At 60.4% G+C, this 827686-nt stretch carries 746 protein-coding genes, 4 tRNA genes, 2 rRNA genes and 8 pseudogenes (2 of these 760 only partly in view); 389 read left to right on the top strand and 371 right to left on the bottom strand.

The features are described from left to right. From LOY31_RS16340 to gspG, 9 genes are all read right to left on the bottom strand, one after another. A protein-coding gene (locus LOY31_RS16340) for a filamentous haemagglutinin family protein (protein ID WP_258711856.1) crosses the window boundary here: on the bottom strand, positions 1–6683 show its 5' portion. 5806 nt of this gene lie to the left of the window's left edge; only the first 6683 of its 12489 coding nucleotides appear in the window; its start codon is at positions 6681–6683; its stop codon lies beyond the left edge, outside the window. 189 nt (positions 6684–6872) lie between these two features. Beyond that, entirely contained in the window at positions 6873–7982 is a 1110-nt protein-coding gene (locus tag LOY31_RS16345; protein WP_258711857.1) for a substrate-binding domain-containing protein, read from the bottom strand. Between the two features lie 486 nt (positions 7983–8468). Further along, positions 8469–9680 (bottom strand): type II secretion system inner membrane protein GspF, encoded by a 1212-nt coding sequence (gene gspF / locus LOY31_RS16350; protein WP_007959395.1) that lies wholly within the window; start codon positions 9678–9680, stop codon positions 8469–8471. Beyond that, on the bottom strand, positions 9680–11086 hold the full coding sequence (gene gspE, locus LOY31_RS16355) for a type II secretion system ATPase GspE (RefSeq protein WP_039768906.1): 1407 nt from the start codon (positions 11084–11086) through the stop codon (positions 9680–9682). Before gspE ends, gspF begins: the two co-directional genes overlap by 1 nt. Next, positions 11083–13434: a type II secretion system secretin GspD gene (gene gspD, locus LOY31_RS16360; protein WP_258711858.1), complete on the bottom strand. Its 2352-nt coding sequence runs from the start codon at positions 13432–13434 to the stop codon at positions 11083–11085. Before gspD ends, gspE begins: the two co-directional genes overlap by 4 nt. Continuing rightward, positions 13431–13976 carry a type II secretion system protein M gene (locus LOY31_RS16365; protein WP_258711859.1) on the bottom strand — a complete coding sequence of 182 codons (546 nt, stop codon included), beginning with the start codon at positions 13974–13976 and terminating at the stop codon, positions 13431–13433. Before LOY31_RS16365 ends, gspD begins: the two co-directional genes overlap by 4 nt. Further along, a complete protein-coding gene (gene gspL, locus LOY31_RS16370; RefSeq protein WP_258711860.1) occupies positions 13969–15114 on the bottom strand; it encodes a type II secretion system protein GspL in 1146 nt (381 codons plus the stop codon). Before gspL ends, LOY31_RS16365 begins: the two co-directional genes overlap by 8 nt. Continuing rightward, on the bottom strand, positions 15111–16064 hold the full coding sequence (gspK, locus tag LOY31_RS16375; protein WP_258711861.1) for a type II secretion system minor pseudopilin GspK: 954 nt from the start codon (positions 16062–16064) through the stop codon (positions 15111–15113). Before gspK ends, gspL begins: the two co-directional genes overlap by 4 nt. Positions 16065–16072: 8 nt before the next feature. After that, a complete protein-coding gene (gene gspG / locus LOY31_RS16380; protein ID WP_085610505.1) occupies positions 16073–16531 on the bottom strand; it encodes a type II secretion system major pseudopilin GspG in 459 nt (152 codons plus the stop codon). Between the two features lie 146 nt (positions 16532–16677). Between gspG and gspI the strand changes: the two genes are divergently transcribed. From gspI to LOY31_RS16400, 4 genes are all read left to right on the top strand, one after another. Continuing rightward, the gene (gene gspI, locus LOY31_RS16385) at positions 16678–17058 is read left to right on the top strand and encodes a type II secretion system minor pseudopilin GspI (RefSeq protein ID WP_258711862.1); all 381 of its coding nucleotides are present in this window, start codon (positions 16678–16680) and stop codon (positions 17056–17058) included. A gap of 581 nt (positions 17059–17639) precedes the next feature. Further along, complete coding sequence (locus LOY31_RS16390) at positions 17640–18002, top strand: DUF6124 family protein (RefSeq protein WP_011333718.1); 363 nt, start codon at positions 17640–17642, stop codon at positions 18000–18002. 599 nt (positions 18003–18601) lie between these two features. Beyond that, entirely contained in the window at positions 18602–19309 is a 708-nt protein-coding gene (locus tag LOY31_RS16395) for a hypothetical protein (RefSeq protein WP_258711863.1), read from the top strand. A 183-nt stretch (positions 19310–19492) separates the two neighbouring features. Next, positions 19493–20158 (top strand): hypothetical protein, encoded by a 666-nt coding sequence (locus tag LOY31_RS16400; protein WP_258711864.1) that lies wholly within the window; start codon positions 19493–19495, stop codon positions 20156–20158. Between the two features lie 123 nt (positions 20159–20281). On the opposite strand, the gene LOY31_RS16405 is transcribed toward LOY31_RS16400, so the two are convergent. Together LOY31_RS16405 and LOY31_RS16410 are read right to left on the bottom strand one after the other, a co-directional pair. Then, the gene (locus LOY31_RS16405; RefSeq protein WP_258711865.1) at positions 20282–24448 is read right to left on the bottom strand and encodes an NACHT domain-containing NTPase; all 4167 of its coding nucleotides are present in this window, start codon (positions 24446–24448) and stop codon (positions 20282–20284) included. 569 nt (positions 24449–25017) lie between these two features. After that, a complete protein-coding gene (locus tag LOY31_RS16410) occupies positions 25018–25449 on the bottom strand; it encodes a type II secretion system protein N (protein WP_258711866.1) in 432 nt (143 codons plus the stop codon). Positions 25450–25582: 133 nt separating this feature from the next. Here LOY31_RS16410 and gspH point away from each other — a divergent pair, with 133 nt between their 5' ends. After that, a complete protein-coding gene (gspH, locus tag LOY31_RS16415; protein ID WP_258711867.1) occupies positions 25583–26035 on the top strand; it encodes a type II secretion system minor pseudopilin GspH in 453 nt (150 codons plus the stop codon). After that, entirely contained in the window at positions 26032–26640 is a 609-nt protein-coding gene (locus LOY31_RS16420; RefSeq protein WP_258711868.1) for a prepilin-type N-terminal cleavage/methylation domain-containing protein, read from the top strand. The genes gspH and LOY31_RS16420 overlap by 4 nt, the downstream gene beginning before the upstream one ends. A gap of 141 nt (positions 26641–26781) precedes the next feature. On the opposite strand, the gene LOY31_RS16425 is transcribed toward LOY31_RS16420, so the two are convergent. From LOY31_RS16425 to LOY31_RS16435, 3 genes are read right to left on the bottom strand one after another with little or no spacing between them, the layout of a single operon-like run. Further along, entirely contained in the window at positions 26782–27720 is a 939-nt protein-coding gene (locus LOY31_RS16425; RefSeq protein WP_258711869.1) for a FecR family protein, read from the bottom strand. A gap of 33 nt (positions 27721–27753) precedes the next feature. Further along, on the bottom strand, positions 27754–28305 hold the full coding sequence (locus LOY31_RS16430) for an RNA polymerase sigma factor (RefSeq protein ID WP_011334580.1): 552 nt from the start codon (positions 28303–28305) through the stop codon (positions 27754–27756). Continuing rightward, positions 28302–28976, bottom strand: a complete 675-nt coding sequence (locus tag LOY31_RS16435; protein WP_258713615.1) for an STN domain-containing protein — start codon at positions 28974–28976, stop codon at positions 28302–28304. Before LOY31_RS16435 ends, LOY31_RS16430 begins: the two co-directional genes overlap by 4 nt. A gap of 195 nt (positions 28977–29171) precedes the next feature. On the opposite strand from LOY31_RS16435, the gene LOY31_RS16440 reads away from it, so the two are divergent. Next, a complete protein-coding gene (locus tag LOY31_RS16440) occupies positions 29172–29486 on the top strand; it encodes a hypothetical protein (RefSeq protein WP_221535544.1) in 315 nt (104 codons plus the stop codon). Between the two features lie 147 nt (positions 29487–29633). Here LOY31_RS16440 and LOY31_RS16445 read toward each other — a convergent pair whose 3' ends face one another. Both LOY31_RS16445 and LOY31_RS29485 read right to left on the bottom strand, forming a co-directional pair. Continuing rightward, positions 29634–30074 (bottom strand): carboxymuconolactone decarboxylase family protein, encoded by a 441-nt coding sequence (locus LOY31_RS16445; RefSeq protein WP_007959341.1) that lies wholly within the window; start codon positions 30072–30074, stop codon positions 29634–29636. 112 nt (positions 30075–30186) lie between these two features. After that, a pseudogene (locus LOY31_RS29485) lies at positions 30187–30294 on the bottom strand (metal ABC transporter ATP-binding protein); the annotation flags it as partial. Between the two features lie 91 nt (positions 30295–30385). Between LOY31_RS29485 and LOY31_RS16450 the strand changes: the two are divergent. From LOY31_RS16450 to LOY31_RS16470, 5 genes are all read left to right on the top strand, one after another. Then, positions 30386–31822, top strand: coding sequence for a PLP-dependent aminotransferase family protein (locus tag LOY31_RS16450; RefSeq protein WP_258711870.1), 1437 nt, complete (start codon positions 30386–30388; stop codon positions 31820–31822). A gap of 120 nt (positions 31823–31942) precedes the next feature. Next, positions 31943–32236, top strand: a complete 294-nt coding sequence (locus tag LOY31_RS16455) for a putative quinol monooxygenase (protein ID WP_007959339.1) — start codon at positions 31943–31945, stop codon at positions 32234–32236. A 199-nt stretch (positions 32237–32435) separates the two neighbouring features. Next, entirely contained in the window at positions 32436–32855 is a 420-nt protein-coding gene (locus tag LOY31_RS16460) for a cupin domain-containing protein (RefSeq protein ID WP_221535542.1), read from the top strand. A 228-nt stretch (positions 32856–33083) separates the two neighbouring features. Then, the gene (locus LOY31_RS16465; RefSeq protein WP_221535541.1) at positions 33084–33797 is read left to right on the top strand and encodes an ATPase; all 714 of its coding nucleotides are present in this window, start codon (positions 33084–33086) and stop codon (positions 33795–33797) included. Between the two features lie 243 nt (positions 33798–34040). After that, on the top strand, positions 34041–34586 hold the full coding sequence (locus LOY31_RS16470; RefSeq protein ID WP_221535540.1) for a hypothetical protein: 546 nt from the start codon (positions 34041–34043) through the stop codon (positions 34584–34586). 84 nt (positions 34587–34670) lie between these two features. On the opposite strand, the gene LOY31_RS16475 is transcribed toward LOY31_RS16470, so the two are convergent. Beyond that, positions 34671–39557: an NAD-glutamate dehydrogenase gene (locus LOY31_RS16475; RefSeq protein ID WP_207982997.1), complete on the bottom strand. Its 4887-nt coding sequence runs from the start codon at positions 39555–39557 to the stop codon at positions 34671–34673. Between the two features lie 516 nt (positions 39558–40073). Here LOY31_RS16475 and LOY31_RS16480 point away from each other — a divergent pair. From LOY31_RS16480 to LOY31_RS16525, 10 genes are all read left to right on the top strand, one after another. Next, positions 40074–40427 carry a hypothetical protein gene (locus LOY31_RS16480; RefSeq protein ID WP_003225678.1) on the top strand — a complete coding sequence of 118 codons (354 nt, stop codon included), beginning with the start codon at positions 40074–40076 and terminating at the stop codon, positions 40425–40427. Positions 40428–40707: 280 nt separating this feature from the next. Beyond that, positions 40708–41667 carry a MoxR family ATPase gene (locus LOY31_RS16485; RefSeq protein ID WP_007913915.1) on the top strand — a complete coding sequence of 320 codons (960 nt, stop codon included), beginning with the start codon at positions 40708–40710 and terminating at the stop codon, positions 41665–41667. A gap of 5 nt (positions 41668–41672) precedes the next feature. Continuing rightward, positions 41673–42617, top strand: a complete 945-nt coding sequence (locus LOY31_RS16490) for a DUF58 domain-containing protein (protein WP_007959332.1) — start codon at positions 41673–41675, stop codon at positions 42615–42617. Next, positions 42614–43111, top strand: coding sequence for a DUF4381 domain-containing protein (locus LOY31_RS16495; protein ID WP_039766825.1), 498 nt, complete (start codon positions 42614–42616; stop codon positions 43109–43111). The genes LOY31_RS16490 and LOY31_RS16495 overlap by 4 nt, the downstream gene beginning before the upstream one ends. Continuing rightward, on the top strand, positions 43104–44183 hold the full coding sequence (locus tag LOY31_RS16500) for a VWA domain-containing protein (protein WP_258711871.1): 1080 nt from the start codon (positions 43104–43106) through the stop codon (positions 44181–44183). Before LOY31_RS16495 ends, LOY31_RS16500 begins: the two co-directional genes overlap by 8 nt. Beyond that, positions 44180–45916, top strand: coding sequence for a VWA domain-containing protein (locus tag LOY31_RS16505; protein WP_221535538.1), 1737 nt, complete (start codon positions 44180–44182; stop codon positions 45914–45916). Before LOY31_RS16500 ends, LOY31_RS16505 begins: the two co-directional genes overlap by 4 nt. Beyond that, positions 45913–47553 carry a BatD family protein gene (locus LOY31_RS16510; RefSeq protein ID WP_258711872.1) on the top strand — a complete coding sequence of 547 codons (1641 nt, stop codon included), beginning with the start codon at positions 45913–45915 and terminating at the stop codon, positions 47551–47553. The genes LOY31_RS16505 and LOY31_RS16510 overlap by 4 nt, the downstream gene beginning before the upstream one ends. A 95-nt stretch (positions 47554–47648) precedes the next feature. Continuing rightward, complete coding sequence (locus tag LOY31_RS16515; protein WP_221535536.1) at positions 47649–48893, top strand: exonuclease SbcCD subunit D C-terminal domain-containing protein; 1245 nt, start codon at positions 47649–47651, stop codon at positions 48891–48893. Continuing rightward, positions 48890–52531: an AAA family ATPase gene (locus LOY31_RS16520; RefSeq protein ID WP_221535535.1), complete on the top strand. Its 3642-nt coding sequence runs from the start codon at positions 48890–48892 to the stop codon at positions 52529–52531. Before LOY31_RS16515 ends, LOY31_RS16520 begins: the two co-directional genes overlap by 4 nt. Next, positions 52528–53112 carry a glutathione S-transferase gene (locus LOY31_RS16525; protein ID WP_221535534.1) on the top strand — a complete coding sequence of 195 codons (585 nt, stop codon included), beginning with the start codon at positions 52528–52530 and terminating at the stop codon, positions 53110–53112. The genes LOY31_RS16520 and LOY31_RS16525 overlap by 4 nt, the downstream gene beginning before the upstream one ends. A 5-nt stretch (positions 53113–53117) precedes the next feature. Here LOY31_RS16525 and LOY31_RS16530 read toward each other — a convergent pair whose 3' ends face one another. From LOY31_RS16530 to LOY31_RS16565, 8 genes are all read right to left on the bottom strand, one after another. Further along, on the bottom strand, positions 53118–53375 hold the full coding sequence (locus tag LOY31_RS16530) for a hypothetical protein (protein ID WP_115078204.1): 258 nt from the start codon (positions 53373–53375) through the stop codon (positions 53118–53120). Beyond that, positions 53372–53584, bottom strand: a complete 213-nt coding sequence (locus LOY31_RS16535) for a hypothetical protein (protein ID WP_085603084.1) — start codon at positions 53582–53584, stop codon at positions 53372–53374. Before LOY31_RS16535 ends, LOY31_RS16530 begins: the two co-directional genes overlap by 4 nt. 255 nt (positions 53585–53839) lie before the next feature. Beyond that, entirely contained in the window at positions 53840–54019 is a 180-nt protein-coding gene (locus LOY31_RS16540) for a hypothetical protein (protein ID WP_007941320.1), read from the bottom strand. A 156-nt stretch (positions 54020–54175) separates the two neighbouring features. Continuing rightward, on the bottom strand, positions 54176–55351 hold the full coding sequence (locus LOY31_RS16545; RefSeq protein ID WP_221535533.1) for a lactonase family protein: 1176 nt from the start codon (positions 55349–55351) through the stop codon (positions 54176–54178). Continuing rightward, complete coding sequence (locus tag LOY31_RS16550) at positions 55348–55656, bottom strand: DUF5629 family protein (protein ID WP_085605117.1); 309 nt, start codon at positions 55654–55656, stop codon at positions 55348–55350. Before LOY31_RS16550 ends, LOY31_RS16545 begins: the two co-directional genes overlap by 4 nt. 229 nt (positions 55657–55885) lie before the next feature. Continuing rightward, the gene (locus LOY31_RS16555) at positions 55886–57466 is read right to left on the bottom strand and encodes an aldehyde dehydrogenase (NADP(+)) (protein WP_221535532.1); all 1581 of its coding nucleotides are present in this window, start codon (positions 57464–57466) and stop codon (positions 55886–55888) included. Positions 57467–57475: 9 nt separating this feature from the next. Next, positions 57476–58468: an AraD1 family protein gene (gene araD1 / locus LOY31_RS16560; protein ID WP_085603078.1), complete on the bottom strand. Its 993-nt coding sequence runs from the start codon at positions 58466–58468 to the stop codon at positions 57476–57478. A gap of 144 nt (positions 58469–58612) precedes the next feature. Next, on the bottom strand, positions 58613–59935 hold the full coding sequence (locus LOY31_RS16565; RefSeq protein ID WP_221535531.1) for an MFS transporter: 1323 nt from the start codon (positions 59933–59935) through the stop codon (positions 58613–58615). Positions 59936–60128: 193 nt separating this feature from the next. Here LOY31_RS16565 and LOY31_RS16570 point away from each other — a divergent pair, with 193 nt between their 5' ends. After that, positions 60129–61865 carry an IlvD/Edd family dehydratase gene (locus LOY31_RS16570; protein ID WP_258711873.1) on the top strand — a complete coding sequence of 579 codons (1737 nt, stop codon included), beginning with the start codon at positions 60129–60131 and terminating at the stop codon, positions 61863–61865. 222 nt (positions 61866–62087) lie between these two features. Beyond that, complete coding sequence (locus LOY31_RS16575) at positions 62088–62807, top strand: FadR/GntR family transcriptional regulator (protein WP_007957415.1); 720 nt, start codon at positions 62088–62090, stop codon at positions 62805–62807. An 84-nt stretch (positions 62808–62891) separates the two neighbouring features. Here the strand turns inward: LOY31_RS16575 and LOY31_RS16580 are convergent, their stop codons facing one another. Next, a complete protein-coding gene (locus LOY31_RS16580) occupies positions 62892–65276 on the bottom strand; it encodes an RND family transporter (RefSeq protein WP_007957414.1) in 2385 nt (794 codons plus the stop codon). 28 nt (positions 65277–65304) lie between these two features. After that, positions 65305–66333, bottom strand: coding sequence for a YCF48-related protein (locus tag LOY31_RS16585; RefSeq protein WP_221535529.1), 1029 nt, complete (start codon positions 66331–66333; stop codon positions 65305–65307). 325 nt (positions 66334–66658) lie between these two features. Between LOY31_RS16585 and LOY31_RS16590 the strand changes: the two genes are divergently transcribed. The 7 genes from LOY31_RS16590 to LOY31_RS16620 all read left to right on the top strand — a co-directional run bounded on the left by LOY31_RS16590 (position 66659) and on the right by LOY31_RS16620 (position 71990). Next, entirely contained in the window at positions 66659–67249 is a 591-nt protein-coding gene (locus LOY31_RS16590) for an amino acid synthesis family protein (RefSeq protein WP_007957412.1), read from the top strand. A 32-nt stretch (positions 67250–67281) separates the two neighbouring features. Beyond that, positions 67282–68115 (top strand): alpha/beta fold hydrolase, encoded by an 834-nt coding sequence (locus tag LOY31_RS16595; protein WP_085603067.1) that lies wholly within the window; start codon positions 67282–67284, stop codon positions 68113–68115. After that, a complete protein-coding gene (locus LOY31_RS16600; protein ID WP_085603065.1) occupies positions 68112–69593 on the top strand; it encodes an aldehyde dehydrogenase in 1482 nt (493 codons plus the stop codon). Before LOY31_RS16595 ends, LOY31_RS16600 begins: the two co-directional genes overlap by 4 nt. Before the next feature lie 12 nt (positions 69594–69605). After that, on the top strand, positions 69606–70091 hold the full coding sequence (locus tag LOY31_RS16605; protein WP_074688589.1) for a flavin reductase family protein: 486 nt from the start codon (positions 69606–69608) through the stop codon (positions 70089–70091). 133 nt (positions 70092–70224) lie between these two features. Continuing rightward, on the top strand, positions 70225–70614 hold the full coding sequence (locus tag LOY31_RS16610; protein WP_085605114.1) for a carboxymuconolactone decarboxylase family protein: 390 nt from the start codon (positions 70225–70227) through the stop codon (positions 70612–70614). A gap of 58 nt (positions 70615–70672) precedes the next feature. Continuing rightward, on the top strand, positions 70673–71425 hold the full coding sequence (locus LOY31_RS16615) for a GntR family transcriptional regulator (RefSeq protein ID WP_085603063.1): 753 nt from the start codon (positions 70673–70675) through the stop codon (positions 71423–71425). Between the two features lies 1 nt (position 71426). Further along, entirely contained in the window at positions 71427–71990 is a 564-nt protein-coding gene (locus LOY31_RS16620) for an NUDIX hydrolase (RefSeq protein ID WP_007957402.1), read from the top strand. 18 nt (positions 71991–72008) lie between these two features. Here the strand turns inward: LOY31_RS16620 and LOY31_RS16625 are convergent, their stop codons facing one another. Beyond that, a complete protein-coding gene (locus tag LOY31_RS16625) occupies positions 72009–72302 on the bottom strand; it encodes a DUF1330 domain-containing protein (protein WP_221535527.1) in 294 nt (97 codons plus the stop codon). Between the two features lie 65 nt (positions 72303–72367). Between LOY31_RS16625 and ribBA the strand changes: the two genes are divergently transcribed. The 5 genes from ribBA to LOY31_RS16650 all read left to right on the top strand — a co-directional run bounded on the left by ribBA (position 72368) and on the right by LOY31_RS16650 (position 77601). Then, on the top strand, positions 72368–73477 hold the full coding sequence (ribBA, locus tag LOY31_RS16630; protein ID WP_064380429.1) for a bifunctional 3,4-dihydroxy-2-butanone-4-phosphate synthase/GTP cyclohydrolase II: 1110 nt from the start codon (positions 72368–72370) through the stop codon (positions 73475–73477). A 166-nt stretch (positions 73478–73643) separates the two neighbouring features. Next, the gene (locus LOY31_RS16635; RefSeq protein ID WP_085603055.1) at positions 73644–74669 is read left to right on the top strand and encodes an ABC transporter substrate-binding protein; all 1026 of its coding nucleotides are present in this window, start codon (positions 73644–73646) and stop codon (positions 74667–74669) included. Beyond that, the gene (locus tag LOY31_RS16640; protein ID WP_085603052.1) at positions 74666–75613 is read left to right on the top strand and encodes an ABC transporter permease; all 948 of its coding nucleotides are present in this window, start codon (positions 74666–74668) and stop codon (positions 75611–75613) included. Before LOY31_RS16635 ends, LOY31_RS16640 begins: the two co-directional genes overlap by 4 nt. A gap of 6 nt (positions 75614–75619) precedes the next feature. Continuing rightward, positions 75620–76429, top strand: coding sequence for an ABC transporter permease (locus LOY31_RS16645; RefSeq protein ID WP_007957396.1), 810 nt, complete (start codon positions 75620–75622; stop codon positions 76427–76429). A 17-nt stretch (positions 76430–76446) separates the two neighbouring features. After that, on the top strand, positions 76447–77601 hold the full coding sequence (locus tag LOY31_RS16650; protein WP_221535680.1) for an ABC transporter ATP-binding protein: 1155 nt from the start codon (positions 76447–76449) through the stop codon (positions 77599–77601). A gap of 62 nt (positions 77602–77663) precedes the next feature. On the opposite strand, the gene map is transcribed toward LOY31_RS16650, so the two are convergent. Continuing rightward, the gene (map, locus tag LOY31_RS16655) at positions 77664–78455 is read right to left on the bottom strand and encodes a type I methionyl aminopeptidase (protein WP_221535679.1); all 792 of its coding nucleotides are present in this window, start codon (positions 78453–78455) and stop codon (positions 77664–77666) included. After that, complete coding sequence (locus LOY31_RS16660; RefSeq protein WP_011334623.1) at positions 78452–78712, bottom strand: ParD-like family protein; 261 nt, start codon at positions 78710–78712, stop codon at positions 78452–78454. The genes map and LOY31_RS16660 overlap by 4 nt, the downstream gene beginning before the upstream one ends. A gap of 295 nt (positions 78713–79007) precedes the next feature. On the opposite strand from LOY31_RS16660, the gene LOY31_RS16665 reads away from it, so the two are divergent. The 3 genes from LOY31_RS16665 (at position 79008) to LOY31_RS16675 (ending at position 82754) form a co-directional block, all read left to right on the top strand. Further along, positions 79008–79943 (top strand): Ppx/GppA family phosphatase, encoded by a 936-nt coding sequence (locus tag LOY31_RS16665; protein WP_127798411.1) that lies wholly within the window; start codon positions 79008–79010, stop codon positions 79941–79943. Between the two features lie 259 nt (positions 79944–80202). Further along, on the top strand, positions 80203–81579 hold the full coding sequence (locus tag LOY31_RS16670; RefSeq protein ID WP_007957391.1) for a pyridoxal-phosphate dependent enzyme: 1377 nt from the start codon (positions 80203–80205) through the stop codon (positions 81577–81579). Further along, positions 81576–82754: a PLP-dependent aspartate aminotransferase family protein gene (locus LOY31_RS16675; RefSeq protein ID WP_221535677.1), complete on the top strand. Its 1179-nt coding sequence runs from the start codon at positions 81576–81578 to the stop codon at positions 82752–82754. Before LOY31_RS16670 ends, LOY31_RS16675 begins: the two co-directional genes overlap by 4 nt. A 396-nt stretch (positions 82755–83150) precedes the next feature. Here the strand turns inward: LOY31_RS16675 and LOY31_RS16680 are convergent, their stop codons facing one another. Beyond that, positions 83151–83741, bottom strand: a complete 591-nt coding sequence (locus LOY31_RS16680) for a hypothetical protein (protein ID WP_170929398.1) — start codon at positions 83739–83741, stop codon at positions 83151–83153. 444 nt (positions 83742–84185) lie between these two features. Between LOY31_RS16680 and LOY31_RS16685 the strand changes: the two genes are divergently transcribed. Together LOY31_RS16685 and yecR are read left to right on the top strand one after the other, a co-directional pair. After that, on the top strand, positions 84186–84500 hold the full coding sequence (locus LOY31_RS16685; RefSeq protein ID WP_007950439.1) for a hypothetical protein: 315 nt from the start codon (positions 84186–84188) through the stop codon (positions 84498–84500). Positions 84501–84560: 60 nt separating this feature from the next. Further along, positions 84561–84869: a YecR family lipoprotein gene (gene yecR / locus LOY31_RS16690; RefSeq protein ID WP_007950440.1), complete on the top strand. Its 309-nt coding sequence runs from the start codon at positions 84561–84563 to the stop codon at positions 84867–84869. Here yecR and LOY31_RS16695 read toward each other — a convergent pair. Next, entirely contained in the window at positions 84841–86478 is a 1638-nt protein-coding gene (locus LOY31_RS16695; protein ID WP_221535676.1) for a hybrid sensor histidine kinase/response regulator, read from the bottom strand. The genes yecR and LOY31_RS16695 overlap by 29 nt on opposite strands. A gap of 113 nt (positions 86479–86591) precedes the next feature. On the opposite strand from LOY31_RS16695, the gene LOY31_RS16700 reads away from it, so the two are divergent. Next, on the top strand, positions 86592–87197 hold the full coding sequence (locus LOY31_RS16700; protein WP_221535675.1) for a response regulator transcription factor: 606 nt from the start codon (positions 86592–86594) through the stop codon (positions 87195–87197). Between the two features lie 12 nt (positions 87198–87209). Here the strand turns inward: LOY31_RS16700 and LOY31_RS16705 are convergent, their stop codons facing one another. Beyond that, on the bottom strand, positions 87210–87485 hold the full coding sequence (locus LOY31_RS16705) for a DUF2798 domain-containing protein (RefSeq protein ID WP_085603039.1): 276 nt from the start codon (positions 87483–87485) through the stop codon (positions 87210–87212). 130 nt (positions 87486–87615) lie between these two features. Between LOY31_RS16705 and LOY31_RS16710 the strand changes: the two genes are divergently transcribed. Beyond that, on the top strand, positions 87616–88539 hold the full coding sequence (locus LOY31_RS16710; protein ID WP_258711874.1) for a LysR family transcriptional regulator: 924 nt from the start codon (positions 87616–87618) through the stop codon (positions 88537–88539). A gap of 3 nt (positions 88540–88542) precedes the next feature. On the opposite strand, the gene LOY31_RS16715 is transcribed toward LOY31_RS16710, so the two are convergent. Next, complete coding sequence (locus LOY31_RS16715) at positions 88543–89541, bottom strand: bile acid:sodium symporter family protein (protein WP_085603035.1); 999 nt, start codon at positions 89539–89541, stop codon at positions 88543–88545. An 84-nt stretch (positions 89542–89625) separates the two neighbouring features. On the opposite strand from LOY31_RS16715, the gene LOY31_RS16720 reads away from it, so the two are divergent. Next, on the top strand, positions 89626–90414 hold the full coding sequence (locus LOY31_RS16720; protein ID WP_103386947.1) for a helix-turn-helix domain-containing protein: 789 nt from the start codon (positions 89626–89628) through the stop codon (positions 90412–90414). Between the two features lie 138 nt (positions 90415–90552). After that, positions 90553–92265, top strand: a complete 1713-nt coding sequence (locus tag LOY31_RS16725) for an amidase (RefSeq protein ID WP_221535673.1) — start codon at positions 90553–90555, stop codon at positions 92263–92265. 38 nt (positions 92266–92303) lie between these two features. Here the strand turns inward: LOY31_RS16725 and LOY31_RS16730 are convergent, their stop codons facing one another. Continuing rightward, complete coding sequence (locus LOY31_RS16730) at positions 92304–93254, bottom strand: Dyp-type peroxidase (RefSeq protein ID WP_258711875.1); 951 nt, start codon at positions 93252–93254, stop codon at positions 92304–92306. Positions 93255–93446: 192 nt separating this feature from the next. Here LOY31_RS16730 and LOY31_RS16735 point away from each other — a divergent pair, with 192 nt between their 5' ends. Beyond that, the gene (locus LOY31_RS16735) at positions 93447–94427 is read left to right on the top strand and encodes a TerC family protein (RefSeq protein WP_221535672.1); all 981 of its coding nucleotides are present in this window, start codon (positions 93447–93449) and stop codon (positions 94425–94427) included. 119 nt (positions 94428–94546) lie between these two features. On the opposite strand, the gene LOY31_RS16740 is transcribed toward LOY31_RS16735, so the two are convergent. Then, the gene (locus tag LOY31_RS16740; RefSeq protein ID WP_007950448.1) at positions 94547–95647 is read right to left on the bottom strand and encodes a polyamine ABC transporter substrate-binding protein; all 1101 of its coding nucleotides are present in this window, start codon (positions 95645–95647) and stop codon (positions 94547–94549) included. A 251-nt stretch (positions 95648–95898) separates the two neighbouring features. Beyond that, positions 95899–97305 (bottom strand): cytosine permease, encoded by a 1407-nt coding sequence (locus tag LOY31_RS16745; RefSeq protein ID WP_258711876.1) that lies wholly within the window; start codon positions 97303–97305, stop codon positions 95899–95901. Between the two features lie 325 nt (positions 97306–97630). On the opposite strand from LOY31_RS16745, the gene LOY31_RS16750 reads away from it, so the two are divergent. Together LOY31_RS16750 and LOY31_RS16755 are read left to right on the top strand one after the other, a co-directional pair. Then, positions 97631–98116 carry a flavin reductase family protein gene (locus tag LOY31_RS16750; RefSeq protein ID WP_007950450.1) on the top strand — a complete coding sequence of 162 codons (486 nt, stop codon included), beginning with the start codon at positions 97631–97633 and terminating at the stop codon, positions 98114–98116. Positions 98117–98183: 67 nt separating this feature from the next. Beyond that, the gene (locus LOY31_RS16755; protein WP_007950451.1) at positions 98184–99227 is read left to right on the top strand and encodes an LLM class flavin-dependent oxidoreductase; all 1044 of its coding nucleotides are present in this window, start codon (positions 98184–98186) and stop codon (positions 99225–99227) included. A gap of 104 nt (positions 99228–99331) precedes the next feature. Here LOY31_RS16755 and LOY31_RS16760 read toward each other — a convergent pair whose 3' ends face one another. From LOY31_RS16760 to LOY31_RS16795, 8 genes are all read right to left on the bottom strand, one after another. After that, a complete protein-coding gene (locus LOY31_RS16760; protein WP_258711877.1) occupies positions 99332–99640 on the bottom strand; it encodes a hypothetical protein in 309 nt (102 codons plus the stop codon). Further along, positions 99633–100103 carry a hypothetical protein gene (locus LOY31_RS16765; protein ID WP_258711878.1) on the bottom strand — a complete coding sequence of 157 codons (471 nt, stop codon included), beginning with the start codon at positions 100101–100103 and terminating at the stop codon, positions 99633–99635. Before LOY31_RS16765 ends, LOY31_RS16760 begins: the two co-directional genes overlap by 8 nt. Positions 100104–100225: 122 nt before the next feature. Then, positions 100226–100705: a hypothetical protein gene (locus tag LOY31_RS16770; protein WP_258711879.1), complete on the bottom strand. Its 480-nt coding sequence runs from the start codon at positions 100703–100705 to the stop codon at positions 100226–100228. Between the two features lie 221 nt (positions 100706–100926). Beyond that, entirely contained in the window at positions 100927–101565 is a 639-nt protein-coding gene (locus tag LOY31_RS16775) for a hypothetical protein (RefSeq protein ID WP_258711880.1), read from the bottom strand. 136 nt (positions 101566–101701) lie between these two features. Next, a complete protein-coding gene (locus LOY31_RS16780) occupies positions 101702–102055 on the bottom strand; it encodes a DUF596 domain-containing protein (RefSeq protein WP_221535665.1) in 354 nt (117 codons plus the stop codon). Next, the gene (locus tag LOY31_RS16785) at positions 102052–110667 is read right to left on the bottom strand and encodes a DUF637 domain-containing protein (RefSeq protein WP_258711881.1); all 8616 of its coding nucleotides are present in this window, start codon (positions 110665–110667) and stop codon (positions 102052–102054) included. Before LOY31_RS16785 ends, LOY31_RS16780 begins: the two co-directional genes overlap by 4 nt. A gap of 24 nt (positions 110668–110691) precedes the next feature. Next, on the bottom strand, positions 110692–112398 hold the full coding sequence (locus LOY31_RS16790) for a ShlB/FhaC/HecB family hemolysin secretion/activation protein (protein WP_221535711.1): 1707 nt from the start codon (positions 112396–112398) through the stop codon (positions 110692–110694). Positions 112399–112549: 151 nt separating this feature from the next. Further along, positions 112550–112999 carry a helix-turn-helix domain-containing protein gene (locus LOY31_RS16795; RefSeq protein WP_221535712.1) on the bottom strand — a complete coding sequence of 150 codons (450 nt, stop codon included), beginning with the start codon at positions 112997–112999 and terminating at the stop codon, positions 112550–112552. 181 nt (positions 113000–113180) lie between these two features. On the opposite strand from LOY31_RS16795, the gene LOY31_RS16800 reads away from it, so the two are divergent. From LOY31_RS16800 to LOY31_RS16825, 6 genes are all read left to right on the top strand, one after another. Beyond that, entirely contained in the window at positions 113181–113999 is an 819-nt protein-coding gene (locus LOY31_RS16800; protein ID WP_085603006.1) for an alpha/beta fold hydrolase, read from the top strand. A 259-nt stretch (positions 114000–114258) separates the two neighbouring features. Next, entirely contained in the window at positions 114259–115566 is a 1308-nt protein-coding gene (locus LOY31_RS16805; RefSeq protein WP_258711882.1) for an NAD(P)/FAD-dependent oxidoreductase, read from the top strand. A 58-nt stretch (positions 115567–115624) separates the two neighbouring features. Next, positions 115625–116041, top strand: coding sequence for a RidA family protein (locus LOY31_RS16810; RefSeq protein ID WP_007950460.1), 417 nt, complete (start codon positions 115625–115627; stop codon positions 116039–116041). A gap of 27 nt (positions 116042–116068) precedes the next feature. Beyond that, positions 116069–116746: a DUF1028 domain-containing protein gene (locus LOY31_RS16815; RefSeq protein WP_221535713.1), complete on the top strand. Its 678-nt coding sequence runs from the start codon at positions 116069–116071 to the stop codon at positions 116744–116746. Further along, positions 116743–117891 carry an acetylornithine deacetylase gene (gene argE / locus LOY31_RS16820; protein WP_258711883.1) on the top strand — a complete coding sequence of 383 codons (1149 nt, stop codon included), beginning with the start codon at positions 116743–116745 and terminating at the stop codon, positions 117889–117891. The genes LOY31_RS16815 and argE overlap by 4 nt, the downstream gene beginning before the upstream one ends. Positions 117892–118180: 289 nt before the next feature. Then, a complete protein-coding gene (locus LOY31_RS16825) occupies positions 118181–119596 on the top strand; it encodes a cytosine permease (RefSeq protein WP_221535715.1) in 1416 nt (471 codons plus the stop codon). A 70-nt stretch (positions 119597–119666) separates the two neighbouring features. Here the strand turns inward: LOY31_RS16825 and LOY31_RS16830 are convergent, their stop codons facing one another. After that, a complete protein-coding gene (locus tag LOY31_RS16830; RefSeq protein ID WP_207983034.1) occupies positions 119667–120164 on the bottom strand; it encodes a helix-turn-helix domain-containing protein in 498 nt (165 codons plus the stop codon). 99 nt (positions 120165–120263) lie between these two features. Here LOY31_RS16830 and LOY31_RS16835 point away from each other — a divergent pair, with 99 nt between their 5' ends. Then, positions 120264–120902, top strand: coding sequence for an isochorismatase family cysteine hydrolase (locus LOY31_RS16835; protein ID WP_221535716.1), 639 nt, complete (start codon positions 120264–120266; stop codon positions 120900–120902). Continuing rightward, on the top strand, positions 120899–122464 hold the full coding sequence (locus tag LOY31_RS16840; RefSeq protein WP_221535717.1) for an aldehyde dehydrogenase (NADP(+)): 1566 nt from the start codon (positions 120899–120901) through the stop codon (positions 122462–122464). Before LOY31_RS16835 ends, LOY31_RS16840 begins: the two co-directional genes overlap by 4 nt. Before the next feature lie 45 nt (positions 122465–122509). Here LOY31_RS16840 and LOY31_RS16845 read toward each other — a convergent pair whose 3' ends face one another. After that, complete coding sequence (locus LOY31_RS16845; RefSeq protein WP_221535718.1) at positions 122510–123172, bottom strand: M24 family metallopeptidase; 663 nt, start codon at positions 123170–123172, stop codon at positions 122510–122512. A gap of 88 nt (positions 123173–123260) precedes the next feature. After that, complete coding sequence (gene ptrR / locus LOY31_RS16850; protein ID WP_258713616.1) at positions 123261–124142, bottom strand: putrescine utilization regulator PtrR; 882 nt, start codon at positions 124140–124142, stop codon at positions 123261–123263. A 103-nt stretch (positions 124143–124245) separates the two neighbouring features. Between ptrR and LOY31_RS16855 the strand changes: the two genes are divergently transcribed. Then, entirely contained in the window at positions 124246–125637 is a 1392-nt protein-coding gene (locus LOY31_RS16855; protein WP_221535719.1) for an aldehyde dehydrogenase family protein, read from the top strand. A gap of 120 nt (positions 125638–125757) precedes the next feature. Here the strand turns inward: LOY31_RS16855 and LOY31_RS16860 are convergent, their stop codons facing one another. Next, the gene (locus tag LOY31_RS16860) at positions 125758–126588 is read right to left on the bottom strand and encodes an oxidoreductase (protein ID WP_085602985.1); all 831 of its coding nucleotides are present in this window, start codon (positions 126586–126588) and stop codon (positions 125758–125760) included. A 130-nt stretch (positions 126589–126718) separates the two neighbouring features. On the opposite strand from LOY31_RS16860, the gene LOY31_RS16865 reads away from it, so the two are divergent. Continuing rightward, on the top strand, positions 126719–127624 hold the full coding sequence (locus tag LOY31_RS16865; protein ID WP_085602983.1) for a LysR family transcriptional regulator: 906 nt from the start codon (positions 126719–126721) through the stop codon (positions 127622–127624). 6 nt (positions 127625–127630) lie between these two features. Here LOY31_RS16865 and LOY31_RS16870 read toward each other — a convergent pair whose 3' ends face one another. Both LOY31_RS16870 and LOY31_RS16875 read right to left on the bottom strand, forming a co-directional pair. Then, positions 127631–128800 (bottom strand): DUF1624 domain-containing protein, encoded by a 1170-nt coding sequence (locus LOY31_RS16870; protein WP_221535726.1) that lies wholly within the window; start codon positions 128798–128800, stop codon positions 127631–127633. Positions 128801–128915: 115 nt separating this feature from the next. Beyond that, the gene (locus tag LOY31_RS16875; protein ID WP_221535720.1) at positions 128916–131945 is read right to left on the bottom strand and encodes an FAD-binding and (Fe-S)-binding domain-containing protein; all 3030 of its coding nucleotides are present in this window, start codon (positions 131943–131945) and stop codon (positions 128916–128918) included. A 159-nt stretch (positions 131946–132104) separates the two neighbouring features. Here LOY31_RS16875 and LOY31_RS16880 point away from each other — a divergent pair, with 159 nt between their 5' ends. Beyond that, entirely contained in the window at positions 132105–132989 is an 885-nt protein-coding gene (locus LOY31_RS16880; RefSeq protein ID WP_221535721.1) for a LysR substrate-binding domain-containing protein, read from the top strand. A 107-nt stretch (positions 132990–133096) separates the two neighbouring features. Here LOY31_RS16880 and LOY31_RS16885 read toward each other — a convergent pair whose 3' ends face one another. Together LOY31_RS16885 and LOY31_RS16890 are read right to left on the bottom strand one after the other, a co-directional pair. Further along, positions 133097–134371 carry a glucarate dehydratase family protein gene (locus LOY31_RS16885; RefSeq protein ID WP_258711884.1) on the bottom strand — a complete coding sequence of 425 codons (1275 nt, stop codon included), beginning with the start codon at positions 134369–134371 and terminating at the stop codon, positions 133097–133099. Between the two features lie 24 nt (positions 134372–134395). Next, positions 134396–135763 (bottom strand): MFS transporter, encoded by a 1368-nt coding sequence (locus LOY31_RS16890; protein ID WP_258711885.1) that lies wholly within the window; start codon positions 135761–135763, stop codon positions 134396–134398. A gap of 126 nt (positions 135764–135889) precedes the next feature. Here LOY31_RS16890 and LOY31_RS16895 point away from each other — a divergent pair, with 126 nt between their 5' ends. Beyond that, positions 135890–136789: a LysR substrate-binding domain-containing protein gene (locus LOY31_RS16895; protein ID WP_064379392.1), complete on the top strand. Its 900-nt coding sequence runs from the start codon at positions 135890–135892 to the stop codon at positions 136787–136789. Between the two features lie 142 nt (positions 136790–136931). Here LOY31_RS16895 and LOY31_RS16900 read toward each other — a convergent pair whose 3' ends face one another. Beyond that, entirely contained in the window at positions 136932–137537 is a 606-nt protein-coding gene (locus tag LOY31_RS16900) for a DUF6338 family protein (protein ID WP_258711886.1), read from the bottom strand. Positions 137538–137722: 185 nt separating this feature from the next. Further along, on the bottom strand, positions 137723–138289 hold the full coding sequence (locus tag LOY31_RS16905) for a MarR family winged helix-turn-helix transcriptional regulator (protein ID WP_258711887.1): 567 nt from the start codon (positions 138287–138289) through the stop codon (positions 137723–137725). A gap of 117 nt (positions 138290–138406) precedes the next feature. Between LOY31_RS16905 and LOY31_RS16910 the strand changes: the two genes are divergently transcribed. From LOY31_RS16910 to LOY31_RS16920, 3 genes are read left to right on the top strand one after another with little or no spacing between them, the layout of a single operon-like run. Further along, a complete protein-coding gene (locus LOY31_RS16910; RefSeq protein WP_207983055.1) occupies positions 138407–139147 on the top strand; it encodes a hypothetical protein in 741 nt (246 codons plus the stop codon). Beyond that, positions 139147–139404, top strand: a complete 258-nt coding sequence (locus tag LOY31_RS16915; RefSeq protein WP_007950496.1) for a DUF2024 family protein — start codon at positions 139147–139149, stop codon at positions 139402–139404. Before LOY31_RS16910 ends, LOY31_RS16915 begins: the two co-directional genes overlap by 1 nt. Positions 139405–139408: 4 nt before the next feature. After that, positions 139409–139687 (top strand): Rho-binding antiterminator, encoded by a 279-nt coding sequence (locus tag LOY31_RS16920; RefSeq protein ID WP_258711888.1) that lies wholly within the window; start codon positions 139409–139411, stop codon positions 139685–139687. Between the two features lie 55 nt (positions 139688–139742). Here LOY31_RS16920 and LOY31_RS16925 read toward each other — a convergent pair whose 3' ends face one another. After that, the gene (locus LOY31_RS16925) at positions 139743–140948 is read right to left on the bottom strand and encodes an NAD(P)/FAD-dependent oxidoreductase (protein WP_258711889.1); all 1206 of its coding nucleotides are present in this window, start codon (positions 140946–140948) and stop codon (positions 139743–139745) included. A 337-nt stretch (positions 140949–141285) separates the two neighbouring features. Here LOY31_RS16925 and LOY31_RS16930 point away from each other — a divergent pair, with 337 nt between their 5' ends. Next, positions 141286–141834 (top strand): Rrf2 family transcriptional regulator, encoded by a 549-nt coding sequence (locus LOY31_RS16930; protein ID WP_221534365.1) that lies wholly within the window; start codon positions 141286–141288, stop codon positions 141832–141834. A gap of 62 nt (positions 141835–141896) precedes the next feature. Here the strand turns inward: LOY31_RS16930 and LOY31_RS16935 are convergent, their stop codons facing one another. Next, positions 141897–142232, bottom strand: coding sequence for a hypothetical protein (locus tag LOY31_RS16935; RefSeq protein ID WP_258711890.1), 336 nt, complete (start codon positions 142230–142232; stop codon positions 141897–141899). 176 nt (positions 142233–142408) lie between these two features. Here LOY31_RS16935 and LOY31_RS16940 point away from each other — a divergent pair, with 176 nt between their 5' ends. Then, positions 142409–142648 (top strand): hypothetical protein, encoded by a 240-nt coding sequence (locus LOY31_RS16940; RefSeq protein WP_007950501.1) that lies wholly within the window; start codon positions 142409–142411, stop codon positions 142646–142648. Positions 142649–142707: 59 nt separating this feature from the next. On the opposite strand, the gene LOY31_RS16945 is transcribed toward LOY31_RS16940, so the two are convergent. After that, positions 142708–142896 (bottom strand): hypothetical protein, encoded by a 189-nt coding sequence (locus LOY31_RS16945; RefSeq protein ID WP_007950503.1) that lies wholly within the window; start codon positions 142894–142896, stop codon positions 142708–142710. Between the two features lie 197 nt (positions 142897–143093). Here LOY31_RS16945 and LOY31_RS16950 point away from each other — a divergent pair, with 197 nt between their 5' ends. Then, positions 143094–143456, top strand: coding sequence for an NUDIX hydrolase (locus LOY31_RS16950; RefSeq protein WP_085602944.1), 363 nt, complete (start codon positions 143094–143096; stop codon positions 143454–143456). 3 nt (positions 143457–143459) lie between these two features. On the opposite strand, the gene LOY31_RS16955 is transcribed toward LOY31_RS16950, so the two are convergent. The 3 genes from LOY31_RS16955 to LOY31_RS16965 all read right to left on the bottom strand — a co-directional run bounded on the left by LOY31_RS16955 (position 143460) and on the right by LOY31_RS16965 (position 145806). Beyond that, positions 143460–143702 (bottom strand): DUF1652 domain-containing protein, encoded by a 243-nt coding sequence (locus tag LOY31_RS16955; RefSeq protein WP_007950507.1) that lies wholly within the window; start codon positions 143700–143702, stop codon positions 143460–143462. Positions 143703–143824: 122 nt separating this feature from the next. Continuing rightward, positions 143825–144724, bottom strand: a complete 900-nt coding sequence (locus LOY31_RS16960; protein ID WP_085602942.1) for a polysaccharide deacetylase family protein — start codon at positions 144722–144724, stop codon at positions 143825–143827. 134 nt (positions 144725–144858) lie between these two features. Next, complete coding sequence (locus LOY31_RS16965; RefSeq protein WP_011334669.1) at positions 144859–145806, bottom strand: ABC transporter substrate-binding protein; 948 nt, start codon at positions 145804–145806, stop codon at positions 144859–144861. A gap of 293 nt (positions 145807–146099) precedes the next feature. Between LOY31_RS16965 and LOY31_RS16970 the strand changes: the two genes are divergently transcribed. From LOY31_RS16970 to LOY31_RS16985, 4 genes are all read left to right on the top strand, one after another. Beyond that, positions 146100–147086 carry an aliphatic sulfonate ABC transporter substrate-binding protein gene (locus tag LOY31_RS16970; protein ID WP_085602940.1) on the top strand — a complete coding sequence of 329 codons (987 nt, stop codon included), beginning with the start codon at positions 146100–146102 and terminating at the stop codon, positions 147084–147086. Positions 147087–147147: 61 nt separating this feature from the next. After that, positions 147148–147987 (top strand): ABC transporter permease, encoded by an 840-nt coding sequence (locus LOY31_RS16975; protein ID WP_258711891.1) that lies wholly within the window; start codon positions 147148–147150, stop codon positions 147985–147987. 53 nt (positions 147988–148040) lie between these two features. Next, positions 148041–148721: an SOS response-associated peptidase gene (locus LOY31_RS16980; RefSeq protein ID WP_258711892.1), complete on the top strand. Its 681-nt coding sequence runs from the start codon at positions 148041–148043 to the stop codon at positions 148719–148721. Positions 148722–148988: 267 nt separating this feature from the next. Further along, a complete protein-coding gene (locus tag LOY31_RS16985; RefSeq protein WP_041475322.1) occupies positions 148989–149261 on the top strand; it encodes a hypothetical protein in 273 nt (90 codons plus the stop codon). Positions 149262–149305: 44 nt separating this feature from the next. On the opposite strand, the gene LOY31_RS16990 is transcribed toward LOY31_RS16985, so the two are convergent. The 3 genes and pseudogenes from LOY31_RS16990 to LOY31_RS17000 form a co-directional block, all read right to left on the bottom strand. After that, positions 149306–149452 (bottom strand): hypothetical protein, encoded by a 147-nt coding sequence (locus LOY31_RS16990; RefSeq protein WP_258711893.1) that lies wholly within the window; start codon positions 149450–149452, stop codon positions 149306–149308. A gap of 40 nt (positions 149453–149492) precedes the next feature. Next, positions 149493–149804 (bottom strand): annotated as a pseudogene (locus tag LOY31_RS16995) (AzlD domain-containing protein). Beyond that, positions 149804–150502 carry an AzlC family ABC transporter permease gene (locus tag LOY31_RS17000; RefSeq protein WP_221534353.1) on the bottom strand — a complete coding sequence of 233 codons (699 nt, stop codon included), beginning with the start codon at positions 150500–150502 and terminating at the stop codon, positions 149804–149806. Before LOY31_RS17000 ends, LOY31_RS16995 begins: the two are co-directional and overlap by 1 nt. Before the next feature lie 155 nt (positions 150503–150657). Here LOY31_RS17000 and LOY31_RS17005 point away from each other — a divergent pair, with 155 nt between their 5' ends. Further along, positions 150658–151044, top strand: a complete 387-nt coding sequence (locus tag LOY31_RS17005) for a DUF2784 domain-containing protein (protein WP_039766992.1) — start codon at positions 150658–150660, stop codon at positions 151042–151044. Here LOY31_RS17005 and LOY31_RS17010 read toward each other — a convergent pair. Next, positions 151041–151562, bottom strand: coding sequence for a DUF3087 domain-containing protein (locus tag LOY31_RS17010; RefSeq protein ID WP_085746182.1), 522 nt, complete (start codon positions 151560–151562; stop codon positions 151041–151043). The genes LOY31_RS17005 and LOY31_RS17010 overlap by 4 nt on opposite strands. Before the next feature lie 211 nt (positions 151563–151773). Here LOY31_RS17010 and ppnN point away from each other — a divergent pair, with 211 nt between their 5' ends. From ppnN to LOY31_RS17035, 5 genes are all read left to right on the top strand, one after another. Next, positions 151774–153147: a nucleotide 5'-monophosphate nucleosidase PpnN gene (gene ppnN / locus LOY31_RS17015; RefSeq protein ID WP_007950520.1), complete on the top strand. Its 1374-nt coding sequence runs from the start codon at positions 151774–151776 to the stop codon at positions 153145–153147. Positions 153148–153304: 157 nt separating this feature from the next. Continuing rightward, positions 153305–154042 carry a response regulator gene (locus tag LOY31_RS17020; protein ID WP_039766999.1) on the top strand — a complete coding sequence of 246 codons (738 nt, stop codon included), beginning with the start codon at positions 153305–153307 and terminating at the stop codon, positions 154040–154042. 151 nt (positions 154043–154193) lie between these two features. Continuing rightward, positions 154194–154571: a hypothetical protein gene (locus LOY31_RS17025; protein ID WP_085602932.1), complete on the top strand. Its 378-nt coding sequence runs from the start codon at positions 154194–154196 to the stop codon at positions 154569–154571. Between the two features lie 162 nt (positions 154572–154733). Further along, positions 154734–155468, top strand: a complete 735-nt coding sequence (locus LOY31_RS17030; protein WP_085602930.1) for an ABC transporter substrate-binding protein — start codon at positions 154734–154736, stop codon at positions 155466–155468. 108 nt (positions 155469–155576) lie between these two features. After that, positions 155577–155828, top strand: coding sequence for a hypothetical protein (locus tag LOY31_RS17035; protein ID WP_221534349.1), 252 nt, complete (start codon positions 155577–155579; stop codon positions 155826–155828). Between the two features lie 64 nt (positions 155829–155892). On the opposite strand, the gene LOY31_RS17040 is transcribed toward LOY31_RS17035, so the two are convergent. The 3 genes from LOY31_RS17040 to LOY31_RS17050 form a co-directional block, all read right to left on the bottom strand. Beyond that, the gene (locus LOY31_RS17040; protein WP_258711894.1) at positions 155893–157308 is read right to left on the bottom strand and encodes an FAD/NAD(P)-binding protein; all 1416 of its coding nucleotides are present in this window, start codon (positions 157306–157308) and stop codon (positions 155893–155895) included. A 59-nt stretch (positions 157309–157367) separates the two neighbouring features. Then, positions 157368–158771, bottom strand: a complete 1404-nt coding sequence (locus LOY31_RS17045; protein WP_258711895.1) for an LLM class flavin-dependent oxidoreductase — start codon at positions 158769–158771, stop codon at positions 157368–157370. A gap of 216 nt (positions 158772–158987) precedes the next feature. After that, positions 158988–159551, bottom strand: a complete 564-nt coding sequence (locus LOY31_RS17050) for a helix-turn-helix domain-containing protein (RefSeq protein WP_007950529.1) — start codon at positions 159549–159551, stop codon at positions 158988–158990. A gap of 85 nt (positions 159552–159636) precedes the next feature. On the opposite strand from LOY31_RS17050, the gene LOY31_RS17055 reads away from it, so the two are divergent. The 7 genes from LOY31_RS17055 to LOY31_RS17085 all read left to right on the top strand — a co-directional run bounded on the left by LOY31_RS17055 (position 159637) and on the right by LOY31_RS17085 (position 166720). Further along, positions 159637–160575, top strand: a complete 939-nt coding sequence (locus LOY31_RS17055) for a DMT family transporter (protein ID WP_221534344.1) — start codon at positions 159637–159639, stop codon at positions 160573–160575. A gap of 105 nt (positions 160576–160680) precedes the next feature. Further along, entirely contained in the window at positions 160681–163581 is a 2901-nt protein-coding gene (locus LOY31_RS17060; protein WP_258711896.1) for a monovalent cation/H+ antiporter subunit A, read from the top strand. Further along, a complete protein-coding gene (locus LOY31_RS17065; RefSeq protein WP_003192163.1) occupies positions 163581–163925 on the top strand; it encodes a Na+/H+ antiporter subunit C in 345 nt (114 codons plus the stop codon). The genes LOY31_RS17060 and LOY31_RS17065 overlap by 1 nt, the downstream gene beginning before the upstream one ends. Continuing rightward, positions 163922–165601, top strand: coding sequence for a monovalent cation/H+ antiporter subunit D (locus tag LOY31_RS17070; RefSeq protein ID WP_221534341.1), 1680 nt, complete (start codon positions 163922–163924; stop codon positions 165599–165601). The genes LOY31_RS17065 and LOY31_RS17070 overlap by 4 nt, the downstream gene beginning before the upstream one ends. Continuing rightward, positions 165598–166086 carry a Na+/H+ antiporter subunit E gene (locus LOY31_RS17075; RefSeq protein ID WP_007950533.1) on the top strand — a complete coding sequence of 163 codons (489 nt, stop codon included), beginning with the start codon at positions 165598–165600 and terminating at the stop codon, positions 166084–166086. Before LOY31_RS17070 ends, LOY31_RS17075 begins: the two co-directional genes overlap by 4 nt. Continuing rightward, on the top strand, positions 166083–166361 hold the full coding sequence (locus tag LOY31_RS17080) for a K+/H+ antiporter subunit F (protein ID WP_007910754.1): 279 nt from the start codon (positions 166083–166085) through the stop codon (positions 166359–166361). The genes LOY31_RS17075 and LOY31_RS17080 overlap by 4 nt, the downstream gene beginning before the upstream one ends. Then, positions 166358–166720, top strand: a complete 363-nt coding sequence (locus LOY31_RS17085; RefSeq protein ID WP_007950534.1) for a Na+/H+ antiporter subunit G — start codon at positions 166358–166360, stop codon at positions 166718–166720. Before LOY31_RS17080 ends, LOY31_RS17085 begins: the two co-directional genes overlap by 4 nt. On the opposite strand, the gene LOY31_RS17090 is transcribed toward LOY31_RS17085, so the two are convergent. Beyond that, positions 166717–167157: a DUF3995 domain-containing protein gene (locus LOY31_RS17090; RefSeq protein ID WP_007950535.1), complete on the bottom strand. Its 441-nt coding sequence runs from the start codon at positions 167155–167157 to the stop codon at positions 166717–166719. The two genes, LOY31_RS17085 and LOY31_RS17090, sit on opposite strands and share 4 nt — an antisense overlap. Before the next feature lie 94 nt (positions 167158–167251). Between LOY31_RS17090 and LOY31_RS17095 the strand changes: the two genes are divergently transcribed. Further along, on the top strand, positions 167252–167638 hold the full coding sequence (locus LOY31_RS17095) for a DUF2946 domain-containing protein (protein ID WP_085602912.1): 387 nt from the start codon (positions 167252–167254) through the stop codon (positions 167636–167638). Between the two features lie 93 nt (positions 167639–167731). Then, complete coding sequence (locus LOY31_RS17100; RefSeq protein ID WP_258711897.1) at positions 167732–169864, top strand: TonB-dependent siderophore receptor; 2133 nt, start codon at positions 167732–167734, stop codon at positions 169862–169864. A gap of 37 nt (positions 169865–169901) precedes the next feature. Here the strand turns inward: LOY31_RS17100 and LOY31_RS17105 are convergent, their stop codons facing one another. The 3 genes from LOY31_RS17105 to LOY31_RS17115 all read right to left on the bottom strand — a co-directional run bounded on the left by LOY31_RS17105 (position 169902) and on the right by LOY31_RS17115 (position 171708). Further along, positions 169902–170915: an ABC transporter substrate-binding protein gene (locus LOY31_RS17105; protein WP_085602908.1), complete on the bottom strand. Its 1014-nt coding sequence runs from the start codon at positions 170913–170915 to the stop codon at positions 169902–169904. Between the two features lie 128 nt (positions 170916–171043). Continuing rightward, the gene (locus LOY31_RS17110) at positions 171044–171241 is read right to left on the bottom strand and encodes a hypothetical protein (RefSeq protein ID WP_085602906.1); all 198 of its coding nucleotides are present in this window, start codon (positions 171239–171241) and stop codon (positions 171044–171046) included. Then, entirely contained in the window at positions 171238–171708 is a 471-nt protein-coding gene (locus LOY31_RS17115; RefSeq protein WP_007950541.1) for a hypothetical protein, read from the bottom strand. Before LOY31_RS17115 ends, LOY31_RS17110 begins: the two co-directional genes overlap by 4 nt. Before the next feature lie 408 nt (positions 171709–172116). Between LOY31_RS17115 and LOY31_RS17120 the strand changes: the two genes are divergently transcribed. Together LOY31_RS17120 and LOY31_RS17125 are read left to right on the top strand one after the other, a co-directional pair. After that, positions 172117–172380: a hypothetical protein gene (locus LOY31_RS17120; protein ID WP_258711898.1), complete on the top strand. Its 264-nt coding sequence runs from the start codon at positions 172117–172119 to the stop codon at positions 172378–172380. 39 nt (positions 172381–172419) lie between these two features. After that, positions 172420–172656, top strand: a complete 237-nt coding sequence (locus LOY31_RS17125) for a DUF2789 family protein (protein WP_221534332.1) — start codon at positions 172420–172422, stop codon at positions 172654–172656. A gap of 6 nt (positions 172657–172662) precedes the next feature. Here LOY31_RS17125 and LOY31_RS17130 read toward each other — a convergent pair whose 3' ends face one another. The 4 genes from LOY31_RS17130 to LOY31_RS17145 all read right to left on the bottom strand — a co-directional run bounded on the left by LOY31_RS17130 (position 172663) and on the right by LOY31_RS17145 (position 176941). After that, positions 172663–172866, bottom strand: coding sequence for a hypothetical protein (locus LOY31_RS17130; protein ID WP_258711899.1), 204 nt, complete (start codon positions 172864–172866; stop codon positions 172663–172665). A gap of 113 nt (positions 172867–172979) precedes the next feature. Further along, entirely contained in the window at positions 172980–174584 is a 1605-nt protein-coding gene (locus LOY31_RS17135) for a methyl-accepting chemotaxis protein (protein WP_258711900.1), read from the bottom strand. A 228-nt stretch (positions 174585–174812) separates the two neighbouring features. Further along, positions 174813–175217, bottom strand: a complete 405-nt coding sequence (locus LOY31_RS17140) for a TraR/DksA C4-type zinc finger protein (protein ID WP_039767046.1) — start codon at positions 175215–175217, stop codon at positions 174813–174815. A gap of 455 nt (positions 175218–175672) precedes the next feature. Beyond that, positions 175673–176941, bottom strand: a complete 1269-nt coding sequence (locus LOY31_RS17145; protein WP_221534328.1) for a hypothetical protein — start codon at positions 176939–176941, stop codon at positions 175673–175675. A gap of 350 nt (positions 176942–177291) precedes the next feature. Here LOY31_RS17145 and LOY31_RS17150 point away from each other — a divergent pair, with 350 nt between their 5' ends. From LOY31_RS17150 to LOY31_RS17160, 3 genes are all read left to right on the top strand, one after another. After that, positions 177292–177897: a glutathione S-transferase gene (locus tag LOY31_RS17150; protein WP_258711901.1), complete on the top strand. Its 606-nt coding sequence runs from the start codon at positions 177292–177294 to the stop codon at positions 177895–177897. A gap of 2 nt (positions 177898–177899) precedes the next feature. Beyond that, positions 177900–179003 (top strand): DNA alkylation repair protein, encoded by a 1104-nt coding sequence (locus tag LOY31_RS17155; RefSeq protein ID WP_258711902.1) that lies wholly within the window; start codon positions 177900–177902, stop codon positions 179001–179003. A gap of 64 nt (positions 179004–179067) precedes the next feature. Next, a complete protein-coding gene (locus LOY31_RS17160) occupies positions 179068–179307 on the top strand; it encodes a hypothetical protein (RefSeq protein ID WP_085602893.1) in 240 nt (79 codons plus the stop codon). Positions 179308–179873: 566 nt separating this feature from the next. Here the strand turns inward: LOY31_RS17160 and LOY31_RS17165 are convergent. Both LOY31_RS17165 and LOY31_RS17170 read right to left on the bottom strand, forming a co-directional pair. Further along, the gene (locus LOY31_RS17165; RefSeq protein ID WP_085602891.1) at positions 179874–180527 is read right to left on the bottom strand and encodes a DUF2931 family protein; all 654 of its coding nucleotides are present in this window, start codon (positions 180525–180527) and stop codon (positions 179874–179876) included. Then, the gene (locus LOY31_RS17170) at positions 180527–182068 is read right to left on the bottom strand and encodes a DUF2235 domain-containing protein (RefSeq protein ID WP_258711903.1); all 1542 of its coding nucleotides are present in this window, start codon (positions 182066–182068) and stop codon (positions 180527–180529) included. Before LOY31_RS17170 ends, LOY31_RS17165 begins: the two co-directional genes overlap by 1 nt. A gap of 79 nt (positions 182069–182147) precedes the next feature. Here LOY31_RS17170 and LOY31_RS17175 point away from each other — a divergent pair, with 79 nt between their 5' ends. Next, a complete protein-coding gene (locus tag LOY31_RS17175; RefSeq protein ID WP_258711904.1) occupies positions 182148–182597 on the top strand; it encodes a hypothetical protein in 450 nt (149 codons plus the stop codon). Between the two features lie 69 nt (positions 182598–182666). Here the strand turns inward: LOY31_RS17175 and LOY31_RS17180 are convergent, their stop codons facing one another. From LOY31_RS17180 to LOY31_RS17205, 6 genes are all read right to left on the bottom strand, one after another. After that, positions 182667–182996 carry an antibiotic biosynthesis monooxygenase gene (locus LOY31_RS17180; protein ID WP_258711905.1) on the bottom strand — a complete coding sequence of 110 codons (330 nt, stop codon included), beginning with the start codon at positions 182994–182996 and terminating at the stop codon, positions 182667–182669. After that, a complete protein-coding gene (locus tag LOY31_RS17185) occupies positions 182993–183988 on the bottom strand; it encodes a zinc-dependent alcohol dehydrogenase family protein (RefSeq protein ID WP_258711906.1) in 996 nt (331 codons plus the stop codon). The genes LOY31_RS17180 and LOY31_RS17185 overlap by 4 nt, the downstream gene beginning before the upstream one ends. 63 nt (positions 183989–184051) lie before the next feature. Continuing rightward, positions 184052–184354, bottom strand: a complete 303-nt coding sequence (locus LOY31_RS17190) for a helix-turn-helix transcriptional regulator (RefSeq protein WP_007950555.1) — start codon at positions 184352–184354, stop codon at positions 184052–184054. Between the two features lie 115 nt (positions 184355–184469). Next, positions 184470–185708: a DUF2599 domain-containing protein gene (locus LOY31_RS17195; RefSeq protein WP_127798480.1), complete on the bottom strand. Its 1239-nt coding sequence runs from the start codon at positions 185706–185708 to the stop codon at positions 184470–184472. Positions 185709–185783: 75 nt separating this feature from the next. Then, positions 185784–187475 (bottom strand): DUF2599 domain-containing protein, encoded by a 1692-nt coding sequence (locus tag LOY31_RS17200; RefSeq protein ID WP_258711907.1) that lies wholly within the window; start codon positions 187473–187475, stop codon positions 185784–185786. Positions 187476–187610: 135 nt separating this feature from the next. Beyond that, the gene (locus tag LOY31_RS17205; RefSeq protein WP_258711908.1) at positions 187611–188159 is read right to left on the bottom strand and encodes a cytochrome b; all 549 of its coding nucleotides are present in this window, start codon (positions 188157–188159) and stop codon (positions 187611–187613) included. Positions 188160–188365: 206 nt separating this feature from the next. On the opposite strand from LOY31_RS17205, the gene LOY31_RS17210 reads away from it, so the two are divergent. Genes LOY31_RS17210 through LOY31_RS17240 form a run of 7 tightly spaced genes read left to right on the top strand, consistent with a single transcriptional unit; the run spans position 188366 to position 194657 of the window. Continuing rightward, the gene (locus tag LOY31_RS17210) at positions 188366–189040 is read left to right on the top strand and encodes a thermostable hemolysin (RefSeq protein WP_085602876.1); all 675 of its coding nucleotides are present in this window, start codon (positions 188366–188368) and stop codon (positions 189038–189040) included. Continuing rightward, on the top strand, positions 189030–190511 hold the full coding sequence (locus LOY31_RS17215) for an AMP-binding protein (protein ID WP_258711909.1): 1482 nt from the start codon (positions 189030–189032) through the stop codon (positions 190509–190511). The genes LOY31_RS17210 and LOY31_RS17215 overlap by 11 nt, the downstream gene beginning before the upstream one ends. Further along, on the top strand, positions 190508–191182 hold the full coding sequence (locus LOY31_RS17220) for a TenA family transcriptional regulator (protein ID WP_258711910.1): 675 nt from the start codon (positions 190508–190510) through the stop codon (positions 191180–191182). The genes LOY31_RS17215 and LOY31_RS17220 overlap by 4 nt, the downstream gene beginning before the upstream one ends. Then, a complete protein-coding gene (locus tag LOY31_RS17225; protein ID WP_258711911.1) occupies positions 191169–191978 on the top strand; it encodes an SDR family oxidoreductase in 810 nt (269 codons plus the stop codon). The genes LOY31_RS17220 and LOY31_RS17225 overlap by 14 nt, the downstream gene beginning before the upstream one ends. Further along, positions 191975–192619 (top strand): tetratricopeptide repeat protein, encoded by a 645-nt coding sequence (locus LOY31_RS17230; RefSeq protein ID WP_258711912.1) that lies wholly within the window; start codon positions 191975–191977, stop codon positions 192617–192619. The genes LOY31_RS17225 and LOY31_RS17230 overlap by 4 nt, the downstream gene beginning before the upstream one ends. An 11-nt stretch (positions 192620–192630) precedes the next feature. Then, positions 192631–193293: a response regulator gene (locus tag LOY31_RS17235; RefSeq protein ID WP_085602867.1), complete on the top strand. Its 663-nt coding sequence runs from the start codon at positions 192631–192633 to the stop codon at positions 193291–193293. Beyond that, entirely contained in the window at positions 193290–194657 is a 1368-nt protein-coding gene (locus tag LOY31_RS17240) for an ATP-binding protein (protein ID WP_085602865.1), read from the top strand. The genes LOY31_RS17235 and LOY31_RS17240 overlap by 4 nt, the downstream gene beginning before the upstream one ends. Positions 194658–194678: 21 nt before the next feature. Here the strand turns inward: LOY31_RS17240 and LOY31_RS17245 are convergent, their stop codons facing one another. Together LOY31_RS17245 and LOY31_RS17250 are read right to left on the bottom strand one after the other, a co-directional pair. Next, positions 194679–195941, bottom strand: coding sequence for an MFS transporter (locus LOY31_RS17245; RefSeq protein WP_258711913.1), 1263 nt, complete (start codon positions 195939–195941; stop codon positions 194679–194681). A gap of 99 nt (positions 195942–196040) precedes the next feature. Continuing rightward, positions 196041–196928 carry a LysR family transcriptional regulator gene (locus LOY31_RS17250; RefSeq protein ID WP_258711914.1) on the bottom strand — a complete coding sequence of 296 codons (888 nt, stop codon included), beginning with the start codon at positions 196926–196928 and terminating at the stop codon, positions 196041–196043. A gap of 133 nt (positions 196929–197061) precedes the next feature. Between LOY31_RS17250 and LOY31_RS17255 the strand changes: the two genes are divergently transcribed. Both LOY31_RS17255 and LOY31_RS17260 read left to right on the top strand, forming a co-directional pair. Next, positions 197062–198732, top strand: a complete 1671-nt coding sequence (locus LOY31_RS17255) for a GMC family oxidoreductase (protein ID WP_258711915.1) — start codon at positions 197062–197064, stop codon at positions 198730–198732. A gap of 130 nt (positions 198733–198862) precedes the next feature. Then, positions 198863–200485: an MFS transporter gene (locus LOY31_RS17260; protein WP_258711916.1), complete on the top strand. Its 1623-nt coding sequence runs from the start codon at positions 198863–198865 to the stop codon at positions 200483–200485. A 49-nt stretch (positions 200486–200534) separates the two neighbouring features. Here LOY31_RS17260 and LOY31_RS17265 read toward each other — a convergent pair whose 3' ends face one another. After that, complete coding sequence (locus tag LOY31_RS17265; RefSeq protein WP_085602857.1) at positions 200535–200903, bottom strand: DUF427 domain-containing protein; 369 nt, start codon at positions 200901–200903, stop codon at positions 200535–200537. 424 nt (positions 200904–201327) lie between these two features. Here LOY31_RS17265 and LOY31_RS17270 point away from each other — a divergent pair, with 424 nt between their 5' ends. Genes LOY31_RS17270 through LOY31_RS17295 form a run of 6 tightly spaced genes read left to right on the top strand, consistent with a single transcriptional unit; the run spans position 201328 to position 207492 of the window. Then, positions 201328–202008 (top strand): bifunctional 2-polyprenyl-6-hydroxyphenol methylase/3-demethylubiquinol 3-O-methyltransferase UbiG, encoded by a 681-nt coding sequence (locus LOY31_RS17270; protein WP_221534303.1) that lies wholly within the window; start codon positions 201328–201330, stop codon positions 202006–202008. Between the two features lie 34 nt (positions 202009–202042). Then, positions 202043–203584, top strand: a complete 1542-nt coding sequence (locus tag LOY31_RS17275) for a class I adenylate-forming enzyme family protein (RefSeq protein WP_085602853.1) — start codon at positions 202043–202045, stop codon at positions 203582–203584. 16 nt (positions 203585–203600) lie between these two features. Beyond that, on the top strand, positions 203601–204635 hold the full coding sequence (locus tag LOY31_RS17280) for a class I SAM-dependent methyltransferase (protein ID WP_221534298.1): 1035 nt from the start codon (positions 203601–203603) through the stop codon (positions 204633–204635). Continuing rightward, positions 204628–205809, top strand: a complete 1182-nt coding sequence (locus tag LOY31_RS17285; RefSeq protein ID WP_258711917.1) for an acyl-CoA dehydrogenase family protein — start codon at positions 204628–204630, stop codon at positions 205807–205809. Before LOY31_RS17280 ends, LOY31_RS17285 begins: the two co-directional genes overlap by 8 nt. Positions 205810–205845: 36 nt before the next feature. Beyond that, positions 205846–206232: an ectoine synthase gene (locus LOY31_RS17290; protein WP_085602846.1), complete on the top strand. Its 387-nt coding sequence runs from the start codon at positions 205846–205848 to the stop codon at positions 206230–206232. 45 nt (positions 206233–206277) lie between these two features. Continuing rightward, on the top strand, positions 206278–207492 hold the full coding sequence (locus tag LOY31_RS17295) for an MFS transporter (protein WP_258711918.1): 1215 nt from the start codon (positions 206278–206280) through the stop codon (positions 207490–207492). Between the two features lie 93 nt (positions 207493–207585). On the opposite strand, the gene LOY31_RS17300 is transcribed toward LOY31_RS17295, so the two are convergent. Then, on the bottom strand, positions 207586–208992 hold the full coding sequence (locus LOY31_RS17300) for a serralysin family metalloprotease (protein ID WP_258711919.1): 1407 nt from the start codon (positions 208990–208992) through the stop codon (positions 207586–207588). 278 nt (positions 208993–209270) lie between these two features. Between LOY31_RS17300 and LOY31_RS17305 the strand changes: the two genes are divergently transcribed. Continuing rightward, positions 209271–211214 carry a DNA topoisomerase III gene (locus LOY31_RS17305; protein WP_258711920.1) on the top strand — a complete coding sequence of 648 codons (1944 nt, stop codon included), beginning with the start codon at positions 209271–209273 and terminating at the stop codon, positions 211212–211214. A 47-nt stretch (positions 211215–211261) separates the two neighbouring features. After that, positions 211262–211765 (top strand): GNAT family N-acetyltransferase, encoded by a 504-nt coding sequence (locus tag LOY31_RS17310; protein WP_258711921.1) that lies wholly within the window; start codon positions 211262–211264, stop codon positions 211763–211765. A 12-nt stretch (positions 211766–211777) separates the two neighbouring features. Here LOY31_RS17310 and LOY31_RS17315 read toward each other — a convergent pair whose 3' ends face one another. Beyond that, positions 211778–212149, bottom strand: a complete 372-nt coding sequence (locus LOY31_RS17315) for a hypothetical protein (protein ID WP_258711922.1) — start codon at positions 212147–212149, stop codon at positions 211778–211780. Between the two features lie 127 nt (positions 212150–212276). Here LOY31_RS17315 and LOY31_RS17320 point away from each other — a divergent pair, with 127 nt between their 5' ends. Beyond that, a complete protein-coding gene (locus LOY31_RS17320; RefSeq protein WP_085602835.1) occupies positions 212277–212606 on the top strand; it encodes a hypothetical protein in 330 nt (109 codons plus the stop codon). A gap of 74 nt (positions 212607–212680) precedes the next feature. Here LOY31_RS17320 and cynR read toward each other — a convergent pair whose 3' ends face one another. After that, on the bottom strand, positions 212681–213559 hold the full coding sequence (cynR, locus tag LOY31_RS17325; protein WP_258711923.1) for a transcriptional regulator CynR: 879 nt from the start codon (positions 213557–213559) through the stop codon (positions 212681–212683). A 120-nt stretch (positions 213560–213679) separates the two neighbouring features. On the opposite strand from cynR, the gene cynS reads away from it, so the two are divergent. From cynS to LOY31_RS17340, 3 genes are all read left to right on the top strand, one after another. Then, positions 213680–214144: a cyanase gene (gene cynS / locus LOY31_RS17330; RefSeq protein ID WP_011334741.1), complete on the top strand. Its 465-nt coding sequence runs from the start codon at positions 213680–213682 to the stop codon at positions 214142–214144. Between the two features lie 83 nt (positions 214145–214227). Beyond that, positions 214228–214464, top strand: coding sequence for a DUF2790 domain-containing protein (locus LOY31_RS17335; protein WP_258711924.1), 237 nt, complete (start codon positions 214228–214230; stop codon positions 214462–214464). A gap of 11 nt (positions 214465–214475) precedes the next feature. Further along, positions 214476–215135, top strand: coding sequence for a carbonic anhydrase (locus LOY31_RS17340; RefSeq protein ID WP_258711925.1), 660 nt, complete (start codon positions 214476–214478; stop codon positions 215133–215135). A 48-nt stretch (positions 215136–215183) separates the two neighbouring features. Here the strand turns inward: LOY31_RS17340 and LOY31_RS17345 are convergent, their stop codons facing one another. Both LOY31_RS17345 and glsB read right to left on the bottom strand, forming a co-directional pair. Continuing rightward, a complete protein-coding gene (locus tag LOY31_RS17345) occupies positions 215184–216686 on the bottom strand; it encodes an aldehyde dehydrogenase family protein (RefSeq protein WP_258711926.1) in 1503 nt (500 codons plus the stop codon). A gap of 69 nt (positions 216687–216755) precedes the next feature. Then, the gene (gene glsB / locus LOY31_RS17350; protein WP_258711927.1) at positions 216756–217664 is read right to left on the bottom strand and encodes a glutaminase B; all 909 of its coding nucleotides are present in this window, start codon (positions 217662–217664) and stop codon (positions 216756–216758) included. A gap of 241 nt (positions 217665–217905) precedes the next feature. Here glsB and LOY31_RS17355 point away from each other — a divergent pair, with 241 nt between their 5' ends. Both LOY31_RS17355 and LOY31_RS17360 read left to right on the top strand, forming a co-directional pair. After that, the gene (locus LOY31_RS17355; protein ID WP_007950576.1) at positions 217906–218109 is read left to right on the top strand and encodes a hypothetical protein; all 204 of its coding nucleotides are present in this window, start codon (positions 217906–217908) and stop codon (positions 218107–218109) included. Positions 218110–218166: 57 nt separating this feature from the next. Then, positions 218167–218682: a DoxX family protein gene (locus tag LOY31_RS17360; protein ID WP_221534279.1), complete on the top strand. Its 516-nt coding sequence runs from the start codon at positions 218167–218169 to the stop codon at positions 218680–218682. A gap of 289 nt (positions 218683–218971) precedes the next feature. Here LOY31_RS17360 and LOY31_RS17365 read toward each other — a convergent pair whose 3' ends face one another. Next, a complete protein-coding gene (locus LOY31_RS17365) occupies positions 218972–219172 on the bottom strand; it encodes a hypothetical protein (protein ID WP_221534277.1) in 201 nt (66 codons plus the stop codon). Between LOY31_RS17365 and LOY31_RS17370 the strand changes: the two genes are divergently transcribed. Beyond that, positions 219171–219911 carry a hypothetical protein gene (locus LOY31_RS17370; RefSeq protein ID WP_085666530.1) on the top strand — a complete coding sequence of 247 codons (741 nt, stop codon included), beginning with the start codon at positions 219171–219173 and terminating at the stop codon, positions 219909–219911. The genes LOY31_RS17365 and LOY31_RS17370 overlap by 2 nt on opposite strands. 30 nt (positions 219912–219941) lie before the next feature. Here LOY31_RS17370 and LOY31_RS17375 read toward each other — a convergent pair whose 3' ends face one another. After that, positions 219942–221555, bottom strand: coding sequence for a murein L,D-transpeptidase (locus LOY31_RS17375; RefSeq protein ID WP_085602816.1), 1614 nt, complete (start codon positions 221553–221555; stop codon positions 219942–219944). Positions 221556–221706: 151 nt separating this feature from the next. Between LOY31_RS17375 and LOY31_RS17380 the strand changes: the two genes are divergently transcribed. From LOY31_RS17380 to LOY31_RS17395, 4 genes are all read left to right on the top strand, one after another. Next, a complete protein-coding gene (locus LOY31_RS17380; protein WP_227232878.1) occupies positions 221707–222420 on the top strand; it encodes a murein L,D-transpeptidase catalytic domain family protein in 714 nt (237 codons plus the stop codon). 147 nt (positions 222421–222567) lie between these two features. Further along, positions 222568–222825 (top strand): DUF2790 domain-containing protein, encoded by a 258-nt coding sequence (locus tag LOY31_RS17385; RefSeq protein WP_085602814.1) that lies wholly within the window; start codon positions 222568–222570, stop codon positions 222823–222825. Positions 222826–222837: 12 nt separating this feature from the next. Next, positions 222838–223509, top strand: a complete 672-nt coding sequence (locus tag LOY31_RS17390) for a heavy metal response regulator transcription factor (RefSeq protein WP_007950581.1) — start codon at positions 222838–222840, stop codon at positions 223507–223509. Beyond that, positions 223506–224921 carry a heavy metal sensor histidine kinase gene (locus tag LOY31_RS17395; RefSeq protein WP_258711928.1) on the top strand — a complete coding sequence of 472 codons (1416 nt, stop codon included), beginning with the start codon at positions 223506–223508 and terminating at the stop codon, positions 224919–224921. The genes LOY31_RS17390 and LOY31_RS17395 overlap by 4 nt, the downstream gene beginning before the upstream one ends. Here the strand turns inward: LOY31_RS17395 and LOY31_RS17400 are convergent. Then, positions 224866–226266 (bottom strand): MFS transporter, encoded by a 1401-nt coding sequence (locus tag LOY31_RS17400; protein ID WP_085602811.1) that lies wholly within the window; start codon positions 226264–226266, stop codon positions 224866–224868. The two genes, LOY31_RS17395 and LOY31_RS17400, sit on opposite strands and share 56 nt — an antisense overlap. Positions 226267–226369: 103 nt before the next feature. Between LOY31_RS17400 and LOY31_RS17405 the strand changes: the two genes are divergently transcribed. Further along, positions 226370–227257, top strand: a complete 888-nt coding sequence (locus LOY31_RS17405) for a LysR family transcriptional regulator (RefSeq protein ID WP_258713617.1) — start codon at positions 226370–226372, stop codon at positions 227255–227257. Here LOY31_RS17405 and LOY31_RS17410 read toward each other — a convergent pair. Further along, complete coding sequence (locus LOY31_RS17410; protein WP_258711929.1) at positions 227254–227874, bottom strand: cell wall hydrolase; 621 nt, start codon at positions 227872–227874, stop codon at positions 227254–227256. The two genes, LOY31_RS17405 and LOY31_RS17410, sit on opposite strands and share 4 nt — an antisense overlap. A gap of 199 nt (positions 227875–228073) precedes the next feature. Here LOY31_RS17410 and LOY31_RS17415 point away from each other — a divergent pair, with 199 nt between their 5' ends. Beyond that, positions 228074–228925, top strand: a complete 852-nt coding sequence (locus tag LOY31_RS17415; protein ID WP_085602807.1) for a CAP domain-containing protein — start codon at positions 228074–228076, stop codon at positions 228923–228925. Positions 228926–229006: 81 nt separating this feature from the next. Here the strand turns inward: LOY31_RS17415 and LOY31_RS17420 are convergent, their stop codons facing one another. From LOY31_RS17420 to LOY31_RS17435, 4 genes are all read right to left on the bottom strand, one after another. Next, positions 229007–229162: a DUF2474 domain-containing protein gene (locus LOY31_RS17420; RefSeq protein ID WP_258711930.1), complete on the bottom strand. Its 156-nt coding sequence runs from the start codon at positions 229160–229162 to the stop codon at positions 229007–229009. Further along, positions 229149–230165 (bottom strand): cytochrome d ubiquinol oxidase subunit II, encoded by a 1017-nt coding sequence (gene cydB, locus LOY31_RS17425; protein WP_007950588.1) that lies wholly within the window; start codon positions 230163–230165, stop codon positions 229149–229151. The genes LOY31_RS17420 and cydB overlap by 14 nt, the downstream gene beginning before the upstream one ends. 17 nt (positions 230166–230182) lie before the next feature. Beyond that, entirely contained in the window at positions 230183–231598 is a 1416-nt protein-coding gene (locus LOY31_RS17430) for a cytochrome ubiquinol oxidase subunit I (protein WP_258711931.1), read from the bottom strand. Between the two features lie 109 nt (positions 231599–231707). Beyond that, positions 231708–234032, bottom strand: coding sequence for an FdhF/YdeP family oxidoreductase (locus tag LOY31_RS17435; RefSeq protein ID WP_179694543.1), 2325 nt, complete (start codon positions 234030–234032; stop codon positions 231708–231710). A gap of 356 nt (positions 234033–234388) precedes the next feature. Between LOY31_RS17435 and moaA the strand changes: the two genes are divergently transcribed. Together moaA and LOY31_RS17445 are read left to right on the top strand one after the other, a co-directional pair. Next, positions 234389–235387: a GTP 3',8-cyclase MoaA gene (moaA, locus tag LOY31_RS17440; protein WP_258711932.1), complete on the top strand. Its 999-nt coding sequence runs from the start codon at positions 234389–234391 to the stop codon at positions 235385–235387. A 29-nt stretch (positions 235388–235416) separates the two neighbouring features. Continuing rightward, the gene (locus LOY31_RS17445) at positions 235417–236316 is read left to right on the top strand and encodes a bestrophin family protein (protein ID WP_127798524.1); all 900 of its coding nucleotides are present in this window, start codon (positions 235417–235419) and stop codon (positions 236314–236316) included. A gap of 30 nt (positions 236317–236346) precedes the next feature. Here LOY31_RS17445 and LOY31_RS17450 read toward each other — a convergent pair whose 3' ends face one another. The 3 genes from LOY31_RS17450 to LOY31_RS17460 form a co-directional block, all read right to left on the bottom strand. After that, entirely contained in the window at positions 236347–237633 is a 1287-nt protein-coding gene (locus LOY31_RS17450) for an ATP-binding protein (RefSeq protein ID WP_258711933.1), read from the bottom strand. Continuing rightward, complete coding sequence (locus LOY31_RS17455) at positions 237634–238341, bottom strand: response regulator (RefSeq protein ID WP_007958821.1); 708 nt, start codon at positions 238339–238341, stop codon at positions 237634–237636. Between the two features lie 140 nt (positions 238342–238481). Next, positions 238482–239090 carry a tRNA-(ms[2]io[6]A)-hydroxylase gene (locus LOY31_RS17460; protein WP_085602796.1) on the bottom strand — a complete coding sequence of 203 codons (609 nt, stop codon included), beginning with the start codon at positions 239088–239090 and terminating at the stop codon, positions 238482–238484. A gap of 159 nt (positions 239091–239249) precedes the next feature. On the opposite strand from LOY31_RS17460, the gene LOY31_RS17465 reads away from it, so the two are divergent. After that, positions 239250–240113: a universal stress protein gene (locus tag LOY31_RS17465; RefSeq protein ID WP_085602794.1), complete on the top strand. Its 864-nt coding sequence runs from the start codon at positions 239250–239252 to the stop codon at positions 240111–240113. Between the two features lie 45 nt (positions 240114–240158). Here LOY31_RS17465 and LOY31_RS17470 read toward each other — a convergent pair whose 3' ends face one another. Beyond that, positions 240159–240629, bottom strand: a complete 471-nt coding sequence (locus tag LOY31_RS17470; protein ID WP_045121881.1) for a DUF1289 domain-containing protein — start codon at positions 240627–240629, stop codon at positions 240159–240161. 469 nt (positions 240630–241098) lie between these two features. Here LOY31_RS17470 and acnB point away from each other — a divergent pair, with 469 nt between their 5' ends. Next, on the top strand, positions 241099–243708 hold the full coding sequence (gene acnB, locus LOY31_RS17475; RefSeq protein ID WP_045121882.1) for a bifunctional aconitate hydratase 2/2-methylisocitrate dehydratase: 2610 nt from the start codon (positions 241099–241101) through the stop codon (positions 243706–243708). Positions 243709–243959: 251 nt separating this feature from the next. On the opposite strand, the gene LOY31_RS17480 is transcribed toward acnB, so the two are convergent. After that, a complete protein-coding gene (locus LOY31_RS17480; protein WP_085602790.1) occupies positions 243960–245240 on the bottom strand; it encodes an HAAAP family serine/threonine permease in 1281 nt (426 codons plus the stop codon). Positions 245241–245495: 255 nt separating this feature from the next. Further along, positions 245496–245666, bottom strand: a complete 171-nt coding sequence (locus LOY31_RS17485) for a hypothetical protein (protein ID WP_167748742.1) — start codon at positions 245664–245666, stop codon at positions 245496–245498. A gap of 518 nt (positions 245667–246184) precedes the next feature. Here LOY31_RS17485 and LOY31_RS17495 point away from each other — a divergent pair. Beyond that, positions 246185–246568: a tautomerase family protein gene (locus LOY31_RS17495; RefSeq protein ID WP_007958838.1), complete on the top strand. Its 384-nt coding sequence runs from the start codon at positions 246185–246187 to the stop codon at positions 246566–246568. A gap of 172 nt (positions 246569–246740) precedes the next feature. Continuing rightward, complete coding sequence (locus LOY31_RS17500) at positions 246741–247709, top strand: 2-hydroxyacid dehydrogenase (protein WP_007958849.1); 969 nt, start codon at positions 246741–246743, stop codon at positions 247707–247709. Here LOY31_RS17500 and tssA read toward each other — a convergent pair. The 5 genes from tssA to LOY31_RS17525 are packed head-to-tail and all read right to left on the bottom strand — an operon-like array spanning position 247706 to position 255216. After that, positions 247706–248794 carry a type VI secretion system protein TssA gene (gene tssA / locus LOY31_RS17505; RefSeq protein WP_258711934.1) on the bottom strand — a complete coding sequence of 363 codons (1089 nt, stop codon included), beginning with the start codon at positions 248792–248794 and terminating at the stop codon, positions 247706–247708. The genes LOY31_RS17500 and tssA overlap by 4 nt on opposite strands. Beyond that, positions 248791–252612 (bottom strand): type VI secretion protein IcmF/TssM N-terminal domain-containing protein, encoded by a 3822-nt coding sequence (locus LOY31_RS17510; RefSeq protein ID WP_258711935.1) that lies wholly within the window; start codon positions 252610–252612, stop codon positions 248791–248793. The genes tssA and LOY31_RS17510 overlap by 4 nt, the downstream gene beginning before the upstream one ends. After that, positions 252609–253373, bottom strand: coding sequence for a DotU family type IV/VI secretion system protein (locus LOY31_RS17515; protein WP_085602784.1), 765 nt, complete (start codon positions 253371–253373; stop codon positions 252609–252611). Before LOY31_RS17515 ends, LOY31_RS17510 begins: the two co-directional genes overlap by 4 nt. Before the next feature lie 18 nt (positions 253374–253391). Further along, positions 253392–254723 carry a type VI secretion system baseplate subunit TssK gene (tssK, locus tag LOY31_RS17520; protein ID WP_085602782.1) on the bottom strand — a complete coding sequence of 444 codons (1332 nt, stop codon included), beginning with the start codon at positions 254721–254723 and terminating at the stop codon, positions 253392–253394. 46 nt (positions 254724–254769) lie between these two features. Next, a complete protein-coding gene (locus tag LOY31_RS17525) occupies positions 254770–255216 on the bottom strand; it encodes a type VI secretion protein (RefSeq protein WP_085605091.1) in 447 nt (148 codons plus the stop codon). Positions 255217–255444: 228 nt separating this feature from the next. On the opposite strand from LOY31_RS17525, the gene tssB reads away from it, so the two are divergent. From tssB to LOY31_RS17590, 13 genes are all read left to right on the top strand, one after another. Beyond that, positions 255445–255987, top strand: a complete 543-nt coding sequence (gene tssB, locus LOY31_RS17530) for a type VI secretion system contractile sheath small subunit (RefSeq protein WP_007958861.1) — start codon at positions 255445–255447, stop codon at positions 255985–255987. A gap of 29 nt (positions 255988–256016) precedes the next feature. Then, positions 256017–257501, top strand: a complete 1485-nt coding sequence (gene tssC, locus LOY31_RS17535) for a type VI secretion system contractile sheath large subunit (RefSeq protein WP_007958864.1) — start codon at positions 256017–256019, stop codon at positions 257499–257501. A 75-nt stretch (positions 257502–257576) separates the two neighbouring features. Next, positions 257577–258074 carry an Hcp family type VI secretion system effector gene (locus LOY31_RS17540; RefSeq protein WP_007958866.1) on the top strand — a complete coding sequence of 166 codons (498 nt, stop codon included), beginning with the start codon at positions 257577–257579 and terminating at the stop codon, positions 258072–258074. 15 nt (positions 258075–258089) lie between these two features. After that, positions 258090–258533 (top strand): type VI secretion system baseplate subunit TssE, encoded by a 444-nt coding sequence (gene tssE / locus LOY31_RS17545; RefSeq protein WP_085602780.1) that lies wholly within the window; start codon positions 258090–258092, stop codon positions 258531–258533. Further along, the gene (gene tssF / locus LOY31_RS17550; RefSeq protein ID WP_085602778.1) at positions 258517–260310 is read left to right on the top strand and encodes a type VI secretion system baseplate subunit TssF; all 1794 of its coding nucleotides are present in this window, start codon (positions 258517–258519) and stop codon (positions 260308–260310) included. Before tssE ends, tssF begins: the two co-directional genes overlap by 17 nt. Then, positions 260274–261299: a type VI secretion system baseplate subunit TssG gene (tssG, locus tag LOY31_RS17555; protein WP_258711936.1), complete on the top strand. Its 1026-nt coding sequence runs from the start codon at positions 260274–260276 to the stop codon at positions 261297–261299. Before tssF ends, tssG begins: the two co-directional genes overlap by 37 nt. A 1-nt stretch (position 261300) precedes the next feature. Then, positions 261301–263841 carry a type VI secretion system ATPase TssH gene (gene tssH, locus LOY31_RS17560; protein ID WP_258711937.1) on the top strand — a complete coding sequence of 847 codons (2541 nt, stop codon included), beginning with the start codon at positions 261301–261303 and terminating at the stop codon, positions 263839–263841. A 77-nt stretch (positions 263842–263918) separates the two neighbouring features. Next, the gene (locus LOY31_RS17565; RefSeq protein ID WP_258711938.1) at positions 263919–265415 is read left to right on the top strand and encodes a hypothetical protein; all 1497 of its coding nucleotides are present in this window, start codon (positions 263919–263921) and stop codon (positions 265413–265415) included. A 125-nt stretch (positions 265416–265540) separates the two neighbouring features. Next, positions 265541–266374, top strand: a complete 834-nt coding sequence (locus tag LOY31_RS17570) for a hypothetical protein (protein ID WP_085602770.1) — start codon at positions 265541–265543, stop codon at positions 266372–266374. 36 nt (positions 266375–266410) lie between these two features. After that, positions 266411–267325 (top strand): hypothetical protein, encoded by a 915-nt coding sequence (locus LOY31_RS17575; RefSeq protein ID WP_085602768.1) that lies wholly within the window; start codon positions 266411–266413, stop codon positions 267323–267325. Positions 267326–267345: 20 nt separating this feature from the next. Beyond that, positions 267346–268296 (top strand): hypothetical protein, encoded by a 951-nt coding sequence (locus LOY31_RS17580; RefSeq protein ID WP_085602766.1) that lies wholly within the window; start codon positions 267346–267348, stop codon positions 268294–268296. 54 nt (positions 268297–268350) lie between these two features. Next, positions 268351–270360 carry a type VI secretion system tip protein VgrG gene (tssI, locus tag LOY31_RS17585; protein WP_258711939.1) on the top strand — a complete coding sequence of 670 codons (2010 nt, stop codon included), beginning with the start codon at positions 268351–268353 and terminating at the stop codon, positions 270358–270360. 12 nt (positions 270361–270372) lie between these two features. Then, the gene (locus tag LOY31_RS17590; RefSeq protein WP_258711940.1) at positions 270373–270915 is read left to right on the top strand and encodes a toxin-antitoxin system YwqK family antitoxin; all 543 of its coding nucleotides are present in this window, start codon (positions 270373–270375) and stop codon (positions 270913–270915) included. Position 270916: 1 nt separating this feature from the next. On the opposite strand, the gene LOY31_RS17595 is transcribed toward LOY31_RS17590, so the two are convergent. Further along, on the bottom strand, positions 270917–271312 hold the full coding sequence (locus LOY31_RS17595) for a DUF4280 domain-containing protein (protein ID WP_007958887.1): 396 nt from the start codon (positions 271310–271312) through the stop codon (positions 270917–270919). 190 nt (positions 271313–271502) lie between these two features. Between LOY31_RS17595 and LOY31_RS17600 the strand changes: the two genes are divergently transcribed. Together LOY31_RS17600 and LOY31_RS17605 are read left to right on the top strand one after the other, a co-directional pair. Then, positions 271503–272570, top strand: a complete 1068-nt coding sequence (locus LOY31_RS17600; RefSeq protein ID WP_221534244.1) for a phosphotransferase family protein — start codon at positions 271503–271505, stop codon at positions 272568–272570. A 38-nt stretch (positions 272571–272608) separates the two neighbouring features. Then, on the top strand, positions 272609–273376 hold the full coding sequence (locus tag LOY31_RS17605) for an SDR family oxidoreductase (RefSeq protein WP_085687598.1): 768 nt from the start codon (positions 272609–272611) through the stop codon (positions 273374–273376). A gap of 45 nt (positions 273377–273421) precedes the next feature. Here LOY31_RS17605 and LOY31_RS17610 read toward each other — a convergent pair whose 3' ends face one another. The 6 genes from LOY31_RS17610 to LOY31_RS17635 all read right to left on the bottom strand — a co-directional run bounded on the left by LOY31_RS17610 (position 273422) and on the right by LOY31_RS17635 (position 280493). Continuing rightward, positions 273422–274018 (bottom strand): trimeric intracellular cation channel family protein, encoded by a 597-nt coding sequence (locus LOY31_RS17610; RefSeq protein WP_254778409.1) that lies wholly within the window; start codon positions 274016–274018, stop codon positions 273422–273424. 916 nt (positions 274019–274934) lie between these two features. Next, positions 274935–275177: a DUF1652 domain-containing protein gene (locus tag LOY31_RS17615; RefSeq protein ID WP_084776931.1), complete on the bottom strand. Its 243-nt coding sequence runs from the start codon at positions 275175–275177 to the stop codon at positions 274935–274937. Positions 275178–275356: 179 nt separating this feature from the next. After that, positions 275357–276847 carry a helix-turn-helix transcriptional regulator gene (locus LOY31_RS17620; protein ID WP_258711941.1) on the bottom strand — a complete coding sequence of 497 codons (1491 nt, stop codon included), beginning with the start codon at positions 276845–276847 and terminating at the stop codon, positions 275357–275359. Between the two features lie 77 nt (positions 276848–276924). Next, the gene (locus LOY31_RS17625) at positions 276925–277815 is read right to left on the bottom strand and encodes a LysR substrate-binding domain-containing protein (RefSeq protein WP_258711942.1); all 891 of its coding nucleotides are present in this window, start codon (positions 277813–277815) and stop codon (positions 276925–276927) included. 6 nt (positions 277816–277821) lie between these two features. Then, positions 277822–280029 carry a xanthine dehydrogenase family protein molybdopterin-binding subunit gene (locus tag LOY31_RS17630; RefSeq protein ID WP_258711943.1) on the bottom strand — a complete coding sequence of 736 codons (2208 nt, stop codon included), beginning with the start codon at positions 280027–280029 and terminating at the stop codon, positions 277822–277824. Next, positions 280029–280493, bottom strand: coding sequence for a (2Fe-2S)-binding protein (locus LOY31_RS17635; protein ID WP_085602752.1), 465 nt, complete (start codon positions 280491–280493; stop codon positions 280029–280031). The genes LOY31_RS17630 and LOY31_RS17635 overlap by 1 nt, the downstream gene beginning before the upstream one ends. Positions 280494–280611: 118 nt before the next feature. On the opposite strand from LOY31_RS17635, the gene LOY31_RS17640 reads away from it, so the two are divergent. From LOY31_RS17640 to LOY31_RS17680, 9 genes are all read left to right on the top strand, one after another. After that, positions 280612–281502: a LysR substrate-binding domain-containing protein gene (locus tag LOY31_RS17640; protein ID WP_221534236.1), complete on the top strand. Its 891-nt coding sequence runs from the start codon at positions 280612–280614 to the stop codon at positions 281500–281502. 229 nt (positions 281503–281731) lie between these two features. Then, positions 281732–282661, top strand: coding sequence for an amidohydrolase family protein (locus LOY31_RS17645; protein WP_007952852.1), 930 nt, complete (start codon positions 281732–281734; stop codon positions 282659–282661). A 4-nt stretch (positions 282662–282665) separates the two neighbouring features. Then, positions 282666–283571 carry an amidohydrolase family protein gene (locus tag LOY31_RS17650; protein ID WP_258711944.1) on the top strand — a complete coding sequence of 302 codons (906 nt, stop codon included), beginning with the start codon at positions 282666–282668 and terminating at the stop codon, positions 283569–283571. A 261-nt stretch (positions 283572–283832) separates the two neighbouring features. Continuing rightward, positions 283833–285218: a UbiD family decarboxylase gene (locus LOY31_RS17655; RefSeq protein WP_221535581.1), complete on the top strand. Its 1386-nt coding sequence runs from the start codon at positions 283833–283835 to the stop codon at positions 285216–285218. Between the two features lie 11 nt (positions 285219–285229). Next, complete coding sequence (locus LOY31_RS17660; RefSeq protein ID WP_258713618.1) at positions 285230–285853, top strand: UbiX family flavin prenyltransferase; 624 nt, start codon at positions 285230–285232, stop codon at positions 285851–285853. Between the two features lie 66 nt (positions 285854–285919). Continuing rightward, a complete protein-coding gene (locus LOY31_RS17665) occupies positions 285920–286969 on the top strand; it encodes a GTP-binding protein (protein ID WP_258711945.1) in 1050 nt (349 codons plus the stop codon). Positions 286970–287214: 245 nt separating this feature from the next. Continuing rightward, positions 287215–288570: a nucleobase:cation symporter-2 family protein gene (locus tag LOY31_RS17670; protein WP_085602740.1), complete on the top strand. Its 1356-nt coding sequence runs from the start codon at positions 287215–287217 to the stop codon at positions 288568–288570. Between the two features lie 12 nt (positions 288571–288582). After that, the gene (locus tag LOY31_RS17675) at positions 288583–289971 is read left to right on the top strand and encodes an amidohydrolase family protein (protein WP_085602738.1); all 1389 of its coding nucleotides are present in this window, start codon (positions 288583–288585) and stop codon (positions 289969–289971) included. 150 nt (positions 289972–290121) lie between these two features. Further along, on the top strand, positions 290122–290331 hold the full coding sequence (locus tag LOY31_RS17680; RefSeq protein WP_258711946.1) for a hypothetical protein: 210 nt from the start codon (positions 290122–290124) through the stop codon (positions 290329–290331). Positions 290332–290336: 5 nt separating this feature from the next. Here the strand turns inward: LOY31_RS17680 and LOY31_RS17685 are convergent, their stop codons facing one another. The 3 genes from LOY31_RS17685 to LOY31_RS17695 form a co-directional block, all read right to left on the bottom strand. Further along, a complete protein-coding gene (locus LOY31_RS17685; protein WP_258713619.1) occupies positions 290337–291257 on the bottom strand; it encodes a bifunctional oligoribonuclease/PAP phosphatase NrnA in 921 nt (306 codons plus the stop codon). A gap of 74 nt (positions 291258–291331) precedes the next feature. Then, complete coding sequence (locus tag LOY31_RS17690) at positions 291332–292615, bottom strand: Zn-dependent hydrolase (protein ID WP_258711947.1); 1284 nt, start codon at positions 292613–292615, stop codon at positions 291332–291334. Positions 292616–292756: 141 nt separating this feature from the next. Continuing rightward, entirely contained in the window at positions 292757–294241 is a 1485-nt protein-coding gene (locus tag LOY31_RS17695; RefSeq protein WP_179694509.1) for an NCS1 family nucleobase:cation symporter-1, read from the bottom strand. A gap of 621 nt (positions 294242–294862) precedes the next feature. Between LOY31_RS17695 and hydA the strand changes: the two genes are divergently transcribed. From hydA to preA, 3 genes are all read left to right on the top strand, one after another. Continuing rightward, positions 294863–296302, top strand: coding sequence for a dihydropyrimidinase (gene hydA, locus LOY31_RS17700; protein WP_258711948.1), 1440 nt, complete (start codon positions 294863–294865; stop codon positions 296300–296302). Positions 296303–296496: 194 nt separating this feature from the next. Then, positions 296497–297864: an NAD(P)-dependent oxidoreductase gene (locus LOY31_RS17705; protein WP_258711949.1), complete on the top strand. Its 1368-nt coding sequence runs from the start codon at positions 296497–296499 to the stop codon at positions 297862–297864. Continuing rightward, positions 297865–299139 (top strand): NAD-dependent dihydropyrimidine dehydrogenase subunit PreA, encoded by a 1275-nt coding sequence (gene preA, locus LOY31_RS17710; RefSeq protein WP_085648339.1) that lies wholly within the window; start codon positions 297865–297867, stop codon positions 299137–299139. It abuts the gene before it with no gap. A gap of 124 nt (positions 299140–299263) precedes the next feature. On the opposite strand, the gene LOY31_RS17715 is transcribed toward preA, so the two are convergent. After that, entirely contained in the window at positions 299264–299884 is a 621-nt protein-coding gene (locus tag LOY31_RS17715; protein WP_007952885.1) for a TetR/AcrR family transcriptional regulator, read from the bottom strand. Positions 299885–300030: 146 nt separating this feature from the next. On the opposite strand from LOY31_RS17715, the gene LOY31_RS17720 reads away from it, so the two are divergent. The 3 genes from LOY31_RS17720 to copD (LOY31_RS17730) are packed head-to-tail and all read left to right on the top strand — an operon-like array spanning position 300031 to position 301736. Continuing rightward, the gene (locus LOY31_RS17720; RefSeq protein ID WP_085602722.1) at positions 300031–300465 is read left to right on the top strand and encodes a GNAT family N-acetyltransferase; all 435 of its coding nucleotides are present in this window, start codon (positions 300031–300033) and stop codon (positions 300463–300465) included. 47 nt (positions 300466–300512) lie between these two features. After that, complete coding sequence (copC, locus tag LOY31_RS17725) at positions 300513–300875, top strand: copper homeostasis periplasmic binding protein CopC (RefSeq protein WP_258711950.1); 363 nt, start codon at positions 300513–300515, stop codon at positions 300873–300875. Between the two features lie 3 nt (positions 300876–300878). Next, complete coding sequence (copD, locus tag LOY31_RS17730; protein WP_085602718.1) at positions 300879–301736, top strand: copper homeostasis membrane protein CopD; 858 nt, start codon at positions 300879–300881, stop codon at positions 301734–301736. Positions 301737–301738: 2 nt separating this feature from the next. On the opposite strand, the gene LOY31_RS17735 is transcribed toward copD (LOY31_RS17730), so the two are convergent. Both LOY31_RS17735 and LOY31_RS17740 read right to left on the bottom strand, forming a co-directional pair. Continuing rightward, positions 301739–302881: an HlyD family secretion protein gene (locus tag LOY31_RS17735; RefSeq protein ID WP_007952890.1), complete on the bottom strand. Its 1143-nt coding sequence runs from the start codon at positions 302879–302881 to the stop codon at positions 301739–301741. After that, the gene (locus tag LOY31_RS17740; RefSeq protein WP_258711951.1) at positions 302878–304533 is read right to left on the bottom strand and encodes an MFS transporter; all 1656 of its coding nucleotides are present in this window, start codon (positions 304531–304533) and stop codon (positions 302878–302880) included. The genes LOY31_RS17735 and LOY31_RS17740 overlap by 4 nt, the downstream gene beginning before the upstream one ends. Positions 304534–304729: 196 nt before the next feature. On the opposite strand from LOY31_RS17740, the gene LOY31_RS17745 reads away from it, so the two are divergent. The 7 genes from LOY31_RS17745 to LOY31_RS17775 all read left to right on the top strand — a co-directional run bounded on the left by LOY31_RS17745 (position 304730) and on the right by LOY31_RS17775 (position 311982). Beyond that, entirely contained in the window at positions 304730–305680 is a 951-nt protein-coding gene (locus LOY31_RS17745; protein WP_258711952.1) for a polysaccharide deacetylase family protein, read from the top strand. Between the two features lie 172 nt (positions 305681–305852). Continuing rightward, positions 305853–307148, top strand: coding sequence for an OprD family porin (locus LOY31_RS17750; RefSeq protein WP_258711953.1), 1296 nt, complete (start codon positions 305853–305855; stop codon positions 307146–307148). A 149-nt stretch (positions 307149–307297) separates the two neighbouring features. Beyond that, a complete protein-coding gene (locus LOY31_RS17755) occupies positions 307298–308122 on the top strand; it encodes an NAD(P)-dependent oxidoreductase (protein WP_258711954.1) in 825 nt (274 codons plus the stop codon). Positions 308123–308169: 47 nt separating this feature from the next. Continuing rightward, a complete protein-coding gene (locus LOY31_RS17760) occupies positions 308170–309063 on the top strand; it encodes an SMP-30/gluconolactonase/LRE family protein (protein WP_258711955.1) in 894 nt (297 codons plus the stop codon). A gap of 61 nt (positions 309064–309124) precedes the next feature. Next, positions 309125–310096, top strand: coding sequence for a TRAP transporter substrate-binding protein (locus LOY31_RS17765; protein WP_085602705.1), 972 nt, complete (start codon positions 309125–309127; stop codon positions 310094–310096). A 78-nt stretch (positions 310097–310174) separates the two neighbouring features. Continuing rightward, a complete protein-coding gene (locus LOY31_RS17770) occupies positions 310175–310702 on the top strand; it encodes a TRAP transporter small permease (protein ID WP_258711956.1) in 528 nt (175 codons plus the stop codon). Further along, the gene (locus tag LOY31_RS17775; protein WP_085602701.1) at positions 310702–311982 is read left to right on the top strand and encodes a TRAP transporter large permease; all 1281 of its coding nucleotides are present in this window, start codon (positions 310702–310704) and stop codon (positions 311980–311982) included. Before LOY31_RS17770 ends, LOY31_RS17775 begins: the two co-directional genes overlap by 1 nt. A gap of 47 nt (positions 311983–312029) precedes the next feature. Here the strand turns inward: LOY31_RS17775 and LOY31_RS17780 are convergent, their stop codons facing one another. From LOY31_RS17780 to LOY31_RS17790, 3 genes are read right to left on the bottom strand one after another with little or no spacing between them, the layout of a single operon-like run. Continuing rightward, complete coding sequence (locus LOY31_RS17780) at positions 312030–312830, bottom strand: sulfite exporter TauE/SafE family protein (RefSeq protein WP_011334825.1); 801 nt, start codon at positions 312828–312830, stop codon at positions 312030–312032. Positions 312831–312839: 9 nt separating this feature from the next. Further along, positions 312840–314084: an FAD/NAD(P)-binding oxidoreductase gene (locus tag LOY31_RS17785; protein ID WP_258711957.1), complete on the bottom strand. Its 1245-nt coding sequence runs from the start codon at positions 314082–314084 to the stop codon at positions 312840–312842. A 38-nt stretch (positions 314085–314122) separates the two neighbouring features. After that, a complete protein-coding gene (locus LOY31_RS17790) occupies positions 314123–314461 on the bottom strand; it encodes a helix-turn-helix transcriptional regulator (protein WP_007952897.1) in 339 nt (112 codons plus the stop codon). 98 nt (positions 314462–314559) lie between these two features. Here LOY31_RS17790 and LOY31_RS17795 point away from each other — a divergent pair, with 98 nt between their 5' ends. After that, positions 314560–315423 carry an MBL fold metallo-hydrolase gene (locus tag LOY31_RS17795; protein WP_258711958.1) on the top strand — a complete coding sequence of 288 codons (864 nt, stop codon included), beginning with the start codon at positions 314560–314562 and terminating at the stop codon, positions 315421–315423. Positions 315424–315550: 127 nt separating this feature from the next. Beyond that, positions 315551–316411 carry a tyrosinase family protein gene (locus tag LOY31_RS17800; protein WP_258711959.1) on the top strand — a complete coding sequence of 287 codons (861 nt, stop codon included), beginning with the start codon at positions 315551–315553 and terminating at the stop codon, positions 316409–316411. A gap of 14 nt (positions 316412–316425) precedes the next feature. Here the strand turns inward: LOY31_RS17800 and bkdR are convergent, their stop codons facing one another. Continuing rightward, positions 316426–316914, bottom strand: coding sequence for a Bkd operon transcriptional regulator BkdR (bkdR, locus tag LOY31_RS17805; RefSeq protein ID WP_085602691.1), 489 nt, complete (start codon positions 316912–316914; stop codon positions 316426–316428). A gap of 185 nt (positions 316915–317099) precedes the next feature. On the opposite strand from bkdR, the gene LOY31_RS17810 reads away from it, so the two are divergent. The 5 genes from LOY31_RS17810 (at position 317100) to LOY31_RS17830 (ending at position 323310) form a co-directional block, all read left to right on the top strand. Continuing rightward, a complete protein-coding gene (locus tag LOY31_RS17810; protein ID WP_258711960.1) occupies positions 317100–318335 on the top strand; it encodes a 3-methyl-2-oxobutanoate dehydrogenase (2-methylpropanoyl-transferring) subunit alpha in 1236 nt (411 codons plus the stop codon). A gap of 1 nt (position 318336) precedes the next feature. Continuing rightward, positions 318337–319395, top strand: a complete 1059-nt coding sequence (locus tag LOY31_RS17815) for an alpha-ketoacid dehydrogenase subunit beta (RefSeq protein WP_007952909.1) — start codon at positions 318337–318339, stop codon at positions 319393–319395. Then, positions 319396–320676 (top strand): dihydrolipoamide acetyltransferase family protein, encoded by a 1281-nt coding sequence (locus LOY31_RS17820; RefSeq protein ID WP_258711961.1) that lies wholly within the window; start codon positions 319396–319398, stop codon positions 320674–320676. 4 nt (positions 320677–320680) lie between these two features. Beyond that, entirely contained in the window at positions 320681–322054 is a 1374-nt protein-coding gene (lpdA, locus tag LOY31_RS17825) for a dihydrolipoyl dehydrogenase (RefSeq protein ID WP_221535598.1), read from the top strand. Between the two features lie 236 nt (positions 322055–322290). After that, complete coding sequence (locus tag LOY31_RS17830; RefSeq protein WP_085602685.1) at positions 322291–323310, top strand: branched-chain amino acid aminotransferase; 1020 nt, start codon at positions 322291–322293, stop codon at positions 323308–323310. A gap of 42 nt (positions 323311–323352) precedes the next feature. On the opposite strand, the gene LOY31_RS17835 is transcribed toward LOY31_RS17830, so the two are convergent. The 3 genes from LOY31_RS17835 to LOY31_RS17845 all read right to left on the bottom strand — a co-directional run bounded on the left by LOY31_RS17835 (position 323353) and on the right by LOY31_RS17845 (position 326732). Then, positions 323353–324578, bottom strand: a protein-coding gene (locus LOY31_RS17835; RefSeq protein WP_408980453.1) for an IS3 family transposase whose coding sequence is annotated in 2 segments (ribosomal slippage) — positions 323353–324227 and positions 324227–324578 — 1227 coding nt in all. Because the reading frame shifts where the segments join, the coding sequence is not laid out codon by codon here. 97 nt (positions 324579–324675) lie between these two features. After that, a complete protein-coding gene (locus LOY31_RS17840) occupies positions 324676–325515 on the bottom strand; it encodes a TIGR03915 family putative DNA repair protein (protein ID WP_221533752.1) in 840 nt (279 codons plus the stop codon). Continuing rightward, positions 325512–326732, bottom strand: coding sequence for a putative DNA modification/repair radical SAM protein (locus LOY31_RS17845; protein WP_064597572.1), 1221 nt, complete (start codon positions 326730–326732; stop codon positions 325512–325514). Before LOY31_RS17845 ends, LOY31_RS17840 begins: the two co-directional genes overlap by 4 nt. A gap of 262 nt (positions 326733–326994) precedes the next feature. On the opposite strand from LOY31_RS17845, the gene LOY31_RS17850 reads away from it, so the two are divergent. Beyond that, complete coding sequence (locus tag LOY31_RS17850; protein ID WP_258711962.1) at positions 326995–327738, top strand: SDR family NAD(P)-dependent oxidoreductase; 744 nt, start codon at positions 326995–326997, stop codon at positions 327736–327738. Here LOY31_RS17850 and LOY31_RS17855 read toward each other — a convergent pair. Further along, positions 327735–328496: a helix-turn-helix transcriptional regulator gene (locus tag LOY31_RS17855; protein ID WP_258711963.1), complete on the bottom strand. Its 762-nt coding sequence runs from the start codon at positions 328494–328496 to the stop codon at positions 327735–327737. The two genes, LOY31_RS17850 and LOY31_RS17855, sit on opposite strands and share 4 nt — an antisense overlap. Before the next feature lie 79 nt (positions 328497–328575). On the opposite strand from LOY31_RS17855, the gene LOY31_RS17860 reads away from it, so the two are divergent. From LOY31_RS17860 to LOY31_RS17870, 3 genes are all read left to right on the top strand, one after another. Further along, positions 328576–329676 (top strand): cytochrome P450, encoded by a 1101-nt coding sequence (locus LOY31_RS17860; RefSeq protein WP_085602675.1) that lies wholly within the window; start codon positions 328576–328578, stop codon positions 329674–329676. A gap of 437 nt (positions 329677–330113) precedes the next feature. After that, the gene (locus LOY31_RS17865) at positions 330114–330485 is read left to right on the top strand and encodes a DUF6124 family protein (protein ID WP_127798595.1); all 372 of its coding nucleotides are present in this window, start codon (positions 330114–330116) and stop codon (positions 330483–330485) included. Between the two features lie 9 nt (positions 330486–330494). Beyond that, positions 330495–330776 carry a hypothetical protein gene (locus LOY31_RS17870; protein WP_258711964.1) on the top strand — a complete coding sequence of 94 codons (282 nt, stop codon included), beginning with the start codon at positions 330495–330497 and terminating at the stop codon, positions 330774–330776. Between the two features lie 85 nt (positions 330777–330861). On the opposite strand, the gene LOY31_RS17875 is transcribed toward LOY31_RS17870, so the two are convergent. Beyond that, positions 330862–331200 carry an FKBP-type peptidyl-prolyl cis-trans isomerase gene (locus LOY31_RS17875; RefSeq protein ID WP_007952931.1) on the bottom strand — a complete coding sequence of 113 codons (339 nt, stop codon included), beginning with the start codon at positions 331198–331200 and terminating at the stop codon, positions 330862–330864. 160 nt (positions 331201–331360) lie between these two features. Between LOY31_RS17875 and LOY31_RS17880 the strand changes: the two genes are divergently transcribed. Further along, complete coding sequence (locus tag LOY31_RS17880; protein ID WP_258711965.1) at positions 331361–332437, top strand: sensor domain-containing diguanylate cyclase; 1077 nt, start codon at positions 331361–331363, stop codon at positions 332435–332437. Positions 332438–332445: 8 nt separating this feature from the next. Here LOY31_RS17880 and LOY31_RS17885 read toward each other — a convergent pair whose 3' ends face one another. Next, a complete protein-coding gene (locus tag LOY31_RS17885; protein ID WP_007952935.1) occupies positions 332446–332754 on the bottom strand; it encodes an RcnB family protein in 309 nt (102 codons plus the stop codon). A gap of 204 nt (positions 332755–332958) precedes the next feature. Here LOY31_RS17885 and LOY31_RS17890 point away from each other — a divergent pair, with 204 nt between their 5' ends. The 5 genes from LOY31_RS17890 to LOY31_RS17910 all read left to right on the top strand — a co-directional run bounded on the left by LOY31_RS17890 (position 332959) and on the right by LOY31_RS17910 (position 337933). Continuing rightward, positions 332959–333555 carry a LemA family protein gene (locus LOY31_RS17890; protein ID WP_258711966.1) on the top strand — a complete coding sequence of 199 codons (597 nt, stop codon included), beginning with the start codon at positions 332959–332961 and terminating at the stop codon, positions 333553–333555. 24 nt (positions 333556–333579) lie between these two features. Continuing rightward, positions 333580–334626, top strand: coding sequence for a M48 family metallopeptidase (locus tag LOY31_RS17895; protein WP_258711967.1), 1047 nt, complete (start codon positions 333580–333582; stop codon positions 334624–334626). A 28-nt stretch (positions 334627–334654) separates the two neighbouring features. Then, a complete protein-coding gene (locus LOY31_RS17900) occupies positions 334655–335716 on the top strand; it encodes a M48 family metallopeptidase (protein ID WP_258711968.1) in 1062 nt (353 codons plus the stop codon). Positions 335717–335859: 143 nt separating this feature from the next. After that, positions 335860–337152 carry an MFS transporter gene (locus tag LOY31_RS17905; RefSeq protein ID WP_258711969.1) on the top strand — a complete coding sequence of 431 codons (1293 nt, stop codon included), beginning with the start codon at positions 335860–335862 and terminating at the stop codon, positions 337150–337152. Positions 337153–337162: 10 nt separating this feature from the next. Further along, positions 337163–337933, top strand: coding sequence for a substrate-binding domain-containing protein (locus tag LOY31_RS17910; protein ID WP_258711970.1), 771 nt, complete (start codon positions 337163–337165; stop codon positions 337931–337933). On the opposite strand, the gene LOY31_RS17915 is transcribed toward LOY31_RS17910, so the two are convergent. Further along, a complete protein-coding gene (locus LOY31_RS17915; RefSeq protein WP_258711971.1) occupies positions 337923–338837 on the bottom strand; it encodes a LysR family transcriptional regulator in 915 nt (304 codons plus the stop codon). The two genes, LOY31_RS17910 and LOY31_RS17915, sit on opposite strands and share 11 nt — an antisense overlap. A gap of 164 nt (positions 338838–339001) precedes the next feature. Between LOY31_RS17915 and LOY31_RS17920 the strand changes: the two genes are divergently transcribed. Then, positions 339002–340810, top strand: coding sequence for a monovalent cation:proton antiporter-2 (CPA2) family protein (locus LOY31_RS17920; protein ID WP_127798609.1), 1809 nt, complete (start codon positions 339002–339004; stop codon positions 340808–340810). A 157-nt stretch (positions 340811–340967) separates the two neighbouring features. On the opposite strand, the gene hcnC is transcribed toward LOY31_RS17920, so the two are convergent. From hcnC to LOY31_RS17940, 4 genes are all read right to left on the bottom strand, one after another. Continuing rightward, positions 340968–342227 (bottom strand): cyanide-forming glycine dehydrogenase subunit HcnC, encoded by a 1260-nt coding sequence (hcnC, locus tag LOY31_RS17925; protein ID WP_221533736.1) that lies wholly within the window; start codon positions 342225–342227, stop codon positions 340968–340970. Next, entirely contained in the window at positions 342220–343629 is a 1410-nt protein-coding gene (gene hcnB / locus LOY31_RS17930; RefSeq protein ID WP_258711972.1) for a cyanide-forming glycine dehydrogenase subunit HcnB, read from the bottom strand. The genes hcnC and hcnB overlap by 8 nt, the downstream gene beginning before the upstream one ends. Further along, the gene (gene hcnA / locus LOY31_RS17935; protein WP_258711973.1) at positions 343626–343940 is read right to left on the bottom strand and encodes a cyanide-forming glycine dehydrogenase subunit HcnA; all 315 of its coding nucleotides are present in this window, start codon (positions 343938–343940) and stop codon (positions 343626–343628) included. The genes hcnB and hcnA overlap by 4 nt, the downstream gene beginning before the upstream one ends. 246 nt (positions 343941–344186) lie before the next feature. After that, positions 344187–344726 (bottom strand): hypothetical protein, encoded by a 540-nt coding sequence (locus LOY31_RS17940; RefSeq protein ID WP_085602650.1) that lies wholly within the window; start codon positions 344724–344726, stop codon positions 344187–344189. Positions 344727–345033: 307 nt separating this feature from the next. On the opposite strand from LOY31_RS17940, the gene uppS reads away from it, so the two are divergent. Further along, on the top strand, positions 345034–345789 hold the full coding sequence (gene uppS, locus LOY31_RS17945; RefSeq protein WP_085602648.1) for a polyprenyl diphosphate synthase: 756 nt from the start codon (positions 345034–345036) through the stop codon (positions 345787–345789). 48 nt (positions 345790–345837) lie between these two features. Continuing rightward, entirely contained in the window at positions 345838–346860 is a 1023-nt protein-coding gene (locus tag LOY31_RS17950; protein ID WP_139834497.1) for a terpene synthase family protein, read from the top strand. 165 nt (positions 346861–347025) lie between these two features. On the opposite strand, the gene LOY31_RS17955 is transcribed toward LOY31_RS17950, so the two are convergent. Together LOY31_RS17955 and LOY31_RS17960 are read right to left on the bottom strand one after the other, a co-directional pair. Next, positions 347026–347964 carry a hypothetical protein gene (locus LOY31_RS17955; protein ID WP_085602646.1) on the bottom strand — a complete coding sequence of 313 codons (939 nt, stop codon included), beginning with the start codon at positions 347962–347964 and terminating at the stop codon, positions 347026–347028. Positions 347965–348157: 193 nt separating this feature from the next. Beyond that, a complete protein-coding gene (locus tag LOY31_RS17960; protein ID WP_085605082.1) occupies positions 348158–348466 on the bottom strand; it encodes a hypothetical protein in 309 nt (102 codons plus the stop codon). Between the two features lie 190 nt (positions 348467–348656). Between LOY31_RS17960 and LOY31_RS17965 the strand changes: the two genes are divergently transcribed. Both LOY31_RS17965 and LOY31_RS17970 read left to right on the top strand, forming a co-directional pair. Further along, positions 348657–349340 carry a response regulator transcription factor gene (locus tag LOY31_RS17965; RefSeq protein ID WP_007952956.1) on the top strand — a complete coding sequence of 228 codons (684 nt, stop codon included), beginning with the start codon at positions 348657–348659 and terminating at the stop codon, positions 349338–349340. Beyond that, the gene (locus tag LOY31_RS17970; RefSeq protein WP_085602644.1) at positions 349318–350712 is read left to right on the top strand and encodes a HAMP domain-containing sensor histidine kinase; all 1395 of its coding nucleotides are present in this window, start codon (positions 349318–349320) and stop codon (positions 350710–350712) included. Before LOY31_RS17965 ends, LOY31_RS17970 begins: the two co-directional genes overlap by 23 nt. Before the next feature lie 137 nt (positions 350713–350849). Here LOY31_RS17970 and LOY31_RS17975 read toward each other — a convergent pair whose 3' ends face one another. From LOY31_RS17975 to LOY31_RS17985, 3 genes are read right to left on the bottom strand one after another with little or no spacing between them, the layout of a single operon-like run. Beyond that, positions 350850–351260 carry an SRPBCC family protein gene (locus tag LOY31_RS17975; RefSeq protein WP_102718238.1) on the bottom strand — a complete coding sequence of 137 codons (411 nt, stop codon included), beginning with the start codon at positions 351258–351260 and terminating at the stop codon, positions 350850–350852. 25 nt (positions 351261–351285) lie between these two features. Next, positions 351286–352083 (bottom strand): SDR family NAD(P)-dependent oxidoreductase, encoded by a 798-nt coding sequence (locus tag LOY31_RS17980; protein ID WP_258711974.1) that lies wholly within the window; start codon positions 352081–352083, stop codon positions 351286–351288. After that, on the bottom strand, positions 352080–353102 hold the full coding sequence (locus tag LOY31_RS17985) for an aldo/keto reductase (RefSeq protein WP_258711975.1): 1023 nt from the start codon (positions 353100–353102) through the stop codon (positions 352080–352082). The genes LOY31_RS17980 and LOY31_RS17985 overlap by 4 nt, the downstream gene beginning before the upstream one ends. A gap of 112 nt (positions 353103–353214) precedes the next feature. Between LOY31_RS17985 and LOY31_RS17990 the strand changes: the two genes are divergently transcribed. Continuing rightward, the gene (locus tag LOY31_RS17990; protein WP_085602637.1) at positions 353215–354108 is read left to right on the top strand and encodes a LysR substrate-binding domain-containing protein; all 894 of its coding nucleotides are present in this window, start codon (positions 353215–353217) and stop codon (positions 354106–354108) included. Positions 354109–354171: 63 nt separating this feature from the next. Continuing rightward, the gene (locus LOY31_RS17995) at positions 354172–355098 is read left to right on the top strand and encodes a LysR substrate-binding domain-containing protein (protein WP_085602635.1); all 927 of its coding nucleotides are present in this window, start codon (positions 354172–354174) and stop codon (positions 355096–355098) included. On the opposite strand, the gene LOY31_RS18000 is transcribed toward LOY31_RS17995, so the two are convergent. Together LOY31_RS18000 and LOY31_RS18005 are read right to left on the bottom strand one after the other, a co-directional pair. Beyond that, positions 355013–355612 carry a DinB family protein gene (locus LOY31_RS18000; protein ID WP_085602633.1) on the bottom strand — a complete coding sequence of 200 codons (600 nt, stop codon included), beginning with the start codon at positions 355610–355612 and terminating at the stop codon, positions 355013–355015. The genes LOY31_RS17995 and LOY31_RS18000 overlap by 86 nt on opposite strands. Positions 355613–355720: 108 nt before the next feature. After that, entirely contained in the window at positions 355721–356638 is a 918-nt protein-coding gene (locus tag LOY31_RS18005; protein WP_085602631.1) for a pyridoxal-phosphate dependent enzyme, read from the bottom strand. Positions 356639–356770: 132 nt separating this feature from the next. Here LOY31_RS18005 and LOY31_RS18010 point away from each other — a divergent pair, with 132 nt between their 5' ends. Next, positions 356771–357430, top strand: coding sequence for an isoprenylcysteine carboxylmethyltransferase family protein (locus LOY31_RS18010; protein WP_258711976.1), 660 nt, complete (start codon positions 356771–356773; stop codon positions 357428–357430). Here LOY31_RS18010 and LOY31_RS18015 read toward each other — a convergent pair. Continuing rightward, entirely contained in the window at positions 357424–358092 is a 669-nt protein-coding gene (locus LOY31_RS18015) for an HAD family hydrolase (protein ID WP_258711977.1), read from the bottom strand. The genes LOY31_RS18010 and LOY31_RS18015 overlap by 7 nt on opposite strands. A gap of 63 nt (positions 358093–358155) precedes the next feature. Continuing rightward, entirely contained in the window at positions 358156–358569 is a 414-nt protein-coding gene (locus LOY31_RS18020; protein WP_085602624.1) for a response regulator, read from the bottom strand. A gap of 187 nt (positions 358570–358756) precedes the next feature. Between LOY31_RS18020 and LOY31_RS18025 the strand changes: the two genes are divergently transcribed. Further along, the gene (locus LOY31_RS18025) at positions 358757–359698 is read left to right on the top strand and encodes a class I SAM-dependent methyltransferase (protein WP_258711978.1); all 942 of its coding nucleotides are present in this window, start codon (positions 358757–358759) and stop codon (positions 359696–359698) included. 6 nt (positions 359699–359704) lie between these two features. Here the strand turns inward: LOY31_RS18025 and LOY31_RS18030 are convergent, their stop codons facing one another. Beyond that, positions 359705–360478 carry a helix-turn-helix transcriptional regulator gene (locus LOY31_RS18030; protein WP_085602619.1) on the bottom strand — a complete coding sequence of 258 codons (774 nt, stop codon included), beginning with the start codon at positions 360476–360478 and terminating at the stop codon, positions 359705–359707. Between the two features lie 112 nt (positions 360479–360590). Here LOY31_RS18030 and LOY31_RS18035 point away from each other — a divergent pair, with 112 nt between their 5' ends. Together LOY31_RS18035 and LOY31_RS18040 are read left to right on the top strand one after the other, a co-directional pair. Further along, positions 360591–361694, top strand: a complete 1104-nt coding sequence (locus LOY31_RS18035) for a polyamine ABC transporter substrate-binding protein (protein ID WP_085602617.1) — start codon at positions 360591–360593, stop codon at positions 361692–361694. Between the two features lie 39 nt (positions 361695–361733). After that, positions 361734–362852, top strand: coding sequence for a P1 family peptidase (locus tag LOY31_RS18040; RefSeq protein WP_258711979.1), 1119 nt, complete (start codon positions 361734–361736; stop codon positions 362850–362852). A gap of 18 nt (positions 362853–362870) precedes the next feature. Here LOY31_RS18040 and LOY31_RS18045 read toward each other — a convergent pair whose 3' ends face one another. Beyond that, entirely contained in the window at positions 362871–363455 is a 585-nt protein-coding gene (locus LOY31_RS18045) for an NAD(P)H-dependent oxidoreductase (protein ID WP_258711980.1), read from the bottom strand. Between the two features lie 114 nt (positions 363456–363569). Here LOY31_RS18045 and LOY31_RS18050 point away from each other — a divergent pair, with 114 nt between their 5' ends. Next, positions 363570–364202 (top strand): TetR/AcrR family transcriptional regulator, encoded by a 633-nt coding sequence (locus LOY31_RS18050; RefSeq protein WP_258711981.1) that lies wholly within the window; start codon positions 363570–363572, stop codon positions 364200–364202. 193 nt (positions 364203–364395) lie between these two features. On the opposite strand, the gene LOY31_RS18055 is transcribed toward LOY31_RS18050, so the two are convergent. Beyond that, positions 364396–365022 carry a TetR/AcrR family transcriptional regulator gene (locus tag LOY31_RS18055; protein ID WP_258711982.1) on the bottom strand — a complete coding sequence of 209 codons (627 nt, stop codon included), beginning with the start codon at positions 365020–365022 and terminating at the stop codon, positions 364396–364398. 157 nt (positions 365023–365179) lie between these two features. Here LOY31_RS18055 and LOY31_RS18060 point away from each other — a divergent pair, with 157 nt between their 5' ends. Next, on the top strand, positions 365180–365620 hold the full coding sequence (locus LOY31_RS18060; RefSeq protein ID WP_085602607.1) for a hotdog fold domain-containing protein: 441 nt from the start codon (positions 365180–365182) through the stop codon (positions 365618–365620). Between the two features lie 71 nt (positions 365621–365691). On the opposite strand, the gene LOY31_RS18065 is transcribed toward LOY31_RS18060, so the two are convergent. Next, positions 365692–366378, bottom strand: a complete 687-nt coding sequence (locus LOY31_RS18065; protein WP_258711983.1) for a GNAT family N-acetyltransferase — start codon at positions 366376–366378, stop codon at positions 365692–365694. A 182-nt stretch (positions 366379–366560) separates the two neighbouring features. Here LOY31_RS18065 and LOY31_RS18070 point away from each other — a divergent pair, with 182 nt between their 5' ends. Further along, entirely contained in the window at positions 366561–366788 is a 228-nt protein-coding gene (locus tag LOY31_RS18070; RefSeq protein WP_039767335.1) for a YXWGXW repeat-containing protein, read from the top strand. A gap of 6 nt (positions 366789–366794) precedes the next feature. Here the strand turns inward: LOY31_RS18070 and LOY31_RS18075 are convergent, their stop codons facing one another. Both LOY31_RS18075 and LOY31_RS18080 read right to left on the bottom strand, forming a co-directional pair. Then, the gene (locus tag LOY31_RS18075) at positions 366795–367352 is read right to left on the bottom strand and encodes a YceI family protein (RefSeq protein ID WP_221533717.1); all 558 of its coding nucleotides are present in this window, start codon (positions 367350–367352) and stop codon (positions 366795–366797) included. Positions 367353–367443: 91 nt separating this feature from the next. Then, a complete protein-coding gene (locus tag LOY31_RS18080) occupies positions 367444–368799 on the bottom strand; it encodes an MATE family efflux transporter (protein ID WP_221533716.1) in 1356 nt (451 codons plus the stop codon). Positions 368800–368945: 146 nt separating this feature from the next. On the opposite strand from LOY31_RS18080, the gene LOY31_RS18085 reads away from it, so the two are divergent. Together LOY31_RS18085 and LOY31_RS18090 are read left to right on the top strand one after the other, a co-directional pair. Beyond that, positions 368946–369512 (top strand): chorismate mutase, encoded by a 567-nt coding sequence (locus tag LOY31_RS18085; protein WP_221533715.1) that lies wholly within the window; start codon positions 368946–368948, stop codon positions 369510–369512. Between the two features lie 126 nt (positions 369513–369638). Further along, positions 369639–369962: a hypothetical protein gene (locus LOY31_RS18090; RefSeq protein ID WP_221533714.1), complete on the top strand. Its 324-nt coding sequence runs from the start codon at positions 369639–369641 to the stop codon at positions 369960–369962. 61 nt (positions 369963–370023) lie between these two features. Here the strand turns inward: LOY31_RS18090 and LOY31_RS18095 are convergent, their stop codons facing one another. Then, positions 370024–370500 (bottom strand): Hcp family type VI secretion system effector, encoded by a 477-nt coding sequence (locus LOY31_RS18095; RefSeq protein ID WP_127798657.1) that lies wholly within the window; start codon positions 370498–370500, stop codon positions 370024–370026. Positions 370501–370768: 268 nt separating this feature from the next. Here LOY31_RS18095 and LOY31_RS18100 point away from each other — a divergent pair, with 268 nt between their 5' ends. Further along, positions 370769–371131 (top strand): hypothetical protein, encoded by a 363-nt coding sequence (locus tag LOY31_RS18100; protein ID WP_221533713.1) that lies wholly within the window; start codon positions 370769–370771, stop codon positions 371129–371131. A 73-nt stretch (positions 371132–371204) separates the two neighbouring features. On the opposite strand, the gene LOY31_RS18105 is transcribed toward LOY31_RS18100, so the two are convergent. The 3 genes from LOY31_RS18105 to LOY31_RS18115 all read right to left on the bottom strand — a co-directional run bounded on the left by LOY31_RS18105 (position 371205) and on the right by LOY31_RS18115 (position 374084). Next, entirely contained in the window at positions 371205–371540 is a 336-nt protein-coding gene (locus tag LOY31_RS18105) for a hypothetical protein (protein WP_127798661.1), read from the bottom strand. Between the two features lie 102 nt (positions 371541–371642). Beyond that, positions 371643–372731: a polyamine ABC transporter substrate-binding protein gene (locus tag LOY31_RS18110; RefSeq protein ID WP_221533712.1), complete on the bottom strand. Its 1089-nt coding sequence runs from the start codon at positions 372729–372731 to the stop codon at positions 371643–371645. A gap of 51 nt (positions 372732–372782) precedes the next feature. After that, the gene (locus LOY31_RS18115) at positions 372783–374084 is read right to left on the bottom strand and encodes an FAD-binding oxidoreductase (RefSeq protein WP_258711984.1); all 1302 of its coding nucleotides are present in this window, start codon (positions 374082–374084) and stop codon (positions 372783–372785) included. Between the two features lie 159 nt (positions 374085–374243). On the opposite strand from LOY31_RS18115, the gene LOY31_RS18120 reads away from it, so the two are divergent. After that, positions 374244–375128, top strand: coding sequence for a LysR substrate-binding domain-containing protein (locus LOY31_RS18120; protein WP_221533710.1), 885 nt, complete (start codon positions 374244–374246; stop codon positions 375126–375128). Positions 375129–375180: 52 nt separating this feature from the next. Here the strand turns inward: LOY31_RS18120 and LOY31_RS18125 are convergent, their stop codons facing one another. Together LOY31_RS18125 and LOY31_RS18130 are read right to left on the bottom strand one after the other, a co-directional pair. Then, positions 375181–375564: a c-type cytochrome gene (locus LOY31_RS18125; RefSeq protein WP_221533709.1), complete on the bottom strand. Its 384-nt coding sequence runs from the start codon at positions 375562–375564 to the stop codon at positions 375181–375183. Between the two features lie 55 nt (positions 375565–375619). Next, positions 375620–376951 (bottom strand): PLP-dependent aminotransferase family protein, encoded by a 1332-nt coding sequence (locus LOY31_RS18130; protein WP_258711985.1) that lies wholly within the window; start codon positions 376949–376951, stop codon positions 375620–375622. Between the two features lie 89 nt (positions 376952–377040). Between LOY31_RS18130 and LOY31_RS18135 the strand changes: the two genes are divergently transcribed. Next, positions 377041–377934: a DMT family transporter gene (locus tag LOY31_RS18135; protein ID WP_258711986.1), complete on the top strand. Its 894-nt coding sequence runs from the start codon at positions 377041–377043 to the stop codon at positions 377932–377934. A gap of 3 nt (positions 377935–377937) precedes the next feature. Here LOY31_RS18135 and LOY31_RS18140 read toward each other — a convergent pair whose 3' ends face one another. Next, complete coding sequence (locus tag LOY31_RS18140; protein ID WP_258711987.1) at positions 377938–378759, bottom strand: AraC family transcriptional regulator; 822 nt, start codon at positions 378757–378759, stop codon at positions 377938–377940. A 134-nt stretch (positions 378760–378893) separates the two neighbouring features. Here LOY31_RS18140 and LOY31_RS18145 point away from each other — a divergent pair, with 134 nt between their 5' ends. Continuing rightward, on the top strand, positions 378894–379412 hold the full coding sequence (locus LOY31_RS18145; RefSeq protein WP_258711988.1) for a carboxymuconolactone decarboxylase family protein: 519 nt from the start codon (positions 378894–378896) through the stop codon (positions 379410–379412). 19 nt (positions 379413–379431) lie between these two features. Here the strand turns inward: LOY31_RS18145 and LOY31_RS18150 are convergent, their stop codons facing one another. Then, on the bottom strand, positions 379432–380877 hold the full coding sequence (locus LOY31_RS18150; protein WP_258711989.1) for a SulP family inorganic anion transporter: 1446 nt from the start codon (positions 380875–380877) through the stop codon (positions 379432–379434). A gap of 174 nt (positions 380878–381051) precedes the next feature. Here LOY31_RS18150 and LOY31_RS18155 point away from each other — a divergent pair, with 174 nt between their 5' ends. Further along, positions 381052–381348, top strand: a complete 297-nt coding sequence (locus LOY31_RS18155) for a hypothetical protein (protein ID WP_258711990.1) — start codon at positions 381052–381054, stop codon at positions 381346–381348. 5 nt (positions 381349–381353) lie between these two features. Here LOY31_RS18155 and LOY31_RS18160 read toward each other — a convergent pair whose 3' ends face one another. Continuing rightward, entirely contained in the window at positions 381354–381812 is a 459-nt protein-coding gene (locus LOY31_RS18160) for a GNAT family N-acetyltransferase (RefSeq protein WP_258711991.1), read from the bottom strand. Between the two features lie 124 nt (positions 381813–381936). On the opposite strand from LOY31_RS18160, the gene LOY31_RS18165 reads away from it, so the two are divergent. Next, positions 381937–382578: a TetR/AcrR family transcriptional regulator gene (locus LOY31_RS18165; protein WP_041475350.1), complete on the top strand. Its 642-nt coding sequence runs from the start codon at positions 381937–381939 to the stop codon at positions 382576–382578. A 9-nt stretch (positions 382579–382587) separates the two neighbouring features. Here LOY31_RS18165 and LOY31_RS18170 read toward each other — a convergent pair whose 3' ends face one another. The 3 genes from LOY31_RS18170 to ggt all read right to left on the bottom strand — a co-directional run bounded on the left by LOY31_RS18170 (position 382588) and on the right by ggt (position 386044). Further along, positions 382588–383607: a lysozyme inhibitor LprI family protein gene (locus LOY31_RS18170; RefSeq protein WP_007958244.1), complete on the bottom strand. Its 1020-nt coding sequence runs from the start codon at positions 383605–383607 to the stop codon at positions 382588–382590. A 109-nt stretch (positions 383608–383716) separates the two neighbouring features. Then, the gene (locus LOY31_RS18175) at positions 383717–384250 is read right to left on the bottom strand and encodes a cysteine hydrolase family protein (RefSeq protein WP_258711992.1); all 534 of its coding nucleotides are present in this window, start codon (positions 384248–384250) and stop codon (positions 383717–383719) included. Between the two features lie 66 nt (positions 384251–384316). Then, on the bottom strand, positions 384317–386044 hold the full coding sequence (ggt, locus tag LOY31_RS18180; RefSeq protein ID WP_221533701.1) for a gamma-glutamyltransferase: 1728 nt from the start codon (positions 386042–386044) through the stop codon (positions 384317–384319). A gap of 136 nt (positions 386045–386180) precedes the next feature. Here ggt and LOY31_RS18185 point away from each other — a divergent pair, with 136 nt between their 5' ends. Continuing rightward, entirely contained in the window at positions 386181–386696 is a 516-nt protein-coding gene (locus LOY31_RS18185; RefSeq protein WP_258711993.1) for a methylated-DNA--[protein]-cysteine S-methyltransferase, read from the top strand. Here the strand turns inward: LOY31_RS18185 and LOY31_RS18190 are convergent. The 4 genes and pseudogenes from LOY31_RS18190 to LOY31_RS18205 form a co-directional block, all read right to left on the bottom strand. After that, positions 386693–387283, bottom strand: a complete 591-nt coding sequence (locus LOY31_RS18190; RefSeq protein ID WP_064380653.1) for an NUDIX domain-containing protein — start codon at positions 387281–387283, stop codon at positions 386693–386695. The genes LOY31_RS18185 and LOY31_RS18190 overlap by 4 nt on opposite strands. A gap of 168 nt (positions 387284–387451) precedes the next feature. Next, positions 387452–388453 (bottom strand): annotated as a pseudogene (locus LOY31_RS18195) (chitinase); the annotation flags it as partial. A gap of 40 nt (positions 388454–388493) precedes the next feature. Next, on the bottom strand, positions 388494–389129 hold the full coding sequence (locus tag LOY31_RS18200; protein ID WP_085602550.1) for a lytic polysaccharide monooxygenase auxiliary activity family 9 protein: 636 nt from the start codon (positions 389127–389129) through the stop codon (positions 388494–388496). A 223-nt stretch (positions 389130–389352) separates the two neighbouring features. Next, positions 389353–389790, bottom strand: a complete 438-nt coding sequence (locus tag LOY31_RS18205) for a hemerythrin domain-containing protein (RefSeq protein ID WP_007958228.1) — start codon at positions 389788–389790, stop codon at positions 389353–389355. Positions 389791–389927: 137 nt separating this feature from the next. On the opposite strand from LOY31_RS18205, the gene LOY31_RS18210 reads away from it, so the two are divergent. After that, positions 389928–390353, top strand: coding sequence for an N-acetyltransferase (locus LOY31_RS18210; RefSeq protein ID WP_011334932.1), 426 nt, complete (start codon positions 389928–389930; stop codon positions 390351–390353). A 62-nt stretch (positions 390354–390415) separates the two neighbouring features. On the opposite strand, the gene LOY31_RS18215 is transcribed toward LOY31_RS18210, so the two are convergent. Beyond that, complete coding sequence (locus LOY31_RS18215; RefSeq protein ID WP_007958217.1) at positions 390416–390766, bottom strand: hypothetical protein; 351 nt, start codon at positions 390764–390766, stop codon at positions 390416–390418. Positions 390767–390901: 135 nt separating this feature from the next. On the opposite strand from LOY31_RS18215, the gene LOY31_RS18220 reads away from it, so the two are divergent. The 8 genes from LOY31_RS18220 (at position 390902) to LOY31_RS18255 (ending at position 395524) form a co-directional block, all read left to right on the top strand. Next, a complete protein-coding gene (locus tag LOY31_RS18220; RefSeq protein WP_007958215.1) occupies positions 390902–391231 on the top strand; it encodes a DUF6388 family protein in 330 nt (109 codons plus the stop codon). Positions 391232–391255: 24 nt separating this feature from the next. Continuing rightward, positions 391256–391957: a YoaK family protein gene (locus LOY31_RS18225; protein WP_007958213.1), complete on the top strand. Its 702-nt coding sequence runs from the start codon at positions 391256–391258 to the stop codon at positions 391955–391957. A gap of 100 nt (positions 391958–392057) precedes the next feature. Next, positions 392058–392450: a sulfurtransferase complex subunit TusD gene (gene tusD / locus LOY31_RS18230; protein WP_045121864.1), complete on the top strand. Its 393-nt coding sequence runs from the start codon at positions 392058–392060 to the stop codon at positions 392448–392450. Position 392451: 1 nt separating this feature from the next. Continuing rightward, on the top strand, positions 392452–392808 hold the full coding sequence (gene tusC, locus LOY31_RS18235) for a sulfurtransferase complex subunit TusC (RefSeq protein ID WP_007958208.1): 357 nt from the start codon (positions 392452–392454) through the stop codon (positions 392806–392808). Then, a complete protein-coding gene (gene tusB, locus LOY31_RS18240) occupies positions 392808–393101 on the top strand; it encodes a sulfurtransferase complex subunit TusB (protein WP_085602542.1) in 294 nt (97 codons plus the stop codon). The genes tusC and tusB overlap by 1 nt, the downstream gene beginning before the upstream one ends. After that, the gene (locus tag LOY31_RS18245) at positions 393098–393433 is read left to right on the top strand and encodes a TusE/DsrC/DsvC family sulfur relay protein (protein ID WP_085602540.1); all 336 of its coding nucleotides are present in this window, start codon (positions 393098–393100) and stop codon (positions 393431–393433) included. The genes tusB and LOY31_RS18245 overlap by 4 nt, the downstream gene beginning before the upstream one ends. Continuing rightward, positions 393430–394431 (top strand): glycosyl transferase family protein, encoded by a 1002-nt coding sequence (locus tag LOY31_RS18250; RefSeq protein WP_085602538.1) that lies wholly within the window; start codon positions 393430–393432, stop codon positions 394429–394431. The genes LOY31_RS18245 and LOY31_RS18250 overlap by 4 nt, the downstream gene beginning before the upstream one ends. A gap of 91 nt (positions 394432–394522) precedes the next feature. After that, positions 394523–395524 (top strand): glutathione S-transferase family protein, encoded by a 1002-nt coding sequence (locus LOY31_RS18255; RefSeq protein ID WP_221533697.1) that lies wholly within the window; start codon positions 394523–394525, stop codon positions 395522–395524. 45 nt (positions 395525–395569) lie between these two features. On the opposite strand, the gene cysG is transcribed toward LOY31_RS18255, so the two are convergent. The 6 genes from cysG to LOY31_RS18285 all read right to left on the bottom strand — a co-directional run bounded on the left by cysG (position 395570) and on the right by LOY31_RS18285 (position 403089). Next, complete coding sequence (gene cysG / locus LOY31_RS18260; protein WP_221533696.1) at positions 395570–396964, bottom strand: siroheme synthase CysG; 1395 nt, start codon at positions 396962–396964, stop codon at positions 395570–395572. Further along, the gene (gene serS / locus LOY31_RS18265) at positions 396965–398245 is read right to left on the bottom strand and encodes a serine--tRNA ligase (protein ID WP_007958190.1); all 1281 of its coding nucleotides are present in this window, start codon (positions 398243–398245) and stop codon (positions 396965–396967) included. 15 nt (positions 398246–398260) lie between these two features. Next, positions 398261–398635 (bottom strand): fluoride efflux transporter CrcB, encoded by a 375-nt coding sequence (gene crcB / locus LOY31_RS18270; protein WP_007958188.1) that lies wholly within the window; start codon positions 398633–398635, stop codon positions 398261–398263. Then, the gene (locus LOY31_RS18275) at positions 398635–399957 is read right to left on the bottom strand and encodes a replication-associated recombination protein A (RefSeq protein WP_064597723.1); all 1323 of its coding nucleotides are present in this window, start codon (positions 399955–399957) and stop codon (positions 398635–398637) included. The genes crcB and LOY31_RS18275 overlap by 1 nt, the downstream gene beginning before the upstream one ends. A gap of 24 nt (positions 399958–399981) precedes the next feature. Beyond that, complete coding sequence (gene lolA / locus LOY31_RS18280; protein ID WP_007958184.1) at positions 399982–400602, bottom strand: outer membrane lipoprotein chaperone LolA; 621 nt, start codon at positions 400600–400602, stop codon at positions 399982–399984. Positions 400603–400680: 78 nt separating this feature from the next. Beyond that, positions 400681–403089 carry a DNA translocase FtsK gene (locus LOY31_RS18285; protein ID WP_045121862.1) on the bottom strand — a complete coding sequence of 803 codons (2409 nt, stop codon included), beginning with the start codon at positions 403087–403089 and terminating at the stop codon, positions 400681–400683. Between the two features lie 522 nt (positions 403090–403611). Here LOY31_RS18285 and aat point away from each other — a divergent pair. The 3 genes from aat to infA all read left to right on the top strand — a co-directional run bounded on the left by aat (position 403612) and on the right by infA (position 405389). Further along, complete coding sequence (gene aat, locus LOY31_RS18290) at positions 403612–404292, top strand: leucyl/phenylalanyl-tRNA--protein transferase (RefSeq protein ID WP_045121861.1); 681 nt, start codon at positions 403612–403614, stop codon at positions 404290–404292. A 58-nt stretch (positions 404293–404350) separates the two neighbouring features. Further along, entirely contained in the window at positions 404351–405058 is a 708-nt protein-coding gene (locus tag LOY31_RS18295) for an arginyltransferase (RefSeq protein WP_221533695.1), read from the top strand. Positions 405059–405170: 112 nt separating this feature from the next. Beyond that, a complete protein-coding gene (infA, locus tag LOY31_RS18300; protein WP_002553999.1) occupies positions 405171–405389 on the top strand; it encodes a translation initiation factor IF-1 in 219 nt (72 codons plus the stop codon). Between the two features lie 763 nt (positions 405390–406152). Here the strand turns inward: infA and clpA are convergent. Both clpA and clpS read right to left on the bottom strand, forming a co-directional pair. After that, positions 406153–408423 (bottom strand): ATP-dependent Clp protease ATP-binding subunit ClpA, encoded by a 2271-nt coding sequence (clpA, locus tag LOY31_RS18305; RefSeq protein ID WP_007951436.1) that lies wholly within the window; start codon positions 408421–408423, stop codon positions 406153–406155. 30 nt (positions 408424–408453) lie between these two features. Continuing rightward, on the bottom strand, positions 408454–408837 hold the full coding sequence (clpS, locus tag LOY31_RS18310) for an ATP-dependent Clp protease adapter ClpS (protein ID WP_011334948.1): 384 nt from the start codon (positions 408835–408837) through the stop codon (positions 408454–408456). Positions 408838–409061: 224 nt separating this feature from the next. Here clpS and LOY31_RS18315 point away from each other — a divergent pair, with 224 nt between their 5' ends. Then, on the top strand, positions 409062–409343 hold the full coding sequence (locus LOY31_RS18315; RefSeq protein ID WP_127798714.1) for a cold shock domain-containing protein: 282 nt from the start codon (positions 409062–409064) through the stop codon (positions 409341–409343). 79 nt (positions 409344–409422) lie between these two features. On the opposite strand, the gene icd is transcribed toward LOY31_RS18315, so the two are convergent. After that, positions 409423–410679 (bottom strand): NADP-dependent isocitrate dehydrogenase, encoded by a 1257-nt coding sequence (icd, locus tag LOY31_RS18320; protein ID WP_007951441.1) that lies wholly within the window; start codon positions 410677–410679, stop codon positions 409423–409425. Between the two features lie 481 nt (positions 410680–411160). On the opposite strand from icd, the gene LOY31_RS18325 reads away from it, so the two are divergent. From LOY31_RS18325 to LOY31_RS18445, 25 genes are all read left to right on the top strand, one after another. After that, on the top strand, positions 411161–413386 hold the full coding sequence (locus LOY31_RS18325; RefSeq protein ID WP_258711994.1) for an NADP-dependent isocitrate dehydrogenase: 2226 nt from the start codon (positions 411161–411163) through the stop codon (positions 413384–413386). Between the two features lie 78 nt (positions 413387–413464). Next, on the top strand, positions 413465–413911 hold the full coding sequence (locus tag LOY31_RS18330; protein WP_258711995.1) for an NUDIX hydrolase: 447 nt from the start codon (positions 413465–413467) through the stop codon (positions 413909–413911). A 59-nt stretch (positions 413912–413970) separates the two neighbouring features. Then, positions 413971–415095 carry a tRNA 2-thiouridine(34) synthase MnmA gene (gene mnmA / locus LOY31_RS18335; RefSeq protein ID WP_074688946.1) on the top strand — a complete coding sequence of 375 codons (1125 nt, stop codon included), beginning with the start codon at positions 413971–413973 and terminating at the stop codon, positions 415093–415095. Beyond that, positions 415092–415715, top strand: a complete 624-nt coding sequence (hflD, locus tag LOY31_RS18340; RefSeq protein ID WP_039767411.1) for a high frequency lysogenization protein HflD — start codon at positions 415092–415094, stop codon at positions 415713–415715. Before mnmA ends, hflD begins: the two co-directional genes overlap by 4 nt. A gap of 127 nt (positions 415716–415842) precedes the next feature. After that, positions 415843–417213, top strand: a complete 1371-nt coding sequence (gene purB, locus LOY31_RS18345; protein WP_039767413.1) for an adenylosuccinate lyase — start codon at positions 415843–415845, stop codon at positions 417211–417213. Positions 417214–417299: 86 nt separating this feature from the next. Beyond that, a complete protein-coding gene (locus tag LOY31_RS18350) occupies positions 417300–418475 on the top strand; it encodes a cupin domain-containing protein (RefSeq protein ID WP_258711996.1) in 1176 nt (391 codons plus the stop codon). After that, on the top strand, positions 418468–418893 hold the full coding sequence (locus LOY31_RS18355) for a GNAT family N-acetyltransferase (RefSeq protein WP_007951452.1): 426 nt from the start codon (positions 418468–418470) through the stop codon (positions 418891–418893). Before LOY31_RS18350 ends, LOY31_RS18355 begins: the two co-directional genes overlap by 8 nt. 242 nt (positions 418894–419135) lie before the next feature. Further along, the gene (locus tag LOY31_RS18360) at positions 419136–419888 is read left to right on the top strand and encodes a secretin N-terminal domain-containing protein (protein ID WP_007951453.1); all 753 of its coding nucleotides are present in this window, start codon (positions 419136–419138) and stop codon (positions 419886–419888) included. 477 nt (positions 419889–420365) lie between these two features. After that, positions 420366–421691 carry an isocitrate lyase gene (gene aceA / locus LOY31_RS18365; RefSeq protein WP_011334956.1) on the top strand — a complete coding sequence of 442 codons (1326 nt, stop codon included), beginning with the start codon at positions 420366–420368 and terminating at the stop codon, positions 421689–421691. Positions 421692–422237: 546 nt separating this feature from the next. Further along, positions 422238–422651 carry an NADH-quinone oxidoreductase subunit A gene (locus tag LOY31_RS18370; RefSeq protein WP_003223812.1) on the top strand — a complete coding sequence of 138 codons (414 nt, stop codon included), beginning with the start codon at positions 422238–422240 and terminating at the stop codon, positions 422649–422651. Positions 422652–422661: 10 nt separating this feature from the next. Beyond that, positions 422662–423336 (top strand): NADH-quinone oxidoreductase subunit B family protein, encoded by a 675-nt coding sequence (locus LOY31_RS18375; protein WP_007951456.1) that lies wholly within the window; start codon positions 422662–422664, stop codon positions 423334–423336. Positions 423337–423405: 69 nt separating this feature from the next. Continuing rightward, entirely contained in the window at positions 423406–425190 is a 1785-nt protein-coding gene (gene nuoC / locus LOY31_RS18380; protein ID WP_007951457.1) for an NADH-quinone oxidoreductase subunit C/D, read from the top strand. Between the two features lie 2 nt (positions 425191–425192). Further along, the gene (gene nuoE, locus LOY31_RS18385; RefSeq protein WP_003223804.1) at positions 425193–425690 is read left to right on the top strand and encodes an NADH-quinone oxidoreductase subunit NuoE; all 498 of its coding nucleotides are present in this window, start codon (positions 425193–425195) and stop codon (positions 425688–425690) included. After that, entirely contained in the window at positions 425687–427042 is a 1356-nt protein-coding gene (gene nuoF, locus LOY31_RS18390) for an NADH-quinone oxidoreductase subunit NuoF (RefSeq protein ID WP_007951458.1), read from the top strand. The genes nuoE and nuoF overlap by 4 nt, the downstream gene beginning before the upstream one ends. A 137-nt stretch (positions 427043–427179) precedes the next feature. Beyond that, a complete protein-coding gene (gene nuoG, locus LOY31_RS18395) occupies positions 427180–429894 on the top strand; it encodes an NADH-quinone oxidoreductase subunit NuoG (protein ID WP_258711997.1) in 2715 nt (904 codons plus the stop codon). Further along, positions 429891–430898, top strand: a complete 1008-nt coding sequence (nuoH, locus tag LOY31_RS18400; RefSeq protein ID WP_007951460.1) for an NADH-quinone oxidoreductase subunit NuoH — start codon at positions 429891–429893, stop codon at positions 430896–430898. Before nuoG ends, nuoH begins: the two co-directional genes overlap by 4 nt. Positions 430899–430909: 11 nt before the next feature. Further along, a complete protein-coding gene (gene nuoI, locus LOY31_RS18405; protein WP_007951461.1) occupies positions 430910–431458 on the top strand; it encodes an NADH-quinone oxidoreductase subunit NuoI in 549 nt (182 codons plus the stop codon). A gap of 9 nt (positions 431459–431467) precedes the next feature. Then, entirely contained in the window at positions 431468–431968 is a 501-nt protein-coding gene (nuoJ, locus tag LOY31_RS18410; protein WP_007920176.1) for an NADH-quinone oxidoreductase subunit J, read from the top strand. A 3-nt stretch (positions 431969–431971) separates the two neighbouring features. Next, positions 431972–432280 carry an NADH-quinone oxidoreductase subunit NuoK gene (gene nuoK, locus LOY31_RS18415; RefSeq protein ID WP_003180046.1) on the top strand — a complete coding sequence of 103 codons (309 nt, stop codon included), beginning with the start codon at positions 431972–431974 and terminating at the stop codon, positions 432278–432280. Next, positions 432277–434130: an NADH-quinone oxidoreductase subunit L gene (nuoL, locus tag LOY31_RS18420; protein ID WP_258711998.1), complete on the top strand. Its 1854-nt coding sequence runs from the start codon at positions 432277–432279 to the stop codon at positions 434128–434130. The genes nuoK and nuoL overlap by 4 nt, the downstream gene beginning before the upstream one ends. A gap of 39 nt (positions 434131–434169) precedes the next feature. Then, positions 434170–435702, top strand: coding sequence for an NADH-quinone oxidoreductase subunit M (nuoM, locus tag LOY31_RS18425; protein ID WP_007951464.1), 1533 nt, complete (start codon positions 434170–434172; stop codon positions 435700–435702). Between the two features lie 7 nt (positions 435703–435709). Then, positions 435710–437173, top strand: a complete 1464-nt coding sequence (gene nuoN, locus LOY31_RS18430) for an NADH-quinone oxidoreductase subunit NuoN (protein ID WP_011334964.1) — start codon at positions 435710–435712, stop codon at positions 437171–437173. Between the two features lie 242 nt (positions 437174–437415). Beyond that, on the top strand, positions 437416–438273 hold the full coding sequence (locus tag LOY31_RS18435; protein ID WP_258711999.1) for a hypothetical protein: 858 nt from the start codon (positions 437416–437418) through the stop codon (positions 438271–438273). Between the two features lie 394 nt (positions 438274–438667). After that, the gene (locus tag LOY31_RS18440; RefSeq protein ID WP_258712000.1) at positions 438668–438853 is read left to right on the top strand and encodes a DUF2281 domain-containing protein; all 186 of its coding nucleotides are present in this window, start codon (positions 438668–438670) and stop codon (positions 438851–438853) included. 216 nt (positions 438854–439069) lie between these two features. Further along, positions 439070–440395 carry an OprD family porin gene (locus tag LOY31_RS18445; RefSeq protein WP_258712001.1) on the top strand — a complete coding sequence of 442 codons (1326 nt, stop codon included), beginning with the start codon at positions 439070–439072 and terminating at the stop codon, positions 440393–440395. A gap of 149 nt (positions 440396–440544) precedes the next feature. Here LOY31_RS18445 and LOY31_RS18450 read toward each other — a convergent pair whose 3' ends face one another. From LOY31_RS18450 to LOY31_RS18470, 5 genes are all read right to left on the bottom strand, one after another. Beyond that, positions 440545–440877, bottom strand: coding sequence for a DUF2790 domain-containing protein (locus LOY31_RS18450; RefSeq protein WP_115078475.1), 333 nt, complete (start codon positions 440875–440877; stop codon positions 440545–440547). A gap of 79 nt (positions 440878–440956) precedes the next feature. Further along, complete coding sequence (locus tag LOY31_RS18455) at positions 440957–441157, bottom strand: co-regulatory protein PtrA N-terminal domain-containing protein (protein ID WP_085608374.1); 201 nt, start codon at positions 441155–441157, stop codon at positions 440957–440959. A 230-nt stretch (positions 441158–441387) separates the two neighbouring features. Beyond that, positions 441388–444543, bottom strand: a complete 3156-nt coding sequence (locus tag LOY31_RS18460) for a CusA/CzcA family heavy metal efflux RND transporter (protein ID WP_258712002.1) — start codon at positions 444541–444543, stop codon at positions 441388–441390. A 15-nt stretch (positions 444544–444558) separates the two neighbouring features. After that, positions 444559–445749 (bottom strand): efflux RND transporter periplasmic adaptor subunit, encoded by a 1191-nt coding sequence (locus LOY31_RS18465; RefSeq protein ID WP_258712003.1) that lies wholly within the window; start codon positions 445747–445749, stop codon positions 444559–444561. Positions 445750–445798: 49 nt separating this feature from the next. Beyond that, positions 445799–447046, bottom strand: a complete 1248-nt coding sequence (locus LOY31_RS18470; RefSeq protein ID WP_258712004.1) for a TolC family protein — start codon at positions 447044–447046, stop codon at positions 445799–445801. A 408-nt stretch (positions 447047–447454) separates the two neighbouring features. Between LOY31_RS18470 and LOY31_RS18475 the strand changes: the two genes are divergently transcribed. From LOY31_RS18475 to LOY31_RS18500, 6 genes are all read left to right on the top strand, one after another. Next, the gene (locus LOY31_RS18475; protein ID WP_007951475.1) at positions 447455–448129 is read left to right on the top strand and encodes a heavy metal response regulator transcription factor; all 675 of its coding nucleotides are present in this window, start codon (positions 447455–447457) and stop codon (positions 448127–448129) included. Continuing rightward, the gene (locus LOY31_RS18480) at positions 448126–449535 is read left to right on the top strand and encodes a heavy metal sensor histidine kinase (RefSeq protein WP_085608370.1); all 1410 of its coding nucleotides are present in this window, start codon (positions 448126–448128) and stop codon (positions 449533–449535) included. The genes LOY31_RS18475 and LOY31_RS18480 overlap by 4 nt, the downstream gene beginning before the upstream one ends. Positions 449536–449907: 372 nt before the next feature. Continuing rightward, on the top strand, positions 449908–450036 hold the full coding sequence (locus LOY31_RS18485; protein WP_007951477.1) for a hypothetical protein: 129 nt from the start codon (positions 449908–449910) through the stop codon (positions 450034–450036). Between the two features lie 50 nt (positions 450037–450086). Further along, on the top strand, positions 450087–451310 hold the full coding sequence (locus tag LOY31_RS18490; protein ID WP_258712005.1) for a YcaO-like family protein: 1224 nt from the start codon (positions 450087–450089) through the stop codon (positions 451308–451310). Beyond that, the gene (locus LOY31_RS18495) at positions 451307–452257 is read left to right on the top strand and encodes a trans-aconitate 2-methyltransferase (RefSeq protein ID WP_258712006.1); all 951 of its coding nucleotides are present in this window, start codon (positions 451307–451309) and stop codon (positions 452255–452257) included. The genes LOY31_RS18490 and LOY31_RS18495 overlap by 4 nt, the downstream gene beginning before the upstream one ends. Next, the gene (locus tag LOY31_RS18500) at positions 452254–453132 is read left to right on the top strand and encodes an alpha/beta fold hydrolase (RefSeq protein WP_258712007.1); all 879 of its coding nucleotides are present in this window, start codon (positions 452254–452256) and stop codon (positions 453130–453132) included. Before LOY31_RS18495 ends, LOY31_RS18500 begins: the two co-directional genes overlap by 4 nt. A gap of 43 nt (positions 453133–453175) precedes the next feature. Here the strand turns inward: LOY31_RS18500 and LOY31_RS18505 are convergent, their stop codons facing one another. Genes LOY31_RS18505 through LOY31_RS18530 form a run of 6 tightly spaced genes read right to left on the bottom strand, consistent with a single transcriptional unit; the run spans position 453176 to position 459128 of the window. Further along, the gene (locus LOY31_RS18505; protein WP_258712008.1) at positions 453176–454918 is read right to left on the bottom strand and encodes an ABC transporter substrate-binding protein; all 1743 of its coding nucleotides are present in this window, start codon (positions 454916–454918) and stop codon (positions 453176–453178) included. A gap of 47 nt (positions 454919–454965) precedes the next feature. Next, positions 454966–455238: a DUF2160 domain-containing protein gene (locus tag LOY31_RS18510; RefSeq protein ID WP_039767461.1), complete on the bottom strand. Its 273-nt coding sequence runs from the start codon at positions 455236–455238 to the stop codon at positions 454966–454968. 10 nt (positions 455239–455248) lie between these two features. After that, complete coding sequence (locus LOY31_RS18515) at positions 455249–456049, bottom strand: carbohydrate ABC transporter permease (protein ID WP_007951486.1); 801 nt, start codon at positions 456047–456049, stop codon at positions 455249–455251. A gap of 9 nt (positions 456050–456058) precedes the next feature. Beyond that, entirely contained in the window at positions 456059–456925 is an 867-nt protein-coding gene (locus LOY31_RS18520) for a carbohydrate ABC transporter permease (protein ID WP_007951487.1), read from the bottom strand. Next, positions 456922–458034, bottom strand: coding sequence for an ABC transporter ATP-binding protein (locus LOY31_RS18525; protein WP_007951488.1), 1113 nt, complete (start codon positions 458032–458034; stop codon positions 456922–456924). Before LOY31_RS18525 ends, LOY31_RS18520 begins: the two co-directional genes overlap by 4 nt. Next, on the bottom strand, positions 458034–459128 hold the full coding sequence (locus LOY31_RS18530) for an ABC transporter ATP-binding protein (protein ID WP_007951489.1): 1095 nt from the start codon (positions 459126–459128) through the stop codon (positions 458034–458036). The genes LOY31_RS18525 and LOY31_RS18530 overlap by 1 nt, the downstream gene beginning before the upstream one ends. A gap of 270 nt (positions 459129–459398) precedes the next feature. Here LOY31_RS18530 and LOY31_RS18535 point away from each other — a divergent pair, with 270 nt between their 5' ends. After that, positions 459399–461264, top strand: a complete 1866-nt coding sequence (locus tag LOY31_RS18535; RefSeq protein ID WP_258712009.1) for a sigma-54-dependent Fis family transcriptional regulator — start codon at positions 459399–459401, stop codon at positions 461262–461264. A 16-nt stretch (positions 461265–461280) separates the two neighbouring features. Here the strand turns inward: LOY31_RS18535 and LOY31_RS18540 are convergent, their stop codons facing one another. The 3 genes from LOY31_RS18540 to LOY31_RS18550 form a co-directional block, all read right to left on the bottom strand. After that, positions 461281–462492: an MFS transporter gene (locus LOY31_RS18540; protein ID WP_258712010.1), complete on the bottom strand. Its 1212-nt coding sequence runs from the start codon at positions 462490–462492 to the stop codon at positions 461281–461283. Between the two features lie 292 nt (positions 462493–462784). Continuing rightward, positions 462785–464167, bottom strand: a complete 1383-nt coding sequence (cysS, locus tag LOY31_RS18545; RefSeq protein ID WP_085690018.1) for a cysteine--tRNA ligase — start codon at positions 464165–464167, stop codon at positions 462785–462787. A gap of 20 nt (positions 464168–464187) precedes the next feature. Continuing rightward, positions 464188–465888, bottom strand: coding sequence for a glutamine--tRNA ligase/YqeY domain fusion protein (locus LOY31_RS18550; RefSeq protein ID WP_007951493.1), 1701 nt, complete (start codon positions 465886–465888; stop codon positions 464188–464190). Between the two features lie 250 nt (positions 465889–466138). On the opposite strand from LOY31_RS18550, the gene LOY31_RS18555 reads away from it, so the two are divergent. Together LOY31_RS18555 and lpxH are read left to right on the top strand one after the other, a co-directional pair. Beyond that, positions 466139–466645 carry a peptidylprolyl isomerase gene (locus tag LOY31_RS18555; RefSeq protein ID WP_007951494.1) on the top strand — a complete coding sequence of 169 codons (507 nt, stop codon included), beginning with the start codon at positions 466139–466141 and terminating at the stop codon, positions 466643–466645. Continuing rightward, on the top strand, positions 466642–467397 hold the full coding sequence (gene lpxH, locus LOY31_RS18560) for a UDP-2,3-diacylglucosamine diphosphatase (protein ID WP_221533222.1): 756 nt from the start codon (positions 466642–466644) through the stop codon (positions 467395–467397). Before LOY31_RS18555 ends, lpxH begins: the two co-directional genes overlap by 4 nt. 117 nt (positions 467398–467514) lie before the next feature. On the opposite strand, the gene LOY31_RS18565 is transcribed toward lpxH, so the two are convergent. The 8 genes from LOY31_RS18565 to LOY31_RS18600 form a co-directional block, all read right to left on the bottom strand. After that, a complete protein-coding gene (locus tag LOY31_RS18565) occupies positions 467515–469044 on the bottom strand; it encodes a DHA2 family efflux MFS transporter permease subunit (RefSeq protein WP_127798761.1) in 1530 nt (509 codons plus the stop codon). A 167-nt stretch (positions 469045–469211) separates the two neighbouring features. Further along, the gene (locus LOY31_RS18570) at positions 469212–470414 is read right to left on the bottom strand and encodes an efflux RND transporter periplasmic adaptor subunit (protein WP_221533221.1); all 1203 of its coding nucleotides are present in this window, start codon (positions 470412–470414) and stop codon (positions 469212–469214) included. A 15-nt stretch (positions 470415–470429) separates the two neighbouring features. Further along, entirely contained in the window at positions 470430–471899 is a 1470-nt protein-coding gene (locus LOY31_RS18575) for an efflux transporter outer membrane subunit (protein WP_221533220.1), read from the bottom strand. Beyond that, positions 471889–472371: a MarR family winged helix-turn-helix transcriptional regulator gene (locus tag LOY31_RS18580; protein WP_085608360.1), complete on the bottom strand. Its 483-nt coding sequence runs from the start codon at positions 472369–472371 to the stop codon at positions 471889–471891. The genes LOY31_RS18575 and LOY31_RS18580 overlap by 11 nt, the downstream gene beginning before the upstream one ends. A 238-nt stretch (positions 472372–472609) precedes the next feature. Next, positions 472610–473932, bottom strand: a complete 1323-nt coding sequence (locus tag LOY31_RS18585; protein WP_221533219.1) for a DUF308 domain-containing protein — start codon at positions 473930–473932, stop codon at positions 472610–472612. Between the two features lie 117 nt (positions 473933–474049). Then, complete coding sequence (locus LOY31_RS18590) at positions 474050–477724, bottom strand: translocation/assembly module TamB domain-containing protein (RefSeq protein ID WP_221533218.1); 3675 nt, start codon at positions 477722–477724, stop codon at positions 474050–474052. Next, complete coding sequence (locus tag LOY31_RS18595; protein WP_085699065.1) at positions 477721–479448, bottom strand: autotransporter assembly complex family protein; 1728 nt, start codon at positions 479446–479448, stop codon at positions 477721–477723. The genes LOY31_RS18590 and LOY31_RS18595 overlap by 4 nt, the downstream gene beginning before the upstream one ends. 66 nt (positions 479449–479514) lie before the next feature. After that, complete coding sequence (locus LOY31_RS18600; protein WP_007951503.1) at positions 479515–480165, bottom strand: N-acetyltransferase; 651 nt, start codon at positions 480163–480165, stop codon at positions 479515–479517. Between the two features lie 174 nt (positions 480166–480339). Between LOY31_RS18600 and xthA the strand changes: the two genes are divergently transcribed. Both xthA and LOY31_RS18610 read left to right on the top strand, forming a co-directional pair. Next, positions 480340–481152, top strand: a complete 813-nt coding sequence (xthA, locus tag LOY31_RS18605; RefSeq protein ID WP_007951504.1) for an exodeoxyribonuclease III — start codon at positions 480340–480342, stop codon at positions 481150–481152. A 120-nt stretch (positions 481153–481272) separates the two neighbouring features. Next, positions 481273–482607, top strand: coding sequence for a phosphate ABC transporter substrate-binding/OmpA family protein (locus tag LOY31_RS18610; protein ID WP_258712011.1), 1335 nt, complete (start codon positions 481273–481275; stop codon positions 482605–482607). 140 nt (positions 482608–482747) lie between these two features. Here the strand turns inward: LOY31_RS18610 and LOY31_RS18615 are convergent, their stop codons facing one another. Then, on the bottom strand, positions 482748–483977 hold the full coding sequence (locus LOY31_RS18615) for an acyl-CoA dehydrogenase (RefSeq protein WP_003223710.1): 1230 nt from the start codon (positions 483975–483977) through the stop codon (positions 482748–482750). Between the two features lie 176 nt (positions 483978–484153). Between LOY31_RS18615 and LOY31_RS18620 the strand changes: the two genes are divergently transcribed. From LOY31_RS18620 to LOY31_RS18630, 3 genes are all read left to right on the top strand, one after another. Next, on the top strand, positions 484154–485098 hold the full coding sequence (locus tag LOY31_RS18620; RefSeq protein ID WP_011334997.1) for a LysR family transcriptional regulator: 945 nt from the start codon (positions 484154–484156) through the stop codon (positions 485096–485098). Between the two features lie 55 nt (positions 485099–485153). Next, positions 485154–485555 (top strand): MerR family DNA-binding transcriptional regulator, encoded by a 402-nt coding sequence (locus tag LOY31_RS18625; protein ID WP_085690041.1) that lies wholly within the window; start codon positions 485154–485156, stop codon positions 485553–485555. Positions 485556–485696: 141 nt separating this feature from the next. Next, the gene (locus LOY31_RS18630; protein ID WP_085712431.1) at positions 485697–486596 is read left to right on the top strand and encodes a hydroxymethylglutaryl-CoA lyase; all 900 of its coding nucleotides are present in this window, start codon (positions 485697–485699) and stop codon (positions 486594–486596) included. Positions 486597–487191: 595 nt separating this feature from the next. Here LOY31_RS18630 and LOY31_RS18635 read toward each other — a convergent pair. Continuing rightward, positions 487192–488889 carry an AMP-binding protein gene (locus LOY31_RS18635; protein ID WP_258712012.1) on the bottom strand — a complete coding sequence of 566 codons (1698 nt, stop codon included), beginning with the start codon at positions 488887–488889 and terminating at the stop codon, positions 487192–487194. Between the two features lie 201 nt (positions 488890–489090). Between LOY31_RS18635 and LOY31_RS18640 the strand changes: the two genes are divergently transcribed. The 4 genes from LOY31_RS18640 to LOY31_RS18655 are packed head-to-tail and all read left to right on the top strand — an operon-like array spanning position 489091 to position 494652. After that, positions 489091–490254 (top strand): isovaleryl-CoA dehydrogenase, encoded by a 1164-nt coding sequence (locus LOY31_RS18640; protein WP_221533214.1) that lies wholly within the window; start codon positions 489091–489093, stop codon positions 490252–490254. A 12-nt stretch (positions 490255–490266) separates the two neighbouring features. Beyond that, a complete protein-coding gene (locus LOY31_RS18645) occupies positions 490267–491874 on the top strand; it encodes a carboxyl transferase domain-containing protein (RefSeq protein ID WP_230731732.1) in 1608 nt (535 codons plus the stop codon). A gap of 13 nt (positions 491875–491887) precedes the next feature. Beyond that, entirely contained in the window at positions 491888–492703 is an 816-nt protein-coding gene (locus LOY31_RS18650) for a gamma-carboxygeranoyl-CoA hydratase (RefSeq protein ID WP_258712013.1), read from the top strand. Continuing rightward, complete coding sequence (locus LOY31_RS18655; RefSeq protein WP_258712014.1) at positions 492703–494652, top strand: acetyl/propionyl/methylcrotonyl-CoA carboxylase subunit alpha; 1950 nt, start codon at positions 492703–492705, stop codon at positions 494650–494652. The genes LOY31_RS18650 and LOY31_RS18655 overlap by 1 nt, the downstream gene beginning before the upstream one ends. Positions 494653–494691: 39 nt before the next feature. Here the strand turns inward: LOY31_RS18655 and LOY31_RS18660 are convergent, their stop codons facing one another. After that, positions 494692–495348 carry a LexA family transcriptional regulator gene (locus LOY31_RS18660; RefSeq protein ID WP_221533212.1) on the bottom strand — a complete coding sequence of 219 codons (657 nt, stop codon included), beginning with the start codon at positions 495346–495348 and terminating at the stop codon, positions 494692–494694. A 129-nt stretch (positions 495349–495477) separates the two neighbouring features. Between LOY31_RS18660 and LOY31_RS18665 the strand changes: the two genes are divergently transcribed. Continuing rightward, on the top strand, positions 495478–495816 hold the full coding sequence (locus tag LOY31_RS18665; protein WP_007951520.1) for a DUF6124 family protein: 339 nt from the start codon (positions 495478–495480) through the stop codon (positions 495814–495816). A 163-nt stretch (positions 495817–495979) separates the two neighbouring features. On the opposite strand, the gene LOY31_RS18670 is transcribed toward LOY31_RS18665, so the two are convergent. After that, complete coding sequence (locus tag LOY31_RS18670; RefSeq protein WP_139834507.1) at positions 495980–496198, bottom strand: hypothetical protein; 219 nt, start codon at positions 496196–496198, stop codon at positions 495980–495982. A 97-nt stretch (positions 496199–496295) separates the two neighbouring features. Here LOY31_RS18670 and LOY31_RS18675 point away from each other — a divergent pair, with 97 nt between their 5' ends. Further along, complete coding sequence (locus LOY31_RS18675) at positions 496296–497447, top strand: M14-type cytosolic carboxypeptidase (RefSeq protein ID WP_221533210.1); 1152 nt, start codon at positions 496296–496298, stop codon at positions 497445–497447. Positions 497448–497593: 146 nt separating this feature from the next. Beyond that, positions 497594–498802: an MFS transporter gene (locus LOY31_RS18680; protein WP_221533209.1), complete on the top strand. Its 1209-nt coding sequence runs from the start codon at positions 497594–497596 to the stop codon at positions 498800–498802. 7 nt (positions 498803–498809) lie between these two features. Here the strand turns inward: LOY31_RS18680 and LOY31_RS18685 are convergent, their stop codons facing one another. Then, a complete protein-coding gene (locus tag LOY31_RS18685; protein ID WP_007951524.1) occupies positions 498810–499355 on the bottom strand; it encodes a cytochrome b in 546 nt (181 codons plus the stop codon). Then, positions 499352–500446, bottom strand: coding sequence for a catalase family peroxidase (locus LOY31_RS18690; protein ID WP_064597803.1), 1095 nt, complete (start codon positions 500444–500446; stop codon positions 499352–499354). The genes LOY31_RS18685 and LOY31_RS18690 overlap by 4 nt, the downstream gene beginning before the upstream one ends. Positions 500447–500603: 157 nt before the next feature. Between LOY31_RS18690 and LOY31_RS18695 the strand changes: the two genes are divergently transcribed. Both LOY31_RS18695 and LOY31_RS18700 read left to right on the top strand, forming a co-directional pair. Further along, positions 500604–501110, top strand: a complete 507-nt coding sequence (locus LOY31_RS18695; protein ID WP_085690061.1) for an RNA polymerase sigma factor — start codon at positions 500604–500606, stop codon at positions 501108–501110. Continuing rightward, positions 501107–501859, top strand: coding sequence for an anti-sigma factor (locus tag LOY31_RS18700; RefSeq protein WP_221533208.1), 753 nt, complete (start codon positions 501107–501109; stop codon positions 501857–501859). Before LOY31_RS18695 ends, LOY31_RS18700 begins: the two co-directional genes overlap by 4 nt. Positions 501860–501863: 4 nt before the next feature. Here LOY31_RS18700 and LOY31_RS18705 read toward each other — a convergent pair whose 3' ends face one another. From LOY31_RS18705 to LOY31_RS18735, 7 genes are all read right to left on the bottom strand, one after another. Next, positions 501864–502835, bottom strand: coding sequence for a spore coat U domain-containing protein (locus LOY31_RS18705; RefSeq protein ID WP_221533207.1), 972 nt, complete (start codon positions 502833–502835; stop codon positions 501864–501866). Next, positions 502832–505189, bottom strand: coding sequence for a fimbria/pilus outer membrane usher protein (locus LOY31_RS18710; RefSeq protein ID WP_221533206.1), 2358 nt, complete (start codon positions 505187–505189; stop codon positions 502832–502834). The genes LOY31_RS18705 and LOY31_RS18710 overlap by 4 nt, the downstream gene beginning before the upstream one ends. Before the next feature lie 81 nt (positions 505190–505270). Then, complete coding sequence (locus LOY31_RS18715) at positions 505271–506053, bottom strand: molecular chaperone (RefSeq protein WP_221533205.1); 783 nt, start codon at positions 506051–506053, stop codon at positions 505271–505273. A gap of 24 nt (positions 506054–506077) precedes the next feature. Continuing rightward, the gene (locus LOY31_RS18720; protein ID WP_258712015.1) at positions 506078–506578 is read right to left on the bottom strand and encodes a spore coat U domain-containing protein; all 501 of its coding nucleotides are present in this window, start codon (positions 506576–506578) and stop codon (positions 506078–506080) included. Between the two features lie 4 nt (positions 506579–506582). Beyond that, positions 506583–507119 (bottom strand): spore coat protein U domain-containing protein, encoded by a 537-nt coding sequence (locus tag LOY31_RS18725; RefSeq protein WP_007951533.1) that lies wholly within the window; start codon positions 507117–507119, stop codon positions 506583–506585. 20 nt (positions 507120–507139) lie between these two features. Next, a complete protein-coding gene (locus LOY31_RS18730; protein WP_258712016.1) occupies positions 507140–507673 on the bottom strand; it encodes a spore coat U domain-containing protein in 534 nt (177 codons plus the stop codon). Positions 507674–507774: 101 nt separating this feature from the next. Continuing rightward, on the bottom strand, positions 507775–508284 hold the full coding sequence (locus tag LOY31_RS18735; protein WP_258713620.1) for a spore coat U domain-containing protein: 510 nt from the start codon (positions 508282–508284) through the stop codon (positions 507775–507777). Between the two features lie 287 nt (positions 508285–508571). Here LOY31_RS18735 and zapE point away from each other — a divergent pair, with 287 nt between their 5' ends. Both zapE and LOY31_RS18745 read left to right on the top strand, forming a co-directional pair. Next, positions 508572–509705: a cell division protein ZapE gene (gene zapE, locus LOY31_RS18740; RefSeq protein WP_258712017.1), complete on the top strand. Its 1134-nt coding sequence runs from the start codon at positions 508572–508574 to the stop codon at positions 509703–509705. Positions 509706–509766: 61 nt separating this feature from the next. Then, entirely contained in the window at positions 509767–511080 is a 1314-nt protein-coding gene (locus tag LOY31_RS18745) for a leucine-rich repeat-containing protein kinase family protein (RefSeq protein ID WP_258712018.1), read from the top strand. A 37-nt stretch (positions 511081–511117) separates the two neighbouring features. Here LOY31_RS18745 and LOY31_RS18750 read toward each other — a convergent pair whose 3' ends face one another. Further along, on the bottom strand, positions 511118–511822 hold the full coding sequence (locus LOY31_RS18750; RefSeq protein WP_007951538.1) for a YebC/PmpR family DNA-binding transcriptional regulator: 705 nt from the start codon (positions 511820–511822) through the stop codon (positions 511118–511120). Between the two features lie 220 nt (positions 511823–512042). Here LOY31_RS18750 and LOY31_RS18755 point away from each other — a divergent pair, with 220 nt between their 5' ends. After that, positions 512043–513449, top strand: coding sequence for a type VI secretion system Vgr family protein (locus LOY31_RS18755; protein ID WP_258712019.1), 1407 nt, complete (start codon positions 512043–512045; stop codon positions 513447–513449). A 3-nt stretch (positions 513450–513452) separates the two neighbouring features. Here LOY31_RS18755 and LOY31_RS18760 read toward each other — a convergent pair whose 3' ends face one another. Next, positions 513453–514850 (bottom strand): FAD-dependent oxidoreductase, encoded by a 1398-nt coding sequence (locus LOY31_RS18760; protein ID WP_258713621.1) that lies wholly within the window; start codon positions 514848–514850, stop codon positions 513453–513455. A 67-nt stretch (positions 514851–514917) separates the two neighbouring features. Continuing rightward, positions 514918–516243 (bottom strand): MFS transporter, encoded by a 1326-nt coding sequence (locus LOY31_RS18765; protein ID WP_258712020.1) that lies wholly within the window; start codon positions 516241–516243, stop codon positions 514918–514920. A gap of 289 nt (positions 516244–516532) precedes the next feature. On the opposite strand from LOY31_RS18765, the gene LOY31_RS18770 reads away from it, so the two are divergent. Next, on the top strand, positions 516533–517405 hold the full coding sequence (locus LOY31_RS18770; protein WP_085608338.1) for a LysR family transcriptional regulator: 873 nt from the start codon (positions 516533–516535) through the stop codon (positions 517403–517405). Between the two features lie 121 nt (positions 517406–517526). On the opposite strand, the gene LOY31_RS18775 is transcribed toward LOY31_RS18770, so the two are convergent. Beyond that, a complete protein-coding gene (locus tag LOY31_RS18775; protein ID WP_258712021.1) occupies positions 517527–518387 on the bottom strand; it encodes a LysR substrate-binding domain-containing protein in 861 nt (286 codons plus the stop codon). A 113-nt stretch (positions 518388–518500) separates the two neighbouring features. Here LOY31_RS18775 and LOY31_RS18780 point away from each other — a divergent pair, with 113 nt between their 5' ends. From LOY31_RS18780 to LOY31_RS18790, 3 genes are all read left to right on the top strand, one after another. Beyond that, the gene (locus LOY31_RS18780; RefSeq protein WP_221533202.1) at positions 518501–519610 is read left to right on the top strand and encodes a 2-aminoethylphosphonate--pyruvate transaminase; all 1110 of its coding nucleotides are present in this window, start codon (positions 518501–518503) and stop codon (positions 519608–519610) included. A gap of 153 nt (positions 519611–519763) precedes the next feature. After that, entirely contained in the window at positions 519764–520591 is an 828-nt protein-coding gene (gene phnX, locus LOY31_RS18785; RefSeq protein WP_115078526.1) for a phosphonoacetaldehyde hydrolase, read from the top strand. A 196-nt stretch (positions 520592–520787) separates the two neighbouring features. Continuing rightward, positions 520788–521342: a cytochrome b gene (locus LOY31_RS18790; protein WP_221533201.1), complete on the top strand. Its 555-nt coding sequence runs from the start codon at positions 520788–520790 to the stop codon at positions 521340–521342. Here LOY31_RS18790 and LOY31_RS18795 read toward each other — a convergent pair. Then, a complete protein-coding gene (locus LOY31_RS18795; RefSeq protein ID WP_258712022.1) occupies positions 521339–522247 on the bottom strand; it encodes a 1-aminocyclopropane-1-carboxylate deaminase/D-cysteine desulfhydrase in 909 nt (302 codons plus the stop codon). The genes LOY31_RS18790 and LOY31_RS18795 overlap by 4 nt on opposite strands. Positions 522248–522288: 41 nt before the next feature. Next, on the bottom strand, positions 522289–524328 hold the full coding sequence (locus LOY31_RS18800) for an NADPH-dependent 2,4-dienoyl-CoA reductase (RefSeq protein ID WP_258712023.1): 2040 nt from the start codon (positions 524326–524328) through the stop codon (positions 522289–522291). Between the two features lie 204 nt (positions 524329–524532). Between LOY31_RS18800 and LOY31_RS18805 the strand changes: the two genes are divergently transcribed. Together LOY31_RS18805 and LOY31_RS18810 are read left to right on the top strand one after the other, a co-directional pair. Further along, positions 524533–525663: a nitrilase-related carbon-nitrogen hydrolase gene (locus LOY31_RS18805; RefSeq protein ID WP_221533198.1), complete on the top strand. Its 1131-nt coding sequence runs from the start codon at positions 524533–524535 to the stop codon at positions 525661–525663. A 3-nt stretch (positions 525664–525666) separates the two neighbouring features. Further along, the gene (locus tag LOY31_RS18810) at positions 525667–526707 is read left to right on the top strand and encodes an AraC family transcriptional regulator (RefSeq protein WP_258712024.1); all 1041 of its coding nucleotides are present in this window, start codon (positions 525667–525669) and stop codon (positions 526705–526707) included. A 4-nt stretch (positions 526708–526711) separates the two neighbouring features. Here LOY31_RS18810 and LOY31_RS18815 read toward each other — a convergent pair whose 3' ends face one another. The 3 genes from LOY31_RS18815 to LOY31_RS18825 all read right to left on the bottom strand — a co-directional run bounded on the left by LOY31_RS18815 (position 526712) and on the right by LOY31_RS18825 (position 528890). Further along, a complete protein-coding gene (locus tag LOY31_RS18815; protein WP_127798821.1) occupies positions 526712–526900 on the bottom strand; it encodes a hypothetical protein in 189 nt (62 codons plus the stop codon). Between the two features lie 127 nt (positions 526901–527027). Continuing rightward, positions 527028–527897, bottom strand: coding sequence for a DUF2242 domain-containing protein (locus tag LOY31_RS18820; RefSeq protein WP_221533196.1), 870 nt, complete (start codon positions 527895–527897; stop codon positions 527028–527030). Positions 527898–527990: 93 nt separating this feature from the next. Next, positions 527991–528890: a LysR family transcriptional regulator gene (locus LOY31_RS18825; RefSeq protein WP_221533195.1), complete on the bottom strand. Its 900-nt coding sequence runs from the start codon at positions 528888–528890 to the stop codon at positions 527991–527993. A 122-nt stretch (positions 528891–529012) separates the two neighbouring features. Here LOY31_RS18825 and LOY31_RS18830 point away from each other — a divergent pair, with 122 nt between their 5' ends. After that, the gene (locus LOY31_RS18830) at positions 529013–530218 is read left to right on the top strand and encodes an MFS transporter (RefSeq protein WP_258712025.1); all 1206 of its coding nucleotides are present in this window, start codon (positions 529013–529015) and stop codon (positions 530216–530218) included. Positions 530219–530278: 60 nt separating this feature from the next. On the opposite strand, the gene LOY31_RS18835 is transcribed toward LOY31_RS18830, so the two are convergent. The 10 genes from LOY31_RS18835 to LOY31_RS18880 all read right to left on the bottom strand — a co-directional run bounded on the left by LOY31_RS18835 (position 530279) and on the right by LOY31_RS18880 (position 539678). Beyond that, entirely contained in the window at positions 530279–532150 is a 1872-nt protein-coding gene (locus LOY31_RS18835; RefSeq protein ID WP_221533193.1) for a SurA N-terminal domain-containing protein, read from the bottom strand. 231 nt (positions 532151–532381) lie between these two features. Then, complete coding sequence (locus tag LOY31_RS18840) at positions 532382–532654, bottom strand: HU family DNA-binding protein (protein ID WP_002552737.1); 273 nt, start codon at positions 532652–532654, stop codon at positions 532382–532384. Between the two features lie 148 nt (positions 532655–532802). Further along, positions 532803–535199, bottom strand: coding sequence for an endopeptidase La (lon, locus tag LOY31_RS18845; RefSeq protein ID WP_007951557.1), 2397 nt, complete (start codon positions 535197–535199; stop codon positions 532803–532805). Between the two features lie 163 nt (positions 535200–535362). Next, complete coding sequence (gene clpX, locus LOY31_RS18850; RefSeq protein WP_007951558.1) at positions 535363–536646, bottom strand: ATP-dependent Clp protease ATP-binding subunit ClpX; 1284 nt, start codon at positions 536644–536646, stop codon at positions 535363–535365. Positions 536647–536759: 113 nt separating this feature from the next. After that, positions 536760–537395, bottom strand: coding sequence for an ATP-dependent Clp endopeptidase proteolytic subunit ClpP (gene clpP / locus LOY31_RS18855; RefSeq protein ID WP_007951559.1), 636 nt, complete (start codon positions 537393–537395; stop codon positions 536760–536762). A gap of 92 nt (positions 537396–537487) precedes the next feature. Then, positions 537488–538798: a trigger factor gene (gene tig, locus LOY31_RS18860; RefSeq protein ID WP_221533192.1), complete on the bottom strand. Its 1311-nt coding sequence runs from the start codon at positions 538796–538798 to the stop codon at positions 537488–537490. A gap of 400 nt (positions 538799–539198) precedes the next feature. Beyond that, positions 539199–539274 (bottom strand) — tRNA-His (locus LOY31_RS18865). 76 nt (positions 539275–539350) lie between these two features. Next, a tRNA-Leu gene (locus LOY31_RS18870) sits at positions 539351–539435 on the bottom strand. A 58-nt stretch (positions 539436–539493) separates the two neighbouring features. Continuing rightward, positions 539494–539569 (bottom strand) — tRNA-His (locus LOY31_RS18875). A gap of 32 nt (positions 539570–539601) precedes the next feature. Then, positions 539602–539678, bottom strand: a tRNA-Arg gene (locus LOY31_RS18880). Positions 539679–539952: 274 nt separating this feature from the next. Between LOY31_RS18880 and folD the strand changes: the two genes are divergently transcribed. Both folD and pbpG read left to right on the top strand, forming a co-directional pair. Further along, positions 539953–540807: a bifunctional methylenetetrahydrofolate dehydrogenase/methenyltetrahydrofolate cyclohydrolase FolD gene (folD, locus tag LOY31_RS18885; protein ID WP_085608325.1), complete on the top strand. Its 855-nt coding sequence runs from the start codon at positions 539953–539955 to the stop codon at positions 540805–540807. A 229-nt stretch (positions 540808–541036) separates the two neighbouring features. Next, positions 541037–541975 carry a D-alanyl-D-alanine endopeptidase gene (pbpG, locus tag LOY31_RS18890; RefSeq protein ID WP_007951562.1) on the top strand — a complete coding sequence of 313 codons (939 nt, stop codon included), beginning with the start codon at positions 541037–541039 and terminating at the stop codon, positions 541973–541975. A gap of 52 nt (positions 541976–542027) precedes the next feature. Here the strand turns inward: pbpG and LOY31_RS18895 are convergent, their stop codons facing one another. The 3 genes from LOY31_RS18895 to LOY31_RS18905 all read right to left on the bottom strand — a co-directional run bounded on the left by LOY31_RS18895 (position 542028) and on the right by LOY31_RS18905 (position 543219). Then, positions 542028–542234, bottom strand: coding sequence for a hypothetical protein (locus LOY31_RS18895; protein ID WP_085608322.1), 207 nt, complete (start codon positions 542232–542234; stop codon positions 542028–542030). A 12-nt stretch (positions 542235–542246) separates the two neighbouring features. After that, positions 542247–542453 carry a DUF6021 family protein gene (locus LOY31_RS18900; protein ID WP_064380821.1) on the bottom strand — a complete coding sequence of 69 codons (207 nt, stop codon included), beginning with the start codon at positions 542451–542453 and terminating at the stop codon, positions 542247–542249. A gap of 94 nt (positions 542454–542547) precedes the next feature. Beyond that, positions 542548–543219: a peptidase C39 family protein gene (locus LOY31_RS18905; protein WP_085608321.1), complete on the bottom strand. Its 672-nt coding sequence runs from the start codon at positions 543217–543219 to the stop codon at positions 542548–542550. Positions 543220–543450: 231 nt separating this feature from the next. Here LOY31_RS18905 and LOY31_RS18910 point away from each other — a divergent pair, with 231 nt between their 5' ends. Next, positions 543451–543618, top strand: coding sequence for a hypothetical protein (locus tag LOY31_RS18910; RefSeq protein WP_007951566.1), 168 nt, complete (start codon positions 543451–543453; stop codon positions 543616–543618). A gap of 74 nt (positions 543619–543692) precedes the next feature. Here LOY31_RS18910 and LOY31_RS18915 read toward each other — a convergent pair whose 3' ends face one another. Continuing rightward, positions 543693–544442, bottom strand: coding sequence for a TerC family protein (locus LOY31_RS18915; protein WP_085608320.1), 750 nt, complete (start codon positions 544440–544442; stop codon positions 543693–543695). A gap of 29 nt (positions 544443–544471) precedes the next feature. Beyond that, entirely contained in the window at positions 544472–544711 is a 240-nt protein-coding gene (locus tag LOY31_RS18920; protein WP_085608319.1) for a hypothetical protein, read from the bottom strand. A 146-nt stretch (positions 544712–544857) separates the two neighbouring features. Between LOY31_RS18920 and nhaR the strand changes: the two genes are divergently transcribed. Then, the gene (gene nhaR / locus LOY31_RS18925; RefSeq protein WP_007951569.1) at positions 544858–545757 is read left to right on the top strand and encodes a transcriptional activator NhaR; all 900 of its coding nucleotides are present in this window, start codon (positions 544858–544860) and stop codon (positions 545755–545757) included. Here nhaR and LOY31_RS18930 read toward each other — a convergent pair. Continuing rightward, positions 545754–546914 (bottom strand): MFS transporter, encoded by a 1161-nt coding sequence (locus LOY31_RS18930; RefSeq protein WP_007951570.1) that lies wholly within the window; start codon positions 546912–546914, stop codon positions 545754–545756. The genes nhaR and LOY31_RS18930 overlap by 4 nt on opposite strands. 338 nt (positions 546915–547252) lie before the next feature. Here LOY31_RS18930 and sstT point away from each other — a divergent pair, with 338 nt between their 5' ends. Continuing rightward, entirely contained in the window at positions 547253–548485 is a 1233-nt protein-coding gene (sstT, locus tag LOY31_RS18935) for a serine/threonine transporter SstT (RefSeq protein ID WP_085608318.1), read from the top strand. Positions 548486–548550: 65 nt separating this feature from the next. On the opposite strand, the gene LOY31_RS18940 is transcribed toward sstT, so the two are convergent. Next, positions 548551–549060 (bottom strand): DUF1993 family protein, encoded by a 510-nt coding sequence (locus LOY31_RS18940; protein ID WP_007951572.1) that lies wholly within the window; start codon positions 549058–549060, stop codon positions 548551–548553. A gap of 126 nt (positions 549061–549186) precedes the next feature. Here LOY31_RS18940 and LOY31_RS18945 point away from each other — a divergent pair, with 126 nt between their 5' ends. Next, positions 549187–549837 (top strand): YceH family protein, encoded by a 651-nt coding sequence (locus LOY31_RS18945; protein ID WP_011335047.1) that lies wholly within the window; start codon positions 549187–549189, stop codon positions 549835–549837. 16 nt (positions 549838–549853) lie between these two features. Here the strand turns inward: LOY31_RS18945 and LOY31_RS18950 are convergent, their stop codons facing one another. Continuing rightward, complete coding sequence (locus tag LOY31_RS18950) at positions 549854–550372, bottom strand: cupin domain-containing protein (RefSeq protein WP_085608317.1); 519 nt, start codon at positions 550370–550372, stop codon at positions 549854–549856. A 97-nt stretch (positions 550373–550469) separates the two neighbouring features. Beyond that, complete coding sequence (locus tag LOY31_RS18955) at positions 550470–551288, bottom strand: shikimate 5-dehydrogenase (protein ID WP_221533191.1); 819 nt, start codon at positions 551286–551288, stop codon at positions 550470–550472. A gap of 254 nt (positions 551289–551542) precedes the next feature. On the opposite strand from LOY31_RS18955, the gene LOY31_RS18960 reads away from it, so the two are divergent. The 3 genes from LOY31_RS18960 (at position 551543) to LOY31_RS18970 (ending at position 552631) form a co-directional block, all read left to right on the top strand. Further along, entirely contained in the window at positions 551543–551893 is a 351-nt protein-coding gene (locus tag LOY31_RS18960; RefSeq protein ID WP_007951578.1) for a hypothetical protein, read from the top strand. 258 nt (positions 551894–552151) lie between these two features. Beyond that, positions 552152–552346 carry a hypothetical protein gene (locus LOY31_RS18965; RefSeq protein WP_007951579.1) on the top strand — a complete coding sequence of 65 codons (195 nt, stop codon included), beginning with the start codon at positions 552152–552154 and terminating at the stop codon, positions 552344–552346. Between the two features lie 102 nt (positions 552347–552448). After that, the gene (locus LOY31_RS18970) at positions 552449–552631 is read left to right on the top strand and encodes a hypothetical protein (protein ID WP_064380832.1); all 183 of its coding nucleotides are present in this window, start codon (positions 552449–552451) and stop codon (positions 552629–552631) included. Here LOY31_RS18970 and LOY31_RS18975 read toward each other — a convergent pair. Then, positions 552628–553689 carry an AI-2E family transporter gene (locus LOY31_RS18975; RefSeq protein ID WP_221533190.1) on the bottom strand — a complete coding sequence of 354 codons (1062 nt, stop codon included), beginning with the start codon at positions 553687–553689 and terminating at the stop codon, positions 552628–552630. The two genes, LOY31_RS18970 and LOY31_RS18975, sit on opposite strands and share 4 nt — an antisense overlap. Before the next feature lie 156 nt (positions 553690–553845). On the opposite strand from LOY31_RS18975, the gene yegQ reads away from it, so the two are divergent. Continuing rightward, the gene (gene yegQ / locus LOY31_RS18980; RefSeq protein WP_258712026.1) at positions 553846–555174 is read left to right on the top strand and encodes a tRNA 5-hydroxyuridine modification protein YegQ; all 1329 of its coding nucleotides are present in this window, start codon (positions 553846–553848) and stop codon (positions 555172–555174) included. A 6-nt stretch (positions 555175–555180) separates the two neighbouring features. Here the strand turns inward: yegQ and LOY31_RS18985 are convergent, their stop codons facing one another. Further along, complete coding sequence (locus LOY31_RS18985) at positions 555181–556044, bottom strand: LysR family transcriptional regulator (protein ID WP_085608313.1); 864 nt, start codon at positions 556042–556044, stop codon at positions 555181–555183. A gap of 101 nt (positions 556045–556145) precedes the next feature. Between LOY31_RS18985 and LOY31_RS18990 the strand changes: the two genes are divergently transcribed. Continuing rightward, positions 556146–557039, top strand: a complete 894-nt coding sequence (locus LOY31_RS18990) for a DMT family transporter (RefSeq protein ID WP_085608312.1) — start codon at positions 556146–556148, stop codon at positions 557037–557039. Positions 557040–557051: 12 nt separating this feature from the next. On the opposite strand, the gene LOY31_RS18995 is transcribed toward LOY31_RS18990, so the two are convergent. Further along, positions 557052–557768 (bottom strand): FadR/GntR family transcriptional regulator, encoded by a 717-nt coding sequence (locus LOY31_RS18995; RefSeq protein ID WP_221533189.1) that lies wholly within the window; start codon positions 557766–557768, stop codon positions 557052–557054. 363 nt (positions 557769–558131) lie between these two features. Here LOY31_RS18995 and LOY31_RS19000 point away from each other — a divergent pair, with 363 nt between their 5' ends. Beyond that, the gene (locus tag LOY31_RS19000; RefSeq protein ID WP_007951586.1) at positions 558132–559478 is read left to right on the top strand and encodes an MFS transporter; all 1347 of its coding nucleotides are present in this window, start codon (positions 558132–558134) and stop codon (positions 559476–559478) included. A 14-nt stretch (positions 559479–559492) separates the two neighbouring features. Then, on the top strand, positions 559493–560836 hold the full coding sequence (gene gudD / locus LOY31_RS19005) for a glucarate dehydratase (RefSeq protein ID WP_085608310.1): 1344 nt from the start codon (positions 559493–559495) through the stop codon (positions 560834–560836). Here the strand turns inward: gudD and LOY31_RS19010 are convergent. Further along, positions 560833–561708, bottom strand: coding sequence for a LysR family transcriptional regulator (locus LOY31_RS19010; RefSeq protein ID WP_221533188.1), 876 nt, complete (start codon positions 561706–561708; stop codon positions 560833–560835). The two genes, gudD and LOY31_RS19010, sit on opposite strands and share 4 nt — an antisense overlap. A 160-nt stretch (positions 561709–561868) precedes the next feature. Between LOY31_RS19010 and ampC the strand changes: the two genes are divergently transcribed. After that, positions 561869–563035, top strand: a complete 1167-nt coding sequence (ampC, locus tag LOY31_RS19015) for a class C beta-lactamase (protein WP_258712027.1) — start codon at positions 561869–561871, stop codon at positions 563033–563035. 74 nt (positions 563036–563109) lie between these two features. On the opposite strand, the gene LOY31_RS19020 is transcribed toward ampC, so the two are convergent. From LOY31_RS19020 to LOY31_RS19035, 4 genes are all read right to left on the bottom strand, one after another. After that, positions 563110–563676, bottom strand: a complete 567-nt coding sequence (locus LOY31_RS19020; RefSeq protein WP_258712028.1) for a DUF4174 domain-containing protein — start codon at positions 563674–563676, stop codon at positions 563110–563112. A gap of 211 nt (positions 563677–563887) precedes the next feature. After that, complete coding sequence (locus LOY31_RS19025) at positions 563888–564673, bottom strand: sulfite exporter TauE/SafE family protein (protein ID WP_011335062.1); 786 nt, start codon at positions 564671–564673, stop codon at positions 563888–563890. A gap of 105 nt (positions 564674–564778) precedes the next feature. Further along, positions 564779–565993 carry an MFS transporter gene (locus LOY31_RS19030; RefSeq protein WP_258712029.1) on the bottom strand — a complete coding sequence of 405 codons (1215 nt, stop codon included), beginning with the start codon at positions 565991–565993 and terminating at the stop codon, positions 564779–564781. 81 nt (positions 565994–566074) lie between these two features. Then, positions 566075–566824: a hypothetical protein gene (locus LOY31_RS19035; protein WP_258712030.1), complete on the bottom strand. Its 750-nt coding sequence runs from the start codon at positions 566822–566824 to the stop codon at positions 566075–566077. Between the two features lie 246 nt (positions 566825–567070). On the opposite strand from LOY31_RS19035, the gene LOY31_RS19040 reads away from it, so the two are divergent. The 3 genes from LOY31_RS19040 (at position 567071) to LOY31_RS19050 (ending at position 569631) form a co-directional block, all read left to right on the top strand. Next, a complete protein-coding gene (locus LOY31_RS19040; protein ID WP_258712031.1) occupies positions 567071–568219 on the top strand; it encodes an aldose epimerase family protein in 1149 nt (382 codons plus the stop codon). A gap of 90 nt (positions 568220–568309) precedes the next feature. Continuing rightward, complete coding sequence (locus tag LOY31_RS19045; protein WP_258712032.1) at positions 568310–569131, top strand: aldo/keto reductase; 822 nt, start codon at positions 568310–568312, stop codon at positions 569129–569131. A 29-nt stretch (positions 569132–569160) separates the two neighbouring features. Then, the gene (locus tag LOY31_RS19050; RefSeq protein WP_258712033.1) at positions 569161–569631 is read left to right on the top strand and encodes a DUF1810 domain-containing protein; all 471 of its coding nucleotides are present in this window, start codon (positions 569161–569163) and stop codon (positions 569629–569631) included. Here LOY31_RS19050 and LOY31_RS19055 read toward each other — a convergent pair. After that, positions 569596–571956, bottom strand: coding sequence for a DNA polymerase II (locus LOY31_RS19055; RefSeq protein ID WP_258712034.1), 2361 nt, complete (start codon positions 571954–571956; stop codon positions 569596–569598). The two genes, LOY31_RS19050 and LOY31_RS19055, sit on opposite strands and share 36 nt — an antisense overlap. Before the next feature lie 185 nt (positions 571957–572141). On the opposite strand from LOY31_RS19055, the gene LOY31_RS19060 reads away from it, so the two are divergent. After that, on the top strand, positions 572142–574853 hold the full coding sequence (locus LOY31_RS19060; RefSeq protein ID WP_258712035.1) for an RHS repeat-associated core domain-containing protein: 2712 nt from the start codon (positions 572142–572144) through the stop codon (positions 574851–574853). Between the two features lie 63 nt (positions 574854–574916). Here the strand turns inward: LOY31_RS19060 and LOY31_RS19065 are convergent, their stop codons facing one another. Next, the gene (locus LOY31_RS19065; RefSeq protein WP_258712036.1) at positions 574917–578402 is read right to left on the bottom strand and encodes an NEL-type E3 ubiquitin ligase domain-containing protein; all 3486 of its coding nucleotides are present in this window, start codon (positions 578400–578402) and stop codon (positions 574917–574919) included. A gap of 222 nt (positions 578403–578624) precedes the next feature. Between LOY31_RS19065 and LOY31_RS19070 the strand changes: the two genes are divergently transcribed. Next, positions 578625–579065, top strand: coding sequence for a CBS domain-containing protein (locus LOY31_RS19070; RefSeq protein ID WP_221533180.1), 441 nt, complete (start codon positions 578625–578627; stop codon positions 579063–579065). Here LOY31_RS19070 and LOY31_RS19075 read toward each other — a convergent pair whose 3' ends face one another. Next, complete coding sequence (locus LOY31_RS19075; protein ID WP_258712037.1) at positions 579066–579689, bottom strand: glutathione S-transferase N-terminal domain-containing protein; 624 nt, start codon at positions 579687–579689, stop codon at positions 579066–579068. Positions 579690–580780: 1091 nt separating this feature from the next. On the opposite strand from LOY31_RS19075, the gene LOY31_RS19080 reads away from it, so the two are divergent. The 12 genes from LOY31_RS19080 (at position 580781) to LOY31_RS19135 (ending at position 593862) form a co-directional block, all read left to right on the top strand. Next, positions 580781–581599, top strand: coding sequence for a TonB family protein (locus tag LOY31_RS19080; protein WP_258712038.1), 819 nt, complete (start codon positions 580781–580783; stop codon positions 581597–581599). A gap of 49 nt (positions 581600–581648) precedes the next feature. Further along, entirely contained in the window at positions 581649–582353 is a 705-nt protein-coding gene (locus tag LOY31_RS19085) for a MotA/TolQ/ExbB proton channel family protein (protein ID WP_085608298.1), read from the top strand. Continuing rightward, positions 582353–582754: a biopolymer transporter ExbD gene (locus LOY31_RS19090; protein WP_007959059.1), complete on the top strand. Its 402-nt coding sequence runs from the start codon at positions 582353–582355 to the stop codon at positions 582752–582754. Before LOY31_RS19085 ends, LOY31_RS19090 begins: the two co-directional genes overlap by 1 nt. 208 nt (positions 582755–582962) lie before the next feature. Further along, positions 582963–585668, top strand: a complete 2706-nt coding sequence (locus tag LOY31_RS19095) for a TonB-dependent receptor (protein WP_258712039.1) — start codon at positions 582963–582965, stop codon at positions 585666–585668. A 110-nt stretch (positions 585669–585778) separates the two neighbouring features. Further along, the gene (locus tag LOY31_RS19100; RefSeq protein WP_258712040.1) at positions 585779–587650 is read left to right on the top strand and encodes an extracellular solute-binding protein; all 1872 of its coding nucleotides are present in this window, start codon (positions 585779–585781) and stop codon (positions 587648–587650) included. Between the two features lies 1 nt (position 587651). Then, a complete protein-coding gene (locus LOY31_RS19105; RefSeq protein WP_085686623.1) occupies positions 587652–588716 on the top strand; it encodes a microcin C ABC transporter permease YejB in 1065 nt (354 codons plus the stop codon). Further along, positions 588716–589738: an ABC transporter permease gene (locus tag LOY31_RS19110; RefSeq protein ID WP_258712041.1), complete on the top strand. Its 1023-nt coding sequence runs from the start codon at positions 588716–588718 to the stop codon at positions 589736–589738. Before LOY31_RS19105 ends, LOY31_RS19110 begins: the two co-directional genes overlap by 1 nt. Before the next feature lie 14 nt (positions 589739–589752). Continuing rightward, positions 589753–591453, top strand: a complete 1701-nt coding sequence (locus LOY31_RS19115) for an ABC transporter ATP-binding protein (RefSeq protein WP_258712042.1) — start codon at positions 589753–589755, stop codon at positions 591451–591453. Between the two features lie 104 nt (positions 591454–591557). Further along, positions 591558–592079 (top strand): DUF3455 domain-containing protein, encoded by a 522-nt coding sequence (locus LOY31_RS19120; protein WP_236195380.1) that lies wholly within the window; start codon positions 591558–591560, stop codon positions 592077–592079. A gap of 42 nt (positions 592080–592121) precedes the next feature. Next, positions 592122–592655 (top strand): sigma-70 family RNA polymerase sigma factor, encoded by a 534-nt coding sequence (locus LOY31_RS19125; protein WP_221535520.1) that lies wholly within the window; start codon positions 592122–592124, stop codon positions 592653–592655. Next, positions 592652–593347 (top strand): anti-sigma factor domain-containing protein, encoded by a 696-nt coding sequence (locus LOY31_RS19130; RefSeq protein WP_258712043.1) that lies wholly within the window; start codon positions 592652–592654, stop codon positions 593345–593347. Before LOY31_RS19125 ends, LOY31_RS19130 begins: the two co-directional genes overlap by 4 nt. Positions 593348–593460: 113 nt before the next feature. After that, a complete protein-coding gene (locus LOY31_RS19135; protein ID WP_074689113.1) occupies positions 593461–593862 on the top strand; it encodes a phage infection protein in 402 nt (133 codons plus the stop codon). Positions 593863–593940: 78 nt separating this feature from the next. On the opposite strand, the gene LOY31_RS19140 is transcribed toward LOY31_RS19135, so the two are convergent. After that, on the bottom strand, positions 593941–595029 hold the full coding sequence (locus LOY31_RS19140; RefSeq protein ID WP_258712044.1) for a DUF1615 domain-containing protein: 1089 nt from the start codon (positions 595027–595029) through the stop codon (positions 593941–593943). A 194-nt stretch (positions 595030–595223) separates the two neighbouring features. Here LOY31_RS19140 and LOY31_RS19145 point away from each other — a divergent pair, with 194 nt between their 5' ends. Further along, positions 595224–596759 (top strand): FAD-dependent oxidoreductase, encoded by a 1536-nt coding sequence (locus LOY31_RS19145; protein WP_258712045.1) that lies wholly within the window; start codon positions 595224–595226, stop codon positions 596757–596759. A 4-nt stretch (positions 596760–596763) separates the two neighbouring features. Here LOY31_RS19145 and hemB read toward each other — a convergent pair whose 3' ends face one another. Together hemB and LOY31_RS19155 are read right to left on the bottom strand one after the other, a co-directional pair. Further along, positions 596764–597738: a porphobilinogen synthase gene (hemB, locus tag LOY31_RS19150; RefSeq protein WP_085686639.1), complete on the bottom strand. Its 975-nt coding sequence runs from the start codon at positions 597736–597738 to the stop codon at positions 596764–596766. A 142-nt stretch (positions 597739–597880) separates the two neighbouring features. Next, positions 597881–598579, bottom strand: a complete 699-nt coding sequence (locus LOY31_RS19155) for a glutathione S-transferase family protein (protein ID WP_258712046.1) — start codon at positions 598577–598579, stop codon at positions 597881–597883. A gap of 295 nt (positions 598580–598874) precedes the next feature. On the opposite strand from LOY31_RS19155, the gene LOY31_RS19160 reads away from it, so the two are divergent. Next, positions 598875–599549 carry a hypothetical protein gene (locus tag LOY31_RS19160; RefSeq protein WP_007958986.1) on the top strand — a complete coding sequence of 225 codons (675 nt, stop codon included), beginning with the start codon at positions 598875–598877 and terminating at the stop codon, positions 599547–599549. Between the two features lie 27 nt (positions 599550–599576). On the opposite strand, the gene mnmH is transcribed toward LOY31_RS19160, so the two are convergent. Beyond that, positions 599577–600680, bottom strand: a complete 1104-nt coding sequence (gene mnmH, locus LOY31_RS19165) for a tRNA 2-selenouridine(34) synthase MnmH (protein ID WP_258712047.1) — start codon at positions 600678–600680, stop codon at positions 599577–599579. Further along, positions 600680–601714, bottom strand: coding sequence for a selenide, water dikinase SelD (gene selD / locus LOY31_RS19170; protein ID WP_085608285.1), 1035 nt, complete (start codon positions 601712–601714; stop codon positions 600680–600682). Before selD ends, mnmH begins: the two co-directional genes overlap by 1 nt. A gap of 152 nt (positions 601715–601866) precedes the next feature. Here selD and LOY31_RS19175 point away from each other — a divergent pair, with 152 nt between their 5' ends. The 3 genes from LOY31_RS19175 (at position 601867) to LOY31_RS19185 (ending at position 605880) form a co-directional block, all read left to right on the top strand. Further along, positions 601867–602844: a hypothetical protein gene (locus tag LOY31_RS19175; protein ID WP_258712048.1), complete on the top strand. Its 978-nt coding sequence runs from the start codon at positions 601867–601869 to the stop codon at positions 602842–602844. A gap of 13 nt (positions 602845–602857) precedes the next feature. Further along, positions 602858–604516, top strand: a complete 1659-nt coding sequence (locus LOY31_RS19180) for a hypothetical protein (protein WP_258712049.1) — start codon at positions 602858–602860, stop codon at positions 604514–604516. A gap of 125 nt (positions 604517–604641) precedes the next feature. Continuing rightward, positions 604642–605880 carry an OmpA family protein gene (locus LOY31_RS19185; protein ID WP_221535513.1) on the top strand — a complete coding sequence of 413 codons (1239 nt, stop codon included), beginning with the start codon at positions 604642–604644 and terminating at the stop codon, positions 605878–605880. Positions 605881–605965: 85 nt separating this feature from the next. Here the strand turns inward: LOY31_RS19185 and LOY31_RS19190 are convergent, their stop codons facing one another. Beyond that, the gene (locus LOY31_RS19190) at positions 605966–616486 is read right to left on the bottom strand and encodes an autotransporter-associated beta strand repeat-containing protein (protein ID WP_258712050.1); all 10521 of its coding nucleotides are present in this window, start codon (positions 616484–616486) and stop codon (positions 605966–605968) included. Positions 616487–616896: 410 nt separating this feature from the next. On the opposite strand from LOY31_RS19190, the gene LOY31_RS19195 reads away from it, so the two are divergent. Next, a complete protein-coding gene (locus LOY31_RS19195; RefSeq protein ID WP_007958992.1) occupies positions 616897–617856 on the top strand; it encodes a nucleoside-specific channel-forming protein Tsx in 960 nt (319 codons plus the stop codon). 14 nt (positions 617857–617870) lie between these two features. Then, a complete protein-coding gene (locus tag LOY31_RS19200; RefSeq protein ID WP_258712051.1) occupies positions 617871–618893 on the top strand; it encodes a purine nucleoside permease in 1023 nt (340 codons plus the stop codon). 71 nt (positions 618894–618964) lie between these two features. On the opposite strand, the gene LOY31_RS19205 is transcribed toward LOY31_RS19200, so the two are convergent. The 3 genes from LOY31_RS19205 to LOY31_RS19215 all read right to left on the bottom strand — a co-directional run bounded on the left by LOY31_RS19205 (position 618965) and on the right by LOY31_RS19215 (position 621004). Continuing rightward, complete coding sequence (locus LOY31_RS19205) at positions 618965–619921, bottom strand: zinc-binding alcohol dehydrogenase family protein (RefSeq protein WP_258712052.1); 957 nt, start codon at positions 619919–619921, stop codon at positions 618965–618967. 31 nt (positions 619922–619952) lie between these two features. Then, positions 619953–620126, bottom strand: a complete 174-nt coding sequence (locus LOY31_RS19210) for a DUF1427 family protein (RefSeq protein WP_007958996.1) — start codon at positions 620124–620126, stop codon at positions 619953–619955. Positions 620127–620215: 89 nt separating this feature from the next. After that, positions 620216–621004, bottom strand: coding sequence for a helix-turn-helix domain-containing protein (locus LOY31_RS19215; RefSeq protein ID WP_007958997.1), 789 nt, complete (start codon positions 621002–621004; stop codon positions 620216–620218). Between the two features lie 137 nt (positions 621005–621141). On the opposite strand from LOY31_RS19215, the gene LOY31_RS19220 reads away from it, so the two are divergent. Both LOY31_RS19220 and LOY31_RS19225 read left to right on the top strand, forming a co-directional pair. Further along, positions 621142–621369 carry a DUF6555 family protein gene (locus LOY31_RS19220; protein ID WP_011335095.1) on the top strand — a complete coding sequence of 76 codons (228 nt, stop codon included), beginning with the start codon at positions 621142–621144 and terminating at the stop codon, positions 621367–621369. 38 nt (positions 621370–621407) lie between these two features. Continuing rightward, entirely contained in the window at positions 621408–621680 is a 273-nt protein-coding gene (locus LOY31_RS19225) for a hypothetical protein (RefSeq protein WP_258712053.1), read from the top strand. 24 nt (positions 621681–621704) lie between these two features. On the opposite strand, the gene LOY31_RS19230 is transcribed toward LOY31_RS19225, so the two are convergent. The 3 genes from LOY31_RS19230 to LOY31_RS19240 form a co-directional block, all read right to left on the bottom strand. Next, complete coding sequence (locus tag LOY31_RS19230; RefSeq protein WP_074689145.1) at positions 621705–621872, bottom strand: metallothionein; 168 nt, start codon at positions 621870–621872, stop codon at positions 621705–621707. A 417-nt stretch (positions 621873–622289) separates the two neighbouring features. Next, positions 622290–622745, bottom strand: coding sequence for a DMT family transporter (locus LOY31_RS19235; protein ID WP_258712054.1), 456 nt, complete (start codon positions 622743–622745; stop codon positions 622290–622292). 3 nt (positions 622746–622748) lie between these two features. Further along, positions 622749–623237, bottom strand: a complete 489-nt coding sequence (locus LOY31_RS19240) for a DMT family transporter (protein WP_221535511.1) — start codon at positions 623235–623237, stop codon at positions 622749–622751. Positions 623238–623348: 111 nt separating this feature from the next. On the opposite strand from LOY31_RS19240, the gene LOY31_RS19245 reads away from it, so the two are divergent. Then, positions 623349–624284, top strand: coding sequence for a LysR family transcriptional regulator (locus tag LOY31_RS19245; RefSeq protein ID WP_221535510.1), 936 nt, complete (start codon positions 623349–623351; stop codon positions 624282–624284). A gap of 21 nt (positions 624285–624305) precedes the next feature. Here the strand turns inward: LOY31_RS19245 and LOY31_RS29490 are convergent, their stop codons facing one another. The 3 genes and pseudogenes from LOY31_RS29490 to LOY31_RS19255 form a co-directional block, all read right to left on the bottom strand. After that, positions 624306–625127 carry a methyl-accepting chemotaxis protein gene (locus LOY31_RS29490; RefSeq protein WP_371855536.1) on the bottom strand — a complete coding sequence of 274 codons (822 nt, stop codon included), beginning with the start codon at positions 625125–625127 and terminating at the stop codon, positions 624306–624308. An 84-nt stretch (positions 625128–625211) separates the two neighbouring features. Then, positions 625212–625988, bottom strand: a pseudogene (locus LOY31_RS29495) (cache domain-containing protein); the annotation flags it as partial. 226 nt (positions 625989–626214) lie between these two features. Further along, positions 626215–627534, bottom strand: a complete 1320-nt coding sequence (locus tag LOY31_RS19255; protein ID WP_007955962.1) for a Na+/H+ antiporter family protein — start codon at positions 627532–627534, stop codon at positions 626215–626217. A gap of 1457 nt (positions 627535–628991) precedes the next feature. On the opposite strand from LOY31_RS19255, the pseudogene LOY31_RS29500 reads away from it, so the two are divergent. Next, positions 628992–629138 (top strand): annotated as a pseudogene (locus LOY31_RS29500) (HAMP domain-containing protein); the annotation flags it as partial. 102 nt (positions 629139–629240) lie between these two features. Further along, positions 629241–629996 carry a methyl-accepting chemotaxis protein gene (locus LOY31_RS29505; RefSeq protein ID WP_371807414.1) on the top strand — a complete coding sequence of 252 codons (756 nt, stop codon included), beginning with the start codon at positions 629241–629243 and terminating at the stop codon, positions 629994–629996. A gap of 39 nt (positions 629997–630035) precedes the next feature. Here LOY31_RS29505 and LOY31_RS19265 read toward each other — a convergent pair whose 3' ends face one another. Genes LOY31_RS19265 through LOY31_RS19280 form a run of 4 tightly spaced genes read right to left on the bottom strand, consistent with a single transcriptional unit; the run spans position 630036 to position 632637 of the window. Further along, the gene (locus LOY31_RS19265) at positions 630036–631349 is read right to left on the bottom strand and encodes a sensor histidine kinase (protein WP_258712056.1); all 1314 of its coding nucleotides are present in this window, start codon (positions 631347–631349) and stop codon (positions 630036–630038) included. Then, the gene (locus LOY31_RS19270; RefSeq protein WP_011335105.1) at positions 631346–632014 is read right to left on the bottom strand and encodes a response regulator transcription factor; all 669 of its coding nucleotides are present in this window, start codon (positions 632012–632014) and stop codon (positions 631346–631348) included. The genes LOY31_RS19265 and LOY31_RS19270 overlap by 4 nt, the downstream gene beginning before the upstream one ends. A gap of 3 nt (positions 632015–632017) precedes the next feature. Continuing rightward, complete coding sequence (locus LOY31_RS19275; protein WP_039770259.1) at positions 632018–632329, bottom strand: PepSY domain-containing protein; 312 nt, start codon at positions 632327–632329, stop codon at positions 632018–632020. Continuing rightward, positions 632329–632637 (bottom strand): PepSY domain-containing protein, encoded by a 309-nt coding sequence (locus LOY31_RS19280; protein WP_127798927.1) that lies wholly within the window; start codon positions 632635–632637, stop codon positions 632329–632331. The genes LOY31_RS19275 and LOY31_RS19280 overlap by 1 nt, the downstream gene beginning before the upstream one ends. A 146-nt stretch (positions 632638–632783) precedes the next feature. Between LOY31_RS19280 and LOY31_RS19285 the strand changes: the two genes are divergently transcribed. The 6 genes from LOY31_RS19285 (at position 632784) to LOY31_RS19310 (ending at position 639598) form a co-directional block, all read left to right on the top strand. After that, a complete protein-coding gene (locus LOY31_RS19285; protein WP_221535663.1) occupies positions 632784–633863 on the top strand; it encodes a patatin-like phospholipase family protein in 1080 nt (359 codons plus the stop codon). A gap of 86 nt (positions 633864–633949) precedes the next feature. Further along, positions 633950–634306, top strand: a complete 357-nt coding sequence (queD, locus tag LOY31_RS19290) for a 6-carboxytetrahydropterin synthase QueD (RefSeq protein WP_007955941.1) — start codon at positions 633950–633952, stop codon at positions 634304–634306. Between the two features lie 84 nt (positions 634307–634390). Then, positions 634391–635203, top strand: a complete 813-nt coding sequence (locus LOY31_RS19295) for an alpha/beta fold hydrolase (RefSeq protein WP_221535662.1) — start codon at positions 634391–634393, stop codon at positions 635201–635203. Between the two features lie 172 nt (positions 635204–635375). Then, positions 635376–636647 carry a cytosine permease gene (gene codB / locus LOY31_RS19300; RefSeq protein ID WP_007955938.1) on the top strand — a complete coding sequence of 424 codons (1272 nt, stop codon included), beginning with the start codon at positions 635376–635378 and terminating at the stop codon, positions 636645–636647. 13 nt (positions 636648–636660) lie between these two features. Further along, positions 636661–637902 (top strand): cytosine deaminase, encoded by a 1242-nt coding sequence (gene codA / locus LOY31_RS19305; protein ID WP_007955931.1) that lies wholly within the window; start codon positions 636661–636663, stop codon positions 637900–637902. A gap of 130 nt (positions 637903–638032) precedes the next feature. Continuing rightward, the gene (locus LOY31_RS19310; protein ID WP_221535661.1) at positions 638033–639598 is read left to right on the top strand and encodes a glucan 1,4-alpha-maltotetraohydrolase domain-containing protein; all 1566 of its coding nucleotides are present in this window, start codon (positions 638033–638035) and stop codon (positions 639596–639598) included. A 10-nt stretch (positions 639599–639608) separates the two neighbouring features. Here the strand turns inward: LOY31_RS19310 and LOY31_RS19315 are convergent, their stop codons facing one another. Continuing rightward, positions 639609–640604: a diaminopimelate epimerase gene (locus LOY31_RS19315; protein ID WP_221535660.1), complete on the bottom strand. Its 996-nt coding sequence runs from the start codon at positions 640602–640604 to the stop codon at positions 639609–639611. Positions 640605–640740: 136 nt separating this feature from the next. Between LOY31_RS19315 and LOY31_RS19320 the strand changes: the two genes are divergently transcribed. After that, positions 640741–641892, top strand: a complete 1152-nt coding sequence (locus LOY31_RS19320) for an MFS transporter (RefSeq protein ID WP_221535659.1) — start codon at positions 640741–640743, stop codon at positions 641890–641892. Between the two features lie 116 nt (positions 641893–642008). Here LOY31_RS19320 and LOY31_RS19325 read toward each other — a convergent pair whose 3' ends face one another. The 6 genes from LOY31_RS19325 to LOY31_RS19350 form a co-directional block, all read right to left on the bottom strand. Continuing rightward, on the bottom strand, positions 642009–644432 hold the full coding sequence (locus tag LOY31_RS19325; RefSeq protein ID WP_221535658.1) for a TonB-dependent receptor: 2424 nt from the start codon (positions 644430–644432) through the stop codon (positions 642009–642011). 98 nt (positions 644433–644530) lie between these two features. Then, the gene (locus LOY31_RS19330; protein WP_221535657.1) at positions 644531–645514 is read right to left on the bottom strand and encodes a FecR family protein; all 984 of its coding nucleotides are present in this window, start codon (positions 645512–645514) and stop codon (positions 644531–644533) included. Between the two features lie 40 nt (positions 645515–645554). Continuing rightward, the gene (locus LOY31_RS19335; RefSeq protein ID WP_085608266.1) at positions 645555–646055 is read right to left on the bottom strand and encodes a sigma-70 family RNA polymerase sigma factor; all 501 of its coding nucleotides are present in this window, start codon (positions 646053–646055) and stop codon (positions 645555–645557) included. 109 nt (positions 646056–646164) lie between these two features. Next, the gene (locus tag LOY31_RS19340; protein WP_221535656.1) at positions 646165–646878 is read right to left on the bottom strand and encodes a class I SAM-dependent methyltransferase; all 714 of its coding nucleotides are present in this window, start codon (positions 646876–646878) and stop codon (positions 646165–646167) included. A gap of 113 nt (positions 646879–646991) precedes the next feature. Next, positions 646992–651461, bottom strand: coding sequence for a hemagglutinin repeat-containing protein (locus LOY31_RS19345; protein ID WP_221535655.1), 4470 nt, complete (start codon positions 651459–651461; stop codon positions 646992–646994). A 94-nt stretch (positions 651462–651555) separates the two neighbouring features. After that, positions 651556–653283: a ShlB/FhaC/HecB family hemolysin secretion/activation protein gene (locus LOY31_RS19350; RefSeq protein ID WP_258712057.1), complete on the bottom strand. Its 1728-nt coding sequence runs from the start codon at positions 653281–653283 to the stop codon at positions 651556–651558. A 432-nt stretch (positions 653284–653715) separates the two neighbouring features. Here LOY31_RS19350 and LOY31_RS19355 point away from each other — a divergent pair, with 432 nt between their 5' ends. Together LOY31_RS19355 and LOY31_RS19360 are read left to right on the top strand one after the other, a co-directional pair. Next, positions 653716–654837: an HlyD family secretion protein gene (locus LOY31_RS19355; RefSeq protein WP_258712058.1), complete on the top strand. Its 1122-nt coding sequence runs from the start codon at positions 653716–653718 to the stop codon at positions 654835–654837. Beyond that, the gene (locus LOY31_RS19360; RefSeq protein ID WP_258712059.1) at positions 654834–656426 is read left to right on the top strand and encodes a DHA2 family efflux MFS transporter permease subunit; all 1593 of its coding nucleotides are present in this window, start codon (positions 654834–654836) and stop codon (positions 656424–656426) included. Before LOY31_RS19355 ends, LOY31_RS19360 begins: the two co-directional genes overlap by 4 nt. A 4-nt stretch (positions 656427–656430) precedes the next feature. Here LOY31_RS19360 and LOY31_RS19365 read toward each other — a convergent pair whose 3' ends face one another. Further along, complete coding sequence (locus LOY31_RS19365; protein WP_074689185.1) at positions 656431–656871, bottom strand: carboxymuconolactone decarboxylase family protein; 441 nt, start codon at positions 656869–656871, stop codon at positions 656431–656433. Positions 656872–657111: 240 nt separating this feature from the next. Here LOY31_RS19365 and LOY31_RS19370 point away from each other — a divergent pair, with 240 nt between their 5' ends. The 4 genes from LOY31_RS19370 to LOY31_RS19385 all read left to right on the top strand — a co-directional run bounded on the left by LOY31_RS19370 (position 657112) and on the right by LOY31_RS19385 (position 661488). Next, positions 657112–657618, top strand: a complete 507-nt coding sequence (locus LOY31_RS19370; RefSeq protein ID WP_102688577.1) for a sigma-70 family RNA polymerase sigma factor — start codon at positions 657112–657114, stop codon at positions 657616–657618. Further along, the gene (locus tag LOY31_RS19375; protein WP_007955890.1) at positions 657618–658577 is read left to right on the top strand and encodes a FecR domain-containing protein; all 960 of its coding nucleotides are present in this window, start codon (positions 657618–657620) and stop codon (positions 658575–658577) included. Before LOY31_RS19370 ends, LOY31_RS19375 begins: the two co-directional genes overlap by 1 nt. A 99-nt stretch (positions 658578–658676) precedes the next feature. Beyond that, on the top strand, positions 658677–661106 hold the full coding sequence (locus LOY31_RS19380; RefSeq protein WP_258712060.1) for a TonB-dependent receptor: 2430 nt from the start codon (positions 658677–658679) through the stop codon (positions 661104–661106). 82 nt (positions 661107–661188) lie between these two features. Continuing rightward, on the top strand, positions 661189–661488 hold the full coding sequence (locus tag LOY31_RS19385; protein WP_007955886.1) for a hypothetical protein: 300 nt from the start codon (positions 661189–661191) through the stop codon (positions 661486–661488). Positions 661489–661550: 62 nt separating this feature from the next. Here LOY31_RS19385 and LOY31_RS19390 read toward each other — a convergent pair whose 3' ends face one another. The 3 genes from LOY31_RS19390 to LOY31_RS19400 all read right to left on the bottom strand — a co-directional run bounded on the left by LOY31_RS19390 (position 661551) and on the right by LOY31_RS19400 (position 664805). Continuing rightward, positions 661551–663122 (bottom strand): GGDEF domain-containing protein, encoded by a 1572-nt coding sequence (locus tag LOY31_RS19390; protein ID WP_258712061.1) that lies wholly within the window; start codon positions 663120–663122, stop codon positions 661551–661553. 189 nt (positions 663123–663311) lie between these two features. Next, on the bottom strand, positions 663312–664085 hold the full coding sequence (locus tag LOY31_RS19395; protein WP_258712062.1) for an aldolase: 774 nt from the start codon (positions 664083–664085) through the stop codon (positions 663312–663314). Positions 664086–664100: 15 nt separating this feature from the next. After that, complete coding sequence (locus tag LOY31_RS19400; protein WP_258712063.1) at positions 664101–664805, bottom strand: haloacid dehalogenase type II; 705 nt, start codon at positions 664803–664805, stop codon at positions 664101–664103. Positions 664806–664915: 110 nt separating this feature from the next. Between LOY31_RS19400 and LOY31_RS19405 the strand changes: the two genes are divergently transcribed. Further along, positions 664916–665773 carry a LysR substrate-binding domain-containing protein gene (locus LOY31_RS19405; protein ID WP_258712064.1) on the top strand — a complete coding sequence of 286 codons (858 nt, stop codon included), beginning with the start codon at positions 664916–664918 and terminating at the stop codon, positions 665771–665773. 52 nt (positions 665774–665825) lie between these two features. Here the strand turns inward: LOY31_RS19405 and LOY31_RS19410 are convergent, their stop codons facing one another. Beyond that, positions 665826–666485, bottom strand: a complete 660-nt coding sequence (locus LOY31_RS19410; RefSeq protein ID WP_221535803.1) for a ribonuclease T2 — start codon at positions 666483–666485, stop codon at positions 665826–665828. Positions 666486–666650: 165 nt separating this feature from the next. On the opposite strand from LOY31_RS19410, the gene LOY31_RS19415 reads away from it, so the two are divergent. The 6 genes from LOY31_RS19415 to LOY31_RS19440 all read left to right on the top strand — a co-directional run bounded on the left by LOY31_RS19415 (position 666651) and on the right by LOY31_RS19440 (position 671925). After that, entirely contained in the window at positions 666651–667133 is a 483-nt protein-coding gene (locus tag LOY31_RS19415) for a hypothetical protein (protein ID WP_045121792.1), read from the top strand. 95 nt (positions 667134–667228) lie between these two features. Next, a complete protein-coding gene (locus LOY31_RS19420) occupies positions 667229–668932 on the top strand; it encodes a copper resistance system multicopper oxidase (RefSeq protein ID WP_258712065.1) in 1704 nt (567 codons plus the stop codon). 11 nt (positions 668933–668943) lie between these two features. Beyond that, on the top strand, positions 668944–669801 hold the full coding sequence (locus LOY31_RS19425; RefSeq protein WP_258712066.1) for a copper resistance protein B: 858 nt from the start codon (positions 668944–668946) through the stop codon (positions 669799–669801). A 31-nt stretch (positions 669802–669832) separates the two neighbouring features. After that, on the top strand, positions 669833–670207 hold the full coding sequence (gene copC / locus LOY31_RS19430) for a copper homeostasis periplasmic binding protein CopC (RefSeq protein WP_258712067.1): 375 nt from the start codon (positions 669833–669835) through the stop codon (positions 670205–670207). A 3-nt stretch (positions 670208–670210) separates the two neighbouring features. Further along, positions 670211–671074 (top strand): copper homeostasis membrane protein CopD, encoded by an 864-nt coding sequence (gene copD, locus LOY31_RS19435; RefSeq protein WP_258712068.1) that lies wholly within the window; start codon positions 670211–670213, stop codon positions 671072–671074. A gap of 59 nt (positions 671075–671133) precedes the next feature. Next, the gene (locus tag LOY31_RS19440) at positions 671134–671925 is read left to right on the top strand and encodes a transporter substrate-binding domain-containing protein (protein WP_258712069.1); all 792 of its coding nucleotides are present in this window, start codon (positions 671134–671136) and stop codon (positions 671923–671925) included. A 3-nt stretch (positions 671926–671928) separates the two neighbouring features. Here the strand turns inward: LOY31_RS19440 and LOY31_RS19445 are convergent, their stop codons facing one another. Continuing rightward, positions 671929–672138 (bottom strand): hypothetical protein, encoded by a 210-nt coding sequence (locus LOY31_RS19445; protein WP_085648165.1) that lies wholly within the window; start codon positions 672136–672138, stop codon positions 671929–671931. A gap of 152 nt (positions 672139–672290) precedes the next feature. Then, positions 672291–672650 carry a DUF6124 family protein gene (locus LOY31_RS19450; RefSeq protein ID WP_007955862.1) on the bottom strand — a complete coding sequence of 120 codons (360 nt, stop codon included), beginning with the start codon at positions 672648–672650 and terminating at the stop codon, positions 672291–672293. Positions 672651–673112: 462 nt separating this feature from the next. On the opposite strand from LOY31_RS19450, the gene LOY31_RS19455 reads away from it, so the two are divergent. The 5 genes from LOY31_RS19455 (at position 673113) to LOY31_RS19475 (ending at position 677204) form a co-directional block, all read left to right on the top strand. Continuing rightward, positions 673113–673658, top strand: a complete 546-nt coding sequence (locus tag LOY31_RS19455; protein WP_258712070.1) for a PAAR domain-containing protein — start codon at positions 673113–673115, stop codon at positions 673656–673658. Positions 673659–673668: 10 nt separating this feature from the next. Next, the gene (locus LOY31_RS19460) at positions 673669–674451 is read left to right on the top strand and encodes a hypothetical protein (RefSeq protein WP_085705145.1); all 783 of its coding nucleotides are present in this window, start codon (positions 673669–673671) and stop codon (positions 674449–674451) included. Next, on the top strand, positions 674448–674804 hold the full coding sequence (locus LOY31_RS19465) for a hypothetical protein (protein WP_258712071.1): 357 nt from the start codon (positions 674448–674450) through the stop codon (positions 674802–674804). The genes LOY31_RS19460 and LOY31_RS19465 overlap by 4 nt, the downstream gene beginning before the upstream one ends. A 108-nt stretch (positions 674805–674912) precedes the next feature. Further along, positions 674913–675632 carry a hypothetical protein gene (locus LOY31_RS19470; protein ID WP_258712072.1) on the top strand — a complete coding sequence of 240 codons (720 nt, stop codon included), beginning with the start codon at positions 674913–674915 and terminating at the stop codon, positions 675630–675632. 141 nt (positions 675633–675773) lie between these two features. Continuing rightward, positions 675774–677204: a hypothetical protein gene (locus LOY31_RS19475; RefSeq protein ID WP_227233005.1), complete on the top strand. Its 1431-nt coding sequence runs from the start codon at positions 675774–675776 to the stop codon at positions 677202–677204. Positions 677205–677425: 221 nt separating this feature from the next. Here the strand turns inward: LOY31_RS19475 and LOY31_RS19480 are convergent, their stop codons facing one another. Beyond that, positions 677426–678463, bottom strand: coding sequence for a reverse transcriptase family protein (locus LOY31_RS19480; protein ID WP_258712073.1), 1038 nt, complete (start codon positions 678461–678463; stop codon positions 677426–677428). Between the two features lie 77 nt (positions 678464–678540). Beyond that, positions 678541–679017 carry a hypothetical protein gene (locus LOY31_RS19485; protein ID WP_258712074.1) on the bottom strand — a complete coding sequence of 159 codons (477 nt, stop codon included), beginning with the start codon at positions 679015–679017 and terminating at the stop codon, positions 678541–678543. Positions 679018–679827: 810 nt separating this feature from the next. On the opposite strand from LOY31_RS19485, the gene LOY31_RS19490 reads away from it, so the two are divergent. Further along, positions 679828–680046 carry a hypothetical protein gene (locus LOY31_RS19490; protein WP_236190890.1) on the top strand — a complete coding sequence of 73 codons (219 nt, stop codon included), beginning with the start codon at positions 679828–679830 and terminating at the stop codon, positions 680044–680046. A gap of 125 nt (positions 680047–680171) precedes the next feature. Here LOY31_RS19490 and LOY31_RS19495 read toward each other — a convergent pair whose 3' ends face one another. Beyond that, positions 680172–680387 (bottom strand): hypothetical protein, encoded by a 216-nt coding sequence (locus LOY31_RS19495; RefSeq protein WP_258712075.1) that lies wholly within the window; start codon positions 680385–680387, stop codon positions 680172–680174. Between the two features lie 239 nt (positions 680388–680626). Between LOY31_RS19495 and LOY31_RS19500 the strand changes: the two genes are divergently transcribed. Beyond that, positions 680627–682336 (top strand): ATP-dependent endonuclease, encoded by a 1710-nt coding sequence (locus LOY31_RS19500; protein WP_258712076.1) that lies wholly within the window; start codon positions 680627–680629, stop codon positions 682334–682336. A gap of 239 nt (positions 682337–682575) precedes the next feature. Here LOY31_RS19500 and LOY31_RS19505 read toward each other — a convergent pair whose 3' ends face one another. The 4 genes from LOY31_RS19505 to LOY31_RS19520 form a co-directional block, all read right to left on the bottom strand. Then, complete coding sequence (locus LOY31_RS19505) at positions 682576–685242, bottom strand: NACHT domain-containing NTPase (RefSeq protein ID WP_258712077.1); 2667 nt, start codon at positions 685240–685242, stop codon at positions 682576–682578. A 2083-nt stretch (positions 685243–687325) separates the two neighbouring features. After that, positions 687326–688996: a hypothetical protein gene (locus LOY31_RS19510; protein WP_258712078.1), complete on the bottom strand. Its 1671-nt coding sequence runs from the start codon at positions 688994–688996 to the stop codon at positions 687326–687328. 308 nt (positions 688997–689304) lie between these two features. After that, on the bottom strand, positions 689305–689853 hold the full coding sequence (locus LOY31_RS19515; protein ID WP_258712079.1) for a hypothetical protein: 549 nt from the start codon (positions 689851–689853) through the stop codon (positions 689305–689307). Between the two features lie 163 nt (positions 689854–690016). After that, positions 690017–691099 carry a hypothetical protein gene (locus tag LOY31_RS19520; protein ID WP_258712080.1) on the bottom strand — a complete coding sequence of 361 codons (1083 nt, stop codon included), beginning with the start codon at positions 691097–691099 and terminating at the stop codon, positions 690017–690019. A gap of 699 nt (positions 691100–691798) precedes the next feature. Between LOY31_RS19520 and LOY31_RS29510 the strand changes: the two are divergent. The 3 genes and pseudogenes from LOY31_RS29510 to LOY31_RS19535 all read left to right on the top strand — a co-directional run. Next, positions 691799–691951: pseudogene (locus tag LOY31_RS29510) on the top strand (hypothetical protein); the annotation flags it as partial. Between the two features lie 273 nt (positions 691952–692224). After that, the gene (locus LOY31_RS19530) at positions 692225–692572 is read left to right on the top strand and encodes a hypothetical protein (RefSeq protein WP_227972361.1); all 348 of its coding nucleotides are present in this window, start codon (positions 692225–692227) and stop codon (positions 692570–692572) included. A gap of 511 nt (positions 692573–693083) precedes the next feature. After that, entirely contained in the window at positions 693084–693734 is a 651-nt protein-coding gene (locus LOY31_RS19535; RefSeq protein WP_258712082.1) for a hypothetical protein, read from the top strand. A gap of 257 nt (positions 693735–693991) precedes the next feature. Here the strand turns inward: LOY31_RS19535 and LOY31_RS19540 are convergent, their stop codons facing one another. The 9 genes from LOY31_RS19540 to LOY31_RS19580 all read right to left on the bottom strand — a co-directional run bounded on the left by LOY31_RS19540 (position 693992) and on the right by LOY31_RS19580 (position 710833). Further along, positions 693992–694885: a DUF4365 domain-containing protein gene (locus LOY31_RS19540; protein ID WP_258712083.1), complete on the bottom strand. Its 894-nt coding sequence runs from the start codon at positions 694883–694885 to the stop codon at positions 693992–693994. Between the two features lie 417 nt (positions 694886–695302). Next, the gene (locus LOY31_RS19545; RefSeq protein ID WP_258712084.1) at positions 695303–695779 is read right to left on the bottom strand and encodes a hypothetical protein; all 477 of its coding nucleotides are present in this window, start codon (positions 695777–695779) and stop codon (positions 695303–695305) included. After that, positions 695776–700476: an RHS repeat-associated core domain-containing protein gene (locus LOY31_RS19550; protein WP_258712085.1), complete on the bottom strand. Its 4701-nt coding sequence runs from the start codon at positions 700474–700476 to the stop codon at positions 695776–695778. Before LOY31_RS19550 ends, LOY31_RS19545 begins: the two co-directional genes overlap by 4 nt. A 121-nt stretch (positions 700477–700597) precedes the next feature. Further along, a complete protein-coding gene (locus LOY31_RS19555) occupies positions 700598–700861 on the bottom strand; it encodes a PAAR domain-containing protein (protein ID WP_130902052.1) in 264 nt (87 codons plus the stop codon). A gap of 237 nt (positions 700862–701098) precedes the next feature. Then, positions 701099–701581: a DUF4265 domain-containing protein gene (locus LOY31_RS19560; RefSeq protein WP_236190878.1), complete on the bottom strand. Its 483-nt coding sequence runs from the start codon at positions 701579–701581 to the stop codon at positions 701099–701101. Further along, positions 701571–706256, bottom strand: coding sequence for an RHS repeat-associated core domain-containing protein (locus tag LOY31_RS19565; protein ID WP_258712086.1), 4686 nt, complete (start codon positions 706254–706256; stop codon positions 701571–701573). Before LOY31_RS19565 ends, LOY31_RS19560 begins: the two co-directional genes overlap by 11 nt. After that, positions 706253–709159 (bottom strand): type VI secretion system tip protein VgrG, encoded by a 2907-nt coding sequence (locus tag LOY31_RS19570; RefSeq protein ID WP_258712087.1) that lies wholly within the window; start codon positions 709157–709159, stop codon positions 706253–706255. Before LOY31_RS19570 ends, LOY31_RS19565 begins: the two co-directional genes overlap by 4 nt. Before the next feature lie 126 nt (positions 709160–709285). Next, positions 709286–709801, bottom strand: coding sequence for an Hcp family type VI secretion system effector (locus LOY31_RS19575; protein WP_039767797.1), 516 nt, complete (start codon positions 709799–709801; stop codon positions 709286–709288). Between the two features lie 429 nt (positions 709802–710230). Continuing rightward, positions 710231–710833, bottom strand: coding sequence for a terminase small subunit (locus LOY31_RS19580; RefSeq protein ID WP_236191885.1), 603 nt, complete (start codon positions 710831–710833; stop codon positions 710231–710233). A gap of 221 nt (positions 710834–711054) precedes the next feature. Between LOY31_RS19580 and LOY31_RS19585 the strand changes: the two genes are divergently transcribed. Continuing rightward, positions 711055–711255 carry a KTSC domain-containing protein gene (locus tag LOY31_RS19585; RefSeq protein ID WP_258712088.1) on the top strand — a complete coding sequence of 67 codons (201 nt, stop codon included), beginning with the start codon at positions 711055–711057 and terminating at the stop codon, positions 711253–711255. Between the two features lie 137 nt (positions 711256–711392). Here the strand turns inward: LOY31_RS19585 and LOY31_RS19590 are convergent. From LOY31_RS19590 to LOY31_RS19615, 6 genes and pseudogenes are all read right to left on the bottom strand, one after another. Next, positions 711393–711725, bottom strand: a pseudogene (locus LOY31_RS19590) (phage holin family protein). 526 nt (positions 711726–712251) lie between these two features. Further along, positions 712252–712611 carry a hypothetical protein gene (locus LOY31_RS19595; RefSeq protein WP_134023329.1) on the bottom strand — a complete coding sequence of 120 codons (360 nt, stop codon included), beginning with the start codon at positions 712609–712611 and terminating at the stop codon, positions 712252–712254. Continuing rightward, on the bottom strand, positions 712604–714823 hold the full coding sequence (locus LOY31_RS19600) for a VapE domain-containing protein (RefSeq protein WP_258712089.1): 2220 nt from the start codon (positions 714821–714823) through the stop codon (positions 712604–712606). The genes LOY31_RS19595 and LOY31_RS19600 overlap by 8 nt, the downstream gene beginning before the upstream one ends. After that, positions 714813–715037 carry a TraR/DksA family transcriptional regulator gene (locus LOY31_RS19605; RefSeq protein WP_008080171.1) on the bottom strand — a complete coding sequence of 75 codons (225 nt, stop codon included), beginning with the start codon at positions 715035–715037 and terminating at the stop codon, positions 714813–714815. Before LOY31_RS19605 ends, LOY31_RS19600 begins: the two co-directional genes overlap by 11 nt. After that, positions 715030–715548: a phage regulatory CII family protein gene (locus tag LOY31_RS19610; protein WP_009049401.1), complete on the bottom strand. Its 519-nt coding sequence runs from the start codon at positions 715546–715548 to the stop codon at positions 715030–715032. The genes LOY31_RS19605 and LOY31_RS19610 overlap by 8 nt, the downstream gene beginning before the upstream one ends. A 320-nt stretch (positions 715549–715868) precedes the next feature. Then, positions 715869–716093, bottom strand: coding sequence for a helix-turn-helix transcriptional regulator (locus LOY31_RS19615; RefSeq protein WP_258712090.1), 225 nt, complete (start codon positions 716091–716093; stop codon positions 715869–715871). Positions 716094–716193: 100 nt separating this feature from the next. Between LOY31_RS19615 and LOY31_RS19620 the strand changes: the two genes are divergently transcribed. From LOY31_RS19620 to LOY31_RS19660, 9 genes are all read left to right on the top strand, one after another. Further along, the gene (locus LOY31_RS19620; protein WP_258712091.1) at positions 716194–716943 is read left to right on the top strand and encodes a LexA family transcriptional regulator; all 750 of its coding nucleotides are present in this window, start codon (positions 716194–716196) and stop codon (positions 716941–716943) included. A 77-nt stretch (positions 716944–717020) separates the two neighbouring features. Next, complete coding sequence (locus tag LOY31_RS19625; protein WP_134827538.1) at positions 717021–717200, top strand: hypothetical protein; 180 nt, start codon at positions 717021–717023, stop codon at positions 717198–717200. Then, positions 717197–717787: a hypothetical protein gene (locus LOY31_RS19630; protein WP_258712092.1), complete on the top strand. Its 591-nt coding sequence runs from the start codon at positions 717197–717199 to the stop codon at positions 717785–717787. The genes LOY31_RS19625 and LOY31_RS19630 overlap by 4 nt, the downstream gene beginning before the upstream one ends. A gap of 10 nt (positions 717788–717797) precedes the next feature. After that, positions 717798–718079, top strand: coding sequence for a phage antirepressor KilAC domain-containing protein (locus tag LOY31_RS19635; protein WP_258712093.1), 282 nt, complete (start codon positions 717798–717800; stop codon positions 718077–718079). Further along, positions 718066–718245, top strand: coding sequence for a hypothetical protein (locus LOY31_RS19640; RefSeq protein WP_122707920.1), 180 nt, complete (start codon positions 718066–718068; stop codon positions 718243–718245). The genes LOY31_RS19635 and LOY31_RS19640 overlap by 14 nt, the downstream gene beginning before the upstream one ends. After that, on the top strand, positions 718238–718618 hold the full coding sequence (locus tag LOY31_RS19645; protein ID WP_258712094.1) for a pyocin activator PrtN family protein: 381 nt from the start codon (positions 718238–718240) through the stop codon (positions 718616–718618). The genes LOY31_RS19640 and LOY31_RS19645 overlap by 8 nt, the downstream gene beginning before the upstream one ends. Beyond that, the gene (locus LOY31_RS19650) at positions 718615–719082 is read left to right on the top strand and encodes a hypothetical protein (protein ID WP_258712095.1); all 468 of its coding nucleotides are present in this window, start codon (positions 718615–718617) and stop codon (positions 719080–719082) included. Before LOY31_RS19645 ends, LOY31_RS19650 begins: the two co-directional genes overlap by 4 nt. Beyond that, positions 719079–719849: a DNA cytosine methyltransferase gene (locus LOY31_RS19655; RefSeq protein WP_258712096.1), complete on the top strand. Its 771-nt coding sequence runs from the start codon at positions 719079–719081 to the stop codon at positions 719847–719849. Before LOY31_RS19650 ends, LOY31_RS19655 begins: the two co-directional genes overlap by 4 nt. Then, a complete protein-coding gene (locus LOY31_RS19660) occupies positions 719846–720121 on the top strand; it encodes a pyocin activator PrtN family protein (protein ID WP_258712097.1) in 276 nt (91 codons plus the stop codon). The genes LOY31_RS19655 and LOY31_RS19660 overlap by 4 nt, the downstream gene beginning before the upstream one ends. A gap of 1 nt (position 720122) precedes the next feature. Here LOY31_RS19660 and LOY31_RS19665 read toward each other — a convergent pair whose 3' ends face one another. Then, a complete protein-coding gene (locus LOY31_RS19665) occupies positions 720123–721247 on the bottom strand; it encodes a site-specific integrase (RefSeq protein ID WP_258713622.1) in 1125 nt (374 codons plus the stop codon). Between the two features lie 102 nt (positions 721248–721349). Here LOY31_RS19665 and dusA point away from each other — a divergent pair, with 102 nt between their 5' ends. Continuing rightward, the gene (dusA, locus tag LOY31_RS19670; RefSeq protein ID WP_258712098.1) at positions 721350–722360 is read left to right on the top strand and encodes a tRNA dihydrouridine(20/20a) synthase DusA; all 1011 of its coding nucleotides are present in this window, start codon (positions 721350–721352) and stop codon (positions 722358–722360) included. 75 nt (positions 722361–722435) lie between these two features. Continuing rightward, positions 722436–722816 (top strand): DUF2388 domain-containing protein, encoded by a 381-nt coding sequence (locus tag LOY31_RS19675; RefSeq protein WP_258712099.1) that lies wholly within the window; start codon positions 722436–722438, stop codon positions 722814–722816. A 7-nt stretch (positions 722817–722823) separates the two neighbouring features. On the opposite strand, the gene LOY31_RS19680 is transcribed toward LOY31_RS19675, so the two are convergent. Further along, positions 722824–723657, bottom strand: a complete 834-nt coding sequence (locus LOY31_RS19680) for an undecaprenyl-diphosphate phosphatase (RefSeq protein ID WP_103386753.1) — start codon at positions 723655–723657, stop codon at positions 722824–722826. Between the two features lie 506 nt (positions 723658–724163). On the opposite strand from LOY31_RS19680, the gene LOY31_RS19685 reads away from it, so the two are divergent. The 3 genes from LOY31_RS19685 (at position 724164) to LOY31_RS19695 (ending at position 727635) form a co-directional block, all read left to right on the top strand. Next, positions 724164–724904 (top strand): winged helix-turn-helix domain-containing protein, encoded by a 741-nt coding sequence (locus LOY31_RS19685; protein ID WP_258712100.1) that lies wholly within the window; start codon positions 724164–724166, stop codon positions 724902–724904. 293 nt (positions 724905–725197) lie between these two features. Beyond that, the gene (locus LOY31_RS19690; protein ID WP_221533890.1) at positions 725198–725857 is read left to right on the top strand and encodes a helix-turn-helix domain-containing protein; all 660 of its coding nucleotides are present in this window, start codon (positions 725198–725200) and stop codon (positions 725855–725857) included. 383 nt (positions 725858–726240) lie between these two features. Beyond that, complete coding sequence (locus LOY31_RS19695) at positions 726241–727635, top strand: undecaprenyl-phosphate glucose phosphotransferase (protein ID WP_258712101.1); 1395 nt, start codon at positions 726241–726243, stop codon at positions 727633–727635. A 279-nt stretch (positions 727636–727914) separates the two neighbouring features. Here the strand turns inward: LOY31_RS19695 and LOY31_RS19700 are convergent, their stop codons facing one another. From LOY31_RS19700 to galE, 6 genes are all read right to left on the bottom strand, one after another. Then, positions 727915–729993 carry a YjbH domain-containing protein gene (locus LOY31_RS19700; protein WP_258712102.1) on the bottom strand — a complete coding sequence of 693 codons (2079 nt, stop codon included), beginning with the start codon at positions 729991–729993 and terminating at the stop codon, positions 727915–727917. Continuing rightward, a complete protein-coding gene (locus LOY31_RS19705) occupies positions 729990–730754 on the bottom strand; it encodes a capsule biosynthesis GfcC family protein (RefSeq protein ID WP_408980454.1) in 765 nt (254 codons plus the stop codon). The genes LOY31_RS19700 and LOY31_RS19705 overlap by 4 nt, the downstream gene beginning before the upstream one ends. Then, positions 730751–731416 carry a YjbF family lipoprotein gene (locus LOY31_RS19710; RefSeq protein ID WP_258712103.1) on the bottom strand — a complete coding sequence of 222 codons (666 nt, stop codon included), beginning with the start codon at positions 731414–731416 and terminating at the stop codon, positions 730751–730753. Before LOY31_RS19710 ends, LOY31_RS19705 begins: the two co-directional genes overlap by 4 nt. A gap of 11 nt (positions 731417–731427) precedes the next feature. Beyond that, positions 731428–732543, bottom strand: a complete 1116-nt coding sequence (locus LOY31_RS19715) for a polysaccharide biosynthesis/export family protein (protein WP_309475623.1) — start codon at positions 732541–732543, stop codon at positions 731428–731430. A 90-nt stretch (positions 732544–732633) separates the two neighbouring features. Then, on the bottom strand, positions 732634–732870 hold the full coding sequence (locus LOY31_RS19720; RefSeq protein ID WP_003226528.1) for a hypothetical protein: 237 nt from the start codon (positions 732868–732870) through the stop codon (positions 732634–732636). Between the two features lie 227 nt (positions 732871–733097). Next, positions 733098–734087, bottom strand: coding sequence for a UDP-glucose 4-epimerase GalE (galE, locus tag LOY31_RS19725; RefSeq protein ID WP_258713624.1), 990 nt, complete (start codon positions 734085–734087; stop codon positions 733098–733100). Between the two features lie 1344 nt (positions 734088–735431). Here galE and LOY31_RS19730 point away from each other — a divergent pair. Then, a pseudogene (locus LOY31_RS19730) lies at positions 735432–735683 on the top strand (sugar phosphate nucleotidyltransferase); the annotation flags it as partial. Between the two features lie 47 nt (positions 735684–735730). Then, positions 735731–736138 carry a mannose-1-phosphate guanylyltransferase gene (locus LOY31_RS19735; RefSeq protein ID WP_230732050.1) on the top strand — a complete coding sequence of 136 codons (408 nt, stop codon included), beginning with the start codon at positions 735731–735733 and terminating at the stop codon, positions 736136–736138. A 3-nt stretch (positions 736139–736141) separates the two neighbouring features. On the opposite strand, the gene LOY31_RS19740 is transcribed toward LOY31_RS19735, so the two are convergent. From LOY31_RS19740 to LOY31_RS19775, 8 genes are read right to left on the bottom strand one after another with little or no spacing between them, the layout of a single operon-like run. Further along, positions 736142–737290 carry a GDSL-type esterase/lipase family protein gene (locus LOY31_RS19740; protein WP_258712105.1) on the bottom strand — a complete coding sequence of 383 codons (1149 nt, stop codon included), beginning with the start codon at positions 737288–737290 and terminating at the stop codon, positions 736142–736144. Between the two features lie 12 nt (positions 737291–737302). Beyond that, a complete protein-coding gene (locus LOY31_RS19745; RefSeq protein WP_207983422.1) occupies positions 737303–738346 on the bottom strand; it encodes an acyltransferase family protein in 1044 nt (347 codons plus the stop codon). A 12-nt stretch (positions 738347–738358) separates the two neighbouring features. Then, a complete protein-coding gene (locus tag LOY31_RS19750) occupies positions 738359–739462 on the bottom strand; it encodes a hypothetical protein (protein WP_007951624.1) in 1104 nt (367 codons plus the stop codon). After that, positions 739453–740685, bottom strand: a complete 1233-nt coding sequence (locus tag LOY31_RS19755; protein WP_103386748.1) for a polysaccharide biosynthesis C-terminal domain-containing protein — start codon at positions 740683–740685, stop codon at positions 739453–739455. Before LOY31_RS19755 ends, LOY31_RS19750 begins: the two co-directional genes overlap by 10 nt. Beyond that, positions 740682–741794 carry a polysaccharide pyruvyl transferase family protein gene (locus LOY31_RS19760; RefSeq protein WP_007951622.1) on the bottom strand — a complete coding sequence of 371 codons (1113 nt, stop codon included), beginning with the start codon at positions 741792–741794 and terminating at the stop codon, positions 740682–740684. The genes LOY31_RS19755 and LOY31_RS19760 overlap by 4 nt, the downstream gene beginning before the upstream one ends. Before the next feature lie 14 nt (positions 741795–741808). Further along, positions 741809–742885: a glycosyltransferase gene (locus tag LOY31_RS19765; RefSeq protein ID WP_258712106.1), complete on the bottom strand. Its 1077-nt coding sequence runs from the start codon at positions 742883–742885 to the stop codon at positions 741809–741811. Between the two features lie 41 nt (positions 742886–742926). Then, positions 742927–745149 (bottom strand): polysaccharide biosynthesis tyrosine autokinase, encoded by a 2223-nt coding sequence (locus LOY31_RS19770; protein WP_007951619.1) that lies wholly within the window; start codon positions 745147–745149, stop codon positions 742927–742929. 38 nt (positions 745150–745187) lie between these two features. Further along, positions 745188–745628 (bottom strand): low molecular weight protein-tyrosine-phosphatase, encoded by a 441-nt coding sequence (locus LOY31_RS19775; protein WP_258712107.1) that lies wholly within the window; start codon positions 745626–745628, stop codon positions 745188–745190. A gap of 291 nt (positions 745629–745919) precedes the next feature. Between LOY31_RS19775 and LOY31_RS19780 the strand changes: the two genes are divergently transcribed. Further along, on the top strand, positions 745920–746864 hold the full coding sequence (locus LOY31_RS19780) for a glycosyl hydrolase family 5 (protein ID WP_258712108.1): 945 nt from the start codon (positions 745920–745922) through the stop codon (positions 746862–746864). A gap of 188 nt (positions 746865–747052) precedes the next feature. Then, complete coding sequence (gene tal / locus LOY31_RS19785) at positions 747053–747979, top strand: transaldolase (RefSeq protein WP_258712109.1); 927 nt, start codon at positions 747053–747055, stop codon at positions 747977–747979. 73 nt (positions 747980–748052) lie between these two features. Here the strand turns inward: tal and rssC are convergent, their stop codons facing one another. The 3 genes from rssC to LOY31_RS19800 form a co-directional block, all read right to left on the bottom strand. Further along, a complete protein-coding gene (gene rssC, locus LOY31_RS19790) occupies positions 748053–748535 on the bottom strand; it encodes an anti-sigma factor antagonist RssC (protein WP_003226553.1) in 483 nt (160 codons plus the stop codon). Beyond that, entirely contained in the window at positions 748535–749716 is a 1182-nt protein-coding gene (rssB, locus tag LOY31_RS19795) for a two-component system response regulator RssB (protein ID WP_041475374.1), read from the bottom strand. The genes rssC and rssB overlap by 1 nt, the downstream gene beginning before the upstream one ends. A 322-nt stretch (positions 749717–750038) precedes the next feature. Continuing rightward, the gene (locus LOY31_RS19800; protein WP_085608221.1) at positions 750039–750728 is read right to left on the bottom strand and encodes a VacJ family lipoprotein; all 690 of its coding nucleotides are present in this window, start codon (positions 750726–750728) and stop codon (positions 750039–750041) included. Positions 750729–750913: 185 nt separating this feature from the next. Between LOY31_RS19800 and LOY31_RS19805 the strand changes: the two genes are divergently transcribed. Continuing rightward, positions 750914–751534: an HAD family phosphatase gene (locus LOY31_RS19805; protein ID WP_221533877.1), complete on the top strand. Its 621-nt coding sequence runs from the start codon at positions 750914–750916 to the stop codon at positions 751532–751534. A 108-nt stretch (positions 751535–751642) separates the two neighbouring features. Then, the gene (locus LOY31_RS19810) at positions 751643–751906 is read left to right on the top strand and encodes a DUF4404 family protein (RefSeq protein ID WP_085649294.1); all 264 of its coding nucleotides are present in this window, start codon (positions 751643–751645) and stop codon (positions 751904–751906) included. Between the two features lie 63 nt (positions 751907–751969). Here LOY31_RS19810 and queF read toward each other — a convergent pair whose 3' ends face one another. Then, positions 751970–752800: an NADPH-dependent 7-cyano-7-deazaguanine reductase QueF gene (gene queF / locus LOY31_RS19815; RefSeq protein WP_085608218.1), complete on the bottom strand. Its 831-nt coding sequence runs from the start codon at positions 752798–752800 to the stop codon at positions 751970–751972. A gap of 61 nt (positions 752801–752861) precedes the next feature. After that, a complete protein-coding gene (locus LOY31_RS19820) occupies positions 752862–753395 on the bottom strand; it encodes a cupredoxin family protein (protein ID WP_258712110.1) in 534 nt (177 codons plus the stop codon). Positions 753396–753549: 154 nt separating this feature from the next. On the opposite strand from LOY31_RS19820, the gene LOY31_RS19825 reads away from it, so the two are divergent. Both LOY31_RS19825 and LOY31_RS19830 read left to right on the top strand, forming a co-directional pair. Next, complete coding sequence (locus LOY31_RS19825; RefSeq protein WP_007951608.1) at positions 753550–754230, top strand: heavy metal response regulator transcription factor; 681 nt, start codon at positions 753550–753552, stop codon at positions 754228–754230. Then, positions 754230–755570, top strand: a complete 1341-nt coding sequence (locus tag LOY31_RS19830; protein WP_258712111.1) for a heavy metal sensor histidine kinase — start codon at positions 754230–754232, stop codon at positions 755568–755570. The genes LOY31_RS19825 and LOY31_RS19830 overlap by 1 nt, the downstream gene beginning before the upstream one ends. 30 nt (positions 755571–755600) lie before the next feature. On the opposite strand, the gene LOY31_RS19835 is transcribed toward LOY31_RS19830, so the two are convergent. The 3 genes from LOY31_RS19835 to LOY31_RS19845 all read right to left on the bottom strand — a co-directional run bounded on the left by LOY31_RS19835 (position 755601) and on the right by LOY31_RS19845 (position 758850). Further along, complete coding sequence (locus LOY31_RS19835) at positions 755601–756845, bottom strand: lipoprotein-releasing ABC transporter permease subunit (RefSeq protein ID WP_064381083.1); 1245 nt, start codon at positions 756843–756845, stop codon at positions 755601–755603. A gap of 63 nt (positions 756846–756908) precedes the next feature. Continuing rightward, on the bottom strand, positions 756909–757592 hold the full coding sequence (gene lolD, locus LOY31_RS19840; RefSeq protein ID WP_162831788.1) for a lipoprotein-releasing ABC transporter ATP-binding protein LolD: 684 nt from the start codon (positions 757590–757592) through the stop codon (positions 756909–756911). A 7-nt stretch (positions 757593–757599) separates the two neighbouring features. Next, complete coding sequence (locus LOY31_RS19845) at positions 757600–758850, bottom strand: lipoprotein-releasing ABC transporter permease subunit (protein WP_039772786.1); 1251 nt, start codon at positions 758848–758850, stop codon at positions 757600–757602. 94 nt (positions 758851–758944) lie between these two features. Here LOY31_RS19845 and LOY31_RS19850 point away from each other — a divergent pair, with 94 nt between their 5' ends. Beyond that, positions 758945–759526: a PilZ domain-containing protein gene (locus LOY31_RS19850; protein ID WP_207983433.1), complete on the top strand. Its 582-nt coding sequence runs from the start codon at positions 758945–758947 to the stop codon at positions 759524–759526. A gap of 14 nt (positions 759527–759540) precedes the next feature. Then, complete coding sequence (locus LOY31_RS19855) at positions 759541–760263, top strand: glycerophosphodiester phosphodiesterase (protein WP_258712112.1); 723 nt, start codon at positions 759541–759543, stop codon at positions 760261–760263. A gap of 42 nt (positions 760264–760305) precedes the next feature. On the opposite strand, the gene sthA is transcribed toward LOY31_RS19855, so the two are convergent. Together sthA and LOY31_RS19865 are read right to left on the bottom strand one after the other, a co-directional pair. Continuing rightward, the gene (sthA, locus tag LOY31_RS19860) at positions 760306–761700 is read right to left on the bottom strand and encodes a Si-specific NAD(P)(+) transhydrogenase (RefSeq protein WP_065260713.1); all 1395 of its coding nucleotides are present in this window, start codon (positions 761698–761700) and stop codon (positions 760306–760308) included. 197 nt (positions 761701–761897) lie between these two features. After that, complete coding sequence (locus LOY31_RS19865) at positions 761898–762947, bottom strand: FAD:protein FMN transferase (RefSeq protein ID WP_258712113.1); 1050 nt, start codon at positions 762945–762947, stop codon at positions 761898–761900. A gap of 53 nt (positions 762948–763000) precedes the next feature. Here LOY31_RS19865 and LOY31_RS19870 point away from each other — a divergent pair, with 53 nt between their 5' ends. Continuing rightward, on the top strand, positions 763001–764293 hold the full coding sequence (locus tag LOY31_RS19870; RefSeq protein ID WP_007953024.1) for an MFS transporter: 1293 nt from the start codon (positions 763001–763003) through the stop codon (positions 764291–764293). 65 nt (positions 764294–764358) lie between these two features. Here LOY31_RS19870 and LOY31_RS19875 read toward each other — a convergent pair whose 3' ends face one another. Beyond that, positions 764359–765822 (bottom strand): glyceraldehyde-3-phosphate dehydrogenase, encoded by a 1464-nt coding sequence (locus LOY31_RS19875; RefSeq protein ID WP_007953026.1) that lies wholly within the window; start codon positions 765820–765822, stop codon positions 764359–764361. A gap of 354 nt (positions 765823–766176) precedes the next feature. Between LOY31_RS19875 and mfd the strand changes: the two genes are divergently transcribed. The 3 genes from mfd to LOY31_RS19890 are packed head-to-tail and all read left to right on the top strand — an operon-like array spanning position 766177 to position 772905. Further along, complete coding sequence (gene mfd / locus LOY31_RS19880) at positions 766177–769626, top strand: transcription-repair coupling factor (RefSeq protein WP_258712114.1); 3450 nt, start codon at positions 766177–766179, stop codon at positions 769624–769626. Between the two features lie 10 nt (positions 769627–769636). After that, entirely contained in the window at positions 769637–770203 is a 567-nt protein-coding gene (locus LOY31_RS19885) for a CsiV family protein (protein ID WP_007953029.1), read from the top strand. Between the two features lie 11 nt (positions 770204–770214). Continuing rightward, complete coding sequence (locus tag LOY31_RS19890) at positions 770215–772905, top strand: DEAD/DEAH box helicase (protein WP_085608211.1); 2691 nt, start codon at positions 770215–770217, stop codon at positions 772903–772905. 114 nt (positions 772906–773019) lie between these two features. Here the strand turns inward: LOY31_RS19890 and LOY31_RS19895 are convergent, their stop codons facing one another. The 3 genes from LOY31_RS19895 to LOY31_RS19905 form a co-directional block, all read right to left on the bottom strand. Next, positions 773020–773757 (bottom strand): S-methyl-5'-thioinosine phosphorylase, encoded by a 738-nt coding sequence (locus tag LOY31_RS19895; protein WP_221533870.1) that lies wholly within the window; start codon positions 773755–773757, stop codon positions 773020–773022. Positions 773758–773769: 12 nt separating this feature from the next. Further along, positions 773770–774768 (bottom strand): beta-N-acetylhexosaminidase, encoded by a 999-nt coding sequence (nagZ, locus tag LOY31_RS19900; RefSeq protein ID WP_169432674.1) that lies wholly within the window; start codon positions 774766–774768, stop codon positions 773770–773772. Between the two features lie 170 nt (positions 774769–774938). Beyond that, on the bottom strand, positions 774939–775646 hold the full coding sequence (locus LOY31_RS19905) for a TetR/AcrR family transcriptional regulator (protein WP_007953037.1): 708 nt from the start codon (positions 775644–775646) through the stop codon (positions 774939–774941). Positions 775647–775876: 230 nt separating this feature from the next. Here LOY31_RS19905 and lexA point away from each other — a divergent pair, with 230 nt between their 5' ends. Next, complete coding sequence (gene lexA, locus LOY31_RS19910) at positions 775877–776485, top strand: transcriptional repressor LexA (RefSeq protein ID WP_007953044.1); 609 nt, start codon at positions 775877–775879, stop codon at positions 776483–776485. A 10-nt stretch (positions 776486–776495) separates the two neighbouring features. Further along, positions 776496–776969, top strand: coding sequence for an SOS-induced cell division inhibitor SulA (gene sulA, locus LOY31_RS19915; RefSeq protein ID WP_085608209.1), 474 nt, complete (start codon positions 776496–776498; stop codon positions 776967–776969). A gap of 86 nt (positions 776970–777055) precedes the next feature. Here the strand turns inward: sulA and LOY31_RS19920 are convergent, their stop codons facing one another. From LOY31_RS19920 to LOY31_RS19950, 7 genes are all read right to left on the bottom strand, one after another. Beyond that, complete coding sequence (locus LOY31_RS19920; RefSeq protein ID WP_007953047.1) at positions 777056–777289, bottom strand: hypothetical protein; 234 nt, start codon at positions 777287–777289, stop codon at positions 777056–777058. Positions 777290–777395: 106 nt separating this feature from the next. Then, positions 777396–777920 (bottom strand): DUF6586 family protein, encoded by a 525-nt coding sequence (locus tag LOY31_RS19925; protein ID WP_085608208.1) that lies wholly within the window; start codon positions 777918–777920, stop codon positions 777396–777398. 171 nt (positions 777921–778091) lie between these two features. Continuing rightward, positions 778092–780722, bottom strand: a complete 2631-nt coding sequence (gene topA, locus LOY31_RS19930) for a type I DNA topoisomerase (RefSeq protein ID WP_085608207.1) — start codon at positions 780720–780722, stop codon at positions 778092–778094. A gap of 114 nt (positions 780723–780836) precedes the next feature. After that, entirely contained in the window at positions 780837–781073 is a 237-nt protein-coding gene (locus tag LOY31_RS19935) for a DUF1653 domain-containing protein (RefSeq protein ID WP_007953059.1), read from the bottom strand. A 99-nt stretch (positions 781074–781172) separates the two neighbouring features. Then, positions 781173–782348 (bottom strand): acetyl-CoA C-acyltransferase FadA, encoded by a 1176-nt coding sequence (gene fadA, locus LOY31_RS19940; RefSeq protein WP_085608206.1) that lies wholly within the window; start codon positions 782346–782348, stop codon positions 781173–781175. 29 nt (positions 782349–782377) lie between these two features. Next, positions 782378–784525 (bottom strand): fatty acid oxidation complex subunit alpha FadB, encoded by a 2148-nt coding sequence (gene fadB, locus LOY31_RS19945; RefSeq protein WP_007953061.1) that lies wholly within the window; start codon positions 784523–784525, stop codon positions 782378–782380. Positions 784526–785065: 540 nt separating this feature from the next. Beyond that, entirely contained in the window at positions 785066–785503 is a 438-nt protein-coding gene (locus tag LOY31_RS19950) for a hypothetical protein (RefSeq protein WP_085608204.1), read from the bottom strand. Positions 785504–785606: 103 nt separating this feature from the next. Here LOY31_RS19950 and LOY31_RS19955 point away from each other — a divergent pair, with 103 nt between their 5' ends. After that, positions 785607–786044 (top strand): universal stress protein, encoded by a 438-nt coding sequence (locus LOY31_RS19955; protein ID WP_007953063.1) that lies wholly within the window; start codon positions 785607–785609, stop codon positions 786042–786044. Between the two features lie 76 nt (positions 786045–786120). Here LOY31_RS19955 and LOY31_RS19960 read toward each other — a convergent pair whose 3' ends face one another. Then, complete coding sequence (locus LOY31_RS19960; RefSeq protein ID WP_011335198.1) at positions 786121–788043, bottom strand: ATP-binding cassette domain-containing protein; 1923 nt, start codon at positions 788041–788043, stop codon at positions 786121–786123. Between the two features lie 215 nt (positions 788044–788258). Between LOY31_RS19960 and LOY31_RS19965 the strand changes: the two genes are divergently transcribed. Continuing rightward, on the top strand, positions 788259–790187 hold the full coding sequence (locus LOY31_RS19965) for a transglycosylase SLT domain-containing protein (RefSeq protein WP_258712115.1): 1929 nt from the start codon (positions 788259–788261) through the stop codon (positions 790185–790187). Positions 790188–790304: 117 nt separating this feature from the next. Here the strand turns inward: LOY31_RS19965 and LOY31_RS19970 are convergent, their stop codons facing one another. Beyond that, positions 790305–792098, bottom strand: coding sequence for an ABC transporter transmembrane domain-containing protein (locus LOY31_RS19970; protein WP_258712116.1), 1794 nt, complete (start codon positions 792096–792098; stop codon positions 790305–790307). Between the two features lie 259 nt (positions 792099–792357). Between LOY31_RS19970 and LOY31_RS19975 the strand changes: the two genes are divergently transcribed. Further along, positions 792358–792537, top strand: coding sequence for a PA1571 family protein (locus LOY31_RS19975; protein ID WP_085608203.1), 180 nt, complete (start codon positions 792358–792360; stop codon positions 792535–792537). Positions 792538–792594: 57 nt separating this feature from the next. Here the strand turns inward: LOY31_RS19975 and pdxB are convergent, their stop codons facing one another. Beyond that, positions 792595–793737, bottom strand: a complete 1143-nt coding sequence (gene pdxB, locus LOY31_RS19980) for a 4-phosphoerythronate dehydrogenase PdxB (protein WP_258712117.1) — start codon at positions 793735–793737, stop codon at positions 792595–792597. 179 nt (positions 793738–793916) lie between these two features. Here pdxB and LOY31_RS19985 point away from each other — a divergent pair, with 179 nt between their 5' ends. Next, positions 793917–795326, top strand: coding sequence for an MATE family efflux transporter (locus LOY31_RS19985; protein ID WP_258712118.1), 1410 nt, complete (start codon positions 793917–793919; stop codon positions 795324–795326). Positions 795327–795375: 49 nt separating this feature from the next. Here the strand turns inward: LOY31_RS19985 and tusA are convergent, their stop codons facing one another. Then, positions 795376–795627 (bottom strand): sulfurtransferase TusA, encoded by a 252-nt coding sequence (gene tusA, locus LOY31_RS19990; protein ID WP_007953079.1) that lies wholly within the window; start codon positions 795625–795627, stop codon positions 795376–795378. A 65-nt stretch (positions 795628–795692) separates the two neighbouring features. After that, on the bottom strand, positions 795693–796766 hold the full coding sequence (gene rlmM, locus LOY31_RS19995; protein WP_085608200.1) for a 23S rRNA (cytidine(2498)-2'-O)-methyltransferase RlmM: 1074 nt from the start codon (positions 796764–796766) through the stop codon (positions 795693–795695). A gap of 222 nt (positions 796767–796988) precedes the next feature. On the opposite strand from rlmM, the gene acnA reads away from it, so the two are divergent. Further along, a complete protein-coding gene (gene acnA, locus LOY31_RS20000; RefSeq protein ID WP_258712119.1) occupies positions 796989–799730 on the top strand; it encodes an aconitate hydratase AcnA in 2742 nt (913 codons plus the stop codon). A gap of 289 nt (positions 799731–800019) precedes the next feature. On the opposite strand, the gene LOY31_RS20005 is transcribed toward acnA, so the two are convergent. Beyond that, positions 800020–800835 carry an aminoglycoside phosphotransferase family protein gene (locus LOY31_RS20005; RefSeq protein WP_258712120.1) on the bottom strand — a complete coding sequence of 272 codons (816 nt, stop codon included), beginning with the start codon at positions 800833–800835 and terminating at the stop codon, positions 800020–800022. Continuing rightward, positions 800828–801316 (bottom strand): SRPBCC family protein, encoded by a 489-nt coding sequence (locus LOY31_RS20010; RefSeq protein ID WP_007953087.1) that lies wholly within the window; start codon positions 801314–801316, stop codon positions 800828–800830. Before LOY31_RS20010 ends, LOY31_RS20005 begins: the two co-directional genes overlap by 8 nt. Positions 801317–801512: 196 nt before the next feature. Between LOY31_RS20010 and LOY31_RS20015 the strand changes: the two genes are divergently transcribed. Beyond that, positions 801513–802430, top strand: coding sequence for an ADP-ribosylglycohydrolase family protein (locus tag LOY31_RS20015; protein ID WP_221533861.1), 918 nt, complete (start codon positions 801513–801515; stop codon positions 802428–802430). A gap of 58 nt (positions 802431–802488) precedes the next feature. Further along, positions 802489–802893, top strand: a complete 405-nt coding sequence (locus LOY31_RS20020) for a lysozyme inhibitor LprI family protein (protein WP_085608197.1) — start codon at positions 802489–802491, stop codon at positions 802891–802893. 122 nt (positions 802894–803015) lie between these two features. Here the strand turns inward: LOY31_RS20020 and peaD are convergent, their stop codons facing one another. The 5 genes from peaD to LOY31_RS20045 form a co-directional block, all read right to left on the bottom strand. Then, positions 803016–804137, bottom strand: a complete 1122-nt coding sequence (peaD, locus tag LOY31_RS20025) for a quinohemoprotein amine dehydrogenase subunit beta (RefSeq protein ID WP_085608196.1) — start codon at positions 804135–804137, stop codon at positions 803016–803018. A 23-nt stretch (positions 804138–804160) separates the two neighbouring features. After that, positions 804161–804484, bottom strand: coding sequence for a quinohemoprotein amine dehydrogenase subunit gamma (gene qhpC / locus LOY31_RS20030; protein ID WP_008016081.1), 324 nt, complete (start codon positions 804482–804484; stop codon positions 804161–804163). Between the two features lies 1 nt (position 804485). Further along, positions 804486–805916, bottom strand: coding sequence for a quinohemoprotein amine dehydrogenase maturation protein (gene peaB, locus LOY31_RS20035; RefSeq protein ID WP_085608195.1), 1431 nt, complete (start codon positions 805914–805916; stop codon positions 804486–804488). A gap of 94 nt (positions 805917–806010) precedes the next feature. After that, positions 806011–807591 carry a quinohemoprotein amine dehydrogenase subunit alpha gene (gene peaA, locus LOY31_RS20040; protein WP_085608194.1) on the bottom strand — a complete coding sequence of 527 codons (1581 nt, stop codon included), beginning with the start codon at positions 807589–807591 and terminating at the stop codon, positions 806011–806013. Between the two features lie 603 nt (positions 807592–808194). After that, positions 808195–808392 carry a hypothetical protein gene (locus tag LOY31_RS20045; RefSeq protein WP_007953098.1) on the bottom strand — a complete coding sequence of 66 codons (198 nt, stop codon included), beginning with the start codon at positions 808390–808392 and terminating at the stop codon, positions 808195–808197. 356 nt (positions 808393–808748) lie between these two features. On the opposite strand from LOY31_RS20045, the gene LOY31_RS20050 reads away from it, so the two are divergent. Then, positions 808749–810239 carry an aldehyde dehydrogenase gene (locus tag LOY31_RS20050; RefSeq protein WP_085608192.1) on the top strand — a complete coding sequence of 497 codons (1491 nt, stop codon included), beginning with the start codon at positions 808749–808751 and terminating at the stop codon, positions 810237–810239. A gap of 16 nt (positions 810240–810255) precedes the next feature. On the opposite strand, the gene LOY31_RS20055 is transcribed toward LOY31_RS20050, so the two are convergent. The 7 genes from LOY31_RS20055 to LOY31_RS20085 all read right to left on the bottom strand — a co-directional run bounded on the left by LOY31_RS20055 (position 810256) and on the right by LOY31_RS20085 (position 819561). Further along, positions 810256–811551 (bottom strand): FAD-dependent monooxygenase, encoded by a 1296-nt coding sequence (locus tag LOY31_RS20055; protein WP_258712121.1) that lies wholly within the window; start codon positions 811549–811551, stop codon positions 810256–810258. Continuing rightward, positions 811548–812225, bottom strand: coding sequence for a S8 family serine peptidase (locus tag LOY31_RS20060; protein ID WP_085608190.1), 678 nt, complete (start codon positions 812223–812225; stop codon positions 811548–811550). The genes LOY31_RS20055 and LOY31_RS20060 overlap by 4 nt, the downstream gene beginning before the upstream one ends. Then, positions 812215–813933, bottom strand: a complete 1719-nt coding sequence (locus LOY31_RS20065) for an ABC transporter ATP-binding protein (protein WP_085608189.1) — start codon at positions 813931–813933, stop codon at positions 812215–812217. Before LOY31_RS20065 ends, LOY31_RS20060 begins: the two co-directional genes overlap by 11 nt. Further along, on the bottom strand, positions 813933–815837 hold the full coding sequence (locus LOY31_RS20070) for a sigma-54-dependent Fis family transcriptional regulator (protein WP_085608188.1): 1905 nt from the start codon (positions 815835–815837) through the stop codon (positions 813933–813935). The genes LOY31_RS20065 and LOY31_RS20070 overlap by 1 nt, the downstream gene beginning before the upstream one ends. 123 nt (positions 815838–815960) lie before the next feature. Then, a complete protein-coding gene (locus LOY31_RS20075) occupies positions 815961–816986 on the bottom strand; it encodes a histone deacetylase family protein (RefSeq protein ID WP_258712122.1) in 1026 nt (341 codons plus the stop codon). A gap of 3 nt (positions 816987–816989) precedes the next feature. Further along, positions 816990–818228: a Zn-dependent hydrolase gene (locus LOY31_RS20080; protein ID WP_258712123.1), complete on the bottom strand. Its 1239-nt coding sequence runs from the start codon at positions 818226–818228 to the stop codon at positions 816990–816992. Between the two features lie 22 nt (positions 818229–818250). After that, positions 818251–819561, bottom strand: coding sequence for an MFS transporter (locus LOY31_RS20085; RefSeq protein WP_258712124.1), 1311 nt, complete (start codon positions 819559–819561; stop codon positions 818251–818253). 162 nt (positions 819562–819723) lie between these two features. Between LOY31_RS20085 and LOY31_RS20090 the strand changes: the two genes are divergently transcribed. After that, positions 819724–820659, top strand: a complete 936-nt coding sequence (locus tag LOY31_RS20090) for a LysR family transcriptional regulator (protein WP_064381135.1) — start codon at positions 819724–819726, stop codon at positions 820657–820659. Here the strand turns inward: LOY31_RS20090 and LOY31_RS20095 are convergent. Genes LOY31_RS20095 through LOY31_RS20105 form a run of 3 tightly spaced genes read right to left on the bottom strand, consistent with a single transcriptional unit; the run spans position 820653 to position 823632 of the window. Then, positions 820653–821582, bottom strand: coding sequence for a glyoxylate/hydroxypyruvate reductase A (locus LOY31_RS20095; protein ID WP_258712125.1), 930 nt, complete (start codon positions 821580–821582; stop codon positions 820653–820655). The two genes, LOY31_RS20090 and LOY31_RS20095, sit on opposite strands and share 7 nt — an antisense overlap. After that, positions 821579–822334, bottom strand: a complete 756-nt coding sequence (locus LOY31_RS20100; RefSeq protein ID WP_085608183.1) for a class II aldolase/adducin family protein — start codon at positions 822332–822334, stop codon at positions 821579–821581. Before LOY31_RS20100 ends, LOY31_RS20095 begins: the two co-directional genes overlap by 4 nt. After that, positions 822331–823632, bottom strand: coding sequence for an MFS transporter (locus LOY31_RS20105; protein WP_221533851.1), 1302 nt, complete (start codon positions 823630–823632; stop codon positions 822331–822333). The genes LOY31_RS20100 and LOY31_RS20105 overlap by 4 nt, the downstream gene beginning before the upstream one ends. Before the next feature lie 144 nt (positions 823633–823776). On the opposite strand from LOY31_RS20105, the gene LOY31_RS20110 reads away from it, so the two are divergent. Beyond that, positions 823777–824736, top strand: a complete 960-nt coding sequence (locus tag LOY31_RS20110) for a LysR family transcriptional regulator (RefSeq protein WP_007953130.1) — start codon at positions 823777–823779, stop codon at positions 824734–824736. Between the two features lie 12 nt (positions 824737–824748). Here LOY31_RS20110 and mrdA read toward each other — a convergent pair whose 3' ends face one another. The 3 genes from mrdA to LOY31_RS20125 form a co-directional block, all read right to left on the bottom strand. Continuing rightward, entirely contained in the window at positions 824749–826641 is a 1893-nt protein-coding gene (gene mrdA / locus LOY31_RS20115) for a penicillin-binding protein 2 (protein ID WP_221533850.1), read from the bottom strand. Between the two features lie 215 nt (positions 826642–826856). Beyond that, a 5S ribosomal RNA gene (gene rrf / locus LOY31_RS20120) occupies positions 826857–826972 on the bottom strand. Positions 826973–827140: 168 nt separating this feature from the next. Continuing rightward, positions 827141–827686, bottom strand: a 23S ribosomal RNA gene (locus LOY31_RS20125); it runs 2345 nt beyond the window's last position.

Here is an 827686-nt window from a genome sequence, read left to right on the forward strand (position 1 = left end):
GTGATACGGTCGCTGGCGCTAAGATTGACGTTGGCAAAACCCAGCGCCAGACGATTGTTCTGATCCAGACCATTGGGTTGTGGCATCGGCCCGTAACCCAGCTCGATGCGTTGCGCCTGAATATCCAGCGTGCCCTTTCCGGTGCCGGCCCCCTCTTTGATCACCGTACCCGGGTTTTGAGTGGCACCGTTCCAGATCAGATTGCTGGTACGGATGGTCGCCATATCATTGGCATCGCCCAAGCCGTAAATCGCAGGTGTCACGAGTAACAGATTCTGCAACTTGCTCTGACCGGTCTGCGGATCCAGCGTATCGAGGGTCACGCTGCCAAAGAAGTTGATTGCATCGCGAGCGGTCAGGCTCAGGGTTTCAAGAGCTGGCGCACCATACTGGGTGTCGCCGCGTAACAGGCGGTCAAGCACAGTCGGGTTCAGTACCAGGCCATTGGGTACGCGGTTGCCTGCCGCCGCCAGCGACGCTGCATTACCGACATTCACCGCGCCAACGGCGAGCGCCAGGTGTCGGGTACCGAAACGTACTGTCTCACCCAGCTCGAACTGATCGTTGGTGGCGGCGGTAATGCTGCCATTGGAATAAAGCAGCGCCGGGTTGCTGCATGCGCCCGACGCGCAGCTGCCGATACGAACGTTGCCGCCGCTGCCGAGGTCGGGTGCCAGCACGTTGGTCCAGCCGTTGGACACCAACAACATGCTGGCGGCCCCCGGTTTATAGAGATAGCCATCCGCGGAGTCATAGGCGACATTGCCGCGTCCCAGCGTATTGATGCCCGCCCCCGCCTCGACCGTTATCCCGCCGGCGCCCGACGTCGTGCGCAACAGGACTTCCGGCGCCGACAACACGGCTCCTTCACGCAGAACGATGCTGGAGTTATCACCCAGGAAACCGATGAGATTACCTTCCACGGTGTACCGCACATTCGGCATTGCACCGACGGTCAGACGTCCTGCATTCAGGTTGTTCAGGGTATCGGCATAGAGAGAGACGCCTTTGAAACCCTCAGTAGGTGCATGCCCTGCACCCAGGATTTCAAAATCTGCGCCGGCGTTGCCACTGCGTACCACCGCTGTGCCAACCCTGCCATTTTCGGCTGCCGCGAATAACGCGCTACCCGCGAACTGAAGCGCAATGTCTTGCTTGCCACCCGCGACAAGACGCAAATCCAGCGTCTTGCCATCCATCGGTGCCAACGCCCTTGGCACGCCACGGCGCGCGGCGTCGCTCTGGATAAATGCAGTGAATCCGGTTTCGTTGTACTGCGAATAACGGCGCAACACGTCAGCCGACGTCAGAATGACCTGACTGGCCAGACTGTCGCGCAGCCCGGTATTGGCAATCGACATCTGTGCGTTGCTGGTCCACGACCCATTGCGCATTTGCAAAGAGCCTGCCGTCGCGCCTGGCGCGGCCTGACCATTGACCTCGACCCGGAACGCGCCGGGCAGCAGCGCGAAGGTAGAAGGCAACAGTGTGTAAGTGCCCGCCGGCAGCCCCGGCACACCGCTGCCAAGGGTGATTTGCTGGCCGATACGCGGGTCCACCGCACCGGCTTCGGCGAGCACGGGCGCGTAGGTACTCTGATTGCCCGGAACAATGGCGTAGACAGGGTTGCTTGCCAGCCCCGGCAAGCTGAACGTACCGTCAGCGGCGTTGCGTACCAGCGGGTTGAAACGCGCATCGGTCGAGCCGCCACGCCCGGAAACGAAACCGGCGCCGCGCAGATCGCCACCGCCCGAAAGGTCAATCACCGCGCCGCTCTGTACGTCAATGAATTGCGAGCGGATTGCCACGCCTGTGTTCTCGCCCGTGATCCCCTCAAGGGCGACGGACTTGCCGTTGTAAAGGTAGTCGATGCCATCGGTGGTGCCACCATACGGCATGACCAGGCCGGCAGCGCTGACCGAGGTCAGGCTGCCGGGAAGCAGATGAACCTCGCGGGTCTGGGTCAGCAGGTCGTCACCCAGGGAAATCTGGCCCAGCGGTGCGCGAATCACCCCTCCCTGCTCGACGTATCCGCCATACAGACTCAACTTGCCGAACACCGAGTACGGCAATGCAACGGGCGCCGCACCCCGTCCGCTGATGCGCAACGTGTGCGCCGGCGCCGTAATCGAGCCCTGATAACCGACACGCACTTCAGCCTGGACGCCGCTGGCGGGATAAATCTGTGCAGCGCCAAGGCTCAAGTCACCCGGCGTCCACAGGCGGGTCTTCTCCGCGCCATCGGTCTGTGCCAGGAAACGCAGATCACCGCTGCTGTCGAGCGATACCTGGCCAAAAGCCCTTCGGCTGTATTCAGCGGCAGGTCCGCTGACTTGCCGGATCACGCCCTGGGTACCGAACGACAGACCGTTGCTCAGATCCAGCAGATTCGCTGATGCATTGAAGCTGGCCTCTGACAGTCGGGTCGTCGGATTGAGTGTTGCCTGAGGTCGAACCTTACCGACGATGCCGTAGTAGGTGCCGACTCCGGACAGACGCAGATAGGGTGCGCTGACATCGACACGCGTTGCATCGTTCGACGACTCGGCCAGAGACAAGGCGCCCGCATACAGGCTCAGGCTCTGATTCATGTGCAGATTCACGTCACCGTCGAACGACAGCAGACCGTTGCTGAGCAGACTCAGGTTATCGAAACCACCACTCATCAAACCATCGGCACTCAAGCGCGCCTGCCCATAGCGCAAACCGTCAGCGCTATGGCCGGGTTCCAGATCCGATCCCAATCGCTGATCAGCCGCGCCTTGAGCAATGATCATCTCCCTTGGCGCTCGCACCTTGTTGTCCGCAGAGTCCGCGTACAACGGTGATTCCAGGGCAATGTCCAGACGTCCTCCAGCGGCCCCGAGACCACCCGCCACCGCACGCAGACTGCCTTCGATGAACAGACCGTTGTAAGAACTCAGGCTGATGCGACCACCGTCAGTAGCGATGCGGGTCGGACCCTGGCCGGCGATATCGAGCAACGCCTCTGCACCCGAGGCATCCAGCCGTGCGCCTGGTCGTACGATCACGTAAGCATCGGCAGCGGTGGCTGTGGCGAGTTTCGAGTCGATCTCGCCGCCGATGACGATGCTGCCGCCCTTGCCCACCTGACCATACGTGCGCCCCAGAACGTCCGTTGCGGTACTGACTTGTCCGGATACATCCAGCACGGCCTGTTCACCGATCCAGATCGAACGGTCGTGGGCCTTCGGATCGGCAACCAGGATGGACGTCGCCGGCTTGATCGAGCCGAACTGTTGCTGACGGATGTCAATCGTGCCGCCCCTTGCATATAGCTCACCATCGACGGTGATCTGCCCGGCGCCACGCAGTTTGATGCTTTGTCCCGGGTCGACGCTGATGCGCGAGCCACGGCCCAGCGTCAGGGTGCTGTTGGCGGCATCGATCAGGTCGTCCAATGTCGCGCCACCTTGCAACGTCAGGCTGGCACCGGCGCGTTGAGTCAGAACGCCCTTGGTCGGGTTTTCCTGGAACAGCGTCGGAGTCCACAGCTCCAGCGCCGTACGCGGATCAACGCTGCTGATCACGTTCGGTGCCGCGTTGCCGAAACGGTAGACCGGCATGTTCACGTCGATTGCGGTGCCTTCGGCAACGTCGAGTCCGCTCAGGCCGATCAGGTTGTAGGCGGAGAATCCTTTGCCGAACAAATCGGCGGACAGTTGCAGGGTGTTGTCCGCCAGGGTTTTGTCCGTTTGCCCGATGAGTATTTTGTTGGCTTGCACCGTCAGGGTGCCGCCGCCCGTGACGCCGTACCCACGCAGTTCGCCGTCGAGGTTCAGACGGGTTTTGCCTGGCGCGGAAATAGCGCTCGACTCCAGCGTCAGGTCGCCGCCCTTGCCACCCCGGGTCTTGCCATTGGCAAGCACAGCGCCACCGGAAGAAACGTCGAGCAGGCTGCCGGCAGCGACGTCGATATCGCCGCTGCTGCGGATCGATATCAGGCCACCGTTCAGATACGCCAGGCTGGCGTTATCGTCCGGATTGGTGCGCAGGTTGCTCCATAGGCCTCGGGTGTCGAGAAGCACGCCTTCGGCGATGCGGGTTTGCGTCGCTTTGTCGGTTTTGGCCACCAGGCGAGTGTCGGTGTTTGTACCGCCATTGAACTGATTGAGTACGTTGCCCAGACGCAGACTGCCACCGCGTGCAGTCAGATCGGCGCCGACCTGCACATCCGGGGCGTAGAGGGTGATGTCGCCACCGCTGTCGACCGTAAGCGCACCGTCAACGGCGATCTGATCCTTGGCCGAAACCTTGAGCGCACCGAGGCGGAATCCGTTGAGCTGATCGTTGTCGAGATACAGCTTGCCCTTGCGGGTATCGGACACCGCGCCGGTCAAGTCAAGATCATTGCCGGCGACCGGGCGCGTGCCACCGATCTGTACCTGATCGAGCAATGGATTGAGGCTGTAGAGCAGGCCGTTCGACGCCGCGACGAAGGTCGGGTCGTAACTGCCGACAATCAATTGCGCACGCCGGGCCAGTGCGGTCTGACTCTGCTGATAACCGTCGAGCACCGGTTTCGGCGCCTGATTCTGCCGCTCGCCCTGGTACACATCACCGATCATCTGCCCATCGAGCACGGCGCTGGCAGTGGAAATCACCAGTTGCCCGGCATCGCGGCCCACGGTGTAACCCGACTCGAAGCGCGAACGCGGGGCGATCAGCGGGTTGTAGAAGTAGCTGGTCTGGCCCCAGCGCTCGCTGTTGTCTTCATAACCTTTGTACAAGCCGGTGTAGAGCAGATCCCCCGGCGCACGAGAGACTTCGTACAAGCGCCCGTCTGCGCCACGCAGCCAGCTCTGGCGGATCTGCCCGCTCTGTACATCCAGGGTGCCGCCGGACAGGTTGATCAGCGAACCCTTTTCGGTGACCACGTCGTTGCCGGCGAAACTCACCGTGCCACCCTGCGCCATCCACTCGCCGACGCTGTGACCCTGGGTGCCGAGATAACCACCGACTTCCAGCAAGCCGCCGGCGGTGTACCAGCGATCCGTGGCATAGCCGTTGGTGCCGGCCGGCACATACACCAGCTCGCGCACATCGACCCAGATGTCGTTGCTGTTGAGCGCGCCCTTCTCGCGGTTGACCGACGCATCACGCTGCTCGTTGCCCTGCACGTTGATCTTGATGCTGTTGTTTTCCATCGCCACCTTGACGCCGATGGCACCGGACACATCGATCATCGCGCCGTCACGCACCAGACTGCGACGCTGCGCGCTGACCGCGACCTGGCCGCCTGTGGCCAGAGTGATGGAGCCATTCTGGAACTCGACACTACCGCCGCTCTGGATCTCGATACGCGACTGGTCGCCACGGATCCGGTTGTTGGCTGTGACGCCCGTCAGCGCGGCCTGATGCTGACTGTCGAGGGCGGTCATGTCGCTGCTGTCGAGCATGATCGCCGTGGCACTGCCCTGCCCCAGCGTCACACTGCCGTTGTTATCGGTGCTCGGGTTGGAAAGGTGAATCGTGCCCCGCGTCGCCACTGACGTGCTGGCGAGCAATACGCCGTTTTGCACCACCTCATGACCGGTCAGGGTGATGTCGCCCGTAGCGGACTGAATCAGCCCGTTGTTGCTGACCCTGCCCGCAACAGCACCGGCCTTGAAGCCCGGAATAACTTCACTGCCAAAGGTGGTCGACAGCGCATTGCCTTCAGTGCCCGAGCCCTTGCGGATGTAGAAACGGTCACCGGCGGCCAGCACGGTCTGACCCTTGGCAGTGCTGATGCTGCCGTTGTTCTGCACTTCGTTGCCGAGCAGCAGCGCATAGCCTCCGGCATCGGTGGAAGCCGACGGTTTATGGGTTTCAATCGAGGCACCGCGCTCCACCAGCACTTTGCCGGCCGCATCGGTGAAGGTCGGCTGACTGCCGGTGCTGTCGAAATACAGACCCCGATCACGGAACTGGATATCGGTGATGTTCGCCGCTGCCGCTACCAGATTGCGCACGTTCACCTGACTGCTGCCGCTGAACACGATGCCGTTGCGGTTGATCAGCATCACCGTGCCGTTGCCCTTGATCTGGCCTTGAATCTGGCTGGCCCGGGCGTTTGGATCGTTGACCCGGTTGAGCACTGCCCAGTTCGACTGCTGGGCAAAATCGACCGTGGTGTTGCGGCCGACGTTGAAGGTTTCCCAGTTGAGGATTGCCTTGTCGGCAGTCTGCTCGATCTTCACCGTGGTCTTGCCATCGACCTGGGTCTGCTGCGGGCCTTTCGCGTTCTGCCAGCCCTGGGTCAGGCTGTTGTCGACTTTCAGACCGCCTTCGCCCAGGCCGTCAGGCACGAACTGCACCGTGCCCAATGCCGCGGCGCGCCCGGCCGCCTGCGCCGCCTGTTGCGCGGCAATCGCGGCGACCGTGTTGTTAAGGGTCTGAATCGAGCGCTGCAACTGCGCATTGGCCTTCTGCTGCTGGGCCAGCGGCGGTGTCATTCCAGGCAAGCCACCCACGCTCGGACGCGCCGCCGCAGCCTGTTGCGCCGCGCCCTTGGCAGCAAACCAGCCCGAACTGAACGCCGTCTGCGCCTGCGCACTGCCCGCCACCAGACACAACGCCACCGCGTGCGCCAACGGTTTGAGCAACCACAGCGACGGCTCGACGGTTTCACGCTTGGAGGACAGAACGCTGGTACGACGACGGGATGGGCGAGCGAGCATCACTACGAGATCCTTTTTGATTGCCACACAAGGCCGCAGGCATGCAAAAACCTGCTGTTACGTCATAGGCAGTTGGCGAGGGGCGCGACCGAACGGATGTCACACAAACTTCATGATTGAGGTGTATCCAGCCAAAAAAAATGGCGGCAACCCGAAGGTTGCCGCCATTTCTGTTACGACTGCGCGAGCTTACAAAGGACGACCGATGGTGTTGCACACGGTGGTGTTGTTGATGTCCAGGTTGTTGCCCGAGGTGTTGGTGATGAAGTTGGCGGTTACAGCGTTTTTCCAGGAATCAGGCACTGCGACGAACTTGTGAGCCTGAGTCGCGGCGTTGTTGCCCGGGATGCTGTAGTGCTTGGTCAGGAAGGCTTTGACGTCGGCGGCCACGGCTGCATCCTTGTAGCACTGACCGAAGATGAAGTTGGTGTAGGCAGCGAGCTTGTAACCCAGAGCCGGGTTGGCAACCACTGGCGACCAGTTGGCCGGGTTGGCAGCCTGGGCAGCGGTCGAAGGAGCGGTAACCGATGCCAGTGCCAGGTTGACGTTGGCCGAAGTCGGCTGAACACCGTTGACGCGGGCAACAACAGCGTTGCTGGTGGCATCGACACCGTCCGGACCGACGTAACCGATGGAGCCGTCAACTGCGTTCACGGCAGTGGCGACATCGGAAGTGTTGGCAACGCCGACCCAGTTCGAAGGCAGCGCGATGCCACCGATACGAGCGGCGGTGAAAGTGGTGTTGGTGGCGAACTGAGTCGGGCAGACGGCGTTCAGGTGACGGGTCAGAATTTCCGAAGTGCCGCTGGAAACGTTGCGATAAACAACGCGGATGGCGGTGGTATCGGAAGTGCCCAACAGAGCACCCCAAGTGGTTTTGGCGCCGGAGAACACGTCGCACAGTTGAGCGCTGGTCAGGTTCAGAGCGGTCTGACCGGCTTTTTTGTAAGGGATGGCAACCGAAGTGGCAACCGAAGGCAGTTGAATCAGCGGACCGAACGAAGCGCCGTAGGTGCTGCTGTAGGTGCTGAGTTCCGAAGCGCTGAGGATCGAGTCGCTACCGGCGAAGTGCACAGTGCCAGTGGTGCTGAAGCCAGCCGGGTTGTTGGTCAGGAAAGCGGTCTTGCCACCGCCGCTGCCGATGGCTGCGTAGCTGAAGTTGGCTGGCAGGATGCTGTCGGACGAACCTTTGTACAGAGCGGCTGGCAGGGTTGCACCACCACCGGTAACGGCCATGGCTTGAGCGGAAGCCAGAGCGGCAACGGTCAGGGAAGCTGCGATCAGAGTGCGCTTGAACATGAAGAATCTCCTTTTCAACGTTGGTTGTGAACACAGGTTTTCAGGGGACTTGCATGACACAGGGAAGACTCACCGCCGACCTTCGCAAGCGGGGTCCGTGGTTAAGTCGCACTGAGAAATTCGCAGTTTCCGGTGACAGATAAAGGAAAAAACCTCGGGAGGTGCAGGCTGATTTTCGAGGGATTTTCTCGGGTGTTCTGGTGGTTGTGCGGAGTGTCTGCGGCGGGCTTTTCGAGGGAATCGGCCACAGCCCTTGAAGGGCCGTTGCAGATGACAGAAAGGAGAACCCGAGGATGGGGGGAATGAGGGTCGGGTGATGCTGAGGCCGCTGAAAAAAACCTGAATTATTTATTGCTCTGACCGGCCTCTTCGTCGGATCGCCGCCCGGAGCAAGCCCGCTCCCACAGGAGTATGTATTTCAAATGTGGGAGCGGGCTTGCTCGCGAAGGAGCCGGAACAGACAACATCAAACCAAGAGACACACCCCTACTGCACCAGTTGGTTGATCTCGATGATCGGCAACAACACCGCCATCACGATCACCAACACCACCCCGCCCATCACCACAATCATCAACGGCTCCAGCAACGCAGTCATGCCCATCGCCCGGCGTTCGATATCGCGAGACAGGGTTTGTGCAGCACGTTCAAGCATCGGCGGCAGCGCGCCGGTTTTCTCGCCGCTGGCGATCAGGTGAATCAGCACCGGCGGAAACACGTTCTCTACTTTCAGCGCTGCCGCCAGGTTGACGCCCTCCCGGACCTTGGCGGTGGCCTCATTGACGCTCAGGCTCAAGCGATCATTCGACAAGGTCTGCCGCGCCGCCTCCAGTGCCCGCAACAACGGCACCCCGGCGCCGCCGAGAATCGCCAGCGTCGAGGCAAACCGTGCGGTGTTCAGCCCCAGCACAAACCGCCCGATCAGCGGCAGCTTCAGCACCCGATGATGCCAGCTCAAGCGAGCCGCCGGATTGCGCAAATACAGACGCCAGCTCCAGAACGCGCCGGCCATGACGCCCGCGCACAACCAGCCCCAGGCCCGGATGAAATCACTGGCATTGAGCATCGCCAAAGTCAGCCCCGGCAGATCCTGCCGCGCCTGGGAAAACGCGCTGACCACCTGCGGCACGACATAACTCAGCAGGAAAATCACAATACCGATCGACACGAGCCCGACCACGCCCGGATAAATGAACGCGGTGAGAATCTTGCCGCGCAGGTTGTTGCGCTCCTCGATGTAATCCGCCAGCCGCTCCATCACCTGCGCCAGATCACCGGACTCCTCGCCCGCCGCAATCAGCGCCCGGTAAATCTCGGGAAAATCCCGTGGCCGCGCCGCCAGCGCTTCGGCCAGACGCATGCCGCTGCGCACATCGGCGCGTACGGCGCTGAGGGTGTGGGCGATGTGCTTTTTCTCGGCCTGTTCGACCGTGGCACTCAGCGCAGCCTCCAGCGGCAGACTGGCGCCGAGCAGGCTCGACAGTTGCCGCGTCGCCCAGGCCAGATCGTTATCCGACAGCCTGGCACTGAACATTCCACCGCCGCCGTGCTGAGAGACGTTGCTTTCCTTCTCCACCGACAACGCCGTCAAACCACGACCGCGCAGCACGCCAAACGCGGCGCCCTGACTCTCCGCCTCCAGATGCCCGGATTCGATCTTGCCGCTGGCATCGGCGGCCTCAAAACGATAGCGATTCATCAGGCGTCCCGTGTCACACGAAGGATTTCTTCCGGCGCCGTGGCACCGCTGCGAATCCAGCGCTCGCCGTCCTCGCGCAGGCTGAACATCCCGGCCTTGCTCGCCGCTGCGCGCAAGGCCTGCTCCCCTGCCCCTTGGTGGATCAGCGTGCGGATGTCGTCATCGATGCAGAACAATTCGTGAATGCCGGTTCGACCGCTGTAGCCGGTGTGATTGCACGCCGCACAACCCACCGGGCGCCAGGTGCCGGGCGTGGCCGGGTCTTCCTGTTTGCACTGATTGCACAGCCGTCGCACCAATCGCTGGGCCAAAACACCGAGCATCGACGAGGCCAGCAGAAACGGCTCGACGCCCATGTCGACCAAACGGTTGACCGCCGACACCGCGTCGTTGGTGTGCAGGGTCGCGAGCACCAGGTGACCGGTCAGCGAAGCCTGCACCGCGATCTGCGCGGTTTCGAGGTCGCGGATCTCGCCGATCATGATGATGTCCGGGTCCTGCCGCAGAATCGCCCGCAATGCCAAGGCAAAAGTCATGTCGATCTTGGCGTTGACCTGAATCTGGCTGATGCCCGGCAGGTCGTATTCCACCGGGTCTTCCACGGTGAGGATATTGCTGGTGCTCGCATCCAGTCGCGCCAGCGCCGCGTACAAACTCGTCGTCTTGCCGCTACCGGTCGGGCCGGTGACCAGCACGATGCCGTGGGGCTGGCGGATCAGGTGATCGAGTTTGGCCAGCACTTGCGCGTCCATGCCCAACGTTTCGAGATGCAGGCGCCCGGCCTGCTTGTCCAGAAGACGCATCACCACCCGCTCGCCATGACCGGTGGGCACGGTGGAAACACGAATGTCGATCGGCCGGCCCGCTACGCGCAACGCAATGCGGCCGTCCTGCGGCAGGCGTTTTTCGGCGATATCGAGCTGAGCCATGATCTTGATCCGCGACACCAGCGCACCGTGCAACGCCTTGCGCGGCGACACCACATCACGCAGCGTGCCGTCGACCCGGTAGCGCACCACCGAATGGGTTTCGAACGGTTCGATGTGAATGTCGCTGGCCTCGTCCCGCGCCGCTTGGGTGAGCAAGGCGTTGATCATGCGGATCACCGGCGCACCGTCCTGAGTGTCGAGCAGGTCGGTGATTTCCGGCATGTCCTGCATCAGGCGGTCGAGGTCGACTTCGTTCTCCGCCGCACCGACCACCGCTGCCGCGCTGCCGGTATCGGCATAGGCCGTGGCGAGCAAGCCGTCGAGTTCGTCATCGCGCACCCGCTCAAGCTTCGCCGCGCCGAACTGCCGGCGCACCTCGCTGATCGACCAGCCCGGCGTCGACGGGCACACCGTCAGCACGCCGTCGCGCAGCAGAATCCGCTGCGCCTTGGCCCAGGCGTAAGGCAATGCGCTCATTGCAGCGGCACCGCTTTGATGGTCGCGCGCGGGCCGGACACCGGCGCCGGCACGCCTTGGGCAGTGGCCGGCAATTGCGGCGCCTGCATGTCCGGCATCGCCCAACTGCGCTCCGGTTGCAGACCGCCCTGAGCGCGGCGCATGAAGTCGTAGCGGTTAAGCGTGATGCTGCGCCCCGCCGCGCTGTCGCGAATGATGTACGGGCGCAGGAACACCATCAGGTTGGTCTTGGTGATCGAGCGGCGCTCGTTGCGAAACAGTGCGCCAATCCCCGGAATGTTCGACAACCATGGCACCGCGTCATTGCTCTGGCTGTAGCCGTCCTGCAGCAGGCCGCCGAGCACCATGATCTGCCCGTCGTCGAGCAGGATGCTGGTGTCGAGCGCGCGCTTACTGGTGACGATCCCCGCCGAGTTGGCCGCTGCCGAGGCGCGTTCGTCGATGCTGCTGACTTCCTGATAGATGTCGAGCTTGACCGTGCCGCCCTCGGAAATCTGCGGCCGCACGTTGAGTTTCAGACCGACCTCTTCGCGGGTCACGGTCTGGAACGGGTTGTTGCTGGTGCCTCCACCGCCGGTGACGTAGCTGCCGCTGACAAACGGGATGGTCTGGCCGACAAAAATGCTCGCCGCTTCGTTGTCCAGGGTCAGCAGGTTCGGCGTCGACAGCACGTTGGTCCCGCCCTTGCTCTTCAGGGCCCGGGCCAGCACATTCAGGTCGAGGATCTTGCCGATGCCGGGGATATCGACGGTGCCGTTGACGTAGCCGAGGTTGAGGCCTTGCGGCAGCACATCGAGGCTGGTCTTGCCGTTGACGTTGATCCCCGAACCACCAAGGTTGGCGCCGCCGATCACGCCTTTGCCGCCGAGGTTGCCGGTCTGCCATTGCACGCCGAATTCGCTGGCGTCGTCCTCGCCGACTTCGACGATCAGGCTTTCGATTACTACTTGCGCGCGGCGCTGGTCGAGCAGATCGATGACTTCGCGCAGGTTGCGGTACAACGGCTCCGGCGCGGAAATCAGCAAGGTGTTGGTGGTCGCGTCCGCCTGAATAGTCACGCCGCCGGCGCTGAAGGCCACGTTCTGTTCGCTGCTTTGCGCGTTGCCGCTGCCGCTGGTGGCGCTGCTGCCCTGGGCGTAGCTGCCGCCGGTGCTGCCGCTGTTGGAGGTCGAAGTACTGCCGTTGGTTTGCGTGCCGCTCTGGCCGTTCTGCCCGCCGCCCGAGTTGGTGGAGCTGCCCATGTTGCTGAGCACCGAGCGCGCGTTGTCGCTGGTGCCGCTGTCGCTCTCGCCGGTCAACAATCCGCGCAGGGCCTGGGCCAGTTTGCCGGCCTGAGCGTTGCGCAGATACACCACGTGCAGATTGCTCGGGTTGCTCTGGGCGTTGTCGAGTTTGTAGATCAGGTTGCGCGCCAGCTCCGTGCGCTCGGGACTGCCGGCGCGGATGATGATGGTGTTGGAGCGCGGGTCGCCGATCACCGCGATTTTCTGCGTCGGGTCATTGCCCGGTGCGTCGAGCAGGTCAGCGACCATCGGCGCGATGTCGGCGGCGATGCCGTTCTGGATCTGCACCACGTCGGTGTCGATGGCGCTCGGGGTGTCGATGCCCTGAATCAACTGCGCGACCCGCGTCAGGTTTTCCGCATAGTCGGTGACGACGATGGTGTTGTTGCCGGGATAGGCGTTGATCGGATTGTTCGGCGACACGATCGGGCGCAGCACCGGGATCAGGTTCACCGCGTTCTCGTATTGCAAGCGGAACGTGCGAGTCAGCATGCCGTTGCCGGCCGGTTTATCGGCGCTGTAAATCGGCCCGCCGAGCAACTTGGCGTCGGCCTCCGGCACCACCTGCGCCACGCCGCCGACATCCACCACGCTGAAACCCTGCATGCGCAGCGCCGCCAGCAACATGTCGTAAGCCTGATGCGCCGGCACCTGGCCTTCGGAGACCAACGTCAGATTGCCCTTGACCCGAGGATCCACCAGAAACTGCTGGCCGGTGGAGCGCGACAACGCGCGCACCACCGCTTGAATATCCGCATCGACGAAATTCAGCGTCACCGGTTGATCGCCCAACGGATTGGCCGGCAACGTCGTGCCCCGCGCCGACCCGCCACTGCGAGCGCGTTCGGTGATGTTGTGCAATTGCTTCGGCGCAGGTCTTGCCTGAGCCTGCGCCCGCTCGCGGTCGAGCACCGCGTCGCCACTGCGCTGGGTGTTGGCCAGCGGCCGGCCGAGTTCGCTGTCCACGAGCAGCGGCGGTTGATTCGGTGGTGTGGTGTTGCTGCACGCGCTCAATGCCATCAACAGCATCGGCAACGCCATGCGTTTGGATCCTGACCCCTTCATGAAGCTTCCTTAGCGCCCAGCGCCTGATCCATGCGTACGGTGCCCGACAGAGTGCCGGCGGTGTCATCGGTCGCGCCGTCGTCTGCGCGTTGCAGACGGGCCTCGACCACTTGCAGTGAAAAATTCCGGGGCTGGCTCAGCAGCCAGTCGAGTACGGCGTCGGCCGGTGCCGCGTCGAAGGTCAACTGCCAACCGGCGGACGCGGCCGCCAATTGGTAATGGCCGCCGAGTCCGCTGGCCTGCAAGGTTTGCTGCAGCGACTGCTCCAGGTTCTGCCCGTCGGGGCGCACGCTGACGTCGCGCAACAGCACTTCCAGCGCTTCGGCCTGGGCTCGCAGTTTTGGCGTTTCGACTTGCGAGGCGGCGATCTTCTTCAGCGGCGGCTGAATCAGAGCCACCCACACAAACAGCCCCAGCAACAGCGCCGCCATGCCGCCGACCATGCGTTTTTCCCGCAAGGCCAGCGGCTGCCAACGGGCCTGCAACTGAGCATTGAAGCGCTGCCAACTGGCGCGGTATTTCGCAAGCGATGGGCTATTCATCTTCGGCTCCGCTGCTGTCGTCGTTGTCGGTGCCGGCGGTCGCCTCGCCGGCCGGGCGCAGGACCCAGCCGTCGTCATTCGAGCTGATGCTGATGCCGGCCTGGGCCAGCGTGCCTTGCCAATCCTTGTCGTTGCCCGAACGACGGGCCTCGGGCAGCAGGCTCAGTTGCAGCGCGCCGTCGACAAACTCCAGCCGCTGCACCGTGCCCGCCATGGACGGCATGCCACTGCCGGCCTGCGACACCAGCCGCGTGAAATCCTGCCCCGGCGCATCCACCGCGCCTTGCTGGCGCGCCGCGATTTGCTGCCGCGCCTGTTGCAGCGGATTGAGGATCACCGGCAATTCGGGGAACGCCTGCTTCACCCGCTGCGCCATCTGCGCCTTGAGCTGCTGGCCCTGCCCAGCCTCGCGGGCGGCGTACAGATTCAAACCGATCACCCACACCGCCAAGGCCAGCGCACAGCAACCGAGCGCCCTGCTCCAACCGCGATGCTCGGTGCCCGGTTGCTGGAGGCCGCTGTGCAGGCCCCAATTCGGCAATGGGCCGGTGTTTTGCTGCATATCGGCCAATATCGATTGCACCGCCTCAGGCGCGCCGTCACCGATCCAGTGCGCCGGCAGACCGGTTTCCAGCAGCCACGCTTCATCGATCATCGGCTGCACCTGCGCCGCATTCGGGCCGTTACGCAACAACAGATGATCGTCGTGCAAGCAGCCGACGCCGCCGGCCATCACCGGCAAGCTGTAGGCCGCCGGGTACAGGCCTTTGAGGTTCAAGCCGAACTGCCCGAGGTGCTGCAAATCCTTGCGTGATACCCAGGCAATCTGCACCTGGCCGCTTTCATTGCGAGCGCTGTGGGCGATGTGCATCTTGGCGCTGTCGCCGAGCATCAAGGCCTGCGCCGCACATTGCACCGCCGCAGCGGTTTTGTTCGCGGGCAGCGGCGGCAAATCAATGCTCGCCAGCAGGCTGTCCGACGGGTGCAGAAAGCACACCAGCGGTTGCTTCGGCAGCGCGCCGAGCCGTACGCGTTCCTGGCGCACGACCTGCCCCTGACGATCCAGCCACGCACAATCCACTTCACTGTCGAGACTCAGCTCCGCCAGCGGCGGCAAACTCACGCGCAACTGGCTCATACGCCCACCCGCGACCAGATCACTTGCGGCAACTGATCCTGACTGCGATGCAACAACGCATCGAGGCTGACCCGCCGCTGATCCCGCCGCGCCTGCCCGCGCAGCCGAAACCAGTCGCTGGTGATGCCAACCTTGACGCTGGTGATCTCCAATTGCGGTAGTCGCAGGCGATTGACGAAATCCCCGCGATTGATAAACCAGCGCCCGGCGTCACGCTCATTGATCAACGCCTGCGCCCGCTCCAGCGACAGCCCCGGCACATAAGCCGCCAGCACTGGCGCCGTGGCGGTGTTGCCGTTGAGCCAGGTGGTCGCCGGAATCACCGTCAGGTACGGCGCGAGTTTCGCCAACAGCGCATCGTTGACCCCGTCGACACTGCGCAAATCGTCAAGCGTGCGCAGCATCGGCAAAGTCGGCGGTTGCGGTTTGCGCGTCGCGGACGGCGACGTGGCGCGCCCACTGTCGAAGGTGTTTTTCGCCACAGGCTTGTCCACCACTTGGGCATTCAACAGGTGCGGATAAGAGCCGATCACCCGCTGACTGATGCGCCGGCTCAAGCCGCTGCTGACACCAACCAACTCGCACAAGCGCTCGAACGCCTGCACCTGCGCATCATCGATCCGCTCGTTGGCCACCAGATTGCGCAGGTTGAACTTGCCCTGCTCGTCCTCCAGCCGCCCCTCGAAACCCTGGGTGTTCAACAGCTGCGCCCAAGGTTGATCGAGTCGGGTCAGCGGATCGCGCTGCCGCGCATCCCACAACAATTGCCGGCTGATCTCCAACCCGCCGTGCAACACCCAACGGCCTTGCACGCGCAGTTGTTCGGCCTCCAGCGCACGGGTCGAAACGCTCTGGCGCGTCAGCATGCCGGCAGCGATCACCGCGACCACCGCCGCGATCAGCAGCGCACTGATGATCGCCATCCCCTGCTGGTTCGATTGGCTGTTCATGACCGGCCTTACAACTGCCAGGAACCGATGTCGGCATTCACGCCATCGCCGTCAGGCTGGCCGTCGGCGCCGAGGGAAAAGATGTCGATCTCGCCGTTGGCACCGGGATTGAGGTACTGATAAGGACGACCCCACGGGTCATTCGGCAGGCGCTCCAGATACGAGCGCCAGTTGGTGTTCTTCGCATCGGCCGGCCGCTCCACCAGCACCTTCAGGCCCTGGCTCTGGCTCGGGTAAGTGCCGTGATCGAGGCGATACAGCTTCAGCGCCTGCATCAACCCGCCAATGTCCTGCTTCGCCGCCGTGGCCCGCGCCTGATCCGGCCGGTCGAGCACCTTGGGCACCACCATCGCCGCCAGAATCCCGAGAATCACCACGACCACCATGATCTCGATCAGCGTAAAACCCTGCTGCCCACGGGGCATCCGGCTCGGTCGACTGGGCTGTTTGAACTGCGCGATATCCATCTCGTCATTCCCTGGCTTGATTCGATTCGACGCGCAGTGTTGCAAGAAGATATGTCAGGGATGTTGAAAATCCTCGGGTGTTTTCGTCGTCAAGCCGTCAAGCACGGGCGTTAGCGTCAAGGGCTGCCCGACCGCCCGAGACCCCGATGCGCACACCCTCCCAGCAAGCCGGATTCACCCTGATTGAAGTGCTCGTCGCGCTGGCGATCATCGCCGTGGCCATGTCCGCCGCTGTTCGTGTGGCGGGGTTGATGACGCAGAGCAGCGGGGTTTTGCGAGATCGCTCGATTGCGATGATTGCGGCGCAGAGTCGGATGGCGGAATTGCGGTTGGAGGGGCGATTGCCGATGGGGGTTAAGGCGGTGGAGTGTGATCAAGGGAGGTTGTTGTTGCGGTGTGAGCAGGTGATTGGGGGGGCGGAGAATGGGCGGTTGCTCAAGGTTGGGGTGCAAGTCTTTGATCGTAGCCAGGAGGCGCCGCCGTTGGCGAGGCTGGAGACGTTGCTAAGCCGCCCCGAAAATCCCTAGCCCGAGCCCGCCCTAAATGTCGGCCCCCTCGATGGCAAATGAATCAGCGTGGGACATTTCCGACACCCACCTAAAGATCTAAACCAACCTGCATATACCGCGTTGAATCCATAATCAACTCGGTCTCTCAGGTCGATGTAAAGCGCAAGACACCTCCGTCGGCCCCCTCTCCCTCCGGGAGAGGGCTGGGGTGAGGGCCGCTTGTTGAACCACCCGTTTACCCACCCCAAAAACCCCGTTTAAAAGACACCCACCGTTACTTCCCCAAGGCTACACAACCTTGCGTCATTACCTACGACTACGCCAGAATCCGCCGGCTTGTGCGTCTAGTGCGAGGGTCTTATCTTTTCCGGGTCACTGAAAAACAGTGATCGGGTTTGGTAGCCCGACCTCCCATATGACGCATAACGTCACCTAGCGCAGATGCCATTTCGGCATCCGTCTTATGGTGGCCATGCGCAGGGCGCTCTCGGGCGCGCCGGATTTTCCATATGGGCCGGTCTACCAACCTTCGTATGGCCACCACCACTCGTTTGGTAGCGAGAGTGATGGCTCCTTGAGTCCCATATGGAGCTACATCTATGTTCAAACCAACACCAAACCCACCAGAAACCGATCCGGTTTCCCCCTACAAATTCCCCGACTCCCGAACCCTCAACGAAGCCGCCGAACGCGCCCTCGACCACTACCTCACCCCGCAACAACGCATCATGGGCAGCCACCACAAACACGATCCCATGTACCTGGCCAACCCGGCCTACAACACTGAATCCCTGCTGGCCAACGCCAGCGAATCACTGGGATCGGCCAGCGAAATGCTCAACAACTTTGCCGCCACGCTGGAGCCTGCCCATCGCAAGACTGCGATCGGGATTGCGCAGTTGGTGATGTTGAGCGAGTTGGCGGTGAATCAGGCGCTGGATCATGTTGAGGTGAAGACGTAAGCGGCTGAGCGCTGTAGCTCAATAGTCAGAAAGAAAATGGCGGAGGTTGTCAGGTAAAACTGACAGCCTCCGCCGAAATAACGGTCCAATTTTTTCCCGCAAGTTTCAATGACATATTGAGACATCATCAATTTCTGCCATTTACGAGCGGTTGCTTTCGGCCAAGAACAGACATTCACGAATGGCCGAACGAACCACTGCCATTGCGTCGGAGCTAGGGGTCGTCATTGTTTTCGCAATCCCAGCCTGCAATCGGACTCGGGACGACGTTGGGACGCTGCGTCAGTATATGGCGACTGCTATTGGCCATCGGCCTGCATGTGAAGAGATCACCATTTGCTAGAAGATCGGCGTGCGTGTCATCTAACCCGTCTCAGAGCCGACTAACATCCTCGTTCGTGCCAATATTACGATGCCCCGTGTGCTCTCAGTCTTCGTTGGGGCGCAGCTTACCTCGCCGACCTATGTTCTATCGCTGCGTCATCGAGAAAAAAGCCTTGGTACAAGGTATTAAGTATTTGAATGACGATGTGTAACCTCTTCCAACAACAAGCATCAGTATGCCATCATCGCTGCATCTCATACGCTAGGAGGCACCTATGTTGATTTCAGATACGCTTCTTGAACGAGCCAGCGAGGAGCCACTCGCCGTAGTGGTAGAAGCGTGCACGCTTTACATAGCCGCCTCAAAAAAAGAGATATTCTCTAGTTTAGAAAGCGAGAGTTTGGAAATTGTAAAATTTTTGTTTTACATGAAGAAAAGTGGCGCTCTTGACTTCGAGGCAGACATTCCGGAAATCAACAGTGGGTTGGTCAGCAAAGACGCCACTCGTGATTTCGTAGGGAAAGTCCTAGCGGAAGTTAACGTCATTCTAAAACATGACAAGACCCTCCAGTTGGAGGCTGATATAGATGCAAGATTTACTAGAAGCATTAAAAATAGTTTCGGTTATGAGTTCACTGAAGGTGACTTTAAAGAGCTGCAATCTCTAATCAATAAGCTTAGGGATTTGATAGCCAGTTGCAAAGACCTTGATGCCGACCATAAAAGGCGCCTGCACAAAAAACTGGAACAAGTCCAGCAGGAGCTTCACAAAAAAGTATCCTCCCTTGATCACATATACTCTCTAGCAATTGAAGCGAGCATCGTAGCTGGCAAAATTGGTGAGAATGCTAAGCCGCTGTTTGAAGCTGCAAAACAAATTATGGGGATTTCCTGGAGAACTCATGCTCACTCGGAGGGCCTGCCATCCAGTAGCGAAGCGCCTATATTAGGGCATGAACCCACACCGAAAGAGATCGAATAACTAAAGAGCCATTCGTCGACCCATCAAGCGTCTTAAATTTAACTTATAAGTTCGTAAAATAGGGACGTATTTATTTCAAATAAATCTGTCCCTTTTCCCTGAGCACAAACATTAAATAACACTTACACGCTCTCGACGACGACGCTTGCGATTGTGTATTCAACTTAGGCAGAAGGGGTCAAATTGGAAAACCTTGAAAAATATATGGAGCAGTTTGATTCGAACTATCCCAACTATTCAGACGCACGCTATTCAGAAATTTTAGCATTGGTAGCCAGATATGATTTAAATACGGCACCCAAGGTATTAACCAGCGACTCATTCAAGCAAGCTTTGGAAATAATTTCACCTTTAATTGCAATTAAAAATTACAAATCTCAAATTCCGTTTCCAGAAGATGTAACTTCCGCGATAGAGGCTATCCTTAACATCAGAAAGGTCTCTATAGACGCATCTGATCGATTCAAGAATTTAGAACCATTTTTCAATACGCTCGTAGCTACTCAAGGCTTTCAGTTACCGACAATTTCAGCAGTATTTCATTTTTGCCACCCACATCACTTTCCGATTGTAGATAGAAATGTCCAAGCGGCTTGCAAAGCGCTGATCGATCAAAGTCCAGCGTTAGCTGGACATGAATATCCAGAGCTTCCTGCACCAGGAACCTCCGCAGCAAACAAATTAAAAAAATATAGGCAATTCATTCAGGTAATTGACAGATTACTGGAATCGAACCTAGAAAAGCAGAAAATTAATGACTATAGAAGCTTGGATAAAGCACTCATGGTTTTGGGGGCTATAGAACTAAAGAACGAAACAAAGAGAACGAACAAAGAACAAAGGGACTGATCTATTTTCTGGAAAATAAATCAGTCCCCTTTTTCGTTGCCTTTTTCGTTTCCCCCCTCCCAAAAAAAGCCATTTTTTTGGGAGGCACGGCAGCTCACTTAGCAGTCTGCCTCGATAGCTTTCTCACAAAAATCCAGCTTCTGCTTCCGGTGGCCATGCTCGACCCGTCGAAATATCCGGATGCCGCGGCTCATTATTAAGTCGCCCCTTTTCATCTCGGTATTCTTCGATGGCGAGCAAACATTGTTTCGCCAGCTCTGATTGCGCATCATTGGCAAGAAACATTGTAAATAGCCGCGCTCGTATTTCTATCAGTGGCAATCCGAACTCTTCAAAAGCACCACTCCATTGCTCCGACGGTCGCCGGGAAATTGCTAAGTTTCGCAATGCCCTCCCCAGATGTTGGAAAGGATTAGAAGCTTGGATACTTCCCTCAAAGAGAGCCATGAAGTTCTCCTCACCAGGTAAATCATTCATTGCCATTTCAAGAACACGACGAATGTTTCCGGGAGGAAGTGAAAGATAACGTGTGATCAAAATCGTATGGAAATCAGGAAGCAAAATAGCAAGTCTGGTTAGCTCAGACGACAAGTGGAAACCATCGCCTGCTGGAATTCGACCTTCGCTAAGGTGCTCAAGTACAGCTACGACTGCTTCCAATGTGTTCAACCTCAACATCGCACTTGTCCATTGAGAATCACCAAAAAACGCGGGATTCTCAGCGGCTAGACGCTCTAGCATCACAAACGCAGTATCGGCAGGGCTTTGGGGAATAGTCTCCAACAGGCGCTGTAAAGCATTTGGGCTACGGTGCTGATCAGACAGTAATAAAATGGCCTCGTGTACCCGTTCTGGACTGTCAGAAAAAGGGAATAGATCAATCCACCCCATCAACTCTCCACGATTATTTTCAAGTCGCCATCTCTGCTCCTGAGCTTCAGACAGTAGCTCCCGTAAGCCTTCCATCAATATCGCAGAAGGTATTACTTCGCCGGCGCGAGCAGCATTTGCCAATAAACGATGCTTGCATGCTGTCGGCTGAGGAAGCGACAGAAGCAAATCTATCTCTTGTCGTTTGGATCCGTGTGGCAATGCAAGACCCACACCACCAAGAGCGAGAGCATGCTTCTGCTCAGCATCAGACTTTGAAGGGACTCCGAAATCCGCCGCCACGACAAAGATCGCCTCGGCGAAATCCGATGTCAAAGGGCTTTGCGTGACGCGCTCCGCTCTTCGAATCAGATGATGCGAGTAGTCCGTCCAGCGATTGAAAGTCGGTTTTTTTGGAGCAAAATTATCGGATTGCCAGATCTCCAACAATGCCCCTGCTGCCTCCTTGCCCCAGCGTAAATCACTCAACCCACGAATAAGGACTGCGACGGCAGGTGCATCATGCATAGCTGCCAAGGCCCGCGAGTACATTAACGAATGCCCCATTGGGATCACCCCTCCACGCCCCCCTGTTTGAAGCCAGCCAGAGCGTGCAATCTCATATTCGACCAAGTCACGTTCAATGAGAGTCCGCAGAAGTTCCGCCAACTCCGCATCTGCAACTCTTTCAGCGGCTCGAGCCACATCAGAAGCAACATTACGAGGTAGCTGAGGTGCAGCCAGTAGTGTTTCCATCCAAGTGCCAACGGCTCGAGACAAATTCGAGCGAGTATCCTCGTCAAACGGAAGCTTCGTATCACCACCCGCCCGGCCATGACGGGCTAGGACGTCAGCTAACAAGCCGATGCGACGATAGTTGGTCTCCTCTGATTTGGATACAAGTACCTGTGCGAAGACGTTTTGCCGTGTGCCGGATAGCGCACCTACCAATCGATGGTGGGCTTTCGACAATTCCTCATCGTATCGCCCAAGCACCTCCACTTGGCTATCTATTACAAACAACTGGTCGAAGAGCACAGCGATGGTGACCGGGCCAATGACGGCCGCGGCAGCATTTAAACGACGCTCAGAGGTGAGCGGGTCGATAGCAGCGTCAGCAACAGGTCCTGAATCGATCAGTGGCGCCTGATTGAGATAGTCTTCTATGTGATAAGGAAGTGGTAAATCCGCAGTGATTCTGGCAACGAGCCCAGAAGCAACAGCGAGCGGATACACTGAGAACGAAGTCATCACCGCATGCTCGATCCCACTGCCATTGGGTTCGAACTCGACCGTCCCTATTAGCTGCGTAATTTGGAACTCCGCATCCTCTGGGTTCTCTCGCAAGATCCAGTCAAGCAATTGCCCTGGCGTAGTGTCAGCATTCCGTACCGTTCCACGCTGAGCTATAAGGCGAGCATCAAGCTGGACGTCAGTGAGATGATCAGGGAACCCCGCGTGCGCTATTACTTCCCAAACCGCGTCCGAAGCGGTCTCCAGAATTAGGTTCACATGGCGGTCAGCTCGGCGGAACGCCAGTGCCGTTACGACAGCAGCAACTACGTCCGGATCAGGATCGGATGCAGCCAGTTCAACGGCTAGCTCCAAACCATCGAATCCACTATTGCTCGCGATCTCAGGGAAAGCTATTAGTCGCTGGGCCGCAGGCAGCTCACCCAAATGGAGCGCACAATCGACTCCGAGGACGCTGGGGTGAAAACGATCAACTAATCTGAATAGTCCGAACTGAATTTGACGTTTTGTGTTTGACACAAACGGCCAAATTGCATGCGCGAAATCGGGCTTGCCAGAGGTAACCATGAATCGCACAGCTCTATCAAGCTCGCCCGGGCTGTGCCAGCGCTCGATAAAAGTAAGAACGCGATTGCGCACTTCCCGCCATACCAAATCATCGGCTCTCTCGAGCATAACGGCAGCCAGAATCGGGTCAATTTCCAGTGCCTCATTAATCGCGACTGAGACCGAACGCACGCCTTCTTCGCCGTCACGTGAAACTCTATCGCATGCGAAGAGGACCGAATCCTCCCAGCTCGGCCAATTGAGCATTTGTTCGCGCAGTATTTTGAGCGCATCCGCATCCCCTGCTGATGCTTCAAGCATCACACGTTCGACTTCCAAAGACGCATACCAGTCTTGGAACAACTGATGTTGGAAACTCACTGCTCCGTCGATACCAGTCGAGCGAACCAGCAAGTGCGCGGCAACTAACCCATCAACAATTGCACGGGGTTGCGGTGCTGAGCCAATTTGCCCCGCAGCGATAAGACACTTCGTGACATCTGAAATGATGCGATTAGCGCTGGTGTTGGCGACTATAGTATTCGCGCCACCGGTTGCTTCGACCGCGAGCCCAATCAAAAAGGCGTTATGCTCACCAACACCATCTCGCTGCAAACGTTCGACTTTCTCAGGTGCGCTCTCATTCTGTTGCACGAACATGCGCAACACCGCTTCCTTCGTCACTGGGAATTTCGCACCTGAGGGCAACGTCAGCAAAGCATTTAGATAAAGTGGGTTGCTCACTAACTCGCGCACTCCAGGCGTTCGCCATGCCCTATCCACAAAACCAACGCCCTCATCCCCCCTAACCGCTTGCGCGATCTCTAGCTGTTGCTCATCGGAAAGGGGATCTATCACGATAATCGGCCGAACGTCCGGTAGAGCCTGACGTCTTGAGCTGACGACAATGCCGATTTGCGGGTAATCGCGCTGTAACGCCGCCAGGTCACGGGTGGCTCGTAGCCGAGCATCGGCTGGCAGTTCGTTCCAGCCATCCAACAGCAGAGCAAGATTCCCGTGGTAGGCCAGCTGCATCAAGTGCTCTCGCCTGAAACCATAAAAAGCGTTACGACGTAGGACGAAATCGAAAAAATCGTCCTGTCGGTCTGACCATTCACCGAGGGGTACAAGCAATGGAACTAAACCTTCCTGATTGCCCATGCATTCTGCTAGCTGTAAAAGCGTGGTCGATTTCCCTGTGCCACCTACCGCGACAAAGCCAACCGGCTCAGCAAGCGATACAACACGTGCAAAGCTTTCAATCGTCACCTGAGGTCTGGAACTACCTTCAAGTCTTAGTGTTAGCGCAATAGTTCGCGCGGGTTGACCGGGTACAGCACGAAAACCTTGTATGTCTACCAATGTCGCCGCACGAAGTTTTCCTCCGACCACATCCAACGCTTCAACGGTTGGAAGATTGAGCCCACGAAGAAAATCCTGATCCGCATCATCGAGCAGGTCAGCAGGCCTAACAGAACCTAGTGATTCGCCACCGGCAATTGCATCAAGCGCTCGTTGTATCGCCTTACTCTTCCATTCGTGCAGCAGTGCCACCGTAAAGCGCGAATCATCGGAATCGATGAGTTTTGAACAACTCTGGCACATCCAGATACCATTCATGGAACTGCTGCGTTCGGCAGAGCTCATGTTGGGGTCGTAACGCATTCCTCCAGGTGCCGCTGCTGCGATGTGCGCACCGACGCCGATGTTTACCGCCCCTTCTTCCGCTAAAGCTGGGCCGGAAGTCGAGCGCATACAGGATGGGTTCGAGCAGTGATAACCCGCACGAGCAGCAAGATTACGAATAGTTTTGGCTCGGAAGTCGTCGCGCATAGACATTCAAAATTCTGAAGTGAAAACTTACAGCTCTACCAATTTGATATCGCCAATTGTTTTGAGACTTACGAAATCAGTTTACTCTTAGTGTCAACGAATAGAGTGACAGGCGAAATTTGTCAATTTGAGTCGTTTCCGATGAGCTGAAATCGGCCAATTAACTGACGAGCTTCTATCCGCCGGATAGTCAAGCTTGGACTAAAATAGTGCGCTTTCGAATTCTTTCGATGGGAGCGACCGTCCAATTATAAGGGGTTCGAATGTATCCCTTGCATTGGACCTGTACCGCTAACCCCAGAACGGTCCCCCAGAAAACTGAATGAGCAAAATGATTGACTTCAATCCTGCAGAAATCACGGCCTAACCAACCTAGGCATCTCCACCCACTCCCCCAACCTCTCCACACCCAACCGCACCCTCTCCCCACCCTGCTCAATCACCACCCCATCCCCCTCCACCGCCACCAACCTCACCCCAGGACTCACCCGCTCCCCCTGCAAAAAACTCCTCGGCGGCCCGTCGTTGAGGCTGAGTATCGCCACCGCCCCGCGACTCCCCGCCATCACCCCGCTGACCTTGATCTCCACCGGCGCCGTGCGATTGGAAAACCACTGCAACGCCGGGTTATCGCTACGCGCAGCGAGCAGTTGCGGGGTGGCGGCCGGGGTGTGGGATTCGGCGGTGGTCAGGAGCAGGGATGACCAGGTGGCGATGCCGACCAGGGCGGCCAGCAGTGCGGCGGCCTGGGTGATTTGGGGGGGTGAAAAGCGTGCGGTGTATCTCATGGGCTGAATCTCCTTTTAGTCCCGGTGACCAGACTACGCGGCAATTCTCACGGTTTTATTTCACACGCCTTACATGTTGGCCGTGCAGGATGGTTTTTTGGGACGGGGCTGGACGCAAGGGAGTGCGCATTCGATGAACCGGTGCAGGCAGCAGGGTTTTACGCTGATCGAGTTGATGGTGGTGCTGGTGATTATCGGCATCGCCAGTGCGGCGATCAGTCTGAGTATCAAGCCCGATCCGTTGCAGTTGCTGCGCAAGGATGCCGAGCGCGTGGCGCAGTTGCTGCAGATTGCCCAGGCTGAGGCCCGCGCCGATGGGCGGCCGATTGCGTGGTTGAGCGATGGCAAGGGGTTTCGGTTCAGTCGGCGCAGTGACAGTGGCAAGGGTTTTGATCATTTCGATCGGGACCCGCAGTTGCGGCCGCGTCCCTGGCAGAGTCCGAAGCTTGCGGTGCGGGTGGAGTCGAAGCAGAAGGTGGTGCTGAACGCGGAGTGGATCAATCCGCCGCTGCAGTTGACGCTGTCTGACGGGCTCAATCGGATGAGTGTGCTGCGCGATGCTTCGGGCCGGATTAGCGTGCAATGAACAGACAACAAGGTTTTACGCTGATCGAGGTGATGGTCGCGATTCTGTTGATGGCGGTGGTCAGTCTGATTGCCTGGAAGGGGCTGGACAGTGTCACCCGCGCCGACAGCCATTTGCAGGCCAGCGGTGAGCAGAGCGACAGCCTGTTGCGGGCGTTGAATCAAATGCAGCGGGATGTGGAGCTGCGCGCCGGGATCGAGCTGACGGAACCGAAAAAGGTCGGCACGGAGGATGAACCGGCGACGGCACCGCCTGCCGTTACGGTGCGCAGCAGTTACAGCAAGGGGTTTCGGCTGGACATCATTCGTAGCGCGGCGGATCAGCCGGGGGCTTTGCAGCGGGTGCGTTGGTGGCTCAAGGGGGACACGCTGTATCGCGCGGTGGCGCCGGCGCGGAGTTGGTATCCGTTGCCGGCGCCAACTGCGGGGGTGGCGGTTTTGGGTGAGGTGAGCGATTTGCAGGTGCGGGTTTGGGAGATGGATAAGGGGTGGCGGCAGTTGAGCGGGAATCGGCGGGAGGATCCGTTGGGGTTGGAGGTGCGGTTGACTCGGGAGACGCCACAGGGGGTGGAGAAGTATCGGCAGGTGATGGGGCCGTTGCAGTAGCGGCGGTCACCGTTGAACTTTGTGGGAGCCAGCCTGCTGGCGATGCGGTGGGTCAGGCAATGAGATGTCGGATGTGCTGCCCTCATCGCCAGCAGGCTGGCTCCCACAGGGATATAGGGTGTTTGTGAGTACTGTTTTTAGTTAGCTGAGGACGACTACGCCGCCCGGCAACTCGGTGCATTTGACGCCGTAGGCATCGCGGATCAATGCGCCTACGCCGGCCAGTTGGTCGAGGGAGAAACGTGCTTGTACGCGGCGTTGGCCGAGTTCTCGATTGAGCAGCAACAACATGCCTGGGCGGTAACGGTTGATCTCGTCGATCATCTGGCTGAGCGTCGTTCCGTTGAACACCAAAACCTGTTGGCGCCAGTTGGTGACCGCCGCCGTATCGACGCTTTGCACGGTGCCCACCTGTTGTGCGTCATAGGTCAACTGTTGGCCCGGCTCCAGGCGCAGGCTGCGGCCTTCAACTTCCACATCCACCGCGCCATCCAGGCAAGTCACACAGACCTGTTGATCGAGGTTACGCAGGTTGAACCGCGCCCTGCTCGCCCGCAGCCAACCGCCACCGGCCTGCATCGCCATCGGCAGCCGCGCGGTCTGCACTTCGACTTCGCCGCTGACCAGTTCAAAACCTTGCACGCCCTCATCCACCGAACGCTGGTTGATGCGGGTCTGGGTGTTCAATTCCAGGCTCAGGCCATCGGCCGGTTCGACGCGACGTTGCTGGCCGACTTCGGTGATGTAATCGGCGCCGAGCCCGGAGAACCCGCCCGGAATCGTGCCGCGCACCAGCAGGAACGCCGCCGATGCGGCAATCGCGCCGCCGAGAAACGCTCGGCGTCCAAACCGTCGTGGCGCCTGTATTGCTTCGGCCGCCGGTTGCAGCAGGTGCCACAAGGCTTTGCACTCTTCGAAAGCGCGGGCGTGTTCGGGGCTTTGCGCGCACCACTGGCGCAGCGCTCGGGCATCGGCGACCGTGGCGCGGCCGGAGGTCAGCAGGATCAGCCAGTCGCGGGCTTCGCTTTGCAGACGCTCGGCAGGCGTGGGCTCGGCAGGTGTCAGACGGAAGATGTTCAAACGCGCAGGTACTCGACGGATTGATCGGGAGCTTCATTCACTAGACGGTTTTCCGGCCCCGCGACCGAACCGCTGAAACACTTTTCTTTCCAGTTTGGCCGCGCAGTGTCCAAGGGCGGCCTTGATTTCCTTCTCGACCATGCGCGTGGAGATGCCGAAACGCTGGGAGATTTCCAGGTGCGGCGCTTCCTCCAGCCGTGCGGCAATGAAGATCCGGCGGCGCCGGGCCGGCAGTTCGTAGAGGGCGCTGAGCAGGGACTGGATTTCCTTCTGGCCGCCGACCACGCGCATCGGGTCCAGCGCTTCGTCGCTGACTTGCAGCAGTTCTTCGACTTCGCTGCCGGTGAGCAATCGAGCATCAGCCTGGCGGCGGTCGGCGGCGATGTTCAGGGCCATGCGATAGAGGTAGGCGTTCGGCCGCAGCAGGTTCGGCGGCGCTTCCATGCGGTCGACCCGCAGGTAGGTTTCGTGCAGCACGTCGTTGGCTAGGTCCTCCGAGCCGAGACGGCGTCGCAGGCGCACCCGAAAGTCCTCGTAGGACGTCAGGAACAGCTGGACCATCGAACTTTGTCCGGCGTCTTTCATCCCCCGGAAACTCCTTCCCATTGTGTGCATTCCATGCGCTTTCCTGACGATTTGGGTAACAACAGCAAGGTGACTGGCTGGCGCAATGCGCCGGGTGTCGGCCGGTCGATCCTGAGCGAGTGAAAACTGTCTACCAGCGCTGCATCGCGCCGAACATCGCCGGTCGAGGTGACCAACCGGTTGTGCTGCACCACGCCGTCGCGGCCGATCCACAGCTGCAACACCGCGCGAAAACTGCCGGGCCGGGTCAGCGGCGAGCGGCACAGGTTGCGTTCAATCGCGGCCTGCACCGCTGTGGCGTAACTGCGGTTGACGGCTGCGCTGGCGGGGGTCGGTTTCTCCGCCGGCATCGGCACTTCCTCGACTTGCGCCACCTGCAAGGTGAACGCGTCGTCGCGGCTGTACTTGGCCATCAAGCCGCTGCCGCCGAGCATCCGGCGCAATGCTTCGGCGGCGGTGAATTCGCCATCCACCGCCAACGAGCGTCGACCGCGACTCAACTGGCTGTCGACCAGCACCGCCATGCCGGTGGCGCGGCTGAACTGGTCGAGGGCGCGGGCCAGTTCCTGGGCAGGGATGTGCAGCGTCATGCGCATCGTCGCTGGCATCGGGTCGGCGCCGGCGCGGCTCAGAAACAAGCCAAGCAGCAGCCCCAGACAGAGCTGGCGCATGAGCGCTGAGCGCACAACATCCTCCCTGGCACGGCCTCGCTGCACGGCTGATGTATCCCTGAAAACCGTCATCCTGAGGGCTGTTTATGAATCTGGTGTGACGGCCACTGCAAAAAAACCATCACGGGATCGGCGCCGCCGTTGCACTAGACTCTTGAGCTAGAGCGGCCCCTTCGGGCCGGCCAGGAGGCAGGCATGAAATCAGTCTGGAAAGTCGTCTTCGGCGGGTTGTTGCTGATGGCGTTTGGCGGTGCGCACGCGGAGGAACCGCTGGGCTGCGTCGAGGTGACGGTGGGTGGCTACAAGGCGCCGAATTACGATTGCCTGAGCCAGCAGATGGGCAACAACCCCGATGGCGCGGCGGCTGCGCAGAAGAATCAGGAAGCGATGAATGTGCCGGTCAACAAGCGCCCGCCGAATCAGGTGGGGCTGGCGACGCCGGCGGCCACGGCTACGCGGATGGGCAACACCTTTGGTACGTCGGTGAAACCGCAGCGGCCACCGAACTAACTTTTACCTGATCGTTCCCACGCTCCTGCGTGGGAATGCAGCCGTGACGCTCTGCGTCACTGGACGCGGAGCGTCCCTAGAGGCATTCCCACGCGGAGCGTGGGAACGATCAGCGTGTTAGGGGGCGCAGCGATTGATGGCTCGTGATCAATCGCTGGGAATCTGGCGAAAGCTCACCGCCAGACGATTCCAGCTGTTGATGGTGCTGACGGCCATGGTCAGGTCCACCAGTTCCGTCTCGTTGAACTGTTCCCGCGCCTGCTGGTAAACATCGTCAGGCACCCGGCTGTCCGCCAGCAGCGTCACGGCTTCGGTCCAGGCCAGTGCGGCCCGTTCGCGCAGGTTGAAGAAGCCGCTGTCGCGCCAGACCGCGATGGCGTACAAGCGTCGATCCGTCTCCCCTGCCCGCCGCGCTTCCACCGAATGCATGTCGGTGCAGAACGCGCAGCCATTGAGTTGCGAGGCGCGGATCTTGATCAGGTGCAGCAGCGGCGGTTCGATGCTCAGGCTGCTGGTCAGCGCTTCCAGGGCAATCATCGCTTTCATGGCTTTGGGTGAAGCGCTGTAGTAATCCAGACGCGGGGACATGGGCGGGCCTCGGGCAGCAGAAGAGTGATTTCACGGTAAGCGCTGATTCGACAACGTTACAGCCCCAATTCCACGAAAAAACGGCAGACCACTGAACCCGAGCCAAACACGATACCTGTGGGAGCGAGCTTGCTCGCGATGGGGGCATTAAATTCAACATCGATGTCGACTGAGACACCGCTTTCGCGAGCAAGCTCGCTCCCACAGGGTTTTGCGCCAATTCCGGATAATTGCACTACGCAACTTCTGCCCCGCCCGCATTCGGGAGTAATCTGGCCGGCACACTCAATCGCCCGGAGAGCCCCCTCGGTATGGAACTTCATGTCGTGATCAACGGCCGCAAGGACCTGGCCGGCCAGTTGTATCAGCAACTGCGCGGCGCCATTGAATCCGGGCGTCTGGCCGCCGGCACGCAGTTGCCGCCCAGCCGTTTGCTCGCCGAGCAACTGGGGATTTCGCGCAAGACCATTTCCGACACTTACGCGCAACTCACCTACGAAAATTTCCTCACCGGCGTGATCGGCAAAGGCACTTACGTCAACGCGCGCTCGACGCCGGTGCAGCGCAAGCAAAGCCATTCCGAGCTGGCCAGTTCCGAGGTGATCGAGAGCTGGCGCAATCTGCCGGTGTTCCTGCGTCATCCGACGCTTGAGGGTTCGCTGCGCTATGACTTTATCGGCGGCGCCACCAGCAAGGGCCAGTTTCCCCAGGATGACTGGCGCCGCTGTGTCTCTCACGCGCTGCGGCAGATGGCCAATTCCAAAGGTTTCTACAGCGTGCCGGAAGGCCTGCCGGCGCTGCGCAATGCGATTGCCCGACACATCGCGTTTTCCCGTGGTGTGAACTGTCAGGACGAGGACATCGTGGTCTGCAACGGCGCGCAACAGGCGCTGGATCTGATTACCCGGGTGCTGATCCGTCCCGACAGTCTGGTGGCAATGGAAGATCCCGGTTACCCGCCCGCGCGGCTGCTGTTCGGCACTCACGGGGCGACGGTGGTCGGCGTGCCGGTGGATGCCGAGGGCATTCAGGTCGAGCGAATTCCCGAGGGCACGCGGCTGATTTACGTGACGCCATCGCACCAGTTCCCGCTGGGCATGCCGATGAGTCAGGCGCGGCGCGAGGCCCTGCTCGAACGGGCTCATGAGCTGGGCGCGATCATCATCGAGGACGACTATGACAGCGAGTTCCGCTACGAGGGCCGACCGACGGATTCGCTGCACAAGCTCGATCAGCGCGGCATCGTCGCCTACGTCGGCACCTTCTCGAAAACCCTGCTGCCGGAGCTGCGACTGGGCTACGCGATCCTGCCGCCGGCGATTCTCGAGGCGGTGATTCGCGCCAAGCAGCTCACCGATCTGCACGCTTCCACCCTGCCGCAATGGGCGCTGGCCAAGTTCATCGCCGAAGGGTGTCTGCTCAAGCACATCCGCCGCTGCCACACCATTTATGCCCAGCGCCGCGAACGGATTCTGGCGCGCATGGCCACCGACCTTTCGCCCTGGCTGGAGGCCGTGCCGCCCAGCGCGGGTTTTCACATGGCGGTGTTCTGCAAGGTGCCGATCGACTTGCCGCTGGTGATCGAACTGGCGAAAAAGGTCGAAGTCGGGCTGTACGCCATCGACGGCTTCTATTATCAGCAGCCGGCCAAAAGCGGGATGTACTTCGGTTTCGGCGCCATCGAAACCCTGGACATCGATATCGCGCTCGACCGCCTGCGCGACATTCTGCAACAGGTCGTTGGGTAGATTGGACTAAACGATTAACCGCCGATTGGTTATTGGTGATCCGGGGGGGCAGGCCTATCCTGCACAAGCGTTATCCCTCAATGAGCAGGATTCGTCCGGCCTGATTCAGGAGTGTGAGCAATGTCCAACGAAGTGATCAACACCGTACAGGTGCAGGCTGCAGCCGGCCGATCGGAGGAGCTGGGCAAGCAGTTGCAGAAGATCGTCGAAACCCTGCGCGAAACGCCGGGCTGCGATTCCTACATGGTCGACCGCTGCCCCGAGGACAGCCACCGCTGGACGGTCAGCGCCCGCTGGCAGTCGGAAGCGGCGATGCAGGCGCATTTCAATCGCCCGGAAGCCCAGGGCTTCATCGACCTGATCGACAGTCGTCTGGCCAATAGCGTGGATTTCAACAGCTTTCCTATCGTCTGATCCGCCGCCTTCGCGAGCAAGCTCGCTCCCACATTTGAATACGGTTGAATGTGGGAGCGAGCCTGCTCGCGATGGCGTATTTGAATGCGCTGAAATCCCCCAGATTGGTCACCCGAACTTCCCGAATATTGGCCGTTTGAATACCCCGGCACGCGGACTACTGTGATTACCGACTCCCCCAACTTATCAGGTGATCACCATGAAAGTCCTGCACTTGCTTGCCGCCCCGTTCGCCGCTCTGGCCCTTACCATCAGCGCTTCGGCACTGGCCCACGGCACCGATGCCCCGTCCGAGAAAATCTCGGTGCTGCAGGATCAGATGCTGAAAAACGTCCCCGGCAAAAAAGCCATGATGATCGAAGTCGATTACAAACCCGGCCAGTCCTCGATCGCCCACAAACACGACGGCACCGCCATGGCCTACGTGCTTGAAGGCGAGATCGTTTCCCAGGTCAAAGGTGAACAACCGATCACCTACAAGAAGGGCCAGTACTGGTACGAGCCGGCCGGTTCCGAGCATTTGGTCTCGAAAAACGCCAGCAAGAGCAAGCCGGCCAAGTTGTTGGTGTTCATGGTGCTGTCGCCCGATGAGAAAGTGTTGATCCCTCTGGAAAACTGATTGCTGTTACGTCAGCCATAAATAAAAACGCTCAAATCGTCGATTTGGGCGTTTTTAATGCTGGTCGCAATTAACCTGCGCGGCTTACAGCAAATCAAACTATTGGTCTCCTGATAACTTCACTGATTGGTCGTTTCATAAAACCGCCACAGGTTTAGTCTGATTCAACTGCCGCGAAGAGTGGCAACTTAAACTTTCCGACTGAAGTTGTTTCACGGGAGAAACACCATGAAACCTGCGTTCGCCAGCACTCTGTTCCTTTCACTGCTGACACTGACGGCCTGCTCGGTCCCCACCGCGCCCAAAGCGGTATCGTCGCTCGACACCTTGCTGCCCCACCCGGTGGGTCGCAGCCACATGACCACCGTGAAGGCCGGCCCTGGCGTGTCGCTGGGCGTGATTTATAGCCCGAGCACCCAGACCAACCGCGACTACCTGCGCAACTATCAGGCCAACGCCGGCACCGGTTTCGGCCAGAGCCTGCTGGTGCAGCCGATCCACGATGCCTACGTCGCCACCTCGAAACCGGACATGGCGGTGGATTGGGTCAAAACCTCGCTGCAACGCCAGTTTGGCTCGGTTACGGTGTATCCCGACATGCAGAGCCTGCGCGCGGCCAACCCGGATGTGGTGGCGATCGTCGACACTCACAGCCAGTTGATTACGTCGCGCAGTTCGGACGTCAAGGCGGATGTGAGTGCGGACTTTTATGACGGGAAGTTCAACTATATCGGCACGGCCCAAGGGACGGACGCCAGAGCTCTGAGTCCGTTATGGGCGGATTACAAACGTTCGGAAGATATCGTGGCGGATATTAATGAACAGCAGAATGTGCAAGTTCGGGCGTTGCAGAAGTTTGACCAGTCGCTCAGTAATTTATTGACCAGGTCGGCAGGTAACGTGTCGATGCTTGATCACAAGCAGGGGCAAAACCTGCACTGACAGCCCCCTTTGACCCCTGGCATCTCCCGAAAAGGAGATCGCCAGGGAGAGGTATTGGTTCGAAATACACATATTAAAATAGAAGTATAAAACAACATTCAAACCCGCTTTAAAACTGCCCTCAGCCGTCATGTCCCTCACACAGCAATACCTCGCAACGCTTGCAGACTTCCATCTGAAAAAACCTCAATTAGATTAGTCGCCACACCACGCAAGACCCACTCGACATCATGGAAGATCATTATGAGCCTGAATCAAAAAAGATCGTTTTACGCACACCTGGAATATAACGGCAGCCGTTTGACTTTCCGGAATCTGCTGAATGAAAGTTACCCTGCCAGCGAAGCCAATGTCCTCACCACGCTGCCGTCCCAACCGCGTCACCCGGCTGGACCGACACGAACCTACCCCAAGTTCATTGCCTACTTCGCATGTTACGAGGATTACTACAACATCGAGATTCGTGGTCATGGTTACTTTGCTCACTACATCAGCAAAGGCGCTACCGGGAAGCTCAGCGCCATGCCGGGTGCTGGCGGAAAAACAACCTCCTTCAACTTGCTGGATGACAACAAAAGAATCATCACACTTGATGACCTGGGCACAAACAACGCAAATATTTACCTGAAAGCCCGAAATGCCGGAATCATCCAGTCCAATAGCAACGCTCAATATTTCAGTGAGCGCGCAGGTACAACCCTGAAGTTCAACCTCGAAATCCTGCAAAGGAATGTTGATTACCCCGGCGCTACGCCGGACACGTACGAGGATTTGGTTGACGAGGATTGATATCTCGCAGACCCGCGCATAAACCCGCCATAAATAAAAAGCCCCGCCTCTTTCGAGAGCGGGGCTTTTTCATTCAACGGCTACTCAAGCAAGCTCAAGCTCCGCAGTCGCCGCAGCAGGGACAACTGCCTGACCGCTCAGCGCCACGTCGTTCAGCTCGCGGTTGGCCACCGCGTACATGGCGTAGTCGGTGCCGCTGGCGGCACGGATTTCCACCAGCATGGCGCGCCAGCGTTCGATCATGGCGTCGTTCTGCTTCATCCACAATGCCAGACGGGTTTCCACGTCCGAATCACCGCCGCCCGCTTGCAGCACGGCGATGGTGATCGCGCGTTGCTGCCAGTCGACGTCGTCGCGGAACGCTTCACGGGCCAGCGCTTGCCAGTTGTTTTCAACCGGCAAGGCGCTGATCTGCGAAATGTACCAGGTGATGTCCAGCGCGCTGCCCACGGCGAAGTACGCCTTGGCCACTTCGGCTGGGTCCTGACCGGTGACGTCGGCCGCTTCGATGATCGGCAGCAGCGTGTAGAGGTGGGTAGTCCCCGCCACCATACGCGCCAGCAACTCCGGAACACCGGCGGCGACGTACGCCTGATAACGCTCTTGCCAGTTTTCGCGGATTTCGCCGCTCAGCAGCTCGTCCAGCTTCAGGCCCAGCTCTTTCAGGTGCGGACCGAAATGCGCGACGTCACGGGCAGCGTTCTGCTCGTTGCGGCGGGCACGCAGGAACCAGCGCGTAGCGCGACGGCCCAGACGCATCAGCTCGTCCATCAGCTCCAGTTGCACATCAGCGGAAACCTGGTAGTCCAGGGCTTCTATTTGGCGGAACCAGTGCGGGAGGTGGAAGATGTCGCGCACGATCACATAAGCGCCAGCCACGTTCGCCGGGGTCATGCCGGTGGACTCTTTGAGTCGCTGAACGAAGGTGATGCCCATGTGGTTGACCAGATCGTTGGCGATCTGGGTGCTGACGATCTCGCGCTTCAGGCGGTGACGACGCATGGCTTCGGAGAACTTGCTGACCAGAGTCGGCGGGAACGCCGTTTCCATGTCGCGGGTCAGGTAGTCGTCGTCCGGCACCAGGGAGCCCAGCAGCTGCTCCTTGAGGTCGATCTTGCTGTACGAGATCAGCACCGACAGCTCTGGACGGGTCAGGCCATGGCCTTCGGCAACGCGTTCGGCCAGTTGCTCTTCGGTCGGCAGGAACTCGATGGCGCGATCCAGCTTGCCACGGCCTTCCAGGTCGCCCATCAGACGTTTGTACTCGGCGATGCGCGCATAAGCGCGGCGGGCCGCCAGAGACAGGGCCTGAGTCTGCTTGTAGTTGTTGCCCAGCACCAGACCACCGACTTCGTCGGTCATGCTCGCCAGCAACTGGTTGCGTTGCTTGTCGGTCATGTCGCCGGCCTGAACCACTTCGTTCAGCAGGATCTTGATGTTCACTTCGTGGTCGGAGCAGTCCACGCCACCGGCGTTGTCGATGAAGTCGGTGTTGGAACCGCCGCCATTGAGACCGAATTCCACACGACCCAGTTGGGTCATGCCGAGGTTACCGCCCTCGCCCACCACTTTGCAGCGCAGTTCGTTGCCGTTCACGCGCAGTGCATCGTTGGCCTTGTCGCCGACATCGGCGTGGCTTTCGGTGCTGGCTTTGACGTAAGTACCGATACCGCCGTTCCACAGCAGATCCACCGGCGCCTTGAGCAAGGCGTTCAGCAGTTCGGTCGGGGTCAGCTTGTCGGCCTGGATGTCGAAGCGCTCTTTCATCTGTGGCGAGATGGCGATGCTCTTCGCGCTGCGCGAGAAGATGCCGCCGCCTTCGGACATGATGCTGGTGTCGTAGTCGGACCAGGCCGAACGCGGCAGGTCGAACATGCGCTGACGCTCGACGAAGCTGGTGGCCGGGTTCGGGTTCGGGTCGATGAAGATGTGCATGTGGTTGAACGCGGCAACCAGTTGCAGCTTGTCGGACATCAGCAAGCCGTTACCGAACACGTCACCGGCCATGTCACCCACGCCGACCACTGTGATGCTGTCTTCCTGGACATTGATGCCGCGCTCGCGGAAGTGGCGCTGTACGCCAACCCACGCGCCCTTGGCGGTGATGCCCATTTTCTTGTGGTCGTAACCGGCCGAACCACCGGACGCAAACGCGTCACCTAGCCAGAAGCCGTAGTCGATGGCGATGCCGTTGGCGATGTCGGAGAAGGTTGCAGTGCCCTTGTCCGCAGCAACCACCAGGTACGGGTCATCGTCGTCATGACGCACGACGTTGGCCGGCGGTACCAGTTTGCCGTCCTTCAGGTTGTCGGTGATGTCCAGCAGACCCGAGATGAAGATGCGGTAGCAGGCGATACCCTCGGCCGCGATCTCGTCACGGCTGCCGCCCAGTGGCAGGCGACGCGGCAGGAAGCCGCCCTTCGCACCCACCGGCACGATGACCGAGTTCTTCACTTGCTGGGCTTTTACCAGGCCGAGGACTTCAGTACGGAAGTCTTCTTCACGGTCGGACCAGCGCAGACCACCACGAGCGACGTTGCCGAAGCGCAGGTGCACGCCTTCGACGCGTGGCGAGTAAACGAAAATTTCGAACTTCGGAACCGGTTTCGGCAGCTCAGGGATCAAGTGCGGGTTGAACTTGAAGCTGAAGTACGACTTGTTCTGGCCGTTGGCGTCGGTCTGGTAGAAGTTGGTACGCAGGGTCGCTTTGATCAGGTCCAGGTAACGACGCAGGATGCGGTCTTCGTTGAGGACTTGAACGTCGTCCAGCGCGGTCAGGATGGCCTGCTCCAGACGCTGTTGCTTGTCGTCCAGATCATCGCTGCCGAGCTTGCGCGCCAGGTAGAAACGGGTCTTGAACAACCGGGTCAGTTCGCGAGCGATGTCGGTGTGGTTGTTCAGGGTGCTGGCGATGTAGCCGAGGTCGAAGCCCAGGCGGATCTGCTTCAGGTAGCGGGCGTAGGCACGCAGCAGCGCAACGTCGCGCCATGGCAGGCCGGCGGTCAGCACCAGACGGTTGAACGCATCGTTCTCGGCATCGCCACGGACGATGTGGACGAACGCGTCCTGCAGGGTGTCGTTGAGTTGCTGGATGTCCAGGTCCAGACCTTCGGCGGCGGTGAACGCGAAGTCGTGGATCCAGAACTCGCGACCGTTGGTGTGACGCAGACGGTACGGGAATTCACCCAGCACGCGCAGGCCGAGGTTTTCCAGAATCGGCAGCACGTCGGACAGTGCTAGCGGGGTATCGGCGTGATACAGCTTGCAGTGCAGCTCGCGTGGGCCGGAGGCCAGCGGCTGGTAGAAGCTCATGGCCAGCGGCTTCTTCTCGCTCAGGTTGAGCAGGTGCTGCATGTCGACCACGGCCGAATGCGCAGCGAAACGCTCGCGGTAGCCGGCCGGGAAGCCTTTCGGGAAGTCGGCCAGCACGTTGGTGCCGTTGGCTTCGCCGAAGGTTTCGACGGTCAGGGCGGCGTAGTCGTCCTGCCAACTGCGGCAGGCCTGGATGACTTCGTTTTCCAGTTGCAGCGGGTCGATGTCGATGCGGTTTTTCGGGTCGACGCGCAGGATCAGTTGCACGCGGGCCAGCACGGACTCGGAGAAGAAGGTCCAGAATTCGCAGTCGGAGGCTTTCAGGCGCTCCATCAATACTTGCTGGATCTTCTGGCGAACTTCGGTGGAGTAGATGTCGCGCGGCACGTAGGCCAGGCAGTAGCAGAAACGACCGTACGGGTCTTTGCGCAGGAACACGCGGATCTTGTTGCGTTCCTGGATCTGCACGATCGACATCACGGTGCTGAACAGTTCGTCGACCGGAGTCTGGAACAGATCGTCACGCGGCAGCACTTCCAGAACCTGTGCCAGTTCCTTGCCCAGGTGAGCCTTGGCCTGGAAGCCCGAGCGACGCTCGATTTCCTCGACCTTGCGGCGAATGAACGGGATGACCCGCACGCTTTCGCCATACACCGACGAGGTGTACAGGCCCATGAAGCGGTGTTCCTTGATCACTTTGCCGTCGGCGTCGAGTTCACGGATCGACACGTAATCCGGGTAGGCCGGACGGTGTACGCGGCTCGGGTGCGCGGCTTTAGCGAACGACAGCAGGGTCGGTTCGCGCAGGTAATTGACGGCGTAGTCTTCGATGCGCAGCTCGTCATAGGTCATGCCGGTGCGCAGCAGTTTGGTCAGGCCAAGGAAGGAATCCTGGTCGTACTTGATGTGGCCGCCATCCGGCTCATCGGTCACGGTGAATTCTTCGTAGCCGAGGAAGGTGAAGTGGTTGCCCACCAGCCATTCCAGGAAGCTCTTGATTTCGTTCTTTTCGTCGGCATCGACGGCGAATGCGCTGTTATCGAGCTTGGTGAGGATTTCCTGCACCTTGGCCTTCATCGGCTCGAAATCGGCGACCGCGACGCGGACTTCACCCAGGACCTGTTCCAGTTCCTTGGTCAGCACATTCAGTTCGGCCGCGTTGGCGCAGCGGTCGATTTCCAGGTACATCAGCGACTCGTGCAGCACGCCTTCGCCGGTCGAACCTTTTGGCAGGATTTCCAGCAACTCGCCCTTGCTGCCACGACGCACGCTGAGCACGGTGGTCTGCAGGGTGTGGATGCTGTAGCCGCGACGGTTCAGCTCGGTACGCACCGAGTCCACCAGGAACGGCAAGTCATGGTGCAGCACTTCGACCGCGGTGTGGGTCGACTGCCAGCCGTGACGTTCGTAATCGGGGTTGTAGACGCGCACTTGTGGTTGCGCGTGATCGAAGCGCTCAAGCAGGCGCCACGCAGAAAGAGTACAGCCAGCGAGGTCGGAGAGGCGACGTTGGGTCAGCTCGTCCAGGGAAATGATGCCGAAGAATTGTTCAGCGAACAGCGCCACTTGTGGCAGTGCCTGTTCACTGATGTGCTGCGCCAGTGCCGCTTGCAGTTGGTGCTGGAAGTCGGCTTTGCTGGCTGCGGTGAAGAACGCCATCTGTGGTACTCCGCTTGGGCTTGTTATTGATGGAAAGCGTCGCGTACAAAACCCCTTTCGGGGCGTTCCGTCGCCCTGTTCCTGATTCTCGGGCAGAGGAAACAGGGTGACAGGTGGGTGAAGCTGGACGAGACACTCAGGTCACATTCACCTTCCATGAATGGGCATCTGCAAAAACGACTGCCCGGCGCCGCTCGCGGGGCCCTGGCAATGCCTTTACGGGTGCTCATCCGTTGCGCAGCTTAATGGGTGCGACAATGTGTCTGCTTGCGGTGCTGCGACATATTCGGTCATTGGCACGTAAACCAAGGCCTGCGCATCGGTAAACACTAGCATTCATAGGGCGGAACGCCGGTCTGAATGCCCGTTTTTACGGTACAGGCGTGCCAGGAATGACCATTGACCTGTGTCGCGTTCACGACACATCCTCTGACACTCTCACATGCAGAAATTCCCGAGGGCTGGCAGAATCGCGCCCAATTGCGACCAACAAGCCCGCCGAGGCAGGAATTCCCCATGCAAATGACCACCGCCCTTTTGATCGTCAACCCGTGCGACGACGAAGAAGACAACATGGCCATGCTCTGCTGCCACAGCGACAAGGGCGACATGTTCCTGATGAGCCGCTACCCGGACGAGGACGAGCTGGAGATCACGCTGGATGGCGAGCCGTCGACCCTTGATGGCGTCAAGGTCACCTTGACCAAGACCCTGCTGAAGATCGAAATCGCGGCCGCGGATGCCGATGCGCTGAATGGGGATGATGTGCTGGAAATCACCTTCAATCCGGACATGGTGGATCTGGCTGAGGTTGAGGAAACCCTGAAGAACATTCTTGATGGTACTGGCACCTATATCAGCCAGATTTGAGGGTGTCTGAACTGGCGCCTTCGCGAGCAAGCCCGCTCCCACAGTGACCGCGTTCTGTCAGGAGAACATGGTTCATTGTGGGAGCGAGCTTGCTCGCGAAAGGGTCCGAAAGAACACCGCACCTCCCCCACCCTACAAAATTCCAACAATTGCCCCGGTCATTTCCCGCACTTTGCGCAAAATGCCGTTAGTCGCCACCCCCTGCGATGGATTAAAGTAACGCCCCCAGCCCCGGCGTTATCCGAACGCCTGTGGCCACCCTTTCCAGGAACAGTCATCGATGGAACATCGTGAAGCGCTGCTGGCGCTGCGAACCTTTCTTTCAACGCAGATTCTCGGCCAGGAAAAACTCATCGAGCGCTTGCTCATTGCCCTGCTCGCCGACGGCCACATGCTGGTCGAGGGCGCTCCGGGCCTGGCCAAGACCAAAGCGATCAAAGAGCTCGCCGAGGGCATCGAAGCCCAGTTCCATCGCATCCAGTTCACCCCGGACCTGCTGCCCGCCGACATCACCGGCACCGAGATCTATCGCCCGGAAACCGGCAGTTTCGTGTTCCAGCAAGGCCCGATCTTCCACAACCTGGTGCTGGCGGACGAAATCAACCGTGCCCCGGCCAAGGTTCAGTCGGCGCTGCTTGAGGCCATGGCCGAACGTCAGGTCAGCGTCGGGCGCAGTACTTACGAGCTGTCGCCGCTGTTTCTGGTGATGGCCACGCAGAACCCGATCGAGCAGGAAGGCACCTATCCGCTGCCCGAAGCCCAGCTCGACCGGTTCCTGATGCACGTGAAAATCGGTTTCCCGGACGCCGCCGTCGAACGCCGGATCCTGCAACAGGCCCGTGGCGAAGCCCTGAACGGCGAAACCAAGCCCGAACGCCGGGTCAGCCAGCAGGCGATCTTCGCCGCGCGCAAGGAAATCCTCGGTCTGTACATGGCGGACGCCGTGGAGGAATACCTCGTGCAACTGGTCATGGCCACGCGCAACCCGGCCAAGTTCGACCCGGAAATGGCCGAGTGGATCGCCTACGGCGCCAGCCCCCGTGGCTCCATTGCCCTCGACCGCTGCGCCCGCGCCCATGCCTGGCTGGCCGGTCGCGACTTCGTCAGCCCGGAAGACATCCAGGCTGTGCTGTTCGACGTATTGCGTCACCGCATTATTCTGTCGTTCGAGGCCGAAGCCGCTGGCATCGACCAGGATCGGGTGGTGCAACGGATTCTCGACGTCGTAGCCGTCGCTTGACCCCGATGAACGCCTCTCTGCCGTCCGAACCGGGCATCCGCATCAGCCTCGCCGAGCTGATCGAGATGCGTCACCGCGTGCGCGAAGTGCAGCTGTTTTCCACGCCGAGCCAGCGCAGTCCGCTGATCGGCCTGCACCACTCGAAATTTCGTGGTCGTGGCGTCGACTTCGATCAGGTGCGGGTCTATCAGGCCGGCGACGACGTGCGCACCATCGACTGGCGCGTCACCGCGCGGACGCAGGAACCGCACACCAAACTGTTCCATGAAGAACGTGAACGGCCGATTTTCATCATGGTCGAGCAAAGCACGCGGCTGTTTTTCGGTTCCGGGCTGATGTTCAAGTCGGTGCTCGCAGCGCAGGCAGCGGCGCTGATCGGCTGGGCCGCGCTGGGTCACAACGACCGGGTGGGCGGGCTGGTGTTCGGCGACAACGAGCACTACGAAATCAAACCGCGTCGCAGCAAGCAGAGCCTTTTGCAACTGCTCAACCGGCTGGTGAAGGTCAATCAGTCGCTGCACAGCGAGCGGGAGCCGGATCGCGATGCGTTTGGCGTGGCGTTGCGCCGGGCCCGCGAAGTGCTGCGACCGGGCAGTCTGGTGATCGTGATCTGCGACGAGCGCGCACTGTCCGACAGCGCCGAGCAGCAATTGAGCCTGTTGTCGCGCCATTGCGACCTTTTGATGCTGCCGCTTTCCGATCCGCTGGACCACGCCCTGCCCGCTGCTGGGCTGCTGAGATTCGCCGAACGCGGCGCGCAGCTGGAACTCGACACCCTCAACTTCGACCTGCGCCAGACCTACCGCGCCCAGGCCGAAGCGCGCATCGCCCGCTGGGAGTTGCTCGCGCAGAAGCTGCGCGTACTGCTGATGCCGCTGAGCACCCAGAGCGAAATGGTCGAACAGATGCGCGAATTCCTTAACCCGCAGCGTCCGGGGAAAGGTCGATGAACGGCCTCGAACAACTGCAACCGCTGATCTCCCCGCCACCGATTGCCTTCTGGCCGCCGGCGCCGGGCTGGTGGCTGCTGCTTTTGCTGCTGCCGGTGATTGGTTTCGCGGTCTGGCGACTGCGGCGTTTCATTCCGATCAAGAAAAAACCGGTCGTGCGCGCCGAACTGCCGCTCGATCCGGTGCGCATCGCCGCACTCGCCGAACTGGCGCAGATGCCCAAACCCTACGACGGCGCCCCGGCCGGGGCCTGGCTGCAGCAGCTCAACGGCCTGCTCAAGCGCCTGTGCCGCAACCACTATCCCTACAGTCAGAGCCATACCCTCAACGGCCGCAAATGGCTGGCGTTTCTCGACAACCGTTGCCCCGCCGCCGGCCTGACCCGCTGGATGGTGCTCGTCGAAGGCGCCTACAAACCCGAGTGCAAACTCGACGACAAAGCCATCGCCGGCCTGACCCAGGCAGTCGACACCTGGATCCGCAAACATGTTTGAGTTCGCCTGGCCGTGGATCTTTCTGCTGTTGCCGCTGCCGTGGCTGATGCGCCTCGTGCTGCCGGTGGCCGACAGTGGCGAGCCGGCGTTGAAAGTGAGTTTCCTGGGCGACCTGGAAGGCCTCGCTCGCCGCCGCGCCCGGGCCAATCTGCCAGCCTGGCGCCAGCAAGCGCCGTTCATGCTGCTGTGGTTGTTTCTGCTGATCGCCGCCGCCCGCCCGCAATGGCTCGGTGAACCGCTGCCGATTGCCGCCAGCGGTCGTGATCTGTTGGTGGCGGTGGACGTGTCCGGCTCGATGGATTTCCCCGACATGCAATGGAAAGACGAAGACGTCAGTCGCCTGTCGCTGGTTCAGCATTTGCTCGGCGATTTTCTCGAAAGCCGCGATGGCGACCGCGTCGGTCTGATCCTGTTTGGCAGCCAGGCTTATCTGCAAGCACCCCTGACGTTTGACCGGCGCACCGTTCGAGTCTGGCTTGATGAAGCGCTGATCGGCATTGCCGGCAAGAACACCGCAATTGGTGACGCCATCGGCCTGGCCCTGAAGCGTCTGCGCATGCGCCCGGCCCAGAGCCGAGTGCTGATTCTGGTCACCGACGGCGCGAACAATGGCGGCGAAATCGACCCGCTGACCGCCGCAAAACTGGCCGCCAGCGAAGGCGTGAAAATCTATCCGATCGGCATCGGCGCCGATCCTGAAGAAAGCGGCGCCACGGCGTTGCTCGGCGGCAACCCGACCCTCGATCTCGACGAACCGGCGCTCAAGGCCATCGCCGAGGTCACCGGCGGCCAGTACTTCCGCGCTCGCGACGGCCAGCAACTGCAAGCGATCAAGGACACCCTCGACCAGCTCGAGCCGGTGACTCAACAACCGACCCAGGCCCGTCCGGCGCAGGCGTTGTATCAGTGGCCGCTGGCGTTCGCCCTGCTGCTGAGCATCTTGCTGGTGGCCCGTGTGTTGTGGCCGGACAACCCGCTGCAACGGCTGTTCACCAAGGAGCTGTATCTGCAAAGCCCCCTGCCTGACTGGCGCGAGCGCCTCAAGCGCCTGCGTTTGCGGAGGCGCCGATGATCGCCCTCTGGCCGCACTGGTTCCGTCCTTGGTGGCTGTTGCTGCTGCCGTTGCTCGGATGGCTGATCTGGCAGCTCTGGCACCGGCAGAAACGCGCCGGTCGCTGGCAGATGATTCTGCCGCCGGCCTTCCACGCTACGCTGCTCAGTGGTGGCAGCGGTCGCGACAGCAAGTTGCCGTGGGTCGCCCTGAGCGTGGCCTGGCTGCTGACGATTCTGGCGTTGCTCGGGCCGAGCTGGGAGCGGGTCGAACAGACCAGCCAGAAACCCGCCGATCCGTTGGTGGTGGTGCTGGAGCTGACCCCGGAAATGCTCGCCACCGATTCGCCGCCGACGCGACTGGAACAGGCCCGGCGCAAGCTGTTCGACCTGCTGAAAGTGCGCAGCGACGCCCAGACCGCCATCGTCGTTTACGCCGGCAGCGCCCACACGCTGGTGCCGCTGTCGGATGACCTGGCGACCAGTCGCAATCTGCTCGACGCGCTCAAGCCTTCGCTGATGCCGGAAAGCGGCCATCGCGCCGATCTGGCGGTGAGCAAAGCGCTGGCGTTGCTCAAGCAGGGTGCGTTGGGTCAGGGGCGGATTCTGCTGATCGGTTCTTCGCTGTCGGAAGAAGAACGCCAGGGCATTCGCCATGCACTCAGCGGCCAATCGGCGCAGTTGTTGATGCTCGGCGTCGGCACCGCCGAGGGCGCGCCGATTGCTCAGGAGGACGGCAGTTTCCTCAAGGACGCCCAGGGCGCGATCCGGGTGCCGCAACTCGACAGCCCGGGCCTCGGCGCATTCCTCAACGCGGTCGGCGGCGAATACCGCAGCGCACGGCTGGATGAATCCGATCTGGGCGACCTCGGCCTGCTCGATGGCCCGCGCAGCCTGCGTAACGATGGCCAGACCGTGCGCCTCGACACCTGGGCCGATCAGGGTTACTGGCTGCTGTTGCCGCTGTTGTTGCTCGCCGCGTGCGCCGGGCGGCGTGGCTGGCTGTTCTGCCTACCGTTGCTGCTGGCATTGCCGCAACCGAGCTATGCCTTCGACTTCGAGGACCTGTGGCTGCGCCCCGATCAACAAGGCCTGCATCTGCTCAAACAGAAGCGCCCGGCCGAAGCGGCAAAGCATTTCGAAGATCCGCAATGGCAAGGGGTGGCGTTGTACGAGGCCGGCGACTACAGTGGCGCCGCTCAGCGTTTCGCCGAGGGCAATGACGCCCACGCCCACTACAATCGTGGCAACGCCCTGGCCAGAGGCGGCGAGCTGGAAGCAGCGCTGGACGCCTACGAACAGGCTCTGGAACGCCAGCCGGATCTGCGTCCGGCGCTGACCAACAAGGCGCTGGTGGAGAACCTGCTGAAACAGAAAAACGCCCCGCCGCCGGCCGAACCGCAAGACAAACCGGCGCAGCAAAACATACCGGGCGATGAACCACCGCCAGCGACCGCTCCGCCGCCAGCGGTCAAAAGCGAAACCCACAGCGAGCCGCAAACCGGCGAGTCCGCCAGCGAGCCGCCGCCGACCACCCCGCCGCTGCCGGGTGCCAACGAGCTGCCGGAAAGCGAACCGGGCGAAGAACAGAACACACCGCCGCTGCTGCGCCCCAATGAGGACAACCTCGAAGGCGAGCAACAGCAGGCGCTGGAACAATGGCTGGGCAAGATCCCGGATGATCCGGGCGAACTGCTGCGACGCAAATTCTGGTACGAACAGCAACAACATCAGGATCAGGAAAACATTCGATGACCCGTTTCACCGCTCTCTTGCTGCCCCTGCTGATCTGCACGGCCACCGCTCAGGCGGCCGAGCTGACGGCCAGTGTGGATCGCAGTCGCCTGAATTCCGGCGAGACGGTCGAACTCACCCTCGAATCCAACGATGTCACGCAGTTCGGCAAACCGGATCTGAGCCCGCTGGAGCCGCTGTTCGAAGTGCGCGGCACGCGTCAGGTCAACCAGTTGAACACGCTCAACGGTGACAACCGCGCCACCACTCGCTGGATCATCACGTTGCTGCCCAAGCAGAACGGCAGCGTCGAAATCCCGCCGCTGAAACTGGGCGATGTCGAGAGCCAGCCGATCACCGTGCAGGTGATCGAGAGCGACACCCGCGAAGAGAACAATGCCCGCGAACCGGTGTTCATCGAAGCCAGCCTCGACCAGACCAACGTCTATGTGCAGGCCCAGGCCATCCTGACGTTGCGCATCTACCATTCGGTGTCGCTGTACGACGACAGCAGCCTGACGCCGTTGCAGATCGCCGACGCGCGCATCGAGCAACTGGGCGACATGCGCACCTATGAAAAAGACATCAACGGTGTGCGCCATGGCGTGATCGAGATGCGTTATGCGATCTATCCGCAGCACAGCGGTTTACTGAGCATCGCCCCGCAGACGTTCAGCGCCACACTGGTCGACACCCAGCCCTCGCAGGACCCCACGGCGCAGGGGCCCAAGCCTGGCAAACTGATGCGCGTCAGCTCCAGCGCCACGTCGCTGACGGTCAAACCGAAACCGATGACCTACCCCAGCGACGCACCGTGGCTGCCGGCCCGCAGCCTGAGCCTGAGCGAGAGCTGGAACCCGGAGCCGGAACACACTCAGGTCGGCGACTCCCTGACCCGCAGCCTGACCCTCAAGGTCGAAGGCCTGGCCAGCTCGCAGCTGCCCGCCCTGCCCGCCACCGAGGCCAATGGCCTGCGCCGCTATCCGGATCAACCGGTGCTGAACAACCAGAGCAGCGACCGCGGCCTGATCGGCAGCCGAGAAGAACGCGAAGCGCTGGTGCCGAGCCGCAGTGGCTCGATCGAATTGCCAACGGTAGACGTGGTCTGGTGGAACACCTTCGAAGATCACCTGGAACACACCAGCCTGCCGGCGCGCACCCTGCAAGTGGCGAACAACCCGAGCCTGCAAGTCGACACCCCGGCCGGCAGCGCGCAACCGCTCAGCGCGGCCGACAGCGAAGCCTTGTGGTGGTGGAAACTCAGCACGTTCGTTTTCGCCTGCACCACCCTGCTCGGCTTCGGCCTCTGGTGGCGTGCCCGCTGGCAACCGGCAATTCTGCGCGCCGCACAAACCGGCCCGAGCCCGCGCACCCTGCTCGACGACATCAAACGCGCCAGCCAGGCCAACGACCCCCACGCCACCCGCCAGGCCCTCGACGCCTGGGCCCGCCAACAGCCGGAAACCCTGGCGGATATAGCGGCGCGGTTTGTCCCCCTGTCGGATGCACTCGACGGCTTGAACGGCGCGCTGTACAGCGAGACCGGGCAGCATTGGCAGGGTGAGGATCTGTGGCGGGCGATCCGGACGATTCCGACGGCGGAACGGGTGCAGGATCCGGTCGGGGACAGCGGGTTGCCGCCGCTTTATCCGAAGTAGTTGCAGTCCGATCGAGGCTTTTGCCCGTAAACTCTCTTCTTTTTCGCCGCGCCTTTTTCCTGCGGCCATCACCTCTTTATATTGCGGAGTCAGCCTTGCGTCTGTTTCACACCTCCGACTGGCACCTTGGGCAGAACCTGCACGGCCAGGAGCGCGATTTCGAGCACGCCTGTTTTCTCGAGTGGCTGCTGCGCCAATTGAAGCTGGCGCAGCCGGACGTGCTGCTGATCGCCGGCGACATCTTCGACACGGTCAATCCACCGGTCAAAGCCCAGGAACGCCTCTACGACTTCATCGTCAGCGCCCACGAGCAGCAGCCGTTGCTGACCATCGTGATGATCGCCGGCAACCACGATTCCGGCTCGCGGATCGAGCTGCCCGCGCCGTTGATGCGGCGTTTGCGCACCCATGCGCTGGGCCGGGTGTTGTGGCTGGATGACGGGCAACTGGATGCGGAGCGTCTGCTGTTGCCGCTGCCGGACGCCACCGGTGAAATCGCCGCATGGTGCCTGGCGCTGCCGTTCCTGCGGCCTGCCGAAGTGACCGGTGCGCATCTGGGTGACAACTATCTGCGTGGCATTGGTCAGGTGCATGAATGGCTGATCGAAGCGGCGAATGCCAAGCGCCAGCCGGGCCAGGCACTGGTCGCCATCAGCCACGCGCACATGGCCGGCGGCTCGGTGTCGGAAGACTCCGAGCGCAGCCTGATCATCGGCAACGCCGAAGCTTTGCCCGCCAGCCTGTTCGGGCCGAGCATCAGCTATGTCGCGCTCGGCCATTTGCACAAGCCGCAGAAGGTCAACGGTGAAGAGCGGATTCGCTACAGCGGCTCGCCGATCCCGTTGTCGTTTTCGGAGATCAGTTATCAGCATCAGGTGCTCGACGTCGTTCTGGACGGCGAAACCCTGGTCAGCGTCGAGCCGATGCTGATCCCCCGCTCCGTCAATCTTCAGCGCCTCGGCCCTGCGCCACTGGCGGAAGTTCTGCTGCAACTGGCCGACCTGCCGAACATCGACCTGCTGGCCGAAACCCAGCGCCAGCCGTGGCTGGAAGTGCGGGTGCGCCTCGACGAACCGCAGCCGGATCTGCGCCATCAGGTCGAAAGCGCCCTGCAAGGCAAGGCTGTGCGACTGGTGCGAATTGCCGCCGAATACGCCGGCAACCGGGGAGCTGACGGCGCTGAGGACGGCAGCGCGCTGATCGAACTGGACCAACTCACGCCGCAGGAATTGTTCAGTCGTGCCTGGCTCGACAACTACGGCAGCGAGGTCGACGAGCAAACGCTCAAGGACTTCGCCGAGCTGCTGCAAGACGTACAAATGGAGGGCGAGCAGCCATGAAGATTCTCGCCATTCGCTTGAAGAACCTCGCCTCGTTGGCCGGCCCGTTCGAGATCGACTTCACCGCCGAACCGCTGGCCAGCGCCGGTCTGTTCGCGATCACCGGCCCGACCGGCGCCGGCAAAAGTACTCTGCTCGATGCGCTGTGCCTGGCGCTGTTCGGCGCCGTGCCGCGTCTGAACAACACCGGGCGTGACGCCAAGGTGCCGGACGCCGACGGCGAAATCGCCACCGGCGACCCGCGCACCCTGCTGCGTCGCGGCACCGGTGAAGGTTTTGCCGAAGTGGATTTTGTCGGCGTCGATGGCCGTCGCTATCGCGCGCGCTGGGAAGCCAACCGCGCCCGGGAAAAGGCCGGCGGCAAGTTGCAAGCCAGCCGTCAGAGCCTGCGCGACATCGATCAGGATCAACTGCTCGCCAGCCAGAAAGGCGAGTACAAGACTCAGCTTGAAGCCGCGCTGGGCCTGAACTTCGAACAATTCACCCGCGCCGTGCTGCTGGCCCAGAGCGAATTCAGTGCGTTCCTCAAAGCCGACGACAACGACCGCAGCGAACTGCTGGAAAAACTCACCGACACCGCGCTCTACACCCGCCTCGGCCGCCGCGCATTCGACAAGACCAAGGAGGCCCGCGAAGCCCACAAGCAGTTGCAGGATCAGGCCACCGGCGTAACCCCGCTGGCCCCCGAGGCTCGCGCAGAACTCGACGAGCGCTTCAATGCCGCCCAGCAACAACTCAAGTTGCAGCAGGCGCAGCTCAAACAAATCGAGCAGCAGCATGACTGGCTCAAGGAACTGCTGCGGCTGCAAGACTCGCAACAAGCCGCCGCCGAACAACTGCGCAGCGCCGAGCACGAAAGGGAGTCGCTGGCCGGTGAGCGTCTGAAGCTCACCCGCCTCGAACAACTTGCCCCGCAACGGCACCAGTTCGCCCGCAAAACCGAACTTGATACCCAGCTGACGCCGCTGGCCGCACAGATTCACGCGCACACCCAGCAACAAGGCGAACTGGCTGAGCGCCAGACTCGACTGGAACAGGATCTCGCCGCAGCGCAGATTGCCCTGACCCAGGCGCAAACGCAGCAGAGCGAAGGCGCGCCGCTGTTGCGTCAGGCGTTCGAGGAGCAAAGCACCCTCGCCCGCCTCGCCAAGGATGTCGCAACCGGCACCGAAGCGAAGCACGCCGCAGAACAAGCCTGCACTCAGGGCCAAAGCGCGATCCAGACCCTGCTCGATCAGCAGAAACAGGTCGCCGAACGCTTGCAGCGCATTGCCGCCGATCTTGAGCAAAGCACTCATCTGGCACCGTTGAGCGAAGCGTGGAATGCCTATCGCGACCGCTTGCAGCAACTGATGCTGATTGGCAATCGGTTGAACAAGGGCCAAAGCGAACTCGCTTCCCTCGAAGAAAACGCCACTCGCGCCACCGAAGCGCTCGCCACGCAAAAGCAGCAGCTGGAAGTGCTGTTCAAGGAGGCCGGCGCCGAGCCGGACGCCGTCGCCGAGCAGATCGGCATCCTCGGCACTCTGTTGCAGGACAACCGCAAGCAACTGCGCGCCATCGAAGACATGACGCGCCTGTGGGCCAGTCAGCAGGATCTGGACAAGCGCAATGCCGAACTGCAACAGCGTCAGCTCGATGCGCAACAGGAGCGCGAGCGCCTGACCCAGGACGGGGTGAAAACCAAGTCCGAGCTGACCGTCGCCGAACAGACTCTTAGCGTCACCCGTGAACTGCTCGAGCGTCAGCGTCTGGCCCGCAGTGCCAGTGTCGAAGAGCTGCGCGCGCAGTTGCAGGACGACCAGCCGTGCCCGGTTTGCGGCAGCAACGAGCATCCGTATCACCAGCCGGAAGCCCTGTTGCAAAGTCTTGGCCGTCATGATGAAAGCGAGCAGGCCCGCGCGCAGCAAGCGGTCGATCAACTGAAGGAAAAACTCACCGAACTGCGTGCCAGTGTCGGTGGCGTGATTGCCCAACAGAAAGAGTTGCTGCAACAGCAGGAACAACTGGCGGCACAACAGCAAACGCTGACGCCAAGCATCGAGGCGCATCCGCTGGCGGCATCGTTGCTGAATCAGGACAGTGACAAGCGAGCTGCGTGGCTAACCCGCCAGAACGATCAACTGAACCAGAGCATCACCCAGGACGAACAGCGCCAGACCGCCCTGCTCACGCTGCAACAGGATGCGGCGCGCCTGACCCAGCAATTGCGTCAGGCCGAAACCGCACACCAGCAAGCGTCGCAGCACCTGAGCAATCAGCAGCGCGAGCTGAGCGCTGACCGCCAGCGTCTGGACGAGGAGCTGGCGGCCTTCGCCACACTGCTACCGAGCGACACCCTCGACGCCTTGCGCGCCGAGCCGGCCGCGACCTTCATGCAGCTTGACCGGCAGATTGCCGAACGTCTGGCGCAAGTCGATCAGCAGAAGGAAGAGCTGGCCGAACAGCAACAACGCCAGCAAACGCTCGAGAAAGAACAGGATCGCCAACAGGGCCGTGCACAGCTGCTGCAAAACGCTGAGCAGCAGCTCAACGCGCTGACTGAACAGCAACTCGCCAGCCAGCAGAAGCTTGCGCAATTACTGGGCGATCACACCTGCGCCGAGCATTGGCAGCAGCAACTGGAACAGGCCGTGGAACAGGCGCGCAACGCCGAATCCACGACGACTCAGGCGCTGCAGGAAGCGCGTACGCAGCTCGTGCAAATCGCCGCCGAGCTGAAAGCGCAGCAGGAACGTCTGCAAGCGCTGGAAAGCGAAGACCGCGATCTGGCCGGCAAGATTGCCGACTGGCGCGCACGCCATCCGGAGCTGGATGACGGTGGCCTCGAAGACCTGCTGCGGGTCGATGATGCGCAAGTCGACGAACTGCACCAGCGCTTGCAGCGCAACGAAAAAGCCGTTGAACAGGCCAAGGTGTTGTTCCAGGAACGCGATCAGCGCCTGCTCGACCATCAGGCCCAGCACAACGGCAACCTGGATGCCGAACAACTCGCCAGCGCCCTCGCCGACCTGCAAAACCAGTGCACGGCCAGCGAACAGCAATGCGCCGAACTGCGCGCCGAGCAAGCCGAAGACCAGCGCCGCCAGAACGCCAATCAGGCGCTCGCGCAGCAGATCGCCGACGCCTATGCCGAGTATCAGCGCTGGGCGCGACTCAATGCGCTGATCGGCTCGGCCACCGGCGACACCTTCCGCAAGATCGCCCAGGCCTACAACCTCGACCTGCTGGTACATCACGCCAACGTGCAGCTGCGGCAACTGGTCAAGCGCTATCGCCTCAAGCGCGGCGGCAGCATGCTCGGCCTGCTGGTGATGGACACGGAGATGGGCGACGAACTGCGTTCGGTGCATTCGCTGTCCGGCGGCGAAACCTTCCTCGTGTCGCTGGCCCTCGCGCTGGGTCTGGCCTCGATGGCGTCGAGCACGTTGAAGATCGAATCGCTGTTCATCGACGAGGGCTTCGGCAGCCTCGATCCGGAATCCCTGCAACTGGCCATGGACGCCCTCGACGGTTTGCAGGCGCAGGGCCGCAAGGTCGCGGTGATTTCCCACGTGCAGGAAATGCACGAGCGGATTCCGGTGCAGATTCAGGTACAGCGCCAGGGCAACGGTTTGAGCACACTGGAGGTGAAATGAACACGCTGTATTCCTTCCGCCGCTGCCCGTACGCGATGCGGGCGCGGATGGCCCTGCGTTATTCGGGTGTGCCGGTGGAGATCGTCGAAGTCAGCCTGAAAGCCAAACCGGCCCAGATGCTGGCGATCTCGCCCAAGGGCACGGTGCCGGTGCTGGATGCGGGCGGTCAGGTGATCGATGAAAGCCTGGAGATCATGCGCTGGGCGCTGGCGCAGAATGATCCGGATGACTGGTTGCTAGGTGGCGATTCAAGGATCGCCGAGTTGATCGAAGCCAACGATCAAGTGTTCAAGGTTCACTTGAATCGCTACAAGTACGCCGAGCGCTATCCGGAACAGCCGATGGAGGTTTATCGCGCCGAAGGTGCTCTGTTCTTGCAGAAACTGGATGAATTGCTTGAGGGTCGCGTTTACTTGCTGGCCAATCATCCGAGCCTGGCCGATATCGCGCTGTTGCCGTTCGTTCGCCAGTTCGCCCATGTTGATCGTGACTGGTTTGCACAGACGCCTTACGTGCGGTTGCAGGCCTGGTTGCAGCGGTTTCTGGAGTCGGAGCTGTTCACCGGCATCATGAAAAAGTAGGCGCGTTACGCCAGCACTTCACACATGCCGATGGCCGAGCAATCCACTTCGAACGGGCCGAGAAAACCGCTGGGGGTTTTCACCGGTGGGTTGCCGGCCAGCAGCCCCAGCGCATTGGCCCGTTCGATGTTGTGAGCGATGGTGTGGTTGGCCTCTATGGCCCGGGCCAGTCCGCCGACCGAACCCTGGCCGAATCCCAACAGGGAAGCGCCGTTGGTCATGAACGCCAGTCCGGCGATGACCCAGAGTCTGTAGCCTTTCATGCTCCGCCGACTCCCGCGAGTTCAGCCGAATCTACCGCCGCGTTTTGCGAGCGAAGTTCGAACTGGATGCCGGGATGGGCGACGTCGATCGGTGCTTCGAAGCTGTGTTGCGACTGCGACGCCAGACTGACAAACAGCACCATGACCAGGTACAGACCGATGGCCACGTAGGCGCCGCGTTTGGCGGAAGTGATGATTGAAGTGGCCATGATGTGTGCTCCGTGGACAATGTTTCGAGGCCCACAGAATCGATCAAAAAAGCCGGGGTAACCACTCAGGGTTTTCCATAGTAACCATCAGCTTCGTTGATTATTTAGCCGGTCTATCTCGCCGTTTGAAAATAGCTATCGCCGGTCATTAAGCAGGCAAAAAACTGCCCAAGGCTGCGATCTTTTGATTTTGCTTTTTGATAAACAAGATCAAAGGATCGCAGCCTTGGGCAGTTCCAGGGCGTGACGGAAATTTCAGTGTTGAGCTTTGTGATCCAGCGCGGCGTAGAAGTTGGCGCTTTGTTGCAGGTATTTCTGGGTGTAGCTCTGGGTGTGGGATTTTTTGTCGCTGATTTCAACGTTGGCACTGGCTGGCAGAGCCACGGTGGCGGAGATGGCGGAGGCGGCAATCACGGAGAAGAGATTGAAGTTCATGGCGGTAACCCTCGTGTTCAGTTGGCTTGCTTGCCCGGTTGGGCCGTGAAGCAAACTTAACGCTCGAGGGTTGATCGCTTGAAATGCTTTGCAACATTACCTGTTATCAGCAGGATTAATACAAAGCTTCAGGCCCCGCAGACCGGGGCCTGCGGCTTATTGACGCACGAGAAACTTGAGGTCGCTCGGGGCGTCCATCGGCAGTTTTTGCACGGTTTTGCCCAGCAGACCGGTCTTGCCGTCGCGCTCGACCACGACAATCTGGTTGCTCTTCTGGTTGGCGATCAGCAGGAATTTGCCGCTCGGATCGAGGCTGAACTCACGCGGGTGATCGCCTTCCACCGAACGTCGTTGCAGTTCCTTGAGCTGGCCGCTGGCCGGGTCGATTGCGAACACCAGCAACTGATTGGCGGTGCCACGGTTGCTGACGTAGAGGAATTTGCCGTCGGCAGACGCGTGCAGCGCGGCGGCAGCCTTGTCCGACGTCGGCTGGCCGGCAGCCAGATCGACCATTTGCGTCTGGGTCAGGACGCCGTCCTTGTAGTCGAATACTGCGACCTGAGCGCTCATTTCCATGGTCAGCCAGGCGTGTTTGCCGTCAGCGCTGAACAGCAGATGACGCGGGCCGCTGCCGGCTGGCAGTTGCACCGACGCGGTTTTCGCCGGGGTCAGCGGCAGATCCGGGTTGGCTTTCGGGTCGAATTGGTAGATGAAGACCTTGTCGGCGCCCAGATCATTGGAGAACACGTAACGACCGTCCGGCGAGGACACCGTCGAGTGCACGTGGTTCGAGGCCTGACGCTCGGGATTGACCCGGCTCGCCGGGTGCGCGCTCATCTGCACCACCGGTTTGAGCTTGCCGTCGCTGCCCACCGGCAACACCGCGAGGGTGCCACCCGGATCTTCAACCACCGAGTAGTTGCTGACGAACAGATGGCTGGCGTCGCCGCTGAGGCTCGAATGGGTCGGCTCGTTGCCCAGGCTCTGGACCTGATTGATCAGGGTCAGGACGTGGGTCTTCGGATCGATAGAATAACTGCTGACGCGGCCGACCGGATCTGTCTGGCCAGGACCGTTTTCATTGACCACGAACACCCGGTGCTGATCCTTGGACAGGGTCAGCCACGACGGGTTTTCGCTCTTGATCACTTGCAGCGGCTTGGCGTCGATCTGGCCGGTGGCGCTGTCGAAGTTCATCCGGTAGATGCCTTCGCTGGTGCCGGCGGTGTAGGAGCCGACCAGCAACTGGAAGCTTTCGGCCGAGGCACTGGAAAGCCCCATCGCGCCGACGCTGCCGGCCATCAGCAATGGCCAGAATTTACGCATGTTCATTCGGTTTCATCCTCGTCGTCGGCGCTGCTCAGTACATCGCCAAGGCAGACCAGACGGTGTTCGCCAACGGTTTTGGTGTCGCTGGAAAAACCGACGATCAGCCAGCTCTGCAGATCTTCATCAAACGTCGCCGCTGCCACCTGAGCCGGGGTGAACTCCCAATGCTTGGCTGCCCGGCCATCGATGCATTCGATGTGCAGGTTGTCGTCTTCGTCGAGGGCGAATTCGAAAGCGTGCAGGCCGTCGATTTCGACCATACCGCAGTGTTCGAGGGCGTTGAGAAGGGTGTCGGTTACGGCAGTCATGGCAATCATGTCTTTCAGGGGGAAAGGGCCAATGATAGCTCAAAGCAGGCGCTGAGCTCCCGCCCTGATCGCTCCAACGCTCCAGCTCTTGATCGTTCCCACGCTCTGCGTGGGAATGCAGCCCGGGACGCTCCGCGTCCCTTCCAGAGCTGGAACGCGGAGCGTCCCTCGAGGCATTCCCACGCGGACGGTTCGACGCCTCGACGTGGGAACGATCATGTGGCGTGAGTTAGAGGGCGTCGCGCGATGGCTTGCAGTCGACCAGCCGCTGAATACGCAACGGGTTGGCGTTTTTCAGCGGTTCCGGCAGCAGGCTGTCGGGGTAGTTCTGGAAGCACACCGGGCGCAGGAAGCGATCGATCGCCAACGTACCCACCGAGGTGCCGCGGGCATCGGACGTCGCCGGATACGGCCCGCCGTGAACCATCGAATCACAGACTTCGACACCGGTCGGATAACCATTGAGCAGGATCCGCCCGACCTTCTGTTCCAGCAAAGGCGTCAGTTCCGGGAAGCGTTCGAAATCCGCCTGCTCGCCGATGATTGTCGCCGTCAGTTGTCCATGCAGGCCCTGCAACGCCGCGCTCAGCTGCGCCTTGTCGGCCACTTCGACGATCACCGTGGTCGGGCCGAACACTTCTTCCTGCAGCACTTCATCGCCATCGATCAGCAGGCTGACTTCCGCCTTGAACAACTGCGGCTGCGCCTGATTGCCCTGTTGCGGATTGCCCGCCAGATGCTCGATGCCGGCGTGCGCCAGGAGTTTTTCCAGGCCCTTGCCGTAGCTGCCCAGCGTGCCGGCATTGAGCATGGTTTGCGCCGGTTGATCACCGATCAGCGCCGCGACTTGCTCAACGAATGCCGTGAATTGTGGCGAGCGGATGCCGATCACCAAGCCCGGATTGGTACAGAACTGACCGCAGCCCTGCACCACCGACGCGGTCAGATCGCGGGCGACAGTTTCCGAACGCACGGCCAGGGCCTGAGGCAGCACGATCACCGGATTGATGCTCGACATCTCGGCGAACACCGGGATCGGCTGCGGACGGGCGGCGGCCATGTCGCACAGCGCCCGTCCGCCCCGCAGCGAACCGGTGAAACCTACCGCCTGAATGGCCGGATGTTTGACCAGCCATTCGCCGACACCGCCGCCGTAGATCATGTTGAACACGCCAGCGGGCATGGCGGTTTTTTCTGCTGCACGGATCAGTGCATCGGCGACCAGCTCAGCGGTGGCCATATGACCGCTGTGGGCCTTGAACACCACCGGGCAACCGGCCGCCAGCGCCGATGCGGTATCGCCGCCGGCGGTGGAGAATGCCAGCGGAAAATTGCTCGCACCGAACACCGCCACTGGGCCGAGGCCGATGCGGTACTGGCGCAGATCCGGACGTGGCAGCGGTTGACGATCCGGCAACGGCAGGTCGATGCGCGCACCGTAGAAATCACCGCGCCGCAGGACTTTGGCGAACAAGCGCATCTGGCCGCTGGTGCGCCCTCTTTCACCTTGAATCCGCCCGGCCGGCAGTGCGGTTTCGCGGCAGACTACGGCGACGAAATCATCGCCCAGTGCGTCCAGCTCATCGGCAATCGCATCGAGAAACTGCGCGCGGCGTTCGGCGCTGAGGCTGCGATACGCCGGATACGCCGCCGCAGCGGCCTTGGCGGCGGCGTCCACTTCCGCTTCCGTGGCCTGAATGAAGTCGTGAGGCAGTGCCTCGCCCGTGGTGGCGTCGACGCTTTGCAGCTTGACGTCGCCCGCCGCACTGCGACGACCGCCGATGTAGTTGTGACCGAGAATCTGAGTCATGGGATCTCCTTAAAGGGTGCCGATGCTGTCCGGTTCGAATGCCGCTGCGACCGGAGCGATGCCGTTGACCAGCGGTGCGCCGAATTCGGCCTGGCTGATCTCGAACACGTCGCCGGGCTGAGTGCGGATGCCATCGGCGAACGACAGGGTCGCGGTGCCGAAAAAGTGAATGTGCACGTCACCGGGGCGCAGGAACTGGCTGTACTTGAAATGGTGGTATTCGAGGTTCGCGAGGCTGTGGCACATGTTGGCCTCGCCGCTGAGGAACTCGTTCTGCCAAAGCACTTCGCCGTCGCGCAGGATGCGGCTCGTACCGGCCAAGTGTTGCGGCAATTCACCGACGCGCAGCTCCGGGCCGTAGCTGCAACTGCGCAGTTTCGAGTGGGCGAGGTACAGGTAGTTCTTGCGCTCCATGACGTGATCGGAGAACTCGTTGCCCACCGCGAAACCGAGGCGATACGGCTTGCCGTCGTGGCCGATGATGTAGAGGCCGGCCATTTCCGGTTCCTCGCCGGCGTCTTCGGCAAACGGCGGCAGCGGGAACGGCTGACCGGGACGCACGACAATGCTGCCGTCGCCTTTGTAGAACCACTCCGGCTGCACGCCCGCCTGCCCCGCCGCCGGTTTGCCGCCCTCCACGCCCCACTTGAAGATACGCATGGTGTCGGTCATCGCCGCTTCATCGCCGGCCTGCTGGTGCATCTTGTCCCGGGCCGAGGCGCTGCCGAGGTGCGTGAGGCCGGTGCCGCTGACCAACAGGTGCGCCGGGTCCGGGTGATCCAGTGGCGGCAGGATGCGCAGGTTGGCCAGCAATTCGGCGTAATCGTGACTGATGCCCAGGCCCAGGGTTTGCACTTGCTGCGCGAGGGTGCTGCCGGCCTCGATCGCGGCCAGGGCCAGATCGCGAACCGTGCGCGCATCCTGCACTTCACGCACCAGACCGTCCTCGACCACCCCGACACGGCGCTCGCCGCTACTCAATTCGAATTGAACCAGATGCATGTTTTTCTCCTATTACCTCAAAAACACCGCTGATCCCTGTGGGAGCGAGCTTGCTCGCGAAGGCGGTGCATCAGTCACCACAAATGTTGAATGTGCCGACCACTTCGCGAGCAAGCTCGCTCCCACAGGGTCGGTGATAGTCATTCAGGTACGGGTAGCACCGCGTGCGCTGGCGGCGAATTGGTTAACCGGCAGTACATGCTTGCGCTCGAGCAAGCGATAGACGACGCCCGTCAGAATCAGCCCGAACACCATCACCCCGGACAGGAAGTACAGGCCCGAAGCGAGGTTGCCGGTGTATTCCTTCAAGGCGCCGATCACGAACGGGCCGATGTAGCCACCGAGGTTGCCCACCGAGTTGATCAAGGCAATCCCGGCCGCCGCGCTGGCGCCGGCAAAGAACCGCCCCGGCAGCGTCCAGAACACCGCCGTGCAGGAAAACAGCGCGAACGCCACCAGACACAACGCCGCCAGTTGCGCCACCGGCAACGACAACCAGGCACTGAGGAACAGGCCGATCGCGCCCAGCACATAGAGCACCGCCAGATGGCCGTAGCGATCATTCAGACGGTCGGAACTGCGCGGAATGATCAGCAGGCCGATGATCCCGAAGATGTACGGCACCGATGACACGAAACCGGTCACCAGATCGCTGCCGCCGAACTGTTTGATCAGGGTCGGCAGCCACAGGCCCAGGCCATAAATGCTCAGGGTCACCGGCAGGTAGAACAGCGCCAGCAGCAACACGCGTTTGTCCTTCAGCGCATGCAGCGGATTGCCGTGACGGGTCTGGCCGTATTCCTGCAGGTCCTTTTTCAGCTCGCCGGTCAGCCAGTCCTTCTCGGCCTGGTCCATCCATTTCACTTGCTGCGGGCCGTCCGGCAACCAGCGCAATACCGGCCAGGTCAGCAGGATCGCCGGGGTGCCGATGACGATGAACAGCCACTGCCAGCCATGCAGGCCGAGGATGCCGTCCATGCCCAGCAGGCCGCCGGACACGGGGCCGGTGATCATCATCGCGATGGGTTGGGAAAGGATGAACAGCCCGAGGATCTTGCCGCGATGGCGCACCGGGAACCATTGGGTGATGTAGTACAGAACGCCGGGAAAGAACCCCGCCTCCGCCGCGCCGAGCAGAAAGCGCATCACGTAGAAACTGTGCGGGCCCTGGACGAAGGCCATGCCGATGGTGATCGCGCCCCAGGTGATCATGATCCGCGCGAACCAGCGCCGCGCGCCGAAGCGTTCGAGCATCAGGTTGCTGGGGATTTCAAACAGAAAGTAGCCGATGAAAAACAGCCCGGCGCCGAGGCCGTAGGCGGCATCGCCGATACCGATGTCGGCGCCCATGTGCAGCTTGGCGAAGCCGACGGCGGAGCGATCCACATAGGCGATCAGGTACAGCAGGATCAGGAAGGGAATCAGTTTCAGCGTGATGCGCCGGACAAGCCGCAGTTCCTGGCTCATGAGATCGGTCTCCGATTGTTGTTTTTATGGAACCTCGGGGGACGCCTCTCGCGGAAAATCGCCAGGGCCATCCCTCCGTCGAAATCGACTATATAGTAATACTAATTACGCAACAACACTTCCAAACCGTCGATTTTGCGCTTATGTTTAGCCGAGGCTCGCAAACAATAGTCTTACAATAAGAGAATCGATCATGTCTGATAAGAAACCCACCCTGCGCTCCGCCCAATGGTTTGGCACGGCCGACAAGAACGGCTTCATGTACCGCAGCTGGATGAAGAATCAGGGCATCGCCGACCATCAGTTCCACGGCAAGCCGATCATCGGCATCTGCAACACCTGGTCGGAACTGACCCCGTGCAACGCGCACTTCCGCCAGATCGCGGAGCACGTCAAACGCGGGGTGATCGAGGCTGGTGGTTTTCCGGTGGAATTTCCGGTGTTCTCCAACGGTGAATCGAACCTGCGCCCGACCGCCATGCTCACCCGCAACCTGGCGAGCATGGACGTCGAGGAAGCGATTCGCGGCAACCCGATTGACGGCGTGGTGCTGCTGACCGGTTGCGACAAGACCACCCCGGCCCTGCTGATGGGCGCGGCCAGCTGCGACGTGCCGGCGATCGTCGTCACTGGCGGGCCGATGCTCAACGGCAAGCACAAGGGCAAGGACATTGGTTCCGGCACGGTGGTCTGGCAGCTCAGCGAGCAGGTCAAGGCCGGCACCATCACGATTGACGATTTCCTCGCGGCCGAGGGCGGCATGTCCCGCTCGGCCGGTACCTGCAACACAATGGGCACCGCGTCGACCATGGCCTGCATGGCCGAAGCACTGGGCACTTCCCTGCCGCACAACGCGGCGATTCCGGCAGTGGATGCGCGGCGTTATGTGTTGGCGCACATGTCCGGCATGCGCGCGGTAGAGATGGTGCGTGAAGACTTGAAGCTGTCGAAGATCTTGACCAAGGAAGCCTTCGAAAACGCGATCCGGGTCAACGCGGCCATTGGCGGTTCGACCAACGCGGTAATCCACCTCAAAGCCATCGCCGGACGCATCGGCGTCGAGCTGGATCTGGACGACTGGACGCGCATCGGTCGCGGCATGCCGACCATCGTCGACCTGCAACCGTCCGGGCGTTTCCTGATGGAGGAGTTCTACTACGCGGGCGGTTTGCCGGCCGTGCTGCGACGTCTCGGCGAGGCCAATCTGATTCCGAATCCGAACGCGTTGACCGTCAACGGCAAATCCATTGGCGAGAACACCAAGGACGCGCCGATCTACGGTGAAGACGAAGTGATCCGCACCCTCGACAATCCGATCCGCGCCGACGGCGGCATCTGCGTGTTGCGCGGTAACCTGGCGCCACTGGGCGCGGTGCTCAAGCCGTCAGCCGCCACCCCGGAACTGATGCAGCACCGTGGCCGCGCGGTCGTGTTCGAGAACTTCGACATGTACAAGGCGCGAATCAACGACCCGGAACTGGACGTCGATGAGAACTCGATTCTGGTGATGAAGAACTGCGGGCCGAAGGGTTATCCGGGCATGGCCGAAGTCGGCAACATGGGGCTGCCGGCCAAACTGCTGGCGCAGGGCGTGACCGACATGGTGCGTATTTCCGACGCGCGCATGAGCGGCACCGCTTACGGCACCGTTGTCTTGCACGTCGCCCCGGAAGCAGCGGCCGGCGGGCCTTTGGCGGCGGTGAAGGAAGGTGACTGGATCGAGCTGGACTGCGCCAGCGGGCGTTTGCATCTGGACATTCCGGACGCTGAATTGGCGGCGCGCATGGCGGATCTGCAACCGCCACAGCAACTGCTGGTGGGTGGGTATCGTCAGCTGTATATCGACCATGTGCTGCAGGCGGATCAAGGTTGCGATTTCGACTTCCTCGTCGGTTGCCGAGGGGCTGAAGTTCCCCGCCATTCCCACTAACACCGCCTTCCCCTGCCCTGATCGTTCCCACGCTCTGCGTGGGAATGCAGCCTGGGACGCTCTGCGTCCCATTCGAGAACTGGAACGCAGAGCGTCCCTTCAGGCATTCCCACGCAGACGGTTCGACGCCTCGACGTGGGAACGATCATTGCCTCGCTCCAGATTACGCCGTGCCTGCTATGATGCGCGGCATCTCCATCGCTCAGGATCGCGCCACTCCCCATGGATTACCGCAAACCTTCCGACCGTAAAAGCATGCACTCGCGCATCGTCCAGGAACTGGGCATGCAGATTGTTTCCGGACGCTTTCTGCCCTGCGACAAGCTGCCCGCCGAAGCCTTGCTCTGCGAGGAATATGCGGTCAGCCGGCCGGTGTTGCGCGAAGCCACCCGAGTACTGGTCGCCAAGGGCCTGGTGTATTCGAAACCGCGCGTCGGCACCGTGGTCAAGCCACGCCGCGAATGGCACATGCTCGACCCGGACGTGCTGCACTGGCTGATGCAAAGCAGCCCGCAGAACGAGTTCTTCAACGTCCTGACCAGCGTGCGCAGCATCATAGAACCGGCCGCCGCCGCCCTCGCCGCCCAGCACGCCACCGATGCTGATATCGCGTCGATTGCAGAGGCTTACCAGCGCATGGAAGCGGCGCCGACGCCGGAAGCCTTGCTGCAACCGGATCTGGACTTTCACAGCCGAATTGCCGACGCGACTCACAACGATTTGCTGGCGAACCTGTGCAACATGCTGTCGGTGGCGATTGCCGAGGCGCTGAAGCATTCGAACCAGCGGCCGAATCTGCATGAACTGGCGTTGCCTCGGCACAAGGCGATTTTGACCGCGATCGAGAATCGGGATGCGTTGGGGGCGCGGCATGCGACGTTGGTGCAGCTGGATGATGCGCGGAGTGCGCTTAGCGTCGTGCTAGGCACCGAACTTTCTTAAGCCTTGAGACCGCTTGCCCTCACCGCAGACATAAAAAAGCCGCAACCCTTAAAGGTTGCGGCTTTTTCATTTCAGCCAACCGGCTCAGTGAGCAAACAACGAATTCCCCTTCTGCCCCGCCAGTTTCTCCGGCTTGATCAGGAACTTCGCCAGTGCCGGCAGCAGCCACAGCGCACCGAACATGTTCCACAGCAGCATGAAGGTCAGCATCAGGCCCATGTCGGCCTGGAACTTGATCGCCGAGAAGATCCAGGTGCACACGCCGATGGCCAGGCACAGACCGGTGAACAGCACTGCTTTACCGGTGGATTTCAGGGTCTGGTAATAGGCTTCCTGCAACGGCAGGCCGGCACGCAGGAAACTTTCCAGACGGCTGTAGATGTAGATGCCGTAGTCCACGCCGATCCCCACGCCCAGCGCCACCACCGGCAACGTCGCAACCTTCACGCCGATACCCATGAACGCCATCAGCGCGTTGCCCAGCACCGAGGTCAACACCAGCGGCAGCACGATGCACAAGGTCGCCGCCCACGAGCGGAAGGTGATCATGCACATGACCGCCACGCAGATGTACACCAGGATCAGAATGGTCAGCTCGGACTTCTTGATCACTTCGTTGGTGGCCGCCTCGATCCCGGCGTTACCGGCCGCGAGGATGAATTCCAGGCCTTCCTTGTTGTTTTCCTTGGCGAAGTCCTGCACCGCATGCACCGCGCGATCCAGGGTTTCGGCCTTGTGGTCGTTGAGGAACACCAGCACCGGTGCCAGCGAGCAACTGTTGTTGTACAGGCCGTCGGCCCGGGCGATGGAGTTGTTCAGCACGTCCGGGTTGCGTGACAGGGTTTCCCATTTCAGGTTGCCCTCGTTCATGCCCTTGATCATCTGCTTGGACACGGTCACCAGCGAGATTGCCGACTGCACGCCCTCGGTGTTCTGCATCTTCCACATCAGCTCGTCGATCGGCGCCATGGCTTCATAGCGCGAGCAACCTTCGGACTTGGTCTTGACCATCACCACCAGCACGTCGGAACTGGTCGAGTAGTTGCTGATGATGAAGTTGTTGTCCTTGTTGTAGCGCGAGTCCGGACGCAGTTCCGGCGCGCCCTGGTCGAGGTCGCCGATCTTCAGGTTCTGGCTGTACCAGAGACCGCCACCGAAAGCGACCAGCGCCAAGGCGATGGAAATCGGGGCGACTTTCGGGTTGGCGAAGTTCGACAGCAGGCGCCAGAACGGATGCTCGCGGTGCGCGTCCTTCTTGCTCTTGGCGATGGCGCGCTTGCTGATGCCGACATAGGAAATCGCCACCGGCAGCAGAATCAGGTTGGTGAACACGATCACCGCCACACCGATGGAAGCGCCGATGGCCAGTTCGCGGATCACGCCGATGTCGATGATCAGCAGCGTGATGAAGCCGACGGCGTCCGCCAGAATCGCGATCATCCCCGGCAGGAACAGCTGACGGAATGTCCGCCGTGCAGCCGTCAACGCGTTGTCTGCCTCACCGGATTGCAGGGCGATACCGTTGATTTTCTGCACGCCGTGGGAAATGCCGATGGCGAAAATCAGGAACGGCACCAGCATCGAATACGGATCGAGGCCGAACCCGAAAAAGTGCATCAACCCCAGTTGCCAGACCACCGCCACCAGCGTGGTGCTCAACACCGCCACGGTGCTGCGCAGGCAGTTGGTGAACCACAGCAGCAGGATCAGGGTGATGACGAAAGCGATGCCGAAGAACATGACCACCATCACCAGGCCGTCGATCAGGTCACCGACCTTCTTGGCGAAGCCGACGATGTGGATCTTGACGTTGGGGTTCTGCGCTTCGAACTTGTTGCGGATCTTGTCTTCGAGCTCATGGGAGAACTGGCGATAATCCAGCGCCAACAGCTTGCCCTGATCCTGCGGGTCCGGGTAGGACTCCAGCAGCGGGATGTCGACGATGCTCGACTTGAAGTCGTTGGCCACCAGACGCCCGACCTGACCGGACTTGAGCACGTTGTTGCGCAGCAGATCGAGGCTGTCCTGGGAACCGTTGTAGCTCTGCGGGATCACTTCGCCGCCGGCAAAACCTTCCTCGGTCACTTCGGTCCAGCGCACGCTCGGGCTCCACAGCGACTTGAGGCCGGAACGGTCGACGCCGGAGATGTAGAACACCTCGTCGTTGATCTGACGCAGGGTCTCCATGTACTCCTTGGAGAAAATGTCGCCATCCTTCGCTTCCACCGAAATGCGCACGGTGTTGCCCAGGTTCGCCAGATCGTTACGGTGCTCCATCATCTTTTCAATGAACGGATGCTTGAGCGGGATCATCTTTTCGAAACTGGTGGACGGGCGGATCAGCGTGGCCTGCCAGAACAGGAAAATGCTGACCAGCAGGCAGATCACGATCACTGCCGGGCGGTTGTTGAAGATCAGGCGCTCGAGAAACGTCGCCTTGTCCTGATGATGAGTGCTCAAGGAAGTCATAGCCCCGCCTTCTTATTATTGATTCGGCTCATTTGCCCAGCTCGGCGCCGTTCGCAGTAGTCACGCGAACGCCACCCTGTCCGCTCAGGATCAGATTGCCGTTGCCGGCGGCGGTGACCGACGACAGCGAGATGCGATCCGGACGGTTGAACACGCTGAAGGTTTCGCCGTTGTCGCTGCTGCTGACCACTGAGCCGCCGTTGCCGACGATGACGATGGAGCCGTCTTCGAGCAGCGTGGCGCCGGACAGGCCGAACTCCAGCGAACCGCGCGCAGCTTTCAGTTCGACCTGCTCCCAGCTGCTGCCGAAATCGGTGGAGCGGTAAAGGTTGCCGCGCAGACCGTAAGCCAGCAGGGTTTGCGGTTGCGCCGTGCCGATCACGCCGAACAGCGAGCCTTCGTACGGGCCTTCGAGTTTTTCCCAGGTCTGGCCCCAGTCGGCGGAGCGGAACATGCTGCCCGACTCGCCGACGATGAACAGGCCGGCGTCTTTTACCGAAGCGATGGCGTTGAGGTGGAACTGGTCTTCGTTGTCGAGGCGATCGCTGACGTCTTCCCAGTTTTTGCCGCCGTCGGTGGTTTCCAGCAGCGCGCCGTAGGCACCCACGGCCAGACCACTGTTGACGTCCTTGAACCAGACGTCGAGCAACGGCGATTCGCGCTTGAGGTCTTCGAACTGTTTGGTCCAGGTCAGGCCGCCGTCTTCGCTGGCGAGGATCTGCGCGTCGTGGCCGACGGCCCAGCCGTGCTTGTCATCGACGAAATACACGGCGGTCAGCAACTGGCGGCTCGGCACTTTGGCCTGGGTCCAGGTCTTGCCCTGGTCGTCGGAATAGAGAATGTGCCCGCGATCCCCGACCGCCACCAGCCGGGTTCCGGCGTGAACGACATCGAGCATCAGGCTTTTCGAGGCCTTGGCCGATTCGGTGGAATAGACCACATCGGCAGGCGCTTCGGCGGCGAGAACCGGCGCCGACAATGTGGCAAAGCCCAGCAGAGAGAGTGCTGTGGCCAGCAACGCGGTGTTGCGTAACGCCGGCGGGCGGCAACGACTCATAGACCTTCCCCTGTTTATTATTGTTGGTCATGGACCTTAAAGGGCGCCGCAAGGGTGCTCACGGTGACTGCCTGGTCACAAGCATAGTCCTGAAACCCGCCATCCAGAGCCCCTTCGGAAGCTGGCTCATCCTATCGGGCATTCGAAACGTCTGACAATCGGCGCAACGTTATCTTTTGTTAACCGAAAGGGACTACAGCGGCGGCTGAATACGCGGGCATTCGTCCGACTGATGGCAGGGATTCTTGCGAGGGGGACTTGCACGATCGGTATTATGGTATACCATCAGACGCACAGACACTCTTTATCCCCTACGGAGCAGCTCATGAGTTTCGAAATTCGCAAGATCGTCAGCTATGTCGAAGAAACCTTCATCGAAGGCGGCAAGGCGTCCGATACCCCGGTGACCATGGTCGGCCTGGCCGTCGTGATGAAGAACCCATGGGTCGGCAACGGCTTTGTCGAAGACCTCAAGCCGCAGATCCGCGCCAATTGCTCCGACCTCGGCGCGATGATGGTCGAGCGTCTGGTGGGCATCATCGGCGGTGCCGAGAAGATCGAGGCCTACGGCAAAGCCGCGGTGGTCGGCGCCGATGGCGAAATCGAGCACGCGTCGGCGGTGATCCACACCCTGCGCTTCGGCAATCACTACCGCGAAGCGGTCAAGGCCAAGAGTTACCTGAGTTTCACCAACAAGCGCGGCGGTCCGGGCACTTCGATTCAGATCCCGATGATGCACAAGGACGACGAAGGCCTGCGCTCGCACTACATCACCCTGGAAATGCAGATCGAAGACGCCCCGCGCGCCGACGAAATCGTCGTGGTGCTCGGTTGCGCCGACGGTGGTCGCCTGCACCCGCGCATCGGCAACCGCTACATCGATCTGGAAGAACTGGCCGCCGAAAAAGCCCAGTAATCACAATAAAAAAGGCATTGCAGGAGCGCTCCATGATTCGGCTCACCGCTGAACTCACCCCGGCCGGCACCAGTTATCTGGCGACCGGCCAAGGCCAACCCGTGGTGTTGATCCACGGCGTGGGCCTGAACAAAGAAATGTGGGGCGGCCAGATCGTTGGCCTGGCCACGCAATACCGGGTGATCGCCTACGACATGCTCGGCCATGGCGCCAGCCCGCGACCGGCCAGCGGCACCGCCCTGCTCGGCTATGCCGATCAGTTGCTGGAGCTGCTCGACCACCTGCAATTGCCCGAGGCGTCGGTGATCGGCTTCTCCATGGGCGGTCTGGTGGCGCGGGCGTTTGCCCTGCATTACCCGGAACGCCTGAAAAGCCTGGTGGTGCTCAACAGCGTGTTCAACCGCAGCGAAGAGCAGCGCGCCGGCGTCATCGCCCGCACCGCGCAAGCCGCCGAACACGGGCCGGACGCGAATGCCGAAGCGGCGCTGTCGCGCTGGTTCAGCCGCGAATATCAGGCGGCCAACCCGGCGCAGATCGCCGCGATCCGCCAGACCCTCGCCGGCAATGATCCGCAAGGCTACCTGACCACCTACGAACTGTTCGCCACCCAGGACATGTACCGCGCCGACGACTTGGGCAGCATCCAGGCGCCGACGCTGATCGCCACTGGCGAGCTGGACCCCGGATCGACCCCGGAAATGGCCGAGCAACTGGCCGCGCGCATTCCCGGCGCGAAGGTTGCCGTGCTGCCCGAACAACGGCATATGATGCCGGTAGAGTCGCCACGGCTGGTGAACCAGACGCTGCTGGAATTTCTCGACACCGCACACGCCCGACAAAACCATATAAAGGGGATCGTTGCATGACGCTCGCACGCTTCCAGATGTGCATCGGCGGAGAATGGGTCGACGCCCTCTCCGGCAAGACTTTCGAAAGCCTCAACCCGGCGCTGGCCGAACCCTGGGCCGAACTGCCCGACGCTGACGAAGCCGACGTCGAGCGCGCCGTGCAAGCCGCGCAGACCGCGTTCGACAGCCCGGCATGGCGTGGTTTGACCGCCACCGCGCGCGGCAAACTGCTGCGTCGTCTCGGTGACCTGATCGCTGAAAACAAGGAACAACTGGCGCAGCTGGAAAGCCGCGACAACGGCAAACTGATCCGCGAAACCCGGGGTCAGGTCGGCTATCTGCCGGAGTTCTTCCACTACACCGCCGGCCTCGCCGACAAGCTCGAAGGCGGCACCCTGCCGCTGGATAAACCCGATCTGTTCGCCTACACCGTGCACGAAGCCATGGGCGTGGTCGCCGCGATCATTCCGTGGAACAGCCCGCTTTATCTGACTGCGATCAAACTGGCGCCGGCGCTGGCGGCGGGCAACACCATCGTGATCAAACCCTCCGAGCACGCCTCGGCGACCATTCTGGAACTGGCGCGCCTGGCCCTCGAAGCCGGGATTCCGCCGGGTGTGGTCAACGTCGTCACCGGCTACGGCCCGAGCACCGGCGCCGCCCTCACCCGTCATCCGCTGATCCGCAAGATCGCCTTCACCGGCGGCGCGGCCACGGCCCGGCATGTGGTGCGCAGCAGTGCCGAGAACTTCGCCAAGCTATCGCTGGAACTGGGCGGCAAGTCGCCGAATATCATCTTCGCCGACGCCGATCTCGACAGCGCGATCAACGGCGCCATCGCCGGGATCTACGCGGCGTCCGGGCAGAGTTGCGTATCCGGTTCGCGACTGCTGGTGCAGGATGAAATCTACGACGAGTTCGTCAGCCGTTTGGTGGAGCGCGCCCAGCGCATCCGCATCGGCAACCCGCAGGACGACAGCAGCGAAATGGGCCCGATGGCCACCGCGCAGCAACTGGCGGTAGTTGAAGGTCTGGTGGCTGATGCGATTGCCGAAGGTGCGCGCCTGCGTCTGGGCGGCAAGCGGCCGAGCGGTGTGGGCGACGGCTGGTTCTATGAGCCGACGCTGTTCGAGTGCGATCGCAACTCGATGAAGATCATGCAGGAAGAAGTCTTCGGCCCGGTGGCCTCGGTGATCCGTTTCAAGGATGAAGCCGAAGCGCTGGCGATTGCCAACGACTCACAGTTCGGCCTCGCCGCCGGCATCTGGACCCGCGATCTGGGCCGCGCCCATCGCCTGGCCCGGGACGTGCGTTCGGGGATCATCTGGGTCAACACGTACCGCGCGGTGTCGGCAATGGCACCGATCGGTGGTTTCAAGAACAGTGGCTATGGACGCGAAAGCGGCATCGATTCGGTGCTGGCCTACACCGAACTGAAAACGGTGTGGATCAACCTCTCCCAGGCGCCGATGCCTGATCCGTTTGTGATGCGTTAGGAGTCCTGCGACATGATCGAACCCGGCATTTACAAAGACGTCATGAGCTCGTTTCCGTCCGGGGTCACGGTGGTCACCACCCTTGACCCGGATGGCGGCATCGTCGGCATCACCGCCAGCGCCTTCAGTGCGCTGTCGATTGACCCGGCGCTGGTGCTGTTCTGCCCCAACTACGCTTCCGACACCTACCCGGTGCTGCGCGACAGCAAGCGTTTCGCGATCCATTTGCTGTCCGCCGACCAGACCGCCGAGGCCTACGCCTTCGCCGGCAAAGGCAAGGACAAGGCCAACGGCATCGAGTGGCATTTGAGCGAGCTCGGTAACCCGATCCTCGCCAAAGCCACGGCGATCATCGAGTGCGAACTGTGGCGTGAATACGACGGTGGCGACCACGCGATCATCGTTGGCGCGGTGAAGAACCTGATCCTGCCGGAGCAGCCGGTGACGCCGATGATTTATCACAAGGGCAAGCTCGGCGCGTTGCCGACACTGGGTTGAGAAAATAATGCGAAACCCTGTGGGAACGAGCTTGCTCGCGAAGGCGTAGTGTCAGTCGACATCAATGTTGCGGGTGCTGACGCTATCGCGAGCAAGCTCGCTCCCACAGGGAATGGTGGTGTGAGGGGTAATGATGAACAACGACAAGTACGAAAAGGGCCTGAAGATCCGCACCCAGGTGCTGGGCGAAGCCTATGTGCAGCGCTCGATCGAGAACGCCGACGACTTCACCCGCCCGTTGCAGGAAATGGTCACCGAATACTGCTGGGGTCACGTCTGGGGACGCGAAGGCCTGTCGCTCAAGGAGCGCAGCATGATCAACCTGGCGATGATCTCGGCGCTCAACCGCCCGCACGAACTGAAACTGCATGTGCGCGGCGCCTTGCGTAACGGCCTGAGTCGTGAGCAAATACGCGAAATTCTGCTTCAGGTCGGTATTTATTGCGGCGTCCCGGCAGCCGTGGACAGTTTCCGGCTCGCCCGTGAAGCCTTCGCCGAAGCCGACGCCGAGGCCTCCAGTTAACCCCTCGGCTGTTTTGATGCCCGTCTGGCATGGACAGCCACCTTAAAGAGCGGACCCCATGAAACGCCTGCCACTCGACGACAGCTTCAAGGTCAATCGCAACCCCGTCACCCTGCGCGAAATCGTGCTGGATAAACTGCGAAGCGCCATCATGAACTTCCAGCTGCTGCCGGGCGATCGCCTGGTGGAGCGCGATCTGTGCGATCGCCTGGGCGTGAGCCGTACGTCGGTGCGTGAAGCCTTGCGTCACCTGGAATCCGAAGGTCTGGTCGAGTTCGCTGACGCCAAAGGCCCGCGCGTAGCGATCATCACCCTCGCCGATGCGGTCGACATCTATGAGCTGCGTTGCGTACTCGAAGGCCTGATCGTCCAGCTGTTCACCCTGCGCGCCAAGGCCAAGGACATCAAGGCCCTGGAAAAAGCCCTCGACGAGAACCGCAAGGCGCTCAAGGACGGCGAACTGCAACAGGTGATCGACTCGGTACAGGGTTTCTACGACGTGCTGCTGGAAGGCTCGGGCAACCATGTCGCGGCCACTCAGCTGCGTCAGTTGCAGGCGCGCATCAGCTACCTGCGGGCGACGTCGGTCTCCCAGGAAAACCGTCGCGGCGCCAGTAACCACGAAATGGAAAAAATGGTCGAGGCGATCAAGAGCGGCGATCCGCTGGCGGCGCATCAGGCGTGCGTCGATCACGTGCGCGCTGCGGCTGCCGTGGCCCTCGACTACCTCAAGCGCAAGCAGGAAGAGACCGGCGCCACTCCACCGATCACCCTGCCCATCGCGCTGAAAGAACCGCGCATAGGTCACTGACATGTTCAGCCCGAGCTTTTGCCCGAAATGCGGTGGCGCTGACCTCGGTCAGCAGGTGCCGCCGGGCGATACGCACGAGCGCCTGATGTGCCGCGGCTGCGGCTACATCCACTATGTAAACCCGAAGATCATCGCCGGCTGCATCATCGAGCAGGACGGCAAATACCTCTTGTGCCAACGAGCGATTCCCCCGCGCCCCGGCACCTGGACCTTGCCCGCCGGTTTCATGGAAAGCGGCGAGACCACCGAACAGGCTGCCCTGCGCGAAGTCTGGGAAGAAAGCGGCGTACGCGCGGAAATCGTCTCGCCGTACTCGATCTTCAGCGTGCCGAAGATCAGCGAGGTCTACATCATCTTCCGCGCCCTCGCGCTGGAGATCACCGGCCAGTACGGCCCGGAAACCCTCGCTTGCAAGTTCTTCGCCCCGGAAGACATCCCGTGGGAGCAGATCTATTACCCGGCGATCCGGCAGATCCTCGAACGCTACATCGAGGAACGCCAGGCCGGGGTTTATGGCATGTACATGGGCAATGACGACAGCGGCAAGATTCATTTCATGCGTTGATCGTCCTGCCCGCGCCGCTTACGGCGCCATCCCTTCCACAATAATGATCTCCGCCCGCGCCCACTCCTCGCGGTAGCTCTTCGCTTCCTGATACGCCGCCGAGTGGTAGCACGCCACGGCCTGCTCGTAGCTTTCGAATTCAATCACCACGCTGCGCTGCGGCGTCGCCCGACCTTCCATCGCTTCGCTGCGCCCGCCTCTGGCTAAAAACTTCGCGCCGAACTCGGCGAACGCTTTCGGCGCGCGCTGCGTGTATTGGATGTAGTGATCGGGATCGGTGATGTCCACGTGAGCAATCCAGTACGCCTTCATAGTGACCTCTTGGTTGATTTTGTATTATGGTATACCACGAATTTCACCCATATCGAGAGTCCAGCATGGCCTTCAACAGCATCGAAGAAATCATCGAAGATTATCGCCTCGGCAAAATGGTGTTGCTGGTCGATGACGAGGATCGGGAAAACGAAGGCGACCTGCTACTGGCCGCCGACCGTTGCACGCCCGAGGCGATCAGTTTCATGGCCCGTGAGGCTCGAGGGCTGATTTGTCTGACGTTGACCGACGATCATTGCCAGCGCCTGGGGCTGGAGCAAATGGTGCCGAGCAATGGCAGTGTATTCAGCACCGCGTTCACGGTCTCCATCGAAGCGGCGGTCGGCGTGACTACCGGGATTTCCGCGGCCGACCGCGCGTGTACGGTGGCCGCTGCGGTGGCGCCGAACGCACGCGCAGAAGACCTGGTGCAGCCGGGCCATATCTTTCCGCTGCGCGCCAAGGAAGGTGGCGTGTTGACCCGTGCCGGTCACACCGAGGCTGGTTGCGATCTGGCGCGGCTGGCTGGTTTCACGCCCGCCTCGGTGATCGTCGAAGTGATGAACGACGACGGCACCATGGCCCGTCGTCCGGATCTGGAAGTCTTCGCGCGCAAGCACGGGATCAAGATCGGCACTATCGCCGACCTGATCCACTATCGCCTGAGCACTGAACACACCATCGAGCGCATCGGCGAGCGGGAGTTGCCGACGGTGCATGGCACGTTCCGTTTGATTACTTTCGAAGATCGCATCGAGGGCGGCGTGCACATGGCGATGGTCATGGGCGAACTGCGCCGCGAAGAGCCGACGCTGGTGCGCGTGCACGTGATCGATCCGCTGCGGGATCTGGTCGGCGCCGAGTACAGCGGGCCGACGAACTGGACGTTGTGGGCGGCGTTGCAACGGGTCGCGGCCGAAGGGCATGGCGTTGTGGTGGTGCTGGCCAATCATGAATCTTCCCAGGCGCTGCTGGAGCGCATTCCGCAACTGACTCAACCGCCTCGGCAGTTCAGTCGCTCGCAATCGCGGATCTATTCGGAGGTCGGCACCGGGGCGCAGATTCTGCAGAACCTGGGCGTCGGCAAGCTGCGCCACCTGGGCCCGCCGCTGAAATATGCCGGGTTGACTGGCTACGATCTTGAGGTGGTCGAGAGCATTCCCTTCACCGAATAACCCCGTTTGCCAGATAGCCGGTACGGCAAAGTGCTTGCACAAAGTTTGGAATACCATAATATGATATTCCATAGACCGGATGACCTGAAAAACCGTCCAGCTACTGCTCCCGACAGGCGGGCAACAACGCAAGCCCGCTCAAAAACACAACAATGAGGGCGTAAAAATGGTGTTGAACAAAGCTGCAACCGCGATCTTTTTCGCGGGACTGCTGAGCGTGACCGGTCAGGCCGCGATGGCCGCCGAGAGTGTGAACTTTGTCAGCTGGGGCGGTAGCACCCAGGATGCGCAGAAACAGGCCTGGGCCGATCCGTTCAGCAAGGCCAGCGGCATCACCGTCGTGCAGGACGGCCCGACCGACTACGGCAAACTCAAGGCCATGGTCGAAAGCGGCAACGTGCAATGGGACGTGGTCGACGTCGAAGCCGACTTCGCCCTGCGCGCCGCCGCCGAAGGCCTGCTCGAACCCCTCGATTTCAAACAGATCCAGCGCGACAAGATCGACCCGCGTTTCGTCAGCGACCACGGCGTCGGTTCGTTCTTCTTCTCCTTCGTCCTCGGCTACAACGAGGGCAAACTCGGCGCCAACAAGCCGCAGGACTGGAGCGCGCTGTTCGACACCAAGACCTTCCCCGGCAAACGCGCCCTCTATAAATGGCCAAGCCCCGGCGTGCTTGAACTGGCCCTGCTCGCCGATGGCGTGCCGGCCGACAAGCTCTACCCGCTGGATCTTGATCGCGCTTTCAAGAAACTCGACACCATCAAGAAAGACATCGTCTGGTGGGGCGGCGGCGCGCAGTCGCAGCAACTGCTGGCCTCCGGTGAAGCGAGCATGGGCCAGTTCTGGAACGGCCGGATCCACGCCCTGCAGGAAGACGGCGCACCGGTCGGTGTGAGCTGGAAACAGAACCTGGTCATGGCCGACATTCTGGTGGTGCCAAAGGGCGCGAAAAACAAGGACGCGGCGATGAAGTTCCTGGCCAGCGCCAGCAGTGCCAAAGGCCAGGCCGACTTCTCCAACCTGACCGCCTACGCCCCGGTCAACGTCGACAGCGTGGCGCGTCTGGACTCGACGCTGGCCCCGAACCTGCCGACTGCCTACGCTAAGGATCAGATCACTCTTGATTTCGCGTACTGGGCCAAGAACGGTCCGGCCATCGCGACACGGTGGAACGAATGGCTGGTCAAATGAAAATGGCGGCCACCGCGTCCCGTCCCTCCACTGCCACCGGGAGCGCCCCGAGCGCTGCCGGCCTGGCTGAAGGCAAAAAGGCGAGTGCCATGGCGCAAGCCCCGTCCCTCAAGCAACGCTGGCGCGGCGCCGGCAATCTCGCGCCGGCGCTGCTGTTCCTCGGTCTGTTCTTTCTCGCCCCGCTGATTGGCTTGTTGCTGCGCGGCGTGCTGGAACCAGTGCCGGGCCTTGGCAACTATGAACAATTGTTCGCTAACTCGGCGTACGCCCGGGTGCTGTTCAACACCTTTTCGGTGGCGGGACTGGTGACGGTGTTCAGCCTGCTGCTGGGCTTCCCGCTGGCCTGGGCAATCACCCTGGTGCCACGGGGCTGGGGCCGCTGGATTCTGAACATCGTGCTGCTGTCGATGTGGACCAGCCTCCTCGCCCGCACCTATTCCTGGCTGGTGCTGTTGCAGGCTTCGGGCGTCATCAACAAAGCCTTGATGGCGATGGGCATCATCGATCAGCCGTTGGAAATGGTGCACAACCTGACCGGCGTGGTGATCGGCATGAGCTACATCATGATCCCGTTCATCGTGCTGCCGTTGCAGGCGACCATGCAGGCCATCGACCCGATGATCCTGCAGGCCGGTTCGATCTGTGGTGCCAGCCCGTGGACCAACTTCTTCCGGGTGTTCCTGCCGCTGTGCCGGCCGGGTCTGGCGTCCGGCGGGTTGATGGTGTTCGTGATGTCGCTCGGTTACTACGTCACCCCGGCGCTGCTGGGCGGGGCGCAGAACATGATGCTGCCGGAATTCATCATTCAGCAGGTGCAGTCGTTCCTCAACTGGGGCCTGGCCAGCGCCGGCGCCGCGTTGCTGATCGTCATCACGCTGGTGCTGTTCTACGTCTACCTGAAGCTGCAACCGGAATCCCCGGTTGGCGCCAGTAACGCGAGGTAAGCCGACATGCTCCTGACGCCCAATGCCATGAGTCGCCGGATGCGCTTCGGCCTGTATTTCACCACCGGGCTGATCGGCCTGTTCCTGCTGTTGCCGATCGTGTTCATCGTCCTGCTGTCGTTCGGTTCTTCCCAGTGGCTGGTGTTCCCGCCACCGGGCTGGACGCTGAAATGGTACGTGCAGTTCTTCTCCAACGCCGACTGGATGAGCGCAGCGCTGGCCAGCCTCAAGGTCGCGGTGCTGACCACGATCTGCGCCGTTGCCCTCGGTTTGCCGACGGCCTTCGCGCTGGTGCGCGGACGCTTCCCCGGCCGGGAAATGCTCTACGGTCTGTTCACCCTGCCGATGATCGTGCCGCTGGTGATCATCGCCGTGGCGGTGTACGCGCTGTTCCTCAAGCTCGGCTACACCGGCACGATGTTCGCCTTCGTCGTCAGCCATGTGATCGTCGCGCTGCCGTTCACCATTATCTCGATCATCAACTCGCTGAAACTGTTCGATCAGTCGATTGAAGACGCAGCGGTGATCTGCGGTGCGTCACGCCTGCAAGCGGTGTTCAAGGTGACCTTTCCGGCGATTCGTCCGGGGATGGTGGCCGGCGCCCTCTTCGCCTTCCTGGTTTCGTGGGACGAAGTGGTGCTCAGCGTGATGATGGCCAGCCCGACCCTGCAAACCCTTCCCGTGAAAATGTGGACCACCCTGCGCCAGGACCTGACGCCCGTGATCGCCGTCGCATCGACGCTGCTGATCGGCCTGTCGGTATTGGTCATGGTGATCGCCGCCGCCCTGCGCCGGCGCAACGAAATCAGCGCCTGAGCGCCCAGGAGTACGACATGAGTGCCGTGATCAAAGACGCATCCCAGCAGAACGACAAACCCCTGGTCAGCCTGCGCAACCTGAACAAGCACTACGGCGATTTCGCGGCCGTGGACAACATCTCGCTGGACATCAAGGACGGCGAATTCCTGACCTTCCTCGGCTCCAGCGGCTCGGGCAAAAGCACCACGTTGTCGATGCTCGCCGGCTTCGAAACCCCGAGCAGCGGCGAGATCCTGGTCAACGGCCAGTCGCTGATCAACGTGCCGCCGCACAAGCGCGACATCGGGATGGTGTTCCAGCGTTATTCGCTGTTCCCGCATCTGTCAGTGCGCGACAACATCGCGTTTCCGTTGGCGATCCGCAAACTCGCCGCCGCTGAACGTGACAAGCGCGTCGATGCGATGCTGAAACTGGTGCAGCTGGAGCAATTCGCCCATCGCCGCCCTTCGCAACTGTCTGGCGGCCAGCAGCAACGGGTCGCCATTGCACGGGCGCTGGTTTACGAGCCACGCATTCTGCTGATGGACGAACCGCTCGGTGCGCTGGACAAGAAGCTTCGCGAAGACTTGCAGGATGAATTGCGCCAGCTGCACCGTCGCCTCGGCATCACCATCGTCTACGTGACCCACGACCAGGAAGAAGCCATGCGCCTGTCCCAGCGCATCGCAATTTTCAGTCACGGCAAGATTGTCGGGCTCGGCAGCGGGTATGACCTTTATCAGAATCCGCCGAATGCGTTTGTGGCGTCGTTTCTCGGTAACTCGAACTTTCTCAAGCTCAAGGCACAGGGTAATGCGGCGGCGAGTTTTGAGGGGCAGTCGCTGTCGATTCGCCTGACCGCTGGATTGCAGACCGGTCAGGATGTGCTGCTGATGGTGCGGCCGGAAAAGGCGTTGGCGTTGAGTGTGCAACAGGCGGCGAGTGAGCCGTTGGCGGCGGGCTGGAACGAGGTTTCGGCGAAGGTGGTCGAGGTGTTGTTTCTGGGGGAGAGTCAGACTTGCAGTGTGGTGACTTCGGGCGGGACTTCGATGACGGTGAAGGCGTTGTCGGCGGCGGGGATGCCGTTGACGGCTGGGGATCCGGTTCGGGTGCGTTGGGCGACGGCGGATGCTTGCGTCTATACCGAGTGGGCTGAGAGTGATTTGAATAAAGCTGCCGGCGCGCACTGATTCAACAGAGATTTGCGTGTCACTTCTGGCCACCGCAACGTCGGGTTGCGGTGGCCATTTTTTCAGACGATGCCCTTAAAGCCCTCAATCTCATCCGGCCAAGCCGTCAACACCTCAAACCCGTCCTCAGTCACCGCAATCATGTGCTCCCACTGCGCCGACAACGATTGATCCTTGGTCACAACCGTCCAGCCATCCGCCAGACTCTTCACATGACGCTTGCCGGCATTGAGCATCGGCTCGATGGTGAAGATCATCCCCGCCTTCAGCTTCAAGCCCTGCTCCGGATAACCGTAATGCAGCACCTGCGGTTCATCGTGATAAACCTTGCCGATCCCGTGCCCGCAATACTCGCGCACCACGCTGAACCCTTCCTTCTCCGCCAACGTCTGGATCGCATGTCCGATGTCACCCAACGTGGCGCCCGGCCGAACGACGCGGATCCCCGCGCACATGGCGTCGTAAGTGGTCTTGATCAGGTGCCGCGCCTCGGGCGTCGGCTCGCCGACCACGTACATGCGGCTGGTATCACCAAACCAGCCGTCCTTGATCACCGCGATGTCGAGATTGACGATGTCGCCGTCCTTCAGCACGCGCTTCGAAGGAATGCCGTGGCAGACCACTTCGTTGACCGACGCGCAGACGGTTTTCGGGAAGCCGTGGTAACCGACGTTGGCCGGAATGGCTTTCTGCACATTGACGATGTAGTCGTTGCACAACTGGTCGAGCTGATCGGTGGTGACGCCAGCCTTGACGTGCGGTACCAGCATCGCCAGCACCTCGGCGGCCAGTCTGCCGGCCTCTCGGGATTGGGCGATTTCGGCCTGGGTGTTGATCTTGATCGGGTTTCTCATGCCTTGGCCGCCTCTTTGACCGAGGCATTCTGCGCGGCATCCGCCAGTGCGCAGACTTGCTGCAGATCCAGACCGCCCGACTGCTCGGCGCGAATCAGCAACCGGCAAATGGCGTGGTGATCAAGGTCGGGATACAGCTCGGCGAGCATGCCGATGCGCATCCAGTGTTCGGCCTGCGCGTTGATCGAGCGGCTGAGTGCGTTGCTGGAGATGCGCAGATTCTCGTGCATGTCCTCTGAAATCTTTACGATGCCCATGGCAATATACGATACGAAGTGTATATGGATCGTATATTAATCGTGCATCGTCCGGGATTGCAAATGTTGCGTGCCCGGTAAATCGCAGGCAAAAAAAAGCTGCCCGGAAGGCAGCCGAATCATGAAAAGCACGCGATGTATTGGGGGCAAGTATGGACAGCCGATAATGACAGTGTCATGACAGCGATAAATTCACTGAACCGCCCCGCCCGCGTCATCAGGTTGTCATCGAACCCACGGCAGAATCCTCGCAAACCGTCCCGCGCCTCCCGACGGATGATTTGCAAGGATCCCCATGAAAGAAGACACCTCGCTGTTTGCCGCCATCGACCTCGGTTCCAATGCCTTTCGCATGATGATCGGCCAGTCGGTGCGCAGCAGAAAGGGCTTCATGATTCAGGAGGTCAAAACCTTGCGCGAGCCGGTGCGGCTGGCCGAAGGGTTCGACGGCCGGGCACTCGACGAAATGGCGCTGGATCGTGGCTGGCAAGCGCTGGCGCGGTTCGGCAAGAAACTGCGCGGTTTCGAACCCGGTCGCGTGCGCGCGGTGGCGACCAGCGCGGTTCGCGAGGCCGACAATGCGCAGTTGTTTCTGGCCAGCGCGGAGCGGCATCTTGGGTTTCGCATCGATGTGATTTCCGGGCATGAAGAAGCGCGTCTGGTCTACGCCGGTGTGGCCCACACCCTGCCGGTCGCCGATGACATGCGTCTGGTGGTCGACATTGGCGGCGGTTCCACCGAACTGATTCTCGGCCAGGGCGCGCAACCGCTGCTGACCGAAAGCATCGCCCTCGGCAGCGGCACCTTGAGCACGCGTTACTTTCGCAATGGCGAAATTTCCGCCGGCGCCCTGCAAGAAGCCGAACGCGTGGCCATCCTGCAATTCGAAAAAGTCGCTCGTCGGTATCGCGCCCAGGGCTGGCAGCAGACCATCGGTTCCTCGGGCACCGCGCGGATGCTCGCCAAAGTGCTCAAGGCCAATCGCCTGAACGATCATGGCGAGAGCGGCATCACCTACGGTGGCCTGCTGCGGCTATCGTTGCGCCTGCTGGAAGTCAGCAATGTTCAACAGCTGAAACTGGCCGGCCTGCAACCCCATCGCCAGAGCATCCTCCCCGGCGGTCTGGTGGTCATGCTGGCAGCGTTCAAAGTGTTCGGCATCTCGCAAATGGTGCCCTCCGAACCCGGCTTGCGACTGGGCGTGCTGCACGGTCTGATGAGCAACCACTGAGCGATTTTCGGTGCAGGATTTTCACTGCAGGATCAAGCGCTTCATGCCGCCGAAGACGCCCTTTCAATACTCGATGACGCCTGCGTATAAACCTCTGCAAATCACTTCCTTCCCCTCTCCGATTTCGTTCTATCGTTAGATCGAAATGGCTGTATTTCCGGCCGTTTAAAGGTTGCGACAGCTCAGGTCTGAGCCTATGTTGCACGCGAGCTTTTTCCCCGCGAATGGAACGCGATCAACACCACAAAGAGGTGAAGAGATGTCAAAGGATTCACGCCCTGCCGTACTTGGGCTGATCGGCAATACGCCGCTGGTACAAGTCACCCGCTTCGATACCGGTCCCTGCACCCTGTTTCTCAAACTCGAATCACAGAACCCCGGCGGTTCGATCAAGGACCGCATCGGTCTGGCCATGATCGACGCCGCTGAGCGCGATGGCCGCCTGCAACCGGGCGGCACGATTGTCGAGGCCACCGCCGGCAACACCGGTCTGGGCCTGGCCCTGGTCGGCCGCGCCAAGGGCTACCGCGTCGTGCTGGTGGTGCCGGACAAAATGTCCACCGAAAAAGTCCTGCACCTCAAGGCCATGGGCGCCGAAGTGCACATCACCCGCTCCGATGTCGGCAAGGGCCATCCCGAGTATTACCAGGACGTCGCCGCGCGTCTGGCCAAGGACATTCCCGGCGCGTTCTTCGCCGACCAGTTCAACAACCCCGCCAACCCGCTGGCCCACGAGTGCAGCACCGGGCCTGAAATCTGGGCCCAGACCGAGCATGACCTGGACGCGATCGTGGTCGGTGTCGGCTCGGCCGGCACCCTGACGGGCCTGACCCGTTTCTTCAAACGCGTGCAACCGGACCTTGAAATGGTCCTGGCCGACCCGGTCGGTTCGGTGATGGCTGAATACAGCCGCAGCAAGCACCTCGGCACCGCCGGTTCCTGGGCGGTGGAAGGCATCGGCGAGGATTTCATTCCGTCGATCACCGACCTGTCGAGCGTGCGCAGCGCCTACTCGATCAGCGACGAAGAAAGCTTCGATCACGCCCGCCAGTTGCTGAAAGCCGAAGGTATCCTCGGTGGTTCGTCCACCGGCACCCTGCTCGCCGCCGCGCTGCGTTACTGCCGCGAACAGACCGAGCCGAAACGCGTGGTCAGCTTTGTCTGCGACACCGGCACTCGCTACCTGTCGAAGGTCTACAACGACCAGTGGATGACCGATCAGGGCCTGTTGCAGCGCAAACGCTATGGCGACCTGCGCGACCTGATTGCCCGACGCTTCGAGGACGGCAAAGTCGTCAGCGTCGGCCCGGACGATACGCTGATGACCGCCTTCCAGCGCATGCGCCTGGCAGACGTTTCACAACTGCCGGTGCTGGTGGATGGCAAGCAACTGGTCGGCGTGATCGACGAGTCGGACATCCTCGTGCGTGTGCACGAAGACGCCTCGCTCTTCAGCAAACCCGTTTCCAGTGCGATGACGGACAAGTTGCAAACCCTCGCCCCCGGCGCCACGCTGGCTGAGCTGGAAGCCGTGCTCAGCAGCGGTCTGGTGGCCATCATCGCCGACGCTTCAGGCTTCCACGGCCTGATCACCCGCGTCGACATGCTCAATCAATTACGGAGATCCCTGGCATGAGCCAGCACGACAAGAACGCCCGTCAACAGGGCTTCGCCACCCGCGTGATCCACGCCGGGCAAACGCCGGACCCGACCACCGGCGCGCTGATGCCGCCGATCTACGCCAACTCTACGTACCTGCAAGACAGCCCTGGCGTGCACAAGGGTTTTGACTACGGCCGCTCGCACAACCCGACGCGTTTTGCCCTGGAGCGTTGCGTGGCGGATCTGGAGGGCGGCACCCAGGCGTTCGCCTTCGCGTCCGGGCTGGCGACGATTTCCACCGTGCTCGAACTGCTCGACGCCGGCTCGCACATCGTGTCCGGCAATGACCTGTACGGCGGCACGTTCCGTCTGTTCGACAAGGTGCGTCAGCGCAGTGCCGGGCATCGTTTCAGCTTCGTCGATCTGGCGGATCTGTCGGCGTTCGAAGCGTCGTTGCAGGACGACACGCGCATGGTGATTGTGGAGAGCCCGACCAACCCGCTGCTGGGCCTGTCGGACCTCGCCGCCATCGCGCGCATCTGCAAGGCGCGCGGGATCCTCTGCGTGGCCGACAACACCTTCGCCAGTCCGTGGATCCAGCGTCCGCTGGAACTGGGTTTTGACATCGTGCTGCACTCGACCACCAAATACCTGAACGGTCACTCCGACGTGATCGGCGGGATCGCGGTAGTCGGTGACAATCCTGCGCTGGCCGAGCGTCTGGGCTTCCTGCAGAACGCCGTCGGCGCAATCTCCGGCCCGTTCGACGCGTTCCTCACCCTGCGCGGCGTGAAGACCCTGGCGCTGCGTATGGAGCGTCATTGCAGCAACGCACTGGATCTGGCGCGCTGGCTGGAACAGCAGCCGCAGGTCAAACGCGTCTACTACCCAGGCCTGGAATCCCATCCGCAGCACGAACTGGCCAAGCGTCAGATGCGTGGTTTCGGCGGGATGATTTCCCTGGATCTGAACAGTGATCTGGCAGGCGCTCGCCGCTTCCTGGAGAACGTGCAGATCTTCGCTCTGGCCGAAAGCCTTGGCGGTGTGGAAAGCCTGATCGAGCACCCGGCGATCATGACTCATGCGACCATTCCGGCGGAAACCCGTGCCAAGCTCGGCATCGGTGACAGTCTGGTGCGTCTGTCGGTGGGCGTCGAGGACATCGAAGACCTGCGCGCGGATCTGGCGCAAGCGCTGGCCAGTATCTAACGCCCGAAAACGTCAAAGCCCGCACGAGGCGGGCTTTGGTGTTTGAGTAGGCGGCCAGTGCTGGTCTCTGGCTTACAAGGTTTATCAGGCTTCTCACAGTACCGGACCAAATTGAAAGGGGTACGGTCTCGGCTGCTTCACACGGCATAAGGGCTGGATCTCAGCGCGGAGATCTTTCTAACCGTGTACCCTTCGGAACGCGCCCCACGTCCCCTTGCTATCCGCTTGCGCATCAGTCTGCGTCTTCGCCTACATTCTTGAGCCTAGCAAACGCGCGACATTGCGCTACGCGGTTTTTAGACTGATTGTTTTCTAGCGCCGGCCTGCAAGGAAGCTAACCGACTATCGCCTTCACGGCCCTTCAGCCTGCCTCTCGCCAAGGGCGAACTATACTTTTCAGTTCGCTGTCCAGATTTCCTGTAAACCGTCGACACCCGTGCACCCCTCCGGTGCCCCCGTGCCATTCACCAATCTGGTTGACCCCGGGCCGACGAGCCTTCCGTCAATGAACGAATGACGGGTAACGCTCGGTTGCTGTTTGGCTGATGGGGCGTGGAGAAAATCATGAAGCACACGCTTTGGCCGGGCCTCGTCCTGGCAGTTGCGGCAACGGTGGCAATGCCCAATGTCTGGGCTGCGAAGGCGCAGGCATTGGCGTCGGATGGGGCGGATCATGTGGGTGCGGGGGCGGTTGCTTCTGACGGCGCGGACCACGTTGGCGCAGGCGCCGTTGCTTCTGACGGTGCAGATCACGTCGGCGCCGGAGCAGTAGCTTCTGACGGCGCGGATCACGTCGGCGCCGGAGCAGTAGCTTCTGACGGCGCGGATCACGTCGGTGCTGGGGCTGTTGCCTCCGACGGTGCCGATCATGTTGGCGCTGGGGCTGTTGCCTCTGATGGCGCGGATCACGTCGGTGCTGGAGCTGTTGCCTCTGACGGCGCGGATCACGTCGGTGCTGGGGCTGTTGCCTCCGACGGTGCCGATCATGTTGGCGCTGGAGCGGTCGCCTCTGACGGTTCAGATCATGTCGGCGCCGGAGCAGTCGCTTCTGACGGCTCCGACCACGTTGGCGCTGGAGCAGTCGCTTCTGACGGCTCCGACCACGTCGGCGCACGCGCCCTCGCCGCCGATGGCGCAGACAAGGTCGGTGCCAACCGGCTCGCCTATTCCCGCGCAGGCGTCGGCTCCGACCAGGTCGCTTCCGCCCTCATGAGCGGCAGCTATTCCGACCAGTTCAACAGTCCTCAATAACCGCTATCGGCGCAACCAGCCCACCGCTGGTTGCGCCGCACTAGCACATTTGTGCTAATCGACCACCCCGGTCCCTGGCGTTATATTCCCTCGCAACCCCTGACGCTCCCCAACATTGCCGCTGTGCAGTGCGCGGGATCGTTGTGCCTGGAAAAACAACAACACCAAGGAAGAAACACCATGAAACCGCACTTCAGCCTTGCCAGAATCACAGTCCTCAGTGCCCTGCTCCTCGGCGCCGCCGGTTGCCAGACCGTAAAACCCACCGAAGACAGCATGAAAGAACGTGCCCAGACGGTCATTGGCCAGCCGGTCAGTAAAATCGCCAACGTACGCAACGACAGCACCCTCACCTATTACACGGCCTACACCGCCGCCGGCGAATACAACTGCGAGCAGCCCAGCGGCGTAATCATGGCCGTCGCTAGCATGGGCATCATGACGCCTCCCCTGTCTTGCCTGCCCAAAGGTGCGTCACCGATTCCGTACCAGTAATCCGGCGCAGAAAAACCGTACCAACGCCTCGTCTCACCCGGTAAAGGATACCGCTCGATCATGAAAACACTCATCGCCACCCTCAGCCTCGCGGCCGTCGTTCTGACCGGCTGCGCCACCCCCAAGCAATGGGAAGCCACCGGCGGCAGCAAGACCGACGGCGTTGTCCAGGTCTCCTATGAACTGGGCCAGTTCGAGAGCGGACAAACCTCCGCCGCTCAAGGGTTGGCCACGGCTGAAGGCCGCTGCAAGGTCTGGGGCTACAAGAGCGCCGAAGTCTCGGGCTCGGAGAAAAACATCTGCCGCACCATGGGTCAGTACAACTGCCTGCAAACCACCATCACGCAAGACTATCTGTGTAAGCGCTGACCGCTTCGGTCTGCCGGTCGCGCAGCGCGCGCAAGGTCGCGCGCAGCTCGGCCGGGCGGACCGGCTTGGACAGAATGGCGATCTGGCGATCATGCAGGGCCGCCTGGATTTTTTCGATGTCATGCCCGGTGATGATCATGGCCGGCACCGCATAACCGCGCTGACGGCGAACTTCATCGATGCACTCGATGCCGGTGCTGTGGGAGCCGAGGTCATAGTCGGCAACGATGATGTCGCAGTCCGTGACCAGGCCCTGCCCGCTCAGTTCCGCCTGCACAACGCAGCCCCAGCGCTCGAGCAACGCCGAGGTCGCCAGCAGAACGTTGCGATCATCTTCCACCAGACACACCTTCAACCCCGTCAGCAAACCGATTTGCCGAGCCTCCTCCCGATTGACCGGCACCTGCGGCGGCGCGAGTGGCAGTCCATGCAAGGTCACCGCCGTGCCATGCCCCAGCCGTGAGCGGATCGCGACGTCGACACCGATCAATTGCCCCAGACGCCGGACAATCGACAGCCCCAGGCCCACGCCTTCGACGTCCTTGTCGCGCAGCTGGCGTACCCGATAAAACTCCTCGAACACCTTGGGCAAATGCTCTTCGGCGATCCCGCTGCCGCGATCATAGATCGCGATGGCCAACCCCGCGCCGCGCTTGCGCACACCGATCAGCACCGGCCGGTGCGCACCGTATTTGAAGCAGTTGGAGAGCACGTTCTGCACCATGGTCGCCAGCAGCGCCGGATCGGTGCGCACCCAGTGTTCGCAAGGCCGCAAGCGCAGTTCGACACCCGCCCAGCGTGCGGCTTCGGCGTTCTGGCGGATCAGATCCGCCAGCCATTCGCCCAGTTCAAGCGTCTGCAACCGGGGCAAAATCCGCCCGTTATCAAGGGTGTAGAGATCGAGAATCGAGCGAAACAGCTGCGACACGTTAAGCAGCGAACGGTCGATGCTGTCCACCAGTCGCCGCTCCTCCTCGCCCAGCCGCGACTCGCGCAGGCACGCGGTAAACAGTCCGATGGAGTGGATCGGCTGCCGCAGGTCATGACTGGCCTGAGCCAGGAAACGCGACTTCTCAAGGTTCGCAGCAACCGCTTCTTCAGATGCCTTGCGCGTACGCTCCAGCAGCAGGTGCGCATACACCGGAATCACCGTGCTGGTGATCATCAGCATCAACACCATGAACGGTTGCGCCTGCCAGTACGGCGTCAACCGATAGACCGCCAGCAGCGCCAGCAATGCCAGCACCGTGGCGATCGCCAGATAGCGCGAGCCGTAGCGCATGCCGTTGCCGAGGTTGACCCAGACCATGACGGCATAAATGGGCAACGCCGCCTCACCACCGACCACCAACCCGAAACTGGTGCCGGTGTAATCGTGGAGCATGCCGAAAATCCGCCGCGCCGGATAATGCCCCGGCCAGCGCACGATGGCCTGGCGCAGCACGACGGATGCCAGCAGAAACAGGGAAATGTAGGTGACCACCGGCAGATAGGTATCGAAGCGCTGGCCCGGCAGGAAACCGAGCACGGCCATGTAAACCAGCGCGATGCTGGCGATGATGATGCGCAGATTGGCCTGGTCGAGCTCGGTGTTCTTTTCGAACTTCATGGGGGAACGTCCTTGTGCAGCAGTCGTCATAAACGCACGAATCAACAGGCAATGCCTTCGCCCGATGCTAAGGTGCATGCCATGAGCAATACAGACCCAGGGAGGGTTGCGCCATGACGTGCCGAATCATCATAGCCGACGATCACCCGTTGTTTCGCGAAGCGTTGCTGCGCACCGTCCAGCGTCTGCTGCCCGAAGCCCTGATCGAAGAAGCCGGCGACCTCGACGCCGTGCTTGCCCTGCTGCCGGCCGGCGATGAGCCCGACACCTTGATCCTCGACCTGCGCTTTCCCGGCCTGACCTGTGTCAGCCAGCTCGCGGAACTGCGTCGGCGTCTGCCGCGAACCACGCTGATTGTGGTGTCGATGGTCGATGACGAAGCGCTGATCGGCGACGTCATGGCCGCCGGCATCGATGGTTTTATCGGCAAGAACATCGCACCCGATGAGATGGGTCAGGCGATCCGGGCGATTCGTGAAGGTGAGGTACTGGTGAAATTCGCCCCGTCCGGCCTGCTGCCGCTGGACACCGGCACCGCCCTCACCCCGCGTCAGCAGGATGTGCTGCGGCTGATCGCCCAAGGCAAGACCAACAAGGAAATCGCCCGTGAACTGGATATTTCGCCGTTCACAGTGCGGATTCATGTGTCGTCGTTGTTGCGGGTGCTCAACGTGCCGTCGCGGGCAGCGGCGGCGGTGAAATACTCCGGGGCCTTGTAGCCTGCCTCCAGTTCAGCCTTGCGGGTGGACGGTCAGTGCGACCAGTTTCACCACAATCGGCCGGACCACGAGAATGCACAGAAACGCCACGGGCATCGCCAGTTTGTAGGCGTGCAGCGTATTGCTAAGGTAATCGGCATCAATTCCGAAATTGGAGGCGGTGATTACCAGCGACATAAGAAACGCCATGATGATCGCCATGTACAACGCGAATACGTACGGCATGGCACGGGCAGACAGCTTGCGCGGGCTGAATACTGTGGTTCTAGGAGATAGTCTCTGATTCATGTCAGTCCTTGTTGACCGAAGTGGATAGGCGCCGAGCACCCTAACAAGTCTGCCACCCCGCAACTAGACTGATCGCCGTGAGCATTTTATAAACAAAATCTTATGAATTCGTCTTTGCCAGGATCAACGCATGAACCTCTTGGGTGCAATCGATTGTTTTATCAAAGTCGTTGAGGCGGGATCGATTGTCGGCGCCGCCAAAACCCTCGGGGTGAGTGCCGCCGCCGTCAGTCAGACCCTTGGTCGCCTTGAGAATCACCTCGACACACGCCTGCTGCAACGCACCACCCGCAGCATGGCGCTGACGGAGAGCGGTTCGGTGTATTTCGAGAAAGTAAAACGTATCGCGCTCGATCTGGAGTCCGCGCAGAGCGCCATCAGCCACGCGCAGACGCAACTCCAGGGACACTTGAGTATTGCCTCCACCGCCGGGTTCGGACGCCATGTACTGGCCCCGGTAATTGCCGGTTTCGCCGAACGCTACCCGCAGTTGACGCTTGAGCTCTCGACGACCGACCGCAAAATCAATCACCTCCACGAAGGTATCGACCTGAGTCTGCGCATCGAGCCGCAACTGGAAGACGGCATCATCGCGCGCAAGGTTGCGACAGTGCCGTTCGTGATTTGCGCCAGCCCTGACTACCTGCAAAAAGCCGGTCGCCCGTCGACTCCGGCGGATCTTCAGCAACACGCCTGCCTGGCGTTCCGCTATCCGCTGGACGGACGGCTACTGCGCTGGTGGTTCGTTGAGCAGGGTCAGCGCTTCGAGGCTGGGATCAATGCGACCGCCATCAGCGACGATATCGACGCCCTGGCGCAAATGGCTGCTCATGGTGCCGGGATCACCCGACTGGCGGAATTCGTTGCCGCGCCCTATCTGGAGAGTGGTCAACTGGTCTCTTTATTCGAACCGGGCGGCGGCTCGACCTTTGCCAGCGCCGCGCCGCTCGAGATCTATGCCTGTGTGCAGGAGCGCGCCGCCATGACTTCCAAGGTCAAGGCCTTCACCGAATTTTTGCAGGAGTTCCTGCATACCCGCTGGCCCGCTCAATGAGGATCAAGGATCAACCTGCGCCATCAGTTCAGGCACCGATTCCTGCCGCTTCGCATAGCGCTGCGCCAGCACTGCGCAGACCATCAGTTGAATCTGATGGAACAGCATCAGCGGCAGAATCAGCACGCCAATCGTGCTGCCGGCGAACAACACCTGCGCCATCGGCACACCGGTGGCCAGACTCTTTTTCGAGCCGCAGAACAGAATGGTGATGCGGTCTTCCAGATTGAAACCGAACAGTTTGCCCAGCACTGTGGACGCCAGCAGCACAAGCGCCAGCAGGACGCAGCACGCCACGACCAGCCCCAGCAGTTCGATCACCGGAATCTGGTGCCAGATGCCCTCGTTCACCGCTTCGCTGAACGCGCCGTAGACCACCAGCAAAATCGAGCCCTGATCGACGAATTTCAACCAGTTCTTGTTGCGACCGACCCAGGCGCCGATCCAGCGACGGGCAATCTGACCGGCAATAAATGGCAGCAGCAATTGCACGCTGATTTTCACGATCGCGTCGAGGGTCGAGCCGCCGTCACCGTGGACGTTCAGCAACAGCGTCACCAGCAGCGGCGTGAGGAAAATCCCGAACAGGCTGGATGCCGCCGCGCTGCAGATCGCCGCCGGAATATTGCCCCGTGCCAGCGACGTGAAGGCAATCGCCGACTGCACCGTCGCCGGCAGCGCACACAGGTAAAGCATGCCCATGTACAGCTGATCGCCGATCAGCGGTGACAACAGCGGCTTGAGCGCCAGCCCCAGTAGCGGGAACAGGACAAAGGTCAGGCCGAACACCAGCAAATGCAGGCGCCAGTGGCCGGCGCCGGCGATGATCGATTCGCGCGACAGCTTGGCACCGTGCAGGAAAAACAGCAGCGCGATGGCGATGTTGGTCAGCCAGCCGAAACCGGTCGCGACCTGACCGCTGGCGGGCAGGAAGCTGGCCAGCAGCACCACGCCGATCAGGGTCAGGGTGAAGTTGTCGGGCAAAAATCGTGGGCGCGTCATGGTTTGTTCATCCGGGGGTTGCCAGTACGTGGAAGCGACTCTAACGTGACTGGAAATTACCGACTAACGCCGAAGAACCCACAGATGCCGCCAAAAGGACACGACAAGAGCGTCAGACGCAGCATTCCCGGGCTGCCGAGCCTGCCGCGTCCGCTGTACGGGCGCACCGAATCGCTGCCCAATCGCGCGCTGACCCGCCGCCACAGCCATCCGTGGGTGCAGTTGTCCTACGCGATACAGGGTGTGCTCGAAGTGCAGACCGCCGTCGGTCGTTTCGTTGCGCCGCCGGAGCGGGCGGTGTGGATTCCGGCGGGTGTGCCGCATCGGGTTTTCAGTTCGCCGCACACGGAAATGCGCAGCCTGTACATCGATTGCAGCGTCGCCAGTTGGGCGCCGGAGCGTTGTCATGTGCTCGGCGTCAGCGATCTTTTGCGTGAGCTGATTCGGGCCTTCAGTCAGATACCTGTCGAATATGACCAGAGCGGCCCGCACGGGCGTCTGGCGCAGGTGATCCTCGATCAACTGGCCGATGCCCCGCCCATCGATCTGATGCTGCCACTGCCGCAGGACAGTCGTTTGCGGCAGATTTATCAGAGTCTGGAGCAACATCCGGAACAGCAGACCACCCTGGCGCACTGGAGCGAAAAATTCGGCGTAACCGAGAAAACTCTGACTCGGCTGTTCCTGCGCGACACCGGTTTGACCTTCCGCACCTGGCGTCAGCGCCTGCGTCTGCTGGGTGCGCTGACACCGCTGGAGCGCGGCGAACGCGTCACCGACGTGGCTTTGGCCTGTGGTTATGACTCGACGTCGGCGTTTATCGCGGCGTTTCGCCAACAGTTCGGCGAGACGCCGGGAGAGTTTTTCCGATGAAATTAACCGATATTTATCGACTTTATGCATGCCATTGGGCAAATTTCAGGGTAGAGTTTCGCCCATCAAGAATCTTTGACATCTTTCGACGATAACAATGATCAACCACCCTTTAGCGAACCTGTCGGCGGTAACAGCATGATCGAAGTCACTGAAGTTTCCATTGCTCAATTGCGCGCGGCGCTCGAATCCGGCCAGACCACGGCGGTTGAACTGGTCCAGGCGTACCAGGCGCGCATCGACGCCTTTGACGGCCCGGACACCGCCACTGCCCTGAACGCAGTGATCGTGCGCAACCCTGAAGCGCTGAAAGAAGCGCAAGCTTCCGATGCCCGTCGCGCCAAGGGCGAAACCCTCGGTCCGCTGGACGGCATCCCCTACACCGCCAAGGACAGCTATCTGGTCAAAGGCCTGACCGCCGCGTCCGGCAGCCCGGCCTTCGCCGATCTGGTGGCCCAGCGCGACGCGTTCACCATCGAACGCCTGCGTGCTGGCGGTGCGATCTGCCTGGGCAAGACCAACATGCCGCCGATGGCCAATGGCGGGATGCAGCGTGGCGTCTATGGCCGCGCCGAAAGCCCGTACAACGCCGCTTATCTGACTGCGCCATTTGCTTCCGGCTCGTCGAATGGCGCCGGCACTGCCACCGCTGCCAGCTTCTCGGCATTCGGTCTGGCGGAAGAAACCTGGTCGAGCGGTCGCGGCCCTGCCTCGAACAACGGCCTGTGCGCCTACACCCCGTCGCGCGGGGTGATTTCGGTACGCGGCAACTGGCCGCTGACGCCGACCATGGACGTGGTGGTGCCCTACGCCCGCACCATGGCCGACCTGCTGGAAGTGCTCGACGTGGTGGTCGCCGAAGACACCGACACCCGTGGCGACCTGTGGCGCCTGCAACCCTGGGTGCCGATCCCGAGCGTCGCCTCGGTGCGCCCTGCTTCCTATCTTGAACTCGCCGTGAAAAGTGATGCACTGGCCGGCAAACGCCTGGGCGTGCCGCGCATGTACATCAACGCCGACCCTGAGGCCGGCACCAGCGACGAGCCGGGCATCGGCGGCCCGACCGGGCAGCGCATCAACACCCGCGCCTCGGTGATCGATCTGTGGAAACAGGCGCGTCAGGCCCTCGAAGCCGCTGGTGCCGAAGTCATCGAAGTGGATTTCCCGCTGGTCTCCAACTGCGAGGGCGATCGTCCGGGTGCACCGACCGTGTTCAATCGCGGCATCGTCTCCAAAGAGTTCATGCACCACGAACTTTGGGACCTGTCGGCCTGGGCCTTCGATGATTTCCTGCGCGCCAACGGCGACCCGAAACTCAACCGTCTGGCAGACGTCGACGGGCCGAAAATCTTCCCGCACGACCCGGGCACCCTGCCCAACCGTGAAGGCGATCTCGCCGCCGGCATGGACGAATACGTGCGCATGGCCGAACGCGGCATCACGCCGTGGGATCAGATCCCGACGTTGCCGGACGGCCTGCGCGGCCTGGAGAAAACCCGCAAGCTCGACCTCGAAGACTGGATGGATCGCCTCGGCCTCGACGCCGTGCTGTTCCCGACCAACGCCGACGTGGGCCCGGCCGACGCCGACGTCAACCCGGCCTCGGCGGACATCGCCTGGAGCAACGGCATCTGGGTCGCCAACGGCAACCTCGCGATCCGCCACCTCGGCGTGCCGACCGTAACCGTGCCGATGGGCGTGATGGCTGACATCGGCATGCCGGTGGGGCTAACGTTTGCCGGTCGCGCTTATGACGATTCGACGTTGCTGCGCCTGGCAGCAGCGTTCGAGGCGACGGGTTCGAAACGTCTGGTGCCGCCGCGTACGCCAGCACTGTCGGCAGGCAAGTAAATGCAAAAACGGCGGGATCGATTGATCCCGCCGTTTTTTTATCGCTCTGCCAGTTCTTCCAGCAAATCCGCCGAAGGCACGAAGAACAGACTCCCTGTGACGGCGGTGCTGAAGTCCAGCAACCGGTCGTAATTGCCGGGTGGCTTGCCGACAAACATGTTCTCCAGCATCTGCTCCAACGGCTCCGGCGAGCGCGCGTAGCCAATGAAATAAGTGCCGAATTCCCCCGCGCCGGGCCGGCCGAACGGCATGTTGTCGCGCAGGATTTTCACTTCTTCGCCGTCCTTGGTGATGGTGGTCAACGCGCTGTGGGAATTGCTCGGCTTGACCGAATCGTCCAGCTCGATATCGGACAGTTTGGTGCGCCCGATCACCCGCTCCTGCGCTTCGACCGACAATTCGTTCCACGCCTTCATGTTGTGCAGGTACTTCTGCACCAGCACGTAACTGCCACCACTAAACACCTGATCTTCATCGCCCACGAGGGTGAAATGCTCGGCTTTGCGGCCGACCGGGTTCTCCGTGCCGTCGACAAACCCAATGATGCTGCGCATGTCGAAATAGCGGAAACCCTGCACCTCGTCGGTGACCGTCACAGCGCCATCCAGCGCCGACATCAACTGCGTCGCCAGTTCGAAACACAGGTCCATCTGATCGGCGCGAATGTGCAGCAACAGGTCGCCCGGTGTGGAAACGGCGCGCCGCCCTTCTACGCCGAATTCGCGAAAGTCATGAAGGGACGTCGGTCGCGGACTGCCGAACAGACGATCCCAAGCGCTGGAAGAAAAACCACAGACGCAGGACAGGTTGCCCGAAGGAACGCGCTTGCCGACCGAGCGCGTCAGCCCTGCGATATCGGCGCACCAGCCACGGACTTTTTCGGCGGCCTCGGCCTCGGCGTCAAGGGTCGCCACGATGAAGATGGCAGCGCTGGTGATCGGGCTGCAGACGGCTTGAGGATCTGGCGTGTCGATGATCGTAGCTCCCAAAGTGGTGGACTGACTCGACAGCGAGGTTAGCAAAGAAGTGTTGAATGAAGTATTACCCGCGCTCTGCCCATGTCGTCCGACACTTCGCTTTTAACGAACAATACCCACGAAATAAACGATTTTTCTTTGTCGGAAGGCTCCTACTAGCATGGCCCCGTCTACCCCGAAAAACATAAAGACAGGGAGAACGGCATGCACCCCATCAACATCGGCGAACCCTGGATGTGGGTCGCCTTCATCGTTTTTGTCCTCGCCATGCTGGCCGTTGACCTGTTCGTCTTCGGTGGGCGCAAGGCGCATCGGGTCTCGGTACGTGAAGCCTCATCCTGGGTAATTGCCTGGTGCATGCTGGCGATGGCCTTCGCCGGATTGCTCTGGTGGTATCTCAACGGCGAATTCGGTCCCGAAATCGCCAATGTCAAGACCCTGGAATTCCTCACCGGTTATCTGATCGAGCAGTCGCTGTCGATCGACAACATGTTCGTCTTCGTGATGATCTTCAGCTACTTCGCCGTGCCGCCGGAGTTGCAGCGCCGGGTGCTGCTGTATGGCGTGCTCGGGGCGATCGTGATGCGCGCGGCGATGATCTTTGCCGGGGTGTGGCTGGTGTCGCAGTTCACGTGGCTGCTGTATGTGTTCGGTGTGTTCCTGATCATCACCGGGATCAAGATGCTGGTGTTCGCCGAGCAGCAACCGGACCTCGATAACAACCCGCTCTTGCGCTGGGTGCGCGGGCATCTGCGGATCACCAACGGCTTTCACGGCGAGCGTTTTTTTGTGCTGCAGAACGGTGTGCGTTGGGCCACGCCGATGTTTCTGGTGCTGGTGCTGATCGAGGCCAGCGACCTGATGTTCGCGGTCGACAGCATCCCGGCGATCTTCGCAGTGACGACCGACCCGTTCATCATTTTCACTTCGAACATCTTCGCGATCATGGGCCTGCGAGCGCTGTACTTTTTGCTGGCGGACATGGCCGACCGCTTTCATCTGCTCAAGTACGGACTGGCGCTGGTGCTGGTGTTCATCGGCGGGAAGATGACGGTGATGCCGTGGTTTCACATGCCGGTGGAGTGGTCGCTGGCGATTGTTGGCGGGCTGATTCTGGCGTCGGTGGTGCTGAGTCTGATCCTGACGAAGGACAAGTCGCCCGAAAGAGAACGGCAGAGTCAGTGACTTGAATACAAAACCAGTGGGAGCGAGCCTGCTCGCGATGGCGTCATGTCAACCAGCTGATATGTTGAATGACACAACGCTATCGCGAGCAGGCTCGCTCCCACACTTTTAAATCTGGATTATTTGTCGGATTTGATGCTGGTCCAGACCCGGGTCCGCACCCGCTCCAGCTTCTGCGGCAACGGCTGCACCACGTACAGCTTCTTCAGCGCTTCGCTGGTCGGTGTCAGGTTCGGGTTGCCGGTGATTTCCTTGTTGATCAGCGGCAGCGAATCCTTGTTGGCATTCGGGTAGCCGAGGAAGTCGCTGATGGAAGCGATGACCTTTGGATCAAGCAGGTTGTTGAGGAACTCGTGAGCCTCTTCGACGTTCTTCGCGCTCTTCGGAATGGCGAAGGTGTCGAACCAGATCGGCGCGCCTTCCTTCGGCAGGCGCCAGTCGACCACTACGCCGTTTTTCGCTTCTTTGGCGCGGTTGCCGAACTGGTAGAAGCTGCCGGAGTAACCGATGGCCACGCAGATGTCGCCGTTGGCGATGTCGGTCATGTACTTGGCCGAGTTGAAGTAGGTGACGTAAGGACGAACCTTGAGCATCAGGTCCTTGGCTTTTTCATAGTCGGCCGGGTTCTGGCTGTTCGGGTCCAGGCCCAGGTAATGCAAGGCCAGCGGCAGGATTTCCGTCGGCGAATCGAGCATCGCCACGCCGCAGGATTTCAGCTTCTCCATGTTCTCCGGTTTGAACACCAGGTCCCAACTGTCCACCGGCGCATTCTCGCCGAGCGCAGCCTTGACCTTGGCCGGGTTGAAACCGATCAGCACGGTGCCAACCATGTACGGCACGCCGTACTGATTGCCGGGGTCGTTGACGTCGAGCAACTTGAGCAGCGCCGGGTCTTGGTGACTCCAGTTCGGCAGTTTGGACTTGTCGAGTTTCTGGAACACGCCGGCCTTGATCTGGGTATCGAGGAACTGGTTCGACGGCACCACCAGGTCATAGCCGGAGTTGCCGGTCAGCAACTTGGCTTCGAGAGATTCGTTGGTGTCGAAGGTGTCCCAGGTCACTTTGATGTTGCTTTTGGCGGCGAAGTCCTTGGGCACCGACGGCAGAATGTAATCCGCCCAGTTGTAAACCCGCAGTTCGCGCTGTTCGGCCTGTACGGCGCTGGCCAGCAGCGTCAGCCCGAAAACAGTGGCGCCCAGAATGCGTTTCATCGTGACCATGTTGTGTTCCCCGAATGCAGCGTGAGTCGATGGTTTTTATGTTCTGTACACGGCAGCGGCTTGCAAATCAGCCAAGGGCAAGGAAGGTGCAGCATTTTGTTGTGGCTTCGATTCTTCCTGACAGCGTAGACGCGGCACAGTAGCCCGTTGGCCAAAAGGGGATCGAAATGGCCAATTTGCGTGACCGCCGGGATGCGGAAACAACAATGCCCGGCGAAGTGCCGGGCATTGTCTGAACAGCCTGCGAACGCTCAGTCGGTAAAACCCAACTGCGCCTCCCTGCTCTGCTGCGTCTGCCCACGGGTCGCCAGGCAGTAATACAGCGGGCATGTCACGATCAGGCCGACCAGCCACGACAGGTCCGCACCTTCCACAAGGTTGGCATACGGCCCGACATACAACGATGTATTGGCGAACGGCAGCTGCACGATGATGCCGATGAAATAAGCAATGATCGCGTGCAGGTTGAAACGCCCATAAATGCCACCGTCGGCGCGGAAGATCGAGGCGATGTCGTAGCTGCCACGCTTGATCAGGTAGAAGTCGATCAGGTTGATCGACGCCCACGGGACCAGCACCAGCAGCAGCGCCAGAATCAGCCCGATGAACTCGGAAATGAAATCCGCAGACGCGCCTAGCGCCACCAGGCAGCAACCCGCCAGCACCACGCTCGACAAGATCACCCGCACCTTGATGCTCGGCGTCCATTGGCTGGCAAAGGTCTGGATCGAGGTGATGATCGACAGCACCGCGCCATACAGATTCAGCGCGTTGTGACTGATGATGTTGAGCAGGAACAGCACCATCAGAATCGGCCCCAGCCAACCGGTGGATTGCTTGACCGCCGCCATCGCTTCGGTGCCTTCCGGCGTCGCCAACACCGCCACCGCGCCGAAGGTGAACGACAGAATCGTGCCCAGCGTGGCGCCCAGATAAGTCGCGATAAATGGCTTGCTGATCCCGATATCCGCCGGCAAGTAGCGGGAATAGTCGGAGACGTACGGTGAAAAGCTGATCTGCCAGATGATCCCCAGCGACACCGTCGCCAGCCACCCGGACAGGTTGAAGCTGCCACGGGTAAAGAAGTCCGCCGGCAACTCATGAGCAAAGATGTAGATGAAACCGGCGAGCAGCGCGCTGCCCATCACCCAGGTGCCGATGCGGTTGAGCGTGTGAATGAAGTTGTAGCCGATCACGCCAATCGCCGTGGCGCTGAGGGCGCCGATCAGGATGCTGAGCGGCGCCGGCACCGACGGCGCAATGCCGACGATGGACTTGCCGGCCAGCACGATGTTGGAAATGAAGAAGCCGATGTAGATGATCGCCGCGAAGAACACGATCAGCAGCGCACCGTAACGCCCGAACTGGCCACGACTCTGGACCATCTGCGGAATGCCCATGCGCGGGCCTTGCGCCGACGCCAGGGCGATCACCACGCCGCCAATCATGTGCCCCAGCGCAATCGCCAGCAGCCCCCAGAGCAGGTCGAGATGAAACACCTGAACCACCATGGCGCCGGTGACAATGGGCAGTGGCGCAATGTTGGTGCTGAACCAAAGGGTGAAAAGGTCGCGGGCCTTCCCGTGGCGTTCCGCGAGTGGGACGTAGTCGACCGTGTGATTCTCGATCAACGGATCTTGCCGGGACATCTGGGACATAAAAATGAACTCGATTGGGTCTGTTCTTATCGTTGTATGAAGCCAAACCGGGGGTGCTTCGTGGCCGCCCCTCAGATGCAGACCATATTATGGTATTCCAACATTTTCACAAGACTGATCCGCTGTTTGCGACGGCATCTGATCCGGCATCCTCGCTGATAGCGAGCGTTAACGGCTAGAGCAAAGCCCCGTAAATGCTGAGTTTCCGACGGATGAACCACGTTTATCGTTTCACCAAAAAAGCACTTGCAATCGATGTATTACGGTATACCATCAGACCCATAAACACATAAAAACACGCTTCACCGCACTCGAGGATTGACCAATGATCGATGCTGCCGTCTACAAACAAGTCATGGGCTCGTTCCCGTCCGGCGTTACCGTCATCACCACGCTGGATGACGACGGCCAGATCGTCGGCCTGACCGCCAGCGCTTTCAGTTCGCTGTCGATGGACCCGGCCCTGGTGCTGTTCTGCCCCAACTACAGTTCCGATTCCTACCCTGTCCTGATCAAGAACAAACGCTTTGCCATTCACGTGTTATCCGGCGGCCAGCAGAGCGAAGCCTATGCCTTCGCCCGCAAAGGCAAGGACAAGGCGCAGGGCATCGAGTGGACGCTGAGCGAACTGGGCAACCCGATCCTGGCCAACGCGACAGCTATCATCGAATGTGAGCTGTGGCGCGAATACGAAGGCGGCGACCACGCGATCATGGTCGGCGCGGTGAAAAACCTCATCGTCCCTCAGCAGGACGCCGGCCCGCTGGTGTACTGCCACGGCAAGATGGGCGCCCTTCCCGCCTTCGCCTGACCCGCACGATTGCACTTAAACAGGCCGGCAAGCGACCGGCCGACCACAAGAGATTCGAGGTAGCGTCATGAAATTTTCCCTGTTCGTACACATGGAACGCTGGGACGAAAGCGTCAGCCACCGTCAACTGTTCGAAGACCTGACCGAACTGACGTTGATGGCCGAGGCCGGCGGTTTCAGCACCGTGTGGATCGGCGAACACCACGCGATGGAATACACCATCTCGCCGAGCCCGATGCCGCTGCTGGCCTACCTCGCGGCCAAGACCACCACCATTCACCTGGGCGCCGGCACCATCATCGCGCCGTTCTGGCATCCGCTGCGGGTTGCCGGTGAATGCGCGTTGCTCGACGTGATCAGCAACGGCCGGATGGAAGTTGGCCTGGCCCGCGGCGCCTACCAGGTGGAATTCGATCGCATGGCTGGCGGCATGCCCGCCTCCAGCGGCGGTCAGGCGTTACGGGAAATGGTCCCGGTGGTCCGCGCCCTGTGGCAAGGCGACTACGCCCACAACGGCGAGATCTGGAAATTTCCCACCTCCACCAGCGTGCCGAAACCGATCCAGAAACCGAACCCGCCGATGTGGATCGCCGCCCGCGACCCGGACTCGCACAATTTCGCTGTGGCCAACGGTTGCAACGTGATGGTCACGCCGTTGATGAAGGGCGACGAAGAAGTCCTCGATCTGAAGAACAAGTTCCAGACCGCGCTGGACAACAATCCGGACGTGCCGCGTCCACAATTGATGGTGCTGCGTCATACCCACGTGCACTCGGCGGATGACCCGGAAGGCTGGAAGGTTGGCGCTAAAGCCATCTCACGTTTCTATCGCACGTTCGATGCCTGGTTCGGCAACAAAGAAGTGCCGGTGAACGGCTTCCTCGCCCCGAGCCCGGAAGAGAAGTTTGCCGGACGGCCGGAGTTTGAGCTGGAGAGCCTGCACAAAACCGCCATGATCGGCACGCCGGAAGAGATCATTCCACGGATCAAGTACTACCAGGAACTGGGGGTGGATGAGTTCAGTTTCTGGTGTGACAACAGCTTGCCGCACGCGGAGAAGAAGAAATCGCTGGAATTGTTTATCAAGCATGTGGTGCCGGCGTTCAGATAGACCCTGCCGCCCGGCATACAAAAACGCCCCGAGCTATTCGGGGCGTTTTCATTTGGGGTTTCAGCTCTGGGAGGGAGGCAACGATGGCTCTGTCGGATCAGTCGCTAATACTGGTAATCCAGAAAGAAAAATACGGCGTATAGAAAGAAGGCAAAGGCCGCCAAAGCCGCACGCCACTCGGGATCTGCATTTCTTCCCAACCCACCCGGGGCAATTGAAATGCTTGCACCGCAGAAGTAGCAATAGACCCCCTGCGCAAACCACAGCTGAACCGCGAGCACAGTGAAAAAACGTCCCCAGCTGCCATTGAACTGAAAATAACCGTTGATGAGTGCCGCCGCCAACAAGGCAACACCTACACCGTGGCGATATTTGAAAAGCGCTGCAACCAGTGAATTTTTGGGTTTACACATCAACCGCTCCATTAGCAGGATTGTGTCTGAGCTCAATATCCAACGGCGAAACTATGCTAAGAGCTTGCATTGAGGATCGGAAAATACAATGTTTCACTTGGCTTGGGAGATCCGACAACTGCAAAGGAACGACCGGCTTAGCTACCAGCTTATATCCTCCATCATTAGAAACATCATAACTAAAGACCCCTCTACCGGCCATTTCAGAAAAAGATTTCAAATAACGTTGGCGCTGTATATCGCTATCAAATCCTGGTAGATTTTCCTCAACAACTTCAACACCACAACCAGCAGATCTTGAAAGAATATAATCATATATTTCTTCATAGACTGAAACTGATTGCCTTACAAAATCCGGAACAAAACCGCATCCACCTGTCGCAAAATGCAATACCGTTCCGTCCAGGCACGACGTAAACCAGTCCAAATCATGGAGTTCCAAAAATTCCTGATCCATCTCCATGATTCTTCTCCAAACATGTTGATGCAGTTTTGACAACCAGGACCAAAAAAGGGGACAGATTTATATAATCAAACAAATCCACCTCCCTTTGGGCTTTCCTTTTTTATCCTTTACCCGAGACATCATACAATTGCGATCGCCGTGATTATTTGCTCAGGATAATCCTCCAGCGGCACTCCCCAACCGCTAATCTCAAGCCCTGGAAAAGCACCGGAAACAAACCACTCTTCGTCTTCATCAAAACTTAGATCGGCATATATTGACAAATCCGAAACGGAATCACCGAGGCCAAAGCCGGAAGAGAGCTTTCCTTGATATACCAATGCTGAGCCGGAGTTATTCGGATATTCAGGAGCATAGACCTTAATAGCGTATACCTTACCGCCCCGGATCATAATATATAGGGCACACTCGTCTGCGTTTCCAAATGACGCTGTACCCAGAGCGGTAAAAGAAAAACGATATCCACCGTCACCAAGACCATCAATTGAGCTCCAGGCCAAATGGAGATCTGGCCCAAACTCAAATTTATAAATCCCCTTTTTACCGCAAACGAGATATTTATCCAGTGACCTCGCCAATATTTCATTACTTGAACCCAAAGGAATTCCTGCGAGTGATACTGACGGCAATATAGGTGCAACCCATTATATGGGGTAACTCTCATGATGGCTCATAATGGTTTACACGTATTGTCACTAGGGAAAATTCTCACTTCCTCACCTTGATCGAAAAGGGGTCTCATCGAAAAGCGAAAAGGGGTCAGATTTATTTGATTAAATAGTTCTGACAACTTTCTGCCCTTTCTTGACCTAGACCGCCATTAGCTTTGACTCAGGGGGCTAAAATCATCAATAGACAGATTTTTACTTTTCAATAAAGACACGACAAACTCCGAATCGAAAGTCATAAAAAACTCCAGGGCATCATAAATTTTCCAACGATGCACCTCTGGATGATCAATTATCGACAGAAGATACTGCTTTAGTGGCGCCAAGTATTCGATATAGTTTTCACGCCTAACAAAGCGAAGCATTTCGGAAATCTCGAAAGGCCTCACTCCGGCTAACGCAACAATCTTCAGAAGGAGATCGCAAACCTGTACCCTTGCGACTTCTTTCCCTTCTTTATCAGCGACATTTGCAAAGTACATTGTCACCGCCATTAATATATGGCGATAGGTATCATCATAACCATGTAACCGGTGAACATATAGCCCTTCAAAAACTTCAGGCTTTCTCATAAACTCTTCCAAGGCGACCAGGCCTTCACGAGCGCCCCAGCTCGTTAACAGCTTTGCAGCATAAAATCGTACTAATTCATCATTCGATTCACGAAGTAGCTCTTTCACAGAGTCGAGTCTATCCTGTGGAATATCCTCAACATCCAGATCTCCTGCTTCTGCGGCATAGTCTGCATTTTCTGGAATACCATTGAGCAATTCATAGATTCTCGGATCCATTATTAAACCTTCTAAAAAATGGGACAGATTTATTAAATAAAATAAATCTGCCCCTTTTTTACTTTTTTCTACACTATTAAACAAATAGGAAAAAGCGGGTACTTTTCAGAGTCCGGCTCCTTTTTTCTTGAACGAATCACGCCCACACTTCCTCGCCGTCAGGTGTGACCCACACTACTCCAGCCGGAGCAGCCGTCAAAAACCAAAATCCAAAACCATCAAGTTCATCTTCTGCAGGACAGCTTGGCCATGCAAGTTTGATGATGTCGATTTGTTCACTCACACTACCTGAGAGATATTTCCCATCCAGAGCCAGCCTTAAATGCCCTTCAAGCATCAAGCGTTTCAATACCTCGAAGAAAATATCTGCTTTTTCTTCATCGCTTGCTTTCAAACTAGATAGCTCTACGCTCAAATGCTGCCAGATCGCCCCCATTGAGAGACCGAATGAACTTCTTAAAATAGCAGAATACAAAAAATCAATACTCATTTGAATTTAATCTCGATTCGCTTGCCAGCATTAATAGAGGGATTTATTACATCTATGGTCCAGGCCGCACCTGACTGCTGACTTGAGCTCGAAAAGTTTCTCAAGGTGATTTTACTGCCTGCGTTAGCTCCCGAAGTGATCGTCGCAGCGTAAACATCGCCTTTCCCTGGAATAGACTTTACGCTCGGCATACTGTCTCCTCCAGTCAATTGCCTAAAGTAGCTCATCACATCTGACGTAGCAGCGCCAGAATAAACAGGGGCACCAATACTAAGCTGGGGATCAGCTTGTAGCGTCTTCCCACCTATGTTCAGTTGAAAATCCCTTGGTTGAAGTGTGGGGCTATTGTACTGAGATGCAAGATCCCTAATCCGATTCTCAGATTGAAGCTGCAGAATTGTACCAGTCTGCTTACCTGTTAAATCAGGGCCTTTGGGGTTCTGTTCAATACGAGATAGCGCATTTTTTTCAGCATCTACTATCGAGCTTACCTTGCCATCAACGTCTAAGTTACCTTTTACATCAACCCACTTGCCACCAATCCACTCAACAGCTCTCCCTCCAATATAAGCCGTAGCAAATCCGGTACTCGTGTCAAAAACCATACCACCTAACTGCTCGGCGGAGGCAGTCGCTACTTTGTCAAACTCCTTTTCGAGGGTATGCGAAGGGATCGGACTGGTAATCCAGTCCTTGAACCCGAGCGCTACCCCGCTAATACCGCCTGCGATGGAACCCAGCGTGTCGAAAGGTGATGAAACGGCATTCCAGAACGATTTTGCGGTGTCAACCACTCCTCCTGGCCACTCAACAGCTCGGTTCTGGAACCCTATCCATCCTTCTCTGGCCAAAAATCCGGGGTCCGTCGATGGAGGGTAAACACTGGTCAATTCTTTTGGATCAATACCTGAAAAATAACTGGCCTTGGCTGCATTGAATTGCTCGAGCGTCCACCCTTCCTGAAGTGCTTGCAGCTGAATCTTACGTCCAAATTCCTCCATATCACGCTGTCTTTCGGCATCCAATGCTGCGACCGCCCGGGTGACATTGTCCCGACACGCTTGAGCACCATCACCTGCACCACAAGCTGCTCTAGCTTTATCCGCCACTGTGACTTCTTTGTGTAGCAGCCAGTTGTACTGTGTGGCGTTCCTGGCAATTTCGGCGCCCTCTTGGAGATCCCCACCCACCGCTGCGGCGGCAAGCAGCCCGGTTAGCTGTGACATCATCAGGTGCAACTGATCGTTGCCATCCGCGAAGTTGACGAGTTGATTCATCAGCGCTTCGTTGAGTCCCGCCGCTGCCGCACCAGTGGCGAAATCACCGCCAGTTGCCTTCGAAAGCAAGCCTCCCATCAGCGCATGCGCGACGGTTTTCTCAAGACTGCCGTCTGGAAACTTGATGGTGTCACCCACCCAATTGAAGCCGGTTGCCATGGCGACGCTACCCGCCTGCCCCACCAGTGCCGCGCCAAAGCTGTCACCAAAGCTGCCGCCGCCAATGGCGGTCGAAATGCCACTGGTGATGATCGCCCGACCGGTCGTACGGATTGCGACGTCAGTAATGTTGCTGCTCGTCAGGATGTTTGCCGTCTTGCTGGTTCCACCCGCAAACCAGTTGGCGTCTGCATAGTTGAGCACGCCTGCCGTAAACCCGGCGATTGCCGCGTTTTTCAGGCTGTCAGCGCTGAAGGTCTCCTTGAAAGCAGCCCCCAGGTTACCCTTGTTGTTGATGGTGCTGGTCACAGCGGTGGTGGCCATAGCCGTGGCAAACGCCCCGCCGGCTCCACCGCCGACCAAGGCCAGGCCTCCGGGGCCCATGACGAACGACATCATGATCGCAATTGCTATCTGTGCTGCCGGGCCCAGCCCAGAGTTTTCATACTTGAAAGACTCATGGATTTCCTTCACCCGTCGCCAATCGACATCACCGCGAGACTCAGCATCTTTCAACCACGCCAATTGCGGATCGGCCTTGACCATAGCGTCGATGGTCTGGCTGACGGACTCTTGACTAACATCCTTGATGTCGATCTTCAGCCCATCAACCGCTTTGATCACGATGCTGCCTTTGGCAATCATCTGAGTCTGGCGCAAGGTTTCGTCGGTATTGCCTCGTCCCTTGGAAGATACCCATCCTGCGTTGTTGTTGGTTTTGGTATGGCTCTCGTCATGCAGATCCTTCACCCCTTCAAAGGTGATGGAGCCGCCACTGTCCAGGATGATGTCCTTGCCGCTGTCGAGCTTCGCCACCTGATAGGCCTGGTCACCCTTGCTGACCAGCGAGAGGTTGCCACCGGTCTTGATTTCACTGCCGACATGGGTGATCTGGGTGACTTCGTCGCGCTGCAGTTTCAGGTTGCCGAAACCACCCTTCTCCTTCATGTCATAGAGGGTGTAGTCCTTGTTCTGCGCGGCCAGCAGATTCAGGTCATTGCCCGCGTAGACATAGGCTTCATTGCCTGCGCTGATCTTGCTTGCCACCAGGGTCGTGTCGCGACCGGAGCTGGTTTTGACATCGCCACCGGCAATGAACTCGGCAGCCTTCTGGACGGTGTGGTTGTCTTCTTCGTGAACGCGCTTCTTGCCGTCCTTGCTGTGGGTTTCGACGTTGTGTTCGTCGCCCGCAGAGGACAGGTAGATATCGCGTTTGGCGTCGGCGGTCAGGTTGCCCTTGGCCTCGGCGGTGCTGGCGATGACATTGATGTCGCGGCCGGCGTCGAGCTTCAGGTTGCCGCCGCTTTTCACGCTGGAGCCGAGGTTCTCCACGGTGGTGGTGATGACCGAGCGATGGCCGCCATCGAACGATTCGTGCAGTTCGCTTTCGTTGCGCGTCGCCAACAGGTTGATGTCGCGAGTGGCGCTCAGGGTGGCGTCGCCGCCGCTGCTGATGGATGACGAGTTGACGAGGTCGTTGCCCGACTTGATGGTCAGCGTTTCGCGTGCGCTGATGTTGCCACCTTCGTCCACCAGGGTGCGCATGCCGGCGCCGTCACGTACGGCGACGGCGGTGCGGTCGTTGACGATGTCGCCCTTGAGGCTGGTGAGGCTGACCTGATTGCCACGGATCTCACCGGCCAATGCGTTGCGAATGCTGTCGGAGGCCATGAGCGTGATGCGCTCGTTGGCTTCGGCCAGCCCACCCTGATAAAGACTGCCTTTGACGTCGACAGACAGATCCTTGGTCGCCTGCAACGTGCCGACGTTGACCAGATCATTCCCCGCCATCAGTTCCAGGTCACGACCTTGAATCAGACTGCCGCCACGCACGTTGCGTGACTCGGCCTGGGCCAGATAGAGCACCGGCACCAGCACTTTCTGACCGTCGACGACGCGTTCTTCCATCCAGACGATGTCGTGGGTCAATGCCGCCACTTGCTCGGACGTCAGGCTCACGCCTACCGACAGGTTCAGCTCATTCTTGCTGGCGAGCGCGTTATCCATCAGATAACGGTACTGCTCGTAATCGTTGTTCAAGCCACCGGCGAGGAAACGCTGACCGGTCTGGGCCATCACCGCGTCGCTGATCAGTCGCGTCTCGTAGCGGCCATCGCCGAGTCGGCGCGCCGCTTCATCGGCGCTGAAGTTGAGTTTGCCCAGCAGGTAATCGGAACTCATGAACGGCGCGGACTGGGTCAGCTCCGGGTTGGTTTCGATCAGGTAACGGCTCTGCGGATTCGAGCTCTGCACGAACATGCCGTACGGGCCTTTCGGCAGACGGAATGTCGAGGACGCCGTCGGATCCACAGCGGCAAACGGCACGCCTTTGAAGTCGACAGGCACGAAGCTGATCTGCTTCACGCCATCGGCGTCCACGCGCTCGATCCGGGTGATGTCTTTCGGCGCCTGGGCGCTGGCGTCGGTGCTGTGCTTGCCCAGGTTGATGTTGATGCCGCCGACCGAGGTCGTCTGATCGCTGGAGAGCTTGCCGGTCAGTTGATCGTAGGTGTTGTCGTAGAGCGTGCCGTTCTGGATGCTGTGAGCGACGTCCAGTTTGACTTTGCCACCGGCCTGGAGCACCGCCGAATAGACGTTGTTGCCGTTTTCATCCCAAGTGGTGACGTCACTCATCTGCGAAAAGCGTGAGTCGCTGGAGCGGCTGACCAGTTCGTTGAAGCGCTCCTCGTCGAAGTTGCCCGCAGCGGTTGCCGCGTTGAAGGCCGGGATGTCGGTGAACTCCATCTTGTCCCAGAGGCTGTTGTCGATGTGCCCGGGAGTACCGATCTTCACCACCCGATGGCCCGAGCGCGACACGGCCCCCTGATTCAGCAGACTGTCGGCAGACACGGTCAGATCGCCGTTCGCGGCCAGCAGGCTGTAGCGGTTCTCGACGTTATTGGCATGAATGGTGAGGTTCTTGCCAGCGACAAACCGTGCTGCGCGAGAGTCCTTCAAGACCTGGTCGTTGAAATCGGTGGTGATGGTGATAGTGCCGCGCTTCCAGCCGTCACCGCCGCCGCAATGCTGGCCACACACCCAGCTCAGGCTGCCGGACGACTGCCCCGAGGTGATTTCGAATTCGGCCTTGGCGTTTTCAAACGAAACGGCGTTGATGTCGATGTCACCTTCACCTTCGAGGGTGCCCGACAGATTGCTGAACGATGAGGCCCGGCCACCGCCCACAGCGTCGAATGTCAGCTTGCCGCGGCTGTAGATATCGCCATAGAAGTTGCTCAGGCTGTTGCCGTGCAGTTCCATCGTGCCGCCGCTGAACAGCAGCGTGTCAGGGCCGTTGCTGATGCCGTTGGTGGCATTGAACAGAAGATTGCCTTGTGCGCCCAACGTGCCTTTGTTGTCGATCCGCGCAGCGGAGACTGTGAGGTTCTGGTTGGCAATCAGTCGACCCAGGTTGTCGAGCGTGCCGCTCAGCGTCAGCTCGGTGTCGCCACCGCTGACCAGGCGACCATCCCGCTGAATCAGGTCGTTGGCGCCGATAACCAGTTTTTGTTTGGCGGACACCCGTCCGCTGTTGATCAGGTTGCCACCCAGGCTCAGCGTAAGGTCACCGTCGCTGGCCAGTTCGCCGGCATTTTCCAGGCTTGCGACATTCAGTTTGAGTACCGAGGCACTGGCAATACGATCCCCGGCGTTGAGGGTCAGACCCTGCGTGCTGGTGTAAGTCAGGCCACCGTTCAATTGCCAGGTGCCCACGCCATTGACCGAAGCGATATCCCAAACGCCTTTGCCCAGGCCGGTGAGGCTGCCTTGAGTGCCGGTCAGGTTGCTCAGATCCAGATCAAACAGCCCTTGAGCAGCGTGACGAACGCTGCCGCTGAGGTTGTTGAGCTGGGCGCCGGCAAGTTCCAGATCCTGGCTGCCGATCTCGATGACGCCGTTCTGGTTGTTCAGGTTGCCAGTCAGTTTGATCTGGCTGGACGCTCCGCCCAGTGCACGAATCTGCCCGCCAGCGCTGTTGTTCAGTTGGCCGCCGATCAGTTTCAGGTTCGTCGCCGACTCGATCAGTCCGCCCTGATTGATAATCTGACTGACCGCTTCGAGGCCCAGTCGATTGCCGCTGATCTCGCCGCTCGTGTTGTCCAGGCTGGAGCCATCGAAAACGACCTGGTCTTTGCCGAAGATCTTGCCGGCGCGGTTGGTCAGACGTGTCACCGTCAACTTCAAATCGCCCAGCAGGCTGGAGATCAAACCGGCCTTGCCGTTGACTGCGCTGTTGTCGAGGTCGGCGCTGGTGATGTCGAGGGTGTCGGCCTGTAGCGTACCGCCCTGGTTCTGCAGGTTGCCGGCGCCGAGCGCGAGTTCTGCGTGGCTGCCATTGGCGAGGATTGCACCCTGCTGATTCAGCACGGTGCTGCCGAAGATTTTCAGACCATCGCTGCCCGCAATGATCTGGCCCGCGTCACGGTTGTCGATGGACGTACTGGTGATGTCCAGACGCTGGCCGCGCAATGTGCCGCCGCGATTGTCGAGTTCGACCAGTTGTTCGAGCAGCAGGTGTTGCTCGGCGGCGTCGACCACGCCCGTGACGTTTTTGAAGACCCCGGCGATTTTCAGCGTAATGTCACCGCCCGTGCCGACGATGCCGCCCTTGTCGCTGTTGTTCAGTTCGGCCGCGTTGACTTCAATGGTTTTGCCCAGCAGGACACCGGCACGGTTGTCGACCGTGTCGCTTTCGATGTACAGGTCAGCGTCGCTCTGGATCCGGCCCTTTTGATTGAGCAGTTGCGACTGACCGGCAACGGTTTGCTTGAGAATCAGCCGAGCGCCGTCAACACCCGCCGCCAACAGACCGCCCTCGCCGTTATCAAGGCTGGCCGCTTGCAGGTCGAGGCGATCGCCGATCACCCGCCCGCCACGGTTGTCGATGTGGCCATTGCGAGCGACCAACAGCAACTGTTGCGCAGCCACCACACCCTTGCGGTTGTCGACACTGCCGGCGTGAACATCCACGTCACCCTGGCTGGCTTGCAATCGACCCAAGGCATTGTTCAGGTGCTTGTTGACGACCAGCGTGAGCTTGCCGGTCTCGGCACTGATCGCGCCCTTGTCATTGCTGGTGAGATTGTCCAGCGTCGCATCGACAACACCGCCGAGCAGTTGGCCGTTGGTGTTGTCCAGATCACGGGCGGTCAGGTTCAGGGTCGTGTTGCCCTGAATCAGGCCCTGAGTGTTGTCCAGGTCTTCGCTGGCCAGCACGCTGTCATCGGATGAGATCGTGCCTTGGGTGTTGTCGAGTTTGCCGCGACTGGTCAACCCGAGGGTTTTGCCGGTCAGGCTGGCATTGCGGTTGTCGATGCTCTGGGCAGCGACGCTCAAGCGTTTCGATGCCTGAACCTTGCCGTCGTGGTTGTCGAGATCCTGATCCAGCGTCAGATCGACATTGCCGTTTTCGGCACTGATGACACCCTTGCTGCTGTTGTCCAGCCGAGTGCCGGTGATCCGAATCGAATCGGCGGCCAACGTACCGCCCTGATTGAGCAGCTCCGCGCCCGATACGACGAGGTCGGTTTTTGCCTGGATCTTGCCTTTGCCGTTGTCCAGACGCTCGCGGGCGACAACCTTGGTTGCGCTTTGGCTGGCAGCAATCAGGCCGCCAGCGTTGTCGAGTTGTCGGGTATCGAGATCCAGACGTCCGGCAATGATTTTGCCGTCGTCGTTATGCAGCGCCCGCGCATTGAGTTTCAGGCTGCCGCCGGCGATTTCAATCCGGCCTTTGCGATTGTCCAGATTGTCGACGGAGAGTGTTGCCGCCTGGCCATCGGCGAAGCGGATCAAGCCGCTGAGGTTGACGATGGCCGGGACGTTGAAAGCAAGGCTGGTTTCGCCGTAGATCCGCGCACCAGTACCTTGGTTGACCAGGCGAGTGGCGCTCAGCGCGACGTTTTTGGCCTGAACGATACCGTTCTGGTTATCGAACAAACCTGCGGTATTGGCGCTCAGCGAGCGACTGGCCAACACACTGCCACGGTTGCTCACGGCGCCGCTGCTGAGGGTGAGATCGCCATTGCTGTTGCGGCTGTTGTCCGCATTCACCCCGGCCTCGATCACACCGGCATTGACCAGTTTGCCGCCACTGGTCAGGCGAACGCTGTCTCTGGCAGCAAGGCTTTGCTGGTTGACCAGATCCTGTGCGGTTTGCACCGCCAGTTGCGTGCCCGCGTAAACGGACTGCTGGGCTTCGAGACCCTTGGCTTTGATGTCGACCGCATTGCTGGCCGTGACTTTGGCCAGCGTCAGTTGGCCATTGGCGTCAATCTGGATATCACCGGCGCTGGCCGCCAGTTCGCCTGCCAGTTTCACGCCGACACCGGCCTCGGTCCCGACCAGTTTGATTGCCCCGGCGTACATCCCGCCGAGCGCCGAAGAGTCGATCGCCAGCTGCGGCTTGGCGCTGCCGTCATCGGCACGCGCGGTGGCGTTCAGCGTTTCGGCGTTTACATCGTTGCGACCGGTGGTGATGTTCAGGCGTTTGGCGTGGATCTGCGCGTTGATCTGCGCACTGCGGGTAATGATTTCGAAGCTGTCGACGGCGCTGGCATCCAGACCTTTGCCATCGATGGAAACGCTGCCCTGATCGACCTGGAAACGATCCAGCCGACCCGCGCCATCGAGTACCGGTTTACCGGTGGTCAAGGTCACACGCGGTGTATTGATGAATCCGCACCCGTTGCAACTGATGCCGTACGGGTTGGCCACGATCACCCGGGCAGACTGCCCCGCCACTTCGGTGTAACCGCGCAACTGGCTCGGACTGCCACCGTTGACTTCGTTGAGGATGGTTTGCGCAGCCGCTGCACGCAGGTTCGGGTTACCTAGAATGATCCCGCCCATCTGCGTCAGCTGAGTACGACTGGTCGCGTTGTTGAGGATCAGGCCTTGGGCGTCCACGTTGTAATCGTGGAACTGGTTGTGCGACAGCCCTGCGCCGTTGGGCGTGGCAATGTTGATGATCGGCACGCCGTTGCCCGCCCGGTCGAGCGTGGTGCCGGGCGCGCTGACCACAATTCCGTCTGCCTGCGCCCACATCGGCTGCCAGAACATGACGTTGGCCAGCAGGAACGCCAGGCCGCGTTTGGGCATGCCCCAGAAGCGTTCGCGTTTTTTTACGGCAGCAGAAGGCTGACTGGCCAGAAAAGCCAGGTGGCGAATGTCCATATTAGAATCTCGGAGCAGGCAGAATTAGATAAAGAAATCCAGGCGGAAATAGATCGGCGCTTCGCGCTCGGTCAGTGCGGCCGGTCGTTCCAGGGAATGGGCAAAAGTCACACTGGCTGCCACGTGTTCGCCACGCGCAAACAGCTCCAGCGAGTTGCTCGACATGCGCCCGTGCTGGTCGCCGTTGTAGCGGTCGCCACGGATCACGCCCTGGTCGTAGCCGAGGCTGGTGCCGTACTCGGCGAACACCGGTCGCAGCCATTCGGCGCTCACCGGGCGCGCCCAGCGCAGGTCGTTGCGCCAGTAGCCGCCGCTGTCGCCGGACAACGACTGATCCTTGTAGCCACGGATCGACGACAGCCCGCCTAGACTGGTGCGTTGTGGGCTGAACAACACGTCTTCACTGCGCTGACCGGTCATCAGGCTGCTGAAGGTGAAGGACTCGCCCCACACTTTGAATGGCTGCAGATAGCTCAGGGTCGCGGTGTATTTGCGGTAGCGCGCGTCCGGCTCGCCGGGGCCCGGGTCGTGGCTGCCCTGAGCGTCGAATGCACCGATGCCTTCCTGCATGCCGGCGTCGAAGTTGACGAAGGCGCTGCCGATACGACGTCCGTGGTTGAAGCCGAACTGCGCTTCGCTGATGCGGTTGCTGCTCAGCTTGAGCTTGCTGTCTTCGATGAAGTTGTTGGTGCGCAGATATGAAAGTCCGGCGCTGAGGGAGGTCTTGCTGACCGAGTCGCGGTGGATCACCCGCTCGGCGCGCAGCTGATGGTTTTCGCTGTCACCGGTCTGCTTGAAATTGAAGCCGCTGGCGGCGATCAGCGAGCGGTATTCGCTCTGGCTGTAGGTGTAGCTGAAATTCCACCAGCCCCACGGCACGTTGTAGTTGAGCATCGCGTTGTTGGAGGTGTGCTGGTGATCAGACATCGCATCGTGACCGCCGCGCAAACTAAACTGATCGGCCAGACCCAACGGACTGTCCCAATCGAACGTGGTGCCCCACTGCTGTTCACCGGTGCTGCGCTGGCCGTCGTTGCTGCGCGACAGGCCTGCGCGCCAAGGCTTTTGCGCCGCGTTGTTGACCAGCACGTCGCTGCCGCCGACGTTCTTGCCCGGAGACAATTCCATCCTGGCCTGATTGGACGGCAGTCGATTGAGCTGATCGACCATCTGCTCGATCTCGCGCAGGTTGACCAGTTCGCCGGCCTTGCCGGGAAAGGCCATCGACAACTCACGCTCAGAGAGTTTGCTGTTGTCGGCGCCTTTCAAGCCTTCAAGTTTGCCTTCGACCACCAGCACTTTCAGGTGCCCGGCAGACAGATCCTGCTGCGGCAGATAGGCACGGCTGGTCACCAATCCCTTCTCGATGTAGTGGTCGGTAATGGTCTTGAGCAGTTCATTGAGCTGCGCCACGCCCAGGCACTGGCCGATGTACGGTTTGAGCAGACGCGCCTTGTCACTGTCCGACAGGCTGTCGGCGCCTTTGAGCTCGATGTCCTTGATCGGGAAACAACGGGTGTCGGTCGGCGTCACCGGTTGAACTGGCCTGGCTTCCTTGCCCGGCAGGTCTTTGAGTTCTTCGATGCGACGGCGCTGCTCGTCGAGCAGTCGATCCTGGCGTTCACGGATCAGGTCGGTTTCACCAGGAGTAGGTGCAGCAAATACAGCGTTAAGCGGAGACAGGCACAGCAAAGCCAGGCACAACCTCGCCCCAAGGGCGGGTGAGTACATGTTCGATCCCTCGAGACGGAAACTGATATCAAAATAGTGGCGCGATAGTAATGAGCCACTATTCTGACGTCAATTTTTGTTATTACTAAATGTGTATTGCCGACCAGCGGCATCAGTAAATGTCATCCGGGACCTGCTTTTCAGTTTCCTCTCAGTGCTCAACCGCCAGTTTCGTCGCCACATCGTCCGGCGCCAGCACCCGACCATCGGCCGACAGCAACTCAAGCTTCCTGATCGGCTGACGCTTTTGCGCATCCACCATCACCGACCCCGGCTCGCCAGGCTCGAACATGAATTCCCCGCCCCACTGCGACAACGCAACGATCACGGTTTGCAACGCTCGCCCCTTTTCCGTCAGCACGTATTCCTTGTAAGCGCTGCCATCGGACGCCGGCACCAGGCACAGGATGTCGCGTTCCACCAGCCCTTTGAGCCGGGTGCTCAACATGTTCTTGGCAATCTCCAGGCTCTTCTCGAAATCGCTGAAACGACTGATGCCTTCCAGCGCATCGCGGATGATCAGCAACGACCACCAGTCACCGATCAGGTCGAGTGTGCGGGCGATCGGGCAGGCATTGCCCGCAAGGCTTTTGCGCTTCATTTGGGGTGTCTCCGGCAAAACGGCAGGTTCGATGCGGTTGCATCTTACAACTCATGTCGCCAAACCGTTAACGCGTGCGCCACGAAACTTAGCACCTGCGTACAAGTGGCCAATGCCCTTTGTCGCGATAGTGAACGCTGCCATCACGGCATCCACGCAGGCCCACACCCAAGGAGTTTTCATGAGCACGTTCACGACCCAAGACGGCACCGAGATCTATTTCAAGGACTGGGGCAGCGGCAAGCCCGTGCTGTTCAGCCACGGCTGGCCGCTGGATGGCGACATGTGGGAATACCAGATGGAGTACCTGAGCAGCCGCGGCTATCGCACCATCGCCTTTGACCGTCGTGGTTTCGGTCGTTCCGAGCAACCGTGGACCGGCTACGACTACGACACTTTCGCCGACGACATCGCGCAGCTGATCGAGCACCTGGATCTGCGTGACGTGACCCTGGTCGGCTTCTCCATGGGTGGCGGCGATGTCAGCCGCTACATCGCGCGCCACGGCAGCGAGCGCGTCGCTGGGCTGGTGTTGCTGGGCGCGGTGACGCCGCTTTTCGGCAAGAAACCGGACTTTGCCGAAGGCGTCGACAAGTCGGTGTTCGACGGAATCAAGGCCGGCCTGCTGAAGGATCGCGCGCAGTTCATCGCTGACTTCAACGCCCCGTTCTACGGCACCAATCAGGGTCAGAAAGTCTCCGATGGCGTGCTGACCCAAACCCTGAACATCGCGCTGCTGGCCTCGCTCAAAGGCACCGTGGATTGCGTCACCGCCTTCTCGGAAACCGACTTCCGCCCGGACATGGCGAAAATCGATGTGCCGACGCTGGTGATTCACGGTGATGGCGATCAGATTGTCCCGTTCGAAACCACCGGCAAACAAGCGGCTGCGCAGATCAAGGGCGCCGAGCTGAAAGTCTACGCAGGCGCACCGCACGGCTTTGCGGTGACCCATGCGCAGCAATTGAATGAAGACCTGCTGGCGTTTCTCGATCGCTGAGTCCTTGTGATCTGAACACGCCTTGAAAAGGGCCGTCGACTACCCTGTCGGCGGTCCTTTTTTTTGTTGTCCCGGATTCCGGTGCCAAGGTGATGCCCCGTATTTACGGGGCTTTCAGGCCTCTGCATCACGTTTTTATCTTCACATGCCAGCTTAATAATATTTTACCGATAACCCCCCCCTCCCTAGTCTGATCCCAAGCACAGAGAACAGGTCGACAGCGACCTGAATCCAACGGCCTCGTGAGAAGGGATCAGAGATGACCACTGAAATAATAAAAACAGACACGCTTGTTGTCGGCGCCGGTCAAGCGGGTGTGGCCATGAGTGAACACCTGAGCAAACTCGGTGTGCCGCACCTGGTGCTGGAGCGCAACCGCGTTGCCGAACGCTGGCGCACCGGGCGCTGGGACTCGCTGGTGGCCAACGGTCCGGCGTGGCACGACCGATTTCCGGGGATGGAATTCGACGACGTCGATCCGGACGGTTTCGCCCACAAAGAACGTGTCGCCGATTACTTCGAAGCCTATGCGAAGAAATTCAACGCGCCGATCCGCACCGGCGTCGATGTGAAAAGCGTGGTGCGTAATGTGGGGCGCCCGGGCTTCACCGTCGAGACCTCCGAAGGCGTGATCGAAGCGGCCCGCGTCGTCGCTGCAACAGGTCCGTTCCAGCGTCCGGTGATCCCGGCGATTGCGCCGAAAGATGAGCGTCTGCTGCAGATCCACTCGGCCGACTATCGCAACCCGCAACAACTGCCGGCCGGCGCAGTGCTGGTGGTCGGTGCCGGTTCGTCGGGCGTACAGATTGCCGATGAATTGCAGCGCTCGGGCAAGCAGGTTTACCTCTCGGTCGGCGCTCACGATCGCCCTCCTCGCGCTTACCGCAACCGTGATTTCTGCTGGTGGCTGGGCGTACTCGGCGAGTGGGACCAGGCCGCGATGAAACCCGGCCGCGAGCACGTGACCATCGCCGTCAGCGGCGCCCACGGTGGCCGTACTATCGACTTCCGTGGTCTGGCCCATCGCGGCATGACCCTGGTCGGCGTCACCGAATCGTTCAGCGACGGCGTGGTGACCTTCAAACAGGACCTGCGCGACAACCTCAAGCGTGGCGACGAGAACTACCTCGCGCTGCTGGATGCCGCCGACGCCTACATCGAACGCAACGGCCTCGATCTGCCGCTGGAACCGGAGGCCCGCGAAACGTATCCGGATCCTGAATGCGTGAAAAACCCGCTGGCCGATCTCGATCTGGCCGCCGCCGGCATCACTTCGATCATATGGGCCACCGGGTTTGCCGTGGACTATTCGTGGCTGAAAGTTGCCGCGTTCGACGACAACGGCAAGCCGCAGCACCAGCGCGGCGTGTCCAGCGAAGCGGGCGTGTATTTCCTCGGTCTGCCGTGGCAGTCGCGACGCGGCTCGTCGTTCATCTGGGGTGTGTGGCACGACGCCAAGCACGTGGCCGATCACATCGCCACCCAGCGCAAATACCTGGCCTATCGCGATGCCGAACAACGCGAAGCCGCGCTGCGCACCAACGCTGTCGACACCGTCGACGCTTGATTTCCCTCTTCAATACCGGCGCCCGTCGCGCCGGGTCCGATTTCGTCAGGAGCCTCACATGAGTCAGCCAACCCACACTCGCATTCGCATGTTCAACACCAAGGACACTTACCCGAACCAGACCCTGGACAACGACCTGTGCCAGGCCGTACGCGCCGGCAACACCGTGTATGTCCGTGGCCAGGTCGGCACCAATTTCGACGGTGAACTGGTCGGCCTCGGCGACCCGCGCGCGCAGACCGAACAGGCCATGCGCAACGTCAAGCAACTGCTCGAAGAGGCCGGCAGCGACCTGAGCCATATCGTCAAGACCACCACTTACCTGATCGACCCGCGCTACCGCGAGCCGGTGTACCAGGAAGTCGGCAAATGGCTGAAGGGCGTGTTCCCGATCTCCACCGGTCTGGTGGTGTCGGCTCTGGGTCAGCCGCAGTGGCTGATGGAAATTGATGTGGTTGCGGTGATTCCCGAGTAATTCGACCTTAGCGAAAGGAGGCCACACATGACATTTTCCATCGCCGCCCGTTGCCCCGAAACCGGTCAGTTCGGCATCGCCATCAGTTCCTCCAGCATCGCCGTCGGCGCCCGTTGCCCGTGGTTGTTGCCGGGTGTTGGCGCGGTGTCGAGCCAGAACATCACCCTGCCGTCGCTCGGCCCGGAAGTGCTCGCCTTGATGGAACAAGGCCTGGCGCCCGAGGCGGCGCTGGACAAGGTGCTGACCTGCAACGGCTACAGTCAGTACCGGCAGATCACGGCCATCAACCACCTCGGCCAGACCGCGCATTTCAGCGGCGCGCAGACCCTCGGCGTGCACAACGCCGTGTCAGGCGAACAATGCGTGGCGGCGGGCAACATGCTCGCCGGGCGCTCGGTGATCGAAGCCATGGTCAGCGCGTTCGAAGAAGGCGAAGGTCAATTGGCCGATCGCCTGATCAACGCCCTGCACGCCGCTCAGGCCCTGGGCGGTGAAGCAGGCCCGGTGCATTCGGCAGCCGTGGTCGTGGTCGGTGAACTGACCTGGCCCATCGTCAACCTGCGGGTGGACTGGGCCGATGAAGACCCGATCGGCCAATTGCAGAAACTCTGGGACGCCTATCGCCCGCAGCTTCAGGACTACATCGACCGCGCCCTCGACCCGGCCAAGGCGCCGGGTTACGGGGTTGCCGGAGACGACCGATGAGCGACAGCGTCGCGTTGCTCAAGACGCTGGTGGGGTTCGACACCACCAGCCGCGAGTCCAACCTGCAATTGATCGACTTCGTGCGCAGCTACCTCGAAAGTTTCGATGTGCCGTGCGAGCTGATCTACAACGATGAGCGCAGCAAGGCCAATCTGTTCGCCACGATTGGCCCGGCCGATCAGCCGGGCATCGTGCTGTCGGGGCACACCGATGTGGTGCCCGTCGATGGCCAGCCGTGGACGCTGCCGCCGTTCGAACTCAGCGAGCACGACGGCAAGCTTTACGGTCGCGGCACGGCGGACATGAAAGGCTACATCGCCTGCGTGCTGGCGCTGGTGCCGGCGTTGATCGAAGCACCGCTGCGACTGCCAGTGCACATTGCCCTGTCCTACGACGAAGAAGTCGGCTGCATCGGTGTGCGCTCGCTGCTCAAAGTGCTGGAGCAGCGTCCGGTCAAACCGCTGCTGTGCATCATCGGCGAACCGACCGAACTCAAACCGGTACTCGGGCACAAGGGCAAGCTGGCGATGCGCTGCGATGTCCAGGGTCACGCCTGTCACTCGGCCTACGCGCCACTTGGAGTGAACGCCATCGAATGCGCCGCCGAGCTGATCGGCGAGCTGGGACGCATCGGTCGGCAACTCAAGGATGAACACTTCGATCCGCGTTTCGACCCGCCGTACTCCACGGTGCAAACCGGCGTGATCAACGGTGGCAAGGCGCTGAACATTGTTCCCGCCGATTGCCGTTTCGACTTCGAAATCCGCGCCCTGCCCTCGCAGGATCCGGCGCTTGTCGCCCAACAACTCAAGGCCTACGCCGAGCAGCAAATGCTGCCGCGCATGCGGGCAGTCAACGAGCAGAGCGATATTCGGTTCAGCGAATTGTCGGCGTATCCGGGGCTGGCGACGGATGCCCGAAGCCAGGCTGCGGAACTGATCGCCACGTTCTGTGGCTCGGACGATTTCGGCACTGTTGCGTTTGGGACCGAAGGCGGACTGTTTGATGCGGTGGGGATTCCCACGGTGGTGTGCGGTCCCGGCAGCATGGATCAGGGCCACAAGCCGGACGAGTTCGTCAGCGTCGATCAGCTCACGGCCTGCGATGAGATGCTGCAACGAATGCTGGCTTCGATTCGCCTCTGAAAAAACCGGTCTGGCTGCTGGACTCAACCCGCAGCCAAGCCACAGGTTCACCGACAGACAGCTGCTCCGATGGAGATCAGCTGCGTTGTCGTTCATGGCGCTAAAACACTTGAGACAGAGCGTTTTCAACTGACCGGAGAGCCTCGTTTTTTTAACGCCTGAAGCAACAAAACTACTAATTTATCTCTCCCCTTTCCTTGCCCATGATCAACCCCAACAAGAAATGCGCCGTCCGTGCCGGCGCTCACTGAAGTACGTCCACGTACTCGTCCTTGCCTTGGAGTTCGTCATGGCCACCTCTGCAACAACGTCCGCACCGCTCATTGAGAAACACACGATCGGCTATGTGCCGCCCGAAGATCGCCACGGAAAGGTTCGGGATCTGTTCACCCTCTGGTTTGGCGGCAATATCGCGCCGTTGCCCATCGTCACCGGCGCCCTCGGCGTGCAGTTGTTTCACCTGAACCTGGTGTGGGGCATCGTCGCCATTCTGGTCGGCCATCTGGTCGGCGGTGTGTTGATGGCGCTGCACTCGGCGCAGGGCCCGCAGATGGGCATTCCGCAGATGATCCAGAGCCGCGCGCAGTTCGGCTCCCTCGGCGCGCTGCTGGTGGTGTTAATCGCCGGCGTCATGTACATCGGTTTCTTCGCCTCCAACATCGTGCTCGCCGGCAAGTCGCTGCATGGCGTGGTCGACAGCGTTCCGGTGCCGGTCGGCATCGTCATCGGCGCGCTGGGTTCGGGGATCATCGGGATCATCGGTTACCGCTTCATCCACGTGCTCAACCGCATCGGCACCTGGGTGCTGGGAATCGGCATCGTGGTCGGTTTCGGTTACATCCTCACCCACATCCAGACCGATGATTTCCTCACTCGCGGCAGCTTCAACATCTCGGGCTGGCTCGCCACCGTGTCGCTGGCGGCGCTGTGGCAGATCGCGTTTGCGCCTTACGTGTCGGACTACTCGCGTTACCTGCCGGCGAATGTGCCGGTGGCGGCGACCTTCTGGACGACCTATCTGGGATCGGCGCTGGGTTCGAGCCTGTCGTTCGTGTTCGGCGCGGTCGCCGTACTGGCAACCCCGGTGGGCATGGACACCATGGACGCGGTGAAACTCGCCACCGGCGCCATCGGCCCGTTGATGCTGGTGCTGTTCCTGCTCAGCGTGATCAGCCACAACGCCCTCAACCTGTACGGCGCAGTGCTGTCGCTGATCACGCTGGTGCAGACCTTTGCCTACCGCTGGATTCCGACCGCCAAGAGCCGCGCCGTGATTTCGATCATCGTCCTGCTGGCCTGCTGCTTCGCTGCGGTCGGCGCTTCGGCAGACTTCATCGGCCACTTCGTCGACATGGTGCTGGTGTTGCTGGTGGTGTTGGTGCCGTGGACCGCGATCAACCTGATCGACTTCTACGCCATCCACAAAGGCCAGTACGACATCGGCTCGATCTTCCAGGTCGATGGCGGCATCTACGGCCGTTACAACCCGCAGGCCTTGCTGGCTTACGCGATCGGTATCGCGGTGCAGGTTCCGTTCATGAACACGCCGCTGTACGTCGGCCCGGTGTCGGCACACATCAACGGCGCGGACCTGTCCTGGCTGGTTGGCCTGCTGGTGACCTCGCCGCTGTATTTCTGGCTGGCGACCCGTGACAGTGCTTATCGTCGGCGGCTGACCTCCGGAAAGCTGGTGAACAATCTGTAAGTCATCCGTTTTGCGCTGATACACGAAGGCCCTCGAAAGTGAGGGCCTTTTTTGCGTTGGCTGGAATCGCCTATTTCGCCTTGAACGCCTCACGCCGCGCCTGTCGTTCCGCGGCGTACGCCTCTTGCGGCTGGCTGATCAGATCCTCACGGCGCAACACCTCACCGCAGTGATCGCACAACGGCCCGAGGCCGGCGCTGTGGTTGCAATTCTTGTGGGTCATGTTCACCGCCAGCCCTTCCTCCGGCGACTTGCACCAGGTCTCGCCCCAGGCGCGTAACGCAATCACCACCGGGTAAAACGCCTCGCCCTTCGCGGTGAGGTGGTACTCGTAGCGTTTCGGCCGCTCGTTGTACAAGCGGCGCTCGACCAGCCCGTCCGCCTCCAGGCTTTTCAGACGGGCGGCGACCATCTGCGGCGTACCGCCGGTCTGGGCCAGGATCTCGTCGTAGCGATGGCTGCCCATGAACAATTCGCGCAAAACCAGCACCGTCCAGCGGTCGCCGACGATCGACTCGGCCCGGGAAATCGGGCACAGCGTGTCGGGAAGACTATCGTTTACAGCCATCAGGGCTTGCCTCTTTCACAGTTACTATGATTATCATATCAACACGATGCGGGAACAAGCCCTGAGCATCGATCACTCTCATTGCCGGAGTACATCGTCATGTCGAAACCTCTCTATCCGCTCGACAGAACCGCCTACCTGCTGGTCGATCCGTACAACGATTTTCTTTCGGACGGCGGCAAGATCTTTCCGCTGATCAAGCCGATGGCCGAGCAGAACGGTCTGCTCGACAACCTGCGCAAACTCGATCGCGCCGTGCGGGCCCTGCCGATTCCGGTCGTCATCGTACCCCATCACCGCTGGGTCAAAGGCGACTACGAGAACTGGGATCACCCAACCCCGACCCAACAAAAGATCATGCACATGCACCACTTCGCGCGCGGCGAATGGGGCGGTGAATGGCACCCGGATTTCGCGCCGAAGGACGGCGACATCGTGGTTCAGGAACACTGGGGCTCCAGCGGTTTCGCCAACACCGACCTGGATTTTCGCCTGAAACAGCAAGGCATCACCCATGTGATCATCGTCGGCCTGCTGGCCAACACCTGCATCGAAGCCACCGCGCGCTATGCATCGGAACTCGGCTATCACGTCACGCTGGTGCGCGATGCCACTGCCGCTTTCAAGGAAGAAATGATGCACGCTGCCCACGAACTCAACGGCCCGACGTTCGCTCATGTCATCACCACTACAGACGAACTGATCGCCACTCTTCAGTCGCAGGGTGAAGCGAAATGAGTCTGACCGGCCACCTGCTGATCGGCGCCGCTGACGTGCACGCCACCGAGGGCACGATGAAGGCGCTGAATCCGGCAACCAATACGCTGATCGAACCGGAATTCGCCTTCGGCGGTGCGACGCAGGTCGATCAGGCGGCAACCCTCGCCGATGCGGCCTTCGACAGCTACAGCCACACCTCGCTGGCCGAACGCGCGGCGTTTCTGGAAAGCATCGCCGACAATCTCGACGCCGTCCGTGAGGAACTGGCCGCCCGTGCGGCGCTGGAAACCGGCCTGCCTCAGGCGCAGCTCGAAGGCGAAGCCGCCCGGGCCGCGACCCAGTTCCGTCAGTTCGCCGAGGTGGTGCGCAAGGGGCGCTTTCTGCAACTGGCGATCGACCCGGCGCAACCTGATCGCCAGCCGCGACCACGGATGGATCATCGCCTGCAGAAAGTCGCCATCGGCCCGGTGGCGATCTTCGGTGCGAGCAATTTTCCGATCTCCTATTCGGTGGCCGGCGGCGACACCGCATCGGCACTCGCGGCCGGTGCGACGGTGATTCTCAAGGCCCATAACGCGCATCCCGGCGCCTCGGAAATTCAGGCTCGCGCTATTCGTAAAGCGGTGCAGACGCATGGCCTGCACGAGGGTGTTTTTTCGATGGTGCGCGGTGGCGGCAATGCCATCGGTGAGGCGCTGGTCGATCATCCTTTGATTAAAGCGGTGACGTTCACCGGTTCAGAGCTGGGCGGCATGGCGCTTTATCGTCGCGCGCAGTTGCGGCCTGATCCGATTCCGGTTTTCACCGAAATGACCAGCGTCAATCCGACGTTCATTTTGCCCGCAGCGCTGTCCGCACGTGGCGGCGAAATCGGCGATGGCTTTGTCGAGCGGATGCTGGTGAATGTCGGGCAAGCCTGTCTGTGTCCGTCGATCCTGATCGCGGTCGAGGGTGAAGGTCTGCAAGCGCTGCGCAGCGCCATGATCAAGCGGGTCAGCGAAGCGCCGGCGCGCACGATGCTGACGCCGGGGATTCACGGTTCATACGTCAAGGGGCTGGTGGCAATGGAAAGCGTGGGGGCGAATCTGGTGGCGGTCGGCGCGCCGTCGGATGGCCAGTTTGAGGGCCGCTCGGCGTTGCTGGAAGTCGGTGGCCAGCACTTTCTCAACGAAACCGCGCTGGCCCATGAAGTGTTCGGCCCGGCTGCACTGCTGGTGACGGTCAGCGATGAGGAAGAGCTGCTGGCAGTTGCCCGTTCGTTCAAGGGTCAGCTCAGCGCAGCCATTCACCTTGAAGATCGCGATCTGGATCTGGCCCGGCGTCTGCTGCCGATCCTCGAACGCCGCACCGGACGCATCGTGGTCAACGCCTTCGCCCATCCGCAGGAAGTGACCTTCGCCACCGTACACGGCGGGCCGTTCCCGGCCACCTCAGACAGTCGCTTCACCTCGGTCGGCATGACGTCAATCGAGCGTTTCTTGCGGCCGGTGGCGTATCAGGGCTTTCCCGATGCGTTGCTGCCGGAGGTGTTGCGCGACGGTAATCCGCTCGACCTGCCCCGCAGCATCGACGGCCAATAAAAAATGCCCGGTTCGGCGAATCTCCGAACCGGGCAAGCTATTCAATCAAATGAGCAGGTCTTCATAGAAAGCACCGTACGGAAGCTCGGGGTGTTCGATCTGGATTTCCAGAATCCACACACCGGCATTCGGAGCCTGATCGAAGTCACCCAGATTGCCACCCCGATAAATCGCGTGAGGGAAATCGCTGACCCGGTGGCCCTTGATGTCCAGATTCAGCTTCCAGCCCATCGTCTCGGCCTGATCGGTGGCGTAACGGTACAGTTCGACACCGGTTACGCCCTTACGCCAGAAGACTTCGACCTTGTCGAAGAGGTCTTTGGAGGCCGCCGCGCAGGCAATCATCTGCGGATCGGAACCGGTGACATACGTCGCCCCGGCATCGCCTTCGTGACCTTCCCAGACCACGCCCATGTCGATGAAGAAAATGTCGTTCTCGCCCAGCACCGGATCGCCGTCGGAACGTTCCTTGAAAGTCTTCAGCGTGTTGGCGCCGAAGCGGATCAACAGCGGATGCCAGATCCGGTCCATGCCCAGTTCAACGAGGATTTCCTTGCCCCGTGCATGGGCTTCCGACTCGCGCATCCCGGGTTTGATCGCCTTGGCGATCTCGTCCACGGCCTTCCAGGTCAACTGCTGGGCGTGGCGCATGGTTTCCAGCACAAAACGCTCACCTACCGCTTCTTTTCCGCTCAGGGCTGTGGTCATCGCTGATTCCTTCTGGCTAATCGTTAGCGCTGTATAGTTTTTTATATTGCGAAACAGGACGCCTAAGATACAACCATGACACAACGTGTCAATTCTCTTCTGCGCGCACCACACCGCGCTCTTTCAGCAAGCGCACAAACATGCTCAGACTGCGCGAAACCGTGCCCCGCCGCCATACCAGCCACGTCGTCAGATAGCGGAAATCCGACGCTAGCGGCCAGACACTTACCGTCGCGCAACCGGGCATGCTCTGCAGCATGCTGCGCGGCATCAAAGCCAGGCCGGCACCCGCACTGACGCAGGCGAGCATGCCGTGATAGGACTCCATTTCAAAAATCTTGCCCGGCACCGCAGCATCGGTGCTGAACCATTTTTCGAAGTGATGGCGATAGGAGCAGTTCGAGCGGAACGCATAGATGTTCTCGCCGTTCACATCCGCAGCACGCTGGATCGGCCCGTGATGAAGCGGCGAGATGATGACCATTTCCTCTTCGAACGCCGGGATGCCTTCCAGCGCCGGGTGCAAAACAGGGCCGTCGACGAACGCGGCCGCCAGTCGCCCGGAAAGCACACCGTCGATCATCGTCCCGGACGGCCCGGTCGACAGGTCCAGATCGACTTTGGGATGTTGCTGGTTATAGGTCGCCAGCAATCCGGGAATGCGCACAGCCGCCGTGCTTTCCAGCGACCCCAGCGGGAACGCGCCCTGCGGTTCCTCGCCGGCCACCGTGGCTCGCGCTTCTTGCACCAGGTCGAGAATCCGTCGCGCGTACTCGAGAAAGCTCCAGCCGGCCGGCGACAGGCGCAAGCGGCTTTTCTCGCGAATGAACAGGTCGACGCCCAGGTCTTCCTCCAACTGCTTGATGCGCGTCGTCAGGTTCGACGGCACGCGATGGATCTGCGCCGCCGCCGCGCTGATGCTGCCGTGCTCGGCAACGGCCTTGAAGATTTCCAGTTGCACCAGATCCACAGTCATTCTCCAATCGTGAAAGAAACGCTCTTTATTATTCAGTTTCCAGAAACCAAACGCCACCCTACTCTGAGCGCATCCACTGACCTCGCAGGACGATGCCATGAGCCCGATTTCCAGCCAGACCCACGCCATCTCGATCAACCCCGCCACCGGCGAGCAGATCGGTCACTACGCCTTCGAATCCGCCGAAGCTCTCGACGCCGCGCTGACCCGCGCCGCATTCGGCTTCAACAAGTGGAAACGCAAACCGCTGCAGGATCGCTCCCGCGCCCTGACCGCCCTGGCCGGTGCGCTGCGTGACAGCAGCGAAGACATGGCGACCATGATCACCCGGGAAATGGGCAAGCCGATCGCCCAGGCCCGTGGTGAAATCGAGAAATGCGCCAAGCTCTGCGAGTGGTACGCCGAACACGGCCCGGCCATGCTCAACGCCGAAGCGACGCCGGTCGAAGGCGGCAAGGCGCGCATCGAGTACCGCCCACTCGGCCCGATCCTCGCCGTGATGCCGTGGAACTTCCCGATCTGGCAAGTGCTGCGCGGTGCAGTCCCGGCGCTGATCGCCGGCAACACCTACGTGCTCAAGCATGCGCCGAACGTGATGGGCAGCGCCTATCTGTTGCGCGACGCCTTCACCCGCGCCGGTTTTGCCGATGGCGTGTTCGAAGTGATCAACGTCACCCCGGAAGGCGTGTCCACCGCCATTGCTGACCCGCGCATTGCTGCCGTGACCCTGACCGGCAGCGTCCGCGCCGGCATGGCCATCGGCGCACAGGCCGGTGCCGCGCTGAAGAAATGCGTGCTGGAACTGGGCGGTTCCGACCCGTTCATCGTGCTCAACGACGCCGATATCGACGAAGCCGTGCAAGCCGCAGTCATCGGTCGTTACCAGAACTCAGGGCAAGTCTGCGCCGCCGCCAAACGCTTGATCATCGAAGAAGGCGTGGTCGAAGAATTCACCCGCAAATTCGTCGAAGCCACCCGCCAGTTGAAGATGGGCGATCCGTTGTCCGCCGACAACTACATCGGCCCGATGGCTCGTTTCGATCTGCGTGACGAACTGGATCAACAAGTGCGCGACACCCTGGAAGAAGGCGCCACCCTGCTGCTCGGCGGCGGCAAGGGCCAAGGCCCAGGCAACTACTACGAGCCAACCGTACTGGCCGACGTCACCGACCGCATGACTTCGTTCAAGCAGGAACTGTTCGGCCCGGTGGCCTCTATCATTACCGCCCGCGATTGCGCTCACGCCGTGGCCCTGGCCAACGACAGCGAGTTCGGCCTGACCGCCACGATCTACACCGCCAACGTCGCCCTCGCCCAGCAACTGACCAGCGAACTGGAAACCGGCGGCGTGTTCATCAACGGCTACTCCGCCAGCGACCCGCGCGTGACCTTCGGCGGCGTGAAGAAAAGCGGTTTCGGCCGCGAGCTGTCGCACTTCGGCGTGCGCGAGTTCTGCAATGCGCAGACGGTGTGGCTGGATCGCCGCTGATCCGGTCGATCCGATAAACCCTGTGGGAGCGGGCTTGCCCGCGAAGAGGGAGTGTCAGTCTCCGTTTAAGGTGCCTGACACTCCGCCTTCGCGGGCAAGCCCGCTCCCACAGGTTTTGTGTCAGTCCTTGAAATCCGTGGACAACGCCAGCTCATTCCACTCGGCCAACTCCTGCGCCACCAAACGATTCTTCGCTTCGATCCGCGCAATCGTGTCGCTGCCCAGCGCCAGCCGCTGCGGCGGGTTCGGTGCGTTGACCAGCGCCAGCATCGCTTCGGCAAACTTCAGCGGATCACCCGGTTGTGCATGGTTGGCCGCTTCGGCAAACGTGCGCATCTTGCCGACGGTTTCGTCGTAATCCGGCAGCACCAGTGCGGTCTTGATCAGCGATTGCTCGTCGAGGAAGTCGGTGCGGAAGAAGCCCGGTTCGACCACCGTGGCATGGATGCCCAGAGGCGCCAGTTCCTGATGCAGGGCTTCGCTGATGCCTTCCACCGCGAACTTGGTCGAGCCGTAGACGCCCCAGCCCATGTAAGCCTGATAACCGCCAATCGACGAGATATTGATGACCCGTCCGCTACGCTGGGCGCGCATATGTGGCAGCACGGCGCGGGTGACGTTGAGCAGACCGAACACGTTGGTGGCGAACAGGCGCTCGGTTTCGCTGGCGCTGGTTTCTTCAACGGCGCCCAACACGCCGAAGCCGGCATTGTTGATCAGCACGTCGATACGGCCGAAGCGCTTGATGCCTGCAGCCACCGCTTGGTGGGCTTCTTCTTCGCGGGTGACATCGAGGCGCACCGCCAGCAGGTTCGGGTGATCGCCGAGGCGGTCGGTGATGTCTTGCGGGTTGCGGGCGGTGGCAATCACCGCGTCACCGGCACGCAGGGCCTGTTCAGCGATAAGGGTGCCAAAACCACGGGAAGCTCCGGTAATGAGCCAGGTACGCATATCAACTCCTCCTGTCGGTGACCCTGGCGAGATTGCCGGGCCTTCTTGATGAGTTGAGTCGACTTTAAAGCCGTGCTACTGATGTGATAATCCCAACAAATTTGCATGACTTTGTGAAAGGCGCTCACAAATGAAAAACCCGTCCACGGCGGATCTGTCGATCTTTCTCTGCATTGCCCAGCATCTGAATTTCAGTCGTGCAGCGGTGGATCTGGGCCTGACACCGTCGGCCCTGAGCCATTCATTGCGAGCGCTGGAAAATCGCCTCGGCGTGCGCCTGTTCAATCGCACCACCCGCAGCGTCGCCCTGACCGAAGCTGGCGAACGGCTGTATGCGCGGCTGAAACCGGCGTTTCGCGACATCGACGACGCCCTCGAAGACCTCAACCACTTTCGCGACAAACCTTCCGGTAACCTGCGCATCACTGCCGGGCGCCAAGCGTGCGAACTGGTGCTGCTGCCGATTGCCGGGGCGTTCCTGCAAGCCTATCCGGACATCCGCCTGGAAGTGGTCGAAAGCGACGCGCTGCTGGATATCGTCGCCGGCGGTTTTGATGCCGGGGTGCGGTTCGGCAATCGGCTGGAGGCGGACATGGTGTCACTACCGATCGGCCCGACCCTGCGTTCGGTGGTGGTCGCTTCACCGGCGTTTCTGGAGCGGCACACCGCGCCGCAAAAACCGGAGGATCTGCACGCCCTGCCCTGCATCCGTCACCGGTTTCCCAGCGGCGCGCTGTACCGCTGGGAATTCGAACGCGGTGGCATCGTTCAGGAAATCGAGGTCAACGGCCCGCTGACCCTGGGCGATGTCAGCCTGATGATCGGCCCCGCATTGCAGGGCTTGGGTCTGGCCTATGTGTTCGAGGACATGGCCCGGGAACACCTGGCGAGTGGGCGGCTGGTACAGGTGCTGGCGGACTGGTGCCCGTACTATCCCGGCCTCCATCTGTACTACCCGAGCCGACGCCACGTACCGGCGCCGCTCAAGGCGTTTATCGATTTCGCCCGCAATGCCCGCGAAGGCAAAACGGGCTAAGCCGTTCTAGAGATACTTCAACCAGGCAATGTCGCGGCGCCGGGCCTTCAATCCCGAGAACCAGCGCACGGCCGGGAACAACGCGACCGCCAGCACCACCGCCGCCAGCCACACCGCCGTCACCGACGAGAAACCGAAATAGGTGCCCTGATTGAGCCCGAACAGCGCCACGCCAATCAGGTACAGCACCTTCAGCGCATACAGGTGCAGCAGGTAGAAAAACATCGGCGCCGAACCGAACACGGTCAGCCAGCGAATCCAGCGCCGATCCTGCGCACGCTCGAACACCAGCAACAGCAGCAGCCCGACACTCACCGTCAGCGCGATGAACAACAGCGACGGCGGGTATTTGGTGATGTTGAAAAAACTCATCAGGGTTTGCAGACCGCTGTCCCCGAAGGCCCAGGGTTTCTCGCCGTAACCGTTGACCAACCGCAGTGCCACAAAGCCCAGCAGCCCGGCGACACCACCGATCAACAAACGGCGCTGGCGCACGCCGGCATCGGCTGCGCGAGCGAACCACGGCCCCAGCGCGTAACCCAACCCGATCACGCCGATCCACGGCAACAACGGATACGAGGTGCGCAGGCGCAAAGTCTCGCCGGCCTCGATCCAGCCGCGGTCATGCAGGATTGCCCACGGCACGTGCAGCGCCGACTCGGCTCCGAAATGCAGTCCGTCGAGCAGGTTGTGCCCGGCGATGATCGCAACGCTCAACGTCAGCAGCAGCCAGCGTGGCAGCCAGACCAGCAGCGACAGCGCGATCATGCTCAGGCCGATCGCCCAGATCACTTGCAGGTAGATCACGGTCGGTGGCAGCTGGAACGTCCAGGCGAAATTCACCAGGGTGAATTCGAGCGCCACCAGAAACAAACCGCGCTTGAACAGAAATGCACTGACGTCAGCCTTGCCGTCGTACTTCTCGCCGAACAGCCACGCCGACAACCCGGTCAGCAGCACGAACACCGGCGCGCACAGATGCGCCAAGGTACGGCTGAAGAACAGCGCCGGCTCCGTGCTGGCGATGTCCATCGGGTCGCTGACCTGTCGATGCAGCAGAAAGGTTTCGCGCACGTGATCCAGCAACATGAACAGAATGACCAGGCCACGCAGCGCATCAATGGACAGCAACCGGCCAGTCGCCAAGGGGGCAGAACGGGGAACCGCAATCGTCATGGAGGTATCGCAATCGAAAGGTTGATCGATGCGACCGCCCGAAAGCGGTCGCATAATTTGCGTTACCTTATAACATGAAAAGCCGATCCAATCGCTAGCGATTCTCAAACGGCGATCACGCTGTGCGCAGGGTTTCCAGCACGACCTGCAACGGATGGCGCAGCTGTTGATCGGCCTGGCGCTTGACCTGACTGCGGCAGGAATACCCGGTGGCCAGCGCTTCGCCCTTCTCCGCCGGTGCCTCGATCTGCTTCGCCCAGGATTGCTCATAGATCACCGCCGAGGTCTCGCGATTGCGCGCTTCGTGTCCGTAAGTGCCGGACATGCCGCAGCAACCGGTGGCCTGGGTCGCCAGCTTCAGGCCGACACGCTCGAACACCTGCTCCCATTGCCGGGTGGCGGCCGGAGCGTTGGTTTTTTCGGTGCAGTGCGCCAGCAGGCGGAAAGTGTCGTCGCGGCGCTGATCGGCCTGCTCCGGCATGACCTTGAGCAACCACTCCTGCACCAGTGCCACCTCCGGGCATTTCTCCATCCCCGGCACTTTCAGATATTCCTGGCGATAGACCAGGGTCATGGCCGGATCGAGCCCCACCAACGGCACGCCGATCTCGGCCAGCGCGCGCAACTGCCCGGCATTGCGCAACGCCGCGCGATTGAACGCCGAGAGGAAGCCCTGCACGTGCAGCGGCTTGCCGTTGGCACTGAACGGCGCCAGATAAACCTGATAACCGAGGCGCGAAATCAGCTCGATCAGATCCGCCAGCAGCGGTGCTTCGAAGTAACGGGTGAACGCATCCTGCACCAGCACCACGCTGCGTTCACGTTGTGCCTGGGTCAGCGCCGAAAGTACCTCGACCGACGCCGGCTGAACCTGCCAGCGGCGCATCGCCGCGTGGAAATCGAAACGGCTGAGCAACGGCACATCGACCATGCCACCAAGGCGCTCGATCAAGCGACGGCTGAACGAGGCGCCCATCAAGCCGTTATAGAGAAACGGAATCCGCGCCATGTACGGAATCGTGTACTCCAGCGAGGCAATCAGATAATCCCGCGCCGGCCGCAGATAGCGGGTGTGATACAGCTCGAGAAACCGCGAACGGAAGTCCGGCACGTTGACCTTCACCGGGCACTGCCCCGCACAGGACTTGCACGCCAGGCACCCGGCCATGGCGTCGTACACCTCGTGGGAGAAGTCCTGTTCCTGCGCACGGCTGTTGCGCCAGCGCTGCAGCAATGTGCTGAAAAACGGCGGACGGCGGCTGGCATCGGCCAACACATCAACACCCGCCTCGCCCTGCAAACGCAGCCATTCGCGAATCAGCGAAGCGCGGCCCTTGGGCGATTGCGCGCGCTGGCGGGTGGCTTTCCACGACGGGCACATCGCATCGTCGGGATCAAAGTTGTAGCAGGCGCCGTTGCCGTTGCAGTGCATGGCCGCGCCGTAGTCCTGCCAGACTTTTTCGTCGATCTGCCGGTCGAGTTCGCCGCGCAGGGTCACTTCGTCGATCTTCAACAACGCCGCGCCGGGAATGTTCGGCGTGGCGATCTTGCCGGGGTTGAACTGGTTGAACGGATCGAACGCCGCCTTCAAGGCTTGTAGCGCCGGGTACAACTCGCCGAAAAAGGCCGGCGCGTATTCCGAACGCAGGCCTTTGCCGTGCTCGCCCCACAGCAGGCCGCCGTAACGCTGGGTCAACGCGGCGACGCCGTCCGACACCGGGCGCACCAGTGCGGCTTGTTGCGGATCCTTCATGTCGAGAATCGGCCGCACGTGCAGCACGCCGGCATCGACGTGGCCGAACATGCCGTACTGCAATTGGTGGCTGTCGAGCAGGTCGCGCAGTTCGGCGATGTACTCGGCCAGGTGCTGCGGCGGCACAGCGGTGTCTTCGACAAACGGCTGAGGTCGCGCTTCACCGGCGACGTTGCCGAGCAGACCCACCGCGCGTTTGCGCATAACGTAGACGCGATTCACCGCCGCATGCCCGACAGCTAGCGTGTGGCCCAAGCGCTCGACGGTGGCGTCGGTGCCCAGGTGCTGGACGAAGGCCTCGACCCGACCTTGCAGCTCCTCGGGATCGTCACCGCAAAACTCAACCAGGTTGATCCCCAGCGTCGGCCGCTCGGCGCTTTCCGGGAAGTATGCGGCGACGCCATGCCAGACGATGTCCTGCATCGCCAGCAACAGCACTTTGGAGTCGACGGTTTCGATCGACAATGGCTTGAGCGCCATCAGCGCCCGGGCATCGCGCAAGGCATCCATGAAGCCGGCGTAGCGAATGTTCACCAGCATCGTGTGCTTGGGGATCGGCAATACGTTGAGCTTGGCCTCGACCACAAACCCCAACGAACCTTCAGCGCCGCACAGCACGCTGTTGAGGTTGAAACGATTGTCGGCCTCGCGCAGGTGCGCCAGGTCGTAGCCGGTCAGGCAGCGGTTGAGGTCGGGGAAGGTTTCCCGGATCAGCTCGCCCTGCTCATCGATGATCTGCCGCGCGCAGCGATACACCTCGCCGGCCCGGCCCTCGCGGGCGCATTCCGCTGCCAGTTCGCTTTCTTCCAGCGGGCGGCCGTGCAAACGCTCCCCACCGCGCAGGACCATGTGCAGCTCCAGCACGTGGTCGCGGGTCTTGCCGTAAGTGCAGCTGCCCTGGCCGCTGGCGTCGGTGTTGATCATGCCGCCGACGGTTGCACGGTTCGAAGTCGACAGTTCCGGGGCGAAAAACAGCCCGGCGGATTTCAACGCGGCGTTCAGTTGATCCTTCACCACGCCGGCCTGCACCCGCACCCAACGCTGTTCAACGTTGATTTCGAGGATGCGGTTCATGTGCCGCGACAGGTCGACGACGATGCCGTCGGTCAACGACTGGCCGTTGGTGCCAGTGCCGCCGCCGCGAGGCGTGATCACCACTTTCTGGTACGCCGGCTCGGCGATCAGACGCGCCAGCAGCGCCACATCGTCGGCGTCGCGCGGGAACACCGCCGCTTGCGGCAAGCGCTGATAGATCGAGTTGTCGGTGGCCAGCACCACGCGGCTGGCGTAGTCGGCACTGATTTCGCCGCGAAAGCCGCTGGTTTCAAGGGCTTTGAGAAACTGTTGGTAATCGGTGTTCAGCGCGGTGGAAGGCGACAGCTGGGCAATCATCGGGAGGGCAATCTCGGTCAAAAACGGGCCGTGTGGCGGTGAACAGTTGTGCGCAATGAATGATTGCGTCACGCTCCCGCCATCTCATAGGCCTTATGTTCATTGCAGATCGATGCCGGGACAACCGTAAAATCGACCCGCAATCCATGACTAAAACGAATGAATCCGCGAACCCTCACTCCCTCGATGTCGTTGCTGCTGGCGTTTGAAGCCGCCGCGCGCCATGAAAGCTACACCCGCGCCGCCCACGAACTGTCGCTGACCCAGAGCGCCGTCAGCCGGCAGGTGCAGATTCTGGAAAAGATGCTCGGCATGCGCCTGTTCAGTCGCGAAGGCCGGCGGGTGATCCTTACCGACGTCGGGCGCATGTACCAACGCGAACTGTCCGAAGCCCTCGGCCAGATTCGCAGCGCGACGTTGCAGGCCATGGCGTTTGGCTCGGGCATCCACAGTTTGCGCCTGGCGACCCTGCCGACCTTCGGCTCGAAATGGCTGCTGCCGCGCTTGAAGGATTTCTACACCGCGCACCCGGGCATGACGGTGCACCTGCATTCACGCATCGAAACCATTGACTTCGACGCCAGCGAAATCGACGCGGCGATTTGCGTCGGTGGCGGTGACTGGCCGGGGCTGACCGCCCACCGCCTGCACACCGAAGAACTGGTGGTGATCGCCAGCACGCAGCTGTCCGATGCCGAACGCCTGGCTGCCGACAAGGATATCGCCGGGCAACTGCTGCTCAACGTCAGCAGCAATGCTCAGGCCTGGTCCGAGTGGTTCAGTCATCACGCCCTGCCCCATCGCAGCATGCGCATCGGGCCGAGTTTTGAGATGACCTCGCACTTGATCCAGGCGGTGCGCGCCAATATCGGCATCGGCCTGGTGCCGAGAATTCTGGTGGAGGATGAGTTGCACAACGGCGAGCTGCTGCAACTGGGCGAACCGATCAGCAGCCGGCGCAGCTATTACCTGGTGTACCCGGCGCGCAATGAGTCGCTGGCGTCGCTGAAGGCGTTTCGCGACTGGCTGATGCGTACGCTCTGAGTTTCTACATCGCCAGATCATTGGCATCGCGAGCAGGCTCGCTCCCACAGAGACAAGTATTCCAATGTGGGAGCGAGCCTGCTCGCGATGGCGCCAGGCCGGTGAACTCAGAACCGCGGTTTCACCGCTTTCCAGTCAGGTTTGTAGCGCTGCATCTGCCGCACATCATCGCGCTGGCGAATGCCGCAGGTCAGGTACTGATCGTGCAGCTTGCCCAGTTGATCGTGATCCAGTTCCAACCCCAAGCCCGGTGCACGAGTGATCTTCACGCAGCCGTCGACGATCGGCAGTTTGCCACCCTTGATCACCTCTTCATCCGGTTCCTGCCACGGGTAATGGGTGTCGCAGGCGTAGTCCAGATTCGGCACGGCGGCCGCCACGTGAGCCATCGCCATCAGGCTGATGCCCAGGTGTGAGTTGGAATGCATCGACACGCCGAGGCCGAAGGTGTCGCACATTTTCGCCAGGGTCTGGGTGTCGCGCAGGCCGCCCCAGTAATGGTGATCGGCGAGGACAATCTGCACGCTGTTCAAAGCTACGCTGCGGCGGAACTCGTCGAAATCGGTGACCACCATGTTGGTCGCCAGCGGCAACCCGGTACGGTTGTGCAACTCGGCCATCCCTTCGAGGCCTGGGGTCGGATCCTCGTAATACTGCAGATCATCACCCAGCAACTCGGCCATGCGGATCGAGGTTTCCAGCGACCAGTTGCCGTTGGGATCGATGCGCAGCGGATAACCGGGAAAGGCCTTTTTCAGCGCCTTGATGCACGCCACTTCATGCTCCGGGGGCAGCGTGCCGGCCTTGAGCTTGATGCTCTTGAAACCGTAAGCCTCGATCATCCGCGCGGCCTGGGCGACGATCTGCTCTTCGTTCAGCGCCTCGCCCCAGTTGTCCGGTTTGTACGGTGAATCGACGTGTTGCGCGTACTTGAAAAACAGGTAGGCACTGAACGGCACTTCATCGCGCACCGCACCGCCCAGCAGATCCACCAGCGGCACATTCAGGTAACGGGCTTGTAAATCGAGAAACGCCACTTCGAACGCCGAATACGCGTTGCTGACGGCTTTGCTGGCGTGGGAACCGGGGGCCAGCTCGGCACCGGCCAGACTGGCCGGTTTGTGGGCAGCAACCGTAGCCTGAACGATCCGACGCAACTGATTGAGATTGAACGGATCGAGGCCGGTCAACTGCGATTGCAACTGTTGCTGGATCGCCAGCGCCGGGGCATCGCCATAACTTTCGCCAAGGCCGATGTAGCCGTTATCACTCTCGATCTCGATGATAGAGCGCAGGGCAAACGGTTCGTGGATGCCACTGGCGTTGAGCAGCGGCGGATCACGGAAAGCGATCGGAGTGACGGTTACGCGAGTGATTTTCAAAATGACGCTCCTGTTGAGTCGGAATCAGTGGCTCACCACCGGGCTGGCCGTCGGCGCAACGGCGGTTTCAGGTTCAGGCTTTGCCGGGGTTTTGCCTTTGGCGCCGGGCGCCATGCGGGCGAAGAAAATCACTACCGCCGCTACCAGCGAAGTCGCGGCCAGGCCATACAGACCGCCCTCGATAGAGCCGGTGGTCTGTTCCAGAAAACCGAACGCGGTCGGCGCAACGAAGCCGCCGAGGTTGCCGATGGAGTTGATCAGCGCGATCACCGCCGCCGCGATACGCGCATCCAGATAGCTTTGCGGAATCGGCCAGAACAGTGCCGAAGCCGCCTTGAAACCGATGGCCGCAAAACAGATAGCGACGAAGGCGAAAATCGGCCCGCCAGTGGTGGACATGAACATGCCGAACGCGGCGATCACCAGAGTGAGCGCGACCCACGCCTGCTGGAATTTCCACTTGCCGGCCAGCGCCGCAAAGCCGTACATCGCGACGATGGAAATGATCCACGGCACCGAGTTGAGCAGCCCGACCTGGAAGTCGCCGAGGTTGCCCATTTTCTTGATCATGCTCGGCAGCCAGAAGGTGGCGCCGTAAATGGTCAGGGCGATGGAAAAGTAGATGAAGCAGAACAGCGCGATCTGCCGGTCCGCCAGCAATTTGAACATCGATGGTTTGGCGACGTGAGTTGCTTCGCGGGCACGTTGTTCTTCGGCGATTGCTGACACCAACGCTTCACGCTCCTCCTCGCTCAGCCACTTGGCCTGGCGCGGATGGGATTGCAGCCAGAACCAGACAAACCCGCAGAGCACCACCGACGCGGCGCCTTCGATCAGGAACATCCACTGCCAGCCGTGCATGCCCAGACCGCTGATGTGCAACAGCGCGCCGGACACCGGGCCGGAAATCACCGAAGCAATCGCCGAGCCGCTGAGAAACACCGCCATGGTCTTGCCGCGCTCCGAGGCTGGCAGCCATTGGGTGAAGTAATAAATGATCCCCGGAAAAAAACCGGCCTCGGCTGCGCCCAGGATGAAGCGCAACACGTAGAAACTGGTTTCACCCTTGACGAACGCCATGGCCATCGCCGCGGCGCCCCAGGTGAACATGATCCGCGTCAGCCAGGCGCGAGCGCCGTAGCGTTGCAGGAGCATGTTGGACGGCACTTCAAACAAGGCGTAACCGATGAAAAACAGACCGGCACCAAGGCCGTAGGCAGCAGCGCCGATACCCAGATCGGTTTCCAGATGACTGCGCACGAAGCCGATGTTGACCCGGTCGATGTAGTTGACGATGAACATCACCACGAACAACGGCAGCACATGGCGCTTGACCTTGGCGGCGGCGCGGGCGAGTACCGTGATGTCCGGCGGACTCTGGAGGGTATTCAAGGGGCGACTCCCGATCTTTGTTTTTGTAGGGATAGCGGTGGCCTTTGAGGCGTAGAGCGATCATGGACGGGGCAATTGATCCCGTCTAATCTAACTTGGCATTCGATTGATACCTGGATTAGATCAATGTTCGAACTCACCCAACTGCGCTGCTTCACCACCGTCGCCACCGAGCTCAACTTCCGGCGTGCCGCCGAGCGGTTGAACATGACCCAGCCGCCATTGAGCCGGCAGATCCAGTTGCTGGAACATCACCTGGGTGTCGAACTGTTTACCCGCAGTACGCGCAGTGTGGCGCTCACCGCTGCCGGCCGCGCATTCTTCATCGAGGCGCAAAACCTGCTCGAACGCGCGCAACAGGCCGCCGTCACCGCCCGACGTTTTGCCGAGGGTGATATCGGTTCGGTGAACATCAGTTTTGTCGGTAGCGCGGTATACGAGTTTCTGCCCAAGGTTATCGCCGAGGCGCGCCTCAAGCAGCCGCAGGTGAAGATCGACCTGACCGAAATGAACACCTATCAGCAACACGAAGCCCTGCGCGCCCGACGCATCGACCTGGGCATCGTCCGCGCGCCGTTGCTGGAACCGGGCTACGCCACCGAATGCCTGGTGCGCGAGCCGTTTGTGCTGGCGGTGCCGAGTGGTCATCGGCTGGCCGAGGCTGACGACGTTTCAGTGAAGGACCTGGATGGGCAGCCGTTCCTGATGTATTCCCACGCGGCCTATCCGCCGTTCAACGAACTGCTCACCGGTATGCTGCGCTCGGCTCGGGTCGCTCCGGATTACGTGCAGTGGCTGGGGTCTTCGCTGACGATTCTGGCGCTGGTGAATGCAGGCATGGGCCTGGCGCTGGTGCCGCGTTGCGCGACCAGTGTGGTGTTCAGGAATGTGGTGTTTCGCGAGATCGATCTGGGCGAAGGGGTGCAGAGCGAACTGCATCTGATCTGGCGGGAGAACAATGACAACCCGGCGTTTGCGATGTTGCTGGAGGGCATTCGCCGGGCGGTGAAGGATGGATGGGGTTAGTAGCGGGCTTGCGGTGATGGGGGGTACTTCAGCGGTGGAGGGGCCTTTGGGCCCGTGATCAATGGTTTCTCCAACAGCTTCCCGTCGGGCCCAACGAAAAGTCGCTCCAGATGTTGTGGCATTGGTTGCGGTGCTCTTGCGGTCATGATGAACCCTCTGATGCCGGGCTGAATTCAACCCATTTAACCTTCGCGGAATCTATCAGCAAAAATTCGGCGCCAATAGGATCCAATTTGCCATCTTCGTTGAGCCAGCGTGGAAACCTCATCAAAAACTGCCCGGTGTTCGACTCCGGCGGCCACTCGACTGGCCAGCCTAGAACGCGCCTTTCATCCTCCAGATGAAGGGTGATGAATCGGTCATATTGAGCAAAAGCGCAGAACCATTCACTGGGATAGGAAGATTGTTTCGTTACGTTTCTACTGCGCAACCACCTATGCAATTTGCCATTGGTTGCCAGACAGCAAGCCATCAACCCAAGCAACAACGAAGCAGAAAATGCCCAGCACGCTTCAGCCTTCGCATCCCACTTCCCTACAGAAAACCCCTTCTCCCCCACCCACACACAAACCGCCCCAACCCCCAGCACCATCCCGTGAATCACAAACGTGAAAATCAGCGCCTGCACGATCTGCCCGAACGTATCCGGCCGCTTGAACGCCGTCAGGGTGTAGAAAATCCAGGCCGAGACAAACCCCGGGATCAGGTACTGCAACAGCGGAATCACTTCTTTCACCAGATCATCCATGATCGGTCGCTCCTTGAATCAAAAAAACAGTCCTCCCAAAACAGCAATGCCGGCCCGTAATGGGCCGGCATTCAAAGCCTAGTGCACGCTGGAAAGACGCTTGCGATCAAGTGTCACCGGGCATTACGCATCGTAGAGAAAACAGGGAGCCGTGAGGATTAGTCACAGCCGTGGCACAAAGAAGATCAAACAGGGATTTCTTCAGGTAACCGATGCTCGCGACAGATCAGTTCGATTTCCGGCGGGGCCAACGCTTCGCCGGTCAATCCGCAGACGGCGCCGGCAGTGGTTGTCTGGTGGAAACGACAAGTCCGGCAAAGCCCGTAACTGGGTACGTTTTCGCTGTGTTGAATGTGGCGCAGCAACTCCAGCAACAATACCTCCAGATTGCCGGCACGCGCGCCCATGCGTTGCGCGGCATTGCTCAGGAAATCTGGCGGCATGACCGCATCGATCAGCTCGCGCGCAGTAGTCGTCAATTCCAGATGCACGCTGCGTTTGTCTCGGGCGTCCGGAACCTTGGTCAGAAAGCCATGGGTCTCCAGCGCCTTGAGCGACTGCGACACGGTGCCCTTGGTCAGGCCGAGGTAATCGGTGACCGCCAGCGGCGTATTCGAATAGCGGTTGCACCGCGCCAGATACAGCAGCGCGCTGAGTTGAATCGGTTGCAGTTCGGCCAGCAGCGGGTGCTCGCGAAACCACACGCGGGTCAGGCTCGACAATCTTTCCAGCAGGTCAAACAACACGGTCATCGCCTGTTTCAATGGGATCAATAAATAGTATCGTTTAAAAACCATATTGACAAAAAACAGTGCCACTTTAAGATTACGGTGTCGATTCGAAACTTAAAACACACTTCGAGGCATCCCATGAAAACCGCATTGGCATTGACCATCAGCACGCTTCTGGCAACACAAGCCTGGGCCCACGGACCTGAAGGCATTCACAGCGAACCCGGTAAAACCGACGCCGCGTTCGACCTGGTCCACACCCGTGTTTTCAAGGACGGCAACACCTTGGTCTTCGAACAATTGGTCGATGGCAAGGCCGGCAGCCGCGTGCCGACCGCCAAGGGTTCATTCGCCGGCGCCGAGGTTTACAGCTACGTCTGGCCCACTAGCCTGGACAGCGGCGCCGTCGGTTTTGAAGCGAACTCCGGCATCCTCGCCCTCGCCCTGACCTCGCACCCGGACTTCGATGACACCCCGCAGCTGGATGAAAACAAGGACGGCAAGAAGGACAACGACGGCGGCCTCTGGCACTCGCACTGGGTGGTCCTGAGCAAGGATGAAAGCTGCGGCCCCGGTGGCCTGAAAGTGCGCGACATCCCCAAGGACGCCAAACCGAAACTACCTGCGACCTGGCCCGGCGCGCCGATTTACATCGACTCCCCCGGCTACGACCTGAGCGTGAAACAGAACGCCGCGCAGATCCGCGTGCCGCTGGCTGCCGTCGGTTTCCCGCAAAGCTTCAACTATGACGGCGTCACCGCAGCGCTGAAGGTCAATGCCGACCTGCACAACCCGCTGCTGTGTGTCAGCAGCGTCTACGACATCGCCTCGGGCAACCTCTCGCTGCCCGGCACCTGGAAAATGCAGGAGAGCCAATAATGTTCGTCAAAGTATTCGATACCCACGTGCGCACCAAAGATGGCCGCTATCTTCATTTCGATGTTTTGACCGATCGCGAAGCCGAAGCGGCGAAGGCCTACGCCCGGCAGTTCCTGATGGACAACGGCTTGCAGGACGAAGACATTTCCCAGAGCCAGTGTCTGTTCTGCCACAGCGAGCCGGCCAATCCGCAGGTCGCCAAGGCCATCGCCGAAGACGGCTATTTCATCATCACTCTGCAAGGTTTCGAGGAGTAGCACCATGACCCGTTATCAGCCGTTGAACTGTGATCTGTACGACTACCTGGAAATCGCCTGCCTGCGCGGCTATCAGCTGGACATCGAGTTGATTGACGGTCAGCAACTGATGGCTCGGGCCGTGACCACGCGAACCAGCAGCGACAAAGAAGAATTCCTGGTGATCGAGCAACAAGGCGCGCAACAGGAAATTCGCCTCGACCAACTGCTCGCCATCACACCTCAGGAGGCCAACGCCGAGTTCGGTCGGGTGGTCCTTGCCGGAGGGGTTTGCGGAATCTGAACGAAAAAATCCCGCCCGGCATCAACCGGGCGGGATTTTCTGTGCCACGCCGTTTTTACGCGACGACGGGGATCATCGGATCCGCAGCCGCCAGCGCGATGGCACGGTCAGCCGCCGGCGGGTAGATCCACTGGGTGTTGATCTGGGTCTTGAGCGACTTGCCCTCCTCTTTAACCAGTTTCACCTGACGATCCCAGCCTTCGGTGTACACCGCACCCCAGGCGCCGAGGTCGAGGCAGGTCACGTATTTCGGCTGGCTGTACGGCTTCGGGTCGACACCCAGAATCTGCGCTGCGACGTTGTTACCGGCGTGACGACCAAGAGAAATCGCGTGCTGGCAGGTCATCAGGGCGAAGTTGCCGATATCGTCGGTGGCCGCGTAAGCCACGTCGCCGGTGGCGAAGATGTCGTCCTGGCCGATGACTTTCAAGTTGGCATCAACGTGCAGACGGCCCTGGCGATCACGCTCGGCAGGAATCTGTTCGGTCAGGGAGCTGGCGCGTACCCCGGTGGTCCAGACCACGGTTTTTGCGTCGATGCGCTGGCCGTCCGACAGGGTCACGCCGTTTTCATCGACCGACAGCACCGACACACCCAGTCGCCATTCAACGCCCAACTCTTCGCTCGCTTCGGCAATCGACACGCTGATGGCTTCGCCCATGGAAGCGCCGACTTTCTGCGCACGGTCAACGATGATCACCTGAACGTTGGCATCGTCGCCCAGCACAGCGCGCAGACGCGCCGGCATTTCGGTGGCGGTTTCGATACCGGTGAAACCGCCGCCGGCGACGACCACCGTGTTGCGTGCCTGGCTTTCAGGCTGGCCGATCAGGGAATCCAGGTGGTTTTCCAGGCGGATCGCAGCTTCGATCTGATCGACATCAAACGCGTATTGCGCCACGCCCGGGGTGTCTGGCAGGGCCAGGCCGCTGCCGGAGGCCAGCACCAGTTTGTCGTAGTTGAACACCTGTTGCGCACCGGCTGCGTCGGTGTAGCCCACGGTTTTCGCCTGCACGTCGATGGTGTTCGCCGCGCCCTTGATGAAGTTGACGCCAACCGCATCGAACAGATCGCCCAGCGGCGCCGCCAGCGTGTGGGCATTCGGCTCGTAGAAACGCGGACGAACGCGCAGCTCGGCCTGCGGCGCCAACACGGTCACTTCGATGTTGTCCCGATTGTGAATGTCGACCAGACGCGTGGCGCTCAATGCCGTCCACATGCCACCGAAACCTGCGCCGATTACCAGAATGTGCTGTTTCATTGTTCTCTCCAGGCACGAAGCCAAGTCACTGAATGAGGTTGAAGGATTCACATCATCGGGAGCGGACACGTCTGTATTTTTCAAGAACGCGGAAGGCTGCTCACCGGATAACGGCGACTGTATTGGTCGCCTTTAAATCCGACAAGTCAGATTTTGTGATGATTAGCATCGAAAACTTCGATAGCTCAGATTGAGCGTATCCGCCCTCCACAACTCATTGATTTAGCTGAAAACCAAGAAAAACGGGATCCTCAGAGCCAAAAACCCAAGGCGTTCCCGATTTGTTTGCCACGAACAACCCTGATAACATCGGCGACAAATAAAGTCGGAGATAGTTATGTCGCTTTACAGTGCGGGGGTCGAGTACGGCATTCACTGCCTGACCTTTCTGGTGGGCAGCGGCGGTGACAGTCGTGAAGCCAGCGTGCGTGACCTGGCAGAGCTGCAAGGGGTGCCGCTGGATTACCTGGCGAAGATCTTCACCAAACTGGCCAAAGGCAAACTGGTGGAATCCACCGGCGGTGTGCGCGGCGGCTTCACCCTGGCGCGTCCGGCGGACGAAATCACCCTGCTCGATATCGTCAATGCCATCGATGGTCCCAAGAACATTTTCGAATGCCGGGACATTCGCGGACGCTGCGCACTGTTCGATGGCTCGCCGCCGGACTGGGCACTGGACGGCACCTGCTCGATTCACGCCGCGATGATGACCGCGCAAAAGCGCATGGAAGAAGCCCTCGCCCAGCAGACCATCCTCGACATCGCCAGAAAGGTCGGGCGCAAGGCGCCGGCGGGCTTCAACAGCCAGGTGGAAGACTGGATGCAGGATCGTCGGGAAAAGAAGACCGGCGGCGCCGGCATTCCGCTTACCGACATCTCGGACTGAGCTCGATCAGCAGGCAAAAAAAAGCAGAAACCGATCACCGGTTTCTGCTTTTTTATTCGACCTTACAGGCAGTCGCGCACCGCTTTGCGCAACGACCCGGACTTCGCCCACGGCGGCCCCTGATACAGGGAGACGCGGCTGCCGTCCTTGTACTTGACCACATCGAGAATCTCGTCGGCGGTGACGATGCTCGGCGCGGTGATCCGGTAGCCATTGGAAATCGCTGTCTGGGACGTCTTGGCAACGTCCTGCTGCCACAGTGGCAATACACACGCGGCGTAATCCTTGGGAGTCTTGCCGCTGATCTTGCTGACATTCGGCTCGCCCGGCACCAGTGACGCAGGCAGCGAACAACCGGCCAATGTCGCCATCAGCATCCCCCCGATCAACATCCGCATGGTGATTCCTTCTTCTGAAAAAACGCGAATGTACCCTGTAACTGTTCGGACATCCATCGTAGCGCTCTGCCTGTATTCCCCGAAAACCGGGTCATTCAGCTCACCGACAGAAGACCTTGCCCCACACCGGAAAAATGCGGCTACTCTGTTTTACCGAGAATGTTCCGGAGGTGATCATGCGGCTCAATGAATACGAACACGAACTTCAGCGTGACCTGCAAAGCGTGGCATCGGACCTGAGATGGTCGGCGGTGGACCTCAAGCGCATCGCCGAGCAACTGCGCCAGTCAGGCAACGAGGCGGACGCCCAGGCGGTGCTGCGATCCTGCGAGGTGCTGCAAAGCGATGAAGAACGCCTGCAACTGTACGCCCGGGAAGTGAAAGCCCGCGCCATCAGCCGAACCAAAGTCCACTGAACCTCACCCTGCCCACAGCAAAAAGCCCCGGACAACCGGGGCTTTTTCTTCACAGACCTTCAGTCTGCCTTGCGACCGCGTGCGCGGCTTTTGTACCCCGGCAGCGCGGCGGCGTACGCCAGCGCTTCCTCGCGACTGGCAAACGAAGCAAGCCGGTCGCCCTGCGTGCAGACCCGCCATGGGCCATTGTTCACGCTGAGTACGTCGTAGCCATTCATGTGCATTTTGTTCAGCATCGCCATGCTCATAGGCACCTCCTGTCTGGTAACGAACTTTTCCACCTTACACCCGCAACACTCTGACGTGCCGACCGAACGTCGCACCGCAGCCGCGTCAAGTCTCCGGCACTTTTGCCGCTGCCAGGCACTCAGAAGCTCTAAACCGGTAGCGGCCCAAATATTGCTAATTCATGACAGATTTATGACAACCGGCAATCGGGTAACACATGAAAGTACGAGCAACCGTCATCTGCGAGCAGGATCGACACATTCTCCTGGTGCGCAAACCCAGGTGCCGCTGGACGCTTCCGGGGGGCACCGTCGAACCGGGAGAAACCCGCGCGCAAGCCGCCGTCCGAGAACTAAAGGAGGAAACCGGGCTGGACAGCGATGACATGCTCTATCTGATGGAATTGCAGAACGGCAGCACCCGCCACCACGTCTACGAGGCTTCGGTGCTGAACATTGATCAGGTTCGCCCGCTGAATGAAATCGTCGACTGTCTCTGGCACCCGCTGGATGCGGTGCAGAATCTGAACGTCAGTGACGCCACGCTGAGCATCGTCCGCGCCTTTCAGCGACGTCTTTAACCCTCAACCGGCGAATGCCCGGCGACCGGCGCTCATCTCGGTGCGCAATTCACCGATGAAATTGGAGATGTCACGAATGGTGACCAGATGCTCCGGCGAAACCCCGTTGAGCAACAGGTTGACCCGCCCGCTGTCGGGTTCGTAAACCTTGATCTGCAAGAGTCCCTGCGCCGTTTCGGTGCAATCGCAATACAGCGGCGAAAAGCCGGATTCGACGATGCGGCAAATGTCGGTAATGGCAATCATGGGGGCACGCCTCACAGGCGCAGGCTCGGGCGACCCGATCAGCATAGATGAGCTTTTGTCGCCTTGCTCTCACCGACACCCGCAAAATTTGCCAACCGCTTCACATCTTCAAGTCGCCGCTCTCAATGGGCGTCATGGTCCCAGATCCAGTTCCAGATTCCCGGCAGGTTCACCGGTTTCGACGACTCGCCCACCGTGCGCGCCAGCGCGGCTTTTTCCAGCGCCGTGCGATCCTCATAGAACGGTTTGTCTGCCAGTCGCACGCCGGTGGCGGCGGCGCTGTCGAGCAGAATCTGCAAGTACTCGCGGGTGTGGCGGGCTGTGTAGCGGTTGAGGTCATGGAAGGTCACCACCACCGGAATCACCCCGTCCACCGTCGGCAATTCGCCAAGGGCAATCCGTTCCCGGACCTCAGACAGCTGACGCAGCATGTTTGCCCGCCGCCGGGGGCTGGCGTTGAAACCCCAGATCTTGCCGTCGTTGGCGCTCAGGTCGGTCAGCAACACCTGCATGTGGTGCTGCTGATAGGCGGCGAAGGTGCGTTTGTCGTAGTTCCAGAACGGCGGACGCAGCAATGTCGGCGGCGCGCCGGTGATCGCCGCGATGTCCGCCGAGCCGTTGGTCAACGTGGTTTCGAGCTCATCCGGGTCGAGCAATCGATGATTGGTGTGCCAATGGGTCGCAGTGTGAAAGCCCAGAATGTGCCCTTCAGCGTGCTCGCGGCGCATCACCCGCCGGCCGATCTCACTGTTGCCCGCTCGTGGCGCGCGGGTCTGCACGAAAAACACCGCTTTGATCCCCGATTGCAGCGGGTTGTCCTTGAGGCTGTCGAGCACGGTGTCGGTCGGGTTGAAAAAACTGGAAGCGCTGGGCCCGTCATCGAAGGTCAACAGAAAGCGCACAGGCGCCTGCTCTTTGAGCCGGGCTTCGGTCTGTGCGGTCATTTCGATGGGAGCGGCGATGCATCCGGCCAGCCCGACGGCCACCGCCATCGCGCAGAAAAGCTTGAACCACTGTGTCATGTTTTGCCTTGAGCCCGACCGTTGCGGTCATGTTGTCGATTGGCAAAACTCCTTCGCCGCTGCTGCCTCCCTGCGACCCATTGAGATGGGCCGAGGTTGGATAAAGATACACAGGGTTTGGTTCCGGCGCTCGCTCAGCGTGCCAGTGCCTGTTGAAACGAGCTGTCGATGATCCCCGCCGTGGCCAGCGGAGCCGGCAGCGCCTTGACCTTGAACAGAAAGTCGGCGGTGCTTTGCAGATCGGCGGCAGCCTGTTGATCGACCGGGCCGACCGTCATGTGCGCCTGGCGCAACCAGTGCCGCGAAACCTGCTGATCGAGGTTGGCTTTCTTCGCCCACAGGTCCGCGTACTCGTCGGTGTGACTGTCAACCCAGGCCCGGGCCTGCTTCAGGCGCCCGAGGAAATCGGCGATCGCTTCACGCTTGCTGTCGATGGACGGCGCCGATGCCGCAATCGCGCTCAAGCCCGGCATCAGGTTTTTCGCCGTGAGAATCGGCCGCGCACCCGAGAACACGATCTGCTGGGAAATGTAGGGTTCCCAGACCGGGAACGCATCGATGCTGCCTTGTGGTAGCGCGGCGGCTGCATCAATCGGCATCAATTTGACGAAGTCGACGTAATTCTCCGGCAAACCGCCTTGCTCCAGCGCCCGCAAGGTCAACTGCTGACTCCAGGCACCCGGCCAGTAGGCGACTTTTTTGCCCTTCAGATCCTCGATGGTTTTCACCGGAGAATCCTTGGGCACCAACAGGGCGATGGTGTCCGGGTTCTGTCGCGACACACCGATCAGTTTCACCGGCGCCTGTTTGGCGGCCAGAAACAGAAATCCCGAATCCCCCAGGAAACCCAGATCCAGCGACCCAGTCTGCAACGCCTCGGCCAATGGCGCAGCGGCCTGGAAATGTTTCCAGTCCACCGTGTAAGGCGCGTCCTTCAACACGCCGGACGCTTCTATGGACGCGCGGATGTTGTAGTAATTCTGGTCGCCGACGTGCAGGACCAAGGGTTCGGCGGCGTAGGTCAATGGCGTGGCAAACAGTGCGCTGGTCAACGCGGCGCGTAGGAAACGTGAGAGCTTCATGGCGAGTCCTGCAGAAGGGATTTTTATAGACCATAACGCTCTTACAAATCAGATTTGAAATTCGATTAGCGCATAAGCTCAGCACCTTCCCGCCGCACTGTTGGCCGAGCAACAGTGGCTCGGCACAGTGTTCTCCCTGCAACACTTCAAACCTGCAAAACCGGCGTTAGACCCCGTAAATACGGGACAAGGCGCACATGGCACAGAGCCTGCAATATTCCATTCATGCAGGAAGCATTCGATAAAAATATCTTTTTGGACATAAGAATCTGTTGCCTTGCCGGAGCGTGCCCATGAAATCCCTCTTACCGTTTTCCCGCGTCAAAACGCTGCTCGCGGCCTGCGCAGTAGCCCTGAGCCTGCAACCGCTCGCCCACGCTGCCGAAGCGCCGCCGGCCGAAGTGCATCTGGATTACGCCTATTACTCGCCGGTCAGCCTGGCGCTCAAACACCTGGGCTACCTGGAAAAAGCCCTGCCCCAGAGCAAAGTCAGCTGGGTGCTGAGCCAGGGCAGCAACCGCTCGCTGGAATACCTCAACAGCGGCGGCGTGGATTTCGCCTCGTCGGCCAGCCTCGCTGCCGTGCTCAGCCGGGCCAATGGCAGCCCGATCAAATCGGTCTACGTTTACAGCCGCGCCGAATGGACCGCGCTGGTGGTGCGCAAGGACTCGCCGATCCAGTCCGTCGGCGACCTCAAGGGCAAGAAAATCGCCGCCACCAAAGGCACCGATCCGTACCTGTTCACCCTGCGCACCCTGCAACAGGCCGGGCTGAAAAAGGACGACGTGGAACTGGTGCACCTGCAACATCCGGACGGCCGCACCGCCCTGGAGAAAGGCGATGTCGACGCTTGGGCCGGCCTCGATCCGCACATGGCCGCCAGTCAGGTGCAGGCCGGTTCGCGCCTGCTGTACCGCAATCGCGACTTCAACAGCTACGGCGTGGTCAGCGTTACCGAGCAATACGCCAGGCAGCACCCGCAAACCATCGACACCGTGATCAAGGCCTATGAGCAGGCCCGCGAGTGGTCGGTGAAGAACCCCGAAGAACTGGCCAAGTTGCTCGCCAGCGAATCCGGTCTGCCGCTGGATGTGGCCAAGCTGCAACTGTCGCGCACCGACCTGAGCAGCCCGCAACTGACCGCCAAGGATGTGCTGGCCTCGAAAGCCGCCGCGCCGATTCTGGTCTCCGAAGAACTGGTGCGCCGTGGGGTGAATGTCGATCAGGTCATCGATCAGTTGATCGACACCGGTTTCCAGCAAGTCGCCGCCGCCCAGTAACCGATCAGGCTCATAACAAATCCGCGCCCGTCGCGGATTTGTCGTGAGCGGAGAACCGTCCATGAGCAACGACTTGCCCGCCCGCCTCGCCTTGTCGGCCCCACGCCGAAAACCCTTTCCGTTGAATCCACTCTGGCGCCGGCGCCTTAAAGGCCTGGCGCTGCCACTGCTGATCGTGATCGCCCTGGAATTTATCGTACGCATCGGCTGGCTGCCGTCCTACCAGATGCCCGCGCCGAGTGAGATCGCCCTGACCCTCACCGATCTGGCCGAAGGTGCCTTGTGGAAACACATCGGCGCCAGCCTGATTCGCGTGCTGCTGGGGTTTGCCATCGGCGCGAGTCTGGCGCTGGTGTTTGCCGCGTGGGTCGGCCTCAGCCGCGAAGCTGAGGCCTATCTGGAACCGACCTTCGCCGCGCTGCGTTCGATTCCCAGCTTGGCCTGGGTGCCGCTGTTGCTGCTGTGGCTGGGGATCGACGAGACCTCGAAAATTGTCCTGATCGCCATCGGTGCGTTCTTCCCGGTGTACGTCAACGTGGTCGCGGCGATCCGCAACATCGACCGCAAACTGGTGGAGGTCGGGCACATCTATGGTTTCAGTCCGCTGCAACTGGTCAGACGAATTCTGCTGCCTGCTGCCCTGCCCGGCCTGTTCACCGGATTGCGCAGCGGCATGAGCCTGTCGTGGATGTTTCTGGTCGCGGCCGAACTGATCGCGGCGACCAAAGGGCTGGGCTACCTGCTCAGCGACGGTCGCGAAACTTCGCGGCCGGACATCGTGCTGGCCGCGATCATCGTCCTGGCGCTGCTGGGCAAACTCAGCGACGGCCTGCTGGCCATACTGGAACGCCGCTGGCTGGTCTGGCGCGACGCGTTCACCGGCCAGGGCAGCAAGGATTGAACCGTGCAACTAAGCTCAAACCTTCAGGCAGCTGTTCGCCGGAGGGTCGGCCAATGTGCGGAAGACTGTCGCAATACCGGGGCATCCACGATTTCGTCGCGGTGCTGAGCATTCCCGATGCGCTGATCAATCACGTCGGCGACGCACCGCTGGCGCATTACAACGCCGCGCCCACGACGTCATTGGCGATTCTTCATCAGCACGAACAACGGCTATACGCCGACAATCTGCGCTGGGGCTGGCGCCCGCACTGGGCCAAGGATCGCGCTGCGCCGATCAACGCGCGGGTGGAAAAAGTCGCCCACGGGCCGTTCTTTCGAGCGATCTGGCGTCATCGGCTGATCGTGCCGGTCGACAACTGGTTCGAGTGGGTCGATGCCCCCGACAAAAGCCGACAGCCCTGGCTGATTCGTCGCGCCGATCATCAACCGGTTTTCTGTGCCGCCATCGGCCAGTTTCCGACACCCGGCGAACCTCCACGGGAAGACGACGGCTTCGTCATCATCACCGCCAACAGCGAAGGCGGCTTGCTCGATGTGCATGACCGGCGCCCGATCGTGTTGTGCGCCGATCGGGTGCACGAATGGCTCGATCCCGCCACGCCCACCGAGCGCGCCGAGCAGATGTTGCTGTTCGAAGCTGAACCCAGCGAAGCGTTCCAATGGCACAAAGTCGGCAAAGCGGTGGGCAACTCCCGCAATCAGGGTGCGGAATTGATTGAAGCGGTGACATAAATAAATGCCGGCGCGGTGCGTTATCAAGAACAGGAATCCACGAATTGAATCCTGCGCGTTACACGCGGTGTTTCATTCGCGAAACAGGGAGCTGAAACAGTCGTTTGAGTGAACTAACCGCCTGTCTGACATTTCAATCGTCATACATACTTTTAGAAACACTACGGATAGCATGCGCGCCGCATTTCCTATTGGCATACCAGTTGACCAAAGAGTCAGCAAAACCAGGAATACCCCACAAACTTACAAGCCTTGCAGAGAACTAAGTTGCGCGACGATTTTGCAATCAAACAGGTCACAGGCCTGGAGTGTATTCATCTGTCTACGACAGAACGCTTTCAACTCGACTGTTTTATCGGCCACTACATAAAGACTCGAAACCTGCGTGACGTACCCGATATCGACCGCATCCTGCGCGCCACCCTCGAAAACTATCCCTGCCACCCGCCGGTGATGGTCAACGAGCTGAATGCCTGGATCGACAAGACCTTGGGTTATCGGGCCTCCCACCCCGATTTCACGCAGCTGGAAGATCTTTGATAAAACGAAAAGCCCCGCAATCGCGGGGCTTTTCGTTGTGGCGTTCAGGGTTTCAGCGGGCGTTCCTGATCACGGTCGGACAACTCGCGGCTGTCGTCATGCTTCCAGGTCTGCTCCTTGTGTTTCTCCCGCTCGAGCTCTTCTTCGCTCGGCTCGTCATCTTTTTCGGGACGTTTCTGCTCGATTGCCATGTTCACCTCGCTAATGGAATTCATCCATTAAGCGTAGAACTTAAAGCCACCAGCGCAATAGAAAGAAGAACGCCATGCTCAATAGCATGCTGAGCAATGTATTACGCGTCTAGATCACCAGGCCGATTGCCACTAGTGAACTCAGCAGATAAGGGTTATCCCACTGCAGATTCAGTTGTTTGTCCGGCATGAATACAATCGGCCCGCAAATCGCGGTCAACATCCCCGGCACGGCAAACCCGAGAAACTGCCGCGCGTTACTGCTCAAACGCACCGGCAGGCGCGGTTCGAGAAACACGTAACGGTTGAGGAACACCAGAATCCCCATGCCGAAAATCACTGCCCAGACCATCATGTGCGCTCCCGATACAGCTTGTTGCAGATAAACCCGGCGATCATGCCGGCCAGGCCCGACAGCACCAGCGCCGAACCCCATTGCCAGTAGCTGAACAGCACCGAGCAGAACAGCGACACCGCTACGCAGACCACCGTCGGCACATTGCGCACCACCGGGGTGATCAATGCGATGAAGGTGGCGGCAATCGAGAAGTCCAGCCCCAGATGCTCAAGCCCCGGAATGCTGCTGCCGAGCACAATGCCGGCCAGGGTGAAGAGGTTCCAGGCGATGTAGAACGTCAGGCCGACGCCCAAGGCGTACCAGCGGTTGAACTGCTGGCGATCATGCTGACTGGTCAGGGCGAACAGTTCATCGGTGAGCAAAAAGCCCAGGCCGATACGCCAGCGACCCGGCAACGGCGAAATCACGTGGCGCATGCTCATGCCGTAGAGCAAATGTTGCGAGGTCAGCAGCAGCGTGGTCAGCAGAATCGAGAAAATCCCGGCGCCGCCCTTGAGCATGCCGATCGCCACCAGTTGCGCAGCGCCGGCGAACACGATGCTCGACAGGCCCTGCCCTTGCAGCGGCGTGAGGTTGGCTTCGATCGCCATGGAGCCAGCCAGCAGCCCCCACGGCGCGGTCGCCAGGGATAACGGCATGATCGCCGCGGCTCCGCGAAGAAAGGCACTGCGCGGCATTAATGAGTCAGACATATCACTCTTCAACCGTGAGACAAGACCCCGGACTCTGCCAGCAAACGCCCTTTCATGGCTTGAACAATCTTGCGCAGTTGGCGCAAATCCTTCCTTCCGTCAGTCGTTTACCGGCGTAACATGGCAACCATTCACACACGCGTCAGGGAGACGACATGCTGTATCGAATAGCCGCCGACGGGCTGGTGCTGTTTCATTTGCTGTTCATTCTGTTCGTGCTGTTCGGCGGGCTGCTGGTGCTCAAGTGGCCGCGGCTGATGTGGCTGCATTTGCCGGCGGCGGCCTGGGGCGTGGCGGTCGAGGTGTTGCACCTGACCTGTCCACTGACCTATTGGGAAAACCTGATGCGCCACGCTGCCGGGCAGACCGAATACGCGGGTGGTTTCATCGAACATTACGTCTGGCCGATCATCTACCCGGCCGGGCTGACGCCGCAGATTCAGCTGGTGCTGGGCAGCGTGGTGCTGGTGGTCAACCTGCTGGTCTACGGGCGCCTGATCCGTCGCTGGAAACTCCGGCGCGCCGCACGCATTCCGTTTTAGCGCGCTTTCAAGGTTTCCAGCCAGGCCGGATCGAGGCGCGTCTGATCGGTATCCAGACCGAGCGCCTCCATCCGCGTCTTGTGTGTTTCGACTTCCCGGTGCAATTGCGCGTGATCGCTGGAGTTACCGTCCAGTTCATGCATCTGGGTCAGCCCCAGGTGATAGAAACGCAGCACCTTCATCGCCACCGGATCACCCTTCTCCACCGCTGCCGTCACCTGATGCATCACGTTGGTGACGCTCATCAGGCTGCGCTTGAGCCGCCAGCCGTACACCGCCGGGGCCATCCAGGTCTGGTTCCAGAAACGCCCGCGCAGCAACGCCGCTGTCAGCAGAAATGCGCCAAACACCCCGCCGACATTGAACCGCAGGTTATCCCCGCCCGGCTCGCCGAACAGCGCCACCGCCGCCGTCGAAAACGCCATCGCCAGCACCAGAAACAGCACCGCGATGATCAGCGTGCTGCGCCGGGTCTGCTGGCGATAAGTGATGGCATCGATCGGTTGAATCTCGAACATCGCGACAGGCTTCCATGGCTTGAAATAAAAAGAGGCCGGCGCATTATCGCCTCTGAGGCGGATTTAGCTATGCTGGAGCGCCTTTTCATCTTTTCAACGTCCAACGGGGACATGGCGATACCACGCAGATCGTGCCATCTTCATTCATGGATACACACTATTCGGATGCCATTGGCCATGCCGGCAATGACATCGTTTTAAGGATCACTGCATGACCCAACGACACGTAATCAATGCCTCGGTCAGCCCAAAAGGCAGCCTCGAAACCCTTTCCCAACGTGAAGTTCAGCAACTGAGCCAGGCCGGAACCGGCAGCACCTACACCCTCTTTCGCCAGTGCGCCCTGGCCATCCTCAATACCGGCGCCCATGTCGACAACGCGAAAACCATTCTGGAAGCCTACAAGGACTTCGAAATCCGCATCCACCAGCAGGATCGCGGCGTGCGCCTGGAACTGCTGAACGCCCCGGCCGACGCCTTCGTCGACGGCGAAATGATCGCCAGCACCCGGGAAATGCTGTTCAGCGCCCTGCGCGACATCGTCTACACCGAGAACGAACTCGATGCGTTGAGCATTGACCTCAGCACCTCCCAGGGCATCAGCGACTACGTCTTCCACCTGCTGCGCAACGCGCGCACCCTGCGTCCGGGCGTCGAGCCGAAAATCGTCGTGTGCTGGGGCGGCCACTCGATCAACACCGAAGAATACAAATACACCAAGAAAGTCGGCCACGAACTGGGCCTGCGCAGCCTCGACATCTGCACCGGTTGCGGTCCCGGCGTGATGAAAGGCCCGATGAAAGGCGCGACCATCGCCCACGCCAAGCAGCGGATTCACGGTGGCCGTTACCTCGGCCTGACCGAGCCGGGCATCATCGCTGCCGAAGCGCCGAACCCGATCGTCAACGAGCTGGTGATCCTGCCGGACATCGAAAAACGCCTGGAAGCCTTCGTCCGCGTCGGCCACGGCATCATCATCTTCCCGGGCGGCGCCGGCACCGCCGAAGAATTCCTGTACCTGCTGGGCATCCTGATGCACCCGGACAACGCCGGCCTGCCGTTCCCGGTGATTTTGACCGGGCCGAAACACGCCGCGCCATACCTGGAACAACTGGACGCCTTCGTCACCGCCACCCTCGGCGAAGCGGCGAAAAAGCACTACGAAATCATCATCGACGACCCGGCCGAAGTGGCGAGGCAGATGACCGCGGGCCTGAAGGCCGTGAAGCAGTTCCGCCGCGAACGCGCCGACGCGTTCCACTTCAACTGGCTGCTGAAGATCGACGAGGGCTTCCAGCGCCCGTTCGATCCGACCCACGAAAACATGGCCAACCTCAAGCTGCACCGCGACCAGCCCCCTCATGAACTGGCGGCCAACCTGCGCCGCGCGTTCTCCGGGATCGTGGCCGGCAACGTCAAGGACAAGGGCATCCGCCTGATCGAGGAACACGGGCCGTACCAGATCCGTGGCGACGCCGCGATCATGCAGCCGCTCGATCTGCTGCTCAAAGCCTTCGTCGCCCAGCACCGGATGAAACTGCCGGGCGGCGCGGCGTATGTGCCGTGCTATCGCGTGGTGTCCTGACACCGCCAATGCTTAACCCTGAAGACCCATTCTTCAGGGCATCCCATAACACTGTGGGAGCGGGCTTGCCCGCGAAGGGGCCATCGAATTCAGCATCTTTGTTGACTGACGGACCGCTTTCGCGAGCAAGCCCGCTCCCACAAAAAGAGTGTGAACCATGGATCACATCAACCACATCCTGATCGTCGACGATGACCGCGAGATCCGCGAGCTGGTCGGCAATTACCTGACCAAGAACGGCCTGCGCAGCACCGTGGTCGCCGATGGCCGGCAGATGCGCAGTTTTCTGGAAGCCAACACGGTCGACCTGATCGTGCTCGACATCATGCTCCCCGGCGATGACGGGCTGGTGCTGTGCCGCGAACTGCGCGCCGGCAAGCACAAGGCGATCCCGATCCTGATGCTCACCGCCCGCGACGACCAGACCGACCGCATCCTCGGCCTGGAAATGGGCGCCGACGATTACCTGACCAAACCCTTCGCTGCCCGCGAGTTGCTGGCGCGGATCAACGCCGTGCTGCGCCGCACGCGAATGCTGCCACCCAATCTGCTGATCACCGAAACCGGGCGCCTGCTCGCGTTCGGCCGCTGGCGCCTGGACACCACCGCCCGCCACCTGCTCGATGAAGACGACACCATGGTTGCCCTCAGTGGCGCCGAATATCGCTTGCTCCGGGTGTTTCTCGACCATCCGCAACGGGTGCTCAGCCGCGACCAGTTGCTCAATCTGACTCAGGGTCGCGACGCCGACCTGTTCGACCGCTCCATCGATTTGCTGGTCAGTCGCCTGCGTCAACGTCTGCTGGACGACTCTCGCGAGCCGACCTACATCAAGACCGTGCGCAACGAGGGTTATGTTTTCTCCTTCGCCGTGGAGATGCTCGCCGAATCCTGACGGATTTGTATCACTCTGTATAAATTCGCCGCGCAGATACGTAACCCGTGTTTTCGGGCCGTAACACCACATATCAGCGATACACCCTCGCGTTTGAATGAACCCACCAGAAAGCACTGGTTCATTCATCTCAAACGCAAGGAGAAGCACCATGTTCAAGTCCTCGAAATCCCTGGTACTCGCAATCAGCCTGCTCAGCGGCCTGGCCCTGGCCGACCTGGCATCCGCCAGCTCCCAACCGCTGGTTGCCGAATACGGCTCGGAAAACCTGCAGAAGGATCGCGTTGCCGAAGGTGGCGCGGATCGCTTGCAGGAACTGCGTGAACGCGTCGCTGAAGGCGGTGCCGACCGCTTGCAGGAACTGCGTGAACGCGTAGCCGAAGGCGGTGCTGACCGTTTGCAAGAGTTGCGCGAACGCGTCGCTGAAGGTGGCGCCGACCGCTTGCAGGAACTGCGCGAGCGTTCGGCCCGCAGCGTACTGGTCGCCGAGAACCGTCCCGAGTTCGGTTCGAAGTACCAGCGCTACTGATCGTTTGTACCCGCCGTTGTCGATTCCTGCCGGGGGCGCTCTGCCCCCGCAGCGTTCACTACCGATAAGCCTTGTTCTCTGACACAAAAGCCCCGCTGTTTCCCCACGACAGCCGTCATGGCTCGTACTAAGCTGCGCGATTGATTTGTTCAGGGACGATCCATGAAACGATTTGCCGCCTGTCTGCTGTCCATGCTGGCCCTGACGGCCACCGCGGCGGATCTGCAACTGCTCACCGACAACCACCCGCCCCTGCATTTCATGCAAGGCAATCAGCTCGCAGGATTCGGTGTGGACGTGGTGCAGGCTTTGGCGACCCAGACCGGCGACCGCATTCATCTGCAACAAGTCCCGCTGCTGCGCGCCCTGCGCATGGCCAGCGACACGCCCGACACCGGCGTATTCACCGTGCTGCGTACCGACGACCGCGACGATCGCTATCAATGGGTCGGGCCGCTGATCGAAGTCGAAACCGCGCTGTACGCCCGCGACAATCTCCAGCCTCCCGTGCACAGCCTGCGTGAAGCCGATCACCTGGGCCGGATCACCGTGCCGCGCAAATGGCTGGTCTACAGCTACCTGCAAGGGCAAGACCTGAACAACCTCTACGGCGTCGAAACCCCGGAGCAGATGATGCGACTGTTCAGCCTGGGGCGTACCGATTTCGTGGTCTCCGATACCTGGTCCAAGGCCGCCCTCGCCCGCGAGCAAGGCATGGAGCCGGGACGCTTGCAGTACCAGATCCCGTTGATGAAACAGAACACCTACATTGCCTTTTCGCCGCAGACCGATCCGAAACAGGTCGCACGCTGGCAGCAGGCGCTGGATACATTGCGGGCCGACGGCCGTCTGGAGCAGCTGCGCCAGCGCTGGCTGTCCAATACCCTACCGCGCTGATCAAGCATCAACGCCTTCGATAACGACTATGCGCAAGGGTGTTTTCACATCAAAACCCTCCAGCACTAGAGTGAGCTCCATCTTCTTCCCACTCTCTGGAGCAACATCATGAAAGACATCATCGCACTCGGCTTCATTGTTTCCCTGATCGGCGCCACCTCCGCGATCGCAGCCCCACACGCCAGCACCCCGGTTGTCGCGGCGGCGACCGTTGGCCAGTCCGGCACCCTGAACGTCGACACCGTCAGCATCGATGCCGAACACAAGGGCAACCTCAACCTGCAACAAAACGCTGAACAGGCCAAGCTGTACGTCGCAGAAAACCGCCCGGAATTCGGTTCCAAATATCAGCGCTACTGAGTGATAGGTTTGAGCTGCCAGAAACAGGAAACCCCGCCGAAGCGGGGTTTCCTGCATTTGGGTATCAGCGAACCAATCGCGCGGCCAGTGACTTGGCCTGCGACGCGACATCGGTGACAGCGGTGCTTTCCCACCACATGCCACGCAGCGGCGGGCCCATGGCGAACAGGCGGTTCGAGACCCGGCCCTCTTCATCCAGCACAGCACCGTCCACTGCGGCCTCGATCCCCAACGCCAACGGTCCCGGTCGAACCAGGCCGCGCGCCAACAACTGCTGCGGCAAAGGTCGCGCGACCCGGCGCCAGTCGTATTCGATGCCGCTGGAATTGATCAACGCCGCGCCCTGTACCACGCGGGCTTCAGCCTCACCGCGAGGGCGAATGCGGATACTCACACCGTCGCCCGATACCGGCTCAAGACCCTTAAAAGACGCCGCATGAATGCGCAATCGTCCTTCACGGTGCAGACGCTCGACCAGTTCCGCACTCAGCGGCGGCGAACGATGGTGATGACTCTCCCACCACGGCCGCACATGCCGCACGAACTGCCGGCGCTGTACATCGCTGGCCTGACTCCATAACCGGCCGATGTGCGCGCGCACGGTGTCGAGCGGCGCCTGCCAGTCAATGCCTTGTGCGATGGCGTCCCGACAATGCCGGCGCAATTCGCGCAGTAATTGGCGCGGTGTGCGGATGCCGTGATCTTCGGCGAGGAAGTCCACCCACACGGGCGGTTGACGACGCACATGGGGCAGCAACCCGTGCCGGGAAAACACCTCGATCGGCCCGCGATGCCCGGCCTGCTCCAGCGACACCACGGCATCGACCATGGTCAGGCCGGAGCCGATGATCAGCACCGTTGATTGCGGATCGAGCTGGCGCATGGCCGCGACATCCCACGGATCGAGTGCCGCCGCGTTGAGGCCGCTGGATTCTTTTTGCGGGGTGCGGGCAGCCGGGAACATCCCGGTTGCAAGCACTGCATGAGCGCCCTGCAATTGCTGGCCGTCACTTAAGGTGAGCTGCACGGAATCGATGGAGGTCTGAACATCGACCACTTCGGCGCGCACATGCTCGACCGTCGAACCGTGCTGCGCGCCCACCTGCTGCGCTTCGGCCAGACGCTGCTGCACGTAGACGCCGAACAACCCGCGTGGTGGGAACAGTTCGCTGACCGGCACATGTTGCTGATCCGACTCCGGCCAGCCGCCACCGGCAATGTGATCGGTCAGCCACTGGGTCAGGTCATCGGCATTGTCCGGGTCAACGCTCATCCGCGCTGCGTTGCCATTGAGCGTGTGGCCCAGCTCCACCGCGCTGTACGCTTCGCCCCGGCCCAGTTCGGCCCGGGGCTCGATCACCAGAATTTTTCTGCGCCCCGGCAAACGCAGCAATTGCACCGCCAGCATCGTGCCGCTGAGGCCGCCGCCGACAATCAGGATGTCGGCGTGACGCAGTGCGGTCGTATCGGTTTGAGTCATGCCGTTCTCGCTGCAGAGGGTTTGCTCAAGGCAGTGTCATTCAGACGCCGCGAAGGCGTCTAGACGGACGCGACTTTTTTCTCCTGCCGATGCCGCTCGCCGAGGTTTCGATAGCCGCTGCCCGGATGAATCTCCGGCAGTCTCGGCCCTTCGCCAAACAGCTTCTCGCGCAAGGTACCCGGCGCGTACTCGGTCTTGTAGACACCGCGCTTCTGCAACTCCGGCACCAGCAATTCGACGGCATCGATGAAGGTTTCGTGGGTCAGCGCGTAGGCCAGGTTGAAGCCGTCGACGTCGGTTTCGTCGACCCATTCCTGCAACAGGTCCGCCACCGTTTCCGGGCTGCCGACGAACAACGGGCCGAAGCCGCCGATGCCGACCCAGTCAGCCAGTTCGTTGGGGGTCCAGACCTTGTTCGGATCCGCCGTGGAAAACGCCTCGACCGCCGATTGAATGGCGTTGGTGTGCACGTGCTTCAGGGGTTCGTCCGGTTTGAAACGGCTGAAATCGATGCCGGTCCAGCCGGAAATCAACGCCATCGCGCCTTCGTAGCTGACCCAGGATTTGTATTCTTCGAACTTAGCTTTGGCCTTGGCGTCGGTCTCGCCGAGGATCACGGTTTGCAGGTTGAAGATCAGGATCTTCGACGGATCGCGCCCGGCCTCGGCGGCGCGGCGGCGAATGTCGGCCACGGTTTTCTTCAGCAGCACTTTCGACGGGGCAGCGACAAAAACGCATTCGGCATGCTCGGCGGCAAACTGCTTGCCCCGGCTGGAAGCTCCCGCCTGGTAGAGAACCGGCGTGCGCTGCGGCGACGGCTCGCAGAGGTGAATGCCCGGCACCTGGAAGTGTTTACCGTGATGGCGGATCTCGTGGATCTTGCTCGGGTCACTGAAAATCCGCCGCTCGCGATCCCGCAGGATCGCACCCTCTTCCCAACTGCCTTCCCAGAGTTTGTAGCAGACCTCCAGGTATTCCTCGGCGAAGTCGTAGCGCGCGTCGTGTTCGGTCTGGGCTTGCTGGCCGATGTTCTTCGCGCCGCTCTCCAGATAAGAGGTGACGATGTTCCAGCCGGCCCGGCCCTTTGTCAGGTGATCGAGGGTCGACAGGCGTCGGGCGAATGGATACGGATGTTCGAAGGACAACGACGCGGTCAGGCCGAAACCCAGGTGTTCGGTGACCAGCGCCATCGGCGGGATCAGTTGCAACGGATCGTTGACCGGCACCTGCGCCGCCTGCCGGATGGCTGCTTCGCCATTGCCGTTGTACACGTCGTAGATGCCCAGCACGTCGGCGATGAACAGGCCGTCGAACTTGCCGCGCTCGAGGATTTTCGCCAGTTCGGTCCAGTACTCCAGATCCTTGTACTGCCACGAGCGGTCCCGAGGGTGAGCCCACAGGCCCGGCGACTGGTGACCGACGCAGTTCATGTCGAAGGCGTTGAGACGAATTTCGCGGGGCATCAGATGGCACTCCCGATTGTCAGGAGGCGTTTGAAGGTGTGAATTGAGGCGGTCATGTGAGGCGACTCCGTGGTTTCCGGATGAGGATCCAGAACCCATAGCAGGAGTCGTGCCTGAATATATTTTCTTTATTTATCAATAGATTGAGATAACAACTTAAAGCAGTCTGCACGCAGGATGGAGCAAACTGTTTATCCGCTGTCGGCCATGCAACAGTCAGATCACCACATTGCGCACGAAGCGCGCGGCCACTTCCCCGTCATTGCGATAGGTGTGCGGCTGGTTGCTGGCGAACATGAAAAACTCCCCGGCCGCGATGCGCTGGGGTTGATCGCCGAGCATCAGCGTCAGGCAGCCCTCGAACACGAAAATCTGCTCGCTCCAGCCTTCGGCGTCCGGTTGCGAGGGATAGACCTCGCCCGGTTGCAGGCACCATTCCCACTGTTCAACCGCACGGGTGGCGTTGGCCTTGGACAGTAAAACGGCTTTGCTGCCGGGGATGCTGCCAGCCCAGGCCAGTTCGTTGATACGGCCGGGATCGCGGTTGTCAGGCGCCTGGATCAGATCGCTGAAGGCCACTTCGAGAGCTTCGGCGACGCGATCGAGGGTGGTCAGGCTGACGTTCTTTTCGCCAGCCTCGATGGCCACCAGCATTCGCCGGCTGACCCCGGACTTTTCCGCGAGGGCCGTCTGGCTCATGTCGGCGGCATGGCGCAGGCGCCGGACGTTCTGGCTGACGTGTTGCAGGACCGAAGCCCGTTGTACAGAATCTTTGTGCACTATATTGCTCACTGGCTGGGGTTGGGCAGTATACTGCGCAACATTTGGCGCATTGTGCGTCCCCTCCTTAAAAGTGCGCAAGGTCATGACGTCAGCCAACTCCCCCAAAACTCCCCTGCGTTTTTCCCGGTTCAGCAAAGCCGAGTGCGTGCTGGTGCTGATCACCATGCTCTGGGGCGGCACCTTTCTGCTGGTGCAGCACGCGATGACCGTCAGCGGTCCGATGTTTTTCGTCGGCCTGCGCTTTGCCGCCGCAGCTGGCATTGTTTCGCTGTTCTCCTGGAAACACCTGCGGGAACTGACCCTGTTCGAACTCAAGGCCGGCGCCTTTATCGGCGTGGCGATCCTGCTCGGTTATGGCTTGCAGACTGTCGGTTTGCAGAGCATTCCCAGCAGTCAGTCGGCGTTCATCACCGCGCTTTACGTGCCGTTCGTGCCACTGTTGCAATGGCTGGTTCTCGGCCGGCGCCCGGGTTTGATGCCGAGCATCGGCATCATGCTGGCGTTTACCGGGCTGATGCTGCTCTCCGGGCCGTCCGGTGCTTCGCTGAATTTCAGCCCCGGTGAAATCGCCACGCTGATCAGCGCCATCGCGATAGCGGCCGAAATCATCCTTATCAGTAACTATGCCGGGCAAGTCGATGTGCGCCGGGTAACCGTGGTGCAGCTGGCGACGACTTCGGTGCTGTCGTTTTTGATGGTGGTGCCGACCGGCGAGGCGATTCCGGATTTCTCGTGGCTGCTGCTGAGTACGGCTCTGGGCCTGGGCGCGATGAGTGCGGCAATTCAGGTGGCGATGAACTGGGCGCAGAAAAGTGTTTCGCCGACCCGCGCGACCTTGATCTACGCCGGTGAACCAGTCTGGGCCGGGATCGTCGGTCGTATCGCAGGAGAGCGTCTCCCAGCGATTGCACTGGTGGGCGCAGGACTGATCGTGGCGGCGGTGATCGTCAGTGAATTGAAGACCAAAGGCAAAGAGACACAAACGGTCACGGAAGAATTGGAGCACGAGACCGAAGGCTAAACGGGGTTTTACGGCTACTTTGTAGGATTCAGAGACATCCTCGCGTTTGGCGATCCGGGAGCTGGCACGTATGATGCTTCACAAACTTCCGCAGATTAGAAGCCTATGTCCCTGATAGTTCTACTGCTTCTGCCTTTTCTGGGCAGCTGTCTGGCAGCCGTGCTGCCGCACAACGCACGTAACGCCGAATCCCTGCTGGCAGGTCTGGTCGCACTGATCGGCACTGTCTCGGTCGCGCTGCTGTACCCGCAGATCGCCCACGGCGGCGTGATTCGCGAAGAATTCACATGGCTGCCCAGCCTGGGTCTGAACTTCGTCCTGCGCATGGACGGCTTCGCCTGGCTGTTCTCGATGCTGGTGCTGGGCATCGGCACCCTCGTTTCTTTATATGCCCGTTATTACATGTCGCCGGACGATCCGGTGCCGCGTTTCTTCGCGTTCTTTCTGGCGTTCATGGGCGCCATGCTCGGGCTGGTGATCTCCGGCAACCTGATCCAGATCGTGTTCTTCTGGGAGCTGACCAGCCTCTTCTCGTTCCTGTTGATCGGCTACTGGCACCACCGCCACGACGCGCGCCGCGGCGCCTACATGGCGTTGATGGTTACCGGCGCGGGAGGATTGTGCTTGCTGGCAGGGGTCATGATCCTCGGCCATGTGGTCGGCAGCTATGACCTGGACAAGGTCCTGGCCGCCGGCGATCTGATTCGCGCACATGCCCTCTACCCCATCCTGCTTCCCCTCATTCTTATCGGCGCTCTCAGTAAAAGCGCCCAGTTCCCCTTCCACTTCTGGCTGCCGCACGCAATGGCGGCACCCACACCGGTTTCGGCGTACCTGCACTCGGCGACCATGGTCAAGGCCGGGGTTTTCCTGCTGGCCCGGCTGTGGCCGTCGCTGTCCGGCAGCGAAGAATGGTTCTACATCGTCAGCGGCGCCGGCGCCGCCACCCTGTTGCTTGGTGCGTACTGCGCGATGTTCCAGAACGACCTCAAGGGACTGCTGGCCTACTCGACCATCAGCCATCTCGGCCTGATCACGCTGCTGCTCGGCCTGAACAGCCCGCTGGCCGCCGTGGCGGCGGTGTTCCACATTCTCAACCACGCGACCTTCAAGGCTTCGCTGTTCATGGCCGCCGGGATCATCGACCACGAAAGCGGCACCCGCGACATCCGCAAGCTCAACGGCCTGTTCAAACTGATTCCGTTCACCGCCACCCTGGCGATGGTGGCCAGTGCGTCCATGGCCGGCGTGCCGCTGCTCAACGGTTTCCTGTCGAAAGAAATGTTCTTTGCCGAAACCGTGTTCATCAACGCCACCGCCTGGGTTGAAACCAGCCTGCCGATCGTCGCGACCATTGCCGGGATGTTCAGCGTTGCCTACTCGCTGAGATTCACCGTCGACGTGTTCTTCGGCCCGACTGCCACCGACCTGCCGCACACCCCGCACGAACCGCCGCGCTGGATGCGTGCGCCGGTCGAGTTGCTGGTCTTCACCTGTTTGCTGGTGGGAATTTTCCCGGCACAAGTTGTAGGCCCATTGCTGGCCGCTGCCGCCTTGCCGGTGGTGGGTGGCGTGCTGCCGGAATACAGCCTGGCGATCTGGCACGGCCTCAATGCACCGATGATCATGAGCCTGATCGCCATGTCCGGCGGCATCGTGCTGTATCTGCTACTGCGCAACCAGCTCAAGCGCGGCCGCTTCAAGTATCCGCCGCTGGCGGGCCGCCTCAACGGCAAGCGAATGTTCGAGCGCAGTCTGGTGGTGATGATGCGTCTGGCCCGGCGGCTGGAGCGGCGGATCGGCACCAAGCGTCTGCAAACCCAGCTGTTCCTGATGGTGTTGGCGGCAGTGCTGGCCGGCCTGATCCCGATGCTGCACAGCAGTCTGAGCTGGGGCGATCGGCCGAAGATTCCTGGCTCGATCGTGTTCGTGACCCTGTGGCTGCTGGCAATCGCCTGCGCCCTCGGCGCCGCATGGCAAGCCAAGTATCACCGTCTCGCCGCCCTGACCATGGTCAGCGTCTGCGGCCTGATGACGTGCGTGACCTTCGTCTGGTTCTCGGCACCGGATCTGGCCCTGACGCAACTGGTGGTCGAAGTGGTGACCACGGTGCTGATCCTGCTCGGCCTGCGCTGGCTGCCACGGCGGATCGAAGAGGTTTCGCCGTTGCCAAGCAGCCTGCGCAAGGCGCGGGTACGGCGTCTGCGCGACTTGCTGCTGTCGATTGCCGTCGGTGGCGGCATGGCGCTGCTGTCCTACGCGATGCTGACCCGGCAGACGCCGAACGACATTTCCTCGTTCTACCTGAGCCGTGCCCTGCCCGAGGGCGGCGGCAGCAACGTGGTCAACGTGATGCTGGTGGATTTCCGTGGTTTCGACACCCTTGGCGAAATCACCGTGCTCGCTGCCGTAGCCCTGACTGTGTTCGCCCTGCTGCGTCGCTTCCGCCCGCCGAAAGAAAGCCTGCAACTGCCGGCCCAGCAGCGCCTGCTCGCCCCCGACGTGGTCACCGATCTGGTCAACCCGCGCTCGGCCAGCGACACCGCGCTCGGCTTCATGATGGTGCCGGCGGTGCTGGTGCGCCTGCTGCTGCCGATTGCGCTGGTGGTGTCGTTCTACCTGTTCATGCGCGGGCATAACCAGCCGGGTGGCGGATTCGTCGCCGGCCTGGTGATGTCGGTGGCGTTCATCCTGCAATACATGGTCGCCGGCACCCAGTGGGTCGAGGCGCAAATGAGCCTGCGACCGCTGCGCTGGATGGGCACCGGCCTGCTGTTCGCCACCGTCACCGGCCTCGGGGCGATGGCGGTAGGCTATCCGTTCCTCACCACCCACACCTGGCATTTCAGCTTGCCACTGCTGGGTGACATCCATATCGCCAGCGCGCTGTTCTTCGATATCGGCGTCTACGCCGTGGTGGTCGGCTCGACCTTGCTGATCCTCACCGCCCTCGCCCACCAATCGGTCCGGGGCCACAAAACCGCTGCCGCCAAAGGAGCCGTCTGATGGAAGAAGTCATCGCAATCGCCATCGGCGTACTCGCCGCGTCCGGGGTCTGGCTGATCCTGCGGCCACGGACATTCCAGGTAGTGATGGGCCTGTGCCTGCTGTCCTACGGCGTCAATCTGTTCATCTTCAGCATGGGCAGCCTGTTCATCGGCAAGGAGCCGATCATCAAGGACGGCGTGCCGCAGGATCTGCTCAATTACACCGACCCGCTGCCACAGGCGCTGGTGCTGACGGCGATCGTCATCAGCTTCGCCATGACCGCATTGTTCCTGGTGGTGCTGCTGGCCTCACGGGGCCTGACCGGCACCGACCACGTTGACGGAAGGGAGCCCAAGGAATGACGGCGATGACTCACCTGATCGCCGCACCGATCCTGCTGCCGCTGCTGACCGCCGCCATCATGCTGATGCTCGGCGAGAAGCACCGACCGCTGAAGGCGAAAATCAACCTGTTCTCCAGTCTCCTCGGCCTCGGCATCTCGGTGATGCTGCTGCAATGGACCCAGACCACCGGCGTGCCCGGCTCGATCGGTGTGTATCTGCCGGGTAACTGGCAGGTGCCGTTCGGCATCGTGCTGGTGGTCGATCGTCTGTCGGCATTGATGCTGGTGCTGACCGGAATCATCGGCGTCAGCGCCCTGCTGTTCGCCATGGCCCGCTGGGACGGCGCCGGGTCGAGCTTCCACGCCCTGTTCCAGATTCAGCTGATGGGCCTTTACGGTGCATTCCTGACGGCGGACCTGTTCAACCTGTTCGTATTCTTCGAGGTGCTGCTCGCCGCATCCTATGGCTTGCTGCTTCACGGCTCGGGCCGGGCGCGGGTGTCGTCGGGGCTGCATTACATTTCGATCAACCTGCTGGCGTCGTCGCTGTTCCTGATCGGCGCGGCGTTGATCTACGGTGTGACCGGCACCCTGAACATGGCAGATCTGGCCCTGAAGATCCCGCTGGTGCCGGAAGCAGACCGTGGCCTGTTGCACGCCGGCGCGGGGATTCTGGCCGTGGCGTTCCTGGCCAAGGCCGGCATGTGGCCGCTGAATTTCTGGCTGGTGCCGGCCTACTCGTCGGCCAGCGCGCCGGTGGCGGCGATGTTCGCGATCATGACCAAGGTCGGCGTCTACACCCTTTTACGTCTGTGGACGCTGCTGTTCTCGGGCCAGGCCGGTGCTTCGGCGTATTTTGGTGGTGACTGGCTGATCTACGGCGGCATGGCCACCATGGCCGGCGCAGGCGTGGCGATCATTGCCGCGCAACGTCTGGAACGCATGGCCAGCCTGAGCATTCTGGTGTCCGCGGGGATTCTGCTGTCGGCCGTGGGTTTCGCCCAGCCGAACCTGATCGGCGCCGCGCTGTTCTATCTGGTCAGCTCGACCCTGGCGTTGAGCGCGCTGTTCCTGCTCGCCGAGTTGATCGAGCGTTCGCGCACCGCCATCGAAGTGCCGCTGGAAGACGAAAACGAACTGCTGCCGCGTCCGCAGGAGTGGCAGCGTCCGGTCAAGGGCATCAACCTCGACGACGAGCAGAAAGCCGTGGTCGGTCAGGTGATTCCATGGACCATGGCGTTCCTCGGCCTGAGCTTCATTGCCTGCGCGCTGCTGATCATTGGCATGCCGCCACTGTCCGGTTTCATCGGCAAGCTGAGCCTGATCGGCGCCCTGCTCAACCCGCTGGGCCTCGGCGCGGGCGAACCGATCTCGAATGCCGCCTGGGCGTTGCTGGCCTTGCTGATCCTTACCGGGCTCGGCTCGCTGATGGCGTTCTCGCGTCTGGGGATCCAGCGCTTCTGGTCGCCCGAAGAGCGCCCGTCGCCCCTGCTGCGCAAACTGGAATGCACGCCGATTTTCCTGCTGCTCGGGCTGAGCATCGCGCTGACCTTCAAGGCTGAACCGCTGCTGCGTTACACCCAGGCAGCGGCCGATGCCCTGAACAATCCGCAGCAATATGTGATGGCGGTGCTCGGCACCCGCGCCGTGCCCAGCCCGGAAGCCAAGGCTGCGCTGCTGGAGGTGCAACCATGAAGCGTCTGTTTCCTGCTCCGTGGTTGTCGCTTGCGCTGTGGTTGCTGTGGCTGGTGCTGAACCTGTCGGTCAGCCCGGGCAACCTGCTGCTGGGTGCCGTACTCGGTTTCTGCGCCCCGCTGATGATGCGCAAACTGCGCCCGCAGCGGATTCACATCCGCCGTCCCGGCACTATCCTGCGATTGTTTCTGCTGGTCGGGCGCGATGTGATCGTCTCGAACCTTCAGGTGGCCTGGGGCGTACTCAATGCCGGTCGTCGGCCGCTTCGTTCACGCTTCATCAAAGTGCCGCTGGACCTGCGCGATGCCAACGGTCTGGCGGCGCTGTCGATGATCTGTACGGTCGTGCCCGGCACGGTGTGGTCGGAGCTGGCGCTGGATCGCAGCATTCTGTTGCTGCACGTCTGGGATCTGGATGACGAGGCGCAATTCATCCAGCACTTCAAGGTCACTTACGAGCGGCCGTTGATGGAGATTTTCGAATGAGCCCGCTGCTGTCGAATGCGATTCTGCTGACGCTGTTCCTGTTTTCCCTGGCCATGGTCCTCACGCTGGTGCGCCTGTTCAAAGGCCCGTCGGCGCAGGACCGGGTACTGGCGCTGGATTACCTGTACATCGTCGCCATGCTGATGATGCTGACCCTGGGGATTCGTTATTCCAGTGACACCTACTTCGAAGCGGCGCTGCTGATCGCGCTGTTCGGCTTCGTCGGCTCGTTTGCCCTGGCGAAGTTCCTCCTGCGTGGCGAGGTGATCGAATGAACGCTGAACTGTCTCTCTGGGTGGAAATCCCGGTGGCGATCCTGCTGGTCCTCAGCGGCGTGTTCGCCCTGATCGGCGCGACCGGCCTGCTGCGGATGAAGGATTACTTCCAGCGCATGCATCCGCCAGCGCTGGCATCGACCCTCGGCGCGTGGTGCGTGGCGCTGGCGTCGATCATCTGCTTTTCCGCGCTCAAGTCCGGGCCGGTGCTGCACGCATGGCTGATCCCGATTCTGCTGTCGATCACCGTGCCGGTGACTACCTTGCTGCTGGCGCGGGCGGCGTTGTTTCGCAAGCGCATGGCCGGGGATGATGTGCCGGCCGAGGTCAGCAGCCGGCGCACTGAAACCGGCAGCTAGATCCAGGCGACAGCCAACAGCCCGGCTCCCAATATCAGACACAGCGGCGAGTAAACCCAAGTGTCGAGCCGGGCAAACCGCGACCCCTTCACTTCCTTGAAAAACCCCACCAGCTCCGAATCGCCGATCGCCCGCGCAAACATCAGCAGCGCAATCGCGCTGATCACCCATTGCAGCGCCCAGTGATGCACGGCGGGCAGCCACCACCCCACTCGCATACACACCAGTGCGGCAATCAGTAGCAGGGCTGCCGCCACCACCAGCGTGATCCAGCCTGACGGCTTGAACGCCGGCCTGAGCGTCAGCCCGCCGTTGTCCACCGGAACCTGCGGCACCACCGCCACGGCTGCCCACTGCCCACCCATCGCCCAATACACATGCATCAGGCTGATCACCGCAAAAATCGTCACCAGCCATTGAGCCAACACAAAGGTCATGGTCGAGAATCCTTTAAAGGGATTTGAACAAAACATCCTAGTCGGCATTTTTCCATGTGCACGACCGGTCGGCGGTGCGGTAAAGTGCCGCCCCATGAAATTCACCCGTACCGATCGCTCACTGCTGGCCTGGATGCTCTATTGCTGCGTCCTGTTCAACGTGTTCGCCTGCAGCATCGGTCACGGACAAATGGTCGGCATGCAGCTCAACGGTATCGGCGGCCAGTTCTGCGCCGTCGACCCGAGCACCCAGGCTCCGCTCGCCTCGAATCCCGCCGAAGAAAAACTGCCGACCCTGGCCAAGGCCTTCGGATGCCCGCTGTGCTCCACCGGCGGCATGGGCCCGGCGTTCAACTCCAGCCTGACCCTGGCGATCCTGCCGGAACAACACAGCCCGCCGCTGCCGGTCATCGTCAGCGCCGACCTCCCTGCCCGCTTCATCTGGCCTTCGGCCAATCCTCGCGCCCCGCCGCTCGCCTGAGTGTCCTTGCCTTTTTGATTTGTCAGCCCACTGCGCCAACGCGCGGCGTTCGCCTGTTCGCTGACTCCTAGACAAGCATTCAGGATTCAATCGATGAAACAACTTACCTTGCTGGCGAGCCTGTGCGGCTGCCTGTCCGTCAACGTCTGGGCGCAATCCACCGTGGATCTGGCGCCGATCACCATTGACGGCGAGTCCGGCGCCGAACCGGGCCTGAGCCTCGACCAGTCCAGCGGCATGGCCTCGCGCCTCGGCCTCAGCGTGCGCGACACTCCGGCCTCGGTGGCGATAGCCAATCGCAATGACATCGAACGTCACGGTTCGCAAAACTTTCAGGACGCGGCCAACACCTTGCCGGGGGTGAACGCCAGTGCGCCGCCGGGCTTTGGCGGATTCGTCTCCTATCGCGGTTTTACCAGCAGCCAGATCACCCAGATGTTCAACGGCGTCAACGTTTCCGGCGGACTGGCGCGGCCCGTGGATTCGTGGATTTATGACCGGGTGGAACTGGTCGGCGGCCCGTCATCGCTGATCAATGGCGCCGGCTCGGTCGGTGGCTCGCTGAACTACGTGACCAAACTGGCCACCCGCGACGAGCAGGCCGCAGAAGGTCGGGTCAGCTACGGCACCTACGACACCACCGAAACCGCATTCGGCCTCAACCACGCGCTGACCGACCCCGGCGCCGACGTGCAGCATTACGCGCGTCTCGACGTCAGTCACAACACCAGCAACGGCTACATCGACCGCCAGGAGCGCGATGCCTGGAGCGTGGCGTTCTCTTTGCTCAGCGAACTGACGCCAAACCTGTCTCACACCCTGGCCCTGGAATATCAGGACGAACACGAGGACAGCCCGTACTGGGGCACGCCGGTGCTCAACCCCAAGGCCGGCGAGTTGAAGATCGACAAGCACAACCGCTTCAATAACTACAACGTCGAGGACGGCCGCTACGAGCAGCGGACGATCTGGGTGCGCTCGATCATCGACTACCGGATCAACGACAGCACCACCCTGCGCAACACCCTCTATCACCTCGACAGCCAGCGCGATTACCGCAACCTGGAAACCTATCAATACAACGCCGACAACAGCGCGGTGAACCGCTCCACTGCGTATCAGGTTCGACACCAGGGCGAGCAGAATGGCAACCAGTTCGAACTGCGCCACGACAACACCCTGTTCGGCCTCGACACCACCTGGTCCGGCGGTTTCGAGTACAAGGTCAATCAGACCACCAACTCGCCGCTGAACGTCAAAGGCGCCAGCACGGTGAACCCGAACAACTACCGCCCGGGGCATTTCTATGACATCCCCGGAACGATGCCGGGTTTTGTCAGCGACAAGACCAACGAAGTCACGACCAAAGCGCTGTTTGCCGAAAACCGCCTGGCACTGACCGACAAGCTTTCGTTGCTCACCGGCCTGCGCTACGACGATATCGACCTCGACGTGACCAACCATCGCACGGTGACCGCGAGCAACCCGCGCCATCTCAAACGCAGTTGGGAGCCGGTCACCGGGCGCGCCGGCCTGACGTATCAGTTCATTCCGTCAGCCAATGTGTACGTGCAATACAGCACCGCCGCCGAGCAACCCAATGGCACCCAGGACTTCGATGTCTCGACCGGCAAGCAATGGGAAATCGGCAGCAAGTTCGACTACCTGAACGGACGCGGCTCGGCGACAGTGGCCGCGTACACCATCGAGCGCAAAGACTTCGCGGTGACGGATCCACTGGACCCGACCAGCAGCATTCCGGTCGGCCAGCAGACTTCGAAGGGCATCGAGATTGCCGGCTCGCTGCGGATCACCGACAAGCTTCTGGCCGAAGGCAACTTCGCCTGGGTCGATGCGCAATACGATGAGTTCAACGAAAAGAACGCCGCCGGCGTAGTGGTTTCCCGCAAGGGCAACACACCGACCAACGTGCCGGACCGGGTCGGCAATCTGTGGCTGACCTACGATTTCTCGCCGCAATGGCAAGGCGGGGTCGATGCTCGGTATGTGGCATCGGTGTTCGCCGACACGGCCAACACCATGACCGTGCCGTCGTACACACTATTTGGCAGCTTCCTCAGCTACAAGGTGGATTCGCACACCACCGTGACCGGGCGGGTGCGCAACCTGACGAATGAGGTGTACGCCGAGTTCGCCCATGTGTCGCCGGCGTATTACCTCGGCACACCGCGCACCTTGGAGCTGGCTGTGCAAACCCGCTTCTGATTCAACTCGGCGAGGGCCTGACGCCCTCGCCACACCGCTACAAACCTACCTGGACCTTCTGCGCCACGTCCTTCGGCAACCACGCCTGCCACACATCCGGATGCGCCTTCATGAACGCCACCGCTGCGTCCCGGGGCGCCGTGTGTTTCTCGCTCATTTCGGCCAGCGCCTTGTTCAGGTCATCAATCGGAAAATCGACCTTGCTGAAGAACTCGGCAATCTGCGGATACTGCTTCTGGAACGGTGTGGACACCCCGATCGACAGCTTCGAGGCCAATGAACGGGTCGGTTTCGGATTGGGATTATCGGCGTCGGTCAGGGTCTTCCAGGCCTCGGCATCGAACGGCGGTTCTTCCAGTTGAACCAGTTTGAACTTGCCGAGCAAAGGCGTCGGCGACCAATAATAGAACAGCACCGGTTTGCCCCGACGGATCGATGAGCTGATTTCGGCATCGAGTGCCGCACCGGAGCCGCTGCGGAAATTGACGAAATCGTCCTGCAAGCCATAAGCCGTGAGCTTCTGCTTGTTCACCACCTCTGACGTCCAGCCGATCGGGCTGTTGAGGAACCGGCCCTTGCTCGGGGTTTCCGGGTCCTTGAACACGTCCTTGTACTTCTTCAGATCGCTGACACTGCGCAGGTCCGGCGCCAGTGGCTTGATGCCCTTGGCCGGGTCGCCCTTGATCACGTATTCCGGTACCCACCAGCCTTCGGTGGCGCCTTTGACCGTGTCGCCCAGGCTGGCGACCTTGCCTTCGGCCTCGGCCTTGACCCACACCGGACTGCGTCCGGCCCATTCTTCGCCGATGACCTGAATGTCGTTGTTGGCCAGTGCGGTCTCAAGAGTGATGGTGGTGCCCGGCAAGGTGTCGGTCGGCAGGCCGTAGCCCTTCTCGACGATGATGCGCAGGACATCGGTGATCAGGCTGCCGCTTTCCCAGTTCAGGTCGGCAAAGTGGATCGGCGCCTGCGCCGCGCTCACCGCAGGCACCGCCGTCATCAAGCCGAAGGTGGTGATGCCAGCGGCCAGCAACCGTCGAAATCCGTTCATGCTTTTGCACCTCGTGCTGTTCACAGCAATAGCAGGATGGCCTGACAGAAGACCGCAAGCCTCTGAATACTCAGTCAACTGACTGTAGACGAGGTTCCTGCTTTTTCAGGGGCATGACACGGACAAGGCTACTTTTCAGAAATTTCCTGCAGGCTCTTCAGCTCGCGTCTGACCATGCTGGCGTATTCCGCAGGCTGCAAGGCATAGATCTGCGAGGCGACCCATCCCAGCCAGGCGCCCTTCAATTCAGCCTTTGCCGTGAACAATCGACGTGCTTCCTCACGGGCGCTGTCGAGGTTCTGCAAATGGAAATCGGCGCGGCTCACTCGCTGGCCTTGAACGTCACCAGTTCGCCCTTGCGCCACTTGGCGGCTTTGGCGGTGACGGCTTTCAGGGTCTTGGTCAGGCCTTCCTGCAACTGCTCGTTGGCGGCAAACACGGTGACCGCGCTGTGGCCTTCCTTGAACACGATGGCATGGCCGTCGGCCGTGGTGACAAACGCGTAGTCGCCCAGACCATACACGGTCATTTTGATTTCGCGAAAGCGGATGTCCATCTTGCCGCCTTCACGGCTCGGCAGCACCGATGCGCTGAAATGATCGCCGACCTTGAGCTTGAGGCCAGGTTTGTCATCGACCACCAATGCACTTTCGGTGTCGATCTCGGCAACGTAAATGCCTTCGGCGTTCTGCTCGGTGATGTAAACAAAACGCGATTGAAACTGCTTGACCAGCTTTGCCCGCAAATCACCCAGCACGAACAAAGCATGCATATCGAGGTTACTGACTGCCAAAGAAACATCCCCACACTTGAAAAGAGTGCCGTACGCGAAAAGCGCGCACGGCAGAAAAAGTCGGCCAGGCCGAAGGTGTTGCGCGATGACTCGAATATACGCCTGAGCGAGCAAAGTGCTCATTCAACGCGAGTTGCACAAGACTACTGGAATGCCACTCGCGAAACCTGCAAAGACGTTCTCCAAATGTTGAAGGAAAACGCGTCACGGCCGGCCAGAGAAAACTGACTACGAACTTTAGGGAAAAAACTCACCAAGAAAATCACTTTTCCGACATATCGCACGCAAAAAATTGCTTTAGATAGCGCCATGCCGTCAACAGGTGTTGGCGATTCTAGAGCAGCGATGCTGTTCGCGACTACCCGCAACACCCTGTAAATGCGGGTCAATCCATGAAAAGGACTTCATATGTGCACTATGACGCATTTTGCCGTGACTCACGAACCTGCCTTTGTCCTGAACACTCCAGGCTTTGAGACTGTTCCTACAATCGAGTCTTGCGGTCAGGCACCGTTGTTTCAGGTGATCCCGGCGGGCAACGGCTTTTTCCATATCAGGGAAAAGTCGACGGGGCTTGTCAGAGGTTTCCGCGAGAATCACAACGCCGCCTGCGCCCTCGCCCGTTCACTGGAATCCCGGATCGAACTCCTGGCCAGCGAGCACCTCAGATAAAGAGAGTGACCGACCCCGCCATCCTTCAAGGAGTACACCATGGAACTGCCTGCCTACAACCTGACCACCCTGTTCGATCAATTAGGGCTGCCTTCGGAGGAAACGGCGATCGACGACTTCATCGAAGCCCATCCGCTGGAAGCTGATACCAAACTGATCGACGCCGAATTCTGGAGCCCGCAGCAGGCGCAATTGCTCAAGGAATGGCTGCGTGCTGATGGTGAAGAAGCGGTGATGGTCGATGAACTTAACGTGCGCCTGCACCGGGGCAAATGATTTCAATCAGTGCAGACTGTCTCCGGCTCTGGCGCCCAATTGGGCGAGCCACGCCGCCCTGCACTCCTCGGCTTCGTCGCGACTGGCAAAAGCGGTGCCGCGCTGCTCGCCATTGAGCAGCACCACCCAGCAGACACTTTGCCCCATCGCGCGCAGCCTGGCGGGAACACCGCTGCCGATCATCACCGCGACATCGACTCTGCATTGCATGCTGACCTCCCAACTTCATTAGCAACCTAACTATGTAGGCATGTTAATGATTTGGATCAAGAGGAAACAGCGACGCCGCTGCACAGCTTAATTGCAGTTCCGGCAACAATGCCTCAGCGCGGATTTTCGGGTTTGTAGCCCAGACGCAACCCGCCCCAATGCCGGCCCTTGACCATGATCGGCACCGACAAATCATGCATCAGCTCGCCGGTATCGCGGGTGTAAGTCTGCAACAGCACCGGTTGCTGATGGCTGCCGCAGCGGATGCCGGTGCGGTCGGCGAATTTGCGTTTGGTGCGATTGTTGACGGTGTCGACCTGTGCATTCCCGGTCAGCGGCTGGCTGAACGCCTGATTGTGGGTCGGCACGTAACCCTGCTGCGTGCAGGCGATGGCAAACACCAGACCTTCGTGGCGCGGCAACAATGGTTCCTGAATGGCCGGCAGCACCTGATCGGTGTAGCGGTCGAAACGGGTCTGGAACTTCGCGGGTTGTGTATCGGGAATCGGCTGATACTGGCGGTCGAACAGGTCTTCAAGGCTGATACGCCCTTGTTCGACATCGGCCTCGAACCGCGCGGCAATCTGACTGGCCCCTTCGCGGGCGAGGTCGTAGATGCGCTGGTGATAGTCATCCAGCCCGACTTCAGCCAGACGTTCGCTGATGGTTTCTGCCTGCCCTTCCATCTGCACGGCCGCCTCGGCCAGGCGCCGGGTCTGTTGGTCGCTGATCGCCAGATCGCTGCGCATCTGCTCGATGGCGGTGAACAGGCTGTCGAGCTGTTCACGATTGGTTTCTGCGCCTCGGGCGATTTCGCCGACCTGGGTTTCCACCCCGGCCGCCAGTCGCGCGATGTTTTCCAGGTGCTGACCGGTGTGTTCGACCTGCTCGACACCCGTGTGCAAATCGTCGGAGAGCTGACGAATCTGCTCCACCACCTGCGCCGTGCGTTGCTGGATGTCGGCGACCATCTCGCCCACTTCGCCGGTGGCCGTCGCGGTACGGGCCGCCAGACCGCGCACTTCATCCGCCACCACCGCAAAACCGCGACCGTGCTCACCGGCCCGGGCCGCTTCGATGGCGGCGTTCAATGCCAGGAGGTTGGTCTGGCTGGCGATGGATTGAATCACCAGCGTCACGCGCTGAATGTCATCACTGCGCTGGCTCAAGGCTTCGATCAGTTCGCGGCTGGCATTGGCGCGCTGGCTGAGTTGATGCATGCGCGAGATCGAATCCACCAGTTCGGTGCGCCCCGCTGCGCTGCTGTGATGGGCTTCGCTGGCAGCGCCCAATGCCTCGCGGCTGAGCTGCGAAGTGGCCTGCTCAGTGGCGATCATGACTTCAGCGTTGTTGACGATCTGCGCGGCGGCGTCGAGTTGCGATTGCAACTTGCCGGCCAATTCCTTGACGGAAAATGCCACGCCGGCGGCTGACAGCGCGTTATGGCTGGTGGCGTAGGAAAGATCGCGAGTCAGCTCGGACATCGCGCTGCTGCTGTCGACAGGTTGCGCATCGGGGACCGCCCGGGAACGCAGGCGCGGCAGCCAGACAATCAGTACCGCCAGCGGCATGCCGACGTACAAGGGCCATTCGCCCAGGCTCATCCCGGCCAGCAACAGCATCAGGGCGATGCTTTGCAGGGTCGGCGTCAGCCAGCGATTCTTCGGCAAAACAACTGGTGCAGGCAGAGCCGCAACCAGAGATCCATCTCTCGTCATTTCGTTACCCCACGCTTGTTCTCATTGTTGTGACTGCATTAAACGCCACTACAACGCCATTATCCATGGTCCGTTAGTCGTGGGTCTGTGGCAGGTCAATGGAATCGTGCGGGGACTTTCCGGCAGACGAGAAAAAGCAAAGATCGCAGCCTTTTGCAGTTCCCGGGGGAGCTGCAAAAGGCTGCGATCTTTTCGCGACGACCCGCATTGAAGGGGTCGCCTCAGGAATCAGGCCTGACGCTGGTGCTTGTCGATCTGCTCGTGACGCTCTTGAGCTTCGATGCAGTACTTGGTGGTCGGGCTGATCAGCAGACGTTTCAGGCCGATCGGCTCGCCGCTGTCGTCGCACCAGCCAAAGCTGTCTTCCTTGATACGCTCAAGGGCCTGCTCGAGTTGCGGCAGCATGCGCTGGTCGCGATCGATCGCGTTTACCAGCCAGGTGCGCTCTTCTTCCACCGATGCGGCGTCCGCCGGGTCAGCCGGGGTGTCCAGGCTTTCGATGGCAATACGGTTCTGCTCAATGCGCTCATGGGTTTCGACTTTCATGTTCTGCAACAGCTCTTGAAAGAAAGCGTGTTGCTCGGCATTCATGTAGTCATCTGCCGGCATGGCCAGCAACTTGTCCTTTGTCATTGATATCTCTATAAAAAACGTGCATTAAGGCGAATTAGGGAGCGTTCCGGCGAACCGCCTGCGGTCATCGGAAAGGCATCGTTTATTGCAAACGCCACCCGGCACTCAATTTACGAAGGGGCGGCAGTCTAAGGCCCGTTTGAGGCCTCAGCAACTGTAAATACCGGGAATTTGTCCGACAAGGCCCGGAAACTGCTCTGACACAGGCTTCACAGCGCTCATCGGAGTGCGTTTATAGCAAGAAATTCAGTCGAGCGGCTGTATATAGAAGACAAACGTCGGACGAGCGGCGCTTTGTCGCATTTTTCCCGTCTTGCAACCTTACCGCTCCGCATTCAGCGACATTGGCACTGATCTCGAGTCAGGCTAACGATGAGATAAGCCGGAGCAAATCCGAACCCAGGATTGAGAAAGTCTCGCCGACCTGGCACAGCAGATCGGCAATGACCCATCACTCATTCAAACTCGACGTTGATCGTTTTTTTCAATGGATAGGTTGTGATGCTCGGTTTTTCGACGACGTTTCCCGACTCCTTAAGCACTTCAATGTCGATGTTGATGCCCGAATAGCCTATGGCCACTGGATACTCGAATACTTGACGCAATGTCAGACTGGACGCGGTGGATTTCACGACCGACCCAGTGACACCAGGCATTGCGGGGGTAATAGCCTCCACACGTTTACGGATATCGGCATTGATCTGCGCCAGCTCTGCCTGTTTCTGGTTAATCGCTGCTTGATTGGCCGCAGGCGCGTCTGCTTTCTTGGCCCCCACATCACCGGCCTTTGGAACAACCGCTGCCTTGGCGGCTGCTGCAGGCTTCGCCGCTGCCGTGCCATCGCCGCCGCCATCTGCGTCAGCTGCCGCACCACTGTCTTTTGACGGTGGAGACTTCAGGCCGCGTAACTGAGCTTCCACCGCAGTTTTTCGCTCATCCAGATCAGTCAGCGCTCGCGTGACGGCTGACAGTTGTGCACCACTGCTGTCGGTCGAGGAAATAACCACATCCATTGATCGGGCCAGATAAACCTGAGTCACCAGAACAAGCACAGCGGTTGTGTCTTTGTCGTCACCCTTGACCTCGTTTTTCAAGGAAATGACCGCGCTCTCCAATTGTTTGTAATTGTCGGCCTTGTATTTGTTCATGTGCGTATTGGCTGCCAGCAGCGCATCTCGATATCCCACGCCATAGGTTTCCGCCAATGGCACAGAGTACGCTACCGAATAGGACGATTTTTTTGCACCACTGAACAGTGCACCAATCGCACTGTTCGAAACCCCCAGCCCCAATTCATATTCCCCCAGAGAAGCAAACGTAAAGGCCGGGAACGCAACGAGTGAATTTATTCGGGTTCGCGTTTTCGGCACGAGTAGTGCCGGAACGCCCGTCGGGACCACCAGCCCGGACTTGTCCTCCGGTGTCTTGGCAGGCGAAATATGAGGAGCAAACTTAATCAGTTCGTTGTCGAGGTTCATTCGATCAAACCAAACCGAACTCATGTAGTAGTTCGCGGTTTTCATCTTGGTGCCGGCGTTGGCAGCCCGAACAACATAAATGTCACCGACTTCAAAGTTTCCACGGGGTGGAAAAATCGGTCGCAAATTCAACTGCTCCGTATTGGTCACCCACTCCTGAACCACAATCCCTTTCTCCGGCCGGTTGCTGCAAGCCACTAGACCAATGCACAAAACGCCCACCGTCACTCGCTGATAGTTGTTCATCCCATTTTCCCCTGCCTGGTTTCTCTCCTCCCGTCACGCCTTTATCCAGCGCACAGGTCACCGCCTTAACGATCGAGGGGTCATGGACTACAAGGGAGTAATACAAACGAGTACTGAGTCAGAGGGCCTGAACTCGCTTAACTTTTCCATCCCTGGTCGGTGCTGGCACTTTGACTATAGATCCGGCAAAGACCTCCGCAAGGGCCGTCCCGGCCTTTATTTTCGGGTGTTTCATCGGTGATACGCTCAGCAACGACCGTCGGCCCGTTGTCACGAGGTAGTCAGCCCACAGACTTTGCCGCTACATTCGTCACCCACATCACCAGATCGTCGCCTCCAGGGAAGTGCACATGAAACTGATCGGAATGCTCGACTCACCGTATGTCCGCCGCGTGGCGATCTCCGCCAAGTGCCTGGGTATTGAACTGGAACACGACCCGGTATCGGTGTTTCGCCATTTCGAGCGCTTCCAGCAGATCAACCCGGTGGTCAAGGCCCCGACTTTGGTGCTCGATGACGGCGAAGTACTGATCGACTCGACCCTGATCCTCGACTACCTCGAATCCCTGTCCGGCAAAACCCTGCTGCCCGCTGACCTGTCGCAACGGGTCAAAGCCCTGCGCCTGATCGGCCTCGGCCTCGCCGCCTGCGAAAAAGCCGTGCAGCTCTACTACGAACGCAACCTGCGCCCGACCGACATCCAGTACCAGCCGTGGGTCGAACGCGTCGAAGGCCAACTCGCCGCCGCCTTCACCGCCCTCGAACACGAACTCGAAAAACACCCGCTGCCCACCGACGGCCCCCTCCAACAGGACGGCATCACCCTCGCCGTCGCCTGGAGCTTCACCGGCCTCGTCGTCCCCGACCAGATCGACGCGGATCGCTTCCCGCGCATCGCCCAATACACCGCGTACGCCGAAAGTACCCAAGCGTTCATCAGCACCCCGATGACCTGACCATGAGCACAACCGAAACCGCCGCCCCGGCCCTCAAAGAAATTTTCAACGCCGAACGCCTGCAACACATCGCCACAGAAATGAGCGCCGTGTACCCGGCGTTCAAGGCCAAAGCATTTCTCAAACACGCCCATAACGGCCTCGCCGATCTCTCCGTCATGCAACGCATGGCCCGCGTCAGCGAAAGCCTGCATCACGTGCTCCCGCTGGATTACGCAGATTCCCTCGACGTACTACGCGAACTTGCCCCACGCCTGAACAGCGGCTTCGTCAGCATGTGCCTTCCGCACTACGTCGCGAGCTACGGCACGCACGCGTTCGATACATCGATGGACGCCCTGAAGTACTTCACCACCTTCGGCTCCTCCGAATTCGCCATCCGCCACTTCCTGCGCAGCGACCTGGAACGCTCGCTGGAACTGATGCACGACTGGACCCGAGACGAAAACCACCACGTGCGAAGACTCGCCAGCGAAGGCAGCCGCCCTCGCCTGCCGTGGTCGTTTCGACTGGAATCGGTGCAGGCTGATCCGCTGTTGGCTGCCGGGATTCTCGACCGGTTGAAGGCGGATGAGAGTTTGTATGTGCGCAAGTCCGTGGCGAATCATTTGAATGACGTGACGAAAGAACATCCGGAGTGGGTGCTGGATACGGTTGAGGGGTGGTCGCTGGAGAACAAGCAAACGGCGTGGATTGCCAAGCATGCGTTGCGGAGTTTGATCAAACAGGGGGATTTGCGGGCGCTAGCAGTTATAGGCGCAGGGGCGAAGGCTGAGGTTGAGTTGCTGGATGTGAAGGTGGAACCGGCGATTGTGCGGCTTGGGGAGACGATCACCTTGTCGTTTACGGTGAAGTCGTTGGTGCCAGTGGAGCAGCGGTTGGTGATTGATTATGCGATTGACTATGTGAAGGCGAATGGCGGGACATCGGCCAAGGTTTTCAAGTTGAAGACGTTGGAGTTGGCGGGGTTTGGGAGTGAGGTTGTTGCGCGGCGGCAGGTGATTAAGGATTTCACTACGCGGAAGCACTATGCGGGGATACATGCGGTGCATGTGGTGGTTAATGGGGAGCGGTTGGGGAGTACAGCGGTTGATATCAACTGCTGACGAACTGTAAGTTCCTCTCTGACGTTGCTCTCGGACGCCAACAAAGTAAAAAGAGGACCTGGCCATGAAGCTTGAACAAACAATCGATTGCTTTTTTAAATATGCGATTGAACAGAGAAATCCGTACAACAGCTTCCCGCTCACTACTGAAGCCGATGAGTTTGGCGGGCCATATATTGAAATTTCCGACTCAGGAAAACTGGCTATCGTTGCGCGAGATCGCGGTTATGAAGTGTTGAGAAAAGAGACAACATCACCAGAGGAGCTGGCTAAATTGGTGTATGAAATGTTCAACAAGAGATAAACCTGCAAATTTTTTCGTTATTCCGTTTGATCCAGCTGGACGCCTTCAACTTTTCGCAACCTTTCAAACAGGGACGAAATTACTTTCTGACTGATTTTTACCAGAAGTATCTACAGACGCTTGGCAATCCCTCCAGCCGGCTTCAGGCGGGAAGGAATGTCAAACTTTCAAGATCGATCTCGGTTCAACACCCTATATCCCCCTGGTAAAGCGAAACCCTGGACACTCCCAGCTCGGATTGTAAGAGCTCGACTAGCGTTCTGAGCTTTTTATTTTTAGACATCGATGTCGGGCGCACTACCGTTGCCTGTCCGGGTTCGTCATCGTAAATCCTGATCAGAAACATGTCCTCTTCGCTCTGTATTTCATAGTTATAACCACGATACTCATACCCGAGGTCGTGGTCGACGTCATCAAAGCGAGTAGCTTTTATTATCTTCAAAGTGGCATCCAGTATTCGATCACTGTAGAAGGATCGTTTCAAAAAAAACATGCAAAAAACAGGACGCATCTATTTATCAAGAGATCCGTCCTATCTTCTTCGACTCACCCCCGTTTTCCAAGAATTACCAACTGCCATAAGGAATGCCGAATTTTTCGATATAACGCTTGGATTTTTCACTGACCGGATAGGCGTAACGTCCCTGGTTTTTGCCTTGGCTTGGACCCAGCGGTTCAATCTCAGCTTGCGCCCTAGCCACTTTGACCGGGTGATGACAAGAGTCCCTAACCCACACTTGCACAACTCCGCCCGGCGCCAACCCCAGATAAACTGAAGAAATATAGGTCGCCGTTTCCTCCGGCGTTTTCGCGCATCGCTGGTTGACAGATGTCAGCATCAACTGCCTGGCTTCTTCCGGTATATCAACCCAAACACGATAGGTCTGAGGCTCCACAATAGATTGCCAACGAACAAAGATACGCTTGGGAAGATCGGCCCCTACCACTGCTTTTGCAGAGCCGCCTACGCCATGCCAACCTCGGGCTGACTCTGTGCCATCCTCTGGTTGCCCGCCCGAGGCGGATCCCCCGCCGGTGCGTAGGAACGTTTTTCCTTTGATGTCTTCCACCGAAGTATCTTCCACCCAAACCTTCATGTAGTGAGGCTCTGTGAAACCCAGCTCCCACCATGGGGATTTTGGGTCGTTTTTCGCTGAAAGCGGGTCTGCGGAACAACCGGTCGTGAGCAGTGTGCACAGCAGGGTTACAAGTAGCTTCATTACCAAAGCGTCCAGTCAGGTACGTGCGGGTGTTTTACTCGAATTGCATCTGACGTGGGAGCGTTGATGTAAACCGCTTTCACGCCACTTCCATCCCTTCGGCCAAGTGGGTGGTTCCAGTTGGCTGACGTATGAATGTACTTGAGTTTGAGGATTTGCTCCTCTTGTGGGGTGGTGCTGTAGTCGCCAGAGACAAAACGATCACACAAAGCTTGAAGCTCCGCAGGAATAGAAAACTCGGGAGTCTCAGGAATATCGTTGAAGCGAACTCCCTTGGCTTTCGCCTGTTGATGCATCACGCGTAAACACACTCTGGAAAGCATCCCGCTCACAGGGCGTTTGAGCTGAACGGCGGCATAGACGCGCTTGATCTGTGGACTAGATCGATCCTGTGGACTATTCGGCATAAGGAGTGGCGGTGGCGTGACGATTTCCAGCATTTCTGAAGGCCAGCCATTGGCGAGCCACTGATTTTTCACAGTTAAAGCATCTTGATAAATCGAGGTGGTTACGACATCAGTGTTAAGCGACACCTCAAGCGTCTGCATCGGGCTGACGAGTACGCACTCATCCGCTTCCTCGAGGTAGCCCCCACCAATATCGGAATGAACACCGGGCAAAATAATCTCCTGGTGATCTGGCGTTACACAGCTGAGGGCGAAATTTCCCCTGCACTCATCACGCGCGACCAATTGGAGGACATCAGTGAAATAGCGTTGATCCAGATAAAGCTTGATACCTGTTGCAACGGGGCTTTTGATGTTGCCCAAATTGGACCAGCCAGCAATGGAAGGAACGGTATCGAACAGGCCTATAAATCCCATATTGATATCGCTTTTATATTGATCGCTGAAAGTCGAACTCAAGGAAGCTGCGTTATTTCGAAGGATCTCTCCTAAAGGACCCTGTTTGCCGCGCACGACTTCATTTGCAAAATGCCGAGCGGCTGCCGCACCACGGCTGAAGCCGAAGGTGTCGAATGTCAGGGAGACAATTTCACAGCCCGGATTTTCGTCCAGCGCCTCCTTGATCCGCTGCTTGATCAATACGAACGAAGATTGAACACGACCGGCAACTCCGGTTTCGCCACGCCCAGTACCAGCTCCCAAGGTGCTGTCTTTTTCACCTGAAAGGGTGCCGATCCCTTCGACATACACCATGCGAAAAGCACGTTTTCGCGTGCCCTCACCTTCGGCTGCCTCAGGCGTGTCATACAGCTCACTCAGCTTTTTGATATTGCTGACATCATTGCCATAACTACTATCCGGATCACTCATATACGGCTTGCAGCTTGCATCGATATCTTTAGCCGCTATCGGATGATGAGCACCACACAGAAGTCCGGCCGCAGCGTTATTGGCATTATTCCCCGTCCCATCGAAGAACACTCCGATCCGCAGGGCTATGCCGATTTTTTCACGTGCCGATGCCGGTTCCTTCCCGTGTTTCTCATACTCAGCCCAACGCTGGGCATGAATATCGACGGGGTCGGTTCCTTTGTTGCGATAGTTTTTAGGCGGGTTGGGAATGTAGCCAGTCAATCCTTGATTCCTTCTTCTGATCCTTGAAGAACGGGCCGAAGGGTGACAGCGGAAATCGGGGGGCGCAAGGCGTGGCCGCGTGCCAGCACTTGGCGCTCTTTCTCCCTGCCTGCAATGGTGGCGCCGAGCCACGAATGATATGGTTCAGCCTCAAAACCAGGGACGACACTTCGTGCACAAACAATGTCTGGCAGCAGCAGTAACCTTCGCCATCAGTTTTTCCGCTCTTGCCTCTCCTGTGCCACAGGAAGAGCTCGAAGAGTGCCAACGAATAGAAAACTCGGCCAAACAGGTCATGAAAACCAGGCAGCAAGGCGTGCCCATGGATTCGGTGTTGGAATTGGCCGAAGCGGCAGGCAAGCAGAACGAGTATGTGGGTGTAGTGTTCAAGACGCTGATTCGCGAGGCGTACGAGATTCCTCAATACTCAAGCGAGAGTTTGCAACAGAAAGCGATCAGCGATTTCCATTCCAACTTCTACAAGGCTTGCATCGTGACGGCGGAAAAGAGAGCAAACGCCAACGGTTGAGCTTAACGAACAAAAAAGGGAGCAGATTCAGGTAGTGAATCTGCTCCCTTTTTCTGAAGGGCTCCTGTTTCAGTTTCCGGGCCAAAGAGCTCCATCATCTCCACCCGCAGTGAAAGCCGCCCCTTCAATGTGATACACCTGCGGCTCCTCCGAAAAATACCCCTCCAATCCAAGCATAAAGATCCTGTGGTCTTCGCCCGCCTCAAACTCCGTATGCGCCTCAAGCGATTCCCACCGCACGATCAAATTGAACCGCTCCGGCGTTTCAATCCCCTGCGCAAGCATATGCCCGCCATACCCATTCGCGCGGCGGAGCAAAGGCGCAACCTCGGCAAATGCGCGCCGGAACTCATCAATGCGTTCTGCGTGAACAGGCAACAAAGCGATCTCATAAATCATGACGCATCCCCCACAGAATCCGCCCGAAGCGCCGGCTCGACCGCAATCGCAATCTTCCCTTGAAGCCCGTTATTGGGACTTTCCAACCGAGCATGGGCCAGCGGAATCTCCGCAAGCGAATACACCGCGCCAACATGTGGCCGCAGTTGACCGCGCTCCACCAGGGCACTCAATTCATCGAGCTTGCCGCGGTTCTGGCGGGTGAACACGAAGTGATAGCTCGCGTTCTTGCCCCAGGCCTGAACGAGATTTTGTGGTTTGGCGATGTCGACGATCGAGACCACGCGGCCAAGTTGTGCGAGGGCGTCGGGACTGCGCGTCAGGGTGTCGCCGCCGATGGTGTCGAATACCACGTCCACTCCGAGGCCATTGGTTTCTCGCAGGATGGCGTCGACGTAGTCGTCCTTTTCGTAGTCGATGATCACATCGGCGCCCATGCGGCGGACGAACCCGGCGTTTGCTTCGCGCGCAGTGGTGAACACTTTGGCGCCCATCGCCTTGGCGAGCTGGATGGCGACATGTCCGACGCCTCCCGCGCCGCCGTGGATCAGAATGCTCTCCCCCACTCTGAGCGCCGCCCGCACGATCAGCGCTTCCCACGCCGTCCCGCCGACCAGGCTCAGGCTGGCCGCTTCGAGATGGCTCAGCGAGGAAGGCTTTTTGCCGATGATGCTGGCGGACGCCACGTGGTACTCGGCATAGCTGCCGGGGCCGTCGAAGATTTGCGGCGTGTACCAGACTTCGTCTCCGGGGGCGAAAGCCGTCACGCCGGGGCCGACCGCTTCGACTACGCCGGAGACGTCATGTCCGGTGATGGCAGGCAGTTGCACCAGGTCGGGATAGTCGCCGCGTCGGACTTGATAATCCAATGGATTGATCGAGGTGGCGTGTACCCGGACCAACACTTGCCCCGCTTCCGGCACGGGTTTGGGCACGTCGCAGAGCGTGAACGATTCCGGGTTGCCAAATGATTCAAGCAGCATCGCTTTCATGGTGAATCCTCGTATCGACAATAAGGGATATCGAGATATCTCGATATCATGCGGTAAATTTTTTTACAGCTCTTTCCCTATGACCTCGGCCAAAGCGCTGATGTTGGCTTCATTGCGCTTGTAGTAGGTCCACTGACCGATGCGCCTGACTTCAACCAGGCCCACGCGCTGCAGCGTTGCAAGATAACCGGACACCGTTGACTGCGAGAGTCCGATGCCCTCTTGAATACTGCTCACACACACGCCCACCGTGTGAACGTCGCCCTCGTCCTGCGGGGGGAAGTTCTTTACGGGGTCTTTCAAGCCTTTCAGGATTTCAAGCCGTACCGGGTTTGAGAGTGCTTTGAATACTTCGATCAGGTCCATGCCGCGAGAATATCGAGATTATTCGATATGTCAATACGCTGATTGACCAGCGGAAAACAGAACGGTCTGCCGACACCCACGGCATCAGCAGACCGGACTTCATCGCAAAAAAACCTCAGTACGGATTACACCGCTGCGCCACCGCCGTCGCCTGATCCACATACGGCCGCGCCGGTTCAAGGTTCCACTCCGGCTTGTTCCTCACAGGCTTGCCATCAAACGTTGCTGCCAGATGACAGACCAGCTGCCGGCGCAATGACCCGCCGTTGACGCTGTACTGGCGCCATTGCTCGTCGTTTTTGTGTTTGTTGTACAGCTCGGCAAACATGCGGTCGGTCTGGTCGTCTTTGATCGCGCGACCGCAGGCGGTCGGCACGACTTCCAGAGACCAGGTTTTCGGCCCGAGTTTAGGGTCGTCACGCTGAACCCAGGTGCTGGACTCGATGTACTTCTCGCAGAACTGTTGCGCCGGTGGCGCTGCCGTCTGCATGCACGAGAACGTGGCCTTGGCGGTCGGGGTTCTCGGGAAGTCGATCTTGACGATGTTGCGATCCTTGCCGGTCTTGGCTTTGTAGTCGCGCTGGTTGGCCAGGGCATCGTTCAAGCCCCGTGAGTCGCTGTAGAAAAACGCCAGGATCGGCAATTCATCGGTTTTCGGGTTGCCCAGGCGCAGCTCGGTCTGGGTCTGGAACTCACGGGTGTTGATGACGCGCCGGGCGCCCATGAAGTTCTGGAACGCGTTGACCCGATCCTGGCTGCTCATCGGGTTGCGCATGTTGAAGCCGCATTGCAGCTGATCCTGCTGGCGGTTGTTGTTGAACTTGGTAAAGTGCGCGACCCACGCGTTGACGTTGGTGATCGGCGGCGCCATGGCCTGGCAGACCGCTTCGGTCGGGCTGGTGTTCTTGTTGTTGCCGCAGCCGCGATCGTCGCGAAAATCGGTCCAGGCATCGTTGGGAAATGCGCAGTAAACATGCACCGGATTTTCCGGATCGCGCACCATATCGACCGGGGTGATGATGTACCCGTTCTGGGTGCTCATGCCGGGGTCTTCGTAGCTGATACCATCAGCCCGCATGTAGGAGGCGGCAAACGTGCCCAGTTCGACCGCTTTGGGGCTTGGGTTCCACACGTCCCACTTCTGCCCTTTCGCCGGGTCGGCCCGGTGCGTGCCGCGGATCAGCAATCCTGAACAGTCCGAAGCCGGGTCTTTGCCGCAACTGGCGGTGGTGTTGTTGTACAAGCTTTCAACGCGTTTGAGGGTTTCTTCACAGGACTCGGCACTGGCCGAGGTCGCGTGCAGAAACAATGGAACCGCGAGTAACGGGACGATCCTGTTCCAGCGCTCTTTCATGACGTGTTTCTCCCTGATGGTGCTTCTGACCTTCCCTGCTCAACCCGATGCGACGTCCTGCTGCATCGGGCGGGCTTAACGCGAAACCGGGTTGCAACCTGCCGAGCGTGTCTCGTTGTCCGAGAGCGCAGGCCGGAAGGGTTCAAGATTCCATGGCGTCTTGGCGCGGTAATTCACCAGTACGCAGTTCAATTGCTGGCGCATGCTGCCGACGGATTTTTCGTTGTCGCGCCAGTTGCCATCGGCGCCTCTGAGGGCGAACAACTGCTGGTACAAGGCGTCGATCTGTTCGTTGGGCAAGGCACGTCCGGCGGCGGTCGGCACGACGCTCAAGGTCCATTCGTCCTGACGGGTGCCCGGGTCGTAGCGTTTGACCCAGTCGGCAGATGCGATGTATTGCGGTGCCTTCACCGGCAGCGGATTACAACCGGTCTTCGCCGCTTCCTGAGGGGTGACCACGGGACGGAACGGTTCCAGATTCCATTCGGTCTTGCCGGGGTAGTTCTGCACCAGGCAGCTCAATTGCTGACGCATGCTGCCGGCGGATTTTTCGTTGTCGCGCCACTGGCTGTCGGCACCGCGCAGCGCGAACAATTCCTTGTACAAAGCCTCCTGATCGCTGGCCTGAATCGCCTTGCCCTGAGCGGTGGGCGTGACGTTCAGGGTCCACTCGTTCTTGCCCGTGCCGGGGTCGTGGCGTTCGACCCAGTTGGCCGAAACAATGTAGCGAGGCACCGGAGCCGGCGTGGTTTGCCCGTTGCCAGCGGCTGTCAGATCAATCGCCTGATCCGCCGCAACGTAGCTGAAACGCTGTTCCGGCGGTTTGGTGAAGTCCAGTCGCAGGACCGGCACGCTGTACCCCTGAGCCTGGAGTTTCTTCTGGAAGTTGCGCGCGCTGTTCAGGCCGTTTTCCGGTTTCGGCGGCGCCTGATCGCCGCGGGTGGCGAAGTTCTGCGTGCTGTTGACGTTGTAGATGAAGGCGTCGATGTACTTCATGTTCTCGCTGCCGTCGTTAGTCGACGAAGCGTTCTTCAACATGAATTCGTTGACCTGCGCACTGAAGGCGAAGGGGTCTTTGTTGGTGGTGTTCACCCGCGATTCGTGGACGCGGATCATCGCATTCCAGTCGCTGGGCTTTTCCGCGTTCCAGGAACACTGGCCGTACTGGATCGGCCCTTTCATCAACCCGGTGTACTTGTTGGTCCACTGCTCGGCGGTGGTCACGCCGGCTTCCGCGCAGGTGCCATAGGCCAGCGCGGCGTTCTTGTTGTTCATCGTTCCCTGAGCGGCGCGCGGCGGTTCGCGACTGTCGAAAAAGCCGCAGCCATACCACTTGCGCTCGGGCCCGGTGCCGCCATCGAAGGCGTAGATACAGGTGAAGCCTTGCTCCTTGACCGGCAATTGCAGCGCCGCCGCATCAGTGGGATTGCGCAGGATGAAACCGGCCGGGTGAATGAGAATCCGGGTGCTCAGATCCTTGCGGATCCACGAGTAGGACGTCGCACCGATCTTGATCGCGTAAGGGCTGTAGTCCCACGGGTTGAACGGCCCGTCGTTGACCATGCGCAACGTCACCCCGCTGCAGTAATAGAGCCCGCGAGCGGCACCGGTGTCGGGCTCCTGGCAGGCATCCTTGAGGGTGTTGTAATTGCGGTTGATACGGTTCAGGGTTTCCAGCGGATCGAGGGGTGGCTGGGCCGCCACGGCGCTGAATGCCAAGGGCAGAAACAGGCCCAGAATAAAAGGCGAACGAACGGCTGCGCGCATAACCGACACTCCTTGTCGTGCGAGATGACACTTCCATGAAGGGCAGCGTAGTTAGCTCAATCCATACGGTCAAACCGCTGACCGAAACGTTATGAAAATGTCCTCACTTCTTGAACACTTAACTCAACACCGAACTCACCGCTGACGCGACGGCAGCATGCGCAGCAGCGTGTTGTCCCGCACCCAATAGTGATGAAACAGCCCCGCCGCCGCGTGCAGGCCGATCAGCCAATAGCCCGCACTGCCCAGCAGCTCATGCCAATACTTGATCTGTTTGGCCATGTCCGGATCGACCACCACCGGCGCCGGTAAATGAAGGCCGAAGTACGGAAAGGGTTTGTCGCCAGCGGCGAGCATCAGCCAGGCCAGCACCGGTGTGACGATCATCAGCACATACAGGGCCAAGTGCATCAGGTGAGCGATTGCGGTCTGCCAGGCAGGAGGTTTCGGGGTAATCGGTGGACGCGGCGACAGGCGTCCGAGAAGGCGGACCCACACCAGGACGAAGATGCTCGCGCCAAACACCCCGTGCAACCCCATTAACAGGCCTCGCGCTTCGCTGCCTTTGGGCATGAATCCTTTGATTTCAACGCAAGCGTATACGCCGACGAACAACGCCAGCATCAGCCAGTGCAATGTGATCGACAGTTTTCCATAACGGGGTGCGGCCATGTCGTGGGTCATAGGTGCCTCGTGATTGTTGTGAGCGACGGCGGACTCGTTCGGCCGTTTCGATCCGGTTGCCGGGCGAACCGACGGCGTTACCCTGCCCTGAAAGTCTTAAGACAGTCTGAAGATCAACGGTTTCGTTAACCTTTTTTCACCTTCAGACTTCGTTAAGAAATGGCCCGGATACTCCTCTCAAATCCTTTGAGGGAGGCCTTCAGCCCATGCCCGATTCTGACTGGAATATCCCCCTGCCCCTGCACTTCGGCCATGCCGAAACACTTATGCGACTGTCCAGCTCGCTGCCGGGCGACGCTCAGCGGGCATCGTTCGAAGCGTTCATTCAACAGCGCTTTCACAAGGCTCATGGCGCCGATATTCGTCATTTCATGCCCGAACTGTTTGGCGTGCACAACGACTCCGGCGAACTGTGCGCGGTGGCCGGCGTACGCCGCGCGCATCTTGAATCGCTGTTTCTCGAACGTTACCTGGATGAGCCGATCGAGCCCTTGATCAGCGCGGCGGCCGACCGTCCGGTGGAGCGCAGCGGCATTGTCGAAGTCGGCAACCTTGCCGCCAACGACACCGGCAGCGCACGCCTGAGCATCATTGCCATCACTTACCTGTTGGCCATGGGGGGTCTGGAATGGGTGACCTTCACCGGCAATATCGGACTGGTCAACAGCTTCCATCGCCTGGGTCTGAAACCGGTAACGCTGTGCGCCGCTGACCCGGAGCGTCTGGGCGATGACCGTCACCACTGGGGCAGTTACTACGAAAGCAAACCCTGGGTGCACGTGGGCAATATCCGCTCCGGTTTCATCCATCTTCGCAACATCGGTCTGTTCAGCCGGCTGGGATTGCCGACATCCGTTGAGGGAGCCTGCCATGTCGCTTGAACGTCAACGATTTCAGGAAACCCTGCGCAGCCATGCAGGGCGCAATGACAACGCCCTGGCGTTGTGGGGCGACACGCTGAAAATCAGCTACACGACGCTGTACGCCGAGGTGATGTACCGCCAGCAGCGCTTGCGCGATGAAAACGTGAAGGTTATCGCCCTGGCGCTGGACAACGGCGTCGAAGCCATACTCTGGGATCTGGCGGCGTTGTTTGAAGGCTTGACGTGCGTGACCCTGCCACCGTTCTTCAGTCCGGCACAACGTGCCCATTGCCTTGAGCAAAGCCAGGCCGAGCGAGTGATCGCCGAACCGGAGTTGGAGCCAGAATTGCTGGCCGCCGGTTATGAACAACGCGGTGAATTCTGGTGCCGCGCCTTTGAAGGCCCGAACCGCCTGCCAGTCGGCACCGCCAAACTGACGTTCACTTCCGGCACCACCGGTACACCGAAGGGCGTGTGCCTAAGCGCGGACAGTCTGCTGCGGGTCGCTCGGGAGCTGGAAGAATCCAGCAAACCCACAGCCCCTCAACATCACGTGGCGTTGCTGCCACTGGCGATCCTGCTGGAAAACCTTGGCTGTTATGCGGCCCTGTACGCCGGGGCGACGCTGAGCGTGCCGAGCCAGAAAATCCTGGGCATCCAGGGCGCCAGCGGCGTCGACCTGCCGCGCTTGCTCGGCTGCCTGGCCCACCGGGCGCCCGAGAGTCTGATCCTGGTGCCGCAATTGCTTTTGCTGTTGGTCAGCGCTGCCGAACAGAAAGCCTTCGATCCGCAATCGCTGCGTTTTGCCGCCGTTGGTGGCGCACGGGTTTCCGAGGATCTGCTGCACCGCGCGCAACGGGTCGGCCTGCCGGTCTACGAAGGCTACGGCCTGTCCGAGTGCGCATCGGTGGTCTGCCTCAACCGGCCCGGGGCTCGGCGTCCGGGCAGTGTCGGGCGGCCCCTGCCCCATGTCGACGTACGCCTTGCCGAAGACGGAGAGGTGTTGATCAAGGGCTCGACACTGATCGGCTACCTGGGCGAACCGGCATTCAGTGATGAATGGTGGCCCAGCGGTGATCTGGGCGAATTCGATCCGGAGGGTTTTCTCTACCTCAAGGGCCGCAAGAAGCATCAGTTCGTCACCAGCTTCGGGCGCAACGTCAACCCGGAATGGGTCGAGTCCGAACTGACCCAGCGCCATCACATCGCTCAGGCCTTTGTGTATGGCGAGGCCTTGCCGCACAACCACGCCCTGCTCTGGCCACATCGCCCTGATTGCACCGATGCACAACTGGAAGCCGCCGTCGCCGCTGCCAACGAGGTATTGCCCGATTACGCCCAAGTGCATCACTGGACGCGCCTCAAGCAACCCTTCACCGCCGCCAATGGCCTGCTCACCGCCAACGGCCGCCCGCGCCGCGATGCGATCGTCGCGCAGTACCGCACCTTGCTCACTGAATCAGTCCTTTCCGAGGAATCGGCACCATGAGTTTTTTCGACACCCTGCAAGAAGCCACACAACAGGAACGCCACGAGTTGTTCAATTTGCCGATCATCCTCGATGCGCTGCAAGGCAAGGTCAGTCTTGAAAGCTATCGCGCGTTTCTCGCCCAGGCCTACTACCACGTGCGTCACACCGTACCGCTGATGATGGCCTGTGGTGCGCGACTGCCGACGCAACTGGAATGGCTGCGCAAAGCCGTGTGCGAATACATCGAGGACGAATACGGTCATGAGCAATGGGTACTCGACGACATCGCCGCCTGTGGCGGTGACCGTAACGCGGTGCGTGATGGCCAGCCGTCGCTGCCGATCGAGCTGATGGTCAGCTTTCTCTACGACCTGATCGCCCGAGGCAATCCGGTGGGTCTGTTTGGCATGGTCAACGTGCTGGAGGGCACCAGCATCGCCCTGGCCACCCACGCCGCGGGCAGTATCCGCGAGCGTCTGGCCCTGCCGGAAACGGCTTTCAGCTACCTCAGTTCCCACGGCTCGCTGGACATCGAGCACATGCACACCTATCGCCGGTTGATGAATCAGCTGGAAGATCCGGCCGATCAGGCGGCGGTGATTCATGCCTCGAAAGTCGTCTATCGGCTCTACACCGACATGTTCCGAAGCCTGCCCCGTGACGCGGAGGTTCAACATGCAGCTGCATGAAGCCCGTGTGGTGCTGACCGGTGCCAGTGGTGGCATCGGACTGGCCATCACCCGTGCCCTGTGCGCCGCCGGTGCGCAAGTACTGGCGGTGGCGCGACATCAGGAATCGCTGCGCCCGTTGCTCGATCTTTACCCACAGAACCTGTGCTGGGTCGCTGCCGACCTGACATTCCTCAGCGACCGGCGCAAGGTGCTGGCCGCCGCCGAGGCCATCGGCGGCATCAACCTGCTGATCAACGCCGCCGGGGTCAATCACTTCGCAATGCTGGAACAGCTCGACGACAGCGACATCAACGCCATGCTGGCGGTGAACATCAGTGCGCCGATCTGCCTGACCAAACTGTTGCTACCGCTGCTCAAGCAGGCCGACAGCGCCATGGTGGTCAATGTCGGCTCTACCTACGGTTCAATCGGCTATCCCGGTTATGCCAGTTATTGCGCCACCAAATTTGCCTTGCGCGGGTTTTCCGAGGCCTTGCGCCGGGAACTGGCGGACACCCGGGTCGGCGTGCTGTATGTCGCACCGCGCGCCACCCGCACCAGCATGAACAGCCCCGCTGCGCAGGCATTGAACGATGCACTCAAAGCCAGCGTCGACGATCCGCAGGCCGTCGCCGCTGCGGTGATCCATGCGATTGCCGGTGATCGCCGCGACCTCTATCTGGGCTGGCCGGAGCGCTTTTTCGTGCGCCTCAACAGCCTGCTGCCCAATCTGGTGGATCGCGGTCTGCGCAAGCAATTGCCGTTGATCCGTCGCCTGAGTGAAAAACCCGAGAACGAGACGCCAAAACCATGAAAAGACTCTTCGCATGCCTGCTGCTGGGTGCCCTAAGTCAATCAGCCTGGGCGATGGACGCCGCCGATCAGCAACGCCTCAACAGCATCCAGCAGAGCTGGGCGCACATCCAATACGAAACGCCGGAAAAACAGCGCGCCGCCGCGTTCGAACAACTGGCCGTTCAGGCAACGCACTTCACCACCGAACGGCCGGCCGTCGCCGAGGCCTGGATCTGGAAAGGCATCGTCACCAGCAGTTGGGCCGGTGCCGAGGGCGGACTTGGTGCCCTGGGCAAAGCCAAGGACGCCAAGGCCGATCTGGAAAAATCCCTGACCCTCGATCCCAAGGCGCTGCAAGGTTCGGCCTACACCAGCCTCGCCGCGCTGTACGACCGGGTACCGGGCTGGCCGATCGGTTTCGGCGACAGCGACAAAGCCGAACAACTGTTCAAACAGGCTTTGCAACTCAACCCCGACGGCATCGACAGCCTGTACTTCTGGGGCGACCACCTCTACCGTCAGAAACGCTACGCTGAAGCCAGGGCAGCGCTGCAAAAAGCCCAGCAGGCCGCTCCCCGTCCGGGCAGGGAAAGTGCGGACGCCGGGCGCCGCAAAGAGATCGCCGCGTTGCTGGTGGACGTGAACAAGAAACTCGACTGACAGGGGTTCGTGTGCGTTTATTACTGATCGAAGATGACGAGGCCCTTGGCGAGGGCATTCATCAGGCGCTGGGGCGCGAGGGCTACACCGTCGACTGGCTCAAGGACGGCAGCAGCGCCCTGCACGCCCTGCTCAGCGAGACCTTTGACCTGGCGGTGCTCGATCTCGGCCTGCCACGCATGGACGGTCTCGAAGTGTTACGCCGTCTGCGCGCCAGCGGCTCGAACCTGCCGGTGCTGATCCTCACCGCACGCGATGCCACGGAAGACCGCATCGCGGGACTAGACGCTGGCGCCGACGACTACCTGATCAAGCCCTTCGACCTGGCCGAGCTCAAGGCCCGTCTGCGCGCCCTGCTGCGACGCAGTGCCGGACGCGCGCAGATGCTTATCGAACACGCCGGCATCAGCCTCAACCCCGGCACCCAGCAAGTCAGCTATCTGGGCCAGCCGGTGATACTCACGCCCAAGGAATATCAGCTGCTGCATGAACTGTTGTCGCCACCCGGCCGGGTCATGACCCGTGACCACCTGACACAACTGCTTTACGGCTGGAACGAAGAAGCCGAAAGCAACACCCTGGAAGTGCACATCCACCACCTGCGCAAGAAATTCTCCACCGACCTGATCCGCACCATCCGCGGTGTGGGTTATCTGGTGGAGGAGCGTCGATGACCTCGATCCGGCGCCGTACCCTGACCCTGATCATCGGCCTGATGCTTGCCGGGCTGACAGTGCTCAGCCTGTTCAACCTGCACGACAGCAACCACGAAATCGCCGAAGTCTACGACGCGCAACTGGCGCAGAATGCGCGTCTGCTGCAAGGCGTGATGCGCATGCCGTTGCCGGGGCAGGAACACGCGGATCTGTATCGGGCGTTCAACTCGGCATTGGCTGAAGCTGTGCCAAAAGGTGACGGCCACCCCTACGAAAGAAAACTCGCCTTTCAGGTCTGGAATACCAAGGGCGAGGTCCTGGTGCATACCGCCAGCGCGCCCTCCTTCAGCACGCCGCCGATCCAGCCTGGCTTCAGCGACGTGGAGGATCTGAACAAGCGCCACTGGCGGGCCTTTATCCTGGAAGACAAACAGAACGGGCTGCGCATCTGGGTGGGCGAACGTGGCGACGTGCGAGCGGATCTGGTTGACCGGATCGTCCGCCACACACTATGGCCGAACGTGATCGGCAGCCTCGTCCTTGCCGCGATGATCTGGCTGGCCATCGGTTGGGGTCTCAAACCCTTGGCCAACATGGCCGCAACCCTGCGCGCCCGCCACAGTGGCTCCCTCGAACCGCTGCAATTGACACCCCTGCCCAGCGAGCTGGAACCGATGCAGGCCGCGCTCAACCGCATGCTCGCGCAGATCCAGGAAGTGCTGGGCCGTGAACGGCGCTTCATCGCCGACGCCGCCCACGAAATGCGCACGCCATTGGCGGTACTGCGTGTCCATGCGCAAAACCTGCTGGAGGCCGGCACTGAACAGGAGCGGCGCGAGTCACTCGAGTTTTTGATCGCCGGGGTGGATCGCACCAGCCGCCTGGTCAATCAGTTGCTGACCATGGCCCGCCTCGAACCAGAGGCCAAGGCGCCTGCCAACAAACGCATCGATCTCGGTGAAATCGTACGCAACAGTCTGGTGCAACTGACGCCGTGGCTGTTGAGCAAACATCTGGAACTGGCCTTCGACGTCAGCGCCCCCTCCTTCAATGCCCTCACCGACGCTGCCGCCATCGACATCGCCCTGAACAACCTGATCACCAACGCTGCCAATTTCTCTCCCGAACAGGGCGTGATCGGCGTGCAATTGACCCAGGCCGACGGCTTCTACCATTTGAGCGTTGAAGATCAGGGGCCGGGAATCGATGAAGCGGATCGAGCGCGGTTGTTCGAACGGTTCTACAGCCGGGGCAATCCCCAAGGTGCGGGGCTGGGGCTGACCATCGTCCATACCATCGCGACCCGTCTGGGCGGGCGAATCACACTGGAAAACCGGGTCGAGGGCGGTCTGAGGGCGACGCTGTCGATTCCCGCCGGTTGAACAAGTCTTGCGACCGTTGAGTCATGGCGCAACCATCGGTGGCGCCTTGCTGTGCAATACCTTTGATTCGGTATTGGAGCGCGACACCGTCTCCGGCACCGCCACCCAAAGCAGCACCAGCGCCGCCAGCGCCACCCCCGCCAAGGTCAGGAACGCAGCGCTATACCCCGCCTCCTGAACCACAATCCCCGCCAGGCTGTTGCTCAGCGCAGCCCCCAAACCAAACACCGTCGAAATCGCCCCCAGGCTGACATTGAAATGCCCGGTGCCCAGCGTCAGGTCTTTCACCACCACCGGAAACAGCGCGCCGAAAATCCCCGCGCCGATGCCATCGAGCAATTGCACCGAAACCAGCCACCACGGATCGTTCGACAGCACATACAACACGCCGCGCAACGGCAGGATCAGGAACCCAGCCAGCAGCAACGGCTTGCGTCCCCACAGATCAGCCTTCGCCCCCACCAGCAGCGCAACCGGCACCATCACCAGTTGCGCCGCGACGATGCAGGCGGACGTGAGCGGCGTGGCCATCTGCAGATTGGCCTGCGCCAGTTTCTGACTCACCAGCGGCAACATTGCCGCGTTCGCCAGATGAAACAGCGCGCAGCAAATCGCGAACATGAGCAGCGGTCTGTTGGTGAGCAACACGGACAAGCCCGAAGGCTGCTTGCCCTGCCCCGTTTCGCTGGGCTCAAGGCCTCGGGCGAGATCGTGGTCAATCGCGTCTGCCGACACAAAGGAAACGGCAATCACACTGGCCAGCGCCATGACCGCCATCAAATAAAACACCGCGACCGGGCCGAACAGGTACGCGGACAAACCAGCCAACAACGCGGCGCAGGCGTTGCCGGCGTGGTTGAAGGTTTCGTTGCGCCCGGTTCTTCGCGTAAACGCGCGAGGCCCGGTAATGCCGAGGGTGATCGCGCAAATGGCCGGCGCGAAGATCGAAGCGGCAGCTGCGCTGATGGCTTGCGTCAGCGCCACCAGACTGAACGACGTCACGAACGGCAGCAGCAGGCAGGTTCCGGTGACCACCAGCGCAGCAATCGCTATCAGCGCCCGTTTGAAGCGTGTGCTGTCGACCAGCGCACCCGCCGGAGTCTGCGTGATGAGCGCGGCGATCCCGGCGATCGTCATGACCAGACCAATACTTGCCGGCTCCCAGTGGTGAACCGCCAACAGGTAAATCGCCAGATAAGGACCGAGCCCGTCACGCACGTCGGCGAGGAAGAAATTCAGGCTGTCGAGGGACAGGTTATTGCGGCGATCGAGGTGAGTAGCCACGGGAAGCGTCTTCGTTGTCGAGGTTCTGCGAGATGACTCAACCTCTGCAAATCGAATGACCTTTTGCCGGGCGTTTTAGTTGCATGAAACAGCCGTCCGTTACTGCCCCATCAACAACTCGCGCTCGCCTTCACACAAACCCACGACGTAATCCCAAACCACCCGCAACCGCACTGACTTGTGCAACTCCCGCCGCGTACTGATCCAGTAACTGCGCTCGATGCTCTCATCCGGCAACAACGCCACCAGATCCGGATCCGACGCGGCCATGTAACAAGGCAGCACCGCAATCCCAAGCCCCGAGCGCGCCGCCTGTTGCTGGGCGATCACGCTGGTACTGTGAAACACCACCCGCGGATTGCGACAGAAGCTGTTGAGAAACATCAGCTCCTGACTGAACAGCAGATCATCGACATAACCGATCCACGCGTGCCGCCCGAGATCCTCGCGACTGCGCAGCGGCGGCGCACCGTCCAGATAGCTCTGGCTCGCATAGAGGGCGAGCTTGTAATCAGTCAGTTTGCGGGTGACCAGCATGTCCGCCGCCGGCCGTTCCAGGTGAATGCTGATTTCCGCCTCACGGTTGAGAATGCTGACGAAACGCGGCACCGCCACCAGTTCCACTTCCAGCCCCGGATAGCGCTCGAACAACCCGATCATGCGACTGGCGAGAAACATGATGCCCAGGCCTTCGGTGACACCAACGCGGATCTTGCCCAGCGGTGCCGTGGATTGGGTGATTTCTTCCTGAGCCAACAGCGCGACGTTTTCCATTGCTTCGGCATGCTTGAGCAGCGCCTCCCCCGCTGGTGTCATTTCGTAACCTTGGGCGTGCTGGACGAACAGCGCGGTGCCGAGGCTTTTTTCGATGGCCTCAATATGCCGGGCGACGGTGGCGTGCGTGGTGTTCAGGCGGCGGGCAGCCGTGAGCAAGCGGCCGCTGCGTTGTAACTCAAGAAAGAACCGCAGGTCGTTCCAGTCGAACATGGCTTGTCCTTGTCGGCTATCGTCAGGGAGCGCTGTTTGAAAACGCACAGCGGCTGCGCAAAAACTAACATTCTTTTGACGAAAGCTAACAACTAGGATGACTGACAACAAAAACAATAAGCGAGGTCAGGGAATGCAGACTTCCCTCGATGAATTCGATTACATCGTGGTCGGCGCCGGGCCGGCCGGGTGTTTGCTGGCCAATCGGCTGTCGGCGGATCCGCAGCAGCGCGTGCTGTTGCTGGAAGCCGGCGGGCGCGACAACTATCCGTGGATTCACATCCCCGTGGGTTACCTGTTCTGCATCGGCAACCCGCGCACCGACTGGTGCTTCAAGACCGAAGAACAACCGGGCCTCAATGGCCGCGCGCTGAGTTATCCGCGCGGCAAGGTGCTGGGCGGCTGTTCGTCGATCAACGGCATGATCTACATGCGCGGCCAGGCCAACGACTATGACGGCTGGGCTGCCGAGGGCAATCCGGGCTGGGCCTGGAATGACGTGCTGCCGCTGTTCAAGCAGAGCGAAAACCACTTTGCCGGCGCGGCGGATTTTCATGGTGACAAGGGTGAGTGGCGAGTCGAGCGCCAGCGCCTGTCGTGGCCGATTCTCGATGCGTTCCGCAGCGCTGCCGAGCAAAGCGGCATTGCCAGCATCGATGACTTCAACCAGGGCGACAACGAGGGTTGCGGTTACTTTCAGGTGAACCAGAAGGCCGGGGTGCGCTGGAATGCGGCGAAGGCGTTTCTGAAGCCGATTCGTGATCGGGCCAATCTCACGGTATTGACCGACGTCGAGGTGGATCGCGTTCTATTCGAAGACGGTCGCGCCTCGAAGGTCAGCGCCCGTTGGCGGGGTCAACAAAAGAGCGTCAAGGCGCGCAAGGAGATCGTGTTGTGCGCAGGCTCCGTGGGCTCGCCGAGCATTCTGCAACGCTCCGGAATCGGCCCGCGTCCGCTGCTGGAAAAGCTCGGCATCGGCGTGGTGCATGAGCTGCCGGGCGTCGGCGGCAACCTGCAGGACCACCTGCAACTGCGGCTGATCTACAAACTGGAAAACGCCCGCACCCTCAACCAGATCGCCGGCAGCGTGTGGGGCAAGATGGGCATGGGCCTGCGTTATCTGTATGACCGCAGCGGGCCGTTGTCGATGGCGCCGAGTCAGCTGGGCGCGTTTGCCCGCTCAGGGCCTGAGCAGGCCTCGGCCAACCTCGAATATCACGTGCAGCCGCTGTCGCTGGAGCGTTTTGGCGAGCCGCTGCACAGCTTCCCCGCGTTCACCGCGTCGGTGTGTGATTTACGGCCGCAGAGCCGGGGCCGGGTCGAGATCCGCTCAGCCGATCCGCAAGAAGCCCCGCTGATTCAACCCAATTACCTCAGCCATCCCGAAGACCTGCGCGTGGCCGCCGATGCGATTCGCCTGACCCGGCGTATCGTCAGCGCCCCGGCCCTGCAAGCCTTCAATCCGGTGGAATACCTGCCCGGCGCCAGCCTGCAGACCGAAGAGCAACTGCACGAAGCGGCGGCGAAGATCGGCACGACGATTTTCCACCCGGTCGGTACCTGTCGCATGGGTAACGACGCGGACGCGGTGGTCGATGCGCAATTGCGAGTGCACGGCGTGCCGGGGCTGCGGATTGCCGATGCGTCGATCATGCCGCGCATTACCTCGGGTAACACTTGTTCGCCTACGCTGATGATTGCTGAAAAAGCGGCACAGCTGATTCTCAACTCTTTACAAGCGACACCGATCCCTGTGGGAGCGGGCTTGCCCGCGAAAGCGGCAGATCATTCAGCAGTGAGTTGAATGGCACACCGCCTTCGGGAGCAAGCTCCCTCCCACAAAGGACCCGCATCAGATTCACGGACATCGCGCATCACCCGGACACGCAACACCAGTGGAAACAACAAAAACAATCACTGTGAGGGATACCGATATGTCAGAACACGTTCAGCCTCTGGACGCCGTGCGCAGCACGGACGCCAGCCCCGATACCCGAAAGGTCATCTTCGCCTCGTCCCTGGGGACGGTGTTCGAGTGGTATGACTTCTTTCTCTACGGCGCCCTGGCGGCGGTCATCAGCAAGCAGTTCTTCGCCGGGGTCAACGACACCACCGCGTTCATCTTCGCGCTGATGGCGTTCGCCGCAGGCTTCATCGTACGGCCGTTCGGGGCGCTGGTGTTCGGTCGGTTGGGGGACATGATCGGGCGCAAATACACCTTCCTCGCGACCATCATCCTGATGGGCGTAGCGACCTTCGCGGTGGGCCTGCTGCCGACCTACGCCAGCATCGGCATCGCCGCGCCGATCATTCTTGTTGTGTTGCGCATGCTGCAGGGCCTGGCCCTCGGCGGCGAATACGGCGGCGCCGCGACTTACGTGGCGGAGCACGCGCCGATCGGCAAGCGCGGCTTCCACACCAGCTGGATTCAATCCACCGCGACCCTCGGTCTGCTGCTGTCGCTGCTGGTGGTGCTCGGCTGCCGCTACTTCACCGGCGATCAGTTCGAAGTCTGGGGCTGGCGCATTCCGTTCCTGCTGTCGATCGTGCTGTTGGGGATTTCCACCTGGATTCGCCTGAGCCTGCACGAGTCGCCGGCTTATCTGAAAATGAAAGAGGAAGGCAAGACCAGCAAGGCGCCGATCCGCGAATCTTTCGGTAAATGGGAAAACCTCAAAGTCGTGCTGATCGCCCTGTTCAGCATCAACGCCGGGCAAGCGGTGACCTTCTACGCCGCGCAGTTCTACGTGCTGTTCTTCCTCACCCAGTTCCTGAAAATGGACCCGGCGGTGGCCAACAGTCTGCTGATCATCAGCGTGGTGATCGGCGCGCCGTTCTTCATCTTTTTCGGCTGGCTGTCGGACAAGGTCGGACGCAAACCGGTGCTGATGCTCGGCCTGTTGCTGGCCACGGCGCTGTACTTCCCGATCTTCAAATCCCTGGCCCACTACGCCAACCCGGCCATCGACCACGCCAGCCGACAGGCGCCGATCACCGTGGTGGCAGACCCGGCCACCTGCACCTTCCAGTTCGATCCGGTGGGCAAGGCCAAATTCGACAGCCCGTGCGACAAGGTCAAGACCTTCCTGGTCAAGCAAGGCCTGCCCTACTCCAGCGTCGCCGCCCCGGCGGGCAGCACGGTGCAGGTGAGCGTCGGCGACGTCAAACTCGATGGCTTCGACGAGGCATCACTGCGCGGCGCGATCACCCTCGCCGGCTATCCGCAACAGGCTGATATGCAGCAAATCAACAAGCCGATGATCGTGGCCCTGATTGTTGGCCTGATCATCATCTCCGCCATGTGCTACGGCCCGCTCGCGGCGCTGATGGTCGAACTGTTCCCGACCCGCATCCGCTACACCTCGATGTCTCTGCCGTATCACATCGGCAACGGCTGGTTCGGCGGATTCCTGCCGACCGTGTCGTTTGCGCTGGTGGTGTACACCGGGGATATTTTCTACGGGCTGTGGTACCCGGTGCTGATTACCGGGGTGAGCCTGGTGGTGGGAATGATCTGTCTGCGTGAGACGAAGAATATCGATCTGGACAAGAACTGATTGACAGGCGTGTGGCGGGGGCGCAATGCCCTCGCCACCCTGCGGAATTTCAGACCTCCGCCTCGAGCAATTCAAACTTCACCTGATCGGGATAAAACGCCACGTAGTCCTTGATCTGGCTGACCGAAATCTTCGGATGTTCGTACGTCCACACCGCGTTCGCCCCTTCATGCCCTGGGACTTGCAGACTGAAATAGTTGGCGTCTCCCTTGTACGGGCAGTAGGTGGTGTGGTCGGTGCGGGCGAAGTACTTCTCGTCGATGTCCTCGCGCGGGATGTAGTAGACCGGCGGGTAATTGGCTTCGAGCAGCACCAGTGCTCGGGCCGAGGCGGCGACTTGTATGCCGTGGAATTTCACAAGCAGGCAGCCTGGCTGCTCGGCGATGGTGATGACGGGACTGGGACCGGAAGTTTTCATCGGTTTCTCCTGACTGCGGCGAAGAGAGCGTTTCAGGTATAACCCATGCGGCCGGATCACGCCGGGTTCGCAGCCGAACGGTTTTTGCCGAGCAAATAAAATCGTGATCTGTGGAGACTGTAACTTTGATGGTCACCAACTTGTGACAAAAATAACTCACACCCTGCCGTAGTTCGCCTTGACAGCGCCAGCCACGCGATGGAAATATCCCCTCCGTTATCGAGCAACTTGCAATTTCCGATAACCATGGACGCTCTCAAAAAAATAATGAAATGGAGTTTCAGCATGCCTTGCTTCCGCCAGTTACATTCTCCCTCCTTCATAAATACTTCATATTTCCCGCCCCCAGCCTGATCAATTGATCGCACGCTTTTACCCAGCGCGTTTTCCTGCGTGGCACATCTATCGATGCCAGAGAATAACTATGAAAGTAGTGAACAGTTCCGTCCTGAAAGAATGGTATGACAGGGAATACAGCGCTTGCGACAACGGCACCCTGTTCGGTGAGTTGCGCGATGAGTTCAAACAATTTCTGGCCAGTCTACCCGACGGCCCGGGTTGCGCACTGGAATTGGGTTGCGGCGACGGTCGCAACCTCACGGCCCTTGCCCGCAAGGGCTACAGCCTCAGCGGTGTCGACATGGTCGACAGCACGATTCAGAGTCGCAGGCACAATCCGTGGTTACGCGAGCTCGACTTTCAGCAGGCGGACATCCTCGACTATGACCCCGCCCCTGCAACTTACGATGTACTCGTCTGTTCCGAGGTGTTGCACTTCTTCAATCAGGAAGAACTTCGCATCGTGATGCCCAAGATCATCAGCGCTGTAAAACCAGGCGGTTATATATTTCTCGATCTGTTATCCGACCTGACTCGTTACTTCCAGGCAAGCGGTGAGCCTTTCATCTGGGACAAGGAAGCCGGATTATCCATTCAAGACAGCGAAGGTTTCTTTGATGCCTGGCTGGGTGATTTTGATATTTACGCCTTCAATAAGTTTTTCGATAAACAGAGTTGGCCATTGAGCAACTCTGAAAACTTGCCGATCGACCCTTACACCTGGCAAGGCACCTATGTTTCGGTGTGCGCAAAAAAACGCCATTAACTCCCCGAAGTTGTGCTTGAAAGGATATTGAGCCATGCAACTTTTTCATCAGGTCATCGCCGATAACGCCCGCCAATACCCGACCAAACCGGCCATTGTTCTGGATGGCGCCGCGACCTCTTATCAGCAACTGCAGCAACGAGCGGACGCCATCGCCACTCTGCTACCGAACCTGGGAGTCGCCCCGGGCGAACGCGTTGGACTGTATTCGGCCATCTCCGTCGATCTGATCGCCGTCTACCTCGGGGTGCTTCAAGCCGGGGCGATCACTGCCGCCACCCATCACACGTTGAGTCGCGCAAAGCTGATTCATCAGCTCAAGCATTCGGGCGCCCGGGTGCTGATCACCGATTGCACCGACGACCTGCCCGGACTGATCGAGTCCGCCGGACTGGACCTGGTCCTGCTGACCGTTCCCGCCCCCGACGCTACACCAAAGATCATCCCGCTGGCCGATGCCCTTACCGCGCACCAAGCACAAAATACCTCGGTCACCGCCCCACTGGAGGCGCATCCGGAACGTCCCACCTCGATCTTCTATACCTCGGGTTCGACCTTCAATCCCAAAGGCGTGCTGGTCAATCACCGGATCATGCTGGCGGCCTCCCGCCGGGTGACCACTTACCTGCAGAACACCCCCGACGACCGCATCCTCAGCTACTCGACGCTAGCCTCCGACTACGGCGTCTACAACGTGATGATGCCGCTGTTCGCCGGCGCCACCAGCGTCATCGAAAGTCGTCCCGCCAGCAGCGCCGAAGATGTCCTCAGGGTAGTCGAGCGCGAATCCGTCACCGCCATGCACGTGTTTCCCCCGGTGTTTTTCCTGCTGGCCAATACCGGCTCGCAGTGGCAGACAAGGGTTCCGAGGCTGCGCTATATCTCCAGCAGCGGTCAGGCCCTGCACACCCGGCATATCCAGCGGATCCGCCAGGCACTGCCGCAAGTCCAAATCTTTTCCAACTACGGGCTCACCGAGTGCAAGCGCGTCAGTTACCTTCCCCCTGAAGAGATCGACCGCCGCCCGACGTCGGTGGGCAAACCCCTGCCCGGCGTCAGCCTGTATCTGGTCGACGAACAGGGTAGGGCCATCGACGAACCCGGGCAGGTCGGCGAACTGTTGGTGACCAGTGACTACCTGATGCTTGAGTACTGGAACATGCCCGAGGCCAATGCAAAGGCCTTCGTCCACGATGTGTTCGGCCATTCGCGGTTGTACCGCACCGGCGATCTGTTCAAACGAGACGCGGACGGTTACCTCTACTACGTGGCGCGCAAGGATGACGTGTTCGCGCGCAACATCTGGAACGTCAACCCGCGGGAAATCGAGCAGTGCCTGGCCTCGCATCCGGCCGTCGCCGAAGTGCTGGTGGTACCGGTCGCCGACGAATCCGCCGGGCACGTACCCAAGGCCTGCATCGTACTTGACATCGACCATCGCGAGACCAGCGAACAGGCCCTGCTCGATTACTGCAAGACCCGCCTGGACTGGCACATGGTGCCGACCCAGTGCGTATTTCTCGAAGCCTTGCCGAAAACCGACTCGGGCAAGTTCACCGCCAAAGGACTGATCTGACAGCAGGAGCTACCCCATGAACACTTGTCCGCAGCCGCCACTGGATGACATCAGTCTGGACCGGAACCTGCAACAAAGCGCCATGCTGAAACTGGCCGGGCACTTCCACAGTCTGGCCACGGGCGCCAGTCAGGTGCCCTTGCAGTCTCTGCACAGCCACTTGACGTCGGAGATCAAAGACCCACAGATCCTCGACTACCACGATCGTCTGATCAAAGGTGCGGGTCCTTTGTTCTCGCACTTTCTGGCCAGCGTGCCGTACATCCTCGAAGAACTGTCGAGGATCGGCGTGGCCCTGACCCACCTGGCCCGCACCAACACCCGAAGCGCCGACCAGACCTTCAGCCTGTTCGAGGTGGACGCTTTCGATGGCAGCAATGGCCGTGCGCTGGCCGGCCACTCGCAGGGCCTGATCCGCAGCTTCACCTCTTCGCCCAACCAGGCCAACCGGATTTCGTTTGATCGGCATGCAGACCCTGCACTGTCGCTGTTCTATCCGCAATCGGTCTTCAAAGTCAGCCCGGCCCTGCTGCAAAGCCCCGAATACGAACGCTTCGCCCAGGGATTCGATTTCATTTATGAAATGGCCGCGTTCCAGTTCTATACCCGCGATCGCGAGCGGCAAATCGCCCATATCAAGCAGTTTCTCAAGCCTGGGGGTCTGGTGTTTTTCCTGGAGAAGCTCAACCACCCCGACCCGCAGGAATACCTGCGGCGCGAGCAGATTAAGGACGAGGTGTTCAAGACCCGCTACTTCAGCGAGGAAGAGATCCGCTGGAAACGCCAGCAAATGCTCGAGCAGATGCAGAACGGTCAGGTCACCCTGGAAGAACTGGTCAGTGCCCTCTCGGGCCGTTTCAAGCATGTCCACTTGCTGTGGAGCAGCAGCAATTTCTGCGAATTCGTCGCCTCGGACGATCAGGAACAAATCGAACGCTTCCTTGGTCTGCTGGGCCCGGTGATACAACCCGCAGCGTTCTGTTTTGAAGGGGCGCGCCTTGGCAACCTGTCAGCGCCCCACGACGCTGCCGCGGAGTCAGGCGATGATTGATTGCACCGGACAAGCGTTCTACCACGCCGCATCACCTACCCTGTGCCAACGGGCCGTGGAGCACCTTCCGGCCTGGCGCGAACGCGCAGCGGCGGCGGAAAAAAACCGCCGTTTGAGCAGCAGCACCTTCAGCGAACTGTTCGCCGGCGACTGGCTGGACCTGCTCTCGCCACGTGCACCGGTCACCCGCAGTGGGCACTGGCCAACGCTTGTGGAAAGCGCGCGCATCGCCGCCAGAGCCTGTGCCTCCACGGGCTGGATGCTGGCGCTGGTGGGCGGCCACGCCTGCATTGCCCGGCGCCTGCCACCGACCTGTCAGGATCAGTTGTACGCCGAGGGCCCCCGGCAATTGTTCGCCTCGGCATCCGCCAGCGCCGACAGCCGGTTATCGTGGGAGTCCGGCGGTATTCGGGTCAACGGGCGATGGCGCTTCAGCTCGGGTATCGAAGACGCCACCTGGATGATGCTCAATGCCCCCTGCCCGAATCACCCGGAGGCCGAACAGGCCCCGCGCTTCCTGCTGCTGGTTGCTGCGAATGAAGTTCAGCGGCTCGACAGTTGGGACAGCTGTGGCATGGCGGCGACCGGTTCCCACGATGTACTGACCCACCAGTTACTGGTGCCCCACGAACGGGTGTTCGCCCTGCACGAGGTGTTTGCCCGGCATCCGCCTTCGTCCGCCACCGACTACATCGACCATGCGCCGTTGGTGCCCTACCTCACGACCTCGATCATTGGCCCGCTGCTGGGTTGCGCCGAAGGTGCCCATGCCGCGTATGTGGCGGCGCTCGCCGGATCGGCCCTGGCGAGCGATCCACGGACCGCCGAGCAGACAGCTCACTCGGCGGCGCAGTTGTACAGCGCCGGGCTGTTGTATGAATCGCTGGTATCCCGACTGCATGAAGCAGGTATTCAGGATCGCCCACTGGACGCCGGGCAGGTGTTACAGCTCAAGCGCGACCGGGCCTATCTGGCACAGCAATGCGTGCAAGCGGTACGGCGTCTGGTGGAACGGCTCGGCGCCTCGTCGCTGGTGGCCGGCAACCCGCTCCAGCGTCACTGGCGAGATGTCCAGGCCATCGCCGCGCACCGCGATCTGGTCTGGAGCGACGCAATGCTGGCTTGGGGCGAGGCCCTCCTGCGCGCCACCAATGCCGGCGCCGAACCGGCCTGACCGTTTTTCACTATCGACTTTCTCAGAGAGGCTCACATGTTCATTCGCAACAAATCCGAAGTAGAAAAAACCCCGTACTTCGTCGAATGGGGCGCCGGCACCAGCCATCGCCTGCTCACCGAACGCGATGCCATGGGTTTTACCCTGTGTCACACCGTGGTCCGCGCCGGCACCGAATCGCTGTTGCACTATCGCAATCATCTGGAGGCGTGTTATTGCATTGCCGGGGAAGGCGAAGTCGAAGATATGCAGGGAAATATCTACCCGATTCGGCCTGGCGATGTGTATGTGCTCGACCAGCACGATCGCCATTATCTACGCGGGGGCAAGGAACAGGATCTGATTCTGGTCAGCGTGTTCAACCCGCCCCTGCGTGGCGACGAGCGACATAACCTCAACGACAGCTCGGGCTCGGCTTACTGATGTTGCGGCAGCCCCGCCAGGCCGCCCACCCACAGGAGTGTCATCATGCGTAAGGATTACCTGGCTTTTTTCATCTCGCTGTTCCTGTCGCGGCTGGCGGATCAGATCCTGTTGTTCATCGTGCCGTTGGTGGTATTCCAGACCACCAACAGCGCGTCCTGGGCGGGGCTCGCATTCTTCGTCGAGTCGCTGCCGCGCTTTCTCGCGTTTCCGCTGTGCGGGGCCCTGTGCGACAAGTTCTCGCCCATTAGAATCCTGCACATCAGTCAGGTCTACCGGGCGCTGCTCTGCGTGCTGGCAGTAGGGCTTTATGCCGTCTTCGGCGGTATCGCATGGCTTGTGGTGCTGTCAGCGCTGTGCGGCGTGCTGACGACTCAGGGCATCATGGCCCGCGAAGTGCTGATGCCGTATATCTTCCAACACTACAGCTACACCAAAACCCTTTCCTACTCGCAGATAGCCGACCAGACCGGACTGGTTCTGGGGCCCTTGGTGGCGGCATTGCTGCTGGAGGTTTCGGCCTGGCACTGGGTGGTGCTGTGGGTGGCCGGACTGTTCCTGCTGGCCGACCTCAGCATGCTGGTGTGGCAACGTTTCAGCCGTATCACCCTGGAGGTGTTCGAGCAGCATCAGGACATCTGGCTGCAGCCTCTGCGCATCGCTTTCAGGCATATCCGCGAACTGGCGGAGCTGAAAAAGATCATCACCCTGGCAGTCGGGGTCAACCTGATTGTCGGGGTCACCCTGGCCACTTCGGCGGCCATGGTGCTCGGTCAATACAGCGCCGGCAAGGACGACTACGCCGTGCTGCAAGCGGCTGGCGCGGTGACCACCATCGTGATTCTGTTTTTCCTCGCCCGGGTGGTATTGCCCTTGCGCGTACTGGGTGGCGTTGCCTATTCGATGCTCGCCGCCGGCGCCTTCATCAGCGCCCTGAGCCCGAACCTGGCGGGTTATGTGCTGGGTTTCCTGCTGATCGTCGGCTTCGACAAGATGTTCAACGTTTACATGCGCAGCATTCGCCAGCGAGTCATTCCCCCTCAGGACTTCGGCAAGACCGTGGGCGTGATCACCCTGCTCAACAACTTGTCGCAACCGCTGGCCGGTCTGCTGGTCGCACTGCTCGCTGCGCCACTGGGGACGCAACGTGTGATTCTGATTCTGGCCGTGCTGGCGACGCTGCTGGGCGTGGCGGCTCTCTGGTGGTTTGCCAGAGTACGTAATGCCCCCGCCACGTCGATCCTCGAGACCGAGCAGTAACGGATTTTCCTGTCGTAGAGCGATGTCCGAAAACAAAAAAACCGCAGCCTGCGAAGGACTGCGGTTTTTTCGTTTCAGATTTCCGTTTTCAGATCAGGCGACGATATCGGTCGCCACGGCCTGCCCCACCACACCCACGGCGAAGTCCACCGAACCCTGGCCTGTCAGGTCGATCATCAGGCTGGTCTGGTTGGTCTGTTCGAAGTACGTGAGGATCGCGTCGCCCGCGTGTCCGGTGAAGCCGCTGACGAAGTTCAGAGTGGCCGCGCCGGTGGCGAACCCGGCGATGCCCGACAGGTCGATCTTGTCCAGGCCGCTGGTGAAATCCATGATCCAGTCCGGAGCGGTCATGGTCGAGTCGCTGGCCGCGCCGAACACGAAGGTGTCCGCGCCGCCACCGCCCCACAGCGAATCACCGCCGCCACCGCCGTAAATGATGTCGTTGCCGGCACCGCCGATCAGGTCGTTGGCCGCCGCATTGCCGATCAGCAGGTCATTGCCCGAACCGCCAATAGCGTTTTCCACGGTCACACCGTGGGCGATGGACACGTTGCCCACCAGACCGCCGACATCGGAGAACGACCCTTCGTTGAGGTTGATCTTCTGGTTCTGGCTGAAGCCTGAGAAATCCAGCGTGTCGTTGCCGCCGCCGTCCCATACCGAGAACACCACTTTGGAGGAGTTCGAGGTGGCGCTGTAGAAGTCGCGATCGGCGTTGGAGTTGAAGCCGTACACGGTGTTGTCGGCACGGGTTTCGAAGTTGGCGCCGTAGAGTTTCTGCACGGCGACGATGTCGTCCATCAACGGTGCCGAGGCGTAGGCGCCGCTGCCGTCCTTGCTGAAGTTCTGGTCGGTGTTGGCCTCGCTCCAGTAGCTCATCAGGCTGTAGCCACGGGTGTCTTCGGCGTATTTGGCGTCACCGTAGGTCGGGTTGCCGTTGCCGGCGTTGTAGGCGCCCGGGTGCGACAGGCCAAGGGTGTGGCCGATTTCGTGGGTCAGGGTCTGACGCCCGTAGTTGTTGGTGTCCGGAGTCTTGTTGACCTGGTACTGATCGTTGATCAGGTACCACGATTGACCGTCGTAGCTGCTGCCCTGCGGCAGGTAGGCGAACGCCGCGCCGCCGGTGCTGACGTCGTAGTTGCCGAAGGTCATGTGGCCGTCACCGCCCTTGCCTTCGGTGAAAGTCACGTTGGCCACGTCCGACCACGATTGCATCGCCAGCACGGCCTGTGCTTTCTGCTGGGCGCTGAACTCGCTGAAGTTGCCGAGTTTCGGGTTGTAGTTCGACGGTTTGTCGGTCAGGAACGTGTAGGTCAGATCAATTTTGCCGTCGGCATTCTTGTCCTGCCACGACATGCCCTTGCGCAGGATTTCGTCGGCGGCCTGGTCGGCGGTGAACGACGGTTTGCCGTTGACGGTCCCGGTGCCGCGATCGTACAGATGGCTGAAGGTGTCGACGGCGGTGAAGGCGCTGCTGGCCTGGGAGGAAGGTTGAGACATGGTGTACGTCCTTGTTTCTGAAGAGTCAGTGTCAGACAGAAAAGCGGCGATCTTCTGGCGAGATCGTCCTGTCACTCGCCCTGTTAGGCGGATTGAACCTGCCACAGCCGCCAACGGGGGCGCTAATCAATTTCTCGATAGCGTCCCGGATTGCCCCGACGCGGGCTGTCATGACCGGCAATCCTTTTATCTGTATATCCATACAGATAAAAGTTGCCCGATCGCCCGACTCAGGCCATCCTGTGCGCCTCTTCGGGCAATGATCGACGACGGTGGTTATGCGGCTGTACCTCTGTGAAAAACCCTCCCAGGCCAAGGATATTGCGGCCGTACTCGGCGCAAAGCGTCGGGGCGACGGCTGCTGGCTGGGAACGGACGTCACGGTGACGTGGTGCATCGGCCACTTGCTGGAAACCGCCCCGCCGGACGCCTACGACGCCAAATACAAGCGCTGGGTACTGGCGGACCTGCCGATCATCCCGGACAAATGGAAAATGACCGTCAAGCCGCGCACTGCCAGCCAGTACAAAGCGGTCAAGCGCCTGCTCGGCGAGGCCAGCGAACTGATCATCGCCACCGACGCCGACCGCGAGGGCGAGATGATCGCCCGGGAGCTGGTCGAGCACTGTCGCTATCGCGGGCCGATCCGCCGTTTGTGGCTGTCGGCGCTGGACGAAGCCTCGATTCGCAAGGCGTTGGCGGCGCTGAAACCGGGCGCTGAAACCTTCAGCCTGTATCACTCGGCACTGGGGCGCTCGCGGGCGGATTGGCTGATCGGGATGAACATGAGTCGACTGTTCACCCTGCTTGGCCGGCAATCCGGCTATCAAGGCGTGCTGCCGGTGGGCCGCGTGCAGACGCCGACGTTGCGGCTGGTGGTGGATCGCGACCACAGCATCGCCGATTTCGTGCCGGTCGCGTATTGGGCCATCGATGTGCAACTGCTGCACAACGGCACGCCGTTCACGGCGCAATGGCGTGCGCCGAACGATGCCTGTGACGATCAGGATCGCTGCCTCAATCAAGCCCTCGCTCAGCAAGCAGCCGTCGCAATCAGCAGCGCTGCCAGCGCCCGAGTGGTCAAACTGCGCACCGAGCGCATGCGCGAAGTGGCGCCCCTGCCCTTCGATCTGGGCACCTTGCAGGAAGTCTGCTCGAAGAAGCTCGGCCTCGGTGCCCAGGAAACCCTCGACATCGCCCAGGCCCTCTACGAAACCTACAAAGTCATCACCTACCCGCGCAGCGATTGCGGCTACCTGCCCCTGAGCCAGCACAGCGAGGCGCCGGGGATTCTCGCGGCGTTGCGTCAGGCCGACCCTAGCCTCGAAGCGCTACGCGAGCATCTGGAGCCGCAACGCCGCTCCCGCGCCTGGAACGACGCCAAGGTCAGCGCTCACCACGGCATCATCCCGACCGCTGCCGCGAAAAATCTCGAACGCCTGACCGGCAAGCACCGCGCGGTCTACACGCTGATTCGCGCGCGGTATCTGGCGCAGTTCCTGCCCAATCACGAATACGACCGCACCCAGGCCGATTTCGATTGCGCCGGTGAAGCCTTGCGCGCGGTTGGCAAGCAGATCATCGAACCGGGCTGGAAACGCGCGTTGCCCGAAGCGCTGGCACCGGCCAAGGGTCGTGAAGCGCCGGCCCCGCAAACCTTGCCGACGTTCACCCAAGGCGCCGAGTGCGCAATCGCAGACGTGAAACTCAAGGACCTGTGGACGCAGCCGCCCAAGCCCTACACCGAAGGCGACCTGATCAAGGCGATGAAGAACGTCGCCAAACTGGTGGAAGATCCGCTGCTCAAGCAGAAACTCAAGGACACCACCGGCATCGGCACCGAAGCCACCCGCGCCTCGATCATTCAAGGGTTGCTGGATCGTGGTTATCTGGTGAAGAACGGCAAGGCGCTGTCCGCCACACCTGCCGCGTTCAGCCTGATCGACGCCGTGCCGCGCGCAATTGCCGACCCCGGCACCACAGCGATCTGGGAGCAGGCGCTGGACATGGTGCAAAGCGGCGAGATGAGTCTGGAAGAGTTCGTCACCAAGCAGGCGGCGTGGATGAGCAAGCAAGTGACCCGCTGTGCCGGGCTGAGCCTGACCATCAGCGGCCCGCCGCCCGCAGGCAAGGCCGCTGCGCCGTGGAAGAACAAACGCAAGACCACCCGGCGTAAAACCACCGGAACCAGCAAACGCTCGGCGAAACCGGCAGCCAAATAGCCCGCCGCACGCTACTGTTTCTGCAGTGATGGTCAGGAGTCAGCGGCATGTCTGTCATCGAACTGCGCGTCGCCCGGCGCGACGAACTGGACACCCTCGAAAACCTGATGCAGTTCTACACCTATGACTTCAGCGAGTGGCTCCCGCTGAAGCTCGGCGGGCATGGGTTCTTTCCGATCCAGTTGAAAGACGATTACTGGCGCCAGCCGGCGACGCGACCATTCCTGATCCACGTCGACGGCGAACTGGCGGGGTTCGTGACCGTCGATGACCACCTCCTCATCGAAGGCGCCGACTACAACGTCGGCTACTTCTTCGTCAGCCGACGCTGGCGTGGCCAAGGCGTCGCGCAGTTTGTCGCCTCTGCCCTCTTGAGCCACCTGCCCGGTCGATGGCAGATTTTCCATGTCGACGCCAACCTGCCTGCACAGCGGTTCTGGGCCCGGCTCATCCCCGAGCTGAGCGGCGGCGACTTTACCCGCCAGACCAAAACAGTGGACGGCTATCCCTGCACGTTTTACTGCCTGCGCAGCCTTTCTCCCGCTGCCTGAACGCCGCTTTTTTCATTCCAGAATGACTTTGTCCGACAATATGTAGTGACCAAAAATAATCACTACAAAACCGTTGACGGCGTCGTTTTGCTTTTGCATGATGCAGACGTCTCCCCGATCGGGAGCACTGGCAACACGCTTGAGCAAGCTCGTCTGACCGCCGAGCTGTTTTTTCCGGATACACGCTGCCCACAAGGCAGATTGAAGAAGCTGACCTGGCCTGAACGTCCAGTACAAGGACGAGAAGCGCTGGCGAAAATTCTCAAGACGCTTGTGGTCGACCCTGAAAACGTCGTCAAGGAGCCTCCCGATTTTCGCTGCTTCTCCTCGTTGTGACGCTATTGCGTAGCAGTTATTCAACACGACTACATGCAACAGACGCATGACCCCGTACTTCATACGGGCGACCGCTGACGTCCTGGTTTCGGTGCCAGGGATCAACTAACCGATGGGCTACCTGTATTAGCGAATCAACTTTGAAAGATCACCAGACTGGTCAAGGGGCAATATCATGAATCTGAACAATCAACCTACTATCGAAGAACTGGCTCGTATGTTCGCTGCGCAAAAAGACAGCCACGACAGCCATATTCTGTGGATCAGCAAGTCGGGTCAGGTCCATATCGACTGCCTGTCGCCCCATGCTGGTGAAGAAGAGTTCGACCGGAACAACCAGAACCTGCTGGCCCGCCTGAAGATGTACCGCCGCGGCCACGGCTATGTCGGCAAGAAAGCCGCGGCCGACAAGGACTTCATCGGTAATGTTCTGCAAACGCTGAAACAGGCGTGGGACTCGATGCAGAACAAGAACGAAGTTCGGGTGATTGATCGGTTCTACTGAGTTGTAACTTCAATAAACAAAAGGGCCTGCTTCCGATAAGGAGCAGGCCCTTTTTTATTGCTCGCAAACAATGCTCATGAACGGGTTTGCAGCACCATCTCCATGAACGCCACCGATGCCGCACTGTGATAGTTGTTCTGGCGCCGCAACAACGCCGCTCCCCGCTGCGGCGCCTCGCTCTCGACACGCAAGCGGCGCAATGCCCGGTCCTCGGTCGCGATCGCCTCCGGCAACATGGTCGCAATCGGCGCATGCCGGATCACTTCCAGCAACGTACTCACCGAATTCACCTCGATCTGCACCTTGGGCGTGATGCCGTGGTGGCGGAAGTACTCATCGATCGACAAACGCGTGAAGAAGTCAGGCGCCAGCAAGGCGAAATCCAGTTGCGCGATGTCATCCGGGGTCAGCACCGATGAGCTGTCGTACAGCGGATGCTCACGCCCGACCATCACCCCCAACGTCTCGACAAACGCGGGAATGCACTCAATGTCCGGATTGCGCACCGGCGTGAAGGCAATCGCGATATCCAGCGAGTCATCCGCCAGCCCGGCCTCGATGTCATCCATCGACAACTCGAAAATCTCCAGGTGAATCCCCGGATACCGCGCCACGTAATCACGCACCAACGGCCCGACCAGATACGCCATGAATGTCGGCGTCATGGCCAGCCGCAGCGAGCCTCGAGAAAGATCCTTCACGTCATGTAACGCGCGCTTGCCCGCCTCCAGTTCCACCAGCACCCGTCGCGCGCACTCGATATAGGCCTGACCGGCGTCAGTGGGTTTGACCGAGCGCGAGGTGCGGTCGAACAGATCCACACCGAGGCTTTCTTCCAGTTGGCGGATCTGTTGCGACAGGGTCGGCTGCGACACGTGCAGCGCCTCGGCCGCCCGGGTGAAGCCGCCGTGATCGGCCACAGCCAGCAGGTATCGCAAATGTCGCAGCAGCATGGGACGCTCCATCTATAGGCAGTGCTTATGCTTTGCATTGTATATCGGTCTTGGACGCTATGGATCAATCGGCAGAAGATGAATCCCACACAGCAAGCCAACCCCGAAAGGAGAAGCACCATGCAATCCCAAGCCTACAACGACAGCCGCATCGCCCTGACCACCCGCGCCCTGGATGCCAAGGCACAGAAAAACCTGTCGTGGCAGGATCTGGCCGACGGCACCGGCCTGAGCCTGGCTTACGTCACCGCCGCCCTCCTCGGTCAGCATCCACTGCCCAAAGCCGCTGCTGAAGTGGTCGGCGACAAGCTTGAGCTGAGTGCCGAAGACGTCGCCGCCCTGCAAATCATCCCGCTGCGCGGCAGCCTCGACGGTGTGCCGACCGACCCGACCATCTACCGCTTCCACGAGATGATCCAGATCTACGGCACCACCCTGAAGGCGCTGGTTCACGAGCAGTTCGGCGACGGCATCATCAGCGCGATCAACTTCAAGCTCGACATCAAGAAAGTCGAAGACCCTGAAGGCGGTTCCCGCGCCGTGGTCACCCTCGACGGCAAGTTCCTCCCGCTGCGTCCGTTCTGATCCCTCCGGGCCCGCACCCCGCGTGCGGGCCCCTCCAAACCTGAATCGCCAAGTCGTCACCACATCCGTCTGGAGGCTGCCCCATGCAAAAAATTCTGCTGACCCTGGCCCTGCTCGCCGGCCTTTGCACTCAAGCCCAGGCCGATGACGAAGCCGTCGCCTACCGCTACGGCATGTCGCTGGACATCGCTGAAGTCGTGAGCATCACCCCGGTCGCCGACGTCTGCGGCGTAGTGCCGGTCAAGATGACTTACCTCGACAGCCACGGCGCAAAACACATTCTTCAATACAGCGAATTCGGCACCGGCTGTTCCAACTGAGAGGACACACCATGAAAAACCTGATCGAAGGCTTCCTGAAGTTCCAGAACGAAGCGTTTCCACAACGCACCGAACTGTTCAAACACCTGGCAACTACCCAAACCCCGGGCACCTTGTTCATCACCTGCTCCGACAGCCGCGTCGTCCCGGAACTGCTGACCCAGCAAGAACCCGGCGAGCTGTTCGTGATCCGCAACGCCGGCAATATCGTGCCGTCCTACAGCCCGCATCCGGGCGGGGTTTCAGCGACGGTGGAATACGCGGTAGCCGTGCTCGGCGTGATCGACATCGTGATCTGCGGCCACTCCGACTGCGGCGCCATGACTGCTATCGCCCAGTGCAAATGCATGGATCACCTGCCCGCCGTCAGCGGCTGGCTGCAACACGCAGAGTCGGCGAAAGTGGTCAACGAATCGCGGCCACACGCCAATGACGCGGCCAAGCTGAGTTCGATGGTGCGGGAAAACGTGATCGCGCAACTGGCGAACATCCAGACTCACCCGAGCGTGCGCCTGGCCCAGGAGAAAGGCCTGCTGAATCTGCACGGCTGGGTCTACGACATCGAGACCGGCTCGATCGACGCGCTGAGTGCCGACCGCCGTACCTTCGTCTCGCTGGCCGAGCAACCGTCGACTTGCGCGGTGTACGGTCAGGCAGTCGATGCTGCTTGAAAACACAACGCCGCGCCCGTCATTGCGACGGGCGCGGCGTTGTTCTGTTCAGCGTTTTACGCTCAGATCGATTTGCGTCATGCGGCTGCGTACGGTGAACACACCGTCGCCGGAAAGAATCGCACTGCGGGCAAACAACCGGCCACTTTCCCAGTTCGAAAGGCCCAGTTCCGGCTTGTTCAGCGCGTACTGGCCATCGACCCAACGGGTGATTCCATTGCCCACGAACGGCGCGTTGACCGCGCTGTAGAAACGCTCCTGAACCGCCGCATCTTCGCTGATCAACGACACGGTGAACTGCGGGCTGTAGCGATTGAACAGCGCGATGGCCTGATCCAGATCGTCGACGATCATCAGGCTGGTTTCCGGGGTTTCTTCCCATTCCCACTCGCGGCCCAGTTGCGCTTCCGGCAGCGGCTCGGCCAGGGCTTCGGTCAGGTAACCCTCGGCACGATAGACCTCGACCGTCGCATTCTGCCAGTCGCTCGGCAGGTAGCGTTCGCTGCCTTCGACGATGTGCAATTTGCAGCCCTGACCGCGCGCGGTGCCGGCCTGCTGCAAGGCGTCGAGGAACAGCGGCACCAGTTCGGCAGCACGGTCGCGCTGGATCAGGCAGACATTCAAGGTGTTGCAAACCTTGCGATCCAGCGAGTTGCGCACCACAGCGGCAAAACGCTTGGCGTCGGCATCGCGATCGGCGATCAACCACGCGCCACCGGTGCCGTGCAGGCTGACGGCGGTACCGGCCTGCTGGGCGATGCTGCCCAACTGACTGACCGCACGACCCGAACCACGGGCCACCGCCAGCGACAGACGCCGGTCGGCGAACATCGCCCAACCGGCGGCGTGGTTGACGCTCTCCACCAGCGACACCGCACCCGCCGGCAGACCGGCATCGGCCAGCGCCGGGTTCAAGGCGTGAGTGACAATGGCTTGCGCGGTGCCCAGCGCATCGCTGCCAATGCGCAGCACGGCGGTGTTGCCGGTGCGCAGTACGCCAGCGGCGTCAGCGAAAACATTCGGCCGGCCTTCGAACACGAACGCGACGATGCCCAGCGGCGATACCACCTGCTCGACCTTCCAGCCGTCATGTTCGACGCTGCTGATCACTTTGCCGCGGGTGGCCGGCGCATCACGCCAGGCGCGCAGGCCTGCGATCATGTCGCGGCGCATGCGCTCGTCGGCGAGCAAACGGGTAGTGGAACGACCGCGCGCCTTGGCCCGCTCGATGTCGGCAAGGTTGGCGGTTTCGATCAGGGCCCAGGCGTCCGGGTTTTCCAGACGTTGAGCGAACAGATCAAAGAAGCGGCTGATGGCCTCATCCGGCACAGCGGACAACGCAGTAAACGCCGCCGCTGCACGCTCGATCGCTACCGATGCAGCCTGCTGATCCACCACCGGAATCAGCAACAGCTCGCCGCTCACCTGCTCCACCAGCAGGTGGTCGCCGGGTCGGAAACGCTCGGCCAGTTCGGGGCTGACCACGGTGACGCGGTTACCGGCGAAAGGGATAGGCGTGCCAGCGACGAGACGTTCGAGCGCGAGAGACATGGAGCGGATTCACCATATTGAGGGCGGCCGGAAAATGTATAGGTTGGCCTCCCTCAAAGCAACACGGCCTCAGAATACCGACCAGCCAATCCGCGAACTGAGCATTTCCAGCGCCGCCATCCCTGCCAGCGAGTTGCCCGCCGTGTTCAGCTCCGGCGACCACACGCACACCGAGAACTGCCCCGGCACCACCGCAACGATGCCGCCGCCGACGCCACTCTTGCCCGGCAAGCCGACGCGGTAGGCGAAGTTGCCGGCCTCGTCGTAGAGGCCGCTGGTGGCCATGATCGAGTTGACTTGCTGGGTCTGGCGGCGAGTAAGAATCTGCTCACCGCTGTGTTTGCAGAAACCGTCGTTGGCCAGGAAACAGAAGGCCCGGGCCAGGTCGATGCAGTTCATGCGCAACGCGCAGTGGCTGAAGTAGCTGCGCAGCACCGCCTCAACGTCGTTGTGGAAGTTGCCGAAGGATTGCATCAGGTACGCCATCGCCGCGTTGCGCGCGCGATGCTGGTATTCGGAATCGGCGACCTTGCCGTCGACCATCACCTGCGGGTTGCCCGACAACCGTCGCACGAAATCGCGCATCGACAATGCCGGTGCCGCAAAGCGCGACTGGTTGATGTCGCAGATCACCAGCGCCCCGGCATTGATGAACGGATTGCGCGGGCGGCCACGCTCGAATTCCAACTGCACCAGCGAGTTGAAAGGCTGGCCGGACGGCTCGTGGCCCAGGCGCTCCCAGATCGCCTCGCCGGAATGTTCGATGGCCTGCACCAGGCTGAACACCTTGGAAATACTCTGCACCGAGAACAGCGTCTCGGCGTCGCCGGCGCAATACATCTCGCCGTCGTTGCCATACACGGCGATGCCCAGTTGATTGGCCGGCACGGTGCCGAGGGCGGGAATGTAGTCAGCCACCTTGCCCTGCCCGATCAGGGGCCGGACAGCGTCAAGGATCTCGTTCAACAGCGCTTGCATGCCGGGTTCCGAAGTCTCGCCCCATGGGATTGCGGGGACACCGTGGCTAGACGCTGCGCCCGGCAATCGAATCACACCGGCGCTGTGTATCGCAGTGTGTACGGCCCGACGCCCGACACATCCCGCGCACAAATCCGGCCCTTCGCGACACATCAGCGATACAGCCCGGCGTTCAAATGAACCTGTCGATCGGCAGCCCCGATCAAGCCTTTGAACTCAAACATCGCATCGGAGATTCACCATGACCAAGCTCTCGAAAACCTCCCTGACTCTCGGCCTGCTGCTTGCCGGTGGCCTGGCCCTGTCCAACGCAGCTTCGGCCTCGGAAGCGTTCAGCGTCAAGCAACTGGATCACGGCTACAGCCAGACCCAGGCCAAGGCCGACTCTGCGGAAAAAACCTCGGAAGGCAAATGCGGCGAAGGCAAGTGCGGCGCCGGCGAGTAACCCTTTTTTCGGGGCACGTCGGTGCCCCGTTTTCTCTTGAATGAATGGAGCCTTCCCATGACCACAGCTCTCTCGTCGGCCGTCAAAGGCCTGCATGTGAACCTCGACCGCGCCGGCCAGTGGCTCGCGCCGCTGACCTTGCGCCTGTTCATCGCCTGGGAATTTTTCGAATCGGGACTGGAGAAATTCAACGGCCAGAACTGGTTCGAAGACATTCAGGAGCGGTTTCCGTTTCCCTTCGACCACTTGCCCGCCACGCTGAACTGGGAGCTGTCGATGTGGGCCGAGCTGATCTGCGCACTGGCAATCCTGGTCGGATTCGGCACGCGGATTTCGGCGATTTCGCTGATTGTCGTGACCGTCGTTGCCACCGCTGCCGTGCACTGGCCGGCGGACTGGTCATCGCTGAGTGAACTGGCCCAGGGTTACGCGATCACCAACAAGGGGTTCGGCAACTTCAAACTGCCGGCGATTTATCTGGCTGCGCTGGTGCCGCTGGTGTTTGCCGGGGCAGGCAAGTTGAGCGTGGATGCGTGGCTGGCGCGGTTCTTCTGGAAGCGCACCAATCGTTGAAGCTCACCCTCCGCCGCCAGTGCGCACCCGCCAACTTCTGCTAGGCTCGATTGAGATCCCACGGGTGCTGCCGTGGTGTCTTCCATGCGTGACAACAGCAGGGTCAGGGAATGACACATTTCTATCAATGTGAAGGCATGCACTGGTGCGCCAGTGATGAAAAGATCATCGAGTCAGAATGGGGTCTTGCGGTTTGCAGCCAGTGCAATCGGAGAATAATCCGATCCGAGCACCACATGATGCCGCCCTCCACACTCAGCAGCATGCCCTGCGTGCGCATCAACAGCGCTCATAACACCGTGCCGTTGAATATGCCGGGCACATCGTTTCCACCTTCAATTTCGCTCGGCGGGAATCCGTTTTCTTCAACACTTGCGCCATTCATCGGCGCGCCATTTTCCACCCCGTCCCCATCATCAAGCCCTTCGTTCGGGTTCGCTTCATCCTCAGATCCGATGATGGCGGCAGCAGCCTCATCCTCGATGGCCATGGAAGTGACCGAATACAAACAGCGGGACGACGAGCTATATCTACATCATCGGGCGGTGATCAAAGAGAGCGAATCCCAAGCGGTGCTCTATGAGGTGTTGCAGGGGGTCGGCTACACCTTCCTGCGACGGGACAAAAATTTCGGCGCTTACAACCCGGGATCGGAAAGCACCTGCACTGTTCCTGAGCCAGGTGTCACCGGAGATGGGGCGTTCACTGTCAGACAAACTTCCGGTGGCGAATTGGTCATCGGTCGCGAAGAAAATCCGATGGCAGAAGGTTACTGCCAGGCGGGAAGAGTCTCCTACCCGGACTATTTCGTCATGTTGAACAGCGTTTTTTACGCCATCGAACTGAAAACGCCGCGAGTCAACAACTTCAAAATCTATATGTCCGATACCTTCTGGACAGACAAGGGATTTGGCGGGCGCAGCATTGAGAATCAATTGACGGCTAGAAAAAAACTGATGGGGAGCAAGGTCATGCAGATCCTGCTGTTCGACGTCCGAAACATGTCCGATCTGGTCAATGCCAGTGCCGATGCCGTCCTGACTGACCTCAAGAACAGTATTTGCCATCTGAAACTCCGGAGGGCGTTTTTCGAGGCAACGGTGAACGGTGTCATGCTCTACAACGGCGGCACCTACAATCCCAGCAAGTTGTTTTCCATGAGCGAAATCCTGAGCGGCGCCGCTTCGAAAGGGACACAGACAAACATCCTGTCCTTCCTCAAAAAATGACCTGCCGCCAGGCGAGTCAAACCGCAAAAATCAATGCGCCCGGTCCAGCCCCGCCAGCAACGCGCTGTCTCGGCTGTAGATGTCCGGCGCGTAAAGCACACGACCCTGGCCATCGACCTGTGCCGTCCAGTAGGTCATGAGGATCGGCACCGGATTGCTCAGGCGGAATTCATGGGTGGTGCCGGTGGCGAGCAAGGTGTCGGTACGCGCCTTCTCCGCCGGGCTGAGCAGGAAATCGCGCAGCTTCATCGGATGCTCGACCCGCACGCAGCCGGAACTGAACGCCCGTGGCCCCTTGTCGAACAGCGCCTTGCTCGGCGTGTCGTGCAGGTACACCGAGAACGGGTTGGGGAACCGAATGACCATTTGCCCCAGCGGGTTGCGCGGCCCGGCGTCCTGACGCAGAAGGATGTTGCCGGGGTTGTCCCAGTCGATGTCGGCGGCGGCCAGCGGCTGGCCGTTGGCGTCGAGCACTTGCAGGTTCTGACGGCTGAGGAAGGTCTGGTCCTTGCGGATCTCCGGCAGTTTGTCTTCCTTCCAGATGGTCGGCGGCACGGTCCAGGTCGGGTTCAGGGTCAGGCGCGTGACTCGGGATTTGAGCAGCGGGGTCTGGCGCTCGGCGCGCCCGACCTGGGTGCGGGTCTGCCACACCGGCAAGCCACCCTGATAAAGCGTCAGTTCGGCAGCGGCGACGTTGACCAGCAGACCGTCCGGCTCCATGTCCTGAGCCATCCAGCGGAAACGTTCAAGGTTGACCCGCAACTGTTCGCGACGGGTCAGCGGACTGATGTTGAGTTCGGCAATCGTTCCCGGACCGACCACTCCGTCGGCCTGTAACGAATGGTTGGCCTGAAAGCTCTTCACCGCCTCCACCAATACGCCGTGATAAGCGTTGTCCGGCGTGCCGACCACACTGCTCAGGTAGCCTTCGCTGTACAGCCGTCGGGCCAGTTCCGGCACGCGTTTGTCTTCCATGTCCGGACGCAGCAACGGGCCGTTGCCCACCGATGTCCACTGCGGCAAGGCTTTCAGGCGTTGAGCTGCGTAGAGATGACGCAGATTCTGGTACTGCGCCAGCTGCGGGCGGGCCAGATCGAAGGCGGCCGGAACGTTGCGCACGCCCGGTACGGCGATGGCGAGCAATTCGGCCTGTCGGTCGCGTGGCGTTTCGTCGGAATGCCACAGCGGTTCGAAGTGCGATTGCAACAGGCGGCCGTAATGCAGATCCTGCAGGGCTTGCAGGTAGTAACGGCTGATCTCGATGTCGGCGCACAGTTCGCCGTCCTGCGGGGCAGTGAGCGCCACCGGGTAGCGTTTCGGGTTCAGGCCATCGTCGGCCAACAGCTGCAATTGCGCATGCAAGGCCGGCAATTGCCCGCCATCGGCCCATACCGGCAGCCAGTCCTGCTGCTGGTAGAAGGCGCGCAACTGATCCAGCGCCGGGCCGCTGAGGCTGGTGCCGATCGTCGGGCACGCCTGGGGCAGACTGATCAGCGCAGCCTGCAACGGGCTCTGCGGCTCGATGGGCATTTCCGTCGGCACGGGCGGCAGCGTCGGGAGTCCCGGCAACGGCTCTTCGGCGCAAGCGACAAACGGCGCAGCGAGCAAACAAATGCTCAAGTAGCATGCGTACTTTTTGAACAACTGCTTTACTCCAATCCATGGCCGTCCTGATTGACGGTCAACCTTACCTCAGGTGCGGTGAACAGTCAGGCCCGATTCGCGGGTCTGCCGGGGACGACTGGACGTCAGGAGCCTAAGTGCCAAACAAGTAGCAAGTGGAGACTCACGTTAAATGTTGACGTTTTTGCGCCGACTTCTGCTGACTGCCACCGCCATTGGCGTGCTGACCAGTCCAGCCTTTGCCGCCGGCACCTCTTCGCCGGTTCTGTACACCAGCCTCGCGCACGCCGCTCCGGAACTCAATCCCCAGGCGCTGAAAGGTGCCTTGAACGCCATGCAATGTGCGATCAACAACGGCGCGAAGCAGTCCCGTCACCTGGCGATCATCGACTATTCGCAGCCGTCCACCGAGCGCCGGTTGTGGATCTTCGACCTGACCCGGAAAAAACTGGTGCTGCGCGATCTGGTCGCCCACGGTTCTAACTCCGGGGAAAACTTCGCCACCCGATTCTCCAACCGTGAAGGCAGTTTTCAGTCCAGCCTCGGCCTGTTCCGCACCCAGGAAAGTTACCAGGGCACCCACGGTTACTCGCTGCGCATGGACGGTCTGGAACCGGGCATCAACGACATGGCCCGTGACCGCGCCATCGTGATCCACGCCGCCGACTACGTGAACCCGTTCTGGAGCAAACGTACCGGCCGTCTGGGCCGCAGCCAGGGTTGCCCGGCGGTGCGACCGCAGGTTGCCAAACGGGTGATCGACAGCCTGAAGAATGGTCAATTCATGTTCTCCTGGTACCCGGATCAGCAGTGGCTGAAATCCTCGCCGTACCTCAACTGCCAGCCGCAACAGATCGCGAGCATTCTCAGCACGCACGCCAGCTGAATACTCTGTGGGAGTGCGCTGGCTCCCACAGGTTCGGTTTATTACAGATTTGTCATCGAGTTGTCGGTTTACCGAGCGGATCGCCCGGTAGCTTGAAGTTGTCCCGGCCAGAACGCCGATCAACTTCAACGACTCGAGTGACCCATCATGAAAACCCTGATCCTCGCCTTCACCGCCCTCCTCGCCACCGGTTCCGTGTTCGCCGCTGAAATGCCTGAGCGCACGGTCATTCACGACACCAACGGCTTCTACGTGCACCTGGATGTCGACAAAGTCCTCTCCAGCACCGATATTTCCCAGGCTTGCGGCGTGATCCCCGCGCAGCTCAACTACCTCGACCACCAGGGCCGTGAACATGTGCTGGACTATCAGGTGCAAGGCAGCGGCTGCATCAATGACAATTGAGGCACAGTGCCCATGAATATCCTTGTTGTCGAAGACGAACCCAAGGCCGGCAATTATCTGCTCAACGGCTTGCAGGAACTGGGCTACAGCGTGAGCCTGGCCCGGGACGGCGCCGACGGTCTGCACCTGGCGCTGGAGTTCGATTTCGACGTGATCGTGCTGGACGTGATGATGCCGAAAATGGATGGCTGGGAAGTCCTGCGCCGGCTGCGCAAGGAAACCGACACGCCGGTGCTGTTCCTCACCGCCCGCGACGACATCGCCGACCGGGTCAAAGGCCTTGAACTGGGCGCTGACGATTACCTGATCAAGCCGTTTTCCTTTGCCGAACTGGTGGCGCGCCTGCGCACCCTGACCCGGCGCGGGCCGATCCATGAAGAGGAGCAATTGCAGGTGGCCGATCTGCAGATCGACGTGCTCAAGCGTCGGGTCACCCGCGCCGGCAACCGGATCACCCTGACCAACAAGGAGTTCGCCCTGCTGCAACTGTTCGCCACCCACACCGGGCAAGTGCTGTCGCGCTCGCTGATCGCCTCGCGGGTGTGGGACATGAATTTCGACAGCGACACCAATGTGGTCGATGTCGCCGTGCGCCGCCTGCGGGCGAAGATCGACGACCCGTTCCCGCTCAAGCTGATCCACAGCGTGCGCGGCATCGGCTACCGCTTCGATACTCAGCCATGAAAATCGCCGGCACTTATTCCCTGACCTTGCGTCTGGCGCTGGTCTTCGCCGTGCTCGCCTTCGCGGCGCTGGCAGGCCTCGGCGCGGCGCTTTACAACCAGCTGGAAGAGCAACTGACCCGCCGCGACGACATCCAGTTGGTCAGCCGTATCGATCAATTGCGCACCATCCTCAACGACAGCAACACGCTGGAGTTGATCAAGACCAAACCGGCGCTGTTCCAGAACATGCTGGGCAACCGCGAAGCGCTGTTGACCATCGGCGCGCCGGGGCAACCGCCCTTGTTCGTGGTCAATCCCAGCGATCTGGCACTGCCGAGCGTGCCCGCCGTGCCGGTCGACCATGTCATGGCCCTCAACGACGTGCAGCATCTGCCAAGCCTCAACGGCGTGCCGTTCTCGGCGGTGGCGGCCAGTATCGACTCCGGCGACCAGGGCAATCTGCAGGTGCTCATCGCCAAGGTGATGAGCGAGCGCACGGCGATGCTCGCCAATTACCGGCTCAGCGTGTACGGCCTCGCGTCACTGGCAGCGATTGTGCTGGCGCTGGTCGGCTGCCTGCTGGTGTATCGCGGCCTGCTGCCGTTGCGGCGAATTGCCCGGCATGCGCACGGGATCGGCATCGCCAACCTCGGCGAACGCCTCGACCGCCAAGGCACGCCTCGGGAATTGCAGCCGATGATCGAGTCTTTCAATGCGATGCTGGACCGACTTGACCGAGGGGTTGCGCAACTCAGTCAGGTCTCCACCGACATGGCCCACGAACTGCGCACGCCGATCAACAACCTGCTCGGTGAAACCCAGGTCGCGTTGCAACAGAACCGCAGCGTCGACGCCTATCAGCAGCTGCTCGCCTCCAACGTCGAAGAACTCGAACGGCTGGCGCGGATGCTCGACAACATGCTGTTTCTGGCCCGCACCGACCCGGCCAGTGCACTGAGCCAGCGGCAGGAGCTGGACGCCGGCGATGAGATGCAGCGCATTGCCGACTACTTCGAGGGATTGGCGGCGGACGTCGGTGTCACCATCGAGGCCAGTGGCAGCGGTGTGATCTGGGCCGAGCCGATGCTGCTGCGTCGGGCGCTGGCCAATCTGTGCGCCAACGCGATCAAGTACGGCGCGGCGGATTCAACGTTGCAGGTCGAAGCCATCGCCGAAGCGGACGGTAGCTACCTGCGGGTACGCAATCAGGGCGCGACGATTCCGGCGGAACATTTGTCGCGGCTGTTCGAGCGTTTCTACCGCGTCGATCCGTCCCGCGAGCGCTCGGCCCAATCCAACGGACTGGGCCTGTCGATTGTCGCGACCATCATGCAGTTGCATCAGGGTCGCTACAGCGTCAGTAGCGCCGACGGCATCACCTGCTTTGAACTGTTCTTTCCGGCACGGGAGACGCGAGACGCAGGTGCGTGAAGGCACCGAGCGCAAACGCCGCGAACATCAACGCCGTGGCCACACCGAAGGTCATGTGCAAGCCGCCTGCGATAACCGCGGCCGGCGCCTGAGTCGGATCGTCCGTGGCCAGGGCGAACACCGCGCCCATCGCCGCGGCCCCGGTGATCAGGCCCAGATTGCGCGACAGCCCGAGCATGGCCGAGACCACGCCGCGCTGATCCTGAGCAACGCCGGACATCAACCCGGTGTTGTTGGCAGCCTGGAACAGCGCATAACTCAAGGCCACCACCGTGATCGGCAGCACGTATGCAAGCACTCCGAAACTCACCGGAAACAGCGCCAACAGACCACATCCGCAGGCCAGGCCGAGCAACGCACCCGGCACCATTCGCCGCGCGCCGAAACGATCCACCAGACGCCCGGCCGGTACGCCGCTGAACGCCGCCAGCAACGGCCCGATCGACAACACCAGTCCTACCTGCGTGCTGGTGAGACCCAAACCTCGGCTCAGGTAAAACGGCCCGACCACCAGCGTGGTCATCATCACTGTCGTCACCAGCAAGGTCAGCGCCAGACTGCTGCTGATTCGCGTGTCGGTGAACAATGACAGGTGAATCAGCGGCGCCTTGCTCCGTTTCTCGACCAGGATGAACAACCCCACACCCAACAGGCTGAGCAACAGCAACGTCGGGGTGAGTCCTTCAATCGTCATCGCCAGCGCATAGGCCGCCAGCGTCAGCATCAGTACGGCGGTGCCGGGATAATCAAATGCAACACCTGAGCGCACGATCCGATCCTTCGGCAAATAGCGATACACCAACCACGCATTGAGCAAGCCCAACGGCACGTTGATCACAAAGATCGACTGCCAGCCGACATGCGCCATCAACAGCCCGCCGAGCGACGGCCCGAGGGTGGTGCCGGTCGCTGACATCGTAGCCAGCAAGCCCATCGCACTGCCGGCCCGGGATTTGGGCACCGCGTCGGCCACCAGCGCCACCGTCAACGCGAACATGATCGCCGCGCCCAGGCCCTGCACCGCCCGCGCACCGATCAGCCAGGCCAGGCTCGGCGCCAGTGCACAAGCCAGCGAAGCGGCGGTAAAAATGCCGATGCCGATCAACAGCAAGCGCCGCCGCCCGAACCCATCACCCAAACGCCCGACGCTGACAATCAACGTGGTGACCGCCAGCAGATAGGCCAGCACGATCCACTGCACTTGTTGAAACGTCGCATCGAACGCCGCCGCCAGCGTGGGCAGTCCGGCGTTGGCGATGCTGGTGTCCAGCGACGGCATCAGCATCGACAGCGCCAGACTGGTCAGCGCCCAGCGGGCTGAAGGGCTCAGGGGTTCTCGGTGCATGGGGGACTCACAGGGCAGAAGTCATGGGACATAGCCTGAGCCTCGACAATACGAGGCGCAAGACGCATGCTTTGCACTTGATACCTGCATGGAACGCCATGTCATGAATGCGCCGGATCTGAACCTGTTGATCACCCTCGACGTGCTGCTGAGCGAAGGCAGCGTCGCCCGCGCCGCCGAGCGCCTGCGTCTGAGCCCGTCAGCCATGAGCCGCGCGCTGGCCCGGCTGCGGGAAACCACCGGCGATCCGCTGCTGGTGCGCGCCGGCCGAGGACTGGTGCCGACCCCGCGTGCGCTGGAGTTGCGCGACCGGGTCAGTTATCTGGTGCAGGAAGCCGAAGCGGTTTTGCGCCCGGCAGAAGTGCTCGATCCCGGCCAGTTGCGGCGCACCTTCACACTGCGCAACACCGACGGGTTTGTCGAAACCTTCGCCGCCGCCCTGCTCGCCCGCATCGCCAAAGAGGCGCCCGGCGTGCGCCTGCGCTTCGTGCAGAAGGCCGACAAGGACAGCACGCTGCTGCGCGTAGGCCGGGTGGACCTGGAAACCGGCGTGGTCGACGACAGCACCGACCCGACGCTGCACAGCCGCATTCTGTTCCGCGATCAGTGGATTGGTGTGGTACGTGAGGGACATCCGTTGAGCAGCGGCAAGGTCAGCGCCAAACGCTTTGCCGCCGGCCAGCACATTCTGGTGTCACGGCGCGGACGCAGCAGCGGCCCGGTGGACGAAGCATTGCTCGCCTTCGGCCTGACGCGGGACATCGTCACTTCGTTCGGTGGATTTTCGGCGGCGCTGACGCTGGTCCGTGAATCGGACCTGATCGCCACCGTTCCGGAACGTCACACCAGCAAACTGCGCACGGGCCTGCACAGCTTCGCCCTGCCCTTGCGTATGCCGGATATCAGCGTGTCGATGCTTTGGCACCCGCGCATGGACGCCGACCCGGCGCATCGCTGGTTGCGCAATTGCGTGCGGGAAGTCTGCGCCTAACGCGCATCCCCGCCAGTGGGTTTATAGAACAGGAATTTCTTGGTCTCGGCGGTCTTGGTGTATTCCTTCGCCCAGCTCGGATGAACATTGCGGTCGTGGAAATACAGCGCGCCGTGGGTGCGATCGGTGAGCTGTCGGTTCAGCGCCTTGCCGGCGATTTCCTTGGCCAGCGCGTATTCGGCATCTTCCTTGACCTGATCCGGACGCCCGTCGCACCACCAGGAAAACTGGCAACTCTTGCTTTCCGAGCCCTGCTTGACCACCTCGCACACCGTGCCCGGAAAGCCGTCATGCCCGAGACGATTCATCACCACACTCGCCACGCCTTCCATGTCGGCATTGTCCTTGCCCTTGGCTTCCCAATAGATGCTGCGTGCCAGACAGGTGATCGGATCATCCAATGGTGCAGCGCCGGCGGGGTCGACCGCCTGTGCTTCGGTCGGCGTGATGGCTTCGGATTTGGGTGCCGGGGGCGCGTCGGGTTTGTCGGCAGCCTTCTCTTCCAGAACCTCGGCTTTCGCTTCGGCCTTTTCCTTGATCGGAGCCTGATCGGTGGCCAGTGCCGCGCCGCTCAGCAGGGTCAACGCAAGACAGCAAAGCAACCCGTTCAATCGCATGATCATTCTTCCGGCAGAGCCCGATGCGGGCGAAGTGTTACGTGGTTGAGACGCCCGGTTTCCGGGGTCTTCGCAGAGTGTAGACGGCAAATTGCACGGAATCGTTCGGCAGAAAAATCCGCGTCGTGAAGAAAAAGACATTGCACGAACCGGGGCCCTTTCGCGCATGATGTGCGCACTCAGCCCAAGGGAGATTTCCATGCGCTTCATGCCATCCGTTCTGCGACTCGCCGCGTTGTCCGTGGGCCTGGCGCTGGCCACTTCGGCCATGGCCACCGACGAGTCGCAATTGATCGAATCGATCAACAGCTACCGCAGCCAGCCGCAGCGTTGTGGCAGCCAGGCGTCCAGTGAGTTGCCGCCGCTGTCGGCCGACCCGCGCCTGATTCTGCCGGCCAGCGGTGTGGTGGATTTGCAGCAGGCGATGTCCAGCGCTCGCTACCCGATGGTCAACGTGCAGGCGATTACCCTGAACGGGCCAAGGGATGCGGCGTCGGCGATGAAGGCGATTCAGGAAAGCTTCTGTCAGGTGGTGCTGGATCCGCAGTTCGTCGATATCGGCGTCAGCCGCGCTGATCGTGACTGGCGCATTACCCTGGCGCGGCCACTGCTGTCCGCCCGCCTCGGCGACGGTCAGGCTGAAGGCCAGAAACTCCTCGAACAACTCAACGCCGCCCGCGCCCAACCGCGCCAGTGCGGCGGTCAGGCGTTCGCAGCGACCACGCCGCTGGCGTGGAACGCGGTGCTCGGCGGCGTTGCCCAGGAACACAGCCGCGAGATGGCCAACAACAATTATTTCGACCACAAGGACCGCGACGGCCGTACCCCCGGCGACCGGGCGGAACTTGCCGGTTACAGCGGCCAGCAGGTCGGCGAGAACATCGCCGCCGGGCAGGACACGGTGCAGAAAGTCGTCGCCGGCTGGCTCGCCAGCCCCGGCCATTGCGCCAACCTGATGAACCCGCAGTACCGCGAACTTGGCGCTGCCTACGCAGTCGATCCGAAGAGCAGCGCCGGGATTTACTGGACTGCGATGTTTGGCGGGGAATAAACCTCAGGGCAGCTCCTCCCCCAAGGGGAGGAAGTAAATCGCAGGCAATAAAAAACCGGAGCCAGGCTCCGGTTTTTTTGCTCAGTGGGTTCTCATCCCCGCCGCATACATCGCCAGCTTCAGCAGACTCGCCACCACCGCCAGCGAGACCACGCTGCCAAACCAGATCAGCATCAGCCAGCCCAGACGCTTGTACCAGGGGCTGGATTTCACCTCACGCGAATCAATGGTAGCCATCGCCAATCCTCACTTTGCCGCGGAACACGTAGTAGCTCCAGAAGGTGTACATCAGGATCACCGGCAGGATGAACAGCGCGCCGATCAGGGCGAACAGCTGGCTGGTGGCCGGTGATGCCGCCGCCCACAGGCTGACCGACGGCGGGATGATGTTCGGCCAGATGCTCAGCGCCAGGCCGATGTAGCCGAGGAACATCAGCACCAGGGTGAACACGAACGGCCAGTGAGTGTGGCGCTGACGCAGCGAACGCAACAGCCCGAACAACGCCAGCACCGCCAACACCACCAGCCCGGCGAACACGGTCAGGTGCGCATGGTTGAACCAGCGGCCGGCCAGTTCCGGGTGCAGTTGCAGCGTCCACGCGCCGATCACCACCACCATCGCCAGCAACAGCCACGCCAGCGGACGGCTGTAGTGACGCATCCGCGACTCCAGCATGCCTTCGGTCTTGACCAGCAGCCAGGTGCTGCCAAGCAAGGCGTAAGCAATCACCAGACCGACGCCGCAGACCAGCGGGAACGGCGCCAGCCAGTCCAGACCGCCACCGGCGAACTGCCGATCCACCACCGGAATCCCCGCCACATACGCGCCGATCACCACGCCCTGAGAGAACGTCGCCAGCAGCGAACCGCCGATGAACGCCCAGTCCCACAGATGACGTTTTTCAGCCGGCGCCTTGAAGCGAAATTCGAATGCCACCCCACGGAAAATCAACCCCGCGAGCATGAAGATCAGCGGCAGATACAGCGCCTCCAGAATCACCCCGTAGGCCAGCGGAAACGCGCCGTACAGCGCCGCACCGCCGAGCACCAGCCAGGTTTCGTTGCCGTCCCAAACGGGTGCGACGGTGTTCATCATCACGTCGCGTTCCTGCTCGTCGCTGATCATCGGGAACAGGATCCCGAGGCCCAGATCGAAGCCGTCCATGATCACGTACATCATCACCCCGAAGGCAATGATCACGCCCCAGATCAACGAGAGATCGATACCTTGAATACCCATGACTCAACGCTCCTTTTTCAGTGGATCCGGGTCGCGGATTCGAGGTTGTCGGTAACCGCCGAAAGTGGCCGGCGCGGGGTCTGCACCTGAGTGCCTTCGGGCGGATGTTCGTGGTGCGGCTGCGGGCCCTTGCTCACCAGTTTCATCATGTAGCCGATGCCCACGGTGAACACCGAGCAGTAGATGACGACGAACAGCGCCAGCGAGGTGCTCATCTGCGCCACCGAGTGATGGGACGCCGCGTCATGAGTGCGCATCAGGCCGTACACCACCCACGGCTGACGCCCGACTTCGGTAGTGATCCAACCCGCCAGCAGCGCGATCAGACCGCTCGGCCCCATCAGCAGCACCAAACGCTGGAAGCCGCGATGACGGTAGACCTTGCCGTTGCGCCGCAACGCCAGGCCCAGCAAACCGACCAGAATCATCAACATGCCGAGCCCGGCCATCACCCGGAAGCTCCAGAAAATCACGGTCGAGTTCGGCCGGTCTTCTTTCGGGAAGCTCTTGAGCGCCGGGATCTGCTTGTCGAGGCTGTGGGTGAGGATCAGGCTGCCGAGGTACGGAATCTCGATCGCGTATTTGGTCTTCTCCGTCTGCATGTCCGGAATGCCGAACAGCACCAGCGGGGTCGGTCCGTTGTCGGCGTTTTCCCAGTGGCCCTCGATGGCGGCGATTTTCGCCGGTTGGTGTTCCAGGGTGTTCAAGCCATGAGCGTCACCGACCACCGCCTGAATCGGCGCGACGATCAGCGCCATCCACAGCGCCATGGAGAACATCTTGCGCACTGGTTTGCTGTCGTTGCCGCGCAGCAAATGCCAGGCTGCCGAAGCGCCGACGAAGAACGCCGTGGCAACAAACGCGGCAATCGCCATGTGCGCCAGACGGAACGGAAACGACGGGTTGAACACGATCGCCAGCCAGTCGACCGGCATCACCCGGCCGTCGACGATTTCGAAGCCCTGCGGCGTCTGCATCCAGCTGTTGGAGGCAAGAATCCAGAAGGTCGAGATCAGCGTACCGATGGCAACCATCACTGTGGCGAAGAAGTGCAAGCCACGGCCCACGCGGTTCCAGCCGAACAGCATCACCCCGAGGAAACCGGCTTCGAGGAAGAACGCGGTCAGCACTTCATAGGTCAGCAACGGCCCGGTGACGCTGCCGGCGAAGTCGGAAAACCCGCTCCAGTTGGTGCCGAACTGGTACGCCATGACCAGCCCCGACACCACGCCCATGCCGAAGTTGACGGCGAAGATCTTCGACCAGAAATGGTAGAGATCGCGGTAAGTGTCGTTACGGGTTTTCAGCCACAGGCCTTCGAGCACCGCCAGGAAACTCGCGAGCCCAATGGTGATCGCCGGGAAGATGATGTGGAACGAAACCGTGAACGCGAATTGAATTCGCGCCAGGTCCAGTGCCTCCAGGTTGAACATGATGATGTCCTCATCAAGGCTGAAAAGCGGCAGCACACGGCCGGGCCACCGCCAGGCGCGAACGCCTGCAGCCAGTCAAAATGCAAAAGGGTTGGATCGCGTGGGTCGGCTACGCCACCGACGACGGGATCAGGTTGCTCGCCTCGGCGGCTTCGAGGCGGATCGCCACGAATTTCGAGGTCGGCGTGTAGGTGCGGTCACCGTAACTTTCCAGCGGCACCAGCGGATTGGTTTCCGGGTAGTACGCGGCAGCCTGCCCGGCCGGAATGTCGTAGGCGATCAGGGTGAAACCGCTGACCCGACGCTCGCGCTCGTCGCCCCACAGCGCCACCAGATCGACCTTCTGCCCCGGTTCGAAACCGAGCCGGCGGATATCCTGCTCGTTGGCGAACACCACGTCGCGCATCCCATATACACCGCGATAACGGTCGTCGAGGCCGTACAGCGTGGTGTTGTACTGATCGTGGGAACGCATGGTTTGCAGGATCAGATGCGGTTTGACCGGCAGGTTGCGCACGCCTTCGCTGATCAGATGCTCCGGCAGCACACACGGGGTGAACTGGGCCTTGCCGGATTCGGTTTTCCAGACCCGGTCGGAAGCGTTGTTGCCGAGGTGGAAACCACCGGGAATCAGCAACTTCTCGTTGAAGTTCTCGAAGCCCGGAATCACGTCGGCGATCAGGTTGCGGATGCGCCCGTAGTCGCCCACCGCCCACTCCCAGTCGATCGGATGTTTGCCCAGGGTCGCGGCGGCGATCCCGGCAATGATCGCCGGCTCGGATTTCAGATGGGCCGACTTCGGCTTCAGTTGGCCGAACGACAAATGCACCATGCTGAAGGTGTCTTCCACGGTCACGCCTTGCGGGCCTTCGGCCTGGACGTCGATGTCGGTACGGCCCAGGCAAGGCAGGATCAACGCGTCACGCCCGGTCACCAGATGGCTGCGGTTGAGCTTGGTCGAGATGTGCACGGTGAGGTCGAGTTTGCGCATGGCGGCGTGGGTGCGCGGGGTGTCCGGCGTGGCCTGGGCGAAGTTGCCGCCGAGCCCGATAAACACCTTGGCTTCGCCGCGCTCCATGGCGCCAATCGCCATGACCGTGTTGTGGCCGTGCATGCGCGGCACTTTGAAGTTGAAGCGTTTTTCCAGGGCGTCCATCAGTTCGGTCGGGGCCAGTTCGTTGATGCCCATGGTGCGGTCGCCCTGCACGTTACTGTGGCCGCGCACCGGCGACAGCCCGGCGCCCGGACGGCCGACGTTGCCGCGCAGCAGTTGCAGGTTGATGACTTCCTGCAGGGTCGGCACCGAGTGCACGTGTTGGGTCAGGCCCATGGCCCAGCACATGATCACGCTCTTGGCGCGAGCGTACATGCGCGCGGCCAATTCGATGTCATGCAGCGGCACGCCAGACTGCTCGACGATGTGCTCCCAACTCGTGGCATCGACTTCGGCCAGATAGCTGTCGAGACCCGACGTGTGCTCGGCAATGAACGCGTGATCGAACACTGGTTCACCGCCCGTGGCCTGCGCTTCGCGCTCCCACTCCAGCAGGAATTTGGCCATGCCACGAATCATCGCCATGTCGCCGCCCAGTGCCGGGCGGAAGTACGCGGTGTTGGTCGCTTCCCAGCCGTTGCTGAGCATCTCAATCGGGTTTTGCGGGTTCTGAAAACGCTCCAGCCCACGCTCCTTCAGCGGGTTGATGCACACCACCTGCGCGCCGCGCTTCACCGCTTCACGCAACGGTTCGAGCATGCGCGGGTGGTTGGTGCCGGGGTTCTGGCCGATCACGAAAATCGCGTCGGCGTGGTGCAGGTCTTCATAGACCACCGTGCCTTTGCCCACGCCCAGGCTCTCGCCCATGCTCACCGCACTGGCTTCGTGGCACATGTTTGAGCAGTCCGGGAAGTTGTTGGTGCCGTAGGCGCGGACGAACAACTGGTAGAGAAACGCCGCTTCGTTGCTGGCGCGACCCGAGGTGTAGAACTCGGCCTCGTGGGGCGATTTCAGGCCTTTGAGGTGTTTGGCGATCAGTGCGAAGGCGTCGTCCCAGGTGGTTTCGACGTAGCGGTCGACCCGCGCGTCGTAGCGCATCGGGTGGGTGATCCGCCCCTGATATTCGAGCCAGTAATCGCTTTGCTCGGCCAGGGTCGAGACCGTGTACTTGTTGAAGAACGCCGGATCGACCAGGCGGCCGGTGGCTTCCCAGTTCACCGCTTTGGCGCCGTTCTCGCAGAACTTCAGCATGCTCGCGCCGGGCGCTTCACCCCAGGCGCAACCGGGGCAGTCGAAGCCGCCGTTCTGGTTGGTCTTGAGCATGGCGCGGATGTTTTTCAGGGCGTTTTCACTGCCCAGCCAGTTCTTGGTGAGGCTGATCACAGCACCCCAACCCGCAGCGGCGCCCTTGTAGGGTTTGTAACGGTCGACTTGTGACATGGGACTTCTCCATGACGATGCACACAGGCAAAAACCTGATCGGGTTTAAACAGCGACGACTGACTTTCAAGTTAAAAAGCGGTCGTTTCGTTTGACGGGGCCAAGGATAGGAACCGCTGCAAAAACTTGTCTAATCGCTATTAATGACTGCGTTATCGAAAGCATCTATCACGGCGTTAAAGCCTTTAAATACGGGCACTTGCAAAACCAGGAAGTGAAAAACAGCGAATAATTATTTCATCATCGACAGCATCAATCGGCCGGTCATTAAGAGTGATTGGACGCTGTCTCAAGTTGCTCATAATCTGCGCCGACCCAATCCCTTCAATAGCGGATTTAACCCAAGCGAGGCTGTCATGTCAGAGCGCGTCTTGATCGATGGTTACAACCGCCGCGTCGACTACCTGCGCATGTCGGTCACCGACCGCTGCGACTTCCGCTGCGTGTATTGCATGGCCGAAGACATGCAGTTTCTGCCGCGCCAACGGGTGCTGACGCTGGAGGAGATCTATCAACTGGCGCAGAGCTTCGTTGCATTGGGCACCCGCAAGATCCGCCTGACCGGAGGCGAGCCACTGATTCGTCCCGGCGTCGTCGGCTTGTGCAAGCAGATCGCCGCCCTGCCCGGCCTGCGCGAACTGTGCCTGACCACCAACGGCTCGCAGCTCAGCAAACTGGCCAGCCCGCTGTTCGACGCCGGGGTCAAACGCCTCAACGTCAGCCTCGACAGCCTCGATGCCACGCGCTTCAAGCAGATGACCCGCACCGGTGACCTGGCCCAGGTGATCGACGGCATCGACGCCGCCCGCGCCGCCGGATTTACCCGCACTAAACTCAACTGCGTGGTGATGCAGGGCCGCAACGATCACGAGATCAACGATCTGGTGCAGTTCGCCATCGAACGGGACCTGGATATTTCCTTCATCGAGGAAATGCCGCTGGGGATCATCAGCGAACACAGCCGCGCCGAGTCGTTCTTTTCCAGCACCCAGGTGCGCGAAAAGATCGCCGAGCGCTACACCCTGATCGACTCCGCCGAGTCGACCCAAGGCCCGTCGCGCTACTGGCGGCTAGCCGAAGCGCCGCACATTCGGCTGGGGTTCATCTCGCCCCACAGCCACAACTTCTGCGGCACCTGCAACCGGGTGCGGCTGACCGTCGAGGGGCGTTTGCTACTGTGTCTGGGGAACGAGCATTCGGTGGACTTGAAGGCAGTGCTGCGCGCTCATCCGGGCCAACCGGAACGGCTGGAGAAAGCCATCATCGAAGCGATGAAACTCAAGCCTTACCGGCACAACTTTGAAGTGAACGACGACGTGCAAGTGGTGCGTTTCATGAACATGACCGGCGGCTGATCCGCCACGTTTTCAAGGCAGAGAGCCGCATGATCATCCGACCCAAGGTCAATCAATTCGCCATTCTCTTCACCCTCAAGGGCTCGATTGCCAAGCGCATCGCCCTGCGCGCCCTGATGGTGACGCTGCTGGCGTCGGCCATCGTGCTGGTGGAAATGCTCCACCCGAGCAACTTCACCAAGGTCAACGCCACGCCATTCACCTTGCTTGGTCTGTCGCTGTCGATCTTCATGAATTTTCGCAACAACGCCTGCTACGACCGCTGGTACGAAGCTCGCAAGGCCTGGGGCGAAGTGATCGTGCATGTGCGCTCGGTGATTCGCGAGACCCATGTGATCCGCGAATCGGCGCAGCGCCGTCTGTTGCTGCTCAACCTCGCTGGTTTCGCCCATGCGCTGAATGCGCGGTTGCGCCGGGAAGATGAAGCCGCCGCCAGCGCCGAATGGATCACCCCGCAGCACGATGCGCAGGTGCCGGACTACAGCGGGCGCATCCTGCAGACGGTCGGTCAGCAATGCTCCGATCTGCACGAATCAGGCGATCTCAGCGAATGGCGCTACATGCTGCTGGCCAATCACCTGACCAGCCTGACCCAGGCGCAGGCGGTGTGCGAGCGGATCAAGAACACGCCGCTGCCCTTCCCTTACACCTTGCTGCTGCACCGCACGATTTACCTGTTCTGCATCCTGCTGCCGTTCGCCATGGCCGAACCGCTGGGCTGGCTGACACCGCTGTTCACGGCGATTGTCAGCTACACGTTTTTTGGGCTGGATGCGATTGCCGATGAGCTGGAAGACCCGTTCGGCCGGGATGAAAACGACTTGCCGACCGATGCGCTGGTGCGGGGTATCGAGCGGGATATTCTGGCGGAACTGGGAACTGAGCCGTTGCCACCGGCGCTGAAACCGGTGGATTACGTCCTCAGTTAATCGACTGCCCCCTCAGGGGAGCGAAAGTCATCAATCCAGATGCGCCCATGTCATGCGAAACGACGCCCCGCCCCATGGAGAGTCACCGACCTCGACCTGCCCGCCATGGGATTGCGACACCCGCCGCACCAGCGCCAGTCCCAGACCGAAGCCACCGGTGCGGCGATCACGGCTGGCGTCCAAACGAGAGAACGGTTCGAAAATCTTCTCTCGACCGGCCAGCGGCACACCCGGCCCGTCGTCGTTGACCTGCACTTCGTATAGATCGCCGATGCGCACCAGCGACACCTCGACCCGCTGCTCGGCATACCGAATGGCATTGCGCAGCAGATTGATCACTGCCCGCGCCATGAAGCGCGGTTCGATCCGCACTTCATCGACCCGGCAATCAACGATCAACATCTGCACCCCGGCCGCCTCGGCCTCCAGCGCCACGCTGCCGACCACGCTGTCGAGCCAGTTGGCCGCCTGAATGTTTTCGCGGGTGATCACGGTCGCGCCACGTTCGAGGCTGGCGTAGGTCAGCAGTTCGGAGACCATTTCTTCCAGCTCGCCGAGGTCGGCGTACATGTCGGCGATCAGTTCGCGGTTCTGGCTGGCGTCCGGTTGCTGCTTAAGCTGATCGAGCTCGAACGACAACCGGGCAATCGGCGTGCGCAGTTCATGGGACACGGCATTGGTCAGTTCGCGCTGATTGGCGATCAGGCCTTCGATGCGCGCCGCCATCAGGTTGAAATGGCCGGCGAGGTCGCGGATGTTCGAGCGTTTGGACAGCTGGATCCGCACCGAAAGATCGTTGTCGCCGAAGCGCTCGGCGGCCAGCCGCAGTTTTTCCAGATCGCGCCAGTGCGGGCGAACCCAGAAGTACAGGACGATGCCGAGCAGCACGGCCAGCATCAGGTAGGCCCCGGCAATGTAGAACGGCATCAGGCTCGGTTCGGGCGGCAGCTTGATACTGAGCAACTGCGAACCACCGTCGATATTGCTGATGAACTGGGTGTAGTCATCGCGGATCACCAGCAGATCCTGGGCCAGTTCGGCTTTTTCCTGATCGTTTAGATTCAGCTGGTCAGCCTCGACCAGGCTCAGCGTCAGCCCGTAGTGCGGCCGTAACGCCTCCAGTTGCGCCTCGCGCGCTGCGCCCTGCTGGTCGCGCATGTGTTCGATCAGCGACCACGCCTGTCCGCGTACCGCCTCACGGTTGTAGGCTTGCATCTGGTTGTCGAGTAACGCGTTGAAGGTGTGTTCGACGGTTTGCAGCGCCGCCACCAGCCCGACCGTCATCACCAGAAACAGCCCGAGAAATAACCGCAGCATCTACAACTCCCACGCGAACGGATTGAACAGGTAACCCTTGCCCCACACGGTCTTGATGCAGACCGGCTCGCGAGGGTTGTCCTTGAGTTTGTTGCGCAACTTGCTGATGTACACATCGACGCTGCGATTGAGGCCATCGAAGGCGATGCCGCGCATGCGATTGAGAATGTCATCGCGCGACAGGATCTTGCCGGCAGCGCTGGCCAGCAGCCACAGCAGCTCAAACTCCATGGTGGTCAGTTCGATCAGTTCGCCCGCCAGACGCACTTCGCGGCAACTGCGGTCGATGATCAGGTTGCCGAACTCCAGCGAACTCACTACGCCGCTTTCCGGTACTTGCCGGCGTTGCAGGGCCCGCAGGCGTGCGAGCAAGACCGGCGGCTTGATCGGTTTGATCACGTAGTCGTCGGCGCCGGACTCCAGGCCCAGAATGTGGTCGAGGTCGTCTTCCTTGGCCGTCAGGATGACAATCGGCGTGTCCGACACGCTGCGGATTTCCCGGCACACGTGCAGGCCGCTCTGCCCCGGCAGCATCAGGTCGAGCACCACCACCTTGGGCTTGAATTCGAGAAACGCGGCCACGGCCAGATCGCCGCGATGCACCGTGCGCACCTCGTAGCCGTGTTGTTCGAGAAAGTGGGCGATCAGCGCGGCCAGCCGCTCATCGTCTTCCACCAGCAGGACTCTGCCAAAACCCAGGTTATCCATAACAACCGCCGCCAACCGCTTTGTGAAGTGGGCGACATTATGCGGGCATTCAATGGCGAGACGTTTATCGCAGGCAGCAAAAACCGGCCCCTGGGGCCGGTTTTCGTTGAAGTTTCATACTCTTAAGAGTTTTTAACAATTCATGCCGCGACGGGTACGCCGCTGTGGAAACGAAATTCCTCGTCCGGCGACTCGATCAGGTCCTGCTCGGCGGCGCGGACTCTCTCGATCACCTGCGCGATGTCCTTGGCGTCACCGTACTGGTAGGCCAGTTTCAGGTAACCCTGGAAATGCCGGGCCTCGCTTTTCAGCAGGCCGAAGTAGAACTTGCCGAGTTCTTCGTCCAGATGCGGCACCAGCGCTTCGAACCGCTCGCAACTGCGCGCTTCGATGAAGGCGCCGACCACCAGGGTGTCGACCAGCTTTACCGGTTCGTGGCTGCGCACCACTTTGCGCAGGCTGGAAGCATAACGGCCAGCGTGCAGCTGGCGCAGTTCGATCTTGCGTCGCTTCATGATGCGCATGACCTGCTCGTGGTGCACCAGTTCTTCCCGGGCCAGACGCGACATCATGTTGATCAGATCGACGTGGGAATGGTACTTGGCGATCAGGCTCAACGCGGTGCTGGCGGCCTTGAACTCGCAGTTCTTGTGGTCGATCAGCAGGGTTTCCTGATCGGCCAGCGCGGCTTCAACCCAGGCGTCGGGCGTGCGGCAACCAAGGAATTCGTGGATTTCGGGAAGGATCATGGGGCTCACGGTCAAAAGGTGTTCGAGCGAAGGGCGCCGATTATACCGGCCTGCCCGCAGACCACCAGCCGCCCGCGTTGATATGCATCAAGTCGCAGACGGATGCGCAGCAACTATAGTTGTGCAACGCCGTGCCTTTTCATTGCTGGAGACTCACTCATGCAAGCCATTCGCAGCATTCTGGTGGTCATCGAACCCGAACACGCGGAAAGCCTGGCGCTCAAGCGCGCCAAGCTGATCGCCGGGGTGACCCAGGCCCATCTGCACCTGCTGGTCTGCGACAAGAAGCACGATCACGCCGGCATGCTCAGCGTGCTCAAGGCCGCGCTCTTGGCGGACGGCTACAGCGTCACCACCGAGCAGGCGTGGAACGAGAGCCTGCACGAAACCATCATTGATGTGCAGCAGGCCGAAGGCTGCGGGCTGGTGATCAAGCAGCACTTCCCCGACAGCTCGCTGAAAAAGGCCCTGCTGACCCCGGCGGACTGGAAACTGCTGCGCCACTGCCCTACCCCGGTGCTGCTGGTGAAAACCGCTGGTTCGTGGAAGGACAAGGTGATTCTGGCAGCGGTCGACGTGGGCAATGCCGATGGCGAACACCGTCATCTGCACACCACGATCATCGACCACGGCTTCGACATCGCCAGCCTGGCCAAGGGGCATCTGCACGTGATTACCGCTCATCCGTCGCCGATGCTGTCGGCAGCGGACCCGACCTTCCAGCTCAAGGAAACCATCGAGGCGCGCTATCGCGAGCAATGCCGGGCGTTTCAGGCTGAATTCGATATCGACGACGAGCATCTGCATGTCGAGGAAGGCCCGGCGGATGTGCTGATTCCGTTCATGGCGCACAAGCTGCAGGCGGCGGTGACGGTGATTGGCACGGTGGCGCGCAGCGGGGTATCCGGTGCGTTGATCGGCAATACGGCCGAACAGGTGCTGGATCAATTGGAGAGTGATGTGCTGGTGCTCAAACCGCAGGAGGTTGAAGACCACCTGGTGGAGTTGGCGGTGAAACATTAAGCATTGTTGTGATCCTGTGGCGAGCGTGTTCGCCACAGGTAATGCTCAGTCGCCGAGGGCATCCTTGAGGAAACCGGGCGCGATGTAGCGCTGATAGTGCGCTTCCGACAGCAGGAAAAATTCCCGATCAATGGCATCGCGCAGTTCCGGCAGGTTCCAGTCGCGAAACTCCGGCAACAGCACCATCCCGTAGGCTTCCAGATTAATGATCACCCGCGCGCCCCGGGCAATCAGCTGATAGGCCCAGCAATATTGCGACTGATGCGGCACGAAGCGGATCTTGCGCTGTTCCAGCTGCTGACGCAGGCGCGCCGGATCGAAGACCTCGACCTTGCTGGCCATCACTTGTGACAGCAATTGCTCAAGACGCAGCCAGACCGCGCGCTTTTCTTCCTCGTTGTAACCGTTCCAGTGGATCACTTCGTGGTGGAAACGCTTGCAGCCACGGCACACCAGATCACCGTAAACGGTGGAGCAGAGGCCGACGCAGGGGGTCTTGATGGTCTGATTGGGCATAGAATGGGCAAAACACTTGAAACGCGGAACAGGTCGGCATGTTAGCCCTTTGTCCGCCATTCATCACCCCTCAAACGTCAGGGACAAGCGCTGGATCAAGGTTTGCCTCAGCCGCGCACAACGCAACGAAAGTCCAATAGAGCGCGACTTACCTTTAAATTTTTTTTGCCGTAGAATCAGCCAGCCTTTTTAGGCGCCAATGTCCGTTAGAAGCTGTTTTCAAAGCGTCACGAGCACAGTCGTTCCTTCAGAGCGGTGTTGGCGTAAGGTTTTTCCAGCGGGGAAAAGCCAAACGCCAACCCTCATCAGCTCCCCGTTCTGCAGGCGTAAAACTTTGAAAGCAGCTTCTGTAAGGAATTGCCGGTAATTCTGGCCGAACGACCCACAACGTCGTGAGGAGCATGAGTACGGCAATTTCGGGATGAGCGTCCCGGACACCCATTTGGGACCACTGATGAGGGTAATAACTGTGCTTGAAGCCTACCGCAAACATATCGAAGAGCGTGCAGCCCTGGGTATCGTTCCCCAGCCGCTTAACGCCGAACAAACTGCAGGCCTGGTCGAGCTGCTGAAGAATCCTCCGGCTGGCGAAGAAGCTTTCCTCGTTGACCTGATCACCAATCGCGTACCACCAGGAGTGGACGAAGCCGCCTACGTCAAGGCCGGTTTCCTCTCCGCACTGGCCAAGGGCGAAGTCTCCTCCCCTCTGCTGGACAAGAAACGCGCTGTAGAACTGCTCGGCACCATGCAGGGCGGCTACAACATCGTGACCCTGGTTGAACTGCTGGACGACGCCGAGCTGGCACCAGTGGCCGCCGAAGAACTCAAGCACACCCTGCTGATGTTCGATGCCTTCCACGACGTGGCTGAAAAAGCCAAGAACGGCAACGTTCACGCCAAGGCCGTGCTGCAATCCTGGGCTGACGGCGAGTGGTTCAAGAAGCGCCCTGTGCTGGCCGACAAGATCAGCCTGCGCGTCTTCAAGGTGACCGGCGAAACCAACACCGACGACCTGTCCCCTGCTCCAGACGCCTGGTCGCGTCCTGACATCCCGCTGCACGCCCTGGCCATGCTGAAAATGGCCCGTGACGGCATCGTTCCGGACGAGCAAGGCAAGACCGGCCCGATGAAACAGATCGAAGAAATGCGCGGCCAGGGCTTCCCTATCGCCTACGTCGGTGACGTGGTCGGTACCGGTTCCTCGCGTAAATCGGCGACCAACTCGGTGCTGTGGTTCTTCGGCGACGACATCCCTTACGTGCCGAACAAGCGCGCTGGCGGTTTCTGCTTCGGCAGCAAAATCGCTCCGATCTTCTACAACACCATGGAAGATGCCGGCGCACTGCCAATCGAGTTCGACGTATCGAACATGAACATGGGCGACGTGATCGACCTGTACCCGCACGCAGGCAAAGTCTGCAAGCACGGTACCGACGAAGTCATCACCACCTTCGAAATGAAGACCCCGGTCCTGCTGGACGAAGTCCGCGCCGGCGGCCGTATCCCGCTGATCATCGGCCGTGGCCTGACCGAGAAGGCTCGCGCCGAACTGGGTCTGCCAGCATTCGATCTGTTCAAGAAGCCTGAAGCACCGGCTGAAAGCACCAAGGGCTTCACCCTGGCGCAGAAAATGGTCGGCAAGGCTTGCGGTCTGGCAGAAGGCAAAGGCGTTCGTCCTGGCACCTACTGCGAACCGAAAATGACCACCGTAGGTTCTCAGGACACCACCGGTCCTATGACCCGTGACGAACTGAAAGACCTGGCGTGCCTGGGCTTCTCCGCTGATCTGGTGATGCAGTCCTTCTGCCACACCGCGGCTTATCCGAAGCCGATCGACGTGACCACCCACCACACCCTGCCTGACTTCATCATGACCCGCGGCGGTGTTTCCCTGCGTCCGGGCGACGGCATCATCCACTCGTGGCTGAACCGCATGCTGCTGCCGGACACCGTCGGTACCGGTGGTGACTCGCACACCCGTTTCCCGATGGGCATCTCGTTCCCGGCCGGTTCCGGTCTGGTCGCGTTCGCCGCTGCCACCGGCGTCATGCCGCTGGACATGCCGGAATCGATCCTGGTGCGCTTCAAAGGCAAAATGAAACCTGGCATCACCCTGCGTGACCTGGTTCATGCCATTCCTTACTTCGCCATCCAGAACGGTCTGCTGACCGTCGAGAAGAAAGGCAAGAAAAACGCCTTCTCCGGCCGCATCCTGGAAATCGAAGGCCTGGAAGGTCTGACCCTGGAACAGGCTTTCGAACTGTCCGACGCCTCGGCCGAACGTTCGGCTGCCGGTTGCACCATCAAGCTGTCGAAAGAGTCGATCACCGAGTACCTGCAGTCCAACGTCACCCTGCTGCGCTGGATGATCGGCGAAGGCTACGGCGACGCGCGTACCCTGGAACGTCGTGCTCAAGCGATGGAAGCCTGGATCGCCAACCCGCAACTGATGGAAGCCGATGCCGACGCCGAATACGCCGAAGTCATCGAAATCGATCTGGCCGACATCAGCGAGCCTGTACTTTGCGCGCCCAACGATCCGGACGACGCCCGTCTGCTGTCCAGCGTTGCTGGCGAGAAGATCGACGAAGTGTTCATCGGTTCGTGCATGACCAACATCGGTCACTTCCGCGCTGCCGGTAAACTGCTGGATCAGGTCAAGGGTCAGCTGCCAACCCGTCTGTGGCTGTCGCCGCCGACCAAGATGGACGCTCACCAACTGACCGAAGAAGGCTACTACGGCATCTACGGCAAGGCCGGCGCCCGCATGGAAATGCCAGGCTGCTCGCTGTGCATGGGTAACCAGGCACGCGTTGAGCCGAACAGCACCGTGGTGTCGACTTCGACCCGTAACTTCCCGAACCGTCTGGGCGACGGCGCGAACGTCTACCTGGCCTCGGCTGAGCTGGCGTCCGTTGCTTCGATCCTGGGTCGCCTGCCGACCGTCGAGGAGTACATGGAATACGCTGGCAAGATCGACAGCATGGCGGCCGACGTTTACCGCTACCTGTCCTTCGACCAGATTGCCGAGTTCCGTGAAGCTGCTGCGAACGCCAAGATCCCTGTCGTTCAAGCCTAACGCTGCAAAGCAATGAAAAACGCCGCCCATCGCGAGATGAGCGGCGTTTTTTTATGCCTCCGCGTTGATCGTTCCCACGCTCTGCGTGGGACGCTCCGCGTCCTGAACCGTGACGCAGAGCGTCACAAGAGGCATTCCCTCGCAGAGCGTGGGAACGATCAATCAATGCTGTGCAGGCACAAAAAAGGCCGACCTGCGAGGCAGATCGGCCTTTCTTTTTCACAAGATCAAACGGGATCTTGTGTTGAGCCTCAAGCAGTCAGCGAGTAGATCAACGCCGAAATCGCCACCAGACCCACCGCGGTGACAAACACGTTCGACATCTGCCCACGATAACGGGCCATCGCCGGCACTTTACGGATCGCGTACATCGGCATCAGGAACAGGATCGCCGCGATGACCGGGCCACCGATGGTTTCGATCATGCCGAGGATGCTCGGGTTCAGGGTCGCCACGATCCAGCACACCACCAGCATGAACGCCGCCACGATGCGGTCCAGGGCCTTGGCGCCTGGACGCTTGCCGCTCTTGACGATCAAGCCTTTCAGGCCTTCGCTGGCACCGATATAGTGACCGAGGAATGACTTGGAGATGGCTACGAACGCAATCAGCGGCGCCGCGAACGCGATGGTCGGGTTGCTGAAGTGGTTGGCCAGGTACGACAGGATCGACAGGTTCTGCGCCTTGGCTTCCGCCAGTTGCTCTGGCGACAGGGTCAATACGCAGCTGAACACGAAGAACAGCACCATTACCACCATCAGCAGGTGGGCGCGGGACAGGATCTGCGAGCTACGCTCGTCGGCGTGGACGCCGTAACGACGCTTCTGATCCACCGCAAACGCCGAGATAATCGGCGAGTGGTTGAACGAGAACACCATCACCGGAATCGCCAGCCACAGCGTGTGCAGCAGCGCCGACGGTGCCGGCACTTGCGAAGCGGTGGTCAGGATGCCGCCGTTCCAGTGCGGAACCAGGTACACCGCCAGGAACAGCAGCGCGACGATGAACGGATACACCATCAGGCTCATGGCCTTGACGATCACTTGCTCGCCGCAGCGCACCACGGCCAGCAGGCCGAGGATCAGCACGAACGACAGCAGCGCACGCGGTGGCGGCGTGATGTGCAGTTGGTGTTCGAGGAAACTGGCGACCGTGTTGGTCAGGCCGACGCTGTAGATCAGCAGGATCGGGAAGATCGCGAAGAAGTACAGCAGGGTGATCAGCGCGCCGGCCTTGATGCCGAAATGCTGTTCCACCACGTCGGTGATGTCGGCGCCTTCGCGACCGGAGAGCACGAAGCGGGTCAGACCGCGGTGTGCGTAGAACGTCATCGGGAAGGCCAGCAGCGCGAGGATCACCAGCGGCCAGAAGCCACCCAGACCTGCGTTGATCGGCAAAAACAGGGTGCCGGCGCCGATGGCCGTCCCAAACAGTCCCAACATCCAGGTAGTGTCATGGCGATTCCAGCTCGACAGTTCGGCTGGTGCTGCCGCTTCAAAGCGTTGTTCGACGCTATTGGCCTGATCATTCATCCGGTCGGATCTCCGCATTCCGGTCACTTGCCACTCGGTCAGGACGCGTCGGAAAAAACCGACAGACATGCTCCGGCCGAAACAGGGGCGCGATTCTCCGCGATAAATGAGCAGAAGCAAAGACTTAGCTGAGGAATGGTTGTGCGGAGCAGATCGGAGGCTTGTCGCTTTTGGGAAAAAGACTGTCGGCGCCAGATACGCCATATGTCGTTTTATGGCATGTACCGGCGCCGAATGAGCCATGGGAAAACCCGATCAGATCGATCGGGCCAATATGAAGCCAAGGGACATGCAGAAGATGCCGAAGCCAAATAACCCCAACATCGGAAGCATTTCACCTTTGTGTTTGATGCGCATTCTTTCGACCCACTCATCGTGCTCTCGCTCTGAGCGTTCCATTCTGGCCTTGCGGTCATATGTACTCATGCTGATCTTCCTCTGGGTTCCCTGGGCCTGACTGTTTTGAAAGGCGAACACTTAAAATTTGAAAAAAATCCTGCTACTGCAGTGAATGCGGTCAACACCCCACCAAATACCGCGACTGGATACAGGTTCGCCTCCCACCTCAGCGTCTTTTCCTCCGCCAGCAGCTTTTGTCTTTCAGCCACGAGCTTTCGTGACTCATGTTCCAACCTGTCGAGTTCCAGGCTTTCACGATCGTTATGAAGCATTGGCCTTTCTTGGCTGATGGCAATTTCCGTCCGGATTACTGCTTCGTCATGAAGAACGCATCCCGTCCTGCTTTCTATAATTCCGCGCTTCTCACCCCGCCGTATAGCGGATGAATCCGGCAGCACTCGTAGGCAACATCCGTAAATCCCGCAGGACGGTGCGTCCATTTCCTAACGTTTTTAAACAACCTCACCGTCTGGCATTTTTCGGCTATACCCAATGGCGAATTGACTGACATCCCCGTCCAGCCCCCTCGCCTGTGGAGCCATCCCATGCCTCTCGTCCGCGTCGACATCAAGAAAAACCCGGACCCGACGTTCGCCAAACGCATTGGCGAAGTGATCTACGCCGCCCTGCGCAGCGAGATCAACGTGCCGGAACACGACAACTTTCAGGTGCTGGCCGAGCACGACGACCAGCACTTCGTTTATGACCCGCAATACCTGGGGATCCAGCGCAGCGACGGCATCGTGTTCATCCAGCTGACCATCAGCGAAGGCCGCACCGTGGAAATGAAACAACGGCTGTTCCAGACCATTGCGCGCAACCTGAACCAGCAACTGGCCGTGCGCCAGGAAGACGTGTTCATCAATCTGGTGGAAGTGAAAAAAGAGAACTGGTCGTTCGGCAACGGCATCGCCCAGTACGTGACCTGATCCTGTGACCGCCAGCGCCGACATCACCTTCTGACGAAGCACCCGCGCGCTCCCCGCATCAGCTCCTACACTGCCTGATGCGGGGCCATGCCAGCCATTGCCAAACCGCTCTGGAATCAGCACTCTGAACCGACTTTTGCGCCCGAATACCGACGATCACAGGAGCCGAGCAATGCCCGCCACCGTTCTGGTACTGGTTGAAACCATCAATGACTATTTGCCGATCCTCGAACGTCAGGGTTTTCACCTGATTCTCGCGCCGACTCCTGCCGAGCGGGCGCAAGCCATCGCCACTCACGGGGCACGGATCGACGCGGTGCTGACCCGTGGCCCGCTGGGCTTATACGCTGAAGAAATCGCTGCCTTGCCTGCGCTGAAAATCATCTGCGTGATCGGCGCCGGTTACGAGCAGGTAGACCTGCAAGCCGCCAGCGACCGGGGGCTGACCGTGACCAACGGCGCCGGTGTCAACGCTTCATCGGTGGCCGACCACGCCATGGCGATGCTGCTGGCGCTGGTGCGTGACATTCCGCGCTGCGATGCCGCCGTGCGTCGGGGCGAGTGGCCGAAGATCATGCGCCCGTCGCTGGCCGGCAAGCGCCTGGGGATTCTCGGTCTGGGCGCGGTGGGGATGGCGATTGCCAAACGCGCCGGTCTGGGCTTTGACATGGAGATCAGTTACCACAACCGTCAGGTGCGCAGTGACGTGCCTTACGCGTTCTGCTCGACCCCGACCGAACTGGCCCGGGCCTCGGACTTTCTGGTGGTCGCCACGCCCGGCGGCATCGGCAGCCAGCATCTGGTGACCCGTCCGGTGCTCGATGCCCTCGGGCCCAACGGTTTTATCGTCAACATTGCCCGCGCCAGCGTGATCGCCACTGCCGACCTGATCAGCGCACTGGAGCAACGTCGAATCGCCGGGGCGGCGCTGGATGTGTTCGATCACGAGCCGCAAGTGCCCGATGCGCTGAAAGGCCTGAGCAATGTGCTTCTCACCCCGCACGTCGCCGGTCTGTCACCGGAAGCCACCCAAGGCACCGTGGAGCTGGTGGGCAAAAATCTGGTGGCGTTCTTCTCCGGACAACCGGTACTGACGCCGTTGCAGTTGCCGCCGAAACTCAACAACCAGCGCGTGCACTAAAGCACGCCGAGCAAAGTCCACAGGCGCCGGGATTCGGCGTCTGCCGAAATCAGCTCGCCAAGCAGCTCGCTCAACGGCTTGTTGCCCCACTCCACCCCGCGTCGGATCAGATACGGCACCGGGCTGTGGGGCTCGGTGCGGGCCAGGTACTCGGCGATCAGCAGCAATTGCCGATAAGCCTCTTCGCGGCTGGCCGGTTCGCGCGGCACTGGCGCGGCTTCGGGCGTGGCCGTGACAGACGCTTCAACCGGTGAGACCACGACCGGCGCAGGCGGCGGTGCCGACAGTGGTTGTTGTGGGTGCATGGCGATGAACTCCTGAACCAGGGTCAACAACGCTTGAAGGGTGTCCTGCAACGGTCCGAGCCCAGGTCCCTGATCTCCCAGATACGCATCGCACCAGGTATCCAGACGCTGCAGGTGTTGCAGGCTCAGCAGCAGATTGCCTTGATGGCGCAGCCAGAATGCCATGGGCGTGGCCCGCACCTGCTCGATGGTTTTCTTGTGTTCGCTGCGCGCGGTCTCGGCCGACGCCTTGGCGCCTTTGGAGTCGTTGGCCTGCACCTGCTGCACCTGAATCCGCCGCCAGGTTTCGAGGGTGTAACTCTCAAAATCGCTGTTGTTTGCTCCGAATAAAGGCACCCGGGTCAGCAGCACTTCGCTGTAGCGACGCACCAGCCATTCCAGCGGAATCGCCCGCCACGACTGATCACCGTCGTCGGCCTGCGGATGCAGATGCTCGGGATAGCGCTCACACAGACCGGCAATCAGCGCGAGACTGCCCGGCAGTCCATCGAGTGCCTGCAAATGCAGCCAGGCCTCGCCCAGCCAGGCACTGAGCATCAGGTCCTTGCTGCGTTCGAGCAATAACGTGGTGGTCAGCCGCTCGACTTCCGGCCAGTTGGCGCGTTTCAGGGTCGACTGCCAGACACCCGTGGGCAAACTCGCGTCGTCCTCGCGGCGCAGATCGCGCAACTGGTCGTACTCGCGCTCATAGCGCAGATCCGCACCACAGGGCGCGTCGTCGCTGATGGGCGCGAGCAACTGATCGATCAGGTCCGGCAACGGGGTCGATGGCAGGCTCACAAATCCTCCTTCTGGGCTTCAAGGGCGGCGGTGGTGCCGGTCACCTGGAACGGTGAACGCGGCGCGCGGGTCGGCAACGGCGGAATCGACAACGGCAGTTTCGAGCCCTGGCTCATCAGCGACACGCGCACGAACATCCGGGTGAATTCGCTGGTGACGCTGTCGTTCTGCGCGGTAACCGGCAGGCGCAGGCTCAGCGGGAAATCGGTGTAATCCATGCTCGGCTGGCGCTGCACCGAGAAGTGCGCGCGCATCAGGCGCAGCAGCGACCACGGCCCGCCATACTCCCAACCGGCCTCCAGATCACGCACCACCAGGTTCGGTTGCAGCGGATCGTTGACCGGACGCTCCTTGCCGTTGCGCGCCCAGCGCAGGGTCAGGCGGATCGGCTGACCGGGCATCCAGCGCAGATTCGGCTGGTCGGCAGCGGGATAGCTGATCTGCTGATTGCCGGCCAGCAAGCCCCAGGCAATCACTTGATCGGCGCCCTTCTCTTCTTCGCGATCGGTACGCCAGCGCACGTCCAGCTCGACGCCGAGAATGCCGCTCTTGTCGCGCACGAACAGCGGCGTCAGCCAGACGCTGGCCTGCTTCACCCGGTTGAGAAAATCTTCCGCCGCCAGCCGCTCCGGGGTCTGGCTCAAGACCAGTCCGGCCTGGGCCACGGGCAAGCGCTTGTCGATGATTTCCAGAAAGTGCTGGACCCGCGCCGGGTCGGCATCCTGGGCCTGCACGCCGTTGGCAAACGGAAAGCGGTCGGCCAGGTACTGATTGAAGTAGCCGGCCAGCTCGTTCCACGCGGCAGCCGCCTGTTGCCGTTGCAGAAACTGGCAGCGTTGCAGGGCCGACTGTTGCAATTCCACCGCCCGCATCGCCAGGGTGCCGCGCCCGCCGGTCAGATTGGCGGTCTGCAACACCTGCACGCAGGAACCGGTGTCCATTTCAATGAAGTCGCGGCTGACCAGTTGCTCGATCTGCGCCGGCGAACTGGCCGGGTTCGAATCCTTGTACTTGAGCAATTCGTCGTTGAGCGCGCTGAACTGGGTCACGCGCTCGTAATCCAGCGCCGACAGGGTGCCCTGCTGGGTCTTCAGCCACTCCAGCGCCGGGGCGCGACGCTCGGTGATGCCGAGCATGGTGTTGAATTGCTGTTTGAGGCTCAGCTTCAGATCCTGCACGTCGCTGGCGCCATAGAGTTGCAGGCCAAGGTTTTTCGAGCCGTCCCACTGGCTGATTTCCGTGCGGCCACCGAACAGCGGCTGCGCGGTGATTTCATCCAGCCCGCCAACGATCTGCGCCATCGCCCGGCGGTTCAGCGCCCCTTGCAGACGTGCCGCCAGATCACTGCGATGGACCTCGACAAAGGCCTTTTGCAGGTTCATCGCCTGCACCGCCTGCACGTTGAACACCGCATAGGGATGAGTCTGGTCATCGTGATCCTTGAGACTCAACCACATCGCTTGCGCGGCGGCGGTTTCGGCCGCTTGCAGCAATGCTTCGCGGTAGGCCGGCGGAATGCGCGGCAGCTCTTCGGCGACGTAGCTTTTATAGCTGGCGAAATAATTCAGCGACTCGTTGAGGTCATCGCCGTCCACGGTCTGGCCTTGCCGGTTGACGCTGTCCTGACTGGCGCGCAGGGCAATCGAGACGAAGTCACGCTTGAACAGCGCCTGCACCGCGTTGTTGAGCTTGACCACCTGATCCTGCAACGCCAGTTGCCCGCTGCCCTGCTGCACCAGCAGATTGCCCCGCGAACCCACCTGGGCGATCCATTGATCGCGGAAGCTCTGCTGCAACTTGCCGGCCTGTGCATCGAGCTGCTGTTCGACGGCCGGGCCGAGCAATGAACTCTTGCGCACCTTGTCGAGAAACTCGCGATAACCCGGCACCAGCTCCTGGCCCTTGCCGCGACTCCAGGTCGAGTTGGTCAGGGCGATCGCCGCTTGCAGGTCATCGATCAGCGCGCGCAGGTCTTCCAGTTCGGTGAGGCTGTTGCCACTCCCGGCTTCAAGCTGTTCCAGATGCAACTTGAGGTAGCCGGCCTTGCTGACGAAGTTGTCGGCCAGAAAATACTGATCGAGCCAGCGCTCCATCAGCCCGGTGAAATTACTCACGATCAACGGCCGTTCAACGCTCAGATCCAGCGCCTGCAAGTCGCCGCCATCATTGGCCGCGAGCAGTCGGTTGTAGTAGGCGGCGTGGGGCAAGGTGCCGGCGTTGAGGTTCAGCGACAGCGCGCTGTTGCTCAGTTGCGCCAAGTCTTCCAGCGGCACCCGCTGATTGTTCTGCACCTGGGCGAACAACTGGTTCTGTTGTTCCAGACGCAAGGCCCGCTCGACCAGATCCGTGGCCTTCTGATAATTCTGCCACTGCGCCGGGTCTTCACTTTCGACGCTGGTGCGTCGGTCGGTGGCGCGAATCGCCTTGATTTTTGCCAGCTCCGCGACCAGCAGATCGTGCAGCGGTTGCAGCATGTGGCGCTGGGTCGACCTGAACACTTCCTGTTCGAGTCGCCCGTCCAGCGAAGAAAACCACGACGTCGGAAAGGCCAGCGAAACGTAGTGCCAGTGCGGCGCCCTCTCCAGCACCCGCCAGAAGTTCTGCACGTTGCGCCGGGTCGGCTCGACCCGATGCTCGTCGTCGGTGACCGCCACATAATTCTTCTGCGCGCCTTGCAGCAGTCGCGCCAGTTCATGGGCGTCCTTGACCGATGCGTGCCAGACCCAGAGCATCGCCACCGCCCACACCACCCCGACCACTAGCGCCACCCCGGCGGTCACTCGCTGCCAGCGCTGGCGCAAGCGCAACAGGCGCGGCACGCCCTGGGCCAGTCCGCGTTCGCCGACTATTCGCTGGCGCCACAACTGACGCACAAACGCACTTTGCTGCAGGCCGCTGTCATCGGCAGAAAAACCGTCCAGCGCATCGTCGGCCGGCTGATTGGCCGTCAGGTAAACCCCACGAAAACACGGTGCTTCGCCCTGAGCGTTGCCTTGAAACACCGGCTCCAGCACGTTCTGCAAACCACGGCGCAGGGTTTCCAGACGTTCCGGCAAGGCGTACAGATCGGCACTCAGATGCCCGGACAAGGTGCCGATTTCGATCACTGCTTCCGCCACCGCACGGTGCAGCCGATCCAGCGCCTGATCGCTCCATTGCCCCTGCCACACCGCATCGCGGGCGTAGGGCGACGACCAGCCCAAGGTGCGATCGCGAGCCTCGTCCGGCAAGGCGCTGATCAGCTCCTGAAACCCCGGCAGTTCTTCCAGCCCGGTGATGACCACATACACCGGCAGGCTCAGACCAAAGCGCTGCAACAGATCGATGAAACGCCGACGCGCCGCCAGCCCCAGTTGCGTGGCTTGTTCCAGATTGCTCAACCGACTGACCGGCACTGTCCAGATCACCCCGTCCAGCGGACGCTTGCTGCGCAGGCGCAGGATCAGCCCGAGCAGGCGCCACCAGCCGCCGCGTTGCAGGTGCATGCCGTCTTCCGGCAGAAACAGCGCCTGCGGCACCACCAGCACCGCACCTTCGGAATCCGACCACCAGCGACCGAACCAAGCCGGTTTGTCGGTGGGTTGCAAACGCCACTGAGTGGCGAGTTGCGCGCCCTGGGTTTCATCGCCAAGCATCAGCAGCCACGGCATCTGGTACCGGTCGTGGGCGCCCTGCTCCTGTTCCATGTGCCGCACGGCGGCGTAGAAACTGCGGATCGCCGCGCCGCTCTGGGTGCGCAGCCACCACACCGCCACCGCGATGATCACCAGCAGCAGGAGGATGGCGACCACCCAGGCCACGATCGTCAGGGTACTCATGAGTCTTGCTCCGGCGCCGTCAGCGTATCGGGCGCCTGCAACACCGGCTCCAGTTCCTGACGGATGTCGCGCCACAGAAACTGCCCTAACCCGGTCAGCAACAGAATCATCGCCAGTATGCCCAGCGCCAGACGAAAGCCGTCGGGCAACGCTGTGCGTACCGGCAACTGCAAGGGTGTCGCCAGCGAAGGCTGTACCAGTCGCTGACTGACAGCGGCGTAATCGGCCTCGTCCTGCCAGGCAAACGTGAACAGCGCCCGCCGCCATTTTTCCCGTTGCACCTGACCCTGCTCACCGCGCAGGCGTCCGTGGAAACCGAGGATCAGGCACTGCAAATACACGTTGGCCAGATCGCGGGTGGTGGGTTGCTGTTCATCGAGCAGGGTCTGGATCGCCGCCGGCACTTGCTCGCCGGCCTGACGGCTGGAATACAGTCGCGATTCCAGGGGCTTTTCCTGCCAGGCACTCTGGCCCGGCCACGGGCTGAACAGCAGGGTTTCATCGACCAGCGCGACAAAGGCATACACCAGTGCCTTGACCTGTTCGGTCGCCGAATCACCCACCTTGGCAAACGCGGTACGCCACAGCCGTTGCGAAGCCTGGGTCGAGAGTTCGACCACGGTTTCGACCAGCGCCGCTTCGTCCTCGCTGTCCTTGGGCAACTGGCTCCAGTCCTGCGACCACTGCTGCCAGGTGTGGCGGAACGCACTGCTCAGCGGAGCGTCCTGCAACCCGAGGCTTGCGGCACTTCCTTGCGACATACGACGTTCCTTGTGTGATCAGGCACGTTCACTGTTCTGGGCGACAAACAACACCACTTGCCACGGACTGCTGGTCAACTTGGTGGCCGGCGCGGCGATCGTCAGCGGCAGTTGCGCGTCGAACCAGCTGCCTTCGGCGGTCACCACGAACAGCCGGGTGTCGTCGCCGACGCTATAAGCCACCTGCTCGCTGCGGCTCATGGCCTGATGCGTCAGACCGCTCATGCGCTGGCGGCTGAGCAAGGCAATGTGCGGCGCCGAGGCGATGATCGCCCCTCGCAGCCATTCGCCGGCCGCCTGCTCGCTGGCCCCGTTGGGCATGCGCAGGCCGATGACCAGACGCTGGCTCGGTTGCTCGTCCGGCAACTGAATGGAAAAACTCTGCTCACCGCGCTCGAACGCGATGCTGCGGTAACCGGCGCGGATCAGTTCCAGGGTGTTTTCCAGCCAGTCGAGCAGCGGTTCGTAACCGCGCTGCAATTCGAGGAAATCCAATGGCGCAAAAGCCGGCACACCCGCCAGCGGATCCAGCGCCGACCACGCACCGGCGAGTCCCAGCAGTTGCACATAAATGCTTTGCGGATGAGCAACACGGCTGATCAGCGCCCCTTCCACTTCCGGCAGCCGCGCCCATAACGCCGTCATCTGCCGGCGGATTTCCAGCGCGTCATCCTGATTGCCGGCCTGCTGCGCCTGACGCAATCGCCCGCCGAGAAACAGGCACTTCTCCCGCGCCCGTGCGCAGAGCCCGGCCACTCGCCGACCCAATGGGGATTCCGGCAGCAGGACCGGTGTCGGCGGCGTGTACGGCAACGGCAGGAAACCACCGCCCTCCTTGCGGATTTTCAGCAGCGGCAGGCAGATTGAATCGGCTTTGTTCAGTTGCGTGCACAGGCGTGGATTGGGACGCCACACCGTGATCGATTCAGGAAATTCGCCGCTGGTGAGGTCCGGTAACGCCTCGCCGACCACCGATTGCAGACGTCCCTTGAGCGGCAGCAACTGACCGGCGCGCCACAGCGGACTGATCGCCAGATAAACCGTCACCGTCGCATCGTCCGTGGCGTCGATCGCGGCAGCGACGTCCAGCTCCAGCGTCGGGTCGACACCGACTTGCAGATTGACCGGCAGACCGTCCGGCATCGTCCCTTGCAACGACAGCACCCGCACCACCCCGGCGCTCATCGCCGACGGGTCGAACTCCATGTGGCTGACGCCAAAAAACCACGGATTGCACGCCTGAGCCAGATGCGCGCCGAGCGCCTCGGCCCGCAGGCCCTGTAACTGAAAATGCTGTGGCAGCAATTGCATGCCTTCATGCCAGCAGACCGCGTCAGGTAGCAGACTCATACGACTCCCTTCGACTGCACCGCGAACCGGCGGCGGACGGTGTGTTTCAGTTTTCCTTGCTGACCAGGCTCATCTCGCGACTGTCGAACTTGAGCCATGCGTCGCTCTGATCGTCCAGCCGCAGGCGGTGCGCTCCGGGAGTGTTATAGCTGGCGAAGACCAAAAGTCCAGCCGCCCGCTTGCCCCCCAAAGGGAACGGCTGGCGGTCGATGAATTGCCCCGGCACCAGCTCCAGCCCCCACACGCTCATCAGCTGACGATAGTCGCGCTGATACTGCTCGCGCTCGGCAAACCACTGGCGGGCACTGATGCCCGACAGTTGCTTGAGCAGATCCGGATCGTTGACCGCGATGAAATCCACGGCGATCGGGGTGTCGTCATTGGCCTTGGGCGCGACGTCGAGGGTCAGGCTGTCGAGATCGACTTTCGGCCCGAAAAACGAACAGCCGGCGAGCAGCGCAAACCCGATCATTAGAAAAAGTCGTGCAGACAAAATGAATTTTCCTTTTCGCCAGTCAGTCCAAAAAAGTTTTTCGCTTGCATTTTTATAGACCTGTTCTAGCGTCTTGGGTAGTTCGGTTCCTACAGCCGAATGAGGAAGGTTTGTCAAAGGAACGACAGGTCATCTGCCACCCTTTCTAACCTGTGGTCCAGCAAGGGAAAGCGATGAACGGGCCTCCCCGATGCATTGCGCCCGCTCATCGCATCGGAGTCCGCCGACATGGCAGAAAGTACCCAGCACAAGCTCGACCGGGTTCGCCCGCCCCGAGTGCAAATCACCTATGACGTCGAAATCGGCAACGCCATCGAGAAAAAGGAATTGCCGCTGGTGGTCGGCATCCTCGCCGACCTCTCGGGCAAGCCGCTCGAACCCTTGGCAAAACTGACCGAGCGCCGTTTCACCGAAATCGACCGTGACAACTTCAACGACGTCCTCGCCTCCATCGCTCCCCGCGCCACGCTGCAAGTCAACAACACCCTCAGCGGCGACGACAGCAAGCTCAACATCGAACTCAACTTCAAGCACATCGACGACTTCGACCCGGTCAAGGTGGTGGAGCAAGTCACGCCGCTGCGGCGTCTGTTCGAAGCCCGCCAGCGCCTGCGCGACCTGCTGACCAAACTCGACGGCAATGACGATCTGGACAAGCTGCTGCGCGACGTCATCGCCAACACCGAAGGCTTGCAAGAGATCAAGTCGGCCCGCCCGGACACCGCTGTCCCGGCCGCTGATGCCGAAGCTCCGGCCGAACCGCAAGCCTGATCGTCCACCTGACCGAGGAAGAATTCGCCATGCCCGCCGCCGCCCAGAATCAAGCCAGCGAAAATGCTGCTGCCGAGACTTTATCCCTGCTCGATCGAATCATCGCCGAGGGCCGCATGGCCCATGACGACAGTCAGCAGGATTACGCCCGCGACATGCTCGCGGAATTCGCCACCCAGGTGCTCGACGAAGGCATGGCCATCGACAAGGACACCGTGGCGATGATCAACGACCGCATCAGCCAGATCGACGAGCTGATCAGCGCCCAGCTCAACGAAGTGCTGCACCACCCGGACCTGCAAAAACTCGAAGCGTCCTGGCGTGGCCTGCACATGCTAGTGCAGAACACCGAAACCAGCACCCGGCTGAAACTGCGCCTGCTCAACGTGACCCAGAAAGAGCTGCAGAACGATCTGGAAAAAGCCGTCGAGTTCGACCAGAGCGCCCTGTTCAAGAAGATCTACGAAGAGGAATACGGCACCTTCGGTGGCCATCCGTTCAGCCTGCTGGTGGGTGACTACACCTTCGGCCGGCACCCGCAGGACATCGGCCTGCTGGAGAAACTGTCGAACGTTGCCGCCGCTGCCCACGCCCCGTTCATCGCTGCCGCAAGCCCGCGTCTGTTCGACATGAACAGCTTCACCGAACTGGCCGTGCCACGTGATCTGTCGAAAGTGTTCGAGAGCCAGGAGCTGATCAAGTGGCGCTCGTTCCGCGAAAGCGAAGACTCGCGTTACGTCTCCCTGGTGCTGCCGCACTTCCTGCTGCGTCTGCCTTACGGCCCGGACACGTCGCCGGTGGAAGGCATCAACTACGTCGAAGACACCAACGGCACCGACCACAGCAAATACCTGTGGGGCAACGCCGCGTGGGCGCTGTCGCAACGCATCACCGAAGCCTTTGCCAAGTACGGCTGGTGCGCGGCGATCCGTGGCGCTGAAGGCGGCGGCGCGGTCGAAGGCCTGCCGGCGCACACCTTCCGCACCAGTTCCGGCGATCTGTCTCTGAAGTGCCCGACCGAAGTCGCGATCACCGACCGCCGCGAGAAGGAGCTCAACGACCTCGGCTTCATCGCCCTGTGCCACAAGAAAAACAGCGACGTCGCGGTGTTCTTCGGCGGCCAGACCACCAACAAATCCAAGGTCTACAACACCAACGAGGCCAACGCCAACGCACGGATCTCGGCGATGTTGCCGTACGTGCTCGCAGCCTCGCGTTTCGCCCATTACCTGAAGGTGATCATGCGCGACAAGGTCGGCAGCTTCATGACCCGCGACAACGTGCAGACCTACCTCAACAACTGGATCGCCGACTACGTGCTGATCAACGACAACGCGCCGCAGGAAATCAAGGCGCAGTACCCGTTGCGTGAAGCGCGGGTAGACGTCACCGAAGTTGCCGGCAAGCCCGGTGCCTATCGCGCGACGGTGTTCCTGCGGCCGCACTTCCAGCTCGAAGAGCTGACCGCGTCGATCCGCCTGGTTGCCACGCTGCCGCCACCGGTAGCCGCCTGACCTGCCTGCGCCCGCCGGATTTCCTGCGGGCGCCTCCCGTTTGCCTAGCGCGACACCTTTCAGGAGTTTCAAGCGATGGATGCAATCATTCTCGACCTCGGCGGCGACATCAAAGGCGACAGCCTGCTCGAGGGTTACGCGGACAAGATCGAAGTCATGTCCTACAGCCACAACGTGGCGATGCAAGTCACCAACGACGTCAGCAACTCGGAGCGCACCTCCGGCAAGCCCCACGTCGGCGAGTTCACCCTGACCAAATTCGTCGACACCTCGACACCGTCGCTCAACGAGTACTGCTGCGCCGGCAAGCCGATCCCGGAAGCCAAGATCACCATCGGCCGCAACGCCGCCGAAGGCAGCGGGCAACTGCTGCCCTTCATCATCTACACCCTGACCAACGTGGTGATTTCCAACGTCAGCGTCAGCGGCGGTACCGGCGGCAAACCGGTGGAAACCCTGTCCCTGAACTTCACCAAAATCAAATGGGAACTCACCGCGCAGAAAGACGACGGCACCAAGGAAGGCACGGCTGCCTCGACCTGGGACATGGCCGCCAACAAGCTCGTCAGCTAACCCGGCGGCGCGGCCATGGCAGGCACCGGCTTACTTCCACCGCTGTTCGAACGCCTCGCCTCGAGCGAGGGCGACGGGACGCGGGAGTTCGATCGGCAGGATCTGCTCGACTCGGTGCACACCGAGCTCGGGCGCCTGTTCAACACCCGCCGTGGCCCGCGCACCCTGACCTCCCCGCCCAGTGTCATCGACTACGGCATCGCGGACTGGAGCGCCCTGCAACAACAGCGCAGCGATGACCGTCGCCGTCTGGCGCGGGACATTCGCGAAGCCATCACCCATTTCGAACCGCGCCTGCTGCTCGGCGAGGTTCAGGTCAATCCCCTGCCCGAGCACCCGCAGCGCCTGAGCATTCGCCTGCTCGGCGAGTTGCGCAGCGGCACGCAGCACTGGCCGGTGGCGTTTGTCATCGAGCCCGGCAACGAAGGGCTGGAGGTGCGCCATGAGCGACTCGATTGACCCGCAACTGCTCGACTATTACCAGCGCGAACTGACCTGGCTGCGACATGCCGGCGGACAGTTTGCCGAGCGCTATCCGAAAGTCGCGCGACGTCTGGAGTTGTCTCCCGGCGAATGCCCGGACCCGCACGTCGAACGTTTGCTGGAAGGTTTCGCCCTGCTCGCCGCACGCCTGCAACGACGGCTGGATGACGACTACGCCGAGTTCAGCGACGCATTGCTCGAACAGCTTTATCCCCTGGCCATGCGCCCGTTGCCGTCCTGCGCGATCGTCCAGTTCGAACCGGACCCGAGCAAAGGCAACCTCGACGGCGGCTATCCCCTGCCCCGGGACACGCCGCTGTTCGTCACCACCAGCAAGGGCGAGAGCATTCACTTTCGCACCAGTGCAGCCGTGCGGTTGTGGCCGGTAGAAATCAGCGAAGCCTTGTTGCTGGGTAGCGATGAAGCCCAGGCGCTGACCGGTGTGGCGCAGTCCCGCTCGGCGTTGCGCCTGAGTCTGCGTTGCCTCGGCGACAGTCAGTGGTCAGAGCTTGGCATCGAACAACTGCGCATTCACCTGGCCGCGTCACCGGTGGTCAACGCCAGCCTCTATGATCTGCTCGGCGCCCACGCGGTGCAGGTGTTGGCCGGCTCGCCGGGGAGCATTCCCGCCCGCGTGAAAGGCCTGCCGAAGGTCGTCGGATTCGCCGACGACGAAGTGCTGCTGCCGGACGAAGATGGCGTGCATCCGGGCATGCGTCTGCTGGCCGAGTACTTCGCATTCCCGGACAAATTCCACTTCTTTGATCTGCCGCTGTCCGGTGTTTCGAGTGACAGCCAGACGCTGTATCTGTACATCGTTTTTGATCGTGCTCCGGCCGGCCGATTGCATTTGCAGGCCAGCGATATCGCCCTCGGCTGCGCGCCGGTTATCAACCTGTTCCCGCGCACTTCGGAGCCTTTGCGCCCGGACGGCACCCGCAGCGAGTATCGACTGGTCGCCGACAGCCACCGGGAAAACAGCGTCGAAATCCACAGCATCCGCAGCGTGCGCGCCAGCTCCGCCAGCGGTGTGCAGCGGCTGCCGGCGTATTTCGGCAGCCAGCACAGCAGCGGTGACCGGCAACGTTACTGGCACGCGCGACGGGTCAACGGACAGACGCCGAACCGGCTCGGCAGCGATCTGCTGATCAGTGTCGTCGACACCCGTTTCGAACCGCAGACCGACCTGCCCGATTACAGCCTGACCGCCGAACTGTTGTGCACCAATCGGCATCTGGCCCAGAGCCTGCCCGCCGGTACGCCGCTGGGTTTCGAACGGCCGGGCCCGGTGGCGTGGGCGCGCCTGCGCAATCCACCGAGCCCGCAAAGCCTGCCGCGTCTGGACGGTGATTCGCGCTGGCGGCTGGTCTCGCAACTGACCCTCAATCATCTGTCGCTGGTCGAAGGGCCACAGGCACTGGATGCGCTGAAGGAAATCCTGACCCTGCACAACCTGCGCGACGAGGCCAGCGCCCTGCGCCAGATTGAAGGTCTGCTGAACCTCGGTTGCGAGCGGGTGATCGGCCATGTCGGCGCCGACGCCTGGCGCGGCTGGCGCAACGGGCTCGAAGTGCAATTGCAGCTCGATCCACAGCATTTCGTCGGCAGCAGCGCGGTGTTGTTTTCAGCGGTACTCGCGCAATTCTTTTCGGTGTACGCCACGGCCAATCGCTTCGTGCGCACGGTACTCATGCAGGCAGACAAGGAGGTCAAGGCATGGCAACCCCAAGCCGGCATGCCCCTGTCGCTCTGACCCTGAGCCAGCGCCTGCGCCGTGATCCGCAGGCGTTCGAATGGTTGCAGGCGTTGCTGTTGCTGGAGCGCGAACAGCCGCAGGCCGACGCGCTCGGTTCGGGTACATCGCCACAGGCCGAAGCGCTGAAGTTGCGCGGGCCGCTGACGCCGTTGTTCGCCGCCAGCCAGATCGAAAGCCTGGAGGAAAACCCCGGTGAACCGCTGACCCTGAACTCGCCGATGTTCGGCCTCGGCGGCCCCGACGGCCCGTTGCCTTACGCCTATCAGGAATGGCTGCAACAACGGGCGCGAGCCAAGGATCATGCGCCCGCCGAATTCCTCGACCTGTTCCAGCATCGGCTGCTGAGCCTGCTGTACAAGGTGATGCGCAAACACCGGATCGCCCTCGGTTTCACCACGCCCGGCGCCTCGCCGGTGCAGGCGCAACTGCGGGCGCTGACCGGGTTGTTACCCAAATCCCTGCAAGAGCGCCAGGCGATTCCCGACTGCGCCGTTCTGGCCTGCACGGCGTTGTACGCCGATGGTCGCCGCTCATTGGCCGGGTTCGCGGCGATTGTCCGTGAGCAGTTTTCCGTGACGGTGGAACTGAGCGCCTATGAAGGGGCGTGGCGTGAAATCCCACGCGCCAGCCGCAGCGTCATGAAAGCCGGCGGACGCAATCTGCAACTGGGTCGCAGCGCTGTTGCCGGGACTCGGGTCTGGGATGAACACGCCGGAATTCGCCTGACGCTGGGGCCGCTGCCATCGACGCAGGCCGCGCGCTTCTTGCCGGACGGCGAAGCGCATCCGGCACTGGCGAGCCTCGCTGCGCTGTATTTCGGCCCGGATCTGGACGTGAAACTGGTGCTGCTGGTACGCGGTGCGGGGCCGCTGCAACTCGGCCGACAAACCCCGGCACTGTTGAGCTGGAACGGCGGCCTGCAACGGCAGACCAGCCTGGCCGTGCAACGGATCGAAACCCGCCTGCGTCAGCTGGAGATCACCTGAAATGGAACTGGCCAGCCTGATCGGACGCCTCAACCCGGACAACCGCCGCGCCCTCGAACGTGCCGCGCAACGGTGCTTGCAGCGCGGGCATCACTTCGTCGAGATCGAGCATCTGTTGCTGGAACTGCTGGATATCGAGCGCGGCGATTTTGCCTTTCTGCTGCCGCGCTTCGGGCTGGAGCGTGATGCGCTGACGGCGGAGATCAACAAGGCGCTGGACCTGTTCAAGGCTGGCAGCACCCGCACACCAGCGCTGTCTTCGCACACGCTGGGATTGCTGGAAGACGCGGTGGTGCAGGCCAGTGTGCTGGGGATCGACAGCATTCGTTCCGGGCTGCTTTTATTGGCGTTGATTGACCGTGACGAACGCCGCAGCCTGCTGCTCAACAGTGCATCGTCATTGCTGCGAATTCCCAAAGAAGCGCTGCGCGCAAATCTGCTGGAGTGGACGGAAAACTCACGCGAGCATGTCGGCCCGCGTTCCGTGTCTTCGGGGAGTCCAACGCCACGGCAAGACTCGGTGCTCGATCAATACACCCAGGATCTGACCGCCGACGCCCATGCCGGGCGCATCGACCCGATCGTCGGTCGCGATGGCGAAATTCGCCAGTGCATCGACATTCTTCTGAGACGCCGGCAGAACAACCCGATTCTGGTCGGTGCGCCGGGCGTAGGCAAAACCGCCGTGGTCGAAGGCCTGGCGCTGCGCATCGCCGCGGGGGATGTGCCGCCGTCGTTGCAGGAAGTCAGTTTGCGGGTGCTCGACCTTGGTTTGCTGCAGGCCGGGGCCGGGGTCAAAGGTGAATTCGAACAGCGACTCAAAGGCGTGATCGACGCGGTTCGCAACGCCGACAAGCCGATCATCCTGTTCATCGACGAGGCCCACACCTTGATCGGCGCTGGCGGTGCCGAGGGTGGTAGCGACGCGGCCAACTTGCTCAAACCCGCGCTGGCCCGAGGTGAACTGCGCACGCTGGCCGCCACGACCTGGATGGAATACAAGAAATATTTCGAGAAAGACCCGGCCCTCGCCCGCCGCTTCCAACTTGTGCAGGTGGAAGAGCCGGACGAAATCACCGCCGTGGAAATGCTCCGGGGCGTCGCCGCCAAACTCGAACAGCATCACGGCGTGCAGGTGCTGGATGCCGCGATCCATGAAGCGGTGAAGCTCTCGCATCGCTACATTTCCGGCCGCCAGTTGCCGGACAAGGCCATCAGCGTCCTCGACACCGCCTGCGCCCGGGTCGCCCTCGGCCAGCATGATGTACCGCCGCCGCTGGAGAGCCTGCGCCACCGTCAGCAAAGCCTCAAAGAAGAAGTCGAACGCCTGCGCCGGGAACAGGCCACGGGGCTTGATCACCGCGAGCGCATCACCCTGCTGGAAAGCGAATCGAAGACCAACGTCCAGGCCATCCGCGAACTGGAAACCCGCTGGAGTGAAGAGCGCGTGGCGGTGCGCGAACTGCTCGACACTCGCCGCGAATTACTTGACCTCAGTGAACGCGCCGACAGCGACAAACCGGATGAAGCCATCGACAGCCGCATCGATCATCTGGCCGCCGAACTGCTGCGTCTGGAAGCCGGGCTCGATGCGATCCGCCAGGACGATCCGCTGGTGCCCGAGCAGGTCGACGGCAAAACCGTCGCCGCCGTGATCGCCGGCTGGACCGGCATCCCCGTCGGCAAAATGCTCGCCGACGAAGCCCACGCCGTGCGCACGCTCGGCACACGCATGGGTCAGCGAGTGATGGGCCAGAGCACCGCGCTCAACACCATCGCGCAACGTTTGCAGGCCTATCGCGCCGGGCTCACCGATCCGCAAAAACCGGTCGGCGTGTTCCTGCTGGTCGGCCCCACGGGCGTGGGCAAAACCGAAACCGCGTATGCGTTGGCCGACGCGCTGTATGGCGGCGAACGCAATCTGATCAGCATCAATCTCTCGGAGTATCAGGAAGCCCACACCGTCAGCCAGCTCAAGGGCGCGCCACCCGGTTACGTCGGTTACGGCAGCGGCGGCGTGCTGACCGAAGCCGTGCGGCGTAAACCGTATTCGGTGGTGTTGCTGGATGAAATCGAGAAGGCGCATCCGGATGTGCTGGAAGCGTTTTACAACGTGTTCGACAAGGGCTTGATGGAAGACGGGACGGGGTTGGTGGTGGACTTCAAGAACACCGTGATGCTGGCCACCAGCAATGTCGGCGCCGAGTTGCTGCTCGATACACCGACCGCACAACTCGGCTCGGAAGCGTTCAATGAGGCGCTGCACAAAGTCCTGCTGCAAGCCTTCCGCCCGGCGTTTCTGGCGCGCATGACGGTGGTCGCGTATCGGCCGCTGGATGAGGCGACGCTGGAGGGGATCGTGTTGGCGAAGCTGGAAAAATTGCGCGGTCGCTACAAGGCTGCGACGGGCAAGCAGTTCGAGTTTGATTCGGGAATCGTCAAAGCCGTGCTCGCCAAATGCAGCGCAGCAGGCGCGCGGGATGTCGAGAACGTGTTGATGACGCAGGTGACAGGGAAATTGGCGGAGTGGGTGTTGGAGTAACGCCCCGCGTCCGCAGCAAGTGCACGAAAACCGTGATGAAAGGAAGGCGTTCTTCCAAAACTGACAAGGATAATGTCATGAAAAAAAGCCTGAAATACCCGATGAGTCTGCTGGGCGCCTGTATCGCAATACCGTTGTCCGCCCAGGCGGACACTCGACATTCGGAAGACGAGCTGGTGGGCAAGGTGTCCTTCCTGACCTCCACGGTCGAAAAGCTCAATGACGCAAACTTGCAGATCGACCCCTTTCTCACTTCGGCCATTTCCCCGCCGCCGGATTACAAGGGGCCGCTGTTCACGCTCAGCCATGATTATCCGACCCAATTGCCGACCGGCACCTCATTCCCGTGGAGCAAGACCACCGGCAACGGCAAGATCACCCAGGCCAACGCCGGCGCCTACGTTCAGGCACTCAAAGACTACGTCTCGCCTGACATGCGCAAGATCGTCTACGACTACGCCAACTGGAACTACAAGGGCAGCGGCTGGTTCGACTCGATCTGGCTGGGCATAGAGCGTGAGCCCATTCGTGGCGTGTATGTCGGGTCAGGTTTTCCCGCCGGCACGCTGACGGATCAGACCCTGCCCGTGACCACGTATGTGCTGACGCTGTACGACACCCGCGCGGCGAAAACCCTCGGCGACATCTGGGGCAAAACCCCTGAACGCGCGATGAATCCAGTGCTGGAAACGAGCACCACGCAGTTTGCCGAAGGCAGCGTCATCATCAAATTTGCCATGGTCAGTGCTTGTGGCAGCGATTGGGCCCCCATGGAAGGCGCCGCCCAATGGGAAATCTACGCACCGGTAAACACCAGCAATGGCAGCGCGCTGAATAAAACACAGTGCGTCGGCAAAGACTTCAAGGGCACCACCACTCAACCGGCGATGACCAAAGTGTCGTTGATGCAGTTCGACATCATCGTCAAGGACAGCGTCGCGTCCCCGCAAACCGGGTGGGTGTTTTCGACGCTGGTCTACGACAAGAACGCGCCGGGTAAAGACGCCTGGGACAAGATGATTCCGCTGGGCGCCACCTGGGGCGGCAACCCGGACGTCATCAACACCGCGCCCACTGCGCTGACGCCGCCGGTAACGGTCAATCAGAAACTCAGCGAAAACTGGGTCAATCCCAAATCACCGGCCTATTCGGTCTCCACCCTGGGATGGGACGGCCGATTGTCAGGCCCGAATGACGGCGCCGTCGTGACCCCGGCCTGGACCGGTTCGCACTACTTCCCGGCGGGACTCGCCAGCGCTGGATGTCTGGGATGCCACAGCAGCGCGCAGTATCCGATGACCGCTTTCTTGCTGCCCACCTCCAGCTACCCACCGCAAACCATCGATCCGCCGCTTTCGGGCAGCGATCCTGACGCAGCATTGGTCATGGCCGAACCCGGCTCGAAACTCTGGATGAGCTGGTTCCAGAGCCGTGACGGCAAGACCCCGATGGGGCCGAACACCGCGCAAGGCGCGAAACCGGTGGCGCTGGATTACGACATGGTGACGGCCTTCAAGGCGATTCCGATGTGGCAGCAGGCCAAGGCGGCTGAGGCTAAAAATGCCGGGAAGTGATGGGTAAGCGTACGTGACAGGAACAGGACGGTGGAAAAGCGCCGTCCTGACTTCTTGCGGGATGCTCAGAACAGTGCTCGCCAGGCGCAGCGCAACGGTTACGCGGGTAAGGGAGAAAACACGACATGGCTTGTTCACCCATCATCACAACTCGCTTTCCGAGCAACGGCCACCGGGAATGGGTTCACTCCGACCTGACGGTGCAATATTCAAGGAAGATTGATCTGGTGCCGGAAACAACACAGCGTTCATTCCCGTTGACCTGGCATCACCAGATACCCTTCAACAGTTTGAGAGATTTCTGGAACTGGCTGTATGTCATAGCCGATGACGATCTGCTCGACATGTGCGTAGATCTTTTCAGCCAGCGAGCCAGAGGTGGGCGCTTCCCGGAGATCAAAAGAAAGCTAAAGGCAATCAAGACCACCTTGATGCCCTCCCCGCAGTTGGAAACCCAGACCTATGCACAATGGAAAGCGGTGGTTGGACAAATTGCCAATGGTCTTCTTGCTGTCGCCGATGAACTTGACGGTGAGGAACAGTCCGACCTCTTTGAAGCCATTTCATGGTCAGCGTGGAATATTCTCGAAGGCCCGCTTCCCCAACATCGCAGTGATGATCCAGGGGATGCCAACGTAGACGACTTCAGTCGTTTGAGAGAAATAAAGTTCTCGAAACACTTTGTAAAAGCCGCCGAGCTATATGCCTCCATGGTGCTTTTTACCAATGAAATGAATGCCCAGCAGAATCAAAATTACAGTAAAGCCTGGGTCAAGGATCGCGCCAAAAAACTACTCACGATACTGACCGGTGCGGACCAGCTTCTGTCCGGCGTCAAGATCACTTTCTTCAACAGGAAGCACTGGAGCTATCAGGAGCAGATGACCGGGCGCACGCCTGTGAGGGCGACTGTGCTGGACAATGGAGCGACCTGGTATCGGTGGCGCCGTTGCATCTAGGTTCGCTGAATGTAACGAAAACTCAGGGAGGCGTGCATGTACTCGATCATGATCTGGAACGCCCAACACTTCGATAATCAAAAGGGTATCCACTCGCAAGCCTATGCCGATAAAAAGAAGTTTTTGGATTTTTATATCGCGCAGAAAAAGCCGCATATCATCGCGCTGTTCGAAGCGGGTAAAACCGGAAACATCAATGAAAGCCTGATTGCCGATCTGACCGGCAGTTACACCGCCATTGCAATATTGACGCAGGAAGGCGGCAAGAAAAAACATACGACCCTCGGCTCCATGGTGTTGATACGGAACGATGTCAGTGCCGAGTTCGAGAACGTTACCGACAACTATATTTTGTCCCACACCGAACAACGCGCGCCGCTGATCATACGGCACATCAAATCAACTTTTGGTTTCGCTTTCTATCATGCCAATGCCTCGTTCATGGCGCCGGGCAATATCGTGGACACGATCGGTTTCATCCAGGAAAACGCCGAGTTGCTTGGCATCAAGAAACTGCTGTTTTTTGGCGGTGACCTGAATCTGATACCCACGCAGACGTACGCGCAAATCAAAGGCATGGATCGCCTGGTGCCGACCAGCCCGGGCTACACCCACCTGAGCATAAAGAACGTAACACTCGCAAAAGCCACTCACGAGCTGGGCATCCTTCAAGGCTACGGCCATGACACACAACTCACGGCCAAAACCTATCTGCCCGACTATATGTTTACTCAAGGTATCGAGGTCTGTGAGCTGCAGCCGGTTCTGTTGCTGCTCGACTATGCCTACGTCTTGTTTGCCCAGCATTGGCGGGCAGAGTGCGATGCGAGCCTTCGCCAGACCAGCGACTCGTTCGGCAACATCCTGGAAATTGCCCCGTATTGTCTGGGACATCCAATCCGCAGTGATCACTTCCCCGTTATTTTCACCCTCAACGCCAGCCTGGAATAGTTCGGGCCACAAGGACGTAAATGCCAATTCCTGCCTATAACAGTAAAGACCTGGTGGCGATTTCAACCGTAATCGCCTCTGCTGCCCGTCAACTGAATTGGGACGGCGACCTGGACAACAACTCCAGTGTGAAAGTCGAGGAAGTGCAGTGCATGAGAATGGGCGAGAGTTTGTATTTCGCCTGTAACAAAGGCGAGCATGTGGCGGTTGCAAACCTGTTCAGTGCCTTTGGCGTCATCGATCACGCTACCCTCGTGTCGTGCGTGCGCTATTGCAACGCAATTCTGGGGCCGGATTACTCCACCAGTAAACGGAAGAAAAAGTTCGGCAAGGGGTACACCCTTAAATACAGTGGGCCGGAACAACAGTCATTCAGGTATGCAGGATTGCCTGCTCAATTTCCTGCATTGACAGTCACGGAAGTGGCAGATGCACACCGACTCATTACCGGTGCAACGTTGCCGTTGACGGCCACGGCCCAGGAAAGTCGTATCGCTTGGTGCTTGCGTAAATTCACCGAAGCCGGTGCCATGACCAACCTGGCTCGTCAGGCAAAAACCAAGTCTTTGCTGCTCCACACTTACAACGCCGGGGCAAATGAGATCAACATTATCAATGACAGCCGCGAAGTTCATGCCGAGTTGAAACTTTTGCGCATATTGACCGAATCAAAATTGGGCGTCGGCTCATTCAATCCCCATACACAAGTTGCTTTGGGTGGTCTGAAAAAAGCGTGCGCATATTGCAATGCCTGGATCGGCTTCTATAAACCCTGGATCAAGGCTCAGTACCGCGTCGATCTGGAAACACCTCAAACCGATAATCGTGATGAGGGAGGTGGAGAAGGAGATCGGCCCGAAATTGATAAAACGCATCTGAGTCGGTTCGGTCTCTACGTAGGCACGTTGTTTGATGGTAAAAAAAACGACATGTGCACCAGTGTCGGGCTACATCAGGATAGTGAATGGTAGCCACCATGAGCTTCCGGGATGCTGGAAAAGGGACACCCCTCAAAGGATTACGCCATGCCCCGTTCCACCGACAGCAACACTACCCTCTCCCTCACTGCTGCCGCGGTGTCAGCGCTTTATCCCGAGTCATTGTCCGGCGACGAAGCGCTCAATGTGCTGGGTTCGCAGGTCCTCAACGGACTCAACGACGGCACGCCTCTCACCCTGACCAGCGCTATCGCCAGCCACGTCACCACTACCCTGCACAACGACGCCCAACTCCGTCCCTTCGACGCACTGGTCGCCGAAATCCGCCAGCTCCCCGCTGACGCCAGCGCCGAGCGCTATCAGCTGGTTCTAAGGCCATGGCTCTGGTGGCTGACCCTGGCCAGCAATAACCGGGTGTTCCAGAACCTCGCGACTTCGGACATCGTCACCACGATTTTCAAGGCTCACGGTTTCACCGATTTCAAACTCTCGTTGACCGGCAGTTACACCCCACGCGAATACTGCGTGCAGTACGGCGAAACCGATTGCGCCTTCGTCTCGCGGCTGCTGGAAGAAGAAGGCATCTTCTGGTTCTTCACCCACGAGGACGGCAAGCACACGCTCGTGCTGGGCGACAGCAACGACGCTTTCGTACAGATCCCCAACGGGCCGACGGTCAAGTATCTGGGCCAGCAGTTGGGTGAGCGCGAGCTGCACGGCATCCGCTCAGGCCAGGTCTGTCTGCAAGCGGTGGCCGGGGTGTACAAGGCGACGGATTACGAATTCACCACGCCAGCCACTTCACTGTATGGCCAGGCCGAAGCCGTGGCCGGGCCGCGTTCGATCTATGAGCATCCCGGCGGTTACAACGCCAAGGCTCGGGGCGATGCGTTGACCAAGCAGCGGGTCGACGGGCTGCGCAGCGAGGAGAAACGCTTCGTCGGCGAGAGCGACTGTCGCTGGCTGGTGCCGGGCCATTGGTTCACCCTCGACGGCCACGAAGACATAAGCCTGAACGTCGATTGGGTCGTCACGCGAGTCACCCACGACGCCAGTCATGAAAGCTATCGCAACCGCTTCGAAGCGATCCCCAAGGCCACGCCATTTCGTCCGCAACGCCTCACGCCCAAACCGCGCATGCATCCACAAACTGCCATCGTCGTCGGCAAGTCCGGCGAGGAAATCTGGACCGACGAATACGGCCGGATCAAGTTGCAGTTCCCGTGGGATCGCGACGGTAAAAACGACGAAACCAGTTCCTGCTGGGTCCGCGTGGTGCTGCCGTGGAGCGGCAAGGGTTTCGGCATGCAGTTCGTGCCGCGCATCGGTCAGGAGGTCATTGTGACCTTCATCGACGGCGACCCGGATCGGCCGCTGGTCACCGGTTGCGTGTACAACGGCGATAACACCCTGCCCTATGCCTTGCCCGCCAACCAGACCCAATCCGGGATCAAGACCCAGTCATCCAAGGGCGGCGGCGGTTTCAACGAGCTGCGTTTCGAGGACAAGAAGGATGCCGAAGAGGTGTTCCTGCAAGCGCAGAAAGATCTGAAGATCAACGTGCTCAACGACACCACCGCCACCGTCGGCCACGACGAAACCCTCACGGTACAGAACGCTCGCACCCGCACGGTCAAGGACGGCGATGAAACCGTGACGCTGGAGAAAGGCAAACGCAGCGTCACGATCCAGACCGGCAGCGACAGCCTCGATGTGAAGGACAGTCGCACAGTGAAGGTCGGCGCCGACCAGAACCACAGCACCGGCGGCAACTACACCGACAAGGTCACCGGCGATTACAGCCTGACGGTCGACGGCAACCTGACGATCAAGGTCAGCGGCACCCTCACCCTGCAAAGCGGCGGCAGTTTCACGATCAAGAGCGGCGCGGATCTGGCCACGTCCGCCAGCACCTCGATCACCCAGAAGGCCGGCACCGCCATGACCAATCAGGCCGGCACTTCGCTGGACAACAAGGCCGGAACCACGCTGACCAACGACGCCGGCATCAGCCTGACCAACAAAGGCGCGGCCTCACAGACCGTGGACGGCGGCGGCATGCTGACCATCAAGGGCGGGTTGGTACAGGTCAACTGACAAGGAGAAGCCATGGCGATCACACCGCTGGATCTGCAGCAGGATGACAAGCAACTCAAGGGGCGATTACAGGACGGTCAACTCGATGGCCCGTTGAACATCAAAGATGACGGGCGCAAACAAGCCGATCTGAATTACAGCCAGGGTGAACTGCAAGGTACATCGCTGCTCTTTCACCCCAACGGAAAGGTCTCGGCGCAGATGCCGTTCGTGCGTGACAAGCTGCAAGGCATCGCCAGTTTCTACGCACCCGAGGGCTGGCTGCAGCGCAAGGCCACTTATCGGCGTGGGTTATTGCATGGCGAGTCGTTCAATTACTTTCCCGACGGCCAAGTGGCGGAAGCCGAGTTCTATCGTGACGGCGTGCGTGAGGGGCGTTATCAGCGCTTTCATCCCAACGGCAAACCGGCGGTGGATGCGCGTTATCTGAATGGGCAGTTGATGGAACCCGAACAGGGGTTCGCCGAGGACGGACGGCCGCTGGATGCCGATGGCAAACCGATTTCCCGGGTGCGCTGGTGGTTTCGCAAATGGACAGATCCGGCGCAGGCCTGACTCAGGGAATCAACATCTGCATCTGCCCCGGCATCACGATCTTGATCACCCCCGCCCAGTTGCACATCAACGTGCTGTTGGCATCGATCGCCGGCATCCCGCCCAGCAGCAGGGTCGGCGCTCCGCCGGGGATCCACGGCGTGGCGGTCGCCGGAATGCATGGCATCGGCGTCAGTACGCCCAGCGCCGCAGCCGTGGCAGCGGCGACCATCGGGTTGGCCATGCTCATGCACATGCCAAACGTGGTGACGTTGACCAGCGGAATATGATCCATGATGTTCGCCGCCGGCATCCCGCCGGTCAGCGTGCGGTTGACCGGCAGCACGTTGAGCACCGCCGGTGCGGCGCCGAAACTGCATTGCAGGGTGGCGCTGGCACAGACTTGCGGGCAGCCCATTTCAAAGCTCCTTCGTGAACAAGGCATACCCGCTAAACCTTAGTCGCCAGCGGCCCGCCGCGCACATTCCCAAAGGTGATTATCGTCCAACACGCTAACCTATAAGACCGAACCGCGCTTGTGACGACCCGAGCGCGCCATTAGATTAGCCAATGATGTCTGGCCTCCAAAATAAGCAGAAGGGATAAGCATGGCGCTTACTGACCAGTCCACCCGTATCCGCTCTGGCGAAGAACTCGATGCCAGCCTGATCGATCCGTACCTCAAGGCGCACATTCCGGGCCTGACCGGCACGCCGCAGATCAGCCAGTTTCCCGGCGGCGCGTCGAACCTGACCTACCTGCTGGAATACCCGGACCAGGAATTTGTCCTGCGCCGTCCACCGTTCGGCCACAAGGCCAAGTCCGCCCACGACATGGGCCGCGAATTCCGCATCCTCAACCAGTTGCGCGATGGCTTCCCGTATTGCCCGAAAACCTACGTGCACTGCACCGACGATTCGGTGATCGGCGCCGAGTTCTACGTGATGGAACGGGTCAAGGGCATCATCCTGCGCTCGGACCTGCCGCCGGAACTGGGCCTCGACCCGGCCAAAACCGAAGCCCTGTGCAAGAGCTTCATCGACCGTTTCGTCGAACTGCACCGCGTCGATTACAACGCCTGCGGCCTCGGCGATCTGGGCAAACCGGAAGGCTACGTCGCTCGCCAGATTAAAGGCTGGAGCGAGCGCTACGAAAAAGCCCTGACCCCGGACGCACCGCACTGGGAAAAGGTCAAAGCCTGGCTCAACGACAAGATGCCGGCCGATCACCCGACCTCCAGCATCGTGCACAACGACTACCGCTTCGACAACGTCATCCTCGACCCGAACAACCCGATGCAGATCATCGGCGTGCTCGACTGGGAACTGACCACCCTCGGCGATCCATTGATGGACCTGGGCAACACCCTCGCCTACTGGATCCAGGCCGACGACCCGGCACCGGTGCAACTGATGCGCCGCCAGCCAAGCCACGCGCCGGGCATGCTGACCCGCCGCGAATTCGTCGACTACTACGCCGAGCGTTCGGGCATCCAGATCGACAATTTCGACTTCTACTACACCTACGGCCTGTTCCGCCTGGCCGGCATCGTGCAGCAGATCTACTACCGCTTCTTCCATGGCCAGACCCAGGACAAACGCTTCGCGCAGTTCATTCACATGAACAAACTGCTGGAGCAGATGAGCCTGCAGGTCATTGCCAAATCTAGCCTCTGATGACGGCGTTATAACAAGGCTTACTACAAGGGAATCCCATGTCCAAGACTCAGTTGTTCGACCTCGACGGCAAGATCGCTTTCGTCTCCGGCGCCAGCCGCGGCATCGGTGAAGCCATCGCCAAACTGCTGGCCCAGCAAGGGGCCCACGTCATCGTTTCGAGCCGCAAACTCGAAGGCTGCCAACACGTGGCCGACGCCATCATCGCCGCCGGCGGCAAGGCCACGGCGGTCGCCTGCCATATCGGTGAAATGGAACAGATCAGCCAGGTCTTCGCCGGGATCAAGGAACAGTTCGGGCGCCTGGACATCCTGGTCAACAACGCGGCGACCAACCCGCAATTCTGCAACGTGCTGGACACCGACCTCGGCGCCTTCCAGAAAACCGTCGACGTGAACATCCGCGGCTACTTCTTCATGTCGGTGGAAGCCGGCAAGCTGATGCGCGAAAACGGCGGCGGCAGCATCATCAACGTGGCGTCGATCAACGGCATTTCGCCGGGGATCTTCCAGGGCATCTACTCGGTGACCAAGGCCGCCGTGATCAACATGACCAAAGTCTTCGCCAAGGAATGCGCGCAATTCGGCATCCGCTGCAACGCCCTGCTGCCGGGCCTGACCGACACCAAGTTCGCCTCGGCCCTGGTGAAAAACGACGCGATCCTGAAGCAAGCCCTGACCCAGATCCCGCTCAAACGCGTAGCCGACCCGAGCGAAATGGCCGGCGCCGTGCTGTACCTGGCAAGCGACGCTTCGAGCTACACCACTGGCGTATCGCTGAACGTGGACGGCGGTTTCCTGTCCTGATCCGCTTCTGACGCAAAACAAAAGGCAGCCCATGGGCTGCCTTTTTCATGCCTCCAGAACCTTCGGCAACTGCCAGCCAAAATGCACCGACAACAACCGCAACAACAAACACGCCGCCCCCGCCAGCAACGCAGCCGCCACCGGCGGCACACCGAGCCTGCGCCCGACAATCAACACCGCCGCCCCGACAAACGCCGAACTGGCATACAGATCCGCCTGCAACACCACCGGCACCCGCGCCAGCACAATGTCACGCAGCACCCCGCCGCCGACCCCGGTAATCGTGCCCATCAGCATGGCCACAAACGGCGAGATCCCGAAATTCAACGCCTTCTGCGCCCCGGCCACCGCAAACAACGCCAGCCCCGCCGCATCCAGCACGATCAGAGTCGAACCGGACCAGCCCAGCACCCGCTCATGAAAAACAAACGCCACCCCGCCCATGGCAAACGCCAGCGCCGGATAGCGCCAGTCCGCCACAGCCTTGGGCGGCGTCGCACCGATCAACAGATCACGCGTCACCCCGCCACCGAGCGCAACGATGAACGCAATCACCATCACCCCGAGCAGATCGAGCTGACTGCGCATCGCCGCAATCGCGCCTTCAACCGCAAACACCGCTGTTCCGACCAGATCGGCCACCAGCACAATCCACTCGACCCGCGCCTTCACAGGCGCCCGGCTTATTGAGTGACGCAACGGGTCTTGGTGATGTGTCGAGTCACTTGCCCGTCGGCATACGCATCACCGGCGACCTCGGTATTTTCCATGACCTGACAAGTCCGCTCAGGCGGCGGAGGCGGCGCTGCCGGCGGAGGGGGTGGAGGACTGGCGCAACCACTGAGCAGCACCAGACCGACAGCCGACAACAACGAAAAACACACGCGTTTCCCAGGATTGTTCATAGGATGACCCGCGATGAATGGAAGAAAACTCCCGTCGCCGAGCAGGACAACGCCCGGTTATGGAAACCGAACCACTCATTCCTTATAGACCAGTGGACTGCAAGTGCCAGTGAAATGGCTCGAACTGGCAGGATTTGCTGTCGATTTTCGGGATGAGTCGACTAATCCATCACCACCGCCGACAAGCCATCACCTACAGGTGAATGTCAGATTGGGACGCAGAGCGTCCCGGGCTGCATTCCCACGCGGAGCGTGGGAACGATCAAAGCAAACGCAGTCCGCTCTTCGCTTCTCACCACTCACGACGATGAGCGTTAGCTCGAGTACCGCTTTTGATCGCAGGGCCCGTCGGCAGGCTGAGTGGAGGGATTGATCCGGGGGTGGGAGCGCAGCGACCGTGCGGCGCAGCCGCATGCATCGAGAGGAGGTGCAGCGAAGCAAACCGTAGGCGATGCCCCCGGATCAATCCCGGAGCGAAGGAACCCCGAGCCTCAGCGAGGGGCCGTACGTCAGGGTAAAGCCTTTTCGGTTACCTTTTCGGCGTTTGGAAAAGGTGACTCGCCGTAAGGGCGAAACCGCCAGCAACTGCCCCCGAAGAACCGGATATTCACCCAAACCGAACAAGAACCTGGTCGGCCCAAAGGCCGCCAAGTTCAACTGGGCGACCGCAAAGAATTACTCTCAAGCTCATACCGCAACTCACCAATCAAAGCATCCACCGCTTCCGGAGTACGCAAGGCACCAAGGCTCAACCCACTAATCACCAGATCCACCCGCCCCGAAACCGGCTCATAAAGCTTCACAGTCAGCGAATGATCCCCATCCACCACACACTCACAAGCCAACGGCGAAAAACTACGCTCAAGCCGAGCCCGCAACTGCGCCAGATAAATCATCGCGCCAGCTCCGCACAACCAGACTCAACAACCAACAACACATTCATAAAGGGCTGATCCATTAGCAGGTTCCAAAAAGACACGATCACCAAAAAAATGCATCGCACCTCACCAGACTAAGAACACCCCGCCCGATCAAACACCCGAATTTGCACCCCATGAACTAGTGCATTTGCACCTTACCGCTGCCCCCGACCGCCCCCCGAAAACAACCCACGCTCCCGAGCCCAGACAATCGCCTCACTGCGACTGTGCACATCCAGCTTCGAATACACCGTCGCCACATGATTGCGCACCGTGTTCGGCGCCAGCTTCAACCGCGCAGCAATCTCCTTGTCCGCCAGCCCCTCACAGATCAGCCCCAGCACATCACGTTCGCGAGCCGTCAGATCAGTGAACGACACACTCGGCAACTGCGGCGAGTTGACCTTCTTCACATTGGCCAGTTTTTCGATCAACGTGCGGCTGAACCACGACGCATCCTTCATCACCTCTTCAATCGCCGCCACCAGCTCAAGCTCGGTGCGCTTGCGCTCGGTGATGTCCATCAGCACCAGCAGATAGCACACCGTGTCCTGAATGTTGACGGTATCAGCGGACACCGCGCACTCCAGCAGCTCGGCGTCTTTCCTGCGGATCCGCATATCGACGCGATCGACCCGGCCGGTCTTCTCCAGCGCCGCCAGCAACCGGGCGCGCTCCGCCGGTTCGTCGATGAAGTCCAGTTGCGCGACGGTCTTGCCGAGCACCTCGTCGCTCTCGTACGCCAGGGTATCGAGAAACGCCTGATTGACGTCGATCAGCCGCTGCTCTTCGGCGCTGCAAATCAGGATCGGCACCGGCGTCAGGCGAAAGGCCTTGGCGAATCGTTCCTCACTCTGGCGCAGCGCAACTTCGGCCTTGTGCCGGGGCTCCATGTCGACAAAGGAAAACAGCATGCAGTCCTCGTCATTGAGCACCAGCGGCTGTCCCGCGACGATCACCTGTTTGCTGCCGCCGTCCGGCAAGCGCAATTCCGCCTGCATCTGCGGAATGGTCGCGACATCGCGCAGGCGCTGGATCGCCAGGTCCTTGCGCTCGGCCTGTTCGAGAATATCCAGCTCATAGGTCGAGGCGCCGATCACCTGATCGCGGGTGTAGCCAGTCATCTCCAGGAACCCCGGATTGACCTTGATATAACGCAAGTCGCTGAGACGGCAGATCACCGCCGGCGCCGGGTTGGCATTGAAGGTTTTTTCGAAACGCTGTTCGGCGTTGGCCCAGTCGGTGACGTCACTCATGATCAGCACCAGCGACTCGATGTCGCCGTCGCGATCGGTCAGCACCATGCTGCGCACGCTGTGCACCCAGGTGCGTTCCTCGTCATTGTGAGGGGTGACTTCGACCAACACGTCGCTGAAGGTCTCGCCGGTGGCTACGCGACTGATGGGGTATTGCTCCGGGGTCAGCGTGTGGTTGTTGCGATAGCGCAGGTTGAAGCGCTCGACGTATTCCCCGGCGTTGTTGCCCAGCTCGCCGATCCGGCTGACGCCATGCATCGCCAGCGCGGCTTCGTTGGCCCAGAGAATCGTCTGGTCGAGTTCCAGCAGAATCACCCCGTCGGACAGCCCGGCGATGATCTGCTGCAACTGACGGCGATTGGTTTCGGTGGTCAGGACGTCCCGGCTCATTGGTTCTCCACAAGTTCGCGCATGTGAAGTTTACGACCGCAGGCCGTTGTGATCGTGCCGGGCAACTTTGCCCCTGATTACCGCGATGTGTGATCGACCAGCTCGCGCAGCGTATCGAGAAACAGCTTGAGCACCGGCGAGGCATCGTCCGCTCGATAAGTCGCGTACAGCGGCACTTGCGGCAACGCCGGGGTCAGGCGCCGGAACACCAGTCCGGCGGGAGCCAACTGCTCGATCGATGCGGGTAACAGCGCCACGCCAAACCCGGCACGAACCAGACTGAGCAAGGTCTGCACCTCGATCACCTGCTGGCGGATCTGCGGGGTGAACCCGGCCTGAATGCAGCACTGATAGAGAAAATTGGCGAACCGCGACTGCTTCAATTCCAGCGCCACAAACGGCTCCTGCGCCAGATCAGCCGGCGCCAGCACCTCGCGTCGGGCCAGCGGGTGATCCTGCGGTATCACCACATGGATCGGTTCATGGATCAGCAATTCATTGCGCAATTGCGGGTCGTCATAACCGACGCGGAACACGCAGGCGTCGATGCGTTTTGCCTTCAACGCCTTGACCTGGGCCGCCGGGGTCATTTCATGCAAACGCCAGGTCACCTGCGGATAGCGCTCGCGAAACAGGTGCAGCGCCTTGGGCAGCACGCCGACCATCACCGAACTGATCATGCCGATTTCCAGCTCGCCCAGTTGCCCGCGACCAGTTTGGCGGGTCAGGTCCAGCGCCCGCTCGAGTTGCTCGAACACCAGCGGCGCCTGCTCCTTGAGCATCTGCCCCGCCGCTGTCAGCTCGACCCGATGGTGGCTGCGCTCGAACAGCGGCGTGCCGAGTTCTTCCTCCAGCAAACGGATCTGCTGGCTCAGCGGCGGCTGGCAGATGTGCAGCCGCTCGGCGGCGCGGCCAAAGTGCAGCTCATCGGCCAGGGCCATGAAGTACCGCAGCAAACGCAGGTCCATGGCGGTTTACCCCAGGTTCAATGGTGTGGAACGCTGACGCACCCCGGTCAGGCTGAACAGCGCATTGGCAATCGCCGGGACCACCGACGGACTGCCCAGCTCCCCGACGCCGCCCGGTTTGTCCGGCTGGCCGTCGAGCACGAGGATGTCCACCGGCGGCATGTCCGACATGCGGGTGACGCGATAGTCATGGAAATTGCTCTGCACCACCCGGCCCTGCTGGATGTCGAGACGGTCGAATAGCGCGTGACCGAGGCCCCACATCAATCCGCCGTAAATCTGCTCCTCGACCCCGCCGGGCGACACCGCCAGACCGCAATCGACCACACAGGTCAACTTCTCGACCCGGGCCTTGCCGTCCACCTTCGCGACCCGCGCCACCACGGCGATGAAACTGGTGTAGCCCTGATTGGTGGCGATCCCCAGCGCCGTGTCCGGCGGCAGTTTCTGACCCCAACCGGCGCGCTCGGCGGCCTGCTTCAGCACCGCCACATGCCGTGGCCGTTCCTGCATGTTGGCCAGCCGGAACGCCAGCGGATCTTCACCGGCCGCGTGGGCCAGTTCATCCATGAAGCTTTCCACGGCGAACACGTTGGGAATGAAACTCACCGAGCGATACCAGCCGCTGGGCACGTTGCTTTCGTGTTTGACCCAGTTCAGTTCCAGGTGCGGCGGACGGTAGGCGAAGTCCCACGCGGTGATCGCTTCGGTGGTGCTGTAATCCATGTGATCCGGGCGCTCGAAATAGCCCGGCTCCCACTGTTCCGGCGAGGCCGGTGACACCGCATGCAGTTGCAGCGCGGTGAGTTTGCCCTGGGCATCCAGTGCACCTTTTACCCGATGCAGCGTGGCCGGGTGATTGAACAGCGCGTGCATTTCGTCTTCGCGGCTGTTGAGCAGTTTCACCGGCACACCGGTTTTCTGCGCCAGATACGCGACCTCGAACAGCCAGTATTTGGCTTCCCGCGCACCGAAGCTGCCGCCGGACACCAGCTCATGGATGGTGACCTTGTCCTTGCCGATGCCGCACACGGTCTGCGCCGCTTCCAGCGCCGACGACGGCACCTGCACACCGCCCCAGTAGGTGATCGCCTTGTCCTTGACCTGCGCGGTGATGCAGATCGGTTCCAGCGGGTTTTGCACCTTGTAGGGCATGGTGTAATCGGCTTCGAGCAGCTTCGCCGCGCCTGGCCATTGTGCGGCGACATCGCCCTGGGCCATGGCTTTGACGGTTTGCGTTGCCGGGTCGCTGATCGCCGCGATCTGCGCTTTACTCAGCTCGGCGCTGTCGAAACCGGCCAGCGGCGAGTCGCTCCATTTGATCTCCAGCAGCTGGCGCCCCTGTTGCGCGGCCCAGAAGGTTTCGGCCAGCACCGCGACGCCTTCGAGGTTGCCGCCGAGCACGTCCGGTCGCCCCGGAACCGCGATCACCTTGCGCACGCCCGGCACCTGCAAGGCGGCCGCCGAATCCACCGCAACAACCTTGGCGCCCACCACCGGCGCTCGCTGGATTACCGCCACCAGCATCCCCGGCAACTGCACGTCGATGCTGTACTTGAAGCGCCCGCAAACCTTGGCCGCTGCATCGCGTTTGTGGCGCAACTTGCCGATGTATTTGAACTGCGCCGGATCCTTCAGCGTGACGTTCGTCGGTGCTGGCAGATGCGCCGCCGCGCCGGCCAGTTCGCCGTAGCCGAGGCTGCGTTTGCTCGACGCATGCACGACCCGGCCTTCCTCGGTGGAGCAGCTGTCGGGGCTGACTTTCCACTGCTGCGCCGCCGCACTGATCAGCAGCGCCCGTGCCGTGGCGCCGGCCATGCGCAGGCGATCGTATTCCAGTGAAACGCTGGTGCTGCCGCCGGTGGAGAAGACTTTCCAGACCGGATGAATGTAGGTTTCGAAGAACGGGTCTTCCGGGGTGATGACCTGCACCGTCATCGGGTTCACGTCCAGTTCCTCGGCCACGCACGCGGCCAAAGCCGTCTGGGTGCCGGTGCCGGAATCGTGCTTGTGCACCACCAGTTTCACCGTGCCGTCGGGCAGCACGCGCACCCAGGCGTTGGGTTCGAATTCAGTGGCTGTGGTTTTCGCTTCAGTCGCCGCCGCACCGGAAGGCAGGTACAGCGCAATCGCCAGACCGGACGCCACCGTCACCGCCTGTTTGAGAAACACCCGGCGCGAGGGTTCTTGAAGGGTGCCGTCGATGAGGCTCATCACGCCTCCTTCGGCGCATTCGCCGCCCGTTTGATCGCTTTGTTGATGCGCCCGTAAGTGCCGCAGCGGCAGATATTCCCGGACATCGCGTTGCGGATCGAGTCGTCGTTGACCGGTGCGCCGGTGTTGAGAAGCGCGGCGGCGGACATGATCTGCCCGGATTGACAGTAGCCGCATTGCGGCACATCTTCGGCGACCCAGGCCAGTTGCAGCGGATGGTTTTCGCTGGGCGACAGGCCCTCGATGGTGGTGATGCTGTGGCCCGCGACGGCGGCCAGCGGCAACTGGCAGGAACGCACCGCGACGCCGTTCAGGTGCACGGTGCAGGCACCGCACAGGCCCATGCCGCAACCGAACTTGGTGCCGGTGAGTTTCAACTGATCACGCAACACCCATAACAAGGGCATGGAGGGGGACGCCTCATCCAGCTCGCGTCGTTCGCCGTTTACCGTGAATGCAATCATTGTCCGGCTCCAAAAGAGCGGCCCGTCTTTGTGCGGGCCTGGTGACCGATTATTGGAACCCCCGGCAACGCGCGGCCAGCGACGATTTCTGCCAACCGGTGTAAGCAGGACTAACAACATGTACAAGCGATACCCGTCGGTGCAGTCCATGAGCGCGTTCATCCACGCGGCGCGCAGCGGCAGTTTTTCCAGTGCCGCGCGCAAGCTCGACCTGACCCACAGCGCGATCAGCCAGCAGATCCGCGCCCTGGAAGACTTCATCGGCCAGCCGCTGTTCGTGCGCGAAGGCGGCGGCAGTAACCTGACCGACGCCGGGCAGCTGTTTGCCAGCGTGCTGTCGGATGGTCTGGCGCAAATTGATCGCGCGTTGTCTTCGGTGAAAAACCGCAGCGTGGCTCAGCGACTGACCCTGGATGTGGACAGCGAACTGGCGCAGAGCTGGCTCAATCCGCGCTTGCCGCAGTTGCTCGACGGCTTGCCGGATTACGAAGTGACGTTGCTGTCGATGCCCCGCAGTGATCGCAGCACGTTCGAACGGGTGGATTTGTCGTTGCGCTATGGCTATGGCGATTGGGACGATTGCGAGATGACCCAGATTTGTGGGGACCGGGTGTTGGCGGTGGCGTCCCCTGCGCTGCTGGAGCGGGATGGTTTGCAGCTGCCATTGAGCCCGGCGCAGATTCTTGAACTGCCACTGTTGGGGTATACGCGCAGGTCGTGGATTCCGTGGCTGGATGCGGCGGGGATGCCGGCGGTGGAACCTGCTGCTCGCGTCGTTTTTGATAACGCGGCGAATTTGATTGCGGCGGCTGAAGCGGGTGTCGGTGCGGGGCTGGTGCGTGGATTATTGGCCGCCGATGCGTTGCGCAGCGGGCGGCTGGTGGCGTTGAACGAAGCGCAGATTGCGGCGCATTACAACCTGTACGCGGTGTGGCCGCATGGGCAGGCTGAGCGGGTCGCACCTGTTGTTGAAGTGATCAAGCAGTTGGCCATGCAAACACTTCACTGACGCCATCGCTGGCAAGCCCATATCGAACAAGTATCACCACCCCACCCAATTAATATTGTACGAACCCTCCCCCGCCTTCCAATACTCGCCTCAAGCAACCACCCACCCGGGCCGGATGCGAACAGGCGAGGGAATGCGCGAGTGCTGCGCATAGAAACGGCCGATTGCCCGGGACGTGGATGCTGTGAGCCGCAAGGCTCCCTTCCCCGCTATCAGGAGATCGACTTCAATGATCATCGATATCAGCTGCTATCCCACGGATCTCGTGGACCTCGCCTGGAGGCATGACGGTGACCCGTTCACCGGCGAGCGTCTGCTGGAGATGATGGATGGCCCGTACATGGTCAACGGCAAGCCTCGCCGCATCGACAAAGCCTTCATCCAGCCGCCGCAGGGCAACACCATCTACACCTGGACCGACGGCGAACTGTCGGGCCGCGAATCCATCGACGCCTACATGGCCTACACCCTGAAAATGGTCCAGACCTATCCGGACCGCTTCATCGGCTGCTTCGTCTACAACCCGCGCTGCGGCGTGGAAAACGGCGTCGAGGCGATCGAGCGCTACGTCAAGGAACACGGTTTCAAGATGGTGCAGATGCAGGCCAACATGCACGCCTACCGTCCCGACCGTGCGCTGGACTGGGTCCGTCCGGCCTTCGAGAAATGCGCCGAGCTGGGTATCCCGGTCAAGCTGCACACCGGCGACGGGCCTTACAGCATCCCGTCGGAATGGGTGCCGATGATCAAGGAATTCCCCAACGTCGATTTCATCATGGCCCACTTCGGCGTGCAGACCGGCGGCGTCTACGTGTTCGAACCGATGCAGTGGGCGATGGAGCTGCCCAACGTCTACTGCGAGTCCGGCTGGTGCCTGCAATCGCGGATCGTCGAGTTCGCCAAGGTGCTGCCGACCCACAAGATCCTGTTCGGCACCGACACCCCGCCGAACGAACCGGGCATGTGGCTGCGCCTGCTCGAAGTGCTCTGCCACGAGCCGCCGCAGGGCCTGAACCTCGACGAGGACACCCTCGAAGACTACCTGGGTAACAACACCGCACGGATGATCGGCCTCGAGCCGTCCCCGCCGCCGCGTTCCGTTTCCGAAGCAGAGGCGCAACTCAAGCGCCCCGTCACCACCCAACTGGCCAGGAGCTGAACCGATGATCATCGACACCCATCTGCACCCCACCAACCTGGTCGACGAGGCCTGGCGTCATACCGGCGAACCGTTCACCGGCGAGCGCATGCTCAAATTGATGGACGGCCCGTACATGATCAACGGCAAGCCGCGCCGGATCGACATGGGTTTCATCCAGCCGCCACCGGGCAACACCGGTTATCGCGACGGCAACCGTCGTGGCCGCGAGGGCGTGCGCGACTACATGTCCTACGTCGCCGAACTGTGCGTGAAGTACCCGGACCGGTTCATCGGCAACTTCAACTTCAACCCGCGCTGGGGACCGGAGAACGGCGCGGCAGAGCTGGAATTCCACATCAAGGAATACGGCTTCAAGATGCTCAAGCTGCACGCCAACATGCACGGCTATCGCCCGGATCGCGCACTCGACTGGCTGCGTCCGGCCATGAAAGTCTGCGCCAAGTACAACATCGTGGTGCTGATCCACACCGGCGACGGCCCGTACACCATTCCGACGATGTTCTACCCGATCATCCGCGAGTTCCCGATGGTCAATTTCATCATCGGTCACTTCGGCATCCAGACCGGTGGCAACTACTCGTTCGAGGCGTTCTGGATGGCGATGGACACGTCGAACGTGTACTGCGAATCCGGTTGGTGCTTCCAGTCGCGGATCGTCGAGTTCGCCAAGGAGCTGCCGCGCAACAAGATCGTGTTCGGCACCGACTCGCCGCCGAACGAACCGGGCATGTGGCTGCGCGAGCTGGAAGTGCTGTGCTCGCCGGCGCCGCAGGGCCTGGGGATCGACGAGGATCACCTTGAGGATTACCTGGGCAACAACATCGCCCGGCTGTGCGGGATCGAACCTACCCCGCCGCCCAAGGATCTGGCCGAGGCGGACATTCGTCTGACCACGACCTATCTCTAGGTACACGCACATTCCAATGTGGGAGCGGGCTTGCTCCGGGCGGCGATCCGACGAAAGCGGTGGATCAGTCACCGTAATTGCTGAATGACACACCGCATTCGCGAGCAAGCCCGCTCCCACAAGGGAACAGTGTCACGACAGGCCACACAGCGACTTTACAGGCGCGAAGATGACCCGGCGTTCGCTCGACCGGCAGGCCAACGGCTTGTCGATCGAACGCCAGCCTCACCCCTGCGTGCCTGCTTTTTACGAGGTGAAACCATGACCCGTTCGACGCTCGGCGACTCTCAGGATTTTCACGTATTCATCGACGCCTATCGCCGCCAGTATCCGGACGATGTGCTGACCATCACCCACCCTCTTTCCGCCGATCAGGACGTCACTGCCCTGGTCGATGCCCTCGCCACTCAAGGCCGCGATCCGCTGCTGATCTGCGAACACGTCGGCAACCTCGGCGTGCCGGTGGCGACCAATCTGTTCGCCTCCCGCCGGCGTATCGCCCGGCTGTTCGGCGTCAGTGCCGCGCAGTTGCACGAAACCTTCCAGACCCGCGCCAACCAGCCCATCCCGCCGCGCTACGTCGAAACCGGCCCGGTGCTCGACGAAGTCTTCGAAGGCGAAACCCTCGACCTGGCGCTACTGCCGATGCTGAAGCATTTCGACAGTGATCGCGGCCCGTACATCACCAACGCGATCATCATCGCCGAGGACCCGCAGACCGGCATCGCCAACATGAGCTATCACCGCTCGATGCGCCACGCCCGTCAGGCGTTGGCCACCAGCCTGCATTCACGCGGGCATCTGTGGCGGATGTTGCAGACCGCCCGCGAACGCGGCGAAGAATTGCGCGTGGCCATGGTGGTCGGCGCGCATCCGCTGTTCATGCTCGCCGCTGCTGCACGCCTGCCCTATGGCAGCGATGAACGCGCGGTGGCCGGCGGGCTGTTCGGTGCGCCGCTGGAACTGGTGAAGACCCCGCGCTACGGCATCGGTGTTCCGGCTTACGCCGAGTTTGTGCTCGAAGGTGCGATAGACCCGACGGCCTATGCCGAAGAAGGTCCGTTCGGCGAGTTCAGCGGTTATTCCTCGGATCGCTCGACCAACAACGTGTTGCGCGTCGACACCCTGTTGCGGCGCAAGGACGCCTGGCTGGTGGACGTGATGGGCGGGCGCTACGCCGAACACCTGACCCTCGCGCGGCTGCCCCGCGAGGCGGAAATGAGCGAGAAGCTCAAGGCACGCTTCCCCGCCGTCACCGCCGTGCATTACCCGAACTCCGGCACGCATTTTCATTGCTACGTGGCGCTGGATCAAAGCCGTGACGGCGAGGCCCGGCAGATCATGCTGGCCCTGCTCGGCTGGGATCCGTACCTGAAAACCGTGATCGCGGTGGACAGCGATATCGACCTCACCGACGACAGCCAGGTGCTGTGGGCGCTGGCCACGCATTTCCAGCCGCACCTCGACATTTTCACCATCGACGGTTTGCCCGGGAGCCCGCTGGACCCGTCGTCCTCGGTCAATGGCACCACATCGCGGATGGGGCTGGATGCCACGCGTGGCTCGGGGTTCGACGGGATCAAGGCGCAGCTCGATCAGGACGTGCTCGAACGCGCGCGGCAACTGCTTGAAGGTCTGCCATCGTGAACCGCCAGCGGATGGTGGTCGGCATCAGCGGTGCGTCCGGGTTTATCTACGGCGTGCGCCTGCTGGAGCTGCTGGCCGAGCTGAACATCGAAAGCCACTTGATCATCAGCCGCGCCGCGCTGCTGACCATGGCCCACGAAACCGACTACAAACTGGCCGACGTCACCGCTCTCGCCAGCCACTACCACCGCGCCGATGACGTGGCCGCCGGGATCGCCAGCGGTTCGTTCCGTTGCCTGGGCATGGTGGTTGCGCCGTGTTCAATGAGGACGCTGGCGGAGATCGCCACTGGCACGTCGTCGGGGCTGATCGGCCGCGCCGCCGACGTCACCCTCAAGGAGCGCCGCACCCTGGTGCTGATGGCCCGCGAAACCCCGCTGACCCTCGCCCACCTGCGCAACATGACCGCCGTCACCGAGATGGGCGGGATCATCGCCCCGCCGGTCCCGGCCTTCTACGCCCGGCCCGACAGCCTGGCGCAAATGGTCGACCACAGCCTCGGCCGCATCCTCGACCTATTCGGCCTCGATGCCGGCGTCGCCCGCCGATGGCGAGAACCATCAATCACACAAATCACCTGTGGGAGCGGGCTTGCTCGCGAAGGCGGTGTGTCAGTCAGTGCTGAAATCGACTGACCCGCCGCCTTCGCGAGCAAGCCCGCTCCCACAAAAAGCAAATCCGCGTACATCAAGGAGCCTCACATGAACACCCCCTTCAACGCCCCGACCCCGAACACCAAAATCCCGGTCACCATCCTCACCGGGTTCCTCGGTGCCGGCAAAACCACCCTGCTCAATTACATCCTCAAGGAGAACCACGGCCGCAAGATCGCGGTGATCGAAAACGAGTTCGGCGAGGTCGGCATCGACGGCGATCTGGTACTCAGTTCCGAGACCGAAGAAATCTACGAAATGGTCAACGGCTGCGTCTGCTGCACCGCCGAAGTCCGCGAGGATCTGGTGCGGATCGTCCGCGAACTGGTGGCGCGTCCGGTGCGACTCGACCACATCCTGATCGAGACCAGCGGCCTGGCCGACCCGTACCCGGTGGCCCAGAGCTTCTTCATCAACGACCCGATTGCCGAGGAAGTCGAACTCGACGCCATCGTGACCATGGTCGATGCCAAGCACATCGCCCAGCATCTGGAAGACCTGCAACTGGACGGCGTCGACAATCAGGCGGTGGATCAGATCGTCTGCGCCGACCGCATCGTCATCAACAAAGTCGATCTGGTCAGCGCTGAAGAGGTGGAAGCCCTGCGCAGCAAGATCCGTGGATTGAACGCCACGGCGGATCTGGTGACCTCGACCCACGCACAGATCGACCTGTCGAAAATCCTCGGCATCGGCGCCTTTGAATGCACGCAGAAGCTGATGGAAATCGGCGCGGATCAGCACAATCACGATCACCACGACCATGACCATCACGCTGAAGAGCCCGACCACGAGCACGACCCGAGCGTGTCTTCGGTGGGCATCGCCGTGGACGGCGCCGTCAACCTGATGGCGTTCCACCGCTGGATCAGCGAACTGCGCAGTGCTCAGGCCGACAACCTGTACCGCATGAAAGGCGTGCTGGCGGTGGCCAATGAAGACCAGCGCTACGTGCTGCAAGGCGTGCACAGCCTTGTGGAGTTCCGCGCCTCGACCGCGTGGGGCAGCGAGCCGCGCTCGAGCAAGATCGTGTTCATCGGCCGCGACCTGGATCGGGCGGCGCTGAACCAGGGCTTCGCCGCCTGCCTGGCCGGCTGAAACCCGGCATCGGAGCCGGTGGATGGCGGCTTCGCAGCACGAATGACCGATGCCGGATTTCTTGAACAACACAAAACCTGTGGGAGCGGGCTTGCTCGCGAATGCGGTGGGTCATTGAACAGTGATGTCGACTGACACACCGCTTTCGCGAGCAAGCCCGCTCCCACAAGGATTGCGGTGTTTTGAAGACGGCATCAGACGAATACCCCGCTGTACCGAATAACAACAGCTAGAGGTGATTCCCCATGTCGTCAGCCAGTTCCTCCTCCACCGTCCACCCTGTCGACCGCGTATTACCGGTGCGACAGATGCTCACCCTCGGCCTGCAGCACATGGCCGTCTCGTACATCGGCGCCATCGCCGTGCCGTTGATTGTGGCCAGTGCCCTGAAGATGTCCCACGCCGACACGGTGGTGCTGATCAGCACCACGCTGTTCTGCTCCGGCATCGCCACCCTGTTGCAGACCGTCGGTTTCTGGAAGTTCGGCGTGCGCCTGCCGATTCTGCAAGGCGTGGCGTTCAGCAGCGTCGGGCCGGTGATCGCCATCGGCAGCAACCCGGAGGTGGGGTTCGCCGGGGTCTGCGGGGCGGTGATCGGTGCGGGGATTTTCACCATGTTGATCGCGCCGTTCGTGGGCCGCTTGCGACGGTTTTTCCCGCCGGTGGTAACTGGCTGCATCGTCACGGTGATCGGTCTGCAGCTGTTCCCGATTGCCTATGAATGGGTCGGCGGCGGGCGCAACGCGAGCAACTTCGGCGCGCCGGCGTTTCTCGCCGTGGCCGTGGTGGTGCTACTGACCATCCTGCTGGTCAACCGTTATGGCAGCCCGTTGCTGCGCAACATGGCGGTGCTGGTGGGGATGCTGGTGGGCGCTGGTCTGGCTTACGGCCTGGGCATGGGCAACTTTCACAGCGTCGAGGACGCGCCGTGGCTGACCGTGCCCTACCCGTTCTACTTCGGCTTGCCGACCTTCAGTCTGATCCCCATCGCCACCATGGTGGTGGTGATGATCGTGCAGATGGTCGAATCCATGGGGCTGTTCGTGGCCATCGGCGACATCGTCGACAAACCAGTGGAAGACAAACAGGTGATCAACGGCCTGCGCGCCAATGGCCTGGCCAGCACCATCGCCGGGATGTTCGCCGCGTTCCCGTTCATTGCCTTCATGGAAAACGTCGGGCTGGTGATCCTGACCGGCGTGCGCAGCCGCTGGGTGGTGGCGATCAGCGGTCTGCTGATGTGCTCGATTGCGCTGGTGCCGAAGGCCGGGGCGATCATCGCCTCGATGCCGACCGCCGCGCTGGGCGGTGCCGGCATCGCGATGTTCGGCGTGGTTGCAGCGGCCGGGATCCAGACCCTGGCCAAGGTCGACTACGAGCGCAATCGCTACAACGTGCTGATCGTCGGTTTCACCATCGCCGCCGCCCTGGTGCCGGTGCTCGCCCCGACCCTGTTCAAACAACTGCCCGAGTGGTCACAGCCGTTCCTGCACAGCAGCGTGGTCATCGCCTGCCTGGTGTCGGTGCTGCTCAACGCGGCGCTCAACGGCGTCAGCGTGCCAGAAACCACAGCCGGCAAATCCGCCTCGCACATCCTCTGACTGGAGCTGCCCATGACTCAACTTCAAAACATCCTGATCAAGCACCCGGTCGCGGTGATGACCGGCCTGCGCGGCCCCCGTGCCCGGGCCGGCGCCGTGGACATACGCGTGGTAAACGGCCGGATCGCGGAAATGGCCGCCAACCTTGAGCCGCAACCCGGTGAACGAGTGATCGACGCGCGAAATTCGGTGGTCTATCCGGGCTGGATCAACACCCACCACCACCTGTTTCAGAACCTGCTCAAAGCCGTGCCCGAAGGCTTGAATCAGGACCTGCAAGGCTGGCTGGCGAGCGTGCCCTATCCGCGCCTGAACCGCTTCACCCCGCAATTGGCGCGGATCGCCGCACGGCTGGGGATGGTCGAACTGCTGCTGTCCGGCGTCACCACCTGCGCCGATCACCACTACCTCTACCACGCCCACGGCAGCACCGAGACCGGCGACCTGCTGTTCGACCTCGCCGAGGAATTCGGCCTGCGCTTCGTGCTCTGCCGTGGCGGTGCACTGGAGTCCGCCAGCGCACACCCGGGCTTCTCGAAAACCGCGCTGCAACCGGAATCCCTGGAACAAATGGTCGGCGATATCGAACGGCTAAAATCGCGCTACCACCAGGACACCCCGGATGCCTTGCGCCGGGTGGTCGTGGCGCCAACCACGCCGACTTTCTCGCTGCCGCCAACGTTGTTGCGCGAACTGGCGCACACCGCCCGAGGCATGGGATTGCGCCTGCACACGCACCTGTCGGAAACCGAGAACTACGTGAACTTCTGCCGCGACAAGTACAACTGCCTGCCGGTGGAGTTCGTCGCCGAACACGAATGGCTCGGCCCCGACGTGTGGTTCGCCCACGCCGTGCACCTGCAACCGGGAGAAATCCGCATGCTCGCCCAGACCGGCACCGGCGTCTCCCATTGCCCGGTGAGCAACGCCCGGCTGGGCAGCGGTGTCGCGCCGATCCCGCAAATGTATGAGGCCGGCGTGCCGATCTCCCTCGGCGTCGACGGTGTGGCCTCCAACGAATCCGGAAGCATGGTCGGCGAAGCCAACACCGCGTGGCTGATCCACCGCGCCGAACAAGGCGCCTCGGCCACCACCGCCGAAGACGTCATTCACTGGGGCACAGCCGGCGGCGCGCAAGTGCTCGGCCTTGGCGCGGTCGGTACGCTGGAAATCGGCCAGGCAGCGGATCTGGTGATCTACAGCCTCGACCACCCACGCTTCTACGGTTTCCACGACAGCGCCGTCGCACCGGTCGTCGCGGGTGAGCCGATTGCCGTGAAGTACAGCCTGGTGGGCGGGCGGATCGTCGTCGATAACGGCGTGATTCCGGGGCTGGATATCGAGCGGATGCGGGCCGAGGCCTGGGAGGGTGTGCAGGCGATGATGAAGGTCGACGATTGATGCATGACCGGTGGGAGCGGCGGTGCGACCATTCGCCTCGTCAGCTCCCGACGGCGGCATTAGCGCCTTCCAGTTTTGTCGACTAACGTTAGTACCTCATCGGATTGAGCCCCTGCCAGTTACACCGGGCTCTTGATCAAGGAGAGACTGATGAAATCCAGCCGCCTCATCGAACAGACCTATCGCACCTGGTCCAGCCCTATCCTGCTGGAGCTGAAAAAGCGAGAGCACGAGATGGCGCCGGCCGAACGCCAGGCGCTTGAGAATGTGCTGGTGGAAAGACGATTGCTGGACGTTGGCAACCCGAAAGGCGTTGAACGGCGTAAGAGTGCGGCGAGTAAAACCGACAATCCCGGATAATCACTTCACCCGCCTGAGTTTGCGTTCAGCCCCAGACTCAGTAGCTCCTTGCGCAAGATCGAGGGCTTTAGAGCCGCTAATCCAGCCTGCCATTCCACCGGCAGCAAACGACTCAACTTCTGCTGGCTGACCACGGGTTCGGCCAGCAAACAGCTTTTGCGTTGGCTGATGCAGATGACGTTCAGCAACCAGTCATCGCCCTGCCCGGCCATCCAATCGTTGATCGTCGAGCGATGCCTTTCGAGCAAGGCATCGGCGTCCCACACCGTCATTTGAGCGAAGACCTGCGGCAGGAGGCTGTCGGGTTTCATCCGTTTCAAGTCTGCGGCCAATGCGGCGCAGATGTCTGATTCGATAGCGGTCTGGCATTCGAGGAAGTATTGCTCGGGCCAGTCCGCCATGAGTTTCCCGTGGGGCGCGAGTTCGGCGTAAGCGTCGATGTCCGCTGTCGTGGTCATCTGTCCGGTGAAATTCAGTGTGTTGTCCAGAATCGCCGTGGCCAGCAGCGCGGCGCTTTGTTCGCTGATCTTCGACAGCCATCCTGCGGCTTTCCAGCGCTGGAAAACCTGAGTCGCCGCCGCGCCGATCGGGCGGATATCGGCAGCAGATCCGAGAGTCTGTGCCCAATGCTGTTCGAAACCCGGATGATGGTCGATGACTTCCACCACCCGATCGAGTGCGACCATTGGGTCAAAATGGTGGTAGTCGGAGACGTCGACCAGCACAAACTCGTCGCTGGATGTCGGGCGGTAATCGTCCAGAACAGCACCCCAGCCGAGCACGGTTTTCGAAACGCTGGCATTGGGTTTTGCGCTGCTGACGGCACGGGTGGGAATGCCTTGCAGGTTGAGCAGTTCTGCGTAGGCGATGCAGCAGGCGTAGGCGTCGATGTCCAGATACGCGGAGCCTGAGGTGATGACTTTGATGGGCGACATTGCGCGTCCTGACTTCCATTTCAGGGGCGGCAACGTCGCACATTTTCATGAACGATTAATGAACGTCAGGCTGCCCGTTGCCCCCCGGCCACCGCCGCCGAAGCCGCCAGCATCGCCCGCAACAACACCGCACAGCCGGCCGCCAGATCGTCCGGGGCGGCGCTTTCGATTTCGTTGTGGCTGATGCCGCCTTCGCACGGTACGAAGATCATCCCGGCCGGACCCAGTTCGGCGAGGAAAATCGCGTCGTGGCCGGCGCCGCTGACGATGTCCATGTGCGACAGGCCCAGACCTTTGGCCGCACCACGCACCGCTTCGACGCAGCCCTTTTCGAAATACAGCGGCGGGAAGTCGGCGGTCGGAGTCAGTTCATAGGTCAGGCCGTGTTCTTCGCAGGTCGCTTCGATGACTTGCCTGACCTCGGCGATCATCGAGTCGAGGCGTGCCGGTTCCAGGTGCCGGAAGTCGAGGGTCATGCGCACCTCTCCGGGGATGACGTTGCGCGAGCCGGGATAGGCTTGCAGGCAACCGACCGTGCCGCAGGCGTGGGGTTGATGACCGAGCGCTGCGCGATTGACTGCACCAACGATGACCGAGGCGCCGACCAGGGCGTCCTTGCGCAGGTGCATAGGGGTCGGGCCGGCGTGGGCTTCGACGCCGCGCAGTTTCAGGTCGAACCACTTCTGCCCCAGTGCGCCGAGCACTACGCCGATGGTTTTCTGTTCGTCCTCCAGGATCGGGCCTTGCTCGATATGTGCTTCGAAATAGGCGCCGACCTTGTGCCCGCTGACCTTGCGCGGTCCGGCGTAGCCGATGGCGTTCAGCGCTTCGCCGACCGTGACGCCGTCGGCATCGACCTTGGCCAGGGTTTCTTCGAGGGTGAACTTTTCGGCGAACACGCCGGAGCCCATCATGCACGGGGCGAAGCGCGAGCCTTCTTCGTTGGTCCAGACCACCACTTCCAGCGGCGCCTCGGTTTCTACGCCCAAGTCATTGAGGGTTCGTAACACTTCGACCCCGGCCAGCACGCCGAAGCAGCCGTCGAACTTGCCGCCGGTAGGTTGGGTGTCGATGTGGCTGCCGGTCATCACCGGTGGCAGGTTCGGGTTGCGGCCGGGACGACGGGCGAAGATGTTGCCGACTTCATCGACCGTGACGCTGCAACCGGCGTCCTTGCACCACTGCACGAACAGGTCGCGGGCCTGGCGGTCGAGGTCGGTCAGGGCCAGGCGACAGACCCCGCCCTTGACCGTGGCGCCGAGTTTGGCCAGCTCCATGAGCGACGCCCACAAGCGGTCGCGGTTGATGTGCTGATGGGTCGATTGCAGAACGTCTACGGCTGCGTTCATGGGGATCTCCTCAGGCAGTTCTTATGAGTTTCTTCAAGCAGTTTTTGTGTGTATTTGAGGCCGTCTTCGCGAGCAAGCCCGCTCCCACAGGGGAACGCATTTCAAATGTGGGAGCGGGCTTGCTCGCGAAGAGGCCAGCCGCTACACCGGTGATTTCACTACCGAAGGCGTCGCACGCATCGCGCACAATCCGTAATAGATCAACCCGCCCAGCGCCGAGCCGGTGAACCAGCCGTAGCTGTAGAACCAGCTGAATGCGCTGCTGCCCAGCGACAGCAGGGTCAGCACCACCGGCACGCCGAAGGCGATGAACCCGGCCCAGTTCCACGCCGGATACACGTCGTCGCGGTACAGGCCAGCCAGGTCCAGTTGCTGTTTCTTGATCAGGAAATAGTCCACCACCATGATCCCGGCGATCGGCCCGAGCAGGCTGGAATAGCCCAGCAGCCAGTTCGAATACACGGTTTCCAGACTGACATCGGAGACGATCAACCCAAGCTTTTTCAGCAGCTCATGGCCCATCAGCGCCAGCCCGACGAACCCGGTGAGGATCACCGCTTTGGTGCGGTTGATCACCTTGGGCGCGATGTTCTGGAAGTCGTTGGTTGGCGAAACGATATTGGCGGCGGTGTTGGTCGACAGCGTCGCGATGATGATCAGTGCCATGGCTACCGCGACCCACACCGGGCTCTGGATGTGGCCGATCAAAGTCACCGGATCGGAGACGCTGACGCCCACCAGCTTCACCGAGGCGGCGGTCATCACCACGCCCAGTGCGGCGAACAGGAACATGGTCAGCGGCAGGCCGAAAATCTGCCCGAGGATCTGATCCTTCTGACTACGGGCATAACGACTGAAGTCGGGAATGTTCAGCGACAACGTGGCCCAAAAACCGACCATCGCCGTCAGCCCGGCGGCGAAGTAACTGACCACACTCGCGCCCTCGGGACGCTTCGGCGGAATCGCCAGCAATTCAGTCATCGACACATTCGGCATGGCCCACACCAGCAACCCTATGCCGACCGCCACCAGCAGCGGCGCCGACAGGGTTTCCAGCCATTTGATCGACTCTGCGCCACGGATCACCACCCACAGGTTCAGCGCCCAGAAGACCATGAAACCGATCACCTCCCCCGTCCCGCCGAGGGATTTCCAGCCGTCGAACACCGAGCCGAGAAACAGGTGAATCGCCAGCCCGCCAAACATGGTCTGGATGCCGAACCAGCCGCACGCCACCAGCGCGCGGATCAGGCACGGCACGTTGGAGCCGAGAATTCCGAACGACGAACGCAGCAGCACCGGAAACGGAATCCCGTATTTGGTGCCGGGAAACGCGTTGAGCGTAAGAGGGATCAGGACGATGACGTTGGCAAACAGAATCGCCAGCAAGGCCTCGCCGACGCTCAGGCCGAAATACGCGGTGAGGACGCCGCCGAGGGTGTAGGTCGGCACGCAGATCGACATGCCGACCCACAGCGCGGTGATGTGCCATTTGTTCCAGGTTCGTTCGCGCACCTTGGTCGGTGCCATGTCGTGGTTGTAACGGGGACTGTCGAGGACGTCGCTGCCGGCTTCGAGTTCGAACAAGCCGTCGCGCTCGGTCACTTGCGATCTGTTCTGTTGCATGGCCGCTCCACTGTTCTTCTGATTATTTTTTTGCTCATCAGGCGGCTGCACGCGCAGGTGCGAGCCGGACGATGGCCGGAGGAACTGACAACTTTCATGCACCGGCCATGGTGTCAGCGGCGGCATCAATAAACGTGCCGGGTGCCCCGCTTGCGCATCGGGCCGTGCTTTTTATTTCCTGCAACTTACTGATGTTTATCAGTTTTAATTATTCACCTGGTGAGGCCGCGAAAACTTGACTGAACACTCAGGCTAAATGCCAGGCAAGTTGTCCGAACTGTCAGGACTCAATCTGGTGCACTGCATTATTTTTCTTCGGGAAGCATCACTCTCCGCTCAACTTCAAGCGGCTGATTTCACATAGGAAATCTTGCTCATATTTCCAACCTGTCAAGTGCGTCAAAATGGTGAAGCGCCTCACCATTTTGGTGATTTTGTATTTTTATCGTTATTTATCAGCTACTTAAAACAGTCATAAGCTTATAAAAAATAATCTTGATCAATTGCAGAACTGCGACTAGCGTCTATTCCTGACAGCGCTGACAAGATTACGCATTTGGCGCTGCAAACAATAAAACACTAGAACCGGCACAAGTCGGTCATGCCTGCGAGGAACTCGGAATGTCTCTGTTGATCCGTGGCGCCACCGTTGTTACCCATGATGAAAGTTACCGCGCCGATGTCTATTGCGCTGACGGCGTGATCAAAGCCATTGGTGAAAACCTGGATGTTCCCGCCGGCGCCGAAGTGCTCGATGGCAGCGGCCAATACCTGATGCCCGGCGGCATCGATCCGCACACCCACATGCAACTCCCGTTCATGGGCACGGTGGCCAGCGAAGACTTCTACAGCGGCACCGCCGCAGGCCTGGCCGGCGGCACCACCTCGATCATCGATTTCGTGATTCCCAATCCGCAGCAATCGCTGCTCGAAGCCTTTCACCAGTGGCGTGGCTGGGCGGAAAAGTCCGCGTCCGACTACGGCTTCCACGTCGCGATCACCTGGTGGAGCGAGCAGGTGCGCGAGGAAATGGCCGAACTGGTCAGCCATCACGGGATCAACAGCTTCAAACATTTCATGGCCTACAAGAACGCGATCATGGCCGCCGACGACACGCTGGTGGCGAGCTTCGAGCGCTGCCTGGAACTCGGCGCGGTGCCGACCGTGCACGCGGAAAACGGCGAGCTGGTCTATCACCTGCAACGCAAGTTGATGGCCCAGGGCATCACCGGGCCGGAAGCGCACCCGCTGTCGCGGCCCTCACAGGTCGAAGGCGAAGCCGCGAGCCGGGCGATCCGCATCGCTGAAACCATCGGCACGCCGCTGTACCTGGTGCATGTCTCGACCAAGGAAGCCCTCGACGAAATTACCTATGCCCGCAGCAAGGGCCAACCGGTCTACGGAGAAGTGCTGGCCGGGCATCTGCTGCTGGACGACAGCGTCTACCAGCACCCGGACTGGCAGACCGCCGCCGGCTACGTGATGAGCCCGCCGTTCCGCCCGCGCGGGCATCAGGAGGCGCTGTGGCATGGTTTGCAGAGCGGCAATCTGCACACCACCGCCACCGACCATTGCTGCTTCTGCGCCGAGCAGAAAGCCGCCGGCCGCGACGACTTCAGCAAGATCCCCAACGGCACCGCCGGCATCGAAGACCGCATGGCGGTGTTGTGGGATGAAGGGGTGAATTCGGGACGGTTGTCGATGCAGAACTTCGTCGCCCTCACCTCCACCAACACTGCAAAAATCTTCAACCTCTACCCGCGCAAGGGCGCGATCCGCGTCGGCGCCGATGCCGACCTGGTGCTGTGGGATCCGCAAGGCACTCGCACCATCTCCGCCAAGACCCACCATCAGCAGGTGGACTTCAACATCTTCGAAGGCAAGACCGTGACCGGTGTGCCGAGCCATACCGTCAGCCAGGGCCGGGTCGTCTGGGCCGATGGAGACCTGCGCGCCGAACGTGGGGCGGGCCGCTATATCGAGCGGCCGGCGTATCCGGCGGTGTTTGATTTGCTGAGCAAGCGGGCTGAGATGCACAGGCCTGTGGCCGTCAAGCGCTGATCCCTGATCGTTCTCACACTGATCGTTCCCACGCTCTGCGTGGGAATGCAGCCCGTGACGCTCCGCGTCACTGGACGCGGAGCGTCCCTTGAGGCATTCCCACGCGGACGGTTCGACGCCTCGACGTGGGAACGATCAAAAAACCACTGCCCGACAGAGGCAGAAAACCTCAAATAACCGTGAGGCAAAAAACCGTGATCGAGACCCTGAACCATCTCCCGCACCCGCACGAAAGTGCGGCCGCCCTCGCCGGCCATTTCGCCGATCTGGCGCCGCCGCTCAACGACCGTCAGGCGCATCTGGAAGCCTCGCGCTGCCTGTATTGCTACGACGCGCCGTGCGTGAATGCGTGCCCGAGCGAGATCGACATTCCGTCGTTCATCCGCAATATCCATCAGGACAACGTGCCCGGCGCGGCGCAGAAAATCCTCTCGGCGAACATCCTCGGTGGCAGTTGCGCTCGAGTCTGTCCGACCGAAATCCTCTGCCAGCAAGCCTGCGTGCGCAACAACGCCCACGAATGCGCACCGGTGCTGATCGGCCTGCTGCAACGCTACGCCGTGGACAACGCGCACTTCACCGAGCACCCATTCCAGCGCGCCGCCGCCACCGGTAAACGCATCGCGGTGGTCGGGGCCGGCCCGGCGGGTTTGTCCTGTGCCCATCGCAGCGCCATGCACGGTCACGACGTGGTGATTTTCGAAGCGCGGGAGAAGGCTGGCGGGCTCAACGAATACGGGATCGCCAAGTACAAACTGGTCGACGACTACGCACAGAAGGAACTGGATTTCCTCCTGCAAATCGGCGGCATCGAAATCCGTCACGGGCAGAAACTCGGCGACAACCTGACCTTGAGCGAGCTGCACCAACAGTTCGACGCGGTGTTCCTCGGCCTCGGCCTGAACGCCAGCAAGCAACTCGGCCTGCCCCACGAAGACGCGCCCGGCCTGCTCGCCGCCACCGACTACATCCGCGAACTGCGCCAGGCCGATGACCTGTCGCAACTGCCGCTGGCCGAACATTGCATCGTCCTCGGCGCCGGCAACACCGCTATCGACATGGCCGTGCAAATGGCCCGCCTCGGTGCGCGCGACGTCAATCTGGTCTATCGCCGTGGCGCGGCGGACATGGGCGCAACCGGCCATGAACAAGACATCGCCAAGGCCAATCAGGTGCGGCTGCTGACCTGGGCGCAACCGGAGGAGGTGCTGCTCGACGCTCAAGGCAAAGTGCGCGGCATGCGCTTCGCCCGCACGCATCTGGTGGATGGTTGCCTGCAAACCACGGGCGAGACTTTCGAGTTGGCCGCCGATGCGATCTTCAAAGCCATCGGCCAGGCCTTCGACGGCAGTGCCCTCGCCGACCCGCTGGCCCGCGAGCTGAAGCGTCAGGGCGAACGGATCCAGGTCGATGAAAACCTGCGCACCAGCATCCCCGGCGTGTATGCCGGCGGTGACTGCACCAGCCTCGATCAGGACCTGACCGTGCAAGCGGTGCAACACGGCAAGCGCGCCGCCGAGGCGATCAATGCTCAACTGATGCTCAACGTGGAGGCTGCGTAAATGGCCGATCTCTCGATTGTCTTCGCCGGTATCAAAGCTCCCAATCCGTTCTGGCTGGCCTCCGCGCCGCCGACCGACAAGGCCTACAACGTGGTGCGCGCCTTCGAGGCCGGCTGGGGCGGCGTGGTCTGGAAAACCCTGGGTGAAGACCCGGCGGCGGTCAACGTGTCCTCGCGCTACTCGGCGCATTACGGCAACAACCGCGAAGTGCTGGGCATCAACAACATCGAACTGATCACCGACCGCTCGCTGGAAATCAACCTGCGGGAAATCACCCAGGTGAAGAAGGACTGGCCGGACCGCGCGCTGATCGTGTCGCTGATGGTGCCGTGCGTCGAAGAGTCGTGGAAACACATCCTGCCGCTGGTGGAAGCCACCGGCGCTGACGGCATCGAGCTGAATTTCGGCTGCCCCCACGGCATGCCCGAACGCGGAATGGGCGCGGCGGTTGGTCAGGTGCCGGAATACGTCGAGCAGGTCACGCGCTGGTGCAAGACCTATTGCTCGCTGCCGGTGATCGTCAAACTGACGCCGAACATCACCGACATCCGCGTCGCCGCCCGCGCCGCACACCGGGGCGGCGCCGATGCGGTGTCGCTGATCAACACCATCAACTCGATCACCAGCGTCGACCTCGAACACATGGTCGCCCTGCCCACCGTCGGCAGCAAAAGCACCCATGGCGGTTATTGCGGCTCGGCGGTCAAGCCGATCGCGCTGAACATGGTCGCGGAAATCGCTCGTGATCCGCAGACCCAAGGCCTGCCGATCTGCGGTATTGGCGGCATTGGCAGTTGGCGCGATGCGGCGGAGTTCATCGCCTTGGGCAGCGGCGCGGTGCAGGTCTGCACGGCGGCGATGCTGCATGGTTTCCGGATTGTCGATGAGATGAAGGATGGTTTGTCGCGGTGGATGGACAGTCAGGGTTACGCCAGCATCGCCGAGTTCTCCGGGCGTGCGGTGGGCAATACGACCGATTGGAAGTACCTGGACATCAACTATCAGGTGATCGCAAAGATCGACCAGGAGGCATGCATCGGTTGCGGGCGTTGCCACATTGCCTGCGAAGACACGTCACACCAGGCGATCAGCAGCCTGAAACAGGCCGATGGCACGCATAAATATGAAGTGATCGATGACGAGTGTGTAGGGTGCAATCTGTGTCAGATCACCTGTCCGGTGGCGGATTGCATCGAGATGGTGCCGATGGAAACGGGCAAGCCGTTTCTGGACTGGAATCATGATCCGAGGAATCCGTATCACGTCAGCCCTTGAATGATCGTTCCCACGTCGAGGCGTCGAACCGTCCGCGTGGGAATGCAGCCCGGGACGCTCTGCGTCCCACTGGAACGCGGAGCGTCCCTTGAGGCATTCCCACGCGGAGCGTGGGAACGATCAGTTACGGTTCCAAGCCTATCCCCCGCAAAATCACACTCGTCACCGTCTGCACCGCCCGCTCGAACTGCATGTCCGACAGCGGCTGGTGCTCATTCAAAATATTCACCTGATGATCAAAGTCCGCATAGTGCTGGGTCGACGCCCAGATCATGTACAACAAACTCGACGGTTCCACCGGCAGAATCCGCTTGTCCTCCACCCACTGCCGGATCTTCGCCTCTTTCATCTTCGCCCAGTCGTACAGGCTCACATCCAGCGCTTCGCCGAGGGTCGGGGCGCCATGGATGATTTCGTTGGCCCAGACTTTCGAGCCATAGGGCCGGCTGCGCGAGTGGTTCATCTTGGCGCGGATGTAGCTGCTGAGCACCACGCGCGGATCGTCGAACATCTCGAAGCACAGCGCGTCCTGCTTCCACACTTCCAGCAGGTCGAACAGCACCGCGCTGTACAGCTCGCTCTTGGTCGAAAAGTAGTAATGCAGGTTGGATCGCGGCAGCTGCACTTCAGCCGCGATGTCCGCCATGGCGGTGCCGCCGAAACCTTTTTCGGCGAAGACTTTTTCCGCCGCCAGCAGGATCTTGTCGACGTTAGTGCGGCGAATTTCGATCTTGTGATTGCCCATGAGGGCTCCCTGAAGACAACGTTGTTGAAGACTAGCATCCGCTCTGGGCAAGGGGCGACAGCCGAGAACGATTCTTCACACACTTGGGCTTTTTTCTGGTTTAGGATCGCCCTCCTTCTCCCCGTCAGACACTGAAGGATCTGTCCATGACCATTCGAAAGCGCATCGCTGCGGATGATCCGCAGCTCGCCGCACTGTGGGAGCGCTCGGTCCGCGCGACTCACGATTTCCTCCCGGAAGACGACATCCACCGGCTGTTCCCGCTGGTGCGTGACACCTACCTGCCCGCGCTGGACGTGCAGGTTTTCGAGAACCCCGATCACTCCCCGGCAGGCTTCATCGCCACCGACGACGACACCGTGCAGATGCTGTTCATCGACCCGGCGTTTCGTGGCCAGGGCATCGGCCGACGCTTGCTCGACCACGTCCGCCGCCCGTTGCTGAAGGTCGACGTCAACGAACAGAACCCGCAGGCCCACGGCTTCTATCGGCACTACGGATTCGAGGACATCGGCCGCTCGGCACTCGACGGCGAAGGCCGGCCCTTCCCGGTCATTCACATGCGCCTGAAAGCCCTGTGATCCACGTTCTATACTCAGCCCGCCATTTCACTGAAAGGAATCTTTCCATGTCGATGAAAAAACTGTTCACCGCTGGCGCGCTGCTGGCTTCGCTGGTCGTCACTTCCCAGGCGGTCGCCCACGCCCATCTGAAAAGCCAGACCCCGGCTGCCGACAGCACCGTTGCCGCGCCGGCGGATTTGCGCCTGGTGTTTTCCGAAGGCGTCGAAGCCAGCTTCACCAAAGTCACCGTGACCCATGACGGCAAGCCGGTGGCGGTCAAACCGTTGACCACCGAAGGCGACAAGAAAACCCTGATCGTTACCCCCGAAGCACCGCTGACCGCTGGCGAGTACAAGGTCGAATGGCACGCGGTGTCGGTCGATACGCACAAAAGTGAAGGCGCCTATCAGTTCAAGGTTGGCCAGTAATTCATGAGTGAAGCGCTGGTGCTGTGCCGGTTCCTGCATTTCATCGTGGTGTTGATGCTGTTCGGGGCCTGGCTGTTCCGGCCCCTGCTACTCAAGGGTGAAGCGCCGGCGCTGGATCGGCACCTCGCGCGACTGGCTCGCTGGCTGGCGGCGATTGCCCTGGCCAGCGGCGTCATCTGGGCGTTGTTGATTACCGCAAGCATGGCCGGTTCGGCGGCTGCCGCGTTTGATCCGGCCACCGTAGAGCTGGTCCTCGGTCATACGTTTTTCGGTCAGGTCTGGCGCTGGCATCTATTGATCAATGCGCTGTTGCTGGCGTTGCTGTTTACGCCGTGGCGTTCGAACCGGCCATTGCGGTTGGGCCTGAGCGCGCTGCTGCTGATGACGCTGGCGCCGGTCGGACACGGGGCGATGCTCGATGGCTTCAGCGGGCAGATGCTGATCCTCAATCAGGTGATTCACCTGACTTGCGTCGGAGCGTGGCTTGGTGGGCTGCTGATGCTGGTTTTGATCCTGCGCCAGTCCGGCGAAAAGGTGCGTGAAGTGCTGCAGCGGTTCAGCGGTCTCGGCTACGGGCTGGTCGCCGGCCTGCTGATCACCGGGCTGATCAACGTGCGCGTGCTCACCGGCCAATGGTGGCCGACGCCGCTGTTCTCGGGGTTCGCCCTGATCCTGTTGATCAAGGCGCTGCTGGTGTTCGGCATGCTTGCACTGGCGCTGTTCAATCGCCTGCGGATCAACGATTGCGAACAGCGGATCGACACCCTCAAGCGCAGCGTCATGCTCGAATGGCTGCTGGGGATCGGCGCCGTGGCGGCGGTTTCGGTGCTCGGCACCTTGCCGCCGATGATCGCCGCCTGAGGTCAGTGTTTCTGGGTGTCACCTGCCGCCGTATCAATGCTGACCACCACCGACATCCCCGGCCGCAAGCGCTCGCTCTCCTGCTGATCCGGATCGATGGTGATGCGCACCGGTACCCGCTGGGCGATTTTCACGAAGTTGCCGGTGGCGTTGTCGGCCTGCAACAACGCGAATTCGGAACCGGTGCCCGGCGAGATGTGCTGCACGTGGCCGGTGAATTTGCGGTGGTTCAAGCCATCGACGGTGAAGCTCGCCGGTTGCCCGACGCGCACATTGTCCATCTGGGTTTCCTTGAGGTTGGCGATCACCCATTTCTGGTTCGGCACCAGCGCCATCAACTGCGCTCCGGAGTTGACGTAAGCGCCGAGACGCACGCCGATCTGCCCGAGCTGACCGTCACGCGGGGCGATGATCCGGGTATTGGACAAATCGATCCGAGCCAGTTGCACCGCGGCATCGGCGCTGGCCACGGCCGCTTCCAGCGAGCCGCGATTGACGATCACCGTTTGCAGATCCTGCCGGGCGATTTCCAGATTGGCCTTGGCCTGCGCCACCGCCGCGATGCTCTGTGCATTGGCAGCCAAAGCCACATCCATCTCGCGCTTGGACACGGAACCGTCGTTGACCAGCGCCTTGTTGCGTCGCAGATCCGCCTCGCTTTTGCGTAACTGCGCTTCGCTGTCCGCTACCACCGCCTGCCGCAGCTTGATCGTGGCTTCGGCGCTGTTGCGCTGCTGCACCACGTTGGCCAGCGAGGCCTTTTGCACCGCCAGTTGTGCCAACGACTGGTCGAGACGTTGCTGATAGATGCGGTCATCGAGACGCACCAGCAAATCGCCCTCCTTCACAAACTGGAAATCCTGCACCGGCACTTCAAACACATAACCGCTGAGCTGCGGGCCGATGATCGTCACCTGCCCGCGCACCAATGCGTTTTCAGTGGTCTCGACCGCGCTGCTGAACGGCGGCAACTGCCAGGCGTAAAGCACGATGAGCACGCCGACGATGGCAATCGCGGCGAAGCCCAGCGACGAGATGATCCGCACCCGCAACGAGCGCGGCTCGGTGTTCGGTGATGACGGCGGCGCCACGCCTTCAGGGGTGGCGGCGATGGCATTGGTGGTCGTGGTAGTTGGTTCGGTCATGAAGAAGTGGCACCGCTGGAAGGTACGGAAGGTGTCGGGGCGACGGCTTTGGTGGTGCTGATCAGCCACAGCGCACGGATGGAAATCCAGATCATGGTCAGGATCGCGATCACTGCGATCAGCATGAACACATCGTTATAGGCCAGTACGTTGGCTTCGCGCGTGGCAGCGTTGGCCAGGCTGCGAATGCCCTGCAGATTGCGCAGACTCGGGTCGGCAATCACGGAGCCGACCGCCGATCCGCCGCTCTGCACCCGGGCGGCGACGCGCGGATCAGACATCACCAGTTGCTCGACGATGTGGCTGGAATGAAATTTCTCGCGCACGATCTGGAAAGTCCCCAGCAACGCCGCGCCGATCAGGCCGCCGAGGTTATTGCAGATCCCGAACAACACCGAAAAACTCACGAGGTTGCGCGGGTTGGTCAGCACGTTGCGCGTGCCCAGCACCATGGTCGGGCCGAGAAAAAATGTACTGCCGAACGCCAGCAGAAACTGGCTGAAATACAGGTTGCCGGGGCGGGTCAGGTTGTTCGATGAGCTGTCCATGATCGAGCCGGTGGCCATCAACGCCAGCGAGATGATCAGCGGCATCAGCAGGTGTTTCGGGTCGATGGTCAGCGCACTGGTCAGCAGCCCGGCGACGCTGCCGATCAGCATCACCACGTACAAGCTATGAAGCTGCTGGCTGCTCATGTTCAGGTTTTGCATGAAGCCGACGGCGCCGGTGGATTGCTCCGAGGTCACCATGCGAATCAGGATCACCGCCAGCGCCAGACGGATCATCACCCCGCTACCGAGCCAGCGGGTCATCAGCATCGGGTTGCTGCGGTTATGTTCGATGGCCAGCCCCGCGAGAATCAGGACAATCGACGCGGCCAGGGCGATGCCGATCCAGTCGGCCTCCAGCCACCAGTCGATCCGGCCCAGGGACAACACGGCGCACAGCAGGGCCACGCCACTGGCAAGGATCGCAAAGGTGAGAAAATCGAGAGGTTCGAAGGTCTTGAACCGGTCACCCGGCGGCAGTTTGAGCATCAAGACGCAGCCCAGCGACAGCAGTGCCATGCCCAATTCGAACAGGTACAGGCCGCGCCATTCGGCGATCTGCAACAGGTCTTCGGAAAACAGTCGCGCCAGCGGCAAGGCCAGTTGCGAAGTGCCGAGCCCCAGTACCAACGCCTTCATCCGCCATTTGGCCGGGAACGCCTGCACCATGTAATACAGGCCCAGCGAACTCAACGCCGCGCCGACCATGCCGTGGGCCGCACGCACGGCGATCGCCGAATTCAGGTCATTGACGAACAGATGGCCAAAGGTCACCAGCGCATACAGCACCAGAAACACCTCGGTGAACGCGCGTAGGCCGAACTGCTGGCGAAACTTCACCAGCAGCAGGTTCATCGACACGTTGGTCATCACATACGCCGCCGGCAGCCAGGCCATCTCCGCCGTGGTCGCCCCGAGCGCGCCTTGCAGGTAAGGCAGGTTGGCGACCACCAGTGAATTGCCCAACCCGCCGGTCAACGCCACCAGCAACCCGACCAGCGCATAGGCCAGGCGCTTGGGGTTGGAGTGCAACGGTGTCGAAGGGGAACCGGGCAGACTGGGCTTCTCGTGCGGCTGCCAGTTGCGCGGGGCGTATTGGTTCATTGATCGGCCTTGTACGGTGATGGCTTGAGTGTGCCGCAAAACGGCAGCCAAACACATATCCCTGTGGAGGCTTGCTCACACGGGTTTGGGGTGGATTCGTAAATTTTGTTTAAAAGTCATCTCGCCCGCAGCGGATTTTTCCCGGGCCTGGCGAATGCCAACCTTGCAGCACTTCTCAACCTGCAAGGTGCCCGATATGACCACTCCCCGTTGGCAACGCTCCCCGCGTCTGCTGAAAAACCTGCTGGCCGCCGCACTGTTGCTGCCCGCCCTCGCCTTCGCCCAGGAACGCCCGTGGCCGGACGGCTCGCAACTGGTGATTTCGGTGTCGATGCAATTCGAAACCGGCGGCCAGCCCGAGGGCGCTGAAAGCCCGTTCTCCGGCACACCGCTGGCAAAAGGTTATCCGGACCTGCCGGCGCAGACCTGGTTCGATTACGGCTACAAGGAAGGCCTGTGGCGCATGCTCGATCTGTGGGATCGCACTGGCATCAAAGTCACCTCCCACGTGGTCGGCGAAGCGGCGCTCAAGCACCCGGAACTGGCCAAGGCGATTGCCGAGCGCGGCCATGAACTGGCGGCCCACGGCATGCGCTGGGCCGATTCGTACAACATGAATTACGCCCAGGAAAAGCAGTTCATAGGCGACGGCGTCGCAGCGGTGGAGAAAATCACCGGCCAGCGCTCGGTCGGCTACAACGCCAACTGGCTGCGGCGCAGTCCCAATACGTTGAAGGTGCTGCAGGATCTGAATTTCACCTACCACATCGACGACGTCAGCCGCGATGAGCCGTTCGTGACCATGGTTCGCGGGCGAAAATTCGCCGTGGTGCCGTACACCCTGCGCAACAACGACATCGTGCTGGTCGAGGGCCGACACTTCTCCGCGGAGCAGTTCTACCAGCAACTGGTGCTGGAATTCGATCGCCTCTACGCCGAAGGCGCGAGCAAGCGGCGGATGATGTCGGTGAGTCTGCACGACCGCATCGGCGGCACCCCGGCGATGGTCGAGGCCATGGAGCGTTTTATCCGTTATGCGCAATCTCATCCGAAGGTGACATTCATGCGCAAGGACAAGATTGCCCAGATCGTCCTGACCGAGAAAAACCCGCTGATCGACAACACCGAGGCGCTCTATAACCGGTAAAACCGCCGAAAGCAGCCCTCTTCATAGCATCTGAAAGGGCTGCCAGCTCACGAAATGTGATCGCAAAACTGGCTGTTGACTTTTGCGGAAAACATCGCAACTATCCGCAACCATGTTGTACGACGACGTATAACAACTAATAAAAACAAGAAATGAAACAGGGAGCGTTACCGTGAGCACACTCGTCTGCAATTCCGTCCGCACGTCCCGTTTTTCTGCCTCCCGCCCGCGTTCCACCCTGGGCCTGATCGGCTGCAGCAGTCTCGCTCTCGTCTTGCCGATGAGCGCCGATGCCGAGGGCTTCATCGAAGACAGCAAAGCCACCCTGAACCTGCGCAATGCCTACTTCAATCGCAACTTCGTCAACCCGAATTACCCGCAGGGCAAGGCTGAAGAGTGGACGCAGAACTTCATCCTCGACGCCAAATCAGGTTTCACCCAGGGCACTGTCGGCTTTGGCCTGGACGTACTGGGGCTGTACTCGCAAAAGCTCGATGGAGGCAAAGGCACGGGCGGTACTCAGCTGTTGCCGATCCACGATGACGGGCGCCCGGCGGACAATTTCGGGCGCCTGGGCGTGGCGCTCAAGGCCAAGGTGTCGAAGACCGAATTGAAGGTCGGCGAGTGGATGCCGGTGTTGCCGATCCTGCGCTCGGATGATGGCCGCTCCCTGCCCCAGACGTTTCGCGGCGGCCAGATCACCTCTACCGAAATCAATGGTTTGACCCTTTACGGTGGCCAGTTCCGTGGCAACAGCCCGCGCAACGATGCCAGCATGGAAGACATGTCGATGAACGGCCGAGGCGCATTCACCTCCGACCGTTTCAACTTCGGCGGCGGCGAATACACCTTCAACGACAAACGCACGCTTGTCGGTCTGTGGTACGCCGAACTCAGCGACATCTACCAACAGCAGTACTTCAACATCAGCCACAGCCAGCCACTGGGCGACTGGACGCTGGGCGCCAACCTCGGTTTCTTCACCGGCAAGGAAGATGGCAGCGCCCAGGCCGGCGACCTCGACAACAAAACCGCTTTCGCCATGCTCTCGGCCCGGTACGGCGGAAACACGTTCTACATCGGCCTGCAAAAACTCAGTGGCGACGATGCCTGGATGCGCGTCAACGGCACCAGCGGCGGCACCCTTGCCAACGACAGCTACAACGCCAGTTACGACAACGCGCAGGAGCGTTCCTGGCAGATCCGCCACGACTACAACTTCGTGGTCCTCGGCGTCTCCGGGCTGACGCTGATGAACCGCTACATCAGCGGTGACAACGTGCACACCGGCACAATCACCGATGGCAAGGAATGGGGTCGTGAATCGGAGCTGGCCTACACCGTGCAAAGCGGGCCGTTGAAAAACCTCAACGTCAGATGGCGCAACGCGACGATTCGCCGGGACTTCAGCACCAATGAATTCGATGAAAACCGGATCTTCATCAGTTACCCGATTTCGTTGTTGTAAACCCCGGCATCGGGTGAACGGAAGGTGAATCGGCCTTCCGTCACTTACACCGAAAGTCGCGTTGACAAGTTCCGGAAACCCTACCGATACTTCAGCGCAGTCATACGACAACCTACAACAAACCTAATAACAACGTGTAAGGGATTGCCATGACGTCCACCCCCACCACCCCAACTCCGTTCAATCGCCTGCTGCTGACCGGCGCCGCCGGTGGCTTGGGCAAAGTCTTGCGCGAACGTCTGCGCCCCTATGCCAATGTGCTGCGCCTGTCGGACATCGCCGCGCTCGCCCCGGCCATCGATGACCGCGAAGAAATCGTGCTCTGCGACCTCGCCGACAAAACCGCCGTGCATCAACTGGTCGAAGGCATGGATGCAATCCTGCACTTTGGCGGTGTCTCGGTGGAGCGCCCCTTCGAAGAAATCCTCGGCGCCAACATCTGCGGCGTATTCCATATCTATGAAGCGGCACGCCGACACGGTGTGAAGCGGGTAATCTTCGCCAGCTCCAACCATGTCATCGGCTTCTACAAACAGAACGAACACCTCGACGCCAGCTCTGCTCGTCGCCCCGACGGCTACTACGGTCTGTCCAAGTCCTATGGCGAAGACATGGCCAGTTTCTACTTCGATCGATATGGCATCGAAACTGTCAGCATCCGCATCGGCTCGTCGTTTCCCGAACCGCAGAACCGCCGAATGATGCACACCTGGCTGAGCTTCGACGACCTCACTCAACTGCTCGAACGTTCGCTGTACACCCCCAACGTCGGCCACACCGTGGTTTATGGCATGTCCGCCAACAAGGACGTGTGGTGGGACAACCGCTTCGCCAGCCACCTCGGTTTCGAGGCCAGAGATACGTCCGAAGTGTTTCGCGAGAAGGTAGAGGCGCAGCCAATGCCCGACAGCGATGACCCGGCGCGTATCTATCAGGGCGGCGCCTTCGTTGCGGCCGGCCCGTTCGGCGATTGATCGCTGCGTTTGATCCGTCGCCAAAAGAACACACCAAGGGAATGAGTATGCAAGCCGAATTGATCGTCGACGCCCGCAACGCGGTGGGTGAAAGTCCGGTGTGGGTGCCACAGGAAAACGCCTTGTACTGGGTCGATATCCCCAACGGCGGCCTGCAGCGCTGGAGCGCCGACACTGGCCACATTCATGCCTGGAAGACTCCCGAAATGCTTGCCTGCATCGCCCGCCACAGCAAGGGCGGTTGGGTTGCCGGGATGGAGAGCGGGTTCTTTCATTTACAACCGAATGGCGATGGCAGCCTCGACAGCGACCTGCTCGCGACCGTGGAACACAACCGCCAGGACATGCGTCTGAACGACGGCCGCTGCGACCGCCAGGGTCGGTTCTGGGCCGGCAGCATGGTGCTGAACATGGGCCTGAATCTGCCCGAGGGCCGGCTCTATCGTTACGGTGCCGGGCAAACAGGCGTGATCGAGGCACAGCTTGATGGCTTCATCGTGCCCAACGGTTTGGGCTTCAGCGCGGACGGCAAAACCATGTACCTGTCGGACTCGCACCCGAACGTCCAACTGATCTGGGCTTTCGATTACGACACCGAGACAGGCACACCCTCCAACCGCCGGGTGTTCGTGGACATGAACCATTTTTACGGCCGCCCCGACGGTGCTGCCGTGGATGCCGATGGCTGTTACTGGATCTGCGCCAACGATGTCGGCCTGATCCATCGCTTCACCCCCGACGGTCGGCTCGACCTCTCGCTGCCGGTACCGGTGAAAAAACCCACCATGTGCGCTTTCGGCGGCAGCCGGATGGACACCTTGTTCGTGACCTCGATCCGCCCCGGCGACGACCAGGATCCGCAGTCCCTTGCCGGCGGTGTGTTCGCCCTCAACCCCGGCGTCAAAGGCCTGCCGGAGCCAATGTTCGACGATCTGCTGTAACCCGTCCTTGCTGCATTGCTGTGCCTTGAACAAAAAAATAACAAGACTGGAGAACCCCCTCATGGACTTCAAACGCACGTTGCTCGCCGCCGCTCTCCCCCTCGCGCTCACCCTCGGCAGCGCCGCTCAGGCGCTGGAAATCAAATTCGCCGACATCCACCCCGCCGGTTATCCGACCGTGGTCGCTGAAGAACAGTTGGGCAAAACCCTGGTTGCCGAAAGTGACGGCAAGCTGACCTTCAAGATGTTCCCCGGCGGTGTACTCGGCTCGGAAAAGGAAGTGGTCGAACAGGCCCAGGTCGGCGCCATCCAGATGGCCCGCGTCAGCCTCGGGATCGTCGGGCCGGTGGTGCCGGACGTGAACGTATTCAACATGCCGTTCGTGTTCCGTGATCAGGCGCACATGCGCAAGATCATCGACGGTGAAATCGGTGACGAAATCCTCGACAAGATCACTAACTCCGAATTCAACCTCGTGGCGCTGGCGTGGATGGATGGCGGCACGCGCAACATCTACACCAAGAAACCGGTGCGCAGCCTCGAAGACCTCAAGGGCATGAAAATCCGCGTGCAGGGCAACCCGATGTTCATCGAAACCATCAACGCCATGGGCGGCAACGGTATTGCCATGGACACCGGCGAAATCTTCAGTGCCCTGCAGACAGGCGTCATCGACGGCGCGGAAAACAATCCGCCGACCCTGCTCGAACACAACCATTACCAGAACGCCAAGTTCTACAGTTTGACCGGGCACCTGATCCTGCCCGAGCCCATCGTGATGTCGAAAATCACCTGGGAAAAACTCAGCCCCGATCAGCAGACGCTGGTGAAAAAAGCCGCCAAGGCTGCGCAGGCCCAGGAGCGCACCTTGTGGGATGCCAAGTCGGCCAGCAGTGAAGAGAAACTCAAGGCCGCCGGCGTCGAGTTCATCACCGTCGACAAGAAACCCTTCTACGAGGCCACCGCTTCGATCCGCGAAAAATACGGCGCGCCCTACGTCGACCTGATCAAGCGCATCGAAGCCGTTCAGTAACCTCCCTGCCCTCAATACAAGGCCCGGCAGCGCTGGCGTCGCTCGACGCTCACGCCTGCCCGGTTACGGTGGAACCCGATGAAGAATTTGCTGCTGCGCATCAATGACCGGATCTACATGGCCTGCATCTGGGTCGCCGGTCTGTCGGTGCTGACCATTTCCCTGATCATTCCCTGGGGCGTGTTCGCCCGTTACGTCCTCGGCACCGGCTCAAGCTGGCCGGAGCCCACCGCCATCCTGCTGATGATGGTCTTCACCTTCATCGGCGCCGCCGCCAGCTATCGCGCCGGCGCGCACATGGCGGTAGCGATGGTCACCGATCGCCTGCAACCGAAGATGCGCCGCACCATGAGCATCGTTTCGCAAGTGCTCATGGGCACCATCTGCCTGTTCATGACCATCTGGGGCACCAAGCTCTGCCTGTCGACGTGGAACCAGTTCATGAGCGCCCTGCCGACATTGCGGGTCGGCATCACCTACATGCCGATCCCCGTGGGTGGTGCGCTGACGCTGATTTTCGTGCTAGAAAAACTCATGCTCGGCGATCAAAGCAATCGCCGCGTGGTGCGGTTCGACCTGGTTGAAGAAAACGAAGGGGCTGCCTGATGGACGCATTGATTCTGCTGGGCAGTTTTATCGCACTGATCCTCATCGGCATGCCGGTTGCCTACGCGCTCGGGCTGTCGGCGCTGATCGGCGCATGGTGGATCGACATCCCGTTTCAGGCCTTGATGATCCAGGTGGCGGGCGGGGTGAACAAATTCTCGCTGCTGGCGATTCCGTTCTTCGTGCTCGCCGGCGCAATCATGGCCGAGGGCGGCATGTCGCGACGGCTGGTGGCGTTCGCCGGGGTCCTGGTGGGGTTCGTGCGGGGCGGGCTGTCGTTGGTCAACATCATGGCCTCGACCTTTTTCGGCGCGATTTCCGGCTCGTCGGTGGCCGATACCGCGTCGGTAGGTTCGGTGCTGATCCCGGAAATGGAGCGCAAGGGCTACCCCCGGGAATTCTCTACAGCGGTGACCGTCAGTGGTTCGGTGCAGGCTCTGCTGACTCCACCGAGTCACAACTCGGTGCTCTACTCGCTGGCCGCCGGTGGCACCGTGTCCATCGCCTCGCTATTCATGGCCGGCGTCGTGCCGGGCCTGCTGATGAGCGCGTGCCTGATGGTGTTGTGCCTGATTTTTGCGCGTAAACGCGACTATCCCAAGGGCGAAGTGATCCCGCTGCGTGAAGCCCTGAAGATCTGCGGTGAAGCGATGTGGGGGCTGATGGCGATGGTGATCATTCTCGGAGGCATTCTTTCGGGGATTTTCACGGCCACCGAGTCGGCGGCCATCGCCGTGTTGTGGGCGTTTTTCGTCACCATGTTCATCTACCGCGACTACAAGTGGAGTGAACTGCCGAAACTGATGCACCGCACGGTGCGCACCATTTCCATCGTAATGATCCTGATCGGCTTCGCCGCCAGTTTCGGCTACATCATGACCCTGATGCAGATCCCGGCGAAGATCACCACGCTGTTCCTGACCCTGTCCGACAACCGCTACGTGATCCTGATGTGCATCAACGTCATGCTGCTGTTGCTCGGTACCGTGATGGACATGGCGCCGCTGATCCTGATCCTCACGCCGATCCTGATGCCGGTGATTCTCGGTATCGGTGTCGACCCGGTGCAGTTCGGCATGATCATGCTGGTCAACCTCGGTATCGGCCTGATAACGCCGCCCGTAGGAGCCGTGCTGTTCGTGGGCTCGGCGGTGGGCAAGGTCAGTATCGAAAGCACGGTGAAGGCGCTGCTGCCGTTCTACGCCGTGCTGTTCCTGGTGCTGATGCTGGTGACCTACGTTCCGGCGCTGTCGCTGTGGTTACCGCATCTGGTGTTGTAACGCTAACGCTGTGGCGAGGGCGCCAGGTCCTCGCCACAGATCTTGTCTCACGCCCGCAGCAACATGTATGCGGCGACCACCAGACATACGCTGGCAAACCCCACCTGCAACGTCCTCGCCGGCACTCGCGCGCAGAGTTTGCGGCCGATAATCATGCCGACGATGCTGGCGACAATGAACGACGCGCCCAGATGATCGATGCGCACTCCGGCATGGAACGCGCCAATCACTCCGATCGCGGAAATCAGGCTGATGACCATCAAGGACGTGGCGACGATGCCGCGCATCTGCACATCGGTCAGTTGCTTGAACGCCGGCACGATCAAAAACCCGCCACCCACCCCCAGCAAACCGGACACCACACCGGTGACCGCGCCCAGCGCCGCGAGGGTCGCGGTGCATTTGGCGGTCCAGTCGAAACGACCCGTCTGTTCATTGAGCATGCAGTTCTTCTGGCCCCAGCTGGCGTGGCCATGGTCGCTCGGTCCTTCTTGCTGGCGTTCACGGCGCAGCATGCGCCACGCCACCATCACCATCAGCAGGCTGAACAGGATCATCAAAACCTTTTCCGGCAACTGATGAGCGAAGTAGATGCCCACCGGCGAAAACACCGCGCCGAGCGCCGCGATCAACAGCGCCGCGCGATAACGCACCAGACCATGGCGCAGACCGTCGATCGCACCGACCGCCGCTGCGCTGCCAACGGCAAACAACGCCACCGGCGCCGCCTGCGTCATCGTCCAGCCCAGCCCGAGCACTAGCGCCGGCACCGCGAGAATCCCGCCGCCGGCCCCGGTCAGACCGAGGATCAATCCCATCACCACGCCAAACAGACTTGCCAGCAACATAGAGTGTTCTCAGTCGACCCTGGACAGGCTTGTCAGCCATTCGCGGCCCTTGAGCATGCCGTTCCAGTAGAACCACGGCAGCAGCGTCGCCTTCAGCCACCACGCGGAACGGCGCGGCACGGTTGGGTCGAGGGGAAAGGTCGGCAGCAGTTTTCCGCCATAGCCGAACTCGGCGAGAATCACCTTGCCCTTCTCCACCGTCAGCGGGCAGGAACCGTAGCCGTCGTACTTCAGCGGCAGCGCCAGTTCCTTGCGCAAGGCGAGCAGGTTTTCCGCTACCACCACGACCTGTTTGCGCACTGCTGCGGCGGTTTTGGCATTGGTGGTGCCGCAGATATCACCCAGGGCAAACACTTCGGGATAACGCGGATGTTGCAGCGTGTGCGGATCGACCTCGCACCAGCCGGCGGCGTCGGCCAGCGGACTTTGTGCGATGAAATCCGGTGAAACCTGCGGCGGGACGACGTGCAGCAAATCGAAGGTCTTGGCCTGACGGGTGACATTGCCGTCCGCATCCTTGACGTCGAACCAGGCGGTTTTCGCCGGGCCATCGACCTTCACCAGATTGGAATTGAACGCTAGCCGCGCGTTGTATTTTTCGATGTACTTCATCAGCGGCGGCACGAAGGTCGGGACGCCGAACAGCGCGGCACCGGCCAGATTGAACTCGACGTCAACCTTGCTCAGCACGTTGCGCTTGAGCCAGTGATCGCAGGAAAGATACAACGCCTTTTGCGGCGCGCCGGCGCACTTGATCGGGATCGGCGGCTGGGTGAACAGGGCTTTGCCGCCGCGCAGTTTCTGCACCTGATCCCAGGTGTATTGCGCGTGCTGATAGCTGTAGTTGGAAGTGACGCCGTGCTGACCGAGGCTTTCCTGCAAGCCTTCGATCTTCTCCCACGCCAGGCGCAGGCCGGGGCAGACGATCAGGTTCTGATAGGTGACGGTGCGTTGATCGTTGAGGGTGAGACGGCGCTGGTTGGGGTCGATGCCGGTCACGGCTGCCTGAATCCAGGTGGCCTGACGCGGCATCACTTTGTTCATCGGTCGGGCGGTGTCTTTGGCATCAAAGGCGCCACCGCCGACCAGCGTCCACGCCGGCTGGTAGTAATGCAGGGTGCTCGGCTCGATCACCGTGATTTTCAGGCCGGGATCGCGCTTGAGCAGACTCGCGACAAAACCGATGCCGGCAGTGCCACCGCCGATGACCACGATGTCCGCACTGATGGATGGGCCCCAGTGTTGATCGTTCATTGTTTGTTCCTTATGGCTGCACGCAAGGATAGCCGGGTCTATTGCGCCCAGCTTTTGAGCACGGCTCCGCAGTAGAGTCCGGAAAGGGTTTTCATCACCTGGATCACTTCGTGACTGGCGAGACCGTAAAAAATGTACTTGCCTTCACGACGGGTCGCGACCAGCCCTTCATCGCGCAGGATGCCCAGTTGCTGGGACAGGGTCGGCTGACGCACGCCGGTCATTTTCTCCAGCTCGCCGACGTTGCGCTCGCCCTGGGTCAACTGGCACAGGATCAGCAGCCGATCTTCGTTGGCCAATGCCTTGAGCAGCGAACAGGCCTTGGAGGCCGAGGCGCGCAGTTGGGCGACTTCACATTCGGTCAGACTGGATTGCATTTGCAGGATGCCTTCAACGTCACTTAAGCTGCGGACATTATGTGTTTACATAAAGTGTTGCAACCTGACTTTTCACCTTCCTGCACAGGACCGCGTCCATGCCCGCGCTGATTGAAGCTTTCCTCGACCCCGCCTCTTCGACCTACAGCTATGTGGTCTACGAGGCCGGCGGCGGGCAGTGCGCAATCGTCGATCCGGTGCTTGATTACGACGGTGCCGCCGGCCGCACCTGCACGGCTCAGGCGGACAAGATCATCGCCTTCGTGCGGGCTCATAACCTGCAAGTGCAGTGGCTGCTGGAAACTCACGCCCATGCCGATCATTTGTCCGCCGCACCCTATCTGCGTCGAGAACTGGGCGGGAAAATCGCGATTGGCGAGTCGATCAGCAAAGTGCAGAACGTGTTCAAGGCGCTGTTCAACCTGGAACCGGAATTTCGCGTCGACGGCTCGCAGTTCGATCATCTGTTCGCGCCGAACGAGTCGTTCCGGATCGGCAATCTCAAGGCCACCGCCCTGCACGTCCCCGGTCACACCCCGGCGGACATGGCCTATTTGATCGACGGCGAACAGATCCTGGTCGGCGACACGCTGTTCATGCCCGACGTCGGCACCGCCCGTTGCGACTTTCCCGGCGGCAACGCGCATCAACTGTTCAACTCGATTCACAAATTGCTGACCTTCCCCGCCAGCGTGAAGCTTTACGTCTGCCACGACTACCCGCCGCAAGGTCGCGACTCGCAGTGCCAGACCACCGTTGGCGAACAACGTAAAAGCAATATCCATGTGCATGACGGCGTCGATGAAGCCGCGTTTGTCGAGATGCGCACCAAGCGCGATGCAGGGTTGGGCATGCCGACGTTGTTGCTGCCGGCGATTCAGGTGAATGTGCGGGCGGGGAATTTACCGCCCGCGGAAGGCAATGGCGTTGTCTACCTGAAGATTCCGATCAACTCCGTGTAAGAAAAGATCAGTAAAGCAATTCAAATCAAGGGGATTCGTACCTGTCACGTCGGATCCCATGAACTGGGCGTAATCTCGGCCGACAGGCAGACTTCATGGGGTAATCAACTCATGGAGATTTGGCAATATGGATATTCGCCGTAACCATCGCGACCTGACGCCGGAACAGAAGCACGCCTTCGTAAATGCCATTCTGATACTGAAAAACCAGAGTCCCAGCGTTCTGCGCCCTGGCCAGCAAAGTCGCTACGACGACTTTGTACAAATCCACAAGAATTCCATGGGGCGAGGCAACCCGATCTTTCCCAACCCTCATGGAACCCCCTTGTTTTTCCCTTGGCACCGCATCCTGATTCGCCAGTTCGAGCTGGAACTGCAAGCCGCCGCAAACAACCCGACCATCACGCTGCCGTACTGGAACTGGAGCATGAGTGGTGCGGACGACCCCTTTACCGACGACTTCATGGGCAGAGATGGCGACCCGGCGCAAAACCAGCGGGTCACTATTGGGCCGTTTGCCTTTCAGCGTCGTTTATTCGGCATAAAGGTCTGGGACGGTGAGACGGGTGACGCCGGCTTGCGGCGCAACTTCGGAGCCGATGCCCCGCCGCTGCCCTCTGCGCAGGACGTCGAGTCCGTGTTGAACAGAACGCCGTATTGGTCCGAACCGGCCGGATGGGAAAACCTCATGGAAACAATGCACAACGGTGTCCATGCCTGGATTGGAGGCAACATGAGAGAAGCGGCCTCCCCCAACGACCCTGTATTCTTCCTGCATCACTGCTATCTCGACTATCTCTGGGAGCGCTGGAAACGCAACCACCCGACAGAACCGGTGATCGCGTTTCCCGAGAACGCACCGCACGGGATGCTCGGCTCAACGCTGATGTTCAGCCCGGACAACGAGCCTGCGCCCTGGCTGCAGCCTTTCAGGGTCGAACAGACCTTGAACACGGCAAGTCTGGATTACGGCTATGCCGATCTCTGATCAGGGCTGAGCACTCAGCTCCCGAGGATCAGGCCATTCGCTGGCAACGGCAACGCCGTCTTGTAGCGCACCTGCTTGAGCGCAAAGCTTGACCGGATGTTCGCCACGCCGGGGACTTTGGTCAGAAAGTCCATCATGAAGCGTTCGAGCGCCTGAATGGTCGGCACCAACACCCGGATCAGATAGTCCGGGTCGCCGGCCATCAGGTAGCACTCCATGACTTCGGGGCGGTCGGAAATGGCCTCCTCGAAATGCTGCAGCGCTTCCTCTACCTGCTTCTCGAGACTGACGTGGATGAACACGTTGACGTGCAACCCCAGCAGGTCGGCATCCAGCAGGGTCACCTGCTCGCGGATCAGTCCCAGTTCTTCCATCGCCTTGACCCGGTTGAAGCACGGCGTCGGCGACAGATTGACCGAACGGGCCAGGTCGGCGTTGGTGATGCGCGCGTTCTCTTGAAGGCTGTTGAGAATGCCGATGTCGGTACGGTCCAGTTTGCGCATGAGACAAAACCACCTGTTTTTTATGTTTATGCAGAATTTCTATCTGCAAATGATCTCCAGCGCAACGAAACAGAGAGAAATATTCTTCTTGCCCGGGCCTATGATTGTTGTAGGACAAGATTTCTTTTATCGAAGAATGACTGCCAGCTCACTACAAGAAATTCACAAGATCGAGCGTAGAAGCCATGACCCAAGCGTATGAACCGCTGCGTCTGCACGTCCCTGAACCCTCGGGCCGCCCAGGCTGCAAAACCGATTTCTCCTACCTGCATCTGACCGATGCCGGTACGGTGCGCAAACCCTCCATCGACGTAGAACCCGCCGACACCGCCGACCTGGCCCGCGGCCTGATCCGCGTGCTCGACGACCAGGGCAACGCCCTCGGCCCATGGGCCGAAAACGTGCCGGTCGATATCCTGCGCAAAGGCATGCGTGCCATGCTCAAGACCCGGATCTACGACAACCGCATGGTGGTCGCCCAGCGTCAGAAAAAAATGTCGTTCTACATGCAGAGCCTTGGCGAAGAAGCCATCGGCAGCGCCCAGGCCCTGGCCTTGAACATCGACGACATGTGCTTCCCGACCTACCGCCAGCAAAGCATCCTGATGGCCCGCGACGTACCGCTGGTCGACCTGATCTGCCAGCTGCTGTCCAACGAGCGCGATCCGCTCAAGGGCCGTCAGTTGCCGATCATGTACTCGGTCAAGGACGCGGGTTTCTTCACCATTTCCGGCAACCTCGCTACTCAGTTCATTCAGGGCGTGGGCTGGGGCATGGCCTCGGCGATCAAGGGCGACACCAAAATCGCCTCGGCCTGGATCGGCGATGGCGCCACCGCGGAATCGGACTTCCACACCGCCCTCACCTTCGCCCACGTTTACCGTGCGCCGGTGATCCTCAACGTGGTCAACAACCAGTGGGCGATCTCGACCTTCCAGGCCATCGCCGGTGGTGAAGCCACCACCTTCGCCGGACGCGGCGTCGGTTGCGGCATCGCCTCGCTGCGGGTTGATGGCAACGATTTCTACGCGGTCTACGCCGCTTCCGCCTGGGCTGCCGAACGCGCCCGCCGCAACCTCGGCCCGACCATGATCGAATGGGTCACCTACCGCGCCGGCCCGCACTCGACCTCCGACGATCCGTCCAAATACCGTCCTGCCGACGACTGGAGCCACTTCCCGCTGGGCGACCCGATCGCCCGCCTGAAACAGCACCTGATCAAGGTCGGCCACTGGTCGGAAGAAGAGCACGCCGCCGTCAGCGCCGAGCTCGAAGCCGAAGTGATCGCAGCGCAGAAACAGGCCGAACAGTACGGCACCCTCGCCGGCGGCCAGATTCCGAGCGCTGCGACCATGTTCGAAGACGTCTACAAAGAGATGCCGGAGCACTTGAAGCGCCAGCGTCAGCAGTTGGGGATCTGACATGAACGATCACAACAACAATATTCAGTTGGAAACCGCCATGACCACGACCACCATGACCATGATCCAGGCCCTGCGCTCGGCCATGGATGTGATGCTTGAGCGTGACGACAACGTTGTGGTGTTCGGTCAGGACGTCGGTTACTTCGGCGGCGTGTTCCGTTGCACCGAAGGCCTGCAGACCAAGTACGGCACCTCGCGGGTGTTCGATGCGCCGATTTCCGAGAGCGGTATCGTCGGCGTCGCGGTGGGCATGGGCGCTTATGGCTTGCGCCCGGTCGCTGAAATCCAGTTCGCGGACTACGTGTACCCGGCGTCCGACCAGATCATTTCCGAGGCCGCCCGTCTGCGTTATCGCTCGGCCGGCGAGTTCACCGCGCCGATGACCCTGCGCATGCCTTGCGGCGGCGGCATCTACGGCGGCCAGACCCACAGCCAGAGCATCGAGGCGATGTTCACTCAGGTCTGCGGTCTGCGCACCGTCATGCCGTCCAACCCGTATGACGCCAAAGGCCTGCTGATCGCCTCCATCGAAAACGATGACCCGGTGATCTTCCTTGAGCCAAAACGCCTGTACAACGGCCCGTTCGACGGCCACCACGACCGCCCGGTAACCCCGTGGTCGAAACACCCGGCCGCGCAAGTTCCGGACGGTTACTACACCGTGCCGCTGGACGTTGCCGCGATCACCCGTCCGGGCAAGGACGTGACCGTCCTGACCTACGGCACCACCGTTTACGTGTCGCAAGTCGCCGCCGAAGAAAGCGGCGTTGACGCTGAAGTCATCGACCTGCGCAGCCTGTGGCCGCTGGACCTGGAAACCATCGTCAAATCCGTGAAGAAAACCGGCCGTTGCGTCGTGGTTCACGAAGCCACCCGCACCTGCGGTTTCGGCGCCGAACTGGTGTCGCTGGTGCAAGAGCATTGCTTCCATCACCTGGAAGCGCCGATCGAACGCGTCACCGGTTGGGACACCCCCTACCCGCACGCGCAGGAGTGGGCGTATTTCCCTGGGCCGTCCCGAGTGGGCGCGGCGCTGAAACGGGTCATGGAGGTCTGAATGGGCACGCACGTTATCAAGATGCCGGACATCGGCGAAGGCATCGCAGAAGTAGAACTGTCGCAGTGGCACGTAAAGGTCGGCGATCTGGTCGTTGAAGATCAGGTGCTGGCGGATGTGATGACCGACAAGGCGATGGTCGACATTCCGTCGCCAGTCCACGGCAAGGTGATTGCACTCGGCGGTCAGCCGGGTGAAGTGATGGCGGTCGGCAGTATTCTGATCAGCATCGAGGTTGAAGGTGCAGGCAATCTGAAGGAGTCGGACAAACCGGCGCCTGTTGCGGCGAAAGAAACTCCAGTCGCCCCCAAAGTTGAAGCTGACGTTGAAAGCAAACCTGCTGCCGCCGCACCGCGTCCGGCGGCTGCCGTTTGCCAGGGCCCGATGGTTGCCCGCGAAGCCGATGAGCGCCCGCTGGCCTCACCGGCCGTGCGCAAGCATGCGCTGGACCTGGGCATTCAATTGCGTTTGGTGCGCGGCTCCGGCCCGGCCGGTCGCGTGTTGCACGAAGACCTCGAGGCTTATCTGGCGCAGGGTCAATCGAACGCTTCGGCGCCGGTCGCTGCCGCGTACGCTCAGCGCAACGATGAAGAACAGATTCAAGTGATCGGCATGCGCCGCAAGATTGCCCAGCGCATGCAGGACGCCACTCAGCGTGCCGCGCACTTCAGTTATGTCGAAGAAATCGACGTCACCGCGATTGAAGAACTGCGTGCCCACCTGAATGAAAAACACGGTGCGAGCCGTGGCAAGCTCACCTTGCTGCCGTTCCTGGTGCGCGCGTTGGTCGTCGCCCTGCGCGACTTCCCGCAAATGAACGCCCGTTACGACGACGAAGCCCAGGTCATCACCCGCCTCGGCGCGGTGCATGTCGGCGTCGCTACCCAAAGCGATGTCGGCCTGATGGTGCCGGTGGTGCGTCACGCCGAAGCGCGCAGCCTGTGGGACAGCGCGGCAGAAATCTCCCGCCTGGCCAACGCTGCCCGCAATGGCAAGGCCAGCCGCGATGAACTGTCCGGCTCGACCATCACCCTGACCAGCCTCGGCGCCCTTGGCGGCATCGTCAGCACCCCGGTGCTGAACCTGCCGGAAGTGGCGATCGTCGGCGTCAACAAAATCGTCGAACGCCCGATGGTCGTCAAAGGCCAGGTGGTGATCCGCAAGATGATGAACCTCTCCAGCTCCTTCGATCACCGCGTGGTCGACGGCATGGACGCGGCGCTCTTCATCCAGGCCATTCGTGGTCTGCTCGAACAACCCGCGACCCTGTTTGTGGAGTGATGGCATGCAATCTCTGAACACCACGCTGCTGATCATCGGCGGCGGCCCCGGCGGTTACGTGACGGCCATTCGCGCCGGGCAACTGGGCATTTCGACCATTCTGGTCGAGGGCGAATCGCTGGGCGGCACCTGCCTGAACATCGGCTGCATTCCGTCGAAAGCGCTGATTCATGTGGCCGAACAGTTTCACCAGACTCAACACCACAACCAGCATTCGGCACTGGGCATCAGCGTTTCGGCGCCGACCATCGACATCACCAAAAGCGTCGAATGGAAGGACGGTATCGTCGATCGCCTGACCACCGGCGTCGCCGCGTTGCTGAAGAAGCACAAGGTTCAGGTCATCAATGGCTGGGCCAAGGTCATCGACGGCAAGACCGTGGAAGTCGGCGACACCCGCATCCAGTGCGAACACCTGGTGCTGGCCACCGGTTCGAAAAGCGTCAACCTGTCGATCCTGCCGATTGGCGGGCCGATCATTTCGTCCACTGAAGCGCTGGCGCCAAAGTCGGTACCGAAACGTCTGATCGTGGTCGGCGGTGGTTACATCGGTCTGGAGCTGGGCATTGCCTACCGAAAGCTCGGCGCCGAGGTCAGCGTGGTCGAGGCGCAGGATCGGATCCTGCCGGCCTACGACGCCGAACTCACCCAACCGGTGCACGATGCGCTAAAGCAACTGGGCGTGAAGTTGTACCTGAAGCACAGCGTATTGGGCTTCGACGGTACGTTGCAGGTGCGCGATCCGAACGGCGACACCCTGAACCTGGAAACCGATCAGGTGCTGGTGGCCGTCGGTCGCAAACCCAACACTCAGGGCTGGAACCTCGAAGCGCTGAACCTGGACATGAACGGCTCGGCGATCAAGATCGACAGCCGCTGCCAGACCAGCATGCGCAACGTCTACGCCATCGGCGACCTGAGCGGCGAACCGATGCTGGCCCACCGCGCCATGGCTCAGGGCGAGATGGTCGCCGAGCTGATCAGCGGCAAGACCCGCGAATTCAACCCGACCGCCATCGCTGCGGTGTGCTTCACCGACCCGGAACTGGTGGTCGTCGGCAAGACGCCGGATGAAGCCAAGGCGGCGGGACTTGACTGCATCGTGTCGAACTTCCCTTTCGCGGCCAATGGCCGGGCGATGACGCTGGAATCGAAAACCGGCTTCGTGCGGGTAGTCGCTCGTCGGGACAATCATGTGATTGTCGGCTGGCAGGCGGTGGGTGTCGGGGTGTCTGAGCTGTCGACTGCGTTCGCGCAAAGCCTGGAAATGGGTGCGCGACTGGAAGACATCGGCGGCACCATCCACGCGCACCCGACCCTGGGTGAAGCGGTGCAGGAAGCGGCGTTGCGTGCGCTTGGGCACGCGTTGCACCTGTAACTCTCGGTCGCAGATCGTTCCCACGCTCCGCGTGGGAATGCCTCCACGGACGCTCCGCGTTCGGCTGTTGGGACGCAGAGCGTCCCGGACTGCATTCCCACGCAGAGCGTGGGAACGATCAAAGGCTGAGATTTCGGGCTGCGAAACCGCTCAAGAATGAAGTATTGTTGTGCCCATCCAAAAAAACGTCAGAAGCCTTGAACCGCTTCGGCGGTTGTTCAGTGATAGAGGGTGTCATGGGTAACGAAAGCATCAACTGGGACAAGCTGGGTTTTGACTACATCAAGACCGACAAACGCTATCTGTCGTACTTTCGCAATGGCGAGTGGGACAAAGGCACCCTGACCGAAGACAACGTGCTGCACATCAGCGAAGGCTCCACTGCCCTTCACTATGGCCAGCAATGCTTCGAGGGCCTGAAGGCCTATCGTTGCAAGGACGGCTCGATCAACCTGTTCCGTCCGGACCAGAACGCCGCGCGCATGCAACGCAGCTGCGCCCGCCTGCTGATGCCGCATGTGTCCACCGAGCAGTTCATCGAAGCGTGCAAGGACGTGGTTCGCGCCAACGAGCGCTTCATCCCGCCTTACGGCACCGGTGGCGCGCTGTACCTGCGCCCGTTCGTGATCGGCGTAGGTGACAACATCGGCGTGCGTACCGCACCGGAGTTCATCTTCTCGGTATTCGCGATCCCGGTTGGCGCCTACTTCAAGGGCGGCCTGACCCCGCACAACTTCCAGATCTCCACCTTCGACCGCGCCGCGCCACAAGGCACCGGTGCCGCCAAGGTCGGTGGCAACTACGCCGCCAGCCTGATGCCGGGCTCCCAGGCCAAGAAAGCGCACTTCGCTGACGCCATCTACCTGGATCCGCTGACCCACAAAAAAATCGAGGAAGTCGGTTCGGCCAACTTCTTCGGGATCACCCACGACAACAAGTTCGTGACCCCGAACTCGCCGTCGGTACTGCCGGGCATCACCCGTCTGTCGCTGATCGAACTGGCCAAGTCCCGTCTGGGCCTGGAAGTGGTCGAAGGCGACGTGTTCATCGACAAGCTGTCGGACTTCAAAGAGGCCGGTGCTTGCGGTACCGCTGCGGTGATCACCCCGATCGGCGGCATCAGCTACAACGACCACCTGCACGTGTTCCACAGCGAAACCGAAGTCGGCCCTGTGACCCAGAAGCTCTACAAAGAGCTGACTGGCGTGCAAACCGGCGACGTTGAAGCGCCTGCAGGCTGGATCGTCAAGGTTTGATCTGACGACCATGTCTAGTCCTGAAATAGGTTTACACCTGTTTCACCCTAACGCCCGATGCACCGCATCGGGCGTTTTGTATTTTAAGGACAGGTGCGGGCGCTCCTGGTTGTAGATCAAGATCGCCTCCCGCACCATTTGCTCCGCTTGCGCCAAGTCTGTCGGTCGGTGGAGCAAGAGCTCTGTCTTCAAGATGCCATTGACTCGCTCTGCCAAGGCGTTTTGGTAGCAGTCGTAGCCATCAGTCATTGAGCACGTGATGCCATGTTTGACATGGAGCTTTTGATATAGCGCCGAGCAGTACTGCACACCTCGATCCGAGTGATGAACCAGTTTCTGGCGTGTTCGACGCGTCTTCAAGGCCATACGCAAGGCTTGAGCCACTGAGTCGGCATGCAAGCTGCCATGCACGTGATAGCCGACGATCTTTCTTGAGAAGGCATCCGTCACCAGACTCAAATAGACCGGATCATCACGTTTGGTGGACAGATAAGTGATATCGGCCACCCAAACCTGTTCCGGACCGGTAGCGACAACTTGCGACGGGCCTGGTTTGAGCAGATTGGGATGGCAGCGGAAGTGATGATGACTGTCGGTCGTTTTGTGATAAGCCCGCTTCCTGCGGACCAGTTGGCGGTAATCACGCAAGACCGCCAATAACCGATCGCGGCCGACATGCAGCTCCTGTTTCTCACGCTCCGCGTGCATCAACGAGTGCAATTTGCGGGCGCCAATGCAGGGTTGGCGTACTCGGATTGTCTGCACAAACTGGATGAGTTTCTGATCTTGCTCGATGCGAGCCCGATAGACGCGATTACGTTTGTAAAAGGCTTGGCGACTGATCCCCATAAACTGGCAAGCCCTGCTGACACTCAGGGTTTGGGTTTGCGCAACGACTTGCCGGGCCGCTTTTTTACGACAGAGACGCCGTAGTCGTTCTTCAGTACATCCACCACGTCTTCAAAAAACTTAGCTTTCTGATTCGCCAGCGCCAACTGCTCCTCAAGTTCTTTGATTCTCTGCTCGGGTGTTAAGGGCAAAGTGGGCTCGTCCATCGGTCGGGTCCTTTGGGAACGAATGGAGGCGCCTTGGCTCCAGTCTTGCCGACCATGCTTGCGTAACCAAACCAACACCGTCGATCGACCCTGAATTCCGTAGCGCCGTTGAGCCTCTTTATAACTCAACTCGCCTTTTTCGACTTGGTCGACAACCGACAATTTAAAAGTCAGCGTGTAATCGCGTTGACTGCGTTTTGCGCCCGAATCCATTGCACACTCCTGATAAGAAGCCAGAAGGTGTAAACCTTATTCAGGACGAGACACCAGAAATACAAAAGCCCCCATCGAGAAATCGATGGGGGCTTTTTTATTCGCCTCGATCACTGGCCTTCATGGCAATCCGCTTGCCCGCACGACTGGCAATCCCGCTCGCCTGCCCGTTCTGCTGCTTGCCCATTCGTGCCTGGGTAATCAATCCGGGAATCAGTTCCCCCTCCGGCAGGTTCTTCCAGAACCGCGTCGGCAAATGCCCTTGCATGACTTTCTCGTTCAAACGCGCCGGGTTGAAGATGTGGCTGTAGTACGTCAGCCATAAATCACCGTGGGGATCATCGACGTTCTGCGCCAGTTGCTGCCATTCCACCGGGCACTGACGCTGATGGATCAATTGCTCGCCATCGTAATAAACCCCGTCGCGGGGCGTAGCGATCAGCCAGCGATGCCGACCCATGCGCCCGATGAAGTGTTCGCTGGCGCTGTGCAGGATGTCGTGGGCCGGTTCGTGCCACGCGACGTATTGCGGGCCCGGCAACTCTGGCGGGCGCTCGATGAAACGCACGAACGCATGCAGATGATGTGCTTCGCGCTGCACCTGCTTGATCCGCCGCTGCAACTCGCTGCCCAGTCTGTCGCCGGCCATCATTGCCGTGCGATCGCCATGGCTGACTCGCCACAGCACTTCATACAGCAGACTCCAGCGCTGATCGCCTCGGTATCGCGACGCTTGTTCCAGGGTGTCGAGCAACGCACGCGGGATGCGCGCCTGAAACGGCCCCTGCCCTTCGGGCACCGACACATCACTGGCAAACAGATCACTCACCCCTTCCGACGCCCAGCTCACCAGACTCGGATCGACTTCATGGCTGAGCAGCCAGCGCGCCTGTTGGCGCCAGCTGTCGAACAGGTCGTCGCAATCGAGATTGATCATCCCCACAGCCCCATCTGCTGTGGCATCGGCCGGTCGCGCAACTGCTGATAGAGCATCTGGCTGGTGACCTCGGCCTGCTGCGGGTGGTAATCGCTGGTGATGATGAACGGCTTGGCCTTGGCCAGCACACAGCGCATGCGGGCCACGTCCTCGTAGCGAATGCGCCGCTGCCGACGCAGCTCCACCAAACGTTCGGTGGTGCGCAGGCCGATGCCGGGGATACGTGAGATCAGCGCCGGTTCAGCGCGATTGAGGTCCAGCGGAAACACCTCACGATTCTGCAGCGCCCAGGCCAGTTTCGGGTCGATGTCCAGCGCCAGATTGCCCGGCCCCTGAAGCAATTCACCAGCGGTATAGCCATAACCGCGCAACAGAAAATCCGCCTGATACAAGCGGTGCTCGCGCATCAGTGGTGGTGCGGCCAGCGGCACGCTTTTCGGGCTGTCGGGAATCGGGCTGAAGGCCGAGTAATAGACCCGGCGCAGACGGAAGTTGCCGTAAAGCGCCTGCGCGCTGTGCAGGATGGTGCTGTCGTCGGTGTCATCGGCACCCACAATCATCTGCGTACTCTGCCCGGCCGGGGCGAACTTTGGTGCGCGGGGTTCGTTGAGCACGGTCTGCACACCGGTGTAGATGGTGTTCATCGCCTGCTTGATCGAACCGATGTGCTTCTCCGGCGCCAGGGTTTGCAGGCTGGCATCGGTGGGCAATTCGATGTTGACGCTCAAACGATCGGCATAACGTCCGGCCTCTTCGATCAGCGCAGGATCCGCATCGGGAATGGTCTTGAGGTGAATGTAGCCACGGAATTCATGCTCTTCGCGTAACAGCTTCGCGACACGCACCAGTTGCTCCATGGTGTAGTCCGCCGAACGGATGATCCCCGAACTGAGGAACAACCCGCTGACGCAATTGCGCCGGTAGAAATCCAGCGTCAGCGTCACCACTTCCTCGGGCGTGAAACGCGCACGCGGCACGTCGCTGGAGCGGCGGTTGACGCAGTATTGGCAGTCGTAGAGGCAGAAATTGGTCAGCAGGACCTTGAGCAGTGACACGCAACGGCCGTCCGGCGTGTAGCTGTGGCAAATGCCCATGCCATCGGTCGATCCCAGCCCGCTTTTGCCCTCGGAGCTGCGCTTGGGCGCGCCGCTGCTGGCGCAGGAGGCGTCGTACTTGGCGGCGTCGGCGAGGATGCTGAGCTTGTCGATGATTTGCATGGCACGGACTCGATACTGTTCGCATATACAGTATAGACAGCGATTGGCTCACACAAGATGCAATGCCGCTCTTCGTCGGAATGTCGCGCCGCAGCAGTCAGGTCAATTTGACTCAAGCGCAGTCAGATTGACTCGATGTAACAAAGGTCATAATGACTATCAAACCTGCGCAGCCCTTGATATTAAAGGTTCTCCAGCATGGCCCGAAAATTGACTGGTCTCCCGTAGCCATTTGGCTGAAGACCAAAAACGGGAGTCGAACATGGATCATGTTTTTCAGGGCAAGCTTGCCGTCATCACCGGTGCCAGTTCGGGCATAGGCCTGGCCGCTACCGAACGCCTGCTCGATCAAGGCGCGCGCGTATTGGCCATGTCGCGAAAACTCGGCGCACTGGCCGAACTGCTTGAGCGGTATCCGCAACAACTGGTCTGGCATCCCGGCGATGTCACTCAAGCCTCTGACCTTGCCTCCTTGGCCGAGCAAGCTGCACACATCGGTCCGGTAAGCTTCGTGGTGCCCAACGCCGGTATCGCGGAACTGGCCGACGGGCTCGACAGCTCGACATTCGGTCGCCAATGGGCAGTGAACGGCGCCGGTGCCCTGAACACCTTGGCCGTCCTGCGCCCGCACCTTGCAGACAGCGCTTCGGTGGTGTTCATCGGTACTTTTCTGGCCCAAATCAGTTTCGCGGGACTGGCCGCCTACATCGCATCAAAAGCGGCATTGATCGCCCATGCCCGAACCCTTGCGGTCGAGCTGGCACCCCATGGCGTGCGCATCAATTGCGTCTCCCCCGGCCCGACCGCAACGCCGATCTGGTCGACATTGGGCCTGAGTGACGAAGCGCTCGGGGACGTCGCCCAAGGCGTCAACAAACGTCTTTTGAGCGGGCAGTTTCTCGAACCTGCGGCAGTGGCCGACGTCATTCTTTTCCAGCTGGGCAATGGCGCACGCGGCGTCATCGGTCAGGACTGGGTGGTCGATAGCGGATACACCTTGAGCTAACGCGCATACAGCGATCCGGGCGCGGAATCCGTCAGCTGGCGACCTGACGAATCCCGCCCGGACTCGGGCAAATCCAGACCCCAGCGCGATGACAATTCTCGGCGCCCTTGCACCGTCAACGTCAGCGCCCGACTGTCCAGATCCTGCGTTACCCATTTGCGCTTCAACGCGGTCTGTAAAAAAGCGGCCCCGAGCGAACCGCCCAAGTGCGGCCGACGCATGCTCCAGTCCAGGCAAGGGCAGGCAAAGCGGCGGCGCATCGTCGACAGATCCTTGACCTCAATGCCCAACCCTTCAAACAACGCCTCCCCGCTTTCACTGAGGCGATAAACCTGCTCATCGGTTTCCACCAGCCATCCCGCCTCAAGCAGGCGGTCATGCAACAACACCGCGAGCGTCCCGGCCATATGGTCGTAGCAGGTGCGGGCGAATTGCAGGCGATCCGGCGTGTGCGGTTTGAAGGTCGGCGCGGGGTTCTGGCCGATCACCATCAACGCTTCGAGCGCCTGAGCCACGCGTTTGTCGGCGAGGCTGTAATAACGGTGGCGGCCCTGCACATGCAGGCGCACCAGCGCTAAATCCTTGAGCTTGGCCAGGTGCGCGCTGGCGGTCGAGGCGCTGACGTCGGCGAGGGTTGCAAGCTCTGTGGCGGTGCGGGCGTGGCCGTCCATCAGCGAGCACAGCATTTTGGTCCGTGCCGGCTCCGCGATGGCGGCGGCCACTTGCGAGACGCCGATGTCTTGATGTTCTGCGTGCATATTTCGCTCCCGGACGAATCATCGCCCTCAAGGACTGGAGATAGTAGCAACACTTTCCCCACCGACAAGGTTGCGATCCATGGACCCGATCATCGCTGCGATTCACGCCGATCCCTACCCCTACTACGCCGAACTGCGCGCGGCGGGCGGGCTGACCTTTCATCACGGGCTGAAACTGTGGGTGGCCAGCAGCGCCCGGGCGGTTTGCGCAGTGCTGGCGCATCCGGATTGCCGGGTGCGCCCGGTGCAGGAACCGGTGCCCAAAGCTATCGTCGCTGGAATGGCGGGCAAGGTGTTTGGCCTTTTGATGCGTATGAATGACAGCGAAGCTCAGCGTTGCCCGCGTTCGGCTATCGAGCCGCCGCTGGGGTTGATTGATCGGGAAGAAGTCGGCGCTCTGGTGTCCGCGCGGCTGATAACGAACGATGCCGACGGCCTCTATAAAGCCATGTTTCGCGGCCCGGTGTGCGTGGTTGCATCACTGCTCGGATTCACCCCGGCACAGGCGCGGGTCATCAGTGAAATGACGGCGGATTTCGCAGCGTGCCTGTCGCCGCTGAGCAATGAACTGCAACTGGCGGCAGCGCATCGGGCGGCGGAGCAATTGCGCGGGTACTTCATTGAGTTGCTGGCGGACCCGAACCCGTTTCTCGCCGACATCCAACAGCGATTCGTCGGCGATGAGGACGTGCTGCTCGCCAACCTGATCGGCCTCTGCTCGCAGACGTTCGAGGCCACCGCCGGGCTTATCGGCAATGCTTTGGTGGCGTTGCAGCGTCAGCCTGAATTACGCAACGCGTCAGTGGATTCGTTGTTGGCTGAAGTCCAACGCTTCGATCCATCGGTACAGAACACCCGCCGATTTGTGGCAAACAGCTGTGAAATCGACGGCGTGCGGCTGGAAACCGGCGACGTGATTCTAGTGCTGTTGGCTTCGGCCAATCGCGACCCGGCACTCAATGAAAACCCGGATCGCTTCATGCCTGATCGCCCGAATCGCCGCAGTTTCACGTTTGGCAGCGGTCGGCATCAATGTCCCGGGCAGATGCTGGCAATGACGATCGCCAGCGCCACGCTCACCGAAATCCTCGCCCGCGACATTGATCCGGGAAGACTCGCGTGGCACTACCGGCCTTCGCTGAACGGGAGAATTCCGATGTTCAGCATTGTCGGTGCATGAACATTTGCCATCGCGAGCAAGCTCGCTCCCACAGGGAATTTGAGAGAACGCACAACCCTGTGAGAGCGAGCTTGCTCGCGATGGCGGACTGAAAAATGAAGCATCATTTTGCCCTCATCCGAGAGGCTACATCGCCTTGCGCCTTTGCCTACAACTACGCCAGAATCCGCCGGCTTGTGCGGCTTGGGGCCTGCCAGTAGCTTGATTCGCATCACTGAATGGTCAGTGAACGGGTTTAGTCGCTCGGTGCTTTTTCTCAAGTTCGCAAACTGTCATTCAGTCAGGTATCTCTACGCCTGTACTCAATGGTAGCTGTGCGCAGGGCGCCTTCGGGTGCGCCGGTAATGCTTGGGTACTGGTCGACTAACCTGCGTACAGCTGCCACCTATTGTTTAGTCGCAAGAACGTGTCAGCCTCATTTTGAGGTTACCCAGCAAATGTTCAAATACGTTCCCGATCCACCCGAAACTGACGTACCCAACGAGTCCGACCCAACCTCTCCTTACTCCACAACAGACTCAAAAAAACTCCACGAAGCCGCCGAGCGCGCCCTCGACCATTACCTGAAACCCACCGCCCCGAAACAACACTGCCCCGGCCGCATGTTCCTGGTCGCCCCCGACCTGGATCAACATGCCCTGCTGGCCCACGCCTGCGAATCGATGACTTCGGCCAGCGTGATGCTCAGCGACTTCGCCGCGCTGCTGGACCCGCCCTACCGCAGCACCGTGCTGGGCATCGCCCAAGTGGTGATGTGTGGCGAACTGGCTGTGAACCGGGCGCTGGACACTCTCGATGCCACGACCTGAGGAACACCCATGGAAAGCAAATCCGATGCACACATCGTCGCCGCCCTGATCTCCATCGGCCTCAACGAGAAAGACAGCCAATGGGCCCAAAAAGCCTGTCTGCTACTGCTCGAGAGCGAACGGAAATCCATCGTCAGCGCTGCACTCACCGCCCTCGCCCAACTCGCCCGTGACCATGGCGAACTGGACCGCACCCGCCTGCTGCCGGCACTCACCAGCGTAAAACGCAGATTTCCAAGCCTGACCGGCACGGTTGCCGCGACGCTGGATGAGATGGCGATGGCTGCGTAATAACCTGCGCACAAGGCAAGAAAAAACCCGCTGTCTCCGTGAAGGGAGACAGCGGGTTTTATGACTTCAGCGATGAAACGGGCAATCAATCCTCCCGCGTCAAAACCTCAAGCAACTCAATCTCGAACACCAGATTCGAATTCGGCGGAATCTTGCCCATCGTCCGCTCGCCGTAACCCAGATGCGCCGGCACCAGCAGCTTGCGCTTGCCGCCCACCTGCATGCCCATGATCCCTTGATCCCAACCCTTGATGACCCGGCCCGTACCGATCACACACTGAAACGGCTTCCCCCGGCTCCAGGACGAATCGAATTCGGTGCCGTCTTCCAGCCAACCGGTGTATTGGGTGGTGATCAACGCGCCTTTGACGGCGGCTTTTCCGTCACCGGGCTGAAGATCGATTATCTGCAGTTCATCATTCATAACATTCGCTCTATTGTTCCGCTGGCCGCCGTTTTCCCAGAAATGCCGGCCATTGGCAACCGTTTGACCCAAGGTTGCCGCTGTTTCCGGCATTGGTCGTGAATTAAGATAGCGACACGCCATCACTCCCGGATCGATTCGCCATGACAGCGACGCTTGAATGACTCAACTCTGGATCAGCTTCGCCATTGTCGTTGTGCTGATGGTCGTGATCGCCGTTCTGATCCGCCGGGTGCGCGAGCTTCGTCAGCAACTCGCCGAGTATCGCGAACTGCTCACCCGCGCGGCCGAGGGCCAGAACATCCGGCAGGATGGCGACGCCGACCGCTTCAAGCGCAGCCAGTATTTCGCCCGGATCGGCACGTGGGACTGGGAAGTCGACACTGACCGGCTCTACTGGTCGGACGCGATCTTCGGCATGTTCGGCTTCAAGATCGGCGAAGTGACGCCCTCCTACGCCCTGTTCTGCTCCTGCGTACACCCCGACGACCGCGCCCGGGTGCGCGCCGGGGAATTGCGTTGTCTGGAGACCGGTGAAAACCACGATGAGGAATACCGCGTGGTCTGGCCCGACGGCACGATTCGCTGGCTGCGGGAAACCGGCAATGTGGTGCGCAACGATCACGACGCGGTGATCAAGATGATGGGCGTGGTGCGCGATATCACCGAAGAAAAGGCCTCGGCCAGCTACCTCCAGCACCTCGCTCATTTCGACCCGCTGACCGGCCTGCCGAATCGGCTGGTGCTGGAGGAACGGCTATCGGAAGCACTCGAACATGCCCGCGTGACCGAAACGCGGGTGGCGCTGGTGTTCATCGATCTCAACGGCTTCAAAGCGATCAACGACCGCTACGGTCACGCCGCCGGCGACCGCGTTCTGATCACCACCGCTACGCGCCTGAAACGCATCCTGCGGGTCAGCGACACCGTCGCACGTATCGGCGGCGACGAATTCGTAGTCATCCTGCAAGGCCTCGCCCCCGGCCTGAACCTGCAGGACGAAGCGCGCAGCATCTGCCAGAAAATCTTCATCGAACTGTCCCCGCCAATCCCCATCGGCAACGAACAACGCCACATCGGCACCAGCCTCGGCGTCGCCGTCTTCCCCGACCACGCACCGACCATGGATCGCTTGCTGCACATTGCGGATCTGGCGATGTACGAGGCCAAGCGCAGCGGGAACAATCAGTATCGATTGGGCGGCGGGCAGACGCTCAGTCATGGCCGGGCTGATTGAGCCCGACGCTATTTCTCCACCGGCTGAATCGCCACAATCGTCCCGTTGGTAATCATCACCATCACGTACTTGTCATTGATCTGCACCCACTGCGCCTGCGGCTCCGGTTGCTTGAGGCCTTTCTGTTTCCAGTTGGTCAGGGCTTTTTCGCTGCGCTGATAAATGTCCGGGGCGCGGTCGTTGACTTGCAGTTCGCGGCCGTCGACGGGGGAATGTTCGACGGTAGAGGTCGAGGTTTGCGCCGCTTGAACGAGGGGGCTGATCCCGGCGATACCGGCGACGAGGGCCAGGCTGGCGATTAGGGTCTTGTTGTTCATCGGTGAACCTCCTGAGATTTGTGGTACCTGAACTCCGACTGCGGGGTTCTGGAATCATTCCTTGTTTTTTGATGATGCTGAACCGGAGATTGTAGTCGCGCCCCGGAACGCGATCCGGGCTCGTCCGCCACCGGGCGAATACAGTCAACGGCATCCATTTGCGATAAGATCGCGCGCCCCCACAGAGTGAACAAGGACATCACCGTGAAAATCTATCTCATCGTCAATCTGGTGTTGCTGGCGCTGCTGGGGCTCTACGCTGTCAGTCTTTTCAACAAACTTGTTGCCCGGCGCAACGAGATCAAGAACGCATTTGCCCAGGTCGAAGTGCAGCTCAAACGCCGCTATGACCTGATCCCCAATCTGGTCAGCATCGCCAAGGGTTATCTGGCCCATGAGCGCGAAACCCTTGAAGCCGTGATCGCCGCGCGCAATGCCGCCGTGGCCGGACTTGAAGCTGCACAGGCGAAACCGGGCAGCGCCCAGAACATCGCGCAATTGGGGCTGGCGGACAGCGCACTCAGCAGCGCGCTGGGTCGATTGAACCTGACGCTGGAGGCTTATCCGGAACTCAAGGCCTCGCAGAACATGCAACAACTGAGCGAAGAGCTGAGCAGCACCGAAAACAAGGTGAGCTTCGCGCGGCAGGCGTTCAACGATGCGGTGATGGCCTACAACACGCTCAAGCAGAGCTTTCCGGCGGTGCTGCTGGCGGCCAGTTTTGGCCATCGCGAGGATGCGGTTCCGTTGAAGTTTGCCGATACGCTGGCCATCAAGACCGCGCCCAACGTTTCTTTCTGACTTCTTCTCTCCATGGATGGCTCGATGAACTTTTTCGAACGACAAACCCAGGCCCGAAACCAGACGCAACGGCTGGTGTGCATGATGATTCTGGCGATTGTCATGCTGATCGGGATAACCAGCCTGCCCTTCGTCTTCAATGGTTTTGAGGATTACCTGAGCGGCACTGGCACGCTGACGGACGCGTTTCTGGCAATGGCCGTTATCGCATCGTTCATCAGCAGCATCGTGGTGATTGGCGGTCTGCTGAAATATCGGCAATTGCGCGCGGGCGGCAAGGTCGTCGCGGAGAAACTGGGTGGCCGCCTGCTCAACGGCAATGCGCACACCCTGGACGAGCAACGGTTGATGAACGTCGTCGAAGAAATGGCGATTGCCTCCGGCACCTGCATGCCAGCGGTGTATCTGTTACCCGACGAAAGCATCAACGCCTTCGCGGCCGGATTTACACCGGAGGACGCGGCCATTGGTGTGACCCGTGGCGCGGTGACGCTGCTGACCCGGGAAGAACTGCAAGGGGTGATCGCTCACGAATTCAGCCACATCTTCAACGGTGACATGCGCCTCAACACGCAACTGGTGGCAGTGGTGCACGGCCTGTTGGTGTTGGGGCTGGCTGGCACTTACATAATGGCCAGCCTGCTCAAGCGCGACAAACGCGACGTGCGGTTGATGCTGGTGGTTTTTGCGCTCGGTTTCGCACTGTGCGTGGCCGGATTTATCGGAAATCTCTATGGGAATTTGATCAAGGCGGCTGTCAGTCGCCAGCGTGAGTTCCTCGCCGATGCGAGCGCGGTGCAATACACGCGCAATCCGCAAAGCATTGTCGGCGCCCTGAAAAAAATCGGCGCCCATAAACAAGGCTCCATCATCAACTCCCCACGTGCCGCCGAGTTCAGTCATCTGTTTTTCAGCACGGGCGGATCAGGTTGGCTGAGCCGGATGTTTGCGACCCACCCTGATCTGAGCGTGCGGATTCGTCGGATCGATCCGCAGTGGGACGGGAGTTTTACGACGGCTGCCGCAGCGGGCAAACCGGTGCCAGATCAGATGGCGGCAACCGCGGATTGATTCAGCCTCCACGTCCACGGATGGTCAGATGAATTTCTTTGAACAACAGTGCCGGGCCAAACGTCGCTCGGTGCAGCTCGTGATCTTGATGTTTCTCGCCGTACTCGGCTTGATTCTCGTGTCCTTCATGCTCCTGATTCTGCCGATCTCGTACGGCAAAACGCTCGAGGATCTGGCGGAAAACTGGCAGTTTTTCGCGATCATTGCAGCGCTGGTAACGGCTGTTGTGTTGCTCGGCGGACTGTTCAAATACGTCGAACTGACAGGGGGCGGAAAAGTGGTCGCGCGCCGTTTGGGTGGTCGTCTGATCAACCATGACGCGCGGACTCTGGAAGAGCGTCGCTTGGTCAACGTAGTGGAGGAAATGGCCTTGGCGTCTGGCACCGCCGTTCCTTGCGTGTATCTGTTGCCGGATCAGGGCATCAATGCATTTGCCGCCGGTTTCACCCCTCAGGATGCAGTGATCGGCGTCACTCAAGGTGCGATAAGCCTGTTGTCACGCGATGAACTGCAAGGCGTTATCGCCCACGAATTCAGCCACATCTATAACGGCGACATGCGCCTGAACACTCAACTGGTCGCGATCGTTCACGGGATCATGGTGATCGGGTTGGCGGGAAACCATCTCTTGCGCGGTCTTGAGGACACACCACACTCATCTGCCAATCGTAAGCAGCCGACCATTCTGGTCAGCATGTTTGGCACCGCGCTGTGCATTGTCGGATTCTCCGGGACGTTCTTCGGCAACCTGATCAAGGCTGCGGTCAGCCGGCAACGCGAATTCCTGGCCGATGCGACCGCCGTGCAATACACCCGCAACCCCGACAGTATCGCCGGGGCACTGAAGAAAATCGGCGGGTACAAAATGGGCTCGACCCTCAAGGCCGCCCGCGCCGCCGAGTTCAGCCACCTGTTTTTCGGCCCTGGCACTACAAGCTCTCATCTGCTCTCGGGTCATCCGGATCTGCGTGAACGCATTCGCAGGATAGACCCTGACTGGGACGGGATTTTTGTGAACATCGCCGCACCTGCGCAAGACTCGATGGTAGCCAGAACCGTGCGGGCAGCGCCGACCAAGGAGCTGCCATAGCACGCCATTGATCCGCTTGACACATCAATCCATGCCAACAATGCAATTAACAAATCGATCCCTGCGCGCCACTATCCGCCCCAATAAGAACCGTGCGCCGCCTCCCCGTCGCGCACGTCATAAAAGCGGTGGAGTACTTTTCTATGACAGCCTCAATCCCACACGGCGGCTCGCGGGCCGGCGCCATTTTCCGGGTGACCTCGGGTAACTTCCTCGAACAGTTCGACTTCTTTCTGTTCGGCTTCTACGCCACGCAGATCGCGGCGGTGTTCTTTCCGGCGAGCAGCGAATTCGCGTCCCTGATGATGACTTTTGCGGTGTTCGGCGCAGGCTTTTTGATGCGTCCGCTGGGAGCCATCGTGCTCGGCGCGTACATCGATGACGTCGGTCGGCGCAAAGGTTTGATCGTCACCCTGTCGATCATGGCCAGCGGCACGATCTTGATTGTGCTGGTGCCCGGATACGAAACCATCGGCCTGTTTGCCCCGGCGCTGGTGTTGGTCGGGCGGTTGTTGCAAGGCTTCTCCGCCGGTGCCGAACTGGGCGGGGTTTCGGTGTATCTCTCGGAGATCGCCACGCCCGGTCGCAAAGGCTTTTTCACCGCCTGGCAGTCGGCCAGTCAGCAGGTGGCCATCGTCGTCGCCGCTGCGCTGGGTTATGGCTTGAACCAGTGGATGGCGCCGCAAGCCGTCGCCGATTGGGGCTGGCGGATTCCGTTTTTCGTCGGCTGCATGATCGTGCCGTTCATCTTCTTTCTGCGGCGCAATCTCGCGGAAACCGAAGAGTTTGCTGCTCGCAAACATCGTCCGAGCATGAAGGAAGTGTTCCGCACCCTCGGTCAGAACTGGGGCGTGGTACTGGGCGGGATGCTGATGGTCGCCCTGACCACCACCGCGTTTTACTTGATCACCGTGTACGCACCGACCTTCGGCAAAACCGTGCTGCACCTGAGCACATCGGATGCGTTGCTGGTGACGCTGCTGGTGGGTGTTTCCAACTTCTTCTGGCTGCCGATTGGCGGCGCATTGTCCGATCGCGTCGGCCGCCGTCCGGTGCTGATCGCCATGGCGTTGCTGGCCCTGGCCACCACGTATCCGGCGCTGTCGTACCTGGTGCAGGCGCCTAGCTTCAGCCACATGCTGCTGTCGCTGTTGTGGCTGTCGTTTATCTACGGCCTGTACAACGGCGCGATGATTCCGGCGCTGACCGAAATCATGCCGGTGGAAGTGCGGGTGGCCGGTTTCTCCCTGGCTTACAGCCTCGCCACTGCCGTGTTCGGCGGATTCACTCCAGCGATGTCGACCTTCCTGATCCAGTACACCGGCGACAAAGCCGCACCGGGTTACTGGATGAGCATTGGCGCGCTGTGCGCACTGGGCGCGACGCTTTATCTGTATCGCCGGGCCGGCGGTCGTCTGCAACCTGTTACTGCCTGAGAACATCACCATGAAAAAACTGTTTACCGTTACAGCCCTGCTCGCCGGTCTTGCGTTCAACGTTGCGGCCCAGGCCGAAGAACTGCGAGTCATGACCTCCGGCGGTTTCACTGCCGCCTACAAGATCCTCGGGCCGAAATTCGCCGCCGCCACCGGCAACACGCTGGACACCCAACTCGGCCCGTCGATGGGCAAGGCGCCGGAGGCAATCCCCAATCGCCTCGCCCGTGGTGAAAAGGCCGACGTGGTGATCATGGTCGGCTACGCCCTCGATGATCTGATCAAGCAGGGCAAGGTTGATCCGGCGTCGCGGGTGGAGCTGGCGGACTCGCGAATCGGCCTGGTGGTGCGCGAAGGCTCGCCGAAACCGGACGTCAGCAACGTCGATGCCCTGAAGAAAACCCTGCTTGATGCGAAATCGGTGGCCTACTCCGACAGCGCCAGCGGCGTGTACATCGAGCAGCAACTGTTCAAGAAACTCGGCATCGAAGATCAACTGAAACCCAAGGCGAAGATGATCCCGAAAATCCCGGTGGGCTCGGTGGTCGCCACTGGCGACTATCAACTGGGCTTCCAGCAGGTCAGCGAATTGCTGCCGGTGCCGGGGGTGAGTTTTGTGGCGAAGATTCCGGAGTCGGTGCAGTCCGTCACGCGGTTTGCAGCGGGGATTCCGGTGGGTGCGCAGCATCCAGAGGAAGCGAAAGCGTTGCTCGCTTATCTGGCCGCGCCTGCCGCCCAGGCTGACGTGCAGGCCACCGGGCTGGATTCGGTCAAGCGCTGACCGTCGGCGGCTGGACTTTCATTTCCACCACCAGCCGCTCCAGTTCCAGTGCCGCCGGGGTCAGCGTACGACCCCGGCGTTTGATGATGCCGACGCTGCGCATCACTTGCGGGTCAGTCAGCGGCACCCGCGTCAGGATCGGATGATCCGCCGCCGGCATCGCCATCAATGGCACCGCCGCCACACCCAACCCCGCTTCCACCAGGCCGATCATGGTTGTCACATGCCGCGTCTCGCAGATGCTCGGGCGCTGCGGCACCACTTTGGCCAGGGCCTGATCCAGCAGAAAACGGTTGCCCGAGGTCTTGTCGAGCGAGATGTAATCCTGTTGGTAGAACTCGTCCCAGGTCACGCTGCTGCGCCCCGCCAGCGGATGATCGCGGCGACAGGCAACTACATAGCTCTCCTGCACCAGCGGCTCGAAATCCACACCCGCCTCCTGGGTGCCCATGAAACTCAGACCGAAATCCGCCTCGCCATTGACCACCGCGCTCAGCACGTCGTGGGCGCTGGAATCGAGGACTTTGACTTTGATTCGCGGGAACTGCTGGTGATAACGGGCGACTACGCTCGGCATGAAGTAGTACGCCGCCGACGGCACGCAAGCGACGGTTACGTGGCCCTGCCGATTCGAGGCGACTTCACTGATGCCGAGCAATGCGACGTCCAGATCGTCCAGCAAACGTTCGACGCTGGGCATGAAACCGCGTCCGGCCTGGGTCAGGCTGACCTTGCGCGTGGTGCGCTCGAACAGCTTCACGCCGAGGGCGTCTTCGAGCTTTTCGATGCGCCGGCTCAGGGCCGGTTGCGACAGGCGCACGGTGTCGGCGGCCTTGCGGAAACTGCCCTGCTCGACCACGGCGCGAAAGGCTTGCAGGTCGTTGAGGTCGAAGTTGATGGCCATGGAAGACTCGGGAGGAATTGATTCGCTGAGGCTATAAATGTAACCAATTGATGCAAATTATTACAGAAGCACATCTGCTCAAGCAGGCTGTGCGGTAGATCTGCAATCATTTCAGCCTTTATCCTTGTCGCCCCCCGCCGTACCGCGTTACTGGAGTTCCACTCATGCCCCATGAAGGCAATCTGTTGCAAGCCGCCGTCGTCTTTCTTCTGGCCGCCGTGCTCACCGTTCCCCTGGCCAAGCGCCTGCAACTGGGCGCGGTGCTCGGTTATCTGTTTGCCGGGGTGATCATCGGCCCGTCGGTGCTGGGCCTGATCGGCAATCCGCAAAGTGTCAGCCACATTTCGGAACTGGGCGTGGTGTTGTTGCTGTTCATCATCGGCCTTGAGCTGTCGCCGCGACGTTTGTGGGTGATGCGCAAATCGGTGTTCGGCGTGGGTCTGGCGCAGGTGCTGCTGACCGGTTCGGTGATTGGTGTACTGGCGTTGTCGGTGTTCGGCCAGCCGTTGAACAGCGCGATTGTCTTGGGCCTGGGTCTGGCGCTGTCGTCCACCGCGTTTGGCCTGCAAAGCCTCGCCGAGCGCAAGGAACTGACCAGCCCCCATGGTCGCTTGGCGTTTGCCATTCTGCTGTTCCAGGACATCGCGGCGATCCCGTTGATCGCGCTGGTGCCGATGCTCGCGGGCGTCGATCACCACACCAGCACGGCCGACGATATTCGTCACAGTTTGCAGGTGCTCGGCAGTATCGCCGTGGTGGTGATCGGCGGGCGTTATCTGTTGCGTCCGGTGTTCCGCGTAGTGGCGAAAACCGGTCTGCCGGAAGTCTCCACCGCCACCGCGTTGCTGGTGGTGATCGGTACTGCTTGGCTGATGGATATGGTTGGCGTGTCGATGGCGCTGGGTGCGTTTCTTGCCGGGTTGCTGCTGGCGGATTCGGAATATCGCCATGAGCTGGAAGCGCAGATCGAGCCGTTCAAGGGCCTGCTGCTGGGGCTGTTTTTCATCAGCGTCGGCATGGGCGCCAACCTCAGTCTGCTGCTCAGCGCGCCGATCACGGTGCTGGGACTGACGCTGTTGTTGATCGCCCTGAAGTTGCCGCTGCTGTTTGTAGTCGGGCGTCTGGCCGGTGGATTGAACAAGGTCAGTGCAATTCGCCTCGGCATCGTGCTGGCGGCGGGCGGTGAATTTGCGTTCGTGGTGTTCAAGATCGGCCGCGATCAGGGCCTGTTCGAACCGCGTCTGTATGACCTGCTGGTACTCACCATCACCCTGTCGATGGCGGTCACGCCGTTGTTGCTGCTGATCTGCGCACGACTGGTCAGCCCGAAGGTGCAGCCGGTGGAAGTGCCGGAGAAATTCCGCCAGATCGAGACCGAAACCCCACGGGTGGTGATTGCCGGCATGGGCCGGATGGGTCAGATCGTGGCGCGGATTCTGCGGGCGCAGAACATCAAGTTCGTGGCGCTGGACACCTCGGTGGAAACCATTGAACTGTCGCGCAGTTTCGGTGGTGTGCCGGTGTTCTACGGTGACCCGATGCGGCCGGAAATCCTAAGCGCGGCCAAGGTCGGTGAGGCGGAATATTTCGTGATTGCCACGGACGATCCGGAGACCAACATCAAGACCGCCGAGATCGTGCGCAAGCTCTACCCGCACATGAAGATCATCGCCCGGGCGCGTAACCGGCAGCATGTTCATCGGTTGGTGGATGTCGGCGCCGATCCGATCCGGGAGACCTATTACTCAAGTCTGGAAATGAGCCGCCGCACGCTGGTTGGCCTCGGTCTGACCCAGGCCCAGGCCGATGCGCGGATCAAGCGCTTCAAGCACCATGACGAACAGGTGCTCGAGGCTCAACACGCGGTGTACGACGACGCGGCCAAAGTGCTGCAGACCGCTCAGGAAGCGCGGGCGGAACTGGCCCGATTGTTCGAGTCGGATCAACTGGAAGAACAATCGGGCAAGTCCTGAGTTCTTGCTGATCGTTCCCACGTCGAGGCGTCGAACCGTCCGCGTGGGAATGCAGCCCAGGACGCTCCGCGTCCGTTCCGGAGCTGGAACGCGGAGCGTCCCTTGAGGCATTCCCACGCAGAGCGTGGGAACGATCAGGTGGGAAACTCCCACAGGTTCAGGCCATCTCCAGCGCCCGCTCTTCCTGCACGGGCGCCACTTCAAACCGGTCCGCCAGAAACGGCGTGATGTCCAGCGGCAGCGGTTCATCGTTGACCAGTTTGTCCAGCAACACCCCGGTGATCGCCGACGTCAGCACGCCGGTGCGGAAATGCCCGCAGGCGTTGAGATAACCCTCCACCCCGGCCATCGGCCCGAGAATCGGCAGCTCATCCGGCGAGCCCGGCCGCAGCCCGGCCCAGGTGCGCTTGAGGTTGATGTCCGCCAGTTCCGGCAGGCAACGCACGGCGCCCTGCACCAGCCCGGCGATTTCCGGCCAGGTGGTGGTGACGTCGAAGCCCTTGTCCTCGGTGGTGCTGCCGATCAGGATCTCGCCGTTGTCCTTCTGCGCCATGTAGCAATCGCTGGTGGTCAGGCAACCGTTGAGGATTTTCGGCAAACGTTCGGTCAGCAGGATCTGGCCTTTCACCGGTTTCACCGGAATGCGGATGCCCGTGGCCCACTCGCTCAAGTCCGCTGCCCAGGCGCCAGCGGCGTTGATCAGGGTCTTGCAGTGAAACACCCCGGCTTCGGCCGTTTGCACGCCAGTCACCCGCGTGCCGTGATGCAGCACTCCGGTGATGTTGGTGTTGACGTACATGTCCACGCCATTCTGCCGGGCGCCTTCGGTGTAGGCGTCGGCCAGGCGGAACGGGCTGACCTGATGGTCGCAGAGAAACTCCAGCGCGCCGCGCGCTTCATGGCTGACGCTTGGCTCGGACTCGCGCAATGCAGCCTGATCGAGCCAGCAAACCTGATCGGCCAGGTGCGGAATGCAGCCGACGATATGCTCGGCGTACAACCGGTCTTCATCGTCATAAATCACGAATTTGAGCCCGGTCTTTTCGAACTTGAAATCCATCCCGTGGTTGTCGCGCAGCTCACGGTGCAACGCCGGGTACAGCGCGTTGGACTGCAAGGCAAAATCGAAGAATGACGGCGGCAGGATGTGCGGCGTGCTGGAGTCCACCGCCACCGCCGCGCCCTGGGTTTCGCGCTTGCGGTTGGCCGACATCATGCGGAAGAAAATCACCCCGCAACCGAGGCCCACCGACTCGCCAATCGCCCATAGACCACCGGCCGAGGCGCGGGTCGCGTTGCCCGGGCGCTTGGCGTCGATCAACGCGACCTTGAGCCCTTTGCGCTTGGACAGTTGATAGGCGATGGACGCGCCAATCACACCGCCGCCGGCGATGACCACGTCGTAGAACTTACTCATGGGAAACGGCCTCCGTGCCGAGGGACTGGAACGCGGAAAAAGGAATCGGATCAATCGGGAAACGTGGCCGCAGCCAGCCGACATCCTTGCGCCCGGTGGCCTGACGCAAGCGGTCGCTGCAATAGCCGACGCACATCCGCCCCTGACAGTCGCCCATGCTCACGCGGGTGCGCATTTTCAGGCTGGCGATGTCTTGCACGCCCTGCTCCAGCGCGCGGTCGATGTCGGCGCGGGTCGCGTGTTCGCAGCGGCAGATCACCGTGTCGGCAGCCGGCAATGCGGTCTGTCCGACGCCGCGTTCGGTGTAGCGATCCACCGCCGCGCGGAAACGCACGATGGCTTTGAGTTTGCCCAGATAACGGTCGCGACGGACGCGCGCCAGCTCTTCTTCGAGCACACCGCGTTGCAGCAGGATCGAGGTCGCCGCGATCTTGCCGGCCAGCATTGCCGCTTCGCCGCCGCGAATCCCGCCCATGTCACCGGCCAGATGCACATGCGGCTCGCTGCTTTGCTGCCAGATGTTGGCGTTGGCGCGCAGGTAACCGTCGTCGCTGAAGCCGTGATCCAGGCCCATTTGCTGACTCAGTTGCGTGCGCGGAATGAAGCCGTAGCCGACGGCGAGGGTCTTTGCTTCGAAGCGTTCGACGCGGCTCATGTCCGGTTCCCACGTCGCCGAGTACGGCGCCACGCTGACGCTTTTCAGTTCGCCTTCGCCGTGCGCTTCGACCACGCCCCAGCCGTAGTTCATCGGGATGCCGTGCAATTTCAGGTAGGCGAGCATGCTCAAGCCATCGAGGAACAGCTGCGGCTTGTTCAGCAATGCCAGGCTTTCCTTGGCGATCTTGCCGAATGCGCAGGCCTCGTAGACCCCGGCCACGCTCACGCCCGACGCATGCAACTGAGTCGCCACCAGCGGCAACAACGGCCCGGTGCCGGCAATCACCACCGGCCCCTGCGGTTTGACTACGCCGCTTTTGATCTGCAATTGCAGACCACCGAGCATGATCACGCCGGGCAAGGTCCAGCCGGGAAACGGCACGCTGCGTTCATGGCAACCGGCGGCCAGCAGCAGCTGCGGGTATTCGATTTCGTGCAGACGCTCGTCACCGTCCAGCACCACCAGCGAGCGCGTGCCTTCGGCGCCGACCACGCGATGGTTGAGGCGCACGTCGATCAGCCCGGACTGCTCCTGGAAATCACCGTGCAGTTTGCCCAACGCCTCGGAATAGCGCGGCCCCAGATAATCCAGCTGCACACCGTCACGCAGCGGCCCGCGATAGACCACGCCACCCAAACGCGAGGCCTCTTCGAGCAAGGTGCAGCGCACCCCGTGCAGGGCCAGTTCGATGGCCGCGGTCATTCCCGCCGGGCCACCGCCGACGATCACCGGATGCAGGCTCATACCACCTCCTGCCCGTGAATACGGTTGGCCTGGGTTTCGATCAGCATGCCCTCGCGCACCACGGTCTGGCAGGCGCGGCGTTTGTGCCGGCCGTTGATTTTCACCAGGCAGCACTGGCACACGCCCATGCCGCAATAGGCACCGGTGATCTGGTTGTGATCGTTGCGCGCGACCTGGCGCACGCCGAGGGACTGGATGACGCTGAGCACGGTTTCGCCGATGGCGGCGGTGACCGGCTGGCCGTTGATGTGGACAGTCATATCCGCCTGCGCCAAAGGCTGGATATCGAAGGTTCTTTCTAGGCAGTGCATTGCGATGATCATCCGTGAAAAGGTTCAGGTGAGGTTGAAACAGCTCCTTGCTGCACTACACCTCGCCGGCTCGTGGGGTTTATCGCTCTCTATCGGGCCGGCAGGTTGGTTCCGCTCGCGCAGCAAAGTGCGCGCAAGCAATGTAGTCGATCCAGCGGCAAGGGCCTGGAAATTTCACGGTAGGGGATATTGCGCCGACGAATATTGATCCAGGCCATGGAAATGACTGTGCGGTTCTGCCGCCGATCAGTTGGAGAAGACGAACTGGCCCTTGATCTTTTTCGACCCGATGAAACCAAGATCGGGGAACAGTTTGGTTTTCAGCCACGCCACAAAAAACACCATCGCCAAGGTCAGGCCTGCACCGATCAGGGTGGATACCGGATCCTCGGAATAGCCTTTGAACAGGCGAGAAATCTGACTGAGCGTGAGGATCACGTAAATGGTGTAAGCCTGAGCGGAATATTTATAGAAGCCCCAGGCAAACAGCAGCGGAATACCGGCGGCGATCAGCGTGAATACCAGGGCAAATCCGACACCGATGTCCAGCCCCATGAAAAAACCGGCGAGCGCGCCGAGCAGTGCCTGAATACAGGTCAGGACGATCAGGATCGTGACCTTGCGCGCATGCTGCCGGCGCAGCTGAGGGTCAATTCGCGAACCGATCCAGTAAGCCAGGACCCGATCCTTGACCGCTCCACCGGAAAACGCCTTGAAGGTTTCGTTTTTCGAGCGTCCTGCATCGAGCATCTCATCCAGCTGGCGTTTGATTTCCTTCTTGTCCAACGTCTTCATCCTTAAATAAAAGACAGAAACGGCCATCCCACTTCTGCCGCGAGATAATCGCCGCTTACCTACCAGAAAGCAAAAACCTCAGATGCACGCGGGATAATTTGTTATCCCCGCGATTCGTATCAGCTGACCAAGACATCACGACATCTATCAAAAAAGGTTCAAATCACGTCTTCTTTAGTCAATAACGATATAAAAGATTGGTATTTCTTACAGTTATGCACTTTTTGAAAATCCCGCATCCTGAGTGGCGCCTAACCTCCTCGTCCCACCTGGACAAGACAGAAATCAAGGACGATCGATGATGAATACTGCGAGCCAAAAGCCTTCAGAAATTTTGAATCTTTCTCTCAACTCAACCAATCAGCGGCTTCAGCATCTGGCAGTCATTCTCGACGGAAACAGACGCTGGGCACGAGCGAATGGAGTGTCCACGCGAGAGGGTTATCGCAAAGGAGGTGAGGCAGTACACAGGCTGCTTTCATGGTGTGAAGAAAACTCCATTCCCCTGGTTACATTATGGCCTCTCTCTAAAGACAATTTGAAACGTGAACCTTCCGAAGTTGAGGATCTACTGACAACCATCGCCGAAGTGATTGAGCAACTCGTCGACAGCCGCAAATGGCGTTTGACTTTTTTTGGCGAGAAAAGTGTTCTTCCAGAAAAATTGATCAAGATCATCTCTGATGCGGAATCAAGCACCCGAACAATCAGTGGAACTCGCGTCAACATAGGCGTGGCATATAGCGGAAAACTGGAAATCATTCACGCACTTCAAGAAATACTGGCTACACGCATTCATAAAAACTCGCCAAGGACGCCGAACTATAAAATCTCAATCGATGAAATAAAAAATAACTTATACAGCGCAGCAAATCCCGATCCGGATTTGGTAATTAGAACTTCAGGAGAGCAACGTCTTTCCGACTTTATGCTGTGGCAATGCGCATATAGCGAACTGCACTTTTGCTCTGCTTACTGGCCAGACTTCAGCCGTGAGGATTTTGATCTAGCACTGCAAAGTTTCGCAATACGGCAGCGTCGTATTGGTTATTAACTATAAAAATTATCCATCGACAATGATAACTTCAAGGGGCCGCGCGTTATGTTCTCGACAAAAAACCATCTTGATTTCCCTTTCCTGAATTATCCTTTCCCATCCGAAAAACATCCGTCAGCAGAATTAGTCGATACACAAATGATCGAGTGGTTGTCCCTGCACAAATTACTAGAAAATGAAAAACTTGCATTTGCCGTTCACCATGGTCGCTTCGGTGAATTTGCCGCGAGAGAATATCCCAACGCCACAGCTGATGGATTGCAACTCATAACCTATGTATTCGGATGGCTTTTCGTTATCGACGACATCATTGCTGACTGTGGTTTTCTCGGAAAACAACCTGCAGAGCTTTGCCGCGTTAAGCTTTGGCTGCGTGAAATAATGGACGCACCAAGAACATTCGACAGAAAAACTTTCGACTTTTCGATTTACCCATCGGATCAAATAGCGCTTTTGAATACTTTGGGAGACGCAACTGCTGATCTATGGGAGCGTTTAGAAAATTTTTGCTCAGCCACTCAATATATGCGCTGCGCTGAAGCAGCCAGCTACTATTTCCTCGGTCTTATATGGGAGGCCGGGTGGCACCAGGCAAATAAACTCCCAACACCGAACGAATATCTTAGTGGAAGAAAATTTACGACAGCCACACCCCTTGGACTTGCACTTCAAGACGTAGCAATGCAAAGCGAAGTACCTTCTGAAGAATACCAAAGCAAAGAAATTCGCAAACTGATTGCAATAACTACCAGTTTGACGGCGTATTGCAATGACATTTTTTCTTTTCCAAAGGAACGGGACGAGCCTCATACATTATCTCTCAACTACCCTGCCACTCTAATTTTCCACAAAGGACTTGATGCACAGGACGCCATAAACTTCGCAGCTGATAGCCATAACAAACTGATGGCGGAATTTTTACACCTGGAACAAACTTGCAGCCAGCATGCAAGCCTGCAATGTCTTCATTTTCTTAATGCCATGCGCTCAGAGTTGAGAGGGCATTACGATTGGGCACTCAACTCTCCTCGGTATGCCCTCTCAAAGCACTACGCTAACGTTGGTTAGATCGTCCGCCCATGCTCGACGAAAAAGCCGCTTCAACCCGAAGGTGGAAGCGGCCAAGGCATGTGCCTCAAGGAATCAGTGCACGAACAGGGCGATCAGGATGATGATCGGGATTGGAACGCCGAGGAAAAACAGCAGTAGTGAGCGCATGGTGGTTCTCCTTGATTAACGGACTGGCGGCAGCGTGGTCGTGGTGTAGGTTTCGACTTCGACGTACTCGACCGCATCCCGGCGGCGACCGCCGAAGGTGGCCGAAAGGCTGGCGAAGAACGCACCGGCCAGCAGCGCGATGAACATCCACAGCGAGGTCAGGGCAGCGACTTTGGCGGCAGTGTCGGCGGCTTGTTGCGCTTTAACCTTGGCGTCGGCGATTGCCTTCTGGGTGCGGGCGTAGATTTCATCGACCCGACGTTCGGCGTCGGCCTGGGTCAGGTTGGTACGCTGAGCGACCAGTTGCGCTAGGTAGGTGCGGTCTTCGGCGCTGAGCTGACCGTTCGCCAGGCTCTGGGCGAAGATTCGGGTCACGGTGCCACGAGCGGCGTCATCGCTGACGGCGGCGGGACGATCGTCGCGGAACAGGCTGTCGACGAAGTAGCCGTACTGATCGCTGTCAGTGTTGGCCGCTGCAGTGCCGGCTGCTTGTGTCATCGCACTGGCTGCGCCACCGGCAACGCTTGCACCGGCCTGTACACCACCGCTGACGATGCTGCTGACCGAGCCAACCACCAGCGTCGCGGTGACCAGCGTCGCCACACACCAGGCGAGGAAGCCATGAGCGGTGTCGCGGAAATACACCTCGTCACCGTGCATGTTGGCCCATTTCACCCGCAGGCGACCGGCGATGTAGCCACCCAGTCCCGAGGCGATGATTTGTGTGGCGGCCAGCCAGATGATCGTTGAAATGCCCAGGCCCTTGGCGCTGACGCCCTCCCCGGCCCACGGTGAAACAGCGGAAAAGCCCAGACCGAAACCCAACAGCACCAGAATCAGCGACAGTGCCGCTGCAGCGGCAGCCCCTGCGAAGATCGCGCCCCAGGACACCCCTGAGACGTTGCTCGACTCTCCTTCGTAGGCAGGATAAAACCCATCAGAGGATCTATTCATTGTTGTAGTGCTCCAGGCATGAAAAATGGTGTTACAACTCGTCATCAGAGGAATTGCAGTGACCGTGCCAGTCGCCAACATTAAATAAATCGTTTGAATTCAATCAGTTAAAAAGTCTGAACTTCCTAGGACCATGCAAATTGCAACAACGGGTCGATAACAGCGGGTTTTATGCATTGGCACAAAACCCCGGTCATTTGCGTTTGTAGCTTTTCTTGCCACTCGGAGTCAGGCAATACACGCCGCCGCGCGGCCCGGTGCAGAACGAGCCGGTGCCGCAATCACACCCATCGTTGCTTTGCAGAAATTGCTGCGGTCGCGCCTGTTCGCGGCTGCCGAACATGGCAGCGCAGCTCTTTTTCGAGCCGCTGATGGAGCCGTCATTGCACAGGAACAGATCGCCGTCGCAGCGAGCGATGCCGCCCTTCTTCCCGGAACACGGGGTGTTGGCGGCCAGTGCCGAAGCACTCAGCAGCGCCAGCAACATCCCGGCCATCGGCATCCAGCCACCACGAATCAACCGGCTCACGGCATCACTCCTTGAAAAATGTGGCCAGATGATATCAACGTTTCACAAAATAATTCGGCGACGGCGACTAACGACGGCTAAAACATGAAAGTTAATTTAAAGCGCCCGCGCAAAATCTTGGCAAAATGCTGCCATTGCGTTTGAACAGACCAGCAGGCCCACCATGACTCGCATCCTCACCATCGAAGACGACGCCGTGACCGCCCGGGAAATTGTCGCCGAACTGAGCAGCCACGGCCTCGACGTGGACTGGGTCGACAACGGCCGTGAAGGCCTGGACCGCGCTGTCAGCGGCAACTACGACCTGATTACCCTCGACCGCATGCTGCCGGAGCTTGATGGCCTGGCCATCGTCACCACCCTGCGCACCATGGGCGTGGCGACGCCGATCCTGATGATCAGCGCCCTCTCCGATGTCGACGAGCGTGTGCGCGGCTTGCGCGCCGGCGGCGATGATTACCTGACCAAACCGTTCGCGACCGATGAAATGGCTGCCCGGGTCGAAGTATTGCTGCGTCGCCAGAACAGCAACGGCGCCCAGCCGACCACGTTGCAGGTGGCGGATCTGCAACTCGACCTGATCAGCCACGAAGCCCGCCGCGCCGAGCAGGTGCTGACGCTGTTGCCGACCGAGTACAAGTTGCTTGAATTCCTGATGCGCAACAGCGGCCAGATCCTGTCGCGGATGATGATTTTCGAAGAGGTCTGGGGCTATCACTTCGACCCCGGCACCAACCTGATCGACGTGCACATCGGCCGCCTGCGCAAGAAGATCGACCCGCCGGGCAATGTCCCGCTGATCCGCACGGTGCGAGGCTCGGGTTATGTCATTGCCGAACCCGTCTGACGGTTGGCGCTCTTCCAGCAGCCGTTTGCTGGCGCTGTACAGTTCGTTGTTCGTGGCCTGGAGTGCGATCCTCATGGGGGTCATGTACTTCGAGGTGTCCGGTTATCTCGACAATTTGGCCAAACACTCGCTGATGCAACGTCAGCATCTGTTTTCGCACTTTCGCGGCGATCAGCTGGAAGACGCGCTCGCCGCCAGCATGACCTTCGACATTCGCGGCATCGACGCATACGGCCTGTTTGACGCCCAGCACCGCTACCTCGGTGGCGCGTTGCAGAAAATCCCCGAGGGCCTGCCGCTGGACGGCAAGATCCACATGCTCAGCGAATGCGCCGACTCCGACGACCCGACCCTGCCCACCGACAGCTGCGACGCGGTAGCCACCCCGACCCGCGACGGCCGCTGGCTGGTGCTGTTGCGCGACAACGGTTCGCTGTTCGCGGTGACGAAGATCATTCTGCATGCCTTGCTCTGGGGCGTTTCGCTGACGATTGTGCCGGGAATCATCGGCTGGCATTTGCTGCGTCGTCGGCCGCTGCGGCGAATCCGGGCGATCCAGGCCAGCGCCCAGTCGATTGTCGCTGGCGACCTGACGCACCGTTTGCCGCTGTCCAATCGCCGCGATGAACTGGACATGCTCGCCGCCATCGTCAACGCCATGCTTGATCGCATCGAGCGCCTGATGAATGAAGTCAAAGGCGTGTGCGACAACATCGCCCATGACCTGCGCACCCCGCTGACCCGTTTGCGCGCGCAGTTGTATCGCATGCAACAGCAGGCTGGCGAAGGCTCGCCGGAAGCGGCGCAACTGGATCTGGTGCTGGCCGAGGCCGATACGCTGATGGCGCGGTTTCGCGGGTTGCTGAGGATTTCCGAACTGGAGGATCGTCAGCGGCGTTCGGGGTTTGTCGAGCTCGATCCGGTGTTGTTGCTGCAGGAACTGCACGAGTTCTATCTGCCGCTGGCTGAAGACGACGAGCTGCGTTTCGAGCTGAACATGCCGGAAACCCTACCCATGCTGAACGGTGATCGGGCGTTGCTGTTTGAAGCGCTGGCGAACCTGTTGAGCAACTCGATCAAGTTCACCCCGGCCGGTGGCACGGTGGTGTTGCGCGGGGTCAATGATGCGGGACATACGCGGATCGAAGTGCACGATTCCGGGCCGGGCATTCCCGAGTCGGAACGGGAGGCGGTGTTCCAGCGCTTCTATCGCGCCGAGGGCGGGCAACTGCAGAATGGCTTTGGCCTGGGACTGTCGATCGTCGCGGCGATCGTCAACCTGCACGGGTTCAGTCTTGAGGTGGGACGCAGCGATCTGGGCGGGGCGAAGCTGGTGCTGGATTGTCGGCAGAGCCTGATTTCACAATCTTGAGATAGATCGTTCCCACGCTCTGCGTGGGAATGCCTCAAGGGACGCTCCGCGTTCCAGCTCTGGAAGGGACGCGGAGCGTCCAGGGCTGCATTCCCACGCGGACGGTTCGACGCCTCGACGTGGGAACGATCATCAACTTAAGCGGGGTAGTTAGCGCGCAGCGCTTCGAGGCCACCCTGATAGATCCCGCTGAACAGCGCCACCACTTCCTCATCGCTCACGCCCTTGGCCGTGAAGCGTCCCGACCACGTCACCTTCGCGCCCTGCCCCTGGGCTTCCACACGAATCGTCGCCAGATAATCGGTGGCCGGAAACGGTGCCTGCAGAATCGAATAGCTGTAGGTTTTGCCCGCGTTATCGAACGTTTCCAGACGCTCGACCACCACTGCACCGTCAGCGGTTTGCAAAGTGCGCACGCGCCCGCCTTCGCTCAGTTCGCTGTTGGGAATGAACGGCAGCCAGTCCGGCAAGGTGTTGAAGCCGCCAATCAATTGCCAGACCTGATCGGCCGAAGCCGGGATGTCGATCGTTGCTGATGCTGTTGCCATAAATAAAAAGTCTCTCTCGATAAATTCAGATTGTCAGGCTGTCGACTACGCCGCCATCGACCCGCAAAGCGGCGCCGGTGGTGGCCGAAGACAGCGGTGAAGCGATGTAGGTAACCAGGTGCGCGACTTCTTCGACATCCGCGACGCGCTGGATGATCGAACTCGGACGGGCCCGGCGCACAAAGGCGTCGGCTTCGTCACGCAGGCTGCGGCCAGACTCGGCGGCGGCATCCTTGAGCATTTCCTCGACACCGTCGGTGAAGGTCGGCCCCGGCAGGATCGCGTTGACCGTAACCCCGGTGCCCGCCAGGCGTTTGGCCAGGCCATGGGACACCGCGAGATTGGCGCTTTTGGTCACGCCGTAGTTGATCATGTCCGCCGGGGTGGCCACGCCGGATTCCGAAGACAGGAAGATCACCCGGCCCCAGCCCTGATCGACCATCGCCGGCACGTAATGCCGCGACAGGCGCACGCCGGAGATCACGTTGATTTCATAGAAGCGCGTCCACTCATCGTCCGGCGCGTCGAAGAAGTCCACGGCGTTGTAGATGCCGAGGTTGTTCACCAGGATGTCGGCTTTCGGTTCGGCGGCGAACAGATTCTGCGCGCCTTCGGCCGTGCCCAGATCCGCCGTCAGACCGCGCAGTTGCGCGCCCGGCACCTTGTCTCGAATGCTTGCCAGCGCCTGTTCGACCTTGGCCGAATCGCGACCGATCACCACCACCGTGGCACCCGCCTCGGCCAGCGACTGGCTGATGCCCAAACCGATGCCCGCCGTGCTGCCGCTGACAATCGCCAGTTTTCCGCTCAGATCGATCTTCATGCTTTCACCTCGTCGATGGGTAATGGTGCACGTTCGGACACCAGTTTCGCTTCACGCATGGCCTGCCAGAAACCGGCCGGAATGACCGCCGACAGCGCCGCCACATCTTCAGCGATCCGCCCCGGTTTGCTCGCGCCGGGAATCACTGCCGCCACGGCCGGATTGGCCAGCGAGAATTGTAGTGCAGCCGATTTGACATCGACGCCGTGTGTCGCGGCGATGCGTTTGATCTGCTCGACCTTGGCAACGATTTCAGGACTGGCCTTCTGGTATTCGAAGTGCGCGCCGCCGGCCAGGATCCCCGAGCTATAAGGGCCACCGACGACGATTTCAACGTTCTGCGCCCGCGCCGAATCCATCAGGCGCTGCAAGGCGCGGTCGTGGTCGAGCAAGGTGTAGCGGCCGGCCAGCAGGAAGCCGTCAGGCTGCGCCTCGGTCAGGTCCAGCGTCAACTCGCACGGTTCGACCTTGTTCACGCCCAGGCCCCAGCCCTTGATCACGCCTTCTTCACGCAGGCGGGTCAGGACTTTGAAGGCGCCGGTGCGGGCCTGATTGAAGTACTCGAGCCATTGGTCGCCGTAGAAATCCTGAGCGATGTCATGGACCCAGACGATGTCGAGGCGATCGGTTTTCAGACGTTTGAGGCTGTCTTCGATCGAACGCAATGTGGCGTCGGCGCTGTAGTCGTTGACGATCTTGTTCGGGCGGCCGTGTTCGAACACCCCGCTTTTCTCGCCCAGATCCCGGGCGGCGGCGTCTTCGACTTCATCGAGAATCACCCGGCCGACCTTGGTGCTGAGCACATAGTCGTCGCGCTTGTAGCGGGACAGTGCTTCGCCGAGGCGGATTTCCGACAGGCCCGAGCCGTAGAACGGCGCGGTGTCGAAGTAACGCACGCCGGCCTCCCACGCCGCATGCACGGTGGCTTGCGCTTCCTCTTCAGGAATGGCGCGGAACATGTTGCCCAGTGGCGCGGTGCCGAAGCCGAGTTGGCCGGGGAGTTTGTCTTTCAAGCTCATGATGCTGTCCTCGTAAGTCGTGGTCGGTGTTGACCGTTGAGCAGATCCTAGATTGCGCCACTCAGACCGTCCAAGACATAATCCGCAGCACTTGAGTCCCTTAAGGTCTGACATGATCGACATCCGCCAATTGCGCTACTTCGTCGCCGTCGCCGAGGAAGAACACGTCGGCCGCGCCGCCGAGCGCCTGCACATTTCCCAGTCGCCCCTGAGCCGGCAGATCGCCCAGCTCGAAGAACGTCTGGGCCTGACCCTGTTCGAACGCAGCCAGCAGCGCATCCGCCTGACCCGCGACGGCCAGACCTTTCTCGCCGAAACCCGCGCCCTGCTGACCCACGCCAATCGCCTGGAATCCCTCGGCAAACGCCTGGGCCGTGGCGAAGAAGGCGGCCTGTGCATCGGCTACATCGAGAACGCCATGCACGCCGGGGTCTTGCCCAACGCCTTGCGCGTGCTGCGAGTCGATCGGCCCAACGTGCATGTCGCGCTGTACAACTTAAGCTCCGCCGAACAACTGGAAGGCCTGCGTCAGCGTAGCCTCGATATCGCGCTGGTCAGTGAGCCGCCGACGATCGACGACCCCGACCTGCTGGGCTTTCAGGTGCTGGACGACCCGATGCTGCTGGCGCTGCCGGAACATCACCCGCTGAACCAACTGCCATCGCTGACCCCGGCGGATCTGGCCGATCAGGAATGGATCGGCGTGCAGCCTCGCCAAGGCGCTGACGATGAATTCGTCAGCGCCTGCATCCGCGCAGGTTTCACCCCGGATGTACGGATGCAGGCCACCGAGCCGTTTACCGCGTTGGGGCTGGTGGCGTCGGGACTGGGGATCGCGATGATCCAGAAAGGTCTGAGCCATAACGCGCCGCCGGGCGTGGTGCTGCGGGAAGTGCCGTGGCTGGCGTTCACCACGCCGTTGTGGGCAGCGTGGCACCGGATCAACCTGCGGCCGCTGGTGGAAACGTTTCGCAAGGTTTTGACCGGGGTCGATCCCGCCCAGTGACCCGACAGCCCAAGACTTTGCTGCTTTACTGAGAAGACTCAAAAAACCAGCGAGCCTTCCGGCATGAACCGCAATGACCTGCGTCGCGTGGACATGAACCTGTTGGTGATTTTCGAAACCCTGATGTTCGAAAAGAACCTGACCCGCGCCGGGGAAAAACTGTTCCTCGGCCAGCCCGCCGTCAGTGCTTCACTGGCGAAACTGCGCGACCTGTTCGACGACCCGTTGCTGGTGCGCAACGGCCGCGTGCTGGAGCCGACCCAGCGGGCGCTGGCGATCCTCAAGGAATTGCAGCCGGCGATGGACACCATTTCCGGTGCGGTCAGCCGGGCCAAGGATTTCGACCCGCTGAGCAGCCGCGACGTATTTCGCATCGGTCTGTCGGACGACGCCGAGTTCGGCCTGCTGCCGCCGCTGCTCAAGCAATTGCGCGAGGAAGCGCCGGACGTGGTGGTGGTGATTCGCCGGGTGAATTTCCTGCTGATGTCGTCGATGCTGGCGTCCGGGGAGATTTCCGTCGGCGTGAGCTACACCACCGAATTGCCGGCCAATGCCAAACGCAAAAAGCTGCGGGACCTGCGCTGCAAGATCCTGCGCGGCGATGATCGTCCCGGCGCACTGACCCTCGACGAATACTGCGAACGGCCCCATGCGCTGGTGTCGTTTTCCGGGGATCTGGGCGGTGCCATCGACAACGACCTGGCGCGGATCAACCGCGCGCGTCGCGTGGTGCTGGCGGTGCCGCAATTCGCCCCGCTGCGGGCGATTCTGGCCGGCACCGACATGCTCGCCACCGTGCCGGACTTCGCCGCCTGCGCGCTGGTCGAAGGCAGCAGTGTGTTGCGCGCCGACGACCCGCCGTTCGACATCGTGCCGTCGGAGCTGTCGATGGTCTGGAACGGGGTCAACGACAACGATCCGGCGGAACGCTGGTTGCGCTCGCTGATTGCCCATCACATGTCGGCGCCTCTTCCGCCGCAGGCGCACTGACCGGCTTGAACCCCGGATCGACCTCGCGCAGATACACCGGCAGGTCGGTCATCGGCGGCATCTGCGGGATCTCGAAATACATCTGCACAACCCAGCCACGGTGGTAGTTGTTGTGGTTGATCACGTGCATCAGGATCGCCCCGGCGTTCATGGTGCCGCCATCGCCGGAGACGAATTTGAAATCGATCGAGCGGTTCAGCGACGCTTCGGTCTGCTGCGCACTCCAGGTGCGATACCAGCCGTCGACTTCCTGCTGGGCCTGGCGCAACTCGCCGAGGTCGGCGTGCACCAGATCATGGGACGTCGTGAAACCGTGCTCGCGCCCTTCGAGGTGCGCCTGCCAGATCCGGTCGACCACGTAGATGTGGTTCAGCGTACCGATCATGTTCTTGAAAACCGTCTTGCGCTCCCTCGTCGTCTCCCCCGCCGGCAGCGCTTGCAGGCTGTCGAACAGACGCTGATTGGCCCAGGTCTTGTAGTCCGTGAGCAGATGGGCCGTGGCCAGATTGATCATCGCGGGTCACCGTAGGCACGAAAAAGGGCTCCGCCTAGGATAGACCTCTCTCGCGGGAATGGCGGTGGTGCTGACTATTGGTCGAAGAGTAATAACCTCCACTTTCGCTCAAGCCCCCAACCGCGCCCACCCCGCCACCAACTGCGCACTGATACTCACCCCACCACAAACAATGACCACCACATCCCGAGCCCCCGCCAGCGCCGGATGATCAAGGTACGCCACCGCCAGCGAAACCCCGCACGCAGGCTCCACCAATTGCCGCAAATCACTGGCATAACGCACCACGCCCATGATCGCGTCGTCATCCGACAGCACCAGACATTCATGATCGAACTCGCCGATATGCTCTACCGGCCAAGCCGCCACCTGCGCGGCGCCGAGGGAGGTGGCGACGGTGTCGATGCGGCTCAGGCGCACCGGGTGACCGGCCTGGACGGCCGCAGCGAACGAGGCGGCGCCAGTGGTTTCGCAGGTGACGATGCGGCAGTCTCGGCGGTCATGGCGCAGCAGCCCGGTGAGGATGCCCGCCAGCAAACCACCGCCGCCGACCGATGTGACCACGGTATCGACCTGCGGGCAGTCGTCGAGGATTTCGTCGACCATCGAGCTGTGCCCTTCCCACAGTACCGGGTGGTCGAAGGCCGGCACGTATTCGGTGTCTGCCGCGCTGGCCAGTTCCCGGGCCCTCTGATTGGCTTCGTCCCAGACTTTGCCGTGGACGATAACCTCCGCGCCGGTGCGGCGAATACGTGCGCGGGTCGCTTCCGGTGTGGTGTGCGGCACCACGATGCAGGCTTGCAGGCCGAGGCTGACCGCTGCCACCGCCGTGGCCAGCCCGGCATTGCCGCCGGACGGGCACACGACCTTGCGCTTGCCCTGCGCCGCTGCCTGACTGCACAACAAGCCCATCCCGCGCAACTTGAACGAGCCGCACGGTTGCAGGTTTTCCAGCTTCAGCCAGATGCGCCGGGACGCGGTCGACAGGGTCGGATGGAGGATCAGCGGCGTGCGGACGTGCAGCATGGCGGACTCCCGAAGCGGCGGATCGGATGATCGGAACGTCTCTGCCTGAAGTTTAGTCCACGCCCCTGCCGGCGGTTAAACGCCGGGGATCGTGCCGGGATCTACACTGAACGGAACAGCTGTGAGGTGCCTATGAAAATGTCTGCGCAAATGACCGTGGTCGCAGTGCTCGCCACCCTCGCCTATCTGGGCCTGGCGATGTGGGGCATTGGTGGCGTGGCGGTGTTTTTTTCTCACGGCGCGTTGGTCGTGGTGGCCCTGGCCACGCTGGCCATGGTGGTGGCGTCGTTGTTTACGGAAGTGAACCTGAGCACCGGCGAGCGCGAGGACCGGGCCAATCGCTGGGTGATTCCGGCGTTCGCGGTCATTGGATTGGTCAGTGCCTTTCTGCCGGCTTACTGCGACCGCATCGGTTTCTGGACCGTCGGCCGCGAAGGTACCCGTTGGCTGGGCGCGTTGCTGTTTATCGTCGGCGGCGGATTGCGTTTATGGCCGGTGTTTGTGCTGGGCCATCGGTTCAGCGGGCTGGTGGCGATTCAGCCGGGACATCGGCTAGTGACCGAAGGCATCTACCGGCATCTGCGCAACCCCAGTTATCTGGGGCTGGTGATCAATGCGATCGGTTGGGCCCTGGCGTTTCGCTCGGTGGTGGGCCTGTTGCTGGCGGCGCTGACGCTGATCCCGCTGATCGCCCGCATCCACTCCGAAGAGGCCCTGCTGCGCACGCAGTTCGGCGCCGAATACGACGCCTATTGCGCCCGCAGCTGGCGCTTGTTGCCCGGGGTTTATTGAGGTTGCAGGCGCAACTGGCCGTCGCTGTCGATCCTCAGCGCAACATCGCGGTAGCTGGCGATGGTCGCGTGCGCGGTTTCAAGCGGATGCTGGTGGGTCGTGGTGATGATCATCAACGGCGCACCGGCGGCTTCAGCGGCCTGAATGCCGACGGTGGCGTCTTCGAAAATCAGGCAGTCCGCCGGCTCAAGGCCCAAGCGTTTGGCCGCCAGTCGATAACCGGCCGGATCCGGTTTGCCGGCGGTCACGTCTTCAGCGGTGATCATCACCGCCGGCTCAGGAATCCCCGCTGCGGCCATCCGACGCAACGCCAGATCCCGTGGCGCCGAGGTCACCATGGCCCAGCGATCCGCCGGCAACGATTTGAGAAACGCCGCTGCGCCGGGGATCTCGACAATGCCTTCGACGTCTTCGATTTCCGCCTCGGTGATGAACGCGGCTTGCGCCTCGGCGTCCACGCCCGGCAGGTTCAGGCGAGTGATGGTGTCGATGGCGCGCACGCCGTGGATGGTCGGCAGGAACGTCTCGACGTTCACCCCGTGGCGCACGGCCCAGGCGGACCAGATCCGCTCGGCGGCAGCGATGGAGTTGAGGACGGTGCCGTCCATGTCGAACAGGAACGCGCCGAACGCGCGGTTGAAAACAGCATCGTGAGCAGACAAAAGATCACTTCCTCGCAAGGGGCCGGGCAACGATGCCCGGCAATGTAGCACTTGCGGGACGCTTCAGTGCAGACGCGGCGCCTTGGACTTGAACGCACCGTCCACACAGTCGAGCAACTGGCCGATGGCCCACGGCTTCTTGATGAACGCCACCGGATGCTTCACGCCCGAGGTTTCCGGTGTTTCATAACCGGACATGACCATCACCGGTTTGTCCGGCCAGCGCTCGCCGACCAGATTGGCCAGGTCCGCGCCATTAAGGGTGCCGGGCATGGTGATGTCGGTGAGCAGCAACGCGACTTCCGGCGCGTGCTTCTCCAGATATTGCGAAGCCGCATCGGCACTGGTCTGCGGCTCGACCTTGAAACCTTCCTCCTGAAGAATTTCGCACAGAAACTCCAGAATCAACGGATCGTCCTCGACTACCAGAATCAACCCGCCAGGAAGGTGCGCGCTCGACGTCGGAATTGGACACATGAACTGGCACTCCCTGAATTGCATGAACGATTTAGCGGCTTGATCCCGCGCTTATCTGGTATGAGCAGCGCCTTCTACAGAAATTCATTTTTGATACAGGTCTTTTCGATAACACCCGTTCGACGGGCAGTCGCCGGCGCGTAATTGCGGTTAAAATGCGCGCCCTTTTGCTGGCCGATCCTGATTGATGAACCCTCAAGCCCTCGCCGTTCTCCATGCTCACCTGCTCACCGCGCTGACTTCGGCACCGGCCGAAACCCGGCGCCTGTTCCATGGGCGTGGGCGCTGCTGGCCGGGGCTGGAGCAAGTCACCGTGGACTGGCTGCAAGGCGTGGTGCTGGTGTCGTTGTTCAAGGAGCCCGAGGCTTCGCAGCTGGAAGACCTCAAGCGCCTGCTGCTGGAGATCACCGGTTCGGCGCCATGGCAGCAGTCCGGCGCCCACACTTTGCTGATCCAGCACCGTTACCTGCCGCAAAGCACCGCCGAATGGCTGCTGGGTGAAGAAATCGACGAAATGACCATCGTCGAGGGCGGGCTGAAATACCGCGTGGATCTGGGCCGCAAGCAAAACGCAGGGCTGTTCCTCGACATGCGTTACGGGCGCAACTGGGTGCGTGAACAAGCGGCGGGCAAACGGGTGTTGAACCTGTTCGCCTACACCTGCGGCTTCTCGGTGGCGGCCATCGAGGGTGGCGCCAGCCACGTGGTCAACCTCGACATGTCCCGCGCCGCGCTGAGCCGGGGCCGCGACAATCACCGACTGAACGGGCATGACCTGAGCAAGGTGAGCTTCCTCGGCCACGACCTGTTCAAATCCTGGGGCAAGGTGATCAACAGCGGCCCATACGATCTGGTGATCATCGACCCGCCGTCGTTCCAGAAAGGCAGTTTTCTGCTGACCAAAGATTACCAGCGCGTGCTGCGCCGTCTGCCGGAACTGCTGACGGCGCAGGGCACGGTGCTGGCCTGCATGAACGATCCTTCGTTCGGTTCCGACTTCCTGATCGACGGCGTGCCCCAGGAAGCACCGAGCCTGCGCTTCGAGCAACGGCTGGAGAACCCGCCGGAGTTTCCGGATATCGACCCGGAAAGCGGTCTGAAGGCGCTGCTGTTCAAGCAGATCCGCTGATTCCGGTCAGCGCGGCCGCAACACCAGCGCAAACAACTCGCCATGCCCGGTGACGTTGAGCTTGTGATAGAGATTGCGCCGGTGCACCTTCACGGTCTCCGGCGAAATGTGCATGTGCTGGGCGATGGCCTTGCTGGAAAAGCCCTGGAGAATCAGGCGCGCCGTGTCGATTTCGCGCACGGTCAGCCGGGCGTCGAAGCGGTCGAGCAGCGCCGCAATATCGCCGACTGGCGCCTCGACCGCCGCGCCTTGCGGCGGCATCAACTGCACATGTCGACGCATCGCTGACAGCACCCAATCCCGCACGCAGAGCAGGCGCCCCTGCTCCTGCAAACCGAACGCCGTCGAGCGGCCCATCGACAAGCCGAGCACGCCGTCGTCGAGGTTGACCAGAAATTGCAGCTCATCCGCGCCGACCACCGAGCGGAAGTAACTCTGGTAGTACTCGCTGTGCAGAAACTGGTCCGGCGCAACCGACGCGAGGCTGTGCAAACCGTCGGCAACCCCGGCGACGGCGGCCTGATAGAACGGATCAAGCAGGTACATGCCGGCACAGTAACCGGCCAGTTCTTCCTGCTCGTCGGCACGGCCCTGACTGTCGAAGTCGATCAGCAATTGCGGCGGCCGCCCCGTCTGCATCACCGCCACCAGCGCATTGTCCAACGGCACCAGCAACCGCAGCGTATCGACCAGCGCCCGCCAGAAACCGTCCTGCCCCACCGTGGCGAACACTCGCGACAGGCTCTGATGCACCGGCAATTCCTGCAGCAACGCGTCCACGCTCTACCCCTTTTGAGTAACCCATGATGGGAATGGGTGCGGCGCGGCCCGCCCGATAGGCTGACCACTCCTGTTCATCACCGGCCTGCCAACAGGCCAGGAGTGCCGCATCATGCGTGGTCATCGTGGGTATATCAACCTGGGTCTGATGGGCGTTTTGTCCGCGGCGCTGAGTGCGCAGGCGGCCGATGCGCCGAGCGTGCATGTCTACAACTGGTACGACTACATCGGCCCGAACACCCTGCATGATTTCAAGCGTGACAGCGGTATCGAACCGGTCTACGACACCTTCGACAGCGCCGAAGTGCTGGAAGGCAAACTGATGACCAGTCGCAGCGGCTACGACGTGGTGGTGGCGAGCAACTTCAGCCTGCCGACCCTGATCAAGGCCGGCGCCCTCGCCCCGCTGCCCCGCGATCAACTGCCGGGCTGGAAGAACCTCGACAACGACCTGCTGAACAAACTGGCCAATAACGACCCCGGCAACCAGTACGCCGTGCCGTATCTGTGGGGCACCAACGGCATCGGCTACAACGTCGACAAGGTGCGCGCCGTGCTGGGCGACAAGGCCCCGGTGGATTCGTGGGACCTGGTGTTCAAGGAAGAGAACCTGGCCAAGCTCGGCGAATGCGGTGTGGCGATGCTCGACTCGCCGTCGGAAATGCTCCCGGTCGCGCTGCATTATCTCGGCCTGCCGCCGAACAGCACCAACGCCGAGGACTATCAGAAAGCCGAAGCGCTGCTGCTGAAACTGCGCCCGCACATTGCCTACTTCAACTCCTCGAAATTCATCAGTGATCTGTCCAACGGCAACATCTGCGTGGCGGTCGGTTGGTCCGGCGCGATGCTCGAAGCCAAGACCACCGCCGAGCAGGCCGGCAACGGCGTGAAGATTCAGTACAGCCTGCCGAAAGAAGGCGCGCCGGTGTGGTTCGACACGCTGGTCTTGCTCAAGGACGCACCGCATCCGGCCCAAGGCCTGGCGTTCATCGACTACCTGCTGCGGCCCGATGTGATTGCGCCGGTCAGCGATCACCTGTCTTACCCCAACGGCAACCGCGCTGCCACGGCGCTGGTTGCCCAGGCCACCCGCGACAACCCGGCGGTGTACCCGTCAGCCACGGCGATGGCCACGTTGTACACCCTCGAACCCTTGCCCAAAGCCACCGAACGGGTGCGTACGCGGGTGTGGAGCAAGGTCAAGAACGGTCAGTAACAACCCTTCGAATCACTGCCTTCAACAGAGAGAACATCAATGAAACCACGTGCCCGCGATCTCCATATCCGCATCGGTCAACTGCAACCCGGCCCGCTCAACGCCATCACCGACGTACCCGGCGTAAGGGTCGGCCACAGCAACGTGCGCGGCCGCAGCGCCAGCGGTCGTGACATCTGCAGTGGCGTCACCCTGATCGAACCCCGCGCCGGTTCGACCAACGCACAACCGTGTTTCGCCGGCGTCCACGTACTCAACGGCAACGGTGATGCCACAGGACTGGAGTGGATTCGCGAAGCCGGCCTGCTGACCAGCCCGATCGCCTTCACCAACACTCACAGCCTCGGCGTGGTGCGCGATGCCTTGATCGAACTGGATCGCGCGCAGCAACCGGACGACGGTCGGCTCTACTGGAACATGCCGGTGGTGCTGGAAACCTTCGATGGCTTGCTCAACGACATCAACGGCTTTCATGTGAAGCCCAAGCATGTGGCCGAAGCGATGTGCAACGCCTCTGACGGCCCGGTGCAGGAAGGCGCGGTGGGCGGTGGCAGCGGCATGATCTGCCATGAATTCAAGGGCGGGATCGGCACCGCGTCGCGCCGCTTGAGCAAGGCTCAGGGCGGCTGGACAGTAGGCGCAATCGTGCAGGCCAACCACGGGATTCGCAGCGAGTTGCGGGTCGACGGCTACCCGGTCGGGCGCTACATGGAACAGGTGGACTCGCCGTTCCTGCGGGCTTCGTTGCCGCATCCGGGCATGGGCTCGATCGTAGTGGCTCTCGCCACCGATGCACCGCTGTTGCCACATCAATGCACGCGACTGGCGCAACGGGCGAGCCTCGGTCTGGCGCGCACCGGTGGCGGCAATGAGGATCACAGCGGTGACATCTTCATCGCCTTCGCCACCGGCAACGGTCATATCCCGCCCGCCGCTTACGAAGGCAAAGGTGCATCGACTTGCGACGGCTTGCGGATGGTCAACAACGATCACATCAGCGAGTTGTTCCTGGCGGCAACCGAGGCGGTGGAAGAAGCGATCATCAACGCCTTGCTGGCCAGCGACAGCACCGAAGGCAACGGGCATTCGGTGCCGGGGCTGGATGCCGCCACCCTGCTCGCGGCCCTCGAAAAGGCTGGCTGGCCGGGTGCTCGCTGAGACTGTTCCCAAAAAGTTTTAGCGAAACAGCCCTTGTCCGAGTTCGCGCGCCGCCTGCAACTGCATCGCAGGATCGCTCGACTCGGACTCCAGCAACAATGCCGAACCCGACACAGTCGCCCCGCAGTAATCGAAAATCCCGTGATCGATCTGCGTCTTCATCGCCGCGCCGTAGCCGTGGCGCTCGTAAGTGCGCGCATCCGCCCCGCCCAGCGCGATCAGGTGCACGCGCAATCGTCCGAGCTTCTTCAGCGTCTTTCCACCGTCGAAATCGTACGCCCAGCCATTGCTGAATACCCGGTCGATCCAGCCCTTGAGCAGCGCCGGCATCGACCACCAGAACACCGGATAGACCAGCACCAGCGCATCGGCGCGGTCGATGCGTGCCTGCTCGGCCCGCACGTCCGCCGGCGGCGCGGATTCGCGGTGATGCACCGCCCAGTCGGCCACGCCAAAGCGCGGATCGAATTCCTCGGCGTGCAGGTCGGCGATTTCGAAGGTGTTGGAGGGATCGCTTTCCGACAGGCCTTTGGCAATCTGCTGCGCCAACGCGTGAGTCAGTGAACGTGGATCATCGTGATCTACAACAATCAATGCGTGCATGGGGAAATCTCCGGTTGGTGATTGCTGACCAAGGGCTTACCCTTGCGAAAAGCTACGATTGGTAAGCTACTACTAATAAGTTACCTTCAGTAAGTTACGTTTGGTATATAAGCGATGTCAACCACTGAAATCCCAGAACCCGCACAACCCCGTCGCCGCCTGTCCCGGGAAGACCGCCAGCGCCAGTTGCTCGACATGGCCTGGCAGTTGATTCGCGAAGAAGGCACCGATGCCCTGACCCTCGGCTATCTGGCGGAAAAAGCCGGCGTGACCAAACCGGTGGTCTATGACCATTTCACCACCCGCGCCGGTCTGCTCGCGGCGCTGTATCAGGATTTCGACCGGCGCCAGACGGCCCTGATGGACGCGGCGCTGGCCAATGCCGAAGCAACGTTGAGCGGCACCGCGACGGTGATTGCCACGGCGTATGTCGATTGCGTGCTGACCCAGGGCAACGAGATTCCGGGGGTAATTGCGGCCCTGGCGAGTACGCCGGAACTGGAGAGGATCAAGCGCGAATACGAGGCGATCTTTCTGGAGAAATGCCGCAATGTGCTGTCGCCTTTCGCTGACGGCGCAGAGATCGGTCAGGCGGGATTACGCGCCATGCTCGGCGCCGCCGAAGCCCTGTCGCAAGCAGCCGCCACCGATGAAATCAGCGCCGAACAGGCCCGTGACGAGCTGTTGGCAACCATCATTGCGATGGTCGAAAGAGCCGCCGCCCGCGCCCCCCAGGCAGGTGACTGACGGTACTTGAGCGCATCACCGCAGCTTCCTACGATGGAACTACGCAGTCGCTTGGTCCGCCAAGCCGTTGCGTAGGTGCGGGTGCTCTGAACCCCAATCAAGCCCGCACCTGGCTTCATGCGCATCTTGAGCCTCGCGGGCTCTACTTCCTCCCCATCAAAGAGTCTTGAGGCTCTTTTTTTGTCTCTGAAAATCAGCGTTCGGGTTCTCGACGGATCGAACGCCACGTGGCCTGGGCCAGCAATTCACGATAAGTCTTCGGACTGCCCTGCACTCGCCCGGACAACCACGCGCGGCAATAGCTGTCGGCCTGCCCGACGATCAGCGACGGCAACAGCTCGGCCGGGCATTCATTGAGTTCAGCCACGCGCCCGGACTCGGCCAGCCAGGTACGCAGGCCCAGATTGCGGGTCTTGTTGCGCTCGGCCAGTTCATCCTTGTGCGGGCCCCGGGTCACGGCATAACGCGCGTGATACTGGAACCGCGCCCATTCCGGCTGGTTCTCGACCCAATCCACGTAGCTGTAGACCAGCGCCTGCACGCCCTCTTCGGTGGTCATCGCGTCGGCCAGATAAGCGTCGCGCAGGCGCGCCTGATCCTCCAGCGCGGTGAAAAACAGCGCGGCCACCAGCCCTTCCTTGTTGCCGAAATGGTGGTAGATCGCCCCGACACTGGTGTCGCACTCGGCACGGATCATTTCGATGGTAGTGGCCTCGATGCCCTGCTCGTTGAACAGGCGCAGGGCCTTGCGAAAGATGTCGCGCTTGAGTTCGGCGCGGCGGCCGGGGTAGCTGCGTTCGAGTAGATCTGCGGTGTTCATGGGCCTTGAAAATCCGGGTAAAGGGCACATCCGTGCCGATGATCGAAACACGCACAGGTTGACAGATTTCCCGCGGACAGAATACCGTTCCGTTACAGAACAATATTCTGTAACGGAACATGATTCTGTAACCCCCCCTAACCGCGAGGCTTCACCCATGAGTCAGTTTCTCAGCATGTTCAACAGCGTCGGTTCCCAGGCGTTCAGCCAGATGGCCTGCCAAGTCGCACCGTACTTCAGCACCATCAATCCGCTGGTGACCGAGTTGCGGGCAGGTTCCGCGCAGGTGCAAGTGCCGTTCCGCCGCGAGATCACCAACCACCTCGGCACCGTCCACGCCATCGCCCTGTGCAATGCCGCTGAACTGGCGGCAGGGATGATGACTGACGTGTCGATTCCCGCCGGCGCACGGTGGATTCCAAAAGGCATGACCGTCGAATACCTGGCCAAGGCCAAGACCGACGTAACCGCCGTGGCCAATGGCGAAGCGCTGGACTGGCAGACCGAAGGCGACAAGATCGTGCCAGTGGATGTCCACGACGCCGAAGGCAAGAAAGTGTTCACGGCGCGCATCACCATGAACGTGAAACTGTCCTGAAATCACCGGCACAAAAAAGCCCTTGCTGCGCTGATCGCATCAAGGGCTTTTGTCGTTTCAAAGAGAAGGGATCAGTGAACGGTCAGGCGCTGGCGGACAAAATCTTCGGTACGGCGAGTGACCTGATCCAGATGCCGGTCGCGCTGTTTCTCGGCATCGAGCATCGCCCGCTTGCCGTGCTTTTGCAGCAGGTAGGTGTGGATCTGCTGCACTTCCAGCGAACGGTAGATCGGCGTCGTGTCGATGAAACCGCGCAGCCCGTTGCTGCGGTAGTGCCGGGTGCTCATCAGCACTTGCGTCTCCAATTGGCCCAGCACTTCAAAGCCCAGCGCCTCGAAATACGGCACCTTGCCGACGCTGCAGGTCAGCTCGGCATGTGGGTAACGCGCCACCATGTCCGCGATCAACGAACGGGCAACGCCCTGACGCCGATGCCCCTCGCGCACCGCCAGATAGGCCACGTTGCACGCCTCCCAATCGCCCTGCACCGGCAGGTACAACAGGAAGCCGAGCACCTGCTCGGGGTCATCGTCATCGGTGGCCACCAGCAGTTCCACCTCGGTGCCCTTCTCGCCGTTCAACGCCTCCAGATACAGATGCACCTCGTAGCCGACCGCGTACTGATAGACGTTGTACAGCAGGTTGCTCGGGCCGAGGCCGATGGCACTGATGTCGGTCAGGTTGTCGACCACCATCTGCAGGATCTGGCTGTTGACGCCTTCGGGGCATGGGGATTTGTAGTGGGTGATGCGGGGCATGGCGGGCGGACTCCAACGGTAAAACACAGGTTGCCGGGCGAGTTGAGCGACCGGCGAACCGCGACATCATACCTTGTGCACGCCTGACAAAAATTTCATCTGCCCGAGAACGGATCTTTCGCCGATTTGGCGTCCAATTTTTCAGCTGCGTTCATTCCCGACGCACGCCTTGAGGAGTTGCCATGAACGTTCTGCGTTCCGCGAAAACCATCAAATCCTTGCTCGCTGCCGCGCTGGTAGCGATCACCCTCTCGGGTTGTGTCGTCGAACCGGTTCGCCCGCATCGGCCACCACCGATCGTTGAGGTGGTTCCGGTCATGCCTGCGCCGGGTTATCACTGGGTTGCCGGACATTACCGCTGGGCCGGTAACCAATGGCGCTGGATGCCGGGACATTGGCGGGCGTATTGAAGCCGGTCACTGCGCGGGGGCAACGACCTTGAACTTGATGTCGATGTCCTTCGACACCACGGTGTCCGCCCACTCCCCTGCACCGAGGCCGAACTGGTCGCGCTTGAGCACCAGTTCGCCGTCAAAAATGCCGATGCTGCTGTCGGGTTTGAGTTGCACCGGCACCTGCACTTCACGGGTGATGCCTTTGAGGGTGAGGTGGCCGTCGACCAGATAACGGTTGTCGCCGGCCGGGCTGAAGCGGGTCGATTCAAACACCGCCACCGGGAATTTATCGGTGTCGAACCATGCCGGTTTCACCAGTTCTGTGTTGGCGTCTTCGCTGCCGGCGTCGATGCTGGTCAGGTCGATGTGCAGCGTGGTGCGGGCACCGGCGAGGTTGTCGGTGTCGAAATCCAGCGTCGCGTCGAACTTGCCGAACGTGCCATACATCCGCGAGCCCATCTGGTTGTAGGTGAAACTGATCTGGCTGGCGGTGGTGTTGACCCGGGTGTACTCCACCGCATTTGCAGCAGGGACGACAATCAGGCAAAACGCGGCAGCCAACAACAATCGAATCGACATGGAAGGCTCCGGCGCCCGATGGGTCTCGAATGACTTAAGCAAACATCCATCACTTGCGCCAGTTCCGCCAACGCCCACCCGGATCAGTCCGTCACACCAACCGCTCGATCTTCTGATGCTTCCAGACCCGCGTGTAATACAGCGTCTGCAGCACCAGCATCCCCAGATACGCAATCGGGAACGCCATCCACACGCCCTGCAAACCGAACTGCCCGTCCAGCCAGTAGGCCGCCGGCAACTGCACGCCGAGCACGCAGATGATCGCCACGCCCACCGGCACCAGCACCGTGCCGCTGGCGCGCATGATCCCGCCGATGATTGCCTGGAAACCGAAGATCAGCAGGCTCCACAACATGATGTGCAACAGATGCTCGGCCATTGCCCGGGTCGAGTCTTCGGTCAGGAACAGCCCCAGCAACCAGTGCGATAACAGGTAACCCGCCAGGATCAAACCACCGGTCAGGCACACGTTGATCCACAATCCTGTGCGCAGGATCGGGCCCATCCGCTCCAGCCGTCCGGCGCCGATCGCCTGGGCGCCGAGGATCGACGCGGTGATTGCAATCGACAGCGCCGGAAACTGCACGTAGTTGACGATCTGCGTCACCGCGCCATACGCCGCTGTCGCCTGCGAGCCGTGCTGGTTGACCAGCGCCAGAATCACCAGCTCCGACAGCGACAGCACGATCATCTGCACCCCGGTCGGCAGACCGATGCGCAACACCTTGCCGAGAATCGCGCCGTCCAGACGCAACGCCGCAAAGAACTCGCGATCCGGCGCCAGCGGATGGCCCTTGCGGATCAGGCTCCATGACAGCCACGCCATCGCCGCCAACGTACCGGCCAGACCGGCGAACGCCGCGCTCTGAATCCCCAGTTGCGGCAAGCCGAACCAGCCGCGAATGAACGCCGGGGTCAGCGCCAGCCCGACCACGGTCGACAGCAACAGCGCCAGCATCGGCGACAGCGTGTCACTCACCCCGCGCAACAACTGGGTGAACAGCACGTACACCAACACAACCGGCAAGGTCCACATCATCACCCGGGCATAGGCCACCGCATCATCCAGCACATCCGCCGGCGTGCCCAAACCCTGCAAGGCCTCACGCGCAAACACACTGCCCAGCACCGCCGCCACCAGTCCGATCAACACCCCCAACAACAACGTCGCCCCGGCAATCGCCTTGACCATATGCGACTCACGCGCCCCCCACGCCTGACCGATCAACACCCCTGCCCCGGCGCCCAGACCGATGACCAGCGCGATGAAGAAAAAGATGATCGGAAACATCCCGGACACCGCCGCCAGCGCCTGCGTGCCGAGCATCTGGCCGATGTAGATGCTGTTGACCGTGCCCGACATCGATTGCAGGAAGTTCGACAGCACCATTGGGGCCAGGAACAGCAGGTAGGTTTTCCAGAGGGGGGATTGAGCGGGGGTTTGCATTGAGGTCCGTCTCGGGTGGGAGCTGATGACAGAGTCTAAGGTATGCGATGCCGTTCAGGTCGTACCGGTTTGCATTAAAACTTCGTAATCTGCACCCCGACCAATCTGCATTGCCTCTCCATCACGACAGGAAGTGAATCCCTCCCATGCGCCGTTCCCCGTTTCTGCTGAGTTGCACCCTATTGACCGCTCTGGCGACGACCGTCCACGCCGGCCCCGCGCCCTCGCCCGAAGTCGTGCAAGGATTGGTGAACACCCTGAACGAACGCCTGAACATCGGCGACCTCGTCGCCCTGACCAAATGGGACAGCGGCAAGCCGATCCAGGACAGTCCCCGTGAGGCGCAGGTGATCGACAACGCCCGCAAGCTGGCCGCCGAACGCAAGCTCGACCCGGAAGACGTCGCGCAGTTGATCGCCGCACAGATGGAGGCCAACAAACTGGTGCAATACGGTTTGCTCGCACAGTGGCAGGCAGCCGGTGCCGCGCCGGACACGCCGCGCCCGGATCTGGGCAAGCAGATTCGACCGCGTCTGGATGAGTTGCAAACCCGTCTGCTGCAGCAATACGCCGACTTCACGCCCTATCGCCACGACCGGAACTGCCCGGCGTGGCTGGCCAAGGCGCGCACCGGTCTGACCCGTGATGCGCTGCATGAACTGGCCCTGACCCGCGCCACCGGAGAACTGTGCATTCGGTCGCTGGTGCCCTAGAACAAGGGTCTTGGCATTCATTGCTGGCGTCGATAGTCACCATCAGTTCAATGAAGTTCTCATAAAAAATCCGCGGCGTAACATCGGCTCCATACCAAACAAACAACACCCTTGGAGCACACGATCATGAAACGCCAAATCCTTCTCGGCATCGCTTTCTCGGTTCTTGCAGTCAACGCTTTTGCAGCCAAACCCGCCCACACCATGATCGCCGAAGGCGGTTCGGATCGGTTGATTGAAAGTCGCTTGGCCGAGGGTGGATCGGATCGTTTGATCGAACGCCGTGTAGCTGAAGGTGGCGCTGATCGTCTGATCGAACGTCGTGTGGCTGAAGGTGGCGCTGATCGTCTGATCGAACGTCGTGTGGCTGAAGGTGGCGCTGATCGTCTGATCGAACGTCGTGTGGCTGAAGGTGGTTCCGACCGTCTGATCGAACGCCGCGTTGCATAAGTAAGCAGCGCATATAGAAAAACCCGGCCTGATCAGCCGGGCTTTTCTTTGCCTGCCTTATTCACTCCTCGGCGTCCCAGAAACTGTAACTACTGGTGCCCGCCAGATGATGGGTCCAGGTGATATCGCGATAGCGGATGGCGATGCGCTCCTGTGGAGCAACGTCGTTTTGCTGGATGGCATGGGGAACGTCCAGGGTGATGTCGGCAATCACTCCCCCGCCGATCTTTATCGTGAAGTACTTTTCCTCGATGCCATACGGCGAAGTTCTATAGAAGCTGACAGAGCAGTCGATTTCCTCTCTGTTGGAGAGTGCCCGCGCCAACAAAGGCGAAGACGGGTCAATCCACTTGGTGATTGCGACAGGACTGTGGATCAGTTTGTCGGTGTTCATCCGATTGTGGGCGAAAGCCAGCACTCGGATTTCATCGTCATGTCCGGCCTGACCTTTGTTGTCCAGAGTGTCCGGTGTCGAGCACCCTGCCGAAATAAGTCCTTGAGTTTTCCCTTCGATGGTCATGTAACTGTGATTGGCCATACCTGTCACTCCTTGTGCAAGAGCAACAGATTAGTGGATGTAACCATCACTTTATGTAGGGTGCTTCCGAAAGTGAAAGTCGTTAACTGACAGACACTTCCCATAACTTCAAGCGTGTTTTAACCGCGACATCGTTCAACTGTTTACTATCGATTTCGCTGCATCGCCTGCGTCGATAGTCACCATCAGCGCAATGAAGTTCTCTTAAAAAATTCCCGGCGTAACATCAGCTCCATACCCAACAAACAACACCCCGGAGCACACGATCATGAAACGCCAAATCCTTCTCGGCATCGCTTTCTCGGTTCTTGCAGTCAACGCTTTTGCAGCCAAACCCGCCCACACCATGATCGCCGAAGGCGGTTCGGACCGGTTGATTGAAAGTCGTTTGGCCGAGGGTGGTTCGGATCGTTTGATCGAACGTCGCGTTGCTGAAGGTGGCTCCGATCGTCTGATCGAACGCCGCGTCGCTGAAGGTGGTTCCGACCGTCTGATCGAACGCCGCGTCGCTGAAGGTGGCTCCGATCGTCTGATCGAACGCCGCGTTGCTGAAGGTGGTTCGGATCGTCTGATCGAACGCCGCGTCGCTGAAGGTGGTTCCGACCGTCTGATCGAACGCCGCGTCGCATGAGTCAAACGCTCTACCGCTGCACAAACAAAAAGCCCGGCCTGATCAGCCGGGCTTTTTCACGTCCAACCGGTACTTATTGAACGGTTTTCAGTTTGACCACGTCACCGGAGATCTTGGTGGTGTAACCGGTCAGAACCCATGCCCAGAACCAGTTTTCCTGAACCTGGGTGTTGATCATGGCGTCGCCGCCCTTGGCTTTGATCGCGGCAGTCTGGGCGCGCACGAAGCGGTTGTTCTGCTGGATCGGGATGACGCCGAACAGCAGCAGACCGGTGGCGGTGGCTTCGCTGTGGCCAATCACGGTGTATTGGCTGCTGTCGTATTGTTTAGTGTTCATCGGGGTGCCGGTGCAACCTGCCAGAACCGCACCGATCAGGGCGGCGGCGACGACTTTGCTGAGGTATTTCACTTCAAGACTCCATGGGAAAACGCCCGGGATCCGTCTCTCGGGCGGCGCGCACTTTACCGCAAGTGATGGCGCATTAGTATCAAACCAGGCCATGTTTCATATTCAAGTGTTGGTTTTAAGCCGGGTCCACAAGCGTGTCGTCAGTCGGGCAATCGCCGCCGGCAGTTCTTCCACGGTGAACAACTTGTCCATCACCGCTTTCGGCGGATAGATCGCGAGATCCTGTTTCACCGCCGGCGTCAGTAACTCATCGACCGCCACGTTGGGGTTGGCGTAGTGAATGCTGTTGCTGATATTGGCGATCACCTTCGGCTCAAGCAGATAGTTCATGTAGGCGTAGCCATTCTTTTCGTGGGGCGCGTTTTTCGGCATGACCACCATGTCGAACCACAGGGTCGTGCCTTCTTCGGGAATCGAATAAGCGATGTCGATACCGTTCTTCGCTTCCCGGGCACTGGCCGCCGCCTGCACAACATCACCATTGAATCCAATCACCGCGCAAACATTCCCGTTGGCCAGATCGCTGATGTACTTGGACGTATGGAAGTACTGCACGTATGGGCGAATCTTGAACAAGGCGGCTTCGGCCTTTTTGTAATCCGCCGGTTCGTGGCTGTGCGGCGGCAAGCCCAGATAGTTGAGCGTGATCGGCAACACTTGCGTCGGGTTGTCGATGATCGCTACACCGCACTGGCTCAACTTCTTGATGTTGTCCTCTTCGAAAAACAGCTTCCACGAACGCGTGACATCGGTGTTGCCGAAGATCGCCTTGATCTTCTCGACGTTGTAGCCGATACCGGCGGTACCCCACATGTACGGATAACCGTATTGATTGCCCGGATCGTTGACTTCAAGTTTCTGCATCAACTGCGGATCGAGATTCTTCCAGTTCGGCAGCTGCGACTTGTCGAGTTTCTGGATGGCGCCCGCCTTGATCAGCCGCGACAGAAAGTGGTTCGACGGGCTGACCACGTCGTAACCGGTATTGCCGGTCATCAACTTCGATTCCAGCACTTCATTGCTGTCGTGGATGTCGTAAGTGGTCTTTATGCCGGTGTCTTTGGTGAAGTTCGCCAGGGTGTCGTCGGCGATGTAACTGCTCCAGTTGGAGATGTTGACGGTTTCATCGGCCAGGGCGAACGAGGAACCGGTGGCGAGCAAGACCGCCAGGGAAAGTGTGTGGACGCGCATGTTCTGTCACCTGAATTGAGTGGCTTTTGTTCTTGTGGGATGTGCGAATTTTCAGATTTCTGTTCTGGCCCTGACCGCCTCCACGCGCATGCGCACCATGGCGCCGATATCGAAGAAAGGTCGCGGCGGCAGCCAGCCGGGCTGGGCCCGTTGCCTTACCGATTGCAGCAGTGGCGAATCGACGCCGCATGCCAGTTCCGCCAGCAGTCGCCCCCACAAGGTTCCGCGCGCCACGCCCGAGCCGTTGCAACCGGCGACGGCAAACACGCCCTCTTCCACCTGGTCGAAATACGCCTGACCGCTGCGGGTCGCGCTCAAATGGCCGGTCCAGGTGTATTGGATGTCGTGCTCGCCGAGGAACGGAAAGCGCCGTTGCAAACCCCGGACATGGTGTTGACGACGCAGCGCAAGTTCGCTGCTGGAGAGGTCCCGCGTGCGGTATTCGGCGGTGTTGCGGATCATCACCCGGCGATCCGGCGTCAGCCGAACCGTGGCGCCCAGCGGACGGGTCGACAGCACGCCCCACGGTTCGACGGCGCCGATGGCGGCGAACTCCTGGTCCGTGAGCGGGCGCGTGAGGCTGGCGCTCAGCTCCATCGGAAACGTGGCGCTGTCATCGATGCCGACCCGTGGAATGAATGCGTTCAGGCAGACCAGTACTTTTCCTGCCTCGATGCTGCCATCAAGTGAATTGGCCCGAATCCGACCCTGACCCAAACGTTCGAGCCCCGTGATATCGGTGTTTTCGTACACGGTGACATTGCCCGGAAGCGCATCGAGCAAGCCCTTCACGTATTTGGCCGGTTGCAGCAACGCGTTGCCGTTGCCGCACCAGATCGCAGCCTGATAGTGACGGGTGCCAAGTTTTCGGCTCAGTTCTTCGCCTTGCAAAAACTCCGCGCGGGCACCGAGCACCCGCAGTGTGGCGAGTTTGGCATCGACCTGATTGAGCTTGGCCGGATCGTTGACCGCAAAGAAATAGCCGCTGTCCCGAAAGTCGCAATCGATGGCGTGCCGGGCAATGCGCTGTCGGACTTCTTCACTGGCCGCGCGGGAAATCATCGTGTCGACTTCAAATCCGGCAAAGCCCTGCCCGCCGATCAATTCGTTGTCCGTCGGATGTTCATGGGCGACGACAAAACCCGAATTGCGCGCCGAAGCGCCCTGCGCCGCTCGCTGACGATCAACCACGACAATCCGTGACTGCGGGTGCATTTCGGCCAGATTATGGGCAGCGCTGAGACCGGTAATCCCGGCGCCGATCACCAGCCAATCGGCCTTTTGCGCGCCGCTCAGGCGATCCCGCTGCGCAGCGCTTGCGGTTTGCGCGATCCAGCCACTGACATTTTCCATGCATCACCTCATTCGACGGTCATTCGGCGGCTTGCCTTCCACCATGGCCATGCGTGAATCGCATGCCCACGTTGTGAAGATCACCACCAGAGCTAGAATCTATAAGGTCTTCGAACGCCTCACCAACGCTAAGAAATCATCGAGCCATTCGGAAAACGCATGGATAAAATTCGCCACGTCCCGTCGCTGCAAGCCATGCAGGCGCTGGTAGAGGTCGCCAACTCCGGCAGCTTCACCCTGGCCGCGCAGAAGCTGTGCCTGACTCAAAGCGCCGTCAGCCGGCAGATCCAGCAGCTGGAAAGCCACTTCAACGTCCCGTTGTTCTTGCGCACCAGCCGCAGCCTGCGCCTGACCCCGGAAGGCGAGCAGGTTCTGGCCAGCGCGCGGAGCATTTTCGAGCAGCTGAAAACCCTCGAAGAACGCCTGACACCGCAGAAACGCCCGTTCCGCATTCGCATGCATGTGTCGTTGGCGGTGCGCTGGCTGTTGCCCAAACTCAGCGACTTTTACCTGCGTCATCCCGAGGTTTCGCTGGCCATCGAAACCGTCGCCACCGAAATCGTCGAACCGACCAGCGACAGTGACGCCTACATCCTTTACTTGCCGACCGAATCGAGCGATCCGGATTGCCTGACCCTGTTTCAGGAAACCCTGGTGCCGGTCTGCGCCCCGAGCCTTGCCGATGCGCCGCGCTCAGTGGAAGAACTGCTGCGCTTCCCGCTGCTGCATCGCTCGGCGGATCGTCAGGCGTGGATCGAATGGCTGGCGGCGAACGACGGCAAACCGCTGGAGGATTACCGGCATATCCCGTTCAACCTCGATGAACTGGCACTGGATGCGGCGGCGCGGGGATTGGGCGTCGCAGTGACGGACATGACGCTGGCGGCGGAATCCATCGAGCGCGGCGTGCTGGTGGTGCCGTTCGGGCAACCGCTGAAAACCGGGGGGATTTACTCGTTGTGCTTGCAGCCGTCGGCGGCTGCGCATCCGGCTTGTGCGGTGGTGATGGGGTGGTTTGCCGGGCAGGCCGAGCGCGCGACATGAGTGCCGTCGTCACGCGGGAGCTGCCTTGAGCAGCTCCCGCACCGGATCTTCATTACTGAGAAAACGTCTGCAGATACGCCAACAGATTATCGATCTTCTCCTCGTCACTCAGTCCCCAGAAGATCATCCGCGTCCCCGGCACCACGCCCTTCGGATCCTTCAGATACGCCGTCAGCGTTTCACGGTTCCAGGTCAGGCCGGAGTTTTTCATCGCGTCGGAATACACGTAATTCGCCGACGTCCCGGCCGGGCGACCGATGATACCGTTGAGTTCCGGGCCGAAGCCCGGGCGGGCGGATTCGCCGACCTGGTGGCAGCCGCCGCACAGGCGCGGGAAGATTTTTGCGCCGGCCTCGGCGTCCCCGGCAGCCAGTGCTGGCGTGCTGAGCAGGCCTGCGTTGAGGATCAGGGCGAACGTTAATGCAGCGTTTTTCATCAGGGTTTTCCAGATCGTCGGCGGCGCCAAGGGTAATCGTGCGCGGCAAGTTGCGCTACAGGTAGGCGCCCACGACCTTGCGGACTTTGAGCAAGGCTTGACGCAGGACAAGCATGTCCACCGAGCCCAGCGCCAGACGAATCGCGTGGGGCACATGGGTAGACACGGTGAAAGGTTCGGCGGTGGTAACGGAAACCTGTTCCTGCATCAATTCGACCACGATGTGGTCGGCCCGCACATCTTCCGGCAGCGGCAACCAAAGGAAATATGAAGAGGAATGGCCCACGGTTGGGAGGCCTTCCAGAATCTGCGTAGCCAGAGCTTGCCGGGCCCGGGCGTCGCTGCGCTTTTGTGCTTCGAGCAAGGTGACGGTGCCGTCGTCGAGCCAGCCGCAGGCGATGGCGGTCATCACGCCGGGGGTGTTCCAGGTGGTCGCGCGGATGATCCGTTCCAGCGCCGCCACCTGCTCGACCGGCGCGGCGATGAAGCCGACACGCAGGCCGGTGGCGATGTTTTTCGACAGGCCCGACACGTAGACCGTGCGCTCCGGTGCCAGATCGGCCAACGGGGGCGGTGGGTTATCGACCAGAAAGGCGTAGGCCGCATCCTCGATGATCGTCAGATCATGCCGGCGGGCAATCTCGATCAAATCCTCACGTTGCTCCAAAGGCATCACCCAGCCCAGTGGGTTGTGCAGGGTCGGCATGCTGTAAACCGCACGCACGGGTCGTTGGCGGCAGAGTTTGTCTAAGGCCGCCAGATCGGGGCCCTGCTCATTGACGGGAATCGCCACCACTTCCAGGTGCAGCGCTTCGGCCAGCACTTTGAATCCCGAATAGGTCAACGCGTCGGCAGCGATCACATCGCCGGGCTTGAGTAGCGCCATCAGCGTCACCGCCAGCCCTTGCTGGGCGCCGTTGACGATCAGCACCTGCTCGGCCTCGACACTCAAACCCCGCATTTGCAGATGCCGCGCCACCGAGGCCCGTTCATGCTGGCGACCGGCGTGGGGCTGATAACGCAGCAGCGCTTCGAGGTCACCGGACAGCGCGAGTTGCCGCAACGCGGTGCGCAGCAGCTCGGCCTGCCCCGGCAATGACGGGTAGTTGAAGTTGAGGTCGATCATGCCGACCGCGACGTCTTTCTGGTCGATGCCCTGCCCCGGCAACAACGACGTTTCCCGCACAAACGTGCCGCGCCCGGCTTCGCCGCTGACCAGGCCCATGGCCTCAAGTTCGGCGTACACCCGCGAAGCCGTGACCAGCGCCAGCCCTTCGCTCGCTGCCAGTTGCCGATGAGTCGGCAAGCGAGTGCCGGGCAGCAGACGACCGCTGCGAATGTCCGCCGCGTAGGTGTCGACGAGGGTCTTGTAACGGGAGCGCGGCATGTCGGGCTGTATCCATGACAATTCTTTGATTGTCCTGATTCTCGTCCCTAGGATTGTTTCAACGCAACCCACCACTGAGCGCAATGCGTATGGAACGAACCACCCAACTCGGCACCCCGGCCCTGGAAAAAACCAGCGGCTGGATCAATGGCTTCATCGGCGTTGTGATCTTCAGCGGCTCGCTGCCGGCCACGCGGCTGGCGGTGCTGGAATTCGACCCGGTATTTCTCACCGTCATCCGCGCGACCATCGCCGGCGCCCTGGCGTTGTGCCTGTTGCGGCTGTTTCGCGAACGACGCCCGGCGCGGGATCAATGGTTGTCATTGCTGATCGTCGCGCTGGGCGTGGTTGTGGGTTTCCCGTTGTTGACGGCCTTGGCGCTGCAATACGTGACGTCAGCGCATTCCATTGTGTTTGTAGGATTGCTGCCGCTGGCGACAGCGATTTTCGGCGTGCTGCGCGGCGGTGAACGGCCGCGTCCAGTGTTCTGGATTTTTTCGGTGCTGGGCAGTTCGCTGGTGGTCGGTTTTGCGATCTCACAAGGACTGACCGCCTCGCCCACCGGGGATCTGCTGATGCTGGCGGCGATTCTTGCCTGCGGCCTCGGTTATGCCGAAGGCGCAAAACTGTCGCGAACCCTCGGCGGCTGGCAGGTGATCTGCTGGGCGCTGGTGTTGTCGTTGCCGGTGATGGCCGTGCTGAGCGTGTGGCTGGCGCCCGCCTCATTCAGCGGTATCAGCGTGTCGGCATGGGTTTGCCTGGCGTACGTTTCGCTGTTCAGCATGCTGATCGGATTTGTGTTCTGGTATCGCGGGCTGGCTCAGGGCGGAATTGCGGCGGTCGGACAGCTGCAATTGCTACAGCCGTTTTTCGGCCTGGCACTGGCCGCGACTTTGCTGCATGAACATGTCAGCGTCGGCATGCTGGTGGTCACGCTGGGGGTGATCCTGTGCGTGGCCGGGGCGAAGAAATTCGCCAAATAGTCTTCAGCTCGCGCCGGATTTCCATTCTCGCGGGCTGAGCCCGGTCTTGCGACGAAACGCCCGGGCCAGCGCCGATGGACTTTCATAACCGACCTCTTCGGCGATCAACGCAATCGGCCGTCCCTCGCGCAGGCGTTTCTGCGCGAGGCTGATTCGCCAGTTCACCAGATAATCCACCGGCGTCTGCCCCACCACTCGCCGAAAGTGTTCGGCGAAACCGGCGCGGGACAGGTTGGCGGCGCTCGCCAGTTCGGCGACGCTCCAGGACTTCGCCGGTTGGTCGTGCATCAGGTTCAAGGCTCGGGAAATCTTCGGATCGGCCAATCCCGCCATCATGCCCGGCTGTTGGTTTCGACTGCTGATGAGGTGGCGCAGCAGCAGAATCACCAGCAATTCGAACAGCCGATCCATCACCGCTTCGCGCCCGCAGTGCCCATCGAAGGCTTCCTTGAACAGCCACTCCAGGGTGTTGGCCATTTCCGGCAGGTCGGCGAGTTTCAGCACCAGATAGTCCGGCAGCGCTGCCGCCAAAGCATTGCCCGCGCCGCCGTCGAAGGTCAGAGAAGCGCACACCAGTTGCGTGCCCATGGCTTCGTTGGCGAACAAGCGATGGGCCATGGGGCGCGGGAAAAAGATCAGGGTCGGTTCGTTGAGCGAGATTTCAGGATCATTACCCGGTTTGAGCAACAACTCGCCCGCCTGCAACAGATGCACATGCCCGCACACCTGATCACCGCCGTAGGCGCTCACCCCGCAAAACGTGCCGCTGTGAAAGGTGCCGGCATTGACGCCGAAATGGCTGAGCAACGTAGAAAGGCGATCCATGACTGATTCTCGCAAGGACAGGTTTGGACGATCTGTCGCATATCCTCGACGATTTGCACCCAAAGCACCAGTCGCGCTCCGTAGCATTCACTCCATCCCCGGCGCACTTTGCACCGGACTTTCGGAGAATCACCATGAGCCGCATCGCCCCTCTCAGCCTCGAAACCGCTACCGACGCCACTCGCCCGACACTTGAAGGCGTGCAGAAAAAAATCGGTTTCCTGCCGAACCTGTTCACGACCCTGGCCACTGCGCCCGTTGCGCTGGATGCCTACGTGCAAATCTCCGCCACATTGGGCAAGACTTCACTGAGCGCCAAGGAAAAAGAGGCGGTGTATCTGGCCACCTCGCAGGTCAACGGTTGCGACTATTGCCTGGCGGCGCACACCCTGTTCGCCAGCAAGGCCGGGCTGGCTGCAGAAGAAATCATCGAAGCGCGTCACGGTCGGCTGAATGCTTTTGCCACCCTCGCCCATCAACTGACCGAAACCCGTGGTCATCTGAGCGATGAGCAGATCGCCGCCGCCCGCGCCGCCGGCATCGACGACAAGAAGATCATCGAAGTGATCGCCGTCGTCGCCGCGCAAACCCTGACCAACTACCTGAACAACGTGGCGCTGACCGACATCGACTTCCCCGCCATCGATGCCTGACCAGTGACCGGGGTCGATCTCAGTCGTGATCGACCCCGGCGCGTTTCAGCAACTTCTTGCAGCGCTCGGACAGGTGAAACACCTGCAACTGCTTGCCGGCCTTGGCGTAGCGTTCACGCAGGGTTTTCAGCGCGGCGATGGCCGAATAATCGACAAAGCTCAGATGCCGGCAATCCAGCGTCACCCGTTCTGGGTCACTGGCCGGGTCGAACTGATTGAGAAACGGCGTGGTCGAGGCAAAAAACAGCGTGCCGTGCAGACGATAGAGTTTGCTGCCGTCCGCTTCCAGATACTCATCGGCGTACAGTTCGCGCGCTTGCTGCCAGGCAAAATTCAGCGCGGCAATGATGATCCCGCACAGCACTGCCGTCGCCAGATCGGTAAACACCGTGATGGTCGTTACCGCGATGATCACCAGCACATCGTTGAGCGGCACTTTGTTCAGCACCCGCAGCGAAGCCCAGGCAAACGTCTGCTGCGACACCACGAACATCACCCCCACCAGCGCCGCCAGCGGAATCCGCTCGATCAGCGGCGACAGAAACAGAATGAACAGCAGAATCAACACGCCCGCTACCACGCCGGACAAACGCCCGCGCCCGCCAGAGCTGAGGTTGATCACGGTCTGGCCGATCATCGCGCAACCACCCATGCCGCCGAACGCACCGGAAACCACGTTTGCCGCGCCCAGTGCCACGCATTCGCGGTCCGGATAGCCACGGGTTTCGGTGATTTCGTCGGTAAGGTTGAGGGTCAGAAGGGTTTCCAGCAGGCCGACCAACGCCATCAGAATCGCGTAGGGCGCGATGATGCGCAGGGTGTCCAGCGTCCACGGGATGTCCGGCAGCGCGAACGTCGGCAGGCCGCCGGCGATGTGCGCCATGTCGCCGAGGGTGCGGGTTGGCAGGCCGAACAGGTAGACCAGCAATCCGACGCCGAGGATCGCCACCAGCGCCGGCGGCACGGCGCGGGTCAGGCGCGGCAGGATGTAGACGATGGCCATGGTCAGCAGCACCAGCCCGGTCATCAGGTACAGCGGCGTGCCGCTGAGCCACTGTTCACCGCTCTTGAAATGCTCCAGTTGCGCCAGCGCGATGATGATCGCCAGACCGTTGACGAACCCGAGCATCACCGGGTGCGGCACCATGCGCACCAGTTTGCCCAGCCGCAACAGCCCGAACGCCATCATGATCAAGCCGCCGAGCAACACCGTCGCCAACAGGTACTGCACGCCCTGCTGCACCACCAGCGCGACGATCACCACCGCCATCGAACCGGCCGCCCCGGAGACCATGCCGGGACGACCACCGAACAACGCGGTCAGCGTGCAAATGATGAAGGCGCCGTACAGGCCCATCAGCGGGTTGAGGTGAGCCACCAGCGCAAACGCAATGCATTCGGGCAACAGGGCAAACGAGGTGGTGAGTCCGGCCAGGACATCGGCGCGCAGACGAATCGGTTTCATGGCTTACCTGACAGAGCGGCCGACGGGCGCGGCCGCATGCATTTGCGCAAAAGAGCGCCGCGGAAAAAGAGGGTTGCAGATGTTACGCAAATGCCCCGGCGTGGGCCAGTGATCGCTGACAGGAACGGGTTGGCGCTCTATGCTTGCGCGCTTCATCGATCAACGGGGTTGAACATGTCACCGCTATCCACTCGCGAAGTCTGCCAGCGCTTGCGCGATGCTGCGTTGGAGGTTTGCGCGCTACAGCGTGTTGCGCAGGAATCCGGGCCCGGCCAGATCTCGGTCGAGATCGAAGGCTGGCAGCTGTTGCTCGACTTTGACGGTCAGCGCCTGCACCACTGCCTGCAATGCCGGTGCCCGGAAGATCGGGTGTGGCGACTCGACACGACTCAGCGTTTCGGCACCGACCTGGTCAGCCTGCTCAGCACCTGGGAGCTGGCGCAGATCGAGCGGTTGCTGAGGGCCGACTGAGCGGATCAGCCCTGCCGCAAGTCCAGCAGGTAGGTGTAATAGCCGGTGTCACGTACCCAACCGAGCGATTCGTACAAACCCTGGGCGGTGAAATTGTCGGTGGCGGTTTCCAGCACCAATCCCTTGGCGCCGGTTTCGACGGCGAAGTCGCGGGCGGTGTTCATCAATAGTCGCCCCACTCCACGGCCCCGGGCGGCCGGCGTGGTGAACAGGTCGCTGAGCAACCAGGTGCGATGGGCATCAATCGAGGAAAACGTCGGATACAGCTGCACGAATCCCAGCGCCTCACCGCTTTCATCCTCAACCAGAAAAATCGCCGATTCATTAAAGGCCATGCGTTCGGCGATGAAGGTCCGCGATTGCTCGAGATTTGACGGCTGGCCATAAAAACCGCGATAGGCGTCGAACAGCTTCGCCACCGCGTCGAGGTGAATCGTCGTGGCGCGCAGTGCCTGAAGGGTCATTGTCACTTTCCTGAGGTTACCGAAATTGAAACCAGCATAGCGCTGAGGAGCGAGTTCGCTGGCTTATTCGCTATATAGTTTTGTATATTGCGAACCCGAAATGGCCAGACCCTCCATGCCGTCCATGAGCAGCATCCGCGAACGCAACCAGCAACTGATCCTGGCCGCCGCCAGTGAAGAATTCGCCGCCAACGGCTTCGACGCGACCCAGACCCGCGACATCGCCGCCCGTGCCGGCGTGCCCAAGGCCAACCTGTATTACTACTTCCAGAGCAAGGAAAACCTTTACGGCAAAGTGCTGCTCGGCTTCGTCGAACCGTTGCTGGAAGCCTCGGCGGTGCTGCGCGAGAGTGATGATCCGCTGATCGGCCTGCGCGCCTACGTCGCCGCCCGTATCCGCATTGCCCGCGAGCATCCGGCGATCGCCAAGGTTTTCAGCGGAGAGTTGCTGCTCGGTGGCCGCCAGTTGCCCGACGAATGCCGCGACCTGCTGCACGGCGAGGCAAGGCGTAATGTTGAGTGTCTGCGCAGCTGGATCGACCGCGGGCTGCTGGCGCCGGTCGATCCAGAGCATCTGATGCTGTTTATCTGGTCGGCGACGCGCACCTATACCAACATTGGCTGGCAGATGGGGCGCATCACCGGGCGGGAGGTGCCGCAGGATGAGGATTATGCGGTGGCGGCGGAGACGATTACGCGGTTGGTGTTGAGCGGAGCGGTGTCCGAGCCGGTGAGTGATGTTCGCAGGTTGATGTTTGCGACCTGAACGGGAGAGTCAGGGCATCAGGTCCAGAGGTAGTGTCGCATCCCCCGCCAAACGTTCACGCCATGCCAGCAGCACATCAGGCACCCGCTTTTTCCATTTGGGAACGTTGGTGTAATACCGCGCCCTGACTTTGCGTTGCTCATCGAAAACCAATAACACCAGCCAAACTCGGCCGCCCGGCGCGCTCATCAGAATCGCCGCGTTGCTGGAAGCCAGGCCTCGCAGCCAGAACTCATTGACCTCCCCCCCCGGCACATCACCAGAGGTCTCGCCGGCTGCCATTGAGCCGCTATTTTGCAGCAGCGTCTGATAGTCATTTTTGAGCAACGTGCGTAATGCCAGATCTTCTTGCTGCGTACGCACAACGCCAAGGCTCAGCAAGTCGTATTCAATCGCGATCGGTTGGTCAGATGCCACATACCTTCCATCGTAGTAAACGCCCATCCCGCCACCACAAGCCCCCTCACCTCCGTCGGAATCAACATCCAGCAAACCGTTGAGCGCGCTGAACTTCAGGGTGCAGTTGCCTTCAGCGAAATGCGCTACGGCACCGTCAATTGTGGCCACACCGTCCATGTCACCAGAGTTGCCACCATTTGACGCAGAAACATCAAAGGCAATATGCGTGGCGTCCACACGCTTGGTTGTGACTTCTGCCGCCGATGAAACGCCCCACGGAATCATCTGCCAGGTGGCATCCCAGCTGAAAGGCTTGGCCACGTATTCAAGCGCTTTCAGACGCATCAAATATTCACGGCGCAGGCAGGAGCTATTGGCGGCACATTGATTGCGTTGTTTCAACCATGAACGCTGATCAGCCTTGAGCGCTTGCGGATCAGCAACCTGCACCACCGCTGTCCGCCAGAGCGCCCCGAGTTTTTCATCGAGACTCGAGGTATACGGATCCGCACAAACGGCTTTTTCAACCGGGCTGGAAGCGCCAGCACAGTCGAAACTGGCAGCGTGCGAGGAGGTAGCAAATACGAGAGAGGTCAGCAGCAAGGCGTGACGGAGATTGAAAGCGAGCATCGACAGATTCCATTCCTGAGGCGGCGGCAGTATGCCGGGCCCGGGCTGTCGATGCTCTGGATTTTTCACTGGTTGCTGGCGGACAACCGGGCTCTTGCGCAAGAAAGAGTCAGAATGTGATCCCGGCCGCCGGCTTCACATCGATCCGCGCCACGGAACCGGTCAGGTGCGCCCAGTCCTTGTTGTGTTCGGCGATGATGTCTTCGGCGCTCATGTTGCCGTTGTCGACGGTGGAGTGCGCATCGGCCGCCAGCTCCACGTCGTAGCCCAGTTGATGGGCCTGGCGCACGGTGGCGTTGACGCAGTAATCGGTTTGCAGACCGCAAATCACCAGGCGGTCGAAATCTTCCCGGGGGATCAGTTTCTGCAGGTTGGTCTGGTAGAACGAGTCGTTGGCGGTCTTGTCGACGCGCAGATCGCCGGGCGCAGTGGCCAGGCCGTCAGCCAGTTGCCAGCCTTCGGCACCGTGAGCTAACGGACTGTCCTTTTCGTTGTGCTGGATCAGCACCACCGGCACACCCGATTGACGCGCGCGGGCGCTGAGGCCGTTGATGGTATCGATCACCCGTTTGATGTTGTGGCATTCGTATTCGCCTGTGCACAGGGCGCGCTGGACATCGATGATCAGCAATGCGGTGGTCATGGTGAGCCTTCCTTGATCGGTCCTTGAGACAGGGGCGGACGTGTGCCCGCCCCCTTTTTACTCTGCTCAGTAACCCAATGACAACCCGGTGTTGCGCCGTGGATCGTTGGCGCCGTAGAAGCGGTTCTTGCCGACCGGTTTACCCCCCAGCGACGGTGCACCGACCAGAATCGCGGCGATGTGGTTGGCGTCCTGCGGGCCCGCGAACTTGTGGCCCCAGCTCTCGAGAATCTTCTTCGTGTCGGGGCTCGCGGCGAAGTCTTCGAGGTTGGTTTCCTCCGGCATCCACTGCTGGTGGAAGCGCGGCGCATCAACCGCTTCCTGCAGGCCCATGCCGTAGTCGATGACGTTGAGCATGGTCAGCAGGGTCGCGGTGATGATGCGACTGCCACCCGGCGTACCGACCACCATCACCACTTTGCCGTCCTTGGTGACGATAGTCGGGCTCATCGATGACAACGGAGCCTTGCCCGGAGCGATGGCGTTGGCTTCGCCTTGCACCAGGCCGTACATGTTCGGCACGCCGACCTTGGAGGTGAAGTCGTCCATTTCATCGTTGAGGATCACCCCGGTCTTGCTCGCCATCACGCCCGCACCGAACCAGTCGTTGAGGGTGTAGGTGACCGAGACCGCGTTGCCCCATTTGTCGACGATCGAATAGTGCGTGGTGTTGCTGCCCTCATGGGGGGCGACGCCGGGTTTGAGTTCTGCCGACACACCGGCCTTCTGCGGCTGGATCGCGTTACGCAGCTTGGTCGCGTAGTTCTTGTCCAGCAGGTGCTCGATCGGGTTCTTCACGAAATCCGGGTCGCCAAGATAGCTGTTGCGATCCACGTACGCGTGGCGCATTGCTTCGATCTGGTAGTGCATGCCCTGGGCCGAATGGAAGCCCAGATCCTTCATCGGATAGCCTTCGAGGATGTTCATGATCTGGCAGATCACCACCCCGCCGGAGCTTGGCGGCGGTGCGGACACAACGTGATAGCCGCGATAGTCGCACTCCACCGGGGCCAGTTCGCGGGTCTTGTATTTGTCGAGGTCGGCCTGGGTGATGATGCCCTTGTTGGCCTGGCTGGACGTGACGATCGCGTCGGCCACCCAGCCTTTGTAGAAACCGTCGGCGCCTTTTTCGGAAATGGTGCGCAGGGTCTTTCCCAGGTCCTTCTGCACCAGTTTCTGCCCGACCTGCATCGGCTCGCCGTTGCTCAGAAAGATCGCGCCGGAATCCTTGATGTCCTTCTTGAACACGTCGGTGGCGTACTCCAGCAACTCGACGTCGCCCTGTTCCAGCGCAAAACCTTCTTCGGCCAGTTTGATGGCCGGGGCAATCATTTCCTTGCGCGGTTTGGTGCCGTACTTGCTCAGCGCCAGCTCCATGCCGGACACGGTGCCCGGAACGCCGACCGCGAGGTGGCCACGGGTACTCAGGTCCGGGATGACGTTGCCGTCCTTGTCGAGGTACATGTTGGCCGTTGCGGCCAGCGGGGCTTTTTCGCGGAAGTCGAGGAAGGTCTTGCGCCCGTCCGCCAGTTGAATGGTCATGAAACCACCACCACCGAGGTTGCCCGCCGCCGGGTAAACCACCGCCAGTGCATAGCCCACGGCGACCGCCGCATCCACCGCGTTGCCGCCACTTTTCAACACGTCGACACCCACGTGAGTGGCCAGGTGCTGGGCGGTGACCACCATGCCGTTTTCGGCGGCGACCGGGGCAACCGAGGCGGCGTGGGCCATGAGGCAGCTGAGCGCCAATGAGGTCGCAATCAGCGATTTGGCAAAAGGTTCGTACTTCATGAGTCGGTCTCTTCTTTTTATAAGGTAGGAAAGCGCTTCAAGAGCATCAGCCAGTATGGCCGCGATTACGGTTTGCGCCTCCCCGATCCGGCAGTATGCTGGGCGCAGTTTTCGCCCCCGTACCGGAGTTTTTCCCATGGCCTATACGTTCATCACCCTGCCCTCGCCTGTCGGCGAGTTGAAGCTGGTCGCGAACGGCTCACGTCTGGCCGCCATCCTCTGGGAAAACGACAAACCGAACCGGGTGCGCCTCGGGCCGATGAGCGAATCACCGGACAATCCGGTGCTGATGAAAACCACGCGTCAGCTGGAAGAATATTTTGCAGGAACGCGAAACGCGTTCGATCTGGAGCTGGACTTTGCCGGCACCGAGTTCCAGAAAAAGGTCTGGGCCGCGCTGCTGACCATTCCGTTTGGCGAAACCCGCACCTACAGCCAGATCGCCGAACAGATCGGCCACCCGAGTGCGGTGCGTGCCGTCGGCGCGGCGAACGGGCGCAATCCGATTTCGATCATTGCGCCGTGCCATCGAGTCATCGGCGCCTCAGGAAAACTGACCGGGTTTGCCGGAGGCCTTGAAGCCAAAGAGCGCTTGCTGACCCTGGAGGGTGGCCAGTGGTCGGACATCGGTAAAACCGGCGATCTGTTTTAACCGCCGAACAGGTTATTCATCGCCGCGTATTGCAGCAGCATGATGGTCTTGGCATCGCAAATCTCGCCGCGCTGGAACGCCGCCAGCGCGTCGTCGAAACGCCACTCCAGCACTTCCAGCTCTTCGGTTTCCTCTTCCAGACCGCCCCCTTCACTGACCTTTGACGAGGCATCGTACTCGGCGATGAAAAAGTGCAGTTTCTCGGTCACCGAGCCGGGGCTCATGTAGGCCTCGAACACCTTCTTCACGTCATGCACGCGGTAACCGGTTTCTTCCTCGGCCTCGTCGCGGATGCGCTGCTCTGGCGCCGCGCCTTCAAGCAGTCCGGCCGCCACTTCAATCAGCAAACCGTCATGACCGTTGACGAACACCGGCAGACGGAACTGCCGGGTCAGCACCACGGTCCGTTGCTCGCGGTTGAACAGCAGGATCGCCGCGCCATTGCCACGGTCGTAGACCTCGCGCGTCTGACGCTGCCAGTCACCGTTGTTGCGGTGATAGTCGAAGGTGATTTTCTTCAGCAGATACCAGTCGTGGGACAACACCTGGGTATCGACGATGTTGACCCGCTCGGCTGTGTTGGACATGACGCCTGATCCTTTTTTGTCATCGGAAGATGGCCATGGTAGGTGAATTGATGCGAACCGCCGACGAAAAAAAAGCCCGGCAGCGCTACCGGGCTTTTCGTTCATTGACTACTGATGTGCCACGTTCACCGTTGCGGCATCAGTGCCCTGCGCCGTAGACGGCGCCCCGTGAATCAGTGGTCCATAACGCCGACTGAATTCCCAGTTGTACGGCACGCGATCCTTGCTGGTGCCGTTGTCCCAGTTCACCGACCAGGTCATCAGGCCCTTGATCGGATGCCCTTTGACCGCCAGGCGTTTCATCGCGTTGCCGACTACGGTTTTGTCGATCACGTAGCCGGTAGCGGCCGCATCGACGTTGGACGGCAGGCCGATGACGAACTTGTCCGCCGGGATCTTCGTAAAACCGCGAGTACCGGTCACCAGGCTCTCGGTCAGGTAATAGAGAAAGTCCTCTTTCATCGCGTCGTTGTTCTGGGCGATCCACGCCCCGTTGCCGTTATTGGCTTCCGGCACCCAGACCCCGTCGCCGCCCTGGTTGTAGAACTGCGGAGCGATGAAATCGTAATAGCCTTCCAGCGCCTGCAGATAACCGACGTATTTGCCGGAGGTGGTCAGGTACGGAAACTCCGGCGCCATGCTGATGATGAAATGCTTGCCTTGGCCGGCGTAGTGATCCTTGACCAGTTTCAGCGCGGCCGGCAGGACGGTCTTGTTGGCAGCGAAATCAATCGCGCTCTGTTCAAGATCGATGTCCAGACCATCGAAGCCGTAGGTTTCCACCAGACGGATGATTTCATTGGCCAGCGGTTGCTCCTGACCGGCGCGCAACTCGATGTGCGCATCGGCACCGCCCAGGGAAATCAGCACGGCTCTCCCCTGACTGTTGAGCACGCCGACCTGACGACGGAACTCGGCATCGGAAACGTTGAACGGCTTGAAGGTCGGAATCCCGCTGCCCTTCATGAAGGCCACCGCGACCACGTTGTATTCCTTCGGCACGTTTTCCAGCGCGATGTTGGCGAACTGGCCGCGCTGGTAACCATCGCTCGGGCCGGCCGGCCAGTTGTGCCAGAAGCCCATGAGGATCTTCTTGCCGGCAAGAGTCGGCATCAGCGACGCCGCGTCGCTGGCCTGGTTTTTCAATAGGGTGAAGTCGATGTTTGACATGTTCTAATCCTTCAGAACGTGTGGGTTTGACGTTGCGGGCTTATTTGAAGTCCACATCGAAGGCCTGATAGAAGGCGTTGCCGGTATTGGCGACGATCCACATCAGGACGATGACGTGATGACCCTGCTTGTTGCCCGGAAGTTTCACGGCGTGATTGACCTTGGCTTTCAATTCCGCCGAATGACTGTAGTACGGCACTTGCGGATAGAAATCCTCGGCGAAGGGTTGCGCTTCCAGTTGCGCTCGGCTGATGCGTTGTTTCGGGTCCCAGCCATCCTTGGTGATCAGCCAGCGATAACCGCGGGTGGTGTGCGGCGCGGTGTACTCCCATTTGACCTCAAGGGTCTGGCCGGGGGTGACATTGAGGAGCGGCCAGGAGAACGGACGCCCGAGTTTCTTGCTCATTTCTTCTGCGGTGAAGTTCACACAGTCACGTGCGTCGTTCTTGCCGCCACTGAGAATATAGCCGTCAGCCGGCGGCACGACGCTCGGGTTGTCGCTTTCGAACGGCGCCGGGAACGGACCGGCCGCGAGTGCCGGAAAGTTCTTGCCGCCTTCCATTTCATTGACCTGCCAGCCGCCGAGCAATCCTTGCTCGATGGCCACCGCGCCGCGGCTTGCAGGGGAAATGACGCGACCGTGTCGCAGTTGGGTTTGAGCTTGTGGTTGGTTCATGTTTTTCACTCCGTTGATTTAAGAACTCTCCTGTCCGAGGAGAGGCCTTCAAGCTAACGGAGGGGGATTTTTTGTCCACCGGCGGTTTTGTCGCAGTCGGCCTCGGCGAAACTCGAAAAACGCCGAAAATACTGTATATAAACACAGTGCATTGCGACGACGCTCACCTGACGCATGGCAAAAAGACTACACCGCGTCATTACAAAAACCTGCATTCACCGGTTCAGGGAAGCTGCGCCTCGAACTCCTTTTGATACTGCCCGGCGAGCTGTTCCTTTTGTTTGTCGTCGAGCAGCTTGCCGGCCATCTGGAAGAACTTCTGCTCTTCTTCCTGCAGGTGGTGATGGACCTTCTCCGAGAGCTTTTTCGCCGTGGCCAGCCAGGCCGGGCTGGACATCTCGGTCTCGTCGAGCTCTTCCATCATTTCGTCCATTTCATGGTGCTCGGCGATGGCATGGCGGCTGAGGTCGACACCGTTGTCGAACTCCATCAGCGGGATATAGAAATGGCGCTCTTCGGCCGTTTCGTGAGCCTGAAGCTCAGCCTTCAGTTGCTTGTAGGCCTCCACCCTTTCCGGGGTGTCACCGCTGGTCTTGATCAACGATTTCGCGTAGGTCCGCTGACGATCGTGGCTTTCACGCAGGGCTTCGAAAATGTTCATGGAATCTCCCAGGCAAACGCGTTCCGGATGGACGCCCTAAAGGGCTAGACCCCGGCGCAGCAGCGACGGTTCCAAGCGATTGCTTCAATCGGCTGCGGCGCGATAGGCTGCCGATTCATTACTACAAGGAAGACAACATGACGTTGCGGATCGAGCTGTCACAGGACCCCACCGAAGAACAGCGCGCAGCCATCCTGGCGCCCCTGCGTGCCCATAACATCGCCAAAGCCGGGCCTTCGCTGTACGAACCGGTCGCGTTGCTGGTGCGCGACGATAACGACGCGATCCTCGGTGGCCTCTATGGGCACACGTTCTATCGGTGGCTGTTTATCGAGTTGCTGGCGGTGCCGGAAGAAGGCCGGGGACAGGGAATCGGCTCGAAGCTGATGAACATGGTCGAGGAATTCGCCCGGGAAAAAGACTGCGTGGGGATCTGGCTCGATACCTTTGATTTTCAGGCGCCCGGGTTCTACAAAAAACTGGGGTATACCGAGTGTGGCGAGATTGTGGATTATCCGCTGGGGCACAAGCGGCATTTTTTCCAGAAGCGTTTGATTGATTGAGTTCAGCGCCCCCCGCCCGCAGGCTGGCGAGGGTCGCAAATTTCAACGCATTCAGCTGCCCGTTACAGACAGGTCGCCAGCGCCGCCAAGCGGCGCTTGGCCACAAAATCATCCTTCTGCGCGTAGTAATTCAGCACGGTGCCGGACGCATCCGTGGTCAAGTCGACGAACGACTCCGCCGAACGCGTGTAGACCGTCGAACCGCCCTTCTTGCCCGGTTGCAGATAAGCCGCTGCGTCCACGCCGAACACCGCTTCGTCCTGCCAGGCGAATTGCACGCACTGGGCCACGACTTTTTCGGGTTTATCCGAATTCAGGGTCTTGTAAGGGGTTTGCGTGCGGGCGTCTTCCATCGCCGAACCCGCGCAACCGGCCAGCAGGGTTGCCGCCAGTGCCACCATCAGCATTCGCATTGCATTCGCTCATTCGGAAAAAAGCGGACTGTATCACCGCAACGCCAAAAATCGTTCTGCTTTACTGCATTTAGAACGCGACACATACCGGCCGCTGCGGCACATTAACGGTCATCAGCCTTACAAGGAAAGCCCATGGCGCCTACTGACCAGCGACACGAACAGGCCCTGAAACTGTTTCTCGATGCGCGTCCGGAACTGCGCGAAGCCCTTGACCACCTCAACCCGCTGCTGGCCCAGGCCAAGGGCGAAACCCAGGCGCAGTACCGCGAAGAACGCCTGCACGAAGCCTTCGAAGCCGAGGCCGAAAGCCAGGGTTTGTTTGCCTGGGAGCTGACGTTGCAGCTCACCGCTGCGACGCCCGAGGAGTATCAGGCGCAACGCCTGGAAGTGCATCGTGAAGTGGCGGAAATGGCCGGGATGGACTGGCTGGAGTACTGCGATCTGTATGGCATAGAACCGTAAACCCCGCTCAAGGACGCTGCCTCGATGCTGCCTTCCACCTCGACCCACCGCGCCAGCCCCGGACATCTTCACATACAGAAATGGCGCGGCCGTGTAGGCCTGGCGCTGGTTGCCAGCCTGTCGGTACTGGCCGGCATGACCGACGCCATCGGCTTCATGGCCAGCGGCGATTTCGTTTCCTTCATGAGCGGCAACACCACGCGGCTGGCGGTGGCGATCAGTGATGGCGACAGCGCACTGACGTTAAGGCTGATCCTGCTGGTCGCCACGTTCATTGTCGGTAATGCCCTCGGGGTTGTGGTCAGCCGACTGGGTGGTCGGCGGGCGCTGCCGTTGCTGCTATCCATCGCCGCCCTGCTCTGTTTGGCGGCCTGGCCCTTTGACACGCAACTGCCGGCCCTGCTGGCGGCGATCATTGCGATGGGCATGCTCAACGCGGCGGTGGAAGAAGTGAACGGTCTGCCGGTCGGGCTGACGTACGTCACCGGCGCCCTGTCCCGATTCGGCCGTGGATTGGGCCGGTGGGTGCTCGGCGAACGGCGAAGCGGCTGGCGGGTGCAACTGGTGCCGTGGAGCGGGATGCTGGTCGGCGCCATTCTGGGGGCAGTGCTGGAACATCATCTGGGGCTCAAGGCGATGTTGGTCAGCGGACTGTTTGCCGCCGTACTGGGGCTGCTGACCCTGAAGATTCCGCGGCGTTGGCAGTTGGGCTACATGCCGCGTTGACGGACACCTGCTTGCATCGAAACGGGCGCGGGAAACATCCGCTTCGCCGCCCCACCGAGAAAGCTTTATCATGGCCGCAGTTTTGCTGATCGAGTCCGTCATGAAGTTCGCCATTGCGCTGTTTTCCGCCGCCCATGCGCCCTCCTCGCGCCGCGCCCTGCTGTTCGCTCAGGCCGCGCTGGCCGGCGGGCATGAGATTGTCCGGCTGTTTTTCTATCAGGACGGAGTCCACAACGCGTCCGACGCCGTGGTCACGCCGCAGGACGAACTGGACCTGCCCAAACAGTGGCGAACCTTTATCACCGAACAAAACCTCGACGGCGTGGTGTGCATCGCCGCAGCCCTGCGCCGTGGCGTGTTGAATACCGAGGAAGCCGGGCGTTATCAACGTGACGCCGTGGCCGTCAGCGCACCGTGGGAATTGTCCGGCCTCGGCCAGTTGCATGATGCGGTGCAGGATGCCGACCGCCTCATCTGTTTCGGAGGCGCATGACATGGCCAAGTCCCTTCTGATTATCAGCCGCCAATCGCCGTGGTCCGGCCCCGGCGCCCGCGAAGCGCTGGACATCGTGCTGGCCGGCGGCGCGTTCGATCTGCCGATCGGTCTGCTGTTTCTCGACGACGGCGTGTTGCAACTGGCCGCCGGGCAGAACGCCAAGGCCCTGCAACAGAAAGACCTGAGCGCCAACCTGCAAGCACTGCCGATGTTCGGCGTCGAAGAGCTGTTCTACTGCGCCGACAGCGCCAGTGCTCGCGGCCTCGGCGATCGTTCGCTGGACGAGGCGCAGCCTTTGGCCGCCGAACAAATCACCGCCCTTATTGACCGTTACGACCAGGTGATCACCCTCTGATGTCGACTTTGCATGTGTTGTCCCACTCCCCGTTCGGCGACGAACGCCTGACCAGTTGCCTGCGCCTGCTCGGTTCTGCCGATGCGCTATTGCTGTCTGGCGATGCCGCTTATGCGCTGCAACCCGGCACTGCGCCGTTCAGTGCGCTGGAATCGCGTAAGGTGAAATTGTTCGTGCTGGCCGAAGACGCGCAAGCCCGTGCCGTACAGGTTCCGGACTGGGCCGAAGCCATCGATTACCCGGCCTTCGTCGAGCTGTCGATCCACCACGACAAGGTCAACAGCTGGCTATGAGTGCGCTGACCGTCGGCGCCCGCGCCATTGAACTGGACAAGGACGGCTTCCTGGTCGACCTCAACGACTGGTCGGCGGAAGTCGCCAGCGCCCTCGCCGCTGCCGAAGACATCGAGCTGAGCGCCGAACATTGGGAAGTCCTCGAGCTGCTGCGCAGCTTCTATGCCGAATTCCAGTTGTCCCCGGCCACCCGGCCGCTGATCAAGTACACCGCGCTCAAGCTCGGCGCGGAGAAAGGCAACAGCCTGCACCTGAACCGACTGTTCAAAGGCACCCCTGCCAAACTCGCCGCGAAACTGGCGGGCCTGCCCAAACCGACGAATTGCCTATGACCGACTATCCAGCGCTGACCCTCGAAACGCCCGCCGAACACCCGTTCGCCCAGTTCGTGCGCATCCTCGGCAAGGGCAAGCGCGGCGCCCGCGACCTGACCCGCGAGGAAGCCCGGCAAGCCATGGGCATGGTGCTCGACGAAGCGGTCGAAGAAACCCAGCTTGGCGCTTTCCTGATGCTGCTGCGGCACAAGGAAGAAAGCGCCGAGGAAATGGCCGGCTTCACCGAAGCCCTGCGCGAACGCTTGCAGGCGCCAGAGTTGAAGGTCGATCTGGATTGGCCGACCTATGCCGGCAAGAAGCGTCACCTGCCGTGGTATCTGCTGGCGGCCAAGTGCCTGGCGCAGAACGGCGTGCGCATCTTCATGCACGGCGGCGGCGCGCACACCGCCGGGCGCTTGTACTCCGAACAACTGCTCGGTGAACTGAACATCCCACTGTGCCGCAACTGGCAACAGGTCGGCGCGGCGCTGGACAACGGCGGTCTGGCGTTCATGCCACTGTTGGACTGGGCGCCGCAGCTGCAACGGATGATCGACCTGCGCAACACCCTCGGTCTGCGCTCGCCGATCCACTCGCTAGCGCGGATCCTCAATCCGCTGGGCGCGCGTTGCGGTTTGCAGAGTATTTTTCACCCTGGCTATCAAGCGGTGCACCGCGATGCCAGCGGCCTGCTTGGCGACACGGCCATCGTGATCAAGGGCGACGGCGGCGAAATCGAGATCAACCCGGATGCCGACAGCCACCTGTACGGCACCACCGGCGGCGAGAGCTGGGACGAGGAGTGGCCGCAGCTGTCGGCGCAGCGTCACGTCAAACCTTCTTCGCTGGATATCGAGCATTTGAAGGCCGTCTGGCGTGGCGATGTGGTCGACAGCTATCCGCAAATGGCGCTGATTTCGACCATGGCGCTGGCACTGCGCGGCCTAGGTCAGAGCCGTGAACAGGCTTTCGAAACCGCCGAGCAATACTGGGCTGCGCGGGACAAATCGATTTAACCGATCATTAACGCCCGATCTTTGCGCTTTTTGTTCGAACTCATCGGAATAGACTCGGCTCCAACGAATATTGGTTTCTGGAGTCTTGATCATGGGTTTACTCGTCGACGGCCGCTGGCAGGACAAGTGGTACGAAAGCAGCAAGGACGGTGCGTTCCAGCGCGAACAGGCGCAGCGCCGCAACTGGGTCACTCGCAACGGCGAGCCGGGCCCGAGTGGTGAAGGCGGTTTTGCCGCCGAAGCCGGGCGTTATCACCTTTACGTCTCCCTCGCCTGTCCATGGGCGCATCGCACGCTGATCCTGCGCAAGCTCAAAGGCCTGGAAAGCCTGATCGATGTTTCCGTCGTTAGCTGGCTGATGCTGGAAAACGGCTGGACCTTCGACCAGAACCTCGGTTCGACCGGCGACAAACTCGACCACTTCGATTTCATGCACCAGCGCTACACCGCCGACACCGCCGACTACACCGGCCGCGTCACCGTGCCGGTGCTGTGGGACAAGAAGCTCAAGCGCATCGTCAGCAACGAATCGGCGGAGATCATCCGCATGTTCAACAGCGCCTTCGATGACTTGACCGGCAACGATCTGGACTTCTATCCAGCGCCATTACGCAGCGAGATCGATGCGCTGAACAAGCGGATCTACCCTGCCGTGAACAACGGTGTGTACCGCGCCGGTTTCGCGACCTCGCAGAAGGCCTATGAAGAAGCGTTCGACGACGTGTTTGCCGAACTGGATCATCTGGAGCAAGTGCTGGGCGCCAACCGTTATCTGACGGGTGAATACCTGACCGAGGCCGACGTGCGCTTGTTCACCACGCTGATTCGTTTCGACGCGGTGTATCACGGGCACTTCAAATGCAATCTGCGGCGGATCAGCGATTATCCGAATCTGTCGAACTGGCTGCGTGAGATGTACCAGTGGCCGGGCGTTGCCGAGACCGTGGATTTCCAGCACATCAAGAATCACTACTACGGCAGCCACAAGACCATCAACCCGACCGGCGTTGTGCCGAAGGGGCCGAAACAGGATTTCACTGTGGCCCATGACCGGAACCGGTTGGGCGGGAAAGGGGTATGGCGCAGAGGTTGAAAGCCGGATCGTTCCCACCGCGTGGGAACGATCCCCTCAGAGTCGTCAGATCTGACCCTGAGCGCCCTCGAACCACGCCAGTTTCTCGCGCAGTTGCACCACTTCGCCGACGATCACCAGCGTCGGCGCATGCACTTCATGCTCCGCCACCAGACGCGGCAGGTCGGCCAGCGTGCCAGTGAAGACCCGCTGATTGACCGTGGTGCCCTGCTGGATCAGCGCGGCCGGGGTTTCGGCCGCACGACCATGTTTGATCAACTGCTCGCAGATGATCGGCAACCCCACCAGGCCCATGTAGAACACCAACGTCTGCGCCGGCGCGACGAGGTCGGCCCACGGCAGATCGGTGGAACCGTCCTTCAGGTGCCCGGTGACGAAACGCACCGACTGCGCGTAATCGCGATGGGTCAGCGGAATCCCGGCATACGCCGCGCAACCGCTGGCTGCCGTGATGCCCGGCACCACCTGGAACGGAATGCCATGGGCCGCCAGCTCCTCGATCTCTTCGCCGCCACGGCCGAAGATGAACGGATCCCCGCCCTTCAACCGCACCACACGCTTGCCGGCCTTGGCCAGATCCACCAGTTGCTGGTTAATCTGATCCTGCGGCACAGCGTGATCGGCGCGACGCTTGCCGACGTAGACACGCTCGGCATCGCGGCGGCACAGCTCAAGAATCGCGGGCGCCACCAAGCGGTCGTACAGCACCACATCGGCTTGCTGCATCAGGCGCAAGGCGCGGAAAGTCAGCAGATCCGGATCGCCCGGCCCTGCGCCCACCAGATACACCTCGCCGGTCGTGACCATGGCTTCGCCGTCAATCTTGGCTTGCAGCAAACGTTCGGCCTCGGCGCCCTGCCCAGCCAGTTGGCGATCGGCAATCGGCCCCTGGAACACGTCTTCCCAAAAACCGCGACGCTGCTGTACATCGGGAAACAGGCCTTTGACCTGATCGCGAAACCGCGCGGCCAGCCCGGCCAGATGGCCGTAGGTCGAGGGAATCCAGGTTTCGATCTTGGCGCGGATCAGCCGGGCCAGCACCGGCGCATCGCCGCCACTGGAAACCGCGATGATCAGCGGTGAACGATCGACAATTGCCGGGAAGATCACGCTGCACAGCGCCGGCGCATCGACCACATTGACCGGCACGCAGCGCCGATGGGCATCGGCGGAGACTTGCGCGTTCAACGCTTCGTCGTCGGTGGCGGCAATGATCAGCCCGCAACCGTCCAGATCCGTTTCGGCGTAGCCACGCAGCAGGCATTCGCCATCGCTGGCGGCAACCAGTTCGCGCAGTTGCGCTTCGATTTCAGGTGCGACCACCCGCAGCAGCGCACCGGCATCGGCCAGCAGGCGGGACTTGCGCAAGGCAATCTCCCCCCCACCGACGACCAACACACGACTGCCGCGCAGGTTGTGAAACAGCGGCAGATATTTCATTTAGCCGATGACCTCAAGGCCACCCATGTACGGTTTCAGCACGTCCGGCACGCGGATCGAACCGTCGGCCTGCTGGTAGTTTTCCAGCACGGCCACCAGGGTACGACCGACCGCCAGACCGGAACCGTTCAGGGTGTGCACCAGCTCAGGCTTGCCGGTTTCCGGGTTGCGGAAACGCGCCTGCATGCGGCGGGCCTGGAAGTCGCCGCAGTTGGAGCAAGACGAGATTTCACGGTACTTGTCCTGGCTCGGAATCCACACTTCGAGGTCGTACGTCTTGACCGCGCTGAAGCCCATGTCGCCGGTGCACAGCGCCAGGGTGCGGTAAGGCAGCTCCAGCAGTTGCAGGACTTTCTCGGCGTTGGCGGTCAGGCCTTCCAGCGCTTCCATCGACTTCGACGGCTCGACGATCTGGACCATTTCAACTTTGTCGAACTGGTGCTGACGGATCATGCCGCGAGTGTCACGACCCGACGCGCCGGCTTCGCTGCGGAAGCACGGAGTGTGAGCGACGAACTTGATCGGCAGCTGTTTCGAATCGACGATTTCACCGGCCACGATATTGGTCAGCGACACTTCGGCGGTCGGGATCAGGTACAGATCGGCCTCGCCTTCGCGAGCGATCTTGAACAGGTCTTCTTCGAACTTCGGCAGTTGACCGGTGCCTTGCAGCGCCGGGGCCTGAACCAGATAAGGCGTGTAAGCCTCTTCGTAGCCGTGCTCGGTGACGTGCAGGTTGATCATGAACTGCGCCAGTGCGCGGTGCAGACGGGCAATCGGGCCACGCAGCAGCGCGAAACGCGCGCCGGACAGCTTGGCGGCGGTTTCGAAGTCGAGCCAGCCGAACTTCTCGCCCAGGGCCACGTGGTCCTGAACCGGGAAATCGAAGGCAGTCGGGGTGCCCCAGCGACGGACTTCGACGTTGCCGTCTTCGTCTTCGCCGACCGGTACCGATTCGTGCGGCAGGTTCGGAATGCCCAGCAGGATCGAGTCCAGTTCGGTCTGGATCGCGTCCAGCTCGACTTTACCGGCGCTCAGTTCGCCCGCCATGCGCTCGACGTCGGCCATCAGCGGCGCGATGTCTTCGCCGCGCTGCTTGGCCTGACCGATGGATTTGGAACGCGCGTTACGCTCAGCCTGCAGTGCTTCGGTGCGGGTCTGGACGGTCTTGCGCTGTTCTTCCAGCGCTTCGATGCGCGCGACATCCAGGGCAAAACCACGGGAAGCCAGGCGGTCCGCTACGTCCTGAAGGTTGCTACGTAACAGTTTGGAATCGAGCATGTCGGTTTCTCGTTATCAAAGTTTGGTCAGGGACAGGCCGGCCCAGGTCGCGAGCAGCCCGCCGAATACGCTGATGGCCGCATAGCCCAGGGCCAGCGGCACTTGCCCGCTTTCCAGCAGGCGCACCGTATCCAGTGAAAAGGATGAAAAAGTCGTCAGCCCCCCGAGGAAGCCGACCATCAACCCGGCACGTACCTCGATCGGTACTTCCGGGCGTATCAAAAACAGGCCGTACAGCACGCCAATCAGCAGACAGCCCACGATATTAACGGCCAGCGTCGCGGTATAGAAGTGCCGCGGCCAATTGGCGTTGACCCAATTGCCGGTGGCGAAGCGCAACAAGGTGCCGGCAATCCCGCCGACGGAGACTGCAACGATCAATGGAACCACTATTTTCTCCGCTGCCGGGGGCTTAAACGATCAAGTTGGGCAAGGTGGTTGAGCTTTTCGCCGATCTTCAACTCCAGGCCACGGGGCACCGGTTGGTAGAACGGAATCGGGTCGAGTTCTTCCGGGAAATAGTCTTCGCCGGCCGCGTAGGCGTCCGGTTCGTCGTGGGCATAACGGTATTCGTCGCCGTAGCCCAATTGCTTCATCAATTTGGTCGGCGCATTGCGCAGGTGCAGCGGCACCTCCAGCGAACCGTGTTCGGCGGCGGCGCGCAGCGCGGTCTTGAAGCCCATGTACACCGCGTTGCTTTTCGGCGCACAGGCCAGATAGGTGATGGCCTGAGCCACTGCCAACTCACCTTCCGGACTGCCGAGACGCTCCTGCACTTCCCACGCGGCCAGGCACAGGCTCAGTGCGCGCGGGTCGGCGTTGCCGATGTCTTCACTGGCCATGCGCACCACGCGCCGAGCCAGGTACAGCGGATCGCAGCCGCCGTCGATCATTCGCGCAAACCAGTACAACGCGCCGTCCGGATTGGAGCCGCGCACCGATTTGTGCAGCGCGGAAATCTGGTCGTAGAACGCTTCGCCGCCCTTGTCGAAACGCCGGCGAGTGTCGCCGAGCAGGCTTTGCAGCAGCTCGGTGCCCATCTCGCTGTGGTCTTCGGCCAGGTCCGAGGCGTTTTCCAGCAGGTTCAGCAGGCGCCGGCCATCACCGTCGGCGGCGGACAGCAACATCTGGAAGCCTTCATCGCTGAGAGTCAGATGACGCTTGCCCAGACCACGCTCTTCGGTGAGCGCGCGGTGCACCAGTTTGCGCAACGCCGCTTCGTCGAGGCTCTTGAGTACGTAGACCCGCGCCCGCGACAGCAATGCGTTGTTCAGTTCGAAAGAAGGGTTTTCAGTGGTGGCGCCAATGAAGATCAGCGTGCCGTCTTCAACGTACGGCAGGAAGGCGTCCTGTTGAGACTTGTTGAAGCGGTGCACTTCATCGACAAACAGGATAGTGCGCTTGCCGTACTGGCCGGCCTGCTGCTTGGCGATTTCCACCGCCTGACGGATCTCCTTGACCCCGGCCAACACCGCCGAGACCGTTTCGAAATGCGCATCCGAGACTTCCGCCAACAACCGCGCCAGCGTGGTCTTGCCCACGCCCGGCGGGCCCCAGAAGATCATCGAATGCAGGGCACCCTGTTCCAGCGCTTCGCGCAAAGGCTTGCCGCGAGCGAGCACGTGTTCCTGACCGACGTACTCATCCAGATTGGTCGCCCGCAAACGGGCGGCCAATGGCTGGGCAATCGGTGCACTGCGAAACAGATCCATCACGTACCGTTGAAACCTCTGTGTTTATTCCTGGATCACATCGGCACCCTTCGGGATGTCGAACTTGAACTTCGATGCAGGGACCGCTTCGTTGGCCTTCACACCGGTGAACAGGATATTGGTGCGCTGGCCGACGCTGTCGATCAGCTGCATGTCATTGACCAGACCATTGCGGAACGACAGGCGCAGGCTGTCGAACAAGGTGTCCTTGGTTTTCGGCTTCAGAGTGAAGTCGATCACGCCGCCCGCCTCTTTCGCGCTGATGTCGAAGCTCTGGCTGATCTTCGATACGTCGCCGGACAGCAACAGGGCTGGAGTCTGGGTCAGGCGCTCATCGAGCTTCTTGATAGTGGCCTGTTCCAGATCCGGGTCCCACAGGGTGACTTTCTTGCCGTCGGACACCATGGTCTGCTCGGCGGGCGCATTGGTGTGCCAGTAGAACAGGCCTGGACGCTGCAGGGTCATGTCGCCGGTGGTTTCCTGCAACTGGGTGCCGCTGCCGTCGAGGGTCAGCTGGGAAAAATTGGCGGTCAGGGTCTTGGATGTTTCGAGCAATTGGGTCAGGCGAGCCACATCCTTGTCATCGGCGTGAGCCGTGAGGGTGGTCAGAGCCAGTACCGGCAGCAACATGCGGATAAGACGCATGGGAGTCCTCTTGAATACTCGTGGGAAAGTGGACGGCGCTTCATGCACCGTCCATTGCATTTGGATCAGGGTATCGAATCAGTCGCGTACCGGGCCAGGGGCCAGGACTTCGCGGGAACCGTTGGTGTTCATCGACGTCACGACCCCGGCCATTTCCATGGCTTCGATCATGCGCGCGGCACGGTTGTAGCCGATCTTCAGCTTGCGCTGTACAGCGGAGATGGAGGCGCGACGGCTTTCCAGCACGAACTGCACGGCTTCGTCGTACAGCGCGTCGGCTTCCGGATCGTCGCCGTCACCACCGCCGCTGCTGCCTTCGAAACCACTGCCCGCCTCTTCGACACCATTGAGGATGTCGTCGTTGTATTCCGGTGCGCCGCGCAGTTTCCAGGCTTCCACCACCCGGTGAACTTCATCGTCGGACACGAAGGCGCCGTGAACACGGATCGGCAGGCTGGTGCCCGGCGGCATGTAGAGCATGTCACCGTGACCAAGCAGTTGTTCGGCGCCGCCCTGGTCGATGATGGTCCGGGAGTCGATTTTGCTCGATACCTGGAACGCCATCCGCGTCGGGATGTTGGCCTTGATCAGACCGGTGATCACGTCCACCGACGGCCGCTGGGTCGCGAGGATCAGGTGGATACCGGCCGCACGCGCCTTCTGCGCGATACGGGCGATCAGTTCTTCTACCTTCTTGCCGACGATCATCATCATGTCGGCGAATTCGTCCACGACCACGACGATGGTCGGCAGTTTCTGCAGCAGCGGTGCTTCGTCGTGGATGCTTTCGCGTTTGTACAGCGGATCGCTCAGCGGCTCGCCGGCGTCCTGGGCTTCCTTGACCTTGGCGTTGAAGCCGGACAGGTTTCGCACGCCCATCTTCGCCATCAGCTTGTAGCGACGCTCCATCTCGGCAACGCTCCAGCGCAGGGCGTTGGCGGCGTCCTTCATGTCGGTCACGACCGGGCACAGCAGATGCGGAATGCCTTCGTAGATCGACAGTTCGAGCATTTTCGGGTCGATCATGATCAGCTTGGCGTCGTCCGGTCCAGACTTGAACAGGATCGACAGGATCATCGCGTTCACGCCCACCGACTTACCGGAACCGGTGGTACCGGCCACCAGCAGGTGCGGCATCTTCGCAAGGTCGGTGATGACCGGCTTGCCGCCGATGTCGTGGCCCAGGGCCAGGGTGACCGGCGATTTGAAGTTGTCGTACTCAGGCGTCGACAGCACTTCGGAGAAGCGCACGATCTGCCGGTCTTCGTTGGGAATCTCGATACCGACCGTGGTCTTGCCCGGAATCACTTCCACCACCCGCACACTGGTCACGGCCAGCGAACGTGCAAGGTCTTTCGCCAGGTTGGCGATACGGCTGACCTTCACGCCCGCAGCAGGCTGGATTTCGTAACGGGTAATGACCGGGCCGGGATGGATCGAATCCACGGTGACTTCGACGCCGAATTCCTTGAGCTTGATCTCCAGCAAGTGGCCGACCGCCGCCAGGGATTCGGGCGAATAATTGAGTTGTTTCTTTTCTGCAGGATCGAGGATCGAGATCGGCGGCAAGGTGCCTTCCACGGCGCTGTCGACGAACAACGGCACCTGCTTCTCTTTCTGCACGCGCTTGCTTGGCTCCGGCGCCTTGACCGGGGCCGGCGCGATGACCGGCGGAACCTGTTTCTCGCGCTCGGACATGTGCTTGCTCAGAGCCTGTTCGCGCTCGATCAGACGTTCCTTGACCTTGGCCTGCTCACGCTTGTCGGTCACCGTCGGTGCAACCACGTCATGCACGCGATCGTCGACTTCACGCAGTTGCGCGACCAGTTGCTTGCGCTCGGTACGCGCCGACCACCAACGGTTGACCGCGCCCTGGAACAGTTCGAACAGGTCGAGGGTGATCTTGCCGGTGATGTCCATCACCTTGAACCACGACAGGTCGGTGAACACCGTCAGGCCGAACAGGAACAGTGCGATGAACAGCAACGTGCTGCCCTGAATGTTCAGAGCATTGCGGGCCAGATCACCGAGGCTTTCGCCCAGCGCACCACCGGCGCCAGCAGGCAAACCAGTGGCTGCATGGAAATGGATGTGCGCCAGCGCGGCGCCGGACAACACCAGGAACACCAGACCGATCAGGCGCCAGGAAAACAGCCAGCCGCTCCACTGCCACGGTTCGTGACGCTGACGGAAGATCTGATACGCCTTGATCGCCAGCAACAACGGGAAGATGTAGGCGAAGTAACCCAGCACCATGAACAGGATGTCGGCGCTGTAGGAACCGGCCGGGCCGCCGAAGTTCTGCACGTCGTCGATCTTGCTGTTGTGGCTCCAGCCCGGATCGTCCTTGCCGTAGGTCAGCAACGCCATCATCAGGAACAGGCACAAGGCGCCGATGGCGATCAATGCACCTTCCTTGAGCCGGTAGTGCAACTGTTGACGCCAGAGCGGAACGACTGTTTTTGGTGCTTCCGTGGATTTCTTCAAAACGCTTCTTTTCCTGCGCCAGAGGCGCGTCCATCTATTGAATGACGATAAAAAACTGCCCAATCCAGGCAGGTAAAAAAATTGACGGGCGCAACGGAGACTACTTTTAACACTGCGCCCCGCCTTTTATAAACACGGCACGCGGCGAATATTCTGTAACAGCCCGGCATTGTACGGGTTTGCGCGTTCGATGCCATGCTTCCAGGCCCCAGGTTCAAGCATAGCCAAACGCACAACACCCGGCGTTCAATTTGAGCATGCATTACCTTTTGTGACAAAGGCTTATGAGGTGTATTTGATGAACGTAGCGAAGCATTTGCGCCTCATCTCCCCTGAGTGCCACACATTGGCATCGACAACCTTGCCCGCACCGGTGCAACGCCCGATTACGACCGCATCCGGATGCTCAAGTTGCAGCTACGCAAAAGCCGCACTGCAACGGAGGACATTCGCGTCATTTCCCGGCACACTTTACCGCGGGCCCAGCGCCCACCGCCCTCCCCTTCTGCAAGCCTGGACGCCATGCTGACTTGGTTACAACGCAACTCACTGACTTTCCCGCCACTGGAAAAGGCCATGCGCGATCCCAACGGATTGCTGGCGGCCGGCGGTGACCTGTCTGCCGATCGCTTGATCCAGGCCTATCGCCATGGCTGCTTTCCATGGTTTTCCGAAGGCCAGCCGATTCTCTGGTGGTCGCCGGATCCGCGCACCGTGCTTTTTCCCGACGAACTGCACGTCTCGCGCAGCCTCGGCAAATTGATGCGCAAACAGCGTTATAAAGTGACCTTCGATCAGGATTTCGACGCCGTGATCCACGCCTGCGCCGCTCCCCGGGAATACGCCGACGGCACCTGGATCACCGAAGCGATGCAGGACGCCTATATCGAACTGCATCGACGCGGTTTTGCCCACTCGGTGGAAGTCTGGGATGAGGGCGAACTGGTCGGCGGCCTGTACGGCCTGGCGATGGGGCAACTGTTCTTCGGCGAGTCGATGTTCAGCCGCGCGGACAATGCTTCCAAGTACGGCTTTGCGACGCTGGTGCAACATCTGAAAGAAGCGGGTTTCGTGCTGATCGACTGCCAGATGCCGACCGACCACCTTCACAGCCTTGGCGCCCGGGCGATTTCCCGCTCTGCATTCGCTGAATATCTGGCCCGACACCTCGATCAACCCAATCACGCGACCTGGGTTTGCTGAGCGACTTTTGCGCGCGTGGCTTACACTTAATTCACCAGCTTACCCTTGAGGGTTGATCATGACCGAGTTGGCGCGGTTGAAGTTTTATGCCACTCAGCCTCACTCTTGCAGTTATCTGCCCGAGGAACAGGCGACGACCCTGTTTCTCGATCCGAGCCAGCCCATGGATGTGCATGTCTACGCAGACCTGTCAGAAATGGGCTTTCGTCGCAGCGGCGATCACCTGTACCGCCCGCATTGCCAGAACTGCAATGCCTGCGTGCCTGCGCGCATTCCTGTGGCGCAGTTCAACCCCAACCGGCAGCAGAAACGCATTTTCAAGCGCAACATCGATTTGCAGGTGCGCCCGGTCAAGCCGGCGTTCAGCGAAGAGTACTTCGACCTCTATCAGCGCTACATCGAACAGCGCCATGCCGACGGCGACATGTACCCGCCGAGCCGCGATCAATTCTCGACTTTTCTGGTACGCGACCTGCCCTTCTCACGCTTCTACGAGTTCCGGCTCGACGGACGGTTGCTCGCAGTTGCCGTGACCGATCTGCTGCCCAACGGCCTGTCGGCGGTCTACACCTTTTACGAACCGCAGGAAGAACGCCGCAGCCTTGGGCGCTACGCGATCCTCTGGCAAATCGCCGAAGCCCAGCGCCTGGGGCTTGAGGCGGTGTACCTGGGTTACTGGATCAAAAACTGCAAAAAGATGAGCTACAAGACCCAATATCGGCCTATCGAACTGCTGATCAATCAGCGCTGGGTCATCCTGAACTAAACGCAAACCCTAAACCCCTTGGCGTAAACCCCATTTTTCGGGCACAATGCACGCCGCTTTTGCCTGGCGCAGTTGCACCGGGCCATTCATTGGATACCGAGGGCTTTACTGCATGTCGAAAGAAGACAGCTTCGAAATGGAAGGCACTGTCGTCGACACCCTGCCCAACACCATGTTTCGTGTGGAGTTGGAAAATGGGCACGTCGTAACCGCGCATATTTCCGGCAAGATGCGCAAGAACTACATTCGTATTCTTACCGGTGACAAAGTGCGCGTCGAGCTGACGCCCTATGACTTGAGCAAAGGGCGTATTACTTACCGCGCTCGCTAATCAAGTCAATACAAGACGCCCGGCATTTGCCGGGCGTTTTTGTATCTGTGTGTTTTTTGGTTTTGGGTGAATATCCGTTGCTGCGGTAACGGCTTCTTAGGGTTCCGCCCTTACGGCGGGTCACTTTTTCCAAACACCGAAAAAGTAACCAAAAAGGCTGAGCCCCGGCGTACGGCACTTCGCTTAGGCTCAGTGTTCCCTCGCTACGGTGTCCATCAGGGGGCATCGCCTACGGTTTGCTTCGCTGCACCTCCTCTCGATGTATGCGGCTGCGCCGCACGGCGCTGCGCGCCTACCCCCTGATGAACACCTCCGCTCGGCCTGCCGAAGGGGCAAAAAATCAAAATCAAAAGCCAAAGCAAAAGCCAGATCAAGAGCCCCCGCTCCTCACCACGCAACACGATGAGCGTTAGCTCGAGTACCGCTTTTGATCGCAGGGCCCGTCGGCAGGCTGAGTGGAGGGATTGATCCGGGGGTGGGAGCGCAGCGACCGTGCGGCGCAGCCGCATGCATCGAGAGGAGGTGCAGCGAAGCAAACCGTAGGCGATGCCCCCGGATCAATCACGGAGCGAAGGAACCCCGAGCCTCAGCGAGGGGCCGTACGTCAGGGTTAGAGACTTTTTGGTTACTTTTGGGGCGTTTGCCAAAAGTGACCCGCCGTAAGGGCGGAACCCTAAGAAGCCGTTACCGCAACAACGGATATTCACACCAAACAAACAGACAATAAAAAGGCGCCCGAAGGCGCCTTTTCACTTCCCGGCCATCAAGCCATTTCTGCGGTGGTCTCGAAGTCAAACGTCAACTCACCATCCTTGATGTCGATGTGAACCACACCGCCATGCTCGGCCAGCTCACCAAACAGAATCTCCTCCGCCAGCGGACGCTTGATCTTGTCCTGGATCAGACGCGCCATCGGACGAGCGCCCATGGCCGAATCGTAACCACCGGCCGCCAGCCAACTGCGCGCCGCATCGGTGACTTCCAGAAGCACACGCTTGTCTTCCAGCTGCGCCTGAAGCTCGGTAAGGAACTTGTCCACCACGCTTTTGATGACCTCGTGACTGAGGCGACCAAACTGAATGATGGTATCCAGACGGTTGCGGAATTCCGGCGTGAAGCTCTTCTTGATCACTTCCATCGCATCGGACGAGTGGTCCTGATGGGTGAAACCGATCGAAGCACGCGCCGCCGTTTCAGCACCGGCGTTGGTGGTCATGATCACGATCACGTTGCGGAAGTCCGCCTTGCGCCCGTTGTTGTCGGTCAGCGTGCCGTGGTCCATCACCTGCAGCAGCAGGTTGAAGACTTCCGGATGCGCCTTCTCGATTTCATCGAGCAACAATACGCAATGCGGTTGCTTGGTGATCGCTTCGGTCAACAGACCGCCCTGGTCGAAACCGACATAACCCGGAGGCGCACCGATCAGACGCGATACGGTGTGGCGCTCCATGTACTCGGACATGTCGAAGCGAACCAGTTCAATCCCCAGCGCCTTGGCCAATTGACGCGCGGCTTCGGTTTTACCGACACCGGTCGGCCCTGCGAACAGGAACGAACCGACAGGTTTGTCAGGCGACTTGAGACCGGCACGGGACAGTTTGATCGCAGTCGACAGCGAATCGATCGCCGCGTCCTGACCAAACACCGTCAGCTTCAGGTCGCGCTCGAGGTTACGCAGCAGTTCCTTGTCGGAGCTGGTGACGTGCTTCGGCGGAATCCGCGCGATTTTCGCAACGATGTCCTCGACCTCAGGCACTTCGATGCGTTTCACACGCTTCTCGACCGGTTGCAGACGCTGGTAGGCACCCGCCTCGTCGATCACATCGATGGCCTTGTCCGGCATGTGCCGGTCATTGATGTAGCGCGAAGCCAGTTCCGCAGCGGCGCGCAGCGACTCATCGCTGTATTCGATGTTGTGATGCTGCTCGAAACGCCCTTTCAGGCCACGCAGAATACCGATGGTATCTTCCACCGACGGCTCGACGACATCGACCTTCTGGAAGCGACGTGCCAGGGCACGGTCTTTTTCGAAGATGCCACGGAATTCCTGGAACGTGGTCGAGCCGATGCAGCGAATGTCGCCAGACGACAGCAGCGGTTTGAGCAGGTTCGAGGCATCCATGACGCCACCGGACGCAGCACCCGCACCGATGATGGTGTGGATCTCGTCGATGAACAGGATCGCCTGCGGACGTTTTTTCAGTTCGTTGAGCAGCGCCTTGAAGCGCTTCTCGAAATCACCGCGATACTTGGTGCCCGCGAGCAGAGCGCCCAGATCAAGGGAATAAACGACGCTGTTGGCCAGCAGGTCCGGCACCTGGTTGTCGACAATACGCTTGGCCAGGCCTTCGGCAATCGCGGTTTTACCCACGCCAGCCTCGCCTACCAGCAGCGGATTGTTCTTGCGACGGCGCGCGAGAATCTGCGCGACACGCTCGACTTCCGTTTCACGCCCGACCAGCGGATCGATCCGGCCCTGGCGTGCGAGTTCGTTGAGGTTGCTGGCATAAGCGTCCAGCGGATTGCCTGAAGAAGAAGACTCACCGCCCTCGTCGTCCTGCATATCTTGTTCACCTTCAGAGTGATCGCCATGCCCCGGCACTTTGGAAATGCCGTGGGCGATATAGTTGACGACATCAATGCGTGCAACGCTCTGCTGTTTCAGCAGGAACACCGCCTGACTCTCTTGCTCACTGAAGATTGCAACCAGCACGTTGGCGCCGGTCACTTCGCGTTTGCCCGAGCTCTGCACATGAAAGACAGCACGTTGCAGCACACGCTGGAAGCCCAGGGTTGGCTGGGTTTCGCGATCCTCGTCATGGACGGGGATCAGTGGCGTGGTGGAGTCGATGAACTCCTGCAGGTCGTGCTTGAGTTTGTCGAGGTTTGCGCCGCAGGCACGCAATACGGTGGCGGCAGCCTCATTGTCCAATAGGGCCAGCAGCAGGTGTTCGACGGTCATGAATTCATGACGTTTCGAACGTGCCTCCTTGAAGGCAAGATTGAGGGTGACTTCGAGCTCGCGGTTTAACATAGCTTCACCTCATACCCAAGTGGTCGGCGATTAACCGTCCTTCTCGATTTCACAGAGTAGCGGATGCTGGCTTTCCCTGGCGTACTGGTTGACCTGCATGGCCTTTGTCTCGGCGATGTCGCGGGTAAACACTCCACATACTGCCCGCCCTTCTGTGTGGACGGCCAGCATGACCTTGGTCGCCAGCTCGCGATTCAGGTTAAAAAACACCTCGAGCACTTCGACGACGAAATCCATCGGTGTGTAGTCATCATTAAACAAAACCACCTTGTACATCGGCGGCGCCTGTAACGCAGGCTTTGCTTCCTGAACAGCAACGCCTGCCGAATCGTCGTCGTGCTCCTGTGGAAGATCCTTTTGGAGAAGCGGGCGATCCTGATTGAATGTTAGTCGAATCTGGCTGATTGCATGCATGGAAAGAAAGGTTCGTCAGTTGTGCAAATACAGTGGTGGGGGCGGCTTGACACGTTTTCAACTCCGACTGCCCGGTCACCTTGACTATCGGGAAAACGGTGTTACAACCAATAGAACCCACAGTGGGGAAAAAAGATCCGCGGAGTCAATCTTTTTAACGGATTCGACTGCGGATGAATTGGATGATACTCCAGCGATGGAGACTGTTGCAGAGGGATTTGAGCATGGCTGTCGGCAAGGTGAAATGGTTCAATAATTCCAAGGGGTTCGGTTTCATCAACACCGACTCCCGCGAGGGGAAGGACGAGGACGGCAAGGAAATTGATTTCTTTGCCCACTATTCCGCCATTGAAATGGACGGATACAAAACCCTCAAAGCCGGGCAAATCGTCAAATTCGAGATCGTACAAGGCCCCAAAGGCCTGCACGCCACAAAAATTCAGAATGTCGAAGCCGCAAAAGATGCCGCCTCGGCAGCCGCTCAGCACCAGTCAGTGACCAGCTGAAGCGACCCGAACACCTGCCAGAAAACAAACCGCCCGGCTCGATCACTCGAGCCGGGCGGTTTCGTTGCAGACGTCTTTATTACATGTGCTTGATCAGCGCTTCACCGAAGCCCGAAGAAGACACCAGTGTGGCGCCTTCCATCAGACGTTCGAAGTCGTAGGTCACGGTCTTGGCCTTGATGGCGCCATTGGTGCCCTTGATGATCAGGTCGGCCGCTTCGGTCCAGCCCAGGTGACGCAGCATCATTTCCGCCGACAGAATCACCGAGCCCGGGTTGACCTGGTCCTTGCCGGCATATTTCGGCGCGGTACCGTGGGTCGCCTCGAACATGGCCACGGTGTCGGACAGGTTGGCACCCGGCGCGATACCGATACCGCCCACTTCCGCCGCCAGGGCGTCGGACAGGTAGTCACCGTTGAGGTTGAGGGTGGCGATCACATCGTATTCGGCCGGACGCAGCAGGATCTGCTGGAGCATGGCGTCGGCGATGGCGTCCTTGACGACGACTTCACGGCCGGTTTTCGGGTTCTTGAACTTCATCCATGGGCCGCCATCGAGCAGCTCGGCGCCGAATTCTTCCTTCGCCACCTCATAGCCCCAGTCCTTGAAGGCACCTTCGGTGAATTTCATGATGTTGCCCTTGTGCACGATGGTCAGCGACTTGCGGTCGTTGTCCACCACGTATTGCAGGGCCTTGCGCACCAGACGCTTGGTGCCTTCTTTCGAAACCGGCTTGATGCCGATGCCGCAGTCCTGGTCGAAACGGATCTTGGTGACGCCCATTTCTTCTTTCAGGAACTTGATGACCTTGGTGGCTTCAGGGGAGCCGGCTTTCCATTCGATACCGGCATAAATGTCTTCGGAGTTCTCGCGGAAGATCACCATGTCGACGTCGCCGGGCTTTTTCACCGGGCTCGGTACGCCTTCGAACCACACCACAGGGCGCAGGCAGACATAGAGATCGAGCTGTTGGCGCAGGGCAACGTTGAGGGAACGGATGCCGCCACCGACCGGAGTGGTCAGCGGGCCTTTGATGGAAACCACGTAATCCTTCACCGCGTCCAGAGTTTCCTGGGGCAGCCAGGTGTCCTGGTCATAAACCTGAGTTGCTTTTTCGCCAGCATAAACCTCCATCCAGGAAATCTTGCGCTTGCCCCCGTAGGCTTTTTCTACGGCAGCATCAACCACTTTGATCATCACAGGGCTGACGTCGACGCCAATGCCGTCACCTTCGATGAAGGGAATGATCGGGTTATCAGGGACATTGAGAGAATGGTCTGCGTTGACGGTGATTTTGTCGCCGACGGCTGGAACCTGAATCTTCTTGTAACCCATGCTGAACTCCATTGTTTGGATTGAACATCTGGCTTGGTTCGAGCGTAACCCAGTTGAATCAACACGCAAACCCTCTGTTCCGGGCGCGGCCACATCTCGTTTCGTACAAGCCTGAAAGCAAAGGGAAAAGCGCCAATCTCAAGCATTCACGGCGACTCTACGCCCCACCCCGCCCTGCGACCTTTAGACCAATGGACGAGAATCGTTGCATATGAACCATCGGCAGATTGCCAGCTACCTATGTATAATGCCGCCCGCTGACCAAAGGGTCACGACGGCTGGCCTCTCTAGCACGAGACTTTCCGCCTGATTGGTCGGGTTGTTACCGCAGTCCGACTGCTTGACGCTCTACTGATGCACCCAACATCACCGCGAAGATTCTCGACATTCGGTTCATGGATGACTTTGAACGAACGCGCTTACCCGGCGCCCCTCGAGTTTCTGCGCACGCTTTAGCAAAGAAGAGAGAGTTAATCCGAATATGCCCACCCGCTCGAAGATCATCTATACCTTCACCGACGAAGCTCCAGCCCTCGCCACCTATTCCCTGCTGCCGATCATCGAGGCTTACACCGCCTCGGCCGATATCGCCGTGGAAACCCGCGATATCTCTCTTGCAGCACGTATTCTGGCCAGCTTCCCCGAGCAACTGGGCGACAAAGCCGTAGCCGACCACCTCGCCGAACTGGGCGACCTGGCCGTTACGCCTGAAGCCAACATCATCAAGCTGCCGAACATCAGCGCCTCGGTTCCGCAACTGCAAGCCGCGATCAAAGAACTGCAAGCCCAGGGCTACAACCTGCCGGACTACCCGGAAACCGTGACCAGCGACGCCGACAAAGATGCCAAGGCGCGTTACGACAAGGTCAAGGGCAGCGCCGTGAACCCGGTTCTGCGTGAAGGCAACTCCGACCGTCGCGCTCCGCTGTCGGTCAAGAACTACGCTCGCAAGCACCCGCACAAAATGGGCGCCTGGGCCAAAGACTCCAAGTCCCACGTCGCTCACATGAGCACCGGCGATTTCTACGGCAGCGAAAAAGCTGCCCTGATCGACGCCGCTGACGCCGTGAAGATCGAGCTGATCGCCAAAGACGGCACCGCTACCGTCCTGAAAGAAAAAACCACCGTTCAGGCGGGCGAGATCCTCGACTGCTCCGTGATGAGCAAAAAGGCCCTGCGCGCGTTCATCGCCGCTGAAATCGACAGCGCCAAGCAACAAGGCGTGCTGCTGTCGGTTCACCTGAAAGCCACCATGATGAAGGTCTCCGACCCGATCATGTTCGGCCAGATCGTTGCCGAGTTCTATAAAGACGCCCTGACCAAGCACGCCGACGTGCTGGCCGAGATCGGCTTCAACCTGAACAACGGCATCGGCGACCTGTACGCCCGCATCAAATCCCTGCCGGCCGAACAGCAAGCCCAGATCGAAGCTGACGTTCAAGCGGTCTACGCCGTTCGTCCGTCGCTGGCGATGGTCAACTCCGACAAAGGCATCACCAACCTGCACGTGCCGAGCGACGTTATCGTCGACGCCTCGATGCCGGCCATGATCCGTGACTCCGGCAAGATGTGGGGCACCGACGGCCAGCTGCACGACACCAAGGCTGTGATCCCGGATCGTTGCTACGCCACCATCTACCAGGCCGTGATCGAAGATTGCAAAGCCAATGGTGCTTTCGATCCGACCACCATGGGCAGCGTGCCAAACGTTGGCCTGATGGCTAAAAAGGCCGAAGAATACGGCTCCCACGACAAGACCTTCCAGATCAAGGCCGACGGCGTGGTTCGCGTGACCGACAGCAAAGGCACCCTGCTGATGGAACAGGCTGTTGAAGCCGGCGACATCTTCCGCATGTGCCAGACCAAAGACGCGCCGATCCAGGACTGGGTCAAACTGGCCGTCAACCGCGCTCGTGCAAGCGCAACTCCAGCCATTTTCTGGCTGGACCCGATGCGCGCCCACGACGGCGTGGTGATCGAGAAGGTTCAGGCTTACCTGAAAGATCACGACACCGCTGGTCTGGACATCCAGATCATGGCGCCGGTCGATGCCATGAAATACACCCTGCAGCGCACCCGCGAAGGCAAGGACACCATTTCGGTGACCGGCAACGTACTGCGTGACTACCTGACCGACCTGTTCCCGATCATGGAACTGGGCACCAGCGCCAAGATGCTGTCGATCGTGCCGCTGATGAACGGCGGTGGCCTGTTCGAAACCGGCGCTGGCGGTTCGGCGCCGAAGCACGTGCAGCAACTGGTCGAAGAGAACTTCCTGCGCTGGGATTCGCTGGGTGAATTCCTGGCCCTGGCCGCTTCTCTCGAGCACCTGGGTGTGAACTACAACAACCCGAAAGCGCTGGTTCTGTCCAAGACCCTGGACCAGGCCACCGGCCAGTTCCTCGACAACAACAAGTCGCCATCGCGCAAAGTCGGCAACATCGACAACCGCGGCAGCCACTTCTACCTGGCAATGTACTGGGCACAAGCCCTGGCCGCCCAGACCGAAGACGCTGCACTGCAAGCGCAGTTCGCGACTCTGGCCAAGACCCTGACCGAGAACGAAGCGACCATCGTCGCCGAGCTCAACTCCGTTCAAGGCAAGCCAGTGGACATCGGCGGTTACTACCACGCCAATGCCGAGCTGATCAGCAAGGCCATGCGCCCAAGCGCAACCCTCAACGCGGCCATCGCTGCGCTGGTATAAGGTTGTAAAGGGAACATCACAAACCCCGGCCATGCGCCGGGGTTTGTGTTTCTGCCTTTCGCCCAGGAGATTCAATCAATGCAATGGCTCCCCCACATCACTGTCGCCACCATCGTCGAGGACAACGGTCGTTTCCTGATGGTCGAGGAACACAAGGCCGGGCGTAATGTGCTCAATCAGCCCGCCGGCCATCTGGATCCGGACGAAACCCTGATCGAAGCCGCCGTGCGCGAAACCCTCGAAGAAACCGGCTGGGACGTCGAGCCCACCGCCGTGGTCGGCATTTATCTGTACACCGCGCCGAGCAACGGCGTGACTTACCAGCGCGTTTGCTTCAGCGCCAAAGCCGTGAAACATCACCCGAATTATCAACTTGACGACGGTATCGTCGGCGCCAAGTGGCTGACCCGCGAGGAATTAATCGAGCAGCGCGAGCACTGGCGCAGCGAGCTGATCATCCGCTGCATCGATGATTATCTGGCCGGCAATCGCTTCGGCCTCGAACTGATCCGCCCTTCCCTTTAGCCTTGAGGCCGTGAGCCTGATAGAATCGCGTCCTTTTTCAAGACACTCATTGAATCCCTATGCGTGATCCAGCCCCTTCTGACACATCCAAGAAGCGCGTCATTGTCGGCATGTCCGGCGGCGTGGACTCTTCCGTTTCCGCTCTCCTGCTGATCGAGCAGGGTTATGAAGTGGAAGGCCTGTTCATGAAGAACTGGGAAGAAGACGACGGAACGGAATACTGCACCGCCATGGACGACCTGGCGGATGCTCAGGCTGTGTGCGACAAGATCGGTATCAAGCTGCACACCGCCAACTTCGCCGCCGAGTACTGGGACAACGTGTTCGAGCACTTCCTGGCCGAATACAAGGCCGGCCGCACGCCGAACCCGGACATCCTGTGCAACCGCGAGATCAAGTTCAAGGCGTTCCTCGACTACGCCATGATGCTCGGCGCCGACCTGATTGCCACCGGTCACTACGTGCGCCGCCGCGACATCGATGGCCGCACCGAGCTGCTCAAAGGCCTGGATCCGAACAAGGATCAGAGCTACTTCCTGCACGCCGTCGGCGGCGAACAGATCGCCAAGACCCTGTTCCCGGTCGGCGAACTGGAAAAACCGGAAGTCCGTGCAATTGCCGAGAAATACGAACTGGCGACCGCCAAGAAGAAGGATTCCACCGGGATCTGCTTCATCGGCGAGCGTCGCTTCAGCGATTTCCTCAAGCAATACCTGCCGGCGCAACCGGGCGAGATCAAGACCACCGAAGGCGAAGTCATCGGCCGTCACCACGGCTTGATGTACCACACCATCGGCCAGCGTCAGGGCCTGGGCATCGGTGGTCTGAAAGACGCCGGCGATGAGCCGTGGTACGTGCTGCGCAAGGATCTGGACACCAACGAGCTGATCGTCGGCCAGGGCAACAACCATCCGTGGCTGTTCTCCAGCGCCCTGCTCGCTTCGGAAATCTATTGGGTCAACCCGATCGACTTGAGCCAGCCACTGCGCCTGACCGCCAAGGTTCGTTATCGTCAGAGCGATCAGGCCTGCACGCTGGAAAAAACCGAGACCGGCTATCGCGCCGTGTTCGACGAGCCGCAGCGCGCGGTCACGCCGGGCCAGTCGGTGGTGTTCTATGACGGTGAAATCTGCCTCGGCGGCGGCGTGATCGAAGTCGCCGAGCCGTGGAGCGGCCAGGCATGAGCCCGACTCAGGAGCAATTGACCGCTCTGGGCGGCGTGTTTCTCGCCGCCGTGCTGGTGGACCGGATCGCCAAGACCGGCCAGACCAACGAGGCCGGCCTGAGCTGCATGCTCGGCAGCCTGCTGGTTCGCGACCCGAAAGACACCCTGGATGTTTACGGCGGCGACGACATCAACCTGCGCGAGGGTTACCGCGCGCTGATCGGCGCCCTCGAGCGCGACCCGAGCACCTTGCAGCGCGAGCCACTGCGTTATGCGCTGTCGATGCTCGGCCTCGAGCGGCAATTGGCCAAGCGCAACGACATGCTCGATGTGATCGGCAAGCGCTTGCCGCAGATCCAGTCGCAGGTCGAGCATTTCGGCCCGGCCCACGAAAACGTGATCGCGGCCTGCGGTGCGCTGTATCAGGACACCCTGAGCACGCTGCGCCAACGCATTCAGGTGCATGGCGACATGCGCAATCTGCAGCAGCCGAGCAATGCCTCGAAGATCCGCGCCCTGCTGCTCGCCGGCATTCGTTCGGCACGCCTGTGGCGTCAGCTCGGCGGCCATCGCTGGCAGCTGGTCGTGAGCCGACGCAAATTGCTCAAAGAGCTGTATCCGTTGATGCGCAGCGAGTAAATCGTCGCGCAACAAAAGCTTTGTAGTCTGTAACGCGTAATACGCCGGTCAGTTGGCGACGGACCGGCGGATTTTTTCATGTATGATACGCGCCCCATTTCGTTGCCCGACTGTCCGAGAACACCCCATGCAGCTCTCTTCGCTCACTGCGGTTTCCCCTGTTGACGGCCGCTACGCCGGCAAAACCCAGGCCCTGCGCCCAATTTTCAGCGAGTACGGTCTGATCCGTGCCCGCGTTCTGGTTGAAGTGCGCTGGCTCCAGCGCCTGGCCGCTCACGCCGGCATCCCGGAAGTGCCAGCCTTCTCCGCCGAAGCCAACGCCGTTCTGAATGAACTGGCCGAAAACTTCTCGCTGGAGCACGCCGAGCGCGTGAAAGAGATCGAGCGCACCACCAACCACGACGTAAAAGCGATCGAATACCTGCTCAAAGAGCAGGCGGCCAAGCTGCCGGAGCTGGCCAAGGTCAGCGAATTCATCCACTTCGCCTGCACCAGCGAGGACATCAACAACCTGTCCCACGCTCTGATGCTGCGCGAAGGCCGTGACGACGTGATGCTGCCGCTGATGCGCCAGACTGCCAACGCCATCCGCGAACTGGCCATCCGCTTCGCCGACGTGCCGATGCTGTCGCGCACCCACGGTCAGCCGGCTTCGCCGACCACCCTGGGTAAAGAGCTGGCGAACGTGGTTTACCGTCTCGAGCGTCAGATCGCTCAGGTCGCTGCCGTTCCGCTGCTGGGCAAGATCAACGGCGCTGTCGGCAACTACAACGCTCACCTGTCGGCCTACCCGCAGATCGACTGGGAAGCCAACGCCCGCGCCTTCATCGAAGACGAGCTGGGTCTGGGCTTCAACCCGTACACCACGCAGATCGAGCCGCACGACTACATCGCCGAGCTGTTCGACGCCATTGCGCGCTTCAACACCATCCTGATCGACTTTGACCGTGACATCTGGGGCTACATCTCCCTGGGTTACTTCAAGCAGCGCACCATCGCCGGCGAAATCGGTTCGTCGACCATGCCGCACAAGGTCAACCCGATCGACTTCGAAAACTCCGAAGGTAACCTGGGCATCGCCAACGCGCTGTTCCAGCACCTGGCGAGCAAACTGCCGATCTCCCGCTGGCAGCGCGACCTGACCGACTCCACCGTTCTGCGTAACCTCGGTGTCGGCTTCGCCCACAGCGTGATCGCGTACGAAGCGAGCCTCAAAGGCATCAGCAAGCTCGAGCTGAACGCTGACAAGATCGCTGCCGATCTGGACGCTTGCTGGGAAGTCCTGGCCGAGCCGATCCAGACCGTGATGCGCCGCTACAACATCGAAAACCCGTACGAGAAGCTGAAAGAACTGACGCGCGGCAAGGGCATCAGCCCTGAAGCGCTGCAGACTTTCATCGACGGCCTGGACATGCCGGCCGCTGCGAAAGCCGAGCTCAAGCAACTGACCCCGGCCAACTACATCGGCAACGCTGTAGCGCAAGCCAAACGCATCTGATCGACTGCTTGACCCGTTTGAGACGCCCGGCCGCGCCGGGCGTTTTTATTCCCGTCTGAAAAATGCTTTTTTTCAATAGGTTACATATGAATCCCGATATTCCTCTTCAACTTCTGGGTGGTCTTACGGCGCGCGAATTCATGCGCGATTACTGGCAGAAAAAACCACTGCTGATCCGTCAGGCGATTCCTGATTTCGAAAGCCCGATTGACGCCGACGAACTCGCCGGCCTGGCCCTGGAAGAAGAAGTTGAATCGCGCCTGGTGATCGAGCACGGCGAGCGTCCATGGGAACTGCGTCGCGGCCCGTTCGCCGAAGACGAATTCAGCAAACTGCCGGAGCGCGAGTGGACCCTGCTGGTGCAAGCGGTCGATCAGTTCGTGCCGGAAGTCAGCGAGCTGCTGGAAAACTTCCGTTTCCTGCCAAGCTGGCGCGTCGACGACGTGATGATCAGCTTCGCCGCCCCGGGTGGCAGCGTTGGTCCGCACTTCGACAACTACGACGTGTTCCTGCTGCAAGGTCACGGCAAGCGCAACTGGAAAATCGGCCAGATGTGCGACTCCGAAAGCCCGCTGCTGCAACACGCGGATCTGCGCATCCTCGCCGAATTCCACGAGACCGAAGAGTGGGTCCTGGAACCGGGCGACATGCTCTACCTGCCGCCGCGACTGGCTCACTGCGGCGTTGCCGTCGATGACTGCATGACCTACTCGGTCGGCTTCCGCGCACCGAGCGCCGCTGAAGTGCTGACCCACTTCACCGATTTCCTCAGCCAGTTCCTGACTGACGAAGAGCGCTACACCGACGCCGATGCCAAACCGGTCAGCGATGACCCACATCAGATCCAGCACGATGCACTCGGCCGACTGAAAGCCCTGCTCGCCGAGCACATGAGCGACGAACGCCTGCTGCTGACCTGGTTCGGCCAGTACATGACCGAGCCGCGTTATCCAGAGCTGGTGGTCGGCCCGGAAGAAGTCGGGGAAGAAGACCTCCTCGGCGCGCTTGAAGATGGCGCCATCCTGATCCGCAACCCGAGCGCACGCCTGGCGTGGTCGGACGTCGATGACGATCTGCTGCTGTTCGCCAGCGGCCAGAGCCGTTACCTGCCGGGCAAGCTGCGCGAACTGCTGAAGCTGATCTGCTCTGCCGACGCCCTGCACACCGACAACCTCGGTGACTGGCTGAGCGACGAAGACGGTCGCGGCCTGCTGTGCGAACTGGTCAAACAGGGAAGCCTGGGGTTCGCCGACGATGAATAAGATTCGCGTACGTGTTGCAGACTGGCAAAAGGACAACGCCGAGATCCGCCGCATTCGCGAAACGGTGTTCATTGCCGAACAATCGGTTCCACCCGAGCTTGAGTGGGACGCCGATGACGCCACGGCGGTGCATTTCCTGGCTTTCGAAGGCGACTTCCCGATCGGCACCGCCCGTCTCTTGCCTGATGGACATGTCGGCCGGGTTTCGGTGCTGAAGGACTGGCGCGGGCTGAAGGTCGGCGATGCGCTGATGCAAGCGGTGATTGCCGAAGCGGAAGCTCGCGGCCTGAAGCAGCAGATGCTCAGCGCCCAGGTGCAGGCCACGGCGTTCTATGAGCGCCTGGGTTTCAACCTGGTCAGCGAGGAATTCCTGGAAGCAGGGATTCCGCATGTCGACATGGTTCGTCACTCAGCTTAAGACCGAGGCGCCGATCGTTCCCACGCTCTGCGTGGGAATGCCTCTCGGGACGCTCCGCGTCCCTTGCGGCATGTGACGCAGAGCGTCACTGGCTGCATTCCCACGCGGAGCGTGGGAACGATCACGTAAAACGCCCCGCCATCTCACGATGCCGGGGCGTTTTGCTGTCTACGATTCAACTTGCCCCACCCCGGGCCGACAAACTGGCAATATCTAGCCTTTCGAAAGCGGAGATAACGGACATGTCCCTACGCACCCTGCTCACCACCCTGCTGCTCGGCTGCAGTTTTTCGGTGATGGCAGCCACAGAAATCGTGCCCCTCAAATACCACACCAGCGCCGACATGCTGCCGGTGGCACAGGACTTCATCGGCAAGGACGGCCAGGTCAGCGCCTATGGCAACCAACTGATCGTCAAGGCCGAGCCCGGCAAGATCGAAGAACTCAAGGACCTGCTCTCGCAGCTCGACACCGCGCCCAAGCGCCTGCTGATCACGGTCGACACCAACGAAAACAACGGCCGTGGCGATGAAGGTTATTCGGTCAACGGCGCGCAGACCCGCATCATCAGCCGCAGCACCGCCAGCCGTGACGGCGGCATTCAGCAGATCCAGGCCAGCGAAGGCGCACCGGCGCTGATCCAGGTTGGCCAGAGCGTGCCGATCACCAGCAGCCAGACCAACTCCTACGGCGATTACAGCAGCCAGACTCAATATCGCAACGTCACCCAAGGGTTTTACGTCACCGCCAGCGTCACCGGCGAAACCGTTCACCTGGCCATCAGTACCAACCGTGACCGCATGAGCCAGGAACGTCCCGATGTAGTGAACGTACAAAGTACCGACACAACTGTCACCGGGCGACTGGGGGAATGGATCACCCTCGCCGGCGTGAATCGCCAGACCCAGGCCGACAAACAGGGCCTGGCCCGCAGCTACTCGACTCAAGGCCGGGATGACATGACGTTGCGGGTGAAAGTCGACACGTTGGACTAAAGCACCAAAAACTGACTGATTAGTCGTATTAGACGAAAGATGTAGTGCTTGAAAAAAAGCACTACAAAACGTTTGACGAGCCAAAAAAGCGAAGGCATGATGGCCTCGCTCCCGCTAATCAGAGGCCCTGGCAAGGGCCTTCGAAGCGATGCTCGCAACCATCCCCGCGAGCCGTTTCGTGTCTGTACCGCCCACAAGGTGTGTTTGACGAGGTTGCCGACTGGAACGAAGTTGTCCCGAGGGACGGAAGCGTAATTAGGTAACCCGGCTTTACACTGTAGTTCGTATAAAGGCCCACGACGCCCGAATGCGCCCGCCAGTTCGCCTTTACCTGCTCACTTCCCCCTCGAGCCCATCGTTCATCCCGTCGCCTGCCCCGCCGAACCCGACCTGACCACCTAAGCTTCTGGTCAGCGAGCGCAAGGAATTTTCCACCGCAGAACAACTTTTCATAAAGACGCGACGAGGTTTATCTCCATGGCACTGACACGCGAACAGCAAATTGCAGCCCTTGAAAAAGACTGGGCTGAAAACCCGCGCTGGAAAGGCGTGACTCGCAATTATTCCGCTGCTGACGTCGTCCGTCTGCGTGGCTCGGTTCAACCAGAGCACACCTTTGCAAAAATGGGCGCCGAAAAACTGTGGAACCTGGTCACCCAGGGTGCCAAGCCGTCCTTCCGCCCAGAGAAAGATTTCGTCAACTGCATGGGCGCCCTGACCGGCGGCCAGGCTGTACAACAGGTCAAAGCCGGTATCCAGGCAATCTACCTGTCGGGCTGGCAAGTCGCTGCGGACAACAACTCCGCCGAATCGATGTACCCGGACCAGTCGCTGTACCCGGTGGACTCGGTTCCAACCGTGGTCAAGCGCATCAACAACTCGTTCCGTCGTGCCGACCAGATCCAGTGGAAAGCCGGCAAGAACCCGGGCGACGAAGGCTACATCGACTACTTCGCGCCAATCGTGGCTGACGCCGAAGCCGGTTTCGGCGGCGTACTGAACGCCTACGAGCTGATGAAGAGCATGATCGAAGCAGGCGCCGCCGGCGTTCACTTCGAAGACCAGCTGGCTTCCGTGAAGAAATGCGGCCACATGGGCGGCAAGGTTCTGGTTCCAACCCAGGAAGCCGTGCAGAAGCTGACCGCTGCTCGTCTGGCTGCCGACGTTGCCGGTGTACCGACCATCATTCTGGCCCGTACTGACGCCAACGCTGCCGACCTGCTGACTTCCGACTGCGACCCGTACGACCAGCCGTTCGTGACTGGCACCCGCACCCAGGAAGGTTTCTACAAGGTTCGTGCCGGTCTGGACCAGGCAATCGCCCGCGGCCTGGCCTACGCGCCGTACGCCGACCTGATCTGGTGCGAAACCGCCAAGCCGGACCTGGACGAAGCCCGTCGTTTCGCCGAAGCGATCAAAAAGGAATACCCGGACCAGATCCTGTCGTACAACTGCTCGCCTTCCTTCAACTGGAAGAAAAACCTGGACGACGCGACCATCGCCAAGTTCCAGCGCGAACTGTCCGCCATGGGTTACAAGCACCAGTTCATCACCCTGGCCGGCATTCACAACATGTGGCACAGCATGTTCAACCTGGCGCACGACTACGCCCGCAACGACATGACTGCCTACGTGAAGCTGCAAGAGCAGGAATTCGCTGACGCCGCCAAGGGTTACACCTTCGTGGCTCACCAGCAGGAAGTGGGCACTGGCTACTTCGACGACATGACCACCGTGATCCAGGGCGGCACGTCCTCGGTGACCGCGCTGACCGGTTCGACCGAAGAAGAACAGTTCCACTGATCGACTTCGCCTGAGCGAACGGCCTTTGCGGACCGTATAGAAAGCTAACCGCATTGCCGAAAAACTGACGCCCCGACTGGTTCGGGGCGTTTTTTTGCCTGCGATTTTCCGGGCGCCTCAGGAATTGGCACAGCCTGTCAGGCAAAACATTGATCCAGAGCGGTATCCGCATCGGAAAAATCGGCTAAAACGGGCCCCGCTGCAACTTGCAGTAACGCGCATATAAGACAACTTCCCAACTACTGACCCGTTAAACAGTTACCAAACCATTCCAAACGATATTAATTATCATTTAGCGGCAACTATGTTCGTTACATTTCCTACAAAACATAATTCGTGAAATCCCGGCTAATGCCCGCAACGCATGGGCTGCGGGCCCTTCGAGGTGCGCTATGTCCTTATTCCAATAAATAATTTCGCTATAGGAATTTTACTTGCAGGGTGTTTAGCCATAAAATCAGCGCGATTGATTGCTGCGACATATCGTCACTGCCTTATTTCTTTATCAAGCTCAGAGACCTTTGCTCTCTGTTAAGGATTTCCAGCATGCCCGAAGCGACAGGACTCATGGCCCACAACTGGGGCTTTGCCATTTTCCTTCTGGGTGTAGTCGGCCTGTGTGCCTTCATGCTCGGCGTCTCCAGCCTCCTCGGGTCAAAAGCCTGGGGCCGCAGCAAAAACGAACCGTTCGAGTCCGGCATGCTACCTACCGGTGGCGCCCGCTTGCGGCTCTCAGCCAAATTCTATCTGGTCGCGATGCTGTTCGTGATCTTCGATATCGAAGCCCTCTTTCTCTTTGCATGGTCTGTGTCCGTCCGCGAAAGCGGCTGGACCGGATTCGTCGAAGCTCTCGTTTTCATAGCAATTCTGTTGGCAGGTCTTGTCTACCTGTTCCGAGTGGGCGCCCTTGACTGGGCTCCGGAAGCTCGTCGCAAGCGGCAGGCGAAGCTGAAACAATGAGGCTTTGGCAATGCAATACAATCTCACCAGAATCGACCCCGATGCTCCTAACGAGCAGTATCCGATCGGCCAGCGGGAAACCGTTTCCGATCCGTTAGAAGATCAAGTCCACAAAAACATTTTCATGGGCAAGCTGGAAGACGTGCTGAGTGGCGCGGTCAACTGGGGACGTAAGAACTCCCTGTGGCCGTACAACTTCGGTCTGTCGTGCTGCTACGTGGAAATGACCACCGCCTTCACGGCGCCCCACGACATCGCGCGCTTCGGCGCCGAAGTTATCCGGGCATCACCGCGTCAGGCCGACTTCATGGTTATCGCCGGGACCTGCTTCATCAAGATGGCGCCGATCATTCAGCGCCTGTACGAGCAGATGCTCGAGCCCAAGTGGGTGATCTCGATGGGTTCGTGCGCCAACTCCGGCGGCATGTACGACATCTACTCCGTGGTTCAGGGGGTGGACAAGTTCCTGCCCGTTGACGTCTACGTACCTGGCTGCCCGCCCCGTCCAGAAGCATTTCTGCAAGGCTTGATGCTGTTGCAGGAATCCATTGGCCAGGAGCGTCGCCCACTTTCCTGGGTCGTTGGCGATCAAGGCGTTTATCGCGCCGACATGCCTTCGCAGAAGGAACAGCGCCGCGAACAGCGAATCGCAGTCACCAACCTGCGCAGCCCTGACGAAGTCTGATCCAGTCTGTTTCAAAGAAACGAGAAGCTGGCTTCATTCTTTACGTTGACCGAAAGCGAAAAAATAACCATGACTACAGGCAGTGCTCTGTACATCCCGCCTTATAAGGCAGACGACCAGGATGTGGTCGTCGAACTGAACAACCGTTTTGGCGCCGAAGCGTTCACCGCTCAGCCGACCCGCACCGGCATGCCGGTGCTGTGGGTAGCGCGCGCCAAGCTCGTCGAAGTCCTGACCTTCCTGCGCAACCTGCCCAAGCCGTACGTCATGCTCTATGACCTGCACGGCGTGGACGAGCGTCTGCGCACCAAGCGTCAAGGGCTGCCGAGCGGTGCCGATTTCACCGTGTTCTATCACCTCATGTCGCTGGAACGTAATAGTGACGTGATGATCAAGGTCGCCTTGTCCGAGAGCGACCTCAGCTTGCCGACCGTCACCAGCATCTGGCCGAACGCCAACTGGTACGAGCGTGAAGTCTGGGACATGTACGGCATCGACTTCAAAGGTCACCCGCACCTGTCGCGCATCATGATGCCGCCGACCTGGGAAGGTCACCCGCTGCGCAAGGACTTCCCGGCGCGCGCCACCGAATTCGATCCGTTCAGCCTGAACCTGGCCAAGCAACAGCTTGAGGAAGAAGCCGCGCGTTTCCGTCCTGAAGACTGGGGCATGAAGCGTTCCGGGGCGAACGAGGACTACATGTTCCTCAACCTGGGTCCGAACCACCCTTCGGCTCACGGTGCGTTCCGCATCATCCTGCAACTGGACGGTGAAGAGATCGTCGACTGCGTTCCGGACATCGGTTATCACCACCGTGGTGCCGAGAAGATGGCCGAGCGTCAGTCCTGGCACAGCTTCATTCCGTACACCGACCGTATCGACTACCTCGGCGGCGTGATGAACAACCTGCCGTACGTGCTCTCGGTCGAGAAGCTGGCCGGCATCAAGGTGCCAGAGAAGGTCGACGTCATCCGCATCATGATGGCCGAGTTCTTCCGTATCACCAGCCACCTGCTGTTCCTGGGTACCTACATCCAGGACGTCGGCGCCATGACGCCGGTGTTCTTCACCTTCACCGACCGCCAGAAGGCCTACACGGTGATCGAAGCCATCACCGGTTTCCGTCTGCACCCGGCCTGGTACCGCATCGGTGGCGTCGCCCACGACCTGCCACGCGGCTGGGAAAAACTGGTGAAGGACTTCGTTGAATGGCTGCCAAAGCGCCTCGACGAATACACCAAGGCTGCCCTGCAGAACAGCATCCTCAAGGGTCGTACCATCGGCGTTGCCCAGTACAACACCAAAGAGGCCCTGGAATGGGGCGTCACCGGTGCCGGCCTGCGTTCCACCGGTTGCGACTTCGACCTGCGTAAAGCGCGTCCGTACTCCGGCTACGAGAACTTCGAGTTCGAAGTACCGCTGGCTGCCAACGGCGATGCCTACGACCGCTGCATGGTTCGCGTCGAAGAGATGCGCCAGAGCGTCAAGATCATCGACCAGTGCCTGCGCAACATGCCGGAAGGCCCGTACAAGGCGGATCACCCGCTGACCACGCCGCCGCCGAAAGAGCGCACGCTGCAGCACATCGAAACCTTGATCACGCACTTCCTGCAGGTTTCGTGGGGCCCGGTCATGCCGGCCAACGAATCCTTCCAGATGATCGAAGCGACCAAGGGCATCAACAGTTATTACCTGACGAGCGACGGCGGCACCATGAGCTACCGTACCCGGATCCGTACTCCGAGCTTCCCGCATCTGCAACAGATCCCTTCGGTGATCAAAGGCAGCATGGTCGCGGACCTGATTGCGTACCTGGGTAGTATCGATTTCGTTATGGCCGACGTGGACCGCTAAGCATGAACAGCACGCTTATCCAGACAGACCGTTTCACCCTGAGTGAAACCGAGCGCTCGGCCATCGAGCACGAGCTGCATCACTACGAAGACCCGCGCGCGGCGTCGATCGAAGCCCTGAAGATCGTTCAGAAAGAGCGCGGCTGGGTGCCGGACGGCGCTCTGTACGCCATCGGCGAGATCCTCGGCATCCCGGCCAGCGACGTTGAAGGCGTGGCCACGTTCTACAGCCAGATCTTCCGTCAGCCGGTCGGCCGTCACATCATTCGCGTCTGCGACAGCATGGTCTGCTACATCGGCGGCCACGAGTCGGTGGTCAGCGAGATCCAGAACAACCTGGGTATCGGCCTGGGTCAGACCACCGCCGACGGTCGTTTCACCCTGCTGCCGGTCTGCTGCCTCGGCAACTGCGACAAGGCACCGGCGCTGATGATCGATGACGACACCTTTGGCGATGTCCAGCCTGCCGGCGTGGCCAAACTGCTCGAGGGCTACGTATGACCCTGACCTCTTTCGGTCCTGCCAACCGCATCCAGCGTTCGGCCGAGACTCACCCGCTGACCTGGCGCCTGCGTGACGACGGCGAAGCCGTGTGGCTCGACGAGTACCAGGCCAAGAACGGTTACGCCGCTGCGCGCAAGGCCTTCGCCGACATGGATCAGGACGCCATCGTCCAGACCGTGAAAGACGCCGGCCTCAAAGGTCGCGGCGGTGCAGGCTTCCCCACTGGCGTGAAGTGGGGCCTGATGCCAAAGGACGAATCCATCAACATCCGCTACCTGCTGTGCAACGCGGATGAAATGGAGCCGAACACCTGGAAAGACCGCATGCTGATGGAGCAACTGCCCCATCTGCTGATCGAAGGCATGCTGATCAGTGCCCGCGCGCTGAAAACCTACCGTGGCTACATCTTCCTGCGGGGCGAGTACACCACCGCCGCCAAGCACCTGAACCGTGCCGTGGAAGAAGCCAAGGCAGCGGGCCTGCTGGGCAAGAACATTCTGGGCAGCGGCTTCGATTTCGAGTTGTTCGTCCACACCGGCGCCGGGCGTTACATCTGCGGTGAAGAAACCGCACTGATCAACTCCCTCGAAGGTCGCCGCGCCAACCCGCGCTCCAAGCCACCCTTCCCTGCCGCCGTTGGCGTGTGGGGCAAGCCGACCTGCGTGAACAACGTTGAAACCCTGTGCAACGTGCCGGCGATCATCGCCGACGGCGTGGACTGGTACAAATCGTTGGCCCGCGACGGCAGCGAAGACATGGGCACCAAGCTCATGGGCTTCTCCGGCAAGGTCAAGAACCCTGGCCTGTGGGAACTGCCATTCGGCGTGACCGGTCGCGAACTGTTCGAAGACTACGCCGGCGGCATGCGCGACGGCTTCAAGCTGAAAGCCTGGCAGCCAGGCGGCGCCGGTACCGGTTTCCTGTTGCCTGAACACCTCGACGCACAAATGTACGCCGGCGGCATCGCCAAGGTTGGCACCCGTATGGGTACCGGCCTGGCCATGGCGGTGGACGACAGCGTCAACATGGTGTCCCTGCTGCGCAACATGGAGCAGTTCTTCGCTCGCGAATCCTGTGGTTTCTGCACCCCTTGCCGTGATGGTTTGCCATGGAGCGTCAAGCTGCTGATGGCGATCGAACAAGGTCGCGGCCAGCCAGGCGACATCGAGACCCTGCTGGGTCTGGTCAACTTCCTCGGCCCGGGCAAGACCTTCTGTGCTCACGCACCGGGTGCCGTGGAGCCGTTGGGCAGTGCCATCAAATACTTCCGTCCAGAGTTCGAAGCCGGTATCGCGCCTGCAAGCGCCGCCGTCCCGCCCCTGGCGAAGCCGATCGTAGTCGGCGCGTAAACGCTTAAAAAAGGCGAAGGGTCCGTGCCCTTCGCCTTTCGTCCGATGACGCCTTTCGGGGCTGACTGGATTCGGACGGATAACAAGATTCCATTAGCCACGCCCGCTGACACCGGGCCAACGAAGACCTTTGAACCATGGCCACTATCCACGTAGACGGCAAAGCGCTCGAAGTCGACGGGGCAGACAACCTGTTACAGGCATGTCTGTCGCTGGGCCTCGACATCCCTTATTTCTGCTGGCACCCCGCGCTTGGTAGCGTCGGGGCCTGCCGCCAGTGCGCGGTCAAGCAGTACACCGACGAGAACGACACCCGTGGTCGCATCGTCATGTCCTGCATGACCCCTGCCACCGACAACACCTGGATCTCCATCGACGATGAAGAATCCAAGGCGTTCCGCGCCAGTGTCGTCGAATGGCTGATGACCAACCACCCGCACGACTGCCCTGTGTGCGAGGAAGGCGGTCACTGCCACCTGCAAGACATGACCGTGATGACCGGCCACAACGAGCGCCGTTATCGCTTCACCAAACGTACCCACCAGAACCAGCAACTGGGCCCGTTCATTTCCCACGAAATGAACCGCTGCATCGCTTGCTACCGCTGCGTGCGTTTCTACAAGGACTACGCCGGCGGCACCGACCTCGGTGTGTTCGGCGCCCACGACAACGTGTACTTCGGTCGCGTTGAAGACGGCACCCTCGAAAGCGAGTTCTCCGGCAACCTCACTGAGGTCTGCCCGACCGGTGTGTTCACCGACAAGACTCACTCCGAGCGCTACAACCGTAAGTGGGACATGCAGTTCTCGCCGAGCATCTGCCATGGCTGCTCCAGCGGTTGCAACATCTCCCCGGGCGAGCGTTACGGCGAACTGCGTCGCATCGAAAACCGTTACAACGGTTCGGTGAACCAGTACTTCCTGTGCGACCGTGGCCGTTTCGGTTATGGCTACGTCAACCGCACCGACCGTCCACGTCAGCCACTGCTGGCCGACGGCACCAAGCTGAGCCTGGACGACGCGCTGGATAAAGCCGCCGACCTGCTGCGCGGTCGCAACATCGTCGGTATCGGTTCGCCGCGTGCCAGCCTGGAAAGCAACTACGCGTTGCGTGAACTGGTAGGCGCCGAGCACTTCTACTCCGGTATCGAAGCCTCCGAGCTGGAACGCATCCGTCTGGTCCTGCAAGTGCTGAAAGACAGCCCGCTGCCAGTGCCGAACATGCGCGACATCGAAGACCACGACGCCGTGTTCGTCCTCGGTGAAGACCTGACCCAGACCGCCGCGCGTATGGCCTTGGCCCTGCGTCAGTCGGTAAAAGGCAAGGCCGAAGACATGGCCGAAGCCATGCGCGTTCAGCCTTGGCTCGACGCTGCGGTGAAGAACATCGGTCAGCACGAGCTGAACCCGCTGTTCATCGCCAGTCTGGCTGAAACCAAGCTCGACGACATCGCCGAAGAGTGTGTACACGCCGCTCCAGACGATCTGGCCCGCATCGGTTTCGCCGTGGCTCACGCCCTGGACGCCAGCGCACCGGCCGTTGAAGGTCTGGACGCCGAAGCCCTGGAACTGGCCAAGCGCATCGCCGACGCCCTGCTCGCCGCCAAGCGCCCGCTGATCATCGCCGGTACTTCGCTGGGCTCCAAAGCCTTGATCGAAGCCGCTGCGAACATCGCCAAGGCCCTGAAGCTGCGCGAGAAGAACGGTTCGATCAGCCTGATCGTGCCGGAAGCCAACAGCCTCGGCCTGGCCATGCTCGGTGGCGAATCGGTCGATGCCGCGCTGCAAGCGGTCATCGACGGCAAGGCCGACGCCATCGTCGTGCTGGAAAACGATCTGTACACCCGTACCGCCAAGGCCAAGGTCGATGCCGCACTGAACGCTGCGAAAGTAGTGATCGTTGCCGACCATCAGAAGACCGCCACCAGCGACCGCGCGCATCTGGTTCTGCCAGCCGCCAGCTTCGCTGAAGGCGACGGTACGCTGGTCAGCCAGGAAGGTCGCGCCCAGCGCTTCTTCCAGGTTTTCGACCCGCAATACATGGACGCGAGCATTCTGGTCCACGAAGGCTGGCGCTGGCTGCACGCCCTGCGCGCGACCCTGCTGAACCAGCCGATCGACTGGACGCAACTCGACCACGTCACCGCTGCCGTTGCTTCGAGCACCGGGCAACTGGCGCGTATCGTCGACGCTGCACCGTCCGCCTCGTTCCGCATCAAGGGTCTGAAACTGGCTCGCGAGCCGCTGCGTTACTCCGGTCGCACCGCGATGCGCGCCGACATCAGCGTTCACGAACCACGCACCCCGCAAGACAAGGACACCGCGTTCGCCTTCTCGATGGAAGGTTACTCGGGCTCCGCCGAACCGCGTCAGCAAGTGCCGTTCGCCTGGTCGCCGGGCTGGAACTCGCCGCAAGCCTGGAACAAGTTCCAGGACGAAGTCGGTGGTCACCTGCGCGCTGGCGATCCGGGCACCCGCCTGATCGAAAGCACCGGTGATTCGCTGAACTGGTTCGCCAGTGTTCCGCGCGCGTTCAACCCGGCCCAGGGCACCTGGCAAGCCGTGCCGTTCTACCACCTGTTCGGCAGCGACGAGAACTCGTCGAAAGCCGCTCCGGTCCAGGAACGCATCCCGGCCGCCTACGTTGCACTGGCCAAGTCCGAAGCGGACCGCCTGGGCGTCAACGACGGCGCACTGCTGAGCCTCAATGTTGCCGGCCAGACCCTGCGTCTGCCGCTGCGCATCAATAAAGAGCTGGGCGCTGGCCTGGTTGCACTGCCGGCCGGTCTGGCAGGCATTCCGCAGGCGATTTTCGGCCAAACCGTTGATGGTCTGCAGGAGGCAGCGCAATGACCTGGTTCACCCCTGAAGTGATCGATGTGATCCTGACGGTCATCAAGGCCATCGTGATCCTGCTGGCCGTGGTGGTCGCAGGCGCGTTGCTCAGCTTTGTCGAGCGTCGCCTGCTGGGCTGGTGGCAGGACCGTTACGGTCCGAACCGCGTTGGCCCGTTCGGCATGTTCCAGATCGCAGCCGACATGCTGAAGATGTTCTTCAAGGAAGACTGGACCCCGCCGTTTGCCGACAAGGTGATCTTCACCCTGGCACCGGTGGTGGCCATGTCCGCCCTGCTGATCGCCTTCGCGATCATCCCGATCACCCCGACCTGGGGCGTGGCGGATCTGAACATCGGCCTGCTGTTCTTCTTCGCCATGGCCGGTCTTTCGGTCTACGCGGTGCTGTTCGCCGGCTGGTCGAGTAACAACAAGTTCGCCCTGTTGGGCAGCTTGCGTGCCTCGGCGCAGACCGTGTCCTACGAAGTGTTCATGGGCCTGGCCCTGATGGGCATCGTGGTGCAGGTCGGCTCGTTCAACATGCGCGACATCGTCGAGTACCAGGCGCAGAACCTGTGGTTCATCATTCCGCAGTTCTTCGGCTTCTGTACCTTCTTCATCGCTGGCGTGGCCGTGACTCACCGTCACCCGTTCGACCAGCCGGAAGCGGAACAGGAACTGGCCGACGGTTACCACATTGAATACGCCGGTATGAAATGGGGCATGTTCTTCGTCGGTGAATACATCGGCATCATCCTGATCTCGGCGCTGCTGGTCACCCTGTTCTTCGGTGGCTGGCACGGTCCGTTCGGCATCCTGCCGCAACTGTCCTTCGTCTGGTTCGCACTGAAGACCGCGTTCTTCATCATGCTGTTCATCCTGCTGCGCGCTTCCATCCCGCGTCCGCGTTATGACCAGGTGATGGATTTCAGCTGGAAATTCTGCCTGCCACTGACCCTGATCAATTTGCTGGTGACCGCTGCAATCGTGTTGTGGAACACGCCTGCGGTTGCGGTTCAGTGAGGATTTGACCCATGTTCAAATATATTGGCGACATCGTTAAGGGTACCGGTACCCAGTTGCGCAGCCTGGTCATGGTCTTCGGCCATGGCTTTCGCAAGCGCGACACCCTGCAATACCCGGAAGAGCCGGTCTACCTGCCACCACGCTACCGTGGCCGCATCGTCCTGACCCGCGACCCCGACGGCGAAGAACGCTGCGTGGCCTGCAACCTGTGCGCCGTGGCCTGCCCGGTGGGTTGCATCTCGCTGCAGAAAGCTGAAACCGAAGACGGTCGCTGGTACCCGGACTTCTTCCGTATCAACTTCTCGCGCTGCATTTTCTGCGGTCTCTGCGAGGAAGCCTGCCCGACCACCGCGATCCAGCTGACCCCGGATTTCGAGATGGCCGAGTTCAAACGTCAGGACCTGGTGTACGAGAAAGAAGATCTTTTGATCTCCGGCCCCGGCAAAAACCCTGATTACAACTTCTATCGTGTTGCTGGTATGGCCGTTGCGGGCAAGCCGAAAGGCGCCGCACAAAACGAAGCCGAGCCGATCAACGTGAAGAGCTTGCTGCCTTAAGGAAGAACGATGGAATTCGCTTTCTATTTCGCATCGGGTATCGCTGTTGTGTCCACACTGCGTGTGGTCACCAACACCAATCCTGTGCACGCCCTGCTCTACCTGATCATTTCGTTGATCGCCGTGGCCATGACCTTCTTCGCACTCGGCGCTCCGTTCGCCGGCGTGCTGGAAGTGATCGCCTACGCTGGCGCCATCATGGTGCTGTTCGTGTTCGTGGTGATGATGCTGAACCTGGGCCCGGCCTCGGTTCAGCAGGAACGCGTCTGGCTCAAGCCCGGGATCTGGGCAGGGCCGGTGATTCTCGCCGCCCTGCTGCTGGCCGAACTGCTGTATGTGCTGTTCGCTCACCAGAGCGGTCAGGCCATCGGCCACACCACCGTCGATGCAAAAGCCGTGGGCATCAGCCTGTTCGGTCCGTATCTGCTGGTGGTCGAACTCGCCTCGATGCTGCTGCTCGCTGCAGCCGTCACGGCGTTCCATTTGGGCCGTAACGAGGCGAAGGAGTAAGACATGCCTGCTATCCCTCTCGAACATGGTCTGGCCGTCGCCGGCATCCTGTTCTGCCTTGGTCTGGTCGGCCTGATGGTCCGCCGCAACATTTTGTTCGTGTTGATGAGTCTGGAAGTGATGATGAACGCCTCTGCACTGGCCTTCATCGTTGCGGGCGCCCGCTGGGCGCAACCGGATGGACAGATCATGTTCATCCTGGTGATCAGCCTTGCAGCCGCCGAAGCCAGTATTGGCCTGGCGATCCTGCTGCAACTGTATCGCCGCTTCCACACGCTCGATATCGACGCTGCCAGTGAGATGCGCGGATGAACCTACTCTTTCTGACTTTCGTATTCCCTCTGATCGGGTTCCTGTTGCTGTCGTTCTCGCGCGGCCGCTTCTCGGAAAACCTGTCGGCGCTGATCGGTGTCGGCTCCATCGGCCTGTCTGCCATCGTCGCGGCCTACGTGATCTGGCAATTCAACGTCGCGCCACCGGAAGGTGGCGTCTACACCCAGGTGCTGTGGCGCTGGATGTCGGTGGAAGGTTTCCAGCCTAACTTCGCGCTGTACTTGGATGGTCTGTCCGTGACCATGCTCGGTGTAGTCGTCGGTGTCGGCTTCCTGATCCACCTGTTTGCCTCCTGGTACATGCGTGGCGAAGACGGTTACTCGCGCTTCTTCTCGTACACCAACCTGTTTATCGCCAGCATGCTGTTCCTGATCCTGGGCGATAACCTGCTGTTCATCTACTTCGGTTGGGAAGGCGTGGGCCTGTGCTCGTACCTGTTGATCGGTTTCTACTACAGCAACCGCAACAACGGTAACGCCGCACTGAAAGCCTTCATCGTCACCCGTATCGGTGACGTGTTCATGGCGATCGGCCTGTTCATCCTGTTCCAGCAACTGGGCACGCTGAACGTCCAGGAATTGCTGGTGAAGGCGCCTGAGCACTTCAAGGTCGGTGATTTCTGGATCGTGCTGGCAACCCTGATGCTGCTGGGTGGTGCGGTCGGTAAATCGGCGCAACTGCCGCTGCAGACCTGGCTGGCGGACGCGATGGCCGGCCCTACCCCGGTTTCGGCACTGATCCACGCCGCAACCATGGTGACCGCTGGTGTCTACCTGATCGCCCGTACCCACGGTCTGTTCGCCCTGGCGCCGGACATCCTGCACCTGGTCGGCATCGTCGGTGGTGTGACCCTGGTTCTGGCCGGTTTCGCCGCACTGGTGCAAACCGACATCAAACGTATCCTCGCCTACTCGACCATGAGCCAGATCGGCTACATGTTCCTGGCGCTGGGCGTTGGCGCCTGGGAAGGCGCGATCTTCCACCTGATGACCCACGCCTTCTTCAAGGCCCTGCTGTTCCTTGCTTCCGGTGCGGTGATCGTTGCCTGCCACCACGAGCAGAACATCTTCAAGATGGGCGGCCTGTGGAAGAAACTGCCGCTGGCCTACGCCAGCTTCATCGTCGGTGGTGCCGCCCTGGCCGCCCTGCCGTTGGTGACCGCAGGTTTCTACTCCAAGGACGAAATCCTCTGGGAAGCGTTCGCCAGCGGCAACCACGGTCTGCTTTACGCAGGTCTGGTCGGCGCATTCATGACGTCGCTGTACACCTTCCGCCTGATCTTCATCGCGTTCCACGGTGAAGCCAAGACCGAAGCCCACGCCGGTCACGGCATCGCTCACTGGCTGCCGCTGTCGGTGCTGATCGTGCTGTCGACCTTCGTCGGCGCCATGATCGTTCCACCGCTGCACGGCGTACTGCCCGAGAGCGTTGGCCATGCCGGTGGCGAAGCCAAGCACAGTCTGGAAATCGCCTCGGGCGCCATCGCTCTGGCCGGTATCCTGCTGGCGGCCCTGCTGTTCCTCGGCAAGCGTCGCTTCGTGACCGCGATCGCCAACAGCGGCATCGGCCGTTTCCTTTCGGCCTGGTGGTTCGCTGCCTGGGGCTTCGACTGGATCTACGACAAACTGTTCGTGAAGCCGTACCTTGCGATCAGCCACATGCTGCGCAAAGACCCGCTCGACCAGACCATCGGTCTGATCCCGCGCATGGCCAAGGGTGGTCACACCGCCCTGAGCCGTACCGAAACCGGTCAACTGCGTTGGTACGCTGCTTCGATGGCTGCTGGTGCCGTGTTGGTCATCGGCGCTGTCGTGCTGGTAGCGGTCTGATATGAACCTTGCGAATTTGCGAAAGGAAACGAGCCCGTCATGATTCTGCCTTGGCTAATCCTGATCCCCTTCATCGGCGGCCTGCTGTGCTGGATGGGTGAGCGCTTCGGCGCTACCCTCCCCCGCTGGATTGCGCTGTTGACCATGACCCTGGAACTCGCCCTCGGCCTCTGGCTGTGGGCCCACGGTGACTATTCATTTGCTCCGGCGCCTGGCGCCGATCCGACCTGGGCGCTTGAGTTCAAGCACGTCTGGATCCAGCGCTTCGGCATCAACGTGCACCTGGCCCTCGACGGCCTGTCGCTGCTGATGATCCTGCTGACCGGTCTGCTGGGTATCCTGTCGGTACTCTGCTCGTGGAAAGAGATCCAGCGTCACGTTGGCTTCTTCCACCTGAACCTGATGTGGATCCTGGGCGGCGTTGTCGGCGTGTTCCTCGCCCTCGACCTGTTCATGTTCTTCTTCTTCTGGGAAATGATGCTGGTGCCGATGTACTTCCTCATCGCGCTCTGGGGTCACAGTTCTTCGGACGGCAAGAAAACCCGGATCTACGCAGCGACCAAGTTCTTCATCTTCACTCAGGCTTCCGGCCTGATCATGCTGGTGGCGATTCTCGGTCTGGTCCTGGTCAACTACAACAGCACCGGCGTGATCACCTTCAACTACGCCGATCTGTTGAAGACCAAGATGTCGATGACCACCGAGTACATCCTGATGCTCGGCTTCTTCATCGCCTTCGCGGTCAAGCTGCCAGTGGTTCCGTTCCACTCCTGGCTGCCTGACGCTCACGCCCAGGCACCGACTGCAGGTTCCGTCGACCTCGCCGGTATCTTGCTGAAAACCGCGGCCTACGGTCTGCTGCGTTTCGCCCTGCCGCTGTTCCCGAACGCCTCGGCCGAGTTCGCGCCGATCGCCATGACCCTCGGTCTGATCGGGATCTTCTACGGTGCGTTCCTCGCTTTCGCGCAAACCGACATCAAGCGTCTGATCGCCTTCTCGTCCGTTTCCCACATGGGCTTCGTACTGATCGGCATCTACTCCGGCAGCCAACTGGCGCTGCAAGGCGCTGTGATCCAGATGCTGGCGCACGGTCTGTCGGCGGCGGCACTGTTTATCCTCAGCGGTCAGCTGTACGAGCGTCTGCATACTCGTGACATGCGTGAGATGGGCGGTCTGTGGTCGCGTATCGCTTACCTGCCGGCGATCAGCCTGTTCTTCGCAGCCGCCTCTCTGGGTCTGCCGGGCACCGGTAACTTCGTCGGCGAGTTCCTGATCCTGATCGGTACGTTCGCCAGTGCTCCATGGATCACCGCGATTGCCACCTCCGGTCTGGTGTTCGGTTCGGTCTACTCGCTGATCATGATCCACCGCGCTTACTTCGGTCCGTCCAAATCGGATTCGATCCTGCACGGCATGGACGGTCGCGAACTGATCATGGTGCTGGGCCTTGCGGTACTGCTGATTTACCTCGGCGTCTACCCGCAACCGTTCCTCGACACTTCTGCCGCCACGATGCATGGCGTGCAGCAGTGGCTCGGCACCGCCTTCACTCAACTCGCTTCGGCCCGGTAAGAGCGCTATGGAATTCACGATTCAACACTTTATTGCGCTTGCGCCACTGTTGATCACCAGCCTCACCATTATCGTGGTGATGCTGGCAATCGCCTGGCGCCGCAACCACTCGCAGACCTTCCTGATTTCGGTGGCAGGTCTGAACCTGGCCTTGCTGTCGATCCTGCCGGCACTGAAAGTCGCGCCTCTGGCCGTGACCCCATTGCTGCAGATCGACACCTTTGCCTGCCTGTACATGGCGCTGATCCTGGTCGCCACCCTCGCTTGCGTCACCCTCGCCCACGCCTACCTCGGCGATGGCGGTTCGGGTTACCCGGGCAACCGTGAAGAACTGTATCTGCTGATCCTGATGGCCGCCGCCGGTGGCCTGGTTCTGGTCAGCGCGCAGCACCTGGCCGGCTTGTTCATCGGTCTGGAACTGCTGTCGGTGCCGGTCTACGGTCTGGTGGCCTACGCCTTCTTCAACAAGCGTTCGCTGGAAGCCGGCATCAAGTACATGGTGCTGTCGGCCGCCGGTTCCGCGTTCCTGCTGTTCGGTATGGCACTGCTGTACGCCGACTCGGGTTCGCTGAGCTTCGTCGGCATCGGTCAGGCACTGGCCGCGACCGGCCTGCCAAGCTCGCTGGCGCAACTGGGCCTGGGCATGATGCTGATCGGTCTGGCGTTCAAGCTGTCGCTGGTACCGTTCCACCTGTGGACGCCGGACGTGTACGAAGGTGCTCCGGCACCGGTGGCCGCGTTCCTCGCCACCGCTTCGAAAGTGGCCGTGTTCGCGGTCATGGTTCGTCTGTTCCAGATCTCCCCTGCTGCAAGCAGTGGCGTTCTGAGCAACGTGCTGACCATCATCGCCATCGCTTCGATCCTGTTCGGTAACCTGCTGGCCCTGACCCAGAGCAACCTCAAGCGTCTGCTCGGTTACTCGTCCATCGCGCACTTCGGCTACCTGCTGATCGCACTGGTGGCGAGCAAGGGTCTGGCCGTGGAAGCCATCGGCGTGTACCTGGTCACCTACGTGATCACCAGCCTCGGCGCCTTCGGCGTGATCACCCTGATGTCCTCGCCGTACAACGGCCGTGACGCAGATGCGCTGTACGAGTACCGCGGCCTGTTCTGGCGCCGTCCGTACCTGACCGCCGTCCTGACCGTGATGATGCTGTCCCTGGCCGGTATCCCGCTGACCGCAGGCTTCATCGGCAAGTTCTACATCATCGCCACCGGTGTCGAGTCGCACCAATGGTGGCTGGTCGGTTCGCTGGTACTGGGCAGCGCCATCGGCGTGTTCTACTACCTGCGCGTGATGGTCACCCTGTACCTGATCGAACCAAACCTGCGCCGCCACGACGCCCAGCTGCACTGGGAACAGAAAGCAGGCGGCGTGATGCTGCTGGCAATCGCCGTGGTTGCGTTCTTCCTCGGCGTCTACCCACAACCGCTGCTGACCCTGGTTCAGCAATCGGGCCTGGCGGGCTGATCGCTCAGCGATAGTTGGCTACAAACAGAAACGGCACCTTCGGGTGCCGTTTTTGCGTTTGGGGAATTCATTACGAGTGCCCTGCCCCTTCCTGCTTAAACTCCAGAAAGCTCCCGCTGAATTGTCGGTTTCGTCCTACACCCCGTATTCGGCTCTCGGAGCTATCGTGTGTGAGCGGGATAAAGCAGCTTCGCAGGCACATTGAATGCACTGACCGATCGACAGGACACAGGGAAATCATATTGAACATTCACAACATACATACCACTTACGAAAAAATGTATGCATATGAAGAAGAGATAAAAAACAGCATTTCAATAAAAACCCAAATAATATTTACAGCAATATTCGCCCTTGCTTCAGCAACAATTTATCTCGCGCGTTTTCTAGACTTCACATTCAACCCTAAGATTGCATATGTTATTTCTTTCCTCGCAGCAACAACGTTAGTAATTTCAGCAATATCCACATATTTCAATTGCAAAGCTTTTAGCGGCTCTGAATTCAACCGAATGCCATATGCAGAAAAAATCAAGGAATACTACGAAAGCCAAATAGAGTACAACGATGAGCTTGCCAAATATAACGCCCAAGTAGCTCAACACGAACAAATACCCTTAATCAACCCTGCCAAAGAAACCGCTAGCTTTATATCAAACACTTACATTAGCTGCTCTACACATAACGCTTTGGTCAACGAAGAGCGATCCCGCTGGGTGTTTAAAGCACTTTCAACTTTTCTGATGGCTTGTATTCCCCTCGCCATAGGCAGCTTGCTATTTGTTCTCTTTGACATGGACACCTCCTCTCCCAGGAAAAATTTTGCAATAAAAGATACATACGTGGGAGATCAAATCGCCGCCTTAAAAACTCAGCTGTTAAATGACTCTAGATCTGACGCGGTAGCAGACCTGAAAAAAAGGACTATAATCCTCGAAAATATAGTTCTTCAAAAAGGGGCGGAAAAATTGAGCGAACCCAATAAACCAGCATTGAGCGAACAAAAAGCTCTGCCCCAAGCGCCTGTAAAACCGTCTGTTCCACCATCCAGGAAGACGTACGACGATATTAATGGCGGTCCCAATAGGAATCAGAAATGAAAGCGACCAACGGCCCGTCCAAACCAGTAAATGAGACTAGACCCACACCACCAAAAAAGCCCTCTGCACCAGTGGTACGCCGTGTTGTCAACGAGAGAGTTATCAATAGAAAGGAAATAGCGCTAGATAATAGATGACCATCAATCGAAACCATTCGGTCATGATCTACCACTCAAAAAAACGGCATCTTCGGATGCCGTTTTGTTTTTTGGCGTTTCATTTCAAAAAACTCTGACACCCCTGATGGACGCAACCTAAGATAGCGATCCTTTTATCGTAAATGCCGTCTGCTCTTTAGGAGTTTTCCTGCAAGTCACTGGGCAATGTATGACATTCGAAAGGATCCATTTGCCAGTAAATTCGAAGATCAATTTTCTGGAGGAGATGGCGAACCATGAAGCGAGATATTTTTTCAGAGTTGATGGATGGCCTCGAGGCGTTAGCCGAAGAACGCAAAGACAAAGTCACCTTGAAAAAAACGCGCGCCCAACGGATCGGAACCATGAAGGGCAAACTCACACTTCCCAATGACATCGATACCTCTCTGCCAGAAGACGTGCTGGATAGCTTCGAACGTTAGAAACGAACATCTGCATACATGGAACGATTAGCCCCGCCCTGTATGTGAGTTTCGACTCCACCCACCTAACGAAATTGTAATTCCCCAATCACCTCCGCGTTATCTGCAGCCTGCAACGATGTCACCCGGCGACCATGCCGGCGGGCCCCTTGCCCGTCGAACAATAAAACCCACGCCGAAGCTCGTTCCCGTTCTGCCGAACCCTAGGAGTGATTGATGGTTAACAACACAAAAATGTCGATGGCCGCTCTGGCAGTGGTTGTCGGCGCCGGGCCGTCCACGGTGTTTGCAGAAGAAAAACCCGAAGGGTTTATCGAAGGCAGCAGCCTGACGGTGCTCAACCGTAACCTTTACTTCAACCGTGACCACCGCAACGGTCAGTCCAGTCCCACGGGCAATGGTTATTCCGAAGCCTGGGCCCACGGCATCATCGGCAAGTTCGAATCCGGCTTCACCCAGGGCACCGTCGGGGTCGGGGTGGATGCCTTTGCGATGATCGGCCTGAAGCTCGACACCGGCGACGGTCGCAACGGCGGCCGCAGTTCGTTCGATGTGTTGCCGGTCAACAGCGACGGTGAAGCGCGGGACGAGTACACCAAGGTCGGTGGCGCCGCCAAAGTGCGCGCTTTCGATACGGTGGTGAAAGTCGGTGATGTGTTCCCGGCCAACCCGGTGGTCGCGGCAGGCGATTCGCGCTTGCTGCCGGAAAGCTTTCGCGGTGTGACGGCGACCAACACCAGCATCGAAGGTCTATCGATCCAGGGCGGCCGGCTGCATGCGATGAGCCAACCGGTGTCCAGCGACCTGCGTGAAAACTTCGCAACCTTCTATGCCGGCCCGGTCAATTCGCCGTGGATCGCTTACGGCGGCGGCGATTACGCGCTGAACAAAAACCTCAGTTTCAGCCTGTACTCCAGTCGCCTGAAAGATGCCTGGAACCAGTACTACGCCGGCACCGCCTGGACGTATCCGCTGTCGGATGACCTGTCGCTGTTCGGCGGCCTGAATTACTACAAGGCTGTCGACGAGGGCAAACAATTGCTCGGCGAGTTCGACAACAACATCTGGAGCGGCCGCGTCGGGGTGAAACTCGGCGCCCACTCCGTCGCCCTCTCCCACCAGCGCAACAACGGCAATGACGACTTCGATTACCTGCGTCAGTCCGACTCGATCTTCCTCGACAACTCGATCCAGTACAGCGACTTCAACTCGCCGAAAGAACGTTCGTGGATGATGCGCTACGACCTCGACATGACCACCTATGGCGTACCGGGCCTGTCGTTCATGACCCGTTACGCACGCGGCACCGACGCCGATTACTCCAACGCCAACGCCGTGTACATGCGCCGCGATGCCGAGGGCAATCCGCTGACCGACCAGAAGCGCTGGGAACGTGATATCGAAGTCAAATACGTGGTGCAGAGCGGTTCGATGAAAGACCTGTCGCTGCGTCTGCGCCAGGCCACGACCCGCGCCACCGCATTCGAGTCAGACCTGGATGAAGTGCGGGTGATCGTCGAATACCCGCTGGCGATTCTCTGAGTTTCACGAGCAATGCCCATTCACCTTTAGAAGCTCCTTGCTCCTTTGGTAAGAGGTGAATCTTTGGCGCCCTTCGGGGCGCCTTTTTTATGGATGAAAAAAAGCCCGACTCACTGAACATGAACCGGGCGTTTCAGCGGGAATTAGCGTCAGCCACCCTGCTGACGACAATTCCCCATCACGTTGTAAGTGACCGTATTGAGCTGCCCCTTCGAGTCCTCGTAAGTCATCGCAGCCGGCACAACAGCGCATTCATTCTTTGGCCGGACAACGCTCACCACCTTCTTCACATCCAGCTTCATCCCGTACTCATATTCCTTGACCACCGGCGCCGCTTTGCCCTGACTGGCCGCGTACTGCTCCATGGCTTTGGTGTTGGCACTGAGCGCCCGGTCGAACGTTCTGTCGCCACCGCCTTCGGCCAACGCATTCAAGGAGATCGCCATGACAGCGGTAAACGCCAACAGCTTTAGAGTTTTCATATTCGCTTCCTTCAAATCACGACTCATAAAAAAGCCCACCATCGATGTGCGATGACGGGCTCATTCACTGGCAGCACGCTTACAGGTCTTGGGTCTTGTCGTCCTTCTTGTCGTTCACGACGACCGGATCACGGGCCTTTTCCTTCGTAGCAAAAATCTCCATCGAGCGCTCATTGGCGGCCATCATTCGGTCGAAAGTGCGGTCGCCGCCACCTTCGGCCAACACCAGGGAAGACATCATCAGAGCCACGGCAAACGCGCCAATCTGTGCAAGTTTCATCGTTGATTCCTCATTCAAGTCACTGACGGGATCAAGGTAACAATCCGAACCTTTCGTGACGGTGGCGCCGAAATTACATATCCGTTATGTGCCACCGTCCTATTGGATCAATACAAAAACTGTGGGAGCGAGCTTGCTCGCGAAGAGGCCGTGTCAGTCGACTAATGAATTGAATGACAGACCGCTTTCGTCGGATCGCCGCCCGGAGCAAGCTCGCTCCCACAGGTAGATCATCTATTCAGTTGACCAGTGTCCTCGTCCCGACGATGTGCCAGCTGATACAGCGCCGGCAGGATCAGCAACGTGAGAATGGTCGAGGACAGGATCCCGCCAATCACTACCGTCGCCAGCGGTCGCTGCACCTCGGCCCCGGTGCCGGTCGCAAGCGCCATCGGAATGAAGCCCAAAGACGCCACCAGCGCAGTCATCAATACCGGGCGCAATCGCGTCAGCGCACCTTCGTGAATCGCTTCGGACAGCGAACGTCCCTCCTCCCGCAAGTTACGAATGAACGCAATCATCACCAGCCCGTTGAGCACCGCCACGCCGGACAGCGCGATAAACCCGACACCCGCCGAGATCGACAGCGGAATATCGCGCAGCCACAACGCCATGACCCCGCCGGTCAGCGCAAACGGAATCCCGGTGAACACCAGCAAGCCGTCCTTGAGGTTGTTGAACATCATGAACAACAACCCGAACACCAGCAGCAACGCCACCGGCACCACGATCTGCAAGCGCTTGGCCGCCGATTGCAGTTGCTCGAACTGCCCGCCCCAGGTGGTCCAGTAACCCGCCGGCACCTGCACGTCGCGCTCGATCGCTTCGCCTGCCTCCGCGACAAAAGAACCGATGTCACGCCCACGCACGTTGGCGCTGACGATCACCAGGCGCTTGCCGTTTTCGCGGCTGACCTGATTCGGCCCCAGCACCAGATCGAGGCTGGCAACGTCCTTCAGCGCAATGAAGCCGATCTGACTGGAGGCATCACCACCCGCCGCCGGCACCGGAATCAACAATGCCGACAACCCGTCGATGTCCTTGCGCATGGCGTCGGACAAGCGCACCACCATGTCGAATCGACGGTCACCTTCATACAGCGTCCCGGCCTTCTGCCCGCCGACGGCCACCGCAATGGTGTCCTGCACATCGCCAACGTTGAGCCCGTAACGCGCGGCCTTGTCGCGGTCGATGTTGATGGTCAGCACCGGCAGACCGGTGGTTTGCTCGACCTTGACCTCGGACGCGCCGTTGACCTTCTGCATCGCGGCGGCAATCTTCGCCGCCGTGGCGTTGAGCACGTCCATGTCATCACCGAACACCTTGACCGCCACGTCGCTGCGCACGCCGGAGATCAGTTCGTTGAAGCGCAACTGGATCGGCTGCGACAGTTCATAGTTGCTGCCCGGCAGCGTTGCCGCGGCCTGTTGCAGTTCGGCCATCAGGGTTTCGCGGGACTTGCCCGGGTCCGGCCATTGCTCCTTCGGTTTGAGCATCACGTAGCTGTCGGAGATGTTCGGCGGCATCGGGTCAGAGGCGATTTCGGCAGTGCCAGTGCGGGCGAATACACGCTCGACTTCCGGCACCTTATTAAGGATCAACGTCTCCAGCCGCTGCTGCATATCCACCGATTGCGTCAGGCTGGTGCCCGGCACGCGCAACGCCTGCAAGGCAAAATCGCCTTCGCTGAGACTCGGCACAAACTCGCTGCCCATGCGGCTGGTGACCACACCGCTGAGCACAATCACACCCAACGCAGCACCGACCGCCATCGTCCGATGGGACATGACCCAGTTCAGCGCCGGTGCATAAACGCGACAGGCGCCGCGCATCACCACGCCCTCTTCTTCCTTGACCTTGCCGGTCACGAACAGCGCAATTGCCGCCGGCACAAAGGTCACCGACAAGAGCATGGCGCCAAGCAACGCGATGACCACTGTGAACGCCATCGGGTGGAACATTTTCCCTTCGACGCCGCTCAGGGCGAAGATCGGCAGGTACACGACCATGATGATCAACTGGCCGAAAATCAGCGGGCGCCGCGCCTCTTTCGCCGCCGCAAACACTTCATGGAAACGCTCGGATCGCGTCAGCAATCGCCCGTGATGCTGCTGCGCATGGGCCAGCCGTCGCAGGGTGTTTTCGACGATCACCACCGCGCCGTCGACGATGATGCCGAAGTCCAGCGCGCCGAGGCTCATCAGGTTGGCGCTGACCTTGTTGCTGAACATCCCGGTGAAGGTGAACAGCATCGACAGAGGAATCACCATCGCCGTGATCAGCGCGGCGCGGATATTGCCGAGGAACAGAAACAGGATCGCGATCACCAGAATCGCGCCTTCGACGAGATTCTTCTTCACCGTGGCAATGGCCTTGTCGACCAGATGCGTGCGGTCGTACACCGGCACCGCGATCACGCCGGCGGGCAAGGATTTGTTGATCTGTTCGAGTTTCGCGGCGACGGCCTGAGAGACCGTACGGCTGTTTTCGCCAATCAACATGAACACCGTGCCGAGCACCACTTCACGGCCATTTTCCGTCGCGGCGCCGCTACGCAGTTCGCGGCCGATGTCCACGGTGGCGACGTTTTTGATGCGGATCGGCGTGCCGTCGACGTTGGCCATGACGATGTTGGCGATGTCCTCGGTGCTCGCTACCTGGCCCGGCGCGCGAATCAGCAACTGCTCGCCGCTGCGCTCGATGTACCCGGCGCCGACGTTGGCGTTGTTGCGCTCCAGCGCCGTCACCAGATCGGTGAGGGTCAGCTTGTAGGCCGCGAGTTTTTTCGGATCGGGCGCGATCTGGTACTCCTTGGCAAAACCGCCGATGGTGTTGATCTCCGCCACCCCGGGGACGTTGCGCAGTTGCGGCTTGATGATCCAGTCCTGAATCACCCGCAAGTCGGTCGGCGTGTAGGGCGTGCCGTCCCCTTTCAGCGCGCCTTCCTTGGTCTCGACCGTCCATAAAAAGATCTCGCCGAGCCCGGTGGAAATCGGCCCCATCACTGCTTCCACACCTTCGGGCAACTGCTCCTTGGCGGACTGCAACCGTTCGTTGACCAATTGCCGGGCAAAGAACAGATCGGTGCCGTCCTTGAAGATCACCGTGACCTGCGACAAGCCCGAGCGCGACAGCGAGCGCGTCTGCTCCAGCGCCGGCAGGCCGGCCATCGCGGTTTCAATCGGGAAAGTGATGCGCTGCTCGGTTTCCAGCGGCGAGAATCCGGCCGCGCCGGTGTTGATCTGTACCTGGACGTTGGTGATGTCGGGCACAGCGTCGATCGGCAGTTTCTGATAACTGGCGATGCCGAGGCCGGCCATGAGCAGAACGGCGAGCAGCACGATGATGCGCTGCTCGATGGCAAACTGGATCAGGCGTTCGAACATGGGAGTCTTCCGCGATTAATGACTGTGCTCGGCCGAGGCTTTGCCCAGCTCCGATTTGAGGACGAAGCTGCCGGCGCTGGCGACTTGCACGCCAGGCTCCAGTCCGGCGGTGACTTCCACTTGCCCCGCCGCCCGACTGCCCAGCTCCACCGCTTGGGCCTTGAAGCCGTCGTCGGTGCGCACGAATACCGTGGGTTTGTCCTCGACGGTCTGGATCGCGGTTTCCGGTACGGCGACTTTGGCCTGACGGCTGTCGGTGGCGACCGCGGTGACGAACAGGCCGGGACGCCATGAGCCTTGCGGGTTTTCCAGGGTGACGCGCACGGTCGCGGTACGGGTCTGTTCGCCGAGCAGGCTGCCGACGTAAGCCACGGTGCCGCTGACTTCGGCGTTCAACTCCGCCGCGCTGACGGTGACGGATTTGCCCACCTGCACCTTGTTCAGGTCCTTCGGTGAAACGCCGAACGTGACCCACACCCGCGACAGATCCGAAAGCGTAAACGCCGCCGTGGTTTCATCGACCACCTCGCCCGGCGTCAGGTGTTTTTCCACCACTACACCGTCGAAAGGCGCCCGCAGTTCATATCGATTGCCTCCGGTGGCGACCACGCTGCCACTGAGCACGCTGATCTTTTGCCGGGCATTGCTTACGGCGATTTCGGCTTCTTCCAGGGCCTGACGCGCCTGAAGGAAATCCTGTTCGGCGGAGATCTTGTCCTGCCACAGTTTCTTCTCACGCTCGAACATCGTGCGCGCCAAGGCCAGACGGCGTTGCGCGGCTGCCTGCTCACTGCGCTGATCGGAAATCTGCTGACTGGCGATCACGGCCAGCAACTGACCTTTCTTCACCGACTGACCGAGATTGACCGACACCGACTCGACCACGCCCGGTACGCGCGGCACCACATGCGCGGTGCGGTCTTCGTCGAAGCGCACTTCGCCGGGAAACGACAGACCGAGACTGAAGTTCTGCGCCTGCGCGGCGGCCAGTTGAATCCCCGCCGCCGCGATCTGCTCTGCCGTCAATTCGATGTGCCCTTCTTCGGCGTGCTCGCCGTCAGCAGCGGCGCCTTCTTCGGCGTGATCGGCGTGTTCCGCCGCTTCATCGGCATGCGCATCGATCGACGCATTGCCGCTCCACATCGAGCCGATGCCAATGCCCAGCGCCAACGTCGCCGCAGCGACCACGATCAGTTTTTTGTCCATGGAAACTCCTCTGCGCCAAGCCATCGCGCAGTGATCAGAAAGTTGAAATTCAAGGGTTGGCGCTGAGGTCGCCGAAGATGCGTTCGATGCGGACCCGGGCGTCGGTCGCCTCGCTCACCGCCTGGATGTATTGGCTGCGAGCGGCGATCAATGTGCGCTGGGCGTCGAGCACGTCGAAGAAGCCGAACTTGCCCATTTCGAAACCGCGAGTGGCGCTGTCCACGGCACTTTGCGCGGCGGGCAGGATGGTCCGGTCGAACGCCTGGATTTCGCCGTTGGCGGTCTGCCATTGCGCCAGCGTGGTCTGGATTTCCGTGCGCAAGCGCAGTTCGGTGGCGTTGCGCAGGTCCCGCGCCTGATCGGTACGCCGAGCCGCCGCCAGCACGTTGCCCTGATTGCGGTTGAACAGCGGAATCGGCATCGACAGCCCCACCACGTTGACCCGCTCGCGCTCGGTTTCGCTGTACTGGCTGCCGATGCTGACGGTGAGATCGGGAATCCGCTGGGACTTTTCCAGCCCCAGCGACGCCTCGCGCTGCTCGATCTGCAACCTGGCCAGCCGCAGCTCCGCTGTTTCGTTCAGGCGCTCAAGCAAACGGGTGGGCGGCGGTACGCTGGGCAGGCTTTGAGTCGCGCTCTGCACCGTAGTCGACGTCGGCAACGGGGCGCCCATGACCTGCGCCAATTGCTGGTACGCATTGGCCTGATCGCGCTCGGCGCGGCTCAATTCCAGGCGCACTTCCGAGAGCTGCACTTGCGCCCGCGTGCCTTCCACCGGCGACGACTTGCCTGCCTCGATTCGTCCCTGCGCCACACGCAAACCGTGCTCGGCAAGCTGCAGCGACTGCCGGGCCAGTTGCAAACGTTGCTGCGCGGTCTGCGCACCGTTGAACGCTTGAAGCACGTCGGCGCGCAATGCGTTGCGCTTGCGCTCCAGCTCGATGCCGGCGGCGTCCTGCGCACGGCTCGCCACATCAATCCGCGCGCCACGCTTGCCGCCCAGCTCGATCGGCTGGCTGAGCATCACCGTGGTGGTGCGCGATTCGCGCCGGGTGTCTTCGGCCTCCCACGACACTTCGGGATTCGGGATCAGGCCAGCCTGCTTGCGGTCACCTTCGGCAATGCCGATTTCCCACTGCGCGGCGGCCAGATCAGGGTTGCCGGCGAAGGCCGTTTGCAGCGCCTGATCCAGGGTCAGGGTCGATGCACTGGCAAGGCTGGTACAGGCCAGCAACAAGAGGCCGCTGGCGGTTTTTTTCAGGCGTGATCGCGCCGTCAGTTCAATTAAACCGGGCAATGGAAGGCTTCCTTCAATCAAGAATCGTTGATGGCGCCACGGTAGGGTTTTGAACTTATCGACAAGGTGACGTGAACATTACAAATCCGTTATCCACGGTTTATCGAAGTTGTTTTGCTCTAGGATTCGAAGTTCGAATGAGTTTGTTGCAATAGATAGAAACAAATGCGCGTTAGTTATCCGCCGAACAGCACTTGCCGAAATGGAAGTCATGGAAAACCCACTATTTCGCTGCGACAGGCCGTCGCGGATGGCCGATTTAAAGGCATCAGGCGTTGACTCTGTAGCCACTACAGCCTTTACCGTGCACGCCATCCAGTTCCAAAGTCCGTCAGGAAGCCTCTGTAAAAACTGCAACTTCCCGACTCACTTACTTAAATACCCATTCATTAAAAGTGGTGAAACATCATGCGAATCCTTGTCGTCGAGGACGAGCTTAAAGCTGCCGAATACTTGCATCAGGGCCTGACCGAAAGTGGTTATATCGTTGACCACGCCGTTAACGGCGCTGACGGTTTGCACCTGGCGCAACAACAGGTTTATGACCTGATCATTCTCGATGTGAACCTGCCGGAACTCGACGGCTGGAGCGTGCTGGAACAACTGCGTCGCACCCACTCCACCCGGGTGATGATGCTCACCGCACGCGGGCGGCTGGCGGACAAGATCCGGGGTCTGGATCTGGGTGCCGATGATTATCTGGTCAAGCCGTTCGAGTTTCCGGAACTGCTGGCGCGGGTACGCACGTTGATGCGTCGCAGCGAGAACATTCCGGTGCCGCAGGTGCTCAAGGTCGCCGATCTGGAACTTGATCCGGGCCGTCACCGGGCCTTTCGCGGCACCCAGCGCATCGACCTGACCACCAAGGAATTCGCCCTGCTGCACCTGCTGATGCGCCAGTCCGGCGAAGTGCTGACCCGCACCCAGATCATCTCGCTGGTGTGGGACATGAATTTCGACTGCGACACCAACGTGGTCGAGGTCTCGATCCGCCGCTTGCGGGCGAAGATCGACGACCCGTTCGACAGCAAACTGATCCACACCCTGCGCGGTGTCGGCTATGTGCTGGAGGCGCGGGAATGAAGCCGGCCAGCCTGTCGCTGCGTCTGGGTCTGACGGTCAGCATTCTCGGCGCATTGCTGGTGGTGTTTCTGGCGATCCTCGCGTATTTCGCCCTGACCCATGAGCTGAACGCGCTATCGCGCGACAGCCTGGAAAAAAAGATGGAACAGGTCGAGCACAGCCTGACGTTGTACGCCGACACCGGTGAGATCAGTGCCAAGCCGCACATTCTGCTCGATCAGGTCATGGGGCATGACAACCTGACGCTGACCATTTATGACCTGAACAACCTGCGCACCCCGCTGCTCAAATCCGGGTCGGGCCTGACCGATCCACGGGTTGAACTGAAAGCGGTACGGGCGACCACCGATCAGTTGACCCACACCGACAGCGCCGATGCTGAAGGCGTGAAGTTTCTCACCGTCTCCAAGCTGATTCGCCTCAAGGACGGCAGCAGCGTACCAGTGCTGCTGTCGATGGATAACGCCCACGATCAGGCTCTGCTCAGCGCTTATTTGCGCTCGACGTTGATGGCTTTGCCGTTGCTGCTGGTGTTCATCGGCCTGACCGCATGGGGGGCCGTGCAGCGAGGGCTGGCACCGTTGCGCGAATTCCGCAAAGTAGCGGCGCGAGTGACGACGCAGGATCTCGATCATCGCCTGTCGGTGCTGAACATGCCCCAGGAACTCAGCGAGCTGGCGCAGGGCATCAACGTCATGCTCGATCGCCTGGACAGCGGCGTGCAGCAGTTGTCGCAGTTCTCCGATGACTTGGCCCACGAGCTGCGCACGCCGATCAACAACCTGATGGGCAAGGCCCAGGTGACGCTGTCGCGGGAGCGCTCGGTCGAGGAATACACCAACGTTCTGGTGTCCTGCACCGAAGAGCTGGAGCGGGTCGCGCGGATTGTCTCGGACATGCTGTTCCTGGCCCAGGCCAGCCAGCCTGCGGCGCACGCTTCGTTCGAGCCGATTGCGCTGGAGGAAGAGGCGTCCAAGGTGGCGGATCTGTTTTCCCTGACGGCACAGGACAAACAGATCGACCTGAAAGTCATCGGCAGCGCTCAGGTGTCGGGCGACCGGCTGATGATTCAGCGAGCGATTTCCAATCTGCTGTCCAATGCCCTGCGCCACTGCCCGTCCGGCAAGACCGTTTCGCTGTTCATCGAACAGGCGCCGAACGAGGTGTCGCTGCGGGTGAGCAATCCCGGCACAGGCATCGAAGCGCAGCACCTGCCGTATCTGTTCGACCGTTTTTACCGGGTCGACAGCAGTCGCACCCGTTCACAGGGCAGTACCGGTCTGGGACTGGCCATCGTGCATTCGATCATGACCTTGCATCAGGGCTCCGCGCAGGTTCAAAGCCGTCCGGGGGCGATGACGGTGTTCAGTCTGGTGTTTCCCGCGTTGCACCGGGAACGGCACTAAACCTTCAAGCCGATTTGTGCGGTGTTTTCTGAAACCTCATAGGAAAAATCACCGCACAAGTGCTGCATCCATCCCCGTAGATTCTTCAGTACGAATTTGCGTCGTCCCCGCGCTGAAACGTCTGACAACGACAACAGACAGAACGCCTCAGACCGCTGATTCCTTTCGCGTGGTTCGCCCGTTGCCACGCAGTGCTGCCCCCCAGAAACACGTCCGCCCGGCGTCAATTCACGTTTTATCAGTACGTGTTTCGACACCGCTGAAACCCGCGGCTGGAAACGTCTGGACATTTTTGACCCCGCCCTCACCGCCCTTTTAGATTCGGCTCGTGCTTGCAACAGCACTCCCAAACAACAACCAAGGAGCAACATCATGGGCTACATGGGCAGCTTGAACGCAAACCCTATCGATGAACTGGAAGAGCAGGAAGCACCCTCGCCAGAGCAGATCGAAGCGCTGCAACTGACCGAGGAAGAACAGGCGGAACTCAACGCCGAGTGACAGAACCCGCGGGGGCCTTGCGCCCTCGCGGGCTTTCCAGGAAGGGAATCATGGACAAGACAACGTTGGCCGAGCGTGAGCTCACCGCCGATCAGGCAGAACGGCGTATTCACACCGAACTTTCACGCCTGGGCCTCACACCGCACACCCGCACCCTCGGCAGCAAAGTGGTTGCCGTTCAGGCGAGTCTTCATGGCGACGACAACCGTCATGCCCGTGGCTCCGGCAAGGGCTATGCGGATCAGGCGCACCTGGGCGCGCTTTATGAAGCGCTCGAGCACTACTGGACGGATGAACTCTGTACCTACGATGTTCACCACGAGACGGAACGCTATTTCAAAGACACGCCGGTGTTTGCCGATGACTCGCTCCTGCACAGGCTCACCTGCCAGCAAAACGTGCGCATCACCTGCCGGACCTATGTCTGTCCGCCGTGGCATGACCGGTTTTCCTATCCGTTGGCGCTGACCTCGCCGAACGGCTCACGTTTGCCCTCGTCACCGGGCATGGCGGACTACCGCGCCGTGCAGCGCTACGCCAGCAACAACGGCACCGCGATTGGCGCCACTTACAACGAAGCGATGCTGCACGCCGCCAACGAATGCATCGAGCGCGACGCCGTATCGTTGTTTCTGCTCGATCATTTTTATTACCAGAACCATCCACCACTGCGACGGGTGGCGCGCCTCGCTGAAAGCGACGAACTCGGTCGTCTATGGGCCGATGCCGAGCAGGAAATCGACGGCGAAATCGTGCTGGTGGATATCAGCACCGAGTTCATGACCCGGACCTTTCTGGCGTTCACGACGAAGCCGGGGCCTCATCCACAGGTATTCGGTAGTGGCAGCTCCCTCGAACCGCGCCATGCGGCGTGGCGGGCGCTCACTGAACTGGTGCAGTTGCAACTCAGCGCCGCCGAACCCGAATACCGACAGACGCTGAACAATGCGCTGCGCAACCTGCAGCCTTTCCCGCGCCTGCTGCGCTGTGCGCAGTTCGATCCGCAGACGCTGCTGCATCGCTGCATTCAACACGAGGTGAGACTGGCGGATTCCGCTAAAGACCTGACGGTGCAAAATCAACTGCACTTGCTGACTCAAGACCTGCGGATTCATGGCCGTACGCTGGGTGCAGCCGTCCTGCAGCGAACCGAGCTCGGCACCACCCTGCTCAACGTGGTGATCCCCGGACTGGAGCGCTTCTTCGTGGTCTCCAGCGGCAACGTCGTCATCCCGCAAGCGAGGGGCCGGACATTGGAGAGGCCAGCCCCATGAACCGACTTGATCGCACCCGGGAGCTGACATTGGCTCGTTCGATGCGCCTTTACCTCAACGAGAACGGCGCTGTTGGCCACTACCTCGAACCACGCGGCAGCGGACTGCATCACGTTTTTTTCCTGCGGGTGAACGATGAGCTCTGGGTCGGCCGCAAGCTCCTGCAACGTGACCGGCATTTTCGATGGCAGGCCAGCAGCGCGCTCAACCCCGGCATGTTGTTTGGCCCGCATCTCCACTCATTGTGGGGTGATGACGGGTTGTCGATCGGGTATCGGACGGTTTCTCCCCCAGAGAAGGCTCGGGTCTTCGAGCACGCCTTGCATCAGGCTGACAGCGAGATCCTGTTTCCCTTTCCACTGCTGGATGAGATCGGTCGGGAGGCGGTCTGCCCAGCAGACTTCTGGCAATGCAACGAATCACTGGCCGAACAGCTGAACACCGACGAGCACCACTTGCGCGAATACTGCGCCGGGCTGCTCCAGGCCATCACTGAAAAAGGCGCACTGATTTACGACCCGGCCTGTTCGACCGGCGCGTTCATCGCCCACCTCGCCCGCGCCCTCCCCGACTGTCTGTGCCTGGGCAGTGACCGTTCGGCCTCGATGATCGAACACGCCAGGCGCTGGCACAGCGGGATCTCCGTCGAATTCGACGTGCTGGAGGCGAGTGAAGCTTTCGATGCCGGGATTCGCTGCGATGTCTTGATCCTGCGGTTCCTCAACGCCGAAGTCTTGACCCGCCGGGAAGCCCAGACCGCATTCGAGTCGCTGATCCGCTGCGTCAATCTCGGTGGCACGATCCTCGTCTTCGGTCACACCCCGGTGCTGATTCCGGTGACCTGGCTTGCCTCCCTCCACCACCTGAAACTTGAATCCAGCGTCGCGGCGCGACCGGGGCAGGTCGAGCTGTTCCAGTTCTATCGTCTGACGGTTCCGACGCCATGAGCTTTTCCCTGCACAGCCGAGGTTATTACCCGACCGGCGACGGCCATCAACTCTATTGGGAACGCCATGGTGTTCCGGGACACGAACCGGTGTTTTTCCTCCATGGCGGCCCCGGCGGGCGTATCAGCCGCCACCATTTGCAGTTCTTCGAACCGGATAGGTTCGACATCATCCTGTTTGACCAACGGGGCTGCGGACGCTCGACGCCCTACGGCGAACTTCGGGATAACACTACCGGGCTGTGTGTCGAAGACATCGATGCCCTGCGCCAGCATTTCGGCTTCGAAAAAATCAGCGTGCTGGGCGTGTCATGGGGTAGCTGGCTGGCGATTCAGTACCAGCAGCGTTACCCGCAGCACCTGCTGAAAACCAAGCTGGTCTCGGTATTCGTGCCGTTTGCCGACAATGTCCGGGCCTACGATCAGGCGCTCAATGACGGGCTGGCGCAATCGCCTCAAACGTCGTCAGGCCATCGCGCGAAGGACATCTACCGGATCCTCGGCGAAGGCTGTCCATCGCAGCAACACCGCGCCGCCATCGAATGGTTGAACGCTGTTCTACGTCGCACAGGGCAGACGATCTGCCCCGACACTCTGGAGCGTTTCGTCGATCAGGAAGCGGTGCTCGCGATCCGTCTGGAACTGCATTACCACCTGCAGAACTACTGCTTCACACCAAAGGATGAAGACCTGACCCTTGACGACAACACCCTGCTGATCCAGGGCATCCGCGATACCCATGGCATGGCCAGCGTGCGCTGGCTCAGGCAACGCATGAACATCCACTGCCGGTTGCTGCACGCCGGGCACAACGCCTTTGAAAACGCTCTCCTCAAAGCGGTGCGTCGGGCGGTGAAACGTGAAATCGAGGGCTAAAAAAAACGGCACCCGAAGGTGCCGTTCCGCCCCGCAAAAAACCTTACTTGCGTGCCGCCTCCCACGACTTGAGCAGTTCGTTGTAGCTCACGGTTTCGCCTTTCGGTTTCTCGTTGGCCAGTTTCGGTTTTGGTGCGCCCGGCTGGTCGAACCAGTATTGCGCGTCGCGCTCGGGGTTCATTTTCGGTGCGCACACCGCTTGGGCCTTGGAGCGTTCCAGACGGGTCATGATCGCGTCCTGATCCTTGGCCAGACCGTCGAGGGCCTGTTGCGGGGTCTTCTCGCCGCTGGCGGCTTCGGCGATGTGGCTCCACCACAGTTGTGCCAGACGTGGGTAGTCCGGCACGTTGGTGCCGGTCGGCGTCCATTGCACGCGGGCCGGGCTGCGGTAGAACTCGACCAGACCACCAAGCTTCGGTGCCAGATCGGTCATCGCTTGCGAGTTGATGTCCGACTCGCGAATCGGCGTCAGGCCGACGATGGTTTTCTTCAGCGACACGGTTTTCGAGGTCACGAACTGCGCGTACAGCCAGGCCGCGAGTTTCTGTTTCTCAGGCGTGGATTTCATGAAGGTCCACGAGCCCACGTCCTGATAACCGAGTTTCATCCCCTCTTCCCAGTACGGCCCGCGTGGCGACGGCGCCATGCGCCATTTCGGCGTGCCGTCGGCGTTGACCACCGGCAGGCCCGGTTTGGTCATGTCGGCGGTGAAGGCGGTGTACCAGAAGATCTGCTGGGCGATGTTGCCCTGGGACGGCACCGGGCCGGACTCGGAGAAGGTCATGCCCGCCGCTTCCGGTGGCGCGTATTTTTTCAGCCAGTCGACATATTTGGTGGTAGCAAACACCGCGGCCGGGCCATTGGTGTCGCCGCCACGAGTGACGCTGGAGCCGACCGGATGACAGTCTTCGACGCGAATGCCCCACTCGTCAACCGGCAAGCCGTTCGGCAGGCCTTTGTCGCCGCCACCGGCCATGGAGAACCAGGCATCGGTGAAGCGCCAGCCGAGCGACGGGTCTTTCTTGCCGTAGTCCATGTGCCCGTAGATGCGTTTGCCGTCGATTTCCTTGACGTCTTCGCTGAAGAATTTGGCGATGTCTTCATAGGCCGACCAGTTCACCGGCACGCCGAGTTCATAGCCGTACTTTTCCTTGAACTTGGCTTTCAGGTCGGCACGTTCGAACCAGTCGGCGCGGAACCAGTACAGGTTGGCGAACTGCTGGTCGGGCAATTGATAGATCTTGCCGTCCGGCGCGGTGGTGAAGGAGATGCCGATGAAGTCCTTGATGTCGAGGGTCGGCGAAGTGAAGTTCTTGCCTTCGTTGGCCATCAGGTCGGTGATCGATTCGGTCTTGCCGTAGCGAAAGTGCGTACCGATCAGGTCCGAGTCGTTGACCCAGCCGTCGTAGATGTTCTTGTCCGACTGCATCACCGTCTGCATTTTTTCCACGACGTCGCCTTCCTGCAGCAGGTCGTGGGTCAGCTTGATCCCGGTGATTTCGCTGAAGGCCTTGGCCAGCACCTTGGATTCATATTCGTGGGTGGTCAGGGTTTCCGAGACGACTTTGATGTCCATCCCGCGAAACGGCTCGGCCGCCTTGATGAACCACTTCAGTTCTTCGAGTTGCTGCTCGGCCGTCAGGGTCGACGGCTTGAACTCGCTGCCGATCCATTTTTTTGCGGCATCTTCGTAGGCGTCGGCCCAGGCGGACGCGCTCAAACCGCTGAGTGCCAGCATGGCTGCCAATGAAATGCTATGTCGCAGCTTATTTTTCTTATCGAACATAGAGACCTCCTGTTAGGTTTTCGGAGCAAGATTGCCGAGCGATTCGACTAGCCCCAACGCATCACAGCCAACAGCCACACCAGGGACAACGCGGACGCTACCCAGATGCTCCAGTCGGTCACGCCGATTACCAGCAGATGCAGGTAGGCGCTGCCGAGAAGACCGATGAACAAGCGATCGCCACGGGTGGTGGCAATCGGCAGAAACCCTCGCCGCAAGATGCTCGGCGAGCGCAATTCCCAGGTGGTCATGCCCACCAGGATCAACCCGATCACGATGAAAAACGCCGCCGTCGGGACGGTCCAGCTCATCCATTCCATCATCAGTTCCTCAGACCCGGCCCAGGGCAAAGCCCTTGGCCACGTGGTTGCGAACGAACCAGATCACCAGCATGCCGGGGAGAATAGTCAACACCCCCGCCGCCGCCAGTACACCCCAGTCAATGCCGGACGCCGACACCGTGCGCGTCATCACCGCCGCGATCGGTTTGGCGTTCACCGAGGTCAGCGTGCGCGCCAGCAGCAGTTCGACCCAGGAAAACATGAAGCAGAAAAACGCCGTCACACCGATGCCGGAGCCGATCAGCGGAATGAAGATCTTCACGAAGAACTTGGGAAAGCTGTAGCCGTCGATGTAGGCGGTTTCGTCGATTTCTTTCGGCACCCCGGACATGAAACCTTCGAGGATCCACACCGCCAGCGGCACGTTGAACAGGCAGTGCGCCAGCGCCACGGCGATGTGGGTGTCGAACAGGCCGATCGACGAGTACAACTGGAAGAACGGCAGCAGGAATACCGCCGGCGGCGCCATGCGGTTGGTCAGCAGCCAGAAGAACAGATGCTTGTCGCCGAGAAAGCGGTAGCGGGAAAACGCGTAGGCCGCCGGCAGTGCCACGGTCAGAGAAATGATCGTGTTCAGACTGACGTAGTACAGCGAGTTGATATAGCCGGTGTACCAGCTCGGGTCGGTGAAAATCACCTTGTAGTTCGCCAGCGTGAAATCCTGTGGGAAAAGGGTCAGTCCGCCGAGGATTTCGGTATTGCTCTTGAACGACATGTTCAGCAGCCAGTAGATCGGCACCAGCAGGAACAGGATGTAGAGCAGCAGTGGAATCAGCTTTCTTTTGCTCATGGCCGGGCCTCAGCGGTTGGCATCGTTGTGGGTCATGGCGGTATAGAACAGCCAGGACACCAGCAGGATGATCAGGAAGTACACCAGCGAGAATGCCGCCGCCGGCCCCAGGTCGAATTGGCCTACGGCCATCTGGGTCAGGGTCTGACTCAGGAAGGTCGTCGAGTTACCCGGTCCGCCACCGGTGAGTACGAACGGCTCGGTATAGATCATGAAGCTGTCCATGAAGCGCAGCATCACCGCGATCAGCAGCACGCTCTTCAACTTGGGCAGCTGAATGTGCCGGAACACGGCCCAGGCCGAGGCCCGGTCGATGCGCGCGGCCTGGTAATACACATCGGGAATCGCCCGCAGCCCGGAGAAACACAACAGTGCCACCAGTGAAGTCCAGTGCCAGACGTCCATCACCAGCACGGTGACCCAGGCGTCCATGGTGTTGGCCGCATAGTTGTAGCTGATGCCCATGGCATTGAGGCTCGAACCCAGCAGGCCGATGTCGGCGCGGCCGAAAATCTGCCAGATGGTGCCGACCACGTTCCACGGAATCAGCAGCGGGATCGCCAGCACGATCAGCACCACCGATGACCAGCGGCCCTTGGTCGGCATGGTCAGCGCAATGGCGATGCCGAGCGGGATTTCGATCAGCAGCACACACGCCGAGTAGATGAACTGGCGCAGCAACGAGTCGTGCAGACGCGGATCGAGCAGCACCTGCTTGTACCAGTCGGCGCCGACGAAGTAGCGGCTGGACTGGTCGAAGATGTCCTGCACCGAATAGTTGACCACGGTCATCATCGGGATCACCGCACTGAACGCCACCAGCAGGAACACCGGCAACACCAGCCACCAGGCTTTGTTGTTCTGCACCTTGTTCATGGCTGTACCTCGCTGTCGGTGGCATCCAGCAGAAATTCGTCGGCATAGACCATCAGCCACTGCGCCGGAAAACTGATGTATGCCGTGCCCTGCGGCACCGGTTTGTCCTCGGCCAGACGCACTTTCAGCGGCGCGCCGTCCAGGTCCAGGGTCATGATCTTGTAGGTGCCGAGGTCTTCGACGTGTACGACCCGTGCCTGCATCGCGTCATCAAACGGTTCGTCCCACACATGAATGAATTCGGGGCGGATGCCGACCTTCAGATTTTTCCACTGGCCGTGTTCGATATGGCGCTGCAAGCCGTCGGACAGCGGCAGGTGGGTCGAGTTGAAACCGACCCCACCCGGTTGCGGCTGCACTTCGATCAGGTTCATGCCGGGACTGCCGATGAAGTAGCCGACAAAGGTGTGGCTCGGCCGCTCGAACAATTCCCGTGGGGTGCCGAACTGGACGATCTGGCCGCCGTACATCACCGCGATCTTGTCGGCAAACGTCGAAGCCTCCAGCTGATCGTGGGTGACGTAGACCATGGTGATGTTGAACTGCTCGTGGATCTGCTTGAGCTTGCGCCGCAGTTTCCATTTCAGGTGCGGGTCGATCACCGTCAGCGGCTCGTCGAACAGGATCGCCGACACGTCATCACGCACCAGGCCGCGGCCCATGGAGACTTTCTGTTTTTCGTCGGCGGTGAGGTTGCGCGCCTTTTTGCTCAGCAGGTTTTGCAGGTCGAGGACTTCGGCGATTTCCTGCACCTTGCTGTGTACTTTCGCCTCGGCCAAGCCCTGATTGCGCAAGGGAAAGGCCAGGTTGTCGAACACGGTCATGGTGTCGTACACCACCGGGAACTGGAACACCTGCGCGATGTTGCGCTTCTCCGGCGTCAGGTCGTTGACCGCTTTGCCGTCGAACAGCACATGGCCCTGGGACGGGCTGAGCAGGCCGGAAATGATGTTGAGCAAGGTCGACTTGCCGCAACCCGAAGGGCCGAGCAAGGCATAGGCGCCGCCCTGCTCCCAGATGTGGTCCATCTCGCGGATCGCGTAATCCTCGGGCCCGCTCGGGGTTTTGCTGTAGCTGTGGGCGAGGTGCTGCAAACGGATTTCGGCCATCAGGCAACCCTCGCGACACGCCGGCCCGGTGCCTGCACCAGACGGCCCTGCGCATCGAACACAAACAGTTTATGGGTCGGGATATAGATGCGGATCGGCGCATCGACGTCGTATTCGTGAACCCCCGGCAAATGCAGCACCAGCAGGAAATGCTCGTTGCGCACGTGCAGGAAGGTTTCCGAACCGCTGATTTCCGCCACCTCGACGGTCACCGCCAGTTCCAGGTCGTCGTCGTTGCTCGGCACCAGCGAGATGTGGCTCGGGCGCACGCCAAAGCGGAACTCGCCCTCGCCCACCGGCCGCAGGTCGACGTTCAACGGAAAGTGCACGAAGTTGGCGAAACTCACTTCGTTACCGGCGATACGCCCCGGCATCAGGTTGATCGGTGGCTCGGAGAACAATTCGGCGGCCAGCACCGTTTGCGGCTGGTGATAGACCTCGGTCGACGGCCCGCTCTGGATCACCCGGCCTTCATGAAGAATGGTGGTTGTGCCGCCCAGCGCCAGCGCTTCGTTGGGTTCGGTGGTGGCGTAGATGGCGATGGTGTGGCGCGCCTTGAACAGCTCGCGCATTTCCTGGCGCAGCTCTTCGCGCAGTTTGTAGTCGAGGTTGACCAGCGGCTCGTCGAACAGAATCAGTTCGGCATCCTTGACCAGCGCCCGCGCCATGGCCGTGCGCTGTTGCTGGCCACCGGAGAGTTCCAGCGGATAGCGCTTCAGAAACTTCTCGATGCGCAGCATCTTCGCGGTTTCCTGCACCTTGCTCTGGATCTGCTCGTTGGAGATCCCGGCCTGGCGCAGCGGCGAGGCGATGTTCTCGAACACCGTCATGGTCGGGTAATTGATGAATTGCTGATAGACCATCGACACGTTGCGCAAACGCACCGGGCGCTGGGTGACGTCGACGCCGTTCATCAGGATGCGGCCGCTGTCGGGCTTGTCCAGACCGGCCATCAGACGCATCAGACTGGTCTTGCCGGACAGCGTGCGCCCGAGCAAAACGTTGAAGGATCCAGGTTCGAATTTCAGGCTCGCATCGTCGATCCAGGTCTGGCCCTCGACGGTACGGCTGACGTGCTCCAGGGTGAGTGACATGGCTCGGCCTTTTTATTATTGGAGTCAAGCGACCTGTGCTGTAGAGCGACATTCGTGCCAGAAACGGCAAGCTGTTGATTTACCGCAAAATTCGCTGGAGGCCACGCGAACCGGGGTTCGTAGCTGAACACAAGTGAACAGTCGCGACTGAACAATTGAACAGTCGGGCGATTGACAATGAACAATAGTGAACAACACTCTATGGATGCTTTTTGCTCGTCGAGCGAGCCATAACAAAAACAACAAAGCACCCTTCAGAGACTGCCAATCATGGCCGCACCTGCCCCGCCGCTTTCCCATGACGCCATCGTCCAGGACTCCTGGTCCCGTTGCCGCGCCTTCGGTCTCAATCATCAAAGCGCCCCGGCCTTCGATCAGTTGCCCGCTGCCGGCATCGCGCAGTTGCTCGACCGCCATCATTCACTGGTGCAGACCACTCACCAGGAAGTGCTGCCGTATTACGAGAACATCCTGAGCAACTCCAACTGCCTGATCATGCTGGCCGACAATCAGGGCCAGGTGCTGACGTCCTGGGGCACCCAGCGCTTTATCGAGCCGAACCTGGCGCGTGGTTTTCAGGCGGGCGCCAGTTGGGTCGAGCGCGCCAGCGGCACCAACGCCATCGGCACCGCGCTGGCCTGCGAGCAGGCGGTGCACATTGAACACGATGAACACTTTCTCAAGGCCAACCGCTTCATGACCGGTTCCGCCGCGCCGATTTTCGATGCCGAGCGCAAGGTCATCGCCGTGCTCGATGTGTCCAGCGACAGCTATCTGCCACCGTCGCACACCCTCGGTATGGTCAAGATGATGAGCCAGACCGTGGAGAACCGGTTGATCCTCAACCTGTTCCATGGTCAGCACTTTCAACTGACCTTCAACACCGGGTTGAACAACCTCGACAGCCAGTGGGCCGGGCTGCTGATCTTTGATGAGAGCGGCCAGGTGCTGTCGGCCAACCGTCGGGCCGACAATCTGTTGGGGGTGCGGTTGTCGCGGGTCAGCGTTGAAAGCCTGTTCAAGGTGTCGTTGCTGGAGTTGATCAATCAGCCGGACGGTTTGCCGTTTGCCTTGCAGACCTCCGGGCGCAATCGTTTCCAGTGTTTGTTGAAACGGCCTAAACAGGCGCCGATTCAGGCGCGCGTCTTCACTGAAACAAGAACCGCTGAAGCCATAACAGCCGAACCGAAAGTCGTCGTCCCTACGGCCATCAGCCTGAGCACGTTGCACTTCGGCGACAGCCGCGTGGAAAAAGCCGTGCGCCAGGCCGAACGCCTGCTGGAAAAGGACATCCCGCTGCTGATTCACGGCGAAACCGGGGTCGGCAAGGAAGTCTTCGTCAAGGCCCTGCATCAGGCCAGCTCCCGCAGCAAACAGGCGTTCATTGCCGTCAACTGCGCGGCGATCCCCGCCGAACTGGTGGAGTCCGAACTGTTCGGGTACGAGAAAGGCGCGTTCACCGGCGCCAACCAGAAAGGCAGCATCGGCCTGATCCGCAAGGCCGACAAAGGTACGCTGTTCCTCGACGAAATCGGCGACATGCCGCTACCGACCCAGGCCCGCCTGTTGCGCGTGTTGCAGGAGCGCTGCGTGCAACCGGTGGGCAGCAGCGAGCTGTTCCCGGTGGATCTGCGGATCATCTCCGCCACCAACCGTTCACTCAGGGAACAGGTGCAACTGGGGCGATTTCGCGAAGACTTGTACTACCGCATCGGCGGCTTGACCTTGGAACTGCCTCCGTTACGCGAGCGCAGCGACAAGCAGGCGCTGTTCAAGCGGTTGTGGGAACAACATCGCGAGCCGTCGCAGTGGGCGGGATTGAGTCGCGAGGTTCTGGAGCTGTTCGAGCGGCATCCATGGCCGGGCAATCTGCGACAGGTCAGCAGCGTGATGCAGGTGGCGCTGGCGATGGCCGAGGAACAACCGATTCGGCCCGAGCATTTGCCGGACGACTTTTTTGTCGATCTGGAGATGGAGCCGGTCGAAGTGGCCGAGCCGTTGGGCATCGACCTGAACGATGCCGAGGCGTTGAACCGGGAGTTGCAGTTGGCCGGGGGCAATATTTCCCATCTGGCGCGACGGCTGGGGGTGAGCCGCAATACGCTGTACAAGCGATTGCGGCAGCTTGAAAACTGAGTGCCCCCATAGCGGGTCAGGCCGAAACGGCGGGCTCAACGGGCGCAGCCGATGCGGCCGCCAACGTCCGCAGGCCCATCAACACCACGACCATCATCATAAGACCTGCGGCTATCGCAACGCCGAACCCTGCCCGTGCGCCCCAGGCATCAATCACCAGCCCCGCCAGCATGCCGCCCAGCGCCACGCCAATGCTGATCCCGGTGGTCATCCACGTCAGCCCTTCGGTCATTCTCGCCGCGGGGATGATGATCGTCCCCAGCTTCATGACCACCACCATGGTCGGCGCGAACGAGATGCCGGCGATAAACAACATCGCGGACAGGACATAAACATCCGGTGAGAACACCGGCAATACGCCGGTGACTGCCGTGACCAATATCCCGATAAAGAACTGTTTTTCAATCGCCAGCGACACCCGCAACGCGCCGAAGGTCAGGCCCGCCACCAGCGAGCCGAACGCATAGGCGGCGAGGATGAAGGTGGCAGCCGATGGCCAGCCCTGGGCATTGGCGAACGCTACAACGGCGACATCGATCGACCCGCCGATGGCCCCCATCGCCAGCAGCGCGAGGACAATGGTGCGAACACCGGGAATCAGCAGGGTTGATCCGCTGTTTTTCCGGTTGCCCGCCACCACTTTCGGTTCGGTCTGACGCTGCATGAGAAACGCCGTCACGCCGACGGCCAGCAGCCCCACCGCCACCAGCGGCCCGGCCTCCGCAAAGAAACTCACGCTCAAACCGATCGCCAGTGGCGGGCCGATGATGTAAGCCAGTTCGGTGAGGACCGTGTCCAGCGAGAACGCAGTGTGCAGTTGCGGCTTGCCACGAAACAGCTGCGTCCAGCGTGCGCGGATCATGGACGGCATGCTCGGCATCGTTCCCGCCAGTGCCGCCAGCACAAAAAACAACGCGGCGGGCGCCTTCAGGTGGACCGCCAAAATCAGCGCTAGCAACATGACGATGCTGAACACCGTGACGATGGGCAGCACGCGACTCTGGCCATGCCGATCGACCTGTTTCGAGATGCGCGGGCCGAGCAGCGCGTTGGCCAGGGTAAAGGTGCCAGCGACTGCACCGGCCAGCCAGTAAACGCCGGTCTGCTGCACCAGCATGGTGATGATGCCGATGCCGATCATTGCCTGGGGCAGTCGGGCGATAGAGCTCGCGAGGATCAGCCCGGTGGCGCCGGGTGTCGATACCAGCTCGCGATAGTGATTAGCCATGATTCCTCCCTTCCGGATTCGTCGCTGATGAGCATCCTGCCGCGTGCGCTATCAAGACCTATGCGAATACCAAAAGCAATCACGGACTTTGATTTTGGATCGTTCCCACGTCGAGGCGTCGAACCGTCCGCGTGGGAATGCCTCAATGGACGCTCCGCGTCCGCTTCGGCATGGGACGCGGAGCGTCCCGGGCTGCATTCCCACGCGGAGCGTGGGAACGATCAACCCGGAGTAAGCAGCAGAAAAACAAAAACCCGCACAAGGCGGGTTTTGTTTGTAGCAGGCGCAGCAATCAGTCAGCCAGACGCCAGGTCGTGCCGCCCTTGCCGTCCTCCAGCACCACGCCCATGGCGGTGAGCTGGTCGCGGATGCGGTCGGATTCGGCCCAGTCCTTGCCGGCACGTGCCGCCAGACGCGCAGCGATCAGCGCCTCGACTTCAGCTGCATCGACACGCCCTTCGGCGCCGGCCTGCAGGAAGTCATCGGCTTCGAGCTGCAACACACCCAGCACGCTGGCCAGTTCTTTCAGGCGCGCTGCCAGACCGGCCGCCGCATCGAGATCGCTCTCGCGCAGACGGTTGATCTCACGGACCATCTCGAACAGCACCGCGCAGGCTTCCGGCGTGCCGAAGTCGTCGTTCATCACCGTGGTGAAACGCTCGACGAACGCTTCGCCGCCCGCCGGTGCCACGTTCGGCAGGCCTTTCAACGCGTGGTAGAAACGCTCCAGTGCGCCCTTGGCGTCCTTGAGGTTGTCTTCCGAATAGTTGATCGCGCTGCGGTAGTGGCTGGACACCAGCAGGTAACGCACGACTTCCGGGTGGTACTTGTCGAGCACGTCGCGAATGGTGAAGAAGTTGTTCAAGGACTTGGACATCTTCTCGCCATTGATACGGATCATGCCGCAATGCATCCACGCGTTGGCGTAGGTTTTGCCGGTGGCCGCTTCGCTCTGGGCGATTTCGTTTTCGTGGTGCGGGAACTCGAGGTCGCTGCCGCCGCCATGAATGTCGAAGGTCTCGCCGAGGCAGCAGGTGGACATCACCGAGCACTCGATGTGCCAGCCCGGACGCCCGGCGCCCCATGGCGACTCCCAGCTCGGCTCGCCCGGCTTGACGCCTTTCCAGAGCACGAAGTCCAGCGGATCTTCCTTGGCTTCGTCGACCTCGATCCGCGCACCGATGCGCAGGTCTTCGATCTTCTTGCGCGAGAGCTTGCCGTAGCCCATGAACTTGCCGACGCGGTAGTACACGTCGCCATTGCCCGGGGCGTAGGCGTAACCCTTGTCGATCAGGGTCTGGATCATCGCGTGCATGCCCGGAATGTGATCCGTGGCGCGCGGCTCCATGTCCGGCTTCTTGATGTTCAGGCGCGCTTCGTCTTCGTGCATCGCGGCGATCATGCGCTCGGTCAACGCTTCGAACGACTCGCCGTTCTCGTTGGCCCGGTTGATGATCTTGTCGTCGATGTCGGTGATGTTGCGCACGTAGGTCAGGTCATAACCGCTGAACCGCAACCAGCGGGTCACCAGGTCGAACGCGACCATGCTGCGGCCATGGCCCAGGTGGCAGTAGTCGTACACGGTCATCCCGCAGACGTACATGCGCACCTTGTTGCCATCCAGCGGCTTGAAGACTTCTTTGCTCTTGGTGAGCGTGTTGTAGATCGTAAGCACGGTGTTTCCTTAAGACTTGATCACTGGCCCCACGAATCGCGCAGGGTCACGGTACGGTTGAATACCGGCTGGCCTGGTTTCGAGTCCTTGATATCCGCGACGAAGTAGCCTTCGCGCTCGAACTGGAAACGGTCTTCCGGCTGTGCGTTGCCCAGCGAGGGTTCAGCACGACAACCGGTCAGCACTTGCAGTGAGTCAGGGTTGATGTTGTCCAGGAAACTCGCGCTGTCTTCGGCCTTTTCCGGGTTCGGAGAACGGAACAGGCGATCGTACAGACGCACTTCGCACTCGATGCTGGCAGCGGCCGGCACCCAGTGGATCACGCCCTTGACCTTGCGGCCTTCAGGGTTCTTGCCCAGGGTGTCCGGATCGTAGGAGCAACGCAGCTCGACGATGTTGCCGTCGGCGTCCTTGATCGCTTCGTCGGCTCGGATCACGTAGCTGCCGCGCAGACGCACTTCGCCGTTCGGCTCCAGGCGCTTGTAGCCTTTTGGCGGCTCTTCCATGAAGTCATCGCGGTCGATGTAGATTTCACGGGCGAACGGCAGCTGGCGCACGCCGAGTTCTTCTTTCTGCGGATGACGCGGCAATTCGAGGTTGTCGACCTGATCTTCCGGGTAGTTGGTGATCACGACTTTCAACGGACGCAGCACGCACATGGCGCGCGGGGCGTTCGCGTCGAGGTCCTGACGGATGCTGAACTCGAGCATGCCGAAGTCGACCACGCCGTCGGAACGGTTGGTGCCGATCATGTCGCAGAAGTTGCGGATCGACGCCGGGGTGTAGCCACGGCGGCGGAAGCCCGACAGCGTCGACATGCGCGGATCGTCCCAGCCGTTGACGTGCTTCTCGTCAACCAGCTGCTTGAGCTTGCGCTTGCTGGTGATGGTGTAGTTGAGATTCAGGCGGCTGAACTCGTACTGACGCGGGTGCGCCGGCACTGGCAGTGCGTCGAGGAACCACTCGTACAGCGGACGATGGCTTTCGAACTCCAGGGTGCAGATCGAGTGGGTGATGCCTTCGATGGCGTCCGACTGACCGTGGGTGAAGTCGTAGTTCGGGTAGATGCACCACTTGTCACCGGTCTGGTGGTGATGGGCGTGGCGGATGCGGTACATGATCGGGTCGCGCAGGTTCATGTTCGGCGAGGCCATGTCGATCTTGGCGCGCAGCACGCGGGCACCGTCCGGGAACTCACCGGCGCGCATGCGGGCGAACCAGTCCAGGTTCTCTTCCACCGAACGGTCGCGGAACGGGCTGTTCTTGCCAGGCTCGGTCAGGCTGCCGCGGTATTCCTTGGCTTGCTCGGGCGTCAGGTCGTCGACGTAGGCCTTGCCGGCCTTGATCAGCTCGACGGCCCAGTCGTGCAGCTGGTCGAAGTATTGCGAGGCGTAGCGCACTTCGCCGGACCATTCGAAGCCCAGCCATTTGACGTCGCTTTCGATCGCGTCGATGTATTCCTGGTCTTCCTTGGCCGGGTTGGTGTCGTCGAAACGCAGGTGGGTAACGCCGCCGAACTCCTGGGCCAGGCCGAAGTTCACACAGATCGACTTGGCGTGGCCGATGTGCAGGTAGCCGTTGGGCTCAGGCGGGAAACGGGTGACGATCTGCGTGTGCTTACCCGAGTCCAGGTCCGCCTGGATGATCGGGCGCAGGAAATTGACCGGCGTAACGGGGCCGGTCTTGGAATTCGAGGTAGGGTCGACAGTGGGCTTGCTCATAGGATCCTTGAACGTACAGTGCGCGGCCGGGACACGGGCCTGACAAAACAAAGCCGCTATCATAGCCGATGCTGTCAAGCCCCTGACAGAGCAGGGCTTAAAAGGAATGCATTTAATCGCCGGGTTTTGAAAAACAGCCTCGAAATTCGCGCCTGTCACGCTAAACTGCGCACCTTGGCCCTCACGGGCTGAACCGGTAAAGGGCGCAAATGTCCCAATACCCACGAATTCCTTATAAAGAGTAGCGATCATGACTCAAGTAAAACTGACCACCAACTTCGGTGACATCGTCATCGAACTGAACGCTGAAAAAGCCCCGATCACCGTGGCCAACTTCATCGAGTACGTTAAAAAGGGTCACTACGAGAACGTCGTGTTCCACCGCGTCATCAAAGGTTTCATGATCCAGGGCGGCGGTTTCGAGCCAGGCATGAAAGAAAAGAAAGACAAGAGCCCGAGCATCCAGAACGAAGCCGACAACGGCCTGAAGAACGAGAAGTACACCCTGGCCATGGCTCGCACCATGGATCCGCATTCGGCCTCGGCACAGTTCTTCATCAACGCCACCGACAACAGCTTCCTCAACCACACCTCCAAGACCGCTCAGGGCTGGGGTTATGCCGTGTTCGGTAAAGTGGTTGCGGGCACCGACGTTGTCGACAAGATCGAAGGCGTTTCCACCACGTCCAAGGCAGGCCACCAGGACGTACCAGCAGACGACGTGATCATCGAGAAAGCCGAGATCATCGAAGCGTGATATTGCTGATTTCAGACTTGCATCTGGAAGAGGAGCGCCCGGACATTACCCGGGCGTTTCTGGATTTGCTCGCCGGACGCGCCCGCTCGGCGAGTGCGTTGTACATTCTGGGCGACTTTTTCGAGGCGTGGATTGGCGACGACGCCATGACCCCCTTCCAGCGTTCCATCTGCCAGGCCCTGCGCGAACTCAGCGACAGCGGCACGGCCATTTTTCTGATGCACGGCAATCGCGACTTCATGCTCGGCAAGGCCTTCTGCAAAGAGGCCGGCTGCACGCTGTTGAAGGATCCGAGTGTCGTGCAGTTTTACGGCGAACCGGTGCTGCTGATGCACGGCGACAGCCTGTGCACCCGCGACGAAGCCTATATGAAGCTGCGCCGCTACCTGCGCAACCCGATCAGCCTGTTCATCCTGCGTAACCTCCCCTTGCGCACCCGCCACAAGCTTGCGCGCAAGTTGCGCAGCGAAAGCCGGGCGCAGACGCGGATGAAGGCCAATGACATCGTCGATGTCACGCCGGAGGAAATTCCGCGGATCATGCAGGAATACGGGGTGAAAACCCTGATTCACGGGCACACCCATCGCCCGGCGATCCACAAGTTGCAGATCGGCGATCAGGCGGCGAAGCGGATTGTGCTGGGGGATTGGGATCGTCAGGGTTGGGCGTTGCAGGTGGATGAGAACGGGTTTGCGTTGGCGCCGTTTGATTTTGCACCGCCGCCGGCACTGCCCGCCCCTGCCACCGCCTGATCGTTCCCACGCTCTGCGTGGGAATGCATCAATGGACGCTCCGCGTCCGCTTGGGCATGGGACGCGGAGCGTCCCGGGCTGCATTCCCACGCGGAGCGTGGGAACGATCTGGCGACGTTAGTGACCGCTGGCGGCCGGGCCTGCCTTGGCTGCGAATGGCGGCTTGGCCAGCCACACAATCAGAATCAACCCCATAAACCCCCATCCCAGCAGCGTGAAGTAATCCACTGTGGAGAGCATGTACGCCTGACTGGTGAGGATCTGATCCATCTGCGCATAGGCCGATTGGCTCGCGCCACCCAGCGAATGCAAGGTCTCGCGAGTCGCTGGCTCGAAGGTGCTGATGCTCTCGCTCATATAGGCATGATGCTGATCCGCCCGGCGAATCCAGATCCACGTAGTCAACGACGCCGCAAAGCTGCCGCCCAATGTCCGCAGGAACGTCGCCAGACCCGCGCCATCGGCAATCTGGCTCGGCGGCAAGTCCGACATCAGAATGCTCAGAGTCGGCATGAAGAACAGCGCCACGCCAATCCCCATGAACAGCTGCACCAGAGCGATATGCTGGAAGTCCACCTCGTTGGTGAACTCGGCACGCATGAAGCAGCTCAGGCCGATCGCCAGGAACGCCAGCCCGGCCAGCAGGCGCAGGTCGAACTTGTGCGCGTACTTGCCGACAAACGGTGACAGCAGCACCGGCAGAATGCCGATCGGTGCCACCGCCAAACCGGCCCAGGTCGCGGTGTAGCCCATCTGGGTCTGCAACCATTGCGGCAGGATCAGGTTGATGCCGAAGAACCCGGCGTAACCCAACACCAGCACCAGCGTGCCGATGCGGAAGTTGCGGTGGGCGAACAGCCGCAGGTTGACCACCGGATGCTGGTCGGTCATTTCCCAGATCACGAACACCGCCAGCGCGATCACCGAAATTGCCGCGCCGATGATGATGAAGTTCGACTCGAACCAGTCCAGGTCATTGCCTTTGTCGAGGATCACCTGCAACGCGCCCACGCCGATGATCAGCGTGATCAGCCCGACATAATCCATCGGCTGATGACTGGTGACCACCGGGCGTTTGGCCAGTTGCTGGCGCACCACCATCACCGCGAAGATCCCGATCGGCACGTTGATAAAGAAGATCCACGGCCAACTGTAACTGTCAGTGATCCAGCCGCCGAGGATCGGCCCCGCAATGGGCGCCACCACCGTGACCATCGCCAGCAACGCCAGGGCCATGCCCCGCCTCGCCGGCGGATAAACCGCGATCAGCAGCGTCTGGGTCATCGGGTACAACGGCCCGGCCACCAGGCCTTGCAGCACGCGGAAGCCGATCAGTTCCGGCATCGAAGTGGAAATACCGCAGAGGAACGAAGCCAGCACAAACAGAATGGTCGCCCACAGAAACAGCTTCACCTCGCCGAAGCGACGGCTCAGCCAGCCGGTGAGCGGCAGCGCGATGGCGTTGCTCACGGCGAACGAGGTGATGACCCAGGTGCCCTGCTCCGAACTCACGCCGAGGTTGCCGGAAATGGTCGGCAACGCCACGTTGGCGATGGTGGTGTCGAGCACCTGCATGAAGGTTGCCAGCGACAGGCCGATGGTGCTGAGCAACAGGCTGGGCGGCGAAAAAGAGGCGTTATTGCTCATCGCGAATCCTTTGGAACCTGATTGACGCTGCGTCCGTTAATGACGCAGCCGCCCTTGTGGGAGCGAGCCTGCTCGCGAAGACGGCGGTTCAGCCAACAAAACTGTTGAATTGAAAATCGCAATCGTCGGAACGCCGCCCGGAGCAAGCTCGCTCCCACAGGATGGGATCAGCGTTGCGCGGTCTTGCTGACCGCCGCGCTGTTGTCGTGGATCAACTGGGTGATCATCGCGTCGGCTTCGGCCAGTTGGCGGTCGTAGACGTTGGTGCTGAACGAGGCCTTTTGCGGCGGCTGCTGGGCCAGTACCGGGCCACTCTGGTCGTGCAGGTTGACCTCGACATTGGTCGACAGACCGACGCGCAGCGGGTGTTTGGCCAGCTCTTCGGCGTTGACGTGAATCCGTACCGGCACACGCTGTACGATCTTGATCCAGTTACCGGTGGCGTTCTGCGCCGGCAACAGGGCGAACGCGCTGCCGGTGCCAGCGCCGAGGCTGTCGATGGTGCCGCTGAACTTCACGTCGCTGCCGTAGATGTCCGATTCGATCTCCACCGGTTGGCCGATGCGCATGTCACGCAGCTGGGTTTCCTTGAAGTTGGCGTCGATCCACAGTTGATCCAGCGGAATCACCGCCATCAGCGCGGTGCCCGGCTGCACACGCTGGCCGAGTTGCACGGTGCGTTTGGCGACATAACCGGTGACCGGTGCGATCAAAGTGCTGCGAGCATTGGTCAGGTAGGCCTGGCGCAGTTGCGCAGCGGCGGCCATCACGTCGGGATGCGACGAGACCACGGTGTCATCGACCAGCGCGCTGGTGGTTTTCAGCTGCTGTTTGGCGTTGGCCAGGGCGTTCTGCGCCGAGGTCAGGTCATCGCGAGCGTGGGACAGTTCCTCCTGGGAAATCGCCCCGCCGGCCGCGAGGTTTTTCCGGCGGTTGAAGTTGTCCTGGGCTTTTTGCACTTCGGCCTGTTGCGCATTGACCTGGGCCTTCATGCCGTCGACGTTGCTGTACAGGCCGCGAACCTGGCGCACGGTGCGGGCCAGATTGGCCTTGGCACTTTGCAGGCCGACTTCGGCGTCGTTCGGGTCGAAGTTGATCAGCACCTGGCCTTCGTGAACCAGATCGCCATCGTCAGCGCCGATGCTGACCACGGTGCCGGTCACCAGCGGGGTGATTTCCACCACGTTGCCGTTGACGTAGGCGTCGTCGGTGCTTTCGCTCCAGCGCCCGATGAATTCGTGATACGCCCAGACGCCGGCACCGGCGAGGGCAACCACAACGGCCAGCACCAGCAGCATCACCTTGCGTTTGCGCGGGTTGCCAGTCTCCTGGGCGTTGTCTTGAGCTTGTGTGTTTTCGGCAGTGGCCATGACAAATACCTTGAATTAGTTGTGCGGCATGGCTGGGGTGGCGTTGGCTGCGGTCAGGGTTTGCCCCTGGAAGCCGCCGCCCAGCGCTTGCATCAGTTGAATCGACAGGTCGATCTGCTCGGCATTCAGGTTCGCCAGCTGACGCTGGGCCTGCAGCAATTGCTGCTCGATGCTGAGCACGTCCAGGTAGTTGCCGATGCCGGAACCGTAACGCTGGACGACGGTGTTGTAAGAATCCTGGGCAATCTCGGTCGCGTGCTGCTGGGCGCCGATCTGCCGGCCGATGTCACGCAACTGGTTGATCGTGTCGCTGACATCGCCCAGGGCTTTCACCAGGCTTTTGTTGTACTGCGCCACGGCGAGGTCGTAATCGGCGTCGCGGGCATCGAGGTTGGCGCGCAGGCGTCCGCCATCGAAGATCGGCACCGAAATCGTCGGGGCAATGTTGAAGAAGCGACTGGCGGAACCGAACATCGCGTCCCCCAACAAGGATTCGGCACCGGCGGAAGCCGACAGGTTCAAGTTGGGATAGAAGCGGGTCTTGGCCGAATCGATGTCCTTGCTCGCCGCCTCGACACGCCAGCGCGCCGCGACCAGATCCGGGCGACGGCCCAGCAGTTCGGCCGGCAGCACCGATGGCAGTGCGACAGCGCTGGCTTGCAGGACTTTCGGCCGGGCAATTTCGTTGCCGCGATCCGGGCCTTTGCCGAGCAGTACGGCCAGGGCGATTTTGGCGCTGTTCAGGCGTTTTTCAGCGTCGATCAGGCTGGCTTCGGAGCTGGCTTCCAGACTTTGGGTCTGCTGGAACTGGTACTGGCTGTCGATCCCCGAGCTCAAACGACGCTGGCTCAGGTCGAGCATCTGTTTGGTGCGCTTCAAATCTTCGTTGGCCAGGTCATAAACGATGTGCGCCTGACCCAGATCGCTATAGGCCCGGGCCACGTCGGCGGCAAGGGTCAGTTGCGCGGCCTGACGGTCGACTTCGGCGGCACGGGCCTGACCGAGTGCGGCTTCCCAGGCGTCACGCTGGCCGCCCCACAGGTCGAAGTTGTAATTGAAGCCGGCGCTGATGTTGCGCACGGTGGAGTAAGCCCCACCCTGCCCCAACGGATCCTGATCCCGGGCCAGACGCGAACGGCTGATGCCGGCGCTGGCGTCGAGGGTCGGATAACGCTCGGCATCGGCGGCGTACGCGGCGGCGCTGGCCTGATGGGCGCGGGCGTCGGCGATCTGCATGTCCGGGCTGTCTTTCAGGGCTTCGCGGATCAGACCGTCGAGTTGCGGATCGCCGAGGCTGGTCCACCAGTCGCTCTTCGGCCAGGCGGCCTGGGACAGGGTGACGCCGTTGAGCGATTGCCCGGTCTGCAGGGTTTTCGCATCGAGGCTGGCGCCCTGGGTATCGAGGCCACTGTAGTTGGCGCAACCGGCGAGGATCATCGCCGACAGCACCAGTGTCAGGCTGCTGCGCAAGGTTTTACCGCTCATTGTGTTCACCTAACCGCTGGATGGTGATCGGGTCACCGGCTGCCAGCAAAATTTTCTTGAGGATGTATTCCAGGGTTTTCAACTCGTCCGGGGTCACGGCGCCGGCCAGTTCATTCATGGCGTCGGCGCCGATGTGCGGCAGGCGATCGGCCAGTTGCTGGCCCTGCTCGGTGAGTTTGAGTTGCACCTGACGGCGATCGCCTTCGCTGCGTTGGCGAACCAGAAAACCTTTCTGCTCCAGACGATCGAGCATGCGGGTCATCGAACCGCTGTCCAGCGACAGGTGCCGGCACAGCTCGGCCGGGGTGTCGACGCCGAACTGGGCCATGATGATCAACACCTTGAACTGCGCGGCGGTGATGCCGTGGGGTTCCATGTGGGTGTCGATGATCTTGTCCTTGAGCAAGGCGGCACGGCCGAGCAACAGGCCGAGATGGCAATGCTTGAATTCGTCGGGGGTGAAATGCTTCATGTGCTCACCTAATAACTGCCTAGGCAGTGAATGTATGTCGAGATGTTACTGCCTAGGCAGCGAATGTCAACGTAATAGTTAGGTTGCTTTGTAATTAGTTGACCAGTGGGCTGGGTTTCTCTGTCGTCCGTGCAGACTCCATCGCGAGCTGGCTCGCTCCCACAGGGCATCTCACGCATACACGAATCAATGTGGGAGCGAGCCAGCTCGCGAAGGCAGCGACTCGGTGAAGAGCCGTTCAGGATTTGTCGGAGGGGTGATTCATCGGTGGTGGCTGAAGGGGATGGACTTCACGCCCGCGCAACGCAGTTGCCACATAACCGCAGGCACGCCTGGCTCCTGCGTAAATACCGTGCCAGCCCGGCGGTGCCGGCTCGATGGCGGCATGCAACGCCCGCGCATAATCGAGCACCAGGCCGGGCGTCCAGGCCATGGCCTCGGCGCGCTTGCGCACTTGAGCTGCGACCCAGAATTCGGGGCTGATGATGACCCGGGCAAAATCCAGCATGCTCGAATGCCCCCGGTTCATCGCGCCCTCAAGGGCTGCCTCAAGGCTGTGCGCAACGGCACTCGAACAGTTGCGACTGGTGAGGTTGTAGGTGGTGTTCTGCCGATAATCCGCCCAGAACGCCTGAAGCCGTGCCGCATCGTAATGCACGAAACTGACCTGAACCGACGACGGGCACCAGTCGGCAACTTCGCTCGCGTAGTCCGGCAGAAACCGCCCCGCCACATCGTTGTTCGGCGTGGCCCGCAGCAAGCGCACGAAATCCCCCGCCGAGCGATCGATATCGTCCAGCGGGTAATGGCTGATGTAGATGTCCGGCCCACATTCCAGTGCCGCGTGGCCGGCGGAAATGACGCCGTTGATATCGACCGCCGCGATGTAACGATTGAGCAACCGATTGCGCACCAGGGTGTCTTCAACGGTGCCGCTGGGTGTCCAGACATGGATCACCATTGCGCCATTATCTGCAGGGGCATGAACCGGAGGAGGCGTCACCGGCGACGGTCTGTTCTTGAATCGCAATGCCTGCTGCAACAAGGCACAGCCCGAAAGAAAGATGCTCATGCCGATGCAGAACGGCACCGTCCCCTTGTAGAGGCTCGGATACGGTTCGAGGATGAACACGCCAAAGCCGATCTCGAACAGCGCCACCAGCAGTGACATTCGCCAACCGACAAAGCGCACCACCACCGCAGCCGCCAGCCGAAAACCGCCATCGAGCAGAAAAGCCGCACCGAACAGCACCGCGAGAATCACACCGGCAGCATGCTGTCGGTCGACGATCAGCAGCCCCAGCAGCAAAAACACCAGACCCCGCGCCTTGTGCAAAGCCGCCGCCGTACCGGTTTTCGGGGCCGGCACCAGCAGAATGATCAGGGCTTCGAGTAACAACAGATAGCCGAACACATGCAGCGGGAAATACAGAACGCCGTCCAGCGCATCGATGAAAATGGCCACGCCGGCCGCGCCCCAGACAACGCCGGTCAATGCCAGAGCGGACCAGCGCCGACGGACAAAATCGTGACCGAGCAAGACCATACTCAAACGAACCATTGGCGCCCCCGGGGCGTTTCGGGCAGCCGCAAACGGCGCCCTTCAAGCTGCGGTCAGTCTAATACATCCAGAAAAAGCCGGATCGTGCTGACACGATCCGGCCAGGGGGAACGCGGGCTAGAAATCCCGCTTGTAGAAGATGTCCAGCGAACTGGCCACGCCGCTGGCGGCTTCGAGGTAGACCTTTTTGCTCAGCTTGTAGCGCAAGGCGATGGTATTGGCCGGCTCGAACACGCCGACGCCGTAACGCAGACTGAGTTTCTCGGAAATATTGCCGCTGGCCACCACGCTGGTGGTGTTGCCGCTGCCCTGGGTGTCGAGCTGGAAGTCCTGAATGCCCAGATCACTGGCCAGACTGCTGGTGACCCCGGAACTGCCCATCAGACCCAGACCGAGCGCCGCTTGCGCGAGCATGTTGTTGTCTTCGCCGGTAGTGCTCAGCGGACGCCCCAGCACCAGATAGGACAGCGCCTGTTCCTGACTCATCGCCGGTTCCGAGAAGATCTGCGTGGTCGGCTGCTCGGCGCTGCCGCTCAGGCGGATACCGGCGATCACATCATCGGTCTGGCGAATCGCTTCGATGTCCAGATACGGCTGATCGATCGGACCGGCGAACAGCAGACGCGCGCGACGTACCGTCAGGCGCTGACCGTAGGCGCGGTATTTGCCGTCGTTGAGCCACAGCTCGCCACGGGTGTCCATGTTGTCACCGATGTGCACGTGGCCTTGCAGGTTGGCGGTCAGGCCGAATCCGGCGAAGCTCAACTTGTCCTGGCCGACCACCACGTCGATGTCCATCTTCATGGCCAGCGGCGGCTTGCCCTCTTCGGTCTGCGCGCCGACGATGATCGTGTCATCGGAGACTTTGACCGTTGATGGCGGCAGTTCGCGCACGGTGATTTCGCCTTTGGGCACCAGCACCTTGCCGGCAATCGCCAGCTCATCGCCGGCCATGGAAATCTTCAGGTCCGGCGCCACTTCAAGCTTGGCGTAGGGCTCGACCGTCACCGGCAATTGCGTGCCCTTGAGCGCCAGATCCACCACCAGCGCCTGACCCCAGGCGATGTTGCCGTTCAGACTGCCCTGCCCGCTCTTGCCGCTTTTCCAGCCGCCGTTCAATTGCACGGCTTCACCGGCGATCACCGCTTGCAGTTGCAGCGCCTGCAACTCCAGCGGCAATTCCGGGCCGGACACTTCGCCGTCGCTGAGCTGCACCGTGCCGTTGACCAGCGGCGCGAGCAGCCCGCCGGAAATCGTGCCGCTGCCGTTCAGGCGCCCGGTGAGTTTCTCGACCATCGGCACAAACGGCCGCGCCACCGACAAGTCCAGTCCGCTGAGGCGGAATGAACCGCTGAGCGGCTTGTTCTTCGGCAGCGGATTGATCTGCGCCTGCACCATCAACTCGCCGAGCTTGCCGCCGACGAAGTTGAGATCAGTGTCGATGCGCTTGGGCGTGAGTTTGCTGGTGAGCTTGAGGGTCTGGTACGGGAAGTCCAGCCACTGATCCTTTTCCTTCATGCGCAAGGTGCCGCCGCTGGCATCCACGCTGATCTGGCCGTTCGGGCCGCTGGCCGGCAGGTCCAGTTGCAGGTCGGCGTTGAGCTTGCCCTGCCAGGTGAAATCCTTCGGCAGCCACTGCGCCAGGCTTTCGATCGGGAACTGCTTGAGGTGATAACGCAGCTTCGGCTCCGGCATCAGGCGCTGGTCTTCACCGCACAGGCTGGCATTGCCGGACATCCAGCAATGGGCGCCGAAGTTGATCTTGCCGTCGGCCAGACGCTCGAGTTTCGCCGGATTTTGCAGCTTCCAGTCCTGACCGCCGGCCTGAATGTCGCCGCTGGCCAGACGCCCGCGCCAGTTGCCTTTGTCCAGATTGCCGTCCAGGCCCAACGCCAGTTTCAGCTTCGGCCCGAGCAAGTCGAGATTGAGCTTCTGGCTTTTGATATCGCCCTGGGCGCTGGCGGTCAGGGTGCCCAGCGACGTATCGCCGGCCTGGATGCCGCTGCCCTTGAGGTCGATTTTCGCCCGTTGCGCGCTGTCGAGGGTGGCGTCGAGGTTGAGGCTTTGCAGGCGATTGTCCTGGAACGCCAGTTGCGAACCTTGCAGGCCGAGCTTGCCCTGCGGCGCCTTGAGCGTACCGGCGACATCGACCCGACCGTTGATCTGCCCGCGCAGTTGCGGCCAGAGCTGGGCCAGACGCGCCAGTTTGATGTCGATCTGCCCGGTGAGTTTTTGTTGCAGGCTGCCCTTGCCGTTGATGCTGTTGTCGCCGAGGCGGATTTGCAGGGCATTCAGATTCCATTGCTCGCCAGCCCCGTCGGCCTTGGCTTGCAGCACCGCCGGTTGCCCGCGCAGTTTGCCTTTCAGATCGAGATCGGCATTCAGGCTCAGGCGCTCGTTCTTCATTTCGCCTTTGCTTTTCAACGGGCCGGCCAGGGTGCCCGGCAACTCCGCGACCCAATACGCCGGGTTGAGCGCCGACAGTTCCAGCGCGGTGTCCCAGGCAATGCCATCGGCGAACTGCACGTTCACATGGCCTTCGGCCTTGCCCTGCCCGGCTTCGAGTTTCAGTTGTGGCAGGAAAATCTGCTTGAGATTGCCGCTGAACGGACTGCTCAGGGTGAACGCCCCCGCTGGGCCATCTGCGGCGGCGGCGAAGTTACCGAGGTACTGACCGTCGGTGTAGGAGACTTCGCCCGTGAAGGTACGCAACGTGACCTGCGGCTCGTCGATCTCCGGATAGAGCCGGTGCCACGGAAATTCCAGCCAGTTGATATTGGCCTGGGCGCTGAGGCCTTTGCTCCAGTCAACATTGCCGGTCAGCTTGAGGCTTTGCTTGTCGTTGGCTGTCAGGTCGAGGCCGGCAATCTGCGCACCCTTGGCGTCGACCTTGCCTTTGAGCAGCAACGCCACCGGGCCTTTTTCGGCAGGCAGTGTCGCATTGCCGAGGAGTTGGTAACCGTTTTTCAGGTCGCCTTCGCCGGTCAATACCAGTTGATTGAATTGCAGCGTGTCCGGCAGATCCGCACTCGGCTTGAACGCCTCCGAGGTGATCCGCACTTTGGCCGGCAGGTTTTCCGCCAACGGTTGCAGATCGCCGCTCAACTGGCCGTCGAGGTAACCACGGCTGTCGGCGTGCAGGTTTAGGGTCTTGAGCAGATCGCCGTCGACTTTGAGTGCCAGCGTCCATGGGCCGGTGCCCGGAGATGGCAGGGTCAGATCGCCGGCGATGTTCAGCGGCCAGTTGCCGGTCGGTTGCAGCAGGCCGGACAGATTCAGGCTCAGGTCGTCGCGTTGCAGTTTCACACTGTCGATCTGCATGCCCTTGGCGGTCCAGTGCGCCGCCAGTTGCAGGCCTTTCAACTCTTCACTGCCGTTGAACAACAGGCTGCCGACCTGCACGTCGCCCAGCTCGATGGCCACGGGCAATTGCAGATCAGGAAGTTTGATCGGGCCGCTTTCGGTGACTTCTTCGCTCGGCGGGAATTGCAGGCTGACGGTATCGGCCTTGAGCTGTTCGATGCACAGGGTCATTCGCGTCAGGCACAGCGGCGACCATTCGAAGATCGGTTTGCTCAGTTCGACGCGACTGCTGTCCTGCTGCCACAGCAGATGATCGGCGCTCCACTGCCCGCCGAGGCGACCCTGGAAATCGTCGACGCTCAGGCCCGGCACCAGACCCAGCACCCAACGGCTGCCGGCCTGCGTTCCGAGCACAGCGGTGATGCTCAATACAATCAGCAGCACCAGCGACAACAGCGCCAGCGCCGAAATCTTCAAACCACGCTTCACAGCTCAGGCCCCATGGAAAAGTGCAGCCGGATGCCGCCGTCGTCGTCCAGCGCATGGGCCAGGTCGAGGCGGATCGGCCCCACCGGCGAAACCCAGCGCACACCGATACCGACCCCGGTCTTGAGGTTCGGCAGTTCGAGTTTGTTGAAGGAGTTGCCCTGATCGACGAAAGTCGCCACGCGCCACTTCTCGGCAATCGAATATTGATATTCGACGCTGCCGGCCACCATGTAGCGCCCGCCGATGCGGTCGCCCTCGGAGTTTTCCGGGGACAGGCTCTGATAGTCGTAACCGCGCACGCTCTGATCGCCACCGGCGAAAAAGCGCAGCGACGGCGGCACCGATTTGTAGCCGTTTGTGGCGCTGCCACCGACCTGCACCCGACCGAGCAGACGGTGCTTGTCGAACACGGTGGTCAGGCCTTTGACCAGCGCCGTGCCGTAGACCAGGTTGTTGTCGGAACCGAGACCTTCTTTCGCCACTTTGCTTTCGAAGGTCAGGCGATAGCCATTGTGCGGATCGATGCGATTGTCGCTCTTGAGGTAGGAATAGCTGACGCCGGGCATCAGCAAGGTGCTCAGACCGGAGTCGTCGCCGAGCTGGTATTCCTCGCGCTGCCATTTCAGCGAGATCACCCGCTGCCAGCCGCTCGGCAATTTGCTGTGCCATTCCGGGCCGAAGGTCAGCAGCTTGCTCAAGGTGTCGGAACCGTCGATGTCCTCGTATTGATAACCGCCGGCCCAGCGCAGTTTGTCGGTCAGCGGCGGGTCCAGCGGGATGTCATAGAACAGGCCGACGTTTTGCCGTGGCGCCGACAGTTCGGCCTCCCAGCCATAACTGTCGCCCTGCGGGTTGACCCAATGGCGGGTCCAGTTGGCCTTGATTCGCGGGCCGACGTCGGTGGAATAACCAAGGCCCAGGCCCATGGTGCGCGGCTTGCGGGTGTCGAGTTTGACGTCCACCGGGATCACGTCGTTTTTCGCGGCGGTCGGCGCGGCGTCGACCCGCACGCCTTCGAAATAGCCGCTCGATTGCAGGTCGCGGTTGAGTTCGGCGATCAGCTCGGAGTCATACGGCTCGCCGGCCTTGAACGGCACCATGCGTTGCAGCAGGTCTTCGTCGAACGGGGTATCGCCTTCGAAACTGACTTTGCCCAGCGCATAACGCGGGCCGCTTTCGTAGATCAGTTCGACGTCGGCGACTCCGGCGCGTGGGTCAACCATTAATTTCTGGCTGGTGAAACGGCCGCTGAAGAAGCCGTAGCGCGACGCCTGGTTCTGGATCAAACGTTTGGCGTCTTCGTAACGCCCATGGTTGAGCACCGCGCCGGGCTTGAGCACGTCACTTTTCGGGACTCGAAAGGATTTGAGGGAGGCCGCCGGGCCGTCGATGCGCACGGTCACGTTGCGCAGACGGATCGGCTCACCGGGATCGATGTTCAGCACCAGACGCGGTTTTTCACCGCCCTTGACGTCACTTTCGATCTGCGGCTGGTAATAACCCAAGGCCTGGGCGGCCTTGCGCGCCTGTTCTTCGGCGCCGCGACTGAAGCGCTGCAAGGCTTCTTCGTCACGATCGCCGAGGCTGCCGATATAGCCTTCTATATTGGCTTTCAGTTCATCGTTGGACGGTTTGATCCGCACATCCAATTCACTTTGCGCCAGCGCCGCGCAGCTGGTTAACAGCATGAGCACGCCACTGGTAAATCTTCCTGGAAACTTCATAGGCGCGGATGCTATCACGGGCTTGGGAGCGTGATAGAACAGGAAATTTCCCAAAAAGTTCGATGGTCATCCCGTTGCTGTTTGTAACACCTGCGGGTTGGCGTGGAAAAACACGTGCTCGCGCACCGGGCCGACGGCCACTTCGCCGATTTCTTCGTAACCCTGACGCTTGTAGAACTCCAGATAACGCGGGTTGCCAGTATCGAGGATCACGCCTTGGGAGCTTTCGTCCACCGCGCACCAGTTGTGCACCGCTTGCAGTAGCTGTTCGCCGAAGTGTTTGCCCTGAAATTGTGGATGCACGCCGAGCAGCGGCAGCATGTGCACCGAGTCGGTCGGCACGCAGGCTTCAACGGCCGCGTGATATTCCAGATAACGCCGGGTGCAGCGGAAACCGGTGCTCAGCACCATGCGCAAACGCCAGGCCCAACTCTCGGTAACACCCAGACGCCGTTGCGGCGGCGCGATCAGGGCGATGCCGATCAGGCGGTCGTTGACCAACAGGCCGATGGCCGGCAGATCCTGCAGGAAATGCTGCTTGACCAGCTCCCGTACCGTGGCGCGCACCCGCTGCTCGTAACCCGGACGCTCGGCTTCGAACAGGTAAGCGAAGGTCGGCTCGTGGCGATAAGCCTGATAAAGAAGGGATCGCGCTTCCCGGGAATAGCCGCGGTCGAGCATGTGAATGTCGGCGATGGCGGTTTGGGTTTCAGGCATGACGGTGATTCTCCCTGGACGGGACTCAACAGGCCCCGTTCTTGTTATACGAGCCTTGGGCTGAAGGGATCGTTCCCACACCCGAAAGACATTAGCAGCGCATATGGACTACCGCCACGCTGGCCCAGATCCTACATGTCAGCTAGCATCGCCCTTTTGCCAGGACTGCCGACCATGAAGATCGTTTCCTTCAACATCAACGGACTGCGGGCCCGCCCGCATCAGCTGGCGGCGCTGATCGAAAAGCATCAGCCGGACGTCATCGGCCTGCAGGAAACCAAGGTCCACGACGACCAGTTCCCGCTGGAAGAAGTGCGGGCCCTGGGTTATCACGTGTATTTCCACGGCCAGAAAGGCCATTACGGTGTCGCCCTGCTCTCGCGCCAGGAGCCGATTGCCATTCATAAAGGCTTCGCCACCGATGAAGAAGACGCGCAGCGGCGCTTTATCTGGGGCACTTTTGCCGACGCCAACGGCGTGCCGGTGACGATCATGAACGGCTATTTCCCACAGGGCGAAAGCCGCGACCACCCGACCAAATTCCCGGCCAAGCAGCGCTTCTACAGTGATCTGCAAGCGCTGCTGGAAAGCCAGTTCCACAATGAACAGCCGCTGGTGGTGATGGGCGACGTCAACATCTCCCCGGAAGACAGCGACATCGGCATCGGCCCGGACAACATGAAGCGCTGGCTGAAAACCGGTAAGTGCAGCTTCCTGCCGGAAGAGCGCGAGTGGATGGCCCGCCTGAAAAACTGGGGCCTGACCGACAGCTACCGTCACCTGAACCCGGATGTGACCGACATGTTCAGCTGGTTCGACTACCGCAGCCGTGGTTTTGAAGACGAGCCGAAGCGTGGTCTGCGGATCGATGTGATTCTGGCGTCCCATGGCTTGCTGCCACGGGTGAAAGCCGCCGGTGTCGACTATGAACTGCGCGGGATGGAAAAGCCTTCGGACCATGCGCCGATCTGGCTGGAATTGAGCTGATACCGCAATCACCGCAAATCGCTGTGGGAGTTCGCTCCCACAGTTTGAGCGCTGTCATTTTTCAGAAACGTCTTTGACTTAATCTCCCCGGCAATCCCCTTGGCTGCAATCGGTGCCGGCATGACCCTGCGTGTTCTGTTCGTCTTTCTCCTGAGCGCCTGGCTGCAGGTTTCGGCCGCGGCATTGCCCATTCCCGAGAACGGCACGGCATTGCGCATCCAGGGTTCCAACACCATCGGCGCGGCGCTCGGCCCGGCGCTGGTTGAAGGCCTGCTTCAAGATCAGGGACTGTTGAAAGTCCACAGCGAAACCCCGGACACCGCCAACGAGCAACGGGTCGTCGGCCTCACAGCCCAAGGCCAAAGGGTCGTGGTAGAAATCGCCGCCCACGGTTCGAGCACCGGTTTCACTGCACTCAAGAACGCCAGCGCCGATCTGGCCGCCTCGTCGCGCCCGATCAAGGACAGCGAACTGCTGAACCTGCAAGCCCGGGGCGATTTGAAAAGCTCCGGTGCCGAGCAAGTCATCGCCATCGATGGCCTGGCGATCATCCTTCATCCCGACAATCCGCTGAATCAACTGAACACCGAACAACTGGCGCGGATCTTCAGTGGCGAGGCGAAGACGTGGGAAGACGTCGGCGGCAAGGGTGGGACGATTCATTTATATGCGAGGGATGATCAGTCCGGGACCTACGACACGTTCAAGGAACTTGTCCTCAGCCGTCGTGGGAAATCCCTGAGCAATGCCGCGAAACGGTTTGAATCAAGCGAGCAGTTGTCCGACGCCGTCAGTGCCGATCCGCAGGCCATCGGTTTCATCGGCCTGCCCTATGTGCGTCAGGCCAAGGCCGTGGCGATTGTTGACGGCCAATCCCAGGCGATGCTGCCGCTCGCCAGCCTGATCGCCACCGAAGACTATCCGCTGTCGCGGCGGCTGTTCTTCTATCTGCCGCCCGACAGCAACAATCCGTGGGCCAAGGCCTTGGTGGAGTTTGCGCAGAGCCGTCGGGGTCAGGGAATTGTCGCGGCCAACGGTTTTATCGCCCAGACCGTGCAGGCCATCGCCGTCACGCCGAATGCGCTGATGCCCGAGGGTTATCAATCCCTCAGCCGCCACGCCCAGCGTCTGACGGTGAACTTCCGTTTCGAAGAAGGCAGCGCCAGCCTCGACAACAAGGCCCGCCAGGATCTGGCTCGGGTGTTCGACTATATAAAGCACCACGACAAGACCGACCGCGCGGTAACACTGGTGGGATTCGGCGACGCCAAGGACGACCCGGCGCGGGCGGATTTGCTGTCGAAGCTGCGGGCGATGGCGGTACGGCGGGAACTGGTGAAGAACGGCGTGGTATTGCGCGAAGTGCGCGGGTTTGGCGCGCTGATGCCGGTGGCGACCAACAGCGGGGATGAAGGCAGGATCAAGAATCGGCGGGTTGAGGTTTGGGTTTACTGAATCTGATGTTGATGCGCTGAACGAGCAGGCCCCATCGCGAGCAGGCTCGCTCCCACATTAGATCTCCAGTGAACACAAAGTATGTGGACACCAGCGAACCCGTGGGAGCGAGCCTGCTCGCGATAGCAGGCGCCGCGGTCTTAATGACCGCTACGCAGCATTTCCTTCGGCACGTACTTGCCGATCTCGAACTTGCCGATCGCCGCGCGGTGCACTTCGTCCGGGCCGTCGGCCAGGCGCAGGGTGCGTTGCATGGCGTACATGTAGGCCAGCGGGAAATCGTTCGACACCCCTGCCCCGCCATGGATCTGGATCGCCCGGTCGATCACCCGCAACGCGACGTTCGGTGCGACGACCTTGATCTGCGCGATCTCGCTCTTGGCGACTTTGTTACCCACGGTGTCCATCATGTACGCCGCTTTCAGGGTCAACAGGCGTGCCATGTCGATTTCCATCCGCGAGTCGGCGATCTTGTCGACGTTACCGCCCAGACGCGCCAGCGGTTTGCCGAATGCAGTACGGCTCACTGAACGTTTGCACATCAGTTCCAGTGCGCGCTCGGCCATGCCGATCGAACGCATGCAGTGGTGAATCCGGCCCGGGCCGAGACGACCTTGAGCGATTTCGAAGCCGCGTCCTTCACCGAGCAGAACGTTTTCGTACGGCACTCGTACGTTGTCGAACAGCACTTCGGCGTGACCGTGGGGTGCGTCGTCGTAACCGAACACCGGCAGCGGACGGACGATCTTCACACCGGGGGTGTCGACCGGCACCAGGATCATCGAGTGCTGGGCGTGGCGCGGCGCGTCGGGGTTGCTCAGGCCCATGAAGATCAGGATCTTGCAGCGCGGATCGCAGGCGCCGGAGGTCCACCATTTTTTGCCGTTGATCACCCACTCGTCGCCATCGCGCACGGCACGGGCGGCCATGTTGGTGGCGTCGGAGGACGCAACGTCCGGCTCGGTCATGGCGAACGCCGAGCGGATCTCGCCGCGCAACAGCGGTTCGAGCCAGCGCTGTTTCTGTTCTTCGTTGGCGTAACGCACCAGCACTTCCATGTTGCCGGTGTCCGGTGCCGAGCAGTTGAACGGCTCTGGACCGAGCAGCGAACGGCCCATGATTTCCGCCAATGGCGCGTATTCGAGGTTGGTCAGGCCGGCGCCCAGTTCCGACTCAGGCAGAAACAAATTCCACAGACCTTCGGCTTTTGCCTTGGCTTTGAGTTCTTCCATGATCGCCGTCGGCTGCCAGCGATCGCCTTCTGCGACCTGGCGTTCGAACACGGCTTCGGCCGGGTAAACGTAAGTGTCCATGAACGCGGTCACGCGCTCACGCAGTTCTTGCACCTTGGGCGAATAAGCGAAATCCATGAGCAATTACCTTTTTTCGGCAGGTTGTTTAAGTCATGCAATCGATGCTAGAACAGCGTTGATAATTTACCTAGCCTATTCTCGGCGTGTATAAACATTCATCACCGATATATGATTGGTTGATTTTCCTGGCCGCCCTGACCCGCGCCATCCACCTATAACAAGAGAGCCGCGTAATGAATCTGAGCAAGGTCGACCTCAACCTTTTCATCGTCTTCGACGCGATCTACACCGAAGCCAACCTGACCCGCGCCGGGCAGATTGTCGGCATTACCCAGCCAGCGGTGTCCAACGCTTTGGCGCGGTTGCGCGAGACCTTCAACGACCCGCTCTTCGTCCGCACCGCCCAGGGCATGGTGCCGACGCCCATGGCGCAGAACATCATCGGCCCGGTGCGCAACGCATTGTCGCTGCTGCGGGTATCGGTTCAGGAAAGCCGCATTTTCAACCCCTCGCAAGCGGTCAAGACTTACCGCATCAGCATGACTGACCTGACCGAAGCGGTGATTCTGCCGCCGCTGTTCCAGCGCCTGCGTCGCCTGGCGCCGACGGTGATCATCGAAAGTTTCCTGTCCAAACGCCGGGAAACCACCAAGGAGCTGGCTGCCGGGCGTCTCGACTTTGCCGTGGATGCGCCGCTCAACACCGACCCACAGGTGCGCCACGTCAAGCTGATGGAAGACCGTTACGTCTGCGCGATGCGCAAGGGTCATCCGCTGGCGACCAAGGAAAAATTCACCCTCGACGATTACCTGTCGCTGACCCACATTCATATTTCCAGCCGGCGCAGTGGTCTGGGCCATGTCGATCTGGCGCTGGGCAAGATGGGCATCCAGCGCAAGATCGCCCTGCGCTCGCAGCACTATCTGATGGCGTCCCAGGTGTTGCAGCAGACCGACATGGTGATGACCGTGCCGGAGCGTTTCGCCCGGCGCCATGACCTGCATGCGTTCAATCTGCCGGTCAACGATGTACCACCGGTGGAAACCCATTTGTACTGGCACGAAAGCACCGATCAGGACCCGGCCAACCGCTGGATGCGCGAGCAGATGATCGAGTTGTGCCAGCAAGTGACAGCGCACGAGAAGAAGCTCGACAAGCTGCAGGCGCCCGCCACTTGACGTAAACGTCAACCTGCCATTAGCTTAGCGCCAAGACCCTTCTTCGAGCGCTTTCATGAGCAGCCAGACCTACAGCATTTCCGACCTCGCCCGCGAGCTGGACATCACCACCCGGGCGATCCGCTTCTATGAAGAACAAGGCCTGCTCAGCCCCGAGCGCCGAGGCCAGGAACGCATCTATTCGCCGCGCGACAAGGTCAGCCTGAAACTAATCCTGCGGGGCAAACGCATCGGTTTTTCGCTGGCCGAGTGCCGCGAGCTGATCGAGCTTTACGACCCTTCCAGCGGTAACACCAAACAACTCAACAGCATGCTGGCGAAAATCAGCGAGCGCCGGGAACAGCTCGAGCAGCAACTGCTGGACATCGAACAGATGAAGCTGGAGCTCGACACCGCCGAAGAACGCTGCGTGCAGGCGCTGGAGCAGACGCTCAAGAGTCAGCAATCAGTTCAGTAACCTAAATAAATCCCAATGTGGGAGCGGGCTTGCTCGCGAAAGCGGTGTTTCAGAAACAGATTTGTCGGCTGACACTCCGCTTTCGCGAGCAAGCCCGCTCCCACAAAGGTTCCGCAGGAATTCAAAGAGCAGGTCAACGCCATGTCCCTCCCCTCCCAAGTACGCCTGATCGAAGTCGGCCCGCGTGACGGCCTGCAGAACGAAGCCCAGCCCATCAGCGTTGCCGACAAGGTGCAACTGGTCGACGCCTTAAGTGCCGCCGGCCTTGGCTATATAGAAGTCGGCAGTTTCGTCTCACCCAAGTGGGTGCCGCAGATGGCCGGTTCCGCCGAGGTGTTCGCGCAGATCCAGCGCAAACCCGGCGTGACCTACGGCGCACTGGCGCCGAACCTGCGCGGCTTTGAAGATGCGCTGGCGGCCGGGGTCAAGGAAGTCGCGGTGTTTGCCGCTGCGTCCGAAGCATTCTCGCAGCGCAACATCAATTGCTCGATCAGCGAAAGCCTGGCGCGGTTCGCGCCGATCATGGAATCGGCGAAACAGCACGGCGTTACCGTGCGCGGTTACGTTTCCTGCGTGCTGGGTTGCCCTTATGAAGGCGAGGTCGCGCCGGAGCAAGTAGCGATGGTGGCCCGCGAGCTGTACGCGATGGGCTGCTACGAAGTGTCGCTGGGTGACACCATCGGCACCGGCACTGCGGGCGCCACCCGCCGACTGTTCGAAGTGGTCTCGAAACAGGTGCCTCGAGAGAAACTCGCCGGCCACTTCCACGACACCTACGGCCAGGCCATGGCCAATATCTACGCCAGCCTGCTGGAAGGCATCGCGGTGTTCGACAGCTCGATCGCCGGCCTCGGCGGCTGCCCGTACGCCAAGGGCGCCAGCGGTAACGTCGCCACCGAAGACGTGGTGTACCTGCTCAACGGCCTGGGCATCGAGACCGGTATCGACCTCGACGCCCTGATTGCCGCAGGCCAGCAGATCAGTGCCGTGCTAGGCCGCCCGACCGGTTCGCGCGTGGCCAAGGCTCGCAGCGCACAGTGAGGGGGATGGTGTTACCGCCGAGCGCGAAACGTGGGCACAAGCGAGTAACACGGAAACAAATTGTCTGGTTTTGCCTGAAGGAAAAATCCTTCAAAAATCTCAAACCCTTGATTTACAAGGGTTTTGAAAAGTTGGCACGGCTTCTGCTATCTCTATGGCATAACAAGAATAAAAAGCAGCAAACCAATAAAAATAAGACGTACCGACTCTGACATAACAAGAACAACACGGCAGAGACGCAGCTAACAGATTTTTTTGGAGAAGGTGTGCTTTTCAGGGTATTCCTCGGAATGACCCGCAACCGGGCAGAGAACAATAAAACTACCTTCAGGTAGCTCCCGAATCGGTTGGATCGCTAGACGAGAAAGCAGATCAGCGCTCAAAAAAATACGTTTGCTCTTGACCCCGGATGGGGGTCGCCAAAAACAGCGGTAAAGGGCCACGGTTGCCAAAAACAACAACAGACCGCCCCTCAATAATAAAAAAGAGCACGCGACGACAAAATTAAAGGGGAGCTTCGGCTCCCCTTTGTGCTGTCTGGCTTTCCGAAATCCCGCAGGACACTGTGGGAGCAATGCCCCCACAGTTCTATCCCTCAGCCCTCGTTACCGCGCAACTCCTCAATACTGATCTCGCGCATGCGGAATTTCTGGATCTTGCCCGTCACCGTCATCGGAAACTCCTCGACAAATTTAAAGTAACGCGGCGTCTTGAAGTGGGCGATGCGCTCCTTGCACCACGCTTGCAGTTCTTGTTCGGTCGCGCTGTGGCCGGGATGGAATTTGATCCAGGCGACGATTTCCTCGCCGTAGCGCGAGCAAGGAATGCCGATCACCTGCACGTCCGCCACCGCCGGGTGAGTAAAGAAAAACTCTTCCAGTTCACGCGGGTAAATGTTCTCGCCGCCACGGATGATCATGTCCTTGTTACGGCCGGCGATGCACACGTAACCCTCGTCGTTCATGCTCGCCAGGTCGCCGGTGTGCATCCAGCCAGCCGCGTCGATGGCTTCGCCGGTGGCATTCGGGTTGTTCCAGTAACCGAGCATCACGCTGTAGCCACGGGTGCACAGTTCGCCGATGGTACCGCGTGGCACCGGGTTGCCGGCCTCGTCGATGATTTTGCTTTCGAGTTGCGGCTGGGTACGTCCGACGGTGGTGACTCGCAGTTCCAGTTCGTCAGATGGGCCGGTCTGCAGGGACACAGGGCTGGTTTCGGTCATGCCGTAGGCGATCTGCACTTCGCTCATGTGCATTTCGTTGATGACCCGGCGCATCACTTCGATCGGGCAAGTCGCCCCGGCCATGATCCCGGTGCGCAGGGTCGACAGGTCGAACTCGGCACGTTGCGGCTGATCGAGCATGGCGATGAACATGGTCGGCACGCCGTACAGCGCGGTGGCCTTTTCTTCGGCGACGGTGCTCAGGGTCAGCAGCGGATCGAAGGCATCGTTGGGATAAATCATGGTGCTGCCGTGGGTGATACAGCCTAAGTTGCCCATGACCATGCCGAAGCAGTGATACAGCGGCACCGGGATCACCAGGCGATCAGCGGCGGTCAGGCCGAGGCTTTCGCCGACCATGTAACCGTTGTTGAGAATGTTGTAGTGACTGAGGGTCGCGCCCTTGGGGAAACCGGTGGTGCCGGAGGTGTACTGGATGTTGACCGGTTGATCGAAGTGCAGGCTGTCGCTGCGCTCACGCAATTGTTCTGGAGAGACACTGGCGGCCAGATCTGCCAGTTGCGACCACGGGAGAAAACCCGAAGGCGGTTGCGGATCAAGACTGATCAGACCGCGCAACTCCGGCAGGCGCTCGCTGCGCAGTTCGCCGATGGATTGCTCGGCCAGTTCCGGCAGCAAGCCTTGCAACATGCCGTGATAGTTGGAGCTCTTGAACGCTCCCGCACAGACCAGCCATTGGCAACCGGATTGCTTGAGTACGTATTCGAGTTCGGAGCTGCGGTAGGCCGGGTTGATGTTGACCAGGATCACGCCGATTTTCGCGGTGGCGAACTGAGTGATGCACCATTGCGCGCAATTCGGTGCCCAGATGCCAAGCCGGTCACCGGCCTGCAAACCCAACGCCAGCAGGGCTCTGGCATGCACGTCCACCGCGTCGGCCAGTTGCCGCCAGGTGTAACGCAGCTGCTGATGGCGCACCACCAGCGCCTCGCCGTCCGGGTACTGCGCGACGGTCTCGTCGAACTTTTGCCCGATGGTCATCGCCAGCAAGGCTTTGTCCTGGGAACCACGGGTGTAGCTGCGCTGCGGGTTTGCACTGGGTTGATCCATGACGACCCCTATTGTCTTTATTAGTGGGTGTTGGAACGGAGCTACGGCAGCTCCGACCATTCAGAACTGGCTCTACTCTCGCTCAAGTTGACGTTAACGTAAAGGGTGATTGACAGCCATTCGTCACAGGCTTACGTTAACGTAAAGGTGAGAACTGAAACGCCCTTCTCCCCACCCTACAAAAAAGCCAAAAGGTGACCCATGAGCTACCCATCCCTGAACTTTGCCCTCGGCGAAACCATCGACATGCTGCGCGATCAGGTTCAGTCCTTCGTCGCCAAGGAGATCGCCCCGCGTGCCGCGCAGATCGACAGCGACAACCTGTTCCCTGCCGATCTGTGGCGCAAGTTCGGTGACATGGGCCTGCTCGGCATCACCGTGCCGGAAGAGTACGGCGGCGCTGGCCTGGGTTACCTGGCGCACGTCGTGGCGATGGAAGAAATCAGCCGCGGCTCGGCTTCCGTGGCGTTGTCCTACGGCGCCCACTCCAACCTCTGCGTGAACCAAATCAACCGCAACGGCAACCACGAACAGAAATCCAAATACCTGCCGAAGCTGATCAGCGGCGAACACGTTGGCGCCCTCGCGATGAGCGAGCCGAACGCCGGTTCCGACGTGGTCTCTATGAAACTGCGCGCCGAAAAACGCGGTGACCGCTACGTCCTCAACGGCAGCAAGACCTGGATCACCAACGGCCCCGACGCCAACACCTACGTGATCTACGCCAAGACCGACCTGGAAAAAGGCCCGCATGGCATCACCGCGTTCATCGTCGAGCGTGACTGGAAAGGCTTCAGCCGCAGCAACAAGTTCGACAAGCTCGGCATGCGCGGCTCCAACACCTGCGAGCTGTTCTTCGATGACGTCGAAGTGCCGGAAGAAAACATCCTCGGCGTACTCAACGGCGGCGTGAAGGTGCTGATGAGCGGCCTCGATTACGAGCGCGTCGTGCTGTCCGGTGGCCCGACCGGGATCATGCAGTCGTGCATGGACCTGATCGTGCCGTACATCCACGACCGTAAGCAGTTCGGTCAGAGCATCGGCGAATTCCAGCTGATCCAGGGCAAAGTCGCCGACATGTACACCCAACTCAACGCCAGCCGCGCCTACCTCTACGCCGTGGCCCAGGCCTGCGAGCGCAACGAGACCACGCGCAAGGACGCCGCTGGCGTGATCCTCTACACCGCCGAACGCGCCACGCAAATGGCCTTGGACGCGATCCAGATTCTCGGCGGCAACGGCTACATCAACGAATTCCCGGCTGGCCGTCTGCTGCGTGACGCCAAGCTGTACGAAATCGGCGCCGGCACCAGTGAGATCCGTCGCATGCTGATCGGTCGCGAACTGTTCAACGAAACCCGCTAAACGGAGCTGTCCATGGCTATCCTGCATACCCAGCTCAACCCCCGTTCAGCGGAGTTCGCCGCCAACAGCGCGGCGATGCTCACACAGGTCGACGCCCTGCACACTCTGCTCGCCCAAGTGGCCCAGGGCGGCGGCGCGAAAGCTCAGGAACGTCACACCTCACGCGGCAAACTGCTACCGCGCGAGCGGATCAACCGTTTGCTCGATCCGGGCTCACCGTTTCTGGAAATCAGTCAATTGGCTGCACACGCCGTGTATGGCGAAGACGTACCGGCCGCTGGCGTGATTGCCGGGATCGGTCGGGTGGAAGGCGTCGAGTGCATGATCGTCGCCAACGACGCGACCGTGAAAGGCGGCTCGTACTACCCGCTGACCGTGAAGAAACACCTGCGCGCCCAGACCATTGCCCAGCAAAACCGTCTGCCATGCATTTATCTGGTGGACTCGGGCGGCGCCAACCTGCCGCGTCAGGACGAAGTGTTCCCGGATCGTGAGCACTTCGGGCGAATCTTCTTCAATCAGGCAAACATGAGCGCCATGGGCATTCCGCAGATTGCCGTGGTCATGGGCTCCTGCACTGCCGGCGGCGCCTACGTGCCGGCGATGGCTGACGAAGCGATCATGGTGCGCAATCAGGCGACGATTTTCCTCGCCGGCCCGCCGCTGGTGAAAGCCGCGACCGGTGAAGTGGTCAGCGCCGAAGACCTCGGCGGGGCCGATGTGCATTGCAAGACTTCCGGGGTTGCCGACCATTACGCCGAAAGCGACGAGCACGCCCTGGCCCTCGCCCGCCGCAGTGTCGCCAACCTCAACTGGCGAAAGCTCGGCGAAGTGCAGCAGCGCGCGCCGATTGCGCCGCTGTACGCCAGCGATGAGTTGTACGGCGTGGTGTCGGCGGACGCCAAGCAGCCGTTCGATGTGCGCGAAGTAATTGCTCGGCTGGTCGACGGTTCGGTGTTCGATGAATTCAAAGCCTTGTTCGGCACCACGCTGGTGTGCGGATTCGCCCACCTGCACGGCTACCCGATCGCGATCCTCGCCAACAACGGTATCCTGTTCGCCGAAGCCGCGCAAAAAGGCGCGCACTTCATCGAACTGGCCTGCCAGCGCGGGATTCCGCTGCTGTTCCTGCAGAACATCACCGGCTTCATGGTCGGCCAGAAATACGAGGCCGGCGGCATCGCCAAGCACGGCGCGAAACTGGTGACCGCCGTTGCCTGCGCCAAGGTGCCGAAATTCACCGTCATCATCGGCGGCAGCTTCGGCGCCGGTAACTACGGCATGTGCGGGCGGGCCTACGATCCGCGCTTCCTGTGGATGTGGCCGAACGCGCGGATCGGCGTGATGGGCGCCGAACAGGCGGCCGGCGTGCTGGTTCAGGTCAAGCGCGAGCAGGCCGAACGCAGCGGCCAGGCGTTCAGCGCCGAGCAGGAAAGCGAGATCAAGCAACCGATTCTCGACCAGTACGAAGAGCAGGGTCACCCCTACTATTCCAGCGCACGGCTGTGGGACGACGGCGTCATCGACCCGGCGCAGACCCGCGATGTGCTGGCCCTGGCCTTGTCCGCGTCGTTGAACGCGCCTATCGAACCGAGCCGCTTCGGCGTGTTCCGGATGTGATCGGGAGAACCTCATGAGCGACTTCAACACCCTCGAACTGCAGAGCGATCCACGGGGTTTCGCGACCCTGTGGCTTAGCCGCGAAGAAAAGAACAATGCATTCAACGCCGAGATGATCCGCGAACTGATCCTGGCACTGGACAAGGTCGCCAGCGACGCCAGCCTGCGTTTCCTGCTGGTGCGCGGACGCGGCAAGCACTTCAGCGCCGGCGCGGATTTGGCCTGGATGCAGCAATCGGCCGAACTCGATTACCACACCAACCTCGACGACGCCCGGGAACTGGCGGAGCTGATGTACAACCTCGCCAAACTGAAAATCCCGACCATGGCCGTGGTGCAAGGCGCGGCGTTCGGCGGCGCGCTGGGGCTGATCAGTTGCTGCGACATGGCGATTGGCGCCGATGACGCGCAGTTCTGCCTGTCGGAAGTGCGCATCGGTCTTGCGCCGGCGGTGATCAGTCCGTTCGTGGTGCAAGCCATCGGCGAACGTGCGGCGCGGCGTTATGCGCTGACAGCCGAACGTTTCGGCGGGCAGCGGGCGCGGGAAATCGGTTTGTTGTCCGAGAGCTATCCAACGACTGAGCTTGAACAGAAAGTCGAACAATGGATCGACAACCTGCTGCTCAACAGCCCCGCCGCCATGCGCGCCAGCAAGGATCTGCTGCGTGAAGTCGGCAACGGTGCCCTGACGCCGGCCCTGCGCCGTTACACCGAAAACGCCATCGCCCGCATCCGTGTCAGCCCGGAAGGCCAGGAAGGCTTGCGGGCCTTCCTGCAGAAACGCCCGCCGAGCTGGCAAGCCGCAACCACCCCCAAGGAGCCGCGTTGATGAGCGCACCTGTTCTCACCACCCTGCTGGTGGCCAACCGTGGCGAAATCGCTTGCCGGGTCATGCGCACAGCCAAGGCGCTGGGCCTGACCACCGTTGCCGTGCACAGCGCCACCGACCGCGAAGCGCGGCACAGCCGTGAAGCGGATATCCGCGTCGATCTGGGCGGTAGCAAAGCGGCAGACAGTTATTTGCAAATCGACAAGCTGATCGCAGCGGCCAAGGCCAGCGGCGCTCAGGCGATTCATCCGGGGTATGGCTTTCTTTCGGAGAACGCTGGTTTTGCTCGCGCCATTGAAGCCGCCGGCCTGATTTTCCTCGGCCCGCCCGCCTCGGCCATCGATGCGATGGGCAGCAAATCCGCCGCCAAAGCATTGATGGAAACTGCCGGCGTACCGCTGGTGCCGGGTTATCACGGCGAAGCCCAGGATCTGGACACCTTCCGTGACGCGTGCGAGCGAATCGGTTATCCGGTGCTGCTCAAGGCCACGGCCGGCGGTGGCGGTAAAGGCATGAAGGTGGTCGAGGACGTCAGTCAATTGGCTGAAGCGTTGGCCTCCGCCCAGCGTGAAGCGCAATCGTCGTTCGGCGATTCGCGAATGCTGGTGGAGAAATACCTGCTCAAGCCGCGTCACGTGGAAATCCAGGTGTTTGCCGATCAGCATGGCAATTGCCTGTACCTGAACGAACGCGACTGCTCGATTCAGCGTCGGCACCAGAAGGTCGTCGAAGAGGCGCCCGCGCCGGGCCTCAGTCCGGAACTGCGCCGGGCCATGGGCGAAGCGGCTGTGCGTTCGGCGCAGGCCATCGGTTACGTCGGCGCCGGCACGGTGGAGTTTCTGCTGGATGCGCGTGGCGAGTTTTTCTTCATGGAGATGAACACGCGGTTGCAGGTCGAACACCCGGTCACCGAAGCCATCACCGGGCTTGATCTGGTGGCCTGGCAGATTCGCGTCGCCCGTGGTGAGGCGTTGCCGATCACTCAGGATCAGGTGCCGCTGAACGGGCATGCGATTGAGGTTCGGCTGTATGCGGAAGATCCGTCGAATGATTTTCTGCCGGCGACCGGGCGTCTGGATCTGTATCGCGAATCCGCCGCAGGGCCGGGGCGCCGTGTGGACAGCGGGGTTGAGGAAGGCGATGAGGTTTCGCCGTTCTATGACCCGATGCTCGGCAAGCTGATTACCTGGGGCGAGGATCGTGAGCAGGCGCGTTTGCGGTTGTTGAGCATGCTCGATGAGTTTGCGATTGGCGGGTTGAAGACCAACATCAACTTCCTGCGACGGATCATCGGTCATCCGGCGTTTGCGGCAGCCGAGCTGGATACCGGGTTTATTCCGCGCTATCAGGAGCAACTGTTGCCAGCGCCTGCTGCGCTAAGTGATGAGTTCTGGGAGGCGGCGGCGCAGGCTTTTGCGCAGAGTCTGCCGGGGATGACTCGGGCGGATGATCCGGCTTCGCCTTGGGCGCTGCACAGCGGTTTGCGCGCTGGGTTGCCACGTGAGATCACTCTGCATCTGAGCTGCGAGGGACAAGACCGGGCGTTGACACTCGGTGCTGGCGGCGATGCAAAACTGATCGGCGAACAACTGGTGGTCGAGCACGATGGGCTGCGCCGACAGCTGCGAGCAATTCGTCGTGGAGAGGTTCTGTTTCTGCAATGGGACGGCGAGTTGCGACGCGTTGAAACGTACGACCCGATCAGCGCTGTCGAAGCCAGTCACATCCATCAGGGCGGTCTGACGGCGCCGATGAACGGCAGCATCGTTCGAGTGTTGGTGGAGGCCGGGCAATCGGTTGAGGCCGGCGCTCAATTGGTGGTGCTGGAAGCGATGAAGATGGAGCACAGCATCCGCGCGCCCCATGCCGGGGTGATCAAGGCACTGTATTGCCAGGAAGGCGAAATGGTCAGCGAAGGCAGTGCACTGGTCGAGCTGGAAGAAGCGTGAAAGGTGGATCGATCCTACGCCTGGCGAGGATCGATCTGACTAGTATTTGGCCGTGGCCTGAACCACGACACCGATAATTCGGCACTCGTCGGTCAACAAGGCTTTCGGCCAGGTCGGATTGAGCGGCACCAGGTAACGCTGGCCGCCCTCTTCGATCAGTTTGCGGAAAATCGCCTCGTCGCTGTCCGGCCACTGGGCGATCACCAGTTTTCCGGGCTCGGCTTCCAGCGCCGGGTCCACCAGGATCATCATCCCTTCGCCGATGCTCTGCCCGGTGGGCGCAGTCATCGCATTCCCCATCACGGTGAGCCAGAACGCGGGGCCACGGGCGTGGTAGTCCGTCAGTTCGAAACGTCGCTTGTCCTTGGCACTCGAATACGCTGGCTGGCTCTCACGGGCCTCGACCGGCGCTATCCACTCGCTGACCGGATAGCGAAAGTAAGGGTTGTACTTCTGCGCCAGAGGCATTTCGTCATCCGCATCGATCTGCGGTTCACGAATCACCACCGCGACCTCGAGATATTCCATGCCCAGCGCTTTCAGCACGCGGTTCATCTGCGTGATGCCGGGCTCGCGACGCTTGTTCAGCCAATGGCCGATACCGCCCTGAGACATGCCGACGCGCTCGCCGAGCTCGACTTGAGTGACGTTGAGTTCACTCATTTTGGCCTTGACCAACTCAATCCATTTATCCATGTGCGGCACCATACGTGGACGCCTGCGGCCGGCAAAACACATATTGTAGTATTTAAATTCTGGTCACAAATACTGATAGTACTATGCTTGGGTCACGGATTTGAATCGACCAAGGAGTGACCTTTCACCATGAATATCACCAGCAAAGACTTGCCCGACCTGCAAATGGACACCACCTTCACGTCCCCGCAAGGGTGCGCCGCTGCGCAACGGGCGTTGGACTATTACTTGAAACCAGCTGTGTCAGAACCGGAAGTGGATGAGCGCTTTTTCGGTGTGAACAGCAATCTGAGTGGCGAAGAATCCCTGGTCCACGCCTCCGATCTGCTGCGATGTGCAGCGGCTACGGCGTTCAAGGCGGCGGACGGCTTGCAGGGCGTGAGTCGGGATCTGGCGTTTTCGGTCGTGCACATGGTGGACATGGCGCGGGCGATGGTCGATCACTCGCTCGATGGCGCGGTTCGCTGAAGACGGGAGTTCGGACGGACGGGAAAGAATTTTCCAATCGCGCAGATAAAAACATTTGACTTGCAAATGATAATGATTATTATTGCAAGCAGCTGGTCGCGAGATCAGTCGATGGACCAGAGACCTTAGGTCGGTCTTCTGGACTATCTCCTCATCAGGCTAATCACGGTTTTTGACCCGGCTTTTTGCCGGGTCTTTTTTTTGCCAGTTTTCTGGCTTGTGGCTTCAGGCTAATGAAGTCTTTGGATGCCGCAAATTCGATGGCGCGGATAATATCAAAAGAATATTGCTTGGCAAGCAGACCCCGGCCACATTGGGGCAAAGTAATGCCAATTAGCACTTGAGAATCAATCGCACAGCCACTAAGCTGCATCCGCGTCATGGAGGACGCCCCCCGCCACAACCCGCAATTTCCCTCGGTTTCACCCCTGTCTTGCGTGTAAAGTAGCCGCCATAAAAATCATATTCAGGAACCGATTATGACCGTGGCCAAATCTTCGTTCGACATCAGCGCCAACTTCGACAGCGGCAACATCCAAGTCATCGACATCAGCAATCCGCTCAACCCGGTTCTGGCAATTCGGCCAGATACCCGCAGCGCTCATTTCCAGTGGTTCCACTTCAAGGCCAGCGGCCTGCATGTTCATCAGGAACACTGGTTCCGTTTGGTCAACGCCAGCCAATCCTCCTACAACAAGGCCTGGACCGGCTATCAGGCGGTCGCTTCCTACGACCACGTCAACTGGTTCCGCATTCCAACCCAATTCGAAGGCGACAGCCTGCGCTTCTGCCTCGAAGCCGAGCAGACCCACGCCTGGTTCGCCTACTTCGAACCCTACAGCCGTGGCCGTCATGACTGGCTGATCGAGCAAGCGCTGACCAAGGCCGGCACCGAGCTGCTGGCCACCGGCAAGAGCGTCGAAGGCCGCGACATCCAGCTGCTGCGCAAAGGCACCGGCGCCGAAGGTCGCCGCAAGATCTGGATCATCGCCCAGCAACATCCCGGCGAGCACATGGCCGAATGGTTCATGGAAGGCGTGATCGAACGCCTGGAACATCATGACGATCCGGTGCTGAACAAACTGCTGGCCAGCGCCGATCTGTACCTGGTGCCGAACATGAACCCGGACGGTGCCTTCCACGGTCACCTGCGTACCAACGCCATGGGCCAAGACCTGAACCGCGCCTGGCAGAACGCCAGTCAGGAAATCAGCCCGGAAGTGCTTTTCGTACAGCAGCAGATGGAAAAGTACGGCGTCGATCTGTTCCTCGACGCACACGGCGACGAAGAAATTCCCCACGTGTTCACCGCCGGTTGCGAAGGCAATCCGGGTTATACCCCGCGCCTGGAGAAGCTCGAAGAGCACTTCCGCAGCCACCTGAAGCACACCACCAAAGACTTCCAGACCAAGTACGGCTACACCCGCGACGAGCCGGGCCAGGCTAACATGACCCTGGCCTGCAACAGCGTCGGTCAGAAGTTCGACTGCCTGTCGCTGACCCTGGAAATGCCGTTCAAGGATCACGATGACGCGCCGAACCCGCTCACCGGCTGGTCGGGCAAGCGCTCGAAGCAACTGGGCAAAGACGTGCTGACCACCATCGCGGACATGGTCGACACCCTGCGCTGATCGCCCCTGAGTTTCGCTTCACAAAAGATCGCAGCCTGTCTGCGATCTTTTTTTTGCGCCGACTTTTATCCAATCAGGTTGCAAATCAAAACTGGATTACTTACCGTCAATCACGTTTCAACTTGAAACCTGAAAGGATCCGGGACATGAAAACTGCAACACTCGATAAAGGTGTCGTGCTGCTTTTCGCCATCGCTTGCGGCCTCGCGGTGGGCAACGTGTATTACGCCCAGCCGCTGCTGGATGCGATGGCCGACGCCTTCGGCCTGTCGCCGGGCAGCATTGGCATCGTCATGACACTGACCCAGGTCGGCTACGGCCTCGGGCTGTTATTGCTCGTGCCCCTCGGCGACTTGCTCAACCGCCGACGGTTGATCGTCACGCAAACGCTGTTGTCCGCCGCAGCCTTGCTGATGATCGCCTTGGCCTCGAACAGTGCCTGGCTGCTGATCGGCGTCACCCTGACCGGTCTGCTCGCCGTGGTCACCCAGGTGCTGGTCGCCTACGCCGCGACTCTGGCCGTCCCGGCGCAACGCGGAAAGGTTGTGGGCGTGATCACAAGCGGCATCGTCGTCGGCATTCTGCTCGCACGCACGGTGGCGGGCGGCATGGCCGATCTGGCCGGCTGGCGCTCGATCTATCTGCTGTCGGCGGGGTTGACGCTGGTGATGGCCGCGCTGCTGTTTCGGGTGTTGCCCAAAAATGAAGACGCACGGCCGACCACACGTTACGTGGCATTGATCGCTTCAGTGTTCAGCCTCTTTCGTGAGGAACCGGTGCTACGCCAACGGACGATCCTCGCCCTGCTGACCTTCGCCAGCGCCATGGTGCTGTGGACGCCGATGGTGTTGCCGCTGGCCGCCCCGCCGCTGTCGCTTTCCCACAGTGAAATCGGATTGTTCGGACTCGCCGGCGCGGCAGGCGCACTGGCCGCTGCCAGAGCCGGACATCTGGCGGATCGAGGATGGGGACAATGGGTCAGCGGCCTGTCGCTGCTGCTGATGCTGGGCTCGTGGTTGCCAATCGCGCTCACCCATTTATCACTATGGGCGCTACTGCTTGGCGTCATCACTCTGGATCTGGGCTTGCAGGCCGTGCACGTCACCAGTCAGAGCATGATCTATAGCGTCCGCCCGGAGGCGCAGAGCCGACTGACCGCCGGCTACATGCTGTTTTATTCGATCGGCAGCGCGCTGGGCTCAATCGCCTCGACAACCATGTACGCCTGCGCAGGATGGCCGGGCGTCTGCTGGCTGGGTGCAGCAATCAACATGGTCGCGTTGCTGTACTGGTGGCGAACGCTGGCCACACCGAAACGTGGCGAGGCTGCTTGCGCCCTCGCCACGTCGGACTGACACACGATCAACTGCGATTGCGTCCCCGCAGCATGCTGTCGAGCACCTCGTCGCGGCGCACCCAGCCATGGAATAGCGCCGCCGCCAGGTGCAGCAGCACGGTCAGGAACAACAGATACGCCAGATACCCGTGAGCCTTGCGCAGCAACGCAAACACCTGCGCATCCGCCGGCACGATCGACGGCAATTGCAGGGACGTGCCGAGCATCACCGGATCCCCCGCCGCGCTGATCATCGCCCAGCCCAGCAGCGGCAACACCAGCATCAGCGCATACAACAACAGATGAGAAGCCTTGGCCGCCATCACCTGCCAGCCCGGCAGATCCGCCGGCAGCGGCGGCTGACGCGTGCCCAGTCGCACCAGAATGCGCACGATCACCAGCAACAGAATCGCGATGCCCAGCGGCTTGTGCAGATTGATCAACCATTCATGCCGCGCCGACACCGAGGTCACCATGCCGGCGCCGATGAACAACATTGCGATGATCATCAACGCCATCAACCAGTGCAGCAACCGCGCCAGCGGATTGAAATGAGTCGGTTGCGTGCTCATGGGCGAGCCTCCTTTTTGCCGGTTGGCAGTTGGCTGACTTCGCTGGTGCGACGCAGGTAGGAATCGGCGTAACCGGCCGAGCGCGCGGCGAGCAACGGATCGTCGGAACCCTGAATGCCGGCCGGCAGCACCAGCGGATCGTAGTTGATGTCACGGCATTCGCCGCTGAGCTGCGGCTGGGTCTTTTCCAGCACCAGGGTGCCGGCGTTCAACACCTTGCGACCGGCAGGCCAGGTCTTGCTCGCATCGTTCACCGGATCGTCGGCATTGGCCAAGGTGATGTTCAACTGAAAGCGCAGCGGCCCTTCGGCCAGGCGTTGCACCAGGTCTTTTTCAAGGAAGTCGCTACCTTCAGGCGCAGTCGCACCGGCAGCGTCCTGGGCCAGAGGCGTCATGCTCCAGCGCACGGCTTGCTTCTTGCCGCTGGCATCCACCAGATAGAACGCGTTGACGCTGTTGTAGGTTTCCGTCGCGTAACTCGCCGAAGGTTTGGCGGTTTTAATCCAGGTCAGAAACGGTACGGCTTCCGGGTGTGAGGCAAAAAATGCCGGCACCTTGGTCGGATCCGGTTTGCCTGTGGCAGGATCCGGCGATTGCGCCTGCTGCAATTGATAGAACGCCTCGGGCGTGCCGACCGGGAACACCGGCATGCTATTCATCCCGGTGCGCCACTGCTGGCCGTTGGCCTGAGTGAAACGCAGCGCCAGACTGCGGATCGGTACGGCGCTGTCCGGCGCATACGGACTGCCGGCCGGCAACGCAAAACGCCCGACCACCGGGGTGCGCGGCTCGTTGAACACTTGCGCGACAGAATACGAGCGAGCCTCGCCGCTGCTCTCGAAATGTCCGATCACGCAAACACCTTTGGCGTGATTGCGGCGAAAGCCGGGATGCACGCCGTTGTTCTTCTCCAGCACATCGACCAACGCTTTCGGCGTCAGGCGTTGTGGGTCAAATGAACCATGAACGTAGGCAAACGCCCCGGCCAGGGCTGCGACGACCACGGCGATTCCGCCAAGCCGCAACACCAGGCTCGCGGCACTCAGTGGCGGGCGTTGTGGCCCGCCGGGCGATGAGCTGCGATCAACCATGAAGCACTCCAGGGCCATCGGCCACAAGTAGGAAGAATCAGCAAGACGCACGCCATCGGGATTTATTCCACGGCCCGGTATTTATTTTTCGGAACGTGGAATAACCTCCAATGCCGGGCGTCTTCCTAGTCCACAGCGTAGTGACTAGCAGAACTTCATGAGCGAATTCGACGAACAACTGAGAGAAATCATTCCCAGATTGCGGCGCTTTGCCGTGTCGTTGACACGCAACGGCAGCAGCGCCGACGACCTGGTACAGGCCAGTCTGGAGCGGGCGCTGTCGGGTTGGGGCGACAAACGCGCCGACGGCGATCTGCGCGCCTGGCTGTTTTCGATCCTGTACCGGCAGTTTCTCGATGCGCATCGGCGTTCGCGGCGTTATGCGCGGATGCTCGAATTCTTCACCGGCCGCGATGACGCCGAGCCCTCGGTGGAACGCACCGTGATTGCCCAATCGACCTTGCAGGTCTTCGACCGACTGCCCACCGAACAGCGCGCACTGCTGCTTATGGTGTCGGTGGAAGGCCTGACTTATAAGGAGGTCGCCGAGATTCTCGACGTCCCCACCGGCACCGTGATGTCGCGCCTGTCCCGTGCTCGCCAGGCCCTGCGCCAGCTCAGCGACGGGGAAATCAGCAGTCCTTCCTTGCGGATACTCAAATGATCAGTCTGCCCCCCAACGAACGTGACCTGCATGCCTACGTCGACCACCAGCTCAGCGAGGCCGACCGACATGTAATGGAAACCTGGCTCGCCAGCCATCCGGACGAAGCAGCGCAGGTTCGCGCCTGGCAACAGGACGCCCAGCACCTGCGCGCCGCCCTCGGCGGTGCCTTGCAACAACCAGCCAATCCGGACCTCGATCCGTCGCTGATTCGCCAGCGCCTCAAACGCCAATCGCGCCGCCAGTGGGCCAGCGCGGCGGTGTTGCTGATTGCCGTCAGCCTCGGCGGTGTCGGTGGCTGGAAAGCCCGGGACATGACCGTGTTTCATCCCCCGGCACCGATGACGGACGCCTTGCAGGCGTACCGCTTGATCGCCCAGCAAGGGCTTCTGCCGGCGGACTACAAGGTCGATGGCGACGGTGACATCCAGCGCTGGCTCGACCGTTATTTCACTCAGGCCAATCGCCTGCCGGACCTGACGTCGGCCGGGTTTGCACCGGTCAGCGGCCGTCTGCTGAGCACCGATGAGGGCCCGGCGGCGATGGTGATGTATGAAGACCAGAGCGGGCACAAGGTCAGTTTCTACGTGCGTCCACCGGGACCGAAAAATACCTTCCTGCCCCGGGGCAGCCGTCAGGACGGGGATCTGCAGGCCGAGTACTGGTCCGGCAAGGGCTACAACTATGCGATGGTCAGCCCGACCGATACCCCGGCGGCGAAAATGCTCAAGCAATCCGTGAGTTTCTAGCCGGTCAGAACCCCACATCCAGCACCACATTGTCCAGATAGGTTCCGGCGGGCGGTGTGGTCTGGTCGGTGTAGATTTTCGCGTTGTAATTGAAGATCTGGCTGCCGGTGCCCAGCCCGTTGCCGGGGTTGACCTCGGCATCGCTGCTGGCCCGACGGGCCGCGCCGACACTGCCCCAACGGGTGGTTCCGGCGCTCTTGAAAATGTCGTAGGCCAGATAGTTGCTGCCGGAAATCATCCGTCGCCGTCCGCCGACGCTCAGCGCATTCTGCCCGTCGTTCAGCCCCACGGTGTAGGCACTGCCCTTGGTGCAGGCGAGATTGATGGTCTGCCCGGTCACCGGGGTAAACGCGCTGACCACCGGTGCGCTGCCGAAAGCGATGTTCGGCGCAGTGATGGTGCAGTCGTTGGACACCGTCAGGTTGACCGTCAACGTCGTAGTACCGCTGTTGATGTCGCGGCCCAGGCAAAGCCCGCCGATGCCGATGCCCGAACAATAATTCCAGTTCCAGAAAATGCTCAGGGTCTCGGTATACACGCCGGCCGCCACGTTGCTGCCGATGGTGGTACCGAAATAGAGCGGAACGGTTTTCGGCACAGTACCGCCGAGCAAACCGAGGGCGTCGATGATGCCGTTGCGGGCGAAGTCATAGGCGGTGCCCCGCGTCAGCGGGTAACTGGTGCTGTTGTTGGCGTAGATCGTGTAACCGATCACGTCGCCAGTGGGCCCGAGCAAACCGCTCTGGGTCGAAGTGACGGTGGCCCAGAAATGGTCATTGTTGGTCAACAGCGACAGCAACGAACCGGTGCAACTCAAGCCTCCGTTCAGAGTGGAACTGGGTTGCGAGGTGGTGCGCACGGCGATCGAACTGATGTTCCCGAACCCGGCGGGTGTGGTGGTGACCACCGAACACAGCGCCTGCGCCAGCCCCGGCAGCAGCAACAGCAACCACAGAACAAGCCGCACCCGAATCATTGGCACACCAACGGGCCGATCAGCGGCACTTCATCTTGCTGCAGATCGACGCTGAATTGCGCCTGGCAAGTCTTGCCGTCCGCGAGAGTCACCCGCAGCGAATTCTGCGCCTGGAGGTTTTCCAGATAGACCAGTCCGTCCCAACCGACCACCGTCCGCGTGCCGCTCTGTTCGTGCAGCACGCCACTGCCCAGCGGCAATTCCTTTTGCTGCGCATCCACCAGCACGATGCTCGCGGCGATCACCCGGCTCAGCGGAAATTCCAGCAGATAGCCACTGCCCCGGCGTACGGCGACACGCTGTTCGACATTCGGGCTGCGCACATTGGCCGGCAGATTCAGCGGATCGATTTCGTACTTGCCGCGGTAATAGGCGCTGCTCCACGGCACCAGCAGGTGGCCGTTACGGTCGGTCTGGCCGACCTGCTGGTTCTCGTAACGCACCGGAATGTCCGCGTAGCCGTCGGTGCTGACCACCACGAACGCATCGTCGATGCGGTTGGCGGCGAACACTTGATCATCCATCCACACCAGCGAGCCGCTGGCATCGGCCCAACGGGTTTCGGCGTCGGACGTCCCATAGACGCCAGCCTGCAATTGGACCGATTGCAGACGCCAGGTCACGTCGGCCTGGCGGTAATCGGCGCCGTCGCCCTTGGCGTAGCCGAGATTGAAGCCCACCCCGCCCTCGGACGGCACGGCGCGGCTGTAGTTGACCCGTTGCTGCGTCTGCCCGGTCTTGCTGCGTTCGCTGCTGATGGCCAGGCTGCCGCGCAGGTCGAACGGAATGACCAGTTGCGCCTGCACCGCCCAGTTGCTGTCGCCGATTTCGCGGTTGGCCGACAGGTAGAAACTGCTGTTGCGCCACAGCGGTTTGCTCCAGCTCAGGTTTAGCAGCCGCGTACGGGTATCGTCTGCCGCGCGAATATCGAAATAACCGACGCCGAGACTGCCCCAGCGCTCGAGGTTCAGGCTCAGGGTCGCCTGTTCACTGCGCCGGCTCAGTGTGGTGTAAGGACTGTCCACGACCGTCAGGTCCGCATAGCGGTCACGGCGTTGCAGACGCTGATAGGAAAAGCTGTAGCGCTGGCCGCTGTATTGATAGCCGAGACTCAGTTGCTGACCGCCGTCGCCGTCGAAACGGCTTTGACTGATTGCACTGTTGAGTACCCCGAAATTGCCCAGACGCAAGTTGCCGCCCAGCCCGCCGAGGGTCAGGGAATCCGCCGCTTCTGCGTGGCTTTCCAGAGTAAACGTGTCGCTGACGCCGTAGCGCAGGCTGCCCGAGGTCACGCCCGGCCCATAGCTGAAATCCTTCAGGCCGTAATCCCGGCGTAGCGTACCGGCGGCCACCGAAAAATCGCTCAGGCCTTTTTGCAACAAACTGCTGGTGACGTAAAACGGCACCGTGGTCGACACCTGCCGGCCCAGCGCATCGGTGGTCACCACCACCGCCTCGCCAGCGCCGTTGATAAATGGAATGTTGGTCAGGGTGTACGGCCCCGGTTGCAGGTCGGAGCTGCTGGACTTGTAGCCGTTGATGAACAGATCCACCGAGGACGGCACCGCCGCTTCCCCGGCGAACTGCGGCAGCGGATAGGTCACCAGATCCGGACGCACTGCAAAATCCCTCGAGAACTGCACACCGCCCAGCCGCACAGAACTGCTCCAGGGCAAGGCGCCGCTGACCACGTCCCCGGCCTCGTAGGTCAGCATCCGTTCGTCATCGGAGTAGCGCCAGGTGGTGTCGTAACGCAGATAGCCGTTGTCCAGCGTGCTGACCGCATCCCCTGACAATGTGCGGCGATATTGCCCGGTGTTCGACAACGTGCCCCAACTGTCGAACAGCCGCACCTCGTTCCACGCCGCCAGATAAGTGCCGGCGTCGTCGGTGTCATTGAGGTACAGGTCATAATTGAACAACGCGCCGAAACTGCTCAGCGCCGGCGTGCGCGGATAAACCTCGCGGTTGCCGATGAACTGCTCCGGCAGCCAGTCCGGTGGCACGTCGAGCAGCAAGCGCTGGCTGACGCTGTCGTAATCGCTGTGCAGGCCCGGCAGGCCGTCGAGATCGACTTCGGCACCGGCCTCTTCCGGCAGCTTCATGCCCGTATCGCGCAATACGCTGGCAGGCAGGAACAGGCGCCCGCCGCGCTGCTCCACCGCCACCACCCGACCGGTATTCATCTGGTTGACCACCAGTTCCAGAAACAACTGTACATCGCTGACGGCCTCCATGCCGCTGGGAGGCGGCGGCAGTTCGCCGGCCCCGGATGGATGAATGAACATCAGGCACCACGCGCCGGTCATGAGCCACAACGGACGCTGAATACGTCGAGCCCATCCTGGACTCATTAGCGTGTTACGTCCGTCAATGGACTGATTCCTCCTGAAACCGCTGGCGCCGAAGCCAGGCTTCGACATGACTCGCTACGGCTATCGCGCCGGCGGAATGCTCTGCACCTTGGCCGCGCCATTGATCCGCCCCGCCAGCTCTCCGGCCACCGGCCCCGGAGCCGGCCAGCGCATCACCGCGCCGGGCAATACGTAGCCGAGCAATCCCTCGGCCAGCGGCTTGCTTTGGCTGCCCTGCTTGATGGCCACATCGGTCAGTCGCGCATGAACCGCGCCCTGATTACGCACCTCCACATAAGGACGCCCCTCCACCGCCACCGTGCGCCAGCTCAATTGCGGCAGCCCGATGCCCTTGGGGTCACGCTGGCGGGCGCTGTCTTCCTTGCTCCACAAACCCGCGCCATAGGCGAACAGCGGCACCGAGTAGCGCATCTGGAAGCGGATCGCCGCAGCGGTCTTGCCGTCTTCGGCGACGGGGGGCTGGGCCGAGGGGATTTCATCGATGATGATCCGGTACGCCAGTTCCTGGCCTGGCGGTACATCCTTGGTGCGGGTCAGGCGCACCAGTTGCTTCTGGCCCGGCTCGATCTTCGCCACCGGCGGACTGCCGATCACCTCGCGCTGATTGCGGTATTGCTCTTCGAAACCGCTCTGGCTCCAGCCGAACACGCGTATCTGCAGGTTGGCGGTTTCCGTGCCGCGATTTTCCAGCCACAGCGCACTGGCCTGCTGATCGGCCTCCAGCACCGGATCGATCGGCCAGATCAGCACCGAACTGGCGGCCTGGGCCTTGAGCGTCCCGAACATGACCAGCGCCAGCACGGCGCAACACGCGAACGAATAGCGTGACGTGAAAAACCCCATAAACCTGCTCCTTGTCATTTCACATCACCACGACAGTTGCACCTGCAACACATCGCTGTATGTCCCCCCGGGTTGATTGCCCGGCAATTGCACCTGGCCGTAGATCGGCAGACTGATGTTGTTCACGTCGCTGTAGGCCACCGCCACACTCTGGCCGATGCCCAGGCTCTGGCTGTATGCCGCATCGCGAAACAGCGCATACGCCACCTTCGCGCTGCCTCCGCTGATCTGCATGCGTCGCCCGCCGCTGTTGTACTGGCCGCCGTCGACCGTCATGTTCAGCGCCACCCCCGGCGTGCATTGCAGCGTGACGCCGCCGGTCAACGCGACCTGCACCGTGCCGGTGGCCAGCGCCGAACGCGAACCGAAATTCAGCCCGCCATAGTTCGATACGCCCCCCACCACCAGACATCCCGGCGTCACCGTGGCACTGACCTGGAAGCTCTGGCTGGTCACCGCCGCCAACGGCAGCGGCAAGCCGCCCGCACACAGCAGGAGCAGCGCCCCACAGCCATGCCGGCCCATGGCACTAGAACGTCAGTTCGACGGAAATCGTGTCGGTGTAGGTGCCCGCCGGCAGCCCGGCCTTGCCCACCGCCTGACCGTAGATGTTCACGGTCTGCGCCACACCGGTGCTGGCGGCGAGGTTGATGACCCCGTCGATGGCCAGCAATTGCGAGTGCCCGGCGTCGGTGTACAGGTCGTACGGCACATAGTTGGCAACCCCGTCGTACAACGCGCGGGTACCGCCCGGCGAGAGCCCGTCATGGGCGCCGGCCCGGACCTTGACCGTCGGCGTGGTGCCGGCCGAGCACAGGATCGACAGCGCCCCGCCCCCGCCGCCCAGCACCTGCCCGGTGGCCGTGGTGAACAGGCTGTTGGCGGTGCCGAAGTTCAACGCACCGAAATTCAGCCCGGTAGAGCCGCCGGAACCGTTGACCTGGCAACTGCTGATCAGGATCAGGCTGGAAGTGATCTGGCCGGTGACCGTGGTGGCGGCGTTGACGCTGGAAGCGAGCGTCAGGCCGAGCAACGACAAACCTATCCTTGATGCAATCGTACGCATGGTGTCCGTCCTCTACGGGGTTACCAGTCGAGCGTCACCGTCAGGGTGTCGGTATAGACACCGGCCGGTACCGCACGGGTGTTCGCCACCACCGAGCCAAATACCGGAATGGGTATCTGTGCGCCGCTGGTGACAGCGAAATTGTGTTGTTGACCGATGCTGTAGCTCTGGCTGCCGGAGGCATCGAGAAACAGCTGATAAGGGAGTGTCTGGCGACCGTTGCTCAGCCGGCGTGTCGTGCCATCGCCATGAGTGCCGCCGTCGATGGTCACGGTGAACCCGGTGACCGAAGGGTTGCAGGCAACATTCAGCTGGCCACTGCCCGCTTCGCTGAGGCTGGCCTTGATCGGTGCGTTCCAGGTCGGGCCCTGCTGGCCGAAATCGAGAGAGCCCAGCCCGTCCACCGGGCTGGCGGGGCTGGTGGCGTTGGTCACCTCGCAGCCGGCGATCAGCGTCAGCCGCGCAAGGATCTGCCCACTGACCGCCGCCGACGCGACCTCGGTGAACAACAGCAATGTGGCTGTGGCGATTATCCGCCCGTGTCTGCCCATCATTGAGCCCCTACTCCTTCAGGATCACTCGACCACTGCGCTCGTCATTGAACGCCCTTCCCTGCGCCACCCGGCTCCACCGAATGGCTGAAAAAACTCCGCGATCACCAGGTGACCGTCACCTTCACCAGATCCGAATACCGGCTGACCCGTGGCACTTCGGCCATCCGCTCGATCCGCCCGTATAACGGCAAGTCCACTGTGCCGCTGTCCGGCACCCGGCCGCTGACCGGCACATCCACCACCAGCGGCACCCGTCGCGCGGCGTCCTGATACAGGCGATAAGGAATCGGCTTGCTGCCGGCCTCCCCCGCCATGTAGCGCACCTCGCCGAGGCCACCGTGCAGGCCGCCATCGACGCGCAACTGGTACGGGGTGTCCGGGTTGCATTCCAGACGCGGCAGGCGCGAATTCGTGAGCGCCGCACCGAGTGGCCCGTCCCGGTCGCCGAGCCGCGCCGTGGTGCCGAAGTCGAGCACGCCCAGTTGTTCGATACCGGCCTCGCGTTGCTGGCCGATCAACTGGCAACCGCGCTGCACATCGACCCGCACCTCGACCTGAAGGTCGGCGGCGTGGACCGGTACCGCGAGCCCGCCCAGCAATGCCCAGACCATCCCTGCATTCACCGCCCGTTCCTTGATGGCGACAGCGTCTCTGTCGTTACAGTGTTTCAGGTTAGCAACGGACGCCGATTGCGCCAGTCGATTGGATCCAGTCACTCGCCGGGATTTGTTTCGAAAGGTTGGCAACACGTCGATTTAAAGTGTTGAAAAATCCTGTACACGCCGCAGATTGCTCTCCGGAAAAACGATAAAGCGCAGTGGAAGCAAAACTACCCGTCTGGTTAAACTACCCCGCCGCGCTCGGGGGGAGCCGGCCCGATGATGACGGAGTGATTGCTGTGCCCGCCCGACCGCCCGACCGTTCGCGTCTGACCCAGCGCTGGTCAGCCTTGCGCCATTTCTTCGGCAAACGCTCCGTTACAAACGCGGGCCAGTGCGCCGCCAGCGCGCAATCGGTGCGTGACTATTTCCGGCAAAAGGCCCACGGCCAGGGCTACACCCTCAGCCACAGCCAGCAGCGAGTCATCGACTGCATGGCCCATCAGGCCGGCCTGTTGTTCGGCACCCCTGCGCAGACTCCGCCCAGCCTGTATCTGCACGGAGCGGTCGGGCGCGGCAAGAGCTGGTTGCTGGACGGATTCTTCCAGGCGCTGCCGATCCAGCAAAAGCGCCGTCTGCATTTCCACGGGTTCTTCGCCCAGTTGCATCAAGGCATGTTCGAGCATCGCGACCGCGACGACGCCCTCACAGTCACCCTCGACGCGCTGCTGATGGACTGTCGGGTGCTGTGTTTCGACGAATTTCATGTGCATGACATCGGCGATGCGATGCTCATCACCCGCCTGTTCAAGGCGCTGTTCAAGCGCGGAATCCTGTTGCTGGTGACCTCCAACTACCCGCCCGAAGGCTTGCTCCCCAACCCGCTATACCACGCGCGGTTCAAACCGGTGATCGACCTGATCAATGCGCGCATGCAGGTCATGGAAGTCGGCGGCCCGCACGATTACCGCAGCCAGGCGCGCCGGCATGCGCATCAACTGTTCACCCAAGGCCATTACGTCTGGCCGGCCACCCCGGCGCAGCGCCTCGCGTTGAACCTGCCGCCCCTCGATGCCGCGCCGTTGCCCTTGGCGGTCGGCAGCCGCCATTTGCAGGCGCGGCTGTGCGAAGACCGGCGCGTCGGTTTCACCTTCAGCGACCTCTGCGAACAACCCACGGCCGTGATGGATTATCTGGAACTGTGCCGACGCTTCGACCACTGGATCATCGACGAACTACCGGAACTGGGCGAATGTTCGATCGCCGCCCAGCAGCGGTTCATCAACCTGATCGACGTGCTCTACGATCAGGACAAACACCTGACCCTGCTCGGCCAGCTCCCGTTGCACGAAAGCCTCGGCGGCCAGGCGATCGATCTCGCCCGCACCCGCAGCCGGCTCGGACAACTGCGCGAAGTGCACGAACCGGGCTGATTTGCCGTTATCATGCGGCCCATTTCCGGCGCCTTGCGCCTTCTCGATAGCGATCCTTTTCATGCACACCCTTGCACAACTGCGCGCCGGCGAACTGTCGGGCATCACCCGGCTGGATCTGGCCGAAGGCTTGAGCGAATTTCCGCCGGAGATTTTCAACCTGGCCGACACGCTGGAAGTGCTCAACCTCAGCGGCAACACCCTGAGCAGCCTGCCGGATGACTTGCACCGTCTTACGCGTCTGCGCGTGCTGTTCTGCTCCGACAATCAGTTCACCCAATTGCCGGCGTGCCTGGGCCAATGCCAGGCCCTGACGATGATCGGTTTCAAGGCCAACCGCATCACTCAGGTGCCCGGCGCGGCGCTGCCGCCAAATCTGCGCTGGCTGATCCTGACCGACAACGCCATCGAAACCCTGCCCACCGAACTGGGCGAACGTCCGCTGCTGCAAAAACTCATGCTTGCCGGCAATCGCCTGCGCGCCCTGCCGCCGTCACTGAGCCAGTGCCATCGGCTGGAGCTGATCCGCATCGCCGCCAACCAGTTGACCGAATTACCACAATGGTTGCTGACCCTGCCGAGCCTGACCTGGCTGGCCTACGCCGGCAATCCGCTGGAAACCGAAGCCGATGCTGCCGCCCTCGACAAAGCGCCCCTGATCGACTGGTCGGCGCTGCAGCTGGAGCAACGGCTGGGCGAAGGCGCCTCCGGGGTCATTTATCGGGCGCAGTGGCAACCCGCGAATCAGCCCGCCACGCCCGTGGCAGTCAAGTTGTACAAGGGCGAGATGACCAGCGACGGCTCGCCGCTGCATGAAATGAACGCGTGCATCACCGCCGGGCTGCACCCGAACCTGATCCGCGTCGAAGGCCGCATCGACCAGCATCCCGACGGCCAGCAGGGCCTGGTGATGCAGTTGATCGATCCGAGCTACCGCAACCTCGCCGGGCTGCCGAGCCTGGCGTCCTGCTCACGGGATGTGTATGCCGATGATTGCCGTTTCAGTACCGACGTTGCCTTGCGCATCGCCCGGGGCATCGCCTCGGTCGCCGGGCATCTGCACCGTCATGGCATCACCCATGGCGATCTCTACGGACACAACATTCTGTTGAACGATCAGGGCGATTGTCTGCTGGGGGATTTTGGTGCGGCGTCGTTCCATGCCATGGCGGATACGCCTGAAACCCGCGCGCTGCAACGCCTCGAAGTGCGTGCGTTCGGGATTTTGCTGGGGGAACTGCTGGCGCGCATCGACTCGGGGTTGAGCGATGAACAGCGTCAGGTGCTGGAAGCCCTGGAACAGCGCTGCTGTCAGCCGGATGTGCTGGCGCGGCCGGGGTTCGGCGAGATCAGTCTGGCGTTGCAACACGCCTAAAAAAATCGCAGCCCGAGGGCTGCGATTTTCTGGTGTGTCAGCCGGCCAGACCGACGAACATGTCCTGCACGTCGTCATGGTTGTCCAGGCCTTCGAGGAACGCCTCGACTTCAGCCATCTGCTCGTCGCTCAGGCCGCTGACCGGGTTCTTCGGCTGGTAGCCGAGTTTGGCCGACAGCACGGTGAAGCCTTGCTCCGGCAGGGCTTTCTGTACCGAGTCCAGGTCAGTCGGGTCGGTCAGGAACAGGGTCGCGCCCTCTTCGCCCGGCTCGAAATCCTGGGCACCGGCTTCGATCGCGGCCATTTCCGGATCGGCGTCCGGAGTGTCCGGCGACGCTTCGATCATGCCGACATGGTTGAAGTCCCAGGCAACGGAACCGGATGCACCCAGTTGGCCCTTGCGGAACGCCACGCGGATTTCCGCCACGGTGCGGTTGATGTTGTCGGTGACGCACTCGACGATCAGCGGCACCTGATGCGGTGCGAAACCTTCGTAGGTCACGCGATGGTACTGAACGGTTTCACCCAGCAGGCCAGCACCCTTCTTGATGGCACGGTCCAGGGTTTCCTTGGGCATCGAGGCTTTCTTGGCCTGTTCGACCACCAGACGCAGGTGTGCGTTGGTGGCGGTATCGGCACCGTTACGCGCAGCAATGGTGATTTCCTTCACCAGTTTGCCGAAGATCTTGCCCTTGGCGTTGGCTGCCGCTTCTTTGTGTTTAACCTTCCACTGTGCGCCCATTACTCACTCTCTTGATCTGTGGCGCCGAGACATCTATTGGCCGACGCATGGCGCCAAGTTTATACGGCCTAAAGTCGGCAATCGACCAAAAATTCCGATGCGCATCGACATCTTCTACGCGCCTTGTAGGGCGATTCTGAAAAACCGGTTTGCCACGTCCATTCAACGTCGTGTTTTCGTACCCTCTGTGGCCCGTATTGCCTGAACAGAGCCCGCCCGAATGCTCAATGACAAGGAAAGTCCGTTTTCGCTGACCCTGGCCGAAGGCGGGATAAGCCTGCCGGTCCTGCGCTTCAGCGGTCATGAAGCGCTGAATCAGCCCTTTCGGTTTGAAATCGAAGTCATGGGTTTGGCGCCCGCCTGGTCACCCGGCACGCTGCTGCATCAGGCGGCGTTTCTGCACCTGGATGACGACCACGGGATTCACGGCATCATCCAAAGTGCCAGTTGTGAACACCGCGCGACGCACCGGATCGCCTATCAACTGGTGCTGATGCCGCATCTGCAAGCGCTGGAGCAACATCCCGTACGCCGGGTCTTCACGCAACTGAACGTGCCGGCCATCCTTGAGCAACTGCTCAGCGAACATCACCTGCCTGCCCACAGCTACCGGATCGAGATGACCGTCGGCCACTACCCGCCGCGCCCGTTCTGCATTCAGTACGAGGAAACCGATCTGGCCTTTTTACAACGGCTTTGTGAAGAGGAAGGCATCCACTATCACTTCGAACATCAGCCGGACGGCCATGTGGTGGTGTTCGCCGATGACAGTCTGAGCCTGCCGCAGCAACCGACGGCGATTGCTTTCAACACGCAGATCGATGCGCCGGCAACCGGCCTCAGCAGCCTGTTCCAGCGCCATGAGGCGGTGCTGCCTCAGATTCCTGCCGGCGTGCGTGAGCGAGGGCATTCGATTACGGGCCAGGAGGCCGCCAATCACACGCTGGGCAGTGCTTTCGCGCCACCGGGATTTCTGCCGACTGCACAACGTCACGCGGCCCAGCGCAGTCGTCGACTGCTGGAACGCCAACGCTGCCGGTCGCGCTCGATTCAGGGCCGCAGCGATTGTCCGCGACTGCTCAGCGGGCGTCTGTTGCAAGTCATGGAGCACCCGGTAAACGCGTTCAACGAGCAGTGGCTGATCACCGACCTGCGTCATCAAGGCCAGCAACCTTCGATTCTCGATCCAGTGCCAACGGTTCGCCGCTATCACAACGACTTCACCGCGCTGCCCTGGTCGACCCCATTTCGCCCGCCGCCGAAACAGCCGCGCCCAGGCATTCCGGGGTATCAGCCGGCGCAAGTGCTCGGCGCGCCGGGGCAACCGGCGCAGGTGGACGATCAGGGGCGGATCGCCGTTCGATTATGGCCCGACCAACCTGATGCCAGCGCCAGCGAAGGGCTGTGGTTGCCGGTGGTCATGCCCCACGCCGGCGGCGGCCTGCCTCGGGAAAATCTGCCCTGCGCCGGCAGCGAGGTCTGGGTAAGTTTTCTCGACAGCGATCCCGACCGGCCGATCCTCTGCCTCGACGCCTGCCGCCCCCGAACGTCGCAACCCACAGAAACCGAGCCCGACGACGACCTCCTGCTCGACTGGCTGCTCAACCGCTCCGCCCCGCCGCGCTGACGATCAACCTTTGTCGGCCTTGCCCGCCGCCGCCGCGAATTTCGCCAGACGCACATCAAGGTGCCGGGGCCGCCGGCCGTGATCCTCGGCGCGTTCCTTGCGGCGAATGGCGTTGCGCACCATCAACGAGCCGAGGTAGCGGATCGGCTCCGGCGGAAAGTAACCCAGCGGCCCGTTGACCAGTGGCGAACGCGTCCACGGGTTGTCGAGGCCCTGCACCAGCGAAGCGAGAATCTGCCCGCCCATGTGGCACGGCCCGACGCCACTGCCGGAATAACCGAAGCCGTAGAAAACGTTACCGCCGGCACTCATTTGGCCGAAGAACGGCAGGCCGGTGACCGAGCGATCCGAAGGGCCGTTCCAGGTTGCGTCGACTTTCACATCGGCAAAGGCCGGGAAGAAATCGTCGAGACTGCGCTTGAGCAATCCGGTATAGGGCGAGGGCTGGTCGAACACCGGCAGCATCCGCCCGCCGTAAGCGAAGGTATTGCCGCCCTTGCCGAGCATGATCCGGCCGTCCGGGGTGTTGTGGTAGTAGTGCACGAAAATGCGCGAGTCGAGCACGGTGACGCCGCTGGTCAAACCGATTTCCTGCAACAGATCCGGACGCGGTTCGGTGATCAGCATGTCGCTGGAAACGATCGCCACGCTGCGCTCGAACTGCGGGAAAGCACGGGCCATCCACGCATTCATCGCCAGCACCACGCGGTCGGCGGTCACCCGGCCGTTCGCCGTGTGAAGGCGCGCCGGACGGCCCTCTTCCAGCCCGGTCATCGCCGTGCCTTCATGAATCCGTACGCCCAGCTGCAACGCCACCCGGCGCAAGCCGCGCACCAGTTTGCCCGGCTGCACACTGGCGGCGGCGGGTGAGAACCAGCCTTCCAGGTGTTTTTCCGAACCCGCCATGCGCTGTACATCGGCGACCGGTCGTTGGGTAAACGAGTTGATGCCGTTGCGCTCCAGCGCCGCGATCACCGCATCGGTCGAGCCGCATTGCGCGCGGTTGGTGGCGGTGTAAAGCGTGCCGTCGAGACGGTAATCGGCATCGACGCCGTATTGCTCGCAGAACTCGCCGATGGCGTGGATGCTGCGCTCCGATTCCTTGACCAGCCGCACCGCTTCCTCGACGCCGAACAGCCGCTCGAGAGTGAAATACTTCGCCGACCACGACAGCGCACAGCCGCCGTTACGCCCACTGGCGCCGGCGCCGCATATGTCGGCTTCGATCAGCAACACATCGAGTTCGGGGTTCTGCTGCTTGAGCATGATCGCCGTCCACAACCCGGTGTAACCGCCGCCGACGATGCACACATCGGTGCGCACATCGCCTTGCAGCGGCGGGCAAGGTTCGGACGTGTCGAGTTGCAAAGCCTGCTCCAGCCAAAACGGTCTCATGAAAATTCTCCAGTCAATCGGCCACGGCACAGCCTGCCGCGAACGCCGCAGCAGGCCGCGAGGCAGGGTTTGTTCAGTTACGTAGAGGTTTGATGGTCAGGGCACGATTGGGCACGTAGGCACGTGGCTCCATGACGCCGACCGGGCGGCTGTTCCAGTGTGGAATCAGCACCAGCGCCGAAAACAGCGCACAACCGGCGAACACGATGAACACCGTCACCGAGTCGAAGTAACCCGGCAGCAAACCACCGAGCACCGCACCGACCGAGCCGCAGCCATTGACGAATCCCGCCGCCGTGGCGCCAGCCTTGGCCTTGCCGAAATCGATCGCAGCCGCGCCGCTGATCATCGAGTCCGGGCCGTACAGGGTCAGGCCCATCACGAACAACAGTGCGACCACCAGCATCACGCTGCCGGTGTGCAGGGCGCCCATGAACAGCGCAAGGGTCACGGTCAGCGCCAGCAGGCTCAACACACAGGCTGGCATGCGTCGGGCGCCGAACAGTTTGTCCGAGGCCAGGCCAATCATGATCGGGCCCAGCAGCCCGGCCAGTTCAAACGCGGTGGGAATGATCGCCGCGCCGACCTTGCCGACCGAAGGCATCTGTTCGAACACGATCACCGGGCCCCACAGCAGAATCGCGTAACGCGCCGGTTTCAGCAGGAAATACGCGAGACCCAACACCAACACCGTACGGTTGTGCAGGATTTCCTTGAGTGGCTCCCAGACGCTGAGTTTGCTGTTGGCTTCGGCCTCTTCGGCGCTGATGACCGGCTCCGGCTCCACGGCGGGCAGGCCAACGTCTTCCGGTTTGTCGCGCTGGAAGATGAAGAACAAAACCGCCACCACCGCGACCACCGCCGCGCTGGAAATGAACGCCGCGTGCCACGAACCGATCAGCGTGTAAGCCCACCAGCCGGCGAACGGCGACGCCACCAGACCGCCGAATGCATAACAGGAACTCCACAACCCGAGCACTCGCCCGCGCTGTTCGGAGGGGAAGAAACTGCCGAGGTTCTTGCACAGCCCCGACCAGCCGGTGGACTGCGCCAGCCCCTGAATCAGCATGCAGGTGGCGAAGATCGGCAAGGTTGCAAAGCTGCCCATCACCAGCGCCGCCGCGGCGGAAATCAGCAAACCACCAAGGACAACAACCCGTGGGCCGAAGCGGTCGGCGAGCATGCCCCAGGTGAACTGGCCGATGGCGTAGGCCGCCAGGTAAATCGCGTCGAGGTTGGCCATGGCCATTTTGTCGAGGGTGAAACTCGGGTCTTCGGCGATGCCCAGTTTGGCCACCGAAAAGGCTTTGCGGGTGAAATAGAACGCGGCGTAAGCGAGCCAGGTGACAGCGAAGATCTGCATGCGCCAACGCGCAATGGTGCCGATGTGCTTGTTCATTGTGGTTCTGACCTCAGGGTGTGAGTGTGCCGGCAGAATCGATGAGTAAACGCCTGTGTTTTTTATTGTTGAGCACTGCGATATCACCCCGTCCCTTCGGCGATACCGGTCAGATGAGTCCTGGTGTTGCACGCACAGGCTCATGGCCAGCGTCGCTGCCCGACCGGGCAGTCAGCGTTGGCGTGAGCCGATCAAAGCAATTACTGTTTAATAAATAAAATCGATTTATCGTATTTCACACATAAGCTCAGCTTGTTACTGAGCTGCGCCTGTAAACGAGGAATCAGCCATGTCGGTTTCACACGCACAGCTCAAAGCCTTTCACGCCGTGGCCGTGCACGGAAGCTTCACCAAGGCCGCCGAGCGGCTTTACCTGACGCAACCGGCGATTTCCGACCAGGTGCGCAAACTCGAAGAGCGCTTCGGTGTGTTGCTGTTTCATCGCAACAAGCGCTCGGTGCGCCTGACGGATCTCGGCGAACGCTTGCTGGCGATCACCCAGCGTCTGTTTGTGGTCGAGGCCGAAGCCCAGGAGTTGTTGCAGGAATCCCAGGCCTTGCAGACCGGCAGCCTGATTCTGGCGGTGGATGCCCCGGTGCATGTGCTGCCGCAGATCGCCCGGTTTTGTGAGCGCTATCCGGGGATCAGCGTGAAGATCGAGACCGGTAACACCGATGAATCGCTGTTTCGACTGTTCAACTATCAGGCTGATCTGGCGTTGCTCGGACGTGATGTCAGCGATGAACGTTTGTTGTGCGTACCGCTGCGCAACGATCCGATGGTGGCGTTTGTCTCGCGCCATCACCCGTGGGCCGAGCGTGAATCGATCTGCCTGGAAGATCTGGACGACACGCCGCTGGTGCTACGAGAACACGGCTCGGTGACCCGCCAGACCCTGGAAGAAGAAATGGCCCGCGCCGGTTTCCGCATCCGCCCGGCGATCCAGGTCGAAGGCCGGGAAGCGGCGCGGGAGGCGGTGGTGGTGGGGATTGGCGTGGGTGTGGTGTCGGCGGCGGAGTTTGGCGCGGACTCACGGGTCTGCGCGCTGCCGATCACCGATTGCACCCGGCGGCTGACCGAGACACTGGTGTGCTTGCGCGAGCAGAGTTCCCGGCGGGTGGTGGCGACGTTTCTCGAGATGGTGCGCGAAAGCCTCTCGTAGATCGTTCCCACGCTCCGCGTGGGAATGCCTCAAGGGACGCTCCGCGTTCCAGCTCTCGAATGGGACGCGGAGCGTCCCGGGCTGCATTCCCACGCAGAGCGTGGGAACGATCTGGCGGTGATCAGTTGGGGGCCAAACCGAAAAACGCATGAATCAACCGCAACTCCCGCCGCCGCTCCACGCAGCCGATCATGTGCCGATTGACCAGCCCCTCTCCCGCAATGGGAATCGCGACGACACGGGGATCGTGGCTGACTTCAACCGACGACACCACCCCAACCCCCAGTTCAGCCGCCACCGCTTCCGTCACCGCCTCGCGACTGTCCAGTTCCAGCAACACCCGTGGATTAACGGATGACTGCGCACAGGCCTGATCAAACGTGCGCCGGGTAATCGAACTCGGCTCGCGCAACACCATGATCACCTGATCCAGCTCCTTGAGCCTGACCTCGCCGGAACGCGTCGCCCAAGGATGCCCCGCCGGCACCAGCGCGCAGATCCGCGATTCGCTCAGCGCTTGCAGATGCAGCCCTTTGCGCGGCTCGACTTCAGTCAACACCGCCACGTCAGCGTGCTCGGACAACAACGCCGCCAACGTTTCCTGAGCATTGCCCAATCGCAGATTCACCGTGATCCCCGGATACCGCGCCCGCAGGCTGGCAAGCATCGGCATGACCATGTGCGGACCGTCCGCCGCCACCTCAAGTCGACCGGTCAGCAACTGCCGATTGGCCTCGAGCAACGCCTGGGCTTCTTCGGCCATACCGAACATCGCCCGGGTGATCGCCGCCAGTTTGATGCCCTCTTCTGTCAGCTCGACCCGGCGCGCCGTCCGTCGCAACAGCGTGATCTGGTAATGCTCCTCCAGCGCCTTGATGTGCCCGGTGACCGCCGGCTGGCTGATGAACAAGCGTGCGGCGGCACGGGTGAAGCTGCCTTCCCGGGCCACGGCGTCGAAGGCGCGGAGCTGGAACAGGTTCATGGATAACCCTCACTGATGGCTGGCATAACAACAAACAATTTGATTGATGATCCGCCGAATTGCAACGTATGCCCCGTAGCTTCATCCCACAGCGCTATCGCGAGGACACACGAATGAGTACTGCCGCACCCATCCTGCTCACTCCCGGCCCGTTGACCACCTCGGCCCGCACCCGCCAGGCGATGATGGTCGACTGGGGTTCATGGGATGACCGCTTCAACCAACTGACCGCCAGCCTGTGCGAACAACTGCTGGCGATCCTCAACGGCGCCGACAGCCATCACTGCGTACCTTTGCAGGGCAGCGGCACCTTCGCCGTCGAAGCCGCGATCGGCACCCTCGTTCCCCGCGACGGCAAGGTACTGGTGTTGATCAACGGCGCCTACGGCAAGCGTCTGGCGAAAATCTGCGAAGTGCTCGGCCGCTCATTCAGCACCTTTGAAACCGCTGAAGACGAACCGACCACCGCCGCCGACGTCGACCGCCTGCTGCGCGCCGACAATGACATTACCCACGTCGCGCTGATCCATTGCGAAACCAGCACCGGCATCCTCAACCCGCTGCCGGAGATCGCCCAGGTCGTCGAGCAACATGGCAAACGCCTGATCATCGATGCCATGAGTTCCTTCGGCGCCTTGCCGGTGGATGCGCAAAAAGTCCCGTTCGACGCGCTGATTGCCGCCTCTGGCAAATGCCTGGAAGGCGTGCCGGGCATGGGCTTCGTGTTTGCCCGCAAGGAATCCCTGGCCGCAGCCGCCGGCAATTCGCATTCGCTGGCGATGGACCTGTTCGACCAGCACAGCTACATGAAGAAGACCGGTCAGTGGCGCTTCACCCCGCCGACCCACGTGGTCGCCGCGCTGCACGAAGCGCTGCTGCAATACAACGAAGAAGGTGGCCTGCCGGCGCGGCATGCGCGTTACGCCGCCAACTGCCAGGCGCTGATGGAGGAGATGGGCAAACTCGGCTTGCGCAGCTTCCTGCCGGCTGCGATTCAGGCGCCGATCATCGCGACCTTCCACGCACCGAAAGATCCGCGCTACCAGTTCAAGGACTTCTACGAACGGGTCAAGGCCAAGGGTTACATCCTCTACCCCGGCAAGCTGACCCAGGTCGAAACCTTCCGCGTCGGCTGCATCGGCCACGTCACCCCGGCGCAAATGCGCGAAGCCGTCGCGGCGGTGGGTGAAGTGCTGCGCGAGATGGAAGTTCTGGAAATTTAAGCAACACCACAAATCCCCTGTGGGAGCGGGCTTGCCCGCGATGAGGCCCTGGCAGTCGACATCCATGGTGAATGTCAGACCGCCATCGCGGGCAAGCCCGCTCCCACAGGGACAGCGAACTCCGAATTGCGTGTTATCACAGGAATCTTTGCCATGAACTACAACAACCCAACCCAGCTGCAAGCCGCCATCCTCGACTGGGCCGGCACCGTGGTCGACTTCGGTTCTTTCGCACCGACCCAGATCTTCGTTGAAGCCTTCGCCGAGTTCGACGTCCAGGTCTCCATCGAAGAGGCCCGTGGCCCGATGGGCATGGGCAAGTGGGATCACATCCGCACCCTGTGCGATCAGCCGCAGGTTGCCGAGCGCTATCGCAAGGCGTTCGGCCGCACCCCGACCGACGATGACGTGACCGCGATCTACAACCGTTTCATGCCGCTGCAGATCGAGAAAATCGCCGAGCACTCGGCGCTGATTCCCGGCGCGCTGGAGACCATCGCCAACCTGCGTCAGCAAGGGATCAAGATCGGTTCCTGCTCGGGTTATCCGAAGCAGGTGATGGACAAGGTTGTGGCACTCGCCGCCACCAACGGCTACGTCGCCGACCACGTCGTCGCCACCGACGAAGTGCCGAACGGCCGCCCATGGCCAGCCCAGGCGCTGGCCAACGTGATTGCGCTGGGCATCGATGATGTCGCTGCCTGCGTGAAGATCGACGACACCGTGCCAGGCATTCTCGAAGGCCGTCGCGCCGGGATGTGGACCGTGGCGCTGATCTGCTCTGGCAACGCGCTGGGCCTGGATTACGAAGGCTATCGCGCACTGGGCAGCGACGCGCTGGCCAGCGAGCGCAAGCGCATTCACGCGCTGTTCGAAGGATCGCGCCCGCACTACATGATCGACACCATCAGCGATCTGCCGGAAGTGATCGCCGACATCAACAAGCGCCTGGCCAATGGCGAGATGCCGCAAAGCAGCTGATTGCATCCATCGCGGCAAACAAAAACGCCAGTGTCTGCCCGACACTGGCGTTTTTTCATGGGTGTTTTCAGTCAAATCGCTGACGCAGCTCAGTGAAAGCTTTTTTAGCCTCGGGCAAACGCGCCAAAGGGGATTACAGTTAAGGCATGCCGTCGCAGAACGGCACGCTTGAGCCCTGAACCGTGAGGAACGCCGTATGCCGTGGACAAATTCCGAATCCCGTTACAGCACCGTGTCGATCCTGTTGCACTGGCTGATGCTGGTGCTGTTGGTACTGGTGTACGCCAGCATGGAATTGCGCGGGCTGTTTCCCAAGGGCAGCGGTGGCCGCACGCTGATCCGCGAAGTGCATTACATGCTCGGGCTGACTGTGTTCGTGCTGGTCTGGTTTCGCCTGTTCGCCCGCAGCCTGGGCCCGGCGCCGAAAATCTTCCCGGCCTCGCCACAGTGGCAAACCACCCTCGCACGCCTGATGCACTGGGCCTTGTACCTGTTCATGATCAGCATGCCGATCCTCGGCTGGCTGATCACCAGCGCCGAAGGTCATCAGGTGATGTTCTACGGTTTCGACCTGCCGTTGCTGGTGAGTGAAGACAAGGTGTTCGCCAAAGAGGTCGAGCACTGGCATGTGCTGATCAGCACCATCGGCTACTGGCTGATCGGCCTGCATGCGCTGGCGGGCATCTATCACCATTACGTGGTGCGCGATAACACGTTGCTGCGGATGATGCCCAAGCGCAGCCAGGGTTAACTGTCGAGCCCGCGCCGGCCCTGCAAGCCGCCGGTGTGGACGAAGATCAAGCGTGAACCCCGGGCAAAGCGGCCCGCTTCGATCTGTTGTTTGAGCGCCAGCAAGGCTTTGCCGGTGTACAGCGGTTCGAGGGGAATGCCGCTGGCCTGTTCGGTTTGCGCGATGAATTCAAGCAACGCCGGATCGACCTTGGCGAAACCCCCACGGCTGGCGTCGATCAGTTCGTAGCCTCCAGCCTTGCCCACAATCGCCTCGACATTGGCTGCGACGCCGTGATCGTCGGGCACGGCCATTGCGCCGTACACCGCATGTTGTCCGGCCTCGGCCAACACCAATCCCGCGAGCGTGGTGCCCGTGCCACAGGCCAGCCACCAACCGTGGTAGTCGTCCCAGCCGAGCTTGCCGAGTTGTTGACTGACCTGCTCCTTCAATGACGCGCAACCCTGCGCGCCCGGCAAACCGCCACCACCTTCAGGCACCGGATGCAGCGTCGGGTATTGCGCTTGCCACGGTTGCCAGAACCCCGGCTCGTGCCGCGCCCGATAACCGCCAAATCCGAGCCAGTGCAACTGCATGCCGAAATCCTGCAGATCCCTGACCGTTGGCGTGTCTTGCGGATGCCCGCGCAACAGCCCGACCGTGGCGAATCCCAGGCGTTTGCCGGCAGCCGCCAGTGCATGCAGATGATTGGAGTGCGCACCGCCCAGGCTGATGATGCCTTCGGCACCCGCACGGTCGGCGGCTTTGAGATGTTCGACGAGTTTGAACCACTTGTTGCCGCTGATCAGCGGATCGATGCGGTCGAGACGCAGGATCGCGACTTCAATGCCGGCGGCGGTGAGCCAGTTCAGATCAAGCGGTTCGAGGGGGGCTGGGGCCAGCCAGTCGGTGGGAGGCAGAAACATGAAGGCCGGCTCTGTGCAAAGAGCCGGCATTCTAGGGTGGATCAGAGCTCGGCGGCCAGACGCGAACCCTGATTGATCGCACGTTTGGCATCCAGCTCGGCCGCCACATCGGCGCCACCGATCAGGTGCACGTTCTGCCCGGCTTCGACCAGACCGTCGTGCAGCTCGCGCAGCGGATCCTGGCCGGCGCAGATGACGATGTTGTCCACCGGCAGCACTTGCGGCTCGCCGGTTTCACCGATGCGGATGTGCAGGCCTTCGTCGTCGATCTTCAGGTATTCGACGCTGTTGAGCATCTGCACCTGCTTGTTCTTCAGACCGGTGCGATGAATCCAGCCGGTGGTCTTGCCCAGGCCGTCGCCGACCTTGGATTTCTTGCGTTGCAGCAGGAACACGTCACGCGCCGGTGCGTGCGGTGCAGCCTTGATTCCGGCCACGCCACCACGGGCTTCCAGATTCGTGTCGATGCCCCACTCTTTCCAGAACGCAGCGCGATCCTGACTGGTGGCCACGCCTTCATGGACGAGGAATTCCGAGACGTCGAAACCGATACCGCCGGCGCCGATCACCGCCACACGCTTGCCGACCGGTTTGCGCTCGAGCAGCACATCCAGATAGCTCAGCACTTTGGCGTTCTCGACACCCGGAATCGCCGGCAGACGTGGCGCAATGCCAGTCGCCAGAATGACTTCGTCGTAACCGCCCTCGACCAGTTTTGCCACATCGACGCGGGTGTTCAGGCACACCTCGACGTTGGTGGTCTGCAGTTTGCGTTTGAAGTAGCGCAGGGTTTCGTAGAACTCTTCCTTGCCAGGCACACGTTTGGCGACGTTGAACTGGCCACCGATTTCGCTGGCCGAATCAAACAAGGTCACCTGATGCCCGCGCTCGGCGGCCACGGTGGCGGCGGACAGACCCGCAGGACCGGCACCGACCACCGCGATCTTCTTGATCTGCTTGACCGGCAGGTAGTTGAGTTCGGTCTCATGGCAGGCACGCGGGTTGACCAGGCAACTGGTGAGCTTGCCGCCGAAGGTATGATCGAGGCAGGCCTGGTTGCAACCAATGCAGGTGTTGATTTCGTCAGCGCGACCCTCGGCAGCCTTGTTGACGAAGTCCGGGTCGGCGAGGAACGGCCGCGCCATCGAAACCATGTCGGCATCGCCTTCAGCCAGAATCTGCTCGGCGACTTCCGGAGTGTTGATGCGGTTGGTGGTGATCAGCGGAATATTCACCGAACCACGCAGCTTGGCCGTGACCTTGCTGAACGCCGCACGCGGCACTTTGGTGGCGATGGTCGGGATCCGCGCTTCGTGCCAGCCGATGCCGGTATTGATGATGGTCGCGCCGGCCTGCTCGATGGCTTTGGCCAGGGTGACGATTTCTTCCCAGGTGCTGCCGCCTTCCACCAGGTCGAGCATCGACAGGCGGAAGATGATGATGAAGTTCGGGCCGACCGCTTCACGTACGCGGCGAACGATTTCCACCGGCAGGCGCATGCGGTTTTCGTAGCTGCCGCCCCAACGGTCGGTGCGGTGGTTGGTGTGGGCCGCGAGGAACTGGTTAATGAAATAACCTTCCGAGCCCATGATTTCCACACCGTCGTACTCGGCGGTCTGGGCCAGTACCGAGCAAGTGACGAAATCGCTGATCTGTTTCTCGATGCCTTCCTCGTCCAGCTCTTTGGGCTTGAACGGGTTGATCGGCGCCTGAATGGCGCTTGGTGCAACCTGTTTCGGGCTGTAGGCATATCGCCCGGCGTGGAGGATCTGCATGCAGATCTTGCCGCCCGCATCATGCACGGCGCGCGTTACGATGCGATGCTTGAGCGCTTCTTCCTCGGTGGTCAGCTTGGCCGCGCCGGAGTACACGCCGCCCTCGTCGTTCGGACCGATACCGCCGGTGACCATCAGGCCCACGCCGCCACGGGCACGCTCGGCGAAATAGGCCGCCATGCGTTCGAAACCACCCGGCTTCTCTTCAAGACCGGTGTGCATCGAGCCCATCAGGGTGCGGTTGCGCAACTTGGTGAATCCCAGGTCCAGCGGGGCCAACAGGTGCGGGTATTGAGTGGCGGTCATCGTTAACTCCACAGCAGCGATCACGGAAAATGCGGGAGCTCTGCGTCCCCCGTCAGTCATGTTCGACAGATTAGGAGTCGCATCGCTGTCACTCAATGACCGTAACTGACAAGTTATTGATCCAAATGCGCAGCGCCCCTTGGCAAGCAGGGGCTGGCGCCCTACCCTGTCCGCACACCCTGTACCCGGTTGTTGTTGGATTTCATGCGCAAACTTCTGTACCTGACTTTTTCCATGGCGCTCATCGCCGCGCTTACCTTCTACGCCATGTGGGCGGCTGACCGCCCGGCCGGTCATTACCTGTCGGACCTGCGGATCAAACTCGCGGTCGATCAGGGCACGCCCGCCGACCGTGGCAACCTGCTGGGCATCCAGCCCGAGCTGTTCCCCACCGACTACCAAAGCCCCGAACGCCTGCACCGCAAGCTCGCCGCCTATTTGCAGCAGGCGCAGGATCAGGGGCTCTTGAATGATAAAACCGTGGTCATCCTGCCGGAGCATGTCGGCACCTGGCTGATGATCAGCGGCGAGAAAGACGAGCTGTACCAGGCCGCCACCCTCGCCGAAGCGATGAACTGGCTGGCGGCGAGCAACCCGGTGCAATTTGCTCGCGCCTGGCTCACCGCCAAGGGCAGCAGTCGTCTGGATGACGCGCACCTGCGCATGAAGTCCCGGGACATGGCCAAGGACTATCAGGCGCTGTTCGGCGGTCTGGCCAAGGAATTCCACATCACTTTGGTGGCCGGCTCGATCGTGCTGCCTGAACCGAACATCACCGATGGCCGGCTCAAGGCCGGCAGTGGCGCGCTGTACAACAGCACCGTAGTGTTTGGCCGCGATGGCGCCCCGCTCGGCCAGCCACAGCGGCAGATGCGTCCGATCTTCGATCAGGACGAGCCATCCGGCACCCGCGAAGCTTCCCGGATCAATGTGATCGACACCCCGGCCGGACGCCTCGGCGTGTTGATCGGCAGCGACAGTTGGTATCCGGACAACTACCGCAAACTCGACGAGCAAGGCGCGCAGCTGATCGCGGTGCCCGCGTTCGTCGTCGGTTATGGCGTGTGGGATCAACCGTGGAAGGGCTACAAAGGCTTGAGCGTGCCGGACTCGGTCAGTTTGAAACCAGGAGACGTCAGCGAGGGCCAAGCCTGGCACCAACTGACCCTGACCGCGCAACCGCCGGCCAGCAAGGCGCTGGCCGGCATGAGTGTGTTCCTGCGCGGGCAGTTCTGGGACAAGCCGAGTTCCGGGCAAAGTTTCCTCAGCAGCAACGGCCAGCAATTCGCTGACAGCGAAGCCCGTGGCGCGCGCCTGCTGAACCTCTGGTTGTAACCCATGAAACCGCAGCCGATGCGTCTCGGGGATCTGTCGGTGGGCTTCGTCCATAGCCTGGCCGATGCCGTGCGCAGCCATGACGTCGATCCGCTGCCATTGCTCGAACAGTACGGCCTGGATGCCGCACGACTGGCCGAAGCCGGGGCGCGTCTGTCGATCCCGCGCTACATGCGCCTGGGGCATGGCGCGATCCAGCTCACCGGCGATCCGGCATTGGGTTTGCGCATGGGCCAACTCAGTCGCCTGAGCCAGGCCGGACTGGCCGGCGTGACCGCCGCGCAGGCGCCGACCGTGCGTGAAGCCGCCCGCTGCCTGACTCGCTTCGAACCGTTGTACGGCTCCAACTATCGCGGCCAGTCGAGTTTCCACGAGGACGCCAGCGGTGCTTGGCTGCGCTTCTACTCGATCAGCCCGTACAACGCCTACAACCGCTTTGTGGTGGATTCGATCATTGCCGGCTGGCTGCATCAGTTGTCCAGCGTCAGCCCCGAGCCCTTGCGCGCCGAGCGGATCGAAATCGAATTCGACGCCCCGGACTATCGCGACGCCTACACCGTGCTGGGCGAGTGCCCGATCCAGTTCGGCGCCGAACACAATCAACTGCGCCTGGGCCTCACCAGCCTGGCCCAACGCAACCCGGAGCATTGCCCCAGCACCTGGAAACATTTGCTCGGTTTGTGTGAACGGGAACTCGAGCAATTGACCCGCACCCGCAGCCTGCGCGAACGCATCACGCAATTGCTCGGGCCTTTGCTCAATGGTGGCCGGGAACCGGATCTGGAAGAAGTGGCGGCACGCCTGAAGCTGCCGACCTGGACGTTACGGCGAAAGCTGGCCGAGGAAGGCACGCAGTTTCGCGCGATCCTCAATGACACCCGCCGTGATCTGGCGATGACCTACATCCGCGACACCGAACTGGCATTCGGTGAAATCGCCTACCTGCTGGGGTTTGCTTCGGCCGAAGCTTTCCAGCGCGCCTTCAAGCGCTGGAACGGCCAGACACCGGGCGAATTTCGCCGCAGTCACCGCAAGACAGGCTGACGCCTTACAGCTCTGTAGCGTCTTCCGCAGGCTCTGGTGAATCCAGCTCAAAGGCCTGGAATTCGAGCAGTTCTTCTTGATAGTCATCCATTGCGTAATCCCCCTGACGCTTGCTTGAAATGGCCTGGAACAAATGACCAGTGCCTCGAGCATAAAGTGCCCGTGTGAAGGAAAAATGAAACGCGTCCTTCATGAAATAAACGTAGCAGGCGGTCAGGAATTTATCGCGGGAAATTTTTCGACGGGGCTTGCAGGAAGAAGCTCAAGGGAGACAACAAAACGCCACGCGTCCGACAGGGGTCGGACGCGTGGCGTGAAGTTTACTGCCCGGAGGCAGGCATGGCCGGGATCGGCTCGGAGGGCGGCGGAATGTCCGTCGGGTTGGCCGGCGGCGTGATGGTTTCCGTCGCGGGCGCAGGCTCGGTAACCGGTGCCGGGGTGATCGGCGCGGCTTCGGCCGGCGGTGCTACCGGCTCGGAACTGGCCGGGGTCGCTTCTGCAGGCGCTGGTACCGCAGCGGGCTCGGTGGCCGGCGCTGGGGCCGGGGTCGGCGCAGGAGTCGGTTCAGCCGCAGGAGCTGGGGCCAACGGAGCCGGTGTCGCCTTGGCTTCCGGCACACCCAGATCGGTCTTCGGTTTTTCAGTGATGTGCGCGGCTTTCTTCGCGTCGGCCGGCAGGAACAGCTCGACCAGTGTGAAGAAACGCTCGTAGAACTTCTGCGACGACACGGTTTCGCTGGCCACCTTGACCATCGAATCGTCAGACGAGCCGATCGGCATCGACACCGAGCCCAACACGCCAACACCGAGGCTTGCGGAGTTGTTGGTCTTCTTCAGCGCGTAGCGGTCCTGCAGGGCGTTGGCGAACACGGTGGCGTGATGGCCGGCGCTGCCATCATCGGCGCACACCACGTTGAAGCTGATCTCCAGGTGGGTTTCACCGGTCTGCTGGAAGCTCTTGTGCCCGCTGACCAGCTTCGGGTCATTGCTGGTAATGATGTAGCCCTGGCTGAGCAACGCTCGGCGGGCCGCTTCGCAACTGGCGGTGTCGGTCACCGGGTAATTGCGCGAAAAGGTGCCGGAGTCGTCGAAATTCTCATGCTCGTAGATAGGCTTGTCCTTGGAGCAGCCGGCAGCGGCGGTCAGCAACAACGCCAACCCGAAAAAACGCACGGGAATAGAATTCAACATTAAACATCCTGAGGGGAAAACGGTCCGGGGCGTATTGTGCAACAGATCGCTGCCCCGCGGCGTATGGATTAGTGTCTTAAAACAGTTACAACTCTACCGGTCATGGGCGACAGGAAAAAGTCGCGCCGATAAATGATCGATGAACACCCGCAATTTGGCGGTTGCATGCCGGCTTGATGGCCACAGGACCCAGAACTGCCCGACGTGCTCCAGATGCTCCTCCAGCACGCGCTGCAGGCGACCCTGCTGCTGCGCTTCATGGATCATGAAGTCCGGCAGACAGGCGATGCCCATGCCCGCCAGCGCCGCATGACGCACGGCCTCAATCGACGTACTCACAAGGCGTGTCGGCAGGGTCGGTTCGGGCGCGCCCTCCTCGCGCTTCAGCGGCCAGGGCTCCAGTTTGCCCGTGGCGTGAAACGTATGGCGCAGGCAGGCGTGCTCCGCCAGATCGGCCGGGGTCAGCGGTTCGCCGCGCTCGCGCAGGTACGCGGGGCTGGCCACCAACACCATATGAAACTCGCCCAACGGTCGTGCCATCAGTCGCGAGTCTCGCGGTTTACCCGTTCGAATCACTGCGTCGAAACCTTCTTCAACCACATCAACCATGCGATCAGTCAGGTCCAGATCCAGTTCGATCTGCGGGTACAGCGCCATGAATTCGTTCATGACCGGCATCACCAGGTCATGCACCTGCGGCAGGCTGACCCGCAACTTGCCGTGAGGCGCCGCTGCGGCATCGCACAGCTCAAATTCCGCCGCCTCCACTTCGGCGAGGATCTTGCGGCAACGTTCAAGAAACAGCGCGCCTTCACTGGTCAGCGTGATGCTGCGAGTGGTGCGGTGAAACAACCGCACATTGAGCCGTGCCTCCAGGCGGGCGATGCTTTTGCCGACCGCCGACGAAGACACACCCTGCAAACGGCCCGCCTCGGTAAAACTGCGGGTTTCCGCCACCTGCACGAACACCGAAATACTGCCCAGGCTGTCCATTCATCCCTCCCTGATTCACGACATTCTTGTCCGAGATGTTCGGAACCCTAACCTGTTTTTCCCGAATGTGCAGCGCCCTACCCTATGGCCTTCGTCTTTCTCGGCAAAAGGGATGCTGGTTCATGAACGATGCGCAACTCACCTCTACACCGCTGACCAATAGCGTCCAGCACGACGAACGACTACCGCTGGGCGCACTGCTAGCGCTGGCCACCGCCGGATTCATCACCGTGCTGACCGAGGCGATGCCCGCCGGCCTGTTGCCACAGATGAGCACTGGGCTTGATGTCTCTCAGGCACTGATCGGGCAACTGGTCACTCTGTACGCCATTGGTTCGATGCTGGCGGCGATTCCGCTCACCATTGCCACCCGAGGCTGGCGCCGACGCCCGCTGTTGCTGGCGGCCATTGGTGGTTTTGCCATCGCCAACAGCATCACTGCGTTGTCGGAGCTGTACTGGCTGACCCTGATTGCACGCTTGATCGCGGGCGTATTCGCCGGTCTGCTCTGGGCTTTGTTGGCGGGGTACGCGAGCCGGATGGTCGCCCCTCACTTGCAGGGCCGGGCCATTACGGTGGCCATGCTCGGGGCGCCGCTTGCGCTGTCACTGGGCATTCCGGCCGGGACGCTGCTGGGCACGGCAGTCGGCTGGCGTCTGAGCTTTGCGATCATGACCGGGCTGACCGTGCTGCTGGTGATCTGGGTGCGTTGGCAAGTGCCGGATTTCGCCGGTGAACGCGCCGGGAAACGCCTGCCGCTGCGTCAGGTGTTTACCTTGCCGGGCGTGCGATCCGTGTTGTTTGTAACCTTGTCCTACGTCGTCGCGCACAACCTGCTGTACACCTACATCGCGCCATTTCTGGAGCCATCGGGACTTGGCGGAGAAATCGACCGAGTGTTGCTGGTATTCGGCCTGGCGTCGGTACTGAGCCTGTGGATCGTCGGCAGCCTGATTGATCGCTGGCTGCGTCAGTTGGCGCTGGTCAGTGCAATGCTGTTCCTGCTGTCAGCGATCGCACTGGGCCTGTGGCGCGAATCGCCGGGCGTGGTCTACACCGCCACCGCCGTCTGGGGCCTGGCGTTCGGCGCGATGCCCTCGCTGTTGCAGACGGCCCTGGCAAAAACTGCCAAGGAGGCTGCCGATACCGCGCAATCGATGCTGGTGACCCTGTGGAATGTCGGCATTGCCGGCGGCGGACTTGCGGGCGGTCTGCTGCTGAACAACCTGGGCGTCGGGACTTACCCGTGGATTGTCGCGGGTCTGTTGCTGCTGACCCTGTATGCGACCGTCAATGCCCGAAGCCATGGCTTCCCGAACGCCGAATAGCGCGCACAAAAAAGCCCCGGATTTTCATCCGGGGCTCGGGTCTTGCGGCTCAACCAGGCATCAGAAACGCTTGATGTCGGCTTCGGCTTCCAGCTGCTTGCGGTACGCCGCGAAGTCCTGCTGGCCCACACGCGATGCGAGGAAGCGACGGTATTGCGCTTTCTCTTCATCGGTCGGAGCCGCTGCTTCGTTCACGCCGTTCAGACGCACGATGGTCAGGCTGCCATCCGCCAGCGTTACGCTGGTGAAGGTCGGCTTGTCCTTGGCGGCCGGTTTCGGCATGCGGAACAACGCTTGCAGCACTGCCGGATCAACGCCTTCCTGAGCGCGGTTCGCCGCTTCAGTGACTTTCCAGCTCTGACCGTCCACCGCCTTGTCCAGCGGGGTCTTGCCATCACGCAGACTGGCGATCAGTTGCTCCGCCTTGGTCTTGGCAGCAGCGCTGGCGTGCTCTTTGGTCAACTGGGCGCGAATGGCAGTGGCCACGCTTTCCAGCGGCAATTGAGCAGGCTTCAGGTGCTCCTTGGCGCGCAGCACGATCACGGTTTCCGGATCCAGCTCGATGGCGGTGCTGTTGGCACCCTCTTCCAGCACTTCAGTGCTAAACGCGGCAGTCACAACGGCACGGTTGGCTGCAACGCCTTCGCCACCTTCACGGCCGAACGGCTTGGAGGTGTGCACGGTCAGTTTCAGATCCTGCGCTGGCTGGGCCAGGTCGGATGCTTCGAACGACGAGTCTTCCAGTTGCTTGGTCGCCTCGACGAAACGCTGCTCGACTTGCTGGGTTTTCAGCTCGCGGGTCAGCTTGTCTTTCAGGCTGGCCAGCGTCGGCACTTCAGGCGCCTCGACACCCAGCAGCTTGATCAGGTGGAAACCGAAGTCGGTGCGAACCGGCTCGGACACCTGATCCTTGTTCAGCGAATACAGGGCTTTCTCGAAGGCTGGATCGTAAACGCCAGGACCGGCATAACCCAGGTCACCGCCATTGTTGGCCGAACCCGGATCCTGCGAGAACTCCTTGGCCAGCGCTTCGAATTTCTCGCCCTTGGCCAGACGCGCCTGGATTTCTTCGATCTTCGCCTTGGCCTGAGCTTCGGTGGTCTTGTCGTTGACTTCGATCAGAATGTGCGCCGCACGACGCTGTTCCGACAGGTTGGCGATCTCTTTCTGATACGCCGCCTGCAGGTCTTCGTCCTTGACGGCGACCTGATCGAAGAACGAAGCCTTCTTCAGTTCCAGGTAATCGATGACCACTTGATCCGGGGTCATGAATTCCTTGGCGTGCTCGTCGTAGTAAGCCTTGACCTCGTCATCGGTCAGCTTGACGGCCGAAGGGTCAGCCTTGATGTTCAGCGTAGCGAAGTCGCGGGTCTGTTTTTCCAGACGGGCGAAGGCCAGCACCTGAGCGTCGGTCACGAAACCGCTGCCCGCCACACCGGCGCGCAGTTGGCCGATCAGCATTTCCTGAGCCAGCATCTGGCGGAACTGCATGCGGCTGTAGCCCAGTTGACGGATCACCTGATCGAAACGGTCGGAGCTGAACTTGCCGTCGACCTGGAATTCAGGCGTCTGCAGGATCACTTGGTCCAGGGCCGCTTCGGAGAAAGCGAATTTCGATTGTTCTGCGCCTTGCAGCAGCAGCTTGCGATCGATCAGACCCTTGAGGGCCGATTCGCGCAGCATTTTTTCGTCCAGCAAGGAAGCGTCGAAATCCTTGCCCAGTTGTTGCATCAGCTGACGGCGTTGCATATCCACCGCCTGGCTCAGCTCGTTCTGGCTGATTTCTTCACCGTTGACCTTGGCCGCCTCATTCTTGTGAGTCGTGGCCTGGAAAATGGCGTCGAAACCGGTCAGAGCCATCAGTGCAACGATGACTCCGATAATGGTCTTGGCAATCCAGCCTTGTGAATTGTCCCTGATATTCTGCAGCATGCGTCCCCCAGAAACGGTTGAACTTCAAAATTAGGCAACCGTGGAGCGTGGGTAGAATCCGGATAGAAGAAAGGCGCATCCGAGGATGCGCCTTCTCGTAACTGGCGGAGCGGACAGGGCTCGAACCCTCGATCCCGGTGTGACAGGCAGCTATTCCAACCGCCTGCTCTACCGCTCCGCTGCCAAGTCAGGCATGACCCCGACCCGGATGGGTAAAAACCTGAATCAAACTTAGTTGACGGCTTCTTTCAGGGCTTTACCGGCTTTGAAACCTGGCTTTTTGGCTGCCGCGATTTCCAGAGTCTTGCCGGTCTGTGGGTTACGACCGATGCGAGCTGGACGATCAGTCACGGAGAAAGTACCGAAACCAACCAGAACAACGGAGTCGCCAGCCTTGAGAGCGCCAGTGACGGATTCGATTACAGCGTCCAGCGCACGGCCAGCAGCAGCTTTCGGGATATCAGCGGATGCAGCGATAGCATCAATCAGTTCCGACTTGTTCACTCTAAGTCCCCTTATATCTATTTGAGTATGATTCTAAGTTTTTTGGTGAAAGCAAAAACGAGTGCTGAATGGCCTACAGACACTTAAGAGCCGCTTTATAACAAGGGCTCTAAAAAGCTGTCAAGGAAGCCCCCCAGGCAAAAGCGTATTAATGCGTGCTAATTCTTTCCTTAGAGTCAGACTCACGTTTTTCGTCCTTGGCAACTATCTCCGGAGCCACATCCGGCAAGGGCTCCGGCGCGTATTGCAGCGCAATTTGCAGGACCTCGTCAATCCATTTAACCGGTTTGATCTGCAGATCCTGCTTGATATTGTCAGGAATCTCCTTCAGATCGCGCACGTTCTCTTCCGGAATAATCACTGTCTTGATTCCGCCACGGTGAGCAGCCAGCAGTTTTTCCTTCAGACCGCCAATGGCGAGGACTTGACCACGCAGGGTGATCTCGCCGGTCATGGCGACATCGGCACGCACAGGAATCCCCGTCAAAGCCGACACCAGCGCAGTACACATGCCTACACCGGCGCTCGGGCCGTCTTTCGGCGTAGCACCTTCCGGCATGTGGATGTGCGTGTCGCGCTTCTCGTGGAAGTCCAGCGGAATGCCCAGGCTCTTGGCACGGCTGCGCACCACGGTCAGGGCCGCAGTGATCGATTCGACCATTACGTCACCCAGCGAACCGGTCTTGATCAGTTGACCTTTGCCCGGCACCACAGCGGCTTCGATGGTCAGCAGTTCGCCGCCCACCTGAGTCCAGGCCAGGCCGGTCACTTGACCGATCTGATCCTGCTGCTCGGCCAGACCGTAGCGGAACTTGCGAACGCCGAGGAAATGTTCCAGCAGATCAGCTGTCACTTTTACCGAGAAGCGTTTTTCCAGCGCATGCTCTTTGACCGCCTTGCGGCAGACCTTGGCAATCTGCCGCTCGAGGCCACGCACACCGGCTTCGCGGGTGTAGTAACGGATGATGTCGCGGATCGCTTCTTCGTCGAATTCCAGCTCGCCCTTCTTCAGGCCGTTGGCTGCAATCTGCTTCGGCGACAGGTACTTGACCGCGATGTTGATCTTCTCGTCTTCGGTGTAGCCCGGCAGACGGATGACTTCCATCCGGTCCAGCAGCGCCGGCGGAATGTTCATCGAGTTCGAGGTGCACAGGAACATCACGTCCGAGAGGTCGTAGTCGACTTCCAGGTAGTGGTCGTTGAAGTTGTGGTTCTGCTCTGGATCGAGCACTTCCAGCAACGCCGACGCCGGATCGCCACGCATGTCGCTGCCCATTTTGTCGATTTCATCGAGCAGGAACAGCGGGTTGCGCACACCCACCTTTGTCATCTTTTGAATCAATCTTCCTGGCATCGAACCGATGTAGGTTCGACGGTGACCACGGATTTCCGCTTCATCACGCACGCCACCGAGGGCCATGCGCACGAATTTTCGGTTGGTGGCATGGGCGATCGACTCGGCCAGCGAGGTTTTACCCACGCCCGGAGGACCGACCAGGCACAACACCGGGCCACGGATTTTCTTCACGCGCTTCTGTACGGCAAGGTATTCAAGGATGCGTTCCTTGACCTCTTCGAGGCCGTAGTGATCGGCGTCGAGAATGTCTTCGGCACGGGCCAGGTCCAGACGCACCTTGCTCTGAGCCTTCCACGGCACCTGAACCAGCCAGTCGATGTACGAGCGCACCACGGTGGCTTCGGCGGACATCGGCGACATCTGCTTGAGCTTGTTCAGCTCGGCAGTGGCCTTGGCCAGGGCATCTTTCGGCAGACCGGCAGCGTCGATACGCTTTTTCAGGTCTTCGATTTCGTTGTGGCCTTCGTCGCTGTCGCCGAGCTCTTTCTGAATGGCCTTCATCTGCTCGTTCAGGTAGTACTCGCGCTGACTGCGCTCCATTTGCTTTTTGACGCGGCCACGAATGCGTTTTTCGACTTGCAGCAGGTCGATCTCGGCGTCCAGCAAAGCCAGAACGTGCTCGACCCGGGCCGACAAATCGATGATTTCGAGGATTTCCTGCTTCTGCTCGATCTTCAGCGCCATGTGCGCGGCCATGGTGTCTACCAGGCGGCCAGGCTCGTCGATGCTATTGAGCGACGACAGGACTTCAGCCGGGACTTTCTTGCCCAGCTGCACATATTGTTCGAACTGCGACAGCAGGCTGCGCACGAACACTTCGGATTCACGTTCGGCGGCGTCGACTTCGTCAATCAACGAGACTTCGGCACGGCAGTGGCCATCGACTTCGCTGAAGCGCTCGACAGCGCCACGCTGCTCGCCTTCGACCAGAACCTTGACGGTGCCGTCAGGCAGTTTGAGCAGCTGCAGAACAGTGGCGATGGTACCTACGCGATAGAGAGCTTCTTCACCGGGATCGTCGTCAGCCGGGTTTCTCTGGGCCAGCAGCAGGATCTGCTTGTCGCCCGTCATCGCGGCCTCGAGGGCTTCGATGGATTTCTCGCGCCCCACGAACAGCGGGATAACCATGTGCGGATACACAACGACATCACGCAATGGCAGGAGAGGCAATTCGATGGTGGTCTTCATGATTTCGCCTCTACGGCGGCCATATGGCCGTAATCAGATGGAATTAAGCTTGAAACCAAGATGGGGGCTGACTTGAAAAAAAACAAGCGCAAAGGGGATGTAAAAAACGACATAAAAAAAAAGAGGCCCGAAGGCCCCTTCTTTGTTCCGGCAGACCGGGCGCTTACGCGTCCGGTGCAGCCTTGGCGGCCGGCTCACTGTTTTCGTAGATATACAGTGGCTTGGACTTGCCTTCGATCACGCTTTCATCGATCACGACTTTGCTCACCTCGGACTGCGAGGGGATTTCATACATCGTGTCGAGCAGCACACCTTCGAGAATCGAACGCAGGCCACGGGCACCGGTTTTACGTTCCAGGGCACGCTTGGCGACCGATTTCAGCGCGTCGGAACGGAATTCCAGATCCACGCCTTCCATCTCGAACAGCTTGGCATACTGTTTGGTCAGGGCATTTTTCGGCTCGGTGAGAATCTGCATCAAAGCAGCCTCATCCAGCTCGTCCAGCGTCGCGAGGACTGGCAGACGACCAACGAATTCCGGGATCAGACCGAACTTGACCAGATCGTCAGGCTCGACTTCACGCAGGGATTCACCGACTTTCTTGCCTTCTTCCTTGCTGCGCACTTCTGCGTTGAAACCGATGCCACCCTTGGTGGAACGGTTCTGAATGACCTTCTCCAGACCGGAGAACGCGCCACCGCAGATGAACAGGATGTTACGGGTATCAACCTGAAGGAATTCCTGCTGCGGATGCTTGCGGCCACCTTGCGGCGGAACGGAAGCGACCGTGCCTTCGATCAGTTTGAGCAAGGCCTGCTGCACGCCTTCACCGGAAACGTCCCGGGTGATCGACGGGTTGTCGGACTTGCGCGAAATCTTGTCGATTTCGTCGATGTAGACAATGCCCATCTGGGCTTTCTCTACGTCGTAATCGCACTTCTGCAGCAGCTTCTGAATGATGTTCTCGACGTCTTCACCCACATAACCCGCCTCGGTGAGGGTGGTTGCGTCGGCGATGGTGAACGGAACGTTCAGCAAGCGGGCCAGGGTTTCGGCCAGCAGGGTTTTACCGGAGCCTGTCGGGCCGATCAGCAGGATGTTGCTTTTGCCGAGTTCGACGTCGTCAGCCTTTTTGTCACGCTGGTTCAGACGCTTGTAGTGGTTGTACACCGCTACTGCCAGAACCTTCTTGGCACGTTCCTGACCAATTACATACTGATCAAGGATGCCGCTGATTTCTTTAGGCGAAGGCAATTTATGCGCGCTGCTTTCGGCCTGTGCTTCCTGCACCTCCTCGCGGATGATGTCATTGCACAGGTCGACGCACTCGTCGCAGATAAAGACCGAGGGGCCGGCAATCAATTTGCGCACTTCATGCTGGCTTTTGCCACAGAAGGAGCAATAGAGCAGCTTGCCGTTGTCCTCGCCGTTGCGGGTGTCAGTCATTCGTTCGATCCAAATCCGATAGGCTTGCAACACAAGATGAAGGCTATTGCGGGCTTTTTCAAGCCCGCCGCTGATCAGACGCGCCGACCAAGCCTATTTTGAGCTGCTTATTTTTAAGCTGGGCGCTGGTTGATCACTTCGTCGATCAGACCGTATTCCTTCGCAGCTTCTGCACTCATGAAGTTGTCGCGGTTGGTGTCGCGCTCGATTTCTTCAAGCGTACGGCCGCTGTGCTTGGCCATCAGCGTGTTCAGACGCTCGCGGATGAAGAGGATTTCCTTGGCATGGATTTCGATGTCCGATGCCTGGCCCTGGAAACCGCCCAGTGGCTGGTGAATCATCACGCGCGAGTTCGGCAGGCAGAAACGCTTGCCAGGAGCACCGGCCGTCAGCAGGAATGCGCCCATGCTGCACGCCTGACCGATACAGGTAGTCGATACGTTTGGCTTGATGAACTGCATGGTGTCGTAGATCGACATGCCCGCTGTCACCGAACCGCCCGGGGAGTTGATGTAAAGATGGATGTCCTTGTCCGGGTTTTCCGCTTCAAGGAACAGCAATTGCGCGCAGATCAGGTTGGCCATGTAGTCCTCTACAGGACCCACCAGAAAGATTACTCGTTCCTTGAGAAGACGCGAGTAGATGTCATAGGCGCGCTCGCCACGAGCAGATTGCTCGACAACCATCGGGACCAGGCCGCCGGCGGCCTGGATATCAGAGTTCTGCTGAATATAGGAATTACGGAACATGCTCTGCAGTCACTCCCAAATAGTCATGTCTTGAATACGCATAAGCCAGCTCGAAGGCTGGCTTATGGTGTGTGCTTCTAACGCAAAAACAATCAGTCGGCTTTTGGAGCTTCTACCGGCTTGACCGCTTCTTCGTAAGAGACCGATTTGTCGGTCACGCTAGCTTTCTGCAGAACAGTATCCACAACTTGTTCTTCCAGCACAACCGAACGAACTTCGTTCAGTTGCTGCTCGTTCTTGTAGTACCAGGACACGACCTGCTCAGGCTCTTGGTAAGCCGAAGCCATTTCCTGGATCATTTCGCGAACGCGGGCTTCGTCTGGCTTCAGGTCGAACTGCTTGACCACTTCGGCCACGATCAGACCCAGCACAACGCGACGTTTGGCTTGTTCTTCAAACAGCTCGGCCGGCAGTTGGTCTGGCTTGATATTGCCACCGAACTGCTGAACAGCCTGCACGCGCAGACGGTCAACTTCGTTGGACAGCAGAGCCTTAGGCACTTCGATCGGGTTGGTGGCCAGCAGACCGTCCATTACCTGATTCTTGACCTTGGATTTGATCGCCTGACGCAGTTCACGCTCCATGTTCTTGCGAACTTCGGTGCGGAAACCGTCGATGCCGCTTTCCTTGATGCCGAATTGAGCGAAGAACTCTTCGTTCAGCTCAGGCAGTTTTGGCTCGGAAACGGTGTTTACAGTCACGGTGAACTCGGCGGCTTTGCCAGCCAGGTCCAGGTTCTGATAGTCCTCTGGGAAGGTCAGGTTCAGAACGCGCTCTTCGCCGGCTTTAGCACCAACCAGACCTTCTTCGAAGCCAGGGATCATGCGGCCGGAACCCAGTACCAGCTGAGTGCCCTTGGCGGAACCGCCAGCGAATACTTCGCCGTCAACCTTGCCAACGAAATCGATGTTCAGCTGGTCTTCGTTCTGGGCAGCGCGATCGGCCACTTCAAAACGGGTGTTCTGCTTCCGCAGGATGTCCAGCATCTTGTCCAGATCGGCGTCAGCCACGTCAGCGCTCAGGCGCTCAACGGTGATGCCTTCGAAGCCGGCAACGGTGAACTCAGGGAACACTTCGAATACGGCTACGTATTCCAGGTCCTTGCCAGCTTCGAGCGATTTTGGCTCGATGGATGGCGAACCGGCCGGGTTCAGCTTCTGCTCAACCACAGCTTCGTAGAAAGATTTTTGAATCACGTCGCCGATCGCTTCCTGACGTGCGTCAGCACCGAAACGACGTTTGATTTCGCTCATTGGCACTTTGCCTGGACGGAAGCCAGCAATTTTGGCTTTCTGGGCAGTCTGCTGCAGACGCTTGTTGACCTGGCTCTCAATCTGCTCAGCCGGCACGGTGATGCTCATGCGGCGCTCAAGAGCAGTAGTATTTTCAACAGAAACTTGCATGGATATTCCTCGTTGCACAGACGTTAGCCGGCCGTTTCCGACCCAAGAATCAAGGGCAAGCATTCTAGTAGGTCAAACTCAAGAAGTCACCCTACTGAAAACGGGTAAAAAAACAGCAGGCCATTTGAAGGCGGGGACAAACGGTTGCGCCTCGCCCTGTTAGCAAATACAGCCAATTCAAGCCAGGGCTCTGCGCCAACCTCTTCTATATATAGAGGCGGTTGAATCATCTCCCTGACAGCCGACCTCGCAAGCAAGGCCGACGGGCAGTGCAGCATCATCGAGCAACATTAATACGACGAAGCACCCTGCCCTGCGACCCGAAACCTGCAGCCGCCAAAATCCGAAACCGTAAAACAAAAAAGGCGCCAGACTGTTAAATCTGGCGCCTTTCGGAATATGGGGTGGACGATGGGGATCGAACCCACGACAACGGGAGTCACAATCCCGTGCTCTACCAACTGAGCTACGCCCACCATATTGCGTGTCAAAGAAGCCAAACAACTTCTTTGTAGAACCTCACCCGGCCAACGGCATGAATGAAGCTTTGATTGGTGCGGATGAAGAGACTCGAACTCTTACGCCTCGCGGCGCTGGAACCTAAATCCAGTGTGTCTACCAATTCCACCACATCCGCGGATGAAGCTTTTTAAAGCAAAGGCGCCAGACTGTTACATCTGGCGCCTTTCGAAATATGGGGTGGACGATGGGGATCGAACCCACGACAACGGGAGTCACAATCCCGTGCTCTACCAACTGAGCTACGCCCACCATATCGCGTTACTTGTGCCAATGCTGCCTAATGGCGCACCCGGCAGGACTCGAACCTGCGACCATCCGCTTAGAAGGCGGATGCTCTATCCAGCTGAGCTACGGGCGCCTTGTTAGCTGTACCCTTGGAGGACTACAAACTAAGTGCTTTCCAGTCGTTCGAAACCGTAATTTCGTTCGACCTTCTTAACCAGTGCTAGGCTGTGCCCGACAAGTGCGACGAATAGTATAGAGCGACCTGAAGGTCGTCAAATCCTTTTTGAAAAAAATTCATTTAATTAAAGGGCTTAGGGGAATTTGCTGACCAAGCGCCTTTGCCCTCACCGTTTGACATGCGAGAATGCGTTCTCTTTTTTTCCCCTCTCGATGGTTAATCACGCGCAATGACTGCACAACTAATCGACGGCAAATCAATCGCCGCCAGCCTGCGCCAGCAGATCGCCCAACGGGTAGCCGAACGTCGCGAGCAAGGCTTGCGCACTCCCGGCCTCGCGGTGATCCTGGTCGGCAGCGATCCTGCCTCTCAGGTTTATGTCTCGCACAAGCGTAAAGACTGTGAAGAGGTCGGCTTCCTCTCTCAAGCCTACGACCTGCCTTCCGAAACCACTCAGGAAGCACTGACCGATCTGATCGATCGACTGAACGACGACCCGGCAATCGACGGCGTTCTGCTTCAGCTTCCTCTGCCGGAGCACCTGGACGCTTCCAAACTGCTGGAGCGCATCCGCCCGGACAAGGACGTCGACGGTTTCCATCCTTATAACGTCGGCCGTCTGGCCCAGCGCATTCCGCTGCTGCGTCCGTGCACCCCGAAAGGCATCATGACCCTGCTGGAAAGCACCGGTGCCGATCTGTACGGGATGGACGCAGTCGTTGTCGGCGCGTCCAACATCGTCGGTCGCCCGATGGCGATGGAACTGTTGCTGGCCGGTTGCACCGTGACCGTCACTCACCGCTTCACCAAGGATCTGGCCGGCCATGTCGGCCGTGCCGATCTGGTGGTCGTGGCCGCCGGCAAGCCGGGCCTGGTCAAGGGCGAGTGGATCAAGGAAGGCGCGATCGTGATCGACGTCGGCATCAACCGACAGGACGACGGCAAACTGGTCGGTGACGTCGTGTACGAAACCGCCCTGCCCCGCGCCGGCTGGATCACTCCGGTCCCGGGCGGCGTCGGCCCGATGACCCGCGCCTGCCTGCTGGAAAACACCCTCTACGCGGCAGAAACCCTGCACGCCTGAGTCGCGTTTTCCGCCCTCCGAGAACCCCGCCTTGTGCGGGGTTTTTCATGCCCTCGAAAAAACCTTTACCGTTCGCCGGAAACCCCTATTTTTACAGGGCTTTTCACGACTTTTTCATGCCTTGCGGACAACCATCGACAGTTCTTCAACCATACTCCTACAATGCGTCGTTTTTACGACACAGGCCGTTACAAAGAACGGCATTTCCAACCTTCATGAGTTCGCCCGCGTGAATATTCGTCTGTCCATCCTGAGCCTGGTTTTTGCATTTTCAGGCACGCTCCTCACGCCAACGGTCAACGCCGCCGAAACTACCGCTGCCCCTCGAGACGCTTCGCAATTGAAGATTGCCTCCGGCAGCGCCCTGCTGATGGATCTGCAGACCAACAAAGTCATTTATTCCAGCAACCCGGACGTGGTGGTGCCCATCGCTTCCGTGAGCAAGTTGATGACCGGTTTGGTAGTGGTCGAAGCGCACCAGAACATGGACGAATGGATTGACGTCGACATCAGCCGCACACCCGAAATGAAAGGCGTGTTTTCCCGCGTCAAATTGCGAAGTGAGCTGCCCCGCCGAGAGATGCTGCTGATTGCCCTGATGTCCTCGGAAAACCGCGCTGCCGCCAGCCTGGCTCATCACTATCCGGGCGGTTACGCGGCTTTCATCGCCGCGATGAACGCCAAGGCCAAGGCGCTGGGCATGACCAGCACGCACTTTGTGGAACCCACCGGCCTGTCCGAGCGCAACGTTTCCACCGCCCGCGACCTGAGCAAGTTGCTGGTGGCTGCGCACAAACAGCCGCTGCTCATCGAGCTGACCACCACCAAGGAGAAGACCGTCTCGTTCCGCAAACCCAATTACACCCTGGGTTTCCGTAACACCGACCACCTGGTCAACAAGGCCGACTGGGATATCCGCATCACCAAAACCGGCTTCACCAACCCGGCCGGCCACTGCCTGGTGCTGGTGACTCGCATGGCCAACCGCCCGGTCGCCCTGGTGATTCTCGACGCGTTCGGCAAGTACACCCACTTTGCCGATGCCAGCCGCATCCGCAGCTGGGTGGAAACCGGCAAGAGCGCCAACGTCCCGGCCGTGGCTCAGCAATACAAGGCCGACAAAAACCTCAAGAGTCGCCAGAGCGGCGTGATCGAAGCCTCCAAATAATCCGTCACTCATGAAAAAGCCCCGAATCGTCGGGGCTTTTTCATTTATGCACTCAGTCGTTGGGCAACGGCATCTTGTCGTCATCGGGAATGCCGTCACCGGCGCTCGGGTCGCGCGAATGCTCCGGCGTTATCACCGCCGGACGCGCCAGCGGATCGCGCATGGGGCTCTCCGGGTCCAGCACCGGATCAACTTCCGGCTCAGGCGTGGTGGGCACACTGTCAGGCTTGTGGTCGTCGAAACTCGAATCGGTACTCATACGCACCTCGCTTCAAGGCTTGAGATCAGCCAAGGGATCGTAAGGCTTGGCCGGACGTTTGGGATCATCGCCCGGCTGCACATCCTTCGGCGCCTTCGCCGGGCCGATGGGATCGACTTGCGGATCGTCCAGGTCAGGCGAGTCCGGATCGAAACCCAGGTCGTCGCCACTGCCATGCTCGGAAGAGTGCGGCCCACTGGGTGAATTTGGAATTGCCATGTTCGTCTCCTGATACCTGACCCGTAAAACACGGGACGCTACAGTTCAGAAGCGCATCCCCCGCCAGGGTGCCCGACAAGCGACGAACGGAACCTCAGTGCGCTGCCAGCGCCTTCCTCGCCTGCGCTGCTTCCCGCTCCTGTCCAGCTTGCGCCAGTGCGTCGGCAGCCTTGAGCCAGCGCTGTTGATCGACCGCTGCGGGAATCTGCGTCGGTTTCTGGATCAACACTGCCCAGCCGCCGGACTTTTCGAGAGCCGACTCGAACGAGCTGAAGCTCATCAATTCACGGCGATTCATCCCGGCGCGCAGCAGCACTTTCTGCTTCAGACGATCATAGCCGGAGAGGATCGCGTAACGCGGCTCCGCCCAGAATGCCGAACCTTCGCTGAAACGCACCATCACCGGATACCCGGCCGCCACTTGGGTCAGCAACGCCGGCAGATTGCTGTCCAGCGGATACACGACCATCCCATACTCACGCGCAAGGCTCTGTAGATTCTGTTGCAACTTGTCCTCGGCGCCCGGCAAGTGCAGCGGTTTTTCCAGCAGACCCGGCGTGATCACGATGCCCTGCTGCGACAGGAGGCTGGCCAGCACTTGCGGCCCGCTTTGATAGGCCTCACCGCGATAGAAGGTGCCGCTGAGCTCGACCCGCTCCGGCAGGCGCTTGACCTCCGGCGCCACACTGCCCGCACACCCCACCAATGCTGCTACGCAACCGGCCACCAGCAGCGCCGCGCGAATTCGGGAAAATAGCTGCACCATCGTCACTCTCTTGATCAGTTACCGGTCATCGTGTTCCGGCTTGGTCGAGGATCATAGGACGGCGCCACGCTGCGGTATAGCCCAAAGCGGCAGATGAATCGGCTGCATAGAGCGAACTGATTGGTCACCACCGACCTTTGGTCAATAGCCTGAAACACGCCAGCGACTAGACTGTCACTCAGACAAGAGCCAAAGAAAGAGCGCCCGACGCAGGGCAAAGAGGAGGCACAGATGAGCCTGACCATGACCATCGTAATGCTGATTGCCGGCTGGCTGGCCGTTGCCGCCGCCATGCTGTGGGGCGTGTTGCGGATTTCCCGCCGCCATCACCACCCGGTACAACCTGCACCGACCCGCAAGATCGAGAAACACGACGCCCGTCACGCCACCGCGCACTGACTTTCTGTAACCGACACAAACAAAAAGGCCGCCTGGACTCTCGCGAGTTCAGGCGGCCTTTGGTTTTCCGGCGATTACGCTTCGGCAGTCAGTTTCTTCTGCTTGGCGCGGCGCGACATCATGTTCAGCACTTCAATCGAAGCCGAGAACGCCATGGCAGCATACACATAACCTTTCGGTACATGGGCGCCGAAGCCTTCGGCGATCAGCGTCATGCCGATCATGATCAGGAAGCCCAGCGCCAGCATCACCACCGTCGGGTTGTCGTTGATGAACTTGGCCAGCGGATCAGCTGCAAACAGCATCACCAGCACCGAGACCACAACCGCGATCACCATGATCGGCAAGTGTTCGGTCATGCCGACAGCGGTAATGATGCTGTCGATCGAGAACACCATGTCCAGCATCAGGATCTGCCCGATGGCGGCGGCGAAGCCCAAGGTCACCTTAGACGTCGCAGTCTTCGGATCTTCCGGTGCCGGATCCATGCTGTGATGGATTTCCGTGGTGGCTTTCCACAACAGGAACAGGCCGCCGGCGATCAGGATCATGTCTTTCCAGGAGAACGCGTGGCCGAGAATCTCGATGACCGGCGCGGTCAGCTGAACGATGAACGCGATGGTGCTCAACAGGGCCAGACGCATGATCAGCGCCATGCCGATCCCCAGACGACGGGCCTTCTGCCGGTACTGCTCGGGCAGTTTGTTGGTCAGGATCGAGATAAAGATCAGGTTATCGATGCCAAGCACGATCTCCATCACCACCAACGTGGCCAAGGCAATCCAGGCGGTCGGGCTGGCGGCGAGTTCTAACAGATATTCCATGGGTCAGTCCTGACTCTGTGTAAGACGGTTTAGATTTCCTGGGAGGACGATTCGGATTTTTCTTCGTCGTCTTTCGGTTCTTTCTTGCTGATCAGATTGCCGGTGGCATCGCTGAGCGCCTCTTCGGCGGCTTTATGCGTGTCGTCGATGGCTTGCTTGGCCGCTTCGGCCGCCTGCCCCATCAGTTGCTGGGCGCTCTTTTCGGCCTGGTCGCAACCGGCCAGTACCAGTAAAGACGCGATCAACAGCCCCGTAGTTTTTAGTTTCATGATGCTTCCCTCGATAGAACAGACAGCGCCGTAAAGACCGGCCGTCGATGGCTGGGCATTCTAGGGAGACAGACACTTCAGGAAAATTCGTATTTTTAGCGGCTATACTTCGATTTATACGAACTGTATTTGACGGACCGAACCCCATGCTCAATTACCGACAACTGCACTACTTCTGGGTGGTGGCCAAGACCGGCAGCATCGTGCGCGCCTGCGAGCAACTGAATCTGACGCCACAGACCATCAGCGGACAGATTTCTCTGCTCGAACAGACTTACGGCATCGAACTGTTTCAAAGGGTCGGCCGGCAACTTGAGCTCACCGAGGCCGGGCGCCAAGCCCTGCCCTACGCCGAGCAAATGTTCCAGCTCGGCGGCGAACTGGAGCTGATGCTGCGCGCCCAGCCCAACGAACAGCAGATCCTGTTCCGGGTCGGTGTGGCGGACGTGGTGCCCAAATCCATCGTCTATCGCCTGATCGCGCCGACCATGGAATTGAGCGAGCCACTGCGCATCACCTGCCGCGAAGACAAACTCGAGCGCCTGCTGGCGGACCTGGCGATCCAGCGCCTGGACCTGGTGATCTCCGACAGCCCGATGCCCTCGCACCTGGACATCAAGGGCTACAGCCAGAAGCTTGGGGAATGCGGGATCAGTTTTTTCGCCACCGCCGAGCTGGCAGCGCAATACGGTCAGGATTTTCCGCGCAGCCTGCACGGTGCGCCGCTGTTGATCCCCGGCGCGGAAACCGTGGTGCGCAGCCGGTTGCAGCGCTGGTTCGCCGAGCAGCAGATTCAGCCGAGGATTGTCGGGGAGTTCGATGACAGCGCCTTGATGCAGGCGTTCGGCCAGTCCGGCAGCGGGATTTTCATTGGCCCGAGCGTGATTGCCGATGAGGTGAAGCGCCAGTACGGCGTCGAGTTGATCGGTCAGACCGATGCGGTGAGCGAGTCGTTCTACGCGATCTCGGTGGAACGCAAGGTCAAGCACCCCGGCATCAAAGCGATTACCGAAGGTGCCCGACGCGAGCTGTTTACAGCCTTTTAAGCCGGCGCGCAGACGTCGCGCGGCTTGAGCACCATCAGCACCATGGCGAGGAAAATCGACAGCAGAATGAACCCGGCAGCGGCGAAACCCACAAAGCCGAGGCCGGCGCTGTCGATCACTCGACCGCCAATGATCGCGCCCAAACCAATCCCGAGATTGGCCCCGGCAATGTTCAGCGACGCGGCGAAGGCCGGCGCCTCAGGTGCGGCTTTCATCAAGCGCACGTGGCTGACCAGAAACAGCGCCGCCTGAGTCACGCCCCAGATGCCCATCGCCGCCGCCAGACCCAGCGACGAATTGATGTTCGGCACCAGCGCCACCATCCCCGGGATCATGAACGCGCAGAACATCACCGAAGCCATCAGTGGATGGCGATCCACCGCACGACCGCCCAGCGAGTTGCCAATCAGACCGACCGCGCCAAAGCCCATCAGGCACCAGCCGACCACGGTGCCATTGAAGCCGGCCAGACGTTCGAGGATGTCCGCCAGATAGGTATAAGCGGTGAACATGCCGCTGAACACCAGGATCGACAGCAGCACATGGCCGAGCATCAGCGGGCTGCGCAGGATCTTGAACTGCGAAGCGAAACTGACCTGATGCTGGTGCAGGCTGGTTTTCGGCAGATAGACAAACAGCAGCAACGCCTTGGCGAACGCGATCACCGCCAGAATGGCGAACGCACTGCGCCAGCCGAACGCATCGGAAATCAGCGTGCCGACCGGAATCCCGAACACGGTGGCGCAGACGATGCCGAAGCCGATCTTGGCGATCGCGCGACCGGCGAAGTCCGGGCCGACGATGTCCACCGCCGTTTCGCTGGCCAGCGCCCAGAACACCGGAAGCCCCAGTGCCGGGATCAGCCGGGCAATCGCCATGACCCAGATGTTCGGCGCCAATGCCGCCACGGTATTGGCCAGACCGAACATGATCAGGATGGTGATGAACAGTTTGCGGCGCTCGAAGCGGGCGAAATACGCGGTCAAGAATGGACCGAACATCGCCACGGTGAACGCGAACAGAGTCACCAGCAGCCCGGCCTGCGGGATGGTGACGGCCAGGTCGCGGGCAATCGCCGGCAGCAGGCCGACGATGACGAACTCCGTGGTCAGCACCGTAAACCCGGCGGCAGACAACAGAAGGATGGGCAACAGCATGAGGAACTCCAGCAAAACGACGACACCAGCGCTGACCCGAGGGCCCGCCGGCAGAACTTGAAAATAAGGATGCGCAATCTTAACAGAGTGTTTCCCGAGTGACTTGCACAAACCTGTCTAAGTTGTGGATGGATCCGGTGGCAGATCGTCACAGGTCTGAAGGATCCGGACGACGCTGTGATAAAGTCCGCGCCCTGCAAAACGTACACCCTGTTCAGCCAACCGTTTAACGGCGTGGCTGTCGCGTCAGTCCTTTCGGTTCGTGTCTGTGGCCTGCCCCCGATTCATCGCCCGGATCACGCAACCTTGCACCCTATAAAAAAACCAGAGATGCCGTTATGACCGCTTCATCCCCTTCTCTATTGCAACGCCTTAAAAGCCTCAGCCTGGTCACCCAGATCCTGATCGGCCTGATTGCCGGCATCGCCCTCGCGCTGTTCGCGCCGGAAGCGGCCAAAGGCACGGCCTTCATCGGCAAGGTGTTCGTCTCGGCGCTGAAAGCCGTGGCGCCGATCCTGGTGTTCGTGCTGGTCATGGCGTCGATCGCCAACCACAAGCACGGCCAGGAAACCCACATCCGGCCGATTCTGTTCCTGTATCTGCTGGGCACCTTCGCCGCTGCCGTGGTCGCGGTGATCGCCAGCATGATGTTCCCGTCGCATCTGGTGCTGTCCACCGACAACATCGCGGTAAGCGCGCCGGGCGGCATCAGTGAAGTGCTGCAAAGCCTGTTGCTGAGCGTGGTCGACAACCCGGTGAGCGCACTGATGAACGCCAACTTCATCGGCATTCTGGCCTGGGCCATCGGCATGGGCGTGGCCATCCGCCACGCCGGCGACACCACCCGCGAAGTGGTCAGCGACCTGTCCAACGGCGTGACCCTGATCGTGCGTGTGGTGATCCGCTTCGCGCCGCTGGGGATTTTCGGTCTGGTGGCCTCGACCCTGGCCACCTCCGGTTTCGGCGCGCTGGTCGGTTACGCGCACCTGCTGGCGGTTTTGCTGGGCTGCATGCTGTTCGTCGCGCTGGTGATGAACCCGCTGATCGTGTTCTGGAAGCTGCGTCGCAACCCGTACCCGCTGACGCTTCAGTGCCTGCGTGAAAGCGGCATCACCGCGTTCTTCACCCGCAGCTCGGCGGCGAACATTCCGGTCAACCTGGAATTGAGCAAGCGCCTGGGCCTGCATGAAGACACCTACTCGGTATCGATTCCGCTCGGCGCCACCATCAACATGGCCGGCGCGTCGATCACCATCACCGTGCTGACCCTCGCAGCCGTACACACCCTGGGCATCGCCGTGGACATCCCGACCGCGATCCTGCTCAGCGTCGTCGCCGCGATCTGCGCTTGCGGTGCTTCGGGTGTGGCCGGTGGCTCGCTGCTGCTGATCCCGCTGGCGTGCAGCCTGTTCGGCATCCCGAGCGAGATCGCCATGCAAGTGGTGGCGGTCGGTTTCATCATCGGTGTATTGCAGGATTCGGCCGAGACGGCGCTGAACTCCTCCACCGACGTGCTGTTCACCGCCGCCGCATGCCTGGGCGAAGAACAGAAAGCCCAGCGTCCGGCGTAAAAAACCACGCAATAAAAAAGCCCGCCAAGGCGCAAACCTTGGCGGGCTTTTTGTTGCAGAACGTTTTAGAACGCGCCCATGTAATCGCGCTTGCCCACTTCCACACCGTTGTGACGCAGCAGTGCGTAGGTGGTGGTGACGTGGAAGAAGAACTGCGGCAGGCCGTAGCTCAGCAGGTAAGCCTGGCCACTGAAGCGCTTCTCTTTCGGCGTGCCCGGACGAGTCACGATCTCGATGCCTTCCTTGCCATTGATCTGCTCTGGCTTGATCTCGCCGATGAAAGCCAGAACCTTGGCGATCAGCGCCTGCAACTCGGCGAAGGTGGTTTCGGTGTCGTCATATTTCGGGATTTCGATTTCGGCCAGACGCGAGGAAACGCCTTTGGCGAAGTCCACGGCAATCTGCACCTGACGCACCAGCGGGAACATGTCCGGGTACAGACGCGCTTGCAGGAAGGCGTTCGGGTCGATGTTTTTCTCGGTGGCGTGGGCTTCAGCCTTTTTCAGCACATCGCTCACGGCGTTGAGCATTTGTTGGAAAACCGGGACGGATGCGGCGTAAAGGGAAATGGTCATGGCAGTCTCACGTGGTGGCTGGGTGAATCGTGGGGGCGATTATAGCCATGCTCGCATGGCGGCGCGGCTTGTCTTTTATCCAGCAAGGATTAGGCTAGGCGCCTTCGACTGCAGAGGGAACGCGCGATGACCACAGAATTTGAAACCCGCTCCGACGAACCACGGCTCAACGCCACGGAAATCCGCATTCTGGGCTCGTTGATCGAGAAACAGGCCACCAGCCCGGAAACCTACCCGTTGACCCTCAACGCACTGGTGCTGGCCTGCAACCAGAAAACCAGCCGGGAGCCAGTGATGAACCTGACTCAGGGCCAGGTCGGCCAGAGCCTGCGCGCCCTCGAAAGCCGCGGTTTCGCCAAACTGGTGATGGGCAGTCGCGCCGACCGCTGGGAGCACAAGGTCGACAAGGCGCTGGAGCTGGTGCCGGCGCAATTGATCCTGACCGGGTTGATGTTCCTGCGCGGCCCGCAGACCGTCAACGAACTGCTGACCCGCAGCGGTCGCATGCATGAATTCGAAGACGCCGAACAAGTGGTGCATCAGCTGGAACGCCTGATCGCCCGGGAGCTGGCGGTGTTGATTCCGCGTCAGGCCGGTCAGCGCGAAGATCGCTACACCCACGCGCTGGGCGATCCGGCGGACATCGAGGCGATTATCGCGGCACGACAGAACCCGAGTGATCGCGGCGCTGCCAGCGGCGTGTCAGTGGAGCGCATCGAAGAGCTGGAAGCGCGGATTGCAGCGCTGGAAGAGCGTCTGGCCCGCCTCGAAGAATAAACGCACCGGGGCGGCGTTATTCGCCGTCCCAGTAATCCACGCCGTCTGCCTGCCGCGCCACCGCGACGAATCCCGAGGCATTGCCGTCGGCATCGACGTTGAAGTTGTCCATCACCGCGTATTTGTTCGAGTCCGGGTACTCGCAGATTTCCGGTTGCTGCTGGGTGCTGACGGCCAGATAGCGAAGTTCCGCAGCACTGGTGTTGATGATCTGATGCGCGGCTTCCGGGCCGCCCGGCGGACAGGCGATCACATCACCAGCGCGGATCGGGAAACGTTCGGCACCGAGGCGCACTTCCCCTTCCCCGGCCACCACGTAGAACATTTCCTCATTGACCCGATGACTGTGAAACGGACTGCCGCGCATGCCCGGCGGCAACGCATACAGGCGATAACCGAGTTTCTGCGCGCCCAGTTGCTGGCCGACCCGGGCGAACCGTTGCTGATAACGCCCGGCGGTTTCGCCCTCGGGGGCCAATGATTCGGGAAGCGGTTCGAGTTCGACGTCATTCAGGTTGAGAATGGGCGGATGCATGCAAACCTCGGCTTTTGTGATGGGCAAGTCTGTGCTTGCTGATCCGGCAGTATAGGCAACGACAAATCCGGGCGGATATGCCGTTGCTCAGGCTCCATCAGCTACGGGCAAACGCCACCGCTGCATCGAACTGCTCGACCGTCGGCCGCACGCCGGTGTACAGCACAAACTGCTCAAGTGCCTGGATCGCAATCACTTCCAGCCCGGTGATCACTTTTTTACCTTCCGCACGACCACGCACGATCAGCGGGGTTTCCGAGGGGATCGCCACCACATCGAACACAGTGTCGGCAGACTTGATCACATCCACGTCAAAAGAAAGCTGACCCGCTTCCGGACCGCCATCCATCCCGACCGGAGTCACGTTGATCACCATCTGCGGGCGCTCGTCACCCAGTTCCGCCTGCCAGCGATACCCGAGTGAATCCGCCAGCGCACGCCCGGCGCGCTCGTTGCGGGCCACGATCAAACCATTTTTGTAACCGCCATCGCGCAAGGCACTGGCCACAGCCTTGGCCATGCCGCCGCTGCCGCGCAGGGCGAAAGTCGTGTCCTTCGGCACCGCGTGGGTTTCCAGCAACTGAGCAATGGCGATGTAATCGGTGTTGTAGGCCTTGAGATGGCCGTTGGTGTTGACGATGGTGTTGATCGACTGGATCGCCGCCGCCGAGGCATCCAGTTCATCGACCAGCGCAATACTCGCTTCCTTGAATGGCATCGATACGCCGCAACCGCGAATTCCCAGCGCGCGGATCCCGCCGACGGCACCGGACAGATCCTGGCTGCTGAACGCCTTGTAGTAGAAATTCAGGCCCAGTTGTTCATACAAATGGTTATGAAAACGCAGACCGAAATTCCCGGGACGCCCAGACAGGGACATGCACAATTGGGTGTCTTTGTTGGGGTTCATCTGCATGGGAGGCTCCTTCGAATGCACTTTCGGATGGACGGGATTAGCCAGGCCATCGGGTTCTGAACGATCATAAGGCGGTCTGTTCCGGGCATCACAGCCGATGCCTGAAATCCGGTAAACAAACCGGTACAGACCTTACACAAAATTTACCTAGCGTCCGTGCTGTTTTTCAAAATGTTGCTGTCTTAGAAGTATCCCCGCGCCATTCCGGGCCTGTTGCAGGTTCGGACGCCGGGTCGAAGAACCGAGGAATTATCATGATTCGTAAACTCCCCATCGTGGCCTTGTTGATTGGTGCATTCGCGATCACGGGTCAGGCAGAAGCCCACGGCGGTGGCTGGCAGGGCCCGGCGGTATTTGGTGCGATCGTCGGCTCGGCCATCATCGGCTCGGCGCTCATCAACCAGGATCGGCCGGTGTACGTCCAACAGCCTGTTTACGCTCAACCGGCACCGGTCTACGTGCAGCAACCGCCGCCACCGGTCTACTACCAGCCGGCCCCGGTTTATGTGCAGCAACCGGTCTACGTCCAACCGGCCCCGGTCTATTACGGCCCGCCGCGCGGTTATTACGGCCGGCCACACTACTACGGTGGCCCGCGCTGGTAACCGGCACACGAAGCCCCGCTTGAGAGCGGGGCTTTTTATTGCGCGCAGATTATTGCCCGCGGAAAAGCCAACCGTCCGTCGGCCAAGGTCTGAAAAAATCTCGCCAAGGTCGCTGTGGGGACAGTTTGAACCGTTAAAGTCGGCATGATGGACTCGACCGTCGGGGGCAAAACACGAACGGTCATCTATTTGTCATGACGGAACCGCACTCTGAATCCGTCCGCATACAACAGGTTGATAACAACAAGGACGACTTGAATGCCTACACAGAATCCGCACCGCATCGTCGGTTTATGCACCTCGAGCAAGGTCTACAACGCCCTGACCGAACTCAAGCACCTGGAAGGCCACCGCACGGCGAAGTTTCTCTCGCTGCTGGCGGAAAACCTGGTGCGCAAGGGTTTTCTCAATGAACACGAGATCGTGCACATGCTCGATCAAGTGGTGGATTGAGCCAGCCCTCACTGGCGTCAATGACCACTATCGAAAGCGTTGATTGTCCCTGAAACGGCCAACTCCCTAAGGTAGCTCCATAGATTGATGGAGGTACTTCTCATGGCTCAGGTTCAAATCATGTCCGTTATCGGTAGCGCCGTTCCCGCATCCCTCAGAGAGCTGGGGCTGCTCGCCTGCTGGTATCTGGTGCGCGACGGCGAGCCGGTCAGCGGCCCGCTCACGTCCTTGCCCGCCGCCCAGGCACTGTCGCAACAACTGCTCAACGGTCCGTTCAAGGCTTAAGGCAGCTGCACTTTCGGTTTGCTTTCGATGAACAGCGCCCAGCTCGACATGAACAGCGCCGCGATCAGCGGCCCGATCACGAAACCGTTGAGCCCGAACACCGCCAACCCGCCGAGGGTCGAAATCAGGATCATGTAGTCCGGCATCCGGGTGTCCTTGCCGACCAGGATCGGGCGCAGCAGGTTATCCACCAGACCGATCACGAACACCCCGAACAACCCCAGCACCACGCCCTGCCAGATCATCCCGCTGAGCAGGAAATAAGCCGCGACCGGCACCCAGACGATCCCCGCACCCACCGCCGGCAACAGCGACAGAAATGCCATCAGCACCGCCCAGAGCAACGCACTGGGAATGTCGAGAAACCAGAATATCGCCCCGCCCAAAGCTCCTTGAGTGATCGCGACTACGAGATTGCCCTTTACCGTCGCGCGCACCACCCGATTGAATTTCAGTTGCAAACGACGTTTGTGATGTTCCTCCAGCGGTATCGCCGTGCGTACCTTGCGCGCCAGTTCGGCGCCATCGCGCAAAAAGAAAAACAGCAGGTACAGCATGATGAAAAAACTCACCACGAAATCGAACGTGCCCTGGCCGAAGCTGAAGGCCTGACTCGCCAGCACCTGACTGCCCTGCATCGAGGCTTTGACAATCTTCTCGCGCAAGGCATTGAGTTCGCCCATGCCGAAGCGGTCGAGCAAGTGCTGAAAGTACGGCGGCAGGCTGTGTTTGAACTGCGCCAGATACGCGCCGATATCGAGCTTGCCGCTTTCGATATTGTCGTAAAGCGTCGCCCCCTCCTGCACCAGCAGCACACTGATGACGATCACCGGCAGGATCGCGATCACCAGGCAGACACTCAACGTACACAGTGATGTCAGGTTGCGTTGCCAGCCGAATTTCAGTTGCAACTGACGTTGCATCGGCGCAAACAGGATGCCGAGAATCACCGCCCAGAACACCGCGCCGTAGAACGGCAGCAGGATCCAGATAAAGGCGACCGTCACCAGAAACAGCAGCACGGTGAGGGATTTGAATTGCAGACTCTTTTGGTTCATGTCCGGTCCAGGTCAGTCAGGCGCCACCCGCGCCCGTCCCGTTTAGTCAGCCAGCGTCAGCGCGAGTGCCCTGTTTCTTCATGGAGCATAGATCCAGATCAATAAACCCTCGGCGCAACTGCTCTACCCTGCCGCGCTTTTGCGACCGACGCCGCCATGACGACCTCCTTCACCCCCGAACTGCTCGCGCCCGCCGGCACCCTGAAAAACATGCGTTATGCCTTCGCCTACGGGGCCGATGCGGTGTATGCCGGCCAGCCGCGCTACAGCCTGCGGGTGCGCAACAACGAGTTCGATCACGCCAACCTGGCGCTCGGCATTCGTGAAGCCCAGGCCCAGGGCAAGCGCTTCTACGTGGTGGTCAACATCGCGCCGCATAACGCCAAATTGAAGACCTTCCTCAAGGATCTGGCGCCAGTGATCGAAATGGCACCGGACGCGCTGATCATGTCCGACCCCGGCCTGATCATGCTGGTACGCCGACACTTCCCGCAGATGCCGATCCACCTGTCGGTGCAGGCCAACACGGTGAACTGGGCGAGCGTCGAGTTCTGGCAGCAACAGGGACTGAGCCGAATCATCCTGTCCCGTGAATTGTCGCTGGAAGAAATCGGCGAAATCCGCGAGCAAGTGCCGGGCATGGAGCTTGAAGTGTTCGTCCACGGCGCGCTGTGCATGGCCTATTCCGGCCGCTGCCTGCTCTCGGGTTACATGAACAAGCGCGACGCCAATCAGGGCACCTGCACCAATACCTGCCGCTGGAAATATTCGGCACAGGAAGCGACTGAAAATCAGCTCGGCGAAATCGTGCAGACCTTCGAACCGCAACCGACCCTCGGCCTCGGCGCCCCCACCGATCAGGTGTTTCTGTTGCAGGAAGCCAACCGTCCCGGCGAGCTGATGCCGGCATTCGAAGACGAACACGGCACCTACATCATGAATGCCAAGGACCTGCGCGCGGTGCAGCACGTTGAGCGCCTGACCCGCATGGGCGTGCACTCACTGAAGATCGAAGGCCGGACCAAATCGCACTTCTATTGCGCACGCACCACCCAGGTCTACCGCCGGGCCATCGACGATGCGGTGGTCGGCCGCGAATTCGACCGCAGCCTGATGACCGATCTGGAATCCCTCGCCCAGCGCGGCTACACCGAAGGCTTCCTCCGTCGTCATGTGCATGACGAATACCAGAACTACCAGAACGGCAGCTCGGTGTCGGAGCGTCAGCAGTTTGTGGGCGAACTGACCGGCGAGCGCCGGGATCGTCTGGCCGAGGTCAAGGTGAAGAACCGCTTTGCGCTGGGCGATCATCTGGAACTGATGACGCCCAAGGGCAATTTCCATTTTGATCTGCATGAACTGCAGAACCTCAAGGGCGAAGCCATCGACGTGGCGCCGGGGGACGGGCACACGGTTTATCTGCCGATTCCGGATGCGGTGGATTTGCGCTTCGGCTTGCTGATGCGCGACGTGAGCGGAGCCTGATCCGGCTCAGACAAACTCCTCGCGCAGCATCGCCACAAACGCCTCACGCGCCGGGTGCACCCCGGCGTTTTCATGCCAGTAGAACAAGTTGTCGATGGCCGTCAGTTCCGGAAATTCGTAACCCGCACACCCCGCGCCTTTCGCGTATTGCTCGAACACGCCTTTGGGCACCAGCGCCACGCCGGCGCCGGCACTCACGCAACCGACAATCGCCCCGTAACTGGCCAGACTGACAATCGGCAGTGCCAGGCCCTGGCGCAACAACCAGTGCTCCAGCGCGGCGCGATAGGGACAGCCTTGCGGCCACATGAACACGGTTTTGTCCTGCAAATCGTCGAGGTCGCGCACCGGCCCGAACGAGGTCGATGCGATCAGCAGCAATTCTTCGCGATACATCGGCGTGCGCTTGAGCTGGGAACGCTCGACGTCCACCGCGACGATGGCGCCGTCGAGCCGATGGCTCACCGTATCGTCCAGCAATTGGCCCCAGGTGCCGGTGGTCAATTCGAGGGCCACGTTTGGATAGCGCTTGTGAAACTTCGCCAGCAGGCGCGGCAGGCGCCCGGTTGCCGAAGATTCTATGGCACCGATGCGCAGCGGCCCGGACGGCTCGGCAGCGGGATCGACCGCGCGCTTGGCTTCAGCCGTCAGTGCCAGAATCTTCTCCGCGTAAGCCAGAAAGGTCTGCCCCGCCGGACTGATCCGCAGCCCGCGCCCTTCGCGCAGAAACAGCGCCACCCCCAGCTCCGCTTCCAGGGATTTGATCCGCGCCGTGATATTCGACGGCACGCAAAACAGCTTTTCAGCCGCTTTGGCGATGCTGCCGACCTCGGCCACGGTCTTGAACATGCGGATCTGCGCCAGCTCCATAATTCATCACTCACAGTGAATGGTTGGCGCAGTATAAGTCAGTTGTGGCGAATGATTGGCCGCCCGGATACTCGGCGCATCAATCACACGGTGCCTCGCTCATGCCTTCCACTTCGCCTTTGAAAATCCTGTTGGCCATGGCATTCGTGGTCGGTTGCTGGGCCTATTCGCCGACCGGCATCCACATCGGTCTGCAAGCCTACGACCCCGGTCATCTGGCCTTGCTGCGGTTTCTGCTGGCGTCGCTGTTCATGGCGGTGATTGCAGGTTTCAAGGGCATTCATCTGCCGCGCCTGCAGGATTTGCCGCTGTTGTTTGCCTTGGGCTTTTTTGCCGTCAGCCTGCATCACGTGGTGCTGAACATCGGTCAGCAAAGCGTCAGCGCCGGCGCGTCGAGTGTGCTGGCGCAATCGACGCCGCTGTTCAGCACGTTGCTGGCGCGGTTTCTGTTCAAGGATCGGATCAGCGCCTGGCGCTGGGGTTGTGTGTTGCTGGGATTCGTCGGCGTGGTGATCGTGGTCAGCGGCGATCGCGGCCTCGGCAGCCTCGACGCGCACGGCTTGCTGATCCTGCTGGCCGCCGTGTCATGGAGCGTTTACTTCGCTCTGCAAAAACACCACGCCGGACGCTACGACGGGCTGACGCTGGTTTGCTACACCGTGTGGTCCGGCACGCTGCTGCTGTTGATCTACTTGCCGGGGCTGGTCGACAGCGCGGCCCGTGCGCCGCTGCGGGTGCAATGGGCGGTGCTGGGTCTGGGCGTGTTTCCCAGCGCCCTCGCCTATATGGCCTGGGCATTCGTGCTGAAGCATGTGGACCTGAGCCGGGCGACGATGACGCTGTACCTGATTCCGCTGACCGCAATGGGCATTGCTTCGGTGGGATTGGGTGAGCGACCGACGTTGCTGGTACTGGTGGGTTCGGCAGTGGTGTTGATCAGCGTGCTGGCGTTGAATCTGGAGCGGCCCGCGGCGGTGCGGGCCATTGAGACTTGAGTTGCGACACCGTTATGCGCCGCCCGCCGAAAACCGGTCGCGACTGTTGGTCAGGTGTAGCCACATCGCCGCACGCGCGGCGTCCGGGTCCTGACGCTTGATCGCGTTGAGGATCGCCTCATGCTCCAGATTCGCCAGTTGCCCGAGCTTGCTCAAATCCACCGCGCCGCGCTCGGCGGCGTTGACCCGGGTGCGCGGGATCATTGCGCTGCCCAGGTGCTGCATGATTTCGGTGAAGCAGACATTGCCGGTGGCTTCGGCAATCAACAGATGGAAGCGCCGGTCGGCCTCGACGCAACTGTCGTTGTTGGCCAATAGACGCTGGTAGTCGTCCAGCGCCTGACGCATCTGCACCAGTTGCTGTTCGGTACGGCGCTGCGCCGCCAGTGCCACCGCTTGCGTCTCCAGGCCCATGCGCAATTCGAGAATGCTGCGCACGCCCAGCGCGGTGTCGACATTCAGTCGCAGCCCCTGCTCCGGCGCGCGCTCGATCACGAACGTGCCGATGCCGTGCCGCGTCTCCACCAGCCCCGACGCCTGCAATTTGGAAATCGCCTCGCGCACCACGGTGCGACTGACACCGTGCTCCTGAACGATCGAGTTTTCCGACGGCAACTTGTCACCGGGCAACATCTGGCCGAGCAGGATGCTCTGGGTGAGTTTTTCCACCAGGTCATGGGCCAGGTTGTGCGCGCGTTTACGGGCGGGAGCGTCGAGGTCTTCTTGCATGGTCGGTTCCAGTGATCGGGGCAAACCGATCGTAGCACTGGAGGTGATCACTTGTATGAGCTCCTATCAATTTCAGGCCTCAACTTGTATGACAACACTGGATTTTAGTTAGAAAACTCTCCTTTGCGTCGAGCAACCGCCCCACGATCACTGGCATGGAATGCTCTGCCATATCTGATAAAACCCTTACCAAAGCCAACAAATACGGCACTTAAAAACTTAAAAAGCATAAAAACCGTCTCCCGTAGACAAATTTGATTGAGCACTCCCGCTTGTAGGACAAAAAAATCTAGTTGTATGATGTCTATCAACAACGCACACCAGACACACCCCGCATAAAAATAACGAGTGGGAGAAAACCAAGTGAAATCATCCATTGCCGGGATGAACGAGGGCGCCGATTCCGTGCTGTCCTCCGCCATTGCCAAAGTCAAACGCCACGTCCTGCCGCTGTTCGTCATCATGTTCATCGTCAATTACATTGACCGGGTGAACATCGGCTTCGTCCGCACCCACATGGAACACGACCTCGGCATCGGTGCCGCGGCCTACGGTTTCGGTGCCGGGCTGTTCTTCATCGGTTACGCGCTATTCGAAGTCCCCTCCAACATGTTGCTGCAAAAAGTCGGCGCGCGAATCTGGCTGACCCGCATCATGTTCACCTGGGGCCTGGTCGCCGCCGGCATGGCGTTCATCCAGAACGAAACCCACTTCTACATCCTGCGATTTCTGCTCGGCGTGGCCGAGGCCGGATTCTTTCCCGGGGTGATCTACTACTTCACCCGCTGGTTGCCAGGGGCCGAGCGCGGCAAGGCGATTGCGATTTTCTTGAGCGGTTCGGCCGTGGCCTCGCTGATTTCCGGCCCGTTGTCCGGCCTGCTGTTGCAGATCGAAGGCTTGGGCCTGCACGGCTGGCAGTGGATGTATTTCATTGAGGGGATGTTCTCGGTCTGCCTGTGCGTATTCGTCTGGTTCTGGCTCGACGCCAAACCCCACGATGCGAAATGGCTGACCCGCGCCGAGCAGGATGCGCTGGTCAAAGCCATCGACGATGAGCAGAAGGCCCGCGAAGCCGCGACCCCGATCCGGCCGTCGCTGGGCAAACTGCTCAAGGATCGCCAGATCATCCTGTTCTGCCTGATCTACTTCTTCATTCAATTGACCATCTACGCGGCGACGTTCTGGCTGCCGAGCATCATCAAGAAGATGGGCGAGATGAGCGACTTCCAGGTCGGCCTGTTCAACTCGATTCCGTGGCTGCTGTCGATCATCGGCATGTACGCATTCGCCTCGTTCTCGGCGAAGTGGAAACACCAGCAGGCGTGGGTCGCCACTGCATTGCTGATCGCCGCTGCGGGGATGTTCATGTCCACCACCGGCGGGCCGATTTTTGCCTTTGTCGCGATCTGCTTTGCTGCGCTGGGTTTCAAATCCGCTTCGTCACTGTTCTGGCCGATTCCGCAGGCCTACCTCGATGCACGGATCGCCGCTGCCGTCATCGCGCTGATCAACTCGGTGGGCAACCTCGGCGGCTTCGTCGCCCCGACCACTTTCGGCTTGCTGGAACAACACACCGGTTCGATCCAGGGCGGCCTCTATGGTCTGGCCGCGACCTCGATCATCGCCGCGATCATCGTGTTCGCCGCCCGCATGACACCCAAATCCGCACCTGACGTCGCCGTGGCCGATGCCGCGCCGAAACACGCTTGAAAGGACAATCCCAAATGACCGCACACGACATCGCCAAAGCCCCGATCATCACCGAGATGCAAGTCATCCCGGTGGCCGGCCACGACGGCATGCTGCTCAACCTGAGCGGAGCCCACGGGCCGTTTTTCACCCGCAACATCGTCATCCTCAAGGACAACGCCGGCCACACCGGCGTCGGTGAAGTGCCCGGCGGCGAACGCATCCGCCAGACGCTGGAAGACGCTCGCAGCCTGGTGGTCGGCAGCCCGATCGGCACGTATCAGAAGATCCTCAACCAGGTCCGCCAGACTTTCGCCGACCGCGATGCCGGCGGCCGTGGCCTGCAAACCTTCGACCTGCGCATCACCATTCACGCGGTCACCGGGCTGGAAGCCGCCCTGCTCGACCTGCTCGGCCAGCACCTCGACGTGCCGGTGGCGGCATTGCTCGGCGAAGGCCAGCAGCGCGATGAAGTGAAGATGCTCGGTTATCTGTTCTACGTGGGCGATCGCCGGGAAACCGACCTCGCCTACCGCAGCGAACCGGATGCCGACAATGACTGGTTCCGCGTGCGTCACGAAAAAGCCATGACCGCCGACGCCGTGGTGCGTCTGGCCGAGGCTGCCCATGCGCGTTACGGCTTCAAGGACTTCAAGCTCAAGGGCGGTGTGCTCAGCGGCGACGCCGAAATCGAAGCGGTGACCGCACTGGCCGAGCGCTTCCCTGACGCGCGCATTACCCTCGATCCGAACGGCGCGTGGTCACTGAAAGAAGCGATCCGTCTGTGCCGCGACCAGCATCATGTGCTGGCCTACGCCGAGGACCCGTGCGGTGCGGAAAACGGCTATTCGGGCCGTGAAGTGATGGCCGAATTCCGTCGCGCCACCGGGCTGAAAACCGCCACCAACATGATCGCCACCGACTGGCGCGAGATGGGCCATGCGATTCAGTTGCAATCGGTGGACATCCCGCTGGCCGATCCGCATTTCTGGACCATGCAGGGTTCGGTGCGCGTGGCGCAGATGTGCCATGAATGGGGCCTGACCTGGGGCTCGCACTCCAACAACCACTTCGACATTTCCCTGGCGATGTTCACCCACGTCGCGGCCGCCGCGCCGGGCGACATCACCGCGATCGACACCCACTGGATCTGGCAGGACGGCCAGCGCCTGACCAAGGCACCACTGCAGATCGTCGACGGCTGCGTGCAGGTGCCGAAGAAACCGGGGCTGGGTGTGGAGCTGGACATGGATCAGGTGGCCAAGGCCCACGAACTCTATAAAGGCATGGGGCTCGGCGCACGGGATGACAGCGTGGCGATGCAGTTTCTGATTCCGGGCTGGACGTTCGATAACAAGAAGCCGTGCCTGGTGCGCTAAGCCTGCGCAGCCTCCAGCAACCAGTGTCTGAACGCCGCCATCGCCGCCGTCTCAGGCCGTGACTGCAAGCGCGTAAGCCAATAGCTGCCGGTGGTGATTTCGATGGCAAAGGGTTGGCGGATCAGGTCCGCCGCCAGTTGCCGGGCAAACATCAACGGCGGCGCCAGTGCCACCCCGCCACCCTGCAACGCCGCCTCCATCATCGCCAGCGACGAGTCGAACACGATGCTCTGGGGCGGCGCGGCATGGGTCGCCAGACCCGCCGCATGAAACCATTCCGGCCACTCGTCGGTGCGATAGGAACGCAACAAACGCTGCTGCAAAAGATCCCCCGGCGTGTGCAACTGGCGGGCGATTTCCGGCACGCAGAGCACCGACAACGGCGCCTCCAGCAAACGGGTCGCCTCGATACCGTGCCACGCCCCGGCGCCAAACCGGATCGCGTAATCCAGCCCTTCGGCGGCGACGTCCACCCGATTGTTGTTGGTCGACAGCCGCAAGTCTATGAGCGGATGTTTCGCCTGAAAGTCCACCAGCCTCGGCAACAACCAGCCAACGGCGAAAGTGCCCACCGCGCCAACCGTGAGCATTTCCCGATACTGCCCGCCCGCCAGACGCTCGAGCATCTGCGCGATATGATCGAACGACGTGGTCAGCACCGGCAGCAGGGTTTCGCCCTCGCCGGTCAGCATCAGGCCACGGGGCAGGCGTTTGAACAGGATCACGCCGAGTTGCGCCTCCAGGCTTTTGACCTGATGGCTGACGGCCGCTTGGGTCACGCACAACTCCACGGCCGCACGGGTGAAGCTCAGATGGCGCGCAGAAGCTTCGAAGGCGCGTAATGCATTCAAGGGCAATTGAGGTCGAATCATGCCAAGTCCCAAATTTTTCTAATGGCTCGTCCGAGATTTCATCGTTTGTCGAAAGACCCCGGACTGCCTAGATTTGGCGGCGCCGATCAGCCGGCCCGACGGAAAACGCTCGCAGTGTAGCGGGATAACACCATCAACACTCATGGAGAGTGGTTCACGCATGTCTTCGATCAACCTGAACAAAATCAAGCCCTACAGCGCTTTCGGACTTTTCTTCAGCGCCGCCACCTGCCTGGCCGCCCCGCAAACCGACGATCAGTTGCAGGCGCTGGTCAAGGCCACTGTGACCCCGGTCATCCAGCAACAGGATATCGCCGGTCTGGCCGTGGCCGTGACCGTCGATGGCAAGGCACATTACTTTAACTACGGTGTCGCCGACAAAAGTACCGGGCAAGCGGTGAGTGAAAACACCCTGTTCGAAATCGGCTCGGTGAGCAAAACCTACACCGCAACCCTCGCCGCCTACGCCCAGGCCAGCGGCAAACTGGAGTTCTCCGACAAGGCCAGCCAGCACTGGCCAGAATTGAAAGGCAGCGCCTTCGACCACATCAGCCTGCTGCAACTGGGCACCTACAGCGCCGGCGGCCTTCCGCTGCAATTCCCCGATGCTGCGGATTCTTCCGACAAGATGCTCGGCTATTACCAACAGTGGAAACCGACCTTTCCGGCCGGCAGCCATCGCCTGTATTCCAACCCGAGCATCGGCCTGTTCGGCTACCTGGCAGCAAAAAGCCTCAGTCAGCCGTTCAATCAGGTCATGACCGAAACCCTGCTGCCGAAACTAGGACTCAAGCACACCTTCCTGTCGGTGCCCGCGTCTGAAGAAAAGCTCTACGCCCAGGGCTACGACAAGAACAACAAACCCGTTCGCGTCAGCCCCGGCGCCCTCGATTCCGAAGCCTACGGCGTGAAAACCAGCGCCGCCGACCTGCTGCAATACGTCCAGGCAAACCTCGACACCGCCAGACTCGAAGCACCGCTGCAAAAAGCCATCGCCCTCACCCACACCGGTTACTACACCGTCGGCGACATGGCCCAAGGCCTGGGCTGGGAACGCTACACCTACCCGATCAGCCTCGACCGCCTGCTGGACGGCAACTCGACGCCGATGGCCATGGAACCGCACAAGGTCAAATGGCTGAATCCGCCACAGCCGGAACCGGCGAACGTGCTGCTGAACAAGACCGGCTCCACCGCTGGCTACGGCGCGTATGTCGCGTTCGTGCCATCGAAGAAAGTCGGGATCGTGATTCTGGCGAACCGCAATTACCCGAATGGAGAGCGGGTGAAGATTGCGCACAGGATTCTGGGTGAGTTGACCCGGTAATCACGCCATAAAAAAACGGGCGACCTTCTCAGGTCGCCCGTTTTTTCTTTTCTGATCACCCCTGAATCAGAACATCAATCATCCGGCATTTCCGGCGGCTTGGCCGGTTTGGTCGGTTTCGTCGATTTAGTCCCTTTCGCACCCTTGGCCGGTGCCGGTTCTGCAGCAGCCGGGGCCGTGACCACGGTGGAAGTAGTTTCTTTCTCGGCAGCAGGCAGCGCATCAATGGTGTCGAAAATTTTCTTCAAATCGACCGCCGCCGCTTCATCCCCCGAAGCCGACAGTTTGGTCTCTCCATCCTTGCCCACCAGAAAGACTTTCGGATACGCCCCGGCGCCCAGCTTCAGCGAACGCAGCAGCGCCATGGTTTGCTGCTGCTCGAGGCTTTTGCCATCGACCTGACCGCTCATGCTCAGGATGGTGTAGACCTTGATCTTGCGGTCGGCGATGCCTTGTTTGTTGGCCGGGTCGTCCAGCGCTTTTTTCAGGCTGACCCAATAAGAATCGACCGTACTGGAAGCGATCACGATCACCGGGCGGTTGATGCCCTTGTCGACGTCCAGAGGGGAATCGCCGTCGGCGGCGAACAGGGGGCCGGCAATCGCCAGCAAGAGTGTCAGGGTCAGTGACCTGATGAGCATGCGCATCTCCTTTTGATATCCACGCTCTAATGATTGCGCATCGCGGCGATTGTTCCGGGGGGGCCCGGCAAAAGTGTTTCGCCTTGCCCAAAGCTTAGGTCAGCACCGATTTTGCGCAACCGGACGGGCGCGATCCTGTCGCCCATTTGTTTACCTTTTATGACCGCGTCAGCCAGACGCTTGAGCCTTCAGGGCCATGGATGCTCGCCGATCAAAACGCCAGCTTGTAACCGATCAACACCAGCATCGTCGCCAGGCACGGGCGCAGCAGTTCATCGGAGACGCGGCCGGTCAGGTGGCTGCCGAGCCAGATGCCCGGCAGCGAGCCGACCAGCAGAAAGCCCAGCACGCCCCAGTCCATGTTGCCCATGCTCGCGTGGCCAAGGCCGGCAACCAAAGTCAGCGGTACGGCGTGGGCGATTTCGGTGCCGACCAGACGACGGGTCGGCAGCAGCGGATAGAGGATGAACAGCGCGACGGTGCCGAGGGCGCCGGCGCCGATGGAGGTCAGGGCGACCATGGTGCCGAGGATCAGACCGGTGATCACGGTCATGACATTCAGGCGCGCGCCGCTCGGGTTGTAGTTGCCGCCGGCGCGTTTGTGGGCGAATTCCAGCAGGCGTTTCTTGAACAGAATCGCCAGCGCCGTGGCGAACAGCACGAAGCCCAGCGCTTGCTTGATGATGGCGTTCATCGCGTCCGGCGCGGTGTGCAGGGTGCTGAGGAACCACAAGGTCATCGCCACCGCCGGGACACTGCCCAGGGTCAGCCAGCCGGTAATGGCCCAGTCGATGTTCTTGTTCTTCCTGTGGACCAGCACGCCGCTGGATTTGGTGATGGCCGCGTACAGCAGATCCGTGCCCACCGCCGTGGCCGGATTGATGCCGAACCACAGCAGGATCGGCGTCATCAACGAACCGCCGCCGACACCGGTCATGCCGACGATAAACCCCACGACCAGCCCGGCAATCACCAGGCCGAAATTTGCCAATTCCATTAAGACGTCCAGACAAACCACAGGAAAAATCCGGCCCGCAGCATAACCAGTTTTCTTATAACGCCCTATATCGATCGGATCTATCGTTATGCCATTTCTTGAGCGTCAGTGCTGCCGCCGGCCCGGTTTGAAACTGTGAGTGCTGTTCAGCCAGACCGTCGTCAGCGCGATCAGCGACAGGATCAGCAACGCCCACGGAAACGACATCGCCCCTGCGCGATCCAGCAGCAAACCGCCGAACAATCCGCCGCCGGCAATCGCCACGTTCCACGAGGTGGTGAGCATCGCTTGCACCACATCCACATGCTCCCCGGCGGAGTCCGCTGCAGCCGTCAGCAACAGCGTCGCCGAGCCACCGAACGACAGGCCCCACACCGCCATGCATGCGTAAATCAGCCAGGGCGACGGCGCGACCAGTGCCAGCACCAGTGCGGTCACGGCAAACACCGCAAGGCTGATCAAGGCCAGCCCGCGCAGCCAGCGATCCACCAACAGGCCGATGATCCAGATCCCCAGCAGCGAGCACAGACCGAAGACCAGCAGCACCAGATCGACCCGCTCGCCAAGACCGGCCTGCGTCAGGAACGGCGCGATGTAGGTGTAGAGAATGTTGTGGCCGAGCATCCAGGTCAGCACTACGAACAGCACCGGGCGCACGCCGGGCAAACGCAGCGACTGCATCAATGGCAAACGCTCGGCGCGGGCCTGACCCGGACGATCCGGCACGGCAATGACGATCCACGTCGCCAGTACCAGCGCCAGTGCCGACATGATCCCGAACGAGGCGCGCCAGCCGATCACATTGCCCAGCCAGGTGCCGGCCGGCGTGCCCAGCGACAGCGCCACCGGCGTGCCGAGCATGGCAATCGCCAGCGCCCGGCCCTGTTGATGCACCGGAACGATTCCGCGCGCGTAACCGGCCATGATCCCCCACGACAGCCCTGCCGCCATCCCGGCCAGAAACCGCGAGACCAGGGTCAAACCGTAATGACTGGAGAACGTGGTGATGGTGTTGAACAGCAGAAACCCGCCGACCGTCATCAGCAGCACCCGCTTGCGCCCCCAGCCACGGGTGGCGACCGTCAGCGGAATCGCCGCGACAATCGAGCCCAGCGCATACAGCGTCACCAGTTGCCCGACCAGCACTTCACTGACGTTCAAGCCGGCGCCGATCTGCGGCAACAAACCGGCCGGCAGGGTTTCAGTGAGGATGGCGATGAAGCCGGTCATGGCAAACGCCAGCAACGCGGCGTAAGGCAGTTTGTCCGTGCGGGTGGCACGTTCCAGGCTCGAGTATTCGGCGCTTGCGGGGTCGGTCATGACGGGTGCAGCTCCCTTTGAGTCAAATCGGACGACAGATTGTATACAAACACAGTCGTCGGCCACTCTACCCGACTTGGCTCACTGCACTGGCAAAAAATTCAAAAACAGCAGGCTCTGGGCGTAATTCAAGCCGATACGCCGGTAGCGCTCGTCGAGCATCTGGGTCAGCAAATCCAGACGCGCCACGACTTTGCCGAACTCCGTGGCAAAGCTCAGGTTGCTGCCCTCCTCGGAAATTTCGTTGGAAAACAGCAGCGGCTGGCCTTCCTTGTTCTGCCGTTGGGCGAGGATCCACGTGGCTTTCTCGATGTTGCGCGCGGCGTTGTTGACGAAGGTCGGGTTGATCGCATCGGTCATGTAGAACTCGGTGCGGTTGCCGTGGGCGGTGACCAGCATGCTGCCGATCGCATAGATGAATGCGCCGACCCGATCCCCGAGGAACTCCGGGCTCATGGCATAGCTCAGCGCTGCGAGGTCTTTTTTGCCGCCGAGGGTCGGCAGCGGTTGTTGCTGTTCGATGGCCAGCCGCACTTGTTTGACCGCGGTCTTGACGTCGAGGAAGCCGGATTTTCGCAGCTCTTCAGGGTTGCGCAAATACAGCTTGCCCATCAGCAGATAGAGGCTGTCGAGGTTGTCACGCATCGCCAGCGTGGCCATGCGGTCGACGCTGGTCTGGAGAAATTCCTGAGGCCTGCCCTCGCGCATCTGAGTGATGAAATTGTTGCCGTCCTGATGGCTGCAACCGCTGAGCAACAGCGTCGACAAAAAGGCCAGCAGCAGGCACGGGCGATGAATGAATGCAGCGATGGGGTGCAAAACTCTCGGCATGAATTCTTTGACGGACACGTTCCTGTGCGGCGGAAGTCACCGCACCCTGGCCATGGATAGAGCCGGGGATTTCGCAAAAGTGCAGTGCCGGCGTGGATTCCCGACCTTCGGCGCTAACTACTCAAGGCATTAAGTCCGACTTTATTTTTGCATTAATCGTTTCATCCGCTATAAATCTTCACGCAACCATCAATTAGCATGATTATTGAGAGATTTTTAAAACAACAACAAAAAGGAAGGTCAACCATGCTTCAATCCCGACACTCACTCTGCGGCCTCGGACTGTCCCTGATGATCGCCACCCTCTGCGCCCAGGCCGCCGGCCTGACCAGCGAACACAAAGCCTTCGGCAAAACCAATGACGGCACGCCCGTCGAGCAATACATCCTGCGCAACAGCCACGGCATGCAAGCCACAGTCATCACCTACGGCGCGACCTTGCAGGCGCTGCAGGTGCCGGACAAACACGGCAAGCTCGACGACATCGTCCTCGGCTTCGACGATGTGCAGGGTTACCAGAAAGGCACCGCGTACTTCGGCGCGACCATCGGCCGCTTCGGCAATCGCCTGGCCGACGGCGCCTTTGAACTCGACGGCAAACGCTACCAAGTGCCGCAGAACGACAAGACCAATGCCTTGCACGGCGGCACTCAGGGCTTCGACAAAAAGGTCTGGAAAGCAAAGGAAACCAAAGACCAGGATTCGGTCGGCGTGACCCTGACCTACCTGTCGGCGGATGGTGAAATGGGTTTTCCCGGCAACCTCACCACCGAAGTGACCTACCGCCTCACCGACAGCAACGAGCTGCGCATCGACTACAAGGCCAGCACCGACAAACCGACGGTGCTCAACCTGACCAACCACAGCTACTTCAACCTCGCCGGCGCCGGCAATGGCGACATCCTCAAGCAGGTCGCCACCCTGCACGCCAGCCATTACACCCCGGTCACCGCCAAGCTGATCCCGACCGGCGAACTGGCGCCCGTGGCCGGCACGCCGATGGACTTCACCAAACCCACCGCCATCGGCCAGCACATCAAGGCTGATCACCCGCAGTTGAAATTCGCCGAAGAAAAACACGGTGGCTTCGATTTCAACTGGGCGCTGGACACCAAGGGTGACGCCAGCAAACTCGCGGCCGAAGTCAGCGACCCGCAATCCGGTCGCCACTTGCAGTTGTTCACCAACGAACCGGGCGTGCAGTTCTACACCAGCAACTTCCTCGACGGCACGGTCAAGGGCAAGGGTGGCAAGGTCTATCCGCACTGGGGCGCGTTCACCCTGGAAACCCAGCACTACCCGGACTCGCCGAACCAGCCGAACTTTCCGAGCACCCGGCTCGATCCCGGCCAGACCTACACACAGAGCGTGGTGTTGAAGTTCTCCGCCAGGTAAGCACCCGACCTCCTTTCTGGAACCGGACGGAACCCGTGGGCTATCCTGCTGCCCACCCAAGGTATCGACCGTTTCAGAAAGGAGGTTTGAATGCGTACCCTCGAATTGGCTGGCGTGCAGGTTCCGGTGATTGGTCAGGGCACCTGGCGCATGGGCGAAGACCGCTCGGCGCACAAGCGTGAAGTGGCGGCCCTGCGCAGTGGCATTGAACTGGGGATGACCCTGATCGACACTGCGGAAATGTACGGTGAAGGCGGTGCCGAAACCGTCGTCGGCGAAGCCATTGCCGGCCTGCGCGATCAAGTGTTTCTGGTGAGCAAGGTCTACCCGCACAACGCCAGCCGCAAAGGCATTCCCCAGGCCTGCGAGCGCAGCCTGCGCCGGCTCGACACCGACTACATCGACCTCTATCTGCTGCACTGGCGCGGTCAGTATCCGTTGGACGAAACCGTCGAGGCCTTCGAACGTCTGCGCGAGGACGGCAAGATCGGCCGCTGGGGCGTGTCGAACTTCGACGTCGATGATCTCGAAGAACTGTCTTCATCGGCCTGCGCAACCAACCAGGTGCTGTACAACCTGGAAGAGCGCGGCATCGAATTCGACCTGCTGCCGTGGTGCCAGCAACAGCGCATGCCGCTGATGGCGTACTGCCCCATCGGCCAGGGCGGCGCCATGCTTGCCGAGCCGGTGCTGAAACAGATTGCCGCTCGTCACGGCGTGACCCCGGCACAGGTTTCGCTGGCGTGGATTCTGCGTCAGGATGGGGTGATTGCGATTCCCAAGGCCGTGCGCCCGGAACACGTGCAGCTCAATGCACAAGCGGCGCAGCTGCAACTCGATGCCGGGGATCTGGCGGCGCTGGACCAGGCGTTTCACGCGCCACAACGCAAGCAGCGGCTGGCCATGGTCTGAGCCACCGCCGACTGACAGAGGGCTTCGCCATGAGAAGCACTGATCAGGACGATCCATTCAACCTGCAACGCTTCGTGCTCGCCCAGGATCCGGTGTTCGAACGGGTCCAGCGCGAGCTCGGCGAGGGCCACAAGCGCAGCCACTGGATGTGGTTTGTGTTCCCACAGTTCGCCGGGCTCGGGGGCAGCGAGATGTCGCGGCGGTTCGCGATCAACTCGGCGCCGGAAACCCGTGCGTACCTCGACCACCCGTTGCTCGGCGCCCGACTGCGGACCTGCACGCAGCTGGTGCTGAACGTACAGCAACGTTCGATTGCCGAGATTTTCGGCCACCCGGACGACCTGAAATTCCACTCATCGATGACCCTGTTCGCCCAGTTCGCCGACGAAGGCAGCCCCTGGCATCAGGCGCTGGAGCGTTACTTCCACGGCATTCAGGACGAATGGACCCTGCAACTGCTGGACTCAAAACAAGCCCAGTTGCCCCCCGATCAGGGTTGAGAAATCGTCGTCGACAAACGGCAGAATCGCATCCGCCACCGGTTGCAGCTGGCGGGTGATGTAGTGGTCGTAGTCGATGGCCGCGCGGCGCACTTCCAGTGGTTCGGGCCCGGCCAGGGTGATGACGTAGTTGATCCAGCCGCCGTTCTGGTACTGGCGCGGGCGACCGTGTTGCGCGTTGTAATCGTCGGCCAGCCGCGCGGCGCGCACGTGGGGCGGCACGTTGCGTTCGTAGTCATCGAGGGTGCGGCGCAGGCGCTTGCGGTAGACCAGTCGCTCGTCGAACTCGCCGGCCAACGTCTTGCGCACGTACTCACGCACGTAATCCTGATACGGCTTGCGCTGGAAGATCCGCTCGTACAGTTCCTGCTGGAATTGCCGGGCCAGCAGCGACCAGTCGGTGCGCACGGTTTCCAGGCCTTTGTAGACCATTTCTTCGCTGCCGTCGGCGCGGGTCACCAGACCGGCGTAGCGCTTTTTACTGCCCTCTTCCGCGCCACGGATGGTCGGCATCAGGAAGCGTTTGTAGTGGGTTTCGAACTGCAATTCGAGGGCGCTTTCCAGCCCGTATTGCTCACGCACATGCTCGCGCCACCAGTCGTTGACGTGCGCAACCAGCGCCCGGCCAATGGTCGCCGCCTCTTCCTGACCGTGGGGGCGACGCAGCCAGACGAACGTCGAGTCAGTGTCGCCATAGATCACCGCATGCCCTTGAGCCTCGATCAACTGCCGGGTACGCAGCATGATCTCGTGGCCGCGCAGAGTGATCGATGACGCCAGTCGCGTATCGAAAAACCGGCAACCGCTGGAACCGAGTACGCCGTAAAAGGCGTTCATGATGATCTTCAGCGCCTGGGACAGCGGCGCGTTGTGCTCGCGCTTGGCGGTCTCGCGACCCTCGGCGACCCGGGCAACGATGGACGGCAGGCAATGCCGGGTGCGAGAGAAACGAGCGCCGCGAAAACCCGGCACCGAGTCGCTGTCGTCAGGATGCTGCAAGCCTTCGATCAGCCCAACCGGGTCGATCAGAAAGGTGCGGATGATCGACGGATAAAGGCTCTTGTAGTCGAGCACCAGCACCGATTCGTAAAGCCCCGGTTGCGAGTCCATGACAAACCCGCCGGGGCTGGCCTGCGGTGGATTGGTGCCGAGGTTCGGCGCTACAAAACCCTGGCGGTGCATCAACGGCATGTACAAATGCGTGAATGCCGCCACCGACCCGCCGCTGCGATCCGCCGGCAGACCGGTGACGCTGGCGCGCTCCAGCAAAAACTTCAGCAGCTCGGTCTTGGCGAAGATCCGCGTGACCAGTTCGCAGTCCTTGAGGTTGTACTTGGCCAGCGCCGGTTTGTCCTCGGCGAACATGCGGTTGATCTCGTCCATGCGCTGGTACGGGTTGTCGATGGACTTGCCCTCGCCGAGCAACGTCTGGGCGACGTTCTCCAGACTGAACGAGGGAAAGCTCCAGGTCGCCGAACGCAGGGATTCGATGCCATCGATGATCAGCCTTCCTGCCGCTGCCGCGAAGTAATGATTGCGGCTGCCGTGCTCGCGCCACTGCATTTCCTCCCCCCCGCGCCCGAGCTTGAGCGGCACGCCGAGGCGCCGGGCGTGTTCGTGGAGAATCCGCAGGTCGAACTGCACGAGGTTCCAGCCGATGATCGCGTCGGGGTCGTGGCGGGCGAACCAGTCGTTGAGCTTCTTGAGGATCAGGGTGCGCGATTCGCAGTACTCGAGGTCGAAGTCGACAATGCTGTGATCGCCGTTCGGCGCACCGAGCATGTACACCTGCCGTTCGCCGCAGCCTTCGAGCGCGATGGAATACAACTCGCCCTGCTCGGTGGTTTCGATGTCCAGCGAAACCAGTCGCAGTTGCGGGCGATAGTCGGGTGCAGGCTTGAGGTGCGCGTCGAGCAGCACACCGTCGGCATCGGGCGTGCCGCTGAACCACACCGGCGCGGTGATGAAACGCTCCATCAAATAGCGCTCGGGCGGTCGCACATCGGCTTCGAAAACATCGACACTGTGACGGTTGAGCGCGGTTTCGAGGCGCATCAACTGGCCGTGCTGCTGGCAATACAGACCAAGCACCGGGCGATGCTCGAAATCCTGCAAGGCCAGGGGGCGCAGTTCGACGTTCTTTTCGTCCGCCAGCACCCGCTCGGCCTGCTCGCGCTGCGCCGCCGGGATGAACGCCACCGACGGCTGATGCGGCAGGCGCACACGGCGCGGCCCGGCGTCGGTCGCCAGCCAGAACTCGACTTCGGTGCCGGCCGGGGTATCGCGCCAATGCCGGGTCAGGACGAAGCCCTGCTGTAAATCCACCACTGCAGCCTCAACAATTGAACCAGAGTGGCGAGTTTACGCGTCTCGGGGCGATATTGCTGACGAGCGCCAAAGCCTGGGCACTGTCAAAGTTGACAGGTTACCCGTCACATCAATGTTGATAGCATTCGCATAGGAACTGCCTCGAACACTCATTGGTGCGATGCATCGCAGGATTGGGCAAATTGAACGCCTCCGTACATCACCGTACGCCTTCACTCATCGTTATGGACGGGCGAGGCCTGACGGTTCGCGAGGTGTCCTGTTTGCGCACGACGGCGGGGGCACCGACAGAGTCACTGATTACCCGAAATCACTACGACTCCGCTGGCCGCCTGGTGGAGTGCTGGGATCCCCGCCTCTTTGGCAGCGCACCCAAACCCAATCTGGTGACCGTGCATGGGTTGAAAGGGCAAGTGCTCAAGACCGAGAGTGTCGACTCCGGTGATCGTGTGATCCTGTCCGGCTTGGCCGATCAAGTGCTCACCCGCTGGGATGGACGCGGCAACGTATGGAACAACGTCTACGACAGCCGCTTGCGCCTGCTTGCCGTCGGAGTGAATGACCAACCCGATATCGAAACACTGACCTACGGCCAGGCGGACGCTGATCCCGGGCAAAACATCCGCGGACAGCTCATTCACAAAGTCGACCCTTCAGGATCAACGGACTTCGGACCATTCAGTCTGTCGGGGTTGCCGTTTGCAGAAACCCAAACGCTCGATGGCGGTACCTACACCACCCGATGGCACTACGGCGCCGACGGCAAGCCACTCAGCCAGACCGATGCCGGTGGTCACTTGCAAAAATCTCGATACGACGTCGCCGGACAACTGATACAGGTGACGTTGCAACTTGCTGGCAGCCACTCCGTCCAGGACATTCTCAAAGGCTGTCGTTACAACGCAGAAGGACTGCCCGAGGAACAGACATTGGGCAATGGGGTGGTTCGAACCTGGGATTATGACGATGCCAATGGCTGGCTGACCAGCATCAAGGCTGGCGTGCCCGGCCAGCCCCTGCGCCAGTATCTGGAGTATGGCTATGACAATACCGGTAACGTGGTCAGCATTCAGGATCACACCTTTCAACCGAAGTTTTTTGCCAACCAGCTTATCAACGGGATACGTCACTTTACCTATGACTCGTTGTACCGACTGATCAGCGCTACCGGTCATGACGCCTTGCCTGCGACCGGCACCCCGGGCCGCCCGGTGCCGAGCGATCCCGTCCATCATCTCAATTACCGCCAGACTTACAGTTACGACACAGGCGGCAATAGGACCCAGATGGTACATACCCGCGCGGTGGGTGGGTATACCCGACAGATGTTCATTCAGCCTTCAAGCAATCGGGGCGTGCAATGGCAGGCAGGAGATCCCGACCCGGACTTTCCCGCGCTGTTTGATCGTCATGGCAATCTTCAGCAGTTGCATCCGGGTCAACCCCTTGAATGGAACCTCCACGACCAACTGAGCAGCTTCACGCTGATTGAGCGCAGTAGCGAACCGGATGACAAGGAAACTTATCGCTACAGCGGTGGCAGGAGGGTTTCCAAACGGCATGAGACTCACACCCCGTCCACCTCTCACTTTCAACAGGTTTACTACCTGCACGGCCTGGAAATCCGCACGCGGGAAACCGGCGAGGTCTTGCATGTCATTACCTTGCCGAACGCGATTGGCAATGTGCGCTGCCTGCGCTGGATCGCCGGACGCCCCGCTGAAGTCGATAACGATCAAGTGCGTTACTGCCTCGACGACATCCAGCACTCCGGCATGCTCGAGCTCGATCAGCGGGCCCGCCTGATCAGCCAGGAAGACTACTACCCTTTCGGCGGAACGGCCGCGTTGACGGCAGGCTCGGCACGGGAAGTGAGTTACAAGACCCTGCGTTACTCGGGCGAGGAGATGGACGGAACCGGGCTCTATGCCTATGGAAGGCGCTACTACGCCTGGTGGTGCCTGCGCTGGATCAGTGCTGACCCGGCTGGCGCGGTGGATGGATGGAATCTGTATGCGATGGTCAGGAACAATCCCGTCAGCGCTGTAGACGTGCTTGGGTTGACTGGCGAAAGGCTCAACCAGCGAGTCAGTGGCCGAACGACCGCCATGATAACGGCGGGCAACACTGCAGCGGCAGGCACCCCTGCACAGATCAAGAAAAGACTGGCAGCAAACCCGGATTCTCGATTCTCGAAGAAATTTCGAAGCAACGTTGCCGTGGCACACGCCGGCGCACTGATCCCGGGGGAAGGCGCGGAAGAGGACGTAATCCTCACTGACTTCATCAATATCCCATTGACGGAAACCCTGACGAGTGCCGAACACGGGATCCATCTGTCCAGACCGGTCGATTACACCCTTGGAGACGACAATCTCGCTTCTCTGGGCGTCTATCAGATCACTGACTTCGGGCTTTTCAAAGACCATATGGAGAAGCAATACACCAATCGCCTGAAAGACAGAAATTTCGCAGTCAAAGTGTACGTAGGCGCATCAACCGAGCCCACCAGTCTCGCAGGGATGGAGTACGAAGTGCCCGCTATCCACTCTCAAATACTGGAGCGCATGGAGCTGCATATCAGAGCCAGCGATATGAAACTGCCCGCCAGTCGAGGCCTGCCGGGGGCTCATGCAGAAGTGCAGGCCGCCAGTGCCGCCCTCTACATCCAGAAAACACTGTTCCCATATGCCGACCTCGATCCCGAGTCGATCTCCCTGGTGACGCAACGACTGCAAAACGTCGAACACGCTCAGGCTTTTGAAGCCTGCTTCAGTTGCGCCGGGCATTTGGTGGCCACTTACGACAATGCAGTCAAACCCTTCAACGTTTTGACAGGCTCCACCGGCCTGACACACGAGATCTGGAAAAACCAGCTGGATGCACTGCAATAAGCGGCGTGCAGGTAGACGAAAGCCGGTCAGGGTGAGCCTGACCGGCGATTATCTCGCGACGGCCTATGCCGCTTTGTTCAACGCATCCAGCGTCAGCGTTTTCAATAACCCCTTACGCTCCTCGGCCAATGCCAGCAACTCTCGCTCGTACACTGGCTGCGTCAGCGCCCCCGTCACATGTCGCGCGAACAACGCCTCCTGCCTTGTATTGAATTCCAGAGCATTCTGCCCAAACGCTTGCGGATGCCGTCTTTTCAGATATTTGCGCCAGAAGCGTTGCTCGATGATCTGGTTGACCAGCCCTTCACCCGCCTCAAGTCCCAGGATGGAGTCATAAGCCTTATCAATCTGGGCATCCGTGACCTCGCCTATCTCCCGAAACAACATGCCCCGCGATTGCCACGGCAGTTCCAGCCGTTGCGCCAGGCCGGTCTGGAACGCCAGATAAATTTCCACCTCATCGATCGTGCCAGTCATGTCCCCGTCTTCATCCACTGCGATAAATGTTTCACCAGCCTGCAGACGGGACCTGACAGTGGCCCGTGCAATCTCATTGACCTGATCCAGTCGGGATTTGCCTTTGGCCAGCGTTATCAGTGCAGCTTCAATCTGCTCGGGAGTGCCCGCCATATGAGCTTCGCGGATCAATACCTTGATGCCCATTTCATTGAATATCTGCGCACCGGCATCCGCGCACGATTCTGGATGGATGGCCATGCCAAACAGCTCCTCGCGCAACGGCGCGTCTTGCGTAGCCGCATCAATCATTCGCCAAACCCGCTGCGTAAGCTCCGCACGGTTCGCAGCTTCGATGTAATCAGCCGATTCGACCAACTGCTCCAGAACTTCGAAAAAACCCTGGGAGTCCGCTTGCGCCTCAAGCTGATTCCACCTGGTCTGCCTGCTCTGCAGTTCCGAGCCGTTCACACCCTCCAGCCAGTGCACACTGGTTTTCTCACCCTTGGGCGGATAGCTGCGAGCGGGGTCATAACCAACTGAACGCATGCAGGCCTGAAACTGTTCACGAACCGGGTCAGGCAATCGATCACGGCTCAAACGTGTACGGGCAACCAGTCTGGCCTGTTCGGAGCCAGGTACCACTTGAGGTATTCGAGCAATCGGATTGTCCAGCAGATCCAGTTCGAAGCCCCGCGGCCTTGCCAGGGCAAACAATCCTTGGGGCCAATCCACCAGACCGCTGCCATGCAGATCCAGCGTCACAAGCTCAGACAGGCGACTGATGTCCGGTGGCCGCGACAACGCTGGGTTATTCCCAAGACTCAACGTTTGCAGATGAGTCAGAGCCGCCAGTTCCGCGACACTTTCAGCGCTCAGGCTCAATTGGTTGGCGGACATATCCAACGACTCCAGCCCCCTCAAGCTCCCCTTCAGACTCGGCAGTGCAACAAGGTTGTTGTCGCTTAAGTCCAGTGATTTCAGATCGGGGAAATAATCCAGAAATCCATCGATATCGGTACGCAACTCCGCACTGCGAAACCGCAAGGCGCTGACATGCGGGAACTCGACGTCCAGCGTCGGCAGATATTCCAGGAAGTCACTGGTCCAGTGAAAGTCCAGATCCAGGGTGTAACCGTTCGCCGAAGGTGTATGCGCGGCTTGCCAGCAACGCTTGATCGCCTCGGCAAAGCGTCCCTTGTGGTAACGCTGATCCATGGGCAACAAATCACCCTTCTCGATGGCCACCCACCCGTCCAGGGTATCGCTCATTGCCTGATAGTTTTGCTCTAGCTCGCCAATCCGTTGCAGTGCCTGAGCTGGTGTGCCTGACTTGCGGACAAAATCAACGAAGGTCTGTTCGGTCGACTGTGGATAGAGCGCCTTGAAGCGCGCCTCCAGGCCTGGCATGTCTCCCGTGCCGAGTGGTGTCTCATCGACGCGTTCGTGATCTTGCGCAACGGTCGTTTCCGGCTCCGAGGTACGCAAACGCGATCGACCATCGCTCGACTCCACGACTTCCATTCGCTCGATCAATGGCGATGACTTGAGCGGTTTCAAGGCAGTCAGCACCTCACCTGCCGCTACCAGAGCGCCCAACTGAATAAGGTCTTCGGCCACGCCGAGGACGTGCTCTGCCGCTTCAATGCGCTGCCCTTCAGACCACTCCACAATGCCTTCGAAGGTTTCATCCAGCAGCTGATAAGCGGTGTAGGCCAGCATCAGCTCGCCCAAAAGAGGCGCAAAGGGTGCGGCAACGAAGAGGCCAACCTCAAGCACAGTTAGAGCGACCTTCTGAAAACTGTCCCAACGCGCCCAGCGCGACTTCGCGTCTTCATCGCCAGTCGGAACGGCCCGAGTCCTGGCGTCGGCGAACAACTGATTCAAGTGACGTGTAAAGACGTGGTCCCAGACTTCACCGGCAATTCTTGCACCGGCCAGTCTCAAATCCGGATTGGCCACCGGCTCGGGGCGCCACGTCGGCTGTTGCGTACCAGGATCGGACGCATGCCATTTCAGTTCTACAAGCCGCTCATTGAGCTGAAAGAAGAAATTCCCACGGTGCCGATGGGGAACGAAACGACTGAAAAACTGCTGGTAATCCGGATCCCGCAACTGGTCGGTCAGCACCGCCGCGAAACGGGCAGCCGAGGGATATTGCCTGACCGGATGCCGGGGATCATGAGGGACGTAGGCAATGACAGGCTCGACCGAGCGGCTGCCCTCAAGGTCTGCCGCGATCAGAAGGATTGAACTCAGATCGATCCCCATCATCGTGACCGTATGGCAATGCAGGTTTTTTACGCCGAGCGTTAATAATCGGTCTCCTTGTGTCAGCCGCAAAAGCAGCGCATGGGTCTGCGAATCAATGTCTCCTTTCAGGAGCGCGAGTTCGCTGGCTACCACCAGAGCGTCTTTTTCACAGGTCTGAAACGCCAGTTGCAGCCGTGCCTTGACCACCGGTTGGGTGAAGTCGAAAAAACCGTTCAGACAGGTCTGGTATTGGCGACCGATATCCAGTTCACGACAGAGTGAGGCAAAGGCCTCGACTGACAGCCGAGACTTGACGGGGACGATCTCGAACTGCCCCGTCGCCGAAGGTCGGGTGATGAACTGGCTGGCTGCGTCGAAATAACCGCCTCGTGTTTCCTCGACTTCGAAGTTGTTCAGCGCCGCTTCGAGCAAGGACAGTGTCCGCATTTCAAACCCACCGGCCAACCCCGTTGAACGATAGGTTCTGAGATAAGTCGTTCTGATATCGACTGTGATGCCGAATCGGGTCTTGAGCGCTTCGATCAATAACGACTCGGCGAACGCTTCGATTTCCTTGAGACGGCCAAAGATCCTGTCGGACTGGTTGCGTGATTGCCAACTGGCCTCAAGTGCCTTTTTGAGGGCCATGCGTTGCGCTGCCGACGCCTGGTGATACCAGGGCAGATCACGCCCGGCTGCTGTCCGCATGGCGAGACGATGAGCGTCTCTGGACTTCAACAACCAGGAAGGAATTGAACCTGCGATGGATCGGGCTGCTGCGTTGTCGGGCGATTGTTGGCTGCTGATCCGTACGTTTTGCATGTTAAAGCTGTCATCCATGACATTAAGGGCCCTGGAGTCTACAAAAAACGCAGCGCTGTTCGTTTCGGGCTCTGTTTCGAAACATGTGGCGGCTTGTGGTCGCACCTGCAATCGGCAAAGGGTTTGAGTCATTTACCGGGAAATGACGTTTTTTGCGTGTTATCTGCCGTTTTGCGGCCTTGCTCTGTGCGCCTGCGTCTACGATGCTTGGAGAACAACGACAACACCTGAGTAACCGCCATGAAAACCGTCGCCCAGCTGCTCAAGCTCAAAGATCCGAAAAATCAGGAAGTGCACCAGATCAAGCCCGATCACATGGTGCTCGAAGCGCTGATGAAAATGGCCGAAAAGAACGTCGGCGCCTTGCTCGTGGTGGAAGACGACAAAGTGGTGGGCATCATCAGCGAGCGCGATTACGCGCGCAAACTGGTGCTGCACGGGCGCTCTTCGGTGGGCACGCCGGTGCGCGACATCATGGTGGCGAACGTGATCACGGTGGACACCCACCAGACCGTCGACACTTGCCTTGGCATCATGTCCGACAAACGCCTGCGCCACTTGCCCGTGGTGGAAGACGGCAAACTGATCGGCCTGCTGTCGATCGGCGACCTGGTTAAGGAAGCGATTGCCGAACAGGCCGAGCTGATCAAACAGCTGGAGCAGTACATTCGCGGGGAGTAATCAGCCAGGCCAATGCCGCGCAAAGACCGGCGCCAGCACCGGGTGTCGGTCGATGCGTTGCAGCCACGCATGGAAACCGGGCCGGGTCTGACGCAGGTGTTCGCGGGCACCGGCCCAGCGCGTAACCACCGCCGCCAGCACATCCAGTGCCCCCGGCGTTTCATCGTCCAGGTACAACTCGGCGGAGAACTGGTCGGCAAACACCTCCCAGGTCCAGTGCAGTCGCTCCCGCGCACCCGCCATCAGATTCTGCCGCGAGGCCTCGTCCGGCATCACCAGCCAGCGTTCCGGGTAATCAATGATCCCGATGGCCGCATAGCAATTGCTGACGATGTACACCAGGCCCCGAATCGCCTGATCGCGGTCAGCGCCATTGGCCGGCAGCAGGCCGGATTGCGCAAAGCTTTGCCCCAGATGAATCAGGATCGCCGCACTTTCGGTGATTGCACTGCCGTCCGGCAGTTGCAGGGTCGGGATCTGTTTGAGCGGATTGAGCCGCGCCAGCTCCTGCGCCGCTTCCGCGCTGGCCTCGATATCGATGAAGCGGTAAGCCACCTGGCACAGCTCGAGCGCCGCCTCGATGGCCGCCGCCCCTGAATTGCGATGTCCGTAGAGCTGATACATATCCCCTCCTCCACTGCGAAAGGCATCCTGCCTGGCCCTATTTATAGCTGTTGTATCGAATTTGGCACGGATTGCGCATTCATCGGCAGCTTGCGAATCCCTGATCTCGCAAAACAGCGCTGGCGGTGCCCATCCCGCACCAAGAGCAATCAGCGAACGCTATCCGCGTTCTTGTAAGGTGCGATACCGAACCAAAAGTTCGCGTATCCGAGCTGGCAACAAGGAGTTCACCGCGTGAATCTTCATCTGCTGCGCCACACTCTTCTCTCCGTGCCCTTGTACCTGCGCCGTGTTCGTCCTGCGAACTGTCCGTGCATTCCCTTTATTACCTGAACGCCTGCACTATTTATTTTTTAAATAGCACGCAAGAAATCATTGCGTGCGCGCTGCATTAATGAATGCAACAACACATTGTTCGACAATAACTTCCAGACAGCACACCGCTACAACTTTTGCTGTTCGGCGTTAATGTCCGAAGCGCACCAAAACTGCACTTTCAACCATTTCACCGAACAAGCGGAACAACCGACTTTACTTAGACAAGAACAAGGAACATTCGCCTGTGACCCGCTAAAACACTGACCCGCACCAAATCAGTCCGCCACGCACCATCACGCGCCCTGGCCGACACGAGAACAGCCGCTCTATCTCGCTGAACAGCGCGATACCGCGCCAGGCCTGTCTCGCCCTTGAAAAAGCCTTGCAAACAGGGCCGTCGGGAGGTTATGCGCCCATGAAAACCGGCGTGCCTGATGAAACTTATATAAATGCGACATACGTATCATCCGTGAAATAACCGCTACACATTTGTTTACTGTTTGGCACAGCGGTTGCTATTGCATCCACCATGAGGGCAAGAACGATGTTCGCCACTCAATTGCACACTCTCTTATAAAAGAACAGCCACGGACCGGATCAATGAACCATCGAAGTCGGCACTACTGAAGCAACAAGCTGCACAAGCCCTGTTCAATAGATAGTTCAACTATCGGCTTCTGCACACCTGCATGAAATTTGCGACCACTCACTCGAACAACGCTGTGTTGTTCGAACGGCACCTTATTGCCCTTCATCCACCCGAGGGAGCTTTAATGAACGATGCGGTAAAGCACAGAACGCCGCCGGGGCCAGTACCGAACGCAGCGCTTGCGTCGGTGGCGGGGCGGCCCGTCTACAAGGCCAACACTTCTCAGCCCGGCGGCCTGAACAAACAGCAGATGCTGTTGCTGGTGGCGGTGTCGGCGCTGATACACGGCGGCGCCTGGTGGTTTTTCCAGCAGGCGCGGGCCGAACCGCTGCCGACGCCACCGGAAATTCCGGAAATGACCGTCGAGCTGACCAGCCCGACACCGCCGGCCCCGCCGACACCGGAACCGCCACCCCCACCACCGCCACCGCCCGAACCGGAACAACCGGTGGAAGACGAGGACGCGGTCAAGCCGCCGCCCAAACCGGTGGAGAAACCCAAGCCGATCGAAAAACCGAAACCGGTCGAGAAACCCAAACCGGTGAAAAAGGCCGAGCCGCCGAAAGCGCCGCCCGCCCCTGCGCAACCGGCAGCACCTGCCGCCCCTGCCACCCCGAGTGCGCCACCGGCACCTGCGGCGGCACCGGGCCCGGTGAAAGAGTCGGCGGCGATTTCCGGCCTCGCCAGCCTCGGCAACCCGCCGCCGGAATACCCGTCGCTGGCCCTGCGGCGCAACTGGGAAGGCAGCGTGGTGCTGCGGATTCAGGTGCTGGCCAACGGTCGCGCAGGCTCGGTGACGGTGACCAAATCCAGCGGCAAGCCGCAACTGGATGAAGCGGCGGTTGCAGCGGTGAAGGCCTGGAAGTTCATCCCGGCCAAACGCGGCGACACACCGATCGACGGCTTCGCCACCCAGACCATCGATTTCAAATTGCCGCAATGACGGCGCGACAACCGAACTCACAACCGATTAACGCAAGCGAGGTGTAGCCATGAACGATTCTTTGTCTTCGATGATTGTCCCCGGCGTGCTCTGGGGGCTGGTGCTGTTTTCCGTGGTCAGTTGGGCGATCCTGCTGGTCAAGTCGGCGCAATACCTGCGCCAGAAAACCCAGAATAAACAGTTCAGCAAAGCCTTCTGGGGCGCACCGGACCTGCTGACCGCCGCCGAACACGCCAGCCAGTATCCGGGCTCGCTGGCGCGGATCGCCAGCAGCGGTTTCGAAGCCTTGCTGGTGGAAGAATCCCCGCGCACCACCCAGCAACTGGCGCACACCATCAACCGTTCCGACCGACTGGAGCGCAACCTGCGCCAGCAGATCCAGAAGGAACGCCGCTCGCTGGAAAACGGCCAAGCGATCCTCGCCAGTATCGGCAGCACCGCGCCGTTCATTGGCCTGTTCGGCACGGTGTGGGGAATCATGGAAGCCTTGCAAAGCATCGGCGCCAGCGGTTCGGCCAGCCTGGAAACCGTGGCCGGGCCCATCGGCCACGCGCTGATCGCTACCGGTGTGGGGATTGCCGTCGCGGTACCGGCGGTGCTGATTTACAACTTCTTCCTGCGGCGCCTGAAGCTGGCCTCGGCGGACATGGATGACTTCGCCCACGACTTCGACGCCCTCGCCTCGCGCAGCGCGTTTTCCATCAGCCGCCAGGCCATCGCCAAATCCACGGCCGCCGTGCGGGAGGCCAGCTGATGTCGTTTTCCACTCAAGACAGCGATGAAGTGCTCAGCGAAATGAACGTCACGCCGCTGGTGGACGTGATGCTCGTGCTGCTGGTGGTGTTCATCGTCACCGCGCCGCTGATGACCAACGCGATCAAGGTCAACCTGCCAAAAACCGACGCCGTCGCCCCCGCCGAAAAGAAGGATCCGGTGGTGGTCAGCGTCGATCAGGACGGCAAGTTCTTCCTGGCCAAGACCGAGCTGGCGCCGGAATCACTGGAGGCCAGCCTCAAGGAGGTCAAGGCCAAGGACGCCGAAGTGCGCGTGCAGCTGCAGGCCGACTCCGCCGTGAATTACGGCCAGGTCGCCAAAGCCATGGCGTCCATCGAGCGCTCGGGCATCACCAAGATATCGGTGATGACCACCCGCTGACGGCGGTGCCGGGCGCGCAGTGAGGGACGCGCCCGGCACCGTTCGTTGAATCCCGTCGCAATCGGCCGACCGAAAAAACGCAACGCGTCTTCGGAGGGGATCGGCTTGCTTGAAGAAAGTGGTTTTCGCGGCGCGGCACCACCGTGCTCCGTGCAAAGAGGGCTCACAAGGCCATTTCGATAAACGTCTAACAAAGTCGGAAACAACCATGCTGATGAACACTCCACGCTTCACGCTCAAACCCTTGGTGGCGACGATTTCCCGCCACCGTTTCGTTCCGTTGTACCTGGTGGCCATGGGGATGGGCGCCGGGGTTCAGGCTGCCGAGGACGACAACAGCGTCCCGGCCGCCGCGGCGGTGGTCGCGCCGACCACGCAACTGCAACGGGTCGAAGTGACCGGTTCGGCGATCCGTCGGGTCGACGCGGAAACGGCGGTGCCGATCACCGTGCTCAAGGCTGAAGAGCTGCGCAAACAGGGCGTGACCACCACCGCCGAACTGGTGCAGCGCATCACCGGCAGCCAGTCGATCAACAACAGCGCGGGCTCGGTCGGCGCAGCCACCGGCGGCGCCTCGTTCGCCGACATGCGCGGCATCGGCGCGAACAAGACGCTGGTGCTGCTCAACGGTCGCCGACTGGCCAACAACGCCCTGTCGGGCACCAACTCGGCCGGCGGCGCGGTGGATCTGAACATGATCCCGTTTGCCGCGATCGAGCGCGTGGAAGTGCTGCGCGACGGCGCCTCGGCCCTGTACGGCACCGATGCCATCGGCGGCGTGATCAACTTCATCACCAAGAAATCCATGACCGACGGCCAGCTCACCCTCGGCGGCGAAACCCCGACCCATAGCGGCGGCGGTGCGACCAAGGACATGAGCGCCAGCTGGGGCTACGGTGACCTGGAGCAGGACCGCTTCAACGTGCTCGGCGTGTTCAACTACAACAAGCAGCAGAACCTCGACGCCAACGACCGCTCCTTCGCCCGCGACTACGTGCCCGGCCGTGGCCTGGACCAGACCTCCGGCACCGCGTTTCCCGGCAACTACAGCCAGAACGGCAACGCCACCAACCCGCTGGCCAACAGCAATTGCAACGGCCCCAACCTGGTGGCCCGTGACGGTCTCTGCCGCTTCAGCACCCGCGAGTACATCGACCTGGTGCCGCAGACCGAGAAGACGTCGTTCTTCGGCAAGACCACCGGCAAACTGGCCGACGACCACAACGTCAACCTCGAATACTTCTGGTCGCGCAACAACAACGCCACCGCTGTCGGCCCGGCGCCATTGACCGGCCTGAGCCTGGATTCGTCCTCGCCCTACTACCCCGGCAACGGCATCACCCCGGCGCCCACCGGTTTCGCCCTCGATCCGACGCAACCGGTGGACGTGAACTGGCGCGAAACCGCCGCCGGCCCGCGCGAATCGAAAGACCAGAACACCAGCCAGCGCTTTTTGCTGAGCTTCGACGGTCTGGTCGGCGGCTGGGACTACAACGTCGGCGCCTCTTACAACCAGAACAAGATCGTCTCCAGCGTCACCAGCGGCTACGTCAGCGATCAGGCGATGATCGACGGTCTGGCCAGCGGCCTGCTCAACCCGTTCGGCCCGCAGACCAGCGCCGGTCAGCAGTACATCGATCAAGCGATGTACCACGGCGCCTATTCCACGGCCGTCGGTCGGGTCGCCGGTTTCGACGGGCGGATCAGCCGCGAAATCGGTGACTGGTTCGGTGCCGGCCCGTCGGGTCTGGCGCTGGGCGGCGAGTACCGGAAAGAGAAATTCCACCAGGACTTCGAAGCCTTCGCCGGCGACATCCAGAGCCTGGGCATTGACCCGGCCGGCAGCGTCGAGGGCGACCGCAGCGTGAAAGCCGCCTACGCGGAAATCAACGTGCCGGTGCTCGACAGCCTGGAACTGTCCGCCGCCGTGCGTCACGACAAATACAGCGACTTCGGCAGCACCACCAACCCGAAATATTCGTTCCGTTATCAGCCGCTCAAGGAGCTGGTGGTCCGCGGCGCCTACAGCGAAGGCTTCCGCGCGCCGTCGCTGTATGAGTTGTATTCGCCGCGCAGCATCACCTACACCCAGGGCTACTACAACGACCCGGTGCTGTGTACCGGCGGCGTGGTGCAACCGGGCGGCAACGGCGGGCGCGATTGCGGTCAGCAGTTCCTCAACCAGATCGGCGGCAACGAAGACCTGGCCCCGGAGAAGGCGCGCAACGTGACGCTGGGCTTCGTCTATCAGCCAGTCAGCAATCTGTCCGTGGGACTGGATTTCTGGTGGATTCACATCTCCAACCAGATCCAGCCGTTCCCGGAATCCACCGTGTTCGATCAGGCCGGCAGCTACCCTGACCGCTTCGTGCGCAACGCCGACGGCACGCTCAATTACATCGTCACCGGCAACGCCAACCTCGGCATCGTCGAAACCAACGGCGTCGATGTGTCGCTGGACTATCGCTTCCCGAACACGCCGTACGGTCAATTCGGACTGGGCCTGCAAGGCACCTATGTCGACGAGTACGACTTCCAGAGCACCATCAAGGGCCCGTTCACCGACAAGGTCGGCGACTTCAAGGGTGACGGGGTGATTGCCCGCTGGAAACACAACCTGACCGGTTCCTGGACCTTCGGCGCCGCCCGCGCGGCGCTGACCAACCGCTTCACCACCGGCTACAACGACTACGACCGCGAGACCAACGCGCGGGTCGCATCGTATTCGGTGTGGGACCTGTCGGCCGGCTACACCTTCGACAAGGTGCTGGACGTCGATGCCGGGGTGAAGAACCTGTTCGACCGCGATCCGCCGTTCTCCAACCAGGCCTACAACTTCCAGAGCGGTTATGACCCGCGCTACACCGATCCGCTGGGCCGCACGCTGTTTGCGCGCATGACGTACCACTTCTGAGTCCCGGTCGGGGCCGCGCAAGACTCCGGCCGGCCCCTTCCCCTTGCGAATTCGCATCCCGCAGCGGCCTGCCGCCGCTTCGGGTTTTTCCGGCTCAGAGGAACGACTTCATGACATTCATGCGCAACATGGCCGGCCTGCTGCTCGGCAGCGCGCTGCTGTGCAACGCGGCAGCTGCACTGGCCGGCGGCAGCTACGCGATGACGGTGTACGGCGAGGCGCCGAAATACCCCGCCGGTTTCCAGCACTTCGATTTCGTCAATCCCGACGCCCCCAAGGGTGGCTCGCTCAGCCGCGCTTCGATGGAGATCGGTCAGTACAACTACATCACTCCGTACGCCGATCAGGGCATTTCCGTGGTGCAGGTCAACGACTGGGTGTATTCGCCGCTGGCGTTCCGCTCGCTGGACGAGCCCTACACCGTCTACGGTCTGGTGGCGCAATCCATGGAGCGCGATCCCGGCGGCCTGTGGGTGCGTTTCAATCTGAATCCCGAGGCGCGTTTCGCCGACGGCACACCGATCACCGCCGAAGACGTGCGCTACACCTTCGAGCTGTTGATGACCAAGGGCAGCCTGAGTTATCGCCAGCAATACGCCGATGTGCAGGACGTGCTGATCGAAGGTCCGCGGCAGATTCGCTTCACCTTCAAGAACAACCTCAACCGCACCCTGGCGCTGGATCTGGCATCGCTGCGGCCGGTGCCCGAGCACTGGTGGAAGACCCGCGACTTCGCCAACGGCGGCGGTTTCGAACCCCCGCTGGGCAGCGGCCCGTACCGGGTGAGCAAGGTCGACGCCGGGCGCAGCATCGGTTTCCAGCGCGATCCGGATTGGTGGGGCAAGGACTTGCCGGTCAGTCGCGGGCTATACAACTTCGACAGCCTGACCGTGAATTTCTACGGCGACACCGACGTCGCCCGACAACTGCTGCAGGCCGGCGCGTTCGACTACAACCGCGAGTTTTCCTCGTCCGGCTACGTGGTCGGCTACGACAGCCCGGCCCTGCGTGACGGTCGCCTGCAACAAGCGATTCTCGCCCCGGACAAACCGACCAGCGCCCAGGGGTTTGTGTTCAACCTGCAGAACCCGTTGTTCAAGGATCGCCGCGTGCGTCAGGCGCTGAGCCTGCTGTGGGATTTCGAGTGGACCAACAAGCAGATGATGCGCGGCTTCTACGTGCGCCAGAACAGCTACTGGCCGAAGAGTGAAATGGCCGCCACCGCCCTGCCCGACGCCGGCGAACTGGCGATCCTCGAACCGCTGCGCGGACAGATTCCGGACGAGGTTTTCAGCCGGGTCTATCAGGCGCCGAAAACCGATGGCAGCGGCTACATCCGCGACAAGCAGTTGCAGGCCCTGAAGCTGTTGGCCGAAGCCGGATGGACGCCGAAAAACAATCGGCTGGTGAACGCCGCCGGCGAGCCATTCGAATTCACCTTCCTCGACGGTCAGGGTGGCTTCGACCGCATGCTGCTGCCGTACAAACGCACCCTGGCGCAGATCGGCATCACCCTGAATCTGCGACGCATCGATTCGGCGCAGTACATCAACCGGCTCAACGCCCGGGACTACGACATGATCGTCACCAGTTTTCCGCGCAGCGGCGATCCGATCGTCTCGCCGGGCCGCGAGTTGTACAGCCTGTATGCCTCGCAGAGCGCCACGCAGGTCGGCAGTTCCAATTCGATGGTACTGGCGGACCCGGCGGTGGACCGGCTGATCGACGGCCTGGTCCAGGCCAATACCCGCGACGCCATGGTGCGTTACGCCCGCGCCCTCGACCGGGTGCTGCAATGGGGGGACTACATGATTCCCAACTACTACTCCAAAGGCACGCCGACGGTGTTTCAGAACCGTTTCGGCAGGCCGCCGGTGCAGCCGATCTACAGCGAAGGCCTCGATACGTGGTGGGAGGTCTCGGCCAAGCCGCTGACCAACCAGCAGATGAGTGCCCTGCACCAACTCGCGGGGGGCCAGTGACATGTGGCGTTATCTGAGTCGACGTCTGTTGCTGATCATCCCGACGCTGCTGTGCATTCTGGTGGTCAACTTCGTCATCGTGCAGGCCGCGCCCGGCGGCCCGGTGGAACAGGCCATCGCCCGCCTGCAAGGTTTCGGCGGGCACAGCATGGGCGGCGCCAGCGAGGTCACCGCGATCGGCGGTGCCGGGCGCAGCAGCCGTGGCCTGGACCCGGCGCTGATCGAAGAGATCAAGCACCACTACGGCTTCGACAAGCCGATGCACGAACGCCTGTGGCTGATGCTCAAGAACTACGCGCAACTGGATTTGGGCAGCAGTTTCTTTCGCGGTGCGAAGGTGACGGATCTGATCGTGCAGAAGCTGCCGGTGTCGCTGTCCCTTGGCCTGTGGGCGACGTTGATCACCTACCTGATTTCGATCCCGCTGGGCATTCGCAAGGCGATCCGCAACGGCAGCGCGTTCGATGTCTGGAGCAGCACGGCGATCATCGTCGGTTACGCGATGCCGGCGTTTCTATTCGCGATCCTGTTGATCGTGGTGTTCGCCGGGGGCAGCTACGTCAACTGGTTTCCGGTGCAAGGTCTTGTCTCCGACAACTTCGACAGCCTGAGCCTGTGGGGCAAGGTCGGCGACTACCTCTGGCACCTGGTGTTGCCGGTGACGGCGCTGGTGATTGGCGGTTTTGCGACGCTGACGATCCTGACCAAAAACAGCTTCCTCAACGAGATCAGCCGCCAGTACGTGATCACCGCGCGCGCCAAGGGCCTGACCGAAAGGCGCGTGCTCTACGGCCATGTGTTTCGCAACGCGATGCTGCTGGTAGTGGCCGGTGTGCCGTCGGCGTTGATCGAGGTGTTTTTCGCCGGCTCGCTGCTGATCGAAACCATCTTCAACCTCGATGGCCTCGGGCGCATGAGCTACGAAGCGGCGGTTTCACGGGACTACCCGGTGGTGTTCGGCACGCTGTTCCTGTTCACCCTGTTCGGCCTGTTGATCAAGCTGATCGGCGACCTCTGCTACACCCTGCTCGACCCGCGCATCGACTTCTCGGCGAGGACTGCCTGATGTTCACACTCTCCCCTCTGGGCCGGCGGCGCATTGCGCAATTCAAGGCCAACCGGCGCGGGCGCTGGTCGCTGTGGCTGTTCATCGGGCTGTGCCTGATCTGCCTCGGCGGCGAACTGATCGCCAACGACAAGCCGCTGGTGATCCGCTACCACAACGCCTTTTACTTCCCGATCCTCAGCGATTATCAGGAAACCGATTTCGGCGGCGAACTGCCGTTCCAGCCGGATTACGCCAGCAGCTACGTGCACAAACTGATCGAGGATCAGGGCGGCTGGATGCTGTTCCCGCCGGTCCCGTTCAGCTACGACACGGTCAATTACGACCTCACGGAACCGGCACCCAGTCCGCCGTCCTCCAGCAACTGGCTGGGCACCGACGATCAGGCGCGGGATGTGTTGGCGCGAGTGATTTTCGGCACGCGGATTTCGATTCTGTTCGCGCTGATCCTCACCGCTGTCAGTGCGCTGGTCGGCATCGTCGCCGGAGCGTTGCAGGGTTATTACGGCGGCTGGGTCGACTTGCTCGGGCAACGAGTGCTGGAGATCTGGTCAGGGCTGCCGGTGCTGTACCTGCTGATCATTTTGTCGGGGTTCGTCTCGCCGAGTTTCTGGTGGCTGCTGGGGATCATGGCGCTGTTTTCCTGGCTGGCACTGGTGGACGTGGTGCGCGCCGAGTTCCTGCGCGGGCGCAGCCTGGAATACGTCAAGGCCGCGCGGGCGCTGGGCCTGACGGACAGCGAGCTGATGCGCCGGCACATTCTGCCCAACGCCATGACCTCCACCCTCACCTACCTGCCGTTCATTCTGACCGGCGCCATCGCCACCCTCACCGCGCTGGATTTTCTTGGCTTCGGCATGCCCGCCGGCACCGCGTCGCTGGGTGAACTGATCGGCCAGGCCAAGCGCAATCTGCAAGCGCCGTGGCTAGGGCTGACGGCGTTTTTTGCCCTGGCGCTGATTCTGTCCCTGCTGGTGTTTATCGGCGAAGCCTGCCGTGACGCGTTCGATCCGCGATCCTGATCCCCGGAGCTGAAATGACCGACAACCTGATTGAAATCCGCGACCTGCGCGTCGCCTTCGCCGGGCACGAAGTGGTGCACGGTGTGAGCCTCGACATCCGCCGTGGCGAGTGCCTGGCACTGGTCGGCGAATCCGGCTCGGGCAAGTCGGTGACGGCGCACTCGATCCTGCGTTTGCTGCCGGCCAAGACCGTCAGCAGCACGGGCAGCATCCGCTACAACGGCGTGGACTTGCTGCACGCTAGCGAACAACAACTGCGCGGCTTGCGCGGCAATCGCATCGCGATGATTTTCCAGGAGCCGATGACCTCGCTGAACCCGCTGCACACGGTGGAAAAACAGATCAGCGAAGTGCTGGAGATCCACAAGGGACTCAAGGGCCGTGCCGCGCGCCAGCGCACGCTGGAGCTGCTGGAACTGGTGGGCATTCGCCAGCCGTTGCAGCGCTTGAAGGCCTATCCGCACCAGCTCTCCGGCGGCCAGCGGCAACGGGTGATGATCGCCATGGCGCTGGCCAACGAACCGGAATTGCTGATCGCCGATGAGCCGACCACGGCGCTCGACGTGACCGTGCAGCAGAAGATTCTCGAGCTGCTGATCGAGTTGCAGCAACGCCTCGGCATGTCGTTGCTGCTGATCAGTCACGACCTCAATCTGGTGCGGCGCATCGCCCAACGGGTGTGCGTGATGTGCCACGGGGAAATCGTCGAACAGGCCGACTGCGCAACGCTGTTCCGCACCCCGCAGCATGCTTACAGCCGCCTGCTGATCGAGGCGGAACCGTCCGGCGCACCGGTGCCGAGCCGCTACGATCACAACCTGCTGGAGGTGGATGATCTGAAAGTCTGGTTCCCGCTGCCCAAGGCGTTGTTCAGCCGCACCCAGGAATACATCAAGGCCGTGGACGGCGTGAGTTTCCGGCTGCAACGGGGCAAGACCCTGGGCATTGTCGGCGAGTCCGGCTCGGGCAAGTCGACACTGGGCCAGGCGATTCTGCGGCTGGTGGAATCCGAGGGCGACATTCGTTTCGGCAACAAGCAATTGAGCCTGCTCAATCAGCGATTGATGCGTCCGTTGCGGCGGCAGATTCAGGTGGTGTTCCAGGACCCGTTCGGCAGCCTCAGCCCTCGGATGTCGGTGCAACAAATCATCGCCGAAGGCCTGCTGACCCACGGCATCGGCACGGCCGAAGAGCGTGAAGCAGCGGTGATCCGCGTGCTGGAGGAAGTCGGCCTCGACCCGCAGAGCCGGCATCGTTATCCCCACGAATTCTCCGGTGGCCAGCGCCAGCGCATTTCCATCGCCCGGGCCCTGGTGCTGGAACCCGCTCTGATTCTGCTCGACGAACCGACCTCGGCGCTGGATCGCACGGTGCAGAAACAGGTGGTGGAATTGCTGCGGCAGTTGCAGATCCGCCATGGCTTGACGTACCTGTTCATCAGCCATGACCTGGCGGTGGTGCATGCGCTGGCGCACGACTTGATGGTGATCAAGGACGGCAAAGTGGTGGAACAGGGAGCGTCGCGCCAGATTTTTGCGGCGCCGCAGCATGCCTACACCCAGGCGTTGCTGAAAGCCTCCGGCCTGAAGCCTGACAAAGAACCCTGTGGGAGCGAGCTTGCTCGCGAAGGCGTCGGATCAGTCAGCATTTATGTGGCTGACACACCGTATTCGCGAGCAAGCTCGCTCCCACAGGGGGTAATCGATGGGGTTTGAAGTTTATTTTCCGGCCACTGCATCCAAACCGCTCCGTCACGGGTAGTCCCTGTAACAGCCCTCTTTCGGCTGTCAGCGGTTTACCCTTTTTCGGAGAAACACTGATGAACATCACCCAACTGATCGGCCTCACCGGTTTGCTCGCCGTCGCCTCGACAAGCTTCGCCCAAAGCAGTTATCCCGACGCGATCAAAGTGCCGGACGGCCACAAGATCGCGATGGAAACCACCGGGGTCGGCGAGATCACCTACGAATGCCGGGACAAGGCCAATGTCGCCGGCCAGACCGAGTGGGTGTTCGTCGGCCCGAAAGCGGTGCTCAACGATCGCAGCGGCAAGCAGGTCGGCACCTACTTCGGCCCGCCTGCCACCTGGCAGGCAAAGGACGGTTCGAAAGTCACCGGCACGCAACTGGCCGTTGCGCCATCGAGCCCGGGCAACCTGCCCTATCAACTGGTCAAGGCCAACCCCGCCGAGGGCAAAGGCGCCATGAGCGGCGTGAGCTATATCCAGCGCGTCGCGCTCAAGGGTGGCGTGGCGCCGGGCAGCGAATGCACGGCGGCGAACAAGGGCAAACAGGAAGTGGTGAAGTACCAGGCCGACTACATTTTCTGGGCGGCGAACTGAGCCTGACTGGACGTTTGGCCGATGCTTGCTAGATTGCAGGACATGCCATTACCCGAAACCGCGTTCGATTACGAAGCCCGCCTCGCCGCCTGTGCCCGCGGCGAGCGCGGGGCCCTGCGCGAATTGTATGTGCAGGAAAGCCCGCGGCTGCTCGGTGTGGCCCGGCGTCTGGTGCGTGATACGGCGCTGGCCGAAGACATCGTTCACGACGCATTCATCAAGATCTGGGCCGGCGCGGCGGGTTTCGATCCGGCGCGCGGTTCGGCCCGGGGCTGGATGTTCAGCGTGACCCGGCATCTGGCGCTGAATGTGCTGCGCAATCACGACCGGGAAACGCCGTTGAACGACAGCAACGAATCTTTGGGGATTGATGACGACTTCGATGCGCTGGCGCAATCGACCCGCATCCATCGCTGCCTGCATCAACTGGAACCGCAACGCCGCCGCTGCATCCTTCACGCCTACGTCGACGGTTACAGCCACGCGCAGATCGCCCAACGCCTCGACGCGCCGCTGGGCACCGTCAAAGCCTGGATCAAGCGCAGCCTCAATGCGTTGCGGGAGTGCATGGGATGACCACCGAATCGGCGCAGGAACGCGATGAACTGGCCAGCGAATACGTGCTCGGGACCCTCTCGGCCGAAGCGCGCGCCGAAGTGCAACGGCGCTTGCCCAACGAGCCCGAGCTGCAAGCGGCGGTGGATGCCTGGGAGCGGCGTCTGCTGGAACTGACCGACCTCGCCCCGGCGCATCAGCCCTCGTCGCAGTTGTGGCAACGCATTGAACGCAGTGTCGGGCAACTCACCCATAAGGTGGCGCCGGAGATTTCATGGTGGAACCGCCTGTCGCTGTGGCGCGGCTTGAGCGCTGCCGGGCTGGCCGCGACCTTGTTCTTGGGCTCGATCCTGCTGACTCAAACCACACCGAAACCGAGCTTTCTGGTGGTGCTGGTCGCCCCGCAGGACAAGGCGCCGGGCTGGGTGATCCAGGCCAGCAGTCCGCGGGAGATCCAGTTGATTCCGCTGGGCGTGGTCGAGGTGCCGGCCGACAAGGCACTGGAGTTCTGGACCAAGGCCGACGGCTGGCAGGGGCCGGTGTCGCTGGGGCTGGTCAAACCGGGCCAGGCGCTGTCGATCCCGCTGGACAAGCTGCCGCCGCTGCAACCGAACCAGTTGTTCGAACTGACGCTGGAAGGCGCCAACGGTTCGCCGATCGGCAAACCCACCGGGCCGATCCAGGCGATTGGCCGCGCAGTGAAGGTGTTGTGACAAACCATCATCGGCGTCGATGTTCACCATCACGTCAATGAAGTTCTCTTAAAAAATCCCGGGCGTAACATCGGCTCCATACCAAACAAACAACACCCCCGGAGCACACCATCATGAAACGCCAAGTCATCCTCAGCATTGCCCTCTCGGTTCTGGCCTTCAACGCATTTGCCGCCAAACCTGCCCACACCATGATCGCCGAAGGCGGTTCGGATCGTCTGATCGAACGCCGCGTTGCCGAAGGTGGCTCGGATCGTCTGATTGAACGTCGCGTTGCCGAAGGTGGCTCGGATCGTCTGATTGAACGTCGCGTCGCTGAAGGTGGTTCGGATCGCCTGATTGAACGCCGCGTTGCCGAAGGTGGTTCGGATCGTCTGATCGAACGCCGCGTTGCTGAAGGTGGCTCGGATCGTCTGATCGAACGTCGCGTCGCTGAAGGTGGTTCGGATCGCCTGATTGAACGCCGCGTTGCCGAAGGTGGTTCGGATCGTCTGATCGAACGCCGCGTTGCCTGAATGAATGGCTTGATCGCAACAACCCAGAAAAAACCCGGCTCCCGTCAGCCGGGTTTTTTTATTCCCTTTTGATCGTCCTCAGCCCTTGGCCATGCAGCGCCGATAGCGCTCGTCGACCCGTTTGGCAAACCACGCCGTGGTCAGTTTGCGGGTGATCTTCGGGCTCTGCAGCACGATGCCCGGCAACACCGCACGGGGCAGTGACTTGCCTTCCGCACGCTCCGCCAGTTCGAAGACCCGTTGATACAGTTTGGTCTCCTCGAAGGCCAGGCTATCGCCCTTCTCCAGTTGATCGCGGATCACCGGATTGCGCATGCCCAGTGATTTGCCGAGGGCGCGCACCGCCAGTTCAGTGCTGCCCGGCATGATCGCGCCCGGGCGGATCAGGTCGCCATCCAGCGCCAGCGGAATGCCTGACGCCCGGCTGACCGCGTTCTGAAACGCCGCATTGCGACTGGCGTACCAGCCGGCGTTGAAATCGGCGAATCGGTACAGCGGCTCGCGGTAACTCACCGGGTAACCCAGCAAATGGGCGATGCCGAAATACATCCCGCCGCGACGGCTGAACACCTCGCGGCGAATCGTTCCGTCCACCGGGTACGGATAGTCCTTGGCATGCTGCTCGGCGAATTCGATGCTGACCTGCATCGGTCCGCCGGTGTGCACCGGGTTGAAACCGCTGAACAGCGTGCGACCCATCGGCACCGAGCCGATGAAGTCGTCGAAAATCGCGCTCAATTCCTTTTCGCTGCGAGCGGCGCTGAGGCGTTCGCTGTAGGTCTTGCCGTTGGGCGAGCGCACCTGCAAGGCGCCGCTGACCAACAGGCTCGGGATATGCACCTTGGCGGCGCGGCGGTCGATTTCATCACGGGCGATCTTGCCCAGGCCGGGCACCGGCGGATCGACCTGGAAAGTGGATTCCTGCTCGGCGACGGCCAGCACCGAACACAGGTTTTGCGTGGTCGGGCTGATGCCCTGGGCGGCGAACGCGGCGTAGATGTCGGTGGCCCAGCCCTGGCGGTCGACGGTTTTTGCCGGCAGCAGGCGCACGATCTGCGCCTTGACCTCGGCGGGCGGGCGCGGCGCCGGTTCTTCGCTGCGTTGACCGGCGCAACCGGCCAGCACCAGCAGTGCGGCGAGGCTGATGAATAATCGAGGGGTGTGCATAACGCTTCATCCAGTCCGTTGAGCCGGGTTAACCCTACGCGCAATCGCAGGGTGCAGGATAGGACTGCGGGCCGGCGGCACTGTTCCATCGTCCCGTTTGGCAGGCCGACTGGCCGCCCTCGCCGTCTGATCCATACTTGCTGCTGCACACTCAGTGGCAAGCCTGGGGTCAGGACACGCGAGGAGGACAGACCATGAACCGCAGTGATGTTCTGATCATCGGCGCAGGCCCCACCGGACTGGTGCTGGCCCTGTGGCTGAGCAAACTGGGCGTGCGCGTGCGAATCATCGACAAGGCTTCCGCGCCGGGCACCACGTCGCGGGCGCTGGCGGTGCAGGCGCGCACCCTTGAGCTGTACCGGCAACTGGACCTGGCCGATGCGGTGGTGCGCAACGGTCACCGGGTGGCCGCGGCGAATTTCTGGGTCAAGGGCAAACCCGTGGCGCAACTGCCGCTGAACCGGATCGGCGAAGGCCTGACGCCCTATGCCTTTCTGGAAATGTACCCGCAGGACGAACACGAGCGACTGTTGATCGACCGCCTCGAAGACTACGACGTGACGGTCGAGCGCAACACGACGCTTGAGAGTTTCACGGAGAACGGCGACGGCCTCACCGCGCATTTGCGCCTGCCGGATGGCGAGCAGGAAATCTGTCAGGCCTGCTATCTGGCCGGGTGTGAAGGCGCCCGTTCGGTCGTGCGCAAAACCCTCGACACCGGTTTTCCCGGCGGCACTTATCAGCAGATTTTCTATGTCGCGGATGTGCAGGCCAGCGGCCCGGCGCTCAACGGCGAGTTGCATCTGGATCTGGATGAAGCGGACTTTCTGGCGGTATTCCCGCTGGCCGGCGAAGGCCGTGCGCGGTTGATCGGCACCGTGCGTGACGAACGTGCGGATCGCGCCGAAACCCTGGAGTTTTCCGATGTCAGCAGCCGCGCCATCGAGCATTTGAACGTGCACGTCGAGGACGTCAACTGGTTCTCCACCTACCGCGTGCATCACCGGGTCGCGGATCACTTTCGCAAGGGCCGGGCGTTTTTGCTCGGCGATGCGGCGCACGTACACAGCCCGGCTGGCGGTCAGGGCATGAACACCGGCATCGGCGATGCGATCAATCTGGCGTGGAAACTCGCGGCAGTACTCGGCGGCGCTGCCACGCCCACACTGCTCGACAGCTACGAAACCGAACGCATCGCCTTCGCCCGGCGACTGGTGTCGACCACCGACAAGGTCTTCAGCTTCGTCACCGCCGAAGGCCGCATGGCCGATCTGTTGCGCACGCGGCTGGCGCCGTTCCTGATTCCGAAAATGGCCTCATTCGAAACCAGCCGCGAATTCCTGTTTCGCACCGTCTCGCAAATCACCGTCAACTATCGAGGCATGGCGTTGAGCGAAGGCGTGGCCGGGCACGTGCACGGCGGCGACCGCTTGCCGTGGGCCCATGATGGCGAGGGGGATAATTACGAGCCGTTGCGCCATCCTTGCTGGCAGGTGCATGTGTACGGCGACACCAGCGACGAGATGATCGCCTGGTGCAATGAACATCACTTGCCGCTGCACGTGTTCGACTGGCGCCCGGCGTTTGAAACGGCGGGACTGGGGCGCAACGGCTTTTACCTGCTGCGCCCGGATACTTACGTGGCGATTGCCGACAACAGCGCGGATCCGAAGGTGATCGAACGGTATTTCCGTGATCACGGGATCCGGCCGTTTTTCAATTGCCCCTGACGGATCAGATCCCGGCCAGGGCCAGGTCCATCGCGAAGTAGGTGAAGATCAGATCCGCACCCGCGCGCTTGATCGCGCCGAGGCTTTCGCGCACCACGCGATCTTCGTCGATGGCCCCGGCCTGGGCGCCGAACTTGATCATCGCGTACTCGCCGCTGACCTGATACGCCGCCAGCGGCAGGGTCGAGGCTTCGCGGATGTCGCGGATGATGTCCAGGTACGCGCCGGCCGGTTTGACCATCAGTGCATCGGCGCCTTCCTGCTCGTCGAGCAAAGATTCGCGCAGGGCTTCGCGGCGGTTCATCGGGTTCATCTGATAGCTTTTGCGATCGCCTTTCAACGCGCTGCCGCCGGCCTCGCGGAACGGGCCGTAGAGCGCCGAGGCGAATTTGGTCGAGTAGGCCATGATCGGAATCTGCGTGAAGCCGGCATCGTCCAGCGCCCGGCGAATCGCCCGCACCTGGCCGTCCATCGCTGCCGACGGCGCGATCACGTCGGCACCGGCACGCGCTGCCGCCACCGCTTGCTTGCCGAGGTTGATCAGGGTCTGGTCGTTGTCGACTTCATGGTTGTGCATCACGCCGCAATGGCCGTGGTCGGTGTACTCGCAGAAGCAGGTGTCGGACATCACGATCATTTCCGGCACGGCGTCCTTGGCGATCCGCGACATGCGCGACACCAGACCGTTTTCGCGCCAGGTGTCGCTGCCGCTGGCGTCCAGGTGATGGGACACGCCAAACGTCATCACCGACTTGATCCCGGCACGGGCATAACGCTCGATCTCGCCGGCCAGTTTGCGCTCGGGAATACGCATCACGCCGGGCATGCTCTTGATCGGCACGAAGTCGTCGATCTCTTCTTCGACGAAGATCGGCAGCACCAGATCGTTGAGGGAAAACTCGGTTTCCTGGAACAGGCTGCGCAGGCTCGCATTGCGGCGCAGACGGCGTGGACGTGCTTCGGGGAACTGACTGGACATGGGGCCTTTCCTGAAAACAGCGGATGAGACGAAAGTCGTAGGGGGCGAAGCTTATGCCTTGCGGGGGACGGGGTACAAACCTGGATCAATCAACAGTGCGTTACCGGGCGCGCAATAATCTGCGCACCCGGCTGCAACAGGGTCAGGCAGGAATGGTCAGGCCGCGCACAACGGCCGGCCGCGCCAGGAAGCGCTCCAGCACCCGGGTGACGTTCGGGAAGTTGTTGATGCCGACCAGATCGCCGGCTTCGTAGAAGCCGATCAGGTTGCGCACCCACGGGAACGTGGCGATGTCGGCGATGGTGTAGCGCTCGCCCATGATCCAGTCGCGCCCTTCCAGGCGGGTGTTCAGGACGCTGAGCAGGCGTTTGCTTTCGTCGACGTAGCGGTCACGGGGACGTTTGTCTTCGTAGTCCTTGCCGGCGAATTTGTTGAAGAAACCGAGCTGGCCGAACATCGGGCCGATACCGCCCATCTGGAACATCAGCCACTGGATGGTTTCGTAGCGCAGCGCGCCTTCCTGGGCCAGCAACTGGCCACTCTTGTCGGCGAGGTAGATCAGGATCGCGCCGGATTCGAACAACGGCAGCGGTTTGTCCTCGGGACCGTGGGGGTCGAGGATCGCCGGGATCTTGTTGTTCGGGTTCAGCGACAGGAATTCCGGAGACATCTGGTCATTGGTGTCGAAGCCCACGCGGTGCGGCTCGTACGGCAGGCCGATCTCTTCGAGCATGATCGAGACCTTGACGCCGTTGGGGGTCGGCAGGGAATAGAGCTGAATCCAGTCAGGGTACTGCGCCGGCCATTTCTGGGTGATCGGGAACGCGGACAGATCAGTCATGTGTAGCATCCAGTCACAAAATGAAAGGCCTGAGCATAATCCACGATCAGCGCTCTGGCTCGGGTTCTTTACGCTCCCCTGCGCAGGCTTACTTAAATCCGCAACATCCTGTGGTTAACCTTCCCTCCAACCGCACAGGCTGAACGGTAAAGTGCGGCGCACTCAAGCGGATCGAACCAAACAGGCCTCAGGGGGCTCCAAGCAAGCCATTGATGACAGGGAAAACATCCGGCGCGCGAGCCCCGGTGCAGAGGTTTGTCAGCCTTAACCGAACAGACTGAAGAATCCTTATCCCATGACGAACTTGATGAAAGTCGCCAAACGCTTCAAACATCGCGCGTATGTGGCCCTGCCCACCCTGCTGGCGGTCAGCGCGCTGTTCCTGTCGCTGGAATCCAGCGAAAGCCGTGCGCAACCGGTGGACGGCACCCAGACCCTGGTGTTCCTGCGCCACGCGGAGAAACCCGCCGGCGGTCTCGGTCAGCTCAACTGCCAGGGCCTGAACCGGGCGATCGACCTGTCGACCCTGCTGCCGGAAAAATTCGGCAAGGCCGACTATGTGTTCGCCGCCAACCCGACGCGCAATGTCGAGGAAGGCGAGCTGGACAACTCCTACAGCTACATCCGCCCGCTGATGACCATCAGCCCGGCCGCGATCAAGCTCGGCCTGCCGGTGAACATCGAGTTCTCGGCCAACGACACCAGCGATCTGGCCCGCGAGCTGATCGAAGACAAGTACCACAATTCGACCATCTACACCGCGTGGTCCCATGGTTACCTGCCGGAGCTGATCAACAAGGTCGCGGGCAAGGCTGTCGGCGAGAAGCAGAAGATCACCGAGGATTGGGAGTCCAGCGATTACGACTCGCTGTATGTGCTGACCCTGACCTGGCACAACGGCAAGGCCAGCCTGCAGAGCCACAGCTACAAACAGGGACTGGATAACGGGCAGGAAAGCTGTCCGACCTGAGTTTGCCCGGGGCCCGCTCGGGCCCCGTCAGGCCTTGGGTTTATCGCGTTGACGCAAGTACTCGATAACGGCCTGCCGCTCCCCGGCAAACTCGATCCGCCCGCCCTTCTTCTCGCGCTGGAACACATACATCGGGTCGTAATACTCGCGCAGCAAACCCTCGATCCACGCGCGGTGCAACTCCACCGCCCCGCTGCGGCCCTGCTCCGCCAGCGCCTCTTCCATCAACACCCGCATCCGTCGATGCCGCTCGCCGCCCAGGCGCTTGTGCACGTTGTCGAGGCTATCCAGCAAGCGCTCGGAAAACCGACCGAAACCTTCCTCCCCATGCACTGCCTGAAACTCGGCAGACAAATCCACCACGTAATCGCGCAGGATCCGCTCGACGCGCTGCTCGAAACGATCTTCGAGCCAGACCATCGGGTATTGCTGCATGCCCTGATACAGCGACAGCGGCAGCGCGCAGCTGCCCACCACCCGGCTCTCATCCTCCAGCACAAACTGCTCGATGCCGGCCGCACGCTTTTTCAGGAAGTCGATGGCCAGCCGGTTCTCGAAATCGATGTTCGACGGCTGACCGGTGGCGCGCTTGCCGAAGCTGGAACCTCGGTGATTGGCATGACCTTCCAGATCCACGCTGTTGCGCAGTTGCACCAGCAGTTCGGTCTTGCCGGTGCCGGTCATGCCGCCCAGCAGCACGAAATCACACTCGGCCTGGGCTGATTCGAGGGTGTCGATCAGAAACCCCCGCAGCGCCTTGTAGCCACCGCCGATACGCGGATAGTCGATGCCGGCTTCCGACTTCAGCCACTGCTGGACGATCTGCGAACGCAGGCCGCCACGAAAGCAATACAGAAACCCCTCGGGATGCGCCCGGGCAAATGCCGCCCAAGCCTGGAGCCGTTCGGCCTTCACCGCGCCGGACACCAGCTGATGACCCAGTTCGATAGCCGCCTGCTGACCATGATGCTTGTAGCAAGTGCCGACTCGCTGCCGCTCGATGTCGTTCATCAGCGGCAGATTGAGCGCACCGGGAAACGCGCCCTTGTGAAATTCGACCGGCGCACGGGCGTCCATCAGCGGCCGGTCGTTGAGGAAGATGTCGCGATAGTCGGTGAAGTCGAGGGCCATCAATTCACCTCGACGGCGGTACTCTTTCGCTCCAGCAGTTCGCCGATGGGTTCCAGTGTCAGGCCCAGTTCGGCAGCGACGGCGAGGAATTCGGCATTGCCTTCAGGCGTCACGGCCACCAGCAGCCCGCCGCTGGTCTGCGGGTCACACAGCACTCGCTTGTGCAATTCCTGCACCCGCCCGACGCGGCTCGAATAACTGTCGAAATTACGTAAGGTGCCTCCCGGCACGCAGCCCTGTTCGAGGTAATACTCGACGCTCGCCAGACGCGGTACCCGGTCGTAAAAAATCCGCGCCGTGAGGTGACTGCCGTCGGCCATTTCCACCAGATGCCCGAGCAGCCCGAACCCGGTGACGTCTGTCATGGCGGTGACCCCGGCCAGTTTGCCGAAGCGGCTGCCGGGCTTGTTCAGCGTACACATCCAGTCCCGGGCCACGCCGATGTCGTCGGGGCGCAGCTTGCCCTTCTTCTCGGCGGTGGTGAGGATGCCGATGCCCAACGGCTTGGTCAGGTATAGCAGGCAACCGGCGGTGGCGGTGTCGTTGCGTTTCATGAAGCGCTTTTCTACAAGCCCCGTGACGGCCAGGCCGAAGATTGGCTCCGGCGCATCGATCGAATGCCCGCCGGCCAGCGCAATCCCCGCCGCATCGCACACCGCACGTCCGCCGCGAATCACCTCTCGCGCCACTTCCGGCGCCAGCACGTTGACCGGCCAGCCGAGGATCGCAATCGCCATCAACGGATCGCCGCCCATGGCGTAGATGTCGCTGATCGCGTTGGTGGCTGCGATGCGGCCGAAGTCGAACGGGTCGTCGACGATCGGCATGAAAAAATCCGTGGTCGAGACCACCCCGCGCTCGGCATCGATCTCATACACCGCCGCATCATCGCGAGACGCGTTGCCAACCCACAGTTTCGGATCAAGGTTCTGCGCCCCGCTGCCGGCCAGAATCACTTCCAGCACCTTGGGCGAAATCTTGCAGCCACAACCGGCGCCGTGGCTGTATTGGGTCAGACGGATGGGCTCGGTCATGAGGGCAGTCTCTCGGCAAGGAATGAAGCAAAGACTAGCAGAGAGCCAAACGGGGCTGCCGTGTCAATCCCTCCTAAGATAACTGAAGGCATATTGACATCACCCTTCAACCAGGGAGAATCCCCGAACGTCTAAAAAGTCAGGGATTACTTATGAAACTTCGCGCCTTCAGCCCCATGGAAGAATCGTTTATCGACAGTTGGGTACGCGAACCCGCCATCCCGCGAGCGGAAAACTTTCACGCGACTGACATTTTTTCTTCGATCACCAGCGCTGTGGGCCGGGCATTTGACGCGACGCGTGAGACGGTGGCAGAAGCCGCGGACATTGTCGGAGATAAAGTCGGCGATCTGTATGACGCCACTGTAGAAACGATTGCCGATGCTGCGGACGTTGTGACTGAAGCGGCTGAAAAGGTCGGTGATGCTGTATCCGATGCCTACAACTCCACTGTCGAAACCGCCTCCAGCGCTGCCGATGTTGTAGCTGACGCCTACACCTCGGCGGTTGAGTCCGTGGTGGAAGCGGCAGACAAAGTGGGTGATGTACTTGGCGATGCCTACGACTTCACACGCGAAACCATAGCCAGCGGTTACGACAGCTCCCGTGACTATGTGGCCGAATTCGGCACGTCAATGGCAACCTACTGGAATGCCAAAAAAGAGCTGGAAGAGCGTAAGGAAAAAAACGCGGAGGCTCGCGGTGAAATGCGCCAGAAAGCCAAGAGTGAAGTTCGGGAAAAGCGCTTCACCGAGGCACTGGCCAAAGCCAAGGTCTGCATCGATAGCCACGAAGCCTACTTCAAGATGCTGATTGCCATGCAAGCTGTCGCCCAGGCAAGCGCCGCCTGCGCCGGGGTAGCCAGCAATGAGGACAAACAGCAGATCGACGAATTCCTGATGGGTATGGGGGGCGGGTTCCTGCCAGCCAAAGTACAAACTGCAATAAACCTGCTGTCCCTCAACCCTCCCACGCTCAAAGAAGCTTTCATTCGCGCACGAAAAGTCGGACCCGAGGCGCAGCCATTGTTTGAAGAGATCATTGATTTCGTCACAACACTGAACGGCGAAATGAGTGTGACGCAAAAGGCGTTTCGCTCGGGATGGGCACAGTTGTCTGCCGCTGCTTGAAAGGAGAAACACCATGACGGATCGAATTGAACGTTTCAAAGCCCGGCAACGCCAGCAAGCAGCAATCGCCAAAGGCCCCCGACTGATTGAATTGCCTGAGGCTGATCTCGCTCGACAATTGAGTGACATCTCTATCAACCCCGTACTATTGGAGCAAAGTTTCACTGAAGCTGACTTTACGGTGGATCTGCACGTGTCTGACGATGAATCCGATGCGGTGCTCAAAGCGTACTCCGACGCTTTCAGCCAGCAACGATTCGACCAACTGGTCGGCGACAGCAGACGGGAAGTATTACAAGCCATCGCAGTGCCTTTCGGACTCGGTCGAGTGCTGGCGGTTTACGACAAGAAAGGAGGTAATGTCGACACAATCAATAACGCCAGAAACGAAGTATATGCGACCGATGCTGCAGCAAAAAAATATGCGGATCTGCCCGCGTACGATTCGACCAAGTTCCATGGGGACAAGGCTTACATCGCAAAAAACGCTAAAGATACCCTCGACCAGAATTCAGGCGTACTGAAGGACGCTTATACCAACGAAACCTTCAGCCAGAACAAGAACCAGGATCCGCGCAACCTTGATCACACCATTTCGGCGAATGTGATTCATACCGATCGTGGGCGCGTACTGGCGGACGCGGATGCGCCGACACTGGCGAATGCAGATTCGAATCTGAACCCAACCAAAAAAGCACTGAACCAGTCAAAAGGCAAAAAAAGCGCTACTCAATTCGTCGAAGAGCTGCAAAAGAACACTCAGAGCCGTCAGGAAGAAATGCAGCGCTTGTCCAACAAACAAGAGCTGACGCCCAAAGACGAAAATCGTCTGCGACTACTCAAGCAACAAGAGGCAATCGCACAAAACCCCGACCTGCTCCTGGCCAAGGACAAAGCAGCACGTGAGGCGTATGAAAAGAAGCTCAGTGATGCCTATTACAAGAGCGACAAATTCAAGGCTGATCTCGCCAAAACCAGCCTGAAGGAAGGTGGCAAGATGGCCTTTCAGCAAGCCTTCGGCGTCATGCTCATCGAATTCTTCAGCGCGACCTTCGACGAACTTACAGATCTGTACCGCAATGGCCGTTCTCACGAGTCGTTGGTGCCAGAGTTGCGGATCCGCCTGGAACGCATTGCGAAGCGAGTCGCAAATCAATGGCAAGCAGCCTTGGCGGCAGGCGGTGGAGGCTTCGTGGCCGGCGTTCTGGCCAACCTGGTGACAACGCTGATCAACGTCTTCGTCACCACCGGCAAACGCGCGGTTCGCATGTTTCGTGAAGGATTCATGTCACTGCTCAAGGCACTCAAAACGCTGCTACTGCCCCCGAAAGGGCTCACATTACGTGAGGCCGCCCACGAGGCGATCAAGATTACCTGCGCAGGCGGTGTGATCATCGCCGGGGTCGCACTGGAAGAAATCATCGAAAAACAGATGCTCATGATTCCCGGGCTAGGAGCCTTGGGCGCGGTTTTGTCAGCTGTAATCGTCGGAGCTCTGACAGGCCTGGCCAGTACCTTTGTTGTTTATCTTGTAGACAAGCTGGATCCGCTGGGCGTGAACCGGGATCGCGAGTTGATCGCGCTTAACGAACGGTCAGATCAAAACCTGAGGCAGGCGATGGCAGAAAACGACAGATTGCTTTTGGTGCTGGAAAACAGTCTCACCACCTGACACCCATCTATGCCAAGTCAGTTTTACCTGACCGTCAAAAGATGGCTTGTCGTTTCTCTTGCTTGATCAATTAAGAAAAACAAACCCTGCATGCATCGCGTGCAGGGCCTTCCTCGGGAAAACTCGTGTCTGAATTACTTGAAAACCTTCAAAAACTTGCATCCTTTGCAGCCAAATCAACAGTTGCACTTGGCATTCTTATAACGTGGGGTTACTGCGCGTTCCTGATAAATTTCTTCCCGACCGGACTCAACCTGGCAGACAGCCTGGTTTTTATCTTCATCGCGCTAGGGTTTGGTTTTTTGTACTCGTATTGGTTGGGCAGCAGTTTTATAGCGTTCAACTTTGCTTTCGCCGCATTCAAAGAAAAAAGCATCATTGACAAAGTATTTTCTATTTTATTCAGCTTGTTTTTCTTCAGCGCTCTCGCCTTGGTGGCTTATTTCATGGAGGACTGGGCTGCCTTCTTTGCGCCCATCGCCAGCGGACTCATCTTGTACATTGCAGCAAACCACTGGAAATCCGACGTATCCGATACCGCTGAAAAACAAAAGCGAGCACTGCAACGAATCGTCTTGCTGGTCATTGCCATCGTTATTCCAGCAGCCATGGTGCCACCCGTTTTCGGCAAGTTCATTGACGGAACCTTTGGCTTTATTGGAGTCCAGCAAAAAGACGTTTCACTGGTGTTAAGCGAAGAAAATCAAAGAATCATCAGCGACACCGCAAAGGAACTGAACCTCTCCATTTATGGCTGTACGAAAGAGGGAAACCAAACCAACATTGCTCATCACTTCAATGTCCTCTGGCATGGATTGGGCGAACGCAGTCTCGTACAACTGCTCGCCTACGATACTGAAAGCAAAAAATGGAACAAAAAAATCGCAAAAATCGAACTGGATCGCAGCGGCGTTAAAGTCCTGACTCCGGAGAACAAGCGAAATAGTTTCAAGACTTGTTTAACCGTCAACACCGACACGCTTTTCGATATCTACGACGACAAAATCAGCGCTAACGGAAAGAAACAACTCGCTCAATTTACTCAGGAAACCGAACTCAGGCTGGCAGCGGATCATCTGAAAATACTTTCCGCCAACATCATCGGCCACACTGACAGAATCCCCGTGCTCAAGACGGGAGATTCTAACGCCGCCCTGTCCATGCGGCGCGCCGACAGCGTGTATGCAGAGATCAAGGAACTGTTTTCCGATTTGCCTGAGGCACAAGTAAAACGCCTCGGACAGGGCTCACTACAACCCAAGTCGACATGCACCAGAGATCTGCCGCTACCTGAACAAAAGGAATGCCTAGCGGTAGACCGACGCGTTGAGATCGAACTTAAAGTACAACTGAAAGAACAATGAGCACTCGTTCAAACGGATAACAAAACGAAAGCGGTGATCAAAAAAAAGCCGCCCTTTCGGGCGGCTGAAGTGCTTCGCTCCTGAATCAGAACCCAAGACTGAAGCTGATGGTCATCGCATGGTCGTTGCTCTCGTTCGACAACTGCCCCGAATAGCCGATACCGAGTTTGCCGGTCGGGCTGATCTGGAAGTCCACGCCCGCTTCGACCACCGCGCTGTCCTTGGCAATCGGCACGCCCTGGGTGTTGAACGAGGCGCCGCCGTCGATGAAGGTCAGATCGGCGTCGGGTTTGGTGTCGCCGAAGGCATGCCGCCAGCCGAGCGCCGCGCGCGGAGTGAATTGCCCGCCGTTGGCCAGGGTGATGACCTTGCCGGCGCGCACGCCCAGGGTCGAGAAGGTGATGTCCTGATCGGACTCGGCGCGCAGGCGCCCCACTCCGCCTTTCTCCTTGGCCTTGTCGCTGTCGTAGTTGACGTACGCCAGACCGGCGAACGGTTCCAGGGCAATCCCGGCCGCTTCGATGGCATAGCCGACTTCACCGAACACCTGGGCGCTGCGCGCGTCGTAATTAGCCTTCAACCGATCGTTGTAGGCACCGACGCTGACGTCGCGCTTGGTTTCGATGTCGTGCCAGCTGTATGCCGCACCGAGGCGCACCGCCAGGGCATCGAATTGCGAGTTGAGGTACGCCGCCAGGTGGTAGCTCTCGACCGTGGCATCCGAGCGACGATCGTGAGCATCCAGATCGCTGCGGGTGTAGCCGGCGGCCATGCCGACGCGCCACTGGTCGTCGATCTGCTTGTCGGTGCCGAGCATGAAGCCGCTCAGGTTGCGATCCAGCTTCGCGCTGTTGCTGTTGCCGTCCGACTCGCCCCAGGCCCCGAGTGCGCGGGCCCAGCCGACCATTTCGCCGTGGCAGCCGTTGCTGCTCAACTGATTGTCGCTCGGGGCCAGGGCGCGGCGTGGATCGTCCGGTGCGCTGCACGAAGGCTGGCGCATACGGTCGTTGACCGCGTCCCGCACGTAGCGCGAATCCTCAAGGATTGCGCTGGCGGTGCTGGCATGGATTTCACCCGACAGACTGTCGAAGGCGTTACGTGCGCCCGCCACACTGAGATTGATGATTTCGTTCTGCAACGCAGCGCCCGCCGCGCCGTTACGCATCAACGCCGAAGCGGTGTTGCGCTGGTTGCGGGTAGCAGCGACGTCGACGAACGAGTTGCCGTTGCGGCTGACCACCAGGGTCACCGCGTTCGGGTCATACACCAGCGCCGTGTCGAGGAACGCATATTGCGGCAGATCGGCAGCGCTGAAGGTGCCGTTCACCCCGCCACCGGCGGTGATCAGCGAGTACACGGTGTTGCCGGTGAACGGCGCCAGGCTGTTGACCTGCAGACCACCGCTCAGAGTCGCGGTGCCACCGACGGCCAGCGGAGTGGCGGTCGGCGAGCTGACCGTCAGGGCCAGCACACCGTCGGCGGCGTTGGTCAGGTTGCCGGCGACACTCAAGGTGCCGTCCTCGCCACCGGAAGCCACCACGCCATGGTTGACCACCGACCCGACGCTGCCATTACCGCTCAGGCCCGCGCCATTGGCCACGGTGACCTGCCCGGCCAGGGAGGCCCGCGCCGCGCGGCTGCCGACTTGCAGCACGCCCTGATCCACCGCCACGGTGCCGCTGAAGGGTTGATCACCGGTCAGCAGCAAGCGCGCGGCACCGCGTTTGGCCAGGGCGCCGACACCGCTGAGGCGACCGTTGAACTGGCCGTTGGCGTTCTGCTGGAACACCAGCGATGCGTTGTTGAGGATGTTGCCTTGCAGGCTGGTGGTATTACCGATCAGCGTACCGCCGCTGACCGTGGTCCCGCCGCTGTAGGTGTTGGCGCCGCTGAGGACCAGAGTGCCGGAATCCAGCTTCTCGATACCGCCACTGCCCACCAGCGGTGCGGAAATTTCCGCGCTGCCACCGGCATTCACCCGTACCGGCGCAAGGCTGCCGCCCGGGCCGTTGACCGGGGTCAGCGTACCGCCAGCGCCTGGAACCAGGCTGTAACCGCTGGAGAGGAACTGCAACCCGGTGAAGTTCTGATTGCCTTGCACGGTGACCGTCCCGCTCTGCCCGCCGAACACGGCGAACTGACCGTTCGACGCCAGCGCCTGGGTACCGCTCGGATCGGTCCAGTTGGTATTCGGCCCCCACACGCCGCTGCCACCACCGATGCTGCCGTCCGGATTGGTTTTGCCACCGTTCCAGAACTGCACTTCACCCGGTGTGTTCTGTACCAGCAGGTTGACCTGATTGGCCAGCGCGGTCTGCAGGGTTAGGTTGGCCGCCGACACCGGCAGGCTGCCGTAGACCAGACCGTTGTTGGTCAGGCTGCCGCCGTAGCTGAACAGTTGATAGACCCCGGTGCCGAAGCCTCCGGCATTGCTGATGTTCAGTGTGCCGTCGAGGGTCAGGTTGCCGGCGACGTTGACCACGGTTGTGGAACTGGTGGCCGAGCCGAGGGTGAAGTCCAGGTTAGCGCCCGAAGACAACGCCAGCGAACCGACCGACAACGGCGTTGCAGTGCCGCCGCCCGTCAGCGTCGCACCGTTGGCCAGTTGCACGGCGCCTGCGAACACGCCGCTGCCGCCAATTTTCGCACCGCTGGCGACGTTGACGTTGGCACTGTTGAGCACACCGTTGACGTTCAGCGAACCGGCCTGCACCGCGGTGTTGCCGGTGAAGGTGTTGTTGCCGGTCAGCAGCAAGGCGCCGGTGCCGGTTTTGTTCAGAGTGCCGACGCCCGTCAGATTGCCGGTGTAGCTGCCGTCACTGTTCTGCTCGAAGGTCAGCGTCGCGTTGTTGACGATTGCACCTTGCAGGCTGCTGGTGTCGCCACGGGTGCTGCCGCCGTTCAGCGTCGTGCCGCCGCTGTAGGTGTTGGCGCCGCTGAGGACGAGGTCGCCACTGCCGTTTTTCACCAGGCTGCCGCTGCCGGTGATCGCCCCGATCAGCGTGGTGTTCTGGTTGCCGGCCAGGGTCAGTTGCGCACCCAGGTTGATGGCGTTGGCCAGTTGCAGCGCAGAAGTGCTGTCGAGGGTGCCATTGCCCAGCACGCTGAGGGCGCCGCTGCTGATCGCGCTGTTGTTACCCAGGATCAGCGAACCGCCGGACAGCTGGGTACCGCCGCTGTAAGTGTTGCTGCCGTTGAGGGTCAGGCTCGATGCGCCGGTCTTGATCAGACTGCCGCTGCCGCTGACCACACCGCCGAGGGTCAATGCGTTGGAGCCGGCGACGGTGAGTCCGCCGTTGAGCACCACGGCGTTGGCCAGGCTGACCGCTGCGTTGCTGTCCAGCGCCGTGCCGTTGGCGGCGGTCAACACGCCGGTGCCGAGGGCGGCGTTATTGCCGACCACGATCTTGCCGCCATTGAGCGCGGTGCCGCCGGTGTAGCCGTTGGCGGCGTTGAGCACCAGGGTGCCGGTGTCGTATTTGCCCAGTGTGCCGGCGCCGTTGAGCGCCACGCCCACGGTGGCGGTGACGTTCGGGTCGACCCGCACGGTGGCATTGCCCAGCGATCCGTTGACCAGATTCAGCGAACCGGCCGTGCCGTTCTGCAGGCTGTAGCCATCGGTGACGAACTGCATGCCGGTGATGGTTTGCGCGCCATTGACCGTGACGGTGCCCGCCGTGCCCTGGAACACCGCAAAGCTGTTGGTCCAGGCCTGATTGGTGGTGCCGTTGACGTCGGTCCAGTTGGTGGTGCCGGTGCCCCAGGTGCCGCTGCCGCCATCCACCGAACCGTTGGCGACAAGCTGGTTGCCGTCCCAGAACTGCACGGTGACGCCCGGTGCGGTGACCAGCAGATTGATCTGGTTGGCCAGCGCGGTTTGCAGGGTCAGGTCGCCCGGGGTGACGCTGCCCGGCACGGTGCCGATCAGCATGCCGTTGTCAGTCAAGCCACCGGTGTAGTTGATCAACCGGTACACGCCGCTGCCGAAACCGCCGATGTCGCTGACGTTGAGCGTGCCGTCGAGGGTCAGGTTGCCACCAACGTTGACCAGCGGGTTGCCGCCACCGGAGACCGGTGTGCCGAGGCCGACATCGAAGTTGGAGTTGGCGTTGAACACCAGCGAATTCACCGACAGCGTGCTGCCAGTGGCGCCGGCCAGATGACCACCATCCGCCACGGTCACCGCCCCGCCGAGCGAGCCGCCGCCAGTCAGGGTGCCGCCGCTGTTGACCAGCACACTGGCGCTGTCCAGCGAGCCGCTGACGTTCAAGGTACCGGCGTTGACCGTGGTGTTGCCGGTCAGGCTGTTGAGGCCGGTCAGGGTCAACGTGCCGGTGCCGAGTTTGCTCAGTTCGCCGGTGCCGGTAAGTACACCGTCGAAGATGCTGCTGGCGTTGTTGCCGCCGATGCTCAGCGTGTTGCCGCCGCCGATCAGTGCAGTGCCGCTGCCGGTCAGGCTGGCGAGGCTGCCGGAGCCGCCGAGGTTGAGGGTCGCCGCAGCGCCGAGATTGACCCCGGCGTTGCTGCCGAGTGCCGAGTTGCCCAGCGTGGTCAGGCTGCCGGATTGCACGTCGAAAGTGCCGCTGAAGGTGTTGTTGCCGGACAACGTCAGGTCGGCCAGACCGTTCTTGGTCAGGGTGCCCGCCCCGGCGATCACGCCACCGAGGGTCAGGTTGTTGTTGCCGGCCACGCTGAGGTTGGCATTGACGTTGATGTTGTTGGCCAGCACCAGCGGCGCCGTGGTGTCGAGGGTCGAGGCGCCCGCCACGGTCACCGCGCCGGAACCCAGACCCGCCGAGGTGCCGAGGGTCACGGTGCCGGCGTTCAGTGTGGTGCCGCCGCTGTAGGTGTTGATGCCATTGAGGGTCAGGTTGGACGCGCCGTTCTTGATCAGACCGCCAGTGCCGCTGACCACGCCGCTGAGCGCCACGTCGCTGTTGCCGGTGTTGGTCAGATTGGCGTTGAGCACCACGTTGTTGCCCAGCGACACGGAGGTGTTGCTGTCCAGCGCCGAGGCACCGGCCACGGTCAGGTTGCCCAGACCGAGAGCGCCGTTGCTGCCGGCGGTCAGGGTGCCGGCGTTGAGGGTGATGCCACCGAGGAAGTTGTTGGCCCCGCTGAGGATCAGGTTGGCCGCGCCATTCTTGGTCAGGCTGCCGGCGCCGTTGATCGCGCCGCTCAGCGTCAGATCGTTGCTGCCGACGATGCCGAGGTTGCCCGCCAGGTTGATCGCGTTACCCGCCGTGAAAGCGCCGCTGGCATCCAGGGTGGTGCCGTTCGCCGCGTTCAGGGTGGCCGAGCCCAGCGCGCTGTTCGACGCCAGAACCAGACCGCCCGCATTCAGTGCCACCGGCCCGAGGAAGGCGTTGTTGCCGCCGAGGGTCAGGCTGGCCGAGCCGTTCTTGATCAAGCCGCCGGTGCCGGAAATGACACCGTTGAGGGTCAGCGCATTGCTGCCGAGCAGTGTGAGGTTGCCGTTGAGCGTGGCGGCGTTGGCCAGGGTTACGGCGGTGTTGCTGTCGAGTTGCGTGCCGGCATTGGCAATCAGCGCGCCGGTGCCCAGCGCGGTGTTGCTGCCGACGACCAATGTGCCGCCGTCCAGTTGCGTGCCGCCGGTGTAGCTGTTGGCGCCGTTGAGTACCAGAGTGCCCGCGTCGAGTTTGTTGAGAATCCCGCTGCCGTTGATGTTCACGCCGACCGTGGCGGTCACGCCCGGATCAACCCGCATCGCCGTGGTGCCACCGCTGCCGTTGACGGCGGTCAGCAGACCCGACGAACCGTTGACCACGTTGTAGCCATCGGTGAGGAACTGCATCCCGGTGAACAGTTGCGTGCCGTTGACCGACACCGTGCCGGCCGTGCCCTGGAACACGGCGAAGTCGCCGGCCCAGGTCTGGTTCAACGTGCCGTTGGAATTGGTCCAGTTGGTGCCGCCGGCAGTCCATGTACCCGTGCCGCCATCCACCGTGCCGTTCGGGATGGTCTGGCTGCCATCCCAGAAACGCAGGTTGGTGTTCGGGGCCGACACGATCAGGTTGACCTGATTACCCAAGGTCTGCACGAGGATGTCGCCGAGGCCATAACCCACCGGCACACCCGCCACAGTCAGGCCGTTGTCGGTCAGCGCGCCGATGTAGTTGAACAGGCGATAGACACCCACGCCGAAGCCGCCGGCATCGGTGACGTTGAGGTTGCCGTCGAGGGTCAGATTGCCGCCGATGTTCATCAGCGAAGAGGTCGATGGCGTGGCGAGGCTCGCGTCGACATTACTGTTGGCGGTGAGAATCAGCGACGAGGTCGACAAGGTATTGCCCGAAGACAACGCCAGATGACCGCCGCTGTTGACGGTGATGAAGCCCAGCGCCGAACCGGTACCTGTGAGGGTCGCACCGTTGTTGACGTTGAGCTGGGAACTGGCCAGGGAACCGGTGAGGTTCAGCGTACCGCCGTTGACGTTGGTGTTGCCGGTGATGCCGTTGATGCCGGTGAGGTTCAGTGTCCCGGTACCGACTTTGGTCAGGGTGCCGCTGCCACCGAGGTCGCCGTCGAAGGTGCTGGTGCTGCTCACGCCGCCCACGGTCAGGGTGTTGCCGCCGGCGACCTGCACGCTGCCGCTGCCGCTCAGCCCGTTGAGGCTGTTGCTGCTGTTGAGAAAGAGATTGGCACCGGCGCTGATATTGGCGCCGGAAGTATTGCCCAGCGCCCCGCTGCTCACGGTGGTGACGCTGCCGGAGGCGATGTTCAGCGCGCCGGTGAAGGTGTTGTTGCCGCTGAGCGTCAGATCGCCGAAGCCGTCCTTGGTCAGGCTGCCGGCGCCATCGATCACGCCGCTGAGGTTCAGGGTGTTATTGCCGGCCAGGGTCAGGCCGGCGTTGAGAGTAATGTTGTTGCCGACACTCATGCCGGTACTGGTATCCAGCGTCGAAGCGCCGCCGACGGTCAGGCCGCCACTGCCCAGCGCAGCGGCCGAGCCCAGTGTCAGCGTACCCGCGTTGAGCGTGCTGCCGCCGCTGAAGGTGTTGGTCCCGTTGACGGTCAGGTTGGCTGCGCCGTTCTTGATCAACTGGCCGGCGCCGCTGATCACGCCGCCGAGAGTCAGGTCCTGGGTACCGCCGACGCTCAGCGCCGCATTGAGCACGACTGCGTTCGCGAGGCTGACCAGCGGTGAACTGCTGTCGAGCGTTGCCGCACCGCCGACGGTCAAGGCACCGGTGCCGAGCGCCGAGCTGTTGCCGACAGTCACCGTACCGGCGTTCAGGGTGGTGCCGCCGGCGTAAGTGTTGGTGCCATTGAGGTTCAGATTGGCCGCACCGTTTTTCACCAGGCTGCCGGCGCCAGCGACGGTCCCGGTGAGGGTCAGATCGGCGCTGCCACCGATGTTCATCGCACCGGCGAGGTTGACCTGATTGCCCAGAGTGACGGCGGTGTTGGTGTCCAGCGTGGTGCCCGCCGCTGCGTTCAATGCGCCGCTGCCGATCGCGGTGTTGCTGCCGACAATCAGCTTGCCGACGTTCAACGCGGTGTTGCCGAAGTAGGTGTTGGCGCCGTTGAGGATCAGGTCGGCCGGGCCGCTTTTGGTCAGGCCACCGACCCCGGAGACCACACCCGCGAGGGTCAGCGCATTGCTGCCGCCGAGGGTCACGTTGCCGCCGAGATTGACGTTGTTGGCCAGGCTGGTCGCGGTGCTGGCGTCCAGTGTGGTGTTGTTGCCGGCATTGAGGATGCCGGTGCCGAGGGCCGTGTTGGAGCCGACGATCAGTGTCCCGGCGTTCAGCGACGTAGAGCCGGTGTAGGTGTTGTTGCCGGTCAGGGTCAGGGTCGACGAGCCGGTCTTGATCAGGTTGCTGCCGCCGCTGATCACGCCGCCGAGGGTCAGCGGGTTGGCGCCGCCGGCGGTGAGGTTGGAGTTGAGGGCAATCGCGTTGTTCAGCGTCACGTTGGCGCTGCTGTTGAGCGTTGCGCCCGCCCCGCCCACGGTCAGCGTGCCGGTGCCGAGTGCCGCGCCGTTGCCGACGGTCAGGCTGCCGGCGTTGAGCGCGGTGCCGCCGGTGAAGGTGTTGGCGCCGTTGAGGGTCAGGTTGGCCGTGCCGTTCTTGATCAGTTGACTGGCACCGCTGAGCACGCCGCCCAGGATCATGCCGTTGCTGCCGCCGATGGACAGGTTGCCATTGAGCGCGACGTTGTTGTTCAGGATGACCGAGGTGTTGCTATCGAGAGTCGCGGCGCTGGCGACAGTCAGGGCGCCGCTGCCCAGAGCGGCGGCGTTGCCGACGGTCAGGGTGCCGGCGTTCAGCGTGGTGCCGCCGCTGAAGGTGTTGGCGCCGTTGAGAATCAGGTTGGCCGCGCCGTTTTTGGTCAGCCCGCCGCTGCCGCTGACCACGCCACCGAGGGTCAGGTTGGCGTTGCCGGCAATGTTCAGATTGCCGCCGAGGGCGACCGCGTTGCTCAGCGCCACGGTGGTGCTGGCGTCGAGGGTGGTGCCCGCTGCTGTGGTCAGTGCGCCGGTGCCGAGCGCGGTGTTGGAGCCGACGATCAGCGTTCCGTTATTCAGCGCGGTGCCGCCGGAGAAAGTGTTGTTGCCGCTGAGGGTCAGGTTCGCGGTGCCGCCCTTGATCAGGTTGCCGGCGCCGCTGATGACACCGCTCAGGCCCAGCGCCTGGGTGCCGCCGATGGTCAGCCCGCCTGCCAGCGCCACTGCGTTGGCCAGGGTCACGGCGGTGGTCGCATCCAGCGTGGTGCCGGCCGCCGCGTTCAAGGCGCCCGTGCCGAGGGCGGTGTTGCTGCCGACGAGCAAACTGCCGCCGTTGAGCGCGGTGGTGCCGCTGTTGGTGTTGTTGCCGGTCAGGGTCAGGCTGGCGCTGCCGCTTTTGGTGATCGCGCCGGTGCCGGAGACGATGCCGGCCAGGGTCAGGGCATTGCTGCCGAGCACGTTCAGCGCACCGGTGATGCCGACGTTGTTGGCCAGGGTCACGTTGCCGGTGCTGTCGAGGCTGGTACCGTTGCTGGTGTTGAGGACACCGGTGCCCACGGCGTTGTTGTTGCCGACGCGCAAGGTGCCGGCGCTGAGGCTGGTGATCCCGGTGTAGGTGTTGATGCCGTTGAGGGTCAGGCTGCCGCTGCCGGTTTTGGTCAGGTTGGCGGCGCCGCTGATCACTCCGCCCAGGGTCAGCGCACCCGTGCCGGTCGCGGTCAGGGTGCTGTTGAGCGTGATCGCGTTAGCCAGCGAAATCGGCGCCGTCGCCGAGATGCTCGAAGAGCCGCCCACGGTGATGCCGCCGGTGCTGAACGCCTGGTTGTTGCCCACCAGCACTACGCCGCCGTTGAGCACGGTGTTGCCGGTGTAAGTGTTGATGCCGTTGAGGTTGATCTGGCCGCTGCCGATCTTGGTCAGGCCGCCGGTGCCGGAAATCACCCCGTTCAGGGTCATGCCGTTGATGCCCTGCAGAGTCAGGCCAGTCCCGCCCAGGTTGATCTGGTTGGACAGCGTCAAACCGGCATTGCTGGCCTGCAGAATCCCGCCGTTGGACGTCAGCACACCGCTGCCGAACGCCGCGTTGTCGTTGAACTGCGCGACACCGCCATTGAGGGTGGTCGCACCGCTGACCAATGGCCCCTGCAAGGTCCAGGTGCCGCTGTTGAGGGTCAGGTTGTTGAAGTTGACGTAGGTTGCGCTGGACGCCGTGCCGGTCCCGGTGGTACCGCCGCCGAGGCCGATCGGGTTTTGCAGGATCAGCGTGTTGGTACCGGCCGCACCGCCATCGATCGTCCCGGTCGGGGCGAAGGTCAGGTTGATGCCGATCAGGCCACCGAGGCCGACGGAGACTTGCACACCGTCGCCGACGTTAACGCTGGAACCGGTGATCGCGTAGAAGGTGTTGGTGCTGCCCGCCCCCATCGACACGCCGCCGGTGATGTTACCGGCGTTGGTGAAGGTGTTGCCCGCCACCGACGTCTCGAACGCGACCCGGCCGTTGATCGTACCGGTGGCGCTGTTGGTCATGTTGACTTGTGAACCGCCGTACACACCGACCACTGGCGTATCGGCCAGGGTGATGCCGCCAACCGACAGCCCCGTGGAGGTAATCGTGCCGTCGTTGGTAATGGTCGTGGTGCCCGACACCGAGTTGTTCACGGCAATCCCCAGCCCGTCGATGCTGGTCAGGTTGAGGCCGAGCAACATGCCGGTGCCGCGAATGAGCCCGGTGGTGTTATTGACGATGCTCACGGTGCTGGTTGCGCCGGTGCCGATGAACGCGCCGCCACTGAGGATCGACACCAGGCCGAGCAAGGCCGGGTCGAGGGTGCCGGAGTTGTTGAGGTTGATGTTGGCGCCGGTCAGGTTGATGACCTTGCCACCCAGGGTCGCGTTCATCTGCGCGCCGTTGGTGACGTTGAACGTCAGGCCGCTGGTGGCACTGCTGTAGTCATTGAGAAACAGCGGCAGGGTCGGAACGCCCGAACAGGTAATCGTGGAGCCCGCCGCCGAACAGGTGGCAAACGCCTGCTCGCTGACGCCACCGAAAAGCAGCCCGGCGACGCTCAGATGCACAGCAAGGGACAGTGGGGAAAAACGCGAAACGAGGGCGACACCAAACCTTGCTTCCACGGGTTACTCCTTGCGTGGCCAATTTCGTCCTTGAAGGCGTGCAACTGCGGCAAGATTCAGCACGCGTATCAAGCGTATGACGGTCATCAGATAAACCGTCGCATTCCAGACACACGCTAGTTGATGCCCTGCGATGGGGCACCGGTTAAATAGTGTTAATACTTTTGTGCGATAAGGCCCTGCGTCGATACTTCCGGCCGTTCTGAGCAAGGACTTGAGGGCTATTTCAGACGCTTTTGAGGGGAGTTGACCGAGCCGCCAGCTAAACCCGCGAATCAATCGATTTTTCAGCCACTTGAGAAACTGGTACGGCTTGTGCAAACGTTTGCGAGCTACCGTTGACTGCCTTTTCGTTACAAAACCGTACAGGCCCTATGATTCCGGGCCGTGATCCGCAAAAAGGACTTTGAATGCACGTTTCCTCCTGCCACCGTCGTCGCGGTGTGCGCACTTTTGCTGTTTCCCTGCTACTGGCCGGCGTTACCGGAGTTCTCAGTCAGACCACGCTGGCGCAGCCTGCCCTGCCAGATGAATCTGCTCAGGGTGAAGCCCTCAGCCCCGAAGCCAGCCCGCCGAAAAAAGGCGCGTACCTGTCGGACTGGTACAACCAGGACCTGATGCTGATCGGCAGCAAGGACATCAGTTTCGGCCCGCAACCGGCGGACGACATCTACCTGGAATACGAGTACTTCGGGCGCAAGGGGCCGTTCGAGCTTTACGGCTACATCGACATCCCGAAGATTTTCAACATCGGCAACAGCCACGACAAAGGCGTGTGGGATCACGGCTCGCCGGTGTTCATGGAGCACGAGCCGCGCATCTCCATCGACTACCTCGCCGGCCGCAGCCTGGCCATCGGGCCGTTCAAGGAATGGTACGTGGCGTTCGACTGGATCTACGATCACGGCAGCCGTAAAGAGAACCGCGCCAACACGCTGTACAGCGGTTTCGGCACCGACATCGACACCCATTCGCGGGTCAATCTGTCGGCCAACCTGTACGGGCGCTACCAGTGGGAAAACTACGGCGCCAGCAACGAATACTCGTGGGACGGCTACCGCGCGCAGCTCAAGTACATCGTGCCGATCGACAAATTCAGCAACGGCGCCTCGCTGACCTACATCGGCTTCACCAACTTCGATTTCGGCTCGGACATCCACAAGGACAACCCGGCGCGGACTGCCAATGCCACGGTGGCAACCAACGTGTTGCTGTACTCGTTCACCCACTTGCGCTTCACCCTGGTCGGCCGTTATTTCCACAACGGCGGCAACTGGGAGGATGGCAGCGAGCTGAATTTTGGCGACGGTAATTTCCGGGCACGTTCCAACGGCTGGGGTTACTACGCCGGCGTCGGTTATCAGTTCTGAATCCAGGAGCAATCATGAAAGCAATGACGCGTGTATCACTGGCCGCTGCCGCCCTGCTCTCTTCCACCGCATGGGCGGCCGAGGCACCGATTCAGCCGAAAGTCGTGCTGATCACCATGTTCGCTCCGGAGGCACAGCACTGGATCGATCGCCTCGAACTCAAACAGGAAGTCCGCGTGCCGGGCCTGTCGGCCGAATACCCGACCATCCGCTGCAACACACAGCAGGTCTGCCTGATGACCACCGGCATGGGCCAGACCAACGCCGCGGCTTCGACACTGGCACTGGCGCTGTCGCCGAAATTCGACCTGCGCAAAAGCTACTTCCTGATTGCCGGGATTGCCGGCATCAGCCCCAAGCACGGGACCATCGGCACGGCCGCCTGGGCGCATTATCTGGTCGAGTTCGGCACCCAGTGGGAGCTGGATTCACGCGATGCGCCATCGAGCTGGCCGACCGGTTACCTCGGCATCAACACTCAAGGCCCGAACGAAAAACCGCCGCTGGACTACAAGACCGAAGTCTTCGAACTCAACCCGAAGCTACAAGCAAAAGCCTTCGCCTTGAGCCACAAGGTCGAACTGAGCGAAAGCAAGGAATCGGCCGCGTGGCGCCTGAAATACCCGGCAGCACCGGCCAATCAACCGCCGGTGGTCACCCGTTGCGACACGCTGGCGGGCAACACCTGGTTCTCCGGCACACGCCTGAGCGAACGCGCCGAGGTCTGGACCAAATTGCTGACCGACAACCAGGGCGAATACTGCACCACCCAACAGGAAGACAACTCCACCTACGAAGCCTTGCTGCGCGCAAGTCGCGAGGGTCTGGTGGACGTGCAGCGCCTCGCCGTGGTGCGCGCCGGCTCCGATTTCGACCGTCCGGCGCCGGGCGGCAGCGAAGTGGACAACCTGCTCAAGTACGCCGATCAGGGCGGATTTGTGCCGGCACTGGAAAACCTCTACCGCGCGGGCAATCCGTTGGTGCAGGACATCCTGAAAAACTGGCCGGCGTGGGAGAACGGCATCCCGCAATCCTGAGACCCACAAAGCCCTGTGGGTGCGAAACTCGCTCCCGCAGGGCTTTGTTATGACATGCAGAACAGCGGCGGTCAGGGGATAAGAATGACCTTGTCACCGCTGCCCTGATTGACATCGGCATAGCGCGCCAGCCCTTCGGCCAGCGGCGCTTCGACCAGCCCTTGCGGCAGTGGCAGCCGGTCTTCGTCGAAGAACCGGCCAAACTGTTCCAGCATCGCCGCGCAGGCTTCAACGCCATACAGCAACGAATTGATGCCGACCACCGAACCGCCCTTGCGATACAGGGCCAGCGCCGGCAACTGCACATGCCCGTCCACCGGCGCAGCGATGATCGCGATCCGCCCAAAGGTCGCCAATGCCGCGACCGAGGCCGGTAGCCAGAAACCGGTGGTGTCGAAGATCACGTCGGCACCGCCGCGATACACGGCGTTGACCTGCGTACCCAGATCCTCGGGTTTATCCAGCTGAATCGTCTGATAACCCTGCGCCTGCAAATCCTTGACCTGCTCCGGCCGCCGCGCCGCCGCCAGCAACTGCGCGCCGCGCACCTTGGCCAGCGCCAGTGCCGCCGTCGCCACTGCCCCGCCACCAATCACCAGCAAACGGGTTTCGGCACTCACCAGACTGCGCTCGAGCGCATCCCACGCCGTGGTGTAAGGCACCCCAAGGCTGGCGGCCTGGGTAAAACTCAGATGCGAAGGTTTGTGCGCCACGCCATTGGCCGGCAATTTGACGAACTGCGCATGGGAGCCATCGGCGAAAAAACCCAGCTCACGCCCGGTGCCCCAGACCTCCTGACCAATCAACGCCTGCGGCCCTTCGACCACCACACCGGCAAAGTCCCGACCGGGAATGCGCGGCAGCGTGGTGTACGGGAAACGCCCGAGCACGTTCTTCACGTCGCTGGGATTGAGGCCCGCGGCCTTGATCTGCACCAGCACCTCGTCAGCGCCCGGCACCGGCGTCGGCACCTCGACGAAGCGCAGGGACGACAGGTCGCCGGTTTTATCGAATTGCAGTGCTTTCATGGAAATCTCCACCGAAGGAAAAAGACAGGATTCAGGACAGCCAGCCACTGACCAGTTGCCGGCCCATCGGCCACAACTGCTCGCCCGCCAGCATGCCCAGCAGGCCCACCAGCGCGATGGTCGGCGGCGCCGGAGAACGGACATCCAGCGCGCCATACAGCAGGCCGACACCCAGACCGACGCCCAGTGAAATCAGGTAATTCATGGGATCACTCCGCCACACAAAGGGAATGGGCAAAGTCTAGGGAAAGGCTGCGACCGGCATCGGCCAAGGACTTCTGAATTTCGGCCAAATCAGCCGGCAAGCGGCCCGCCATCGAACTGCGAAGGGGCAACACCCAGCTCACGGCGGAACATGTCGCTGAAACTGCTCGGCGAATACCCCAGCTCCCGGGCAATCGCGCTGACCGGCACGCCCTGGATCAACTCCGCCACCGCCGTCGCCAACTGCACCTGCCGCCGCCACTCGGCGAAGCCCATGCCCAGCCCTTCCTTGAACAACCGCGCCAACGTTCGCACGCTGGCCCCGGCGTTTTCGGCGTGTTGTTCGAAAGGAATATCCAGCGACGGCGCGGCCATCACTGCCTGACACAGACTCATCAACCGCCGGTCGGCATCGTCCGGCAACGGGATCTTCAGCTGCGAACGCCTTGCACGTTTCAGCTCCAGCAGCGCCAGTCCGACCAGCGCCTCGTAATACTCGGCATCCCCGCTGTCGCCCTGCGCCACCAGCCCGACAATCAACTCGCGCAGCAGACCCCCGACCTCGATCACCTGCACCGTCTCATCCAGCGTCGCCGCCAGCGCCGGGCGCAGGTAGATATTGCGCATCTGCAAATCCGACACCACCCGAATCCCGTGCGGCACCCCCGGCGGCAACCACACCGCCCGCTGCGGCGGCACTACCAGCGCCTCGTGCGGGGTCTCGACCCACATCACCCCGCTCATCGCATACAGCAACTGCCCCCAGACATGCTCATGCGGCTCGATGAACAACCCACGCGGATACGTCCGCGCCAGCGGTTGCACCGGCACATCGGTATCACTCAGATCAGGGGGCGCAGCGAGGGCCATGGCGAACATTCATCGGGGTTGACGGAAACGCCATGGTAACCAGTCCGCACCTTCGCTCGCCATTGATAGATACCGTCGGACAATCCGAGTGAATTTTCCCGGAGCGCAGCGATCCTTCTATTACCACAGGGAGGAAGATGGGCTTTATGAACAACGCAAAACTGTACGTCATCGATTACACCCTTCACGGCGCGCCAAAGTCGTTCATTATCCGCTCGGACAAAATGGACAACACCGAGGCGTGGCACTGGGCAAGCTGCGACGCAGGAGTCGGCCGCATCCCGCGTTTCGGCCGGGAGAAAGTGCAGAAAACCAGCAAGCCGATGGCAGAAAAATTCGGCGTGGAAAACGTCACATGGCGACCGGCAAGCTAAGCTTGCGCGCAGGCGGGGACTATTTCGGGGGGAACAACATGACAACCATCAACAGCCCGGCGCACCTGGACTACGGCCTGGACACCCTGTTCGGCCGCATCACCAAAAGCGTCGACTGCCCGGTTGGCCTGGAACCCGTCGAAAACGACCCCTACCGCTTCGCCCTGCGCGTCCCGGCCCCCTTGCCGGAAGACCTTGAACAGGCCAAGACCATCGTCGTCAACGTCGAAGGCCGCCGCCTGCAAGGCAACGTCCGCCACACCGAACGCCTGGACGACGACAGCCTGAAACTGGAAGTGGAGCCCGACTAGGCTCCACTTTTTCCATACCCGAGATTACTTGGGATGCGCACACTGACACCCCTTGCCAGAACACTCCTCACCACTCTTGTGATGATGCGCACACGCCTCACAGCAATAATGCTTACCGTGCGCCACATAAGAATGCTCTCCCTCCTTGATCGTGCAACGACATCCCGGACAATCGCATTTTCTATCTGCCATGGAACAGACTCCTTTGGTGGTGGTTGTCTGAGGCCGAAAGAACAAGCCGTGCTACCAGTGTAGAAGGTGAAAAGCACCTAACCACCTAATCCCCCTACCCCTCCACCACTCAACACGATGAGCGTTAGCTCGAGTACCGCTTTTGATCTCAAGGCCCGTCGGCAGGCTGAGTGGAGGGATTGATCCGGGGGTGGGAGCGCAGCGACCGTGCGGCGCAGCCGCATGCATCGAGAGGAGGTGCAGCGAAGCAAACCGTAGGCGATGCCCCCGGATCAATCCCGGAGCGAAGGAACCCGAGCCACAGCGAGGGCCGAACGTCAGGGCCCAAGACCTTTGGTTACTTTGGGGCGTTTGCCAAAGTGACTCGCTGTAAGAGCGAAACCGCCAGCAAGCGCCCCCGCAGAAACGGATATGTACTCAATCAACCTGACGCACGCTACTGCGATACATGAATACCAGCGCCAGCCCAAGACAAACCATCGCCAAAACTCGACTAGAAGACAGCTCAATCGCCGGATTCCCCAACCACCCAAAATTATCGATCAGCATCCCCATTCCAAGCTGCCCGACAATCACCGCCACCGTCGCCACAGCCGTACCGACGCGCGGTACCGCGCCAACCATGACCATCATATAAACCACCCCAAACAAAGCCCCACTCAACTGCCACTTCGGCACATCAAGCAGGCTGACCGCATGGGCCGGTTCGAAAAACAGAATCAGCAGCCCCGTGCTCACAGCGCCGACGACAAACGTCAACAAACTGCTGCGCAGAACACCAACGGTCTCTCCAAGACGCCCATTGATCGCCGCCTGCACACTCAACACCGCACCCGCCAACACCACCACCGCCAACAAAATAACCAGACTCATCACTCACCCCCGCGCAATCAAAACCAAAGCCACCACAATCAACCCCAACGCCAGCCACCGCTCAACATTGACCTTCTTGCGCGTAGCCCCAAACCACCCGAAATGGTCAATCAACACACTCTTGCCAACCTGCCCCGACAAAATCGCAATCATCGTCATCGCAATCCCGATATGCGGCGTCGCCAGCGTCAACACCACCACATACATCGGCCCCAGAAACCCGCCGATCAACTGCCAGCGCGGCAGATCCGTCAGCGCCGGCCCCTTCTGCGGCCCCGCAAACAGCAACAACAAAAACAGAATCGCCGACCCAACCCCGAAGATGCTCAAGGTCGCCCACAAATGCCCGACCTGCTCACCCAACGGCCCCAGCAACCCCGCCTCCACCGACAAACCCATGCCGGCCAGAATCACCAGCGGCAACAGCAACAAACGCAAACCAGGCCGCGCTACCGGCGCCGGCGCGGCACTCACTTCATCAAACGACTGCATCTGAAAAACCTCTGAAAGAAACGATGGCGCGGATTATCGGCTGGCGCAGCTGTGCGATAAATGGGAGCATCCGGACAACACTTTTGCGTAACTCGCACAGCAGGACAGACGATGCACGGGCTCAACGAACTGGGATTCAAGGCGCTAAGGCTGTTTGTGGCGGTGCTCGACCACGGCAGTTTTTCCGAAGTCGCCCGCCGCGAGGGCGTGGCGCCCTCCTCGATTTCCCGGCAGATCCAGTTGATGGAACAGGCGCTGAACCAGCAATTGCTCTACCGCCACACCCGCGCGGTCACGCCGACCGAAGCCGGGCGCATGCTCGGCCACCACGCGCGGCTGGTGCTGGTGCAGCTGGAAGAAGCCGAACAGGCGTTGCAGGAACAGCAAAGCGAACCGACCGGCCTGGTGCGGATCAATGCTCCGGTGGTGTTCGGCCAACGCCATCTGACGCCATGGCTGGGCCGTTTGTGCGAGCGCTATCCGAAGCTGCAACTGGACATCCAGCAGACCGACCACTACATCGACCCGCTGCAGGAAGGCGCCGACCTGCTGTTCCGCATCGGTCCGCTGCACGATTCGAGCATGCAGGCGCGGATCCTCGCGCCACACCGCTTTCAGGTCGCGGCCAGTCCGGCGTATCTCAAGCGTTTCGGCACACCCCGGCATCCCGACGACCTCGCCCGCCACCAGTGCCTGGCCTACAAGGGCGCGACCGGCCAGCAGCGCTGGTTCTTCCGTCAGGATCAGGGTGAATGGACACCCTATGCAGTCAAGGGCCCGATTACCGGCAATCACGCGGACACGTTGACTCAGGCCGCTGTGCAAGGGCTGGGGCTGGTGATGTTTCCGTCATGGCTGATCGGCGAGGCGGTGCGCGAGGGCACGCTGGTGCCGGTGTTGGGGGATTATCAGGTGTCGAACAGTGTGGAGCCGCAGCAGATTTCGGTGCTGTGGCCGGGGAGCCGGCGGTTGTCGGTGAAGGTGCGGACGGTGATTGATTTCTTTATGGAGTGTTTTGGCGAGGTGCCGTATTGGGACAGACCGTGATGGTCTGTCCCGACAGCGCCATCAGATACGGAACTGGCCAACCAGCTTGCCCAACCGCTGCCCCAGATCAGCCAGACTACGCGAAGTCTGCGCCCCCAACTGGGTCTCATCCGCCACGTTATCCACCGCCACCGCAATCTGATGCACGCTGCGGTTGATCTCTTCGGCCACCGCCGTCTGCTCTTCAGCGGCACTGGCAATCTGCGCGTTCATCGAGTTGATGGTCGCAATTAGATCCGCCATCGCATCCAGCGACGCCCCCGCCTGATTGGCCTGAGCCGAAGTACCATCACCCGCCTCGCTGGAACGGCGCATCGCTTCAACCGCCGACTGCGTCCCCGCCTGCAAGCGATCGATCATCCCCTGAATTTCCTGAGTGCTGATCTGCGTGCGCGACGCCAGTGCCCGCACCTCGTCCGCCACCACCGCAAACCCGCGCCCGGCCTCACCGGCCCGAGCCGCTTCGATCGCGGCGTTGAGCGCCAGCAGGTTGGTCTGTTCGGCAATCGAACGGATCACTCCCAGCACGCCGACAATCGACGACACGTCCTGCTGCAGGCTGTCGAGGGACACGCCGCTGCTGCGGATGTCGTCCACCAGCGCATGAATCTGCTTGATACTGCCGGCCACCACGCGTTTGGCGGTCTGGCCTTCTTCGTCGGTCTGCTGCGCAGCGACGGCGGCGTTCTGTGCACTCTTGGCGACTTCCTGCGCGGCGGCGGACATCTCGTTGATCGCCGTGGCGACCTGATCGGTTTCGTGGCGCTGACGTTCCATGGCCTGATCGGAGCGCTGGGCCTGATCGGACACCTGCGTCACCAGACCGGTCAGTTGCGACGTCATCTCGGTGATCTGCCGCACCAGGCCGTGGATCTTGTCGACGAACCGGTTGAACGAGCCGGCCAGTTCGCCGAGTTCGTCCTGGCTGGTGATGGTCAGGCGTCGGGTCAGGTCACCCTCGCCCGCCGCGATGTCATCGAGGTTGGCTTTCATCAGGTTCAGCGGTCGCAGGATGGTGTTGGCCAGCAGCATCCCCGCCGCCGCGATCACCAGCAGCACCACCACCGCCACGCCGACGATGCTCAGCACCACGCCCTGCATGCGCTCCTGCACCTTGGCCTCGACCACCGCCACTTGCGCTTCGATGCCATCGAGGTTGACCGACGTACCGACCGCCATGTCCCACTTCGCCAGGTATTCGGTGTAGCCGAGTTTCGGCACCAGCACCTGCGCGTTGCCCGGCAACGGCGAGCTGTATTGCAGGTAGTGGGTGCCGTCCTTGGCGACCTTCACCAGATCGCGGTTGACGTAAACGCCGTTCGGGTCGCGGTTGTCCTTGAAGCTTTTACCCACGCCTTCGGGGTCGTTGGCCTTGAACAGGCGCACGGTCTCGGAGTCGTAACCGAAGAAGTAGCCGTCCTTGCCGTACTTGATGCTCGACAACAGCTTGATCACCTGCGCCCGCGCATCGGCGTCACCGGGAGCGGCAGCGTCGTACAACGGTTTGATGGTGGTCATGGCCACGGCGACATAGCTGGCCAGGGTGGCCTTGGCGTCGCCGAGCAGGCGTTCGCGGGTCTGTTCGACTTCCTTGCGCGCCTGTTCCTGAAGGATGAACAGCGTGGTCAGGCTGATCACCAGCGCAAAGAGCAAGACCGGAAGGACGGCAAGGGACAGGACTTTAGCCTTGAGACTCAGGCGCATGGGGGCTCACTCTTTTGGTTTTATTGGCGTGGATAAAGGCTTTAACGGCACGCGAAACCAAAAGTTGAGCTTTACCTCAGATCGTTCCCACACGGACGCTTCGACACCTCGACGCCGATCGTTCCCACGCTCTGCGTGGGAATGCAGCCCGGGACGCTCTGCGTCCAGAAGCGTGACGCAGAGCGTCACAGGAGGCGTTCCCACGCGGAGCGTGGGAACGATCAGGTCAGAGGACCATCGCGGCCACCCAGCCAAACGCCAGCAGCGGCAGGTTGTAGTGCAGGAAGGTCGGAACCACGGTGTCCCAGATGTGATGATGCTGGCCGTCGACGTTCAGGCCGGAGGTCGGGCCGAGGGTCGAGTCCGAGGCTGGCGAACCGGTGTCGCCCAGCGCCCCGGCCGTGCCGACGATGCAGACGATCGCCATCGGGCTGAAGCCCAGTTGCACGCACAGCGGCACGAAAATCGCTGCCAGGATAGGCACCGTGGAGAACGACGAACCGATGCCGATGGTCACCATCAACCCCACCAGCAACATCAGCAGCGCGCCAATCGCCTGGCTGTGATCGATCCACGCCGCCGCGCTTTCAACCAGCGAACGCACTTCACCGGTGGCCTTGAGCACTTCGGCAAAGCCCGAGGCGGAGATCATGATGAAGCCGATCATCGCCATCATCTTCATGCCTTCGGTGAACAGATCGTCGGTCTCACGCCACTTGACGATGCCCGACGCCGAGAAGATCAGAAACCCGGCCAGCGCGCCGATAATCATCGAATCCAACAGCAACTGAATGATGAACGCCGCCGCGATGGCCAGGCCGGCGATGCCGATCGTCATCGGGTTGTAGGCGACGCTGACCTGCTCCACCTGCTCGATCTTTTCCAGGTCGTAGACCCGCTTCTTGCGGTAGCTGAAGAACACCGCCAGTAACAGGCCGAAGACCATGCCCGCCGCCGGAATGGCCATGGCATGCATGACGTTGATCTGGCTGATGTCCACGCCAGCCTTGCTGACGTTGGCCAGCAGGATCTGGTTGAGGAAGATGTTGCCGAAACCGACCGGAAACACCATGTACGGCGTGATCAGGCCGAAGGTCATGACGCAGGCGATCAACCGGCGGTCCAGTTGCAGCTTGGTCAGTACATATAAAAGCGGCGGCACCAGCAGCGGAATGAACGCGATGTGGATCGGCAGGATGTTCTGCGAAGCGATCGCCACCACCCACAGCAGGCCGATCAGCATCCATTTGACGCTGCCGCCACCGGTCGCATGCTGGCGGTCGACCATCGCCAGAGCCTTGTCGGCCAGCGCATGGGCCAGGCCGGACTTGGCAATCGCCACGGCGAAAGCACCGAGCAACGCGTAGGACAACGCCACTGTCGCCCCGCCACCCAGGCCACTGTTGAAAGCCTTGAGCGTGGCGTCGATGCCCAGACCACCGGTCAGGCCACCGACCAGCGCACCGACGATCAACGCGATCACCACATGCACCCGGGACAGGCTGAGGATCAGCATGACGCCGACCGCAGCAATCACTGCATTCATTTCACTACCTCAAAAACACGACGGTAAAGCCATTCACCGCCAGACAGGATGAGTCCGGCCGGCAAGCCACGAGGGTCGCCAGCGGATTTGCATAGAGGGTCTTATTAGAAGGGCGCGCACTGTGCCGCAGCGCGCGCGCAGTGTCAAAGCGACTGGTCGCAACACTGTGTAACTTTCCATGATCAATCCGCTGAACAGGGCATATCCGCCACAACATGCGTCAATTCGCCCTATTGCATTTACGCCATAAAGAAAGCCGAAACGCGGCCGTTACAGTGCAAAGTCTCAGATATTTATCGAATAAGGACGTTTCCATGTCACTCAGACAACTTTCCATCCAATGGAAAATCACCCTGCTTGCCGGGCTCTGCCTGGCCGGTATCGTGACCCTGTTGGTGGGTCTTTCGCTGTATCGCATGGAGCACAGTTCCGAACTGGTGAAAGCTTCGAGCATGGAAATGCTCACCGAGTCGGCCCAGGCCCGCATCGAATCCCAAGGCGAAGTTCAGGCGGCGGGCATTCGCCAGCAGTTCATGGACGCCTATCAATATGGCCACGGTTTCTCGCGTCAGGTGCTGTTCCTGCGCGAACAGGCCGAGAAGCGCTTCCTCGATGCGTTCGACCTGCGCGAGGACATGACCCGTCAGGTCAAATCGGCGCTGCAGGCCAACCCGGAATTGCTCGGCCTGTCGCTGGTGTTCGAAGCCAACGCGCTGGACGGCAAGGACGAGCTGTTTGCCGGCCAGGCGGAACTCGGCAGCAACGACAAGGGCCGCTTCGCCCTGTACTGGTCGCAACCGACGCCGGGCAAAGTCACCTCGATGGCACTGCCGGAAAGCGACATGGCCAACACCAGCACCGGCCCCAGCGGCCAGGCCGCCAACGCCTGGTTCACCTGCCCGCGCACCACGCTCAAGCCGTGCGTGATCGAACCCTACTTCTATGTGATCGACGGGCAAAAGGTGCTGATGACCAGCATCGTGTTCCCGCTGATGGTCAACGGCAAAGTCATCGCCTCGCTGTCGGTGGACATCAACCTCAACAGCCTGCAAGCGATCAGCCAGAGCGCCAGCAAGAAGCTCTATGACGGCCAGACCGCCGTGAGCATCATCAGCCCCGCCGGCCTGCTTGCCGGTTACAGCCCGGACGCCAACAAACTCAGCCAGCGCCTGGATGCCGTGGACACCACCAGCGGCGCCGAACTGCTGCGCCTGCTCGCTTCGAGCCACACCGTCAGCAGCCTGCACAGCAATGCGCAACTGAAAGTGCTGTCGCCGTTCCAGCCGATTCCCGGCGGCCCGTCGTGGGGCGTGCTGCTTGATGTACCGCAGAAAGTGCTGGTCAGCCGCGCCGAAGCGCTCAAGCAGCAACTGGATGCCAGCAACACTTCCGGCACCCTGATCGAGCTGAGCCTGGGCGTACTCGCCGCACTGATCGGCCTGTTGCTGGTGTGGCTGATGGCGCGCAGCGTGACCAAACCGATCCTCGGCGTGGCCCACATGCTGGAAGACATCGCCAGCGGCGAAGGCGACCTGACCCGTCGTCTGGCCTATGACAAGAAAGACGAACTCGGTCAGTTGGCCGGCTGGTTCAACCGCTTCCTCGACAAGCTGCAACCGATCATCGCCGAGGTGAAACGCTCGGTGCAGGACGCGCGCAACACCGCCGACCAGTCTTCCGCGATTGCCACCCAGACCAGCGCCGGTATGGAGCAGCAATACCGTCAGGTCGATCAGGTGGCCACCGCATCCCACGAAATGAGCGCCACAGCCCAGGACGTGGCCCGCAGCGCCGCGCAGGCTGCCGAAGCGGCCAAGGATGCCGACCGCGCCACCCGTCAGGGCCTGACCGTGATCGACCGCACCACCGCCAGCATCGACACCCTAGCCGCCGACATGAGCGCAGCGATGGTGCAAGTCGAAGGCCTGGCTGCCAACAGCGAGAAGATCGGTACCGTGCTGGAAACCATCCGCGCCATCGCCGAACAGACCAACCTGCTGGCCCTGAACGCCGCCATCGAAGCCGCCCGTGCCGGTGAAGCAGGTCGCGGTTTTGCGGTGGTCGCCGACGAAGTGCGCAACCTCGCCCGCCGCACTCAAGAGTCGGTGGAAGAAACCCGCCAGGTGATCGAGCAATTGCAGAACGGCACCCAGGACGTGGTCGGTTCGATGGGCAACAGCCATCGACAGGCACAAGGCAGCGTCGAACAGGTCGGCCAGGCCGTGACCGCACTGCGTCAGATCGGCGATGCGGTGACGGTGATCAGCGACATGAACCTGCAGATCGCCAGCGCTGCCGAAGAGCAGAGCGCGGTGGCCGAAGAAATCAACAACAACGTGGCGACGATTCGTGATGTAACGGAATCGCTGTCGGGGCAGGCGAATGAATCGGCGCGGGTGAGTCAGTCGCTTAATAGCCTGGCGAATCAGCAGCAGAGTTTGATGGATCAGTTTCGCGTCTGACGCTCAAGCCCGCTCACCACAAACCTTGTGGGGGCGGGCTCACCGCCGAGGCAACTGAATCTCCACCTTCAACCCACCCCACTCACTCTCCCCCAATACCAACACCCCGCCCCACGTCTCGACAATATCCCGCACAATCCCCAGCCCCAATCCATGCCCATGGGTCTGCTCATCCAGCCGCGCTCCCCGGCTGAATACCTGAGCCCGCTGCGCCTCGGGAATCCCCGGCCCGTCGTCTTCCACGCTCAGCACAAAACCTTCAGCCGCCTCGACCACACTCAGCCGCACCTCGGCATCCGCCCACTTGCAAGCGTTGTCCAGCAGGTTGCCGAGCAGTTCCAGCAGATCCTCACGATCCCACGGCAGTTGCAGGCCCGGCGGCGCCACGTAACTCAGTTCCAGATGCTCGCCATGAATCATGTTCAACGTCGACAGCAACCCCGGCAGCTCGGCGTCGCAATCGAACAGCGCCCCCGGCAACGCATCGCCAGAGAGCCGCGCACGGTTGAGCTCGCGGTTCAGTCGTTGCTGAACCTGCTCCAGTTGTTCCTTGAGAATCTTGCGCAGTTCCGGGTGCGCGTCGAGCCGCTCACTCGACGCCAGACTCAACAGCACCGCCAACGGAGTTTTCAGCGCGTGCCCGAGATTGCCAAGGGCATTGCGCGAGCGCTTGAGGCTGTCTTCGGTGTGCGCCAGCAAATGGTTGATCTGCGCCACCAGCGGTTCCAGTTCCGCCGGCACTTGTTCATCGAGTTGTGAACGCTGGCCCTGCTGCAACTGGGCGATCTGTTCACGAGCCTTTTCCAGCGGACGCAACGCGCGGCGCACGGTCAGGCGTTGCAACAACAGAATCAGCAGCAACCCGGCCAGACCGAGGCCGAGACCGATCTGCCGCATGCGCTGGAAGCTCTCGCGCACCGGCGTGTAATCCTGGGCAACGCTGATGGAAATCGACTGGCCGAGCCGTCGATAGTCCGAACGCAGCACCAGCAACTGCTGGCCGTCCGGCCCCAGCTGCAGGTTGCTGTGCAGGCCGGAGCGTTCGAGCAGCGGCAGATCCTGATCCCACAACGAGCGGGATCGCCAATGGCTGTCGGCGAAATCGATGCGGAAGTAATGCCCGGAAAACGGTCGCTGGTAGGCCGGCGACAAGTGCCGCTCATCCAGCTGCAAGCCTTGCGGGCCGCGAACCAGCGCCACCAGCAGGCTCTCGCTGTCGTTACGCAACCCGGCTTCGAGATAGCGCTGCAACCCCACTTCGAACAGCCACAGACTGGTTTGCGCCAGCAGCACGCCGACGACCACTAGCACGCTGATCAACCCCAGGCTCAAGCGGCGCTGGATGGATCTCACGAAGCCTGTCCGCCAAACAGATAACCCTGACCGCGACGGGTTTCGATCACGCTCTTGCCGAGCTTGCGCCGCAGGTGATTGACGTGGACTTCAAGCACGTTGGAATCGCGCTCGGTCTCACCGTCGTAGAGGTGTTCGGCGAGGTGGCTTTTGGAGAGGATCTGTTCCGGGTGCAACATGAAGTAGCGCAGCAGCCGGAATTCGGCAGCGGTCAGCTGGATGTCGGCACCGTCGCGCACGACACACTGGCGGCCCTCGTCCAGGTGCAGCCCGGCGGCCTTGAGCGTCGGCTGGTTGGCCTGGCCCTTGGAGCGGCGCAGCAGCGACTGGATGCGCAAATACAGTTCTTCCGGGTGGAAGGGTTTGGTCAGGTAATCGTCGGCACCGGCCTTCAGGCCTTCTATGCGCTCGGCCCAGGAATCGCGGGCGGTGAGGATCAGCACCGGAATCGTCAGACCGCCGGCGCGCCATTGCGCCAGCACCTCAAGCCCCGGCACGCCGGGCAGACCGAGGTCGAGGACGATCAGGTCATAGGGCTCGCTGCTGCCCTGATAGACCGCATCGCGCCCGTCCGCCAGCCAGTCCACCGCGTAGCCCTGACGTTGCAGGCCGGCGAGCAGTTCGTCGGCTAGCGGTACGTGGTCTTCCACCAGAAGCAAGCGCATGGGTCAATCTTCCTTGTCTTTCACGAGTTCGCCGGTATCGGCCTTCAGGTGCAGCTCGCGGGCCACGCCTTCGACGGTCAGCAACTCGACTTCATAAATGTAGACGTCGTGTTTTTCTTCCAGCTCGACTTCCAGCAGTTTCGCGCCGGGATAACGGTCCATCGCCTGCTGCAGCACTTGCTCCAGCGGCAAAATCACGCCCTGCTTGCGCAGATTGAGGGCTTCGTCGGGACCCAGGTCACGGGCCATGGCCGTCGAGCAAAACATCACCAGCGCCAATGCCGTACGGCGGGTGGCGCGAACATTAACCTTCATTACGTATCCTGATGATCCTTGAGCACTTGCCCGCTCACCGCATCCAGTTCCAGATCCCATTCCAGCCCCTGCGGATCACGCAGTTCGATCTGGTAGATGTACTTGCCGTACTGCTCTTCCAGCTCGGTGTCGGTGATCGTCGAACCCGGGTGTTTGGCCAACGCGGTGGCGTTGAGCTTCTCGAAGGAGACGATAGTACCAGCGTCGCGCAGGCGCAGGGCTTCATCCGGGCCGAGATCGCGGGCGTGAACGGTGCCGGCGGTGAGGCCGATGATCGAGGCAATGGTCAGGGCAGTCAGGGTTTTCATGGTGTCTCCGTATTTTTATGTGTCGCTACGGGCGGCACCTTAACGGTGCGAACTTAACTGAAACTGAATTGCCATCATGGGGTCTGCTCCTGCAGCCACGGCAACATGTGCTTATAATCTTTCGCTTGCTAACGATCGAGACCGGTATGACCGCCATTCACATCAAGTTCCCTTCTCTGACCCTCAAGGCCGGCCCCCGAGCCATGGCGCGCATTCGTGCCCAAGGCCTGAACGCTGCCGACGTCGGCACCCTGCCCGGCGCTGCCGGTGGGCCGAAGGCGCTGGGAATTCAGGGGCTGGATCTGGCGTTGTTCGGCGAGTGGCTGCCGGCGGCGCCGCGCGAACGTTCGCTGATCGGTGCGTCGGTGGGCTCCTGGCGCTTCGCCAGCGCCTGTCTACCGGACGCCGCCGAAGGCATCCGCCGCCTCGGTCAGCTGTACACCGAGCAGAACTTCAACAAAGGCGTGACCATCGGCGACGTCAGCCGCAGCTCGCAACGCATGCTCGATGACCTGCTCGACGGCCGCGATGCCTTGCTCCTCGACAACGCCCATTACCGCTTGAACATCATGGTGGTCAAAAGCCACGGCGGGCTGGCGGACGACCATCGCGGCCGGCTCGGGCTGGCGCTGGGCTCGGTGATCGCCGACAACCTGCGGGGCCGCGCGCGGCTGTCGCGGCACTTCGAACGGCTGATCATCCACGACCCACGCCTGGCGCCGCCGGTGCATGCGCTGAACGACTTCCCGTCGCGCTTCGTCGCCCTCGATGCCGGCAACCTGCGCCAGGCGCTGCTGGCCTCGGGTTCGATCCCGATGGTCATGGAAGGCGTGCGCGACCTGCCGGGCGCCGGTGCCGGCACGTTCCGCGACGGCGGTCTGCTCGACTATCACCTCGACCTGCCCTACAGCGGTGACGGCATCGTGCTGTATCCGCACTTCACCGACCGGGTGATTCCGGGCTGGTTCGACAAGACCCTGCCGTGGCGCAAAGCTTCGGTGGAGCGCTTGCAGGACGTGCTGTTGCTCGCGCCGTCCAAGGAATACCTGGCGCGCCTGCCCTACGGCAAACTCCCCGACCGTAACGACTTCAAGCGCTTCATGGGCGATGCGCCGAGCCGGCAGAAATACTGGCGCGCGGCGATGGACGAGAGCCGCCGGATGGGCGACGAATTCCTTGAACTGACTGCCAATGGTCGCCTCGCCGAGCGCTTGCTGACCCTTTAGTCAGCACAGCCGAAGACAAGCTGGTAAACTCGCCGCCTGCCCGAATTCGCTGCGGCGAACGCCATCTGAACAGAGCTGAAATCACTGTGGAAATTTTCAAAGAGTTCACCTTCGAATCCGCCCACCGCCTGCCCCACGTACCGGACGGCCACAAGTGCGGACGCCTGCACGGTCACTCGTTCAAAGTGGCGATTCACCTGAGCGGCGACCTCGATCCGCACACCGGCTGGATCCGTGATTTCTCCGAGATCAAGGCGATTTTCAAGCCGCTGTACGAGCGTCTGGACCACAACTACCTCAACGACATTCCGGGCCTCGAGAACCCGACCAGCGAAGTGCTGGCCAAATTCATCTGGAATGAATTGAAGCCCCTGCTGCCGGAACTCAGTGCGATCCGCATCCACGAGACCTGCACCAGCGGTTGCATCTATCGCGGCGAGTAATTCCCGCGACACAAAAAACCACCGAGACCGGTGGTTTTTTTACGCCTATGCTTTTTGGCTCGAACCCGCCAAGAGGACAGGCCCATGACGGACTGGCTGCTGGATCAGGTCTTTGATTTCAACGGGCGACAGATTCGCCACGGGGTACGCGGCGACGGCCCGCCGCTGGTGTTCGTGCACGGTACGCCCTTCTCTTCCTACGTGTGGCACCGCATCGCGCCGCACTTTTTCGCCACGCACCGGGTGCATTACTTCGACCTGCTGGGCTACGGCCAATCCGAGCAACCGGACGCCGATGTCTCCCTCGGCGTGCAGAACGAATTGTTCGCTCAGTTGCTCGATCACTGGAATCTGCAACGCCCGGACGTGGTCGCCCACGACTTCGGTGGCGCCACCGTGCTGCGCGCGCATCTGCTCAATGGCAAGGATTACCGCAGCCTGACGCTGATCGACCCGGTGGCGCTGACGCCGTGGGGATCACCGTTCGTGCAGCACGTGCGCCAGCATGAGGCGGCGTTCAGCGGCCTGCCGGATTACATCCAGCGCGCCATCGTGCCGACCTATATTCGCGGGGCGATTCACCGGGATATTCCCGATGATGAACTGGCGCCCTACGTGCAGCCGTGGCTGGGCGATCCGGGGCAAGCGGCGTTCTACCGGCAGATCGCGCAGATGGATCAGCGCTACACGCTGGAAGCGCAGCCGCTGTACCCGACGATCCGCTGCCCGGTGCAGATTCTCTGGGGCGAGGAGGATCAGTGGATTCCCATCGAGCGCGGACGCGAGTTGCACAAGATGATTCCGGGATCGCAGTTTCATCCGGTCCCGAATGCCGGGCATCTGGTGCAGGAAGATGCGCCTGAAGCCATAGTCGCCGCGCTGCTGCGGTTCCTCTGATCCAATCCCGTGACCCTGTGGGAACAGCTGCTCCCACATGGTTCGGTACGGCGCCCGATGCACTGCTTTCGCGCCGATCATCCGTGCCTCGTCTATAAATACCCGCAACATCGCGTTTGGCACGACCGCTGCAACCTCTTCGCGTCCTCCCCTTTCCAGCAAGGAACGCCCCATGACGCAAAACGATCCCGGCAACGATTACCCCCTCAGTGAAGTGCCGATGCACGCGCGCAAAGGCCTGGCCTCGACGGCGATGGTGCTGCTGGGCTTCACCTTCTTCACCGCGACCATGTTTGCCGGCGGCAAGCTCGGTGTGGCATTCAACTTCGGCGAAATGCTCGCCGTCATCGTCATCGGCAACCTGCTGCTCGGCGTGTACGCCGCAGGCCTCGGTTACATCGCCTTCAAGAGCGGGCTGAATTCGGTGCTGATGGGGCGCTTCTGTTTTGGCGAAGTCGGCAGCAAGCTCAGCGACCTGATCCTCGGATTCACCCAGATCGGCTGGTACGCCTGGGGCACCGCGACGGCGGCGGTGGTGCTCGGCAAGTATTTCGATCTGAACGAAGCCACGGTGCTGGGGCTGATGGTGCTGTTCGGCCTGGTGTTCTGCGCCACGGCGTATGTCGGTTATCGCGGGCTGGAGATTCTGTCGTACATCGCAGTGCCGGCGATGATGTTGCTGCTGATGCTGTCGATGTGGGTTGCGACCGTGAAAGTCGGCGGCCTCGACGGCTTGCTCAGCGTCGTGCCCAGCGGTTCACTGGACTGGTCGACCGCCATCACGCTGGTGTTCGGCACCTTCGTCAGCGGCGCGACCCAGGCCACCAACTGGACGCGGTTTTCGCGCTCGGCTCGGGTCGCGGTGCTCGCCAGCCTGATCGGCTTTTTCATCGGCAACGGCCTGATGGTGCTGATCGGCGCCTATGGCGCAATCGTCTATCAACAGCCCGACGTGGTCGAAGTGTTGCTGTTGCAAGGCTTCGCCATGGCGGCGATGGCGATGCTGTTGCTGAACATCTGGAGCACCCAGGACAACACCATCTACAACTTCGCCGTTGCCGGTTGCAACCTGCTGCGCACCGGGCGCCGCAAGACCGTGACCCTGGTCGGTGCCGTGATCGGCACGGCGCTCGCGCTGCTCGGCATGTACGACATGCTGGTGCCTTATCTGATCCTGCTCGGCACGGTGATTCCGCCGATTGGCGGCGTGATCATGGCGGACTTCTTCTTCCGCTGGCGCGGGCGTTATCCGCGTCTGGCCGACGCACGGTTACCGGCGTTCAACTGGCCGGGGCTTGCGGCTTACGCGGCCGGAACCGTCGCGGCGTTCGGCTCGCCGTGGGTCGCGCCGCTGGTCGGGATCGCCGTTGCCGCGTTAACGTATATCGCAGTGACCGGCCTGCTCGGCGCCCGCAACGCGGCCGCCCCTCTACAAGATCTATAAAAGGATTCGCCCGATGCACATCATCAACGCCCGACTGCGCAACCAGGAAGGTCTGCACGAATTGCACCTCGAAGACGGCCTGATCCGCAGCATCGCGCGCCAGACCGAAGCGCCGACCCTGGGCCCCGACGACCTCGACGCCGGCGGCAATCTGGTGGTGCCGCCCTTCGTCGAGCCGCACATTCACCTCGACGCCACCCTGACCGCCGGCGAGCCGCGCTGGAACATGAGCGGCACGCTGTTCGAAGGCATCGAGTGCTGGGGCGAGCGCAAGGTCACCATCACCCAGGAAGACACCAAAACCCGGGCGAAGAAAACCATTCAGACCCTCGCCGCCCACGGCATTCAGCACGTGCGCACCCACGTCGACGTCACCGACCCGCAACTCACCGCGCTCAAGGCGATGCTCGAAGTGCGCGAGGAAAGCCGTCACCTGATCGACCTGCAAATCGTCGCGTTCCCCCAAGAAGGCATCGAATCGTTCCGCAACGGGCGCGAGCTGATGGAAGAAGCGATCCGCATGGGCGCCGATGTGGTCGGCGGGATCCCGCATTTCGAGTACACCCGCGATCAGGGCGTCAGCTCGGTGAAGTTTTTGATGGACCTGGCCGAACGCACCGGCTGCCTGGTGGACGTGCACTGCGACGAAACCGACGACCCGCATTCGCGCTTCCTCGAAGTGCTGGCCGAAGAGGCCCGCAGCCGCGACATGGGCGCCCTCGTGACCGCCAGCCACACTACGGCGATGGGCTCCTACGACAACGCCTACTGCGCCAAACTGTTCCGCCTGCTCGGGCATTCGGGGATCAGTTTTGTCTCCTGCCCGACCGAAAGCATTCACCTGCAAGGTCGCTTCGACAACTTCCCGAAACGCCGGGGCGTGACCCGCGTGAACGAGCTGCTCGAAGCCGGGATGAACGTCTGTTTCGGTCAGGATTCGATCGTCGATCCGTGGTATCCGCTGGGCAACGGCAACATCCTGCGGGTACTCGAAGCCGGCCTGCACATCTGCCACATGCTCGGCTACCGCAACCTGCAGAGCGCGCTGGATCTGGTCACCGACAACAGCGCCAAGGCCATGCACCTTGGCGAACGCTACGGTCTGGAACAGGGCCGCCCGGCCAACCTGCTGATCTTGTCGGCGGACAGCGACTACGAAGTGATCCGCAGCCAGGGCCTGCCGCTGTATTCGATCCGCAACGGCAAAGTGCTGATGAAGCGGCAGATGCCGGTGGTGGAGTTCATGGAGAGTTGAGCGGCGGTTATGGTTCGCAGTGGTTTTATCGCGAAAGGTTAGTGCCGGACTGTCAGATCTGACAGGCGACAACCGCAGCGAACCGGCCCACAGTAAGTCCCAAGGGATCAATCGTTCCCGGGGGACGATCATGAAAGGGACTTCACCATTTCGCCTGGTTTTCGCTGTCTGTCTGGCCTTCGCCACAACGACAGCGACGATCGCCGCCGTTCGCAACGGCAGCGGTGAAGAGATCCTGTTGCAAGGCTTTCACTGGAACTCCAGCCGCCATCCAACATCTTGGTATTCGGTACTTGCGCAACAGGCGACGGCCATTGGCAACGACGGCTTCACGCTGATCTGGATGCCGCCGCCGTGGACCGATTCCTCGCAGTGGAATACACCCACGGCTGCCGGCGGCGGTGAAGGATACTTCTGGAACAGCTTCGACAAGAACGGCCGTTACGGCAGCGATCAGCAACTCAAACAAGCGGTGCTGGCGCTCAATAGCGCGGGCGTGAAAGTCGTCTACGACGTCGTGCCCAATCACATGAGCGATAAAGCGGTCTATTCGATGTTTCCGCGAGGGACCAACGAATGGCGACAAGACTGCATGCAATGTGATGAAGGTGACCCGTTCATGGATGGCGCAGCCGACCTGAACACTGCCAATCCGACAGTCTTCGACGCCTTCAAAAAAGAATTCATCAATCTGCGCGACAACTACGGCGCTCAAGGCCTGCGCTTTGACTTCGTCCGTGGTTATTCGCCGCAAACCGTGGATCGCTGGATGAGCGCCTTCGGCAACCAGCAATTCTGCGTCGGCGAAAACTGGAAAGGCCCGAACGAATACCCCCAGGGTGACTGGCGACGCAGCGCGAGCTGGCAGGATGTGCTCAAGGACTGGTCGGATCATTCGCACTGCACGGTGTTCGATTTTGCCCTCAAGGAGCGCATGCAGAACGGCTCGATCGCCGAGTGGCGCCACGGTTTGAATGGCAATCCGGATCCTGCGTGGCGCGCAGTCGCAGTGACCTTCACCGACAATCACGACACCGGCCCTTCACCCGGCGTCTACAGCGGTCAACGCCATTGGAGGCTACCCGATCCACTGGTCAATCTGGCTTACGCCTACATCCTCAGCAGCCCAGGCACACCGACCGTGTACTGGCCGCACATGTACGACTGGCAGCGTGACCAACTGATCCGGCAATTGATCAAACTGCGCAAGGCCGCCGGTATCCGTGCGGATTCGCCGGTTCGCTTCAACACCTTTTATTCGGGGCTGGTTGCCACCACATCGGGCGTGAGCGGGACGTTGGTCATAGCGCTGAAGTCCGATCTGCAGCAGTTGCCGCAGGGGTTGGGCACGCCGGCCTTGAGCTGGGATAACGGCGATATCCGGATCTGGAGCGGACCTGTGGAACCGGCGACAGTGGCAGTCAACGTGCATTGCGACAACGCCAATCCGCAACCGGGCGAAAGTGTCTTTGCGGCGGGTTCATCGCTGGAGTTCGGGGCGTGGGACCCACAACATGCGATAGCGTTGAAGTTGAACAACAACCGCTGGAGTACAAACGTTGAGGTGCCAGGTCAGCAAAAGCTCGAATGGAAATGCATCGTACGTGGCCAGGCTCCGACAGCGGTGTATTGGCAGGCCGGCGCGAACAACGCATTCACCAGCGGTGCGGTGAGCGACACTGTCGGGCGCTTCTGATCTCGGGGTTTCAGCTACTCTCGTCGCGCACTGCGGTGCCGAACAGGCGCACGCCAGTCAGTTCTCCATTGCACTCCTCCAGCAGGATCGGCGCGGTACCGCCCGGCATCACCACCTGCACTTCTCCCGCCGATACCCAGCCCACCCGCCACGCCGCACTCGCCACCGCACTGGCGCTGGTACCGGATGAGGCGGTTGGCCCCTCGCCCCGTTCGAACACTCGCGCGACGATGCGTTGATCGCCGGCGCGCATCGCCCATTGCAGGTTGACCCCGGCCGGGCATGGCTGGCCGGCGCCGGTGGGCATGGCGTAGGCGATGGCGGTCAGACGGTCCGTCAGCGGCGATTCAAGCATCTGCGCGTTGCTCGGCAATGCGGCTTCATCCTGAACCAGCGTCACGCAATGTGGATTGCCGATGCGCACGAACTGGCTGTGCGCCCAGGCGGGATCGAGCTGCGCCAGCGGACGAACACGGCTGACCTCCACACCGTTAAACGGCACCGGTTCAACGCCGAGCGCACCGACCGCTGCCGGGCCGAAACCGGGCTGGCCGAGGTCCAGCCAGAAACCCTGCACGCCCGCCACTTGCGCCGGCTTGACCGAGGTTGGCACTGGCGATTGCGCGTCCTGTTTGTCGTGATGCACCTGCAGCGTCGCCCCCTCCTGCGGCATCAGCCCCTGTTCGAGCAGCGCCTGGGAGAAAATCGTCAGGCCGTTGCCGCTGCGTTCAGCCAGCGTGCCGTCGGTGTTGACGATCAGCAGGTCGAAGGGCGGCGCGGATTGAAACGGGCCGATCAACAGGCCATCGCTGCGATGGGACTTGCTGCCGACGGGGCGCCGACCTTCGGGCCAATCGCAGCACAGCGCGATGGCAGCGGAGCTCCATGCCTGCCGCGACAGCGCGCACTGCGCGGCGCCCGTTGGTAATTCGATTCCGGCAGCGCGCAGCGCCTGGGGTGAAACGACTCCGTAGATATTGCCTCGTGCATCGTAGAACTGCGTCATGAGCCCGCCCTTGTTTTTCCCGTCGACAGGGGCGCCACTGTAAATCGCAACGCCCTGCAGACGCGAGCGGGCTCGCTCCAGCGAAAGAGCTGTGCAAGGATGTCCGCTGCTGAAACGTTTTTTGCCAAGGATCGTTATGACCAGCCTCACCCCTCAAGACACGTTCGTTCCCGGACGCCTCGAACAGATGTCCACGCGCATCGCCTTCTTCATTGCCGGGCTCGGCATCGCCGCGTGGGCGCCGCTGGTGCCCTACGCCAAGGCGCGCGCCGGTCTCGATGAAGGGACGTTGGGGTTGCTGTTGCTGTGCCTGGGCGTCGGTTCGATCCTGGCGATGCCGCTGGCGGGGATTCTGGCCTCGCGGTTTGGCTGCCGGAAAGTGGCCACCGGCGGCACGCTGCTGATCTGTGCAGCATTGCCGTTGCTGGCGACGGTGTCGTCGATTCCGGCGCTGATCGCCACGTTGTTCATGTTCGGCGCCGGACTGGGCACGGTGGATTCGACGGTGAACCTGCAAGCGGTGATCGTCGAGCGGGCCAGCGGCAAGAACATGATGTCGGGGTTTCACGGCCTGTTCAGCCTCGGCGGGATCGTCGGCGCGGCGGGCGTGAGCGCCCTGCTGGGTCTCGGGCTGTCGCCACTGGCGGCGATGCTGGTGGTGGTCGTGGTGTTGATCGCGGCGCTGTTCAAGGCGGTGCCGCACATGTTGCCTTACGGCAGTGAAAGCTCGGGGCCGGCCTTCGCAGTGCCCCACGGGATCGTGCTGTTCATCGGCGGGATGTGCTTCATTGTGTTCCTCACCGAAGGCGCAGCGCTGGACTGGAGCGCGGTGTTTCTGGCGCAGGAACGCGGGATCGACACCGCCTATGCGGGATTGGGTTACGCAGCGTTCGCGCTGACCATGACGGCGGGCCGTCTGACCGGTGACCGGATCGTCCGGGCATTGGGTGCGACCCGGATCATTCTGTTTGGCGGTCTGCTGGCGGCGGCGGGATTGTTTCTGGCGACCTTCGCCCCGAGTTGGCAAGCCGCGCTGCTCGGTTATGCGCTGGTCGGCGCCGGGTGTTCGAACATCGTGCCGGTGCTTTACACCGCAGTGGGCAAACAGACGGTGATGCCGGAAAGCATCGCCGTGCCGGCAATCACCACGCTGGGTTATGCAGGAATTCTGGCAGGGCCGGCGGTGATCGGGTTTGTCGCCCACGCCAGCAGCCTGAGTTTTGCCTTCGGGCTGATGGCGACGTTGCTGGTGGCGGTGGCCATCGGTGGGAAAGCGCTCAAGGTCTGAGAAACATCATCTAAGCGCCCTCCCCAAGCGAACCTGCTCCCACGAGATACAAACGATCCCTGTGGGAGCGGCGGTTCGACGATTCGACTTGCCCGCGATGAAGCCACCTCGGTCTATCAGAAACCGACGCTGGCCTGCACGAAGAACGTCCGTGGCGTGCCCACGTAGATCCCCGAGTTGTTGTCGCTGGAGCGGGTGAAGTACTGCTTGTCGAAGATGTTCTTCACCCCGGCGCCGAGCTTCAGGTTCGACAGCTGCGCACCGAAGTCATAGCCACCACGCACGTTCCAGGTCACGTAGCCCGGAATGTCGCCGTACTGCCCGTCTGCCGTGCCTTCGGTGATGTAGTTGCCGTTGAAGCTACCGTCGGCGTTCACACCTGTACCGGGGGCGCGCTGCTTGGACTGGGCGAAACCGTCGATGTTGTAGGTCCAGCGGTTGATGTCGTAACGCAGGCCGACGGTCGCCACCTGACGCGAGTAATACGGCAGATCACGGCCCTTGAAGCCAGGAATCTCGCCTTCGTACGTGGCGCGGGTGTAGGTGAAACCGGCGTTGGCGGTCAGGCCGTCGAGGCGTGGATCGAGCGCCGCCATGTCGTAGTGCACCGACGCTTCGACACCCTGGTGCTTGGTCGCGCCGAGGTTGGTCCAGCCCACGTCGTTGCTGACGTATTGCAGCTCATCGTCGAAGTCGATGTAGAACAGCGTCACTTCCCCGCCCCACACGTCATCGTTGTAGCGCGTGCCGATTTCGTAGGTCTTGGCTTTTTCCGGTTCCAGACCGTTGGCAGTCTGGTCACCCGAGCCGCCCTGGCCGAGCTGGAAGTATTGCAGGCTGCCGAACGACGTCTCGTAGTTGGCGAACAGCTTCCACGCATCGGACAGGTGATACATCACGCTCAGGGCCGGCAGCGGCTCGTTGCTTTCGATGCTGCGGTTTTTCTCCGGGACGCGTTTGCCGGCGGTGTCGAGCACGGCGCGGTCATGCCAGTCGGTGCTGATGTGTTCGAAGCGAATACCCGGGGTCACGGTCCAGTTGCCGACGTCGATCTTGTTGTCGATGTAGACCGAGTTGGCCTCGGTGCCACCGGTGCGATCCTGGAACACATGACCGTCGGAGGTCTTGGTGACCACCGGCTCGTTGTTGACCAGCGCCAGACGGCTCGACTGCTCGTGCATCGCCTCTTTCAAATAACGGTAACCGACGCTGACTTCCTGGGTGGTCGGGCCGACGTCGAACACACGCGAAACGCGCGGCTCGATGCCCAGCGTGTAGTAAGAACGCGGAAACGAGCTGAGGGTTTTCTGATCGCGGGCGGCGATGGTGCTGCCGCGAAAACTGTCGGAATAGTAGGTCAGCACTTCCGCCTGTGTGCGCTCGTCGATCTGCCGGATCCACTTGAACGACACGTCCTTGCGGCGGCCGCTGAAGCCGTCGTAGTCGCGGTCGGACTGGAACGGTTTGTCGTCGTACTGCTTCTGCGTCAGGCCGCCGGGCATGTCGGCGCTGGCGTCGTAGTAATGGAAGTTGAGGCTGAAATCGTCCTGATCGGTCGGCGCCCAGTGGGTCTTGAGGATCACGTCGTCGATGTCGTTGCCGTTGTTGCGCTCGCGGTAACCGTTGCCGTTCACGCCCGAGTACAACAGCGCCATGCCGATGCCGTTGTCGGCAGTGCCGCCGAGAAACGCGGTGTCGATGTGTTTCCAGCCACCGTGCTGCGAGGTTTCCAGGGTCGTGCCGATTTCACCGGTGGTTTTTTCCGGGATCGCGCGGGTCACGAAGTTGATCACGCCGCCGACGTTCTGCGGCCCGTAACGCACGGAACCGGCACCACGAACCACGTCGATGCTGTCGAGGTTGCCGGAAGAGATCGGCGCCATCGACAGTTGAGGCTGGCCATACGGGGCGAACGCGGCCGGCACGCCGTCGATCAATACGGTGGAGCGTGGCGACAGGCGCGACGTCAAACCCCGCACGCCGACGTTCAGCGAAATATCGCTGCCGCCGGTGCCGTTGGCTTCCTGCACCTGCACGCCCGGCACGCGGCGCAGCACGTCGCCGACGTTCATCGCGCCCTGCTCGACCATCGCTTCGCGGCGGATCACGGTGCGCGCGCCGGGGTGGTTCTGCACCACGGCGGCGTTGGCGTCGCCGAGCCAGTCGCCGACAACCTTGATGTCGGTCACGCCCAGCTCCAGCGGGCCGTTGGCGGCGGAAGTCGGGGCCGGGGACAAGGTTACCGAGCCTTCATTGATCTGATAATCCAGTCCGCTGCCTTGCAGCAATTGGCGCAGGGCCTGCTCGGGAGAAAGGTTGCCGTCCACCGCCGGCGCCTGTTTGCCGGCGACCAGGTCCGGGCTGAAAAACACCTGCAATGAAGTTTGCTGACCCAGTTCGCTCAGGGCCTGACCCAGCGGCTGGGCGCGGATGTGAATGGCTTCGGCGGCGAAGGCCATCGGCACGGCGGCGTTGACCGCCAGCGCAAGCGCCAGCGGCAACCAAGGGGATTTTTTGTTTTTAGCGGTGGAGTTTTTCACGTCGAACGGAGTCCTGTGGATCGCAAGAGTGTGCGGCTGTTAATGCAAACCAGTTGCAGTTGAACAGGAAGACGACGAACTCGAAAAAAACCTGAATTTTATTTTGAAATTATTTCCTGGCTGCCGTCGGCAAGGGTGCGCACGGCCACCGGAAGGATGCTTGGCAAGGCCTTGAGCAAGGCATCGGTATTGTCGGATTTGAACACGCTGGTCAGGCGCAAATTGGCGACGGTCGGGTTGGCGACTTTCAGCGGCTTGTCGCGATAACGCGACACTTCCTCGGCGACTTCGCTGAGGCTGGCGTTGTTGAACACCAGTTTGCCGCTGCGCCAGGCCGTCAGCTCCGCCGGGTTGACCGCATACGCCGGCGCCACTTTGCCCTGGGCATCGATCCGCGTGCCGAGGCCGGCAGTGAGGCTGATGAAATCGGCCTCGGCCGCATCACGGCCCTGCACCTTGACCGTGCCCTGCTCCACCGCGACCCGGGTCTGCGTCACGTCACGCCGCACATCGAAACGGGTGCCGGTCACCGTGACCTTGCCGCTGCCGGCCTCGACCACGAACGGGCGGGACGTGTCGTGCTCGACACTGAACATCGCTTCGCCTTCGGTCAATTCGATGAGCCGCCGATCCTTCTCGAAACGCACCTGCAAACGGCTGCGGCTGTTGAGGTCGATCACCGAACCATCCGGCAGCGCAACATGCTTGCGCTCGCCCAGCGCGGTGGCGAATTCGGCGCTGTAACCTTGCGGATGATTCAAACCACTGAACAGCCCGAGCCCGAGCGCCACCGCGACTACGCTCGCCGCCACGGCATAACGCAACAACGGACGGCGTTCGCGCCGCGCCGGCGGGGTTTCGCACAAAGCTTTAAGCCGTGGCGCCGGCAGCAGATCCGCCGCCGTCCACAAGCCTTGCAGCAACTGGAATTCGTCACGGTGCTGCGGATGTTCGTTCAGCCACGCGTCGAAGCGCTGCTGTTCGTCGACACTGACGGCCGGCTCCTGCAAACGCACAAACCAGCGTGCCGCGTCATCGCGCACCGTTGTTTGCCCGCACGCGCAATCACGAGTATCCATCATGGAATGTCCTGTTTGGCTGGGGATGAAAAGACGCCACGGCTCATGATTGCGCCCCGTCCAGGCGATCACGCAGATGCCGCAGGGTGCGGATCATATACTTTTCCACCATGTTCTTGGACAGGCCCAGGCGTTCGGCGATTTCCGCCTGGGTCAGGCCCTCGATCTTCTGCCAGACGAAGATTCGTCGGCAGTTGACCGGCAGCTCCGTGAGCGCCCGTTCGATGGAATCGGCCAGCTGGATCGCATGCATGTAATGCTCCGGATCGCCGGTCGGCGACTCACTGAGATCGATCGCCTCCGACTCCATGGCGCCCCGCCGGTCCTCACGCCGATAGCCGTCCACCGCGATGTTGCGCGCGGTCTGGTGCAAATACGCCCGGGGTTGCTGCACCGTCGACGAATCGGATTCGAGCACCCGCACAAAGGTGTCGTGCGCCAGATCCTCGGCCTGCGAGCGATTGCGCAGGCGACGGGTCCAGGTGCCGATCAACTCTTCGTAATGCTCGAGAAAGCCGGGTCTGCGGGGCAGCATGGGGATCATTGCGGCGTGCTGAGGAAAGGGGCGTGAATAGTAATGCTTCCTATTAAGCCGAAGCAATGGATTCCTCGGGAATGCCGGCGAAGCTGTTTTACCCAACGCCTCCAGCGCTCTAACTCGCGGCGATCTCTGCCTTGCGCGAGCAAAACCACCCATGCATCAAACCCGCCTGAAAGAACTGGACCGGCGTCTCGAACCCGGCCGCCTCTATCAGATCGGCGACCTGCGGCGCTGGCAGAATTGCCACATCCCGGGCATAGGCCAAACGCGCTCGCTCAAGCATCTCCGCCGGCACCTGGGCCGAGGCCATCAGCGTCATCCAGTGACGCAGCAATGCTTCATAGGCCGGGGATTGAGTATCCGAGGCCAGATCAGCGTTCGCCAGCACCCCGCCCGGCAGCAGACGACGGGCAATCTCATGGAAAAAGTCGATACGCGCCTGAGGATCGAGCAAAAACTGCGACACCAGAAAACAGGTCGCGCCGTCGTAACCGGATTCATCCGTCAGGGTATCGAGGTAGCCTTCGTGAAACCGGCAGCGGTCAATGAAACCACCCTCTTTCGCTCGCTGACGGCACACGTCGAGCATGGCGCCCGAAGGGTCGACTGCGGTGAATTGCCAGCCGGGAAACTGCTGCGCCAGATGGGCCATTTCCACACCGGTACCCACGCCGACGCAGAGAATGCGGGCATTGGTCGGCAGGCTTGCAAATACAGAATCAAGCAGCAGGTACAGGGCGTCGCGAATAGGCGCCATCCCGGCCCATTGTTTGTCGTAGACAGCTGACTGCTGGTCGAACAAGGCCTTGAGCGCTTGATTATCCATGGAACACATTCCTCTGCGTTTTGATGAAATGCACCGCGCAAGCTGCGGTTCACGTTCCATTATCGCAGGGCTGTCAAGCCACCTTGGTTGAGCAGCCCTGAACGCATGGTGGCTCAGCCTTTTTCGTCAATACCCGCTTGAAGTGACTGACTGTCGAAATGACCGCTCAGGGTCACCGGGCCGACTTTCAGGTTGCCGTTTTCAAGGGACACCTTCGGTGCGTTTTCTTCGGTTTTGTGTGGCAGGTCGAGGCCGGCTTTTACGCCGTAGTCGAGGTTGCTCAGATCGCTGCTGCTGACCTTCGAACCACCCAGATCGACCTTGCCTTCGGCGGCAGAAATCCGCGCACCGGTCAGTTGCGTGGCGCCGCCGACGGTGAGATTCACACCCTCACCAGCGTTGATGCCGGAGGCCTGTTTCACACTGTCCTTGTGCGCGTATTCGCCGTCGACTTTCAGCGTTGGCTTGTAGTCGGTGCCAGCCAGTTTGCCCTTGTCGTCGGCCGGGGTCTTCTTGGCGGTCAGGCCCAGATCCACATCCACCTTGGCGTGAGTGCTGGTGTCCTGACGGCTTTCGACCGACAGATCACCCGCCACGTTGCCGCTGACGTTGCGCGCATCGATCCGCGCACCGTTCAGGCTCGCATCACCGGCGCTGTTCAACACCACCGTGTCGGCCTTGATCTGGCTGTTCTGCTGGGTAGTGCCTTGCAGGTAGTCCACGCCCACCTTGGCCCCGACATTGAGGCCGTGATCGCTGCTGACTTTTTCATCGGCGGCGGTCGGTGTGCTTTTGCTCAGGTTGCCGCCGGCGTTCAGCGCTACGTTCCAGTTGTTGCGGCTGTCGGTGGACTGCGCGGACTCCTGAACGAAACCGCCCTTCTGCGCGTCGATGCTGACGTTTGGCGCGCTGACCTGAGTGCCTTGCAGGTGCACCGAATCGCCGCTCAACGCGATGCCATTCTGGCTGTTGAGCTGGCCACCGCTGAGGGTCTGGGTGTTCTCGTTGACCCGGCCGATGTTGAAGTTGCCGCTGAGGTTGCCGCCCTGATCGCGGCTCTTCTCGCTGCTGGTCTTGCTACCGCCGGCCTTCAGGCCGCCGCCGAGATTGCTGCCGGTGGCGACGTGCGAATCCGTGGCCGCTTGCAGATCGAGCTTGCCGCCAGCTTTCAGGTCGATAGCAGCAGCGCTGTCGATATTCGTGCCTTGCTGTACCTGATTACCGCCGCTGCTCAGATGCACCGAGCCGTTGCCGCTGAGGCTGGCGACGTGCGCCTGACTGTCGGTGGTCTTATTGCCTTTGTGATCGAGCTGGAATCCAGCGCCGAGATCGACGTTGGTGCCGTCAGTGCCCGGCAAGGTGCCGACCGTCAGCGAGCCGTTGCCGCGCAGGCTCGAGCTGTCGCTGCTCTGACGGTCGTTGGCCTGATTCAGGGCCAGGTCACCGCCGGTCTTGACGCTGACACCGCCCTGCCCACCGTCGAAACGGCTGCCTTCAAACTGTGCATCACCGCCGACATTGATGTTCACGCCCTGGTTGCCAGCGTAACCGCCGACCACCGCCGTGGAGCTGTTCTTGCTCGACTGGCTGCTGCCACCCGCGCCGCTGCCGGCCACGTTCACGTCTTCACCGGTCTTGGTGTAGACGCGCACATCGACCTTGGCATCGACCGCATTGTCGGTGCTGCTGTGGGTGTTGTTCGCGGCATCGGCCACCAGTTTATCGGCGCTGATGTTCACTTTGCCGGCGCTGGCGTTGTACTGGGTGCCCTGATCGTGCAGCGTGCCGCCGACCTTCACGTCCACGGTCTGGCCGTCGAACCGACTGACCACAGCGTTGCTGCCCTGCTCGGTTTTATCGGCGCTGGCATGACCGACTGCCACGTCGATACCGACGTTCGGCTGGCCGAGATTGGCCAGTGCATCCTTGTCCGGCACCTTGCCGGCGAGCACTTCTTTCACCGCGCCGGCAATCGGTCGGGCGATGTCCTTGTACTCGACGTTGGCGCCGATGTCCGCCGACCAGTTGCTCTCGCTGTGAGTGCTGCTTTCGGTGTTGCTGGCGGCACGGTTGTCAACTTCGTTGGCGGCGACGTTCAGGCCGTTGCCGGCCTTGAGTTGCGCGCCCTCGGTGGCGAGTTTGTCAGCGTTGATGTTCAGGCTGCCGCTGCTCTGCACGCCGGTGGTTTGCGCAGTGGTTTTGCCGGTGGTGTCTTGCGAAGTGTTATGCGAGAAATCCACGCCGCTGCCCGCGCGGTCGAGGCCGCCGGTGTAGTAGAAACCACCGCCGGTGCTGCGGGTTTCGGTCGAGGTGGTGTGGCTGTCCTGCTCGGCCAGCAACGAGACGTTCTTGCCGCTCAGGCTGGTGTCGCCGGCGGTGGATTTCACCTCGGAGCCCTTGAGCGTCACATCGCCGCCCGCCTTCACTTGCACAGTGCCGCCGCTGAGGCTGGAACCCTGCTGCGTGACGTCGTTGACGGTGACGGTTTGCGCCTTGTCTTCGTAATACACGCCAGCGCGATACTGCTCCGCCGTCTGCTCCTTGGCGTAGGCATCGAAACCACGGGTCTGCGTGCTGTTGCTGCTGTCGTGGGTGTTCTGCGTCGAATGCACGCTCACGTCACCGGCCGCCTCCGCCGTCAGCGAACCGCCGGCCTTGACTGTGGAGCCGGCGACTTCGATGTCCTTGGCGCTCTTGAGCTTGAGGTTGCTGTCGGAAGCCAGCTCGCTGCGCACCGTGGTGCTGTCCTTGCTGTTCTGGCGCGACTCGTCCTTGGTGATGCCGAAGAACTTGCTGTCCTTGTCGTGGTTGTTGCTGTGCGAGGTGTCCTGCACGCCGTCGATGGTCAGCGAACCGTTGTCGCTGATCACGCTGGCGTCCTTGCCGCCACGCACCTGGCTGCCGCTGATGCGCACGTCGTCGGCCTTGACCACCAGCTTGCCGGCCGCGTTGATTTTGCTGCCCTGATGCTGGGTCTGGCCCTTGTCGGCGTCGCCGGTCTTGCCGAAGAAACCGCCACCGACCAGGTCACCGGAATAGCGGTTGTCGCTGCTGCGATGGGTGCGGGTCGCGGTGGTGATTTCCACCTGTTTGCCGGCCAGTTGCAGATCGCCGGCGCTGTTCAATTCAGCGCCTTCGGAGCGCAACAGTGCGGCGGTTTGCAGGGCAATGTTGCCGGCCTTCAGCTGGCTGGTGATGCTGCGCTGCTCTTCGCTGCTGCTGTCCCAATCGGCTTTCCACAGGTGTTTGCGGTGCTTGCCCTGATCGGTCTGGGTGTGGCTTTCAGTGGCGGCGGTCAGGCGCAGATCGCCGCCGCTTTGCACGCTGAGGTTGTTCTTCGCGTCGACCTTGGCGGCTTGCAGTTCGGTGTCTTTGCCGGACAAGAGTTGCGCGTCGCGGCTGGCGACGATCTGGCTGCCGTGCTGGCGCGAATCGCTGTCGGTCTTGGTGCGCTCATAAGTTTCCCAGGTGATGCCGATGGTGCTGTTGTTCCAGTTCTCGCGCTGTTCCTGGAGCTTGCGGCTTTCGACGGTGGTCAGGGTCAGATTGCGTTTGGCCTCGACCTTCACGTCACGACCGCTGACATCGGTGGCGGCCAGGGTCAGGTCCTTGCCGCTGTGCAGGCCGACGTCGCCCTGGCTGCTGCGAATGCCGGCGCGGGTCACGTCGAGGCTGTCCGGGATCGCCTGACCGCTGACGCTCAAGTCGCCAGCCGAACGAATCTGCACACCGTCACGCCCGGCGACTTGCACAGCGCCGACCTTCACGCCCGCGCCTTCAGCGGTGCTGACGATGTTGATGCGCCCGGCCTGCATCGCGCCAAACAGGCTGGCGTCGATTCGTTGATCGGTGGTGTTGCCCGCCGGGTCCACGGCTTTCACCTGGCCGCTGGCGTAATCGATCTGATTGCGTCCGACGGTGAGGTTCAGTTGATCGCGAGCGCTGATTGCGCCTTGGCTGTCGATACGCGGCGCGATCAGGTTGATCGAGCCTTCACCGTTGCGCAGCCCGCCGCTCTGGATCTGCAACTGGCCAGTGGCGTCGCGGGTGCTCAGCGCTTGCAGCTTGCCGTCGTTCAGCTCGGGCCGGCCGACCACCAGATTGGCGTTCGGCGTGTTGATGAAGCTGCCGCCATTCACCGAAATGCCGTTCGGGTTGGCGAGTACGTAGTCGGCGGCGCGACCGAAGATTTCCTGGGCGCCGTTGATGGCCGACGGGTTGCGGCTGATCACTTCGTTGAGGATCACGCTCGCGGCCTGGCCCTGCAATTGCGGGTTGGCCGCCAGTTGCCCGGCGAGCTGCGATTGCCCGGCCTGCAAGGCGTTGTTCAGCACCAGGCCCTGACGGTCGACGTTGTAGTCGAGGAACTGGTTGTGCGACAGACCCGAGCCGTTGGGCGCGACGATGTTGACGATCGGGACGCCGCCCTGGGTTTGCAGTTGCGCGGTGCCGCCGGGGCCGGGCGCGACCACCACACCGCCGGCGATGGCGCCCGGCAGGTGAGCGACCAGGAACAGGCTGGCGATGGCCCAGCGCAGTTTGCCCCGTGGGGAAAGATGAAACGCAAAGGTATTCATTGGCATAAAAAACTCTCCATGTAGTGCGGCATCACGTTGCGCGTTGAGTTGAAGGCCACGGCTGTCGCGCTCAGGTCCGATGGCTGTTGTTCACTGACGTTCATATCTGTAATCCGACCCGCATCAGCCAGGTTTCAGGCTCGCGGTGCAGGCCGGTTGGGGTGTTCAGACTGCGTTGGTAATCGACATCCACTTGCAGGTTTTTCCAGCCCAGATTGAGGCCGATGCTGGCGCCGCTCAGGCGTTGAACCGGGGCGCCGTGATCGGCCTTGATCCAGCCGTGGTCGAGGCCGACGCGCGGGGTGAGCTGCACCGGCAAATCGGTGCGCAGCGGCAGGCGCAAGGTATTGCGCCAGATCGCGCCGCTGGCGCCGGACGCGCTGCTGACCCGATAACCGCGCACGGCGGAATCGTCGGTGCCGAGCAGTTGTTCGATGGCTGGCAGCGGATCGGGGCTGTACTGCAAATTGAGCTGGCTCTGCCATTGCCAGGCTTGCGCGCCGAGCTGGCCGTTGCGCCACTGGCTGAGGCCGGCGCGGTATTTGCGAAACTGCGCCTTGGGCAAGTTCTTGACCTGGCGATCGGCATCGTCGTCGGCACCGAACCCGCTTAAACCCTGGGCGTAATTCACGTCGAGGTTCCACACCGCGCGGTCGAGCCAGAACAGATTGAGCCCGGCCTCGGCCACGGTCAGGGTCGGGCTCTGAATGCCGAGGCGGACGTTTTCCAGATAGCTGTCGACGTCCTTGTGCGCCAGTTGCAGGTTGGCGCTGAGCTGATGACTCTGGTCGCGCCACAACACACGGTCGGCGCGCAGGCTGAGCTGATCGGTGATGCCGGTGCTGTGGAAAGTCAGCGTGCTGAGCTTGAACGGCGCGCGGTATTCAGCGTGGCTGGCGAAGGTGCTGAACGTCCAGTAACCGTAGGGAATCGCGTAATAGAGGCTGGCGTTGCGGCTGTAGCGGTCGCCCTGATTGAGGGTGTCGCTGGCGCTGAGGCTCAACAGATCGTTGAGTTCGAGCGGGCTGTCGAGGGTCAGGCTCAACGTGTCGCGATCACGACCGGTGCTGGCGCTGCCGAGGTTGTCCGCGCCCAGGCCCAAGCTCCAGCGCGACTGCCCGGAGGTACGCGAACGCAGGATGATTTTTGACGCACCGGGCTGGCTGCCGGGGGCGATGTCGGCGGTCAAATCGATTGAGCGCAGACGGTTCAACTGATCCAGTCCCTGCTCCAGATCCCGCAGGTTGAGCGGCTTGCCGAGCATTCCGGGGAACGCGCCACCGAGGGAAACCGGCAGGCTCTGGTCCGCCAGTTCGATGGACTCGATGTAGCCTTCGTCGATCAGGATATCCAGCGATTGCCCCGCCACTGGCGCACTGCTCAAGTACGGCCGACTTGCGATGTAGCCCTTCTCCACGTACAGCGCGGTGATGGTCGCCAGCAAATGGTTGATCTGGCCGACGCCCATGCACGGCGTCAGCAGCGGCTTGATCCGGGCGTTGAGTTTGTCTTTATCGATCAGCGTGACGCCACCGATGCGCGTGCCGCTCAAGGGCCAGCAGCGTTCGTCGGGTTTGATCGATTCAGGAATGGCCGGAGTGGCAGGCGTCGGGCCGAACGCGCCGCGCTCCAGTTGGCGCTTGCGCTGTTCGAGTTGCAGCTGTTGCAGATCGCGCTGTTGCAGTTGTTGCTGGCGCAGCACTTCCTGGCCAGGGGCTGGAGTTTCGGCGGCGAGAACGCTGGGCGCACACACACTCAACAACAAGGCCGACAACAGCGGGCGAGGCAGGGAACGACTACGAGAAACAGCGCAAAGCGAATACGGCACTCAACATCCTTGCAATCAACTGGCTTAATGCCACCCCATCAATAGCGGTGATAGTCAGAGCCTTCCTACACAATTGCAAGACGCTTCCTACGCTGCTTACATTTCTTAAACAAATGCCCTTTTAGCGCGGATCGCCAGCGATAACGCCAGCAAGTTGCAGATCATCAGGGTTTCCCCGAGGGCCTGAGACCTCGTGGCTAACACCAATCCACCGCTCATAAAACAGCCTTGGCATCGTGCCGTTGTTGCTCGATCGATTGATCGTGGCAGTCGCAGCGTCGTTTCGACCACGCTCCAATCCCTGAGGCTCTTGCGCAATTAATCGGACATCTGAAGCAACTGACGACCGGCGATAAAAATCAATTGCCACAAAATATTACTCGCGTCATATTACGGTCGTAATAGCCATCCCGCTTCTTCAGGTATTACGCCATGACCAGCATGCCCACCGTAGAACCCGATCTCGCCGTTCCGGTCAGCGCCCCCAAACCTCCCCTGCTCAAACGCCTGCTGTTGCCGACTGCGGGTCTGGCCGCGCTGGTGTTCGCCGGGCTGTACGCCGTGCATTGGTGGGGCGCCGGGCGTTTTCTCGAGGAGACCGACGATGCCTACATTGGCGGCGACGTGACGGTGATCGGGCCGACGGTCGCCGGTTACATCGAGGAAGTGCTGGTCAGCGACAACCAGAAGGTGAAGGCCGGCGACGTGCTGATTCGCCTCGACGCGCGCGACTACCGCGCCAATCTGGCCAAGGCCGAAGGCGCGGTCGCCGCCGAGGAAGCGCTGCTGGCCAACCTCGACGCCACCGAACAATTGCAGCAAGCGGTGATCGGTCAGGCCCGCGCCGGCATTGATGCCGCCAGCGCCGAAACCGCCCGCTCGCGGGATGACAACGCGCGCTACAAACGCCTGTTGACCACCAACGCAGTCTCGGTGGAAAGCGCGCAACGGGCCGATGCCACCTTCAAGACCGCGCAAGCCTTGAGCGCCAAAGCCCAGGCCGAACTGCTGGCCGCGCAACGCCAGCTCACCGTGATCGAAACCCAGAAACAACAGGCCCGCGCCGCCCTCCAGCAAGCCCGGGCCGAGCGTGATCTGGCGCAACTCAACCTCGGCTACACCGAACTGCGTGCCCCGGTCGACGGGGTGATCGGCAACCGCCGCGCGCGGGTCGGCGCTTATGCACAGGCAGGTTCGCAGCAGCTGTCAGTGGTGCCGGCCAGCGGCCTGTGGGTCGATGCCAACTTCAAGGAAGACCAATTGGCGCGGATGAAGCCCGGCCAGCGCGTGAGCATCCGCGCCGATGTTTTATCAGGCCAGGAATTCCACGGTCGCCTCGACAGCCTCGCCCCGGCCACCGGTTCGCAATTCAGCGTGCTGCCGCCGGAAAACGCCACCGGCAACTTCACCAAAATCGTCCAGCGGGTGCCGGTGCGGATTTTGCTCGACCCCGCCGACGGCGTGCTTGGCCACCTGCGTCCGGGCCTGTCGGTGACCGCTGAAGTCGACACCCGCGCCCAACCTGAAACCACCGCCGTGGCCAGCGCGCCATGAGCACCGCCCTCACCGCCTCCGCGCAGCCGTTCAATGCCGCCGAAATGGCGACGGCGACCAAAGTGTTCGCCTTCGCAACGATGTGCATCGGCATGTTCATCGCGCTGCTGGACATCCAGATCGTCTCGGCCTCGCTGCGTGATATTGGCGGCGGGTTGTCCGCCGGCACCGATGAAACGGCGTGGGTGCAGACCAGTTACCTGATCGCCGAAATCATCGTGATCCCGCTGTCGGGCTGGCTGTCGCGGGTGTTTTCCACACGCTGGCTGTTCTGCGCCTCGGCGGTCGGCTTCACCCTCGCCAGCCTGCTCTGCGGCATCGCCTGGAACATCCAGAGCATGATCGCCTTTCGCGCGCTGCAAGGGTTTCTCGGTGGGTCGATGATTCCGCTGGTGTTCACCACGGCGTTCTTTTTCTTCACCGGCAAACAGCGAGTGATTGCTGCCGCGACCATCGGTGCTGTGGCGTCGCTGGCACCGACGCTGGGCCCGGTGATCGGCGGCTGGATCACCGACATTTCGTCCTGGCACTGGTTGTTCTACATCAACCTGGTGCCGGGGATTTTCGTCGCCGTGGCAGTGCCGATGCTGGTCAAGATCGACCAGCCGGAACTGTCGCTGCTCAAGGGCGCGGACTATTTGAGCATGGTGTTTCTGGCGCTGTTTCTCGGCTGCCTGGAATACACACTCGAGGAAGGCCCGCGCTGGAACTGGTTCAGCGACCAGACGATCCTGACCACCGCATGGATCAGTGGCCTCGCTGGCCTGGCCTTCATCGGCCGCACGCTGTACGTGGCCAATCCGATCGTCGACCTGCGCGCGCTCAAGGATCGCAACTTCGCCCTCGGCTGCTTCTTTTCCTTCGTCACCGGGATCGGTCTGTTCGCGACGATTTACCTGACGCCGCTGTTTCTCGGCCGGGTGCGCGGCTACGGCGCGCTGGACATTGGTCTGGCGGTTTTCTCCACCGGGGTGTTCCAGATCATGGCGATTCCGCTGTACGCCTTTCTGGCCAATCGCATCGATCTGCGCTGGATCATGATGGCGGGCCTGGCGTTGTTCGCGTTGTCGATGTGGGAATTCAGTCCGATCACCCACGACTGGGGCGCCGGAGAATTGCTGCTGCCACAAGCCCTGCGCGGGATCGCCCAGCAACTGGCGGTGCCGCCGGCGGTGACATTGACGTTGGGTGGCCTGGCACCGGCGCGGCTGAAGCATGCGTCGGGCCTGTTCAACCTGATGCGCAATCTGGGCGGTGCAATCGGGATTGCTGCGTGCGCGACCATTCTCAATGACCGTACCAACCTGCACTTCACCCGGTTGGCGGAGCATCTGAACAGCAGCAACGAAGCGGTGAATCAGTGGCTGGCCCAGGTCGGCGGCAACTTTGCCGCGCTGGGTCAGAGCGGCGATGTCGGCCTCACCGCCAGCCTGCGTCAGCTATGGCTGCTGACCTACCGTGAAGCGCAGACGCAAACCTACGGCGACACGTTCCTGATGATCATGGTGTGCTTCGGCATCGCCACGGCGATGGTGCCCTTGATGCGCAAGGTGCAACCACCGGCCGCGCCGAGTGCCGATGCACATTGATCGATCAGGCTTGCGGGGTTTTACGGAAGCCCACGGCCAGGCGGTTCCAGCTGTTGATGGTGCTGATCGCGACGCTCAGGTCGACCATTTCTTTGGGCGAGAACTGGGCGGCGACCGCTTCGTAGTCTTCGTCCGGGGCGTGGGTCAGGCTCAACTGGGTCAGGGTTTCGGTCCACAGCAGCGCGGCGCGTTCACGTTCGGTGAAGAACGGCGCTTCACGCCACGCGGTCACGGCGAACAACCGGCGCGGGGTTTCGCCGCCCTTGATCGCGTCGGCGGTGTGCATGTCGATGCAGAACGCGCAGCCGTTGATCTGCGAAGCGCGCAGCTTGACCAGTTCGATCAGGGTTTTTTCCAGCGGCAGTTTCGAGACGGCGGTTTCCAGGGCGATCATCGCTTTCAGGGCATCTGGGGACGCGGTGTAGAAATCGATACGAGGTTTCATGGCGACTCTCCGGGGCAAGTGAATGTGTGGCTACGTTAGTCCCGGTGCCGGGCCAGGCAAATAGCCAATCTCCCGGAAGACGGGTAGGCCACTCCTCTGGCGTCAGAAAAGAAAGTGTTGCGGGGCAATTGCCAGCGCTCGTTCTGTGCCACTAGAATGCGATCAATTCTTAATTGCACCGTTTTCGCACTCACGATCGCACCCTTGGCCACGGACGCCCGAAACGAGTATCTGCCCTTCATGTCGTCCCTTGATCAGCCGTTGAATCAGCAAGTCCAGACGCTCTACAGCGAACACCACGGGTGGCTGCAGGGCTGGCTGCAGCGCAAGTTGGGCAATCGCTGCGATGCGGCCGACCTGGCGCACGATACGTTCCTGCGCCTGCTCACCCGTCAGGTGATCAAGCCACTGGGCAGCGAGCCCCGGGCGCTGTTGACGCACATCGCCAAAGGTCTGGTGATCGACCGCTGGCGGCGCCAGGACCTGGAGCGCGCGTACCTGGAAACCATCGCGCACCTGCCCGCCGCCGAAGTGCCGTCGCCGGAAACCCGCTACCTGATTCTCGAAACCCTGTGGCGCATCGAAGCGCTGCTGCGCGAACTGCCGGAACAGACCCGCGAGACCTTCCTGCTGTCGCAGATCGAAGGCCTGACCTACGCGCAGATCGCCACGCGCCTGAATGTTTCGCTGATCACCGTCAAACGCCACATGCGTGCCGCGTTCATTGCCTGCCTGAGTGTCGCCTGATGAATTCGTCGATGATCAATCCGCAGATTCTCGGTGAAGCCGCCGACTGGCTGGTGCAACTGCATTCCGGCACCGCGACCCCGTCCGACCATCAGGCCATCGCCCAATGGCGCAGCCGCAGCGCCGAGCACGCCATCGCCTGGCAACGGGCCGAAGCCCTGCTGGGGGATTTGCGCAGTGTGCCGGCCAACGTCGCGATCCAGACCTTGAAACGCGCGTCCCGCAAAGAAGGCCTGAGCCGTCGCCAGACACTCACCCGCCTCGGCTTGCTGTTGATGGCCGGGCCACTGGGCATGGCCTCGCAGCATGTGCCGTGGCAGCAATGGACCGCCGACCAGCGCACCGCCGTCGGCGAGCAAAAGAATCTGCAATTGCCGGACGGCACTCAACTGGTGCTCAACACCGACAGCGCCGTGGACATCGCTTTCAGCCCGGTGGAGCGTCGCGTCCTGCTGCTCAACGGCGAAGTGCTGATCAACACCGCCGCAGACGCCAGCGCTCGTCCGTTCATTGTCGAAACCCCGCAGGGTGTGGCCCGCGCGCTGGGCACGCGATTCTGCGTGCGCACCGAGGGTTCGCGCAGCCAGGTGTCGGTGCTTGAGGGCCAGGTTCAGATCACCCCGCAACTGCTCAAGCAGAGCGCGATTCTCCAGGCGGGCGAACGCCAGCGCTTCAAGCTCAACAGCTTCGACAGTGCCGAAACCTTCGACACCGCCTCCCTTGCCTGGGACAAAGGCATGCTGCTGGCCAGCAACATGCGACTGGACGAATTGCTCGGCGAGCTGAGCCGCTATCGCCGGGGCGTGCTGCGCTGTCATCCGGACGTGGCGGCGATGCGCGTGTCCGGGGCGTTCTCCCTGCGCGACACCGACGCCAGTCTGCGTCTGCTCAGCGATACGTTGCCGCTGAACATCAACAGCCTGACCCGCTATTGGCTGTCGGTGGAACCGCGAGTCTGAGCCCTCGGAAAAAATTTTCGATATTTGCTGATACCTTTTCGCGACTCGTCCGGTGAGTGGATAGACCTTTCAATTCCACGCCCCCGACAGGAACACCGAATGACCGCAATGCCATCGCCCCGCCCCGCCACATTTGCGCTCAAGGCCCTGAACCTGAGCCTGGCCCTGGCCTTCAGCGCCCTGCTGCCGACCGCCGCCCACGCCGCCGACAGCGTCAGTGAAAGCGCCAGCCGCACCGTCAACATCGGCCCCGGCCTGCTCAGCCATGTGCTGGCGCAATTTGCGGTCAGCGTCGGCGTGCCGCTGTCGTTCGATCCGGCGCAACTGGGCAATCGTCAGAGCCCGGGCCTGCAAGGCAGCTACACCGCGCAGAGCGGTTTTGCGCGGTTGCTGGAAGGCAGCGGTTTCGAGCTGATCAGCACCGGCCACAACGGTTACACCGTGGCCCCGAAAGTCGCGGCGGACGGTGCGCTGGAACTCGGCGCCACCAACGTCAGCGCCCTGCGCGACGACAGCGGCGACACCTACGGCGGCGAACAGGTCGCCCGCCGCGCGCAGATCGGCATGCTCGGCAACCAGGAGGTCAACGACCTGCCCTTCAGCGTCACCAGCTACACCGCCAAGACCATGGCCGATCAGCAGGCCCAGACCGTCGGCGATGTGTTGCTCAACGACGCTTCGGTGCGCCAGTCCAACGGCTTCGGCAACTTCTCGCAGATGTTCATGATCCGCGGCCTGCCGCTGGCCTCCGATGACATTTCCTATAACGGCCTGTACGGGGTGCTGCCCCGGCAGATCATTGCCGTCGAAGCGCTGGACCGGGTGGAACTGTTCAAGGGCCCGAACGCCTTCGTCAACGGCGTGACCCCGAGCGGCAGCGGCATCGGTGGCGGGATCAACCTGCAACCCAAACGCGCGATGGATACCCCGACCCGCAGCGTCACCCTCGACTACAGCGCCGACGGCCGCGTCGGCGGGCATCTGGATCTGGGCCAGCGCTTTGGCGAGGACAACCGCTTCGGCGCGCGGGTCAACCTGATGCAGCGCGAAGGTGACACCGCTGTCGATGACGAAGATCAGCGCTCGTCGCTGTTCAGCGTTGGCCTGGACTATCGCGGCGATCGCCTGCGGGTCTCGACCGATTTCGGCTATCAGAAGCAGGTCATCAACCAGGGTCGCTCTGTGATCTATGTCGATTCGAGCCTGACCAAAGCCCCCAAGGTGCCACACGCCAACGCCAGCTATGCCCAGAGCTGGAGCTATTCGCAACTCGAAGACACCTTCGGCATGGCCCGCGCCGAATACGACCTCAACGACAACTGGACGGCCTACGTGTCCGGCGGCGCCAAGCACACCCGCGAGAACGGGGTGTACTCGTCGCTGACCGTTACCGACCTCAACGGCAACGCCCGTGGCGGCATGCTCTATTCGCCCCACGACGAAGACAACCAGAGCGCCATGGCCGGGCTCAACGGCCGCTTCGACACCGGCCCCGTCACGCACCAGTTGAACCTCGGCTGGGCGGGCATCTGGGGCGAGCAGCGCTCGGCGTTCGAGACCGTCGGCGCGGCCGGGCGCTACAGCACCAACCTGTACAACGTCACCGACAAGCCGCGCCCGGCGCCTACCTCATTTGCCAGCGACATCAACGACCCGCGCATCACTGGCAAGAACATCCTGCGCAGCGAGGCGATTTCCGACACCCTCGGTTTCGTCGATGACCGCATCCTGCTGACCCTCGGCGTGCGTCGCCAAGCGCTGAAAGTCGACGGCTGGAGCACCGCCACCGGCGCCCGCACTTCGAGTTATGAAGAGTCGATCACCACCCCGGTCTACGGTCTGGTGATCAAGCCGTGGGAACACGTGTCGTTCTACGCCAACCGCATCGAAGGCCTGGCGAAGGGCCCGACGCCACCAACCACGGCGATCAACCGCGACGAAACCTTTGCCCCGGTGCGCAGCAAGCAGATCGAAGCCGGCGTGCGCCTGGACATGGGCAGCTACGGCGCCAACCTCGGCGTCTATCGCATCGAGCAACCGTCGAGCTACACCCAGGACGGAATCTTCCGGGTCGACGGCCAGCAGACCAACAAAGGCGTGGAACTCAACGTCTACGGCGAACCGCTCGACGGTCTGCGCCTGCTCAGCGGCGCGACGCTGATGAAGACTGAACTGGAAGGCAGCAGCAACGGCGTGAATGACGGCAACCGCGCCGTCGGGGTGCCGCGCTTCCAGTTCAACCTCGGCGCCGACTGGGACATTCCGGGCCTCGAAGGCGCCGCCCTCAGCGCGCGGATGTTGCGCACCGGCGGCCAGTACCTGAACGCCGCCAACACCCAGAGCATTCCGGCGTGGAACCGCTTCGACCTTGGCTCGCGCTATGCCTTCAAACTGGATGAAAAGCAGATCACCCTGCGGGCCAATCTGGAGAACGTCGCCAACGAAGCCTATTGGGCCTCGGCCAACGGCGGTTACCTGACCCAGGGCACGCCGCGCACGCTGAAGGTTTCGGCGACTGTGGACTTCTAAAAAACCGCTCGTCACTCGGCCGGCACCAAGCCTTGTGCGCGTCAGACCAATATCAGGTAGATCCCCTTTCCGGAGACAGACCATGATGACGCGCACATTGACCTCAATTTTGTTGGCAGGCTTGTTGGCCGCCGCCTCTACCGCCAGTTTTGCCGCCAACGATGGCGCCGATGCCACGGGCACCAAGTCCGGCGCCACCAGCGGCTCGACCCAGCCACCAAACAGCACGCCCGGCGCACCTTCGGGTGGCAGCACTTCCGATGGCATGGGCAAAGGCACCGGCACCAACGGCGGCGCCAGCGGTTCAGGCTCAGGGGCTGGCGGCGGGACCGGTTCGGCCGGCGGCGGGACTGGCGGCGCCGGTGGTGGCACCGGCAGCTGAACGAACAAGAGCAGGCCGTGGTAAGTGCCATGGCCTGTGTCTGAACCCGACCGCGTTTTTTGTCAGCGATCCGAGCGCAGCAATTCGCCGAGGCCGACGTCCATCGACAACACGGCCGCGCGATTGCGACCGGCATTTTTGGCCTGATACAGCGCCGCATCGGCGCGCTGGATGAACAGCTCAGGGCTGTCGTTGCCCAGCGGAATAAACGAATAGCAGCCTAGGCTCACCGTGAGATAACCGGTCGGCGAGCCGCTGTGGGTGATGTGCTTGTCCATGACGCTGCGGCGGATCTGCCCGGCAATCGCCAGCGCGCCGTTGATGTCGGTGTCCGGCAGCAACACCGCGAACTCCTCACCGCCATAGCGCACCGCCAGATCGGATTTGCGCTGGCAGCAGTTTTTCACCACCTGCGCGACCTGCGTCAGGCAATGGTCGCCGGCCACATGGCCGTAGGCGTCGTTGTAACGTTTGAAGAAATCGATATCGAGCATGATCAGGCTGACCGGGCTCGACTGCCGCGCGCCCCGGGCAAACTCCACTTCCAGAGAACGCTCGAACAGGCGCCGGTTGGCCAGCCCGGTCAGGCTGTCGTGGGTGGCGATCTGCTCCAGCGTCCGCTGGGCCTTGCGCAGGTTTTTCTCGATCCGCTCACCATCGCGCACCTGATGAATGAACACCCAGCCGAACAGCCCCACGCCGAGCATCACCAGCGCCACGATCACGCTGGACTGGAACGCCCGGTCATGCCAGCCCTGAAGAATCGTATCTCGCGATGAAGAGGCGGACACCACCAGCGGATAACTTTCCAGCTGCCGGTAACCATAAAGGCGCGTCACACCGTCGACCACCGAATCGATCATCGCGGTGCCGGCGGAGGCGTTGGGCAGCAGCTTCTGATAGATCTCACCCTTGGCCAGCGAGGTGCCGATCAGAGACTCGTCGAACGGCCGACGGGCGAGCAACGTGCCGTCAGTCATGCCGAGAAACATCGTGCCGTTGTCATCCAGGCTGAAGCTTTTGAAGAACTTGTCGAAGTACGACATCTTGATCCCGGCCAGCAACACGCCCTGGAAATTGCCGGCGCGGTCGTTGACCCGTTTCGAGATCGGGATGATCCACTCGCCGTTCTCGCGGCTGCGGATCGCCGGGCCGATGTGCGCCACACCCGACACGTTCTGCTGGTGAAACTTGAAGTACTCGCGATCGGCCACGCCATTGCCGCGCGGCAGATCCGGGAACGAGGTAATCACCCACTGCCCTTCGCGGTCGAACAGGAACATGCCGTGCAACTGCTCGAGTTGTTGCACTCGTCGCGCGAAGGTTCGCTGCAATCGCGGCTTCTGCGCCGCACCGTAGCCATCTTCCTGAACCCAGTCGACCAGGCTGGTCATCACCAGATCCGCCGCCAGAAAGGTGTCTTCGGCCTGCTGCGCCATCGCCCGGGTCAGGTTGGCCGAGGACACTTGCGCACTCGCCAGATCCTGGCGCCGCGACTGTTCGATCTGCAAATACAGCAGACCGGACAGGCACAGACACACGGCAACGATGAACAACACCGCCGCCTTGCGCAGGGGCAAACGCTTGAGAGTGCCGCCGGGGGCCTGGTGCGGATCGTGAATGGGGATAGGCAAAAGCGTGTCCTGGGCAGGTACGACAGGGGCAAAGGCCCGAAACCCTTGTTTTTTTGTGAGCGTAGCCCACCGGGTTGTGTGGGGCAACCAAGTGCCACCGCGACAATCCCGACCCTGTTGCTATCGGCGCGCAGGCCAAATGGATGACCTGCCGCGCGAATTATTTTTGCCTGCCCGTTTTTGCCCGCATCAACCTTGACGGGCCAATCGCCGCATCGCACTGTGCAGATGCGCCCGCGCACTTTCCGGATCGCCCTCGCGCATCTGCTCGTACGCCCGTTGCGCAACCGCATGCGGCACCGGTTTCAACACCCGTTGCGTGGCCATCGCCAGCAGTTGCACTTGCGCGGCACGTTCCAGGTAATACAGATCGTCCCAGGCTTCGGCGATGGTCGGCGCCGCGACAATCACCCCGTGATTCTTCAGAAACAGAATGTCGGCCTCGCCCATGACCCCGGCGATCCGGTCGCCCTCGCGCTCATCCAGCGCCAGCCCGTTGTAATGCTCGTCCACCGCCGTGCGCCCGTAGAACTTCAGCGCGGGCTGGCTCAGCCACAACAGCGGCGGCCCCTCCAGCAGGCACAACGCCGTCGCGTTCGGCATGTGCGTGTGGAACGCGACCTTCACCCGAGGCAGCCGCTGGTGCAAGCGCGCATGAATATAGAAAGCAGTCGCTTCCGGCTGGCCCTCGCCGTCCACCACGTTGCCGTCGAAGTCGCAGACCAGCAGGTTGTGCGCCGTCACTTCGGAAAACGCATAGCCGTAGGGATTGACCAGAAACAGGTCATCGTGCCCCGGCAACATCGCCGAAAAGTGATTGCAGATCCCCTCCTCCAGCCCGTGCAGCGCCGCCAGTTGAAAGCACGCCGCCAGTTCGTGGCGGGCGGTAATGATGGCTTCGCTGTCGAGGTTCAACGAGCCGCAGCGCGTGGGTCGGGCGCTGCCGGTCAGGGTGTGGGCCATGGCGAAACTCCTCTATTACCAGCCAAGGGACGCGAACAGCGGCAGCACTTCGTCCAGCGTGTTGAGGATCGCGTCGGGCCGATAGTCCGGCAGCAACTGACGACCGGTCCCGCGGTCGATCCATACGCAGCGAAAATGCATGTCGCGGGCCGCCGTGTGGTCGAGCATCGGGCTGGCGCAGATGTGCACCACCTGATCGCGGCTGACGCCCAATTGCTCATGAGCGTAGTCGAACAGCCGCGGCGCCGGTTTGTAGGCGCCGGCCTGTTGCGCGGTGATCACCCGGTCGATATGGCCGCCGAGTTGAGCGACGTTGCCGGCGATGATGTCGTCATCGGTGTTGGAGACGATGCACAGCTTGAAACCCTTGGCCTTGAGCTGCGCGAGGGTCTCGACGACTTCGGGAAACGGCGGCATCTGCGGAATCGCGGCGGCCAGGCGCTGACTGTCTTCGCTGGCACTCGCCAGGCCCAGTTCTTCCAGGGCCAGTTGCAGGCCGAGGGTGCTCAGTTCGCGAAACGAGCGGTGTGGCGGCGTCTGTTCCAGGCGATGTTCGTGGCGGTCATAAATCTCGATCAGGCGCCCGGCGTCGACCCGGTGTTCGCCCTTCTCGCTCAGGATCCGCTCGGCCACGGCGCGCAGGCCTTCGTCCCATTGAATCAAGGTGCCGTAGCAATCGAAGGTCAGCCATTGCGGGCGCGGTGTGTTGATCAAGGTCATGGGGGCATTCCTCTGCAAGTGAGGACTTCAGCTTATGAACTCGGGGTGATAGTGTGAAATTAAATAAATAGCCAACCGTCAGTTGCCAAACAAATATCGAGACCGCCGCCATGCTGGATCTGGAACTGCTGAAAACCTTCGTCTGCGTGGTCGATGAAGGCAGCTTCACCCGCGCCGCCGAACGCGTCCACCGCACCCAATCCACGGTCAGTCAACAGGTGCGCAAACTCGAAGATCTGGTCGGCCACGCCCTGCTGTTGCGCGACCGCACCGGCCTGAACGTCAGCGTCACCGAGCACGGCGAACTGCTGATCCACTACGCCCGCCGCCTGCTGGCCTTGTCCGCCGAGGCCAGCGAAGCCCTGGCCAGCGATCTGGATCTGGAAATCCTGCGCATCGGCATGCCGGAAGACTTCGACGCCCGACGCATGGCGCTGATCCTCGCCGGCTTCACCCGCAGCCACCCGCAAGCGCGACTGGAAACCGTCAGCGGCATGAGCCTCGACCTGAGGCAACGCCTCGACAGCGGCGAAATCGACATCGCCCTGATCAAACGCGAACCTGACAGCGGTCCCGCCTGGGCGACCTGGCCGGAACGACTTGTTTGGGTCAAAGGCGTGGAGTTCGACTCATCCACTGGCGTCTTGCCGCTGGCGCTGTTTCCTCAGGGCTGCCTGTACCGACAACGGGCAATCCGCCTGCTCGACGTGGCGCAACGCCCATGGCGCGTGGCTTTCGGCAGCCACAGCCTGACCGGCATTCAAGCGGCGGTCGCATCCGGGCTCGGGGTTTCGGTGCTGCCGGCGTCGGCGGTGTTGCCGGAGCATCGGGTGTGCACGGACTTGCCGCCGCTGCCGCCGACGGAGCTGGCGCTGGTCAGCCGCGAGGGGGGGTTGAGTGGATTGCAGCGGGGGTTGGTGGAGTTTTTGCGGGGGGAGTTGGGGGTTGATGCGGGGGGATTTGCTTGAGGTTGATCGCAAAAAAACAGGCGCCTTTTCAGGCGCCTGTTTTTATGATCGGTCAACGCGACGGCGGCACCCGGATATCCCCCGCCCGGCACTGGGTTTTCACGCCCTTGCCGCAGGCGCCGAATTGCAGGTCCTTGCCCATGCACACGCGCACTTCCGAGAGTTCCGGGCCGTTGCAGATCACGGCGATGCCGTCTGACGGGATGCCCGGATTGCTCTTGCGGAATAGGTCGGCAATTTCCTGCGCTTCGAAGTAATAAGAGCTACTGAACGGTTGCAGCTCTTGCGGGATTTTCACCGCGGCCACGGCTTTGTCTGCTTCGTCCAGATAGCCCATCGCGCCGAGGCCGCTGCAGGTGCCGTGCTTGCTCCATTCGTGATCGAGGAGTTTTTTGGTCGGGAACAGCGTCAGGCCTTTGGCCGTTTCGGCGGCCGACAGGTTGGTCAGCGGCGGGCAGGACTCCGGCCAGCCGCCCTTGGCGTATTGCGGCCACAGGCCATGCAGGACAAAACCATAGCCCTTGCCGGTGCATTGCGGGTCGTCCTTGTGGGTCAGGCAAAAGGTCGGCGACCAGGACAACGTCAGCAAGTAGTAATCGAATACCCCCGCCACCGATTCCGCCTTGCTGGCGGACGACTGGCGTGCCGAACTCAGGCCGATGCTACCGACCGTCAGCGCAATCAGCGCCATAATTGTAAAAAGCTTTTTCATGTTCCCGTTCCTTGGGACGCGTGCGTCCGTGGTTTCTGTGGTCTGACCATCACTTGGCCAGACGCTGATTGAGTCATGCCCGTGTTGCAAGCGCATGACGCAGGGCAAAACCTGCATTACTTTGAAAGGACTACGATGATGTTGAAATCACCACAGGGAACCGACATGAGTAAAGCAGACGAACTCGCCGCGAAACTCAAACAAACCCGGCACACCCATGCTGACGAAATCACCTGCGCTGAACTGGAGATCGATTGCTGGCCGGCTCAGGTTTACGCCTTGTATCACCGCATCGAGGGCTGGTTGCAACCGGTCACCGAAGTCGGCCTGAAAATCCGGCGCAATCCTACCCATGTTTGCGAAACTTCGCCGGATGGCGAGACCCACGACTACGCCATCGACCAGTTGATCATCGAAGCCAACCATCACAGCCTGACGTTCGATCCTATCGCCCGTTTCACCGAAGACGGCTCGGGGCGCGTGCAAATCGTCCTGCCGGGGCGCGAAGCATCGCTGCTGCGCACGGTTGATGAACACGGCGAAAGCCATTGGTGGTTGCAGACGCTCGAGACCGGGCAACAGCTGGATGCGATTGCGTTGACGGAAAACAACCTGCTGTTGGTAGTCCAGGAAGGGCTCGGTCTGTAGGTTGAACCTGACACAACTGTAATCCGCGCCTCAGCCAGCTGAAAGCTGCCGCTGGTTAGCCTCCCCGTCATTGGTCAAACGGGGACTTCCAGCGCATGCCTTCCACCACCTCAAGACGCACCTTCGTCAAAGGCATCGCCGCCGGCAGTCTGCTCGGCGGCCTCGGCCTGTGGCGCACACCGGTCTGGGCCTTGAACAGCCCCGGCCAGGTCAATGAGCTCAGCGGTACCGACTTCGAGCTGTTCATCGGCGAAACCCCGGTCAACTTCACCGGCCAGCCCCGTACCGCCCTGACCATCAACGGCAGCCTGCCCGGCCCGCTGCTGCGCTGGCGCGAAGGCGACACCGTGACGCTGCGGGTGCGCAACCGGCTCAAGGACAGCACCTCGATCCACTGGCACGGCATTCTGCTGCCGGCCAACATGGACGGCGTGCCGGGCCTGAGTTTCAAGGGCATCGAGCCGGGTGGCGTGTACGTCTACCAGTTCAAGGTTCGCCAGCACGGCACCTACTGGTATCACAGCCATTCCGGCTTGCAGGAACAGGCCGGCGTCTACGGGCCGCTGGTGATCGATGCCCGGGAGCCCGAGCCCTTCCAGTACGACCGCGACTACGTGGTGATGCTCAGCGACTGGACCGACGAAGATCCGGCCAGCCTGATGAAGACCCTGAAAAAACAGTCCGACTACTACAACCTCCACAAGCGCACCGTCGCTGATTTCATCCACGACGTCGGCGAAAAAGGCTGGGGCGCCACCGTCGCCGATCGCACGATGTGGGCGCAGATGAAGATGAATCCCACCGACATCGCCGACGTCAGCGGCGCCACGTACACCTTCCTGATGAACGGCCACGCCCCGGATAACAACTGGACCGGCCTGTTCCGCCCCGGCGAAAAGCTGCGGCTGCGACTGATCAACGGCTCGGCCATGACCTACTTCGACGTGCGCATCCCCGGCTTGAAAATGACCGTGGTCGCCGCCGACGGCCTGCACGTCAAACCGGTCAGCGTCGACGAGTTGCGCATCGCCGTGGCGGAAACCTATGACGTGATCGTCGAACCCGCCGCCGACGCCTACACCCTGTTCGCCCAGGCCATGGACCGCACCGGTTACGCCCGAGGCACCCTCGCCGCTCGCGCCGGATCGTCGGCCCCGGTGCCGGCGCTGGACTCGCGCCCGCTGGTGACCATGGACGACATGGGTATGGGCGGCATGGACCATGGTTCGATGGACATGAGCGGCATGGATCACTCGAGCATGAACATGGGCCCGATGCAGTCGCACCCCGACAGCGAAAAGGACAACCCGCTGGTGGACATGCAAGCCATGACCACCGCCGCGAAACTCGACGACCCCGGCCTCGGCCTGCGCAACAACGGTCGCCGGGTGCTGACCTACGCCGACCTGCGCAGCAGGTTCGAAGACCCGGACGGCCGCGACCCGAGCCGCACCCTCGAGCTGCACCTCACCGGCCACATGGAGAAATTCGCCTGGTCATTCAACGGCATCAAGTTCTCCGACGCCGAGCCCCTGCGTTTGAAGTACGGCGAGCGAATCCGCCTGGTACTGGTCAACGACACGATGATGACCCACCCCATCCACCTGCACGGCATGTGGAGCGATCTGGAAGACGAAAACGGCAATTTCCAGGTGCGCAAACACACCATCGACATGCCGCCCGGCACCCGCCGCACTTACCGCGTGACCGCCGATGCGCTCGGCCGTTGGGCCTATCACTGCCATCTTCTGTACCACATGGAAATGGGCATGTTCCGCGAAGTGCGGGTGGAAGAATGAGGACGCCGACCATGACCCGATTTGCCGCGTTTTCGCTGTCACTCCTGTCGATGGCTCCGGCGTTCGCCGCCAGCGACATGCAGGGCATGGATCACAGCCAGATGGGCGATATGCAAAGCATGGACGACGGCATGATGCAGCCCGCTGCGCCGACCGAAAGCCGCACGCCGATTCCGGCACTGACCGACGCCGATCGCGCCGCCGTGTTCACTAGCCACGCCGGACATCAGGTCCACGACAGCGCCATCAACACTTACTTTCTCGCCGACAAACTCGAATGGCAGGACGCCGACGACGCCAGCACCCTGGCCTGGGATTTGTCCGGCTGGATCGGCGGCGACATCGATCGGCTGTGGCTGCGCTCCGAAGGCGAACGCAGCAACGGCAAGACCGAAGACGCGGAAATCCAGGCGCTGTGGGGCCACGCGATTTCGCCGTGGTGGGACGTGGTCAGCGGCGTGCGCCAGGACTTCAAACCCGGCGCCCCGCAAACCTGGGCAGCATTCGGTTTGCAGGGCATGGCGCTGTACAACTTCGAAGCTGAAGCTACGGCATTTCTCGGCGAAAACGGCCAGAGCGCGGTGCGGCTGGAGGGCGACTACGACATCCTGCTGACCAATCGCCTGATCCTTCAGCCGACCGCCGAACTCAACGTCTACGGCAAAAACGACCCGCAACGCAGGATCGGCTCGGGCCTCGCGAACACCGAAGTCGGGCTGCGCCTGCGCTATGAAATCCGCCGCGAATTCGCGCCCTACATCGGCGTGACCTGGAACCGCACCTACGGCCACACCGCCGATTACGCACGGGAAGAAGGCGAGGATCGCAGCGAAGCGCGACTCGTCCTCGGCGTGCGGCTGTGGTTCTGAATCCCATCAAAAAATAACACCGAGGTCTTGCATGCGCACATTGAAAATCTCCCTCGTCCTCGCCAGCGGTTTGCTCCTGAGCACCCTGGCCCAGGCCCATCCGAAACTGCTGACGTCGACCCCGGCCGAAGGTGCCGACGGCGCGGCGCCCGGCAAGATCGAGCTACGGTTTTCGGAGGATCTGCTGACCCAGTTCTCCGGCGCCAAACTGGTGATGACCGAAATGCCCGGCATGGCCCACTCGCCCATGCCGATGAAGGCCAAAGTCAGCGCCGGCAGCGACCCGAAAACCATGCTCGTCACCCCGCTTTCGCCCTTGCCGGCCGGCACCTACAAGGTCGAATGGCGCGCAGTGTCGTCGGACACGCACCCGATCACCGGCAACGTCACGTTCAAAGTGAAATGAGCGATGGCTGAACTGATCAACATCCTCCTGCGTCTGGCGCTGTATGTGGATTTGCTGCTGTTGTTCGGGCTGGCGTTGTTCGGGCGGTACAGCGTTGACGCGGTGCTGCGGTTTCGGCCGATGCTGCGCGGGATGGCGTTGATCGGGGCACTGCTCTCAGTAGCGAGTCTGGTGCTGATGACCCGCGCCATGAGTGGCGAAACACAATTCGCGGCGCTGTGGCCGCACCTGCAAATGATGGTGCTGGAAACCGACGTCGGGCTGGCGTGGACGCTGCGGATGATTGCGCTGATTGTCGTGATGATCTGGCCGGGATTGTGGCTGGCATCGATGGCCGGCTCAGTCGCCCTCGCCTCCCTGGCCTGGAGCGGTCACGGCGCGATGGATAACGCGTGGCATCTGCTCAGCGACATCCTGCACCTGCTCGCGGCGGGTGCGTGGCTAGGCGCAATGCTCGCGTTGATCTTGATGTCGCGGCTCGACGCACTGTGCAGCGAGGCGCGCATTCGTTCGCTGGCCGATTCCGTCAAACGCTTCGAAGGCGTCGGCGCGGCAATTGTGCTGATCCTGTCGGCCACCGGCGTGGCGAATTACCTGTTCATCGTCGGCCCGACACTGGGCGAAGTCCTGCTCGGCACCTACGGGATTCTGTTGGCGATCAAGGTTGTGTTGTTCGGGGGCATGCTGGTGCTGGCCGCGTTGAACCGATTCCACCTCGGGCCGTTGCTCGAACAATCGTTGCGCGCCGGGCAACATCAGGTGGCGGCCAATGCCTTGCGCCGCAGCGTGGCATCGGAGCTGGTGATTGCGCTGTTGATCGTGGGGCTGGTGGCGTGGTTGGGCACGCTGAGCCCGGAGCCGGGATGACACCCGGCAAACGCATTCACTACACTGGCCCGCACTCCCACTGCACAAGCCCGATCTCCATGACAATTCGAAAAAGCACGATGATCTTTTGCGGCCTGCTGGCCATGGCCGGCGCCGCTCATGCACAAGAACCGGCCTCGCACCTCGACACCATCCAGCAACAGGGCCAGTTGCGCGTCTGCACCACCGGCGACTACAAACCCTACACCTTTAAACGCTTGGACGGCGGTTTCGAAGGCATCGACATCGCCATGGCGCAATCCCTGGCCGACAGCCTCGGCGTCAAGGTCGAATGGGTGCAGACCACCTGGAAAACCCTGATGCCAGACATGCAGGCCGGCAAATGCGACATCGGCGTCGGCGGCATCTCGGTGACCCTCGAACGCCAGAAAAAAGCCTTCTTCAGCAACACCCTCGACGTCGACGGCAAGATCCCGCTGGTGCGCTGCGCCGACCAGTCCAAATACCAGACCATCGACCAGATCAACCAGCCAAACGTGCGCCTGGTCGAACCCGCCGGCGGCACCAACGAAGCCTTCGTCCACGCCTTCCTGCCCAAGGCGCAACTGGCGTTGCACGACAACGTGACCATCTTCGAACAACTGCTCGACAACAAGGCCGACGTGATGATCACCGACGCCTCCGAAGCCCTCTACCAACAAAAACTCAAACCTGGCCTGTGCGCCGTCAACCCAAGCCAGTTCATGCAATACGGCGAAAAAGCCTACCTGCTGCCGCGCGACGACATCAGCTGGAAACTCTACGTCGACCAGTGGCTGCACCTGAGCAAAGTCACCGGCAAATACCAGAAAGTCCTGAGCGAATGGATCGCCGTACCCGCGGCCCAGTAACCCTCAGTCGTCATGCATCAGGCCGGAGCTGTACTGGTTGAAACTGTTACCGATATTGCTCCCGCCGAACTTCAACGTATTCACATTACGCGCCTGCGGCGACTGACAGTCGCTGGAGAAACAACTGGTGGTGGTCAAACCACCGGAGCCGGAGCAGGCGCTTAGAACCGAGACAGTGGCGACGATCAACAGCGCTTTGAGTGGATTGTTCATGGTGTATGGCGCTCGGGTGGGATCGGGATCTTGTGGAGGGATCGTAGGCCTGCGCGGGTGGCGGGAAGATGAAACTTGCGGGGTTTTCAGCGTGGGTTCAGGTTGAACCCACGCCTGACGATCAACACTCCGTGACAGAGGGTTGCCGGAACCTACTTCGGCTCAACGTTATCCAGCGCCTGATTCACCGCCAAAGACCCCAACATCACCAACTGCGCAATGCCGATGGCGGTTTTGCGGTGGGCGGGTTCCAGGGTGGCGGCGAAGTTGTTGAGCATTTCTGAGGCTGAACCGAGGGATTCGCTGGCGTTGGCGAGCAGGGATTCGGTGTCGTAGGCCGGGTTGGCGAAGTACATCGGGTCATGTTGGGTGTGACTGCCCATGATCCGTTGCTGTGGGGTGAGGTAGTGATCGAGGGCGCGCTCGGCGGCTTCGTTCAGGGTTCGTGAATCGGGGAATTTGTAGGGGGAGACTGGATCGGTTTCTGGTGGGTTGGGTGTTGGTTTGAACATGGATGAATCCTCTAGCGCGATTACCAAAAGGAACCATCACCCTTCGCTACCAAACGTTGGGTGGCGGCCATACGCGGGTTGGTAGACCGGTCGCACTAGAACCCGGCGCCCACGAATGAGCCCCACGCATGACCACCATGAAATCCGAGCCCTGAAAGGGCTGCACACGGTGACGCCATGAGTCTAGAACGAAGCGGGCTACCAAACCCGATCACTGGTTTGCAGTGACGTAGAGACGATAAAACCCGCGTGCTAGACGCACAAGCCGGCGGATTCTGTCTTAGGTGTAGGGGGTGGCGCAAGGATGTGTAGGGCCGAAGTATTGTCAGAGAGCTTCGTTTAAACACACTCAGATTTTGTTGTTTAGATGGATGACCAACACCGGGCATGTCGCCGTCAGGCAACCACCAAAGCAACTCTGATACAGTCGGTGCCAGCTAATCCGTTGACAGGGAGTCAAACATGGCAAAGCCCGCTGCACGCATCACCGATCCCACCAGTTGCCCCATCCCCGGACACGGCCCTAAAGCCATTGCCTCCGGATCCCCCGACGTATTCTTCGACGGACTCGCCGCCGCCCGAAAAGACGACACCTGCACCTGCGGCAGCGCACTGGCCTCCGCCGTATCCAGCACCGTATTCATCAACGGCAAAAATGCCGCGCTGGTCGGCACAGTCGGTTCACATGGAGACGTTGTGATCGGTGGATCGGGAACGGTGATTATTGGTGACTCACATACGCCTGCGCCGTTTACGCCACCGACGCCGATGATCATTCATCCTGGATGGATCAGCTTCACCATCCCCGGTTCTGAGTCTTACCTAGGCATGAGCTGCGTTGCTCACTTCGAAGATGGTTCTACCCAATCCGGAAATTTTGATATCACCAACACAGTGAAATTTCTCAACATCCGTGGAAAAGTCTGCCAAAAGCTAGAGTTCGGCTCTCAAGAAGAACCACCGACCGGCTCAGTTTTCGACACGCTATTCAATGCATCATTGAAATAAGGATTGTTTCATGACTGAGCCATTGCTCGTAACGGGAAGCTACGTTGTTCAAAAAGCACATGAGCTTGAAAATTCGCCATTGGACATGGCGATTGCGGGTATGGAGGGGGCCGCGACAAGATTTTCTTTAGATGCCATATCAGATGCAAAAGTACGCAGTAACTACATGAGCAACATCAAGCGCATGTCAGTGGAAACCAAAGCCGAAGTCGCCGCAGGAAGGCTGAGTGCCCAAGAGGGTGCAGCATTTTGCCAAGAGATGCGAAATAGAATCCTGGTCGAGCATCGAAAATTCACCTCGGCACAAGGTGTGGCCTTCGCCGAGCGGAAGAAACGATTACCTCCGACGTTACAGGACACACTGGACAAGTACGCACTGAAAACGGCAAACGTCGAATACAACAAATTGACCCCAGAACAAAAGAGCAAAGTCTATTACGAGATTCTGGATTCAGCCGGCCGTGACAACGCACCGGTAAGCAAGGGAACTCAAAAATTAAGAATAATGGGAAAGGTCGGTTTACTAGTCACTGCGACCTTCGCCGTATATGAAATCATGAACGCTGACAACAAAGTAAAGGAAACAGCCCGACAAGGCATTATCATCGGCGGCGGCGCCGCTGGCGGGGGATTGGCTGGCTTGGGCGTCTCTGCATTTTGCGGCCCTGGCGCCCTAGCTTGCGCTGTGGCAATCGTTCTGGCGGGAAGTATTGTGGGAGGAATTGCTGGTAGCGCAGTAGCCGACACCTTTGATGAAGAACTGGAGGAATTTTCCAAATGGGAAGTTCTATGACAAAGCAGCAAAGAGCGGATGTGCGCTGGGCATTGTCCGATGCTTTTGTTGATAACGAGGTCGACTATGATGCGATTGCACGAAGGACAAGAGAATTCGATCGAGATGAAGTAAAGCGCATACTCTTTGAGGAGGTGGCACCTGTTTGCCACTCAAACCTTGAAAGCGCACTTCCAACCATATGGCTTTGTTTCAACAGGCAGGAATTGGAAGATGACATTGAAAATATGCTGAGAGCAAAAGAGAACAGTTGGTTTAAAAGAAAAGCCAACGCCTTATTGGTGACATGGCTGAAGAGCAGATACAAATACATCTGGACAGAAATAGAAAAGCAGTATCAAAACATAAGCTAATAACAAATTGTCGCGACTGGAGCGATTGCATCACCCTTTTTTTCCTGAGCTATACTCGTAAGCGAACACACAACCAAGTAAAAACATAATTATCTTAAGGACTGATACATGAAGGGAAAAACCATCGCAACTGTTCTTGCATGCTTGCTACTCACCGGTTGTTCTGACCCAAAGCAAACCAAACTGCCTGCCGATATCAGTAAATGGTCAGAGGACAAAGGGCTAATGGAAGCTGTCGGCAAACTCGATGAAAACGATAGAAAACTGTTTGGTGGCTATGCTGCCCGGCAAGTGGTGGCCAGCACATTTGGCGGTAGCAAAGTTGTTGCAGACTCAACACTGGGTGATGCTCTGAAAACACAACAGGCCTGGATCGAAGCCAAAGCTGCCGAAGCGGAAAAACAAAAAGCCTTGGCCGAGCAAGTAAAACAGCAACAGCTTGTGGCACTGAAAGAAATGAACGGAACGCTTACAGCGTCCCTTCTCAAACTTAAACTGAATCCCGCCGACTATAAAAACAAGCAATACAGTGAATATTTTTCAATTGAAATTGCTCTACACAACAATACAACTGAGGCCCTATCTGGCGTAAAGGGAACAGTCGTACTCAGCGACATGTTCGGCGACCCTATAAAAAGAATTGGCCTCACCAACGACATCCAAATCGACCCAGGTCAAACGTACATCTATAGCGGGACAATGGATTACAACCAGTTTCAGGCCGCCGACAAGAAGTTGGCTGCTTCCGACACTGAAAAAATGAAATTTGAATGGGTGCCGGATACTTACATCTTTACAAACGGCAAAAAGCAAACCACATCAAATTGAAATGAAAAGTAGGGTAGACAAATTTACAAAAAAACGAACAACCCGCTTCGTTACCAGCACAAATTAATCAACAGTACAAACCCATCCATTCCCACACGACAGCCACTACAACTTCGACCGCAAGCGAACGAGGAAACACTCATGAGCTCAGAGCTAATAGTAAAACCCGGTACTGGAATACTCTCAACGGACACAACAAAATTCGAGGCTTATCTTGCCCATCTCGGACTTCCAACCGACAACATAATTGCCGCTTTACCTCAACGACAAATAATCGAAAACAATCTTCCAAGCTTTATCGAATCGCTTCCATCCGAAGTGAAACGGGACGCACGATATTTATCAAAATTCGTGGCCGGAGCAGCAATTGGACTATTCGACGCCTCATTAAACTATGTCTGGAACGAAGTTGTTCTAAACCTAAGGGAAAAAGTAGTTCTATATGGACTCGATATGTTCTTCGACGCCGCCGTTGGTGGCGGACGGCGGGAATTTTACTCAACAGAAGAAGATCTTTCTGGATTAAAAGATAACACCCTTATCAATACGTGTCGAAAACTTGAACTCATATCCGATATTGTTTACACAAAACTAAACCATATTCTAACCATGAGAAATGACATTGGAGCTTCACATCCAAATTCTTACTCGATAAATGCGTTTGAACTGCTTGGATGGTTACAAACTTGCGTACAAGATATCCTTAACGACAAACCATCCGCTTCCGCAATACAGATCAAATCCTTCATCGAGAATCTTAAAAAGTCCACAACCGTACTCGACGACACAACTATTAAAAGCATGGAGAGACCTCTAAGCGAGCTTTCCCTTCAAAATACCGACAATCTTCTTAACAGTATATTTGGAATATACACCGCAGATACCACCGGCAATATCATAAGAAAAAACATCTCTCTCTTCGCCCCTCACATCTGGAACAAGAGCAGCGACAATGTCAAATACAAACTAGGCGTAACAATCGACGGATACAAAAACAATCTTCACAACGAAAAGCATATTTTAGGTATAGAATTTTTCAACATTTGCGATGGAAATAGATTCCAATCGTTAGACTCTAGAATAATTTCTTTGGATGGTTACGCCGACGAACTTCTCGAAGCAAGATATTCTTGGGATAACTTTTACAATGAACCTCCACTCATGCGTAAAATTTTATCTTTTCTAAAAACAGAGGCAGACATCCCTATAGAGAGATCCCAGAAATTAATAAAAACAGTACTAATTTGCCGAATCGGGAAAGGCATTCCTTATAACTCGGGCGTTTCTCCAGCAGGAAAACCTCTTTACGATCAGTTTTTTGGGATGCTCGGAGATCAAAACATAATAAACGTACTAGTCGCTATGCACTCAAACGAAGTGCGCGTTAATCTTGACAACAAATTTTGTCAGACACATATGGTCAACGTACTGAAGCTCTTGAAAGCTAATGCGCGAAGCGAGCGCATTCAAGAAATTCTTGACTTTCTCATCGCCAACGAAAATATTCTTCACAAAATCCATTTAGACAAGCGCTACAAAGAACTAGCAAAAAACCACATGACATTTAGCTAAATCACATATGAAAGGATGGTTTTTACTATAAGCCATCCTTTCTCACCCAAAACAACCAACTTTTTCCTGAGCAAAAAAAATTTAAACCCCATCTAATATATATAGCGTTCGCCCCCCCTTGGAACCCAGAGCATTTACTCCCACCCCAAACACACATGCACACCAATAAACTTCTAAAAAATCCACTACTAGATAACTACTCGACGGAAAATAAATTCTCATTAAACTACAAAAGTCTCGGAATCTCCTTCAGCCCTTTTATATTTCTCTATTACGGAAATTTTCGATTTATTTTTAGCTTTATTCAATCGCCTTTTAAACTCTAAGCCAGCAACTTGCTTACAGGCTATCATTCGCCCAACTCTCCCCATTGCACTATGATAAAGATGAGCCACCTCTTCGAATACCTTACCACTCTCCACTTGAACTTCAAACTCTCGCACTGCAGCTTTAATTCTGTTCCTCTCGGCTTTAACAACACCAGCAGAGCAACCAGATATACCTAATCCGGTAACAACTAGAGGCTCCTGCTTTTCACCGCATGTAATAGCCTGCCCTTTTTTTAGAATATGCATTTTTGCTCTTTTCTGCTTAAATCCTTTTTGAGCAAGCATCCCCGTAACCTTCGATACAACTTCTGACCACTGCGCACTTAGCAACTGTTTTTTCGAAGAGATGGTTATATCATCTGCAAAGCGACTATAAGCTAACCCCTTGGTATGCATCCAATCAACAAGCCGCGGTTCGACATCCCAAAATACCAGATTAGCAATATAACTACTGGTACTTGCACCTTGAGGAACGTACCCATCCTTCGTAACGATTAGTGCAAGAACTTCTGATACTCCGCGCCCAAAACCAAAAAAACCTTCAAAAATCCATCTCACTTTATCAATGGTAATTGATGGAAAAAAATTAGTTATATCTTGCAACGCGATGGACTTAGCAGACGCATGTTCCCGCGCATTTGAGAAAGGACTTCTTGGGCTTTTATTATCCTTTATTCCGCCATGAAGATAGATAGGGTAATCAACAAACACAAACAACCTATCGACAAGTTTTCTTTGGATTTTTTTCAATGGTTCAAAAGCATCATAAGTAACCCTAACGCTCTTGTCCTTTTTCTCTTGCAAAACTTCTCGATATAAAAAATTACACGAGACGGATAATTTTAACAGCGACTCCGGACTTTCACCGAGCATCAAACCAAGTGACTTAAGGCTATAAACAGGCTTCCTTTTATACTTTGCGACGATCATAAAAACCACCCATGAAAAAAACCCGCATTATAAAAATGCGGGCTTCTATAAATTCGATGATGCGATTTGGTGCGTCATTATTTCAAGAACTCCATTACAACATCAATATAAACTGATGCTTTTTCATGGATAAGAGACCAATTTTCGTAACACCACTTAACCGAAATCTGAACTGCTGCACCCTTAATACTCTCAAGGATAAAGCCCTTTTTCTCAGGTTTCGTTGGTGCGCCTCCTTTTGGATTCTCTTTGCTATCTTTAGTGACGCGAACACCTTCATTATTTTGCACATTCTTCAACGGAGACCGCTGAAGGCTCTTCATTTTTTTCATCGATATATCCTCACGGGCTGGATTGCCCCGCCGCGAAGCTTTCAGGCCGAAAGGAACATGAAGGTGTCCATACAAATCGCAGTTCTGGCTTATCAAACGAAGTTTTATAAGCCCGTCCGCCGCAATATTCGCCGTGTGATCTGAGTAATCGTTGATTCGGCCAACGGCCGGCTGCTTTTTCGTTAACGGATACAAACCTTCGCTAACGCTCAAAGTCGACAACGAGAAACCTCGTTACCGGGGAGTGCTCAACGCTCTGCACAGACACTGAGATAAACCTATGGGTTTCATAGATGTAGCTCTGCAGAACTCGATCAGGGCGGACACACGGGTGGCGGAAAAAGCCTTGTAGAACCCAAAGCTGATTGGCTAACCAATCACAACTGCAAGCCTGATTTTTCTATCGATGTTTTTTAAAGAGCGCATTCGGATGGTACATCCGACCTGAAAAACGTTATAGCTCATTGCCAGTACGAAAGCAAACTTGACGCAATCGTTACCCTCAACCTCCACCTGATCGAAACAAAGCCAGACACTTCTAAGCAGCCTTGCCCAATCTGATAAACTCCCCCACCTCCCAGCCACACCGATTCCGTACCCCCAATGCCCCCAATCTCCGCCACACCCGCCCCACTCTCCCGCCGTTTCTCCGTCGCGCCGATGATGGATCGGATAGATATTTCCCAAACTCCCGTAAACAAAGGCCTATAAGCCATGTTAGAAACCGCTGTACCAGTTACGTACCAGTGATATTTTTTTCCGGAGAATTTCGATCCGTGTCTTTGTTTCTGTAGCAATTTTCTAGCAAGCATTTTCAGCTCCAATCCTGACACTATCAACACTGTCAAAAATACCATTCACATTGTGACGATGATGGATTGGATGCAGTAGCCAGCCTCCCCCCCAACTGATTGGCTGAAGTCTCAAATAATCTGCGCGTTGTAGCAATTTTTAAGCATGCGGTATCTAAGCCTCTCTGGTGCGGCCGCATGAGCTAGGCTTCGCGAACACCTCATTTCTAGGATGGATCGCATGCCAAATAACTCAGCGTCTAATATCGCCACTGCTGACGCCCTGACGTTGCTACTGCACAACCAGCACGCACTGGCGGCGGCAATCGAAGAGGTTGCCATTTGGCTTGCAGCCAGTGGCGCGGCAGTGGTTGCAGATAACGCTGTGATGGCTATGGAGACCTTAGACACAAATGCAAACGCGATCACAGATGCGATTATGCGGATACGGCAATCCTAATATCGTCTTTGCAGGCAGCAATCGGCCAGAAGCGGACGTTTGAGAGCGGCAACTTCCGGCCAGAAGCAAACACTTATCTGATCCAGCTGTCGCGTGGAATTTTCCAAGACTGTGGAGACGCTCAGTCAGGCCTGTATTGCTGCAATCAGGGCGTCCATGTGCGGCTTGTCTTTTTCTGCAATGGCATCGATCAGGTCTTTGACGGCATGTTCCACATCAAAGATCAGCTCGTTGTTACCTGCCAGTCGTTCAAGCGTGTTGCCGTGGCTGAAGTAGTGGAAAATCTTTAGGATTCGCTTCGCTCGCTCAACGCCAAACAGAGCCTCTGCGCGCTCGTCCACCTGCTCTGCATCCTTGGGGCCAGGAAGCCTAGAGACGCCAGTCGCGAGCAACAGCTAACCTTCGTTTCTGGCTACTGCGGGGAAGCTGTAAGCGGCCACCAGCGGCTAACAGGATTGATATCCGCGATGCTCGTCGCCCGCTCGGACGTTCCAACAACGAACTAACCATCAGACCACGACTGCGCCGCGTCGTAGAAGCTGTCAAACGCAAAAATAGCTTTCAGCTATTGAGTCAATCTATGGAATATCTGATTTTTCAGGTAAAAGTATCTTGCCGTCAGGAGGGCGCCATGACCATAGATACCGGATTTCATCTAAAAAACTACAAAAGTTTCGGCCCTACGGGCGCCGGTGTCAGATCTATTAAGTTTGTCAATGTCATCGTCGGCAGAAACAACATTGGCAAGTCAAGCCTACTGCTAGCGCTCGATTATTTGTGCAAAGAGAACAAAAGTGACTCAACAATCAGCTCTTGCGTTGAGATTACAGAAACACTAAATGAATCAAAATTGAAATCCGTTTTTAGAGAAAATCATGCTGACGGAGCTCTTGAAAACAATCATTGGTTTGATCATGGTCAATACTTTGTAGGAGCCGATTTAACATGGAAGGATCTCGGCAGTAATAAGCTCGAGTTCGTTAGGCTGAGTCAAAAGGCTTCGGAAGCGGAGATATTGCAAATTTCAGCTTTGCCTTCCAGCTCAGCATTACGAAACATGTCCCATATAAAGCTTGATGCTGACAGAGATATATCCCCCGAAAGCATAAGTGGAGATATGTTTCTCAGTAGTAGCGGCGCTGGCGCAACTCAAGTCATTCATAAATATCTACACCACGTAGAATTCGACAGGACATTAATACAGAAAAACCTTCTGAGCGCGCTCAATAAAATATTTTCACCAGATATAATTTTTAATGAAATCGCAACACGATTTCATTCGCAAACTAGCAAATGGGAAATTTATCTTGGTGAAGAAAGCAAGGGGCCAATAGCTTTATCCTCATCCGGAAGCGGTTTGAAGACGGTGATACTCACCCTGCTTAATCTTTTAGTTCGACCAGATTTTGAGAATAGGTCTGCTGGTAGCTATATTTTTTCACTAGAGGAACTCGAAAATAATTTGCATCCTGCACTACAACGAAATCTATTTGTATTCCTTGAAGAATTCGCAGTAGATAATGGTTGTCATATTTTTCTTACCACACACTCTAACGTAGCGATTGACATATTTGGTAACTCCCCGCACTCCCAAATATTGCACGTAATGCGGGGGGCGGATGGAATAATCGGTACTGTTTACTCGGGTGAAGCTGAAGGCCATGGAGTATTAGACGACCTAGGTATAAGGGCAAGTGACTTATTGCAGGCAAACGGTTTGATATGGGTAGAGGGTCCATCAGACCGCGTCTTTCTAAAAAAGTGGATCGAAATATGGAGTAACGGCAGCCTCACAGAAGGACGTCACTACCAATTCGTATTTTATGGCGGAAGCGTGCTCGCGAATATCAATGCAAAGTTGCCAGAAATGGAAACTAGAGAGGCAGTCAGCGCTTTTAAAATTAACCGAAATTTTGCATTTGTTTGTGATAGCGATCGTAAAAGCTCAAGTGGAACTTTAAAGCCACGTGTTGCGCAGTTGATCAAAGATGTAGCAGGCAGTCGGGCGATGGTGTGGGTCACTCGCTGTACCGAAATTGAAAACTACATACCTAGAGAAGCATTTGAAGCCGCGCACTCTAAGACTAATCTGCCTCAGATTGGTGAGTATGAAATCATTCAGGACTATCTACGTAAAAACAATATATCTGATGCGAAAAACTATACAAATAAACACAGCAGGGCTTTTGCGTACGCAGAATACTTCTCCAAAGAAAACTTAGGATTTCGTCCCGAGCTAGAGCAGCAGGTAACTGAGCTTGTAAAAAAAATAAAGATATGGAATAGCTAGTGTCATTGACCTGTTAAACCTCTGAGTTGTGCACGTTAATGCGCGACCGCACGTGGCGATCTGACCAATCACCTATGGAGTCGAGTGGCAGCAGGTCAGCTATTGGCCGAGTACTGCCCGTCACAAGCGACAGAAATCAGCCAAAGCGACACCCAGAAGAGGTAAACCCATCTCCTGCTCTCCAGGACACACGGAACCGTCCGACTTCACAGACAAATCGGACATCCATTCCACTGAGCCTAGCGATCTAGACGAAGCCATCGCTCTTCAAGTCGAGCAAGCGCGCACATCGCTTCACCTTGGCCGACCGATAGTTTAAATCCAGGAGGCCAATCGCCACTAGCTGTGATGCGTGATCGCTCGAGGGATCGAACGAATCGAAGCCTTCCATAGGAAGTGGCTAGCCCAGAAAAAATTTGAGCAATTTCATTGCGGGTCAGCATAGTCGGAAGGGAAATTGACCGTAGTGATCGTGTATCTTTGAAGCTTTTCCAAGCAGCTACGCATAACCCTCCAAACACAAAAGCCATCGCGCTCCCGCCTATCGCGAACCCGACATAACTAAATATTACCAACAGCTCCGGGAAGCGTTCTGCCCAACGAATGAACATGAATATGCCACCCAATACTAAAATCACGACTGCAGCAACGGAGATATTTTCCAAGAGTTTGCTCAGTTTAAAGGTTTCCCTGGCCAACCTACAGATCAGACACCAGTCTACTAATAGTAAAGACGAGATTATGAGAGCTACTGAAATCTCAACGCCCCAGCTCCCACACGACGGCAAAAGACATATCGTTTTTTCAGAATCAAGCTCGCCTTGCACCAATCTAACTACATTGGTTAATAAAAGTGCAAAGCTTCCAAACATACGAGTAAACGTCACCAATAAGTCTAGAAAACCCCGATCATTTAGCCAGCGGGAAAAAATCATTTTTTGCGTTGAAGCTTTTGCTTTGCGCTCTACACTCCCACCCTTATTTTTTACTTGCTGCGACATCGCAACACCAGTCAAGCTCATGAATGCCGAATACAATAGTACCGCTCCCGCCATTGCGGGTGAAAGTATTACTGCCAGTACTGCGCCGCCGATCGACATCCACATATTGAACAAACGCGTCCGAGCGGTATGGTAAACACCTCTTAGGGCATCTGAGAGTGAAAGACTTAGTAATAAGCTCTTACGGTTAGCCCAAAAGCCGAGATCCGGTATGCTCATCACATAGCTTGCAATGCTTTCCTCCAACGCCGGATTCAATTTCGGTAACTGCCGACAGGATCGGAATGCAGTTTCCTGTAACCAACTATCTTGACCACTTATCGCAGATGTTAATACCGGCGCAGCTCGAGATTCCGAAAGCAGGCCAGTGGCCTCTAGGCAGATTTTAGCCATGATCAGGCTGTCGCCTTTGGTAACGTGATCCATGACGAAAGTGCTTAACGTCTCCTCAAAGTGAGCGATAATGTTTCTACGCGCTCCAAATGCATCAATCAGAAATCTTAGACAGTGTATCGCACGAATTCTGAGATCAGGATCGCCGAAATTCGCGGTAATTTCATCCCAGCACAGTTGTGCGATTCTGCCAGCCTCTTTCTCGTCGCACAATTGGGCGTATAGCACCAGTGCATCACGTCCTCGAGAGTCGGTTGGAATATGAGAAATCGGCACGTCTTCGGGATGGGCCAACAACTTGACGGTCACGAAGTACTCTAGAAAGCGTCGATGAACGAATGCAAAGGATTTATCCTCGCCGTGAGTGACGCGAGCGATTCGGGCGTAGTCAAGGACATCTACAACGGCGTCTACTTCTGCAGACTTAAAATGCTGGCTGATTAGTTTTACTGGCGCTTCAAGACCAAATACCGATGATCTAAAAACAAACCAGGCGAGTTCCATTGAGACAAACTTAACTCGCTCCGCGGAAATGTTTGCGCGTTTTAGTCTAGCTGAGCAAGCATCCAGGCGAAAATTTATGTAGCCTTCAAATATCTGTGGCTGACTAGTTGGCAGATCACGTTGAGACTTAACCCAAGTACCCAGAAGAGCCATCATAAATGGATTGCGAGCCAAGGGAATTAGGTCGGGGCGCTCAGTGAAAAGTTTTCGTCGAAGCGAATTATTGAATTCTGGATAGCGACTTAGGGCATCGGAAATACTTGCTTCCGACAACGGTCGTATCTCCAACAATTTTTGAGCATGAAATGCTTGAGTTGGGCGTCTAAAAACTCGTGAGGCTAGTACTCCACGCGATAGAGGGTGAGTTCTAAGAAATCTGGAAATCACATCTGAAAGAGCGTTGATAACTTCAGAATCCTCGTCAGCGTCCAACAATTCCGACATTTCATCAAACGAGTCAAAAATAAAAAATAATCGGCCAGCGCGCCACAGCTTTCGGAAGTATTCATCAACAAACTCTTCAGTAAACACGTCTCCCCTACGGCGAAGGCTATCTATCACGAATGTTTCCAGCTCACCGACTTCGAAACGCGCAGTCTGAGCCTTTTCGTCATCTGTGCGCACCCATTCGCGCAGGTTTATGTAGATTGGGATGCGGCTATTTCCAACTTCAGCAAACATATCTCGCGCAAGCTTTCTAAGAGCAACACTTTTTCCAGCTCCAGGAACACCAAGTATCAAAAAAGCTTGGGCGTTTCGGTCCTTCCGGATGGCCTCTTGAAGGTTAACTATTTTCCTACGGGAAGCCATCCCATTACTTGATAGAACCTCTACTTCAGCCTGAAGTTCGGTGTAATACTCAGGACTCCAGTTACTTTTTTGGTCGGCTGTTATGAGGTCAAGCTGTAAGGCATTGCAAAATGCTTCCAGCTTGCGCTTGAAACTCTCTTCCGGAAAGTCTTTATCTAGAGGCACTGGCAGTCCGCCACCAATGGGACCCTCACGCATAAAATAATTAACAACGAAAATTACTGCGAATACAAAAAAAGAGTATATGGTGATGGTTGATCGCTTATCCGTATACTTTTAATCCAAACTGGCGCAGAGGAAAATTGCTGACTGTTCCACAATGCGGCCAGTAGATCATTGGCGAAGCCTGCCCAGCCTCCCCACGCTGCCGCTAAGCCCAGAGCACCAGCGACACAGAGAACTCGAATCTTATTCTTTCCATATCCAGCCGGCATCACTAAAGGGCGTAGAAGATATACCATTACCGATATAAGCGCTGCGAAGAAAAACGCAGCCACGCCCGACGTATAGTACGCCGCGCCTACTACCGCCGCGACGGTAAGCAATACTGCGAGCACGAATCTGTGATTACCCGACACTTTTCACTCCCTTCAAATGTTTGCAAGCATGTGCTTCGATAAAAAATATGCTGCATTAATGAAATGACATAACTTGCTTTTCGGTTAATAGAATAGCCGCTCTACCACATCCACTTGTACCTTTGCGAAGATGACGGGAGTTGATGGGAGGCGGCGAGAGCTCGAACTGGAGTCTAAAGTTTGCGCGATTATCCGACCAGCTTGCTCGTAGAAGCCGTAATTCCACCGGTACTGCTCGATGAGCTCTGCGATCAAATTCACGCTTTTTATCCAGTGACTTACAGAACATCTGATTAACTTAGCGTAATGTCATAATGATGTCCACGGAGGAGAGAGCGTCACACAAGGCACACGCCTTTCCTTCGCGATCTCTGCACACAGCTACGCGCAGAAGCCAGTCGCATGACGCTTCAGCACAGAGGAGAGCCATCGCGTTCGTCTACTGCTTACGTCTGTCTTTCCTAGATTCTCTCGATGCTATAGCAATACCGCTTTTCAAACCCCGCTGACCTGAGCTGCCTTCGTGCCGGTAGTAGTCGCACGCACATCTCGAACACTCGCTCAAACAACTTCAGTATCAAAAGTAGTAACGCTTGAGCCACCACTTTCGGCCGAAAGCAGTCATTTCTGAACGTCCGCTTTTGGCCGAAAGCAGTCATTTGTGGACGGCAGCTATCGGCCAAAAGCGGACATTCGATGAACCCAGAATGCTGGGGTGATTCATTTGGTTTGTGACTATCACCAATCGACTTAAAACGATCAGTTAGGACCGTGAAAATGGCTAAGTCGATCCATTGCGCAAGACATAGAAAAATGAAGGGGGCGGATTGCCGAGGCTGTCAAATTCGAATTCAGCACATCGATTTTAACCTTACAAAATTCCTTGGAAAACTCATTTAACCTAGGCAAGCTAAAGGCTCATCTTCGATAGCAAATTATGAATTTCGACACCCTCCACATCACTCTATCCACGCAACTTCAAAACCTCATCAGCGGCACCACGCTTCTCACCCCCGACAGAATACGCTCCCGTCAGTTCTCGGTTTTGCGATACCAAGACGACACCTTGTACGTTGAAACCCAGGGTGGGACTGAAATGCAACTACCTCTGCATGCCTTTACGAGAACGCTGACTCACATGTACGAAGCGAGTTCCAGTGCACACCGCCCCTCGTTGATACGCTCAAGCAATCTTGAGCCACCGCTAGGAGGTCTGTGCGACGTTTGCCGAGGCGCCAATGGCGAGACTCGTTGGATCACGTACGTTCTTCCGGTTCTCCAGTATCTGGGCTGGGTCCACATCAACGGTGACCAGTGGCCAAATACTTCATGGCTAGCATCGCCGGCCTGACGAAGTATCCCTCCCAAACAAAAAGGGGGATGGGTTCATTATCATGGAAAAAATGGGGACGGATTTATTATCTAAAAATAAATCAGTCCCCTTTACCTGGAGTTCGCCGAGGTCCGCTTTCGGCCAGAAAGGGCCATCCAGTAGCTTCTGCGGCTTGGCGATCGCCCGGAAAGCCATATCTTCGTCGCACAGGGAAGTCATGGAGTGGCCGGGTATGACGTCGGGCTTATTGGTCTTTTGGCTTGAATCGGCCTTTAAAAGTGGGTAGAGGGTTCGAATCTGTATTCATGTTGCGTAGCTTAGATATACACGTAGGGCAAATAACTCAATCTAAGCACAAAATATTACATACTTAACCTTTTTTGTGATGACGGTTCTTGACTATTTCCCATGCCTCATCCAATAGCATTCGGAATGTATTATCTTTTTCGGGTACTGGATGAATTACGAGGTCACTTAGTGTTGCCTCATACAAAAACTGACCATCCAAATCAAGCGCATAAATGAGTTTCTCTCGAATGTCTTCGACATCATTAGATTTGAGATGCTCACAGTATGCTTGATTGCCCAGAATTGACCCCTCGTTAGGCCTTAGTGATAATGCTTCATTCAGAAGAGCCGCGGCTTGATTCAGAGTTTCTTGTCTGAATTTTTCATCAGACCATTGTTCTTTAGCATCGCACATACTCATGAATGCCTTAGCGCTTTTAAGCTCACCTAGCTCATGTCTGATCTCTATATCCTTTGAATCTCCAAACTGAGCAAGAGTATCTTCATAAATCTTATTTATTTCATGCTTTTTATTTATATCCCACAGATTTGAGATTTTATTACAGCGAACTGTAATTAAATGGCTTTGTATCTCTAGTGTTTTTGCATTTTTAAATCTCTTCTCGAAGGCCTCGCATAGTTCAAGCGCCTCTTCATGTTTTTTCAGCAATCCTAACCCAACGACCTTGTTAGTCATGGCATGCGCCATTTCCTCGCCATGCGATAGCATGGCGTCTGCTTCAAGTTGCGACATTAGCGTATCCAAGAGTTGGTTAAGCTCTTCGAGCCTTCCCATTAACCCAAAACAACTTGCCTTCCCATTTAAAGAGGTTGCTAGTGTTTTCTTCAACAGAGGATTATCAGTAGCCGAGAAGCTTTGGATGACTTCCTCATATACTCTAATCGCTTGGTCATACTGTTTGAGATCAGTTAGTGCGGAACCGGCATTGACGAGAGCTTGTGCAACTTGCTCTGGAGACGCCGAGCTATCATCTGCAGCATCACGCCAGAATCTTGCGGCGCGTTCATTATCTCCCACCCTGTAAGCATCAAATGCTCTGTTGTTCCAATCTTTAAACGTATACTCTGACTCTGGTTTGTTTTTAGCCGCAATAGCTGCCTCAGAAAGCGCAGTTGCGGCATGCTCTGAAATGTTTTTCTTAAAAGAATGTTGCCCACTTACGGACAACTGCATTTCTTTAATTGCTAAATCCGCGCCATGTTGTACGCGCTGAATATGCGTATTGAAACCTACCTCTGCTTGTCCTTCCATTTGCTGCAGTTTAATTTGAAGAGCGTCCAACCGATTTTGCAGTTCGTGTGCATGCAGTTGAAACCAGCCGTTAGCGGTGACCTCAGCCTCTTTTCTAGCTTCTTTTTGAGCTTCTATTTTGGCCTCACCTCTAGCTTTACGTGAGACCGAAAAGTATCCAGCCAGACCAGCTAGTGGTAGCGCGATACCCAGTGCAGAAAGCAGTATCCCCAAGATGCTGAGATTTTGATCTATGTGCGAATTTTGAGTATCAAGCCGCTTATCTTGAGTTTCTAAGCGCGCTGAGAGAGCCTGAATGTCTTTTTGAAGACTTTCTCGAGTGTTTTCTAATCGAATTTGAGTGAGGTCTTTATATGTTGCAAGATCCAATGCCTCTTGTTTGACCGTGGCACCGTAACAGAATGAACTTAAGCATACCGCGCTGCCTAAGAAAGCTATGAGTGCGACTGTTTTGAACTCGCTCTGATGAAATCCCGCCATCGCGTTCGATTCCTTTCATTTGGATTAAACCTTAGATTCTCGCCGGGTGTAATCTCGAATTAAAGCTTTTTTTGACGCGCCAAGATGGTTTCCGCTGCTAGCACCTAAATCTATGCTTGCGTCGTGCCAAAGGTAACAGCGTGCGTTAGTAGCAAAATGCAGCGAAGATCTTTGCGGGGACCGACTGCTTCTGACCGAAAGCCACCGTTCGTAAGCGGCAGCTATCGGCCAATAGCGGACCTTTCAGCCCGCCGTCGTGGAGCAGGCCGGAGCGCTGCATTAGGCGCGTCGGGAGCTATAGGTACTCGTTAGGCCGCACAGAAAGCGGTGATCAGAGTTTTCACCAGCTCCACCGCGAAATAAATGACCAGTACCGACGCAGCAGAAATTCCGGTAATTACGGAAGTAGCGAAAAACCAGATCCACCATCTACGCCCTTTCGCGCTGAATGTGCTGCCTAAGGTTTGTACCTCTGATAGTGTTTGGCGACCTCGTGGCTTACCCAAAATTTTTTGCACCTGATGCAAGTACCTGCCAGTCCAAAACGCCTTGATGATTTCCCAAGCAATGAACAAAGTCAGTGAGAGAGTCATCAACAGACCGCATAGCGCGAAAATCCATTGCGGCAGCTTGGTTACCAGCGTTGACCAGAATGCGAAATATCCAGCATACCCAGCAACCATAATGAGGTTCGTATAGCTCGCCTGGTGATTCATCTGCTTTTCTTGCAATTGAATCAGTGCGTCAACTTGCTTATCCGTCGCGCTGTTGACTTTGAGGGCATGCACATCCTCATTCAGAGTCTGAACCGCCCTAGTAATCTGATCGGACCATTCTTCAAAGGGTAGGTGGCTCACATATCTTTCCTTTTGGATGAAGGTGGAGGCGCAGGGCTGCAGCCTATTCTAATGTGCCATCAGGACGGAGCCGAGTAAAATCCGTCAACCTGTGTTGGTGGATGTCAGTTATGGGTCGTTTTCAGCCTGTTACCATCAAAGGCTTTTGGACTGCTATCTTCCTCTAAGTAACGGTCTGATCATTTTTCGTAGAAACTTTTTTAACCTTATCTAATAGCCCACTCAATGACTCGAACATTTCAACCATGTGATTCATATTGCCCGACTTAGAATTCAACGCTTCAGGCCATTTTATCTCTTCTGCCAAAACTTTTAGTATTTGAATTTTTGACTCGGCCATGCCCTCTGCCCCCTCAACAGAGAACTCTTTAATTGCATAATATGACAACATATAACGATCAAATACGGACTTGGCTTTCATGAACTGAACCGATGAATCAATGAAGCTTCGATACTGTCTCAAAAACCAAGCTGCCAAAAACTCCACGACAAGAAATGTGAGTGAGCAAGAGATTACGCCATATATCAGCGGCTTGTTGATCCCCCAGATGTGAGCAACTAATTGCCAAACAAAAATCGACGCAACATAGAAATATATACCGCGGCGCAAATACATTGTGCCTGTATCCAGTAGTTTGGAAGCTTTCTTGTCAGACGTCTCAATATGCATGTCGAGCGATTTAGTTAGCCCATTGATGTAATATTCAATAGCGCTTGACTGATGAAACTCCGCCTTGGGAACATCTACGGCCACCTCTTCCTGCGTGTTATTTGCCCCGCTCTCCTTTGATGCTTTGAACTGCAGAAACTCCTGTCTAAGTTCGGACAGCCTTAGGTCAATTTTGCTCGAGCTAGCGCGCTCATCTATGTCCACAAAACTTGAAGGCAGGGGCTTATGATTAATAAACACTTGGTACTGCAAAACGACAAACAAAACCGCCCCAATACCAAGCCCAGTCACGGCGACCAAAGTTTTGTAGTCAAAAGAACCCCATACTCTTTGCAGGATCTCAGACTCAAAGCCACTCGGAAATGTTATCAAAAAAATCGACAAGAGCATAGCAATTACACTTGCAGTTAGATATTGCATACTCTTATAGAGCTTTAGTTTTTTAGCCTGCTTGCTTGGAGTCCACTTATAAATAATTTCATCCGGGCTTTTTTTGAAGGAACCTCCAGCGTCTAAGGAGTCGTTAGACTCATATCTGTACCCGTGAGCTTTTCTACTGTAATACTCGTTATTCATGCGATTGGCGCTCCCTGCATCGGATACGTGCGAATGATTAAGGCTACGGCGGAGAACCCAAGACAGAGGAGTTCAATCCGGCTGTTTCCCGATGGGAAGTTTTTGAACGCATCGTTAGGAATATACATTGCGGCTACTGTAGTAATCAGTTCGTGCCTTCTTTGTAGCCTCAGATACTTCTTTCTTCATAAGTAATGTAGAACATATAGAAAATTGGGCTAGCTAGCTGTATCAAAATGAGACGTTGGATGAATACATTTCCGCCGCCTTCACCCGAAGGTAGCATTTCGCTAGCACATCGTCGAGTGACTGCTGTTGGCGGACAGCGGTCGCTCCAGATTGTCCGCTTCTGGCCGACAGCGGTCGCTCCAGGACGTCCGCTTTTGGCCGGCAGCGGTCGCTTGCCGATGTCCGCTTCTAGCCGATAGCAGCCGCTCAAGAACGACCGCTTTCGGCCAGAAGCAGTCATTTAAACAGGTTGAATTGGCCTCTCTCTAAAGCATATATTGGAGGCCGCAGTATGAGCTGCGACACCACCTACCAAAGGTAGACTTAACCATGAACCGCCCTAAACCCAACACCACAGCCATAGAGGAGAGTGCTCATGCTTCTCCGGCTGAGTCCTGGGGTGAAAAGGAGGTAGCTCGCGAGATTGCGCTGCTCGAAGCGCATATTCTTGAAGACAGGATCAGTCGACTGATCGACGAAGCGCATGTTGCAGTAGAGGCCGACAACCCAGTAGGACTCAAAGACCTCTACTACGAAATCCTCCCAGTCAATATCGAGGACGAGCTTAAGCAAAGCTACCTGGATTACGCGATGTCCGTAATCGTAGGTAGAGCGCTGCCTGACGACAAAGCATTGAAGACTCTACGTGGGTTATCGCATAGAGGGATATCGCTTTTCACAAATTTTGCGCATCGCCTTTCAGCAGCCATTGCCATCAATCGCCTACAAATAGCTGCCCTTGCCTTCATGAGTCTCAGTAAAGCTGCTGAGATCGCTTGCAACCGAATACCACTCTTCGCCTACGGTCCAGAGCTCAGTGAGTTCCGACATAGGCTCCGGTAACACCCGCCGCTTCAAAAAGACATCCGACATCTTTTTTTAGAGGAAGGGTCAATCATGACTACCCGCATTACTTCGGCTGAGTACGAATCAGCCGACACCATACGCTGTGCCCACTCTTGGGATCATTACGCTACACACATTGAGGTTTCGCATACGCATGATCACGATCCGATTGAGCATATCGTCGTCTGCGCCGAATGCGCTCGCCTTGCGGGACTTGTGCTGTGCTGCGCCTGCGTCGATGAGGCGCTGCTAGTACATGCAGGCGCTGCATCTTGTGAAATGACTCCGGTTTACGCCCCTAATGAGCTGGTCGATGGCCGCTGCGCCAAACATATCGCGCTGCGTCTTCAACCTGCGCTGACCAGCGATTTGTCTTCACCGCAGGCTCGTGCTGGCTGACGCCGATTAAAACCAAAGGAAAGGGTCGCCTACTGAGGCGACCTTCGTTGATGCGCCCACTCTCAATCAACAATGTTCAATCTAGGTGTCTGAATTGCCACCGATTGAACTGCACCGCCTTATCTAGATACTTGATGACCGCTATTGGCCGATTTCTGCCTGTCGGGACCGGCTGAAATCGACCCAAGCTGCTGCTGAAGGACGGCAACTACCGGTAAGGAACGGAAATTCACCTATCGGAGCACTAATCGCCACCCGATCATAGACACGCTATCCAAAGATTACGTAGGCTCAGGGAACGCCTTGTCGCCTCTGCTCTATTGCTAGTAGGCTCGTTACAATCGTTTAGCACAATGAAATAAAGAGGTTACGAATGGATGTTGAGGGTTTTGCCACATCTATGGCGCAAACCAATTACGCCGTAGATGTTACTCGCTTATAATTAAGCTCGCCTAACTAGACTGGGTTGCTTTAATTTCGTTATCAATACTTAATAAAAAAGAGGCCAGCAATGAAGGAAACTCTTGGCAGACTATATTTGTGGCAAGTAGCCCTTAATAGAATCATTGATCTTCTGGCGCTCAGGCAACGAGTTGGCCGCTTCTGCAACACTGGCAGGCCAATGGAAATCACAGAATTGTATGACAAGGAGCGCAGAAGGTTAAAAACTGGCCTTCGACTTGAGGGAGGGGCATTAAATAGCTTTGAAAACAAAAATGGCTCTTTATTCCCTGATATCCATGACATTCAGCTAATTAATGAGCTAATAACCGAGGAGATAGTTATTAAGTTTGGCACCATTTTTAATGGTGGTTATGGTAAGCCAGGAATAATTGCTGGGAACAACAAAAGATTTTGGGAGCCGATCATTGATGAAATAGTGTCAGAGGCATTTTCTGGTGACATTAGAGTTAAATTTATTAAATTCATAGAAGATGCCAAAGCGTACCGCGACAAGCATGGCGCTCACTTTGATCAAGAAAGCTTTATCATGACACATGGCAATAAAAAACCTGATGAAGACGGAGTTGTTTATAGCGTAGGCTGGAGTAGTGCCTTATTGACATTCGACTGGAGCTTTGCAAGTGATGCTCTACCTGTTTTTAGCAAGGCCTTAAATTGTCATGTTAAAAAACTACAAAAAGAGGCTGGCATAATATAGGGTATGGCTTCGATGCATAATAATTATCCAGGGCATTCACTCCGCTCGCTTGGATCGTTTATATCTCACCCCACTCAAACACCATACCTCAAGAACAAAGCCATGCCGGATTTTTAAATAGAGCTTCACTTACTATACGACCAGTATGGGTCGTTAGCGGTCGGTTGCGAATAGCTGCTAAATACCCCAAGCTGAGGGTGGCGAGAGGCACGTCTCAGTCAGAAGTATTCCCCTGTTCGGTTTCATACTCCGCTAGGTTAGTCAGGCCAAAACTGGATTTCACGTCCGTTATTGTCAAGTTCGTTTAGCCAAAGCATTGGAGATCTGCTATAGAGTAGCGGAAAGACCTCCACACCTGGTTGTGATGCTATATATTGCCTTATATCTTCCGAAAAGCTTAGAGCGCCTCTCGACTCACTTGAGACGTAGATGTGCAGCTTCGTGGCACCGCACTGCTGTGTGTTGTACTCCTTCCATCGCACAATCTCCTTCAGATCCTCGATTTGCAATTGACCGTATTGATCATGGTGCACATCAATCATCACCATCTCGCCTGAAATCTTAGCAAGAAAGGCATATACGTGGTAATCCCGTGGCAGCTCGAAGATCGTACATATCTCGATCTTCCTTGTGTACTTCTCGTGCAAGAAACCGTACAGAAGCGCCTCGACGATATCACCGTGCTGTGGCCGACCAGCTAGCGATGTCAGCGCATTCTTGCTGTCTGCGCCCAGAACGTGACTGAAAGGAACGATGAGCTTCCATCCCTTCGCCAGAAGCTCCGTATTTGCGGCGCTCACTTCTTGCCAGTAGCACTTACTATCGGCCGGATCGCACAAAATCACCATCACCGGAAGCGAATGCTCGATCCAATACTTTAAGTGCTTCGACTTTCCTCGAAAGACGAAGCCGAATTCAGTTCGCTCTTTCAGGAAACTTGGACCGCATTTGATCTGCGCTGCAATCAGCCTACCAGTACCTCTCTTTTCAGGACTGACCAGTTCGATCTGCGCGTCGATGCCTAGGTCTGCTTTCCGTTGATCTCTAAAGATCCATTTGAGGTCATCAGAAATAATTTGGTCGACCATTCGGACCCCCTTGTCGCCCAGGTAGTCATCGTCGCCATATTGGGGAAGGTCTTCTACTTCCATTAAATTTAACACCTTGAGCTAACTGTTATGCCTTTCGACCACTTCCATTGAAGAGTAGCCGAGATGGGGGTAGTATTTTCCGCCATTTAAGTCTGATTACGTTCCTTGTTAATATGTAACTCCTTCAACAACTTGGGTGTTCGTTAACAAATGTGGCGTTTTACGGAGTTCCAGAGCACTTTACGGAGCTGCGGCCACTGTGTCTATGGTGTGTTTTAGCCGTAGTACATCGCTCGCTAGCGACCGCTATTGGCCGGTAGCGGTCGCTTGTGAGCGTCCGCTAAGGGCCGGTAGCGGTCGCCTGCCGATGTCCGCTTTTAGCCGAAAACTGCCGTTCGCGAAGGATAATAGTTCACGAGTATTTTCAGCGCCAAGTGCCTTTCCACTGTCGCGCAAATAATTGCCGACAGCTATACACTACCTTTCAGATAATCCACGCTCACTAAAAATACCTTCAAAATACTGTAAAAATTCGTTTTTTATTTCGGGACAAACCTTCTTGATATAGAAAAGAAAATACCATAAAGGTGTGGCCTCTCCTGTATCATCCTGCTCCCAGTCTTCCTCATTTCCGAAGCAACAGATTACACATCGTACGAAATTCGCGAATGCTGGATCCGATTCTCTATATTGCCTTTCAATTGGCCAAAGATCGACAAAGAAGCCCTTCCTTTGCTCCTGACTAGACTCAACTACTCCAGGAGTTACAGCCTTACTCAGGTAGTTAGACATAAGATCGAGTTTTGCAGAAGAAATACTACTTAAAGCGTCGCCTTCAATCAAATGAAGCAAAAAATCCGCGTAGCACCGCACTAATTGATTAATGGATACGCCGGCGGCAAGGAGACGCGCCTCAAGATTTTCGACTTCTTCAATTTCTTTTTCATCACTCATTCTTTAACTCCATCACATACGCCGAGCTTACCCATAACTTGCGCGCAAGATCGGCAAAACTTCAACTGTTTACCATCATTCCTTACGGTCGTAGATGTTGAGCCGTTCGTAATATCTCTCAAAGCTTCGACAGATTTGACATCGTTAGCCTTGGCAATCTTACTCAGCGCATCCGCTTCTCCGCAGTGCCCATGAATAAAAGGAGAACGTTGATCGTCTGGTATCGATTCATAGAGCTCTTGAACCACAGGATGCTGAATACCTTCCCCACCTGCTTTCGTGCTGTATCCAACCTCCGGTGCTTGCAGATTACCCGACTCGATTGTAGTGCGTGTGCCTTTGTTGTTCGGCGTAATTCCTTTTTGACGAGCCAGCCCGCGCGGGTCAGTCCACCCAGTAGGATTCGGAACATACTGGTAAAGGTTGAGTCCCCCTTCGTAACCAATAGGATCTTGACTTATGAAACGTCCCACTGACGGGTCGTAGTAGCGATGCCTGTTGTAATGCAGCCCCGTCTCATGATCATGGTACTGCCCTTGGAATCGGATAGGATTTGCAATGCCCTGCTGCTTCGCCCAATACGACTGCTCCTCCCGAATCTCACCCCAGGCCTTGTACTGAGAGCTCCATACGACGTCACCATTCTGATCGGTCATCTCCAAAGGAGTGCCCAAATGGTCGCATTGGTACCAATTCAATACATCGATTGGGGGCGATACTGCGGAACGATTCCAAAGCGGATCATCCTCTAAGCTGTAATCCTCATCGTAGTCAGGCAATCCCATCAGATTAATGGAATGATTCGACATCGCCTGAGCGACAGGAATGAATGTTCCGGGCTCAAACACGTAATGAATAGTGCGGCCCGCCTCCCCATCCTGCTGAGGAGCACGACTTTCCCAAGCCAAGTTATCGCCATCCCAACCGTACAACGTAAAGCCACAGCCGTGCTCTCGCTGCAATCGAGCGTGCTCAGCGCTATTCCACAGTGAGCCTGCCGCCGGCCGCTGCTTGTAGTGGACCTTCGAATTCTTGGATAAACGTCGACCAAGGGCGTCGTAGGCAAACTCCACCGAAAGCCTTGAGTCCTCAAAATGCACCAGCCGATCAAACAGATCCCAACGCATCTGGCTGTAAGCACCATCGCACCAACGCTTTATCTGGTTACCACGCTCATCGTATTCGTAGTGAGTCCCTGCATACTCGCGCAGCAGGTTATCGACTAACTTGCTGCGTGGGGGAGTCAACTCCAAAGGCCGCCGACTCTCTGCCGCTTTCTCATCAAGCAGGTTACCCGCCGGGTCAAAGTCGAAGGTTTCAACACCCAAACGACTCACTGCGCTCAACAACCGGCTCACCGGGTCATAGCGATAGGACAACTGGCCACGGCGCGTATCGTTGATTTCGTTCAGTTGCCCTGCGGCGTCGTAGGCGTACTCACGCTTAAGCAAAACCGACTTGTCAGCACTACGCCCCAACAGTTGCTCTTGCAGGCGCCCGGCCGGGTCCCACTTCTGCGTCTGCACAAGACGATTACCTTGATGCCGAGCCACTTCGCGATGCAGGTCGTCGCGCTCATAGCCAAGCAACTCATGCTCGTTCAGGCGCAATGCCAAGAGATGACCGCTGCCGTAGGTCAACCAACTGACCCGATGCCCATCAGGACGGATCGTGGCCACACGTTGGTTGAGCACGTCGTACTCGTGCTGCCAAACAGCAACCAGTGGCTTGTCCAAACCGAGGTAGTGCTGATGCTCACGCACCATATTGCCGGCCATGTCATGGAACCATTGCACTTGGCTGTCTGCGTTACTGGCGAGGATCATGTTGCCCCTGCCGTCATAGACGTAACGCTCCGCTTGAGACTGGTCGCCAAGCGAAGCTAGACGCTCGGTTACACGCCTCATCTCGTCATACGCTACCGTCACAACACGGTCACCGGTGGCGACCTTTGATAGGCGTCCAGAAGCGATGTCGTACTGGTAGCGAGTCAGACGTCCGTCAAAGCCTGTTTCGGTCAACAAGCGTCCTACTGGGTCGTAGAGAAATTGCGCCGAGCGTTGATTCTGGTTCTCCAGAGCCTGCAAACGTCCCAAACGATCCCACCGATACCGCAGAGTCTGTTCGGCAGCGTCCACGCGTTCTTCGACGAAACCAGCTACCGTGTAGCTCCAGGTCGTGCAGCGATCCAATCCGTCGACATGGGCCAGAAGTCTGCCCTCAGCATCGCGCTCAAAACGCTCCTCTGTTTTGTCCGGATGCCGGATACGCGCTACCTGCCCAGCCTTGTATTCGTATTCGGTGCTCTGCCCTGCTGCATCCGTTGCGCAGATCATCAAGCCGCGATCGTCATACTCCCATGTACTGATCTTGCCCGAGCAATCCACATACTTGAGTAATTGACCCGCGTCATTGTATTCGAGGGTCTTCTCGTTACCGTTGGCATCCTTGATGGCAATCGGCAGACCTTTTTTGTCATATGCGTATTCAGTCTTGTTACCGAGCGGATCGACCGTTTCAACCAGGTTGCCGGCGTCATCATAGGCGCGCAGCCATAGCCCGCCTTCCGCGTCCATGATTTTGATGAGTTGGTCGTGGTCGTCATAGGCGAAGTGCACCACGCTATTGTCGGCGCGAATATGCTCAAGCCGATTGCCGCGCTCATCGTAGCTATAGCGGTCAGTGGCCCCATCGGGATGCACATGCCGGACGACGTTTTTGGCGTCATCGCGGAACAACCATTCCGACAAGCCATCGGCGTGACGAATGCGATACGTGTAGCCCAGGCTGTCGTAGTAATGCCATGTCTCGTTACCGTGAGCATCCGTTACGTACGTCAGACGAATGTTCTCATCCCATTCCAGACGGGTGTCGAAACTGCCGTCATCGGCCCACTCGCGCACGGCCTTGGCATCAGAGCCCGTGCCCTGCCACTGCAAGTTCATCCCGCGCCCGGTCCGGTCCGTGTAGCGCGTGATCAGATGATGCTCATACTGATACGACCAAGCTGCACCGTTCTCATCCTGGGCAAGAGTCAGATCGCCGTGCGCGTCATACTCATAAGCGCACAGCTGACGCTGTGGCGCCCCGTCACGGATCTCCCAGAGGCCGGTCAATTGTCCATGCGCATCGATCAGCGTGCCGAGGTGACGATGCACCTTGGTGATGTCATTTTCCTGATAGGTAATCAGGTCGGACAGTACGGGAGCATCACCGTGTCGATGCTCATGGTGCAGCATGATTCCGGCGCCACTACGCAAAACAACACCTACTAGCAGGTAGCAAAGCCCATGACGGATGTAGGTTTCCTTGCGATCGAAACCCCGGCATAGCAGCAACTGTCCCTCGCTGACATGCAGCAAAGTGATGTTTTCAATCGCGTCGTAATGAAACTGACCGATCTTAGGTAACGGATAGCTATGGCTTCGGCCGTCTGCATTGTGGAACAACAGACCATCGTCCTGCTCATCGATGCGAGTCGTGAACGGAGTGATCCAGCGCGCGCCCAAGATGCCCGAATCATAGGCGCTCAAGTCCGAGCAATACGTGCGGGTCCAATCAATGGGGAAAGCGCCGGGCAAGCTGAAATCCGAGTGATCAAACGTCTCTGTACCCATGGCAAAGCTGATGCGCTTGCAGGTCGCAGGACATACTTCATTTTTCTCATCATTGGGGCGCGTCTTCGGCTTCGACTCAGCCCGGCTTACTTCAACCTTGCCATCGCTGGCAACGCGTCGGGATTGGCTAGTCATGCCCGGTTTGACGTTACCGCCCTGGCCGTGTGCGTTGCGCATACGCCACGCTGCAACCGCGCTGGCCAGTACGACCAACAGCGCGCCAATCGAGCTTTGAACGGCCGGGTCACTCAACTTGTTCAACTGCGTGCGCAGCTCGGGTCCCATGGCGCGCAGTGATTTCGTATGAATCAGAACTTTTTTCTTTGCTTGTTCAGGCAACAGATGCTCGGCCGCACTGTTGGCAACGCCTTTGCCCGCTGCTTTGTAAACGTTTGCCGCGGCGCCGAAGATATTGCTGATAGCGCTCAAAGGATCATGTAGCAATTGATCGCTGGCAGCGCTTGCCATCTCCCCGGCTTCTTTTAAATTGCCTTTGGCATCGAGCTGTCCGTTTACGACGCGCTCTAACCCAACAGCAATTTCATTGAGGATCTTTTCGCCAAGCTCTCCTGCATCATTGAGCAGCTCCTTGAGTTTGGCTTGTGCCTGCTTAACGAAATCATCGATCACACCAACAATGTCAGCGTTCAGATGACCGACCACGACGTTGATCAACGCATCGCCCAACACCAGCTTGCCGACCTTGGCGACCTCCTGGCGAACAAGGAACAATGTCGGACGCAAGCTCATGCGCGCGGCTGCCATGTTCGGCGGCATCGGCAAGACACCGATCAGGTTGATCCCGAGACTGACCCAGTTGAGAGGATCTTGTCGTGGGCTGTTCGAGAGTGTCACCACATCGTTCAGTGCATCGACCAGCGCCATGATATTGCCGACAACAGGCAGCGCACCGGCGACCGTCTTGATGCGCTCCAATGTCACCAGATCGCCACTGATCTCTCGTAACCAAGCATCGAATTGAGCCGCACTTCGACCCACATCTTCCACCATGATCAGATTCAGCGGAACAACGGCGACTTGTGGTTCACGTTTGGTTGCAACAGCGATATTGGTCGTCATGGAAGCGTCTTACCAGCCAGTAGGCTCGGGAATTCAGAGATGTCATGAGGCTCATCGCCAGGAGGCCTACGTCTGCACGTCGCCTCTCGCTGGCAATGAAACCAGGATGTAGTCAGGTCGATCAGCTGATCACTGCGCCTTTCGGACCGCTCGCAATGAGCGCGGCGCCACAGGCAGTTTTCATACCGTCCAGAGCGATGGGCGTACCATCAACGGTGTAGGTGCTGCTGCCTTCTGCAATGGGGAAAACCCCTTTGCAAAGCGGACAGCTAACTTTGTGACCGACGCCAGCAATAGGCTTGCCGTTGAGGTCGGTTCGGGAGAAGGCTTCGAGCACTTTGCCACCGTGAGTGGTGGAGTCGCCTAAGCGAATAACATCTTTCATGGTGTCACTCCTTTGACTAAATCTTGGATTTATATCGGCCAGGCAAACGTTCGAAAGAGGGTCGCCCTCGTTCATATTTTCTGGCTGGCCGATAAAGCGCGCCGCAGTCACTACCGACCTGTCACGCGCCCTTCGATCTCACACTGCGTTTCGTAGATCTAGCCGACACATTTGTGTTTATCCAAGCTTGCTTAGCCAAGCTTCGATTGTTGTCAGCGAGATCACTCTTCGAATCAATCAGCTCTGCAGCCACCAATTCAGCAGCGTTTCATCCTCTTCATCATCAATGTTCTTGTAGACGTTGGCGTAATACCATTCGAGGCCGGTTTTCTCGCGGAAGCGATCAAAGAACTCATTGATTCTGTCCATCCCGTTGCTGGACGGCACAGCCAACGAAAGATTGCCTTCGAAAACGCCATCAAGTGTTCCACCCAGCTCATTGCCGACATCAGATTCGAGCTGAGCAATGACGTCCTCGGGGATGAAATCGGCGTAGATATGAATACAAAAATTCCCTCCGCGCTTGAGGACTTCAGCGTGAGTGTTTTTGTTTTTTATCGAGATGACATCACCTCGAGCCAAATTCAGCGCAAGGCCAGGTGAAGACAACAGCTCATATGTATCCTGCCCCATCGCAATTGCAGGGAGCTCCTCGAATACGGGGCCACCGTCATCTGATACAAACACCTGAATCAGTACAGGCAATTCTTTATCGTCCATATGGCGCTCCACAACTTCCACGTTCGACACACGACATCCCTTCCTTCACGTAACCGCTATTTCCCGCACTCAGGTTACACGACGCGCCCTCAAGATCTACGTTGACATCGGCAAGATTGCCCCCATTTGAGGTGGCCACATTCTTATGCCCCAAATGCATGTCATCAGGATTGGTAGAGGTATGTCCACACCTCCAGCACTTGTAAACGCCCACTGGCTTACTTTTATCAATGAGTTTTTTGCGACAAGCCGCCTGCCCTTTTCGACTGCCTCCGCCGACCTTACTCGCAGCGATGTCTTGAGGCGACGCTCCAGCGCCGTCTTTTAGGGCGCGCTTGGATGGCGGTTTCTTCACCAGCCCTAAAGGGTCCACCCATTGGGTTGGGTTAGGTGCGTATTGATGAAGGTTTATGCCCCCCATCAGACCTATCGGATCCTTTGAGATGAAGCGACCTACATGGGGGTCGTAGTACCTGTATCGGTTGTAGTGCAAGCCTGTTTCATGATCGTGGTACTGACCTTGGAAACGAATTGGATTGTTCAGCCCATGCCGTACTGCTGTGGCTGATGTCTGTTCTTTTGCCTGTCCCCACGCCTTGTATTGAGCGCTCCAGGCGACCTGACCGTCCTGATCGGTAAGCTCCAATGGTGTGCCTAAATGATCACACTGATACCAGGCTAAAGCATCAAACGGTTGTGCTTTGGGTACATGACTCCAAAGCGGGTCGTCTTCAAGACTCTCGCCACCGACATATTCAGGCTGGCTTAACAAATCAATCGAGGCGTGTCTGATCGCTTGAGCCACCGGAACAAACGTGCCGGGTTCATAAACGTAGTGGACTGTGCGGCCAGTTCCCCCATCAATAGGCGCAGGACTGCTTTCCCAGGAAAGATTATCTCCGTCCCACCCGTACAAAGTCAGGCCACAGCCAAGCAAACGCTGAACACGTCCCTGCTCATTTTTATTCCAGTGAGAACCTGCTTCAGGACGATTTCTATAATGGGCGGTTGAATGCTTGTATAGCCGGCGACCCAAGGCGTCGTAGGCGTATTTGACCGAGAGACGATCATCCTCGAAATGAACCAACCTATCGAACAGATCCCATTGCAATCGACTGCGTTGACCATTGTGCCAACGCAGTGTTTGATTGCCGCGATCGTCATATTCGTAATGGGTGCCGACGTATTCCCGTAGCAGATTGTCTACCAACCGACTACGCGTTGGCGCCTGATCAAGAGGCCGCCGTACTTCTGCCACCTTTTCGTCGAGCAGGTTACTGGCAGGATCGAAAGCGAATTTCTCAACCCCGAGGCGGCTTGCTGCACTGATCAGTCTTCCGACTGGATCGTAACGATAGGACAGCGGTCCGCGACGCGTGTCGTTTAGCTCGGTCAACTGGCCGACCGCATCGTATTTGTATTCGCGCTTGAGCAAAGTGGAATTGTCATCACTTCGGCCTAGCAATTGCTCCTGCAGGCGACCTGCCGGGTCCCATTTTTGAGTCTGGCGCAGACGATTGCCTTGATGACGAACGACCTCACGATGTAGGTCATCTCGCTCATAACCGACCAGCTCGTGATCATCCAGTTTCAACGCAAGCAAATGCCCACTGCCGTACGTCAGCCAGCTCACCCGGTGACCATCCGGGCGGGTCGTAGCCACGCACTGATTGAGGGGGTCGTACTCGTGCCTCCAGATTGCAACGAGCGGTGCATCCAGGCTCTGATAATGCTGATGCTCTCTGATCAGATTACCGGCCAAATCATAGAACCACAGCAGCCGGCTTTGGTCATTCGTGGCCAAAACCATGTTGCCATTACCGTCATACGCAAAGGATTCACTCTGAGACGTATTGCCCAAGCTGGCATGGCGTTCTACAAGCCGTCCCATGGGGTCAAACGTCATCGAAATGACGCGCTCACCGCTAATGGCTCTCGCCAAACGCCCGCTCTCGGAATCGTACTGATAGCGCGTAGCAACGCCATCGAATCCTTTTTCCTCAAGCAACCTTCCGACAGGGTCATAGTGAAACTGGGTGCCCTGCTCGTTTTCGTTTTCCAGCGCTACAAGACGACCCAGCCGGTCCCAACGGTAGCGAAGCGTTTGCTCGCAGGCGTCTACGCGCTCGGCAATCAACCCGGCAGCGTTATAGCTCCATGTCGTGCAGCGATCCAGACCGTCAATATGGGCAAGAAGACGCCCTTCGGCATCACGCTCGAATCGCTCCTGGGTTTTATCTGGATGAGTAATCAGGGCGATATGTCCAGCCTTGTACTCATACTCGGTGCTTTGTCCTGCTGCATCGGTAAAACAGATCATCTGACCGCGATCGTTGTATTCCCATTCGCTGGTCTTGCCAGAGCAATCGGTATATTTCAGAAGCTGACCAGCATCGTTGTACTCAAGCGCTTTCTCGTTGCCGATTGCGTCCTTGATAGCGATCAACTGACCTGCTTTGTCGTAGGCATACTCCGTCTTGTTTCCAAGCGGATCGACCGACTCCACCAAATTACCGGCATCATCGTAAGCTCGCTGCCATTGCCCACCTTCTGCATCACTAACCTTGATCAGTTGATTGAGATCATCGTAGGCGTAGTGAGCGACACTGCCGTCGGGACTGATGTGCTCGAGCAAATTACCGCGCTCGTCATAGCTGTATCGATCGGAGGTCCCGTCTGCATGAACGTGACGAATGATGTTTTTTGCGTCATCGCGAAAGAACCACTCTGAACGTTCATCGGGATACCGAATCCGGTAGGTGTAGCCCTTGATGTCGTAGTAGTGCCAAGCCTCGTTGCCATGGGCATCGGTGACATATGTCAGGCGGATGTTTTCGTCCCATTCAAGACGAGTATCGAAACTGCCGTCATCCGCCCACTCGCGCACGGCCTTGGCGTGTGAGGTGTGGCCGTCCCACTCCAGATTCAACCCGCGGCCGGTGCGATCGGTGTATCGAGTCAGCAGATGATGCTGATAGTAATAGCTCCAGGCAGCACCGTTTTCATCCTGTGCCTGGATCAGATCGCCGTGGATGTTGTATTGGTAATTACACAGTTGTCGTACAGGCGCGCCGTCACGGATTTCCCAAAGACCGGCCAACCGCCCATGATCATCAAGCAGGGTTCCGACGTGCAAATGGACCTGCGTTATATCCCCTTGATAGGTGATCAGGTCAGACAATACCAGGGCGTCCCCATGCCGATGCTCATAGTGCAGCATTAGCCCCGCGCCACTGCGCATTTTGACATCCGTCAGCCAGAAGGAACGACCACGACGGACATAGGTTTCTTTGCGCTCGAAACCGAAGCAAACCAGCAGTTGATCCTCACCGGAGCGAACCAGCGTGAGATTCTCAACGGGGTCATAGTGATAGAGGCCTACCTTGGGCAGAGGAAAATCGATACTACGACCGTCGGCTCCAAAGAAAACCAGACCATCGCCCTTGCAGTCGAATCGGGTGGTGAACTCTGTCACCCACCGAGCACCTAGTTCGCCATTGTCAAAGGCATCAAACCGGGAGCTGTAGGTACGCACCCATTCAATAGGAAATGGACCTGGGAGGCTGAAATCGGTATGGCTTAGCGACTCGGAGCCCAACGCGAAGCTAATACTGTTGCAAGTACCCGCGCATGCACCATTTTTCTGGCCATTGGCGTTAGCATTCGCAGGAGCCTGACGGCTGCTGGCTTCGAGCCGGCCTTCACCTGCTTTGCTCTGCGCCTTAGTGGTGGCATTAGGTTTAACACTAGCGCTCTGTCCATGTCCTCGGCGTTTACGCCAAGTCACCACAGCACCGCTGAGCATTTGCAACAACCAACCGATGGAGTGCCGCGTTCCCGGGTCACCCAACTTACTCAGTTGGGTTTTGATTTCTGGCGCCATCGCTCTCAATGTGCCGGTGTGCGTCATCACCAGTTTTTTAGCCTGGTCCGGCAGAAGGTTTTTCGCTGCGCTATTGGCAACTCCTTTACCTACGGCTTTGTAGGCACTGAATGCAGCCCCAAAGATATTGCTGATGGCCGCCTTGGGATCGCTAAGCAATTGATTGCCGGCAGCAGTGATTTTCTGACCCGCGGCGCGCGCATCGCCTTTTGCGTCGAGCTTGCCGTTGACGACGGCTTCAAGCCCTTTCGCAATTTCGTTTACCGCGCTTGCCCCCAAGTTCCCGGCATCGGCAAGAATGCCCGAAAGTTTACCTTGGGCCTGTTTTACGAAGTCATCGATCGTGCCGACGATGGTGGCGTTCAAGTGCCCGACCAGCACTTCGATCATAGAATCGCCCAACAACATCTTGGCACTGTTACGCAGTTCCTGACGTACCAAAAACAAGGTCGGGCGCAAACTCATACGAGCAGCAGCCATGGTCGGAGGGGCTGGTAAAACACCGATCAGGTTGATACCCAGGCTGACCCAATCAAGTAACTCCCGCTGCTTGCTTTTGGTAAGCGTGACGATGTCGCCAAGCGCGTCGACCAGCGCCATGATGTTGCCTACAACCGGCAATGACCCGGCGACCCCTTTGATTCGATCGAGCGTGACCACATCACCGCTAATGGATCGCAGCCAGGCATCAAACCGAGCGGCACCACGCCCCACGTCCTGCACATCCAACGTGTTGAGCGGAACGACGGCTACCTGAGGCTCGCGCTTCTTGGCAACGGCAGCTTCAGTCATGACAGCACCTCCCCATTTAACAGGTCAGCTGCCTTAAGCGCTGGTTTGGGCAAGGGCGGGGCCGGAAGGCTAGGCAGCTTGCCCGCCTTGCTTGCTGCACTAAGAATGCTCGACGCGCTCGGTGTCGCCGCACTCGCCACTTTAGGCAAGCCAGCCACTCCGCCTTGTACAGCACCTTTAACCTGTTGCGCCGTTTCCAATGCACCTTGCGCCGTCTGTACAGCACTCATCCCTGTCTGGGCCATATCCTTGCCCTTCTCCAGCACATCCCAGCTCTTGCTCGGCAACACTTGAGCAACCATTGCTTGCACTTGGCTTGGAGCTTCGTCCGCGCCCGGCGGATTCAACGGCCATTCCGGTTTGCCGATGTAGCTGCCTTCACTCCAGGTGTCCGCAGGATCCTTGCCGAACAGCACCCGCGCTGGCCCCGGTGCGGCGCCGGCGACGCTGGCGAACCCCTTGGCGTCGAGCTTGCCCTTGATGCTTTTGCCCAGCGCATCGATGACTTCGTAATCGCCGTCCTTGATGCCCTGACGCCCGGCGTACTGGTTGAACAATTCAAGGTTGCCCTTGCCCGGCTTCAGCGGTTCCGGGAAAACGCCCGCCAGGGATTTCGCCCCGGTATAAGCGAAGTTCGCCGCGTGGGCGGTGTACGGGCCGCTGGTGGCGTGGGTGATGCCGCCGGCGTTGTAGGTCGTGGCGCTGCCGCCGCCCTGGATCACCAGTTCGGTCTTGGCGGTGATGGTGATGCGGTCGGCATTGGCGGTGATGTTGAGTTTGGCCAGCAGGTTGATGCTGTCCTTCAGCGCCTTGACGTCGATGTCGCCGGAGGCCGCCACCAGCCGCCAGCCCATGCTCTGCACGAACAGGCGCATGCCGCGACTGGCGCTGGCCAGCAGGCGTTTGCCGATGGAAAAACTGGTGTGCCCGGTACTGCTCAGCGCCAGGTGTTCGCCGGTGGCGATGTGGCTGGAGCGCGGCGTGGTCAGGGCGATGCCGGCGGGACTGGCGAGTACCAGATGCGGCTCGGTGAATTCGGGAAATTCATTGGCGGTGAGGTTTGCAGGTCCCGAGCCGAGCACGCCTTGGTGCTGCGCGTGCAAGGCCTTGGCCACGTCGTCCTGATCGCCCGCTTCCTGGGCCTGAAGCTCTTTGGCCAGCGTGGCGAAACCGTCCTGTTGATCGCTGGCGGTGGCCAGGCGTTCGGCGGTTTCCGGCAGGTCCTTGTGGTGTTTCGATTCGTTCGGACGTGGTTCGGTGGTAATCAGCAGACCGGCGCCGGCACGCACGGCGCCGTGGCGGTCGGTTCTTAACTCAAAACCTTCACCCCGAGGCTGACCGCCGCTTGGACGTGGATGAGTCAGGTAACCAAGGTTGATCGCGCTCGCGCCGTGATCGCTGCGCAGCGCGATGCTGATCTCGCTGGTGGTGTCGTCGATGCGCAGTTCGTTGGCGCGGCTGCCCTTGTATTCCTTGCTCTTGACCGTGGCCAGGGTCTTGAAGTCCGGCAACTTGTACGGCGGCAGATTGGCGCCGTGGTACAGGCAACCGGTGATCAGCGGCTGATCGGGATCGCCTTCGAGGAAGGTGATCAGCACTTCCATGCCGACCCGCGGAATGTTGATCGAGCCAAAGGTTTCGGCGGCCCAACTGGAGGCCACGCGCATCCAGCAGGTGGTCTTGTCGTCGTGCTGGCCTTCGCGGTCCCAGAAGAACTGCACCTTCACCCGGCCGTACTGGTCGCAGAAGATTTCTTCACCTTCGGGACCGGTGACCACGGCGCTTTGCGAACCGAGGACTTTGGGTTTCGGGTGATCCAGCGGCGGGCGGTACGGCACGTCCCACGGGATCGCGTTGAAGCGGTTGCGATAGCCCTGATGGAAGTCGTCCTTCAGGTCAGTGGTGTCGCTGGTCACCGACTCTTCCAGCACTTGCGGCTGCTTGCCTTCGTGGAAGATTTCGGTGAGCAGCCACAGGTCGTTCCACGTCGGATTGGCGTGATCGGTCAGGGCCAGAAAATGCCCGGTGACCAGAATCGGCTGGTCGCTGTTGCCCTCGGCCAGGCGATAGTCGCTGCGATGGCGTTCGAGGTTGCGATTGGCCAGGTGCTTGCCACGCTCGCGATCCACGAAACGACCGGGGTAGTCGTAATCTTCCAGATCCGGCTGGGCGCTGCTTTTGGCGTCGCTTTCCAGCTCGATCTTCGGTTTGACGAAGTCATAATCGCGTCGCGTGGTGCGGCTGGAGCGGGTGGCCAGGCGCAGGCCGAAACGCTTGACCACCGGTTGGTCTGCCACCAGCCCGGAGTCCTGCTGATACGCCACCGGTGCGAGTTTCGGGAACACCGTCTGGTCATCGCCGAAGGTCAGTTTGTGGCCGCTGGACGTGTGCTGGAAGTGGTAGTGAATGCCCTCTTCTTCACACAGGCGCTGGACGAAATGCAGGTCACTTTCGTCGTACTGCGTGCAGTAGATGCGCTCGGGATACACCGCACTCAACTGGAAGTGGTAGTCGCTGGCAAGGATGCCGTGCTCTTCCAGCACCTGACTGATGATCTGCTGCACGGTCATCTGTTGAAAGATGCGCTGGTTGAAGCGGTGCGCCAGGTACGAAAGCTGCGGTCGCAGGGAGATCTTGTAGCGGGTCAGGCGCTTGCCCGCCTCGCCCTGGGCGATGCTGTAAATCAGCCCGTGGATGCCGGTGCCGCTCGGCGACAGCTGTAGAAACGCCAGTTTGTGCAGCAGACTTTCGAGGTTGATCGAGGCCTTCTCACTGACCAGTTCCAGTTCGAACTCGAAGGGGGTGTTGAGCGCCTCTTTCCCGGTGAACGACAGCACCTGGAAATCGCTGTCCGCGCCATCGATGGTCAGATTGAAATGAGGCTGATTGGCCGGTGAGAACATCCCTTGTTCCTCGCGCAATTCTGCGACGCGCAACAGCCCTCAAGGGGCTATAGGCAAAAAAATTTTTAGAGGTGAGTGCGCCCCGACCGGTCTTGCCGGCCGGAGCGGTACAACGATCAGCCGAAATTAAACGACTGGAGCACGCCAGTCATCGGAACCCGAAGTACCGGATACTTCGTGGGTCCAGGTGATTTTGCGGTAGGTGAACTGCACTTCTTCCAGGTGGGTGAAGTGGGCGTTCGATGGATCCTGGCAGTTGTGCATCTTGTTGTTGATGGCGACGATGATCGCGTCTTCCAGTTTGGTGGTGTAGTAGTGCTCTTGGGTACCTTGAGCCGAAGTGCGGTACCACTGGATAACGATTTCGCTCATGCGCTCGCCGGAGGTCAGAGCGGCTTGCAGCAGTGGCGAAGCCTTGTCGTAGACCTTGGTGATGATCACTGGCTTGTGAACGCGCTGACCGGTTGGCTGACCGGATTGCGGGTCACGCGGGATGATCACGTCGTGGCTGAACGCCTGAACCATGACCTGGTCTTCGTGACCTTCCTGGTAGGTGTTGCCAACGGAGTCGGCGGTGAAGGCGCCGGCAGTGATCAGGCCTTGTTTTTCGCCGGTAACCGACATGTACGCTGGTGTTGCCATGGGAGGTGCTCCTTGCGGATAAAGTTAGGGTGCCCGGGAGGCGAAATCGCCCGGTGGGTGCCTGACTGCCATCAAAGAGCGTGCCAGTTTTTCAGAAGCCTTGTAGATTAGGGATATGGCACGGAGAGAGCTGTTTCTTGGGCGAAAAACCCTGCATTTCAGGCAAAAAGTGCGCAAGAAGTTGCGCAGTACTGCGCAACTTCTTGCGCACTTGGCTGCAGGCGTTGTGGCGTATGGGCTGTAGCGATTTTAAAGGCAAAATATTATGACCATGTGCGCAACTTCTTGCGCACTTTCAAAAAGGATCACTCAACACATCAATGACTGATTTTTTTCATAGCACGAAGTCAGAACAGCATTTTTAGATGGACAAACATTAGAAGCGCACCTTTGCACAAACCATAACAAACCGTAAGCCAATGGCTATTCTCAACACTCCTCCAATTCAACGCCAAAATCATCACTTGAGACTTGGGCAATTTCATTAAGCCGCTGGCGCAATGCAGCGGTCAGCTGCCGCTCCACTTCCCATGGATCCGACAAGGCAGCGAGTTGCGGTGCCAATTGAGGCGACATACTCATCAGCGAATGATTGAGCGAACGTGCCGTTTCAAAAGCGGCCTTCTGCACGAAGCTGATCTCGACCAATTCACCCTGCGCCTTGCGAAACTCTATCTCAGCCATCCGCGCCAGGTAGTGCTCTCGATGCGCTCGTGCTTTCTGAAAGTCCGGAGTCTGCCCTTGCGCAGGGTCAACGGGCGGCGGCGCAGCCATTTTGGTCGGCTCGGATTGAGCTGCGACGTGGCTGTACACATCACGCTGAAGCCGATCCTGTTGGTGGCGAGCAGCGACGGCAGCCTTGCTCGGATCAGCGGTATCGCGGATCAATGCTTCGGTGGCCAGCACATCGACCTGCTTGCCATTGGGCGACAGCACCAACCGGCCATTTTCTTTCAGCCAGGTGATGTAGCTCGGTGATCGGCCGATGTGCGCAGCGAAGGCGCTCTTTGACAGGTACGTGACTGCGTTCATAAGCCCTCCTTTTCAGCGGCTTTTCAATGAATCCTTTCAAGATTTCAGTGGATTGAAATTTCAGTAAGCTGGCGGGCCTCCCACTAACAAGATCCCGCGGGTTGCCGACCCCGTGTCCTTCGAAAGTCCTCAGGGTCCCCGGCGACTTTTCGGTGGCCTGGGCTGCAGATCCGCTTCGCTCGACTAGCATCAGTGGACGATCCGTCAGAGGGAGAGATGTCATGGAAATGATTGCCGTGCGTTCCAGTGCGATGACCGCCGTTGGCTACGACCCAGCAACAAGACGAATGAGGATCCGCTTTGAACAGGGTCACTCTTACGATTTCTGCGGCGTCCCATCAGTCATCCACAATGGCTTGATGGCCGCGGTGTCCAAAGGCGCCTATTACAACCAGCACATCCGTGATCGTTATCAGTGCTGAGCCCCGTCTTCTACTTGGAAAGACGGACATCCCTGCAAAGGTTTCAGCTAGAGAGAATCCGCGAGTTCGCTAACCCGTGTAGGGGGCGGCCCTCAGGGAGGACCCGTGAAATCTGCGCCCTACCCGGCCTGCCCGGCTCATGCCTTCGGTTCCGCCTCGCTCAGGTCCCGGCGCTTGGCGACCCAGCGTTCGTACAAGCCGATGGCAACATCGGCGCCGGCCATTGCGGTCAGGCAACCCAGGGCGCCCGCTGTCCAGATCGACAAGCCCGCGCCGAACAACAACATCATCGCTGACACGCCGCAGACGATGCAGGCACCGGACCGAAGTGCGAGGCGGCGCAGTAACGCTCAGCCTCTTGCCCCGTCCTTGTCAGCGCGCCACATCTCGCCGGACACACCGCCAACCAGGGAAAGGGCAATCACCAACCAGATCGGCGTCTCTGCCAGTGCCTGTTGCTCGTTCGTCATTGCCCTGCCCCTTAAACAAAAAGACCCGGCGCTATGGCCGGGTCAGGTGGTGGGTGGCCGGCCGCGCTTTGCGGTCGCACCCATCGAAGATGGCCCCTTTTTACAGCTCGATTCTGGTGGCAGCAAGACCGTTTTAATGCCATCCGCTGAATGTGTGGGTGACGCCCGGTGAACGGCTGGCGAATGTCGGTGAATATCTATCCCGGCTGGCTTTTGCTTTTCTGGCGTCCCATACGTCCCACTTCTCTAAAACAAGGTGGGACGTCTGAAAGCCCCGCAGATTGGGGCGTTGCCCCACCGTCCTACTTTTCTTTCTCTTTTCTCGTGTATAGAGAGAAATTTAAAAAGCACGCGTGCGCGTGAACACGCGTACCTGTGCCCGCTACGCATACACGGGTGGGAGGCAAAAAAGGTGGGACGGTGGGACAACCCAACAACGACGGGGCCTGCGCCCGTCCCATTGCTGCAAAAGCAGTAGGACGGACGCAGGTCGGTGGGACAGCGTGAGCCAGAGGGATGCCCACGATCAAGCCGCTTCCCCCAGGAGGAAGTGCTCGACCACGATGTGGGCGTCATGCAGGCGTTGGTAGTAAACGTTGCGTGTGCAGCCACTGCGCGTCAGCCGTGCCGCCAAGGGCGCATCAGGCTGGAAGTAATGCACCTGCACCACCGTCATCAGCTCGGGGTCGAGGCGTTTCTTGACGATGCGTTCGATGTCCAGTGAGGCTTCCAGCGGCACCCTGCTCCCGCGCCTGCCGCGCACCAACTGACCGCCGCTTTCCATCATCATCGCAACCATGTTGCCGCCCGAGTAACCGGCGGCCACCTCATCGCTGTGCAGCTCCTGCGCCCATTGTTTGAGGGCCATATCGATTGCCTTAATCATCGAAGCACGGCTCCTCGAACTCGTCCCGTTGCAGTGCAGACGCCCTGCCCCAGTGCTCGGGTTTCTTGTACGCCCATGGCCGCTGACCGCTCTTGTTCAACGCCCCCAGACGGAAGCGTCGCCAGCCGAGCCGATGCAGGATTGCGCCGACACGCATCTGCTCGGGCTTGCCCCAATGCCCTGGATCGAGCTTGAGCGCTTGACTCATCACTTCACTGCCGGTGGTGGTCTCGCCGATCTGCGACTCTTCCAGCCAGGTCAGAATGGGCGTCTCCCATTCGTCCACCACAAAGCGTTCGTCCTGCTCTTCGCTGAACATCGGCGCTTCCTCTCGTGTTACCCACCAAAGGTCGCCGGCCTCGAAGCAGAACACCGCTTCGGCCCATAGCTGGTTGCGGATCTCGCGCAGCAACGGCACGTCGACCTTGGTACAAGCCACCGGCCAATAACGACGGTTGCCGGTGGCGTCCTTGAGGTATTCGTCTTGGTTGGTGGTGCCGACGAAGACACACTGGCGTGGCACGTCCAGGGTTCTGCGGCCGTAGCTCTCGCGGTAGGTGTCGGTCGAGGCCGAGAAGAACTGTTTGGCCTTGGTGCTCTCGGCCTTGTTGAAGCTGTCCAGCTCGCCGAGCTCGACGATCCACTTGCCGCGAATCGCCTGGAAGCCGTCCTTGTCACCGAGGGCAAACGGCGTATCCATGAACCACTCACCGCCGAGCACGCTCATGGCGGTCGACTTACCGGCGCCCTGTACGCCTTCGAGGATCATCACCGAATCCGCCTTACAGCCGGGCTTCATCACCCGCGCCACGGCCGAGATCATCCAGCGTTTGCCGACCTTGGAGGTGTAGTCGGTTTCCTTGACCCCCATCACATCGGTCAGCCAACGCTCCAGGCGCGGCACACGATCCCATTCGAGCTTTTTCAGGTACTCGCGCACCGGGTGAAAGGCGTGGTCGTGCGCAACGACACTCACCGCCTCGATCACGTGCGAGGACTTCACGCGCAGGTTGTACTGCTGCGCGAGCCACTTCATCACCCGCACGTCATCAATGTCGGCCCACTCGCCGGTGCCACCGCCATAGGGCGCTGCACGCAACTTGACGATCTTCGAGCTGAACGCGCAGTAGCTGATCACCCCGGCCCAGCGTTCGTCGTGAGCAAGGATCAGTTCGACGTTCTGCATGTGCGCGATCAGGGCGCCGCTCTCGCTGCGGGCCAGCTGATCTTTCCAGCCACCGGCAGCCGGTGGACGCACAACGGCCAGCACTTGTCGGCGAACTGCGTCGAGCCCTTCGGCGACGTGCAGGTCATTGAAGTCGGTCCACTTCTCGTGACGCTCGACCGCGAAGATCGGCGCAACGACCTGGGCACCAACGATCAGCGCGGCGTTGCTGGCCTTCTCTTCGCCGGGGTTCCAGGCATCACCGTTGGGCTTGGTGGTTTTCCAGTCGTCATCGCGACAGATGATCAGCGGGCAGCCGGCAAACCGTTCACGCATGACCTTGCACACGGCCAATAGGTTGCCCGCATCGAAGGCCACAGCTACGGCAAGCGACGTCGCCATGTGCAGGCTGGCGCCGGTGGCATAACCCTCACAGACCAGCACCGGTTCACCCGGTACCGGGTGCGGACCGAGCAGGTGAAAGGTGCCCTCCTTCGCCATGCCGTAAGGCCAGTAGGATTTGTCGCGGCCGGTGTCTTCCTGTTTGTTCGGGAAGATCACCTGCAGGCCCATGATCTGATCACGAGCGTTCTTCATCGGCACCAGTACCGCACCGGTGCGCGGCGCGTAACGCACGTTGATGCCAACAATCTGCTTGTGGTCCAGGTAGTCGCTGCGGCCTGTGGTCGGCATACGTTCGAACAAACCCTGCGCCCTTTTCGCGGCCCGCCGCGCAGCGTTGTTCGCGATTTCGGCGGCGCGGCGTTTGGCTTCTTCCTGGCGGGCGCGCATCACTTCGCGCTCTTCCGGCGACATGCGACCGGCCTTGACCTTGATCTTCTGCGTCTCGCCCGAACGCCAGTCACCGAAGGCGCCGAATATCAGGATGTCGCCCTTCTCCGTGCGCTGCTCGTGGACCACGTACCAGCCGTTCTTTTCCTTGCCCTTGTCCTGCGATGTCTTGCAGCGGGTCAGCTTACCGAACACCAGCGGCTGCTCTGGCTCCAGACCGTAATCGGCGAATTGGCCCAATACCTCATCGAGCATGCTGAATCCCCCTTTCAGAGAGGGACTGACAGCTGATGCACTGCGAGCAACCCGGCTGAGCCAAACGACGAGCTTCCGGAATCGGATCGTCACAGGCTTCACAGAACAGCAAGGAATGGGCAGCGCTTTCTGCTTTGGCAGCGCTGCGCGCGGCCATGGCCTGATCGATGCGTTCCTGCACCAGATCGTTGGCAAAATCGGCGATGTCAGCCACGGTCAGCACCTCGCGTCGTCTGGTTGACGTAGGTGGCGCGGTTGAACAACCCGAGCAGCCCTTGAATGCCGCGGAACACCTGCAGGCGAATCGCCGCGAGTTCCTGATCAGTCACCACACCGTCGCCGATGCTCTTGGCCCACGTCTCGGCCAGATCGGCGACCTGGCGGAAGTATTCGGCGATACCCGTGGTCAGGGTTTCGGGCATGTCGTTGGTGTAGGTGTCGGCCAGCTCCTGCCAGATCGTGTCACCGACCAACGCATGCACCGCATCGAGAATGCGGCGATCCTTGGTCAGTTCGAGGATCTCGCCGAATTCCTGAATGTTGATGGAGTGGCTCGGATGAGTCGGCGACAGCTTGTGCTGCAGCGTGGTCGGGTTACGACCGGTTGTAGCTGCGATGGCAGCAGCGCCGCCCGGGTAATCGCGAGCGGCGTGGTACAGCGCTAAATCGAGCGGCAGGATTTCCCGCTGCGCCCGTTCCAGAGAACTGAGAGCAATTCGGCTCATGGCATTAATCCTAAAAGTTGCCAGTGCCGCGCGGCAGGGAGTGGTGATACATTTGCCGCGTGGCTTGGTATGGCCCAAACGCCGGGAACCCTTGCAGGGGATGACCGGCACCGTGCCGGGGCGAACAATCCGTTGTTCACCCCTGGCGCAACAGCTGCCAGCTCTGTGGTAAGAACGGCAGCAACACCAAGGCTTCCGAGCCTTGGAAACGCGATGAAGGTCGGCGGCATGTGGTGTGCTCGCCTTCCGACATCGCGACCCGACCGCATTGTGGTGATGCTGTCGGGAGAAACTGGGCGACCCTTGGGGTCGCCTTTTTTCTATGCGGCTTGGGACTTTTCCATTTCCGGAGGAAATACGTCATCAAGACTGCACGGCGCTCCTAAATTATTGAGCGCTCTGACTATGGCTCTGCACTCCGTAAGCCCTGCGATTCGACGCCCTGCCTCGTAGTTGCTTATACGTGCCTGAGTCCACCCAAGAGCTACAACGAGTTCCTTTTGCTTGATCCCAGCTTTCTCTCGATGTTCAGCGATCAGATTCATGATGCTCTCCAATTAGCCGCAGCCATCATAATCACGAATCGTAGATATTTCAACACGTAAAGTGATGATAAGTAATTTCAGAGCGTGGTAAAAAAAGCACATGAACACACTAGGCGAACGCATCAAGCAATACCGCAAAGCCAAGGGCATGAGCCAACAAGCCCTTGCTTTCGCTTGCGGTTGGGAATCTCAGTCTCGGATAGGCAATTACGAGAAAGGGGCTCGTCAGCCCAATCTCCACGACTTGCAAAAGATAGCGACAGCACTGGGAGTGTCTTTTCCAGACTTGGTAGCAGGAAAAAATCGTTCCGACGTTGAGTCTTACTCAGACGCCATTCAAGGTCGGATTCGGTCTGAAGACCGTCTTGTGAGGGACTACGGAAGATCGAAAGACAAAGACCAACCTGTTAGCAGCCTTGTAGGCTGGGCTAAGGATGGAAAAGTGCCTGTGCTATCAAACGCACAGCTTGGGAATGAGGGCCTCTTCGATTCGGTAGAACCGCCACCAGGGCAAGGTGAAGGCTTCCTAAACATACACAGCGATGACCCAGATGCCTATGGCATAAGAGTCATGGGCGATAGCCTGATGCCCCGCATAAAGAATGGCGAGTTCGTGCTTATAGAGCCGAACAAACCCTTCAGTAGCGGTGACGAAGTCATAGTTCGAACGTCCTCCGGCAAAGCGATGATCAAAGAGTTTATTTATCTTCGAGACGGAATGTATCGGTTGGATAGCGTCAATACCGAGCACGAAACTCTTCACATTGCAGAACAAGAGGTGGAGGAAATCCATCTCGTAGGCGGAATATTGAAGTCATCACGCTTCCTACACAGTGCCGCACTATTTTAATCACACTATGTGTTGACACAAGCAAGCACAGTACGTGATATTTGCCTCACTCTTTACCACAGAGCGAGACAATACCTATGCGCACCACCGCAACCTTGCATGTCCATCCGGCATGCGTCAGCAATCGCAAACTGATCGAACAGCTGCAGCTCGCCACGGGCTGTCTGGTCGTCATTCATAACAGCAAACCCAAGCTTGTTGCCAAGTCCTGCCAGCCCTCTCCCATCGATCCGAACGGTGGAGGGCACGCAGCATGATCAAGTACAAGATCGACAACCGCACCCTGCAGTTGCTCAACGCCCAGGTCAACCTGACCGAGACCTTCAACCACATCCTGCGCACAGCACCGAAGCGTGATTGCCTGGCATTCCGTCTCAAGGCTGAGCGCGGCACAGTGGAAAGCACTTTTGTCGTGGAGCTGGGCAGCGAACGCCATACGCTGACCCTGCAAAACGACAAGAAGATGCACCTCAAACTCGCCGACTTCATCGAAGAGATTGCCAACGGTCCGTTCGACGCGAGCAACTCCAGTGACCTGGTGCATCGCCCGCATGCAGATCGTCAATACGGCCGCTTTGAAGTCCTGGACAAGCAGCGCGTGTTCGAACTGGTGCACACCGGCGGTGTGCTGAGTCTCGACATGGGTTTCGAGCTTCCCCTGCATGTGGCGCTGCATCGCACCCATTCACGCCGGGGCGTCACCGCCATCTTGAGCATCGGCAACAAGAGCCCCGATACGCGTTGCTTCACCCTGTACGACCCCGATGCCGAGATCTACGCAAAGCTCATTGAGTCCATCAGCCACCTTGCTGCAGCGGCCACTCCTGCTGCGCATGCTGCTTGAGGAACCGTTTATGGAACGCACCCTCGCCCAAGCAGCCGCTCAACTCGGCCTCACTCGCCCCAAACTGATCGCACTCATGCGGGAAAAAGGTTTGCTCAAGGGAAACCTGCCGGCGCACCCGAAGCGCGACAAAGCGTACCTGCGGGTCAAGGACAGTCCCTGGTATGACGAGAAACACGGAATGCAGTACAGCCAGTCGACTCGGGTGAAGCAGGCCGGCATCCGCTGGCTGGCCGAGCAGTTGGACATCGATCTTCCTGCCATCCCGGCAGATCACCGTGACGTGGCCTAGGGAGTACGCCCGCCAGATCGTTGCCATGCGCACACGCGAGGAGCGCAACGCCGCGCTCCTCGAAGTGCCCGAACATCTGCGCGAGCTGACCAGACGCCACTGCCTGAACGCCTGGAACCACCCGGCACGACAACAACGCAAGGAGGCTCGACAAGGCCATGAGTAACGCTGCACAGAATCCGCTTCGCCTGCATCCGGCACCCGAATCGGCCACCGTCGAACTGCTCTATCGCATCTTCGGCGACGTCCTGATTCCGCTGGAAAAAGTCCGCGAGCAGTACTTTCGCAATCTCAACGAGCAGTCGTTTGTGACGGAGATCAACAGCGGCCGGATCCTGCTTCCGATCACAACGCTGGATACCAGCCGCAAGGCGCTGAAGTACGCGCACATCCGCCACGTCGCCTCACTGATCGACATCCGCGCCTACAAAGCGGATGAAGACATGCAGCGACAGCACGACGGCCAACGCCCTGCTGCCCCCACACAACTGACGGCTGTCACCACTAGCCAACGACAATCCCAGGAGCACACCACATGATGACCCCAATACAAATCGGTGCACTCGTCACCCTGATAGTTCTGGCCGCCCTGCTGCTCTGGGGCGGCTACATCATGGGCCGCAGCGATGGTCTGGAGACCGGCCTGCGCGAAGGTGAAGACATCCAGCGCGCCGCAAGCGCCAAAACCATCCGCGAGCCCCAGGCCTCCCTGCAGTTCATCCGGGCCGATCACACGCGCTTGGCACACACCTGCAAACGATTTGAAGCAGGTCCACTCTTCGGCCCGGCCGAGCACCAGACGCTGGTCGATATCGGCGAGCTGCTGCGAATCGCCGCTGAGACCTTCAGCGCCTTTCGTACCGGCAAGAAGCTTGAGCGTGATGCCCGCTCCCTGCGCGAACAGGTGCTTGCGATGGCTGCGCAGCTGCAACCAGGAATTCAGGACAACAAGGTCGGACAACCCCTCTCCGGCGCCGCGCAAGTCACTGTGGAGGCTGCGTGAATGAGTTGGCTCTTTTCGCAGGCGCTGGTGGCGGAATCCTCGGTGGCCATCTCCTCGGCTGGTGCACCGTCTGCGCCGTTGTGCGTGATGTCTACGCTGCCCAGATTCTGGCGCAACGACAAACCGATGGACTGCTCTCGCTTTTCCCGATTTGGTCTGACGTGCGCAGTTTTGATAGACGACCATGGCGAGGCCTTGCTGACGTGGCTTCGGGAGGATTTCCTTGTCAGGACATCTCGGTTGCAGGCAACGGCCTCGGTATCCCCGGCACCCGCTCCGGACTGTGGCGGCAGATGGCACGAATTACCGATGAGGCACGACCGCGCTACGTCGAACTGGAGAACTCACCATTGCTTGTGGGAAGAGGACTTGCCGTGGTGCTCGGTGACCTTGCCGAAATGGGGTATGACGCGCGATGGGGTGTTATCGGGGCCGCTGACCTCGGTGCCCCTCATCAACGGGACCGTATCTGGCTCATCGCAGAAGACACGCGTCAGACGGTGGCCAACACCGGTGGCGAGCATGGCAAAGGGATCCTGCCCAGCCGCATTGACTCGCCGCTCCGGGGCCGACCGCTCGACCGATCACCTGGATCACGCCGTGATGGCACTGGATGGTGGTCATCTGAACCCGGAATGGGCCGAGTGGCCGATGGGGTGGCCCACCGGGTGGACCGGCTTAAGGACATTGGCAACGGACAGGTTCCAGTCGTGGCGGCAACAGCATTCGAAATTATCACGCCATTAAAAATGTGTGAGGTTACATGAAAACTATATTTCTGCTTATGGCCCAATACAATGGGCAAACAATAATTTCACTTAATCAAGTGTGCGAAGACTATTTCACACACCTAACTACCGATATGTTTCAACGCAAAGTAATGGCCGGTCAAATTCGAATTCCCATCACCAGGCTTGAGTCTAGCCAAAAAAGTGCCAAAGGAGTCCACATAACCGATTTGGCAGCTTATTTAGACACGCAGCGGGAGGCTGCAGTAAAAGAATCTAACCAGCTCAACAGATACCGTCGAGCCAGTTAACTCAGTTCTTACCCCAGGCGCCCAGCTTCACGGGCGCCTGAATTATCAGTTCTAACCACGGCCACTCAGCATAATGATCACCTCGCCCACGCAAATGAGTATATCTGCGCAATGAGTTCCAGTCCCTGTGACCAGAAACACTAGCCACTCGCGGGATATCCCAGTCCATTTCAAATAACCGGCTCACGCCGTCGTGCCGCAGATCGTGAAAGTGCAGATCTTCAATCATCAGAAACTTGCACGCCTTCGCCCAGGCCGTAGAGATCGACGACGAATTGTAAGGGAAAATTTCCTCTCGCTCTTTTGGCATACTTTGCAGAATTCTCCAGGCTTCGTCGGGTAGGTGGCACCAAACATCATTGCCAATTTTCTGCCCCGGGTTCTTCATATCTCTCACCAGCACCCGCTGATTAGACTCATCGACGTCTTCCCATAGAATTCGGCTTATCTCATCCTGCCGACGCGTGGAAAAAATCGCGAAGCCAATCACCTTCAACATGTTGATCGAACTAGGCCGCCGCTGCTGCATGCTGACGAAGTGCTCCAAAAGTTTATCCAGCTCGTCCTTGGCTGGACGGCGATCGCGCTCCCGGCTCTTCATGTTGTATCCGAGCTTCCTCAACACCTTCCGAGCGTCCGACATCGCGTGAGGGTCTACCTCATACCCCCAAGCGGGACGCGCAATCGAAAGGACAGCCCCAAGGTGCGCCAGATCGTTGCCAGCCGTCTGCGGCTGGACGCCGCCGCCCTCTTTACTCATTCGCCAGAGTGCAAAATCCACCAATCGTTGACTGTTGATAGCCGAATCAACGGTCCGGCCAAACTCCGTCGCCGCGATAGCATTTAGGGTGGCTTCCTTGGTTTTACCCAACGGTCGGACCTTCTCCATTTCATCCAAGTACTGCTTAATCATGTCCTGTACGGTGACGCCCTTGCGGTTCGCCCGCTCAATCGCACCAGGCTGATCTAGCTCTGCCTCACGCCGCCGAACCCAAGCTTGTGCCGCCTGTTTCCGGGCGAAGGTCTGGCTCTCTTGGTAGACTTGCGCTCCATCGCGAAACAGGCGTATCTGTGCCGTGTAACTGACTGAGCCATCGGTGCGTTTTCGTGCTCTGATCGTTGCCATAGTCGACTGGTACAATTCTGAAAGTGATTGGTACATTGTACCAGCGCCATCGAAAAAACGCCTGAAAACGCCTACAAACACGCAATAAATACGTTGAGCAAAATGGCACCAAATACCCAATCCAGCCCAGTAAAATCAAGCCCTGCGCTATCTCGGCGGTTTTCCGTTGCGCCCATGATGGATTGGACTGACCGCCACTGCCGGTACTTCCTACGCATCCTGTCGAAAAACGCCCTGCTCTACACCGAAATGGTCACCACCGGCGCTCTGCTCAACGGCGATCACGAGCGTTTCCTCCGTCACAACGAAGCCGAGCACCCGCTAGCGTTGCAGTTGGGCGGTAGTGTTCCGCTGGACCTAGCCGCTTGCGCACGCATGGCGCAGGAGCACGGTTACGACGAGGTGAATCTGAACGTTGGCTGCCCGAGTGATCGGGTGCAGAACAATATGATCGGGGCGTGCCTGATGGGGCATCCGCAGTTGGTGGCGGATTGTGTGAAGGCGATGCGTGATGCGGTGTCGATTCCGGTGACGGTGAAGCATCGGATCGGGATCAATGGGCGGGACAGTTATGAGCAGCTGTGCGATTTCGTCGGCACGGTGCGGGATGCCGGGTGCACCAGTTTTACGGTGCATGCGCGGATTGCGATTCTGGAGGGGTTGTCGCCGAAGGAGAACCGAGACATTCCGCCGTTGCGTTATGACGTGGCGGCGCGGTTGAAGGCGGATTTTCCGGAGCTGGAGTTGATTCTGAACGGCGGGATCAAGACGATGGAGGCCTGCCATGAGCATTTGCAGACCTTTGACGGGGTGATGCTGGGGCGCGAGGCGTATCACAATCCTTATCTGCTGGCCGAGGTGGATCAGCAGTTGTTCGGCAGCAGCGCGCCGGTGATCAGCCGGGCCGAGGCGCTGGCGCAGTTGCGGCCTTATATAGCCGAGCATTTGCTGGCCGGCGGCGCGATGCATCACATCACCCGGCATGTGCTGGGCCTGGGCACCGGTTTCCCGGGGGCGCGCAAGTTTCGTCAGTTGTTGTCGGTGGATATCCACAAAGCCAAGGATCCGCTGGCATTGCTGGATCAGGCGGCGGAGTTGCTGGCGGGTCGTTGATCGACGCGTTGACCGTGCGGGCAACGAATGAGCGTTGCCCGGTGTTTTGCTGTACTGACAGGATGTCTTTTGGTTATGCCCGCGTTCAGCTTTGTTTTATTCAAGCGTTTCCCCCTCCTCGCTTTACTCTCGACTTTCTCTGCAAGCGCCTATGCATCCTGTGATTTTTTGAAGGGCTGCGGTGAGGGGGGAGATGGCCCTTTTCAATCTACCCAGATGTCTGATTTTCTGGTTTTCACGACGACGATGGTCACAGTCGACGGGATGTCGGACATTTCCGGACTGAAAAAACGTGTGTATTCGGTAGAGGAAATAGAAGCGGCACGTTATTTCCTCGCCAGTGACGGCATGCTGCAAGCCGCGTATTTCACCTCGGCGTTGCAGCGGTTTCGTCAGGATTCGCCCGACTCTGAATTGAATGACCTCGCCGTCGCTGCGCTGCTCAGCAGTCAGTAATCAGTAATCAGCTTGCCGCCGCAGCCGTCCAGTTGACCCAACCAAATTGCCAGGTAGCAAGGATCAGCAAGCCAAAGGCGATGCGGTACCAGGCGAAAGTGGCGTAGCTGTGGTTTGCAATGAACTTCAGCAGGCCGCGCACGGCGATCATTGCGAAGATGAACGCTACGACGAAGCCCAGGGCGAAGACTGGCAGGTCGCTGCTCTGGAACAGTTCGCGGTACTTGTAGCCGGAATACACCGCGGCACCGACCATGGTCGGCATTGCCAGGAAGAACGAGAACTCCGTGGCGGCCTTGCGTGACAGGCCGAACAGCAAACCGCCGATGATGGTGGAACCGGAGCGCGACGTGCCCGGAATCATCGCCAGGCATTGCACGCAACCGATCTTCAGCGCGTCGGCCCACTTCATGTCGTCCACATGGTCGACACTCACTACATGATCGCGCTGCTCGGCCCACAACATCACGATGCCGCCCACGACCAATGCAACGGCAACGGTGATCGGGTTGAACAGGTATTCATGAATCGTGTCGGCGAATAACACGCCGAGAATGACCGCCGGGAAAAAAGCGATCAGCAGATTGCGGGTAAAACGCTGTGCGTTGCTCTGGGTCGGCAGGCCTTTGACGATCTCGAAGATCTTCGGGCGAAACTCCCAGACCACGGCCAGAATGGCGCCCAGTTGAATGATGATATTGAACGCCATGGCGCGTTCGCCGCCGAACTCCAGCAAGTCGGCAACAATAATCTGGTGGCCCGTACTGGAAATGGGCAGGAACTCGGTCAGGCCTTCTACCGCCCCAAGAATCAGTACCTTGAACAAGGTCAGTAAATCCATTAATCCTCCGTCGGCACGCTATTTGAGGGCGCGCCGTTAAGTGCATTCAGGCATTGAGTATCTGAAGTAAAACAATTGGCAGATGCACACCCATTGCCCGACTCGGGGACGGAGAATATGTCTTATCAAAAGCCACACTCAAGGCATGTTAATAAACGTCCGTGTGTGAACTTGTCAGTGTTATAGCTAAAAATCACATCGCCCCTTAAAATGTGATCCACCTCACACTCCCTGTACTGGCGTGCAAATCAGTAGTGGCCAAGGGACATAAAAACAGGTCGCCACAATTACAAAATAGTGGCACCATTGCACATTGCCACCATCTAACGAGCCCTCTTTCGTTAGTTCAGAGCCCCGAAAAAAGCAACTAAAAGCTTGAAAAGCTTAATTATTGTTAGAAAACTCGGGAGCCACGTCTAAAATCCGCGCAAATGTTACCAATTGTCAGTCACAGATGAGAACCGGTGCTTTAACATCCCGATGTCAGCACCTTTTCGAGTCAATGCATGATGCTCACAGGTAACTTAGCGACTAGAAGCCCGCGCCGCACAAGCGACGAACCAGGTGTTCTCACTCTGGGTCGTACCCGTGGCGTGGCTGAACACTTTAGCGCGCTAATCGCGAAGCATGTGCAGTCTGATATGGCCATTGAGGCCGACTCTTACGCTAGTTCATATCAGCAAAATGAATATCACGGCTTGTATCGGGCCATATTCATTGTCATCGACAGCCCTCAGGCTCTTGAAGACAACCTGGCACGGGTGGAAAGCCTGCGCAGTGACAACTTGAAGCCGATCATTTGTGCGGTGATCACCGGGCGCGGCGCGTTCAACAAGATCAAGTATTTCCTGGCCGGTGCCGACTTCTGTATCAAACTCAATACCTTATCCGATGAAAGCGGCGAACTGCTGGGCGAGTTCTTCAACAGTGAAGAATGGCAGCGTGATATCAGCCTGGTGCTGGATCCCACCCGCATCTGCCTCTCGGACACCAGCAAGAAACTCGATATCTCCTTTGCCGAAATGAAGATCCTGCAAGCCTTTGCGCAGACCGGCAATCACATTCTCAGCCATGATGAAATCGCCAGCATCATGGGGCTCAACACCCATTTCTACGATCCTCGGGCGCTGGAAAAATCCATCAGCCGCTTGCGTGGGAAAATCAAGGACGTGTACGGTACGAACGCCATACAGAGCATTCGCGGGTATGGCTATCGTCTGATGAGGGGGTTGATCTCGACCGCCTGATTCAGGGAATCACTCTTTTGCAGCTTACGAGGGAACGTCTGATGCAACGCGCTAAAAATCCGATGTCTCACTGTTTTAACTGCGTCACATATCTAATAAAAAGCTGTCAATTGCATGAGCGCTGCAACACTTAAACATAACAATAAACCATTACTCTAAAAGCAGACCGAGTGGAACTTATCGAGGGCCATCATTGGGCCCAGACCCTGCCTGTCGATTATTTCCGAGGAAAACATTGCTCGCCTGCCCATTATTTTTTTCGCCAAATTTGGTGTGTACTTTAGGAGAGAGACATGGAAACCAGCACAACCCTCCCAAGAAAATACTTTGTTGTCGTGACTAATAGCTCGGCGTCGCAACGTGAACTTGAGAACATCCTCTCCAGCGAACGTTTCAATTCGTTTGGCACGTCCCAGGCACAAATGTTTATTGAAGGTGTTGCTTCGCCCTCTTCCACTCCGATGCTGATGGAGTTCACTTACCCACGCGGCACAAGGAAGCATGTCGCACGCAGCATCGAACATGATACCCAGCGCATATTGGCCACTCTCGAATCGGAATGGCTGGCCGCACAATCGGCGCATTCGTTCCACAGTTCCACGGCCATGTCCGAAGACCCCTCCGACACTTCCCGAACGATCGAGTCCGACGCGCCCTGCACTGAAGCCTGGCATCTGGACAATGATCAGGGTGCATTGACGAAAGAGGGTGTCGAAATCAGTCTCACCGGGCTCGAAACCGCACTGGTCCGCAAAATGCTCCACCACGAAGAGCGTGTTGTCAGTCGGGACGATCTGATCCTCAGCATCGGCCGCGAGCCGGAGCAATACCGGGGACTGGAAATGTGCCTGAGCCGTCTTCAAGACAAATTCAAGAACGCCAGCAACGGTGAACGATTGTTTCGTGCCGTACGCAATCGCGGTTATTGCCTGATCCAGGAAGTTGTTGCCTAAACAACATTCCCCCACTACAAGACGAACAGATACAAGTGCGATTACAAAAATAAAAAAGCACTCTGTTTGGTTTCACCCCTCCCTGGTTATACCCGCCTCCTGACCCCACCTACGATAGCAAACACAAGATTGATTATTCACCCCCTGCCTTTCGACCTTTTCTAACGTTTGAATATTGGAAATTTAAATAAGTTGGCACTGTGCCATCTTGTTAGAACTCGTCAGACAGCATCCCCGGCAATAACTTAGTCTATTGACTGACGACAGTTCCGCATACCGGCGTTGTTACCTCAGGACACTGGCTCGAACAACAATAACAAGTCTGCTTAACAACTCGGTTTTCTACTGTCGAAACCTGAATGGACGTCTTTTGGGGATATCGTATGGATCTTTCTCTTCGTATCAATCGAAACACCGGCCTCAAGGGACTGACCTTTTGGGGCCAATGGGCGCTGGCACAGACTTTCATTGTTTCACTGTTGTTCATACTCGCCGAACAGCACACCGGCACCGTCGAGTTCTACTATCGGATGTGTACGATTCTGGCGGTACTGGCCTCGGTGCCGGCTTATACCTTCAGCGGCGCGTATCGAAAGCGAGACAATTACCTGACCGGGCTGGGCCGACTGTTCGTGGGCTGGTTCATGACCATGGCCGGTCTGGCGTTCATCGCTTTCATCTGCAAGGCCGATGCGCTGTTTTCCCGCCAGGTCATCCTTGAGTGGGCGGTGTACGGTTTCCTCGGTCAGGCGCTGCTGTACGCACCGCTGCATGCGTTCTCGAAGTTCTACCAGCGTTCGCGCAAAAGCGAACACAAGACCCTGATCGTCGGCACCGGCGAACTGGCTCTGGGCCTGGCGAAGAAGTTGAGCCAGCACGAAAACCTGCCGCTGGTAGGCTTGGTCAGCAACGGCGACAAGCCTTCACTGGAAGCGGACGCCCCGCGCGTCGTCGGCGCTCAGGAGGAATTGCTCGAGCTGATCCAGACCCACGACATCCGCCGCTTGTACATCACCCTGCCGCTGTCGGAAGCCGCCAACATCGAAGCCATGTACGTCGATCTGCTGGATGCCAACGTTGACGTGGTCTGGGTGCCGGACCTGAACAGCCTGACGCTGCTCAACCACTCGGTGAAAGTCGTGGACGGTCTGCCGGCGATCTACCTCAACGAAAGCCCGCTGACCAGCCGCCCGACCGCTGCGCTGAGCAAAAGCCTGGTGGAAAAAGCCGTCGCCCTGCTGGCGATCATCCTGTTGAGCCCGGTGCTGCTGGCCGTGGCGCTGGCGGTGAAGCTCACCTCGCCGGGCCCGGTGTTTTTCAAGCAGGATCGACATGGCTGGAACGGCAAGGTGATCAAGGTCTGGAAATTCCGCTCGATGCGTGTGCACGATGACCGTGACGTCAAGCAGGCCAGCCGCAACGATTCGCGCATCACTCCAGTCGGTCGCTTCATCCGTCGCACTTCGCTGGACGAGCTGCCGCAACTGTTCAACGTGCTGCAAGGGCACATGGCACTGGTCGGCCCGCGTCCGCACGCCGTGGCGCACAACAACTACTACTCGGGCAAGATCCTCGCCTACATGGCCCGTCACCGAATCAAACCGGGCATCACTGGCCTGGCGCAGATCAGCGGTTGCCGGGGCGAGACAGACACCCTCGACAAGATGGAAAAGCGCGTCGAGATCGACCTGAAGTACATCAACAACTGGTCGCTGTGGCTGGATGTGAAGATCCTGGTGAAGACGCCGTTCACCCTGCTGTCGAAGGATATTTACTGAGACGCAGGGCTTGAGAGAGCAACACCGCAAGGGGACGAAAGTCCCCTTTTTTGTGGGCGGGATTTGGGGGGTGGTCGGGGCTCTGAAGCCGAGGAGTGACAGATGCTTTGATGTTGGCTGTACTAGCGCCATCGCGAGCAGGCTCGCTCCCACAAGGATGATGAGCGGATCAGGATTTGCTATTCACCTCAAACAAATGTGGGAGCGAGCCTGCTCGCGATAGCGGTGGAACACCGCCCGGAGCAACCCCACTCCCACTGACTCCCCGCTCTCCCGAACCTACTCGGTAATCTTCCCGAAGTTGCGGTAAAACATGTCCCCTTCCCGACTGTCCGTCATCGAATGCAGCTGGAAGCTGCGATTGAGCCGCGCACCACCGTCACGGGTCAGCGGCGCCCACACCAGGTTGGCGCGGCGCATGGTCGACATGCTCATCATTTCGTCGAACGGGATCGACAGGTACAGCCCCTTGTCGAAACTACCCTCGCCATACTCGGCGCTGCCGGCGGTGGTGATCGTCGCCCAGGCGCCAAAGCGCACGCCGTTGAAGAACTCGCGGGAGATATCCACCGTGCCGCCAAAGTCGCCCGCCAGGTAACGCCCGACGCTGACCGCGGCCAGCGTGTCGAACGGCAGGTCGGTGTAGCCGGTGATGTGGCCGGTCCAGACCGAGTAATCGCGCAGGCCGAAACCCTGATCGAATTCACGCTGACGCACGTAGTTCAGGTCCGCACCGATCGACCAGCGCTTGCCGGTTGGACGAAACAGCACCTCGCCCCCGACCCCGGCGAACATCGACTCCAGATAACCGCCGTAGACCATGCCGTACAAATCCTTGTCCAGTTGCTCGGCGTGGCTGACCTGGAACAGCGGCATGGTGGTGTCCGACGTGGTCAGGTACTGACGCAAATCGGTGCGCACACGCGGCAGGCCGCTCGGTGCGTCGTAGGTGAACTTGTCGAAGTTGTTGATCAGGTTCTGACTGAGCAAGCCGTTCCACCAGGTGTTGCGATTGAAGCGGTACTCGGCGTCCAGATCGGCAGTGAACTGATAGAGCAAACCATCGGGGCCGCCGACGTTCTGTTTGAAGCCCAGGCCGACGCCGTAATTGAAGTGCTGCGGCGCTTCGGTGTAGAGGGTTTTCTCGTTGCGCGGCATCGCCGGGTTGATCTCGGTGGTGCGGTGCAGCGATTCCAGCGGCTCCTCGTTGTTGAGCACTTCGCGGAAGGTCTGCCGGGGCACGCTGGTTTCTTCCAGCGGCAGGTCGTAGCGCTTGTTGACCACGGTGAACCAGTCGATGTCGTCGTTGACGCTGTTGTCGAGAATCCGGCTCGCACGGCCGACAGCCTTGGGCGAATGGAAATAGCGCTGCTGCTCGCCGTACACGATCAGTTCGGAATCGCGCTGGGTGATGCGCTCGACCTTGTAGCCGGCGTTCTGCTGCAAGCGGCGCGACACGTCGGCCCAGTTGACCTCCTCCATCGTCGTGGCCGGCGCCTTCGCCGGCAGCGGTTCGGCCGGTGGATCGAAGGTCTTGGCCGGGGCCTTGCGACTGACGAAATTGGTGTGGAACGTGACGCCGAACATCGCCGTGTTGCCCCGCTCCCACGCGGCGCTCAGGTCGAGGGAATCGGTCACCTTGAACACCGCGCCGAGGTTGATCGGCGAGTCCTGCTTGATGATGTTGTCCTTCGGCTCGTGCTTGTAATCGTTGCCTTCGTATTCGAGTTTCAGGCTGAGGCGATCCCAGGGTGTCTGGTAACTCACGCCGCCGAAAAACGCAGGCTTGCCGCGAAAGTACGACCCGGCGTTGACGTCACCGGTGCCTTCCAGATCGGGTCTGGTTTTGAAGCGATCACTGGCCCAGCCCAGCGGGTTGTCGAAGTCGCCGCGATTACCGATGTAACCCCAGGCGATGCCGGCGCTGAAATCGAAATCGTCGTAGCGCTTGTTGGCGACGAAGAATTCACTGGCAAACAAACCGGTACCACCGATGTCTCGAAAGCCCAGCGCCACTTCCGGCGCCCAGTGGCTTTCCTGCCACAGCCGGACCTTGGCGTCGACCGCCTTGTCCTTATAGCTCTGGCTGCCGCTCAGCGCTTCGGAACCGTACGGACGGTTGGTGATGGCGGTGTAGCGAAACGAACCTTCCAGCCAGTCGAGCGGCTGCAACGAAACGCTGTATCGGCTGTACGGTTCGGTGCGGTTGGCGTTGACGCTCAACTCACCGGCGGGCGACATGCGCGCGGTCGGGGTCTGCAACAGACCGACGCCGCCGAAGTCATTCTGGGTAATGCGTGGCTCGGCATGCACCAGGCCACACGGCAATAACAACACTGCTGCAAAACGCAAATTCAACGAACCACCTCAGCCAACTGCGTGGCAATCAATTCGGCCAACTGCTGATTCAGTTCAGGGACAGGCGGATCCAGATCATCGTTTTTCACCGGCACCAGAATCTTGCTGCCGGCCACGGGCATCTGCCCGCTCTCGCGGTTCCAGTGGGCGATGCCGACCCGCCGCGATTCGCCGTTGGGCTGGATCAGCCACAGGTAGTCGGCATCGGCGTCGGCCTCCAGCAACGTGCAGCCCTGCAGGTATTCGCGGGCTTCCTGCAACGGCTGGTAAGGCAAGCGGCACGGCTCGGCGACCGCGCCCAGCACTTCGACTTCGTCGACCCGTTTCGGGTAGATCAGTTGATCGCCATCGTCGAGACGGATGTTGCGGGCGAAACCGACTTCCACCGCCACCGGATCGAGATCGGCGATCTGCCGCCCGGTCACCGGCATCTGCCGGACCTGCTCGGCCAGTCGCTGTGCCAGCGCCGCACGACTCGGCTTGTCGAACAGCATGGCCATGCGATGCAGCACATCCAGATCGAACAGCACGCCGACCTTGAGTCGCGTCTGTTCTTCCAGCAATGACTGACGCAACAGAACGCCCGCCAGCCAATAACCTTCGGCATTCGGCACGGCCTCGCCGATCACATCGCGCAAACGCCCGCCCGCCGGCAATTCGACCGGGCCGGGGTTGGCGACATCACCGCTGACGATGACCGCTGCCTCGCTGCCCCCGGTGAGCAACATCAAACACGCCGCCAGCGCTCTGAGCCGCTTCACGGGAGATGCCTGCGGTCAGGGGTCAGTTGCACGATCCTGACCCGCAACTGCGAGGTCAGTTGCTGCTCACTCTGCACAATGAAACCGTCCACCGGATCGACCCAGTAACGATTGGTCGCGCGCAGGCCGATGGCCGGCGCGTCAATTTGCTCATCGACACGCAGCACGGTGTATTCCTTGTCGAGAATCTCGAGGGTTTCGAGGGCGCGGCGGGAGAAGCGGCTGTTGAGGATGATCCCGACTTCCTGGCCCTTGTAGAGGTCGATCCAGCGGCGGCTGGTGTAGCCGTCGGTGATTCGGTGCAGGCCTTGTTTGAACGGCGAGTCATCGGACAGGCGAGTGCCGTCCAGATCACCCTCCGCGCCCAGACCGATGCTGCGCATCGCCAGGCCGTCGCGCATCAGCAGCACCTGCTTGCCGGAGGCGACCCAGAACTGCAGGTCCTCGCGTTCGCGCACCAGCGCCAGCACCCCGGAACCGGACGGTGTGGTCAGTTTGAGTTGGGGATACTTGACCCCGGCCACCTGCTCCGCCGACACATCGAGTTCATCCGGCCCGATGACCGACGCCTTGAGGTTGTTCAACGAAGCGCTCATCAGCGGATTGCAGCCACTCAACAAAACGGCCGCCATCAGGCACACGCCCACTTTCAACGTTTTCACAGTCGGCGGCCTTATTTGCTGTTGTTACTGTATTCGCTCCAGTTCTTCGCAGCGGAAGCCCCCGTCCCGACAATCGATGCCGACGGCACCAACTGGCTGATCAGGCGATTCCAGCGAGTCACGTTGGCAGGCCCGACATACACCACGTCCTGGGGCCGCACTTCGAAGTGTGAGGCGAGCGCCATGGCGGTCGGCGACTCGGCTTCCAGCTGATAGATTTTCGCCGGCTCCACGTCGAGGTTTTCCACCCCGCGAATCACGTACACGGCGTTGCCGTTGGAGGTGGTCTGGCTCAAGCCGCCGACCGAGCCGAGTACGTCGGACAGGTTCATGGTGGCAGTCTTGAAGCTCAGCGCACGGGGCTGGTTGACCTCGCCCATCACGTAGATGCGCTTGTTGTCGTTGTACGGCAGATACAGCTGATCGCCTCCCTTGAGGTAGACGTTCTGCAATTCGGAATCCTGCTGATTGAGCGCATCGAGATTGAGCGGATAGACCCGCCCGTTGCGCGTCAGCATCAGCCCGGACAAGTCGGCATTGTTGGTATCGACACCGGCCGAACCGAGGGCCTCGACCACGCTCAGCGGGTTGGTCGAAATCGCCTGGGGGCCGGCCTTGGTGACGGCGCCCGAGACCACGACTTTCTGGCTGGCGAAACGCAGCACCGCGACATCCACTTGCGGCTCGGCAATGAACGCCGAGAGGCGTTGCTCGATGTCCGAGCGCAGTTGCTGGATGGTTTTGCCGGCGGCCTGGACTTCCTTGATGTACGGGTAATACAACGTGCCGTCAGAGCGCACCAGACGACCGTTGGCGTCGATCTGCTGTTGCGCACCCGAAGGGGCGGTCAGCTCGGGATGATCCCAGACCGTGATGTACAGCACATCGTTGCTGCCGATGCGGTATTCGGCCGGGGTCGCCAACAACTCCGCCGGCACCGACTCACGCTTGTACGTGGCGCGGTTCATGGCGATGAGCTTGGGGGTGATCTGAATGAGCTCGACCCGGCTGCTTTCGCTGGCGCCCTGGCGCGTGATGCTACTGGTGCTCAGGTACTGGCCGGGGGAGAACATGCAACCTTGCAAAGCGATACTTGCCAACAATAAAAGAGAAAAACGACGGGTCATAATGGCACTACGCTATTCAAGGGCGAATCCAAAAACAAAGTCACCCGACTTTCGTCGGGCGACCTTGTACTGCACCAACAGATACTTCAGTTAGTTGTGCGTGCCGGTTGTACCCGTGGTACCGGTGGTACCCGTTGTACCGCCGTTGGCACTTCCACCACTGTTGGACGCCGCTACAGCACTGGCGACCATGGCAGTACTGGCAGCAGGCGCTGTAGAAGCCGCGACACTGCCAGATACATTGGTCACTGCTGTAAGCGGCGCTTCAGCTGCGGAGGCCCAGTTGCTCAACATCGTCAACAGGGCGATCGCCATCACTTTCTTCATATCAACTCCTTTCTAACATTGCACCTGAACATCGGGTGTTCGTTAGAGGTGGTAGAGTTCAAGTCGCAAAAAGCGCGAACAAGATCCGTTGTTCTTTCACAGTCTTATCCAACTGATAAAAGTCGAACGGCAGGTTTATATCTACGGACTTGCAAAAGGCATTGCCAGTCTAATTTCCCGACGATATCTAACAACCTGACTGAAACTAACATTGCACTAAAACGCCATCATCCCTGATAACCCCGGGGATGATTCGATTGCCAGCGCCAGGTGTCGGTGACCATGTCCTGCAAGTTGCGCGTGGCTTTCCAGCCAAGTTCCTTCGCCGCCTTGGAGGCGTCGGCCCAGCTCTCGGCAATGTCCCCGGAACGCCGTGGCATCACGCGGAACGGCACGGGCTGCCCGCAGGCCTGCTCGAAGGCGCGCAGCACCTGCAACACGCTGTAGCCGTCGCCGGTGCCGAGGTTCCAGGTATCAATGCCGGTGCGGTCGGCGATCGATTGCAGGGCTTTCAAGTGCCCGTCCGCCAGATCGACGACGTGGATGTAATCGCGCACGCCGGTGCCATCGACCGTCGGGTAATCGTCGCCGAAGATCGACAATTCCTTCAGGCTGCCGACCGCCACCTGGCTGATGTAAGGCACCAGATTGTTGGGGATGCCGTTGGGGTCTTCGCCCATCTGGCCGCTGTGATGCGCGCCGATCGGGTTGAAGTAGCGCAGCAGAGCGATGCTCCAGCGCGGTTCGGACTGGCACAGGTCGCGCAGCACGTTCTCGACGATCAGCTTGGACTGGCCGTAGGGATTGGTCGGATTGCCCGTCGGGAAATCCTCGCGAATCGGCATCTGCGCCGGCTCGCCGTAGACTGTGGCGGACGAGCTGAACACCAGCCGGAACACCCCCGCCGCCGCCATCGCCTGACACAGCGTGATGCTGCCGCTGACGTTGGTTTCGTAGTATTCGAGCGGCTTGCGCACGCTCTCGCCCACGGCCTTGAGCCCGGCGAAGTGCAGCACGGCATCGATGGCGTGCTGCTGGAAAATCCGGTCCAGCAGGGCCCGGTCACAGACATCCCCGCGAATCATCAGCGCACTTTTGCCGCAAATGGCTTCCACCGCGTGCAAGGCGGCGTCGCTGCTGTTGCAAAGATTATCCAGAACTACAACTTCATAACCTGCTTCAAGTATTTGCAAGTGTGGTGTGGTCGAGCCGATCAGTACCTATATAGTGTCCGTCTGCCTACCCAATCTCCCCTCGCGGCTAACCACATCTTCAATTTAGCGCCATATACACACTGGATATGCTAGGACGAACATAAGTCGTGGCCATCCCACACCACGGGCGAGGTGTCGTAGGTCAACAGAACACCTTAATCCTCGGGGTGAGTAGGTGCGCCCATTGGCGTCGTGCTTGTCGTGTGTTGGGGGTTTTTGTTTAAATGGTGTGTTTGATTTCAACAACGGGATGCAGTGCGTGACAAATAGAGACGACACTCGTATTGAAGCATAAGGTCGTTAGAGACTACAGCTCATTTTCACAAGTCTCGACGCGCTGTGGCTACTTAAATATATTTCTATTACAATACTGAATACATACTAAAGGACGTGTCCTTTGATCGGCCACGAGGTGGCGTCACACATTCTAGGAAGATGTGGGAATAAACGGTAGCCCCAGACAACGCGGGCACACTTCCGCACTTAGCATGCCAGGAACTCGAGGGACGATACATGCATCATGTGGACACAAGGGAAGATATGGAGGGCTCAGCGAGGCGGTGGAAGGATACAGGACATGACCGAATTATGAATGGATGCACAATAAGCAACAGTGTGGTAGGTAGCTCATACCACGGGGTCAGTCTCGATCGATTTTACACGCGTGTACATATAATGCGATCTAGTGTGACATACACCTCTAAGGGAATACAGACTATCATAGACACGGTGTGTGTCTGAGGTGTGTACATGGAGGCAGGAGGAAGGATTGTGGCACCATAAAGAGGAGAAAACGTAATATCTCGATCATAAGGGTGTGTGGTGTCAAAGAATAAAAGACGGCTCGTGACAATAATGCATGTCGCTCAGTTAGGACGTGTCACATAGGCGTGGAGGAACCTCTTGTGATGAAAGGAAATGTATGGATATCGCTGAACACGGCGAGCACCTGGCGGTTTGGCAAGCGTTTCTTGCCGCCACCAAGCCTGCCGATTGGAGAGTGAAGGCTAGGCGGAGCGAACATGGGCCGGACGGGGAAGGCGACGCCGGAAAACACTGACCACACTCGCCAACCCCAGCTCCGGCACCGAGATAGAAAAATCTCCACTGTGCTGTCGAACGAGTCCACACCCCTGAACGAGCCGCACCACCGGATTCCTCCGGGCGGGCCCCGATCACGACCCAGCTGTTGCGACACCGTGGCGCTGCCATCGAAGGACGCCGACACCAGAGCAGCCACAGCGGTTGTCGGCGTCGCCACGCAGGAAGTCCCCCGACCAACCCACAAGTTAGGCGATCCCGCAGCGAGCCGAGCACCCGGTCAACCGCGTAAAAACCGGCCCCGCCCAAGACGCACCGTCGAACCTGGCGATCATCGGCCGCTACATCCTCACGCCGGACATCTTCGACCTGATCGCCGACACCGAGCCGGGCAAGGGCGGCGAAATCCAGATCACCGACGCCTTGATGAAACAGGCGCAGAACGGTTGCGTGCTGGCCTACAAGTTCAAGGGTCTGCGCTTCGACTGCGGCGACGCCGAGGGTTACCTGCAGGCGACCAACTTCTGCTACGACAACGTTTACCTGAAGGGCCGCTGAGCGGCCCCCACTGATTCATTGCAGCACGCACATCCAACGAGGCAACCATGAACATTGCACAACATTCCGCAGAGATTGAACGTGAGGTGGACAACCTCGGGGTGATGAGCTGGTTATCCCGCCATCAGCCATTGCCCAGCGCCAATGGCCCGTGGCTGGGCACCCTGCTGCTGGTCGACCGGATCGGCGTGTTTCCCTCCTCCGGGGACATACGCCGAGCGATCCGCGATCCGTATCCCCTGCTCGCCCACCTGAAACGGATCTACGGCGAACAGGCGCTGGAGGTCGATGACCGCGACGGCCTGAAGGTGATTTTCAGCGACTGGCGTTTTCGCGTGCGGATCTGCTGCAACGACCCGGCGATCATCGTCAACGTGGAAACCCGTTGCGTGACGCAGTTGATGCCGCAGAAAACCGCAGAGCTGCTGAGCCATCTGGATCTGTTCGACAACTGACGGCTACTTCGAAGTCTCGCCACAGTTGTCCTGTGGCGAGACTTTTTGCTGTCCGCCCACGACCCAACGATAGAAGTAATCGGCAATCACCCGCCCGCCCGTGGCCGGCACTGGATGAATCTTGTCCGGACCAATCATGGCCGCCGCGTAGCGTTTGACGTCGGTGCCGAACGCGCATTGCAGATTGGCATAACCCAGCTGTTGCTCACGGGCCCAGGGCTCGATGACCTGCGCATAAGCCGACATCGGATAGGCGCTGGAGCGGGTGGTGTCCTGACGCAGGATCAGGTTGATGCTCGCCGCCGGTTGAATCTCGCGGAGCATGCCGACCAGCCCCTGGACATTGTGCAAATACTGCTCGGGCTTCACGCCAAAACCCTGGTCGTTGCCACCGAGCATGATCAGGTAAATGTCTGCGGGAATCTTCGACACCACGGCTTTCCACTGCGCCTGCCAGCGGGCATCGTCGTGATAGAAATCAGCGGACGCCGCGCCGGACGCTGCCAGTTTCGACACCCGAACCCCGTTCTGATCGTTGCTCAGCCACAGGCCGAACAGGGTCGGCGCGCCCTTCACCACTTCCAGTCTGAAAGCCCAATCGGTGGCTGCCGACGTGCCGGACAGCGGGACTTCCTGAACGCCCTCGCCTGCGAGTTTCAACGGCTGCCAGTCGGCAGAAGGTGACCAGCGATAACGCAACTCGCTGGACTCACCGTTGCCGAGGTAAAGCAGTTTCGCCTGAGTGACGGCGGTGTTGATGGCAGGCGTCGGACTGGCCTCAACTTGCAGCCAGGCGCCGGGGCGGCCGGTCAACGTGCGACTGTCGGGGCTGGCCTGGCCGAGGCCGGAGACCTGCCAGTCGCCGCCGAAGTATTTCTCGCTGCTGCGGGTGTACTTGAAATGCGTGCCACCCAGCGCTGCGCCGTGGTTGAAGCCGACGTAGCCCGGCCCGGCAAACCCGACCTCCCCGGCCACCCGTTGCACCAGTTTGTTCAGGTAGAAATCCTGCCCGGCGCTGTAGCTGTCGCCGATCACCGAGATCGACAACACCTTACCGGCCTTGCCTTCACGCCACTGGCCAAACCGCTCGCGAGCGTCGCCGATTTGCACCACCGACGCCGCCACTGGCGGCACATCATCAACAGCCAGCATGGATCGCTTCCTTCATCGGATCTGCGCCACCGGAGCGATGGTCGCCGCCGGTTTCTTTTTGGTCGCGGCACGTTCGCCGAGGAACAGCACGGAGGTGAAATTGAACCGACTGAAAATCATCGACAACACCACCGGCCCGAGCAAGCCACACGTCACGCCGCAGAACACCAGCACGCTTTCGTCTTTCACGCCCAAGCGGCCGAGAATCGAGCGCGACGTGGCGGCGAACAACACGTGAAACAGGAAAATCGCGTAGGAGTAACCGCCGAGCCAGGTCAGCGCCTTCGAGCGCATGTCACTCGACAGCAACGCGAGGCAGGACACGCAGCCCACCGTCAGGCCGATGAGGCTGCGGCGGTCGACGATCAGCTCGCGGTCCACCGACGCCACGTACAGCAGCGTCAGCGAGATCAGCACAAACACCAGCGGGCCGATCACCTTGAACGTCTGCTTCAGCTCGCTGACTTTCTCCTGGCCGATCATGCCCGCCACGAAGAACGGCAACAGATAAATCGCCCCGTTGATGCCGAATGCGTCCAGCGGAAACGGCGGCAACAGAAACACCGCCGCCGCAAACGCGAACAACAGATACAGGCGCGTCGGTGTACGCAGCAGCCCGCGCCATTCCAGCAGGCCGACAAACATGAAAATAATGAACACCGCCTGCAGGAACCAGAAGTGGTTGATCGGCACATAGAACGACAACAGCGCATCCATCACGCTGACATCCTTGTTCACGCCCGGCCCCACCGCCTGCAACACCGAGAACGGCACACCGACGCAAAACAGCGGCACGATCAGGCGCCGCACCTTGCCGCTGAAGAACGCGGAAAAGTCATTGCCGCGAATCTTGTAGATGGAATAGATGTAGCCGGAGATGAAGGTGAACAGCGGCATGCGCACGTACACCATCGAATCGGCGATCACCCGGAACGGCGAGCCGATGTCGATTTTCAAACCACCGCCCAACGGCCCGATCACGTGATAGAGCACCAGCAACAGGCACGCCAGGCCACGCAGGGTTTCGATCTCCAGGGACTTTTTCTTGCTCGACATAAAGCACCCGCCTCAATTCAGAATTCTTGATTCAACCTTCACCGGTTTGTTCGCCCGCAGCATCAGACCCAGGCCCACGAACAGCACCGGTACCACCATCGAAAAGTGCCGGGCGAACGAGCCGAAGTCCGGTTCAAACAAGCCTTGAACCAGCAGGAACGCCAATGGAATCGCGATCAGCTCCTTGGGTTTGGTCTGGATCGGCGCACCCTTGTAATCGGTAGATGTAATGACTTTGAACAGCAGCAGCGCGGTCATGATCATCAACGCCACGAAGATCACCTGACCCGGCCCGGACAGCAGGATCAGCTCAACGGGGAACGACAACCGGAAGAAAATGATCATCGAGTCCAGGGCCTGCGAGACGAAGTCACTGCCACTTAGCCAGGAGACGATCAGCGATTTGGAACCCTCCTCGCCCGCCGTGCGCAGTTCGTTGTTGCTGGCGCGAATCGACGACACCGGAAAGCCCAGCGCCAGCTGGATCGCCATCGCAACCGCCAGGTAGAACAGAAACAGCATCAGGAAGAAGGTGGTGCGCGAGACGTATTTCTTCATCACGCAGACGCCGACCCACGACAGCGAAAACAGGATCCAGTACGGCCGGATCAGCACGCCGTAGATCACCGCCGAAAGGAAAAATCCGCCGCGATATTTGCGCGTCAGCGAGCTGAACAGAATGCTCAGCACCGCCACCGACACAATGATTTCCTTGGTCAGGTTTTCCAGGAAAAACGAACGGACGATGCCCCACAGGCACAGGGTTCCGAAGATGGTCAGCGGCATGCGCCGGAACACCACCACGGGAATCGCCGTGAGGAAAAAGTTGCAGAACATCCCGTAGGCCCAGGCGTTGGTCAGGTTGATCCCGGTGGGCCGCAGCAGGAACGCCGAACACTCGTAGGACGAGCGATCCGGCGAGAACGGGTTCCAGAAATTACAGTTGTCGGCCCGGGCGTAGGACGACCACAGGGTCATCGCATCCGGGCCCGGATCGCGGGGAATCAGCAGCGGCATCGCCACCGACAGAAACAGCCCGGTGAACAGGATCAGGAACGACAGCGAGGAATCGAGTCGGCGGCCGCGAAACTCGATGCACGGCAGTTTCAGGCCCATGACACGACAGCCTTTTTCGCGCGCGTGGCACGAGTCAGCAGCGCAATCACGGCGAGCTGCACGATGATCGCAAAGACGTTGCCCCAGGCCGCGCCGTAGATCGAATAGTGCTTGATCAGCAGGTAACTGACCGGCACTGAAACCAACAGACAAATAGCCGCACTGGCGAGGGACACCCGACTGTTTTTCGAGGCGATCAACCCGCCCCAGACGATGTCGCCAATGGCGCGCAGGGCGAAGGAGAAAATCAGCACACCAAGAATGCCGTTGTCCGGACGCGGAACGCTGGTGGCGACGTAGTCGAGCACCACGTTGAAGAACAGATAAATGCCCACCGCGACCGCCGCGGACACCGCCAGCGACCGTGCGACCCATTTGTTCACGAACAACTGCCGGACCGTGAACGGTTGCTGATCGGCCTGATAACGCTTGGCGAGCAGCGGAATGCCGACCACCGCCACCACCGCGTAAGACAACGCCTGCAAGGTGTTGGCCGCCGACCACGCGTACACGTATTTACCGAGGCTGGCGTAAGGTTCGAGGTCGATGATCAGAAAGCGCTCGGCGTACTGACTCAGTGCGATCAGGCCAGTGCCGAGGTAAAACGGCAACCCGGCCTTCCACACGGCCGCCGTCGCCAGCGTCCCCTCTTCCCGCCCACGATGGACATTCACCACGATCAGGTAACCGGCGACGATCACCAGCACGTTGGCGATGACCCACAGCCACAGCACGCTGGCGATTGCGGACACCCAGCCGAGCGCCATTCCGCCCACGGCCAGCAGCGCCCAGAGCCCGGTCTTGATGAAAAACAGCAACGCACCCGCCGTGGCTTTCTGCGCGGAGAACACGAACGAGTTGATCTCGAACGACAGGTGTTCGGTGAGCAGCACCAGCGTCACGCAGGCGATCAGCGCAGCCGTCGCTTCCACCGACTGGAACAGCGAATAAATCACCACCGTCAGCACCGACAACGCCAGACCCACGGCCAGGTACAGCAGCAGCACCTTGTCCACGACCCGGCGCGAACTGCCGCCCACGCTGATCAGCCGGTTGATCTCGGAACTGAAACCGACGCTGTAGAACTTCGACGCGATCAACGACGCCGCGACCACCACGCCGTAAAAACCCAGCGCCTCGTAACCGAGGTAATGGGTGATGGCGAGCACCAGCAAGAACTTCGCGCCCAGTGCTCCGCCGCGCAGCAACAGCCGGAATATCATCGAATGACGCCCTTGATGATGTCGTCCATGGCCACGGTTTTCGCCTCGATCTCGCGGCAGGTGTCGGTCAGGCGTTTGCCGAAATTCGACAGCGCGTCAGGCGCGTAAACGGTGTCGATGATGGTGTCGACATTGATGTCGCCGCCGTTGATGACCCAGTCCTCGACGCCCATGTCCTGATAGGCGCCGAAGCCTTTGCGTTCGTAGCTGATGTGGTACGCCGGCACCCCCGAAAGCAGCGATTCGATCGCGCCGTGCAGGCGTACGGAAATCACCAGGTCCGGTTGGTATTTGGCCAGCGTCGCCTTCAGCGGCAGCAGGTCTTCGGTGATGCCCAGTTCGCGATAGAACGCGCCGTCATCGTTACCGCGCACGGCGCTCTGTACGGCGCAGACCACTTTGCTTTTGTTCTTCAAACGCTGCAGCAGCACTTTCAGGTTGGCCACGTAGGCAAGTTTCTTTTCCTTGCTCCATGCCGGCGGCTTGCGTAGCACCACGCACACCGTGGCCGGCGTCGAGGCGCAGCGGGTGAACTTGGGTTGCTGAAGGATCTTGCCGGCCAGCGCCTGCACCGCGAGGTCCGGTGCGCGGTAGACATTCTCGCAAGCATCGAACAGCGCCGAGGAACGGTTATCGCGCACGAACACCGCATCGGCGCTGGCGTAGTGGCCGACGATCTTGTCGCTGTCGCCGTGGAACGGCCCGATACTTTGCGGCAGGTACACCGACGGCACTTTGCTGAGGATCGCGGTTTCCAGTTGCTTGGCGTGGCCGAGTTTCAGCTTGATGTGCTCGAAGGCGCTCTTCGAACGCATGTAGCCGCCGCCGACGCCGACGATCAGATCGGTTTTCTTCAACAGATCCGCCAGCCCCGCGTAGGACTGGTTGAGGAACACCGCTTCTTTGACCCGACCCAGGCCCTTCGCCGCCATCACCGGCGCGTCGAAACGCGGGTGCGGCAGGTACTTGAAAGAGTCCGGATCGGAAGCCACAACGCTGATCGCGGTGTCTTCGCCAAAGTTGCGCTGCACCAGCGCAATGGCCAGATCGACCAGCAGACCATCGCCGGAGTTGGAGGCACTGTAGCCATGCAAAATCGTTACGTTCATGAGCGGAGTTCTACTTAATAAGAGGGAGCGGAATACACGTCGTAGGTCTGGCGGATCATCAACGCGGCGCTGAAACGCTCGCGGACGATGCGCCGACCTTCGATGCCGAGGGCCGACAATGCAGGCTTCTGGATTTTCTTCAGCCGATCGGCCAACGCCTGATGATCACCGGCGGGGAACACGTAACCGGACACGCCATGGGTGACCAGCTCGGGCAACGACGTGCAGTCGCTGGCGATCACCGGCAGGCCCAGCGCCATACCTTCCAGCGGAACCATGGCAAAACCTTCCCAGCGGCTCGGGACGATCAGCGCATCGGCTTGCTGATACAGCGCGTGCACTTCGGTTGGCGTCACCCAGGGCAGGTATTCCACCCCGTCCAGCGGCGGACATTCGACGACGTCCTCGTTCACCGCGCTGCCCACCACCGTCAGTTTCAGGTCGCTACGTTTTGCTTCGCTGTAGGCCTTGAGCAACACGTCGAAGCCTTTCTGGTAGTCGAGGCGACCGACGAACAGCAAATGAATCGGTGCCGGATCGTTGGCCTTGCGTTCGTCATGCTTGTGATCGATGCCGTTGTAGATCAGCGTCATGCGCTGGCGCTCGATGCCAAACTTCGCGGCCTTGTCCAGCTCGAACTGGCTGACGCAAATGATCTTGTCCGTGACCTTCTGCAGCACTCGCTCTATCCACGCGTAGACCTTCTGCTTGATCGGCGAGCTTTCCATCAGGAACGAAAACGCATGGGGGCAGTAGACGATTTTCGGCTTGCGCCACGGCCGCAAAAGCACGCACACACAACGGCCGATCACCCCGGAAAAGGTGCTGTGCAAATGCACCACATCGGGCTTTTCCTTGAGCAGGACCCGCGCCAGTTGCCAGGCAAAGCGCAGCAGCGACGGCACGTTCCGCCCGCTTCGGGCGAAGGTGCGGATCTGCTGTTCATCGATGCCGTGCAGTTCTTTCTTCTGGTCGAGCGGGACCAGATACACCAGCTCATAGCGCCCGTCTTCCGGAGCCGCCGAAATCGTGCGGATGACCGTCGCCACCCCACCTTTGATCGTTTCCGCCACGTGCAGTATTTTTTTCACAACTCACCCACTTTCATGCCTGTAAGGACCGTCGCTGAATTTCAGGACTGGTCGGACGCGTATTCGTAGTTGTAATAGCTGCCGTTGCCGTAATAGCTGGCCGCACGCTTCTCGACGCCGTTGAACACTGCGCCCTTCAACTCGATACCGTTCTGGGCGAAACGACGGATCGTCATTTCAATTTCCTTGGCCGGGTTCACCCCGAACCGCGCGACGATCAGGCTGATGCCGGCTTCGCGACCGACAATCGCCGCATCAGTCACGGCCAGCAGTGGTGGCGTGTCGATGATCACCACGTCATAGCGCTCGCTGAGTTGCGCCAGCAGTTCGCGGAAATTGGCGTGCATCAACAGTTCGGAAGGGTTCGGTGGAACCTGGCCACGGCTGATGAAGTGCAGGTTGTCGACTTCGACCTTGTTGATCGCCTGATCGAGGGTGCAGCGCTTGACCAGCAGATCGGACAGGCCGTTGGTGATCGGCGTGTTCAGGGTCTTGTGCAGATGCCCCTTGCGCATGTCGGCGTCGATCAGCACGACGCGCTGCCCGCTCTGGGCCATGACCGCCGCGAGGTTGGAAGAGACGAAGGTCTTGCCGACCTGCGGGCTAGGGCCGGAAATCATGATGCGGTTGTTGGTCGAATCCAGCGCCGCGAAGTGCAGGCAGGTGCGTAGGCTGCGGATCGATTCGATGGACAGGTCCGTCGGGTTGCGCAGGGCCAGCAGATACGCCGGCGTGTCTGCCGCGACTTTGGCGCGGACTTTTTTGCTGTCCTCTTCCTGTTGCAGGGCGCTGTAGGGAATCGACGCGTAGACCGGCAAGCCGAGCTGCTCGATGGCTTCCGGCCCTTCCAGGCCCTTGCTCAGGGATTTGCGCAACAGCACCAGCGCCACGCCGACGAAGGCGCCGAGGAACGTAGCGATCAACACGATCAGGGCTTTTTTCGGTTTGACCGGGCTGGTCAGGTCAACATCCGCCGTATCCACCAGACGCACGTTACCCACGGCACCGGCGCGGATGATGTCCAGCTCCTGGGATTTGTTCAGCAACTGGGTGTAGATCTGCGAGGCGACTTCAACATCGCGGGTCAGGTTGAGCAATTCCTGCTGCGTGGCCGGCAGGTCCTGAACCTTGCCTTCCAGCGAGCGCTGTTGCTGGGTCAGTTCACCGATCTGGGTCATCAGCGCGCGATAGGCCGGATGCTGTTTGGTGAACTTGCGATCCATCTCCGCCTGCTGCAGTTTCAGCTCGGAAATTCGCGTTTCGAGCGCGACGGACTGACCGAGCACCGATTGGGTTTCCAGCGAGATGTTCACGGTCTTGCCGTGGGTCTGGTAGGCGTTGAGCGCATCGCTGGCCTTGGCCAGATCACGTTTGACCTGGGGCAACTGGCTTTGCAGGAAGGCCAGGCTCTGCGCCGCTTCGGCCGAGGTGCGGCGCACGTTCTGATCCACGTACAGCGAGGCGATCTTGTTCAAGATCTTCACCGCTTCGGCGGCGTCGCTGCTGGCCAGGGCCAGACGGATGATCCCCGATTCCTTGCCTTGCTCGGAGATGTCCAGCGCGTCCTGATAACCCTGAATGGTCACGATTCGCGGGTAGCGCACCACTTCGAAACGGGTCCCGGGGTTGGCCAACAGTTGCGCGACCTGCCCTTCCACGCCGTCCTGCGCGAAGGCTTCGCCCGCCACGCCGTCAACCAGCAGGTTGTCGTTGTCGTCGAGCAGTTGAAAGCGATGCTGCTCGCCAGCGATCAAGGTGAGTTTCTTGCCCAGCAGTTCCTTGGGCAGATTGAGCTTGGCAAACTCCAGGCGCTCACCGCCCCAGGCGTAGCTGCTCAGGCCGAAACGCGGTGGCGCGACGCTGAGTTCGGTCTCACCCCGATAGCGACGAGAGAGAAAGCCGCCAATCAACGGAAAAGTGTTGGGGGTAACGTCGATATCCAGGCGCAGATCGTCGACCGTCTTGCCGATCACCGCGCGGGATTTGATGATGCCGATTTCGGTCACCGACGGCGATTGCCCGCCGAGCATGCTGTTGAGGTCGGAAAAACCGAGCATGTCGTTCTTTTTCGGCTCGACCTGCACCAGCGCGTTGGCCAGATACACCGGCGTGGCCAAGATCGCGTAAGCCACACCGGTCATCATGAACGCGCCGGTGAACGCACCGATCAACCATTTCTGATCGATCAGGCTGCCGAAGATGCCGAGAAGATCAATACTGTCTTGATCGTTGTCGCGGGTGCCGATTACTGACGGTAACTGCATAAGTCTTTCTTACCATTCACTGAACTGAAGAATATTCATCAACGCGCCAGGCGTTGCGCCCATGAGCTAACAGCATCTTCAATCAATGCATGGGCATGAATAAAAGCGGCTTGCCCCTGACGATACGGGTCCTGTATTTCTCGTTCGCTCTGCCACTTGCCCAGCAGAAACACTTTGCCCCTGGCGTGAGAGGCAATCTTCAGTACTTGATTAACATGTTGTTTTTCCATGACCAGAATCAGGTCTGATTCATTGACGATGTCCGCTGTCAGTTGCCGTGCCTTGAATCCGTCGGCACTGTGCCCACGGTCTTCCAGAACCTGGCGTGCGGTCGACTCCATGCCTTCGCCGACCCGTGCAGACAGGCCTGCGGAGGTCACGCTGATCGCCGAAGGTGTCAGTGCATTGCGCAACAGAAGTTCCGCTGTCGGACTTCGGCAGATATTGCCTACGCAAACGACAAGAATCTTTTTGAACAAGGTTTACTTTCCCGTGTAATGTCAATCGGCCAACATGCCCTGCAAATTCGAATGAACCCGCAAGACCTTCCTTCACTCGGAAATAGATTCACCCGTTAATACCGGTGCATTAAGTACCACGGCCTCTAAAAGTCCCCCAACCAGAATTACCGGACTAAAAATAACTGTGATTTTCGGGCGAAAGTTTTCCGACAAAAAATAACATTCGTGCACTTCGCGCCCTCTTCGTCATCGAAATACAGGCAACGAGATAACTATTGGCTAGATGTCATTCTCATCAGGAGAGCAGACATGAAATCAGCACATCTCAAACATCTTGGTGCCGCCGCCCTGTTGATGCTCAGTACTACCGCGCAGGTTCACGCCAGCGCGTTGTTCCCGTCACTGCCCGCCAGAACCATCGGTGTACAGGTCAAGATCCAGAACTTCACCCCGGCCGACGCCGAGCAGATCAAAGCGGCTGGATTCAGCTTTGTGCGCTTCGGCGTGTGGAGCGACAGCCTAGGTGCCAAGGCCTATCAGAAGCAGATCAGCGATGCGTTCGCGGCGGCGCGGTCTGCCGGCTTGCCGGTCTTGATGACCGTGCGCGCCACCAAACCGTTGACCGGCGACCTGACAACCGCCGGTGAAGCGTTCGCCAACGCGGTGACGGGGCTTGAGCAAGCCTGGAGCGCGCAACTGGTGGGAATCGAAATCTGGAATGAACCGGATCTCGACACCTACTGGCCCACCGGAGACTTCAAAAACACCTTCGTGCCGTTCATGACGGCCATGTGCAAGACGCTGCAAGGCAAGCCGCAATCGACGCCCCTGGTGGGATTCGGATTCGCCCGCCCGCCGACGGCCGGCTCCGCTTCGACCGTGGCACTCAACAGCATTCTCGGCACTTATCCGCAGTGCCTGGATGCCATTTCCTATCACCCTTACGGCATGACCGCGACACAGATCAGCAATGCGCAGACCTTCATCCAGCAAAACTTCCATTTGCCGGGCGTCATCAGTGAATGGGGTATCTCGGCGCTCGCCTCCAACGGCGGACCGGAAGGGCAAGCCAGTAAAATCTCTGCGTTCATCGCCGATGTTAAAAAACTCAACATCCCGCTGACGTCGATTTACGAATGGAAGAACAGCGAGTCGGGCAGCAACGACCGGGAGAAGAATTTCGGCCTGCTGACCTCCGATGGCCAGCCGAAACCGGCACAGGCGGCGGTCTCGACGCATTTGAACGCCGATTAGGCCGTACAGCGGGTCGGTTGCTTTGAACCTGTGGTTCTTTTTGGCATCGTATTGATCGATAACGCGCCCCGCCTTTCAAACAGCCGTTTTCAGGTTGTTGCCAGCGGGGCGCTCGATACGCCGACATGCCCTTGAGTGGCTGCCGACGCTCGGGTAATGTCACCAGACCCATAGGACAGAGCACGCTCATGACTTCCAAGCTGGAACAACTCAAACAGTTCACCACCGTCGTGGCCGACACCGGCGACTTCGAAGCGATTGCCCGGGTCAAACCGGTCGACGCCACCACCAACCCTTCCCTGCTGCTCAAGGCAGCGGCCATTCCGGCCTACGCCGAACTGCTGAATGCCAGCGTGCGCGACTGCAAGGGCGATGTCGGCCTGGCCAGCGACCGTTTCGGCGTCGCGGTCGGTCAGGAAATCCTCAAGGTCATTCCGGGCCGCATTTCCACCGAAGTGGATGCGCGCCTGTCGTTCGACCAGGACGCGGTGCTCAAGCGCGCCCATCGCCTGATCGAGCTATACGACAAGGCCGGCGTCGGCCGTGACCGCGTGCTGATCAAGATCGCCTCGACCTGGGAAGGCATCCGTGCTGCCGAGATCCTGGAAAAGGAAGGCATCCAGACCAACCTGACTCTGCTGTTCTCCTTCGCTCAGGCCGCGGCCTGCGCCGATGCCGGCGTGTTCCTGATCTCGCCGTTCGTGGGCCGCATCTACGACTGGTACAAGAAGGCCAACGGCAACGACTACACCGGTGCCGACGATCCGGGCGTGCAGTCCGTGACGCGCATCTACAACTACTACAAGGCCAATGACTACAAGACCGTGGTCATGGGCGCGAGCTTCCGCAATCTCAACCAGATCGAGCAACTGGCCGGCTGCGACCGCCTGACCATCAGCCCGGACCTGATCGAGAAACTGGCAGCCGACACCGGCAAGCTGGAACGCAAACTCGCTCCGGGCCACGCTGGCGAAGCGCGCCTGAGCCTCAACGAAGCGCAATTCCGCTGGTTGTCCAACGAAGACGCGATGGCCACCGAGAAACTGGCCGAAGGCATCCGTCAGTTTGCCCGCGATCAGGAAAAACTCGAGGCGCTGCTGCAAGCCAAGCTGTAATCGGCCGAGCGCAAACGCAAAAAGGGCGAACCCTTACAGGTTCGCCCTTTTTTGTGCCTCGCGGTCTGGCTGATCAGTGCCGTTCGAGGGCATTCACCAGGTCATGGAACGCTTCGCGGTTGGAATCGTTCAGGCCCATGAGGATCTTGTGCGCTTCGAGCACCTTGATCCGCACCACCTCTTCCGACTGATCCTGATCCGGCAGGTCATCGAGGCATTCCGGGCACGGCACGGGATGGTTGACGATATTGAACACCTGCTCGAAACCCATCGATTGCAACAGACGGGTGATGTCCTCGTGGGTGGTGACCACGGTCGGCAGCAGGCCGACCTTCTGCCGCGACAGGATCGACAGTTTGGCCAAAAGGCCCAACGTGGTGCTGTCGATGCTGCGGGTTTCGGTCAAATCGATCACGATCGCGTTGAAATTCAGCGCGGTGAAGATTTTTTCAATAGTCGCATCCAACGCCGAACACAGGGTCAGGCGAACTTCACCGACGAACTTCAGGACGAAGGTGCCGTCCTGCTCGGCGAACTGGATTCTACCGGTACTCATCAAAGATTCCTGCTCAACACCAACAGGGCGATATCATCCGGCATCTCCCCTAGCGTGGCCAATCCAAAAACCTGCCGCAGACCATCCAGGCTGCCGCCCGCCGACTTCACCTTTTGCGGTAAAGCGGCTTCTTTCTCTTTGAGTGTGGGCTCTGGCAAAAGATCCAGAATGCCATCAGACATCAGCGTCAGGCTGAACGTCGGTGGCAGTTCAAGCACGTGGTCTTCGTAGGTGGCTTCATTGAAAAGCCCCACGGGCAGACCGCGCCCCTCGAGGTAGCGAACACTGTCAGGCGTGTACAACACAGGCAACGGCAGATGGCCGCCGATGCTATAGGTCAACAAACCGGTCTCCTCGTCGATGACTCCACCGACCATTGTGACGTGTTTACCCAGCTTACAACTGATCAGCCCCCGGTTGATATGACCGAGGACTTCCGAAGGCTTGAATTCCGGCAGCGTGCCGTTGCGCTTGGATTCGAACAGCAGGCGCGTAGTCATGAACTTCAGCAGCACGGTGACAAACGCTGAAGAAGCGCCATGACCCGATACATCCGCCAGGTAGAACGCCACCCGGCGCTCGTCGACCCGGAAGTAGTCGACAAAATCACCCGACAGGTACAGCGACGGGATGATCTGGTGCGCAAACCTGAATTCGTCGATGGCCCACGGACTTTCCGGCAGCATGTTCATCTGCACCTGGCGACCGGCGTTCTGGTCTTCCTGGAGCAGGTTCAGGCTGGCTTCGAGTTCGCGGTTGGCCTTTTCCAGTTTCTCGCGGTAGCGCTGGTTTTCCAGCAGCAGACGCGCACGATCCAGGGCCCGGCGCACGGAGTGCTCGAGCACGGCCAGATCTTCGAGAGGCTTGATCAGGTAATCCGCCGCGCCCAGGCGCAGGGCCTCGACCGCGTCGTTCATCACGCCGGCGCCCGAGACCACGATCACCGGTGTCTGCGGTGACCGCTCAGTGACCTGACGGATGAGTTCGAGACCGCCCATCTGCGGCATGCGCAGATCGCAGATGACCAAGTCGGGCGTGTCTTGCTCGAATACCTGAAGACCCTGCTGGCCGTTACTGGCCTGCAAGACGCTGAAACCACTGTCTTCCAAATAGGCCGCGAGGCTCGCGCGCACTACTTCGTCATCATCGATTATCAGCAGCGTGGCACTGGTTTTTGGCATGTGGGCAAACGGCGCCAGAATTAGGTTGGCGTAGCAGGCGGGGCAACGGCCCGGCGCAGACTACTGGATTCGCTTTCTAGCCTCTCTGCTGCACCGCTTCGGAGCGTTTGCCCCGCACACGGTTGTACCAGAGGTGCCCTTCTAAGGCGCAGACGGTACTCCCATCCTTCGAGCGTTTCAAGCATGCGCCGATGGTCGCTTGGAGACTTTGTTTGTCAAATCACTCGCAGTTATAAGAACGGGTTCTTCGGTAACCCAATCATTGGTCGCGCCCACAAAAAAGGCGACCTCGCGGTCGCCCTTTTGTACTGATCAATCGAGATCAGAAATCGTCTTCGACCTGCCCGTCCTTGACCTTGAACTCGCGGTTCTGCAGGTAGGCGTTGCGGATGAAGGTGTACTTGTCGCCGCTGATCAGCTTCTCGCTCGACAGCAGGCTGGCGCGGGTGTCGACGATGTTCAGGCCGAAAATCGAGTTACGCACCGGCACATCGTTGATGTAGCGGTACGGGCCGGTGAAGCTGTCGACGTACTTGGACGGCGCGTCGCGCAGGGTGCTCGGGCCCATCAGCGGCAGCATCACGTAAGGACCGCTGCCAACGCCCCAGTAGCCGAGGGTCTGGCCGAAGTCTTCGTCGCTGCGGTTCAGGCCCATTTTGGTGCCGACGTCGAAGAAACCGAGCAGGCCGAAAGTGGTGTTGAAGATCAGGCGCGCGGTGTCGACACCAGCGGCAGCCGGTTTGGCCTGAAGAATGTTGTTCGCCAGGTTGGTGACATCACCGACGTTGCGGAACATGTTGTGGATGCCGTCTTCCAGGAATTGCGGAGTAACAAATTCGTAGCCCTGCGCCAGAGGCTTCAGCGCATAGGTGTCGACGAAATCGTTGAACTCGAAGATCGGACGGTTGACGCTTTCCCAAGGGTCTTCTTCCGTTGCGGCCTGAGCGGCGAACGGCACCAGCATCACGCTGGCACATACACAAAGCTGAGCAAGAGGATGGCTCCAGCGCATAGAAAACTCCTTGGATAGTACGGACGCAGCACCTGGGCCGCGACGTTAAGTGCGTCAGTATAAGACGGAAACGCCGCTTTAGGCAGTTCCCCGGTGAATCCCTCTGTAGGACGCTTCGTCATTGGCCTGTCATGCAACTGTCACCGATGTTGCCTAGCCTGATCGCTATTTCAGGGACGTTTTCCATGCCTCAAGCCGAAGCCTTGCCCCTCGCGGCACCGACGCTGACCGCCGTGCTGTTCGGACTCAGCGGCTGTCTGGTGGACTTCGGCGCCCGCGCCCGTCATCACGCCAGCGTCGGCCCGGAACACGCCGACGTCACACCCGGTGCCCTCGACAGCCTGCGCAGCCTGCAACGCCAGCAAATTCCCTGTGCCTGGCTCGATGAGCTGTCCACGGCATGCACTCAAGTCCTCTCATCGGCGCTGCCCGACTGGATCAAACCGTCGCAACATTCGGCAACAATCAATCCATGGCCCGCGCCCAATGCCTGTTGGCAAGCGTTGATGAGCTTGAATGTCGATCGTCTCGACGGTTGCGTGCTGGTCAGCGGCGAACCGCGCCTGCTGCAATCGGGCCTCAATGCCGGGCTGTGGACCATTGGCCTGGCGTCGTGCGGTTCACTGTGCGGGCTGGCGCCGAGCGAATGGCAGGCCCTGAGTCAGAAGGAACGCGAACAGCTGCGCGGCAAGGCGACGGTGCAACTTTTCGGCCTGGGTGTGCACTCGGTGATCGATCATCTGGGCGAACTCGACACTTGTCTGGCGGACATCAGCCTGCGTCGTCTCAAAGGCGAAAAGCCCTGACCGGGATCATGCAGGTTGGCCAAGAGTGGATTAGTCTTAAGGAGAGCCATAGACCTTTGGCGCACGGCTGCGGTCTATGCCAGTGCCTCTCGATAAAAGGAAACAACCATGCCCGCTCAAGAACTGCAAAAACAGCTCACTGCCCTGCGCGAGCAACTGGATCAGACTCCGCCGCTCACCGAAGAAGAGCGCGAACATCTGCACGACCTGATGGCGCAGATCGAATCCGAGATAAAACTGGAACAGTCCACTCAGGAAAACAGTATCGCCGATGGTGTGAACCTGGCGGTCGAACGCTTTGAACTCGAACACCCAACCATCGCCGGTACTCTGCGCAACATTGCTACTACCCTGCACAGCATGGGTATCTGAAACCCGCGAATGCAAAAAAGCCCTGCCATCACTGGCAGGGCTTTTTCATGTCCGCGAGGCGGGTTACTGACGAACCAGACGGTGGTTCGGCAGTTGCACGCTTTCAGTGCTGCGGTACGGGTTGATGTCCAGCCCGCCCCGGCGCACGTAACGCGCGAACACCGTGAGTTTTTCCGGTTTCAGCAGGCGCTGCAGGTCGAGGAAGATCCGCTCCACGCACTGCTCGTGGAAGTCCGAGTGCTGGCGGAAGCTGACGATGTATTCCAGCAGGCTGGCGTGATCCAGCGCCGCGCCACGGTACTCCACCACCACGCTGCCCCAGTCCGGCTGGCTGGTCACCGGGCAGTTGGATTTGAGCAGATGGCTGTGCACGCTCTCCTCCACCACCCGCGAATCGTCGCAGCGCAGCAGTTCGGGACGCGGATGCTCGTAGTTGCTGACGCTGATATCCAGATCGTCGATGCACACGCCCGGCAACGCCACGACGCCTTCAGCTTCGACGTCTTTCAGGCTGCGAACCCGCACGCCCACCGGCTTGCCGGCAGCAGCGGACAGATCTTTGACCAGCGTCGCTTCGAGACTTGCGATGTCGGCAAACGGCGTCTGGTTCAGCGAGTTCAGGTACAGCTTGAACGACTTGGATTCGATGATGTTCGGCGAGTCCGCCGGAATGCTGAATTCACCGATCGCCACCACCGGTTTGCCCGACGGCAGCAGCCACGACAGCTCGAAGCAGTTCCAGAAATCCACGCCTTTATACGGCAGGGTTTCGGCGGTCAGGCCCAGCTCGGCCCATTTCGCAGTGCGCGGAATCGGGAACAGCAGGGACGGCGTGTACGTGGCGATGTATTCGCTGGATTTGCCCAGCGGCGAATGTTCGGCTGCGGGATGCATGGCGGAAACCTGACTGAAGAATCAGCGGATTCTACCAGCCTTTGCTCCCGCCTTTGAGTGCTTACTGACTGACAGTCAGTTTGCCGACCATTCCGGCCTGGTAATGCCCGGGAATGTTGCAGGCAAATTCCAGGTTCACCGCTTTGCTGAAGGTCCAGGTCAGCTCGGCGGTCTTGCCCGGCTCCACCAGCACGCTGTTGGGGTCGTCATGCTTCATGCCATGCCCCTTCGAGCCGTGATCCATGCCCGCCATGTCGTGGGACATTTCCTTCATGCCGGTCGGCGTAAGCATGCCGCTTTGCTGCATCTGCAACATTTCTTGCTGATGTTTTGCATGCATCGCTGCGTCGCCGAGGTTGAATTCGTGCAGCAACTGTCCTTTATTCACCAGCACAAAACGAACGGTCTCACCGGCCTTGATCTCGATCGCCTTCGGATCGAAGCTCATGTCGCCCATCACCACTTCAATGCTGCGGGTGGCCTTGGCCGCCGGGGCCGGCTGGCCGAAGTCATAGGTGTGCGCCGGCGATGCCCACAGCGGCGAACTCAGCGCCAGCAGACACGCGGCAAGGGCCAGACGGTTACGCAAAAACATAGTCGTACTCCAACAAATCAAGGTTCAGCCTGTGGGAAACTCTAGCCCGCCTGTGCTGGCAGCGACCTGACAGGGAGATTACAACTTTGTCAGGTTGGCGCTCACCGCGTTTGCCCACGGTATAACGTCCTCGTTCCCGCAACCCGAGTCGCCCATGAAACTGCTGATCGTCGAAGACCAACCCAAAACCGGCCAGTACCTGCGCCAGGGCCTGACCGAGGCCGGTTTCAACACCGAACTGGTGGCCGACGGTACCACCGGCCAGCAACTGGCGTTGAGCGGCGACTATGCGCTGCTGATCCTCGACGTGATGCTGCCCGGTCGCAATGGCTGGCAGATTCTGCAAGCGGTGCGCAGCGCCGGCCTGGAAACGCCGATCCTGTTTTTGACCGCCAAGGACACTGTTGAAGACCGGGTTCACGGCCTCGAACTGGGCGCCGACGATTATCTGGTCAAACCGTTCGCCTTCTCCGAATTGCTGGCGCGGGTGCGCAGCCTGTTGCGCCGCGGCAGTTCCACGCCTCAGGAAACCAGTCTGCGCCTGGCCGACCTGAGCCTGGACCTGATTCGCCGCCGGGTCGAACGCAGCGGCCAACGCATCGACCTCACCGCCAAAGAGTTCGCCCTGCTGGAAATGCTCCTGCGCCGCCAGGGCGAAGTGCTGCCCAAATCGCTGATCGCCTCGCAGGTCTGGGATATGAACTTCGACAGCGACACCAATGTGATCGAAGTGGCGATTCGTCGACTGCGTCTGAAGATTGATGACGACTTCCCCCACAAGCTGATTCACACCGTACGCGGCATGGGTTACGTCCTTGAAGAGCGTGCCGACTGATGCGCCGACTGTCCTTGAGCGGTCGGCTGGCGCTGCTGTTCGCCGGCTGTACCGCAGTGGTTTCGCTGGTCGCCGGGGTTGTTTTCAATCGGGCCAGCGAGGGCCACTTCATCGAGCTCGACCAGCAACTGCTCGAAGGAAAACTGCTCAGTGTGCGTCAGACGCTGCTGAGTGGTAGCGACGCCGCGCACATCACCGATGAATTGAGCCAGCAGGGCGATGTCTCGCTGCGCATCAGCAGCCCTGAGGGGCAACGCTGGTTCGGCCGCTCATTGCACGCCCCGGCAAACCTGCCGCAGCAACCCGGTCTGGCCACCATCAACGACAACGGCACCGACTATCGCCTGCTCAACGCCGCACTTGAACCGGAAAAACCCGATTCCCCGCAATTGACCTTGCTGCTGGACATCACCCACCACCAGCACTTCCTGCAACGCATGCAGCATCTGATCTGGCTGACCGTCGGCCTGTCGGCGCTGGCCACTGCACTGCTCGGTGCCTGGGCGGCCCGCAGCGGTCTTCGCCCGTTACGTCGCATGAGTGCGGTGGCCCGTGGGATTTCGGCGCAATCGCTGAATGCCCGACTGCCGGAAGCGCGGATGCCCGCAGAACTCGGGGAATTGGCCCACAGCTTCAACGCCATGCTCGGACGCCTCGATGACTCTTTTCAGCGGCTCTCGGCGTTTTCCGCCGACATCGCCCATGAGCTGCGCACACCGCTGTCGAACCTGCTGACCCACACTCAAGTCACTCTCACCCGCCCTCGCCCCCTCGAAGACTATCGCGAGGCACTGCACAGCAACCTTGAAGAGCTGCAATGGATGGCGCAGCTGGTGAACGACATGCTTTATCTGGCCAAGGCTGACCACGGTTTGCTGGTGCCCAAGCGTGAACCGCTGGAGCTGGCGGAAGAAGCCGATGCGTTGCTGGAGTTTTTTGCGCCGCTGGCCGAAGACGCTCAGGTCAGCCTGAGCCGTGACGGTGCGGGGCGGTTTGCGGGTGATCGCGCGATGTTGCGCCGGGCGCTGTCGAACCTGCTGGATAACGCGTTGCGCTTTACCCCTGCTGACGGCGAAGTACGCGTGCGGGTGGCCGAGCAGGCGAAATCCTTGAGCGTGACGGTGGAGAACAGTGGCGAGGGGATTTCTGCCGAGTTGTTGCCGCGCTTGTTCGACCGCTTCTACCGGGCGGATCCGGCGCGCCAGGAAGGTAGCAGCGAGCATGCGGGATTGGGGCTGGCGATTACTCAGTCGATCATCCGGGCCCATGGCGGGCAGATTCATTGCGAATCGGCTCAGGGCTGGACGCGGTTTGTGATTGAGTTGCCGAAAAACGATTGAGGCCGGCAATGCCGGCCTCAATGGGGGAACTTACGAATAGCGCAACGCGTGCGCCGGTTCGATCTTCGCCGCTCGCCAGGCCGGATAAACGGTGGCCAGGAAGCTGAGGATGAAGCCCGCCGAGCAGATCAACAGCACGTCGCCGCCCTGCAATTCCGATGGCAGGTTGCTGACGAAGTACACGTCCGAACTGAAGATGTGCTGCCCGGTCACGCGCTCGACCCAGCCCACCATCTCACTGACATTCAGCGCGGCAATCACGCCCAACACACCGCCGATAATGGTGCCGACGATGCCGATCACCGTGCCCTGCACCATGAAGATCGCCATGATCTGTCGTGGCGTGGCGCCGATGGTGCGCAAGATCGCGATGTCCGCGCCCTTGTCGTTCACCACCATGATCAGGGTCGCGATAATGTTGAACGCCGCCACCGCGACGATCATCAGCAGCAACAGGCCGATCATGGTTTTTTCCATCTTCATCGCGCTGAACAGGCTGCCTTGGGTGTGAGTCCAGTCGTCAGCCTTGAAATCGGCGCCGAGGCCGGTGGCGATATCCGATGAAACCTTCGGCGCGGCATACAGATCCTTCACCGCCAGACGCACGCTCTGCACCTGATTCGGCTCCCAGTGCTGCATGGTCGCCGCGTCGGAGACGTGGATCAGGCCCATGGAACCGTCGAGTTCGGCACCGACCTTGAACACGCCGACCACGTTCAGGCGCTGCATGCGCGGGGTGATGCCGCCCGGTGCGGTGCTGACTTCCGGCACGATCAGGGTGATCTTGTCGCCGACATTGAGACGGAAACGCCGGGCGGTGATTTCACCCAGCACTACGCCGAACTCACCCGGTTTCAAGGCATCGAGACGGCCCTGAACAATGTGCTGGGCAACGATCGACACCTTGCCTTCCTGAGCCGGGTCGACGCCGCTGATCTGGATCGGCTGCATCATGCCCTTGTAGGACAGCATGCCTTCCATCTCGGTGAACGGCACGGCGGCCGTCACTTCCGGATTCTTCATCGCGGCGGCAGCCACTGGCTGCCAGTCGTCGATCGGCTTGACGCCGACGATGGTCGCGTGAGGCACCATGCCGAGGATGCGCGAGCTCATTTCGCGCTGGAAGCCGTTCATCACCGACAGCACCACGATCATCGCCAGCACGCCGAGGGCGAGGCCGATCATCGAGGTCATCGAAATGAACGAAACAAAGCGATTGCGGCGCTTGGCGCGGGTATAGCGCGTGCCGATAAAGATCGATAACGGTCTGAACATTCGCTGGGGCACCGTATAAAAATAAAAGACCCGACGCCTTTTCAGGCACCGGGTTTCAAGCCGTCAGATGGGGGTCAGGCAACCTTCCTGCAGCTGCAGGACGCGGTCCATCTGGCGAGCCAGGTTCATGTCGTGAGTCACCACCAGAAACGCCGTGCGCATCGAAGTGCTGAGTTCCAGCATCAGATCCTGAATGCCTTCGGCGGTATGGGAGTCGAGGTTGCCAGTCGGCTCGTCGAGCATCACCAGCCCTGGATTGTTGACCAGCGCACGGGCGATGGCCACGCGCTGACGCTCGCCACCGGACAGCTCTGCCGGTTTGTGTTCCAGGCGATGGCCCAGCCCCACTCGCTCCAGCAACGCCGTGGCACGCTGACGGGCTTCCGGGATCGCGGTCTTGCCGATCAGCAGCGGCATGCAGACGTTTTCCAGCGCGGTGAATTCCGGCAGCAAGTGGTGGAACTGGTACACGAACCCGAGGGCACGGTTACGCAGCAGTCCACGCTTCTTTTCGCTCAGCGCCGACAGTTCTTCACCGTCGAGCCAGACTCCGCCCTTGGTCGGCGTGTCGAGGCCGCCCAGCAGGTTGAGCAAGGTACTTTTGCCCGAACCGGATTTGCCGACGATCGCCACCCGCTCGCCTGGATGCAGTTCCAGTTGCAGGTTGGCCAGCACTTCCACCGACTCCGGGCCTTCCTCGTAGGATTTGCCCAGGTTGCGGCAGCTCAAGATTGCTTTTTCACTCATGCCCGACTCACTCATAACGTAGCGCCTCCGCCGGCTGGGTGCGCGCGGCACGCCAGGCTGGATACAGGGTGGCGAGGAAACTCAGGACCAACGCAGCGGCGCAGACCATGACCACGTCCTGGCTCTGCACCTGCGACGGCAGGTAATCGATGAAATACACGTCGGCGTTGAGGAATTTGTGTCCGATCACGCCTTCGAGGGCCGAAATCGCGGCGCTGACGTTGAGCGCGGCAAAAATCCCGACCACGGCGCCGATGGCCGTGCCGACCACGCCGATCACCGTACCCTGCACCATGAACGTGCGCATGATCGTGCCCGGTGTGGCGCCCAGTGTGCGCAGAATGGCGATGTCGCCCTTCTTGTCGTTCACCACCATCACCAGCGTGGAAATGATGTTGAACGCAGCGACCGCGACGATCAGCAGCAACAGCAGGCCGATCATGGCTTTTTCCATGCGGATCGCCTGATACAGGTTGCCGTGGGTACGGGTCCAGTCGCGCGCGTAGTAACGGTCTTCGCCGAGGCGCTGGGCGATGTTCCACGCCTCACGCGGCGCCTGGAACAAATCGTCGAACTTCAGACGCAGGCCCTGCACCTGATCAGGTTTCCAGCGGTGCATCTTCGCCAGATCCTGCAGGTTGGTGACGCCCAGGTAACCGTCAAGTTCACCGGCGCCGACATGGAAGATGCCGACCACGGTGAAGCGTTTCATGCGCGGGAACATCCCGGCCGGGGTCACGCTGACCTCCGGCGCGACGAAGGTGATCTTGTCACCGAGACCCACGCCGAGCTTGGTCGCGGCCTTGTCGCCGATCACGATGCCGAAGCTGCCCGGCGTCAGGTCGTCGAGTTTGCCCTGCTTCATGAAGTTGTCGATGATCGAGACGTTGCGCTCCAGCGCCGGGTCGATGGCATTGAGCAACACCTTGGACACCTGGCCGTTGTTGGTCAGCAACCCCTGCATCTGGGTGAACGGCGCGACGGCCGCCACCTGCGGATTCTGCTTGACCTTGGCGGCCAGGCTCGGCCAGTCGTTGATGGCTTCACCGGACTCGATGGTCGCGTGGGGCACCATGCCCAGCACGCGGGTGCGCATCTCATGATCGAAGCCGTTCATCACCGACAGCACCACGATCATCACGACCACGCCAAGGGCGAGCCCGATCATCGAAGTCAGGGAAATGAATGACACAAAATGATTGCGACGCTTTGCACGGGTATAACGCGTGCCGATAAATACGAAGAGAGGTCTGAACATGTCGGGGCTTGTTCGGAGGGAAAAGGAACGTCCTTGTGGCGGGGGTCGATAACCAGCTTTACACTCAGACCACCGCCGCTACCATGGGTTCGCCATGTCGACATTAGATGAAGAAGATCGCCGCGAATACTACCGTATCGAGGACACGATCGCACTGGAAATTCGGCCCCTGTCCGCTCCCGAAGCCGCAGGCCAGGAAGTGTTGCAGGATGCTTCTCCACTGTTCAACCTGCTCAGCGAATTGCACCTGAGCGAATTCGAGTCGCAGCACCTGCTGCGCCAGATCAGTGAACGCGACCGCGCCATCTCGGCGTTCCTGAAATCCCAGAACAAACGCATCGACCTGCTCAGCCAGGTGATCGCCCTGACCGTGCTCGGCCATATCGGCGAGCCGCAGCCAGTGATCATCTCCGAGGGCGGCATCGACTTTCAGCACCCGACCCCGATCGCCACCGGCGCTCATCTGTCGGTGAAACTGGTGCTGATGCCCCAGGCGCTTGGCCTATTGCTGCGCGCCCGCGTCACCCATTGCGACCGCAAGGGCGACGGCTACGACGTCGGCACCGAGTTCGAACACCTGACCGATGCCCAACGCCAGTTGCTCGCCCGCTATATCTTGCAGAAGCAGGCCCAGGAACGACGTCTGGCCCGCGAACAGAACGAATCAGGCATTTAAATTAAGGAAGAACCGTGACCCTTATCTACGGCCACCGCGGCGCCAAGGGCGAAGCACCGGAAAACACCCTGAGCAGTTTTCAGGAATGTCTCAAGCACGGCGTGCGCCGTTGCGAGCTGGACCTGCACCTGTCCAAGGACGGCGAGCTGATGGTCATCCACGACCCGACCCTCAAGCGCACCACCGACCGGCGCGGCAAGGTGGTCGAGCACACCGCCGCCGATCTGGTGACCTACGACGCGCGCAAGGGCGGCCCGGGCTGGATCAAGCCCTGCCCGATTCCGACGCTTGAAGAGCTGTTCGAAAAGTGCGATTTCGAGCACTGGCAGCTTGAAGTCAAAAGCGCTTCGCGCACCCGCTCCGCGACCACCGTGCTGGCCATCCGTGAAATGGCGGTCAGGCACGGGCTGCTCGACAAGGTGACGATCACCTCGAGTTCGCGGGAAGTATTGAAGGCTGCGCTGGATCTGGTGCCCGACGTGTCACGCGGCCTGGTGGCCGAATACGCCTGGCTCGACCCGTTGAAGGTTGCGCAAAGTTACGGTTGCGAGATTCTGGCGTTGAACTGGACGCTGTGTACGCCGGAACGCCTGCAAAAGGCGCAGCGTCAGGGGCTGCATGTGTCGGTGTGGACCGTCAACGAGCCTGCGCTGATGCGCAGACTCGCCGACTTCGGCGTTGACAGCCTGATTACAGACTTTCCCGGTTTGGCCACTGCCACCCTCGGGAATTGCTGAAATCGGTCTCCCCGGCCGGCTCAGGCCACCGGCCGGAGCCCGTCAAAAAAGCCGGTTGAGGCCGTCGTACGCCGCTACCCGATAGGCTTCGGCCATGGTCGGGTAGTTGAACGTCGTGTTGACGAAGTACTTCAGAGTGTTCAGTTCGCCCGGCTGGTTCATGATCGCCTGACCGATGTGCACGATCTCCGACGCCTGATAACCGAAGCAGTGAACGCCCAGCACCTGCAGGGTTTCACGGTGGAACAGGATCTTCAGCATGCCTTGCGGCTCGCCGGCGATCTGTGCCCGCGCCATGCTCTTGAAGAACGCCTTGCCCACTTCGTACGGCACTTTGGCCTGGGTCAGTTCCTGCTCGTTCTTGCCGATCGAGCTGATCTCCGGAATGGTGTAGATGCCGGTCGGCACGTCATTCACGAAACGCCAGCTACCATTGTCGACGATGCTGCCAGCGGCCGAACGACCCTGGTCGTGGGCGGCACTGGCCAGGCTCGGCCAGCCGATCACGTCACCGGCGCCGTAGATGTTCTGCACGCAGGTGCGGTAGTTCTCGTCGACTTCGATCTGGCCACGGCTGTTGACCTTGACCCCGATGTTTTCCAGCCCCAACTGATCGGTGTTGCCGGTACGGCCGTTGCACCAGAGCAAGGCGTCAGCCTTGATCTTCTTGCCGGACTTCAGGTGCAGGATCACGCCGTTGTCCACGCCTTCGACGCGGTCATACTCTTCGTTGTGACGCACGGTGATGTTGTTGTTGCTGAAGTGGTAGCTCAACGCCTGGGAGATTTCCGAGTCGAGGAAGCTCAGCAGCTGACCGCGGTTGTCCACCAGTTCGACCAGCACGCCCAGACCGCTGAAGATCGAAGCGTACTCACAGCCGATCACGCCGGCGCCGTAAACGATCAGTTTGCGCGGGGTGTGGCCGAGGCTGAGGATGGTGTCGCTATCGTAGATACGCGGGTGGTGGAAATCGATGTCCGCCGGGCGATAAGGACGCGAACCGGTGGCGATGATGATGTGCTTGGCCACCAGTTTCTCGACCACGCCGTTGGCGCAGACCACTTCGATGGTTTGCTCGTCGGCGAAGCTGCCGGTACCGAAGAACACGTCGACGCGGTTACGGGCGTAATAGCCGGTACGCGAAGCGACTTGTTTGGAAATGACTTTCTCGGCGCTTTTCAACACGTCCGGAAAGGAGAACCAGCGCGGCTCGCCGATCGCACGGAACATCGGGTTGGTGTTGAACTGCATGATCTGCCGCACCGAGTGACGCAGGGCCTTGGACGGGATGGTGCCCAGGTGGGTGCAGTTGCCGCCGACCTGACGACGGCTGTCGACCATCGCCACCTTGCGCCCTGCTTTGGCGGCGTTCATTGCCGCGCCTTCTCCCGCCGGGCCGGAACCCAGCACCACCACGTCGTAGTTGTAGACAGCCATGCGTACTCCTCAGAACAGGCCGCGGTGCCAGCAGCACCGGCGGCTAAATCACGCCGAACGACGGCGCGAAGGAACAATTGGGGGCCAGTAGAAAACCCGGACACAGTCTATAGAAGCGTCAACGCCGCGCACATTAACCCTTGGTCGCGTCGTAGGCTACTTTTGCCTGCACTACAACGCCAGCTTTCGTACTGTTCTCAGTCAACTTTTGCGCCACTGAGCCGTTCGAAAGCGTGACTGGTGCGTGTGACGAAACCTGTATCGGCACGAATCACAAAGAATGCACCAATGTCGTGTTTTTCGGCATAGTCCCAGGCCCTTTCAGGCCCGAGAATCAGCAACAGCGTCGATAGTCCATCGGCCATCAGCGCTGAAGGATGAATCACCGTGACCGACGCCAGATCGTGCAGGACCGGCGCACCGGTCCGGGCATCCAAGGTGTGGGAATAGCGCCGGCCATCCTGCTGAAAATAGTTGCGGTAGTCGCCGGACGTGGACAGGCCATAGCCATCGACATTGATGACGCGCTCTGCCACCTGCTCATCATCACGAGGCTCTTCCAGTGCGATACGCCATGGCGAACCATCGGGCTTCTTGCCGGATGCCTTGAGCTCGCCGGTGGCTTCGGCGAGATAGTCATGGATGCCAAGTGCTTCGAGCCGTGCGGCAATGGTGTCGACCGCGTATCCGGCGGCGATGCTGTTGAAATCCACCTCGACCGCCGCATCCTTGCACAAGCGATCGCCGTCGATGTGCAGGTGCTGATGACCGACTTTCTGCCGCACTTCGGCCAGCGCTGCCGCATCCGGGACTTTTTCTTCACGCCCCTGCGGGCCGAAACCCCATAGATTCATCAGCGGTTCTACGGTGAGGTCGTAGGAGCCTTCGCTTTGTTGCGACAGTTGCTCGCCCACCCGAATCAATTCAAGGACCGGCACAGGCATGACCTGACAGCGATCAGCCGGCAATGCGTTGAAGCGCGAGATGTCGGAGTCTGCGCGGTAAGTCGACATCTGCCGGTCGACGTCCGCGAGGATCTTTTCCACTTCGACACGCACCTCCTGCGGGGCAGGCAGATTGGCGTGGCGCACGTACTTGATCGAATAGGTGCTGCCCATCGTCGGGCCGCCGAAAGTCTCGAGGGAATCGCCGTTGCCGCAACCGGCCAAAACCCAGCCCAGCAGCACGAGAATCCCCCACCGTCCAGTTAACAATTCTTCATCTCCCCGCAAAACCGCGCCGGCCATTATGGGCTACGAGCGCAACGCTTTCTTACAAGATTTAGAGTGAGTACCTACCCATGTCCTCCACGACCGGCAAAGGCAAGGCGATTTTTCGCGTTGTCAGCGGCAACTTTCTCGAGATGTTCGACTTCATGGTCTACGGCTTCTACGCCACGGCCATTGCCAAGACCTTCTTCCCCACCGACAGCGCCTTCGCTTCCCTGATGCTCGCCCTGGCCACGTTCGGCGCCGGTTTCCTGATGCGTCCGCTGGGGGCGATTTTTCTCGGCGCCTACATCGACCGTCACGGCCGGCGCCAGGGCCTGATCATCACGCTGGCCCTGATGGCGGCCGGCACCGTGCTGATTGCCTGCGTGCCGGGCTACGCCACCCTTGGGGTCGCCGCGCCGCTGATCGTGCTGTTCGGCCGATTGCTGCAAGGCTTCTCGGCCGGCGTGGAACTAGGCGGTGTGTCAGTGTATCTGGCGGAAATCGCCACGCCGGGCCGCAAGGGCTTTTTCGTCAGCTGGCAGTCCGCCAGCCAGCAGGCGGCAGTAGTGTTCGCCGGGCTGCTCGGTGTCGGCCTCAACCACTGGCTGAGTCCGGAACAGATGGGCGAATGGGGCTGGCGCGTGCCGTTCCTGATCGGCTGCATGATCGTCCCGGTGATTTTTGTCATCCGCCGTTCGCTGGAGGAAACCCCGGAGTTCCAGGCGCGCAAACATCGCCCTACCCTGCAGGAAATCGTCCGTTCGATCGGTCAGAACTTTGGCATCGTCATCGCCGGCATGGCGCTGGTGGTGATGACCACCGTGTCGTTCTACCTGATCACCGCTTACACACCGACGTTCGGCAAGGCGGAATTGCACCTGTCAGACTTCGATGCGTTGCTGGTGACGGTATGCATCGGCCTGTCGAACTTCTTCTGGCTGCCGGTGATGGGCGCGGTGTCCGACAAGGTTGGACGTAAACCCCTACTGTTGGCGGCGACGATTCTGGCGATCCTGACCGCTTATCCGGCGTTGTCGTGGCTGGTGGCGAATCCGAGCTTCAGTCACTTGCTGATCGTCGAGTTGTGGCTGTCGTTCCTGTACGGCTCGTACAACGGGGCGATGGTGGTGGCGCTTACCGAGATCATGCCGGTGGAAGTTCGTACGACCGGTTTCTCGTTGGCCTACAGCCTGGCGACTGCGACCTTCGGTGGATTCACACCAGCCGCCTGCACTTACCTGATTCACGTGCTGGACAACAAAGCAGCGCCGGGGATCTGGCTCAGCGGCGCAGCCGTGTTGGGCCTGATCGCCACGCTGGTGCTGTTCCGTGGCAACAGGCACGAACTGCGCACCGCGCAAGCCGCCATCCCCCGCTAAGGCAAATTGCGCACAAACAAAAACGCCCCGACCTAAGTCGGGGCGTTTTCATTTGCAGCTAAGGCTTAGCGCGGGAACGCTGGCGGGTTTACACCGGCCATGTCTTCCATCACACGGATCACCTGGCAGCTGTAACCGAACTCGTTGTCGTACCAGACGTACAGAACAACGCGATTGTCCTGAACGATGGTCGCTTCAGCGTCGACCACACCGGCGTGGCGCGAGCCCACGAAGTCGGTCGAAACCACTTCCTGCGAGTTGACGAAGTCGATCTGCTTGTGCAGATCGGAGTGCAGCGCCATGTAGCGCAGGTACTCGTTCATCTCTTCACGGGAGGCGGCTTTCTCAAGGTTCAGGTTGAGAATGGCCATCGACACGTTCGGCGTCGGAACACGGATCGCGTTGCCGGTCAGCTTGCCGGCCAGCTCAGGCAGGGCCTTGGCAGCAGCGGTGGCAGCACCGGTCTCGGTGATCACCATGTTCAGCGCGGCGCTACGGCCACGGCGATCGCCCTTGTGGAAGTTGTCGATCAGGTTCTGGTCGTTGGTGTACGAGTGAACGGTTTCGACGTGACCGTTGATGATGCCGAACTTGTCATTCACGGCTTTCAGCACCGGCACGATGGCGTTGGTGGTGCAGGAAGCGGCGGACACGATCTTGTCGTCAGCAGTGATTTCGTTGTGGTTGATACCGTGAACGATGTTCTTCAGCTTGCCCTTGCCAGGCGCAGTCAGAACAACGCGGTCGATACCCGGGCACTGCAAGTGCTGACCCAGGCCATCGGCATCACGCCATACACCGGTGTTGTCCACCAGCAGCGCATCTTTGATGCCGTACTGGGTGTAGTCCACTTCGGTAGGGTTCTTCGCGTAGATAACCTGGATCAGGTTGCCGTTGGCGGTGATGGTGTTGTTTTCTTCGTCGATGGTGATGGTGCCGTTGAACGAACCGTGTACCGAATCGCGACGCAGCAGGCTGGCGCGCTTGGTCAGGTCGTTTTCGGCGCCCTTGCGCACCACGATGGCACGCAGACGCAGGCCGTCGCCGCCACCGGTTTTCTCGATCAGGATGCGCGCCAGCAGACGGCCGATACGACCGAAGCCGTACAGCACAACGTCGGTGCCTTTGCGTGCCGAAGCGTTTTGCTGGCCAACCACGTCAGCCATTTCTTCGCGAACGAACTGCTCGGCGGTACGGCCGTTGCCTTCGTTGCGGAATTTGTACGCCAGCTTGCCCAGATCTACCGAGGCCGCGCCGAGCTTGAGCTCGCTCATGGCCTTGAGCAGCGGGAATGTTTCGTGGACGGAGAGTTCGCTGTCGTCGGCAGAACGGTGGCGAGCAAAGCGGTGAGCTTTGAGAATCGCGATGACAGACTGGTTGATCAGGCTGCGGCCATAGATCGAGCTCACCACGTTGTTGTTGCGGTAGAGCTGACCGATAAGCGGAATCATCGCTTCTGCGAGTGCTTCACGGTCGATCCATTCACCAAGACACTGGTCGGGCTTCTGAGTCACGGTAACCTTCCACATGTAGGGGCAGAAAAAAGGGGCTACATTATGCCGCCGAGAACCTCTTGTAGCAATGCGCGCTTGTCGCGCAATCGGTAACAAAAAACCGTCCAAAAAAATAACGCTCCCCGCCAGCCCAGTAAAACCGGGGCTTCCAGCGCAGCCATTTTTTCGACGACTGTTAGACGATGTCTGTAACCCTCCGTAACACCACCGACATTTGGCACTACATAACCGTAAAAAAAGCGCTGGTTTTTATGGTTACCACTACATTTTTCCCAAACAGCGCAGATAGACGCATCCGGCAACTGACAGGCGGCACCGGACGCCGCTACAATTACCGACTTTGTCGCAACGCCTGGAGCTCAACCTTCCGTGCCTGTTCTGCGTCTACCGCTTCTCCCTGCCGCGGCAGGTAAACAGCACTGGGGCAACCTCCCCGGTGCCGCCCTGAGCCTGGCGATTGCCGAGGCTGCCAGCGCTGCCAAGCGCTTCACGCTGCTTTTGACCGCCGACAGCCAGAGTGCCGAACGGCTGGAGCAGGAGCTGAGTTTCTTCGCCCCGGATTTGCCGGTGCTGCATTTCCCGGACTGGGAAACCCTGCCCTACGATCTGTTTTCGCCGCACCAGGACATCATCTCCCAGCGCATCGCCAGCCTTTATAGACTGCCGGAACTGGAACATGGCGTGCTGGTGGTGCCGATCACCACCGCCCTGCACCGTCTGGCGCCGACCAAATTCCTGCTCGGCAGCAGCCTGGTGCTGGACGTCGGGCAGAAACTCGATGTCGAGCAAATGCGCTCGCGGCTCGAAGCCAGCGGCTATCGCTACGTCGACACGGTTTACGAACACGGCGAGTTCACGGTGCGTGGCGCACTGATCGACCTGTTCCCGATGGGCAGCAAGCTGCCCTATCGCATCGACCTGTTCGACGACGAAATCGAAACCCTGCGCACCTTCGATCCGGAAAACCAGCGCTCCATCGACAAGGTCGATTCGGTCAAGCTGCTGCCGGCCAAGGAATTCCCGCTGCAGAAAGACGCGGTCACCCGCTTCAAGGCGCGCTTTCGCGAGCGTTTCGACGTCGACTTCCGTCGCTGCCCGATCTTCCAGGACCTGAGCAGCGGCATCACGCCAGCCGGTATCGAGTACTACCTGCCGCTGTTCTTCGAAGAAACCTCGACCCTGTTCGATTACCTGCCTCAGGACACCCAAGTGTTTTCGCTGCCGGGCATCGAGCAGGCGGCGGAAAACTTCTGGAACGATGTGCGCAATCGTTATGAAGAGCGTCGCGTCGATCCATCGCGTCCTTTATTGCCGCCGGCCGAACTGTTCCTGCCGGTGGAAGACTGCTTTGCCCGCCTGAAGAACTGGCCGCGCGTGGTCGCCAGCCAGCAGGACGTTGAATCCGGCGCCGGTCGTGAGCGCTTTCCGGCGCAGGCCTTGCCGAATCTGGCGATCGAAGCCAAGGCCACCCAGCCGCTGGCCGCGCTCTCGGCATTTCTCGACGAGTTCCCGGGACGCGTGCTGTTCACCGCCGAATCCGCCGGTCGTCGCGAAGTGCTGCTGGAGTTGCTGGATCGCCTGAAGCTGCGGCCGAAAACCGTCGACAGCTGGCCGGATTTCGTCGCGAGCAAGGATCGCCTGGCGATCACCATCGCCCCGCTCGACGAAGGCCTGATGCTGGACGACCCGGCATTGGCACTGGTCGCGGAAAGTCCGCTGTTCGGCCAGCGCGTGATGCAGCGTCGCCGCCGCGAAAAACGCGCCGACGCCAACAACGACGCGGTGATCAAGAACCTCACCGAGCTGCGCGAAGGCGCTCCAGTGGTGCACATCGACCACGGCGTCGGTCGCTATCTCGGCCTGACGATTCTGGAAATCGACAATCAGGCCGCCGAATTCCTGACCCTCGAATACGCCGAGAACGCCAAGCTTTACGTGCCGGTGGCCAACCTGCATTTGATCGCCCGTTACACCGGCAGCGACGATGCGTTGGCTCCGCTGCACCGCCTCGGCTCCGAGACCTGGCAGAAAGCCAAGCGCAAGGCTGCCGAACAGGTCCGCGACGTGGCTGCCGAACTGCTCGACATCTACGCCCGCCGCGCCGCCCGCGAAGGTTATGCGTTTGCCGATCCGAAGGCCGATTACGCGACCTTCAGCGCCGGCTTCCCGTTCGAAGAAACCCCGGACCAGCAATCCACCATCGAAGCCGTGCGCGAAGACATGCTCGCGCCGAAACCGATGGATCGACTGGTCTGCGGCGACGTGGGTTTCGGCAAGACCGAAGTGGCCATGCGCGCCGCGTTCATCGCCGTGCATGGTGGCAAGCAAGTGGCGATTCTGGTGCCGACCACCCTGCTCGCCCAGCAGCATTACAACAGCTTCCGCGACCGCTTCGCCGACTGGCCGGTGACCGTGGAAGTGATGAGCCGCTTCAAGTCGGCCAAGGAAGTGAGCGCTGCGGTGGCCGAACTGGCCGAAGGCAATATCGACATCGTCATCGGCACGCACAAGCTGCTGCAGGACGACGTCAAGATCAAAAACCTCGGGCTGGTGATCATCGACGAAGAGCACCGCTTCGGTGTCCGTCAGAAGGAACAGCTCAAAGCCCTGCGCAGCGAAGTCGACATTCTTACGCTGACCGCCACGCCGATTCCGCGCACGCTGAACATGGCGGTGTCGGGCATGCGCGACCTGTCGATCATCGCCACGCCGCCGGCACGACGCCTGTCGGTGCGCACCTTCGTCATGGAGCAGAACAAGAGCACGGTCAAAGAGGCCTTGCTGCGTGAGCTGCTGCGCGGCGGTCAGGTCTATTACCTGCACAACGACGTGAAAACCATCGAGAAGTGCGCCGCCGACCTGGCCGAACTGGTGCCGGAAGCGCGGATCGGCATCGGCCACGGGCAGATGCGCGAGCGCGAACTCGAACAGGTGATGAGCGACTTCTACCACAAGCGCTTCAACGTGCTGATCGCCTCGACCATCATCGAGACCGGCATCGACGTGCCGAGCGCCAACACCATCATCATTGAGCGCGCCGACAAGTTCGGCTTGGCGCAGCTGCACCAGTTGCGTGGTCGCGTTGGCCGTAGCCACCACCAGGCATACGCTTATCTGCTGACTCCTCCGCGCCAGCAAATCACCGGCGATGCGGAAAAACGCCTGGAGGCGATTGCCAATACTCAGGATCTTGGCGCCGGTTTCGTGCTGGCCACCAACGACCTGGAAATCCGTGGCGCCGGCGAACTGCTGGGCGACGGTCAGAGCGGTCAGATTCAGGCGGTCGGCTTCACGCTGTACATGGAAATGCTCGAGCGCGCGGTGAAATCGATCCGCAAGGGCGAACAACCGAACCTCGATCAACCGCTCGGCGGTGGCCCGGAGGTCAACCTGCGGGTACCGGCGCTGATTCCGGAAGATTATCTGCCGGACGTGCATGCACGCCTGATCCTTTACAAGCGCATCGCTTCGGCCACCGACGAGGAAGGCCTGAAGGATCTGCAAGTGGAGATGATCGACCGCTTTGGTCTTCTGCCGGAGCCGACCAAAAATCTGGTGCGCATCACGGCGCTGAAGTTGCAGGCCGAGCAGTTGGGCATCAAGAAAGTCGATGGCGGCCCGCAAGGTGGCCGTATCGAGTTCGCGGCGCAGACGCCGGTCGACCCGATGACCCTGATCAAACTGATCCAGAGCCAGCCAAAACGCTACAAATTCGAAGGCGCCACGATGTTCAAGTTCCAGGTGCCGATGGAGCGCCCGGAAGAGCGCTTTAATACTGTGGAGGCGCTGTTCGAGCGCCTCATCCCGAAAACTGCTTGAAGGACGCCGCATGCGCCTGTTTCGCTCTCTGACTTTGCTACTGACTCTGGTGGCACCTACGGCGTTTGCCGATGACCTGTATCAGGTCGAAATGATTCTGGTACGCCAGAACGCCGTGCCGGCAATTGTCAGCCGCGCCGCACCGGAAGACTGGGCGGCCGGCGCTCAACGCCTGGGCGATGACAGCAAACGCACCCCGGCGCTGAACGACGTTGTGACCAAACTCACCGCCAGCGGCGAGTACAGCGTGCTGATGCACAAAGCCTGGCAGCAGACTCTCGGCGAGACGCCGGCGAAAGTTGCAGTCAGCGAAGGTCAGGAGCAGTTCGGCCAGTTCCCGATCGAAGGCACGATTGAAATGAAGCTCGGGCGCTTCACTGACGTGAATGCCGACTTCTGGGTCAATCAGATCGACGCCAACGGCATGGTCACCGCCAGCGAGCGCCTGAAACAGGACAGCCACACCAAGAACGGCCAACTCAACTACCTCGACAACGGCCACCTGGCCCTGCTGATCAAGATCACTTCACTGACGGCGCCCGCGCCTCGGGAAGCGCCTGAAGTCGTTCCGGACTGATCGAAGTCCTTATGCCCCCGCCACTGAGTAAACCGCTGGCCTCCTCCTGGGTCAGCCGATTCAAGGAACAAAGCCTGGAGCGTGGCCGCCGCTACGCGCTGGAAAACCGGGTGCGATTCGTGCAGGTCGGCGACGCGACCATTACCGCCAGCTGCGAAGGCTCTGGCGGTAACGTCTACCGTCAGACGATTCATCTGCGCGAGTCGGCCAAAGGCACGCTGCTGATGGTCGACGCCACCTGCACCTGCCCGGTGCACAGCAACTGCAAACACTGTGCGGCGGTGTTGCTGCAAGTGCAGGAAACCCTCGAATACCCCGCCGCCGCCAAGGACGCCGAACTGCTGGAAAAACTCCAGGCCGTGCTGGAAAACCGCAGCCCGAAGGCGCCGCCGCAAGTGCTGGTGGACAACGTGCAGCCGGTGCCGCGCTTGTGGCTGGCGAGCGTCGAGTTCAGCGCGTTCGAACCGCGCAACGGCAAGATGCAGCGTTATATCCAGCATCGTGCGGCACTGTCCTTCAGCTACCTCGACGAATACGTCAGCGGGCAAAAGAACAGCGACATTCTGATTCGCCAGGAAGCCCAGACCCTGCGGGTCAAACGCCACCCGGACATCGAACAGAGCTACCGCGAGCAGCTGCGAATTCTCGGGTTCCGCATCGCCACCCGCCAGAGCAAGGCCCTGCCGGAAAGCGCCGGCGAACTCTACGAGATGGTCAACGACAGCGCCTGGCTGACGTTCACCCTCAACGATCTGCCGAAGCTGCGCACTCAAGGCTGGGAGCTGTTGGTCGACGATGAGTTCGGTTTCGACCTGACCGCCGTCGACGACTGGTACGCCACCGTCGAGCAGACGCCGGAGCGCGACTGGTTCGATCTGGAGCTGGGGATCATCGTCAACGGCGAGCGTCTGAGCCTGCTGCCGATTCTGCTCAATCTGATGCGCTCGCACACGGAAATCCTCAACCCCGAACGCCTTGCCCGGCGACGGGACGATGAGTTGATTTTGGTGAACATTCCGCAACGCAACAGCGAGCACGGACCGTTACAAGTCGCCCTGCCCCTCGGCCGGCTGAAGCCGGTGCTGGCGACCCTTGGCGAGTTTTATTTGCAGGAACCGGGCGAAACCACCCTGCGCCTGAGCAAGGCCGACGCCACGCGCCTGAATTCGCTGGAAGGCATTCCCCTGCTCTGGGAGGGTGGCGAACAGATTCGCAGCTTCGCCCAGCGCTTGCGTGATATCCGCGACTACAGCGCCAAAGCACCGAAGGGACTGAATGCAACGCTGCGTCCTTATCAGCTCGAAGGCTTGAGCTGGATGCAGTCGCTGCGGCAACTTGAAGTCGGCGGGATTCTCGCGGACGACATGGGCCTGGGCAAAACCTTACAGACACTGGCGCATATTCTCAGCGAGAAAAACGCCGGGCGTCTGGATCGCCCGTGCATGGTGGTGATGCCCACCAGCCTGATTCCCAACTGGCTGGACGAAGCGGCGCACTTCACGCCACAGCTCAAGGTTGTCGCCTTGTACGGTGCCAGCCGTAAAAAGCATTTCGAGCATCTGGCCGATTACGACCTGATCCTCACCACTTATGCACTGCTGCCCAAGGATGTCGAACGTCTGGCCCAGCAGCCGCTGCATGTACTGGTGCTGGATGAGGCGCAGTACATCAAGAACCCGAACAGCAAAGCCGCCCAGGCCGCCCGTGAATTCAATGCGCGTCAGCGCCTGTGCCTGAGCGGGACGCCGCTGGAAAATCACCTGGGCGAACTGTGGTCGCTGTTTCACTTCCTGCTGCCCGGCTGGCTCGGCGACGTCAAAAGCTTCAACGCCGATTACCGCGTGCCGATTGAAAAGCGCGCGAGCGAAGTCAGACTTCAGCACCTCAACGGTCGGATCAAACCGTTCCTGCTGCGCCGCACCAAGGAACAGGTCGCGACCGAGCTGCCACCGAAAACCGAGATCATCCACTGGGTCGAGCTCAACGAAGCGCAGCGCGACGTTTACGAAACCATGCGTCTGGCCATGGACAAGAAGGTTCGCGACGAGATCACCCGCAAAGGCGTGGCGCGCAGTCAGATCATCATTCTCGAAGCGTTGCTCAAGCTGCGTCAGGTCTGCTGCGATTTGCGCCTGGTCAACGACGCTACCCTGCCCGCTCGCGGCAGCACCTCAGGCAAGCTCGACAGCCTGATGGAAATGCTTGAGGAGCTGTTCGAGGAAGGCCGGCGGATTCTGCTGTTTTCTCAGTTCACTTCGATGCTGTCACTGATCGAGGACGAGCTGAAAAAACGCAATGTCGCGTATGCGCTGCTGACGGGACAGACCCGTGATCGGCGAACGCCTGTGAAGGAGTTCCAGAGCGGCAAGCGTCAGATCTTTCTCATCAGCCTGAAGGCTGGTGGTGTGGGCCTGAACCTGACGGAAGCGGACACGGTGATTCACTACGATCCGTGGTGGAATCCGGCGACCGAAAATCAGGCAACCGACCGCGCGTATCGCATTGGTCAGGAAAAGCCGGTATTCGTCTACAAGATGATTGCCCGGGGCACGGTCGAGGAGAAGATTCAGCACTTGCAGAAGGAAAAATCCGACCTGGCGGCCGGTGTGCTGGATGGGCGCAAGGCCGGTGACTGGAAGTTGCAGAGTGACGATATCGAGGCGCTGTTTGCGCCGTTGCCGGACAAGTTTGAAAAGCGCTGAGATCTTTGTCGGCTATCAGATCGATTCGCGAACAAGCCCGCTCCCACAGGTTTAGCGTGACCTCTGTGGGAGCGGGCTTGCCCGCAAAAGGCTCGACTCAGTTTCTAGCCAGACTCAGCCCCTGAGTACGCGCGCCAACGTCGACTTCACCTTGCCCATGCCATCGTGCAACGCCTGCTCGATCTCTGCCATGGTGATCACTTCAGTGGTCTTGCCCGCCGCCGGATTCACCACCAGCGACAGACAGGCGTAATCCAGATCCAGCTCACGGGCCAGCGCCGCTTCCGGCATGCCGGTCATGCCGACAATATCGCAACCGTCACGCTCCAGACGCACGATCTCGGCCACGGTTTCCAGTCGCGGGCCCTGGGTGCAGGCGTAAACGCCCTGATCGCTGTACTCGCAACCTTCGGCGGCCAACGCAGCAATCAATTGCTGACGCAGCGGTTCGCTGTAGGGAAAGCTGAAGTCGATGTGTGTGACATGTTCCAGATCATCGGCGAAATAGGTGTGCTCGCGACCGCTGGTGTAGTCCACGATCTGATGCGGCACGCAGAAATGTCCGGTGCCCATTGCAGGATGAATCCCGCCCACTGCGTTGACCGCGATGATCGCTTCGGCCCCGGCCTGCTTCAACGCCCACAGGTTGGCGCGGTAGTTGACCTTGTGCGGCGGGAAGCGATGCGGGTGACCGTGACGAGCGAGGAACAGCACTTCCTTGCCGGCGTATTCGCCAATCTGGACCTCGGCCGATGGCGCGCCATAAGGCGTATCCACCGCCAGCGACTGACGAATGCTCAGGCCTTCCAGCTGGGTCAGGCCAGTGCCGCCGATGATTGCGTAAACCGTCATAGCGAAAAATCCTTAATCGATCAGTTGAGCGTCTTTGAGCGCGCCGACAGCGGTCAGCCAGCGCGGATCCTGACGGTATTCGGTGTTGGCGAATGCCTGACCGCGCATGCGTGCGATGCGCGGCGACGGCTTGACCTTCATGCGCTGCGCGGCGCTCAGGGCCAGTTCGGCGGCCGCTCGGTCGTTGCACACCAGGCCCATGTCGCAACCGGCACTGAGCGCGGCTTCGATACGGCTGGCGGCGTCGCCCACTACATGCGCGCCGGCCATCGACAGGTCATCGCTGAAGATCACGCCGTCGAACTGCAGCTCACCGCGCAGGATGTCCTGCAACCAGCGCCGGGAGAAACCGGCAGGCTGTGCGTCGACTTGCGGATAAATCACGTGAGCCGGCATGACGGCGGCCAGTTGCTTGCTGAGCCTGGCGAACGGCACGAGGTCGTTGGCGCGGATCTCTTCGAGGCTGCGCTCGTCGTTGGGAATAGCGACGTGGGAGTCGGCTTCCGCCCAGCCGTGGCCAGGAAAATGCTTACCGGTGGCGGCCATGCCGGCGCTGTTCATGCCTTTGATGAAAGCACCGGCGAGTAGCGCAGCACGCTCCGGGTCACCTTCAAACGAGCGGGTGCCGACGACGGCGCTGCGCTGGTAATCCAGATCCAGCACCGGCGCGAAGCTCAGGTCGAGGCCGACTGCGAGCACTTCGGTGGCCATGATCCAGCCGCATTGCTCGGCCAGGTATTCGGCGTTCGGATTGTCGGCGATGGCGCGCATGGCCGGCAGACGCACGAAGCCTTGACGCAGCCGCTGGACGCGACCGCCCTCCTGATCCACCGCCAGCAGCAAGTCAGGACGAATGGCACGAATCGCCGCGCTCAGCTCGCGCACCTGGCGCGGATGCTCGATGTTGCGGGCAAAGATGATCAGGCCGCCCACTTCGGGCTGGCGCAACAATTGGCGATCTTCGGCCGTCAGCCAGGTACCGGCGACGTCCACCATCAACGAGCCTTGCAGGCCAGCAGTCATAGAGATTCCTTGGAAACGAAAAAACCGTCGCCCACGAAATCACCACCTGGGGCATTGCCCGGCGGGTCGGTGATTTCAATGAGAAACGGGTTCAGAACGAGAGTCGACATGGGCGGCTAGCTTAGCGGATGTCAGCTGCCGCGCCCACCCATGGACGGTTAAACCTTGGCAGGTGCCGGCGCGGACTTGCTGCGTGGTCGCAACTGCGCAGTGGCCATGGCCGTGTCGGTGACGCCGGTTTCGGCACGCATGCCGGCTGCCAGGAACGGCACCATCAGACGCATCACCTGTTCGATGGAGGTGTTGACACCGAAATCGGTCTCGGCAATCGCGCGCAAGGCCTTGATACCCGACATGCTGAATGCTGCAGCACCGAGCATGAAGTGCACACGCCAGAACAGTTCGATCGGAGGAATGCGCGGCGCGGCTTCGTTCACCAGCAACATATAGCGACGGAATACCTTGCCGTACATGTCTTCCAGATAACGGCGCAGGTGGCCCTGGCTCTGACTGAATGCCAGACCGAGCAAGCGCATGAAAATCGATAGATCGTTGCCGCTACGTGGCTGCACCACCAGCGCTTGCTCGACGAGAATTTCCAGCAGCTCTTCGAGCGAAGGCTTGTTCTCTGGCTTGGCCTGGCGGCGCTCCAACTCTTTGTCGAGGCTGATGCAGAACGGACCGAGGAAGCGCGAGAAAACCGCCTGGATCAGCGCCTTCTTCGAGCCGAAGTGATAGTTCACCGCAGCGAGGTTGACCCCTGCCTTGCTGGTGATCAGACGCAATGAGGTTTCAGCGAAACCTTTTTCCGCGAACAGCTGTTCTGCAGCATCAAGAATGCGTTCAACGGTTTCCGACTGGGCCATGGCTACTCCGCCTGACAAACACTTGTTTGAAACATACGTTTCAGCCTATGCCTTGTCAAGCCTGCCAGTTCGTTTTGGGAATGGTCGGTCAGTTATTTAACCACAACAAGGACGCCACATTAATCGACGTCGTCACTGACCGTCCGGCGGCATGGCAAAAAACGATCATTGCCAAGACTGCTTCACTGTATATAATCCCAGTCACTGTATAAAAAGACAGAGCGATCAATATGCTTAAGCTGACGCCACGCCAAGCCGAGATTCTGGCCTTTATCAAACGCTGCCTCGAAGACAACGGCTACCCGCCGACCCGTGCGGAAATCGCTCAGGAACTGGGTTTCAAGTCGCCCAACGCGGCCGAGGAGCATCTCAAGGCCCTCGCCCGTAAAGGCGCGATCGAGATGACTCCCGGAGCCTCTCGCGGCATTCGCATTCCTGGCTTCGAAGCCAAGGTCGACGAATCCACCCTGCCGATCATCGGTCGAGTGGCTGCCGGCGCGCCGATTCTCGCCCAGCAGCACATCGAAGAGTCCTGCAACATCAACCCGGCCTTCTTTCATCCGCGCGCCGACTACCTGTTGCGCGTCCACGGCATGAGCATGAAGGACATCGGTATTTTCGACGGCGACCTGCTGGCGGTTCACACCACCCGCGAGGCACGCAACGGTCAGATCGTGGTTGCCCGGATCGGCGACGAAGTCACCGTCAAACGCTTCAAGCGTGACGGCAGCAAAGTCTGGCTGATTGCCGAAAACCCCGAGTTCGCCCCTATCGAAGTCAACCTGAAAGACCAGGAACTGGTCATCGAAGGCTTGAGTGTCGGCGTCATCCGCCGCTAAAGGAGGCTTTATGCAGTTCCCACACGCACCTCAGCAAACACAACTGCCGTTGTTCGAAGCGTTTCTGGCGCAGCCCATCGCCCCCATCCTCAAGGATGTCGTCGAGCGGCCGTGGAATACCGAACCCGAAGCGTTCAGCGAGCTGTCACTGCGCGGTGCGGCCGGGAACTGCCTGAGCCTGCTGGCACCGATTCTTCGCGAACTGAGCGAGGATCAGGACGCACGCTGGCTGACCCTGATTGCACCGCCTGCCAGCCTGACCCAGACCTGGCTGCGGGACGCTGGATTGAATCGCGAACGCATCCTGCTGTTGCAACCGCGCGGCGCCCAAAGCGCTCAGCAATTGGCCTGCGAAGCATTACGCCTGGGCCGCAGCCACACAGTCGTCACGTGGCTGAATCCATTGAGCGCAGGATCACGGCAACAGCTGATCAGCGCCGCCCGTACCGGGGACGCTCAAAGCCTGAACATTCGTTTGGGGTGATTCAGCAACAATGCGCGCCATGTAAAGCGCAGGGCTTCTCCAGGGATAGAGAAGCCGATCTGGAGCAGTAACTGACAGACAGCGGATCAATGAAGAACCCGCGGCCCCTCATCCTTATCGAATTCGCCTTCAACCATACGCCCCGCCATTTGCACGCCGACGCTCAACATCGCCTTGGCAATTTCAACGTGCTGGCCTTGCAGAAACGCCTTGGCATCCTCGGAGAAATCCAGAGTTACCAGAGAACCCTCGTCCTCGGCCCTGCGCAGTTCGATTCGGCCGTCTGGTAGCTCGACAATTTCTAGAAAGGACGTTGGCATATAGGTCTGTTCTCCACGAAAGGCAGGGATTATATAGACATCATTCAGGCTTCGCTCGGGATCTTGACCAGCAGCACGCCTCTCGTCGCCGCCAGTCCACAGTTCCTCAGCACTCGTTCAAGCCTTCACGGAAACGGATCGCCAGCCCCTTGAGGTTCTGCCGCCAGCTCTCGAGCTCTTCGCGGCTCAGCTCTTCAACCGCCTCTTCTTCATCCAGATTCACCGCCTGAATTAACGGCTGCGTCACATCGCCCTTCGGCTTGTGTGGCACCCGTGGCGGCTGAAACAGCGCCGAGTGCGCGGCCAGCAATTTAGCCAGCCAGGTCTCCGGATTGCCTGCCAGCTCGATCATCTCCGCCAGCTCAGGAATGGCAATCGACTCCAGCACTTCGCGGGTCAGCAGAGTTTCCGCCCGCGACGCATTGGCTTGCGGCAAACGATAGAAGCCGGCGATTTCATGACACAGCCCCAACAACGCACCGTAGAGATGAAACAGTGCGGATTCGCGCCCGGCCTGAATCAGCGCCAGCGAGTTCATCGCCCGCCCCTCTTCGGCCCTGGCCAGCGCTTCCAGCGACAAACCCGCGAAATAGATCTTCTGATTGGTACGGGTATAAAGTTCGTGGGCCATGTCGGCACTCTCCACAACGAAATAATTGCTTCACACAGGCCGGACAGTGTCATGGATCAGCCGATCTGACCGCAAGCATTAAACAAAAAGGCCGCATGAAAACCCGAAGGTTGTCATGCGGCCTTTTGTGTTGAAGATGCCCAGTCAGGGCACCTTCAGATCAGCGATTGCTCAAGCCTTGGCTTTCGCCGGACGCTTGTCCTCAACTGTCCACTTACCACCGTCGAAGAACGCTTTCCAGCCAGTCGGCTTGCCGTCGACTTCGGTCTGAACATACTGCTCTTTGGTCTTGCGGCTGTAGCGGATCACCGCTGGCAGGCCATCCGGATCCTTCTGCGGCGCTTCGCACAGGAAATGGTACTTCGGATCGATCTCGTCCTTGTGCGGCAGAATCTCGATCACTAGCGGAGCACGGGTCTCGCGGTTTTTCGGGAATTGGCTGGCCGCCAGGAACAGGCCGGATGCACCGTCGCGCAGGATGTAGGTGTCGTTGACCTTTTCGCATTTCAGCTCAGGCATCTTCACCGGATCCATCTTCGGCGGCGCCGCGTCACCGCTTTTCAGCAGTTTGCGGGTGTTCTTGCACGTCGGGTTGGTGCAACCGAAGAACTTGCCGAAACGGCCGGTCTTGAGCTGCATCTCGCTGCCGCACTTGTCGCATTCCAGGCTCGGACCTTCGTAGCCCTTGATGCGATAGCTGCCTTCTTCGATCTCGTAGCCGGCGCAATCCGGGTTGTTACCACAGATGTGCAGCTTGCGCTTCTCGTCGAGCAGGTAGGCGTCCATCGCCGTGCTGCAGATCGGGCAGCGATGCTTGCCGCGCAGCACCAGGGATTCCGACTCGCCCTCGTCGTCCGCCGCGATTTCATCGCCCGGCACCAGGTTGACGGTGGCCTTGCAGCGCTCTTTCGGCGGCAGGCTGTAACCCGAGCAGCCGAGGAATACACCGGTCGATGCAGTACGAATCTGCATCGGACGGCCGCAGGTGGTGCAAGGAATGTCGGTCATTACCGGCTGGTTGGCACGCATGCCGGCTTCCGGATTCTCCGCCACTTCAAGTTTTTTCTTGAAGTCGCCGTAGAACTCGTCCAGCACGTTTTTCCAGTCGCGCTCGCCCTGAGCCACGTCATCGAGGTTCTCTTCCATGCCGGCGGTGAAGCCGTAGTCCATGAGATTCGAGAAGCTTTCCGACAGACGCTCGGTGACGATGTCGCCCATCTTTTCCGAATAGAAACGACGGTTGTGCAGGGTCACGTAGCCGCGATCCTGAATGGTCGAGATGATCGCTGCGTAGGTCGAAGGACGACCGATGCCGCGCTTTTCCATTTCCTTCACCAGGCTGGCTTCCGAATAACGGGCCGGCGGCTTGGTGAAGTGCTGCGACGGATCGAGCTTGATCAGCTTCATCACGTCGCCCTGCGCCATGTCCGGCAGAACGTCATCGTCGCCAGGCTTGGTGATCTGCGGCAGCACACGAGTGTAACCGTCGAACTTCAGGATGCGGCCCTTGGCGCGCAGCTCGAAGTCGCCGGCAGCGACGCTGACGGTGGTCGACAGGTATTGCGCCGGCAGCATCTGGCAAGCCAGGAACTGGCGCCAGATCAGCTCGTAGAGGCGCTCAGCGTCGCGCTCCATGCCAGCCAGCTTGGCGGGCGTGGTGTTGGCGTCGGAAGGACGAATCGCTTCGTGAGCCTCTTGTGCGCCTTCCTTGCTGCTGTAGACGTTCGGCGACTCCGGCAGGTACTTCTTGCCGAACTCGGTTTCGATGTAATCGCGCGCCATCGCCACGGCATCAGCCGAGAGGTTGGTCGAGTCGGTACGCATATAAGTGATGTAGCCGGCTTCGTACAGACGCTGAGCCATCATCATGGTTTTCTTCACACCGAAGCCCAGGCGGTTACTCGCGGCCTGTTGCAGTGTGGAGGTGATGAACGGTGCCGACGGCTTGCTGCTGGTTGGCTTGTCTTCACGCTTGACGATGCTGTAGCTGGAAGATTTGAGCTTCTCCAGCGCGGCCGTAGCCTGGGCTTCGTTCAGCGGTTTGAAGGCTTCACCTTTCTCGCGAGCCACTTCGAAACGCACGGTCGAACCTTTGGTGGTGCCGAGGTCGGCGTGCACTTCCCAGTACTCTTCCGGGTTGAACGCACGGATCTCGCGCTCACGCTCCACCACCAGCTTCACGGCAACCGATTGCACGCGACCGGCGGACAGGCCACGAGCGATCTTCGCCCACAACAGCGGCGAGACCATGTAGCCAACGACACGATCGAGAAAACGACGGGCCTGCTGCGCGTTCACTCGATCGATGTCGAGTTCGCCCGGCTCCGAGAAGGCTTCCTGAATCGCCTTCTTGGTGATTTCGTTGAACACCACGCGCTTGTAGCGGCTGTCGTCACCACCGATGGCTTCGCGCAGGTGCCAGGCAATGGCTTCCCCCTCGCGATCCAAGTCGGTTGCGAGATAGATGGTGTCAGCATCCTTGGCGAGCCGACGCAGCTCTTCGATGACCTTTTCCTTGCCCGGGAGGATCTCGTACTTGGCTTTCCAGCCATGCTCGGGATCGACACCCATGCGCGAGACCAGCTGCTTGCGCGCCTTCTCTTTCGGCGACAGCGCTGGCGCTTCGCCCGCAGCAGCCTTGCCGCGCTTGGCGGCAGGCTCCTTGCTGGCGCTAGCCGAACCGCTGGTGGGCAGGTCTCGGATATGGCCGATACTCGACTTCACCACGTATTGGTTGCCCAGATACTTGTTGATGGTCTTGGCCTTAGCCGGGGATTCCACAATGACCAGCGATTTGCCCATGGATCAGAAAATTCCTGAATTCTAGAAGTGAAAGGCGGTTGGCGCCTGACGCGGCACCGCTATATATAGTGGCTACAAGGTGAGGTCAAGCGCAGGGTTTTGCGCGCACTCGCCTTACGGCTTCGAAAAAAGGCTCGGTTCGGCTTGCACCAAAGCAAAGCGTGGGACCTGCTCCCCGTCAACCTCGACGGACTCCAGGAACATGCTCAAGGGACGTACCCAGAAGCCGTAATCGCCATACAGGGCTTGGTAAAAGACCACTTCTTCTTCGGTCTCGGAATGCCGCGCAACACTGAATACGCGGTACTGCGGACCTTTGTAATGTTGGTAGAGCCCAGGTTGTATCGGCATGCTTCGGCCCTCACTCAAATTTTTTCAAAATAAAAACAAAAATAAATCCGCAAAAACAAAAACCGGGGCACTTGGCCCCGGCTTCCATCGACGAGACGCTTAAACGCGTTCGAAGACGGTGGAGATGCCTTGGCCGAGGCCAATGCACATGGTGGCCACCCCGAAGGTGCCGCCATTCTGCTTCATCACGTTCAGCAAGGTGCCGGAAATACGGGCACCGGAGCAACCGAACGGGTGACCCAGGGCGATCGCGCCGCCGTGCAGGTTAACCTTCTCATTCATCTTGTCGAGCACTTTCAGGTCTTTCAGCACTGGCAGGGCCTGTGCGGCGAACGCTTCGTTGAGCTCGAAGAAGTCGATATCGTTGATACCCAAGCCGGCACGTTTCAGTGCTTTCTGAGTAGCCGGTACCGGACCATAGCCCATGATGGCCGGGTCCACACCCGCTACCGCCATCGAACGAATCACCGCCAGAGGCTGGATGCCCAGGTCCTGCGCACGCTGCGCCGACATCACGATCATGCACGAAGCACCATCGGTGATCTGCGACGAAGTACCGGCCGTCACGGTGCCGCCCTTTGGATTGAACGCCGGCTTCAGAGCCGCCAGACTTTCCAGGGTGGTTTCCGGACGAATGGTTTCGTCGTAGTCGAAGGTTTTCAGGAAACCGTTCTCGTCGTAACCCTGCATCGGGATGATTTCGTCCTTGAACTTGCCTTCCACAGTCGCCTTATGGGCGAGCTGGTGGGAACGCACGCCAAAGGCGTCCTGCTGTTCGCGAGTGATGCCGTGCATTTTGCCCAGCATTTCAGCGGTCAGGCCCATCATGCCCGAGGCTTTCGCCGCGTACAGGGACATGTGCGGGTTCGGATCGACACCGTGCATCATGCTCACGTGACCCATATGCTCGACGCCGCCAACCACGAACACGTCACCGTTACCGGTCATGATCGCTTGCGCAGCAGTGTGCAGCGCGCTCATCGACGAGCCACACAGACGGCTGACGGTCTGGCCGGCCGAGGTGTGCGGGATCTGGGTCATCAGCGACGCCATGCGCGCGATGTTCCAGCCTTGTTCGAGGGTCTGGTTCACACAGCCCCAGATCACGTCCTCGACTTCGGCAGGATCGACCTTGGCGTTGCGTTCCAGCAGTTTGCTGATCAGGTGCGCCGACATGTCTTCGGCGCGGGTGTTGCGGTGCATGCCGCCCTTGGAGCGGCCCATCGGAGTACGACCGAAGTCGACAATCACGACGTCTCTAGGATTCAAGCTCATAAGTTCACTCTCACTCTAGTTGGGGGCGCTTAACCGAAGAAGCTCTGGCCGTTCTTGGCCATTTCGCGCAGCTTCGCGGTCGGGTGGTACAGCGCGCCCAAATCAGCGTACTGGTCGGCCAGGGCAACGAACTCGGCAACACCGATCGAGTCGATGTAGCGCAGCGCACCGCCACGGAATGGAGGGAAACCAATACCGTAGACCAGACCCATGTCGGCTTCGGCGGCGGTTTCGACGATGCCGTCTTCCAGGCAACGCACGGTTTCCAGGCACAGCGGGATCATCATCCAGTTGATGATGTCTTCGTCAGTGACTTCGCGCTGCTCGTAGACGATCGGCTTGAGCACTTCCAGTACCGACGGATCGGCGACTTTCTTCTGCTTGCCTTTCTTGTCGGCCTCGTAGGCATAGAAGCCTTTACCGTTCTTCTGACCGAGACGCTTGGCTTCGTAAAGCACGTCAATGGCCGAACGACGGTCGTCCTTCATGCGGTCCGGGAAGCCTTCAGCCATCACGTCACGACCGTGGTGACCGGTGTCGATGCCGACCACGTCCATCAGGTACGCCGGGCCCATCGGCCAGCCGAATTTTTCCATGATCTTGTCGATACGGACGAAGTCCACACCGGCGCTGACCAGCTTGGCGAAACCGCCGAAGTACGGGAACAGTACACGGTTGACCAGGAAGCCAGGGCAGTCGTTGACGACGATCGGGTTCTTGCCCATTTTCTTGGCGTAGGCAACGGTTGTGGCAATCGCCAGCTCGCTGGACTTCTCGCCACGGATCACTTCCACCAGCGGCATCATGTGCACCGGGTTGAAGAAGTGCATGCCGACGAAGTTTTCCGGACGCTTGAGGGCCTTGGCCAGCAGGCTGATGGAAATGGTCGAGGTGTTGGACGCGAGGATGGTGTCCTCTTTGACCTTGTCTTCGACTTCCGCCAGAACGGCTTGCTTGACCTTCGGGTTCTCGACCACGGCTTCAACGACCAGGTCGACGTGACCGAAATCACCGTAGGACAGGGTCGGACGAATGCCGTTGAGCACTTCAGCCATTTTCGCGGCGGTCATGCGGCCTTTATCAACGCGACCGACAAGCAGCTTGGCGGCTTCAGCCAGACCTTGCTCGATGCCGTGCTCGTTGATGTCCTTCATCAGGATCGGCGTACCTTTGGAAGCCGACTGATAGGCGATACCGCCACCCATGATGCCGGCGCCCAGTACGGCAGCCTGCTTCACGTCCTTGGCGATTTCGTCGTAGGCCTTGGCCTTTTTCTTCAGCTCCTGATCGTTCAGGAACAGACCGATCAAGCTCTGCGCGGCAGAGGTCTTGGCCAGTTTCACGAAACCTGCGGCTTCAACTTCCAGCGCCTTGTCACGACCGAAGTTCGCGGCTTTCTGGATGGTCTTGATCGCTTCGACCGGGGCCGGGTAGTTCGGGCCAGCCTGGCCAGCCACGAAACCTTTGGCGGTTTCGAAAGCCATCATTTGTTCAATGGCGTTCAGCTTGAGCTTTTCCAGCTTCGGCTGGCGCTTGGCCTTGTAGTCGAACTCGCCGGAGACGGCGCGCTTGATCAGCTCAAGGGCGGCATCCTGCAGCTTTTCAGGGGCAACCACGGCATCGACGGCGCCGACTTTCAGCGCGTCTTCAGGACGGTTTTCCTTGCCGGCGGCAATCCACTCGATGGCGTTGTCGGCACCGATCAGGCGCGGCAGACGCACGGTACCGCCGAAGCCCGGGTAGATGCCCAGTTTGACTTCCGGCAGACCGATCTTGGCCTTGGTCGACATGACGCGGTAGTCCGCTGCCAGGCACATTTCCAGGCCGCCCCCCAGGGCGATGCCGTTGATCGCGGCGACGGTCGGAACGTTGAGGTCTTCGAAATCGCTGAAGATCTTGTTGGCTTCGAGATTGCCAGCAACCAGCTCGGCATCCGGCAGCTTGAAGTTGTCGACAAATTCGGTGATGTCGGCGCCGACGATGAACACGTCCTTGCCACTGCTGACGATCACGCCCTTGATCGAAGCATCTGCCTTGATGGTGTCTACGGCCTGACGCAGTTCGTTCAGGGTAAGACGGTTGAACTTGTTGACGGACTCACCCTTGAGGTCGAATTTCAATTCGACGATGCCACTTTCAAGAGCTTTAACCGTGATGGCTTTACCTTCGTAAATCATCAACTGATCTCCACGATATGGAAGCTGAACAGTACACGTCGGACGCAGGCAAATGGCTCGGCAGGACGTTTTTTCGTCGATGCTGACACTCATCCACCCGGCACACCCGCCAACGCGATAGTCGGGATTCTGTAGGAGCAGTCTGCAATACAAACGCTCAATTCATACGCCCGTTTGATTTGGGTACGCCACCTTCACGGAATTTCCGACAATTGTCAATCGCCCTAAATACGGGTTGAAATGCGACTTTGCGGTCATTTCTGTAGGACGCAGCCCGGCCACACACGCTTGCATGTGAGGGCATTCATAAGATTAATAGTTAGAAAAGTCGCCCTAATTCACCGCAAGCCTTGTTTAACAGGCTACGCTGGCTGGACTACGAAGGAAAACAGGCGCAGATTTGCTGACCGGATGACTCCGGTTCAACGCCAAAAAGAATTTCCGGCCTGCCTGGCCAACCCCGCCCGATGAATCATGTCGGGCTTTTTATTGCGCGTCTGCCAGACGTTTCGCACCGTTGCAGCGCGAAAAGTCCGCAAGTCATGCCAGCGCTTTCAGCGTGGCATCAATCTCCAGCAAAACCGACGCCTCACCCTTCTCGCCCCAATAGAGGGCGATCATCTGCTTATCCGCCTCGACCTTGAAAACGTTGCCCGGCAATTTTTCGAAATGATTCAGCAGCAGTGGATCCTCACAGACTTCCTGCCACTGATTCACCCAAACACCCGGGGATTTCTGCCAATACGTCCAGCACGCCGACTGCTTGCCACGGCGTGGCCGATGGTATTGCGCGCACGGGTTTGGCGGCTCCTGGCTCAGCCAGTGCGGCCACTCCTGGGGCGCCAGCTGCATGGCCAGCCCGATGCGCCGGGCCTCGGTGCGCAAGGCTATCCGGCCACTCTGTGCACGGGACGGACGCAACCACGCCAGGGGACTCAACACCACCAGCAGGATTGACACCACCAGCCAGACCGTCATATCTCTACTCCCGTTTTGTCATGAGCCCATTGCGTCACTTTGGAACCAATGCGCTTGAAACCAGCCATACTTAACAATATTGATCCCTCACGAGGAGCACCTCATGCCCTACCACCATATCCTGGTCGCCGTAGATCTGACCGAAGAGTGCGACCCTGTGATCCACCGCGCCCGAGAGCTGTCAGTGAGCAATGGCGCCAAGCTGTCGCTGGTGCATATCGTTGAACCGATGGCCATGGCCTTCGGCGGTGACGTACCGATGGATCTGTCACAACTGCAACAACAGCAGTTCGATCAGGCCAAGGAACGCCTCGAACGCCTGAAGCACAAGTACACCGAGCTTGAAGGCGCCAACTGCCACCTGACCTACGGCCAGCCGCGTCAGGAAATCCACCATTTCGCCAAGGAACAGGAATGCGACCTGATCGTGGTCGGCAGCCATGGCCGGCATGGTCTGGCGCTGTTGCTGGGCTCGACCGCCAATGACGTGCTGCACGGCGCACCTTGCGATGTGCTGGCGGTGCACTTGGTCAAACGCTGATCCCAGGCACTTGTGAAAAGCTAAAAAAGCCCGGCGCCCATCACTGGACGCCGGGCTTTTTCATGCCTTGAAACAATCAGGCGTCCAGCTCGGCCCAACGCTCCACCAGCGCATCCAGCTCAGCCTGCAACTGCTCCAGAGAAGCAATCACCTTGGCCGTCTCGGCCGGCGGACGCTGATAGAAGCCGGCCTCGGCCATTTCAGCCTCGACAGCAGCAATCTGCTGCTCCTTGGCGTCGATGTCGCCCGGCAGCGCTTCCAGCTCGCGCTGAAGCTTGTAGCTCAACTTCTTCTTCGCCGCTGGAGCCGCAGCAACCGGCGCGGCAACCGGAGCCGGTTCGGCAGTGACCACCGCCGAGTTCAGGTCGGCCTTGCCGGATTTGCTTTCGGTCACGCCCAGCAGACGCGGCGAACCGCCCTGACGGATCCAGTCCTGATAGCCGCCGACGTATTCGCGCACCTTGCCTTCACCTTCGAAGACCAGAGTGCTGGTGACCACGTTGTCGAGGAATGCCCGGTCGTGACTGACCATCAGCACAGTGCCGTTGAAGGTCAGCAGCACTTCTTCGAGCAGCTCGAGGGTTTCCACGTCGAGGTCGTTGGTCGGTTCGTCGAGTACCAGCAGGTTCGCCGGCTTGCTGAACAATTTGGCCAGCAACAGACGCGCACGCTCACCACCGGACAACGCCTTCACCGGCGTGCGGGCACGCTGCGGGCTGAACAGGAAGTCGCCGAGGTAGCTCAGCACGTGGCGGCTCTGGCCGTCGATATCGATGAAGTCGCGACCCTCGGCGACGTTGTCAATCACGGTCTTTTCCAGATCCAGCTGATGGCGCAACTGGTCAAAGTAGGCCACATCGATCTTGGTGCCCTCTTCCACTTTGCCGCTGGTCGGTTGCAGACCGCTGAGCATCAGTTTCAGCAGAGTGGTCTTGCCGGTACCGTTGGCGCCGAGCAGGCCGATCCGGTCGCCACGCTGCAGCACCATGGAGAAATCACGGATCAGGAACGGACCGCCCGGATGCGCGAAGCTCACGTTATCCAGCACCATCACCTGCTTGCCGGACTTCTCCGCTGTTTCCAGCTGGATGTTGGCCTTGCCGGTGCGCTCGCGACGCTCGCTGCGTTCCACGCGCAATGCTTTCAGGGCACGTACGCGGCCTTCGTTACGGGTACGACGGGCCTTGATGCCCTGACGAATCCACACTTCTTCCTGGGCCAGACGCTTGTCGAACAGCGCGTTGGCGGTTTCTTCAGCGGCCAGCGCGGCTTCTTTATGGACGAGGAAACTGGCGTAGTCGCCGTTCCAGTCGATCAGGCCGCCGCGATCCAGTTCCAGGATGCGGGTGGCGAGGTTTTGCAGGAAGGAACGGTCGTGCGTGATGAACAGCACGGCGCCCTGGAAATCCTTCAGCGCTTCTTCAAGCCACGCAATCGCACCGATGTCCAGGTGGTTGGTCGGTTCGTCGAGCAGCAGCAGATCCGGCTCGGACACCAGCGCCTGCGCCAGCAGGACGCGACGACGCCAGCCGCCGGACAGTTCGGCGAGGGTCTTGTCGGCCGGCAGTTGCAGGCGGCTCAGGGTGCTGTCGACCAGGGTCTGCAAGCGCCAGCCATCGCGGGCTTCGAGGTCGTGCTGAACGTGCATCAACTTGTCCAGATCGGCATCGGTGACAATGTTCTGGCTCAGGTGATGGTATTCGGCGAGCAAGGCGCCGACGCCGTCGAGGCCTTCGGCGACCACGTCGAACACCGTCCGCTCGTCGGCTACCGGCAATTCCTGTGGCAATTCACCGATTTTCAGACCGGGGGCACGCCACACCGAGCCGTCATCAGGCTTCTGGTCGCCCTTGACCAGTTTCATCATGCTGGATTTGCCAGTGCCGTTGCGGCCGATGATGCACACCCGCTCACCACGGGCGATCTGCCAGGACACCTTGTCCAACAACGGCATCGCGCCGAATGCAAGGGACACATCGCTGAATTTGAGCAGGGTCATGAGCTTCTCCAAAAACCGGGCGCGCATTCTACCTGAATCGGGGCCCGAGCAGGCCGGCAATTTCGCCGCTGACGCACTCTGCACAACAATTGTTGCGAACTTGTGCTGCAAGGCCGGCAAAGCTTTCGCCCCCTGCTGGCAAAAGGCTAAGCTACAGACAATTCAGTGCGGGTTTTGGGCCGGCACTTGTCATGATTTCTCTGCCCGGATGTCTCATGCGCAGTCGCCTCTTCAGTGTTTTGTCATGTTTGCTGCTTTCCGCCGCTGCCGTTCAATCCGCCCAGGCGGTGGACCTGTCCACCCAACGCCAGTATTACGATGAAGCCAAACGCGCCCTGGCCAAGGGCGACACCGGCCCGTATTTCCGTTACAGCCAGGCCCTCGCCGATTATCCGCTGGAGCCATACCTGGCTTACGACGAACTGACCGCCCGGCTGAAAACCGCCAGCAACGCGGAGATCGAAAAGTTTCTTGCCGAGCACGGTGACCTGCCCCAGGCCAACTGGATGAAGTTGCGCTGGTTGCGTTGGCTGGCCGATCGCGGCGACTGGGCGACCTTCGTCAAGTATTACGACCTCAAACTGAATTTCACCGAGCTGGACTGCCTGAACGCGCAGTACCAGATCAGCCACAACAAGAAGGCCGAGGGCTACGCCAACGCCGAGAAGCTGTGGCTGACCGGCAAATCCCTGCCCGCTGCCTGTGATGCGCTGTTCGGCATGTGGGCCGCCGAAGGTCAACTGACCGAACAGAAACGCTGGGAACGCGCCAAACTCGCCGCCCAGCACCGCAACTATCCGCTGGCCAACAGCCTCGTCAACGGCCTGACCACCCTCGCCCCGCGCGGTCGCCTGCTGGTGGACGTGGCGCAGAAACCGGAACTGCTCAACCAGCCTTCGCGGTTCACGCCGGCCGATGAACCGATGTCCGACGTGGTCAGCCTCGGTCTGCGCCGCCTCGCGCGTCAGGACCCGGACAAGGCCATGGCCCTGCTCGACGGTTATGCCAGCAGCATGCATTTCTCCCGGGATGAAAAAGTCGCGATCGCCCGGGAAATCGGCCTGACTCTCGCCCGCCGCTTCGACAGCCGCGCGCTGGATGTGATGACCAAATACGACCCGGAACTGCGCGACAACACCGTGTCCGAATGGCGCCTGCGCCTGCTGTTGCGTCTGGCGCGCTGGGACGACGCCTACCAACTGACCCGCCGTCTGCCGCAGGATCTGGCCACTACCAACCGCTGGCGCTACTGGCAGGCCCGCAGCCTGGAACTGGCACAACCGCAGAATCCGGAAGCGCAGACGCTGTACAAGAATCTGTCGCGGGAGCGTGATTTCTACGGTTTCCTCGCCGCCGACCGCTCGCAGTCGCCTTACTCGCTGAACAACAAGCCGCTGGTGCTCAGTCAGGCGCTGATCAACAAGGTGCGCAACACCCCTGGCGTGCGTCGTGCGCTGGAGTTCCACGCCCGTGGGCAGATCGTCGACGGTCGCCGCGAGTGGTATCACGTCAGCCGGCATTTCAGCCGCGACGAAATGGTCGCCCAGGCGAAACTGGCTTACGACCTGAAATGGTATTTCCCGGCCATCCGCACCATCAGTCAGGCGCAGTACTGGGATGATCTGGACATTCGTTTCCCGATGGCCCACCGCGACACTCTGGTGCGCGAAGCCAAGGTGCGCGGCCTGCATTCGAGCTGGGTGTTCGCCATCACCCGTCAGGAAAGTGCGTTCATGGACGACGCCCGTTCCAGCGTCGGCGCCAGCGGCCTGATGCAACTGATGCCCGGCACCGCCAAGGAAACCGCGCGCAAGTTCAGCATTCCATTGGCCTCGCCACAGCAGGTGCTCGATCCGGATAAAAACATCCAGCTCGGTGCCGCTTACCTGAGCCAGGTGCACAGCCAGTTCAACGGCAACCGCGTGCTCGCCTCTGCCGCCTACAACGCCGGCCCCGGCCGCGTGCGCCAGTGGCTGCGCGGCGCCGACCACCTGAGCTTCGACGTCTGGGTGGAAAGCATCCCGTTCGACGAAACCCGCCAGTACGTGCAGAACGTGCTGTCCTACTCGGTGATCTACGGCCAGAAACTCAACTCGCCGCAACCGCTGGTGGACTGGCATGAGCGGTATTTCGATGATCAGTGATCGAGGCGTGTTTCGCCGATAGATCGACGTAAACAAAAATGCCCGCATCGAGAGATGCGGGCATTTTTTATGGCGCTCTACTGGGTCGGTTACATGGTCGGTTACTTAGTCGGTTACTTAGTCGGTTACTTGGTCGGTCGAAGCCTGATGGCCATCATTGAACTGCAACGCCGCCAACCGCGCATACAACGGGTTACTCGCAATCAACTCCTGATGCGTGCCGATCGCAACCAGTTTGCCTTGATCCATCACCGCGATCCGGTCGGCGTTTTTCACCGTGGCCAACCGGTGGGCGATGACCAGTGTGGTGCGGTTTTGCATCAGGCTCGGCAGCGCTTGCTGGATCAGGTGTTCGCTCTGGGCGTCGAGGGCGCTGGTGGCTTCGTCGAGCAGCAGGATCGGCGCGTCGACCAGCAGCGCCCGGGCGATTGCCAGGCGCTGGCGTTGTCCACCAGACAGGCCGAGGCCGCCGTCACCCAGATGGGTCTGGTAACCGTCGGGCATCTGTTCGATGAAATCATGGGCGTGGGCGATTTTCGCGGCTTCCCGTACCTGCTCCAGCGTGGCGGTCGGGCAGCCGTAGCGAATGTTCTCTTCGACACTGCCGAAGAACAGCGCCGGGGTTTGCGAGACCAGCGCGAAGCAGCGACGCAGGTCCAGAGGATCGAGGCTCGTCAGTGGCACGCCATCGATCAGGATCCGCCCCTCCCGGGGATCATAGAAACGCAGCAACAAGTCATACACCGTGGACTTGCCCGCGCCGGACGGGCCGACGAGCGCGAGGGTTTCGCCGGCGTTGATCGTCAGACTCAAGCCATCGACGGCGAGGCTTTCGGGACGCGAAGGGTAGGAAAAACGCACATCCTGCAATTCCAGCTCGCCTTTGACTCGCTCCGGCAGCGTCACCAATCCCGTGGTCGGTGGCTGGATAATGTTCTCCGAACGCAGCAATTCAGCGATGCGCTCGGCGGCGCCGGCTGCCCGCTGCAACTCACCTATCACTTCGCTCAATGTGCCAAAGGCACTGCCGACGATCAGGCTGTAGAACACAAACGCCGCCAGTTCACCGGCAGAAATCCGCCCGGCAATCACGTCCATGCCGCCGACCCACAACATCACCGCGACGGCGCCGAGCACCAGCACGATCACCAGCGTGATCAGCCAGGCCCGTTGGAAAATCCGCTTACGCGCAGTCTCGAACGCCTGCTCGACAGTGCTGGCGAAACGCTGTTCGTCCTGCACCTGATGGTTATAGGCCTGCACGGTCTTGATCTGGCCGAGAGTCTCCGAGACGTAGCTGCCAATGTCGGCGATCCGGTCCTGACTCAACCGGGAGAGGTTACGCACGCGGCGGCCGAAAATCAGGATCGGCGCAATCACCAACGGCAGTGCGATCACCACGATGCTGGTGAGCTTTGGGTTGGTGATGAACAGCAGCACCACACCGCCAATGACCATCAGTAAATTGCGCAGGAACAGCGACAGCGACGAGCCGATCACCGATTGCAGCAGCGTGGTGTCAGCGGTCAGCCGCGACTGGATTTCCGAGCTGCGGTTGTCCTCGTAAAACCCGGGATGCAGGTACACCAGATGGTTGAACACCTGTCGACGGATGTCCGCCACCACGCGTTCACCGATCCAGGACACCAGATAAAACCGCGCAAAGGTGCCGACCGCCAAGCCGAACACCAGCAGCATGAACAGGCCGATGGATTGGTTGAGCAGGTGCGGCGACTGGGTCATGAAGCCTTGATCGACCAGCAACTTGATGCCCTGCCCCATCGACAGGGTGATGCCCGCCGTGACGATCAGCGCCAGCAGTGCGCCGAAGGCCGGCCAGCGATAGGGAGCAAGGAAATGACTGGTCAGGCGCAGGGCCCGGCGGTGGCGCGAGGAAAGCATCGGGATCATTCAGGTTCACGTCGTGTGCTGATGGATAGGGCCAGCCTACAGACTCAAATGGGGAGGAACTCTGTAAATCACAATGAGTCAGGTTAAATATGACCGGCAAGACTACCCCCTAGATGCTATTGGTCTAAGGTCCGGGTTGAGACAGACGGTCATTTCTGTTTGAGTGGAGATGCCGTTCCGGACCGACCGCAGGGAGTTGTCACAGCCTGGTCACCTGACGGTTTTAATCTAGGCACACAACCTGATGAGGAGACAGGCCATGTCCTTGCAAAACAGCAGCGAAGACAAGATTGAAGTGATCCGCACCAAGCCCGGCCAACCTCTGGGTTGCTCGATCATCGACGAAAACGGGCGTGAAATCGAGATCACTGAAGACATGATCCAGGAAGCTTGCAGCGAACTGGAGAAGCGATTGGTCAAGCCTGCCGAACAAAAGTGATATCGCCACCGTCTTCCTGACCCGGCCCATAGAGGCCGGGTTTTTTCTGCCTGCGGTTTATACAGCCAAAGCGCCCAACGCGGTCACGATCTGGCGCAGGGCCGGCGAATCGCCTTCGATCCGCACCTTCAAGCCTTCGATCTCGCGTCGCGACGGATACTGTTTGCGTAGTAGATCAAACGCGGCACGTTGCTCACCGACACTGCCCAGCAGCGTGCGACGGAAATCCGCGTCATCCCGGCGCGGGTCGTACACGCCACGGCACAACATCGCCAGCGCCCAGGCCGGATCGCTGTCGGCATGCAGGGAAACTTCCGACAACCATGGTGCCGGCAGCAGATCACCGAGCTGAATGCTGGCGGGCTCACCGATAAATTCGCAGTACGCCTGATAGATCTGCGCGGTGCCGCGCTGTTTGCCATCGAGGCTGTAACCGGCAATGTGCGGCGTCGCCAGCACACAGAGCTCGGCCAGCGCCACATCGACTTGCGGTTCGGCTTCCCAGACATCGAGCACCGCTTGCAGGTCTTCACGCTCCAGCAGCACTTCGCGCAACGCGGTGTTATCCAACACCGGACCACGAGCCGCGTTGATCAACCAGGCGCCGGGCTTGAGCTGCTGCAAACGCTGCTCGTCGAACAGGTGCCAGGTCGCGCCGTCGCCGCTGCGGGTCAGCGGGGTGTGCAGGCTGATCACGTCGCACTGCGCGATGATCTGCTCCAGGCTGACATAGTCGCCGCCCTCGGCCGCCTGACGTGGCGGATCGCAGACTTTCACGTTCCAGCCCAGGCCTTTGAGCACCTTGATCAGGCGACCGCCGACTTCACCGGCGCCGATCACACCGTAAGTACGTTCACGCAGATCGACGCCTTCGATTTCGGCCAGGGTCATCAGGCTGCCGAGCACGTAATCGACCACGCCCCGGGCATTGCAGCCGGGCGCGCTGGACCAGGTGATGCCGGCCTCGTTGAAGTAATCGAGATCCAGATGATCGGTGCCGATGGTGCAGGTGCCGACAAAACGCACCTTGCTGCCTTCGAGCAGTGCGCGGTTGACGTTGGTCACCGAGCGCACCAGCAACACGTCGGCCTGTTCGACCGTGGCCCGGTCGATGGAACGGCCCGGCACCCGGCGGATCTCGCCGAAACCGGCAAAAAAGGCATCGAGCAGCGGGATATTTTCGTCGGCAACAATCAGCATGGCGGGGCTCCTTGGGCGGATCGGCAGTGTAGGCGCTGGGACTGCGATGAGCCAGCAGGCTGTGATTTCTTGATGGGACGCGGCGATTACAAATCCGCAACAGAGGATTTTTCCTGACCATAACGTCAGCGGCGTAGAATGCCCGGCCTTGCGCATCAACCCCTGTGGACGCTTTGCCTGTGAATTCCGTGACTGACCGCCCTGCTGCCGTTTCCCTCAACCGCCCTGCCCGGGTTCGCCTGGAGCTGAAGAATCTGCTCGGCCTGGCCCTGCCGATCATGATCGCGCAGCTGGCAACCACCGCCATGGGCTTCGTCGATGCGGTGATGGCCGGGCGCGTCGGGCCCAAGGATCTGGCGGCCGTGGCGCTGGGCAACTCGATCTGGGTGCCGGTGTTCCTGCTGATGACCGGCACCCTGCTGGCCACCACGCCGAAAGTCGCCCAACGCTTCGGCGCCGGCACCCACAGCGAAATCGGCCCGATCGTCCGTCAGGCCCTGTGGCTGGCTCTGGTAGTCGGACTGATGGCGACCACCATGCTGATCAGCGCCGAACCGATCCTGCATCTGATGAAAGTCGATCCGGAACTGATCGGACCGTGCATGCAGTACCTGCACGGCATCGCCAGCGGTCTGACGGCGGTGGCCTTCTACCATGTGCTGCGCTGCACCAGTGACGGCCTCGGTCGCACGCGCCCGGCGATGGTGCTGGGCCTGTGCGGTCTGGCGCTGAACATTCCGCTGAACTACGTGTTCATTTATGGCCACTTTGGCGTGCCTGCGATGGGCGGCGTCGGCTGCGGGTGGGCCACGGCCATCGTGATGTGGGTGATGGCGCTGGGTCTGGCCAGTTATGAGCGCTGGGCGCCGGCCTACAAGTCGAGCGAACTGTTCAGCCGTTTCGACTGGCCGCAATGGGCGGTGATCAAGCGTTTGCTGGCCATCGGTCTGCCGATCGGCATCGCGGTGTTTGCCGAGTCGAGCATCTTCGCGGTGATCGCGCTGCTGATCGGCAGCCTCGGCGCCACGGTCGTTGCCGGGCACCAGATCGCGCTGAACGTCAGCTCGCTGGTGTTCATGATTCCGTACTCGCTGGGCATGGCCGTGACCGTACGCGTCGGCCAGGCTTTGGGCCGTGAAGAACCCCGTGAAGCACGTTTCGCCGCAGGTGTCGGCATGGGCACTGCGCTGGCTTACGCCTGCCTGTCGGCGAGCATGATGCTGCTGATGCGCGAACACATTGCGGCGATCTACACGTCGGATCCGATGGTGATTCACATCGCGGCGATGCTGATCGTGTACTCGGCGCTGTTCCAGTTCTCCGACGCGATCCAGGTCACCGCCGCCGGCGCCCTGCGCGGTTATCAGGACACCCGGGTGACGATGATCCTGACCCTGTTCGCCTATTGGGGCATCGGCCTGCCGGTGGGTTACGCCCTCGGCCTGACCGACTGGCTCGGCGAGCCACGCGGTCCGAGCGGCTTGTGGGAAGGCCTGATCGTCGGCCTCAGCTGCGCGGCGCTGATGCTGTCGATCCGCCTGACGCGCAGTGCACGCAAACGCATTCGCATCAGCCGTTCGATGGGCTGACCGGCCATAAAAAAAGACCTGCACATGCAGGTCTTTTTTTGCCTCCCGATCACCCGGATTTCTTGCGGATCCAGTACAGATAGGTCCCGGCTTCTTCGTGCTGCCCCACCAGTTCATGGTCGAGAAACACGCAGAACTTGGGGATGTCGCGGCGGGTCGACGGGTCGGTGGCGATCACCTTGAGCAGGCCGCCGGGCACCAGGTCACGGATGTGCTGGTGCAGCATCATCACCGGCTCCGGGCAGTTGAGGCCCGTGGCATCGAGGGTGCCGTCGACCGGCGTATCAATCATTTCACTCATGATTCACTCCTGAAACTGGCCGGCATTGTCGCCCAATGCCGGGTGTTCGGTCACCTGTCGCGCGCTCAGCGGGCTTTGGTTTTCTTCACGTCATGGCGGCGCAAATGGCAGGTCACTTCCTCGCGGTCGTGGTAAAGCTGCTTGCAGCCGATGTCGACCTTGATCCCACGGGCCTTGAAACCGTCGGCGATGCGTTCGAGCAAGCGCTTCACTTCGGCGTAACGCTGCTTCATCGGCAGCTTGAGGTTGACCACCGCTTCCCGGCAATGGCCCTCGCCGATCCACTCTTCGAGCATCGCAGCGTTGCGCGCCGGTTTCTCGACGATGTCGCAGACCATCCAGTCCACCGGTTGCTTGGGTTTGAAGGTGAAACCGTCAGCCATCAAGTGCTGCACCAAACCGGTGTCCATCAGGCTTTCGGCCATCGGGCCGTTGTCGATGGCGGTGACCAGCATGCCGCGATTGACCAGTTGCCAGGTCCAGCCGCCCGGCGCCGCGCCGAGGTCGACGCCGGTCATGTCGCTGTGCAGGCGATCTTCCCACTGATCGCGGGGGATGAAGTGGTGCCAGGCCTCTTCCAGCTTCAGGGTCGAACGGCTCGGCGCCTCGCGCGGGAACTTCAGGCGCGGAATGCCCATCGGCCACATCGCCGAGTTACCGGCGTCGGCCAGACCGAGGAACACCTCACGGCCGCTCTTGAACGTCAGCAACAGACGTGGCTTGCTGGCGTCCTCCACCAGTTTGCCGGCGCCGGTCAGGGCCTTGCGCAGCGGGCCTTCGAACTTCTTGCAGAAGTTCGACAGTTCCTTGCCGTCGTTGGTGTCGACGACTTCCAGCCACAGGCTGCCACAGACCGGGAATTCGGCCATGTTCGCGAGAATCACGCTGATGCGGTCGTTTTCCGGCAGATCGATGAAAAACCCGCGCGCCCACTGGCGCGGGAAGATCAGCTCGGCGAAACGCTGACCGCGCATCAGGCGCTCGGCACCGTCTTCTTCGGTGCAGACAAACTCGGCGCAAGCGGTGGCCGGTTTGGCCTTGGCGTAGCCGGCCACGTTCAGTTGAGCGGCGAGGGCGGAAATCTCCGAGCAGACTTCGCCTTCGAAGCCTGGCCGGCAATGCATGAATAGGGTGTTCATTCTTACTCCTGGGCAGAGGGCGATCATTCATCCCCTGCGCGATGCCCAGACCCTGCGTTGAAGCAAAGCCTGTCACGAAAACCGGCGCATGATAGCCCATGTCGGAACCTTGGTTCTGTCCATAGAGTCCAGTTATTAGCCAGCTACCTAAAACAGGGCTAGGTTTAAAGCTCTATTCGTCCCCTCTATCCGTAGCCGTGCGGATTCAAAGGAGTGATCGTAATGCCGTCCCTCGATAGTCTGAACACCCTTAAAACCCTGAAAATAGACGACAAGACTTATCACTATTTCAGCTTGCCGGATGCCGCCAAGACCTTGGGCGATCTCGACAAGCTGCCGATGTCGCTGAAAGTCCTGCTGGAAAACCTGCTGCGCTGGGAAGACGAAAAAACCGTCACCGGCGCTGACCTCAAAGCAATTGCCGCGTGGCTCAAGGAGCGCCGCTCCGACCGCGAAATCCAGTACCGCCCTGCCCGCGTGCTGATGCAGGACTTTACCGGCGTCCCCGCCGTGGTCGATCTGGCCGCGATGCGCGCCGCCATGGCCAAGGCCGGCGGTGATCCGCAACGAATCAACCCGCTGTCGCCGGTGGATCTGGTGATCGACCACTCGGTGATGGTCGACAAGTTCGCCAGCGCCAGCGCCTTCGAACAGAACGTCGACATCGAAATGCAGCGCAACGGCGAACGCTACGCCTTCCTGCGCTGGGGCCAGAGCGCCTTCGACAACTTCAGCGTGGTGCCGCCGGGCACCGGGATCTGCCACCAGGTCAACCTCGAATACCTCGGCCGCACCGTGTGGACCAAGGACGAAGACGGCCGCACCTATGCCTTCCCTGACACGCTGGTCGGCACCGACTCCCACACCACCATGATCAACGGCCTCGGCGTACTCGGCTGGGGCGTCGGTGGGATCGAGGCGGAAGCGGCGATGCTCGGGCAACCGGTGTCGATGCTGATTCCGGAAGTGATCGGTTTCAAACTCACCGGCAAGCTCAAGGAAGGCATCACCGCCACCGACCTGGTGCTGACCGTGACCCAGATGCTGCGCAAGAAAGGCGTGGTCGGCAAATTCGTCGAGTTCTATGGCGACGGTCTCGCCGACCTGCCGCTGGCCGACCGCGCAACCATCGCCAACATGGCCCCGGAATATGGCGCGACCTGCGGCTTTTTCCCGGTGGATGACGTGACTCTCGACTACCTGCGCCTGTCCGGCCGTCCGCCTGAAGTGGTGAAACTGGTCGAGGCTTACACCAAGGCTCAGGGCCTGTGGCGCCTGCCCGGTCAGGAACCGGTGTTTACCGACAGCCTGGCGCTGGACATGGGCAGCGTCGAAGCCAGCCTCGCCGGGCCGAAACGTCCGCAGGACCGTGTCTCGCTGCCGAACGTCGGCCAGGCGTTCAGTGACTTCCTCGACCTACAATTCAAACCCACCAGCAAAGAAGAAGGACGTCTGGAAAGCGAAGGCGGTGGCGGTGTCGCGGTGGGCAACGCCGATCTGGTCGGCGAAACAGATTACGAGTACGACGGCCACACCTATCGTCTGAAAAACGGCGCGGTGGTGATTGCCGCAATCACCTCTTGCACCAACACCTCCAATCCGAGCGTGATGATGGCTGCCGGCCTGCTGGCGAAAAAAGCCGTGGAAAAGGGCCTGACCCGCAAGCCGTGGGTGAAGAGTTCGCTGGCTCCGGGTTCAAAAGTCGTCACCGATTACTACAAAGCCGCCGGGCTGACGCAGTACCTCGATCAGCTCGGTTTTTCACTGGTCGGTTATGGTTGCACCACCTGCATCGGCAACTCCGGCCCGCTGCCGGAACCGATCGAAAAAGCCATCCAGAAAGCCGACCTCACCGTGGCTTCGGTGCTGTCCGGCAACCGCAACTTTGAAGGCCGGGTGCATCCGCTGGTGAAAACCAACTGGCTGGCCTCGCCGCCGCTGGTTGTCGCTTACGCCCTGGCTGGCAGTGTGCGCACCGATATCAGCAGCGAGCCGCTGGGCAACGACCAACAGGGCAATCCGGTTTACCTGCGTGACATCTGGCCGAGCAGCAAGGAAATCGCCGATGCGGTGAATCAGGTCAACACCGCCATGTTCCATAAGGAATACGCTGAAGTGTTCGCCGGTGACGAACAGTGGCAAGCCATCGAAGTGCCGCAAGCCGCGACCTACGTCTGGCAGGCGGATTCGACCTACATCCAGCATCCGCCGTTCTTCGACGACATTGCCGGGCCTTTGCCGGTGATCGCCGATGTGAAAGGTGCGCGAGTACTGGCACTGTTGGGCGACTCGGTGACCACCGACCACATCTCCCCCGCCGGCAATATCAAGGCCGACAGCCCGGCCGGGCGTTACCTGCGCGAGCAAGGCGTCGAGCCACGGGACTTCAACTCCTACGGTTCACGCCGGGGCAACCACGAAGTGATGATGCGCGGCACTTTCGCCAACATCCGTATCCGCAACGAAATGCTGGGCGGCGAAGAAGGTGGCAACACGATCTACATTCCGACCGGCGAGAAACTGGCAATCTACAACGCGGCCATGCGTTATCAAGCCTCGGGCACGCCGCTGGTGGTGATTGCCGGCCAAGAATACGGCACCGGTTCCAGCCGCGACTGGGCGGCCAAGGGCACCAACCTGCTGGGGGTGAAAGCGGTGATCGCCGAAAGCTTCGAGCGGATCCACCGCTCCAACCTGGTGGGCATGGGCGTGTTGCCGTTGCAGTTCAAGCTGGATCAGAACCGCAAGAGTCTGAACCTCACCGGCAAGGAAACCCTGGATATTCAGGGGCTGAGCGGTGTCGAGCTGACGCCACGGATGAACCTGACGCTGGTCATCACCCGTGAAAACGGGCACCAGGAGAAAATCGAAGTGCTGTGCCGCATCGACACTTTGAACGAGGTCGAGTACTTCAAGTCCGGGGGTATCCTGCATTACGTGTTGCGCCAGTTGATCGCCTCGTAAAACCTGCAGATGCAGAAACACCGCCAATCGGCGGTGTTTCTGTTTGGGCACGGCACTTTTCTGCGGACGAAAAAAAACCCGCCGAAGCGGGTTTTTCCCAAGACCATTATCGACTCCCTGTCGGCAGCGATCCTTGCTAATGGTCGATCATCCGTGATCCTGAAACACTCCCTGTGCTTCAGTTGATGGGGCTAGATTACGCTGTGGATCCAATCGGCAATAGTCGAAATAGCTACCATCGCGTGTAAGACATTCGCCATAGCGGGCCTTCCGAAAACCCTTAGACGTGTCAGGCTTCGAGCGCAGAAGCCGCCAGTTGCGCAACTTTCAGCTGTCCCTTTGCCGCAGTTTGCTCGTCATCTTCCAGAAACCATGCGGCAGACAGTCCGGCGAACGCCAGCACCCATTGCAGCAGACGCTTTCGCTCGATTCCCGCTGCTTCGCAGATCACGTCGACTTGTCGCCGAAAGCGCTCAGGGTCGTTGGCCGTTGGCAATTCCGGGTTGCAGATCAGGTTGGCATAGTCGTAACCGCGCTCGCCCCGCACCCGCTTGGGGTCGATGGCCAGCCAGCCCCGTGAGCCAAAATCGAGGACATTGTCGTGGTGCATGTCGCCGTGCAGCACCACCTCGTCCTGCGGTTCGGCGAGCAAGGCCTGGGCGGTTTGCAGGCATTCGGCGTATTGGCCGCCGTATCGGGCTGCGGCCACTCGTAATGAAGCAAACCACGGCGCCAGTTCCACCAACGGCGGTGGCGGCGTCGGTCGCGGTGCGTGCAGGCGCGCCAGCGCTCGGCACATGATCCGTGTGGCTTCGTCGTCTTCACCGTTGAGCGCCATGTGCATCAGCGAACGCTGGCCCATCGCCCGCTCCAGCAACAAGCCTTCTTCGTGATGCGCGAGCACCCGGGCGGCACCGTCGCCGTCCCACCAGGTCATCAGCAGGTTGCCGTACTTTTCTTCGTCGTCCACCGCGACTTTCAGCATCGCCGGTGCATCGCACTGACGCACCGGCAACAGGCGGCTGCCCGGGGTGATGATCGGCTTGCCGTCCGGCGCCAGCGCCCAGCGTTCCAGCCACGGCGTGAACAGGTCGAGATCAGCCACCTTCACGCTCGCGGGCCCGGTCGCTCTCCGTGAGGAAGTGCTCAAGTCGACTCAACTGTTCTTCCCAGCCCCGACTGTCCATGTAGTACGCCTCCTTCTGGCGCACGTCGGGAATGTGCGCAAAACCTGACTCGGAGACTTTCAGCAGCGTGCCGTTCTCGTAGTCCTGCAGTTCGAATTTGACCAGGGTGGTCGGTTCCTGGGAATAGTCGATTTTCGGGTTCACCGCGTACGGGTGCCAGCGGAAGGAGAACAGCTGCTGCGGCTCGACCCGTTCCACCAGCACGTTCCAGAGCACATGTTCATAACCGGGGTACGTCACCTGCCCCTGCGTCCATTCACCCGCGATAAACCGCCGGCCCTCCAGCGCAACGCCGAACCACTGGCCGAACGCCTCGGCATCGACCAGGGCGCGCCAGACATGGGAGCGCGGCGACCTGAGCATGATTTTACGTTCAAAGCTGTTGGGTACTGGTTTCATACGTCACCTCCTGTTTTGAACAGTAGGCTTGTATGACCACATGTCCAATCCGAAGTTGTATCAATCCAGTGCAACGGTCGGCTCTGATTGAAATATCCGGCAGTATTTTGCGGCGTCGGTTCGTCAGAATGCGCACGGATCAGCGCTGCGAAACTGATAACGTTCGCAGCGAACTGAACGACACAAGGACGTCATCATGCAGCTCTCTCTCCCCGAACGTTACCGTGGCGCCCTGCTCGGCCTGGCCTGCGGCGATGCCGTGGGAACCACCGTCGAATTCCAGCCGCGCGGCAGCTTCCAGCCCCTGACCGACATGGTTGGTGGCGGGCCGTTTCGCCTGAAGCCCGGTCAATGGACCGACGACACCTCGATGGCGTTGTGCCTGGCGGAAAGTCTGCTGAACAAAAACGGCTTCGATGCCGCTGACCAGATGGGCCGCTACCTGAACTGGTGGCAATGGGGTTATCTGAGTTCGACCGGCGAATGTTTCGATGTCGGCATGACCGTGAGTCAGGCGCTGGATCGCTACCAACACACCGGAGAGCCGTTTGCCGGCTCTACTGACCCGCACAGTGCCGGCAATGGCTCGTTGATGCGACTGGTGCCCGTGGTTCTGTTTTATTTCCCCGATGCCCGGCAAATCAGGCGATTCGCCGCCGACAGTTCTCGCACCACGCACGCGGCCCCCGAGGCCATCGAATGCTGCCGGTTATTTGCCGAACTGCTCTGCAAGGCCCTGGAAGGTGCATCGAAATCGGAACTGCGCACCCTGCCGCCAACAGCCTTCAGCCAGCCCAAGGTGGCGGCAATTGCCCGGGGCGAGTACCTGCACAAGACCGAGCGCGACATTCGCGGCAGTGGTTACTGCGTCGAATCCCTGGAAGCGGCGTTATGGTGCTTCCAGCACACCGACAGTTTTGCCGCGGCCGTCCTGCAAGCGGCGAATCTGGGCGATGACGCGGACACCACAGCTGCCATCGTCGGCCAGTTGGCCGGCGCCCATTACGGCGTGCAGGGAATCCCGTCCGGATGGCTGGAAAAACTGCATGACGGAGAGGAAATTGCCGCGACAGCAGAGCGGTTGCTCAACGCATCGAGACAGCACAAACCCTGATGGCGCCGTGAAGTCGCTAAACTGCCCGGCACGTTCATTCATCAAAGCGAGATGACTCATGTCCCCACGTCTGCTTCTGGCCCTGACACCCTTTCTTTTCACTTCTATTGCTCACGCTGCCGTGGACTGCGCCAATGCCAGCGATCAGGCGACGATGAATCAGTGCGCCGCGCAGGAAAACAAAGCGGCGGACAAGGAGTTGAACACGGTTTATCAGCAGATTACCGCCCGGTTGAAGGACAACCCTGATGGCAAAAAACTGCTGGTGAGCGCGCAACGTGCGTGGATCGGGTTTCGCGATGCCGAGTGCAAGTTTTCGGCATCCGGCGTGGCAGGCGGGAGTGTTTATCCGTTGATCTACAACAATTGCATCGCCTCGGTGACAAAGACGCGAACCGAGGCGCTCAAGCAATATTTGAAATGTGAGGAAGGTGACATGAGCTGCCCGGTGCCCGGGGCCTGATTTTTCCGAGCCTTTGAAGGCCTGATCGCGAGCAGGCTCGCTCCCACATTGGTTTTGTGCCGTTCACAAATTCCCTGTGGGAGCGAGCTTGCTCGCGAAGGCGTCATCCCTGACGCCGCTAATTACCGAACAAAAATCTGCGCCGTGGTAATCGCCATATCCCCACCCGGCAATTTGATGCTGCCAGTCTGTTTCATGGTCTCGGCATCAAAGATCGCCACGTCGTTGAAGGTCCCGGCCAAATAGATCTTGCTCCCTTCCTTGTTGAACGAAATGCAGTAGTAGGAATGGTCCAGTGTCGCCGCCTGAATCAGCTTCTTCTGCTTGATGTCGTACTTGGCCAGACGATTGAGCACACCGAACATCAGGTTCGGATCCTTCGGCGAGCGCATGCCGCTGAAGTAGATCTCGGTCAGCGGGCCGAAATCGGTGGTTTCGGTCTTGCCGGTTTTCAGATCGACGCTGAACAAGCCGTACAGGTATTCAGCGGTGGCCGGGTCCTGCTTCTTGTCCTTGAACTTGGCGGCGGTGTACAGCAGAGAGAAATCGTGGCGGTAAGTCTGCTGGTTCCACACGTAAAGCACGTCCGGCGCGCTGTAGTTCGGGCGTTTCCAGTGACGGCTGGGGATCAGCACGTCGAACTTGCCGCTCTTCACATCGACCTTGTACACATCAGCACCGGCCACATACAGCGTGCCGTCATCGCCGCTCTGCATGATCGTCAACTGCCGTGGCGCCGGGAAGCTGCGCACCGGTTTGGCGTCCATCCCGGCGTCGGTGGCGTACACGTCCAGACGCGGCTGTTTGACCTCGTATCGGTCATTGAGCATCTGGGTCGGGTTGGCGATGGTGTACAGCTCCTTGCCGTCATGGCTGACGGTGAAGGCGAACATCGACCGCGCCTTTTCCCCCGGCTGCTGGGTGATGCTGGCGTGGAACACCTGCTTGCAACTGTCCAGTTCGACACCATAGACATCGGCGTAATGGTTGTTCAGCACATACGCGGTCTTGCGATCCGGCGAAAGCTGTACGGTGCCGGGGCCGAAGGCGTCAGGCATCTTGCAGGACTTGTACAGGCTGTCGGTCGCCAGGTCGATGACGTGCAGGTTGTTCGGGTAGTTGGTGGTCAACATGTACTCGTGACCGTCTTGCAGCGCGGTGTTTTCATCGGCCAGAACCGGAAGCGAACAGGCGCTCAGAACCGCGAGTGCGGCAACACCGCAGGCTTTGTTGAGGCTAGGCATGCTGGAATCCTTTTTCTTGGGGATCACTTGTCTTTCGGGAAGACAGTGCCGAGGTTGCGCCAGTTGTCGTTGGACGCCTGGGCATCCTTGTTCCAGTCCGGGTAGGTGCTCATCATGTCCGGCACCTGGGCCGGCCACCAGCACGGGTCGGAGCAACCGTAGAGGTCAGCCTCCATCGGCTGGCACAGCGACGACACCCCGCCGAACGCATCGATTTCCCAACCTGGGTCGGTGGTCGAGGCGCAACCGGCAACGGAGCTCATCGCCACCACTTCTTCGATGCGGTTCTCGTCCGCGGCCTGATCCAGCTTCAACGCTTTGTTATTGATTGCCTTGAGATGTTTCATATCAGTGAGCCTTGCGCGGAGTGATGTAGCTGCTGATGAACGCAGGGTTGTTGGCCATGATCCGGGTGTAGACCTCGATGCCGAAGTCGACCCAGTCACGCATCAGTTCGCAGTAGTGATAAGTCGGGTGGGCCGGGTCGCCATAGCGGGCATAGCTCTCGTGGTAGCAGCCGCCGGAGCACAGGTTGCGGATCTGACAGTCATGACAACCGGTGTTGGTGCGATCCAGGCGCTGGGACAGGAAGTCGTTCAACTCGACCTGTTTAACGCCGCTGTGGACGTTGCCAAAGGTCGGCAGCGACGATCCGGTGAAGCGATGGCACAGGTTCAGTTCGCCCTTGTGATCGACCGCCAGCATCTTCAGTCCGGCGCCGCACGGCAGGGCCTTTTTATGGCCTTCGTGGATGTCGGTGATCAGTTGATGCAGGTTGGAGAAACCGATATTGCGGTGTTCCAGCGCGGCTTCCAGATAACGCCGACCGAGGCGTTTCATGCTGGCGAACACTTCGATCAACTCGTCAGTGGTCAGGTTAAAGCTGCTGATATCACCGGACGTCACCGGAGCAAATCCGACTTCGGCAAACCCCAATTCGTTAAACAGGTGATCCCAGATGGTTTCAACGTCGGTGACGCCGGTGGTCAGGGTCACCCGCGCGCCGACCGGACGGCTGTTGTAGCGCGACAGCAGCATTTCGGCCTTGCGCCGCACCACGTCATAAGTGCCCTGACCGCCCACGGTGATGCGATTACGGTCGTGCACGGTTTTCGGCCCGTCGATGCTCACTGACAGCCCAAAGCGGTGTGCATTCAGGTAGTCCACGGTTTCTTCGGTGAGCAGCGTGGCATTGGTGGTCATCACGAATTCGACGAACTTGCCGGCCTCGGCAAAACGCTTCTCGCAGTAATCGACCATGTACTCGATCAGCTTGCGATTGCTCAGCGGCTCGCCGCCGAAAAACACCACGGTGAACCGTTCTTCGTCGGGGGACTCACGCAGCAACATTTCCACCGAGGCGATGGCGGTTTCGACGTCCATCTTCTTGCCGGCGGACGGCTTGTCGAGGTCTTCCTTGTAGCAGTAGGTGCAGCTCAGGTTGCAGCCGGTGTTGACGTTGAGCACCACGGTGTTGATCGCCGTGCGCTCGACGCGTTTGACCGCGATGTCCGGCGTCAGCGGCGAGCCGTCGCTGACCAGTTCCAGCGAAATCAGCTCGCGCAGGGTCTCGTTGATTTCCTCGCCGTTGAACCGCGCGCCGAGGCGCTGGATCAGGTCTTCCGAGGAGCAACCGGGGCCGCGCAACGCATCGATGATGGTGCCGGTCAGTTCATCGCTGGCAAACAGCGAACTGCTGGGGATGTGGAACAGCATGCGGTCGGCGTCGACGTGCACTTCGTGCAGATTACGTTCGACCAGATTCAAGATAGCGCCCATTGCAAACCTCCTGTGCAAGCCCCGCTTGGGGGACTTGCGGTCATTCCGAAAAGTGTCTGAATCGCTGTCGCTCAGCTCAACTCACGTTTCAACATCAGGGAATGGGTGGATTGTTCCAGCGTTGTACGGTGACGATCAGGTGGCCTTCGCCGGTCAGGGATTTCCCTGCGTCGTCGACGGCGGCGATCACCTTGAGGTTGCCGGCATTGTTGGTGGACATCTTGCGTGCCGGATTCGGCCCGGCATCGCCCGGGGTGAACACGCCCGCGTCGGTCTGCATGGTACCGGCGAACTTGACGTCCTCGTCCTCTTTGGCACGCTCGTCGAAGGCTTCGACTTTCCATTGCGCCGGGAACACGCCGATGCGATACGGCTTGCCGCCCGCACCCTTGCCCCAGGCTTCGGCATCGAAGCGGCCCTGGACTTTCGGCGTCGAACCGCCGCCCTCGCCGATCCGTGCCACCGAGAATTCCGGCACCACTTTGACCGAGGCGATCTTGTTGTACACCGACAGATTCGGGCCTTTCAGGCTGCCGACGCTGACCGCGCGCAGACCCGGCTGGGCATTGGCTGCCGCTTTGACTTTGACCTTGATCCGGTCGGCGTTCTGCTCGACCACTTCGACCACGTCCACGCCTTTGCCGAAGTTCGGCTTGCCGCTCAGACCGCTGCCGATCAGCGTCACTTCGGTTTCGCTGCCTGCCTTCACATAACCTGGCTGCACCGCCAGCAAACGCTGCGAACCCTGTTTGGCGGCGACAAAGTCCAAACCGCGCTCATCGTGCTCGGCCTCGAACATCCGGCCCTGCATGGCGTTGCCTTGTGCGGCGAACACCTGACGCATGGTCACGCCATCGACGGTCACGTTGCCGCGCCATTCGTAGCCGCTGTAGAGGATCGCACTGCCATCGCCGTTGAACGGGCTGCCGTCGGCGTACTGACCTTTGACGGCGACCTTGAAGGTGTCACTGCCATCGGCGGTGACGCTCATGGTGCCGGCCAGTTCACCCTTGCCTGGCAAATGGCCGCTGAAGCTCCAGTCGCCCACCAGCGCCTCGGCTTTCGGTGCGGTTTTGATCCAGGACTGCCATGCCGGGTTATCCAGCGGATAACGCTTGGCCAGCAGCGGGACCATTTCCTTGCGGGCAATATCGAACCAGTCACGATCGCGGGACATGGCCTGATATTCCAGCGACGGCCACTGACCGAGGTGGAAATTCACCAGACGTTCCCATTCCTGAGCCGGACGCCGTTGCAGGGCGATCCGCGCGCCAGAGTGGCAACGGCCGCACATCTGCGCGGTTTTCTCGTCGAACTGCTCGACGGTGTTCAGCCGCCGTTCCAGTGCGTAACGCACGCCATCGGTTTCGCTGGGCGCCAGGCCCTGGGTGTCGGCGAGGTATTTGACCAGCGTGCGACGGTCGTCATCGCTGATCTGCAAACCGTGCATGGTCTGCATCCGGGCAATGCTCATCAGCCAGCCTTCCGGGGTCTTGCGTTGGTGGCTGATGCGGCTCAACTGGTCGCCGGTTTCAGGGGTGTGACAGCCCTGGCAGGTTTCCTTGAGGATGGTCTGGGCATCGCGGGCTGCCAGGCTGTACGGCGAATGCAGGGCCACGCAAGCGGCCACGGCCAGCAGGCTGGCGCTCATGCCTGATCGGAGTTTTCTCTTCATCAACGTCGAACCTCGCACGGTGCTTTCTTATTGTTGTGGCTTATCGTTTTTATGGTTTCTGCCGTTCGTGGCGATGCACGAACGGAGGCAAGCGAAACGTCTGCTGTGAGCAATACACGGAGCGTGCCAGCTTGCCGATAAGCTTTTCAATCAAGCAGTTACGTGAAGATCAAGGCGAAGTGGCGGTGCCGGCGGTGCTTGCCGGCGTCCAATTTCGCGACAGCTGTTGCAGTCTGAGACAAGCATAGTTGTTGCGGCATCAGCGACATTGCGTCGCGCGACAGATGACCCGGAGCTAACAGCATCCCCCATGAAAAACCTCCAGGAGAGTGACGCCTGCCGAACCCACACGAAAACAAGCCCCGCCAATGACGGGGCTCTTGTATTGGTTGTTGACCCGCGCCTAGCGAACGGAGTTGTCCGGGTGAACCTTGTAACGCCCACAATGGTTGCAAACCATCGAGCATTCACAGTGGGCGCCGGCCTTGGCTGCCAATGCCGCGGAATCACGCTGGGCCGCTTGAATTCGACGATCCCGGTGATACGCATACATGAGCAGCATACTGACGCCCATACACCACAGTCCCACAATTAAAGCCGCCATCATTTCCCCTCCATCATGGCAACACCGAATGAGGTAACGATTACGAAAAAACTGGTTGAAGCCATCCACGCACCTGCCCGAATCGTATCGACATCGGTCAAGTCGCCGATCAATAGCGCCGCAATCCCTGTCACCAGAAATCCAGTCCCCACGCCCATCGTAAAATTGGTTAGCCATCGAATGGTTAAGTTGTTCATCGACATCCCTGTGAAGACACTGACCCGCCAAATCCATGGCAGGAAAACCCTATACACCAAGCAACTTAGCTCGTACCTCATGCCTCCACCAGTCGGTAAAAACTGTCAGACGCGCGACTTTTCCTACACCTGAAACGGCCCGATTTCGCCAAGGCCCCGTGACAGCTGGATTGGCTTTGTAGGATGCGTATCCTGCATCTCAACGGGTGTCGCGTTTTGAGACAAATTCACCCTCATTGCCACTCAAACTCTTCCTCCTTCCGCCCGTGCAACCGGGCTGTGCGCCACCTTCGAGCATTTGGCACAACCATTGCGAAAGCCCCTCTCGACCCCATCGAACAACAAGAGGTTTCGCCATGCCCCTGCCTTATCTGCTCCCTGCCACTTCGGCCTTTATCCAGCGCCCGCCACGCATGCTGATCGGCGGCGACTGGGTCGAAGCCAACGACGGCCAGACCATGCCGCTGCACAATCCGGCCACCGGTGAAGTGCTGTGTGTGGTGCCTCGAGCCACGCCGGAAGATGTCGACAGCGCGGTGCTCGCCGCCCGGCAAGCCTTCGATGATTCAGCCTGGAGCCGCACCCGTCCGCGCGAGCGGCAGAACCTGCTGTGGAAACTCGCTGACCTGATGCAGCGTGACGCCGAACTGCTGGCGCAACTGGAATGCCTGAACAACGGCAAGAGCGCGGCGGTGGCGCAGGTAATGGACGTGCAACTGGCCATCGACTTCCTGCGCTACATGGCCGGTTGGGCGACCAAGATCGAAGGTTCCAGCGTCGACGTCTCTTTGCCGCTGATGCCCGGCGATCAGTTCCACAGTTTCATTCGCCGCGAGGCAGTCGGCGTGGTCGGCGCCATCGTCGCCTGGAACTTTCCGTTGCTGCTGGCCTGCTGGAAGCTCGGCCCGGCGCTGGCCACCGGTTGCACCGTGGTGCTCAAACCGGCCGACGAAACCCCACTGACCGCGCTGAAACTGGCGGAGCTGGTGCTGGAGGCGGGTTACCCGGAAGGCGTGTTCAACGTCGTCACCGGCACCGGCATCACCGCCGGATCCGCCCTGACTCACAACCCGCTGGTCGACAAACTGACCTTCACCGGCTCCACCGCCGTGGGCAAGCAAATCGGCAAGATCGCCATGGACTCGATGACCCGGGTCACCCTGGAACTGGGCGGCAAATCACCGACCATCGTCATGGCCGACGCCGACCTGAAAACCGCCGCGGCGGGTGCGGCCAGTGCGATTTTCTTCAACCAGGGCCAGGTCTGCTGCGCCGGTTCGCGGCTGTATGTGCAGCGCAAGCATTTCGACAATGTGGTGGCTGATATCAGCGATATCGCCAATGCGATGAAACTCGGCAACGGCCTCGACCCGAGCATCGATATGGGCCCGCTGATTTCCGCGCGCCAGCAGGAGCGGGTCTACAACTACATCGAAATGGGCCGGGAAAGCGGCGCGACCATCGCCTGCGGCGGTGAGCAGTTCGGGCCGGGGTTCTTCGTCAAGCCGACGGTGATTGTCGATGTCGATCAGCGGCATTCACTGGTGCAGGAAGAGATCTTCGGGCCGGTGCTGGTGGCGATTCCGTTCGATGACGAGGCCGATGCGCTGCGCATGGCCAATGACAGCCCTTACGGTTTGGGCGCGAGCATCTGGTCGAACGATCTGGCGGCGGTACACCGGATGATTCCGCGGATCAAGTCGGGATCGGTGTGGGTCAACTGCCACAGCGCGCTGGATCCGGCGTTGCCGTTTGGCGGCTACAAGATGTCCGGGGTCGGGCGCGAGATGGGGTATGCGGCGATCGAGCATTACACCGAGTTGAAGTCGGTGTTGATCAAGTTGTAATGACTGCGCTTGCGGCTCAGGGTTTGAAACCCTGAGCCAACAGCCACCCGCGAACGGCTCGCCCATGCTCAAGCGTCAATCCCGCCAACACCTGATCCGCCGGCTCATCGCGCAGCCGCCGCACCAGCGGAGCCAGCTCGACACCTTGCACATGCCAGATCCCCAGCGGTTGATCCGCCGTGATCACCACCTCGGCTTCATCGACAAAACCGTCACGCAACACCGGCATCCGCTCGATGCGCAACGCGGCAAAGTCCGCTTGCGCATGAGCCACTTCAGCATCTGGCCACTGCCGCCGCGCCTGCCAGAACGGCTGATCGAGCCAACGCTGTTCATCGGCATAAAAGTCTCGACCGATCCGCGCAAAACGCAGGAATAGTTGCTCCACACGCTGACGGTGAAAACGCTGGGCCAGCGCCGCTCGTTCCGGTTTGCGCAACAGCGTGTTGATCACCACCGGCGCCTGCAACGCCGAGGACAGCGACTGAAAAATCCCGTTGCCCGACAGCGGGTCCACCGCCATCGCCGCATCGCCCACGCGAATCCAGTTATGACCGCAGACCTGTGGCGCAAGAATCGCGGTGCTGCTGCGAGCGTGCAGTTGCAACTCGAATTCCTGCCCGCCAGCAAAGAACGCTTGGGCAAAATCCGAGGCCTGACGCCGCGCGCGGCTGTGATCGAGCAGTTGCGCCTTGCCCGGCAATTGGGCGCTGGCCACATCCACCGTCCACTGCCAATAACACTGGCCATCGTCCCGTCGGGCCATCCACGCCCAGCCGTCTTCAAGGCTTTCCACGGCGCTGGAAGTCACACCCGGCGCGCCTTGCCAGCGATTGAGCAGGCTGACCGTCTCCGGCCCGCGCAGACCTTTACCGGACGCCGGCGCCTGTCGCCCACGGGCCTCCACCAGAAAATCCGCCGTTAGCGTCTGACCGCCATCGAGTTCAACCCGATGCCCCTCCGCCGAGGAATGAACATTCAGGACTCGCCCTTCAATCACCTCGACCCCGGCCATCCGCAGATCTTCCCGCAAACCACGATCAAAGGCCGGGCGATCCAGCAGAAACTCGATGTTCTGCGCATGCTGCTGACCGTTCCACGCAACCTGCCTTTGGGACGGCAACGTGGCATTCGCCAACCCGTGATTCAACCCGGCACCACGCAACGCCTCCAATACCCGCTGCGACACGCCTTCGAGCGCCGCAAACCGCCGCCATTCGCTGACCAGCGTCACCGCGTAACCCAGTCGTCGCAGCCCCAATGCGACCGCCGCACCAGCCGGACCGGCACCGAGAATCAGGATCGAAGTCACGGATCGAAACGCCGTTCAGGGCCGCGATAACGAGCGTGCTGTTTCAGCCAGTCGATCACTTCGGCATTGCTCGCCTGCGGATGCTCCAGCAGATAGCCGGCAATATGCCCGCTCAACGCGGCACACCCCAGACTGGCCCCGGACTGCCCCGGATAAGTGCCGCGAACACACGCGGCAAAATCCGCCTGCGCACTGTCGAGCCATGACCATTGCTCATCGGTACAACGCGCATCGCCGGTCACCCGCAACACCTGCGAATAACTCGCCGGAAACACCGCCGCGCCCTGCGCCGGGCTCGATGCACACAGCAACACTCCATGGGCCACCGCCGCCGCGCAGGCCTCGCGCAACAGGCTGCGATCCTGGCGCAGGCCGAGGCTCAGATTGATCAGCCGCACGTCCTGCGCCACCAGCCAGTCGATGGCCGAGGCGATCTGCAAGGCGCTGGTAATGCCGCGCTGATCGAACACTTGGGCCACGCAAATCTGTGCGGCCGGTGCCCGACGGCTGATTGCTTCGATCACCGCGCTGCCATGCCCGAGGGGATCGTCGCGCAAATCGGATTCAGCCAGTCCATCCTCCAGCAACGAGAATCGCCGCCCGGCAATCACTTGCACTCGCTGCGCCGCCGAGTGCCCGCTGTCGACCACACCAATCCGCAATTCAGGCTTCATGCAGCACCGTTTTCGAAATGAGCACACCGTCGAGCAATTCAAAGCGCAGATCGGCATCGGCCAGGGTCGACGGACGATGGCTTATGAGGATCCGCGTGCGCCCGGCAAACAACCGGTCGATGGCTTCGATCACTTCGCGCTCGGTGGTTTCGTCGACGGCCGATGTAGCCTCGTCGAGCACCAGAATCAGCGGATCCTGCAACAGCGCCCGGGCAATCGCGATCCGCTGTTTCTGTCCGCCGGACAACTGCTGACCGCGCTCGCCCAATGGGCTGTCGAGGCCTTCGGATAACGACGCGATCAGGCTGTCGAGTTGCGCCAGCCGTGCGACTTCGGCGATGGCTTCGCGGCTGGCGTCCGGCACCGCGTAAGCCAGGTTGTCGGCGAGGCTGCCGCGAAACAGCACGATGTCCTGACTGACCACGGCGATGCGTCGGCGCAGTTCGAACAGTTCCAGTTCACGCAGGTCCACTTCGCCGAGCAACACCCGCCCGGACTGCGGATCGTGATGCCGTTGCAGCAGATCGATCAGCGTCGATTTGCCAACGCCGGAGCCGCCACTCAAGGCGACTTTCAAACCGTAGGGAATCGTCGCTTCGATCCCGCTCAACGTACTTGGGCGGCCCGGATGGCTGAAGTGCACCGCGTCGAAACGCAGCTCGCCCGAAGTCGGAAACGGTTTCGGCGTGACCGGTGAAAACACCGTGGGTTCTTCGCCACGCAACTCCATGACTCGCCCAAGACTGACGGTCATCCGCTGGATCGCCACGTACAACCCCAACAGGCTCTGCACCGGCCCGACCGCCATCCCCAGATAAGTGGAAAACGCGATCAGCGCGCCGAGTTGCCAGGTGCCCTGCACCACCCAATATCCGCCGATCAGAAACGCACAGGCGCGGGACAGCGAGGTCAACGTACCGGGCACGGCCTGAGTGAAAAACTCGGTGACTTGCAGGCGCAGCAACTGGTTCATGTAGCCCTGCCCGAGGCTTTCCAGACGTCGCGCTTCACGCTGTTGCTGGCCGGCGGACTGGATGAACTTCATCACCGGCAGGGTCTCGACCATGAACGACGACATGTCCGCCGAACGCTCGCGCAACTGCCGCACATCGCGCTCGACCTTGCGCCGCATCCAGCGCAGCCACAGCACGTCGAGCGGGATCAGCACCAGCGCCAGCAATGACAGTTTCCACGACAGCGTGAACAACATCGCGATCGCCACCACCAGGCCGATCACACTCGATACCGCCGAGAACAACGAGTCCACGGCAAAGCGCTGAATCTCCGCCACATCGCCGTCGAGCCGCGACATCAGATCGCCGATCCGCCGTTGGCCGTAGAAGCTTGGCGAGAGCTTCTGCAAATGCCGGTAAAGGTCATCGCGCAGGGCAAACAGAATCCGCCCGGACAGTCGCGTGTGCAGATAGCGGTTGATCCCCGACAACGCGGTGCCGAGCAGTCCCGCGATAATCATCAGCATCGCGATCATCACCAGAACCGGAAAATTGCGCGCCAGCAAGCCATCGTCGATCAACAGCTTGACCAGCCACGGCTGCACCAGCACCAGCAGCGACGCGCACACCGACAGACCGAGCAGGCCGGCAATGGCCAGACGCTGCGGCCGCACGAAACCGTATAGCCAACGCAACGACGCTTGCAGTGCGGCGGGGTTCTGGCTGTCGATCAGCCGCACGAACAGGCGCTGCATCACGAGCGCAACTGTTTGAGTTTGCGGTACAGAGTCGCGCGGCTGATGCCGAGGGCGTCGGCCGCGGCCGAGACATTGCCCTGATGGGTGTCGAGGGACTGGCGGATCATCTCCAGTTCGTTCTCGCGAATGCTGCCGGTCTGGGGTTTCTCGGTGACGGACAGTTCGTCGAGCATGCTGTCGGGCAGGTGATCGAGGGTCAGCACCGTTTCACCGGGTTCGCGCATGGCCAAAGCGGTGCGCAAGACCATTTCCAGTTGACGGATGTTGCCCGGCCAGTGATAAGCGCCGAGCAGGCGATTGAGGTCGTCGTGCAGCACGGCGTTCGGCGCGTCGAGTTTGCCCAGCAGCCGAGTGACCAGCGCGCTGAAATCATCACGCTCGCGCAGGGCCGGGAGCATCACGCTGATGCCGTTGACCCGGTAGAACAGATCCTCGCGAAATTGCTTGTCCTCGACCTGGCGCTTGAGGTCGCGGTGGGTGGCGCAGATCAGTGCGACGTCGATGTCCTGTTCTTCCCCGGCCCCCAGCGGCGCGACTTTTCGGTCCTGCAGAACGCGCAGCAAACGCGCCTGCAAGGCCAGCGGCATGTCGCCGATTTCATCGAGGAACAACGTGCCGCCGTGGGCCTGTTGCAAGCGTCCGATCATGCCGCCACGGCGCGATCCGGTAAACGCACCTTCACGGTAGCCGAACAGTTCCGATTCGATCAGGCCTTCGGGAATCGCCGCGCAGTTCACGGCCACAAAGGGTTTGTCGCTACGGCTGCCGGCCAGATGCAGGGCGCGGGCGATCACTTCTTTACCGGTGCCGGTTTCACCGAGCAGCAGCACCGGCAGCTCATTGGCCAGGCCTTGGCGAGCCATGCGCAGGGCGCGGGCGTAGCGAGCGTTGTTGCCGGCCAGGGCTTCCAGATCCGGTTGCGCCTTGGCGGTTTTCGCCACGCTGCGCGGCGGGCCGCCGAGGTTCACCGAACGCGCCGGGGCTCGCAGGGTTTTGTAGAAAAACTCGCCCTTGGCGGTCTGCACACTGCCGACGCCGCCCTGTTGCAGACGGGTCAGCAATTGCACGCCATCGACGCCGAGGAACTCTTCGCAACGCCGTCCGACCAGCGCCGAACGTTCGGCCCGCAGCAACTGGCAGGCCTGGGCGCTGACCGCCAGAATCTGCCCGCCGAGACTCACCGCCAGCAAGCCTTGCCATGGCGATTCCAGATACTGCCGGCGACTGTGGAAAGCGAGGACGATCTGATCGGGAAAACTGTTGTTGAACACCCGACTCTCGATCTGGCTGACCGCCATGCTCAGCAGCGCGGTGCTGTCATGGACGCGGCCAAGAGGGCCTTCGCGGGTCAGGTCGAGGACGCCGAGAATTTCGCCTTGGGGGCAATGGATCGGCACCGAGGTGCAGGAGAAGTCGGTGAGGCGGTCGAGGTAGTGTTCGCCGCAATCGATCAGGGTGGGCCGCGCTTCGACCAGCGCCGTGCCGAGGGCGTTGGTACCGCGAGCGGCTTCGCTCCAGCAAGCGCCGAGGGTGATGTCCTGCAGGCCGCTGCCCTTGAGCCGGTCGGCACGTCCCTCGACCGCAAGAATGGTGGCGTCGGAATTGGCGAGGATGATCAGGCCTTCCTTGCCCTGACGTTCGGCCAGGTAATCGATGGCCGGTATCGCCGCATCGATCAGCAGGCGATTGCTCGCCAGCAACACATCGAGACTCGCGCTCGACTCCAGCGCCAGCTCATGTTTGCCATTGAAATGCACGCCGTGGCTCAGGCTGCGCCGCCACGAAGCATCGATCTCCGCACGCAACACGCCATCCGGGACCTGCCCTTCGAGATGGAGTTTTTCCCGGGCCAGCCGGGCTTCGTGGTGAGACTTGGGATCGGTTGTTTTTATAAGAGTCATCAAGCGCTCCGGAGCGGTCCGCTTTGCGCTTTTTTACATCAGCGCCCTGACGCCAATGTTTACGTTAACGTCAGGGCGATGGCAAGCACCGTAGGGCGCTTGTGTTCCGGCAGGCGGATTGCCTCAGCGCTGCCACACCTCGGTATTCACGAAAAACGCCCGGGCGTTGTCTTCGAGACTTTCCAGGTGATAACCGCCTTCCTGCACGATCAAGCATGGCAGGCCCAGGCTGCGAATCCGCTCGCCCAGTGCTGCAAAGCCTTCACGAGTGACGGCGACTTTGCTTTGCGGGTCCAGCTCATAGATATCGAAGCCCAACGACAACACCAGCACCTCGGCGCCGAACTCGCGTACCGCGTTCAATGCGACTTCCAGTTGCCCGAGGAAATCCGCTTCGCTTGCTCCATGAGCCATCGGCAAGTTGAGGTTGAAGCCCTCCCCTGCGCCGCTGCCACGTTCGTCGGCGAACCCGGCGACGCCCGGATAGAAGTTGGTTGGATCGCCATGCACCGAGACGTAAAGCACGTCATCGCGATCGTAGAAGATTTCCTGGATGCCTTGACCATGGTGCATGTCGGTGTCGAGCACCGCGACTTTATCGAACTTGTCACGCAGCACCTGCGCCGCCACCGCCGCGTTGTTCACGTAGCAGAAACCACCCGCCGCTTCGGCCCGAGCGTGATGCCCCGGCGGACGGCACAAGGCGTAGGCTGCCGGCTCGCCGTCGATCAGCGCCTGAGCCCCGGCCACTGCGCTTTGCGCCGACCAGTACGCCGAGCGCCAGGTCTGCTCGCCGACCGGGCAACTGCCATCCGCCAGATAGCGCGCCGCCTGGGCGAGGATGCCGCGCAAGGCGTTGGGTTCGCGGACGAAGATGTTCGACATGACTTCATCGCCCCAGTCTTCGGGGATTTCTTTCCAGCGTGCGTGCGCTTCCTGAAGAAAGGTCAGATACGGCGCGCCATGCACCGCCAGCAACGGTGCGAGGCCGGCATCGACGGGCTGCTCGACGCTGAAACCCAGACCGTGAGCGGCCTGCACCAGATGTTGCGCACGCTCGGGGACTTCCTGCGGTGTACGCATCTGCCCGCGCGAGTAATAGCTGCGAGGATGGTGGAGCAATTGTTCGGGGTGGAAAAAACTGCGCATGGTTCAGACTCCCTGTTCGATTCGACCGGCGCGGGCCAGCACGGCGTTGAGCAATACGTCGGTGCCCTGCTTCACGTCTGCGGGCAACACATCTTCGGCTTCGTTATGGCTCAAGCCACCCACGCACGGGATGAACACCATTGCCGTCGGGCAGTAACGCGCGAGGTGAATCGCGTCATGGCCGGCGCCGCTGACAATCGACTGCTGAGCGTAGCCCAGCGCATCCACCGCCTCTTGCACGGCTGCCACGCATTCGGCGTCGAACGGCGTGGCCGGGCTGATCCAGTGCGGGGTGATCGTCAGGTTCAGGCCTCGGCCATCGGCGATGGCCTGCAAGCGGGCGCGGACCTGTTGCTCCATGGCGGCAATGGCGTCGTCGCAGTGATGACGCAGGTCGACGGTGAAATTCACCAGCCCCGGAATGGTGTTGCGCGAAGACTTGTTGATACTCAACTCGCCGACCGTGGTCAGGCCTTCGGGGGCAAAATCTGCGGCCAGACCTTCAATCGCCTGAATCATCCGCGCCACACCGTACAGCGCATCTTTGCGCAGCGACATCGGCGTGGTGCCGGCGTGGGCGGCCATGCCTTCCACGCGCACGTCGAGCCAGCGGATCGCCTGACCGCCCGTGACCACGCCGATGCTTTTGGCGTTGTCTTCAAGGATCGGGCCTTGCTCGATGTGCGCTTCAAAATACGCGTCCACCGCGCCGCCCAACGGACGCTCACCAGCGTAACCGGTACGCTGCAACGCCTCGGCAACGCTGATGCCATCGACATCGCGCACCGCCAGCGCCGCGTTCAGCTCCATGATCCCGGTGAACACTGCCGAGCCAAACATGGCGGGCGTAAAGCGTGCGCCTTCTTCGTTGGTCCACACCGCCACTTCCAGCGGTTTGCGGGTCTGGATGTTCTGGTCATTGAGGCAACGCACCACTTCCAGCCCGGCGAGTACACCGTAGACGCCGTCGAATCGCCCGCCTTCGGGTTGGGTGTCGAGGTGACTACCCATCATTACCGGCGCGGCGTCCGGATCGGTGCCGGCGCGACGGGCGAACAGGTTGCCGATGGCGTCCACGCTCAGGGTCATGCCGGCTTCGCGGCACCAGTGGGCGAACAGTTCGCGACCGGCCTTGTCTTCATCACTCAGCGCCAGACGGCAGCTGCCGCCTCGGGCTGTCGCACCGATTTCGGCCATGGCCATCAGGCTCGCCCACAGGCGTTCGCCATTGATTTTCAACATGAGGTTCTCCTGAAATTCCGGGTTAGGCACGGGCCATTTCCGCGCGATGGGCACTGGCGTGACGACGGGCGAGGGACAGCACGCAGACCAGCGATATGCCGGCGATCAGGCTGTAGAACACCGCCATCGGCCACCACTGCCCGGTGAACTTGTGCGCGAGCATCGTGCCGATCAGCGGCGTTAGCCCACCGGCCACCGCGCCGCAGATCTGATAGGCCAGCGAGATCGCGGTGTAGCGCACACGAGTCTCGAACATGCCACTGACGTAACCGGCGATCACCGCATAGAACGAGGCCATGCACACCACCGCCAGCGCGATGCCGAGGATGATCAGCGGCGCCTGGGCCGAGCTGACCAGCACGAACATCGGATACGGCGAGGCCATCGCCAGCAGCGACACCAGACACAGGAAACGCGTCGCACCGATCTTCTCCGCCGTCCACGCCGCCAGCGGTTGAATGCAGAACTGGATGATCGCGACGAAGAACAGGCATTCGAGAATCAGCGAACGTGGCAGCGCCAGTTGCTGAGTGGTGTAGGCGATCATGAAAGTGTTGGTGAAATACACCCCGGCGATGCCCAGCGTGTTGGCACCGATGCACAGCAACAGCGGACGCCACGCGGTGCGCAACACTTCTATCACCGGCGCCTGCTCTTTCTTGATTTGCTTGCTGGCTTGCTCGCGGCTGGCGAGGAATTCCGGTGACTCGTTCACGCCCAGACGAATCGCCAGGCCCACCAGCAGCAACAGCGCACTGGCGAGGAACGGTAAACGCCAGCCCCAACTCATCAGGTCTTCTTCCGGCAAACGGGTCACCGCGCTGAACGCCAGCAGCGACAGGATCAAACCCGCCGGGCTACCCAGTTGCGCGAACGAAGCGAAGAAATTGCGCCGGCCCTTTGGCGCATGCTCGCCGGCCATCAACACCGCCCCGCCCCACTCGCCACCGACGGCGATGCCCTGGACGATACGCAGCAGAATCAGCAGCACAGGTGCGGTTGCGCCGATCTGCGCATAGGTCGGCAGCAGACCGATGCACACCGTGACCACACCCATCATCAATAGCGTGATGATCAGCGATTTCTTGCGGCCGATGCGGTCGCCGATATGACCGAAAATGATCCCGCCCAACGGCCGGGCAAAGAAGCCCACGGCGAAGGTGCCGAATGCGGCCATGGTGCTGAACAGCGGATCGTCGGAAGGAAAGAACAGCGCACCGAACACCAGCGCGGCGGCGGTGGCGTAGATGTAAAAGTCGTACCACTCGATCATGGTGCCGATGAAGGCTGCGGCCGCCGCACGGCGCGGCTGGTTCGAAGCGTGGGGCTTCATGGGGTCGGGCTCCTTTGATTGTTTTTTTGGCAGGAGGAAAACGCAAATCCGAGGCGCTCTGGCGGCGCCTGTCGTGGGGTGATTTATCGTCCCGGGGCTATGATTAGTCAATTTTCTATTTATTATTCCGAGTATTAACTCACCTTATAATCGAGAGCCGCCATGGCTGAACGTGATGTGCAACGCCTGCTCAACGACCGCCTCGACTGGAACCTGCTGCGCACCTTCCGGGTGATCGGCCAGGAGCTGAGCATCAGCCGCGCCGCCGCGCGTCTGCACCTGACCCAACCGGCGGTGAGCCAGGCGCTCAAGCGTCTGGAGGAGCAACTGGGTCGCCAGTTGATTGCCCGACGCGGTCCGCGCTTTGCCCTCACCGAAGTCGGCGAGCAGATCTTCGAACTGGCCGGCGAGATCTACGGGCAGATGTCCCAGGTCAGCAGCCTGCTGGAGCAACCGGCCGACGAAGTGATCGGCAAGGTGCGGCTGCTGATCATCAGCCGGATCTTTTCCGAACGCTTCGATGACTTCCTCGCTGACTTTCATCGGCAGTATCCACGGGTGGATCTGGAGGTGGATGTGATGCGCAGTTCGGACATCGTCAGCGCCCTTCAGGAGAAAACCGCGACCCTCGGCCTGAGCCTCAATCGCCGCCCGCAACCGCGTCTGGAACAGCGTCTGTTTCTGCGTCAGCGCTATGCGTTTTTCTGTGGCAAGCACCACGCGCTGTTTGGCCGACAGGACATCGGCGAAGGCGATCTACAGCGGGAGAACTTCGTCAGTTTCACCAGTGACCAGATTGGCGGAATGCTCTCGCCGCTGACGATTTTTCGCGATCAGCAAGGCTTCAGCGGACGCATCGTTGCGTCATCGCCGAGCCTGGAAGAAGTGCGGCGACTGGTGATCGCCGGGTTCGGAATCGGTTGTTTGCCGGAGCACGTGGTGGCGGCGGACGTCGAGGCTGGATTGCTCTGGCGCCTGCCGCCCCACGAGGGGATTGCCGATGTCGACATTCATCTGTTGTGGAACCGCGAACAGCGCATGAGCCGCGCCGAGACGCTGTTCATCGAACGTTTGCAGGCCTGTCTGGCGGATCAGTAGCCGAGCAGTCGATCCGCGCTGTTGAGCAGCGGTTCACCAGCATTCAGTCGGCGGAAGTTCTCGGCGATCTGCTCGGCGATGCAATCGTGGGAGGCCGCCGAAGCCATGTGCGGGGTGATGGTCACGCCTGGGGTTTTCCACAGGGGATGATCGGCGGGTAGCGGTTCCTGTTCGAAGACATCGAGCAGCGCCCCGCGCAGTTTTCCGCGGGCTAGAGCCTGTTGCAGATCCTCGATGTTCAGGTGTCCGCCGCGACCGACGTTGACCAGTGCCGCACCGTTGGCCAAGTGCTCGAACGTCTGACGATTGAGGATGCCGCGAGTCTCGTGGGTGAGCGGCAACAGATTGATCAGCAACTCCACGCCGTCGAGGAACGGGTTGAAAGCATCGGTGCCGGCGAAGGTCTGCACGCCGGGTAAATCCTTGCTGCTGCGCGCCCAGCCACGCACCTCGTAACCAGCGTTGGCCAGGTCTTGAGCGATCGCGCTGCCGAGCGAGCCGAGCCCCATCACACCGATCCGAAACTCATGGGCCGGGCGTTGCAGCGGTCGCTCCCAATGCTGTTGGCGCTGTTGCTCGAGCACTTGATCGAAGCCGCGATGATAGTGAATCACCGCCCAGCGTACGTACTCGGTCATGCCTTGCCGATGACCGGGATCGACCACCCGGCACACCGGCAGATCCGGGCATGAAGGATCGTGTTCCAAGTGATCGATACCGGCGGCGACCGAGTGAATCACTTGCAGATTGGGCAACGCGGCGAGACTGTCCGCCAGCGGAAACCAGCATGCTGCGATCTGCGCATTCACTGCCCGGGGATCGTCGGCCAGCACCGCCGAAAGCTGCGGCGCGCGGCGGGCAAAGGCTTCCTGCAATTGTTTGAGCAACAGCGTGTCGCGGGACATCAGTGCAACGGTGTTCATGACAGATAGGACTCGCGCTGGGATTCGATCAGGGTCAGTGCGGCCTCCCAGGCCAGGTCGATGATGTTGTCCTGCTCATCGCGGTCGAACTGTTCGGCGGTGTGGGCGCAGACTTCCGGCGAGGGGAAATGCAGTTCGCAGCCACCGGCCAACGCCTGCACTTGGGCCTGGCAGGCACGCTCCAGAAAATGGATTTCCTGGAACGCCTGGGCCACGCCGGAACCGCCGACCAGCAGGCCGTGATTGCGCAGGATCATGGCGCGATGCGGGCCAAGGTCGGCGATCAACCGATCGCGCTCGTCCAGCGACAGCGCGATGCCTTCGTAGGTGTGGTACGCGAGTTTTCCGTAGAACTTCAGTGCGTGCTGACTGATCGGCAGCAGGCCTTGTTTCTGCGCGGCGACAGCCATGCCGGCGGCGGTGTGGGTGTGGATCACGCAGTTCAGATCCGGGCGCGCCATGTGGATCGCCGAGTGGATCACGAAGCCGGCGGCGTTGACCCGATGCCCGGCGTATTCTGGGTCGACGATGCGTCCGTCCTGATCGATGCGCACCAGATCGGAGGCGCGCATGCGGTCGAAGATCACGCCGTAGCGGTTGATCAGGAAATGATGCTCAGGCCCCGGAATCCGCAGGGTGATGTGGGTGTCGATCAGGTCGGTCATGCGAAAGTGCGCGATCAAGCGGTACAGCGCGGCGAGCTCGCAACGGGCTTGCCATTCGATCGGATCAATGTGGGCGGGCTTACTCACGAATACACCTCTTTGTTGGTATGAAGGACGACCGGGTTGGCCCGCAGACGCGCGAGGCCACAGACACCGATCAGAGACAGGGCAGACAGCAGCGTGAAGAACACCGCCAATGGCAGCCACTGTCCGGAGAACTTGCTGGCCAGCAGCGTGCCGATCAGCGGCGTGGTGCCGCCGGCCAACGCGCAGCTCAATTGGTAGGCGATGGAGATCCCCGAGTAGCGCAGATGCACCGGGAAGGCCTGCGTCATGTATCCGGCGATCACCGCGTACAAAGCCGAGAGAATCACCACCGCGACGGCGATGCCGAGGGTCATCAGCAGGATGTTCTGAGTGCCGACCAGCAGAAACATCGGGTACGGCGTGACCATGCACAGCAACGCCACCAGCATCAGGAATCGACCTTCGCCGATGCGTTCGGCGAGCAGCGCAGACACCGGTTGCGAGAGCAGTTGAATGACCGTCACCAGGAACAGGCAGTCGAGAATGGTCGCCCGTGGGATGCCCTGATATTGGGTGACGTAGGTAATCATGAAGGTGTTGGTGAAGAAGAAGCCGGCCGAACCGATGGTGACGGCGGCGGCAGCAAACAGGATCTGCCGCCAGCACTGACGGATCACGTCTTTCACCGGGTATTTGGCGGTTTCGTTGTTGTCCTTGGCCTTGGCGAATTCCGGTGATTCATGCACCCCGGAACGAATCATCAGACCGACCATCATCAGCACGCCGCTGGCGAGAAACGGCAGACGCCAGCCCCAGGCGAGGAAGTCTTCCGGCGACAGCGACGTCACCAGTCGGAACGCGATCAACGCCAGCAGCAAACCCGCCGGGCTGCCGAGCTGGGCGAACGAGGCGTAGAAGGTTTTGCGTTTGGCCGGCGCGTGTTCACTGGCCATCAACACCGCCCCGCCCCACTCGCCGCCGACGGAGATGCCCTGGATCAGGCGCAACACGATCAGCCCGATCGGCGCCCAGATGCCGACGCTGGCGTAGCTCGGCAACAGACCGATACCTGCGGTAGCCAGCCCCATCAGCGCCATGGTCACCAGCAGCATTTTCTTGCGGCCGAGACGATCGCCCAAATGACCGAACACCATCCCGGCCATCGGGCGGGCGATGAAGCCGACGGCGAAACTGCCGAACGCGGCGAGCGTGCTTGTCACCGGGTCGCTGCTGGGAAAGAACACTTGCCCGAGCACCAGTGCGGCGGCGGTGGCGTAGATGTAGAAATCGTAGAACTCGATGGTCGTGCCAATGAAGGCAGCGGCCGCGGCGCGACGCGGCTGAGGAGTGGTGTGCATGCAAGAACCCTGTGTATTTATAGTTTTGGGCAGGTGTCGAGGCGGCTGACGGTCGCGCTCTGTGGCGCTTGTGGGCTTTATCGCTTCCGTGACAGGATTAGTCAATTTTCAATAACTTATCTTTACTATTAGCGTGGCTACTACATGACCTCATCCGCTAATCCTTGGGTCGGCCGGCGTTTTCTAAATGACCGGCTGGACTGGAACCTGCTGCGCACCTATCTGGTGATCGGTCAGGAAGGCAGCATGAGCCGCGCCGCTGCCCGGCTGCACATCACTCAGTCGGCGGTCAGCCAGGCGTTGAAACGTCTCGAAGAACAACTGGATTGTGTGTTGATTGCCCGCAGCGGACGGCGCTTTGATCTGACGGAAACCGGGGAAGAAGTCCTGCGGATTGCGGCGGATATCTACGGCGATATTTCTCGTTTGGGCACCGTGGTCGAAAACCGCCATGACGACGTGGTGGGCAAGATCCGTATCCTCACCGTGAGTGGCGTTCAGGCGCGGCATTACGATGAGTTTCTTGCGGACTTCCACGAAACTCACCCGAAAATCGAGCTGGAAGTCGAGGTGATGGGTAGCTCGAACATCATCAGTTCATTGCTGCAGAAGACCGCTACGGTGGGAGTCGGATTGTGTCGTCTACCGCAGCCGAGGCTGGAACAACGAGTATTGTTTCGTGAGCGCTATGCGTACTTTTGCGGGCAGCGGCATCGACTGTTCGGACAGCAGAATCTGACGCTGGAACAGCTTGCCGCGGAGAACTTTGTCAGCTTCACCAGCGATCAGCTCGGCGGCAATCTTTCGCCGTTGACGCTGTTTCGTGACCAGCAGGGATTTACCGGCAAGATCGTCGCCTCCTCCACCAGTTTCGAAGAGATTTATCGTCTGATCTGTGCGGGGTTCGGAATTGGCTGTCTGCCGATTCACCTGGTGCGACGAGATGTCGAACAAGGCTTGCTGTGGCGCTTGCCGCCAGAGGATGGGGTGGTGGATTTCGATATCCAGCTGCTGTGGAATCGCGAACAGAAGATGACTCAGGCGGAAACGGTGTTCATCGACAGCTTCCAGCACATGCTCAGCTTGCGTGAGCCTGTGCTGTGAAGCTGCAGCGGATTACACGTGGGGATCGCCCGGCGCTTTGGTCGGCGCCGCGTATTGCGGCTTGAGGTGACCGTCCTGGTCGAGTAGCCAGGCGTCCATGATCTGCCGCACCACCGGACCTGCGACCCGGCCACCGGCCTCGCCGTTTTCGATCATCACCGAGATCGCGATTTTTGGATGTTCGGCGGGCGCAAAGCCGACGAACAAGGCGTTGTCACGGTGACGTTCGAGGGTTTTCTCGCGGTTGTAGCGCTCCCCCTGCTTGATCGCCACCACTTGCGCCGTACCGCTCTTGCCGGCGATGCGGTATTGCGCACCGGCCGCCGCCGCACGAGCAATGCCTCGGGCATCGTGCATCACCATCTGCATACCGTGGTTGACCTGTTCCCAGTCACGCGGATCCTTGAGCAGGATGTTCGGCATCGGGTGTTCGTCCACCGGCGCCACACCGTCGACAGTCTTGGCCAGGTGCGGACGGTTCCAGATGCCCTTGTTGGCAATCAGCGCGGTGGCTTGAGCCAGTTGCAGCGGCGTGACCTGCATGTAGCCCTGACCGATGCCGAGGATCACGGTTTCGCCGGGGAACCAGGCTTGCCGGCGCGTAGCGCGCTTCCAGGCCTGGGACGGCATCAGGCCGGGCGACTCCTCGAACATGTCGAGTGAGACTTTTTCGCCGAGGCCGAACATCGCCATGTAATCGTGCAGGCGATCAATGCCGAGCTTGTGCGCCAGGTCGTAGAAGTAGGTGTCGTTGGAACGCATGATCGCTGCATCCATGTCCACCCAGCCGTCGCCGCTGTGGTTCCAGTTGCGGTACTTGTGGTCGAAGTCCGGCAGTTGGTAATAGCCCGGATCGAAGACTCGGGTTTGAGGCGTGACCACGCCGGCGTCGAGGCCAGCGATGGCCACTTCCGGCTTGATCGTCGAACCGGGTGCGTACAGGCCGCGCAGCACACGGTTGAACAGTGGACGGTCAATGGAGTCGCGCAGCGCGGAATATTCCTTGGAGCTGATACCGGTCACGAACAGATTGGGATCGAAGCTCGGGTTGCTGACCATGGCCAGTACTTCGCCGGTCGAGGGGTCCAGCGCAACGACCGAGCCGCGACGGTCGCCCAGAGCGGCTTCGGCGGCTTCCTGGAGCTTGATATCGAGGCTCAGTACGATGTTTTTGCCTGGTATCGGATCGGTGTGTTTCAGCACGCGCAGTACGCGGCCCTGAGCGTTGGTCTCTACTTCCTCGTAACCGACGTGGCCGTGCAGTTGTGGCTCGTAGAAGCGTTCGATACCGGTCTTGCCGATGGATTGTGTGCCGCGGTATTCGACGGAATCGAGGGTCTTGGATTCTTTCTCGTTGATGCGGCCGACGTAGCCGATCGAGTGTGCGAAGTGCGCGCCCAGCGGATAGTTACGAACGAATTGTGGCTCGACATCCAGGCCGGGTAGACGGAACTCGTTGACGGCGAGTATGGCGATCTGTTCTTCGGTCAGCTCATAGAACAGCGTTACAGGTGTAAACGGGTGACGCGACTGCTTCATGGCCTTGTCGAAGACTGTGCGGTCTTCGGCGGGCAGGTGCAGGAGACTGATGACTTCATCCAGCTCCTGGTTGACGTCGGTCGCGCGTTCGCGGGTGATGGTCAGGTTGTAGCTGGGACGGTTGTCGGCCAGCAATACGCCATTGCGATCGTAGATCAGGCCGCGAGTCGGCGGGATCGGCAGGACATGGACGCGATTGTTTTCGGAGATGGTCGAGTGGTAGTCGAACTCGACGACTTGCAGGATGTAGAGGCGCACAACCAGAGCGCAACTGACAGCGAAGACGAACAAGGCACAGGCGATCAGGCGTTTGTTTACCAGCCGCGTCTCTTTTTCGTGATCCTTGATAGGGATGGGTTCGGGCATTTCTGCAGCCACTCTTTGACAAAAAATGAGCGCCGATCCTTGGGCGTGACATCAGTCCGTTAAAAAACGAGCTGCACCATACCAAAAACCGGGCGGTCATTTCAGAGGGATTTCCCCAATGGTTGCGATCGCGACGGCTGGGGGTTTCTCCAGGAACTTTCCTGCGGGCAAAACAAAACCCCAACTGCTTTCGCAATTGGGGTTTCGGAATTTAATCTTGACGATGACCTACTCTCACATGGGGAAACCCCACACTACCATCGGCGATGCATCGTTTCACTTCTGAGTTCGGGATGGGATCAGGTGGTTCCAACGCTCTATGGTCGTCAAGAAATTCGGGTACTGAGTCGTGACCAGAGGCCTCGCTTCAGCAAATTGGGTATGTGACAGCTTTCGGTGTTTTGTGAGCGTCGAACTTTCGGTTCATTGCGTCTTCACACACCGCAATCTGGTCTCTCTCGCTTTTCAGCTCGGAGCATGCAAATTGCTTGGGTGTTATATGGTCAAGCCTCACGGGCAATTAGTATTGGTTAGCTCAACGCCTCACAGCGCTTACACACCCAACCTATCAACGTCGTAGTCTTCGACGGCCCTTCAGGGAACTCAAGGTTCCAGTGAGATCTCATCTTGAGGCAAGTTTCCCGCTTAGATGCTTTCAGCGGTTATCTTTCCCGAACATAGCTACCCGGCAATGCCACTGGCGTGACAACCGGAACACCAGAGGTTCGTCCACTCCGGTCCTCTCGTACTAGGAGCAGCCCCTCTCAAATCTCAAACGTCCACGGCAGATAGGGACCGAACTGTCTCACGACGTTCTAAACCCAGCTCGCGTACCACTTTAAATGGCGAACAGCCATACCCTTGGGACCGGCTTCAGCCCCAGGATGTGATGAGCCGACATCGAGGTGCCAAACACCGCCGTCGATATGAACTCTTGGGCGGTATCAGCCTGTTATCCCCGGAGTACCTTTTATCCGTTGAGCGATGGCCCTTCCATACAGAACCACCGGATCACTAAGACCTACTTTCGTACCTGCTCGACGTG

Origin of the sequence: Pseudomonas sp. B21-021 (assembly GCF_024749205.1) — a bacterium.
Taxonomy (GTDB): Bacteria; Pseudomonadota; Gammaproteobacteria; order Pseudomonadales; family Pseudomonadaceae; genus Aquipseudomonas; species Aquipseudomonas paraglycinae.

What these genes read in the sequence shown, in the direction of transcription:
- LOY31_RS16345 (WP_258711857.1), bottom strand. Translation starts at nt 7,982, where the DNA reads ATGTTCAAGCGCACTCTGATCGCAGCTTCCCTGACCGTTGCCGCTCTG.
- gspF (WP_007959395.1), bottom strand. Translation starts at nt 9,680, where the DNA reads ATGAATCGCTATCGTTTTGAGGCCGCCGATGCCAGCGGCAAGATCGAA.
- gspE (WP_039768906.1), bottom strand. Translation starts at nt 11,086, where the DNA reads ATGAGCGCATTGCCTTACGCCTGGGCCAAGGCGCAGCGGATTCTGCTG.
- gspD (WP_258711858.1), bottom strand. Translation starts at nt 13,434, where the DNA reads ATGAAGGGGTCAGGATCCAAACGCATGGCGTTGCCGATGCTGTTGATG.
- LOY31_RS16365 (WP_258711859.1), bottom strand. Translation starts at nt 13,976, where the DNA reads ATGAATAGCCCATCGCTTGCGAAATACCGCGCCAGTTGGCAGCGCTTC.
- gspL (WP_258711860.1), bottom strand. Translation starts at nt 15,114, where the DNA reads ATGAGCCAGTTGCGCGTGAGTTTGCCGCCGCTGGCGGAGCTGAGTCTC.
- gspK (WP_258711861.1), bottom strand. Translation starts at nt 16,064, where the DNA reads ATGAACAGCCAATCGAACCAGCAGGGGATGGCGATCATCAGTGCGCTG.
- gspG (WP_085610505.1), bottom strand. Translation starts at nt 16,531, where the DNA reads ATGGATATCGCGCAGTTCAAACAGCCCAGTCGACCGAGCCGGATGCCC.
- gspI (WP_258711862.1), top strand. Translation starts at nt 16,678, where the DNA reads ATGCGCACACCCTCCCAGCAAGCCGGATTCACCCTGATTGAAGTGCTC.
- LOY31_RS16390 (WP_011333718.1), top strand. Translation starts at nt 17,640, where the DNA reads ATGTTCAAACCAACACCAAACCCACCAGAAACCGATCCGGTTTCCCCC.
- LOY31_RS16395 (WP_258711863.1), top strand. Translation starts at nt 18,602, where the DNA reads ATGTTGATTTCAGATACGCTTCTTGAACGAGCCAGCGAGGAGCCACTC.
- LOY31_RS16405 (WP_258711865.1), bottom strand. Translation starts at nt 24,448, where the DNA reads ATGAATGGTATCTGGATGTGCCAGAGTTGTTCAAAACTCATCGATTCC.
- LOY31_RS16410 (WP_258711866.1), bottom strand. Translation starts at nt 25,449, where the DNA reads ATGAGATACACCGCACGCTTTTCACCCCCCCAAATCACCCAGGCCGCC.
- gspH (WP_258711867.1), top strand. Translation starts at nt 25,583, where the DNA reads ATGAACCGGTGCAGGCAGCAGGGTTTTACGCTGATCGAGTTGATGGTG.
- LOY31_RS16420 (WP_258711868.1), top strand. Translation starts at nt 26,032, where the DNA reads ATGAACAGACAACAAGGTTTTACGCTGATCGAGGTGATGGTCGCGATT.
- LOY31_RS16430 (WP_011334580.1), bottom strand. Translation starts at nt 28,305, where the DNA reads ATGAAAGACGCCGGACAAAGTTCGATGGTCCAGCTGTTCCTGACGTCC.
- LOY31_RS16435 (WP_258713615.1), bottom strand. Translation starts at nt 28,976, where the DNA reads ATGCGCCAGCTCTGTCTGGGGCTGCTGCTTGGCTTGTTTCTGAGCCGC.
- LOY31_RS16440 (WP_221535544.1), top strand. Translation starts at nt 29,172, where the DNA reads ATGAAATCAGTCTGGAAAGTCGTCTTCGGCGGGTTGTTGCTGATGGCG.
- LOY31_RS16445 (WP_007959341.1), bottom strand. Translation starts at nt 30,074, where the DNA reads ATGTCCCCGCGTCTGGATTACTACAGCGCTTCACCCAAAGCCATGAAA.
- LOY31_RS16450 (WP_258711870.1), top strand. Translation starts at nt 30,386, where the DNA reads ATGGAACTTCATGTCGTGATCAACGGCCGCAAGGACCTGGCCGGCCAG.
- LOY31_RS16455 (WP_007959339.1), top strand. Translation starts at nt 31,943, where the DNA reads ATGTCCAACGAAGTGATCAACACCGTACAGGTGCAGGCTGCAGCCGGC.
- LOY31_RS16460 (WP_221535542.1), top strand. Translation starts at nt 32,436, where the DNA reads ATGAAAGTCCTGCACTTGCTTGCCGCCCCGTTCGCCGCTCTGGCCCTT.
- LOY31_RS16465 (WP_221535541.1), top strand. Translation starts at nt 33,084, where the DNA reads ATGAAACCTGCGTTCGCCAGCACTCTGTTCCTTTCACTGCTGACACTG.
- LOY31_RS16470 (WP_221535540.1), top strand. Translation starts at nt 34,041, where the DNA reads ATGAGCCTGAATCAAAAAAGATCGTTTTACGCACACCTGGAATATAAC.
- LOY31_RS16475 (WP_207982997.1), bottom strand. Translation starts at nt 39,557, where the DNA reads ATGGCGTTCTTCACCGCAGCCAGCAAAGCCGACTTCCAGCACCAACTG.
- LOY31_RS16480 (WP_003225678.1), top strand. Translation starts at nt 40,074, where the DNA reads ATGCAAATGACCACCGCCCTTTTGATCGTCAACCCGTGCGACGACGAA.
- LOY31_RS16485 (WP_007913915.1), top strand. Translation starts at nt 40,708, where the DNA reads ATGGAACATCGTGAAGCGCTGCTGGCGCTGCGAACCTTTCTTTCAACG.
- LOY31_RS16490 (WP_007959332.1), top strand. Translation starts at nt 41,673, where the DNA reads ATGAACGCCTCTCTGCCGTCCGAACCGGGCATCCGCATCAGCCTCGCC.
- LOY31_RS16495 (WP_039766825.1), top strand. Translation starts at nt 42,614, where the DNA reads ATGAACGGCCTCGAACAACTGCAACCGCTGATCTCCCCGCCACCGATT.
- LOY31_RS16500 (WP_258711871.1), top strand. Translation starts at nt 43,104, where the DNA reads ATGTTTGAGTTCGCCTGGCCGTGGATCTTTCTGCTGTTGCCGCTGCCG.
- LOY31_RS16505 (WP_221535538.1), top strand. Translation starts at nt 44,180, where the DNA reads ATGATCGCCCTCTGGCCGCACTGGTTCCGTCCTTGGTGGCTGTTGCTG.
- LOY31_RS16510 (WP_258711872.1), top strand. Translation starts at nt 45,913, where the DNA reads ATGACCCGTTTCACCGCTCTCTTGCTGCCCCTGCTGATCTGCACGGCC.
- LOY31_RS16520 (WP_221535535.1), top strand. Translation starts at nt 48,890, where the DNA reads ATGAAGATTCTCGCCATTCGCTTGAAGAACCTCGCCTCGTTGGCCGGC.
- LOY31_RS16525 (WP_221535534.1), top strand. Translation starts at nt 52,528, where the DNA reads ATGAACACGCTGTATTCCTTCCGCCGCTGCCCGTACGCGATGCGGGCG.
- LOY31_RS16530 (WP_115078204.1), bottom strand. Translation starts at nt 53,375, where the DNA reads ATGAAAGGCTACAGACTCTGGGTCATCGCCGGACTGGCGTTCATGACC.
- LOY31_RS16535 (WP_085603084.1), bottom strand. Translation starts at nt 53,584, where the DNA reads ATGGCCACTTCAATCATCACTTCCGCCAAACGCGGCGCCTACGTGGCC.
- LOY31_RS16540 (WP_007941320.1), bottom strand. Translation starts at nt 54,019, where the DNA reads ATGAACTTCAATCTCTTCTCCGTGATTGCCGCCTCCGCCATCTCCGCC.
- LOY31_RS16545 (WP_221535533.1), bottom strand. Translation starts at nt 55,351, where the DNA reads ATGAACATGCGTAAATTCTGGCCATTGCTGATGGCCGGCAGCGTCGGC.
- LOY31_RS16550 (WP_085605117.1), bottom strand. Translation starts at nt 55,656, where the DNA reads ATGACTGCCGTAACCGACACCCTTCTCAACGCCCTCGAACACTGCGGT.
- LOY31_RS16555 (WP_221535532.1), bottom strand. Translation starts at nt 57,466, where the DNA reads ATGACTCAGATTCTCGGTCACAACTACATCGGCGGTCGTCGCAGTGCG.
- araD1 (WP_085603078.1), bottom strand. Translation starts at nt 58,468, where the DNA reads ATGCATCTGGTTCAATTCGAATTGAGTAGCGGCGAGCGCCGTGTCGGG.
- LOY31_RS16565 (WP_221535531.1), bottom strand. Translation starts at nt 59,935, where the DNA reads ATGAGCCAGGAACTGCGGCTTGTCCGGCGCATCACGCTGAAACTGATT.
- LOY31_RS16570 (WP_258711873.1), top strand. Translation starts at nt 60,129, where the DNA reads ATGTCTGATAAGAAACCCACCCTGCGCTCCGCCCAATGGTTTGGCACG.
- LOY31_RS16575 (WP_007957415.1), top strand. Translation starts at nt 62,088, where the DNA reads ATGGATTACCGCAAACCTTCCGACCGTAAAAGCATGCACTCGCGCATC.
- LOY31_RS16580 (WP_007957414.1), bottom strand. Translation starts at nt 65,276, where the DNA reads ATGACTTCCTTGAGCACTCATCATCAGGACAAGGCGACGTTTCTCGAG.
- LOY31_RS16585 (WP_221535529.1), bottom strand. Translation starts at nt 66,333, where the DNA reads ATGAGTCGTTGCCGCCCGCCGGCGTTACGCAACACCGCGTTGCTGGCC.
- LOY31_RS16590 (WP_007957412.1), top strand. Translation starts at nt 66,659, where the DNA reads ATGAGTTTCGAAATTCGCAAGATCGTCAGCTATGTCGAAGAAACCTTC.
- LOY31_RS16595 (WP_085603067.1), top strand. Translation starts at nt 67,282, where the DNA reads ATGATTCGGCTCACCGCTGAACTCACCCCGGCCGGCACCAGTTATCTG.
- LOY31_RS16600 (WP_085603065.1), top strand. Translation starts at nt 68,112, where the DNA reads ATGACGCTCGCACGCTTCCAGATGTGCATCGGCGGAGAATGGGTCGAC.
- LOY31_RS16605 (WP_074688589.1), top strand. Translation starts at nt 69,606, where the DNA reads ATGATCGAACCCGGCATTTACAAAGACGTCATGAGCTCGTTTCCGTCC.
- LOY31_RS16610 (WP_085605114.1), top strand. Translation starts at nt 70,225, where the DNA reads ATGAACAACGACAAGTACGAAAAGGGCCTGAAGATCCGCACCCAGGTG.
- LOY31_RS16615 (WP_085603063.1), top strand. Translation starts at nt 70,673, where the DNA reads ATGAAACGCCTGCCACTCGACGACAGCTTCAAGGTCAATCGCAACCCC.
- LOY31_RS16620 (WP_007957402.1), top strand. Translation starts at nt 71,427, where the DNA reads ATGTTCAGCCCGAGCTTTTGCCCGAAATGCGGTGGCGCTGACCTCGGT.
- LOY31_RS16625 (WP_221535527.1), bottom strand. Translation starts at nt 72,302, where the DNA reads ATGAAGGCGTACTGGATTGCTCACGTGGACATCACCGATCCCGATCAC.
- ribBA (WP_064380429.1), top strand. Translation starts at nt 72,368, where the DNA reads ATGGCCTTCAACAGCATCGAAGAAATCATCGAAGATTATCGCCTCGGC.
- LOY31_RS16635 (WP_085603055.1), top strand. Translation starts at nt 73,644, where the DNA reads ATGGTGTTGAACAAAGCTGCAACCGCGATCTTTTTCGCGGGACTGCTG.
- LOY31_RS16640 (WP_085603052.1), top strand. Translation starts at nt 74,666, where the DNA reads ATGAAAATGGCGGCCACCGCGTCCCGTCCCTCCACTGCCACCGGGAGC.
- LOY31_RS16645 (WP_007957396.1), top strand. Translation starts at nt 75,620, where the DNA reads ATGCTCCTGACGCCCAATGCCATGAGTCGCCGGATGCGCTTCGGCCTG.
- LOY31_RS16650 (WP_221535680.1), top strand. Translation starts at nt 76,447, where the DNA reads ATGAGTGCCGTGATCAAAGACGCATCCCAGCAGAACGACAAACCCCTG.
- map (WP_221535679.1), bottom strand. Translation starts at nt 78,455, where the DNA reads ATGAGAAACCCGATCAAGATCAACACCCAGGCCGAAATCGCCCAATCC.
- LOY31_RS16660 (WP_011334623.1), bottom strand. Translation starts at nt 78,712, where the DNA reads ATGGGCATCGTAAAGATTTCAGAGGACATGCACGAGAATCTGCGCATC.
- LOY31_RS16665 (WP_127798411.1), top strand. Translation starts at nt 79,008, where the DNA reads ATGAAAGAAGACACCTCGCTGTTTGCCGCCATCGACCTCGGTTCCAAT.
- LOY31_RS16670 (WP_007957391.1), top strand. Translation starts at nt 80,203, where the DNA reads ATGTCAAAGGATTCACGCCCTGCCGTACTTGGGCTGATCGGCAATACG.
- LOY31_RS16675 (WP_221535677.1), top strand. Translation starts at nt 81,576, where the DNA reads ATGAGCCAGCACGACAAGAACGCCCGTCAACAGGGCTTCGCCACCCGC.
- LOY31_RS16680 (WP_170929398.1), bottom strand. Translation starts at nt 83,741, where the DNA reads ATGATCGGCACCGTCGGAGGCAACAGCCCCAGCACCGACGTGATCCGC.
- LOY31_RS16685 (WP_007950439.1), top strand. Translation starts at nt 84,186, where the DNA reads ATGAAACCGCACTTCAGCCTTGCCAGAATCACAGTCCTCAGTGCCCTG.
- yecR (WP_007950440.1), top strand. Translation starts at nt 84,561, where the DNA reads ATGAAAACACTCATCGCCACCCTCAGCCTCGCGGCCGTCGTTCTGACC.
- LOY31_RS16695 (WP_221535676.1), bottom strand. Translation starts at nt 86,478, where the DNA reads ATGAAGTTCGAAAAGAACACCGAGCTCGACCAGGCCAATCTGCGCATC.
- LOY31_RS16700 (WP_221535675.1), top strand. Translation starts at nt 86,592, where the DNA reads ATGACGTGCCGAATCATCATAGCCGACGATCACCCGTTGTTTCGCGAA.
- LOY31_RS16705 (WP_085603039.1), bottom strand. Translation starts at nt 87,485, where the DNA reads ATGAATCAGAGACTATCTCCTAGAACCACAGTATTCAGCCCGCGCAAG.
- LOY31_RS16710 (WP_258711874.1), top strand. Translation starts at nt 87,616, where the DNA reads ATGAACCTCTTGGGTGCAATCGATTGTTTTATCAAAGTCGTTGAGGCG.
- LOY31_RS16715 (WP_085603035.1), bottom strand. Translation starts at nt 89,541, where the DNA reads ATGACGCGCCCACGATTTTTGCCCGACAACTTCACCCTGACCCTGATC.
- LOY31_RS16720 (WP_103386947.1), top strand. Translation starts at nt 89,626, where the DNA reads ATGCCGCCAAAAGGACACGACAAGAGCGTCAGACGCAGCATTCCCGGG.
- LOY31_RS16725 (WP_221535673.1), top strand. Translation starts at nt 90,553, where the DNA reads ATGATCGAAGTCACTGAAGTTTCCATTGCTCAATTGCGCGCGGCGCTC.
- LOY31_RS16735 (WP_221535672.1), top strand. Translation starts at nt 93,447, where the DNA reads ATGCACCCCATCAACATCGGCGAACCCTGGATGTGGGTCGCCTTCATC.
- LOY31_RS16740 (WP_007950448.1), bottom strand. Translation starts at nt 95,647, where the DNA reads ATGGTCACGATGAAACGCATTCTGGGCGCCACTGTTTTCGGGCTGACG.
- LOY31_RS16745 (WP_258711876.1), bottom strand. Translation starts at nt 97,305, where the DNA reads ATGTCCCAGATGTCCCGGCAAGATCCGTTGATCGAGAATCACACGGTC.
- LOY31_RS16750 (WP_007950450.1), top strand. Translation starts at nt 97,631, where the DNA reads ATGATCGATGCTGCCGTCTACAAACAAGTCATGGGCTCGTTCCCGTCC.
- LOY31_RS16755 (WP_007950451.1), top strand. Translation starts at nt 98,184, where the DNA reads ATGAAATTTTCCCTGTTCGTACACATGGAACGCTGGGACGAAAGCGTC.
- LOY31_RS16760 (WP_258711877.1), bottom strand. Translation starts at nt 99,640, where the DNA reads ATGTGTAAACCCAAAAATTCACTGGTTGCAGCGCTTTTCAAATATCGC.
- LOY31_RS16765 (WP_258711878.1), bottom strand. Translation starts at nt 100,103, where the DNA reads ATGGAGATGGATCAGGAATTTTTGGAACTCCATGATTTGGACTGGTTT.
- LOY31_RS16775 (WP_258711880.1), bottom strand. Translation starts at nt 101,565, where the DNA reads ATGGATCCGAGAATCTATGAATTGCTCAATGGTATTCCAGAAAATGCA.
- LOY31_RS16780 (WP_221535665.1), bottom strand. Translation starts at nt 102,055, where the DNA reads ATGAGTATTGATTTTTTGTATTCTGCTATTTTAAGAAGTTCATTCGGT.
- LOY31_RS16785 (WP_258711881.1), bottom strand. Translation starts at nt 110,667, where the DNA reads ATGGACATTCGCCACCTGGCTTTTCTGGCCAGTCAGCCTTCTGCTGCC.
- LOY31_RS16790 (WP_221535711.1), bottom strand. Translation starts at nt 112,398, where the DNA reads ATGTACTCACCCGCCCTTGGGGCGAGGTTGTGCCTGGCTTTGCTGTGC.
- LOY31_RS16795 (WP_221535712.1), bottom strand. Translation starts at nt 112,999, where the DNA reads ATGAAGCGCAAAAGCCTTGCGGGCAATGCCTGCCCGATCGCCCGCACA.
- LOY31_RS16800 (WP_085603006.1), top strand. Translation starts at nt 113,181, where the DNA reads ATGAGCACGTTCACGACCCAAGACGGCACCGAGATCTATTTCAAGGAC.
- LOY31_RS16805 (WP_258711882.1), top strand. Translation starts at nt 114,259, where the DNA reads ATGACCACTGAAATAATAAAAACAGACACGCTTGTTGTCGGCGCCGGT.
- LOY31_RS16810 (WP_007950460.1), top strand. Translation starts at nt 115,625, where the DNA reads ATGAGTCAGCCAACCCACACTCGCATTCGCATGTTCAACACCAAGGAC.
- LOY31_RS16815 (WP_221535713.1), top strand. Translation starts at nt 116,069, where the DNA reads ATGACATTTTCCATCGCCGCCCGTTGCCCCGAAACCGGTCAGTTCGGC.
- argE (WP_258711883.1), top strand. Translation starts at nt 116,743, where the DNA reads ATGAGCGACAGCGTCGCGTTGCTCAAGACGCTGGTGGGGTTCGACACC.
- LOY31_RS16825 (WP_221535715.1), top strand. Translation starts at nt 118,181, where the DNA reads ATGGCCACCTCTGCAACAACGTCCGCACCGCTCATTGAGAAACACACG.
- LOY31_RS16830 (WP_207983034.1), bottom strand. Translation starts at nt 120,164, where the DNA reads ATGGCTGTAAACGATAGTCTTCCCGACACGCTGTGCCCGATTTCCCGG.
- LOY31_RS16835 (WP_221535716.1), top strand. Translation starts at nt 120,264, where the DNA reads ATGTCGAAACCTCTCTATCCGCTCGACAGAACCGCCTACCTGCTGGTC.
- LOY31_RS16840 (WP_221535717.1), top strand. Translation starts at nt 120,899, where the DNA reads ATGAGTCTGACCGGCCACCTGCTGATCGGCGCCGCTGACGTGCACGCC.
- LOY31_RS16845 (WP_221535718.1), bottom strand. Translation starts at nt 123,172, where the DNA reads ATGACCACAGCCCTGAGCGGAAAAGAAGCGGTAGGTGAGCGTTTTGTG.
- LOY31_RS16855 (WP_221535719.1), top strand. Translation starts at nt 124,246, where the DNA reads ATGAGCCCGATTTCCAGCCAGACCCACGCCATCTCGATCAACCCCGCC.
- LOY31_RS16860 (WP_085602985.1), bottom strand. Translation starts at nt 126,588, where the DNA reads ATGCGTACCTGGCTCATTACCGGAGCTTCCCGTGGTTTTGGCACCCTT.
- LOY31_RS16865 (WP_085602983.1), top strand. Translation starts at nt 126,719, where the DNA reads ATGAAAAACCCGTCCACGGCGGATCTGTCGATCTTTCTCTGCATTGCC.
- LOY31_RS16870 (WP_221535726.1), bottom strand. Translation starts at nt 128,800, where the DNA reads ATGACGATTGCGGTTCCCCGTTCTGCCCCCTTGGCGACTGGCCGGTTG.
- LOY31_RS16875 (WP_221535720.1), bottom strand. Translation starts at nt 131,945, where the DNA reads ATGATTGCCCAGCTGTCGCCTTCCACCGCGCTGAACACCGATTACCAA.
- LOY31_RS16880 (WP_221535721.1), top strand. Translation starts at nt 132,105, where the DNA reads ATGAATCCGCGAACCCTCACTCCCTCGATGTCGTTGCTGCTGGCGTTT.
- LOY31_RS16895 (WP_064379392.1), top strand. Translation starts at nt 135,890, where the DNA reads ATGTTCGAACTCACCCAACTGCGCTGCTTCACCACCGTCGCCACCGAG.
- LOY31_RS16900 (WP_258711886.1), bottom strand. Translation starts at nt 137,537, where the DNA reads ATGGATGATCTGGTGAAAGAAGTGATTCCGCTGTTGCAGTACCTGATC.
- LOY31_RS16905 (WP_258711887.1), bottom strand. Translation starts at nt 138,289, where the DNA reads ATGACCGTGTTGTTTGACCTGCTGGAAAGATTGTCGAGCCTGACCCGC.
- LOY31_RS16910 (WP_207983055.1), top strand. Translation starts at nt 138,407, where the DNA reads ATGAAAACCGCATTGGCATTGACCATCAGCACGCTTCTGGCAACACAA.
- LOY31_RS16915 (WP_007950496.1), top strand. Translation starts at nt 139,147, where the DNA reads ATGTTCGTCAAAGTATTCGATACCCACGTGCGCACCAAAGATGGCCGC.
- LOY31_RS16920 (WP_258711888.1), top strand. Translation starts at nt 139,409, where the DNA reads ATGACCCGTTATCAGCCGTTGAACTGTGATCTGTACGACTACCTGGAA.
- LOY31_RS16925 (WP_258711889.1), bottom strand. Translation starts at nt 140,948, where the DNA reads ATGAAACAGCACATTCTGGTAATCGGCGCAGGTTTCGGTGGCATGTGG.
- LOY31_RS16930 (WP_221534365.1), top strand. Translation starts at nt 141,286, where the DNA reads ATGTCGCTTTACAGTGCGGGGGTCGAGTACGGCATTCACTGCCTGACC.
- LOY31_RS16935 (WP_258711890.1), bottom strand. Translation starts at nt 142,232, where the DNA reads ATGCGGATGTTGATCGGGGGGATGCTGATGGCGACATTGGCCGGTTGT.
- LOY31_RS16940 (WP_007950501.1), top strand. Translation starts at nt 142,409, where the DNA reads ATGCGGCTCAATGAATACGAACACGAACTTCAGCGTGACCTGCAAAGC.
- LOY31_RS16945 (WP_007950503.1), bottom strand. Translation starts at nt 142,896, where the DNA reads ATGAGCATGGCGATGCTGAACAAAATGCACATGAATGGCTACGACGTA.
- LOY31_RS16950 (WP_085602944.1), top strand. Translation starts at nt 143,094, where the DNA reads ATGAAAGTACGAGCAACCGTCATCTGCGAGCAGGATCGACACATTCTC.
- LOY31_RS16955 (WP_007950507.1), bottom strand. Translation starts at nt 143,702, where the DNA reads ATGATTGCCATTACCGACATTTGCCGCATCGTCGAATCCGGCTTTTCG.
- LOY31_RS16960 (WP_085602942.1), bottom strand. Translation starts at nt 144,724, where the DNA reads ATGACACAGTGGTTCAAGCTTTTCTGCGCGATGGCGGTGGCCGTCGGG.
- LOY31_RS16965 (WP_011334669.1), bottom strand. Translation starts at nt 145,806, where the DNA reads ATGAAGCTCTCACGTTTCCTACGCGCCGCGTTGACCAGCGCACTGTTT.
- LOY31_RS16970 (WP_085602940.1), top strand. Translation starts at nt 146,100, where the DNA reads ATGAAATCCCTCTTACCGTTTTCCCGCGTCAAAACGCTGCTCGCGGCC.
- LOY31_RS16975 (WP_258711891.1), top strand. Translation starts at nt 147,148, where the DNA reads ATGAGCAACGACTTGCCCGCCCGCCTCGCCTTGTCGGCCCCACGCCGA.
- LOY31_RS16980 (WP_258711892.1), top strand. Translation starts at nt 148,041, where the DNA reads ATGTGCGGAAGACTGTCGCAATACCGGGGCATCCACGATTTCGTCGCG.
- LOY31_RS16990 (WP_258711893.1), bottom strand. Translation starts at nt 149,452, where the DNA reads ATGGCAATCGAGCAGAAACGTCCCGAAAAAGATGACGAGCCGAGCGAA.
- LOY31_RS17000 (WP_221534353.1), bottom strand. Translation starts at nt 150,502, where the DNA reads ATGTCTGACTCATTAATGCCGCGCAGTGCCTTTCTTCGCGGAGCCGCG.
- LOY31_RS17005 (WP_039766992.1), top strand. Translation starts at nt 150,658, where the DNA reads ATGCTGTATCGAATAGCCGCCGACGGGCTGGTGCTGTTTCATTTGCTG.
- LOY31_RS17010 (WP_085746182.1), bottom strand. Translation starts at nt 151,562, where the DNA reads ATGTTCGAGATTCAACCGATCGATGCCATCACTTATCGCCAGCAGACC.
- ppnN (WP_007950520.1), top strand. Translation starts at nt 151,774, where the DNA reads ATGACCCAACGACACGTAATCAATGCCTCGGTCAGCCCAAAAGGCAGC.
- LOY31_RS17020 (WP_039766999.1), top strand. Translation starts at nt 153,305, where the DNA reads ATGGATCACATCAACCACATCCTGATCGTCGACGATGACCGCGAGATC.
- LOY31_RS17025 (WP_085602932.1), top strand. Translation starts at nt 154,194, where the DNA reads ATGTTCAAGTCCTCGAAATCCCTGGTACTCGCAATCAGCCTGCTCAGC.
- LOY31_RS17030 (WP_085602930.1), top strand. Translation starts at nt 154,734, where the DNA reads ATGAAACGATTTGCCGCCTGTCTGCTGTCCATGCTGGCCCTGACGGCC.
- LOY31_RS17035 (WP_221534349.1), top strand. Translation starts at nt 155,577, where the DNA reads ATGAAAGACATCATCGCACTCGGCTTCATTGTTTCCCTGATCGGCGCC.
- LOY31_RS17040 (WP_258711894.1), bottom strand. Translation starts at nt 157,308, where the DNA reads ATGACTCAAACCGATACGACCGCACTGCGTCACGCCGACATCCTGATT.
- LOY31_RS17045 (WP_258711895.1), bottom strand. Translation starts at nt 158,771, where the DNA reads ATGCCCCGCGAAATTCGTCTCAACGCCTTCGACATGAACTGCGTCGGT.
- LOY31_RS17055 (WP_221534344.1), top strand. Translation starts at nt 159,637, where the DNA reads ATGACGTCAGCCAACTCCCCCAAAACTCCCCTGCGTTTTTCCCGGTTC.
- LOY31_RS17060 (WP_258711896.1), top strand. Translation starts at nt 160,681, where the DNA reads ATGTCCCTGATAGTTCTACTGCTTCTGCCTTTTCTGGGCAGCTGTCTG.
- LOY31_RS17065 (WP_003192163.1), top strand. Translation starts at nt 163,581, where the DNA reads ATGGAAGAAGTCATCGCAATCGCCATCGGCGTACTCGCCGCGTCCGGG.
- LOY31_RS17070 (WP_221534341.1), top strand. Translation starts at nt 163,922, where the DNA reads ATGACGGCGATGACTCACCTGATCGCCGCACCGATCCTGCTGCCGCTG.
- LOY31_RS17075 (WP_007950533.1), top strand. Translation starts at nt 165,598, where the DNA reads ATGAAGCGTCTGTTTCCTGCTCCGTGGTTGTCGCTTGCGCTGTGGTTG.
- LOY31_RS17080 (WP_007910754.1), top strand. Translation starts at nt 166,083, where the DNA reads ATGAGCCCGCTGCTGTCGAATGCGATTCTGCTGACGCTGTTCCTGTTT.
- LOY31_RS17085 (WP_007950534.1), top strand. Translation starts at nt 166,358, where the DNA reads ATGAACGCTGAACTGTCTCTCTGGGTGGAAATCCCGGTGGCGATCCTG.
- LOY31_RS17090 (WP_007950535.1), bottom strand. Translation starts at nt 167,157, where the DNA reads ATGACCTTTGTGTTGGCTCAATGGCTGGTGACGATTTTTGCGGTGATC.
- LOY31_RS17095 (WP_085602912.1), top strand. Translation starts at nt 167,252, where the DNA reads ATGAAATTCACCCGTACCGATCGCTCACTGCTGGCCTGGATGCTCTAT.
- LOY31_RS17100 (WP_258711897.1), top strand. Translation starts at nt 167,732, where the DNA reads ATGAAACAACTTACCTTGCTGGCGAGCCTGTGCGGCTGCCTGTCCGTC.
- LOY31_RS17105 (WP_085602908.1), bottom strand. Translation starts at nt 170,915, where the DNA reads ATGAACGGATTTCGACGGTTGCTGGCCGCTGGCATCACCACCTTCGGC.
- LOY31_RS17120 (WP_258711898.1), top strand. Translation starts at nt 172,117, where the DNA reads ATGTGCACTATGACGCATTTTGCCGTGACTCACGAACCTGCCTTTGTC.
- LOY31_RS17125 (WP_221534332.1), top strand. Translation starts at nt 172,420, where the DNA reads ATGGAACTGCCTGCCTACAACCTGACCACCCTGTTCGATCAATTAGGG.
- LOY31_RS17130 (WP_258711899.1), bottom strand. Translation starts at nt 172,866, where the DNA reads ATGCAATGCAGAGTCGATGTCGCGGTGATGATCGGCAGCGGTGTTCCC.
- LOY31_RS17135 (WP_258711900.1), bottom strand. Translation starts at nt 174,584, where the DNA reads ATGACGAGAGATGGATCTCTGGTTGCGGCTCTGCCTGCACCAGTTGTT.
- LOY31_RS17140 (WP_039767046.1), bottom strand. Translation starts at nt 175,217, where the DNA reads ATGACAAAGGACAAGTTGCTGGCCATGCCGGCAGATGACTACATGAAT.
- LOY31_RS17145 (WP_221534328.1), bottom strand. Translation starts at nt 176,941, where the DNA reads ATGAACAACTATCAGCGAGTGACGGTGGGCGTTTTGTGCATTGGTCTA.
- LOY31_RS17150 (WP_258711901.1), top strand. Translation starts at nt 177,292, where the DNA reads ATGAAACTGATCGGAATGCTCGACTCACCGTATGTCCGCCGCGTGGCG.
- LOY31_RS17155 (WP_258711902.1), top strand. Translation starts at nt 177,900, where the DNA reads ATGAGCACAACCGAAACCGCCGCCCCGGCCCTCAAAGAAATTTTCAAC.
- LOY31_RS17160 (WP_085602893.1), top strand. Translation starts at nt 179,068, where the DNA reads ATGAAGCTTGAACAAACAATCGATTGCTTTTTTAAATATGCGATTGAA.
- LOY31_RS17165 (WP_085602891.1), bottom strand. Translation starts at nt 180,527, where the DNA reads ATGAAGCTACTTGTAACCCTGCTGTGCACACTGCTCACGACCGGTTGT.
- LOY31_RS17180 (WP_258711905.1), bottom strand. Translation starts at nt 182,996, where the DNA reads ATGATTTATGAGATCGCTTTGTTGCCTGTTCACGCAGAACGCATTGAT.
- LOY31_RS17185 (WP_258711906.1), bottom strand. Translation starts at nt 183,988, where the DNA reads ATGAAAGCGATGCTGCTTGAATCATTTGGCAACCCGGAATCGTTCACG.
- LOY31_RS17190 (WP_007950555.1), bottom strand. Translation starts at nt 184,354, where the DNA reads ATGGACCTGATCGAAGTATTCAAAGCACTCTCAAACCCGGTACGGCTT.
- LOY31_RS17195 (WP_127798480.1), bottom strand. Translation starts at nt 185,708, where the DNA reads ATGAAAGAGCGCTGGAACAGGATCGTCCCGTTACTCGCGGTTCCATTG.
- LOY31_RS17200 (WP_258711907.1), bottom strand. Translation starts at nt 187,475, where the DNA reads ATGCGCGCAGCCGTTCGTTCGCCTTTTATTCTGGGCCTGTTTCTGCCC.
- LOY31_RS17205 (WP_258711908.1), bottom strand. Translation starts at nt 188,159, where the DNA reads ATGACCCACGACATGGCCGCACCCCGTTATGGAAAACTGTCGATCACA.
- LOY31_RS17210 (WP_085602876.1), top strand. Translation starts at nt 188,366, where the DNA reads ATGCCCGATTCTGACTGGAATATCCCCCTGCCCCTGCACTTCGGCCAT.
- LOY31_RS17215 (WP_258711909.1), top strand. Translation starts at nt 189,030, where the DNA reads ATGTCGCTTGAACGTCAACGATTTCAGGAAACCCTGCGCAGCCATGCA.
- LOY31_RS17220 (WP_258711910.1), top strand. Translation starts at nt 190,508, where the DNA reads ATGAGTTTTTTCGACACCCTGCAAGAAGCCACACAACAGGAACGCCAC.
- LOY31_RS17225 (WP_258711911.1), top strand. Translation starts at nt 191,169, where the DNA reads ATGCAGCTGCATGAAGCCCGTGTGGTGCTGACCGGTGCCAGTGGTGGC.
- LOY31_RS17230 (WP_258711912.1), top strand. Translation starts at nt 191,975, where the DNA reads ATGAAAAGACTCTTCGCATGCCTGCTGCTGGGTGCCCTAAGTCAATCA.
- LOY31_RS17240 (WP_085602865.1), top strand. Translation starts at nt 193,290, where the DNA reads ATGACCTCGATCCGGCGCCGTACCCTGACCCTGATCATCGGCCTGATG.
- LOY31_RS17250 (WP_258711914.1), bottom strand. Translation starts at nt 196,928, where the DNA reads ATGTTCGACTGGAACGACCTGCGGTTCTTTCTTGAGTTACAACGCAGC.
- LOY31_RS17255 (WP_258711915.1), top strand. Translation starts at nt 197,062, where the DNA reads ATGCAGACTTCCCTCGATGAATTCGATTACATCGTGGTCGGCGCCGGG.
- LOY31_RS17260 (WP_258711916.1), top strand. Translation starts at nt 198,863, where the DNA reads ATGTCAGAACACGTTCAGCCTCTGGACGCCGTGCGCAGCACGGACGCC.
- LOY31_RS17265 (WP_085602857.1), bottom strand. Translation starts at nt 200,903, where the DNA reads ATGAAAACTTCCGGTCCCAGTCCCGTCATCACCATCGCCGAGCAGCCA.
- LOY31_RS17270 (WP_221534303.1), top strand. Translation starts at nt 201,328, where the DNA reads ATGAAAGTAGTGAACAGTTCCGTCCTGAAAGAATGGTATGACAGGGAA.
- LOY31_RS17275 (WP_085602853.1), top strand. Translation starts at nt 202,043, where the DNA reads ATGCAACTTTTTCATCAGGTCATCGCCGATAACGCCCGCCAATACCCG.
- LOY31_RS17280 (WP_221534298.1), top strand. Translation starts at nt 203,601, where the DNA reads ATGAACACTTGTCCGCAGCCGCCACTGGATGACATCAGTCTGGACCGG.
- LOY31_RS17285 (WP_258711917.1), top strand. Translation starts at nt 204,628, where the DNA reads ATGATTGATTGCACCGGACAAGCGTTCTACCACGCCGCATCACCTACC.
- LOY31_RS17290 (WP_085602846.1), top strand. Translation starts at nt 205,846, where the DNA reads ATGTTCATTCGCAACAAATCCGAAGTAGAAAAAACCCCGTACTTCGTC.
- LOY31_RS17295 (WP_258711918.1), top strand. Translation starts at nt 206,278, where the DNA reads ATGCGTAAGGATTACCTGGCTTTTTTCATCTCGCTGTTCCTGTCGCGG.
- LOY31_RS17300 (WP_258711919.1), bottom strand. Translation starts at nt 208,992, where the DNA reads ATGTCTCAACCTTCCTCCCAGGCCAGCAGCGCCTTCACCGCCGTCGAC.
- LOY31_RS17305 (WP_258711920.1), top strand. Translation starts at nt 209,271, where the DNA reads ATGCGGCTGTACCTCTGTGAAAAACCCTCCCAGGCCAAGGATATTGCG.
- LOY31_RS17310 (WP_258711921.1), top strand. Translation starts at nt 211,262, where the DNA reads ATGTCTGTCATCGAACTGCGCGTCGCCCGGCGCGACGAACTGGACACC.
- LOY31_RS17315 (WP_258711922.1), bottom strand. Translation starts at nt 212,149, where the DNA reads ATGCGTCTGTTGCATGTAGTCGTGTTGAATAACTGCTACGCAATAGCG.
- LOY31_RS17320 (WP_085602835.1), top strand. Translation starts at nt 212,277, where the DNA reads ATGAATCTGAACAATCAACCTACTATCGAAGAACTGGCTCGTATGTTC.
- cynR (WP_258711923.1), bottom strand. Translation starts at nt 213,559, where the DNA reads ATGCTGCTGCGACATTTGCGATACCTGCTGGCTGTGGCCGATCACGGC.
- cynS (WP_011334741.1), top strand. Translation starts at nt 213,680, where the DNA reads ATGCAATCCCAAGCCTACAACGACAGCCGCATCGCCCTGACCACCCGC.
- LOY31_RS17335 (WP_258711924.1), top strand. Translation starts at nt 214,228, where the DNA reads ATGCAAAAAATTCTGCTGACCCTGGCCCTGCTCGCCGGCCTTTGCACT.
- LOY31_RS17340 (WP_258711925.1), top strand. Translation starts at nt 214,476, where the DNA reads ATGAAAAACCTGATCGAAGGCTTCCTGAAGTTCCAGAACGAAGCGTTT.
- LOY31_RS17345 (WP_258711926.1), bottom strand. Translation starts at nt 216,686, where the DNA reads ATGTCTCTCGCGCTCGAACGTCTCGTCGCTGGCACGCCTATCCCTTTC.
- glsB (WP_258711927.1), bottom strand. Translation starts at nt 217,664, where the DNA reads ATGCAAGCGCTGTTGAACGAGATCCTTGACGCTGTCCGGCCCCTGATC.
- LOY31_RS17355 (WP_007950576.1), top strand. Translation starts at nt 217,906, where the DNA reads ATGACCAAGCTCTCGAAAACCTCCCTGACTCTCGGCCTGCTGCTTGCC.
- LOY31_RS17360 (WP_221534279.1), top strand. Translation starts at nt 218,167, where the DNA reads ATGACCACAGCTCTCTCGTCGGCCGTCAAAGGCCTGCATGTGAACCTC.
- LOY31_RS17370 (WP_085666530.1), top strand. Translation starts at nt 219,171, where the DNA reads ATGGAAGTGACCGAATACAAACAGCGGGACGACGAGCTATATCTACAT.
- LOY31_RS17365 (WP_221534277.1), bottom strand. Translation starts at nt 219,172, where the DNA reads ATGGCCATCGAGGATGAGGCTGCTGCCGCCATCATCGGATCTGAGGAT.
- LOY31_RS17380 (WP_227232878.1), top strand. Translation starts at nt 221,707, where the DNA reads ATGTTGACGTTTTTGCGCCGACTTCTGCTGACTGCCACCGCCATTGGC.
- LOY31_RS17385 (WP_085602814.1), top strand. Translation starts at nt 222,568, where the DNA reads ATGAAAACCCTGATCCTCGCCTTCACCGCCCTCCTCGCCACCGGTTCC.
- LOY31_RS17390 (WP_007950581.1), top strand. Translation starts at nt 222,838, where the DNA reads ATGAATATCCTTGTTGTCGAAGACGAACCCAAGGCCGGCAATTATCTG.
- LOY31_RS17395 (WP_258711928.1), top strand. Translation starts at nt 223,506, where the DNA reads ATGAAAATCGCCGGCACTTATTCCCTGACCTTGCGTCTGGCGCTGGTC.
- LOY31_RS17400 (WP_085602811.1), bottom strand. Translation starts at nt 226,266, where the DNA reads ATGCACCGAGAACCCCTGAGCCCTTCAGCCCGCTGGGCGCTGACCAGT.
- LOY31_RS17405 (WP_258713617.1), top strand. Translation starts at nt 226,370, where the DNA reads ATGAATGCGCCGGATCTGAACCTGTTGATCACCCTCGACGTGCTGCTG.
- LOY31_RS17410 (WP_258711929.1), bottom strand. Translation starts at nt 227,874, where the DNA reads ATGCGATTGAACGGGTTGCTTTGCTGTCTTGCGTTGACCCTGCTGAGC.
- LOY31_RS17415 (WP_085602807.1), top strand. Translation starts at nt 228,074, where the DNA reads ATGCGCTTCATGCCATCCGTTCTGCGACTCGCCGCGTTGTCCGTGGGC.
- LOY31_RS17420 (WP_258711930.1), bottom strand. Translation starts at nt 229,162, where the DNA reads ATGGCTACCATTGATTCGCGTGAGGTGAAATCCAGCCCCTGGTACAAG.
- cydB (WP_007950588.1), bottom strand. Translation starts at nt 230,165, where the DNA reads ATGGGTATTCAAGGTATCGATCTCTCGTTGATCTGGGGCGTGATCATT.
- LOY31_RS17430 (WP_258711931.1), bottom strand. Translation starts at nt 231,598, where the DNA reads ATGTTCAACCTGGAGGCACTGGACCTGGCGCGAATTCAATTCGCGTTC.
- LOY31_RS17435 (WP_179694543.1), bottom strand. Translation starts at nt 234,032, where the DNA reads ATGTCACAAGTCGACCGTTACAAACCCTACAAGGGCGCCGCTGCGGGT.
- moaA (WP_258711932.1), top strand. Translation starts at nt 234,389, where the DNA reads ATGTCAGAGCGCGTCTTGATCGATGGTTACAACCGCCGCGTCGACTAC.
- LOY31_RS17445 (WP_127798524.1), top strand. Translation starts at nt 235,417, where the DNA reads ATGATCATCCGACCCAAGGTCAATCAATTCGCCATTCTCTTCACCCTC.
- LOY31_RS17450 (WP_258711933.1), bottom strand. Translation starts at nt 237,633, where the DNA reads ATGCTGCGGTTATTTCTCGGGCTGTTTCTGGTGATGACGGTCGGGCTG.
- LOY31_RS17455 (WP_007958821.1), bottom strand. Translation starts at nt 238,341, where the DNA reads ATGGATAACCTGGGTTTTGGCAGAGTCCTGCTGGTGGAAGACGATGAG.
- LOY31_RS17460 (WP_085602796.1), bottom strand. Translation starts at nt 239,090, where the DNA reads ATGATCCTTCCCGAAATCCACGAATTCCTTGGTTGCCGCACGCCCGAC.
- LOY31_RS17465 (WP_085602794.1), top strand. Translation starts at nt 239,250, where the DNA reads ATGCAAGCCATTCGCAGCATTCTGGTGGTCATCGAACCCGAACACGCG.
- LOY31_RS17470 (WP_045121881.1), bottom strand. Translation starts at nt 240,629, where the DNA reads ATGCCCAATCAGACCATCAAGACCCCCTGCGTCGGCCTCTGCTCCACC.
- LOY31_RS17480 (WP_085602790.1), bottom strand. Translation starts at nt 245,240, where the DNA reads ATGAATGATCAGGCCAATAGCGTCGAACAACGCTTTGAAGCGGCAGCA.
- LOY31_RS17485 (WP_167748742.1), bottom strand. Translation starts at nt 245,666, where the DNA reads ATGAGTACATATGACCGCAAGGCCAGAATGGAACGCTCAGAGCGAGAG.
- LOY31_RS17495 (WP_007958838.1), top strand. Translation starts at nt 246,185, where the DNA reads ATGCCTCTCGTCCGCGTCGACATCAAGAAAAACCCGGACCCGACGTTC.
- LOY31_RS17500 (WP_007958849.1), top strand. Translation starts at nt 246,741, where the DNA reads ATGCCCGCCACCGTTCTGGTACTGGTTGAAACCATCAATGACTATTTG.
- LOY31_RS17510 (WP_258711935.1), bottom strand. Translation starts at nt 252,612, where the DNA reads ATGAGTACCCTGACGATCGTGGCCTGGGTGGTCGCCATCCTCCTGCTG.
- LOY31_RS17515 (WP_085602784.1), bottom strand. Translation starts at nt 253,373, where the DNA reads ATGTCGCAAGGAAGTGCCGCAAGCCTCGGGTTGCAGGACGCTCCGCTG.
- tssK (WP_085602782.1), bottom strand. Translation starts at nt 254,723, where the DNA reads ATGAGTCTGCTACCTGACGCGGTCTGCTGGCATGAAGGCATGCAATTG.
- tssB (WP_007958861.1), top strand. Translation starts at nt 255,445, where the DNA reads ATGGCAGAAAGTACCCAGCACAAGCTCGACCGGGTTCGCCCGCCCCGA.
- tssC (WP_007958864.1), top strand. Translation starts at nt 256,017, where the DNA reads ATGCCCGCCGCCGCCCAGAATCAAGCCAGCGAAAATGCTGCTGCCGAG.
- LOY31_RS17540 (WP_007958866.1), top strand. Translation starts at nt 257,577, where the DNA reads ATGGATGCAATCATTCTCGACCTCGGCGGCGACATCAAAGGCGACAGC.
- tssE (WP_085602780.1), top strand. Translation starts at nt 258,090, where the DNA reads ATGGCAGGCACCGGCTTACTTCCACCGCTGTTCGAACGCCTCGCCTCG.
- tssF (WP_085602778.1), top strand. Translation starts at nt 258,517, where the DNA reads ATGAGCGACTCGATTGACCCGCAACTGCTCGACTATTACCAGCGCGAA.
- tssG (WP_258711936.1), top strand. Translation starts at nt 260,274, where the DNA reads ATGGCAACCCCAAGCCGGCATGCCCCTGTCGCTCTGACCCTGAGCCAG.
- tssH (WP_258711937.1), top strand. Translation starts at nt 261,301, where the DNA reads ATGGAACTGGCCAGCCTGATCGGACGCCTCAACCCGGACAACCGCCGC.
- LOY31_RS17565 (WP_258711938.1), top strand. Translation starts at nt 263,919, where the DNA reads ATGAAAAAAAGCCTGAAATACCCGATGAGTCTGCTGGGCGCCTGTATC.
- LOY31_RS17570 (WP_085602770.1), top strand. Translation starts at nt 265,541, where the DNA reads ATGGCTTGTTCACCCATCATCACAACTCGCTTTCCGAGCAACGGCCAC.
- LOY31_RS17575 (WP_085602768.1), top strand. Translation starts at nt 266,411, where the DNA reads ATGTACTCGATCATGATCTGGAACGCCCAACACTTCGATAATCAAAAG.
- LOY31_RS17580 (WP_085602766.1), top strand. Translation starts at nt 267,346, where the DNA reads ATGCCAATTCCTGCCTATAACAGTAAAGACCTGGTGGCGATTTCAACC.
- tssI (WP_258711939.1), top strand. Translation starts at nt 268,351, where the DNA reads ATGCCCCGTTCCACCGACAGCAACACTACCCTCTCCCTCACTGCTGCC.
- LOY31_RS17590 (WP_258711940.1), top strand. Translation starts at nt 270,373, where the DNA reads ATGGCGATCACACCGCTGGATCTGCAGCAGGATGACAAGCAACTCAAG.
- LOY31_RS17595 (WP_007958887.1), bottom strand. Translation starts at nt 271,312, where the DNA reads ATGGGCTGCCCGCAAGTCTGTGCCAGCGCCACCCTGCAATGCAGTTTC.
- LOY31_RS17600 (WP_221534244.1), top strand. Translation starts at nt 271,503, where the DNA reads ATGGCGCTTACTGACCAGTCCACCCGTATCCGCTCTGGCGAAGAACTC.
- LOY31_RS17605 (WP_085687598.1), top strand. Translation starts at nt 272,609, where the DNA reads ATGTCCAAGACTCAGTTGTTCGACCTCGACGGCAAGATCGCTTTCGTC.
- LOY31_RS17615 (WP_084776931.1), bottom strand. Translation starts at nt 275,177, where the DNA reads ATGATTTATCTGGCGCAGTTGCGGGCTCGGCTTGAGCGTAGTTTTTCG.
- LOY31_RS17620 (WP_258711941.1), bottom strand. Translation starts at nt 276,847, where the DNA reads ATGAGCCGGGACGTCCTGACCACCGAAACCAATCGCCGTCAGTTGCAG.
- LOY31_RS17625 (WP_258711942.1), bottom strand. Translation starts at nt 277,815, where the DNA reads ATGGACCTGCGTTTGCTGCGGTACTTCATGGCCCTGGCCGATGAGCTG.
- LOY31_RS17630 (WP_258711943.1), bottom strand. Translation starts at nt 280,029, where the DNA reads ATGAGCCTCATCGACGGCACCCTTCAAGAACCCTCGCGCCGGGTGTTT.
- LOY31_RS17635 (WP_085602752.1), bottom strand. Translation starts at nt 280,493, where the DNA reads ATGATTGCATTCACGGTAAACGGCGAACGACGCGAGCTGGATGAGGCG.
- LOY31_RS17640 (WP_221534236.1), top strand. Translation starts at nt 280,612, where the DNA reads ATGTACAAGCGATACCCGTCGGTGCAGTCCATGAGCGCGTTCATCCAC.
- LOY31_RS17645 (WP_007952852.1), top strand. Translation starts at nt 281,732, where the DNA reads ATGATCATCGATATCAGCTGCTATCCCACGGATCTCGTGGACCTCGCC.
- LOY31_RS17650 (WP_258711944.1), top strand. Translation starts at nt 282,666, where the DNA reads ATGATCATCGACACCCATCTGCACCCCACCAACCTGGTCGACGAGGCC.
- LOY31_RS17655 (WP_221535581.1), top strand. Translation starts at nt 283,833, where the DNA reads ATGACCCGTTCGACGCTCGGCGACTCTCAGGATTTTCACGTATTCATC.
- LOY31_RS17660 (WP_258713618.1), top strand. Translation starts at nt 285,230, where the DNA reads ATGGTGGTCGGCATCAGCGGTGCGTCCGGGTTTATCTACGGCGTGCGC.
- LOY31_RS17665 (WP_258711945.1), top strand. Translation starts at nt 285,920, where the DNA reads ATGAACACCCCCTTCAACGCCCCGACCCCGAACACCAAAATCCCGGTC.
- LOY31_RS17670 (WP_085602740.1), top strand. Translation starts at nt 287,215, where the DNA reads ATGTCGTCAGCCAGTTCCTCCTCCACCGTCCACCCTGTCGACCGCGTA.
- LOY31_RS17675 (WP_085602738.1), top strand. Translation starts at nt 288,583, where the DNA reads ATGACTCAACTTCAAAACATCCTGATCAAGCACCCGGTCGCGGTGATG.
- LOY31_RS17680 (WP_258711946.1), top strand. Translation starts at nt 290,122, where the DNA reads ATGAAATCCAGCCGCCTCATCGAACAGACCTATCGCACCTGGTCCAGC.
- LOY31_RS17690 (WP_258711947.1), bottom strand. Translation starts at nt 292,615, where the DNA reads ATGAACGCAGCCGTAGACGTTCTGCAATCGACCCATCAGCACATCAAC.
- LOY31_RS17695 (WP_179694509.1), bottom strand. Translation starts at nt 294,241, where the DNA reads ATGCAACAGAACAGATCGCAAGTGACCGAGCGCGACGGCTTGTTCGAA.
- hydA (WP_258711948.1), top strand. Translation starts at nt 294,863, where the DNA reads ATGTCTCTGTTGATCCGTGGCGCCACCGTTGTTACCCATGATGAAAGT.
- preA (WP_085648339.1), top strand. Translation starts at nt 297,865, where the DNA reads ATGGCCGATCTCTCGATTGTCTTCGCCGGTATCAAAGCTCCCAATCCG.
- LOY31_RS17715 (WP_007952885.1), bottom strand. Translation starts at nt 299,884, where the DNA reads ATGGGCAATCACAAGATCGAAATTCGCCGCACTAACGTCGACAAGATC.
- LOY31_RS17720 (WP_085602722.1), top strand. Translation starts at nt 300,031, where the DNA reads ATGACCATTCGAAAGCGCATCGCTGCGGATGATCCGCAGCTCGCCGCA.
- copC (WP_258711950.1), top strand. Translation starts at nt 300,513, where the DNA reads ATGTCGATGAAAAAACTGTTCACCGCTGGCGCGCTGCTGGCTTCGCTG.
- copD (WP_085602718.1), top strand. Translation starts at nt 300,879, where the DNA reads ATGAGTGAAGCGCTGGTGCTGTGCCGGTTCCTGCATTTCATCGTGGTG.
- LOY31_RS17735 (WP_007952890.1), bottom strand. Translation starts at nt 302,881, where the DNA reads ATGACCGAACCAACTACCACGACCACCAATGCCATCGCCGCCACCCCT.
- LOY31_RS17740 (WP_258711951.1), bottom strand. Translation starts at nt 304,533, where the DNA reads ATGAACCAATACGCCCCGCGCAACTGGCAGCCGCACGAGAAGCCCAGT.
- LOY31_RS17745 (WP_258711952.1), top strand. Translation starts at nt 304,730, where the DNA reads ATGACCACTCCCCGTTGGCAACGCTCCCCGCGTCTGCTGAAAAACCTG.
- LOY31_RS17755 (WP_258711954.1), top strand. Translation starts at nt 307,298, where the DNA reads ATGACGTCCACCCCCACCACCCCAACTCCGTTCAATCGCCTGCTGCTG.
- LOY31_RS17760 (WP_258711955.1), top strand. Translation starts at nt 308,170, where the DNA reads ATGCAAGCCGAATTGATCGTCGACGCCCGCAACGCGGTGGGTGAAAGT.
- LOY31_RS17765 (WP_085602705.1), top strand. Translation starts at nt 309,125, where the DNA reads ATGGACTTCAAACGCACGTTGCTCGCCGCCGCTCTCCCCCTCGCGCTC.
- LOY31_RS17770 (WP_258711956.1), top strand. Translation starts at nt 310,175, where the DNA reads ATGAAGAATTTGCTGCTGCGCATCAATGACCGGATCTACATGGCCTGC.
- LOY31_RS17775 (WP_085602701.1), top strand. Translation starts at nt 310,702, where the DNA reads ATGGACGCATTGATTCTGCTGGGCAGTTTTATCGCACTGATCCTCATC.
- LOY31_RS17780 (WP_011334825.1), bottom strand. Translation starts at nt 312,830, where the DNA reads ATGTTGCTGGCAAGTCTGTTTGGCGTGGTGATGGGATTGATCCTCGGT.
- LOY31_RS17785 (WP_258711957.1), bottom strand. Translation starts at nt 314,084, where the DNA reads ATGAACGATCAACACTGGGGCCCATCCATCAGTGCGGACATCGTGGTC.
- LOY31_RS17790 (WP_007952897.1), bottom strand. Translation starts at nt 314,461, where the DNA reads ATGCAATCCAGTCTGACCGAATGTGAAGTCGCCCAACTGCGCGCCTCG.
- LOY31_RS17795 (WP_258711958.1), top strand. Translation starts at nt 314,560, where the DNA reads ATGCCCGCGCTGATTGAAGCTTTCCTCGACCCCGCCTCTTCGACCTAC.
- LOY31_RS17800 (WP_258711959.1), top strand. Translation starts at nt 315,551, where the DNA reads ATGGATATTCGCCGTAACCATCGCGACCTGACGCCGGAACAGAAGCAC.
- bkdR (WP_085602691.1), bottom strand. Translation starts at nt 316,914, where the DNA reads ATGCGCAAACTGGACCGTACCGACATCGGCATTCTCAACAGCCTTCAA.
- LOY31_RS17810 (WP_258711960.1), top strand. Translation starts at nt 317,100, where the DNA reads ATGACCCAAGCGTATGAACCGCTGCGTCTGCACGTCCCTGAACCCTCG.
- LOY31_RS17815 (WP_007952909.1), top strand. Translation starts at nt 318,337, where the DNA reads ATGAACGATCACAACAACAATATTCAGTTGGAAACCGCCATGACCACG.
- LOY31_RS17820 (WP_258711961.1), top strand. Translation starts at nt 319,396, where the DNA reads ATGGGCACGCACGTTATCAAGATGCCGGACATCGGCGAAGGCATCGCA.
- lpdA (WP_221535598.1), top strand. Translation starts at nt 320,681, where the DNA reads ATGCAATCTCTGAACACCACGCTGCTGATCATCGGCGGCGGCCCCGGC.
- LOY31_RS17830 (WP_085602685.1), top strand. Translation starts at nt 322,291, where the DNA reads ATGGGTAACGAAAGCATCAACTGGGACAAGCTGGGTTTTGACTACATC.
- LOY31_RS17840 (WP_221533752.1), bottom strand. Translation starts at nt 325,515, where the DNA reads ATGATCAATCTCGATTGCGACGACCTGTTCGACAGCTGGCGCCAACAG.
- LOY31_RS17845 (WP_064597572.1), bottom strand. Translation starts at nt 326,732, where the DNA reads ATGCAAATCATCGACAAGCTCAGCATCCTCGCCGACGCCGCCAAGTAC.
- LOY31_RS17850 (WP_258711962.1), top strand. Translation starts at nt 326,995, where the DNA reads ATGGATCATGTTTTTCAGGGCAAGCTTGCCGTCATCACCGGTGCCAGT.
- LOY31_RS17855 (WP_258711963.1), bottom strand. Translation starts at nt 328,496, where the DNA reads ATGCACGCAGAACATCAAGACATCGGCGTCTCGCAAGTGGCCGCCGCC.
- LOY31_RS17860 (WP_085602675.1), top strand. Translation starts at nt 328,576, where the DNA reads ATGGACCCGATCATCGCTGCGATTCACGCCGATCCCTACCCCTACTAC.
- LOY31_RS17865 (WP_127798595.1), top strand. Translation starts at nt 330,114, where the DNA reads ATGTTCAAATACGTTCCCGATCCACCCGAAACTGACGTACCCAACGAG.
- LOY31_RS17870 (WP_258711964.1), top strand. Translation starts at nt 330,495, where the DNA reads ATGGAAAGCAAATCCGATGCACACATCGTCGCCGCCCTGATCTCCATC.
- LOY31_RS17875 (WP_007952931.1), bottom strand. Translation starts at nt 331,200, where the DNA reads ATGAATGATGAACTGCAGATAATCGATCTTCAGCCCGGTGACGGAAAA.
- LOY31_RS17880 (WP_258711965.1), top strand. Translation starts at nt 331,361, where the DNA reads ATGACTCAACTCTGGATCAGCTTCGCCATTGTCGTTGTGCTGATGGTC.
- LOY31_RS17885 (WP_007952935.1), bottom strand. Translation starts at nt 332,754, where the DNA reads ATGAACAACAAGACCCTAATCGCCAGCCTGGCCCTCGTCGCCGGTATC.
- LOY31_RS17895 (WP_258711967.1), top strand. Translation starts at nt 333,580, where the DNA reads ATGAACTTTTTCGAACGACAAACCCAGGCCCGAAACCAGACGCAACGG.
- LOY31_RS17900 (WP_258711968.1), top strand. Translation starts at nt 334,655, where the DNA reads ATGAATTTCTTTGAACAACAGTGCCGGGCCAAACGTCGCTCGGTGCAG.
- LOY31_RS17905 (WP_258711969.1), top strand. Translation starts at nt 335,860, where the DNA reads ATGACAGCCTCAATCCCACACGGCGGCTCGCGGGCCGGCGCCATTTTC.
- LOY31_RS17910 (WP_258711970.1), top strand. Translation starts at nt 337,163, where the DNA reads ATGAAAAAACTGTTTACCGTTACAGCCCTGCTCGCCGGTCTTGCGTTC.
- LOY31_RS17915 (WP_258711971.1), bottom strand. Translation starts at nt 338,837, where the DNA reads ATGGCCATCAACTTCGACCTCAACGACCTGCAAGCCTTTCGCGCCGTG.
- LOY31_RS17920 (WP_127798609.1), top strand. Translation starts at nt 339,002, where the DNA reads ATGCCCCATGAAGGCAATCTGTTGCAAGCCGCCGTCGTCTTTCTTCTG.
- hcnC (WP_221533736.1), bottom strand. Translation starts at nt 342,227, where the DNA reads ATGAGTAAGTTCTACGACGTGGTCATCGCCGGCGGCGGTGTGATTGGC.
- hcnB (WP_258711972.1), bottom strand. Translation starts at nt 343,629, where the DNA reads ATGAGCCTGCATCCGGTGATCGTCGGCGGTGGCCCGGCGGGAATGACC.
- hcnA (WP_258711973.1), bottom strand. Translation starts at nt 343,940, where the DNA reads ATGCACTGCCTAGAAAGAACCTTCGATATCCAGCCTTTGGCGCAGGCG.
- uppS (WP_085602648.1), top strand. Translation starts at nt 345,034, where the DNA reads ATGATGAATACTGCGAGCCAAAAGCCTTCAGAAATTTTGAATCTTTCT.
- LOY31_RS17950 (WP_139834497.1), top strand. Translation starts at nt 345,838, where the DNA reads ATGTTCTCGACAAAAAACCATCTTGATTTCCCTTTCCTGAATTATCCT.
- LOY31_RS17955 (WP_085602646.1), bottom strand. Translation starts at nt 347,964, where the DNA reads ATGAATAGATCCTCTGATGGGTTTTATCCTGCCTACGAAGGAGAGTCG.
- LOY31_RS17960 (WP_085605082.1), bottom strand. Translation starts at nt 348,466, where the DNA reads ATGCCGATGGCCGGGATGTTGCTGGCGCTGCTGAGTGCTTCGGCACTG.
- LOY31_RS17965 (WP_007952956.1), top strand. Translation starts at nt 348,657, where the DNA reads ATGACTCGCATCCTCACCATCGAAGACGACGCCGTGACCGCCCGGGAA.
- LOY31_RS17970 (WP_085602644.1), top strand. Translation starts at nt 349,318, where the DNA reads ATGTCATTGCCGAACCCGTCTGACGGTTGGCGCTCTTCCAGCAGCCGT.
- LOY31_RS17975 (WP_102718238.1), bottom strand. Translation starts at nt 351,260, where the DNA reads ATGGCAACAGCATCAGCAACGATCGACATCCCGGCTTCGGCCGATCAG.
- LOY31_RS17980 (WP_258711974.1), bottom strand. Translation starts at nt 352,083, where the DNA reads ATGAAGATCGATCTGAGCGGAAAACTGGCGATTGTCAGCGGCAGCACG.
- LOY31_RS17985 (WP_258711975.1), bottom strand. Translation starts at nt 353,102, where the DNA reads ATGAGCTTGAAAGACAAACTCCCCGGCCAACTCGGCTTCGGCACCGCG.
- LOY31_RS17990 (WP_085602637.1), top strand. Translation starts at nt 353,215, where the DNA reads ATGATCGACATCCGCCAATTGCGCTACTTCGTCGCCGTCGCCGAGGAA.
- LOY31_RS17995 (WP_085602635.1), top strand. Translation starts at nt 354,172, where the DNA reads ATGAACCGCAATGACCTGCGTCGCGTGGACATGAACCTGTTGGTGATT.
- LOY31_RS18000 (WP_085602633.1), bottom strand. Translation starts at nt 355,612, where the DNA reads ATGATCAATCTGGCCACGGCCCATCTGCTCACGGACTACAAGACCTGG.
- LOY31_RS18005 (WP_085602631.1), bottom strand. Translation starts at nt 356,638, where the DNA reads ATGCTGCACGTCCGCACGCCGCTGATCCTCCATCCGACCCTGTCGACC.
- LOY31_RS18010 (WP_258711976.1), top strand. Translation starts at nt 356,771, where the DNA reads ATGAAAATGTCTGCGCAAATGACCGTGGTCGCAGTGCTCGCCACCCTC.
- LOY31_RS18020 (WP_085602624.1), bottom strand. Translation starts at nt 358,569, where the DNA reads ATGTGTCCAATTCCGACGTCGAGCGCGCACCTTCCTGGCGGGTTGATT.
- LOY31_RS18025 (WP_258711978.1), top strand. Translation starts at nt 358,757, where the DNA reads ATGAACCCTCAAGCCCTCGCCGTTCTCCATGCTCACCTGCTCACCGCG.
- LOY31_RS18035 (WP_085602617.1), top strand. Translation starts at nt 360,591, where the DNA reads ATGCGTGGTCATCGTGGGTATATCAACCTGGGTCTGATGGGCGTTTTG.
- LOY31_RS18040 (WP_258711979.1), top strand. Translation starts at nt 361,734, where the DNA reads ATGAAACCACGTGCCCGCGATCTCCATATCCGCATCGGTCAACTGCAA.
- LOY31_RS18045 (WP_258711980.1), bottom strand. Translation starts at nt 363,455, where the DNA reads ATGCACGCATTGATTGTTGTAGATCACGATGATCCACGTTCACTGACT.
- LOY31_RS18050 (WP_258711981.1), top strand. Translation starts at nt 363,570, where the DNA reads ATGTCAACCACTGAAATCCCAGAACCCGCACAACCCCGTCGCCGCCTG.
- LOY31_RS18055 (WP_258711982.1), bottom strand. Translation starts at nt 365,022, where the DNA reads ATGAACACCGCAGATCTACTCGAACGCAGCTACCCCGGCCGCCGCGCC.
- LOY31_RS18060 (WP_085602607.1), top strand. Translation starts at nt 365,180, where the DNA reads ATGAGTCAGTTTCTCAGCATGTTCAACAGCGTCGGTTCCCAGGCGTTC.
- LOY31_RS18065 (WP_258711983.1), bottom strand. Translation starts at nt 366,378, where the DNA reads ATGCCCCGCATCACCCACTACAAATCCCCATGCCCCGAAGGCGTCAAC.
- LOY31_RS18070 (WP_039767335.1), top strand. Translation starts at nt 366,561, where the DNA reads ATGAACGTTCTGCGTTCCGCGAAAACCATCAAATCCTTGCTCGCTGCC.
- LOY31_RS18075 (WP_221533717.1), bottom strand. Translation starts at nt 367,352, where the DNA reads ATGTCGATTCGATTGTTGTTGGCTGCCGCGTTTTGCCTGATTGTCGTC.
- LOY31_RS18080 (WP_221533716.1), bottom strand. Translation starts at nt 368,799, where the DNA reads ATGCAAACCCCCGCTCAATCCCCCCTCTGGAAAACCTACCTGCTGTTC.
- LOY31_RS18085 (WP_221533715.1), top strand. Translation starts at nt 368,946, where the DNA reads ATGCGCCGTTCCCCGTTTCTGCTGAGTTGCACCCTATTGACCGCTCTG.
- LOY31_RS18090 (WP_221533714.1), top strand. Translation starts at nt 369,639, where the DNA reads ATGAAACGCCAAATCCTTCTCGGCATCGCTTTCTCGGTTCTTGCAGTC.
- LOY31_RS18095 (WP_127798657.1), bottom strand. Translation starts at nt 370,500, where the DNA reads ATGGCCAATCACAGTTACATGACCATCGAAGGGAAAACTCAAGGACTT.
- LOY31_RS18100 (WP_221533713.1), top strand. Translation starts at nt 370,769, where the DNA reads ATGAAACGCCAAATCCTTCTCGGCATCGCTTTCTCGGTTCTTGCAGTC.
- LOY31_RS18110 (WP_221533712.1), bottom strand. Translation starts at nt 372,731, where the DNA reads ATGCGCGTCCACACACTTTCCCTGGCGGTCTTGCTCGCCACCGGTTCC.
- LOY31_RS18115 (WP_258711984.1), bottom strand. Translation starts at nt 374,084, where the DNA reads ATGGAAAATGTCAGTGGCTGGATCGCGCAAACCGCAAGCGCTGCGCAG.
- LOY31_RS18120 (WP_221533710.1), top strand. Translation starts at nt 374,244, where the DNA reads ATGGATAAAATTCGCCACGTCCCGTCGCTGCAAGCCATGCAGGCGCTG.
- LOY31_RS18125 (WP_221533709.1), bottom strand. Translation starts at nt 375,564, where the DNA reads ATGAAAAACGCTGCATTAACGTTCGCCCTGATCCTCAACGCAGGCCTG.
- LOY31_RS18130 (WP_258711985.1), bottom strand. Translation starts at nt 376,951, where the DNA reads ATGCCGCGCTCCCGTTACAAGACCCTCGTCGACACCTACGCGGCGGAC.
- LOY31_RS18135 (WP_258711986.1), top strand. Translation starts at nt 377,041, where the DNA reads ATGGAACGAACCACCCAACTCGGCACCCCGGCCCTGGAAAAAACCAGC.
- LOY31_RS18140 (WP_258711987.1), bottom strand. Translation starts at nt 378,759, where the DNA reads ATGGATCGCCTTTCTACGTTGCTCAGCCATTTCGGCGTCAATGCCGGC.
- LOY31_RS18145 (WP_258711988.1), top strand. Translation starts at nt 378,894, where the DNA reads ATGAGCCGCATCGCCCCTCTCAGCCTCGAAACCGCTACCGACGCCACT.
- LOY31_RS18150 (WP_258711989.1), bottom strand. Translation starts at nt 380,877, where the DNA reads ATGAAACCGATTCGTCTGCGCGCCGATGTCCTGGCCGGACTCACCACC.
- LOY31_RS18155 (WP_258711990.1), top strand. Translation starts at nt 381,052, where the DNA reads ATGTCACCGCTATCCACTCGCGAAGTCTGCCAGCGCTTGCGCGATGCT.
- LOY31_RS18160 (WP_258711991.1), bottom strand. Translation starts at nt 381,812, where the DNA reads ATGACCCTTCAGGCACTGCGCGCCACGACGATTCACCTCGACGCGGTG.
- LOY31_RS18165 (WP_041475350.1), top strand. Translation starts at nt 381,937, where the DNA reads ATGAGCAGCATCCGCGAACGCAACCAGCAACTGATCCTGGCCGCCGCC.
- LOY31_RS18170 (WP_007958244.1), bottom strand. Translation starts at nt 383,607, where the DNA reads ATGCTCGCTTTCAATCTCCGTCACGCCTTGCTGCTGACCTCTCTCGTA.
- LOY31_RS18175 (WP_258711992.1), bottom strand. Translation starts at nt 384,250, where the DNA reads ATGACCACCGCATTGCTGATCATCGATGTCCAGCGCGCCCTGTGCACA.
- ggt (WP_221533701.1), bottom strand. Translation starts at nt 386,044, where the DNA reads ATGAAGTACGAACCTTTTGCCAAATCGCTGATTGCGACCTCATTGGCG.
- LOY31_RS18185 (WP_258711993.1), top strand. Translation starts at nt 386,181, where the DNA reads ATGGCCTATACGTTCATCACCCTGCCCTCGCCTGTCGGCGAGTTGAAG.
- LOY31_RS18190 (WP_064380653.1), bottom strand. Translation starts at nt 387,283, where the DNA reads ATGTCCAACACAGCCGAGCGGGTCAACATCGTCGATACCCAGGTGTTG.
- LOY31_RS18200 (WP_085602550.1), bottom strand. Translation starts at nt 389,129, where the DNA reads ATGAACCAACCACAAGCTCAAACCCAACTGCGACACGGTCGCGTCATT.
- LOY31_RS18205 (WP_007958228.1), bottom strand. Translation starts at nt 389,790, where the DNA reads ATGAACATTTTCGAAGCCCTGCGTGAAAGCCACGATCGTCAGCGGACC.
- LOY31_RS18210 (WP_011334932.1), top strand. Translation starts at nt 389,928, where the DNA reads ATGACGTTGCGGATCGAGCTGTCACAGGACCCCACCGAAGAACAGCGC.
- LOY31_RS18215 (WP_007958217.1), bottom strand. Translation starts at nt 390,766, where the DNA reads ATGCGAATGCTGATGGTGGCACTGGCGGCAACCCTGCTGGCCGGTTGC.
- LOY31_RS18220 (WP_007958215.1), top strand. Translation starts at nt 390,902, where the DNA reads ATGGCGCCTACTGACCAGCGACACGAACAGGCCCTGAAACTGTTTCTC.
- LOY31_RS18225 (WP_007958213.1), top strand. Translation starts at nt 391,256, where the DNA reads ATGCTGCCTTCCACCTCGACCCACCGCGCCAGCCCCGGACATCTTCAC.
- tusD (WP_045121864.1), top strand. Translation starts at nt 392,058, where the DNA reads ATGAAGTTCGCCATTGCGCTGTTTTCCGCCGCCCATGCGCCCTCCTCG.
- tusC (WP_007958208.1), top strand. Translation starts at nt 392,452, where the DNA reads ATGGCCAAGTCCCTTCTGATTATCAGCCGCCAATCGCCGTGGTCCGGC.
- tusB (WP_085602542.1), top strand. Translation starts at nt 392,808, where the DNA reads ATGTCGACTTTGCATGTGTTGTCCCACTCCCCGTTCGGCGACGAACGC.
- LOY31_RS18245 (WP_085602540.1), top strand. Translation starts at nt 393,098, where the DNA reads ATGAGTGCGCTGACCGTCGGCGCCCGCGCCATTGAACTGGACAAGGAC.
- LOY31_RS18250 (WP_085602538.1), top strand. Translation starts at nt 393,430, where the DNA reads ATGACCGACTATCCAGCGCTGACCCTCGAAACGCCCGCCGAACACCCG.
- LOY31_RS18255 (WP_221533697.1), top strand. Translation starts at nt 394,523, where the DNA reads ATGGGTTTACTCGTCGACGGCCGCTGGCAGGACAAGTGGTACGAAAGC.
- cysG (WP_221533696.1), bottom strand. Translation starts at nt 396,964, where the DNA reads ATGAAATATCTGCCGCTGTTTCACAACCTGCGCGGCAGTCGTGTGTTG.
- serS (WP_007958190.1), bottom strand. Translation starts at nt 398,245, where the DNA reads ATGCTCGATTCCAAACTGTTACGTAGCAACCTTCAGGACGTAGCGGAC.
- LOY31_RS18275 (WP_064597723.1), bottom strand. Translation starts at nt 399,957, where the DNA reads ATGGATCTGTTTCGCAGTGCACCGATTGCCCAGCCATTGGCCGCCCGT.
- lolA (WP_007958184.1), bottom strand. Translation starts at nt 400,602, where the DNA reads ATGCGTCTTATCCGCATGTTGCTGCCGGTACTGGCTCTGACCACCCTC.
- aat (WP_045121861.1), top strand. Translation starts at nt 403,612, where the DNA reads ATGCTGACTTGGTTACAACGCAACTCACTGACTTTCCCGCCACTGGAA.
- LOY31_RS18295 (WP_221533695.1), top strand. Translation starts at nt 404,351, where the DNA reads ATGACCGAGTTGGCGCGGTTGAAGTTTTATGCCACTCAGCCTCACTCT.
- infA (WP_002553999.1), top strand. Translation starts at nt 405,171, where the DNA reads ATGTCGAAAGAAGACAGCTTCGAAATGGAAGGCACTGTCGTCGACACC.
- clpA (WP_007951436.1), bottom strand. Translation starts at nt 408,423, where the DNA reads ATGTTAAACCGCGAGCTCGAAGTCACCCTCAATCTTGCCTTCAAGGAG.
- clpS (WP_011334948.1), bottom strand. Translation starts at nt 408,837, where the DNA reads ATGCATGCAATCAGCCAGATTCGACTAACATTCAATCAGGATCGCCCG.
- LOY31_RS18315 (WP_127798714.1), top strand. Translation starts at nt 409,062, where the DNA reads ATGGCTGTCGGCAAGGTGAAATGGTTCAATAATTCCAAGGGGTTCGGT.
- icd (WP_007951441.1), bottom strand. Translation starts at nt 410,679, where the DNA reads ATGGGTTACAAGAAGATTCAGGTTCCAGCCGTCGGCGACAAAATCACC.
- LOY31_RS18325 (WP_258711994.1), top strand. Translation starts at nt 411,161, where the DNA reads ATGCCCACCCGCTCGAAGATCATCTATACCTTCACCGACGAAGCTCCA.
- LOY31_RS18330 (WP_258711995.1), top strand. Translation starts at nt 413,465, where the DNA reads ATGCAATGGCTCCCCCACATCACTGTCGCCACCATCGTCGAGGACAAC.
- mnmA (WP_074688946.1), top strand. Translation starts at nt 413,971, where the DNA reads ATGCGTGATCCAGCCCCTTCTGACACATCCAAGAAGCGCGTCATTGTC.
- hflD (WP_039767411.1), top strand. Translation starts at nt 415,092, where the DNA reads ATGAGCCCGACTCAGGAGCAATTGACCGCTCTGGGCGGCGTGTTTCTC.
- purB (WP_039767413.1), top strand. Translation starts at nt 415,843, where the DNA reads ATGCAGCTCTCTTCGCTCACTGCGGTTTCCCCTGTTGACGGCCGCTAC.
- LOY31_RS18350 (WP_258711996.1), top strand. Translation starts at nt 417,300, where the DNA reads ATGAATCCCGATATTCCTCTTCAACTTCTGGGTGGTCTTACGGCGCGC.
- LOY31_RS18355 (WP_007951452.1), top strand. Translation starts at nt 418,468, where the DNA reads ATGAATAAGATTCGCGTACGTGTTGCAGACTGGCAAAAGGACAACGCC.
- LOY31_RS18360 (WP_007951453.1), top strand. Translation starts at nt 419,136, where the DNA reads ATGTCCCTACGCACCCTGCTCACCACCCTGCTGCTCGGCTGCAGTTTT.
- aceA (WP_011334956.1), top strand. Translation starts at nt 420,366, where the DNA reads ATGGCACTGACACGCGAACAGCAAATTGCAGCCCTTGAAAAAGACTGG.
- LOY31_RS18370 (WP_003223812.1), top strand. Translation starts at nt 422,238, where the DNA reads ATGCCCGAAGCGACAGGACTCATGGCCCACAACTGGGGCTTTGCCATT.
- LOY31_RS18375 (WP_007951456.1), top strand. Translation starts at nt 422,662, where the DNA reads ATGCAATACAATCTCACCAGAATCGACCCCGATGCTCCTAACGAGCAG.
- nuoC (WP_007951457.1), top strand. Translation starts at nt 423,406, where the DNA reads ATGACTACAGGCAGTGCTCTGTACATCCCGCCTTATAAGGCAGACGAC.
- nuoE (WP_003223804.1), top strand. Translation starts at nt 425,193, where the DNA reads ATGAACAGCACGCTTATCCAGACAGACCGTTTCACCCTGAGTGAAACC.
- nuoF (WP_007951458.1), top strand. Translation starts at nt 425,687, where the DNA reads ATGACCCTGACCTCTTTCGGTCCTGCCAACCGCATCCAGCGTTCGGCC.
- nuoG (WP_258711997.1), top strand. Translation starts at nt 427,180, where the DNA reads ATGGCCACTATCCACGTAGACGGCAAAGCGCTCGAAGTCGACGGGGCA.
- nuoH (WP_007951460.1), top strand. Translation starts at nt 429,891, where the DNA reads ATGACCTGGTTCACCCCTGAAGTGATCGATGTGATCCTGACGGTCATC.
- nuoI (WP_007951461.1), top strand. Translation starts at nt 430,910, where the DNA reads ATGTTCAAATATATTGGCGACATCGTTAAGGGTACCGGTACCCAGTTG.
- nuoJ (WP_007920176.1), top strand. Translation starts at nt 431,468, where the DNA reads ATGGAATTCGCTTTCTATTTCGCATCGGGTATCGCTGTTGTGTCCACA.
- nuoK (WP_003180046.1), top strand. Translation starts at nt 431,972, where the DNA reads ATGCCTGCTATCCCTCTCGAACATGGTCTGGCCGTCGCCGGCATCCTG.
- nuoL (WP_258711998.1), top strand. Translation starts at nt 432,277, where the DNA reads ATGAACCTACTCTTTCTGACTTTCGTATTCCCTCTGATCGGGTTCCTG.
- nuoM (WP_007951464.1), top strand. Translation starts at nt 434,170, where the DNA reads ATGATTCTGCCTTGGCTAATCCTGATCCCCTTCATCGGCGGCCTGCTG.
- nuoN (WP_011334964.1), top strand. Translation starts at nt 435,710, where the DNA reads ATGGAATTCACGATTCAACACTTTATTGCGCTTGCGCCACTGTTGATC.
- LOY31_RS18440 (WP_258712000.1), top strand. Translation starts at nt 438,668, where the DNA reads ATGAAGCGAGATATTTTTTCAGAGTTGATGGATGGCCTCGAGGCGTTA.
- LOY31_RS18445 (WP_258712001.1), top strand. Translation starts at nt 439,070, where the DNA reads ATGGTTAACAACACAAAAATGTCGATGGCCGCTCTGGCAGTGGTTGTC.
- LOY31_RS18450 (WP_115078475.1), bottom strand. Translation starts at nt 440,877, where the DNA reads ATGAAAACTCTAAAGCTGTTGGCGTTTACCGCTGTCATGGCGATCTCC.
- LOY31_RS18455 (WP_085608374.1), bottom strand. Translation starts at nt 441,157, where the DNA reads ATGAAACTTGCACAGATTGGCGCGTTTGCCGTGGCTCTGATGATGTCT.
- LOY31_RS18460 (WP_258712002.1), bottom strand. Translation starts at nt 444,543, where the DNA reads ATGTTCGAACGCCTGATCCAGTTTGCCATCGAGCAGCGCATCATCGTG.
- LOY31_RS18465 (WP_258712003.1), bottom strand. Translation starts at nt 445,749, where the DNA reads ATGGACAAAAAACTGATCGTGGTCGCTGCGGCGACGTTGGCGCTGGGC.
- LOY31_RS18475 (WP_007951475.1), top strand. Translation starts at nt 447,455, where the DNA reads ATGCGAATCCTTGTCGTCGAGGACGAGCTTAAAGCTGCCGAATACTTG.
- LOY31_RS18480 (WP_085608370.1), top strand. Translation starts at nt 448,126, where the DNA reads ATGAAGCCGGCCAGCCTGTCGCTGCGTCTGGGTCTGACGGTCAGCATT.
- LOY31_RS18485 (WP_007951477.1), top strand. Translation starts at nt 449,908, where the DNA reads ATGGGCTACATGGGCAGCTTGAACGCAAACCCTATCGATGAACTGGAA.
- LOY31_RS18490 (WP_258712005.1), top strand. Translation starts at nt 450,087, where the DNA reads ATGGACAAGACAACGTTGGCCGAGCGTGAGCTCACCGCCGATCAGGCA.
- LOY31_RS18495 (WP_258712006.1), top strand. Translation starts at nt 451,307, where the DNA reads ATGAACCGACTTGATCGCACCCGGGAGCTGACATTGGCTCGTTCGATG.
- LOY31_RS18500 (WP_258712007.1), top strand. Translation starts at nt 452,254, where the DNA reads ATGAGCTTTTCCCTGCACAGCCGAGGTTATTACCCGACCGGCGACGGC.
- LOY31_RS18505 (WP_258712008.1), bottom strand. Translation starts at nt 454,918, where the DNA reads ATGTTCGATAAGAAAAATAAGCTGCGACATAGCATTTCATTGGCAGCC.
- LOY31_RS18510 (WP_039767461.1), bottom strand. Translation starts at nt 455,238, where the DNA reads ATGGAATGGATGAGCTGGACCGTCCCGACGGCGGCGTTTTTCATCGTG.
- LOY31_RS18515 (WP_007951486.1), bottom strand. Translation starts at nt 456,049, where the DNA reads ATGAGCAAAAGAAAGCTGATTCCACTGCTGCTCTACATCCTGTTCCTG.
- LOY31_RS18520 (WP_007951487.1), bottom strand. Translation starts at nt 456,925, where the DNA reads ATGAACAAGGTGCAGAACAACAAAGCCTGGTGGCTGGTGTTGCCGGTG.
- LOY31_RS18525 (WP_007951488.1), bottom strand. Translation starts at nt 458,034, where the DNA reads ATGGCCGAAATCCGTTTGCAGCACCTCGCCCACAGCTACAGCAAAACC.
- LOY31_RS18530 (WP_007951489.1), bottom strand. Translation starts at nt 459,128, where the DNA reads ATGTCACTCACCCTGGAGCACGTCAGCCGTACCGTCGAGGGCCAGACC.
- LOY31_RS18535 (WP_258712009.1), top strand. Translation starts at nt 459,399, where the DNA reads ATGGCCGCACCTGCCCCGCCGCTTTCCCATGACGCCATCGTCCAGGAC.
- LOY31_RS18540 (WP_258712010.1), bottom strand. Translation starts at nt 462,492, where the DNA reads ATGGCTAATCACTATCGCGAGCTGGTATCGACACCCGGCGCCACCGGG.
- LOY31_RS18550 (WP_007951493.1), bottom strand. Translation starts at nt 465,888, where the DNA reads ATGAGCAAGCCCACTGTCGACCCTACCTCGAATTCCAAGACCGGCCCC.
- LOY31_RS18555 (WP_007951494.1), top strand. Translation starts at nt 466,139, where the DNA reads ATGACTCAAGTAAAACTGACCACCAACTTCGGTGACATCGTCATCGAA.
- LOY31_RS18565 (WP_127798761.1), bottom strand. Translation starts at nt 469,044, where the DNA reads ATGAGCAATAACGCCTCTTTTTCGCCGCCCAGCCTGTTGCTCAGCACC.
- LOY31_RS18570 (WP_221533221.1), bottom strand. Translation starts at nt 470,414, where the DNA reads ATGGCCACTGCCGAAAACACACAAGCTCAAGACAACGCCCAGGAGACT.
- LOY31_RS18575 (WP_221533220.1), bottom strand. Translation starts at nt 471,899, where the DNA reads ATGAGCGGTAAAACCTTGCGCAGCAGCCTGACACTGGTGCTGTCGGCG.
- LOY31_RS18580 (WP_085608360.1), bottom strand. Translation starts at nt 472,371, where the DNA reads ATGAAGCATTTCACCCCCGACGAATTCAAGCATTGCCATCTCGGCCTG.
- LOY31_RS18585 (WP_221533219.1), bottom strand. Translation starts at nt 473,932, where the DNA reads ATGGTTCGTTTGAGTATGGTCTTGCTCGGTCACGATTTTGTCCGTCGG.
- LOY31_RS18595 (WP_085699065.1), bottom strand. Translation starts at nt 479,448, where the DNA reads ATGAAGTTTCCAGGAAGATTTACCAGTGGCGTGCTCATGCTGTTAACC.
- LOY31_RS18600 (WP_007951503.1), bottom strand. Translation starts at nt 480,165, where the DNA reads ATGCCTGAAACCCAAACCGCCATCGCCGACATTCACATGCTCGACCGC.
- xthA (WP_007951504.1), top strand. Translation starts at nt 480,340, where the DNA reads ATGAAGATCGTTTCCTTCAACATCAACGGACTGCGGGCCCGCCCGCAT.
- LOY31_RS18610 (WP_258712011.1), top strand. Translation starts at nt 481,273, where the DNA reads ATGACCCTGCGTGTTCTGTTCGTCTTTCTCCTGAGCGCCTGGCTGCAG.
- LOY31_RS18615 (WP_003223710.1), bottom strand. Translation starts at nt 483,977, where the DNA reads ATGGATTTCGCTTATTCGCCCAAGGTGCAAGAACTGCGTGAGCGCGTG.
- LOY31_RS18620 (WP_011334997.1), top strand. Translation starts at nt 484,154, where the DNA reads ATGAATCTGAGCAAGGTCGACCTCAACCTTTTCATCGTCTTCGACGCG.
- LOY31_RS18625 (WP_085690041.1), top strand. Translation starts at nt 485,154, where the DNA reads ATGAGCAGCCAGACCTACAGCATTTCCGACCTCGCCCGCGAGCTGGAC.
- LOY31_RS18630 (WP_085712431.1), top strand. Translation starts at nt 485,697, where the DNA reads ATGTCCCTCCCCTCCCAAGTACGCCTGATCGAAGTCGGCCCGCGTGAC.
- LOY31_RS18635 (WP_258712012.1), bottom strand. Translation starts at nt 488,889, where the DNA reads ATGGATCAACCCAGTGCAAACCCGCAGCGCAGCTACACCCGTGGTTCC.
- LOY31_RS18640 (WP_221533214.1), top strand. Translation starts at nt 489,091, where the DNA reads ATGAGCTACCCATCCCTGAACTTTGCCCTCGGCGAAACCATCGACATG.
- LOY31_RS18645 (WP_230731732.1), top strand. Translation starts at nt 490,267, where the DNA reads ATGGCTATCCTGCATACCCAGCTCAACCCCCGTTCAGCGGAGTTCGCC.
- LOY31_RS18650 (WP_258712013.1), top strand. Translation starts at nt 491,888, where the DNA reads ATGAGCGACTTCAACACCCTCGAACTGCAGAGCGATCCACGGGGTTTC.
- LOY31_RS18655 (WP_258712014.1), top strand. Translation starts at nt 492,703, where the DNA reads ATGAGCGCACCTGTTCTCACCACCCTGCTGGTGGCCAACCGTGGCGAA.
- LOY31_RS18660 (WP_221533212.1), bottom strand. Translation starts at nt 495,348, where the DNA reads ATGGATAAATGGATTGAGTTGGTCAAGGCCAAAATGAGTGAACTCAAC.
- LOY31_RS18665 (WP_007951520.1), top strand. Translation starts at nt 495,478, where the DNA reads ATGAATATCACCAGCAAAGACTTGCCCGACCTGCAAATGGACACCACC.
- LOY31_RS18670 (WP_139834507.1), bottom strand. Translation starts at nt 496,198, where the DNA reads ATGACGCGGATGCAGCTTAGTGGCTGTGCGATTGATTCTCAAGTGCTA.
- LOY31_RS18675 (WP_221533210.1), top strand. Translation starts at nt 496,296, where the DNA reads ATGACCGTGGCCAAATCTTCGTTCGACATCAGCGCCAACTTCGACAGC.
- LOY31_RS18680 (WP_221533209.1), top strand. Translation starts at nt 497,594, where the DNA reads ATGAAAACTGCAACACTCGATAAAGGTGTCGTGCTGCTTTTCGCCATC.
- LOY31_RS18685 (WP_007951524.1), bottom strand. Translation starts at nt 499,355, where the DNA reads ATGAGCACGCAACCGACTCATTTCAATCCGCTGGCGCGGTTGCTGCAC.
- LOY31_RS18690 (WP_064597803.1), bottom strand. Translation starts at nt 500,446, where the DNA reads ATGGTTGATCGCAGCTCATCGCCCGGCGGGCCACAACGCCCGCCACTG.
- LOY31_RS18695 (WP_085690061.1), top strand. Translation starts at nt 500,604, where the DNA reads ATGAGCGAATTCGACGAACAACTGAGAGAAATCATTCCCAGATTGCGG.
- LOY31_RS18700 (WP_221533208.1), top strand. Translation starts at nt 501,107, where the DNA reads ATGATCAGTCTGCCCCCCAACGAACGTGACCTGCATGCCTACGTCGAC.
- LOY31_RS18705 (WP_221533207.1), bottom strand. Translation starts at nt 502,835, where the DNA reads ATGATTCGGGTGCGGCTTGTTCTGTGGTTGCTGTTGCTGCTGCCGGGG.
- LOY31_RS18710 (WP_221533206.1), bottom strand. Translation starts at nt 505,189, where the DNA reads ATGAGTCCAGGATGGGCTCGACGTATTCAGCGTCCGTTGTGGCTCATG.
- LOY31_RS18715 (WP_221533205.1), bottom strand. Translation starts at nt 506,053, where the DNA reads ATGGGGTTTTTCACGTCACGCTATTCGTTCGCGTGTTGCGCCGTGCTG.
- LOY31_RS18720 (WP_258712015.1), bottom strand. Translation starts at nt 506,578, where the DNA reads ATGGGCCGGCATGGCTGTGGGGCGCTGCTCCTGCTGTGTGCGGGCGGC.
- LOY31_RS18725 (WP_007951533.1), bottom strand. Translation starts at nt 507,119, where the DNA reads ATGCGTACGATTGCATCAAGGATAGGTTTGTCGTTGCTCGGCCTGACG.
- LOY31_RS18730 (WP_258712016.1), bottom strand. Translation starts at nt 507,673, where the DNA reads ATGATGGGCAGACACGGGCGGATAATCGCCACAGCCACATTGCTGTTG.
- LOY31_RS18735 (WP_258713620.1), bottom strand. Translation starts at nt 508,284, where the DNA reads ATGGTCTGGGCATTGCTGGGCGGGCTCGCGGTACCGGTCCACGCCGCC.
- LOY31_RS18745 (WP_258712018.1), top strand. Translation starts at nt 509,767, where the DNA reads ATGCACACCCTTGCACAACTGCGCGCCGGCGAACTGTCGGGCATCACC.
- LOY31_RS18750 (WP_007951538.1), bottom strand. Translation starts at nt 511,822, where the DNA reads ATGGGCGCACAGTGGAAGGTTAAACACAAAGAAGCGGCAGCCAACGCC.
- LOY31_RS18755 (WP_258712019.1), top strand. Translation starts at nt 512,043, where the DNA reads ATGCTCAATGACAAGGAAAGTCCGTTTTCGCTGACCCTGGCCGAAGGC.
- LOY31_RS18765 (WP_258712020.1), bottom strand. Translation starts at nt 516,243, where the DNA reads ATGAACAAGCACATCGGCACCATTGCGCGTTGGCGCATGCAGATCTTC.
- LOY31_RS18770 (WP_085608338.1), top strand. Translation starts at nt 516,533, where the DNA reads ATGTCGGTTTCACACGCACAGCTCAAAGCCTTTCACGCCGTGGCCGTG.
- LOY31_RS18775 (WP_258712021.1), bottom strand. Translation starts at nt 518,387, where the DNA reads ATGAACCTGTTCCAGCTCCGCGCCTTCGACGCCGTGGCCCGGGAAGGC.
- LOY31_RS18780 (WP_221533202.1), top strand. Translation starts at nt 518,501, where the DNA reads ATGAGTACTGCCGCACCCATCCTGCTCACTCCCGGCCCGTTGACCACC.
- phnX (WP_115078526.1), top strand. Translation starts at nt 519,764, where the DNA reads ATGAACTACAACAACCCAACCCAGCTGCAAGCCGCCATCCTCGACTGG.
- LOY31_RS18790 (WP_221533201.1), top strand. Translation starts at nt 520,788, where the DNA reads ATGCCGTGGACAAATTCCGAATCCCGTTACAGCACCGTGTCGATCCTG.
- LOY31_RS18795 (WP_258712022.1), bottom strand. Translation starts at nt 522,247, where the DNA reads ATGTTTCTGCCTCCCACCGACTGGCTGGCCCCAGCCCCCCTCGAACCG.
- LOY31_RS18800 (WP_258712023.1), bottom strand. Translation starts at nt 524,328, where the DNA reads ATGACCGCCACTCAATACCCGCACCTGTTGGCCCCGCTGGACCTGGGA.
- LOY31_RS18805 (WP_221533198.1), top strand. Translation starts at nt 524,533, where the DNA reads ATGCGCAAACTTCTGTACCTGACTTTTTCCATGGCGCTCATCGCCGCG.
- LOY31_RS18810 (WP_258712024.1), top strand. Translation starts at nt 525,667, where the DNA reads ATGAAACCGCAGCCGATGCGTCTCGGGGATCTGTCGGTGGGCTTCGTC.
- LOY31_RS18815 (WP_127798821.1), bottom strand. Translation starts at nt 526,900, where the DNA reads ATGAAGGACGCGTTTCATTTTTCCTTCACACGGGCACTTTATGCTCGA.
- LOY31_RS18820 (WP_221533196.1), bottom strand. Translation starts at nt 527,897, where the DNA reads ATGTTGAATTCTATTCCCGTGCGTTTTTTCGGGTTGGCGTTGTTGCTG.
- LOY31_RS18825 (WP_221533195.1), bottom strand. Translation starts at nt 528,890, where the DNA reads ATGGACAGCCTGGGCAGTATTTCGGTGTTCGTGCAGGTGGCGGAAACC.
- LOY31_RS18830 (WP_258712025.1), top strand. Translation starts at nt 529,013, where the DNA reads ATGAACGATGCGCAACTCACCTCTACACCGCTGACCAATAGCGTCCAG.
- LOY31_RS18835 (WP_221533193.1), bottom strand. Translation starts at nt 532,150, where the DNA reads ATGCTGCAGAATATCAGGGACAATTCACAAGGCTGGATTGCCAAGACC.
- lon (WP_007951557.1), bottom strand. Translation starts at nt 535,199, where the DNA reads ATGAAGACCACCATCGAATTGCCTCTCCTGCCATTGCGTGATGTCGTT.
- clpX (WP_007951558.1), bottom strand. Translation starts at nt 536,646, where the DNA reads ATGACTGACACCCGCAACGGCGAGGACAACGGCAAGCTGCTCTATTGC.
- clpP (WP_007951559.1), bottom strand. Translation starts at nt 537,395, where the DNA reads ATGTTCCGTAATTCCTATATTCAGCAGAACTCTGATATCCAGGCCGCC.
- tig (WP_221533192.1), bottom strand. Translation starts at nt 538,798, where the DNA reads ATGCAAGTTTCTGTTGAAAATACTACTGCTCTTGAGCGCCGCATGAGC.
- folD (WP_085608325.1), top strand. Translation starts at nt 539,953, where the DNA reads ATGACTGCACAACTAATCGACGGCAAATCAATCGCCGCCAGCCTGCGC.
- LOY31_RS18895 (WP_085608322.1), bottom strand. Translation starts at nt 542,234, where the DNA reads ATGAGTACCGATTCGAGTTTCGACGACCACAAGCCTGACAGTGTGCCC.
- LOY31_RS18900 (WP_064380821.1), bottom strand. Translation starts at nt 542,453, where the DNA reads ATGGCAATTCCAAATTCACCCAGTGGGCCGCACTCTTCCGAGCATGGC.
- LOY31_RS18905 (WP_085608321.1), bottom strand. Translation starts at nt 543,219, where the DNA reads ATGGTGCAGCTATTTTCCCGAATTCGCGCGGCGCTGCTGGTGGCCGGT.
- LOY31_RS18910 (WP_007951566.1), top strand. Translation starts at nt 543,451, where the DNA reads ATGAGCCTGACCATGACCATCGTAATGCTGATTGCCGGCTGGCTGGCC.
- LOY31_RS18915 (WP_085608320.1), bottom strand. Translation starts at nt 544,442, where the DNA reads ATGGAATATCTGTTAGAACTCGCCGCCAGCCCGACCGCCTGGATTGCC.
- LOY31_RS18920 (WP_085608319.1), bottom strand. Translation starts at nt 544,711, where the DNA reads ATGAAACTAAAAACTACGGGGCTGTTGATCGCGTCTTTACTGGTACTG.
- nhaR (WP_007951569.1), top strand. Translation starts at nt 544,858, where the DNA reads ATGCTCAATTACCGACAACTGCACTACTTCTGGGTGGTGGCCAAGACC.
- LOY31_RS18930 (WP_007951570.1), bottom strand. Translation starts at nt 546,914, where the DNA reads ATGCTGTTGCCCATCCTTCTGTTGTCTGCCGCCGGGTTTACGGTGCTG.
- sstT (WP_085608318.1), top strand. Translation starts at nt 547,253, where the DNA reads ATGACCGCTTCATCCCCTTCTCTATTGCAACGCCTTAAAAGCCTCAGC.
- LOY31_RS18940 (WP_007951572.1), bottom strand. Translation starts at nt 549,060, where the DNA reads ATGACCATTTCCCTTTACGCCGCATCCGTCCCGGTTTTCCAACAAATG.
- LOY31_RS18945 (WP_011335047.1), top strand. Translation starts at nt 549,187, where the DNA reads ATGACCACAGAATTTGAAACCCGCTCCGACGAACCACGGCTCAACGCC.
- LOY31_RS18950 (WP_085608317.1), bottom strand. Translation starts at nt 550,372, where the DNA reads ATGCATCCGCCCATTCTCAACCTGAATGACGTCGAACTCGAACCGCTT.
- LOY31_RS18955 (WP_221533191.1), bottom strand. Translation starts at nt 551,288, where the DNA reads ATGCAGATGAACCCCAACAAAGACACCCAATTGTGCATGTCCCTGTCT.
- LOY31_RS18960 (WP_007951578.1), top strand. Translation starts at nt 551,543, where the DNA reads ATGATTCGTAAACTCCCCATCGTGGCCTTGTTGATTGGTGCATTCGCG.
- LOY31_RS18965 (WP_007951579.1), top strand. Translation starts at nt 552,152, where the DNA reads ATGCCTACACAGAATCCGCACCGCATCGTCGGTTTATGCACCTCGAGC.
- LOY31_RS18970 (WP_064380832.1), top strand. Translation starts at nt 552,449, where the DNA reads ATGGCTCAGGTTCAAATCATGTCCGTTATCGGTAGCGCCGTTCCCGCA.
- LOY31_RS18975 (WP_221533190.1), bottom strand. Translation starts at nt 553,689, where the DNA reads ATGAACCAAAAGAGTCTGCAATTCAAATCCCTCACCGTGCTGCTGTTT.
- yegQ (WP_258712026.1), top strand. Translation starts at nt 553,846, where the DNA reads ATGACGACCTCCTTCACCCCCGAACTGCTCGCGCCCGCCGGCACCCTG.
- LOY31_RS18985 (WP_085608313.1), bottom strand. Translation starts at nt 556,044, where the DNA reads ATGGAGCTGGCGCAGATCCGCATGTTCAAGACCGTGGCCGAGGTCGGC.
- LOY31_RS18990 (WP_085608312.1), top strand. Translation starts at nt 556,146, where the DNA reads ATGCCTTCCACTTCGCCTTTGAAAATCCTGTTGGCCATGGCATTCGTG.
- LOY31_RS18995 (WP_221533189.1), bottom strand. Translation starts at nt 557,768, where the DNA reads ATGCAAGAAGACCTCGACGCTCCCGCCCGTAAACGCGCGCACAACCTG.
- gudD (WP_085608310.1), top strand. Translation starts at nt 559,493, where the DNA reads ATGACCGCACACGACATCGCCAAAGCCCCGATCATCACCGAGATGCAA.
- LOY31_RS19010 (WP_221533188.1), bottom strand. Translation starts at nt 561,708, where the DNA reads ATGATTCGACCTCAATTGCCCTTGAATGCATTACGCGCCTTCGAAGCT.
- ampC (WP_258712027.1), top strand. Translation starts at nt 561,869, where the DNA reads ATGTCTTCGATCAACCTGAACAAAATCAAGCCCTACAGCGCTTTCGGA.
- LOY31_RS19020 (WP_258712028.1), bottom strand. Translation starts at nt 563,676, where the DNA reads ATGCTCATCAGGTCACTGACCCTGACACTCTTGCTGGCGATTGCCGGC.
- LOY31_RS19025 (WP_011335062.1), bottom strand. Translation starts at nt 564,673, where the DNA reads ATGGAATTGGCAAATTTCGGCCTGGTGATTGCCGGGCTGGTCGTGGGG.
- LOY31_RS19030 (WP_258712029.1), bottom strand. Translation starts at nt 565,993, where the DNA reads ATGACCGACCCCGCAAGCGCCGAATACTCGAGCCTGGAACGTGCCACC.
- LOY31_RS19035 (WP_258712030.1), bottom strand. Translation starts at nt 566,824, where the DNA reads ATGCCGAGAGTTTTGCACCCCATCGCTGCATTCATTCATCGCCCGTGC.
- LOY31_RS19040 (WP_258712031.1), top strand. Translation starts at nt 567,071, where the DNA reads ATGCTTCAATCCCGACACTCACTCTGCGGCCTCGGACTGTCCCTGATG.
- LOY31_RS19045 (WP_258712032.1), top strand. Translation starts at nt 568,310, where the DNA reads ATGCGTACCCTCGAATTGGCTGGCGTGCAGGTTCCGGTGATTGGTCAG.
- LOY31_RS19050 (WP_258712033.1), top strand. Translation starts at nt 569,161, where the DNA reads ATGAGAAGCACTGATCAGGACGATCCATTCAACCTGCAACGCTTCGTG.
- LOY31_RS19065 (WP_258712036.1), bottom strand. Translation starts at nt 578,402, where the DNA reads ATGGATGACAGCTTTAACATGCAAAACGTACGGATCAGCAGCCAACAA.
- LOY31_RS19070 (WP_221533180.1), top strand. Translation starts at nt 578,625, where the DNA reads ATGAAAACCGTCGCCCAGCTGCTCAAGCTCAAAGATCCGAAAAATCAG.
- LOY31_RS19075 (WP_258712037.1), bottom strand. Translation starts at nt 579,689, where the DNA reads ATGTATCAGCTCTACGGACATCGCAATTCAGGGGCGGCGGCCATCGAG.
- LOY31_RS19080 (WP_258712038.1), top strand. Translation starts at nt 580,781, where the DNA reads ATGAACGATGCGGTAAAGCACAGAACGCCGCCGGGGCCAGTACCGAAC.
- LOY31_RS19085 (WP_085608298.1), top strand. Translation starts at nt 581,649, where the DNA reads ATGAACGATTCTTTGTCTTCGATGATTGTCCCCGGCGTGCTCTGGGGG.
- LOY31_RS19090 (WP_007959059.1), top strand. Translation starts at nt 582,353, where the DNA reads ATGTCGTTTTCCACTCAAGACAGCGATGAAGTGCTCAGCGAAATGAAC.
- LOY31_RS19095 (WP_258712039.1), top strand. Translation starts at nt 582,963, where the DNA reads ATGCTGATGAACACTCCACGCTTCACGCTCAAACCCTTGGTGGCGACG.
- LOY31_RS19100 (WP_258712040.1), top strand. Translation starts at nt 585,779, where the DNA reads ATGACATTCATGCGCAACATGGCCGGCCTGCTGCTCGGCAGCGCGCTG.
- LOY31_RS19105 (WP_085686623.1), top strand. Translation starts at nt 587,652, where the DNA reads ATGTGGCGTTATCTGAGTCGACGTCTGTTGCTGATCATCCCGACGCTG.
- LOY31_RS19110 (WP_258712041.1), top strand. Translation starts at nt 588,716, where the DNA reads ATGTTCACACTCTCCCCTCTGGGCCGGCGGCGCATTGCGCAATTCAAG.
- LOY31_RS19115 (WP_258712042.1), top strand. Translation starts at nt 589,753, where the DNA reads ATGACCGACAACCTGATTGAAATCCGCGACCTGCGCGTCGCCTTCGCC.
- LOY31_RS19120 (WP_236195380.1), top strand. Translation starts at nt 591,558, where the DNA reads ATGAACATCACCCAACTGATCGGCCTCACCGGTTTGCTCGCCGTCGCC.
- LOY31_RS19125 (WP_221535520.1), top strand. Translation starts at nt 592,122, where the DNA reads ATGCCATTACCCGAAACCGCGTTCGATTACGAAGCCCGCCTCGCCGCC.
- LOY31_RS19130 (WP_258712043.1), top strand. Translation starts at nt 592,652, where the DNA reads ATGACCACCGAATCGGCGCAGGAACGCGATGAACTGGCCAGCGAATAC.
- LOY31_RS19135 (WP_074689113.1), top strand. Translation starts at nt 593,461, where the DNA reads ATGAAACGCCAAGTCATCCTCAGCATTGCCCTCTCGGTTCTGGCCTTC.
- LOY31_RS19140 (WP_258712044.1), bottom strand. Translation starts at nt 595,029, where the DNA reads ATGCACACCCCTCGATTATTCATCAGCCTCGCCGCACTGCTGGTGCTG.
- LOY31_RS19145 (WP_258712045.1), top strand. Translation starts at nt 595,224, where the DNA reads ATGAACCGCAGTGATGTTCTGATCATCGGCGCAGGCCCCACCGGACTG.
- hemB (WP_085686639.1), bottom strand. Translation starts at nt 597,738, where the DNA reads ATGTCCAGTCAGTTCCCCGAAGCACGTCCACGCCGTCTGCGCCGCAAT.
- LOY31_RS19155 (WP_258712046.1), bottom strand. Translation starts at nt 598,579, where the DNA reads ATGACTGATCTGTCCGCGTTCCCGATCACCCAGAAATGGCCGGCGCAG.
- LOY31_RS19160 (WP_007958986.1), top strand. Translation starts at nt 598,875, where the DNA reads ATGACGAACTTGATGAAAGTCGCCAAACGCTTCAAACATCGCGCGTAT.
- mnmH (WP_258712047.1), bottom strand. Translation starts at nt 600,680, where the DNA reads ATGGCCCTCGACTTCACCGACTATCGCGACATCTTCCTCAACGACCGG.
- selD (WP_085608285.1), bottom strand. Translation starts at nt 601,714, where the DNA reads ATGACCGAGCCCATCCGTCTGACCCAATACAGCCACGGCGCCGGTTGT.
- LOY31_RS19175 (WP_258712048.1), top strand. Translation starts at nt 601,867, where the DNA reads ATGAAACTTCGCGCCTTCAGCCCCATGGAAGAATCGTTTATCGACAGT.
- LOY31_RS19180 (WP_258712049.1), top strand. Translation starts at nt 602,858, where the DNA reads ATGACGGATCGAATTGAACGTTTCAAAGCCCGGCAACGCCAGCAAGCA.
- LOY31_RS19195 (WP_007958992.1), top strand. Translation starts at nt 616,897, where the DNA reads ATGCACGTTTCCTCCTGCCACCGTCGTCGCGGTGTGCGCACTTTTGCT.
- LOY31_RS19200 (WP_258712051.1), top strand. Translation starts at nt 617,871, where the DNA reads ATGAAAGCAATGACGCGTGTATCACTGGCCGCTGCCGCCCTGCTCTCT.
- LOY31_RS19205 (WP_258712052.1), bottom strand. Translation starts at nt 619,921, where the DNA reads ATGAAAGCACTGCAATTCGATAAAACCGGCGACCTGTCGTCCCTGCGC.
- LOY31_RS19210 (WP_007958996.1), bottom strand. Translation starts at nt 620,126, where the DNA reads ATGAATTACCTGATTTCACTGGGCGTCGGTCTGGGTGTCGGCCTGCTG.
- LOY31_RS19215 (WP_007958997.1), bottom strand. Translation starts at nt 621,004, where the DNA reads ATGTTCGCCATGGCCCTCGCTGCGCCCCCTGATCTGAGTGATACCGAT.
- LOY31_RS19220 (WP_011335095.1), top strand. Translation starts at nt 621,142, where the DNA reads ATGAACAACGCAAAACTGTACGTCATCGATTACACCCTTCACGGCGCG.
- LOY31_RS19225 (WP_258712053.1), top strand. Translation starts at nt 621,408, where the DNA reads ATGACAACCATCAACAGCCCGGCGCACCTGGACTACGGCCTGGACACC.
- LOY31_RS19230 (WP_074689145.1), bottom strand. Translation starts at nt 621,872, where the DNA reads ATGGCAGATAGAAAATGCGATTGTCCGGGATGTCGTTGCACGATCAAG.
- LOY31_RS19235 (WP_258712054.1), bottom strand. Translation starts at nt 622,745, where the DNA reads ATGAGTCTGGTTATTTTGTTGGCGGTGGTGGTGTTGGCGGGTGCGGTG.
- LOY31_RS19240 (WP_221535511.1), bottom strand. Translation starts at nt 623,237, where the DNA reads ATGCAGTCGTTTGATGAAGTGAGTGCCGCGCCGGCGCCGGTAGCGCGG.
- LOY31_RS19245 (WP_221535510.1), top strand. Translation starts at nt 623,349, where the DNA reads ATGCACGGGCTCAACGAACTGGGATTCAAGGCGCTAAGGCTGTTTGTG.
- LOY31_RS29490 (WP_371855536.1), bottom strand. Translation starts at nt 625,127, where the DNA reads ATGACGTCGCAACTGACCGGTCTGGTGACGCAGGTGTCCGATCAGGCC.
- LOY31_RS19255 (WP_007955962.1), bottom strand. Translation starts at nt 627,534, where the DNA reads ATGAATGCAGTGATTGCTGCGGTCGGCGTCATGCTGATCCTCAGCCTG.
- LOY31_RS29505 (WP_371807414.1), top strand. Translation starts at nt 629,241, where the DNA reads ATGGAGCAGCAATACCGTCAGGTCGATCAGGTGGCCACCGCATCCCAC.
- LOY31_RS19270 (WP_011335105.1), bottom strand. Translation starts at nt 632,014, where the DNA reads ATGCGCTTGCTTCTGGTGGAAGACCACGTACCGCTAGCCGACGAACTG.
- LOY31_RS19275 (WP_039770259.1), bottom strand. Translation starts at nt 632,329, where the DNA reads ATGAAGGTTAATGTTCGCGCCACCCGCCGTACGGCATTGGCGCTGGTG.
- LOY31_RS19280 (WP_127798927.1), bottom strand. Translation starts at nt 632,637, where the DNA reads ATGAAAACCCTGACTGCCCTGACCATTGCCTCGATCATCGGCCTCACC.
- LOY31_RS19285 (WP_221535663.1), top strand. Translation starts at nt 632,784, where the DNA reads ATGACCGCCATTCACATCAAGTTCCCTTCTCTGACCCTCAAGGCCGGC.
- LOY31_RS19295 (WP_221535662.1), top strand. Translation starts at nt 634,391, where the DNA reads ATGACGGACTGGCTGCTGGATCAGGTCTTTGATTTCAACGGGCGACAG.
- codB (WP_007955938.1), top strand. Translation starts at nt 635,376, where the DNA reads ATGACGCAAAACGATCCCGGCAACGATTACCCCCTCAGTGAAGTGCCG.
- codA (WP_007955931.1), top strand. Translation starts at nt 636,661, where the DNA reads ATGCACATCATCAACGCCCGACTGCGCAACCAGGAAGGTCTGCACGAA.
- LOY31_RS19310 (WP_221535661.1), top strand. Translation starts at nt 638,033, where the DNA reads ATGAAAGGGACTTCACCATTTCGCCTGGTTTTCGCTGTCTGTCTGGCC.
- LOY31_RS19315 (WP_221535660.1), bottom strand. Translation starts at nt 640,604, where the DNA reads ATGACGCAGTTCTACGATGCACGAGGCAATATCTACGGAGTCGTTTCA.
- LOY31_RS19320 (WP_221535659.1), top strand. Translation starts at nt 640,741, where the DNA reads ATGACCAGCCTCACCCCTCAAGACACGTTCGTTCCCGGACGCCTCGAA.
- LOY31_RS19330 (WP_221535657.1), bottom strand. Translation starts at nt 645,514, where the DNA reads ATGATGGATACTCGTGATTGCGCGTGCGGGCAAACAACGGTGCGCGAT.
- LOY31_RS19335 (WP_085608266.1), bottom strand. Translation starts at nt 646,055, where the DNA reads ATGATCCCCATGCTGCCCCGCAGACCCGGCTTTCTCGAGCATTACGAA.
- LOY31_RS19340 (WP_221535656.1), bottom strand. Translation starts at nt 646,878, where the DNA reads ATGGATAATCAAGCGCTCAAGGCCTTGTTCGACCAGCAGTCAGCTGTC.
- LOY31_RS19345 (WP_221535655.1), bottom strand. Translation starts at nt 651,461, where the DNA reads ATGCCAATGAATACCTTTGCGTTTCATCTTTCCCCACGGGGCAAACTG.
- LOY31_RS19355 (WP_258712058.1), top strand. Translation starts at nt 653,716, where the DNA reads ATGACCAGCATGCCCACCGTAGAACCCGATCTCGCCGTTCCGGTCAGC.
- LOY31_RS19360 (WP_258712059.1), top strand. Translation starts at nt 654,834, where the DNA reads ATGAGCACCGCCCTCACCGCCTCCGCGCAGCCGTTCAATGCCGCCGAA.
- LOY31_RS19365 (WP_074689185.1), bottom strand. Translation starts at nt 656,871, where the DNA reads ATGAAACCTCGTATCGATTTCTACACCGCGTCCCCAGATGCCCTGAAA.
- LOY31_RS19370 (WP_102688577.1), top strand. Translation starts at nt 657,112, where the DNA reads ATGTCGTCCCTTGATCAGCCGTTGAATCAGCAAGTCCAGACGCTCTAC.
- LOY31_RS19375 (WP_007955890.1), top strand. Translation starts at nt 657,618, where the DNA reads ATGAATTCGTCGATGATCAATCCGCAGATTCTCGGTGAAGCCGCCGAC.
- LOY31_RS19380 (WP_258712060.1), top strand. Translation starts at nt 658,677, where the DNA reads ATGACCGCAATGCCATCGCCCCGCCCCGCCACATTTGCGCTCAAGGCC.
- LOY31_RS19385 (WP_007955886.1), top strand. Translation starts at nt 661,189, where the DNA reads ATGATGACGCGCACATTGACCTCAATTTTGTTGGCAGGCTTGTTGGCC.
- LOY31_RS19395 (WP_258712062.1), bottom strand. Translation starts at nt 664,085, where the DNA reads ATGGCCCACACCCTGACCGGCAGCGCCCGACCCACGCGCTGCGGCTCG.
- LOY31_RS19400 (WP_258712063.1), bottom strand. Translation starts at nt 664,805, where the DNA reads ATGACCTTGATCAACACACCGCGCCCGCAATGGCTGACCTTCGATTGC.
- LOY31_RS19405 (WP_258712064.1), top strand. Translation starts at nt 664,916, where the DNA reads ATGCTGGATCTGGAACTGCTGAAAACCTTCGTCTGCGTGGTCGATGAA.
- LOY31_RS19410 (WP_221535803.1), bottom strand. Translation starts at nt 666,485, where the DNA reads ATGAAAAAGCTTTTTACAATTATGGCGCTGATTGCGCTGACGGTCGGT.
- LOY31_RS19415 (WP_045121792.1), top strand. Translation starts at nt 666,651, where the DNA reads ATGAGTAAAGCAGACGAACTCGCCGCGAAACTCAAACAAACCCGGCAC.
- LOY31_RS19420 (WP_258712065.1), top strand. Translation starts at nt 667,229, where the DNA reads ATGCCTTCCACCACCTCAAGACGCACCTTCGTCAAAGGCATCGCCGCC.
- LOY31_RS19425 (WP_258712066.1), top strand. Translation starts at nt 668,944, where the DNA reads ATGACCCGATTTGCCGCGTTTTCGCTGTCACTCCTGTCGATGGCTCCG.
- copC (WP_258712067.1), top strand. Translation starts at nt 669,833, where the DNA reads ATGCGCACATTGAAAATCTCCCTCGTCCTCGCCAGCGGTTTGCTCCTG.
- copD (WP_258712068.1), top strand. Translation starts at nt 670,211, where the DNA reads ATGGCTGAACTGATCAACATCCTCCTGCGTCTGGCGCTGTATGTGGAT.
- LOY31_RS19440 (WP_258712069.1), top strand. Translation starts at nt 671,134, where the DNA reads ATGACAATTCGAAAAAGCACGATGATCTTTTGCGGCCTGCTGGCCATG.
- LOY31_RS19445 (WP_085648165.1), bottom strand. Translation starts at nt 672,138, where the DNA reads ATGAACAATCCACTCAAAGCGCTGTTGATCGTCGCCACTGTCTCGGTT.
- LOY31_RS19450 (WP_007955862.1), bottom strand. Translation starts at nt 672,650, where the DNA reads ATGTTCAAACCAACACCCAACCCACCAGAAACCGATCCAGTCTCCCCC.
- LOY31_RS19455 (WP_258712070.1), top strand. Translation starts at nt 673,113, where the DNA reads ATGGCAAAGCCCGCTGCACGCATCACCGATCCCACCAGTTGCCCCATC.
- LOY31_RS19460 (WP_085705145.1), top strand. Translation starts at nt 673,669, where the DNA reads ATGACTGAGCCATTGCTCGTAACGGGAAGCTACGTTGTTCAAAAAGCA.
- LOY31_RS19465 (WP_258712071.1), top strand. Translation starts at nt 674,448, where the DNA reads ATGACAAAGCAGCAAAGAGCGGATGTGCGCTGGGCATTGTCCGATGCT.
- LOY31_RS19470 (WP_258712072.1), top strand. Translation starts at nt 674,913, where the DNA reads ATGAAGGGAAAAACCATCGCAACTGTTCTTGCATGCTTGCTACTCACC.
- LOY31_RS19475 (WP_227233005.1), top strand. Translation starts at nt 675,774, where the DNA reads ATGAGCTCAGAGCTAATAGTAAAACCCGGTACTGGAATACTCTCAACG.
- LOY31_RS19480 (WP_258712073.1), bottom strand. Translation starts at nt 678,463, where the DNA reads ATGATCGTCGCAAAGTATAAAAGGAAGCCTGTTTATAGCCTTAAGTCA.
- LOY31_RS19490 (WP_236190890.1), top strand. Translation starts at nt 679,828, where the DNA reads ATGCCAAATAACTCAGCGTCTAATATCGCCACTGCTGACGCCCTGACG.
- LOY31_RS19500 (WP_258712076.1), top strand. Translation starts at nt 680,627, where the DNA reads ATGGAATATCTGATTTTTCAGGTAAAAGTATCTTGCCGTCAGGAGGGC.
- LOY31_RS19505 (WP_258712077.1), bottom strand. Translation starts at nt 685,242, where the DNA reads ATGCGTGAGGGTCCCATTGGTGGCGGACTGCCAGTGCCTCTAGATAAA.
- LOY31_RS19510 (WP_258712078.1), bottom strand. Translation starts at nt 688,996, where the DNA reads ATGGCGGGATTTCATCAGAGCGAGTTCAAAACAGTCGCACTCATAGCT.
- LOY31_RS19520 (WP_258712080.1), bottom strand. Translation starts at nt 691,099, where the DNA reads ATGAATAACGAGTATTACAGTAGAAAAGCTCACGGGTACAGATATGAG.
- LOY31_RS19530 (WP_227972361.1), top strand. Translation starts at nt 692,225, where the DNA reads ATGACTACCCGCATTACTTCGGCTGAGTACGAATCAGCCGACACCATA.
- LOY31_RS19535 (WP_258712082.1), top strand. Translation starts at nt 693,084, where the DNA reads ATGAAGGAAACTCTTGGCAGACTATATTTGTGGCAAGTAGCCCTTAAT.
- LOY31_RS19540 (WP_258712083.1), bottom strand. Translation starts at nt 694,885, where the DNA reads ATGGAAGTAGAAGACCTTCCCCAATATGGCGACGATGACTACCTGGGC.
- LOY31_RS19545 (WP_258712084.1), bottom strand. Translation starts at nt 695,779, where the DNA reads ATGAGTGATGAAAAAGAAATTGAAGAAGTCGAAAATCTTGAGGCGCGT.
- LOY31_RS19550 (WP_258712085.1), bottom strand. Translation starts at nt 700,476, where the DNA reads ATGACGACCAATATCGCTGTTGCAACCAAACGTGAACCACAAGTCGCC.
- LOY31_RS19555 (WP_130902052.1), bottom strand. Translation starts at nt 700,861, where the DNA reads ATGAAAGATGTTATTCGCTTAGGCGACTCCACCACTCACGGTGGCAAA.
- LOY31_RS19560 (WP_236190878.1), bottom strand. Translation starts at nt 701,581, where the DNA reads ATGGACGATAAAGAATTGCCTGTACTGATTCAGGTGTTTGTATCAGAT.
- LOY31_RS19565 (WP_258712086.1), bottom strand. Translation starts at nt 706,256, where the DNA reads ATGACTGAAGCTGCCGTTGCCAAGAAGCGCGAGCCTCAGGTAGCCGTC.
- LOY31_RS19570 (WP_258712087.1), bottom strand. Translation starts at nt 709,159, where the DNA reads ATGTTCTCACCGGCCAATCAGCCTCATTTCAATCTGACCATCGATGGC.
- LOY31_RS19575 (WP_039767797.1), bottom strand. Translation starts at nt 709,801, where the DNA reads ATGGCAACACCAGCGTACATGTCGGTTACCGGCGAAAAACAAGGCCTG.
- LOY31_RS19580 (WP_236191885.1), bottom strand. Translation starts at nt 710,833, where the DNA reads ATGAACGCAGTCACGTACCTGTCAAAGAGCGCCTTCGCTGCGCACATC.
- LOY31_RS19585 (WP_258712088.1), top strand. Translation starts at nt 711,055, where the DNA reads ATGGAAATGATTGCCGTGCGTTCCAGTGCGATGACCGCCGTTGGCTAC.
- LOY31_RS19595 (WP_134023329.1), bottom strand. Translation starts at nt 712,611, where the DNA reads ATGATTAAGGCAATCGATATGGCCCTCAAACAATGGGCGCAGGAGCTG.
- LOY31_RS19600 (WP_258712089.1), bottom strand. Translation starts at nt 714,823, where the DNA reads ATGCTCGATGAGGTATTGGGCCAATTCGCCGATTACGGTCTGGAGCCA.
- LOY31_RS19610 (WP_009049401.1), bottom strand. Translation starts at nt 715,548, where the DNA reads ATGAGCCGAATTGCTCTCAGTTCTCTGGAACGGGCGCAGCGGGAAATC.
- LOY31_RS19615 (WP_258712090.1), bottom strand. Translation starts at nt 716,093, where the DNA reads ATGAATCTGATCGCTGAACATCGAGAGAAAGCTGGGATCAAGCAAAAG.
- LOY31_RS19620 (WP_258712091.1), top strand. Translation starts at nt 716,194, where the DNA reads ATGAACACACTAGGCGAACGCATCAAGCAATACCGCAAAGCCAAGGGC.
- LOY31_RS19625 (WP_134827538.1), top strand. Translation starts at nt 717,021, where the DNA reads ATGCGCACCACCGCAACCTTGCATGTCCATCCGGCATGCGTCAGCAAT.
- LOY31_RS19630 (WP_258712092.1), top strand. Translation starts at nt 717,197, where the DNA reads ATGATCAAGTACAAGATCGACAACCGCACCCTGCAGTTGCTCAACGCC.
- LOY31_RS19635 (WP_258712093.1), top strand. Translation starts at nt 717,798, where the DNA reads ATGGAACGCACCCTCGCCCAAGCAGCCGCTCAACTCGGCCTCACTCGC.
- LOY31_RS19645 (WP_258712094.1), top strand. Translation starts at nt 718,238, where the DNA reads ATGAGTAACGCTGCACAGAATCCGCTTCGCCTGCATCCGGCACCCGAA.
- LOY31_RS19650 (WP_258712095.1), top strand. Translation starts at nt 718,615, where the DNA reads ATGATGACCCCAATACAAATCGGTGCACTCGTCACCCTGATAGTTCTG.
- LOY31_RS19660 (WP_258712097.1), top strand. Translation starts at nt 719,846, where the DNA reads ATGAAAACTATATTTCTGCTTATGGCCCAATACAATGGGCAAACAATA.
- LOY31_RS19665 (WP_258713622.1), bottom strand. Translation starts at nt 721,247, where the DNA reads ATGGCAACGATCAGAGCACGAAAACGCACCGATGGCTCAGTCAGTTAC.
- dusA (WP_258712098.1), top strand. Translation starts at nt 721,350, where the DNA reads ATGGCACCAAATACCCAATCCAGCCCAGTAAAATCAAGCCCTGCGCTA.
- LOY31_RS19675 (WP_258712099.1), top strand. Translation starts at nt 722,436, where the DNA reads ATGCCCGCGTTCAGCTTTGTTTTATTCAAGCGTTTCCCCCTCCTCGCT.
- LOY31_RS19680 (WP_103386753.1), bottom strand. Translation starts at nt 723,657, where the DNA reads ATGGATTTACTGACCTTGTTCAAGGTACTGATTCTTGGGGCGGTAGAA.
- LOY31_RS19685 (WP_258712100.1), top strand. Translation starts at nt 724,164, where the DNA reads ATGATGCTCACAGGTAACTTAGCGACTAGAAGCCCGCGCCGCACAAGC.
- LOY31_RS19690 (WP_221533890.1), top strand. Translation starts at nt 725,198, where the DNA reads ATGGAAACCAGCACAACCCTCCCAAGAAAATACTTTGTTGTCGTGACT.
- LOY31_RS19695 (WP_258712101.1), top strand. Translation starts at nt 726,241, where the DNA reads ATGGATCTTTCTCTTCGTATCAATCGAAACACCGGCCTCAAGGGACTG.
- LOY31_RS19715 (WP_309475623.1), bottom strand. Translation starts at nt 732,543, where the DNA reads ATGACCCGTCGTTTTTCTCTTTTATTGTTGGCAAGTATCGCTTTGCAA.
- LOY31_RS19720 (WP_003226528.1), bottom strand. Translation starts at nt 732,870, where the DNA reads ATGAAGAAAGTGATGGCGATCGCCCTGTTGACGATGTTGAGCAACTGG.
- LOY31_RS19735 (WP_230732050.1), top strand. Translation starts at nt 735,731, where the DNA reads ATGAACATTGCACAACATTCCGCAGAGATTGAACGTGAGGTGGACAAC.
- LOY31_RS19740 (WP_258712105.1), bottom strand. Translation starts at nt 737,290, where the DNA reads ATGCTGGCTGTTGATGATGTGCCGCCAGTGGCGGCGTCGGTGGTGCAA.
- LOY31_RS19745 (WP_207983422.1), bottom strand. Translation starts at nt 738,346, where the DNA reads ATGTCGAGCAAGAAAAAGTCCCTGGAGATCGAAACCCTGCGTGGCCTG.
- LOY31_RS19750 (WP_007951624.1), bottom strand. Translation starts at nt 739,462, where the DNA reads ATGGGCCTGAAACTGCCGTGCATCGAGTTTCGCGGCCGCCGACTCGAT.
- LOY31_RS19755 (WP_103386748.1), bottom strand. Translation starts at nt 740,685, where the DNA reads ATGATATTCCGGCTGTTGCTGCGCGGCGGAGCACTGGGCGCGAAGTTC.
- LOY31_RS19760 (WP_007951622.1), bottom strand. Translation starts at nt 741,794, where the DNA reads ATGAACGTAACGATTTTGCATGGCTACAGTGCCTCCAACTCCGGCGAT.
- LOY31_RS19770 (WP_007951619.1), bottom strand. Translation starts at nt 745,149, where the DNA reads ATGCAGTTACCGTCAGTAATCGGCACCCGCGACAACGATCAAGACAGT.
- LOY31_RS19780 (WP_258712108.1), top strand. Translation starts at nt 745,920, where the DNA reads ATGAAATCAGCACATCTCAAACATCTTGGTGCCGCCGCCCTGTTGATG.
- tal (WP_258712109.1), top strand. Translation starts at nt 747,053, where the DNA reads ATGACTTCCAAGCTGGAACAACTCAAACAGTTCACCACCGTCGTGGCC.
- rssC (WP_003226553.1), bottom strand. Translation starts at nt 748,535, where the DNA reads ATGAGTACCGGTAGAATCCAGTTCGCCGAGCAGGACGGCACCTTCGTC.
- rssB (WP_041475374.1), bottom strand. Translation starts at nt 749,716, where the DNA reads ATGCCAAAAACCAGTGCCACGCTGCTGATAATCGATGATGACGAAGTA.
- LOY31_RS19800 (WP_085608221.1), bottom strand. Translation starts at nt 750,728, where the DNA reads ATGCGCTGGAGCCATCCTCTTGCTCAGCTTTGTGTATGTGCCAGCGTG.
- LOY31_RS19805 (WP_221533877.1), top strand. Translation starts at nt 750,914, where the DNA reads ATGCCTCAAGCCGAAGCCTTGCCCCTCGCGGCACCGACGCTGACCGCC.
- LOY31_RS19810 (WP_085649294.1), top strand. Translation starts at nt 751,643, where the DNA reads ATGCCCGCTCAAGAACTGCAAAAACAGCTCACTGCCCTGCGCGAGCAA.
- queF (WP_085608218.1), bottom strand. Translation starts at nt 752,800, where the DNA reads ATGCATCCCGCAGCCGAACATTCGCCGCTGGGCAAATCCAGCGAATAC.
- LOY31_RS19820 (WP_258712110.1), bottom strand. Translation starts at nt 753,395, where the DNA reads ATGTTTTTGCGTAACCGTCTGGCCCTTGCCGCGTGTCTGCTGGCGCTG.
- LOY31_RS19825 (WP_007951608.1), top strand. Translation starts at nt 753,550, where the DNA reads ATGAAACTGCTGATCGTCGAAGACCAACCCAAAACCGGCCAGTACCTG.
- LOY31_RS19830 (WP_258712111.1), top strand. Translation starts at nt 754,230, where the DNA reads ATGCGCCGACTGTCCTTGAGCGGTCGGCTGGCGCTGCTGTTCGCCGGC.
- LOY31_RS19835 (WP_064381083.1), bottom strand. Translation starts at nt 756,845, where the DNA reads ATGTTCAGACCGTTATCGATCTTTATCGGCACGCGCTATACCCGCGCC.
- lolD (WP_162831788.1), bottom strand. Translation starts at nt 757,592, where the DNA reads ATGAGTGAAAAAGCAATCTTGAGCTGCCGCAACCTGGGCAAATCCTAC.
- LOY31_RS19845 (WP_039772786.1), bottom strand. Translation starts at nt 758,850, where the DNA reads ATGTTCAGACCTCTCTTCGTATTTATCGGCACGCGTTATACCCGTGCA.
- LOY31_RS19850 (WP_207983433.1), top strand. Translation starts at nt 758,945, where the DNA reads ATGTCGACATTAGATGAAGAAGATCGCCGCGAATACTACCGTATCGAG.
- sthA (WP_065260713.1), bottom strand. Translation starts at nt 761,700, where the DNA reads ATGGCTGTCTACAACTACGACGTGGTGGTGCTGGGTTCCGGCCCGGCG.
- LOY31_RS19865 (WP_258712113.1), bottom strand. Translation starts at nt 762,947, where the DNA reads ATGGCCGGCGCGGTTTTGCGGGGAGATGAAGAATTGTTAACTGGACGG.
- LOY31_RS19870 (WP_007953024.1), top strand. Translation starts at nt 763,001, where the DNA reads ATGTCCTCCACGACCGGCAAAGGCAAGGCGATTTTTCGCGTTGTCAGC.
- LOY31_RS19875 (WP_007953026.1), bottom strand. Translation starts at nt 765,822, where the DNA reads ATGTGGAAGGTTACCGTGACTCAGAAGCCCGACCAGTGTCTTGGTGAA.
- LOY31_RS19885 (WP_007953029.1), top strand. Translation starts at nt 769,637, where the DNA reads ATGCGCCTGTTTCGCTCTCTGACTTTGCTACTGACTCTGGTGGCACCT.
- LOY31_RS19890 (WP_085608211.1), top strand. Translation starts at nt 770,215, where the DNA reads ATGCCCCCGCCACTGAGTAAACCGCTGGCCTCCTCCTGGGTCAGCCGA.
- LOY31_RS19895 (WP_221533870.1), bottom strand. Translation starts at nt 773,757, where the DNA reads ATGACGGTTTACGCAATCATCGGCGGCACTGGCCTGACCCAGCTGGAA.
- LOY31_RS19905 (WP_007953037.1), bottom strand. Translation starts at nt 775,646, where the DNA reads ATGGCCCAGTCGGAAACCGTTGAACGCATTCTTGATGCTGCAGAACAG.
- lexA (WP_007953044.1), top strand. Translation starts at nt 775,877, where the DNA reads ATGCTTAAGCTGACGCCACGCCAAGCCGAGATTCTGGCCTTTATCAAA.
- sulA (WP_085608209.1), top strand. Translation starts at nt 776,496, where the DNA reads ATGCAGTTCCCACACGCACCTCAGCAAACACAACTGCCGTTGTTCGAA.
- LOY31_RS19920 (WP_007953047.1), bottom strand. Translation starts at nt 777,289, where the DNA reads ATGCCAACGTCCTTTCTAGAAATTGTCGAGCTACCAGACGGCCGAATC.
- LOY31_RS19925 (WP_085608208.1), bottom strand. Translation starts at nt 777,920, where the DNA reads ATGGCCCACGAACTTTATACCCGTACCAATCAGAAGATCTATTTCGCG.
- topA (WP_085608207.1), bottom strand. Translation starts at nt 780,722, where the DNA reads ATGGGCAAATCGCTGGTCATTGTGGAATCCCCGGCTAAGGCCAAGACC.
- LOY31_RS19935 (WP_007953059.1), bottom strand. Translation starts at nt 781,073, where the DNA reads ATGCCGATACAACCTGGGCTCTACCAACATTACAAAGGTCCGCAGTAC.
- fadA (WP_085608206.1), bottom strand. Translation starts at nt 782,348, where the DNA reads ATGAGCTTGAATCCTAGAGACGTCGTGATTGTCGACTTCGGTCGTACT.
- fadB (WP_007953061.1), bottom strand. Translation starts at nt 784,525, where the DNA reads ATGATTTACGAAGGTAAAGCCATCACGGTTAAAGCTCTTGAAAGTGGC.
- LOY31_RS19950 (WP_085608204.1), bottom strand. Translation starts at nt 785,503, where the DNA reads ATGACGGTCTGGCTGGTGGTGTCAATCCTGCTGGTGGTGTTGAGTCCC.
- LOY31_RS19955 (WP_007953063.1), top strand. Translation starts at nt 785,607, where the DNA reads ATGCCCTACCACCATATCCTGGTCGCCGTAGATCTGACCGAAGAGTGC.
- LOY31_RS19960 (WP_011335198.1), bottom strand. Translation starts at nt 788,043, where the DNA reads ATGACCCTGCTCAAATTCAGCGATGTGTCCCTTGCATTCGGCGCGATG.
- LOY31_RS19965 (WP_258712115.1), top strand. Translation starts at nt 788,259, where the DNA reads ATGCGCAGTCGCCTCTTCAGTGTTTTGTCATGTTTGCTGCTTTCCGCC.
- LOY31_RS19970 (WP_258712116.1), bottom strand. Translation starts at nt 792,098, where the DNA reads ATGATCCCGATGCTTTCCTCGCGCCACCGCCGGGCCCTGCGCCTGACC.
- LOY31_RS19975 (WP_085608203.1), top strand. Translation starts at nt 792,358, where the DNA reads ATGTCCTTGCAAAACAGCAGCGAAGACAAGATTGAAGTGATCCGCACC.
- pdxB (WP_258712117.1), bottom strand. Translation starts at nt 793,737, where the DNA reads ATGCTGATTGTTGCCGACGAAAATATCCCGCTGCTCGATGCCTTTTTT.
- tusA (WP_007953079.1), bottom strand. Translation starts at nt 795,627, where the DNA reads ATGAGTGAAATGATTGATACGCCGGTCGACGGCACCCTCGATGCCACG.
- rlmM (WP_085608200.1), bottom strand. Translation starts at nt 796,766, where the DNA reads ATGAACACCCTATTCATGCATTGCCGGCCAGGCTTCGAAGGCGAAGTC.
- acnA (WP_258712119.1), top strand. Translation starts at nt 796,989, where the DNA reads ATGCCGTCCCTCGATAGTCTGAACACCCTTAAAACCCTGAAAATAGAC.
- LOY31_RS20010 (WP_007953087.1), bottom strand. Translation starts at nt 801,316, where the DNA reads ATGAAACCAGTACCCAACAGCTTTGAACGTAAAATCATGCTCAGGTCG.
- LOY31_RS20015 (WP_221533861.1), top strand. Translation starts at nt 801,513, where the DNA reads ATGCAGCTCTCTCTCCCCGAACGTTACCGTGGCGCCCTGCTCGGCCTG.
- LOY31_RS20020 (WP_085608197.1), top strand. Translation starts at nt 802,489, where the DNA reads ATGTCCCCACGTCTGCTTCTGGCCCTGACACCCTTTCTTTTCACTTCT.
- peaD (WP_085608196.1), bottom strand. Translation starts at nt 804,137, where the DNA reads ATGCCTAGCCTCAACAAAGCCTGCGGTGTTGCCGCACTCGCGGTTCTG.
- qhpC (WP_008016081.1), bottom strand. Translation starts at nt 804,484, where the DNA reads ATGAAACATCTCAAGGCAATCAATAACAAAGCGTTGAAGCTGGATCAG.
- peaB (WP_085608195.1), bottom strand. Translation starts at nt 805,916, where the DNA reads ATGGGCGCTATCTTGAATCTGGTCGAACGTAATCTGCACGAAGTGCAC.
- peaA (WP_085608194.1), bottom strand. Translation starts at nt 807,591, where the DNA reads ATGAAGAGAAAACTCCGATCAGGCATGAGCGCCAGCCTGCTGGCCGTG.
- LOY31_RS20045 (WP_007953098.1), bottom strand. Translation starts at nt 808,392, where the DNA reads ATGAACAACTTAACCATTCGATGGCTAACCAATTTTACGATGGGCGTG.
- LOY31_RS20050 (WP_085608192.1), top strand. Translation starts at nt 808,749, where the DNA reads ATGCCCCTGCCTTATCTGCTCCCTGCCACTTCGGCCTTTATCCAGCGC.
- LOY31_RS20060 (WP_085608190.1), bottom strand. Translation starts at nt 812,225, where the DNA reads ATGAAGCCTGAATTGCGGATTGGTGTGGTCGACAGCGGGCACTCGGCG.
- LOY31_RS20065 (WP_085608189.1), bottom strand. Translation starts at nt 813,933, where the DNA reads ATGCAGCGCCTGTTCGTGCGGCTGATCGACAGCCAGAACCCCGCCGCA.
- LOY31_RS20070 (WP_085608188.1), bottom strand. Translation starts at nt 815,837, where the DNA reads ATGACTCTTATAAAAACAACCGATCCCAAGTCTCACCACGAAGCCCGG.
- LOY31_RS20075 (WP_258712122.1), bottom strand. Translation starts at nt 816,986, where the DNA reads ATGCGCAGTTTTTTCCACCCCGAACAATTGCTCCACCATCCTCGCAGC.
- LOY31_RS20080 (WP_258712123.1), bottom strand. Translation starts at nt 818,228, where the DNA reads ATGTTGAAAATCAATGGCGAACGCCTGTGGGCGAGCCTGATGGCCATG.
- LOY31_RS20085 (WP_258712124.1), bottom strand. Translation starts at nt 819,561, where the DNA reads ATGAAGCCCCACGCTTCGAACCAGCCGCGCCGTGCGGCGGCCGCAGCC.
- LOY31_RS20090 (WP_064381135.1), top strand. Translation starts at nt 819,724, where the DNA reads ATGGCTGAACGTGATGTGCAACGCCTGCTCAACGACCGCCTCGACTGG.
- LOY31_RS20095 (WP_258712125.1), bottom strand. Translation starts at nt 821,582, where the DNA reads ATGAACACCGTTGCACTGATGTCCCGCGACACGCTGTTGCTCAAACAA.
- LOY31_RS20105 (WP_221533851.1), bottom strand. Translation starts at nt 823,632, where the DNA reads ATGCACACCACTCCTCAGCCGCGTCGCGCCGCGGCCGCTGCCTTCATT.
- LOY31_RS20110 (WP_007953130.1), top strand. Translation starts at nt 823,777, where the DNA reads ATGACCTCATCCGCTAATCCTTGGGTCGGCCGGCGTTTTCTAAATGAC.
- mrdA (WP_221533850.1), bottom strand. Translation starts at nt 826,641, where the DNA reads ATGCCCGAACCCATCCCTATCAAGGATCACGAAAAAGAGACGCGGCTG.